Source organism: Sphingobacterium sp. LZ11T8 (assembly GCF_024261425.1).
Taxonomy (GTDB): Bacteria; Bacteroidota; Bacteroidia; order Sphingobacteriales; family Sphingobacteriaceae; genus Sphingobacterium.
The window spans coordinates 1-922,746 of sequence record NZ_JANBZY010000001.1 but is presented as its reverse complement, the minus strand read 5'-3'; the positions used below and the strand labels follow the sequence as shown (position 1 = coordinate 922,746).

Sequence of the window (922,746 nt, the reverse complement as noted above, 5' to 3'; positions counted from 1 at the left end):
TCAAAACTGAAGACAATGGTTTGGGCATCGGGACTGAGGGTAGGATTGGACAAAAAGGTCGGTTGAACCTGAGCCTTCAATTGCATGGATCCCCCTAACAACAAGGCTAGTGACAGTAGTGTTTTATTCATAAATTGGGTCAATTTTGAATTGATTCAAAACAAATGTACAATTCAATTTCAGTAATATTAAAACCTGAACTTGGAATTTGCGGATTTCAACGAAACCATGAAAAGGAACAGAATGAAAACTGGTTATAACGGCAAGATTAATAAATAGTTAGAATTGTGTATTTTTTACACTTATCTATACTACTTATCTGAAAAATGTGCTATTTTTGTTACAAATTTATCAACGATGACATCATTAGGTGAGGCAGGCAACCATGTCTCTCAATCCATGAAAAGCAGGATCCGGTGGGCGGTAGCCTTATTTTACTTTGGTCAAGGTTTGGGCTTTGCGAGTTGGGCAAGCCGTATCCCGACCATCAAAACAGCATTGGGGCTGTCTGAAGCCCAGTTGGGAACCATCTTATTGATGTTACCGATTGGCCAATTGCTGACCATGCCTATTTCGGCAGCCTTGGTCAACAAATACGGTAGCCATAAAATATTGCCTTGGGCGGCATTCCTCTATGCTTTGGTATTGTTGTTCATCGCTTTTTCAACAAACGCCTGGTTTTTGGGTGCTGCACTTTTCCTTTTTGGGGTAACGGGCAACATCTGTAATATCTCCGTCAATACCCAAGGCGTATTGGCCGAGGAGCTTTACGGAAGGTCCATTATGTCATCCTTCCATGGGGCTTGGTCCTTGGCGGGATTCACCGGTGCATTGATCGGTTTGTTGACCTTGAACTTCAATATCAACACCTATGGCCATTTCATCGGGGTTATCGTCCTTTTGACCATCAATATCCTGTTGAACAAACAGTTTTTGGTTCCGGAAGTCAGTACCGAGAAGAAGGAAAAAGAAAAGACCAAGTTTAAACCGGATGCATTGATCGTACAACTGGGTATCATAGGTTTCTTCAGTATGGCAACGGAAGGCGCCATGTTTGATTGGAGCGGAGTGTACTTCAGTGATGTTGTACATGCCCCAGAGAACTTAGTGATATTGGGATATGCCTCCTTTATGATCATGATGGCAACCGGCCGTTTTATCGGAGATGCCATCATCAGCAAAATTGGTAGACAAAGGACCCTACAGATCAGTGGAATCCTGATGTTTGTGGGGATGTTGTCTTCTGTTGTGTTTCCGAACCTTTGGGTCTGTACACTGGCCTTTATGCTGGTCGGATTAGGCGTTGCCTGCAATGTGCCTACGGTTTACAGCGTAACTGGCAAGCATAAGACCATTCCTGCCGGTGTGGCCTTGGCCATGGTTTCCAGTATCTCCTATCTCGGGTTCTTAATGGGCCCTCCGTTGATCGGATATGTAGCCGAGATATTCAATCTACGATATTCATTTGCCCTGTTTTCTATGTTCGGCTTCTTGATGTTCATCATGACCAGCCGACTGAAAATCTTTAGGGAGCAATAAAGGCTTAAGGCTTTACAGCCTTAAGCTTGTCCAATTCTTTTCTTGAAATCTTTAGTATGGTGCCATGTCTCAGGTCTTTTGGCAATTCCAATTGATCGCTGATATCGGTCCAGGTCTTGAGGTCCTTTGATTTGATCAGGCCAAAATGATTGTCCATGTACCGGTCGAAATAAACATAGTATTCCCCGTTTATTTTGGCTACGGTGGGTCCTTCGGCCCAATAATCTCCGGTGATCTTCTCGCTGGCATCGCTGTAAGGACCCTCTAAGCTATCTGCAAAAGCAAGTTTTAGGTTTTTCTCCGCCTTAGGTTCGCGGGTTTCATCCTTGATGACCATCATCCAGTTGGTTCCATTTTTCAGGATTGTGGCATCGATCGAGTTGAAACCTGGATCATAGAGCAGCATGGTTTCCGAGAATGTCTTGAAATCCTTTGTCAGGGTATAGTACATCCGATGGTTATAGCCATTATCTGCCTCTACCTGTGTTTCGGGAAACTCTCCGGTAATGGTGGAAGCCCAATATATCATGTACTGTTTGCTTTCTGGATCATAGGTGACTTCAGGCGCCCAGGAATTCCTGGTATTCTCTTCATGTTCCATCACGGGAATATATTGCTGCTCAGACCAATTGATCAAGTCTTTTGAGCTGGCATGTCCTATACCTTTCTGGGTCCAGCTAACGGTCCAGACCATGTGATAGAGCCCATCGCCACCCTTTATGATACAAGGGTCGCGCATCAATTTATCGGGGCTCAGCTTCGGTGTGAGAAAAGAGGCATCGTTTTTTAAGGCGGTCCATTTCAGGGCATCCTCACTGTACGCGAGATGAAGGCCATCTTCCCCATTTCCCTTAAAATAAGAAAACACATAGGCTGAGTCCTGCTGGGCCGAAGCCGTCAATGCAAAACATAGGGTTGCCAAAATGGAAATTAGTTTATTGTACATGGTTTAGGTTTTGTGATAACTCAAATATAATGAAAATAGGGATTTCCACAAGGTTTAACCCCTGCATCAAGGAAATATCGCTCCACTCGTGACCAATTAATTTTTGTCATGAATAGAAAAATTTCAATATATTTAAGAAACAGGCTTTGCTATATAAAGAGTAATTGCAAGCTGCAGGATTCACATTTAACCGCATCTACCGCATGGAAAAATACCTGAAAAAGATAGTCGAAGAGAAGGATACGATCAAGAAAATTAATTTATCTGAGAAATGGCTGGAAGACGTTCCAGAGGTGCTAAAGGAATGTAAGTTGGTTGAGGAGATTAAACTGACCGGAAACAATATCTACGAAATTCCTGACTGGCTATTTCAGCTTCCCCATTTAAAGAAACTGGATATTTCCCTGAATGACATGGAGACCTTGCCGGCCAATATTACTAAGGCGCAGCACCTGGAATTCCTTGCTTTTGATTCACCGATCAAGAAGGCCTTGCCGAAAGAACTCGCCCAATTGAAAAAGCTCAAGAAATTGGTGATCCATGAACAGATCTATGGTTTCCCGGAGGAGTTCTTTGAGCTTACTTCCCTAGAGGAAATTGAATTTTATACCCCAAAGTTAACCAGTATCCCCGACAGCTTTTCGAAGTTGGTGAACTTAAAATCCTTTACATTGACGCAGCTCCTGTTTGAAGGAAAGGCTAAGCCAATTGATTTTGAAGCTGTAATCGAGGTCCTTTCTACCCTTCCAAAACTGGAGAACTTGAGCTTTTCGCTAAGTGGAATGTTAAGCATTCCTGAAAATATCAATAAACTACAAGGGCTAAAGGAACTGAACCTAAGTGGTAATGGCATTAAGGTCCTTCCTAAGGCGCTTTTTGAGTTGAGTGGCATAAGACTGTTGGATCTAGGACAGAACGGAATCAAGACCATCCCAGCCGATATAAAAAACCTGAACCAGTTAAGGACCCTTAAAATAAATTCGAATTTCAATCCTCCGATCGATCTCCAAAACCTGTTCAATAGCATCAAGGAGCTCGCTAACCTACAGGACCTGCAGTTATGGAGCTGCCAGACCAGTATTAAGCTTCCTGAAAACATTGCCGAATGGACTTCCTTAAGAGAGCTGGATATTGACAACAACAAGGTAAAGCACCTTCCGGAATCCATGCAGCAGATGACCTGGCTGAAAAAGTTACGCATCAGTACCAATCCTATTCCGGAGGAGGAGAAAGTGAATCTTGTTAAGGCTTTGAAGGGCACAAAGGTGATTGTGTAGTGAGGGGGGGTGGGTTTTGAACCAGGATGGAATGGATGAGAGGATGGGCCATGATCGTGGCGTGGGAAAAATAAAATAACCCTAGAATGGTATTACGCAGTGTAAGGGCGTATTGAATACGCCCGCAATATCGTAAATGTAGCTTTTACACCGTCAGTTCAATATTCACTATGGTTCCTTCTTCTGGCATAACATCATAATCCAAACTTCCTTTCATGATGTCGACACGGTTCTGAATATTGTTGAGGCCCATTCCATTGGAGGCTTTTGCTCTTGAAAGGTCGAATCCTTTGCCGTTATCTTCAACGGTGATCAAGATCTGCTCGTCATTCTGGATGCATTGGACCAAGATATAGTTGGCATCTGCATGACGAAGGGCATTGCTCAGAAGCTCTTGGATAATCCGATAGATATTGACCTGATAATGCTGGTTTAAGTTGGGGTCTAAGCCTTCGGTTTGCAGCTCTATTTCGGTCTTACTGCTGGAAAGGGCACTGCAGAGGTCCGTTAAGGCAACATCCAGCCCACTTCGCAGGAGATTGGACGGCATCATATTGTGGGCAATTCGACGCAGTTCTATTATGGATCGGTCAAGCTGATCGACGGAACTGTCTATTTCAGGTTCCTGGAAGTTGTTCTGCACGGCAGATAGCTTCATCTTGATGCCAGAGAGTGCGCCTCCAAGGCCATCATGCAGGTCCTGGGCGATCCTTTGCCGTTCCTTGTCCTCCCCTTCCAAGAAGGCTTTTGTTACTTGCAATTCCCTTTGTTGCTCCAGTTCCTTGAACTTGAATTCATTGGCTCTTTTCTGGTTTTTCAGGATATTGTTCAGGTATAGGAAGGCCAACAAGAGCACCGCAGCACCGACTGCAAGGAGCAGCACCCAAAGCCTCTGGTTCTTCTGTACCAGCTCGGCAGCCTGTTTCTCTGCCTGTAACTGGGAAATCTGCTTGGCCTTTTCTGCTGACTGATATTTGTTTTCCATATCCAGCATATCCTTTTTGTAATCTGCGGCATGCAAGCTATCATTTACCGTGATGTATTTTTGGGACCATTCATAGGCCTCCTTCATGTTTCCGGTATTGGCATAGGTCTCGGCCAAGAGGTTGGCATAGGAATTACGGTCACTAGGCAACAGGGTTGTACTTTTCAGCAGGTCCTGCATCACATCGATGGCTTCCGCATTCCTGCCTATCTTACGCAATAGGTTGAACTTGGCAAATTTCGAACGGTTGATGTAGAAGTTCTCAGGACCGGAGCCTTGAAAAGCAATGGCCTTGTCAAAACTGTTGATCGCCTGTACATATTTACCCATCTTTTCATAATAAACCCCTTCGGGGAAATAATAGAACAGGAAAACATTGGATTCAGGATAGTCCTTCAATACTGCATAGGCGGCATCCAAATAGGCTTTGCTGGAATGCAGGTCATTCAGGTATAGGTTGTTTTCAGCAAGCAAGATGGTTACTTCCAATATGCCCTCCAACTTCGTGATCTCACTTTCGGCAGGAGCTTCCTTGAAGAGTGCAAGTGCATTTTTGAGGTAGTCATTTCCGCGTACCCGTTCAGTCGCGTTTAAAAGACTGGTGGCCACGAATTTATTGGCATTGGCAATGCTGAATTTATCTTTGGATTCCTTGGCATAGGGAAGCGCATGGTTAATGTAGGACTCTAGACCGCCTTTCTCGTTCCCTTTTAGCTGGCTGAGGACGCCACGCATGATCCATAGGCCGCTCAAGGTCTTCTTGGCTTCTGGATCCTGTATGTCTTTAAGCAGGCTGTCGCTACGGTTAAGGTTGTTTTCAATCTTGCTCATGTCCTCTAGACCGATACCAAACAGGGCTTCGTTGTAACTGGCTATCCCTTCTAGGAGGTTATTTCCTTGTGCATACTTTACCCCCTGTTCCAGACGCTGCTTGGCAAGGTCCATGTTCCTATACTTCTTGTACATATAGGATAGCCGGAAAGCCGTCATCGCTTTGGCACTATCCGTCTTGGCATCCAGGAGTCTCTTTTCTAATGTTTTCAGGTATTCATGGTCTTCATCAATCCGGATAACCAATTGTGAAAAAGCAGATAGGGTCAGGCAGCATAATAGGCAAAGGGAAATAATATACTTCATAGTCAAGGTTGAGAAATCAGCTAGCGTAGTTAATTATTATCAACTAAATTATTGAAATTAAGGGAAATGTACAAAATAATTGAATCGAAGGAAAATTTATTCCAAAGGATTTATTATCAATTAATTGATAATCAAGCCTGCCTATTAAAGAATATCCAAAATGTCGCCTTTGCTGAGAGAGCTGAAGAAGGCGTTTTCTGATTGTATCAAATCTTGGGCAAGTTGGCTTTTCCGTTTCTGAAGCTTCAGGATCTTTTCCTCTATGGTATTAGAACAGATCAGTCGTACGGCCACCACATGTTTGGTCTGTCCAATCCTATAGGAACGGTCGATTGCCTGATTTTCGGCAGCAGGATTCCACCAGGGGTCAATAAGGTAGACATAATCTGCTTCTGTAAGGTTCAAGCCTACCCCACCGGCCTTTAGACTGATCAGAAAGACACGGACTTCCTCATTGTTCTGGAAGTTATGGACCTTCTTGCCCCTATCCTTGCTCTGTCCCGTCAAGTATTCAAAGGGGATATTCCTTTTTTCCAATTCGGGCCTGATGATATCCAGCATTTCCACAAATTGTGAAAAGACCAAGATCTTGTGCTCCTTGGACTTGTTTTCAATCTGCTCCAATAGGATTTCAACCTTTACGGCATTTTCTGCGGAGTGCCCCTTTTTCAATAATACTGGAGAATTGCAGATCTGCCTCAGCTTGGTAAGCCCTGTAAGGACATGCATGCTGTTTTTCTTGATATCCTCATCCTCATTGGCCGATATAAATTCGCGCAGTTCTGTCTCGTAAGCCTCATAGATCTTCCGCTGTTCATCATTCATTTCACAGTAGATGAGCATTTCCGTCTTCTCCGGAAGCTCCTTAGCCACCTGCTTCTTTGTTCGGCGAAGGATAAAGGGCTTCACCTTTTCCTGCAGCTCTATCGCCCTTTTGGTATACTGGAATTGGTCGATAGGAATAGCATAGGTGTCCTTGAAAAATTGCTTGCTGCCCAATAAGCCTGGGCTAGCAAAGGAGAGCTGCCCATAGAGATCAAATGTATTGTTCTCGATTGGCGTTCCAGTCAGCACGATCCTGTTCCTTGCCTGCAACAGCCGGGCTGCTTTATATCTTTCAGAATTCGGGTTCTTGATTGCCTGGGATTCATCCAGGAATATATAATTGAACTTGAAGTTCTTCAGGAACCTGATATCTGAAAGCAACATCCCGTAGGTCGTGAGGACCACATCATGGTTTTCAAAGTGGTCGACATCCTTAACTCGGTCTGGTCCATAATGCTTTATTACTTGCAGCGAAGGTGCAAATTTTGCTATTTCATCCTCCCAATTGAAAAGAAGCGATGTAGGAACCACAATCAGGTTGGTTTTTTGCCCATGCTTTTCTTTTTGGGAAAGGATAAAGGCAAGGATCTGTATGGTTTTTCCCAATCCCATATCATCTGCCAAGCAACCTCCAAAGTTGTAAGTATCAAGAAAATTGAGCCAGTTAAGGCCCTCTTGTTGGTATTCCCTTAATTCGGCCTTCAGGTCTTTCGGGGTTGTGACCGGAGTGATCTTCAGTTCAGATGAAAAGTCGCTTTTTAACAATTCGATTTCATGCTGCACTTCCTTGCTCATGATCTCTTTGTCAAACAGATCGGAAACCTCAGAGTAGTTAATCTTCGGTATGGTAATCATTTCCTGGTCTATTTCTCCGATCTGGAAAAAGGCTGCAATTCGCTCGATCCATTCCTCTGGAAGCAATCCCAGACTGCCATCATCAAGCTGTACATACTTGCCTTTGTTGCGTATGGTCCGGTGGATCTGCCTCAGGGCTGCCTGTTGGTTTCCAAATCCGACCTTCAACTTGGCATTGAACCAGTCCAAGCCGCTGATAATCTCTATCGAGATTTTGGCTTTATGCGAATTGACCCTATTGTTCTTGATTTCACTGAAGCCTAAAATGGAAATATCCTCCTCACGCCACTCATCAAAGACCTCAATAAACCAATCGTCATCCAAGAACTTATCTTTATGCAGATAGAAATAATTCCTTTCCACGACCTGGCTTTCGAAATCCGGATGCTTTTCCATAATACTGGAAACTAATTTATCCTCTTCTACATAATCCCTTTCGAGCTGAAATACATTGCCGTTTTGATCGGTATCAAAAAGCTGTTTTTTAGAGGTTGTAGGTACTTCTATTTCCCCATATTTCATGACTGGCACTATGGAAATGTAATTGCCTTCCTGTTCGAGATAGATGAGCTTCTGTTGCTCATAGCTCTTCTCCTTCAACTGTGCAGGGGTCGCCTGCTTGATGTAGCTGTAATTGACGTGAAGGATGTGCTCTAATGGCGAAAGGATATCCTGGAAGAACTCCTCATACTTGTTTGCATGAAGGACCAGGATTTCATTATTGGCCTTGAAAAATTTGATGACCCGCAATAGGTCTGGATTGTCGATAAAATAGAGGGTCTTGCGATAATAAAGCAGATAATCGTTGCGGATGTTCAGCTCTTTGAATCCTAATATGTTGTCCTTGAATAGCAATTCACCTGTAATTTCATAGAAAGGCTCTTTTTTAAGGACCGTTAGCCTGATTTCAGCTTGCAGCTGTTCAAACTTTACTAAGGCTAGGGATTTGGGAGAAAGTGATTCGGATACTTTGCTGTCATGGATGTAAAAGTCTAAACCCAAAGGGTTCTTTATGATCTGTTTTAAGGGTTCGGCATCCAGATCAAGTTCATCATCGTTGTATTTATTCTGAAAGCTATGGATCGCTGTATAAAACTTCAGTAGTTCTGGCTCATTGGTCTTCCAAACTTGGGCCATAGGATCCATCGTCTCAATAGGATTTTTGATCTTTCCGGCCTTAGTCTGATCTGATTTCATCAATTGAAAGTTCAATTGGCTATAATACCGGTGTTTGTCAATCAGGATAAAGGGTTTCTTTGTTAAAATATCCTGAGCTGTGGTTTTTAGTTTGACTTGTTTTGGACTTAGACCCTTTGCCATGGCCTGTTTGTCATAGGGCAACAAACCCTGGATCTTAGGCTCTACCGACAGTTTTCCATCCACATAGTGCAGATCAAAGTAGCGGTCTAGATCGGGCTCATTATCTAAGCCATAAGGCTTTGCATATTGTTTCAATGTTTTTTCCCGAAGTTCGGCATCAAAGAAAACCCGGTATTCTTCCTTTTCCAAGATGGCATGTATGACCTCTCCCTGATGCTCACACATCTTCTTGGAATAGTTTCCACAGGAACAACTTGTTACAATCCGATCCGACATCTGAACCACGGATACCCTTGGGTATTCAAGTCCAACAGCAGCCTTTGTAAAGACTCCACAGTTTAATTCTATGCTGACGGGATATATGTTCCTGTAATCCTTGCTGTCCATAAAGCTTGCCCGCTCGACATGCTTGAGTATTTCAAATACGGAAAGCTTGCTGAAATTGTAGGCTGGAAGAATATGTTCTTTATCTATTCCCATGGAAGCGGATTGAATGCGGAAGTAAGAATACGAAAATTTGATCTTTTTGAGATTGCTTTGTTGATATTAATTGCCAAAAGATTCAACAAAATTAAAAATCTATAGAATAATAACATTTGTTTTAATTCATGGATTAATTTTATTTATATTGTGTTTAAAATGAGTAGCTTAAACCACAGACCAAATCCTGCTAAGACTTTCAATGTAGTCTTAGGATTATCCTTTGGGACCATCTTCTTATTATTGATGGCCATCGGCCTTCCGATCCTAATCCATTCACAACAAGGCGATTGGAAATACGATTTAGATAAATCTCCAGCAACCGCTTTCTTTTATTTAGGATTGGGCCTACTCCTCTGGCTTACCGTAATCTATCTGTTTTTTAAGAGATCCCTTTCCAACCTATTAAAAGCTAAAAGAGATTATAAAGACCTAATAAAAGAGGGTAAAAGAATTAAAGGCAAAATAGTCGAGCAAAGGATCTTGCAGCAAACTGCCGATGGAGAAAGCAAAATGATCAAGATCTCCTTTGTGAACCTAGTAAAATCAGAGTTGACATTTAGTTTACCGTTTGTCGATACCAAGCCTGAAATGAACCGTTACCAAGTAGGAAAAGATATTGGATTGTTGGTCAGCACGGATCCAAAAAAACCAAGGATAATGTTGGAAGACGCAAAGGTAAAAATCGACAAAAGCATGTTGATCTACGCTTACTCCGTACTTGCCGTTTTGATATTGACGCCCATAGGGCTATTGATTTATGGAATGCTTTATGAGAGCCAAGATGCTGGATGGCGCTATCTGTCCTTTGGGCATCCCTTTATTCTCTCGCCATTACTGGCATTGATCTATCTCGGGGTTTTCTCTTTTATCAATTCTTTTTTGCCTAAATCTACTAATTCGGATCGTTTACTTCTCTATGGAAAACCCGCTATCGCGACCATTGTGTCGACTCAAGAAACGAACCTTTCAGTCAATGAAAAGCCTCAAATAATGGTTACAATAGAGTTTCAGGACAAGGGAAAAACCATTGTAGCTTCTTTTAAGAAGTTGTACGGCCTCCTGGACATTTCCGGAATTGCTGTTGGGAACCAAATAAATATCTTATACGATGCGGAAGACCCGCAATCCATTGAAGTTGTCGATTAATCTATGAAAAGGACTTTTTATCATATTATATCCTGCATTGCAATCCTTGCATTGTTTTCTTCCTGTAAGCAGATCAAGAAAAGTTTTGAGGACACCATGAAACCTCGCCAACAAAAGGAAGCAAGTGACCATTCCATGGAAAGGACAAGCAGTTCTTCTTCGGTAACAATTGATGTCACAGCCCCTGATGAAAAAAAGGAGCATAGCGTATATGCAAGTGCTGAAGAATTGGACAAGATCCAGGCAGATCTGATGAACCTGCCGAAGTTCAAAGGAAAAAAGATCATGATGCACCAGGACCTATATTTCTTTGATTTCCAAGGTGGCCGAATCAGCATCAAGATACAAGATCCCGATAAGCCCGAAAACATCGATACCTATACCTACTCAAAGGGGATGTGGTTGGATCCTACTCCTGTAAAGATTTCAGGAAACATAAAGATGGTCGATCTTTTGTACCCATTGGATAAAGTTAAGTTTTCTACCGTAAAGAAAATCCACGATACCTTGATTGAAGAAGCCAAGGATATTGAGGGCGGTACCCCTTCAGACCATATCTATTTTGTCCACATGAAGGTTGCCAATATGGATGTGACGCATTGGTATTCTTCCATCTCTGGAGCTAGAAAAGATGTTTACCTCTACTTTGACGTGGATGGTAATTTGACCGAGAGAAGGTAGAAGGCCTTTTCTCTCTGCACCCCCATATGAAAGGATCATTGCTTAAGCTTAGGTCCTTCCTTCATTAAACTGGAATAGGAAAGGCTGAAAGCAGATAAACTTTGATACCCTACTTTATAGGCAATCTCCGTCAGGGTATATTTCCTGGTATCGAGAAGTTCGATACTCTTTAATATCCGCACTAACTGCAAATATTTCTGCAATGTAATACCTGTTTCTTTCTTAAAGACCCTTTGCAGGGTCCTGACCGATAGGTTTGCCATTTCCGCCAAGGCATGGATATCAAAACTGAACTTATAGTTGCTATTGATGTAATTACATAGCGGGATCAACCTTTCATCAGAAGGAACTGGGATTTCTAGGGCCATGCTCTCTTCGCAAAAGTTAGGCAGGCTGTATAATAAAGCTTTCAAAAAGAGCTTTTGTTCCATGTCGATATCAAGTACCCTATTCCATTTTGATGCATATAGCAACATTTCCTTTAACACTGCTGGCGCTGGAAAAACATGGGTCTTCCTGAAAAAATCCCCTTTTGGAACCTCCTTAAAAAGAACTGACATCAAATTCACCGAACTTGACTCCGTGGTTGTTTTATGAGGTTTTGCGCTGGGAATCCAGATGATATGGTTTTGGGGAACTAAATAGATCTTTTTGTCAATATGGAAATACTGATACCCCTCAGTCACATAGTTTAACTGAAAACTGAGGTGCTGATGCTCTTTATCATCATGTTTCCATTGCGCATCATACCATACATAGGTATCAGCACTGATATTATCTACGTATTCCCCGATCTGTTTATCCGGATGACCTAGCTTTTCCATGTCGTTGTATATGTAGTAAATGGCAAAGTTAATAAAAACGACAAGCTTATCTTTGTGGCCAAGATCAGATACAAGTAAAATCATGGACGAAAAAATGCAACAAAATCATACGACAAGGAATTCATGGTTGGGAATATTGCTCATCATTTGGGTAGGCAGCAACCTTAGATCGCCTATAACTGCCGTAGGTCCCATCTTGGATGAAATCAAATCGGCAATGGATCTGGATAATATTCAGGCCAGCTTTCTGACCTCCATTCCGCTCATCGTATTTGCATCTTGTTCTATTTTGGTGAGTAAAGCCACTGAAAAACTAAATATCCGGCATGGCCTGATCTATTCCTTAGCGATCTTGATTTTAGGATTGTATTTAAGGGTAGCAGGGAGTGTCACAACCCTTTATTTGGGCTCAGTTTTAATAGGTTTAGGAATATGCGTGGGTAATGTTTTGACTCCTGCCTATATCAAGAATGAGTTCCCTGCAAAGATCGGGCTAATGACCGGTATCTTTTCGGTTTCCATGAACTTGGTGGCAGCCCTGGCTTCAGGCTTTAGTATTTCCATCGGAGAATGGACCGGTGCCGGCTGGAAAGGATCCCTGTCGGTCTGGATCGTTGTCGCGGTCATAGCTTTATTGATTGTAATTGCTGAATTATTTTGGGGCAAAAAACCAGTAAACCGGCAAGTAAATACCTCGGAAAACATAAAGTTCAATATATTCCGTTCCAAACAAGCTTGGAACATAAGCCTATTTATGGGCTTGCAATCTTTAGTTTATTATTGCCTGGTCGCTTTTCTACCGACCGTACTGATGGAATATGGAATGAGCAAATCCGCTGCAGGCTGGGTGTTTTCCATCCTTCAGTTGGCGATGCTGCCCGTTATGCTCATCAGTCCAATTGTTGCCAGTAAGATGAAAGATCCTAAATCGATGATCTATTTAATCGGAGTTCTCTACTCTGCCGGTATACTCATGCTGTTGTTACTGAAGGATCAATACATCTATTTTACGGCCATACTATTAGGGGTAGCAGGAGGCCTGGCATTTAGTTTAGCTATTTTGTTTCTGTCCTCAAGGAGCAAAACCATGGTCGGCACCATAAAGATTTCAGGGAAGGCACAGTCTATTGGCTACCTGATTGCAGCCTTTGGCCCACCCCTGTTTGGCAAGTTGCACGATTATGCCCTCTCTTGGTCCTATTCATTTTATTTCCTGTTATTGGTGATTGTACTGATGACGGTGTTTGGTAGAAGGTCGGCCAGGCCAAGGTTTGTGGAAGAGCATTAAGCTGGATAGCAAAAAAGCAACTCAATGAGTTGCTTTTTTTGTAGCCCCGAGCAGAATCGAACTGCTATCAAATGTTTAGGAAACATCTATTCTATCCGTTGAACTACAGGGCCGTGCTGCAAAACTAATATTTTATGGACTTAGAGCAAATTTTATTTTCAACTGATTGTATTTAGGTCTATTAAAAATATACTTAACTGTCAAACCTACCTTTCTGCCCATCAAAATATTTTTCCCTGCCCAGCCGATCAAATAATCCCCTGACAATCAAAAAGAAGGCTATTTGTGATATAAATCATTCTTATATGTGATACTGGTTTTAAATAGATAAAACCGATAGTTAATAAGTATTATCGATTATTTTTAGGCGTTAAAAAGTGTATCTTTGTACTACAAAAAAGAAAAGAAAATTATTATGAGTTTTACAGGTAAAAATTTCCCGAACATTACAGTAGATGCAATTGACTATTTAGGCGACAATTTCACTTTGAATTTGTTCGAAAAAGCACAACAAGAGAACAAGAAGATCTTATTATTTTGGTATCCAAAAGACTTCACTTTCGTTTGTCCTACAGAGTTACACGCATTCCAAGAGGCTGTTGCTGAATTCGAGAAAAGAAACACTATCGTAATCGGTGCATCATGTGACTCTGCAGAGGTTCACTTTGCATGGTTGAACACTGCAAAAGACAACGGCGGTATCGAAGGTGTTGAATACCCGATCATTGCTGATACTAACCGCAACCTATCTAGCGTATTAGGTATCTTAGAAATGAAAGAGGTTGAACACCCTGAATACGGAACTCTAGTTGAAGGTTCTGCGGTATCTTACCGTGCTACTTACTTGATCGATGAGACTGGTAAAGTATTCCACGAGTCAGTAAATGATATGCCTCTAGGCCGTAATGTAAAAGAATACATCCGTTTGATCGATGCTTATACGCACGTTCAGAAACACGGTGAAGTGTGCCCAGCAAACTGGGAAGAAGGTAAAGAAGCGATGAACGCTACACGTGATGGCGTTGCTTCATACTTGTCACACAATTAATATTCCCCCATACTGAAAGAGGAGGGACAACCTCCTCTTATTTTTTCAGATCAACTCTTAAATCAAAAATCATGTTAGAAGAATTAAGCTCAGACAATCTACAAGAGGTCATCGACAGCAATGATACGGTGATGGTTCAATATGCTGCTTCTTGGTGTGGTAACTGCCGCATTATGAAGCCTAAGTTCAAAAAATTAGCAGGAGAAAACGACAACGTGAAATTTGTAATCGTAGATGCAGAAAAGTTCCCAGAATCAAGGAAACTTGCTAATGTAAACAACTTACCAACTTTCGCTGCTTTTAAAGGCGGAAAGTTGATCAATCAAGTACAAACAAATAAAATCGAAGGATTAACAGAACTATTAAATGAAGTTACCAATAATTAAACATCTTACGGAATTTATAGCCGAAAACGACGCAGACTTCGTATTGGAAACAATCGAAACCTTGGAATCGTTGACCGAAGTCTCTCAATTGAAAGACGAAGAGCTAGATGTAATTGGTGAATTGATCTCCAATATGTACGGCGCCATCGAGGTCAACAAATTGGTTCAAGAAGGAATGCCACAAAAAGAAGCCCTGAACACCTTTATGAAGCGTGTTTTAGGCTCCATTGACAAGTAATTCGCATAAACAATCATAAGGTCAAGCTATTGACCACATTTTTCTTTTCCACAAAAGCCTGTGCATAACTGTGTTTTTGTGGAAAAGTTTTTTATAAATACCGCGACTAATCAAATTGATTTATATTACTTTTATATTTATTAAAGGTTAGACCAAAATAAAGCGCATCATCCTGCTAAAAATTAAACCAACGGAATTAATACCAAGGTTTAAAGTCGAAGATTTTTAATTGTTGGTAAAAGGAATCAAATTATTTTGATTCCTTTTATTTTTTTACACGAATCTTATTACTTTTAAGGATGATTCACAGATTCTTAGGCCTAATCTTCCTATTCCTATCATCTTTTTCGGTTGCTTTTGCACAGCAGAGCAATTCGGCTTCCTTAATTAAGCTCAAGATCGATAAACTTGGAACACTAGGTACCGCGCTTTATTTCGCGGCCCACCCAGATGATGAAAACACCAGGCTCATTGCCTATTTAGCCAATGACCGCAAATATAGAACTGCATATCTTTCCCTGACCCGTGGTGACGGCGGACAAAACTTGCTAGGGACAGAACAAGGAATTGAACTTGGTCTGATCCGTACTCAGGAATTATTGGCTGCCCGCGCTATCGACAAAGGGGAACAATACTTCAGTGCGGCCTACGATTTTGGCTTTTCCAAAACGCATGAAGAAACGTTCAGCTTCTGGAAAAAGGAGGATATCCTCCGCGAAGCGGTCTATATGATCCGTAAGCTCCAACCGGATGTGATCATAAACCGCTTTCCACCGGATAGCCGTGGCGGCCATGGACATCACCAGGCTTCTGCCATCCTGGCCAAGGAGGCCTACGAAGCAGCAGCAGATCCCAACAGCTTTCCCGAACAGCTGAAAGAACTGAAACCATGGAAAGCCAAGCGTATTGTCTGGAATACCGCCAATTTTGGAGGCATGAACAATACATCGGATGAGCAACTGAAAGTCGTTCTGAATGACTACAACCCTTTATTGGGCTATTCATATGGTGAAATATCTGCCATGAGCAGATCCCAGCACAAAAGCCAAGGTTTTGGTGCTGCCTCCAACCGAGGTAAAACAACCGAGTATTTTGACCATGTCGCTGGCGAAAAAGCAACAAAAGACCTATTTGAAGGCATCAACACAAGTTGGGAGCGCCTAGGCGAACCCGTGAAGAACATCGAGACCAAGATCCAATCTATACAGAGCGCTTTTAATATCAACCATCCTGAAAAATCAATCCAGGAATTGGTAGCCCTGCATCAATTGGTTAATGCATTGAAGCCTTCTGTATACAGGGATCAGAAAATCAAGGATATTGAAGACATTATCCTATCCTCTGCCGGCATAGTTGCAGAATCCATTGCCTCCAAGCCGAATTTTGTGGTTAATCAAGCTTTTTCTGTAAACAATGAAATCATCAAGAGAGCCGCAGATGTAGCGGTAAAATTGATTTCCATTGATGGCAAACGGATAGAAGAAACTCTTCCTGCCAATGAAACCAAAAAATACGCTTCTGAAAAGAAGGTTGACCATTGGACACAGCCCTATTGGTTAGAAAAGCCAAACTCATTAGGCAAGTTTGACATAGAAGACCGTAATTTTGGAAACCCTGAAAACACAAATAATCCGCAGACTAAGTTTGTAATCGAGGTTGATGGCTTGGCCATAAACGTTGACAAGCCCGTGGAATACCGATATGTAGATCCCGTACAAGGCGAAATCTATCAGCCAGTCTCCATATCACCAGTCCTTACCGCGGCGATCAGCTCATCACAAGCCCTGCTGCAAACGGGTGATAAGAAAACCATTAGTTTAACCATCAGCAACAACAGTGAGCAGCCCCAAAAAGCGGAATTAAGCTTTAAGCAGTCTGATGGCTTAAATATTGTTCCTAACAAGGCATCCATTGACATCCCTGAACATGGTCTGGTCGTTAAGACATTCGAGATCTCTAATCCCAAAAATACAGCTAGCAGTGAGGTCCAGCCCCTACTGAATGGTGAGCTAATCTATGGTTTCAAAAAAATTGCCTACCAGCATATTCCAGATATCACCTGGTTTCCGGCAATCAACCTAAAAGTTAAAGCGCTGGAAATTAACAATCCATTGAAAAAAATTGGCTATATTCATGGTGCGGGGGATCTGGTTCCCCTAGCATTGGAAAACATTGGCATTCAGGTCGACCTATTGAACAGTGATCTGCTTGCCAGCACTAACTTAAAACAATACGATGCTATCATAGTGGGAATTAGGGCCTATAACGTTAGTCCGAATACCAATCAATGGTTGCCGATCCTATTGGATTATGCAGAACAGGGCGGAACGGTCTTGGCACAATATAACGTGAATTCCAGGATGAGTACCAATAAATTGGGTCCCTATCCATTTGAAATCAATCGCGAAAGGGTAACCGAAGAGGATGCAAAAGTAACCTTTACGGATCCAAATGACCCCATCCTGAATTATCCCAACAAAATTACAGACAAGGATTTTGAAGGTTGGGTACAGGAACGAGGTCTTTATTTTGCAACCAATATATCCCCAGAATACCGCACTCCTTTGAGTATGGCAGACAAAAACGAAGAGCAAAACAAGGGGTCCCTATTGGTAGCGAATTATGGAAAAGGGAAGTTTGTCTATGCACCTTTGGCCTTTTTCAGACAATTGCCGGCAGGAGTTCCCGGAGCTACTAGATTATTTGTAAATTTGCTGGCTAAGAACGAAAAAAATTAATAAATATAATGGAAAATCAAATCGAAAACTCTAACGAAATCAACGTAAAAGGCATCATCTTATTAGTAGGTACTATCTTAGGTGCACTTACTGCTTGGGTTGCAAGTGGTACATTTTTATCCTTAATTGCTGGACTTATCGGTGGTTTTATTTTTGCAATCATCTTCATTTCCGCTTTATTGCCACAAAAATCGCATGACAGATAAAGGACTACCGCCATTCGTACGAAGCTGGAGACAATTCTATTGGATTATTGTCATCTGGTTAGTCGTTTGCATAGTTCTAATGTATATTTTTACTAGATATTTTGGATGAGTAGTATCGATTGGATAGTACTCATCCTTACCTTGCTTTCCATAGTGGTCTATGGGATTTACAAAAGCAAGAACGTCAAAACCATTGACGGCTATATCCTCAGTGACCGCTCCTTACCTTGGTACACCGTAGGACTCTCCGTAATGGCAACCCAGGCCAGTGCCATTACCTTCCTCTCCGCGCCTGGACTTGCTTACTCTTCTGGAATGAGCTTCGCCCAGTTCTACTTTGGACTGCCTTTGGCCATGATTGTCCTCTGTATCACCTTCGTCCCGATCTTCCATAAACTCAAGGTCTATACGGCCTACGAATTCTTGGAAAAAAGATTTGACATCAAGACCCGGGTCCTGACCGCATCCCTTTTCCTTATCCAGAGAGGGATCTCTACAGGTATCACCATCTTCGCTCCGGCCATTATCCTCTCCACCATCCTGAATATCGACTTGGTGATGACCACCATCGGCATCGGTACTTTAGTGGTAATATACACGGTATACGGCGGCACAAAAGCGGTATCATACACTCAGCTCTTACAGATGTCCATCATATTCGCCGGCCTGCTATTGGCGGGAGTCTTGGTGGTCCATCTTCTGCCTGAGGACATAGGATTTAAAGAAGCCCTACACATTGCCGGAAAGTCCGGAAAAGCAAATGCCATTGACTTTAAGTTTGACCTGGACAATCAGTATACCGTCTGGACCGGATTGATCGGTGGTTTCTTTTTGCAGCTATCTTACTTCGGAACTGATCAGAGCCAGGTGGGACGTTATTTGACAGGATCATCGGTAAAAGAGAGCAGATTGGGATTGCTGATGAATGGATTGCTTAAAGTGCCTATGCAGTTCTGTATCCTCTTGATCGGTATCTTGGTCTTTGCGTATTATCAGTACCATACCCCACCCCTATTCTTTAATGAGCAAGTCATTGAAAAACTGGAAAACAGCTCCCATAAACAGGAGTATGAGGATATCAAGCAAAGACATGAACAGTTAAGCCAGGAAAAAACCGTTTATATCAATCAGCTGACCAGTGCATTGAAGGAAAAGCAAGATGATAAAATCGACGATGCCAGGATCAACCTACAACAATTCAATGAAAAAGACCAGGGATTGAGAACCGAATTGGTGGACCTGATCAAGAAAAACGATCCAAATGCGGACACCAATGACACGAACTATATCTTTCTAAGGTTTGTTACCGATACTTTCCCTAAAGGCTTGATAGGCCTATTGATCGCCATTATCTTCCTAGCTTCCATGGGAGCAACGGCCAGTGCCATCAATTCACTTTCTTCAACAACAGTGATCGATATCTATAGACGCTTCGTAAAACGGGATGCCAACGATGCCCATTATTTAAAGGCTTCGCGTATCAGCACCTTATTCTGGGGGATTTTTACCATTGGGATAGCCCTTTACTCCAGTCAATTGGGAAACCTCTTGGAAGCCGTTAATATTTTAGGCTCCCTTTTCTATGGAACCATCCTTGGAATATTCCTAGTGGCTTTTTATATCAGAAGAATCGGTGGAAAAGCAGTTTTTTGGTCTGCTGTAATAACCGAGGTTATCGTTATTGGGATCTGGCAGATGAACGTTGTCGCCTTTCTGTGGTTGAATCTGATCGGTTGTGTACTACTGATCCTCATTGGACTTATCCTGCAGTACTTCATGGGCAGTACTCCGAAAAAGGATATCGAACCTACTCAGGTATAATGCCGTAAACCAGCAATTTTCATTTATAAATATTCTAATAATACTTTCGGTAGAGATCATATAAGATCGCTCGGTCCCGATCATTCAAGATAGGTGAAAGATCAGATTTCACGAACTTTCGTTTAAAGGACTTAATGGCGGCATCTTGGTTGGTCAGGTCATAACCCATGAGCTTAAGGGCATCGATGGGATTAAAGTTTGACGGAGGAGCCATTAAATAATTAGGATTGTACCAAATTCCAAATCCTCGTTCGGCCAAAAGCTGCCACGGGAAGAATACATTGGGGTCATCTTTTCTTCCTGGCGCGAAATCAGCGTGTCCTATGAAGTTTTTTTGAGGAATACTGTACTTGGTCTTCAGGGTATCCAATAAGACCAGCAGGGAGTTTATTTGGGCGTCTGGAAAAGGTTCAGAGCCATTGTTGTCAAGTTCAATCCCAATGGACACCGAATTCATGTCCGTAATGCTTCCCCACTTGCCTCTTCCGGCATGCCAACCCCGCAAATAATCATTCAACATCTGCACCACGCGACCATCACGACCGATCACATAATGGCTACTGACCTTGGTATGTGCCAACTGAAAGGTACGGATCGTTTGGGCCAGATTGGCTTGGGAGGTATGGTGGATCATCACAAAGGATGGTTTCCGGACATCAAAATGGATGGCGTTTGCAAAGTCATACTGTTTGCTGGTCCCTTGCAAAAACATGTTCCAAGCTTGCTGCTCCGGTGTCAATTCCGAATTAACCGAAAGCGTAGGCGCTACTTTTGCCTGTTCAATGACCTCTGCAGGCTTGTTCAGGGTATCCAGCTTCGGCGCAGAATTCTCAACGATTACAGAAGGAGTAATTACAGCTGTATTTGATTGCAAAACCTTCGACTTCTTGGCCGTAGAACAACCAACCAAGAACATTACCCCACACAACGCAGCAATCAGTCTCACTGAAATTTTAATCATCTATCTTATTTTGGTAAATTAAGCATTACCCCCATGGAAAGCATCTGGTTCCACTGAACCTTGCTGTCCAATGCAGAATCATACAAAATAACACCACCCAATGCCACATTGATCAATGAGGTCACTTTAGCCGTTAAGGTTGCGTCCAAACGATGGGTTGGATCGGTAATGTCTTCGTAGTCTGCAAATAGGTTGTAACGCGATTTTAAATGCAAGTTTTTTGTCAGGTTCCTATCTAGGTTTGCGGTTAACTGGAAAGCCAGTTCATTGTTAAAGTTCTTTCCTTCGGCAACCCCAAACATTGGTCCGGTTCCTTTGGTCACGTCTTTAGGGTCGAAGTATCTCCCATGTTTCTGATAATAATCATAGGCATTATAAGGCTTCAAGCGGTTATCCAAGATTAAGGTCTGTCTAGCCGTACCTGTACCGAAACGCAATGAGAATGTATCATCTGGCTTATACTCCAAACCGAATGATTCCGTAAAATATCCAGGTGCCATAAATGATGATTTCAAACCGGTAATGACCTCTTCACCATCTTGCATCGCATAATGGAAGGCATTATCAAATTGGGTTTCATAGGTTAGGGATAAATAGACCGCCCATGATTTGGTCAACTTATACGCCAACTTATTATCCCAGAAAATACGGTCATTGTTTGGCTTGGCCAACTGTCCCTCATTCTTTACCTTACCATACTTCAGGTCCACCTCGGAAACAAAGTTGAAATTGTTCCTGTTGAACTCCGATTTATGCCAAAGGATACCACCGATGGCAAATGAATTCAAACCACCCAGTTTCCAGTTTTCAGAAAAGGCCGCTTGGTTAAAGTTAACCCCTAGCCTTGTCCAATGTTTCCAGTAATTGACCTGTAGGTCCAACTTAGGGATCGGCACATTGATATTTTTGATACCTAGCGCTTTCCCATCCGTTTCCGGCGAAATGCTGCTGTCCGGCTTTACACGCAGATCGCGCAAATCCTGTGCTTGAATCATACTGATTCCGAAAATAAAAATGAAAACAGGTAATAGGTAAAGTTTTATATTCATGTTAATTTTCTTTTTTTACGTCTAATTGAATATCTGGCAATTCTCGCAAAGGTCGTAAATTTGGGTGTAGTTTGAACACTTCATATTTACTTTTTATATATTTTACCATCTGATAATAGTTGGCGGTAGACACAAACTCGTATGTAGGCCTAAATAACTGCATAAATGCCTTCAGGTCATCACCTTCCAACCCCACCAGACTATGTACTAATTCCGGTGTAAAATTAAAGTCTATAATGTTTTCTTCATGGAGCTTCCCGATAAACTGGGTAAATCTCCTCGCGTCCTTCCCCTCCTTGCTGATCATGCCATAGAGCGAATTAATATTCAATCCTGCTCCTGTCATTCCCACCGAAAACAAATCGCCAGGCTTAGCTAACTCAAAAGCCTTGCCATAATCTCTTTTTATCTCATTTAAAACATCATCCGGGTTCTTGCGACCAATGACCGTAACGGTTTCAATATTGGCTACATTCTCCTTCAAATTGATGATCAGCGCACTCTGGTTATTGACAACCACCGTATCGCTAAAGTAACCCATCTTCTTAAAGACCAAGACATCCCCAGCATGTACAGGCGTCTTAAACTCGCCTCTTGCATCATTATAAATGTATTTCTGTGTGTTTAGGTTTCTAATTTGCACTTCCCCGAGCCTTCGCTTGCTTTCCTTGTCATATACGATTCCCTCCAGACTTTGTTGTGCATAGAGCAAAGCCGGAGAAAGCATAAAGCATAAAATAAAGATACGGACAAGAATTTTCACTCCTATAAAACTACGTCTTAGAAGAATAGCTTGCTAATATTTAACATCTTTTAATGGGACTTGTAACTATTTTGATACGACCAATAACTGTCCAACCGTTACAGCATCGCTGCTCAGGCCATTCAATTGTTTGATAGTTTCCACGGTTACATTATATTTTCGGGCAATGGAATACATGGTATCGGTCGCCTTAACCTCATAGATCAGCATGGCTACCGGTTTCTTGATTTCCTCAACAGGAACTTGAGGCTCTTCCACTTCTTTTTCTTCGATTACCTCTTCGACTTTCTCCACGCGGGCAATGACCTCCACCGGAGCTTCGGCACGATCATATTGCTGCAGGTTATATCGCTCGATCAGGTCGATCAATAGTTCTGGATACCTAGGGTTGGTCGCATATCCTGCGGCCTTTAATCCCTTCGCCCAGCCTTTGTAATCATCCTTTTTTAATGTAAAAAGGTTCTCATAGCGTTTTCGGAGAAGAAATTGGGAGTGATCACGGAAAGATTGCTCCGGATCATTGTAAACCCTGAAACAGTCATTGTTGCTGTCATCAGGACGGTTTACCGACTTGCCGTTCCAAGTACCGCCACATTTGATTCCAAAGTGGTTGTTGGCACGGGTCGCCAGATAGCTATTGCCGTTTCCAGACTCCAACAGGGCTTGGGCCAATTTGATGCTGGCAGGAATACCATATTTGTTCATTTCCTCAATGGCGATCCCTTTGTAGCGATCGATATAGTCCAGACCACTTGTTGAGGTTCCTTTGTTGCTAGATGATGAAGAGCTGGAACTGGCGGAGCTGTTCGGTCTGCCGTTTGGGTTCTTCAGTGTAGTGTTTCTTTTAGTTCCACAGGAAACAAAAAATAAGGCCAATATTAAACTGGCCAATAAAAACTTCTTCATCTTATCTGACAAATTCGCTTAATTAAGATTTATTTTTTCGTCGTACTTTTCAAGGTCATAAGTGTCGATCGTAGAGATTACCTTTCTCGACCAATCACCGGTCTCTGAATATCCAGATCTAGCGATTCCCTTAATCCATCCCTTATAGTCTTCTGAATTGTGTTTGTCGAACAAGGGCTGCGTAGCCTTTCTTCTTTGGAGAAGTCCCACAAAATCACGGTAAGAATCCAACACCGAACCATATCCTTTATAAGCCGAACGGATCTTTTTACTGTTGTTCTTCCCTTTGATACCAAAGTGGTTGTTCAGATAGCGTGCAATTCTACTGTTGCCATAGGCACTTTCGTGAATTGCTACTGCTAAGATGACAGAGGCCGGAACCCCTGTTTCACGCATTAGCGTTTGAGCTGCCGGACTATGTTTCTCAATGTACGACTTCGTCGTATAATCTTGAGCATAAAGCCCTAAAGTTGAAAGAGTGATAAGTATACATATCACAAAAATCTTTCTACAATATTCTAGCATAAAACTTGTTTTAGTTTAACACTACTTTTTGCGTAGCACAAAAAGCCCATCTCTAATCGGCAGAATAAGTTTTTCAACCCGTTTATCCTCTGCCAAGGTTTGATTTAATTCGATTACTTGCTGTGTTTGCTTGTCGGGGTTCTCATCAAAAACCTTGCCTTTCCATAACACATTGTCAACTAAGATCACACCTCCAGGCCTCACTCGGTCGATCAATGTATTGAAGTAGTACAGGTTCCTTTTTTTATCGGCATCAATGAACACCAGATCAAAAGTCCCTTCAATACTTGGGATCACCTCCGCTGCATCGCCAATATGATACTTGATCTGACTTGCATAGGGCGATTCATCAAAATAAGACTGAACCCGCTCCTGTTGCTCCTCATTGATATCAATGCTATGCAAAACACCCTCATCTTCCAATCCCTCTGCTAAACACAGGGTAGCATATCCTGTAAAAGTTCCAATTTCCAAAGCCAACCTCGGATGTACCATCTTGCTGATCATCGACAGCACTCTTCCTTGGTAATGCCCCGATAACATGTGGGGCATGGTCTCCTTCAGATAGGTCTCTCTATTGACCTTTTTTAACAACGAATTTTCCTCGTCCGTAGTATCTTCCAGATAGCTGTTTAATGGATTAGACTCTTCAAACATACTGCGCAAAGATAAATATTAGCCCCGCATCCAAACAAGAGATATTTTACAAACAGATGATTATCAGCGTGTTAGTTCGTAACAGTAAGTGTATCAAACAGCATTTAAAGGCTTTAAACGCAAGTCACAAAAAGTGAAATTTTTAAACTTTTATTTAAATTACGTCATTATTTTGACCATTTTGTATTTTGGGTTTCAACCCTTCCTCAACGACATTCGATAATTTTTTTGGATGAAGGATATGCTCTAGGTATGGACTTGGTCTCATTCGAGACACATTCGGAAAATTCGGAATGTGTCTCGAATGAGACCAAGGTAAAGTCAAGCTGAAATCGTGAAAAAATCTCCTATCCTAAATGGAAATTATTGGAAATAGGATGCCTTTTTTGTTCATATAAAAGGCCTGAATTCCGTAAATCCAGGCCTTAATTTTATCTTATTTATTCTTTTATCCTAAAGAAGCGGTAATTAACCTCAGGAATTCAGATCGGGTAACATCGTTTTGGAAGGCACCGGTAAATGCTGAAGTGGTGGTTACAGAGTTCTGTTTCTGCACGCCGCGCATCGCCATGCACATATGTTTACACTCAATCACAACGGCAACACCCGCTGGCTTAAGGGTCTCTTGGATACAGTCACGGATTTCATTGGTCAATCTTTCCTGTACCTGTAATCTCCTAGCGAATACATCCACAACACGAGGAATCTTGCTCAAGCCTACGATATGGCCGTTAGGAATATAGGCAATATGGGCTTTTCCAAAGAAAGGAAGCATATGGTGCTCACACATGGAATAGACCTCTATATCTTTTACAACCACCATTTGGCTGTACTCTTCTTCGAACATTGCACTGCGCAATAGCTCAGCAGCATCCACATCATATCCATGGGTTAAAAACTGAAGGGCTTTTGCTACACGTTCAGGTGTTTTGATCAATCCATCACGCTTAGGGTCTTCGCCCAGGGCTTGAAGAATATCTGTATAATGTTCTGCAATTCGTTCAACATTCTTTTCGTTGTATTGGTCGATCTTTAAATAACCGTCCTGCTCTTCTTCTTCAAATTGTTGAAATTTGCTCATTCTAAGATTGGTTTTTAGGTGAATTATTCGCCGAAGTATTCGACATAATTATTTTCGGTTTCATGGAGTCTGACTGCATGCAAAAACACTTTCTCTTTTTCGAAGAAAGGCTTTAGGATATTGAATATTTCAATGGCAATCACCTCGGTAGATGCCATTTTTCCTTGCATGAAATCTACATCCAGATTGACGTTCTTATGGTCCAATTTGTCAATAACCTCTCTGATAATAATATCCTTCATCAACTTCAGGTCGATCAAAAACCCTGTTTCAGGATTGACCAGGCCTTTAACAGTCACAAATAAGTCATAGTTATGACCGTGCCAGTTTGGGTTTGAGCAATTACCGAAAACACGCTCATTCTCCTCCAGTGACCAGTCTTCACGATAGAGCTTGTGGGCAGCATTAAAGCGTTCGCGTCGTGTTATATAAATCATAATGACAAAGATAAAGTAAATTACCGTAAATTAGTACTTTGAGCCACATATATGAAAACTCTCGTAGTAGCAGCAACGGAACTAGAAATAGCCGCATCCATTCCCACATTTATAGAAACGAAGACAGATTATTTGGTAACTGGCGTTGGTATGGTCGCCACGGCCTTTTCTTTGGGGCAATACCTTCAGGGGAAATCCTATGACCTGCTGATCAACGTGGGTATTGCCGGAACATTTAACCCTTATCATAAACTAGGGGCAATGCTGAAGATCAAGACCGACCAGGTTTTTGAGTTTGGAGCTGAGAATGATCAGGATTTTATCCCGATCGATAGCCTTGGCTTTGGCCAATCTATCTTTGTAGAAAGCTTACCCGAGCAAGCCTTGCCTGCCGAGTTTTATGAAATCCCTTATGTGGATGCCATTACGGTCAATAAGTCCCACGGATCTGAAAACAGCATTGACAGGATCAAAAAGGAGCATGGCTTGAACATATTGGAAAGCATGGAAGGTGCTGCTTTTTTCTATGCAGCGAATAAATTGAGGATTCCTTGTGTCCAAGTACGGTCAATTTCCAACCTAGTGGAAAAGAGAAATGTAGAAAATTGGAACATCCCTTTGGCGCTAAATGAGCTGAATTCTTGGCTACAGCGGTTCCTAATTGCTCTACAAGATCAAAAACCCCTTTTGTAAATCGATTGTGTAGACCCATTTACATCGAAAATAGTACAATGCCACTACGAAAATTCGAGAAATAATAGTATTTTTGCGTATCTAAACAAAATTCACTATCTGTAATACTGATGAGAGAAATACAATTCAGAGAAGCGCTTCGTGAAGCGATGAACGAAGAAATGCGTAAAGACGAAACAATCTTTTTAATGGGCGAGGAAGTCGCTGAATATAATGGTGCATATAAAGTAAGTCAAGGTATGCTTGATGAGTTTGGTGCAAAACGTGTTATTGACACTCCAATTGCTGAGCTTGGTTTTGCAGGTATCGGCGTGGGTGCGGCGATGAACGGTTTAAAGCCGATCATTGAATTCATGACTTTCAACTTCTCACTGGTTGCTATTGACCAAGTTATCAACGCTGCGGCAAAGATCCACCAAATGAGTGGTGGTCAGTTCTCTTGTCCGATCGTATTCAGAGGTCCGACCGGTAATGCTGGTCAATTAGGTGCGCAGCACTCTCAAAACTTTGAAAACTGGTATGCGAATACACCAGGATTGAAAGTGGTTGTTCCTTCAAACCCTTACGACGCTAAAGGATTGTTGAAATCAGCGATCATCGATCCAGATCCAGTTATTTTCATGGAATCTGAGCAGATGTACGGTGATAAAGGCGAGGTTCCTGAAGAGGAATACTACTTGCCTATCGGTAAAGCAAATGTAGTAAAAGAAGGTACTGCAGTAACTGTAGTTTCATTCGGTAAGATGGTTCCTCGTGTTGTTATTCCAGCAGTTGAGGAATTGGAGAAAGACGGTGTAAGTGTGGAATTGATCGACTTACGTTCGGTACGTCCAATCGACTTCGCTACCATCATCGAATCTGTTAAGAAAACAAATCGTTTAGTAATCGTAGAAGAAGCTTGGCCTTTGGCTTCAATTTCTTCTGAAATTACTTTCCACGTTCAAAAACATGCATTCGATTACCTAGATGCTCCAGTAATTCGTGTTACTTCAGCTGACGTTCCTCTAGGATATGCACCTACTTTAGTTGAGGCATCATTGCCAAGTATTGCGAAAGTGGTTAAAGCGGTAAAAGAAGTTTCTTATATCAAAAAATAAGAAATACAAGATAATGGAAGCCCTGGTATGAAAATACCGGGGCTTTTTGTTATAGAGTTTCTGCACTGAAAACTTTGTGTTCTGCAAAAAAATAGTATTTTTAAAGAACTAAATTCAAAAGAATGAAAAAATTACTGATCCTTTTCCTACTTACTTCAGCAGCATTAGTTTCTAAAGCTCAGGAAGTTGATTTTACTATGAAGATGCCTTTGAACAAGCCATTTAAGTCCGTTACCAACATGAAAATGGATATTGAAGGAGAGCAGAGCATGATCATGGATATGGTAATGAAAAGCACCATAAATGTGTCTAAATACGAAAGTCCGAACTATACCATGGAAAACACCACAGACGCCATTAAGGTGGATATGGATGCTGGGATGATGACCATCAGCTATGATTCTGAAAAACCTTCGGATGACCCTACGGCCGCAATCATGGCCGCTCAGTTTGAAAAGTTGCTAGGCAAAAAAATGACCATTATTACGTCAGACAAAGGAAAAATGATCAGTATGGAAGGGGTTGAAGGAACGGATAGCAGTTTTGAAAACTTTGCCATGACCACCACCTACCCTGATAAACCGGTAAAACCGGGTGATACTTGGACCTCGGAGTCGACAAACAAAGGAATCAAGACCAAAGCGATCAATAAATATGTTGGGAAAACTGCAGAAGGATACCAAGTGGAGACAACCGGTGAAATGTTCAATGATTCAGATACTAAAATCGGAACAATGAGCAGTACCTATATTGCAGACACGGAAACTTTGTTTACCAAATCGGCTACCATCAAAATGCAAATGGACGTAGAAGGACAAAAAGTAACTTCGGATATAACGATGACCGTCCTTAAATAAGATATTAATATCATTAAAAAAGGCCATTTAGCAATGCTAAATGGCCTTTTTTATGTTTTATTGCTAGATTAAGCGTTAACTTCAGCTTTGTAGTCATCTGCAGACATCAACCCGTCTACATCAGCAGCATTGTTCAATTTAACACGGATGATCCAACCTTCACCGTAAGGATCAGAGTTAACCAATTCTGGGTTTGCATCGATTGCATCGTTTACTGATAATACAGTAGAAGTAACTGGCATAAATAGATCAGAAACAGTTTTAACCGCCTCTACTGAACCAAACACTTCATTTGCTGCTACCTCATCACCCACTGTGTTGATGTCAACAAATACGATATCACCAAGCTCTCTTTGAGCAAAGTCCGTAATACCAATTACTGCTTCATCACCTTCTACACGAACCCATTCGTGATCTTTGGTGTACTTTAATTCTGAAGGAAAATTCATGTCTTTTCTATTTGTATTTCTCCAAAAATAGGATTAAGAAAGGAGAATACAAAAGTTATTGTATTTTTATCCTATGAACCCTAGCATTGCCAAATTAGCTGAAATAGCGCAGAAAGACCATCGTCTGATCATCGGTTTGATGTCCGGAACATCCTTGGATGGGCTGGATATTGCCCTATGCAAAATTCAAGGAAATGGAAACCATAGTAAAATTGAACTTCTGGCCTTTGAAACGATGGATTATAAGCCTGAATTCAGGACTTGGGTCCGTAAGATATTTGCTCAACGAAACATTGACCAACAGATCCTTTGTGGGCTTAATCCCTATATCGCGGAGGTACATGCAGCTTTGGTTTTGGAGGCCCTCCAGAAATGGAACATGGAGGTTTCTGAAGTTGATGCCATCGCTAGCCATGGGCAGACGGTATTTCATGCTCCGCAGTCATTGACCCATGATCGTTCTTTGCCAAACAGTACCCTGCAATTGGGCGATGGGGACCACATGGCGGTAAGGACTGGCATCATCTGCTTGTCCGATTTTCGGCAAAAACACCTTGCTGCTGGTGGCGAAGGAGCCCCTTTAGCGGCTTATGGTGATTACCTATTGTTCTCTTCGGAAACTGAAAACCGCATCCTATTAAATATCGGCGGCATTTCCAATTTCACTTTTCTTCCGGCTTTAGGTTCAGGACTAAAGGCCTATGCGACAGATCTGGGCCCAGGAAACACGATGATGAACCAATATATGGAGAAGCATTTCGGGGTTGAGATGGATAAAGATGCTGGAACGGCCAAAAAGGGTCAGACCAATTTGGATTTACTGCATGAGCTGGAAAGCGAACCCTTCTTGAACCTTGACTTCCCCAAAACAACAGGTCCCGAATTGTTTAACCTGGCTTACCTGGATAATGCCCTGGAAAAGATCGGTTCTCCTCAACTAAGTCATGAGGATATTATGGCCAGCCTTAACAGTTTCTCGGCAAAAACAATGGTAAAAGGCATACAAAAAGCCACAACAGGCCTGGAGAACTTGAAGATATATGTCAGTGGTGGTGGATTGCACAATCCCTTGCTGATGGAGCAGTTAAAGGAGGAATTCCCTGAGAGTGTTGAATCTTTTGAGGCCCTTGGTTTAGATCCTGACGCAAAGGAAGCTTGTTTGTTTGCCGTTTTGGCGAATGAAACCTTGGCGGGAGATCCTCAATCTGTTTCCAATATCAAGGATTCCCCTGCAGTTTGCATGGGTAAGATCAGTCTACCCTATTGATCGATTGCCTGATGGATGAATTCCTTGAAAGGAATCATACTGGCATAATGCTCAATTACCGTATCTAAGGCTTTAGGCGATTCCATTTGTTTTCTGCTCAGGTTAGTCGACAAGATGAAGCTTCGGTGCTTCAGGAGCTCTATATGCTCGTTGTCGACGGCATATCCTGCCGGAGGTCTCTGCAACCTATCCTCAGCAGACATATCCTCGGTTTTCCAGCCCCCTTTTTCCAAAGCTTTGAATAGCTCTTCGGCATTATAGTCAATTTCTTGCCTAACTGCATCCAAATGGTGCTTTTCGGGACGCCAGTAGCCTACGGCAATGAAAGTGCCGTTTGGTTCGATATGTATATAATATTCTGGTCCTGCTAATTTTCTGCCATCAACAGATATCCCAGCGGCAAACCATGATTTGTAAGGATCTTTATTCTTCGAAAACCTGACATCCCTGTAGATTCGGAACAGGCACTTCTTTGCAGATATCTCCTGGTTGATATGTGGATCAAGCTCAGAAAGCTTCATGATTATCCCCTCAATAAACTCAGTGACATTTTTCAATGCGGCCTCATATTCAGGCTTGTGCTCTTGAAACCATTCCCTGTTGTTGTTGTCTTTCAGGTCGTTTAGAAAATCGAAGGTTGACTTTTCTATTTTCATGTTCTTCTATAATAAAGTAAGCAGTACGTAGACTAAAGGTGCGGCAATCAACAGCCCATCAAAACGGTCTAAAAAGCCGCCGTGACCGGGTAATATCTGTCCAGAATCCTTGATTCCAAGACTTCTTTTCAGCATGGATTCGACCAAGTCGCCCAATGTTCCAAAGATTCCGATGATGGCTGCAATGGCAATCCATTCTATTTTGGACAAGCTTCCAAAGAAGTGCTCCAAACTGTAGGCCACCCCCATGGCCAGGATAACCCCACCGATGAACCCTTCCCAGGTTTTATTCGGGGAAATCCGTTCAAACAGTTTTGTTCTTCCTAATGCCCTTCCAGAAAGATAAGCGCCGGTATCATTAGACCATAGTATGATCAGGAATCCCATAGGAATATAGGGATTGAAATCTCCCTTTAAGAAGCCCAGTCCTATGAAAAACAGAAATGGAACTGTGCCATACCAAATTCCCAATACGGTATAGGCTATATCATGAAAGGGTTTTTCTCTTTTTAGGTATAAAGATGAAATAAACAACAGGGAGAAGAGTGGCAAAGCCAACATCAGGTATTTCAGCTCCAACACGCCCAAGAAATAGGCAGAAGACAGCGCTGCAAGCACTGTTGCCGTCAATATCCCTAAGCCCATTAAGGGTTTTGTTTCCTCTGTTTTACAGATGGTGAAAAACTCCCTTGCTGAAAGGATACCCACAATGCTGAAGAATGTGGCAAAAACATATTGGTTAAAAATCGTGGCACATACCAATGCAACCACAAAGAAAAATCCTGTAATAGCTCTTGTTTTCATTTATTCCTCTTCGTCTCCAAATGAACCTATCAATTCCATTGCTTTGTCTGCATTTTCATGCTCCACATACAGTTCCACCACACCAAATAGATAGGATGAGTCCTTTTTGTTTAATACCACAGCAGGAATATTGTTTTCAAGAAGCATATTTTTTACAATTTCAGCCTCAAAGGCTTGGTTGTAAACTTTTATTTTAGTCCAGTTTGAGTTCATTTGATTTAGTTTTTTGGTTCGAAATCTTATAAAAGTAGAAAGCGATGGCAACACTTATAATGATGCTGCTGATATAAAAAGGGATGGTATACGGATCTGCATTTTGCAGGTCTTCATAGGTCTTTCCATTTCTCGTATATACAAATGCGATGATGGTCACCGAGGCATTGTTCAGGAAGTGGGCAAATATCGGTACCCAAATATTCTTGGACCACACAAAAGCATAGCCAAAGAACAAGCCCAATAACATTCTCGGGAAAAAACCATAAAACTGCACGTGAATGGCAGAAAAGATAATCGCCGTAACCCAGATAGCCACATGTACGTTCTTAAAGAGCCTAACTAAAATGTTCTGCAAAGCGCCCCTAAAATAATATTCTTCCACAATGGCCGGAATGACCGCCATGACCAGCAAGTTCATCATCAACTTACCGACACTGTCCACCATGACCAATTGTACCGTCAATTCCTTCATTTGGTCTTCTTGAGAACGCATCCATAATTCCGTCTTCTCTAAGAAATCCGGCAATTTCATGTCCATGTTCCAACGGCTCACCAGCTCCATCATGGGGTTGCAGACCAACAGAAACAAGAAAATAAGGACTAGATAGTTCTTAAGCTGGAAAGGTTCAGATGGGAAATACCGGTATTGGTTTTTCTCGCTAATCTGTAGGAATACGGAGGGCAATAAAAAGGTAGAAATGCTACTTGCCGCCAATATCGTGTACAGGACATAGACGTTTTCTGAAAAGATGGAGGTGCCTCCGCCTTCCAGCATACTTTTAATATCTCCTGTACTGATTAATATGCCAACAATGACTATGACTTGAACGGCAAAGGCGCAAGCAAATGTTAATCCCAAAAGGATCATCATTGACATCCAAGCTGAATTCTTTTTGGGTTCAAACATTTGGCTGTTCATATCAGATTAAATATCGCATTTATCATCCGTACAGCTCGGTGCAGAATCATCACTTTTAAAGAAAATAATGGGTGGATTTTTTTCTTTCCATTCTGAAAAGCTTTTTTCTAGAACTTCAGCGAAAACATCTACCGGTTGAGCGCCAGATACCGCATATTTACGGTCAATAAGAAAAAATGGAACGCCACGAATACCGATCTGTTGTGCCTCTGCAAGGTCTTGTTTGACTTCATAAGCATATTGATCGCTGTTCAGCGCCTCTTTGGCTTGTTCCTTATCCAATCCGATTTCTTCTGCCAAGGATACTAATACCTCATCCTTTTCGATATTCAGCCCGCCGGAGAAATGTGCCTGGAATAGGCGTTCTTTCATTTCAGCACCTTTACCTTGGGTAGCCGCAAAATGAATCAGTTCATGTGCTTTGAAAGTATTGGCAGGAATATTTGTTGCAAAATCAATGTTGATTCCCGCATTTTTTGCCATTTGCTCCACATTCCCGGTCATCTCCTTGACCTGCTCCATTGGCATGCCTTTAGAGCGGCTCAGGTAGGAATACGTGCTATCGCCATCTTGATAATGATAGTTAGGGTCTAATTGATAACTCTTATATTCTACCTTAATCTCATTTTTAAAAATAAATGAATCAAGCGCTTTTTCAAAGTGATGCTTTCCGATATAACAGAAAGGACACATAATGTCGGACCAGATTTCTATTAACATGTTCAAAAATACTCTTTTAAATCAGTAAAAAGAACGAAAGCCACGAGTTACCCCCTGGCTTTCCTTTATTTTTTAATTTACCCGGATTGGATCCGCAGGCTTTTTAAGCTCTTTATACGGATAGGTTTTCATCTCCTCTAAAAGGATCTGAACAGTTCTTTCCAATTGCGGGTCCTTGCCCTGAAGAAGCTCTTTCGGCATCTGCTCTACAAAAACATCAGGAGCAACACCTTCGTTTTCAATGATATAATTACCGTTAAGATCGAAGATTCCGAAGTTTGGCGAAGTAACCATTCCGCCGTCCAATAGCTGCGGATAGCCAGAAATACCGACCAAAATACCCATGGTGGTCCTTCCGACCAGCTTACCTAGGCCTTTGAACCTGAACATATATGGCATCATATCACCACCTGAACCGGCAAATTCGTTGATGATCATAGCTTTTGGACCAAAGATCCCGTTTCCAGGTGTAGTGAAGCTCTTACCATCGCGGATTCCCCAGCCTGAAATCAATTCTCTCGACAATAGATCGATGACATAATCGGCCACTGATCCTCCGCCGTTATTTCTTTCATCCAGCAACAGGGCTTTTTTGTCCATTTGAGAGAAGTAATAGCGGTTGAAGGACACATAGCCTTCTCTGCCTGTATTTGGCATGTAGACATAGGCAATCTGCCCATTGCTTAATGAATCCACCTTTTTGCGGTTGTTTTCTACCCAGTACTGACGTCTCAGAGCGACCTCGTTTCCAAATGAAATAGGCTTAACGGTAATGTCTTTGGCTCCTGCTAAGCTAGGCTTATCATTTACCTTCAGGCCAATCTGTTTGTCAACGGTGAAGTCAAATAGGCTATAGATATCCATATCTGCAGTCAATTCTTTTCCATTTACGGCCAGAATGTACATACCTTCTTTCACACCCAAACCTGGTTCGGCAAGTGGGGCTTTGAATGATGGGTTCCAATCCATTCTATTGTAGATTTTCTTGATCTTATAACGATTGTTGTCTATTACAAAATCTGCTCCCAATACACCTGAGCTTACAGATGGGGCGCTAGGCTCGTCTCCTGGATAGATATAGCTGTGGCCTACAACCAACTCCCCTAACATCTCGTTCAACAGATAGCTCAGGTCGGAACGGTGATTGACATAAGGAAGGAATTTTTCATACTTCGTCTTCACGGCAGCCCAATCTGCACCATGCATATTCTCTACATAGAAGAAGTCCTTTTGCATGGCCCATACTTCATTAAAGATCTGGTTCCACTCTTGTGAAGGTTCAACACGTAATTTGATATCGTCCAATTTCAGCTTACCTGCATCTCCAGCGGGCTTCTTTCCTGCCTCGACGATGTAATACCCGTCCTTGTTGCTGTAGATCATCTGCTTACCATCGCTACTGATCGAATAACCGTTTGCATTTTCTACAATGGTTTTCTCTTCAAGTTTTTTCAGGTCATAAGCATATAGGTTGCTTCCTCGTTTATAGATCAACATGTTTTCAACCGATCCATCAAATGCATAAGAACCTTTTGGAATGGTAAGGGGAATGATGCGATTATTGATCTGTTCAAAATCTACCTTGATCGGTTTGATAGTTTCCTTGGATTCTTCTTCTTTGGAATCCTCTTTTTTGGAGCTACCCTTTTTATCTTTTTTGCTGTCCTTTTTGTCTTCTTTGTCCTTTTCTTCATTTGAACCTTCCGATTTCACGGTTTCCTCATCGCTTTCATTCTTGAAGATGGAAGGGGAATCGCTGGATAGGATAAAAGCATAAGGCGAATATTCGGTATCACGGTCATAAGCAGTCATGTGCAGACCTGAATTGGTTAACCCCACATTGGTACTCGCTGAGAACACCAGGTATTTACCATCTCTGGTAAAGATTGGCTGGGTAACCTCACTCATTCCGTCGGTAACCTGTTGTGTTTTCTTGGAATCCAGATTGTACATGTAAACCGCATTCTGACCATTGTTAAGGGTCTTGATATAGGCTATCCATTTCGAATCTGGTGACCAGCTGGATTGGAAATAATTATAATTACGTCCGGTATGGGACCCTAGGTAATCATCATCTACTTTGGTGACTTTCTTAGAGTCAATATCCACATAATAGAGATTTAAGTGGGAGTCTGTATAGAACAATTTCTTGCTGTCTGGCGACCAGGTCGGTTGGAAATAGAAGTTACTGCCTCCTAAACTGATATAATTGGGTTCATCCATGCCCTTTTGATCACGTAGGACCAGTTCGTATTTTCCGTTCTTATCTGAAATATAAGAAACCCATTTCCCGTTTGGAGACCATGCTGGATACTTTTCATGTGACCCTGGCGAACTTGAAATATTACGGGCATCACCTTTTTCCTTAGGCACCGAGAAGATCTCTCCTCTTGATTCAAAAAGTGCCCTTTGTCCGGTTGAGGATATTTCAAAATTTCGGATATCTTTTTTCATATCGACATAATGTCCTCGCTTGGATAAGGCATCGGCATTGATGTTGATGGAAATCGGGTTGCTTGATTTATTGGTAGTATTCAATAAGTGCAGCTTGCCGGCCTGTTCGAAGATCAATTCATTGCCCCTTCCCTGCAATGTGCGAACATCGTAATCAGTAAAATTGGTTAATTTTTCTACCTGTTTTGATTTGACATCATAACTGAAAACATTGACAATCTTATCTCGGTCCGACAGGAAGAAAACTTTGTCGCCCAGCCAGAGAGGTTTAACGTCATTGCATTTCTCGCCCGGTACGACCTGTACATCATGGCTCTGGGTATCGAAGATCCAAATCGACGGCATACCCCCACCACGATAACGCTTAAATGCCACGCGATCCCTCTCGGTAGGATCCCCGTTCTTGATATAGGCCCAATACCTACCATCAGCAGATGGAGATCCCTGATTTGCCTCTGGCATCAGCAAGGGATAATCTACAGAACCATTGATTTTACTGCGGTATAATCTTGCTCCAAGTGAATAATTCAGTTCGCGTTGCGTCGTGAAGTAAACCTCATCGTTGGATAACCAACCCCTTAGGACGTCTGCAGAAGGATGGCTCGTGACGCGCTGTGGGTCACCGCCCTGTATCGAAATTACATATACGTCGGTGTTTCCATCATAGTTTCCCGTAAAAGCTATTTTGGAGCCGTCTGGAGAAAAAACTGGGTTCTGTTCTACAGCAGGGTTGACGGTAAGTCTGCGTGCATTCTGACCGCTCTTATCGGCAATCCAGATGTCGCCCCCATAAACAAAACTGATATGGTTCTGGCTAATGCTTGGATTTCTCAACAATAAGGTCTCATTGCTATTTTGAGCAAAGCTGATTTGACTGACAGCTAATGCAAGAATGGAAAAAACATTTTTCAGCATAGTGATAAATTGGTGTGTTGGATAAAAATAGGAATTAATAGGGATAATTTGGAGCCCATGGTCTCTGGCCAATAAAATATTTCGAAGACCGTGGGATAAATTGTTTGACAATAAAAAACGCCAGCACAATGTGCTGGCGTTCACTATATAGTTTTTTAAGGACTATGCTTCTTCAGACGCAATTTCTTCGTCAACTAAAATCCTACCGCAGTGTTCACAGATAATGATTTTCTTTCTTTGGCGAATTTCCGATTGCAATTGAGGTGGAATCTTGTTATGACAACCTGAACAGCTATCACGCTCGATAGATACCACTGCCAACCCGTTACGGAAGGACTTACGTAATTTCTTGATCACTTTAAGAAGACGATCGTCGATGTTTTTCTCTGATTTCTCTACTTCTGTAACCAATTTGTCTTCGTCTTTTTGAGTCTCCGACGTAATTGTTTCCAATTCTTGTTTTTTAGCATCCAATTCACCTTTGCTGAAATCTACATTCTTCGCTGTTGCTTCATAAGCCTCAGTTTTGTTTTTGATTTCGAACTCAGCTTCACGAATACGTTTCTCACAAACTTGAATCTCTAACCCTTGGATTTCAATCTCTTTAGAAATTGCATCGTATTCACGGTTATTTTTTACTTCGTTTAGTTGTGTCTCGTATTTTTTGATTGCTGTCTGCGCATCTTTGATCATGTTTTTGCGCTTCACAATAGAATCTTCTAATTCGTCCAGCTCATTACGAATTTTTTCGATACGTGTATCTAGACCTGCGATTTCATCTTCAAGGTCAGCTACCTCGATAGGTAGTTCTCCACGTACTTGGCGAATTTTGTCAATCTGTGTTTCGATTGATTGCCACGCCCATAAAGCTTTTAGTTTTTGTTCTACGGTTTGTTCCATTAACTGTAGTATTTTATTGGATTTGTGTCTATTTCCGTCAATAGGACAGCAAAGTTAGCAAATTTTTTCTGAATTATATCTAACAATAATTCTTGGGTAAATTGCTCACTCTCAAAATGTCCGATATCTGCAATGATTATTTCGCCTTCTGCATCAAAAAACTCATGGTATTTATAATCGGCAGTGATGAAGATATCTGCCCCCGAGCGCTTGGCGTCTCCTAACAAAAAGCCCCCAGCACCACCACAAACCGCTACTCGGCTTATTTTCTTGCCCAAGGTCTTCGTGTGCCTGATGACGTTCAGCTTCATTCGGTCCTTTAGGAAAGCCAAGAATTCTGACTCCTCCATGGGCTCCTCTAAATTTCCAATTACTCCTGATCCTACATAGGAAAAAGAGTTCTCAATGTTAAAGATTTGATGGGCAACCTCCTCATAGGGATGTGCGGCAAGCATGGAAACCAAGATCTTCCGCTCCGCTTGAGCCGGATAGATGACCTCAATCTTTGTTTCTTCGACGCGCTCCTGGTCACCTACCTTACCAATAGCAGGATTTGCTCCTTCTAATGGACGAAAAGTACCATAACCTGCTGTATTATAGCTACATTGATCATAATCACCGATTGCGCCAGCGCCAGCATCAAACAATGCCTGTCTCACTTCTTCAACATTTGCCCTAGGTACATATACGACCAGTTTCTTTAACAGCCCTCCCTTTGGACGAAGGACAGCCTGGTTTTCTAATCCAAGTTTATCGGCCATCTTGCTGCTCACACCCCCAACGACATTATCTAGGTTGGTGTGGATCGCATATAGAGCAATATTGTTCTTGATCGCTTTGATTACCACTCTTTCCACGTAATTCCTTCCGGTGAACTTCTTCAGTCCGGAAAACACGATAGGATGATGAGAAATAATCAGGTTGCAGCCTTTGGCAATTGCATCATCAACGACCTCTTCGGTGCAATCCAATGATATCAGGGCTTTGCTGACCTCCTGATTGGGGTCTCCAACGATCAATCCCGAGTTATCGTAGCTTTCTTGATAATTTAATGGAGCTAATTCCTCCAGATGTTCTATTACCTCTTTAATTCTCATTTCTGTTGTTTTTCTCTGCTTCCGCTTCCAACCACTTGTTGTGTTCCATCAACAATACACGGTATTGATTGATCTTAAACCAATAGGTGATGAAATAAACGAAACTAACGATCATCCCCAGTATCCTCCAAAAAAGAGGGAAAGGGAAATTATATATCAAAAATGACCAAGCATAAGTCATACCAGCCCCTAAGGAAGGGTTGTCCTCTACGGCTATCTTGCGGTCAAAAAATTCATTGTTTAGGGAATAGGAAAGCCTTCTGGCTACTTCAAAGTTCCAATAGATATTAAAAAACGGAACGACCAAAAACCAGGCTTGGTTTGGCAGGATACATTGGTTTTCTTTGGAAATCAATTTCAAGGTATTCCTCACCGTATTGGCAAAAAGTGCCCAAATAATAAGGATAACGACTACAAAAAAGATACTGATTCTTTCGATTTCGGCTGTCAATTCGGGAGAAAGTACGTCGTTCATCTATTTTTCATTATTTAATATCGTGACCAAATCTTCTAACTTGTGTATTTGCGGGTTATGGTCCGCTTCCATCTCTATCACCTTCCAATTGTATTTTCTTGCCCTCGTAGAAAAGAAGTAGAAAGAATCCTTCTCTGCCCCTCCTTGCGACGATTCGAAAGTCAGGATATAGGTTGATGGAATCTGCAGTCTCTTGGGGTTCTTGAGCTGGATGATCTCCTTTAAAGAAGCCAAAGGATGCGGAACATCCCTAGGGAATTCGGTCGTGTCCTTCACCCAAGATGGATATACATAGGTACCATCCTTACTGTTCAACAATGAACCCGACGGATTATCCTTGAAATATGCAGCCACACTTTCGCCGTCCTCAGGAACAAAAGCATCCAGATATAACACTTTCTTGATCTTTTCAGGAATGCTGTCTGCCACCCCTGTTACCACCATTCCTCCATAACTATGGCCCATCAAAATCACCGAATCCAATCTTTCAAATAAAATAGTATTGATTACATCTTTGATGTGTGTGCTCAGATCCACTTCCGGGTTTGCAAGATGGTATCTTTCCCCTAATCCAGTCAGGTTCACCCGATAGACATTAGCTCCTAATTTTTCCAACCTCTCAGCCGTATTCTTGAACTGCCAGGATCCACCCCAAGCCCCATGCACCAAGACATAGGTCGCCTCTTGAGCCCTCAAATGGATAAAAGGGAAGCATAGGAATAGAAAGGAAATCAGGATAAGTTTTTTCATGAACTATAAAAATACAATTTTATGGAGCAAATAATAAAAATATACATGGCTTCTTGTGTAAATCTACTGTCGTATTTTTCCAATCGGCAATACTTTGTGTGCGGATGTATTCATCCTTTCCCGTTACGTTGCAGGCTACACAGAGAAGGGATTGTGGTTTAAGTGATTTCAGTAATTCCGAAAGCATTTGATTGTTTCTGAATGGAGTTTCGATAAAGATCTGGGTACTCCTTTCCTTATTGCTCACAAACTCCAGATCCTTGATTGCCTTTGATCTATCCCCTTTATCAATGGGGAGATAGCCTTTAAAACTAAAATTCTGTCCATTAAATCCCGACGCCATCAAACCCAAAAGGATCGAGCTCGGTCCTACCAAAGGAATGACCTTAATCCCTCTTCTATGGGCTTCAAAAACAACATCTGCCCCTGGATCGGCAACCCCCGGACAGCCCGCTTCTGACATAAGACCGATATCAGATCCTTGTTCCACCGCCTTGAAAACAAGATTATAGTTAATCTTCTCTCGGCTATGTTTTCCATAATCATGGATGATCAATTCACTCTGAGGGATTTTCAAACCCGCTTCCTTTAAGAACTTTCTTGCCGTTTTTTCGTTCTCCACCACATATTCTTTGATATGATTGATGATGTCCAGATGCAACAGCGTATAGGATGCGCGGTCGGCGTGTTCAGCTAAGGGAACAGGTAGAAGATATAAATTGCCTTTTGCCATGCTACAAACCTAATCATTTGCTGATTAATTTATACAGATTTACAGACTCCATCGTTATTTATGTAATTACAATGGTGAAATTTTTTCTTACATTTTTTCAAAAAGCTATTTTGTTTGTTACTTTAATTCAAACACTTATGATTATTTTTTGTCTATTAATTGTAATTTAGGTAATGCATAATTAGGTTATTTTTGTGTAAATGATCAGAATATATATATTTGGTTGACTATGACAACACAAACAACTTCAGGAGTTAAGATTTCGGTTGAGTCGACGTATCAATCAGAATACTCAAATCCGGAAAACGAGCACTTCATGTTCGCCTACCGGATTACCATTGAGAATCTGAGTGAATACACCGTTCAATTGGTGCGTCGTCATTGGAATATTTATGATTCTATTGGCCTGAACAAGCAGGTTGATGGTGATGGAGTCGTTGGGGAACAGCCCATACTCGCACCGGGGGAAATGCACCAATATGTTTCAGGATGTAATTTAAAAAGTGACATGGGCTTTATGGAAGGATATTATGAGATGATCCGTGAAATGGACAATTCTATCTTCCATGTACATATCCCAAGATTCAATCTAATCGCTAACTACCGTCTCAACTAGACCGATATCTAGGTCAACTAACTGTATACTTTTCATATTAAAAGTTAAGTAGTAACAAATATTTAATAATTTTGTGCTTGGATAATTACGTCAAGATATCAGGTGAGTATTTTAAGCACAGAACAAGTTAGCCATTCTTATAATGATAAATGGCTTTTTACCGATCTTCATTTTGCCTTACAGAAGGGAGATCGAGTAGCATTGGTGGGAATCAACGGAACAGGAAAATCAACCTTATTGAAAATATTGGCAGAGCTTGTCATTCCTAATAAAGGTAAGGTTGTGAAAGAAAAGGGTTTGAGGGTAGGCTATCTCCCCCAAGATCCTGATTTCTCTGACCTCAAGACCATCAATGACTTTATATTCAGCGCAGACAACGAACAACAACAGTTAATCAAGGAATATGAGGAATTAATTGATAATGAGGATGTTACCTCTAAAAAATTCCTTGATGTCACTGAAAAACTGACTGCGCTCAATGCTTGGGAATATGAAAACAACATCAAGACCATCCTGAGCAGATTCCAGATAACAAATTTCGAACAACGAATAGACTCCTTGAGCGGTGGTCAGAAGAAACGTTTGGCTCTTGCCAAACTCCTGATCGATGAACCCGATATCTATATTCTGGATGAGCCGACCAACCACTTGGATATTGAAACCATTGAGTGGTTAGAAAAGTTGTTGACCACCGGTAGCAAGACCGTCCTCCTTGTTTCCCACGACCGTTACTTTTTAGATAATATCTGTACCGAGATCCGTGAGCTTGACAAAGGACAGGTCTATATCTATAAAGGAAACTATGCATACTTCTTAGAGAAGAAAGCCGAGCGGGAATCGAATGAGATCCTAGCAGCTGACAAGGCCCGAAACCTATGGCGAAAGGAATTGGACTGGATGCGAAGACAGCCCCAAGCCCGCGGTACAAAAGCAAAGGCCAGGATAGAATCTTTCTACGATCTTGAGGAAAAATCCAAGGGTCCTCGCAAGAAAGACCAGGTAGAACTGAGCATGCAGATTTCAAGACAGGGAAACAAGATCCTGGAAATTGAAGGTGCAGGTTTCTCCGTTCCGAACAAGAAGATCCTCTCCCCTTTCTCCTATACTTTCAAGAAGGCAGACCGAATTGGTTTGGCCGGAAAGAACGGTAGCGGCAAGACCACTTTCCTCAATTTGATTACCGGCAGTATCCAACCGACCGAAGGAAAACTTTCTGTCGGGGAGACAACCAAATATGGATATTACAAACAGGAAGGTCTATCCTTTAAATCGGACGAAAGAGTACTGGACATTGTAAAGAATGTTGCGGATTATATAGAAATGAAAAACGGAGAAGTCATTACGGCTTCCCAACTATTGACAAAATTTCTCTTCCCTCCCGAAAAACAATTTGGATTTGTCAGCAAATTGAGTGGAGGTGAAAAGAAGAGATTGCAGTTGATGCGTGTCCTGATGGCGAACCCAAACTTCTTGATTCTGGATGAGCCTTCCAATGACCTGGACATCGACACCCTAAATGTACTGGAGGAATTCCTGGAAAATTACCCGGGTGTTTTGGTGTTGGTTTCACACGACCGTTACTTGATCGACAAGTTGACCGAACAGCTCTTCATCTTTCCTGGCAATGGCGACATCGTAATCTATAATGGTAACTATGCCGACTTCAAATTGGAACAGGAAGAGCTGAACAAGAAACCAGAAAAGAAAATTGAAAAGCCAAAGGCAGAAGAGAAGAAACAGAAGCTGAGCTTCAAGGAGCAAAAAGAATTCGAAGGACTGGAAACAGAAATCGCCGACCTGGAAAACAAGATCAACGACCTGACCGAAGACCTGTCGAAAACGACCGACCACGTAGAGCTCCAAAAGATAGCCGAGGAGATCGACCTGACAAAAACCACTCTCGACGAGAAGACCGAGAGATGGATGGAACTAGCAGAGTTTATATAGCGTTCCACGTGAAACTAAAATCAGCAGAGGAAGAGTTTCACGTGAAACTAGAGAAAGATATATGTTTAATAAATATAATGTTATTGTAGTTGGAGCCGGCCATGCCGGATGTGAGGCGGCAGCAGCAGCTGCCAATTTAGGTTCATCGGTTTTACTCATCACGATGAACATGGGTGTCATTGCCCAGATGAGCTGTAACCCCGCCATCGGCGGAGTGGCAAAAGGACAGATCGTCCGCGAGATCGATGCCATGGGCGGATACACCGGAATCATCGCCGATAAGTCCACCATCCAATTCCGCATGCTGAACAAATCAAAAGGTCCAGCGATGTGGAGCCCAAGAACCCAAAACGACAGAATGAGATTTGCGGAGGAATGGCGCCTGACACTGGAGTCCATTCCCAATCTGGATATGTGGCAAGATACCGTCAAAGAAGTCATCGTAGAAAATGGAAGAGCAAAAGGTGTAGTCACCTCAATGGGCATCCGCATCAATGCAGATGCAGTCGTCCTGACAAATGGTACGTTTCTAAATGGTGTCATTCATGTGGGCGAGAAGAAATTTGGCGGTGGCCGTACCGGTGAAAAAGCAGCAACGGGACTGACCGAACAATTGGTCTCCCTAGGTTTCGAATCAGGAAGGATGAAAACTGGAACTCCCCCACGTGTGGACGGAAGAAGTTTAAACTACTCCCTGATGGAAGAACAATGGGGAGATGATTCACGTGGAAGATTTTCCTATACCGATGTAGAAATTCCACAGGAACAAAGATGTTGTTGGATCACTTATACCAACTCAGCAGTACATGAAATCTTAAAAACAGGATTCGAAAAATCTCCGATGTTCACCGGAAGGATCAAAGGTCTCGGCCCACGATACTGCCCTTCCATCGAAGATAAAATCAACAGATTTGCAGAACGTGAAAGACACCAGATCTTCGTAGAACCTGAAGGATTCAAGACCGTAGAAATCTATGTCAACGGTTTTTCGACCTCTCTCCCAGAAGATGTACAACTGAAAGCATTGCAATTGATCCCAGGATTTGAAAATGCAAAAATGTATAGACCGGGATACGCCATCGAGTATGACTACTTCCCTCCTATGCAGTTAGACTTGACCCTAGAAACACTGTCCGTAAAACACCTTTTCTTTGCTGGCCAAATCAATGGAACTACCGGCTACGAAGAAGCGGCTGCACAAGGATTCGTGGCAGGGATCAATGCACACCAAAGAATAAACGATCAGCACGAACTGATCCTAAAAAGATCGGAATCCTATATCGGAGTTTTGATCGATGACTTGGTAACAAAGGGAACAGATGAACCATATAGAATGTTCACCTCAAGAGCTGAACATAGACTCCTGCTCAGACAAGATAATGCCGATATCCGCTTGACACCAATGGCACATAAATTAGGATTAGTATCGGATGAGAGACTTGAAAAGGTCAATGCTAAAATCAAGAATTCCGATGACATCGTTGACTACCTAAAAAATAATTCTATCGGAACTTCAGAGATGAACCCGATCCTGGAAGAAAAAGGTTCAAGTCCGATTGCACAAAAATCTAGACTCTTCGGAATCTTGAGCAGACCACAAGTTGAAATCGAAGACCTCATCAAAGCCGATAAGGACTTTGCAAATTACATTGCAAACTTTGACGCCGACACCATCGAACAGGCGGAGATCAAAGTGAAATACGATAGTTACTTTGAAAAGGAAATGGAGATAGTAAGCAAGATGAAGAAAATGGAAGACAAAGAAATCAATCCTGATTTTGACTATAATTCATTAACTTCACTGTCTATTGAAGCCCGCCAAAAACTCTTGAAAGTAAAACCAAGAACTTTAGGTCAAGCTTCAAGAATTTCAGGTGTATCTCCGGCCGATATCAGTGTTTTAATGGTACATATGAGTTAATTAACTGAATATCAGTATATTACATCAATAAAATAACGAACGTAAATAAAGCGATTTAAGACATTATTTTAAATTTTATGACTCAGGTATCCAAAAAAGATAAAAATCCGTTAAATCAACTAAAAATAGCTTTATTTAAAAATCTAATCTTTTTAGGTCTTGCTACGATCTTGGCATTGAGTTTTGTGCAATGTGCCAACATGCAAAAACCTACCGGAGGCCCAAAAGATTCTTTACCTCCAAAACTGTTGGGGGTAACCCCTCCTAACCTCTCGAAAAATTTCAAAGAGAAAGTGATCGAGATGACCTTCGATGAATTTATCAAAACGGTAAATCCAGGAAAAGAATTTAACATTTCCCCAGATGTCGAAACTCAACCCATCTATAAGGTTAGGAAAAAAAGATTCATCATCGAACTTCCGGATTCGTTGGAAGCCAACACCACCTACACCATTAACTTTGGAAAAGGTCTGGTCGACTTCAATGAAGGTAATCCGTTCATCAATTATAATTACGTTTTTGCGACAGGGGATGAACTCGATTCCCTAAGTATCTCCGGACAGGTCAAGAATGGTTATACCAAAGACTTCAATCTGGAAAAAGACAAGGAAGTCATCGCCATCCTGATCCCAAGCAGCCGAGACACCATTTTTGGAAAAAGAAAAGCTTCCTATTATACAACAGTCGACTCATCTGGAAATTTCAAGTTCAGCAACCTGCGTGAAGATACCTATAGGGTATATGCACTGAAGGATATGAACAACGATAAGATCTATAACGGTAATGATGAATGGATCGGCTTTCAGCAGGACAGTATTTTTCTGAACCAGAATGTCTCGGGCATACAGCTAGAATATACAAAGGGTACTGCGCAGGTTTTCAGGAACTTAGAGAAAAAAGTAGATAATAATGGTTCGGTCCTATTGACCTTTAACAGGCCTCTGGAGGAGGGTAATATTAGGATATTATCACCTAATGAACTGGATGCCAATAAGATGGTAAGATTTAAACCTACCCAAGATACCGGTAATATCTATCTAGAAAATTTGGAATTTGATTCCCTGAAATTGGAAGTAAGCGAAAGAAATATTCCTTTGGACACTATTGACCTTAGAAAAGCTAGAAACATAAAAGTAGACAATAGCATTGTTCCAAAATTAAATATCAGCAATAAGGTAGATCGCGTAAAACACATAGAATTGAGCTCGGACTACCCAATTGCATCCATTGATAAAAATAAGGTACTGATCAAGGAAGATTCTGTTTCACGTAGAAATTTCCAATTACAACAAGATTCGGTAAACCGCGAAATGTACCACATCCGATTTAATTGGAGACCTAACAAGAACTACGAATTGGTGCTGGAGGAAGGTGCCATTTTAGGTCCATTCGACGAGACAAATAAGGAATTCAAATCGCAGTTTACCCTGAATGAAACCGAGAATTACGGCGACATCAACCTAACCTTCACAGGTCTGAAGGATAATACAGATTATTTGGTGGAACTGATCGATGAAAGCAAGGAAAAACTATTTGATAAACGCCCTCTCCCACCCGACCATGTCTTACGATATATTAAATATCCAGGCGGTAAATACAGCATAAGGCTGATTGAGGATAGCAATAAAAATGGTAAATGGGATGCTGGCGATGTCTATCAAAAAAGACAGGCAGAACCCATCTGGTATTTAGATCGAACATTTACGATACGGGCAAATTGGGAACAGAATGAAACCATAGATGTATCATTCAAATAAAACCCAAATTAATCCGTAAACCAAGACGAATAAAGCACGTAATTGTGCGGTAATTTTTTCAATAGATTAAGCTGCTCCTCCGTGAGCGGCTTAATTTTTTTAGCAGGAACTCCAGCATAAAGGTAACCAGACTCACAAACCATATTCTCCAATACCACCGCACCTGCAGCAATAATGACGTTCGATTGAATGTGGGCCCTGTCCATCACGATTGCCCCCATTCCTATCAACACATAATCATCTATGAAACAACCATGTACGATAGCGTTATGACCGATATTAACATAGTTACCAACATCTGTCCCATTCTTTTCATAGGTCCCATGTATGGTTACATTATCCTGTATGTTAGAATAATCCCCGATCTTGATATAGTTCACATCGCCCCGTACCACAGCATTGAACCAAACCGAACAATGTGAACCGATAGTCACATCTCCAACAATGGTACAATTAGGCGCTATAAAGCTGCTTTCTTCAATGATGGGGTATTTGTCCTTAACAGGTAATATCGTGGCCATAAAGCGTTTAAAACTTAAAATTAAAGAATGGTATCTTCCAGTACATCAGCATGCTTAGGATAATCCGTAGTATAGTGCAGTCCCCTGCTCTCTTTGCGCTGCATAGCTGATTTTACAACAAGATAAGCTATCTGAATAACGTTTCGCAGCTCACAAAGTTTAACGGAAAGCTTGGTATTCTTATAGAAAGCCTCTGTTTCCTCATGTAGCAATCCTAAACGTCTCATGGCCCTTTCCAGACGGAAATCCGAACGCACGATCCCTACATAATCACTCATTAACTTTTGTGTTTCACGTAGATTGTGCGTCACCAGGATATCTTCGTTCAATAACTGGGTATTGGATTCATCCCAAGAGGGTACATGATCCTGAAAATCAATGCTATCAATATGTTTACTCGCATCCTGGAAAATTCTATGGGCATACACAGCAGCCTCAAGTAAAGAATTGGAAGCCAAACGGTTAGCGCCATGAAGTCCCGTTGAAGAACATTCTCCACAGGCATAAAGGTTATTGATAGAAGTTGCACCATATTCATCGACCATGATTCCTCCACATAGATAATGTGCTGCAGGAGTAACTGGAATCAAGTCTTTGGTCATATCCAGACCAATGGAAAGACATTTCTCGTAAATATTTGGAAAATGCGATAAAATATCTGATTTAGAGCGATGTCTGATATCTAAATAGACATAATCAAGACCCGATTTTTTCATTTCTGAATCGATCGCACGGGCTACGATATCCCGTGGAGCCAAGGATCCTCTTTCATCATATTCCTCCATAAAAGACTCACCATTAACCCTTTTCAAAATTCCGCCGAAACCACGTACAGCTTCAGAGATCAGGAATGCAGGATATTCTTTAGGATTATATAAGGCAGTTGGATGGAATTGGATAAATTCCATATTCCTAACTTTTCCCTTAGCCCGATACACCATAGCAATTCCGTCACCTGTCGCAATAGTCGGATTAGTAGTGGTGGAATAGATATGCCCTGCACCGCCTGTGGCCATCAGGGTAATTTTGGAAAGTATCTTTTCAACATGTCCCGTTTCGGTGTTAAAGGCATAGATACCGAAGCATTTGATATCTTCCGTACGTTTATCCACATGTACACCCAAATGATGTTGAGTAATCAGGTCAACGGCAAAATAATGCGTCAACATCTCTATATTAGGTTCAGCATGTACTTTTTCTAAAAGAGCACGTTCAATCTCATAGCCCGTAATGTCCTTATAATGAAGGATTCTATGTTCAGAATGTCCACCTTCCCTGGCCAGGTCATATTCTCCAGAATCCTCACGATCAAAGGTAGTACCGTAAGAAATAAGCTCCGCAATACGTTCCGGACCTTCTTTCACCACGTTTTCCACAACATGTGCATCACATAATCCATCTCCCGCTATTAAGGTATCTTCAATGTGTTTATCAAAGCTATCCCCTTCATCCGTGACTACAGCTACCCCACCCTGTGCATATTTCGTATTCGACTCATCCTCATTGGCTTTCGTCACGATAAGTACTTTTCCAAGCTTCGCAGCTTTAAGTGCAAAACTCAATCCGGCGATACCCGAACCTATTATCAAAAAATCAACTTTTCTATCCAGCATTGAATGTATATTGTAGATGCTACGGTTAATTACTACTGAACCAACAAATTAACAAAATATGTGCAAAACGTGTAAATAACTCGTGAATTAAAATGTAAAACTTCTTATGTTTCCACAATACTAGCAATTTTCACACATCTATTACCAAAATATTAAGACAATATCACCGAAATATTAACATCTTACACACAACTATCATTTCACAAAAAAATATGCAAAAAATAAAAGCCGAAAAAAGACAGTATTGAAAATCAGCACTTAACCCTTCCCAACCTGTGGATAAGTTGTGAATAACTATAGAACATCCACTAAAAAAAATAAAAATCACCTGAATTATCCCCATTTTCCACAGACTAATAAACAACAAGATTCTTCTTTAAAAAAAAGATTATTATTTATTGAAAAAAGGGAATGTGGATTTCGTTTCGTTTTCTTTCTTTACTTTTGTGATGTTAGAAAGTCAAACAGGCAGGAATCAACTTAGAAAAACCAAATGAATACAACATTTGAAACAGACTTAGTGGCTAAGGGATATATTGATGTTGCAATAGATCCTAACCTAGATTTGGTCAAAGAAATTGAAAGACTTAAGAAGGAAAAGAATGCTGTTATCTTAGCACATTATTACCAAGAGTCTGAAATCCAGGATATAGCAGATTATATAGGAGATAGTCTAGGTCTATCTCAACAAGCAGCTAAAACAGATGCTGATGTCATCGTTTTTGCTGGTGTGCATTTCATGGCAGAGACCGCTAAAATCTTATCACCTTCCAAAAAGGTGCTGTTACCAGATTTAAAAGCAGGTTGTTCATTATCAGATAGTTGTCCGCCACATTTGTTTGCTAAATTCAAAGAGAAATATCCGGATCATTTAGTGATTACCTATGTGAACTGTACTGCTGAATTGAAGGCTCTTTCAGATATCGTATGTACCTCCAGCAATGCCGTACAGATCGTGGAAAGCCTTCCAGCCGATCAAAAGATCATTTTCGGTCCAGATCGCAACCTAGGGGATTACGTGAAGAAAAAAACAGGTCGTGACCTTGTCCTTTGGAATGGTGCCTGTATGGTCCACGAGATTTTCTCCCAAGAAAAAATCGATGCCCTGCGTGCTGAGTATCCAGATGCAAAATTCATCGCCCATCCAGAATGTGAAGACCATATCCTGGCGCAAGCCGATTATATAGGTTCTACTTCTGGGATGTTGAAATTTACCATCGAGGATCCAACCGACACTTATATCGTAGCAACTGAATCTGGAATTTTGCACCAAATGCAAAAGGCCAGTCCTTCGAAAACATTTATCCCTGCTCCTCCAAACAATTTATGTGCTTGTAATGATTGCCCGCACATGAAATTGAATACCTTAGAGAAGCTATATAACTGCCTGTACTACGAACAACCAGAAATTACATTAGATGAAGATATCATTCAACGTGCGCAAAAACCTATTGAACGCATGCTTGAACTTTCCGCAAAACTAGGATTATAACATGAGCATATTTGAAAATAGCGATAGAACCAACCTAAACGAAATTGGTGAATTTGGTCTGATCAATCACCTGACCCAATCTGTAGTATTGACCCAACCCAGTTCTGTTAAAGGGATTGGTGATGATGCTGCCGTATTGGATTTTTCCAATAAGAAAACGTTGATTTCCACCGATCTATTATTGGAAAATGTACATTTTGACCTACGCTATGTTCCGCTTAAACACTTGGGATACAAAGCTATACAAGTTAATTTGAGTGATATTTATGCCATGAATGGAATCGCTAGCCAAGTGACCATTTCCATTGGATTATCTTCTAAGTTTCCCCTAGAAGCCGTTGAAGAAATCTATGAGGGTGCACTATTGGCTTGCCAGAATTACAATGTGGACCTGATTGGTGGTGATACCAGTACCTCAACCCAAGGCTTGGTGATCTCCGTGACCAGTATTGGCTATGCCGAAACAGATAACATTGCTTACCGTTCTGCTGCTAAAGAAGGTGACCTGATCTGTGTATCCGGTGATCTGGGTGGTGCTTATGTAGGTTTACAACTCCTAGAAAGAGAAAAACAGATTTTTTTGGAAAACCCTAATATACAGCCTGATCTGGAAGGAAAGGATTATATTATCGAGCGTCAATTGAGACCTGAGGCAAGAAAGGATATCGTTGAATTACTGGCTTCTTTAGCTGTTAAGCCTCATGCGATGATCGATGTTTCTGATGGTTTGGCTTCGGAGATATTACACATCTGTAAAGCTTCCAATGTAGGTTGTAAATTATATGAAGAAAAGATCCCTATCGATCCAATGACCTATGAAACTGCCCGTGAATTTGGTCTGGATCCTACGGTATGTGCTCTGAGTGGTGGAGAGGATTACGAATTACTGTTTACTGTACCGCAAAGTGACTATGATAAGCTGAAAAACAATATGGAAATCAGCATTATCGGTCATATTACAGAGGCTGCCGAAGGATGTACCATGGTTTCTAAATCAGGTAATGTACATGAAATCAAAGCCCAAGGTTGGAATGCCTTTGGAAATCAAGAATAAGCATAAAATTCTTTATTAAAATATTATAGAAAGAGCCATTTTAAATGGCTCTTTCTTTTTATGATTATCCTGTTTTGACCTTACTCTCATTCGAGACACATTGCGAATTTTCGCAATGTGTCTCGAATGAGAGTAAAAGGAAGTCCATAAAAACTGCTCTATTCGAACAGAAACACATTTATTAAAAATTTTATAGATTATGGAATTTTCAGGTACTGTACAGTGGCTTTATAGGAAAAGAAAAAGGAAAGCTTTGTTATGATAAACAAGGCTTTCCTTTTATAATTTTATGATTTTGACAATCGCTTACCGCTAAGTTTGGATCACGCCAACATTGTATTTTCCGATCTCTGTATTATGCGATGCAGCTTCTATACCCATGGAAATAATTTTTCTGGTATCGGCTGGATCGATCACTCCATCTACCCATAATCTGGAGGCTGCATAGTAAGGGCTCAATTGCTCATTATAGGTCTTTTCGATATCCTGTAAAAGCTTGTTTTTGTCCGCTTCACTCAGGCTGATATTCTTTGATTTTAAGGCTGCTTCTTGGATCTGCAACAAAGTTTTACCTGCAGATGCACCGCTCATTACCGCTATTTTGGCGGTAGGCCATGCATAGATCAATCGAGGATCATAAGCTTTGCCACACATCGCGTAATTACCTGCTCCATAGCTATTTCCTACCATAAACGTGAATTTTGGCACTACGGAATTGGCCATGGCATTCACCATTTTAGCACCATCCTTGATAATTCCACCATGCTCTGCCCTGGAACCCACCATAAAACCGGTGATGTCCTGAAAGAATAGCAATGGTATTTTCTGTTGGTTACAGTTCATGATAAAACGGGCTGCCTTATCAGCTGAATCTGAATAGATCACTCCACCCATCTGCATTTCTGTTGAACCTCCAGGTTTCTTGGCCTTAACCACTTCCCGTTGATTGGCCACTATGCCCACTGCCCATCCATCTACCCGAGCCAAGGCACAGATCAGGGTCTTGCCATAATCTGCTTTATATTCTTCTAAGGAACCACTATCGACTATACATTTCAGGATTTCAACCATATTGTAGGGCTTCAATCTATCTTCAGGCATATAATCATAGAGTTTTTCCATCGGATATTCTGGCTCCTTCGCTTCTATCCTTGAATATTGATAGGTAGGTTCAGAACCGAATTTATCCACTATATTTTTGATGGCATCCAAGCAACTCTCATCATTCGGATATTTATTGTCGGTAACACCTGAAATTTCACAATGCGTATCTGCTCCGCCTAAGGACTCATTATCAATGACTTCTCCAATAGATGATTTCACCAGGTAAGATCCTGCTAAAAATACAGATCCGGTACCTTCGACAATCAGTGCATAATCAGACATGATGGGCAAATAGGCACCACCAGCCACACAAGAACCCATAATGGCAGAAATCTGGGGGATACCCATGGAAGAAAGCTTGGCATTATTTCTAAAGATCCTTCCAAAATGCTCTTTATCAGGGAATATTTCAGCTTGCATAGGTAGAAAGACACCGGCAGAATCTACCAAATAGATAATGGGAATATGGTTTTCCATGGCTATTTCCTGAGCTCTCAGGTTTTTCTTACAGGTCATCGGAAACCAGGCTCCGGCCTTGACCGTAGCATCATTTGATACAATCACACATAACCTATTCTTAACATAGCCCAAGACCACGACTACCCCAGCATTTGGGCAACCACCATGTTCTTCGTACTGCCCATCGGCAGCAAAGACACCAATCTCGGTGAAATCCCTATCCTCATCTAATAGGTATAGGACCCGTTCCCATGCCGATAATTTTCCTTTTTCGTGTTGTTTTTGGATTTTGTCCAAGCCTCCACCTAACAGTAGTTTTTCTCTTTTCCTTTGGAGTTCTTCTAATTGGCCTCGCATAGCTTTATTGAAATAATGTAATTTATTAGGTTCTGAAATATTAAATTATTATAAATATCATAAAATATTATTTGTTTTTTATAATATTTGTAAGAAACATTTGTAACCCAAATATAAACTTAATTAAAATAATATTATGTATAACCTCGGTTCTAAAGAAGAATTGACACTAGTTAGAGAGAGTGCCCGTAATTTTGCAAATGCCTATATAAAACCTCATGTGATGAAGTGGGATGAGGCTCAAATTTTCCCTGTTGAACTATTCAAAAACTTAGGTGATCATGGTTTCATGGGCATCTTGGTTCCTGAAGAATATGGTGGATCTGGACTGAACTACCAAGAATATATTACCATTTTAGATGAGATTTCAAAAGTATGTGGTTCTATTGGTCTATCGGTGGCTGCCCATAATTCATTGTGTACCAATCATATCCTAAGCTTTGCCAATGAGGAGCAGAAAAGAAAATACCTTCCGAAACTGGCTAAGGCAGAATGGATTGGCGCTTGGGGATTGACAGAGCCAGGCTCTGGTTCTGATGCTGGCGGCATGAATACCACAGCGGTCCAAGACGGAGATTATTTCATCTTAAACGGAGATAAAACCTTTATTACCCATGCCATTTCTGGTGATGTAGCTGTAGTTATGGCTAGGACGGGTGAAAAAGGCGATAAAAAAGGAATTTCTGCTTTTATCGTAGAAAAAGGAATGGAAGGTTTTTCCGCTGGAGCGAAGATGGATAAATTGGGAATGCGTGCCTCTGAAACAGGTTCTTTATTTTTCGATAATTGCCGGATCCATAAGGATCAATTGATCGGTGAAATAGGTGATGGTTTTGTGCAGGCCCTGAAATTATTGGATGGAGGTAGGATCTCAATTGCCGCCCTATCCTTGGGAATAGCGAGAGGTGCCTATGAATGTGCATTGAAATATGCCAATGAAAGGGAACAATTCCAGACTAAAATTTTTGATTTTCAAGCGGTTGGTTTTAATTTAGCGGATATGGCTACGAAAATTACTGCTTCTGAACTATTGATCAGACAAGCGGGTGATTTGAAAGATCATGGTCAAAAAGTGACCAAAGAAGGCGCCATGGCTAAATTATATGCTTCGGAAACGGCTGTTGAGGTATCAAACGATGCTGTACAGATTCTTGGTGGCTATGGATTTACCAAGGATTTTCCTGCTGAAAAGTACTTTAGGGACGCTAAATTATGTACTATTGGTGAAGGAACAAGCTCTATCCAACGCATGGTCATTGCAAGAGAGATAAAAAAAGATGTACAATAAAGAACAGGTAACCCTAGTGGATTGCCCTCGAGATGCCATACAAGGTATCCTTTATCAGATTCCAACAGAAAAGAAAATTGCTTATATCAATCAGTTGATAAAAAGCCAGGTCTTTGATTGCATAGACTTTGGAAGCTTTGTTTCGCCAAAGGCGGTTCCGCAATTGAGTGATACGCAAGCTGTATTGGAAGGCCTGGAAAAGGATGATCGGGTAAAGCTATTGGCAATCATCGCGAATAAAAGAGGTGCTGAAATAGGTTCCGAAATGGAGAAAATTGACTATTTAGGTTATCCTTTCTCCATTTCGGAAACCTTTCAGAAAAAGAACACCAACGCCAGTATTTCGCAGGCCTATGAAGCTGTCAAGGAAATCTTGGGTATCATGGGCAGAAATGAAAAGCAGGAGTTGGTCGTCTATATATCCATGGCATTTGGTAATCCTTATGGTGACCATTGGGACATGGATCTGGTTTCGGAATGGATATATAACCTGAATGCCATTGGTGTAAAGAACTTCTCTATTGCTGATACCACTTCTGAGGCTACTCCAGATAGCATCAAGGACCTGTTCCATAAAATTACAAAGGAATTTACGGATATTCCTTTCAGTGCGCATTTCCATTCGCCGATCGAGAGTGCCCTATTGAAAGTAGACGCGGCTTATTCGGCGGGTTGCAGACGCTTTGAAGGAGCTGTATTAGGTTATGGAGGCTGTCCATTTGCCAAAGATGAGCTGGTTGGAAATATTCCTTCGGAATTGTTAGTGGATCGGTTCAATAAAGCTAACTTTGATACAATGTCTGGACTGATGCAGGGATTTCAAAATTTGATCAAGCATGAATTATAAATTCATTCAAACCGAAATAAAGGAACATGTTTTTACCTTGACCTTGGATAGGGAAGCTAAGCGCAATGCTTTTACCCCTACCACAGTCAATGAGGTGGCCCATGCCCTGGAGCAAGCGGAAGCCAATGATCAGGTCCATGTATTGGTTCTAAGGGCAAATGGCCCTGTATTTTGTGCCGGAATGGACCTCAAGACCTATCAAAATCCGGAAATGGATAGTCCAAATCCTGCTATCGTTAATATGGAACGTTCCTTGGGCGAGATCTTTGATCAGTTCAGTAAGCCATCAATAGCTATCGTTGAAGGCGATGTCATCGCCGGAGGTTTTCTCTATATCTTGGGCTGTACCTATGTATTTGCGAAAAAAGAACTGAATTTTAGGTTGCCGGAAATTTCTCTGGGCATCTTTCCTTTCCAGGTGATGGCTGGCTTGAAGAAGATCATGTCTGAAAAACAGATTTTGCAATTATGTTTTGACCCAAGCCCTTTCCAGACCGATAAGGCTATAGAACTGGGATTGGTCGACGGCTATTTGGAACAGGATAAAATTGATGATTTGATTGCTTCCTTTGCTGATAAGAGCATTTATGCCATGCAGGCAGGGATGAAGGCCTTAAAGGCTATCCGTGACATGGAGTCTGATAAGCAGTATGCCTTTCTCCTGGAGTCTCTGCAGAACCTAAAGGATAGGGATGAAGTGAAGAAATTTATGGCTGAAAGGCTCAATAAGAACTAAGAGACCTTCTTTTCTATCCAGAAATTATTGAATCCAAGGCCTACTTCTATATCCAGTAGTTTTTGTTGCAACATCTCCAAGATGGCCAAGAAATTATAGACAAACTGTACCTTGTTTTCAGAATTCTTTGCCAATGCTGAAAAATCCATTGATTTATTGATCTCAATTAATTCAGCGATCGCTTTTTTCTGTTGTTCTATGCTATAGGGGTATTTCACTACGGTATGCGTGACATCCTGTACGCGATGGGAAAAATTGAACATCACCCTTTCGTAGACCAACATCAGTTTATATAGGTCAAAGCTGGAAAGTTCCTCATCTATGGTCTGAGCCTTGGCTTCACGTGCTATCTTCAGGTCGATTTCGGTATTTCCCCTTTCATAAAATTTGGACCTACGGTCCTCCAGATCTTTCAGCTCTTCGCAGATTTCCTTGAATTGCTTGTACAGGACAAGCTTTTGGACTAATTCCTTTTTCAGGTCGATCTCGTTTTCATTCTCATCCAGTTCAGGACGTGGAAGCAGCATTTTAGCCTTGATGCGCATCAAGGTCGAGGCAACAAAGATAAATTCAGAGGCTAATTCTATGTTCAGGGACTGCATATGTTGGATATAGGCCAAGAAATCATCTGTGATCTTAGAGATAGGAATATCATGGATATTCAATTCATCCCTTTCAATAAAGAATAGCAAAAGGTCAAAGGGTCCTTCGAACTGTGCCAGTTTAATCTCGTAGTTTGTCGCGTCCATAGAATATGCTCAAAAATAAGGATTTGCTTGTATAAAAAGATGGAATTCATTCGAATAAAGCAAAACAATGCAGCAGATTAAATTGTATATATATTCCATAGTTAAAAGAATAAATTGTTACTTTGTATCTTATTTCGAAATTTTTTCATTTATGCAGGTAGAAGCAGGACCGCTATTACAAAAAATTCAATTTCCATCTGATCTTCGAAATTTGAAGGAATCGGAACTTGAAGAGGTTTGTAAAGAGCTGAGACAGTTTATCATCGATATCGTTTCTGTAAACGGCGGACATTTTGCAGCTAGTTTAGGTGTAGTGGAACTTACCGTAGCGTTGCATTATGCATTGAATACTCCTTATGACCAGGTCATTTTTGATGTCGGTCATCAGGCTTATGGACACAAGATACTGACGGGTAGAAGGGAAGAATTCCATACGAACCGTATTTTAGGCGGGCTTTCTGGATTTCCTAAACGTGGTGAAAGTGAATACGATGCTTTTGGTGTAGGACACTCCTCCACTTCCATTTCTGCTGCTTTGGGAATGGCAGTTGCCTCTGCATATAAGGGTGAAACCGATAGGCAGCATGTTGCTGTAATCGGTGATGGTGCCTTGACCGGCGGCATGGCCTTTGAAGCATTGAACCATGCTGGGATCGAAAAGTCAAATCTATTGGTTATTCTGAACGACAACTGTATGTCCATTGACCCGAACGTAGGGGCGATGAAAGAATACCTGACCAGTATAACCACTTCAAAAAGTTACAATCGATTTAGGGATGATTTGGTGTCCGTATTGGAGAAGATTTCCAAGAAGGGTCCAAATGCTTATGGCTGGGCTAAAAAGCTCGAGCAGAGCATTAAAGGTACCTTGTTGAAGAACTCTAACCTATTTGAATCCCTAAACTTTAGATATTTTGGTCCTGTTGATGGACATGACGTCAATAAATTGGTGAAAACCATCGAGGATCTGAAGCATATCAATGGTCCTAAGTTGTTGCATGTGGTTACCGTAAAGGGTAAAGGCTATGCATTGGCAGAAAAGGACCAAACAAAATGGCATGCTCCCGGTCTTTTTGACAAGATCACCGGAGAAATCAAGAAATCTATTTCTGAGAAACCCCAACCACCGAAATACCAAGATGTATTTGGTCATTCATTGGTGGAATTGGCGGAAACAAACGATAAGATCATGGGGATTACTCCGGCTATGCCGAGTGGATCTTCTATGAACATCATGATGAAGGCAATGCCGGATAGGGCATTTGATGTGGGCATTGCGGAACAGCATGCTGTTACATTCAGTGCAGGTCTGGCCGCTCAAGGTTTGGTTCCTTTCTGTAATATCTATTCATCTTTTATGCAAAGGGCATACGATCAGGTTATCCACGATGTAGCCTTGCAGAAGCTGAATGTGGTATTCTGTTTGGATAGAGCCGGTTTGGTGGGTGCTGACGGCCCTACGCACCATGGTGCTTACGATATTGCGTTTATGCGCTGTGTTCCGAATATGGTCTTGGCTTCGCCAATGAACGAAGAGGAACTGCGGAACCTGATGTATACGGCTCAGTTGCCGGATCAAGGCCCCTTTACCATCCGCTACCCTCGTGGCAATGGCGTGATGCCGGATTGGAAGCTTCCGTTTAAGGAAATTCCGATCGGTAAAGGCAGAAAGATCTGTGATGGTGAAGAAATAGCTATTTTATCCTTCGGCCATATCGGTAATGAAGCCAGTAAGGCTATCTTGAAACTGCGTGAAGATGGTATCCATCCTGCACATTATGATATGCGGTTTGCAAAACCACTCGATGAAGCTTTGTTACACGAAGTATTTAAAAAGTATAGCAAAGTGATTACCGTAGAGGACGGTTGTTTGCCGGGCGGGATTGGATCTGCAATCCTAGAGTTTATGGCAGACCATCATTACGAGGCTCAGGTGGTACGTTTGGGAATCCCAGATGGTATTGTGGAGCACGGTGAGCAGGCAGAATTATGGCATATATGTGGATATGATGCTGCTGGAATTGAGGCTCAGGTTAGGAAATTAACAAAAGGCATAAAAACCGAAACTTTGGTAGGATAATTGCTCTATTAGAGCAGGTATTTCAAAGACAATCAAGCGTCTACAAGAGGAAGCCCACAGGCTTCCTTTTTTATTAAAAGTTTTCCACATTTATTTTTCCTTGCTTAATTTTTGCTTTAAAAACTCCTATAAATAGGGTATCAAAATATATGTGTTAATAAAATAATTTTGCACTAATATTTTGGACAAAATATGCTAAAAATTACAATTAAAATGTTGTTTTTTAGTTACTTACCTTTTTTTTGTCAATTTAATTTTTTAGCTCATTTTTTTTTGTCATATTCGTTGTAGGCAAAAGTTATGAACAGAAATTTTGTCAATTATTGGTTTTCAAGTTATTAACAAATTCAGAATGGAAAAAACGTGTACAAGTGTTTGGGAAAGTTGTCTTGCAGTAATAAAAGATAATATACCAACGCAAAGTTTTAAAACATGGTTCGAGCCCGTTAAAGCTGTACGTCTAGAAGGAAACGTTTTAACTATTCAAGTACCAAGTCTGTTCTTCTATGAGTGGCTGGAAGAACATTATGTAGGTATTCTCAGAAAAACAGTTAAAAAATTCTTGGGTGAACAAGGCCGACTGGAATACAACATCGTTGTAGAGAAGTCATCTGCTAACCCACCTTACACCACCAACATTCCGTCGAATGGAAATGGTGCCGAGGGAAAGAAGCAATCAATTCCTGTTCCTGTTGCATTGAACAAGAACATCAAAAATCCTTTTGTAATTCCGGGGTTAAAGAAATTACAAGTTGATCCTCAATTAAATCAAAATTATACGTTCGACAATTTTATAGAAGGCGAATGTAACCGTTTGGCTCGTTCGGCTGGATATGCTGTCGCAAATAAACCAGGAGGAACTTCTTTCAACCCTTTGATGGTCTATGGAGATGTGGGTTTAGGTAAAACTCACCTCGCTCAAGCAATCGGTAATGAAATCAAAAGAAACTTACCAGATAAACTGGTAATCTACGTGTCATGTGAAAAGTTCTGTCAGCAGTTCGTTGACTCTTTGAAGAATAACACCATCAATGATTTCGTGAATTTTTACCAAGCAATGGATGTCATCATCATGGATGATGTGCATAATTTTGCTGGAAAAGAGAAAACACAGGATATATTCTTCCACATTTTTAATCACTTGCACCAAACAGGCAAACAGATCATCTTAACATCTGATAAAGCACCTAAGGATCTTTCTGGTCTCGAAGAAAGATTGTTAAGCCGCTTTAAATGGGGATTATCAGCCGATATTCAGGTTCCTGATCTAGAAACCAGGATGGCCATCCTTAAGAAAAAGATGTACTCAGATGGTATTGAGCTGCCAGAAAGTGTAGTGGAATATGTGGCGAATCAGATTGACAACAGTGTCCGAGAATTAGAAGGAGCAATGGTTTCTTTATTGGCGCAATCTACTCTGAACAAAAGAGAGATTGATCTGAACTTAGCAAAGTCGATGTTAAAGAACTTTGTGAAGAACACCCATAAGGAAATCTCAATGGAGTACATCCAAAAACTAGTATGTGAATACTTTGAGGTACCAGTTGAAATGGTTAAATCCAAAGTCCGTAAACGCGAAATCGTACAAGCAAGACAGATTTCAATGTATTTGGCAAAGAACCATACCAAATCTTCGCTGAAATCTATCGGTAATTTCTTTGGCGGTCGTGACCACTCTACCGTAATCTATGCTTGCCAAACAGTTGAAGACCTTATCGAAACCGATAAGAAATTCAAGACTTATGTGCAAGACATCCAAAAGAAATTAAAAGCTTCTTAAAAAACACATTGTAAAGAAAGAAATTGAAAAGCTTGGGAGAACATCCCAAGCTTTTTTATTTTGATACTATCCGAATAGTCTAAAGACTTTCTACCAATTACTTTCATCTACTTAAAAAGTAGAAAAGGGACTGCAGCTACTGCAGTCCCTTTTCTATTTATGAAACATGAATATTAGTTAGATTATTGTACTTGTTTCGGCTCTGGCATAGTAGCTTTTTTCGCTGCACGAGCTTCTACAATCTTAGCGTACAATGGTTTTTGTTCATCAGTCAACAAATCAGATACTTTTTTGTCTAGATCTGAATTCAAAGCCTCAATTTGAGTAGCTTTTGCATCAGCTGCTGCTGTAGTGTCTGCCTTTAAAGCCAATTTAGCTTTTTTGTGCTCTAGTACTACATTATAGATTTGTGCCTGTTGATCTTCTGTCAAGTTCAACTGTTGTGTCCATTCGGTTACAGTTGCTTTTGCTTTCTCTTCTGGATTTACTTCCTGAGCAAATGTTAGAGTTAGTGAAAATAATACTGCGGATACTGCTAAAAATAACTTTTTCATGATTTTAATTTTTTTGTTTAATACTTTATTATTTACTCCGTTTCTGTACAATAAATAACAGTCGAATTGTATCTTTTATTGTATGATTGTATCATGTTTGTTACTTTTTAACATTTCTTAACAAGATAATAATACAAACTCAGGGTGATTAAATTTAAAGATTATTGGCCCTACGTATGTTTGGAGCATGATTCTAGTTAAATTCTAATTATTTCAGTTGAATTGAAAAAATATTACAATATGTGACAAAAAAGAAAAAGCTACTTGATGTCAAGTAGCTTTTATTTATCGATAATTGATAAGTTCCTTATGATTTATTTTCTATCGAACTTTCTAATTCTTGAAAAAACTCAATTTCCTTTTCGATAACAATATCAATTGGTATATAAAACGTTGGGATATCTTTCAGTTTATTCAGGTCCAGTCGCTGCGCATCCTTTTCGGTCGTCAAAAGGATAGCGTCCTTGCTTTCATTTAATTTTTCGAACCGTCCTGTGATTACCTTATAATCGAAATCATCAAATTGATGATGGTCTGCGAATTTTAAATGCTCAATCTTTATTCCTTGACTATTTAGGTGCTGTACAAGTGGTTTGGGATTTGCAATCCCTGTGATAAGTAAGATAGTCTTTCTTGAAATAGGATGGTCTGATTCAGTATTGTTTAAAGGAATCCATTCCTTATAGCCTATACGGCTATAAAAGATGCCTGCCCTGCTGTTATGTTTCCTGATCTTTTCCTGGATCTTTAATTTGTTTTCAAATGGAATATAATCAGGGCACTTGCTAATGAGGATAAGATCTGCCCTTTTGGTCTGATCAAAGGTATCTCGATATTGGCCCGTTGGCAATAATATAATAGGCTCTAGGATGGAATGGTATTCAAAGACTAAAATAGAAGAGGTTGGCTTCACCTTACGGTGCTGATATGCATCATCAAGCAGGACCAGGTCATGGTCTTTATTTAGGATTTCAATGCCCTCTGCCCTATTTTCATCCACAGATATGCTGATATCTGGAAAGTTCTTTTTGAATTGCAAAGGTTCATCGCCAACATTTTCAACGAGGTCATCCACTTGGACCAACCGAAAGCCTTTGGTTTTCCTGCCATAGCCCCGGCTTAGGGTCGCAAGCCGATATTTGTCCTTGAAATGGGCAATAAGTTTTTGGGTTAATGGGCTTTTTCCTGCTCCACCTACCGCCAAATTACCGATCACAATAGTTTTGATGTCAAATGTCCTAGACGAGAGGATATTTAGGTCATACAACTTGTTTCTTACCCAAATTATTAAGGTATAGAGGATGGTAAAGGGAAGCAACGACCACCTTAAAAGCTGCATATCTATTTCTTGATTAACTTGATTCCAACATCGTTTATTCCCCTCAAAGGATTGTCACGCATGTTCTGTTGGATTGAAAATACATATTTTCCCGTATCCGGAAAAGTAAAATTCTCCTGCAACAGTTTGGTCTGCTCGTACAAATTACCGGCAGAAGGGCCAATCCAGCGTCCATCAGCTTCCGCTAACTTGAAATTATAGTGGGCACTGCTATCTAGGATTCCTAAACCTTTTTGTTTGATTCCAAATGAAAAATTGGAATATGGATAGTAGGCGGTATGCCTTAGGTTGATAAACAGATCGTACTTATCTTGTTTATTCTGTACATCTACCTCAAATTGAGGTTTAAAACCGTTATCCCAGAGTTGACCTGGGATAACGGAATTTCTTTCATAGAATGCCCCTTCCTGACAGGAGGTCAGTAAAAGAGCAACAATAGCTATGAATACAGTTCTATGCATAGGATTAGTACTTAACCCTCAGAATTATTGTCTTTGTTTTTGTTATTGAAACGTCTATTCTTGTTCTGAGGCCTTCTCCTATTGGTTTTCTGACCTTCTCCAGCTTCCGAATTTCCATTGTTTTCCTTTGGCTTAGGCTGTTTGTTGCCATTGTTTTGTGGCTTATTTTCAGCTTTTGGCTTTTGGTTGCCTTGTTCAGGACTTTGTTTCTGTCCATTCTCAGGCTTACCTGGAGTACGTTTTGGTTTGCGTTTCTTTTTCTTTTTATTGCGTTCGTCAAGGCGGGTCAAACTATCTTGTCCAACGACATTTTCATAGTCTGGAATCGCCACATTGATGATTTCCTCTTTTTCAGGGACGATCAATTCTTGCGGTTTCTTGCCTTGTGCGTTCAATTCAGCAAATTCTTTTACCTGCTGCACAGATAGTGGAATCCACGATTCTGCATGTGGATATGAAAACCACATGGTCTTCTTGAAGATATCTGTTTTCTGCAAGTAAGCCATACCAGAATGCGTTTCGATACGATCGATATTGTTTGGAATATCCTTTAAGGCATCCATATAGCTGTCCAATTCATAGTTCAGACAACATTTCAATTTACCGCATTGTCCCGCTAGTTTCAAGGTATTCAGGGAAAGGTTCTGATACCTAGCCGCAGAGGTAGAAACAGTTTTGAAGTCCGTAAGCCATGTCGAACAACAGAGCTCCCGTCCACAAGAACCAATTCCTCCCAAACGACTGGCTTCCTGGCGCATTCCGATCTGTCTCATCTCGATACGAATGCGGAAAGCTTCCGCCATTCTCTTGATCAGCTCCCGGAAATCCACACGGCCTTCTGCTGTATAGTAGAAGGTAGCCTTTGTCTTATCACCTTGATAATCTACGTCTGAAATCTTCATGGACAAGCCCAGCTCCAGTGCCAAATTACGGGCTCGGTGCATGGTTTCCCATTCAAGATCCTTTGCAAGATTATACTTGGCAACATCATTTTCTGTTGCCTTTCGGTATACTTTTTTTACAACGTCGTCAGGTTTAACGTTGTTCTTTTTCAATTGTAGTCTTACCAATTCACCAGTCAAAGAAACGTGGCCAATGTCGTATCCCCCAGTATTAGGTTCCACAACCACCATTTCTCCCATTTCAAGGTATAAATTGTCCGTATTTACAAAAAACTCCTTTCTTGAGCCTTTAAAACGAACTTCTACAATATCAAAAGGTTTATAGTTAGATGGCAAGTCCATATCGACTAACCAATCGTAAACATCCAATTTATTACATCCGCTGGTCATGCACGTACCGTTGTTATTGCAACCTGCTGGTACTGTGCCTAGTGATTTACTTCCGCAACCACCCCCGGATGAGCAACTGCCACATCCCATATGTCTAAAATTATATATATTGAGTTCCCGCTGGGAACGTATTGTATTTAAATAATAAAACTAACTGCAAAGATAAATCTAAAAATAATATTTTAGGATTTGCGTTTCTTTCCACAGAATAATGCGTTTTTTCCAGTAATTCTATAGCAACCTGCAACTTTTCCAAGCTGCTGATCTCACTAAATTTTTTCACGAACTCCAATTCCGCATTCTTAAGAAAGACTAATTGATCTAGCCCTTGGTTTAAAAGCACGATCTGTCTGAGCACATTTATGCTGTACAATAAGAACAGTTTTTGGTTCTCCCGGCCCAATTTGCTGATTTCTTCATCACAGATCTGAATAATGTTCAAACCTGCATCCGTCACGATACACCTCAACCAACGGATCAAAAGGTCAAAGTTTTCGTTAGAAGACTCTTCCAGCTGGTCCAGTGCGGATTGCATGTTTCCATCAGCGATAAAAGCCACCTCATTGGCACGAACAGGATCTATATTTTTCTGCTCGATCAGGAACTGCATCAATTCCTCATGGGAAAGCTTATTGACCTTCATCAATTGCGTCCTGGAGATGATCGTGTTCAAGATCTTGTCCTGATTTTCGGCAACCAACAAGAACAAAGTCTTCGCAGGAGGCTCTTCGATCAATTTCAACAGAGCATTGCCCTGTGTATCGAGATATTCCGGCAGCCACATGATCAAAACCTTATATTCAGCTTCAAAAGCTTTCAGGCTTAATTTCTTGATGATATCATGCGCTTCGGCGATATTGATGTTTGCCTGTTTGTTTTCCGCTTCCAATTGGTTTCTCCAATGGCTCAAGCTCAGATAAGGATTTTCCAGAAAGGCCTTACGCCAATCTTCCATATGGGTACTTGCCGTTTCATCCGCTTTTTTTGCAAAGAAAGGATAAGAAAAGTGTAAGTCAGGGTGAATCAATTTCTCGTACTTTAGGCATGAAGGGCATATCCCACAGCTATCGTCGGCTTGCGGCTGTTCACAATTGATAAACTGGGCATAGGCAAGGGCCAAAGCTAAGCTGCCAGATCCTTCTGGACCTAGAAACAGTTGAGCGTGACTTACTCGATTTTCTCTTACCGTTGAAATAAGATGTTGTTTGAGCGCCTGATGGCCTACGATATTTTTAAATTGCATACCTAATCTTACAAATGTACAAATTTTAATGCAGTGCTTTTTAATGTTTATGCAGCTGAACTCGAATTTGAATTGCAAAAAATTAGATTCTTTTCTGTATTATTGCAATAAAATCTATTAGCTAAAAGAAATGAGATTTATTGTATCTACATCTATATTACTTAAACAATTACAAGCTATTAGTGGCGCCTCCAGCTCCAGCACGGTGCTACCAATCCTAGAAAACTTCTTGTTTGAAATCAAGGACAACCTCCTGACCATCTCCGCTACGGATTTACAGACCAGTATGGTGACCACCCTTCAGATTGAAGCTAAGGAAGAAGGACGCGTTGCTATGCCATCAAAAATCTTGATCGAGACGTTGAAAACTCTTCCGGATCAGCCTGTGGCATTCTCTGTAGATACCAAAACTTTAGCTATCGAGATTTCTGCCGGAGACGGTAAATACAAGCTTAGTGGTGAAAATGCGGACGACTTCCCAAAAATCCCTGTCGTAGAGAATATTTCTACCGTAAATATCTCTGCACCGATCTTGTTGGAAGCCATCAATAAAACCATTTTTGCAGTAAGCAATGACGAACTTCGCCCTGCCATGTCAGGCGTATTCGTGCAATTGGCGGAGCAATCGACTACTTTTGTGGCTACTGATGCGCATAAATTGGTCCGTTATCGCCGCACAGATGTTGGAGCTGATAAACCAACATCGATCATTTTGCCTAAAAAAGCACTTACTCTATTAAAATCATCTCTTCCTTCGGATGATGTGAATGTTTCAATAGAGTACAACAATACCAACGCATTCTTCCAATTCGGAACCATCAACTTGATCTGTAGATTGATCGATGAGCGTTATCCAGATTACGAAGCCGTAATCCCTCGTTTGAACCCTAATAAACTGACTGTAGACCGTTCTTTATTCCTGAACACCCTACGCCGTGTGGTAATCTTTGCAAACAAAACTACACACCAAGTAAGGTTAAAGATCTCAGGAAGCGAACTGCACATCTCTGCTGAGGATTTGGACTTCTCCAATGAGGCACACGAGAGATTGAGCTGTCAGTTTGAAGGTGAAGACATGGAGATCGGATTCAACGCGAAGTTCTTGGTAGAAATGCTTAATAACCTAAACTGTGAAGAGGTCGTACTGGAAATGAGTACACCAAACCGTGCAGGTTTATTAGTACCGGCAATCAAGGAAGAACACGAAGATATCTTGATGTTGGTGATGCCAGTGATGTTGAACAATATTTAATAGCTCAAAACTTTGGATTTAATTTATTCCCTAATTGACTTTATCCTCCATATTGATGATCATTTGGTGGAAATCGTCAATAACTATCAGACTTGGACCTATTTGATCCTCTTCCTGATCATTTTTGCCGAAACTGGTCTTGTCGTTACTCCATTCTTACCTGGAGACTCCCTTCTATTTGCAACTGGCGCAATCATCGCCAAGCCAGAAACTGATCTGAACGTCTTTTTGATGTGGGGATTGTTGATGGTGGCAGGTATTTTAGGAGACATGGTGAACTACCATATCGGTAAGTACATTGGACCAAAAGCCTTTTCAGGGAAATATAAGTTCCTAAAGAAAGAATATTTAGAAAAGACAGAGAAGTTCTACGATAAATACGGTGGCAAAACCATTATCTACGCGCGTTTTGTTCCGATCGTCAGGACCTTTGCCCCATTTGTAGCTGGTGTAGGATCAATGTCCTACGGAAAGTTTGCTTCATACAATGTTATCGGAGCCATTTTATGGGTAACCTCCTTTTTGTTTATTGGATACTTCTTCGGAGGCCTTCCAATTATCAAGGACAACTTTACCTTAGTGGTCTTCGCCATCATTATCTTGTCCATACTGCCTCCAATCATTGAGGTGATCAAAGAAAAATACGGAAAGAAAAAGGAAGCTGAGTAAGCTTCCTTTTTCTTTTAAATAGCCCTATTGCAGACTCAGGATCATATTCAAGGAAAAGAATTAGCTTGGTGCAATTCTTGCAGTGGAAATTCGAATTTGAAAACATGGAATTAATTTCAACCCTGATCGACTTTATTCTCCATATCGACAAGCATTTGATCGATATTACCCAAGAATATCAGACTTGGACCTACCTGATCCTTTTCCTGATCATCTTTGCAGAGACTGGACTGGTGGTTACCCCATTCCTTCCCGGCGACTCGGTCCTGTTCGCCATGGGAGCCCTGATCGCAAAACCTGAAACAAACCTTAGTCTTTGGGTCATGCTGGTCCTGTTGATTGCCGCGGCCATTATCGGTGATTTTGTCAACTATGAAATAGGGAAACACTTTGGACAGCGGGTCTTTACAAAAGACTCCAAGATCTTCAAGCTCTCCTATCTTGAGAAAACCCAAAGCTTTTACAATAAATATGGCCTCAAGACCATTATCTATGCACGTTTTGTGCCCATTGTCAGGACCTTTGCCCCGTTTGTTGCCGGCGTAGTCAAGATGCCTTATTCCAAATTCGGTCTATACAATATCGTTGGAGGTGTCCTGTGGGTAACGATGTTTCTTTTGGGCGGTTATTTCTTCGGGCAGATCCCATTTGTCAAGAACAATTTCTCGATCGTGGTGCTTGCCATCATCGGCATCTCCCTATTGCCCCCTATCATTGAGGTCATAAAAGAAAAAACAGCCAAGAAATCAGCTTAAATTAATAAAGCTGTTTAAACGTTGAGTTTTTTCTGAAGTCTGTATCCTTAAACACAGCTATGAGATATATTTTATTTGCATTTATCATTTGGGCACAGCCAATCCTTGCCCAGAACATCAAGATCGACAAACGCGAAGCCAAGAAAGCTTACCAATACCTCAATGATTTTCGGATGAACCCCAAGAAATATGGTCGCGAAATTCGGGTGAACAATCTTAGAAATGTAAAACAGACCCGTTTGGTCTGGAATGATAAACTGGCAAAAGTAGCTGAGGAGCGAGCCAAAGATATGGCGAGGAGAAATTACTTCGACCATACCGACCCAAGCGGTTACGGACCAAATTACCATATCAACAAGGCAGGAAATTACTTAAATCCCGATTGGCTGAAGAAAAAAAGCACCAATAATTTTGAGTCCATCGGAGCCAACCACGAAACCGCCATTGATGGCATCAAATCCTTTATCATTGGCCGTGGATCGCCCGGATTTATGCACAGGAAGCATGTTTTGGGCATGGATGAATGGAACGGATCTTTAAAGGATATAGGCATAGGTTTTGCCCGCGTAAAGCGTGGTGCCGCCTATAAAACCTATTTATGCGTGATAATCGCCAAACATGATTGGTAATAGACTCGTTCTTTTCTGTAAGTTTTTTACCTTTGCATATGATAAAATCGATGACAGGTTACGGTATGGGGACCGCTGAAAACGGAACCGTTAAATATACCGTAGAGATCAAATCCTTAAATTCTAAGTTCTTGGAACTTAACCTTCGCCTACCAAAAGCTGTTTCAGACAAGGAATTGGTGCTTCGTGGTGAATGCAGCAAACTGATTGAACGCGGTAAGGTAAATATCAACATAAGCACCGAATATGTTGACCAAACTGCCAAAGCAGCAAGTATCAACGCAGATCTATTAAAAGAATACTATAGACAATTGCAGGACATTGCCTTCCAATTGGGCGATACCAAAGCCAATCTTTTTGAACAAGCCCTGAACATGCCTGAAGTTATCAGCCATGATGATGAGGTGGACGAAGAAGAAGGCAAGGTCTTGATGGATTCCTTTTACGCTGCAGTAAAACAGTTCAACAGCTTTAGAGCTGATGAGGGCGCTGTCCTTAAAAAGGATCTTGAATACCGTGTTTCCTTGATTTTATCATACCTAACCGAAGTAGAAGCTGTTGAAGGAAGCCGTATTCCCTTGATCCGTGAAAGGATCAACCAATATATGGAAGAAGCTGTGGGCAAAGAGAATGTAGACATGAACCGTTTTGAACAAGAACTGGTTTTTTACATCGAGAAACTAGATATCACGGAAGAGAAAGTTCGCCTTCGCTCCCACTGCAACTATTTTGTGGAAGCCCTGAACAGCCAAGATTCCAATGGTAAGAAACTAGGATTTATTTCCCAGGAAATGGGCCGTGAAATCAATACCTTGGGTTCAAAGGCCAACAATGCCCAGATCCAACAGATTGTCGTGAAAATGAAGGACGAGTTGGAAAAAGTCAAAGAACAACTATTAAACGTACTATAGCATGAGCGGAAAACTGATTATTTTTTCTGCTCCATCTGGGGCAGGGAAAACAACTATCGTTAGAAGATTATTGGAAAAGCATAGCGATAAGATTGCATTTTCTATCTCTGCAAGCACCCGTCAACCCCGCGGTGCTGAAGTAAATGGTGTCGATTACTACTTTATTTCCAAAGAAGACTTCTTGCACAAAGTGGCTAAACACGAATTCATAGAATTTGAAGAGGTTTACTCAGGAACATTCTACGGAACCCTGCGGTCTGAGGTAGAGCGTATCTGGAACGAAGGCAAGCACGTGATCTTTGATATCGATGTGGTTGGAGGACTTCGCTTGAAATCTAAGTTCCCAGACCAAGCCTTGGCTATTTTCGTAAATCCTCCTTCCTTAGAAGTCTTGAAAGAAAGATTGACCGGGAGAGGTACAGATTCCCAGGAAAAATTGAACGAACGATTTGCAAAGGCGGAACATGAGCTGAGCTTTGCCGATAAATTTGATGTGATCCTGCATAACAATGACCTGGAAACAGCCTGTGCAGAAGCAGAAAAACTGGTATTAGACTTTATCAATTCATAATATGGCAAAAAGTAAAGTTGGATTATTCTTTGGTTCCTTTAATCCTGTCCATATCGGACATTTGATTATTGCCAATTATATGGCCAACTATACTTCTTTGGACGAGGTATGGTTCATTGTATCCCCTCAGAATCCCTTTAAGGAGAAAAAGAGCCTTGGTAACATGTATGATCGCCTGGAAATGGTCAATTTGGCCATTGAAGGTTCGGATAAACTACGTGCCAGCGACATCGAGTTTTCATTGCCTCAACCCTCCTATACCATAGATACCCTCACCCACTTGACGGAAAAATATCCGACCAAGGAATTTATCCTGATCATGGGGGAAGACAATCTCCAGGGACTTTTGAAATGGAAGAATGCGGATATCCTGCTTCGCGACTATAAAATCGTGGTCTATCCTAGACCCGGCTATGATGGCGGCGAATTGAAGGAACATCCATCCATCAGCATGACCGATACGCCTGTTATGGAACTGTCGTCCACCTTCCTGAGAAACGCCATCAAGGAGGGGAAATCCATTAAGTTTTACACCCCGGATGCAGTCATCGATTTTATCGACAAAAAGGGGCTATATTCATCCTAACCGCAGAATACCTTTCACTTTATTAAAAAAATAAATTTTTGAAAACCATTTTTTCAACTTCCTGTTTATCGTATATATCACATTAATCAAAGGAGGAAAATCAAAATGGATAAATTAGATTTAAAAGGTAAATGGAACGAGTTGAAAGGCAAGATCAAACAACAATATGCCGAGTGGACAGATGATGATTTGGCCTATGAAGAAGGAAAAGACGATGAGTTACTGGGCAAATTGCAACAGAAGCTTGGTAAATCCAGAGAAGAAGTAATTGACTGGTTGAATAAACTAGGTTAATGTAATAAATAGGAAGAAGAAGGTCGACATCATGTCGACCTTCTTCTATTATAGAGTATGGCTAAAATCTAGGCCTTGGATTTCAGCTTGAAAGCAGCCTGTTTATAGCAGAATTACCTTGACCTTATTCGAGGCATATTCGAGAGACCTCTTCAAAATTCAATTTTGCCTCGAATAAGGGTAAAACAAGGTCAAAAGATAAATATATAGCCTCAGCATGCAGATGGGTAGAAAGAATAATGTGGCATGTTATCCATTCCTTACGGAAGGCTTAATGGAAACCTATTGAATCTTTAACATCTTCATGATTTTGGGAGGCTGATAATGAACTCATATTTTACTAACTTAGCACTATGACAAAAAAGAGACCCACGATATTGGTCGTAAATGACGATGGAATTACGGCGCCAGGAATAAAAATTCTTTTAGAGGTTATGCAGGAAATTGGGGATGTCGTGGTGGTAGCACCGGACAGTCCACAGTCTGGAATGGGCCATGCCATTACGATTGGCAAGCCTTTACGACTGGATAAGATAGACCTGTATCCTGGGGTTGAGATGTATAAATGTTCGGGTACTCCTGTTGATTGCGTCAAATTGGCCGTCAACAAGATCTTTAAAGGAAAGAAACCAGACTTATGTGTGTCAGGTATCAACCATGGTTTGAACTACTCCATCAACGTGCTGTATTCAGGGACCATGTCTGCAGCTGTGGAAGGGGCTATCGAGGGTATCCCATCGATTGGATATTCTTTGGATGACTTCGCGCACAATGCCGATTTTTCCCATACCCGTTCCTGGGTGAAGACCATTGCAGAGCAGGTATTGAAAAACGGCCTGCCTAAAAACTCCCTATTGAACGTGAACTTTCCAAATAAGAACGTAGATATCAAGGGCATCAAAATCTGCAGGCAAGCGAATGCCAAGTGGTTTGAGGAGTTTGATGAACGTTTGGACCCCTATAAGAGAGAGTATTTTTGGATGACCGGTAAATTTGACTTGCAGGATCGCGGGGAAGATACCGACGCCTATGCGATCATAAATGGTTATGTTTCCATCGTACCGACGCAGTTTGATATGACAGCTCACCATGTTATTCCGGAGTTGAATTCTTGGTCATTTGACAGTTAATACATGAAAAACAGTCTTCTTGTGGGCGTGCTAATGGGATTAGTTTGCCCATTGATAGCCTTTTTGGCGATGAAATTCACCAATATCCAAACCCAGGTCTTTCCCGATAAACCGACCGGTCTATATGTGATTGCTGCTGCAATCAATTTAGTAGGTTGTTGGATCAGTTATAAAAAGGAAAAGGATCTATTGGGGAACGGTTTGGTATTGGCAACTTTTTTAGGAATGATACTATTGGTGCTGACCAAGAACATCAGCATCACATAAAATTGAAAGAAAACATGGAACTTACATTGGGATTTTCTCCCTGTCCGAACGATACCTTTATATTTGATGCCTTGATCCATAACAAGATCGATTGCGAAGGCCTACAGTTTCACGTGGAATACCATGATGTTGAAACCTTGAATGCCAAGGCATTCCGGGGCGACCTGGACATCACTAAACTGAGCTACCATGCCTTTGCGTATGCCGTGGAGGACTATGAGCTTTTGGATGCTGGGTCTGCACTTGGGTTTGGTGTAGGACCTTTGTTGATCTGCAAGGATGAGTCCCTGGCAAAAGAATTGGCTAGTTATGCCGGTCAGGATCTACCCGAACGATTCAAAGAGCTGAAGGTGGGAATCCCCGGGAAATTTACGACAGCGAACTTCTTGTTGAGCTTGGCCTTTCCAGGCCTGTTGAACAAGCAGGTCATGCTGTTTTCAGAAATTGAGCAGTCCTTACTGGACGGGAGCATCGATATCGGGCTGATCATCCATGAAAACAGGTTTACCTATATGGACAAAGGTCTGCACAAAATCGTGGACCTGGGCGACTATTGGGAGAGAACCACGGGTTCGGCCATCCCTTTGGGCGGGATCGTGATCAAGAGATCGCTGCCAGAAGAGGTCAAGCTGAAGGTGAACCGGTTGATTTCGGAAAGCGTCAGGTTTGGTTTTGACCACCCTAAGTCGGGGCTGGAGTATATCCGTTCGCATGCCCAGGAAATGGAAGAATCGGTGATGTACAAGCATATTGAACTCTATGTAAACCAGTATTCCGAAAACCTAGGTGAAGAGGGGAAAAAGGCCATCCGACAGATGTTTGAAAAGGCACTGGAACTCAACTTAGTGCCCAGTACGGGGAAAAACATATTTTTAGTAAAATAATTGATAAAAAAGAATCAGGAAAGCATTAGTTATCAACCTTAATAATTAAATTTGCCCGATTAATGTCAAAATGTCTGCTTATTTGATTTGGAGTCATTATTGTACATGCGAATAGAGAAATAGAAAATTATGTTAAAGTTTTTAAGCAAGTTATTTGGTAGTAAGTCCGAAAGAGATGTTAAGGGAGTACAGCCATTAGTAAATAAAATCAAGGAAGAATACGAGAAATTATCCGCTTTGACGCATGATGAGCTACGTGGGAAGACCTTGGATTTTAAACAAAGAATCGGCAACTATTTGCAAGACATCGACAATGAAATCAACAGTCTGAAGCAAGAGGCTGAGGCTACGGAGGACATGGAGCTAAAAACTTCAACCTACGACAAGATTGACAAATTGACAAAAGATCGCGATAAGAAGCTTGAGGAAGTATTATTGGAAATATTACCTGAAGCTTTTGCTGTTGTTAAGGAAACAGCTCGTCGCTTTACAGAAAATAAAGAGATTGAGGTTACGGCATCTGAATTCGATAGAGAAATCGCTGCCCGTAAACCGAACGTTAGCATTCAAGGAGATAAAGCCATTTGGAAGAACACTTGGATCGCTGCGGGTTCTGAAGTTACCTGGAACATGGTTCACTACGACGTACAGTTGATCGGTGGTATCGTGTTGCACCAAGGAAAGATTGCCGAGATGTCAACGGGTGAAGGTAAGACCTTGGTAGGAACATTGCCTACTTACTTGAACGCTTTGGCGGGTCAAGGTATCCACATCGTAACGGTGAACGACTATTTGGCACGTCGTGACTCGGAATGGAACGGTCCTATCTTCGAATTCCACGGAATGAGCGTTGACTGTATCGACAAATACCAACCGAACTCACCACAACGTCGTCAGGCTTATATGAGCGATATCGTTTATGGTACAAACAACGAGTTTGGTTTTGACTATTTGCGTGACAATATGACGAACACCAAAGAATCTATGGTTCAGCGCAAATTGCACTTTGCCATGATCGATGAGGTGGATTCGGTATTGATCGATGATGCGCGTACGCCATTGATTATCTCTGGACCTATTCCAATGGGCGACCAACATGAGTTCTATCAATTGAAACCAAGGATCGAACGGTTGGTAAATGCTCAAAAAGCCTATATCAACACGGTTTTGAACCAAGCGAAGAAAGCAATTGCAGATAATGACACCGATCCTGAAAAAGGTGGATTGGCATTATTCCGTGCTTACCGTGGTTTGCCTAAGAACAAAGCATTAATTAAATATCTATCTGAAGGAAATCACCGTCAGATCCTACAAAAAGTAGAAAACTACTATATGCAAGAGCAAAACCGTCATATGCCTAAGGCAGATGCGGAACTGTTCTTCGTTATCGATGAGAAAAACAATCAGGTAGAACTTACTGAAAAAGGTATTGAGTTGATCACTGCTACAGGTGAGGATCCAAACTTCTTTATCCTTCCAGACGTAGGTACTGAGATTGCTGAAATCGAAAAAGCAGATCTTCCTATCGAAGAGAAAGCTCAACAGAAAGAAGAGTTGATGCGCGATTACTCAATCAAAGCAGAGCGTATCCACTCCATCAACCAATTGTTAAAAGCTTATACCCTATTTGAAATCGACGATCAATATATCGTTGATGAGGGTAAGGTTAAGATTGTAGATGAGCAAACCGGTCGTATCATGGACGGACGTCGTTATTCTGACGGATTACACCAAGCGATCGAAGCCAAAGAGAACGTAAAGGTCGAGGATGCTACCCAAACGTATGCAACCATTACCTTACAGAACTACTTCCGTATGTACCACAAGCTATCGGGAATGACCGGTACGGCATCAACAGAGGCTGGAGAGCTTTGGGAAATCTACAAATTGGATGTGGTTGAAATTCCAACGAACAAAGTAATTCAACGTGATGACCGTCAAGATTTGATCTATCGTACGGCACGTGAGAAATATAATGCGGTAGCACAAGAAATCCAGACCTTGACAGAACAAGGCCGACCAGTATTGGTGGGTACGACTTCTGTAGAGATTTCAGAGTTGTTGAGCCGTATGTTGAAGTTACGTGGTGTAAAACACAACGTGTTGAACGCGAAGCTTCACCAAAAAGAGGCAGACATCGTTGCAGAAGCAGGACGTCCAGGCCAAGTAACCATTGCCACCAACATGGCAGGTCGTGGTACGGATATTAAGCTTACCCAAGAGGTAATCAATGCAGGTGGTTTAGCGATCATCGGTACAGAGCGCCATGAGTCTCGTCGTGTTGACCGTCAGTTAAGAGGTCGTGCAGGACGTCAAGGGGATCCAGGTTCATCTCAATTCTTTGTATCCCTAGAAGATCCATTGATGCGTTTATTCGCTTCAGAGCGTATCTCTAACCTTATGGTTAAAATGGGTGTTGAAGATGGCGAGGTAATGCAACACGGTATGTTGACCAAATCTATCGAGCGTGCACAACGTAAAGTAGAGGAAAACAACTTCGGTACACGTAAGCATCTATTGGAATACGATGACGTGATGAACTCGCAACGTACGGTAATCTATACCAAACGTAAGAACGCGTTGTTCGGTGAGCGTTTAGATGTAGATTTGAACAATACCATCTATGATGTTGTTGAGGATGTTGTATTGGAGGCAAAAGAGGACAATTCCTATGATGAATTCCAAATCGAGGTGATCCGTGTATTTGCAATCAATCCTGAAATTACACAAGAAGAATTTGCAAGTGAGTCAGCGCCTAATTTAGTTGACAAATTATTTGATCAAGTTATCAATTACTACCACCGCAAGGCTGTAAACATCGCTGAACAGACTTTACCGGTATTGACAAACGTGCTTGCTGAGCGTGGTGGTATGATAGAAAATATCATTGTTCCTTTTACAGATGGAATTCGTGGCATTCAAGTTGCTACAAATTTGCAAAAAGCTGTAGAAAGTAAAGGTAAAGACGTATTCAAATCATTTGAGAAAGGCATCGTTCTAGCTTTGATTGATGAAGCATGGAAAGAGCACCTTCGTGAGATGGATGATTTGAAACAATCTGTACAGAACGCGCGATACGAGCAAAAAGACCCTATCATTATCTATAAAATGGAGGCTTACAACTTGTTTAAGACAATGTTGGCCGGCATGAACAAAGATATTGTTAGCTTCTTGTTCAAAGGCGAGATTCCTGGACAGCAGCAAGAACCTCAAAACATTCAAGCAGCACGCCCAGAAGCGCCAAAGGTAAAAGTTAAAGAAACAAAAGAAGAGTTAAGTTCTCCAACTGGAGTATCTGAAGAGGACCTGAACACGCAGGAAGCTCAAGTTACCCAACCTATCCGTAAGGATCAGGCCATTGGAAGAAATGATGAATGTCCTTGTGGTTCTGGGTTGAAGTATAAAAACTGTCACGGAAAACAAGGTTAATTAAAAAATGAAATACAAAGGATTTATAGTTAGCTTCTTGATGCTGTTCGCCATCGTATCAGTATCAAAGGCACAAGAGAACAAAGTAATTGTTGAAAAGGATTCTTTAATCGGACTTTTACAAGAATTCCGTTCATTCTATGCTTTAAATCCTACCGCCAGTAAGACGGTAAGTCTGGAGCCTAAAACCATTGACAAATCTCGTGCAACACGTGTGAAGGTCCGTGGTTTTAGGGTACAGATCTTTTCTGGTTCCAGCCGCAGGGATGCTGAAAATGTACAGCGTAGTTTCCAAAGCCAGAATTCAGATATCAATGCTTACCTAGATTATGTAGAACCAAACTACAGGGTCAAAGTAGGCGACTTTACTAGCCGTTCTGCAGCGACGGCCTATATGCGAGAGCTTCGCGGCCGATACAATAATGTATTTGTCTTTGTCGAGGACGTCTGGACATGGCAATAGTGGAGGATCAACATGCCAATATCAAAACAAAGAATTCAAGAATTAGCCCAATCTTACTTTCAAGAAACGGTAAACAACAGAAGGTTCCTACATCAGAATCCTGAATTGTCCTTTGAAGAATACAACACCTCGGCATTTATCAAACAAGTGCTGACAGACCTGGAGATTCCTTTTGAACCCATGGCCAATACAGGCGTTGTAGCCTTGATCAAAGGAGATTTACCTTCGGACAAAGTGCTTGCCCTACGAGCAGATATGGACGCACTTCCGATCACTGAGGTGGAAGGCAGATCGTATGGCTCCAAGAATGTCGGGGTGATGCATGCCTGTGGGCATGATGTGCATACCTCTTCTTTGCTGGGGGTGGCTAAGATATTGAATGAATTGAAGCCTGAATTTGGCGGAACCCTGAAGCTTATCTTCCAACCTGGAGAAGAAAGGCTACCGGGAGGTGCTTCCTTAATGATCAAGGAAGGGGTATTGCAAAATCCCGAACCTCAAGGGATCGTTGGACAGCATGTAATGCCTTTTATCGAAGCCGGCAAAGTTGGTTTCCGCTCCGGTAAATATATGGCATCCTGCGATGAGTTGTTTATGACGGTTCGTGGTAAAGGAGGGCATGGAGCTCAACCCCATCAGAATATTGACCCCATCGCCATTACGGCGCAGATCATATCGGCCATGCAACAGATTGTGAGCCGTGTTGCAGATCCAAGGACCCCTTCGGTTTTATCTTGGGGGAAGATCATTGGAAATGGCGCTACAAACGTTATCCCTGAAGAGGTTTATCTGGAAGGTACTTTCAGGACCTTTGATGAAAAATGGAGAGCGGAAGCCCATGAGAAAATGCACAAGATGGCAGTTGGCATTGCAGAAGGTATGGGTGCTACCTGTGATTTTGAAATCAGAAAAGGATATCCATTCCTGATCAATGAACCTCAGATTACGGAAGCTTCCCGTTCGTATGCCCAAGAGTATCTTGGCCATGAGAATGTTGTTGAGCTTGATCTATGGCCGGCAGCAGAGGATTTTGCCTATTATTCTCAAGAAACAAATGCATGTTTCTATAGGTTGGGCACAGGAAATCAAGCCAAAGGAATACAATCTGCAGTACATACTTCAACCTTTGACATCGACGAAACTGCACTTCAAACCAGTATTGGTCTGATGTCCTATATTGCAGTCCGTTATTTAGGCAATTAATTATGTCTTCTCATCATATTGTTCGAGAGAATCAAGAGCCAGCTTTGTTCATCGCAAATCCTGACTGTTTGGTTGATGAATATTTAAACCAACTTCTGGAGTGGAGTCCAACCATTATTACGTTGGCCGAACATTACGAATCCCTAAAGGCTCGAGAAATAAAGATCGATGTGGTCCTAGATAACCAAGGTCTGGAGGCTCATGTCCTTGAAGAGCATATTTCCCTTATCCCCTATTCTGACTGCTATATCGTTCCCTTATTTTCCTTTTTAAAAGAGAAAAACAATTTTGCCGTTAATATTTTGACAGATATCGTCGAGATAGCGCATTACATGCCTTATTTAGGCGATTTCAACATCAATTTGATCAACAACAAAGGGAAAGCACTTTTTGTAAAGAAATACGAGAAATGGCTTCCTAAAGGCTTTAATTTGTTTATTGAAAATAATGAAGGAAAATTGGGCGAAACACAGAACTTAAAATCATTGGGGGATCATGTTTATGCTGTCATAAATGATGGTTTTGTTTCCATTCCGCAGCAAGAATCCTATTTTATAATATCTGAAGAGCTATGACAGAGATCATCCCAGCTAAGCAGGAAGATGCTGTGTTAATCCATGAATTAGCACATGCCATCTGGTATCCGACCTATCAAAGCATCCTTTCCAAGGAACAGATTGCCTTTATGTTGGATAAGATGTATTCGGTGGAGGCATTGAGCACTGCTATCCAAGACAATAAAGCTTTTCATCTCCTATATGAGGATAGAAAACCGGTAGGTTTTATTGGGGTTGACCCTAAAGAAGACCTCTTAAGGATCGAGAAGATCTATCTGTTACCTAGTACGCAGGGCAAAGGCTACGGAAAGCTGCTGATCGATTTTGCAGCGCAGGAGGCAAAGAAACTAGGGCTTCCGACCTTGGAACTAAATGTTAACCGATCGAACAATGCCTATCAATTTTATCTGAAACAAGGATTTGAGGTAATTCAGGAAATTGATATCCCCTATTATGGATTTGTTCTTGATGATTACATTATGCGCAAGAAATTGGATTAACAACATTTAATCCCATCTAAGATATAACAGGAAAAGACGGTCAATTGACCGTCTTTTCCTGTTATATGGGATAAGCCCTTAATCTCTTAGTTTTTCAACCCTACTCGGTGTTTGGGTTCCATTGATAATTCCTATAGCCCCAGTTGCGATGGCCTCAATACTTGATTTAATATTGTTGATGTCCAATGTACTTACCTCGTCTTTTACCGTATGGTAGTATTGGTCCTTATCGATCTGTGATGTAGAAAAGGTATGTGCCGGTACGCCTAATGCGGCCAATACGGCATTATCGCTGCGGTAGAATAGGTTTTGGGTGGTATATGGGTCTGGATGGAAGGTAAATGCAGAGCCCTTCAGGTTTTCCTGCATCAGTTTGCCAAGGTCAGACGCGCTGTATCCTGTAATATAGAGACTATTTGGGCCGAATTTGGAATCCTTACCGATCATTTCGATATTGATCATGGCCACGACCTTCTCCGGATCTATATTGTTGGAGAAATATTTGGAACCAAACATGCCAATTTCCTCTGCAGTGAAAGCGACAAAGATGATGGTTCTTTCATTGTTGTTTAACTTCTTGTAATACCTCGCCAATTCGATCATCGCGGTTGTACCAGAGGCATCATCATCAGCGCCATTTGCAATGGAATCACCTTCCACAGCAGGCAAGATACCGATATGGTCATAATGGCAAGAAATCACCACATATTCCTCAGGTTTAGATTTACCAGGAAGGACAGCCGCCACATTGAACATATTGAACTCTTCTGTTTTGCGGGTCTGTTTGATTTCATGGTTTCCAGGTAATTCATCGGCCACGATAAAAACCTTGGGGCTTCCGGCAGCTTTTTCCTGGCCTTTGATTACAATGCTCTCGCGATTGTAGATTCTTTTGAAACGGGCCAAAAATGGAGCATGTTTCTTGTCTACCAAAACGACAACCTTATTTGGGTTCTGCTGAACGATTTCCCTGAATTTTTGGGAAAAATCATCATCAGCAGAAATCTTAATGGTTTCAATGGAAGGGGTGTTTTTTGTTAAAGGTTCGTCTAAATTACCTACGATCAAGAACTCATCATCATTTAATTTTTTATCAGCTAAGGTGACACTTTGTTCAGTCACCCTGCCCCGATTAACCAGAAAGGATTGGCGGAAGTTATCACCTACATATGGTTTAAGGCCAATTTCTTTGAATTCAGCAGCGATAAAATCAGCTGCTTTGCCAATATCGTCTAGATTTAGGGCCGATCGGCCTCTCATATCATCAGAAGCAAGGGTATTCAAGATTCTGGAAATATTTTCCGTGCTTGTAATCTGCTTTTGCTGAGCGGAGCTCATTTGGAATAAAAAGCCAGAAAATACGAGTGCTAAGAATAGTTTTTTCATGAATAAAATGTTTGTGATGAAATTAACAAAAATTCTATATTATTGGCAGGACCTTTGAGTCTAAATTTTATATATTTGATAAAAAGCTTACTATGAAAGAAATTAGCGTTCAAGAATTAAAGGACATGATGGATCACAATGTTGAGTTTCAGTTGATCGACGTTCGTGAGCCTTTTGAATATGAGGTATCGAACCTGAATGGAGTGAACATTCCATTGTCAGGCGTTGTGATTGAGTCTGAAAAGATTTCAAAAGATATTCCAGTGGTGATCCACTGCCGTTCAGGGAAGCGTAGTGCTCAGGCTGTTATGCTTTTAGAACAAGAAGGATACACGAATTTATCCAACCTACAAGGCGGAATTTTAGCTTGGAAAGAAGCTTTTGATCCGGAGATGGATGTTTATTAAGAAACAGTAAATCAATAAAAAGCTCAAGGATTCCTTGAGCTTTTTATTTTTAGGGCAATTTATTGCTTAAATAATAATTTTACTCCCCTATCTTTAGAATATATTTAAAAATAATGTTTTTATTTTCTTGCCTATTATTAAAATATTAAAAGAGCTAACTTTATAGTATTATTCCAAGAATAAACAAAAACATATTTTTATGTCAAATCAATCAAACACAACTTTCAGCTTCTTTCAAGGAGTGGGTCGGAATTTTGATAAAGCGGCCAAGTTCACCAAGTTTTCTCCTGGCATCCTCGAACAGATCAAAGCATGTAATTCCATATTACGAGTAAGATTTCCGGTTAAAATCGGAGATAACATTGAGGTTATAGAAGCTTACCGTGTACAACATTCACATCATAAGCTGCCATGTAAAGGGGGTATCCGTTTCAGTATGGAGGTGGATCAAGACGAAGTGATGGCCCTTGCATCATTAATGACCTATAAATGTGCCATCGTAAACGTTCCGTTTGGTGGTGCTAAAGGCGGTGTGAAAATCGATGCAAAGAAGTATTCAGAGTATGAATTAGAAAAAATTACCCGTCGATATACGACGGAATTGGTGAAAAAGAACTTTATTGGACCAGGAACGGATGTTCCGGCGCCGGATTATGGTACCGGAGCGCGCGAGATGAGCTGGATCGTAGATACCTATACCACATTAAACCCGAATGAAATCAATGCTCAGGCCTGTGTAACGGGGAAACCGGTTTCTCAAGGCGGTGTAAGAGGCCGTACTGAAGCGACAGGTTTAGGCGTGTTTTTCGGGGTTAAGGAAGCGTGTAAGATTGAAGAAGATATGAGCAAGTTGGGATTGACAACTGGTGTTGAAGGTAAGAAAGTAATCGTTCAAGGTTTAGGAAATGTGGGTTACCATGCTGCTAAATATTTTCAGGAAGGTGGTTCTATCCTTGTTGGCTTGATCGAATATGAGGGTGCCATCTATAATGAAAATGGACTGGACCTGGAAGAGGTTGTTGCCCATAGAAAGGCTACAGGCTCCATCCTAAATTTCCCTGGTGCTATCAATATTGAAGAATCTATAAAAGGTTTAGAGCAGCCATGTGATATCTTGATCCCTGCAGCATTAGAGTCTGTAATCAATGGGGACAATGCAGAAAGGATTCAAGCACAGATCATAGGCGAAGCGGCAAATGGTCCATTGACACCAGAAGCAGATGAGGTGTTCAACAGGAAAGGTAAATTGGTGATCCCAGATATCTATTTAAATGCTGGAGGGGTTACCGTATCCTATTTTGAATGGTTGAAAAACCTAAGCCACGTACGCTATGGTCGTCTTGAAAAGAGATTCAGCGAAAACATGTATGCTGAAATCTTGAATATCATAGAGTCTATGACCAATCAAAAGGTTTCTAAATTGGAGCGCAAGATTATTTTAAGAGGACCTGATGAGGTTGATTTAGTGTATTCAGGACTTGAGGACACCATGATCGGTTCTTATCATGAAATCCACCAGATCTGGAAAAGCATGGACGGTGTTGAGGATCTAAGGACAGCGGCATTTATCTGTGCGATCAACAAAGTTGGAGAATCCTATAAGGAATTGGGAATATTCCCATAAACGAGGACGGGATTTTATCCTTAACTTTGCTTCATGAATAAATTATTCCACCAGACTAAACAGGCATTCCTATTTAGTCTGGCTTTTTATTTCCTTTCTATCTTATTATTTATCCTGAAGGTGGGCTATGCTCCTATCCTATTGAGCATCTCGATGGTACTTTCTTTAATATGGGTGGTATTGGTGCTGTTGGAGATCATGCGTTCGACCAGAATCAGCAATGGAGAGCGGTTGATTTTGGCTTTATTCGTCATCTTGGGGAATATTATGGCAGGAATAGTGTATTTTTATTTCATTCGGGAACGAGTAACGGGTTTTAAAGTAATAAAGAAGAAATGACGAAGAAGTTTATATTGAATTTACTGCTCAATTTAGGGATCGTGTTTTTGGTTTTGAGCGCATGGGCAGGTTATAATAGCGGACAGGTACTGTACTTGGGGATTTCCATCGCCTTATTGGTGTTGTTGATCTATCTGAAGGTGGTTCTGTTAAAACAGGTGAGCCGAGATGTGAAGACCAAGCAAGAGGAAAAGGCGAAGCTGGCGCAGCAAGAAATGAAACAACAAAAGAAAAGGGCTAAAAAATAGCCCTTTTTCATTTTATTTTTATCCGCCTTATTTTACAAAAGGAGGTTTTCTTACGATCGCTTTGATAGGTTGGTTACGGATAGAGATAAAGATCTCTGTACCTTCTTTAGCAAATGCAGGCTCTACATAACCTAAACCGATTGATTTTTTCAAGGATGGAGATTGCGTTCCGGAAGTAACACGTCCGATCTTGTTTCCATCAGCATCTACGATTTCATAATCATGACGAGGAATACCTCTATCAATCATTTCGAATCCTACCAGTTTTTGAGAAACACCTTTTTCTTTTTCAGCTTTTAGGTTTTCAGCGTTTACAAAGTCCTTCGTGAATTTAGTAACCCACCCTAAGCCAGCTGCTAATGGTGATGTATTATCGTCGATATCATTTCCGTAAAGACAGAAACCCATTTCTAGGCGTAGGGTATCCCTAGCGCCAAGACCGATTGGCTTAATGCCATATTCTTGACCAGCTTCCATGATTGCATTCCAAACTTGCTCTGCATGTTCGTTGGCAACATAGATTTCGAAACCACCAGCACCAGTATAACCTGTAGCAGAAACCAATACGTTTTCAACACCAGCAAATACTCCTTTTTGGAAAGAATAGTATTCCATTGGAGCCAAGTCGATATCCGTTAATTTTTGTAGTGCATCGGCAGCTTTAGGGCCTTGTACAGCGAAAAGAGAAGTTTCGTCAGAAATGTTTTTCATTTCTACACCTTCAGTATTGAATTTGCTGATCCAATCCCAGTCTTTATCAATGTTTGATGCATTTACAACCAAGAGATAGGTTTTGTCATCAATTTTATAAGTTAAGAAGTCATCTACAATACCGCCATTTTCGTTTGGAAGATAGCCGTACTGAACTTTACCGTCATATAATTTTGAGGCATCGTTAGAAGAAACTTTCTGGATAAGGTCTAATGCTTTTTCGCCCTTTAAGATAAACTCCCCCATGTGGCTAACATCGAACATCCCTACAGCGGTACGCACTGTTTCGTGTTCGTCGTTGATACCAGTATATTGAACTGGCATATTGAATCCGGCGAAAGGAACCATTTTCGCACCTAAAGCGACATGAACGTCAGTTAACGCAGTTTTTTTCATGTTAAATCAATGAGTTTTTTGTTGTTACAAAAATAGGAAAATTAATTAGGATTTAGTATTGAGATATGAGATGTGAGATTTGAGAAATTTAATTTCGAAATTTTTCTGGTTTGAAATATTTATTAGAGATTTTTATATCTCAATACTCCAATCTCAATACTCATATCTTATATTCAATATCCCCAACGCTCTTTCAAACTCAGGTTGGATTTGGGCTTGGATAAGGATGTTTTCTTGGGTTTTGGGGTGGCTGAATGCGAGTGATTTGGCGTGCAGGAGCATAGTGTCGTGCTGGAAGGTATCTTTCCAGAGTTTGTTCTGTTTGTTGCAGCCATGTGGTCTGTCGCCGATAATGGGATGGAAAATATGGGCGAAATGTCGGCGCAATTGGTGCATCCTGCCCGTTTCGGGTTTTGCAAGGACCAAGGAATACCTAGAAGTTGGAAATTTTCCGAAGGGAAGGTCAATTTCGGTGGTCGCCAGGGTTTGGTAGTGGGTCAATGCCTCTTGGATTGTGCCGTTTTCTTTTTTTAAGGGATAATCAATGGTCCCTTCGGGATCGGTATGGCCACGAAGGACTGCCAAATATTCTTTTTTGATTAAGTTTTGGGAAAATGCGGTTTGTATGGCGCTATCCATTTCCTTGTTCAGGGAGAATAAAAGCACACCCGCGGTCTTTCGGTCCAAACGATGGGCAGGATAGACCTTCTTCCCTATTTGATCCCTTAAGATTTGTAGGGCAAACTCGGAAGTATCTGCAGCAATGGAGGATTTATGGACCAATAATCCATGGGGTTTGTTGATGGCAACAAAATCCTCATCTTCAAATAAGATCTCAAGCATGCCTATCGCTTTAAAGCGTCGATTAACATTCCGGCTTTTTCATCGATCTTGGAACTGATCCATACCTGTCCGAAAGCTCCTCCTCCTATGGTAATCTTTTCGCTGTTCCAATTGATCTTGGCAAGTGAAAAAAGGTAATAGTTTTCGGTGTAGGTGTAATTGTTCACAAATTCATTGACCACTTGATCTCCTACGAGCATCATGCCTAGATCTACAGCGTCCTTATGCTTGTAATCCAATTGTTTTTTTAGGATTTCTTTGGCCTTGGGTGATAGTTTTTCATTGATTTTCTCCTTGGAAGGATTGGTGAAAACCGCGACCAACATAATGACAACCCCCAATAAGGCAAAGATTCTTGTTTTACTCATAGGTACAAAAATAGATTATTTTGAAGAGATTGGATTAAAATATCAAGCCAAACAGCCAAATTGTAAGGGCATACATGGCATAAATAAACAAAATGATGGTTATGAATATAACGATACCCAGGGTGATCAGGATGTTTTTGGCACTTCCTTGATGTTTATTGTCGTAATAATGTTCCCGTAGTAGTTTGACATTTTTCTCATTGGCTTTGTTGAAGAAGTCAAAGACATTTCCAATGATGGGTATGGAACCTAAAAGTGCGTCATAAGTAACATTGAGCAGCATTTTTACGGCAACCTTACTGCTTGCTCCATTTCTGTACATCACGGATACAAGAACCAGTGAAATAATGAAGGTGGCAATCTGCCCTCCAAAAGGAATGAAGTTTAAGATGGGGTCCAGACCGAAGCGAAAGTTTCCAATGCGGAAACGACTATCCATCAGGACAGACAGTCGTTTTACCCATTGAAAGTCTTTATCAATCTTCTGTAAATTATAGGAAGGATGTTTCTCCATTGTTATTTCAGCGCGAATACGGCGTCGATATTACAGGTAAGTTTGATCGGTTTTACCTCTAGATCCAAGCCTTGTTCATTAGAATCCATTTCATTGCTCACCCCTTTGGCAGCCATGGCATACATACGTGGCTGAGGAACTAGATCATTCCAGTTCAAGCTGCTGTTATCATTGATCATGATTACCTTACCAACGTTTTCAGCATCTGCAGCAGCAAGGATTTCTGCATTTGTTCTCGCATCACGTACTGCTAGGGTTTTCAGCTCCTTTTCGATTTCTTTCTTTTGCGAATGATCGTATCCAGAGATGTTGGTGCTCTGCAGTCCTCTTGCATCTACTTCTTCCAACATTGGATTTAAGTTCTTTAGATCAGTAACCTTGATCCTATATTGTCTAGCCTGGAACAGTTCGTTGTTTTTCTTTTTGTTTTCGACATTGTAGCTATAGATATTTTGAACGGTAAAGTCCTCTTTTTTGACGCCGTTTTTCATAGCCGCATCAAAAAGTTGTTTTTCCAGTTGGTCAATAGCAACCTTTTTCTTGGTATTTCCATCTTGGTAATACTCTTTCAAAGAAATAGAAAGATAGATGATATCTGGTGTTACTTCTTTTTCTGCATAACCACGGGTTGCTACTCTCCTAGTGTTTTCCATATTATTAGTTTGGGCGCTCAATGAGGTCATCGTTCCTACCAGCGCAATTAGTGTAATTAATTTTTTCATAATATTTTTAAATAAATTGTTCATGGCAAAAACCTTTCCAAATTGTTGGCGAAAAGAAATTGCCAAATAATTTGAAAAATGTTTAGTAGATTTAACGATTAAATTTAATTGGTATTCAAAAAATAATGATACCTTTAAAAAAAAACAATAGTAATTATTATGCAAGAAGGAGTAGTAAAATTCTTTAATGAAGCCAAAGGTTTCGGTTTCATCATTCCAAATTCTGGCGAGAGTGAAATTTTCGTTCACGTTTCTGGATTAGTAGACAAGGTTCGTGAAAACGACCATGTTTCTTACGAAGTACAACAAGGTCGTAAGGGACTAAACGCGGTAAATGTAAAGCTTATCTAAAAATTAGATTCAATATATATTTATTGTGGAAGCCCGTCGAGTACCAACTCAACGGGTTTTTTCATGCCTTTAATTTCCAAAAATTTCTTCTAGGATATAGAGGGAATTAATCTCTCCAAAGTTCTCTGTATGAAGTCGATAATAGTCGATGATTTTTTGAAGGAGATAGGTCCGATCCTGTCGGTTTAGCTTAATTTTGTTACAATTCGTAAAGCTGCTTTGTAAAATTTCTCTGAAATAAGTGCTGTAGGGCTCCTGCAGGACATGAAAGTGTGCAGGTAAGCTATTTGAAAAGCGCCCTTCCATCAAATCGAAATATGGCAGATCCTGTATGATGGGTTTGAAGCCAAGGTAGTGGCTCAGTTTGGCGAGGAAGACCAGGTGATAATTTGCCAATCCCTCTTTGCTTTCATCCAACCAAATGATGGCATTTTCCAAAAATTGGAAAAGCTGTGGTTCGGGGTGTTGATGTCTTAAGACCTTATAAAGGACTTCATTCAAGAACATCGCAATGGAACTCTTGACGATATCTAGTGGGATGCTCTTGAGTGCAGGGATCTGTTGGGCTTCCTTTATTCGCTGCAGGTTGTTGTTTTCCTTATTATAAACAACCATTTCTAATAGATGAAATGGCTGGAGCATATTGAATGGGATCTTGGCCTTCGGTTTTCTAGCGCCATTGATCAGATAAGATTGCAGGCCCAAAACCTCCGTATATATCTGAGCGACAACGCTACTTTCGGAGTAGTTGGTTACTTTTAAGGTGATTCCTTTGGTTTGTTGCAGCATCAGGTTCTACCCTATTTGTTTTTCTTGGACTTCCTGTCGTCCAATATTGAGTTTCGATCGATCTTTCTGAACAAGCGATAAATAAAGGTGATAAAGCCGAATCCGAAAGAGATCACGCCGATAACCAGGAGCGGTTTATACCACATGTTGTCGGATTCCATGAGGATGGTACCATAGTAGATACAGATTATTCCCAGCAAAGTGAAAGCTAATCCTCGTATTAAATACTTGTTCATTGTGAATTGTTGAAAACTATTGTGAGCGTCGGCGTAAATAATAATGCAAAATACAGTATTTTTGTTGACTTCTGCCCTATTCCTACATTATTTTAAAATAATTCGCTAATTAATATTGTATTTCCCAAAAGAAATATAGATATTTGCACACTCGTTTCTGAGGAACGATAATTGAATTAGAACAACAATAAAAAATCGAATATCATGTCAAGAATTTGTGATTTAACAGGCAAGACGGCATTAAAGGGAAATAACGTATCACACTCGAACGTTAAGACTAAGCGTAAATTCTATCCTAATTTACAGACCAAGCGTTTTTATATTCCAGAAGAAGATCGTTGGATTACTTTAAAAGTATCTACTTCGGCTATTAAAACCATCAACAAAAACGGTATTACAGCATCTATCGACAAGTTTATTAAAAGAGGTCATATTTAATAGATAGTAGCCTGTTATATCAGCAGAAAATAGAATCATGAAATTCACCCGTGAGGGTATAAATAAAGTAAGGCAATGGCAAAAAAAGGAAATAGAGTACAAGTTATCTTAGAATGTACTGAGCACAAAGAAAGTGGTCTTCCAGGAATGTCTCGTTACATTACCACTAAGAACAAAAAGAACACAACTGAGCGTTTAGAGTTGAAAAAATTCAACCCAGTATTGAGAAAAGTAACAGTTCACAAAGAAATTAAGTAATTAACGGATTGGATCTTTAGGGTCCATATTAAAAATATTATACCATGGCAAAGAAAGCAGTTGCATCATTACAAAAAGGTGGTGGTAAAGAGTTTACCAAAGTAATTATCACTACAAAATCTGCAAAAACTGGCGCTTATACTTTCAAAGAAAGTATGGTACACAATGACAAAGTAAAAGAGGTTGTTGCTGCGGCTTCTAAATAAGCAGTTAGATATTCCTTTTTTTAAAGTTTTTCTTTAAAAATCTTATAATTAGCCGTTTTGGGAGCACCAAAAGGGCTTTTTTAGTATCCTGTATTTAAGTATCTTTGATACGATTCAGATCCTTTATCTATAACACATCCATCATGGGATTATTTGATTTTTTTAAAAAGAAGCAAGAGACACCTGAAGCTCAAGAGGCTTTGGACAAAGGTTTAGAGAAGACCAAGGAAGGTTTTTTCTCCAAGATTACGAAAGCAGTAGTAGGAAAGTCTACCATTGATGACGAAGTGTTGGATAATCTGGAGGAGGTTCTGGTTACATCTGATGTGGGCGTTACGACCACGCTGAAGATTGTAGAACGGATTCAAAAACGTGCTGCACAGGATAAATATGTCACTACCGATGACCTGAACCGTCTGTTGAAAGACGAAATCCAAGGGTTATTGGCTGAAAACAACAGTAATGACTTTGAATCATTTGAATATGGCAACCAAAAGCCATATGTGATTATGGTCGTTGGCGTGAATGGGGTAGGAAAGACCACAACCATTGGCAAACTGGCTCATCAGTTGAAGGAAGCTGGCAACAAGGTTGTTCTTGGTGCTGCTGATACCTTCAGGGCCGCTGCGGTTGATCAAATCCAATTATGGGGTGATCGGGTTGGGGTGCGTGTTGTTGCACAGCCTATGGGATCGGATCCTGCATCGGTTGCTTTTGATACAGTAAAGTCAGCCGTTGCGAATGGCGACGATGTTGCCATCATTGATACAGCAGGTAGACTTCATAATAAAGTGGGCTTGATGAACGAATTGACCAAGATCAAAAATGTGATGCAAAAGGTTATCCCTGATGCCCCTCACGAGATTTTATTGGTTTTGGATGCTTCTACAGGTCAAAATGCCATTGAGCAAGCAACGCAATTTACTCAAGCTACCGATGTCAATGCCTTGGCTTTGACAAAATTGGACGGTACTGCCAAAGGTGGTGTTGTCATAGGGATCTCGGATCAGTTTAAAATTCCGGTTAAATACATTGGAGTGGGAGAGAAGATCGGTGATTTGCAGTTATTTAACAAAAAAGAATTTGTAGACTCACTATTCAAGTAGGCTACAGCGTAATATGAAAACGAAACAATCAAAAACAGCGCCTGTACAGGCTAAACCACGTGTGAACGTGGTGACCCTAGGTTGCTCTAAAAACATACATGATAGCGAGGTGTTGATGGGCCAATTAAAGGGCAATCAGATGGAAGTGGTCCACGAAGCTTCCAATATCCAAGCTAATGATATTGTGGTGATCAATACTTGTGGTTTTATTGATAATGCCAAACAAGAATCTATTGATACCATCCTTCAATTTTCCGAATTAAAAGACCAGGGAAAAGTAAACAAAGTTATTGTGACAGGTTGTTTATCAGAACGATACAAGCCTGAACTGCAAACGGAAATCCCTAATGTTGATGCATTCTTTGGAACGAATGATCTTCCAGATCTTCTTTCCAGTATTGGTGCAGACTATAGACATGAACTGCTTGGCGAGCGTTTATTGACGACCCCTTCCCATTTTTCTTATTTCAAGATTGCGGAAGGCTGTAATAGACCTTGTTCATTCTGCGCGATCCCATTGATGCGCGGAAAGCATGTGTCCAAATCTATCGATGATCTGGTTAAAGAGGCTAAGTTCTTGGCTTCCAATGGTACCAAAGAGCTGATCTTGATCGCTCAGGACCTGACCTATTATGGGCTGGATATTTATGGAAAGCGTAATCTTTCGGATCTTTTGCGTCATTTATCGGACGTGGAAGGGATTGATTGGATACGCTTGCAGTATGCTTATCCGTCGGGATTCCCAATGGATATTTTGGATGCCATGAACGAACGTTCCAATATCTGTAATTATCTGGATATGCCGTTGCAGCATATCTCGGACCGTATGTTAACCTCCATGCGCAGGGGAACTAGCAAACAAAAGCAGATCGACCTGGTCAATAAGATCCGTGATAAAGTTCCTGATATTGCGTTAAGAACGACATTGATCTGCGGTTACCCCGGTGAAACGGAAGAGGACTTCCAGGAAATGTTGGAATGGGTAGAAGACACAAGATTTGATCGTTTAGGATGTTTTACTTATTCGCATGAAGAAAAAACGCATGCGCATAGTCTAGAGGACGATGTGTCTGAGGAGGTAAAACAGGATCGTGTGGATCAGATCATGGAGGTTCAGCAAGGAATTTCCTATGAAATCAATCAAGAAAAAGTTGGAAATACCTATAAAGTGTTGGTGGATAGGGTAGATGGCGATTATTTTATAGGTAGGACTGAATATGACTCCCCTGAGGTTGACAACGAGGTTGTATTGGAGGCAAAATCCAATTATGCCCGTATTGGTGACTTTGTTCAGGTGAAGGTTGACCGTGCTGAAGACTTTGACTTGTACGGAAATATTGTCAAATAACTATAACATTTGTGGCAAGTAGTCGGGCTTATTTTAAATTTTTGTATTTTGTATACTAAATGCCTATACATTTGTAAAAGTTTAAAAGAGGTAGATGAAAGCCACATATATTGATTACAACGACACTAATAGTTTCTCCAAAACCTTAATTGCCTATCTAAACCATAATGAGCAGCTTGCTCCATTTTATGGGAACAAACCTGATATAGCAGGTTTTAAGGATCAAATTGGCAAAAAGAAAGGGTTTGCTCATCGGGAATTATTAACTAAAATATTAACTGATCAATATGGAGACCTGCTGTCTTCCTCTCCGGAAGTGGCGCAGAATATTATCCGCTTAAAGGAAGATAACACCTATACAGTTACTACTGGCCATCAATTAAACATATTCACGGGACCTTTATACTTTATTTTCAAGATCGTGACGGCCATCAAATTGGCCCAAGATCTAAAGAAGGAATTCCCTGATCATGAGTTTGTACCGGTGTATTGGATGGCGACAGAAGACCATGATTTCGAGGAGATCAACCATACCAAGGCTTTTGGCAAAAAGATCCTTTGGGATGTGGAATCGCTTTCAGCGACCGGTCGTTTGGACACATCCAGCATAGCTGATACCGTTAAACAATACTGCAATACCTTTGGACTTTCTGATAATGCAACGGAGCTGACCGAGCTTGTAGAAGAGGCCTATCTGAAAGGATCGAGCCTGGCTGATGCAACCAGAACCTTCGTGAATTCCTTGTTTAAGCAATATGGATTGATCATAATTGATGCGGACAGGAAAGAATTGAAGAAAATCTTTGCTCCGATCATGGAGGATGATATTCTGAAAGAAAAGAGCTATAAAGCTATTGAAAAGACTTCTGAGCAATTGAAGGAGAAGGGTTTTGCTACTCAGGTCCATTCTCGGGAGATCAACTTTTTCTATCTAACGGAGGAATACCGCGAAAGGATCGTGCGTACTGAAGATGGTAAGTTTGAGATCTTGCATCAAGGGGTCTATTTTACTGAAGAAGAGATCAAGAAGGAAATCCATGCACATCCGGAAAGATTCAGTCCGAATGTGGTTATGCGTCCAATGTATGAGGAATTAATCCTTCCGAACCTGGCTTATATTGGGGGAGGCGCGGAGATAGTTTACTGGTTACAGTTAAAAGCTAATTTTGATCAGTATAAAGTTCCTTTTCCTATTTTGATTCCGCGCAACTCGGCATTGATTACTGACGATCAGATGGCGGGAAAAATATTTAGGTTAGATTTCACTTTTAAGAGCATATTCAAGCCGTCGGAGACCTTGAAGAAGGATTATGTGAAACGTATTACCAAACATAGGTTGAATCTTCAAGATGAATGGATGGAATTCAATGCTATTTTTGGAAAGATCAAGCTGAGGGCACATAAGATTGATCCGAGTCTAGGGCCAAGCACCGATGCGGTCAAAGCCCGATTGAAAAAGGCTGTCAATAACTTAGAAAAGAAGCTGTTGAAGGCTGAGAAGCGGAATCATCAGGATGCCTTGATACAGATTGATCGGATCAAGGAAAAGCTCTTTCCTGGAGGGGCCCTGCAGGAAAGGACCGATAACTTTGCTGAGCTTTACCTGAAACATGGCAAGGAATTCATTCCTGACTTGGTAAAAAGTTTTAACCCACTAGACTTTAAATTCACTATACTATATTAATATGGAAATGGAAGAGTTATTGAAGAGTAATTTCTTTAAATACTATACAGAAAAAGCTTTCTTGACTGAGAATGATTTCGAACAGCTACTTCCTTTTTTTGAGTTTAGGGAACTTTCGCACAATCAGTATATTCTGAGGGCAGGCGAGGTTTGCAAACATTTTTTGTTTGTGGAGGAGGGATTACTGCAATTTTTATCCTTGGATGAGAAAGGCGTAGAACACATCCTTCAGTTTGCACCAGAGAATTGGTTGATGGGTGATCGGTCCAGTGTTTATTTTGATGAGCCTTCCTTGTATTATATCAAGGCTATTGAGCCTAGCAAGGTCGTTTTTTTGCATCCAAAGTTCTTTTCTGAAGCAGCAAAATTACGTCTTGAGTTCGCCATGTTTACAGAAAGGTCCCTGCAAAGAAGTGTTTACTATTTACAGCGCAGGATCAACTCCCTATTGGCGATGACTGCCAAAGAGCGCTATCTGGAGTTTATCGAACTTTACCCTAACCTCTTATTGCGCGTGCCACAATGGATGATTGCATCTTATTTGGGGATTACTCCGGAAAGTTTGAGTAGGGTAAGAAGAGAGATAGCAAAGGACAGTTTTTAATAGCTGAGGTTAAAAAACCTCAGCCATCATACATCTGGCGCTGCCGCCACCATATTTTTCAATACTAAACAAAGGAGCATGGGCAATCCTGCCGTGCTTCTCCAGGGCTTCAATCTGTTCTTCTTCAAAGGATTCGAATGCCTGCGAGCTCATGCAGATTACTGGATCTCCATCAATGTTCCTGACTTCCAAGATATTTCCTGCAAAATGGTTCATTTGATCTTCGGTGATCTCAATGATCTCCTTGCCTGATTTTTTTAAGGTAGAAACGACCAGCTCTCTTTCCTCAGGATTCCTGATTACCTCCAAACAGATTACGCTGAAGTTTGTACCTACCGACATCATCACATTGCTGTGGTAAATGGGCAGGTAAGCCTCGCCAACCTGTTGGGTGGAATGGAAAACCAATGGGGTATAGCCTTGATCTTTGCAGAAAATATGAAATAGTTCCTCATTCGCACGATCCGACAGGGAGCAATAGGCAATCTTGTTGACCCTATCCAAGATCATGGATCCCGTGCCTTCCAGGAACTTGTTCTGGTCTTCATAGGTGCTGTAGTCCTGGACCGTCTCGTAGTGTATTCCGGCCTGATCCAGCTTTCCTAAATAGTTCAATTGCCTTTCATTTCTCCTGTTTTCAGCGAACATGGGATAGATAATGCTCTTATTGACATGGAATGAGATCACATTATTGGGGAATATACTGTCCGGAGTATCTAATTTACCCGGATCTTGAACCACAAAAACCTTGATTCCGGCATTTTTAAGGACCTTGACAAAGTTGTCAAACTCGGTAACGGCCAGGTCGGAAAGCCTGTCATTCCGTTCATTTTTTGCTTGGAAGAAGTTATTGACAGCCGTTTCTTCGTTTCTTCGGAAGTAGAACGGTCTGACCATTAGGATTGTATTGGTGGTTTGCATGGTTATTTTCTGATTAAGGGTAGGGTAGAGCATCGTAGGAGCCCTTCTTGCTTGCCGATTTCGTGATAAGGGATTTCTTCCACAATGAAGTTTTGATTCCTTAGCCAATTGTTCAGCCTGGTAAATCTTTCCTCCGTAACAACGACTGTAGGCGAGATGGAAAACACATTCGAGTACATCTGGTACATTTCATCAGCTGTAATCTGGAATACATTTTCTTCCGAGAACAAGGACAGCAGAAAATGGAAATCTTTTTGGTTCCTGAAGCCTCCAGGGTATATGATTGCCTTGTTTTCTCCTACCGGTTGAAAGCAACAATCCAGGTGTAAAGCATTAGACCTGGGGTCCGTCATGGATTTAATCAGGTCAAAACCCATCACCGTTTTGTTGGGGAATTTTTCCTTTAGGAATTCAACTCCTTGCAGGTTTGTTCTTGCTGTATTGATATCAGAATAATCCGGACCAGTGTAGGTACCGATAAAAATATAATCTTTCCAGAGGATGACATCACCACCTTCCATGTGAATGTGGTCAGGTGCGGTGATAAGTTTGCCGGGATCGATCTGGTCGATGATGTACAAGATTGCTTCCCATTCTTCTGCTCTGTCGGGCAGGATATTGGATTTTACGAAATAATCGTCAATTACAAAACCTATATCTCTGGTAAAGATTTGATTAAGGTTGGGGATTGTTTCCGGACGATAGACTTCAACAGCATATTTTTTGAGAACTTGCTGGAACTGCTCAAGTTCATGAACCATGTCTGGTTCGGTGGGGTAAGTACCTGCGAGGATATGTTCCAGTGACTTGGGGTCATAAGCTTCTTCGGCTGTCGGGGTGGGGCCGTTATCATTGGCAATCCCCAGTATTACAGCTGACAAGCGATCGGATTCATTCCTCACGTTTAATTTAAGCATATAATTTATTAATTGATTTAGGCCTAAATTAGTAAAGATTCCCATCTTAAAAATACCTGCGAAAATTATTGTAAATATTTAACAGCAAGTGCTTTAATGGTGGAATTAAAGTATTAAAGCAGGGGTGTTCAATGCAGAAAATGGAATGTTTTTAAGGTTTGTTTGCAGTTTTTTTAATAGGTGTGTCACATTATCCCGAAAGTAGCATATCCTAATGCTGAAATGGTTTTAGGTCTTTCAAAGCAAAAGGGCTGAAAGACTGTTACATTGATAAAATATTGCCGCTATTGTTGTTTGGAATTTAAAGAAATGTGCAATCGATTGATGTGTTAATAAAAGTTTTTCGAGCAGGTCGACTCCTTAAAATTACCTATAAAAAGCGTATCTTTGCACATCTAAATTTTTACAGAGAAATCCTGTTGAAATATTTTGGATAACAGATAGTTAATCAGTCTCAAAAGTTACAATTAATACTTAAAATGAGTAACATATTTTACCAAGAAAAATTTGAGGATCGCCATAATGGTCCAAGTTCTGCGCAAGTAGAGGAAATGTTGAACGTGCTTTCAGTAGGTTCTTTGGATGAATTGATCGATCAGACCGTTCCTGCACAGATTCGTAAGAAACAAGCTTTGAACCTTCCTCCAGCACTTAGTGAGGTTGCGTATTTGGAAAAAATAGCTCAAATAGCTGAAAAGAACAAGGTATTCAAATCCTATATCGGTCAGGGATATAATGATGTGATCCTTCCGGGAGTTATTCAACGTAACGTTTTTGAAAATCCAGGATGGTATACTCAATATACGCCTTACCAAGCGGAAATCGCTCAGGGACGTTTGCAAGCCTTATTGAACTTCCAAACCATGGTTTCTGACCTTACTGGTTTAGAGATTGCAAATGCTTCGTTACTGGATGAGGCTACTGCTGCAGCTGAAGGTATGTTCATGTTGTACAGCACACGTAAAAACAAGGATGCAAATGTTTTCTTGGTGACTCCAAATGTGTATCCTCAAACCTTGGATGTATTGCAAACAAGGGCCGTTCCTTTCGGTGTTGAGATCAGGGTTGCAGATTTAACTGTAGAGAACCTAACGGACGATGTGTTTGCCACATACATCCAATATCCAGCAGCTGATGGTACGGTAAATGATTATAAAGAATTTTCTGCTTATGCCCACGATAAAGACATCACGGTATGCGTAGGTACAGACTTAATGTCATTGGCATTGTTGACTCCTCCGGGAGAATGGGGTGCGGATGTCGTTGTAGGTAACTCGCAACGTTTTGGTGTACCTATGGGATTCGGTGGACCTCATGCTGCTTTCTTCGCAACTAAGGACACTTATAAACGTAATATTCCAGGAAGAATCATCGGTGTTACTTCTGATTCCAATGGTGAATACGCTCTGCGTATGGCTCTTCAGACCCGTGAGCAACACATCCGTAGAGATAAAGCTTCTTCAAACATCTGTACAGCACAGGCGTTGTTGGCTATCATGGCTTCATTCTATGCAGTTTACCACGGTCCAAAAGGAATCAAAAATATCGCTTCCCGTATCAATGACTTGACGAAATTAGCTGATAAGGCTATCCAGGCATTGGGTTACGAACAAGTTAATGAATCATACTTTGATACCCTACGTTTTGACGTGGGCAAAGAAGTTGATGGCTTGAAGAGCGAAGCTTTGAACCATGAGCTAAACTTCTTCTACCAAGACGGTACAGTTGGTATCTCTATCGATGAGACCACTACTTTTGATGATATCCAAACCATCGTGAAAGTATTTGCTAAGGTAAAGGGCAAGCACATTACCGATGTTGACATGGATGGAATCGTTAAGGAATTAGGAACTTCTATTCCAGAACACTTGGAAAGATCTTCTGAGTACTTGACTCACCCAGTATTCAATAGCTATCACTCCGAGAGTGAAATGCTTCGTTATATCAAATCTTTGGAGGCAAAAGACCTTTCATTGTGCCATTCCATGATTCCTTTGGGATCATGTACCATGAAATTGAACGCAACGACAGAGATGGTTCCAGTTACTTGGGCTAGATTCGGTGGATTGCACCCATTTGCACCTGTTGACCAAACTTCAGGTTACATGCAATTGATCAATGAATTGAACGATTGGTTATGTGAAATCACAGGATTTGCCAAGATGTCTTTCCAACCAAACTCTGGTGCACAAGGTGAATACGCTGGATTAATGGTAATCCGTGCTTACCACCACAGCCGTGGAGATTTCGATAGAAACATCTGTTTGATCCCTGCATCTGCACATGGTACCAACCCTGCATCTGCTTCTATGGCAGGCTTGAAGGTCGTTGTCGTTAAATGTGACGATCGTGGTAATATCGATGTGGAAGATTTGAAAGCAAAAGCTACCGAACATGCAGCTCACTTGAACTCCTTGATGGTGACCTATCCGTCGACTCACGGAGTATTTGAAGAGCCAATTGTTGAAATCTGTAATATCATCCATGAGAATGGTGGTCAAGTATATATGGACGGTGCAAACATGAATGCTCAGGTAGGGTTGACTAGCCCAGGCTTCATCGGAGCAGACGTTTGTCACTTGAACTTACACAAGACTTTCTGTATTCCTCACGGTGGTGGAGGTCCAGGTATGGGTCCAATCGGTGTAGCAGAGCACTTAGTTCCTTTCTTGCCTAACCATGAGATCATTGAGATCTCTGGAGAAGAAGGGATTTCAGCTGTTTCAGCGGCTCCATTCGGTTCAGCTTCTATCTTGGTCATCTCGCATGCTTACATCGCTATGATGGGCGGAGAGGGCCTTACAAACGCTACCAAGACTGCCATCTTGAATGCCAACTATATCAAAGCTCGCCTAGAGCAACATTACCCAGTATTATATGCTGGTGCCAATGGTCGTTGTGCACACGAGATGATCTTGGATTGCCGTGGATTTAAGAACGTTGGAATCGAGGTTGCTGACATCGCTAAGCGTTTGATGGACTATGGTTTCCACGCTCCAACAGTATCCTTCCCAGTTGCTGGTACCTTGATGGTTGAGCCTACGGAATCAGAATCAAAAGCAGAATTAGATAGATTCTGTGATGCATTGATCGGTATCCGTGCCGAGATTGCTGCAGTTGAGAATGGAGAGGCAGATCAAAAAGACAACGTTTTGAAAAATGCACCACATACCGCTAGAGTGGTTACAGGTGATGAATGGGATAGACCATATTCTCGTCAGACTGCAGCTTATCCTATCGAATACTTAAGAGTAAACAAATTCTGGCCTTCAGTGGGTCGTGTGAATGATTCTCAAGGAGATAGAACATTAATCTGTTCATGCCCTCCGATGGAAGCATACGCAGAGATCTAAGAAGATCTGAAAATATAAAGAACCTGAAAAGCCTTTGCTCAAAACTGAGCAAAGGCTTTTCTATTTCTTGTAGAAAATCAGGTTAACCTCCTAAAACATGGCATTTCTGTTATGTTTTTACTATTTTAGGTTTTCAATTAAATCTGATTTTGAACATGAAAACCTACCTATCTCTATTATCGATTCTTGTATTATTCCTTTTAGGTACTCAATTTGCAGAAGCACAAAAGAAGCTGTTCCAATTTGGAGTGGAAAAGAGCTTTGACGAATCCATCTTAAACGCCAAAACCAAGGGCAAGGCTATCCAATGGATTGATGTCAATACCTCCGATACCACTTGGAAGGCGAAAGGAAACCTTCTTCAGAACAGCGGTAATCCGATAGGTGTAGTACGTTCGGAGAAGATGTATGAGAACTTTATCATGCATGTCGAGTGGAGACATCTGGAGAAAGGCGGCAACTCCGGGATTTTTGTATGGTGCGATGCCAAGGCAGATCCGAAAAGCAGGCTTCCGATGGGAATGGAAGTGCAGATGTTGGAGTTGGACTGGGTAAATATCAATGCAGTAGATGGCAAGCAACAGCCAATTGCCTATGTCCACGGTGAATTGTTCGGAGCCGGAGGGATGACCGCATCACCAGACAACCCAAGGGGCGAAAGGAGTAAGTCTTTAGAAAACAGGTGCCTCGGAGTAGGAGAGTGGAATAAATACACTGTTGTCTGTGTGGACGGGACAGTGAAATTAGCGGTTAATGGTAAATTCGTAAACAGTATCAGGCTTGCCTCCAAACGAAAAGGTTATCTTTGTTTAGAAGCTGAAGGGGCTAAAATGGAATTCAGGAACCTTCAGGTTATTGAATTGGAACCCGGAATGGATCGCCCAGAGTTTGTGGTTGATCCCTTGTAAGAGAATGTTTAACAAAAGGATATGATCAAGAAATACATTATTTATTTTTCGGTTGCTGCATTGGTAAGTTCTTGTGGCGGAGGGAAGTATGCCAGCACAGAAAAGATATATAAAAAGAAAGCCAAAGATTTCTCGGAGCTTTATAGGGAAGCCCCTGTAAAGGGACAGGTAGAAAAGATTGCGGCCAACAATAAGGAATGGATTGCTTCAACCAATTTTGGTGTCCGCAAGCCAAACTATGTGATGATCCATCACACCGCTCAAAAGGACCTGGACCAAACCGTCAGGACCTTCCATAATGAAAAAGTGGGCGTAAGTTCACACTATGTCATCGGTAGGGACGGAAAGATTGTTCAGATGGTCAACGACCTGTACCGTGCGCACCATGCAGGTTTGGGAAGATGGGGAAATGACACCGACTTGAACTCCTCTTCCATCGGTATTGAATTGGATAACAACGGTATCAGTGACCCATGGCCAGAAGTGCAGATCAACGCCTTGGTCCAATTGCTTTCCTACCTAAAGGAAACCTATAAAATTCCACAGGCAAACTTTATTGGACATATGGACTATGCCCCAACCAGAAAGAACGACCCTTCGAGGTTCCCATGGAAGGTATTGGCAGATAAAGGTTTTGGATATTGGTATGATGATGTCTTGGAAGATCCTCCAATGGGCTTTGATCCTAAGATTGCATTAAGGATCATTGGTTATGATGTGAAGAACCTAGATGCCGCTATCAAGGGATTTAAGCAGCACTATACCCAAATGGATGTCACAAGTGCCAACCTCACTGAACATGACCTCAAGATCCTTTATTCGATCTTTAAGAAATTTTTATAGGAGTATTTAGTACCTAGTATTTAGTATTTAGACTTAGGGAGTCCTACCTGTCTAAATACTAAATACTAGGTACTAAATACTCAAAAGAAAAGGACGATTTAGGTCTAAATACTAAATACTTACTACTAAATACTATTTAAACAGTCTTAACGAATTTCTCATCGTAGTTCTCGATATCAACAATGTATCTGTTGTTGATCAAGAAATCAAACAATGGTTTCGCTTCTGGAGAAACAGGAAGGTTTTTCGTCGTAACGATCTTCTCTGATTTTTTATCCAAATATGGGTAAGCATAAAGCTTAACGTTCTTGCTAAACATACCTGAGATATAGCTCAACAGCTCATTGGTATAGTTTTCCTTATTGTAATTATCCGAATTGAAGATGTTTTTCAAGTTGGAAACGTTGGTTGCAATACCAACATGTTTCGGCTTGAAGGTCTGAACGAATTCAGCCAGGTGGTTATTCCTTCTGAAGTTGGATACCAAGATATTGTTACCTGTAGAACATAGGTATTCAGCACGTTCAGCGAAGTAGATCAGATCCTCATCTGAAATCACGCTGTTTTCATCCAGCACATTCCCCATCAATACCTCAATCAGCACGACTGTATTCTCTGGAACCGCCTTTGTGTTCTTCAAGAACTCTTCTACGGCCAAGTTAAACAGGTCAAAGTTCGGATTGGACTTCTGACGATACTTCGTACGTAGGATAATGATGTTCTTTTTATAAAGATAATCCTTGATTTGGGCAGCCTTTCCATCTGGTTTGAAGATCGCTGCTTTCGAGAAACCTTTTGCGATCAGGTATAGGTTCAATAAGCGCTCATTTGCATTCGCGAAAAGAGGCCCTGAAACCTTAACCAGGTCAATTTCTACCGAGCCTACAGATAGATTGTCCACTAGGGACTCGATCATCGTCTGCGGGTTCTCTGCGTAATAATAGGCGGCAAAAACAAGGTTTACACCTAAAATACCAAGGACTTTGGTCTGCAATCTATTGTCACTGTCCAATAACCTGACGTGGATGATGATATCGTTGGTCGGTCCATCCACTTCATGTTGGAATCGGATTCCGATCCATCCATGGGGTTCATTGGTTTTCGTAAAATTCAATGTGGTTACTGTATCGGCAAAAGCAAAGAATTTTTTACTGCTGTATTTCTCACCCTGAAGGCGCTCTGTTAGGAGGCTATACTCATGGTCAAGCATTTTGGTCAGTCGGGTCCGGCTCACGTATCTTCCGGACTCTTCGATACCATAGATGGCATCGGAGAATGCCATATCGTATGCAGAGATGGTCTTTGCAATGGTTCCAGACGCTGCACCTGCTTCAAAGAAATTACGAGCGACTTCCTGTCCCGCGCCAATTTCTGCGAATGTACCATAAATATCAGCGTTAAGATTGATTTTAAGCGCTTTGCGCTTGGTTTCGTAAATTTCTCTTGCCATGCGGCAAAGGTACGAAAATAGCGTCAATAATTGTGTAAAGAGGTTGGTATAAAGAATAAAGTTAGGCGAGATTATAGCTCGCCTAACTTTTTCAATGTATAGAATAGGGCAGAGCTATGCAGCGCCTGTCCGATTTTATTGTCAAAAAGGAATTGTTTTGCCTCTTCCAGGTCCATCAATACCACTTCAATATCCTCCGAAGGGTCTAGGTCCTGTTCCTGCACTTTTCTTCCGCCGGTCAAGAGGTAGGTATAGGTTATATTTCCCGAAGTCGCTGGATTGGCAAATAGCTCACACACATAGCTGATATCATCAAAGGCATAACCCGTTTCTTCCAACAGCTCCCGTCTTGCCGCAATCTCAGGATCCTCGTTATCTTCAACCACGCCCGCTGGAAGCTCAACCATGATCCTGCCGGCACCATGACGGTACTGCTTGACGAAGATAACCTGATTGTCTTCCGTCAGAGCAACCATATTTACCCATGTAGGGTATTCCAGTACGTAGTATTCCTCTTTTATGTTGCCATTGGGCATCTCTAGCTTATCGACGCGTAGAGTGGCCCAAGGGCGTTGAATAATGTATTTCGAATCAATCGTTTTCCACTTCTCCATTAATCTTTCACTATATCAGCCATCATCAATCTCACTTTATCATCCAAACGGTTTGAAATCTGACCAAACTCAGAGGTAAACTCCAGATTCTCCCTTACCGAACAATAGAATTTAATCTTTGGCTCCGTTCCAGAAGGTCTGGCAGAAATTACATCGCCATCTTTGGTGATAAACTGAAGCACATCGGATTTAGGAAGGTCAATTTTAGACTTCTTACCTGTTGCCATATCCGTCGCTTCTGAAGTTTCGTAATCCCTAACCTCAACCACCTCGATATCGCCCAACGTTTTTGGAAGGTCAGCACGTAGATCAGCCATCATCTGTTTGATCTCATCAGCTCCAGCCTTGCCTTTTTTAGTTAGGGAAATCAGTTTCTCTTTGTAATAGCCATAGTCCAAATAAAGCTTCAACAAGACATCGTACAGAGATTTACCCTGACTTTTGAAATAGGCAGCCATCTCCGAGATAAAGGCACATGAGTTGACTGCATCCTTATCACGCACTAAATCGCCAACCAAGAAACCGTAGCTCTCTTCACCGCCCACTAGATAGGTTTCCTTGCCTTCCAGTTTCGTCATGACCTCTCCGATAAACTTGAAGCCTGTTAAGGTCTCATAGCTTTTCACATCAAATGATTTCGCGATATCCGAGAATAGGTTCGAAGTAACGATGGTTTTTACGATATATTGGTTTGCCTTTAGCTGACCAAGGTCCTTCTTCGAAGAAAGCACATAATAGGTCAACAAGCTACCGATTTGGTTACCATTGATCAATTGGAATTCGCCTGATGGCAATTTGATCGCCACACCCACGCGGTCCGCATCAGGGTCTGTTGCCATAACCACATCAGCATCGATTTCCTGACCCATGGCCATTGCTTTAGACATAGCTTCTTCCTCCTCAGGGTTTGGGTAAACCACCGTAGGGAAGTTACCGTCTGGCTTAGCTTGGTCCTCAACAACCTGAACGTTCTTGAATCCCCATGCTTCCAACATCTTTGGAACGATGGTGATACCTGTTCCGTGGATTGGTGAATAAACGATCTTCAGGTCGCTCTGCTCCTTAACGGCTTCAGGATGTATGCTCAATTTCTTGTTCGCATCTATATAGAGTTGGTCAAAGTCTTCTCCCACCAAGTGGATATTCTTCTTAACTCCCTCAAATTTGATCTCTTTCACAGAAGAGATCGCATTCACCTCAGTGATTACATTTTTATCATGTGGAGCAACCAACTGTCCACCATCATTCCAATATGCCTTATATCCATTGTATTCCTTTGGATTGTGCGATGCGGTCAACATCACCCCGCCTTGACATTTGAAATGGCGTACAGCAAAGGAAAGCATCGGTGTAGGTCTCAATTCCTTGAACAGATAGACCTGAAATCCATTAGCTGAAAAAACATCAGCAACCAGCTGACCAAATTCTTGCGAATTGTTTCGGCTATCATAGGATACCGCAACCTTGATTTCCTGATCTGGGAATTGCTTGATCAGGTAATTCGCCAAGCCCTGGGTCGCTTTTCCGATCGTGTATTTGTTCATCCTATTGGATCCCACGCCCATTATGCCGCGAAGACCACCCGTACCGAATTCCAGTTCCTTATAGAACGAATCCAATAATTCTGTCTCTTCCTTGTTGTCGACCAATGCCTTTACTTTGGAAACGGTGTCCTTATCGTATTCATCCGTTTGCCATTGATTGATTCTTCCTTGTGTTTCTTTATCTAGAGTACCCATGTGGTTACATTTTTTAAGGTAAATATATTAGTGTAATTATTAATTAGGCATCGCAGTTGCCATAAGAACGGTCCAGTACAGTTACATACCAAGAGCCTTCAAACTGTTTAACATGGAAAACCAAAAAGTGTTCATCCGTCGGGTTTAAAATAACGCGATAACTGCCATCTTCTAATTTGGAAACCCTTTCCAAGGTCTTATCATCGTACTTAGCTCCATTGAATTCCCCTTGGTACTTCATGATGGTATCCAGCAGATGCGTCACGCTGGTTGCGGTCGTATCGCTAGAGAAACCATATTTGGTCCATTTATCCGTATCACATAGAAATTCAGGCAATGCCTCAAAGGTCAAGGTCTTGTCGTTTTCAAAAGTAGTATAGGGATAGGATTCGGGAACAGGATTTTGAACATCAAAGCTGTCCACTAATTTGAATTCATCCATCACCCCAGGACGATAGATGATGGCAAGTCCATGCTCAGGATGGATCAAGGCATTGACCTTTTCATTGTCTTGGCTAAGGTAGGCACGCACAAACCTTGTAATCACCTCCGAAATCTGTTGGATCTCCTCAGGTTGGTTCAGGCTTGCTCGGGTGACCGTGTCCTGATGGGCTGTTGCTGTTTTTGATGAGTTATTACAGGAACCTAATAGCACAATAAAGGCCAATAGTCCCACTGCGTAATTTTTGATCATGATTATTTGTTGTTTTTCCGGATAGTTTGCTCGATTGTATCCCACATTTCTGAAGGGATGGCCTCCATGCCATTCATCTGACCGGCTCCTTGTAGCCATTCTCCTCCGTCTATGCTGATTATCTCGCCATTGATATAACCTGCAAAATCAGATATCAAGAAAGCTGCCAAGTTTGCCAATTCCTGATGTTCTCCAACACGTTTTAATGGAACTCGGTTCTTAAAGTCAAATTTCTGGGCCAATTCGCCAGGTAGTAGGCGGTCCCAAGCCCCTTTGGTAGGAAATGGTCCGGGAGCAATCGCGTTATGACGGATGCCATATTTTCCCCATTCAACTGCCAAGGATTTGGTCAAGGTCACCACACCGCCTTTAGCAACGGCCGATGGTACCACATAGCCCGAACCTGTGAAGGCATAGGTCGTCACGATATTCAGTACGTTTGCTGCCTGTTTCCTTTCGATCCAGTGCTTGCCAAACTCCAAAGTACAGTTCACCGTACCTTTTAGGACGATATCGATAATGGTAGAAAAAGCATTTGCAGATAAACGCTCGGTTGGCGAGATAAAGTTCCCCGCGGCATTGTTCACCAATACATCAACCTGCCCGAAGATCTCGATGGCTTTCTCGCGCACAAGTTTTATCTCCTCCGTATTCCTGATATCACAGGCAACAGGTAATACTGGGTTTCCGGTCTTGGCCTGGATTTCTTTGGCAGTTTCTTCCAGAACATCCAGTTTACGGCTCGTGATGACCACGTTGGCCCCCAATTCCGAAAAATAGACGGACATCGCCTTCCCCAATCCAGTTCCACCACCGGTTACTACCACTGTTTTACCTTTCAGGGCGTCCTGCTGTAAAGCTCCTTGTACTGCCATATTTATGATTTTTTAGTGAGATTGTCGATTATTGCTTTCAAGATTGCCCTTGTGGACGGTGCCCACCAGCGCTCTAGGACCTGCTCAATGGCAGCCCCCTTGGTTTCTTTTACCTGCTGCAAGAGATGCTTGCGGATATTCAACTTCGAAGCCCTCCATGCGTTGGGCTCAAACTGCAGGTATTGCTTGGCCTTTCTGGCTGCAGTCGTCTGGATGCGGTCAAAATCAACGACCTCATCAACCAAACCTGCGTTCAAAGCCTCCTGCGGAGTCAATAGCTTGCCTTCCAATAAGAATCGCGCCGCATTGCCTGAACCGATCCAAAAGGCATAAAGTTCAAAAATACTGCTAGGGACAATGATGCCTACTGGCACCTCATTTAATCCGATGATATATTCTCCAGCCGCCATTACTCGGTAATCGGAGCAAAGGGCCAACACACAGCCTCCTGCTGGACTATGTCCTGTAACCGCCGTGATAAAAGGCTTAGGGAAAGAGACCAGTTCTTCGATCAGGTCAATGAACTTTTCCCAAAAGGCCTTCATCTGTGCCTCGTCGTATTGAAAGAGCGTGATCAGGTCCAGGCCTGAAGTAAAGAAACCTTCTTTACCTTGAAGGACAACGGCAAAAACGGATGGATCTTCCTTTAGGGATCTGAATGTAGTCGTGATTTCCTCGATCATTTCCAGATGCATGGCATTGGATTTTCCTCGATCTAATTGAATGTAACAGATGTTCTCTGATACTTGAGTATTTAAGAATGTACCCATATGAATTCCATTTGTTAAGTATGGAAATTTACGGAAAAATTAGACGTTATGATAAAAAATTAGCGCTTATTATAAGGTAATGTGGAGATATATTGATGTTAGAATAAGATTATCAAAAGAATAGGCCCAAATGAATGGGCCTATCTCTATTATTTAACTTCAAACTCTATTATCCTTCTCAATATCCTGCCATTGAAGTCCAAGCCCTCAATGATCATTCTATAGGTTCCAGCCTCATCCGAAGTGTAAAAATCAAAATGAGCAATTCCCTTTTCATTCGATACTATCCCCGGTTCCCAGTGTATCGTCGTTCTAAGGTCCGTTTGGAACTGGCTTTCCGAATTCGTTTCATAGACAGGTTTGTAAAATTCCTTGGTCAAAGATATTCCTCTTGGCGAAATCGAAAGGATTCCCGTTGGCTGATAGGCCGAACTACGTGCGTCCCTGCCTGTTTTGGACGTGATAATGATCAAACCATTGCCGCCGTAGCTACCGTAGATGGAGGTGTAATTAATGTTCCGGAGCACCTCGACGCTCTGTATATCGATGGGGTTGATGCTGGATAGCATATCACCTTCCACATACATCCCATCTATCACCAGCTGCATCGGTCCATTGCTACGCGTGCTGTAAGGAATTCCTCCACGGAATACCACACCGGTCAGCCTGCCGTTTAGACACATCTCCAAACTAGGGCAGGTAGTAAGGTCTTCCGCTGTCAATACCTGATCCGCATTGCCAGAACCATTGAGGTTGGACGAATTGGCGGCCGCTTTCGGACGTTGTGCCCGCACGGTAACCTCTTCAATCTGGAATACCTTTTCCATGATCCCTTTTTTCTCCAATTGCTCATAGAACTTTTTGCTGGCCAGCAATTGATCCGCATTCAGTTTGTTGATGTCATTCAAGATCAAGGGCAGGTTCTTTCCGAAGTTTATGGCAGGCTCCTTAAAAGGGTTCGCAATGATGTCCACAAAGTTTTTCCCCTTATCATTCCTTGCCGACAATAAAAACTTGACACTGTCCGGAAACAACAGGTTCTTAAAGGCAAACTCACCTTCCGCATTCGCCGTGGTATCCAGGTAATCCATAAAGTTATTCGTGGATATCAGCTGTATTTTCGCATTGGGAACCGGTGCCTTTCTGCCCACCTTATTGATGCTCCCTTTGATGGTAATCCCTTTCTCTTCATCGAACTCCGCTTTTGAATTGCTGAGCGAGTCCAATTTATTGATCGAAATCTTCCTCCAACCCTGCGTCAACATCAGGTTGTCCAGATCCGCCGCCTTGACCGTACCATCGGCATTGAAGTAGAAACTTGGCTTCTCAATGAAACCTTTGATATCTGCATTTAAAAAGAGCGAGCTTAGTATGCTCACCGAGTTGGGAACATCATCGCTGTAGTTCTTTAGGTTAACGACAGAAGCCGATAATGCAGAGAAGCGAATGCTATCCTCCGTATTCCCAATGGTAATCTCCGTGTTCACCTTTTCCCTTAAGCCATAACTGTTCTTGTTCAATTTCACTTCAGCGGGTAAAATGGACTTTTTATTATAGTTGAATATAGCCCTTTCAGAAAGAGGTAGAAAATCCTTGTTCAGCAAACTCACTGTCAGAACACCCATAGGCAGGTCCTTACGCGGCACATTGAACAGGACATTCGCCTGGCCGGCCTTATTCTTGGCCATATAGTAAATCTTGCCTAGATGTTGCACAATGAGGTAGAGTTCCTCATTGTTTATCTTCCCTTCAGCTATATTGACCTGTGCAAAGACCTTATCCGAGTTGCTGTTGTTGATGGCCAAGGAGATATTGTTTCCGGAAACCGCATCTATACTGATGGTCTTTTGGCTGCCATCCTCAAATTTAGTCTGTATCTGGTAGCTTTCACCCTCCTCAAAATAACAGGGTGCAGAACCCATTCCCAGTTCGTTGGTGCTCAGCACGGCTGCGGTATCTTGTTTCGAATTGATGATCGTGATATCCGCCTTTATGCCCAATCCTTGCGGATTCAAGGTCTTAATAGCTATCCTATTCAGTTCATTGCTGACGATTTGCCCGCCCTCCATAAAATACTGGACCGAATTCCCAGAATCAAAGGCATTCGTATTGATCAGTTTCTTGACAATGGATCCATCTAAGTTCTTGAAACGAATCGAAAGCGGTTTCCCCCGATTTTTATCGGTCACCTTGATCCTGATGCTCCCATCAGGCTGCATGGACTCCCGACCTCGGTCGACTACCTTATCCCCGTCCATAACCGTATAGCCAACAGAAGTCTTTTCCCAACTTTTGTTTTCTGGGTTTTCGAAATTTAAGAGATAGAACTCATTTTCCCCCTCCTTGATAAGCTTGCTGCTGCCAATGATATTGTCCGAACGGACATTACCGATATTCAGCACCTTCTCAAAATAATAGTCAGAACTGCTGTTCCGCATCCAATTGCTGTACGCCCGCATGCGGTATGAACCTTCTACCAAGGTGTCCGCAAGCAACATATCGCCTACAGATACGCCCGTAAACAGGGAATTGATCTTTTGTGACACAATCTCGCCCGTCGGGCTGATCAATTCCACATAGGCAATATTGGATAGAATGGAGAGTTGATTTTCCAGTCCGATCGTCGAATAGATTTTGTACCAGACGGTTTCTCCGGCACCGTAATTATTGCGGTCGGTTTGGATGTGGATCTTTTCCTGAGGGAATTTTCCTGCATACAGATCCATCTTTTCTTGAAAGGATTCTGAAGTTTGAGCAGCTAGTGGATTAAATAAACTGATAAAACACAGGAAAGCCAAGATGGCTGTGAGTTTCTTCATAATTAAGTCGGCTAAATCCTTATAATTATACGAAAATTTGTAAAGAATCTATGTAAATATTTTTTTTGGGAGCGGATTTCTCATCTGCTTCAATATCTTTGCGGTATGAATATTCTGATCATCGGCTCTGGAGGTAGAGAGTCTGCCTTTGCCTATAAAATCTCGCAAAGCCCTAAACTAAGCAAATTATTTATCGCTCCTGGAAACGCAGGAACTGGACAGTACGGTGAAAATGTACCTCTAAAAGTGACCGACTTTGAAGGAATCGCTGATTTTGCTTTGAAAAACCAAGTGCAAATGATCGTGGTAGGTCCAGAAGAACCATTGGTGAAAGGTATTCATGACTTCTTCCTTTCTAGGGAAGACCTAAAAGATATTGCCATTGTCGGCCCGCAACAAGAAGGCGCCCAGTTGGAAGGATCCAAGGATTTCTCCAAGGAATTTATGATCCGCCACAATATCCCAACCGCTGCTTTCAAATCCTTCAATAAAGAAAACCTAGAAGAAGGCTTGGCATACCTAGATACCCAAAATCTTCCTATCGTTTTAAAGGCTGATGGATTGGCGCAAGGAAAAGGCGTATTGATCATCGATAATTACGAAGAAGCGAAAACGGAACTGAAGGCCATGATCAATGATGCTAAATTCGGTGCCGCTAGTGATGTCGTGGTCGTAGAAGAATTCTTGAAAGGTATAGAACTTTCAGTTTTCGTATTGACCGACGGGAATGATTATAAGGTATTGCCTTCCGCAAAAGATTACAAACGTATCGGCGAAGGGGATACAGGATTAAATACAGGCGGTATGGGTTCGGTATCACCGGTTCCTTTTGCAGATCAGGCATTTTTGGACAAGGTAGAGAGCCGCATCATCAAACCTACCGTAGATGGACTGAAAAAGGATAACATACCTTACAAGGGCTTTATCTTTATCGGACTGATGAATGTAGACGGGGAACCGTTTGTAATTGAATACAACGTGCGTATGGGCGATCCTGAAACAGAATCGGTATTGGTTCGTATCGAATCTGACCTCGTTGACCTATTGGAAGGTGTAGCCAATGAAGACCTGGCAACGCGCTCTTATACCGTAACCAATAAAACTGCAGCAACCGTAATGATTGTTTCCGGTGGTTATCCAGGAAATTACGAAACTTGCAAGCTGATCACAAACATCGAAAACGTGAAAGAATCCATCGTATTCCATGCCGGAACTAAACTTGATGGTCAGAATGTACTGACTGCCGGAGGTAGGGTTCTAGCCGTTACTGCACTAGAAGATGACCTATTCTCCGCTTTGCAACAGGCAACCGCTGACGCTGGACGCATCTTTTTCCAAGGAAAGTACTTCAGAACCGACATCGGATTCGATCTTATATAAAAATATCGGTTTAAAAGCCAATGAGTTATATTTTTGCCAGTGAAAATATTTTGGAAGAATAGATAAAGCTTCTATATTTGCATCACCAAAGCAAAATGGCCCGTTCGTCTAGGGGTTAGGACGCAAGATTTTCATTCTTGAAACAGGGGTTCGATTCCCCTACGGGCTACGGGAAAAAGCGACTTGAAAAAGTCGCTTTTTTTGGTTTTGGGGGATTGTATACTGCGCAAAATTTAAATGGTTTTGGATAATATCTCTTCCAAAATCTATGTCTTGGCCATCTGAAGATTGTCCAACGATACTTACCTGATTTTCATATCTGTTTCTTTTTAATTTATTGAGATTTTCAGCTGAGAGTAAATAAAATTAGGGAAATCAGTAGAATCAAAGGAACCTAATTAAACTTTTGATAGGAATGCCTTTTAACCTATCAATGAGATTTAAAATAGGGAATTCCTAATAAAAAGGATAAGAGCAATGAAAATACAATATCTAGAAGAGGATGTTCAAAAGTTCGAATCCAAAGTATAATCGAAAAAAGGTAAGGCCTGCCCAACTTCCACTAGCTCTATTGACAAATACTGTTTATGATTTCATACCTTTACCTATTAAATTTATCTATCAAAATGCAAAAGCGTGTAAACTTTGTTGTAACAGATTTAGATGATACCATTTGGGATTGGCTTAATATGTGGCATAATTCGTTTAGCCCATATTTAAATCGCATTAGTGCCGAGTTTAATTTAGACATTACAGAACTCAAGAATGACTTTAAACAACTTCATCAAAAGTATGGCACTACTGAAGCATCATTTATTATTGATGATTTAAAACAATTGAACGAACTTCATCTAAAGAAAATTTATGAAGAGACAAATGCTGGAAAAAGCATTATTCATGAATATTATTCCAATAAAAAAAATAATCTGTTATTATTTGAAGACACGCTTAAAACATTAAGTAGTATAAAAAGTTCTGGAGCAATGATTATCGGGTTTACGGAGTCCCATTCCTTCTATACAAAATATCGACTGAAAACGTTGAACATTGACGGATTGATTGACTGTATTTATGCGCCTGTCGATGCGGAATTACCTGATTCAGTAAAGAAATATTACCCAGAAGGCTATTGGGAACCTCAAAGAACTGAATTCAGGTATTTATCAAGAGAAGTAAAGAAGCCTAATTCAGAAATTTTAGAAATTATACTTAAAGATTTTAATGCTAAAAAGGAAAACACAATTTATATTGGAGATAAACTTGCCAGAGATATCTTTATGGCAAAGGAAGCTGGGATCACGAGTGTATATGCCCACTATGGAGATAAGACAGATGGTGCAGAATACGATTTGCTTAGAGAAGTTACTCACTGGTCTAATGAAGATGTTGAAAGGGAGATAAAGTTTAAAGCGGATTTTAAAGGTAAAACAATTATTCCAGATGTCGTTTTAGATAAGACAATAAAAGAATTAATGGATTCTTTTGAATTTTATTCTTTTGATCGGCGAGATAAACATGATAATATTAAGAGTACTGTTGAGGTTTGGAAGAAAGTGGTGGATGTTCAACAGCATTTCAACGATTTAGAATTAAGAATAAGAAACTACGCTTTAACTTTATTTACTGCAATTGTGGCAGGAATTGGCCTATTGGAAAAGGAAAAAATCCAATTAAGCTTAATAGGTTTGGACATTCCCGCCTCTACTTTACTAGGTTTTGCTGGTATCTTAACTTTGGTGGCGTTTTGGTATATGGATAGATACTGGTATCACAAACTATTATTGGGAGCAGTCAAACAAGGACAATATATAGAAACAATGCATGCCGGCGTACTACCAGAATTAGGTTTGACAACAGCTATTGGCAAATCAAGTCCACAAAAAATATCCTGTGGAAAGAAAATTTTGTTAACTATACATTCATCTAGTAAATATTGGATTTTTTATGGTTTACTGTTCACGCCTTTGATCATTCTAACAGTTGCTTTATTTTTTGGACACCAGTTAAGGCCCAAAGAGAGTATCTCGAAAAAGAATCACATACCTTCGATAATTGAAAAGAAGAGGGATTCAACCTCCAGTCTTATTGTAAAAGAATCTATTACCAAATAAACTAGAAATATATTAAGTTTGATAAAATTTGGCTTACCATTTAGTACTGTGTCAAGTATGGAGCAATAAACTAAAAGTTATGGGGAAAATATCATTTTCAGTTTCAGCACGTACAGCCAAACTTATTGGCCAAGAAAATTTTGCAACTGCTGAAGGTGCAGTTATTGAGCTGGTTAAAAACAGTTATGACGCCGATGCGAAGAACTGTGTAATCATCTTTGAAAATGACAGTAAATTTGCTAGTGAACCTACGTTATATATTATTGACAATGGCATTGGAATGACTGATGAAGTCATAAAAAAGCAATGGATGAAAATTGGTACCGATGATAAACTGCAAAATTTTAGATCTGATGGTGGACGCGTTAAAACAGGTGCAAAAGGGATTGGTCGATTTGCTTTAGACCGTTTAGGTCTTTCTTCAGAAATGCAAACAATCGCCCAACAAACCGAAAAAGGGGCATTATGGAGCGTTAATTGGAGCGATTTCGATAAACGTGGAATTTCGATAAGCGATGTGGAAGCTGATTTGTCAGAAATTAATAATCCTGATATCAAAAAAACTTTATTACAGAAATTTGAATCGGTTAAACCGATTATTGACTGTCTTAGTAGTATTGATTTTCAATCAGGAACTGTTCTAAAAATTAACCCGTTAAAAGATCGTTGGGATGAACATGCTATAAAAAGCTTATTTGACAACTTGGAGGTTCTGATACCCCCGCAAGAACAACCTGAATTTAGCGTTCATCTATTCTCTAAGTCGGCACCCTATGAATTTGGGCTGGTTAATAGTGCCTATTACGATGACTTTGATTATAAAGTGTTTGCAAAATATTTTGGGGACAAAGAACGAACCTTAGAAATTACTATAACCAGAAACGAGTTAGATATTGAAAAATTAGAAACTTCGTACAATGAAGTTTTCGAAAACAACTTATTAAAAAATTCCCCTTTTGATCTAAATACTATTAAGGAAAAAACATTTACGTTAACTAGAACTAAAGCAGACTTTCCAATATTCACCAAAGCAAATCAAGATCTTTTGGATAAATTAGGTGAATTTGAGTTCACTTTTTATTTCCTAAAAAATCTTATTGACAGCCACGACAAAAATAAATACCCATATAAAGATATTTCTCCTGCTAACAGAAGAGCGTGGCTAAATAAATTTGGTGGAGTAAAAGTATTCAGAGATGACTTTAGAGTACGCCCTTACGGCGAAGATGGACAAGATTGGTTAAAACTTGGTGAACGACAAGCTAAAAGTCCTGGCGGGCCTGGCCAAAAAATGGGGGGCTATAGGATTGGTCCAAATCAAATAGCAGGTACAGTAAAGATATCTCGAATTGCTAATGCTAGCTTTCAGGATAAATCTGGTCGGGAAGGGATACAAGAAAACGAAGTCTTTGAATTGTTCAGAAATGTGTTAATTGATATCATCGGTGTATTTGAGCGCGATCGTAACCTAATAATGTTCAGTTTATCAGAACTTTCAAAAAAGAAATACAAGGCCGAGGAAGATCGAAAAAAAGCAATAGAAGAAGCAGAACGAATATTACAAGAACAAGAAGTAGCGAAAAAAAAACAGGCTGATGATAGTAAAATATCCAGTAAGCCTGATGTAGCAATACCCCCAAGCACAACTAATAATACAAATACTGAAGTATTATTCGCTACAGCTACAATGGGCTACGAACAGGAACTTCAGGAGAAAAATGAAGAAATTAAACTACTTCGTGGTTTAGCAAGTGTCGGTCTAATTATATCCTCGTTTGCTCATGAACTAAAAGGCCTACGTTCTCGATTAGTTCCGAGAACAGATTTTTTAATCAAAGAGTTGAAAAAGCTTATCAATGAAGAGGCTTTATCTAAAACACAAAAAGAAGACAATCCTTTTTATATGTTAGAATTGATAAAGAATGAGGATTTGAAATTAAAGCATTGGTTGGATTATTCGTTAAGTACTTTAAAAAGAGATAAAAGAACACGGACTAACATCAATTTCGGAGACTATTTTCAAGATTTCGAAGCCAACTGGCGAATGGCATTGCAACAACGTAATGTGAAAATGAACCTAATGGGTGATAAAGACCCGAAAAACGTCATTCAGGCGTTTGAGGTAGATTTGGATGCTGTTTTTAACAACTTGCTCTCTAATACTCTTAGTGCATTCAAGGAAAAAAAAGGCTCCTACTCAAGGGAAGTTACTATTGCGTGGAAATTAATTGGTGAATTTATTGAGATTAGGTTTTCAGATAATGGTGCTGGACTAGCAGAAGAATATATAACAGAGCCAAATAAGATATTTGAATTTAACGAATCTTCGAAAACAGACCGTACAGGTAATAAAATCGGGACTGGAATGGGGCTCTATATTGTTAAATTGGTTATTGACGATTATAAAGGTGCCGATATTAATATTCTTCCAAGCACAGAAGGGTTCTCATTAGGTATTAAATTTGCGACTAGAAAAAATAAAGATGTATAAAATAGGATATATTGATGAAGATAAAGGTTGGCGTAGTACATTTCGCCAGTATCTGAAAGACGACTTTGAAATTGTTCTTTTTGACATTAACGAAGAAACCACTGTAGAGACGCTGGTTGATGACGTCTTTAATCAAGCTATGGATATGCTTGTAATTGACTTTCGGTTGGATGAAACTGGATTAGTCGATTTTAATGCTGATACATTAGTGGATAAAATCCAAGAAAGAAATTTATACTATCCTTTAATTATTCTTACCTCCTTTGAGTCAGATGCATTAGATCATTTAGAAAACGCAAATTTGGTTAATGGAAAGGATATGCTCAGTGGAGATAACAGCTCAAAAGTGTCAATTTTAAAACAAAAAATAAGCAAGATAGCTAATGATTACATATCTAAAATGAAAGAGACTGTATTGGAATTAGAAATTTTGGAAAAGAGGCGTGTTAAAAATGGTTTGGAACCTAATGAAGAAGACAGGTTTGTTGAACTTAACAATTATTTGGATAAAACTACTTCTGCCAAAGGTAGGTTATCCAGAACTTTTTATTCAGAAGATACAAATAAAAAGTTAGATGAACTCATTTGCAAGACAGAACAATTACTAAAACAAATAATGTTTAAGAACGAGCCAAATGCCTAATTTCAGAGAGACTTTACCGCAAAGAAGATTAAATCGGGCGGAATGTAAACATTACTCCTCCTATCTAAAGACACTAAGGGCAGACTTTCATCACAGGTGCGGATATTGCAATGATCATGATAAAATCAGAATCAGAAGCTTCACAATTGATCATTTTGTGCCACAAAATCCTGATGGATTTATACATAACATAAAGAACAACTACTATTATAACTTGGTTTATTCATGTAGATATTGTAATGCTGCAAAATCTAACAAGTGGCCTAGTAAAGATGCGGCTATTCATCATGACGCCAACGAGGGGTTTATCGACCCCTGTAATCAAGATTACACAGATCTTTTTAAACGAGAAAATTCGGGACGGATTATCGCCAATAACCCTGTAAATGCCCTATCAAATTATATCATTAAAGAGTTGAATCTTTGGCAGCCCATACACGAACGAATGTGGAAACTTGAACGAATAAAAGTTCTCAGCGAAGAGGTTAATAATAAATTGAAGCAGCTCCCAAATGGCGATCTTAAAGAATTCGTTAAAGCGCTTCATTATGAAATACTAACTGTATTAGAGTCAGTCCAGTCAAGTATCTTTATCGAGAACGATTAAATATGATTATTAGAAAAGAAGTATTTACCTTTTTGAAATCCTACTCAACCGAGCCGGATAAAATTAATCGACTTATAGTTTCCGCGTTTATTAAATCCAATAATATCGTTTTAAATAACAACAGGATTCTTAAAGAACTAATTATTAAGGAGAAAGACCATGATTATAATGCATTTCTAGAATTCATTGAAATCCAGGGTTTTTTAGGTTTTGAACAGTTAATAGAAATATTTGAGTTTGTTATATCTCCAGAAGAAAAAGTAATTACAGGGGCAATTTACACCCCACAACTAATACGGGATTTTATAGTAAATAACAGCATATCAGTGAATACCAATTTACAAAACTTCACCGTCTGTGATCCTGCATGTGGTTGTGCCGGTTTCTTGTATACCGCTGCAAAAAAGATAAAGGCTATTACGAAATCAACCTATAAAGTAATATTTAAAAACAACATCTTCGGCTTGGATATACAGGCCTATTCTGTAGAAAGATCGAAGTTATTGTTGTCGTTATTAGCATTGTTAGAAGATGAAGATGAGGAAGAATTTGAGTTTAATATTTTTTGTGGTAATGCATTAAATTTTAATTGGAGTTTTGCCATTCCCAATTTTGAAGGATTCTCAAATATAATTGGAAATCCGCCATATGTTTCCTCACGAAATATTGATGAAGAATCTAAAAGATACCTAAAAAATTGGAAGGTTTGCTCAACAGGACACCCTGATTTGTACATACCGTTTTTCGAAATTGGATTAAAGTATTTGAAGGATCACGGTGTGTTGGGATTTATCACAATGAATACGTTTTTTAAAAGTGTTAATGGTCGTGCATTACGTGAGTTTTTTCAAACGGATGGCATTAAACTTAAAATAGTTGATTTTGGGGGACAACAGATTTTTCAATCTAAGTCAACCTACACCTGCATTTGTCTTTTGCATAAAGAATTCTCTGAATCAGTCCAGTACACAAAATTAAATGACATTAAACAAATATTGAACCCTGAAAAAATAAGGTTTAACACAGTCCCTTATGATAAGTTAAATGCTTTCAACGGTTGGAATCTACAGGAAATCGAAATTATTGGAAAGATTGAAGGGGTTGGAAAACCTTTTGGTAAAAGTTTTAAAACCAGAAATGGAATTGCAACTTTAAAAAATGACGTCTATATTTTCACACCAATAAAAAAAGATGAGAATTATTATTTCTTAGAAAATGAAGAGGGAGTTTTTAAGATTGAAAGTGGCATATGTAAAGATATAATCAATCCAAATAAGTTAACTACTTTACAATCGATTGAAGACATCAGGAAAAAAATCATATTTCCTTACCAATATGAAGGAGATGTGGTAAAATTATTAAGAGAAGAGATATTCGCTAGAGATTTTCCTTATGCATATAAGTATTTATCGCAAATGGCTCCCAAGTTGGCGGGTAGGGATAAGGGTAATGGCAAGTACGAAAAATGGTATGCGTATGGTAGAAACCAATCGCTTGAAAGATTTAATCATAAACTATTCTTTCCGCATATCACCTCGACAATCCCCAGCTATATCCTAAATGCAGAACCGGATTTGCTATTTTATAATGGATTAGCAATCATTGGTAGGGATGAACGAGAATTGTTTTTTATAAAGAAAATAATGAGTTCAAGATTATTTTGGTTTTACATAGTAAACTCAAGCAAACCATATGGATCTGGATTTTATTCTTTAAGTCGGAATTACATAAAAAACTTCGGAGTCTATGAATTCAGTGAAGATGAAATCGACAAAATCATTCAGGAGAATGACATGACAAAGGTAAACAGCTTTCTTGAAAAGAAGTATGATATCCATTTACATTGATAAAAAGGGAAATAATAACTTCTAGTCAAAGAGCTGTTGAGAACCTTTACTATGTAAGAGTTTTGAGGAACTGATATAGTATAATCAAATAAAAGGTTGACTAAAAGACTCTTAGTCATCTAGTCTAAGTGGAGTCCAAATGTGCCATAAGTGTCCCCCATATTTCTTTTTTTATTAAATTCCTCACTCTTTTCTACTAAAAAGATCTTTTAGTTCTTTTGTCATTATTCTTTTGCCTTTTGTATCGTCAGCATGATCAATCTATACATAATATTCCCATTATAAATCGTAGGTAAAATCTGCATGTAAAAGTTACTGGAATTTGTTTAAATGAATTCAAAAAACTATAAAAAAAACACTTTCATTCTTTTACTACTTGAGTTGAATTTTCATTTACCACAATTTTATGGATATCAGTTCTTTAAGACTAATTAGAATTAAATAACCTCAGTACATTTATCAGGAATAAGTTGTGAATAATTTCTATTTTAGTAGTCTGTTATACTATATCTAACATATAATCTGCGTCTTAACCAAAAGACACTCGAAAGAGTATTTATTGCATTAAATCATCTGATTTAAATGCACAGATAATTATATCCATTTATTTTATTAATCATAAACAAATAATTGATTGTCAAATCGATCGGCTTGTCATTGTTCGAAGCATTCAGCAATCAAAATGATGGTAATTTTTAGAATATTATGAGTTTTAAGCAATTAATTAGTAGAGATATAGAGTTATTTTACAATAAAGCTTCGGAAGAAACTCGGCTTGAAAAGGGAATGGGCGTATTCGAATTTGAAAGAATCAAGTCTCTCATAGAAAAACACATCCTCACTTCTCCTTTAACCATAATTGATATCGGTGGTGGTACAGGAAGGTATTCAGAATGGCTAGCAAAAAAAGGACATAAGGTTCATTTGGTAGAGCCAGTTTCAAAACATATAAAAATTGCTCGGGAAAGAGCTAGAAAATTGAAAAACAAATTTTCAATACATATAGGAGAATCTCGAAAGTTGGAATTCTCAGATAATTATGCAGATCTTATTATTCTTCACGGGCCTCTTTATCATCTCCAAGAGAAAGAAGATAGGCATTTAACCATTTTTGAGGCTAAACGTGTTTTGAAAAACAACGGAATTATATTGGGTTTTGCCATTAATTACACTGCATCAACTTTGGTAGGGCTATTGAATGGATTAATCCATAAAGGATCATTTTTTGAAATGTGCAAAGAAGAATTGACTACCGGCAAACATAATCCACCCAACGATTTTCCATGGCTCTTAGCAGAAGCATTTTATCATAAGCCCGAACAATTAAAGGATGAATTTTTAAAACATGAGTTAACCTATCTAAATATGTATGCAGTTGAGGGCATGGTATGGTTAGATAAAGATTTTTTTGCCAATATGTTGAACGCTAAAAGACGAAAAACATTAATAGAGCTGATCCAATTAACTGAAAATGACAGCTTCCTCCTGCCTTTCAGTCCACATATGATGATAGCTGTACAAAAAAGATATAATTATGGAAAATAAAGAGAAATATTACAAAGAATTAATAGAAAATGATGGTCTATTTAACGAAATTGACTTAGGAGAAAGAATGGGGTTGACCGAAGATGAAACCCTCGAAATAATTACACATCTTCTTTCGGAATATAAAATTGAATATATTAGAAACAGAGGCTGCAATTACAGTCCGAAGAAAAGAGCGAAGAGAAACCAAATTGCAAGTAAAAGATGAGGAAATAACAAAATAACCTGATTGGCTTTTTTAATATTGTTCTCTCACAACTCTTCAGTTCGATATTGAACAAAATCTTTTATTTTTTTCTCTAGTTATTGTTAAAAAAAGAATCTTTTAAGGAAATATTTAAACAGGCAATTTTTTATTGATTTGTATATCGATTTTAAAATATGAACATATAGATTTTTTATATGTTCATATTTCTACGATTTTTATGCCCAGAATTGCCTTTCCAACAACCTAAAAACTCCCCACTCTCAGCCCACTCTCATTCGAGGCATATTCGGGAAATGTCTTGAATTTCACCCTAAAATTCTCGGCACTTCCTTAACCATTTTCCCTGCTCAAAACCAAGTCCCATTCCAACCAACTTTACCATCCCCCCAATCCCCTTCCACAGCCCTTCGAACATACCAGCAGAACCCCTTCATTCATTTTGCGAATTTTCGGAATGTGTCTCGAATGAGACCCATACGATACCCCTTCGATTTCATAAAAAAAACCTTAAACTCATTCACCTAATTGTCCCTTGTTTTTTTGACTTGTTCCGTTACGGTGGGCAATAACCTAATGATCCAATCGACCACGGTTTTCTTTTTTTTGATCTGATATTTTTGCATAACTTCTTTTATGTTAAGGTCTCCCTTAACAATAGAGGTTACGGCCTCAATTTTTATAGATTCTTCAAATTTCATGGTTTCACTATTTATTATTTATAATCTGGTTTCGCGTCTAGATTGAGATGGGGTCAGGAAATTGCTACTTTGCTCCTTTAGGATGATTTATGGGAGTTTTTGGGCTAATATTATCTTGAAAGTTAAGAAGATTTGACACAGAGTTCAGCTATGTGTTGTTTGTCTCAAATATTGGCTCATAGCACTGATGATCTTGTTGAATTTTGTATACTGCTGGTTATCAGTGTATTGTCGCTTTTGTGGTTGGAGATATCTGGATTTGGGCTAAAAATGATTTTCTAGGAGCGTTAAAACTTTTGTTGATTGTGTTACATGGTGTTAGCGGGGTTTCTAGAAATGGGGCTAGTAAAACAAGTAGGAGGCAATTTTACTAGGTTGTCTAGGGAGGGGGTAAATGAAAGATAAAACAATAGAGGTATAGCCTAAAAATTTATAGTTTCAGGCTAGAATTTAATCTTAGTGCTATGCTACGTATTTAGCTCTTTTTTTAGGAGGTTGATATAGGTCGATGGGGGCATTCCAGTGACTGCCTTGAATGAGGTTGAGAACTTGCTCAAGGATGAGTAGCCGCATTTTTGGGCGAGATATGCCAGTTTGAAGTCTAATAATTCCGGTGAGGTCTTCAACAGATTAAGGAAATATTCAATCCGTTTGTTTTGGATAAATTCATAGAAATCCATGTGGCGGTATTTCTGGATGATATAGGATACATATTTGGAATTTGTGCCCATCATGGAGGCGACTTGGTCAAGTTTTACATTTTTCTCGAGGAAGAACCTTTCAGCTTCTAGTTTTCCCAGTTTTCTATAGAGACAATTTTCTGTATACCTCGATATTTTTATTTGGTTCAGCTTTGTGTTGTGATTATTTAGACCATTGAGATCTGGGTAGCTAGTTTCTTCGGGTTCTGCGGACATCCCTGGACTCGCTGGTTGGCTTTCCGACATTACTTCGACGGGTTCTGGCTGAATCCATACTTTGCGTTTCCAAACGAGTAGGAAGTAAGCAGCAAAGACCAGGAATGAGATAATTCCGCTCAGGGAAATAATATAAAGAAACCTGTACATTTCTTCCCTGTCCCTAGTCTCCAAAAGCAAGCTAGCGGAGAGTATATTGGCCCGGTTTATCTTTGTTTTCAATAGCTCGGCGGATTTCTGGGTATAATAGAGCGCATTCTCCATGTTCCCAGTATCCTTATAATAGGCGGACCAGCTGTCGTAGGATATTTTCTCTAGCTCATCGTCCATTTCAACCGCTAGATATTGGTCCACCAAGGACAAGTACTGCTGTGCCGATTTAAAGTTACCCTCCTTCATGGCAATTTCTCCAAGGGCAATATAGACATGGGGTTTTAGGGAACAGTTTATATTGCTCAATTTGTTTAGGGCAGAATTGAGGAGGGAGTCTGCGGTTTCTAATTTCCCCGAGTTCATTTCAAAGATCCCCATGATCTGATCATTGGTGGCTTGGGCTACCATAATTTTCATTTTATCCTTGGCTTGTTTGGGAATTTGTTTTGCGGCAGAGCTAGCTAAAGCCGCGGCTTTTAAGTATTCCTTTATTTCCAAGGAGTGGTAAGCTTGTTCATGTAAAAGATCTACCAAAATAAATTGCTTTAGTTCAGAGTCTTTGATCATATTGTTGGCCTTCATTGCGCGGTCCAGGTATCTGCTGGATATGTTCATCAAACCTAAGGAACGAAAAGACTTGGCCAAAAAGCCTGAAATGGCAGCTTGGCATTGGAAGTTCAGGGTATAGGAAGCTAATGAATCCGCATGCATGGCGGTCCTGATCGATAGGGGGAAATTACCTTGTTGCCTATAGACATTTGCCTTGGTCATTAAAGCGGAAATACGTTGTTTATCACTATTGGCAACAACAATGAGTGAATCAGCATTCAGCACCACTTTATTGAGATCTTTTATCTCACTAGAAATAGGAGCGGCGCAAGGTATTTCATTGATTGTTTCCATGGCATTCCCTTGTGAATAGGCGTATTCAAAAAGGAAGCACAATGCAATTAATAAGTTACTAAAAATGAATTTCATCGATGTCAAAATTAAACAGGTTTTCTGGGCACATTTATTTTGTTTCCATTATGGTTAAATGAAAGTTCAACAGTTTATCAGAATCAATTACCTCAAATAATACAGCGCACTGACTATGGCAATAAAGTTTGCACAGAGCACAATCAGGAGGATATAGTCTATCCATCTCCAATCTCTGTTTATCTTTTGCGTTTTCTTCAATAAATCATGAGAATATTTTGAATAATCAAATAACGCCCTTAGCTCGTTGGATTCAATTACAACCTGGATCGTCTTGTCCAGTTCGCGCTTGAGATGTAACAGCGATAATTGGGTTGTTAAATATTCTACCTTATCAATATTGGCGCCTTGTGCGTCTAGTAGGTCATTAAGAGCCGTATCTAGATCTTCGTTTAATGTAATAGGTTTCTCTGGACAATTCTCTTGAATAACCGTTTTTAAGGATTTCTCGATTTCAATCAATGAAATCAAGACTTCTTGAGGGTTATAGGCAACGGGTTTCATATTAAGACAAAAGTTAATTCATGTAGTTAAATATCCACATTTTTTACTTTATCTTTTTATATTAATCCAATTCTTTACAAAAAAATTATTGTTATAAATAAAAATTTATGTAATTAATTATTTTGTTTCTCGATTTCTGGAGATGGTTCAGGCATGTAATATCCTTTCCCATTTTGCCTTCCATCCATCATAAGCTCAACTGATTTATTTTCTTCAAGTTCCTCTGTATACAATTCTTCATAGTCCTTGGTATACATTGCCCCAGGGACGACATTGATATCAAAAACAATCTCTTTGTATTCGGCATCCTTAAAATTCCCGTAAAGTGTAACATAATGTTTCACTGCTCCAATGTTCTTAGCGCTATTGTAGCTCAGGATAAGCTTCCGTTCTTTTTTGGGTGGGATTGAAAACCCGCCAATGCCGTCTGAGTTCTTCAGGCAACCACAAGAAGTAATAATATCTGTCAGGATTAAAGGTTCATCGCCGGTGTTTTTGATGTTAAAGACCAAATCCTTGAGCTCACCTGCTAAAATCGGAAAGTAATGCCTATGGTTATCTTCTATTTCCACGGTGGTTTTCCTGTCCTTGATGTCCATGCAACCTGTTATCAACAAGTTGATGATTGCTAAAAGCGAAATGTTAAAATATTTCAATTTCATCACATGCTATTACTGAATTGTTAATGCTTTTATTTTTGTTTATCCTTATTTCAATTTGTTGCTCTCCATCGACCATGACCTCCTTTTCAAGCTGGAATGTGTTGCCTTCTTGGATCAATTCCATGCCCGCGACCTTTGCGATGGGCTGCCCGTCTTTCAGTATTTCAATCTCGTCTGGCTTTAGCATCCGGTGCCTTGCATTATATAGGAACCGCATGCGGATTGTTTTTTTTCTTTCCTCTACGGATACCAGCTTACCTGAAACATTGATATCCTCTGCAGCTAATAACCAGCCTTGATTGAAATCGGAGAGGAATCCGGGCAGGTTGTCAGCCAATAGAGCAGCTTCTTCCAGTGCTTGCATGGTCTTTAATTCCAGCACCTTCTCGATCTGGAAAAGATTTCTGTTCATTGGATGGGCTAGGATCTGTTTCCATTCGGCGATATAGTTGCTTATCTCGCCATCAGTTTCCTTATAATGGTCCTGTTTGTATTTTTTGGAAAAGGCTGCCAATTCCAAGATGCTCTCCTCGGCCTTGGGATTGATCCATACCTTTCCTTCTCGTTCTGCAAGGAATCCGTTTTCAAAATTTCCAGTATGGTAGTCAAACTGGAGTTGGGTATAGGCCAAGCCTAATAATAATTTGTCAAGCTTTATCTTTTCTTCTCCTTTTGCTTTTTTGCTCAGTTCAGATAGATCGCTATGGAATTTTTGAAACCCACCTTGGTCTAAATAGGATTTCATCAGTTCTCTGAAAGGTAAATAAATTCCTATTTCAGATTTTGATCGACTTGATTTCTGTTCAATCGCTAAAAGATAATCAGCTATTAGCTTACCTGATGTTGGATATGTCCTTTTGCAATAGCCCTCGACTAGGTCTTTGGCATCCAAGCTTGGATCCATCATCATCGCACTTAGTACATAGGTCTTGATGTCTTCGAATGGAGAATAGTCATAGCCCGAACCGTTGAGGAAAAAGCCATTGATTCCGATAGAACGAAAGTAACTCAGCTGATTTTGAAAGCGATCTAATACGGGGTAAGGGCTCAAATAATCGTCGAAATTTGAAATATAGTCCCAGAGGTAGACCGCATTGACTTTATTTTTCCATTGCTCTACCAAGGTTCCAAAATCTTGGACAGCGGTACTGCTTGGGATGATTTTGGAAGATTTTGTGAAATCGATCGTGCTGATGAATACACCGGTGTTTTTTTCCATTTGAATGGAGGGAGCACGTTTAGTAGTCAGGTAGGCCGTGGTGAAAAATTGATAGTCTGGATACTGCTTTGCAAGGCTATTCAGCAGATTTGTAACTGCACCTGTTGCATCAGCTGTCTTGTTCCCCAATTCTTTACAAGTTTCACAAGTACAAGCGATGTTATTGTCATTGGGAGCGATCATAAAGTACTTTAAGCCATTTCCCTCTTGCCCGTCAAGATATGCTTTGATGGCAGCCAGGGTTTCTGCAGAGGAGAAACAAAATTGATCTTCATTTATACCCGCTTCGGTCTGCGCATAGGCTCTTTCAGGGATCTTTCCATTAAAAATCTTTTTAAAATTATGGCCCCAAATTCCCCAATCACGGTCTACGCTATTGGTATGGTAGATGCCTACTAGATCTGGGTCGGTATTACTGAGCAAGTGTGGCTCACGATAGTGAATCGCGAAATTGAATTGGCCTGTGCTGAAATGAATGATGGCAGGAGGGAGGTCATGTGCATCGATATCGACCTTGTCTCCCAAATGGGAGATAAGGCCATAAATCAGCCATATCATGGTTTCCCTGTTTTTTGCAAATAGGGAAAGCTTTCCCGGAACATTCTTGATCTCGTAATCAAAGCTTAAGTCAGGGACAAGCTCAAAATATATCTGGTTTGTTTTGTTTGTGGTATCTGGGCTATCTGTTCTGATGATGGATAGTTTGTTGCCTGTATTGCGCTTGGAAAGGTGCTGATTGAAATAATCAGCCATTGCAGCACTGCTCTGGTCTCCGTTAGAGCTGATAATTATCTTCTGTTCAGCAAAGTTGAACACATTGCTTTGGCCCTTACTGCTCGTGCAAGAGCTAAAGGCGAAAAGGCCGAACAGGGGTATGGTGAATCTAAAAAGATACATTCATTTGCAGGTTAATGTTGTACAGGTTTTTATAGGTACTGACTCCATCAATTAGGTTGGTTTGGAAGTTATACCATGACCCTAATGCGTTGGCTGAAATATTCCTTGAAATGTTCCTGCCGAATCCCGCGCCGACCATGGTATTGAGTACCTCAAAACTATTTTGGATCTGGAAGTCCATTAAGTCCAAGTCTGGAGAATTACCTACGCTGGCTATTGCAAGAACAAAGTTTCTAGGATTGTTCATGTAATATTGGCCCTTTACGCCTACGTTGTATAGGTAGCTGCTGCTGCCATTCTCCATTAGCATGAAATTGGAGATTTTCCCTGACAGGTTGAAGTCATCAATGGTCTTCATGACGCCTAGATTCAGGTTCATCAAGGATTCATCTGTGAAAAATCTCCTAAATCCAGCTCCAGCTTCAAGTTGCCAAGTTGGTTTCCATTCATACATGACGGTGGCATTTGTTGCAACCTTCAAGAAAAACTTATTGGCTAGGGCTAGGTCAATCCGGCTGGAAATCTCAGGTGTCCATGGTTTGCTCCATTCAAACTGTCCTTGTATTCCTTTTCCATTTTCACGTCCAGTATAGTTCAGGCGCCCGGTATATATGGATCCATCAGTATGTAAGCGGCTGTATTCTGCTGTGGAAATGGTCGTAAGGGCGTCATTGTCGCCGAACCTTGCCCTGAGGTGTGAAATACCCACCGTGTTCTTGAAAGATCGTTGCCCTAGGTAATCCAGATGCTGTTTAAAGTCTTCGAATTCCAATAGGGATGGATCATAATACCTTTGGTAATAATAAGCCGAATCATACTGCTTTAGGCCTTCATAGGCAGTACCTTTCAGATACTTCAAGGATTTGCTGTTTTCATTGTATTGAAGGGCAGTATCGATGACGGCTAGGGCTTGGCTATGTTCCTTGTTTTTCAATAACCTGGCAGCGTATTCTTCGGTAGTGCTACTGAAGGTGTTGACCAAGGGTTGGTGGAACGGGTTGAGTGTGACCTGATGGTGGAGCAGTTCCCAAGAGTCTCCTAAGGTTTCTGGCTTATGGTTCATGGCCTCTGCTAGCTTGATCTTAAATGGAATATCATCCAAATAAAGCTCTTCGGCCTTTTTGGCGTAAGAAAGCATTGCATCATGGTCCTTGAGTTGGTAACTGATATTGATCATGGCAAGCAGGGCGTCTTGATTATGTTCATCAACTGCCAACCACCTTTCGCATAGCTGTTTGGCTTCAATGAGTTTGTATTCTTCACGGAACTGTTTGATCCAAGGGGCTATGATTTCTGAGTAACCATTTTGCAAACGCAGTTTGTCCTCTGGGGAGGCTTGCGCCAGGACTTGCTCGTAAATACTTAATGCATAGTCATACCTACCCTGTTTATTGTATAGATCTGATTTCTTCATCATCAGGTCCAAGTTGCCTGGATCGTCAAATAACATTTCATCCAATACGACGATAGCTTCCTGAAGTCGATTGCTAGACTGGTAAGCATTATAGATACCTGCCTGGGCACTTTTTACCGATTCATGGTCGCCATAACGGATAACTTCTTGCCATTCTGAAATAGCTACCGTGGTCTTTCCCTAGTCCATGCTGTTTTTGGCACTTCTTAAGGTATTGGTGACATAAGACTCGCGTAGGTCCATGTCGTCTGGGTACTTGCTAAAAAGGTCTTTGGTTAGGCTAGCAACTTTAGGTTGGTTCTGCATCCTTTTATAGACGGTCAGTTCCTTCAGGTCGAGCTCTTTGCTGCCACCTATACTGTTTCGGTGCCTATTCAGGACATCGACAGCTTCCTCATATTGTTCTTGGCCCACGCGTTCATTGAAAACATAGGCGAATGCTTCCTCGTTTCCGGGCGAAGCTTCAAATATTTTTCCATATAGCGTTCCTGCATCGCCTTCCTTGGCATTGCGGGCCGCTTCAAGTAGAAAGTAGTTGTACTGGTTCCTAAGGTTTGCACTTCCACCTCGGTTCATCTCTTGACCAAGGAAGCCCAACAGCTCTGAATAGCGCTTCTGATGTTCTAGGACGGCTAGTTTCTTGCTGATGAAACCTTCGTTTCCTGGAAACTGGTTTAAGGCTCTTTCGGAATAAACCAAGGCGTTGTTATAATCCCCGGCCTTGATGTAGCTGTCTATAACCGAAAAATAACTCTCCTGCTCTTGGGGTTGGTCTTCTACTGATTTCCTCGCCAGTTCGATGGTCTTATCTATTTTTCCCGAATTGCGGACTTCAGCAGTGCGCTGCTCGGTAATATATGTTTGATCCTTGCGCAACTCGTGGTCTTCAGGATATATCTGTGCAATTCTTTTTAACAAACGATCAGCTTCCACTTGGTTTCCTGATACGCGATATAAATCAATCTTTTTTCGCCAAAGGTCTTTCAAATAGGGGTTTACCTCCAGCAACTCATTGACATAACAGATTGCACTTGAATAGCGCGCGGTCTCCGTTTCGACCGTAATAAGCATCTTCTTAGATTCAAGATTGCTAGGGCCATATTCCAATGATTTGACCAGTTCATACCTTGCTTTATCATATTGCTTGCTATGGATATAGTATTTACCCAGCATCATTCTCATATCGGAATCTTTGGGGTTTTTTTGCAAGATTTCCTCTGCTTTTTTCCTGCCTTCTTCCCAGCGCTGCTGGTTGTATAATGCATTGATTTGATTTACTTCCAAATTATTTTGGTTGGTAGACCCTGTGCTTTGAGCATAAGAAACAAGGCAAAAAAAGATCAGTCCAAAGGCTGTAATCATCCTTTTGGAGAATATAAATCTCTTTAACATATTATGTTGCGGTGTTTGTGTTTTTATTAGGTGCGTATCCCTGTCGGGTCATCTGGCCCCATTTGAAATCCTTTTTGGTAATGTACTGAACATAGCCTTTCAGGGTGAAAAAAACCACCAGCGGGTGATATAAAAAAGGCTCTAGGGCTGCAAAGAACACCAGCTTGAGATATTCCCAGAAATTTCTATACAACTTTCCAAGAACTAAATCATTGGAAACAGTGACTATCGAAACCACCAATCCAATTAAATAGGCATAGAGCAGCATCATCCAAAAGGTTTCGAAATTAACCTGACCTGTTAACAATAAAAACAGGAAGAATATAAAGCCCGCTATCTCAATGATTGGTGCCAGGAACTCAAAAAAAACAATATACGGCATGACGATCAGCCCCATTCTCCCATAATCTCTGTTCAAGAGGAATTTTCGGTGATCGACGATAAACTGAAGCATCCCGCGTCCCCACCTTGTTCTCTGCCTGTTCAAGAGGCTTATGTTGGGAGGTCCCTCAGTCCAGCATAGACTATAGGGACATTGAACTATTTTATATTTTCTTTTGTTCTCCCGCATAAACGCGACCATTCTCACGGTCATGTCCATATCCTCTGCATGGGAGGTGGAATCAAAGCCCCCAGCGGAGATTACGACCTGTCTATCAAACAAACCGAAGCCCCCAGAGACATTTGGAATGGAGTTGATCATCGACCAACCCATTTTTGCAACTAGGTATGACCTTAAATATTCAGTTTCCTGGAAAAGTGGAATCAATCGGCTCGGCGCTTTTACCCGGGTTATCTTTCCTTTCTCTACCTTGCAGCCATTCACCATGCGCATGGTGGCTCCTACGGCGATAACTTGTGTGTCGGAATCAAGGACGGGAAGAATGATTTTGCTCATGGTGTCCTCAGAAAGGATGCAGTCTACATCTGTATTGATGAAATGATCGTATTGAGCAATATTTACCCCTGCATTCATCGCGTCCGCTTTGGTACCTCCGTTTACTTTATCGACCACAATAAGCTTACTGAATGCCGGATTGCTGGATCGAAAAACTCTTTTTATGGGTTGACAGAACACCTTGTAGACATAATAATAGGGCACCTCCATCAATTCGAATTCCTCTTTCAAGATGTCGAGGGTCCTGTCGGTACTTCCATCATTCACGATGATCACTTCAAATGTTGGATAATCAAGATTTAAAAAGGAGTGAACACTGTCTGAGATAATGACTTCTTCATTATAGGCAGGTGCAACAATTGATATTCCTGGAGCTTGGTCAGGAAAGTCCTTTAGATAATTCTCTTCCCGCTTCGTGTATTTAAATCGATAGCGAATCGTTTTGAAATAGCTCATTACCATTAATGCCAGATAGAAGACCGCCAAGGCGGTGGCATAGAAGTAGATCAAATAGTTAAAGAAATAGGCCATTGGTTTGATATTGTGCTACTGTAAAGTTCTTTTCATTGGTTACTTGAGCTAATAGCATGTTTTCAGCTTCCTTTTTGGTCTTTGACACCTCGTTTTTAAGTGTTTCAAGTGCTTGTTGTCCTTCGATACCATGCTGACTGATCGCTCTCGCAATGTTTAATTTGCTGTTATTGTCATCAGTTGATTTGTAATTCTTGACCAAGAATTCCAATGACTCCTGGCAAGGCAGTATGGCCATGGTCCTGATAATGGCCTCACGGACCACCGTAGTCTCCATGGTATAGCGATCTATTAATTTAGGGATGCCCTCAAAGTAACCTAGCTCACCAAGGGTTTCTACCATTTGCACTCGGATATCCCGGTTTTCATGCTTATCAAGTAAGTCTGTCAAGGTCTCTGAGGCTTCTTCTTGTTTGAAATATCCTATTTCCCTCAAGATGAAGATGATATACTTTGGGCTCTTGGAGCTGTTCACCCAACGCAATAAGTTTGGAAGCTTTCCATCCCTAGACCTCTTGATTAAGGTAGAGTGAAGCCGAAGTTTATCTAATTGGGTAAACTCCTCATCGAAGTTTTCTTCCATAAAACGAAAGGGGTTGTATTTGTCTTGGTTGGTGTATAGATCTCTTGCGGCTTTCCTGATATCCTTGTTTTTATGGAAGGTTGACTTAGAAAGGACGCCGGTATTTACACCGTTGTCAAATTCTCCTATGACCAACAAGGCTTCTTTTCTTTTATCAAAGCCTGAGTTTCTAATTCTTTTCTCCCAAAAGCCCATTAAACCTAAGGCTTCAAGACTGTTCTTGTAATTGAGATCATTAAATTGGCCAGCTTTCATCAGTTCGCTTTTGACATCCAATAAAACGTCGGTTACATAATCAGATTTCCAATGTTTCAAACTTGTAATATTGAACTCCAATAGTCTTTGGATCTCTTCTTTTTCATATATCGAAGGATTTTTAATGATAAAAGAAAGTTTATCATAGAAATGGTTTGCAGTTTTCTGTTTCTTTTTCTCAGTCCTGTTTAATTGATAGCCTATGACCAATAGGCGGGTAAAAGCTAGTATGGTTACCACTATTAAAAAAAGGACCATTACAAAAGTGACTCTAGCAATTGGCGGATAGCCGCTGAATATAGTACCTATATAATTTAGGTAGTACGTGAAGTATTCAAAGTTCATAATCAATATTTTTATAATAATTAATTGACAATCTTTTGATCTTGCCTAGAATTGGAGGGAAGTGTAACGTATAATTGGCGTTGCATTTCATCGATTCTCGCTTAAACAAAGCTCATTAATTAGGTTTGGATTTATTGTCTCATTTTCTCCATTTTCGGAAAATACAACAATAACGGACACTCGTTTTTATAGGTAATTTTTTGCGTTATTAATTTGTATATTAATGATAATAAGGGTTTTATTAATTCTAGTGTTCGTTTTTCAAACAATTTGTAGAAAATCCAAATTTACTATTAGAAAAAACTTTTTCCATACTGTTAAGCGGTTCAAATAGGGACAAATGGGGTGACAACCCCTGTACATCGGTATTTATTCACAGGTGTTTCAGTCAGGTGTTTTTGTGCCAATAAGCTGTATGCTTGGGATAGCCGTAAAAAGGAGGCCATATTATTCGAGCAATAGAAGATGTTGTGAGCCAGGCTTAAGGAATTGCCTAGAAGAGAGGCTTTCCTGCCTTTGATTAAGGCCGAAAGCTTCTACGGAATTGAAAGCAATAGTGAGGAGGACTCCCTATTGAAACCAAGGAAACACCTGGGGAATTATTATTGGGCTATAAGTTGGTCATTCCTGAACTTATGCGGTGAGCAGCCATGGATAGCCTGGAAATTCCTATAGAAGGAAGCACGGGAACTGAATCCACAAATACCGGCTAAATCCTCAATCGTATAGTCCATCACTTGTTCCTTGAGCTTCTTCTCTGCATAAGCCATCCTTAATTGATTGATAAAGCTCGTATAACTTTCTCCGTACTCGTATTTTAGGAATTGACTCACATGACGGATCGGAATCCCTAAATCAGAGCTGAATTTTTCCTTCGTTAGCTCACTATCAAGATAGCCCTGGGAATTGACGAACTCGATAATCTTGAGGTTGTAAGCCATGAACAGATCTGAATTTGGATGGGTAGCATTAGCGCTTTGTTTTGTGGGCTCATAATAGTTAATATCATATATTATTATGTCACTTCCCTTTTCTACTAAGTTCCCTTTTGAATGATAGAAGTTGATATTTGCCGAGTAAATAAGGGTTAAAGTAGAGAGGAACATGCTGATTAAAGTGAGTCTACCTGCCCATATAAATTCTATGTCTTTGGTAAAATTGGTTAAAGAAAGGATTATTATGGTAATGATGGCTGAAAATAGACCAATAACAACCAATCTAGGAAGTAATTGAAGCTTTTCCCTCAACCTGTTTAAAAAGTATCTGGGCTGAATAATGACAAAATAGATGAAAAAATGTATAAGGACCAATCCCGAATTAAATAGCGGGACAAAATTCATGAAAGAATTGTACTGGAACGATAAGTTATTTACAAATACCAAGTAGATAATAAAGAATATTACAAACGGAATTAAGTGTACCCATAAATTCTTTTTTTGCTTGCCACGAAGTCTGTTGGAAAGAATCATAAGTGCAGGTCCGTAAAGAAAACCTATGGGGATGTTGAGAATGTAAAAATGTGCTTCATCATCAATCATGTACAAAAATGGAATGATCGTTAAGAATAAGATAGTTAACAATAGAATTGTGTATAGGCCCCAATGATGTATTTGTCTTTTTACACCCTGTATTAACTTCAGGACCAACAAACTATTAATAATTATGAATATGGAGATAAAGGATAAAATCATGTGGTTAACGCATTTAATGAATATTCTGATTCAAAATTTTATTAACAATTGGTCAGATATTTGAGATCTCTATCTTATACTAATTTAACTTATTTATCCTCGAAAGTAAAGATTGGTTAACTTTTGTTTAATCTTTGTAGCGTATCGTCTACTCTTTACGGGTCGTATGGTTAATAGTTTACCCGATTTGTTAAATCATTAACTCTTGTTTCATTTTGAGTGGTTTAAGATTAATAAATAGGATAAATTATATCAAAATAAAGTATTGAGACATGCTGGATATAGAGGTGCGAAGTATTAAGGCATTTAAAGCTACAATCGCTTTATTATTGCTATTATTGCCCAAAAAGGAGGGTGTTTAACCTAAAATGGATTAAATGACCATTATGTTTAGCTATAGAGGCAATGTGGTCTAAAAGGAAAGAGATTTTCTAGGGAAAGCCCTGAGGGAAAAAGATTAAGGGGTAAGATTAGCCTACCCATCGAAGCTAATTCTTACCCCAATCATCACATCAGTAACAGTATTTAAGGTACAAATACCATTGACTTAAAACGATCTTCTCTATTATGGGTTCAACAGTTCGTAAACCCGAACATAATCTACTTGATAAACATTAGGGAATGAGGCTTCATCAATGCCTTTTAATCCGCCCCAATTACCTCCGACTGCCAAGTTCAGCAACCAGTGGAACTTCTTGTCAAATGGCCAAACGCCGCTTCCTTTACCTTCATTTGGAAAGTGCAGGATCTGTTCGCCGTCCACAAAACCTCTGATATACTCAGGAGTCCAGTCCACGCGGTATTCGTGAAATTCGGTGGTCGCATTTTGAATCTTCTTAATGGCTTCCTTTTGGGTGCCCTTAACATGGTTATAATCTTCGGTGTGCATGGTGATATGCACTACATCCGGTTCGTAACCCACATGTTCCAGGATATCAATTTCCCCAGAAGCTGGCCATGGGCCGTATGCCCAGTCGGTAGGCAACATCCATGCTGCTGGCCAAGTTCCTTTTCCAGCAGGAACCTTTGCCTTTACAACGAACCTACCATACAGGAAATCACCTTTGTCCTTGCTGATCAAGCGGGTTGAAGTATAGTCAGCACCTTCAAATTTTTCCTTTCTGGCGGTAATGCTCAAAATGCCATCGGCAATATTCACGTTCTCCGGACGGGCATTGGTATAATATTGCAATTCATTATTTCCCCATCCGTTATCGCCTCTTCCTACATCATAGCCCCATAGTTCGGAATTGGGCAGACCATCCTTATCGAATTCATCAAACCAGACCGGTGTCTCCGAATACTTGTATTCTTTAGGTTTTGGGGCCGGAGGAGGTTCAGGGATAACGATATTGTTCTCGTTCGATTTTTCTGAACAGGACAATAGTATAAGGATAGGTAAGATCCAAAAGCTCATATTTCTCTTCATTTTTAAATTGTTTATAAAATAAAATCGATCGCTGATTAGAAAGAACGTAAGGTCATGGTCCACCAAGCGTCTCCGCCGATGTTGACACCAACCTTCAGGATATCATAGCCAGCTCCATCTTTATTTTTGGTCATCTCCAATATATCATAAAGCACAAAGTCGTTCACTGGACCCGTTGCGGTCTCACCACCGTTATGTGCTTTTTTGACACCGATATGTGCCCCTTTGCCCACCAATCTCAATTGACCAAGCTTTTTGACACCTGTTCCTTCTGTTACCGAAAATTTAAAATTCCCGGAATTCCACAAGGCCTGTTCACCTTTCAGGTTTGCTGCGGGTTCACAGCCGGTCGTTTTGTTCCCTAGGTAGCCATCGGCAAAGTAGTCGCCTTTGTTATCGTAGGCATAGGTTCCCTCTGCGTTAAAGGAGAAGGTAAATTCATCATTGAACTCACAGGCTCTACCGGTTACTTCTCCTGCGCCACTGCTCCACCAGTCGCCGTTATCGGCACCTGGACCTACCTTGAAAGCTCCTGCTTGAGGGTTCAGCTTCCAGGTTTTCTTGGTACAGCTGGCAATAAAGCCCAGTGCGGTCTTGGCATCACAGGCATTCGGGTCGTTTTGCTTAACGGCAACAGGCTTGGTCACACTTGCCATTCCACCTTGTCCTACGACATCCAATTTCACATCGTAGTTACCAGCAAATATCAAGGCTACTTCTACTACGTCACCCGACAGTTTCTGTCCGCTGGATACGATGGTCCAGTTGGCAATGGTAGGGGTGTTGGTCGTGTTTTTCAACTGTACACGGCCCGGTGCTATTTCTACCGCTTCAAAATTGGGCTGCGGTAGGGGATTCAAGCTGAGGTCATCTCCTTCTGGACGACAGGCAATCACGACCATCGAGAATAGCATGATCCTCCAGAGATTCGCATTAAATATTTTGTTATATATCGTTTTCATAATTCAGTCAATTATTTCGTGCCTCCGTATTCTTTGTTTTGCTCCAATTGGGTATTATCTAGCTCCAAAAGCGGGATCGGTAATACTTCATGCTTCCCGGCGACATATCCTCTGGCAGATAGAGCGGCTGCTGCATCTCCCCAACGAACCAGGTCGAACCAACGTTGTCCTTCTCCGGCCAATTCAAGCCTTCTCTCGCGCTTGATGTTCGCAAAGGTTGCTGTGGTTGCCGGAAGTCCAACTCTCGCTCTCACGGCGTTTAATAGGGCTCCTGCACGGGTAATGTTTCCGCTGCCTCTGACCAATGCTTCTGCTTCCAGCAGATAGGTGTCGGCTAGGCGGATATCATAGATGTTCTGTGGGAAATTAAGCTCGAACGTTCCGGCACCTGTCCATCTGTTCGACTCTCTACCGGCATATTTTTCCAGGAAATAACCTGTATCCATATAGCCCGGTGTGTAAGATGCCTTGCCTTCTGCTTGCAGCTGGTGCATGTCCGCAACGGTATATTGGTATCTAGGATCTCCCTTTAGCTGGTCAACAAGGCCATTGGTCAAGGGAAGGAATCCCCATCCGGCAATATAGTCCGGTGCTCCTGAACCTGCCGCGTATCCACGGGGACCGATCATAATATTCAAGATATTTCCTTCGGTACAGTCGATACAGCCCCAGTCGCCAACGGAAGTGTTGGTAAAGGAGATCTCCATGATGGACTCGCTGTTGAATTTATTGCTCACCTTGAAGAGGTCGCCGTAATTGGCCAATAACTTGTAGCCATATTTGCTGGTTTGACCGGGTTCGCCGTTCACTTCCCTAAATTGGGCAGCTGCCTCGGTGAATTTTTCTTGCTGTAGATAGACCTTGCCCAGCAATGCTCTTGCTGTGCCCTGTGATGCTCTTCCGGCCTCGGTTTCTAAGTTTAAATTGATGGGAAGAACAGGGATGGCCTCCATTAGATCTTTCTCCATCGCAGCATAGACCTCCTGAGGTGCTACTTGTGGGGTTGCATAAATGGCATCTCCAACAAGCGGGCTCATGATCAATGGGATATTGCGGAAGTAGCGAATAAGGTCAAAATAAAAATAGGCTCTCAGGAATTTCGCTTCTGCGGTAAACCTTGCCTTTTCATCATCGCCCATTGGGATCTCTGGCAATTTCTCCAGCAATACGTTGGCGCGCATGATTCCCATATAGCCTCGGCGCCAAAGATCCTCCTGAGGACCCACTGCTGGGCTTAGGGAATAGTTGGACCAAGCTTGGATATTCGGTAAATCTGAGGATCCACCGCCGCCAGCAAAATGATCGTCAGATGCCGCTGAGGTAGCCAAAATTTTAGTGACATAGCTGGAACTCTGGAAACCCACCACATCATATACCGCAACCAGACCGTTGTAAGCCTCTTGTCGGTTCCTGTAGTAGTTCTCTTCTAAGTCCGTGCCCCTAGGTTTTAGTTCCAAAAAGCTATCGGAACAGGATTGCCCCAATAAAGAGAAAGCAATAAGTATAAGGAATAATTTATTATTTAATTTCATCACTAATCTAGATTAAAATGCAACATTTAGACCGAACATATATGACCTTGCTTGCGGATAGATGCCTCGGTCGATACTCATGATACCACCACCGATTTCAGGGTCGTATCCTGTATATTTCGTGAAGGTCATCAGGTTCTCAGCCATGGCATATAGCCTGATTTTTTGAAGTCCGATCCTTCTGGTCAGTTCCGAAGGGATGGAATATCCGATCTGAACGGTTTTCAGGCGGAAGTAGCTTCCATCCTCCAAATAGAATTCGGAAGGATTCGTGAAGTTATTGTTCGCATCGGCATCCGTTAAACGTGGATAGTCGTTCGAACTGCCTTCTCCTGTCCATCTTCCCAAAGCTCGTGTAGAGTAATTGGCATTGTTGATGTCTAGCCTTCTCAACCCTTGGAATACCTTGTTTCCAGCTACCCCTTGTCCGAAGATTAGGGCATCAAAATTATTCCACTCTAGGTTCAGGGTGAAACCGAAAGACCAGTTAGGTGTCGGATCGCCGATAAAGGTTCTGTCATTTGCGTCGATTGCGCCATTGCCATCTAGATCAGCCCATTTGAAATCTCCTGGACGTGCATTCGGCTGGATCAAAGCGCCTTCTGCGCTCTTGTATGCTTCAATCTCTGCTTGGTTCTGGAAGATACCCATGGTCTTGAAACCATAGAATGAGTTGAAAGCTTCGCCTACCATGGTACGGGTGATGTTGTAGGTCGATGCCTGGAAGCCAGCTCCGTTCAGGAAGCTCACGCCCGCACCGATATCGGTCACCTCATTCTTCAGGTAGGATGCATTTCCGTTCAAGGCGAAATTGACTTCTCCTAGTCGGTTTTTGTAGCCCAATTCCAGCTCCACACCTGTATTTTTCATGTCCGCAACATTGGCTGCAGGGTTTCCAATTGCCCCAACATAACCTGGGATACGTGGATTCTGTAAAATACCGGTCGTTACTTTATTGAACCAATCGAAGGTCAGGTTGAAGTTCCTCAAAAAGGACAACTCCAAACCTATGTTGGCCTGACTGGTCTGCTCCCATTTCAGGTCTGGGTTTGATGGTGCATTCGGGCTATTTCCTACGGTATAGATGTCCGTCAAGCCGATAGTGTAATTACGTCCGCCACCGATAGTGGAAAGGAAAGCAAAATCACCGATGTTGTCATTACCTACTACCCCGTATCCTCCGCGGATCTTCAACATGTTGATATGTGGGTTGTCGATTAGGAAATCTTCCTTGCTAACGACCCAACCTAATGAGAAAGACGGGAAGATACCGTACTTGTTGTTGGCTCCAAAACGGGATGATCCGTCTCTTCTGATCAATCCTTCAGCCAAGTACTTTTCCTTGTAATTATAGTTTAATCTGGCAAATAAGGAGGAAACCGTATGGCCTACATTCTCGTATCCTGATGAATTCTTTTGGTCTGCCGGAACGGTATAGTTCAGGGAGGCATCATCAAAATTATTGACAGGAATATCAAAATAAGTTACGGCTATACCTCTCGCGCGGTTATCATAGTACGCTCCTTGACCCACCAATGCGGAAATATTATGGTCTTGGATGGTATATTGATAGGAAATGGTGTTCTCTAAGTTCCAATCAAAACCTCTGTTCGTTCCACGGGTAAAGTCGTTCTGTGCCCTCTTCATTACCGCATTCAGGTAATACACAGGAGTGAAGCTCTCATTTCCCCAAAAGGATAGCTTTGAACCTAAGGTAGAACGGATTTTTAGGCCCTTGATAGGCTCTAACTCACCATATACATTACCTATGATATTGTCTGACCATCCATGGTTGCCTAAACGGGTTTGGATATAAGCCAATGGATTCGACATCTCCTGGGCAACAAATTGGGAAATTCCATAAGGGTTGCCGTTTGGGTCGCGTGGAACCGCCTGTGACGCATAAGGTAAGCTTGGGTTATTGATCACCGATGGATCGGTGATGATCAATGGCGTAGTCGGATCTAAGTTGATGGCCGATGACAATGGTCCACCGAACTCACTGTTGGTGTTCCCTACACCTTGTCCTTTTTCATGGGAATAACCTAGGTTTTGACCAAATTTCAACCATTTGGCAACCTTATGTTCCGAGTTTAAACGGATGTTTGTTCTTTTATAGTTGGAAATCTCCGAGGCTACGATGCCCTCTTGACTCAATAGACCGAAAGAAGTGTAGAAGGTAGAAACCTCGTTTCCTCCGCTGATGCTGAGTTCATGGTTCTGGCGGAATGCATTTCTATTGAAGATATGTTCTTGCCAATCTGTTCCTTCTCCTAATGAAGCCGGATCTTGGAAAGGCAGGGCATTTCCTGCTGCCAAAGCAGCCTCATTTCTCAGGGTTGCATATTCCGTGGCATTCAACAGGCTCAGTTTTCTTGCCGGAGCTGAACTGCCCAAGAATGTGTTGTAATTGATACGGATCGCTCCCTGTGCACCTTTCTTGGTGGTAACAAGGATAACACCTGCAGCCGCTCTAGCACCGTAGATCGCTTGTGAGGAAGCATCTTTCAACACTTCGATAGATTCGATGTCCGATTGGTTCAGGTAGCTGATACCGCCCGCATCAACAACCACTCCATCGACAACCCATAATGGGTTATTGTTTCCGAACGTTGTGAATCCACGGATCCTAATGGTGGATGAAGCTCCTGGTTCCCCGGAATTGGAAGCGATGGTTAGTCCTGAGGCTCTACCTTGAAGGGACTGTTCCAATCGGGTAACTGGCATAGTCTCCAGGTCGCTGCCTTTCACACTACTGATGGCTCCGGTGACAACGCTCTTTTTCTGCGTTCCATAACCAACGACTACGATCTCTTCTAATTCGTCCAAGCCGTCTTCTAACTGTACATTATAGACTCCAGATTGCCCTACTTCGATACTCTTGGAGAGCTTCCCAATTTGGGAGAACTTCACCGTGGCACTGCTGCCCGGAAACTCAAGGGTATACTGCCCCTCAAAATCTGTACTCGTAGCTTGTCTTTTACCTTCGACAGTTACCGTCACACCAGAGATGGGTTCTCCAGTACTTGATGAGGTAACCTGTCCACGGATCGATAAAGTCTGCGCTTTCAGATCCGTCACAGAAATACACATGCAAATCAAGATGAATGCATGCAAAATTTTTAATCTCATAAAAGGAAAATAAATTAACATGGTGATATAATTGAAAAATCATGCAGGCTTGGTTATGGCCTTTTCATGATAAATCAAAGATATTGTGGAGAAGAATATTCTGTATTTTTTAGGTTAAACAATTACCACTACATCAGAGAATTTTTTGACTCATTCCTTCTGTTTGGTACACTACAGCTACCCTACAGCGTTATTGTTAACAACTGATAATCAGCACTGTATAATTACGGTTTTCCCTCAGTGCTGTTTGTACCTATTTTGGGGATTCAGGCAAATATTTCCCTTGTCTTAATTTGGTGTCTCAGGTTTTGCAAACTCCAATAGGTAGTTATAAAGGTTGATTTCTGGGTCTATCTTCAGTTTTTTTCTAAGCCTATACCGACTTACTTCAACAGCCTTGGCTGTAACATGCATCAACTGCGCAATTTCTTTTGAGGACAGGTTCATCCTTAGGAATGCACATAGCTGCAGCTCTTTTTGGGTCAGGTCGGGATGCTCTTTCTTCAAGCGCAAAAAGAAGTTTTCATTGGCATGATTGAAGTGAATATTGAATTTCTCCCAATCATCATTGGTTTGTTCTGCCGATCGGATGATCCGGGTCAATTGCTTGAAATTGCTCTTGAGTTCCGCATCTTTTATGCCTTCCATGGATCGGTTTATCCCTTCCTTAATCTTTCCAAGGGCCTCACCGCGCTGAATAATGTTCATGGTTAAATTGGCCAATTCCTTGTCCATATAACCTATTTCCGCCTCTAGGTTTTGATTGCGTAACTTGATGACTTCCTTTTCTTTTTTCTCGATTTCCAATTGGGTAAGCTGAAGCTCCTGCTGATGGACCCTTCTCAGTTTTTTGCGCTGCATGGCCAAAATCCAGAAAGGGAAGGAGATAAAGAATATGGCATACAGCACATACATGAAGGGATGTAGGTACCAAGGTGGAGCAACTGTAAAGGCAATTGTAGCTTCTTCAGATTCATTTCCTACTCCATTGCGGGACTTGACCTTGAAGACATAGTCTCCTGGCCCTAGATTCGTGTATTCCTTTTCTCCTTTGTTGCTCCAAGAGGACCATTTTGTCTCCAATCCATCCAACAGGTAACTGTATTCTACCTGCTCCTGCTGCTCATAATTTGTTGAACTAAATTCAAAATGAACGGTATTGAAAGCATTGGGGATTTTCCGGTCTTCAGCCGCAGTGCTACCATTACCTCCATATAGGACCTGTTCCTCTTTGGCCTGATTCGATATCTTGATCAACCGAAGCAATACATTGGGTTTGATGGCCTTCTCCAGATAACCTTTATAGTCTAGGAGAATCCCGCCCTTCTGTCCATTGATAAAGACATTCTCTAGATCATGTACATACACGGACTCAAATCCTCCCAATATCTTTCCATTCAACATCGGAAAATGATTGAGAATGAATGGATGCTGCTTACTGCTTTTTGAATAATCCAGGACGCTCAATCGTTTATTGCTGACGAACCAGATATTGCCAAACTTGTCTTCCTTCATGTACTGAATCGGCAGACCATTTAATGCCGCAAAATCTGCTGATTTTACAAATTGATCGGCCTTTTCGTCATATTCATAGATATAGTTGGGATTACAGACAATCACCTTGTTCTTGATAAAGAACAGATAGTTGTGGAGGATAGAAGACTCTGCCTCAGGCAGGGTATATGATTTTTCCTTGACGACCTCCTTGAAGTCTTTCGACAACCAAAGCTTCGACACTCCACGATAGGGGTGGGACACCCAAACGGCATTTGCATTATCATCATAATGAATGAATCGCAGCGATTCATTGGACTTGTTGATATGGCCCAACTCATTAAAATTATTGCCATCAAAGCCAATCAACCATAAACCTGCATAAGTACCCGCTATCAATCGCTCAAACGGCAGGACCCGCGTGGTGGCTTTGTGAAGCCATGTCCCGATGGATCTATAGATCGCATTCGCCTGATCGCCCTTGATCTCAAAACTTCCGTCCTCATGTGCCATCAAAAGTCTGCCATTGAATTCATTTAAAGACCACACCTGTCCATCGCTATGTGCTATCTTTTTGAAATGAGCTTGAGACATTCCAATATCCTTACCTCTATTGCCATTGAGCAAATCGGTCGCATAAAGGCCATTTGACGTTCCTATAAACAGTCGGCCCCCATAAATTAGGTGCGAATACGCGCTGACTGTTGTGTTTTGATCCGGCTGTATATACCCGACACTGCTGTTGATGGTGATATAGTCTATGCCATCATCGGTTGCTAGCCATAGATTGGAGTTTTTATCGGTAAATATAGCTCGTATATGGTTGGTCTGCAGACCGCCCTTGTAGACGTAATGTTGCATCACATCCCCAGAGGCATTGATGATAAATAATCCTCCAGAATTGGTGCCTATTGCATATCGGTCATTCTCAAGATCTTGCAGACAAGAAATGCGATAGGAATTGAGATTGGTATAGCCTTTAATAATTTTAGGGGCAAGCTGTCCATTGATATAGGTATACAGACCGTTCCGAAGGGTAGAGATGAGTAGGGTGTCTGCATTATAACTGACGATATCCGTAATCACATCAGAGGCGATGTCCGTAGATTTTAATATGGATTTCCAGATGCCATTTTCATACCGCATCAAGCCCATTTCGGCTTCATACGCATACATATCACCCTTCACCTGTCCCAAGAACTGCCAGCTGCTCTTGGCCCGGTCCACCACCATCTTATCATGACTGAGTCTAAAGATATACAGGGAGGTATGGAAGAAGATGTCATCTCCCAATATTTCCGTATGCCAAACATCAGAGAAAAACCGCTCAGATTCCTGTAGCTTCTCTTTCAGGGAATGGAAGACCAACATGCCTTTATCATCACCTTCAAAATACCCAAGTTCATCCTGTCCACCTACATATATCCGGTCATTCTTGTCAATGGCCACCGAGCGAACCACAGTGGCATTTGGAAGTGGGTGAATCCGCCAGTTTCTGCCATCAAAGGATAGTAAACCTTCATTGTTCCCAAAATACATGACCCCTTTGGAATCTTGGGCCACACACCAATTCTGCAATCCCCCCTTATAGATGCTGCTTGTATAATTGAATATCTGTGGTTTAGAAATGGTGCCCTGCGCAAAACTATCCAGTGAAATAAATAATAATATCAGAAATAGAAATCTAAAGCAATAGTTCATAAAAAAGTATTGGGGGATAACCTATAGGTTAAAATTCGCTATGTAATATTACAAAATAAATATTTAAAAAGATTGTTGCAACAAGCTATAGTACATAATGATGCATTAAAGGGCATACCGAAGGATAGATTCCCCTCTGTGTTTGATTTCCTTTAAATTTCAAGGAAGTTAAAAATTATGCCTATCCTACCTTGCCAATAACTTCTGGAAACAGCATTCAAGCGGGTATAACCTTGCGTTCCATCCGCCATAAACGCCAAATCATTTCCATCAGCTGTATGGCCGTAATGGTAGCCTAAGTCCAGGAGTAACCTTAAGTTTTGATGGACAGTCCAAATAGGTGATATCGATGCTGAAACTTGATACCCTTTTGCGGTATGTTCAAAGCTTTTTGGATGGGCAAATTGAGTCATCAGGTTCCAATTACCCTCCGCGCGATAGTTGATTTGATGATATTGAAGGTTTGTTTGGAAGGCTAGCCTTTCCATTGGCTTATAAATCATGTTGACACCTGCATATGGTCCCTTCCAATTCGTTTTATAGGAACTGTTTAACGTATTGCCTCCCTGCTCGATTCCATCATCTGACAACCAATAGTTATGCGAGGAAGTCTTATATCCAACCAATGGCTCTATATCCAAAGATTCACTTGGCTGAAAAGAATAAGCTAGATGGCCATAAAAGGAATGGTCAGAGCCTTTCTTGTTTTTTATTTGGAGTTGATAGGAGGGATTGGTTCGATTATCTCCCAAATAATCGATATCTGAAACATTGCCGCTTAGGGTCTTTCCAAAACTTCCTCCAGCTTCTACAGAAAACTTAGGAGTAAATTTAAATCGAGAAGCAATGGAAAAGTCTGCAATGACCAACTCTGTCCACTCCAGCTCTGATTTGATATTGGGGTTAGTACCCTCTAAATTTCCAGCAATGGACCAATCCATTTTTTCCAACCTTAATCCGGTTTTGCCCACAAAGATCAAACGATCTTGGCTTTGTGCACAGGTCAAAGCAGGTACAAAGTACCCTAAAATTGCAAGGAAAATGATTCTATAATGAAGCATAAATCTTGTTAACAAAAACACCAGTGATCCATTGGACCACTGGCTTTTTGGGAATTTATTATTCTAACTAATTATATGCAAAGGTTTCCCATGCTTGGGGATAATCTCGTTCGCAGGTCATTGCCTTAAGTCCATTCTCTGAGGAAACATATTTACCATTATTTCCCTTTAATGCGACCCTTCCATCAGGCATGACCTCCCAGGTGAACTTTTCCCAGTCCCCCATGTTTTCTCGGTCACAAGTCATGGGCTTAAGACCGTTTTCGGAAGAGAGATACTTATTCATGCTCCGTAGGCCAACCTTTCCATTTCCGGCGTCAACCACGGTAAATTGCTCCCATGCCTGTGCATTTGGCTTATTACAGAAAATAGGGCTTTTACCGTCCTGACCAGTTACATAAAGATTATTGCTTCCTTTCAAGCTGATTGTACGCCCGATGACAGAGCTGTTTTCCATCTTATAAACACGGACATAATCTACTTCCATTCTTCTAGGCCAGATATTTGGATCTGGATCACCTCCCCAATCTCCGCCTACCGCTAGATTCAGGATGATGTGGAAATCGTGGTTGAATGGCCAAGAACCCCAACCCGAATAGTCGTTATGTACCGTATAGTATTTATTGTTGTCGACAAAGAAGTCGATGCGGTCAGGAGACCACTCGACGGCATATACGTGATAGTTCGAGGTCGCATCGCCCACATAGGTTTTTCCGGTGCGCTGGTTGCCAATCCTGAAATAATAATCCCGGCTATGCACAGAACCATGGATATTGTTCTGGTCCTTGCCCACATGCTCCAAGATGTCAATTTCACCACAGTTTGGCCACCAGTAATTGGTCGTATTGTTCCAGCCATATTTAGTTTCATCATTTGGATAAAGCCAAAAAGCTGGCCATGTTCCCCAACCTGAAGGAATTTTAATGCGAGCTTCCATCCTGCCGTAGGTCCAGCCAGCTTTAGAGTTTAAGCGGCCTGAAGTGTACTCATGTCCATTCCCCCAATCCCTTCTCGCTTCAATGATCAGGTTTCCATTCTCAACACGCGTGTTTTCAAGCCTATTGGTATAAGCCTGTTTCTCGTTGTTTACCTGTCCTGGATTCCAAATGACGTGGCTCCATTTCTGACTGTTGGGTTGGCCAGAGTAATTGAACTCATCAGACCATACCAAGCTGTAGGTAGCTGCGCGTGCAGTTGCCTTAAATTCTTCGACTTGGTTTTCAGTGATTGTAGTCTCCTTTTCGCAGGAAACCATTCCGAGCAATGTAAAGAGGGACATAGCCCAAGTGACGCTCTGTGTCCATTTAATTTGAAAGATTCTCATAATAAATTTGGTTTATAGTTTAATTGTGATTTTCTTTATCATTGGTTATTCAAAATCCCTGGTCTATGCCGCCCGTATTCCCCAAGACGGATTAAAATTTCGAGATAGGAAAATCCATTATTAAAGTTCCAACAAAACTTTTATGCGAGAGTAAAATCATGGCCCTACATTGTCACTACAGAATGAAGGATTTTGAGATGTTTAAACGAAAATATCATACACAAATACACTACAGTTTTATGTTAATTCATTAATATTCAGAACGTTAGTTTTTGTAAAATTTTTATTACTTCAATAGGTCGCAATAGCCCTTTATTGACTGGAAAGGGGCTGTATAAATTAAAAGTGTATTTGGGAAGTGTAATTATTAATCCAAAATATTTAACCGGAGAGCATGGTACGTGTTATAGAAATTCTCCCATCTCTAGCTGTTCGATAAAGAAGAATCTTATTTTTTAGTAAATTAGTTGGAGCAATCATTAATGTGTATCAAATGGAAATTACCATAAAAATAGATAAGCGTAGCAAGCAAGCAAAGGTATTCTATGAATACCTGAAAACACTTCCATTTGTAGAGATTCAAGAATCTCGATATAATAAGGAAACAGAAAAAGCGATAAAAGAGGCTAAATCTGGTAAGACAACCAAAACGAGTCTCGATGAATTTAGAAAAAAGCTTTTTTCGTAATGTACCGGCTTGAGCTTACCAAAAAATTTAAAAAAGATATTAAAAATGCTAAGAAGCGTGGCCTAAACTTGCTACTCCTTGATGAAGTCGTCACCCAATTAGTTGAAAAAGGTTCCCTCAAGCCAAAATACAAACCTCACAAGCTGATAGGCAACTATAAAGGTTTTTGGGAGTGTCATATTCAGAACGACTGGCTTTTGATCTGGAAACAGGATGAAACTATCAAATTAATTTCATTAACAAGAACTGGATCACATAGTGATTTGTTTTAAGGCTCAATATTAAAATTCGATTCCTTAATTCATTCATTTTATGGGAATTTCCTTAATATTCTATAGATTTTACCCCTTCACACCCTTCAAATACTCTGAAGGAGTCTCCCCAAATTCTTTCTTGAACGCTGAAGTAAAATAGGAAGACGAGGAAATCCCTACCCGATACATCACCTGTGTTATCGTAGTATCCTCGCTCAGCAGGATCTGTCGAGCGCGGTCCATCCGGACCTTGCGCACATATTCAGAGATATTATTTCCAGTGATTTCCTTGATCTTTTTATAGAATTTTGACTGGCTCATGCCCATTTCCCTACTCAAAACCTCCACCTTGAGGTTGGGGTCGTCCAGATGCTTTTCTAAAATAGCCATAAGCGTATGCATGAAGACCTCTTCTCTTTTTTGCTGAACCACGGATGCCGCAGAGTGCTGGAAATCTAGAATATGTCTTTCTTTCTGGTTTTTTCCCAGCATAAAAAGATTCGCAATGGTCAACCTGAGCAATTGCATACTGAAAGGTTTGGTCAGATAGACATTCGCCCCATGTGCTAGGCCTTCCAACCGGGTAGCTGTCTCTTCCTTTGCCGTCAGCATAATTATAGGGATATGGCTGTAGGCTGGGGTATCCTTCAAGGTTTGACAGAACGCCATTCCATCCATTTTAGGCATCATCAGGTCGCTTATGATCAGGCCGGGTAGCTGATCTTCCATCATTTCCAATGCCTGTTCACCATTTTCAGCCTCCAATATTTCGTAGTCCTGCTCAAGGTTCTCTTTGACAAATGTTCGCAGTTCCCTGTCATCATCAATCAAGAGTATCCTCTCAGCATGAGGCAAATGCTTTTGAGGTTCGTTAACATTAATGCTCAAGTCTTCCTGCTTTGTGGCAAGCTGCCCTTCATACCCCTTCAGTCCTGGACTGTCTTGATATGAAATCTCATCCGAACGATATTCAGATCTCCGATAGGGAATACTCACAATGATTTCCGTACCGACATCCTTTCGGCTATATACATTGATATATCCGCGATGATGGCTCACCAAGCTCTTGACGAAAGCAAGCCCTATTCCGGAACCCATATGTTCATTTGAAATCCTGTAAAAGCGCTCAAAAAGTCCTTTGGAGGCCTCTTTGTGGATGCCGATTCCTTGGTCGGCAACTAGGATATGGCAATAATGCACATTGGGGAGGGCTTGGTTGATCTGCAATAGATGGTCCAAACCGGTCTGATGGTACTTGAGGCTGCTTAACAGTGAAAACCTGACCGTACTTTGGTCAGGAGAAAACTTAAAGGCATTGTCCAGCAGATTGAGCATGATTTTTTCAATAACTTTTCTATCGCAATAGGCGATTTTCTGTATCTGCGGTAGCTCGAGCTGCAGCTTCATGTTTCGCTGCAAAGCCAATTCCGCAAAATCCTCGGCAATGTCACTCAGCAGGACATTCATATTGCTCAGGCTTACCTGCAAGGTCCGCAAACCACTTTCAATCTTTTGGAAATCCATGACTTCATTGATCAGACCGGAAAGCCGTTCTGCATTCCTTTCCATCAGGCGATGGCTTTTTTCTAAATGCTGGTTGTTCCTTATGTTCTCCAATGCACCCATGATCAGGGTAAGAGGAGCCCTAAATTCATGGGAAATATTGGTAAAGAACTGCGATTGTACATCATGGATTTCTTCCTGCTGCAAGCTCTTGAGCTTACGGATTTCCAGGTTACGGTATAAGAGCAGGTAGAAACTGGCTATACCCAGTGCCAGGCTGACGATTATCACCTTGAACCACCAACGCTGCCAAAAAGGAGGGAGGATACTGATCTTGATACCCTTCCCCGTTTCATTCCATACGCCGTCATTGTTCGCTGCCTTGACCATAAAGATATAATCCCCCGGACTGAGGTTGGTATAAGTAACGGACCTGACATCTTTTACATAATTCCAATCCTTGTCCAAGCCCAGCATCTTATAGGCAAATTGATTTTTAGGGCTAGCAATAAAGTTCAAAGCCGTATAGGCGATAGTGAAAGTTGCTTGATCGTGGGCTAATGTGATTTCATCCGTTGCTGCTATCTGTTGGGTCAATGGAGAATGTTCCTGATGGGGTTTCTGGCTTTTATGCGAAATTTGAAAGTCTGTAAAATAAATATCTGGGGCAACAAGGTTGGTTTCGATATGACCTGGGTCCAATACATTGAATCCATTGTAACCTCCGAAAAGCAGTTCCCCAGAACTGGTCTTAAGGGCGGTATTAGGGCCGAATTCCATGCCTTGCAGGCCATCATTTAAATTGAAATGCTTGATATCCTTGGTCTGCAGATGGTAACGGAACAAGCCGTTTTTACTGCTGATCCACAGATTTCCACGATCGTCCTCCAAGATTCCCTGTATTGCTTCATCCCTCAAGGTTGATTCAGGGAACTCGGGTACCATTCGATCTGTTGCTTGGTCATACTGAAACAAACCCTCCTGACCAAACCATAACCTATTTTTGCTATCCCTATAAATTACCCTTACAGCATTGGTGGACGCAGGATAATTTGGAATCTCTGCGAAATTATATTCCTTTAGGTTTTGGGTCTTTGGATCATAGCAATGGAGGATCCCGCCATCGGCTCCTAGCCATAACCTGCCCTGCGCATCCTCCTCTATGCTGTAATAACTCTGTTCCGTGCCTATCTTCGGGTTATTATGGTTTGTCCAGTTGACCTTTTTGAAGCTGCTCTTTTGAGGGTTAAAGAGATTTAGCCCGCCATAGGAGGTGGCAACCCAAAGATTGCCCTTACTGTCTTCAAATACCCGCCAAACGTAGTTGGAACTGATGGATTGCACATTGCCATCCTCATGCATAAACCGTTTGAACTTACCCGTCTTTCGATCAAACAAGTTCAAGCCACCGCCCCAAGTACTGACCCATAAATTGCCTTCACGGTCTTTCATGATATGCAAGATTGCATTCGAACCGATGCTGTTTGCATTTGTAGGACTGTGCCTGTAATAGCGGAACCGATCAGTTTTCCTATCCCAACTGTTTAGGCCCGCCCCATCGGTCCCTATGAGGATGGTGCCGTCGCTATCCTCAAAAAATGACTTAACATCCTTATAGCTCAAGTCCCGAAATGGAATTCCATCTCCATAAAACTCAAAATTGTCCATCAAGGGATTGAAATAGTTTATCCCAGACCGATGGGTCCCTAACCAGATATTTCCCTGCCTATCCTCAAAGATTGAGGAAATGGTTTTTTGGGATACGCCATTTAGACTTCTGAGTGGATTCTCATAATGATGGAACCTGTCTTCCCTTTCTAGATATAGATTCAGACCACCGTTTTCTGTGCCGACCCACACTTGGTTTTGCTGATCCACCTCCAAACTTTTGATCACATTGCTAGAGATGCTCCTGTTGTCCAATGGATCATGGACATATTGATGTACACGCTGATTGCCGGCCTGTATTTTGAATACGCCTTGACCAGAAGTTCCGATCCAGATATTTCCATGCCGGTCTTCCTGGATGACCTGTGCTTCTTTGATCTTGGCCAATAAGGGGTAAGTCTGCTCAGCCCGGCTAATCGAGCCATTGGAGGCTTTCAGATATAGACCATGCTCCCGCGTACCAATCCATAGCCTATTTTTATTATCCACGAAAAGGACCCCAAATTGATTCTTGGGACCGTTTTTGAGGTCTGCATGTTCGGGTATATACCCCTGGAATTTATGCTCCTTTTTGGAATGAATAAACAGACCTTCATTACTGGATACCCAGAGCGTGCCTGCTTGATCTTCAACCAGCCCATGGATATTGTTACCGACCTTCGTCGAATTAAAGAAATAAGGTGTAAAGGTATCGTCCAAGGGGTTGTAAAGGTTTAAACCATTGGAACTCGAAACCCACAGCCGACCTTGTCGGTCAAGGTACAGATCATTGATGAAATTGTCGCTTAAGCTTTGTGGGTCTTTATAGTTGTTCTTATATATCCGGAATTGATATCCATCATACCGGTTTAGACCATCCTCTGTTCCAAACCAGATAAATCCATCTCTATCCTGCACGATAGCCTCAATGGCGCTACTGGAAAGCCCATCCTCAATACTCAGCTGGCTAAACTTTATCCTAGTCTTGGTTTGCGAACTAACCCTCGATACGTGAATATAACACAGACATAGGATAGAAAAAAAGGTAAGGAACTTGTACATTTTTTTCACTATGAATTAGGATGGGTCATTTAAAAATAATGAAATTAAAATTTATTTAATAATAAATGTTTTAAACAGTAGTTTAAATTTTCCGTTGTTTTTATCTCTTTTTGAGCCATTTACCCATTAAAATAAACCAGCAGTTTGTTTCCGTATCTATCGTTGATCCTGGAAGGAAATGTCAATTCAAGCAAAAAGAAAAACGCATACAGCAAAAGGTTCCAGCCTGAAATCACTCAATTTGGATATTCAATATGGATCCAAAGAATTTGATAACCATTATAAGAAAACAATGAAAAGTGTGAACATTTTTGTGCTGAACGCCTGCTTTATTAATACCTGTCCATTATTCCTTCATTCGTGTAACAACACAGAGGAGGATGTGGAAGAAGTAAAAGCACCGAAGGCTAATTTTTCATGTGAAGTAGATAAGGAAGCGAAGTTTTCGGTCCATTTCAAGAATGAATCCCAAAATTATAGCTACTTATCGTGGGACTTTGGCGACAAAACCGGAAAATCAAGTGAGGGAAACCCAACCTATACCTACAAAACTGTTGGAATCTATAAAGTAACGCTTACCAGTACCAATGCCGAAGGAGAAACCGACAAAAAAACCATCGATGTCAAAAACTCCTCCGGCACTACCAACGGCAGTGTATCTGGCCACCCTGTACCTATTGCTGATATAGGTACAGAGAGGAAACAGATATTCTATGATGATTTTACCAAGGATGCTGAAATAGGAACTTGGGGAGAAGCCACTGATCCAGAAAAATCGTTTACGTTGGCGAACAAGGCAAGCAATGTCGATTGGGATGCCGTTTATAGTTATAATGCTAGTTAATTAATTAAGTTTCATCAATGCTCGCAGGAAAGCCTGGCTGTTTTTGAATAGTCGGGCTTTTGCTTTTTTTGGCTGATTTTTGCCCTGCAAATGACCAGATTTTTAGCATTGATTTTCCTGCGTTTATAGGGGTTTTATTCGAGACTCATTCGAGACACATTCGGGAAATGCTCAGGTTTGCTAGCAGAATGAGTCTGGCCAGTTCGGGCGTGCTGAGATGATTCCCGAATATGGGTAAAACAAGGTCCAAGTGGAAAGATCCAAGACCAGCATGTTTTAATAAATAGGCTGGGAATGCAGATTGGTTTTTTAGTTCTTCATTATTAGCATCTTATGTCTGCTGGAACCTTATGTTCTCCGTGGAACATCTTGTGTAAACCTGTAGCAGTTGGTCTGAATATTAGAAAAGGGATTAAAAGTTGCGATCGACTTATGCTCAGGAGCAAAGAAATTAGCGGTTTAGCCTTTTTATTTCTAAGCATATTTTTTCCTATCTTTCTTAAAAAATCAATTATGAGCCAATCCACTACCCTAATCATTGGAACTGGCCTTTCGGGTTTAGTTGCGGCCTATGAGATCACTAAAGCCGGCAAAAAGGTCATTATGTTGGATCAAGAGAACAGGAATAACTTGGGCGGTCAAGCTTTTTGGTCTTTCGGTGGTCTGTTTTTTATCGATTCGCCGGAACAAAGAAGGCTATCGGTAAAGGATTCCTTTGCATTGGCAAGGCAGGACTGGATGGGGAGTGCAGCATTTGATAGGCCGGAGGACCATTGGCCAAGGCAATGGGCAGAGGCTTACCTGAAATTTGCCCATCAGGAAAAGTATGCCTATGTCAAGGGCTTGGGGATGCGGTTCTTCCCGATTGTGGGCTGGGCTGAAAGAGGAGATGGTCGGTCACAGGGACATGGGAATTCGGTTCCTCGATTCCATATCACCTGGGGAACAGGTCCTGGAGTAGTGAAGCCTTTTGCGGAACATGCCCTAGAAATGGAGAAGAAAGGTTTATTGGAGTTTAAGTTTAGGCATCAGGTAAACAGAATGGAGGTGGTTTCTGATGATACGATCAAGCTGTTCGGCAATCAATTGCAGGAGGATGATGCAGAAAGAGGGAAGGCAAGCAATAGAGAGGTTATCGGCTCCTTTGAGTTTGAGGTAAACAGGGTGGTTATTGCCAGTGGTGGAATCGGGGCGAATCTGGAGATGGTGAAGAAGCAATGGCCAGAGAGGTTGGGCACCGCTCCGGAAAGGATGGTCTGTGGCGTGCCGGCCTATGTGGATGGCAAGATGTTGCAAGCAGCAGAAGAAGCCAACGTACGATTGATCAACAAGGACCGGATGTGGCATTATACGGAAGGTCTGGAAAACTGGGCGCCCATCTGGCCTAATCATGGTATCCGTATCCTTCCGGGGCCTTCATCGATTTGGTTGGATGCCTATGGAAGCCGATTGCCGGCGCCATATTATCCGGGATTCGATACACTGGGAACACTTAAACATATACAAGGAACAGGGAAAAGCTATTCCTGGTTTATATTGAACCAAAGTATTATCAAAAAGGAATTTGCACTTTCAGGATCGGAACAAAACCCAGACCTGACCAATAAAGACTATAAACTGATCGTGAAGAGGCTCTTTGGGAAAAAAGCGACCGCGCCCGTGGAAGCATTTAAGGAGCATGGGAAGGATTTTATTGTATCAGATTCCATCGAAGACCTTGTGGAGCGCATGAACAAGCTCAGTGGTGAAAACCTCTTGAAGCTGGAAGATGTGCGTGCTATCGTGGAAGCGCGGGATTTGGAATTGGACAATAAGTTCAGCAAGGATTTTCAGGTCAGCTACCTACAGAATACCCGACGTTACTTTGGCGACAGGATCGCGCGAACGGCAAAACCCCATAAGATATTAGATCCCCATCATTACCCTTTGATTGCCGTACGGTTGAACATCCTGACCCGAAAAACCCTTGGTGGGATAGAAACCAACCTAAATGGTCAGGCCTTTCATCATTCTGGAACCTGCATTCCAAACCTATTTGCGGTAGGAGAAGCCGCTGGATTTGGTGGTGGTGGGATGCATGGTTACAATTCCCTGGAAGGTACATTTTTGGGCGGTTGTATTTTCACGGGAAAGATGGTTGGGCACTACATTGCTAACTTGCCTCAGGATAGGTAAACAGAAAACTTCCTCAACAATAGTTTCTAAATATCAAGCGGAAGCCTTGATAATCAGTGGATTTTTGAGCATTTTTAAAAACAATAATCGAAATTTTGTTTAAAAACGGATGTGTTCAACCAGTTTTTCAAATATTTTAACAAATTGTTTGAAAAATGAAAAACTATTATTTAACTTTAGTCAAGCGATGAATAAAAGAGAACAGGTAAAGAGTCGGATCGAACAGGCCGCGATGGAATGTTTTGAGCGCTATGGTTTAGATAAAACCACTTTAGAAGATATTGCGAAGGCCGTTGGGCTGAATAAAACATCGTTGTATTATTATTACAAAAAGAAGGAGGACATATTTATCGAGGTTGCCCTGCGCGAAGGAGAAAAATATATCCAAACTCTACAAGAAGCTACAGCAGAGAAGACCGAGATCGAGGATTGTGTGGCCTTTTATCTGGAGTCAAGGTTCAATTACTACACCCAGGTGTTGAATATGAACCGCGTTTCGGTTGAGACCTTGCACAAACTTCTGCCTAGATTTTTTGAACTGTATGATGCCCTGATGCATCGTGAAAAGGAATTCTTGACGGCCCTTTTGGAAAAGGCCATCCAAGAGAAGAAGATCAGGATGAAAGATCCAAAGGAAGTGGCTTCCGTACTGATCAATTTCACCGATGCGCTGAAGCATAATGTTGAGCAACAAGCTATTCTCAAGAGAGAAACCAATATAGACTATACTCAGAGCCTTAAAGACATAAAGACCCTCGTGACTTTAATATTTGAAGGAATAAAATAGACTAAGCAGATCCCCAAGGTAATTGAGTTTATGGAGCTTGTTTGTAATTGTAACGAATTATAAACTAACCAAATAACCATGAGAAAAATTGCCTACATAATTTTGGTGATTTGCTTTCTTGCACCTTTTGCCGCAATTTCCCAACAGATTGTCCAAGGTGTTGTCAAAAACCAGATTACCCAAGAGCCCGCAACGGCTATTTCTATTCGCGTCAAAGATGATCGTGCAGGAACCTTTACTGACGATAAAGGCCACTTTCAACTGCGGTTGAACAAAGGCTTTCCACTGACCCTATTGATTTCCTCCATAGGCTATGAAAAGCAGGAAGTGCTGGTCGAAAACAATCAAAGCCCTATTTTGATCGACCTCGTCCCAACTTCCACCTTAGCGCAGGAGGTGGTGGTTTCCGCAAGCCGTTCCGTACAGACCAAATTGTCTTCTCCGGTAACCATTGAGCAGATCAGTACCAAAGATGTGCAGAACTCGCCACAGATCAACTATATGGATATGGTGCAGGGCCTACGTGGGGTAGATGTTACGGTGTCCAGCTTGGGTTTTACCTCGGTTACGACCAGGGGTTTCAATACCAGTGGTAATACCAACTTTACCCAGATTGTAGACGGAATGGACAACCAGGCTCCGGGACTGAACTTCCCATTGGGATCGGTTATCGGGCTTACGCAACTGGATGTAGACAATATTGAATTATTATCAGGAGCTTCTTCGGCGCTCTATGGTTCCAGGGGATTGAACGGAACCATGGTAATGACCGGAAAAGATCCGTTTAAGTATAAAGGGTTAAGCGTTTTGGTGACACAAGGGGTAAACCATGTCAATAGCAAAAAGAACAATGACCCCGTATCGGCATCGCCGGTTTACGATTGGGTCATCCGATATGCCAATACCGTAAACGATAAATTTGCCTTTAAGATCAATGCTCAGTATTCGAAAGCAAATGATTGGGTAGCCAATGATATGCAGAACAAGAATGGGCCAGGAGGCCCAGATGTAGATCCGAATTACAATGGTATCAATATGTATGGAAGTGCAACAAATACGGATATCAATCCTTTCCTATATGCTGCCATGATGGGTAATCCGGCTTTGACGCCATTGATCGAGCCCATGTTGGCAAAACCAAACTATGTGGCTAGGACAGGGTACCCAGAATGGGGCTACTTGGACAATAATGCCAACATGTTTAAGGTGAACACTGAACTTCGATATAAGATAAATTCCGATTTGGAAGCCATCGCATCGGGGACCTTTGGTACAGGGAACATCGTCTATACCAATGATACCCGATATCAGATCAATGATTTCAAGGTGGCGCAGTACAGACTGGAGCTGAAGAGTGAAGATTGGTTCGTTAGGGCCTATACAACCCGTGAAAATTCTGGAAATACGCTGATTGCGGGACCGACATCGCAGTTGATCAATGAGGGTTGGAAAGTAAGTTATGATGGCAATGTAGGTGGATGGTACCCTGAATATACCGAAGCCTTGGTGACAGCATTGGCAACGGGATCGGATATGCAAGCGGCCCATATTGCCGCTAGGCAATTCGCTGATCAAGGAAGATTGGTAGAAGGCTCTGAAGGATTTAATGCACTGAAAAAACAGATTTCCCAAACGCCTATCTCGGAGGGGGGAACACTCTTCTTGGATCGCTCAAAACTGTATAACGCTGAATTCCAGTATAACTTCAGGAAGCTGATTCCATTTATGGATGTCATTGCTGGTGTAAACTGGAGACTGTACAGCCTGAACTCCAAAAACACGCTTTTCCCTGATTTGGACAAGCCGATCAACGTGAAAGAATATAGTGGCTATCTATCTCTTGGAAAACGTCTGGTCGACGATCGCTTGACCCTGAATACGTCCTTCCGATTGGATAAGAATACCCTATTCGGCAAGCCAAAATTGACCTCGAGAGCGTCGGCGGTCTTCCAGACAGCTTATCAGAATTACCTGAGGTTCTCTTATCAGAATGCCTATAGTTTCCCTTCTAATATCCAGGCTTTGCAGAATACCATGAATGGTTATAACAGTTACTCTTCGGGTGGTTCGAACCTGTTGTTGAACGATCATTATCACTTCAACGAATTCCCGCCATATACTTTGGCAAGTGTCCAGGAATTCCAGCAAACCAATGATCCTACTGTGCTAAAGAAATTTGAGTACGATGATATTAAACCCCAAACGGTCAATTCATTCGAGGTAGGCTATGCAGCATTGATTGCGAAGCGCGTCATGTTTGATGTATTAGGCTATTTCTCTACCTGGGAAAACTTTATTGGCTACGCGAATGTGGCGAATAGCCCGGGTACCGATGATGTAAATGCGTTTAAGGACCAAAGCAAATATGTGACCTACAATATGGCTTTCAATGGTGGTGAAACGGTAAATACCTATGGTTATGCAGCCAGCGTGAGCGTGGATCTAGGCAAGAACTTTTTGACGAAGGTGAATTACTTCTCAGACTTCCTGAAGAATAAGAACAATAGCCAGATCAATAATTTCAATACGCCAAACTACCATGTGAACATGGAATTTGGAAATAGTGGTTTCGGAAAGAAACAAGTTTGGTCATTTAATACTACCTTAAGGTATAAACCAGGTTTTCATTATGCAGCAGCAGGCGGATTGGGCGAAGGCCAAATTCCATCTTCGACTGTAATCGATGCGCAGATCAGTTATAAGATCCTGAAAGCACGTTCGGGAATCCGCATCGGAGGAACCAATATTACCAACAAATACTATACTACAGGTATTGCTAACCCGAGGATCGGAGCGATGTATTACGTTAGCTATGCCTATAATATTTTTTAAGATTAACCAAAAAAACAAATCACATGAAAAGCATTTCAATAGTTGCAATCTTCTGTTTGGCCCTGTTGGTCGGCTGTAAAAATTCGGCCGATAAGACCAGTGGTTATGGAACGCAATTGAGTTTCGGCCCTGGGGAGGAAGAAAAGATCGAGGAAGCATTCCTCTCGCTAAAAGACAGTACGGAGATTTTCCTGAAAGAGGGAAACTATAACTTCCAGAACTTGAGCATTGCTCAAGTAAACCATATCCTGATCCGCGGTGCAGGACCGACGAAAACGAAGTTGAACTTTAAGGACCAGAAGCAAGGGGGTGAAGGTATCCGCGTTACAGATGTGACCAACTTCAAGATACAGGGTATGGAAATCAGGGATTCTAAAGGGGACCTCCTGAAAATAAACAATGGTAAGGATATCGTGGTTTCCGAGCTGCATGCGATCTGGAGTACTGCCGATTCGACCAGTGGAGGTTATGGTATCTATCCGGTTCTCTGTAGCAATGTACTGATTGAAAACTGCTATGCAGAAGGCGCTTCGGATGCGGGAATCTATGTAGGGCAGACCAAGGGTGCTATCGTAAGGAACAGCAAGGCGGCCAAAAATGTGGCCGGTTGCGAAATCGAGAACTCGACGGATGCAGAAGTCTATGATAATGAATTCTACGATAATACCGCTGGATTCTTGGTGTTCGACCTTCCTGATCTGTCCCAGCGTGGCGGCAGGATCAAGGCTTACAACAACAATATCCATGATAATAATTTCAGGAACTTTGCAAAAGCTGGAAGCTTCGGTACTTCCTGGGGAGTGGGAAATGCCTCACCGGGTAGCGGAGTCATTATTTTGGCCACTTCGGATGTTGAGATCTTTGATAACAAGATTACCAATAATAATAGCTCAGCCGTAACCATCGCTTCTGGATTTACCGTAGACGATAAGGCGGCAGAGAAAATCAATGATAAATACTCGCCGATCCCGACAAATATCAAGATCTATGGCAATACGATAACCATGGGGAATGAATTTCCCAAACCGGCCTATGAGCATAGGGTAGGGCAATTGATCATTGCCACTGAACAGCAAATGAATGGAATCGATCCTAACAGAAAGAACAAGAGGATCCCTGCGATTCTATATGATGGGGTGACCAGCAATATCATGACCCAAGGAACAACGCCAAATCCTGATCAGGTCTGTATCAACCAACCTGGGGAAAATATGTTTGTGAATGCTGATTTCGCCAATGTTAAAGATCCGGCGAAATGGAAGCCAAACAGCAATGTTCAACCATTTGAATGTAAGTAGACATGTCTAACTTGATAAAGATATCTAGTTGTTTCTTGCTCTTGGTTTTCATGGTTCAAGCATGTCAAAACCAAGGTAAGAAACAGCAAAATACCCCTACTGAATTCCAGTTTAAGGAGAAACTATCTGATTATGGTTTCTTCAAAGGAAAGCTTTCGGAATTGAATCCTAATCCTGGATTGATTTCTTATGACCTGAGCAGTGCGTTATTTTCAGATTATGCTATCAAAGATCGATTTATCGTTTTGCCGGAAGGTAGCAAGATGAAGTATGTGGACAATGAAGAATTGGAGTTTCCGGATTCGACCATCATCATCAAGAATTTTGCCTATCGAAACAGCGATGATGAGAAGATCATGATTGAAACCAGGCTGTTAGTAAAGGACCCCGCCGACCATAATTGGAAGGTGATGAACTATCTGTGGGATGAGAAACAGGATGATGCGGTGAAATTTATCCGTGGTGTGGTCTTGCCTATCAGCCTGAAAGATGATGAGGGGAAATTGCACAAGACCAATTATATGGTGCCTAATACCAATGATTGTAAGCGCTGTCACATCAAGGATTCAAAATTATTACCAATTGGTCCAAAAGCAAGGAACATGAATTATACCCGAGCTGGTCAGACCGAAAATCAACTGGTCTGGTTAGCGAAGGCGGGTCATCTGGAAAATTTACCGGACCTGAAAGAGGTTGAAGCTTTGCCGAATTGGTTAGATAAAGCGAATTTCAGCCGTGAGCAGCGCGCTAGGGCATATCTGGACATTAACTGCAGCCACTGTCACCGTAGAGGTGGGGATGCTTTCAATACAGGATTGTTCCTGGAATATACCGAAACGGATACAGTACGATTGGGCTATCATAAGGGGCCGGTTTCAGCAGGTTCTGGAGCTGGGGGCTTGGATTTTGACCTCGTGCCCGGTTCTCCCGATAAGTCCATCTTGTATTACAGGATGAACAGCACGGAACCCGGAACGGCCATGCCTGAGCTTGCGCGATCGATGATACATACAGAGGGGGTGGAATTAATAAAAGATTGGATAAAGCATTTGTAATCAAGAACTATAAAAAAAACAGCATAAAGAATTAGAATAATGAATGATTCAATTCTACAATTGTTTGATGTTCAGCAAGAACATCAACAGGAGCTTCGTATGAGTTCTGCTAAGGTGCGCATCGCTAAGCTGCGGCGGTTGAAGGCTAATATTTTAAAGTTTGAGAACCGCATTTTTGAGGCTTTGGATGCAGACCTGCGGAAGAATGCATATGAGTCTGCTTTGACTGAGGTGTATTTTATCTATAGTGAGATTGATTTTGCGATCAAGCGACTTCCTTCCTGGATGAGAAAGAAGCGGAAACCCCATACCTTGACCAGTTTTTTGTCGAAAAACTGGATTCAGTATGAATCCTTGGGCACCTCTTTGATTATCTCCCCTTGGAATTACCCCTTTCAGCTGAGTATGAGTCCGTTGGTTTCTGCAATTGCTGCAGGCTGTTCGGTGATATTGAAGCCATCGGAATATAGTCCGAGGACTTCTGAAGTTATCCGGGACCTCATCAACGAAACCTTCCCGGAAAAGGAGGTGAAATGTGTATTGGGAGAAAAAGAACTGGCAACGGAATTACTTAAACTGCCATTCAACAAGATATTTTTTACGGGCAATCCAGAGGTAGGTAAGATTGTCATGAAAGCAGGGGCGGAGCATCTTTCGAGCGTCACGCTGGAGTTAGGTGGTAAATCGCCGGTCATCATTGCGGAGGATCATGACCTCAAGGCGGCCGCCCTTAAAATTGCCTGGGGCAAGTTGATCAATGCCGGGCAAACCTGCATCGCGCCAGACTACCTCTATATTCCCAAAGGGGCCATCGAAGCTTTCAACCAAGCATTCCAGGAAGCCTGTCGGGAATTGTTCTATTCAGATGGTACCCTCGATTACAAGCGTTATGCAAAGATCATCAACAGCAGGCACCAACAACGGATTGAAAGGCTCCTCGACGATGCATTGATGCGGGATGCTAAGGTATTATGGCAAGCTGAAGGCGAAGACCATCAGTCAATTTCGCCAGTCTTGCTCACAGATGTAGCCCAGGGAAGTAAGATCATGGAGGAGGAGATATTTGGTCCAATCCTACCTGTTATTCCATATAATGATATTCAGGAAGTGCTAGACCACATCAACTCCAATCCTAAACCATTGGCGATGTATATTTTCTCTGATAGCAATTCTTTTACCGATACCTTGCTGAAACACTGCAGTTCTGGGTCTGTCTGTATCAATGATGTGCTGATCCAGGTCTCAAATCCTAATCTGCCTTTTGGTGGGGTAAACCACAGTGGTATAGGAAGCTGTCATGGATTCTATGGTTTTAAGGCCTTTTCACATGAAAGAGCCATTATGAAGCAAACGAAATTCTCATTTTCTAAAATGATCTATCCACCATATCAAGGTAAAGAGGCCGTATTCAAACTGTTGAAAAGATGGATGTAAAAGAGCTTGATCGTTAGTTAGTAGGTTTAATTGATTGAGGGAGTCTCCAAGCATTATTGGAGGCTTCTTTCTTTATTATAAAACCTTGGAATAGTTTCTGTTGTTCTATTCGATGAATCTATAATACGACATCAAATGAAATCTATATTATTTATTGTGCCAATAGCGCTATTTCTAGCAAGCTGCAATAACCCAAAGCAAGAAGCAAATAATGATAGTCCGGCAGTTGATAGCGTTCAAGCTGTTCCTGAATCTTCAGATACTACCCAAACAGATATACCTGAGAAGGCCATAGAGCTTAAGTCCAGTTGGGATTCCATCAGTCTTCATAAAATGTCTAAAATATCTGATACCATCAGTTTTGATAGTAAAGATTTTAAACAGATCGATGCGGAATTGCACAGCGACAAGCCCGGGAATATCCGTTTTAATCTGATTGTCCTACCGGATAACAATACCGATGGTCCATTTGGGAAGGATGTTCAGTATAACTTGGATAAAAAGGGGACCTATAAATTGGTCATCGGAGAAAGCCTGATGCAGGGAGACCCTTTTGATGGTCATTATACCATAAGGTTCAAGGGGCAGTAAAAAAGAACCTAGCCTTTTGGGGTAGGCTAGGTCCAAACGATAACCTATTTATTTAGAGAAACTTTTCAGATTGTACCTTATGGTTAGGCCGTAGGTTCTGGGGTCTGCAATGATACCGGCATATTGCCCGTAACTACCAGGTGCGGCAAGCAATTGTTCGTAATAATTTTTGTCCGTAAGGTTGCGGCTCCAGATGGACAGGGAGATTCCATTCTCCGCTTTGAATCCCAATCGGGCGTTTAATAACGCATATCCATCTATGTTCAAATATTGGGAAGGGGAAGGACTCGATGAGAATTCAGATCTATAGAAGAGGTCAGATCCTAAGAAGAATGAGCCTTCCAGACCAATCAAACTTCCTTTTTGGCTCAGTTCAGCGCCTAGGGAAGTCGACCATTTCGAAATGCCTGGCAATCTTCCTCCGGAAATGTCCTTAAAAGCTTCAGGCCCTCCTACTTCCTCCAGTGGAACCGGGGCATTTGTGAATTTCACATATTTCCCATCTGTATAGGCCGCAGCGGCATTGATCCTGAGGTAATTCCCTACACGCAGGCTTCCGTCCAGTTCTATCCCTTTCACACTCACCTTTTCCGCATTGGCTAGATAACCTCGGTTTACGCCAGGTTCTGGCGTCTGCACCAGTGTTTGGTAATCCTTGATGTCAGTTTGATAAAGGGTCAGGTTAAGGATGGAATTTCTGCTGGGGCTTGATTTCAATCCTATTTCTTTATGGTTGACAGCTTCCGGCTTTACCCTTGCGAGGTCAAGCAATACTTCGCCTTTGGCAGTAGGTAATCCACCAACATTGATCCCTACAGGCTTGTAGCTTATGGCATAGGTTGCGAAGGCATTCAGGTTTCGGTTCCACTTGTATTGTACCGATAGCTGACCTGATAGATTGCCGGCAGAAGCATCGGTAACAAAAGACTGGTTGGTATATACAGTGTTTTTGAGGGCTATTAATGCTGGGTCTTCAGTCTGTAGGCCTCCATAGGTCTTTCGATCGTAATTGGCCTCCTTCTTATCGTGGTTATAGCGTAGGCCCGGAAGGAGATGGAGCTTTTCCGTGATAGCCCAGTCTAATTGTGAATAAGCGGCCAAGCTTGTTGTTTTGATGCCGTATTTGGTCTTGATTCCAAAGTTGTCAAACAATCCCGGAGTACTCCACAGGTCGCTGTTGCTGTTCTGGGCAAATCGCCAGAGCGCAGATCCAGCCTCTTCGGTATGGACCGGGTCTGTCCTCAGATCTTGATATAATCCGAATAGCCCAACCACCATATCGATGTTTTCCCTTATTTTTCCTGAATAACGAAACTCTTGGGAGTATTGATCGTGGGCCGAATTACCGGCAGAGATGGTAAACACAGGTAGACCAATATAATCCCTGTCATTCAATGGGACCCATTTCCAATAGCGCCAAGCTGTCGTAGATGTTAGGGTTCCATTCCCTATTTTAATATCAGCATTCAAGGATATACCGCCCAGTTCATTGTCAGCTTTTGACTGCGTGTTTAGATCAACCTTTCTTTCAAAGGCGTTTTGATAGGGTTGTTCATACCCTAAATCTTTGATAATAGCATTGAATTGGCGATAATCTGCGCGCTGTGTTTCAACCACTCCCGCTATGCCCCAGCCATAACCATCAGGCTTTTGAATGCTCTTGTCGGCTGCAAGACTGATGTTGACTCTATCATTCGGCTTATAGAGCAATTGTGCCCTGAGGCCTAAGTTATTCATGTTATTGATCGCTCGATTGGTATGGACATTATATAGGGTGCCGTTTCTTTGGGTTCCTGAGAAGGAAATTCGGGCAGCTAATTTATTGCTGATCGGACCTGTCAGGGATGCCTTGCCTTGCAGGAAACCATAATTTCCATAACTCAATTCAAAGTTCGCTGCCGGAGTGAATTCTGCGGGTTTTGATGTTACATTAAAAGCTCCTGACGTGCTGTTCATCCCGAAAAGGGTGCCTTGCGGCCCACGTAATACCTCTACCTGTTCTATATCGATAAAATCCAACCAAGTTGCCGCAGGTCTAGCCAGATAAACACCATCTAAATAGAATCCAACACCGGGATCAATGCCGTCATTGGTCAAGCCATAGGTAGAACCCAGACCTCGAATATTGAGTGTTGTATTTCTGGCGTTGGAAGCATAAAGCTGGACGGTGGGGGCAAGTTCCTTGATCCTATTGACGTTGAATGCCGAGGCATCATCTATGGTTGCTGCATTTATGGTCGTTATCGGAATCGGGATATCCTGAATCTGTTCCTTCCGTCTCCTGGAGGTCACCACAATCTGGTCCAGTTTTTCCAGGCTCGGTTTTAGAAGGATTGTCGCAGGAGATTGGTTGACTGATATCCGTTTCTTTTGATAGCCTAACCTTGATATGATAAGCTTAAAAGGCAGTTTTTGCCCAGTAACAAAGTGGAATTCACCATTTTCATCCGTTTTCACTTGGTGAGTTACACCGTCCAACTGTAACGTCACATCAGGAATAGGTTCTCCACTGATGGAGTCCAAAACGGTACCTCTTAGGGTGGCATTGATGATCGCTTGGGGTATTTCTTGTGCTATGCTGCCGTTGTTGCTTACAAAAAAGGCAATAGCAAGGCTTAGAAAGCTAAAAGTTTTCTTAAAATTCATGAAATAAGTATTAGGGTTGAAAGTTACTCCCGGTCAACAGGAGCCTTAAAAGAATGGATTAGCGGAAATGTTTTTCAATTCCCGCTTTAATCCTATTGGGGGAAGATAATTTCGCTGCACATTCGTTCAGGTTCAATGCTGAACTTACCTTGCTTATTGTTGCTGTTGTTTTTTGTTAAGGTTTTGAGGGTTGATTTCTTGCTCTTCATTATGACTGTCGTTTGTTTTACAAAACAAATGTAAAGAGTATATTTAAATAAAGTCTACTAATATTGTAGACTTTATTTAAAATAGTTAATAACCTTTTGATTATTAGCTAAATAAAATTTATATAAACTGTAAAGCGAACCTTATTTTCTGGGAAATAAACTTGCAGATGCTAATATTTACAGTAGAAGTCAATGGATTAATTGAATGAATTTTATTCTTTAAAAATGGTATTCTTCCATGAAATTAAAAATTTTGCTTAAAAACTCTTTTGCTATTCAGCGAATATGAAGTAAATTACATTTTGCTAATTCACATTTTGCACTAGCTAGCCAATTTAAATAGTGAGACGTTTATTTTTTAAGATACTTGTTACCATATATGTTTTTGTACTCATTCTATTCTGTCAGGAGTCTTATGGCCAGTATGGTTTAGAATTTTCCAGTCATGAAAAGGAGCTGGATAAGCGGACGAGCCTTTCGATCGGTACAGAGGAATCAATTGAGCTTGCGAAGCATACGGAATTGACCTTTGATATTCAATTTAAACCTTATCAGCAAGATTATTTCGGATATATCTTCCGCCTCATATTGGATGAGCAATTGAACATCGATCTCATCTATGACCGTAGGCAAGATAATGGAAGGCACTTTAAATTGGTGGTTGGGGATAAATTCACGGACATCAATTTTGATATACCCAAAAACGAGCTTTTCTATCAATGGACCAAAATCAAGATCTTACTTGATAAGGAAAAAGGAAGTTTAGTCCTATCCACTGCGAAGAACAGCTTCACCCATCAAATGGATTTAAAGGGCCGATCTGCCTTTAAATTGCTATTTGGTTTCAATGACTACAAATTCTTTCAGAGCTCCGACCTTCCGCCGATGCGGATCAAGGATGTACAGATATCTTGCGATGAAAAACTTTGCCATCATTGGAAGCTGGATGAAATAACTGGCAATACGGCAAGGGACGATCAAGGCTCTTTAAAGGCCTTTTCAAAAAACCCTTCATGGATCAAGAGGCAACGGCAAGAATGGCGACTTGAAAATGAATTCTATGTTTCCGGACAGGCTAGTGTTGCCTTTGACCAAAGAAATGAAAGTGTATACATCGTATCCGAAGACTCCTTGGTTCGGACTAATCTAGGAGCAACGGTCAGTACTTCATGGCCTTACCTGAATGGGCCGCTCTATATGGTCAATGGAAGCCAATCCTTGTTTGATCCAAGCTCAGGGAAGGTACTCAATATCTCCATCGATCAAAAGCTAGTATCCGCATTTGATACCTTGACAAGGTCCTGGTCCCAATCCTTCCAACATCCTGCACACGGAACGCATTACCTGTCCTTCAATAAATTTTATTCCGCAAAGGATTCCAGTATCTATATGGTAGCTGGATACGGACATTTCAGATACAAGAGTGCCATCCACAAATACCATATTCCCAGTAATTCCTGGGACAGCCTATCCTATGCCGGAGACCCTTTGTTTCCGCATTACTTAGGCGCTATGGGGGTTGATAAGGGTGCTGTTTACCTATTGGGCGGATATGGTAGTACCACGGGCGACCAGATGCTGAACCCAAAGATTTCCAATGATTTCGTCTTGATGGACGTCAATTCCAAAACCTTCAAGACGCTAGGGGAAATCAAATTTCCTATTCCCGAAGCGGTATGGGCCAATTCTTTGGTCATGGATGAAGCATCCAATACCATGTATGGACTCATGTTCCCTAGGAATAAGTTCAAGTCTTTCTTACAGCTCGTAGCGATGTCCAAAGACGGAAAGAACCTTCAGGAATTGGGAAGTACCATTCCTTTTGATTTTCACGACATCAAATCATTTGCAGATTTCTTCTATTCCAAGGCCTCCAACCGATTTGTTGCCGTCACATTGTTTTATGATAGTGCGCTGAGTCAGAGCCGAGTTCGCATCTACAGTCTATTGGCGCCAGCTCTGCCCTACCAGATCTTGGAAGGCAATGCCAAGGCTAAATCAAACAATTGGATCTGGATAATTGGACTGGCCACCCTTGCCGGATTAGGATTACTATTCTGGATTAAAAAAACGAATAGAAAAACTCCAGAAACCCAAAAGAATCCATCGGTTGAACGCAAGGATAAGGAAGAAAGCCCAGTATTGGCCCCTATTCTAAAAGAAACAGCTCCAAAAAACAGCAAGATCGATAGGGCCACCATCAATCTCTTCCGAGGCGATATCCAGATCTTTGATCAGCAGGGCGACGAGATCACCAAGCAGTTCTCGCCTTTACTGAAAGAGTTGCTGACCATGTTTGTGGTCTATACCATTTATCGTGGCAGGGGAGTCAGCTCCGAGAAATTAATGGAAATATTCTGGTCCGATAAATCCACCTCCAGTGCAACCAACAATAGATCGGTAAATATCGCCAAGATCAATGCCCTATTGGAGCAATTAGGCGAGATGAAAATCTCCAAAAAAAGCGGCTATTGGAGTATTGAAAGCATTGAAGATGTCCATATCGACTTCTCCGACTTTATGTATCTCTTCAATAAATCTGAAAACTTAGATAGACAGGAAATAGACCGATTGCTCAAAATCCTTGAAAAAGGAGGTTTCATGTTCGATACAGATTATGAGTGGCTAGATGGTATCAAGGACGAGGTGTCCATTCATGCAACCGGACTATTGTCCAGTCTGATGAAAAACTTGGACTTTGAAAAGGATTCCGAGACCATTATTGAAATTGCCAATCGAATCTTCCATTTTGATTCTGTCCACGAAGAGGCCATGGTCTATAAATGTAGAGCACTCGTACAGCGAGGTTACCACAGCCTAGCCCACCAATGTTTCGAGAACTTTTCCCAAGTCTATCAGCAATTATACGATGAATCCTATAACCGGACTTACCGGGAAATTGTATAAAGTAAAATATTAATAAAAAATAAAGCGCTGAATTTCAGTGCTTTATTTTTTATTTCCAGTCCATTAATGTTTTATTAATGCTTTGTTATAGTCTCCAATTTAATCTTGTTTCATAATCAATTTATAAACGATGAGACGAAAGCAAGAAACCTTTATCCTGCCTGATACCTAATCCAACTGGAGCCTTCGGTTTTAGAAACTAAAGGTCGTATCGACACCTATTTTAATACTTGATGGCGACATCAAGAGTGACTACCAATTTTCAACAAATTAAATTATGGGATTAAAAATCATCAATTCCTGCTCATCCTATTGGGGCAGGCGGTTCAAACAATTATCCTGGCGATTGGCGATAGTACCAGTCTTGACGTTATCCTTAGGTACCGTATTCGGTCAGCAAAGGAATGTCAATGGTACAGTAAAATCAACCGACTCAAAACCTTTAGCTGGGGCGACCATCAAAAACACCAAGACTGGCATCAGTACCACCTCGGACTCCCAAGGCTTGTTTTCCATTGCCGTTTCTCCGGGTGACCGCTTGGTTATTTCTTATGTGGGCTATCTTGGTCAAGAAGTCCTAGTCGAGAACAATTCCAATATTCAGATCGAATTGCCGAATGACAATACCACTTTGGAAGATGTCGTGGTGGTTGGATATGGTACGCAGAAAAAAGCGACCCTTACTGGAGCCGTATCCTCTGTGACCAATAAGGAGATTACGATTACCAAAAATGAAAACGTCGTAAACATGCTTACGGGCAAGCTTCCGGGGGTCCGTATCACCCAACAGACCGGACAGCCTGGAGCTTTTGAATCCAATATCGATATCCGCGGTATGGGCGAGCCCCTGATCGTAGTCGATGGTATCCCTAGAGACAAGGATTATCTATCCAGAATGGATGCCAATGAGATCGAAAGCGTATCTGTTTTGAAAGATGCATCCGCTGCGGTCTATGGTGTTCGTTCGGCGAATGGGGTATTGCTCGTGACCACCCGCAGGGGAGCCAGTGCAGATCAAGGTTTCGAAATCGGCTATTCCTATAACCGTGGTTTCCAACAGTTCCTGTATGTACCCAATACGGTCGGTGCAGCCGACTTCAGACGCTTGAGGAACGAAGAGCTTTGGAGAAATTTCAATAACAACTACCCGAACAAATTGCCCGCGACATGGGACGATGCCAGCATCAAAGAATATGAAGACGGTACTAAGCAGTCTTCCAACTTCCTTGACGCGGCTTTTGATAAAACCTCGCCGCAACAACAACATAACCTGACCGTCAATGGAGGTTCTGAAAAGGTGAATTACTTTTTCAACTTAGGTTACATGGACCAGATGGGTTCATACAAAAGCAAGAGCTTAAACTACAATCGCTATAACTTCCGTTCCAATGTAGATGTCAAGATCACAGATCGCCTAAAGGCCTCCTTGGACCTTGGTGGCTATGCCGATGAGACCAATCAGCCTAGAACAGATATGTGGGCAGTTTATAAGCAAGCTTGGCGACAAAGACCAGATATCCCAATCTTCCTGAACAATAACCCAATGTACCCGAACTTTGACATGATCGACAACGAACATCCTGTCTCCGTAACGGATGCCGCACAAACCGGTTATAGAAAGTTCTTGAGAAAACAATTCAATAGTATCCTTTCCTTAGAGTACAAAATCCCGTATGTAGATGGATTGGTCGCGAAAGGTACCTATAACTACGATTTCAAATACACCGATAATACCGATTTCAAAAAATCTTACCCATTGTACAGCTACACACCTGCAGTATTGGGTCCGAATGGCGAAGTCATAACACCAGAACGCTATGATGCCCACGAGAAAAACTCTCCATCGTCCGTACGCCGTTCTGCCTATCCTGATTCACATACCCTGATGCAGTTCTCCTTGAACTACAACAAATCTTTTGGTGTTGGACATAATGTTTCCGGATTACTATTATTCGTCGAGGAATACAACAAATGGGATAGTTTCTATGCCCAACGCGAGATCAAGGTCAATTCCGAATACCTTTTTGCTGGAGAGGCTAAAAACCAATTGGCCGATATGGAAGGTATTGGCGAGCGTACCGCAAGAGGTTTTGTGGGTAAATTCAATTATGATTTTAAAGGGAAATACCTAGCTGAATTCAGTTTCCGTTATGATGGTTCTTCCAAATTTCCTAAAAATGAACGCTGGGGTTTCTTCCCTGGAGCTTCAGTGGGATGGAGGATCAGTGAGGAAAACTTTATCAAGGACAACTTCAGTTTTATAAACAACTTAAAAATCCGTGGTTCCTATGGTGTCCTTGGGGATGACCGTTCCGCTGGTAACTACCCTTCCACCTTTGTCGGATTTGCATTGGATCCGAATAACCTGGGCTGGATCTTTGGACAGGATATCGTTAGTGGCGCCTTGCCAACTGCTATTCCTAACCCGAACCTAACCTGGTATACCTCCAAAACTGCCGATATTGGTCTGGATGTCGATCTATGGAATGGTCTGTTTGGCATGACCTTCGACTACTTCAATCGCTATCGCGATGGTCTATTGGCCACCCGCTTGGACCTGATTCCGGGAACTGTAGGAGCAAACCTGCCTCAGGAAAACCTGGAAAGCGACCGTACCTTTGGTTACGAGGTTTCCTTGACCCACCGCAATCAGATCAACGACTTCAATTATTTTGTGAATGCACAGGTTTCAACCACCAAGAGCCAATTCCAAAACAGGATCGAATCCCCTGCAGGAAACTCCTACGACCATTGGAGAAACCGCTATGCAGACCGCTACAAGGATATTTGGTGGGGTAATGAATATGTAGGTCAGTTCGGATCTTACGAACAGATCTATAATCACCCAACACAGGTCGGTAGTGGAACCTTGCCAGGCGATTACTATTACAAAGACTGGAATGGCGATGGTTTTGTCAATGGAAATGATGACCACCCGATTGCAACCTTCAATATGCCATTGATCAATTATGGTTTCAATATCGGTGCATCCTGGAGAGGGGCAGACCTATCGATGAACTTCCAAGGAGCAAATAAAGTCTATACCCGTTATACAGAGGTTCTAGTCGCGCCATTGCAATTCCAAGGAGGAGCATTGACCCAATTCTTGGATCGTTGGAGACCGGTAGACCCTAATGCAGACCTCTTCAATCCAAACACACAATGGATTTCAGGTTACTATCCTTCTACAGGATCCCCAATGGCCGAGGGTACCCGTGCTATCCAAGATGCTTCGTACCTCAGGTTGAAAACCTTGGAACTGGGCTATACCTTCCCGAAAGAATGGTTGGAGTCCATTAAAGTGAAGAGCTTCAGACTTTATGTTAGTGGATATAACCTGATGACCTGGACAGGGATGAAATATTCAGATCCTGAACACCCTGGGTCAGAAGGAGGCTCATCATCACACATGGTGGATACCTACAAATACCCATTGAACAAGACCTATAACATTGGTGCATCCATTAAATTCTAAGTTTAATTGACATTATGAAAACTACATTATCAAAAATATTGGCTGTCCTACTACTGGTTCTAGTGGGTTCCTGTCGCAAGATGGACCTTGAACCTCTAGGTGTATTGGACGAGAAAGCCTTATACGGAAATGAAGATGGTGCTAGGAAATTTGTTTCCGGAATTTATAGCCATCTTCCCATCGAAGACTTTGTTTACCACCCTGAAAGAGGTTTCCGTTGGGACAATTATTGGGTGAACTCCGATATCTTGGCTGCTATATCTGGAGAGATGACCGGACAGTTCTGGGGCGTTGCTGGTGCTCAAGGTTTTGGCTATTGGCCTTATGACCGTATCCGGAACGTCAATGGTTTTATTGCAGGATTGCCGACCTACAAAGAGAACTTTTCTGAGGATGGATATAATAATATCCTTGGCGAAGCTCATTTCCTGCGGGCATTCTTTTACTTCGCATTGGTAAAGCGCTATGGTGGAGTGCCAATCGTAAAAGATGTCCAAGATCCGCAAGCGGAAAAGGAAACCCTATTGGTTCCGAGAAACAAAGAAGCAGATGTCTATAAGTTCATCCAAGAAGACCTACAGTTTGCTGTAGATAACATGTCCAGTACCTCTGAGAAAGGGAGGGCGAATAAGTATGTAGCCGCGGCTTTATTGTCCCGTGCAATGTTATACGCGGCGAGCGTTGCCAAATATGGTTTCTACTCCAACTTGCAGGGCGATGCAGCAAGCAAAGGCTTTGTCGGTATCCCAAGACAGGAAGCTGAATGGTTCTATCAAAAAGCTTATGATGCCGCAACAGTAGTGCTTAATGGACCTTATTCTTTATACAACAAGAAACCAGAAGACAAGGAGATGAACTATGTTGACGTGTTTATCGATGATAACAGTCCTGAAGACATATTGATCAAACAGTACAATATTACGGCACCTTATGGAACCCGTTTGAAACATAGTTATGATGCGACTTTGCTCCCTAACCCAACCTTTTCAAGTGATGCAGAATCTATGGCATACCCAGTTTACAATATCGTTGAACTGTTTGGTGAATTGCCGGTTAATGATGCTTCAGGTACACCTATCCGGTATACCGATCGCAAAGCCTTATATGCCGATGCAGAACCTCGTCTCCGTGCAACCGTTTATTTCTCTGGAATGGAACTACGTGAAGGTGCCGAAAAGAGAAGCTTTGATATGTTGCGTGGGCTTTATGTCTCTTTTCCTGGCAAAGCTAGCGATGCGCAGATGGGTTCCAATTCAGCTCCTATCAACAGTGAAGCCAACAGAATCTTGGCCGGCCCGAAAAATACACAGTACACGTATAAGGGAACCAAGATTGGAGTCACCGGAGAGCATGGTATGTGGAAAGACGGGCATGCAAATAATAGCCGTACTGGGTTCTATGTCCGTAAATACATCAACTACAAAATGTCCACCAAGGAGGTTAAGTTTTATAGCAGTACCCAGCCTTGGAAGGTTATCCGTTTGGCTGAAATTATGCTGAACAAGGCAGAAGCGGCATATGAATTAGGCTTGTTGAAATCCAATGAAGCCTTGAAAACGGAAGCTTTTACCTATATCGCCAAGGTCCGTGATCGCGCTGGTGCTAAACCTTACGCATACAACCCTACAGCTGCCAACATCAATAAATATGGTTATCCATTGGATGGCAACCTGCAGTTTATCCGCGAGGAAAGAGAAAGGGAGCTATGCTTTGAAAACCATCACTGGTGGGATATCAAAAGATGGAGAATTGCGGATGTGGAACTGAACAATTTCGTGCCGAATTCACTCATGCCTTATTTGGTATTGGATGAGTTGAAATACAAGCCAAACGGCGAAAGGATCAATTCTTACATCTTTATCAAAGAAAGAGAGCCTTGGAACAAGACCTTCAATTTTGAGAAGAAATGGTATTACGAACCACTTCCGGGTGGAGAGTTGAACAAGAATCCAAATTTATATCCTCAGAATCCTATTTATTAATCTAATGAGAATGACCATGAAAAAGATATTCTTACTATTCACGGTGCTCCCTGTCTTTTGGCTGAGTTCCTGTGCAGATATCGATAATTTTGAAGCGCCCAATGCCACCCTTTCTGGAAAGGTATTGGACAAAACTACGGGGCAGCCCTTTTTAACTGGGCCTGGTGAATTTGCCATCCGTCTCTTGGAGACCAGTTATGGCGAGAACCCTGCTCCCCAAGACCTTGCCGTGAAGCAGGATGGATCCTTTATCAACAATAAACTGTTTTCAGCCACCTATTCCATGCAACCTTATGCAGGGGCATTTTGGCCAGCAGATATTGTTACAGATTTCAAACTGAGTGGATCCGGTAACCAAGACTTCAATGTGACCCCATATCTGAAGATAAAAAATGCAAAATTTGTATTGAAGGAAGGAAATAAAATTGATGTTTCCTGTACCTTGGAGGCCCCAATTCCTCAAGGATTGCCTCAGGTGATCGAGGTGCGTCCATTCCTGAGCTTGACGCCATATTGTGGTGCAGGTAGCCGCATCGAGGCCTATTACAAAGATGAATTTAGGATTCTGATCAATAAAAACTGGGAAGAAATCGGTAATATGTCTAATGGTATTGGCAAAGAAACCTATACCATCAATGATATACCTTTGAAATCCGGATACACCTATTACTTCCGTATGGGAGCAAAAGTTCGTGATACATTTGAAAAGTTCAACTATTCAGAAGTAGTTGAAATAAAGGTCCCTTAAGGACAGAATGGATTAATTAATAATTGCTAATCAATAAAATTACATGCTATGACATTTAATGTGAAAAGACTAAACATGGTCCTGCTAGCCCTAATCATTGGGATGTTCAGTGCCTGTTCGAAGACAACGACCAATCAAGAAAAGGAAGAACCCGAAAAACCTAATCCCGTAGATTCCACAGATGGATACGACACTTCAGGTTTATTGTACCCGAAGTATGAAGGATTGGTGATGGCGGGTTACCAAGGCTGGTTCAATGCGGAAGGTGATGGCGCTAATAGAGGCTGGTATCATTATCAGGGCGACAATAATGTTTTCGAACCTGGGGTGACCAAGGTGGATTTCTGACCAGACATGACCGAATATACCAAGAAGTATAAATCTCCTTTCAAATTTGCCGACGGATCCGATGCCTATCTATTCAGTTCCAATGACGAAGAAACCATTGATCTACATTTTAAATGGATGAAGGATTATGGAATCGATGGTGTCCACATGCAGCGCTTCCTGGGCGAGGTAAAACCAAGTAACCCTTCTGGCAAAGCCCATTTCAACAAGGTCTTGACCAGTGCATTGAAAGCCGCCAAAAAATATGGTCGTGCCATCAGCATCATGTATGACCTGAGCGGATCTGTGCCTCAAGACTTTGCAGCCTTGGAACAAGATTGGAAGGAATTGGTAGAAACCCATAAACTTTATGACAAAGAGGCCAATCCAACTTACCTGTGGCATAATGGCAAACCGCTGATGTCCATTTGGGGAGTAGGCTTTAGTGACGATCGTCAATATAGCATTCAGGATGTAGATAAACTCGTAGATAAACTGAAGGCTGGTGAGAAGAAAGTATCCATTATGCTAGGTATTCCTTACTACTGGCGTACGTTAGATAGAGATACGGAACCAGACCCAGCACTACATGCCTTGATCAAAAAAGCAGATATCATCATGCCATGGGCAGTTGGCCGTTACAAAATGGAAGATTTCAACCCTAATATTGTACGAGAGGATATGCAATGGGCCGCGCAGAATAAGGTCGATTATGTGCCACTGGTATTCCCAGGTTTTAGTTGGGGGAATTTGCAGAAAAAGCCTGAACTCTATTATCAGATCCCAAGATTGAAGGGTGATTTCATCTGGAAGCAGATGTCGAATGCAATTTCAGCAGGAGCTATGTCTCTGTATGTTGCAATGTTTGATGAAATCGATGAGGGTACGGCCATTTTTAAATCTGCAAGAGAAAAGGATACGCCACTAAATGGTGACAAATTCAGGTTTGTCGGCATTGAAAACGACCTGCCAACGGATCATTACCTATGGTTGACAGGAGAGTCCGCAAAATGGATCAAAGGTGGAACCGGTTACACCGCTGAAAGACCTGTAAGACCTTAGATTTTTACTGAGAATAGCTGGTTTGTTAGTTATTATATAGATGGTTGGAAAGCGAGCGCAATGCTCGCTTTTCTTTTTTCTAGCCTATTTAATTTATCGAAAAAGCCTAATCAAATTATATAAATGTGTCAGCTATTGAAGGCTTTATATAATAAAACAATCTTTTGAAAGCTCTAATTTCATACTTGTATCCAATCCATGGTACACTAATCGCACTGATATGAAAGCTTTAATAATTATGCAGCCCAAGCTTTGGGTATTCCTGATGTTGCCCATGTTGCTGCAACTGATGTCTTGCTCCAAAGATTCCAATGCAAGTCCGGATAATCAAGTCCAACCTGACCTACAGCTGGGCTTCGACACCAGTTTTGCCACCTTTGGAGAATATGTGAAAAATGAGGATAAGGTATATGTGGACAAGAACCTAAGACAGGTAGAAAAGAGTAAGGCAGTCTACTACCTAAAAAGAGATTTGCTGGGTAGGGACATCGTTCCTAATGATGACGAGACCGGCAATTACTGGGAAGACCGCAAATATTTCAAGGGGACACCGGTTCTGCTTTTCTTTTACGAATACTACCGCGTAGATAACAATCAATTGCATTTTGCCGTAAATGTTTCCGAGCTTGAAAACACCAATACCTACATGTTTCATGGCAAAGCCCTTTGGGCGTCCAATGATAAACCCCTGGCACAGGGAGCTTACTCCATTGGCGAATTGGACGGAGACTTTACGGTTTACAACCCCAATGGTTCTGTAAAGGACCAATTTGGCTTTGATCGCGGCCGCAAATATTCCAATATGCAAAAAGCCGAAGATGTCTACAAGCCCTTAGTTGGTAAGTGGGAAGCCATAGCGGCGCAGGACGGGAATTTTAAAATGATAAGCCAAGTCTATGAGTTAAATTCGAATGGATCTATCAATTTCTATCCGATTACCTATCTTGGCTCAGGTGGAGCAACCCCAGGATGGAGACCAGTGGACGGGGAAACCATCAAGACCTTAGGATCTTGGAAATATACCGGTCAAAGTTCAAATTCAGGAACCATGGAATTATTCTTTAAGGGAAATTCCATCATGAAAGGAACGCTCAATATTGTTTCTGGAACTCAATTTAAACTGAAGCCAACTTGGGTGGATGACCATTTTAAAAATGAGAATTCCTTCAAGGAATTAACCTTCAATAAGAAGTAAATAAAAGGCGGTATTGCTAAGCCTTTTTTTGTCAAAAAATAGGGGTTTCATTCGAGGCATATTCGAGAGATGTTCGAGAAACATCTGAGATTGGGAAAGTCCAGTTCGAGCGTGTCTCGAATGTGTCTCGAATGAGTCTCGAATATGTCTCGAATGAGTTCCCAAAAATGAAACTAATTTTCCCAAAAGATTAGCAAATTAGCAGTTTTCAGTTTTCTTTTTTAGCATTCCCTTTCAAAATCAGAATTCTAGCGCGATAAATCAGCTTTTTGTTGATATATAGGTGGTTATGGTTTTAGCTGTTAGGGGTGTGTATAATATTTAGTTTAAAATTAAATTAATTTCAATATTAAAACAACCGATTGCATAAAATACGCAAACGTTTGAGTGCTGGTAATATTTTAGCAACATTAATTTAATAATTATTTTAAACCAATCTAAACTTTATAATAATAACTGTTAATAATGAAAAAAAGGTTTACTAAGCAATTATTAGTAAACAAATCTTACCACTTAGCTACAGCTCTTATACTCGGAATCACCATGCCGAATTATGGATTTGCCACAACGCCTAAGTTTGACGTAAGCCCTTTGTTTGCTCAAAATCAAGAAACTGTAAATGGTACGGTTTCGGATGAAAACGGACCACTAGCTGGAGCCACCGTAACACTGAAGAACAATTCCAGAGTTGCGACTTCAACAGATGAAAACGGTAGGTTTTCGATCCAAGTACCCCTCGGAGAGACGTTAGTCTTTACTGCAATAGGCTATGCAAGCCAAGAAAAAGTAGTAGAGTCGACTACCCTCAATGTACAATTAAGCTCTTCTAACCAAGATATTGACGAGGTTGTCGTGGTTGCTTTTGGTACCCAAAAGAAAGTGAACTTAACAGGTTCGGTAGCTTCCGTAACGCCAAAACAATTAGCGGAGCGCCCAGTAACCTCATTACAGAATGCATTGCAAGGGGTTTCGCCAGGTATTACGGTTATCAGTAGACCAATGGCTCCTAAAAAAGGTAACAATGCGACCTTAACCGTCCGCGGACGTTCAAACCTAGGTTCTCCAGGACCGATGTACATCATCGATGGTATCCCTGCATCAGGAGCGGAATTTGCAGCAATCAGCCCTGCAGATATCAGCAGCATGTCGGTGTTGAAAGATGCAGCATCAGCTTCTCTTTATGGTTCCCGTGCAGCAAACGGCGTTATCTTGGTAACGACAAAACGTGGTGGCGGTGAACGTGCTATCATCGGATTTTCCGCAAACCAAGGTTGGCAAAGCACGACTTTCCTGCCAAACTTTGCTAATTCATTGGAATATATCGAACTGTACAACCGTGCGATGAAAAATGCCGGCAAGCAAACGATCTTTACCGATGATATCATTGAAAAATATAGATCAGGTTCTGATAAGGACATGTATCCGAATACCAATTGGTTTGACGAGATCATAGACCAATCTGCTCCACAAAGAGATGTTAACTTAAATGTGAATGCGCCAGGAAAATTGGCCAACTACTATTTAGGCTTAAATTATTTCGATCAAAACTCTATCGTTCCCGGAATGAAACAGGACCGTATCAACATCAAGTTGAATACGCAGAGTGACGTAATTGAAAACCTATTGAAAATTGGAACCAATATCTCTTTCTTAAAACAGGATTACGACCGTCAAGGTGGTGAAATCAGTTGGGTTGAAATGGGTAGAGCATTGCCTATGACGGTAATGCAGCAGTCCAATGGGGAGTATGGAACCATTTCAAATGGTGTAACCAATGCAACCATCGCAAAGAACAACCAATTGAGAAATATCCAAGAAGCTGGACAGGGAAGAAACAGGGACAATTACTTGCAATTGGCAGGTAATGCCTCTTTGACTCCATTTGAAGGTTTCTCATTGGATGGATTGGTATCCTTGAAATATACAAATACCAATAGCTGGGATTTCATCAATAGACTGGATCCATTGACGGACTTCTTAACGCAAAAGCCTCTACCGTCTACAGCAGTTCCTATCAATGAGATGAAAGAATACTGGGGTAAACGTGAAGAATTATTGCTTCAGGCATTGGCAAATTATGAAAGACGCTTTGATGATCACTATGGTAAGATTACTGCCGGTGTCACCCAAGAGTCTAACACATATAGAGAAGCATTCTTAGGTCGTAAAAACTTTGTGAACAACGATCTAGAAACTATCATCAATGGTTCTTCCGCACAGACTGACGTAAGTAGCGATGGAACCGGACTAGCGAACAGAACGATTCAAGATGAGTGGTCTATCCGTTCATTCTTTGGGCGTTTCAACTATAACTATCAAGAGAAATACCTATTCGAAGCAAACGCTCGTATAGATTATTCTTCACGCTTTGCACCAGAGGTTCGTAGAGCAGTGTTCCCTTCTATTTCAGCAGGATGGAGTATTGATAAGGAGCAGTTTATGCAAAACGTGAACTGGATTGATGCTTTGAAATTAAGAGGTTCATGGGGTTCATTGGGTAACCAAGATGCGGTTGCAATCGGTAACTACTTCAACTTGATCAGGATTAGTTCACTATACAGCTTTGATGGTGTGCCGGTTGACGGTGCTTTACAGACAGCAGCGGTAAACAGAGGTGCCCTTTGGGAAAAAGTATATCAATCAAACGTAGGTTTGGACGCTACTTTATTCAATGGCAAGGTTAATTTGACTGCTGAATACTATATCAAGAACACAAAAGGAATCTTGTTGCAACCTACTTTCTTGGCTACTTCAGGATGGGGAACAGCAGCTTACTTTAACCAAGGTGAAACCAAGAACAAAGGTATTGAGGTTATTGCCACTTATAATGGTCAAGTTGGCGAGGAGTTCAAATACTCGATCTCAGGAAACATCTCTAAGATCAAGAACGAAATCATTAACCTAGGTACAGGTAGAGATGAAATCGTGAGTGGTTATTACATCAACCGCGTTGGTGGATCAGTTGGTGATTACTATGGTTATAAATCAGCAGGTCTATTCACCTCTCAGGAGGAAATCGACAACCACCCTAGCCAAAAAAGTATTGCTGGTAACTCCAAGATTGGAGATATCAAATATGTAGACGTGAATGGTGATGGTGTATTAGATCCGAAAGACAGAACGATCTTAGGTAATGATGTGCCTTGGTTCAACTACGGTTTTGCCGTGAATGCATCATACAAAGGATTTGACCTGAACGTACTTACCTACGGTGTAGGAGGTGTGAAAACATACTTTGAGCAAGAGGCTGCACATCCTTTCTTCAACGGTGGTAACATCAAAAAAGAATGGTTGCAAGGTTGGACAGAGGAGAACAACTCGGCAACTGCGCCATTCCCTCGTATCACATTAACGGGTGATGCTCAGCAAAACTATATCACTTCAGATTTCTGGTTGTTCAGTGGAAATTACTTCAGGATCCGTGCCATTACCTTAGGTTATACGTTCGACAAGAAATTGATCGAAAAGGCAAAAATGTCTAACCTAAGATTGTTTGCGTCCTCAAATAATCCATTTACGTTCATGGCGGATAAGAGATTATCAGATTATGATCCAGAAACAGGTTCAGGAAGAGCGAGCTTCTTAGGGGTGAAAACTTTCTCTATCGGTTTGAATGCTAATTTTTAACCAGCAACTATTAATAGAAAAATGAAAAGATTTATATATATCGGTCTATTTGCAGCCCTTACATTAACATCCTGTAAGGATGAATTCTTGGAAAGGATTCCATTGAATTCCGTATCAGAAGAGACCTTTTGGAAAACTGAAAATGATGTTTACCTAGCGGTAAACGGAATATACGCAACATTGCCAGGGGATGGTATCATCTACGAGGATGGAGCATCAGATATTGCGCATGCACAATACCCTTGGGAGAGCACTGCAACTTCGGTTTCTTCAGGAATCGTAAGTACAGCCTTGAACGCAGGTTGGAATTATGAGACTGTTCGTAAGACCAACTATTTCTTGGAGAATGTGGACAAGGCTACCATGGACGAGACCTTAAAGAACCGTTTTAAAGCAGAGGTTCGATTTATGCGTGCTTACCGTTATTTTAATATGGCTAGCAAGTTTGGCGGAGTTCCATTGATTACAAAGGTTTTGGGCTTTGCGGAAGAGGAACTGAACGTTCCTAGATCTTCCAAAGATGAGGTAATCTCTTTTGTGCTGAAAGAATTGGATGAGGTTGCAAAAATCCTTCCTACTTCTTATTCTGGAGGTAAATCCAATGAGAAAGGTAGAATTACAAAAGGTGCAGCTTTGGCCTTGAAATCAAGAATTCTCCTGAATGAAGCGAAGTATGCGGAAGCTGCTGCAGCGGCACAGGAAGTAATGGGTCTGGGTTATCAATTATTCAAGACTTCGCAAGAAGCTGAGGTTGACCAAAAAGACGATTACAGTAAGTTGGTGGATTTCGCTAATGCAGCAGAACAAGAGAAATTCAGATTGGCTTTGCGTAGCTATGAGGGGATTTTCCATCAAGCTAATGAAGGTAATTCGGAAGTTATCCTGGAAAGACAATATATCCAACAGGCACAGCCAAACTATTTAAACACCTATCTATTAGAAGGTGGAGTAGGTGGATGGAGTTCCTTGACGCCGACACAGGAGCTGGTAAACAGTTACCAGAACTTCAAGACTGGGGAAGCAGTTACTGCACCGAGTAACCAAGAGCGTGCTCAACGATATGCAGACAAGGACAAAACAGCTTTCCTTCAGGAATACAAAAACAGGGATCCTCGTTTCTATGCATCCATTCTATTTGAAACAGCGCCTTGGAATGCTTTGACCATCGATGGTGGATATAAGTACTCTTGGGTGGATGGAGCGAGCAATATGTCCAAAACGGGCTATAACTTCAGGAAAATGGTGGATACGAAGGCGAATAGGGATAACCTGGATAACCATGCAAACGTGATCTTGATCCGTTATGCTGAAGTTCTTTTGAACTACGCAGAGGCGAAAAATGAGGCTACTGGACCAGATGCAACGGTTTATGCTGCCATTGACCAGATCCGTGAGCGTGCGGGAATGCCAAAGCTAGACCGTACAAAATACGCTAGCAAGGAAGCCCTTAGAAATGCAATCCGTCAGGAAAGAAAAGTGGAGTTAGCATTGGAGGGTATGCGTTATTTGGATATTCGTCGTTGGAAAACTGCACCTGATGTGATGAAGAATATCTATAACCTGAAAAACTCATTGGCGCAAGAGCGTATCTGGGACAATAAATTGTATTTGATGCCTGTACCTCAGGGTCAAATGGACTTGTCTTACGGCGTACTTGTTCAAAACCCAGGTTACTAAGAGTAGTCAATAATAGTTAATCAATAAATAATGCAAAAGAGGTGTCCGAATGGGCGCCTCTTTTTTTGTTGTGTATCGGTAAAAGTTTATCCAATAGCTATTAATTTATCCAATATGAATGGCATTAAAAATCGAGTCCATAGCCTATCGAAAATCCCAATATTTATGCGCATTGCTTTTCTATCTTTTATTTGTCGATTCTCAAGCGATATATGGATAGCAGTTTGAACATTTAAATTTTTAATATTAAAAACCAACATGTGAATCATTGTCCTAAATAAAAAAAGTAAAATAATTTTAGGTCAATATATGTTTAAACGTATATGTTTCAAAATGTCATCTGAGTGTACTTGTGGTGCGTATTTTTGCGTTTTTCTGAAAGGAAAAATTTGCTATGAATCGGGTGTTGCAATTTTCGTTTAACATCTTTTGGTAAGATTCTTGTGACAAGAAAGGCTGGTAAAATTTTACGACTTAATAATTTTGAGCCTATATTTTTATTGAACTTATAATAAAGGGCCTCAAAATTCGTCTAAATAATAATGTATTGTATTGCTAACAAGAATTCTTAACATGAAAAAAACTATTTTTTCTTTACTATTATTTGCAGTTTGTGGTTTTAAATCAGCGCAAGCACAATTCTCTCGTCCGATTAGTGTTGGTGTTGGAGCGGGGCCTACGATCAATCTGACCGACTTGGCGAATGTCGAAACTAATTTAGCGGGTCATATTGATGTGGATGGATTGATTACTCCCTTTATTTCGGCCGGTATTCATGCAGAAAAAGGTGCTTTAGGAGGGAATGGTTATGCCAGTACTTTTAAGAATGACTACTATGCATTTAATGCGAATGCGAAGGTTAGGATTGGTCAATTTATGAACCTACCGGATAATTATAGCTATTATAATCTCCAATCAGATCCTTTCCACAAAATCCTTGCAAACATCTATTTAGGTGCCGGTGCTGGAGTTGTGAAAAACAACATTAAAAACAACATCGATCCTAATTATGCAAATGCTGTTGTTGGGCAGGGTGGTGAAATTTCACAGGATCTGGATGGTTTCCAATTTGTGGTTCCCATCAACCTAGGGGTTGATTTTCCAATTGGAAGAGGCTTGTATGGTCCGCAATGGGCAATCAACTTGAACTACCAACATACGATCACGACCAAAGACAATCTGGACGGTGTGATCAACAGTAAACAAGATCACTATAGCTATATCTCAATAGGGGTTAAATATGCTTTGTTTCAGCGTAAATAAGCATTCCTAAATCAATCATTTTCAACTACTATAAAATTAAACAATGGAAAGTATGAATAGCGTATTCCTAAATCGAATATATACTGCAGCTTGCTTATTGCTTGTTTTTGCTATTACAGGCTGTAACTCTTCAAACAATTTTTACAAAGCCCCAAAAGTATCTGCATTCCGTGGCGGAAAATTGCCAGCTCCTCCGGGGATGGTGTATATCCCTTCGGGAACAATCTTGTTCAAAGGTTCTTTGGACAGCGGTAATGTGGGCAAGAACGTCAGTTTGAGTGCTTTTTTTATCGATGAGACTGAAGTTACCAACAAGCAATATCGCCAGTTCGTAAACTGGGTAGCGGATTCGATCGCAGTTACTGATTATTTGCAGGATGACCAGTATTTTCTGGATATCGCAAGTGAAAGCGGTGAAGGAAGGCGAATTAACTGGAAAAAGGTAAGGAGTATTTCTCCTATCTGGATGAGTTCAGATCCTACCATCGCCGAGCGCATTGCTCCCATGTTGGAGATGAAAGGTTCGACGAGGGCCTTGAATCCGGAAGTGATCAAATACCGTTTCTCCTTTTTGAAAACCAAAGGCAACCTGAAAAAAGAATATGTGACGGATACAGTTTCGGTAGTTACAGCAGAAGACATTTGGTCGAGAGACTTTCCAAATGCCCAATTAACCTCCCTAGATGCCAATTATTTCACCCACCAATCTTTTGATTATTATCCCGTAGTCGGCGTTTCATGGAGACAGGCTCGTGCCTATTCGGATTGGAGAGGTAAGGAAATGATGGCCAACTTGATGAAAAATTCCTACTTGAGCGGTTACCAACTGACATTCAGTCTTCCTACGGAAGCCCAGTGGCAATATGCTGCAGAAGGTAAAATCGACCCTCGCGATACGATTGCAGGGACGAAAATGACCATTGATGGTAATGATGGAAAAGAGAAACTGGCTGTAAACTATAAACAGGGTGAGGGTACCTATTCTAGGGATGGTGCAACATTTACCTTGCCGGTTAAATCTTATACGCCTAATAAATTCGGTGTGTACAACATGGCTGGTAATGTTTCAGAATGGACCCTGGATGCATATTCGCCTTCGGCTGTTGCGTTTGTGAACGACCTGAACCCAGTATTGCTTTATGATGCAGATGAACAGGATGCCGATGCATTGAAGAGAAAAGTTGTTCGTGGTGGATCTTGGAAAGACAATGGTGAGCAATTGAACAGCGAAACCAGAAACTATTCAGTGGATTATGAACCACATTCATATATAGGGTTTAGATGTGTGATGTCGGCATTCGAGTTGCCAACAGTACAGAGCAAGACCCGTAAATATTAACATCAATCTGTGAACGATTTAAAGATTATTAAAATGAAAAATTGGATGATGGTAGTGGCCATGGCGTTTGGAATATCTCCAATAATGGCACAAAGTATCGATACGATACCTGATAGCACCGTAATTAACCAGACAGTAATCCAAATGCGGGATGATTCTACGATGCAAGTACCGCAGGGAGAGATCCTGTCTGACACGATACCGACTACAGATGGCTTTTACCAAGTGAACAACTTGGAAGATGCTGTCCCTTTTGCCTATCCGGAGGTAAACCTGAAGAACATTAGGTTTTACAAAAGGGTATGGCGGGATATTGACCTGAAGGATGAACGTAACTTTATCTATGCCGTTCCTGGGAATTCCTTGATGGAAGTGATCATGAAAGGTATAGAAACAGGTAAACTGACGCCGTACAACCCTGAGGATGATTCCTTCAAAGGGAAGCTTTCGGCAAGTGAGGGTATGGCAAGGTTTGCCGATTCGGTATTGGTGCCAATCTTTGATGATGAAGGTAACCAGATTGATTCAAGGATGACCTTGAATGAATTTAATCCGGAACGTGTAACCAAATTCAGGATCAAGGAGGACATCTTCTTTGATAAACAGCGTGGTCGCCTAGAAACTAGGATCATTGGTGTTGCTCCTTTGATGGACATTACTACTTCTTCGGAATTGGCGACTTCGGTAGGTTCTACACCAGCTTTCTGGTTGTATTTCCCTCAGTTGCGCTATAGTCTAGTCAAAGTTGATATTTCTGACCCCGACCGTGGCCTTTATGATATGACCATGGACGACCTATTTGTGCAGCGTAAGTTTGCCAGCAAGATTGTCCGTGAATCTTCTCCCGGCATGTTGCAACAGGCAACCTTTGCGGGAACGGACAGTTTGCAAACCGATAACTCCCAAGTGCTGGAAGACAAGCTCGACTCTTATAAAAAGAAATTGTGGACTACGCCTAAAGGTGTGAAAGCCGAAAACCTGGAAGGTCATGAACAAGACCTGAAGATTGAGGAAGAGCAGAAGAGACAAAAGGAATTGATGGAGCAGCAGCACCAACAAAGACAAAACCAACAGCAGCAACAAAGTGAGCAGCAGTTGGAGGAATTGTTGAAACAGAGTGAGCAGAACAATCAAGAAACCGAAAGTGGTACCGAGGAAGGCAGCACGGAGGAAGGCTCCTCCACGGAAGAAGGAAGTTATAACGAAGAAAGTCAATTTTAGAATCCAATAAACATCCCACTTATACAGGGTTAGCAAAATTTACATTATGAGTAGAAAGAAAGACAATTCAAGATGGCTACATGTTGCCATTTCTTGGGGAGCAAGTATCGTAATTATCGGTGTATTATTTAAAATCCTTCATCTAGGAGGGTCATGGGCAAATTACATGATCGGATTAGGTCTGACGGTAGAAGCAATTCTATTCTTTTTGATGGGTTTCAATCCTCCACCTCAAGAACCAGATTGGTCAAGAGTGTATCCTGAATTGGATGAAAAGTTTCAAGGTGAATTGCCGGTGCGATCTGCACAGGTGGTGAATGCTCCGCAAGGACCTTCTGCAACTGCAGCCTTGGATAAAATGTTCGCAGATGCAAATATTGAGCCTGCTACCATTGAGAACCTTGGAAGAGGTTTGCGCGATTTTGGTGAAAAAGTGTCTGCCATCAACAGGATCAGCGATGTTTCCCTGGCTACGGATGAGTTTACCCAGAAGTTGAGATCTGCGACCAGCAAATTTGACAACTTAGGTGTAGCTTTCGAGAAAGCTTCTGCTAACCTGGTAGCCATGGCTAATACCAACACGGATACAACCGGCTATCATGAGCAAGTACAGAACCTGACTTCCAACTTGCGCCAGTTGAATACGATGTACGAAAAAGAACTTCGTGATTCGGCTTCTCACTTACAGTCGATGAACCATTTCTATGAGAATTTAAGTTTTACAATGAAAAACTTCAATGAATCTTTGGATGATTCCAAAGCTTTCAAAGACGAGGTAAACAAATTAGCGAAAAACCTCAACGCACTGAATGCGGTGTATGGCAATATGTTGAGCGCTATGAACCAGCCTCGAGTGTAATTCATCCAAGTAAAATTTTAAAAAAGAAATATGGCATTAGGAAGAGAGACGCCAAGGCAACGGATGATAAACATTCTTTATCTCGTGTTACTTGCCTTGCTCGCATTAAATGTACCCGATTCAATATTGGATGCCTTTAAGAATATCAACAACAGTTTGGAGACTTCAAAATCCAACGTAAATAACTCTGTCCAGCAATTGTTCGCAGCATTTGAAAGCACCAAGTTAAAGGATGAACCCGGTAGGGCAAAACCTATTTACGATAAGGCTAAGAATGCACAGGCAATTATCAACGACTTAAACCAGTACATCAACGGTATCAAAGAGGATTTCGTAAAACAAGGTGGCGGCTATGATGAAAAAACCGGTGACCTGAAGATGCGCGAGAATGAAGATATCGCCCCTAGTTTGATGATCAACCAGAAAAAAGGGGAAGAACTGAAAGAGAAGATCAACAGTACCCGTTCTAAGTTATTGGCGCTATTGACTCCGGAAGAACAGAAATCTGTTTCTTTCTCTCTGGAAGCCAGTGACCCTGAAAAAGCAGTGAACGGAAAGCGCAAATGGGAAGAGATCAACTTTGGAAGTGGTACGCCCTTGACGGCAGCCATGACCATTTTGACGAAGATCCAAACGGATGCACAAAATGCGGAGTCGGATGTGGTGAAATTGATCTTAGGGAAAATGGATCAGGCGGTAGTGAACTTGGATAAGTTTGCTGCAGTAGCTGTAGCTCCTACTTCTTACTTGGTTCAAGGCCAACCTTATTCAGCTGAAGTCTTCTTGACGGCTTCGGATTCCAAGTCGCAACCGGCAATTTCGGTAAATGGAAATAATCTGGAGGTAGTGGATGGAAAAGGTGTTTACCGTGTTCCTACGAATCAGGAAGGGATCTTTACTTGGTCAGGTGTGATCAAGGTGAAGCAGACTGATGGTTCGATCAAGGAATATCGCACCCCTCAACAGACTTATCAGGTATCAAGACCATCTGCTGTGGTATCGCCAGATAAAATGAACGTACTATATATCGGAGTAACTAACCCTATTTCGGTTTCAGCTCCAGGAACTCCGACCAATAAGATCAAGGTCAGCATGGCTGGAGGTAGCATCAGTGGTTCGGGTGGAAAATACAATGTAAAGGTGAGTTCTCCGGGGACAGCAAGGATTTCTGTTTCAGCTGAGGTTGCTCCTGGAAAAACCCAGACCTTGAGTACAACGGAGTTCCGTGTGAAAAGAATTCCAGATCCAATTGCGCAGTTTGCAGGTAAAACGGGCGGAGCAATGGCAACTGTGGCCATCAAAGCTCAGAATGCTATCTTCGCTAAACTGGATAACTTCGATTTTGATGCTTCTTTTAGAGTAACAAAATTCTCATTGATCATTGCTAAACCACGTGCAGATGCCATTGTCCTTTCTACTTCAGGAGGGAAATTGAGTTCTGCCATGAAATCAGCTTTGAATGGTATCACCCCAGGTTCCCGCGTTATTTTTGATAATATAATTGCCGTAGGACCAGATGGTACCCCAAGACAATTGAATGCAGTAGCTTTAACAGCTAACTAACATAAACAAAGATGCCCGAGATTATCGGGCATCTTTGTTTTATACGCTGTTTAGTTGCTATTGATAGATCTAAATTCATTCGGGCTATTTCCAACGGCATTCTTGAAAAACCGGGAAAAGTGCTGAGGATACTTAAAGCCTAGATCGTAGGCGATCTCATTGATGCTCTTATTTCGATCAAACAATAGATCTTTTGCTTCCTTGATCAACTTCTGATGTATATATTCTTGTGGAGATTTACCTGTTTCTTTTTTGATCAGGTCCCCGAAGTAATTTGCGGATAGATGTAATTGATCAGCGCAAAAGGATACGGAAGGCATTCCCAAGAGTTTTGGTTTATCAGAGTGAAAGTACTCATCCAAGAGCTCTTCAAAGCGATGCAAGATTCCCTTGTTGACATGTTCCCTTGTGATAAATTGGCGGTCATAGAAGCGCTCGCAGTAATTTAAGAACAATTCGATATTGGACACGATGAGCTGTTTGCTATGCTTGTCCATATTCTGCTCCAGTTCATATTCTATTTTAGAAAAACAGTCCAAGATAATATTTCTTTCCTTTTCGGATAGGTGCAAAGCTTCATTCACGGCATAGGAGAAGAAATGTAATTCCTTCATGCGTTTAGCTAGACTTGTACCAGCCAACAGGTCCGGATGAAAGGCAAGGGCATATCCCTGAGGTTTATAGGCTTCAGTTCCATTCTCGCCGATGACTTGGCCCGGTGAAATAAAAATCAAGGTGCCTTCCTCATAATCGTAGTTTTCCAGACCATAACGCAGATCGCCACATTTGATCTTTTTCAGGAAAACTAAATAAAAGTCATACCTCATTTTTCGTAAGGTCCTAACATCAGCTTTATTCAGGTCAATTACACTGACCAACGGATGTAAGGTTTTGTTATTATTGAAAGCGTTGTATTCGCTGATATGGTCAAAGATTAGAATGTCCTGCATAGCTACCATGTTTTTCTAGTCGAAAATAACAATCCTAGGATGATTTAGTTCAAGGTAGCTATTCAATCAGTAAAAATGGTATTAAAAACCGTAGTAGATATAATGTGTATAGGCGAGGAGGATAAAATATGTTATTTTTAATTGGCTGTTATACATCATACTGATATAGTACAAGCGATATACATGGAAAGAGTTAGATTTTGGAATAAGGTTCTGGTCCTTTGCTTTTCGTTGGTTTGGTTAATCAACGGATTATTCTGTAAGGTATTGAACCTGGTACCGAGGCATCAACAGATCGTCGCTGAGATCTTGGGAGAGACCTATGCAAGACCTCTGACTATTGCTATCGGAATTTCTGAAGTGTTCATGGCTATCTGGATAATTTCAAGGAAATATAGCCGGCTGAGTGCTATTGCCCAGATCCTTTTGATTGTAAGCATGAATATCATGGAGTTTGTTCTTGCAGCCCATATGTTGCTCTGGGGCAGGTTCAACATTGTCTTTGCATTCTGTTTGGCAGCATTGATTTACTACCAGGAATTTGTTCTGCAAGCAGGTTTGGAAAGGAGTAACCGAATTGCTTAACTTCCAAAATCATCCCTTTGCGGTTGAAGCTTATTTTGAGAGCTCAACGATCCTGACCTTTGCCGTTGCTAAAGAAGAATTGGAAAAATATGTTCCTAAGCCATTGACACTGGATCTATATGAAGATAAATGGGGCTTTTTGACGATAGCAATGGTCAAGACCAAGGATCTCAGACCAAAGGGATTTCCCAAGTTTCTAGGGAATGATTTCTTTCTGATAGGCTATAGAATCTTTGTAAGATATCAGACCAGTACCGGTAAAAACCTGCGCGGTCTCTATATCCTTAAATCTGAAACCAATAAATTGAAAATGGAGCTCTTAGGCAATCTCTTTACCCGTTATGCTTATACCACCACTGATATTTCACAAAAAATAGAAGGTCATCAAGTTGAAATACAATCCGATAAATCAAAATTTACCCTGCTGTATTCAAGAAAAACTGATGGCGAGATGAAACTCCCCGTCAACTCTGTATTTCCCTCATGGAAAGAAGCTCGACGTTTTGTAGGGCCATTACCCTTTACATTTGAGATCGATCAAACAAAGAACCAAGTTTTGATAATTGAAGGCGTGAGGGAGAACTGGACTGCTCAACCCATTGAATTAATCACTGCCGATTTTGATTTCATTGATCGTTTTAACTTTCAGCATATTCAACTCTCTAATGCCTTTGAGATCCGTGATGTTCCATATTATTGGAAGAAAGGAGTATTTGATCCATGCTAACAAGGACAAATTTTCAAGGAGTTTGGAATATCGTACGCTTTAACTGGCATCAATACTTCATATTATTTGTTGTCGCTCTGCTGTTGCTTATATGGGGGGCAATGAGCAGTGGAATGCTACAGCTTATTATCTATGTTCTTGTTCTCCTTTCATTCGCACAGGTTTTGGTCACTTTACTGGTTTCCTACTATGTATACGATCTTTCCGGCCTATATGAATTAAAACAGGTTGGTGATCTAAATTGCTTGAAGGTCCTAAACATCAGTGCTGGATTTGATGAGACCAGTGACATCCTGAAGCAGCAATTCCCCGACATTATTTTGCAGAAGGCGGATTTCTATGACCCATTACAACATACCGAGCTCTCCATAAAGAGGGCGAGGAAGGCTTATCCATCCAGTCAAGATACACTGCTAGTCAAGACAGAAGAACTTCCTTTTGCAGAGGCTTCCTTTGATAAGGTTATCTGCATCTTTTCCGCACATGAGATCAGGAATGTGAATGAGCGGATAGCCTTTCTGAAAGAGTTAGCAAGGGTTTGTGATGCTAGGGGTGAAATTATTATTATGGAGCATTTAAGGGATGTTCCAAACTTTTTGGCCTATAACATCGGATTTATGCACTTTTATCCGAAAAGCAATTGGGAGACCTGCTTTGCCACTGCTGGATTAAAGGTGACGGAAGAACTGAAAACAACTAAATTTGTCTCCATATTTAAACTTAAACCGAATGGAACTCCAAATTGAGATTATTGGTTACTTATTGATACTCTTATCCTGCATCCATGTCATATTCCCGAAGTACTTTGGCTGGAAGGAAGACCTGGCCCCTCTGCAGCAGATCAATAGATCGATGATGAAAGTGCACACCTTTTTTATTGCGCTTACAGTGTTCTTGATGGGGCTGCTTTGTGTTACATCTGCAGAAGATCTGTTACAAACTGAATTAGGAAGGAAGATTTGCTTAGGTTTAGGGCTTTTCTGGCTGATAAGGCTGTTTTTTCAATTTTTTATATACCCATCATCCTTATGGAAAGGAAGAAGATTGGAGACTGTAATCCATATTGTTGCTATTGTATTCTGGGTTTTCCTCAGTTACAGCTTTTTATGGGGATATTTTAGCAAGGGGAATTAAGAAAACAACGCTTTTATTAATTCACAGATAATTAACAACTACCTGACGTGTAATTATTTACCTAAACAACTGTTGTTCAAACAATTTTATTTTTTTCTTGCATTATTAATATTTTATTTTTGTAAACTTGTAGCTACAAAATGAAAAACATCTTTTGTACTACTATCAGTTGACAAGATTAGGATACTTAATTAATACTGGGCATTATGGGAAGCAACAAGAAAATGAGTGAGGTTATCAGAGATTTGAACCTACAACGCAAGCTTACTTTCGCTATTATTTGTGGCGGAGCAATGGCTATGACCTTATTAATAACTACTGTTGGGCTTTTTGTTAAACAAGAAAAAACTTTAATACTTTCTGTTTTGGTGGCTGCTTCGATTTTAGTCATCCTTCCAGCGGTATTAAAGCTTATCAAACTCAATTCAATCTTAAAGTCTGGAATGGAACTTTCTAGGTCCTAATTCTAAAGATATTATTCCTGATTATTTCGGAAAAAACTAATTGGTCCAAAGCTAAGCCTTGGACCTCATTTATTTTACTCCCTTGGCATTGTGCTAAAGTATAAGGGAGTTTTACCCTCCATTATTTTCCCGTTTTTATCTGAAGGAAATAACGTCAGGTTATTATTCATGTCATCCATTTGGAAGACAAAATAATTATCTCCTTTATTTAATCCTTTAACAGGGGCAGTACCCGCATTGATTGGAATCAATAAGGTGTTATTGTCAAAATAGCTGACCTCAATTTCCGTTTCCTCGTTCAACAGGACAAAATCTTGATCTTCTGCAAAAAACAGGTTTAAACCTTTATCCATATAGGAAGGATTAGAGCCGTAAGTTGAAGGGTTAGCAGTTTGGATCAAGCCTTTTCCTTTGACGGCATCAGATTTCTTCATGACCAAAGGTTGGCCAAGAAATTCTTTACTAAACTGTAAAGGAGGCGTGTCGGATTCTAACCACTCGTCATAAATACTGACCTCAAAGGAGAATGGTTTATTCCCTTTAAAAACCAAATAAGGCTCCTCCACATGGAAATCTCCAGTTAGGCCCTTTATTTTTTCATCGATGAAAGTGGAAAATTGTGACTCATTATAATCGATGTTAATGATGCTAAGATCTTCGGGTTTATCATAGTTAAATGAAACCGTCAATGCTACGGAGTTTCCATTTTCTTGAAGGCTGATCTCTTTATTTTTAAAGATGCTGAGTTCATTTGCCCAATTCAACTCCTTGTTCTTAAGTTTTTGGAACTCCTCCGTTTTCTGAACAGATTGCTCTTCGACGGTCGATATCAAGTTCTTTTGAACGATAACCACCTGCTTTTTAGTAGGATCCACACTTATCACGGCCTTCTCTGCAACCAAGCTGGGTTGCTCACGCATAAAAAAAGTCCCAATAATGATAAAGAATATTTTTACCTCATTCATTGTATTAATCTTTGTCTTCTAAGCTGTTTAATAAGATTTCGAACATTTCATTAGCCTCCTTAAGGACCTCCTGGTTGATTTCCGTTGTACGACTAGTACGGCTCAATTTCCCTAATTTTTCAGAAATTTCTATGTATGCCATGACCGTCTTATCGCCCCATAAATAATCATAAATAAAAGCCACCCCTTTCGCGTCTGGCTCTAGGTGTGCCGCCAGATCCTTGATCCAAGAGATCATTGGCAAGATCTCCGTATAGTTTTCGGAAAACTGTAGGCCTAACAGATACCAATACCCATCTTTATAGGCTTGTCTAGCAACTATATATTTATCTTCCAAGATATCCTCAAGAAAGTCTCCATTCGTAGGAACGATATATGCCGGAATATTTTTGAGGTCCATCTTGGAATGCATCACCCTAGAGTCCCACCATTCCAGCCAGTTACTGTTTATGGTACTTGCAATGGGTCTTGCCTTTAGGAAAGTATCAAGGTCTTCTTTCGAAATCCTTACTTTGATATATAATGAACATTGTTCAGACATAATTTAGGGTTTAAATGATACCATATTTGAATAACACATAGCCAGTGCCAATTGTTAGCATCGGCAGGGCAAAAAGCATGAGGATAATACTGCCCAGGTGCAATCCCCAATAAGATACAATCCTTGCAGACTGCGGATCTGAAGCTTCATAGACCACAGGAACCTTTTCACCTACCTTATATTGAGGCGGATTGGACCTGAAGTTAGGGCTAAAGGGATAGGTCTTTTCTCCCGCTTTTATTTCCATCACAGGTTGGTACATCATCGAAGTACCCTTTTCGTCCGTGGAGCGCACTAATTTGTTCTCTATCACGACAGCACTCCCGTAAACACCTTTTGCCAACATTTTCTTTGTCTTTAAATATAGGGAAATCGAAAACCCTAATAGGATCAGACCCAGAAATAATAATGACCAATGTATAATTGCAGACATATCAATTTACTTTGTTGTTTTCAATAAAAGGGAATTTATCCATAAAATATTCTCCTATAAATGGAAGAGGCTTCTCAACATTATTAATAGCATGAAGAATGCCAACAATCATCAAAATAAAAATTAGCAGACTAAATAAGTTGAAAATAAAGGCAATAGATGGAGCTATAGCCATTAATATGGACAGAATGATCACGAACAAAAAGGAGGAGATGATTAACCCCAGACCTTGACGCAAATGGTAGGCGCTGAATTGATCCCTATTATTTTTCCCCGCAAAATAGGCCAGCAACCAAAGGATTCCCAGATAACTTAATACTGCTTGTGCTTTTGAACTCATATTCCTTCCTGAATTTAATAATGTGTGTGAAGCCTTTCTCTCTGTAACCTAATTACGGAACTCTAAAGCTCTCTTTTCTTCAATTTAAATTTCTTAAACATTTTTGGAAACTTCAGCACACGGTTGAGCACAATCTGTATACAGGCTCCAACTCTGTATATACAAAGTATATACAGAAAACGCAACAATCTGGCTTACAGGGCTATAATTCCTTGGCTAGGTTTTTGATTCTTTCCTGAAGAAACCATTCTATCAAAAAAAAATAATAGATTGCCAATTCCAATTTTTGTTCAATTATCCATATGAGAAATATCCTGATCCTTTTTCTTTTGCTTAATACGGTTACGGTATGGGGACAAAGCCTACTCGATGGCACTGAGGATGTGGTGAAGCAAGTGGAGCTCCTAAACCTGAAAAATCAGGACGATAAATCTTTAGAAATCCTTAACCAAGCCCTTAAGAATCCCGCCAATGGACCCGATGATCTTATCTATCTGAATACCTTCAAGAGCGGAATCCTATTGGAAAGGGACAGCTTGAAACTGGGAAGTCAAGCCGTAGATATCGTCATCGAGCAACAGGACAAAACCAATAGCCCCATCAGCAAAGCGATGGCTTTAAGAGCGAAAGCATTCTTAAATAGCTACCTGAACCTGACTGATGAAGTCATCAAGGATTCCAAGGAAGCCCTCAAGCTTTTGGAAAATGAAAAGAACGTAGATAATCTCAATTATTATTTCAACTACTTGATCTATGCGACTTACACAGGTTGGGATGAAAACGACAAAATGCAGCATTATATCCAAGAATGTGATAAATACGCCAAAAAGACCAATAATAAGAACTACATCGCCAATGTCCATCTCGGTTTTGCCAGCGTGTACTTAAATAGATATAGGAAGACCAATGAACAAAAGGATATCGATAGCAATTTCTACCACCTGGAAAAGGCCTATCAACTCTTTGAGCAATTTCCTGCCGAGGTGAGCAGCAATACCTTTGTTGTGGCATCCATTAATTTGGCCAACTATTATCTGGAGTTTGATAATGGCCCGATTGCCAAGAGAAAGGAACAAGCCTATAAGTATTTGGATGAAGCGGAAATAGAACTTAAAAACGATCGCGCGAGGTTCAGCAGATGGATCAACATATACGGCATCAAAAGTGATTTTGCTATCAAAGAAGGAAATATTGCCTTGGCAGAACAATATCTGATCCAGGGAGTCAGCCGATTGGACTCCCGAAGGGATAATTCCCTGTTCCGATTGGAATACCTGCTCTATAAGCATCTTGCAGACCTTTCTGAGAAAAAGGGTGATATCACCTCTGCGCTGAATTACCAGAAAAAGTCGGAAAGCGTCCTGAAACAGAACTTCGATCAGGAGCAGATTACCAATACCCAAAAGCTGGAAATCCAGTATGAAACCGAGAAAAAAGATCAACAACTAAAGCTTTTGGGAGAAACGGCTGATTTGCGCCAGAGACAGAACTACCTCTATGGTGGATTGGCTATACTGGCCACCCTTGGCTTGGCCTTTATGTTTAGGTCCTATCACTTCAAACTTCGTTATTCCATCGAACGCGAAAAGAAATTGGCGATGGAAAAAGAAGATGCTGAGTTGAATGCCGAAATGCAGGTAAAGTTGGAGAGGGAAGAGCAAGCTAGGTTAAAGGCCGAGCAGGATCTTTTGGAGCTGAAACATCAACAGCTACAAAAAGAAGCCCTTGCCAATTCACTGATCATTGAGCACAAAAATGATATGCTCAAGCAGATCCAATCCAAATTGCAGGATGGTGATTCGCGCGATATTCAACGTTTGTTGCGTGAAGAAACCCTCTTGAATGCAGATTTCGATGATATTAAATGGCAGATCCAGCAATTGCACCCGACTTTCTTCTCTCAATTGATTGAAAAAGCGAACCAAAAACTGACTCCATTAGATCTGCGGTACTGTGCATACATCTATTTACAGATGTCAACCAAGCAGATTGCCCAGGTGCTGCACATTGAAGCCCAATCAGTCCGGATGTTCAAATATAGATTGAAACAGAAGTTTGGTCTTTCCAAAGACAGTGACCTTGAATCCTTCCTGCAAGAAGTTGGGTCTTAAAAATCCTCGCCTATGAAAATCACCCTAACTATCAAATGGAGCTATAAAGCGATCCTGATTTCGGTTCTTAGCTGTTCATTTTTTAGCTCCTGCAAAGCTCAGGTCAATGAAAATTACATTTCGATCGACAAAGTTCCCGAATTGACTGAAAAGGAAAACTATAGTTTCGATATTCCATTTCAGCCATCGAAGATAAAAAACGCTGCAAATGGGACGGAAGCCGATATCCTATATCAAAATAATGATCTCTCCTTTAGCTTTTTCAATGACGTATTGTTTCTCAGCCCCCAAAAAGGTCTGATTGTAGGTGGTACCAATCTCAGCATACGTGCTACAACCGATGCGGGGAAAAACTGGAAGGGCTTAGACTTTTCCAGGTTTGCAAATGCTTTCCATAGTATAGCCAAGACCAAAGAGCACATCTTTGTTTTAGGAGAAAGTAAATATGTATTCAGGACCGACCAGAATCTTGAAAAATGGGAGGTATTCAATTCCCAATCCTTATACTCCTCGGAGGCAAGCATTGCTTGGTATAAGCTCCGTTTCTTAAATGATAGTTTTGGAATAGTGGTAGGTCAAAGGAAAGACAACGGAAGACCTATCATGATGTCGACCAAAGATGCAGGGAACACCTGGGAAGCGATAAATTTGGAAGGGTCGGTTCTCAAGGATTATGCCTTGGTTGAACTATCTATCTTGGACCAAAAGACATGGATTATTTTGGATGATTCCATTGGGATAACCTATATCACTACTGATGCTGGTAAAACCTGGCAGGATATCACTTCCAATATGCAATACAATACGGATGCGACGCTGCGATCCTTATGGTCGGTCAATCCCAATGAATTGTTTGCAGCAGGTTCCAGATCCTTTTGGAGATCGACCGACTTGGCCAAAAACTGGACAAGACTGGATTTTCCAAAACCTTTCAACCCAATCGAGATCTATAACGAAGGCGATTATTTAACCCTTACCGATATCACCGGATTAGGTCAAGAAATCTATGTGACCAGCATGGCTTCCGATAATGACGATGGACGTACAGCCTTTGCCTATAAATTGGATCGAGAAGATATGACTTTGAAACCATTATTGCGTTCTGATAGTTCCACCTTTATCGGGGAATCACATGCCATTTATGCTTTAGATAAAGAGCATATTTATCTCTTGGACCGGGATAAACTATATCGGGTTCAGGATAAATAAGCACATAAAAAAAGGAGGCCATTCAGCCTCCTTTCCCATGAATCATTTATTTACTAATAACCTGGATTCTGTGTCAATCCTCCACCTAAAGATATTTGGGCTGTAGGTATTGGATAGACCATAAACTCCTCCTTGGTTAATGTCTTGTACTTTTTCATCGCCAATTTTGTCCGAACAAAATCGAACCAGGTCTCACCCTCAAACATCAGTTCGCGTTCTTTTTCTTCCTGAACAGCAGTGATGAAATTTGCAAGGCTGCCAAAGGAACCAATTGCTTTGGATACTCCGGCACGATCCTGGACCATCTTTAATGAATTATAAGCAGCCTGGCTTACGCTATTGTCTACCCTTGCCTTCGCTTCTGCATGGATTAGATACAGTTCTGCCAATCGGATGACCGTAACATTTTGGCTTGAGGGCGAAAAGTTTGGAAACTTACCCATGAAGTAGTTGTCATTGCTTCCTTTTTTGATGGTAAATGCTTTTCGCTTATCAGCATCTTCATACAGGTCCAGTACCGTTGAATCCTTTGCAAAGAACAAAACCGATGGATTATCATTGGCTACTGCTGCCAATGGATTGGTCACCTGATCATCAAATTGCAGTTCAAAGATTGCTTCGTTTGTATTCTGGGTTGTCCAGATGGTACTGAAATCTGACACCAAACTGAAACCTCCCGAAGTAATCACTTCATTGGCCAAGTCAGCGGCTTTCTTGTAATCATTGGTAAAGGCAGCTTGGTATAGATATACCTTGGCCAATAAGGCTTTTGCACCCCAATGCGAGGCTCTTCCTCTACCTGCATCGCCAGTATAAGGGTTTTCCTTCGGTAAGGCAGCGATAGCCTCAGTTAGGTCCTTGACGATCTGTGCGTAGGTATCCTCTTTCTTTGCCTGAGGAGTTTTTATATCATCACCTTCTTTCGTCGCTTTTAATTTTAGGGGAACCCTTTCAAAAGCTCTGACCAAGAAAAAGTAATTTAAGGCTCTGATGAATTTTGCCTCTCCGATAAAGATCTTTTTCTTTTCTTCCGAGATCATGGAACCGTCCATGTTGGGAACTTCATCGATCACGTTGTTTGCCGCATTGATCGTTGCGTACAAGGCCTGCCACATATTGGAAGTCCAAGGATTGATAGCTTGGATTTCATGGCTGGCGAAGGTCTCATACTCTGGATAGACCGCAGAATGCCTTACATGCACCGCTGAAAATTCAGGAACGACCAAGGTGGACTGACCATAGGAAAAAGGACTGGTCATGGTCCTATATGCACCGATTACGGCAGCATTTGCATTCGTTTCCGAGTTGAAAAACTCATCTTCTGCAATCTGTCCCAAAGGATCTTTGTCTAAAAACTTGTTGCATGAACTCAGTGAAACCGCTGTCAATGCAACGAAACATATGGATAATATTCTATTTTTCATTTTCATATTCGCGACTCTTAGAAAGTTAAGTTAATACCTGTTGTGAAAATCCTTGGTTGTGGATAACTTCCATAGTCATAACCGTAAATTAAACCTGTGTTTGCTCCGCCGTGGCTAGAACTAACCTCTGGGTCATATCCTCTGTATTTGGTAAATACGTAGGCATTCTGAACCGTTACGTAGAAACGTAATCTCTTCATCTTGATGCGTTCCGCAATCTCGTTAGGAAGGGAATAACCTAAGGTGATATTTCTGATCCTGAAGAAAGAGCCATCTTCTACAAATCGTGAGGAAACCGCTCCATTGTCTAAGCTTCCCGGTGCTGGTCTTGGAACATCCGTGATGTCTCCCGGTTCGCGCCATCTGTCTACAAAATCAACAAACTGGTTAGAACTCGGGTTGAAGCCCTCTAGACCCGATGCCAAGTTGTAGTTGAAGATATCATTGCCATAAGAGAATTGACCTAAAATGCTCAAGTCAAAATTCTTGTACTCAAAGTTATTGCTGATACCACCAAAGAACTGTGGATTCGGATCACCGATCATCACATGGTCTTCATAATTTGTAGGTGCTACTGCTTCACCATTCTTGCCTAGGTAATCGATCATACCTGTTTCTGGATTAACACCCAAAGCTTTCCAGCCATAGAAAACACCTAATGGCATTCCTGGAACAGCTCTGTTCAGATCACCTACACCACCGCGCATTTCAGTCAGTCCTTCTGGCAAAGCCAAAACTTTATTTCTATTGAAAGTCATGTTCAGGGATGTGCTCCATTTGAATTCGCCCACTAAGTTTTTGCTGCTTAATTCAAATTCGAAACCTTTGTTTTCAATATCTCCAGAGTTGGTGAAACGGTTGATAAATCCTGAACTGGTCAAGATCGGTAGACCGATCAACAGATCCGTGGTCTTCTTGTAGTAGTAATCTGCCAATAAGGAAATCCTATCATTGAAGAAACCAGCATCTACACCCACGTTCCATTGTCTTGTGGTTTCCCATTTCAAACCCTTGTCACCAAGTACGTTTGGAATAAAACCGGCTTGGCCCATGTAGTTGTTTCCGCTTGAGTATAATGAACGGCTGGCATAGTTACCGATGTTCTGGTTACCGGTGATACCCCAGCTGGCTCTCAATTTCAAGTCGCTGAACGTGCTGTTGTCTTTCAGGAAGTCTTCCTCAGAAATCCTCCAAGCTGCAGCCATGGATGGGAAAACTGCCCAACGGTTGTCAGAACCGAAGCGTGATGAACCGTCCATACGAACATTCGCATTGACAATATATTTGTCTTTGTACACATAAGATGCTCTTGCAAAACCTGATGCAATGGCCCATTCTTCTGGATATGCATTGGCTCCGGTGATCACACCCCCTGCAGTTACATAAGGGATATCATTGTTCGGGAATCCGGTCCTTTGTGCATGGGTAAATTCTAAACGAGAACCTTGAACCGAGAAACCTCCCAATGCATTGATATAATGGTCTCCCATGGTCTTGTCAAAGGTCAAGGTCGTCTCATTGATCCATAATTGGTCACGCGTACTTCTGCTTGCTCCTATACCACCCTGACTGGCATATGAACGCAAACCAGTTGGGGGCATAAAGAAAGTCTCATCAATAAAGCTTAAATCTGTACCAAAACTGGTCTTCAACAATAATTCAGGGATGATGTTATATTCTGCACTGGCATTTGCCAAGATGCGGTAAGTCTGTGCCTTATTTGTTGGCAATTCAAGCATGGCAACTGGGTTCTCCCTGGTCAACCTGACTTGGTCATAGTAATAATTGCCATTCTCACCATATACCGGAATATTCGGTGGAGAGAAGATCCCCGATTTGGTCGATCCTTCTTTCGAATTCTCTTCCTGTACACGATGGTTTGTCGCTCTGGTCAAATTGATCGAGGTCGCGAATCTTAACTTGTCACTGTGTTGGTGATTTAAGTTCAAGCGCCCACTTAAGCGGTCAAAATCTGAAGAAAGCAATACACCGCCTTGTTTCATGTAACCAACCGAAGTATAATATTGTGTCTTATCGCTTCCACCACTTGCTGCAAGCTCGTAGTTCCTGGTTGGAGAAGTCCTGAAAATTGCATTTTGCCAATCGGTATTGATACCTGGGTTAGCAAAGATTTGATCAGGGATAGGCTTTGACGGATCTTGCTCTTGCAAGATTCTATAATAGTCTTTCATGTAATCTTGGTACTGTGCCGTATTCATGAAGTCATAATATCTTTCTTTCGGAACTTGGGAGAAACCTTCATACATGTTGAATGTAAACTGGCTCTGTCCAGCAAGTCCTTTTTTCGTAGTGATCAATACCACACCATTAGCCGCTCTGGAACCGTAGATGGATGAAGAGGCCGCATCTTTCAGGACCTCAATGGATTGAACATCCGAAGGGTTGATGGATGACAGCACATTGATCCCTTGGGTACCACCACCGAAATCAAACGTGGAACCACCTGTAAAGTTGGTCGTACTGTTCACGGGGATTCCATCTACCACATATAGTGGATCAGAACTGGCATTGATGGAGGTTGTACCACGAACACGGATACTGATACCACCACCTGGTGAACCCGATTTTTGGGTAACCTGTACACCACCGGCTTTACCTTGGATGGCCTGGGTTACACTAGGCAATACCTCATCTTCGATTTCATTGGCACCGATACTGGATACCGCCGTTGGTAGGGTTGCTCTTTTCATCGTTCCATAACCTACAGCAACCACCTGAACGGATTCAATCGTATTGGTTTCTGTCGCCATCACAACTTGGATATCCTTTCGGTTTCCCACAGTCTGGGTAATGGTCTTGTAGCCTACGGACGAAAAACGGATCCTACTTTTTGCATCGGCAGCGATCTGGAATTTACCATTTTCATCGGTACTGGCACTTAGATCCGTTCCGACTACTTTCACGGTAATTCCCGGAAGAGGGCCTGATGGGCCGCTAACTGTACCTGTGATCACATTTTGACCAGTAGGTGCTGCAACAGCCGCATCGGTCTGTGCGGTACTGTCTGTCGCAACTGCCGTCTGTGTACTGTCGGTCTGTACTTGGGTACTGTCCGTTTGGGTTGCCGAACTATCGGTTTGTTCTGTGCCTTCTGTTTCAGCAGCTTCCGTTTCTGGAGTTGCAACCAGCATCTTCACGTCCAACTGTTTTTGGTTGTTGACATGAACTTCCTGTGTGGCAAATCCCGATTTTAAAAAGACCAACATCCCATTTGGGTTGGCCGCGATTTTGTATTCGCCATTTTCATTGGATAGCACACTGTTTGTTGTCCCCTGCTCTGTTACCACTACGCCCTCAATGGCTGTTCCAGTGGAGTCAGTAATCTTACCAATGATATCTAAGGAATCAATGGAAGGATGGTGGGGATTGATTTTAAAGTTTGTTTCTAGTTTGTGATTCTTTTCTGTGGCGCTTGCCCGTCCTTGATGGCAAAAGAGCATGAGAGCACATGCTAAGAAAAGCGAACGGTAAAGGATTTGCATCATATGTTAATTATTTATCAGGGTAATTTTCTTAATAGAATTCCGCTCAAAAGTTGGTTATCAAAACTTGTTGCGAGAACAAGGATTAGTGCTTTATTGATAACCATTATATCAAGTTTGTTACATTGATACGTAATACTTAAACGCCAACAAACCTTTTTTGTTGTTAAAAAATGTGAAATAATTAAAATAACAACAATTTAAGACAAAAGATACTTTTATTAAATACTTAATAATTAAGCTAAAATGGATAGAATTCCGGCTAGAAACGGCATCCAATAATTCACTTAAAAGCTGTATTTTTCTGTGAAAACTTTTTCGGGATTAAAGAAAAATGGAGTGAGTTTGGGGAAGATTCTTCGAGAATGGTTTTACCCATATTCGAGCCATATTGCTAAAATTCGGAATGTGTCTCGAATAAGGTCCAATTCAGATCAACAACTTATTTAGGGATTTACTTGGATTAAAAATTGGTCATTTTTATTGCCAAAGATTTCATGCTTGAATAAATTTCCTTGACCGGATCAATATACATAAAAAAAACAGCAGCAGCTTGGGGCTACTACTGTTTCAGATCTTATATTTTATAGGCGATTAAATACCTAATATTTCTCTATTGAAGTTTTCATCAGCTCCAGTTGCTGCGAAATCGTCGAATGCTTTATCGGTAACTTTGATAATATGGTTCTTGATAAATTCTGCACCTTCTGTTGCACCATCAACCGAATTTTTCAAGGCACATTCCCATTCCATTACTGCCCATCCATCAAAATCATAAGCAGCCAGTTTACTAAAGATTCCCTTGAAGTCCACCTGTCCATCTCCTAATGAACGGAACCTTCCTGCGCGTTCTACCCAGCCTGAGTAACCGCCATAAACACCTTGTTTACCCGTTGGGTTAAACTCCGCATCTTTAACATGGAACATCTTGATACGCTCATGGTAATGATCGATATAGCTTAAATAATCCATGCCCTGTAATAATAGATGGGATGGATCGTATAGTAAGCAAGCTCTTGGGTGATTGTTTGCCGCTTCTAGAAAGCGCTCATAACTTACCCCATCATGTAGGTCTTCACCGGGATGGATTTCGTAACAAACATCCACGCCATTTTTGTCGAATTCATCCAAAATTGGAAGCCATCTTTTTGCTAATTCCTTGAAGCCTGTTTCGACTGCACCGGCAGGACGTTGAGGCCAAGGATAGACCATATGCCATAACAAGGCTCCACTGAATGTCGCATGGGCATTAAGGCCCAGGTTAGCTGAAGCTTTGGCCGCTAACTTCAATTGGTCGATAGCCCATTCGGTTCTGGCCTTAGGGTTATTTCTATATTTTTCAGGAGCGAATCCATCAAAAAGTTTATCATAGGCAGGGTGAACCGCCACTAATTGACCTTGAAGGTGGGTAGATAACTCTGTAATCTCAACCCCTTGTTCTTTAAGTTTTCCCTTGATTTCATCTGCATAGGTTTTGCTTTCCGCAACTTTCTGCACATCAAAGAAGTTTGGTTCATTAGTCGGGATCTGTACACCTTTAAAACCCAATGAGCTCGCCCATTTACTAATGGTTTCTAAATTATTGTACGGTGCTTCATCGGCTATAAATTGGGCTAGGAAAATGCCCGGTCCTTTTAATGTTTTCATAAAAAAATAGTTTGACTAAATATAACAATTCAATCCGTTATATAGTGTATTTGAAACACTAAATTCTATTTCAGTAACAAATCATTTGCAAAATCTGTAGGTCTTTTGCCCGTCGTCTGGAGAAAGGTGTTGGAAAAGGAAGCGATGCTTTTATAGCCTACGGCATAACTTATTTCGCTGATGCTCCTTTCTCTGGCAAGGATTAATTCAATGGAACGGATGATGCGGGCGGTCTTGACAAATTGCAAGAATGAGGTATGTAGATGCTGCTCAAACAATCGGCTCAAGCTCCGTACACCGAGATTGAATTTTTTCGCAACGACTTCCAATCGCAGATCGGTATGGAGCATATTGCTGATATAGGAAAGTATGGGCTTGAGTTGATGTTGATTGGATGTTGGCAAGGATAAACTGAACCGCATGGGACTCAATTGAGGAAGTAGCTGAACCATGGAATGAAGAAAGTTGTGTTGTTCCTCTCCTTTGTTGAAAACCGAAGTTCCGCAGAATTTTAGGCTTTCAATAATCAAGGGATGTGCTGGGAAAATCCCGATTTCCTGATGGAAAGGTTTGAGCTGTTTCTTACTTAATGGGATATAAAGGTTCCGGACCAGTACATGTTGTTCACGCTGATGGCTAAATTTGTGCTCCAAATGTGGAGGTATCCATACATAGTGATAGGAAGGAATAAAATAAGCCTTTTCTCTTGTATGCAAATAGGTTAGACCACCCTCCAAAAGGGTAAGCTGGGCTTTGGCGTGAGAATGGAAATCGAAATGTTCGGGTTTCATCTGAAAGGTCAAGACCTGCTGATCCTCTGTACTTACCCATTTTAAGAAATCCTTTTCCATAGTAAGGTCAAAGATAGAAAGGTTTGGCTAGAAAAATATAATTTATGTCCCATTATATAAAAAACAGCTAGTGTTAATTGTGGACCTTTGTGCCTCAATATGAATACGAATAAAATTTGGACGAGGGATTTTATATTATCCTGTTTAGGCTGTTTCTTTCTTTTTGTAAACTTCTATATGCTGTTATCATCCATGCCATTGGCGATCAAGCAGCATATGGGCGGTACTGCTCGAGACATGAGTTTGGTTGTTTCCGTTTATCTGTTGGGGATTGTATTGTTACGTCCGTTTTCCGGGGTGATTTCAGATCGAATCGGATCTAAAAAGATTTCCGTTATTACCCTGTTTTTATTTGTGGTCTGTTCATTTATGTATCTTGGGATTCATGCCATAGTACCATTGCTGCTTGTTCGGATGATACACGGGGTTTTCCATTCGCTTGCCACAACGGCACATGCCGCCATGGCCATCACTATGGTTCCCAATAGCAGAAAGGGCGAGGGAGTTGGCTATTATGGCTTGGCGATGAGCCTCTCCATGGTGCTTGGGCCAGCTTTGGGACTGTATATCTTAAATTCATTTGGCTTCGAGGTCTTGATCCTTGTGGCGTCAATCTTCTCGGTCATAAGTTGGCTATTGACCTTGTTCATAAAAAATCCAGAAACAGTTAAACACGCAGTACCTGCCAAAGTTGGAAAGCAGAAATTCAGTTTTTCAAACTTTATTGAAATGAAGGCCGTCCCGGTCTGCATTTCAGCGATGTTGTTTGCTTTCTCATATTCCTCCATTATCTCCTTTATGGCGGTTTATACGACCGAGTTAGGCATGCCGATAGCGGCTATGTATTATTTTATCACCTTCGCTATCAGCATCATGGTAACCCGCCCCATCATAGGGAAGTTATTGGATTCCAAGGGACCTAGTTATTTGATCATACCTTCATTGATCATATTTGCCCTTGGCCTGATGATCATGGGATCAGCTACTTCCATGTTCCAGATCTTACTTTCCGGTGTGATTCTAGGGGTAGCTTACGGTGCGATATTCCCAAGTTTCCAGACCATCACCATCAAATTAAGTCCTGTGGACAAAGCCGGTTCGGCTACAGCAACCTTCTTTCTGTTTTATGACAGTGGATTTGGTTTGGGAGCCTTTGCTCTGGCCGTCGTGGCATCCTATTTTGGCTATGCAAAAATGTATATGATCGTAAGCGGGTTGATCCTCTTGACCTTGCTTTTATATTATCTATTATATCATCGAAAACAACAGACCTCAATAGCGAATTAATTAATTCAATAGCGATGGATACACCTTTGATAATATTTTTCAAAGGTGTTTTTTTTATCCAATTTTCAGCCTTAACTCTTGGTTATGAGCATAAAATCGATAGAATGTTATTCTATTACAAAGGCTTCATTCATTTTCTTAACAGTTCTTGGCATAATGATTGGAAGTATGCCCGAGGAGTAAATTGAAAATTTATATAGAAACTATTTTACAAGCATTATGAAAAAGTTAATGATTTTGGGGTTAATGGCAATAGGATTGGCTTCTTGTAGCAAGGAGACGTTAAACTATGCTGAACGTGATACTGCATTGAATTTACTTCGTGCAAACAAGTGGTTTTCTGTAGTGGAAACGACCAAAGAAGAGGGTAAAGAACCAGAGGTAGATACCTTGGTAGGTGACGATGAAACACAATACATCGAATTCAGGGCAAACAACAACGCATACATTATGCTGAAGGATGCAAATTTTGCTCCTGCAATTCCCTATTCAATGCCAGAAAAGAAAACGTTAATTTTTGATGGGGTAACTTATCAAATCCAAGAGAGCTTGATTGGTTCAATCAAGAAATTCACTGGTGTTAATGTAACTGGTACAACAACTAGAACAATAGTATTTACGAGACGTTAGGTTAAACTTAATTTTGAGAACTGGCACATGCGTTTTACGGGTGTGCCTTTTTTGTTTTTAGGGCTAGCCAAATGGTTTTCTTCGTTACTTTTGAAGCCCAAAAGTAACCAAAAGGCTTCGGCTCATTTAAGATGGCTTTTCGCACCATCCATCACACATGAAAAGAATGCCTTGATGTCGAGGATGCCGTTCTTCAAAATTCTCCCTTTTGATGGGAGAATTTCTTGAAAGCATCCAAGGCCAAACCCATCGCACAGGGCAACGGCATTCTTTCCATTTTTCCGCCATTGGAAATGAGCCGGGGGCAAAGAGCTTCCTTCGGAAGGTGAAATGTTTGTAGAAAACCCCTAGCGGGGTGGAATATTTTTCTATACCCTTTTTGTGTCACCCTGAGGGCTCCCCGAAGGGTCTCGAAACTATCCAAACTTCATTTGAAATAGTTTTCTCATCTTACGATTTCGAAATGACGGCGATCCTAAAAAAATAAAAATAGATTCTTCGTTTCACTCTGAATCCCTCCTTAGCGCATTTTTATTCTGAACGATCAGTGAGGAATCTGTACGGTTCTCCTCCTCTAGATCTTGTCATTCTTAACCGAAGGTTAAGAAACCGTACGCCAATACTATCCGTAATATTTAAATTGATTAGGTCTGTAATATTCCGAGACCCTTCCTTCGTCAGAGTAACACAGAAAGGGACATTTTTTTGCGCTGTACAACCTCCAGAGGGGGTGGCTTTTTCAAATCTTGGTCCATCCTCTTATCCTTTGCATCTTGGTTCATTCCATGATCTTGGTCCATCCTCTCATCCCGTACCCTGAGCGAAGCCGATGGGCATCCTGGTTCAAAACCCGTTGAAAGAGCGGCTGCGGTTCTTATTTCCTGTTCTTTTCTTCAATCCACTGGGATAGGTATTTGCTGGAAAGGAATTGATTGGACCAGAGAATTTGGCCTATCATGTTTTTGCGACGGTGGGTATCGGGTGCTTGTTGGATTTTTTCAAGGGCGGTTATGAAGTCTTTACCCCAATCTGGATCGATCAAGGATTCTAAAATCTGCTGTGATCTATTTGCTGCACTTTCCCATGCATGCTGGTCTTTATACAGCGAGACGGCTTTGTCAACAATTTCATCGGTTTCATCTGCAATTTCACCTGGCCATTCATGGCCGTTAAACATGGCTTCTGCGCCGACCTTGCTACTGATTGATGGAATCCCAGCGAACAAGCCATCGATAAATTTGCCTTTCAGTCCTGCGCCGAAAGGTATTGGAGCCAATAAAATGCGGTATTTTTTTAGGGTATCTACTGCATGCTCGGCCCTTCCCATAATACGGAAGCCTTGCTTTGGCTGGTTGAGTTGCCAAACCTTTTCGCTGGGATAGGCGCCATAGATATGCACTTCTGCTTTAGGTAATTGCTTTCGAATCGAAGGCCAGATTTCCTTGATGCGTTGTACGGTTTTCCAGTTAGGTTCATGGAGGAAATTGCCGATAAAGGTAAAATGTTCCCGATCCTCAAATCCTAATTGTTCCTGTTCTTGATGTTGGATCTGGAAAGGTAAATAGCTTAATATTTGTGGATTGATGGCAAACTCTTCCTGAAGGAGCTTCATTTCATATTCGGATATGATCAAACTGAGATCCGAGCGGTAAATGGCGGTCAATTCCCGTTTCGCCAGGTCGGAATAGAGCATGTCAGCGTTGAAATCTAATCCTTTTTTATAGGCTTCTTGGCGTGCTTGCCTAACGAAATGCAGGTCTTCGGTGTCCAAAATGCGTATAGCCTGAGGACAGGCCTGCGCCACCCTCCAGCTATATTGCTCTTCGATCATGAAACGGTCGAAAAGTACAAAGTCTGGATTTAGATCTTTGATAAATTCATCAAAGGAGGAGTCGTTCAGTTTGATCTCAACCTCAGCTACAGCTTTGGCTTCTAAGGGGAAGCTATGTTCAGATTTACTGGCGGCTGAGGCAAAGGTGATTTCAAATCCTTGGGAATTAAATAGATCGATGAGTTGCAGCATTCGCCAACCTGCCGCAGAGGAGGTCGGTTCAGGCCATACCAAACCGATGATAAGCATTCTTTTTCCCATGCTGCAAATTAGCATTATTTCATGTATTTAGGGGGATGATTTTGTTTTCATTACCTTTGTGGAAATTTTCAATGCTATGTTAGGACTAAAACTTTTGACAGACCCAAGATGGGCCAATATCGCGGAATCTAATTTGGAAGAGATCTTGACGGATCATGCCTGGTGTGAACAGAAGGCAGCTTCGAATGCCATTTCATTGATTACCCAGAATTCTGAACTTGAGGATCTGGTGCATGAGCTGACTGCCATAGCCATTGAAGAGATGGAGCATTTCAAGATGGTGATCGATATCATCAAGGAGCGTGGTTATGAACTAGGTCGCGAAAGAAAGGATGATTATGTTGGCCAGTTGATGAAATTTGCCAAGAAAGATGGTTCCAGAAACCAAGCTTTTATCGATAGGCTATTGTTCGCTGCGATGATCGAAGCAAGGAGCTGTGAACGATTCAGGGTATTGTCCAAGAATATCAAGGATCAGGATCTGGCGAAGTTCTATCATGATCTTATGGTTTCGGAAGCGAACCATTACACCACCTTCCTGAATTTTGCCAAGAAATACACAAAAGATGTGGATGTAGATAAGCGCTGGAAAGAATGGTTGGAGTTTGAAGGAAATCTTATCCAATCCTACGGTAAGAAAGAACAGATCCACGGATAAAAAGGATATTAAAAAAGGCATTTCGAAAGAAATGCCTTTTTCTATTTTTATGCCTCACTGGCTTCTTTATCTTTATCCTTGATGGCCAATTGACCACAGGCCGCATCGATATCTTTTCCTCTACTTCTGCGCACATTGGTGATCACGCCTTGGCTACGTAAGTAAGTGGCAAACTGATCGATCTTATCCGCTTCTGCATTCACGAAATCTGCCAAAGCAATTGGGTTGTATTCGATGATATTGACCTTACAAGGTACATTCTTGCAGAATTTTGCCAACTCTTTGGCATCCTGTAGTTCATCATTGAAATTATGGAAAACAATGTATTCGAAAGTAATCGGGCTCTTTGTTTTAGCATAGAAATATTTCAATGCCTCAGCCAGTGCTGCCAATGAGTTCTGTTCATTGATCGGCATGATTTCATTCCTTTTGTCATCGTTTGCCGCGTGCAGTGAAAGTGCAAGATTAAAGCGAACTTCATCGTCCCCTAATTTCTTGATCATTTTGGCGATTCCGGCAGTGGAAACTGTAATTCGTTTCGCCGCCATATTCAGACCATCTGGGGAAGTGATGCGATCCACCGATTTCATCATGTTGCTGTAGTTCAACAAAGGTTCACCCATACCCATATAGACGATATTGGTCAATGGATGTCCATATTTTTCTTCAGCCTGTTTTGCGATCAGTACTACTTGATCATAGATCTCATCGGCATTCAAGTTTCGCTTACGGTCCATATAACCGGTAGCACAGAATTTGCAGGTCAAGCTACAGCCCACCTGAGAACTCACGCAGGCCGTCATGCGGTCATCTGCAGGAATCAGGACTCCTTCAATTACGTTGTTGTCGTATAAGCTGAATGTACTTTTTATGGTTTTATCCGAGCTGATCTGGGATTGTTTTACCTTAACGGCGTTGATGGTAAAATTGGCCTTCAGGGTTTCGCGCAATGACTTGCTCAGGTTGCTCATTTCATCGAAATCAGTACAGGATTTTTGCCATAGCCATTCGTAAATCTGCTTGGCACGAAAACCCTGTTCACCCATTTCAACAAGTGCATCCTTTAATTGAGCTAAACTCAAGCTCCTGATATCTACCGTTTTTACTGCTTTTTCCACGTTACAAAGATACATCAAAAATTATAAGCTAGAAGTAATAATATTCTTGTAGAGCCAATCAAGGTGTTATGCAATAAATTATCATTATCAATTTGTTATCTCTTTTCTTTGCTTCGTTAAATTTCTTTCCGAATATTTATTATTGGGCATATAATCATTGGCTGATGGATAAAGGAAAGGTAATCAGGATTTTGATGTGCATGCTACCCATCTTTATTCTGTCTTGTAAGCAGGTGAGAACCAATTTTTGTATTCGAGATTTTAAGAAAGAATTTAGGCGGAGTGTATCCGAAGGGAAGATTGATTTCCAGCAGATGAACTGTTTTCCTTGGGACACCTTGATGATCTTGGCTCCCTATCATTACAGTGATCAGATCAAAGAAGAAACTGGTCTGGTTATCCCGGGGTATTTAAGTAGTGTAAATGCAGAAAAAGCCTTTTTGGTATTTTTGGAGAGGAGAAATATCCAAAGGATCATTCCCATTTCGCAGCAGGATCTGGATCTCGGTTCCTATATCCGCCAAAAAGCTTTTTCTGCAAGTTTCCTGGTTATGGACAGGAAAGATTGTAGCTCAATTATTCTTGAGAATTAATCTTCTTTGCTTTCCTGTTTTTTCTGATTCTCTGGATTGCCCACAACACGAGGATAACAATTGTCCACACTGGCCATAAGCTGATGATGCCTAAAGCTATGGTCTGGATCATATTCCAGCCAAAAACCAATGAATCCTTGATTTTTACCCAAAAGGAATTACTGCCCATTGGGAGATTAGCTTGGTATTCAAAAAGATTGATGGTAATTGTGCTGTAGTCTACCTGATTGCTCAGATTACGCATGGTCGCTTCACTACTCTCAATATCTTCCTGCAATTGTCGGATCTGTTCTTGGATTTCAAGCAGATCCTTTACATTTTTCGCACTGCTGACCATATTCTGATAGCGTTCAAGGAATGCTCTTTTGCTTTTAAGCCTTGACTCTATATCATAATATTCAATAGAAACATCTCTTGCACTGATGTTTTTCTCGGTTACTTTATCCTCTCCATTTTCCAGTTCATTCAAGAAATGGTCAAAGGCATTTGCTGGGACACGGATGCTGAGGTTATAGGAGGTGAAATCATTGTTGTTATTCGTGATTTCTTGTTCGTAGTAAGCATTGTGTTTTTTTAACAGCGCATCCAGACTGGCTTTACTTTGCTCAATTTTTTTGGATTCTAGTGATATGTTCCCTGTACGGATGATCTTGGCTTTTGAATTTTGTTGATTCTGAAGCGGCTCATTTTGTGGGGCTTCATTTCTATCAGCGGAAGTGCTTTTCAACATTCTGGCTTCTGGAGCAGGTATGTTATCTTCAAGGGTTACAATTTCTACATTCGCAGCGTTAGCTTGAGATTCATTCTGTTTATTTGAGCATGCTCCCATTGCTAGTAGCATAACGAGGAGCCAAAAATAATTTCTTTTCATATTGTAAGTTTATAGGGTGATGCAGGAATTTTGGAAATTCCATAAATTGAAACAAATAAAAAAAGGGCCATGGCCCTTTTTTTATTTGTTTCAACAATAGTTTATTTCAATGCAGCTTTCACTTTTGGAATGATTTGGTTTCCGTAAAGTTCAATGGCTTTCATCATTTTACTGTGATCTGGGCTGCCCACATCGGTATGTGCAGAGAACCTGGTCAATCCAAAGGTTTCTTGGATCTGCAAGATTTTGTCTACGGATTCATTGACATCGGCCACGATAAGGTGCCCATGGTTTGAACGTCCATAATCATATTGTGTTCTTTGGTATGGAGGCCATCCTCTTGATGCTCCGATTCGGTTCATCTGTGCAGAATAATATGGATAATACCAATCAGCGATTTCTTTGGAATTTTCTCCGAAGAAGGAATGCATATGCACACCGACTTGGTATTTGCTCATGTCGTGACCATTATCTTGGTAAGCTTGTTCATAGATTTCAAACAATGGTTTGAAATTGATCGGTGAGCCGCCAATAATGGCAAACATGACCGGTAGGCCCAATCTACCTGCGCGGATTACGGATTCGGTTGTACCACCAACTGCAATCCAGATCGGTAATTTATCATTGACCGCTCTTGGGTAGATGCTTTGATTGATCAAGCTAGCACGGTGTTTACCAGTCCAGTTGACGGTCTGTGAATTGTTGATACGAAGCAGAAGGTCTAGTTTTTCTTCAAATAGTGAGCTGTAGTCTTTTAAGTCATATCCAAACAGTGGGAATGATTCAATGAAAGACCCACGTCCGGCCATGATTTCTGCCCTACCATTTGAAATCAAGTCCACGGTTGCAAAATCCTGGTATAGTTTGACCGGGTCAGACGAGCTCAATACAGAAACTGCTGATCCTAGTTTGATTTTTTTGGTCACGGTTGCTGCTGCAGCAAGCACAATTTCAGGTGCCGCAACGGCGTAATCTGCACGGTGGTGTTCACCCATTCCAAAGAAATCAACACCCACTTCATCCATCAATTTGATTTCTTCTATTATTTCCTGTAGCCTTTGTTTCGGCGCTTGTATTTTCCCAGTTTGAGAATCAATTTGCAAGTCCCCAAACATGCCTATTCCTAATTCCATCTGTTTTTCCTTTCTTATATTAGTCTACAAAAATACAACCTGAATTGTTCTTAACTGTTGATTTATGATAAGAAGTGAAAGTGTAATGAATTCTTAACCTAATTGCAGTTATTTTTTAATGAAGAGGATTTATTTTTAAGCTCTTAACTGCTTGAAATGCTTCAATACTGGCGTTCGTTTCTCCATTTATTTTATCCAGAGTTGTGCATGGGTTGTAACGCGGCCTTGATTGCACAAGAAGAGATTATCTGTACTTCCTGTTTATTTCATCTTCCTTATACGGCATTCCATATGGATTCAAATAATGAAGCCATGCAATTACTGAAGGGGAAGTTTCCGTTCGAATTTGCTGCCTGCATGTTGCATTTGCGATCAGGCTCCATTGTGGAAAAATTGATCTATAACCTGAAGTATAATAATCACCCTCAAGTGGGGGAATATTTGGGGACGAAGTATGGAACAAGCTTACGGGAATCTCCATACTTTGCTAAGATAGATATGATCGTTCCGGTTCCGCTCCATCCTAAAAGATTGCTGAAACGGGGATATAACCAAAGCGAATGCATTGCAGCGGGTTTGTCGCTGGGCATGGATGTTGCGGTCAATACTCGATTGCTACATCGTGGGAGATATCAAAAAAGTCAGACCAAGATGTACCGATCAGACCGTATCGGCAATGTTGCAGATTCCTTTTATTGTAAAAATGGAGAGCAATGGGCTGATAGCCATATCCTTTTGGTAGACGATGTGTTGACCACCGGCGCGACGATGGCGGCTGCTGCGGAAGCATTGATCAACCACATTCCCCATTGTAAGATTTATATTGTCAGCATCGGTCGGGCCTAAACTTGCTTATTGCAGGGCCAGACCATGGACGCTTCAGGATCAGGAATATTGAAACTTTCTGTTGTATAATAACAGATAGCTAAAAAGAGCCATTCCAATTCCTACATAATCAGCGAAAATATCCCACCAATCAGCTCGTCTTGAATCTGTAAAATACATCTGGGCTCCTTCGGTAAAGAAAGCGAAGAAAGAGGCCACACAGAAAACGATGATAAAGGTTTTAACTTTTGTTGCTCTTCTTTTGGTATCAACCACTCTTCCAAAAAGGATTAAAGTAGTCAATAAGTAGAAGCTACCGGTATGGACCAGCTTGTCAAATCCTTGAAAAAAACCTTCCGTTGGAAAGTCATTCGCGGGCAACAATAAGAGGAGCATCATGATAATGGCCCAAATAATTGCCCATGCATAGTTTATTATCCAATTCATTGTTGATAAAAATCGTATTTAAATGTCAGATTAAAAAGCTTTTGCATCAATTTTTTTGTCTTCCAACAAGCTGTTGGATATTTTGATAAAAAATTATTGGGCTGTAAATCAATTGATTATGATGTTATCATGAAAAAATATAGTACTATGTATTGCAAAGTACCATCCAAAGGATATATCTTTGTATTGTTATGATAGCTGAAAATACACAAACCCAAATGAGGAAAGGAATACTGGAATACTGTATTCTTTCAATTATTTCTCGGGGAGAAATATATGCCTCAGACATTATCAGCGAATTAAAAAAAGCTGAATTGTTGGTGGTTGAAGGAACACTATATCCATTACTTACCAGATTGAAAAATAACGGTCTATTAAGTTACATCTGGAAAGAGTCTACTTCAGGTCCACCAAGAAAATATTACCAGATTACTTCCGAGGGGATGGAAGTATTGAAACGATTGGATGTTACTTGGAAAGAATTGGTCTTTGCGGTGGAGACATCCTTAGAAAACAGAGAAATTTAACTATACCATTAACTAAATACAGCCATGAACAAAACTATAATCATCAATATAAACAGTATCGTCTTTCATATCGAGGAAGATGCATATGAAATTCTTCGATCCTATATGATCGAAATCAAAAGGCACTTCGGGAATTCTGAAGATAGCCGAGAGATTCTTGAAGACATTGAGAACCGTATTGCGGAAATGTTTTCTGAACGTATCCAAACAGGTCGCAAGGAAGTGATCAACCGTGAGGATGTCGATCAGGTGATTGCGCAAATGGGAAGGGTAAGTGACTTTGAGTCTGAAATCGGCGATGAGCCACGCGTAGAAAACGAATCTAGAGCTGCTTTTGCAGATCAGGCTGATCCTGCGGGCAACTTCCAATCTGAGCAACGAGCTGAACAAGAACCAGGACATGAGCAAGCAGCTGATCCTAGTTTCACAGAATACTTGACTTCGAAGAAGTTAATGCGTGACATGGACGACAAGGTTCTGAGCGGGGTATGTAGTGGATTATCACATTATTTCAATATCGAAGCGAAGTGGGTAAGGATCATCTTTATTTTGTTCTTCTTGTTCGGTGGATCAGGAGTGCTCTTGTACTTCGTACTGTGGGCCGTAATGCCGAAGGCAGTGACGCGTGCCGATAAATTGGCGATGCGTGGTGAACAGGCCAACCTGCACAATTTCAAGAAGTCTTTCGATGAAGAAATGAAAGGAGTTCGCGAAAATTTTTCGGGGGCCGGCGAGCATATTAGTCGAGGAGCTCGTTCGGTTGGAGACTCTTTAGGATCTTTTTTCTCGGTCATTGGAAAAATCTTAGCCGTGTTGGTGTTGATCTGGGCAGGCTTGAGCATCATTGGTCTCTTTGTGTTCTTTGTATTCAACGTGTTGAATATTATGGGCTACCAAAACCCAATGTTTTTCCCTCCACTTGAGGTGTTAGACCCTGCTTCAGCCTTGTTTGCCATCCTAGCGGGAACCCTTGCCATCATCATCCCATTATTGGCGCTGTTCTTCTTGTTATTGCGTGTTGTCTTCAAGACAAAACCAATGAACAACTATGCAAGTATGTCCCTATTGGCGGCTTGGATTGTATCTATCGTCATGATTTTATACTTCGTGGTGGTGACCAATCAAGATTTTGTGGAAGAGAGCACCATTTCCGTAGAGAAAACATTGGACAAAAAAGACACCTATGTGATATCAGAGAATGATGTTCGCGTCATCAAAGCTTCCGATGAGGACTTTAGCAAGAATAAAATCAACCCTGACAAAGGAGGGATGTTGATCGGTAATTACCTGCGTAATGATATTTCTGTCCACATTGAGTCGATTGACTCCTTGAAGACACCATATATACAATATAACTATATCGCAAAAGGATCTTCCTATGCAGCAGCATCGGCTAGAGCTTCCAAGATTTCTTATAGGGTCAACCAAAATGCAGAGAACTTAATGTTCGATAGTCATTTTGCACTGGAAGACAAACAATTGATCCGTGATCAGCATGTGAGAATGAACCTTTACTTGCCAGTTGGAACTAAAGTTCTATTGAACAAGAATATGGAGTGGAAAGTACGCGATATATGGGCAAATGAATGTCACGGAAAAGAAGAATCTAAATTTTCTGAGTGGATCATGACGAAAAATGGCTTGAAATGCATCTTAAAATTAGAAGAGGAGAAAGCCAAGGAAGCAGAAGAGTTGAAGAAGGAAGCGGAGGAAGAATTAGAAAAGACAAAAAAAGAAGATAAGAAAGCAACCTCTGAGGAAGAAGAATCGTCTTCAGAGGAGAATAACGCATAAGGGGCAATAGAATACTAACATAAAAAAACTAATCAAAATTACATTAATACCTAAGAAAATGGGAAGAATAATTACCATACTGATCCTCTTTCTGGCGGCAGTGGCTAGCAAAGCTATAGCCAGCCCTGAGGCGCAGGATACAGATATCAAGGGGCGGGTCCTGAACCAGGACAAACAACCATTAGCCTCAGCATCAGTATATTTAATGTCATCGACGGCGAATGTATTGATCAAAAGTGCGGTTACAGATGAGAATGGGGTTTATACCATCATCAAAGCTCCGAAAGGATCCTATTATATCGAAGTTAGTTCAGTAGGCTACAGCAAGGGCAAATCTGCAGTCTTTGAATTAGGCGATAAAACCTATGAAGTTGAAGATATCGTGATGGGGACAAGCAGTCAAGCGATTGAGGCAGTTACTGTTCAAGGACAATTACCAATGGTCCAGAATGTAAATGGCAAATTAGTGTTGAACGTAGAGAATTCAACATTGGCGGCCGGTAACAATGCCTTGGAAGTTGTAAAACGTGCGCCTGGGGTAAGTGTGGATAAGGATGATAATCTGCAATTGATGGGGCAGCAAGGGGTGAATGTCACTATTGATGGCAGACAGACCTTTATGACCGGAGAGCAATTGACGAACTTCTTAAAGTCAACCGATGCCGGTCAGATCAAGAGTGTAGAGGTGACTACGACAAGGTCTGCTAAAGACGATGCAGAAGGTGCCGTAGGTACCATCAATATCGTGCTGAAAAAGAACAGGACCGAAGGTTTCAATGGATCATTTGTGGCGAGTGCGGCACATGGTAAGCACTTCAGAGGGAATAGCTCGTTGAACCTGAACTATAAAAAGAACAATACCACTTTATTTGGTTCCTATGCGTATACCAATAATAAAGAGGAGAATGAAATCCAGATCATGCGTGAGATCAGCGGTGGTAACAAAACCACATTTTTCGATCAAAATGCATCGATGATCGAGGACAACAACAACCATAACTATAGGTTAGGTATTGAGCAGAAGACCTCTGACCGCAATACCATGATGCTTCAGTTATCTGGAAACAGATATGCAGAAGATTCTGAAAACAGGAGTAGAACTGATATCGGCTTTACACCGACAAGTATTGACTCGGTTTTGAGATCGCCATCATTCAATAAGATGAGTTTGGATAGGATGTCCTTAAACTTCAACAACGAATTCAAGATGGATACCCTCGGTCAGAAATTGACTTTAGATCTTGACTGGAGCACCTTTGAAAACCGTTCGAACATGAACTATACCTATAGGACTGAGAAATTGGATGGTGAACTTTATAAACCAGAGGAGCGTGAGCGAAGCAATATGCCAACGGATATCGATATCTATGTGGGTAAATTGGATTACGTAAAACCATTCAAAAAAGGAAGTCTAGAGGCCGGTGTGAAATACAGTAATGTGAAATCCGACAACAATATGGTTTTCGATCAATTGAATGGGGATACTTGGGAAAATGTAGCTAATAAGTCTAACCACTTTATCTATACAGAGCAAATCTCTGCTGGATACTTAGATTATAGCCGACCTTTTGGAAAATGGACTGCGAAGGTTGGTCTGCGTGCAGAATACACCATTTCTGATGGTAATTCAGTGACCAATAATGATCGGGTAAAGCGTGATTATCTAGACTTTTTCCCATCTGCAAATATTGGATATAACCTAAGTGAGAATCATATTTTTTCTTTAGGCTATGCCAAGAAGATCACACGTCCAAATTATCGTTTCTTGAATCCGTTCAGGTATTATATTGATAAATTGACCTATCAACAGGGTAACCCTTATATCAATCCGCAATATACGCATGGATTTACATTGAACTATACCTTGATGAAGATGTTCAACTTTACTTTGGGTACCGATATAACCAATGATGCAATGGTTGAAAGTATGGGGCAGGATTCCGTTACGAATACAACCTGGGTAACCAGAGAGAACCTTGGTAAATCCTTGACTTCTTATTTAAACTTGAACCTGCCATTCAGAATTGGCAAGATCTGGACCATGAACAACAATATTACCGGTATCTATATGCACTTTAAGGGTCCGATTGCAGGACATGAGGTGGATAATGGATCGTTCTTCGTACAGGCAAACAGTTTCAATAGCTTCAAGTTGAATCCACAGTGGTCATTAGAAGCATCCATCAACGGAAATACACCTTTTGTATACAACTTGTTTAAGATACATGGAAGGGTTTCAGGAGATATCGGGGCTAACTATAACTTCAAAGACCAGAAAAGCTCATTGAAATTGGCTGTAACCGACGTGTTCCGAAGCAATAGAAATAACTTGTCTACTGACTTCCACGAGTTTCAATCGAGGATCCGTCAGTACCATGACAATCAAACAGTACGCCTTACTTTCACTTACAAATTCGGAAACCTAAAACAACAGATCCGAAAAAGCGACTCGAGAAACGAGGAAAAAGACAGAGTAGGCAACTAATAAAGAACTTTGTTTCAATGTTTAGTTAATGAGGTCCTAGACTCCCAGTCTGGGGCCTTGGTTTTTTTAGAAGGTAGAGGTGAGAATTGAGATATGAGACATGAGATATTAAGGTCGATATCTCAAGTCTCATATCTCACATCTCATGTCTATTACCTACCTTTAGACATGAAACTAAATCAAATCGTTGTTTTTTGTGCTTCGAGTCCTGGCTTTGATGGGACTTTTGTGAAAGCTGCAGAGGAAGTTGGGAAAGTTTTTGTGGACCGTGGGATAACCTTAGTTTATGGTGGAGGTAGAGTTGGCTTGATGGGAGCGGTTGCGGATGCGGTCATGGAAAACGGAGGTCAGGTTATAGGGGTAATTCCTCAGTTTTTGAACAGTAAGGAGATTGGTCATAGTGATATTACGCAGTTGATCGAAGTGGATACCATGCATGAGAGAAAGGCGAAGATGAATGCCTTATGTGATGCGGTCATTGCGCTTCCCGGTGGTTTTGGAACAATGGAGGAGCTGTTTGAAATGACGACCTGGGGTCAATTGGGCCTGCATAAAAAACCTATCGGGATCCTGAATGTAGATGGTTTTTATGATCATTTGATTGCATTTATCCAACATATGGTTGATACGGGGCTGTTGAAGGAGGAAAACCAAAGGATGATCATGTATTCGGACAAGATTGAAGACTTGTTGGAACAAATGGAGGCCTATGAAGCTCCACCTGTTCCAAAATGGTTGAATCTGGAAAAATCTTGATCTAACCTTGTTTCTTGAAAGGGAAATAGGCTTTGGCATTGTAATAACAGATGTCCTGTACGATCTTGCCAATCCATTTTATATCATGCGGTAATTCACCATTGACGATATCCTCTGCGAAAATATTGCAGAGTAACCTTCTAAAATATTCATGTCTTGGGAATGACAGGAAACTACGGGAGTCGGTCAACATCCCTACAAATCGGCTGATCAACCCAATGTTTGAAAGACTGTTGATCTGTTTTGTCATCCCGTCTTTTTGGTCATGGTACCACCATGCTGAACCATATTGTATCTTGCCAGCTGTAGTTCCATCATTGAAATTGCCACACATTGCGGCAAACAGGTCATTGTCGGATGCATTCAGATTGTATAGGATTGTTTTGCCCAATTTTTCTTTCGCTGCCAAGCGGTCTAAGAATTTTACCAAGCCCAAACCTTGGGAATAGTCGCCGATACTATCAAATCCGGTATCAGGTCCCAGTTTTTTCAAGGAGCCGGAATTTGTGTTACGGAAAGCCCCTACATGAAATTGCTGAACCCAATTCTTTTCATTGTCCCATTCTGCAAAATGAAGCAATAATGCGGATTTAAATTTATTGATTTCCTCTAGCGTCAAATCATTCCCCTGTCTAACCTTAGTGAAGATGTTGGAGATTTCACTCTCTGTGAAATCTTCTGCATATAGGTGACTCAAGCCATGGTCAGAAACACAACAGCCGTTCTGGGCAAAGAAGTCATGTCGGGATTTTAGGGCATCGAGGTAATCTTGCAGATTGTTGATATCGCTATTGGCTACCTCTCCTAGTCGGTTTACATATTGGTTGAAAGCTTCTTTGTTCTCCGGACTCATAGCCTTATCAGGTCGAAAAGCGGGGAACATATCAAATTTACCTGGGTTCTTGGCATAAGCCTGATGGAACTCCAGCGAGTCGATAGGGTCATCTGTGGTACAGATGGTTTCCACTTTCATCTGTTCCAATAACCCATGGACCGACATATTGGGTTGTGCCAAATCTTGGTTGGCTTTTTCGAAAACAGCATCAGCATTGTCGGCAGATAGGAGGTCATGAATGCCAAAATAGCGTTGCAATTCGAGATGGGTCCAATGGTATAATGGGTTTCTTAAGGTATAAGGGACTGTTTCGGCCCATTTATGAAACTTTTCTTGGTCACTTGCGGCACCTGTAATAAATTTTTCGTCGATCCCATTTGCGCGCATGGCTCTCCATTTGTAATGGTCGCCATGTAACCAAATTTCAGTGATATTTGAAAATTGTTTATTGGCAGCCACCTCGTTAGGTGGTAAGTGATTATGATAATCTATAATAGGTAGTTCTTTTGCATAGTCATGGTAAAGCTCTTCTGCCACTCGGCTTTGCAAAAGAAAATTTTCATCCAAGAATGGTTTCATACGCTATGATTGTTAGATTTTAAGTTTAGAATTGACAGAGCTTGAAAATAAGTAATTCTGCGCAAAAAGCTAACAAAAAGCTATTAAAAATGTTATATTTATAATAAAAGGATAAACACAAGCATTGAATATGAAAACTACCTTATTAATTACATTGATAGTCTTTTGCTCACAACTGGGCTTTAGTCAGACGAAATTGACTCAACTTTGGGAGTCTAAGGAACAGCTTCCTACCCCAGAATCGGTATTATATTCGCCAGAGAAATCGGCTTTGTACGTGTCATTGATAGACGGAGATGGCGTTGCAAAGGATGGAAAGGGCGGAGTGGCCATTTTGAATTTGGACGGAAGTCTAAAGGATGCGACTTGGGTGCAAGGACTGAATGCTCCTAAAGGTTTGGCCATGCATAAAGACTTGCTTTATGTTGCTGATATTGATGAAGTCGTGGTGATCGACATGATTACCGGTAATGTCATCAACCAAATTAAGATCCCTGATGCACAATTCTTGAATGATGTCACTGTGGACAACAATGGAAAGGTCTATGTCTCTGATACCAGGAAAGGAGAGATTCACCTGATCCATAATAATAAACCATCTCTTTTCATGAAAGATGTAAAGGATGTCAATGGCCTACGTGTTATTGATGGTGTGTTGTATGCGATGGCAGGTCCTGAATTATGGAAAATTGACGCCAATAAAAATCATACTGTTGTGGCTAAAGGATTGCAATTGGGTGGTGATGGATTAGAGCCTGTTGGTGATGGCAGTTATTTGGTGACTTGTTGGGGAGGATTAATCTATCATATCGCAGCAAACGGAACGGTAACTGAACTGTTAGATGTAAGGGATAAGATGAAAACTGCGGATTTAGGATACAACCAAAAAGAGAAAATCTTGTATGTTCCAACCTTCTTGAACAATAGCGTTGTGGCGTATAAGTTAGACTAAAACAATAATTAAGACATAAAAAAAGGATTCAAGCCATAACTTGAATCCTTTTTTATTATTTCAGGATCTCCCTGAGTTTATTGTTGAGTTCGTCGCCATGCAGGTTTCGTGCTACAACTTTTCCTTCAGGATCCACCAAGATATTTTGCGGAATGGCTTTCACGCCATAAGCTAGACTTGCTGAGTTGTTCCAGCCCTGAAGATCGGAAACATGCTTCCAAGTCAGGTTGTCATCTTTTACTGCTTTTGCCCAAGGTTCAAATTCCTTGTCAAATGATACTCCTAAGATTTCGAAGTTTTTATCCTTGAATTCAGCATAAGTCTTGACCAACTTAGGGTTTTCTTCACGGCAGGGAGGACACCAGGAAGCCCAAAAATCAATGAGTACATATTTACCTTTCAGATCCGATAGGGAATAAGGTTCACCTGCTAAATCAAATTGGGTGATGCTTGGCGATTTTTTGCCAGGCAGGGTATTCTTTAGGGCGTCCAAATAGCGATCAAATATTTTACCTTCGGTGGATTTCTTGACTTTTTTATCCAACGTCTTGAATAGATCGGCCAATTCCTGGTATTCTGGGAAATAGCCACCCACTCTTTGGATTAGACGGATTGAGCTTACCTCCTTGGGATTTGCCTTTACTTGTGCAATGAGTTCTTCCTTGGTTTGTGCGAACAAAAGGCTCGGTATAAATGCTATTAAAAATATTAATTTCTTCATTTTGTGAATTATGATTTCCAAAATTATCAATAATCTACCAAACAAGTAGATTATTTTTTTAAAATTCTCATAGATAGAGTCAATTATTTAAAATTATATTAATAAATAAATATCCGTCTGTTTTAATAATTATTGATTAAAATAATTGCTGTAGCTGTGATTTTCGTTGAAAACGTTTACAAAATCAAAAAGATTTGCATTTTATGCACGTACAGCCTTATAAATTGTTAAATTTGAGGCTCACTAAGGTATTTTTCAATTTAAATGGCAAGATTAAATTTATTAGAGGAAACCCGCTTTGAGAAAGTTCCAGTAACGGTATACCCCTCTCAAGACGAAGCTTCTGTTAAAGTTGCTGAGCGCATCGCTGCTATCATTAAAGATAAGCATGCAAAAGGGGAAAAGGCAGTTTTAGGTCTAGCGACCGGAGCAACGCCAGTAAAAGTCTACAAAGAACTTGTGAGAATGCACAAGGAAGAGGGATTAAGCTTCCAAAACGTTGTTACTTTCAACTTGGATGAGTATTACCCGATGCTTCCGACTGCAGAACAAAGTTATGTAGCATTCATGAACAAGCATTTGTTCAATCATGTTGATATTCCCAAAGAGAACATCAATATTCCAGATGGAACACTTGCAGAAGACAAGGTTCAGGCTTTCTGTGAAGGCTATGAACAGAAAATCTCCAGCTTGGGAGGTTTAGATATCCAATTATTGGGTATTGGTCGTACAGGACACATTGGTTTCAATGAACCAGGGTCTGCGCCAAACTCAGGTACTCGCTTGGTCACCTTAGATGACCTTACAAGAAGAGATGCTTCACGCGACTTCGGTGGTAAGGAAAATGTACCAACAAAAGCGATTACCATGGGTGTAGGTACGATTTTCAAAGCCAAGGAAATTGTATTGATGGCATGGAACGAGAAGAAAGCTGAAATCGTGAAGAAAGCGGTTGAAGGGGAAATTTCTTCTGATATTCCTGCGACTTATCTTCAGATGTCTGATCATGTTGAGTTTGTGTTGGATGAAGATGCTGCTTCAGCCTTGACCCGCTTTAACCTTCCTTGGTTGGCGCATGATGTGGTATGGACAGACAAATTAGTTAAAAAAGCAGTTGTTTGGCTTTCATTGCATTTGGATAAAGCTATCCTGAAACTTACCGATGATGACTATAACAATAATGGTATGGCTCAATTAATTACTGAGCAAGGTACTGCTTATAGCATCAACATCCGTATTTTCAATGAATTACAACGTACCATTACAGGTTGGCCAGGTGGTAAACCAGGTGTGGATGATTCTAACCGCCCTGAAAGAGCTGAACCAGCACAAAAGAATGTAATCTTATTTTCTCCACACCCTGATGATGATGTGATCTCAATGGGAGGTACTTTCATTCGTTTGGCTGATCAAGGTCATAATGTACATGTGGCTTATCAAACTTCTGGTAATACCGCTGTTTGGGACGATGATGTGTTACGTTATTTGGAATTCGTTCAAGACTATGCGGTAGTCGTGGAAGATGATAATGGCGTTACGCGTAAGATCTATGATGAGGCTCGTGAATTCTTTAAAGTTAAAAAGCCTAATCAAGTAGACCCTGAAATTATCAGAACGATCAAAGGACTTATCCGTAAGGGTGAAGCTATTGCTGGAGCTCGTTTCGTAGGGCTTCCTGATGAGAATATCCACTTTATGGACCTTCCGTTCTATGATCGCGGTAAATTCTCTAAGGAGATCGATTTTGAAGATGATATTCAGCAGACCATGGAATTGCTTCGCCAAGTGAAACCTCAACAGGTTTTTGCTGCCGGTGACTTTGCAGATCCACATGGTACCCATAAAGTTTGTTTCGATATTATCCTGGAAGCTTTATTGCGATTGAGAGAAACCGACGAATGGACTAAAGATTGTTGGTTATGGTTATATAGAGGTGCATGGCACGAATATCCGATCCATGATATCGAAATGGCGGTTCCACTTTCTCCACAAGAGGTGAAACGCAAAAGGTTGGCAATCTTCAAACACCAATCTCAAAAAGATCTTCCTGTATTCCCAGGAGATGATCCAAGAGAGTTTTGGGTTCGTGCTGAAGATCGTACTAGCGAAACAGCTGGATTGTACCACCAATTAGGATTAGCGAACTATGAAGCTATCGAAGCTTTTGTTCGTTGGAAATTCTAATCTAGGTATAAATAGATATTAGATAAGCTGTCCTCGAAAGGGACAGCTTATTTTTTTGGTAAAAATTTCGGATTGTGAATGTTTTTATCGGATTGTTTATTTTTTTAATGTTACCCCGACATTACTTTTGCAGCACTATTTAGAATCAGTACAAATAAATACCATGAAAACATCATATCTACTTGCTCTGCTTGGAGCGACTACGATCTACACTGCCGCCAATGCTCAAACGACTGTAAAAGGGAAAGTTAGTAGCAATAACAATGAATCGATCTCCGGACTGAACATCAAAGTCAAGGATAAAGTTACCATGTCTGATGAGAATGGTTACTTTGAACTATATGTTCCTTATAAAGGTACCTTCAATCTGGAAGTAACTGGCGTTGGGTATGTAAAGGAGTCGGTATTCGTTAATCCAAAGGAAACAAACACAAATCTGGGGACCATCGTAATAAAGCCAGCTAATCACAACATCCAAGAAGTGGAAGTGACAGGATATAATTCTTTAAATGATAAAGTCCTTAATGTTGGAAAGGCTGGAATCCTAGACCGTGATCTTCCGCAAGCGGTTCAGATTGTCAATGCGCAAGTGATCGAAGATCAGCAAATCAATAGGTTGAGCGATGCCTTAAAGAATGCCAATGGGGTAGCTATGGGAGCAAATCGTGGTGGTGTTAATGAGAATTTCTTTGCGCGAGGTTATAGCCTAGGGTCCAATAATATCTTTAAGAACGGTGCACGTACGAACAATGGTGGATCCATTGAAGCCAGTACTTTAGAGTCTGTTGAGATCTTAAAAGGGAGTGCTGCTATTCTGTATGGAGGTGTTACTGGAGGGGCAGTAGTAAACTTGGTGACCAAAAAGCCCAAATTTGAATATGGTGGAGAGGTATCCATGCGTATGGGGAGTTATAACCAATACAAGCCTATCGTGGATGTGTATGGCCCGATTTCAGATAAACTAGCTTTTCGGGTTGTCGGAACAGGAGAATATGCAGAAAATTATAGGGATTATGTTGAAAGCAAGAGATATTATATCAATCCTTCCCTATTATATAAGATGTCGGAGAAATCCAGTTTGAACTTTATGTTTGATTACTTGAAATCAGATTATACGCCTGATTTTGGAATAGGTTCAGTGGATGGAAAGATCAATAAGGAGGTCGGTAGAAATACCTTTATCAATACGCCTTGGGCATTCAATAAAACCAATTCTTCGAATGGACAGATAAATTTTGAGCATGTCTTTTCAGATAACTGGAATTTACAGGCCATAGCCAGTTACCAACAATATGGTCGCGATTATTATGGATCTGAACGTATCCAAGCCAAAGCTACAGGAATGGCCGCCCGTGCTTTAAACAGGACTGAGCAAGATGAACTAAGTTTCAACCAGCAATTGAACGTGAAAGGGAATGTGCAAACGGGAAATATAAAACATCAGATCTTAATTGGAGCTGATGCAGATCAATCCAATACCAAAAACTATGCTTTCAATATCTATGGGGCGGGATTGGACAATAAGCCAAGTACAGCATACGATAGCATCAATGTTTTTAATCCCTATACCGCTATGATGCGTTCAGATATGCCAGGTGTTGATTTGAAAACAAGAACTACAACAGATATCAACCGTTATGGAGTCTTTGCACAAGACTTGATTTCCTTGACTAAGGAGTTTAAAATCCTTGCTGGGATCCGATATACTTATCAAAAAACCAAGAATGCAGAGGTGTATGACTATGCAACTGGAGAAACGACAATAACGCCTAACAAAGGTAAAGATGGCGAAGATATGGGAAGTAAGGTAGATAAAGCATGGTCTCCAAAGTTGGCCTTGATCTATCAACCTATTTCGACCATGAGCATCTATGCTAGTTATGCGAATAACTTCACTTCAAACTCAGGTTATGATTTAAATTTCCAACCTATGGGACCATCATTGATCGATCAGTATGAAGCTGGTGTTAAGAATGATTTCTTCAATGGCAGACTATCGGCAAACCTGACCTGGTACAGAATTCAGAACAATAAGTTTGCACAGACCATCATTGAAGCTGACGGAACGGTAAAAGATCCTAACATGAAAGAATTTACCGGAAAGACTGCCTCTGATGGTGTTGAGTTAGATTTGACCGGTAAAATTGCCGAAGGCCTGAACGTTATGGCCGGATATAGTTACAACTTTATGCGTTATTTGGAAACCAATGAAAACGGAAATGTAGAAGGGGTTCGCTTGGTAGGAACAACAGCGCATTCTGCGAATGGAACTGTATTCTATACCCTTCAAAATGGAAGTTTAAAAGGGTTGAAACTAGGATTCTCGACATTCTATACAGGTAAGAGAAATGCAGGTTGGAACAACAGCAAAGTAAATGAGAAAGAAGGTGTAAACAGACTGATCGCAGTGGATCCATTTACGACATTTGATTTCTCAGCTGGATATACCTATAAAAACTGGAGCATCTTAGGAAAGGTTAGCAATATCGGAAATGCCTTTAACTATTACGTGCATGAGAACTATAGTGTAAACCCGATTCCACCAAGAAGTTTTACCGGTACATTGAGTTATAAATTTTAACCAATATCTATAAAGAGTAAAGCTGTTTACAATGAAGTAAACAGCTTTTTTTTTAATAAAATAGATGGAGTAATTCTTAGAAAATAGGTAAGTTGCTCAACAACTCAGGGATGGCCTGTACGCCTTCATGAGCCACTAAGAAAGTGTATCGAAGTGAGTTGGGGATAATTCCAAAATACTTTTTAAAGGCGGTGGTGAAATGGGTGGAATGCTTATAGCCTGTCATCCTTGCCACATCAGAAATACGGTATTTGCCCATCAGGATCAGCTTTTTCGCATGCTCCATTTTCATTTCAGTAATATAGTTCATGATGGTCTTTCCATAGAACTGCTTGAAATGTTTCTTTAGGTATTGCTCATTGGTGCCCACTGATTTTGCCAATTCTGAAATGGTATGGTTTTTTGAAAGATCTTCATCAATTAGCTTTTTAGCCATTTGGATCTTTTCATAATGATTCTTATTGGCAATGATTTCCTTGTTTTCATTTTCCACAAAGAGGCTCTCCACCTGATGGATAATGACTTCCAGCAAAAGGGACTGGATCTTTAATTGATTGATATAGGAATCAGCTTCGTACAGCTCGAAAATTTGTTGCAAAGCAAGAGCAATCCTGCCGTCCGCTTTAGTTAGCAATCCATGTTGAAACCGTTCTTGGTCTGCAATGTACTTGTCATGGAAGACTAAGAGCTTATCACTGGGGATTAACATCAGAAGGATGCGGTTGTCTAGACAGATGCTCTTCAAATCAAATAGGTCACCTTTATTCATGTGGATCAACATGTTGTCGCCCGCTTGTAAAAGGTAATTGTCCTGCTGGATCTGAATGGAACAATTTGCAGAATCTTCTAGTAGCAATAGATTTAAATAACCATCAATAGGAGAAGTGAAACTGAATTTTTGCCTGCCTTTGAGTACCGTAAAATACATTAAAGTGCCTAATTCCAACATATTGGTAGAAATACCATTGGTTGTTTCAGGTAAAATTTCCGATTGCGTAGTATTTTTTTCTGATTGCGTCATTTTGCTATTTAGAATAATTCTACATTTGCAGCAGTATTTATTTAGACTTGTTCTAAAGAAAGTCGAAGTTACTGTATTAATCTGGAATAATGAAACAATTTTACCTCACCATATTATTTTTATTTACCTGTATTATTGTATTTGCCCAAAATTCAACAATAACCGGTAAAGTTCATTTGGTAGATGGGACGCCTGTTTCAAAAGCTACAGTGCGAATTGAGGGCACTCCAATTGCAAGCATTTCCGATGATGAAGGTTTGTATACATTGGAGCAAGTTCCTTATGGAAAACAGACCATCTTAGTGACCTCCATTGAGATTAAATCGAAGAGACTTCCTATTGATGTCAATAAGGCCAACTATGATTTACATATCCATATTGACCCAAGAGGAGAAATCAGTCTTGATGAGGTGCGGGTACAAGGGAATTCCGTAAAAAGAGAAATTGAGACCAAGGGGTTTGCTGTCAATGTGATCGAAACGAAAGAAGCTTCCACAAGAAATATTCAAACTAATGAACTCTTGGACCGTACTGTAGGAGTAAGGGTCCGTCAAAGTGGAGGTCTAGGTTCGGAGGTACAATATAACTTAAATGGGATGACTGGTCGATCGGTCGGGATATTCATTGATGGGATAGAAATTTCGACCTATGGTTCCTCATTTAACTTAAATAATATACCTCCTTCGATGATTGATCGCATCGAGGTATATAAAGGGGTTCTTCCTGCTCATTTAACAGGGGACTTGCTTGGAGGAGCAATCAATATTGTTCTTAAAAAAGGTACTTCGAGCAATAACTTATCTGCCTCTGTTTCTTATGGCTCATTCAATACTACCCAATCAGATATTTCTGGCCTTTATAGAAACGCGAAAACAGGTTTTACCACTAGGGTTTCAGGAAGTTTCTTGAATTCAGACAACGATTATGAAATCTGGGGTAAATTCTCCAAATATATAGAACCCAATGGCGTTGTACGTCGTAACTATAGGACCAAACGATTCTTTGATGGCTATAGAGCATTATCTGGAAGATTTGAGTTTGGATTTACTGATGTAAAATGGGCGGATGCTTTCTTTTTAGGATATAATATCTCTGATTCTCATAAAGAGATTCAGCATGGCCAGACCATGGGGACTCCTTATATGGGCAGAACCTCTGATGCCACGGCTAATGTGTTGAGTTTGACTTATAATAAGAAGAACTTATTTGTGCCAGGCCTATCCTTGAATACCAATGCTGTCCATAGTTTTAGGAGCACCAATATCCTCGATACTATTCCTTGGGCCTACAATTGGGACGGACAGATCCGCCTTGATTTAAATGGTGATCCTATTCGTCGACTGGATGGAGCACAGCAGGGGAAACCTGCGATGACGGATATTGATCGTCAGGTAACCAATATCAGGACGAACTTGAGTTATGATATTCTTTCTGGACATAGATTCTCCGTGAACCATGTTTTTTATACCGTAGATAGAAAAGACAAAAACTTGTTGATAAAAGATGGTAATACCGGCATCAACAGTTCGAATGATCTTGCAAAGAATGTCGTGTCGTTCAATTATGAAGCTCAAACGTTCCATAATAAGTTGACAACAAATCTGTTCTACAAGATTTATCAACAATCTATTGCTAGCCATTCTTATACAGGGGTAATTGAAAACGGGCAGACGAAGATCGTTGAGAATGTCAGCAAGGACAACCGTGTAAATTATGGTTATGGTCTTGCGGCATCTTATAAATTGTTCAATCGATTGGTACTTCTGGCCTCAGGAGAACGTGCGGTAAGAATGCCGGTTGATATGGAAACTTTTGGAAGTCCGGAAGATAATGTTCTGGCCAATCCGGGGATCTCACCCGAAATCAGCGACAACTATAATGCGGGGTTTAGGTTAGGGACTTATGATTTCGGTGATCATAGATTTTCGGTTGGAACCAATGTTTTTTGGAGGAACACGAAAGACAGGATCATGCCGAGAGCTAATGAAATGATCAACAGCCAAGAAATTGAACTTACCCAATATGTCAATTTGGGGCTTTCTCAGTCCGTGGGCTTTGAAGGTGAACTGACCTATGCCCATAAGGACAAGCTTACGTTATTGTTCAATTTTTCCAAATTCAATTCCTTGTTTAAGCAAGAGTTTGATCCTACTTCAGGTCAACCGATGACCTATTACAACAAACAGATTCCTAATGAGCCTTTCTATACCATGAATGGAAATGTTCATTATAGATTAGATAATATCATTCAAAAATCCTCTCAGTTAAACCTGTTCTACAATATTGGTTATGTGGCGCCTTTCAGCACAGTATGGCCAGATTCTGATTGGTTTATTACACCGGCACAGTACGCACAGAATTTGGGTATGAGCTATGTTTTTCCTAACAAGAAACTCATTCTGGCACTGGATGTCAAGAACGTATTCAATGCTGAACTTTATGATAATTTCGGCGTTCAGAAGCCTGGTAGGGGATTTTATTTGAAACTGAACTACTCAATTAACAATATATAATTACTCTTAATAATTAATAACATGAAAACGAATCTATTAAAGTATGCAATACTTGCCACTGGTTTGATATTTAGCAGTTGTTCAAAAGACGGAGAAGGTCCGAAAGAAGTAACTGAAGACGATATACGTTGGATCACTGTTTCAGGTGCGTTGATGGATGAGGAGCCAGGTGATGGTAATGCCGGAACTATGGTATTCAGTATGAAGCCTGAGGAAGCAAAAAGTCCAGCATTTTCAGTCGATGTATTTGCGAATGGTCAGCACGTGAAATCTTCAAGAACAGCGCGTCTGCAAGCATCAGCTGATGGAAAGTATTTATATAATATCCAATATACAGGTGATGATGGCGGTAATTTCAACAAATTCAGGGTTCGTGGTGGAAAGAACTTTACCCCGGAAGGCCCTGAAGTAGAGACAGCTACATATGTAAGTACAGCTCCACGTTGGTTGAAAGCAGCAGAAGGGGTTGGTATTGCAGTTAGAGCAGCAGCAAATGATGCAGTTTATACAGGTCAAGCGCCAAACTTTGTATACCAAGAAAGAACAGCAAAAACGGATGTTATTTCATTGGATTTAAATGATCCCAAGATTACAAAAACCACCAAATTCGACTTGAAATTAACTGCTGAAGAAGTTGCAGCTGGTTATTATGTAAGCCGTATCGATGTTCCTGTAATCAATAAAGCTGGGAATAAAGTATTTATTGGAGCAGCAGTTTCAAAACACAATACTTCAAAATTCACCCTTGGAACTGATGGAAAACCTACTTGGGAAAATGATAGAAATGGTTTGAAAAGCTGGGCTAAAACTTTGGTGTTAGACTACCCTTCTTTAACAAATCCTAAAATCCTTACTTCTAACAAAACAAGAGGTAATACCAATGGATACCGTAGTACTCTTCAGTATGTAGGTACAGATGGTCATGTTTACCAAGCTACCTCAGGCGAAGCAGTAGGCGGTGGTGGTTCTAAGATCTTACGAATCGATGGTACAAGCAATGAATATGATGCTTCATACGCATTTAGTTTAGATCAGGCTTTAGGGGTTAAAGATTCATACATCGAAACATGGAAATATGTAGGTGATGGAATAGGATACGTTGTGTACAATGTAGCTGGTAAGGGTGGATATATTGCGTGGGTAGATCTAAAAAATAATACCGCTAGAAAATATAACATTCCAAACCAAGACGAATTGAATTTCCGTCAGATCCAAAATATTGCATTGGAAGGGGATGATGTATTTATAGCTATCGCACCAGTGGGTAAAGATGGAAACATCTATGTGTTCAACAGAAAATCTGGAGAGATGTCAGTAGGGGCAAAACTTGTGAATAAAACGGGTAACCAGTATATCGGAATTTATTAAGATATCAACAAAATATTATATCAGGTGTGCAGAATCTTGCTCACCTGATTTTTTCATTACAGTAGTATAAAGAGAAAAATGAGTAAAAGAGTACAAAAAAAATCAACATGGATGAAAGTAAGGAAACTTTTCAACGACATCCATTTGTGGGGAGGGTTGATATCGGGGATCGTGGTTTTTATCGTTTGTATCACCGGTACAATCTACACCTATAACACTGAAATCAGGGCATTGGCAATGCCTGAATTCAATAAAGTAAAAGTTGAAGGACAGAAGAAAAATGCAGATCAATTGTTGGCCGCTATTACGCCGGAAGTAAAAGGTAAAATAGTAGGTGTAAAAGTACCATATGCCGATAATGCTCCTACATTCTTCATGTACAATAAAAAAGAAAAGGACGGGGAAGGGAAGGAAAAAGAAGGAAAACCTGAAAATTCCAAAGGTCAAGAAGGACAAAAACCTGGGGACAGGACGGATGTAAAGGAAGGTGCAACAGCTGAAAAACCTCTAAGACCCGGAGAAGCAAAAGTTTGGGAAAGCAAAGGTCCGCAGAGAGCTGCCCCTGCTGGTCCTGGAGGGCCTGCTGGAGGTCGTGGTCCGAGAGCAAACCAGTTGGCCGTAAATCCTTATACAGGTCAGGTAATCGGTGATCCTTCGGATGTGAAAACCAAGACCGCAGAGTTTATGCAAAAGATGTTCGGTTTGCACCGTTGGTTATTGTTGAATGAAATTGAAGAGCCGATCATTGAAGGTGTTGAAAACAGAAAGCTTGGTTCTTGGATTACGGGAACAGCTACCTTATTGTTTTTGTTAGGCGTGATTACAGGTATCGTCATTTGGTTTCCTAATAAAATGAGAGCATGGAAAAACGGATTAAACATCCGTTGGTCGGCGAATTGGAAAAGGCTCAATCATGACCTTCACAATACACTGGGTTTCTACAGCTGTATCATTCTGTTCTTGATGGCCGTTACGGGCCCCTTTTGGTCATTTGATTGGTATCGTGCGGGCTGGCAAAAAACATGGGGAACCTATAAATCTCCAGATGCTCCAAAAGAAGAGAAAGCTCCTGTCCTATCTACATTACCTGCGGATGGAAAAAAACCGAAGAGCATTGAAGAGACCATTTTGGCCGTTAATAAAGTCCTGCCTTATGATGGCGATGTCACTATCAACTTTGCAAAAGATAGCGTAGGGACAGTTTCAATCAGTAAAAACAGAACAGGTTTCTTTGCTCCTTCAGCTGGAGATAAATTAACCTTGGACCAGTATAGTGGTGAAGTGCTGGAGAGAGATGTCTTCCGCGAGAAACCATTTAACCAGAGAGCTTCTGCTTCCATAAAGGCATTGCATATCGGGGATATCTATGGACCATTTACAAAAATGCTTTATTTTATTTCCTGTCTGATCGCAACCTCATTGCCGATAACAGGCGTGATGATCTGGATCAATAAAATGAAGAAAACAAAAAAGTAATAGTAACAATTTCTCTTTATATCAATTGGGTTTGGCTGGCATGGTCAAACCCATTTTTTGTTTAAAACAGAAATGCCCAGCCATTCAGCTGAGCAGTCCGTTTGTTTTAAAATTAGCGGTTTTTTTTTGAGTTATTTATTATCGCTGCCCATACGTCCGATCAACATTTCGATAATCGCAACGATGATGGCAAAAAAGAACGCAGGCCAAAACCCTGCTACATCAAATTTCGAACCCATGATTTTATCTGAAAGCATAATCATCAGAACTGTAATGATAAATGATACCAGACCAAATGTTAACCAATTCAATGGGAAAGTAAATAAACGTAGAATTCCACCTACAATCGCATTCACCAAGCCAATAACTAAACCCGTTAGGATAGCCCATCCAAAACCAGCAACAGTTACTCCAGGAATAATCCATGATGCGATTGCAACTACTAAACCTGTAACTAATAGACTAATAATGAACCTCATAACTTAAATAATTTGTGTAGTTAAAAATGGTTCAAAATTAATGCCAATAAAGCGGTTTATTGGACGGTATTTTTAGGGGTAACAAAAATAATATTATGCTAACATAGAAAAATATGTGTATATTCATCCAACAATTTTAAACATCAAAGGTTATGAGACAAATAGTTGCAACATTCTGCGCCCTATTATTCTCCATGGTATTATTCGCACAAAATAATGATCCAATTATTGGGAAATGGCAAAATCCAATTGGGGAGGGAAGAATCGAAATCTACAAGAAGAACGACAAGTTTTTTGGCAAGCTTTATTGGGTTAAAGATGCCTCAAAAAAAGATGTGAAAAATCCTGATCCCAAATTGAGGAGCAGGAATATCCAAGGCTTAGAAATCTTAACCGATTTCAGTAAAGAAAGTAAAACCTATGTAGATGGTCAGATCTATGACCCTAAATCAGGAAAAACCTATAGCTGTAAAATGACCCTAAAGGGTGATGACCAGCTAGATATCCGTGGCTACATCGGAATTAGCCTCATCGGGCGTACTGAAACCTGGAAGAGAGTTAAGTAATCAAGAAAAAGAACTCAAAAAGGATAATGCCCCCAATAGACCATCTATTCGGGGCATTTTTCTTCGAGAATGGAGCTATAGTTCTGGCTTTCATGGGATAATGAATTTAGGGCAAACGTTTTCGTAAGGGGGTGATATAAAAAAAGGTTATATTTATTGCGGATTAATTGAAATACTATGTATAAAACTCTAAAACCAGCCCTTGAAAAAGAACTTGCAGAAATTAAGGATGCAGGTTTGTACAAAGAAGAACGCATTATTGTAACTCCTCAAGGAGCAGATATCAAAATCAGTACAGGACAGGAAGTAATCAACTTCTGTGCGAATAACTACTTGGGACTGTCCTCACATCCAAAAGTTGTGGCGGCAGCAAAAGCGGCAATCGATAGTCATGGCTATGGAATGTCTTCGGTACGTTTTATTTGTGGTACTCAAGATGTCCACAAAGAATTAGAAGCTAAGATTTCAAAGTTCTTAGGAACTGAGGACACCATTTTATATGCAGCAGCATTTGATGCAAATGGAGGTGTATTCGAGCCCTTGTTAGGTCCTGAAGATGCAATCATCTCTGATGAGTTGAACCATGCTTCCATCATTGATGGAGTTCGCCTGTGTAAAGCGCAAAGATTCCGATACAAAAACTGTGATATGGAAGATCTAGAAGCACAATTAAAGGCTGCTTCTGGCGCAAGACATAAAATTATCGTAACGGATGGTGCTTTCTCCATGGATGGATCCGTAGCGCCATTGGATAAGATCTGTGACCTAGCCGATAAGTATGAAGCTTTAGTTATGATCGATGAATCACATTGTTCTGGTTTTATCGGAAAAACAGGCCGCGGAACCCACGAATTGTTCAATGTAATCGACCGTGTAGATATTATCACCGGAACTTTAGGGAAAGCTTTAGGAGGTGCATCTGGAGGATTCACTTCTGGTCGCAAGGAAATTGTCGATATGCTTCGCCAGCGTTCTCGCCCATACCTTTTCTCCAACACTTTGGCACCTGCTATCGCCGGCGCATCTGTTGCTGTCTTGGATATGTTGAGCGAAACAACTGAACTCCGTGATAAGCTAGAAGATAACACCAAATACTTCCGTGAGAAAATGACCGAAGCTGGATTTGATATCAAACCAGGCTTCCATCCTATCGTCCCAGTAATGCTTTATGATGCTAAATTAGCGCAAGAGTTTGCTTCCAAGATGTTGGATGAAGGAATTTATGTTATTGGATTCTATTATCCGGTAGTGCCTCAAGGAAAAGCACGTATCCGTGTGCAGATTTCAGCAGGACACGAAAAAGCACATTTAGACAAAGCTATTGCAGCCTTTACAAAAGTAGGTAAGGAATTGGGCGTGATTAAGTAATTCACGCCTGATACAACATAAAAAAAGCGCCTGGGTTATCCCAGGCGCTTTTTTTATTAGTTCAATCCTCTCTTTTTCATCAGGTGGATTGGGTCCGGATCCGCACCGCGGAATTTGCGGTACATCTCAGCAGGATTTCCTGTGCCACCTCTTTCAAGGATGTTGCTACGGAAGGAAGCTGCTGTATTCTGATCATAAAGACCTTTCTCTTTAAATGCAGCGAATGCATCTGAATCTAATACCTCAGACCAGATATAGCTATAATAACCTGCAGAATAACCACCACTGAAGATGTGTTGGAAATAAGTACTTCTATAACGAGGGATAATAGCATCGATCAATCCAATTTTATCCATTGCCGATTTTTCAAACTCATCTGCTTTGGCTTTGATTGGAGCAGTAGCGCTATGGTAGTTCATATCCAACATAGATGCTGCTAAATATTCAATGGTCGCAAATCCTTGGTCGAAGGTCCCAGCCTTTTGCATTTTTTCGATCAATGCATCAGGGATAGCTTCTTTAGTTTGGAAATGCTTCGCGTATGTTTTCAATACTTCAGGATCAGCAGCCCAATTTTCCATGATCTGCGAAGGAAGTTCAACGAAATCACGAGGAACTGAAGTACCTGCTAAGCTTCTGTATTTTACGTTTGAGAACAAACCATGTAGGGCGTGGCCAAATTCATGGAATAAAGTTGTTGCTTCATCAAATGTCAACAATGCAGGGCTATCACCAACGGGTTTTGTAAAGTTACATACGATAGAGATCACAGGAGCAAGACGTTTTCCGTTCTCACGAGCTTGAGATCTGTAAGATGTCATCCATGCGCCAGAACGTTTTGAAGCACGAGGGAAGAAATCAGCATATAACAAACCTAAATGAGAACCATCCTTATCACGAACCTCATAAACCTCAACCTCTGGGTGGTAAACTGGTACATTGTTCAGAGCGACAAAAGAAATCCCCCACAATTTGTTCGCAGTAGCAAAAGCACCTTCGCGAACGTCGGTTAAACTGAAATAAGGTTTAATTTCCTCCTCATTCAGAGCATAACGTTTTTGACGGATTTTCTCTTGGTAATATCTCCAGTCGTATGGAGCCACTTTGAATGTATCTTTGGCAGCTTCGATTTCTTTTTGAATATCCGCAGCTTCAGTTTTAGCTTTTGCTAAAGCTGGAGTCCAGATTTTGTTCAACAGGGCATTCACGTTAGCAGGATTTTCTGCCATAGACTCCTCAAGCACATAAGCAGCATGAGAAGAATAACCCAATAATTTTGCTTTATCTAGGCGTAGGTTGGCAATCTTGATCAAGATTTCTTTTGTGTCAGCATCATTGCCATTATTACCGCGCAATTGGTAAGCATCCCAAATCTTTTTGCGCAATTCACGGTTATCCGCATATTGCAAGAATGGCATTACAGAAGGGTTCTGTAATGTAAATAACCATTTGCCATCCTTTCCTTTAGCTTTTGCCTCTGCAGCTGCCGCGGCCTTCAATTCTTTTGGTAATCCGGCTAAATCTTCCTCTTTGTCAACAACCATTTCAAAGGCATTGGTTTCAGCCAATAGGTTCTGACCATATTGAGTCGATAAAACAGAAAGTTCAGCATTGATTTTCTTTAATTTCTCTTTATCCTCATCTTTCAGGTTTGCTCCCGAACGAACAAATCCTTTGTATGTTTCTTCTAATAATTTTTGATCTTCTGCATCTAAACCAGCATTTGCTCTTTGGTCATAAACGGTTTTCACGCGTTTGAAAAGCTCTGGGTTCAAATTGATCTCATCCCTATGCGCCGACATTACCGGGGCAAGGTCCTTTGCAATGGCTTGAATCGTGTCGTTTGTGTTAGCACTGTTTAAGTTGTAAAACACTGTCGACACACGGTTCAATAGTTGTCCTGCATTCTCTAATGCAAGGATGGTATTGGCGAAAGTAGCAGGTTCATCGATCTTCAAAATAGAATCAATTTCTGCCTCATGTACTTTCAAAGCCTCTTTAAAAGCAGGTCTGAAGTGTTCATCTTTGATCAGGTCAAAAGGAGGGACTTCAAAGTTAGTTTCGTACTTGGCTAATAATGGATTTTTCAAATCTACAGCTTCCTCTTTTTTAGTTTCGTTGTTACACCCTACTAACAAGCTGGCTATCACCATGCAGTAAGGTAAAAAAACTTTTTTATTCATTCTCTTCTAGTTTGTTTCAAATTTTGTGCAAAGGTACTAATTCTTTACTTAAGTATCCCATTCTTTGTAGCCAACAAACTACTAAGAATTTCTAAAATATTTGTTTAATTAGCTGTAACAAAAGTGAGTCGTTTGCGTCTAATTACTAAAGCTTTAACTTATGAAGGATTTCTTTTTCTGGTGTGCTGGGGTACATAAGGAAACCTTGGACCGCTTCCCTGAGGAGCAGAATAAATATATAAGCATTGGTGCAACGATATTTTTCACTGGACTGTTTGCAGCGTTGGCAGGTGGCTATGCCCTGTATTTCGTGTTTAGCGGTAGTTCATTTGCCATCTTTTTCGCCCTGCTTTTCGGTATGATCTGGGGTCTGGCCATCTTTAATCTGGACAGGTATATCGTATTGAGTATAGACAAGAGCCGCAGTGGCTGGATGCAATTATTGCAGGCCCTTCCCCGTATCTTGTTGGCCATCCTGATCGGTATGATCATTTCCAGGCCTCTGGAACTGAAAATCTTTGATAAAGAAATCAAAGAACACCTACGGGCGGAATATCTGGTTCAACAGAACGCCAAAATTGACACCCTAAACAAGACTTTCGAAAATAAATACCGTGTTGAATATGCTCAGCTCAAGAATCTGACCACACATGCCGATTCACTTGAAGCGAGTATCAAGACCTCTAGACAGCAATTGAACCATGAAATCTTCGGAACCAAAACCGATGAGACTTCAGGGGTGATGGGCTATGGTCCTTATGCAAAAATGAAGGAGGAAAACCTCAATAAACAACAGGCTTATCTAGATAGTTTGCGAGGTCGATTGCAGACCAAAGAGTCGGAGTTGTTACAACGAAAAGCCTCGGAAGGTCTGATGAGCCAACGGATTCTGTCGGATAAATCCCTGGATAGTGCTGTAAATGTCGCTGGTTTTGCTGACCGAAATGCCGCCTTGAGCAATCTTCACAAAAAACCGGACGGAACAGTGAATAAATCCACTGAAAATGCGGTAATTTTTATTGCTTTGCTATTTATCTTCTTCGAATGTTTGCCAGTTTTCGTCAAATTGATGAGTGGTCGTGATGCTTATGACAATGCCCTAAAAAATCAAAAAGAGGTGCATAATTATGAATCCAATACAGGAGTAACCGTGGAGAAAACCGCTATCGATAAAATAGACGATTATCGAATCGACGCTTCCATCAAGCGTAGAATGGACAAACTCCAGAAAGAATTTGTCGAAGATTAAACCGCCTATCTAAAGATTTCAGTATACTTGCCATTCAATTAAAACTTTCATAATTGTATCCAAAAAAGGGATTATGAAAGTTCTGATTGGTCTATGAAGCATAAACCATCAATAAAAACCAACAATTGATATGAGCAAGAGAAATATGCTATTAACGCTTGCGTTAATGACCATTTTTAACCTAGGACAAGCACAAGAAAAAAGAGGTAGGATCAGGGACTTCGGCATTCAGATCGGTATTCTTCAAACAGGAACAAACAATGCCATTACCGATGTCGCTGGTGTAACCGTAGGTCAGAAAACTATCATTAAAGGTGATTCCGTACGCACCGGAGTGACCGCGATCATTCCACATCAGGGAAATATCTTTCAGCAAAAAGTTCCAGCAGCTGTGTTTGTAGGAAATGGCTTTGGAAAAATGATGGGGATATCCCAGATTGAAGAACTCGGAAATATCGAAACGCCAATTTTATTGACCAATACCCTGAATGCACCTAAAGTTGCCAATGGCCTTATCGATTATATGCTTTCCTTACCTGGAAATGAAAACGTAAGATCGGTTAACTCCGTTGTAGGAGAGACCAATGATGGTGGATTGAATGATATCCGTGGCCGACATGTGGAAGCCGCAGATGTATTAGAAGCCATAAAAAGTGCTAGTACAGGAAGAGTATCAGAAGGGAATGTGGGGGCAGGAACTGGAACGGAATGCTTAGGCTATAAAGGTGGGATTGGAACCGCATCAAGGAAGCTCCCAGCTTCTCGGGGAGGGTATACTGTTGGGGTGTTGGTACAGACGAATTTCGGTGGAGTCCTGAGCATCCATGGTGCTCCCGTCGGACGTGAGCTCCACAACTATTACATGCAAGAACCCAAAGAAGCCCATAAAGTGGATGGATCATGTATGATCGTTATTGCAACGGACGCTCCACTTTCTGCTAGAAATCTGGAGAGATTAGCCAAACGTTCCTATATTGCATTCGGAAATGTTGGTTCATTCTCTTCCAATGGAAGTGGTGATTATTCCATCGCTTTCTCCACGAGCCCTACAAACTTAATTCCTCACGAAAGCAAAAACATAGCCTTAGAAACAACCGAAGTAGGCAACGATTATATGTCTCCGTTGTTTATGGCAGTTTGGGAAGCAACTGAAGAAGCAATCTTAAACTCCATGTTTATGGCTGAGGATATGAAGGGAATTAGAGGCCGGACCGTAAAGGCAATCCCAATCAAGGAAACACTAAATATTTTGAAAAAGTACAAGGCGCTAGACTATGATAAACTTCCTAAAGCTGTTCAGAAATAAGACGAAGTTAGTCACTTTATGCGCTGCTTTTATTTCAATAGGTTTTAGCAGTTCGGCTCAGGATAAATCCCTAACGCTGGATCAGGTCGCTAAGCAACATCATATTCCAGCTATACAGCTCAATTATCAAAAAAATGGAAAAAACCATCTCTATCAGTATGGCATAAAGAATCTGGATAGTAATTACCTAATTGATCAAAATACAGTCTTTCAGGCTGCATCCCTGACCAAGGTCGTAGCGACCTATACTTTTTTGAGGTTGAAGGACAAAGGCTTGATCGAACTGGATAAACCTCTTTGGAGCTATTACCAATATGATCGCCTAAAAAATAACCCAAACAGAGATAAGATCACGGCAAGAATGGTGTTGACCCACCGTACCGGCTTCCTAAATTGGGAAGGAGATGTTCCTTCGGATGCATGGAGAAAGTCTCCCCTAACCTCCCAATTCGAGCCAGGAACTGATTATATGTATTCTGGTGAAGGATTTTATTTCCTGCAGGAGACCATGGAGCACATCTCGGGAAAAACCTTTCAAAAATTGGTCGAAGAGGAAGTTCTGATTCCCATGAAAATGAAAAACTCGGCGATTGTATGGAAAGATGAGCTGGAGGCCAATGCCGCCTATGGACATTACGAAGATAATAAGCCGAGGAAGCTAGGGAAATATAGAAAGAGCAATGCTGCATATACCCTATATACCACGGCTGAAGATTATAGCAATTTCATCAAGAAATATATCTTTGATGGTTTTGGTCTGAAGAAAAAGACCCATCAATTAGCTTTGAGCCATCTGGCAGATGCTAAGAAAGCCCAGGAAATCAGCCCGGATGATAAATATGTTCCCTGTGCCTTAGGTATGCGGATGCAGATCAATGAATTAGGAACTGCTTATTGGCATACCGGATCAAATCCAGGCTTTCGCTGTTTCTTTTTGGCCTATCCCAAAAGCAAGGAAATACTGGTTGCTTTTACCAATACTGATAATGGATTTGTAGCGATTCCCGATATATTGGCGTTATTTTTGAACAATAATCAGACATTCTGGATGTATAAATGGCGCCAGGGTGAGTTAGACTAAAAAGGATAAGATTATGATTGGAATTGTTGGAGGTGTCGGTCCATTGGCTGGTGTCGATATCTTAAAAAAAATAATAGAAGAGACCAATGCAAGAAGAGATCAAGATCACTTACCGGTATTATTATCTTCGCAATCGCATAGAATACCTGATAGAACTGACTATCTTATAGGTAAAGAACCTATTAATCCAGGCCTTGCGATTTCTGAAATAGCTTTAGAACTGGAAAGAGCAGGGGCTACCGTTGTAGGGATACCTTGCAATACGGCCCATTCTCCTCGGATTTTTGAGGTGATCCAAGAGGAATTGGCCAAGCACAATTCTAAAATCCAACTTCTGCATATGGTGGCTGAAACAGCCAAGTTCATTCAGGAAAAATTTCCTGGATCAACGGTCGGTGTGCTTTCCACAATCGGAACCCGCAACACCGGTCTATATAAACAGGTTATTGAGAGCTATAATCTGACCTGTATCGAGCCAAACGATGTGCTTCAGAATAAAGTCCATTCGGCCATTTATGATGAAACCTATGGGATCAAGGCTTTTTCCTCGCCGGTTACCAATCGGGCGCATGATCAGTTGGTCGCGGCCATCCATGAGTTGAAGGGGCAAGGTGCTCAAGTGATTATCTTGGGATGTACAGAATTGCCTTTGGCCTTGCGTGAAAAAACTTATTATGGTTTGCCTGTCATTGATCCGAACCGCATCTTAGCAAGGTCGTTGATCCATGCAATAAATCCTACGAAATTGAACCCTGTAGCGGATTAGGACTAGCTTACGTATTATGTAGACATAATAAAATTTGAAAAACATGAAACAAAGTAAAGTACCAGCTCTTTTGATTTTAATGCTAGGCTTATTCTTAATGCCAAATGCATCTAATGCCCAAGAAATGTTAGTGAAAGTAAATACCGATATTTTCCCAGCTCCTGAAAAAGGCTTTAAAAGAATGGTCATTGAAGTACCTTACTCTGAAGCGGACAACAATAAAAAGATTGAATTCAGTGTAGGTAAGATGATGGAAGTTGACGGTTGTAACCATTTTGGATTAAATGGCACGATCGAAACTAAAGATTTGGAAGGTTGGGGATACAATTACTATGTATTCAAAACCAACGGAGATGTAATTTCTACCCAAATGGCATGTCCTGGTGCACCTGCAAGAAATCTTTTCGTATCGGCGCAGCCTACTCTGGTACAATACAATGGTAAAATGCCGATCGTAGTCTATGTTCCTGAAGAATATGATGTACGATTCAAGATCTATACAAGTACAGACGAGGTTTACCGTGCGATGGAAGACAAACCTAGCAAAAAGTAATCCCTCGATTCAATAAAAGACTTAAAAACCCAGACATGAATATGACCTGGGTTTTTGTTTTATTGCTTATTTTTATTCTTCAGGCAATAATATGGCAAATAATACCCTTTCAGAAATAGACAAAATCTACCAGTCCCAACTTAAAAACAAATCGGCTATAAAACATAGTACCGCTTATAAAAGAATAGGTTGGATCAAGAAATTATTAGATACCATCAATAGGGAAGAAAAGGCCATTGAGCAGGCTCTATACCAAGATTTTCATAAATCTGGAATTGAAACGGCCATTACTGAGATTTTGGTGGTACAGCTGGAGCTGAAACATATCGCCAAGAAACTACGTGGCTGGATGAAGGACAAGAAGGTTCGTCGTTCATTGGTGATGCCCAATGTCAGCGCCTATTTGCATTATGAGCCCAAAGGAAACGCATTGATCATCACGCCATGGAATTACCCCTTTCAGCTCCCGTTAGTCCATCTGGCGGCCTGTATTGCCGCAGGTAACACAGCTATACTAAAGCTCTCTGAATTTTCTCCGAATAGCAACCAAGTCCTTAAAAAAATAATAGCCGAAGTCTTTCCAACTGATCATATTGCAGTCATTGAAGGAGCTGTTGAGGAAACGACCCATCTCCTGAACCTAAAGTTCGATCATATCCATTTTACAGGTTCGTCCAAAGTGGGAAAGATCGTTATGGAAGCTGCAAGTAAGCACCTCACGGATATTACCTTGGAACTTGGTGGCAAGTCTCCAGCGGTAATCGATAAGAATGTGAATCTGAGGCAGGTCGTTAAAAACCTGATCTGGGCCAAGTTTATCAATGCAGGGCAGACCTGTATTGCTCCAGATTACATCCTTGCCCATAGGCATCAGAAACAGCAGCTTGAAGAGGTTTTTAAGATCGAAATCGAAGAAGCTTTCGGTAAGGATGCGTTTAATTCACCGGATTATGCCCGAATAATTAACGAAAAACAGTTTGAAAGGCTTAACCAAGCTCTAGACTCAGCAAAACAATTAGGAGCTAATATCATTGCTGGAGGCAAGACCGATGGAAGGACCAAGTACATTGCACCAACGGTAATCACCAATGTGGCCGCCAATAATCCGCTCATGACGGATGAGATCTTTGGCCCCATTCTGCCCATCGTATATTATGCACAGATTCAAGAAGCCATTGACTTTATCAATGCTAAGGAAAAGCCATTAGCATTGTACGTGTTCAGCAAAGATTCAAATTTCAATAAACATATTATCCGGAATAGCAGTGCTGGATCAACCTGCATAAATGATGCGGTCATACAGATCATGCAACCTAACCTTCCTTTTGGAGGAGTAAACAATTCTGGTTTGGGACAATCCACGGGTTGGTATGGCTTTAAAGCGTTCTCACATGAAAGAGCCGTTGCCGATGTCAAGATCATCCCGCTGTCTTCTATGTTCTGGTATCCTTACACGGAAAAGACCAGTAGGATGTTGCAATGGATTAGGCGTTTATTCTAGCCAAATATCTTGTTCCAAAGGCTCTTCTTGATGCCTACATAAAAATCCCCGTCTTCCTTTTTCAAAGGATAGATCCGGATAAAGTTATGTTGAGGTTCATCTCCTTTGCCAGACTCCAGATTGAATCGATGCCGGTGAAAGGGACAGACCAATTTACCTTCTTCGCACCATCCTTTTGTCAGATCTGCTCCTGCATGCGGACAGCGACTTGAGGTAACCGATAGGACATCTCCCTCTTTGATCAAACAGAGCTTTTTACCAGCCACATGCAAAGCCTTGACATAATTACGGCTCTCATCAATTTTCACAGGCACTTTATGCCATTCTAAATCATCATCTTCAAAATTCTCCATCAGCTGCAAGATTTAATAATTTATAGCAAGTTAAGAAATGACATCAACAAAAAAGAGGCAAACCCTTGGGTATGCCTCTTATATTTTCAGCTAAAGTTTAATTCTAAACGAATTTCTTAGCATTTACTTTACGTTCGTTTTCAGTAAGGTAGATCTTACGCAAGCGGATACTTTGAGGAGTAACCTCGATGTATTCGTCAGCTTGGATATATTCCATACATTCTTCCAAAGAGAATTTAATTGCTGGAGCAATACGTGTATTATCATCAGAACCAGATGCACGCATGTTTGTCAATTGCTTTCCTTTAGTCACGTTGATTGTTAAATCGTTGTCACGGATATGCTCTCCCAAAACCTGTCCTTCATAGATCTCAACACCTGGATCAACGAAGAAACGACCACGGTCTTGTAATTTATCGATTGAATAAGCCGTTGTAGAACCTGTATCTAATGAGATCAATACACCAGCCATACGACCTGGAATTGTTCCTTTCCAAGGTTCGTATCCTTTCAGACGGTGCGCCATTACAGCCTCACCAGCAGTAGCTGTCAATACGTTGTTACGTAATCCAATGATACCACGAGAAGGGATAGAGAATTCAAGGTGTTGCATTTCGCCTTTTGTTTCCATGATCAACAACTCACCTTTACGTTGAGTTACCAATTCGATCACTTTACCAGAAACTTCAGCAGGTACATCTACTACCAACTCTTCGATTGGCTCATGTTTCTGACCGTTTATTTCTTTAACGATTACCTGCGGTTGTCCTACTTGTAATTCATAACCTTCACGACGCATTGTTTCGATCAATACTGACAAGTGAAGAATACCACGACCGTATACTAACCATGCATCTGGAGAATCTGTAGGAACAACGCGTAATGCTAAGTTCTTTTCTAATTCTTTTTGAAGACGGTCATAGATGTGACGTGATGTTACGAATTTACCTTCTTTACCAAAGAAAGGCGAGTTATTGATGGTAAACAACATGTTCATTGTTGGCTCATCAATGTGCATTACTTCTAATTGCTCTGGGTTTTCGAAGTCTGCAATGGTGTCACCGATTTCAAAACCATCGATACCTACTACAGCCACGATATCACCTGCATGAACTTCTGAAACTTTAACACGACCAAGGCCTTCAAACAATTGAAGTTCTTTCACACGAGATTTTACAATCTTGCCATCACGTTTTACCAATGATACCGGTTGGTTTTCTTTGATTGTTCCTCTTACCACACGGCCGATCGCGATACGACCAACGAATGTAGAGTAGTCCAATGAAGTTACTTGCATCTGCAATGTACCTTCAGATATTTTAGGAGCAGGAATATGTGCAATGATTGCTTCCAACAATTCCGTGAAGTCAGTCGTTGGTTTAGTCCAGTCAGTTGACATCCAGCCTTGTTTTGAAGAACCGTATAATACAGGGAAATCCAATTGATCTTCAGTAGCACCTAAGCTAAAGAACAAATCAAATACATTTTCGTAAACCTCTTCTGGACGACAGTTCTCTTTGTCTACTTTGTTTACCACAACAATAGGTTTGATACCTAATGCTAAAGCTTTTCCGGTAACAAATCTTGTTTGAGGCATCGGACCTTCAAAAGCATCCACCAATAGAACAACACCGTCAGCCATTTTCAATACACGCTCAACCTCACCACCGAAATCGGCGTGACCTGGAGTATCAATAATGTTGATCTTGGTGTCTTTGTATTTAACAGATACGTTTTTAGACACGATGGTAATACCACGCTCACGCTCCAAGTCGTTGTTATCCAGGATTAATTCCCCTGAATTTTCATTGTCCCTGAATTGATTGGTGAAGTGTAAGATCTTGTCAACTAGGGTAGTTTTACCGTGGTCAACGTGCGCGATGATCGCTATGTTTCTGATATTCTGCATTGAGCAATAATGTGTTATTAAAAATAAGAGGTGCAAAGATATACATTTTGCACCTCATTTTTTACTAATTGCTATTAATATTTTATTAGCATGTCGTTTATTTATGATTAATTCTCAAACAGTTGGGTCAAAAGCAAGCTTATTTTGCTTTTCCAGATACAACCTTCGGAGCTGTTTTTTTAGGTTCGAAGGATATTACTACTTCACTTTTTTAAAGAAGGCCGTAGATATATCTCCAGTACCATCCTCCAAATAATCTTCTAATACCAAAACCAAATAATTGCCTTCAAAGTAGTATGGTATAGTTTCACCAGTTATAAGGATTGTTTTTTTTACCTCATCTCGCGTACCATAGTATATCTCTTCCCTTTTTGATTCTTCAACAAAGTAAGTTAACTTAATGCTTCCATCTGCCTTCCATTGGATTTTGGCATTGGGATAGTCTTTGTCCCAAACCTCCCTTACAAGTTTTCCATTTAAATATTCCTGGGTCCTGTATTTATCTAATACATACTCTACATCTGGGGCAATTTTGCCTTTACTGCATGCTGAAATCATTAGGATGATTAATAACCCTAAAAAGTTAGTTTTAATAAATTTCATAATTTAATATTGGTTTGTTTTCGCCTGCTTAGGATAAAATCATTTCCCTCTTCATTTATATCAGAGACCTATATCTTGGTCTATCATCCTAAATGAAGGAAAGCATTTGTTCTAAATAAGTTAATAAATGTTTAGAACCGAAAATAGATAATTTATTATCTCAATTAGACGCATTTACCGAATGTCAATACCAAAAAAGTTCATGCTTCCTAAAATAAGAAACAGATTCTTCGTTCAACTGTGATTCTGAACAATTCGTGAAGAATCTGTACGGTTTTCCTCTATAAAACCCTGTCATTTTCCACCGAAGGTGCAAGAACCGCACGCCAATATTTCCTACGTTAATTTGATTTTAGGAGTGCAATATTCCGAGATGTTTCGTGTCTCAACATTAACAGCCAGGTTGAATTTAGCGCCATGAAATGTTTGATATCTCACATCCCACATCTCAAATCTCTCTCCCCTATATTCCCGCCGAATTAAACTGCAGGTCATACAATTTCCTATAATAACCCTCCAGCTCCAACAGCTCATGGTGCGTGCCGATTTCCTTGATCTCACCCTTATCCAGAACAATGATCTTATCCGCTTTCTGTATGGTGGATAACCTATGCGCAATCACGATAGAAGTACGGCCTTCCATCAGGTTCTCGATGGCATTTTGAATCAATTCCTCCGTTTCCGTGTCAATGGAGGAGGTTGCCTCATCAAGGATCAGGATTTTTGGATCATGAACTAAGGCCCGGATAAAGGATATTAGCTGCGCCTGACCGGCAGAAAGCGTCGAACCTCTTTCTTGGACCTGATAGTTGAAGTTCCCTGGAAGTCGCATGATAAAATCATAAGCACCGACTTTCTTAGCAGCATCCTCAATAGATTCAAAGGATATATTAGGGTTGTGCAGATTGATGTTGTTCAGAACCGTGTCCGAGAACAGGAAGACATCCTGCAGCACGGTGGCAATGGTCTGACGTAGGAATGTCAGATCATAATCCTTGATATTAACACCGTCTAATAAGATCTCTCCTTTTTGGATTTCATAGAAACGGCTCAGGATATTGATAATAGATGATTTTCCAGCACCCGTCGCACCCACTAAAGCTAGGGTTTCACCCTGCTCCACATGGAAGCTTACGTCTTTCAATACCCATTTCTCATCATTATAGGCAAACCAAACATTTTTAAAGGTAATCTCTCCCTTTACATGTTCCGGTTTGTAATTTCCTTCATCTGGGGTGAATTCATCGGTATCTAGCACATCAAAGATACGCTCAGCAGAGACCATTCCCATCTGAAGGGTGTTGAACTTATCGATTAACTCGCGTATTGGTCTAAAGATCATGTTGATGTACATGATAAAGGCGACCACTACACCCGGAGAAATGACATCGGCCAAGATCTGTTTGGACCCGTACCATACCAATAGACCTGTTGCAATGGCCACAATAATTTCCAATACCGGAAAGAAGATCGAGAAATACCAATTCGCTCGGATATGCGCATTTCTATGTTCCGCATTGATAGCCTTGAATTTGCGCATCTCTTGGTCTTCCCGGGCAAAATATTGGATAACGCTCATGCCAGAGATATGTTCCTGTAGAAAGGTATTCAGATTGGAAACCCATAGCCTGACACTTTGGAATGCTGACTTCATGGCTTCCTTAAAGATATAGGTCGCAGCAATCATCAGTGGCATAGGAATCAAAACGACCAAGGTCAATTTCCAATCCGTATAGAACATTACCCCTAGGATAACGACCAACTGCAGAAGGTCGCCAATAATTTGGATCAGACCTTCCGAAAAGATATTGGCAATGGTTTCCAGGTCAGAGATGGTCCTGGTGATTAATCTACCGATCGGGGTATTGTCGAAATATTTTAACCTTAGGTTGGTGATATGGTTGAAAACCTGGATGCGGATATCCCGGATAACGGATTGTCCAAGGGTATTGGTCATCAGGGTATGGAAATAACGGATGATGGTTTGCGCTATCAAAAGGGCAAACATCAATAGAAGCATGTTAGTCAATCCTTCCCCTTTTCCGGATAATATATAATGGTCTAAGGTATATTCCACCAATAGCGGAAGGGCAGGAGCTACAGCTGCAAGTAATATCGTTAGTATAACGGAAACCCAGAAAACAGGCATATAGGGGCGGATGTATTTAGCTAACCTTCCCAGTAGTTTACTGTCGTATGCATTTCCTGAAATTTTGTCTTTTTCCAAAATCTTCGTTTTAATCAATATATGGATAATGGACCTCTGTTAGGTAAAGCCCACAGGCCGGAACCGAAGTGCCAGCTTTAGAGCGATCCATACTTTGAATTACCTCTTTAATATGTTCTATAGGTTTCTTGCCTAGGCCGATTTCCATCAGGGTTCCAACTATTGCCCGAACCATGTTTCGCAGAAAACGATCTGCAGAAATATGGAATACCAATCTTTCGCCTTCCCACAACCATTCTGCACGTTTAATATCGCAATAATTGGTGAATACTTGTGTGTTCGATTTGCTGAAACAAGAAAAATCTTGCCTACCTAACAAATCTAGGGCTGCAATGTTCATTTTTTCAACATCCGGTTTGTCGCGCAGCTGCCATGAAAACCCATGTTGAAAGGGATCCTTCTGGAAATGTACATGGTATTCATAACTCCTTTGCGTGGCATCAAAGCGAGCATGGGCCTCTACAGCTACCCCAATCAAGCGTTTTGCTGAAATGTCAAAAGGCATCAGGGCATTCAGGGAATGGACAAACCTCTCCTTGTTCTCCAAAACATGAGCATTACTGGAGAAATGAACAAATAGCTGTTTGGCATGCACCCCACTGTCCGTACGTCCTGCGCCTATCGTTTCTACTTCTTCGCGAAGTAAAATCGAAAGAGCTTGGTTCAGTTTTTCCTGAACAGAGACAGCGTTATCCTGGATCTGCCAACCATGGTAGGCCGTTCCATTGTATGCTATTTCCAAAAAGTATTTAGGTATTTGTTCTTCCACCATGCAAAGGTAATTAATATCAAATTAGCTCATATGCGCAATTATAAAGATCAGGTAAAAAATTAAGGCAGGTCCAGGATTGTACCTGTTCCAGATGAATGCCTTGTACTTGAATACAAGTACATAATTTACCACTTATCTGGGTATGTTTTTGCGTGCTAATTAGCTCTACCTTAGTCCAATAATAAAACTCATAGATCATGAAAAAGGTAATAATCATACTAACATTATTTTTAGGCTGTACATATGCAGCTTCTGCTCAGGGATTTTTGGACAAAATCGACAGAGCATTGAACAAGGTGGAAAACACATCCAATAAGGTAGACAATACCTCGAATAAGGCCGGACGTATTGGCGGTAAATTAGGTGGGCTTTTAGGTAAAAAAGGCGATAATGCTGCTGCTGCCGAACTGGTAGTCTTAATTGAAGGGGTAAATCTTGCTGAATTGAAAACCATTTCCTCTGGATTGGAATCCAATAAAAAGGTTTCTGATGTGAAAATGAAATATAAAGCATCAGGTTCGACATTAAATGTACAGTTCAAAGGCGATGCTGAAGAGCTTTTTGAGGCGCTAAAGAAAACTAGCCCTTTGATAACCGATGAATCGGTGCAGGCAATCGAAGATGAAGGTATTGCTATAAAAATCGAAAAATAGTTTATCTTTATACACATCATGCATAGGCAGTGATTTTCACTGCCTATTTCTATTTAATAAAAACCTACAGATAAGCATTATTTATGGAAGCTAGGTGCAAAATATTGCCAATCCTGCTGCTATTGTGCCTACTTGTTCCCACAGCTAAAGGAGAACAGGTAAAAAGGCCCTATCAAGCAGAAATTGATAGCCTAGAAAAAATCATAAAAACCGACCTAAGTGTTGAAGAGAAAGCTTTTAATATCTTTGAACTGTCTTTTTACTACTCCTATTCAGATTCTGCCACAGCCCACAATTACCTGAAACAGGGTCTCCTGTATAAAAATGAATTTCCCGTCGCCAATGGGATGGGCAAAGTATATGAAGGACTGTTTTATATGGATTATGACCTGCCAAAAGCGATCCGTCTATTCGAAGAAGCCGATGCAGAACTGGCCAAGATTGAGGGAAACAAAGCGAAATGGCTAAGGGCTAAATTATTGAACAATATGGCTTCGGCCTACCAATGGCAGGATAAACATATCAGGATGTTGGAAATCTTGGTCAATAGGGCGCTGCCAATGGCCAAGGAAGCCAATGATGATATTATCACCGGAAATATCCTCTATAAGATCGGACTGAATTTCTGGAACAATCTGCAATATACTGAAGCCAATAAATATCTATTGGAATCATTGGAGCACCTGAATAAGGGAAAATATGACCCCTATACCATGAATGAGGTATATAAGCTTCTGGTCGTTTCCTTAAATGCAATGGATGATAGTGTCATGTCTGAAAAGGTCATGTTAAATTATGAGAAATTTATCAAGAGGCATAAAGGTTCCTTGCCCTTAAGCGACTATCATTTTGTGCATTCGGTCTACAATCGATTTAAAAAGAACTATGATGTATCGCTCATCCATATGGATAAATCCATTGAATACCTTAAAAAAGAAGGGGAGCCAAACCCTCGTGCCTTGACCAGTTTATATTACCAAAGGGCACTGATAAACCTCAGCAAAAAGGATTTTCAGTCTGCATTCAAGGATTTGAATGAATATGTCGAAAAAAGGATGGATATAGGTTATACTTTCTTTCAGGACAGTTTGAACATCGCCATCGCATATGTCAAAATCTATGAAGGATTAAAGGACTATAAAAAAGCCATGGAATGGGTGAAAAAGAAGGATGTCCTTCAGGATACCATGTATAACAGGCGGATCAGAGAGTCCTTAATGGATTATGAAGTAAAATATCAGACCCTCGAGAAAGAAGGTGAGATCCTTTCCTTAAAGACAGAACGGGAGAAAACCGAGAGCGATATCAAAAATACCCGTATCATCATTGCCTTGGTGGCGATCATCCTATTATTGATCGGATATTTCCTGTTCAAGAATCACCAGAAAAACAAAAGATTGCTGCAGCAACAAGAAATCAACAATAACCAAAAACTACTCGAGGAAAAGCAAAAACAAAAACTGCTGTCCCTTGATGCCATGTTGCATGGAGAAGAAAAAGAAAGGAACAGGCTCTCTAGGGATTTGCATGATGGCCTAGGCAGTATATTGGCTTCTATCAAATATAAAATCTTGGACACTCAATTGTCCAATCCAAATGATAAAGTGAATTCCATTTTAGTCGATATGGATTTTGCCATTACAGAAATGCGAAGGATTTCCCATAACCTTATGCCTGAATCCCTGCGTCGTTTTGGTCTTGCCGTATCATTAGGTGACCTGTGTAAGAGTCTGCAGAATTCCAATACCAAGATCGAACTGCAATTATATGGATTGTTTAATGTACTCAGCCAAGAACAGCAGACCCATATTTACAGGATCATTCAAGAATTGATCTATAACTCCCTGAAACATTCGGAAGCCAAACATATCTTGGTGCAATGCAGTGTCGAAGATAATGTGGTATTTATTACGGTTGAAGATGATGGCAAGGGTTTTAAGTCCGATCAAATAATGGATGATTCAAAAGATGGAGTGGGTTTGACCAATGTAAAAATTAGGGTGAATTACCTCCATGGTAAATTGGATATCCGCTCCGAAGTAGGCAAAGGAACGAGCATCGATATTGAGATTCTGGTGTAACTGTATCAGAAACCCACGGCAATGAACCATTTACCATGCAGAAACCAAAATCTATTTAAGTTGTTTGTATTATATTTGCGATATAAATAATCTATAAATATGATACAGCGTATTCAAACCGTTTGGTTATTGCTTTCAAGCCTAGTTTTATTTGCTCTTTTCATGTTCCCTTTTGTAGGCTACATTGATTTGGTAGGACTTGGAAAAAACATCTATGTAACTGGCGTATATTCCTCAGCAAATAACGTTACAACTAAAGAAACTGGCTTTTTATTGATGACCATTGCTACTGTGGTTCTGGCTTTGATCCCCATCTTTATCATATTCCAATATAAAAACCGAAAACTGCAGTTGAACCTGATCTTAGTGCAAGTGGTATTGATCTGTTTATTTGCTATTTGGATGTTTATTACAGCAAACAACATCCTTGATCTGATCAATCAGCATATTGGAGCTAACAATATTGGTATTGGATTTTTCCTTCTGCCGATTTCTATTCTATGCTTATCCTTTGCTATTCGTGGAATCAGAAATGATAATAAATTAATTAAATCAGCCGAAAGGCTTCGTTAATTCGAACGTATGAAACAAATTATATGGTTTCTTGGACTTGCTGTGGTGTTTTTTTTACCAAAAAATTCGCAGGCCCAAGAAGATCCTAACTTAAATGTTGTCGATGATATACAGTTTGACCTAAAGTCGGTAACGGCATCTGGTGACACTTTAGTGGTTGATCTGTTTGCCATATCTTATGACAAGAACCCTAGGGAATTTAGGTTGAATGTATTCGCTACTGCATTGATCGATGCGCAGGAAGAATCGCATATGTTAACCTCCGTGCAGATCGATAGGGTAATCGTGCAGCTTTCTGATAGAGAAAATTACCTGAATTACCTGTTACATCAAGACAAACCCGTCAATATCAAATTGAAATTGACACCTATGACAGAAGAAATAAAGAACGCGAAAATGGTTAAAATCGTTTTCAATGCCTTGGAAGAGGAAGGCCAATTCCTCGATGCATTTATAGATCTTGAACAAGAAAAGGAGCAATAATGCTCCTTTTTTCGTTTATGGATTGTTGATAATAACCTTTTCGATTTGACATATTGGATAGATCTATCCTTCTTCTCTTTCCAATCTTTCCAATTCTTCGTAATTCTTCTCCAATTTTTTGACCAGCCTGATATAGATCAGCTTATAGATCCATTTTACGAAAGCAATCATGGCCCATCCGATTAGGAAAATGACGATTCCCAGGAAGGTAAAAAACAAGATGTTATGGCCAACGGATTTATGGATGACGTCCTCTTCCCAAATCATTCTCAGAGCGGTTATTCCCAATCCGACCAAAATCATGTAAATATTGAAGCGAATATAATAGGTAACTGTTTTTCTGGTTAGCAAAATATTGGACAAAAGCTCCTTGGTATTATTGGTGTTCTTTATCTTTCTATAAGAATTGAAAAAGGAATAAATAAAATAAAGGATGATGATATAGGAAACCACATCAATAAAATTCGTGAGCAGTTCCAGCGGATAGGGCATTTTTTCTGGGTCCGTGTCAGAAAGAAATACGAACACATTTAATAGTACCCCAAGAAATAATTCGATGATGCTGATAATAAAGATCCATTTCACAAGGGAGGATGAACTCTTGTGCAACATATTTCGGATTTCCTCCTTGTTTACTTTAGGAAAACCCTGGTCTTTTTGCCAATGTTGTTTTAGAAAATCTAGTTCATCCATTAAACCACTCCTTTCTTTGTTAGCATTTCTTTCAGTTTGTTCTTGATTCTATTCATTTTGACCCGGGCATTAACTTCGCTGATCCCTAATGTTTCTGAGATCTCTGTATAGTCCTTGTCTTCGAGGTACATATAGACCAAAGCTTTGTCGATATCATTCAATTGCCGTACGGCATCATATAGGTGTTTTAACTGGTCTTCAGTCTCCGAATTGTATTCCTCATAGCGGATGTTGGCTAGGGATTGATCCCAATCAACGGTCGCAATCTTTGTCTTTTTACTTCGATATAATGATATGGCCGTATTCAAGGAAACCCTATAGGCCCAAGTGGAAAACTTTGACTCACCTTTGAACCTTGGATACGATTTCCACAATTGAATGACCATCTCCTGGAACAAGTCCTGGTGGGATGCCAGATCTGCTGTGTAAAGCTTGCAGATCTTGTGTAGGATGTTCTGATTATCCTCCAAAAGATTTACAAATTCTTGCTCTAGGTTCTCAATCATTTATTGGTATTTGTCGACAATAGTAAGGTATTGTTACAACATGTAGATACATTTTTTTAAATTCGCTCAATGGCAAAAACAAAATCAGCATATTTCTGTCAATCATGTGGATATGAATCTCCAAAGTGGTTGGGGCAATGTCCTTCCTGTAAGCAATGGAATACCTTTGTGGAAGAGGTTGTGGAAAAGGCATCTAGCCGTGTTCCCGAATGGCGAAGTACCAGTACAGGTCCTGGAATACAGAAAAGAACGAACAAAGCTGCGGTCATCCATGAGATTGTATACTCCGAAGAACAACGGATCCTGACTCCTGACAAAGAATTCAACCGTGTTCTAGGGGGAGGAATTGTGCCGGGTTCATTAGTGTTGATCGGCGGGGAGCCGGGAATCGGGAAATCTACCTTGATGTTGCAATTGGCCCTTTCCATTCCTAAGGTAAAAACACTTTATATTTCTGGGGAAGAGAGCGAACAGCAGATCAAGATGCGAGCGGAAAGGCTAGCCCAAAGTTCCAATGCGAATTGTTATATCCTGACCGAAACATCCATGCAGAACATCTTTAAACAGATCGATCAAGTGGAACCCAATGTGCTCGTCATCGACTCCATACAGACTTTACATACTGCCCAGATCGAATCGGCTCCCGGTTCGGTATCTCAGGTCAGAGAATGTACAGCTGAACTGCTTCGATTTGCCAAAGAAACCAATACTCCGGTATTTATTGTTGGCCATATCACCAAAGACGGATCTATTGCAGGACCAAAGGTATTGGAACACATGGTGGATACCGTATTGCAGTTTGAAGGAGATAGAAACCATGTATATCGAATCCTGAGAGCAGTAAAGAATAGATTTGGATCTTCTTCGGAACTGGGGATTTACGAAATGCAAGGCTCAGGTCTAAGGGAGGTTTCCAATCCATCGGAAATTATGCTTTCGCAAAGGGAGGAACAGGTCAGTGGAATTTCCGTAGCAGCGATGTTAGAGGGCATGAGGCCGCTGATGATCGAGGTGCAGGCCTTAGTGTCCAATTCCGCATATGGAACGCCTCAGCGAAGTTCCACCGGCTTTGACACGAAAAGGTTGAACATGCTCTTGGCGGTACTTGAAAAACGCTTTGGATTTAGGTTAAGTGCTCAGGATGTATTCTTGAATATCGCCGGAGGATTAAGGGTGGAAGACCCAGCAATTGATCTAGCCGTGATTGCAGCGCTTATTTCCTCTCAGCAGGATATAGCCCTCCCGTCTAATATAACTTTTGCAGCTGAGGTTGGCCTGTCTGGAGAAATCAGGGCGGTAAACCGGATCGAACAGCGAATCCAAGAAGCCGAAAAATTAGGATTTGAACAGATCTTTATCTCAAAATATAATACCAAAGGATTGGATGTGAAAAGATATCAGATCCTGGTCAGGCCAGTGGCCACCCTAGAAGATGTCTTCAGAATATTGTTTGGTTAGATAAGGCATAAATAAAAAAAACTCCGAGATAATTTCCCGGAGTTTTTTTATGATGTTTTTTGCTTATTTGATTACTTCAGCAAGTTTAGCCTCAAGAGCTTCACCACGAAGGTTAACTGCAATGATCTTACCTTCTGGATCTAAAAGGAAGTTTTGGGGAATACCCTCAATTCCATAGAGTTCCACTACTGGTGAATGCCAGAACTTAAGGTCAGAAACTTGGGTCCATCCTGAAAGATTATCAGCTTTAATAGCCTCTAACCAATCTGTTTTACCATTTTCACGATCTAGGGAAACACCGTAGATAGTAAAGTTCTTGTCCTTAAATTTATTGAATGCAGCAACTACATTCGGGTTTTCATGACGACATGGTCCGCACCAGCTTGCCCAGAAGTCAATCAAGACATATTTTCCACGTAAAGATGATAATGCAACCACTTTACCGGTTGTATCAGGCAATGCGATTTCTGGAGCTACTGATCCAATGGCAACCTTCTTTTGTTTCTCGATCTTTGCTGCCAAAGCTTTTCCACGTGTAGAATTTTTTAAAGCAGCAGGAAGCTTTTCATAAGCCGGCGCTACCACATTATTTACGGTTTGCGCACTTACCATTTCATCCAATAACCCTAAAGTCACATAACTGCCTGGATTATCTTTGATGAATTGCTCGTTCAGCTGAGTTTGTTGTTTGAATAATCCTTCAGCCTTTCCTTGCAGGTTCGTCAGGAATTGCTCGTCCTGTTGTTGGTCAGGACTTGCAGCTTGGTATTCCTTGTTTAATGCTTCAAACTGATCTGTTACCGCTTTAATTGATGCTTTGTATTTGCTGAAATCAGTATTGATCTCATTTCCTGAAATTTCAGCGGTTGCCATTTTATCCCCAGTAACCTTGATTACCCCTTTAGAAAGGTAAAGCATGGTCATATCCGGTGTTTCAATCTGGTTCAATGGTTTCCCATCGGCAGATAATATCATCTGTGCCTGTGTAGGCTCTGATACAATACCATTGTAGGTAAACTGTCCTTTATCAACATTAGCAGAGTCAATATGGCGTTGTCCGCCGTCTACATACATCAAATACACTTTCGCTGGCGCATTCACATCCTTTATATTTCCTTTGATGGAAAAGTCCTCTTGGGCAAAAAGCAAAGTAGGGACTGCTGCCAGTACAGCTAACATTGTTTTTTTCATATCTATTGTTTTACGTTTTTTACTATAGTACATTAATCGTTCCATTACCATCTTCCGCTGGCACCACCGCCGCCGAAGCCACCGCCTCCGAAACCTCCGAAGCCGCCGCCTCCACCGCCGCCGAAGCCGCCGCCAAATCCACCACCATCATTATCGCCGCCACCACGGCCCAATGAGTTCAATAATGTCCACCAGAACAGGTCAGATGAACCTCGGCCACCCATTACCTTACCACCGCCATTTTTGCCGCCACCTCCAGATTTGGAAATAATGGAAATTAATATGATGATACCGATTACAATGAATATGATAGGCACTCCACCGCCACCTTCTGTCGAATAGCCGTCCCGAGGGTCAGCCTGATATTCTCCTCTGGTATAGGATATCAATGCATTTGTTCCATTGTCAATGCCTTGGAAATAATCTCCTTGGCGGAAGGCTGGTTTGACCTCGTTCTCAATGATTCGGTAAGCAATGACATCAGGAACTGCACCCTCTAATCCGTAACCCGTACGGATAGTGACTGCACGGTCTCCAAGGGCAACCAAAAACAAGATACCATTATCATATTTCTTGTTTCCTACGCCCCATTGCTTGGCAAGGCGATCCCCATAGTCTGCAATGTCGTAGTCGCCAGTGCTATTCATGACCACGACCGCAATCTGAATACTTGAGGAATCTTCAAATGCCAATAACTTCTGTTCAAGCTGTTTCTTCTGGCTGGAACTCAGGGTATTTGTATAATCCGTTACTAAATCCTTCGCTACAGGAGGAAAATCCTGTGCTATGGCTTGTAAATGAAATATTAAGCCTATAAAAAAGCTGAATAATATACGGGTTGAAAATTTCACAATTTGTGATGTTTTCTGCATAAAATTAAGATTTACCGAAATAAATATCATTCGGAAGTTCATTCACATCATCCGATCTCCGCGGGAAATACCTGCCTAATTGCTCACCGGCCTTTTCGATGCCAGCAATCAAACCACTGACATAATCTCCCTTTCTAAAAGAACCTAACATCAGGTCTTTTGTAGATTCCCAAAAATCCTCCGGAACTTTCTGATCAATACCGGCATCGCCGATAATGGCAAATTGATGGTCATCCGTCGCCAGGTAAATCAATACCCCATTGCGCAATGCCGTCTGATGCATCTTGAGCTTTTCAAAATAATCCTTTGCCAGGTCAATCGCTTCCTTGTCATGAACCCTGCGCTCAACGACCAGACGGATCTCGCCCGATGTCAGGTTCTCCGCTAGGCTTATCGCATGTTCTATTTTCTCTTGTTCTTCTTGATTGAATATCTCCATGAGGCTTTAAAATAGAAAAGATGAATGCAGAAGTGAAAGCCCCCAACATTCATCTTTACGTTATGTCAACAACAATAAAAATTCATTAAAACTGCACTGTAGGCGCTTTGTCAGAACCTTCAGTCGCTTTAAATGTTCCTTTTGCCTTGAATCCAAAGATTCCTGCCATAATGTTGTTCGGGAAGCTACGAACAGTGGTGTTGTAATCCTGAACCGCTTCATTGTAGGCTCTACGCTCTACGGAAATACGGTTTTCAGTACCCTCCAACTGTGCCTGTAACTCCTGGAAATTCGCATTCGCTTTCAAGTCCGGATAAGATTCTACGCTTACCAATAATCGTCCGATGGCCTGCGAAAGTCCATCTTGGTTTTGTTGGAAATTAGCAATCGCTTCCTCGCTCAAATTGTTTGGATCTACTTGTACGGAAGTCGCTTTTGCACGAGCCTCTGTTACAGCGGTCAATGTACCTTGTTCATGCTGTGCAGCTCCTTTTACGGTGTTTACTAAGTTAGGGATCAAGTCCGCTCTACGTTGGTAGGCGTTTTCAACTTGTGCCCATTTTCCTTTTACATTTTCGTCCTTGGATACCATGGTGTTGTACCCACAAGAACTGAAAGAAAGAGCAGTTAATAAACCTACAAATACGATTAATAATCTTTTCATGTGTAATGTTTTTACAAGTAATATTTAAAAGTAAGAATTTGTTTTCACAAAAAAGCAATATCAAATGACATACCAACTCTTCCTAAACACGAAATTCTGTCAGTTTTTGGTATCTTTGCCAAGATTTTTGGGATAAAACCCCAACAGACTATGCAAAAAGAAATTGAAATTGCCATTAGTCCTGATTTAGTTCAGGATGAGAACCGAATCCGCGCTGAAGGAGCCAAAAAACTTCGTGTTCCAACTCATAAAATCGATGGTTTCCATATCCGTAAGCGTTCCATAGACGCTCGTGGAAAGCAAGTGCTCTTCCGTATGCGGGTCGTCTTCTTTATCGACGAACCTGTACAACTCCCTGATTACCATACTGCACTTAAAAACGTAAAGGACGCTAAGCCCGTGATTATCATCGGCGCCGGTCCTGCAGGACTGTTTGCTGCCTATCGCTGCATTGAATTGGGGCTGAAACCTATCGTGCTGGAAAGAGGGAAAAAAGTGCAGGACCGGAGAAGGGATCTTGCCAAGATCAATCGCGAAGGCTTCGTCAATCCGGAATCCAATTATTGTTTTGGTGAGGGTGGTGCCGGAACCTATTCCGATGGTAAGTTGTACACTAGATCCAATAAACGTGGCGATGTGCAACAGGTCCTTTCCATCTTTGTGGAACATGGTGCAACCGAGGACATCTTAGTAGATGCCCGACCGCATATTGGAACCAATAAATTGCCACATATCATCGAGAGTATCCGTGAAAGAATCATTGAAATGGGCGGTGAGGTTCATTTCGATTGTAAAGTCACAGATATATTAGAGCAGTTCGGCAAGGTAGAAGGGGTTAAGACCGAAAGTGAAGGGATCATAAAAGCAGATCATGTGATCGTCGCAACGGGCCATTCCGCACGCGATATCTTTGAGCTGTTCCGTTCAAGAAATTGGCTGTTGGAAGCAAAACCTTTCGCCCTGGGTGTTCGCATCGAACATCCCCAAGCGGTCATTGATTCAGCCCAATACCATTGCTCCATCCGTCCGGAGAACCTTCCGCCAGCATATTACAGTCTGGTCGAACAAGTGGACGGCCGTGGTGTATTTTCATTTTGTATGTGTCCCGGAGGTATTATCGCTCCATGTGCCACTGATCAGGATGAAATCGTGGTAAATGGCTGGTCTCCTTCCAAAAGAAATAATCCGCATGCCAATTCAGGTACCGTCATCCAGATTAACCTGGAGGATGTTGTGGGTTCAGATCAAGATCCGTTTGCCCTATTGGAATTTCAGCGACAGATTGAACAGAAAGCCTTTCAACTGGGCGGAGGCAATCTCGTTGCCCCAGCACAGCGAATGGTGGACTTCGTACAGAACAAAGTTTCCCTTGATCTTCCCGAGAATTCCTATAAACCCGGAACACGTTCGGTAGATCTGCGTGAAGTGTTGCCAAAATTTGTGCATACCGCATTACAAGGGGCATTACCGATCTTTGGAAAGAAGATGAAAGGGTATTATAGTAATGAAGCAATTTTGGTAGGGGTAGAGTCCAGGACATCATCACCGATACGCATTCCAAGAGATAAAGATAGTTTGCAACATCCGCAAGTCGCTGGTTTATACCCATGTGCAGAAGGTGCTGGTTATGCAGGTGGAATTGTATCTGCCGCGATTGATGGAATGAATTGTGTGGATGCTATCATGGCCACGCTATAATTTCACAATTATTTGCAAAAATATCACGCTTAATGTTGACAAGAATCAAGTATTATTGTATTTTTGTAGCACTTCAAGCGAAAGTAGCTCAGTTGGTAGAGCACAACCTTGCCAAGGTTGGGGTCGCGAGTTCGAATCTCGTCTTTCGCTCCAAACAAAAGCTTCCAAATATTGGAAGCTTTTGTTATTTTAGGGAATGGCTACTTATAAATCCAAATGGGATAATTTTTACCTCCTGATCCTTTTTGCAATCTTAATACCAATGTTTACGGGGATTTTGGCTATATCGAAAGCACCCTTGTCAAAGTATTTGACAGTCCTTCCAACCTTAGTAGCCTGCGTTCTCGTCTTTTATCTGATTACTTATTTCACGACCTCCTATAAAATCGATTCTGAATATTTAAGATATCGCTGCTTAGTGTTTTTTGGAAAGGTCAAGGTCGATTCGATTAGGCGCATTGAGGTTGGCAAAAATTTATATAGCGGAATGAAACCAGCAACCGCCATGAAAGGTCTGATTATCTATTATGATAAATATGAAGAGGTCTATATCTCGCCAATAGATAATGAGGAAGTTGTCAATGCCCTCCTGAAAATCAATCCCCAGATTGAAGTTAGTTATCATAACAAGAAGCAGGATTAGAAGCTATATTTTAGCGGTTTTCATTGGGCAGGGTAATAAAAGAGGGGTGAGGTGGATGGATGGAATTTTGGCTAAAATGGTTGGGTCATATTGAGGTTCATCAGAAGTATCTCGGAAAAATGCAAACCTTTAAAATCAAAAATAACATAGATTGTATTGGCTTTCAGTTCCTGCACCTTAGGTGCAGGATGACACGTTCGTATAGAGAAGAACCGTACAGATTCTTCACTCATCGTTCAGAATAGCAGTTGTGCAAGAGAGGGATTCAGAGTGTCAACGAAGAATCTATTTTTATTTTTTTTAAGGAAAATCGGTCATTCCAAATCGCAAGATGAGGAAACCATTTTTTATTGCTTTGGCCCAATATGAGGGAATTATTAAAAAATATTTCACCCACACTGTGGGTTATCCGATTAACAATCCGATTTACTACAAAGATGTCACCCCTTCCAGGGGTTCCCAATTTATACAAACAACCATCCTTCCGCAGGAAGTCCTTTAGCATCCGGCTCATTTCCTTGGCGGAAAAATGGTTAGAATGCCGTCGACTTGTGCGATGGGATTGGCCTTGGAATGCTTTCAATAGATCATCCCTTTTAATGGGTTGATCTATTGAAAGATATTCCCGACAACAAGGCATTCTATCCATGTGTGGGAGCCCGTGCGAAAAGCCACCTTAAATGGGCCGAAGCCTTTACGGATTCGATTTGTTTTTGGTATCCGTGAGCTCCTTCGTCGGTTTGGTACTTTTGGGCTTCAAAAGTAACGAAGAACCTAAATTTTGTTTTTTTCTTAACTTAATGACATTGCCCTCTGGAGTTCGGAAAATTAACAAACATCATCTACTCCTTCTTTATCCCCAACTTCATTAAACTCGGCGTCATAAACGATATTATACCCAATAACACACATAGTACACCTGCAATAATAAATGCATTGGCTACGCCAATATGATCTGCAATGTTTCCGGCGAACAACAACCCGATCAGACTTGGGATGATTGCAAAACTGAAATACAGGGAAAATACCCTGCCCAACATTTCCGGAGCAATCTCTTCTTGGATGATGGTCATAAATACCGCATTGAATATCGACATGGATGCTCCACCTATTCCTGTCAATACCACAAAAACCATAAACATGGACGCTGGTAACAGACCGGAAAACACAAAGGTCAATCCCAGTAGGATATGCATATAATTGATCAGAAGGATCTTTCTGAAGGAAACCTTAAATGCACTCAATGCAGACCCTCCCACCAACATACCTACTCCCCAGATAACTTCAATCACGCTCATTTCAAATTTATCTCCTTTGAAATGTTCGATGGTCAGTAAGGGGAACATAATGGCAACTGGCAGGATGCCCATCATGGCAATGATGGAGTATAAAAACATCCGGTTTAGGCCTTTGTTCTGGTGGATGGCCAAGAAACCCAGCTTCAGGTCTCCCCAAACCTGCCTTAATGAGGCTTTACTTTCCGACTTGAAATATGGAATGCTGATGAACAAAAGGCTAGTGATCGCTACTGCTGCACCCAATACATCGAGGTAAATGACCTGGTTGATCGGTAGGTTGGCAATGGCCAAGGCTCCCAATGCAGGTCCGGCAATGGCACTGACAGAATGCAAGATCTGGTTCACACCTGAAACGCGCAACAGCTGGTCCTCTGGCACCAAAAGCGGAGCGATTGCCTGCATTGCTGGCTGGTGAAATGCAGAGCCTATGGAACGACAGACCATCAGCAGATAGATCAGCGATAGATTGATGTTTCCATCCTTCAGGGCGAAAGTCATCATGAAAGTACAGCAGGCAATGAAAGCATCTGCAAATATCATGACTTTCTTCCTGTCCCAACGGTCGATATACACGCCAGCAAATGGACCGATAATGGCCTGGGGCAATAGACCCGAAATGGCGGCAAAGGCAAGGACTTCCGCCGACCTGAACTCAAGGCTCAGCCAGATAATCATTGCAAAATTGACGGCAGAGCTACTTATCAAGGAGACAAATTGCCCTACCCATATATAGATATAGGTTTTAAACCAATGTTTCTTTTCCATGAAATAAAATTGAAATGTTTGTACCTGCAGCTAAAAGGAAATTAGCTGATTCATTAAACCGCGTAAGATTTATCTAACTCAGTAAATCCAAGGGTCCATAAAGAATAGTGCAAATTGGCAAGTGCTCATATGGCAAATATAAACCAAAGAGGCTGAAGTTCAAATGTTTTGAGAAAAATACTTTCCTAGAGAGGCGAAAATGGAAATGGGATTAAGGTATTCGTGAAAACTGATGACACAAAAAAAAGCGTCTTAACTTTCGCCAAGACGCCTTTATACTAAAACTACACTACTATTATTTTCTTTCTAATCCTTTTGCTACCAAGGCTTCTACAAAGTTCCTTACGTTTTCATCAGAGAACCTCGATGTAACGTCAAAAGCAAAGGCATGAACCAACAGGATACGTGCGCTCTCTTCACCGATACCGCGAGCACGTAAGTAGAACAATGCATCATCATCAAACTGTCCCATGGTACAACCATGTGAACATTTAACATCATCTGCAAAGATCTCAAGCTGTGGCTTGGTATAGATAGTCGCCTTGTCGCCGATCAACATGTTGTTGTTCTGTTGAAAGGCATTTGTTTTCTGCGCATCTTCTCGAACGAAAATCTTACCGTTGAAAACAGCTGTAGATTCGTCCTGTGGAATATTTTTGTACCATTCGTATGATTCACAATGAGGTTTCATGTGATCTACGATGGTATGGTTGTCTACAAATTGATTGTCAGCCAATAAGTTGATCCCGTAAAGGTGCGATTCAACCTGTTCAGCGTCCAAACGAACGTTTAGATCATTGCGTACAAAGGCTACACCTGGGAAATTACAGTTGTAGTTGTTGTACAAGCTGTGTTTCGTTTGGTAAACCTCGGTATGGTTGATGTAATGGCTGTTATTTGAAGCTAACTGCAAATAATAGTGTTGCATCTTCGCATTTTCTTCAACGACAATCTCGGTAACCTTGTTGTTCAGGTTGAATGCCGAACCATCCATTGTGATAAAGGATTCGATGATTTCAACTTCAGCATTCTGCTCAAGGATATATAGATTACGGGTCTGTGCAAAGAAATCCTGGTTCCCTGTAGCGACATGGACGATTTGGATAGGCTTTGAAACCACCTTATTGCGATTCACCTGCAGGAAGATTCCCGAAGTGTGAAAAGCAGTGTTCAGGGCTACCGTCGTGCTTCCTGTTGCATCTGCATGTTTTGCAAAGTGCTCTTGGAATTTCGGCTCATTTTGAGCCTCTTCGATAGGTTTTACGATCAAGCCGATCTCATCTTCCAAGGAAGAGAATGCCAAAACATATTGACCATTGATCAGCACAATGCGGTGTGCATCCAATCCAGGGATGTCCGCTGCGCTTAGATCTAAATTTGAAACATCCACATCCTCGTTCAACAGATAGTTCCTGTTGATCAAAGCATGGATATTCGTGTATTTCCAGTCCTCATTCTTTACAGTAGGGAATCCAAGATCATGAAAACGGCTGTAAGCCTCTTCGCGAAGAGCTTTTACCGCTGCCGTATCATTGCTTGTTTCCAGTTCCTGAAATGTTGAAGTCAACTGTTGGAATAAGGAGTTTGCTACTAATGTACTCATGTTATTTGTTGTCAATCCGCTCATTACCTCGTTTCTTAATACAACTGATTAGGCATTTTGCGTATCTAATTCTTTTAACCAGTCGTAACCTTTTTCTTCTAATTCAAGTGCCAATTCTTTTGTTCCCGATTTTACAATGCGACCATTGTGCAATACGTGTACATAATCCGGCACGATATAATCCAACAAACGTTGGTAGTGTGTAATCACGATAAATGCATTGTCCTTAGAGCGCAATTGGTTTACACCATTCGCTACGATTCGCAATGCGTCGATATCCAGACCTGAATCCGTTTCGTCCAAAATAGAAAGCTTTGGATTCAACATGGCCAATTGGAAGATCTCGTTACGTTTTTTCTCTCCTCCCGAGAAACCTTCGTTCAAGGAACGGTTTGCTAGGTTAGCAGAAAACTCTACCAATTGTTGTTTTTCTTTTACCGTCTTCAAGAAGTCTTTCGCTTCCATTGGAGGTAAACCTTTGTATTCTCGGATATCATTTACTGCTGTCTTCAAGAAGTTGATGTTTGAAACTCCTGGGATTTCAACAGGATATTGGAAAGCCAAGAACAAACCTTCGCGAGCACGGTCTTCAGGAGAAAGCTCCAATAGATCCACTCCGTCTAGGAATGCTTCACCTTCCGTCACCTCGTAAGAGTCACGTCCCGCTAATACATTTCCTAATGTACTCTTTCCAGCTCCGTTAGGGCCCATGATGGCATGAACTTCGCCGGCCTTAACTTCTAAATTCAGTCCTTTTAATATTTGTTTATCGTCGATTGACGCATGCAAATTCTTAATGCTTAACATATTCTATTCTATATTTCTATCCTACCGATCCTTCTAATGAGATCGCTAATAATTTCTGTGCCTCAACGGCAAATTCCATTGGTAATTGATTTAATACTTCTTTCGCATAACCATTGACGATAAGCCCTACGGCTTTCTCCGAATCAATACCGCGTTGGTTCAAGTAGAATACTTGGTCTTCCCCGATCTTGGAAGTGGTTGCTTCGTGCTCTAGGGTAGCAGTCTTGTTCTTGCTCTCGATATATGGGAAAGTGTGTGCTCCACATCTGTCGCCAATCAATAAACTATCACATTGGGTGAAGTTCCTTGAGTTGTCTGCATTTGGTCCGATCTTAACCAATCCACGGTAGCTGTTGTGGCTCTTGCCGGCAGAGATACCTTTGGAAATGATTTTTGAACGCGTATTTTTTCCTAAGTGGATCATTTTGGTACCTGTATCTGCAAGTTGCATGTTACGGGTCATCGCCACGGAGTAAAATTCGCCTACAGAATGGTCTCCCTTCAGGATTACTCCTGGATACTTCCAAGTGATGGCAGATCCCGTTTCAACCTGTGTCCAAGAGATTTTCGAGTGATCACCTTTACAGATACCACGCTTGGTCACGAAGTTATAGATTCCGCCCTTTCCGTCTTTATCACCAGGATACCAGTTCTGTACAGTTGAATATTTGATCTCTGCATTACGCATAGCAATTAGTTCAACAACTGCAGCATGCAATTGGTTTTCATCACGCATCGGTGCTGTACAACCTTCAAGGTAAGATACATAGGCATCCTCATCAGCGATGATCAATGTGCGCTCGAACTGTCCCGTGTTTTCTGCGTTGATACGGAAGTACGTGGAAAGTTCCATTGGGCAGCGAACGCCTTTAGGAATGTATACGAAAGATCCGTCCGAGAAAACAGCTGAATTCAGGGCCGCATATATGTTATCGGTTTGAGGAACTACGGTTCCCAAATATTGTTTTACTAGTTCAGGGTGTTCTTGTACGGCTTCTCCGAAGGAACAGAAGATAACCCCTTGTTCTTTCAGTTTTTCACGGAACGTGGTTTTCACAGATACCGAATCAAATACTGCATCAACTGCTACTACCCCAGCAAGTACCTTCTGTTCGTCCAGGGGGATACCCAATTTGGCAAAAGTTGCCAATAATTCAGGGTCCACTTCGTCCAAACTATCAAGTTGTTTTTTAGGTTTTGGGGCAGCGTAATAGGAAATGTCCTGGAAATCTACTTCAGGGTTCTTGAAGTTTTGCCAAGTCGGCATGCTCATTTTTAAGAAATGTTGGAAAGCCTTCAGTCTCCACTCCAATAACCATTCCGGTTCGTTTTTCTTCTTCGAAATCAAACGGATGGTATCTTCATTAAGACCTTTTGGAGCGATCTCCATCTCAATGTCGGTCGTAAAACCGTACTTATATTCTTCGAGCTCTAACTCTTTTAATAAATCGTCGTCTTTTGTGCTCATATCTCTTTCACTTTAATGATGGGTTCTTTCCCATTGGTTTTGATTTGCAAAGTTACGGTTTATAATGCAGAAAAAAGCTTGTTTTGTGTTCAACCTACACAGTAAACCGCAAAAAAAATGACAAATGTCATTTCTTCTGCATTAAAGGCTATTTAGAATGATTACATTATGACAATAGAATGATTGATATAAATAAAATCAATTGAATGTCAGTCAATAGATTGAGTCGGTCTATATTAGACCCCGCCAATAATTCAGAAATACATTTTGTGTTAAACCAAATATTATTTTGTATATTTACTATTCTTTAATTTTATTGAAAAGCCTATGTCTTACCAACCAGATAAAACGGACTTGAAGATTCTAAAGCTTCTTCAGGAGAACGGAAGGATAACTAATTTACAGCTGGCGACCAATATTGGTCTCTCGCCTGCCCCTACATTGGAGCGGGTCCGTAAATTGGAGAACTCTGGTTTCATCAAGAGTTACCATGCTTTTGTCGATGAGGAAAAGCTAGGATTAGGAATAAAATCATTCATTCAGATCTCCCTTGATTTCCATACCCATAATGCCATTCCTGAATTTGTGGAAGCCGTTCGTGCCATTCCCGAAGTGACCGAATGCCACCACGTAACAGGTAACTGCGACTTCATGCTGAAAGTATATGTTAAAGACATTAAGGCATATGAGGCGGTAATCATGGAGAAGATTTCGAAGATTCCTTTTGTGAAGACTTTCCAAACCATGATGATTATGTCCACCAGTAAAAAAGAACCAATTGTACCATTAGAATATTAATCTTTAAAGATGGCATATCAAGATTCTGCAATCATATTGACATGGCCAGATGCTACCATCCGTGGAGATGAAAAATGGATGATGTTTTTCAAAAAAATTGGTATTGTCAAAAATTTAAACTTCAAGGTTGGGCATACCGGTGTTGTCTTGGTAAATCACCAGACGGGCGAGTTGCTCTTTTATGATTTTGGCCGCTATATAACCCCCCGAGGTTACGGAAGGGCACGATCGAAGGATTCCGACCCAATGCTGGAGATCAAGGTCAAGGCTAAGTTCAAGAATGGCCAGATCGAAAACATCCAAGAGATCATTGCTGCAATCGAACCCTTAAAAGGTGCCATGTATGGTGAGGGAAGGGTCTTTTTCAGCGTGGCCAGCGATATCAACTTTGAAATCGCCAAGGATTATGGTGATAAATGCGTAGAGGAGGGTACATACCCCTATGGCGCTGTCGCTAAGAATAACAACAACTGTTCCCGATTCATTACCAGGATGTTGATGAAGGCTTCCAAGAAATATCATTTCTGGCACGGTATCAACCTGCCGGAAACCATTAAAGCGAGCCCTATCAGCAATATCGTGAATGTTTGCAAGAGCAGGATGGTGAACAGCTATAGCCCTTCGGACGGGTTTCAGTCATTCAAGATGGACCGTTGGAAGTCTTTCTTTTTTCTGGTTAAACAGCTGGGAGATAATGTGTTCAGGAACAAGGCGGATCTACTGCCCAATGACTTGATCATCGGTGCCGTTAATTTTGGGTCTAAACCTATCACCGTTCCTAAACATGCGAAATATCTTGGCGGCGTTGGTGATGGGGCATGGTACTACCTTCACGAAAGACCGGATGCGCAGATTGAGATCAGCCGATATTCGACCTTAGGCAACCTGGAATACGTTGTTTTGGGCGAGGCGTCCCAGCCTGTGGATTTTCATGAGGATTGGGAGATTACCTATGATAGCCATCTGATGTTTACCCATATCCTGCAGCATAACCAGAAGATTAGGATCAATCATATTGAAGTCCTCTCTACCGAGGATTATAAATTCAAAAATTTATTGGAAAGGTACGCGTAGCTGCCTAAACTTGCCAATCAATGGCTTGTTTCCCATGTTGTTGCAGGTAACTGTTTGCCTGTGAGAAATGGGCGCATCCGAAGAATCCTCTGTAAACCGATAGTGGTGAAGGGTGTACAGCGGTTAAGATAAGGTGCTTGCTGCTATCGATCAATGCTGATTTCTTGATGGCATAGCTTCCCCACAGTAAGAATACGACATGTTCGCTCTGCTCTGATATCCCTTTGATGATCTCATCCGTAAAATATTCCCATCCTTTCTTCTGGTGCGAACCGGCTTCGTGTGCTCGAACCGTTAAGGTTGCGTTCAAGAGCAAAACGCCTTGTTTGGCCCATTTTGTCAGATCGCCATGGTTCGGGTATTGAAATCCTGGAATGTCAGTCACCAATTCGGTATAGATGTTTCTTAAACTGGGTGGTATGGCAATTCCAGCAGGGACCGAAAAAGACAGCCCATGTGCCTGGCCATCGTTATGATAGGGGTCTTGGCCCAAGATAACTACTTTCAGGTTTTGAAAAGGGGTCAATTTGAAGGCGTTAAAAACCAGGTCCTGCGGAGGAAAAACCTTGTGCAGGCTTCTTTCCTTTATTACAAACTCGGATAAATCCTGTAAGACAGTGCTGTTGAATAAAGGCTTAATGATAGGTTCCCAAGAAGAATCAAAACGGTCAGACATATGTTTATATAAAATTTTACATTATTTTGCTGTAAACAAGTTGGATACTACGGCAATTTAACGGATATTTGCAAACTTACAGTATTAAGCATAATTATGTCAAATATAGTTCGCATTATAATTTGTAGTTTGTTGGTGATCGGAACGGTTGCATTGTTCTGGATTGGTCAATGGGGCTGGGGGATTTTAGCAATCCTGATTACTATTTTAGCTTGGGTAACCGTGTTCTTCAATGAGAAGATGCTTATCGCCCAATGGTTCTTGCGCAAAGAACGTATGGACAAAGCTGAAGTTTGGTTGAAGAAAATCAAGAACTACGAAACGGAATTGATCTCTGCTCAATATGGTTACTACCATATGCTTTTGGGCTTGATCGAATCTCAAAGAGCACCTTTACAATCAGAGAAATATTTCAAGAAAGCCTTGACAATGGGCTTGCATATGGATCATAACGTGGCATTGGCCAAGTTAAGCCTTGCTGGTATCGCTATGGCAAAACGTAATAAGCGCGAAGCTGAAAAGCTTCTGGCCGAAGCTAAGAAAGCTGATAAAAACAAATTGCTGGAAGAGCAGATCAAATTGATGAAAAACCAAATGGGAATGATGGACAAACAACAGTTCCGTTATTCTAGATAACAAAATATTTAAAAAAGGAAAGGGTGGATTTTTGAAAATCCACCCTTTCCTTTTTTAGACAGTAGACAACAGATTCAAGACATTAGAATGGCTAAGACTGCCAACTATCTCAGTCATTTGGGATAGGGAGCCAGAAAGAGTCTATTGTCTTGTGTCTTATGTCTTATGTCTTGTGTCTATTGTCTATAACCTATTTCTCATTCTCCTTAAGGACTCTCAGGAAGTTCAATCCCATGATCTTAGCGACATCTTCCTTGCTGTAGCCTCTTTCCAGCAATGCTTTTGTGAGGACCGGGAATTTGGTGACATCTTCTAGTTCCTGAGGCGGAGATTCAATGCCATCAAAGTCGGATCCTATGGCTACATGGTCGATGCCCGCCTTTGCGACCAGATGGTCTATGTGCTTAAGTACATTTTCAAAAGGGGCATTAGCTTCATGCTTTAGCTTTGGCGAAAGGGAACCATACATCTTGCCTATAGATAATTCCTTGTTTGTACTGTCTTTTTTGTGGGTTTTGTAATAGAGTTTTTTTACTCTCTTCGGGTAGTTGGAATCAAGAAATTCAGAATAAAAATTGACACCTACTACACCACCATTTTTCTTCAGGGCTTCCAATTGCGCATCTTTCAGGTTGCGATAATGTGGCGTCAATGCTGCTGCATTGCTGTGGGAGACCAATACTGGTTTGCTTGTGATACTCAAAACATCATAAAATGTTTGTTCACCGGCATGGGAAAGGTCGACCATCATACCGAGGTCGTTCATCTTACTGATAATTTCCTTGCCATGTTCCGTCAAGCCTTTTCCTTTTTTGTCCTTGGTCTTCACTTCCATGGCAGCTGCCGTCACCCAAGGAAGGTTGTAGTTCCAGGTAAGGGTCAGATAGCGGGCTCCACGATCGTAAAGTGCCTCCAGATAATCAAGGCGTTCCTCAATCATATTGCCGCCTTCTATTCCAATCAATGCAACGATCTTTCCCTCTCTGTTGATGCGTTCTATATCTGTAGAACTCTTTGCCAGTTCGATCTTATCCGGATTGTTGGCAATCAATTTCTCTAAGGCATCAATTTGGTCGTTCGCATGTTTGTAGGCATTCTTCTTCCATTTCTTGTCATCGGACCAAACGGCAAATACCTGAACATCCACTCCACCTTCTTTCAGTCTGGGTAGATCGGTATGACCGGTTTTTATTCTTTTGCCGATGTCCTTGCCAGGCAATATGCTTTCGACGATCACATCATTGTGCCCATCCACAACGATCAGGTCTTGATGTATCTGTTTATAATCCTGCCCCATACTGGCAAAAATAGAACCCCCGAGAAGGAAGGTCAATAAAAACTTCTTTTTCATTATTTAGCGTTAAAAATGGTTTCATAGATGACATCCTGTATACGACTCCTAACGTTCAGATCATAGATTTTTGTAGATACCTGCGGATGTACTCTATTTGACAAAAATATATAAATCAATTGGTTATTCGGATCTACCCATATACAAGTCCCTGTATAACCGGTATGGCCATATACAGATGGATTTGCCAATTTAGAAGGGTAGTCTGCGACTTTCTTAGGGTCATATCGGTCGAAACCCAAACCTCTGCGACTTGTTTTCGACTGTTTGGAGGTGAAAAGATCGATGGTCTCCGGTTTATAATACCTCACGCCCCCATATTCGCCTCGATTCAGCAATAGCTGTCCGTAGATAGCAAGGTCATTTGCAGAAGCAAACAGGCCCGCATGTCCAGCCACTCCACCGGCCATGGCTGCACCCTCATCATGCACATATCCTTGCAACAGGACCTTCCGAAAGGCGGTGTCCTGTTGGGTAGGAATGAATTGGTCCTTGTTGAAACGATCTCTCGGAAGATATCCCGCGGTCTTCATCCCAATGGGCCTGTACAAAATATCTTGGACATAGTCCTGCATTGGAGTGGAAGTTTCATGTTCAGAGACTTCCTTCATTACATACATGCTGATGTCTGAATAGACATAGTTTCCGATTGGCTTAACCGGAGAATTCAACATCTCTGGCCACATAACATCTCGGTAGTAATTATTCTTTAGATAGGCATTGTCAGCGACCTTGACTTGATGGGAATCATCTTTTGTGCGTTGAAGGTCACCAGGTTTCAGGTTCCTGTAGAACGGGATAAAAGGAGTAAAACCAGCCTCATGTAAAAGTACGGTCCTGAGGGTAATATTGGCTTTATTGCTCTGTTTCGCTTGCCATAGGTAATGTCCCATGGTGCTATCCAGATTGATGATGTTGTTTTCCTGTAAGTGCATCACAACAGGCGTCGTGCCGGCAATTTTACTGATGGATGCTAAGTCATAGATATCATAAATGCTATTGGCCTGCTTCTTTTCGTAGGTATGGTAGCCATACGCCTTTTCAAAGATTACCTGACCATCTTTTATGGCCATGACCATCATCCCCGGAGCGGCATGCTGCTCAACAGCATCCTTCGCAATGGCATCGATCTGATTGGTCATTTTGGCGATGTCCAGGCCTGACTGTCTGCCTTTGCTGTACTGTAGTCGGGTTTGCGTTGTTTTATTCGTTCCGGCAGTGATACCTAACCCACCGAAGATGGACATTGCCGCATTCTCCTGGGCACCTTCATCTAAGCTAGGTGCTGTTAAGATGCTGGCAAATCGGCTTAGGTTGGCAGAAGACAAGCCTATATTGATGTAATTGATATCCTTCCCGAATTTACAGAGAATGACATCCTTTCGATTTACGGCAGATTGAATGACCATCGCCAATTGATCCGGTCTAAACTCGTCTTCCGTACCAGCAACGATAATAGTATTGTAGTATTTCGTATGTTCATCATATTGGTCAAAACCAAAGCTCTTTACTTCACCATATCGCTGTAATTGCTGAATAAAGGGTGCATATTTTACACTGTCCGTACTGATGACCGCTATTCTGCGTTCATCCAAACGCTTGAAGGGCAGGATGTTCTTTTGGTTGTTCAGAAGAACCGTTTGATTGCTGATGACCTGTTTATACTGAGCTTGACTAATGGAATACCCGCATAACAGGAATATTGTAAGGAGGTTTAAAAAGCGAATCATAATTGTTTTTAGGATTTCTTATTGTAAATGTACTAATAAAACGCACAAACACGCATTCCCGACCTGTAATAATTCTGTATATTTGAGAATGCCCGAACTGATGGACAATAAAACCGTTTTCACTCTCCTAGAGGTGTCCCGAAGCATTCAAAAGACGATTGCTGAGCGATACAAGAGTCTTTATTGGATTAAAGCGGAGATGAACAAATTGAACCATTATTCCCATTCAGGCCATTGCTACCCCGAACTACTAGAGAAAAAAGAAGGTAAGGTGGTTGCTGAAATGCGGTCTATTTTATGGAAAATGGATTATGAACGCATAAACAGGCAGTTCATGGAAGTACTTGGAGAACCCTTAAGGGAAGGTATTACCATGCTATTCCAGGCGGGTATATCCTACGATCCGCTGTACGGCTTCAGTCTGAAGATTATTGATATCGATCCTACCTTTGTGCTTGGAGAACTGGAAAAAGAGAAAAGGGAAAGCATCAAGAAACTGACCGAAGAAGGTATATTTGACGCCAATAAAAGGCTTCCATTCCCTCTCATCCCTAAGCGATTGGCCATTATCTCTGTTGAGACCAGTAAGGGGCTTTCCGATTTCTTTAAAATTATCAACGGTAACCCTTGGGGCTATAAAATTGAATGCACGCTCTTTCCTGCCTTATTGCAGGGGGATAAATCCATCAGCTCCATTATTAAGCAATTGGAGGTCATTGCTAATAAATTAGAAGATTTTGATGCGGTCGCCATCATTAGAGGTGGAGGAGGAGATGTCGGCTTGAGTTCCTATAACAACTATTTCCTGTCCAAGGCCATTGCCATCTTTCCAATTCCTGTACTCACAGGGATAGGTCACTCCACAAATGAAACCGTCAGTGAGATGGTCGCGTATAAGAACGCTATTACGCCTAGCGAATTGGCGGACTTCCTTTTACAGAAGTTCCACAATTTTGCTATCCCTGTGGATAATGCGTTGGAAAGAATGTTGCGAGCAGTTAGAAGGAGCTTTGAAGAAGAAAATCTAAAATTAAAACATATCGTGTCTTCAATTTCTTGGAACAGTAAAACCCTCTTGTTAAAAGATAAAGCGGAATTGAACGGGCTACAGGCCCACTTGATCAGGTTCAGTAGACAGAGCATAAAGGAAAATCAAGCCCAGCTGCAGCATTTGGAAAGAATGCTAGGTATCGTGAATCCCATTCATATATTAAAAAGAGGCTTTAGTATCGTGCGGATGGACGGTAAATCTGTCCACAAGCTGGACCAAGTTGAAATAGGTTCTGAACTGGAAATCCAATTGGAAGACGGAAAGATCATTTCTAAAGTAATAAACAAAGAATCAAACCATGGAAAATAAATACAGCTATAAAGATGCGTTCGAGGAACTTCAACATATTGTTTCAGACATCGAATCTGGTGATATTGCTGTAGATGAGTTGACAGCCAAGATCAATAGGGCATCTGAATTGTTGACTATCTGCAAGGCGAAACTAACAGCTTCAGAAGAAGAAGTAGAAAAACTATTGCAGAAACTGGAGAATGATAACAAAGCTGGGGAAGGTGATTTTGAATAATCACAACAAGCTTTTTTTATAAATTTCAACGCCTGAGTTCAATCAATCCCAATTTAACTTCCTAGAGTTAAAGGAAAAGCTATTTCTAAAAGTAAATATTTTTACGTTATTTTGCGCTGTTTAGAATTAGTCTTAATTGTCTTTGCTCAAAAACATCTACATATTACTAATCTTCCTGGGCCTTCCGTTTGTATCATTTGCTCAGTTATTCTCCATTTCTGGTTCCATTAAGGACAGTAAGGGGCAAGCCTTGGGCAATGTAAATATCGAGATTGCGGAGAAACCCAACTTTAGCAGCCTGAGTGATGAACAAGGACTGTTTATTATTCCCAATCTACCTCAGGGCAGCTATCTACTTAAGTTTTCCCATATTGGTTTCAAACCCATTACCCGAACCATAAAGCTCGACAATAATCGTGAAACCCATATTGTTTTCAACCAAGATGAAGTCAATATCGATGAGGTTTATGTCACGGCCAAAGAGTCCAAGAATATAGGTACGAGCTCAATCATCACGAGAGATGCCATACAGCATCTTCAGCCATCAAGCTTTACCGATTTATTGGAACTGCTCCCAGGTGGACAAACCAAGAGTCCAGTCCTTGATCAAGTCAACGGTATCAACCTGAGGACAGCCAATGGCGCTTCCATGTCCGCTTATTCCACAGGTTCCTTGGGAACCATGTTTTCGGTGGATGGAATGCAGCTTAATTCCCAATCCATGGTTGATCCAACTGCAGGATTTGAATTAGGTCAGGGGAGTATGAATAATGGACGTAGCACTGCCAATATTGCTGTGGATATGCGGACCATTGCCACGGATAATATTGAAAAAGTGGAGATTATCCGAGGGATTCCATCCGTAGAGTATGGTAACCTGACTTCAGGTGTTGTCCTGATCGATAGAATTAAAGGTTATGAACCTTGGACTGCAAGAATTAAAGCTGATGGTTTTAGTAAATTGCTCGGAGTTGGTAAAGGCTTCGAATTTGGTTCCTATAAACTGAACATTGATGGCGGTTACCTCAATTCCAGAAGTAATGTCACGGATATCTATAATACCTTCAAAAGAATCAATACTTCCATTAGGGGCGAGAAAACTTGGAACTTAAACAATTATCGTTTCATTTGGAACCATGGACTGGACTTCAATACCACCATTGACAATGAACGATTAGATCCTGATAATGATTATAAACTAACGGATCGCTACAAGAACAATGTGCAGTTCTTCGGTTTCAATAATACCTTCAAACTATTCTCCTCAAATCCTAAATCAACATTCAGGAATGTAACTTTTGGGATTAATGCTAGGCTATCTTCCAACCAGATTGACATGCAAAAGCTGGTGCAGGCAAGGACTGCCACTATTTTGATGAACTCCATGGTTTCAGGAAGCCATGAGGCTATCTTTATGACCCCATCCTATGTAGGAGAATTTAAGTCGGACAGCCGCCCATTGGATATCAACCTTAAGCTTGTAGGGAACTGGAGCTTTAATAGGCTGTTCAAACAACAGGTGAAGGCCGGCCTTGAATATGCCTACGCCAAGAACCTTGGCTTAGGACCACAATATGACCTAGATTTTCCAATCAGCACTTCCATAAATGCCAGACCGAGATCTTTAAGGTCCATTCCGGCCATGAGCAACCTTTCCCTTTTTGCAGAAGACAGGTTCTTTATCAATATAGGAGATCTTCTATTCGAAAATAATCTCGGTGTAAGAGCCTTTAGCTTGACTAACCTAGACAAGGAATATGCCCTGTCAGGTAAGGTATTTGTAGATCCAAGATACAATGGAAGGTTGCATCTTCCACAAATCAGCGTATTTGGAAAGCAATTGAAATCCAATGTCTTCGCGGGATATGGGATCCAGACCTTGGCTCCAAACCAAAATCTACTCTATCCTCAAAACTTCTATCGTGATATCCCGGAACTGGTCTATTATCATAATAACCCAGCATATAGGTTAGCTTGGGCTACGACCAATATTGTCAATCCGGTGAATTATGCTTTGGAAGCAGCGAAAAACATAAAATGGGAAATCGGAACCCAGTTGGATTTCGAAGGGAATACCTTCTCCATTAATTACTTCAATGAAAAGTTGGATAATGGATTTAGGAATATCTCCGTTTTTGATGCTGTTTCCCTAAGAAAATATAATGTCACTTCTGTTGATCCCAATACATTGACAGCGAAACCATCAATTGAAGATTTTACTTATGTTGACCAAGCTGAATTTCATTCTTACACTCAAAACTCAAACGGGAGCATCACGGAAAAGCAAGGACTTGAATACAACTTCAGCTCCAAGCGGATCCAGGGAATCAACACGCGTTTCACAGTAAACGGGGCTTGGTTTCGAACCTTCAATGCCAACAATCAGCCAGTCATGGAGGTAATAAGTCCATTGGAAATTACGGATGGAAAAGTAAGGCAATATGTAGGGGTCTATGCCAATGGCAACACAGGAGGTCATTACGAAAGTTTCAATACCAATCTCACTGCTGACTCCTTTTTACCAAAGTTGGGAATGAACCTGTCGATGAGTGTGCAGAGCTTCTGGTACAAATCCAAGCAATCCTTGTTCAGGGATAACCTGCCAATAGGCTATTTGGACATTGACCAAAACTACCACAACTATACCGAGGCAGATAGAAACGACCCCATCCTGCGCCTATTGGACCGCAAGGTTGATCCATATTTATACAATGAATTTAAGGAGCCTATTGATCTGCTGGTGAATTTTAAAGCGACAAAGGTTATTAAAAATAGGATTAGGGTAGCCATGTTTGTCAACCGGCTCTTTATCTATAAGCCTGATTATTCTCAATATGGTAATCAGTTTATCCGACGTAATAGAGCAGAAGATAACCCTTATTTTGGAATGGAAGTAAATATTAAAATATAATAGATAGAATAGAAATGAAAAATTTAACAAACTTGAAAATGATGATTTTATGCTTGATGCTTTTCGGAATGAGCTCTTGTATGAAAGATGAATTTTTAGAATCTAGATCTGAAGTTTTAATCGAAGTTGATAAGTCAAGTTTGCAAGGTGAATACAAACTCAATAATGTGAGGATCACTTTACAGGAAACAAATACAGAAGTCACTACGGCCGCTACTTTGGTTGAAGGATCTGATACCGCAAAGACTTCCTTGGCTTATGGTACTTATGTTGCGACCCTAGATGGAGACATCGTAATAAAGGTTGGCGATAAAGATAAGGCCATGAAGATTAAAGCACGCAAAGAAGGGATCGTCGTTAATGCTGCCAATACAAGCATTAGCTTAGAAACTTTTCTTTCAGACCCAACAGCAAACTTTGTTTTCAAAGAGATTTTCTTCACCGGAACCTCTACCGAAGCAGGTAAACTGTACAATGGAGATAAGTATTTTATTCTCCATAACAACTCATCAGATACGCTATATGCTGATGGACTGTTTATCGCTCAATCTGATTTCCTAACCGTGACAAAAAGAAACTATACCCCTGATGTCATGAAAGATGCTTTCACTTCCAAACAGATCATCATGATTCCGGGAACTGGAAAACAGTACGCGGTAGCTCCAGGTGCGGATCTGATCATTGCGAACAATGCCATTGACCATACTAAGGTTAATCCGAAATCTTTCGACCTTTCTAAAGCAGATTTCGAGATCGAACTGATCGGTTCCATCAACATTGATAACCCTAGCGTTCCGAATGCAATTAATGTTTCAGGCAATCTTTTGATGCACTCCAATGGCCACCAATCCTATGTCATGGGAAGATTCCCAGAAGGGGTAACCGTTGAGAAATTTAAAACAGATAATGCTTACTCCTATAGCTATATCAGTGAAACCGGTAGAAAAATGAATTTTGATTCCTTTAAGATTCCAAATAGCTACATCACCGATGCGGTCAACGTATCTGCAAAAACCACCTTTGCATGGTTGGTGACCGATAGTTCATTGGATATGGGCTGGACCTACGCAAGCCAAGCTTTAGGCGATGATACGCGTTACGGTAAATCGGTAATCAGAAAGACGATCGGAAACTTGGAAAATGGTAAACCTTATTTGAAGGATACCAATAATTCCTCCGAAGATTTTATGCCTTCCTCAAAAGCACTATTGCTACCATAACATGTTAAGGTACTTATCCACGGTTGTTTTATGCTGCTGTTTTGCTTCTATTAGCAAAGCACAGGATTCCCTGAGCGTAAATTCTTTGGGGATCAAGGAACGTATGGATATCAGCAGGACTTTCCGTAATACTTTATATGAAAGTCCTGCATTAAGACCCTTCCAATACCAACAGTCGTTAACTCCTATTGAACTGTCTTATTTCTCCGACAATAAGGATCGATATACCCTGCAAAGGGGATCCGGAGACCAAGGATTTAGATTCAATACCGAGTCTTACCAAAAAGAAGCTTTTCCCAATATCACCCTTTGGGGAGAGGCTAGCTACGAGAGCAAGAAAATCCAAGACCTCAAGTTCAATGAAACTTCGGATTTTGAGGTCGTGTTCCCGTATTTAACCGCTGACTCTGTAGGTGGCGACCTCAATTCAGAGATGTACCAATTTTCTGGAGGTATGGCCAAAGAGATTGGAAAATGGGTCATCGGGGGAGAAGCTGGCTACAGAGCCAATCTTTCCCATCGTAAAGTGGACCCAAGACCAGAGAACAACAGTAGCAACCTCCATGTTGGATTGGGAGCTTCTTACCAAATCCTACCGCAGTATCTGTTGAGTGCTAACCTGGGATATCAATTCTATAAACAAAGCAACAAATTAACCTTCCTGAGAGAACTGGGGAAACCGCCAGTATATTATATGAATGGATTAGGAGCATATAATAAATTGCTTTCAGGCTTATCTAGTGAAAGTGATGACATCCTATATGAGATGAATGGGTTTGACGGAAAGATTTCCTTCCTTCCCAGATCAGAACATGGTTTTTTTATTGAAGCAGGTTTATCTCAAAAGAATGGTAATCGAAAATTATCCGCATCCCGTAGAAATGCCAATGATTGGACTGACCAGATCATCTCTGGAAAAATCGGCTATCTCCATAGAACAAAGGATTGGAAATACGGTGGAAATGCCTCCATGGAGTTGCAAACCAGAAAAGGAGTCGAAAGCCTATTCCATAATGATGGATCTTCCCAGGGTCTTATTAAGATTTCTGAAATATCTTCTTACCGCTATTATCATTTCAGTTACCACCTCGAGGCAATTGTAGGAAAAGCAGACTGGACCATTAAGCCTTATGCGGATTTTACCCAATTTAAGGAACAATATGTCAACCCTTTCAGTGAACAACTGGCTGATATGCTGAATATTGGCGTTGAGGGGCAGTATTTATGGGATTTAAAGAGCGGTTTATTTGGAATTAGTTTAAATTTGCAGAAGCAGAAACTGTTGAAAAGCAGATCCCAGTTCAATGGTGTCAAGCAAGGGACTGGAATTGCGGATATGCTGCAAGAGAACTATAACTACCTAACAGCCGAACCTTTCTCCATCGGAGCTCGTGCAAGGTATGATTTTGTAGCAGCAAAGCAGATCAAACCTTTTGTGCAGGCAGAGGCGCTTTCGGCTACTGAAATAAAACAGAAGTATTATTCGTTGACCATAGGGTTGATGTTTTAGAGTTAGAGATGAAAAAAGTATTAGCGATCGGGTTTATTTTGGGAATGTGCATTCTGAGCACAGCTTTTCTGAGTGATAAAGGGATTCAAGATTTGCGAAGCCTTTACAGCAAGCCAATCAGTGAGTGGCCAAAACCAACCATTGACTCTGGCGTGAAATATGAAGAGTTCAAATCTCTTCCAAAAATCGATACCAGCTATTTTTCCTTAATGGAACAGCCTAAGGTGAAACTGGGCAAGTTCCTTTTCTTTGACCCTATCCTATCGGGTTCGAACCAGATTTCATGCAGCTCTTGCCATAATCCCCAAACGTACTTTGGAGACCATTCCACCGTACCTGTAGGGCATGACCATCTCGTTGGAAATAGAAATTCCATTTCCTTGATGAATGTTGGCGAGCGCAAAACCATGTTTTGGGACGGTAGAGCCCATTCCCTTGAAGAACAAGCGCTGAGCCCAATTGAAGCACATAATGAAATGGCCATGGACCTGACTAAACTGGTCCCTAAACTGAAAGCTATCCCCGAATACAAAAAACTATTCAAAGAGGCTTTTGGCGATGAGGATTTCTCAATGCCTGAAATCATGAGCGCCCTTGCTACCTTCCAACGCACGATTACAAGTAAAAGAAGTAGGTTTGACGAATTCTTAGATGGAAAATACGAGGCCTTGAATGATGATGAGATTGCAGGATTGCACTTGTTCCGTACCAAAGCCCGCTGTATGAACTGCCATAACGGGCAGTACTTTACGGACGAAGATTTTCATAATATCGGACTGACCTATTACAAAAGAAAATATGAGGATTTAGGGCGTTATGAAGTGACCAAAGACCCTAAAGATGTCGGAAAGTTCAGAACACCATCCTTGAGAGATGTAATGAATACGAATCCTTGGATGCATAATGGTCTGTTCGATAATATTATCGGTGTGATCAATATGTATAACTCTGGGATGGCCATGAACAACCCTAGAAATGCAGAACAGGAGGCGGATCCGATGCACCCTAGGATTGACCCATTGATGAAGAAACTGGATCTGAGCAAAGAGGAAATCCGTCAGGTTGCCGCATTTTTGGACGCGATAACGGCCACTAAATATCGCATGCCGAGACCTGAAAAATTACCGCGATAATATTGTAACTATTTCATAAGAAATCGTTTTTCTTTGGATTAGAGGGCTCATTTTCATGAGTTTTGCCTAACTTTGGAGGTTATGCAAAAAACTGCTATTCATACTCCAAAAACCCATATCCAAATAAAAGGCGCCCGTGTCAACAATCTGAAGAATATCGATGTCGATATTCCTAAAAACCAACTTGTTGTCATTACAGGGATGTCAGGATCCGGAAAATCTTCCCTCGCATTCGATACACTTTATGCTGAAGGCCAACGCCGGTATGTAGAAAGCTTGTCTTCCTATGCCAGACAGTTTATGGGCCGTATGAACAAGCCTGATGTAGACTACATCAAAGGCATTGCTCCGGCTATCGCGATCGAGCAAAAGGTCATCTCAAGTAATCCCAGATCTACTGTGGGAACCTCCACCGAGATCTACGATTACCTTAAATTGTTGTTCGCAAGAATTGGAAAGACCATTTCGCCAGTTTCTGGAGAAGTAGTGAGCAAAGATACCGTCAGCTCCATTGTGGATAAACTGTCGGCCTATCACGATGACACAACCATCACCATTTATAGCCCCCTTATCCCTAGTAATAACAGAAAACTGAAGGAAGAACTTTCACTTTTGCTGCAAAAGGGATTTGTCCGTGTAAAATACAACGATTCCATCCATAAGATCGAAACCATCATTGAAGATAAAGCGGTATCCAACGCCAACTTTAAGGAAGGAGAAGTCTATATCGTGATCGATAGGGTTCGCTTGGACCATGAAGATGATACCATCAATCGTCTCGCCGATTCTGTACAAACCGCTTATTTCGAAGGAAAGGGTGAATGTGAGATTCAGGTTGATGAGGAACTGTTTCATTTTTCAGACAAGTTTGAGCTTGATGGAATAACCTTTGAAGAGCCTACCCCAAACTTTTTCAGTTTCAATAATCCTTATGGGGCATGTAAACGTTGTGAAGGCTATGGAAAGATCATTGGTATCGATCCAGATCTAGTCATTCCAGATAAAAGCCGCTCGATATTCGATGGAGCCATTGCTCCTTGGCGCGGCGAGAAAATGGGCGCGTGGTTGGATAAATTGGTGCGTACGGCCATAAAATTTGATTTTCCTATCCATCGTGCCTATAGTGACCTGACCAAGGCTCAACAAGAGTTACTTTGGAAAGGAAATAAATATTTTAGGGGCTTGAACGATTTCTTTGCGGAATTGGAAGAGCAGACCTATAAGATCCAATATAGGGTGATGCTCTCCAGATATCGGGGGAAAACCGACTGTCCTGAATGTAAAGGGACCAGACTGCGTAAGGATGCATCTTATGTAAAGATCAATGGACATTCCATTACCGATGTGGTTTTGTTGCCTCTAAGTGAAGCTTTGGAGCTGTTCCAAAACCTGAAACTTTCAGAGAGCGAAGCAATCATCGCCAAACGCTTATTGGCCGAGATCGTGAATCGTCTGCAGTTCCTGTGTGATGTAGGCCTGAGCTATCTTACCCTGAACCGCTTGAGCAATAGCCTTTCAGGAGGTGAATCTCAACGTATCAACCTAGCCACTTCTTTGGGATCGTCCCTAGTGGGGTCCATTTATGTATTGGATGAGCCTAGTATAGGTTTGCACCCTCGGGATACCCAAAAATTAATCGGGGTGCTGAAGTCCCTTCGCGATGCCGGCAATACCGTAATTGTGGTGGAGCATGAGCAAGAAATGATGGAAGCAGCAGATTACCTGATCGATATTGGTCCTGAAGCAGGGATCAATGGCGGCGAACTGGTATTTGCAGGAACCTATCAAGAAATCTTGAAGGATAAAAAAAGCTTGACTGGTGAATATCTTCATGGAGATCTTTCTATTGTCGTTCCTGAAAAAAGGAAGAAATGGAATGAAGCCATCCGTGTGAATGGTGCCCGAGAAAATAACCTGAAAGGGATAACCGTAGATTTTCCATTGAATGTGTTTACCGTTGTTTCTGGTGTTTCAGGCTCCGGTAAGACTTCCTTGGTCAAAAGGATCCTTTATCCAGCCCTACAGAAAGCCATAGGCTCCTATTCAGGCGAACAAACAGGTCTATATGATGGAATCGAAGGCGCAATAGATCAGATCGAACAGGTAGAAATGGTCGATCAAAATCCGATCGGAAGGTCCACACGTTCAAATCCGGTTACTTATGTCAAAGCTTGGGATGAAATCAGGGCCTTGTATTCCTCATTGCCAGCAGCCAAAGCTAATGGCTTGAAACCATCTGCCTTTTCTTTCAATGTGGAGGGCGGTAGATGTGAGGTCTGTCAGGGAGAGGGTGTAGTAAAGATCGAGATGCAATTTATGGCGGATATCATCCTACCATGTGAGGCCTGTGATGGTAAGCGCTTTAAACAACATGTTTTGGATGTTCAGTATAAAGAGAAATCGGTATCTGATATCTTAGATTTAAGTGTGGATGAAGCTATTGAATTCTTTGCAGATCAACCTAAGATATTGAACAAGCTGGGACCTTTACAAGAGGTAGGATTGGGCTATGTGAAATTGGGACAGTCTTCAAGTACGCTTTCAGGTGGTGAGGCCCAAAGGATCAAACTTGCCTCCTTCCTGATCAAAGGAAATAACCAAAAGAAAACCATGTTTATTTTCGATGAACCGACAACCGGACTGCATTTCCATGATATCAGCAAGCTGTTAAAAGCTTTCAATGCGCTGATTGCACAAGGAAATACCGTATTGGTCATCGAACATAACTTAGATATGATCAAATCTGCCGATTGGGTAATCGATATCGGTCCGGAAGGTGGAGACAAGGGCGGAAACATTGTCTTTGCCGGAACGCCGGAAGATTTGGTCAAAGAGAAAGACTCTTATACGGGTGATTTTTTAAAACGTCACCTAAATTTTAAACCCTAAAATTTAATAATAATGTATAGAAAGTTAAGTATTTCTATGTTGTTCTTATGCTTCTGCACCCTGCTTTCGGCACAGGTGGAGCGGCCGAAGTTAGTGGTAGGCCTGATGGTGGACCAAATGCGTTGGGATTATCTGTACCGTTTTGCGGATCGATACGGGAATGATGGTTTCAAGCGCTTGCTACGTTATGGTTTTTCATGTGAAAATGCCATGATCAACTATGTCCCGACCTTCACGGCTATCGGTCATAGTTCGGTTTATACTGGAAGTGTGCCTTCCATTCACGGCATTGCAGGAAATGACTGGATAGAACAACAAACAGGTACTTCCATGTATTGTACCCAAGATGATGCGGTAGAAGGTGTGGGAACAGCGGAAAAAGAAGGTAAACAGTCTCCTAGAAACTTGTTGGCTTCTACAGTTACGGATCAATTGAAATTAGCGACCAATTTTCATTCTAAGGTAATCGGTATTGCGATCAAGGATAGGGGCGGAATCCTACCTGCTGGTCACTTTGCCGATGCTGCTTATTGGTTTGAAGCTAAGTCCGGAGATTGGATCAGCTCAACCTATTACATGGAAAAACTTCCTCAGTGGGTAGACGGCTTTAATAAACAAAAGCTTGCTGATAAATACCTGAAACAAGATTGGAACACTTTATATCCTATCGATACTTACAAAACCAATAGCATCGATGATGATAATGTATATGAAGGGAAGTGGGCTGGCGAAGAAACGGCAGCTTTCCCAAGAAAGACTTCTTTGTTGATGAAGGATGCCGGTTATGAATTGATCAAATCTACCCCATACGGAAATACCCTTACCCTAGATTTTGCGAAGGAAGCCATCAAAAATGAGAAGCTTGGTAAAAACCCTCAGAATGCTACAGATTTTCTTGCAGTAAGTCTATCTGCTACGGATTATGTCGGTCACCGTTATTCGCTATCTTCTGTGGAAATCGAAGATATTTACCTTCGTCTAGATCAAGAATTGGCAAAATTCTTTAAATACCTGGATGAAACCGTAGGTAAAGGTAATTATACATTTTTCTTGACAGCAGACCATGCTGCTTCCTATAACTCTCGTTATTTCATGGATATGCGCGGTAATGGTGGTTATTTCTTTTCGAGACAATTGCAAAGAAATATGAACGATGAGCTGAAAGAGGAATTTGGAAAGGACAATTTGATCATCAGTTTAATGAACTACCAAGTTCACTTGAACTATGCTGAAATCGAAAACTCAAAGTTGGATGAGGAGAAAATCAAGAAATCCATCATCAAGATGCTGAGACATGAAGACGGTGTGGCATATGTCGTGGACATGGAAGGCGGAGAAAACATGATGGTACCTACCGAAATCCGCGAAAAAATCATCAATGGATATAACCGCAAACGTAGTGGTGCCATTCAGATCATCACCGAACCGCAATGGTATGACGGTACGCCTCGCTCTACGGGAACTACCCATGGTACATGGACCCCTTACGACTCGCATATACCATTGGTGTTTATGGGCTGGGGTATCACACCAGGCAAGACCAATAAAGTCGTTCACATTACGGATATTGCGCCTACACTGTCCTCTTTGCTTCATGTTATGGAGCCCAATGGGTCTATCGGCCAGCCGATTGTAGACGTATTGCAGAAATAGCTTTATTTTTTATACTTTTGAAAGGTAAGACCAGATCGGTTTGATATGCTATCGAAGAAAACGAAATACGCGATAAAAGCCCTAATGGTATTAGGCAGAAACTATGGGAAAGAACCCATGCAGATCGGCAAGATTGCTGAAGAAGAATGTATCCCCAAAAAGTTCCTAGAACAGATCTTGTTGGAAATGCGTAACGCAGGTATTCTTTATTCCAAAAAAGGTGCAGGTGGTGGCTACAGCTTGAACAAAGCTCCTGAAGACATCTACCTATCGCAGGTCATGCGCCTTATCGATGGTCCCATTGCCCTATTGCCATGTGTCAGCTTGAATTTCTATCGTTCTTGTGAAGAATGTGTGGAAGAACATGCCTGCGGCATCAGAGATACCTTTATCGAAGTGAGAAATGCCATGCTGCAGATCTTAAATGATACCAGTATCTCGAATTTAATCAATAAAGAAAAGGAACTGAACCTAGAAGTAGGTAAGGATTAAATTTCATAAAGCTCCAAAGGAAGCCCATCTGGATCGGTGAAAAAAGTAAATTTCTTATTGCTTGTTTCATCAATACGGATGGGCTCTGTTTTTATCCCCTCCTTATTCAATTCTTCCACCTGTTTTTCTATATCCTCCACCTTGAAAGCGAGATGTCTCAGTCCTCGTGCCTCTGGATAACTTGGCCTATCCGCAGGATTGGGAAATGAGAACAATTCAATGATATATTCGCCCTGAAGGGCTAGATCCAATTTATAGGAATCTCGCGCCTCTCTATAGGTTTCCTGTAAAATGGTCAAACCTAACACTTCTGTGTAAAATGCCTTGGAAACAGCATAGTCCCTACAGATAATGGCTATATGGTGAACGCCCTTAAGCTCTAGCATTAGAGTACCTCCATTAATTTTTCAAAGGCCATACCTCTTGATGCCTTCAACAGGATCATAAAGTCTTCCAAAGGATGTTCCTGAAGATCTTTTTTCAGCTCATCTGTGCTAGCAAAGTAACTCGCTTCGTCATCCTTCAAAGCATAAAAGGCCTTGCCGACAAAGATCAAACGATCTAATTTCAGACTCTTTGCCTTTTCGATTACCTTTCGGTGTTCGATTTCACTCTGATCTCCCATTTCAAACATGTCACCTAAGATTGCAACTTTACGGTCAGCCTGGATAACATCCAGATTGCCCAATGCTGCAGCCATGCTGCTGGCATTTGCATTGTAATAATCTGCAATGATGGTATTCTTGTCTGTTTTGGTAATTTGCGAACGGTTGTTCTGTGGAACGTAGTTTGCCAAGCCATCATTGATCTGTTCGGTACTCAACCCAAAGGTTTTTCCAAGTGCCACAGCGGCCAGCATGTTCTCTATATTGTAGGCTCCGGTCAGATGTGTCTTTACTTCCTGTCTATCCTCTTCCCCATTCGTGTTCCAAAATATGGTCAGGTAAGGGTCGGCAACGACCAAACCACCCTGAACATCATTCCCTTCGGAAAAACCATAGTGGATGACGTTCTGAAGGCCTCTGTCTGCGGCCATCTGCATCAGGTATTCATTATCGCCCTGAACGTAGATCTGGCCCTGATGGTCGCGAAGAAAATCATAGAGTTCACCTTTGGCTTTCATGACTCCTTCGAATGAGCCGAATCCTTCCAGGTGCGCTTTGCCGACATTGGTAATGAAACCATGGGTAGGTTGGGAAATCCCACATAAAAAGGCGATTTCACCCACATGGTTTGCTCCCATCTCCACGATGGCGATTTCAATATCTTCAGTAAGCGAAAGGATGGTCAAAGGCACACCGATATGGTTGTTCAGGTTGCCCTTTGTGGCATAGCTGTTGAATTTCTGCGAAAGGACACTGTTCAACAGTTCCTTGCTCGTTGTCTTGCCGTTGGTACCTGTGATGCCGATGAATGGCATTTTTAAATGTTTCCTGTGGAACCTCGCTAAATCCTGCAAGGTGCTCAATACATCATCTACCAAGATATAGGCCGGATCTTCCTTGTAAAAATTGCTGTCATCAATGATCACGTATTTTGCGCCAGCAGCCAAGGCTTGGTCCGCAAAACTATTGCCATTGAAGTTGTCGCCCTTCAGCGCAAAAAACAGACAGTCCTTGCTGATAAGACGGGTGTCTGTACAAACTTTTGGGAATTCTTTATAAATCTGGTAGAGTTGAGCTATTTGCATCACATTTAAATTTAAACAAAGGTAAGCATGCAGTTTTAAAATAAAATAAGGAATTAAAAATGAATATTGGGCTTCGGATTTTACTTTGGTCTTATTCGAGACACATTCGGAAAATTCGGAATGTGTCTCGAATAAGACCAAAAGAATAGTAAATAAATATTGCAGGTTTGTGCAAAAAGAAAGGGCAGCTGTTCAAGCTACCCCTCTATTTTTTTAGAACCATATCTTATAGAGATAGGATCTCTACGATACGAGTAAGATTCTCGTTTACTTTATCGATATGCTTGATGGCCTTGTTGAACGGGGTAAATTGGACGTTTCCGCAGATTAAGCCTGCCATTTCAGCCTTACGGCCTTCAATAAGCCCCTCTACGGCAGCAACTCCTAAGCGGCTTGCCAATACACGGTCCATACAGGTTGGTGAACCACCACGCTGGATGTGGCCTAAGATCGAAAGACGTACATCGTAGGCAGGAAAGTTCGCTTGGATCTTTTCTGCTACGACCATTCCACCCTCTTTATCCCCTTCAGCAACAATGATAATTCGGGAAGATTTGTTTTTTCTGGTTTTGTCAAGGCGCTTCATGATCGCATCATAATCTACCTCCAACTCAGGGATTAGAACCGCTTCGGCACCTGTACTGATACCTGAACGCAAAGCGATCAGTCCAGAGTCCCTACCCATTACTTCTACGACAAATAGACGGTCATGGGATTCTGCTGTATCTCTGATTTTATCGACAGCCTCTACCACCGTATTGATCGCTGTGTCATATCCGATGGTAAAATCTGTACCATTTAGGTCATTGTCGATCGTGCCGGGCATTCCGATGATCGGAATGTCAAACTCTTCGATAAATTTGGAAGCTCCGGTAAACGTACCGTCACCACCAATTACGACCAAAGCGTCGATATTATGTTTCTTAAGGTTTTCATAAGCTTGCTTCCTACCCTCTACGGTACGGAATTCATCGCTTCTTGCAGTTTTAAGGATGGTGCCACCACGTTGGATAATGTTGGCAACGGATTTAGCGTCCATTGGAGTAATATCTCCTTGTACCATTCCGTCATATCCTCTACGGATACCAAACATATTTTTACCGTGATAGATTCCTGTTCTGATAACTGCACGAATTCCTGCATTCATGCCGGGGGAGTCTCCTCCGGACGTCAATACTGCGATGTTGTTAATGTTGCTCATAGTTCAAATATACCGAAATACTTATTTTTTGTGTATTAAATTGTTAGAAAGCCTATTTCTTTGCCTTATAAGCATCAATTGCCGATTGCAGATATGCTCTGTAGCTTTCGATGTTATAGTTGGCACCACTGGTAGGAACCAATAGTTCTTCATTGTTATCTAACATTGCGTATAACGGTTGTGAGTTTGAGTTGAATTTAGAAATCTGGAAATCCGTGTTCTTTCTGCCGACGGTGTTGATTTTCTTGCCTGTAGTTTCAGAAACGAACTGTTCAGCTTCAGGTAATTTCAAATCGTAGTCATCCACATAAAGTTCGGCAAGGATAAAGTTTTCATTGATCATTTGCTTGATCCCTGGGTCAGACCATACGTCAGCTTCCATTTTTCTACAGTTTACACAGTTCCAGCCTGTAAAGTCTACCAATAAAGGTTTGTCCTGCGCTTTTGCTGCGGCTAATGCTTCATCGTAATCATAATATGGATCCATTCCCTTGATTGTAGCACGATCATGGAAGTGGTTGAAATATTTACGGCTTGTGGCATCTGCTGAAATAGCATGTCCTCCTCCAGTTTGTGTTCCAGCGGAGATGTCAAAATCCTGCGTACCGATGGGAGGTAAGAAAGCGGCGATTGATTTCAATGGCGCTCCCCACATGCCTGGGATCATATAGACCACAAAAGAAAAGACCAGGATGGAAATGACCGTCCTCGGAACGGACATGTATTTTAGATCGCTATCATGTGCAAACTTGATCTTTCCAATTAGGTATAGTCCCATCAATCCAAAGATCACGATCCACAATGCCAGGAATACCTCGCGGTCAAGGAATTGCCAGTTGTAAGCTAGGTCGACATTTGAAAGGAATTTCAAAGCCAGGGCCAATTCCAAGAAACCAAGTACCACCTTTACGCTATTTAACCAACCGCCAGATTTGGGCATGGATTTCAATAGGGCAGGGAACATGGCAAACAATACAAATGGAATCGCCAATGCGAATGAAAATCCAAACATGGCAATGGCAGGGCCTAAGCGGTCGCCTTTAACGGCAGCATTTACCAATACCGTTCCGATGATCGGACCGGTACAAGAAAAGGATACCACGGCTAAACTGGCTGCCATAAAGAAGTAGCCGATCATACCACCTTTGTCGGATTTTTCATCGATCTTATTGACAAATTTGCTCGGCAAGGTGATTTCAAATGCTCCAAAGAATGATGCTGCAAAGAAGACGAGCATCAAGAAAAAGAAGAAGTTGAACACCCCATTGGTCGAAAGGGCGTTAAGCGCCTCAGGACCGAATGCGATGGTAATCAGCATTCCTAAAGCCACATAGATTACAATGATAAACAAGCCATAGGTTAGGGCTTGGGATACTGCCTGTAATTTAGAGGCTGATTTTTTCGTGAAGAAACTAACGGTCAAAGGAACCATCGGGAAGATACAAGGCATCAAGAATGCCAGGAAACCACCTAGGAGCCCTTCGATGAAAATCCCCCATAGGGAAGTGCTTTCGGATTGTCCGTCTGAAGATACGACCGTTGGACTAACTGCTGTGCTATCCGTCGCAGATGCAGAAGTGTCGGTTCCATCGGAAAACTCTACATCACCAAAGTCCGTGATCAAGCTATCGCCCGAACTGCTTTCTTCTTGGCCAGAGCTAAATTCAACGTCTTCAATATTGATAAGTGTATCTTGGGAAATTCCTTTTAGGGGAGTTATTGCTATAAGAAATAGCCAACTTAAGGCTATTAAGGCATTTTTTAAGCTAAACATATTTGATTATTATCGGGATAAATTAAGAAAAAGGCAGGGGTTATCCTGCCTTTTGGTTTCTTTCTTTATTGATTTGTTACTTGATTGTAACTGCAAATTCGTACTCATCTGGTGGTAAACAACGCTCTTTATCACAAGCCATAAATGTTGCTACACCTTTAACCGTAGTTGGTTTGTTGTTTGCCAATTTTACTTTTTGTTGGAATACAACTTCTCCGTTATAGTAAGGGACATTCATTTTGAACACGTCCTCAAACTTCGTTTTTGGCTCTTTAGCTGCTGGTTTTCCAGTGATCTTTGCTCCATTTGCAGGAGTAAAGGTAAATGAAGTAGAAATTGGGCCTCCGGAAGGTACGTTCAATCCGTAAATATGCCAGCCTTGTTCTACATTGGCTTTTAATAAGATAACAGCTTCATTGTTAGGAAGTTTCTTAAAGCCTACTGACCATTTTACAGGGTTTACCACCTGAGCAAATGTCCCAGATACGGCAAACACTAAAAATGCAATTAATAGATTTATTTTTTTCATAAATAACCGTTTTATTCTTATGTATGACTAATTTATGTCCATAAAGTTTAATTCAAAGTTAGTATTATCTCCAATATTTAATGTAGATGTAATGATTTTATTGCATTATAAATACAACTTCCTTGAAATAATAACGACGCTCTTCATCTTCGACATTCAGGATTAATCCGCCGTTTTCTTCCACCCTGAGTAAGGTGGCCTCAAAAACCTGATTATGGGCGGCATATTTTGCGGGCTCTCCCCGTCTGAATAGCTGTTGGTTATATGTTTGCAATAGATCCGCATCTGTTATCTTATTGGATCGATACTCTTCCACTCTTTGCTGAATTTGTAACAAGAGGTTAATACATGCTGTTTTTAGGTCAGGAATAAAAAGCCCGGTCTCATTAAATATAGAACTGGCGCTGTCCATGAGCTCGCCAAAAAATTGCTTTTGGTTGACATTCACGCCGATGCCTATTACTGACTGCTTGATTTCACGGCTATTGCTGCTGTTTTCTATTAAGATTCCTGTTACCTTTTTATCTCCTAACATGATATCATTTGGCCATTTGATACTGGCCTTGACCGAAAGGGATTTTAGCCAATCGACTATTCCCAGGCTGATTAACATGTTCAGTATGAAGTGTTTTTGAAGATTTAGGAAGGTTGGGTACAGGACGAAACTGAAGGTGATATTGCTGTTTGGTTCGGATAACCAAGAGTTATCGCGTTGACCACGGCCTTGGGTCTGGTTTTTTGCCATAATGGCAGTCCATTCGGCTAGTGGCTTGAAATTTGACAATTGAGATTTCAAATAATCATTGGTAGAGCCGATCTCGTCCAAAACAATTAGTGTTTGGCGTAGTGATTCTCCCGAAAATGTGTTATTTTGCAAAAGATATTATATTAAAAAATAGTTTGAAACAATTTATTAGTCAAAAGTATAATAAATCTTAATGAGTAAAAACAAAAAATCTTTGTTGTCAGAGAAGCTAGCAGATGTGGTGATCCATGGGATGCAGGAGAAAAAAGGCAACGAAATCGTGAGGATGGATATGCGAGAGGTGAACGGCACCTTGTCTGACTATTTTGTAATCTGCCATGCTGATTCTACGGTTCAAGTAAACGCGATAGCCAAGAGCGTTGAAGATGAAGTTTATAAAGCATTTGGCCAAGACCCATGGCATAAAGAAGGCCAGGGCAACGGCGAATGGATTCTGCTTGATTTTATCGATGTAGTAGTTCATATCTTTAAAACAGATAAGCGGGAGCATTATAGGATAGAGGACCTGTGGGGGGATGCGCACATGAGCAAATACCAGAGCGCATAATAATTGTTGTGAAACGTAGAATAAGAGTAATAAATGAAGAAAGTTCCGAGTAAGAAGATTACGCCAATGCCACCGAAATTTAATATGATCTGGCTTTGGATTGCGATGATCGTAGGGTTTTTTGGACTTCAATACTTGTTTAGTGGAGAGTCATCGAAGAAAATTACCTACAAGGAGTTCGAACAAACCATGCTTATCCCTGGGGATGTTGAAAAGCTCGTTGCCTATAAAAGCAATGACCTGATCGATGTCGAAGTTTATATAAAAAGCGATAGATTAGACCAAGAGAAATACAAAAACATTTCCAGTAGTCCTAACAACCTATCTTTTTCTAATTCGACAGGACCCCAATTTCAATTTACAGAACCATCAGCAGAGATTCTTGAGCAGAAGTTAAAAGCTTCTCAAGACAGTTTGGCAGTTGGTCAACCAAAAATTGGTGTGACCTATGAAGATAGAACCAATCCATGGGCAGGATGGTTTATTTCATTCATGTTGCCATTGCTGATCATTGTTGTGATTTGGATCTTCCTGATGCGCCGTATGAACGGTGGAGCAGGAGCTGGTGGAGGTGCCATTTTTAATATTGGTAAATCCAAAGCCCAATTGTTTGACAAAGAATCGCAGATCAATATCACCTTTAATGATGTAGCCGGATTAGAAGAGGCTAAGGAAGAGGTGATGGAGATCGTGGATTTCCTAAAGAATCCTAAAAAATATACTGATTTGGGAGGTAAGATTCCGAAGGGAGCCTTATTGGTAGGCCCTCCGGGAACAGGTAAGACTTTATTGGCGAAAGCAGTAGCCGGTGAAGCACAAGTACCTTTCTTCTCCTTGTCAGGTTCAGACTTCGTAGAAATGTTTGTCGGAGTAGGTGCATCTCGTGTACGCGACTTGTTCAAACAGGCGAAGGAAAAGGCTCCATGTATCATCTTTATTGATGAGATTGATGCAATTGGTAGGGCCCGTGGAAAGAATTCCATTATGGGTGGGAATGATGAACGTGAGAATACATTGAACCAATTATTGGTGGAAATGGATGGTTTCGGTACCAACGTAGGGGTTATTATCCTTGCTGCAACCAACCGTCTGGATGTATTGGACTCGGCTTTATTGCGTCCGGGACGTTTCGATAGACAGATCTCTATCGACAAACCAGACTTGATAGGTCGTGAACAGATCTTTAATGTTCACTTGAAACCATTGAAACTTGCCGAAGAGGTAGATGCGAAGAAATTATCGGCGCAGACTCCTGGATTCGCAGGTGCTGAAATTGCCAACGTTTGTAATGAGGCCGCTTTGATCGCTGCACGTAAGAACAAAAAAGCAATTGAAATGCAAGACTTCCAAGATGCGATTGACCGTGTTATCGGTGGTCTGGAGAAAAAGAATAAGATTATCTCTCCTGAAGAGAAGAAAATCGTGGCTTACCACGAGGCTGGACATGCGATCGCAGGTTGGTTCTTGGAACACGCAGATCCTTTGGTTAAGGTATCTATCGTTCCTCGCGGTGTTGCTGCGTTAGGATATGCACAGTACCTTCCAAAAGAACAGTTCCTATACACTACCGAGCAATTGATTGACAGTATGTGTATGACCATGGGTGGTCGTGTTGCTGAGGATATCACATTTGGTAGAATCAGTACCGGTGCGCAGAACGACTTGGAACGTATTACTAAATTGGCCTATGCCATGACTGCGGTCTATGGTATGAACCATAAGGTAGGTAATGTTTCTTTCAGGGACAGTTCTGGCGATAGCCAATTCCAGAAACCTTATTCGGATCAAACAGCTGAGCTGATCGATGATGAAGTAAGGGTATTGATCTCCGAAGTTTACGACAGAACGAAGCAGTTGTTGTTGGATAAACAAGATGGCTTGGTGAAGATTGCTGAGAAACTATTGGAGAAAGAGATCTTGTTCCAGACTGATTTGGAAGAGATCTTAGGAAAACGCCCTTTCAGCAATAAAACGACTTATGACGAGTTTGTCAATGGCGGTGCTGATGGTGGTGGGGTTCCACAGACTGATTTGCCGATTCCTACAACCGATAGAGAAGAAGTTCAATCGTCTAACGAGGAGCCGAAACAATTAGATTCAGAATAAAAATTATTAAAATAAAGTAACAGACAGGACTTTCAGTCCTGTTTGTTTTTATATTATGAATATCAGGAATACGACAGCGAAAGAGAAAATGCTGAAGAAAATTCGGCAGGCACTTCTTCAAAAAAGGGAGAACCCTCATCCTATGTTTGAAGAAACGGCTTTGTACAAAGATGAGGAAGATTCATTGGATGTGACTTTTGCTAGGGAATTCACCCAGATGTCCGGTAAATTTATTTACTGCGATGGGGAAATCAACCTGATCGAAAACCTGATTATCCTGGTGGAAAAGATCAATATCAGTAAGATCTTTGTTTGGGAGAAGCCGCTTCAACAGATGTTGGATCAATACGGATTCCCTTTCCGGAAGTCGCAGCAGGCTTTGGATGAAATTGAAGCAAGTATCACTACCTGTGAGTCTTTGATTGCCAGAAATGGAAGCATCATGATCTCCAATGCATCAGAGTCAGGCCGTAGACTGAGCGTATACCCTCCAGTACATATTGTCATTGCCAGGACTTCCCAATTGGTTATGGATGTTAAACATGCCATGGCTCAAATCAAGGAAAAGTATGGCGATGAACTACCAACCATGATTACCACCATTACAGGGCCAAGTCGAACCGCTGATATCGAGAAGAGATTGGTGTTAGGCGCACATGGACCTAAAGAGCTCTATTTATTTTTACTAGAAGACCGTTTTTAGATGATACTACATTCCCTTACCGCTACTCCTGTGGCTAGTTTGATTTTTGCCCTTACTATCGGTTTAAGTATTTATGTCTTTTCTAATCCGCAGTGGTTTGGAAAACTGATGTTACATCCCTATTCGGTTTCTCGAGATAAAAGTAAATGGTACCTGATCCTGACCAGTGGATTGATCCATAAGGATTGGATGCACCTGATCTTTAATATGATCACCTTCTATTACTTTGGATTTGGACTTGAGCAGATCTTTGTAGAAATCAGTGGTCCTATGGGGCACTTATTATTCGCCTTGCTCTATATTATATCATTGATCTTGAGCGATATCCCTACGGTCATTCGCCAAAAAGATAATTATGGCTACCATAGCCTGGGAGCATCTGGCGCAATCAGTGCCGTGCTGTTCAGTTATATTCTCTTCAATCCAAAGATGATGCTTGGTATCTTTATGATTATTCCAATGCCAGCCTATATTTTCGCTTTTGTGTATTTGGGATATTGTATCTGGGCTTCCAAGAATTCTAACGATGGAATCAACCATGATGCTCACTTGTTTGGGGCTCTAACGGGATTGCTGTTTACCATAATTGCCTATCCTTGGATCATTAAACATTTTATAGCACAGTTCTAAGGGTTTCTTTTACATGTTGTCCATCAATAGGACATTAAACTTGTGCCCATCAGGATCTGAGAATGCAAATCCATAATAGTTGTTTTCATCTCTTATAAGCGGTTGGATAATCTGTCCGCCAGCCTCCTTTACCATCCCTTCGAATTCCTGTACTTCTTTCTCCGTATCAGCCGAAAGTGTAAAAATAATACCATCGGTATTGGTTCCTGATGGGATATATTTGTCAATTTGACCGGTCCCATCCTCGAAAAAATGTATGACAAAATTGTTCTCTCCAAAAAAGAAGCTGGCCAATTTAAGGTCCGTGCTTTTGGGAGGGGTATTGGATACAAAGCCTAGCCTGCTATAGAATTCATGCGTGCGTTTTGCGGACTTAACACTATAATTTGCCCATATAAGTTTTGGATTCATGGTTATGTTTTATTTAGGAACACATGGGAGGATTTTTCGTTTTTCACTATCCTAAATTCTTGTCATAGGGCAAGTTTTAGAAAGGATTAATCTGATAAATTAGATCATTAAATAAAAGAAGCTATGAAAGATACATTGGAAGCTAAGGTAAAGGTAAAAGGGAGTAAGGAGAAAGTTTGGGAGCTGTGGACAAAAGAGGAGTATGTAAAGATATGGAACGTTCCATTCCAGGATTGGCATTGTCCCAAGGTAATCAATGACATGCGAACAGGTGGGACTTTTGATTTCAGAATGGAAAAAAAAGATGGTTCGGAAGGATTTAATTATAAGGGCGGCTATACTTTGGTCATTCCATTTGATCGGATTGAGCTCTTGCAGGTGAATGGCCGGAAGTCGACAGTGCATTTCACGGAGCAGGACGGGGATACTACTGTCATAGAGCAATTTGAACCAGAAGAAAATACCGAACTAAGATTGCAACAAGAGTTTTGTCAATCCGTTTTGGACAAGTTTAAGGCTTTTGCGGAAGGGAATCTAAAGGGGTAGGCTGGATTGGCCTAGCCCGTCCAATTTTCTCTATCCAAACTTCTTAACTGAATGGCTTCAGCTAGATGTTCATTACTGATTTCGATAGCTCCTTCGAGGTCAGCTATGGTCCTAGCCACCTTTAGGATTCGGTCATAGGATCTCGCTGAGAGATTGAGCCTTTCCATCGCCATTTTAAGGAGCCGTCTGCCGCCTTCGTCAATAATGCAGGTTTCCTGGATATTCCTAGCTCTCATCTGGGCATTACTATGGATATTGGGTTGCTTTTTAAAACGCTGTTCTTGAATTTTACGAGCTTTGATGACCCTTTCCCGTACATCCTCACTTTTCTCAGCAGATTTATGGCTACTCAGTTCATTAAATTCGACTGGGGTGACTTCAATATGGATGTCTATCCTATCCAATAAAGGTCCGGAAATTTTACTGATGTATTTCTGTACAGCATAAGACCCACAGATACAACGTCTGCTGGGATGGTTGTAAAAGCCACATGGGCAGGGATTCATGGAAGCAATCAGCATAAAGCTGGCAGGGTAATCAACGCTGAACTTGGACCTTGAAATGGTAATAGACCTGGATTCCAAAGGCTGACGCATGACTTCAAGTACAGAACGCTTAAACTCCGGCAATTCATCCAGGAATAAAACCCCGTTATGCGCCAAGGAGATTTCTCCAGGCTGCGGATGCGACCCACCGCCAACAAGTGCGACATCGGAAATAGTATGATGAGGTGATCGGAAGGGACGGATGGTCATCAAAGAGGTTGAGCTAGGTAATTGACCTGAAACGGAATGTATCTTGGTGGTCTCGAGGGATTCATCAACGGTTAATGGTGGTAGGATTGTCGGCAACCTTTTCGCAAGCATCGTCTTTCCAGCTCCTGGAGGACCAATCAATATGACATTGTGACCTCCGGCAGCAGCGATTTCCAATGCCCTTTTAATGTTTTCCTGACCCTTGACGTCCGCAAAATCCAAATCGTAACTGTTCATCAGCTTCTTAAAGCGATCGTTGATATTTACAAGGGTGGGGATGATAGGCAGGGTTCCTTGTACAAACTGTACAGCTTCATTAAAGGAACTTATTCCATAGACCTCGATTCCAGCAACAATTGCAGCTTCTTCTGCGTTTTCTATGGGTAAGATGATACCATGAAAGCCATCTTGCTTTGCCTGAAGGGCGATTGATAAGACCCCTTTAACCGGATGTATCTTTCCGTCTAAAGATAATTCCCCAAGAATGACATATTTATTAAGACGGTCAGGGATAACTTGCCTTGAGGCTGCTAATACGCCCATTGCAATGGCTAGGTCATAGGAAGACCCTTCTTTGCGGATGTTGGCGGGAGCTAAATTGATGATGATCTTTTGCCGGGGCATATAGAAACCATTTGACAATATGGCGCTTTCTACTCTTTGAATACTTTCTTTGACAGCGTTGTCAGGAAGTCCGACGATATAGTAATTAATTCCTGGGGTAACATTGACTTCCACGGTTATGCTCGTTGCATTTATCCCGAAGACAGCACTGCAGTAGGTTTTTACCAACATTTTAACGATATTTAATATCACTAAAAGTAAATAAATTATGTATAAAACAAATGATGTTTGGTTAATGCTAACAATTTCTTAAATTTTACTGAATTACAATAGGTGTAATGTAGCCTGAAATTGACGGGATTGGCTAAATTTTTAATAAATAAAACGATTCGGTCTATTTTTTGTTATAATAGTATTAAATGAAATAGAAATTGGTTTAACAACTAAATTGCAGTATAAAATGAAGGATAACGGTAAAATTGTAACAGCGCTGTTGGCTGGACTAGCCGCAGGTGCAGTTTTAGGTATTATTTTCGCACCTGAAAAAGGAAGTGAGACTAGAGAGAAATTGAATGAATCATTAGCTGATTTAACGGATGCAATCAAAGAACGCGCAGAAGAACAATTCGATCAGTTGACTGATTTTAAAGATAAAATCGTTGCAGCGGTAAAATCTAAGCTAGGCAAAGCAGAAGACGCGATCGATGAAGAGATCGAAGAACACGCTTAGTGCTACAGAGCAAACCTTAGATTATTAAAAATTTTTAAATAATAGTTCCAGGACTATCTCCCGATAGTCTTGGAATCTATGATATGGAATTACGTGCATGGAAGAACAAAAATTTTCGTTTTCTGAAGTATTCGATAAATCTAAAGAATACATTGAGACCCAGATTGAATTAGCTAAACTGAAAGCGCTATCTAGATCCTCCAGGATCGTGGGCTCGCTGATTGTGGATGGCAGTAAGGTTTTATTGTCATTGCTGATTGTGTTTTTTGTTTCCCTGGCCTTAGGGTTCTATTTGGGGGAATTACTGGGGAGTTATTCCTTAGGGTTTTTAGCGACAGGAGGGATCTTTTTTGTTGTTCTGTTATTGATCAAGGCATTTGAGCCAAAGCTCGAAGAGAAGTTCATGAACATCTCCATTAAGCGCATTATGTCTAAGTGGGATGCCGATGATCATGACGATGAGATCGAAGAGATCAAGGAAGAGGTGCGTGAAGCCGTAAATGAAGTTGAGGAAGAATTAAAGGAAGAAAAAGAACGAGTTTAATCAGGATATGAGAACAAAGGTTACGAATTTTGATGAGTTGACAGCAGAGATTGCTCGCCTTAAGGTACAGAAAAAGGAGCAGGAAGCTTTTTTGTTGAATCAATACGAATTACTGAAACATAAGGTAGAAGCTCCGGCACGTATTGCGAATATGATCTTCAACCGTGTTCCTGGTGTTTCCACCGTAAAAGGGTTGTTTTCTGGAATCAGCCAAGTGACCAATAAGAACAACAAAGCGGATTGGTTGACCAAGACCCTGCAATTGGGACTTCCTTTAGTGTTAAACCGTACTTTATTGAAAAATGCAGGTTGGTTGAAGAGAGGTCTTGTGCTGTTCGGTTCCGAAACGGTGGCAAGCCAAGTGAACCAAAGCAAGATTACTGCGGTTATCGATAAGCTAACCTCTTTGATCAAACCAAAAAACAAGAAGAAGAAAAAGAAAAATGAAGAGCTAGTGGAAGCCGTTGCTGCGAACCCTATCCCTCCCAATCATCCTCCAATGATTACGGCAGAAGAAAGTGTTCAGGACAATGTATATGGTATTCCAAAGGACAGTGAAGCCTATTAATTGCTCTTAAGCTTCATTCTTTTTCAAGAAATCCCCATAAGCTAATTTAATGCCTTCTTTCAGGCTGGTCTTTGCTTTCCATCCTAAGCTGGTCAATTTGCTTACATCCATTAATTTTCTCGGAGTACCATCAGGTTTGCTGCTGTCGAACTCCAGTTCACCTTGGAATCCTACGACCTCTTTAATCAATTCTGCAAGCTCGCGGATACTGATGTCTTCACCTACGCCTATATTCACAAACTGAAGGTCATTGTAGTTTTCCATCAGGAATACACAGGCGTCTGCCAAGTCATCTGCAAACATAAACTCACGCATAGGCTTTCCTGACCCCCAGATATTTACAGTAGGACTGTTGTTGACCTTTGCTTCATGAAACTTTCTGATCAAGGCCGGCAATACATGGGAGTTCTCAGGGTGATAGTTATCGTTGATGCCGTAAAGATTTGTAGGCATGACAGAGATGTAATTATCATCGTACTGCATTCGATAGGATTCGACCATTTTGATGCCCGCGATTTTGGCAATGGCGTATGGCTCATTGGTCGGTTCAAGCGTCCCGGTCAATAAATAATCTTCCTTCAAAGGTTGAGGAGCCATCTTTGGGTAGATGCAGCTCGAGCCAAGGAACATCAGCTTTTTGACATCATTTTCATGGGAATAATGGATGACATTGTTTTGGATGGCTAAGTTCTCATAGATAAAATCAGCTCTATAGACATTATTGGCCATGATGCCTCCAACTTTGGCAGCTGCAAGGAAAACATACTCGGGTTTTTCAGTTTCAAAGAATTCTTTAACGGCCTGTTGGTCACGAAGGTCCAATTCCTTGGAAGTCCTAACTATGATATTTTCAAAACCTAACTCTTTTAACTTGCGGTAAATAGCCGATCCGACCATACCTCTATGCCCTGCTACGTAAATTTTCGCTTGTTTTTCCACCTGAAGTATTATTTATACAAATATAAGGTTAATTTTGCGACTTAATTATCAGCTATGGGTAAGGATAAACTAAGAAAATTCGCTGAAGTATCCACTTTTAAGAATGTGGTACAGCTGGATGCAGGAAAAGAATATAAGGGTAAATGGGCAAAGGATTTCTTCCAGAATGAGAAGCCTTTGATCTTGGAGTTGGCGTGCGGTAAGGGTGAATACACCGTAAACCTTGCGAAATTGTTTCCTGAAAAGAATTTTATTGGTATTGACTATAAAGGGAACAGGATCTGGCGTGGTGCTAAGACTGCCCTAGAAGAAGGCATTGATAATGTTGGTTTTCTGAGGATTCAGATCGAGACCATCTTGGAACATTTTGAAAAGGGAGAAGTCTCTGAGATCTGGATTACCTTCCCTGACCCGCAACCTCAGGATAGCCGTGAAAAGAAGCGCTTGACAAATCCGGTATTTTTGGAAAGATATAAAGAGATCCTGGTGCCAGAGGGTATCATGCACCTTAAAACGGATAACGATGGCTTCTTCGCTTATACATTGGAGCAAATCGACCTACAGGGCTTGCCAAAACTGAAGGAAACCAAAGACCTATATCATTCAGATTTAGTGGATGAGGTGCTGTCCATCAAGACCTACTATGAGAAAAAGTATTTGGCGGAAGATAAAAACATCAATTACGTGCAATGGAAATTCGCAAAATCATAGCGAATTAAGAATGATTTCGTAAATTCATTTATTATGAAAAGAATTTACCTAATCTGCCTTTTATTAAGTTATCAGTTTGCATCAGCACAAGATAATCTGAAAACCGACTTCCAGCGTATTTATGAAGATATCAATACCAATTCGGAAGCCTATGAACGTTTAAAATACAGTACCGAAAACCTAGGACATCGCTTAACGGGTTCTGAACAGGGCAAGAAAGCCGAAGAGCATGTGTTCAACCTCCTGAAGTCCTATGGTTATGAGGTCCAATACCAACCGTTTTCCGCGCAGAGCTGGGCTCGTGAATCGTTGCACCTCAAGCTCAACAACAGCGAGGTGCCGACCGTTTCTTTGGCGCATTCTCCTGTCAAGGTCGATATCACCGCGGATTTAGTCGATCTAGGCAATGGGCTGGAGGCCGACTATCAAAAGGTTGGCGATCAAGTCAAAGGGAAAATTGCCTTGGTCTACCTGCACATTCTCCCTAATTCTGGAGAGAACCTAAAAAATCTACACCGTTCCGAAAAGACAGCCTTAGCTGAGAAATATGGTGCTAAAGGGATTGTATTTATCAACAGTGTCAAGGGCAATGTACTGCTGACTGGTACAGCTTCCATTACCGGGAAATTGATCGATATCCCAGCGATCTGTATCGGTTTGGAGGATGGTATGAAATGGAAAGAGACCTTAGCCAAAGAAAAGGTAAAGGCCGAAATCAATATGCGCAATAAGGCGGAGGAAGCAACGGCCAGGAATATTATTGTTTCCATTAAAGGTTCTGAGCTGCCCGAAGAAAAGATCGTTATTGGGGGCCACCTAGACAGTTGGGACCTAGCGACCGGAGCTATTGACAATGGTTTGGGATCCTATGCGATTATTGATATGGCAAGAACTTTCAAAAAGCTGAACCTAAAACCAAAGCGTTCCATTGATTTCGTCCTCTTTATGGGCGAGGAACAAGGTTTGTTAGGTTCAAAAGCCTATGTAGCTGAAGCCATCAAGAATGGGACCTTGGGTCAGATCAAATATATGTTGAACTTTGATATGACCAATGCGCCTACAGGATTCTCGACAAGTAGAGATGAAATGATGCCTTTATTGGACTCCTTTGGCGGAGTATATGCCGAAGTGGATACCGATTTTAAGAATAAAAATGCCTCAGGGGCAGGATTGCACAGCGATCACCAGCCATTTATGATGCAAGGGATCCCTACAGGATCTGCAACAGGAGGCAAGTTGCCTAACAATGCCGGCTTATATTACCATTCTGACAATGACGTTTTCAGCCTAGTGGATAAAAAGGGATTGGAGCAGACCGTGAAAGTAGGTGCAGCCTACCTATATGCCTTGGCCAATGCCAAAGCAATCCCAGCACAACGTTTTTCGGATGATGAAATTGTGAAATTCTTGGAATCTAAAGGGTTGAAAGAGCCTCTAATGATCTCAGGAGAATGGCGTTGGGGGAAATAATTAGATTAATGAACCCCCTGCCTGGATAAAGGTGTTTTTCTTTTCCATGAAAGCACCTTTATCTATCGCTTTTGTTGCCTTGGAAATAATGCTGGTCTTGAAACCTTCCGAAATAGCATCCATTGCCGTAAAGAATACGCAGAAGTCTGCCGCTAATCCACATACATGCACTTCGTCGATCTTTCTTGCCTTCAAGTAACCTGCCAGTCCCGTGTCTTTCCTTTTGCCGTTATCATAGAAACCGCTATAGCTATCAACTCTGGGGTCCATGCCTTTTCTAAAGATGGCCTCAATTCGGCTGCTATCTAGATCTTCAGATATCTGTGCGCCATAGCTTTCCTGCACGCAATGATCTGGCCATAGGACTTGTTCAAGGCCATCCAGATCAATGACCTCAAACGGCAATTTGCCTTCGTGTTTGCTAGCAAAGCTCAGGTGTTCTTGGGGGTGCCAATCCTGCGTTGCAACCACTAAATCGTAATCTTTTTGGATACTGTTTATAATAGGGAGGATTTCATCGCCTTTAGCTACTTCCAATGATCCGCCCGGTAAAAAATCGTATTGAACATCTACAATAATCAGTGCCTTCATAGTTCTAATGTAATAAAAATTAATCGACCGACAGCATATAACCAACTCCACGGATATTGCTGATCTTGATCCGTTCATCCTGAGCGAGGTATTTCCGGATGCGGCTGATGAACACATCCAAGCTACGACCGGTGAAATACGTGTCATTGCTCCAATAGGTACGGATAATTTCGTCTCGCGGGACAACCTTATCCTTGTTTTCGATCAGTCTCTTCAGCAGTTCAGATTCCCTATAGGAGAGCTTTTCGGTGGAATCCCCAATGCTGAGGGTGTTTTTTGCACTATCGAGGGTGTAATTTCCGAGAATCAATTTGCTAGGGGACATGCTTTGTCCCACCTTTTTGAGCGCAGCCTCGATCCGGACAATCAGTTCCTCGATTTTAAAAGGTTTCCGAATATAGTCGTTAGCTCCTAATTTAAAGCCCTTGACCACATCTTCCGTCTGCGTCATCGCAGTCAGGAAAATAATGGGTGTGAGGAGGTCGTTCTTCCTGATCTCCTTTGCCGTCGTGAATCCATCCATGATAGGCATCATCACATCCAATACAATAATATCCGGTTTGTACTTGTTATGGAATACAATAGCCTGCTGTCCATTCAGCACATGCCGAACTTCAAAACCATGTTCCTCCAAACTGTCAGAAACAATCATGGCCAGGCTTTCCTCGTCTTCTACATATAAGATGTTTGTCATTTCCCTAAATTGAATTGGCTAATCAAATTACATCCGTTTCCTTCAATCGAATTAGGACTGCTTTGGTAAATCTATAACAAAAGTACTGCCAACTGCCTCTTCGCTGCTCAAATCGATAGTCCCTTGATGTTGCTGTACGATTTGCTTTACATAGGCAAGGCCTAGTCCGAAGCCTTTCACATTGTGAATGTTGCCGGATGGCACGCGGAAGAACAGGTCGAACACCCCTTTTTGATAGGCTTTAGGAATTCCTATGCCATTATCTTGTATGGAAAGTGTGTATCTGTCACCGTTTTCAGAAAGGGCGATATTTATTTTTACCTGATCTCCAGCATACTTGATGGCATTGTCGAGCAGGTTGTTGATGACATTTTTGATATGGGCTTGATCCGCAAAGATTTGGAAGGAGTCTCCGGTAAGCGTTTTTTGGATATCTACTTCCTTTTTGGCAAACAGTTTAGCGTTCTCCATCGATTCATCGATCAAGTTGTCGAGATCAAACCAAGTCTTTTCGAGCAAGACGCCGTTAGTTTCAGCGACATCCACCTGCAACACCCTTTCTATCATGTCAGAGAGGTGCTCCAGTTCCTGACGGGAAATCGATAGGTACCTATTCATCCGTTCTTTGTCATCCTTTGCGCCATAACGCTGTAGAGACTCTATGGCAGCCATTACCGTTGAGACAGGTGTCTTTAGCTCATGGGTCATGTTGTTCACAAAGGCCTTCCGCATCTTGGCCAATTGGTTCTGTTTGCGGATGGTCACCAACAGGGTCCAGAATGTTCCGATCAACGCAATGATCAACATTAATGAGAAGAAAAGCTGCCAACCGATCTGCTTTAATAGGTAAACAGTAGGATTGATGTAATCCACTTCGAGATAAAGGTTTTCGCTTTGGTCGATTACAATGGGCCTAGATTTACTTTCCTTATAGCGTTGGTGGTAAAATTCCTTATTGCGCTCCTCTTCATTGGGCAGATTTGATATCTGCAATATAAAAGGCGAGTACATGTCCCTTTCCCTTAATGATTTTTCCAGGCGAATCTGCAAGGAGTCAATGGTAGCCTCGTTCCAATTGATGGTACGCACGACATAGGATGAAATAAAATGCCGGCTCATCTTGCTCTTGGAATTGCCTGTGGAGTCACTTCCGTTCTGTCGATCGTTCTTGCGGTTGAAATTCTGGTTCTCGAAGATGCTTTTTATGGTATCTACATTTATTTGCGGATATTTTTCCTTAAAAGCAATGGATAGCCTATCAATTCTGTCCTTACGTTGATTTTGGTTTTCCTTCTGGATTTGCTCCTCGTTTTCGCTGTAAAAGTCCTGAACCACATCAAATAGCTCATGTTCGGTCATCCCCAAAAAGAACTGTTTATGGCCGAAATAACTTCCAAATAACCAAAAACCCAGCACAACGATAATCCCAGCGATGGTGAGGACAATAGAAGCAAGCAATATTTTATACTTTTTTAACATAATTAAAACAAATTTAAATTAGTAGATTTGCTCCGCATAAATATTGGTGGGCTTTTAACAAATTATAACACTGATTAACAAAGTGCTACTTAAATTGTCGCATTTCTGCTTAATAATACGTTATTTGCTCAATAGATTTATGCTGCTTACAAAAGATTTTTCATGGAAGAAGTCAATTGAGTCCATTAATCATGTTTTTGGATGTGTATTTTAACATTTAATAACATGGGATAAACTTCTGCAATCCATACTTTTGCTAGACTAATGATTTTATGATTAAACAATTACGAATTATTCTTTTTGCTACTCTTGGTTTAAGTGCACTCTTTACAGTAAGTTGTGATAAGGATATGTCAATCTCGTTGGATAACGACAATCTTGATAACCTAAACGTAACCTCAGATGATACGCTGAGTGCTACCGTTTCCACCTTGCAGATGCCAAATATCCCTACCTCAGGTAGCGGAGTGGTCTTGGTAGGTAAAGTTTCACAACCAACCACTGGTAGTTTGAAGTCTACTTCATATTTCCGACTAAACCCTACAGGTATAACCAGTGATATCCCAACAAATGCCAAATTTGACTCCTTAAACTTAGTGTTGGTACCAAGTTATTGGAGGATTGCATATGGTGATACCACGAAACTTCAGACCATTTCTGCACACCGATTGACCCAATCTTTAGAAACAAAAACTATAGATAATTCATTCAATGGGCAGCCAAATCCATTTTATATCACTGGACCGGCTATTTTTGGCCATCAAAAGGTCAGCTATTCAGCAAATGAATTGGGTTCTGTAAAGTTCTTGCCTAAGAAGTCGAAGAAGGATACGGTTTCCATTCGCTTGAATGATGCGTTGGGTACGGAGTTCTTCAACAAGATCAAAGCTTCTGATATCGCATTCAATTCAGCTTCCAATTTCCAAGAATACTTTAAAGGCTTGAGTTTGGTTTCTGCGGAAACGAATACAGCGATTATCGGCTTCTCTGACACCCTACAGGTTAAGGTTAACTATTCCTACCTAGGGTCGGATGGTTTCAAGAAGACCGGATCTAAAGTGTTAAACATGACCGAAAAGGCTTTCCAGTACAATCAATTTGACAAGGATGTACAGGGGACAGTATTTGAAGGATTGAGTTCAACCAAAGCCCTTGAGAGCAAGAATACGGCTGGAATCACCTATTTACAAGGTGGAACAGGTGTTGTTACTGAAATCAAGTTTCCTGCATTAAAGGAATTCTTGGCCCAACAGGGACTGGCTGTCAATAAAGCAGAACTGATTATTGAATTGGAAACCTTGCATACCGGTTATATGCCAGCTATTCCAAACCCAATATTAATGATTGCTGATAATAGGATTCCGCTTTCTTATGTGCATCAGCCATTTGGAAGGGACCCTCAATTTGCGCAATACATTAAATCAGATAATTTAGGAAAAAAAGGTAGGTATACTTTTAATATGATTGAGTATATTAAAAATACCACGGATGCAGAATGGGGTAATAAATCTTTATTCTTATCCATGTTCCCGACCGCAGGTCTAGGTTTTACACCTTATACCAGCGTTTTGGCGACACAAAACAATGAACCGAAAGTTAAATTAAATATCGTATATACAAAATTTAAATAGTCTATGAATAAGAGAAATTGGCTTGTACTACTTTTGATAGGAGCCTTCGCAATTACTACATTTAACTCATGTAAAAAAGAGGAATCAACAGATACAGATACTGGTCCAACTGAATGGGAAACATCTATCGTTCTAACAGGTAAACCAAGAAATGGTGCTGCAACATTTACAATCAATGACGTAGCTTATTTAGTGGGTGGACAAATGAAAAATAATGAGTTATTAAGTGACTCTTATTCATTCGACGGTACTTCTTGGACTAAAAAAGCAGAATTCACTGGCCCTAAAAGACATAGTGGAGTTGGCTTTGCAGTTGCTGGAAAAGGATATGTAGGATTAGGTTTTGGAAATGACGGTGTTACTTCCGGACCTCTAAAAGATTTTTATCAGTATGACCCTGCAACTAATGCATGGAAAAAAATTGCTGATTTCCCAGGTGATGCTCGTCATTCTGCAGTTGCATTTACTTTAGGTAATGCAGCATACGTAGGATTAGGTGGTAATAATGCTACCGATGAGACTTTCTCAGATTTCTATAAATATGATCCAGCTACAGATAAATGGACTGAAATTGCTACTTCATTCAGCAACAAGAAAATGGGTGCTTATGCATTCGTGATCAATAATGTAGCTTATGTAGGTGGAGGTATTTCCAATGGTGTTCCAACAAATGATTTCTATTCATTTGATGGTACTAAATGGGAAAAGAAAAAATCCCTTACTGAAGATAACAAAGATGCAAGACGCGTTAATGCAAGTGCATTTACTATTGGCAGCAATGGTTATGTAGTTTCAGGACGCTCTCAAACTGGTGTTGTAAGTACAGTATGGAAATATAATCCAGCTGAAAACGCGTGGTCTGATGGTAGCGAATCTATCCCTTCAGCTCGTGAAAAATCAGTTGCTTTCGCAATCAAAGGAAAAGGTTACATCAGTACTGGTAATTCTGGAACTGGCTCTTTCTTCGATGACACTTACGTGTTCACTCCAGTTAGATAATATTTTTATATAACGATAGAAAAGGGATGGCCTATAGGTCATCCCTTTTTTATTGAACTTAGCTTTTCATTCCCCGTTGTTAACCAAGAAATGACCTATTTTCAGGAGGTCTTTTTTTGAGGGGTACATACTGGATAAAGTTTGGTCTCATTCGAGACACATTCCGAATTTTCCGAATATGTCTCGAATGAGACCAAAACAATCCCCGAAGCCACAGCTCCATTTTTTTTGGATAATATGGGTTTCAAAGCCTCCAGTAATGTCCGATTGAGTTGGCTATGGATAAAAGAAAAGTGGCAACCTTTATCGGGTTACCACTTCTCTTAAATCTTGAATGATCTAGTATTTTTTAGATAAGTCCTTTAGCAGATAAAAGTTCTGCAACTTGAACCGCATTGGTTGCCGCACCTTTACGAAGGTTGTCGGCAACTACCCATAGGTTCAATGTTTTCTCTTGGGTCTCATCTCTACGGATTCGACCAACGAATACTTCGTCCTTGCCGTGTGCATCTTTAGGCATTGGGTATTCTAGGTTGGCAGGATTATCTACCACCACTACACCTTCTTGCGCTTCAAGGGCTGCACGTACATCCGCCAAGTCGAATTCGTTTTCAAACTCGATGTTTACCGATTCAGAGTGACCACCGATTACAGGGATACGTACGGTTGTAGCCGTAACCTTGATGGAATCGTCGCCCATGATCTTGTTGGTTTCTTGGATCATCTTCATTTCCTCTTTCGTGTATCCATTGTCCTGGAATACATCGATATGAGGAATTACGTTCAGGTCGATCTGGTAAGGATAAGCTTTTTCGCCTTCCACGCCATTACGCTCGTTCATCAATTGATCAACAGCTTTTACGCCCGTACCGGTTACGGATTGGTAAGTAGATACGACAACACGTTTGATTTTATATTTTTCATGCAAAGGCTTCATAACGACAACCATTTGAATGGTTGAACAGTTTGGGTTTGCAATGATTTTGTCTTCAGCAGTCAATACATCGCCATTTACTTCAGGCACGATCAATTTCTTGCTCGGGTCCATACGCCAAGCGGATGAATTGTCGATAACGGTAATTCCAGCTTCCGCGAATAGGGGAGCATATTCCGTAGAAGTGCTGCCGCCAGCAGAGAAAAGGGCTACATCAGGTTTAAGAGCAATAGCTTCAGATGCAGTCACGACCTTATACTTCTTTCCCTTGAATTCGATTTCCTTACCCTTACTTCTTTCAGAAGCAACAGGAATCAATTCTGTAACCGGGAAATTACGTTCCGCTAACACTGTCAACATTTCTGACCCGACTAGACCAGTCGCGCCTACTACTGCAACTTTCATAAATAATATTTGCTTTAAATTTTAATTATTATTGATTTTCTTAAGGTAACAAACATACTAAATAAACCTGAACATTTTTGGAATATTTTCGCTTTTAATAATTGATTATCACTATGATGGAATAAAGTTCAACAAGATTTGTCTTTTGATGTAAAACGTTCAGGTAAATTGGGTTTTCGTTGACAATGTTTCATTGAAAAATTGGTTTTACAGAGCGTAAACGGCCGAATGCTTTTTGAATGTAAAAAATTAAATCATACGTTTGCGCAAAATGCTGGGAAACATCATATTCAGGCATTTAATTGGTAATTTCGCCATATTATTTTAGAAGTTCTTGAAATAACTAAATTTATAAAACTATCATTTCTATAATGAAAGAAGTCATATTGATGATCGGAGCCAATGGTCAGATTGGTTCAGAGTTAGCTGCAGCATTGCGAATCAAGTTCGGAAACGAAAATGTTATCACCTCAGATATACGCGAACCCAAAGAGATTGCCGACGGTGAGATCTTTGAAACATTGAATGTATTGGACAAAGAAGCGATCAAAGCTTTGATCCTAAAATATAAACCTACCCAGATCTATTTATTGGCAGCGATGCTATCGGCTACTGGTGAGCAATACCCACAAAAAGCTTGGGACCTGAACATGAACGGTCTCTTGAATGTATTGGACCTAGCGGTGGAGTTGGGGATCAAGAAGATCTTCTGGCCTAGCTCGATTGCCGTATTTGGCCCACATTCACCAAAAGAGAACACGCCTCAATATTGTGTGATGGATCCGAATAGCATTTATGGAATCAGTAAATTGGCTGGAGAGCGTTTATGTGAATATTATCATAACAAATATGGTTTGGATATCCGCAGTGTTCGTTATCCGGGCATTATCTCTTGGCGAACCGAACCAGGAGGAGGTACCACGGACTATGCAGTCCATATCTTTTTTGAGGCAATCCGCCAAGGGAAATACACTTCCTTCCTGAATGCAGGAACTGAGTTGCCGATGTTGTACATGGATGATGCGGTTCGAGGGACCATTGAGTTAATGGACGCACCATCAGCGGGTTTGACGATCCGTTCCAGCTACAATCTTGCGGGGGTTAGTTTTACTCCGACAGAAATTGCTGAAGAAATTAAAAAAATTCTCCCTAATTTTGAAATCTCCTATTCAGACAATGATCCGCGTCAAGCAATTGCTGATTCATGGCCAAAGAGCATCAATGATGATCAAGCAAGAGCAGATTGGGGCTGGAAGCCGACATTTGATCTGGCAGGGATGGCACAAGACATGCTGGAGAATCTTAAAACAAAACTAAAATAAAATGGGTAGAGCTTTCGAATTTAGAAAAGAAAGAAAATTTAAACGCTGGGCCAAAATGGCCGTTCAATTTACGCGTCTTGGAAAAGAAATTGCAATCGCAGTAAAAGAAGGCGGTCCTCACCCGGAGAACAATTCCCGCTTACGTACCGCAATCCAAAATGCTAAGGCAGTGAACATGCCGAAGGATCGTGTGGAAGCGGCTATTAAAAGAGCCTCTGAGAAGGATTCAAAAGGTTACGAAGAATTTGTATACGAAGGATACGGTCCTCATGGAGTTCCTGTATTGATCGAAACCGCTACTGATAATACCAACAGAACAGTAGCAAATGTTAGAAGTTATTTTACCAAAGCTGGTGGATCCCTAGGTAAAACCGGATCCCTGGATTTTATCTTTCAAAGGAAATCTGTATTCCGCTTTCCGGCTACCGATGAGCTCGATGTGGAAGAACTTGAGTTGGAATTAATCGACGGAGGTCTGGAAGAATTATATGTGGAGGCTGATGAGGAAGGAAACGATATTATCGTGGTACAAACTTCCTTTGAGGACTTTGGAAACATGCAACGCCTTTTAGAAGAAAAAGGGATTGAAGTTTCTTCCGCAAAAACAGAACGTATAGCTTTATCGCATACGACCCTGTCTGAAGAGCAAGCTGCTGACGTCCTAAAATTGATCGATAAGATCGAAGAAGATGATGACGTACAAGCGGTATATCACAACATGGACTAATCCAGATCAGGATATTAAAACATAAAAGAGGGCTCGCCCTCTTTTTCTGTTTTAATACGGGGGGATTTGAAGAAAGTTCAGTTCCTGTGCGTTTTTTGGTCTAAATGTATACATTTGTATATGCTTTCGTTCACCGAGTTTTTCACGAAAAAGAAAATTGACATCAATGCTTTGCAAAAAGCGAAGCCTGAACTTTATCAAGAATTTGATAGAGATTATGCTTTGATGGGTGAAAAGAGTTTTGATCACAGCAAGAAGTTCTGGTTCAATAGGCTAAGGAAAGATTACCTCTTGAAGGAGATCGAAATCTCGGAACCGAAGAAAGCCGAAATCAAAGCAGAAGCATCTTCTACAGCTGCACCTAGCAGCACTGCGCCAGCCGCTGCCAAACCAGCAGGATTCCGTCCTAAATTTAAAGCTGCTGTCAAACCTGTTGAAGAGAAGTCAACGGAAGAAACAGAGACCAATCCAGCTGCCAAAGCGCCGACAGGCTTTAAGCCTCGTTTTAAGGCCGCTGCTCCTCCCGAAAAACAGGATGACCTAAGCGGCAGCATTGAAGTGGATAAGGCAACTGAAGCGATTAAAGAGGCTGAGGAGACCGTAGCCAAGCCAAAAGGCTTTACGCCAAGGTTTAAAGCAACTAACCTACCTAAAAAGGTCGAAGAAGAAAAGCCGGAAGAAGCCCAAGCGGAGACATCGGCAGAAAATGCTGTAGAAAACAAGGAGGCTGTTGCTCCTGCGAAACCAAAAGGCTTTACGCCAAGGTTTAAAGCATCGAACCTACCTAAAAAAGTAGAGGAAGGAAAGCCGGAAGAAGCCCAAGGGGAAACATCGGCAGAAAATGCTGAGGAGAACAAGGAGGCTGTAGTTCCTGCGAAACCAAAATGCTTTACGCCAAGATATAAAGCAACGAACCTACCTAAAAAAGTAGAAGAAGAAAAGCCGGAAGAAGCCCAAGCGGAAACATCGGTAGAAAATGCTGAGGAAAACAAGAATGCTGCTTCTCCTGCTAAACCAAAAGGCTTTACGCCAAGGTTTAAGGCGGCGAACCTGCCTAAAAAGCTGGAGGAGAAAGAGGGCTCCTCTTCGGATTCCGAACCTAAAAATAAGCTACAGGAAGATCAACCTGCAACAGATGTTACAGAAGATAAACTTGCAGAAGAAAATACATCTAAGCCTACTGGCTTTAAACCAAGGTTTAAGGCTGGTGTTACCAAAACGACAACTAACCAGGAGGACAAGGATCCCCATCCTGAGCAATCAAGTGCTCCAACTGAAGAACCATCTACCCAAACAACAAAACCAGTAGGTTTCAAGCCGCGTTTTGTGGCTAGGAAATCATCAGATCAAAAAGATAAGGAGGATTAGAAAGAATATGGATAATCCCATTTATTTTATATTTTTAATTTCAAAAGCGCGTATAAATTATGTTAAAAGAAGAAAGGCAAGCCTATATAATACACCAAATCAACATACATAATAAAGTTTTATCCTCAGATCTGAGCGTTCAGCTGAATGTTTCGGAAGATACCATTCGTCGTGATTTGAACGAGTTGGCGGAGAGTGGTAAAGTTTTGAAGGTATATGGAGGTGCATTATCTAAGTCTTTTCAATATCCCTTCCAAGAGGGGAATGTTTATGCCAAAGAAGCTAAAAAAGAGATTGCTTCCAAGGCTATATCGTTGATTCAAAGTGGAATGACCATCTTGGTCGGAGGGGGAACCAGTATGATTGAATTGGCACGTTTGGTTCCAAAAGATGTTCAGTGTACCTTTTTCACGATCAGTCCTTTAGTCGCATTGGAGTTGGCGGAGAAGGAGAACCTAGAGGTCTTCCTTTTGGGAGGAAAGCTTTCCAGGAACACGAATGTTGTGTCAGGGTCGCAGGTAATCAATGAGTTATCAGATATCAAGGTCGATCTATGTCTGTTGGGGACGAACAGTCTTTCTGTAGAAGAGGGGGTAACCGATTCCGATTGGGAAGTTGTTCAGATCAAGAAAGCGATGATCAAATGTTCGCAGAAATTAGGGGTACTGAGTATTGTCGAGAAATTAAATTCCAACCAAAAGCTTAGGGTTTGCCCATTAAAAGATATTACTTATCTCATTACGGACTTAAATCCTAAACATCCAAGTCTAGAAGAATTCAGTAAACAGATAACCATTATTTAATTTGGTTTTTTTCCAAAGGTCTTTACACGAATGGCTCTCTCAACGAGCCATTTGTTGCTTTCGATAAAGAGGTTGTGCCAAAGCAGGTTATAGTTTATCCTGCGGTTGAATAGCGTTCTCTTTGCGTGTTTCAGTAGCTTAAAGACACTGTATCCCGCCAGACCGTTAAATGGTTTGGCATAGTAGGAAGCATGGTGTTTCTTCCATTCTTCAACAGCCTTTTTATTGACATATTCCACATACTCTTCATTTGCCAACTTGGCAGAGAGCGGCTTAACAAAGTCTGCGGACAATTTTTCGTCCTTCAATTCCACCAGATGCTTTTTCTTTTCTACAATATGGAGGAAGTGCTTGCTCAGCTTCTTGTTTTCGAATTCCAGTTCCAGTACGCCGCCTACGTTCCATTGCGGGTGATTTGCAGGATATTCAAAATAAAAGTTACCAAGGCTATAGGCGATCAATTTACCGTTATATTCTTCTATGCCCTGAACGACATGGGGATGGTGTGCGATGATGACATCAACACCTAAATCAATCAATTCCTTATAGCGTTCCTTCCATTCCGGAATAGGCACATCCAATAGTTCCACCCCAGCATGGATTTGTACGATCAGGATATCCACCTGTTTTCGGTATTGTTGGATATCGGCGTTTACCCGTTTGGCATTGACCCAAGCATGACCGACCAACCGGTCGCCATTCAATGCGCCATACCCATTTTCTCCATAAGCCAAGAAGCCATACTTTATGTCATCAAAAGTCCAGGTTTTTAAGCCATAAGCCTCTTCTTCAGAACCCACACCTAAGATTTCCTGACGGGGAAATAGATCAATCGTTTTGAGCAGGGCTTCTTCGCCAAAATCATAGATATGGTTGTTAGCTAATGAAAAGCAATTGAAACCGAGTGCTTGCAGCCAGGTTGGAGCGTTTTTGTTTTGGGCGACCAGGGGACCTGTTTTATGGATCGGCTGTCCAACGCCTTGGATAGGGGCTTCAAAATTGCATGATTTTAGGTCAGCAGATTTAAATAATTCCTTAAGGCTAGGAGAGAATTGTGGTGCTTTTTCACAGACAATATCTCCAACAAAGACAAACTTATGCTTGGATGTTGCTTGCATTTCTTTTTCTCAATAAAGTTTCAATCGGTTTGATTGTAATATAAGCAAAATAAGCTTCCAATAAATCGTTTTTTGCACCTAATAATTTCAAAACGCCCTTAACCTTAGGGGTATGCATCAAAGTTTGGAAGATTTTTTCCTTTCTGCCGATATGCATGACCTTTTGGTTGATCCAGCTTAAGTATTCAGGGATCAGGCATTCCTTCAATAGATTTATATCTAAAGGGGTCAAGGTTTCGTTCAGCAGAGCGTAATAATTGAGTGAATTCTGATAGGTATATCTATGTTTTTCCTCTTCGAACAGGAGGTTGTTTTTTCTAAAGAAATCCCTTTGCCAAGCACGATTTTCCCTTCTTTCCTGGGGAAGGTTCAGCATGGAAATGGCAATGTCCTCATCGACGAAAGGAGAATAGCCTGGATAGCCCATTTTGGCCGGCACAGATATTAAATATTGCAACATCATCATCTTGGTCCGCATGGCGGTGATGATACGATATTCAGGGGAATCTAAATATTCTTTCTGTCGATCATAAATAGGCTCGACAATGCCACTATAGTCAATATTCATGGCTAACTTGGAATCAGCGCTCATGCCATGGGTGTACCCAAGAGTACGGTAAGAGGCAGCGCTATCTATCATGGGAACTTTGACTGCTCCTGCCCAGGCATCACCGATAATTCCGCTAAGAAGCTGCATTGGGTTGCCTGCCTCCAATTGTTTGATCTTGTCATAGAATTCCATATGGTAAGTGCCAGAGGCAGCAACGGCAGGACCAAATTGATCATACCATTGATCCATATAGACATTGAACTTGCCTAGGGGAATCCTATTCCATTTTGTGTGCAATCTTTTGGAAAGCAGACCGGCATAAACGGCCTCGCGTGATTCGTCCTGATTTAAGGAGGTGCCATAGGTATAGGCATGGATCCTGTTCCTGTCCTTCAACAGGACATTCATCAGCCTTGAATCAAATCCACCACTGGTCGGAATCAAGATATCATCTTTAAATCCATCCGCCCAATTATTTAATGCGGAGCTTAGTTTATGTAAGACATCATCCTCATGGGATTTCTTGCCCAACAGCTTTAAGGTGTCATCATTAGTCTCTTTTATGGAGAGATTCCCGTTTTCAAGAATTAAAACCTGGTTGGGCAATAAGTATCGTACGTCTTTGACTGGGGTATGTCCAAATACGCTATAGCCAAAATCTAGATAAGCTGCTAAGCCTTCTGGGTCAATTTCCAGATTGGCATAATCAATGACCTCATTGATGTCCTGACTGTGTCTTCCGGTCTTAAGATTATAGAATACAGTTTGATAACCTACCCAATTTCCTTTTGCAACTTCCATTAAGATTTTTTCGCTAATTTCTTCTTTAACATGCCCAAGATTTCCAACCAGATATCATTTTTGATCAGATGATTGGCTCCAACATAAATAACTACGAATATAAGGCTTTGTACTATGATGAGTAGCAAGTAATTCGGTATTAGGTTAAAAAAGAGCGGTAAATAAGCCACTCCAGCCGCTATGATGGAAATCAGGGTCGTCGGCAAAAGGTCTTTGACCTGCATGAACAGGTTGTAGCCATAAACCCTACCGCTCATGACTGCTGCAATAATATAGCAAATGATCCTGACGGCAACGAGTCCAAGAGCAATCATGACCAAACCATGTCTGTAGGTGAAAAACAGGGTAATGATGGCCAAGGAAACCTTGGTGATTTCCAAGATCAGGAAAAGTTTAGAGCGCCCCTTGATATTCAGGAAGTTCGCATTCAGATCGGTCAATGAAGTGAAGATACTGGCGAAACATAATATTTGGAACAGCAGTATCGATGATACCCAGGTGTCCGTTAGGAAGAAAACAAAACCTGGTTTAGCCACTGCAATGGCCAGAAAACTGATTGGCATCAAAGCGAATGCAAGGCTAGTCAATGTTTTTCTGCTGGCATTCAAGTACCTTGGGAGGTCGTCTTGGATAGGGGTCAAGGTAGACAGGGTCGTTCCCTGCAAAATAGCGGTAATGGTCTGCCCTGCTGTTTCTCCCCATTTATTACCTTGGTAATAGTATCCTACCTGAGCAGGAGTATAAAATTTGCCGATAAAGGAGGCATAAAAAGGAGAGAGTACCTTGCCCAACATGTTTGAAACCATAAAGGAAAGGGAGAACGAAAGATGCTTTTTTAAGGATGCTCCACTGAATGCGAAATTTACTTTCCAATCACCCCACATCCATAGCATTACCGTCCTGAACAGGGTGTACAAAAGGGGTTGTAAAATCAATGCCCATACTCCATAGCCCAATAGGGCAACAATGATCACAATAATACCGGCAAAAAGGACGGCCAATACATTGATCCTGGTCGTTAAATGGAATTGAAACTTCTTGAGGATCTTTACGTATTGTACAATACTAAAGGATTGGATAATAATCTGCAGGAACAAGACCCTAGCATAAAGGGCAAGGCCTGGGATATTGTAGTATCTTTCGATATATGGGGATGCAAAATAGAGGATCAGGTAGATAATGGCACTTACGGAGAGGTTGAAGATGAACATGGAAGAATAGTCCAATTCATCCACTACCTTGGTCCTGACCAACGAAGTCGCCAATCCACTATCTACAAAGGTAGTCGCAATAATGGAAAATATCGCCAGGGCAGCGATCACAGCAAACTCATCGGGGCTTATGATCCTGGCCGTAATGATCGCGACGATGGTAACGATGGCCTGATTGCCGAATCGATCCAAGGTATTCCAGAATAGCCCATTGATGGTGATGTTTTTCGTGTTTTCGCTCATGTATTGGATTAATCAACAAATTTAGGAAAGATTCTTGTACAGCATAAGAAAAAAGCATTATACTTAATGCATTACGAGATTTACTCATATATTTGATTTAGAATAGATTGATTTTCCTTTTCACATGCTAGCACCAATCGCTTTATTTGTTTACAATAGACCTGTTCATACCCGTAAGACATTATCCGCTCTTGAGGCCAACAGTTTGGCGGAGCAATCCGATATATACATTTTTTCAGATGGGGCAAAAACGGCCCAAGATATCGAGGCTGTCAACCAAGTACGTTCCATCATCCGTGAACCTTGGAAGTTTAAGCATATCTATATCATCGAACGCTCCCAAAACAAGGGACTTGCCAACAGTATCATCGAAGGGGTAACCCAGGTGCTGCAGAAACATGGAAGAATCATCGTTCTGGAGGATGACCTGGAAACCTCCAGTTTTGCCCTTCAATACTTCAATGATGCGCTCAACCATTATCAAGATCAGGAAAAGGTGATGGAGATTTCGGGCTATATGTATCCAGTGGATAAGCCCAAGAAACTGCCACAATCTTTTTTCTTCCGGGTAGCCAATAGTTGGGGCTGGGCAACATGGGATAGGGCCTGGCAACATTTCAATCCCGATATTGAGGAGTTGACCAAGGATTTTACCCGTAAACAAAAGAAAGCCTTTAGCGTGGATAACTCCGAGAATTTCTGGAAGCAGGTCAAACAATTCAAGGCCGGCAAAATCAATTCCTGGGCAATCCGTTGGTACCTGTCGGTTTTCAACAAAGGTGGACTGGTCTTGTATCCCAGGTTTTCATTTGTCCAAAACACGGGAACAGACGGATCTGGAACCCATTCGGATGTTGATAAGGTCTATCGGGTAGAGCTTTCTAAAAAGCCTGTCCGCAAATTCCCGGTGATCATCGAAGAAGATCCTTTGGCATTCCAGGCCATCAAGCATTTCTATAAAAATCGCAAGGGAACCTTTTTTGAAAGGTTAGCGAAATTTATAGAAAAGAAGATGTTGGAGCGTAAGATGCGAAAGCTGTAAGTTTATTTCTCTTCTAAATTCTTAAAGAATAAAGTCCTTTTGGTTTTTGCTACTAAAGCGTATCCTTTGTCGAGCATCAATTGAAAGACTTCAGATTTATCCAGGTCAGCAATGGAGAGTTCTTCTTCAACTAGGACAAAGCTAGGTCTAAACTGTTGCCAATCATTGCTGTTCAAGACGATCAGGTCAAATCCTTCGGCATCAACAGAAAGGAAGTCGATCTTTTTCCCTTTTGGCAGGTGCTTTTGCAAAACCTCTTTTAGAGGTAGTGTTGGTACGGGGATAGTCTTTATCAGGTGGTATTTTGCATTCAGGCCATCTCTTTTTTCAGATATTTCTTGGGAAAATCCGTTCAATGCGGGTTCGTTGAAGCAATAATAAGTCAATTCTTGAGGGCTTTCGCTGATGCCAATATTGAGGTTGACATCTTTGGTCCTAAACCATCTGAACCATTTCATGGCCTCAGGGGAGGGCTCAATGTTAATTCCACGCCAGCCTTTTTTGTAGAAGTACATGGTGTTGGAGAATCTATAGGGGTGATGGGCACCTACGTCTACATAAAATCCTTTGTAGTTTTTTCGTCCTTCATAAAAACCTCTAAGGACCATGTCCTCGCCTTCTTGTGAAAATGAACGTGCATGGAAAAATTTATGGATCGGGAAATAGTTTAAGATAGCTTTCTTGATTTTAGACATTGGGCCAAAGCAATTTACAATTGTTAGTATTTTGCAATCAATGTACAATTATTTTTTTTCAGGTAGGTAAGACGGGTAAAAAATTTAGGAGCATTTAACAGTTTTGTGGATGAATGTTGATTCCTTTTGAAGGGTTCTATGTTACTTTTGAGGCGCAAAAGTAACCAAACCGACGAAGGAGCTCATGGACACCAATTCTCTTCGTTACTTTTGAGGTGCAAAAGTAACCAAAACGCTTCGGCTCATTTAAGATGGCTTTTTCGCACGGTCATCCGCACATGAAAAGAATGCCTTGTTGTCGGGAATATCTTTCAAAAGATCCTCCCATCCAAAGGGATGATCTTTTGAAAGCATTCCAAGGCCAATCCCATCGCACGGGGCAACGGCATTCTTTCCATTTTTCCGCCATTGGAAATGAGCCGGAGGCTAAAGGGCTTCCTCTGGAAGTATGATTTTTGTATTGAGAAACCTCCAACGGGGGTGAAATGTTTGTAGAAATTAGATGTTTGTAATGGCGAACCCACAGCGTGGGTGAAATGTTTTTCTATACCTTTCTGTGTCACCCTTCGGCAAGCCCTCAGGGTGACACAAAAGATGTTGATAAAGATTTCAGCCTCGCTGCGTTATTAACGTTCAAATGCCTATTTTTGCAAGGTTAACAAATATTAATAATACCCTTAAGCATGGCTTATCCTAAGGTTTCAATCATTACCATTGTTTACAATAATGTTAGGGATATCGGATTTACCCTAGCTTCTGTAGATCAGCAGACCTACCCTAATATCGAATATATTGTGGTGGACGGCAAGTCTACGGATGGAACCCTGGATGTCATTGCTGAGTATAAGGATTTGATCAATATCTTGGTTTCTGAAAAGGATAATGGCATTTACGACGCAATGAACAAAGGCTTGGCCCTTGCTACGGGCGATTATGTGCTGTTCCTGAATTCAGGGGATGAACTTTTTGCTCCCAATACCTTGGAGAAAATCTTTGGCAATGAAGACCATGCGGATATCTATTATGGAGAGACCAAGTTGATCAATGAGGACCGTGAGATTATTGGGGACCGTCGTCATAAAACGCCGGCTCATTTCGATTGGCAATCCTTTAAATATGGCATGAATGTCTGTCATCAGGCCATCTATATCAAGCGCAGCTTGACAGCTCCCTATGATCTGCAGTACAAATTGAGTTCAGATATAGACTGGGTGATCAGAGCTGCCCAAAAAGCGAACAAAGTCGTGAATGTGAAAGATTATGTTGCCAAATATTTGGTAGGTGGGATGTCACAGCAGCGACACAAGCAGAGTTTGAAGGAACGCTACGAGATCTTTAAGAAATACTATGGTATTGTTCCTAACCTAATCAACCATGGTGTTATCGCCATGCGCCTACTGGTACATCGATTTAAGCATGGCAAAACAAGAGACTAATTTTTTAAATCCCAATCTTTTGGTTGAACTGGCCAACAGTAGGATGCCCTTTGGGAAATATCAAGGGTACCTATTGATGAACTTGCCGGAGCCGTATTTGGCTTGGTTCAAACAGAAGGGATTTCCGCCGGGCAAAATCGGGATCCTGTTGGAAACTCTCTATGAAATAAAACTCAATGGTCTGGAGTATTTATTAAAGCCATTGGTCAAAAAGTGATGAATATCAATTTTTGGTCGTCCAATTTTTTTATCTTTGCAGCATAATTTTAAACATTAAACGCCGTTTGCAGCGGTATCAATGAATATATGGCACAATATCAAACACTGCTGTACTATTGCTACAGCCCTATCGAGAATGCGGAAAAGTTCGCAGAAGATCATCTAGAATTTTGTAAATCACTTGGCTTGTTGGGACGAATCATCGTTGCTGATGAAGGTCTTAATGGTACGGTTTCGGGTACTCCGGAGGCTTGTAAGGCGTATATGGAGCATGTGCATGCGGATCCGAGGTTTGCAAAGACCGAATTCAAGGTGGACGACGTAGAAGAACTTTCATTCATCAAGATGCATTGTCGTTACAAAGAGGAGATTGTTCACTCAGGTCTGCGCAATCCATCTGTGATCGATCCAAACAAACAGACGGGAAAGCATCTGGAGCCTAAGGATTTCTTGGCGTTGAAAGATCAAGAGGATGTGGTTATCCTTGACGTTCGTTCAAATTATGAGCATAATGTAGGTCGTTTTAAGAACGCTGTTACATTGGATATAGAAAATTTCCGTGAGTTTCCGGAAAAAGTGAAGGAATTGGAACATCTAAAGGGCAAGAAAATCTTGACTTATTGTACAGGTGGTATCAAGTGTGAAAAAGCTTCTGCTCTATTGTTGAAAGAGGGTTTTGAGGATGTTTATCAATTGCACGGTGGTATCATTAAATATGGTAAGGAAGCTGGCGGGGAGGATTTTGAAGGGGAATGCTATGTTTTTGATAACCGTGTTACAGTTCCGGTCAATTCGGTTAACCCGACAGTTGTTTCAACATGTAAAAACTGTGGGAAAATTACTTCGAAAATGATCAACTGTGCAAACCCGATCTGCAATGAGCATTTTACGCAATGTGATGAATGTGGCTGGGAATTAGACGGTTGCTGTTCTGACGACTGTAAGTCGCATCCGAAGAAACGTGAGTATGACGGTACAGGCTATTATGTAAAAGTACCTCAGCCTGTCAATATTGATAAAATCTCAAAGCGTAAGCACAAGAAGTTGGTGAAAAATTAAAAGTTTATTAAAATATTTCGAAAAATCCATTTATCTTTCAATAGCTAAATGGATTTTTTATTATACTCTTAATTGGAAATACGAAATGGATAGTCAGAAAGTAGACATGTTTTTAATGTCAAACAACAAGTTTTTTGAATCATATCAATTGATGGAGATCAAGGATCTATTGACGAGGTCGGATGAAAGTAAATACACGAATGTTCAGATCCAACAATATAAAGATCCAACTACTGTCTTGATCGTTTCCATTTTGGCGGGTTCCTTTGGGATTGACCGCTTTATGATTGGAGATACCGGTTTGGGAATTGCCAAATTATTGACCTGTGGAGGTTTGGGAATATGGACTATCATTGATTGGTTCCTGATCATGGGGGCAACAAAAACCAAAAATTTCGAAAAACTGATTACCTCCTTGAATTATTAATTCAATGCGGAATCCAAGGAGCAGACTGTATATTACTACGGGAATAGTTTGTTTCATTGGGATTATCTGGCTATTGCTGGATTATTATGCTTCCGCGAACATCACACTATGTCCAGTGAAACTGGTTACAGGCTATCCTTGTCCTTCCTGTGGGACGACAAGATCCATTTCAGCATTGTTTAATGGGCAGCTTAAGGATGCATTTATGATCAACCCTTTGGGGATCGTTTCGAGCATCATCATTATGGCTGTTTTGGTATTGATGCTGCTTGATTTGGTTACAAAGCGTGATTATTATTATAAAGTTTATAATCAGGTTGAAAAATTTCTTCAGCAGCATAAGGCATTCAGTGCGATTCTGGTCATATTAGTTATTTTAAATTGGGCATGGAACATATCGAAGGGACTATAGCTTTTAATCCGAGAGAGATTACCGAGGATGAACGTGAATATGCATCAAATAGTTATTTGATGTCTTTGTTTGCTTTGTTTATTGGTTTACCGTTGCCTATATTCAATTTACTGGCAACTGTGATTTTCTATTTGGGCAATCGTAAATCCACTCGCTTTGTAAAGTGGCATTGTACTCAAGCACTTATTTCCCAATTTGCCATTTTCTTTTTCAATACCGCTGGATTTTGGTGGACCATGGCGATTATTTTTAATAGGAAGGAAGTGAGCGATGCTTATATCGCCTACCTGATGTTGATTTTACTGTTGAATGGGATTGAAATTGTTTCCACCATCTATACTTCGATAAAAACAAGAAAGGGAATTCATGTACGTTGGTTCCTGTTTTCGGATATCACTGATAATCTGTTGAAACGATGAAGATTCTAGGCAAATTTCTGGTATTAGCTGCTGGAATTGCAGTCTGTTATCTACTGTTGTTGCAAGTGAATTGGACGAGTGTGTTTGAAGTCCAACAGAATCAGGATCGCTTGGAGTCAAAATTGGGTAAGTTGGTGCTGGAACAGGTGCGCGACCTGTATGATGTGATCGAGGATGAGCAGATCGACAGTACCCTCGATTCGCTTTTTATTCCCTTATTGAAAGAAAATTATATCCCTAGCAAAAACTATGATCTTCTGTTGGTGGAAAGTGAAGAGGTGAATGCCTTTGCCCTTCCTGACGATAAGATCATCGTGACGACAGCCCTGATCAATTTTTTGGATAGTGCAGATTATATGTCGGCCATCTTGGCCCATGAGATTGCCCATTGTGAGAAAAACCATGTGATGCGTTCATTGATCACTAATTTTGGTTTGGATCTATTGCTGTCAGGATCAGGTACCGGTGAAGTGACCAATTTCTTGACAGGGCAGGCCTTCTCAAGGAAGCTTGAAAAAGAAGCCGATGAAAAAGCCGTGGAATATTTGGAAGAGGCCCATGTTGATCCAAGTAGCTTGATGAAAGTTATGGAGCTGTTTGATGTGTATCTGAGTTCGGATGGGGATGTCAGCTGGATTTCTTCTCACCCTGTTCCTGCAGACCGCAAGAAATACCTAGAACAAAAGATCAACAGGATCAAGACGGACCCTAATACCTACAAAAGTCCCATTAGCTCCAAAAGCTGGACAGACCTGCAAGGTCTGATTTCCGAATATGCCAATCAGGATTAATCTCTGCCCGATCTTCCTCCAAAACTTCTTAAATTATAGTTCAGGCTCAATAGGAAATATCTGGTCAAGGTGTTTGAGGTGATGTTTGAAATAGAAATCTCGGACGCTCGACGATTGATGTTTCGGGCATTGTTGAACAGGTCAAAAGCCTTTAAGGAGATTTCAGCATTTCTTTTCTTCAAGATCTTATATCCGATAGACGCATTCAGCAAGTTTGTTGAAATGGCCTCTGCACCCATTACACCCCCATTACGGTAGAAAGAATAATTATAACCCAAGGTCATGTTCTTAAAGAATTCCAGGTTCAGGGAATTGCTGATTCTATGGTTGGTAATCCGGTAGTGGGATATTTCACTCATTGGGTTATTGGTAAAGTTCATGTTCAGATTGTAATTGAATCCAATGATGATCTTTTTACTGAAATTGGTAAATATGCCCACATGCTGGCTAAAACCATAGCTGTGGTTTGGCATCAAGACTTTGTTGAGGATGGCATAATTACGGTTGTAATACATGTAATTGTTCAAGTTCAGGTTGAAGCCCAGTTTTTTTAACGGTAGCCCATAGTTGTTATTTGCTCGAAGTTGAAATACACCGTTGATGTTTTCAGGTACGACATATTGTCCACCGGCACCTAGGATAATATCTTCAAACAGGGTGATGGTGCTGTCGGTGGTCATGGTGGAGTTGATGATCTTATTGTTGGTGTAGTCAAAATTAAGGCTACTGTTGAAGCTCCGGCCATTGCTGCGGTTTACATCCCGATACTGAAGACGGAACCGATGGGTGTATTCCTGGCTCAGGTTTGGGTTTCCGTTTCGGAGAAACAATTCGTTTGAATTATCAATATAGTCCTGCAATTGATCGATGGAAGGGGTGTTTGTCGCGCCATTATAGTTGAATTCCAGGTGCCTTTCTTTGCTAAAGTAATAGGCCATGGTCAGTTCTGGAAGAAAGGCTCCAAAGTCTGCAGTGGTTCTCAGATTTATGGGGACGGTCCGGTTGTTTACCCGGTAGCCATGTTCATAGTTCATTCCAATCTGGAACCTAAAGGTGTCCTGTTTATTGTATGAATAAGAAAGCCCTGCACTGTGATGGGTGAAATCATTTCGGAATTCATTGGATAATCGATCGTTCAGTTCTTCAAACTGCCCTGTCTCGGCAAGAAACTCCATAGTTTTCCGGTCGGAATAGTTGCTGGTATTTCGCATGCCATAGTTGGCCTGCAATCTGGAGATCTTGGAGACATTGTAGGTGTAGGAAAGTCTTCCATTGTATCCATTTCCATATCCATAGGTCGTACTTTCGCGATTGGCAGTGTCGATTCGGTCTAGAACTGCATCTTTATAGTATTGGTTGAAGGCTAAGGTTTTTCCTAACGCCTCGTTGCTGCTCTTGTTTCCGTCTAAACTCAAGGATATGGTCTGACCCGCTTTTTTGAATCGGTGCATATAGGTCAAGCCGCCACCAAAATTGAAGGCTTCATTATTGTTGTTGAAGTTTCGGTTGGAGTTGTTCAGGGGTTCTGTCCTATTCTTGCTCATGTTGCTGATTGAGCTATTGGCCAGATCACTTTTTGTATAAGAAAGGTTTGGATTGATATCGATGCGGTTCATGCTGTCGATATCCCATTTCAGTCGACCTCTCAGGTTATGGGATATGTTGCCATTGTTACCGGTTTGATGTTGGTTCTGGAATTGGTTGGCTCGGCTTCCTGTAATATACTCAATGTCTGATAGGGTATTGGTAAAAGTGCTGCTATTGCGGAACCTATAGTTTCCATTGACTTCCATCTTTTTGTCGAGGAATGTATTGGTATAGTTGGCTGCAGCCGCATAGGTGTCAGATAGACCTCGGTCGGTGTTGTTATTTCCTCTTCTGAACCCGCCTCTTCCTTGTTCGGAAAACTCTGTTTCATTGATGTTGTTGGCCATGATATTGATGGAGATTTTTTCATCTCCACGGAAAGCATTTACACCGGAGTTGATCGAGAATTTGTCGGCATCACCTTTACCAGCGTTGAACTTTCCAAAGAGTCCTTTTTTCTTGTCGGGCTTGGTTACGATGTTAATGACTTTGGACCTTTTACCATCATCGAATCCGGAGAATTTAGTCTGTTCGGATTTCTCATCGATGATCTGTAGCTTGTCAATGATGTCTGCCGGGAGGGTTTTTAGGGCCACTTTAGGGTCAGTGCTGAAGAACTCCTTGCCGTCCACCATGATCTTGGTGACCTCCTCGCCATGTGCAGTAACTTTTCCATCTTCATCGATGGTTACACCAGGGACCTGAGCAACCATTTCATCAGCATCGGCATATTCTCTAGTGGCGAAATTACGGGCATTGAATTCCATGGTATCCCCTTTGACGGCAACATTAGGTGCTGGAGCGATGGTAATCTCTTCGATTACGATTTCCCCAGGTTCTAAGCCAACCAGAAGCGTTTCCATCGAAGGCTTTACAACGATGTTTTTCTCGAACTTTTTGAAGCCCAATAAAGTTCCGGTCAATTTATAATTGCCATTGGCTACCCTTGGGATTGAGAAATCTCCTTTGTCATTTGATTTGGCCGTACGGATGGTGGAATCTTTGAGGTTCAGGAGTTGGATGCTGGCATCCTGTAAGTTGCTACCCTTTGTTTTGTCCTGCACCTTTCCAGCGATATTGACTTGAGCCAATACAGGGACAAAGCTTAATAAAACTAGGCAAAAGGTAAGCAGGTATTTCATGGTAAGGTTTGATGGATTTTTTCAATTATATAGTTTTTAGACGATAACAGCCTGATAATCACAAAAAAGATACATTGTTGTTATGACAATCGTAAAAATCGGGAAATTGAAAAAGTTAGATTATCAAGAGGTTACAGCGGAAATGAAAATATTGAAAAGCGGAGTCGCATTAGAGATGTTACATAGCGGTCAAATTGCTTGGTCAAGGCAATTTCAGAAAAATTGGATATATTTGCTTATTACAATCAATGAAAGAAACGACACTCAGTAGGAAGGAAAAGATTCTGCAAACTGCCTTACAGTTATTTGCAATAAAGGGATACCTTGATACCTCGACCAAGGAGATTGCTGCCAAAGCTGGAGTTTCTGAAGCACTTATCTTTAAGCATTTCGGAAACAAGGATGCTTTGTTGGCCCATATCGTGAAGTCAGGTTATAGGAAGGTGCTGCTTCATCACAAAGGGATGATGACCTATAAGGGGGCGAAGGATTTTCTTAGGAACATGGTTCAGTTTCCGAGTAAATTGGTTGCCGATGATCCTTTGTTCTGGAAATTGCAAGAACGACTTTCACACCATAGTTTCTCCAAATCTCAACACGAACTCTTCATTAAGCCCGTTCAACCCATCGTTCATAAAGCGTTTGAAGAATTGGGTTATGCCAATCCCGATCTGGAAACTCAATACCTATTGCTGATCATTGATATGTTATGGAAGAAAGAGGCCTGTGGGGAGCTTGAAAATGCAGCTGATTTAGCAGCTTTGGTAGAGACCAAATACAACCTTTAGTATTGCGTGTTCCTGCGTGTTGTTTTTTAAAAGTGCAAAATATTTTAAAAAACAAGTAAAAATGCCGTATTTCGTGTAAACTATATTGTGATGATTAAGAAACTCTTCAGTTTTGGATTGCTATCCATGATGCTTATTTCTGCAGCATTCGCGCAGAACAAACCCAATTTCGTAGATTTTATCAATCAAAAGCATTCTTGGGTTGATTCCGTGTTCAATACCTTGACACCGAAGCAACGCATAGGTCAGCTTTTTTTGGTGAGAGCACATACCAACTTGGGTCAAAAATATGTAGACTCCGTAAAGCAAGTGATTGAGAAGGAACAGTTGGGTGGTCTTGTCGTTTTCCAAGGAGGACCCGTAAGACATGCCAATATGTTCAATCAATATGATAAAGTGAGCAAGGTCCCTTTGTTGATTACATTCGATGGGGAATGGGGATTGGGCATGCGTATGCCGGATTCGACGATCTCATACCCATATCAGATGACTTTGGGTGCTATTCAGAACAATAATCTGCTATATGAAATGGGTAGACAGGTGGCACGTGATTTCCACCGTATGGGGATGCACTTTAACTTTGCGCCTGTTGTAGACATCAATAACAATCCAAATAATCCAGTTATTAACTTCCGTTCCTTCGGTGACAATAAGTACAAGGTGACTGAAAAGGCTAAAGCCTATATGGATGGCATGGTTCAAGGTGGCATCTTAGCATCGTTGAAGCATTTCCCTGGGCATGGTGATACCGATGTGGATTCACACCATGACCTTCCGCAGTTGAGGTTTGATAAAGCGAGATTGGATAGCCTTGAAATGTATCCATTCAGACAGTTGATCAAAGATGGTGCTCCGTCTGTGATGGTGGCACACATGAATGTACCAGCGTTAGACAATACGCCAAATATCCCTTCATCCATTTCCAAGAAAGTAGTGACGGATATTATCCGTAAGGAATTGGGATTTAGAGGTCTTACAGTCACTGATGCCATGGACATGAATGGGGTGAAGAAATTTTTCCCGAATGGGGAGGCTGATGTGATGGCCATTGAAGCGGGCCATGATCTTTTGGAAGTTTCTGAAAACAGCGGTCGTGCAATCGATCTTGTTGAAAAAGCGATCAAATCGGGAAGACTTTCCCAAGCTGATATCGATGCTAGGGTGAAAAAGGTCTTGGCAGCGAAATTATGGTTAGGCCTAAACCAAGTGAAACCGGTAAATACCAATAGACTTTATGAGGATTTGAATACGCCTGCAGCTCAGAGTTTGGTGCAGCGCATTTCAGATGCTGCGGTGACCTTATTGAAATCAGACCGCGGGTTAAAAAGATTTGACCCGAAAAAATCAACTTCGATCGTGAGTGTAGGAATTGATCAAACTCAAGATTTTGAGAAAGGTCTGGCCTTGCAGCTGAACGATTTTGATCAGTTTTTTATCAAAGGAGATGAAACTGAAGAGCAGTTGAAAGATTTGATGAAGGAGGCGAAGGATAATCGCCAGATTGTACTGGTTATCCATGATAATCGTAGTAGACCGCGTAGTGAATTGGTTTTGAATGATGCTGCCAAAGATTTTATCGATAAGATTGCCGGTAGGAGAACGATTTCAGTGATGTTTACCAATCCATATGCGATGAACTCGGTGGATGTGATGCGCAGTTCCTCTGTTCTTTTAGGCTATCAAAATGACTTTTTCATGCAAAAAGCTGTTTTAAAGGCTTTGTTGAAACAAATTAAACCAGAAGGTAAATTGCCAGTTAGCATTTCTGAGGATTTAGAAAACGGAACAGGTTTGTAATCTAAGTTTGTTAACATAAAAATAAAGTAGCCAGTAAGTTTTACTGGCTTTTTTTATTCAAAAGAAAGACTAATTTTGCTATGTAGATTGAGAATTATGGCAAAAGAGCAGATTTCTATATTTGATATGTTTAAGATAGGGATTGGACCTTCCAGTTCACATACTTTAGGCCCTTGGCGTGCAGCCCAACGTTTCGTTGAAGCATTGCAGAATAGGGAGGCCTTAGATCATGTTGTGGAGGTAAAGATCCTTTTGTATGGCTCTTTGGCGAAGACGGGTGTTGGTCATGGTACTGATATCGCAGTGCTTTTGGGCATGAGTGGGGATGACCCTGTAACATTTGATGTCAATGATGTCCTTCCGAAGGTGAATCGCATCAAGGCTAATAAAAAGATGAGCCTGGGTGGTAAAAAAGAAATTGACTTTTCCTATACCGATGATCTGCTATTCCTTTATGATCAAAGTCTTCCATTTCACCCCAATGCAGTTACTTTTCAGGCATTTTTGGACAATGGGACTGCTATTTCTGAAACCTATTATTCAATAGGTGGTGGATTTGTGGTTCAGGAAAATGATACCGAAAGTGTATTGTCTGAGATTGATCTTCCTTTTCCAATTGATACCGCGCAGGAATTAATGGTTTCCTGTATGCGTACCGGACTGAAGATTTCGGAACTGGTGTTGGAGAATGAATGCTCTTGGCGTTCCGAACAGGAAACTAGGGATGGCGTTTTAAAGATCTTCCAAACCATTAAGGAATGTATCTATAAGGGTTGCCATACGGACGGTGTTTTGCCAGGAGGTCTGCATGTGGAAAGGCGTGCATCCAAACTGAACAAAAAGATGTTGAAAGGGCGTGAATATTCGGACTTTGACAGTTGGGTAGAGGCGATCCGTGCTGGAGGCAGGGATTTCGGATATATCCTTGACTGTGTAAGCTGTTTTGCTCTGGCCGTGAATGAGGAGAATGCTTCGTTTGGACGAGTGGTAACTGCGCCAACCAATGGTGCAGCTGGAGTGATCCCCGCAGTTCTGCAATACTATATCGTATTCCATGATTGTTATAAAGAGGATAAGATCATTCAGTTTATTGCTACGGCTTCGGAAATTGGATCTATTTTCAAAAAAGGAGCAACCATTTCTGCTGCCATGGGCGGCTGTCAAGCAGAGATCGGGGTTTCATCGGCTATGGCTGCTGGAGCACTGACCGAATGTTTGGGTGGTTCGCAGAGGCAAGTGTTGATGGCCGCAGAGATCGCGATGGAGCATCATCTTGGCCTCACCTGTGATCCAATTGGTGGGCTAGTGCAGATTCCTTGTATCGAAAGAAATACCATGGGTGCTATCAAGGCCATTACTGCGGCTCAATTGGCCCTTCAGTCGAATCCTGATAAAGCGAAAGTAAGTCTGGATGCAGTGGTGAGCACGATGTGGGATACTGCTCAGGACATGAATGTGAAATATAAAGAAACGGCAGATGGTGGCCTGGCGATTAAAGTTCCGTTGAGTTTGCCTGAATGTTAGGTTCAAAAAAGAAATATGCAAATAGTTGGAGAGCTGTCCGTTTGGGCGGCTCTTTTATTTTCGATTTTTCTATCTTTGTGAAATGATTCGATACGCGGCATTAGCTTCTGGAAGTAATGGAAATAGCTATTATATTGCTAAGGGCAATACCTCCATTTTAATTGATGCCGGAATCAATAGCAAGCATCTGCATTTAAGGATGGCATCGTTGGGGATAAATCCGTCGAGTATCAATGCCATCTTTATTACCCATGAACATACTGACCATATTTCTGGCTTATCCGTTTTCCTGAAGAGGTATCAGATTCCAGTTTATCTGACTGAAGGGACCTATGAATCATCCAGATTGCAATTGCCGAGTTACCTGATCAATTTTATCAAGCCGAATTCGGTTGTTAATTTAGAAGACTTCTCCGTTTATGGTATTCCTAAATATCATGATGCGCAGGAACCTTGCAGCTTTTTGGTTTCTGATGGGGAGCTGAATATTTCGGTTCTAACCGATTTGGGAAGGATCTGTGAAAATGTGAAGAAAGCAATCCGCATTGCGGATATCCTGTTTTTGGAAGCTAATTATGATGAGGAAATGCTCTTTACAGGTAGATATCCTTATCATTTAAAGAACAGGATTAAGGGAGGATGGGGCCACCTTTCCAATAAAATATCCCTAGAAGCCTTTATTGAGAATAAATCTGAGCGTTTAAAGCATTTGATACTGGGCCACCTTTCAGGCGAGAACAATTCTGTAGAGTTGGTTGAGCGGGTCTTTGAACCCCATTGCCAAGAATTTAAGATGTCTGTAGCAAAAAGGACAGAATGTACTCCGCTATTTGAGATCAGCAAGCAGGTGCAAACGGAAATATATGTGGAAGAATATTCTTATCAATCCATTCAGATCATTACGGGGTAATCCCCTGTTTAAGATACAAAAAGGAAGGAGCTGTTATGATCATAACAGCTCCTTCCTTTTTGTTGAATATGTTTATTGGAGTTCCATTTTGAATAGTGTTGCCAAGTGTGTCTTTAGTTTGGCTTTCACTTCTTCAACGTCAACTTTATGTCCTAATTCCCTTTCCATGGAAGTAACATCCTTGTCATCTATTCCGCAAGGGACGATGTTTCCAAAATAGGCAAGGTCTGCATTGACGTTAAAGGCGAAGCCATGCATAGTTACCCAGCGAGAAGCCCGTACGCCCATGGCACAGATCTTTCTAGCCTTTTCATTATCAGGGTCTAGCCAAACACCGGTATAGCCTGGATACCTTCCTGCCTCTATGCCGTAATCAGCAAGGGTCAGGATAATGGCTTCCTCTAGGGTCCGCAGATAAAGATGGATGTCCGTGAAAAAGTTGTCCAGATCCAAGATCGGATAGCCGACAATCTGGCCGGGGCCATGGTAGGTGATGTCGCCACCTCTATTGATCTTATAGAAAGTTGCTTCTTTCTCCTTTAACCCTTCTTCATCCAATAACAGGTATTCCAAATGTCCACTTTTGCCAAGGGTATAGACATGTGGATGTTCGGTAAATATCAAAAAGTTCGGTGTTGGATCCTGTGCGTTATTTACTCGGTTATCATGTTTGATGGCGAGGGTCTTTGCAAAAATCGCTTCTTGTTTGTCCCAAGCCTCTTGATAATCCAATAACCCCCAATCAATAAACTTTACTTCTTTGTTTTGCATTTTGTTTTCCTAATACAACAGGTTGTTATATGGGTATCTGGCGTTGTGCATTTTTACAACGATATCATATACTTTTTCCTTGAATTCCTCGACGTTTGTTTTGTTGGTTGCAGAGATAAAAATCGCCGGATCGGCATTTTTCGCCATCCAAGAGTTCCGGAAATCATCCAATGTTACTTTTATCTCTTCACCGTCCTCATCCAGTTCAACCGGAGGTTTATAGGCGTCGATCTTGTTGAAAACCGTAATGATCGGTTTATCAACAGCACCGATATCCTTTAGGGTTTCATTAACCGCACGGATATGATCTTCGAAATAAGGGTGGGAAATATCCACCACGTGGATCAATACATCGGCCTCTCTGACCTCATCAAGGGTAGACTTGAAACATTCCACTAAATGGTGAGGTAGTTTGCGGATAAATCCAACGGTATCTGACAAAAGGAATGGGAGATTGTCAATAACAACCTTTCTAACTGTCGTATCCAGCGTAGCGAACAGTTTGTTCTCGATCAATACATCGGATTTTGAGATCATGTTCATGATGGTGGACTTACCAACGTTGGTATAGCCGACCAAGGCCACTCGGATCATCTCGCCTCTGTTCTTACGTTGGGTCTCGTTTTGTTTGTCGATGACTTTTAACCTATCCTTCAATAGGGAAATTTTATTCAAGATCATCCGTCTATCACTCTCAATCTGGCTTTCACCCGGACCACGCATACCAATACCCCCGCGCTGACGCTCTAAGTGAGTCCACATTCGGGTCAATCTAGGCAATAAATATTGCAGTTGGGCAAGCTCCACTTGGGTCTTTGCCTGCGCCGTTTTTGCATGCTTTGCAAAGATGTCCAAAATCAAGTTGGAACGATCGAGTACCTTGATGTTGAAATACTTTTCTATGTTCCTTAACTGAGATGGAGAAAGTTCATCATCAAATACGACGATATCTATTTCTTCGGCTTGGATAAATTCCTTGATTTCATCAAGCTTACCTGATCCTACAAAGGTTGCACGATCTGGGAAAGCTAGTTTTTGGGTGAAAATTCCTTTGGTGACACCACCTGCAGTGGTCACTAAAAACTCTAATTCTTCTAAATATTCTTTGGCGGTTTCATCCGAAACATCAGGAGTGATTACACTCACCAATACTGCTGTTTCTGGCTTTACTGCCGTGTCATATATCTTAAATCTTGCCATTTAATGTTTTTAAATAGTGAACAAGCGTTCCAATGAAATGGTTGTTGCCTGTTTAAACCTTGTTTAAGTAGAAACAAGTTTACAAAGTTACGGTTTTTACGAGATTTTGTCCCATGAAATAGCAGGGGAGCTTTTGCTTAAATACTGGGCTAAGAGTTGATTGCGTTCTTCTTGCAGGTTTGGGTCCTCATTAAAGATCTGGATGACCAATTGCCTAGCTTCAGATAGGATGGCTTGATCTTTAGCAAGATCAGCGATTTTCATTTCCAAAACACCAGATTGCTGCGTGCCAGAAAGGTCCCCAGGGCCACGGAGTTGTAGATCCACCTCTGCGATTTCAAAGCCGTCATTGGTCCGTACCATGGTTTCCAAACGGGTCCTGCCCTCTTTGCTCAGTTTATTGCTTGACATTAGGATACAGAAGGATTGTTCGGCTCCACGTCCTACCCGGCCACGGAGCTGATGCAGTTGGGAAAGGCCAAAGCGTTCCGAGTTTTCAATGACCATCACGGATGCATTCGGTACATTTACTCCAACTTCAATTACGGTTGTTGCCACCATGATCTGGGTTTCACCCTTTATAAAACGCTGCATTTCGAAGTCTTTGTCCTTTACCGGCATCTTGCCGTGAACAATACTGATCCGGAATTCAGGCAATGGAAATTCTCGCATCAAGCCTTCAAGTCCGGCCTCTAGGTATAGAAGGTCCATCTTTTCACTCTCCTTGATCAACGGATATACGATGTAGACTTGGCGACCTTTTGCGATTTCATCGCGCATGAAACCAAATACGCGTAAGCGTTGGTTTTCGAAAAAGTGAACGGTTTTGATTGGCTTTCTTCCAGCTGGTAACTCATCGATAATGGAAATGTCAAGGTCTCCATACATGGTCATCGCCAAGGTCCTTGGGATAGGCGTTGCAGTCATCACCAACATATGTGGAGGAATCAGGTTTTTACGCCATAGTTTTGCCCTTTGTTCTACTCCAAATCGATGCTGTTCGTCGATTACCACAAATCCAATATTCTTGAACTTTACCTTATCCTCAATCAGGGCATGCGTCCCGATCAGGATATCGAGTGTTCCATCTTCCAATTCCTGATGGATGATCCTTCTTGCCTTTGCAGGTGTTGAACCTGTCAAGAGCTTGACGGTACAGATGTCATCTCCCAATAATTCCTTTAAGCCATTGTAGTGTTGGGTTGCAAGGATTTCCGTTGGGGCCATCATACAGGCTTGGTAGCCATTGTCGATAGCCAAGAGCATGCTCATCAACGCCACTACGGTCTTCCCTGAGCCGACATCCCCTTGCACCAATCGATTCATCTGGGCGCCCGTATTACAATCTATTCGAATTTCCTTTACCACTCTTTTTTGGGCATTGGTAAGTGGGAAAGGCAACCTCTCATTGAAGAATGTATTGAACTTGTCGCCAACTTTGTTGAATTGATGTCCCTTGTATCGTTGGGTGTTCAACTGTTTATTTTTCAATAGGCGAAGTTGAATAAAGAAGAGTTCTTCAAACTTCAACCTATTTATTGCCGCTTTCATCAACTGTTCGTTTTGCGGAAAGTGAATGCTCAGCAGAGCCTGTTGAAGGGGTAAGAGCTTGTATTTATCCAGAATGTAGTTTGGCAATGTTTCAGCAACCGTTCTTAAGGTGGTTTCTAAGGCCGTTTGTTGTAGCTTTTGGATGCCTTTGGAATCCAGGTTGAACTTCTTAAGTTTTTCAGTGGAAGAATAGACCGGTTGCATGGTCATATTTCCAACCTTTTTGCCCTGTTGTTGGTAGAGCTCCATCTCTGGATGGGTAATGGAAATTGCACCGTTGAATTCTGTCGGTTTCCCGTAGATAATATAGGCAGCACCGACCTTAAGTCCTTTTCTTAACCAAGAAATGCTTTGAAACCAGACCAATTCCATCATTCCGGTATCATCCTTGAATTGGCCGACCAGTCGCCTTCCCCGTTTTTCGCCAACTTCCTGCAGGCTCATCAATCTCCCCAGAACTTGGGCACCAACCATGTCAGGGTGGAGCTCGCGGATCTTATGGAATTTGGTGCGGTCGATATATCGAAAAGGATAATCCTGCAAAAGGTCTCCAATCGTGAAGATCTGAAGCTCTTTCTTGAGGACATCCGCTTTCTGCGGTCCTACACCTTTGAGATATTCTATGGGAGTTATTAACGATAAATCTGCCATGGGATGATAATCCCACTAAAATAATAAAAACTTTCAACTCAAGCTCCGATAACAACAAAAGCTCCTCAGAATCGAGGAGCTTTTCACTGTTTTATATAGATAGATTTAGGGTTAAATTATGGTGGTACCACCATCCACTGCCAGGTTGATTCCAGTGATGTACCGGGCATCATCTGAGGCTAAAAACAAGGCGGCTAAGGCGATATCCTCTGCGGTTCCATAATCCTTCATCGGGATAATAGACATGAAATGGGGTCTGTACTGAGGGTTGTTGAGGTGTGCTTCAGCCATTGGGGTCATGATATACCCGGGATTGATTGCATTGACGCGTATTTTCAATTTCCCAAAATCTACGGCTGCTGCTCGGGTAATCGCAGAAACTCCACCCTTTGAGGCGGTGTATGATCCTGGGCCAGACATTCCGGTCAAGGCTGCAATCGAAGAAATATTCACGATACTACCGCCATTTTCCTTCATATGTGGAAGGACGGCCTGCATGCCCAACATCACACTGTTGATATTGATATCATAGGTCTTTTTCCAAAGGGCTTCATCTTGTTCCTCAAAAGGGGTTGGAACCGAGATCCCTGCGTTGTTGATCAATATATCTACTTTTCCAAAATTATTCAGTGCTGCAGGAATGACATCGTTGAACCAAGTTTCTCTGTTTGAAACATCATGTTTTACTGCTACGGCATCAAAGCCTTGAGCCTGAAGTTTCTCGACTATGGCATTCAATTTATCAATCTGAATATCTGTTGCTACCACTTTCGCGCCCTCGTTTGCAAACAAATAGGTCATGGATTCGCCCATGCCAGATGCTGCTCCCGTAATAATGGCTACTTTACCTGTTAATCTCATAGTAGTGTTTTTATGTGAATAAATATCTTAAGCTTCTTTCATTAAAAAAGTGACCTAGGTTACCTTCTTAAAATAAATGGTTGTTTTTCCGAATTATAGGTATGGGTGAGTAACAGTTGAAAAGCAATACTGTTTTTCTTGATGGCGAATTTGTAGTAATAGGGAGGGTAGAACCACAAAAAATGCCAACAATTAATTATTGTTGGCATTATATTGAAATAAGTTTCTTGTTGTTGATTATCCTTTCCAGGCAATAACAGAGATTTCCACATTAACCTCTTTAGGTAAGGTCTTTACTGCAACACATTCCCTTGCTGGTTGGTTTTCTTTGAAATATTCGGCATAGACCTCATTAACGGTTGCAAAATAGTCCATACTGCTTAGGAAGATCGATGTCTTAACCACATCTGAATAGTCATAGCCAGCATTTTTCAAGATTGCTCCTACATTTTTCAATACCTGGTGAGCTTCGTCTGCGACTCCGGTAGTGATCAATTCCATGCTTTCCGGAATCAATGGGATCTGCCCTGAAACATAAAGGGTTTTATCTGCTTTTATCGCTTGGTTGTAGGGGCCAATTGCTGCTGGGGCCTTATCCGTATTCAGAATTTCTTTTTGTGCCATGATTTTATTGTTCTTTGATAATAATTCTTAAAAAATGAGGTTCTGATATAGGGTTGGAATCTCATTTCGCTGGTCTAATATACGATTAGGCACTTGGATTTTCAACAAAAGCCAACAATAAGTAACTTGCAGGATGAAACATAAACTTGCCCTCATCAATGGTAGGATTTTTACCGAATACCAAATATTTGAACAACATGCACTTTTAATCGATTCAGACCGAATTGCTGGTATTGTTCCTCAAGATGAACTGCCAGAAGGTTTTGAGATACTGGATGTGAAAGGTGCCAATATATGCCCCGGGTTAATTGATTTGCAGATCTACGGGACAGGTGAAGACCTGTTTTCAGCGGAGTTGACCGTAGATTCCATCCATAGGATTGAACAAAATCTATTGAAACAAGGCTGTACTTCCTTTGTGCTTACTTTGGCAACCAATACCTTGGAGCTATTCAACCAAGCTATTGCAGTTTTTGAGGAGGCAAAACCGAAAGTTGCTTTAGGCCTACACCTGGAAGGGCCATTCCTAAATGCGGCAAAGCGAGGAGCTCATCCAGCTGAATTGATCCAGAAAGCAAGCTTGGAGTTATTAGGGTCTGTCGTTGAGGGTAAGGAGCATATAGTCAAAATGATGACTATTGCCCCTGAACTGACCGATCAAGAGTGTATCGACTACCTGAACGACAAGGGAGTATTGGTAACTGCAGGGCATAGTGCAGCAACTTATAAGGAAGCGACGCATGCCTTTGATAACGGAGTTCCTGCTGTGACCCATCTGTGGAATGCCATGTCCCCGCTCCATCATCGTGATGTTGGTTTGCCGGGAGCAGCATTTAACCATGATGAGGTCTGCGCTTCGATTATCGTGGATGGAATCCACTCAGACTTTGAGACAGTCAAAATCTCTAAGGAATTAATGGGAGACCGTTTGTTCCTTATCACCGATGCGGTTGCAAAATGTGACAAAGGGATTTATCAACATGTTTTCAATCAAGATCATTATACCATGCCGGACGGTACGCTTTCAGGGTCTGCCTTGACTATGTTGAAGGCCGTTGAAAACTGTGTCAAAAAGGTGGGAATCAGTTTAGAAGAAAGCCTTCGCATGGCCACATTGTACCCTGCAAGACTTTTCGGAAGACATGACCTTGGCAACTTAAACTCCGGATCTATAGCGAATGTGTTAGTTTTTGATCAAGATTTCCGGGTTCAACAGGTTGTTTTTCAAGGAGAAAGAATTATTTAACATATAAAGAATAGGTTACAATTAGTAGGATAGCCCATAAAAGTCTTAATTTTGTGGGTTAAGAATGAATTTATGATGAGAAAAATCTTAAGTCTTTGTCTTTTTGTGCTGATGATGGTGATAGTTTTATCCTGTGGGTCGAAGAGAAGGCAAGGAAAAGTATTGCAACAGCCAACCGCTACGGTTACTCAGGAAACTTCAACGGAAGCTCCAAAAACAGATGATAAACCTGTTGAAAAACCGGTTACCACGAAACCTGTAGGCGAAAAAGTGGCTGAAAAGAAGCCTGTAGAAAAGCCCGTATTTAAAGCGAATCTACCAAATGTTCCCCGCGAATTTAGAGCAGCATGGGTAGCCACAGTAGCCAATATCAACTGGCCCAGCAAAAACAACCTATCGACAGAACAACAAAAGCAAGAGGCCATTAACCTATTGGATATGTTGAAAAACAACAATTTCAACGCGGTTATCTTTCAAGTAAGGCCTTCTGCTGATGCCTTGTATAAATCCAGCTTAGAACCTTGGTCTTATTTCTTGACCGGAACTATCGGAAAAGCTCCAAGTCCATATTACGATCCATTGGAATTTTGGGTCGAGGAAGCCCATAAAAGAGGGTTGGAACTGCATGTTTGGTTAAATCCTTACCGTGCTCACCACAGCAATGGAGGCCAGGTGACCAGCGAGTCGCTAGTGCGCAAATCGCCAGAGAATGTGGTGAGACTTAGAAATGGAATGTACTGGTTTGATCCAGCTAGTCAAGAAACGCAAAACCATGCCGCTTCGGTGGTCATGGATATTGTGAAACGTTATGACATCGACGGAGTACACTTTGATGACTATTTCTACCCATATGCAACCTATAATGGTGGTGCAGATTTCCCTGACGACAAAACCTGGTTCGCCTATAAAAAGGCAGGAGGCAACCTAACCCGCCCGGATTGGAGAAGAGATAATGTCAATAAATTCATCAAGCGTATTTATACAGAGATTAAGAAAGAAAAACCTTCCGTTAAGTTTGGTTTGAGTCCTTTTGGTATTTGGAAACCAGGTTATCCTTCTGGGGTTACTGGTTCTTCCCAATATGATGAACTCTATGCCGACGCTAAATTATGGTTGAATGAAGGCTGGATTGACTATTTCACGCCTCAATTATATTGGCCAATTGATCCGCCTAGACAAAGCTTTACCAGCTTGCTGAAATGGTGGCAATCTGAAAACAAACATAATCGCCACTTGTGGCCTGGTCTGAATACGGTAGAAGTTAGAGCTGCCAACAGAGCGGATGAGATCAAGCGCCAGATTGCGGTTACTCGTGAAGTAATTCCGAATAGCGTAGGCGCAGTACATTGGAGTATTGCCGGTTTGACCAAAAACCCAATGTTGTTAAAAGCATTGCACGATGGACCATATTCGCAGAAGGCTTTGGTTCCTGCGTCCCCATGGTTGTCAGCCAATCCGATCTTGAAGCCAACTTTGCTGTTGACCAATCAACCGAGCAGTGTATTTGTGAAATGGCTTCACAAACAACCTGAGCAAGTATTTAAATGGGTGACCTATGCGCGCTATGGAGACACTTGGGATATTCAGATCCTAGATGGTCCTCAATCCGAATTGAGCTTGCCGAAGAGCAAAGACGGTCATAAATTAAACGCCGTTGCTGTAAAGCCTATTGACCGTTTAGGCAATGAAGGCGACTATGCTGGTGAAGCTATAGAATAGTATTTAAACAAAAATATTTTATAAAAAAGCGGGAAAGAACGTTCTTTCCCGCTTTTTTATTTTACAAATATTTACTGTAACGATAGTGTCACGCAAATGTTACTTATATGTGTAGTATTTACACTTCCTGATGCAATCGGTTGCGGAGCTAAATGCTTTAATCTGCTAAATTTCAAGGATTCCATTCAATTAATCATGCAGATTTTTACATCTCCATTTTCTGATTCATGCGTGTTTTGCGTTTTATTTTGCGGAATATGACAGATTTTGCTGTTTCATTTGCTTTATTGTGCGGTATTTGTCTTAATTTTATCCAGTTTTTATTGCGAAACTGATTTACCGAATCTTAATTAATGGGAAACTTACTCTTATATTCTGCCGTTCTTGGTTTATTATTGACAAGTGCTTGTGGTTCAACAAAGAAGAATAGCTCTTCAAATGCTTCACAGCCTGTAGTTGAAACTGTAAAACAAGAAACCATTGTGCCTGCTGCTGATCAGCTTACTGCTTACTTGCCTTTGTTGAAAGGTAAGAAAGTCGGTTTGATGGGTAACCAGACCTCTGTTGTAGGTCCGCAAAAGGAACATTTGGTAGATGTGCTGTTAAGGGAGAAAGTAGACCTTAAATTTGGATTCGCACCTGAGCATGGATTCCGAGGTGACATCGAAAGAGGCGAGAAAGTCAGCAATGATGTTGATGCTAAAACTGGTCTTCCATTATTTACCCTATATGGTGGAAATGAAAAACAAGATTCAATCGTTCAGTCGGTTGATGTCATGATTTTCGATCTGCAAGATGTTGGTGCTCGATTCTATACTTACATAACCTCCTTGCACCGTGTCATGGAGCTTTGTGCAAAGCACAACAAAGAACTGATTGTACTGGATAGACCTAATCCATGTGGTGATCAGGTTGATGGTCCTGTTCGTAAGGACGACAAATTCAAATCCAACGTTTCTTATCATAAAATTGCCATGGTCCACGGCTTGACCGTTGGAGAATTGGCAAAGATGATCAATGGCGAGAAGTGGTTAGAAAATGGACGTCAATGCAAGTTGACTGTGGTTCCGGTTCAAGGATATACGCATGATAGCATGTACGACCTTCCAGTTATCCCTTCCCCAAGTTTGCCAAACCATTTATCAGTTCGCCTTTATTCTTCATTATGTCTGTTTGAAGGAACTGATATTTCCGTAGGCCGTGGTACAGACTGGCCTTTCCAAGTGGTTGGTTTTACCGACCCTGTTTATGGAGACTTTACCTTTACTCCAGGTGAAAAAGCAGGTATGGCTAAACACGTAGAAGGAAAAGGAGCGACCAATTACGGTCTAGATTTAAGAGGTCTAGATGCCGACAAACAGAAATTTACCTTAAAATACATACTCGATTTCTATAATAAAATGCCAGACAAGTCTAAGTTTTTTGTGCGAGCAGAATTCTTCGACAAGCTAGCCGGAACGGATGAGCTTAGAAAGCAAATCATTGCTGGAAAGACAGAAGATGAAATCCGTGCCAGCTGGAAACCTGAATTGGATGAATACAAGAAAATGAGAACAAAATATTTGATCTACCCAGACTTCAAATGAAAAACAAGCATGTGAGGGCTCAATTTAATTGAGCCTATTCGCATAATGGGACATTTGATGCTGGAAAAACATTTTATCACGCAAACAAACTCGGTTGTTTCAGTTAGATGGGAATAAACCGAATTATGATAACAAAAATTATAAATTATTAATCTTAAAGCAATGCGAAGACTTATACTCTTTTCTCTCGCTCTGGGTTTAACAATGCCGACTTATGCGTCTTTTGAGGCAAACAAAGGTGTTGTTGCACTTGGAAACCATGCTAGCTGGACAAATGCTTCATCGGTGCTGCAAAATACCGTAACAGGTACGGTAAGTGGTCCGGACGGTCCCTTAGCTGGTGTTACTGTTTCGGTAGTAGGCTCCTCTGTGAAAGCCTCTACGGATGAATCAGGTAAATTCTCAATTTCGGCCGCTGTAGGTTCGACTTTAAGGTTCTCCTATGTTGGATACGAATCCAAAGAGGTTACCGTAGCTGGTAATACCATGAACGTAACGCTTCAATCTTCCAGCGACCTGTTGGATGAGGTGGTTGTCGTGGGTTATGGTACTCAAAAGAAAGGTAACTTAACAGGTGCCGTTTCAACAATCAGTGTAAAAGATAACTTAGAAGGTCGTCCTATCGCAGATGTGGGTCGTGGTATCCAAGGGGTAACCCCTGGTTTGACCGTGACGGTTCCATCGGGTGAGGTAGGTTCTGATCCACGTATCAAAATCCGTGGTGCAGTAGCTTCATTGCAGGCTTCAGGAGATCCTCTGATCTTATTGGACAACGTGGAAATCCCAAGTATCCAATATGTGAACCCTGACGATATCGAATCCATTACGGTATTGAAAGATGCCGCTTCATCATCGATCTACGGTGCTAAAGCTGCATTCGGTGTAATCTTGATTACGACCAAAACCGGTGCTAAAGGTGAAAAAATCGATATTTCCTATTCCAATAACTTCTCGTTCCAAAACCCTTTCAAACAATATGAAATGGGTAGGATCAATGCGTTGAAATATACCAAAGATGCCATGGAGCGTATTGGATCAAACATCTCTGGTGCTTTCTACTATGTAACTCCAGAAGGTTATGAAATGGCGAAGGAATGGGATGACAAATATGGAACTACATTAGGTCCAAACGATCCTACTGTTTTCGGACGTGACTGGATTGTTGACCCAACCAATTCTTCTCGTAAAATTGGTTTGAGAACCTATGATCCTTATGATTACATGGTAAGGGAATGGGCTCCAACCATTACCAACAATGCTTCAATAAATGGTTCTGTAGGTAGGACTAAATATACAGCCACTTTTGGACACATCTCTCAAAGCGGGATGTTGAAAGCTGGTGACTCTGATAAATTCAAAAGAGCAAATGCTGCAGTAAGGGTATCTACAGATGTAAGTGATTACTTGACTTTGCGTGCCGGAGCCATGTTCTCCCAACGTCAAAAGCTATATCCTTATGCGACCAACTCTACCACTGCCGACCCTTGGTACTACATGTACCGTTGGTCATCAGTTTATCCAATGGGATTGGATGAGAACGGAAGCAAAATCCGTAGCCCTTGGTCGGAGTACGAAGATGCAAATGAAGCATCAATGAAACGTAACTACATCAACTTGAATGCTGGTGCAACAGTCAATATGACCAAGAACTGGAGATTAGATGTGGATTACAACTTCACCAATGAAGACTACGATTGGTTTAGACCGGGTACTCGTTTTACAGCAGCTAACAGCTGGATCGCTCCGGTTCAACGTTTGGACGCCAATGGTAACCAGGTTTATGTGGACAATACAGGTGCTGTAGTGCCTGCAGGTTCTCCTGGAGCTATCGCAGCATACGACTTGAATACACATGAATATACAGCCCCAGGAGCAAATCCTGACCACGTATACGCTCGTGCAGCATATGAGTATAAACATACTTTTAATGCTTTCTCTACTTATAATCTAAACCTTGACAACGGCCATGAATTCAAATTTATGGTGGGTTCAAACTTGGTGTCTGATTATGGTAAATACAACTGGACTCAAAAAACTAACCTACTTGACTTAAGCAATCCGCAATTCGATCTTGCTTCAGGTACAGTAACAGGTTCTGGTGGTACTTTCTGGACTAGTCAGGTAGGTTTCTTCGGTCGTGTAAACTATGCCTTCAAAAACAAATACCTTTTGGAAGCGAATGCACGTTATGATGGATCTTCAAAATTCGTGGATGATTTGATCTGGAGATGGTTTACATCAGCTTCTGCTGGATGGGTGGCTTCAGAAGAAAACTTCATGCAATGGGCTAAACCAGCATTATCTCACTTGAAATTTAGAGGTTCATACGGGATAATCGGTAACCAAGCCGTTCCTGCAAGTTTATATACACCAAACATGTTCCCTTACGAGACTTTGTGGATCGGTGGTCAGAATAAATACTATGGTGTACCTACGCCTACATTCAGCTTAAGAGATATCTCTTGGGAAGATCTAGAAACTATTGACTTTGGTGTTGATGCTCGTTTCTTAAACAACAGATTAGGTTTGGTTTTCGATTACTATGTTCGTAATACCAACAACATGTTCGTTGGATTGCAGGGTACAACATGGACTACCGGTGGTGCTGCACCTCTTGGAAACTTCGGTACCTTAAAAACAAAAGGTTACGAAGTAGCTGTTGACTATAACCACCGCTTTAATAACGGTCTAGGTATCAATGTTCGTGCAAACTTTGACGATGCAATCTCAAGATTCTATAATGTTACGAGCCAAAGAACTACAGGTTCTTACTATGATGGTTCTGCATATGGAGATATCTGGGGATATGAAACCGATAGACTTTACCAAATGGATGACTTCGTATTAGGCGCTGATGGAAAACCTCAGTTGATCAATTTAACGGAGGACATGACCAAATACTTTGCAAATGGTGATGGTAAAGCTTACCAATTAAAAGATCCTAATGGGGTTTACCAACCTCGTTTAGAAAATACCAATACGTTCAACTTCGGTCCTGGTGATGTGAAATTCAAGGATTTGAACGGTGATGGTGAAATCGATAACGGTGATGGTACGGTAGATAACCCTGGTGATAGAAGAATCATTGGTAACACGACTCCACGTTATAACTACGGTTTACGTTTAGGCGCTGATTACAAAGGATTCGATTTCTCTATCTTCTTCCAAGGTACTGGACAACGTGCTATGTGGGGTAATGGTGCATTGGCAATCGCTGGTTTCAATACAGCAGACGGTGCTATGCCAGCAGCAATCGTAGATGATTACTGGACGCCGGACAACACAGGTGCTTTCTACCCAGCGGCATTCAACAATGCGGGTAGCAACGATGCCAACAACATGCAAATTCAGTCTAAATACTTATTGGATCTATCTTACACTAGAATTAAGAACATCACATTCGGATATGTATTGCCTAAGAGCTTTATCGCTCCAGCTAAATTGAGCAATGTACGTGTTTATGTGGCTTTAGAAAACTTCTTTACTTGGGATAAACTCAATGGCTTGCCAATCGACCCAGAGGTAGTTTCTGGATTCTCCATGTTTAATGAAAGTAACTATAACACAGGTAGAACTGGGGTTGGTACTCCAACATTCAAATCTGCTTCATTCGGTGTACAGTTAAACTTCTAATCCTTACGACAATGAAAAAATTATCATATTTATTTTTAGGTTCAGCCCTGTTCTTCAGCAGCTGTAATACCTTGCTAGATAGACCTGAGTTAAACGCCATGGTGGACTCAGAGTCTACCTACTGGAGAAATGAAAATGACCTACGTCTTTTTGCAAATGACTTTTATACCAACTTCTTTGTTGGCTATAACTCCAGCTTCGGGACAGCTTATACGCCGTTAACTGGATATAACTTTTCCGATGATTTAACTTCCGAAAACCAACAGTTAGCCCTGTTGTCAAGCTTGCCTACGAATTCCGGCGGTTCTACAAGTACGGCCGTGGCATCTTTACGTGCTGAACACCCAGGTCCAAACTGGAACTTCGCATGGATCAGAAAAGCCAACTTAATGTTGAACCGTATCGAAAACTTTGCGAAACCAAAGTTGACAGAAGATGAATACAAGCACTGGTCATCAGTTGCTCGTTTCTTTAGAGCTTATGAATATAGCCGTTTGGTAAGTAATTTTGGTGATGTTCCTTATTATGGCGATGTCGTTGACCCGACCAATATGGATGAACAGTACAAAGACCGTACACCTCGTGCTGAGGTGATGGACCATGTGTATGATGACTTCAAATATGTGTTGGCAAACATGCGTGATAATGATGGTGTAAGCAATCTGAATAGATATGTTGCAGCCACGTTGATGTCCAACATGATGTTATTTGAAGGGTCTTGGCAACATTACCACAACCTAGATAAAACTAGGGCTAAGAAATACTTGGAACTGGCTCGTGATGCGGCACAATACGTAATGGAATCAGGTAAGTATTCTTTCGGATCCGATTTCAAGAGCTTGTTTGCATCAGAAAGCTTAGCTGGAAACCCTGAGGTAATTTTCTTCAGAGCTTATGACGACGCATTGGCAATCAGACATGCTGTAGCTTCTTATAGCAACGGTACTGAAAACCAACCACGTTCAGCAAACTTAAACCTGATCGAAGCTTTCATCTGTAACGATGGCAAGACTTTCCAAAACTCTGGAGTAGCCAATGCTAAAAACTTCAGGTTACAGGAATTGGTAAAAACTCGTGACCCTCGTTTCGAAGCTACTTTTATGGATACGGTAAATGCACCTGCTGTTGGTACTTTAGTTTATGCCCATAAATTTGCTGGTAGAGAGGCTTTAGATTTCTTGAACTCTGGAAAAGCATATCCTGCGAAATGGAGTTCAAATACCAATACCAATGATGCACCTGTAGCTCGTTACGCTGAGGTGGTATTAAACTGGGTAGAGGCAAAACAGATCTTAGCAGAAAACTATGGTGGAGCTGCGGTTACTCAAGGTGACCTGGATAAATCCATCAATGCAATCCGTAAGAGACCATTGGATGCTGTTGCGGTAGCTAAAGGAGTTAAACAAACAGAACCTTTGATGCTTGGAGCTATTCCTGCAGATCCTAATAAAGATGCGGATGTATCTCCACTTATGTGGGAAATCCGTCGCGAGCGTCGTATGGAATTTGTATTCGAATATGCTCGTATCCAAGATATCCGTCGTTGGAAAAAATTGGAAACCCTTAACTTTAATAATGATACCTATAAATTAGGTTCATGGGTTATCGGCGTAAAAGATTTTGGCGACAAGAAAAACCCTGGAAAAATCTTAAGCGCTTTCGTAAAAAGATTACAGGTTAAAAAAGCAGATGGTACCATCGTAACTTACAATGGCAGCAATGATGCTGAAATGGAAGGATACTATGTGGTTAGAAATTTCACTAACCGTTTACCTGTCCTGCCTAAAAACTACCTTTCTCCAGTAAGTATTGGACTGATCCAAGCTTACCAAGACCAAGGTTATACATTGACCCAAACACCGGGTTGGAATTAATGAAAATTTTAAGCAAAAGGTCAAGCAATTGACCTTTTGCTCTATATTTAAGCTATGAGAAGACTATTATTTTTGCTGTTCCTATTACCATTAAACCTATTTTCTCAGACTTTCAAATTTGCTCAAGTAACCGATACCCATGTTGGTGGTGCTACAGGAGCTGATGATTTACGCAGGACGGTTCTGGACTTAAATCAGCAGCAAGGCATTGACTTCGTGATCCTGTCGGGGGATGTCACCGAGTTTGGTTCCGATGAGGAACTGGCCTTGGCAAAACAGATTTTGGATAGTCTGAACTTACCACTATATGTCATTCCGGGAAACCATGACAGCAACTGGTCAGAAAGTGGTGCGAACTCTTTCCGTAAGGTTTTTGGTGCTGAAACTTTCTTTTTCGAACATAATGGCGTTCAGTTTATAGGAACTACTTCGGGGCCTAATATGCGTATGAGTCCGGGGCAAATTCCAAGGGAGAACCTGGTATGGATGGATTCGATCTTTAAGGCTCATCCTGATCAACAAAAACCCTTGATCGCCATTAACCATTACCCTTTGGATTCTTCATTGAACAATTGGTATGAAAATATTGATCGCATCAAAACCAAAAACGTACAATTGGCGCTATGTGGTCATGGCCACATCAATAAACTGTATGATTGGGAGGGAATCCCTGGCGTAATGGCCAGATCTAATCTGCGTGCAAAGGATGCAGTAGGTGGATATAATATTATCACGGTTTCTTCCGATTCGGTGTTTTTCCAGGTCAGAAGGCCTCTTTTTATTACCGAAGATTATTGGCTGAAACTGCCGCTTAAACCTGTCTCTCCAGACGTGGCTCAAGGTGTAAAAAGACCAAACTACGCATTGAATGCAAACAGCCAAGCGAAAGTGCTTTGGGAATATGAAGACCATGGTGATATCGGTGCCGGTATTACGGCCGATAAAAAATGGATGTACACTGCCAATACGGTAGGTGAGGTTTATGCATTGGATCTGAAAACAGGAAAGAAGCAATGGACCTTCAAAACTGCTGGAAAAGTATATTCTACCCCGGCAGTACATAAAGGAGTGGTAGTGGTCGGTTCATCAGACCATTTTATTTATGGCATAAATGCCAAAACTGGAAAAGAACTTTGGAAACTGCAGGCTGATAAAGCAGTGCTTGGTTCGCCAGTGGTAAAAAATGGAAAAGCCTATATCGGCGCATCAGATGGAATCTTCCGTTGTATAGATGTGAAAACCGGAAAGTTAATCTGGAGCTTTAATGAGGTGCAAGGCTATGTTTCGACTTTGCCAACCTTAGCTGATAATAAAGTAATTTTTGGAAGTTGGAAAAACGGTTTCTATGCGCTAGATCAAAAGACAGGTCAGTTAGTTTGGAAATGGGACAACGGCCATACCAATAGGATGTTTTCTGCGGCAGCCTGTTATCCAGTAGTGGAAAACAATCGTGTTTTCATCGTCGCTCCGGACCGCTTTATGACAGCGATCGATCTAAAGACAGGCCAAACCATTTGGCGTGAAAAGAAAGATGAATACCGTGTAAGGGAGTCGATGGGTATTTCAAAAGATAGAAAGCTAGTCCTGGCAAAGACCATGGACGGAGAATTGATCGGAGTGCCGGTTACTGCCGATAAAATGGATGTTAATTGGAAGGCCGAAATAAAATTACCATATGAATTAGCTCCAACTGCAATTTATACCAATTCAAAATATATATTTGTACCTAGCGACAAGGGATTATTGTCTGCTGTTGAACCTAAAACCGGAAAAACAGCTTGGCAATACAAGATTTCCAATGGTATGATCAATCCGCCACTCGTGCTGAAAGACAGAGTTGTTGTCAGTACTATGGACGGAAAAATCGTAATGCTAACCTACTAAACCGAGAATAATGAATAGAGTACTTTCCTTGTTTATTTTCCTTCTTTGTGCTTTTCAGGCCTTTTCACAAGAGAATTCCTGGATCAGGATAAACCAATTAGGCTATCTTCCTGATAATAAAAAAGTTGCTGTATGGGTAACTAAAGGAGATAAAGGGATCAAGAAATTTAGTTTAATCGATAAAAACAATAATAAAGCCGTTTTTACGGCCAAGACAGGTAAACAATTTGGCCAATATGGACCCTTCCAATTAGGTTACAGGTTGGATTTCAGTAAGTTCAACAAAAAGGGCGAATATTACCTTCTGGCCGATGATGGTACAAAGTCTCCAAGTTTTAAGATCAATGCAGATGTCTATAAAGGCACCGCCGATTTTACCTTGAGGTACATGCGTCAGCAAAGGACGCTATTTAATCCATTCCTTCAAGATTCTTGCCATACTCATGATGGGTTTACCATGTATGCCAGTTCCGTTGGTATGCCTGATAGCACTCGTGTAGAAGTGGCGGGCGGATGGCATGATGCTTCTGATTATTTGCAGTATGCCACCACATCGGCAAATGCTACCTATCATTTATTGGCAGCTTATCGCGATTTTCCATCCGTATTTACCGATGAGAAACAAGCAAACGGACTGGATGGTAAAAACGGAATTGCTGATGTTTTGGATGAAGCTATCTGGGGATTAGATTGGTTGGTGAAAATGCATCCCAAACCCAATATCATGTTCAACCAGATTGCAGATGACCGTGATCATACTGCCATGCGCTTGCCGGGCCAAGACTCAGTTTATGGAAGAGGCCATGAAAGACCGGTATATTTTATCGATGGTAATCCGCAGCAAAGAGGAAAATTCATGAACAATACCACAGGGACAAGTTCCACTGCTGCAAAATTTGTGAGCGCCTTTGGTTTGGGTCATCAATTACTTAAAGATCAGAACGCTGATTATGCTTCAATCTTAAAGGAAAAGGCAGGTACGGCTTATCAATACGCATATATCAAACCAGGGGTAACCCAGACTGTTTCGGTCAAATCACCTTATATTTATGCTGAAGATAACTGGGTGGACGATATGGAATTGGCTGAAGCCACCATGTTCAACCTGAACCAAAACCAGGAACATATCCAAAAAGCAATGGACTTTGCCAGACAGGAAAAAGTAACTCCTTGGATGGTAAGGGATACCGCAAACCACTATCAATATTATCCTTTCATTAACCTCGGCCATTTTGAATTGGCAAAATCAGTGGATGGCAAGGTGAAGAAAGAAGCCCTAGGCTATTATAAGGAAGGTATCGAGGAAGTAAATGCTCGTGCTAAGGACAACATGTTCTATCGCGGAGTTCCTTTTATTTGGTGCAGTAACAATTTGACAACCTCATTTGCTATCCAATGCTTATGGTATCGTGAAGCTTCTGGGGACAAGCAATTCCAAGAATTGGAACAAGCTAATATAGATTGGTTATTCGGTGTTAATCCTTGGGGGACCAGTATGGTTTATGGATTACCTGCACATGGTGATACACCAACCGAGCCACATTCGTCGTTTACATATTTACACAACTACCCAATCGATGGGGGATTGGTGGATGGACCGGTATATTCCGCGATCTATAATAACCTGATCGGCATTCAATTGTACAAGCCGGATGTGTATGCTCCATTCCAAAGTGATTTGGTGGTTTACCATGATGATTTTGGTGATTATAGCACGAATGAGCCAACCATGGATGGAACAGCTTCGTTGATCTATCTGTTGTCGGCAAAAGAGAGTGAATCAAAAAAAAAAGAATAACGGATTCTCAAGGCGCCATCATCAGGGGCGATACCAGTAAAAGGCAGGTTAGCTTGATTTTTACAGGCGATGAATTCAGGGAAGGACTGCAAACAGTTGCAGAAACACTCGATAAAGAAAAAGTGAAAGGGAGCTTCTTTGTTACAGGAAGATTTCTGGAAGATCAGAAATCCGCAAAGTTGCTGAACAAATTATATCGTCAAGGACATTATGTTGGTCCACATTCTGACCAGCACCTGTTGTATGCACCTTGGGAGAACAGGGATAGCCTTTTGCTATCTAAAGTGGAGTTTGTCAACGATTTACAGGCCAATCTGGATAAGCTTCATGCGATTGGTATCAAGAAAATGGACAAATTTGTTGCTCCGTATGAATGGTACAATAAGCAAATTGCAGCCTGGACGAAGGAATTGGGCATGGACCTGTATAATTTTACTCCAGGTTTAAGAACAGCGGCAGATTACACGTATCCAGAAATGGGAGCGCGGTATTTGTCCACTGAAGCGATTCTGAAACAATTGGCTGAGTATGAAGAGAGCAAGGGCCTCAATGGATTCCAAATTATTGTCCATCTTGGTACTGACCCTAAAAGAGAAGATAAATTATTTAATCAATTAGAAAGATTGATTGATTTATTGAAGAATAAAAATTATAAATTCGTCCCACTCGACGAGATATAAAATTAACATGCGTGTTTTTGCGTTTTTTAGCAAAAAGTCGCATATTTACGAAAAGTTATTGAATGTATTGCAAATGCTGAAGGCTATGATCAACACAACGGAGAAAGATTCCAACTATCAAGACCTAGATAAGATGTCGGTTCTTGAGATCCTGACTAATATTAATAATGAAGATAAAACAGTGCCGTTGGCAGTTGAAAAGGTTATTCCTCAAATTGATGCCTTAGTGAAGGTCGTTGCTGACCGTATGAAGGCTGGTGGGCGTCTGTTCTATATCGGTGCAGGGACTTCGGGTCGTTTGGGTATCTTGGATGCATCTGAATGCCCGCCTACTTACGGTGTGCCCTTTGATTGGGTGATCGGATTGATCGCTGGTGGCGATACGGCTATCCGTAAAGCGGTGGAGTTTGCTGAAGATGATGTTGAACAAGCTTGGAAAGATTTAGAAGAATATGCGATCAATGAAAATGACTTTGTCCTTGGTATCGCCGCTTCTGGAACCACTCCTTACGTTATTGGCGGACTTGATAAAGCGAATGAGTTAGGGATTGCAACCGGATGTTTGGTTTGTAATGGAAACTCACCGATTGCAGCCCGTGCAAAATATCCTATTGAAGTTATCGTAGGCCCTGAATTCGTTACGGGTTCTACTCGTATGAAAGCTGGAACTGCTCAAAAATTGGTGTTAAACATGATCAGTACTGCTGTCATGATCCAATTAGGCAGAGTTAAGGGAAATAAAATGATCGATATGCAGCTCTCTAATCATAAATTGGTAGGAAGAGGGGTTCGTATGGTGATGGCAGAAACCGGAACTGACGAAGAGACTGCAACTGCACTGATCGAAGAGTTCGGAAATGTTCGAAAGGCTATCGATAATTTTAACCTTAATAAATAAAATTTAGATCTACCTATGTCACCAATTATCCTGCTAACTTTTATCGTGGTTTATTTTGGGCTTCTTTTGGCTGTAGCTTATTTTACATCCAGAAATTCCTCCGATAACTCCACGTTCTTTGTCGCGAACAGAAATGCCAAATGGTACATGGTTGCCTTCGGTATGATCGGAACCGCCCTATCGGGAGTTACCTTTATTTCAGTTCCCGGTGATGTGGGCAACACGCCCGCAGGCCTGAGCGACCCCAATAATTTCAGTTATTTTCAGTTTGTCCTTGGGAATGCCATAGGCTTCATTATCATCGCCTATGTCTTGCTTCCGCTTTATTACCGCATGAACCTAACGTCCATATATACTTATTTGGAAGAACGTTTAGGTCACAAAAGTTACAAGGCCGGAGCTATGATCTTTTTGATCTCCAGGACTATCGGATCTGCATTTAGATTGTACCTAGTTGCCATCGTATTGCAGCGCTATATTTTCGATGCTTGGAATGTACCATTCATCCTAACTGTGGCAGTCTGTCTTATTTTAATTTGGCTGTACACCAATAAGGGCGGATTAAAAACGATTATTATTACCGATACTTTACAGACGACTTTCCTATTATTGGCCGTTGTCCTGTCTATTTATTTTATGGCAGATGGCTTGGGCTGGACCGTTACAGAGGCATTTGAAAAGGTTAAGGAAAGCACCTATTCCAAAGTATTTATCTGGGAGAACCTATTGGGCGACCCTAGGAATATCTGGAAACATGTGATCGGCGGTATCTTCGTGACCATTGCCATGACAGGTCTTGACCAAGATTTAATGCAGAAAAACCTGAGCATGAAAACCATCAAGGAAGCACAGACCAACATGATGACCTTTACAGGTATCTTCGTGGTGATCAATCTATTCTTCCTAGCGGTGGGTGCTTTGTTGTATTTCTATGCTGATGCAAACGGAATCAATATCGCTGACCTGGGCAAATCGGATTATCTGTATCCAGAAATCGCTTTGAGACACCTGTCTATCGTACCGGGAATTATCTTTATGATGGGATTGACAGCAGCGACATTCGCAACAACAGATTCTGCATTGACAGCCTTGACCACTTCTTATTGTGTGGATTTCTTGAACTTCAATAAAAAGGAAAACCCTAATGATCCAAAATTGGTCAAACAACGTAACTATGTGCACTTTGCATTCTCGATCGTTATGTTATTGGTTATTTTGTTGTTCCATGTCATCAACGATGAGTCGGTCGTATCAGCCATCTTTAAGATTGCTGGATACACTTACGGTCCATTGTTAGGCCTGTTCTCTTTCGGTATCTTGACCAAGATGCGGGTCAAAGATAACCTTGTGCCTTACATCTGTGTCGTTTCACCGATATTGATGTACTTGTTGACGACCTATCTATTACCACTGACTGAATATAAAATCGGCTTCGAGCTGATCGTTTATAATGGCTTAACTACCTTTATCTTGTTATGGTTAACTTCTCCAGGAAAAGTTAGAAAACCCATGACTGCTGTAAAGTAAGCCTATTCCTTTGATTTGTGTGTGCAAAAAAATAACAGTAAGTTTGATTAACTAGTTTTTTTGCACACATGTATCAAATGATTGAAGAATCTATCCAATCTATCCGTCGTAAAATCGGCGATTTCACCCCAGAATTCGGAATTATCTTAGGCACAGGCCTTGGAAAACTTGTAGAGGAAATTGAAGTGGAATTTCAGATGATGTATTCCAATATTCCCAATTTCCCAATCTCTACCGTTGAATTCCATACCGGAAAATTGATCTTTGGAACCCTCAATGGGCGTAAGGTGGTAGCCATGCAAGGTAGACTCCATTATTATGAAGGTTACAGCATGCAGGAAATCACTTTCCCTGTTCGCGTGATGAAAGGCTTAGGGATCCAAAAATTATTCGTATCCAATGCTTCAGGTTCCTTGAACCCTGATATCCGAAAAGGTGATATCGGTATTATTGAAGATCATATCAACTTACTTCCCGATAATCCATTACGGGGAACGAACGATGAGGACCTGGGGCCCCGTTTCCCTGACATGAGCCAGCCTTATAATTTCCAGATGATCGAACAAGGCATGGAGATCGCCAATAATCTAGGTTTCAGAACCCATAAAGTGGTGTATGTCTCCGCTCCGGGACCAAATCTTGAAACCCGTGCCGAATACCGCTACATGCGTATTATCGGAGGAGATATCGTCGGAATGAGTACGGTTCCTGAAGTGATCGTTGCCAATCATATGGGATTACCTGTTTTTGCCATCTCCGTAGTGACAGATGAAGGTTTCCATCCGAATCTAAGACCGGTATCGCTTCAGGAAATAGTGGAAGTGGCCGCAAAGGCAGAACCAAAAATGACAAGTATTTTAAAAGAATTGATCGCATTGCAATAATTTTGGTTTTTTGCGCTATTTTTGAGGGCATAAATTTTGTACCGTTCCTGATTTGAGTATGCTAAGAAGGTTATTGTTTGTATTGTTGTTGTTTAGCCTTGTTCCTAAACTATACGCCCAGACTGAAGAGGAGTTCAGTTCTGCATTGGATTCTGCGCGTAATGCAGAGGATAATAAGAAAGATTCAGTCATCTTCACGGCTAAATACGTAAGGTTTACCAACCTGAAAACAATGAAGCGGGGAACAAAGACCTTTCAGATCGATACTTCCCATGTCAATTTCCAATATTACAATAAACAGAACCTTCCTTGGGATCCTTCAATCAACCTAGGGTCCTATGGTTTGGCGACTCGAGACTTGTTGTTCAACCCGAACAAGACCATTGGTTTTCAATCCGGCTATCATGCCATGGAACGATATATCCTGCATCCGGATTCTGTCCAATATTACCGTGCTCGTGCTCGTTATTCAGAATTATATGCTGTAGGTTTCTTCTTTGATGATCAGGTTTTCCGAGCTAAATTGGCGCAGAATATTAATCCCCACCTGAATATTGGTGCGGAATACCATGCTACCAATACCGACGGATTTTATAATAACCAACAATATAGTGACCGAAAAGGGGCTGTATTTGCCTGGTACGAATCGCCTAGCAAGAGGTACAACCTCCTTTCAAACTTTACGTTCAACACCTTAGACGCGACCGAGAACGGTTCGGTAAGGAACGATACCTTATTCAGGGATACTTCCAGCAATACTTCGCCATCTCGTTATCCCGTGAAATTGGATGGGATACAGTCAAACCGCCCTTATAATAAATGGAAAGATCTGGGCTTCTTTATCAGGCAATCCTATTTTATGGGAAGGATCGACACGGTCAGTGGCAATGGTCCAGACGCCGAAATCCATCCAACGAATGTTATTGCCCATAACTCCAGTATCAGGCAACAGAAGTTTATCTTCTTCAAGAATCAGGCGGACCTCTATAATGCCCTACCTTTCAACAATCTGGTAAGGGTAGAGGACACAACAAAAATTACAACCATTTCGAACGATTTTACCTATAGTTTCTATCTCCGAGGGAAAAGCCTCAAGAATGAAGCTAAGGTCGAACTGGGCTTCCAAAATGACCTGATATGGTATGCAGACAGTGTGTTGAATAAGTTTTACCAGAACTCCATGGTAAAGGGAGCTGTCGGCTATAAGTTTTCCGATAAAGTTGACGTCAATTTTACCGCCAACCAAATTGTGGTAGGCCGAAACTTTGGGGATTTCCTTTATGAGGCCTATGCCGACATACATTTGAACGAAACCTTAGGAAAATTAAGGATCGGTGCCTATTCCCAGAATAAATCGCCCGAAATGATATTCCAAAATGCCAACCTTTCTTACCATTCCTGGAAAGAGGAAGACCTTAATCTGAATAAGATCAAGACCCAAAACCTTTCCTTTCAATACGCAAATGATAAGTTGGGATTCAACGGAAAGCTGGAGTATTTCTTGATCAATAACTATACTTATTTTCAGGAAGTTCCAAATCCTGACAACAATATATTGGGTGCGAGGAATATCCTGCCAACCCAAGAGGGAAACCTTAATCTCTTGAAACTGACCGTCGGCCAGAATTTCAAGTTCCGTAGGTTCCACTTAGATAACCGCGTGGTTTACCAAAAGTCCGATGCGATGGACATCCTGGCGACGCCAGAGCTGTACACATGGCACAGTTTCTACTATGCGAACAAGCTGTACAATGTCATGGACTTTAGATTGGGTATGGATGTACGTTTCAATACCCCATTCCGTACACCTTCTTATTCCATCAACTCCGGACAGTTCTATAATGACAACGTAGGGATCGAGTTCTCAACTTACCCTATCGCCGATCTTTGGTTCACTGGAAACATCGATCGTGTCAATCTTTTCTTAAGCTATAACTTCGTCAACCAACATGTGTACCCTAATGGGTATTACAGCGTAAGACGTTATCCTATGGCGCCTGCAAACCTAAGGTTTGGGGTATCCTGGAAGTTCTATGATTAGTGGTTTTTAGTATTTAGTAGAGAGTATTTAGTATTTAGACTTGGTGAAAATTCTTGCCAGGGAGGGGAGTTTTTGTGTGGATTACAGGTGAAATCTTGTAAAAGTGCGTAGTTTTTTGAGAGGATTTTTGGCGATGGGCTTTGAGTATTATTCGAGGCATGTTCGGGACATATTGCGAAAATTCCGAATGTGTCTCGAATGAGGTCAGGATTATTGCTGTGAGGATTTTTTGATTATGGTCTAATCACAAGCCATGGTGTTGAATTCGATCTGCAATTGGGTTGACCCTTTTTCGTCAACAGTTAGCCATTGATAGTTTTTAAGGGTATATGCATTGCCACCATCAATTGAAACCCATTCATCTATACCTTTTGCGCCGTTTTTTAAGTCCCCTCTCGTCGTGAGGCCAATTGGAGCTAGATATTTTCTGTCATGTACCAGGACTTTGCATTTAGAGCTTTTAATTGCTTCTGATGCTTGGACACTAGAATAAAATTTAGCTTTTGTTAGTGCAGGTAAAACAGAGCTTATTTTTGAAGGAGACATTGAAGTTGCGCATGAGGTTATTAAAATAATAATACCCATTACTAATAGGTTTTTCATATTGAGATTTTTTGAGATTGTAAATATAACGTTTTAAAATCTTAAAAAATCCTATTGGTTTAATAATTAATAAATAGGAAATAATAATTATCAAAACATAGGTTTATAGCATTTTTGATTCTGAACGATCAGTAAAGAATATGTACGGTTCTTCTCTATATGGGCGTGTCATTCTGTACTGAAGGTACAGGGACTGTTCGCTAATACAATCATGGTCTGCATAGTTCCGAGACCTTTCGTTCCTCAAGGTGACACAGGAAAAGGGAGCTTTGTGGCATCGGAGGATGTCCCGAAGAGTATCGGAATAACCCTTTCTTGCTATGAAATAGTTTCCTCATCTTACGATTTCGGAATGACCACAATTTCCTAAAAAAACAAGAAATAGATTCTTCGCGTTGCTCTGAATCCCTCTTTATCGCTCTCTGATTCTGAACGATCAGTGAAGAATCTGTACGGTTCTCCTCTATACGGGCGTGTCATTCTGTACCGCAGGTACAGGAACTGTTCGCTAATACAATCAGGATTCGCATGGTTCTGAGACCTTTCGTTCCTACCAATGACAAGTTTGTTAAATCTTTGTTTCTAGGTATTTAGCCCGCAAATTTATTTTTCTGATTTATTTCTCTTTTGGCGAACTACTGCCCTGGAAGGGCAGAATTATTTTAGAATTGGTATTGAACTATAAAGGGTTAATGCAAAAACGATGTTCGATTAATCGAACATCGTTTTTGCGCTACTTTCAGGCTAACGTACCATACCAGCTAAAATAATGGAACCCCAAAAGGGGTTCTATATTTAAAAAATAAAAGAGCTAATTGATTTTCATTGCCAATTACTGTCATCAACTTCCAATAAATTTAGTCCAAATTTTTACTTCTCAGGGTGGCACAAGGAAAAGAGAGCGTATTTGTGGCCTATTGTCCAATGAGACAACATTATTTTAGCTGGATGGTTTGAGACCAAATAGGGTAAAGCAAAAAAGCATCAAGAAATTGATGCTTTTCTTTCGGTAGTGGAGGCTACTGGATTCGAACCAGTGACCACTTCCGACTATAAGTCGGAATGCTCTGAACCAGCATCGCGTATGAGTTTTTCGATAAGCTTCTTGCTTTTCCACCCTTTTATTTCTTTTTCTCTTCTCATGGCTTCATTTTTTTGATTGAATGATTCTACATGGACTATAATCCAATCATTGGCTCGGTTTGTAAATCCCTTGCTTTTTGAGTTATGTCGTCGTAACCTGTCTGTAATGTCTTGAGTAAATCCGATATAATATCGGTCTAGAGAAGGAGAGTAAATAATGTACACTGTATACATTAGAGAAAATTGTAGTATAAATTCCTTAAACGCAAAAAATGATCACTTATTTGATGCTTTTCTTTCGGTAGTGGAGGCTACTGGATTCGAACCAGTGACCACTTCCGACTTTAGGTCGGAATGCTCTGAACCAGCTTCACCGCCCTGGAAAAACATCCATTTAGTACCTTTAAACGCAAAAAAGCATCAATTTCTTGATGCTTTTCTTTCGGTAGTGGAGGCTACTGGATTCGAACCAGTGACCACTTCCGACTTTAGGTCGGAATGCTCTGAACCAGCTTCACCGCCCTGGAAAAACATCCATTTAGTACCTTTAAACGCAAAAAAGCATCAATTTCTTGATGCTTTTCTTTCGGTAGTGGAGGCTACTGGATTCGAACCAGTGACCCTCTGCTTGTAAGGCAGATGCTCTGAACCAGCTGAGCTAAGCCTCCTTTTTATTGACCATTTCCGATTTGACATCGGAATGCTCTGAATGACTGAGCTTGGTCTTTTTTGGTGGAGAATACTGGATTCGAACCAGTGACCCTCTGCTTGTAAGGCAGATGCTCTGAACCAGCTGAGCTAATTCTCCTTTTCCGTGTTGCGGTGTGCAAATATAGGGGTTAATTCTGATTTACAAAATATTTTATGGATATTTTTTGTGGGTGAATTGGCAAATTATTCAAAGCCAAATAATTAATTTGATTTTTAGTGTGGCGTCTTGGATACTGTACGGTCAGAAAGATAGTGGGAAAGTCCATTGAAGCCTGCTATTGCAAGAAAGAATAGATTCTTTCCATGTAATAGGCCTCGTCTAAAGACCTGACCAATTCAGTCATTTCAAAGTGGTTGAAGGAAAAATTGATTCCCGAATAGGGGCTGTTCAATAAGATCCGTTCTCGGCCATCTGGAAATGATACGGGGCTGCTTTCGGCATAGATATCCTTCACGATCCTTCGGAACATGATAAAATCTTCTTTGCTGAAGTTGATGAGGATATTATTGAAACAAAGGTGTATGATATTCTGACCCTCTGGCATACTGATGAAGCCTTGGTCATTTTTGGAGAGAATTCTTAGGCGACAGTTGTCCATATATAGCCAATCCCGTTTTTTATTTGTGCCTGCGTTACCCGCATGCCTATCTTCATGCGGGTAAACAGGACTTCTGTATAATTGAAACTGTTTTCTTTGCTGGAGTAAAAGTAGGTATTATTTAGAATGATTATAAATAATAGTTCCTTTATGACATTGGGATTATATATTGTCGCCTGAGTTAAAAAAAACGTCAGGATTTCTACTGTAATAGCCGTGTCTACAGTTCTCTGATGACGATATTTCGGAAACCAACAGAGTCTGTATGATTTTGGAATGCTATCTTTCCTTTAGGGTATGTCGCAAACGCTGGATAGTTTTTCATGTTGCTATTGGCAATCTTTTGTTTGAATGCAGGGGTATTGATGCTATCTTGAAAGGTGATCTTGTCGTTTAGCCAAAAGGTTACCTGTCCATCCTGCTGTTTGATCTTGGCTTTGTTCCATTCGCCGAAAGGATTGGGCTTGGAGTTGCTGCCGATACATTCCACTGAATAGAGACAGCCTGCCCAATGCGTGGAATCTACCTGATGCCTTGGTTCGGCATTGGCATTGTCAAGGAGTTGCATTTCTAGTCCAGTTGCAAAGGTGGCTGCGTAGGTACTATCCTCGCGAACATTGATGAATACACCACTGTTTCCTCCTTTTTTGACCTTCCATTCGAAGTCCAGTTCAAAGTCTTGGTATTCTTTGTCGCTGATCAAGTCGCCGAATTCTCCATTGCCCTTCGGGTCACAGATTAATTCGCCATTGTCGACTTTCCATTTGGAATCCATATTTCCACGGTTGTAGACATGCCATCCGGTCAAGTCCTTTGCATTGAAAAATGCACTGGAATCTGTAGTTTCTGGATTTTCTTTTACGGTTGAGGATTGGTTACAGGAAGCTAATGCTAAGGAAAGGATAAGTGCAACGGATTTGATAGGGTTGGTCGACATAGTTGTTGATTTTTAAAATTTTACAAAGGACTAAATGTAAAAAGAAAAATCAAGAAAATTTTGGGAGGACCCTAGAGAATAGCTTGTATAAAGAAAATATGACAGTGGAACCTAAAAAGCAGCTGGGCTTAGAAGCGTTCGATTTCGTCGATCTGTTCCATGATAAACTTCAATGATATGGGGTCTTGAAACTCTTCCTCTGAATTCAATTCGTTTTGGATCAGTGGAATGTGAATCTTTAAGGGCAAGACGTGCATGCGCATATAGTTGCATACACCAGTGAAGTGGTCCACGCCACGGATATTTCCATATTTTCCAGTTGATACCCCGACCAGAGCGGCCTTTTTGTGATAGAAAGAGGCAGGGAATGCGCAGGCATCTATAAACACCTTTAAGATTCCCGGGTAGGAGCCATTGTATTCTGGGATGATAAACACGAATTTTTTAGCTGCAGACACTTTTTCCTGGATCTCGGCAAAGGCTTCGCTGCGTTTTCCATATAGATCCGTATCAATGATATCATGGGGAAGATCCTCAAGGGAAAGTATCTCAAACTCTTCGCCCCTTTTTGACAATTCCTTTTGATAAAATTTTGCAACTTTTAATGAGTTGGAACGTTTTCTATTTGTGCCTGAGATAATTAAATTCATTGTTTGATGTTACATGTAAAAAGCAATAGCGTTCGGTATCAATACCTAAATCTATTTTTCGTATCTTAGCATCCTGACTTGGTAGAATGAGATTCGCTTCAAAATTAGCAAATTTAACATCATTTAAGTGTCTAATATCATCAAGGTATGTTAATTTGCATATTGAAGTGAAATAATGCCGGTCGACATTATTTTCAAAAATTGAGGAATCACAATGGGAAAGATTATTGCCATAGCCAATCAAAAAGGAGGAGTTGGTAAAACAACCACCTCCATCAATCTTGCTGCGAGTTTAGCTGTGTTAGAATATAAGACTTTGTTGGTGGATGCGGATCCGCAAGCAAACTCCACGTCTGGAATTGGTTTTGATCCTCGCGCCATTAAGACCAGCATTTATGAATGTTTGGTGAATGATGTGACAGCAAAAGAAGCCATACAGGCCACCGATACTCCAAATCTAGATCTATTGCCAGCCCATATCGACTTGGTCGGTGCGGAGATTGAGATGATCAACCTGGAGGAGCGCGAATACAAGATGAAACGGCTTTTGGATGAAGTGAAGGATGATTATGATTTTGTCATCATTGACTGTTCCCCATCTTTAGGGCTAATTACCATCAATGCACTTACAGCTTCAAATTCAGTGATCATTCCGGTTCAATGTGAGTATTTTGCATTGGAAGGATTGGGTAAGTTGTTGAATACAATTAAGATTGTACAGACACGATTGAACACCGAACTGGAGATCGAAGGTATTTTATTGACGATGTACGATGTTCGTTTGAGGTTATCGAACCAAGTAGTGGAGGAGGTGCGCACGCATTTCCACGATTTGGTGTTTGATACAATTATTCAGAGAAATACGCGTTTGAGTGAAGCCCCAAGTTTCGGGATTTCAGTAATCATGCATGATGCATCCTGTAAAGGTGCCATCAATTATTTGAACCTTGCACGTGAGATTTTGGAGAAGAATGGATTATTAAAAGAGAATAATAAGCAAACTGTAACAGTATAGTATGGCAGCACAACAGCGGAAAACAGGATTAGGTAAGGGTTTAGGCGCATTGCTTCAACAGGAAGTGATCAGTAGTCCTAAAGACAAGACGGCCGATGTTCCTGCGAGCAAGACACCGAGCTCTCCTGCCGGTAGCATAAACTTTATTAAAGTAGAACAAATATCGATCAACCCTTTTCAACCGAGGACAGATTTTGATGAAGGAGCCCTAAGGGAACTATCTGAGTCTATCGAGGTACAAGGTTTGATCCAGCCAATCACCGTTCGTCAGGTTGGTAAGAATGAATACCAATTGATCTCCGGTGAAAGAAGGTTGAGGGCGTCCAAATTGGCAGGTATTACCGAAATCCCTGCTTATGTGAGGACTGCAAACGATCAACAGATGCTAGAAATGGCTCTGATCGAGAACATTCAACGCGAAAACCTGAATGCCATTGAGATTGCATTGAGTTTCCAGCGAATGATCGAGGAATGCAGTCTGAAGCAAGAGGAACTGGGCGATCGCGTAAGCAAGAACCGTTCTACAGTAACCAATTACCTTCGTTTGTTAAAACTTCCTCCTGTGATCCAGGCGGCAATCCGTGATGGAGATTTATCCATGGGACATGCCAGAGCCTTGATCAATGTCGGAGAGATCGATAAACAGTTGTTTATATTCAAGGAGATTGTTGAAAAAGGATTGTCGGTACGTAAGGCTGAGCAATTGGTCCGTGAGGTTCAACAGGCTAAGGATAAAAAACAAAAAGGCAAAAAAGAGGCAGCTTTGAATTTTCAATATCAAAAGATTGAGGATGACCTGGCTTCGAAATTTGCCACTCGAGTAAAATTGAACGTGAAATCTACGAAAGGGAAAGGAGCCATTGAGATTCCTTTTAACTCGGAGGATGATTTGAGCCGAATTTTAGAGTTGTTAGACTGGTAATGTATAAATTTTTACTGCTCTTTGGGATGATCTTTTCCTTTACTTGTCTTAAAAGCCAAGTGAAAGATACCATTCCTGACTCTACGAAAATGGTCCAAGTGCAGGATTCTGTAAAGAAAGCTGCGCAAGATACCGTCAAGAAAGAGACTCGCGCGGAAAGGAAAGCCAGGATAAAGGCTGAAAAGGAGCGTGAGAAATTCTATTATAAGGATATCCGTAAGGATTCAGCAAGGTTGGCGATCGAAAGATTGACCAGGATTGCCTGGAAAAGATCTTTGATATTACCGGGTTGGGGACAGTATACCAATGGGGGCTTATGGTGGATCAAGGTTCCGATCATTTACGGAGGATTTGTTGGTGCAGGTCTGACCTTTAATTACTGGCAATGGTACTATAAAGAGTTCTTAGGTGAGCTGCAATATCGGGAAGAGTTTGGGCAGCCGTCCAATCACGAATCCTTGGGTATCAATAGTAGCTGGACCGTTCAGGGTTTGGTTCAACAGAAGGATTATGGTCGCAGAAACCGTGACCTGACGATCTTGCTAACGGTAGGTTGGTATGGATTGAACGTGGTTGAGGCCTATGTGGATTCGATCCTGAAAAACCGTTGGAATATCAGTAATGATCTGAGTTTTAAGGTTTCACCAACCTTACTTCCTAACTATGCTTATACACCGGGGATGGGTACTTTTTCTGGAAACGGATTTGTATCTCCGGGTTTGAAAATGACCTTTACCATTAAATAAAAACCAATTAACTATATGAAAATCGTTTTATTAGGTTATGGAAAAATGGGGCAACTGATCGAGCGCTTCGCCATGAAAAGAGGGCATGAAGTGGTTTTGATCGTTGATGAAAGAAATAGGGACAGCATTACTTCCGAAGATCTGGAGGAAGCTGATATGGCTATTGATTTCAGTACTCCAAATGCAGCCTTAGAAAATATCAGTCTTTGTTTTGAGTCCAATCTGCCCCTAGTGGTCGGAACCACGGGTTGGTATGAGCATTTGGACGAAGTAAAAGATACTTGTTTAGAAGCTGATCAAGCCTTGCTATATGGCTCTAATTTCAGCATTGGAGTGAATATCTTCTTCCATATCAACAAGATGTTGGCAAAGGCCATCAATCCATATAAGCAATACGATGTTCAGGTGGAGGAAATCCATCATATTCATAAATTAGATGCCCCAAGCGGAACAGCAATTACAATTGCTGAAGGGATTTTGGAGAACAGTGATGAAAAGAAATCCTGGGTAAATTCTGTGGAAGGGTCTGGTGAGGAAGTCATTCCAAAGCCAAATGAATTGCTGATCGAAAGTTTAAGAATAGAAGAAGTGCCTGGTACCCATACTGTTTTGTACAGCTCGGAAGTTGACCAAATCGAATTCAAGCACACTGCGCATAGCAGGGAAGGCTTTGCTTTGGGTGCGGTTATTGCGGCAGAGTGGCTTTTTGGTAAAAAAGGGTTTTATCAGGTGACTGAAATGTTTGATTTTAATAAATAATATATGTGGTATATCATTTTAGCCATATACATCATTGGTTCCGCTTACGGGCTGTACTTATTGTATAGAAAAGCGGGCAAGCAAGGATGGGAAGCTTTTGTTCCTGTTTATGCACAATATGTCATGGCGCAATTGGTTGGAAGGCCAACCTGGTGGATAGTGTGGCTATTTGTTCCGATTGTAAATATCTTTATAGGGTATGATCTCTTATTGAACTTGATTAAATCTTTTGGGAAACGCAGGTTTTGGGAAAATGCTGCTGCAGTGTTAGTTCCCTTTATCGTTTTGCCAATATGGGGCAGGGACCCGAATGTGAAATATTTGGGACAGTCCACTACCGAGGAATTCAAAAAGAAATATCCATATAAAAAGTCAGTAGCTAGAGAATGGGCTGACGCCATTATCTTTGCTACCGTTGCCGCAACGCTGATCCGTGGTTTCTTGATTGAAGCCTATATGATCCCTACTGGATCGATGGAAAGAAGCTTGTTGGTTGGTGACTTCTTGTTCGTAAGTAAGCTGAACTATGGCCCAAGGATTCCGATGACTCCTCTGGCATTTCCTTTTGCTCACCATACCATGCCTGTCACTGGTGGAAAAGCTTATTCTGAAGCGATCAAGATCCCATATAAAAGACTTCCTGGATTTCAGGATATCAAGAGAAATGATGTGGTTGTATTCAACTACCCAATGGAAGCTGATGCACCTTTCAATAGACCTATCGATAAACGCGAAAACTACATTAAGCGCTGTGTGGGTATGCCTGGGGATGTTATTTCCATGGAACGCACAAAACTATTTGTCAATGGAGAACCTGCCTTTACGGATGAGGATTTTCAGACCAACTATCTGGTCATAACAGACCCGAATGGTCTAAACCTACAGAAATTGTTGGATATGCGTATCGAGATGGATATGCTGTATACAGATCCAAGTATGGGTCAATATGCGATGCACATGACAAAATCTGAGGCTGAAGAGGTGAAGAAATGGTCCAACATCAAGGAATTCAGAGAGATTATTTATGAGCCAGGGGATGCGAATCCAGGTTTTCAGGCTTTCCCGATGTATACCAATGGGATCATTTGGAACTACGACAACTTTGGCCCTATCCAGGTTCCTAAAAAAGGATGGACCGTTAAGTTGGATTCATTGACAGTTCCATTGTACGAAAGAGCGATCTCGGTTTACGAAGGAAATACCTTTGAAAAGAAATCTGATGGCTATTATATCAATGGACAGAAGACCGACAGCTATACCTTCAATATGGATTACTATTGGATGATGGGTGATAACCGCCATAATTCATTGGATTCGAGAGGTTGGGGTTTTGTGCCGGAAGACCATATCGTAGGTAAGGCCTTGTTCACGTGGTTGAGCTGGGATGAGAATGGATCCTTCCTGTCGAAAATTAGATGGAATAGAATCTTTAGACCGATTCATTAAGGTCAATAGCAAATAGAAATGGGAGTCAGCAAAACTGGCTCCCATTTTTCATTTATGTGTTCTGCCTATGCTATTTTAGGCAGGCTAAGTATCTCTTGATGGTTTCTTCCAAACCTAGGTAAAGGGCATCGGAAATCAGGGCGTGGCCAATACTGACCTCCAATAATCCAGGGATGTTCTGATGGAAATATTGTAGGTTGTTTAGGTCAAGGTCATGGCCTGCATTTAATCCCAATCCAACATTTTGCGCCGCAAGAGCTGCATTAACATAAGGCTCTATCGCTTTTTCAGGATCATTTGGAAAATCGGTTGCATAGGCCTCGGTATATAGTTCAATCCGATCGGTTCCGGTTTCTGCTGCTGCTTCAACCAATTCCACTACTGGATCGACAAAGATAGAAACACGGATGCCCTGATCCTTGAAAAGCTTCACCATTTCGGAAAGATATTCACGGTGCTTGATGGTGTCCCAGCCATGGTTTGAAGTAATCTGTCCTTCTTCATCAGGAACCAAGGTCACCTGAGCGGGGTTATTCGCAAGGACCAAGTCAATAAATTTCTGCTCACGGCAATTACCTTCAATATTGAATTCGGTACTGATGTTGGCCTTTAAGTCATAAACATCCTGGTAGCGGATGTGTCTTTCGTCGGGTCTTGGGTGTACGGTAATTCCCTGTGCGCCAAATTTCTCACAAGCTAGGGCAGCGGCAAGAAGGTTTGGAACATTTCCACCACGGGCATTTCTCAGGGTCGCGATTTTATTGATATTTACTGAAAGTTTAGTCATAGTTTAGCTCCTTTTTACAAATTTACTGTTTTGCACTGCCATATTCCTATCATTTTATGATTTTAAATAGGTTCATCAATGGATAATATTTTTTAAATTGCAGGAAGTATGGATGGTTTGGACTTCAATCTATTAAGTGGCTTCAGGCTACTGGATTTCATCGATATATTGCTCGTGGCAATTATCATCTACTATGTCTATAGCTTGATCAAAGGGACTATAGCCGTAAATATCTTGATTGGTGTGGGGTTGTTTTACGGTATATATCTAGTCGTAAAGCAGATGGAGATGCGCCTTTTGACTGAGATATTCGGCGGTTTTATCTCTGTAGGATCCATTGCCTTGATTGTCGTGTTCCAGCAGGAAATACGGCGTTTCCTTTTACATATCGGTAAAAATATCTCCCTAAGGCGTAAGAAGTTCTTGTGGTCCATCTTTGGAGGCAAGAAATCTACCCACCGTGAGAATGTTGAATTTATCAAACCTATCGTGGAGGCTTGCCAGAACATGTCAAAGTCTAGAACTGGTGCGCTATTGGTTTTTTCAAGATATTTTGATGAGGAATATTACCAGACCAGCGGTACGATGATCGATGCGCCGATTTCCAAAAGATTATTAGAGAGTATATTTTTCAAAAATTCCCCTTTACACGATGGTGCCGTTATTATTGTGGACAACAGGATCATGACTGCGAGCTCGGTACTTCCCCTGTCGGACAGTGAGGACCTACCGCCTCAGTTTGGATTGAGGCACCGCGCAGCAATCGGTGTGACCGAGGTGTCTGAAGCTGTGGCCGTTATCGTATCGGAAGAAACCGGAGAGATTTCCTTCGCGAAGGATGGAAATATCAATATGAACCTGACTGCCGAGGAGTTGGAGAAGATTTTAGCGGAAGAATTGTAGTTTTCCTGAATAATATTTTTGGTTATCTCTTTTTTGCTGAACAATAGTTTTTGTTTGATAAATTTTAGATAACTTTATTCAAATTATAAGACTAAATTCATTGTTATGCATTTCGACGAAAAAAAGCCTATTGATATAGTGTTGAACGATTTGTTTGAACATTACCGAGCGAACGTTTCAGATGTTGATAAGATTACCAAGGCTCTTCTGGAGCGTGGAGTTGTACAATCGCAAGCTGACATCGTAAATGACCATATTGCATTCCGTACCTTAGGTGTTCCCAATCTAGGAATCGCCTCCTTCGAGAAGATTTTCCTTTCTTTCGGCTATAAAAAGATGGATTACTATTATTTTGAAGGCAAGAAACTTGACGCACATTGGTATGCACCTCCTGCTGACCATTATCCCCGAATATTTGTTTCCCAATTGCGAGTGTCTGAGTTGAGCCAAGCCGCCCAAGAGATTATCCTGAAATATACGGCTCCAATCACTTCTGATCCAGTGGATGCATTGGATCTGAACAATGGACAGCAATTGGCAGACTTCTTACAGAAGCCTTTATGGGATCTACCTACTTCCTCTGAATATGAAACCCTGCTCGCAGAAAGTGAATATGCGGCTTGGGTCATCTATAATCGCTATTACTTGAACCACTATACCATCTCTATCCATGAATTGAAAGATGGATATAATACCCTCGAAGAGTTCAATGCATTTTTAGAAAGCATTGGCATTAAATTGAACACTTCTGGTGGCAAGATCAAAACAAGTGGAGACAATCTTCTTAGACAGAGCAGTACGGTTTCGGCCTTGTATGATGCTAAATTTGCAGACGGTAAAACCTTGGAAATTGCAGGTAGTTATGTTGAATTTGCAGAACGCAGTGTATTGCCACAGTTTAAACATTTAGCAAAGGAAGAAATTAAGAGAGAGCATCGTCGTGACGGCTTCGAAACGAACAATGCCGATAAAATATTCGAAAGTACCTATACATCACAGATTAAAGGATCATAACTTATGGAAGAGCAGTTAACCCTGCTTTCGGAACAACTAAGTGGTGAACTATATTGGGATGAAAAGATGCGTCTGTTATATGCAACGGATGCTTCTGCTTATCGTGAGTTGCCACTTGCAGTAGCTTACCCCAAAGATAAGCAAGACCTTCTTTTGCTTATTAAATTTGCCCGAGAACAAAAGACTTCATTGATTCCTAGGACAGCTGGGACCTCCTTGGCTGGTCAGGTGGTTGGCGCAGGGATCGTGGTTGATGTTTCTAAATATTTCACGGAAATACTGGAAGTCAACCAAGCAGAATCCTGGGTGCGGGTTCAGCCCGGAGTAATCCGCGATGAACTGAACCTTTTCCTAAAACCCTATAAACTATATTTTGGCCCTGAAACTTCAACGGCTAATCGTGCTATGATCGGTGGGATGGTAGGCAACAATTCTTGTGGTTCCAATTCATTGATCTATGGAAGTGCCAGAGAGCATACCTTAGAGGTGGAAGCCTTGTTGAGCGATGGTTCTGAAGTAAGGTTCAAAGCATTGAGCTTTGAGGAGTTTGACAGCAAATGCAAACAACCTGATTTGGAAGGCCGGATCTATCATGAAATCCGGAGTATGTTGGGCAACTACCATAATCAGGAACAGATCCGTGAGAACTTTCCAAAGCCTTCTATTCATCGTAGAAATACAGGCTATGCGGTTGATATGCTTCTGGAAACCGATCCTTTTACAGCGGGGAAAGAACCTTTCAACTTCTGTAAACTGATCTGCGGTTCGGAAGGAACCCTTGCCTTCATTACCGAAATTAAGGTACACGCCAATCCATTGCCGGAAAACCCAAGTGGATTGCTTTGTATTCATTTCAATTCCTTGGAAGACGCCCTTAAGGGAAATCTTATTGTTTTGAAACACCATCCATTGGTCAGCGAACTGATGGATAAATATATTTTGGAGTGTACCAAGAATAATCTGGAACAGTCCAAGAACCGCTTTTTTGTTGATGGTGAACCTGAAGCAATCTTGATAGCAGAGTATGATGGGCTGGATCAAGAGGCTATCCTGAGCAAAGTTAAGGCCGTTGAGGAGGATCTTTTGGCCCATGGACTTGGTTATCACTTTCCAGTGGTTTTGGGAGATGACAAAAAGAAGGTCTGGAACCTTCGGAAAGCAGGTTTAGGCTTGCTGAGCAATGTGCCAGGGGATGAGAAACCTGTCGCGGTTATCGAGGATACTGCAGTTGATGTGGAGGATCTACCGGCCTATATCAGGGATTTCAATGAAATCCTAACGAAGTACAATCTTTATGCTGTTCATTACGCCCATGCGGCAACTGGTGAGCTTCACTTGAGGCCTATCATCAATTTGAAGACTGAGGAAGGCAATCAGCTATTTCGTGAAATAGCCCTTGAAATTGCTCATTTGGTGAAAAAATACAATGGTTCATTGAGCGGTGAGCATGGAGATGGACGATTGCGAGGGGAATTTATTCCGCTCATGATCGGAGAGCATAATTACCAATTGCTAAAGGAAATTAAAGAGACATGGGATCCGGAAGGGATCTTTAATCCCGGAAAGATTGTTGATACCCCTTCCATGAATAGCTCCTTGCGCTATAAGCCTGGACAAGCCAATAGAGAAATCAAGACCGTATTCAGGTATAAAGGACAGACCATTTTACAGCATGCTGAGCAATGTAATGGTTCTGGGGATTGTAGGAAGTCGCATTTATCAGGTGGTACGATGTGCCCTTCATATATGGCTACAAAAGATGAGAAGGATACAACAAGGGCACGAGCGAATATCCTGCGAGAGATGTTGACCAATTCGGAGAAGGCGAATCCTTTTGACCATGAGGAAATCAAGGAGGTCATGGATCTATGTATAAGCTGTAAAGGTTGTAAATCTGAATGTCCTTCCAGTGTGGATATGGCCAAATTGAAGGCAGAGTTCTTACAGGCCTATTACGATAGCCATGGTATTCCATTCCGATCAAGAATGATAGCCCATGTGGATACTTTAACGCAGTTGATGCAACCTATATCAGGTCTGTACAATTGGGTAGTGGAATCAAAGCTAACTTCTGGTCTAGTTAAAAATGTATTGGGATTTGCTCCTGAAAGACATATCCCTAAAATTGCTTCAAAGACCTTGAGAAAATGGTTCCAAGGAAAGGACAAGCCCTTTTCTGGTCATAAGGAACCAATCAAATCTGTATACTTTTTCTGTGATGAATTCACCAACTTCAATGATGTGGAGATTGGGAAGAAAGCTGTCATTCTCTTAGAGAAATTGGGCTATGAGGTGTTGATGGTGCCACATGCCTTTTCTGGAAGAGCCTTATTATCGAAAGGCTTATTGCGTGAAGCCAAGAAACTGGCCAATAAGAATGTGAAGACCTTCAGAGGAAGGTTGAATTCGAATACTAAGCTGGTTTCTGTTGAACCTTCGACCATTTTGACCTTCAGGGATGAATATGTGGACCTTGTAGACGAAGATTTGATGGCTGATGCCGAAAGGATCGCTCCTTTTGCATTGACTATTGAGGAGTTTATTTGGGAAGAGTATATGGTCGGGAATATATCATCTAACCAATTTGTTTCGAAGGAAGAAAATATTCTTTTACATGGACACTGCCAGCAAAAAGCTTGGGGGCTGTCGCCAATCGTTGCTAAGATCTTGGAGATACCGGCCAATTATAAGGTCAAGGAGATACCTTCAGGGTGTTGCGGTATGGCGGGCTCATTTGGTTATGAAAAAGAGCACTATGCGCTATCGATGAAAATTGGAGAGCTAGTGTTATTTCCGGCCGTGCGTGGAAAGGCTGATGAGACCTTGATTGCTGCACCAGGAGCAAGCTGTAGGCATCAGATCATGGATGGAACGGGTGCTGGAGCATTGCATCCAATCGAGATATTATTTAATGCCCTTAAAAGGTAAGGGACAGTAGTTGTTTATAAAAAAAGAAAGCGGAGATCGATGGTTCGGTCTCCGCTTTCTTGTCAAATGAATATTTTATTTTTTCGCAGCTTCTAGCGCTTGCGTGTTCAATTTTACATATTCTTGGTTGTTGCTTGCTTTTGCAATTGCTAAACCTTCTTCAGCAGCCTTAATTGCTCCGGCCTTATCGCCAGCTTTCGCCAAAACGATTGATTTCCAATATTTGATATGAGGAGCTTTTGTGTTTCCTTTGTCAGCTTCTTTCATCCAAGTCACCGTCTTTTGCATATCAAGACCATTGCTGAAATAGTACATAGCAGCTTGGAAATATGGTTTTTTATCACCTTTCATTGCTTCTTCGATGTTTGCCATGATCTCTTCTTTTTGATCTACAGCAATATTGAAAGAAACTTTTGTTTTCTCCCAGCTTAATGAAAGATCTAATGATTGCTCATGTACATCATCAAATTCAATGGTGAAGGTTTCAACAGGGTTTTCTAAGGTTGTAGGTTTTACTTTTACACGCAATACATCATCTTCAGCATTGTAGGTATAAGCACCCCACTGTTTTGCATTCGTATTGAAAACGATTGTCCATTCTTCTTTCCCAGGGATGGTAAATAGGGCATAAGTACCTGCCTCGAGCTTTTTACCTTCAATCATTACTTCAGATTGGAAAGTGATATTGGTTGCATCATTGGCACCCGTACGCCATATTTGATCATAAGGAACTAGATCTCCGAAAATAACACGTCCTTTAGCACTTGGGCGCTGATAAACCACACTAATCTGTTCTGTTCCCAAATCCTGTAGGATAAACTGGGTACTACTTGGTTGAGGCAGCTTTAATTGTGCTTCTGCTTGAGAAGACGTAAATACAAGCCCTGCCGCAACAAGGATACTTAATGCTAATTTTTTCATAATCATTTTAATAGAATATTCGAAGATAAGAAAAACTTCAAAAAAACAATGGAGTTAGTACACTAACCCCATTGCCTTGCTTAAATTTAAGCATGTGTCTTTTTCCTGACCTTGTGCCCTGAAATGGCATAGTATAAGATGTATAGATAACAAGGTAAAGCGATCCAATAAGCTTGGTGAGCACCTACAGAGTGTGACAATGCTCCATATAGCAATGGGATAACAGCTCCACCGGCTATACCCATAACTAGGATACCTGATGCTGCACTCGTGAATTTACCCACACCTTTCAATGCCAATGGCCAAATAGCAGGCCACACCAATGAGTTCGCTAAACCTAATAAACCAACCAATGTTAATGATACCATTCCGTCAGTGAAAATAATTCCTACCGTCAGGATGATACCTAAGATCGCACAAGATTTCAAAGCCGTCTCTTGAGAAAGGTATTTAGGTATGGCAATGATACCGATGATATATCCGACAACCATGGATCCCATCGTAAATGCCGTAAAGAATTTCGCTGTATTCAATGGAATGCCTAAGAATGTACCGTAAGCAATGATCGTATCACCCGCTAAAACTTCCACTCCAACGTATGCAAACAATGCGATAAACCCTAACAATACGTGCGGGAAATCAAAGATTGATTGTTTTGATTCGGTTAGGTTATGGTGTTCAGCATCTTCTTCCTCATCTCCTTTAACTTCCGGTAAATTAGATTTAGAGATCCAAAACCCAAGTAATACCAAAACTACTACGATGCCTATGTACGGGTTAACTACCTGTAGAGCAATCTTATCTAAAGCTATACTGGATTCTTCCGGACTCATGCTGGCCAATTGGTTCTTCACTTTGTCAGCCTCATCCAGTTTAAGGAAGTATCCGAGAATAATCGGAGCCAATGCACCGGCAAATTTATTACAGATCCCCATGATACTGATCCTCTTGGCTGCAGTTTCCACCGATCCAAGGATCGTAATATATGGATTGGATGCTGTCTGGAGAATGGCTAAACCACCTCCCATAACGAATAATCCTAATAAGAAAAGAATGTATGTCCTAGAATAAGCAGCCGGAATAAATAGCAAGGCACCTACTGCCATGATACCTAAGGAAACTGCCATTCCGTTTTTGAAACCAAATTTATTTAATACCCAGGTAGATACCGGTGCCATCACCAAGTATGCGATGTAAAAAGCGAAGGTCACAAAGTAGGATTGTACCTCTGTCAGTTCACATGCAATTCTCAAATAGGGGATTAATAGAGAGTTTAACCAGGTCGCAAAACCAAAGATAAAAAACAAGGATCCAATGATGATCATTGGCCCAACGGTCGATTGATTATTTTGATTACTCATAAATTTGATTTACAAATTAATAATAAGGTAGCTACAAGGCTAATAAAATAATTCGGTATTTTAAAACGCAAAATAACAAGCAATCGATTGCATCTGGCAGAAAAAATCTATTTATTCCACTCTTTCAGGAGTCTAGGAAGTCAGGCTACAAGATTTTTTAATTAATAAAAAAGAGACATTAAGCTAATGTCTCTTCTAAAAACCTAAACCGTATCATAAAACCATATAGATATGATACAGGTTCAACAGATGTTGGAACACATTGTTTTTTAGGCTGTCGGTTTTTTTATCACGGCAATGGTAAGCCTTGAAATACATACCAGCTGATTACGTTCGTTATGGATTTGTATATCCCAAACATGGGTGGTCTTGCCTATATGGTAAGCCTTGCAAGTTGCACGGACCAGACCTTTCGTGACAGGTCTGATGTGGTTGGCATTGATCTCCAATCCTACACCGGCCCATTCATTGGAATCGATGACCATATTGGAAGCTATGCTGCCTACAGATTCGGCTAATACGCAGGATGCGCCTCCATGCAATAGACCATAAGGTTGTTTTACCTTTTCAGTAACAGGCATTTCGGCCACTAGGCAGTCCGGAGTGATGGAAACAGCCTTGATGTCCAAGAAGCCGGTCATGTTGATGGCAAAAAGGCCATTGATTTCTTCTAGACTATATTCTCTATACCACATTGTTGTTTAAATTTTGATCTTTTAGATAACGGGATTTCAATAAAGTAACATGGTGGTTTAGGTGTCCTGCAATAATATATAAAAAGGCTCTCACACTGATCAAGCGGTCAGAAGCCATACCTTTTCTATTGAGTTCTGTTTCATCAAAGGAGTTGAACAGGAACATGTTTGCTTTGCGCAGGTGGATAAACTCTTCGGCGATATCGGCCATTTTTCTTTCGTTATGTCTTCCGTTGGCAACAAATTCATCCTGCTCAAAGGAAGCCAAGGCGGTCATGTCATTCCTGCCGAACCTCAGAGCTCTATAGGTCATGATTCGCTCTGCATCAAGGATATGGCACAGCACCTCTTTGATGGTCCATTTCCCTTCGGCATAAGAAAAAGTGCCCAATTCTTCCGGGATACTCGCAATAAATTCAGGAAAAGATTCAATTTGTTCATTTAATTCTTCCATTACATCACCAGTAATGGTTTCGATATAATCGTTGAAAATCGCTGGGTATTCGTCAGATTTGAGTGGGTTCATAGCGTAAATTACTTTTTAATACAATTCTAAATGTTGTACCTTTTCCTAATTCAGATTCTTTGACAAAAATTTGTCCTTTGTGATAATATACCATCCTCTTGGTCAAGCTCAAGCCTAATCCCCAGCCTCGCTGCCTGGTGGTATATCCTGGTTGGAAAATGGTTTCCCAATTTGATCTCGGGATTCCCTTTCCTGTATCACTAATGTCTATAAAAATTTCTTCTTTTGCAATGTTTTCCGAAATGTTGACCGTGATCTTTCCTTCGCCTTCGATGGCATTGACTGCATTTTTCAATAGGTTTTCGATGATCCAGTCAAATACCTGTACGTTCAGTTTAGCTTCCACCTGTTGGTCACCAGTCAACTCAAAAGATATCCTTTTACTGGTCCTTACCTTGAAATAATTCACGTAATCCTCCACAATCTTAAAGATGACCTGGTTTGATAATGAGGGAGTTGACCCGATTTTCGAGAAACGGTCCGCTACGATTTCCAGTCGCTGTACGTCCCTTTCCATTTCATCCAACAGGGAATTGTCCTTCCCCTGGTAGGTTATCCTGGCCAGTTCTAGCCAACCCATCATAGATGATATGGGGGTTCCCAATTGATGGGCGGCTTCTTTTGCCATACCGACCCAAACTAGGTTCTGTTCAGAATCCCGAATGGAGTTAAATACAGTATAGGCAACGATTAGGAAGACGGCGATCAAGGATAACTGTATATATGGAAAAATCCTGAGTTGGCTCAGCGCCTTGGAGTCATGGTAGTACACTAGCCATTTCTCGCCGGTATCCAAGGAAATATGGATGGGCGGATGGGCCTTTTTCATCTTAGCCAATTGCTTTTCGAAATAAGGCGGGTCATAAATTAAGGAAGTCGCTGAATCTTGTGTAGAAGGGTGGATATTTGTTTTGGTGCTATCCAGGTCTCTCCAAAAAATGATCTCTCCCGATTCCTTGGTGATAATGGCAGGTAGGGAAAGACTATCACGAACAGCATAGATAAAACTGATGAACTGATCATCTACATCGGGCATCGAAACGATGCTTTGGGTACTCATGGCCCATACTTCAGCTTTCGTCCGTTCCGACTTGGAAAGGCTTTTGACTAAATAATTGGAATAAAGCAACGATGCAGCAGCAATCAATGCCGCAAATAAAAAAAGGAAAAACTTCCATTGTTGTTTATTGTATCGATAGGGATGTTGCTTCATAACTCTTCAATTCAACCAAATTAATCATTTTAAGATTGCTACGAGAAAGAAAAGTAATAATTGCTTAATTTTGTGGTTATGAGTTCAGACAAAAAAGTAAGGGTCCGTTTTGCACCTAGTCCTACAGGCGGATTACATTTAGGCGGCGTTCGTACCGCATTGTTCAATTATCTTTTCGCGAAACACAATAATGGCGAGTTTATCTTACGCATTGAAGATACCGATCAGACCCGTTTTGTGCCCGGTGCTGAAGAATATATTATGGAATGTTTAGCATGGTGTGGTTTGAATCCCGACGAAAGTCCCAACCATCCAGGCAACTTTGGCCCTTACCGTCAAAGCGAACGTAAGCCTTCTTATAGAAAGTTTGCTGAAGAACTAGTGGAAAAAGGCTATGCTTATTACGCCTTTGACACGGCAGAAGAGCTGGAAGAACAGCGAAAAATACATCCTAACTTCCGCTATGCCCACGATAACCGCATGAGCTTAAGAAATTCCCTTTCCCTAGGGCAAGAGGAGACAGCGCGTTTGTTGGCAGATGGTGCCGCACATACCATCCGCATCAAAATGCCTGAAAACGAAGTGGTTTCTTTTGATGATATGATCCGTGGTCGTGTGAGCTTTGAAACAAGCCTTGTTGATGATAAGGTTTTGTTGAAAGCTGACGGCATGCCTACCTACCACCTGGCGGTAGTAGTAGATGATAGAGCTATGGAGATTTCCCACATCTTCAGAGGTGAAGAGTGGTTGCCATCTGCTCCAGTCCATATTTTGTTATGGGATTATTTAGGCTGGAAGGATGAAATGCCTAACTGGGCGCACCTTCCATTGATCTTAAAACCAGATGGAAATGGAAAATTAAGTAAACGCGATGGAGACCGTTTAGGATTCCCGGTTTACGCCATGAATTGGCAAGACCCTAAGTCAGGTGATCTTACCACTGGATTCCGCGAAAGAGGCTTCCTTCCAGAAGCATTTATCAATATGCTAGCCTTGTTAGGTTGGAATGATGGTACCGAACAGGAACTGTTTGACATGGATGAACTGATCCAGAAATTCTCTGTGGAGCGTATCAGCAAGGCCGGAGCTAAATTTGATTTCGAAAAAGCTAAATGGTACAACCAAGAGTGGATCAAACGTGCACCTAATACCGAACTTTTACCCGAAGTGAAGGCTGTATTAGAGAAACATGAGGTTCAAATTGCTGAATTTGGAGATGATTTTGTGGAAACTATTCTTGATTTAGTCAAAGAAAGATTAACTTACATAGAAGATTTTTGGGAGCAAGCTTCATTTTTCTTTCAAAAGCCCGCAAACTATGATGTCGATGCAGTAAAACCTAAATGGAATCAAGATAAAACAACTTTCTTTAATGAAGTAGCTGATTTATTTCAAGAACAATCTTCTTGGGATGCTACAACACTTGAACCTCTATTTAAACAGAAGATATCGGACTCAGGAATGAAGATGGGAGAATTGATGATGCCATTCCGTATCATGTTGGTTGGAGGAAAATTCGGACCCGATGTATTCAAGATTGCTGAGGTATTGGGCAAGGATGAAGTCATCGAAAGAATCAAGATTGCTGTTCCAAAATTTCAAGACTAAGAACTCAACTTAAATCAAATTATATGAAACAACTTAGTAAATTGTTTGTAGGATGCTTGGCCGTTGCCTTGGTCATTTTCTCATCCTGCTCTAGCAATGCCCCTGCAGCAAAGGGAACCGTAAAGGCTAAAGGCCCATTCCCTGAAGAAAAGTTAGGTTGGCATTTAGGTTCTCAAGCCTATACCTTCAGACTATTTTCTTTTGCAGAAGCATTAGATAAGATCGCTGCGGCAAACCTTCGTTATGTAGAGGCTTTCCCTGGTCAAACTGTAGGCGGGGGTAGCTCAGAAAAAATGACTTATGAACTTTCTCCAGAAGGACGTCAATTAGTGAAAAAACTTTTAAAGGACAGAGGGATTACCGTTCATGCTTATGGTGTAGTAGGTGCAAAGGATGAAGCAGAATGGGAAAAAGTATTCCAATTTGCTAAGGACTTTGATATTAAAGTAATCAATGCAGAACCAGCAGAAAATCAATTGGACTATATCTCAAAACTTTGTGATAAATACGATATCAAAGTTGCCATCCATAACCATCCAGATCCATCGCATTACTGGAATCCAGATGTAGTGCTTAAGGCCCTAGAGGGAAGAAGCAAAAGAATGGGAGCTGCAGCAGACGTTGGTCACTGGATGAGATCGGGATTAAATCCGATTGAATGCCTTAAAAAACTTGAAGGCAGGGTTTACCATGTTCACTTTAAAGATTTGAACGCCTTCGGTGATAAAAAAGCGCATGATGTGATCTGGGGAACAGGTAAATTAGGAATGAAAGAGGTACAGGCAGAATTAAAGCGCCAAAATTTCAAAGGAATGCTTTCTGCTGAATACGAATATAACTGGGAAAACAGCCTTCCAGAAGTTACTGAAAGCGTGGTAAACTTTAGAGCCGCTCTTTAAGTACAAAATGAATTATCGAATGGGCAATAAGGCAACTTATTGCCCATTCTGTTTTTAGGTCTCCTCCACAATCTGTTCACAATTGTTTGGAAATTAAAGAAATACACAATTGTAAATTGGGTATATTTATACATATATCATCCGCAATACTTCGTTTATGAGAAATTCCCTGATCAGCTTTATTCTATTGCTTCTTTTAATGATTTCATGTCAAGAAGGAACCGAAAACAAAACCAATAAAGATGTATTGGATCTGAATAACTCCAATTTTGATGAAAATGTCCTAACCATTTTTGGGAATTGGATGGCAGAGGAAAATAATGTTAGTCTTGGTTCCTTAATGGAACATGAACTGAGTGATGAGAAGCTGGCATACCGGATCAAAGATCCAATTATAAGTGCAATCCATATTCAGGTTCCAAAAGCTGATTTTGGGTTTCTCCTGGAAAGCCCTTTCAAAGACAGTATCGCTTCCTATGGACCATTGTTCTTCAAGACCGTTTCGGTAGTCACCGATCTCCATAAAAAACCTATCGCCTACCAGGCCTTAGCTTTTTATAGATCTTTGGCGACGAGGGATAGCATACTATCTATCCTATATAAAGAATGGGGAAAGCCTGATCTTGAAACTGTAGTAAACAAATCGATTGGGTTAAAAGCCCAAGAATGGATATTGAATGATAGAACCATACAAATAGTGCCGTTCAATGCTAAAGAACTAAGCCTGTCTTCATCAAGCCCTGATGACGATTATTACCAAGTTGACTTCCTAATGATCGATAATGCGCATAAAGAGGCGCTCAATAAGGCACATTACTATGAGTTTACAGAGGATATTGAGATAGAGGGAAAATTAAGGAACCATACTTATTTCGACTTGAAGAAGAATCAACTTTTTGCCGATAGGTTTTTGTTATATAGCGAAGAGGAAAAAGATAAGGGGGCAGGGAATTAAGTTTTAAAAGATACTTTGTAAGGCGTTAGTCAAAGTATCATTTTCATTCTTAATAGTTTCGGATCCATTGTTTTAGGACTTTCCGGTCTGAAGGAGCTTCTTTCCAGATTTCTATCCGGTAGTGATCATTGGGGTTGCGGTCATCAATTCCATTGTAAGGGTCATTAAGGTTATAGGAATAAATCCTGACCCTGTATGCCCCATTTTCTAATGGCACAGCGAGAATAGTTTCGCTATTTGGACAGTCTTGGATTTCCATAACCCCTGAAGTTATCTCCAGGCTTCCTTCCACGATATGGTCCGCTTGAGGATCAATGTCCTCATTTGGGGCCTCTAAAGTTTCCAGTTCACCCTTGACAATGGAGAAGTCGTTTTCAACGGCAACTCCCAACGTGTTTTTTTCCACCGCTAGGCGCTCCTTTAGCGCCTTGTCGGTCCAAAACTCCAGATCGTCCATTTCACTGACCTCAGCTATGTTCACCAAATAGAACTGGCCATACTGCGTGAAAAAATCGAGTTTGTACATTTTACTGCTTTTTAGGTGTTAATTGTATTAATGTATAAATATATTTAATTCGATTATTAAATAATGGGAAAATATGTAATTGTTTAACCACAAAAAAGTTTTATGCCTTAATATCAATAATCTGAGAAAACAAAACAGTCTTTTTAGGAAAAAGAATGTCGGCTAAAATTTAATTCAAGCTAATATTTGTGTAAATAAGTCAGATAAAAAATTTTACAGCTATAACCGAAATCTATTGTAACTTTTGCCTATTAGGTCTATGGTAGATTTTCTCTAGATTAAGTTCAAAATAGAGTGGGGAATTTAGAGTAATATTTTCCTTAATAATTATTGAGAAGTTAATATTAGTGCTGTTTCAAGATAAAATTGAAATATGAGCCAAATGAAAATGTGGATTTCAAGGTAGGAATATAGAAATGTGGCAGGAATGTTAGAAATACCTGATTTTCAATAAAAATACTTGTGCTGTCTGAATTGTAATATTTTCAGGGAAGAATTAACTAAAAAGTTCATTGATATCCTCTTTGCTTAGTGATTTCACGAAGCTCTCTTCTGTACTGATGAGTGAACTGGCCAGGGACTTCTTCATTCCCTGTAGAGCGAGGATTTTTTCTTCAATACTATCCTTGGCTATAAACTTATAGATGAATACATTTTTGGTCTGTCCGATTCGGTGGCTACGGTCAATGGCTTGTTGTTCGACTGCAGGGTTCCACCAAGGGTCTAAGATGAACACATATTCCGCTTCCGTTAGGTTCAATCCGACACCGCCAGCTTTAATGGAAATCAAGAAGACTTGGGTTTCCTCGTTTTCCTTAAATTCCTTTACGGCATTGTTCCTATCTGTCGTAGAACCGTCCAGATATGCATAACGGATTTTGTTCTTGTCAAAATAATCCCTGAAAATCTGAAGATGCCTTACAAATTGGGAAAATATCAAGACCTTGTTACCTTCCTTTAGGATGGAATCCATGGTCTCTATCGCGGCATCAAATTTTCCAGAACCATCCTTGTATTGGCTATCGATCATCAGCGGATGGTTTGCCAATTGCCTCAATTTGGTAAGCCCCTGTAACAAGGCAATCTGGGTCGCTTTCCCTGTGAAAGCACCGTCCAGCAGTGCATTTCTATATTCCGATTTTACCTTTTCGTAATATTCAGACTGCTCCTCGGTCATGCTGCAATAGAAAATCTGCTCCGATTTCGGTGGTAATTCCGTCGCAACTTGAGACTTGGTCCTTCGCAATACAAAAGGTTTTATGATAGCCTGTAGGCGTCTCGCTTTTTCCTCATCCTTTTTCTTTTCGATGGCCAGGACGAATTCCTTCTGGAAATAAGTGTAACTGCCCAAAAGGCCGGGGTTGACAAAGGACATCTGCGACCAGATATCAGCTACCGAATTCTCGATAGGGGTACCACTCAAGGCCAGTTTGTTCTTTCCTTTGATGTGTTTAATGGCCGAAAAAGACTTAGACCTTGGGTTCTTAATGTTCTGGCTCTCGTCCAGAATAATATAATTGAAGTAAAAGCCTGATAGCAGCTCTTCATCAATTCGCGCCACCCCATAGGTCGTGATCACCAAATCAAAATGACTGAAGGCAAAGTTGTTCTTGCTGCGGTAAGTTCCGGTATGTAACAATACCCGCAATTTAGGCGTAAACTTTTCAGCTTCCTTCTGCCAGTTGAATATCAAGGAGGTCGGTACGATCAACAGTGAAGTTTTAGGCTGGTCGGCGGCCAAGGTTTCTTTCTGCTGCTGCAATAGCGCCAAGGTCTGAACCGTCTTTCCTAGACCCATATCGTCTGCTAGAAGGCCGCCAAAGCGGTATTCCTGCAAGAAGTGGAACCAGTTGTAGCCAGCCTTTTGATAAGGACGTAAAGAACCTTTAAATTCTTTCGGTGTCTCGATGTCTGCGATCTCATCAAACTCCCCAAGTTTGTTCAACTTACGCTGCATGCTGACTTGGGTATGTTCGGTGACATCGTTTAACAATCCAATATGTGTCCGATTTAATCGAATGCCCTCCTTTTGTGATGAAAACTGGAATAGGTGCTCATATTGAGAGAACCATTCCTGTGGAATGATGGCTATTTCACCATTTGGCAATTCAAATTCTTGGATCCTGTTCAATATATGCTGACGAAGATTGATGAAAGGTATTTCATATTCCCCGAACCGTACGATTGCGGATATGTCAAACCAATCGTTCTTCTCGGTGACTTCAATGCTGATACTGGTCTTGCCGATCAGGAATTTCTTGTCATTATGGTTTTGGACGATATGGAAGCCAGCTTCGGTCAATTCCGAAAGGTGTTCATTGACCCATTCGATGCTGGAAATTCGATAGCCATTGATCCCGGTAACAGGCAGGTAGGAACCAAATAGGGCGTCAGCACGCTCCAATCCATAATCTTCTAAGGTTTTGGCTTTCTTTTCCTCCCATTGTAGGGACCTTTTTATCCTATAGAACTGATGGGAATCCTTTTCCTTGTCATAGACATAACGGACCGTCACAGGGTGCTGTGCGCCTGCAGGAAAACTGTATTCTCCATATTCAAAATACAGTTGCAGCTGCGCCTCTTGTTCTGGGCAATAGACAATCCTAAGTTGAGGGATGGCCTGTTCCCTATAGTTGATGATCTCTAAACCTTCGGCATATACATGGTGCTTTTCAATCAGCGAGGTCACAAAGGTTTCGAAGTATTTTTTCTCCGTATTCCTTGGGATTGAAATAAAGCGTTTGTTTAAAAAGGGGGTCAATTTCTTGCCCTCAAGTTCTTCATCGAAATAATACAGGACATTCTCTAAGAGCAGCCAAGCCTGTTGGTTGACTATCACATCCGCATTCTTGTACATAAATTCCATGCGGAGCCCATCATATTTGAGGGTCGGAAAATAGCGTGTTTCCGTTTCATTCCTTCTGAAATGGAAAAGGATACTGGTTGGTTTATCCGCTATTTTCAGTTCCAGCTCTGCAGGATATCCATCCTTGCTCATCAAGAACAGTGGCTTATCGCCAATGTTGTTCAGTATATGTAATAAACGGCTTTCGATCTTTGGACGTATATGCTCGTAGATTTTTTGGTCAAAGATCTTGGAGAAGTAATCAGCGGGACGGATTGCTTTTTTATGGAACCGTTTGATCAACTGTGTCTGTTCAATTTCATCGCAAAGACGGATCAGTTCATAATCGACTTCATCTAAGGCATCCGAAAATTCATCTACGGTATTGCTGAAAACCCTTTTATAGGATAGGGAATAAGATCCATTTTGGTTGAGCTGTACAATATGGGGTTCAATGAGGTAGCCCAGGTAGGGGTGCTTCCCTAATGAGTAAACCAAACGATAAGAAGTTATTGTGTCGACCTGCTGCATCCTATACTTTCCGTAGAAAAAGCTACTAATATACGTGTATTAGGTCTTTTTCTCCAAAATTAAGGAGGTTAAATTATTATGAAATATCGATTTTTCCTTGAAATACTTGGATTGCAGGTCCCGAAAGATAAACTTTGCTGAATTGATGCCCTATTTTGTGGAAAGAAATGTGAAGCTGTCCACCCAATACTCGGATCGGAATCTGAAAATCACCATCTTTGCCGGACTTCAACGCCACACTCATTGCCGAAGCAACCGCCCCCGTTCCACAGGCATAGGTCTCATCCTCTACGCCACGTTCAAAAGTCCGCACAAAATACCCGTTTTCTTCCGCTTGGATAAAGTTTACATTGATGCCTTTCTCGCCATAGGTACTGTTGTTTCGGATCGCATGGCCATCTTGGAAAACATTTTTATGTGCTAAATCTTCTACAAACTCAACATAATGAGGAGAGCCTGTGTTTAGGACAAATGCCTCTCCATCCATACTGTATTCATTCACGTCAATCATGCCAAGGTTTACAGTATTTTGCTGGATTTGAGCATCATGTCTTCCGTCGACTGCCAAAAAGACAGTATCGCGGGAAATGATTCCAAGATCCCTGGCAAAAGCAACTAAACAACGCCCTCCATTTCCACACATGGTCCCTTCTTTCCCATTTGCATTGAAGTAAAGCATTTGGAAATCATAATTATTTGTATCTTGAAGAAGCATCAATCCGTCTCCACCAACCCCAAACCTTCTGTCACAAAGCTCTTGGATCAATTGTTGGTTATTGGCATCAAACGAGCCCTTTCTGTTATCAATCAAGATAAAATCATTGCCTGCACCCTGGTATTTGTAGAATTGGATTTCTTTTGACATTTTGTTGAGTTTCTGCTGTAAATTTAATATTCTTGTTACAATAAACCGAACTTTTGTTAAATCTTGTTAAATGCTTGACATAGCAGGCTTCCGTTAACATTTTTTAACTGACAAAAGTCTTTAAGGCCTTCTGAATGGTATTACATTTGAATTAGGAAACATAAATTAAAAAAAGTTAGATTAATTATAGATATGAAAAAGATAGGTGCAACTTTATTAGCAGCCATCATAGGAGGAGCCATAGCCGTGGGTGGGTTTAAACTCTTCGAAAACAAACAGATGGACAACATGACGTTTGAAGAACGTCAAAAAGTATATTATGCAAACAACCCCGGCGAAGAGATTCTTTCTTCTACCGGAAATCCGGATTTTACCCAAGCTGCAGCGGCAGTCTCTCCGGGGGTCGTACATATTCAAGTAACAATGGCAAGCCGTGGTAACCGTGGTGGTGGCGGTTCACCTTTCGATATGTTCGAAGAGTTTTTTGGCGTCCCACAACAACGCGGTCAGGCTCGTCCTGCAACAGCGTCAGGTTCTGGGGTACTGATCTCTCCTGATGGATATATCGTAACCAATAACCACGTGGTGGAAGAGGCCGATAAAATCGAAGTGGTCTTGACCGATAAGCGCAAGTACGAAGCCAAAGTGATCGGTAGAGATCCAAACTTTGACCTTGCCTTAATTAAAGTAAATGCTACTGGCCTTCCGATGGTTAAATTAGGTAACTCAGATAACGTTCAGATTGGTGAGTGGGTGTTAGCTGTAGGTTATCCCCTAGGTTTACAGTCTACCGTTACTGCTGGTATCATCAGTGCAAAAGGCCGCCGTATCGGTATCTTGGACGAACCGACCCAAGGCCGTGGATATGGTGGAATGGGGCAACAAGAACAAATGATCAGCAATGCTGTTGAATCATTCTTACAAACTGATGCCGTTATCAACAGAGGTAACAGTGGTGGTGCATTGGTTAATGCCAGAGGCGAACTGATCGGTATCAACTCCGCTATCGCTTCACCAACCGGTACTTATGCTGGGTATGGATTCGCTATCCCAATTAACCTTGCTAAAAAGATTGTCGATGACTTCAAGGAATTCGGAAGTGTTAAACGTGGTTATGTAGGTGTGACCTTTACAGAGATCAACGATCAATTACGTGCTGAAAAAGGTATTGAAGATGTAAACGGACTATATGTACGTGATGTATTGAAAGGTGGAGCTGCAGAAGCTGCCGGCATTAAATCTGGTGATATCTTGACCAAGGTTGAAGGCCGTGTCATCTACGGAACTCCGGACCTACAGGAATACGTTGCTCGCTTACGTCCTGGTGATAAAGTGAAGATCACTTACAAACGTGACGGTAAAGAGAAAGACGTTTCATTGACCCTGAAAGGTGAAGAAAGCAAACCGAAAACTGAAGATGCTGAATCTAGTGCATCTGCAACAGAGATCTTCAATAAATTAGGTGCTAGTTTTGTTCCTGCAAGCAATGCGCGCAAACAAGAATTAAACATCAAATCAGGTGTAGTTGTATCACAAGTACACAGAGGTGGTGTTTTCGAATACTTCGGCGTTGAAAGAGGATTGGTGATTACTGAAGTTAATGGTAAACCTGTAAACAATGTTGATGATGTAGAGGCTGCTCTAGGTAGCACTCGCCGAAACATCGTCCGTATTACCGGCGTACCTGAAAGAGGTAGTACCGTTCAATTCAATGTTCCATTGAAATACTAGTAAAAATATTAAAAAGCAAAAGGGGCCACATGGGATTGTGGCCCCTTTTGCTTTTTAGACTAATAGTCTAATAGACATAAGGCACAAGACCGTAGAACCTGCCCTAACGAGGGATTTCATTTAGTTAAGGTTGTCAGGATTTTAGAGAGAAGAGCCGTACAGATTCTTCACTGATTGATCAGAATCAGAAGTAACTCAATAACATTGCCCTCTGAGGGTTGTATTGCCCAAATGTATCCCTTAAGCTGTCCAGTTGAGGCACGAAACATATCGGAATATTACGCACCTAAAGTCCAATTAGCGTCCTTAATATTCGCGTACAGGTACTCAATCAGAGATTGAGGATGGCAAGACCGAGTCTATCCACGAGCCATTCAGTTAGCCCGCCAGAAATTTCTTGTGTCATAGGTCTGTTTTTAGTGTCTAATATCTCATATCTCACATCTCAATACTAACTAGATAATGTTATATTTGAAACCATGAAAATACTAATGGTGTGTTTAGGGAATATTTGCAGGTCTCCATTGGCTCATGGCATTATGGAGCACATGGTTGCGGAGAGCGGGTTGTCTTGGGAGATAGATTCTGCGGGTACGGGAGATTGGCATGTTGGCCAGGCCCCTGATCGTCGATCTATCCAAGTGGCTAAAGAAAGGGGTATTGATATCTCCAGTCAAAGGGCCCAACATTTTAATCCTTCCTTTTTTTCTAAATATGACCGTATTCTGGTGATGGACAAACAGAATTATGCAGACGTAGTGGGGATGGCCATATCTGAAGAAGATAGAGCTAAGGTTTCCCTGTTTCTGATCGATGATATTGTTCCAGATCCATATTATGATTCAAACATGTTCGTTCCAGTCTTTGAACTGATTGAATCTCGATGTAAAGAACTCATTCAAGACTGGTCAGAAAATTAAATTCATGCAAGCAGCAGAGATCAATAAGAAGTGGGCAGAATTGCAAGGAGCAATCGCCAAGAACTTCGATATGGACATTCCTGATATCAAGGTCATGCTTTTCCTGATTGGTGTTCAGGAATTGGGAAAAGGTCCGCAGGAGTTTTCAAAAAGAGAAAAAGAAGAGTTGATGCACATAGCGACCTGTAGACTTTTCAGTAGCTTAGGGTTTTATGAACTCGAAGGGCAGGATGAACAGGGCTGGCCACATTGGAAGCTCATTAAGCCGATTCCTAATTATACCCTTATGGAACAGGAAATGATTATCAAATCCTTGATAATTGATTATTTTGAAGATGTAAATTTCATTTAATATATGAGAAAAATTGTATTGTTGTTTGCCTTTGTGATGGGCTTGAGTTTTGTATATGCACAGACTCCAAAAAACTATTATGTTGAAGTAAAAACCGGTAAAGGCAACGGTATTATCAAACTCTATAACGAAACCCGTAAACACCGTGATAATTTTGTCAAATTGGTCAATGAAGGCTATTTCGACTCCTTATTGTTTCACCGTGTCATCCATAATTTCATGATCCAAGGTGGTGACCCTGATTCACGTTATGCAGGCAGCAGACAGCAACTGGGTAATGGTGGTCCTGATTACAAGGTCCCTGCTGAAATCCAAGCCGATATTATCCACAAGAAAGGGGCATTAGGTGCTGCCCGTGATAATAATCCTGCCAAGGAGTCCTCGGCATCTCAGTTCTACCTGGTTCAAGGCCGCGTGTTCTCTGAAGCTGCACTTGACTCTTTGGAAAAATTTAGGTTGAAAGGCAAGAAATTGACCCCACTGCAAAGGGAAACCTACAAAACTATTGGTGGCACTCCACATCTTGATGGTGAGTACACAGTGTTTGGTGAGTTGATTGAAGGAATTGCTGTTGTAGATAGCATTGCAGCGGTTAAGACCGATGACAACGACCGCCCCTATAATGATGAGCGTTTTGCCATGAAATTATTGGATAGGAGACAGGCATTGGACCTTGAACGCAAGTTGCAAGGGCTTCCTCCTAAGAAAGGCTTCTTTACCAAGCTGTTTGATTCCATGAAATCCAAAACCTACAAACTTCCTTAAGATGAAGATCATTACCTATAATGTGAACGGTATCCGCGCCGCTTTGAAAAAAGGCTGGCTGGATTGGTTCAAGGCTGAAAGCCCAGACGTAATCTGTATTCAAGAAATTAAAGCAACTCCAGATCAGGTTCCTGAACTGGTTTTATTAGAGGAGATGGGCTATGAGCATTATTGGTACCCCGCTCAGAAAAAAGGCTATAGCGGTACTGCTATCTTCACCAGAATTACCCCTAACCATATTGAATATGGTTGTGGCCATGAGGATTATGATTTTGAAGGTAGGGTAATCCGTGCCGACTTTGATAAAGCCTCCGTGATGAGTGTGTATTTTCCTTCGGGAACGACAGGGGATGTCAGACAGGATTTCAAATACAAATTCTTGGATGATTTCCAATTGTACAGCAATGACCTTTTGAAAGAAAAACCGAAATTGGTGGTCTGTGGCGATTTTAATATCTGTCACCGTGCCATTGATATCCATAACCCTAAATCCAATGCCAATAGTTCGGGTTTCCTACCGGCAGAGCGTGAATGGATGGAGAACTTTATCAACTCGGGATATACCGATTCTTTTAGGCACCTCAACCCAGATCCGCATCATTACACTTGGTGGTCTTATCGTGCTGGAGCAAGAGGGAGAAACTTAGGTTGGCGTATCGATTACAATATGGTCTCCAATGATCTGAAGGACAGTATCAAGTCCTCTCGAATCCTTTCTCAAGCGGTTCATTCCGATCACTGCCCAGTGGAATTGATCTTGGACTAACTAGAGACGTTAAAAATATTTATATTGGATTGGCTAGAGAAAAACTCTGGCCATTTCTTTTTTTGTCATAAATCTGTGTGATCTATATTCCGGTTTGACCTTATTCGAGACACATTCGGAACTTTCGCAAAATGTCCTGAGCTACTGTTCATTTTTCATCGGAGCATTGTCTTAGAAATTCGAAGATTTTGCCGAATGGTTCCGCAACATGTCTCGAATATGTCTCGAATGAAACCCTGTTTTAGGGATGATTTTTTCACCCTTTATTTGGGTGTTTTTCATGTGTATTACTGGATCACTTCTATATTGAATCGGACATTGGCATGCTGCTTTGGAACGATGACTGCAAACAAATAAGTGCCCATAGCGGTATAGTTTCCGTTCTTGACTTTTGCAGAGTAGACTATCCCATGGTTCGCACAGTCTCTGTTGACCTGCTGACTAATTAGTGTAGCAGGTATCCCTTGAACTAGTTTCTTGCCTATCAATAAACTTTGTGTCTTAAAGTCTATTTCAGAAAACATTTTTGAAACTTCTTTGCTAGGCCCATTGGCCTCAGAATCGACAAAGGCAATTGCTTTCTCCAGTTCTGTCTTTGACTCAATGACGAGAAACCTATCTTCTAGTTTTTCATCAACTATACGGAATCTGCAAGTGGGATCAATGTTGATTGAAGTAAATTCAACCTCTTCCTCTTGGCAGTCCTCTGGAATGGATTCAGCACATCGAACCTGAATTAATGACATGAAAACGATGGCCAGGAAAAGGAATTTGGGGTACTTAGTGTTTCCCATGATAATTTAGATTAATGGTTTACTGTAATGAAGCTTTATAGGGCTAAATCTTGTGTGGTTTTTCTGAAAAGGAAGGGCTAGTATCTGAAAATAAAGTTAATGATTTTCTAAATTCAAACATAACTATTCATTAAACAGGGAGGGCCTAATTTATTCTAGCCTTTTTCTATACCGAATCAGTAGATTTTAATCTGATTTTCCTTATATTTATTTTATGGGCAAGAAGTTCGCAATATTTATGTTTACCATTACCGCCATTCTATTGCTGTATTGCACTTATGAACTCTATTTGGCATTTGGCACAAATGAACTTTCCTGGAAGGATATTACCAGCCCTTTGTCATTGCTTATTTCAGCCGCATTATTCCTAAATAATGCCTTACGACCCACGAATCTGGGCTAATCTTATCAGCTTTTTACAATCTCTATATCAAGGAAAATGATTGAAAAGCGCTTAATAATTCATAATTTTATATCTATTCTTTGTTATTGTTAGTTTTTCAACAATAAACTGCTTAATATTTTGATTATATCATAAAATGAAAAAACCTATACTGGTCATCAAGTTTGGTTCGGCGGCCATAACGACCGATGGAGAAATTGATGAAAGAATTGTCCTGGAGATCGCTCGTCAATGCGCGCAGTTACAGCCGAAATATAATATTGTCATCGTTTCATCGGGTGCTGTTGCTGCCGGAAAGAAGTTTATCCCTAAATACACGGGTACCCTTGCCCAGAAGAAAGCCGCTGCAGCCATTGGAAACCCCCTGTTGGTGCGCACATATGGCACCTACTTCAAGCCTTTTAAGATTGCATTGGCGCAAAGTCTATGCGAGCGACATCACTTTGCAAACAGGAGCCAGTTTTTACAGTTGAAGAGTACCTACGAAACGCTGTGGAAGAATAATGTAATCCCTATCGCCAATGAAAATGATGTAGTCAGCAATAAAGAGCTCAAGTTCTCTGATAATGATGAACTGGCGACCTTGATTGCTGTGGGTTTTGGTGCCGAGCAGATTTTGTTCAGTACTTCAGTGCCGGGGGTCTTGGACGAGCATGGGAAGGTAATACCGGAGTTGAAGATCATTGACAAAGCGGCATTGGCTTTGGCAAAGGAGGAAAAATCTGCTGTAGGATTAGGGGGGATGATCTCAAAATTGAATTTTGCAAGGTTGGCCAATCAAATGGGCATCAAAGCGGTTATTTTTTCGATGAAAACCGAGGATGGGATCTTGAAAGCAGTGGCTGGAGATACCGGGACGATATGCCAAGCTCAGGAGAAAAAGCTTTCCTCCCGAAACAAATGGTTGGCGAGTGGTAGTTTGATTACAGGCTTGGTACAGGTGGATAAGGGTGCTTTAGCAGCCTTGAACAAAAGAAAAAGTTTATTGGCTGTGGGTGTAAACAAAATTATCCAAGATTTTGAGGTCGGTGAGGTCTTCCAGATTGCTGATGAAGACCATGTGATCCATGCTGTGGCCAAATCGAAGATAGACTCGGTTTCGTTGCGGTCCAAGTCTGAGAAGAAGAATATTGAAATTGCGCATGCCGATGATATTGTGCTGCTATAAAGGAAATTAAAATGAAGAAAACGATATTAACCGAACTTGAAAATAGCAGAAAGGCCAAAAGAGCCATTGCACAATTGTCGATTGAAAAGAAGGCTGAAATACTGAATGCCATTGCGGCTGAAATATTGGATCGTTCCGAACAGATCATTGAAGAAAACAAAAAGGATCTGGACCGAATGGATCCTTCGGATTCCAAATATGATCGGTTGAGGTTGACTGAAGCAAGAATCCAAGACCTTGCTGACAGTGTGCGGGCTGTTGCTAAATTGGATGATCCTACTGGGAAATTATTGAGCAGTAAAACGCTCGATAATGGGCTCTTGGTAGAAAAGAGATCGGTGGCTTTGGGTGTCGTAGGGGTTATCTATGAATCGAGGCCCAATGTGACCATTGATGTTGCGGTCCTTTGTATTCAATCGGGCAACGTTTGTCTGCTTAGGGGCGGATCGGATGCCTGGTACAGTAATTCCTATTTGGTTGGTTTGATCCAAAAGGTATTGAAAAGTTATGGGCAAGATCCGAATATTGTTCAACTGTTGCCAACTGATCGGGAACTTGTCGCTGAGCTATTGACGGCGGTCAAATATGTAGATATCATCATTCCTAGAGGATCCCAAGGCTTGATCGACTTTGTACGTGAAAACGCCAAGGTTCCCGTGATAGAAACGGGTGCTGGGGTATGCCACACCTATGTGGACAGGACCGCAGATCTGGAATTGGCAGCCAAGATTGTAGCGAATGCAAAGATTTCAAGACCATCGGTCTGTAATGCCTTGGACTGTGTTTTGCTGGACGAGGAGATCGTAGATGGGTTTGTAAAGAATTTAGTTCCCTTATTTGAGAAAGCTAAAGTGAAAGTATTGGCAGATGGTCAAAGCTATGCAAGCCTGAAGGAACAAGGCTATACGGAATTGGGTAAGGCGGAGGCAGATGATTTTGGCAGGGAGTTCTTGGACTTGATCTGTTCCATGAAGGTAGTATCTGGTCTAGAGGAAGCCCTTGATCACATTGCAAAGTATTCATCCAAACATTCTGAGTGTATTGTTTCTGCTGATTCAAAAAATATCCTGAACTTTATGAATGCGGTAGATGCTGCAGCGGTATATTCCAATGCGTCCACTCGATTTACGGATGGGGGCGAATTTGGATTGGGAGCCGAAATAGGCATCTCCACGCAGAAATTACATGCCCGTGGGCCATTTGCTTTAGAAAAACTGGTTACCGAGAAGTGGTTCGTGACGGGAGAAGGACAAATAAGATAGTTATGGGAATTAGATTTGAGAAAGATACCATCCTAAATTGGATCAATGAGATGGGGAAGTACATGCGGTTGGTCGTTGATCGGTACACTGCATTTGACGAAACAGAAGAACCGATGGACCTGACTGAAGGGTACACGGATTTTTTTAAGAAAGATAGGGGTTTCTTTTTAGAAACAGATACTGCTGGGTTAGAGGAGTTTATTGTGGCTTTGGAGCCGGAGCAAATAAGGCCATTGGCTCAATTGCTGATGTATGATGGTTTGATGAATCGGGACCATGCCTTATTGAAGAAAGCCAAGTTTCTTTTCGAATGGAACATGAAGAAAACGGGGGCCTTTTCTTTTCAAGATTTTGATTATTTATCAAAGATTGACAATGTTTTATAAAAAATTCCTCTTTTATAAGAGGAATTTTTATTTAAATAGCAAATTTTATTGCAAAAATTTAAAAAGCTGATTGTGTAGATCGGAATTTTCCCGATTAACGGCGGAATTAGCCTGTTTATTGTATGCTCTGTTACAAAATAAATTTTTCAGTTAAAAAAATGAGTATTTATTTCTTTGATTCCTATTATTTTATCAATGAATAACAGTGCTTGGTTAAAAAAGTGATGAAAGTTATTGTTTCATGTTAATTTTTTGTTATATACTTGCCCAAATTATGGTAACTAATAGGACGCACTAACCTTCGTCCCTAATGAAAACAATTATTTAACAAAACTCAAACAATTATTATGAAACAAAAATTACTCAGCTTTTTTGTGCTGTTTATGCTGTCCATTGGATTGCTGAATGCGCAAAGTCGTCAGGTGAGTGGTAAGGTTACTGATGCTACAACAGGAACGCCCCTGTCTGGAGTTTCGGTAAAAGTTGTTGGATTGTCCACAGCTACCCAAACTGATGAACAAGGAAATTACTCGATCATGGTAAATGAGAATGGTCGATTGACATTTTCTTTTATTGGATATGAGACCTTAACTCAATCCGCATCTGGCCGATCAACCTTGAATATTTCCTTAATTTCTACTTCTGATGCTTTGGATGAGGTTGTTGTTGTAGCCTATGGAACGGTGAAAAAATCTGACTTTACGGGTTCTGCAACACAGATTGGCACCAAAGAAATCGACAAGAGGCCGATTTCCAACGTGTTGACTGCCTTACAGGGAGCTGGTCCAGGTATCCAATCTAGCGCGCCATCTGGTGCTCCGGGTTCGTCACCAGGTATCCGTATTCGTGGTTTTGGATCGTATTCTGCAGGACAAGGCGCATTGGTTGTTGTAGATGGGGTTCCATTTGATGGGGGAATGACCAATATTAACCCTGCTGATGTGGAGTCCGTAACGGTATTGAAAGATGCTGCTACTATTGCGATGTACGGTTCACGTGGTGCAAACGGTGTGATCATGGTTACTACCAAACAAGGTAAATCTGGTCAGTCTGAGTTGAACGTGTCAGCGCAATACGGTTTCAATAAAAACGGGGTTCCGGCTTATGAAACTGTTGATGCAGGACAGTACTATGAATTGATGTGGCAGGCTTACACCAACAACCTGGCTTTTGGTTCGGCAAAAATCCCAATGGATGTTGCGAAACAATTAGGTTCTGGTCTATTGCCAAGAAATGCTAAAGGCTTACAGACTTACAATGGTAAAACATACCAAGATATTGTTCAATACCTAGGTAATTACAACGCTTTTGATGTACCTAACGATGCTTTAGTTGGCGTTGATGGTAAATTAAACCCGAACGCGAAGTTCCGTTATGAAGGATTTACTTCATGGGAGGACGAAGCTGCAAGAGCAGGAAAGCGTAATGAATATAACCTGAACTATTCAGGTGGTTTTAATTCTACTGACATCTATACCTCATTAAACTACTTAAAGGATAATGGATGGGGATTACGTTCGATGAATGAAAGATTCCAAGGTAGAGTTAACGTAAATACAAAAGTTACCGATTGGTTAAAGACAGGTGTGAACTTAAACGCTGCTTCTAGAAAAGCTGATTTTGCTTATGATGGTGGCGGTATCAACAACCCGTTCTATTTCTCTAGAGGAATTGCTCCAATTTATCCTGTATATGTACATGATCCAGAAACTGGAAAGATCGTTTATGATGAATTTGGTGTAAAACGTTACGACTATGGTAACTTGGTTTCAGAGTTTGGTCTATCTAGACCTTTCAATAGCGGTCGTCACGCGATTGCAGAAACCATGTACAACACGAGTAAATCAAACCGTGACTTTATTGGTGCGAGAGCATATATGGACGTAAATGTATTGCCTTGGTTGACATTTACGATGAACTTCAGTCCGGATTTAGAAAATAACCGTTCAGAAGGATATGAAAATACAATTGTAGGTGACGGTGCTCCAGCTGGACGCTACAACCAAAGTTGGTACAGACAATTGTCTTATACATTCAACCAATTATTAAGAGCTAATAACACATTTGGACTTCATAACTTGGAAACTGTATTGGGACATGAGTTCTACTCGTACAAGATCGAGGACCTAAGCGGTATGAGAACCGGACAAGGATTCCAAGGGGTAAATGTCATGGAGAACTTTACTGATATCAGTTCATTGACATCAGGTCTTCGTGAAAATTCCATTGAGAGTTATTTTGGACGTGTAAACTATAACTACAACAGCAGATACTACTTAAGTGCAATGTTGAGAGCTGATGGTAACTCTAGGTTCCCTGCAAACTTAAGATGGGAGAATTTCTGGTCAGTAGGTGCTGCATGGAGATTGGATCAAGAAGACTTCTTCAAGAATGATTACACAGATCTATTAAAACTTAGATTCTCTTATGGACAATTAGGTAACTCTGATTTGAGTTCTTATTATCCTTATCAGCCAGGATATGAAATTGGTTATAACAATGCTTCAACCCCTGGATCTATCTATGCTTCATTAGGTAGTGATCGTTTGACTTGGGAAACACAAAAGCCATTGGACGTGGGTGTAGATTTCAGTTTCTTGAACGGAAGACTATCAGGTTCCTTAGAATATTATTATAGAAATTCAGATGGTCTATTGTTCAGCGTGAATCAGCCATACCATAATGGTGGTACAACTGCGGGATCATATGCGATCAACCAAAACGTTGGAGCAATGACCAACAAAGGTATCGAGGCAAGTGTAACAGGAGGTTTGATCAGAAAGGAAAACTTCAACTGGAACCTAACTGTTAACGTAACTACTGTGAAGAATGAGATCACAGCGATGCCTAAGGAAACTCCAGAGTTGGTGAGTAGTCCATACAAGCGCGCAGTTGGAAGATCATTGTATGATTATTATACAAGAACTTATTATGGTGTAGATCCTGAAAATGGAAACGCATTGTACCTAGGACTTGCTGATGGTGTAACATACGATGCTTCAAACCCAGAGCATAAATTGATCGAGAATAACGGACGTGTAGACACCGTTACTTCAAACCATAACTCGGCTCGTCAATCATGGTTAGATAAATCAGCAATTCCTCCTGTTTATGGTAGTGTTGTGAATGACTTTACTTACAAGAATTTTGACTTCAGATTTGTTTTGACCTATAGTGTTGGTGGATATTTCTACGATGGATACTATGCAGGTTTGATGAGTTCAGGACCTTCAAATGGTGCTAACTTGCATTCAGATCTATTTGGAGCATGGAAAAACCCTGGTGATGTAACTGATATCCCACGCATGGACGTTGGTAGAACTTCACAACATGGTGCTGCTTCATCAAGATGGTTGACTAAAGCATCTTACTTAAATATCAGTGCGATCAATGTGGGTTATAGAATTCCGGAATCATTCTCAGGCAGAATCGGTATTAAGAGAGCGCGTATCTATGCGAGTGCTGAAAACCTATACTTCTGGTCTGCGAAAAAAGGATTTAACCCTGTGGGTGGTCTGACTGGTCCAACTGGAAATAGCTCATACAACCACGCGAGAACATTTAACTTTGGTATTAACTTCGGACTTTAAGACAATGAAAATATTTAATAGAAAATTACAATACCCTATTCTAGGAACAGTATTGACTGCTGTACTCTTCCTTTCGGGATGTAAAAAGGAGGCTCTGCAAAAAGACCCTAGTGATAAAATCAATACAGAAGTCGTATTTGCATCGACAGAGAATGCATATTCAGCGATCAATGGTATGCACCGTCTAATGTACTCGCAGTGGTATAGTAACCAAGCTGCGGGTGGACAGAGCGGTAACATGATTTATATGGAAGTGCTTGGTGACGACTTTGTCATGACCGGCGCAGCCAATGGTTGGTTCAATAGTGAATACAAATGGATTAGCCATAGAGATGCGAACTCATCGATCAACCAGTATAACTATGGTTTTTACTATGCCTTGATTGGAAACGCGAACCAGATCATCAATAATATCGATGGCGCAGCAGGTCCTGAAGAAGATAAAAACTTCATCAAAGGACAGGCCTTGTCATACAGGGCATGGGGCTACTATCAAATGATTCAACTATTTGGTAAACGCTATGTAAAAGGTGGGAATAACTCAGGTTTAGGTGTTTCCCTTATCTTGGATAAATCTACTACAGCTGTTGAACGCAATACCGTTGAGGAAGTTTATACACAGATCAATAAAGACCTAGATGATGCGATTGCATTATTTGCAAATGCGTCAGGCAGACCTGATGTATCACATTTGAATATCGATGTTGCAAAAGGTTTGAAAGCTCGTGTTGCATTGACTCAACAAGATTATGTAACTGCGGCAAAATTTGCCAAAGAAGCTCGTGCTGATTATGACCTGATGACCAACGCTCAATATATTGGCTCGTTTACAACATCTGCCAATCCAGAGTGGATTTGGGGTATCCGTCATAGAGAAGACCAACCAACCTATTTTTATTCGTTCTATGCTTATGTAGGTAACTTCAGTTCTACCAACACTCGTGGTAACCCTAAGGCGATTAACTCGTTGTTGTATGATAAGATTTCAGATACTGACGTTCGCAAGCGTGTTTGGGATCCAACTGGAGCGGATAAAACATTCCCAGTTGCAGCAAGTGGTGTTCGTATGCCATATATGACCAGGAAATTCACGTTGACAAACCCTGGAAATAGTAATGGTGACTTGATGTTTATGCGTGCTGCGGAAATGTACTTGATCGAAGCTGAAGCTTTGGCAAGATCAGGATCTGAGACTGCTGCAAAAGAGGTTTTGTTGGAACTTGCTGAAAACAGGGACCCAGATTATGTTCTTTCTACCAATACAGGAGCAAGCCTGATCGAAGAGATCTTGACCCAAAGAAGAGTTGAGTTATGGGGTGAAGGCTTCAGGTTCTACGATTTGAAGAGATTGAACCTACCTTTGGACAGAAATGGAGCAAATCACATTGCTTCCCTTGCCGTGGAGTTTTCAATTCCTGCAGGAGATAAACGTTGGGAGTTCTTGATCCCTCAAGGTGAAATTGATAGAACCTTAGGTGTAGTGGTTCAGAACCCATTGTAGTGCTAGATGTGAATCATTGAATTCCATTCATAAAAGAAGCCAGGCAATTTGCCTGGCTTTCTTTTCTTAGTTACACTTTGATTTATTAATAATTATACCTGTTTCTTATCTCAATACCTCTCTTGCGATGACCAAGCGCTGAATTTCAGAGGTTCCTTCATAGATCTGTGTAATCTTGGCATCTCGCATCAGTCGCTCAACATGGTACTCTTTTACATAGCCATAACCACCATGGATCTGTACAGCTTCCACGGTATGCTTCATGGCCACTTCGGAAGTGTTCAATTTCGCCATGGCAGCGATCTTTCCGTAAGGAAGACCTTGATCCTTGGTCCAGGCAGCTTTATAGGTCAGTAACCTTGCTGCTTCAATATCTACTTCCATATCCGCTAATTTGAACTGAATAGCTTGATGGTCTGAAATAGGTTTGCCGAAGGTCTTTCTTTCCTTAGAATAGGCCAATGCAAGGTCATACGCCCCAGCAGCAATGCCTAAGGCCTGTGCAGCAATACCGATCCGGCCTCCATCCAAGGTTTTCATGGCAAACTTGAATCCGAATCCATCCTCACCGATGCGGTTCTCCTTTGGAACCTTGACATCGGAGAACATTAGGGAATGGGTATCCGAGCTGCGGATTCCCAATTTATTTTCTTTTGGGCCAATGCTAAAACCAGGAGTGCCTTTTTCGACAATGAGTGCATTGATCCCACGATGCCCTAAGTCAGGGTGGGTTTGGGCAATAACAATATAGATATCTGCATTACCACCATTGGTAATCCAGTTTTTTGTACCGTTCAGTAAGTAATGGTCACCTTTATCTTCAGCCATGGTATGTTGAGAGGAGGCATCAGAGCCTGCCTCTGGTTCGGATAGCGCAAAGGCGCCCAGTTTTTCTCCGGAAGCCAAGGGTTTTAGGTATTTCTGCTTTTGTTCCTCGGTTCCGAATTCATTCAATCCGAATAGGACCAGGGAATTGTGGGCCGACATGATCACTGCCGCAGAGGCATCTATCTTGGCGATCTCTTCCAGAGCGAGTACATAAGCGAGCGTATCCATGCCTGCACCGCCATATTGTTCTGGCGTCATGATGCCCATAAAACCTAGTTCGCCCATTTTTTTGACAAACTCGGTCGGGAACTTGGCCAGTTCATCCCTTTCAATTACGCCGGGTTTAAGCTCCTGAGCAAATTCTCGGGCAGCTTCGCGGATCATTTTATGTTCTTCTGATAGTTCGAAATTCATCTCTTTGCTTATAAGGTTATCTCAAATATAATTATATTTTATTATGCAAGCATAATAAAAACTAAAATATTATCCGTGTGGATGAAAAATATTTTATCCTGATAAACCTTTGTTCTGCCTTGAGTGTTATTTAGTTGTGAGCCATAAAAGTAAAATGATTGTAAGAAAAATCTGAAATCAGACCGCTGTATTGCGATTTACAATAAAATCTACTATATTGATAGAGTAAACAATTTCGTTCATTATAAACATTAATAGATATGAGTTTAAGATTAGGTGATGATGCACCAAACTTTCAAGCCAAAACAACAGAGGGTGATATAAATTTCTATGATTATATTGACGGCAAATGGGCTGTCCTGTATTCACACCCTTCAGATTATACACCGGTATGTACCACAGAATTAGGTCGTACGGCAAAATTGAAATCCGAGTTCGACAAGCGTAATGTAAAAGTGTTGGCATTGAGCGTTGACTCCGTTGAGGACCACAATGGTTGGGTAAAAGATATCAATGAAACACAGAATACCCAGGTTAATTTTCCTATCATCGCAGATGAGGACAGACATGTGGCCGAGTTGTACGATATGATCCATCCAAATGCTTCTGCGACAGCTACAGTGCGTTCGGTATTTGTAATTGGGCCAGACAAGAAGGTAAAACTTACCTTGACTTACCCAGCTTCAACAGGAAGGAATTTTGATGAGATCTTGCGCGTAATTGATTCCTTGCAGCTTACTGCAGACTATCAGGTGGCTACTCCAGCGGATTGGAAGGATGGAGAGGATGTAATCGTTGTTCCAGCGATCAAGACTGAGGATATTCCAGCGAAGTTCCCGAAAGGATATAAGGAGATCAAACCTTACTTGAGGACGACTCCGCAACCAAACAAATAAGCCCATCCGGTTTATCTGGACAGGATAATGTATAAGGCCAACTCTAGTTAGTTGGCTTTTTCTTTAAATGGATTTTTCTTTTTTCTAGGTACGATATACGAAGTGATCAGAGCAATAAGGGTCACGAGGCATAGTTGCTTTAAGATAGCTCCATAGTCGAGCTCAAAAGCGCTGTGTGATGACAAGAATTGAAAAACCTGTACAAAGATTGCCAATGCTAGAAAGATGAAAAAATAGGTCCAAAAGGTCCGCATATTCACTTTGTTTTTTTATTAAATATAATGAATAAGATATTTAAAATCAAAGTGATATAATTTTTGATGGGTAGGGTAGGTATAAAAACAGACAAGGTGCTACATGATTGTAACACCTTGCTTCATACAAAAGTCCAATTTATTTTTAATAGACCTTGACCATGTAGATAAAGTCTTGCAACTTTTTGATCTGCTCGGTACGAGGTAAATTTGATAGGCTATTTTTATTGTTCAGAACGATGTTCCCTTTCAGGGATTCTTCTGGGATACGGTTCAATGTTTCGATCAGTGCTTTGGTCTTGATCGCAAAAGCTGCTCCATCGAGACCTTTTTGTTTACCGGAGATAATACCGATGATATTTCCGTTCTTATCAAGGACTGGGCCCCCACTGTTACCTGGGTTTACGGGTACAGAGATTTGATAAGCTGTGGTATCACCGCTGTAACCTGTTGAGGAACTCAAGTAGCCTTCGCCATATACAGCTTCATCCCGTGGATAACCGATGGTGTAGATACCTTCACCAAGATCGGTGTTCTGTCTTCTGAACGTATATGGGATATTTGCCGATTGAGCGATAAAGTTTGAGTCTGAAATATGCAGGATAGCTAAGTCCTTCTCAGAATCCACGAAGATTATGGAAGCCTTATAAGAATCGCCTTTATTGTTTTGTAGGTGGATGGAGTCAGCTCCACTCACGACGTGAAAATTTGTTACTACGTAGCCATCTTTGGTCAGCATAAATCCAGTTGCACCATATTGAAGGGCATCCTGTGGAGCATTGCTTTCCTTGTTGATGTTCCTGATGGCATTGTGGTGAGCATTGACGTTGCGTTTAACGCTATTTATCTCTCTTTTAAGGGCGCTATAGTCCGAGTTGGCTCTACGCAGCGTAGAGAAGTATCCGGTTGAATACAGCGTAGCTAAAGAAGAAAGAACGGCGACAGCAGCTGCTGCCACGGCATTGATCTTTAATTTCTTCCACAAACGAACCACAATAGTTTCGGTAGGCTGTTCCTGGATGGTTTTTTCCAATTGACTTTTAAACTCTGCACGCGCTTCATGGCGCTTCATGGTTTGCACGAATTCAGCATGCGATAGAAAAAGCGCATTCAAATCTGGGTCTTGATCGCACAACAGTTCAAATGATTCCTTTTCTTTAGGATCCATCTGGCCGTTGAGGTAGCGGTCTGCCAATTCTAAAAATTCTTGCTGTCTCATTTCAACTTTTACTAATCAGATTTTTGATCAAAGAAAAGCTTCTTCAATCGTTGTAAACATTTATATTTCTGAGTTTTCGCGTTGTCAGTATTGGTGTATCCAAACTTTTCGCAGATTTCGTTCATCGACTTGTTCCTGATGTAGAAATCCTTTAAGATCGTTTGGCAGGGTTCACCCAGTTGGCTCATTGCACTGTCCATTTTGGAGAAGTCATTTTCTTTCTCGATATGGCTCTGGATGTCGCTTTCCACATCGGCAATTTCTAATCCGTCGGAGTCAGAAGTGCCCATGCTGTTTTCCCTTTTGTTCAGTTGCTTTAACCACAATCTCCTACATACTGCATATAGGAACGTACTTAACTTACTGCTGAGCTCGAAATTCTCATGAGTAACTTTATCGTACAATACCATGACCGCTTCCTGAAAAATATCTTTGGCTTCATCCTCTGTTCCTTTGTTTCCGGTAATAAGGTGGGATACGGAAGGATAGCAGGTTTTATAGATTTCTGAAATTACTGAGTTGTCTCCTTTTCGTAAACCTTCCAGCAATTCCTTGTCCTCACGGGTCTTTGGTAATATTTGTCTTATTTTACTCACTTATTAATACCCTAATTTTCAAATAGTAACCCAAGATTTGTTAAAAATTTTATTATTTGTGATTTCGTTTCCAAACGTAAGAGAATTTTTATGGAATATCAATCCAATTTATAATCTATTGACATTTTTTAAAAATTTGAAGGAATGACAAACTAAAAGACACCTGCCTGTCGGGGGTGTCTTTCATTTATTTGGTTCATGGGGCTTAAATCCCCGCAAATAGATTGTTGTAATACTCACCCAACAAAGGAACCGGTTTCTTGTTGCCATTGGCTGCATTGATAATCCCGATAATCCATAAGATAATCATCAATAACGCCGTTATGGCTGATATAATCCATCCTATAAATGGAATATAGCTCATTACACCGGAAACGAATAATGTCAAAAATATGCCCAATGATTGACGGATATGGTATGTTGCGAAATCATTCCGTTTTTCATTGTTCAATACAAAGGCAATTATAAGACCAATGATTGTTAAATAGGCAATTATGGCAATGTTTTTACCATCATTGATGATGTTGTTACCGCCACTTTCAATCGGAGTTTGTGAATTTTCCATAAGATTAAGGTTATAATTTAGATTAAAAATAAACAAATATTTCAATAAGTTTCTATTCATGTCCTTTAAGGTTCAATTTGCTCACGCTGAAATCGAATGAGGTGATTTCTTTTCATCTTCAAGGATGATTTTTATAAACAAAAGGTTTTGTAGCTTGTTACTCATTAAAATAGGAGAAAGAAGATCATGGAAGAAAAAATTATTCGCTATAAGCATCCTAATGGAGAGATAACGGTGCTTTGGCGGCCTAAGAAATGTATTCATTCGGCGGTATGTATCAATATGTTGCCTCGGGTGTATGATCCGGGAGACCGTCCCTGGGTGAAGCCTGAACATGCAAGTACGCAGGAGCTGATCAATCAGATAGATCGCTGTCCTTCGGGAGCTTTGCAGTATGAATTACATGGGGGTTAGAAAAGGAATTGGCATAAAACAAAAAAGGTATCATGGATTTCATGATACCTTTTGATTTTTTTTGGCGGTCTGGACGGGACTCGAACCCGCGACCCCATGCGTGACAGGCATGTATTCTAACCAGCTGAACTACCAGACCAAAAAAATAAACTTAAAAAGAACAAATGAAAGACTAGCTTCATTTTAATTTTAGCGGTCTGGACGGGACTCGAACCCGCGACCCCATGCGTGACAGGCATGTATTCTAACCAGCTGAACTACCAGACCTAAAATCTCTTAAAATTAAAAAAAGAACTCTTTGAAGCTTCGCTTCTCTTTTTGTTTGCGGTCTGGACGGGACTCGAACCCGCGACCCCATGCGTGACAGGCATGTATTCTAACCAGCTGAACTACCAGACCTTTTTCCTTCTTTTTAGAAGGTGTGCAAATATAGTGTTTATTTCTATATCTGCTAATAAATTTTTGAAAAATCTTACTCTACGGCGCCTTCTTTCATCTTTTCTGCATTCTCAGCAAACTGCAATGCATCTATAATGTCTTGAATATCACCGTCCATAATTGCCGGTAGGTTGTACATCGTCAATCCGATGCGGTGTTCCGTTACACGGCCTTGTGGATAGTTGTATGTACGGATCTTTGCCGAACGGTCACCAGTGGATACCATGGTTTTACGTTTTGCCGCAATATCTCCGTGTTTCTTCTGTACTTCTAGTTCATAAAGCTTGTTACGTAGCATCTCCATGGCTAATTCACGGTTCGCTAACTGCGAACGCTCTACCTGACAAACAACTACGATACCCGATGGTTTGTGTGTCAACTGAACTTTGGTCTCTACCTTGTTCACGTTCTGTCCACCAGCACCTCCTGATCTTGATGTCTGCATTTCGATATCGCCTGGATTCAATTCCACGTCGACCTCTTCTGCCTCTGGTAATACGGCTACCGAAGCTGCGGAAGTATGCACACGACCCTGAGTTTCTGTGTCTGGAACACGTTGAACACGGTGAACACCTGATTCATATTTCAATTGTCCGTAGACATCCTCGCCGATTACTTTTAAGATAACCTCTTTGTAACCACCGGAAGTTCCTTCCGTCACATCCATTACTTCGTTTCTCCAACCTTTGGTTTCAAAGAAACGAGTGTACATACGGTAAAGGTCTCCTGCAAACAGTGCAGCCTCATCACCGCCAGTACCGCCACGGATCTCGATGATGGCATTTTTAGCATCCTCTGGATCCTTAGGGATCAACATTAAGCGGATTTCCTCTTCTTTTTCCTCTTTCTCCGTATATAAGATATCCAGTTCCTCTTTGGCCATCTCTCTCAATTCCTGATCTTTCTCGTTGGCTAGGATATCTTTGTTGGTGTCGATATTGCTGACCATATTTTTGTAAATATGGTATTGCTCAACAATTTTGCCCAAGTCTTTGTATTCCTTGTTCAACTTTGCAAAGCGCTTCATGTCGCTGATGGTATCGGGATTGCTTAACTCTCTTTCAACTTCTTCCCAGCGCTCTTTTATGGCTTGTAGTTTCTCTAACATAAATTACATCTTGCTTTACCGCAGGGCGTTTGAAGACCATACACGGTAATTAATCGACAAAAATAAAGATTTTTATGCGCTTTTAAAGATACTAATGCGAAGAAACTGCTTTTAGCCCAACAATTGACCCGATTAAAGTGATAATAAAGAAGATGCGCCAGAAATCTGTAGGTTCTTTAAAGAAGAAAATACCCATTAAAACCGTACCTACAGCACCGATTCCGGACCATACCGCATAGGCAGTTCCTAAAGGAAGGGTACTGGTTGCTTTGATCAATAAACCCATACTGATAGTTACACTGATCAGAAAGCCTAGGTACCAAAGGTACATTTCAGTTCCAGTAGCATCTTTGGCGCGGCCGATACAATAGGTGAAGGCGACTTCAAATAAACCACCAATTATTAATATTATCCAATTCATTGCTGTATTTTTTTAATGGCGCAAAGGTCTATTTTAATTTAGCCATTTCTTTTTACAATTGTTAAATTTTTATCTTTTTATACCGCGTATACGGCTCAATGTAACTTGGGAGATGCCTAGATAGGAAGCAATATAGCCTAATTTGATCCGGTTAGTGATGTTTGGAGCCTTTTTTAAGAGTTCCTCGTAACTCTCATACGAAGACCTGAAAAGGCGGAGCATCAACCTTTCTTCAATTTTTAAGGCTTCAAGTTCGGCTAAGCGGCGGCCCCAATTGCTGATGGAGGTATGGTTTTGGTAAAGCTCCTGTAGCTTTTGAATGGAGAGACGGTATAATTGGGATTTTTCTAATGTTTGGATGGTCTCATAGCCGGGTTGCTGATGGATATAGCTATTCAAGGACATCAGGACTTCACCGGGAAAGGTAAAACCAAGGATGATTTCCTTTTCTATTTTGTGATAATAGATCCTACAGATCCCTTCTTTCTGGAAATACAGAAAGGGACTGGTTTTATCAGCATAGATTACGGTGCTGTTCTTGGGGACTTCAATCAGTTCACAGATGCCTTCCAATAAGGAAAACTGTTCATCATTCATCGGGTAGATCGAGTTTGCTATTTCTCTGAATTCCATTTTTCAAGTTTAATTTCTTGCCCGTCCCAAACAGCATAAGTATGGTAGTTGATCCATTCGCCTAGGTTAATGATTCGGCTGCTGTTTTTCAATTGAATATCATAGGGTAGATGACGATGTCCAAAAATGAATAAGTCATAATGCTGTTTCTCGAGGATTTCCTTGGCATAAACAATCAGCCACTCATTCTCTTCTCCAAGGAACCTTTCTTCGGCATTATTGGATATGCGGCTATGTTTGGACCAGCGCTGTGCAATCCCGATCCCAAGATTAGGGTGTAGCCGGGCAAACAACCATTGGCAGAGTGAGCTGCGGAATATTTTCTTGAGAAATTTGTATTTCGAATCACCAGGGCCCAATCCGTCGCCGTGGTGGATATAAACGGATTTTCCATTGAGGTTGATGACTTTCTCATTGGATATAATTTCCGCTTTCAGTTCATCTTTTAGGTATCCGAACATCCACATATCGTGGTTGCCCTTAAATAGCGTGATTTTGATGCCCAGATCAGCTAATTCAGCCAATTTCCCCAAAAATCGGATATAGCCTTTTGGTACAACCGTGCTGTATTCAAACCAAAAGTCAAAGATGTCCCCAACTAAATAGAGCTCTGCAGCGTCGGTCTTGATGTAGTCCAGCCATGAAATAATATGCTGTTCCCTAACCTTGGATTGATCCATCGGATAGGAACCTAAGTGGAAATCTGATGCAAAATATATTTTATTGCCTGGGCTCATTCAGGTCAAAACTAGCATAATAATTACGGATTATCAAGACAGGGTAATATTTGGTTTAATGGAATTAAAACCAATATAATGAAGGAAATGGTAGGAAGGGAGAGAAATGAAAAAAGTTTGAACAATAAGTACCGTGATTTCCTTGCTGTCCAAACTGATATTATTAACTGTTTAATCAATGAAAATCTAGTCACGCTAGGTATGCAAATTTCATTTGGATTTGACTTGCAAATTATTTCATTAGTTTTGTGCTGAACTAATTGTACGATCAATATGATGAAATATTTAAGTATTGGCATCCTTGCTGTTGGATTGACAGCTTGCCAACAAGAAAAAGTAATTGAATCAAAAGCAGACATTAGCGTGAAACCCTACCCCAAAACCCAAAAAATAGAACAAAAAGACATTTTCTTTGGAACTGAAGTCGAAGACCCATACCGTTGGTTGGAAGATGATCTTTCCCAGGAAACCAAAAACTGGGTGAAAGAAGAAAATGAGGTAACGGAAGACTACTTAAGCCAAATCCCTTTCCGTGAACAGATCAGAAAACGTCTAGAACACCTTTGGGACTATGAAAAGGTATCCGCACCTTTCAGATCCGGTGACTATATCTATTTTTTCAAAAATGATGGATTGCAAAATCAAAGTGTGTTATATCGCAAAAAAGGTGATGAAGGTAAGGAAGAGGTCTTTTTGGATCCTAATAAACTTTCATCAGATGGCACAACCTCATTAGCGGGACTGTCCTTTAGTAAAGATGGGTCTTTGGTCTCTTATCAGATCTCTGAAGGAGGTTCCGATTGGACCAAGGTCATTATCCTTAATGCGGAAGACAAATCCATTGTAGGAGATACCCTGATGAATGTAAAGTTCAGTGGAATGGCCTGGAAAGGTAATGAAGGAATCTACTATAGCTCTTATGACAAACCAAAAGAAGGCTCTGCATTATCTGCCATGACAGACCAACACAAGTTGTTCTTCCACAAATTAAACACGCCTCAAAACACAGATGAGCTTGTCTTTGGCGGACCGAAAACACCGAGAAGGTATATTGGCGCTGGCCTGACAGAAGATGAACGCTTCTTGGTCGTTACTGCTGCCAACTCAACTTCAGGAAACGAACTCTATATCAAAGACCTTTCAAAACCTGAGTCTCCATTTGTCACCGTAGTAAACAATATGGAGAAAAACCACTATGTCCTGGACAATGATGGCGATCGTCTGTTGATCTATACGGAGTTAAATGCACCCAATGGCCGCATTGTGCAAACAGATATCGCTAATCCAACCCCAGAGGCTTGGAAAGACCTGATTGCTGAAACGGATCAAGTCTTGAGTCCATCAATTGGTGGGGGTAAAATATTTGCCAGCTACCTCAAAGATGCAACGACCCAGTTGAAGCAATACGATAGAGCCGGTAAATTTGAACATGATATTGAATTGCCAGGAGTAGGTTCTGCAGGTGGATTTAGTGCAAAGAAAGAAGAAAACGATCTTTATTATTCTTTCACGAACTATGTTAATCCAGGTACGATCTATAAATACGAAATTGCATCGGGAAAATCAGAGATTTACAAAAAACCTGAGGTCCAATTTGACCCAACCAAATACGAATCCAAGCAGGTGTTTTACACGTCCAAAGATGGAACCAAAGTCCCAATGATCATCACCTATAAAAAAGGAATTAAATTGGATGGAACTAATCCGACCATGTTATATGGTTATGGGGGCTTTAATATCTCCTTGACACCTTCCTTCAGTGTGAGCAATGTCATCCTATTGGAACAAGGCGGCGTCTATGCAGTCGCTAACCTTCGTGGTGGTGGCGAATATGGTGAGAATTGGCACCTAGCAGGGACGAAGCTCAAAAAACAGAATGTTTTTGATGATTTTATTGCTGCAGCAGAATACTTGATCAACGAAAAATACACCTCTTCGGAGAAACTAGCGATCTCTGGAGGATCCAATGGAGGTCTATTGGTTGGTGCATGTATGACCCAAAGACCAGAGCTTTACAAGGTGGCATTTCCAGCGGTAGGCGTTTTGGATATGTTGCGTTATCATAAATTTACTGCCGGTGCAGGTTGGGCATTCGATTATGGAACAGCTGATGATAATGCTGAAATGTTCAATTATCTGTTGAAATATTCTCCTTATCACGCTTTAAAGGCAGGTACTGACTACCCTGCGACGATGGTTACCACAGCCGATCATGATGACCGTGTTGTTCCAGCACATTCCTTCAAGTTTGCAGCCAGACTGCAGGAATACAACAAAGGATCCAATCCAGTATTGATCAGGATTGATACAAAAGCTGGCCATGGAGCAGGTAAGTCAACTGCCATGGTCATTGCTGAACAGACCGATAAATGGTCCTTTATGTTCCAGAACATGAAGCAGGGCTATAAGGAAGTTAAATAAATGAAAGAGGCTCGGAATTGTTTCCGAGCCTCTTTTTATTAGGTGTTGATACCTTATTTTTTAATCAATTTATAATAGTACTTCACGTTGGCATAGGCAAGGGTATCCGAAGTTTCGGTCATATCATCCTTACTCGGGAAATGATAGGTATTTCCCCAAAAGAAATCCTTGTCAGAAACGAGTCCTTCACTCCGATTATCTAGATAGAAAGAAGATTCTTTTCGTTTTTTAATCAAGCGACTATAATTGCTCTCATAAATGATTTCTTCTTTGGTACTTGGGTAAGTTCCGTAGTATTGCCAAAAATCAGCATAAATATTCCATCGGAATAAGGAGTCCTTTTCACCGACCTTGAATCCAAAGACATTACTCTCATATTCATTGGGAAATTCAGTCAATGTATCTCTTCGTACCATCAATGAATCATATTTGAAATAGGAAAGCTTGTTCTCTTTCCCAAAAGAGGTCGTAAAATAAGTGTTAGGATCGAAACCTTCGGATTTATCTACAGCCCCTTCCTTGGACCCAACATACAATTTGGCATTGACGAGTTCAAATCGATCAAACTTATAAATCATGGGTTTGTTTGGATCCTCCTTGTCATCTGGATCAATGGGATCCTTGGTACAGGAATAGCTAAATAATAACGAGAGAATAATTAGCAGGGAATTCTTAATGTTAAGTGTAAATTTCATAGCATCTTGGTAATAATAGGATATGCAACAAATTTAGAAAGATTATTTATCAAAGAGAAATATTAGCCATTTGAATTTCGTTGGAATTCTCAAAAAATGCGTATATCAAAAAAAGAAGCTATCTGTTTCAGATAGCTTCTTTTTCTAAATTAAAATATCTTCCGACTCATAATGAGTTGGATAGGGGTATATGCTCTGTGTTCTTACCAGAATTATTTCACCCAAGTAGGTTCACCTTTTTTCATTTTCTCCAAGGTTGCTTGGTATTCAGCCTTACTGCCTTCATCCACTGCAGCAATAGCTTTCTCCTGCCATTCGATAGCTTCTTTCGTTTTTCCTACTTTGTGCAATAGGTTGGCGTAAGTATCCATTAATGCTGGATCATTTGCTTCTTCAAGGGATTTCTTGCTCCATGCTAAAGCCGATTCAACACAGGAAGGATCATCACAGTTCTCAAATATGGCCCAAGCAAACGAATTCAATTGTGATGCATTTACTTTAGAAGGGTCAAGGTTGATATAGGCTTGAACAGCATCCCTGAATGCTGGCCAATTTTGCTTTCTGGCATAGTAGTTAGGTTTGAAGCTGGCAATAGAATTCGTTAAAGAAATCGTTGGATACTTCTTGCTCACTTCCTCTACCGTTTTATCAAAGATATCAGTTTCTGACTTCATTACCACTGGAGCTATCTCTGAATTGATAATGGATACCGAAAGGATTTGGTCTGTTTTTCCAGCGCCTAATTTAGCATCAACTTTCTCTTTGTTTTCCAGAAGGGTATTGAATGCTTTAGATCCTGGTTTACCCACGTTTTTGCTGATCAATTTCAGAACATCGTCTTCCATTAATTCCTCTGCTGTAGAGTTGTTGATGACACTTTCAACAGCTTTGGCGGTCAATTCTCGGTCATAGGCCTTTACTGCTGCTGCAGCCATTGATTTAGCGGTAGCTTTATCATTGGGTTTGTCATTGAATTTCTTAACCAATGTTTCGTATTGCGTGTTTGGATCTAGACCTTCTTTTGCAGCTGCAATGAATTGGTCTGCCTCACCACCACCAACAATGCGGTGTACCAATTCGCCATCCGGACTGAAGATCAGGAAGGTTGGGTATGCCGCAACTTTATAATCTTTTGCAAAGCGTTTCGCTTCTTCGCGCCATGATTTAACATCCTCATTATCCGCTGGCGTTTCATCCATTTGGATTTTCAGGTTCACAAAATTCTCATTAAAGAAGGAACCTACCTTTTCTTGAGGAAAGATATTGGCAGCCATCCATTTACACGGTCCACACCATGTCGTAAAGGCATCAACAAATATATGCTTGTTCTCTGCTTTGGCTTTTTCTTTCACTTTGGCCCAAGTCGTGTTGTGCTCAAAGGAAATTCCTTTCTCTTGGCCGATTGCCAAAAAAGGAAGAGTGAATAACAATAATATTAACTTTTTCATAATCAGTGTTTATTACATATTGTGGAATTGTAAAAACTAAGTTAATTATTTAAATGAAAAAGTCCCGATTTTTATCGGGACTTTTGATATTTTATTTAAGATTAAATACCTAATTGTTTCTGCATGTTTTTATCCAATGCTTTCTTATGAACCAATAAAGAAATTGTTTTGTAGCGAACAAATTCTTTCGTTGCGTAAAGGTATCCTTGGTAATCATTGGAAACTCCCCATGAGTTTTTCACGATATAGTATTCTTTTCCGTTTTGATCCTTCACTTTACCTACGATATGCATACCGTGGTCATCAGTCGTTTCGTAGTTGTCAAAAGCCTCTTGTCTTTGGTCTGCTGTGATAGCTGGTTCAGCTTTAGGACCATTGAACAATTGATCTACTTCCTCTTTGCTCATTTTCTCGATCGGTTTCTCCGGTACGAAAGCAACCCCGTTCTTCCAGCTGAATGTTTTCTCAGAAACATCCGTAGCCCAAGCTACAGTGAATCCTTTTTCTAAGGCTTTGTCGATGATATCTGTTAGATCATTGATCTTCACATTATAAAAACTCTCAAACGACCAGTTGTCTGGAATCAAAAGGACAAATGGTTTATAGTAGGCATGTTCCTCAAATGAAGAGATCCCTACGTAGTCGTCAGGATTGATGCCGATTACTTGGTCAGCAAATGTTCTTGGCGTATATGTTTTTCCTTTGTATTGGAATGATTCTGGAACTTCCCCTAAGTAAGAGTCCATGGCACCGGTAAATGCGCTCATCCAGTTTTTTGAAGGTTTCTTGCTTTTTGCAACTGTCTCCGTGATGGATTGCAAGATTGGACTCATCTCACTGAAGTTGTTTCTTGATTGTCCCTCTGGCAGTCCTGTATATACATCATAAGGTACAGCACCGTATTTTCTGAAGATCGTCAATACATCATGCAATTGTCCACCATCACCTTGCGCTTGCTCACCATGTAGACGAACGAAGTTCTTCGCTTTTTCAACATATGTATTGCGTGCTGTATACAATTGGGAGATTTCAACGGGGTCTTTACCCATACGGATCATTTCTGACTCTAGGAATGAGTTTCCTGAGTATGACCAACAGGTCCCTGATGATCCCTGATCTTTAATTGAAGTCCTTCCTAAGTTGATGACTTCTGTGAACTTAAACCCTTCCTTGCTATTGTCGCTTGCATTTCCTTTTAGGGCATTTATTAGATTGTCTTGAGCTTGTACTTGTGTAGCAGCAAAGAACGCTGCTGCAATTAGAATAGATTTACTCCAATTCATATGATTTGTGTGTTTTTTTAATTGTGCACGAATTTATTAATTATAAACCGCGAACAAGGGTAGATTTTGTAAAAATATTAGCACAAATATTTCAATAGGATTAAGATTAGCTTCCTATAAAAAGAAACGGGCTGGTGTTATCACCAGCCCGTTTCTAAATTCTTTATGCTTTATCAAAATCCTGCTTCTTCGGAAAGGCTAAGGATGCAATGATACTTAGTGCTAGTATTCCTATAATGACGATCAGGGAATGCGAAGTCGTAAAGCCCCATTCTTTCAGGTAACTGTGCAACAACATTTTCAGACCGATGAAGATCAATAGGAATGCTAATCCGACTTTCAAATAATGGAACTTGTGGATAATGTTTACCAATAAGAAGAACATTGACCTTAATCCCAGGATCGCAAAGATATTGGAGAAGAATACAATATAAGGGTCTTTCGTTACCGAGAAGATCGCAGGGATCGAGTCAACTGCAAAGATCAAATCGGTAAACTCGATCACCAAAAGGACCAAGAACAAAGGTGTCATGTATTTTTCGCCATTTTCAATATGGAAGAACCTTCCTTGATCTAACTTATGGGTTACTTTAAAGTGTTTTGAAGCAAATTTTACCACAGGGTGGTTCTCCGGATCAACCTCTTCCTCTTTGTTTCGGTTGATGTACATATTAAATCCAGTATAAACCAGAAATGCACCGAATACATAAAGGATCCATCCAAATTTGGTGATCAAGGCTGCACCTACGAAAATAAAGATACAACGCATGATAATCGCCCCTAGGATACCCCATACCAATACTTTATGATAGTATTTCTCAGGAATACCAAATGAACTGAACAAAAGAACCATAACAAAGATGTTGTCAACGGAAAGGGCATATTCAACCACATAACCGGTCAGGTATTCCAGGGTCAGGTTCTTGTTGTAGATATGAATACTGCCCGCTAGGTCGTTTTCATTAATGGTAATGTTATGGAAATGGTTTGCGACGACTTCCTTGAGTCGAGCCATGTCATGAACATTGTGGAGTTCATTCCCCCAATAATACAGGAGCAAGCCAAACAAGAGGGCAAAGGTTACCCAGATGGCACTCATGATTGCTGCAACTTTTAACGATACTGGTTTGTCACTTTTGGAAAATAGACCTAAATCTATCGCTAGCATCAGAATTATAAATATTATAAATCCGATCATAAAAAGTGCTTCGTGGCTCATATTCTATTTTTTTCTTTCTGTAGTGTAACGTACTAATTGTTCTAATCCTAATTTATATTCTCCGCCGTTCGGGATGGTATCTAAGATATCAAAAGCTTCCTGCTGATATTTCAGCATTTGCTCCGTAGCATAGTCCAACCCACCGTTGATCTTGACGAAATTGATGACTTCAGCCACTTTTTGCGCATCTTCATTATGATGCTTCACTAAGTTGATGATCTTCCTTTTCTGCGCCTTATCAACGACAGAAAGGGCATGGATCAAAGGCAAGGTCATTTTCTTTTCCTTGATGTCGTTACCAACCGGCTTTCCGACATCATCCAAACCAAAATCAAACAGATCATCCTTGATTTGGAAAGCTATTCCAACCTTTTCGCCGAACAAGCGTAGCTTTTCAATGGTTTCTGGATTGGCTCCAGCTGATGAAGCACCGATGGCACAACAGGAAGCAATCAAAGAAGCCGTCTTTTTACGGATAATGTCATAATAGATTCCCTCTTCAATATCCAGGTGCCTTGCTTTCTCAATCTGCAGCAATTCTCCCTCGCTCATTTGCTCCACAGCTTCCGAGGCCAGGCGCAACAGGTCATGTTCCTTATGCTTTACCGATAACAATAAACCCTTGGAAAGCAAAAAATCGCCAACCAATACAGCAACCTTGTTCTTCCATAGGGCATTGATCGAGAAAAATCCACGTCTCTCATTGGAATTGTCCACTACATCATCATGAACCAAGGAAGCAGTATGAAGTAATTCTACCAACGAGGCACCATGATAGGTGGATTCGGTAATACCTCCGGTCAATCCAGCTGAAAAGAAAACAAACATAGGTCGCATCTGTTTTCCCTTTTGCTTAATAATATAACGTGTAATACGGTCTAACAGCGGGGCGGAACTCTGCATAGATGCCTTGAAGGTCTTTTCAAAGCGTTTGAGATGTTCTTTTATAGGAAGTTGTATTTCGTCTAATGTTAACATGTAGTGGGTATAAGACCTTCAGGTCAAACTGAATCGCAATAAAAATACTAAAATTATGCTTTAGAAGCTAAGGTATTTTCAAGCTGTTGGTACCATTCTTCACCGTATTCACGAATCAAAGGGTCTTTCAGGAACTTATAAACTGGGATTTTAAGTTCTTGCCCAAAACTGCAGGCATCTTTACAGATATACCAACGGTCATAATGCAAAACATCAAACTCAGGGTAGTGCGTAGCACGGATAGGATAGAGGTGGCAGGAAATCGGTTTCTTCCATTGCACATCACCCATTTCATAGGCTTTTTCAATACCGCATTTCGTAATCCCGTTTTCCCAAGTTACATAGGCACATTCCTTATTGCCGCCCACACAGGTCGTCGTTAGGTCGCCATCGGCATCAACCACTGAGGTTCCCTGCTCCTCAATGGCTTTTATCCCCGCCTCAGTGAGGTAGGGTTTTACTTTTGGATAAATCTCCGCTAATATCTTGGTCTCAGCCTCCGTCAATGGTGCTCCTGCATCGCCTTCAATGCAACAAACTCCCTTACACTTGCTGAGATTACACACAAAGTCATTGTTGATGATATCCTCATGAACAAGGACATTTCCTACTTCTATCATTTTCTATTTTGAATAACTTACCCTCTTGCCCAATGGATACTTTAGACCATCTGCACTCACTAAATCCATAGTCACTGATCCAATCAAGATTTCCACTTGAGCCTTCACAGGTATACGATTGCCATCATTGGTAACCCAAAGATACAAACGACTGCTCTTTTTAAAGATTCTTCCTGGAGATATTTCTGGACTAAGCTTGATACATTCAAGTTCTCCCAATACCGACTTTACCTTTTCAACCCCAATATACTCAACACCAAGCTGTGCAACCTCATCGTTCAAAAAGTAAGTGATCTTAAATTTATCGCCAGACTTTAAGCCTGAAAAATCTAGGTTCCTGGAAAAATAATATGCAGATACCAAATCAAAAGTCTGCTGGGTCGGACTGGTGAAAGTACCTTTTTTACCCTTTACCTTCTTGGTCTTATGATCAAATGTCGCATATTCTACCCTACGATAGTTGTTCTCCCTGATATTCTCGGTATAGAGAATAGGAAGGAAGTTGGACTGATCTATATAGGAATCATACTGGTTCTTGACCGTGTAAAATTTGGAAAATGCTCCAGAGGTCTGCCCAAAGGCCGACAAATGGATAGCATCGTTGATCCCAAAACTATATTTTGACTCCTGAACTGAAAGTGTTCCAGTTGCTGCCGAAATAAAACCATATCTAAGCTTATATTTTAATATTTCGCCGGGCTTGAAAGTAGGTTCTTTTAAATAGGGTAGCGTTTGTCCAATGACCGTAGTCATCAAAAAAACACTGAATACAATTAATGAAATAAATCTTTTCATACGGGTTTGACAGCAATTATATTGGAAAGTTTAAGATTTTCGCTTGAATACAGGGACAGTGGAACAAGGTTCTCCGTACATGACGCTTTTGGCAACCTTGCTTAATTGTGTTGTAAATGTAACAAAGGCTGACTCAGGTACCGGAATATCCCCGCAACCTTTTACTACGATGCGTTGGTCCTGGTACTGACTATAGTCCAGGGTAGAAAGGGCATGGTCAAATAAGATCTTGCGCACATAGTCCTCATCCCCAAAATGGATCGATAAGGCTTGATCAGCTAATTTGGTAGATAGGAGCATATAGGCCCAGGTAGGCACAATCGCATCTGCAGAACAGATTATCCCGATATGTTTGTCCTTGTATTGGGTCCAGTCATGGGTTTTAATGAATTCCCTGAAGTCTTTTTCCTTAAGGATCAGACCATGGAATAAATTATCCTTGATATCATAAATTTCAATAGCGGCTTTTGGAGCATGCTCTGCCAAATCAATCGTTATCAACCCGCTCTGAGCGACCTTGTTTATTATGTTTTCTTGAATGTCCATTTCTATAAAAATAAAAAAAGCTGGATAACATTCGTCATCCAGCTACAAATTTAATCAATTCTATGTTAATAGAATTTAATACGATTGTCAACAATCTTCGCATTGTCCTGTAGGGCTTTCAAGATAGTTCCCCATGAGCGTTGCGATTTTGCTTCTGTGATCTGCTTTTGTTGTGTAGTCAATTCCTCGCCAGCTAATGCCTTAGGATTTACAAAACCTGCCACTTGAACAGCATAGATGCCTTGTTTTCCTTCGATAGACTTAGATGGTTTGTTTGGCTGAAGACCAAATACTGTACCTACGACAGCATTCTCAACAGCTACGCCCGGAATTACAGGGTTCGCTAAAACAACATTGTCTACTGTCTGAACATTCTTGCCTAATTTCTGAGCCACCTGATCGATGTTCCCAGCTCCGGACAATGCATTGTTCATTTTCTCCTTCAACATGCGTGCTTTAACTAAATTCTTAACAACTGGCTCAATTAATGTCTTAACTGATTCCAATGGCTGGATTCCCTTTGGTTGAATGTTGGTTACCCTTGCAACGATAAAGTTATCCGTAGTTTCATAAACCTTGTCGCTAACCTCTCCGTTTTTAGCCTCAAAAGCCCAACGGATTAACTCTCTAGGTACTTCAACTCCACCTAACATATTGTCCATAGCAACAGTACGGTCGTTTTTCAAGATCTCAACGTTTTGTTGTTTCGCGATATCATTGAAATTATCCTTGTTTGCTGCTGTGTAGAATTGGTTCGCTTTAGAATATGCAGCATCTGTAGTTTCTTTTCCTGAATTGATGCTCTTGTCTACGATAGCAAGTTTCGCAATTTGAGAATTACCGATCTGTCTGTTGATTTTAACGATATGAACACCATAATTGGTCGATACCACTTTCACATCACCAGTTTTACCTTCGAATAAGGTTTCATCAAGCTCAGGGAATGCACCGCGAGTCAATGTACCGATTTCGCCAGCATTGTTTTTGCTGTTAGGGTCTGCGCTGAACTCAACCGCTAGTGCTGAGAAGCTCGCTCCTCCTTGAACCAAGTTCTTGATCGAATCTGCTTTAGCCATGGCCTTATCAACACCACCTTCTGTAGCTGGATTGATCAAGATATGACTTGCATTAACTGAATCTGCACTGTTCTTTACTGCGATTACTTTCGCAATTTCGTAAACATTCTGTGTCAAGAAAGGACCAACAACCGTTCCAGCAGCCGTTTGGAAAGCTACTGAATCCAATGCCGGACTCAATTGACCTTTTGTATAATATCTTACAGGGTATTTGTTTTCTGAATTGATCGTTACGAAGCTTGAATCATTTGTTGAAGCCTGTAATTCTGTTTTCAATTTTTGAATCTCACCTAATACTAATGCTGAGTCAGCAGAATTTGGTTTCGCATCAAACAAAACATACTCTAACGTGCGGATCTCTTCTGGATTTTTGAACGCATTTTTGTTTTTATCGTAATATTCCTTGTAATCTGCATCTGTCAATTTGATCTCTGAATCTTTTACCGATGCATAGTCTAACATGACATATTTGAAGTTTGCAAGTTTATTACGTGAATTGTAATCATATTCAGCTTCTAAAGAAGTGGTGTAGATGCTGTTATTGATCAAGTTCGTGTATTTCTGGTTCAAACGTTCGTTTCTCACATTCTGCAATAAACCTTCCCATTGTGCATTCATCTCCGGGTTAGTTTTCGCTTGTTCAATAACTGCAGAAAGATAGTTTTTGTCAAACTGACCAGTCTGTGGGTTGGTGAAAGCTTGAATGATCTGTGGTGAAGGATTGTTACCGAACAATAAGCTGTTCAATTCTTCCTTACCTACCTGAAGACCGATTTTATCAATTTCTTGATTTAATAAATTCTGTGTTAAAAACTGGTTCCATACTTGCTGTACGGCAAATCCGCGCATCTGTGGCGAGGAAGCTCCTCCCATTTGTTGTTGATACATTTGGCTTGCTTGGTCAACTTGTACATTGAAGTTTTGATAATCTATCCCTTCTCCATTGATACTACCCACTTCATTTTGGCTTCTCTGCCAAAATGGGGTACCAACATTGATGGCATCACCCAATAAAAATGCAACAATTGCCAAACCGATCACGAAAATGACTAAGCCCGCACGGTTTCGCAAAGAGGTCATTAATCCCATAACGATATTCTATAATTTTATGCTAATATTTTAATTAATTTGTTTTTCTTAAAAACAAGGCGCAAGATACAACTTTTATAAAAAAATAAGGTAAAAATTTATATTTAGCCTATTTCAATTTTCTTTTCGCCAATTCCTTCTATTTCTGTTAGTTCCCAAACGAAGGAAGCTGGGAGTCTGCCGATGGAATATGAATGGCAGTACCGTTCATAAATCGAATGTCATTGAAATCTGCATCCGCCGTGAAGGATGTCCCCTGTGCAGAGGTCCGGCCATCATTGTATTCCGCAGTAATGGGTTGACTACCATAGTATTTCTTGTTCTTCTCGTCGTAAATCAATTCTTCCGTCTTGATTATCGTCCCATCCACCTTGGTGATCACTACATTTTTCCGGAATTCGGTCAATCCTTCAATCCTTTTCTGCAAAGCGTATTCGGAGGTTACTCGTTGCATCTCTTTGGCTTGGTCGTCGAAGAAAATAATCAGAACACCTTTCTTGAACTCATAATTTCCGGTACTGTCATGATAAACACGCATCTCAGGAGCCTTTAATTCAGCTTTTACCTTCGCCGAATCACTATATACGACCGTTACATCCTTGGAAATATCCACGGCCTCTTCCTGCTTGATATTTGCCAAGCGATCGATGTCCTTGGTGTCATTTTCACAGGCAATTGACAAGATTGCCCCTAGCAAAACAATTGTTAGGGGCAATATTCTCGATATTTTCATTTCTGCAATGCGCATTTGTTAATCGTAACTTCTTCTGATAAACCAAGCATCATTAATGGTGAACCCTAAGTTGATATTGATATATCGCTCACGGACCAAATTGCTCTTGATCGTTCCTTGTTGGCCAAACTCGGCCGAAATGTTCACATTGGAGAAAGTCCTTCCAAAACCGGTCTCCGGTAATGGTAATCCTAATCCCACCGTAACCGCCATATCATTGATACGTTGCTGGTTCACGGTCATGTGTGTTTTGTTATATCTGAAACCTAAACGGTAATCGATTACTTTTAGATAGTTCAAAGATGTAGGATCCGGTTTGATCTGTCCACCGACAGCAAAACCAATGTTCTTTCCTAAGGCATCTTCTCCCTGACGAACTTGGTACTTCGACCAATCTGCATATTTGAAATCAGCACCTACTGTCCAGTTCACACCTTTGCTGAAGGTAAAACCTACATTATGTCTTAAAGGTAAGTTGATTTTGCGATTGGATAAGACATCTGAATAGGATGTGTCAATTGGAACCTGTTCCGTTATGTTTCCTGTTCCGGTCATCGTACGGGTTACGATCGTAGAAACCTTGCTCTTCACAGAATTATCCAGTGATCCGGAATATCCAATGGTTAAGTTCTTTCTGTTTCCCAATGGGATGAAATATTGCGCACCATAATCATATACAATACCTGTAACCCTTCTGGTATCTGTTTTCGAAGTATTGTAGTAGTCGTAGTTGGAAGGAAACTCAATGATGGACTTGTCATATAGGTTACCAAATAGGAATCCAATATTACCACCAATGCTGAAGTTTTTGAATGGAGACACCCCATAACCAACATAAGCCTTGTTAAGGCCCCCCTCTCCAACCAATTTGGTCAAATAAGGAGTATTGCTGATATCTCTTTTTGCGGAGATGCTATAACCCACATCTGAATAAGGTATCAATCCGAACGAAATACCACCTAATTTTGGTCCATTGTTCTTGTTCAATGAGAAGCCGAAGGCAAAATGACTGAATGCAAAGTCTGCAGTATGGTCAGTCAAGCTGTTTTTCTGCAATTGAGTGACGTTGCCATATAGACCGGCATCCAAAATGGTTCGGTTGAATCCTGAATAGGATGCAGGGTTTGAAATATTTAAAACCGGTAAACCGCCCTGAAATCTTACACCAGCAGAAATCCCACCCATTCCTCGGGTCTGAGGAAGTAGATCTTCGCGCATTTGTCCCAATCCAAATTGGGAATATGGCGAATGTGAGGTAGAGGATTGCCCATAGGAGCGTGTACTCGAGAGTAAAATTGAACTTATTCCTAATAAAATAAGTAAGGACGTATTAGAGTAAAATAGTTTCAACTGTTCTGACATTTTTAAGTGGATTTATCGCTGCATTATTCTTGCAAAATATCTTCTGTTCAAATCAATGCGCCTAAATCTTTTATGATGGCTGTATTATCCGAATTTTTGCTACAAAACTATCTATTTTTTAAATATCACAAGCTTTTTGTTTGTTAAAAAAGGTTAAACACCTATTGGACAGTAGTTTAGAAAAATTGAAAATAGATAATTGTGGATAATATGACTAGATATAGCGTTTCGTAAAACCATTTCACCTTGGCATGCGTGAAAAAATAGGCTAGGTAAATGGATAGAGGGGGTACACAAAGCAAAAAGTGATTGATCGATCTTTCCTGGTTCAAATAAAAGGAACCAAAGATCAATAACAACATGATAAACAATAACTGGAAGCTTTTTCTGATCTGTACAACACTCTTGAAAAAGTTGTCCTTCAAGATAAATAAAAACCCTCCCAACGAAATGACAATAGGGATCAGGACAAAATAATCATGCATATCCATGTTCAGTTTCGTCGGAAATGCATAGGTAAAGGGAAGGAATATCTGATAGAACTCATCCATTCTTTCCAACCAGAAGTAAGCTACCGCCAATAGGAAATAAACCGTTATCACCCCTAATAATGGTGTGATCCATTCCCGCCAGTAAAAAGGGCGGAATATGACTAAGCTTGACCAAATCAACAACAGCATCACGATGAACGGGAAATAGATTAAACTTCCCAATGCCACCAAAAGACCAAGATCAAACATGATCCCTTTAATATCCACGTGCTTGTAGATATTGAACAGCTTTTGGAGCATCCAAATGGTAATGAAATTACAGATTAGGGTAGGCGATAGAACCAAGAATGGGATGAATAGACTCACTAAGGTCATGAACATCAATGACGTCAGGAAGCTAGGTTTTCCCAGTAGGTTGAAATGGTTTACTACCCGATTTAAGGAAAATGCCTGTAGCAAGGTCAGGATCAAGGTGATCAATACATTGCCGGAAGGTGAAAAGTTGGATCCTAAACGGATTCCAGCTAAGCGGTCCAATCCTGGTTCAAATAAAACTGGAGTCAGTTTCTCAGGCAGATGGTAGAACACACCTAGGCATAATACGGTACCAACAAGAATAACGAGAAATACGTTCAGACCCGAAAGTGTTCGATGTTGGTTGATCAGCATAGAATGGTATTCCCTTATTTATCTTTTTCTAGTTTTTTGACTCTTTTGTCTATGCTAAATAAGTAAATGGCAACTGATAAAAAGATTACCAGCATCACTGCCACGACCACATAGATTTTTCCTTCAGCACGAAGACCATCAGCCATCTGAACCTTTTCTTGGGCATTCGACGAAAAACTGATCATTAATGCCAGTAGGGACAATAGAAAATTTCTCATATTAAAAACTATTTCTTTTATCTTCAATTATACGAACGCGATAACGTAGGGTCGCTATCCAACAACCAATCAAAATCCAACCAATTACCGCTGTGTAAAATACAGGGCGCATGTAATTGTCCATATCCAAATCCCCGAAAGTAGAGTTGCCCCCGCTTCCCGGATGCAGTGAATCATTCATCTTTGGTAGGATATAGATCAATACGATCATGATCGGAAATGCAAAAATATTGTAGATCGCAGAGATCTTAGCACGTTTCTGTTCTTCTTCCATGGCATTGCGAAGTACCAAGTAGGCTAAGTACATCAAAGTGGCAATGGCTGCTCCATTCAACTGTGGGTCATTCGTCCAGGGTGCTCCCCAAGTAATATTTGCCCACAACATTCCTGTCATCAATCCACAGGCACAGAATAAAATACCGGTATTTACGGCCTCAACAGCCATGAAATCGTATTCACGCTTGCCCGTGTTCAGATACTTAATGCTATAGATCAGGGATATCAAATAAAGAATCATCATCGTAAACCACATTGGAACGTGGAAATATACATTACGAATGGTTTCATTTAAAATAGATAATACGGGAACGGGGCCAAGGAGTCCTGCAATTATGGTACTAGCGACCATGACAACCCCTAAAATTTTCCACCAACTTTTTTTCATAAGAACAAAAATCAATCTCGCCAAAGGTAAGGAAATAACAGCAAAGAAATAGCAATTGTAACGACATTAATTGCCAATAAAACAGCAATATCAGCCCAACTGCTCGATAAAAAGCCGCCCATTAATGCCGATCGCGAAAGTTTGATCAATATGATCAGTAAGGGAATGATAACCGGAAAACTCAATATCGCCATGATCGTGCTGTTATTGCCTGCTTTTGCACTGATCCCCGCAATCATCGTAAATACGGTGGCAAAGGATATGCTCCCTAATAAGATGCTTAGTAGATAGACTGGGAGATTCCCAATCTCTGTTTTAAAGATCAGGTTATATACGATGAATGCAATGGCGGTCATCAGTATCATGACCAGGGAATTGTAAATGATCTTGGCGAGGATAATCGCCTTCGGGCCAACGATCGCATAATAATAGAGATGGCGACTGCCCGTTTCCTGGATGAAACTGCGGCTCATCGCATTGATCGCCGCAAATAAGAGAATTATCCAGAACAAGGTGTTCCAAACAATAGTATCCACAGATTTGAATGATTGATAACATACAAATACTGTGGATACCACATAAAGTAGGATGCTGTTAATGGCATATTTCGACCGCCATTCTAATACAACATCTTTATATATTAATGTTTTTACTTGTTCGAACAGATTCATGTAGCACAAAGATACAAATCAATCTGTTGAGCATTGTATGATTGCGCTAGAAATTAAGCGTTTTTAATTTCTGACTTTGCTTTATCAGCTGCATCTTCAGCTCTGTTTGCTAAATTATGGGCAGCATCAGATGCCTTTCCAGCCCATTCGTTTGCTTTTGATGAAGCTTTGTCCAAAGCATCACGGCCAGCATTCTTAGCACGGTCTTTTAAGTTCTCTAAATCTTCCTTAGCAGTTTTAGCTAATTTTTGAGCTCTCTTCGCTTCTTTTTTAGAAAGATCCTTGATCGATTTTGTTAAGCTCTTGATGCCATCATTAGCACGATCTAATTGTTTCTTTCCGTCTTCAGTTCCTAATAAGTAATATGCTGCAGTTCCTACTGCTAATCCTAGTAAGGCAAATGCCACTAATCCATTTCTATTTTTTTCCATGATTCTATTTTTTTATCCTATTTAGTCTAATATGTTCTGTTAATGATAAACAAGGTATAAGCCAAAATGTTTTTTGCTTCCCTAAATTAACAAAAATTAACTTTCAACTACGTGAAGGGACTGTAATGTATAGAGATGATGGTATAATCCGCTGCCTTTTTCCATTAATTCCTGGTGGGTTCCCATATCTGAAATGATGCCATCTTCGACAACAATAATCTTGTCAGCGTCTCGAATAGTGGACAGTCGGTGTGCTATAATTATGGATGTCCTGTTCTTCATCAGTTCTACCAATGCTTGCTGGACCATCCTTTCTGATTCTGAATCTAGGGAAGAGGTAGCCTCATCTAAGATTAAGATGGCTGGATCCTTCAATAGGGCACGGGCAATGGCAATTCTTTGTCTTTGCCCTCCGGATAATTTTACGCCGCGTTCACCTACAACGGTATCATAGCCCTCAGGGAAGTCCATGATAAATTGGTGCGCGTTTGCTCGTTTTGCAGCGGTAATGATATCCTCCGCTTCAGCATTCAGGTTTCCGTAGCTGATGTTCTCACGGATGGTACCTCCAAACAAAAGTACATCCTGTGGGACAATGGCAACTTGGTTCCTGATATCGGTCAGGGCCAGCTGATCTGCTGGAATACCATCATATTTTAAGGTACCACTGCTAGGCTGATAAAATTGTAGGATCAAGGATGCAATGGTCGATTTCCCAGTTCCACTAGGGCCGACAATTGCCAGTTTTTTACCCGCAGCAACATGAAAAGAGAGATCTTTTAATATGGTCAGGTCCGGTCGGGTCGGATAGGCAAAGGTCACGTGATCAAATTGGATGTCACCATGCAACTCCACCTTGATCTCTTTATCTTCTTCGCTGACCTGTATATCTTCCTTAGGCTCGTTCAAGATTTCCAACACACGTTCACTTGCCCCTAAAGAGCGTTGTAAGGTGGCATAAAGTTCTGGGAAACTACCCATTGAACCAGCAACAAACATGGAATATAATATATACGTCGTTAAATCTCCTACCGAAATTTCATGGATGGAAACTAAGGATGCACCGTACCAGATAACGATAATGACTGCCCCGAAGATGGCAAATATGATAAATGAGGCAAAAATACCGCGGTAAGTTGCGCCTTTTACAGCTAATGCCACCGATTGGTTCAGCTTTTCTGCATAACGCTTTGATTCAAAGAACTCGTTTACAAAAGCCTTGACATTGCTGATGCCCAATAATGTTTCTTGTACAACAGAATTGGATTCTGCCAGTTTATCTTGTGCTTCCCTAGAAAGGTTCCGGATGAATCTCCCGAAAATAATCGCCACGATAATGATCAACGGTAGGATACATAGGTTCATCAATGCCAACTTTGGCGAAACCCATATCAATAGAGCTACCCCAAAACATAGACTGATGGTCTGCCTGAGCATTTCTGCCAAGGTCGTGGTCATGGTGTCCTGGATCTGGGAAAGGTCGGATGATAGGCGACTGTTCAGTTCACCAACCCTGCGGTTAGCAAAAAAATCAATCGGTAAGGTAATCAATCGATGGTAGGTGTCCTTGCGGATATTGGCTAATGCTTTTTCGGCAATCTCCACAAACAAGCGGATCCGAAAAAAAGAAATTACGGACTGAAAGGATAAGATGATCAATGACAATCCACCAATGTACATCACGCTAGCCGGTAGCCACTCGTATTTCACCCTTCCCTGTGCGGCATCTATCATTGCTCCCAATAGCGCCGGAAACGTCAGCATGGTTAAGCTGGAAAGGATTAAAAAAACCATCCCAATCACAAATTTCCACTTAAAAGGCTTGATGTAGGAAAATATCCGTAGTGCTTTCTGGAAAATTTCTTTGTTCAGCTTCGGTTTGGGTAAATCCCCCGAATGGGTGTCTCCACTGTTCAATCTCGGTCTGGCCATGTACTAATTTCTTTCTCTTTTTGAGCAAAAGTACCAATATAAATAGGTCTTCTTATCACTATTCCGTCAATTTTTTGGGTTTATGCCTATTGTACTGATAAATCAGAAGGATTATTAAAGCTATGATGACGATAACTGCCAAATAAATCAGCACCCCGTTGCCCGTATCCGTACTTTCCATGGATTTCAGCTCTTCCCGTAGTTTGTCATTTTCATTCTGCAGTTTTGTGATGGTTTTCATGTATGCAGAAACCTGCATGTCATATTCACCGGCCAACCGTTGATAGCGTTCACTTTGCGCATCCTTTAAATCTAATAATTTCCGGGTTTCCAAAAAGATGTTATTGTCGTTCAATACCACCTGTCTCAGGATATCGATGGATTTCTGCATGTCCTTCTTGGTCTTGAACAGTCCGAACACCCCAGTTTTCTTCTCCAATGACTGGTCATATTCCCCAAATCGACGGCTCCTATCGTTCAATAATTGATTCACTCGTTCCCGTTGTGCCTCAAATGTTATGGAGTCTGCCTTGACTGCCGTACTATCTTGAGCGTGCAACAATTGAACAAAAAAGAGGGCAATCAGTAGCAGGAAGTTGTGTTTTTTCATGTTTGTATGGATGATCCTTGCTTTATTTTTTTTAATCATGGCTTCGTTAACAGCAATTTTACTGCCTTTTTTTGTATTGATGCTGTTTCTAGGTCTATTTATTGCCGACAATCAATAAAATCTCATTATTGTGAAAAAACATTAACCTGCTGTCGCACTTTGAGTTTTGTTATCGTATATCATAAATATAATCCAATTGTATAAACTTATGAAATCCACAACACTAACTGTTAAAAGATGCTTTTTGCTGATTTTGCCAGTCCTGCTATTTTCTCTTTTTTGGGGCTGTGACAAAATTGGCTCCGAGGGGACCTATATTGCCAAGATTCCCATCTATAAAACTTTGCGAGAAATCAGGGCAAGCAATATTAGTATCACTCAACCCCAACCAATGACTTCAACAGGAAAAATTTATCTATATAAGGATTATCTATTGGTCAATGAACCGAATAAAGGTATTCATATTTATGATAATAGCAATCCTGCAACTCCCAAACCCTTGGGTTTTCTGCCGATCCTTGGGAATTTTGATCTTGGGGTACAAAATAACCTGCTCTATGTCGATAATATTGTCGATCTGTTGACCTTTGATATCTCTAATATCAGCAAACCCGTTTTGCTTAATCGACAAAAGGATGTGTTTGCTGTCAAATATATAGTGGACAACAAACCGGTTAATGTTTTAAGGGATGACGACCCTGTGCCCGTGGCTTACCGGGACTCGTTGGTGAGTTTCGCTGATCATCGCGAATATAAACCTGATGGCCAGCGCTATTTGGACTATGAAAGTATAGGTAATAATTATTCCGGTTCAAATGGGAGTGGCACCAGTGGAAACACGGTTGGACAAGCAGGTTCTTTGGCTAGGTTTGCCATTGCCGAAAACTTCCTGTTTGCCATTTTTCAGGATAAAGTGAAAAACTTTGACCTTCAAAATGCCCGCGCACCAAAATTGATCAATGAAGTGAGCCTTGGTTTTGGAATCGAAACCTTGTTTCCCTACAAGAAATCTCTGTTTGTCGGTGCAAATAATGGTATGCATATCCTAGATATCTCTAATCCGACCAGCCCTAAGGAGCTTGCTAATTATTCCCATGCCTTTGCCTGTGACCCTGTCGTTGTCAACGATGATTTTGCTTTTGTGACTTTACGAACCGGTACGATATGTAATGGAAACGTCAATGCCTTGCAAGTTGTCAATATCCGTGACCTGAGTGCACCTCAACTGGTGAAGAGCTATAACCTGAAAAGCCCTCATGGATTGGCCCTGACCGGTGAGCATCTCTATGTATGTGAAGGTGAGTCCGGTTTGAAAAGCTTCAAGGTTACCGATGTCACGGCCATTGATAAGAACATCATGCAGAACTTGGAAAACCTGAAAAGCTTTGATGTCATTGCAGGACCAAAATCCTTGATAGTCTTGGGGCCTGAGGGTATCTGCCAATATGATTATACCAACAAAGCCAATTTGAAACAATTGAGCTGTATTTCCATTAACCTGAAAAAATAATTCTTTATGAAGCAGCGTTTCAAATTGTTTTTGGTCCTCATTTTAGGACTGAACGGTATCCAAGTGTTAAGAGCCCAAGAGAAAAAATACATGAACCATACCGAATTTGGGGTCATGGCCTATGATATGACATTCCAGGAAGCCGGCATTACCGCCCAAACCTTTAATGGATACCAATTGAATCCTGATTTAGCTATCGGAGGGACTGCAGGTTTCGAAAAATATGCTGTTGATGCCATCCATACTTTTTCCTCTGTCCCGATTTCCTTGGGAGCACGATACACCTTTTTGGATCCCGGTAAGGCAAGGATAATTTCCGGATTAGATGCTGGTTACGGCTTTATTTGGGAAAATGAACCTCGACAAAAGGGCGATATCTCAGGTGGAATACGGATAGCCCCAGAATTGGGCGTCAAATTGAAACTGTCCGAAGGAACTGGTTTTATATCATTCACTTTAGGCTACCAGTACCAAGCTATAAAAGCTAAATATACCCAGCAAAAGCCACCTATTTTTGAACCCTATGTGAATTACATCCAAGCTTATCCAATTGATGAGTATGCAGAAACCAAGAAAATGGATGCCCACAGGTTCTCCTTAAAGGTAGGATTTGGATTCTAAAACGTATTCACGATAAAAAAATAATCCTAATAACCATAACATGGGAAGGGTGGCAAAGTGATTTGCTACCCTTTGTTTTTTGTGCTTTCAAAGGGGCTATTTATTCGAGTTTTATTTAGACCTTATTCGAGGCATATTCGAGAAAACCCGGTTTGCGTTCGGAAAATTCGGAATGTGTCTCGAATGAGTCCCGAATGAGATATGGATAAATTTCAGTATTTCTTACATGTGAAATTAACACTTAACAATTTATCGGTTAGTCGATTGCGAACAGAAAAAAACGTGGAACATTTTGTCGACCAGACTCCATTTGAGGGTCTATTTCTTTTCCAGGAACTCAACAAGTATGGTTTCATCTTGGTATAGTCCTAACAACTGGCTTGCATGGCCTTTGTTGATGGCTATTTCCAAGAAGTTGCTGATTCCGAATAAGCATAGCTTCTCGCCTTCGGCAACCTCATTGTAGTGCCAAGAGAGGTTGCTGATCGTTTCGTTTCGCTTGAAGCGTAGGATAAAATCTCGGCCCTGTTGGACTTGGTTGAAGAGGTCCTTGCTGATATTGCTGATGACATTACCAAAGGAGTCGATGAAAGTGACATGGCCCTTGATGCTGTTCTGGTTGTAGATGGGTTGAAATGTGACTTTCTGTACCGCATTGTCGATAGGGAGGCCAATATCTTGGAGTTTACCGCCATCTGCGATGTGACAGGCAGCTTTGGTCAGGATATCAGCAAGCGGGAAATGCAGATAGCGTAGATCCTGCATGATATTGATCTCGACCATTTCAGTTGGTTTGTCTTCACCGATGATGATACTGAAGATACCGTTGTCTGCACCGACAAAGAACTGACCTTTGTAGGCCATGGCGAGGTAACGCGAGTCTTCTTGGAAGACGGTGTCGATACCGATTAAGTGTACGGTATTCTTTGGGAAGTACGGATAAGCGTTGTTGATAACGAATGCCGCATGTTGAATACTGAAAGAAGGGATATCGTGAGAAATGTCAACGAGCCTAACATTCGGCAACTGCGAAATGATACTGCCTTTGAGTGCAGCTTGATAAAAATCGCGATGACCTAAATCGGTGGTTAACGTAATTACTCCCATAGTGTTCAGCAAGCCTGAAGCTAAAAAAATTATATTGTTATTTTGTTAAGCGAATTACAAAAATAGAAAAAGTAAATCGATTGCTAAATCTATTATGAATTAATACTTGCAATTGCTTTTAATTCTGCTCAATTAGTTTGTATTTTTGATTCAAGAAAGTGTGAAAAGCGCATAATATTTTCGTTTTTTTGATATCTTTATTTGCACGCCAATCGGACAGGACGTGAAATATTCAGGAAATTAATTAGGAAACAATTTGAGCGAATTAGAAATCAATTTAGATGTTGTCAATTTGGTGACATTGTGGGGAGCTCAGAATGAAAATTTTGAGTTTATAAAGAAAGCTTTTCCGAAGTTACGTCTAGTAGCGCGAGGGAGTACCTTGAAGGTTTTAGGTGAAGAAGGGGAGCGGACAAGGTTTCAACAGGTATTTGATGATATTCTAGCTCATATCAACCAATTTCAGACGCTTTCCTTGTTGGAATTGGAAAGTTTGTTAGGATCTGTATCGAGTGTAAAACCCGTGATTGCAGAAAAGGAAGAAGGCGAACAGAAGGCTGCGGCTTTTAAAGGTGAACCAATCGTTTATGGTCCAAATGGTATCGTGGTACGTGCTCGGACGCCTAATCAAAGGCGTATGGTGGACAGTATCAATAAGAATGACATTCTTTTTGCCATTGGTCCAGCAGGTACCGGAAAAACCTATACAGCAGTTGCCCTTGCGGTACGAGCTTTAAGGAATAAAGAAATCAAACGTATTATCCTGACCAGGCCAGCGGTGGAAGCGGGTGAAAACCTAGGTTTCTTGCCAGGCGATCTAAAAGAGAAGGTTGATCCATATCTACGTCCACTATATGATGCATTGGATGATATGATTCCAGCGGAAAAATTGAAAGGATATCTGGAGAACAGAACCATTGAAGTAGCTCCATTGGCATTTATGCGCGGAAGGACCTTGGACAATTGCTTTGTTATCCTAGATGAGGCACAGAATGCCACAGATATGCAGCTCAAGATGTTCTTGACGCGGATGGGGCCAACTGCCAAATTTATCGTGACAGGGGACATGACTCAGGTGGATTTACCTAAAAAAACGCAATCGGGATTAGTCAATGCCGTGAAGATTTTGGATGGGATCGAAGGGATAGATATGATTTACCTGAGCGGTTCGGATGTCGTTCGCCATAAATTGGTGAAACGTATCTTGGAAGCTTACGGTGACATTTAAGATTAAATTAACGCGTTTCAGACGCACACACAATGAATAATACAATAAAAGAAACAAATTTTAACTTCAAGGGACAGACAGCATTTTATAGAGGAAAAGTAAGAGATGTGTACAGCATCGGGTCGGACTACCTGGTGATGGTGGCTTCAGACCGAATTTCTGCTTTTGATGTGGTATTGCCAAAGCCTATTCCTTTTAAAGGTCAGGTTTTGAACCAAATTGCATCCAAATTTCTGTCTGCCACAGCTGATATCCTTCCAAATTGGGTGGCATCCGTTCCAGACCCAAATGTTACAATAGGAAAGAAATGTGAACCTTTCAAGGTTGAAATGGTGATCCGTGGATATGTTTCAGGACATCTTTGGAGAACCTACCGCGATGGTGGAAGGGTGCTGTGTGGGGTGGAGCTTCCTGAAGGATTAAAAGAGAACGATAAATTACCTACTCCAATCATTACCCCATCGACAAAAGCAGATGTGGGCCATGATGAGGATATTTCCAGAGCGGATATTATTGCTAGAGGCATTGTGTCAGAAGAGGATTATTCGCAATTGGAGAAGTATGCCCATGCTTTATATCAGCGGGGAACTGAGATTGCTGCCGAACGAGGCTTGATCTTGGTGGATACCAAATATGAGTTTGGGAAGAAAGATGGACAGATCTATTTGATCGACGAAATCCATACGCCTGATTCTTCCCGTTATTTTTATGCAGAAGGCTATGAGGAGCGTCAGGAAAAGGCGGAACCGCAGAAACAGCTCTCGAAAGAATTTGTGAGGCAATGGTTGATCGAAAATGGATTCCAAGGAAAAGAAGGACAAAAAGTACCTGAAATGACCGAAGAAATTGTTAAATCCATTTCTGAGCGCTATATTGAGCTTTACGAACACATTACAGGGGAGAAGTTTCATTATCCGGAAGAAGGCCATGTCCTGGAGCGGGTAGAAAAGAATGTAGCGAAAGCCTTGGAAGAACTGATTTAAGGATAAACACAACTAATTATTTATAGACAGATGAAATTTACGGTAGACAAATACGATCGATATGTTGTAATAGAGCCTCTTCAAGAGAGGTTGGACGGAGAAACTGCCGCAAGTTTAAAAGGCGAGTTTATGTTGCGCAATACAGGTGGGCAACGCAATATTGTATTGGACATGAACAATGTGAAATCCACTGATGAGACAGGGATTCGCACAGGTCTATTGGCTCGTCGTCTATGTAAATCACTAGGGGGGCTATTTATCTTGACAAATCTAAATGAGGAGATCTTGACTTACATCAAATCTTTGGGATTGGATAAATATCTGATCATTACCAAGAACATTGAGAAAGCCAAGGACCTGATCTTTGGGAATGAAATCCGATTAGATTTAAAAGAAGAGCAAGAGTAATATGTTACGATTTGAGGTATTAATATTAGGAAACAGTTCGGCGACACCCATGTTCGAGCGTCATCCTACATCTCAAGTAGTAAATTATAATGAGCAATTGTTCTTGATTGACTGTGGAGAGGGCACCCAGATGCAACTCTCTAAGTATGGGATCAAGAGCAATCGCATCGATCACATCTTTATTAGCCATCTGCATGGTGATCATTACCTAGGACTTGTTGGCCTGGTATCATCCATGCACCTGGTTGGTAGGAAGGCTGATCTCCATATCTACGGTCCTGCCCCGTTGCAGGAAATCCTAGAGTTACATTTTAAATATTCTGAAACGGTAATCCGTTATAATATCATCTTCCATCAGACCAATCCGGATCAAGAGGAGGTAATATTTGAGTCGAGGATGTTGACGGTCAGGTCCTTTCCATTGATCCACCGAATATCCTGCACGGGATTTCGATTTGATGAAGGCAAACGGGCAGCAGCCTTACGGGCGGATAAAGTGGAGGAGTTAAAGATACCCAAAGTATATTTTGCAGCGCTGAAAAAAGGGATCGATTATGTCGATCCACAGGGAAAGGTCTATGCCGCAAATGAATTGACCTTGCCGCCTCCAGAATCTAGGAGCTATGCCTATTGCTCGGATACCGTAAGGCATCCGATTTACCTGCGTTCAATAGAAGGAGCTGATCTATTGTACCATGAGAGCACCTTTTTGCATGAAATGGTAGACCGTGCCAAAGAGACCTTCCATACTACTTCCTTGGAAGCAGCAGAAATTGCAAAGGAAGCACATGTAAAGAAGCTTTTACTTGGCCATTATTCAGCGAGATACAGGACTTTGCAGCCATTATTGGAGGAAGCGCAGCAGGTTTTTCCAAATACCGAACTGTCAGTGGAAGGGAAATGGTTTTTAGTTTAGTGATTTTGTTTATTTTTGGCCATATTTACAGCTCGAAAAAATTTAGACTACTACAATGTCATTCAACTTAACCGCACTTCTTCGAGATAACATCAAGAACCTTGTGCCCTATTCTTCGGCGCGAGATGAATTTAAGGGAGAAGCATCTGTTTTTTTAGATGCCAATGAGAACTCTTTTGGCTCTCCACTTCCACATGATTACAACCGTTATCCGGATCCCCTGCAACATCAACTTAAGGGTAAGCTATCCAAGATCAAGGGTGTGCCTGCGGAAAATATTTTCTTGGGCAACGGTTCTGATGAGGCCATTGATATTTTATACCGAGCATTCTGTACCCCTAAAATAGATAATGTGATCTTGGTCCCTCCAACCTATGGGATGTATGAGGTTTCCGCCAATATCAATGATGTTGAAACACGGAAAGTCAATTTGACCAAGGATTTTCAGCTTGACCTTGACGGGATTGCTGAAGCAATCGATATGCATACCAAGATGATCTTTGTGTGCTCGCCAAACAATCCTACCGGAAACAGCATCGATCCATTGGATATAGAAACACTTTTAGTGAACTTCTCTGGTTTAGTAGTCGTGGACGAGGCCTATATCAATTATTCAAAGCAGAAGTCCTTTACCCATTCTTTGCCTGAGTTTCCTAATCTGGTCATCCTGCAGACCCTTTCAAAGGCCTGGGGCTTGGCCGCTTTACGCTTAGGCTTAGCATTTGCAAGTAAGGAAATCATTGAGGTTTTCAACAAGATCAAACCGCCTTACAATATCAACCAAGCTACTCAAGACTTAGTATTGGAGGCTTTAGAGAATGTTGAGGTAGTCAACAAATGGATTAAGACGACTGTTGCCGAAAGGGAAGAACTGTCCAAGAAATTGGAGGCTTTTCAACAGGTTGAGCATATTACACCTTCAGATGCCAACTTTATCTTGGTAAAGCTGGAGCGACCAAAAGAATTATATGGGCACTTGGTGGGACGTGGCATTATCGTTCGCGACCGATCCAAAGTAGCCTTATGTGAAGGTTGTCTGCGCATTACCATTGGAACAAAACTTGAAAACGAAAAATTATTAGAAGAGATCCAACAATTTTATAAATAAGTAAGCATGGCAGATCAATTAAAAAGAATACTGTTTATCGATAGAGATGGAACTTTAATTTTAGAGCCTGAGGATGAGCAGATTGATTCCTTTGCAAAGTTGAAGTTTTATCCAGGGGCTTTGCAGTACTTGCCTAAAATTGCAAAAGAACTTGATTTTGAGTTGGTGTTGGTAAGTAATCAGGATGGTTTGGGAACTTCCTCGCACCCTGAAGAGAACTTTTGGCCGGTCCATCAATTTGTTGTGGATACCTTTTCAGGTGAAGGAGTGACTTTTGTTAAAGAACATATTGACAAAACATTTCCACATGAGAATGCGGAGACCCGTAAGCCAGGAATTGGAATGTTAAAGGAATATTTTGACGAAGCGAAATACGACTTGGCGAATTCTTTCGTCATCGGAGACCGCGTCAATGATGTGAAATTAGCACAAAACCTTGCCGCTAAGGCTATTTGGTTAAGGAATAACGACGAATTGGGCATGCATGAGAATGTTGCCATTTCGGAGGATTGCATTGCATTGGAAACCAGCGAATGGAAAGCTATCTATGAGTTCTTGAAATTGGGAAGCCGTACCGGTGAGCACCATCGTAAGACCAATGAAACGGATATCTATATTAAATTGAACTTGGACGGAAGTGGGAAATCCGATATTGAAACGGGCCTTCCATTTTTCGATCATATGTTGGATCAATTAGCGCGTCATGGTGCATTGGATCTAACGATCAAAGCTAAAGGTGATTTACATATCGATGAGCACCATACCATCGAAGATACAGGAATTGCCTTGGGTGAAATCTTTTTGGACGTGTTGGGGAATAAGCGCGGAATTGAACGTTATGCCTATACTCTTCCAATGGATGATTGCTTAGCACAAGTAGCTATCGATTTTGGAGGAAGGAATTGGATTGTTTGGGATGCAGAATTCAAACGCGAGAAAATTGGAGATATGCCAACCGAGATGTTTTTCCATTTCTTCAAGTCCTTTTCAGATGCGTCAAAATCGAACCTGAACATTCAGGCGACTGGCGACAATGAGCACCATAAAATAGAGGCCATCTTCAAGGCTTTTGCGAAAACCATTAAAAAAGCGGTACGAAGAGATGTTGATAATATGCAACTTCCAAGTACAAAAGGTCTTCTTTAAAAACGAAATGGGATTTAAGGGGTTATATATAAAGGAATTATGATTGGGATAGTAAACTATGGAGCTGGGAATATATTTTCCATCACTGCAGCCTTAAAACGACTGAACATTTCTTATGGGATGATTAACCATCCTGAGGATTTTGAGCAGTATGAAAGGATTATTATTCCAGGTGTAGGACATGCTGGGGCGGCCATGCAAAAACTGCTGGAATCTGGGCTGTCCGATACCATCAAGACCTTAAAAAAGCCGGTGTTGGGGATCTGTGTGGGAATGCAGCTGATGACGGATTATTCAGAGGAAGGGCAAGCAGACCTTTTAGGGATCATTCCCCTGAAGACGTTACACTTTGAAAATAGGGTTAAAGAGAAGGTACCTCATATGGGTTGGAACAGTATTAATTTTGAAGAGAACTGTCCACTTTTTAAGGAAATTCCTAATAATTCCTATTTTTATTTCGTTCATTCTTATTACATTGAACATGAATTAACCTACGGCATAGCTACTTGTGAGTACGGACTGCCATTTTCGGCAGCAATAGCAAAGGATAATTTCTGGGCAGTACAATTTCATCCGGAGAAATCAGGAAAAGTTGGGGAGCAGTTATTGCTGAATTTTAATGAATTATAAATGAATTTTTAGACTATGTATATTATACCTGCAATTGATGTATTGGACAAACAGGTTGTCCGTTTGAGAGAGGGTAACTATGAAGATGTTACGACTTACTCCATTACTTTGGAAGAACAGATAGAGAAATACCATGCTAATGGTACCGAAATCGTTCATATCATTGATCTCAATGGTGCAAAGGGAGATTTTAGCAATCAGGAATACCTGTTTGATATCATTCGGAGAACCGAAATGAAGGTCCAATATGGTGGTGGTGTCCGTAGCATTGAAAAAGTAAAGGAATTAGTTGATGCAGGTGTATATCGCGTTATCGTAGGCACACAAGCTATTACAAACCCCACCTTTTTAGAGGAATTGAGCAAGCTAAATGAAGGTAGAACAAAATATGCAGATCACATTGTGATTGCGATCGATGTATTGGATGAAGTCATCAAATATTCCGGTTGGTTGGAGAGTTCTCCGATCAAATTAATCGAATACATTGATAAATGCTTGGCATTAGGTTTTTATCGCTTCTTGTGTACCGACATCAGTAAAGATGGAAAATTAGGTGGCGCAGGCGTTGAATTATACAAGAAATTATTGGATCATTCGCCAATTATCAAATTGATCGGTTCAGGCGGTATCAGTTCCATGGCTGATATTGAAGAACTGAACAATTTAGGTAAAATGGAATCTGTGGTTGTTGGCAAGGCAATCTATGAAAATAGGATCAGCATTGAAGAGATCAAAGCTTGGAACTTAAAAGCATTAATCAGTCTTTAAAATGCTAGCAAAGCGCATTATTCCTTGTTTGGATGTTAAGGATGGCAGGACGGTAAAAGGGGTTAATTTTGTTGACCTTAGAGATGCTGGGGATCCCGTTGAATTAGCTTGGCAATATTCGCAGCAAGGAGCAGATGAACTGGTATTCCTGGATATCACAGCTACCCATGAACGCCGAAAAACTACGGTGGATTTGGTAAAGGCTGTAGCCAGTCAGATCAATATTCCATTTACCATCGGAGGTGGGATCAATGAACTTTCAGATGCGGATATCCTGTTGAATGCCGGTGCAGATAAAATCTCTATCAATTCAGCTGCGGTCCGTAATCCTGAACTCTTAGATCAGTTTGCGAAAGCTTTTGGTGTTCAATTCGTGGTTTTAGCGGTTGATACCCGATTGGTAAACGGAAAGAATTTTGTTCACCTGCGTGGTGGTCGAGACCTTACCGATATTGAAACGGAAGATTGGATCAAGGAAGCAGAAAATAGAGGTGCCGGAGAAATCCTGTTGACTTCCATGGATCATGATGGAACCAAGAATGGATTTGATAATGGATTGCTGAAAAAGATCAATGATTCCATCCATATTCCCTTGATAGCATCCGGTGGAGCAGGGAATCAGCAGCATTTTGTGGATGTTTTCCAACAGTCCAATGTAGATGCCGCTCTTGCAGCTTCTGTATTCCACTATGGGGAGATTTTAATCCCTGAATTAAAAGAAACATTGCACGCCAATGGAATTTCCGTTAGGCGATAATACATAAAACATGAGTATTGATTTTAACAAAGGTGACGGACTTGTTCCAGTAATTATCCAAGACAATCAGACTTTAGAAGTTCTGATGCTTGGCTATATGAACGAAGAGGCTTGGAACAAAACCCAAGAAGAGAAAAAAGTTACTTTCTTTTCAAGGAGCAAAAATAGACTATGGACAAAAGGTGAAGAAAGCGGAAACTTTCTTCATGTTGTTAGTACTCATATCGATTGTGACCAAGATACCATTTTAATTAAAGCTGACCCTGTTGGTCCTACCTGTCATACAGGAAGCCGGAGTTGCTTTAATACGGAATTTAATCAGAACTTTCTATTGCAGTTGGAGCGCATTGTTCAGCATCGAATTGATTTTCCTAGTGATGAATCCTATGTGAACCGCCTGCGTTCAAGAGGTATCAATAAGATTGCTCAAAAGGTGGGCGAGGAAGCCGTTGAAACGGTTATTGCAGCCCTTACGGAAACAGAAAAGGATTTTATCAATGAGACTTCTGATCTGATGTTCCATCTTATTGTTCTGTTAAAGGAGAAAGGCCTGAGCCTAGAAACCATTGCCAAGAATTTGGAAGGAAGACATCAATAGGAGTTAAGATATTTTTATTTGAGGGATCCTCAGCCTTTGGCTGGGGATTTTTTGTGTGGAGATAGGGGGTGAATCCCAATCCCATCGCGCAGGTCAACGGCATTCTTTCCATTTTTCCACCAAGGAAATGAGCCGGTTGCTAAAGGACTTCCTGCGGAAGGATGGTTGTTTGTATATATTGGGAACCCCTGGAAAGGGTGACAGCTTTCTAACGGGATAATAATCTTGGTCCATCCTCCTATCCCCTCCATCCTGGTTCCACCCAGATCTTGGTTTATCCTCCCATCCCTTCCATCCTGGTTCAAATCTCCTCTTGAACGTAAGACTTATGTCAGCATTTGGGATAGCTGGTCGGGTTTCTTTTATTTCTGTGCGATCAAGGGTATATTTGCATAACATGAATCTAGAAAAGTTTAATATCAACCTGAATGGGACCTTGTCTGGTCATCAAAACCCTGTATTTGCCTTGGCCATTTCAAGTGTTGATCCGAATGCACTATTTACAGGTGGCAACGATAAAGGGGTGGTAGAATGGGATTTAGAGAGCAATAGCTTTAAAAGGATCCTTTGCAAGGTTGGAAGCTCCGTATATGCACTTTTGTCCATACCCGGAACTTCCTTGCTGGCGATTGGAATGAGATCCGGTCAGGTATTGGTGGTAGATACACAGAACCAAAGTTTAAAGGCAAATCTTAAGGTGGAACAGGGCGCTGTATTTTCGATAAAAACCATTCCCGGTAAACAGGAAATGATTGCGATCGGTGAGGAAGGCTATGCTTATGTTTGGAGTTTGGAGAATTTTGAGCTGCTTTATAGGTTTAAGGTTTCCAATACTACCGTTAGGGTAATTGAAGTGGATAAAAATAATTCGACTGTTGCGTTTGGTGATAAGAATGGTGAAATCCATTTATACCATGCCCATGATTTTCAGGAATTCAAGAAAAGGAAAGTACATGAGTTACCGGTAACCAGTTTACAATTTGACCCAGCTGGGAATTTGCTTTCTGGGGGGAGGGATGCGAAGTTATATAAATTGGATGCCAACCTGGATACGATTCAAGATATCGTTCCACATATGTTCACGGTTTATGGTATCAGCATAAATATAGAGGAGAATCTAATTGCAACGGTTAGTAGAGATAAGACCTTAAAAGTTTGGCGGCTGGAAGATCTAGCTTTGATCAAGAATATTTCTAGAGACCGTGGCTATGATAGCCATTATCTATCTATCAATAACATGCTCTGGGATCAAGACCGGATCTTTACCGTAAGTGATGACAAGACCATTAAGTTATGGAAGGTGGTTCCTGAATAGCGACGGCAAGCGATTTTCTTCTGACCGTACATCTGTAATAATTGAATGCAGTAAAGATTAACCCTAAAATCATAGAGATGATCAAGAATGGTAAGATGTCATATTGGGTAGGAAGAGGGTCCTGTTTGTTTTCTACATAAGCCCCGTAGCTTCCCCAAGCCAATACGGCTGAGACTGAGGGCAAATAATTGTAGTAAGAGTATGCTAACATGCAGGCACATGTGATTGCCAGTGCACCCAGGTTCAGATAGAAGTAAAAAGCATCCCCTAAGGTAAGGCTCAGTTTTGAAAGGATTACTGCAAAATTAAAGCCTATCACGAACATTAACCAGCCGGTATACACGCCAAATCCTAAACGGATAAAATATCGGGTAAAGGAATTGGTGGTCAGCTTTTTGATTTGGATCCGCTTGTTGATTACCATAACCGAAACGAGACAGATTATGGAATACATTAAGGACCAATAAAAATAATCATTGTGTTTCAAGGTCATGCTCAAACCGAGGGCCATCTGGTTCAAGATCAACAGGTAGTCGATTTTTTCTACTTTCCGGACTACATTTTCATTTAAGCTGTTTTTTTGCGTCCCTACATACATCATGTAAGCAGCCAAAACCATATTAAAAGCGATAAATGTCCATATTTTATAGCTGAACTTTGCTGGTGTCAGGTAAGATGGATAAAAGGCAATCGTATCAGTGAATGAAAAGCTGAATAAGAAACCATTCTCTAGGCATGCGATCCATAGAAAATTGAGGGCTACCATCACTAAATTCAAAAATGATAATGTCTTTGGTGCTGCCATGCTTGGTTAATAGTTAATGTGTTTGGCAGGACAAATATAAAGATTTTTACTGAAAATTAAGAAGTTCTAAGATGGTATTTAGATACTGCTTGTCGATTAAGTCAAACGAATTTAATTCTTTGCTGTCGACATCTAGTATGGCAATACATTTTTTGTTTTGAAAGAGAGGAACAACTATTTCAGATTTCGATAAAGATGAGCAGGCAATGTGTCCAGGGAATTCATCGACGTTGGGAACTATGACGGTTTCTTCTTTTGCCCAAGCAGTCCCACAAACGCCTCTGTTATAAGCGATTCTTGTGCAGGCTACTGGTCCTTGGAATGGGCCCAGCACCAATTCGTTTCCTTCAACAAGATAGAACCCTACCCAAAAGAAATTGAACTGCTCCTTTAAAGCTGCGCAGATATTTGCCAGATTAGCAATAAAATTGGTTTCTCCCTGTAGAAGACCTTTGATCTGTGGGATCAAGGATTGATATTGTTGTTCTTTACTTCCGCTTGTTATATGTAAATCTTCTGCCATGGTTTGGATACTTTTTTGATGCAAATATACGGAATTGTTGGGTGATCTGGGTTGAACCAGAATGCCCTTCGACGCCGCTCGGGGTACGGGAAGAGAGGATGGTCCAAGATCATTTCTTTTATTTTGGAGAATTAGGTACGCTCATTCAATATTTATCATCGGAGTCAGCCTGAAGGTTTCCCGAAAGATTTCTCGGGAATATTCATTCTTTAATTGAAATGATTTCTTTGTTACTTTTGAAGCCCAAAAGTAACCAAACCGACGAAGGAGCTCAGGGACACCAATTCTTTTCGTTACTTTTGAGGCGCAAAAGTAACCAAAACGCTTCGGCTCATTTAAGATGGCTTTTCGCACGGTCATCCGCACATGAAAAGAATGCCTTGTTGTCGGGAATATCTTTCTCAAGATCATCCCTTTTGATGGGATGATCTTGAGAAAGCATTCCAAGGCCAATCCCATCGCACAGGTCATCGGCATTCTTTCCATTTTTCCGCCATTGGAAATGAGCCGGATGCTAAAATGCTTCCTTCGGAAGGAAAATGTTTGAAATGGCGAAACCACAGCGTGGGTGAAATCTTTTTCAATAGTTCCTCTTTATGGGTTTAAAACAATAAAAAACAGTTTGCTCATCTTACGATTCGCAATGACCAACATCCTCATAAAAAAACAACAATAGATTCTTCGTTGCACTCTGAATCCCTCTTTAGCATATTTTAATTCTGAACTGTCAGTGAGGAATCTGTATGGTACTCCTCCAGCAGGTCCTGTCATGCTGTACCGAAGGTACAGGAACTGTACGCCAATACAATCTTGAAAGATTTCAAAATTGGGCTTTTGATATTTCCGAGGCCTATCCTCGATCATGATGGCATAAAATTCTAAATCAACAATCAACAAAAAAGAGGTTATCTTTATCAGATAACCTCTTAATCATGTTTTTATAAAGATAAATAACTCTTACAGGCGTTTTAAGGCTGCTTTGATCAATTGTTCTACAGAAAGATCTGGCTCGGCGGTATAAATGGCCTGAAGGGCTTTTTCCGCTTGAGCTTTTGGGAAACCTAACATGACCAATGCTGTCAATGCTTCTTCAGCTGAAGAAGGTTTGCTGACGATCAATGGAATCAATGCATCTGGGCCTTGCTTTTTAAGTTTATCTTGAAGTTCAAGAATCACGCGTTGCGCTGTTTTTGGACCAATCCCTTTTATTTTCTGGATGACATTGACCTGCCCATTGACGATAGCCTGTTGGATTTCTTCAGGAGTAATCGAAGAAAGCATCATTCTACCGGTATTCGGACCGATTCCAGAAACAGAGATCAAATGGTGAAAGAGATGTCTTTCTGCTTCTGTAGCGAAGCCAAACAGCGTTTGGGAGTCTTCGCGTACCTGAAAGGAAGCAAAAAGTTTACATTCTTCTTGATCTTTGATCTGGCTGTAGGTAGTCAATGAAATGTGCAAGTAATAGCCAATGCCACCCACCTCCAAAACGACATGGGTTGGAGCTTTAAAAACTAACTTACCTTTAAAATATTCGTACATAAGCTATGCTTACTGATTTTTTGATTCTTTTTCATGTTCAATTGCATCCACTACAGCAATGGTAACCATGTTCACAATTTCCCGGACCGAACTATCCAATTGCAATACGTGGATAGGTTTGTTCATTCCTAATAGAACTGGACCGACAGCTTCAGCATTCCCAACTTCCTGTAGTAATTTATAAGCAATGTTACCAGATTCCAAGTTCGGGAATACCAAGGTATTTGCTGGCTCACCATTTAAAGTCGAGAAAGGGAAGTTATCTGCCAATAGGTTTTTGTTCAATGCAAAGTTTGCTTGAATTTCACCATCTGCAACAATTTCAGGATGTTCTTTATGTAAGATGCTTACAGCCTCCCTTACTTTATCGGAAATATCACCAATATTTGAACCGAAGTTAGAGTAAGACAACATCGCTAAACGAGGTTTAACGTTGAACCTTTTAACTGCTGAATCCAATAAAACAGCAATGTCAGCAAGTTCGCGTGCGCTTGGGTTTGAGTTTACAGTGGTATCACCAAAGAATAATGGACCTTGGCTTGTCAACATAATGTACATCCCAGCAACTCTGCTTCCCGGTTTTGCTCCGATTACTTGTAATGCAGGGCGGATTGTTGAAGCATAATTGCGTGTCAAACCAGAAATAAGGGTATCTGCATCGCCAAATTCAACCATACTTGCTGCAAAGTAGTTACGGTTGGTCATTAACTTGCGAGAGTCTAATTTATTAACGCCTCTGCGTTGTCTTTTTTGGTATAAGTGTTCTGCGTATCTTTCAAATCTTTCAGATTTGATCTCAGCTTGAGGATCGATGATCTCAACACCATCCAGTTCAAAACCATATTCATGGATCAAATTGTTGATTTTTTCTTGGTTACCCAAAAGGATTGGGAAAGCAATTCCCTCTTCTTTAACAATCTGAGCAGCACGAAGGGTTTTATAATTATCAGCTTCAGCAAATACAACACGTTTAGGGTTAGATTTTGCTTTGGCGGTAATGGTACGGATCAAACGTTCATCTTTACCCAATCTCTTGCGCAATTCATCACGGTATGCATCCCAATCTTCGATTACCTTACGCGCTACACCAGATTCAATAGCAGCTTTTGCAACCGCTACGGAAACTTCCGTAATCAAGCGTGGATCTGTCGGTTTAGGGATCACATAATCGATTCCGAAACGGATGTTGTTGGCATTGTAAGCAATGTTCACTTCTTCAGGAACAGGTTGTTTTGCTAATTCAGCAATCGCCTTTACAGCAGCAATTTTCATGGCTTCGTTGATGGCCGTAGCTCTTACGTCTAGTGCACCACGGAAAATGTAAGGGAAACCAAGAACGTTGTTTACTTGGTTAGGGAAGTCAGAGCGTCCTGTACCCATGATGATATCATCGCGAGTTTCAAGAGCAAGCTCATAGGCGATTTCAGGATTAGGGTTTGCCATCGCCAATACGATTGGTTTTGGAGCCATGCTTTTCAACATTTCAGGCGTCAAAACATCGGCAGCAGAAAGACCGATGAAAACATCAGCATCCTTAACAGCATCTGCTAAAGTATGGATATCGCGATCAGTTGCCCATTCAGCTTTAGTAGGGTCTAATACCTCACGGTCCTTACGGATAACACCTTTACTATCGCACATTACGATGTTATTTTTATTAGCGCCTACAGCCACGTACATTGCTGTACAGGAAATTGCTGCAGCACCTGCGCCATTCACCACGATTTTTAGGTCGGCGATATTTTTATCCTGTAATTCAGAAGCATTAATCAGAGCAGCCCCAGAAATAATTGCGGTACCATGTTGGTCATCATGCATTACTGGAATGTTCATTTCTGCTTTTAAGCGGCGTTCAATTTCAAAACACTCAGGCGCTTTGATATCTTCAAGGTTCACACCACCGAAGGTAGGTTCCAAAGCTTTAACGATATTGACAAATTCATCAACGTTTTTGGTGTCTAACTCGATGTCAAATACATCGATATCGGCAAAGATCTTGAAAAGTAATCCTTTACCTTCCATAACGGGTTTACCAGCTTGGGCACCAATATCACCAAGGCCTAATACGGCAGTACCATTACTGATTACGGCTACCAAGTTACCCTTGGCAGTATATTTATAAGCGTCTTCGCTGTTTTCTGCAATTGCCAGACAAGGCTCGGCTACACCTGGGGAATAGGCTAAAGATAAGTCTCTTTGTGAACTGTGTGGTTTTGTAGGAACCACTGCTATTTTACCCGGACGCCCCATAGCATGGTAGTTTAAAGCGTCTTTCTTTCTGTTGATGTTACTCATTACAATTTTGGTTTATACTAATATTTCATGATTATCACCTAGTAATAATCTACTTTAATACATCTAATAATTTAAACATACGTTGGCGCATCTGTCCAGCAGGGCCTTGGTAGTTGTTGACAAGCAATGCGAAAGTATATTCTTGTCCATCGCTTGATTTTTGGTATCCTGTGTAACCTAATACACCGCCAATAGTACCACTTTTCATGGTAGTATTGTTAATTGTTGGCAAAGATTTTAGAAACTCATCATACCACGGTCTCCCTTTAGCATATTGCATGATTTTGCTCATCGCCAAAGTCGTCACTCTATTTTGAGGCGATAAGCCAGAACCATCGAAGGTATTGATGGCACTTGGGTCTATCGATAATTTATTCTGCCAATATTTGGAAACTAAGGTTGCCGATTTTTCTGTGTTGTATTCCATTGCGGAAACCACACCAATCAATTTTAACAGCGACTCTCCATATAGATTGATGCTTTTTTGGTTGAACCAATGCACAATTTCACCTAATCTAGGCGATTTGATCAGAAGGATTGAATTTCTTTTTGCATCCAAGATGCTTGAAGAATCCATATCTGTTAATCTTTTTGCAGTAGTAACCTTGTTCAAGGAGTCTGTAACAAAGATAGAATCTCTACCAAGCGCATCAGAAAGCGAATATGCTAAGTCCAATGCTGGATCAGGTACTGAGATTTCAATTGTTTTTTTGAGATTGGCGCCATAGGTACCTCTTAGGTAAACTTGTGTAGAATATGGAGCTGAATAAGCATATACATTATCCCCCGAACCATTGGCTCCTGTTTTTACTTCATTGATTAAATGGTAGAATGGAGCTTTCTGTACAGGCTGTAAGGTTGCTGGTTTACCAGGTGCACCCGGTGTAAAGTTGATTCCCAGTTTGTTTTCTTTCCAATTTAAAGCAGAGAATCCTGCCCCATAATAATTTCCGATATCTGTCCACATCCAAGTTCCCGGAACATCGTAGCCGTTGAAGAAAATATCATCAGCAATGATTTTACCATTGATTTTTTTGATGCCAAGGTTCTTGATGGCTTCGGACCATTTTGCCAATAGGACTTCCGGTTTAGTGTCTGGGTATCTATCACTGCCAAGGGTAGGGTCGCCCTTACCTTCGATAATGATATTGCCATTTAAGGTGCCTAAGGAGTCAATCTGACCGGTATAGAAAAGTTCAGTATTATAGGTGAAATCAGCCCCTAACAGATCTAAAGCTGTAATGGAAGTGATCACTTTCAAGGTAGATGCGGTAGGCATTCCGATCTGGTTATTGCTGTCGAAAACAATTTCACCAGTTTTTGAGTTTATGACCGTCAAGGAAGCCATGCCATTTTTTAGAGACGGGTTCTTGCTAAAAGCATCAAATGCCGTTTGGACTTTTGCCTTTACTCCTTGGGCTTGTACTGTTTGCGTGTTTAGGACGCTAATAACAGCAAGGAAATAAAAAAATGAAAAAAATCTTCTCATAGGTAGCAAATATCGTAATCTACTGCACAAGTAGTACATTTAAATTGTAAAATTTCAAATGTATGATGAAGTAAATGTATTAATTGTGAGAGTTTTTATAACTTGCGGGGATTATTAAAAATTACATAATGAAATACATCGATAAGTTAGCTTCCATCCGTAAAGAGATGAAAGAAAAGGGTGTAGATGCCTATATAATTCCCTCCTCCGATCCACATATTAGCGAATACCTTCCGGAAAGATACAAATGCATAGCATGGACCTCTGGTTTCACCGGTTCCGCTGGGACATTGGCCATCACGCAAGATTTTGCGGGTTTATGGACAGATTCTCGTTATTTTGTTCAAGCAAATGAGCAATTGGCGGGTACCGGCTTTGAATTAGTGAAGTTGCAGGTTCAAGGTAAAGCAGAATATGCAACCTGGCTTTCCAAGACATTGAAAAAAGGCGATACTGTAGCTTTCGATGGCAATTTAGCTTCTGTTGCGGTTGCACAAGCCGTAGCGTCTGAATTGAATCCCTTGGGCATCCATGTAAATGGTCATCTAGATCTTTTGGAACATATTTGGGATGGTAGACCTGAACTGCCTACTGAAAAAGCATTTCTTTTGGATGAAAGTACTACTGGACAATCTACAAAAGACAAAATTGCTAGCATAAAATCAAAGCTTAAAGATAAAAGGGCCGACCTTCATTTTGTTTCTTCATTGGATGATTTGGCATGGATCCTTAATATCCGTGGGAATGATGTTCATTGTAATCCGGTTGTATTGGGCTTCTTGCTGATTGAAGAGGATAAAAATACCTTGTTTATTGGTTCGGGGAAATTATCTCCTGCTGATATTTCTTCTTTAAAGGATTCTGGAGTAGAAGTCGCTGACTATCAGCAAGCATTTGAGACTGTAAAACAGTTGAAAGGCGAACGTATATTATTAGACCCCAAGCGTACTTGTTTTGCCATTTATGATTCTGTTCCAGAAAACATCGAAATTTTGGAAGATATGAATCCTTCAACGACATTGAAGGCTATTAAAAACAAGGTAGAGGTAGATCATACCCGAAATGCCATGATAAAGGATGGGGTTGCATTGACCAAATTTTTTAAATGGGTTGAGGAAAACGTAGCATCGGGAGAACTTTCAGAAATTTCTATTGCTGAAAAATTGCAAGGACTACGTGCTGCCTCCACGGGTTTTGTTGATATTTCATTTGATACCATTGCAGGTTATAAAGCCCATGGTGCTTTGCCGCATTATAAAGCGACAGAATCCAGTAATTCGGTTTTGAAACCTGAAGGTTTGTTGCTAGTGGATTCCGGTGGTCAATACCTGGACGGTACGACTGATATTACCCGGGTAATTTCTTTAGGACAGATACAACCTGAGGAGAAAATCGATTATACCATTGTTCTAAAAGGAACTATTGAGGGTTCTCAAGCTGTATTTCCTGTTGGAACTAAGGGATATTCCATTGATGCCATTACCAGAAGGCCTATCTGGGAAACCTTGCGCAATTACGGACATGGTACTGGACATGGGGTAGGATTTTTCTTGAACGTTCATGAAGGGCCACAGGTTTTCAATATGGCGGCAATCGATATTCCGGTTGAGGAAGGCATGATTACTTCCATTGAACCAGGTTTATATCGAGAAGGTCATTATGGAATCCGTATTGAGAACTTAGTACTTTCGAAGAAAGTGGAGAGTAATCAATTTGGTGATTTTATGGATTTTGAGACTTTAACGGTATGTTATATCGATACTGCGTTGGTTGATAAAAGCCTATTGGACCAAAAGCACATTGATTGGTTGAACCAATATAATGGCTGGGTCTATGAACAATTGTCCCCTAAATTGGATGATGCTGAAAAAGCTTGGTTGAAGGCGAAAACAAAAGCGATTTAGTTTTTTAGACATAAGACAATAGACACAAGACATAAGAGCTAAGCGGGATATTAAAATTTTATGCAATTGCTGCATGAATTTGAACCAGGATTGATGGGATGAGAGGATGGGCCAAGATCTGGGAAGGAATCAGGATTCCCTTCGACTTAGCTCAGGGTACTGGATGAGAGGATGGACCAAGATCAATATTCCGATGGTCGAGCGGCGTCGAGACCCGGCACAGGATTATTGTTGGTATTACATTCAACATTATATTCACAAAATTCGGGGTGTATCGCATAAGTCCGCCGCGAAAAAATAAATAGAAAAATATTTTCCATCGGGGTTCCATTATTTTAGCTAGCATGGCAGGTTAGCCTGGAGATAGCGCAAAAACGATGTTCGATTAATCGAACATCGTTTTTGCATTAACCCTATATTGTTCGATACCATTGCTAAAATAATTCTGCCCTTCCAAGGCAGTATGTCACAAAAATAGATTTTTCTACAAAATAATTATAGCTCTAAACACCTAGAAACACAGATCTAACACACTTGTCATTGGTGCGCAGGAAGGATCTCGGAGGTATACAAACTTCCCCTTTATTATAAAACAATAATGATTCCATTAGCGAACAGGTCCTACACCGAAGGTGTAGGATGACAAAATGTTGTGGACATTTACGTACAGATTCTTCACTAATCGTTCAGAATTGGATATTCCTGAGAGGGATTCAGAGCGCAGCGAAGAATCTATTTTTCATTTTTTTTAAGGATGGCTCTCATCCCGAAATCGTAAGATGAGGGAACTATTTTTTTCTTAATAAACCCTATATAGGGTTTTCAGAAAACTATTTCACCCACGCTGTGGGTTATCCGATTAACGATCCGATTTTCTACAAAGATGTCACCCCTTCCCGGGGTTCCCAGTTTATACAAACAACCATCCTTCCGCAGGAAGTCCTTTTGCAACCGGCTCATTTCCAGTGGCGGAGAGATGGATAGAATGTCGTTAACAGGCATGTTAATCTTGGTCCCTCCTCTCATCCGGTACCCTGAGCGGCGTCGAAGGGCATCCTGGTTCAAACCTGAATCCTTCCTTACTCTTTCTTTTTTTCAATCCATATTCTGTTAAATAGAATAGGGTCTGATGCTGAGAATTCTAGATTTACTTCTATTGGTTTTGTGATGCTGATCTTTCCTACCGGGACATCCAAGAATTCTTCTACATACCAGTTTTGATTAGGTTCGACCGTTACTTTTCCATTGGGAGCAGCAGATACCGTGAAGGTGCTTTCGATATCCTTGATGCTGAGTTGGGTTGTTTTGCCGGAACCATTATGTAAAGAGGTTTCTATGCTGTATTCACCAGCTTCTGGAAGATAAACCTTCCATTGCACTTTTTGGTTGGCCTTTAATACAAGGTGATCGGGTTTAGTACCATCAAAGGCCTTGAACTCCAGTCCTTTTGAAAGATGGTTCTTGGCATTTAATGAGAATCCGCCAAAGGTAGATTCAGCAACGACTTCAGTATTGAATTGAGGCTGGTCCATGGTTACTTTTAGGACCGATACATAGGGGTCAGGTTGTTCTTCAGGTACATGGATATGGATGATAGGACCCAACTGTTCAAATTTTACTGCTTGGGTTTTATTTCCTTTTAACAGCTCGATTTTGGTTGGTTTGCTCTGCAAACCTGTCACACGAAGGATTTTATCCAAAGGCCAATTATAGACGTGTAAATAAAGTTCTTTTGTTTTGTTGTTGATGGTCATTTTACCCCAGTCATGTTGGGAGAATCGGATTGGCAGACCATTGTTATAATAAACAGCTTGTCCATACTTATTGAGCCATTGTCCCATGTCCATTAATCGCTGAACGCCTTCATATGGCACAGAACCATCGGCACGGGGACCAATATTCAGGGTGTAAGAGCCATTCAAGCTAACATTGTTGATTAAGGATTGGAACAATTGATTGCTGGACTTCCATTCATTTTCCAGGGCATTGAATCCCCATGAATGCGCGATGGTTCCAGGTGTTTCCCAGATATGGTCGGTGTATGCGGATCCGAATTGATTGTCACCTAAAGTTTCAAAGTCTACATGTTCATTTTCAATCGGGAAACCCAGCCGTGAATTGATTAAACACTTAGGTTGTAATTCATGGATGAGGTTAGCCAGTTGATCCAGCTGTTCTTTTTTGATGATGCTCTGTTGGTAAGGAATCCACATATCAAACCACATCATAGCGATATCGCCATAATTTGTAAGCAATTCACGGATTTGAGGGATTACCTTTTCCTGCCAATACTGATTGTATTGAGCATCAGTCACTCGACCTGTGACTTCTTGGTTATGGTTCCAAGCATAGGGATGTTGCCAGTCGATCCAGTGGGAATAGTAAAAACATAGTTTGATATTGTGTTTTTTACAGGCTTCAGCAATTTCTTTTATGACATCTCTATTGGTTCCGCTAAGTTTTGGCAGAGAATAATCACTGACTTTACTATCCCAAAGTGCCACACCATCATGATGTTTTGAGGTAATGACAATATACTTCATACCGGCTTTTTTGGCTAGGAGTACCCATTCTTCTGGATTGATTTTATCCCAGTCAAACCTTTTTGCCAATTCACCATATTCTGCTTCACCGATACGGTTTCTGTATCGAATCCATTCCGCGTAATTATTGGGATGTCTTAACCTTTCGCCTTTCCAAATCCCTTCGGTTGCACTGTAGAGACCCCAATGAATAAACATGCCGAAACGGTCATCTTCCAACCATTGGGCTTTCTTGGTTTGGGAAAAGATATTGAGACTAGTCAATGTCAATAACAGGATCAGAAGGATATGTTTTGATGATGATGCCATGTTGGTTTTAATAAAATTGGGTCTATCCAAATATATGGAAAACTGAAAACATATTCTAATGAGATTGGTTAGCAAAAGATAGTTTATTTACCGCTAAAAGGATAAAATTGATTAAATTACCAAGATTATAATATGTAGATTTTTATCCCTAAACCCAAGCATTGTTAATAGATGAAAATTAAGATAAAAGGACTTTTGATTTTTGGTTTGATGGTAGCCTGTCAATCCACTTTACAAGCACAGGAACTTCCCTATAAAAATAAGGATCTTCCCGTAGAAAAACGGGTGGAAGACCTTTTAGGCAGGATGACCCTAGAAGAGAAGGTTGGTCAACTTTCAAAGGTTCTGGGTTGGGAAATGTATGATAAGAATGCTGGAAAAATAGGGTTAAGTCAAAAGTTTAAAGAAACAGTCAAGAATCAAAAGATCGGATTATTATGGGCAACATTACGCGCAGATCCATGGACACAGAAGACTTTAATCACAGGTTTGACTCCAGAGGAGGCTGCTAAGGCAACCAACGCCTTGCAAAAATTCATGGTTGATAGCACGCGCTTGGGTATTCCATTGTTACTTTCCGAGGAGACTCCCCACGGGCATATGGCTATTGGAGCGACCACATTTCCAACGGCCATTGGCCAAGCGAGTACCTGGAATCCGTTTCTGATCCAAAAAATGGCGGGGGTAATTGCTTCAGAAGCCTCCGCAGTTGGAGCCCATAATGGCTATGGTCCCGTTTTGGATCTAGCTCGAGAACCAAGATGGTCAAGAACAGAAGAGTCTTACGGTGAAGATCCTTTTTTAGTGGGGAAGATGGGCCAAGCCATGGTCAGGGGCATGCAAGGAGAGAAATTTGGTCAAGCAGGAAAGGTGTTTTCCACTTTAAAGCATTTTGTGGCATATGGTGTCCCGGAAGGGGGGCATAATGGAGGTAGTGTTTCTGTTGGTGAGCGAGATTTGAGGATGAATTATCTATTCCCTTTTGAAAAAGCAGTTAGGCAGGGAGCTTGGTCCGTAATGACGGCTTATAATTCCATAGATGGGATTCCATGTTCTTCAAATTCTTGGTTGTTGAATGAAGTTTTGAGAAAAGAATGGGGATTTAAAGGGTTTGTCGTGTCTGATCTATTGAGTATACAAGGTTTATCGGGAGGACATAATACAGCAGCAAATCCAGCAGAAGGGGCATCGCAAGCCTTGAATGCAGGATTGGATGTAGATCTAAGCGGTTCGGGGTATGGTAAGAATCTGTTGTTAGCTATCAAAGAAGGGTTAGTGAGTGAAGATGAATTAAACCAAGCGGTTGGAAGAGTCCTAACCACGAAGTTTCGCTTAGGTCTATTTGAAAATCCTTTTGTTTCAGAAAAGGAAGCCAAGAAGAAAGTGGCTAGTCCTGAAAATATAGAAGTTGCAAGACAAGTTGCTCGAGAGTCTATCATATTACTAAAAAATGATGGGGATCTTCTTCCTTTGAAAAAAGATCTCAAGCGAATTGCGGTGATTGGACCGAATGCAGATAATGTTTACAATCAATTAGGCGATTACACAGCGCCACAGGCAGATGGCAAGGTCAAGACAGTTCTGGCAGGGATTAAGGAGAAATTGGGAGCAAGAACTGAAGTTGAATATGTAAAAGGGGCTGCGATCCGTGATATGGGGCAGACCGATATCCCTGCTGCAGTTGCTGCTGCGAAACGTTCGGATGTTGTGGTCTTGGTTGTTGGAGGCTCAAGCGCTCGTGACTTTAAGACTTCCTATCAAGCAACGGGCGCTGCAGAGGTGGAAAGTAGCAAAAAAGGGATTTCTGATATGGAAAGTGGAGAGGGGTTTGATCGTGCTTCCTTGGATATGATGGGCGATCAATTGGAATTAATGCAGGCTATTCAGGCAACCGGAAAGCCAGTTGTATTGGTGGTTATTAAAGGAAGGCCATTAAACCTGAATTGGGCGGATGAACATATTCCTGCCATTCTTGATGCATGGTATCCTGGGCAAGAAGGAGGTACAGCAATCGCGGATGTGTTATTTGGGGATTATAATCCAGCAGGTCGACTTCCTATATCAGTTCCAAGGTCTATTGGGCAGTTGCCGGTATATTACAATCATCAAAAGCCCAAACATCATCCTTACATTGATGAAGAGTCTACTCCATTATATAGCTTTGGATACGGGTTGAGTTATACTGATTTTGAATACAAGAATTTGGAAATGGGTATATTAGAAGGGGATGAGGATGTAGTTGTGGAAGTTTCCTTCGATTTGGTCAATACCGGAAATTTTGATGGTGAAGAAGTGCCACAGCTATACCTAATCGACGAGGTCAGCTCCGCTGTTTCAGCAGTTAAACAATTACGTGGATTTGATCGGGTTCCTTTGTTGAAGGGAGAAACGCGAAAAGTTAGTTTTACCCTTGATCAAAATGATTTGAAGTTATGGACTGCAAGCAAAGATTGGCAAGTCGAAAAAGGAAAGTTCAAGGTATTGATAGGTCCAGCATCCGATAATATTAAGCTGAATGGGGAATTTGAGGTTATGGACAGTAAAAAATTGAAGTAAGAGAAAGGCCAGAATTAATTCTGGCCTTCTGTTTTATTTTGGGTTTAAAACCACATGTTTTACATTGACTCTATTGTAGGTATAAGTTATATGAATCTTGCCTTTGGAATCTTGGAAGATAGTTGGATAGCTGAATTCACCTTTATCATGATTTTCTAATTCCATGAACTTTTTCCAATCCCGTCCATCATTGGAAAAGGCAATATTTAATTTTGCTCTTCCTTCCCACCATTCTTTTCCGGGAATGTCAGGATTGTAAACAATCCAATATTGGTTGTTTACCGGTATGGCATCAGTTCCAGAATTGGGGTTGATCAGGTTTGTTTTTTCAAGATCTGACCAAGTTTTGCCATTATCGGTAGACCAAGATGAAATGACCGAACCTTCCCTGCTGCGGCAGAGCACTTGAATCTTATTGTCTGGATGTAAAATAACGCTTGGTTGAATGACATTCAAGGTTGATTCATGGTTGATTGGGTATTTTTTCCATGTTTTCATATTCTTGTCTGCAATTTCAACATGGGCAAGCCAACGGGTTTCACTTAATTCTTCACTGGATGGAGAAACAACGGTACCATTAGAAAGCTGTTTAGGTTTATTTTTGATTGGGCCTAAAATTCCATCAGGTAGTTTTTCTGCCTTTGACCAAGTTTTTCCATTGTCTTTTGAGGTTTTGACCATTCCCCACCATTCCCTTGGATTGGGGCCCACCTTATAAAAAAGATAGATGGTTTGATCGTTGTTTTTTCGGAAAAGCACGGGGTTCCAACATGGATAGGTTTTATCAGCGACTCCATCGGCCCAAATTGTTGGTTCTGACCATTTCTCTCCATCGTAAGTAGCTCCCCAGATCTTAACGTCTTGGTTGCCCTCATGGGTTCCTGCAAACCAACTGGCCAACAAAGTTCCGTCTTTTGCCTCTTCCATGGTTGAAGCGTGACATTGATCGAAATATTTGCCTTGCTCGAATATAAATTCAGATTTCAAAATGTTGGGTTGGGGCGATTGTGAAAAAAGATTTAAGTTAAAGAGAAGAAGGAGGATTATATAGGAGGTTTTCATACGCATTGATTTCAATTTAGATTACAATTTCTTATCCAGTATTTAAGATAAGAAATTGTAATCAGATAGTGGTTATCTTAAGCTGACTTGAATGGCTGTCGCATAATCTAGATTTTTGGCTGAATTCTGTACAGTGAGTATGTTTTCCTTTAGATTCCATTTTGCTTTTCCATTATGGCCTAGGATTTTCACTGCCTTAATTTTACTGTTGGCAGGGATTTGGAATGAGAAAGAGGTTGGAGCACTGTATTTTTCGCCTTCGGACAAGTGGAAAACGTTAATGGTTTTATTGTCTTTGCTACGGGTGTAGTAATATTCATTTTCATGATATGGAGCAACACTTCTTGTAGCGTAAATTGCAGACTCATTGATCTGCACCCATTTTGCCAATTCCTTAAGGCGATCGTATGCAGCCTGGTCAAAGTCTCCATTAGGTCCAGGAGCAATGTTCATCAGGTAGTTGCCACCTCGAGAAATAATCTTGACTAAGGTTTCTACAATCTTTTTTGTAGGCTTATATTGGTCATTAGGGACATAAGAGAAAGAATTTCCCATGGTGATACAGCTTTCCCAAGGAATATCTAGTGGATGTTCAGGAATAGCCTGCTCCGGTGTCACGTAATTCTCCCATTTTCCGGGAACAGTCCGGTCTACTACAATGATCCCAGGTTGATTTTTTCTTGCCATTCCACCGATACGGTCCATATCGATGTCCTGTTCGACCTTGATGCCGCGTTGCCAGTCCACGGATTGGTCAATGGTACTGAAGGGTCTGACCCAGCCCCCATCAAGCCATAGGATGTCAACTTTTCCATATTCGGAGGTCAGTTCATTGATCTGGTTGTAGGTGTAGTTTTTGAAATTGTTCCAGCGTTCTGGATATTTAGTAGGGTCGTAATTTACATTTCTGTCTTTTGGTGGGAAATAAGGCCACCAATAGTGTTCTGTGTGCCAATCAGGTTTGGAGAAATAGGCTCCTATTTTGAAACCTTCATTTCGGAAGGAATTGAAAATTTCTTTGGTGACATTGGCCTTTGGGTTACTAGAGAACGGGGTATTCTTGGAAGTGATTTTGTAATCGGACTCTTTGGTGTCAAACATGGCGAAGCCATCGTGGTGTTTGGTTGTAAATACGACATATTTCATTCCGGCAGCTTTTGCTGCATCAGCCCATTTTTGGGGATTGAAATCTACAGGGTTAAAGGACTTCTGTAGGTTTTCGTAATTTTTTACATATTCAAAATAGGTTTTTCCGTGTTCGGGTTTACGTTGGGTCCAGCCTTCATCTTCAGGGCAAATACTCCAACTTTCCACGATTCCCCATTGGCTGTAGGTTCCCCAGTGCATAAAGAGCCCAAACTTCATGTCCTGCCACTGCTCCAGATTCTGGATGACCTGTTGATCAGTAGGTTTTTGATAACCCGCGGAGACGTTGTGCGCTTGGCCAAAAGAAAGGGATGAAGCAAGGAGGAAAGCTGCGGTAAATAATGTTGATCTCTTCATTGGTATTAAGTTTAGGGGGTTGATAAAAGAAAAGCCACGCGAAGTGGCTTTTCAAATAATAATTAGTTTGGGCATTAATTTACATCCCAGAATAATTTTGTATTAACGTTGTCTTGATCTTTGATAGCGTTGTAGTTTTCTTGATTGTACGTGATTTCATCTTGAACCATATTCCATTTTACAGGAACTGTTTTTTGGAAATCTGAAGTTTCAACACGGAATGCAAAAGTTGGGTAGTTTAATCTTCTCACCTCCGACCAGTTTTCTACAGATTGGATAATGTTGAAGTGTAACCATTTTTGCATAGCGATCAATTGGAGGTTGTTTGTTCCCCATCCGATTTTATTGATATAAGCTGTTGTCTGAGCAGTAGTTGGAGCAGTAGGTTTTGCTACGGTTCCATCATTACTGATGTTTCTCAAGGAAACCTGTAGTTCAATGGATTCTTTGATCGCTTTTTCAAAACTAGCTTTTGCTGCTGTCGCGTTTCCACTGTTCAATTGATTTTCTGCTTTCAAGAAATCAACTTCTGAAGCCGTGATCAAGATACCAGGGAAGTTCTGGTTGCGAGAATAAGTAGATCTGTTATAGATGGCAATCTTACTCGGGTTAGCAGGTGTTCCAGCAATCTGTGATGATTGAACAGCACTTGTTAGCGATTGATCTAGACCGATGAAAGCTCCATTAGCACCAGCGCCTGGTTCAAACATAAATGGAAGTCTTGGATCTGCATTGTTTAACATGTGGTCAATCATTACTTTTCCAGCAATATTGTTGTTCCAGCTTTCAATTGCATCCCTAAATCCTCTTGCATTCACATCTGAGGCATTGTTGAAGATATCAATTTGGATATTATCTGCATTCGATGCTAGGACAGGGAATTTTGTTGGATTACCTAATATTTCATTGATTTCTTGGGTAGCTCTAGCAGAAAACTGTGAAGCTTTTCCAACGCGAGTCAGCATACGTAATCTTAAGGAGTTACAGTATTTTTTCCACAAGTCTACATTTCCGGAGTTAACCAAGTCTTGAGTCTTGAAAGAACTAACTACTGCTGCTGGAAGGGTATAAGTGCTCAACTCAGTACTGATAGATTTTAAATCGTCTAACATAGCAGTATAGATATCTGCAGCCTTGTCAAATTTTGAGTAGGAGATGGTATAATCACCACCATTTGTACTTAACATACCAGCTTGAGACCATGGAATATCGCCATGTAAATCCACTTGTTGTTGCGTTAGGTCATAGAAAAAGACCTTTGCAGTCAATAAGAAGATTTTCTTCATTGCCTTTTCATCATCAGGGCTAGCGTTGTACACTTTTTCAAATTCCCTGAACTGTGCCAATCCTCTATAGTATCTTTCCCAACGATCGTTAATTGCGGCCATACCTGGCGTTAATTGATCAGTGGTGTTTGCCCAGCCAATCGTTTGTAGATAACGGTGAATGGTTGGAGAAAGAGTTACAAAGTAATTTCTATAGGTTGGAACGACTAGTTCGATATAGCCATATTGTACACCTGTATATTGTTTTTCGATGGTTGAACTCGTTACTTTAGAAGGGTTCCGATATTCAGCATCAAAGGACTCTTTTTTACAAGAGGTTATCGTTGCTAGTGATGCAGCCATTAATCCCGCGATCACCAATAATTTGTTTGTTTTCATAATTTTAGAAGCTTGCACGTAACATGAAACCATAAGTTCTAGTTGCAGGAGAAGTACCCGCATTAGTAACGTTGTTTACCCAATAAGAACCACCTGTCATTTGTTCAGGATCTAAATCTTTCATTGATCTATAAATGAAGAATAGGTTTCTTGCAAATGCAGAGATCTGAAGGTTTTTAGCTCTTAAGCTTTTTGCTACAGAAGCAGGTAATCTATAACCCAAAGAAAGTTCTCTTAATTTGATGTAATTGTTTTTCTGAACATACAAACCGTAGTTTGAGTTAGAGTATTGAGGACCTCCCCAGTTGTAGGTTTGAGCGTAGTAGAATGCTTGAGAAATGATATTGGTATTTGGAGAACCATCTGCTAAAACGCCGTCCATTACCATACCATCGTGGAATACTTTTTCACCAGCAGGGCCAGCGTTTCCAGTTGTTGCAATACCTTTACCATCTTTGATATAGTAGCTTAGACCACCGTGCTCAGCATCCATTGCTGTAAGGGTTTCTTCCAATAGACCACGAGATTTCATCCAGTTGATACCAGTAGGCATGGCATGTCCGCCCCAACGGAAGTCGATCAATGCATCTAAAGTGATGTTTTTGTAAGTAAAAGTATTGATGAAACCACCTGTTACTTTTGGCATTGCATTACCCGCTTTAACCCACTCATCTGGATCTAATTGATAAAGACCATTATCATTAACAATCTTTTTACCACTTGCATCATACACATAAGGGTGTACCATGATGTCACCCATAGATTGACCTACGTTAGCAACTAATCTTGCTGCAGAACCATCGTAATCTGCTAACATTAATTGGGAAGCACCACCAGGAAGAGCTTCTACCTTATTGCGGTTGAAGGCAAAGTTTAAGATAGAGTTCCATTTGAAGTTATCATTTGAAATAGGAGCTCCGTTTAATGCAAATTCGTAACCTGTGTTTCTCAATGTACCTACGTTTGCTAGGATTGAGTTAGAACCTGTAGAATAAGGAAGGGTATAGTTTAAGATCTGGTCAACGATTTTACCGTTATAATAGGTAATGTCTAAACCTAATTTGTTATTGAACAATCTTGTTTCTAAACCGATTTCCAATTCGTGTTTGTTTTCAGGTTTGATTTTTTCATTACCGAAAGAAGAAGTTGGGATCTGGGTATACAATACTGATGCATCCGTTCCTTGATTACCCAAAGTAGCTTGGGAATAACTTAAGGCACTTAAATAGATATCAGGGTATTTACCCACGATACCATATGAACCTCTTAATTTAGCATAATTGAAGAATTCAGGCATTTGGAATGCTTCATTTAAGATAATACTGGTGTTTACGGAAGGGTAGTATAAAACGTTGTTATCAGGGTGCATTTGAGAAATTTGCTCTCTTCTTAATGTACCTTCTACAAACCAGAAATCTTTAAAGTTAAAGTTGATGGTTCCGAAAGTAGCATCACGTAAAGAGTTCAATTTTGTTGAGTTACCTCTTGAAATATTGTTAGACGCACTGATATCATACCAATTTCTAACAGATAATCCACCGTCGGTATTTGCTGATAAATTCGTAGTATTCAATTTAGTAGCTGTATAACCAAGCATTGCACCTAATTTTACATCTTCGGTGATTTGCTTGCTGTATGAAGCCAATAAGTCGGTGTAGTAAATATTTGCAGTCGTATTATTAGATGCATAGTATCCAGACTGTCCGAATGCTACCGGAATTTCGTTTGGTTGTTTATCATCTGTTTTTAAGTTCGTCATATCTGCAGAGAATCTACCGCGGATAGAGAAGTCTTGTGTTACTTGCCAAGTGTTGGTAAATGATCCGATCACCCTGTTTGAGTATTCATCATATTGTCTAGCCAAGTTATTCCACATGAAGTCTAATACGTCAGCTTTGTAGCCATTGTGTCTTAGGTTTTCTCCAGGTGTCAAACTTTGGTTAGAACCAGTTACATATTTATAGCCAAGGCTAGTGCTGTATCTGTCCAAATACCACTCTGGGTTATCGAAGGTCGAGATCATACCTGTAAAGTTGTTTACAAGACGGTCTGTCAAGAATGGTCTGTTGTGGGTATGTTGATTAACATAGTTTACTACGATATCTGTGGTCAATTTATCCCAGAATTTCATAGTTGAATTGATACTAGCGATGTTCTTCTTGTTGTATGAAGAAAGTGCGGTCATTTCGTTGTCTTGTCTAGTCAACGAGAACCTTGTGTTTGCTTTATCACTTGTATGCGATAGGGCTAAGTTGAAGATGGTATTATTTGGGTTGTTGAATAGTTTGCCATATGAATTTTGCGCTACATAAGGTCTAACTTTACCATCCCAAGAAACAACAGGTTGGCCGTCGAATTTAGGACCAAAGTTAATTGTTGCCCCTAAAAGACCTCTTTTTACACCATCAACTGCTAGATCATCACCATAATAGAAGAACATGTCTTCGCCTTGGCCTGCATCAGCATATTGAGTTGTATAACCAGGACCTCTCACATCTTGAAAGCGAGGTAAGTAGGCAATTTGGTCATGGGTATATGTTGCATTAAAGTCGATTGCAACGCCTTCTCCACCTTTACCAGATTTAGTCGTCACCATAACTACCCCATTTAATGCTTCGGAACCATATAATGCGGCTGCAGAAGCACCTTTAAGCACAGTGATGGATTCGATATCTTCAGGGTTTAGGTCTTCTAATCCGTTACCTCTTGCTCTTTGGTCACCCCAGTAATTAGAGTTATTGAAGGTAGTAGTTCTCATTGGAACACCATCAATAATAATTAATGGCTGAGAGTTACCGGTGATCGAGTTGACCCCACGGATATTGATGTTAATACCAGAAGTAGCACCACCTGGAGCTGCAGAAATACGAACACCTGGCGCTTTACCATATAATGCACCTGCAAAGTTAGGTGATCCTGTTTTGGTCAATTCTTTTGCTTCTACGGTACTCATAGCATAACCTAATTCCTTAGGTGCTCTTTTGATACCCATGGCAGTTACCACGACTTCATCTATGTTACCAGCATCTTCCTGCATGGTTACATTTAAGGTGGAAGAAGTAACATTCACTTCTTGTGTTTGATAGCCTACGCTGGTGAAGCGTAGTTTTTGGCCATTATTGGCTTCGATGGAGTAGTTTCCATCCATGTTGGATTGAGCTGCTTTGTTTGTTCCAACAACAGACACACTCACTCCTGGAAGACCTGCTCCATTAGGATCTGTTACTCTCCCCGTAACAGTTTGTTGTGCAAATAACGAAGATAAGCTGAAAAGCATAACTAAGGTTATACTGCAACATTTTGAGTAAAAATTGCTCATTTGTTGATGTTTTAAGTAATTAGTCTATTAATTGTGTTTTATAGATGTTTTTGTCTGCGTTCAAGATGCAGATGCATGTTGAACCCAATAATTGTATGTTTTCTGTGTTAGAGAATTCAATTTTTGTGTTTTGTGATAATCTTTTGATACTAAACTCCAATACTGCGCTTTGAATTTTAGGCAACAGTACATCCTTGGCTTTTGCACCACGTCCAGATATCAACACCAATTCAGGGTTGATGATATGGATTAGGGTTGCTATACCTTTTCCTAACATATATCCAATTTTATTGACCGCTTCCATGGCGAGTTGATCTCCATGTATGGCAGCAGTTAAAAGTTGGTCACCAGTCAGGTATTTTTGTTGTTTGAAAACAGCTTGTAGCGAGGATGCCTCGCCGGATTTTAGAGAGTTAGATGCAGATTCTACGGCAGCCAATAGGGAAGCATCAACTTCTAGGCAGCCTTTTTTACCACAAGAACAAAGTTTGTTTGAGTCAGAAAGAGGGATGTGACTGAACTCACCTGCAAATCCAGAATGTCCACGGTAGAGTTCGTTGTCCAGGATCATTCCTAGTCCAACACCCCAATTGAGGTTGACCACCATGACATCTTCAATGGATTTTGCAGATCCAAATTTATGTTCTGCAATTGCAATTGCGGAAGAGTCATTTTCCACAAAAGTCGGCAAATTAAATTCTTTTTGAATGTTAGTTTTCAGGTCGTAGAACGGGGAATTGCTACTATAAGAATTGTTTTTGCCAGTTTTGCTATCTACAAATCCAGGAATGGTTACACCGATTCCATAAATTTGATAAGCGTCGGTTTGTTTGATTGTGTTTTTAGTCAGTGCAATAATTTTTTCATAAGCATCGTCCTCTCTTAGGTCGATCACTTCAGTGTTTATTGCAGTTTTATATTGGTTTTTAAAGTCAACAACGACTACTGAAGTATAGAATTGGTCAATAGCAATGGATAGAATTAAAGGGAGATGTTTTTCGTTTGGTACAAATTGAGCAGCACGTCTACCGCCTGTGGAAGGGGCTAGGCCGTCTTGTTCGATCAGGTTTAGTTGCAATAATTTATTTACGGCATTGGTAATATTGGGCACACTTTTCCCAATCGACGCACTAAGTTCTGCAATCGATTGCGGATTGGAAAAATATAACCGCTTTAGTATTGATAATTTAAGGCTATCCAAAGTTAAAATTGATTATTTAATACTTTCGTAAAGTTATGATAAAAAGAAATTAACAAACAAATACTTTTTAAAAAAATTAATAAGTGTTGTCATATTTATCGGAAAATATAGCAAAGTAGCGATGTTTTATGCGTTTTTATGCCTGTTTGGCTAATTAAAAGTATTTGCATTGCATTTTTATGTGGGTTTAATTGTAACTTCGGGAGAATATAAATTATGAAACAGCGCTATTATTCATTAGATGTCTTTAGGGGAGCGACAGTTGCCTTAATGATTTTGGTTAACAACCCGGGGACCTGGTCGCATATGTTTGCTCCATTAAAGCATGCGCCTTGGCATGGTTGTACCCCTACGGATTTGGTTTTTCCTTTTTTTCTATTTGCAGTAGGAAATGCGATGTCATTTGTGATCCCGAGATTACAGGAGGCTGGCGATGGCATATTTTGGAAGAAAGTGATCAAGCGGACGATATTGATCTTTTTGATTGGATTGGGATTGAACTGGTTTCCATTTGTCCATTGGTCTGATGGGGTTCTACAATTTAGGGAATGGGTAAATAGCAGTAATCCTGAACAGGGAGTTCGGATTTTAGGAGTACTGCAGCGAATTGCCATTGCTTATTTCTTTGCCTCAATTTTGGCTTATTATTTTAAACCTAGAACTTTAATATTTATATCAGCGGCGATCCTTTTAGGTTATTGGGGATTATGCGCCTTTTTGGGAACAGGAGATCCTTATTCATTAGAAGGATGGTTTGGTACTGCGATAGACAAGCAAATTCTTGGGGTGGCCCATATGTACAAAGGAGAGGGTGTGCCATTTGATCCAGAAGGATTAATGAGTGCTATGCCCGCTGTTGTTCAGGTGGTATTCGGTTATTTAGCTGGAGTGTTTATCAAAAAGCAGGGTCAAGTAGATTGGTTATGGACAAAGGTACCACAGACCAATGAACCACATTTTAAGCTGTTGTCTGGGATGTTTGTAACCGGGTTTATTCTATTGGTCTTGGCATGGACCTGGTCATTAGGATTTCCAATCAATAAAAAGATCTGGACAAGTTCATATGTTTTATATACCACTGGCCTAGGAATTCTGACAATTGGAACCATGATCTGGTATATAGAAGTGCAGGGAGTTAAGAATTGGTTGACACGATTCTTTGATGTGTTTGGGAAAAATCCACTTTTTATCTTTGTTTTAAGTGGGCTGTTGCCGAAGACCTTGGGTTTAATCCGTATTCCGATGGGAGTGAACGACCTTGGCGAGACTACATTCGGTAGTCCATTAACCTGGTTCTATAAAAATGTATGTGCACAGATTCCAGGAATACCCGAAATCGGTTCGTTTGCCTATTCATTATGTTTTCTGGTCGTTATGTGGGCAATTTGTTACTGGTTAGATCAAAAGAAAATCTACATTAAAGTATAATTCTAAGTTACTGAGCAATAGAAGCATCAATAAAAGAACAATAAATTTTTTGTTTCGGTAAGAAGATGTTAACTTTGCACGCAATTAATAAAATTTTTAACGCTTTAATATTATTCACGAAATGTATTTAAGTAAAGAGTACAAAGCTGATATCTTCCAAGAATTTGCAGGAGCAGCTGAAAACACAGGTTCTGCAGAAGGACAAGTAGCTTTATTTACAAAAAGAATTGCTCACTTAACTGGGCACTTGAAATCAAACAGAAAAGATTTTAACACACAACGTTCCCTACAAAAATTAGTAGGTAAGCGTCGTTCATTATTAGCTTATTTGTACAAAAAGGATATCGAAAGATACCGTGCTATCATCAAAGCATTAGGCTTACGTGATATCATCAAATAAGCAATCTGTAAAGAGCTTTTAAAAGGGACCCTGAATATTCAGGGTCCCTTTTTTTATTTTGAATTAATAAAATTGCACCACGCTTATAATGAATGGGCTGAGATTCTAAAATTTTGGCCGTTGATGACTCGGCAATGAATTTTTAATTACCTTTGTGCGATTAAAAAGGTCAATATTAATTTGGTGCATGTAAAATGACGCAAATGCATCACAAAGAAAAAACAATGAGTTATAACGAAAAGAAAGTAACAATTGAGATGGGTGGCGGACTAGCTCCCATTGAATTGTCGACTGGTAAGTTAGCTAAACAGGCTGATGGATCAGTAGTTTTGAAACAAGGAGCAACGATGTTGCTAGCGACCGTGGTGTCGTCAAAAGAACCTAAAGCAGGTGCTGATTTTCTCCCATTATCAGTAGACTACCAAGAGAAATATGCGGCTACAGGTCGTATTCCAGGAGGATTTTTACGTCGTGAGGCAAGACTTTCAGATTATGAGGTTTTGATTTCACGTTTAATCGATAGGGCTTTACGTCCATTGTTCCCAGAAACTTACCATGCTGATACGCAGGTTATGGTAAGCTTAATTTCTGCGGACAAAGAAATTATGCCAGATGCATTGGCAGGTTTAGCAGCATCAGCAGCTATTGCTGTATCTGATATTCCATTTAATGGACCTATTTCAGAGGTTCGTGTTGCGAAGATTGAAGGAGAGTTGGTGATCAACCCGACTGTTTCAGCATTGGAGAAAGCATCTTTGGAATTTATTGTTGCGGGTTCTGCACAAGACATCGTGATGGTAGAAGGAGAAGCGAAAGAAATTTCGGAAACTGAAATGGTAGAAGCTATTGCTTTTGCTCATGAAGCTATCAAAAAACAAGTTGCTGGACAGATTGAATTGGCAAATTTAGTAGGATCACAAGAAAAACGTGATTTCAACCATGAGCCTTCTAATCCAGAATTGAAAGATGCAATCTATGCAGCTACTTATGAGAAAGTTTATGAAGTTGCTAAATCAAAATCTAGCAAGCATGAACGTACAGAGAAGTTCGCAGAGATTGGTCAATCATTCTTTGAAACTATGGGTGATGAAATCGATGAGGATACAGAATTCTTGATGAAGAAGTATTACCACGATGTTCAATATGACGCAGTTCGTAATCTTGTATTAGATGAAGGAATTCGTTTAGATGGTCGTGATGTTCGTACTGTACGTCCTATCTGGACAGAGGTAGATTATTTGCCAGCTGCTCACGGATCAGCGGTATTTACACGTGGTGAAACACAATCATTGACTTCAGTGACATTGGGCGCTAAAGATGATGAGCAAATGATCGATGGAGCTTTCTTCCATGGGTATAATAAATTCATCTTACACTATAATTTCCCAGGATTTTCAACTGGCGAGGTAAGACCAAATAGAGGTCCAGGTCGTCGTGAAGTTGGACACGGGAACTTAGCGATGCGTTCATTGAAACAAGTTCTTCCTACAGAAGACAATCCTTATACTATCCGTGTTGTTTCTGATATCTTAGAATCAAATGGTTCATCATCAATGGCAACCGTATGTGCTGGTACATTAGCATTAATGGATGCCGGTGTTAAGATTGCTGCTCCAGTTTCAGGAATTGCAATGGGATTGATCACTGATGAGAAAACAGGTAAATATGCGATCCTTTCGGATATCTTAGGTGATGAAGATCACTTAGGCGATATGGACTTTAAAGTTACAGGTACTGAAAAAGGTATTGTAGGATGTCAGATGGACCTTAAGATCAATGGTCTTAAATGGGAAGTTTTGACTCAGGCATTAGATCAAGCGAAAGAAGCTCGTCTACATATCTTGGGTGAAATGGCTAAGACTATTTCTGCTCCACGTGAGGACTACAAACCACATGCTCCACGTATCATCCAAATCTTAATCGATAAGGAATTTATCGGTGCTGTAATTGGACCAGGTGGTAAAATTATCCAAGAAATGCAACGTGAGACTGGTGCCACTATTTCAATTGAAGAAGTTGACAATAAAGGTGTGGTTCAAATCTTTGCTGACAATAAAGAAGCCATCGATGCTGCATTGGCAAGAATCAAAGCGATTGTTGCTAAACCAGAAATTGGTGAAATCTACGAAGGTAAAGTGAAATCAATCATGCCATTTGGTGCATTCGTTGAAATCATGCCAGGTAAAGACGGATTATTACATATTTCTGAAATTGACTGGAAACGTCTTGAGACTATGGACGGTGTATTCAAAGAAGGTGATATGGTGACTGTAAAACTTTTGGATGTGGACAAACAAGGAAAAATGAAGCTTTCTCGTAAAGTTTTGTTGCCTCGTCCTCCAAGAGAAGATAAGCCAAAACAAGAAAATAAGCCGCAAGGCGAATAATATAGGAAAAGAGAGCAATGCAAGTTGCTCTCTTTCTTTTTTGATATACGGCCAGAAGCGAAAAGACATTAGACTTGAAACTTACAACAAGTCCAATGTCTTTTGTTTTTTAGTCTTAGGTCAAAATTGTAAATTCATGAAATGAAAAACCTACTAAACCTAATCCTTTTATTATTTCCTTGTTTTCTGATCGGTCAGGAGTCTGATCTAAAGTTATGGTATCAACAACCAGCTGTCAAGTGGACAGAAGCATTGCCATTGGGTAATGGTCGTCTTGGGGCGATGGTTCATGGTCGATATGATCATGAGCTGTTCCAGATGAATGAGGAGAGCCTATGGGCAGGAAGCCCAATCAATAACAATAACCCAGAATCTGCCTCGCACTTGAAGGAAATCCAAGATGCCATATTTAGAAATCAATTCGATTTGGCTAAGGAGTTGGCAACAAAATATATGGTTGGCACTCCTGCTAGGATCCGATCCTATCAGCCTTTGGGAAATGTAAGAGTGGAATACGATTGGGGGAAAGATAAGGTAGAGGAATATTCAAGAGTCCTTAATCTAAATGAAGGAGTTCATCGCACAGCATTTACAATCCATTCTAATAAAATAACACAAACTTCCTATATCCCTTCTGTTGGGGATGCATTGTTTCTGAAATGGGAGTCAAGAGCAGCAATTTCGTTTACTGTAAAGCTTGATAGAAGTCGAGATGTGAATGAATATGGGACATGGAAGAATGGAGCCTATTATACTGGACAGATTCAAGATTCAGTCAAAAAGGATGCTGGACCTGCCGGATCACATATGCAATTTGCAGCTGGACTTATGGTCAAGAGTATCGAAGGGGAATATGAAGTGTTCAGTGATGATACGGGGTCAGGCATTCGATTTAAAGATGTAAAAAAGCTTGAATTGGTCTATACCGGAATCACGGATTATGAATTGGAGGAACTTAGCTTTACAGGAGAAAAGAACCTGAAATCAATAATTCAATCTAAATTGAACCATATTCAGGCTGATCAGACGCAAGACTACTATCGAAGTCATGTTCATGAGCATCGTTCCATGTTTGAAAGAGTTAAAGTAGCTATAAATTCATCTGGGGAGTCAAATTTCCCTACAGACCAAAGGTTGAAGGCTTTTTCGGGAGGGCAGGAAGATTTTGGCTTACCGGTACTATTTTATCAATATGGTAGATATCTTTTGATGTCTTCAAGTCGTTCACCCGGCCGATTGCCTGCCAATTTGCAAGGTATTTGGAACCAGGAATATGAAGCACCCTGGAACTCTGATTTTCATACCAATATCAATCTGCAAATGAACTATTGGCCTGCGGAATCAGGCGATTTAGGAGAAACTAGTGTGATATTGGCGAATTTCATGAAAGAATTAATGAAACCGGGAGAAAGAACAGCAAAGGAAATGTATGCCGCCCGAGGTTGGACGATCCACCACTTGACTGACCCATTTGGAAGAACAGGGGTGGCTGATGGCGTATGGGGAGTCTCGCCGATGGCTGGTCCATGGATGACATTCCCGGTTTATCGTCATTTTGCTTTCAGTCAAGATAGGACATACCTGAAGAATGTGGCTTATCCTATTCTTAGAGGTTCCTTGTTATGGGTTTTAGATTTCTTGATCAAGTCACCTGAGGGGTATTTAGTGACGAATCCTTCTCACTCTCCTGAAAATGAGTTTAAGACCATGGTTGATGGCAAAGAAGTCAGGTCTCAATTATCTTATATGAGTACCATAGATATAGAAATCATTTTGGAGCTGTTTGATAATTTCGAAGAGGCTGCCAAATTATTGAAGGAGGACAAAGAACTGCTGGCACGGATTAAAGAAGTGAGGAAGCAATTGCCTCCAATCCGAGTTGGGAAAAATGGCGGAATCCAGGAGTGGATCCATGATTATGATGAAGTGGAGCCTGGACATAGGCATATGTCGCATTTGTTGGGTTTATATCCCGGGAATTCCATTAACCCTAATGACCCTAAATTATTTGAGGCTGCCAAGAAAACGATTGAAAACAGACTTACCTCAGGAGGTGGGCATACTGGTTGGAGTAAAGCATGGATTGTCAATTTTTATGCCCGATTATATGATGGAGAACAAGCTAATAAACATTTAAAGGAACTGATCGGGAAAACCTGCCTTCCTAATTTGTTCAGTACCCATCCACCGTTCCAGATTGACGGGAATTTTGGTGGTGCGGCTGGCTTTGCTGAAATGCTAGTTCAATCCCAAAATGGTGAAATTCATCTTTTGCCAGCAGTTCCTGTTTCTTGGAAGTCTGGTTCGGTAGATGGGATAAAAACTAGGGGAGACAAAAAAGTTAGTTTTAAATGGGAAAATAATAGGATTATTTCTTTAACTGTACAAGCAAAAGCTGCAGAAAAGATTAAAGTTCGTTTTGGGAAAGTGGTTAAGGAATTTAAAGTGAAGGAAGGGTTGAATACCTTGACTTTAAATTGATTTGATGATTTATGTTTAAACAGCTTATGATTTAATCCCTCATTAGAATAAATTGTTCACTCAATCTGCACTGGGATTTACTCATTATTGATAATTTAAGTTTGCATTAACAAGTAGTTTAGGTCATCCAATAATATATGATGATTTTAAACAAAAGATTATGAAAACTAAATTATTAATGATTTTACTGGCCTTCATTATTTTCGGGGCAGGTTCATGTAAGAAGGGTGATCAGGGTGAAATGGGTCCTGAAGGAGCAAAAGGAGATAAGGGCGACAAAGGTGTAACTGGAGCAAAAGGAGCTGATGGATCTATGATTTACAGTGGTACTGCAGTTCCAGCTACGAGTTTGGGAAAGAATGGTGATTTTTATTTTAGAACAACGACTGGAGACTTATATGGGCCTAAGGCTAGCTCAGGTTGGGGAAGTCCTACGAAGTTGAAAGGTGCTGATGGCAAGAACGGAACTAATGGAACTAATGGGAGCGACGGGAAAAATGGTTCTCAATTTCTTTCAGGTACTACAATTCCCGCGGTAACATTGGGTGCTGTAGGCGATTTTTATTTTAACACGGCTCAAATGGTTTTATATGGCCCAAAGACAAGTACTGGATGGGGAGTTGGAACAAATTTAAAAGCCAATGTTAAGATTATGTATTCAGGTTGGAGAAATGTGGTCCGCATGGTGGATACAGCATTTGACAATACAAGGGTTAGGGCTGCTCATATTTATGAACCACAATTAACCAAAGAGGTTTTAGCAAATTCTGCTATTTTGGTTTACTTGGATTATGGTCAAGGTGCTTACCCACTGCCATATACAAGTTATGCGATAAATAGGATGTCGACCATTACATTTCACCCCAAATTGAGGGAATTGGTAATTATGAGGATGGCTTATGATGGTGGGCCAACAATTTCCATGAGCAGCTACATACTATATCGATATGTTATTATTCCAGGTAATTTTTATATTTCTATGAAAAAAAGAGGGGTTAATCTGAAAGACCCTGTCGCTGTTGAAAGAGCTATCCAAGAGTTGAAAGAATAGAAAAAGGGTGTCAATTTGACACCCTCTTCTGTTTTAGTATTTTACTTATAACATCATTACACCAGGGATTTCCCCCACTTTTTTGTAATAGTTGATTACTTCGTCGGCATTGTTTACATAGTTTTCGATTGAAATCGAAGTGTATTTTCCTCCTGATGATTTTTTCTCTGAAAACTTAGCTGAGGCATGAGTGAACAATCCTTTAACCTTTTCAGCTTGGTCAGAATCCGATTTTACGATGAATTTGAAAGTATAGATGGTCGGAAACTGTTCTACCTCAATCAATTTATCTTTAAAGTTTTTGTAAAAGTCTTGATTGTTGCTGTCGTCTTGTATGTCCTTGATGTTAATATTGTTGTTTAATTCTTCCATTTTTTCTTCTCCTTTCCCTTAAGTAACAATAAGTGTACCCAAGGCCAATATATGACAAAACGTAATATTTTTGGTTTTGTTTAATTTTCCATTGAAGTAGGTAAAGATTTCTTTTTTGTTCCAAATTTTTGATTCGGGACATCGCTCATCTGGAATTCCAAAGTTCCGCCCTTTAACATGTCCTTATGGGTGATATAGGTCTTTTTGTATGGTTTTCCATTCAGAGTAATGGATTTGATATAAATATTCTTTTTAGAGTTGTTTTTGGCAATAATGCTGAATGTTTTGCCATTTGGCATTGTAATATCAGATTTGTCAAGGGCTGGACTTCCGAATACATATTCTCCATTTACAGGAGAAGCAGGGTATAAGCCCATCATCGACCAAACTGCCCAAGCGCTCATTTGACCTGCATCTTCATTTCCTGCATATCCATCTGGCCTTTCATGGTACATGGAATCTATAATGGCTCTAACTTTTTCCTGTGTTTTCCATGGTTTCCCTAGGTAGGAATGCATGTAGGCAATATGATGGCTCGGTTCGTTTCCATGAGCGTATTGACCGATAAAGCCACTTGCATCAGGTGATTGGTTTTCTCCAGTCATATAGGATGGGGCAGTGAATAAGGTGTCCAACATCTTGTCTAGACCATCCTTTTTAGGAAACAATTTAGCTAACCCCCTAACGTCATGAGGGACAAAGAAGGAGTGTTGCCAAGCATTTCCTTCGATATATTGGCTTTTTGAGAATTCATGTTCTGAATAGAACGGATCAAAGGGTTCAACGAATTTTCCGTTTTTCAATTTTGCCCGCATAAAACCAGAGTTAGGATCGAAAAGGTGGATGTAATTCTTAGCGCGTTTAGTGTATTCTTCAAACTCCTTTTTCTTTCCTAGTTTTTTGGCAACCAAGGAAATGCAATAATCATCAAATGCGTATTCCAGCGTTGATGTCACTGATCCGCCGTTTACATCTTGCGGAACATATCCATATTCAATATAATCAGGGACTTCCCTAATTTTTTGATTAGCACTTGCTAGCATTGCCTTAAACGCTTTTTCCTGATCGATTCCTGGGATATCTTTTAATACAGCATCTGCAAGTACAGGGACAGCATGATAGCCAGTCATTGTATTGGTTTCAAATGTGCTAAGGTCCCAAACCGGGAGCAATCCATTTTCATCATAGAAAGCTAACATGCTGTTCATCATATCTGTATAGCGTTCAGATTGCGTGATAGTTAGTAAGGGTTTTAATGCACGGAAGGTGTCCCAAAGTGAAAATAATGTGTAACGTTGGCCGGCATTATTCATTTTATGAAATTCCCCTTTGTAGTTCTTGTATTCACCATCCTGATCTGAATAAAGGGTTGGGGAAACAGCAGTATGGTATAATGCGGAATAAAAGATTTTTTTCAAAGTTTCATCGGTAGATTCTACCTTGATTTTTCCTAATTCTTTTTCCCATTGGTTTTCGGCATTCGATTTCACCTGGTTAAAATCCCAATTCGGTATTTCATTTAGAGCATCCACTGCTTTTTCTGCTGATGAGGTTGAAAGAGCAACCTTGAGATCCACTTGATCTATCTTTTGGAAAATAAATTGTGCATTTACTGCATTAACCGGGCCTTGTCTTGAATTGTTGAGTTGAGAAATCTGTTTTTCATTGGTTTTGTTTCCATTCAATAAATAAGAGTTAAATGGTTTATTGAAGCGGATTGCAAAATAAATATGCTGTTGATTCGCCCAGCCATAAGAATACCTTTTACCAATTGCCGTACTGTCATTTAAGATCTTGATTTCGGTATCCATTGGTCTATCCCAGTTATAGGCATGACCCAGGTCTAATCTGATGGTTGGTTCGGTGTTTTTTGGGAAAGTGTAGTTGTGTAGTCCTACGCGTTCAGTAGATGTTAGTCTAGCTTGTATCCCGTTGTCTAATCTCACTTCGTAATATCCCGGGCTAGCTTTTTCATTATTGTGCGAGAATTTTATTCGGGTATCGAAGTCTTTTTTGTTGACAGGTTGATTTAAGGGCATGATGGCAATATCCAGCCAATCGCCGATACCCGTTCCGCTGAGGTGCATATGGCTGAATCCAGCGATGGAATCTGCACTGAAATGGTAGCCACTCACCCAGTCCCAACCATTCTTTCCATTATCAGGAGATAGCTGCACTAAAGAAAAGGGGACAGTAGCACCTGGGAAAGTGTGACCATGACCACCCGTTCCGATAAAAGGGTCAACATATTTTGTATATTGCTGAGCGGCGACTTTGGTTACAGGAAGAGACAGTAATCCTGTTGCAAAAATAATTGCAAATGATTTATAATGTAATTTCATAAATGTCGTTATAAATAGTGTACAATAACAAATGTACGTTTTTAAACCTAATAAACCCTTTTAGCCAAATTTTTAGCAAAATCTTTAGCATAAATTTGCTAAAATTTAGCCGAGTTTATATATTTGATAGATTTTGAATTGCATTTTATTAACCTAACATGAGAAAACGAATTTTAATTAGTGACATTGCAAAGAACCTTGGGGTATCCGTAACGACTGTATCATTTATATTAAATGGTAAGGCTAAGGAAAAAAGGATCAGTGAGGGTTTGACAAAGCGGGTTTTGGACTATGTGAAAAAAGTGGGGTATAAGCCCAACCAATTAGCCCAGAGTTTGAGGACTGGTCAATCCAAGATTTTAGGTTTGATCGTTGAAGACATTTCCAATCCCTTCTTTTCCAATGTCGCCAAGTATATAGAAAGGATTGCCTATGACAATGGTTATCATATTATTTATTGTAGTATGGATAATGATGAGACCAAAGCGAGGGAATTAATCCAATTATTTTATGATAGACAAGTTGATGGGTATATCATTACACCTCCAGAAGGATTGGATGATACGCTTTCCAATTTAATCAAGAACAATGTGCCATTGGTACTTTTTGACCGCTATATCCCTCAATTAGAGACCCATTATGTGGTATTGGACAATTTTAATGGAGCATTTGACGCAACTAGGCACTTATTGGAAAACCAGAATAATAAACGAGTTGGCTTTGTTTCATTGTATTCTAATCAAACCCAGATGCGAGACCGTCTAGATGGCTATATGAAAGCAATTGACGAGTTCCAACAACAAGCGTTCATTAAAAAAGTGAAGATAGATGAAAACGAAGATTCTTCAATAGATCAAATCCATGAATTTATCAGTGCCAATAATTTAGATGCTGTTTTATTTGCAACTAACTATCTGGCCATTGATGGTCTAAAAGCAGTGAAAAAGTATAGTATGAAGTTGCCAAATATGGTGGCGTTCGATGACCACACTCTGTTTAAGCTGTATGAGCCAGGCATCAGCGTGGTAACTCAGGATACATCTGCCATAGCAAATGAACTAATCCATACCCTATTAAATGAGATTAAGGGGAAAAACAAAGAATTACAGAAAATTGTAATCCCTAGTGAGCTATTGGTTCGAGGTTCCTCGGTTATTTCTGAGGAGACGCTGGAACAAACTTCATTGAAATAGAATTGACACAGTGCCTAGTGTTTTTGGAGGTGAATCCTTCGCCTTCAAAAACATGGCCCAAGTGGGCACCACAGGCAGCACAAAGGATCTCGGTCCTTCTACCATCCGCATCAGTTTCTCTTTTTACAGCACCTGGAATTTCATCATCAAAACTTGGCCATCCACAATGGGATTCAAATTTATCTTCCGAATGGTATAATGGAGCATCACATCGTTTACAAACATAAGTTCCCTTTTCTTTGTTATTCAGAAGTTGACCAGTAAATGGCCTTTCTGTTCCTTTATTGAGGATTACATATTGTTCTTCGGGAGTTAATTCGTTGTATTTTTTGTTTTGATCCATAGTTTTAGCAGTATTGTTTGATTGCGAATGAGCACAACCAGATAAAACAATTAAAATTAATATGCAATATATTGCTTTCATAAGGAAGCTAATTTACTAAAAAAAGATTATTGAAATATCAATTGAATGTTAATTTGTAATGATATAGAGCTATATAAAGAGCTCTATTTAGAATGAATATAAATTGATAAATTACGTCATCAAATTGTCAGGGATTGCTTAATAAGTTATACTTTTGTGCATTGTTTTGTACGGTATTGTGTACATGTACTGAAGAGTCAACAATTAATTATTACACATAAAATAGTATAAAGTGCTAAATATGAGAAATATCTCATCCGTTTTGGGAAGACTTGCGAAGTCAATATCAATCAGTTTGGTATTGTTATTTGCCGTTACTACTACCACGCAGGCGCAGGATGCTGCGAATGGTGCAGCGCTATTCAAGTCGAATGCGTGTAATTCATGTCACGCTGTAGGTAAGAAATTGACCGGTCCAGATTTGGCTGGCTTGTCAGAGCGTCGAGAAGAAGGATGGATTGTGAAATGGATCCATAACCCGCAAGGGATGATTGATTCAGGCGATCCACAAGCTGTTGAATTGAAGTCTCAGTTTGCTACAACAATGGCTCCTTATGCTAACCTTTCTGAAGGTGATATTAAGGATATCATTGCGTACCTGCAAGCAGAAGAGGTGAAGTTAGCTGAGAAAAAGGCTGCTGGTCCTGCTGCTGGAGGTGCTGGTGCTGCAAGTTCAGATGCGAACAATTTGATGATTATCGGATTGGTTGCTTTGTTTGTGGTTGCTGTGGCAGTGATCTTTGCATTGAACAGGGTAACAAAAACTTTAGAACGTGTTATTGCTAACAACCAAGCGTCAATTGCTGAGGCTCAGGCGAAAAGTGAAGAGGAAGGCGAAAGCAGTTCTGTAAAATTTGCTAAGGCATTTTTAAAGAACAAGAAGTTGGTATTCTTCGTTGTACTGATGGTCGTTGGTTTATTGGGTGTAGCAGGTTGGAAAACCATGTGGAATGTTGGTGTTCACCAAGGTTACAAACCGGTGCAGCCAATTAAATTCTCTCACCAAATCCACGCTGGTGTTAATCAGATTGAGTGTCAGTATTGTCACGGTGGAGCATTTAAATCGAAAAACGCTTCGATTCCATCAGCAAACGTATGTATGAACTGTCACAATACAGTAACAGGTTCAGATCATTACGATGGTAACATTTCTCCAGAGATTGCGAAATTATACCGTGCAGTAGATTGGGATCCAGAAGCTAGAACATATGGTACAAACACAAGACCTATCGAATGGGTTAGAATCCACAACTTGCCGGACTTTGCATATTTCAACCACTCACAACACGTTGTAGTTGCAGGAGTTGAATGTCAAACATGTCACGGTCCTATCCAAGATATGGAAGAAGTTTACCAATATTCACCACTTACCATGAAATGGTGTATTGACTGTCACAAAGAAACTTCTGTGAACACAGACAATGCGTACTATGATCAATTGATCGAGGCTCATGATAAGTTGAAAAAAGGTGAGAAGATGACAGCAGCTATGATCGGTGGATTAGAGTGTGGAAAGTGTCATTATTAATAAATTAATTTAGAATAACGGAATCTTATATATAGCTTAAATGGAAAGCAATAAAAAATATTGGAAAGGTTTAGAGGAATTGAATCAAACTCCTGCTTTTGTTGAAGGAAGCAAGAGTGAGTTTGCTGAGCCTATTCCCGTAGAAGATGTGTTAAATGAAGCTGGTTTAAGTACCAAGACACCTCGTCGTGACTTTTTGAAAGCTTTAGGTTTTGGTTTAGGAGCTGTGACATTGGCAGCGTGTAACCGTACGCCAATTCACAAGGCAGTACCTTATATAATCAAACCTGAAGAAGTAACTCCAGGTGTACCAAACTTCTACGCTTCTTCCTTCAATGGTCAGAGTGTAATCGTTAGGACAAGAGAAGGAAGACCAATTTCATTGGAAGCAAATCCAAATGCAGTTGGTTTAAATCAAGGTACAGACGCTTCAACATCTGCATCTGTTCTTGACTTGTACGATATGTCCAAATTACAGAACCCTCAAATTGGAGGTAAAGATGTAGATTGGGCAAAATTGGACCAAGCGGTAGTTGATGCATTGAATAAAGCACAAGCAGCAGGAAAACAGATTACAATTGTTTCAAACACAATCAATAGTCCTTCTTCATTGGCTGCTATCGCAGCATTTGCAGCAAAATATCCTGCAACGCAGCATGTTCAAGTTGATGCAGTTTCTTACAGCGGTATCATTGAAGCCAATAGAGCTTCATTTGGTAAAGCAGTTGTTCCTTCGTATCACTTTGATAAAGCACAAGTTGTTGTTTCAGTAGCAGCTGACTTTTTAGGAACTTGGGTAGCTGGAGAAGAGCATACACAAGATTATATTAAAAACCGTGACTATAAATCGTTGAAAGGCGGAAAGATGTCACGTCATATTCAATTTGAATCAGGTTTATCAATGACTGGTTCGAATGCAGACGTTCGTATTGCAATCAAACCTTCAGAAGAAGGAGCAGTATTAATTAGCTTGTACAATGCCATTACTGGACAATCAGTAGCTGGTGGTACAAACAATGCAAAAGCAAAAACAGCAATCGCTCTTGCCGCTAAGGAATTGGTGAATTCAAAAGGATCATCAGTAGTTGTAGCAGGTTCGAATGACACCAATGTTCAAGCTTTAGCAAACGCAATCAATACAGCCTTAGGGGCTTATGGTTCAATCATTGACCTAGATAATTTCTCTAAACAACATCAAGGATCAGATTCAGCATTCCAAACTTTCTTAACAGCTGCTAAAGCTGGGCAAGTAGGTGTAGCTATTTTCTGGAATTCAAACCCAGTTTATGACTACTATAAGGCTGATGATGTAAAAGCAGCAATTTCTAAAATCGGTTATACAGTATCTTTAGGTGATCGTGCTGATGAAACTTCATCAGAATTGAAAGCTATTGCTACAAATAATACATTCTTGGAATCTTGGGGTGATGCTTCTGCAAAAGAGGGATTATTTACCATTGTTCAACCAACCATCAATCCAGTATTTAACACACGTCAAGCTGAACAAAGTTTGATCAACTGGGCAGGTGTCAACAAACCTATCCATGATTTCGTTAAGGAAAATTGGGAGACCAATATCTTAGCAGGAACCGGAAAAGTTTGGAAAGATGTACTTCAACAAGGATTTATTTATAAAGGTTCAAACACAGGTTCATCTTATTCAGCTAACGTAGATGTCAATGCAATTGCTGCTGCAATTACTAATGACGCTAAGCGTGTTGCTGGAGGGGTTGAATTAAAGATTTATGAATCTCCAAATATTAGAGACGGACGTTGGGCTAACAATGCTTACTTACAAGAATTGCCAGATCCAGTTTCTAAAGTAACTTGGGATAACTTTGCAGCTATTAACCCGGCAGATGCTGAGGAATTAGGTGTTAAAGAGACCGGAAAAGTTACTGTTGAAGCAAATGGCTATAAAGTAGACCTTCCAGTGTTGTTACAACCAGGCCAAGCAAGAGGCACAGTTTCAGTTGCAATTGGTTATGGTCGTACTAAAGTTGGTAAGGCAGGAAATAATGTAGGTGTAAATGCTTATCCGTTTGCAAGTTTAGTAAATGGAACCATTCAATTCGCTGCAAAAGCTTCGATTTCCAAAGCGTCTGGAATCTATGAATTGGCTCAAACACAAACGCACCACACCATTGAGGGGCGTAACATTATCCGTGAGACTACGTTTGCTAATTACTTAAAAGATCCTAATTCTGAGTCTGGTCGTTTCTCTGATACGCACCAAACATATGATCTATGGAATAAATTTGAACAACCTGGTCACCGTTGGGTGATGGCAATCGATTTGAATGCTTGTACCGGTTGTGGATCTTGTATTGTTGCATGTAACGTTGAGAACAACGTTCCGGTTGTAGGTCGTGACGAGGTTCGCCGTCGTCGTGAAATGCACTGGTTGCGTATCGACCGTTACTATACCTTGAATACAGGAGAGGGCAAATTAACAAAAGAGAAAGAAATTGCTAAGGCAGCTGGTTATGACTACGAAGATGTATCGGTAGTTTACCAACCGATGTTGTGTCAACACTGTGAGCACGCTCCATGTGAGACCGTATGTCCAGTGTTAGCAACCGTTCACTCTTCAGAAGGTCTTAACCACATGGCTTATAACCGTTGTTTCGGAACACGTTACTGTGCGAACAACTGTCCATATAAAGTACGTCGTTTCAACTGGTTTAACTACTGGAATGATTCTCGTTTTGACAACTACTTGAACAACGAGTTTACACAATTAGTATTGAATCCAGATGTAACCACACGTTCTCGCGGGGTTATGGAGAAATGTTCAATGTGTATCCAACGTATCCAAGCAGGTAAGTTGCAGGCTAAAGTGGAGAACCGTAAAGTGAAAGACGGAGATATCAAAATGGCTTGTCAAGCGGCATGTTCGGCAAATGCAATCATCTTTGGTGATGCAAACGATCCGGAGTCAGAGGTTTCAAAAGCATTACGTAACGAACGTGTTTATTATGTGCTTGAAGAAATCAACGTACAACCAAATATTGGTTATATGACGAAGGTAAGAAACACATTTGAAGCATAATTTATTCTAGACTGAAATAAAATAACTATGTCATCGCATAACGAATCAATATTAAGAGAACCATTAATCACCGGCAAGGATATCACCTATGCAAAGATTACAGATGATATCTTACTTCCGGTTGAAAATAAACCAAACAAAGCGTGGTGGATCGGTTTTACCGTAGCTGCCTTAGGCGCAATGTTATGGGTTGTAAGTGTTGGATACACGTTCTGGACGGGTATCGGCGCTTGGGGATTAAACAAAACAGTAGGTTGGGCATGGGATATTACCGACTTCGTATGGTGGGTAGGTATTGGTCACGCCGGTACCTTGATCTCCGCTGTATTATTAATATTCCGTCAGAACTGGCGTAACTCCATTAACAGATCGGCTGAGGCGATGACAATCTTTGCCGTAATCTGTGCTGCTACTTATGTTGTAGCTCACATGGGTCGTCCTTGGTTGGCTTACTGGATTTTCCCATTACCAAATCAATTTGGATCCCTATGGGTTAACTTTAACTCCCCATTGGTATGGGACGCATTTGCGATCTCTACCTATTTCACTGTATCATTAGTATTCTGGTACTGTGGTCTATTACCGGATATCGCATCGGTTCGTGACCGTGCTTCTGGTATTAAGAAAAGAGTTTATTCTATTTTATCATTTGGATGGAATGGATCGGTAAAAACTTGGCAACGTTTTGAAATTGTTTCCTTGATCTTAGCTGGTATTTCCACACCATTAGTACTTTCTGTACACACGATCGTATCCATGGACTTTGCTACATCGGTAATTCCTGGATGGCATACGACAATCTTCCCTCCATATTTCGTTGCAGGGGCGATTTTTTCAGGCTTCGCGATGGTACAGACCTTATTGTTGATCTTACGTAAAGTAATGAATTTTGAGGATTACATTACTATGTTCCATATTGAAGCCATGAACAAGATTATCATGACTACAGGTTCAATCGTAGGTATCGCCTATTTAACTGAGTTATTCATTGCATGGTACTCAGGTTCTGAATACGAGATGTATGCATTTGCTAACCGTATTGCTGGACCGTACGCTTGGGCTTACTGGGCGATGATGACATGTAACGTAATTTCTCCACAGTTATTCTGGTTCAAGAAAATTCGTACAAGTATTCCTATCTCCTGGATTTTGTCTATCGTTGTGAACATCGGTATGTGGTTTGAGCGTTTCGTAATTATCGTAACATCATTACACCGTGACTACTTACCATCATCATGGGCAATGTTCTACCCAACTTGGGTGGACGTAGGTATCTTTGTTGGATCTATCGGGTTGTTCTTTACTTTATTCTTATTATTCCTTCGTTTCTTACCAGGTATTGCAATTGCAGAGGTTAAGTTGTTGTTGAAAAGCTCAAGCTTACAGCATAAAACTAAACTTGTACAAGAAGGTGCATTCCCTGAGGAACAAGTTGAATACTTCAGAGATTCATTGGATAAATACGATACAGTTACAGAAACAGACATTAAGGCATTACATCAAAAATAATAGCAATGAGCAATACAAAATATATACTAGGTAGTTTTGCTGATCCTGATGAAATGATGCATGGGATTGACAAGTTGCAAGCAAACAATATTAGCATTTACGACTGTTTTACTCCGATGCCAATCCACGGGATTGAGGCGAAGTTGGGGGTAAGGCCTTCAAGATTACCCATTGCAGCATTTATTTTCGGTGCATTGGGAACAGTTTTAGGATTTAGTCTTTTGTTTTACACAATGTCCTATGACTGGCCGATGAATATTGGTGGTAAACCATCGATGCCATTGCCAAACTTTGTTCCAGTAACATTTGAGGTGACAATTTTATTATGTGCCTTGGGTATGGTTGCAACATTCTTTTTCCGTAACCATTTATTTCCAGGCCGTGCACCACGTGTGATGGACTTGAGAGCTACGGATGATCGTTTTATTATTGCAGTAGATGCAAATGAAAATACTGACCATGCGTTGATCGATGGCTTATTGAAAGAAGCAGGAGCAGTAGAAGTTAAGTACAATGAAAGAAAATATGTTAGTTATGAATAAAAGGAATTTTCTTGGAACTGTATGTGTTGCTGTCGCTTTAGCAGCAGTTGTTTCTTCATGCGGAGATGGCACCACTCGCAGTGCAGGATGGGAATTCTCACGTAATATGTATGATCCAATTGCTTTTAATCCGGATCAGCCAAATAAGAATTTTAAGAATAATAGTACAGCTCAAACTCCACCTCAAGGGTCTAATCCTATCGGATTTGATCGTTTTGACTATGGAAACTCTGTTGAAGAATATGAGCGTGCGGGATTGGAATTAAAGAACCCTTTAGTTGTCAATCCAGCTCACTTAAAAGAAGGAGAGGCTTTATACTTGACGTACTGTGCAGTTTGTCATGGTAAAGATGGAGCAGGTGATGGTGCTATTACAAAAGATAGAGAAGTTGAGGATTCTAGAGGTAAAAGAGCTCTAGAGAATTTCCCTCCTCCGCCATCATACCATAAATCAGCTGGAACTCCATCTTCAAGAGGAGGTCAAATGTCTGAATTGACAGATGGAAAGATTTACCATACAATTACTTATGGATATAATGCGATGGGTTCACACGCTTCGCAACTATCGCCAGAAGAGCGTTGGAAAGTGGTAATGTATGTTCACGAATTGCAAAAAAAATAATTTAACATCGAATATTATAAATGGGAACTCACAATCATCATCACGATTATAATTTCAGCGAGCAATTTAAATTCGCAGGTATCGCAAAGGTCCTGAGTTTAGTTGCAATCGTTGTAGGGATAGCCGCAATTGCAATTGGCTTACTATCAAGTGACCATATAATGGTTGAGCGTACATATGCCAATTTATTATTGATGGGATATTATTTTACTTGTGTTTGTGCAGCAGGAGCTTTTTTCGTTGCCTTACAATTAGTAACTCAATCAGCATGGTCTGCAGGTTTAATCCGTATTCCTCAGGCAATGGCTAGTATCCTTCCAATTGCTTCCGTGATTCTATTAATCATCGTAGCGTTAGGATTGAATACACATAATTTATACCACCACTGGCATGCAGATGGATTAACTGATCCAAACAGCCCTAACTATGACAGTTTAGTTGCTGGAAAATCTGCTTTCTTAAATGTACCAGGATTCTTGATCCGTCAGATTATTTTTATGGGTAGTTATAGCATTTTTGCCTTTATCCTTGCAAAATTATCTTACAACGAGGATTTAGCAGGAGGCTTAAATTCATATAAAAAGAGCTTTAAATTATCCGCAATATTCTTGGTAATCTTCGGATTTACTACTCCAATCTGGTCATTTGATACCATTATGTCTTTAGAGGCACACTGGTTCTCTACCATGTTCGGTTGGTACAACTTTGCAGCTATGTGGGTTAGCGGATTAGCTGCTATTACAGTTATCTTAATCTTGGTTAAGAAAGCTGGTTATATGAACTGGGTAAATGAAAACCACTTACATGACTTAGGTAAATTAATGTTTGGTTTCTCGATTTTCTGGACTTATGTATGGTTTGCTCAATTTATGTTGATCTACTATTCAAACATTCCAGAAGAAACTGTTTATTTCTATAAACGTTGGGAACCAGAATACAAGCCATGGTTTTGGATAAATATTGTTATTAACTTTGTGGCTCCATTATTACTATTGGTAGACCGTGACGCAAAACGTAAGCAAAACATGATGTTGTTTGTATCTATCGTATTGTTGTTAGGTCACTGGTTAGACTACTATATCATGGTAATGCCTGGTACAGTTGATGCACACCGTGGTTTTGGTTTCATTGAAATCGGTACTGCAATAGGATTTGTTGGAATCTTTACTTTCTTAGTTCTTTCGAAATTGAGCAAACATGCTTTGGTACCGAAGAACCACCCATTCTTGGATGAAAGTTTACACCACCAAATTTAATAGAGATTAAGTTGAAATAACGTTCAAACGTGTTATAAGAGATGAAGTTTAAATTACATAACAGATTTAAGTCCTTATTTGGAGGCTTATTAGCTATTAACCTATTGTTTGCTGCTCCTGCAATGGCTACCATTCAGGAACAAGCAGCTGATACAGCGAAGGTTGAGCAAGCGGCAACACCTGCAGTAACTGCAGATTCGGCTGCTGCACCAGCTGATAGTGCTGCTGCGGCGCCTGCTGCAACAGATTCAGCTAGCGTTTCAGCATCTAGTACTTCAAGCAGCACAGTAACTCCGGCTGCTTCAACAACCAAAGAAGAGAAGAAAATTGATCCTCAGGTTTACAAAAACTTGACTTACTATATTTTACTTTTCTTGGTTTTATGTACTGTGGTTGCAGTTATCGGAAAGGTACAGTCGATCTACGTATTGACTAAGAAAGTAAATGGAAAATACAATCCTTTGGCAAATAATACACTACAAGCAGTTTTATTATTTGTTTTCTTGGTTGGATTTTTAGGATTTGTGTATTACGGATATGCAGTTTGGGGAAGTTGGTCATGGAGACCTGCGGCGACCGAGCATGGTAAGGATATCGATAGAATGTTTATCATCACTACAGTTATCATTACTATCGTATTAGTATTGGTTCATATTTTATTATTGACCTTTACTTTTATCTACAGGATGCGCGCAAAACGCAAAGCATATTTCTATCCACATAACGATGCTATTGAAAGATTATGGACAATTGTTCCAGCGGTAGTACTAACTATCTTGGTATTGTTCGGTTTCTTTACTTGGAGATCAATCACCAATATTCCGGAAGATCTAAAAAAATCAGCTTTACAGATTGAAGTTTTAGGTGAGCAGTTCATGTGGACAGTTCGTTATCCAGGAGCGGATGGTGAATTTGGAAAACGTAATTATAAATTGACTACTCCATTGAACTCTTATGGTATAGACTATAATGATAAAACAGCTTGGGATGATGTTAAAGGGGATGAAATTGTAATTCCGGTTAACAAACCAGTTCGTTTCCACATTATGTCAAAAGATATTATTCACTCTTTTTATATTCCTGATTTCCGTGTTCAAATCAACGCAGTACCAGGAATGACCAACTACTTCCAGTTTACACCAACCATCACTACTGATGAGATGCGTGATAAGATGAATGATCCACAATACAACTTCGTAATGTTATGTGCGAAGATCTGTGGTGAATCTCACTACAACATGCAAAAGAATGTAAGAGTGGTTACCGAAGCTGAGTACAAGGAGTGGTTAAGCAAACAAGCTAAATTCTTCACAGAAGACCTTCAAAAAGAGTTTGCTCAAACAGAAGGAAACACTGAGAAGAATGACCGTATCGCGGCTTCAATAAATTAAATATAACAGAGAATTTAAATAGAATATGTCAACTACAGTTATATCGCACGACGCAGCTCATCACGGATCACATGATCACCATCATGAGACCTTTTTGACGAAGTATATCTTCAGTCAAGATCATAAGATGATTGCTAAGCAGTTCTTGATCACTGGTATCATAATGGCGGTTTTCGCTATGATCCTGTCGATTTTATTCCGTATTCAATTAGCATGGCCTGATCATGAGTTTCCAATTCTTGAGGTTTTCTTGGGAAAATGGGCTGAAGGTGGTCGAATTAGACCGGACTTCTTCCTGTCCTTGGTAACTATTCACGGTACCATGATGGTATTCTTTGTATTAACAGCAGGTCTATCAGGTACGTTCAGTAACTTATTAATCCCTTATCAATTGGGAGCTAGAGATATGGCTTCACCATTGATGAACATGTTATCATACTGGTTTTTCTTTACCGCTTGTGTGATCATGGTTGCTTCTTTCTTCATTGAAAGTGGTCCTGCATCTGCTGGATGGACAATTTATCCTCCACTTTCTGCAGTTCCAAAAGCTATCGCAGGTTCTGGATTAGGTATGACCCTATGGTTAATTTCCATGGCTTTATTTATTGCATCACAGGTATTAGGAGGTGTTAACTATATCTCTACAGTATTGAACATGCGTACTAAAGGAATGGAATTATGGAAAATGCCTCTTACTATTTGGGCATTCTTCTTAACAGCTATCGTTGGTTTGTTATCTTTCCCAGTTTTAGTTTCTGCAGTAGTATTATTATTCTTTGACCGTTCAGTAGGTACATCCTTCTATTTATCAGATTTAGTGGTTCAAGGTACTATCCTTCCTAACGAAGGTGGATCTCCAATTTTGTTCCAACACTTATTCTGGTTCTTAGGACACCCTGAGGTATATATCGTAGTAATGCCTGCATTAGGTTTAACTTCTGAGGTAATTTCTACAAACTCTCGTAAACCAATCTTTGGTTACCATGCGATGGTTTATTCCCTAGTTGGTATTACAGTTTTATCTTTCATCGTTTGGGGTCACCACATGTTCGTAACAGGTATGAGTCCATTCTTGGGAGGTGTATTTATGATTACCACCTTGATCATTGCTGTTCCTTCAGCCGTTAAGGCCTTTAACTATATTGCAACTCTATGGAGAGGTAACATCCGTTTCACTCCTGCGATGATGTTTGCAATCGGTATGGTTTCTTTCTTCGTATCTGGAGGTTTAACAGGTTTGTACCTAGGTAACGCAGCATTAGACATCAACTTACATGATACTTATTTCGTAGTAGCTCACTTCCACTTGGTAATGGGTTCAGCATCTATCTTCGGTATGTTGTCAGGAGTTTACCATTGGTATCCTAAGATGTTCGGACGTATGATGGACGAGCGTTTGGGTTACTTCCACTTCTGGTTGACATTCATTGGTGCTTACTTGGTATTCTTCCCAATGCACTTTATGGGTATTGATGGGGTTCCTCGTCGTTACTATGCTTTCACTGAGTTTCCATTTATGGAAAAATGGGTATCAGTTAACTTGTTGATTACTTGGGCAGCTATCGTTTCAGCTGTTGGACAAGTTGCTTTCTTGTGGAACTTCTTCGGATCCATCTGGTGTGGAAAACGTGCTCCGCAAAACCCTTGGGATGCAAATACATTGGAGTGGACTACTCCAGTAGAACATATTCACGGAAACTGGCCAGGAGAAATCCCTACAGTATACCGTTGGCCTTATGATTACAGTAAACCTGGACATGATGCAGATTTCATTCCTCAAAGCACTCCACTTTCACAAACAATGAGCTCAAACTTATTGCATGACTGGGAAGGAAATGAAGAAGGTATTGAAGCTCAAAAGGTTTACAATCGTGAGCATAACAGAGAAGAAGAAGGGTAGGTTCATACCTACCTCTCTTTATACTTTTTAATGTAAAAGGAGAGATCTATGTATCCAGCAGCTGAAAAGCGTTTTATACGGATAAATAAGATCACGATTATCGTTCTTTTCTTAGTAATAACAGCAGGAGGAGTCGTTCGGAGTACAGGTTCAGGAATGGGTTGCCCGGATTGGCCAAAATGTTTTAACAGGATTATCCCTCCAACAGATGCTTCTCAATTACCTGAAGGTTTCGAGCAGCATTATGTAGAAGGTCGCATCAAGAAGAATGAACGCTTTGCCAAAATGATCGAAGCGTTTGGATATTCGCACTTAGCAGATCAAATTCGTCACGATGAAACAATCCATGAGCATGAAGAATTCAATGCTGTAAAAACTTGGACTGAATATATAAATCGTCTGACTGGAGTTTTAGCCGGTTTCAGTATGCTGTTTACAGCAATATATTCTTTTACTTATTGGAAAAAGAAAAAAGCCATAGTCATATGGAGCGTTCTTAATCTTATTGTCGTTGTTATACAAGCCTGGTTAGGGTCGATTGTTGTTTCAACAAATCTTACCCCTTGGGTCATTACCATTCACATGCTGTTGGCTTTGATAATTGTTTGTATTGCTATACAGACATATTATTGGGCGATTAAATTGCGAGACAACTCTTTCTTGAAGAATACCAATAAAGGGTTTACATGGATCACATTGATCTCATTGGCAATTTTAGTTATTCAAGTAGTATTTGGTACTGATGTTCGGGAGATAATCGACCATCTTAATCAACAAGGAGTACAACGTAGCGAATGGATTGATTCTATTGGGTTACCCTATGTAACGCATAGACTCTTAGCATATGTCACTTTAGCCTTGAGTGTATTTTTATATTTCAAGATAAGGTCTTCAGAATTGATCAATACGGTTCAATTCAAGTATGCGAAGATTTCATTGGTATTAGTTTGTATCCAAATGTTGTCAGGGATAATATTGGCTAGGTTTCATGTTCCCGCAGTGGCACAAACAGTGCATTTGGTAATTGCAAGTTTATTGGTTGGTTCACAATATTATTTATTGTTGATCCTTAACAAACCAGAGAAAGCATTATCAACAACGGTTTAGGGATTTATTTTGGTTATGAAGGAATTTATTTCAGATTTTAACAAACTTGTCAAGCTGAGGCTTACGCTAACAGTTGTGTTCTCTGCTTCCATTTCATTTTTGATTGGAGCAACACAGCAAGGTGATATCATCTGGTTTAATTGGGCGTTGTTGACTATTGGAGGATTTTTGGTAACAGGTGCTGCCAATGGATTTAACGAGATCATCGAAAGAGATCTTGATAAATTAATGAAGCGTACCGAAGATAGACCATTACCTGCAGGAAGGATGACCACAGGACAGGCTTTAATTTTAAGCGTGTTCATGGGAATAGCTGGGACTTTGATCTTGGTAGAATTGAATTTTATAGCAGGTTTACTATCTGTGTTTTCAATTTTCCTTTATGCCTTTGTCTATACACCATTAAAACAAAAATCACCAATAGCAGTGTGGGTAGGAGCGATTCCAGGAGCATTGCCACCACTAATTGGTTATTACGCTGCATTTGAATCTGCAGGATTCGGATTAGCATATGCCGAGGTAAGTGAGCAGGCAATCGTAATTACGCCATTGGTTTTGTTTACCATTCAGTTCTTCTGGCAGTTCCCACATTTCTGGGCAATTGCTTGGGTATCTGATGACGATTACAAAAGAGCAGGTTTCAGATTGCTACCTACGACGAGGAAGGATAAATTATCAGCATGGTTCATTTTTGTTTCATGTCTGCTAATGATTCCAATTGGTTTTCTTCCGATGTATTTTGGGATTGGCGGATGGGTATTTACCATTCTTTCCTTAATAGGAGGATTACTTTTCACCTGGTATGGTTATCAACATCTTCAAAAGATGGAGGTCAGTACAGCAAAAAAGATCATGTTTACTTCTTTTGCTTATTTGCCCTTAACTCAATTAGTGTTGTTGTTTGACTTTATACCTTTTAAATAAAAAATGGATTTACAATTATCGATGGATAAGCAAGAGTTGATGAATGAAGAACTACTAAAATCAAGAAAAGCAAAGAAATTTAATCTTTGGCTTGGAATGATCGGTATGTTCATGATGTTTGCTGCTTTGACAAGTGGATTTATAGTATATACTGCAAGTGGTGTAGATAAGGGGATCAAAACTATCTTACCATATGCGTTCATCTATAGTACCGCAGTAATTGTATTAAGTAGTGTTAGCATGTACCTTGCTTTCAAAGCAGTAAAAGCTAATCAAATATCAAAACAAAAGACCTACTTATTGATTACTATTGTATTAGGGGTAGTTTTCTTTTGGTTGCAAGTCGAAGCTTGGTCTGTATTGTTTCATAGAGGGATAACCTTTGTGAACTCTAATGCTTCGCAATCGTTCATATACGTATTTACAGGCTTACACTTAGCCCACATCATAGCCGGAATATTGGTGTTGGTTAGATGTTATATTGGAGCAATGCGCAAAATTGCTCTTGATAACAATATCTTCCGGATGGAACTTGCCTCTATATTTTGGCATTTTCTAGGTCTATTATGGATTTATATTTATGTTTTCTTACTTTTGAATCAATAACAGTAAACAATGAGTACAACAGTATCGCAATTGGATAAGGTAAAACAAGGACCTTGGAGCGGAGGTAAATCACCTTGGAACTTAGAGTATGGAAAGATCATGATGTGGTTTTTCCTAGTATCAGATGCATTTACATTCTCTGCATTCTTGATTTATTATGGTGCTCAAAAATTTGCGCAACCTAGCTGGATTGATGCGGATAAGGTATTCCAATCTATTCCAGGTATCGCAGATTCAGGTCAACCTTTGGTTTTCGTGGGTATCATGACTTTTATTTTGATCATGTCTTCCGTTACGATGGTACTTGCCGTAGAAGCAGGACATCGAAATTCAAAGCAAGAGGTTGTCAAATGGATGTTATGGACTATTTTAGGTGGTCTTATGTTCATAGGCTGTCAGGCTTTAGAGTGGAGCCACTTACATCACATGGGCTTCTGGTTCGGTCAAAATCCAGCAACTGGATTAACGGATGATAATGCCATTGTAAATGCTCTCCAACCTTATTTCACCAAGGACATTTCTTACACAGCTGCATTGCAGTTCTCTAATCTATTCTTTACCATTACAGGTTTTCACGGATTCCACGTATCAATCGGTATATTGTTGAACATTATTGTGTTGAGCATGACCTTAAACAATACGTTTGAAAGAAGAGGAACTTACCTAATGATTGAAAAAGTAGGTTTATACTGGCACTTTGTGGATTTAGTTTGGGTATTCGTATTTACCTTCTTCTACCTAGTATAATTTTTGTAAGAATTATTTTAAAATTCATTGAACATGACTAATCACGAAAATATATCAGAACACGATGCGCATGCGCATGGCGAAGGAATGGATAAAAAACGTATCTGGAGTGTATTCTTTGTTCTATTAGCTTTAACAGCATTAGAATTCTTAATCGCTTTAGGTTTTGTACACCACTGGGGAATCATACAAAAAGGAATGCTAGTGAATACAATCTATATTGTATTGACATTGGTAAAAGCCTATTATATCGTAGCATTCTTCATGCACTTGAAGTTCGAGAAATCTAGCTTTATCGTTACTTGTGCAGTAGTATTTTTCTTTATTATCTATTTCATTATTTTAATGTTGGTTGAAGGTGGTTATTTACACACTGTAATGACTCATCAACCTACTTTCCCACATCAATAAGCATATAAGTAATGAGTAAAAATACTCGTTCAAAAAATATATCAAAATTAATAATCCTGGCACTTGTTCTATTTGTGCCAGGTTTTTTATATATACTGGTTAATAAAATGGGCTCTAATGAGTACATTAAGCTGCCAGTTTTTGGAGAGAAAAAGCTTTCTGGTGAAATGCGACGTGTGATGGGAAGAGAAATCCCCGACACCATATTCCACCAATTAAGTCCGGTTGAGTTTATGAATTATGACAATAAACCGGTTAAATTCCTAGGTACTGACACAGCCGTTTCAGTAGTTCATTTATTCTATACCAGAGATCAAGGTCTTTCTAAGCAATTGGTTCATGATATGAGTACCATTGCAGCTAGATTCAAATCGAATCCGAAGGTGGAACTTTATTCTATATCAGTTGACCCGAATGATTCTTCAGCAGATTTGGAAAAGTTTATTGCGCCTTACAAGAAAGACAAAAATCCACATTGGTTTGTCGTGAACAAACCAAGTGTAGATATCTTTGAATTTGCAAGAACCGCGATGCTCATTGAAGCCATGCCGGTACCAGCGGATAGCACAAAATTTATTATCAGCAACCAATTTGTCTTGATAGATTCCGAGAAAAGGATCAGAGGTTTCTATGATATCAGTCTTCGGTCAGAATTGGATCGCCTAGAAGATGAGATCAAGGTACAGTTGGTTGAGGAGGTTAGAAATAATCCATTAAAAGTAGAGAGAAAGTAATTATGGGAATGACTGAAGAAGAAAAGAAATATAAAGGCATAATCTGGACCCTGTCTGTAATTATTCCTTTAGCGGTTGCTGCCTTATTTGGCATAAACCTACAAAAGATGGGCTATGATGTGGAACCCCTTAGTTTTCTGCCTCCGATTTATGCTACCATCAATGGATTGACAGCAGTATGTTTGGTAATCGCAGTTGCAGCTATCAAAAGAGGAAATGTCAAGATGCACGAAAACTTGATTAAGTTGTGCATGGTTTTCTCTTCCTTGTTTCTGCTGATGTATGTAGCTTATCATATGACTTCCACTTCAACAAGTTATGGTGGAGAAGGAGCAATTAAATATGTGTATTTTTTCATTCTTGTGACACATATCATTTTATCGATCGTCATTATCCCATTCGTATTATTTACTTTTGTTAGAGGGATTGCTGGTGCCTATGAGCGTCATAAGAAGCTAGCACGCATCACTTATCCTATGTGGCTTTATGTTGCAGTTACAGGAGTAATTGTGTATCTCATGATTTCTCCGTATTACACGCATTAATAGATTGAGATATGAAGAAAGTTTGGATTTATCAGGCAGATCGATTTTTCACACAACCCGAGCATGAGATCGCTCAAGCAAAATTAGATTCCTTTATCAGAGAATGGACTGCGCATGGTAGTCAGTTAGCGGGCAAGGCAGAAATTATCAATAACCTTTTTATTATATTAACTGTTGACGAAGAGATCGCTCAGGTCACTGGATGTTCTATTGATAAGTCAGTAAGGATCCTAAAGGAGCTGGAGGTAGAATTGAACATTGGTCTATTCAACAGAACCTTGATCAGTTACCGAGATAGTGAAAACAATATACAATTGGTTTCAAGGGATGTTTTTGAAGCGCTGTGCAAAGAAGGTGAAGTAAATGCTGAAACCATTGTCTTCAACAATTTAGTGCAAACAGAAGAAGAATTAAAGAGCAATTGGCAGGTCCCGATGAAAAACAGTTGGCATGCCACTGTATTTAAATAGAAATTCGAATTAAGAAAACCAGAAGGGCTTTGCAATTTGCAAAGCCCTTCTGGTTTTATAACTGTTATTTCGATTACTTTTTGTCGATGCTAAGTTTTCCAGGACCCATAATGGCGAATGCGATATAGACGATCATAAATTCAATCGCGTGTGATGCTCCAGACAAACCATCACCTTTGGCAAGATGGTTCAATGTAGCCACCAACATGGTCAAGGCCAAAATAATGGCCGCTGGTCTTGTCCACAAACCTAATATTAACAACAGAGATCCCAGGGACTCTGCTAATCCTGCGGTAAATCCAAAAATAGTAGGCATAAAGTCAATTCCTAAGTTTCCCATTGATTTACCAATTGCAGTCCATTTTTCTGGACCACCCATTAACTTCTGTAGGCCGTGAAAGGCAATCATGGTCAATCCGAATCCTATGCGAATTATTAATAGACCTAAATCTGTTCTTGAATTTTTCATATTGAATAATAAGTGTCTGTAACTGAAGCGAAGATACATATTTTCAGAAATAGCCTCCATTATCATAGATCAAGAAGGTAAACTTTTTAAATAATGAAATTATTTTTTTGTATTCTTCATGAAAATCACCCTAGAAATAGCAGAATACTCCAATTTGCCTTATCTTTGTTCTCTGAGCTGAAAATGGCTCGATATTAATCATTAATTGCAATCAAATTGGATATATTCAGTAAACAACGTTATACCATTACATCTGCATTGCCGTATGCCAATGGTCCACTTCACATAGGCCACCTTGCTGGGGCTTATATTCCAGGAGATATTTTCGTGCGATTCTTAAGATTAAACAACAAAGACGTTGTTTATGTTTGTGGATCTGATGAGCATGGCGCTGCAATCACGATTAAAGCCAAGAAGGAGGGCGTAACTCCTCAAGAAATCATCGATAAATACAACCAACAGATTAAAGAGAGTTTTGAACAGTTTGGTATTTCTTTCAATATCTATCACCGTACTTCTGAGCCTATTCACCATCAATTGTCCCAAGAATTCTTCTTGAACCTTTACGAAAAAGGAGAGTTTATCGAACGATATTCAGAACAATATTATGATGAAGAATACCATCAGTTTTTAGCAGACCGTTATATCGTAGGAACTTGCCCACACTGTGGAAATGAAGGTGCCTATGGTGACCAATGCGAAAAATGTGGGACGTCACTTAACCCGACAGATCTGATCAACCCTAAATCAACCCTAAGTGGTAAAGCTCCGGTTCTAAAGGAAACAAAACATTGGTATTTGCCATTGGATAAATATCAACCTTGGTTAGAGAAATGGTTGATCGAAGGCAAGAAAAATGAATTAAAATCAAATGTATTCGGACAATGCCAATCTTGGTTGAAATCCGGATTGCAACCGCGTTCTATGACCCGCGACTTGGATTGGGGGGTAGATGTTCCTCTTGATGAAGCTGAAGGAAAGAAATTATATGTTTGGTTGGATGCACCAATCGGATATATCTCTGCGACCAAGCAATGGGCTATCGATGAAGGAAAGGATTGGGAGAAATATTGGAAACAACAATCCAACCCTGAGGACAATTCAACATTGATCCATTTCATTGGAAAAGATAATATTGTTTTCCACTGTATCATTTTCCCAGCAATCTTACATGCTCATGGCGAGTATATCCTCCCTGAGAATGTTCCTGCCAATGAATTCTTGAACCTAGAAGGTGACAAACTTTCCACATCAAGAAACCATGCCGTATGGTTGCATGAATACTTAGAGGAATTCCCAGGTAAACAAGATGAATTGAGATACATGCTGACCTCTATCCTTCCTGAAACCTCAGATTCTGAATTTACTTGGAAAGACTTCCAGGCACGTGTAAACAATGAGTTGGTGGCCATCTATGGTAACTTCGTTAACCGTGTGATGGTACTTTCCCATAAATATTTTGAAGGAAAGGTACTATTGGGTTCTCCATTGACTGAATCTGATCAAGCGGTCTTAAAGGAACTTGCTACCTATCCAGGATTAATCAAGCAGTCGCTATCCCAATACAGATTCCGTGAGGCCCTTGCGCAATTTATGAGCGCAGCTCGCTTAGGAAATAAATATTTGGCTGATGAAGAACCTTGGAAAGTAATAAAACAAGACGAAGAACGTGTTAAAACCGTATTATTCGTAGCAAGTCAAATTGTTGCAAACCTTGCATTATTAGGCCAGCCTTTCTTGCCTTTCACCTCTACGAAAGTCTTTGAAATGCTAAACTTGGCCGCTCAGAATTGGGATGAAGCTGGAAAATCTGATCTATTGGAATCCGGTCATCAATTAGGAGAAACCCAATTGTTGTTTGATAAGATTACTGATGAACAAGTAGAGTTTCAATTGAATAAATTGGCCAATGCCAAAGCAAGCAATGCTTTAGCAGCACCTAAAGCGGAACAAAAACCGAATATCAACTTCGATGAATTCATGAAAATGGATATCCGTGTTGGTCGAATCCTGACTGCAGAGAAAGTCGCTAAAACTAAAAAGTTATTGAAACTGACCATCGATACAGGCATTGATAAGCGTACAGTCGTTTCTGGTATTGCGGAATACTTTACGCCTGAAGAAATCGTAGGTAAGCAAGTGTCCATCTTAGTCAATCTTGAACCAAGAGAAATTAAGGGCATCCAATCTCAGGGTATGATCTTAATGGCTGAAGATGCAGATGGCCGTCTAGACTTTGTTAGACCAAATACAGATATTTCCGCTGGAAGTATTGTAAGATAGTCAATAGCATTATTGATAAATGAAAAGGCTGGTCACATCGACCAGCCTTTTCATTTATAGCATTTTTTCTTCTTCTTTTTTGTGCCCAGTACCTGTAACCAAGATCAACAAAACAAACAACACAAAGGAAGGGACTACCCAACCTAATTCATATTGAAAGAATGGAATATGGTTCAGGGTTGAAATCATGCTTTCACTCAATAAGTTGAAATGTTTGGCCAATGATAAACAGGCAATAACGGTTGAACCGATCAAAGCAGCCACATAAGGCTTTTTGTTTTTTACAAAGCTTCCAAAGAAAACCGTGTATAGAACCAATGTGATGACAATCGGATAAACAAAAGTTAGGATAGGATAAGCAAAGGAAATAATATTATCAACTCCGGTAATAGAAAGCACACAGGATGCTATACAACATACAGTCACCAATAGCTTATAGCTCAATTTTCCTTTTGTCAGTGAAGAAAAGAAGGTTCCTACGGCAGAAGTCAATGCAATGGCAGTAGTCAAACAGGCCAGAGCGATACTGACTGCGATAGCAATGGTTCCAAATGGTCCCATGATGGCACGAGAAATACGGATCAGCAATTCCGATCTCTTGATCGCTAAATCCTCGATTCCAGAAGTTGCACCAAGATAGATCAAACCTCCATATATTATAAAAAGACAGGATGCAGCCAAAATACCAGCTGCGATTACCACTTGGTTCTTTGATTTTACGCTCGTATAGCCCTTTGTGCGGGATGCCGTAATGATAATCCCAGCAAAGATCACAGAAGCCAGCACATCCAAGGTTTGGTAGCCATCTACAAAACCTAAGGTAAAGGACTGCGCTGTATCCAAGGAAGATTCACTGAAATCTCCCATAGGGGAGAATATGCCCATGGCAATCAAGCTAATCAATAAGACCAGCAGCAATGGCGTCAATAGATTCCCGATAATATCTACCACTTTTGATGGTGCAATGGTCAGTAACCAAGTCACTGCAAAAAAGGCAATCGAGGTCCAAAGGGGATCTGCATTAGGGAATGAGGGCAATATACCAACTTCAAAGGTTGTAGCTGCTGTCCTCGGAATGGCAATCAGAGGCCCAATGCAGAGCATGATGACGGTTCCTAAGATAGGGGAAAGGAATTTGTTGATCCTAGTCCCAAGATCCTCAAATGATTCCCCTGAATTTACAACAGAGAGTATTCCGAAAAAAGGCAATAATATTCCGGTCAGACCAAATGCCAAGATGGTGATCCATACATGGTCTCCAATTTGTATTCCGATATAAGGGGGGAGTAATAAATTTCCAGCTCCGAAGAACATGGCAAATAAGGCAAAACCTATCGTGATTATGTCTCTAGTTTTCTTCAAAATGATTAGGTATAAAAAATTTCAATTAATTGTTTGGCCTCCTTGACATCATGGACCCTCAATATTTGGGCACCACGTTCTAGAAGCAAGGTGTTAAGTGCGATTGTTCCAGGTAATACTTGGTCAGGGGTAGATTTTATTTTTTTGTAGAGCATCGATTTTCTGGAAATACCCCCTAAAAGGGGCAATCCGAAATAATGTAGCTCTTGGATGCGCATCAGTAACTCATAATTCTGGTCAATGGTCTTGGCAAAACCATAACCGGGATCAAGGATGATATCCTTTACCCCTAATTCCCTGAGTTTTGCAACACTGTTTCCCAGACTTACCGCTACATCATTTACGACATCATCATAATATGTCATTTGCTGCATGGTAGCGGGTGTTCCGCGCATATGCATCAAAATATAAGGAACTTGAAGCCTAGCAACCGTATTGAACATATCCGCATCTAGACTCCCACCTGAAATATCATTGATGATATGGACCCCAGCCTTTACGCAGGCCTCGGCAACATCAGCTCGAAAGGTGTCAATGGATAGAATAGCTTTTGGAAATTGCTTATGTATAGCTTCAATAATTGGTATAGCGCGATCTAATTCTTCTTGATGACTTATTTCCTTTGCTCCAGGCCGGCTTGAGTAAGCACCGATATCAATGATATCTGCCCCTTCGCCAATTAATCTCTCCGTATGCTCCAAGGCCAAGTTCAGCGATTGGTGCTGGCCCGCATCATAAAATGAATCTGGTGTCAGATTGAGAATGCCCATGATCCTCGGGACTTCAAAAGTCATAAGTTGATTACCAAGGCGAATGCTTTGACAAGGAACAGGCTGAAAAACTGACATTTACGTAAGATTAATAAAAAAATAAGGCTGCAAATTCTCATTTGCAGCCCCCAAAATAAGTCTTTTGCGTCTACTTTACAACAAGAACACCATCTGCAACCAAAGAAATATCTTTTCTTGGCTGGTTAATTTTAGCAATTTCTTCTTTGCTCTTGCCCATATCCTCAGCATAATGCTTTTGCCACTCTACTGTGGTTTCTTTCACTTTTGCCTTGCCTTCCAATACCACAGTCTTGCCAATGATATCTTGAGGAACGAAATAAGCATAGTCTGTAAAACGTACCATGATCGGTTCCTTGCCTTCTTCTGTTTTCAGCGTCAGGAAGCAACCTTTTTTCGTACATACCTGAACAACCTCGCCTTGAACTTTTCCTGTATAGGATTCTTTTCCAGCTAGGTTCTTTTCAAGTTGTTTGACAGAGATAGCGCCATTTTTATCTATTTTCTTGCCATAGCTAACACCTGCTTTTGCTGGTTGAATGGCAGTTTGTGCATTGCTAAATGCAATGAATGCAACTGCACAGATCAGTAAAGAGATAATTTTTTTCATATTTATTTTCTAATAAATTCAAATTTTCCGCTCGGATCCAATTTCATGATCGTTGATGCCGTACCATTTGATGGATCCTGTTGCCCAAATTTAACAACATAGTCCACTCCATTTACAATCTCATCAGAGACTTCTACGAAATTCCTTGCTGAGGCATCACCGCTGATGTTTGCCGAGGTAGAAACAATAGGTTTTCTGAACCTTTGTAACAACTGCTCGCAAAATGGATGGTTCACAATACGGATCCCAATGCTGCCATCCTCCGCTACGACATTGCTGGCCAAGTTCTTTGCTTTGGAATAGATAATGGTCAAAGGCTTATCCGTTGCTTCCAATAATTCATAAGCAACTTCAGGAACCTCGCTCACATAGCTTTGTAATTGATTGTCATTGCCCAAAAGGATGATCATGCTCTTGCCTTTATCTCTTCCTTTCAATGCAAAAATCTTTTCAACAGCTTCCGGATTAGTCGCATCACAACCGATTCCCCAAATGGTATCGGTAGGATACAAGATCAATCCCCCAGACTTCAGTGTTTCCAAAGCCTGATTCAAATCCTCTTTATCTATATAAAGTCTTTGCATCAGTGTGCTATACTGCTACATTATGATCACGAAGCGCATCGTTTAATGAAGTCTTCTTATCGGTAGATTCTTTTCTTTGCCCAATGATCAATGCACATGGTACTTGAAATTCTCCAGCTGGGAACTTCTTGGTATACGAACCTGGAATTACCACAGAACGCGCAGGTACATAGCCTTTGTATTCTACAGGCTCAGAACCTGAAACATCAATAATTTTGGTTGATGCTGTCAAGACCACGTTAGCACCTAATACAGCTTCTTCCTCAACACGAACGCCTTCAACGACAATCGCTCTTGACCCAACGAATACGTTGTCTTCAATAATTACTGGCGCTGCTTGTACAGGTTCTAATACACCACCAATACCAACACCACCGCTTAGGTGAACATTCTTGCCGATCTGAGCACATGAACCAACGGTTGCCCATGTATCCACCATCGTACCTTCACCAACATACGCACCAATATTGACATAAGAAGGCATCATGATTACACCCTTAGACAAAAAAGCACCGTAACGGGCTGAAGCTCCAGGAACAACACGAACACCTAACTCCTTGTAGTTTGTTTTTAATTTCATTTTGTCATGGTAGACAAAAGGATCATTCTTGATCACCTCCATATTACGGATAGGGAAATAAAGAATTACAGCTTTTTTAATCCAATCATTGACATACCAAGATTCTCCAACAGGTTCAGCAACACGTAATTCGCCTTTGTCCAAGTGCTGAATTACGAATTCAATCGCCTCGTAGTATTCTTTGTACTCCAATAACTGTCTGTTCTCCCAAGCTTCTTCTATTAATTTTTGAAGGGTTGTATTATCTACCATAATATTCTTAAAAGTAATTTTAAATTATTAACAAATATGGAGATTTTTAATGATATGTAAGTTACAGAAGGGGCAAAATTAAGAAGATATGACTATTTTTGTAGGATGGCAGAGGCAGCAGACAAATTGCGGATTGATAAATACTTATGGGCAATTCGTATATTCAAAACCAGAAGTTTGGCAACAGAAGCTTGTAAAGCAGGGAAAGTTAAACTCAATGGCCAAAATGTAAAACCTTCAGCAATCGTCAAAGTGGGGGAAACCTATAGCATTCAGAAGGGAATTGAGCGTAAGGTCATTAAGGTTACTGGATTGCTCGAACGTAGGTCTGACGCCAAAACGGCCGTGCAATTTTATGAAGATCACACACCAGTAGAAGAAACCTATGCTTTCAAATCATCATTCCACGCACCTGTCCTGAAAAGAGACCGTGGGACTGGTCGGCCTACTAAAAAGGATAGAAGGGAAATTGATGATCTGAAAAGTGATTGGTGGGAAGAAGATAATGATAACTAAACTTGAATTAAAGAAAGTATTCTTTTCTATTTTATATTTATTGGCACTGGTAGGACAAACTTCCTTTGCCCAATCTGTCGTGGATGTGAGCCCTAAAGACTCTGTGGAAAGAGAACTTAAAAAGGTGCTAGGCAGAAAGATTGAATTTGAAAAGGAAAAATTGATGAAGATCTTCGAAATCAAGGAACGCCTGAAACTAATGCCTTCTCCTGCCGATCGGTATAACTTCCAAGACAAACTTTATAACGAGTTCAAGACCTATCAAATCGACTCTGCTATCTTTTATGTCAATGAAAATAAAAAGCTAGCCCTACAATTGAATGATAACTTTAAAAAGAATGAAGTCGATATCCAATTGGCAAGCTTATATTCCTCTGCGGGGCGATTCATCGAATCAAACGAAATCTTAAAAGGTATTCCAAGACAAAGCCTCTCCAGTGAACAGGAGGCTGATTATTACCGGGCCTTCTCCGATTTCTATTCCCATTATGGACAAAGTACCAACCACTATAATTATTTTAGCCTGAGCGAAGTCTACCGCGATTCCTTGCTCAACGTTCTTCCTACTGATTCCAAAGAACATCGAATAAGTTCTGCAACAAGAGCATTATTTGGAAATAATTTCGAAAAAGCGGAAAAAGAACTCCTGCAATTATTGAGTGAATATAAAGACACCGACCATGAACGGGCTGTAATTGCCTATTTATTAGGGTTACTCTATAAAAACAAGGATGACCAAGAAAAACAGATTTACTATTTAGGCCTTTCTGCCATCACCGATGTTAAAAATACGGTTAAGGATAATGCTTCTATGCAAAGTCTTGCCCTGGTCTATTTTGAAAGAAATGAAATCGATAAGGCCTACCTCTTTATTCAGGAAGCCATGGAAGACGCCCTTTTCTGTAATGTTAGATTTAGGACCATAGAAAACTCCTCTTTTTATCCGATTATCAATTCTGCTTTTCAGGAAAAAGAACAAGCAAATAAAAATCAGCTCAAAAACTTCCTGTACACCATATCTCTGATGTCCATCCTGCTTCTGGTCGCCTTCATCATATTATATATGCAGATGAAACGGTTGAAAAAAACCAGAAAGGACCTGAAAAACCTAAATGACGAACTGCAAGGCCTTAATGCCCAATTGTTAAAAGTCAATCAAGACCTTCAGGAGTCAAATCATATTAAGGAAGAGTATATGGCGCAGTTTTTTGAATTATGCTCCGCCTATATCGATAAATTAGATAATACCAGAAAAGGGATCTTAAAAAAGATTTCTAATAACCAATTGGATGAACTCAGTAAGGAATTGAAATCCCAAGATTTTATCAAGACCGAACTTGACGACCTATATCACAACTTCGACGTGATTTTCCTGAACCTTTATCCAACCTTTATACAGGAGTTCAACAACCTGTTAAAACCCGAAGAAAGATTGAGCTTGAAACATGATGAATTGCTGAATTCCGAACTCCGTATTTTTGCGTTGATCCGTCTCGGTATTTCTGATTCCACCAAGATTGCTCGGTTCCTTCGCTACTCTTTGCGTACGGTTTATAACTATAGAGTTAAGGTACGTAACAAAGTTTTAGGTACCAAAGAGGACTTCGATGAACAGATTAAGGAGATTGGTAACCTAAAATTTTAGCATATCCCTTTACTTTTTTTCTTTTTAAAAGCGCCTAATAACCTGTAAAACAATGCTTATTGATTTACTTTGGTTACTTTTTTGTTTTGGCCCGCCTCAAATGCTAACTAAAAATTAGCACCCTGCTTAACTTTGGAATGGGAAGTTTAGGTATACCCTAAATTATTTTATTAATCTCATAACTGATTATAAGACGTATGAAACTTTTTACTAAAGTTAGTATCGGTCTTTTCCTTTTTATGGTATCTGTTTTTTCAAATTTTGCATTCGCGCAAAATGGAATTCGAGTTTCAGGAAAGGTTATAGACGAAGCCAGCAATGAACCAATTATTGGGGCTACCATTACTGTTATCGGAGGTTCTGCATCTACCTCTTCAGATAACACGGGACTATTTACACTCGAGAATGTTCCAGCAAATTCAAAACTTCGAGTTTCTTATCTAGGCTATAAAAGCCAAGAAGTAATTGCACAAGCAGAATTGACCATCACTTTGACTCCAGAAACAAATGCGCTGGAAGATGTCGTTGTTATCGGTTATGGTGCAGTTAAAAGAAAAGATGTAACAGCCGCTATCTCCTCCGTATCCTTGGAAGACCTTGACGAAAGACCAATTGTCAATGCCAACCAAGCTATTCAGGGTAAAGCAGCAGGGGTAACCGTTTCTCAACCTTCTGGTGCTCCAGGTGGTGGAACTTCTATCCGTATCCGTGGTACCACTTCCTTCAACGGAAGTAATGACCCGCTTTATGTGGTTGACGGAGTAACAGTTGACAATATCAACTTCCTTTCGCCTAATGATATCGCCGATATGCAGATCCTAAAAGATGCATCTTCAGCTTCTATCTACGGATCGAGGGCTGCAAACGGGGTTATCTTGATCAGCACAAAACAGGGTAGAGTTGGAAATCCAAAGATTACTTTGAATGCTTTAGCGACTCAAAATAGAGTGACCAACAGCATTACGCCCTTAAACACAGCGCAATACAAAGAGTTGATGGATGAGATCGGTATTGTGAAATTGCCTGATGGATTGACAGACCAAACCGATTGGTTCGATGAAACCTTCAGTAATGGATTGACCCAAGATTATCAGCTTTCCATTTCAGACGGATCCGATAGAATCAAATACTTCCTTTCCGGTGGCTATGTAAATGATAAAGGGATTGTCCATTCCACATTCTATAAACGTTATAACTTCAGGGGTAACATTGAAAACAAAGTGAGGGATTGGTTAACTGTGAATGCTAACTTCTCCTATGCTGACTATAACGGAAACGGAATGGTGGAAGGTACAGGTTCCAATAGAGGTGGGGTTGTCCTGTCTGCAATCAATACGCCGACTTTTGCGCCGATCATGGATCCTTTCAATCCGAAACAGTTCTACAATAACTTCTACGGTCTGAACGTGACTTCTCCACTGGAGAATTTAGCAACGACAGGAAATAACCGCAACCGTGAAAACAGATTGATTGGATCAGGTTCTGCTACAGTTCACATTACTCCAGGATTGAACTTCAAAACGTTGTTCGCCCTAGATAGAAGAAATGCTTTTTCTTCTACTTTCTTGGACCCATTGTCTACTTCTTGGGGTAGGAACCAATTCGGTGAAGCAACGGATTCTAGAAACATGAATACCGTCATCACTTTTGATAACACCTTGACCTACAATAAAAGCTTTGATAAACATAACTTCGAAGCCATGGCAGGTACAGCTTGGTTAAGCTCAAACTATACCAACAGTTATATCCTCGGTTCGCACTTTAGAAATGATTTGATCGAAACCTTGAATGTGGCCAATAAAATCTCCTGGACTGGTACCGGTTCATCAGCATCTGATTGGGCAATGATGTCTTATTTCGGACGTCTTTCCTATAATTATGATGGCAAATACTTGGTAACTGCCAATTTAAGATCAGATGGTTCCTCTAAATTACACCCTAGCAAAAGATGGTCTATGTTCCCATCGGTTTCAGCCGCTTGGCGTTTATCATCGGAGGAATTCCTAAGTGATGTGCCTTGGATGAACGACTTAAAACTTCGTGGAGGTTGGGGCCAAACAGGTAACCAATCGGGTATCGGTGACTATGCTTATTTACAACGCTATAATATTATCCGTTCACCATGGTTCGAAGAAGGTAAAACCAACGATTTAGCTTCCGTTACTCCAGAAAACCTAAGAACAATTGACTTAGGCTGGGAAAGAACAACACAAACTGGGGTAGGTTTGGACTTTACAGGTTTCAATAATAGATTGACCGTGAACTTGGATTACTACTACAAGAACACAACCGACATGTTGATGTGGGTGGATCTTCCAGGTAGTGGTAATATCTCCCAAATCCAAAGAAATGAGGGTGAAATGACCAACCGTGGTTTTGAAACCAATATCAATGCCGATATCTTAAAAGGCGAAGGCCTAACTTGGTCTTCAGGTTTTAATATCTCTTTCAACAGAAATAAATTTACCAAATTGGTGCTAAAACCTGTTTATTTCGATGCTAGAACCACTGACTATGTTAATGAAACCGTAGTAAGAAACGAGGCAGGAAGACCTGTGGGTGGTTTCTTTGGTTATATCAGCGAAGGGGTAAATCCTGAAACTGGTGATATGATCTATTCCGATATCAATGGCGATGGAAAAGTGACTGTCAATGATAAAACTTACATCGGTGATCCTAACCCTAACTTCACTTTCGGATTTACCAATAACCTTTCTTACAAAGGATTGAACCTAAATATCTTTATCCAAGGTTCTCAAGGCAATGATATCTACAACGTTTCCAGAATGGAAATGGAAGGCATGTACGATGGTAAAAACCAATCTACACGTGTTCTTCAACGTTGGAGAGTCCCAGGTCAAATTACCGAAGTCCCTCGTGCAGGTTATGATATGAAAAACTCCTCATACTTCGTAGAAGATGGAAGTTATATCCGCTTGAAAAACATTTCCCTTTCCTATAACATCAAAGCTCCAGCCTTGTCAAAAATTGGAATTAACAAATTGGCTCCGTTTATCTCAGCCACCAACCTAATTACCTTGACAAAATACACCGGCTTGGATCCAGAGGTTAACCAATGGGGAAATTCAGGTAGGGTGCAAGGTTTAGATTGGGGTACATATCCTCAAACTAGGTCGTTCGTGTTTGGATTAAATATGGAGTTCTAAGATTATGATGATGAGAACAATGAAATTTTATATAATGAAGAAGATGCTGATCGCAGTACTCGGTACTGTGGCCATCTCAAGCTGCTCTCTTGATAAAGATCCTCTTGGTCAATATTCTGACGTGACCGAAGGGGTAAATGAAGAAGGAAAAAAAGTAGTCTTTAAAGACAAAGCTGCGGTAGACAACTACATGCAAGGCTTATATAATATCCTACGTGATAGACAGGAACATTGGTATCTTGACCAAATGTTGATTGCTGAATCGCATTCAGATAATGCTTACGCAGGAACGACTGGTGCCGAAGTAGTGCCTTATGAAAATAACGGCATCGAAGGTTCCAATTCAGTTGTTCAGCGCGATTGGATCCGTTACCTGGAGGATGTTGCCAAACTGAATATCCTGATCGTTAATGTGGATTCGGTGGCTGACAATTCCCTGTCCTCTGCATTACGTAAGCAATACAAAGCGGAAGCAAAAATTCAAAGAGCTTTGATTTTCTTTGATATGGTGCGTTTGTGGGGAGATATTCCTTTGGTGACCACAGTGGGTAAAGATATAACCGCAGAAAATATCGAAGAGGTTTACGACGATTATTTCCCGAGCCAGACGCCTGAAAAGGAGGTTTATGAATTCTTGGCCAAGGAATTGGAAGAAGCCATCGTCGATGCGCCATCCAATAATGCCGCTAACAAAACAAAATTCTCAAAATCCGTAGCCAAAGCTTTATTGGCTAAGGTCTATTCTGAAAAACCAATCCGTAACTATGCAAAGGTTATTCAATATGTGGATGATTTGGCAGCAGATGGATTTGCTTTAGATGCAGATTATAAAAATTTGTTTGGCGTTCAAGAAGGAAATGCAGAACCATTGATCAGAAATAGCAAAGAAGCTATTTTAGAAACCCAATTCTTTGCGGGTAATGGAAACTGGGTAACCTGGATGTTTGGACGTGACCTATCAAACTACAATAGCAATTTTACATGGGCAAAATGGATCACTCCTTCAAGGGATTTAATAAATGCATTCACCCGCGAAGGAGATGAGATCCGCTACACAGAATCTATAGTGTATTATCAAGCTGGTTGGAGCAACTACTACCCGGCAAGCAACTACCCATTCATGTATAAAACTCGTTCGGCATTCAGTAACATCATAAAAATTCGTTATGCGGACCTGTTATTGCTTAAAGCTGAAGCGTTGATCAATGGCGATAGCCCTAATCTTACAGCAGCAGCTGCAATTATCGATCAAGTTCGCCAACGTGTGAAACTTCCGAAATTGAGCAATGCCGTTAAAGGAAGCAAAGACGCCATGTTAAATGCCTTGTTGAGTGAAAGAAGATTAGAATTGGCTTTCGAAGGGCAACGCTGGTATGACCTTGTGCGCTTGAATAAAGTTGAATCGGTGATGAATGCAGTATATGCAAAAGATTCAGGCAGAAAAGCCCAAGTTTATCCATTTACAGAGAACTCATATCGCTTGCCGATTCCGCAATCGATTATAGATGAAAACCCTAAAATCAAGCAAAATCTAGGATATTAATACTGAAACTATGAATAATTTAAAGAAATATATATTTGTTGCAAGCTTGTTCTCCTCGATTTTTACGGCTTGTGGAAATGACACGAATATCAATGGCGGAGACCCAGTTCCTGTAGACCCTACATCAGGAGATGTATTAATCTATACAACAACCGGATCACTAAGCCATGATTTCAAAAAATCCTATGTGGACTTTAGCAAGACCAGTAACATGGGGACTAAGACCATTAAGATCGATGAAAGCAAAACATTCCAAACCATGGATGGATTTGGTTCTGCTATCACCGGTTCTGCAGCCTTCAACTTGTTGAAAATGGCACCAGAGGACCGTACGAAATTCCTAAAAGAAACATTCTCTCCAACAGAAGGAATGGGGCAAAGCTATATCCGTATCGCTATTGGCTGTTCTGATTTCTCATTGGATGAATATACCTTGGCCGATAAACCAGGAATTGAAAACTTCGCACTTCAATCGGAAGAATTGGAATATGTGATTCCAGTTTTAAAAGAGATTATCGCCATCAATCCAGAAATCAAGATCATGGGCTCGCCATGGACTCCTCCAAAATGGATGAAAGTGAATAACTTGACGGAATTGAAACCCTACGATTCTTGGACAGGGGGGCACTTGAACCCTAAATACTACCAAGACTATGCAACCTATTTTGTAAAGTGGATCCAAGCCATGAAAGAACATGGAGTTAATATTTACTCCATTACAACACAAAATGAGCCATTGAACGATAAGAACTCGGCTTCATTGGTCATGTTTTGGAATGAGCAACAAGCATTTGTTAAAAATGCGCTTGGTCCTAAGATGAAAGCAGCTGGATTAACAACCAAAATCTACGCATTCGACCATAACTATAACTATGATAATATGCCAGAACAACAGGATTATCCAATCAAGATTTTTGAAGATCCTGCTGCAGCTGCTTATTTCGCTGGTTCTGCTTACCATAACTATGGTGGTGACAAGGCCGAGTTATTGGATATCCACGCCAAAGCACCGAACAAAGATTTGATCTTTACCGAAACTTCCATTGGAACTTGGAATGACGGCCATGCTCTAGGAAAAAGATTGTTGGAGGATATGCGTGAAGTAGCCTTAGGAACAGTAAACAACTGGAGCAAAGGGGTGATCGTATGGAATTTAATGTTGGATTCGGAAAGAGGACCTAACCGTGAAGGTGGTTGCCAAACTTGTTATGGTGCCGTTGATATCAGCAAAGCCGATTACAAGACCATTCGCAGAAACTCACATTACTACATCATCGGACATATGTCAGCCGTGGTAAAACCAGGTGCAGTACGCATTGGTTCTGAAGGTTATACAGATGCTGGATTGTCATATGCTGCTTTCAAAAACACCGATGGTAGCTATGCTTTTGTAATTGCAAATGCAAATGGAAGCAATTCTAGAATTGTTATTGAGGATGGGAAAAATCATTTCAGTTATGATGTTCCTGCAGGTTCTGTTGTTTCTTATTCTTGGAAAAAATGAAAAAATTAATCAATTATTTAGCCTTTTCACTTCTTTTGAGCTTGATGTTCTCTTGTAAAGAAGATGAATTAATCGTGCCTTATGGCGCTGGGGAGCCTGCCATTGAAATAGTTAAAAGTCCAACTGCTTCTTTGTTTGGCGATAGTTTGCAATATACCGTGAATGTTTCGGATAAAAGCGTAGACCTTTCTACCTTGAAAGTACAATTGTTGTTCAGTGATGAAGTCGTTTCGGAACAGACCATACGTACAAAAGAAGCTGGATCGTACTCTGGGAAATTATATGTTCCTTACTTAAAGAACATTCCAAATGGTTCTGCCTTATTGAAATTTACTCTTCAAAATGTGCAGATGGTGAGTAAAACGGAAGAAAAAGTCCTGAATATCACGAGACCAGATTTTCCTTATTTAAACTTAGTAGCTGAAGGAAAGACCTATCGCATGAACAAGGTTGGGCCTAACCAGTACGAGGTTTCTGATGAATTTAAGATGAAAGCTCCGGCTTATATCGAAGCGCCTAAAGTAGGTGAGTTCGGAAATAAGATTCAATTTGGATGGGAGAATAAAGCGATCCTGCAAGGGGTAAATACGCCAATTCCTTTTTCTAATGCTTTCGATGGAGTTTATAAGATCAGTTTCAATACCTTGACTTATGCGGCTTCACCTTTCCTTCGTTATGCAATCAATGATACAGATATGTCCATGGTTGAAGATGAAATCTTCTCGGTTGACCTAACGATCAATAAAGATGAAGAATTGACCTTTGAAGGAATGCCAGCGGGATGGTGGGTCGATAAGGACTATATCCGTCAAGATGGTGATAAGTACTACTTCAATGCCATGTCTGGAAAATACCGCTTCATTGCCGATCTAGGAAAAAAATATATTAAGGTAGAAGCTATGAACGGAAATGATCTAGCAAGATTGAATGCCGATGGTACCGGAGCTATCTGGATTATTGGTGAAGGTATCGGTAAACCAACTGTTGCTGACAATCAGGTAGGTTGGGATCCAGGAAAGGCCATCTGTGTGACACCAATTGGAGGTAAGAAATACCAAGTGACAGTAGTGGCTGGACAATCCATCAATACCGATAATATCAACTTCAAATTCTTCCATGAAAAAGGATGGAACGGTGAATTCAAGAATACAGACTTGACAACCTCTAGTGACATCATTTTGATTGGAGATGGAACAAATGGCCGTGACCCAGGCAATTTAGGTCTTCAGGCTGGTAAAAAACTGGAAGCAGGTGCAACTTATGTATTCGTAGTTGATCTGTCTGAAGGAAATAACAAAGCAAAACTTAGTGTGACAAAACAATAAAACAACTAACAGTTTAGATTGATTAGGGGTGGATGAAGGCGTTTCCACCCCTTTTGTTTTTTAGGTATTTATTGCGTTCTTTGTTTAAAACTGAATCTAATTATGAAAAAAAGTGTAACCTACTTATTAATCTTAATGTGTGTAACGATGAATTTAACGCCTTCTTCTGCACAGAGCAATTCAAAACCAAAGTATGTTTTAGCCATTCATGGAGGTGCAGGTACGATACTAAAAAAGAACATGACGGACTCCCTGGAGAAAGCCTATATTGAGAAACTGACCGAATCCCTTCAGGCTGGTTATGAACAGATCAAACAGGGAAAATCTAGCTTAGACGCCATCGAAGCAGCTATCCATATCATGGAAGATTCACCACTTTTCAATGCTGGCAAAGGTGCCGTGTTCACAAATCAAGGAAAAAATGAACTGGATGCCGCCATTATGGACGGATCTAATCTAAAGGCTGGTGCTGTAGCCGGTGTTACCAATATCAAGAATCCTATCAGTGCAGCGAGAGCTGTCATGGATAGATCGGAACATGTCATGATGATTGGTAAAGGCGCAGAGGAATTTGCGCAGCATAATGGTATCCAAATCGTTGACCCTTCCTATTTCTGGACCAAGCAACGTTGGGATGGACTGCAAAGGGCATTGGAAAGAGATAAAGATCGTGCTGAACTGGACCATGACGATAAAAAGGCTTTCTTGCCTCCATATAAAGATGAAAAATTTGGAACTGTGGGCTGTGTGGCCTTGGATAAACATGGTAACCTTGCGGCAGGAACTTCCACTGGGGGTATGACCAATAAAAAATTCGGTAGGGTGGGTGATGCGCCAATTATTGGTGCCGGAACCTATGCCAACAATGCTACGGTAGCTATTTCTTGTACAGGATGGGGCGAGTTTTTTATCCGTTCAGTTGCTGCATTCAATGTGTCTGCAAAAATGCATTATGCCAAAATGGATGTAGCCAAAGCTTCGCAGGAAGTTATCGATGAAATAGGGAAATTAGGTGGCGATGGTGGATTGATTGCAATCGACAAAAATGGAGAAGTCGCTATGCCATTCAATACCGAAGGCATGTACCGCGGAACGGTTACTGCAGACGGGAAAATCCAAGTGGAAATCTATAAATAAGGAATAAATTTTAGCATTACTCCGGTATGCTATAGTAATTCATATACCTCACGATGCTATTAGCTCTTCTATTAATATAATTAGAAGGTCTTCTAGCATCCCACTTTTGTGGACTTGGCAAGATGGCAATGATCAATGCAGCCTCTTTCTTGGTCAGGCTTTTTGCCGACTTATGAAAGTAATACTGGGCTGCCCCTTCAGCTCCATAAACTCCCTGTCCGGTTTCTATCACGTTCAGGTATACTTCCAAGATCCTTTTCTTACTCCAAAAGACCTCAATCAGTACCGTAAAGTAAGTTTCTAAACCCTTGCGGAGCCATGAACGTCCAGGCCATAGGAATACGTTTTTAGCTGTTTGTTGGCTTATGGTGCTTCCGCCCCTTAATCTTTTTCCTTCTTTGTTTTTCTCAAAGGCTTCTTTGATCGCTTGGGTATCAAAACCATTGTGCGTCATGAAATGAGCATCTTCACCAGCTAATGCAGCTCGCTTCAGGTTGTTTGAGATGTCCTCATAATCCAACCATTTGCGTTCCAGTTTCCAATCCTTACCATCTGCTTTCCGCTCAAAACCTCTTTTTAACATCAAATAGGTAATGGGAGGATTCGTAAAACGTAGGGCAATGACCCAAATTATGGTCAATACCAAAAAGGCAATCACTCCCCTGATTACCCAAGGAAGGACCTTGGTCTTCAGTGTGCTCCCAAAGGATGTCTTGGTTTGCTTTTTCCTGTTCTTGCTGGTAGAACGTTTGATTGCCATTACTTTGAAATTTTATGCAAACATAAGATGTATTTTTTAATTATTATGTCATTTCACTAATGCTTTTTGGATGTAGGCATTGTTTTGCAAATCGCCACAATTCTGCTATTTTTACATCTTATACAAAAAAAGAATAACCTTGGCAAAAGCAAAGAAACAAACCCCTTTAATGCAGCAATATAATACCATCAAGGCCAAATACCCCGGTGCCTTATTGCTGTTTAGAGTTGGGGATTTTTATGAGACGTTTGGAGAAGATGCTGTTAAAGCAGCCAAGATTTTAGGTATCGTATTGACAAAGAGAGGAAATGGCTCTGAATCTGAGACCGCTTTAGCCGGTTTTCCCCACCATTCCCTGGAGACCTATCTGCCTAAATTGGTACGAGCTGGACAACGGGTAGCGATCTGTGATCAATTGGAAGATCCAAAACAAACCAAAACCATCGTAAAAAGAGGAGTAACTGAACTTGTTACACCTGGTGTTTCATACAATGAAAATATAGTCCAACAGAAATCTAATAATTACCTGGCTTCTGTATTCATGGATAAACAGGCGGTAGGGGTCTCCTTTCTGGATATTTCAACCGGTGAATTCTTGGTCGCCCAAGGTTCCGTGGGATATATCGACAAGCTTTTGCAAGGCTTTAAACCTACTGAAATCATCCTTCCAAAAAAACAATATAAGGAGTTCGTGGAACAGTTTGGTTCCAACTATTATACCTATACCTTGGATGAATGGCCATATACCGGTGATTATGCCACCGAAAACCTCCTGAAGCATTTCGAAGTCAATTCCATGAAAGGATTTGGTATCGACCGTATGCCTATCGGGATAGTTGCAGCTGGAGTGGCATTGCATTACCTCAATGAAACCGAACATCGAAACCTGCAGCATATTTCCAATATCTCCAGGATCGAAGAAGATCGATATATGTGGTTGGACCGTTTTACGATCCGTAACCTGGAACTGATCAGTTCAGCCAATGAAAATGCAACTACGCTTTCAGACGTGCTTGATGAAACTTCATCGCCAATGGGCGCCAGATTGTTGAAAAGATGGATCGTTATGCCACTGAAGGATGAAAAATCCATTAATGAGAGACTTCAGGTCGTTCAGGATTTTTATCAAGATAGAAACCTAAGAGACCAGTTGGTCCAAGAGATCAAACAAGTTGGCGATTTAGAAAGATTGATTTCTAAGATTGGACTGCAAAAAGCGAATCCCCGTGAAATCATCCAACTCAAAAGGGCCCTTTACGCTGTTGAGAAACTAAAAGAGCTTTGTCAAGAACAGGAATCGGAATCTTTAAAAGTTATTGCTGAACAGCTCAATCCTTGCCTGATCATTCGGGATAAAATCGAACAGACCGTTCAAGCTGAACCACCTGTTGCCTTGAACAAAGGGAACGTTATTGCTGATGGAGTGGACCCTGATTTAGATAAATTGAGAAAGGTAGCCTTTGGTGGTAAGGATTATCTCTTGGAAATTCAGAGACGTGAATCTGAAGCTACAGGTATTCCATCCCTGAAAATTGCATTTAATAATGTATTTGGCTATTACCTGGAAGTTACCAATACCCATAAGGATAAGGTACCTGCAGGTTGGATCCGTAAACAGACCCTGGTCAATGCTGAACGCTATATTACCGAGGAACTGAAGGAATATGAGGAGCAGATCTTAGGCGCCGAGGAAAAAATTCAAGCCATTGAGAACCGTATTTATGCAGAGCTTATGCTCGCTATTGCGGAATATATCAAACCGATTCAATTAAATGCCCAATTGCTTGCAAAATTGGACGTGCTCTTGAATTTTGCCATCATTGCGGAAAAGAATTTCTATGTAAGACCTGATGTCAATGTTGGAAAGAACATCGATATCAAAGGAGGAAGACATCCCGTTATTGAAAAGAATCTACCAATAGGGCAGGACTACATTACCAATGATACCTTTTTGGATCCCGAAGGTCAGCAGATCATTATCATTACAGGGCCAAACATGGCCGGTAAGTCGGCTTTACTGAGACAGACTGGATTAATTGTGCTGATGGCGCAGATCGGTTCCTTTGTGCCTGCTAAAGAGGCATCTATTGGTATCGTGGATAAGATATTCACCCGTGTTGGAGCATCGGATAACCTTAGCTCTGGAGAATCTACCTTTATGGTGGAAATGAACGAGACGGCAAGTATCATGAACAACCTGTCTGACCGTAGTTTGATCCTGTTAGATGAAATTGGCCGTGGTACCAGTACCTATGATGGTATCTCCATTGCATGGGCCATTGCGGAATATCTGCACAACCATCCTTCCTGCCGGGCAAAAACTTTATTTGCCACCCATTACCATGAATTGAATGAATTGAGTACTTCCATGTCTCGGATCAAGAACTTTAATGTGAGTGTGAAGGAAGTCAATAATAAAGTGATTTTCCTTAGAAAGCTGGTTCCAGGTGGCTCTGAACATAGTTTCGGTATACATGTGGCTAAATTAGCAGGTATGCCTCCAAAACTGATCGGACGTGCTGGGGAGATCCTTAAACGCCTGGAACAGGAAAGGACCGGCGGAGAAAAGATCAAGGATAGTATGCGTAAGATCCAAAAACAGGCTTATCAACTTCAGATGTTTGCCATTGATGATCCTGTGCTAGAAAAGATTCGGGATATGCTGAATAATTTGGATGTGAATACCCTCACTCCGGTAGAGGCATTGATGAAACTGGACGAAATCCAGCGTTTATTGAAGAACTAAAAAATATGCTGGTAGTTTAGTACCTACCAGCATCATATATATCATAGGAGATGTCATTTGGATCATACCCTAATCGAGGGTCGACCCGAATGATCATCGTTCCACGGAACGATTCACCGGCATATAAGGTACCAATGGGTGCCTCATTGAAAAAAGGTGCCCCATTATGTCCAACCAAGGAGAATTCTAAATAATAATCACCATCCTGTCCTTGGTAATAATCAATGTTGGAAAGATTAGTTACCGCATACTCGACACGGTAGGTATCTGGACTCACCTTATAGACATCAAAAACATCTACAGCAAAGTCTTCAGGATAAAAATAAGATCCCCCGATGTATTCTTTTGAACAGGCTGAAAATAGTCCTACGACCATGATCAAGGCTACGATTTTAAGTAATTTTGCTTTCATATGCTTGTCTGTCTTTAGGGAAATAGACTATAGGGATTCCATTTAGATTAATCCCAGCATACAAATATTTTAGTAAAGGTTCTTTTTTAGCTCAAAAACAAGCATTTAAAATTACCTTTGTCCTATGGGGAATATCTTCCAATTCAAGCAATTTTCAGTTAATCAAGAACACTGCGCCATGCGGATCAATACCGATGGGGTGTTGTTGGGGGCCTTCGCTGAACATACGCAGGCCGATTCCATCCTAGATATTGGAACGGGTACAGGGGTAATAGCACTCATGCTGGCCCAAAAATATCCGAAAGCTAAAATTTGGGCTGTGGAAATCGATAAACAAGCCTCCCAAAGGGCATTGGAAAACTTTCAAGCTTCGCCCTTTCAGGATCGTCTTTCCATTGTGCATTCTGATATCTTCCATTGGAAGACAGAACTTGAATTTGACCTGATTGTCTCTAATCCTCCTTTTTATATCAATTCGTTGCACAACCCTGATCAAAGGAAGAAAGTGGCCAAACATACCGATGTGGAATTCTTTAAGGGTCTGTTCAATTTTGCAGGCTCAAAGCTTTCAGTCCATGGAAAATTGCAGATCGTGGTGCCTACGGAACTCTTAGATTTTATGGTAACTGAAGCTAAAGGGAATCAACTATTTCTGGACCAACAGACCAATATGCAATCCTTTGTTGATTCAGAGCCCTTTCGCTGCATACTGAGTTTCCAAAGACAAGAAATCAAACCTGAGCTGCAGACTTTTGTTATCTATCAGGAGAGATCCCAATATTCAGATGCCTATAAACAGATCTTACAACCTTATTTTTTAGCTTTTTAATATGAAAATCGGACTTCTTTCGGATACCCACGGATACCTAGATGATGCGGTCTTAAAACATTTTGAAAAATGTGATGAAATCTGGCATGCCGGTGATTTTGGCTCCATGGAGGTCATCGAGAAATTGGAAGCCTTTAAGCCTCTTCGGGGAGTTTATGGAAATATCGATGATAAAGATATCCGTTTGAAATTCCCTGAACACCTCAGGTTCCATTGTGAACAGGTCGATGTTTGGATGACCCATATTGGTGGCTACCCAGGAAAATATAGCCCACTGGTCAAACCTGAAATCTTGAACAATCCCCCGAAGCTGTTTATTACAGGGCATTCCCATATCCTGAAGGTACAGTTTGATCCGAAGCTACAGTTGCTCCACCTCAATCCCGGTGCTGCCGGTAAACAAGGTTGGCATCAGATAAGGACCGCAATGCGTTTTGAAATTAATGGAGATAAAATTGAAAATTTGGAAGTTATAGAATTAGGAAGCAGAGCCTTATAGACTATCCCTCACTTCAATTAAAAAGCTTTTTAACCCCTCCAAAGATTCAATGATCCTTTGGTTCTCCCTTGCTTCGTTCTTGTTGCTTCTTAAGAATTCACGCGCTCCTTGTAGGGTATAACCCTTGTCCTTAACCAAATTGAAGATGATCTTGAGGTTCGCAATATCATTCTGGGTGAATAGACGATTCCCTTTTTTGTTTTTCTTAGGTTGTAGAATATCGAATTCACGCTCATAAAAACGGATTTGAGATGCATTTACACCGAACATCTCAGTGACTTCTCCCATGGTATAATACAGCTTGTTTATTTCTCGTTCTTTGTACGGCATGAACTTTTAATTTTAGTGTATTAACAAATATACAATCTAAGTTTGAAAATCAAAAAAACCATGATTGATATAAAGTTAAAGGCGATTTCGTAATTTTAAACTTTAGATGAAAGGTAAAGTAATTGTAAGTAAGTTTTGGACCAAGTTCTTTTCCATGGGAAAAGCGCAAGCTATTACCATATTTCCTTTTATCTTCCTCAAACATTCTTCTGATCGCGACAACAGGATTCTGATCAATCATGAACGAATCCACGTTCTGCAAGCCTTGGAGTTGCTCATTTTCCCGTTTTATTTACTCTATCTTTTGGAATTCAGCCTGCGAATGCTACAATACCGCAACTTTACTAGGGCCTACCTGAATATCTCCTTTGAGCGGGAAGCTTATGAAAATGAACATAACCTGAATTACCTCAAATCTAGAAAGCTTTTTAGCTTCTGGAAATATGTAACAAGGTAATTGGAGATTTATTATAGAGGGCGTATGTACTACGCCCCCAACTTTTCAACTGCTTTCATTATGGCCATGATGCATGGAACATTACCATTGATCTGTTCGAAACGGGGATACCGGTAATCCATTGGAATTATACAGATTTGGCATAGCGATCTCCGTGAATCCAAAACGTACCGCTACTGGATTTTTGACCTCTGCAGATTCTACAATCAGCTTGTCGCCCTTAATCTTGCCTTTGGCCGCTTTGAACTGCTTGTCTGCTCCTGCAATAAATAAGTCAGTAATTTCACCTTTTGAAGTTAATTTCCCCTCTAGGTTACTAAAGCTAATTTCAATGCTGTTGCCTTTTATTTCCTGCGATTTAAAGATTGGTGATTTATAATCTTTCAGGGGTTTATGGTAAACCTCTGCAAGTGCTAGATCTGCCAACCGTTTGGCAACTGCCTTTTTCTGGATAGGATGGATGTCCTTAATATTGTCGACAAGGTCTGTAATCACGACCATGCCGGTGTTGGGCAATTCAGTTGCGGTCTTGGTCTGCTGTTCTCTTAGATAGGCTGCGAGAGGCTCTTTATTGTTATATTGGAAGGGTGCAATCTGAACGAAGTAAAAAGGAAAATCATCGTTCCAAGCCGATCTCCATGAATTGATCATGGTTTTCATCAGTTTATCATATCCATCCCAAGTTCCTACATTGCTCTCGCCTTGGTACCAGAATGCAGCCGTGATATTATAGCCTGCAAAGGGATGTACCATGGCATTCCAAAGAACCCCACTGTTGTGCGGTCGCCAATCATTTGCGCTTTGTTGCTTAGCTCGCTGCAAGAGGAAAGGATCGTTATCGATTAAATAACTCGGTGTCCATACTTCTGCGGCCGTGCCACCCCAACTGGAGTTGATCACTCCAATAGGAACCTGCTCCTGGGAATTGATCTCTTTTGCAATAAAATAACCAATGGCTGAAAAAGGTTGTAAGGACTCTGCACTTAGGGTTGCCCATTTATTGGAAATCTGATCTTGAGGGGTCAAGGCGCCGTTCCTGCTGATATGTAATAACCTGATGTTCGGATTATTGGCAGTTGGCATCTCATCGATGATCTCTTTGAGGTTCTGTGCCGCTCCCCATTCCATATTAGATTGTCCTGAACACAAGAAGACATCTCCTAATAGAATATCTTTCAAGGTGATGCTCTCTTGGTTGGCCATAATCTTGATCTCATAGGGTCCTCCAGCTTTTCCTGCTGGCAAGGTGGTTTTCCATTGCCCATCACCATTCGTCTTTGCTTTTACGGTATCTTGAAACCATGTTCCAACAATACGGATTTCCGAACTGGCAGGCGCCAATCCCCAGAAATTGATATCGGTTCCACGCTGCAAAACCATATGGTCCGAAAAGAAATTTGGTACCCGAAGCTGGGCGAGTACATTTTGCTGAAAAGCGAATACGGCCAACAGGGAAAGTAAAAAGAGATTTTTTAAGTTCATGTGATTTTTTTAGGTTTATTGTTATCTAAATTTAACAAAAAAATCTAAATCTTTTTTCTGTTTAGCCTTGCTGGACAATTCGTTTTCAAAAATAGGGCAGGTTTTCCGGTTGATGATTTGACCTCATTCGAGGCATATTCGGAAATTTCGAATTGGCTGGAGTTTTTTGGCAAGGTTTCTCGAATATGTCTCGAATGATTCTCGAAGCAGACTCCAAAATGGAAGGGTCAAGTAAGGGAGAAGATTAGGGATAAAAAAAAGCGAGCCATGTCTAGCTCGCTTTCCAATATGTTTAGAGTAACTCTACTTTACCATTTTAAGGAAAGTGGATACTTTTTCTTTTAATTGTCTTCTGTCGACGATGAAGTCTAGGAAACCATGTTCCAGAACGAATTCTGAAGTTTGGAAACCTTTAGGAAGGTCTTTTTTGATGGTTTCTTTGATGACACGAGGTCCAGCGAAACCGATCAATGCACCTGGTTCAGCGATATTGATGTCACCTAACATGGCATAAGATGCTGTTACCCCACCAGTGGTTGGATCAGTCAATAAACAGATGTAAGGTAATTTAGCTTGAGCTAAAAGGGCTAGTTTTGCTGAGGTCTTAGCCATTTGCATCAAGGAGAATGCGGCTTCCATCATACGGGCACCACCAGATTTAGAGATCAACATAAAAGGTAATTTATGCTCGATACAGTAATCGATGGATCTAGAGATTTTTTCTCCAACTACAGAACCCATTGACCCCCCAATAAAGGAGAAATCCATACAAGCTACAACAAGGTCTTGCCCGTTAACTTTACCAACGGCAGATCTCAAGGCATCGTTCAGACCCGTTTTCGCTTGACTATCCAATAATCTGTCTTTGTAAGGTTTAGTGTCCACAAAGTTTAATGGGTCACCCGCTTTCAGGTTCGGAAATAATTCAGTGAATTCGTTGTTGTCGAATAATATGGAGAAATAGGCAGTTGATCCAATGCGGATGTGGTAATCACAGTAATGGCAAACATACTTGTTTTCAACTTGTTCCACATTCAAAAGAGGTTTTTTACAGTTAGGACATTTGTTCCACATCCCATCAGGTGCCTCTTTTTTGTTTTCTGTTGCAGTATGTATACCTGCTTTGTTTCTTTTAAACCAACTCATAGACTCATGTTAATTCGGTTTACAAATAAACGAAAAATATCTAATATGTGTATTTAGAAAACGAAATGAAGGAAATAAAGGAGAGTTTAGGCCAATAAAAAATGGGTAAGCTCCCTCTATCGCACCGCTCAACCAAATACCCTTGCTTTGTTCCCAACCTGGGGGAGTCAATGGGAGCTGGTCGTAGAGGACTTACCCACGGCAAAATTAACAAAAAATTAATCTTTTCGAAAAGAAAATCGCATTTAGGACGTATCAGGCTGAGATTCAACCTGAAAATTACATTTTTTCCTTCTGATATTCGCCCCTCAGAGCGAAATATCCAAAGACTCCAAGGCCAATCGAGATGATCGGCGTGAGGATAAACAGAATAATAATCCCAAATACAACGTCTTCTTGCTTTCCGGAAATAATTTTTGGCAAGCCAAATTTGGCAATGCAGAAATATGCCGCAAGTAGCGCTAAAGCTATCCAAAGGATCCCTAATATTTTTTTAATGCTCTCCATATCAATTCAAATCTTTTGCAACCATGTTTTTGTTGATGTATAGGGCGCCTATGACAAAACAGACCGCCGAAATAATGATGGGGTACCATAAGCCCTCCAAGTAAAAAGTCGGATCGGCCGCTGTTTTGGCGTTCGTGGCCAAATAAGTGGAAACGGCCGGCAATAGTCCGCCGAAGATTCCATTTCCGATATGGTACGGTAGGGACATGGAGGTGTACCTGATTTTTACAGGGAAGATTTCGACCAAGAATGCCGCAATAGGACCATAAACCAAGGTGATATAGATGATCTGTATAAAGATTAATGCAATCAGTTTAACATAATTGGATCCAGCTAAAAAGACTGTAGTCTTGCTGGTACCCTTGACTGTATCGGTGTTTTCGATGCTGTGTGATCCATCATCGTAATATCGGGTCAGCGCTTTGATCTCATGCTCATTATCTGCACTCACAGGAATAATGGTTTCCGTTCTTTTATCAACCAATTCCTGTTTGTTTTGACTGTTTGTAATCTGGTACATGGCTTGGTAAATTGGCCTATAGGTCAGTACCGCCAATAACATACCGGTGAGCATGACCCATTTTCGACCGACCTTATCCGAAAGCCTGCCAAAGACCACAAAGAATGGGGTGCCAAAGAGCAGGGCAATCCCTAAAATAATATCAGCCTGATCGGAATCGAGGAACATGACCGTTTTCATAAAGCTCATGGAATAGAACTGTCCGGTGTACCACACCACACCTTGGCCCATTGCTGCGCCAAATAGAGCCAATAGGACAAACTTTAGATTGTACTTATTTCCAAAACTTTCTTTCAGTGGATTAGTGGAGGTCTTCCCTTCGGCTTTTGCTTTCTTGAATTCCGGGGACTCATCCATGTTCTTACGGATCAGGTATGATACATAGACCATAAGGATGGAAAGAAGAAAAGGAACGCGCCAGCCCCAATGGTCGAATTGGGCTTCGGTCAGAACAAGTTTAGTCAGTAAGATGACCACTAAGGAAATGAACAGCCCAAAGGTAGCCGTCGTTTGTATCCAGGAGGTCCAATATCCACGCTCTCCATTCGGAGCATGCTCGGCCACATAGGTAGCAGCCCCTCCGTATTCACCTCCTAAGGCAAGCCCTTGAAGGAGTCTCAGGATCAAGACAATCAATGGAGCCAGAAAACCAATGCTTTCATAGCTGGGGATACAGCCAATGAGGAAGGTCGCTCCTCCCATAAGCATCAGGGTGACCATGAAGGTATATTTCCTTCCGATCAGGTCGCCCAATCTTCCAAAGAATAGTGCGCCGAAAGGACGGACCACAAAGCCAGCGGCAAAGGTGGCCAAGGTTGACAGGAAGGCTGCGGTTGGGTTGTCCGAGGGGAAGAATTTAGTGGAAATAACAATGGAAAGACTTCCGAAAATAAAGAAGTCATACCATTCGATCAGTGTCCCTAAGGAGGAGGCACCAATCACTTTCCAAATTCCTTTTTTACTTGCTTGTTCTTGCATAAAAGAAGATTAGGTTTAAGGTAGTTTATAACGTTTTCCTGGTAAGGTCTGAATGATTCCATTCATTTCCATCTCCAGGAGGATCATAGCTAGTTTGCTCTGCGGAAATTCGCAGTAAGCGGCAATATCATCAATATGAGACTCTTTGCAGTCTTTAAGATAGTCAAAAACTCGTTGTTCTTGTTTAGTTAATTCAAAAATTAACGGGAGCTGTACATTTTTTTTGTTCTTGCTTTCGGGTTCATCCCATTGCATCAGGTTGAGCAGGTCCTTGGCATTTCGGATCAGGTGCGCTTTATGGGATCGGATGAGTTCATTGCAGCCTGCCGAATAGTAGAGGTCGACCGAGCCTGGAAAGGCACATACATCCCGATTATAGCTATTGGCGATATCCGCGGTGATCAGTGCGCCTCCTTTATTGGCCGCCTCCATGACGACTGTCACATCGGATAGGCCTGCAACAATACGGTTCCGCATCGGGAAGTGTGTCTTTTCAGCAGTGGTTCCAGAAGGGTACTCGCTTAAGAGGCAACCATGCCTGCTGATCTCTTCGGCTATTTCACGGTGTTCAAAAGGGTATATTCTATCCAGACCATGTGCCAGGACAGCGGCAGTCTCCAAGCCTTCGTGCATTGCAGACCGATGGGCCATAATATCGATGCCGTATGCCAAGCCACTAACCACCAAGACTCCTAATTCCTTAAGATCATGGACCAGTTCTTCGGTTAACCTTCTGCCATAGGAGGTCGCATTTCTGGTGCCTACGATACTGATGGATTTAGCATGGTTCAGGTTGCAATTGCCCTTTTGGAAGAGGATCAACGGAGTATCTTCACAATGCTTGAGCCGAGCGGGATAGTTCTCATCTTCAAACCATAGGAGCTGTATATCGTTCTCTTCCATAAATTGATATTCTTCCTCAGCTTCTTTCAGATAGGCTTTGGAAATCAATTGTTCGATTGCGACTTTTTGTAAGCCAGGAATAAGTTTAAGTTCTTTTTGGGGGCATTTGAATATTTCTTCCAAGCTTCCACAGTAGGCGAGTAACAAACGGCTTGTTTTCGGGCCTATACCTTTGATCTTGGTTAAGGCAATTTTTTCTATTGCATTCATTTTGGTTAGCTTAGAATTAAAGATAGGGATTCGATACACCTTATGCAATATCTATAAAGTATAATTGATTACCTTTGCTGAAAAAGAAATACCATGGAAATGCAAGAACCTTTTGATATCGAAGTTGGAGGCGTAACCTATTCCGTTTTTCCGGATGAGGAGGATACCTATACTGTTTTTAAGGATGGGAAGGAATATGTACAGATCATAAAAGATACTGAAACCACTTGGTTGAAACTGAATCCAGAGAGTGGCTTGCCCTTGTTTGGGATGGATGAGGAGATTAATTTGATCGGGGCTGAGATCAATAAGAACGTGGAAGAGAAGTAGGGTTGTTGAAGGGCAACATCTTTGCTTCTATGTGAGCAATAGACATAATATCATTAATCAATAGGTAATATGGACAAGAAAATCTTTACAATTGAATGCCCGAAAAAGGAACGAAACTATTCAAACAGCTTCTGAAGAAGCTAAATGGAAAAATAGTTTCTCAAAGCAGTATAACCAGCAAAGAGACCCTAGAAGCTATGAAGGAATTGCAGGAGGGAAAAGGGGTTAGTTTTTCTAGCGTTTCTAAGATTTTTAAAAGTATCTTTATAAAAAAAGCAACCAATTTGTGGTTGCTTTTTTTATAACATTAAAAATCTTCTCCCCCTGTGCCTATTTCAATTCGCCTTTTTATTAAGTAGCTGAAAGTAAACAGTCAATTACATCGGGATATACATCACATACTTGGTATCAAAGAAATCTTCTTTGAAATAAGATGATATAGGGTGTAGTTCAGCTTTTACTCTGGCTTCTTTGATTTCTTCTTTCAGATCACCACCTTTCAGATAAAGGATGCCATTAGGAATACCATTTTTATCTTGTTTTTCAATTTTGTTTCTTACCCATGGAATAAAGTCGCCTAAACGGGTAACTGCTCTGGATACCACAAAATCATATTTATAGTCCAATTGCTCGGCACGGATATGGTCTGCTTCGACATTCGTAAGGCCTAAACCTTCTGCTACTTCGCGAACTACCTTGATCTTTTTGCCGATAGAGTCCACCAAATGGAATTTAACCTCTGGAAATAGGATCGCTAATGGGATTCCAGGAAAACCACCTCCGGTACCTACATCTAGAACTCTTGTATTAGGTGCAAATTCACCCACAAACTTTCCTATTGCCAAGGAATGCAGCACATGTTTCAGGTACAGGCTTTCGATATCCTTTCTGGAGATCACATTGATCTGGTCATTCCATAAGGGATATAGTTCTTCCAATTTGGCAAATTGTTCTTTCTGGGTTTCCGTCAGTTTCGGGAAGTAGTTATAGATAATGTCGACAGTAGGGTTCACGATGTAATAAATTAAGGGTTTTTATTTCCAAGAGACCTGCTTTTTGGAACGATTGAACAATCCATTGAAGCAGATGTAAAAATAATAATATAGATCTAATATCGGCAACCAGATTAAGAGGTCGCTGACGGCTAGTTTTTTGTAGATTGGGTTGAAGATCAAGAGTTGGCAGATCAGTCGGATCAGGTAAGCACCCAAAGCCAAATACCAATAGGATGGTCCATTTGCGACACAAACGATTATCATCAGATAAAACAGCAGGGCGCTGATCAATTGCGTGCCCAACATGCGTTTATGGCGACCTTTATATAAGGTCGAAGCTCCCGAATGTCTAGCTTTTTGTTTGTAATAGCTTTTCCAGGTCCGTTTAGGATCAGAATAAACAAAGGCATCGGGATGGATATTGATCTCAACATTGTGTTTGTCGGCATTTGCATTCACAAAAAGATCATCATCCCCTGATTTGATATGCATATGCTCGGTAAATCCTTTGTTCTTAAAAAACAGCTCCTTTGTATAAGCAAGATTTCTCCCTACGCCCATATATGCATTTCCTTTTAAAGCATACGACAAATAGCTCATAGCGGTATGGCTCGTTTCAAAGCGAATTAGTCGATTCAAAAAGCCTGGAAATTTGAAGTATGGCGAGTAGCCCAGCACAATCTCCTTGTTTTCTTGGAAGGACCCAGCCATTTCACGCAACCAATTGCTACTAGTAGGTTGACAATCGGCATCCGTCATCAGGAGGTAAGGGTATTGGGCTCCCTTGATCCCCATCGTTAGGGCGAACTTCTTGCTGTGCTTTAATTGGATATGCTCCTTGATCTCAACGATCTTGAGGTGGGTATATTGCTCTGCAAATTCCTTTAAAACCCATTTGGTATCATCTTCTGAGCAATCATTGACGACGATGACTTCAAAATTTTGATAATCTTGCTCTAAAATAGCTGGAAGATAAGTCCTTAAATTTTCTTGTTCGTTATGTGCGCAGATGATAACAGAAACTTGCTTATCGGCTGCATTTTCTTGCTTGGGTTTGATCTTGTAGAAAGCCAATTTTCCATATACAAACAGAATATAGTTGAGTTGGATTATCAACAAAAGCGCCAAGACTCCATAAGGAATAAGCGATAGATCGAGATCGATATAGAATATTAAACCCATAAAATTAGGTTCAAAGATACAGGTTATCGCCCAAATTTCTGTTAATTGTTAAGAAATGCGAATTAAAGGGCTGATATGCCATTCGCTAAGAATTTTATAGTATTTTTGCGGTCGATTAAGGATTACTATGAATTTTACGCTTCAAGCACAAGATAAATTTTCAAAAGGAAGGGCCGGAGAGATTGAAACTGCTCACGGAAAGATACAGACACCTATTTTTATGCCAGTTGGTACTGCCGGAACGGTAAAGGCGGTGCATCAACATGAATTGGTAAATGATATTCAAGCACAGATCATCTTAGGGAATACCTATCACCTGTACCTAAGACCAGGATTGGATGTGTTGAATAAGGCCGGAGGTCTGCATAAATTTATCAATTGGGACCGTCCGATCTTAACCGATTCGGGAGGTTACCAAGTATATTCCTTGACTGAAGTAAGGAAGATCAAGGAAGAGGGGGTGACATTCAGGTCCCATATCGACGGTTCAAAACATTTGTTTACTCCAGAGAACGTGATGGATACACAGCGTATCATCGGTGCCGATATTATTATGGCATTTGATGAGTGTACACCTTATCCTTGTGATTACCGCTATGCAAGAAGGTCCATGGAAATGACCCACCGTTGGTTAAAGCGTTGTTGTGATCGTTTTGATAGCACAGATCCTTTATACGGATACGATCAGACTTTGTTCCCGATCGTTCAAGGTTCGGTTTATAAAGATCTGCGTGAGAAATCGGCAGAGACCATTGCTTCATTCAATAGAGAGGGGAATGCAATCGGCGGACTTTCTGTAGGGGAGCCGGCTGAGGAGATGTATGCGATGACTGAGGTAGTGACCAATATCTTGCCGCATGATAAGCCAAGATATTTGATGGGTGTAGGTACTCCAGTGAACCTTTTGGAAAATATAGCGTTAGGTATCGATATGTTTGACTGTGTGATGCCGACCAGGAATGCGAGAAACGGAATGCTCTTTACCCAAAATGGTATCATCAATATCAAGAATGAAAAGTGGAAGGATGATTTCAGCCCTATCGAAGCGGAATCAGACTTGATGGTAGATCAGATCCATACAAAAGCTTATTTGAGACATTTGATCAGGTCGCAAGAAATTTTAGGAGCACAAATCGCTTCATTACATAATTTACATTTTTATCTTTGGTTAGTTAATCAAGCAAGGGAAAAGATCATTGATGGAACGTTTTATGATTGGAAAAATAAAATGGTTCCAGTATTAGGTCAAAGACTATAATTCGAAAGAAAGCGCATGTTTAAGATCATCGATCGATATATCATGAAAAAGTACTTGTCTACTTTTGTTTTCACAGTGGCGATCTTCTGTGTCGTGATTGTGATATTTGATATTTCGGAGAAGATCGATGATTTCAATAAATATGGGGCAACCATGACGCAGGTATTTTTTGAATACTATGCATTGGGAAGTTTGCCTTTCTTTATCAACATGCTTACTCCGCTGTTCAACTTTATTGCCGTAATTTTCTTTACTTCCAAGATGGCCGATCAGACAGAGATTGTGCCGATCCTAAGTGGTGGGATGAGCTTTAATAGGTTGCTGAGGCCATACATGATCTGTGCAGCTTTGATATTTGGAATGACTTTGTTGTCCAATGTCTACATTATCCCTTTTACCAATAAGGTGAAGGTGAATTTTGAAAACGTCTATGTCAAGCCCAATAAGGTGAGTACAACCTCTTCTTCCATACATATGCAGGTGGATTCAAACACCTATGTATATATGGGCTCTTTTGATACGAAATCCAAGGTAGGATATAATTTTAGTTTGGAGAAGTTTGACGGGGACAAGATGTTGGAAAAGTTGATGGCAGAGCGCGTGACTTGGGATTCCGTGGCAGGGAAGTGGAGTCTGCACACCTATACCACGAGAGAAATCAAGGGATTGAAGGAGGAGATGCTGAGTGGTGAGAAAAAGGATACAACCTTGGATATGCGCCCGCAGGATTTCGAATCCTATGAGGACGTGTTTACCACGATGGACCAGCATGAGCTCAATGAACGTATCAGTAAGGAGGAAGTTCGTGGGACCGGGATGATGAACGAATTGCTGCTCGAAAAATATAAAAGAATCATAAATCCATTTTCGGCTTTTATCTTGACCTTGATCGGAGTTTCCCTATCATCCAAGAAAGTTCGTGGTGGTATTGGCTTGAGCTTAGGACTAGGTATCGGCTTGAGCTGTATATATATCGTGCTTGAACGATTTTCAAGTATGTTCTCCATCAAAGGAGGATTGGACCCTCTGATCTCTGTATTGATCCCCAATGTCATTTTCTTGATATTGAGTTTTTATCTGTTGAAAAAGGCTCCTAAATAAGCATAACAAACCATGTCACAGTTAACCATTAACCGCAATACACTGATATTGCACTTTACCGTATTAATTTGGGGTTTTACAGGTGTTCTGGGCGAATTGATTACCGTTTCTGCCCTACATTTGGTATGGTACAGGGTGTTGATTGCTGCGGTTTCGTTGGTGCTGTACTATCTTTTTACCAAGAGGTCCCTGTTGGTTCCCAAAGATCAGCTGTTGCAGTATCTGGGTGTGGGAGTCATCGTAGGTTTGCATTGGGTTCTGTTCTTTCATGCCATCAAGGTGTCTACCGTATCGGTTACTTTGGTTACCCTTTCTTCAGTGACCTTGTTTACAGCCATATTAGAGCCCATCATAAACCGGAAACGGATTTCCATTGCTGATGTGATCGTTGGATTGGTGATCATTTTCGGAATCTATCTGATCTTTAAATTTGAGTTCAAATATTTCTGGGGTATCGTTTATGGTTTGTCCTGTGCATTCTGTGCCAGTATATTTTCTATATTGAATGCCAGAATGGTAAAGAAAGGAAGTCCGACGACGATTACCTTATATGAGATGGTCGGTGCTTGGATCGGCGTTTCTTTGGTCATGCTGTTTACAGGGGATTTCGATGAACAGATGATTCTCAGTCAATCTGATCTATTGTATCTTTTGTTATTGGGAGTGGTTTGTACTGCAATCGCTTATGTGTTGGGGGTTGCGGTAATGCGTGAACTATCTGCCTTTACGGTTGCCCTGACGACAAATATGGAACCTGTTTATGGGATTATTTTAGCATTACTGATATTTGGACAGAAAGAAGCGATGAGTACAGGCTTCTATTTTGGTGCTGTTATTGTCTTGGCGGCTGTATTTGTATATCCTTATCTGAAGACAAAAATTAAGATTTAACCTTCCGTTGATTAAAGCTTTACAATAAAGTTACACTTGGTTGTTTATGCAAACGTTTGCTTATTTTATGCAAACGTTTTCGTTGTGAAATATTCATTTAATCTTTTCTATAAACTTTTACCTTCCTGCGTCTAAGTTGTGATAGGGCCTACGGCTTATTACTAAATTTTATTTAATAGATTAATTATGATAAAGAGATTTTCAAGTCCATTTTTTCCATTGAAAAGATCTCAATTAGTTACAGGAGCCATTATTTTAGGGTTGAGTCTATCAGGTGGATATTCTGTTGCCAATGATCTTAGTAAGGATAAAAAGGAAATCCATGCTTTTCAACAGGAGGTAAAGGGAAAGGTGACTTCAGGAGGTGTCGTCCTGCCAGGGGTGACAGTAACCGTGAAGGAAGATCCTAGTAAATCGACTTCTACCAATGCAGAAGGAGAATTCAGTATCGGCGCTGAAACAGGTCAGACTTTGCTGTTTTCTGCCTTAGGCCATGAGAAAAAGGAAGTGGCCGTAACAGGTGCTACCCTGAATGTGGAGCTGAGTGCGAGTGAAGAGAATATTGATGAAGTGGTGGTGACAGGTTATTCTACGCAGAAAAAGGGAGAAATCAGTGCGTCCATCGTTTCCTTAGATCAAAAGAAACTGAAAGACAGCAAGTCTCCGAATGTTTCTAACCTCTTGCAGGGAAAGGTTGCAGGTGTGGATGTGGTTGGAACAGGTAGACCTGGGCAACAAGCAAATGTTAAGATCAGGGGTAGAAGCTCCCTTTCTTCGGGAACAAACCCTTTATGGGTAGTGGATGGTGTTATCACGCACGGTGTTGCCAATATTAACCCAAATGATATCGAGACTATTTCGGTATTGAAAGATGCCGCAGCTACCACGCAATATGGTTCCCGAGGTACCAACGGGGTAATCGTCGTGACCACCAAAAGAGCCTTGCGCGAAGGTGAAGGGACTTTCTCGGTAAACCTTTCTTCTGGTGTCAGCAAATTCAACTTCGGGCAGTTTAAGCTGATGAACTCTCAAGAGCTTTGGGATTATTATCAAACTTTTCCTAATCAAAAAGATATTGATCCGAATGTAACCCAGGATGTCCTGAACAACGATTATAATTGGATCAAAAACGGTACTCAAACCGCACCAGTGAACGACTTCTCGGCAAATTACATGGGTAAAACCGAAAAGACCTCCGTTTTTGCAAGTGCCAATTACTACGGTGAAAAGGGATCTTTGAAAGGTTATGATTTTGAAAGGATGACCGGACGTTTCAATGTGGAACATAAATTGACCGATCGCTTGACATTCAAGCCTAAGTTGAACGCGGCTTACACCACCTATCTGGACAAACAACATTCACTATATAATATGATGTTCTATTTGCCATGGGACAACCCAAACAATGCAGATGGAACAATCAAGAATCCGCAAGATGCCGATGCCAATGTGCTTTGGTTAGGTCGTGACCATACCAACTATTTGTATGACCTACAATATAACTACGGTAAGGGGCAGACTTTTGATATGCAGGGTAACTTTGATTTCTCGTATAGGATTTCAGATCGATTCACTTTCGAATCCATGAACAACCTGACCTATTATAACCAGACAACCATGAGTTATGCGGATCCGAATTCGAATGCTGGTCGAAATGATAAAGGAACCATCTACCAATTTTCTGATAAGCGCATCACCAGGTTCTTTAACCAGATGTTGAAATATAATGAAACGTTCGGCAAACATACGGTCTCAGGTTTTGCAGCCTATGAATACTCTGATTATGTGTATTCAAGTCTGAATGCTAAGGGTAAGGGGATTGCTCCAGGATCACAGATCCTAGGGAATGCAGCTAGCGTTCTTGATTTTGGCGGAACCAAAAATGATTATTCTTTCCAGTCTGGAATCTTGCAGGGTACTTATGGTTATGATAACCGTTATAACCTGATGGCTTCCTTCCGTGTGGATGGATCTTCAAGATTTGGCCAGAACCAACAGTATGGTGCTTTCTATTCCGTAAGTGGTGCCTGGAATATCAATAATGAAGCTTTCTTTAATGTTCCTTCCATCAACCTGTTACGTCTGAAAGCGTCCTATGGTGGAGTTGGAAACGTGCCGATCGATTATTACTCTTCATTCGCAACCTATGGCCTAAATGCCCAATACAATGGCGAGCCGGCAGCGATTCAGAAGAACTTCCAGAATGCAAATGTGAGTTGGGAAAAATCGTACGATGCCAATTTAGGCTTGGAACTGGGCATGTTCAATAGACTGAACCTGTCAGTTGATTTATACAATAAAAACACCAGCGGATTGCTTTATTATGTGGAGTTCCCTTCAACTGCTGGATGGGATGGGTATTGGTTGAACATCGGTGGATTGAGGAACCGTGGGGTGGAAGTTGCCCTGAGTGGTTCGGTCTTCAGTCCGGAAAACCCATTCCAATGGGATTTAGGTGTCAATGTCGCTCATAACAACAACAAAATTACCTCCTTGAAAGACAGTCAGGATATTCCTAAAGGCAATATGCGATTCTCTGAAGGTCATGATGTTGACTCTTGGTACATGCGTAAGTGGGCCGGAGTTGATCCTGAGAATGGTGATCCACTTTGGGAAACCATTGACGAGAATACTGGAGAGGTTTCAACCACCTCTAACTATAACGATGCTGCATTGCAGTTTGTTGGAGCAGCAACACCTAAGTTCCAGGGTGGTTTCAACTCGGCAATGAACTATAAAGGTTTCAACCTGAATGCCAGCTTTGCTTATCAAAACGGAGGTGTAACCTATAATGCTGCCAGAGAGTTATTCGATTCAGATGGTGCCTATGCGTCATACAATCAAATGATCCTGATGGATGGCTGGTCAAGATGGTCCGCTGAAAATCCGAATGCTACACATCCAAGAGCGGAGTACAATAATACCAGTCTTTCCAACAAAACCTCTTCTAGGTATTTGGAAAGCACGAATTTCTTGCGATTGAGAAACGTGACATTAGGCTATACCTTCTCGGAAAGCCTGGTTAGCAAATTGAAATTAAAAGGATTGAACGTTTATTTATCTGGAGATAACCTTTGGACTTCAACCAAGTTCTCAGGTCTAGATCCAGAAGCTGCGATCTTAGGAAATGATAATTCAGCAGATAAGGCTGGAGGTGGTGATGCTACCTCGCAATATCCTGCACCAAAACGCTTGATTTTCGGGCTTAACCTAACATTTTAAAAGAAAGAAAGATGAAGAAATTATTCATATTAAGTGGGGTCGTTGGTCTGTTGATGACATCTTGTTCTTTGGATAAGGAGCCTTATGATGCGATGACCAATGAATCGATCGAAAACACTGAAGGTGCTATCCAAGCTTTACATTTGGGGAATTACCACACCTTGAAAGGTTGGGTTGAAAATTGGCACCGTGTTACAGAATATCCTGGAGACAATGTCTCTTTAAGTGGAACAACTACCGATAACCTGTTTTATAACTACAACTACAAAAGAGTTGTCAATAATGCAAGGGTCAATAGCTATTGGGAAAACTCTTACCGTGTAATTGCGGGAACCAATTTATTGCTTCAGAAATTGAAAGAAGGTGAAAGTGATGAGGTCGATCAGATGATCGCCGAGAATCTTTACTTGAGAAGCCTGATGTATTTCTATTTGGCAAATGTGTTTGGCAAGCCTTATACCCAAGATCCACAATCTTTGGCTGTGCCGATTAAATTATCCGATGATCCATTCGAGATCCTGCCACGTAATACCGTTAAGGAGGTCTACGATCAACTGGAGAAGGACCTCTTGAAAGCAGAAGGTATGTTCAAATCCTATAAAAGCAATGTATATGGAAATGTTTATGCAGCACAGGCATTGTTGGCGAGGGTTTACCTGTTCAAAGGCGATAATCAAAAAGCCGTTCAATATGCGAATAAGGTTATTGAATCCGGTAAGTTTTCGCTTTTGGCGGGGGCTGATTACAATAAATTAACCGTTTCCACTCCGGAAGAGAACAGGGAAAACATCTTTGCCATCAAATTCGTAAAGGATATTGATTACCCAGATGATGGATGGAGTACGATTGGATCCATGTATGCCAATATCCAAGGATCAGGTTGGGGGGAGATGTATGCTTCCAGGACCTATTTGGAGGAAGTCAGGAAATATCCCGAAGATGTCCGCTATAAAATGATCCAGCCAGTTGTTGAAAAAGCGAATGAATTGCATGCATATTACGTCACTGATGATTTCAAATATGCGAGTGTGCAAGTTACCCAGGCTGGAACGGATTATTCTTATACGGAAGCTGGAGCTAAAAAGAACCTGATCAAAGAATCTAACGGAGCCGGAGCTTTCCAATACTATATTCAAATTGCAGGTAAGAAAAGAACAGTTTTGATTGACAAGAAATTGGCAAACCGTAACGGTTATCTGAAATACTATGTGATGAAATGTTCCGGTCAGGAAGGCCAAGCGCATTTATGGTCGCCGATTATTTCCAGATTAGCTGAAGTTTATCTGATCCGTGCGGAAGCCAGTGCGAAATTAGGCGATGTAACTTCAGCATTGAAAGATGTAAACCTAATCAGGCAAAGAGCCGGAATTCCAACAGCAGGACTTTGGACAGCTTCCAACTTAAATGGGAAGACAGCTCTGGATGTCGTATTGGAAGAAAGAAAATTGGAGCTTGCTTGGGAAGGACATAGAAAGTTCGATGTGTTCAGGAATGGTAAACTCATGGATAGAAAATATCCAGGAACCCATACTTCAGGAACAACTCCAATCTTGACCATCGACGCGAAGAGCAATCAAGCAATAGAATTTATTCCAGAGCAGCAGATTGTACTTTCCAACGGTGTCCTGAAACAGAATCCTTAGAACATATTATTAATACCAAAAGAGCAGCTATACCAGACTGCTCTTTTGATTTACACCATCAAATCATTAAAGTTTTGGGACTTTATTTGTCATATTAAAAAAAACTTTAGAGAATTATGATATTTGCAGGGGGTAGACCTACGTAGTGTTAATTTGTCTTTTGGGATACATTTCTTTCTTGAAAAGAATAGTGTAACAATTCGTTTGCATTCATGAGTTATTAAGATTTCGATTATGTTAAAAAACTCTATTATTCAACTGATTAAAGAAGTTTATCTAATAAATCAGGTTAAAATTTCCTCCTGGAATTATTTAAGTTTTAGGAATAAATTTTCTATCTTTCAGCATAATTTGACGAAGTCAGATGTCTTTGTAGAGATAATCATCTAAGTAAAATTACTTAGTGGAAATTCTATAGAGATTCTTAATAACATTTCTAACTGTTAATTTTCAAAACTATTTTTAGGCCATCCCCTTCAGGGACGGCCTATTTTTTTGAAAAAAAATAGGCCAAAGTACAATAAAAGATTTCTCCCGAGAGGAGATTGAAAAAGAGCGAAGTCCATTATTTGTCCATAAAGCTGTCATTTTCTGATTTCTCACGCAAGATGTGCGATTTATCCGTAACTTTGTACCTTTACAAGATACCTGAAAACGTTGCCGTGAGGTAACGAATAGAAAGAAATATGGCAAATATCGTAGCAATTGTAGGGAGACCCAATGTTGGTAAATCGACCTTATATAACCGTTTGACAGAGAGTAGAAAAGCTATCGTAGATGACTACAGCGGGGTTACCCGTGACAGACATTATGGACAAGCGGAATGGATCGGAAAGAAATTCACAGTGATCGACACAGGTGGTTTTGTTCATGGTTCAGATGATGTTTTTGAAGCAGCCATTCGAGAGCAAGTTTTGATTGCCATCGATGAGGCATCCGTTATTTTATTTGTAGTGGATGTCACTACTGGAGTAACCGATTTAGATGATGAGATCGCAAATATGTTGCGTCGAAGCAAAAAACCGGTATATGTCGTTGCCAATAAGGTGGATAGCGCCAAACAGACCCATGATTCAGCAGAGTTTTATTCCTTTGGATTAGGTGAGATCTTTAATATCTCATCCATGACTGGTTCAGGTACTGGTGAACTCCTTGACGAAGTGGTCTCTAATTTTGAAAACGAAGAGGAAGATGATACCGAATTGCCTAAGTTTACTATCGTTGGACGTCCTAACGTTGGTAAATCCTCTTTGACGAATGCATTGTTAGGTAAAGAAAGAAATATCGTAACTCCAATTGCAGGGACTACCAGAGATTCCATCCGTATCCATTACAATCAATTTGGACATGAGTTCCTGATGGTGGATACTGCTGGATTGAGAAGAAAATCCAAAGTGAACGAGGATATCGAATTCTATTCGGTCATGCGTACCATTAAAGCATTGGAGGATTCCGATGTGGTGATCTTAATGATTGATGCCAAAGACGGTATCGAAGCGCAGGATATCAATATCTTCCACTTGGCAGAGAAAAACAAAAAGGGTATCGTGATTTTGGTAAACAAATGGGATACCATTGAAAAAGACCATAAAACAGCCAAGGAATTTGAGCAAGCTATCAAAAACAAGATTGCTCCATTCACGGATGTTCCAATCCTGTTTACTTCCGTAACGGAGAAACAACGTATCTTCAAGACCGTAGAAACGGCTATGGAGGTCTATAACAATAAAACCAAAAAGATCCCTACTTCTAAATTGAATGATGTGATGTTGGAGATTATCGAAAGGTATCCACCCCCAGCAACCAAGGGTAAATTCATTAAGATTAAGTACGTAACGCAATTACCAGGAAGATCGCCAATGTTTGCTTTCTTCTGTAATCTGCCTCAATACATCAAAGATCCGTACAAGCGTTTTATCGAAAACAAACTGCGCGAGAACTTTGACTTTTCAGGAGTGCCAATCCAGATATTCTTTAGACAAAAATAATTAGTTTCAACCGTCGTATGGAGCATAATTTAGTATTATACAATACCCTTACCCGTAAGAAAGAAAAGTTTGTACCCATTCATCCTAACCTTGTGGGGATGTATGTTTGTGGACCCACTGTGTACAGTGATGTGCATCTTGGGAACTGTAGGACTTTTGTTTCCTTTGATTTGATTTTCCGCTACTTGTTGCACCTTGGATATAAAGTACGTTATGTGCGTAATATCACAGATGCTGGGCACTTAGAGGGAGACAATGACGAGGGGGATGATAAATTTGCGAAAAAAGCGAAGCTTGAACAATTGGAGCCCATGGAGATCGTTCAAAAATATACCATAGGATTCCATGATGTACTGCGTCTATTCAACACCATTCCACCAAGCATTGAACCAACTGCCACCGGTCACATCTCTGAGCAGATTGAAATGGTACAGGAAATCATCAAGAATGGTTTTGCCTATGAAGTGAATGGTACGGTCTATTTCGACGTAGAGAAATACGTCAAAGAATATAACTACACCATCTTGACCAATAGAAATCTAGAAGATCTATTGAACAATACCCGCGAGTTGGGTGGACAGGATGAGAAACGCGGTAGACTTGATTTCGCCTTATGGATCAAGGCTAAACCAGAGCATATCATGCGTTGGCCTTCTCCTTGGGGAGTAGGGTTCCCCGGATGGCATATCGAATGTTCAGCAATGAGCAGGAAATATCTGGGCGATCAATTCGATATCCACGGCGGTGGAATGGACTTGGCAGCAACCCACCACACCAATGAGATCGCACAATCTGAAGCATGTAACCATACCACACCGGCAAAATATTGGATGCATACCAATATGTTGACCGTGAATGGGACAAGGATGTCCAAATCTGCAGGAAATGGTTTCCTTCCGGGAGAACTGTTTACAGGTAACCATCCACTTTTGAACAGGGGATATTCACCTATGGCCGTACGCTTCTTTATGTTGCAGGCCCATTACAGAAGTACATTGGATTTCTCCAATGATGCTTTGGATGCTGCAGATAAAGGCTATAAACGTCTGATGGCAGCTATCGGCTTATTAGAAAAAGTTGTACCGTCCAAATCTTCCAATTTCGGTGACTTGGCTGAAATCAAGAAACGCAGCTATGCTGCCATGGATGACGATTTCAACAGCCCAGTTTTAATAGCTGAGTTATTTGAGGCCGTGCGTATCATCAACTCCATCTATGATGGGAAATTGACGATTACCGAAGCAGACCTCAACGAGCTGAAGAAATATATGCAAGAGTTTGTATTCGACATTCTAGGGCTAAAAGATGATCAGATCGGCGAAGGTGACAATATGGATGACCTGATGCAAATCATCATCAATATGCGTAATGAAGCCAAGAAAAACAAGGATTTCGTGACCTCCGATCGTATCCGCGAACAATTGAATTCCGTAGGTATCCAACTGAAAGATAGTAAGGATGGGACACTTTGGAATAAGATTTGATTAGTAAGGTAAAATTTACAGTAATGATTAATAAAAAAGGCTTAACTCTATTAGCCGCAACGCTAATTTCTTTTTCGAGTTTTGCCCAACTACCTGAGAAGGTAGGGGGGCTTCTTTCGGTTGATAGAACAGCAGCGAATCTTTCAAAAACAGAAAGTCCCTATGCTGGACTTAAATATATCATTGACAAGGAATCTACTTTCCTTGTGCCTTCACCAGTCAATGCAGCCAACTATTTAGATAATAGGCCCAATCTTCCAGATCGTCTTTCCTGGAACCCCAACTTTGTTCTTGTATCAAGGAGTCTGGACTGGGGAGTAACCTCAGGACCTACCGAATTCCAGAAGATGGGTTCCATCAAACGTTTTGGACAGTACCTTACGGTTTGGCATCGTGACAGAAAGGGAAACTGGAGAGCGCACCTTCGCGCCGAAGTAGAAAACTACGGCAAGAAGAAAGCCAGTCCTTTGGAATATTACGAACCCGATGATAAAGCATACCTAAAACATCGCTCTGTAAAGCGCTTAGAGCAGCGTGAGGAAGTCGTTCTGCAAACAGATGAACTCTTCTCTACTATTCTAAAAGCGGATACTAAAACAGGCTATAAAGAGTTTTTGGCAGATGATGCCCGCTTCTACTTCCCTTGGCAGAATGAGATCGAAGGTAGGGACAATGTATTGGCCTTCCTGAAGAAAGAAAGAATCGAGATCGATACTGATCCTACCGAGGTAGGCCGTGCCTATAGCGGTGAATATGCCTATACTTCCGGAACAGCTACCGTAGGCCTTAAGGACAAGGTGGTAAAATTCAGTTATATCCGTATCTGGCAACTAACTGGCGAGTTCCAATGGAAAGTGATCTTAGAAATGATGTTCGAAAGATAACAGGACAAAATAATATAAAAGAAAAACCCCGATCAATCGATCGGGGTTTTCTTTTATCATTTAATTTTTCTTAATCTTCTTTCGATGAGGCCAGGTTCTCACTCGCTGGCGTAATCCACATCTGCAGTTCATCACAAGTTGCAAATTCATTGTTGATGTGAACAAAGGTGTTCTTTGTTTTCTTCTCAAACCATTCACTTAAGCTTCTGCGGGTTTTATCCTCCTGAGCAGCTTCTTGGATCTTTGCAAAATCTTGCTCCAAGCTTGCTTTGTGTGGCGGAATCCTTGTTTTCAAGTAAGTGAACTTATAGCCAGACTTACCTGTTCTAGGATCTTGGAATGGGTATGGTCTAGACAATTGGCCTTCTTTCAAGGTGTCGATTGCCATGAACACTTCTTTTTCCAACATATCCACTGGGATCAAGGTAGAACGGGATGCTGATTGTTGGTTAACCACCATACCGCCATTGAATTTGGTCTCTTTATTATCTGAATATCTTGTTGCTGCGGTACTGAATGGTAATTTACCAGAATGTACGTTATCATAGATCGAATCAATTTTACCTTTGATCCTGTCCATACTAGCAGTAGTTGGTTTGGTAGTCACAAGGATGTGCCTAGCATTTACCTCTTCACCACGGCGCTCCAATACCTGTAAGAAGTGGAATCCATATTCCGTTTCAAATACGGGAGAAATCTCGCCCTCTTTCAATCTAAAGGCCATAGCCGAAAACTCTTTCACGTAGTTTTCACGCGGTGCGAAACCCAATTCACCCCCTTGCACTGCCGATCCTGGATCTTCCGAATAGAAACGGGCAACCGTTCCGAAGTCAGTTCCGTCCATGATTTGCTTACGATATCCTTCAGCCTTCTCCCTAAATACGTTTTTCTCTTCTTTGGTCAACTCCGGATAGATCACCACTTCACCGATCTCCACTTCCGTGTTGAAAGCCGGTAAGCTATCTTGGTTCAACCCTTCAAAATATTTCTTTACCTCCTGAGGAGTAACTGTAACCTTGCTAATGATGGTGTTCTGGAACTTTTCAGCTTTGATCTGCTCCGAAAGGACAGGTCTCATCTCTTCTTTGTACTGCAACAACGAACGCTTTAAAAAGGCTTCTAATATTTCTTTACCACCTGCTCTACGCGTCATTTCACGCATACGTGCATTCAATTGGTCGTCAACTTCAGATTCAGAAACTTCCACAGAGTCCAATACGGCCTGTTGTGAAAGCAATTTGGTCATGATCAATTGTTGAAGAGCGGTACACTTGAAGTCTTCACTTGGCGTTCCGCCGTTGGCTAGGTACTGCGAATATTGCATGTCAACATCTGATTGCAAAATAATTCCGGAACCCACAGTCGCCACCACGCGGTCAATCAGTTTTTCTTGGGCATTAGCCTGAAATGTACAAGCTAATAAAAGTAATATAAGGAAACTTGAAAAGTTTTTCATGCTGTCTGTTGTCACACTAAATCTAAAGTTCAATCGCAAAATTATTAAATATTATGCCTTTTTTCTACTTTTATATAGTAATAATTGTAATAACACCTAGCCTAAGCTAAGATATTCGGGCTAAAATACTTAAACGGCTTTAAACTTAAGGCGATTTAACCATATTTAACAGATGAACACACGACAGCTATTTTTCCTATTCCTTTTCATGAATGTCACATTAACTCAGGCTCAGAATACCCAGATCCCACTTTATATCGGTACCTATACTTCCCCAAATGGAAGCAAGGGAATTTACGAGTTCAGCTTTGATACTAAAACTGGAGATGCAACCTTGGTCCGCGAGACAAGTACCCCTAACCCTTCATTCTTGGACAGAAGAGGCTATTTCCTGCTTGCCGCAAATGAAATGACCGATGGTAGTCAATCTCTTTCTTCCTTTTCACTGGGCAAAGAGGGCCTGAAATTTCAGAATAAACTGGCAACTGGAGGTTCAGCACCGTGCCATGTGGTCATCGGTAAAGATGCTGAATATGCAGTAGTTTCCAATTATCTGGGGGGTGCCTTGGATTTGTTTCAGCTTTCTCCAAAAGGGGAGGTCCTATCCAAGGACGATACCAAACTATATCATGGAAAAAGTGTAGATAAAGCCCGTCAAGAGGCTTCCCATATCCATTCCGCTTTTTTTGGTCCCGATAATCTATTGTATGTTTCTGATTTAGGTGCTGATAAGGTTTATATCCTCGATATTCAGAAAACCGACAACGGCAAATTCCAATTTGTTGAAAAGGGGGAACTCAATGTCAACCTTGGCGGAGGTCCTAGGCATATCGCCTTTCATCCCAATGGCAATGTCCTGTATTCCCTGATGGAAATGACCGGTGATATTGAAGTTTTCAAGAAGAAAGATGGCGTTTGGGATTCTTACCAGATTATCTCCATGCGTTCTCCAGAGTTTGAGGGAAAAAGTGGCGCCGCCGATATCAAAGTGTCCTCAGATGGGAAATTCCTGTATTCTACCGATAGAATTGATGCCAATACCATAACGACATTTGCGGTTGGCAAGAATGGGAAACTAAGAAGAAAAGAAGTGATTTCAGTACAGGGGAAAGGACCTCGAAATTTCAATTTCAGTCCAAATGAGCGATTCATCTTGGTTGGCAATCAGCTGACTGACGAAATTGTCGTTTTCAATAGGGATAAAAAATCGGGAAAATTAACCGATTCAGGAAAAAGGATCAAAGCATCCAAGCCCGTTAGTATCCTGTTTTAGTTAATCTGTTGCATCGTCGGTATCTGCGATATTGTCTGGTGCATTCTGGTCCGCTTTTTTAGGGTCGCTTTCCAGGCAGTGGGTTTCTTTATTGTACATCCCTTTCAGTTCATCGATGACTGTACCTTTCCATAAGGGAATACCAATGAAATAAGCCGCCTTTCCGATCATATGGGCTGCAATTGGTGCCGTAAGCAGTAAAAAGAAGATGATGGCAATGGATTTTGTCGTCACGGAAACATCCTCAGGGAACATGATGGCTGCACAGATCAGCAACAAGCCGACCCCTAGGGTAGAAGCCTTTACCGTTACGGATAAACGCAGATAGAAATCAGGCATTCTCAGTACCCCGATGGAGGCAAAGAGGATAGAAAGTGCACAAACAGTGCTCAGTATTGCTAGAATAATTTCAATCATCTTGTTGTTTTTCTATATAGTAAGAGAATGCAATGGTACCGAGGAAGGCAATCAGTGCCAAGATAATGGCCACATCCAACAGCACTTCCTGCTCTTGACGGATACTGTAGACCGTAATGATCCCAATACCAATGGTAATGATGAGGTCCAAGGCCATCACCCTGTCCACAACGGATGGTCCCTTGAACAAACGGATAAACACCAATAAAACCGATATGGTCAAGATTGGCAATATGACAAAATCAAAGTAGGTTTCTAAACTCATCGTAATATCTCCAATAATTTCCGTTCAACCCCTGTTTTTAATGTCCTTATAAATTGTTCTTCGTCCTTGAGGTACATCACATGGATGTAAATGGCTTTCTTATCATCACTGATGTCAATAATCAGTGTGCCCGGAGTCAGGGAAATGAAAGTCGCCAATATATTGATCTCAAAATCTGTCGTGGTATTGACTGGATAACGAACGATACCCGGTTTGAAGAAGTATTTCGGCGTGATCACATCATAAGCCACCTGAATATTCGCTTTGATCAACTCAAATAGAAAGAAAAAGAAGAAACTGATGATCTTAGGCACACGATAGAAATAACGCTGATCAGTTTCATTCCTGTTCATGATCCATAGCACGCCGAACCCCAGCAAATAGCCGAAGATAAAGTTAGAATAGTACAGCGAGCCTGTCAGAGCTACCCAGATAAAGGATAGGAGCAGGTTCATTAAAAAAAACTTGATCATTGTTCAAAAGCTTTATCGCCCAAAACGGTACGGATGTAAGGGCTTGTGTCCAACAATTCATTTGTAATTCTATCGACCACCGTAATGATGTTCTCCGCATTGAATCCAATGTACAGGGTTACGGAGCACAGGATCAGGATCGGTCCCACCAACAGTATTTTCTTAAACAAGGGCTGATCATGGAATTTATCCTCAACAACCACTCCAGCTGGAACATCCTTCCAGAAAACATCGGCCCACATCTTGGCAATCACATACATGGTCACCAAACTTCCGATGATCAATGCTGCAATGAAGAAATACTGCTTATCCACGAAAGCTTCCTGGAAGAGATAAATCTTTGGCCAAAATCCTGAAAGTGGTGGAATACCCACCAATGAAAACAGGACCAAGGCGATAATCAGGGAAATTAACGGATAATCTTTATATAATCCGCCAAGTTTTTTCATGTCCATGCTGCCTCTTACCAAACGTATATACCCTGCGATCAGGAACATATTGGTCTTGACCATGATGTCATGGATCAGGTAAAATACAGTTCCCATTAAAGCGAGTTTGGTAAACATAGCAATACCTCCCAGCATAAACCCAATATGGCAGACGATCAGATAGGAGAACATCCTTCTGATATTGGTCTTGATCAATGCCCCAAAGGCTCCCGTCAATACCGTCAAAACAGCCAGGACCATAAAGAGGTTTCTGGTGAACTCATCGGGTATAAAGATCAGGCTGAAAACCCTTAAGATGGCGTAAATCCCTAATTTAGTCAATAAGCCACCAAATGTCGCCGCGACGGCAGAGGGTGGAGTATGATAGGATGAAGGTAACCAATAGTACAACGGGAATACCGCCGACTTGATTCCAAATCCTAAAATAAAAAAGATCGACGTAATGCCTACCAATGCCTTATTATCAAAATCCCTGATTTTTAGGGAAAGATCAGCCATGTTCAAAGAACCGGTGATTCCATAAAGGATACCAATACCGGTCAGGAAAAATGTTGAGGCCAAAATATTCATGGCCATGTACTTCACGGCACCTTCCAATTGCGCTTTTCTGCCCCCCAAGGTCATCAATACAAAGGAAGAAATGATTACCACCTCAAACCATACATATAGGTTAAAGATGTCTCCGGTCAAAAAGGCTCCGTTCAGGCCCATCAACAGGAAATGGAAGATAGGGAAATAGCCATATAGCATCCGTTGCCTGCTCAATCCAACCGATGAAAAGATGGATACGGCAAAGCCAGCAATGGAAGTCAATAAGACCATGGTCGTACTCAGCATATCTGCAACGAATACAATCCCAAAGGGAGGCTCCCAATTGGAGGCATTCATGTGCAAGGAACCTTCCGTGTACACCTTTGCAAATAAACGAATGGCAATCAGCAAACCTATAAATGCTCCACCAACGCTTAAGAAGCGCTGTGAAATAGTCTTTCGCCAAGCAATCAATTGTATGATTGCCGTAAAAAGATGTATGAATACAGGGGCTAAAATATGGTTGTCGATCATATATCTTCTTCTTCCGGCGTGTTTAAATCATCTAAATCATCTGTGTCCACTAAAGCATAAACACGTTTTAACAATACAATGGCAAAGGCGGTCAGGGCGAAACTGATTACAATTGCCGTCAAAATCAAGGCCTGCGGAATAGGGTCTGCATAAATATCCTGGAAAACATTGTGCTGTGAATCGATCACAGGCGGTTTACCCTTGGTGATCGAACCTAATAGGAAGATCAGGATGTTCGTCCCATTCCCTAAGAGCATAATTCCCAGTAATAGCTTGACCATGCTCCTCCGAAGGATCAGATAGACCCCGGCAGCATATAAAAAACCTAAAACGAGTACTAACAGTAATTCCATCTATTAATCCTTAGTAAGTGAAATAGTGAATAAAATAGTTAATACAACTCCTATCACGACCAGGTAAACCCCGAGGTCAAAAAATAAAGCCGATCCGATCATCCCGATAACCGGAATTTTTTCTTCCCACCACAATCCAGTCATGGGGGGCAGCCCAAAAAAGGTAGGCATCACCACGGCAACTGCAGAGATACCCAATCCAATGGGAATCAGGGACAAGGGTTTTCTCCCCAATATCTTCATGGTCGCTTCCGTACCATTGGCAAAACTGTGCAATACGAAGGCTATGGAGGCCACAAGACCACCAACAAATCCTCCTCCAGGATAATAATGCCCTCTCAACAACAGAAAGAAAGAGAATAGAAGTAAAATGGGTAACAGGTATCTTGTAGCTGTCTGTAATATTATACTGCGCATGATCTTATTCCTTTTCTGAAGATTTTAATCTCAATTTCAATAAACTGTACACGCCTAATGCGGCAATACCCAAGACCACCGTTTCAAACATGGTATCGATCCCACGGAAATCTGCCAAGATCAAGTTCACCACATTCTTTCCTTTTGCCAAAATATAAGCGTTCTCTCCGTAAAAATCGCTGGTTTGCGTTTGTATTGGCTCATACAGCACTTTCAAGGCAATGATGGAAAGTATTGCGCCAAAGCCCAGTGCAACGATGCTATCCCGGTATCTTTCTCGCTTTGAAGCTAGGTTCAGGAAACTCGGTAATTTATATAGGACCAATACGAAAAGTACGGTACTCAAGGTGTCAATGGTAAATTGGGTCATGGCCAAATCTGGTGCACTGTAGAACACATACATCAAACAGATACAATAGCCGATGACACTCATGGCCACCACCGAGGTCAATCGGGAAGGTGTGGAAATAACGATCACCAAAGCACCCAAAAGAATGATCACGACCGCTACCTCGTAGATGGTCAATGGGGTCAGGTTGTCGAAATCAATCTGGATTGGGCCACTTTGCCAAAGTTTATATATCAATAAAGCTTCAGCAAACAGGATGATCTTCATGTGGTATGACCGTAGATAGCCATTATGGAAGAAGTTACTGAACCAATCGGCAAAGCGTACGATATCATTGGCATAACCGGTTATGATCCGCTGAGGAGAAATCCTATCTAGGTTTTCCACCCGTTTTACTTTCGCTTCGCTAGGTTTATTGATGAAATAAACAAAAGTTCCTGCCCCAAGTGTTGCCAAACTTAAGATCAGCACGGTGTTGAAGCCATGCCAGATTGCCAAATGCATTTCGGTATCAGCAGCAAAGATGGAATTGGCAGTTTGATAACTCAGTAAGTTTCCGGTCAGTCCGGGAATCAACCCAAAGATTAGGCCTAAAGTGGCAAGGATCAATGGTGGAATCCACATGGATTTATAGGGAAGGTGCAGTTTCGAATAGGCTGATGGAAGCTCGCCAAAGAATGGTTTGATCCCTGCCATAAATCCAGCTGCTACCAAGCAGACATTGGTTGCGACGGCCAATATCGTCAATATCAATATCCAATTTTCCTTCGAATGTAGGGTCGCTTCATAAATGAGGTCCTTACCAATAAAGCCGAATGTAGACGGAAGGCCCGCACTGCTCAATGCGGCTAAACCAGCGGCTAGGGCAACTGGGCCCAACACTTTTCGCAACCCAGAAAGTTTCGTGATATCCCGTGTCCCAGTTTCATGATCGATGATTCCTGTGACCAGAAACAGGGTGGCCTTATAGAGTGCATGCACCAAGATAAATACACTGGCTGCAATAACAGCTTCCTTCGTGCCGACTCCCAACAAAAAGACCAGCATACCAAGGGCTGAAATGGTCGTATAGGCCAAGATAGATTTCAGGTCAATCCTGAACAGGGAGTGAACTGCGGAATATAACATGGTAAATCCGCCCACGCCTATCAAGGTATAGCTCCATAAATCCGTTCCGCTCAACACCGGGAAAAACCTAGCTAAAAGATAGATCCCCGCTTTCACCATTGTCGCAGAATGCAGATAGGCCGACACCGGAGTAGGGGCCTTCATGGCTCCCGGCAGCCAGAAATGGAATGGGAATTGGGCCGACTTGGTAAATGCTCCAATAAAGATCAGGAATAGGATCAATGGATATTGGGGATGGTTCAAGATAACGTCCCGATATTCTATTAATTCAGAAATCCTATAGGTTCCAGCTACATTGCCTATCAAGACAAGGCCGGCAAGTAAAAAGAAACCGCCCATACCGGTAATGGTCAGCGCGGTCATCGCACTTTTTCGGGATGCCTCTTGGTCATTGTTGAACCCAATCAGGAAAAAAGAACTGATACTGGTCAATTCCCAAAAGATAAACAGCAAAAAGATATTGTCCGAAAGGACCAAACCCAGCATGGCCGACATAAAAAGATAGAGATATCCAAAAAATCGGTCAAAATAAGGGTGTCCTTTGAGATATGTTCGGGCATAAAAGAAAATTCCACAGCCAATTCCCGTGATCAACAGGCAAAACAACAGAGATAAACCATCCAACTTGAGGTTGAAGTCGACCCCTAAGGATGGAACCCAGCTGATTTCTTGGAAAAAGGTAGATCCAGCAGCAATTTTTGGGATATATCCCATGTAATAAATAAATAGAGCTGTGGGAATGAGCGGAATGATGATGCTCCAGGATGATTTAAGCTTTTTGCCAAATGGAATGAGCAAAATCGAAGAAATCAAACCTAGAAGTATCGTAAATAACATGCGCGCTCTCTTAAAGAATTAATGGGATTCGGATAAAAATAATAAAAAACAGGCATTTTTCTCGCCTTAATTAAGAGAAAACATGATGAAATTCAAAAATAATTGCAATAAGCCAATTCCTCAAAATCCATCATGAATATTTTTGTCCCCTAATAAAAACATATACTTTCAATAAAAATCCCCTTTTCTTATTAAATTTAGATAATCAACTTTTAATCATTATGAATTTTAAATCTTTTTCAGTGCTCTTCACTTTGTTGGCGTTGCTATTGTTCTCGCAGCAGTTAATTGCCCAACAAAGCTATGTCAAACCTAAACTTACAAACAGCAAATCCTGGTCTTTGGTTTTAATTCCTGACCCGCAAACATATGTCAAATATGACCGCAATGTGGGGATATTAAATCTGATGACCTCTTGGGTCCGTGAAAATGCAGACTCATTAAATACCCAATTTGTACTATGTACGGGCGATTTGGTAGAACAGAATGATCTATTGAACCCAGACAGCAAGGCCGCAAACCAAAACAGCAAACAGCAATGGACCAATACCAGCGAAGCTTTCCGTAAGCTGGACAACCGTGTCCCTTATGTTTTGGCAACCGGTAACCATGATTATGGCCATGTGAGCGCTGAATATAGAGCTACCCAATATGACAGGTATTTCTCACCGGAACAAAATGGATTCAATGCAAGAGCATTGCGTGAGGTAGGTCCAAGCTTGAACGGCAACTCATCGGCTGTCAATGCAGTCTATGAGTTTGAAACACCTCATCCAAAGAAATTATTGGTAATGGTCCTTGAATTTGCTCCTCGAAATGAAGTGCTTGCTTGGGCAAAGAAAACTTTGGACCAACAGAAATATGAAAACCATGATGTGATCTTGTTGACCCATACCTATTTGGATAGCAAAAGCAACCATATCCAAAAAGAAGGATATAAGATTGAGGATGCAAACTATGGTGCCGCGGTGTTTGAAAAACTGGTAAAACCTTCCAAAAATATCCGAATGGTATTCTCTGGACATATTGGCGATCCGGATAATTTTGATGGACACATTGGTTTCAGACAGGATAAGAACGCTGCCGGAAAAACCGTCAGCCAGATGACCTTCAATGCCCAAGCCATGGGCGGAGGCTGGTTCGGTAATGGTGGTGATGGCTGGTTGAGGTACCTGGAATTCCTTCCGGATGGAAAGACCGTAAAAGTGAAAACCTTTTCACCGCTTTTTGCCATCTCCCCGGCAACCCAGAACCTAGCTTACAAAACTGAAAAAAACCAGGAATTTCAATTTTCACTGGAGGATTGATTCGATTTTCCTGACCAAAAGGCTTCGGGTTTTGCTTTGACCTCATTCGAGACACATTCGGAAAATTCGGAATGTGTCTCGAATGAGGTCAAAATATAAGCTAGGATTTTTCTAAAAAACTAGCCAGAACATTTTTCTAGATCAAATCGGCAAAACAGGACATAAAAAAATGGAGCCTACTTATTCTGTAGGCTCCATTTTTTTTATGGAATACTTATTTTAATCTTATACGATTATTTCTTCATTTCCTTAGAACCTTCAATGATAGCTTCCACTACGTTTGGATCTTGGAGGGTTGAAGTATCGCCTAGATTATTTAATTCGCCTTCGGCAATCTTACGTAGGATCCTACGCATGATTTTTCCAGACCTAGTTTTAGGAAGGTCCGTAACGAATTGGATAATATCTGGTTTTGCAATGGCTCCAATAATACGGGTCACCGTTTGCAGGATATCTTGTCTTGTTTTTTCGGCGTCGATATGGTGGTTGGCAATGACGTATGCATAGATACCTTGCCCTTTAACAGGGTGAGGGTAACCTACGATTGCTGACTCCACAACATCCGAGTGCATATTGATTGCATTTTCAACCTCAGCGGTGCCTATACGGTGTCCGGATACGTTCAATACATCATCCACACGACCGGTGATACGGTAGTAGCCTTCAGGACTGCGGTAACAACCATCGCCAGTGAAGTACATATCTTGGTAAGTAGAGAAATAGGTTTGTCTACAACGCTCATGATCGCCCCAAGTCGTACGCAACATGCCTGGCCAAGGGAACTTGATACATAGGTTGCCCGTCACATCGTTGCCTTGGATTTCTTCACCGTTTTCATCCATTAAGCATGGTTGAACTCCCGGTAGTGGCAACATCGCATAGCCAGGGATCTCTTTCGTGATGCCTGCAATCGGGGTAATGAGGTGTCCTCCGTTTTCAGTTTGCCACCAGGTATCTACGATTGGACATTTGCCATGTCCGACTTTATCGTGGTACCAGTTCCATGCTTCTTCATTGATCGGCTCACCAACAGTTCCTAAAACACGTAGTGAAGAAAGATCTTTTCCTTCTAGGAACTCATCGCCAAAGGCCATCAAGGAACGGATAGCTGTAGGAGCGGTATATAAGATGTTCACTTTATATTTATCGACGATATCCCAGAATCTACTTGCATTCGGGTAGGTCGGGATTCCTTCAAACATCAATGAGGTAGCACCTTGAGAAAGAGGTCCATAGACGATATAGCTGTGTCCGGTAATCCAACCGATATCAGCTGTACAGAAGTAAACTTCGCCCGGTTGATATTGGAAGGTGTTTGCAAAGGTGTATCCTGTGTAAACCATGTATCCAGCTGTGGTATGAACCACGCCTTTCGGTTTACCGGTTGATCCGGAAGTGTAAAGGATTAACAAAGTATCTTCAGCGTCCATCTCTTCAGCAGGACATGCAGGATTACCTTGGGTTTCCACTTTCTTGATCTCATCTTCCCACCATACATCACGACCCTTGATCATGGAGACTGGAGTACGGGTACGGGTCAAAACGATTACTTTTTCTACAGAATCACATTGCATCAAGGCATCATCCACAATAGATTTAAGTTCCAATATTTTTTGGCCACGGAAACCACCGTCAGAGGTAATGACCAATTTACAGTCTGCATCGTTGATACGATCTGCGATAGAGCGTGCAGAGAAACCGCCGAATACCACATTGTGGATCGCGCCGATACGAGCACATGCCAAGACAGCAATGACCAATTCAGGTACCATCGGTAAATAGATACATACCCTGTCGCCTTTGCGGATATTATTGTTCTTTAGGACATTCGCAAACTGCTCAACTTTTTGCAACAATTGCTTATAGGTCAGGATACGGTGTGCCTCATTGGGATCGTTAGGTTCCCAGATAATGGCAGGTTGATCTCCTAATTTATAGATATGACGATCTAAACAGTTCTCTGTAATATTAAGTTTCGCGCCTTCAAACCACTTGATGTCTGGATCTTTAAAGTTCCAGTTCAACACATTGTTCCATTTTCTTTTCCAAAAGAAATGGTCTGCCACATCACTCCAAAATGCTTCGGGTTCTTCTACACTCCTTTTGTAAGCTTCTTGATACTCCTCAAAAGATTTAAGCTGAAAATTCATCTTTTTTTAAAAAATTATAGGTCTACATTATCTTTACGTCAGGAAATTATTTAATTCGGTCAATTAGTTATTGAATGCGGAAAAAACAAGGACCTGTATAGCTAATTTAATTTTTTTTCGATTGAAATACTAATTTTTGTAGGCTAGGAACAAATATTGAGAACAATTGTTAGGTTACCATGACAGGCATTTTGAAAAGGATATACTATTTTTTGGTTCATACGAATCTATTGATTGCCCTGGCAGCGGTGGCTCAATGTGCCTTGACCTATTATATCCTGCAGTTTCCGGTCAACAATGATATCTTGATCATTGAAGGCGCTACCACCTTGCTTCTCTATAACCTGAGCCTGTACCTGTCCCTGCCGAAAGATCCCAGTAAATCACCATTTCAGCGAACCCGATGGATCGGGAAGAACATGTGGCTTTTTTGGGTATTGAGTGGCCTGTCAGTTTTGACTACGGTTTGGGCTTTGTTACATGTGCATATCTTGACCTTGTTTTTTCTGGGCTTTATTGGCGTGATCAGTTTGGCCTATGCCGTTCCACTGGTCAAAGTCAATAATAAATGGGTAGGGATGAGGCAAGTCCCTGGGTTGAAGGTTTTTTATATCGCCTTAGTCTGGTCGTTAAGTAGTGTGGGACTTCCCGTAGTGGAGCTGTTTGCCAATGGCGAGCAAATAGATTGGTACTTTGCCAATTACTTAGGACTAGTAAAAATTGTATTCTTAGTGCTTTGTACACTGCCTTTTGATATCAGGGATTATGAACAGGATAGTTTGTATAACCTGAAAACGGTGCCGATCTTATTGGGAAAAGAAAGAGCGATTAATTTATCCTATGGAATAGGGGTCTTCCATTTGATCCTAATTCTCTTTTCCCCAAATACCTGGGCTGTAAAAATTGGTTTGTTGTTGACGACGATCCTCATCTTGGCCATGTTCAGGATCATTATCTTTTCAAAAGAAAAGCACTATCACCATGTCTATCTCCTAGACCTAGCTTTAGTGCTTCAATGGTTCTTTGTATGGCTATTGATACTCGTAAGCAATAACCTTATCAGCTAATACTTCGGATAGCTTATAATAACTTTCGAATGTCCAACCGGCAACATGTGGGCTCAATAGTACATTTTCCCTTTGGATCAGGTCCTGATACCAAGGCTCTTCGGCCAAAGCAGGGAATTTCTCAACGGGCAGCACATCAAATGCCGCGGCAATAATTTTGCCTTCGTCCATTTTCTTCAATACTGCGGGGATTTTAACGATTCCCCCGCGAGCACCCATCAAAAAGAAGATAGGTTTCCTGAAATGGAATAGGTATTCGTCATCCACCATACCTCGGGTCTCACGTGTTAAAGGAATATGGAAACTTAATATATCGGCTCTGCGTACGACTTCTTCCATCGAGACCTCGCTGGCATATAGGTCAGAAAAACCAGTTTTATACTTGTCATAAGCAATGACTTTTACATCAAATCCAGATAGTTTCTTTGCCATGGCTTGACCATTATGGCCATATCCGATGAGCGCCACGGTCTTTCCTTTCAGCTCATAGCCTCTGTTTTCTTCTCTATTCCATTCGCCAGATCGAACCTCCCGATCTCCACGGTTCAGGTTGTTCATCAAGCTCAAGAGCATTCCGATCATGTGTTCGCCTACTGCATCGCGGTTTCCTTCATTGGCAGGGATCAATTTGATACCCTTGCTGCTAGCGTAAGCTTCATCAATATTGTCCATTCCCGCTCCGGCTCTACCGATCATCTTGAGGTTGGGGTTGAGGTCAATAAATTCTTTGTCCACTTGGAATTTCGAACGGATGATAAGGCCATCAAAATCAGGGATAGCTTTTTCCGCTTCCGCTCTGTTCATATCAGGTTGGTAAGAATAGGCAATTGCAGCGCGACTTAGTTTCTGCAACAGAACTTCATGGATATCGTCGACTATTAAAATATTCATATTATGCATTATTTCATGAAATCTTCCTTGAACAGCTTGATCAAAGCTTTTTGGTTCATGCTGTCGGGCATGATCTTCATGAGGTTATTTCGGACTGAAATTAAGAATTTATTCTCCCATTGAGCAAAATCACCAATCAATTTTGAAGTATCTGTGATATACTTGGTCCGGGATAATCTTCGATTTTCAAAAGATAGGAAGGCTTGCCCTACAGGTTGTTGCTTTTGTAGTTCCTGATGGAGTACCGCGACATCTTCCATGGCTTGGCATGCTCCTTGGCCCATATTGGGGGTACAGGCATGTGCGGCATCCCCAATGATCAAGATATTGCCAAAGGCAAAGTTCTTTAACGGTTTGATATCTATGATATCGGACCAGATCAAATCGGAATCTAAGGTTCTGTCCAGTACTTCTTGTATAGGTTGATGGTAATTCCCAAATTGACGCTTCAGGTCCTGTACCCCATAACCCCTGAAAGTTGGGTTTTGTTGGGGCCCATTGATACATGCATACCAATAGATTCGTTTATTGACGAGTGGTGTTAGACCAAATCGGCCTTTATTTCCCCAAGTCTCCGATCCTCTGTTCAGGTTGAGTTCCGTGTTGTCTATTGTCGCTCGCCAACAGCTATAACCAGCATATCTCGGTTTTGAAGTTGGGACGAGCTGTTGTCGCAGGGGCGATTTGACACCATCAGCAATGATGAGGTATTTGCTCCTGTGCAAACTTCCATCTTCAAAATGTATTTCCACATAACCCTCTTTTTGGGTCAAATGACTTGCTCTCTTGCCAAGAGCAATGTGATCTTGATTTACTTTTGATAAGAGGTAGAGATGTAAATCGGCGCGATGGATAGCAAAATTCTTTTGCGCGTATTTATCGGATAATTTACTGGTGTTTGGGTTGACGAGGATATTTCCTTTTTGGTCAAGGATAGCAAAGGAATCTAGGTAATAACCGATCTTTTCGACTTCCTCACGGATTCCGATATATTCTAGGGCTTGCATGGCATTGGCTGCTAAGCCAAATCCAGCCCCGATACCTTTGATTTCTTTGGCTTGTTCAAAAAGAGTGAATTCACGGTTTAGGTTTTGTAGAGCAATGGCTGCGGTAAGTCCGGCAACCCCAGCTCCAATAATGGCAAATTCACTTTGTACATCCATGTCAGAGACTTTTTGAAATTTCGTTGGTCAAGGTTTCAAAATCTTGAACGGACAGGCGTTCTGCCCTTAATTCATAGAGCGGATTGTCACTCATCCTATCTTTAGGGACTACAGCTGACAGGGCATTCCTCAAGGTTTTACGTCTTTGGTTGAAGCCTGCCTTTACCACGCGCCAGAATAATTTCTCATCACAGTCCAAGGTCACGCGATTGTTCCTTACCATGCGCATCACGCCTGAAAGAACTTTTGGTGGCGGATTGAATGCTCCTGCTTTTACGGTAAAGAGATAAGAAACATCATAGTATGCCTGCAGAAATACACTCAGAATTCCGTATTCCTTGTTTCCAGGTTTGGCCACACAACGTTCGGCTACTTCTTTCTGAAACATACCTACCATTTCAACCACACGGTTTCTTTCTTCCAAGACCTTAAAAAGGATTTGGGAAGAAATATTGTAGGGAAAGTTCCCGATAACGGCCATCTTTTCACCAAAATATTGGCTGAAGTCCAGGTTTAGGAAATCGCCATGGATCAGACGGTTGCCAAGTTCAGGGTATTTGTCTGCTAAATATTCAATGGATTCATCATCGACATCGATCAAGAAGGTTTCATAGGACTCATTTTGAAGCAGGAAATCGGAGAGAACGCCCATTCCAGGTCCAACTTCCAAGACCTGGTTGAAGCCAAGAGAAGGAGTTAAAGCATCAACGATCCGTTGTGCTGCATTTTTGTCGTTAAGGAAATGCTGACCTAAATGTTTTTTTGCGCGTACTGAACCCATAGGAATTATTTGCTACAAAGATAGTGTTTTTTAGGCGAGCAGGATTTGAATTGTATGTTCCATTTGCATGTTAATGCCATTTGAACCTTAATGTTTATGTTTTTTTGCTATTTTTGACTATATCTAATAGCATTGAAGATGAGTGAGAAACTAAAAATAGGCATTTCAGTAGGAGATATTAACGGAATCGGTTTAGAGGTTATTATTAAATCCTTGATGGATAACCGTGTTCTGGATTTCTTTACGCCCATAGTTTATGGCAATACCAAAGTTGCCTCCTTCCATCGAAAGGCGATTGGAGTGAATGATTTCAGTTTCAATGTGATCAACTCAGCGGATCAGGCAAACGCTAAGCGTCCCAATATGATCAATTGCTGGCAAGAGGATGTAAAAATCAGTTTGGGCGAGCAAAACGAAATTGGTGGTAAGTATGCCTTTATTTCTTTGCAAAAAGCTACAGAGGACCTGAAGGCTGGTTTGATTGATGCTTTGGTCACTGCGCCGATCAACAAACATAATATACAGCAAGAGGGCTTTAACTTTCCAGGACATACCGAATACCTACAGGATGCATTTGATGCCAAGGATGTCTTGATGTTTATGGTGAGCGATGACCTTCGCGTTGGCGTGGTTACAGGGCATATTCCTGTGAAGGAAGTAGCGGCTTCCATTACGGAGGAGGGCATATTGCATAAATTGAGGATGATGAATGAAAGCCTGAAGAAGGATTTCTGGATTCAAAAACCAAAGATTGCGGTGCTCGGCTTAAATCCACATGCCGGTGATGATGGCCTGATCGGTACGGAAGACCGTGACATTATAAAACCAGCTATTGAGAAAGCCAATGAAGAAGATATCTTCTGTTTTGGTCCATTCCCAGCTGATGGTTTCTTTGCGGCTGATGCCTATACCAAGTTTGATGCGGTCCTAGCCATGTACCATGACCAAGGTTTGATTCCGTTTAAACATATCGCTGCGCGTAATGGAATTAATTTTACAGCAGGCCTACCAGTTGTCCGTACTTCCCCAGATCATGGAACCGGATATGACATCGCTGGAAAAAATATGGCCTCACATGCATCTTTCTTAGAAGCGATTTTTGAAGCAGTTCATATTGTAAATAGACGTAGAGAACAAGAGGTTCTGACTGAAAATCCATTAGCTTTCCGTAGACTGTCGAAAGATCGTGACTAAGTAAAGGCTGGATTTTATAAAGGCTGACACCTGTTGTCTATAAATTTCATTACTTTTGCACTTTGTTGCTATGAGTGAGAATTTAAGTCATCCCATTTTTTCCATAATAAGAGAATTAGCCCATCAGGAGGGAGTTTCCTGTTTTGTTATCGGAGGCTATGTCCGTGATAGAATCATGGGTCGTCCATTCAAGGATGATATCGATATCCTTGTTTTGGGAAGCGGGATTGATTTCGCGAATAAACTAGGAGAAAAACTACATACGAAAGTTGCTGTCTATAAATCATTTGGAACAGCAATGTTGGTCTATGAAGGCCTTCAGGTTGAGTTTGTTGGTGCAAGAAAGGAATCTTACCGAAAAGATTCCAGAAAGCCTATCGTAGAGGACGGTACCCTGGAGGATGACCAAAATCGACGTGACTTTACCATCAACGCCATGGCTTTTTCGCTTAATGAAGCGAATTATGGCGAACTCATCGATCCCTTCCAAGGACTGAGCGATATCCAAAACAGATTGATAAAAACACCATTGTCTCCGGACATCACCTTTTCAGATGATCCATTGAGAATGATGCGTGCCATCCGTTTTGCTACCCAGTTAAACTTTAGGATCGACTCAACTGCCCTGAATGCCATCAGTGAAAACGCTGACCGTATCCAGATTATCTCCAAAGAACGGATCACTGACGAACTCAATAAAATTATCCTTGCTGAAAAACCTTCTATCGGTTTCAAGTATTTATTTGATACGGGCCTTCTGGAAAGGATATTTCCTGCCATGTATCAATTGTACGGTGTGGAATATGTGGATGGTAAAGGGCATAAGGACAATTTCTACCATACCTTGGAAGTATTGGACAATGTGGCGGAAATGTCCAATGATCTTTGGCTTCGTTGGGCAGCGATCATGCACGATATTGCCAAACCTGCAACCAAGCGCTTTGATAAAAAAGTAGGATGGACCTTCCATGGCCACGAGGACCGTGGGGCGAAGATGGTACCCAAATTGTTTGCAGACCTGAAGCTTCCTTTGAATGAAAAGATGAAGTTTGTGCAGAAATTGGTGATGCTTCACCTCAGACCGATTGTCTTGGCCAAGGATATCGTGACAGATTCGGCGGTTCGCCGCCTGTTGTTTGAGGCTGCTGATGATATCGACGACCTGATGTTGTTGTGCCATGCGGATGTCACCACCAAAAATGAATATAAAAAGAGGAAGTACAGGGACAATTTTGAGCTCGTAAAACAGAAACTGAAAGATGTCGAAGAACGGGACCACCTGAGAAACTGGCAACCTCCTGTGGATGGTGATGATATCATGAAAACCTTTGGTATCGGACCTGGAAAACATGTCGGAATTATCAAGAAGGCTATACGTGAGGCGATTTTGGAAGGTGAAATTCCAAATTCAAGGCAAGAAGCGCTATCATTGATGATAGAAAAAGGGAAAACATTGGGCCTAACCAAAGTTTGAACGGATTGATTTTTTAAAAAAATATGTAATTTTAAAGCTTGAAATAGAGCTTGTCCAAATTAATACATTTTACGAATATGGCGATATATAGATTTAGAGTAACTTTTGAAGACTACGAAGATGTTTACAGAGAGATTGACATGCCTTCAAAAAGTACTTTCTTAGATTTACACACACAGATTCAAAAAAGTACTGGCTACGACCAAGAGCGTTCCTCTTCGTTCTATGTGAGCAATGACCAATGGAAAAAAGGTACGGAGATTGCTTTCTTGCCGAACGATAGAAAGAAAGCTGCTGGCGTTTTGATCGTGGAAGATGTTCGTTTGAGTAAATTTATTGATGATCCGCATCAAAAGTTTTACTACACCTATAACTTTGACCGCCCGTATGATTTCCATGTGGAATTGATCAAGATCTTGAAAGAAGAGGAGGGAAAAGAATATCCTGCCCTTTTCAAGAAAGTCGGTGAAGCACCAAGAAACTTGACTGCAGCAAACTTCCCTGTTACGGCTGATGATGAAGATGATGACGATTTTGTGTCAGAAGATGCAGAGGAATATGGTGTAGATGAGGAGGATGATTATGATATGTTTGATGATGAGGAAGGCGAAGAGTCTGAAGGTGAATCAAACAAGTCTAATGAAGACGAATATTAAGATTATTCGACGATAAGATTTTAAATAGATGATAGAGCTTCTATCATCTATTTTTTTTATTCTGTAAATAAGTAAAAAGGATGTCCACTGAATTGAATAGGCAAAAAACATTGATCGTAGTCGTTGGACCTACCGCTGTAGGAAAAACTGCTCTGGCAATCCAATTGGCCAATCATTTTAAAACATCCATAATTTCTGCCGACTCCAGGCAGTTTTACCATGAAATGAGCATAGGGACGGCAAAGCCCAGTGCTGAGGAGTTAGCCCAAGCATCCCATTATTTTATTAATTCCCATTCCATTGCTGAGGAGTATACGGCCGGTGATTTTGAACGGGAAGCTTTAATTCGTTTGGCGGTCTTGTTCAAGAGCAGGGATGTGGTGATCGCGGTAGGTGGTTCTGGACTATTTGTGCGGGCACTGACGGAAGGCTTGGATGACCTTCCCAAAGCAGGAGATGATATCCGTGAAAGCTTGAATGAATGGTTTCGAAGGGATGGCCTGGAACCCTTGAAAGAGCGATTAAAAGAGATCGATCCTGCATATTATGAAAAAGCGGACATTGACAATCCACAACGTGTCATCCGTGCCATTGAGGTTTTTGAGGCATCTGGGAAACCAATCTCTTATTTTATGACCAATCAGAAGGCTGAAAGACCTTTTCAGGTTATCACGATTGGCTTAAATACAGATAGGGAATGGCTCTATGATCGTATTAATCAAAGGGTAGACCTGATGATGGAGGCGGGATTGTTGGAGGAAGTGAAATCCTTATTGCCTTTCAGGAATAAACCTGCTCTGCTGACCGTAGGCTATGCTGAAATCTTTGATTATCTGGATGGAAACATCAGTTTGGAAGATGCAGTTTCGCAGATTAAGCAGAATTCCAGAAGGTATGCCAAGAGGCAGATTACCTGGTTTAAGAAATATGGTAATACTGTTTGGTTTGAGCCTCAGGCTAGGGAAGAGGTCATCTCCTATCTTGAGCAAAGGTTAAAGCAAGAAGGATAATTATTCCCATAAAAAAACTTAAAAAAATAAAAATAGCCCAGAGAGGGCTATTTTCAAATATAGTTTATGCTTATTAGTTATAGGTGAATTAGTCATTCGGTAAGTATTCATTGATATACCTGATGTCATCTTCATTCAGTCCATCTTCCGAATCGGTGATGGTCCAAAGAATATCCTGAAGTTTGCCCACTAAAGCATTATAACTTTGATCCACCTTATTGTCCTTGTAATATTGTTCAATATTGATTTTCTTGTTCTTTAGTCTATTGATCAGATCATGAAGGCTTGAGGAGTTGGAAATAACAGCTAAGTCATATTTTTCATATTCTGAAGAAGCTGATTTTTTTTCATTTCCACAGTACATATGTAAATCCAGATAAATAATCTTGTTTGCAGGGATATCGATGCTCACTTTTTTCAAAAGCACACCATTTTGATAGTCTCCAGATCTGGATTTGATAATCAGACCGGCTGGTAGTTCCAGTTTTTTAGTAGTTGAGGTGCTGTTTTTCAATTTGATTCCCAATCTGACGAAATAACCGCTTCCGCGTGAGAAATCAGGAGAAAGATCTGCAGGGACTTCCGCTTTTAAGTCGGATGATCTCCTTGCTACCATCGCTTTTTTAGACCTAGCTCTGGCTGTCGTATTTATATCGCCTTCGTATCCAGTGATCTCTCCTTGCAGTTCGATGCCTTCAGGTAGGCTATATTTTTGGCCAGTAGGCTCGCCATCGGTATTCCCAAGTCCTGGTATCTTACCGGGTTTGTCCTCTACAATTTCTATGTCATTGTCTTTGTCGTCCTTGCTGCAGGAGCTTACTGCGAAAGCTAATACTAAGGATAATAATACGACAATTGGCATGCTGATTTTCTTTTTCATGTTTTTTACAGGATTGATTTTATGTGATGTTTCAAAGGTATTGCTTAATGAAAAAAGGGTAAATACCTGTATTCGGGTAATTCTACTTACTGACTTTGTTACGAAAACCATTTCGCTATTCATGCAATCGATTGATAGCTTGGGGGCTATATGAATTCAGTATATTAGATTCATATAAATCTAAAACGTGAATTGATCTATACCAATGAACAGAATACTAAAACCGATATTCCTTGCAGCATTAGCCCTGACTTTTAGTCAATACGCCTATGCTCAATGGACAGGACCAAAGGTTAAACCCACAGCACATACCGAAGTGAAATATGGGTCCCTGACGCCTGAGCACCGTACGGATGCCGATATGGAAGCCTTCCGGAACTATGGGCTTGGCCAATTTATCCATTGGGGTTTATATGCCATTCCTGGGAATGAATGGGAAGGGGTGAGCGCCAGAAAAGGTGCTGCTGCCTCGGAATGGATCAGGACCTGGTCGGGTCCAACTGCGCCTAAGAATTGGAAAGAAACCTATGATAACCTATATAAAAAGTTTGATCCCAAGGACTTTGATGCCAAGAAATGGGCCAAGCAAGCTAAGGATATGGGTGCAAAATACATGATCTTTACCACTAAGCACCACGATGGTTTTGCTTTGTGGCCAACCAAATATTCAGGGTACAATATCACCAAATCACCTTATAAGAAGGATATCGTAAAGGAAGTCGTAGATGCCTATACGGCTGAAGGAATCGATGTATATCTTTATTTCTCCATTCTGGAATGGAACAATCCTGATTATCTTTCCAAGGAACCCAAGACAGAGGAAGAAAAGAAGAAATACGATCGTTTCTTACAGTACACTAAAAATCAACTGTTGGAACTGTTGGCAAACTATCCCCAGATTAAGGGTTTCTGGTTTGATGGTACTTGGGATCAATCCTGGGTCAAGGCTTATGACTTTACCTACAATCTGGAAAAGGAACTGCGGGCAAAGCATCCGGGTTTGATTATCGGGTCTCGATTTAGAAATGATGAACATGGCAAAAGGCATTTTGATAGCAATGGGAAGATCCTTGGCGATTATGAACAGGGCTGGGAAAGAAAGTTGCCGCAGGAATTTGAATGGCTCGATGGCAATGATTGGGATGCGGTCATGACCATTCCTCCCAATGGTTGGGGATATATGAAAGATTGGTCAGGAATCTATACCAAGACCACGGATGACCTATTGGACATGTTGATGCATACAGTTTCCATGAACGGAAACTTTGTATTGAATTTTGGGCCTGATGGTCAAGGGTTGATGCATCCTGAAGAGGATAAGATTGCAAAGGAACTGGGGGATTGGATGAAAGTGAATGCTGAGGCCGTTTACGGGGTGAGGCATGCAAATCTTCCAAAAACGAAATTAGGCTACTTAACGCAAAAGGATAAGCATTTATATCTAACGGTATTCAATAGGCCGGTTAACAATATTACGAGGATTGCTATCCCTAAAAAGGCTACGGAAGTTCCGGTATCAGCTGTATTGCTCACCAATGGACAGAAGCTGCAGGTCAAGCATGCCGATATTGGACTTGATCTGGATAAGAATACCTACTACGATGTGATTATTCCTGCTGATTTTAAATCAGAGCGAGCATTCGTCATTAAGATGGAAATGGGCGCTCCTGAAACAAAGTCTGAGAAGCTGATGGATGCCAAGATGTAGACTGAAGATTAATTTTTCTCCTGAATACTGGCTTCGAGGTCGCTGAGCTTTTTCTTCGGCTTCTTGACGGTGTCATCTTGTCCGGCAAGCTTGTTCCAGATATTTCTAGACTCCTTGGTCAATAAGGGTGAAATAATGGAAAGGATCAGGACATAGACAACCACAAAGGATTGGATAACGGGCAGGAGTTTACCTGCTTTACCAATGTTGGCCATGATAATGGAAAATTCTCCCCTCGCAGATAGGGTAAAGCCGATGTCTACTGAGTTTTTGGGTTTCAATCCCGAGAAGCGGCTAGCAAAATATCCAGAAGCCACGTTGCCTACTATGGTAATGGCAGCGGCAAATGTTGCCCAGCCTACGGCACCTCCAAGGCTGTACATATCAATGGAAAGACCAAAGCTAAAGAAGAACATGGCGCCAAAGAAGTCTTTGAACGGCAAGACCATTCCTTCGATTTTCTTGAGGTATTTGGAGTCTGCAAAAACCAATCCTGCCATCAAGGCTCCGATGGCTTCTGCCACATGTATGGTTTCAGAGAAGCCAGCAATGACAAACAGCAAGCTGAATATGATCAGGATAAATAACTCCGAGGATTTCTCCTGAAGGAGCTTGTCAATGAATGGGACAAGTTTCCTGCCTAGGATCAGGAAGGACAGGATAAAACCTAAGGCCAATAGGGAAGTCCCAGCAACGGTCCAGAATGATCCGCCACCCGTTAGGATCAACCCTGAGAGGAAGGAAATATGCATGGCGATAAATAGGTCATCAAACATGATCATCCCCATGATTACCTCGGTTTCAGGATTAGCCGTCCGTTTCAGGTCTGTCAGTACCTTGGCAACAATGGCCGTAGAGGAACTGGTCATGATACCACATAGGACCATCATTTCCTTGAAAGGAAGGTTCATCATCCATCCCACCAAGAGGCCAGAAAAAAAGTTGAGGACAACATAGATGCTACCACCTGCAACAATGGATTTTCCAGATTTGATTAGCCTACCGACCGAAAACTCGAGCCCTAAATAGAATAAGAGAAATAACACACCCAAGCGCCCCATAAAGTCTATGAACGGTTTACTTTCGGTAAAGGTCAAAAAGGACCAAACCGAGTCGACAGCTGAGGTTAAGTTCTCGTTGTTGACATTCGCCAAGAAGTCTGCTACGAATTTTGGATAAGATTGATTGCCCAGTACCATTCCGATCACAATAAAAAAGGGGATCACCGAAAATTTTAGTCTATTGGCAAGAAGGCCAACTGAAGCTACCAATAATACTGCGATTCCTATTTCTATGATGAGGTTACTGTGCATATAATTCTTATAGTAATATTTCCTTTAAAAGTTTGATGTTCTTCTGCTTTCCGGCGATTACCAGGGTGGTTCCCGGAGTAATGACATAGTCGGGTCCTGGGTTAATGACTGTTTCCTCTTCGCGGATAGCGGCGATAATGGAAGCTCCGGTGCGTTGCCTTACTTCCAATTGTCCGATACTCTTGTTGACCCCGTCATTAGACTCGCCAACCTTATACCATTCAATGCGAAGGTCGTCCAATGCCACCTCAATGGTTTCCAATGCCTTGGGTTTATAGGATAGCCCTCCTAAGATTCCGGCAACCTGACGAGACTCTTCATCCGACAATGTCATCACACAGTGGGTTTCGTTATCTTCATCCTCATGGCGGTATAACTCTCTCCGTCCGTCATCGTGGATGACAACCACCATATTGTCTCCAGCATCAGTTTCAATTTGGTATTTCTTACCGATACCAATTAGGTCACTTTCTCTAACTATCGACATGATTTCCTTTTATTTAATTAAAAATTAGATAAATTATTTTTCGTTATCCTCAAATATATCGATTATGAATGGATTATTCGGCATTTACAATCTTATAACTGCCGTCTGGCTTCTGTTCAGGCCGTCCTACCGCGATATTTTTTGAATGGTAAAATAAAAATACCCATCCCTCAGGAGCACCTGCAGCCCAATATTCTGCCCTCAGGTCTCGTGCTTTTCGGCCATCAAAATCGTACTTGGCGATAAAACTCCTGAAGATTTCCTCAGGTTCCGGTAATTCATCTCCACCAAAGAAAAAATGTTCACCTTCGGTCTCCACATGGAATACCTGATGGAACTCGCTGTGACCGCCTGAAAGTTCATAGCGGATCTCTGGAGTCAATTGTCCGTCGCCATCCACAAACAGGATATTCCCGCTTCTTTGCAGTACATCAAAAACCTCAGTACGGTAGGAAGGGGATTCGGAACTGTAAGCTGCTTCCCATTCTTGTTCCTGGATGACATATTCAGCATTTGGGAATGCCAAACGCTTCACGCCATCCTTGATGTCCACCATGCCGCTTGCATGGTCTTTATGAAGATGAGACATCAGTACATACCGCACATCATCTATTGAAAATCCTAGTTTTTTGATATTCTCGTGGATGACCAACTCGTCGTTTTCATTGCGTAATCCTAGGCCGGTATCAAGGACGATAAGGCCGTCTTTTGTCTCAATTAAAAAGGGGTGGACATGAATGAACAACGATCCTGGTCTATCTTTTGGATCATCTTTTTTTGGGTCGAAGGGGATAAATTGCTTGCTTATATCTACAGAGTAGGAACCTTCAAATAGTGAATGCGCTCGAGCCATTTGTATTTGTTTGTTATCTTGACAGTTATGTGTGCATATCATTTTACATCGGGCTCCTCATTAGGTAAGTCCCCTGATATAATGTATCTTTACACGTTTATTAGAAGGCAAAGATATGCAAAAAAGGTGGGTGCTGAAACCTAAAAAGAACGTAGAGCAAGCGAAGAAGCTACAACAGGAGCTGGGTGTAAACCATATAATTGCAGAACTTTTAATAAACCGTGAGGTCGAAACCTTTGACCAAGCGAAAGACTTTTTCCGCCCTTCTATCGACAATCTCCACGACCCTTTTCTAATGAAAGACATGGACCGCGCAATCGACCGGATTGAGCGTGCCATCGGGAATAAGGAGAAAATCTTGATCTATGGTGATTATGATGTCGATGGCACCACCGCCGTTTCCGTAGTCTATAGTTTCTTTCGCGACTTCCATACCGGCCTGGTGTTCTATATTCCGGATCGCTATGCAGAAGGCTATGGTATTTCCAATAGAGGTATCGATTATGCAAAGGAGAATGGATTCTCCTTGATCATTGCCTTGGACTGTGGTATCAAAGCAGTCGATAAGATTGAGTACGCGAATGCGAAGGGCATTGATTTCATTATCGGTGATCACCACTTACCTGGAGATGAGCTGCCGAATGCTGTGGCGGTACTTGACCCCAAGCGAAATGACTGTCCTTATCCCTACAAAGAACTTTCAGGCTGCGGTATCGGGTTCAAGATCATACAAGCATTCATCAAGCAAAATGATATGCCGATGGAATTGGCATACCAATACTTGGATTTGGTGGCGGTTAGTATTGCCTCCGATATTGTTCCCATTACTGGTGAGAATAGAATATTGACCCATTTCGGATTGAAAAAGCTGAACAGCAACCCTTGTTGCGGTCTTCAGGCCCTGATCAATCTTTCTACCCATAAATCCGGACATTTTACGGTTAACGATATTGTGTTTCAGATAGGTCCGCGTATCAATGCCGCCGGACGGATTGACCATGCAAAGGATGCCGTCAAATTATTGATTGCAAAGACATTGGCTGAAGCTGCAGTGTTCTCTGCCAGTGTTGACGATCAGAACAATACCCGAAAGGGCTATGACCTGAAAATTACCGAAGAGGCATTGGCTCTGCTGGATAACAACGCCCACCTGCAAACCAGAAAAACTACCGTCCTATATAAAGAGGATTGGCACAAAGGAGTGATCGGTATCGTCGCATCCCGATTGACGGAAAGATATTATCGACCCACCATTATCCTGACGAATACCAATGGTCATATCGCTGGCTCTGCAAGATCGGTGCTGGGTTTCGACCTATATGAGGCACTAAGTGAATGCAGTGATCTGCTGGATCAATATGGAGGTCATAAATATGCCGCTGGATTAACCATGCCAACCGACAATATCGGTCTCTTTCAACAGCGTTTTGAAGAAGTAGTCAGCAAGAGCATCAAACCGGAGATGCTACAGCAGGAGGTTTCCATCGAAAAGGAAATCAGGTTGGCAGAGATTGATTCTAAATTTTACAGGATATTGCAACAATTCCAACCTTTTGGCCCTCAAAATGAAGCCCCAACCTTCATCAGCAAAGGGGTAACCATGGGTTATAATGCCTATATCGTTGGCAGTACACACCTTAAGTTTTCCGTAAAACAGGAGGATTCTACTATATTTGAATGTATTGGTTTCGGGTTAGGCGAGTATGCTGACCTGATCAATTCGGGAAAAGCCTTTGATATTTGCTTCAATATTGAGGAAAACTCTTGGCGAGGCAAGAAGAATTTGCAATTAAATGTAAAGGCAATTCGATTTTAAAAAATATATTTGCAAATAAGGGTTTATTCACATGATTCTAAGAGCAGAACATTTAATCAAGAAATATAAACAGCGAACAGTAGTAAACGATGTATCCTTCCATGTTGAACAGGGAGAGATCGTAGGTCTTTTAGGTCCAAATGGTGCTGGAAAGACAACTTCATTTTATATGATCGTTGGATTGATTAAACCAAATGATGGTCATGTCTTCTTAGATGATCTCGAAATTACCCAAGATCCCATGTACAAGCGTGCGCAGCGTGGTATTGGTTATCTTGCGCAGGAGGCTTCTGTGTTCAGGAAACTTTCTGTTGAAAACAACATCCTTGCCGTATTGGAAATCCATTACCCAAACAAAGAAGAACGCAAAGCAAAACTAGAAGAGTTATTGACGGAGTTCAGTCTGCACCGCGTGCGCAAGAACCGTGGTGACCTTTTATCGGGTGGTGAGCGTAGAAGGACTGAGATTGCCAGAGCCCTAGCTGCAAACCCTCACTTTATCCTTTTGGATGAGCCATTTGCAGGAGTTGACCCCATTGCGGTGGAAGAAATCCAAACGATCGTAGCCAAATTAAAGACCAGAAATATCGGAATCCTCATCACTGACCACAACGTTCAGGAAACTCTTTCCATTACCGATAGAGCATACCTGTTAACGGAAGGGAAGATCATGTTGACCGGTACGCCAGAAGAAATTGCCGACAACGAGCTTGCCCGTAAGTTCTATTTGGGTAGACATTTCGAATTAAGACGTAAAAAATTCTAAATAAAATATAGCATAAAACTAACCTATGGCTTTATTGAATTCTCTTTTTACTTGGATAATGAAAAAGCGGATGCATCAGATTGATCTATTCATGAAGTATCCCCACGACGTTCAAGATGAATGGTTTCAAAGCCTGATTTCTGCTGCCGAAGCAACAGAATGGGGAAAGAAATACGGCTATAACAGTATTTATACTCCTGATGAGTTTAAAGAACGGGTTCCCATCCAGGATTATGATGACATCAAGGTGTATGTAGATCGCATGATCAAGGGCGAACAGAATATCCTTTGGCCATCTGACATCAAATGGTTCGCAAAATCTTCAGGAACGACTTCCGATCGCAGTAAATTTATTCCTGTCAGTATCGAAGCATTGGAAGAGTGCCATTATCAAGGTGGTAAGGACATGCTTTCAATCTACTGCCATAATAAACCTGAAAACAAAGTCTTCACCGGAAAATCCGTTGTCATTGGTGGTTCATCGCAAATCAACAATTTCAGCCCGGATTCCTATTACGGTGATCTGTCATCCATCCTTATCCGCAATCTCCCTTTCTGGGCTGAGTTTAAGCGGACACCAAACATCGAGGTGACCCTAAACCCTAATTTCGAAGAGAAGATTGAACAGATTGCCCAGATTACCATCAAGGAAAATGTAACGAGCTTGGCCGGAGTGCCGACCTGGAACATGGTCATGGCAAACCGTATCCTTGAGATTACTGGAAAGGATAATCTATTGGAAGTATGGCCTAATCTTGAATTCTACAGCCATGGTGGCGTTAGTTTCAAGCCCTATAGAGAGCAGTTCAAGAAGTTGATCCCTTCTGATAATATGTACTATCTGGAGAACTATAATGCCTCCGAAGGCTATTTTGGACTGCAGGACCGTTCCGATTCCGAGGATCTCCTGTTGATGCTGGACTATGGAATCTATTATGAATTCCTTCCAATGGAACAGATCAATGAAGAGTGTCCGAAAACCCTTTGCTTACATGAAGTGGAATTGGGCAAGAACTATGCTTTGATCATCTCCACCAATGCGGGGCTCTGGCGGTACAAGATTGGTGATACCATCCGATTTACCTCTTTGTCTCCTTATCGTTTTCAGATCTCAGGAAGGACAAAGCAATATATCAATACCTTCGGTGAGGAAGTGATCGTGGACAATGCTGAACAGGCATTGCAGGTCGCTTGTAAAGCTACTGGGGCAACTATCCAAGATTATACGGCTGGTCCAGTCTATTTCAATGACAAGACTGCAGGGGCGCATGAATGGATCATCGAGTTTGAGCAAGAGCCAGATGATTTCCAACGATTTGGCGAAATCCTAGACGCCACACTCCGAGAGATCAACTCCGACTACGACGCTAAGCGGTATAAAAACATGGCTTTATCCTTTCCTATCATCCATAATGCAGCGAAAGGAAGTTTTTATACCTGGATGAAAAGTAGGGGTAAGTTGGGAGGACAGAACAAAGTTCCTCGATTGGCTAATAGCAGGGAATACCTGGATCCACTATTGAAGTTAATCCAAGCTTCTTAATTATATTATTTTTTTGCCTAATTAGGCAGTTCAGTAGATGTATGGATAATATGTTTTATTATTCGGAGCAGCTATTTATTTGGGACGAATTGCGGTATTGTACAGGTAGACGAAAAAGCCTAGGATAAATTTCCAAACTCCAACTGTCGGAGCGGCTTGAGCATTAAAATCAGTCGATTCTCTTTCCATTTTCGGATTACTTAGTTAAACCTTTAATTATATGCCTTTTATTTTTAGCAAACCATCCATTTTATTTTAGCAGACTGTCCGGAAACAGAAATAAAAAATCATCTTTTGCACTTACAATTCTTGGTTAGAAATCCTTTTCAAAGATTTGCTAAAAAGCATAAGCCCTATTCCAAATACTGTACCGAGAAAGAAAACAAGTAATAAACAATAGAATTCGACATATTAGGACAATGCCTGTATAGCAAACAGTATACAGTGATGGATAGGAAAACATACATATTTCATTATAGCTAAAATGCTCAATTCATAAGAAATCTAAGGGGAAGGCCTGTATTTGTGGAGATTGGACGATTATAAATGCACAATTCATTTATGCTTTTGTTTTTTTTACCTAAATTGCACAGCAATAAATATTCTTTTTGATATGAGTGCCATAGATAATTTCACTATTCAAGTAGAGCCTACCCAACAATCAAGAATTTCGCAAGTAGACTTTGATCATTTAGTTTTTGGAAAAATAATGTCTGACCATATGCTGGTTGCCAATTATGACAATGGGCAATGGGAAGATGTCAAGATAGTGCCTTATGGAAACCTGAGTGTTAGCCCTTCGATGTCCGCCTTGCATTATGGACAGGCCATCTTTGAAGGTATCAAAGGTTATAAATTCCAAGATGGTACCGTGAGTATCTTCCGTCCTGATAAAAACTGGGAGAGATTCAATAAATCTGCAAGAAGACTTGAAATGCCTGAGGTTCCTGAAGAAATCTTCATGGACGGCTTAAAAAAGCTATTGGATGTAGATCGTAACTGGATCCCATCCAAAGAAGGAACTGCCCTTTATATCCGTCCGTTTATGTTCGGTACAGAGGCTGCCCTAGGTGTTCATCCATCTAAATCTTACCAATTCATTATCATCACCTGTCCTGTTGGTGCTTACTATAGCAAACCGATCAGTCTAAAGGTAGAGACACATTATACGCGTGCTGCTGAAGGTGGTGTTGGATTCTCCAAAAACGCCGGTAACTATGCTTTGTCCCTTTATCCTACCCAGTTGGCTAACAACGAAGGATATGACCAGATCATGTGGACAGATGCATTGGAACATAAATACATTGAGGAAGCCGGAACAGCTAACTTGATCTTCCGTATTGGTGATACCATAATCACGCCTCATGGAGACACTATCTTACATGGTGTTACCAGGCGTACCATTATGGAACTTGCCGAGAAATGGGGTTATAAGGCCGAGCAGAGAAAAGTTTCTGTACAGGAGCTGATCGATGGAATCAAAGCAGGAGATGTAACAGAAGCCTTTGCTGCTGGTACCGCTGCAACCATTACGCACATTGACAGAATCGGTTTCAATGGCCAAGACTATACCCTTCCTCCGGTAGAAGGTCGTGAATTCTCAAACAAGGTATTGGCGTATCTAAATGATTTGAGATACGGTAAGATCGAAGATCCATTTGGTTGGAACTTTATCGTGAAGTAATTAGGAATAATACTATTCAATAAAAAAAAGACCGGCACAACGCCGGTCTTTTTTATTGATATAGTTTTATCTTAATCCTCATAACCAAACCTCTTCAGGTAGTTTTTCTTGCTTCTCCAATCAGGCAGCACCTTCACAAAAAGTTCCAGGAAGACCTTTCCGCCAATAAACTCCTCAATGTCCTGACGGGCATAGGTCCCGACTTTCTTGATCATGGCACCAGCCTTTCCGATGATAATGTTTTTCTGTGAATCACGCTCCACGATGATCTCTGCTGCAATACGGGTGATATGAGCTTCCTCCTTGAAAGAAGTGACCACGACCTCCGTGCTATAAGGGATTTCCTTGTCATATAGCTTAAATACCTTTTCACGGATAATCTCCGAAACAAAGAAACGCATGCTCTTATCGGTCAGTTCGTCTTTCTCGTAATAGGGTGGGTGTACCGGCAATTTACTTTTGATATAAGCCATGACCGCTTCCACATTATAGCCTAGCAAAGCCGAAATAGGGAATACCGTATCCGGATTGATCTTCTCTTCCCAGAATGCAATCTTGGCTTTCACCTCTTCTTCCGAAGATTTATCAACTTTGTTGATGATCACCGCAACTGGAGAACTGGTGTTCCTTAATTTTTCCAATACATCGTTTTCATCATATTTTTCATGGATGTCTGTAACAAATAAAATAACATCAGCATCGATCAATGAACTCATAACAAAGTTCATCATGGACTCTTGAAGATCATAATTTGGTTTTATTACCCCAGGGGTATCAGAAAAAACAATCTGATAGTCTGCATCGTTGACAATTCCGATGATACGGTGTCTAGTTGTCTGAGCCTTAGGGGTTATGATGGACATCTTTTCACCCACTAGGGCATTCATCAAGGTCGATTTACCCGCATTAGGTTTACCGATGATACTCACGAATCCTGCTTTATGTGACATTATTTGATTTTTTATTTGTTTTACAAAGAAACAAATAATATCTTTGTGCTCCAATTCGGAGATAGTATAATCTACTTTTAACAAATACCAACGTAGATTTCTAGAAAATATATTGCGGGGTGGAGCAGTTGGTAGCTCGTCGGGCTCATAACCCGAAGGTCATCAGTTCGAGTCTGGTCCCCGCTACTAAAAAACAAAAAAGGATTGAGCGCGAGGCTCAGTCCAAAAGAAATTCTAAAATACATTGCGGGGTGGAGCAGTTGGTAGCTCGTCGGGCTCATAACCCGAAGGTCATCAGTTCGAGTCTGGTCCCCGCTACTACTAAGGTTTCAATCGAAAGATTGGAACCTTTTTTTTGTCTAGACATCAGACACAAGACATCAGACATAAGAACTTTCTAGGGTCAAGGTAAAAGATCATGACATAGGTATTGTTTGATGTTGGTTTGTATTTTATTTGAAATCACCTCACAAAAAAAGGAGCTGTTTTTACAGCCCCTTTAAAAAATGGAAATACACTTATATGTTTTGAAAATCCTGTCATTATCCATTTGAAACGTCTGAAATTTCTCCTGTCTAATGTCTTTTGTCTAGTGTCTTATGTCTATTGTCTTATTTAGGCTGTGGCATAAACCGCCTCCTTGCTTTCCAGGACCGAAGTGCCCATCAGGTATTCATCAACCTTTCTGGCGCATTCTCGGCCCTCAGAAATGGCCCAAACGACCAAAGATTGTCCCCTTCTCATATCGCCAGCCACAAATACTTTGTCCACACTGGTTTTGTATTCCGTTTCCGTAGCGTCTACATTTCCTCTATCGGTTGTCTTTACGCCCAATTGGGTCAAGAGTCCTTCATGCTGAGGGTGTAAGAAACCCATGGCCAGGGTCACCAGTTCGCAAGGGATTTCACGTACTGATCCCTCCACTTCCTTAAAGGATAGCGGTCTGCCAGAAGGATCCAATTCCCATTCCAGGTCAACGATCAAGGCAGCCCTTAAGTTTCCTGCTTCATCACCTAAAAATTCCTTGGTGCTGATGCTCCAATGGCGTTGGCAACCTTCCTCATGCGAAGTGGTGGTTTTCAACAGCATCGGATAGCTTGGCCAAGGCATGGCTTCCGTACGAGCTGTAGGAGGGGTTGGCATCAGCTCAAATTGTGTTACAGATTTCGCCCCATGTCTATTGGATGTACCCACACAGTCTGAACCTGTATCTCCACCGCCGATTACCAATACGTTTTTATCCTTGGCATGGATCTCCTCTACTTCAATTGGAGAACTGCCGACGCGCTTGTTCTGTTGCTTTAGAAATTCCATGGCATAATGAACGCCCTTCAGTTCCCTGCCTGGTATATTCAGATTCCTAGGAATAGTTGAACCTCCAGCCAATACAATGGCGTCAAACTCATCCAGCTCGCTTGCAGGGACATTGTTGCCCACTTCGGCATTGGTCCTGAATACTACGCCTGATTGCTCCATGATCTCGACTCGACGGTCAATGACCGATTTGTCCAATTTGAAGTCTGGAATGCCATATCGCAACAGACCACCGATTTTATCATCCCTTTCGTACACGACTACATCATGCCCAGCTTTGTTCAGTTGTGCTGCTGCCGCAAGTCCGGAAGGACCCGAGCCAACCACGGCTACACGTTTTCCCGTCTTCAGATAGCTCTTGTTCGGTTTTACATAGCCTTTTTTATAGGCAATCTCGATGATGTGCTTCTCAATTTCCTCAATGGCTACCGGGTTTTTGTTGATCCCCAATACACATGCCGATTCACAAGGAGCCGGACAGATCCTGCCAGTGAATTCTGGGAAGTTGTTGGTGGAAGAAAGGATTTGGTAAGCCTCCTCCCAATTGCCATCATAGACGGCATCATTAAATTCCGGTATCACATTCCCCAGCGGACATCCAGAATGGCAGAATGGAATCCCACAATTCATGCAACGTGCCGCCTGTTTATTTAACTGTTCCTCGCTGAACGAATGAACAAACTCTTGATAATTCTGCTTTCTGCTTTCCACAGCATCTTTCTGAGGAAGCGCTCTTTCAAATTCTAAAAATCCTGTTGGTTTTCCCATGATGATGTTCCTCCTTGATTATGCTGTTACTAATTTTTTGTTCACCACATTCTTGTACTCTCTTGGGTACACTTTGATGAATCGGTTCTTTTCCGATGCCCAATTTTCCAAGATAAAGCTGGCCCGCTCGCTTTGGGTCAGGTGGATATGGCGTTTCAGCAAGGCAATGATGGCAGTTTCATCCTCGGTTTCCAATGGATCCAGGTCAACCATTTCCTTGTTGCAGTTCTCTTTGAAGGTGCCCGCAAGGTCATAGATCCATGCGATACCACCACTCATTCCCGCGGCAAAGTTCCTTCCGGTCTCGCCTAAGATCAAGGCCCTTCCGCCGGTCATGTATTCACAACCGTGGTCACCAACGCCTTCCACAACGGCAGTCGCTCCCGAATTCCTTACCGCGAAACGCTCTCCGGCCATTCCGTTGATAAATAGGTGGCCAGAAGTTGCACCATATAGGGCCACATTGCCGATAATGATATTATCCTTTGGCACCAAATTACTTTCCTTCGCAGGATATATGGCCAACTGTGCTCCTGAAAGCCCTTTTCCTACGTAGTCATTGGCTTCGCCTTCCAGTTCAAAGGAGATTCCCTTGGTATTGAATGCGCCGAAGGACTGACCGGCAGAACCTTCGAACTTAAAGTTGATGGTATTGTCCGGAAGACCTTCTGAACCATAGATCTTCGAGATCTCATTGGATAATAGGGTTCCGATGGTACGATCGGTGTTTTTCACCTTAAAGGTGCCAAAAACTGGAGTCTTGGTTTCCAGCGCCAATTTTGATTGGTTCAATAATCCCCAATCCAAGATCATGCTCATGCCATGGTCCTGTTCTTCCGTATTGTACAGGGTTTCTCCGTTTGCGTTTGGAGCTACGTGTAATATGCCCGAGAAGTTGATTTTATTTACTTTCCAGTGGCCTAGGTTTTCTCTTTTCTTCAGGAATTGAGCTTTACCAACCATTTCATTGATGGATTTAAATCCTAACTCTGCCATGATCTCGCGCATTTCTTCCGCCAAAAAGCGGAATAGGTTCACGACATCGTCCGGTTTTCCGGTGAATAGCTTTCTCAGTTCGGGATCTTGGGTTGCAACACCTACAGGGCAGGTGTTCAGATGGCATTTACGCATCATGATACAGCCGCCAGCTACCAGCGCTGCTGTTGCAACGCCCCATTCTTCAGCCCCTAATAAAGTGGCGATCACCAAGTCTCTACCGGTCTTCATCTGTCCGTCTGCTTGCAATACCACACGGCTGCGAAGTTTGTTCAGTACAAGGGTCTGATGGGCTTCGGCCAAGCCTAGTTCCCAAGGTAGTCCTGCATGTTTGATGGAGCTGATTGGAGAGGCTCCAGTTCCACCATCATAACCGGCAATCAGGATCACGTCGGCATGTGCCTTGGCAACCCCTGCTGCAATGGTACCTACTCCAGCTTTCGACACCAATTTTACATTGATGCGCGCTTGTCTATTGGCATTCTTCAGGTCGAATATCAATTGCGCCAAATCCTCAATGGAATAGATATCATGGTGTGGCGGCGGGGATATCAGGCCCACTCCAGGCGTAGAGTGTCTCACTCTCGCGATCCAGTCATCTACTTTATGTCCCGGTAGCTGTCCTCCTTCTCCTGGTTTGGCGCCTTGCGCCATTTTTATCTGTAATTCATCCGCTTGGGTCAGGTAATTGGATGTTACCCCAAAGCGTGCCGAAGCAACCTGTTTGATTGCCGAACGCATGGAATCTCCATTGGGTAATTTTTGATAGCGAATTTCATCTTCACCACCCTCTCCCGTATTGGACTTCCCGCCGATGCGGTTCATCGCAATGGCCAAGGTACTGTGGGCCTCATGCGAAATCGATCCGAAGGACATCGCACCAGTGGCAAAGCGTTTCATGATTTCGCTCGCCGGTTCCACCTGGTCGATGGAAATCGGACTTCTATGTTTCGCAAAATCCAACAATCCCCTCAAGGTGAACATACGTTCCTTTTGGTTGTTGATCAGTGTTGCATATTTCTTGTAGGTAGAAAAATCATCTGTCCTACAGGCCTGTTGCAACAAATGCACGGTCTGCGGATTCCATAAGTGACCTTCACCTCTTCTTTTCCATTGGTAGATTCCACCTTCCGGCAATAGGGTAGGTGCCGATCTGCTGTTTTCAAATCCGCGCCAATGTTTTGCCAGGGATTCCTTAGCGATATCATCTAGGTTCAAGCCGCCAATTCTGGAGACTGCACCACAGAAGTAGCTGTCCACGACTTGGCTGTCTATTCCCAGTACCTCAAAGATCTGGGCACCATGGTAAGATTGCAGGGTTGAAATACCCATCTTCGAGAAGATTTTCAACAAACCGTTGCATACGGCCTTTACATAGTTCTTTTTCAGGTCATCCCAGGTCAGTTCGGTTTCCAGATGGCCGATCTCTTTCATGGTCCGGATACTTGCCAATGCCATATATGGGTTGATGGCTGTAGCTCCGAAAGCCAATAGACAGGCAAAATGATGAACTTCCCATGCATCTCCAGCTTCAACGACCAAACCTACGGCGCCACGGTTGCCCGTTTTGATCAAGTGGTGGTGTACTGCCGAAACAGCTAGTAGAGAAGGGATAGCACAGTGCTGGGAGTCGATCGCCCGGTCAGACAGGATGATCACTTCAAAGCCATCACGTACGGCATCGTCTGCATAGCGACAAAGCCTTTCCAGACCAGCTTCCAAGGAACCTTCCTTGCCGTCAGCACGGAAATAACTCTGAATGGTTTTAGCCTGGAATACACCGGTGTCGATGGAGCGTAGTTTCTCCAATTCACTGGATGTCAAGATCGGATGTTCAAGGGTTACACAGTGGCAGAATTTCTTGTCTTCTACCAAAATATTGCCGGAGTTTCCGATAAAGGTTGCCAAGCTCATCACCAAACGTTCGCGGATCGGGTCGATCGGTGGATTGGTAACCTGAGCAAAGAATTGCTTGAAATAACTTGAGATATGCTGTGGCTGATCAGAAAGGACGGCCAATGGAACGTCCGTTCCCATAGAACCGATCGGCTCATAGCCGGTCAAGGCCATTGGGGTCAGAATCGTTTCGAGGTCCTCTCGAGAATAGCCGAAGGATAATTGATATTTGAATACAGATTCCTTGGACAGGTAGGTAAAGGTTACCCTTGGCTCTGCCAATTCCTCTAATTTGATTTTATAGTTGTTGATCCATTCTCCATAAGGTTGTTGACGGATCAATTCGCCTTTTACTTCTTCATCCGAACGGATCTTTCCAGCTTCCATATCCACCACGAAGATCTTGCCCGGTTGCTGTCTTCCTTTTTTGATGATCAAGGCTTCATCAATTGGCAATGCACCAGCTTCTGAAGCGACCACCACACGGTCATCTGAAGTTACTGCATAGCGCAATGGACGCAGACCGTTACGGTCTAAGGTCGCACCGATGATTTTTCCATCGGTAAAACATAATGCTGCCGGACCGTCCCATGGCTCCATCAAGGTCGCATGGTATTCATAGAAAGCTTTTTTCAGTGGGTCCATCTGCTCGTTGCCATCCCATGCCTCTGGTACCAACATCAACATGACATGCGGCAAGCTACGGCCACTATGAAGCAAGAGCTCCACCACATTGTCCAAACATGCCGAGTCTGACTGTCCGCGGTCTACTACCGGCAATAGGATTTCCATCTCCTCTTCGGTAAAGAATGGGGATGAATAAGCCCTAACACCAGCGTAAAACCAGTTTAAGTTTCCGGTCAGGGTGTTGATCTCCCCATTGTGCGCAATCATGCGGAAGGGTTGAGCCAGTGACCATGAAGGGAAAGTATTGGTGGAGAACCTAGAGTGGACCAAGCCAAATGCCGATACCACACGCGGATCCCTCAGGTCTTCAAAATATGACCCTACCTGGTAAGTAGTTAATTGTCCTTTGTAAATTATGGTTTTGCAAGATAGAGAAGCGATGTAGAGTGGAAGGGGGTACTCTTGGTGAAGTTTGATTTTTTGGATGATTAAGCGTCTTAAGACAAATAATTTCCGTTCAAAATCTTCGGTGTTTGCCACCCCTGCCGGCCTGGAGATGAAGAACTGAACGATTTCTGGTTCTGCTCCTAAGGCGGTTGGACCTATGCCTTCTCGATTTACCGGAACAGCTCGGAACCCCAATAGTTCCATGCCTCTTTCATTTGCAGCTTCGGCAATGACATCACGGCAGATACGGTTCATGCTTTCCTCCTTCGGGAGAAACAACATCCCTACTCCATAATATCCTGGTTCCTGAAGTTGGATGCCCAACTCAATACATTCTTCCCAAAGAAATTCATGAGGTAACTGGATCATGATCCCCGCGCCGTCGCCCGACTCTGGATCGCAACCACAAGCTCCACGGTGTTCCATGTTCTCTAACATGGTAAGTGCATCTTTAACCTGTTGATGTGACTTCTGACCCTTGATGTGGGCTACAAATCCAACACCACAGGCATCGTGCTCAAACGCTGGGTTGTAAAGTCCTTCTTGCTGCATTGTAATATGATAATTAGATAAAATAACAAACGAGTTTGCTAATATATGAATAAAAACATAAAATATTTGCAATAATGATAAAAAATAATCAAAAACGTTGAGGTTAATATAAATTTAACGCTGTTTGATAATTGAAATTGTATTTGTTTCGCCATTTGCGTATAAAAATGGAATATCATTCGTTACATTTGCTATTTGAACTAATAAATTATGTTGATCAAAGAAATTGAAATTTATAGGTTGAGTATTCCCATGGAACCCTTTGTCATTGCAACGGGAGTGATGGAGTTTGCTCAGAACACTTTTGTGAAGGTCATTTCGGATGAAGGCCTTTACGGAGTGGGTGAATGTTCTGCCTTTCCGATGATTGTTGGGGAAACGCAAAATACATGTATCGCTGTGGCCCAGGATTTTGCAAAGATCTGGATCGGTAAGGACCCTTTGGCAATTGAAGAGCGATTGGCCGAACTGCACCTTTACATTGCCAAAAACGCGACCATTAAGTCGGCCTTTGATATGGCCCTTTATGACCTTGCAGCTAAAAAAGCAGGTGTGCCACTTTATCAATTCTTGGGTGGAAAGCCTAGAGAGATCGTAACGGATATTACCATTGGTATCGCTAGCCCGGAACAAATGGCGGCTAAAGCCAAGGACCTGCACGATCATGGTGCCGTTGCCTTAAAGGTAAAATTGGGCAAGAAACCTCAGGATGATATTGCCCGCATTAAAGCCATCCGACAAGCTGTTGGATTTGATATCCCTATCCGGATCGATGCCAACCAGGGCTGGAGCTATGAAGAGGCCATGGAAGCATTAAAAGGGCTTGAACCTTTGAAGATCCAATTCTGTGAACAGCCAATGCGTACCTATAACGATCATCTATTGCCCCAGTTGAGGTCTGAAACCATCGTTCCGATCATGGCTGATGAGTCTGTCTATGACCATCATGATGCAGAACGCCTATGCAGGACAGACAGTTGTGACTATATCAATATTAAGTTCTCCAAATCCTCGGGGATTGCGGAATCCTTAAAGATCCAGGCGGTTGCGCAAGAATTTGGTATCCCTTGTATGATCGGTGGCATGTTGGAAAGCCGTTTGGCACTTGCCGCTAAGACCCATTTTGCTTATGCTGCGCCTAACGTGAAATTCTTTGACCTGGATACCTGCATGGTAGGACATCTTGAGGATCCTGTTATTGGCGGAATTCAATATGATGGCTATTCCATCAAGATTACCGAAGGACCAGGTATAGCAGCGGATATTGACCCTGCATTCCTGGAGAAATGTGAAAAATGGACAATTTCCTAAAATCATACCGATATGCTGAATAATGACACGTGGAACCTAGGAACGAATGAGATCATCATATTGTTTATCCTGATCGTAATTGTCGTTTTTTTCTTTTGGCTTTTTTCCAAGCTGTTAAAGAGAAAGTAACAAGCAAAATTCTATAAGAGAAAACAGCTCCAAAAAATTAAGGTTTGGAGCTGTTTTTCTTCTGACCAGCTCGGTCTGCAATCAACCTCTTTTCACAGGCCGATTTTTGCAGTTCAAATTCTAACCATTTTAGGGGTTTCATTCGAGACACATTCGAGAGATATTCGAGAATGCTTCGGAGATCGGAGCACATTGCTGGCTCCATCTTTGTGAACATTTTGCGAATTTTCGGAATATGTCTCGAATAAAACCAACTTAAGTCCTCGAAATTTCCATTGCCGGTTAGCATTAAAAATGCTTCAAATGTAATCGAAGGGATTACTGTTTGGGTCTGTCTCCACCTGCATGAGCCTTTGGATTGGTTATTTCATAGCCTCCAAGCCTAATTAAGAGCATTTTTTAACATTTGTTAAAAAACAGGCTTATAAGCCGAATTAACTGCTTTTTTGAATGCCTATCGAATGGATATTATTATAGCTTCCACTCAAATTTCTTTGATTGCAGGAGATTCGGGGCGTTTAGCATGCATAGCGCTCAGTAATTCTTGAATAAATCAGTACCTTTGTGAACATTTATTTGAATATAAGATTATGAGTACACAAAGAGGTCCTATTTCTCAATTTATTGAGAAAAACTATCTTCACTTCAACGCCGCTTCCTTAGTTGATGCCGCAAAAGGTTATGAAACCCACCTAGCAGAAGGTGGTAAAATGTTGGTTTCACTAGCAGGTGCTATGAGTACTGCTGAGCTTGGAATTTCATTAGCTGAAATGATCCGTCAGGACAAAGTGGCTATCATTTCCTGTACTGGTGCAAATCTGGAAGAGGACGTGATGAACTTGGTAGCGCACTCACACTATAAACGTGTTCCTAACTACCGTGATCTTACTCCTCAAGACGAATGGGAATTGTTAGAAAACCATTACAACCGTGTTACTGACACCTGTATCCCTGAAGAAGAGGCTTTCAGAAGATTGCAAGTTCACCTTGAAAAGGTATGGAAAGATGCTGAAGCTGCTGGCGAACGCTATTTTCCACATGAGTTCTTATACAAAGTAGTATTATCTGGCGTTTTGGACCAACACTATGAAATTGATCCAAAGAACTCTTGGATCTTGGCTGCTGCAGAAAAAAACATTCCTATCATCGTACCGGGATGGGAAGATTCAACAACAGGTAATATCTTTGCTTCATACGTAATCAAAGGTGAATTGAAAGCGCATACAGTGAAAACTGGTATCGAATACATGATCTATTTGACAGAATGGTACCGTGCTAACTCAGGTGGCAAAGGTGTAGGTTTCTTCCAGATCGGTGGTGGTATCGCTGGTGACTTCCCAATCTGTGTGGTTCCTATGATGTACCAAGATCTTGAATGGCATGATGTTCCTTTCTGGTCATACTTCTGCCAAATCTCGGATTCAACAACTTCTTATGGTTCCTATTCTGGTGCTGTGCCAAATGAGAAGATCACTTGGGGTAAATTGGATACCGAATCGCCTAAGTTTATTGTAGAATCGGATGCTACGATCGTGGCTCCATTGATTTTTGCTTGGGTATTAGGTCAATAAGATAATTACAACGGCGCAAGGAAATAGGATGGACAAGAACCTTACAACAGATAATCCAATAGCGATTCAGGCCTTGATGTCTGAAACGGTATTTGCTATCCCAGGTTCTGTCATGCCCATCGTAGAGACCCAAACCGTTGGCAACCAACATACATCTCCTCAGCAAGGGCATTTTGAAGCCTCTGCTGAGGAGTTTGTCTATCAAGGGGACAAGTCGACCGGCGTGCTGTTTATCCTGCGTTATCCGGACTATCCTTACTTCTCGCCACAGGCAGAAGAAGCATTTTTGAAAACCATCGGTGCCCTACAATTGAATGCGGATAATGTTGCGGTGCTGAATCTGGCAAACCCCCATAACCCAAATGAGTGGAAGCAGATCATGCAGTTTTTCCAACCCAAGAAAATTACGCTTTTAGGTGTGGAACCTACCTCCCTAAAACTTCCAGAAATCGGCCATAACTCCTATATGCGCGGTAAGATCGCGACCGTGTTCAATACCTTCAGCTTTGAAGAGATGTTTGCTGATGTCCAGAAAAAGAAACTGTTCTGGAATGAGTTCAAGACCTTTATTCAATCCTAGTTTTTCCCATTTTTTCTTTCTTCCTTTCTTGATTGCTTAAATAGAATGCTATTTTTGAAGCTTAAATTTAGAGCTATGGAATTGGTATTTGCTACAAACAATGCGCATAAACTGGAAGAAGTACAACAGATGGTGGGAGATAGGTTTGTCTTGAAATCATTGGCTGATATAGGTTGTGATGATGATATTCCTGAAACTGGAGTTACTTTTCAGGAGAATGCCCAACAAAAAACAGATTACCTATTCCAAAAGTATCAAGTGAATTGTTTCGGAGACGATTCGGGTTTAGAAATTGACGCCTTGAATGGGGAACCTGGGGTATATTCTGCCCGTTATTCAGGGTCTAGGGATATGGAAAAGAACATTGACCTGGTTTTGGAAAAGCTACAAGACCAAGAAAACCGCAGGGCAAGATTCAAAACGGTTATTTCCCTGTTCTTAAATGGAGAGCAGCATTTCTTTGAAGGTACTGTAGAGGGAAGGATCATTGCAAGTCGGACAGGAACGGAAGGCTTCGGTTATGATCCGATCTTTATTCCGGAGGGTTATGATCAGACCTTTGCGGAAATGAGTTTGGAAGAAAAAAACAAGATCAGTCATCGCTCGCAAGCCGTGGCTAAGTTGGTTGGTTTTTTAAACTCAAAAGAATAGATATTAATTATAAAATAATTGATGAATTACGGGTATGTTAAAAACCATGGTTTTTTCACATGTTAACATCCATTTAACATAATTAAGCAACAAAATCTATTTTTGTTGGATAATAGGCGGAAAATTAGCGGATCCGCCTATTTTTTATGTCTTAATTAACAATTTTCTCATTGTTTAATTACCTAATCTTTTTATTGTGTTAATGTTACCTTAAATGTGCGGGGCTACTTTTACGGCAAAATATTAACCCACATTTCAATGAGATTAATTAAAGCTCCAAAGCTGTATTTAGCGGCTTTTTTGCTTGTAGGATTTCAAATCCCAAGCTCCCATAGTATGGGTGAGGTTCTATCCATTGTCCAGGACCAGGAGGTCTTTACGGGCAAAGTCATGGATGAATCTGCTCGCCCAATCCAAGGTGCCACTGTAAAGAATCTAAACGCTGGAATTTCTACCCAAACCGATGAAAATGGCCAGTTCAGTTTGCGGGCTGCCAAAGGAGAGTCCATCCAGATCAGCTCCATTGGTTATGACAGCAAGATCTTCGTCATTACTGATCAGAACAGTTTTACCCTGAATTCCAATTCTTCAAATCTGGAGGAACTGGTGGTCATCGGTTATGGTTCCCAAAAGAAAGTCAACCTTTCCGGAGCTGTTGATTATGTCAGTGGTAAAGAACTGGAGAGCCGTCCTATTGCCAACGTTTCCCAAGGATTGCAAGGTTTGGTGCCCAACTTAAATGTACAGTTCAATTCTGGTGCTCCTGGAGAGGCTGCAAAGATCAATATCCGTGGTATCACGTCCATCAATGGTGGGGACCCTTTGATTTTATTGGACAACGTGCCTATCAGTTCGGCAGAGCTGAACAGGATATCACCACAAGATATTGAATCCATGTCGGTGATCAAAGATGCTTCTGCTGCTGCGATTTACGGAGCTAGGGCATCCTTCGGGGTTATCTTGATTACCTCTAAATCAGGTAAAGGAGCCCTAAAAATCAACTATAGCAATAACTTTACCTGGAATACGCCGACCGTCATTCCAGATAAGATTACAGATCCCTACGTTTTCTCACGTTTATTGGAGACATCAACCGATAATACACCTTGGGATAACGTGAATTTCTCGGAGCAGTATTATCAATATGCCAAGGAAAGGTCGGATAACCCTAGCATCGCTGATGTAAGGATTGACCCTAGTAACCCAAAACAATGGGAATATATGGGAAATAGAGATTGGACCCGTTATTTCCTGTCCGACTGGAACAATACCCATAACCATGACCTTTCGATTTCAGGATCCAGTGATAAGGTCAATTATTATATCAGTACGGGCTACAACCGTCAAAATTCTCCAATCAAAATCGCTGATGATTATTTTGATCGATACAGTATCCGATCCAAGGTAAACTATAAGCTGAACGATTACCTTTCTGTGGGTAATAATACGGTTATCGGATTGAACGAAAGGGTAAATCCATCCTTGTACAGTTCATCCAGTTCCATGGCTGAAATCTACCATGTTTTCCCAACGAGCACCTTGAAAAACCCGGATGGTAGTTGGGCGTATTCCGATGTGGATCGAAATGTTGGTGCAGGCCGTATTGCCGCCAAAATGGTCGATGGGGGACAGATGAGGACCAAACGCAATGACTTACAGTCTACATTCAATGCTGAATTGCGTTTGTTTGAAAACAAGTTTAAGATCAATGCAGACTATACGTTCCAAAGGAATACCAGGAACTTAAACAGATACACGACCAGATATAAAATTGGTTATGGTCCGGATGATATCCGTGAGGAAGGAATTTCATCAGCCTATCGTGAGGCGGGATTCTCTTACTATAATGTCTACAATATCTTTGGAACCTATAATCAGACCTTTGATAAACATCAGGTAACTGCCGTCCTAGGTTTCAACCAAGAGGATTATCGATGGGAAAATATCGTTGCAGAGAGACAAGGATTGATCTCTGATCTCTTCCCTACCGTGGCATTGGCAACCGGTACTGCTGAAGTAGGAGAGGAAATCGACAAGTATGCCCTGCGAGGAGCATTCTACCGCTTGAACTATATCTATGATGATAAGTATATCTTGGAATTGAATGGTCGTTATGATGGTTCATCAAGATTTCCAAAGGCTAGCCGTTTCGGTTTCTTCCCGTCGGGGTCCGTAGCATGGTTGATCAACAAGGAGAACTTCTTGTCGGATGTCAATTGGTTAAGCCAATTGAAGGTAAGAGGTTCATATGGTGAATTAGGTAACCAGGCGGTATCCAACTTTGGTTATATCCCAACCATGGAGCCTTTTGAATCTCCATATTTGATCGGCGGCAAAGTGAATCCATCGATAAAAGCGCCAGGTTTAGTGTCTAATCATTATACATGGGAGAAGGTAAAAACCTACAACTTAGGTTTGGACTTTGGCTTTATGCAGAATAAGTTTAATGGTTCATTTGATATCTACCGTAGAAATACCATGGGCATGTTGACCTTCGGAAAGGAGCTTCCTAAGATCTTAGGGGTAAAGGAGCCGAATGAAAATGCGGCTGACCTGGCAACCAACGGCTGGGAATTGACCTTGTCCTATAATGATTCGAAAGATGTCTCGGGCTCAATCCTGAATTTCGGGGCCACTTTTGTGCTATCGGATTCCTACGCCAAGATTACCAAATTTGACAACCCGAACCAGAGAATTACCCAATTCTATAAGGGTATGGAACTGGGCGAAATCTGGGGATTGGAAAGCGATGGTTTCTTCCAAAATCAAGAAGAGATCAATAAGCTGGACCAAACCTCGATCATTCCATGGGGTGCCTTATCGATTGTTCCGGGATGGCCAAAGTTTGTCGATCAAGATGGTAATGGCAAAATTGAAAAAGGCTATGTATTGGGTGATACCAAGGACTTGAAAATTATTGGTAATTCTACCCCACGTTACAATTTTGGTCTGAACCTGAATGCCAGCTGGAAAGGATTTGATGTGCGGGCATTTTTACAAGGTATCGGGAAGCGAGATTATTATCCTCTGGATTACCTTTACTGGGGTGTTTACCAACAGCCTTATGGAAATATCTATTCCCATCTCTTGGATTTCTATCGTCCTAACAATGATTCTGATGCTGACCGTGCGAAACATTCCGCTTCCTATTTAGCCTTAGGTTTGGCAGACCAGAATCTGGATGCCAAATATCCTGTCCTTCAATCTTGGTTGGCGGATCTGAACTTAGGGACGCGTGTCAATGAGGCTCAGGGTGCTGCTATTCCACAGACACGATACTTATTGAATGCGGCATATTTGCGATTCAAGAATGTCACCATTGGCTACACCATTCCAAATCATTTGTTGGAAAGAGCTAAAGTGAAGAACCTTAGGGTTTATGTCAGTGCAGAAAACCTGATGGAATGGTCGGCAGTAAAGAGATATTTTGACCCCGAGGTTTTGAACATCAACACCTATACAGATCCAACCGTAGCAAGAACGAGGGAGGGTAATGGAGCCATGTATCCATTCCAACGTAGTTTTTCTGCTGGTCTACAATTAACCTTTTAAAATAATGAAACGATATATCAAATTAAGTTTATTGACTGCCTCCTTGCTTACGTTTGCAGGGTGTAATGACAGTTACCTTGACCGATTGCCTGAAACGATGGTGCAGAAGGAGAATTTTTTCAAGACGGAGTCCGATCTGGACATGTATGCCTTGAACCTCTATGATTTTCTGGACAACGGTTTTTATGAGCAGGATGCAACTACCGACAATGCGAGTACCACAGGTAATAAGGAGATCAAAAACATCATGCTCGGAACAGCTTCAGCAGCAAATATTACCGAAGGATGGAATTGGGAGAAGTTGAGAGATATCAACTTTATGTTGGAGAATCTTTCACAGGCGAAGATCTCAGAAGCGAAGCTGAAGCATTATGAAGGTTTAGCAAGATATTTTAGGGCTAGGTTCTATGTGAATAAAGTGCAGCGCTTTTCGGATGTGCCTTGGGTAGATAAGGTGGTTAAGGTGGAAGATCAGGCAGCTTTGTTTGGCAAAAGAGATCCTCGAGAATTGGTGGTGCAGAAAATTATGGAAGACTTTAAGTTTGCCTTTGAAAATGTGGAAGCAACCAAGGTTCCTGGAAAAGTGAATAAATGGGTGATCGGGCAGGAATATAGCCGCTTTGCCCTATTTGAAGGAACCTACCGTAAATACCATAAATACCTAGGCTTGGACAAGACCGTGGATAACTTCTTGACCATTGCATATCAAACTGCCGAAAACATCATGAGCAATGCTGGTTATGCTATTCATAACACAGGGAAGGCCGAGTCAGATTATGCCTCCTTGTATAATAATCCAAATCTTGAAAATAACAGCGAGGTCATTCTGGGTCGATTTTATGCCAACAATGTCATCAATCGTTCGGATTGGCCCGGGATGTTTGGGAATTATGAATACTATCCACTTCGCGATGTGGTACAGAGTTACCTGATGAAGGATGGTTCGATTTATACCAATAAGGCGGGTTATGAGAAGTTCTCCTTTGTGGAAGAGTTTAAGGATAGGGATCCTAGGCTGGCCCAAACCTATGCTGCACCCGGTTGGAACCTGGTATATGTCAGTACCTATTCGCAGGGGCCAGGTTTATATGTACAGCAATTGAGTAAGAACTTTTCGGGATATCACCAGATCAAGGGTTTCTTAAATACCAGTGTTCAGGAAGAGAGATACAATGTCGATATCCCACTTTACCGCTATGCAGAAGTCCTGTTGACCTTTGCAGAAGCTAAAGCCGAATTGGGAATCTTGAACAACCAAGCAGATTTAGATAAATCGGTAAACCTATTGCGAAAAAGAGCGGGTATGCCGGATATGACCTTGAACCCGGTGTTGGATACAAAAATGGCCAACGATTTCAAGGAGACTGCTGGACCTAACCAAAGTTTGATCCTGGAAATAAGAAGAGAACGTAGGGTGGAATTGGCATTTGAAGGATTCCGTTTCAATGATTTGATGCGCTGGAAAGCAGGTAAGCTTTTGGAAAGAAAACCACAGGGAATCTATTTCAAAGGATTGGGCAATCACGACGTGACGGGTGATGGAATTGCGGATATCAAATTGATCGGAGCCAGTGAATCCTTACCTGAGGTTAGAGAAAAGAACAGTTTAGGGGTCACCTTAAGATATTATAAGGTCGGCAGAATAGGACAGGATGTTTCTGTATTTTTAAGTGACGGAAATTCTGGATATATTGATGTCGTAGATAAGGTTGGTGGTTTTGAAGAACCTAAATATTATTATAGACCCATTCCTAAAAACGATGCAGATATCAACACCAATCTCAAACAGATCTTTGGGTGGTAATATTATAAAAGAATCATTATGAAAAAAATCAGTTTGTTCCTTGCTTGCCTCTGTAGCATCAGCTTGATCTATGCGCAAGCTCCGAAAACTAAAAAAGCAATCGTCATCATCGTGGATGGTATTCCAGCGGATGTTAAGGAAAAGGTAAGTACGCCATTTATTGATGCCGTAAGCCAAATAGGTGGCTATACCCGTGCGACCATGGGCGGCGAGAAGTCGGGTTATTCCCAGACGCCTACCATTTCAGCGGTTTGCTATACCAGCATGATCACTGGAACCTGGGGTAACAAGCACAATGTTTGGGACAATGGTCTGGAAGACCCAAACTATAATTATTGGACCATGTTCAGGTTTCTGAAGAATGACCAGAATGACAAGAAAATCGGGATTTATTCCACTTGGTTGGATAATAGGACAAAATTGATCGGTGAGGGCCTACCGCAGACCGAACATTTGAAGTTTGATTATCATTATGATGGTTATGAATTGGATACCGTTCGTTTTCCGCATGATAAACAATCAAAATATATCAACAATATTGATGAAGAAGTAGTGAAGGAAGCGAGCCAGAGCATCAGGAAAGATGCGCCTGATTTCAGTTGGGTCTATCTTCAGTACACCGATGATATCGGTCACCATTTTGGGGATAGTCCTGAAATGGAGAAGGCGGTACAGATAGCGGACCGTCAGGTGGGTGACCTATTTGCAGCAGTGCAATATAGGGAGCAGTATTATAATGAAGATTGGATGTTTGTCGTGATCACGGATCATGGTAGAGATGTGGCAACCGGTGAAAGCCATGGTGGTCAGACCGATCGTGAAAGGGGGATCTGGATAGCAACCAACAAAAAGGAGTTGAACAAGCATTTCTATGCGCATACACCTGAGATCGTTGATATTTTGCCTTCCATGGCAAGACATTTAGGTGTGAACATTTCCAAAGAGCAGCAATATGAATTGGATGGTGTGCCATTTGTAGGTGAAGTTTCCATTGCACATCCAAAGGCTATGCTGAAAGATGATAGTTTGATACTCAGCTGGACCAGTCTTCAAAAAAATGATAAAGTGAAGATACTGGTATCAGGAACGAACAATTTCAAGCAGCAAGGCGTAAAGGGGAATGATAAGTATATTGATTTAGGTGAGTTTGAGCAAAGCTCAGGAGCAGTGAAAGTCAAATTGCCTAAGGAGTTGAAAGACAGTAAAATGTTGAAGGTGGTGTTTGAAGGGAAAGACAATACCTTGAACCGCTGGATCGTGAGGTAATAAGTATAAAGGATGATCAATAACAAGAAAGAGGCTGCATCATGCAGCCTCTTCTAATTTACTATTAACTTAATATTTATTATTTACTTACTCCAGGGTTGGTGATTGTTTCCCCTAGTGGAATTGGGAAAACATAACGCTCGTCAGAAGGTTGAACCAAACGGCCGGCACCTTCGGAATTGATTGGCATATTTCTACGCTGTAAATCTGGTACACGTAGACCTTCACCCAAGAACTCAATTCTACGTTCTAATAAGATGGCATCTACCAAAGCTCCTTTGTTTGCAAAAGCAGGGAAGGTATATGCCGCATCAGAACGATTACGAACCGCTTTCAATAAGGCCAAGGCTCTAGTTTGAGAACCCGCTTCTGCTTCAGCTTCTGCCAAGTTCAAGAGAACCTCTGAATATCTGATTGCAGGGATCCAGTCCAAATAAGGTGAAGCACTGGAGAACTTCGTTAAGATATTCAACTTGCCATCTGAAGATTTTCCGGTTAAATCTTTCTTACGTGCATCGGTTGCTGGCCAAGCAGCGTTCGAAAAGATACCATCTGCAGCCAATGAATACTCGATATTTCCTTCGTTGTAGTAATAACCCAATTGGTTTTGTGTTCCAGGGGCATTGTTAGCTTCAAAAGGGAAACTTAAGATACGCTCGTTGATCGTGAAGTTCGAAAATACATCGGTAATGGCAGGTGCCAATTGATGTTGGACACCAGAGCTAGCCTTGAATGGTGCTGCGGCACTTACGATTTTGTTTGCTTCCGAAATTACCTTTGCATAATCCTTCATGGCTAGATAGACACGGGTTTTGAAGGCAATAACGGTGTTTTTATGCGCACGGGTACTTTGAGATTCTGCATCTCCATAAGTAGCTGGTACCGCGGCTTCCGCTTCATTCAAATCTTTTAGGATCTGTGCATAGATGTCCTTTACAGGGCTTGCTGCTAAATCATTGTTATCGGAGTTTCTTTCTGCCAATAAACGCAGTGGAATTCCTCTAGAAATACCATTGTCCGCTGCATATGGCTTAGCAAATAACTGCACCAAGGAATAATAAGTCAGCGCACGGATGAATTTAACCTCCGCAATCAATTGTGTTTTCTTGTTGGCATCCAAGATATCGGTGCCAATTGGCTCCACACCTTCCAAAAAGATATTGATGCGGTTAATGGTCAAATAACCTCTTACCCAAAAGTCTGAAACATAGCTGTCTGTTTCATCATTGGAGAATTGATAGGTCGAATAACCCGTTACGTTGTTCTGTCTTTGATTGACAAATTCTTCCGAACGGATATCATTATAGATTAAGTAACGGCCGCCATAAAACTGACCATTCTTGATCGATGAATATATACCTACTACTTGAGATTCGATACGGTCTGCGCTAGAGAACACGAATTCACTAGGTATCGATAGTTCAGGGGATAGTTCCAAAAAGTCCTTTTTACAAGAGACGGTACTGAACAACAGTGGCGTTAGAACTAATAGCCCTGCTAATTTATTTTTGATTTTAAATCTTCTCATGACACAATTAATTAAAAGCCTAGATTAATACCGAAAGTGAATGTACGTCCATTAGGCATAGAGTTACGCTCTACCCCTGAGTTTAAGTTTCCATTACCATTGGAAGAGATCTCAGGGTCAACACCAGTGTATTTGGTGATCAAGAAAGCGTTGTTTACTGATGCATAGATCCTTAAGCTTGAAATACCTGAATTTCCAAAAATGGTTCCTGGAAGACGATAACCTAATGATGCAGTCTGTAACCTGATGAAGTCACCTTTTTCGATGTTCGATCCGATTGCGAAAGCAGAACCATTAGAAATGTTGTCACCATAGATCGCTCTTGGGATATCCGTGTTTCTATTCGTCGGGGTCCAAGCGTTCAACATGTCTACTGAGTTGTTCCAGATACGTTGGTCTCTTAAACCAGCTCTTGAACCATTGTAGATATAGTTACCTCCAGAGAAGGTGAAGTTAATGGTCGCATCAAAGCTTTTGTATTGGAAGTTGTTGTTGAAACCACCGAAGTAGGTAGGTAATGTGTTACCTGCTGCTACGGCATGACCTGCTACTGATCCAGCTTTTGTGCCGTCCATATAGCTGTATGAGTAGAAGCCTTCTGTGTTAGGCGCATTGTGTAAGTATTGGACTTTCTCACCATCCAGATTGACAAAGATTCTTCTACCGTTTTCTGGGTTGATTCCAGTGGTAGGCACGGCATAGATCTGTGCTGCAGATTTTCCAACTTCGGTGATACTTGTTGTTTCAAGACCAGAAGTTGTTGCGATCAAAGGTCTGCCTTGGTTATCCAAAGCTGTTACCTCGTTTTTATTGGTAGAGAAGTTTAATGTCGTTGTCCATTTGAAATTCTCTTTTTCTACCGCTCTTACATTCAAGGCAAACTCAAATCCTCTGTTGTACATCGAACCGATGTTCATCAAGATGCTGTTACCTGGGATACCTTTTGAAGGAGTCTGCGGAACGGCAAGGATTAATCCATTGTGGTCTTTGTTGTAATAGTTAGCTTCTAAGGAAACTCTATTATTCCAGAATCCTAAATCTATACCAATGTTTGTTTGATCGGCGGTTTCCCAAGACAGTTCTCTGTTACCTGCTTGTGAGAATACCATACCACCTACATTTCCATATATTGCTGGATCATAAGTATCGAAAGATCCGTAAAGATTGGAGATAGCACTGTTACCCACGCGTCCCCAGCTTCCTCTTAATCTGAAATTAGAGAATACATTGCTTAAAGAACTTGATTTAAAGAATTCTTCTTCAGATACGGTCCATCCAGCAGATACACCACCGAAGTTACCCCATTTTCTACCTGGTGCTAATGATGATAGACCGTCACGTCTGAAGTTAGCCGTAAAGAAATATTTATTAGCATAGTTATAGTTCACGGAAGTGAAGTAAGATTCCAAATTAAGTTCGCCAATTCCATTACCACCTGCATCGTTGGTTAAGTAGTTACCTTGGAATTGATCAAAGAAACCATCAGTTAGGTCATAGCGAACGGCACCCCAGTTCTCGATACGTGTACTTTGCGCTTCATGTCCTGCTAATGCTGTAAGGTTGTGGTTTCCAAAAGATTTGTTGTAAACCAAGGTGTTGAAAATTAGCCAGTTGTTGTTTTTCGCTTGGTTGTTGTAAGCATAACCATTGTAGCTATATCCATCACCATTGATTGGGTTCCAGAATTGTTGGTTGGTCGTATTTCTTAAATCCCAGTTGAAATTGTTGTTTAAGGTCAGTCCATCCAATAATTTAATTTCGGCACTCACATTTGCGAAGAAACGGCTAGTTTCTGAAGTGTTTTTGTCCAAATCTCTGATAGGAAGTGGGTTAGGGTAGTTTGGTGCTAAGATATTGGCTCCTTTTCCGATGGCACTACCTGAAACGTTGTAATCTCCATTAGGAAGGAATGCTGGAACGTTTGGTGCTTGTACCATGGCGATACGACCAAGACCTGAAGTATTGAAGGCAGCACCCGCAACTGAACCTGAGTTTGGTGATCTGTTGTCACTGTTGGTGAAAGTTAAGTTCGTTCCTAATTTGATCCAGTCATTAAGTCTGTGATCTAGGTTTGCTCTTACACCTTTACGTTTGAAGGTGTTATTGAACAAGATACCGTCTTGGTCAGATAAGTTACCTGAGAAGAAGTACTTGGTTTTTTCAGTACCACCACTTACACTTAAGTTGTGGTTGTGCGAAAATCCATCTCTATATACATAGTCGTACCAGCGTGTATCTACTGGATTGCCATTTTCGTCTAAAGTTGGGAAGAAACCACCACCTACTGGATAAGATCCTGTTGATAGTTTAGGGTTGATTTCCCTAGCATTTGCTATTGCACCATTTTTATGGGCAATATATTGAGCTGCGTTCAAAAGTTCAGGAAGACGCACGGCTTTGGAAGTTCCAAACCAGCCATCATAAGCAACTTTTGCAGCACCTGATTTACCTTTTTTCGTTGTGATGATCATCACCCCTGATGCACCACGTGATCCGTAAATAGCTGTTGAAGCAGCATCTTTTAAGATGTCGATGGATTCAATGTCCTCGGGGTTGATGTCCCCCAATGGGTTGTTTGCTGAAGAGTTTGCAGAAACGTCACCCGTAGCGATAGGAATACCATCCACAACGACCAATGGGAATGAGTTTAAGGAAAGTGAACTTAATCCGCGAACACGTACAACCGGAGGGTTGTTCAATACGCCTGAAGGCTGAATAATGTTAACCCCTGACGCTTGTCCGGTAAGACCTTGTGTAAAACTTTGCAATGGTCTGTTGGCTACGGTTTCACCACCTACTTTAGCAGAAGATCCTGTAAAGTCTTTTTTCGATTGAACCAAGTAACCTGTTACCACCACCTCGTCCAAGGTTTCATCATCTGAGCCTAGTTCTACGTTGATTACCGATCTGCTTCCAACAGCGACTTGGAAAGTTTGGTAACCGATGTAAGTAAAGGATAGGGAACCATTGTTGTCAGGAACCGCGATGGAATACGTACCATCACCGCTGGTTTGAGTTGCCGCGGAAGTCCCAACAACTCGAACGGACACTCCAGAGATCGGAGCGCCATCTGCTGCAGACGTTACCTTACCGGTAACCTGCCGATTTTGTGCATAGGAACTGCCAATAAGCAGCACGCACAGCACAAGCATGCTAAGTAATCTTTGTTTCATGTGTTTGTTTAGTTAATATTAGTTAGTAAATAATGCCAAGCAGACCATAACTTACTGGTTTGCAAAGAATCTCTAGAATTTTCTCTGCGGCTTCAAGATGTTTAATAATTTCAACTAATCAAACGTGTGCATTCAAGAAAATAAAGTAAAAATTAGGAAAGTTTCATTTTTTGTTAATGTTTAATTAACAATAGCGTGGGCGCTGTTAATAATATGAATTGCTGGTTTTTATATTTTATCTATCAATGTGATTTATGGTTAATTAAGATAAATTGAGGAAATAATTTAAATCGACAAGGTTAAAATTATAATTAACGTAATAGTTTTTTAAAAAATTATTTAGAATAATGCTCTATTTTCCATTTTTTAATAGATTTAGGGTTCAATTGTAACAATAAGGTTGATATAGGGGGTTATTTTAGGGAGGGATTGAAAAAATTGTAATAGAATGTCTGATTGTTTAAAAAATCAGTTCAAATGCATGTGATTTGATTGTTTGTTTTCATTTTTTTGTTGCTGATTATTTTTGATTGATCGGAATTTCTTTTCGGTACTTGTAAACACCATAAAAAAGGCCGCCCGAAGGCAGCCTCTTTCCGAAGTAATTAATGAAATTTAATTGTTAACACCTGGATTTGTTATAGTCTCTATTAATGGAGTTGGGAAAATATATTCAGTATCTGTGGGTTGAATTAATTTTCCAGCTCCTTTTGACGGGATTGGCATATTCCTGCGCTGTAAATCTGGGACACGCATACCTTCTCCCAAAAATTCTATCCTTCTTTCGAGAAGAATGGCTGCTACCAGCTCATCTTTATTTGAAAATGCAGGAAAATTATAGGCAGCATCTGAACGATTTCGAACTGCTTCTAGTAACGCCAATGATCTCACTTGGGATCCAGCTTCAGCCTCTGCCTCTGCCAAGTTTAACAAGACCTCAGAATACCTGATGACAGGTATCCAATCTAAGAAAGGAGAGGTGTTGGAGAACTTGGTTAATAAATCGAGTTGATTATCTGATGACCTTCCTGTTAATTCACTCTTTCTATCATCAGAGGCTGGCCAGTTTGCATTTCCGAGAATGCCTGCTGGATCTAAAGAATATTCAATGTTTCCTTCATTGTAATAAAATCCCAATTGGTTTTGTGTTCCTGGGGCGTTATTGTTCTCAAATGGGAAGCTCAATATCCTTTCTGGGTTATAAAAGTTGGAGAAGACATCACTAATAGATGGAGATAACTTATGATTAACTCCTGAGCCTGCTGTAAATGGCGCAGCGGCGCTTACTATTTTGTTGGCTTCGGTAATTACTTTTGGATAATCTCTCATGGTCAAATACATCCTGGTCTTAAGAGCGATGACTGTGTTTCTGTGCACGCGTGTTGCCGTTGCTTCCTGATCTTGGTAATTTGCGGGTACTGCGGGTTCTGCTTCATTCAAGTCTTTCAATATTTGTGCATAGATATCAGCAACAGGACTTGCCTGTAGGTCATTGTTCTCGGAACTCCGTTCTGGGAGTAAACGCAATGGAATTCCTTTGGAAGCTCCATTGTCTGCTGCATATGGTTTTGCAAATAATTGCACCAAGGCTGCGTAGGTTAATGCACGGATGAACTTGACCTCGCCGATTAGCTGAATCTTTTTTTCAGCAGAGATAATGTCTGTACCTACCGCTTCTATGCCTTCTAAAAAGATGTTAATCCGGTTGATCGTTAAATAACCAACAACCCAAAAGTTTGCTATATAGGAATCCGTTTCGTCATTTGTAAATTGATATACTGAATTACCGGTTACATTGTTGGGTTTTTCGATGCTGAATTCCTCTGAGCGGATATCATTATAAATTAATAACCGGCCTCCATAAAACTGACCGCTTTTTATGGTCGCATAAATACCGGTAACCTGTGACTCTATACGTTCTTCACTCGAAAACACAAACTCGCTCGGAATAGATAGTTCCGGAGAGAGGGTTAGAAAGTCCTTTTTGCACGAATATGTGCTGAATAATAGGGGGATTAGTACGAATAACCCCAAGTAATTATATTTTATTTTTAATCTTTTCATGACCGAAATTTTAAAAGCCTAAATTGATACCGAAAGTGAATGTCCGACCGTTTGAGATCGAGTTACGTTCTACACCTGAGGACAGGTTGTCATTACCATTGGTTGATATCTCAGGGTCGACACCGGTGTATTGCGTGATAAGGAATGCATTATTTACTGATGCATAAACCCTCAAGCTTGATATACCAGACTTACCGAAAACGGTAGCAGGCAGTCGGTAACCTAATGAAGCGGTTTGAAGCCTAATAAAATCTCCTTTTTCAATATTGGATTGGATTGCAAATGAAGAGCCGTTAGAAATATTGTCTCCGTATATTGGTCTTGGGATATCAGACCCTTTATTTTCAGGGGTCCACGCGTTTAGCATGTCCACGGAATTGTTCCAGATCCGTTGATCTCTTAAGCTTGCCTTCGATCCGTTGTAGATATAATTACCTCCAGAGAATGTGAAGTTTAGCGTGGCGTCGAAATTCCAGAATTCAAAATTGTTGTTGAACCCTCCAAAATAGGTTGGGATGGTGTTTCCAAGTGCAATAGCTGATGTTGCTACGGAGCCAGCTTGAGTTCCATCGAGATAGGTATAGGCGAAATTTCCAGGAGTTCCTGGTGCACTATGTAGATATTGGACCTCTCTACCTTCCTTGTCTACGAATATCCGTCTGCCGTTTTCTGGATTGATTCCATTGGTTTGTACAGCGTAGATTTGAGCGGCGGATTTACCTACTTCGGTGATGTTTGTTACCTCTAGAGATGCTGTGGAGGCAATCAAAGGTCTGCCTTCGTTGTCTAGTGCAGTGACTTCATTTTTATTGGTCGATACATTTAGTGTCGTTGTCCATCTGAACTTTTCTTTTTGGACAGCCCTGACGTTTAAAGCAAATTCAAATCCTCTGTTGTACATGGAGCCGATATTCATGAGGATGGAGTTTCCTGGAATGCCTTTGGAAGGTGTCTGCGGCACGCTCAGGATCAAGTTATTGTGATTTTTGTTGTAATAACTTGCTTCTAAATTGATGCGATCGTTAAATAAGCCCAAATTAAGTCCGAAGTTGGTCTGTTCGGATGTTTCCCAGCCCAACTCTTTGTTTCCCGCTTGGCTAAAGCTCATAGAACCAACGCTGCCGTAAATGGAAGGGGAGTAGATGTCAAATGATCCGTAAGCATTAGGAAGGTTGCTATTTCCAACTCGGCCCCAGCTCGCATTTAATCTAAGGTTTGTAACGACATCAGCAATGGAGCTCGATTTGAAGAACTCTTCTTGGGAAATGGTCCAGCCTCCGGATACTCCTCCGAAATTACCCCATTTATTGCCCTCTGCCAAGGCTGATAAACCATCGCGTCTGAAGTTTGCGGTTAAATAATATCGATGTGCATAATTGTAGTTCAATGAAGTCAGATAAGATTGGATCCTGTTTTCTGAGATTCCATTTCCATTGGCAACATTGATTAGGTAATTACCTTGGTATTGGTCAAAGTAGTGATCTGAAAGGTCGTATCTTGCACCACCCCAAGATTCCCATCTTGTAGACTGAGCTTCTTGACCCGCTAATAACACAAGGTTATGGTTGCCAAATGACTTGTTATAAACCAAAGAGTTTAGAATTAACCAATTGTTGGTTTTAGCTTGTCTATTAAATGCAATACCGTTATAGGAATATCCGTCACCATTCAGTGGGTTCCAGAATTCGATGTCTTCTGTGTTTGCTAGATCCCAATTGAAATTGGTATTGAAGGATAGTCCGTCCATTAGGTTGATGGAAGTGTTGAAATTAGAGAAGAAACGATTGGATTCTGAAGTGTACCTGTCATTGTCTATGGAAGGCATTGGGTTAGAGAATGTAGGCGGTAGGTTGTTTTCTCCATAGCCGATTGTGTTTCCTGCTAAATAATAGTCGCCATTCGGTAAATAGGCCGGTAAATTTGGAAGCTGAGTTACGGCCAATCGACCAAGTCCTGAGGAGGCAAATGCAGACCCTGGTACTGAACCGGAATTCAAGGAATTATTTACGCCATTGGTGAAGTTGAAATTTCCTCCTACTTTTAGCCAGCTGGTTAGTTTATGGTCAAAATTTGCACGAACTCCCTTTCTCTTAAAGCTATTTCTAACCAATATTCCGTTCTGATCAGACAAGTTTCCCGAGAAATAATAGGTAGTCCTATCATTTCCGCCTGATACATTAAGGTTATGGTTGTTAGAAAGGCCGTTCTGGTAAATGTAATCATACCAACGGGTATCAATGGTGTTCCCATTTTCGTCTAACATAGGTGCAAAGCCAACCTGAGGTAAGTTTGCTGCTGCAAAAGTTGGGTTTGACTCGTATACATTTGTGATGGCTTTGTTCTTAAAGGCAATATACTGTTCAGCGTTAAAGACTTCTGGTAACCTTACTGCCTTGGTTGAACCGAACCAGCCGTCGTAGCTTATTTTAGCCACACCTGATTTTCCTCTTTTGGTGGTGATCAGGAGTACCCCTGCAGCACCTCGGGATCCGTAAATTGCCGTAGAAGCCGCATCTTTTAAGATGTCCATGGTTTCGATGTCTTCCGGATTGATGTCTGACAAAGGGTTGTTTGCGGCTGCGTTTGAAGAGGCATCTCCTGTAGAGATTGGTATTCCATCAACGACAACCAATGGGAATGAGTTTAGGGATAAGGAGCTTAGTCCCCGAACACGAACCACAGGTGGGTTGTTTAAAATACCACTAGGTTGGATAATGTTTACCCCTGTAGCCTGACCAGTTAGACCTTGGGTAAAACTTTGCAATGGACGGTCAGCAATAGCTTCTCCAGAGACCTTCGAGGTGGAACCTGTAAAGTCCCTTTTACTGGTAACCATGTAACCTGTTACCACAACTTCTTCCAAGCTCTCTTCATCTGGAAGTAATTGGACGTTGATCACGGACCTATTGCCAATTGATAGTTCGGCGCTTGTATATCCAATATAAGAAAAGGATAGGGTGCCATTGTTGTCAGGAACCTGAATGTTGTAGGTGCCATCAGCAGCGGTCTGAGTGGAACTAGATGTTCCCGAGACCCTTACGGACACTCCTGCAATAGGAGATCCATTGCTGGCGGAGGTTACCTTTCCAGAAACCTGCCGATTTTGAGCATAAGTACTGCCAATAAGCAGCATGCTCAGCAAAAAAATGCCAAGTAATCTTTGTTTCATATATTTTGGTTTTAGTTAAAAATTAATCTACATACAATATTATGTAGGTTAATATTTATTGGTCGTTATTTAAATGTCCTGTAAGGACTTATGAAATGAAGATGTTTAAAATATTTAATTTATCAAATGCTTAATTTTAAATTATTTAATAAAAATAAACCTAAAAGGATATTTGATTTCTTTAATAATTATGATTATTAACCATATTTACTTTAATATTTCTAAAAATATTGCAATATTTTCCGCTAATTAAAACCTTTAGTTTAATAATGGAATGATAGGAGATAAAAAGAGTCGAATTATTTAAATCACAGCACTTGATGGTGTTTTTTATAGTTTTTGTGTTATAATTTCGCTTTAATTCAAAAATTAACTAATTAATACCATAAATGTAACATCGGGAAAAAACAATATGTTTTTTGAAGTTTTGGTTTTGTTTTTCAGGTATTTATATAGGAAAAGCAATACAATAGGGTGTAGGTTAATTATTTGGCAATAATAAATGCGCTATGTTAGGAAAAAAGAAAGGAGAAGGAAATTCCTGTTTATTTTTTGATTGTACTGTCTTGCTTTACTTTAATTACCGATTCTGGTTGAACTTTCAAGGTGCTATCAGGCTTCAGTTTTAAGGTACTATCCGCTGGAGTAGTCGGTTTGCTTTGAGGCGTCAGCGTTGGTTTTGAGTCCTGAGTAGGAGCCAAAGGTTTCTTTTCTGAACTCGATTTTGGAGTTACAGTATTTCCATCGGCCTTTACATCGGGCTCAGATACAGTATCCCCATTAGGGTTGCCATTCTCTCCAGGACTTCCTTTTTGATCGGTTACAGGGGCTGCTTTGGTCCTCTTGCGGTTCAACATATCTTCTACAGATTTCGGTCGATCCTCCGGCTTCCATTGGAATCCTGGTAATACCTCTATTTCTTGGGTGACTAACCTAAATGGATAGACTTTTTGGTCTACTTTACGGATAGATACATAGTCAATTACTTTCTTGCCCTCCATCTTGACCTTAATACGGCTACTTCGGTCATGGAACATCTCTGTAATCGTATTAGTTTTGTCATTGGTGGTAAAGACCAAGTTTTCCGCATTTCCGTCAACAAAAAGACGATCAATATTATTATTGGCAAAGAAGGCCGTGATTTTCCTTCCCTTAAGCTGGTTGAATTTCAAAGTATCCAACACCGCATTCACCATAAATGCATTGTCCTTTAATAGGGCATTGTCCATTTTATTATTCTTGATCTGCATATAGATGGTGTCAGCATTGATCTGTGATCCCTCTGACCAGATCATCGGGGAGCCCATAAATCGGAACATGGAGTCTACCATACCATAATAAACAGAGTCTGCTACAGCTTGTAAGTCAGATTTGAATACCCGCACATTATAATAGGCCTTCACAATTCTGGTTCTTGCCGTATCGGCGTAGATTTCGGTCGAGTCCTTCAATAATGTATCAGCAGTTTGGGCGGACTGCAGAGCTTTCCGCATCAGGCTATCTTGTTCTTGTCCCGTTGGCATGACGGCATTTCTACGCAATACGCTATCGGCCTTGCTAGTGGCTTGGATGGTTGCGGCATCCACAGGCTTTGGTTTTGCTGCAGGTTTATTGGCAGGTTTCTTTGCTCCCTGTTTATTGTCCGCAGGCTCTTTTTTAACAGGGCCAACTTTCGTCAATTCCTTCGTTCCCACATTGCCAACTTCGGTAGAATCACCGGTTTCAAATAGATCAACCTGATCGATGTCGCCATAATCCACTTCCGTAGTATCTTCCAGTTGGCCACCATCCCTATCTAGCTTAAGGTCCAGGGGTTTATAATCCCTGACAAATATGACTTTAGAAAATAAGGTGTCCGCGGTCATATAAGCTGTATCAATTTTACTTGTCTGTCGGACTGGAGGAGGGGCTATACTATCGGTTTCCACCGGTTTTATTGCCGCGTTTTTTAATTCCTCTTGTTTTTCCTTCTCTGCTTCTTCTATTTTCTCGCGTTCCTTCTCTTCTGCCTTTTCAAGTCTTCTTAATTCTCTTCTGGAAAGGTTTTCCCGGTTCACAGTATCCACCTGTACAGAGTCTTGGGAATTATCCGTAGAGTCTGTCCTGACCACGTATTTGATCAATGGCTTATCGGTCATCAGGATAGATTGGTCGCTCTCTAGGTATTTTCCGTATTCCCCGCTGGCATAGAACTTATCTAAGGTATCTACAAACAATACATTTCGAAAAGCTTCACCAATACCTTTGTCTCTATCGTAAAACAAACTGTCGCCTTTTAAGAACCGGCTACCTTCCGTATAAAGATTGTTCTTGTTGAATTTTGCAACTCCAAAAGCCGTATTGTAGGTTCCTTTTTCTGTGTAAAGTTTTTCGCCTTTTCTACCATTGATGGTCGTTGGGCCAAAGAAAAAAGCATCTCTGTACATGGTATTATACTGCATGGAGTCCGTATAGATAATGGTGCTTTCATTTCTCACAACGACTTTGTTGTTGAAATAGGCATCCTTGGTATTTTCAAAGTAGTAAGCCCTTTGGGAAGTGATGGTGTCTCCTTGCCCAACAATCCTACCGCCACCGGTATATGTTCCTTGCTGGCTTCTTAGGTTGTAAGTCAGGTAGTTGGTGGTCAGTGTACTCTGGTCATCAACCATTTTCACGTTTTTGGTCAGCACGGCATGTTGTGAAGATGCATCGTAATGAAGATGTGTACCTTGGATTACAGTACCCGAAGGCTGGGTAATGACGATATTACCATGGGCCTCAAAGAACTCATTGCCAATATCATCTTTATAAAGGTCACCACTGTCCGCTGCTAAGGTTGATCCTTTATGCTCATAGACAGCGTTGTAACTCCTTAATATTTTCTGATTGATAAATCTACTGCTGGATGAAGATACCAAGCGCATAGGAGCATTGTCCGCGCCAGCATTCACGGGTGTAAACTCGTCCTGTGCATAGGCAGACAGGCATATCACGCTTATTAATAGTACTAATAGGTATCTCACAAGCGCAAAAATATAGAATTAATTAGCAAAAAATTGTTAAACAATAAATTTTAATGCCTCTAACACAAGATTATTTATAATCTGTAATTTTGGACTATGTCAGTTTCAGAAAGATTAAAACAGTTTATCATCGAAAAGGAACTCCTTGACAGGAATGATAAGATTCTCTTGGCCGTCAGTGGCGGAAAGGATTCCATGTTGATGGCTAGGTTGTTTCATGATTTAAAGATGAACTGCATAATAGCCCATTGTAATTTTCAATTGCGCGGAGAGGAATCTGACAAGGATGAGGCATTAGTCGTAGATTATGCAAAAGAATTAGGATATCCAGTATTTGTAAAGAAATTTGATACGGAAGATTACGCCACTCAACATAAAGTCTCAATTCAAATGGCTGCTCGTGAACTCCGATATCAATGGTTTGAGGAATTGCTAATCGAAGAAACTTGTCAAAAGATTGCCATTGCTCAGCATGCCAATGACCATCTGGAAACCATGTTGTTTAATTTAACACGATCAACCGGAATCCAAGGACTTCTAGGTATTCAAGCTAAGCGAGGGCTTATTATTCGCCCTATCCTTTTTCTATCGGCCAATGAAGTCGCTCTTGAAGTCCAAAACTTACAAGTTCCCTATAGAGATGACCAGTCCAATTTCTCAACCAAATATGCGAGGAACAAAATAAGGTTGGAGATCATTCCTAAGTTTAAGGAGATCCAACCAGACTTTGAAGCTATCCTAGAACAGAACATCAAACATTTTGAGGAAAGCCAACACTTTATCCAGAATCAGGTGAATGTTATCCGGAAGCTTATTTTCCGAAATGAAGGAAATCAAATAAAGATCCGACTTGAGGCCCTGCAAGTCCATGCAAGCGACCCCTTTCTCATCTTTGAACTATTCAAGCCTTATAATTTCCAGAGAAATGTAACTGATGATCTCATCACAGTCCTTGATAGGGGAATGGGACAGATATTTGAATCCTCTAGTCATGAACTTCTATTGGATCGAGATGAGTTAATCCTTAGGGAAAAGGTCATTGACAGTCCAGTAGCTATAACCATTGAAAACCTTCATGCGAAGGTGAATTATAACCACAAGGGCTTTTTCATTGTCGAATCGCAAGGAATGGAAATTGAGCGAGATGAAAACCAAGTCCAAGTCGATGCGGATTTGATCAAGTTTCCATTGGTATTAAGGCCTTGGCAAATAGGAGATACCTTTAAACCCTTGGGGATGGAAGGTTCAAAAAAGCTAAGTGATTATTTCATCCAGAAAAAGCTGAACCGCTTTCAAAAGGAGGGAGTCCCAATTTTGGTCAATGCCGATGGGCAATTGATTTGGATAGTGGGTATGCGCTTAGATAATCGCTTTAAAGTGACAGAAAATACAAAGAAAGTACTTACTTTAGTATACAAATAGCAAATATGGAAGAAGAACAAAGCTTATTTCAAGAAAAACAATATCTAGGAAGGGATTGGACTTGGATTAGCGTACGATTGATCTTAGCATTGTTTTGCTTTGTTGCCTATTACATCAACTGGGAACATGTTGTCTCTCAACAACTGTTCTTTATCGTGGGGGTTGGAATCCTGATCGTTTCCATCATCATGCTCTACATGGTCAGTTATCGGACCACAGTTACCAAGACTCATATCATCTTAAGCGGGCTCTGGACCACCAGTTTGGTGAAGATCGATCTTAACTCCATCAAGAAGATTGAAAAGGATAGGTATTCCACCTTCTTTTTTAACAACCCCGTTTATAACCTGCACAAGAATGGCAAAATCAGATTCTATTCAGGTGGTAAGGAAGCATTATGGCTTACAGATAACGACGGATTGGTTTATGTAATTGGTTCACAGCATCCTACCCAGCTTCTTCAGGCTGTTTTGAAAGCTAAAGCAGAAAAGTAAAAAAATGTTAACTGAGATTTACTTGACAATCTCTTAAACTTTCATTTCGATTATTTGTTAAATTTGATGAAAAGCATTTAAAAATGACATTTATATATTTCCTTATATCAGCAGTTATATTTTACTACCTATTTAAAATTGGTGTGCGTCTTCTGATGCCTTTCTTTATGAAGAAGGTGGCAGAGAAAATCATGAATGGCGCCCAAGGACAATATGCTAATCAAGGTCCAAATCAACAAAACTATAACGATCCTTTTTCACAGTTTAAGCAACAGCAACGTCCTGACGGAAAAGTTCGTGTGGAATATACTCCTCCGAAAGAAAACAATTCCAGAAAAGGTACGGAAACTGCAGGTGAGTTTATTGACTTTGAAGAGGTAAAATAAAGCATAGCCCGACGAAAAAGCATATCTTTGTGTTGCTATGTGGCTAAAACATCTATCCGTTTTAAATTTTAAGAACTACACTGAATCTTCATTAGATTTTCTGCCAGACACCAATGCCTTTACAGGGCAGAATGGTTCGGGGAAGACTAATCTATTGGATGCTATTCACTATCTATCACTTTGCAAATCCTATTTTAATCCCATTGACTCCCAGCATATCAAAAAAGGAGAGGATTGGTTTATGGTACAAGGGCAATTTGATAAGGAAACCGTATTGGATGCCGTTTCCTGTAGCATCAAAAGAAATCAGAAAAAGCAGTTCAAGAAGAACAAGAAAGAATATGGTCGTTTAGCCGATCATATTGGGCAGTTCCCTTTGGTCATGATCTCACCGAATGATAGCTTTATTATCATGGATGGGAGTGAGGAGCGAAGGAAGTTTGTCGATAATGTGATATCGCAAACCGACAATCAATACCTAGACATCCTGATTACCTACAACAGGATTCTATTGAACCGCAATATCATCCTGAAGAACATCCGTGAAACTGGCGTTTTTGACAAAGGACTACTTGAAGTTCTCAACCTACAGCTCGTGGAAGCCGGGGAAAAGATATTTTCACGCAGGCAGAAGTTTATGGAGGAGTTCCTTCCGGAATTCCGTCGCTACTATCAATTTCTTTCCGATGATGTCGAGCAGGTAGACCTAGTCTATGAATCTCAACTTCAAGACCAAGATTTCTTGGACCTTCTCAACAAGCATTTGGAAAAGGATAGGGCTTTGGAGCGCACGACTGTCGGGATTCACAAAGACGATCTACAGTTTAGCATCCATGAAGGAATGCCATTAAAGAAGTTTGGCTCCCAAGGGCAGCAAAAGTCTTTCTTGATCGCTCTGAAGTTGGCTCAATATGCTTTTCTGAAAAACAGGAAGCAATATAAGCCCCTCCTGTTGCTGGACGATATCTTTGATAAGCTAGATGAACAGCGGACCAAAAAACTGATGCAATTAGTGTCTGAAGACGAATTTGGACAGATCTTCCTGACTGATACGGACTCCGACAGAATAAGGAAAATATTTCAAGAAATAGGAAAGCCAATTCGTATCTTTGACATACAAGGAGGTCAGATCAATGGCGAAGTATAATGATGATGCATTTAGGAGAAGTGATGATGTAACCATCAAACAAGCAGTGGAGAAGTTATTGGATGTATACCGTCTCAGACGTAAATTCGATGAAACCTCAATTGTTACCGCCTGGCCTGAGCTTATTGGAAGTGCAATCGCCAACCGAACCCAACAGATTTATATTAGAGATAAGAAATTGTTTGTACGCGTAGAATCAGCGGTCATCAAGAATGAACTGGCCATGATGCGCAGACAGATTATCGGACGTGTCAATGAATACGTTGGAAAGGTGGTCATCGAAGAGTTCGTTATTCTTTAAGGCTTTTACTCTTTATCTATAATATGAAATATTACCTGTCAGCATTGACAGGCTTTATCATCTGGGGAACATTCGCCTTGGTCTTGAAGCCTCTCAGTGACTATGGAGCCCTCGATATATTAATCCACCGTGTCCTATTTGCCTCAGTATGCATACTATTGGCCTGTTTTATCTTCCGAAGAAAACAGACCCTAGCCAGTATACAATACCTTAAAACCAGCAATTCCACAGAAAGAAAACAACTCCTTGTCAATGTACTGGCAAGTGCCGTCCTCTTGGGGATGAACTGGTTCCTGTTTATTTATGTGATGAATGCAGTCAGCGTCAATGCAACTTCCTTGGCCTATCTCATTTGCCCCATATTGACAACCGTATTGGCCAGTATTTTCCTCAAGGAACGACTCAACAAAGGACAATGGTTTGCTGTAGGCCTCAGCATCGTTAGTTGTATCCTATTGGCTTATGGGCATTTTCTTGACCTTTTCTATAGCTTCATCATCGCACTTTCCTATGCAGGCTATCTTGTCCTGCAAAAGAATAAATTCAAGCTTGATAAATTCTTTACCCTGACCATCCATATTTTGGTCAGCACTATTTTATTGCTGCCGATCCTTTATGTTGTGGACAGCTCCGTTCCCAAGAACGATGAGTTTTATACCTATATCCTCATCATTGCCATTGGATATACCATTATTCCACTGTTCTTGAATATCTATGCCCTGAAGGGGCTAGACTCCTCTGTAGTGGGCATATTGCTGTACCTTAACCCGATCATCAGTTTCTTTCTGGCAGTTCTATATTACAAGGAGTCTATCAATACGGCCCAAATCATAGCCTTTGGGATGATATTTATAGCTGTAGTCATTTTTAATATTGCCTATATTTATGAAAGAAGACGTCAGACTCAACTTAAAATGGAAGGCTCATGAAATTTAAACAGCAGTTATTACAGATGTTCGAACTTTCTGATGAACAAGCCGAATTGATTATCTCCAGGTTTGTCCCCGAGGAGCTCAGTAAGAATGAATTGTTCCTGGAAACCGGAAAATCCTGTAAAAAGCTGAGTTTTATCGAAGAGGGTATCTGTAGGGTTTTTAAATGGACAGATAGCAAGGAAGTGACGCAATGGATCGGAGGTGATGGCTATTTTATCACGGATTTAGCTTCCTTCTTTTTCGACAACCCTTCCAACTGGTCGATTGAGGCATTGACACCTACCAAGCTATGGACCTTAAATAAGTCAGATTACCTCGATATACAGCAGTCCATACCCAATTGGAATGTGATCGAAAAAAGATTCATCGCGAAATGTTTTATGCAGATCGAGCATCGGGTATTCGATTTTATAGCTTTATCTGCCGAAGAACGCTATTTGAAGTACTTTGAACAGAATAAACAACTGTTCAATCAGGTACCCTTACAATACATTGCCTCTGTATTGGGCATGAGCCCAGAAACATTAAGCCGCATCCGGAATAAATTATCTTCTTGATAAATGTCAAGTGCTTCTGACTGCCCCAAGGCTAACTTTGAGGTATGAAAGAACAGATAGAATCACAGATTATCATAAATGCTCCTGCAGAAGCTGTATGGGCTATATTGGCCGATTTCAAAGCTTATCCGGAATGGAGTCCTAGCATCGCTGAATTTTATGGAACCCCTCAAGTTGGCAAACGGATCCAGGTCCTGCTGACCCAACCGGGTGGTACCAGCATGAAAATGAATCCTATCTTTTTAAAGATAGAAAGCAATCAGGAACTTCGTTGGAAAGGAAAGCTTTTTATCAATGGGTTATTTGATGGCGAGCATTATTTTATCCTGAATAGGATTTCAAACGATCAAACACAGCTTATCCAAGGGGAAAAGTTTTCAGGAATACTGGTGCCACTCTTCAGGAAAATGATTCATGGAAATACCAAGAAGGGCTTTGAACTCTTCAATGCCGCCATTAAAGAAAGGGTGGAGTCTAGGCTATAGATATTGTTCTAGATCTCCTTTTCCTTCACGGATGATTTCAAAGTCGCCTGAGGTCACATCAACAACTGTCGAAGGAACGTTGTCGCCATACCCACCGTCGATTACTAAATCTACCTTTTCCTCGAATTTCTCATAGATCAATTCAGGGTCGGTAGAATATTCGATGATCTCATCATCGTCATGGATGGAAGTAGTGACGATTGGGTTACCCAATTCCTTGACGATATCACGGACAATATTGTTGTCCGGAACACGGATACCTACAGTTTTCTTTTTAGAGCTCAACAGTTTAGGGACTTGGGAGCTCGCATTGAAGATAAAGGTAAATGGACCAGGCAATGCTTTTTTCAATACCCTAAAAACGGTGGTGTCAAAAGGTTTGGTATATTGAGAAATATCCGTCAGGTCATAACAGATAAAGGAAAGGTTAGCCTTGTCCGGTTTCAGTCCGCGGATCGAGCAAACGCGCTCTATGGCCTTCTGGTTTGTAATGTCGCAACCAATACCATATACCGTATCTGTTGGATAGATAATCACGCCTCCTTTTCTTAATATCTCCACAGCCTCTTCGATAGCCTTTGGATTCGGATTGTCATTGTAGATTTTTAGTAACATGGATTAGTTTATTAAATTGTTTCAATATTACTGAATAAACAAAAACCGTCAAAATAATGTTTGTTTTGACGGTTTTTTAAATTTATCTAGTTTTTAAAACTCTGCGTTATTTGGTGTTCTTGGGAAAGGAATGACATCACGGATATTGGTCATCCCAGTGGTAAATAATACCAACCTTTCAAATCCAACTCCAAAGCCAGAGTGAGGAACCGAGCCAAAACGGCGGGTATCCAAGAACCACTCCATCTCTTCTGTAGGAATTCCAACCTCACCCATTCTGGTGATCAGTTTTTCCAAGTTTTCTTCACGTTGTGAACCGCCAACCATTTCACCGATTCCTGGGAACAAGATATCCATGGCGCGAACGGTTTGTCTTCCGTTAGCATCTACTGGGTTCTGTTTCATGTAGAAAGATTTGATCTCTCTTGGGTAATCAGTAAGGATGACAGGTTTTTTGAAATGCTTTTCAACCAAGAAACGCTCATGCTCCGACTGTAGATCGGCACCCCAACTTTCTATCAGGTATTTGAATTGTTTCTTCTGGTTAGGCTTGCTTCTCAACAAGATCTCGATGGCTTCCGTGTAAGTCACGCGCTCAAAATCATTGTTGATGACAAAGTTTAGTTTCTCGATCAGGTTCAATTCAGAGCGTTCGTTCTGAGGTTTAGATTTCTCCTCCTCCAATAAACGGTTGTTCAAGAATTCAATCTCTTCCGGACATTGCTCCAAAGCATAACGGATAACATATTTCAATAGATCTTCAGCAAGATCCATGTTGTCTTCCAATTCATAGAAAGCCATTTCCGGCTCGATCATCCAGAATTCAGCCAAGTGACGTGTCGTATTGGAGTTTTCAGCTCTAAAAGTAGGGCCGAAGGTATAGATATTTCCAAAAGCCAATGCCGCCAACTCACCTTCAAGCTGTCCAGAAACAGTCAGGTTAGTAGATTTTCCGAAGAAATCTTCTTTAAAATCGACATCACCGTTTTCTGTACGTGGAATATTGTTCAGGTCCAAAGTTGTAACACGGAACATTTCCCCAGCACCTTCAGCATCTGAACCGGTAATGATTGGCGTATGCATATAAACGAAGTCACGTTCTTGGAAGAACTTGTTTACTGCAAATGCCAGGGCATTACGTACTTTGAAGATGGCGTTGAAAGTTCCGGTGCGGAAACGCAAATGTGCAATCTCACGAAGGAATTCCAAGCTATGTTTCTTCGGTTGCAAAGGGAATTTTTCAGGATCCGAGTCTCCAATGATAGAAACATCGGTTGCTTTGATCTCTACTTTCTGTCCTTTACCCAATGATTCTACCAAATTTCCTTTTACACGCACAGCCGCACCGGTAGTAATCCTTTTTAGGATTGCATCCGATGTGTTTTCAAAATCAATGACCGCTTGAATATTATTGATTGAAGATCCGTCATTGATAGCTATAAATTGATTGTTACGGAAGGTACGAACCCACCCTTTAACAATAACTTCTTTTCCGAAATCCTCTGATTTTAATAATTCTTTAATTCGTGTATGTTCCATTTTGTAGAAAAAATATTTTAATGGTCGCTTTATAGGCTTACAAAAATAGCCAAATAATTGATTTATGGTCTATTTTACCCAGCCTTTTTCAATAACTTCTTTTGCATGGTAGGTCAAGATCGATGTCGCTCCTGCTCGCTTGAAACTCATCAGGGTTTCCAAGATAACCTGCTCGCTCAACCAACCATTTGCGATGGCAGCTTTCAACATGGCATATTCACCGGAAACATTGTATGCTGCAATCGGTAGGTCAAAATTATCGCTCAACAACTTGATGACGTCCAAATAGGGCAATCCTGGCTTTACCATCAAGAAGTCAGCTCCCTCTTGGGTATCCAACTGAGCTTCGATCAAGGCCTCCTTGCTGTTTGCAGGGTTCATCTGATAGGTTTTTTTATCGCCTTTTTTAGGGGCAGAACCTAAGGCATCACGGAAAGGACCATAATATGCCGATGCATATTTTGCCGTATAGGACATCAATGACACATTGCTGAATCCGTTCTCGTCCAAAATATTACGTAGGTAACCAATTCTTCCGTCCATCATATCCGATGGAGCAATGATATCAGCACCACTTTCTGCATGTGCCAACGCCATTTTACCCAATACTTCTAAAGTTTCGTCGTTCAGGATCTCTCCATTTTCAACAATCCCATCATGACCATCAGAACTATAAGGGTCCATCGCCACATCGGTAACTACACAAGCTTCAGGGAAGTTTTTCTTAACCGCTTCAATAGCTTTTAAGTATAATGTGCCTTTTCTGTAGCTTTCTGTAGCATATTTATCTTTTAGGGATTCTTCCACAGCTGGGAATAGATCGAAGACTTTCAAGCCTAAATTCATACAGCTTTCTACCTCACGCAATAAATTATCGATTGAATAGCGGTAGATACCAGGCATGGAGGATACTTCAACTTTTTGGTTGTCTCCATCTACAATAAACAATGGGAAAATCAAGTTGGCAGCAAACAGATGGTTCTCTTGAACCATGTCGCGGATTACAGCTGATTTTCTGTTTCTTCTAGGACGGTGTAACATGTTTTTGTTTTTTTATGTAAGAGCAAAGGGGGATAATTCCCCCTTCGCTATATTTTTTCTAATAATCTAATCCGAATACAGCTTCCGCCAATCCAATTTCGTCTGGCGTGAATGGAAGGGTATATTTTAAGCCTAATGCTTCAATAGCTTTGGCTGTAGAATAACCGATACAGATAATCTTTTGATCAGGATCCGCCAAGTTCTCCCGGAAATAAGCTTCCACATTGCTTGGGCTGGTAAAGATCAATACTTGGGCATTGCTCTTATCCACTTCTTCTTCGATTACCGATTCATAGATTGGCATATCGATGATTTTGGTATTTTCAGTCAATGCTTTCTGGATTGTTTGCAAAGAACCTTCAGCGCGTGGGATCAATACGGTCTGACCATCCACCAACTTCGCAAACTCCTGTGCTATTCCTTCCGTATCGATACCTAAGTTATCACCTGAAAAATCAGCAATACGGTTGAATTTGCGCAAAGTATCTTCCGAACCTCTTCCTAAGACACCGATCTTTGTTTTCTTCAGGATCCAAGGTTCCAATTTGAAGAAATGTTCAATGGCATTTTTGGAATTGAAGAAGATCCAATCTGCTCGCTTCAAAATGAAGGAATCTAATTTATTGATGGTAGGGAAAATGCGGATCAATGATCTGGCGTCTACCTGAATATCATGTTTCTTAAGGAAACGGGCTAAATACGAATTTTCAGCAAGATCCCTAGTGATAAATACCGAAGAAGGTAATTTTCTGTCCTTTTGGTATTTTGCGAAAATCTTCTCTGCCATTCCCTCTGTCGTCTCAGACTCCAAGAACACACGGTCAGGAAAGTCTTCGTTGGTATCTGCAATAGAAGTCCAAGATTGGAATATGCCATCTTTCTTACGGCAATAGCTGCCTAGAGGTGCATGACAACCTGCATCGAACAAATTCAAAACTTTACGTTCTACTGAAATAGCTTCAGCTACCTCTTTGTCGTTGATCTGTTGTAAGATGTCAAACAGTTCTTGGTCACTTTCACGAATCTGTATGGCCAATACCCCTTGTGCAGGAGCAGGCACAACTTCTACAGGTGCGATCTCCTCCAAATGGAAATCCGAAAGCTCCATGTTGATCCTTGCAATCCCAGCCTTAGCCAATACAATGGCATCATATTTCTCATCACGTAATTTCTGAACACGGGTTTGAAGGTTTCCACGAAGATCTTCAAATTCGAGGTCCGGACGTAGAGATAGGAGTTGTGCTTTTCTTCTGTTAGAAGAGGTTCCAACCGATGCATTATGTTTTAAGGAAAGACGCTTGGTGATATCGACACAATCTTTGTGTATAATCAATAATTCCGATGGGTCTTCACGTTCTGAAACTGCCGCAATGATCAATCCTGGAGGATTTACCGTGGGTAAATCTTTATGTGAATGAACTGCCAGATCAATTTGGCCAGACAACAATTCTTCTTCTAACTCTTTTGTGAAGAATCCTTTTCCTTCAAGTTTGTCTAGTCTTAAATGCTGAACAATATCCCCTTGGGTTTTGATGATTTTTAATTCAGCTTCGATTGATATTTCGGCTAATCGATCCTTTACAAAGTTTGCTTGCCATAGTGCCAATTCACTTCCACGGGTACCGATAATTAGTTTTCTGTTCACGTTCAAAGATTTACAAATGAATAATCCGGAGGCAAATTTAAGGAAATAGCCTCTTAATTCTGATGATTTAATGTCAGAATCAGAATATTTTTAAGAAAATTTAATATTAATTGCTTTCTGATTCGGCAGATTTAACCAAGATCTCTTTCGCCATCACCATAGGAACTTTGATATATTTCTTTTCCATATAGTTGATGACCTTATTCAGCACTTCACGTGCTTGTGGGTCCAGTTGCTCAACTTCATTGGCAAATACTTCCGATAAAGCCATGGCTTTGATTTCCTTGATTTTCTCAGGAACCTCCTTCATAGCAACCTCAACGCGACGTTGTTTCAGGATCGGTAAGAATTCTTTGATGTTTTGCTCAATGATTTTTTCAGCATTATCCAGCTCTGCATAACGCTCTTGGATATTCTTCTCCGCGATCTGTTGCAAGCTGCTTACTTCGATGTAGTGGATTTGGTGTTTTGCAATCACAGCTGCATCAATATCATTTGGAATGGCTAAGTCAACAATTACCTTTTTATCCTCCTCACCATTCAATAAAGACTCGTAAAGATCTTCGTGGATAATGGCTTCAGGGGCACCCGTACAGGTAATCATCATATCAAATCCCTTTTTGTAATTCTTCAATTCGCTCAAAGGATAAACAGGCGCCTGCAATTCTTCAGCTAATGCCTGCGCATTGGCAACTGTTCTATTGAAAATAGTGAAATTACTGTACTTATGTTTTTTAAGGTATTTTGCTAAATTTTGGTTGGTCTCCCCAGATCCAATGACCAAGATCCTAGGGTTGTCCTTTAATTTCACCTCACGAAGCTTGCGATAAGCTAGGGATACTACTGAAATAGGATTGCGTGAAATATTGGTGTAGGTATAGACTTCTTTTGCGGTTTTTACCAAGCGGTCCATCATCAGTCTCAGGAAATCTCCCGTAAACCCCGCCGCTTTACAACGGTCGTAAGCACGACGGATCTGAGCTAGGATTTCTTTTTCGCCAACTACCAAACTCTCCATGGAACATGAAGTGCGGAATAGGTGGTTCAAGGCGTCAAGACCTGAATATCTGTTGACCTGTCCCAAGTAACATTGCATACGCTCCTCTGGAACACAGAAATTCATGCTGTCTAAAAACTGCACTACAAAATCATCGTTCAACTCATGCGCTCCATAGAACACAAATTCCACACGGTTACAAGTACCGATATAGAATATCTCAGGAATATCTAAATTGTTTTTTAGGTTAATAAGGCGACTATCCAATTCTTCATTGCATATCACCAGATTCCCCAAATCTTTTAGATCGACATGTTTATGGGTAAACGCTATAACTTTTAAATTCTTCAAAGCCTAATTATTTCTCCAATAATTTTGTACTGCAAATGTAGATTAAAACAGCGTTGCTATTGTCAAGAATGTGTCAATACAGTGAATTTAGAACGATTATAAATAGTGTTAAAAATATGTTAACAATCTGATGTACAGTGTTATAGGTTTGTTAAAGCGCTAATATTGTGATGACAATCATTTCTAATGCGGATAATAAATGACATTAATTACAGTTTATACTTAACGATTATCGATAAATCATGCATTTTTTCTGCCTTTATTCAGTTTAAATCCCAAATTTTCTTTCCTAAATCCCGTCAAATGTTCATCTTTGAACTATAATTTTTATCATGAGAAGTTTAAACAAACCTTTGGCATTAATAGGATTTTTTGTGGTGTTTTTTTCTGCAATATTCTGCCCATTCCTGAAAGTTCCACTGCAGGCAAATTGGAATCTTTATCAAGTTGATACCGCCTTGTTCATGATCACAAATGGTTTGCTCGGCCTATGTGTCCTGCTTTTCTTTATGCGTAAATTAAGTCCCTTCCGGATTGCTGCCTGGGTGCTCATCGGATGGATAGTCCTTTCTTTTATATTGGTGTTTTTCCAGATCAACAATTACCTCGGCCTAAAATTAATCGATGGGCTGCTTTCCAAAACCCTTAATATCAAATGGGGCTGGGGAGTGTTGCTGTTCGGAGCCTTGTTGATTCTGTTTTCTGTAGGGAAGAAGAATCATAAGACAGTGGAAGATAGACAGTAGACATAAGACAGTAGACATAAGAATTTTTCATTCGCCTACCTGAATGGCATTGAATAGGTAAGATTTATTATTAGGCTTGAATGGATCAAGATCTTAGACCGAATAGGGGATAGAACCCCCAGCAGGGGATGAAATCTTTTTCTGCACATCATCTTTTAGAAGGAAAATAGTTCGTTCGCTGTGCTCACGATGACAAAATCCTCATAAAAAAAAGAAATAGATTCTTCACTTCGCTCTGAATCCCTCTTATTACAATTCCAATTCTGAACGAATAGTGAAGAATCTGTACGGTTCACTAACCCTAGATTTTGTCCCCCTTTATCGAAGGTAAAGAAACAGTACGTTGATATAAATCTTATCATTTTTACCATTAAATCAGCATTTTTCAGAGAGTCTTCCTTCGTACCAATTACAAGTTTGGTAGAATTGTGGTTCTAACCATTCATGCCCAGATTTATTTACCAGAAGATATTTCTAATCGCCATAAATCCCCATCGGGGATGAATTATTTTAGCATGAAGGTATTGAACAATATAGGGTTAATGCAAAAACGATGTTCGATTAATCGAACATCGTTTTTGCGCTACCTCCAGGCTAACGCGCCATGTCTGCTAAAATAATGGAACCCCAAAAGGGGTTATATCTCTAAAATTAAAAAAATGGTTTACTGGCTAGTATGTTACGGACGTATGCAATACGCTCCTGTCAGATATGCCGAATATATACGGGAATTTTGATCTTGGTCTATCCTCCCATCCCTTCAATCCTGGTTCAACCCATTCGATATTCCCCTTCAACGACATAGGATAATGAATCAACCCCCTCTAATGCGCGAGGGCCTGATGTCTGATATGTATTGTCTCCTGTCTACCCCGGCCTATGCGAGATAAAATGCTGTTTCAATTTATCTAAACCAATATTTTCCTCCACTTTGTCCAGTTCATAGATCCATGCCTTTTCTGGCAAAACTTCCAGATTCTCTTTTGAATTGATCAGATCAAGGGGTTTTACCTTGATTGACTTTTCGATGGGAGGGAACGCGTTGTGTTGTCTTCTTGAGGTCCTTAAGATCTGGAATTCCAGATTAGGCCATTTGTTGATGGCGGAGAAATTGCCTGTATAGAACTGGTTATATTCACGTGCAGGGACGATATTGGCGAATATCCCTGTTCTTTTGTTTCCTACAGATTCAGATACTGTAACCAACAATTCAAAGGAAGTCTCATTGACAATAAAGAATTTGACCAATCCTTCCTTCTGTTCACCGGTCAGGGCTAAGTATATGCCCTTTTCGATAAATTTCCCCGTCTGAACCACCTGGGTTGGTTCCTCATCCTCCTCCATACGCATGTTGTCATGGACTAGGGTGATCTTATCTTGCATCACCGGAATCTCAAAGCCAGTGTCATCCGTCACCCCAACAAGTCCGTTGCTCAAAAAAGCGGTAATATGGCCCTCAATGGGTTCATCAACAAACCTGACTAAATCTCCTATTTTAAATTTCATCGTAAACTCTCAATAATATTAACAAAATTATGAATATCCTTTAAATCATTATAAAGGTGTATTCCTATCCTAATCCCGGTTCCACGCGGAAAACATTTCACGCCCATGTTCATCAGGTTTGGGTAAAGCTCCTGAGGGAGCTGCACATTTATCAAGGAAGAACGAACCGAGCGCTCTGCTATATAAGGTAGGATCAAATCCCTTTCCAATAACAGTCGGTATGCCTCATCCGATAGCTCCTTGATGTGTTGCTGTATATTTTCTAATCCTTGTGCTTTCAAGAAAGTTAGACTGCTCTTCAAAGTTCCATGGCTTAGGGTATCCTGATGACCAGGTTCAAAAAAGGTGTCCAAGATGCTCTTGTGTTTCCACATTGCAACCTCAGGCAGTGGAACCTCAGCTTTCAGGTCTTCCAGCATCAGTTTCAAGCCATCGCTGATCAGCATAAAACCATTCCCAAATCCTGACAAGAGCCATTTATAACCAGAAGCCCCCAAGGCATCAATCCCCGAATCCTGAAAATTAAAAGGACCTGTTCCTAAAAATTGGGTACCATCAGCAATGATCCAGAGATTAGGGTATTCAGCCTTTATCCTTTTGATAAAATCTAAGTCTATCATCAGTCCTGATATGTACTGCACCAAGCTCAGGATCAAAACATCCGGATTGTGCTTCTCAATAGCTTTTTGAAGCTCATCTTCCACATTCGCCGATACAGCAACAGAGGTATGTTTCAATTTTCTGTTGACTATGGGGTATTGTAGGGATGGGTATTCATCTTCCAGGACCAAATAGCTCAGGTCCTTGGGCAGCAGGTCCACCAAGGTGGAAAATCCAAATGAGAAATTAGGGGTCAAGAAGGTGTTCGCTGCTTTTGTTCCGAAAAAATCCGCAACGGTCTCCCGAACTCCATTGATAAACTCCGGCTGTTCATCCCTTAGATTAGAATTGATATCAAAGAATTCCTGCTCCCAGGTCTTCCTCCAATCCAAGGTTACCTTCGGCAACAATCCATTGCCAGGTGTGTTGAGATAAACAACATCATTTGGAAGGTTAAAGTGTTCCTTCAAAGTCATAAGGCAAAATTTCTTGTTCGTCTAGAATGGATAAATATTCATGTTGACTGATCATTTCTGCCCCCATTTTGCGCAAATGATCTGAGGGGATCTGACAATCGATTAATTCAAGCCCAAAATTTTTAGCTAAGTGAAATAAGGCAACCTTTGATGCGTTTGGGGCCAAGGAGAACATACTCTCTCCGCAGAAAACATGGCCAATTTTTACGCCATATAGTCCACCCACCAAAGTATCATCTTGCCAAACTTCCACGCTATGTGCATAGCCTTCTTCATGCAACTGTAGATAGGCTTTCTGCATATCTGAAACGATCCAGGTCCCATCCTGATCCTTTCTAGGGATATCGGCACAGGTCTCGATGACAGCTTTAAAATCCGTATCAAAGCTAACTTTAAATCTGTTTGACCTGATGACCTGCTTCAAGCTTTTGGAAACCTTCATTTCTGAAGGCCTTAAAACAAACCTTTCCAATGGTGCGTACCATAATATTGGACTGTCCTCATTGTACCATGGAAAGATGCCGTTTTCATAGGCCAACATCAATCTGTCAACACTGAGGTCGCCACCAATTGCCAGAAGTCCGTCTTCATCGGCTAGGGAAGGGTGGGGGAAAACCAATCTGTTTTCATCCAACAAGTACGGCATGCTATAGCGATTTGCCTATTCAGGCTGTCTTGGTTCCTTGCTGATTTCATCAAAGATCTTGTCCATATGTTCTACGTATTCGTTGGTATCATCTAGGAAGAATTCCAACTGTGGAACGATGCGGGCTTGGTTCTTGATCCGTGCTCCCAATTTATAGCGTATCTCGTTAGTCTTTGATTTGATGCTATCGATGTCTGCCTTGGCAGTTTTGGTGTTCAAGAAGCTCAAATAAACCCTAGCTATGGCCAAGTCAGGAGTGACACGTACCCTGGTAACGGTAATAAAAGCACCGGGAGCCCAAGAGTTGCCCTCACGTTGAAACATTTCTGCAAGATCTTGTTGTATTACTCCAGCAAATCGTTGTTGTCTTTTACTTTCTGTTCCCATCTTTTGATTTGATTGCGGAAAGCTGCATTGCATTTCCTCTTACAAATATAGGGCTTTTCTATAAACTAGTATATGTTTGGAAGAACCTTTGGCGATCAAGCGAAGGAGGTGTTTTGAGTGCTATTTTTGAACCAGGATGTGGCTCGACTCCGCTCGCCAACAGGGGATGGGAGGATCTTTTGAAAGCATTCCAAGGCCAATCCCATCGCACAGGGCAACGGCATTCTAATCATTTTTCCGTCAAGGAAATGAGCCGATTGCTAAAGGACTTCCTGCGGAAGGATGGTTGTTTGTATAAATTGGGAACCCCTGGAAGAGGTGATATCTTTGTAGAAATTGATTGATTGAATTGGCCAACCCTTAGCGGAGGTGAAATATTTTTTAATAATTCCCTCATATTGGGCCAAAGCAATAAAAAATAGTTTCCTCATCTTACGATTACGGAATGACAACGATCCTTAAAAAAAATAAAAAATAGATTCAGAGCAACGCGAAGAATCCCTCTTTAGCGAATAACTGATTCCGAACAATTCGTAAAGAATCTTTACGGTTCTTCTTCCTAAAGCCTTGTCATTCCTTGCTGAAGGCAAAGTGACTGTAAGCCAATACAATACATGATGTTTTTGATTTTGAAATCTTGCATGATGAGATACTTCGGATGAACCTCAGCATGAAAAAAAACCTTAACTTGTCGACGTAGTCCAGCGGGAATGAAATCAATGAAGAAAGATGGACTGTAAACGGCCAACCCTAACGGGGCTGGAATATTTTTCAGCAAATCTTCCAGCTTGGAAGAAAGGTAGAAGATATATTTGAGCCATCATATTGACCTCATTCGAGACACATTCCGAAATTTCGCAAAATGTACCGTATACAGTCCATGGATTTCCCGAATATGTCTCGAATGAAAGCAAGTTTTCACCCGAATATTGCATTCGAAAATATCGGCGAAAAAAGGCATAAAAAAAGACTTGTCGTGGGCATGGTGACAAGTCTTTAATCAAAATTAGTTTATAATTGGATAGAATAATTCTTTTCGTAGTTTTAAGACTTTCCGGTCTATCATGTTTAGTAATTTGTAGTTGGCTATTAAACGTGAGTGGAAGCTCACTTATTAATATCATTCATTCCCCTTTACATCACAAACATAGAGCTTTAATTACGATGTGACAAGATGTTTTTTAAAAAAAAGTAAGTGATTACTTAATTGACAAAAGCTATTTTTTGTCCTATTTCTTCATGATTTATTCATCGTTTCTTAATAAATTAAATTCAAAAATTGTGAACCTATCGAAAGATAAATGCTTGTTTTTTAGTGTGCTAAAACGGAAAAGCTTTAACAAAATTTAACATTTTGTTTTTGGAGGAAATCCTAACGATGTTCTTCAAAAATTAACCAAAAAGGCACAGAAAATTCATGCATTTTTCTAAAAAAATTATTGAATGTCAAAAAAAATAATTGGCTGAAATGGATAAATCATTGTAATAATTCTGGAAATTACTAATCAGGCCAGTCCCTTGTTGCCTTGCATTTTCCCTATATATTGGTACTTTTGTTCGACAAGATTTTGAACATGAAGATTTGGCAAAAAAATATTGATGTAGATTCCTTTGTGGAAACCTTTACCGTAGGACAAGACCGTGAAATGGACATGAACCTGGCAGCCGCCGATGTTCTTGGTTCTTTGGCCCATACCAAAATGCTGAACAGCATTGGATTGATGACCGACCAAGACTTGGAGGATGTGCAAAAAGAACTCAAGAATATCTACAGAGAAATATTGGCCGGAAATTTCAAAATTGAGGACAGCGTCGAAGATGTGCATTCCCAAGTAGAAATGATGCTGACCGAACGCATCGGTGAGGCCGGGAAAAAGATTCATTCTGGCCGTTCCAGAAATGACCAAGTCTTAGTGGACCTAAAATTATATTTCAGGTCTGAAATCGAGAGCATCTTTAAGAATACGGAAGAACTGTTCGATCAGTTGATCAGCTTAAGCAATCAATACAAATCGGTACTGATGCCGGGCTATACGCACCTTCAGATTGCCATGCCATCTTCCTTTGGATTATGGTTTGGGGCCTATGCAGAAAGCCTCGTGGATGATCTGCAACTGTTGAAAGCGGCTTGGAATGTCTGCAACAAAAACCCGTTGGGTTCAGCAGCGGGCTATGGATCATCTTTTCCATTGAACAGAATGATGACGACCAACTTGCTTGGCTTTGAGGACCTTAACTACAATGTGGTCTATGCACAGATGGGCAGGGGGAAAACCGAACGGATATTGGCACAGGCCATGAGTTCGATTGCAGCGACCTTGGCAAAATTTGCCATGGATGTTACCCTTTTTATCAATCAGAATTTTGGGTTTATTTCCTTTCCGGCACACCTGACAACAGGTTCTTCTATAATGCCACACAAAAAGAATCCCGATGTGTTCGAATTGATCCGCTCGCGTTGCAATAAGATCCAGGCATTGCCAAATGAAATTGCCATGATGACCACCAACCTTCCGGTTGGATACCATCGTGACCTGCAGCTGTTAAAAGAAAATCTTTTTCCTGCATTCCAATCCCTGAATGATTGCTTGGCTATCGCTAAATATATGTTGGAGAATATTTCGATCAAGGATAATATCCTGGATGATCCGAAATATGATTATTTATTCTCTGTTGAAGTCGTAAATAATGAAGTGTTGAACGGAGTTCCGTTCCGCGAAGCCTACCGCAAAATCGGTCTGGACATCGAAGAAGGAAAATTCCAGCCAGCAAAAGAAGTTAACCATACCCATGAAGGAAGTATCGGCAACCTTTGCAATGATCAGATCCAAAGAATGTTTAAAGAAGTGAAAGCTGATTTTGGCTTCGAAAAAGTAGATGCTGCCTTGGAAAGCCTTTTGGCGCAGTAAATAAGAGACATAAGACACAAGACATAAGACATTAGACCTGGACAGGTTTAATGTCTTTTTTATGTTAAATACTTTCTTTAAGGGGGTAATAATAAAGTTGGGTTATCCTGATTCAGTAAAAAAAGAAGACGCCAGTAGGTCTTATGTCTTGTGTCTATTGTCTTATATCTCTTAAAAAGTCTTAAGACTTTTTTATACAGAACTTATATCTTGTTTCGCTTTCGAAAACATCTCCTGTATTCAGTTTCACCGAAGGGAATTTTTCTTGGTTAGGACTATCGGGATAATGTTGGGTTTCGAAGCAAAGGCCACCATAGCGCAGGTACTTTTTGCCGGATTTCCCTTGGTCATCGTCGAGGAAGTTTCCGCTATAGAGGTGCAGGCTCGGTTCGGTGCTGAAAACCTGGAGTTCTATGCCGGACTCTTTTGAGAAGGCTTTGGCAATGGGTTCGCTGATGGGTTGTTTATTGATGAAGCTATGGTCATAACCATTGGCGATCTGGATCTGTTCCTCTTGGCTATTGATATCTGTAGCCAAAAGTTTGGGTTGGCGGAAGTCGAAAGCAGTACCTTCCACTGGGTAGATATCACCCGTTGGGATTTGGTTTTCATTGAGCGGAAGGAACTCATCCGAAAGAATGCTGATTTCATGGTTCAAGGTATCACCGTTTCCTTCGCCATTTAAATTGAAATAAGCATGGTTGGTCAAGTTGAGGACCGTAGGGGCATTTGTGGTAGCTCTATACTTAATAATGATTTCATTCTCATTGCTCAACTCGTAGGAGACGGTTGTCTTTAGCTCACCAGGGAAGCCTTCCTCGCCATCAGGGGAAACATAATAGAAATCGACTAATTTATTGAAGCTCACCTGTCTGTCCCATACACGGTTGTGGAAACCGTCGACTCCTCCATGCAGGCAGTTGCTGCCATTGTTCTGTGCTAAGCTGTATTCCTTTCCATCGAGGGAGAATTTTCCGTTGGCAATACGGTTGCAGAATCTGCCAACTGTAGCTCCATGATAAAACTGCTTTGCCTGAAGGTAACCTTGAATGCTGTCAAACCCTAATATCACATCGATCAGGTCACCATTTTTGTCGGGAACCAATGCACTTACCAGTCTAGCGCCATAATCGGTCAATGCGATTTGCATTCCAGCTCGGTTGGTAAGGGTGATAAGATGGGTGTTTTTACCATTCAATTTACCTTCAAAGTCTTTAGGAAGAGGGAGTTTATAAGTCGTCATTATGTTTTAATTGCTTCTGTTAAAGATAATAATAAAGGGGGGCGTTCCAAAGAACTAAGGAAAAGGAATGGTAAATACCTGTTCATTGACGTTCTTTTGGTTCCCAGCGATTCATTTATTATTTATTTTTTAGTTCATAATCGTATTTTAAAAATCGATGAGATTTTATTATTTTGTTGGAAATCAGTGTTATGTTTAAGGTTTCGTTATTATTTCTTGCTGTCGGAATTTTGGTTCTTGCCTTTGCGGTATTTGTGCCGGCAAAGTACTCCTCCATTACGATAAATACCTACGATACCTTCTTTATTATTTCATCTATTTCGCTTTTTAAGTTTTTAGGTTTACTGGGGCTGATTTTTGCCGGCTTATACTATTTTACGGAGCAGATGCTCTATTCCAAAACTTGGAGCATCATGCATTTGATCAGTTTCTTATGTCTCATTGTTAATTTATGGACCTGGGGATTTGTGGAAAGGGTTTATTTTGGGAATATTGAATCCCAGGTTTCCGGTAAAGCCTCAAACCTGGCTGAGGTAGAGCGGTTTTACAAGATCCAACAGTTTTATGTAGGCTCCTTTATTATGTTGCTGGTCATGCAATTTGTGTATGTCCTGAATCTTTTGTTTGGAATGATGACAAGAAATAGGAGCAGTGAGGATCTGGACTGATAATTACCTATGACAACGAATTATTGGCTGTAATAATTAAGGACTAATCCATCTACATAGGGTCCTTGAAATTTTTAAAATGGTATATTTGCCATTCAAAATCTGAGATTTTACATGAATTGGAAACAACTGATATCGGCAAAGCGCTGGGGCTATGAAAGTCGTGCGAACAATGATCAATTTGATGCTCGTTCTGAATTTCAGCGGGATTATGATCGTTTGATCTTTTCTTCACCATTTCGTAGGCTTCAGAACAAGACGCAGGTATTCCCTTTGCCGGGAGCTGTTTTTGTTCATAACCGCTTGACCCATAGCCTAGAGGTTGCATCGGTAGGAAGATCCTTAGGGCGTTTGTTTTACAACATGTTGAAGCAGGAGAATCCTAATATTGATGAAGAAGCACCTTTTTTGCAGGAGGTGGGGAATATTGTGTCGGCAGCATGTCTGTCTCATGATTTAGGGAACCCTGCATTTGGACACTCTGGGGAAGCTGCCATTTCCACCTTCTTTACCGAAGGGAAAGGGCAGAAGTACAAAGAGATGGTCAGCAAGGAGCAGTGGGAAGATCTGATTCATTTTGAAGGGAATGCCAATGCCTTGCGGATTTTGACCCATGCATACAATGGGAAAGACCCCAAGGGATTTGCCTTGACCTATACGAGCTTGGCTTCCATCGTTAAATATCCTTGTTTAGCAATTGATGGACATGTGAAAGGCTCTCACCATAGAAAGAAATATGGCTTTTTCGATTCTGAAAAAGCGAGTTTTGAAAAGATTGCCTTGGAATTAGGCTTGGAAAGGGACCCTTCAAATCCTAATGGCTATTTGCGCCATCCATTGGTTTACCTGGTTGAGGCAGCTGATGATATCTGTTATAATATCATTGACCTGGAGGATGCCCATCACCTGAAGATCCTTTCGTACAAGGAAGTGGAGGAATTGCTCCTGCCGCTTTGTGCTGGGGAAGATTTAAGGGAGAGATTGGATTCACTGGGTGATACCGCAAGTCGGGTTTCATTATTGAGGGCAAAAGCTATCAACACCCTGATTTGGGCCTGTGCAAAGGTTTTTGTAGAAAACCAAGAGCAATTCTTGAAGGGTACCTTTGAGAAACCGCTGATGGATGCGCTGGATCCGGAAATCGTGCAGCATATGAAGGTAATCTCGAAGATTTCCGTTGCACGTATTTACAATGCACCTACGGTGGTGCAGATTGAAATCGCAGGTTTCAAGGTGATGAATGCTTTATTGGAAGAGTTTGTGCCAGCCTATCTGAAGTCTAACAAATCCATGTTTGACAAAAAGTTGGTGGCGATGATTCCTGAGCAGTTCCATACGGATAAGGATGATACCTATTCCAAGATCCGTGCTGTCCTTGATTTTGTTTCCGGGATGACGGATGTATATGCAGTGGAACTGTACCGTAAGATCCAAGGGATTTCTATAGCTTCCTTGGAATAAAAATTTCATTTTTCGTTAGATTTAAGATGTGATATGGCTTTCGATTGAAGGCCAATATAAAGTATTGAATGAAAGTAGTAATAGCTGAAAAACCTTCTGTAGCGAGAGATTTGGCCAGGGTGATGGGCGCGAAAGAGGTTAAGGATGGATATATTTCGGGGAATGGCTATGCCTTTACTTATGCATTTGGCCATTTGGTCCAACTGTGTACTCCGCAAGCCTATGGCTTCCATAATTGGTCCATTTCCAACTTGCCGATCATTCCCGAGCAATTTGCCTTGGAGGTGAAGAAAGTCAAGAGAGATGGCAAACAAATGGATGATTTGGGTGCCTTGAAGCAATTGAATACAATTAAGGCTTTGTTGGCCCAAGCCGAAGAGATCATCGTGGCAACGGATGCTGGGCGAGAAGGAGAATTGATTTTCAGGAATATCTATTATTACTTGAGGTCCAATGTGCCTTTTAAAAGGCTGTGGATTTCCTCGCAGACGGATAAAGCCATCAAAGAAGGTTTTGCCAACCTGAAGGAGGGTGTAGAATACGACAGTTTATATATGTCGGCCAGGTCAAGATCTGAATCGGATTGGTTGATCGGTATCAATGCAACCCAAGCATTGACCTTAGCTGCAGGGAATAGAGGGCTCCTATCTTTAGGTAGGGTGCAGACCCCAACCCTTGCGATGATCTGTTCGCGATATCTGGAGAACAAAGATTTTAAGCCTCAGGCTTTCTATAAAATCCAGGCCGGTTTTGAGAAAGAGGGCATTCAGTTTAAAGCTACTTCGAATAAAATCGATAAGAAGGAAGTGGCCGAGGAAACTGTTGCCAAACTACAGGTTGGGATGCAGGCGATGGTCAAGAATGTAGAGGCCAAGGAAACGAAGGAGCAACCACCACTGTTATTTGATTTGACTTCCCTTCAGCAGGATGCCAATAAGAAATACGGCTATTCAGCAGACCAAACCTTGAGTATTGCCCAAACTTTATATGAGAAAAAAGTAATTACCTATCCCCGTACAGGTTCCAGGTATATCGGTGAAGATGTTTTTGAAAAAATTGAGGAGCTCTTCCAGCATTTAGCGGACACCGCACAGGAACAGATTGCCGTCATCAGTAAGAACCTGATAGGCGCCAAGCTGAACAAGCGATCGGTCGACGATAAAAAGGTGACGGATCACCATGCCTTATTGGTAACCGATGAAAAACCGGGTCCAATGCCTATGGACCAGCAGAACATCTACAATATGATCGCTAAACGTATGGTAGAAAGTTTCTCGGAGGTCTGTTTAAAGGATATCACGACAGTGACAATTGACGCTGCGGGGGTGGAATTGATTGCCAAGGGAACCGTGATCAGACAATATGGTTGGCGATTATCTGCAGACCAGGTTGAATTGCCAGATGAGGATAAAAACACGGATGACCAAGACAATGAAAATGCCCAGTTACCAAAATTGAGCATAGAGGAAATGCTTGAAGTATTGACCTTGGAATTGGCAGAGCGATTTACCAAGGCAAGACCTATCCATACGGAAGCCTCCTTATTGAAAGCGATGGAGACATCTGGTAAGGAAATCGAGGATGAGGAGATGCGCCAAGCCATGAAAGACTGTGGTTTGGGTACGCCTGCAACCCGTGCTGCAACCATCGAGACCTTGTTTCAACGGGATTATATCAAAAGGGACAAGAAAAAATTGATCCCAACGGAGAAGGGCCTTTCGGTTTATTTCCTGATCAAGGATCGCTCCATTGCGAAAGTTACCCTGACAGGTAAATGGGAGCAGAAGCTTGAAGAAATGCGAGCGAACAAGGTGAGCTATGATGTGTTCATGAAACATATCAAAGATTATACGGAAAAGATCACGAAAGAGCTTTTGCAATTGCGGGTAGCCATTGCCCATGAGGAACTGAAACCTTTGCAAAAAGGAAAGATCAAATGCCCTAAATGCAAGCCTGGCCAGGTGCAACTGTATGATAAGGTTGCCCAGTGTGACCATTATGCGAGGGGATGTGACTTTAAGATTTGGCGTACGCTAAATGGTGTTTTCCTCGATGAAAAGGAGATGAAGAACCTGTTGGAGAAAGGGAAAACTTCGGTACTAAAAGGACTGAAGGGACAGGATGGGCAGGTTGTTTCCGCGCCTTTGCTTTTCGAAAACTTTAAAGTAAATATTGGTTGATTTCCTTAACTTAGATAGATGGACACTATCTATGTTTTCTCTGGTTTAGGAGCGGATCGTCGGGTCTTTGAAAAACTTGATTTTTCAGGGATGCAGGTGGTTTATGTGGACTGGTTAAAACCAAGACCTGCAGAAGCATTGGAAAGTTATGTGTTCAGGCTTGCCGAGCATTATCAGATTCCCAAACAGGGAGCAAATGTACTGGGACTTTCTTTTGGTGGAATGTGCATTGCTGAGCTCTCAAAATACTATGATTTCAAGAAAACCATTTTAATTTCTTCGGCGAAGACCAAGGATGAATTACCGAAGGTCTTGGGCGTTTCCAAATTCCTTTCTCTGCACAAATTGTTTTCTGGAAACCAATCGAGATTTGCGAATTCCAAAGTTCTGTATTGGCTCTTTGGACTGAAGTCGGATGAAGAACAATTCCTGTTTGATACGATGTTGGCAGATACAGATCCGGACTTTCAAAAATGGGCCGTGGACAAGATCGTCAATTGGGAGAACAGTCATGTTCCTGTTAACTGTCTGCATATCCATGGTGATAAAGATCGATTGATTCCAATCCAGAACGTAGACTATAGCATTCGGGTAAAAGGGGGCGGGCATTTTATGGTTTGGAATAAAGCTGCTGAGCTCAATTTTCCCATTCGAAATTTTCTCCTTTAATTGTCCTGATTTCCTCTAAGTCATGTTGCGGTCAATTGTAGCAGCATGGTTTTCCATCTATAAGTTTTGTGTTACCTTTGCAGCTTATGGCAAATAAACTCTATAATCCCTTTTTGGATTTTAAATTTGATAACAAAACTTGCTTCTTGTCAGGAAAAGCATTGGAGTCGGAAGATGAAAAGATTCAGGTATTCCCTGTTTGGATGATGCGCATCTTTGATTTGGAAGATAAGCCGTTTAAGTTGTTGGATGAGAGTTTGGTGACTTACAAGCAGTTGCAATTGCCATGTTCGGCTGAGGTGGCGGCAGTCATCGCAGAGGTAGAGAGAAAGGTGGAGGATGCAGTGAACATTGGCTACACGGCTTTAAAAGAGCTGGATCAGCTGACCCTTTTTCAATGGGTTGGTAAAATCCTGTACGGTGTGGTATTCAACGAGATCCAAGTAGGGATTAGGCAGGCTTTCCTTTCCGGAGAGCAGTTGAATTTTTCCCAAGCATTGGTACATAAGTTCAAGAACCTGCATTTTATGTTGCAATCGCTGATCACTCCGATGGAGTTTGAACATAAAAACCCCTTTACAATTTTAGTGTTGCCTGTTGACAGTACTCCAGAAACCTTTATGTACCGAGATGAGATCAATACCTTGATCTTTTCGATCCGTATGAAGGATTTTGCCATCATAGCGACCATGCAAGATAATGGTGTGCATGAAATCTATCATGATGAGGTTTTAGCAAAAATAAAGGGGAAGGTTTTGCACCCTGTTCAATTTGAAGAGATCTGTGCTCGCTTTTTCTATTCTGCTTATTTATTTAACAGGTTGCCCGAATATACCTATATGGAAGTTCCAGAGAAGGTTTTCGTGGAGCCAATGCCTTTGAATGATTGGACCCTCAAGCCGATTTTTGATCAATGGACGGCTAAGACCTATGGACAGGTATTGGAAAGTTTTTGGAAGCCCTGGGGCTATACCTTATTTGAAATCATCAAGGACCCTGAGAATCCTATGAGCTTCATTACGGATGATCAAGGCGAATTTCTTTCCGATATTGATCTAGCAAAGTAATTTCTGTTATTCTTGAATTTTTCTTACCTTTTAGGTATTGATTTTAAGACCCTTATGAAGATATTTTTCACGATCGTTATCCTGTTTCTTTCTGCTTTTGGGAGTTTAAAGGCCCAAAATGAAGTGGTTGTGGACAGCAGTGTCGTGCGGGAAGTGGATGTTATTCCTCAGTTTGTTGGCGGAGCTATAGGATGGCAACGCTTTTTGGAAAATAACTTAAACCTATCCGGTGTTTTCAGGGATATGGACAGCACTGAATATGTGAAGTATGGTCTCCGTCAGACTGCCATCTTGGAATTTACAGTCTGTGAAGATGGAGAATTATGCGATATCGACATCGTCAACAAGTCCAAAATCAGTCCTTCATTTGCGCGAGAAACCATGCGCCTCATCAAGAAATCCCCGAAATGGAAAGCAGCCATAAAGGATGATAAGCCAGTCCGCACTCGGATTAGGCAGCCGATCGTTGCAATCCTTGATGAATACTAATCCTAGCTAAAACTTATTAGCATATTCCTAATAATAATATTGTAGTAATAGTTAAATTACTGTAAAGGCATCTTTACAATAATTATTGCACTTTGTCATTTATTTTATTGGTAATTTTTTAATAAATATTAAATTTGACAAACCAAATTATGAAATTACCGCATATGAAACGACCTCCAATTTGATGGTTAATTCTTCTCTAGAATTAATCTATCATGAAAATTAGCACCTAAATTATTTCACTTATGAAACTAACCACTTGTCCAAAAAATTGGACAAAACCATTGCTGTTTACCAGTAAATGGACATTAATGGGCTTTACATGCCTGTCGTTATTTGTGTATCCTGAGCATACATTTGCGCGAATAAATAGCGACGTAATTTCTTTTCAGGAAGAAATTGAAATTAAAGGGAAAATTACTGACAAGAATGGTGCTCCCATCGCTGGGGTATCCATTACCATCAAGGGCAAAAGCATCAGTACATCAACAGATGCCAATGGAAATTTCACTTTCCGAGTTCCAAGAAATTCCGTTTTGGTAATGACTTCAATGGGGTACAGCTCAATTGAGCATGTCGTATTGAATTCCAATCCAATCAATTTGACGATGACAGAGTCCAATGAGGAATTGGATGAGGTCGTTGTAATCGGTTATGGAACGCAAAGCCGTAAGGAGACGACCGGAAGTTTAACATCTGTAAAAGGGGATGATGTGGGGAACTTGCCCGTTCAGAGTTTTGATGCTTCCTTGGCCGGTAGATCATCTGGGGTTCAAGTGAATACCAGTTCAGGTGTTCTGAATCAAGCTCCAGTGTTCAAGATTAGAGGAACTAACTCTCTATCATTAAGTACCTATCCTTTGGTCGTGATCGATGGGGTTCCAGCCTTCAATGATAATGACGATTCAGGACCAAGTTATGCGGCTTCCAATCCATTATCTGCAATCAATCCAGCCGATATTGAGAGTATAGATATCGCTAAGGATGCTGCTGCAACCAGTATTTACGGTTCGCGAGCTGCCAACGGGGTGGTATTTATCACTACTAAAAAAGGGAAAAGAGGTTCTGCCAAAGTTAATTATGAAGGTTGGTTGGGTTATACAACCGCTAACCGTTTACCGGAGTTGTTGAATGCTGCCCAATATGTGGAAATCAAGAACGAAGCATTAAGGAACGACGGGACCTTTAATGACACTAAAAACTTTTACGGGTTGAGTAAGGATGCTAATGGAAATACCATTGACACACGTTGGTATGATTACATCTATCAAACCGGAACTTCCCATTCACATAACATCAATATTTCTGGAGCAACAGAGAAAACCAATTATTTTGGTTCTGCAGCATATACCGATCAAGAGGGTATCTTCCAGAAAAATGGTTTCAATAGAAAGTCAGCGATGTTCAATATTGACAATACGACTACCGATTGGTTAAAGTTGGGCGTTAAGTTGAACTATGTCAATGAAAACAACTTGGCGGCAATGTCTACCGGTGCAGGTGGCCAAGGTGGTTTTCAGTCTTCTTCATCTTCTGGTGCGATGGCGCGGTTAGCATTGATTTCAGCGCCTATCATCGGTCCGTATAACAATGACGGAAGTTTTAACGTGACTTCAAATGGTTTCTTGGGATTAATGGACAATACAGGACATTTGAATCAATCAAGACTAGGTTTCTACAATCCAGTGATTTCATTGCTGAACAATTATTCAAATAATACAGGAAATAATGTGCAATCCAATGCCTATGTGCAGATTAAACCCTTGAAATGGATTACCTATAAATCTGTTTATGGAATCGATTATAGAAACGTAGATTATAACAATTATTATTCACCACTTTCGGGAGAAGGATTAGCTAGCAACGGTTCTGCAAGTAGTGTAAGTTCTAAACGCCAGCGTTGGGTTTGGACAAATACATTGACATTCGACCGGAACTATGATAAACATAGCTTTAATCTATTGTTAGGTCAAGAACAACAAAGAACGACAGGTTCTATGTTTGGTTTGCAAAGAACTGGCCAGACGGATCCATACTACACTAATATACAGGGTGGTTGGCAAAACGTTTTTGACTATAGAACTGATAACCAAGAAATCAATAACTATCTGTTCTCCTTGTTTTCCCGTTTGCAATATGACTATCAAAAGAAGTACTTCTTTACTGCCAACTTAAGACAGGATGAATATTCTGCTTTAGGACTGAACAATAAGAAAGGTACATTTTGGGGAGTTTCCGGTGGATGGGACATTGCTAAGGAAGCTTTTTGGTCAGCGAGTTCATGGGGACAAAAGATCAATGCCTTTAAGTTGAGAAGCAGTTATGGTAAAGTGGGTAATGTGGGTGGACTTGGAGACTTTGGAGCGATCAATACTTATTCTGCCACCTTATATGGAGGTCAACCGGGTTTAACCTATTCGGTAACTGGAAACCCTGACCTAAAATGGGAAACCAGTAAGAAATTTGATATAGGGTTGGATTTTGCCTTATTCAATTCAGCTATCACAGGGGAGATCGGTTATTACAAAAACTCTATCGACGGTTTGATCTTCGCGGTGCCGCTACCTCCTTCAGTTGGTATTCCTAATGGTACTTCAAACAGTATTCTGCAGAACGTTGGTGAAATGTATAATAGAGGGTTTGAATTTACTATTGGAGGTGCTCCAGTCCGTAAAGAGGATTTCAGATGGAATAGCTCATTTAACCTAACTACCAACCATAATGAAGTATTGACATTGGCGAATGGCGTGCCGAGTATCATTTCAGGTTCTTTGGATGGGATGACGATTACTTTACCTGGACAACCTGCCGGTATGCTCTATGCTATTGAAACTGCTGGTGTGGACCCTGAGACAGGAAGAAGGATCTTCATTGATGGCGATGGCAAGAAAGTATTCTATCAACAGAATGTTTCAGGGATCAATGCTGTCAAATACCAATGGGAATATGAGGATGGCACCAGAGCTAGAGCTATTACTCCGTCTGATGATGCTAAACCATATAAACCAACCGCTCCTAAGTTGTTTGGGGGATGGACCAACAGCTTTAACTATAAAGGTGTTGACCTGACAGTGTTATTGACCTACCAATTGGGGGGCTATATGATGAATGGTAACCAAGGAACTATGCGCGACTTACGGTTCTGGAACAATTCAGCGGATATGATGCGTAGATGGCAGAATCCAGGGGACCAGACCGATATTCCAAGGGTTGTAAATAACGACAATGTGTCCAATGGTAATACATTGCCTTTAATACATAATATTTCCTCGACAGATTACTTGCGCTTAAAGAATGTGATGCTTTCCTACACGATACCAAATACTTTGGTGAGCAAAATGAAGCTGAATAACATTCGTGTTTATGTCAGTGGCCAAAACCTAGCATTATGGACCAAGTACACTGGGTATGACCCAGATGTTACTACCAATGGTAACAATGCAATCAGACAAGGCATTGACAAGAACCAAGCACCAAATGCAAGGACATTCACATTTGGATTAAACGTTGGATTTTAAGGACAATTAAAAACTTATCACAATGAAATCGAGTAAATCTATCATATTATGTGCAACTGGACTGACCTTATTATTTAGCAGTTGTAGGAAAGAAGAGTGGTTGAATCCACAACCCAAAACATTGATCACCGATGTTACCGCGTTTAGTACACCAGAGCGTATTCTGAGTCAAGTTAATGGCTTGTATGCAAGCATGAAGGCTTCAAGCTACCTAGGGAGTTGGTACATATTGATTTCTGATGTCAGGACGGGTGAATTTCACTGTAGCAACATGAATGCTGCTACGGGTGCCACCATGTATTCCATGTTACCCCAGACCACAACCTCCGATGTCAATGATATTTGGGTGGCGACCTATGCGACAATCAACAAACTGAACGTTTTCTTGGATGGCTTAGATAATGGTGGTGATGCGGTATTGGATGCTGCCACAGCAAATAGCTACCGTGCAGAGGCACGACTGATCCGCGGCATGACCTATTATTATCTTTTGCAATTTTATGCAAGGCCATATTGGGATGGCAATGGTAGCAAACCAGGACTTCCGCTCCGTTTGAAAGGAAATACAGGACCAGGGAATTATGATTTGGAGCGAAGTACTGTTGCAGATACCTATAAACAAGTATTGGCAGACTTGGATTTTGCTGAACAAAACCTGCCAGCGAATTATACCTCAGCGTTCCTAAATACTACCAGAGCTCATAAAAACACGGCCATTGCTCTAAAAACGAGAATTTACCTGAGCATGAGGGATTATGCCAAGGTAATCGCTGAAGCAAATAAGATTGTTCCTGCTTCAGCACCTTTCAGTGCAGGAACTGGGGTAGCCAATAAATTGGAAGGTAATTTTGAAGATCTCTTTAAGTCTCCTTACACTTCTTCGGAGTCGATTTTTTCAATGCCATTTACAAATAATGATGCTCCCGGAAGTGCCCTGTCCAGATATTATTTGCCAGGTACAGGTGACGGCGGTACATCTACCAGTAATGGTGCTGGTGAATATTCCCTGAATAAAGTGGAGGGAATCTATGCTTCAGCGGAATGGTTGGGTACTGATGCCCGTAGGAAATTGACCAAAACAGGGACAAAGACGGGGAAAGCATGGTTAACGAAGTTTAATCAAGCATCTCCTTATATCGATTATGTTCCAGTAATCCGATATTCTGAGGTTTTGTTGAACCTTTCGGAAGCTTTGGCTAGATCCTCCAATACCGTAGATGCCCGCTCATTAGCATTATTGAACGCGGTATATGGCCGCTCAAATCAAGGGGCATCCCTAACTGCAGGGTCATTTGCCAATGTAAACGCATATTTAAATAGAATCATCGAAGAACGTAGGATAGAATTCCTAGGTGAAGGAATTCGTAATGGTGACTTGATGCGTTTGGGATTAACCATTCCAGCGAAATCACAGCATGCCATTGCTGCCGTGCCGACTGATGATCCTGCTTATATTCTACCGATTCCAAGTAATGAATTGATATTGAATAATTTAATGGATAATAACTAAAATAAATAATGTATGAATGATTATAAAATTAAGACGATTAGTTTCATAGCTTTCATGTTCATCTTTGGAGATCTATGGGCGCAGAGTTTAGCGCCCGTAATCCCAAGGGGGCCGCAATACAGTAAAAACAAGGCCATCGAAACATTGAAACTTGATACGTCGGTAGTGTCTAACAATTCAGCCATCATTCCTGAAGTGGTAGAAACCAAGCATGTAGCCAAACTGAGGTCTGGTAGTATTGAGTATAAAGCCCAGTCAGGCTATATACAGTTGAAAGATGAAGACGGCAATCCCAAAGGGAATGTTTTCTTTATCGCGTATGTTGCAACCAACCGGAAAGACCGGCCGGTTACTTTTGCATTCAATGGAGGTCCAGGTTCGGCCTCTGTTTGGGTTAATATGGGATTCATGGGGCCAAAGCGACCTAATTTGACGGAAGCTGGAGATGCCGTTTATCCATATAGCTACGGAGATAATCCGGAGACCTGGTTGGATAAGACGGATCTTGTATTCATTGATCCGATCTCTACAGGTTACAGCCGTGCTGTAAAAGGGGAAGATCCCAAACAGTTTCATGGTTTTGTGGAGGATGTACAGTCGGTAGCCGACTTCATCAGGTTGTATGTAACCAAGAATGAACGCTGGAATTCCAAGAAGTATATCATGGGCGAAAGTTATGGAACGCCAAGGGCAGCCGGTCTTGTTCAATATTTACAGAACCGATATAGTATGTATTTTGATGGAGTCATTATGTTGAGTTCTATATTAAATATGCAGACGGCAAGGTTTGAGATCGGGAATGACCTGCCTTATCATCTGTTTTTGCCAACCTATACGGCAACAGCCTATTACCATAAACAATTAGAACCTAGCTTACAGAGCAACCTGAGAGCGACATTGGATGAAGTTGAGAAATTTGCTAACAACGAATATATCTTGGCACTGAATAAAGGAACTGATTTAACAGAGCAAGAATATGATCAGATCGCGACTAAATTGGCTAGGTATACCGGTTTGAGCAAAGCCTATATCAAAGAGACCAACCTTAGGATCAACATCCATAAATTCTGTAAAGAATTAAGGCGCGATGAAGGATTGACGGTGGGAAGGCTTGATAGCCGTGCTATTGGTCGAGACTATGATGATTCGGGCGATCGTTTCGAATTTGATCCAGCAGGAAATACAGCAGGTACCTTTTCTTCGGCAATGAATCATTATATTAGGACCGAACTTAAATTCAAGAATGAACTACCTTATGATTTTTCCGGTGGGGTATCCCCATGGAACTACAATAATGTTCAGAATAAATATTTAAATGCTTCAGAGCTATTGAGGCAAGCCATGTCTAAGAACCCTGACCTAAAGGTTTGGGTAATTGGTGGGTATTATGATTTGGCAACGCCTTATCATGCTGCTGAATATGTTATGAAACATATGAATTTAAGGCCAGAACAGAAATCGAAAGTATCATTTACCTATTACGAGGCAGGGCACATGGTGTACATGCCGAAGGATTGCATGGTACAGCTAAATAAAGATGCAGATGAATTTTACAAGAAAAACTAACCGAAATTATTTGAAAGCAGGATTTTTCATTGCTTTCTTGGCAGGTTCAACCATGACCCATGCGCAGGAGGCAATCAAGTATCAATTACCTCCTCAATCCATCGTTGATCTTGTGGATGCCCCACAGATACCAATGGAGGAGTTCAGTCCAGATGGACGGTACATGTTGGTACTGGAAGTTCCAGGTTTTCAAACCATCATTCAAGCTTCACAACCTGTATTAGGTGTTGCCGGCTTGAGGATCAATCCCATTAGTAATACCACTGTAGCAGAGAATCTGGGGACATTCAAAGGTCTGAAGATTCGTGATTTGAGCAATGGCTCAGAGTTCAGCATCCAAGGGCTACCTCAGGACTTACAGATTGCCGATGTAAAATGGTCATCCAAACCTGGTGTATTTGCCTTTTTGAATAAATCATTAGAGGATACGGAACTATGGCTTGCCGACCTGAACAGTAAAACAGCTAAAAAGTTGTTGAGCAAGGTCAATGACACCTACGGAAGTACCTTTCAATGGAATGGAGATGGAACAGCTTTGCTTGCCCAGCAAGTGAATGCTTCAAGAGGATCCGTTCCTGTCCAAAATCCTGTGCCTACAGGTCCTGTAGTGCAGGAAAACCTTGGCGGAATCACCCCTTCAAGAACTTATCAGAACCTATTGGCAAATGGATACGATGAGACCCTAATGGAATATTACCTGACTTCAGACCTTATCGAGGTCGATCTTCAGGGGAATGCCAAGCCTATTGGAATTAAGGGCATCTTTAAATCTGTTTCCTATTCTCCAGATGGAAAATATATCCTGACAGAAAAGGTCGTTAAGCCCTATTCTTACTTGGTTCCCATCTACCTGTTTCCGGCAGAAGTGACCGTTTATTCTTCAACTGGATCAAAAGTAAAAGATATCTATACCATCCCATTAGCGGATAAAATGCCGATTTCATTTGATGCGGTATTGGAAGGCCCTCGAGATTTCGAATGGCGAAAAGATAAGGATGCTTCCTTGGTTTATGTGAAGGCATTGGATAAAGGCGATCCTAATATGAAGACCGAGGTCCGTGATGAATTATTTGAAATCGGAGCGCCATTTGATCTTTCTTCTTCAAATAAGATATTCTCAGGGACCTATCGCGTTAGGGATATTCAATGGGGAGATGGAGTGGCTATCGTTTCAGAAAACTGGCGAAAGGACCGGTCCTCAAAATTGACATTAATCAACCCGAGGACCAATCAGGTAGTTAAAGTGCTTTCAACCCGCAAGTCTGAGGATACCTATACCGATCCAGGAAGCTTTGTAAAAAATGAAAAAGGACAGTTGCTGACAGATGGCAAAGGTTCTGTTTTCACGCAAGGATTAGGAGCTTCTCCAGAAGGAGATCGCCCATTCCTGATGAAATGGAATGTTCAGAATGGTAAACAGGATACCTTATACAAATCTAAACGTGGCTATTATGAAGAACCGATCTTCTTCAACAATACCGGAGTACTGTATGTCTCTAGGGAATCTGCAAAAGATGCTCCGAATGTCTATTCGGTAAATATCAAGAACAAGAAGGAAACGAAGATTACCAACTTTGCAGATCCATACCCAAGTATTGCAAATGTTCAGAAATCCTTATTGTCTTACCCAAGAAAAGACGGATTGAACCTTTCAGGAACGCTATATGTGCCGGCGGATTTCAAAAAAGGCGATGCTCCATTACCTGTTTTGGTATGGGCATACCCGCGTGAATTTAAGACCAAAGAGGCAGCGGGACAGGTAAAAGGATCACCAAATAGGTTCCCACGCTTGGCCTTCCGTTCTCCGGTTTACTGGGTGACCCAAGGATACGCAGTCGTGGATCAAGCTGATATGCCAATCGTTGGTGAAGGTACTTCTGAACCTAACGACACCTTTGTTGAGCAGATCAAGGATAATGCAAGTGCATTGATAGAGCATATTGTAGGTCTAGGTGTGGCTGACCGCAACAGAATTGGAGTTGGTGGCCACTCCTACGGAGCCTTTATGACGGCCAATTTATTGGCACATACTGATTTGTTTGCCGCTGGTATTGCCAGAAGTGGAGCCTATAACAGAACTTTGACTCCATTTGGATTCCAAGGCGAGGCAAGGACCTATTGGCAAGCCAAAGACACTTATGATGCCATGTCGCCATTTACCTATGCGCCACAGATCAAGAGACCATTATTGATGACCCATGGTATGGACGATGAGAACTCAGGGACATTCCCTATACAGAGCGAGCGTCTTTATGCAGCGATTAAAGGGCATGGTGGAATCGTGCGTTTGGTGATGTTGCCTAAGGAGTTCCATGGCTACAGAAGTAGGGAAGGAGTCCTTCATACCTTCTGGGAACAACATCAATGGCTAGAGAAATATGTAAAAAACAATAAAAAATGATTAAGAATACCATAAAATCGATTCTGGTAGCCTTATTGATTGGGCAGTTCAACTATGGAACGGCGCAACAGGTTACCAATCCGAAAACACATTTTGGATTCAATATCGGTGATGACTATATGCTTGCCAACTACAAACAGATGGAAAGCTATTTTTTAAAAGTTGCCAAAGAATCCAACAGAGTACTCATACAGGACGGGGGACTAACAGAAGAGGGCAGGAGACAACACCTGATCATTATCTCTTCTCCTGAGAACCTGAAGAACATTGAAAAATACCGTAAGATATCCCAAACCTTAGGTCGTGCCGAAGGAATCACTGAAGCCGAAGCGAAGGAGCTTTCCCTGGCAGGAAAACCTGTGGTATGGATTGATGGAGGTATGCACTCCAATGAGATGGTTGGATCGCATCAATTAATTGAAACCTTCTATCAGTTGACCAACCGGAATGATGCTGAAATCAACAATTACTTGGATAAAGTGGTGGTCCTGATGTGGCATGTCAATCCAGACGGTCAGGATCTATTGGCAGATTGGTATATGCAATATGATGACAAGGAAAAGCGTAACATGTCCATTCCTACCTTGTACCAGAAATATGTAGGTCATGATAACAACCGTGATTTCTTTATGTTCAACATGAAGGAAGCTAGCAACCTTGCCAAGGTAGTCTATGTAGATTGGTTGCCGCAGATCATCTATAACCATCACCAAACCTCTCCAGATGGCACTATTGTCGCTGGTCCGCCATATCGTGATCCATTCAACCATGTATTCGATCCATTATTGGTGACCGGAATTGATGGTGTTGGATTTGCAATGATCAACCGCCTTAATGAAGAAGATAAACCTGGCTATGTCCGCATGGATCAATCTGGATTTTCTACTTGGTGGAATGGAGGATTGAGAACTGCTCCATATTTCCATAACATGATCGGTATCTTGACTGAAATTACAGGACATCCAACCCCTTCAGAGATTCCATTGGTAGCAGAAAGGCAGATCCCTAGAAATGGCTTGCCTTTCCCTATTGCACCTCAAAAGTGGAATTTCAAGAAATCAATTGACTATTCCGTCTCGATGAACTTCGCCATCCTAGATTATGCTGCGCGTAATGGCGATAAATTATTGTACAATATCTACAAGATGGGTAAAAACTCCATTGACCGAGGGAATGAGGATTACTGGACAAAATACCCTAAATATGCCGAGTCCATTGAGAAAACCTATGATGCAGATGTAGCGGCAGGTAAGGTGAAGAAAGAAGAAAGCAATACTTTCTACCGTTCAAAAACCATCCCTAAAAGCTATTATGATGCTATTTTCGCTGATAAGTCTAAACGCGACCCAAGGGCTTTCATATTATCGGCCGATCAAGAAGATTTCGGAACTGCCGTTAAATTTGTGAATACCTTGATCAAATCCGGAGTATATGTTTATCAAGCGAACGCTGACTTTAGTGTGAATGGAAAGAACTATCCAAAGGGTTCCATCGTAGTGAAAACCAATCAAGCCTTCAGGCCGCAGGTATTGGATATGTTCGAACCTCAAGATCACCCACACGATGTGGAATATGAGGGAGGGCCTCCAATCCGTCCGTATGATGCAGCAGGCTGGACCTTGGCTATGCAAATGGGTGTGGAATACGATAAAGTATATGATGATTTCAATGCGCCTTTACAGAAAAAAGAAACAGGTGTTCTGTTGAGCCCATTGGCTAGAGAGGTTGCCTCTTCAAAAGGTGGATATCTGATCAATGGAAAAGCAAATGATGCTTATTTGGCGATCAACCAACTATTGAAAGCTGGCGTGAAAGTATTCCGTGACCTTGATTCAAAAGATTTCTATGTCGATGCAAAAGCAGCAGCTAAGGTGAAAGAATTTGGTGCTAGCTTAGGCTTGGAAAGCAAAGCGGTTTCGAGCAAGCCAAAACAATTGAAACCAGTTGAAGCCATTAAGATCGGTTTATTTGACCATTATGGTGGTAGTATGCCTTCAGGTTGGGTAAGATGGATGTTGGAGCAATATGGATTTGACTACAAATTATTCTACCCTCAAGATATTGACAACAGTAGCATTAAAGATTATGATGTGCTGTTGTTCGTAGGTCAGGGTATTCCGGCGTTTGGTTCCAATGCTTCAGGCCGTTCGGTAGACGCAAGCATCGTTCCGGATCAATATAAACACATGTTGGGTTCAGTAACAGCTGCCAAGTCCATCCCTGTGCTTAAAACCTTTGTGGAAAATGGAGGACAGATCGTAACTATTGGTGCTTCATCAGAACTGGTTTACCATTTTAACCTTCCGGTTGAAAATCCATTGATGGAAATGGGCAAGGATGGCAAGAAAGTGAAGTTGTCCAGTGTGAAGTTTTATGTTCCTACGAGTATTTTAAAAGCTGAAGCGGATATCAGTAAGCCTGAGAACTACGGATTGGATAAAGACCTGAACATTGTGTTCAATAACAGTCCGGTCTTTAAGTTCCAGAATTCGGACAATCTGTATTCATTAGGATCCATTAACTCTGATCATTCGCTATTGAGTGGTTGGGCCCATGGACAGCAATATTTAAAGGATGTCAATATTGGATTGGTATCCAAGATTGGAAAAGGGAAATTAGTGGCCATTGGTCCTGAGATCACGAACAGGGCACAAAGCCATGGAACATTCAAAATGTTATTTAATCAACTATACCGATAAAAATAAAGGGAGCGAAAGCTCCCTTTTATTATTTATTGTAGTTCATCTCTATTTTCAGGAATCTTCCTGTTTCAGAGTTTTTCTGTTTGATCAATTCCTCCGGTGTACCTTGGAAAAGGACTTTTCCACCGTTTTTACCACCTTCAGGCCCCATATCAATGACCCAATCGGCCGCTTTGATGACATCTAGGTTATGCTCAATGATCAGAACCGTATTACCTCGGTCAACCAAGCGATTGATTACTCCCAGCAATACATTGACGTCCTCGAAATGTAGCCCTGTCGTTGGTTCATCCAATATATAGAAGGTCTTTCCGGTATCTTTTTTAGAAAGTTCCGTTGCCAATTTTACCCTTTGGGCCTCGCCACCAGAAAGGGTTGTCGACGATTGTCCCAAGGTAATATAGCCTAGACCTACATCCTGTAGGGTCTTTATTTTCCGATAGATGGAGGGGATATTTTCGAAGAAGGTTACCGCTTCATCGATGCTCATGTCCAGTACATCTGAAATGGATTTTCCACGATATCTGACCTCTAAAGTCTCTCGGTTGTAGCGCTTTCCGTTACAGGTTTCACAGGGAACCTGAACATCAGGCAAAAAGTTCATCTCAATGATCTTCATCCCCGCACCTTGACAGGTTTCACATCTTCCGCCCTTCACGTTGAAGGAAAAGCGTCCAGGTTTGTAACCCCTGATCTTCGCTTCTGGTAACTGTACATATAAAGCACGGATATCGGAGAATACACCGGTATAAGTGGAAGGGTTTGACCTTGGCGTCCTCCCGATTGGAGACTGATCGATTTCAATCACCTTATCGATGTTTTCCAAGCCTTCGATCTTTGTGTAAGGTAGCGGTTTAGCTTTTGCCCTAAAGAAATGGTGGTTCAAGATTGGGTATAGGGTGTTGGTGATCAAACTAGACTTGCCAGAGCCCGATACGCCCGTTACAAGCACCAATTCTCCTAAAGGGATGTCTATGCTCACATTCTTTAAGTTGTGGCCTGTAGCGCCTTTTAAAGTAAGTGTATGGCCGTTTCCTTTTCTTCTTTCATCAGGTATCTTGATTTCACGGGTACCATTCAGGTAATCTGTCGTCAAGGTGTTTTCCTTCATCAATTGTTTCGGGGTACCTTGGGCCACGACTTTCCCTCCGTGAACTCCCGCAGCCGGTCCCATATCGATGACATAATCCGAATGTAGGATCATGTCCTTGTCATGCTCCACGACCAAAATGGAGTTACCGATATCGCGAAGATTTTTAAGGGCATTGATCAAGCGTTCATTATCACGTTGGTGCAGACCGATACTCGGCTCATCCAAGATATAAAGTACATTTACCAATTGTGAACCGATCTGTGTGGCAAGGCGGATACGTTGAGCCTCTCCACCGGATAAGCTTTTGGAGCTGCGGTTTAAGGTCAGGTAATTTAGGCCTACATCCAACAGGAATCCAATCCTGGTCTTGATTTCCTTGATGATTTCCGTGGCAATGATGTTCTGTCTTTCCGAAAGCCTGTCTTCAACAGCATCAAACCATTCATTCAAGGCTACAATATCCATTTCTGCCAATTCCGAAATGTTCTTATCAGCAACTTTGATATGTAGCGATTCTTTTTTCAAGCGCGCTCCATGGCATTCTGGACAAACAACCTGTGTACGGAATTCATCCAAGCCCTGTGCGTCATCGCTGTATTTTGCGCTCATTTCCTCCAACATCTTGAAGATGCCGGCGAATTGTACCTTATATTCCCTGGCTCCATAAGAACCGTAGGAAACCGTTAAGCTTATCGGTTCCTCTTCTCCAAAAAGAAGGTTGTCGATCAGTTCCTCGGATAGCTTGTCGATAGGGGTCGTTAAAGAAAAATCATATTTCTTGGCCACTGCTTTCAGTACCGCAAAGTTCCAGGAATCTTTTACTGGTCCCAATGGTATTATTCCGCCTTTTTGTATGCTTTGGCTTCTATCAGGGATAACGATCTTTTTGTCGATTTCATAGATATATCCCAAACCATCACATTTAGGACAGGCTCCATAAGGGGAGTTAAAGGAAAAAGTGTTAGGTTGCGGTTCATCATAGGAAATCCCAGATTCCGCATCCATTAAATATCGACTGAAAAATTGCTCCTTATTTTCTTTATTGGCAATCTTGATGATCCCTTTGGCAGTTTTTAAGGCTTGGCCAATGGAGGTAAAGAGTCTTTTCCTTGATTCCTTCTCCACAATGATCCGATCCACGACAATCTCGATATCATGGATTTTATAACGGTCGACCTGCATTTTAGGAGCTATATCCAATATTTCTCCATCCACACGTACCTTGGTATAGCCCTGTTTCCTGATTTGTTCAAAAAGTTCGCGGTAATGACCTTTACGGCCCTTCACCACAGGGGCTAGTACATAGATGCCTTCACCATTGAATTCATTGAGGATACGGTCTGTGATTTCGTCATCAGACATGCGTTCCATCTTTTTGCCGGTCACATAAGAGTAGGCTTCCCCGATCCTTGCATATAGCAATCTCAGGAAGTCATATATTTCTGTTATGGTTCCTACGGTCGATCTTGGGTTTTTGGAAGTGGTTTTTTGTTCAATCGAAATAACGGGACTCAGGCCAGAGATTTTGTCTACGTCCGGTCTTTCCATTCCTCCCAAAAATTGGCGGCTGTAGGCAGAGAAAGTCTCCATATACCGTCTTTGTCCTTCGGCATAGATCGTGTCAAAAGCCAACGAAGATTTACCGCTGCCACTTAATCCCGTGATAACGACAAGTTGGTTTCTTGGAAATGATACATCGATGTTTTTAAGGTTGTGTACGCGGGCACCAAATACTTCTAATTCGCTTTGATCCCCAAGGTCTACTGCTTTTTTTACGGCCATTAATCTCTCCTTTTAGCAAAATGCAAAGTTACAGATTTTTAGCTAAGGATTTTTATTTGCTCAACCCTAATCTACTATTAGGCAGGATTATTGAAAAGTATTACCTTTAAACTACAAAGCACATCAACTTGAAAAAACTAGACGTAAATAAATCGGAGCGCGAAATCATTGAACAGGCATTGGAGCATTGGGAAAAGGAGCAGTTGCTATCGCAGGAAAAGTCTGAGGAATTAAAGGGAAATTTAGATGATAAAGGCTTTGAATGGGGGATGTTGGCTAGGTATGCCTTTTGGATAGCCTTGGCCTCATTGATATTCTCCGTGGTTTCCTTGTTTTCCGATGGTTATCTATCCGACTTGGTGGAGAAATTTTACGAGACCCCGAATGTAATATTCTGTTTAGGTTTTGCAGGATTGGCTGTTTTGTTCTATATCCTAGGTTTTCGGAATAAGTCGAAAAACCCAGAAAAGAACTTTTCAAATGAGACCTTGATGCTTGCCGGCGCATTCTCTACAGCAGCTAGCATCGGATTTTTAGGGCAGGTCCTGGACCGGAATGAAAACCATTTCACCCTGCTATTCCTCCTTTCCATCATTATTTACGGAATCCTTTCAGTCAAGCTTACCTCAAAATTGCTTTGGGTTTTTACCTTAGTGGCCCTCGGGATTTGGTTTGCAACGGAAACAGCGTACCATAGCAATTGGGGATTTAAGTTCTGGGGGATGAATTACCCCTTGAGGTTTACCATTTTTGGGATTATCCTAACTGCTTTTGCTGTATTGCTACAGCCTAAAATAAAGCCATTGGCCGTATTCGGGTCCACTTCCTTTGTGGTTGGTCTGCTCTACACCATGATCGCCCTTTGGTTGCTTTCCATATTTGGCAACTATAGTGATTTCGACAAATGGTCCAGTGTCAGGCAATATGAGATTTTTTACTGGGGGCTTTTAGGGATTGCCATTTCCCTGGGCTTGGCCATCTATGGCATGAAAACCAAGGACCATATCTCGCGTGATATTGGTTTCGTATTCTTTATCCTGAACCTGTATACCCGGTTTGTGGAGTATCTGTGGGATAATATCAATAGAACGATATTCTTTTTGTTATTGGGGGTTTCCTTTTGGTTTGTTGGCCGTTGGGCCGAAAGTATCTGGAAGAAAAAGGAATGAGGTATTAATACTTTACCCCATTTTCCTTTAAGAAATTCACTGCAATTTTCTCATGTTCGATCAAAGGTTTCAACTCAGAATCCATGAGGGAAGAAGCAACAGAAACAAAGAATTTATTGATCGATGGAATCACGGTCTCAGAAATAAGCTGTACCCTTTCCATATGAAATTCAGAGGTGATAATGATCAATAAGTCTGGTTTTATTTCTTCGATTGTCTTTTGTGAAAGGGAAAAATCTTCAATAGTGTTCTTTGAAGGGATCCCGGGCAGAAAACGGTCGGGATTAATGCCTTTGAGGCTCAAGAAATTTTGAGCATAATACGTATGTGGTTTGTCCGTAATATTAAAGTGGTCGCCTTGGCCACCCGTACATAAGATCAAAGCGGATTCGTTATTGATGGCTAAATCATATGCTCTATATAGCCTATCGAGTGCTATAGCCGAAAGGTGTCCGTACTCGTCATTAGGCGCGCCCAACACCATGATTATTGTTTTCATGAACAAATGAATTAATTACCCAAAACTATAAAAAAGGATATAAATAAAGTAAGGTTTAATAATTATTTCTTGTAATTTAAAATATTAACCAATCTAGTTTTACATTCTAATTATAATAAAAATTTATAACAACTGGAATTGATGTATCCACGGTAATTTACGAAAAATATTAAAAAAGGACAAATTGGTCTTAAATATGAGGTTACAGAAAAAAAGAGGTCGGAATTATGTTCCGACCTCTTTCAACTCCATCAGGAGTTATTATATTTTAAAATCTTATAAGTGGATTACTTCACCGTACGCATCAGCAACAGCTTCCATAATAGCTTCACTCATGGTCGGGTGAGGGTGAACCGATTTAATGATCTCATGGCCAGTAGACTCTAATTTACGAGCTACAACCACTTCAGCGATCATTTCAGTTACGTTAGCACCAATTAAGTGAGCACCTAAGAATTCACCATATTTAGCATCGAAGATTACTTTTACGAAACCATCTTTTGCACCTGCGGCAGAAGCCTTTCCAGAAGCGGAGAATGGGAATTTACCCACTTTGATTTCATAACCAGCATCTTTAGCAGCTTTTTCAGTGAAACCTACGGATGCAACTTCTGGAGAACAGTAAGTACATCCAGGAATGTTGTTGTAATCGATAGGGTCAACATGTAAACCTTTGATTTTTTCCACACAGGTGATACCTTCAGCAGATGCCACGTGCGCTAGAGCTTGACCTTTCACGATATCACCGATTGCATATACACCATCGATGTTCGTTTTGTAGAAGTCATCAACAAGGACACGTCCTTTATCTGTTTTTACACCAACTTCTTCAAGGCCTAGGTTTTCGATGTTAGGCGTAATACCCACAGCAGAAAGAACCACTTCAGCCTCTAAGGTTTCAGTACCTTTTTCTGTTTTGATGGATACTTTGCATAGATCACCTTTAGTGTCTACTGATTGAACTTCTGATTTCGTAAGGATATTGATACCAGCTTTCTTCAAGGATTTCTCTAATTGTTTAGAGATTTCTTCATCTTCTACAGGCACGATACGGTCCATAAATTCAACGATAGTCACTTTCGTACCGATTGCGTTGTAGAAATATGCAAATTCGACACCGATAGCTCCAGAACCTACGACAACCATAGATTTAGGTTGTTTAGGCAAGTTCATTGCTTGGCGGTAACCGATAATTTTCTTTCCGTCTTGAGGTAGGTTAGGTAATTCTCTGGAGCGAGCACCAGTTGCAAGGATCGTGTGTTTAGCTGTATATTCTTTGGTAGAACCATCTGCAGCTTTCACTTCGATCTTACCAGCTTTTTTAATTTTTGCAGTTCCCATGATCACATCGATCTTGTTCTTTTTCATCAAGAACTGGATCCCTTTGCTCATGCCATCTGCTACACCACGACTTCTTTTTACGATGGCTTCAAAGTCGGCTTCACCACCGTTCACTTTGATACCATAATCAGCAGCATGATTTAAATATTCGAATACTTGTGCACTTTTCAATAGTGCCTTGGTAGGAATACAGCCCCAGTTAAGGCAAATTCCACCTAATGCGTCACGTTCGATAATGGCAGTTTTGAATCCCAATTGAGCTGCTCTGATGGCGGCTACGTATCCACCTGGACCACTACCGATAACAATAATGTCGTAATTCATAAATATTAATTGTCGTTATGTTTGCAAATACAATTCTTCAAAAATACACATTTTTTATTTAGTCAGGACATATCTTTTCCCCTATGGGCTGATTTTTACGCGGTATATGTCATATCGAGGTCAATCCTTTTCCTCGATTTCTTTTCCCTAAAGGATTTCCTTTTCTTTGCGCTGACTAATAGTAATTTATATGTTAAGAATATTTCAGCAAGTTGCCCTTTGGGAGGCAATCTCTACCGTTTTGTTGTTTTTTGTTGCTATGCCATTGAAGTATTTTGGAGGAATTCCAGAAGCCGTGCGTGTTGCCGGATCAATCCATGGTTTCCTCGTTGTACTTTTTGTTATCCTGTTGATTGCCTGCTGGCAAACCTATAACTGGAAAATTGGCCGTGTAGTCAAATATTTCTTCCTTAGCTTGATCCCAATCGTTTCCTTTTGGGTAGAAAAAGACCTTAAAAGAGAGATTACAGCTCAAAAAGCTGCTTAATCCCTTTTCTTGATATCAGACTCGATCCCCATATAGGCGTAGGTAATTTCCGTTTTGCCATGTGGGGTTGGAGTTCCTTCCGGATCTAGGTTGACAAATACCAACTTGTCGATCGAAAGAATCACCATCCTTGTTATTTTATTGCGGACCACGCAGCGCATCGTTAACGAGGTCCTTCCAAAATTGATGGCCTCGATTCCGAGCTCAATGATATCCCCTTGCTTGGCCGAACTGACAAAGTTGATTTCAGAAATGTATTTAGTGACTACATGTGGATTCCCGAGTTGGACGATGGCGTAGATTACCGCTTCTTCATCTATCCAGCGCAATAGAGTTCCTCCGAATAAGGATCCATTTGGGTTTAGGTCCTCGGGTTTGACCCATTTACGAGTATAAAAGTTCATAATACAAATATCTAAAAAAAATATTTTATTCACTTTCTGTATTTACTCGAAAGATTCAAGGTGTCCTTCGCTCAAATTTTTAACGGAATGCCAAGTTTAGGGACCTGTCCACTGACTGAAAAATCCGTTTCGCAAACAGTTGATTGGGAGTATATTATTGGGGATTGATTCGTATAAGACCAATAACTCCACTAGATTCAGGGACAAAAAAAGAGGCTACCTGAAAAGATAGCCTCTAGAAATAATATTTTTGATTTTAAGCATGGATTGCTCTATTTGCAGTTGCTGCAAGAGCAGCTTCTTTAAATGCTTCCGTGAAAGTAGGGTGAGCGTGGCAGATTCTACCGATATCTTCAGCAGATGCACGGTATTCCATTGCAACAACAGCCTCTGCAATCATATCAGCAGCACGTGGTCCGATCATGTGTACACCTAGGATCTCATCTGTTTCGGCATCAGCCAATACTTTGATGAAACCATCTGTGTCACCCGATGCTTTCGCACGTCCAGACGCTTTGAATGAGAAACTTCCAGCTTTATATTTCTTGCCTTCTTCTTTCAGTTGTTCTTCAGTTTTACCTACAGACGCAACCTCAGGCCATGTATAAACTACTCCAGGGATCAAGTTGTAGTCGATATGTGGTTTTTGACCAGCAATACGTTCAGCAACATAGATACCTTCATCTTCAGCTTTGTGAGCCAGCATAGCACCTTTGATCACATCACCGATGGCATATACACCAGCAACTGATGTCTCCAAATGCTCGTTTACAGGAACTTTATTTCCTCTTTCTTCAGTTTTGATGCCGATATTTTCAAGGCCTAGACCTTCTGTATACGCTGTTCTACCAACCGCTACGATACAGTAATCGCCTTGTAATTCTACCGCTTGGCCTTTAGCATCTTCCGCTGTAACCGTTACGTTCTTACCTTTTACGGTTGCACCGGTAACCTTGTGGCTCATAAAGAATTCTACGCCTAGATTTTTCTTCAGTACACGTTGTAATTCTTTGCCTAGCCCGGCATCCATGGTAGGGATGATAGATTTGGCATATTCAACAACGGATACTTTAGCGCCTAAACGGGCATATACAGAACCCAGCTCCAATCCGATAACACCGCCACCGATAACGATTAAGTGTTTAGGGACTTCAGTAAGGTTTAATGCTTCAGTCGAAGTAATGATACGTTTTTTGTCAACAGGAAGGAAAGGTAATGCTGAAGGTTTGGAGCCCGAAGCGATAATTACGTTTTTCGCGCTTAATTCTTCTACTTTACCATCTGCAGCAGTCACTTTAATGGTGTTTTTGTCAACGAATGAACCTACGCCTTGGAAGCTGTCAATTTTGTTTTTCTTGAATAAGAAGGTAATACCAGCAGTATTTTGGTCAATAACACTGTTCTTTCTGTCGATCATTTTTTTCATGTCGACTTTCAGGTTACTTAAGCTAATGCCGTGTTGTTCAAAATTGTGAGCAGCATTGTGGTAATGTTCTGATGAATCCAACAATGCTTTGGATGGGATACATCCAACATTAAGACAGGTTCCTCCAAATGTGCTGTATTTTTCAATTACGGCAGTTTTTAAGCCTAATTGAGCACAACGGATAGCGGCAACATAACCACCTGGACCACTTCCGATTACGATTACGTCGTATTGCATAGAGATTTTTCTTTGTTTACGAGGCAAATTTACTATTTAAATGCATATTAAGCGAAGATTAATAGGATTAAAAATTGGGTGTATTTTGTAATAAGACGGAGAGATTACAAAAGGAAAGCAAGGTTACACTGATGGATTCTGATTCTGAGCATGAAGCGAGGAATATGTTGTCTTTAAAAAAATTGAATGTCATCCTTGACCGAAGGTTAAGGAACGGCTCGTATGCTGGAGTAATGGATGGTTTTTGGAAGAAGAAGGTGAGTATTGGCGTACAGTTCCTGTTTGCTTCGCAAAAGGATGACAGCGATTTTGAGGAGCGAGGTACTGTTCGTATGCTAGAGTAATGGATGGTTTTTGGGTGGAGAAGGTAAGTAATGGTGTACAGTTCCTGTTTGCTTCGCAAAAGGATGACAGCGATAGGGAGGAGCGAGGAAATGTTCGTATGCTGGAGCAATGGTTGGGTTTCGGATGAAGAAGGTAAGTAATGGTGTACAGTTCCTCTTTGCTTCGCAAAAGGATGACAGCGATAGGGAGAGGCGAGGAACTGTTCGTATGCTGGAGCAAAGGTTGGGTTTAGGGTGGAGAAGGTAAGTAATGGCGTACAGTTCCTCTTTGCTTCGCAAAAGGATGACAGCGATAGGGAGTGGAAAAACGTACAGATTCTTCGCTATTCGCTCAGAATAAAATTTATTGACAATCAATAAAAAAAATATAAACTTTACATGGTTGGAACGAAGGCTTAATAGTAAAATGCTTATTTGTAAAAAAATTAATAGATAGTGTATTACGTTTATATTCTAACAAATTCCAATCGAACTGTCCTTTATGTAGGTGTAACTAATGATTTAAAAGTTCGATTAACTTATCACAAATCACCAACCCTATCTCAAAATTCCTTTACCAACAGGTATAAAGTGTATTTTCTAATTTATTTTGAGACCTTTTCTCATGTTTTGGACGCAATAACTCGAGAGAAGGAAATTAAGGGATGGTCAAGAAAACGAAAAGAGGAATTAATTAACACTCAAAACAAAGAATGGAAATTTTTAAATGACACAATTTAGAGCAGGATTCAGATTCTGAGCGAGGAATCTGTAGCCATAAAAAAAAGAATGTCATCCTTAACCGAAGGTTAAGGAACTGTTCGTATGCTGGAGTAATGGATGGTTTTGGAAGAAGAAGGTAAGTATTGGCGTACAGTTCCTGTTTGCTTCGCAAAAGGATGACAGCGATTTTGAGGAGCGAGGTACTGTTCGTATGCTGGAGTAATGGATGGTTTTTGGGTGACGAAGGTGAGTATTTGCGTACAGTTCCTCTTTGCTTCGCAAAAGGATGACAGCGACAGGGAGTGGAAAAGCGTACAGATTTCTCGCTATTCGCTCAGAGCTGAAGACAGGGGGATAAAAATATAAAAGGCTCCAATTTGGAGCCTTTTATATATGTTCTTTTACTTTGATTATTCAGCAACGATTTGACCATGCATAATTCCAAAGTGACCAGGGAAGCTACATAGGTAAGGATAAACTCCTTTTTCCAATGTAAACGTGATTTTGTCTTCTTGACCTGGACCTAATAATTTCGTGTGTGCAACAATTGAAGAAAGAGCTGATTTAGGGATATACTCGTTATCCGCTGCAGCCGTAGCTTCACCACCGAAAGTAGCAACATCAACACCTGGTTTCAAAACAACCAAGTTGTGTCCCATTGATTCAACAGGCATAGAACCTACGTTTTTCAAAGTCAATTCTACTGGTTCACCAGCTTTAACACGGATTAATGTAGTATTGAATTGCATTTGATCATTAGCTTCAACTGTCCATTGGTTTGACAATGTTACATTCTCAATACCTTCTACAGTTGTAGTAGATGCAGTTTCAGTAGCTTCAGGTTCAGTTGTAGTGGTTTCGGTTGAAGCGCCTTCTTCTTTCTTCTCAGCGTTATTGCCACAAGAAGTAATTCCAATTGCTAAAACTAGCGCTGGAATAATAAATAATTTCTTCATAGCTATTTTTAATAAATTTTATACGAATTTAACATAAATTATTGATTTAAACGAGGATTAAATCATTGTGAAGTCAATTTTGGGTTTTTATTTTTGTTGGTGACCTGTATTATTTTCTGATATAATTCTATTGGGTCGAAAGGTTTTCCAATAACACCGTCGGCTCCGGCTTGGAATGCAGCTGCTTGTTCATGTTCTAAAACCGATGCTGAAATGGTAATGATCGGTATGCCATGTTTTTCAGGGATTATATGGTTTTTGATTTCCTTGATGGCCTCAAATCCACTCATGATTGGCATGTGCGTATCCATTAAGATTAGGTCGTACTGCTCGTTCTCTACTTTTTCAAGGGCTAGTCTACCGTTCTTAACGATATCCACAGCACAGTTCCAGCTCCGTAACATATGGGCCAGCATAAAAGAGTTGAGCTCATTGTCTTCAGCCACCAGAACTTTCATCTCCTCAAATTTTGGAAAACTGTTGTAGGTCGGTACTTCTTTTTCCTTCTCGACCTCACTTTGCGCTGATTCTTCAAACCAACCTTCAAAATAGAATTCAGAACCTTCCCCATAAATACTTTTGGCTCCCACATCGCCGTTCAAAAGCTTTGCTAACCGCTTCACGATCGCTAATCCTAAACCCGTTCCGCCGAATTTTTTGGTGATACCATCATCAGCCTGTTCAAAGGCCATAAAGATCTTGTCGACGGAATCTTCACGGATGCCGATACCAGAGTCTTTAACGGAAAACTTAAGCCTAAAGCGTTCGTAATCTTTATTGACAACCTTTACAGAAAGCTGTATGGAGCCTTTTTCGGTGAACTTAAGACTGTTCGATACAAAGTTGCTGATGATCTGTTGCAACCTCAATGAATCGTAATGTATGTATTGAGGGACATCTTCGTCCACTTCGATATGGAATTTCAGGTTCTTATGGGTTGCCTTGATCTTAAATATCCTATTGATATCCTCGATCATTTTGGTGAGACTGAAATCCTCAAATTCAATCTTTAACATCCCTGAATCGATCTTGGACAGATCGAGGATGTCATTGATGATAAGCAATAGGGAATGAGAAGCATTGTCCAGCCTTTTTAACCAATCTTTTTGTTCAACGGTGAGTTCCGAACTCTTGAACATATGCATTATCCCCATAATCCCATTAATGGGAGTCCGGATTTCATGGCTCATATTGGCTAGGAATATCTCTTTGGATTTTCTGGCTTGAATGGCCTCTTCACGTGTTTTGAGCAGTTCAATCTTGGATTCCTCCAGTTCCTTATTCTTTTGGATAAGTTCTTGTTGGATCAAGATCTGTTGAACGAATGACTTAACCTTTGCTATGGTAATCTCTGGGTTCAGCGGTTTATATAAATAATCTACTGCGCCGCTTTCCAGGCCTTTCAATAGGTATTTGTCTTCCTTAGAAATAGCGGTGACCATGATTGCCATGATATGGCTAGTCTTGGGGTTAGATTTTAAAAGGGATACGAATTCGAATCCATTTATTTCTGGCATCTGTACATCGACCAGGGCAATTGAGATATCATCCTTCCAACAGATTTTCAGGGCTTCATTAGGGTCTGTAGAGCTCACGATGTTGACATGGTCAACTTCCTGAAGCAGCGCATGCAGACTGATGATGTTTTCTTCCTTATCATCCAATATCAGAATATTGATCGTTTTCATAGGTGACATTACTTTAATTGACTGAAATAATCTACGATATGTTGATTTGAAATGACTTGCACTTTTTTAGAGACCTGTGTTCCAGCCAAGGGCATGGTGTCAATAATGGCTTCTTTGGGGTCTTGGACATAACATGCTGCACCTTGATCAACCATGGCCTTCAGGCCGGATGATCCATCGTTGTTGGCTCCTGAAAGAAGAAAAGCAGTCGCATCCTTGTTGTAAACAGCCGCTACAGAGTCGAAAAACACATCGATAGAAGGTCTTGAAAACTGTACGGGGTCTGAAATGTCCAAGGAAAATATATAATCTGGTTCTACCAGTGTATGGTAGCCCGGGGGAGCGAAATAAATATGGTTTTCCAAAATTGGCAGTTTATCACGTACCGAAATAACATTCCGGTTCAATCTTTTAGATAAACTCGTTTCGATTTTAGTTTCGTATTTCGAATTTCTATGCAATACAATGACAATAGCATCGGCAAATTTGCTGGGCAGATGATCGAGGATTTCCACGATCAATTCATAAGCGCCTGCAGAGCCACCAATTACTATGATATGTTTTGCCAGGTTTTCCATTTCTATTTTATTTTTTGATAGATGTTGTACTCCTTGTCGATGACCTTAAAATTATCCATAATCTCATGCCTCATTAAAGTCTCTTTTGTACCTAGGCATAAAAATCCAAACAGTGCCAAGGATTGGTAAAATAGGTTGATGACATGTTCCTGAAGTTTGAGATCAAAATAAATCAGTACATTTCTGCACGTTATTAATTGGAACTCATTAAAGACTTGATCGGTTGCCAGGTTATGGGTTGAGAACAGGATGTTTTGCCTCAGGTCATGGTTAATGATCGCTGCATCATATCTTGCCGTATAATAGTTGGAAAGACTTTCTGTTGAGTTGTATGCATTGAAGTTGTCAGAATATTCCTTGAATTTATTGATGGGATAGATCCCTTTTTTGGCAACTTCGAGCACTTTACTGTTGATGTCGGTTCCATAAATAAAAGCACGGTCACTTAGATTGTTTTCCTTTAACAGAATGGCCAGGGAATAAACCTCTTCACCGGTTGAACAACCTGCACTCCATATTTTTATCCTAGGGAAAGTCTGTAAGTAGGGGATGATATCCTTGTTGAGTTTGTTGAAGAATCCAGGGTCCCGAAACATTTCAGTCACATTTACCGTGACTTCCTGTATGAAATATTGCTGGAATCCCTCAACGTTGACCAATGCATTCTTTAAATCCACCATATCCATGTCCTCCAGGTTCATGATACGTTGGATTCTGCGTTTCAATGAAGAGCGAGTATATCCGGACAGATCAAAATCTGACACATTCTTCAATAGAAAGACAATTTCTTCTACTTCTGAAAAACTCAATTCATTGGAATCTCTTAACTCAGCCATACTTGCATTAATGATACTAATTTATCAAGGTCGATGGGTTTGCTCACATAATCGTTTGCTCCCAATTCAATGGATTTTTCCCGATCTCCCTTCATTGCCTTCGCCGTAACGGCGATAATAGGCAGGTCTTTAAATTTCTTGTTTTTCCTGATTTCTTGGATGGCCTCATAACCATCCATCTCTGGCATCATGATATCCATCAGGACGATGTCCACTTCCTTTTGCTCATCGTTAATGATGTTTAAAGCTTCCAGGCCGTTGTTGGCAATCTCAATCTGCATGTTATATTGCTGTAGCGATGAGGTCAATGCAAATACATTTCGCATATCGTCATCTGCTATTAGCACCGTTTTATGATCCAATGTGCTTGTTCCATAATTTTCTTTAGGACCAATCTTCTCTGGATGCTTGATCGGATTATATGCCGGAGCAGATAGCTTGTTTAAGAAAAGGTTTACCTCATCGATCAATCTATTGTTGGATTTACTTGATTTTAATACCATAGATTGTGTATGGCGCATGATTCTTTCGGTCTGCTCTGAGCTCAAATCATATGCTGTATTGATGATGACCGGAAGTTTCTCAAATTTTGGATTCGATTTGATGACATCCAACATCTCAAGACCGCTACCATCAGGCAGTTTCACGTCCAAGATGATACAGTCCAGATTCTTTTCCTGTTCAAGTTTTTTCAATCCTGATTCTACCGTGAAGGCTTGGATTACATTGATGTTCTGTTCAGCAAAAGCCTTTTTGATCAGGTCACTTTGGAATTCCTGATCTTCGATCAATAGGATCTTCTTAAGGTCCTTATTGATGTTGAGTTTAATGTTTTCAAAGGCTACTCCAATGCTTTCTCCAGTAACCGGTTTTGCCATAAAGCCTATAGCGCCACTTTCAAGGAAATCTTTCTTGTTGAAATTAGCTGCAGACATCATGTGGATCGGGATATGCTTGGTCGTCTCGTTTGCCTTTAAGGTTTTCAGGACTTCCCAGCCATCAGCCAATGGAAGCATCACATCCAGAATAATAGCATCAGGAATATTTTCCTTGGCCATCTGGATACCTGCAACACCATCATAGGCATTTAAGACATTGAAGCCAAATTCTAGAGCAAATTCCTTCAGGATATCCGCAAAATTAACATCGTCTTCAATGATCAGGATAGATTTCTTCTCTCTTACGACCTCCGCAATTGGTCCAGGTTCTACGACAGCTGCGGGTTTTGCTGCTGCTGTTTCCTTAATTGCTGGCGGAGTTGTTTTTATGGCTGCTTCTTTCGCAGGAGCTGCGTCTTTATATTCCGTAAATGGAATGATCAAGGTGAATTTACTTCCTTTTCCAGATTCACTTTCCAAGGTAATTCGACCGCCTAATAAAGAGGAAATCTCCTTCGAAATCGACAAGCCCAGACCTGTTCCACCATATTTGCGGCTTGTAGATCCATCTTCCTGACGGAAAGCTTCGAATATCAAAGCTTGTTTGTCTTCTGAGATCCCTTTTCCATTATCGGAAACCGCAAAATGTAAGTTTCCAGATTGTTTGATGATCTGCAGATTGATCTCTCCATTATGATCCGTGAATTTGAATGCATTGGAAAGGAAGTTCTTTAATACTTGTTCCAAGCGGTATTCATCGGAAATAAATTGTTCCGGCGCCTTTTTAATATCGATATTAAATCGGATAGACTTTTCTTTTGCCACCTCTTTAAATAGGGATTCAAGATTTGCAGCAAAATGTTTGCTATTGATGCTGTCCTTGTGGATCTCTACTTTCCCGGATTCAATTTTCGCTAGGTCTAAGAGTTCATTGATCAATTGCAGTAGGTCCGAACCCGCATTATGAATTACAGAGGCATATTTGACCTGTTCTTCACTTAGGTTGCTATGTTTGTTGTCCTGCAACAACTTGGCAAGGATCAAGATACTATTGAGTGGAGTCCTTAGTTCGTGGCTCATATTGGCCATAAACTCGGATTTATATTTACTTGCCTGCTCTACTTCCGTGATTTTCTGTTCTACGACAGTATGGGCATGATTAAGGTCGTTATTGCGCTTTTCAAGCTCTGCAGCTTTTTCGTTAAGCTCTTTATTGGCTTGAGAAAGTTCTTCCTGCTGTACCCGAAGCTCTTCTTCGGAAGCTTCCAATAGATTGGTCTTATAAACCAGTTCTTCATTGGTTATTCTCAATTCTTCCTGTTGAGCTTCTAATTCTTCCGTTTGTCTTTGGGTTTCTTCAAGCAGGCCTTCAACTAAGGCATGGCTTTGACGGCTATGTAAAGCTGAACCTATAGAACGGCTAGTTCGGGTTAGGTAGTTGATGATGTTTTCTTTCTTGGAATCTGGAAAGGATCCGATGATCTCTATCAGGGCGATGCAATAATCTTCATATACCACTGGGAATAAAATCACGTCGGCTTCAATGGATTTGATTACCCCGGTTTTTATCTTGCTATTGCTGACGTCAATCGAGGATAGAATCTGCGGTTTTTTAGATTCTACGACCGATCCCAAAATCCCTTCGCCATGACGGAATATCTCAATTTTATCTTTTGGGTCTAGGCCTTTTGAGTCACGTATCCTGAATTCATAGGAGTCGATCTTTCGGACATAAAATGCCCCAGCAAAAGAATTGGTCACTTCCGAGATCACATTCAGTGAAGTTTTGGCAATTTCAGATTCCGTAGAAACGCCTGAGATGTTATTATGGAGTTTGGAGGAATTGGTAAGCACCCAATTGACACTTTCCAGTTCTTCAGAGGTTTTGGTCAAGTTGTGGTTTAATTCCTTTTCCTTTCTTGTATTTCTGCGCAGGTATTCAAGAATACGCAGCGTTTGGATGAAAGCAAAGAATATACCTAATAGGGATAGGATACCAAAAACGGCGGTATACACCCTTGTACTAGCAAGTTCTTTGGATTTTTTATCAGTGAGCTTTTTCCTGGCTTCAATCACATCATTTGTGAAGGAATTTCTAGCCTGATTTATTATCGTTTGTTCATTGGCTAGGGACTTAAAGATTTCGTCAGTTGACTCGGTGTTGAAATCGTGTTCGTTAGCACTAATGGAAGCCGTTATAGCTTTAATATGTTCCACAGACTTTGGTGGAGTCTGGTACAGCTCATTTGGACGTTCGATCTGTAAAATCAAGCCATGGATTTCATCTTCTAGTTGTTCCACTGTCAGGGGATCTGCACTTTTTTCCAGGTTCTTGTATTTGGAGAGTTTCTGGATATCAAGTTCCCATTCTTGGATGTTGTAGAATTGTTTTTGCGCCAGTTCTATATAACCGTTAATGGTCTCTGAATACTCGCGTTGTTTGTTCAGGAAATACCAATAGGAGAATATTATGATTAGATTAGCGACAATAATGCTGACTATAAATTGCCACTTTAATTGACTAAACTTATTCATGTTAGAATAGAATGTTAACTTTAAATTTCATAAGTATAAATTTCATTATCCAGCACAGAGATGTAAATAATGTTCTTCTAATTAAAACTTGAAACCACAATCAAGAGAAGTGATTAAATCGCGTTAGTTTTTAGAAAATTATGACAAAGGTAATGAACTAAATAAGAATCATTAGCACCATATATCTGTTTTATACTTAGTAACACTTGTTTTTCCATAATTTACTTGGTCCAATTCTATAAAATTGTCGAAATAATAAAATCTAAATTAATGATTTAAATTTTAATTTTGTCGGTATAAAAAATTAATAATTAGCGTTTTAAGAATGAATTCTGTATTAAAAAATATCGAAATCATTCCTTTTACCAATCGGTTGCTTGGTGTAACACCTAAATTTAAAAATAGTTTTTTATTGTTTATTAATTTTTTATAACCTTTTTTCGTTGAAATATCATGGATATTGAGGTAAAGCTAACATGTTCGGAATATTTTTTTATCTTTAAGAAGTCAGAAACAATATTAATCTAAAAATTAATGGATTCACCGATTCAATTAGTTCTAATCATTACTGGGTCAGTAATAGCTATTTTTTTCCTGTTGTATTTGTTGCCAGTAAATCTTTGGTTTACGGCCCAATTGTCGAATGTAAAGATCAGTCTTTTGAATTTAGTACTGATGAGATTGCGTAAGGTTCCACCATCCTTGGTGACCAATGCCATGATTACCTCGACTAAAGCCGGCTTGAAAATTACTTCCAATGAGATCGAAACCCACTATTTAGCGGGAGGAAATGTAAATAAAGTAATCAAGGCACTGATTTCTGCGGATAAAGCAAATATTCCTTTGGATTTTAAGTTGGCCACAGCCATTGACCTTGCGGGACGTGATGTTTTTGATGCGGTACAGCTTTCCGTAAATCCTCAGGTTATCAATACGCCTCCAGTTGCAGCCGTCGCAAAAGATGGTATTCAGTTGATTGCGAAGGCAAGGGTTACCGTTCGTGCAAATATCAATCAATTGGTCGGGGGTGCTGGTGAAGAAACCATTCTTGCCCGTGTCGGTGAAGGTATTGTGACAACAATTGGTTCCTCTGCCAACCATAAGGAGGTTTTGGAAAATCCAGACCGTATTTCAAAAACTGTTCTTTCCAAGGGATTGGATTCCGGAACGGCCTTTGAAATCTTATCCATTGATATTGCAGACATCGATATTGGTGAAAACGTAGGTGCGAAACTTCAGACCGATCAGGCCGAGGCAGACCTAAAAGTTGCTAATGCAAGAGCCGAAGAACGTAGAGCGATGGCTGTTGCAACCGAACAGGAAATGCGTGCGAAAGCTCAGGAAGCCAAGGCTAAGGTAATCGAAGCTGAATCGCAAGTTCCAATGGCTATGGCTGAAGCATTCAGAAATGGCAACTTGGGTATAATGGACTACTATAAAATGCAAAATATCCAAGCAGATACCGATATGAGAACATCTATAGCGAAGCCGCAAGGACCTGATAAAAAATAAATTATCTCAATCAATAAGAAAAGCCATGATTAAGAAAGTTTAGCGCTTTCTGAAATCATGGCTTTTTTTATGGAATTATGAAGGTTTATAAACGAAAAAACCCTGACGATGGGCGCCAGGGTTTGATACTAACCAATTATAAACCTAAATTATGAAAAGACAATTTTAATATAAATTCTACTTATCCTTCGAATTATGAAACAAAGGTACGGTGAGAATTAACATTTACAAAGAAATGTCAATAAAAAGTTTCCCTTGCAACCATTTTCTGACAATACCGTGATTTATCTGTTGCAACAAATAAAACTTTGGCGTAAATGAATTAACAATTCAAAATTTTGGTCTATAAAAAATATTTACTTTTGGAAATATCAATTGATTATGGTGCTTAAGAAATTTGCTGCAATCAAAGCAGTTGTTTTAGATGTTGACGGGGTCCTGACGGATGGCCGACTTTTGGTTACAGAAGCGGGTGAACAGTTGCGTTCTTTTTTTGTGAAAGATGGCTATGCCATGCAATTGGCAATTAAAATGGGTTTAGATATTTGGGTGATATCAGGTGGAAATTCCGAGGGTGTCAGAAAGAGATTGGAAGGTCTGGGTATTCAAGAGATACATTTAGGTGTAAGAAATAAAATGGATGTCATGACCCAACTTACCGAAAAACACGAATTGCAAATGGAGGATTTGATGTACGTAGGAGATGACATGCCAGATTATGAGGTAATGCAGGTAGTGGGAATCGCTGTCTGTCCTAGTGATGCCGTGGAGGATATCAAGACCATCTCGCATTACATGTCACCGAAAAAAGGAGGGGAAGGAGTTGTCCGTGATGTCTTGGAGAAAATATTGAAATTGAAAGGTCGTTGGGGCGTACAGACAGAAATAAAGAGTGTTTAATGATAGTCCAAGAAAAATTAAAAGCGATCCCAATCATCTTGGGTTCTAAATCACCCCGAAGAAAGGAGCTATTGAAGTCCATGGATATAGATTTCACGGTAGAGGTTCGGGAAACCGATGAATCCTTTGATGAAACCTTGTCTCCTGAAGAGGTCGTTCAACATATTGCAGAAGCAAAATTGGCGGCATTCCATGAACCTTCATTATATGATAAGTTAATTATTTGCGCTGATACCATTGTCGTAGATCATTTGTCTGCTGTAATAGGGAAGCCAAAGGATGCCGAAGAGGCTGTAGAGGTAATTACTGGCCTAAGCGGCAAGGAACATTTGGTCTTTACTGCAGTTGCCATGGCTTATCAAGGCGAGACAAGATCATTTGTTGAGGCGACGAAGGTATGGTTCAACAAATTGGAGAAAGAGGAAATCAATTATTATGTTAAAAACTATCAGCCCATGGATAAGGCAGGCTCTTACGGCATTCAAGAATGGATAGGCAGAATTGGTATTGAGAGAATTGAAGGTTCTTATGAAAATGTGATCGGATTGCCTACGGCCAGGTTGCAAAAGGAACTCAAGGAAATGTTTGCTGTATAAATCTAGCTTTAGATATTAAAATAAAGGGCGGAAAATTAATTTTCCGCCCCATTTATTTACATTTACCCTTACTTAATATGATATCTAATTCCTGTGTAGAACATTCTACCGGTCATAGGTCCCCAAAGCATGTTTGTGTCAAAATGTTGACCAAATGGTTGGTCAAACGCCAAGATTGGATCTTTTTGATAGAAGTTGCTTAAGTTTTCCCCACCGATATAAATATCAAAATTTTTGTTCTTGCCCAATGTTTTGCTCACCTGAGCATTCATGGTTACATAGGCATCAGATTGACTTGCCAATTGATATTCTACTGGATTACTGCTGGTATTAGGCAATCTTTTTTTGCCCACTACGTTCAGCGTATAGTCAAAATGCCAGCCTGAATGGGTATTGTAGGCTAGGTTCATGAATCCACGGTGCTTAGCAGTCAACGGTTTCTGTAGCTTTCCTGATTTATATTCTGTTTCCACATCGAGCATACGGTAAGCCATTCTGGCTTCGAAGTGTGGAGCGGGCATAAATCTGAATTCAGCCTGTAAGCTATTGGAGTATGATTTCCCGTCTAAGTTATAGAATGATACTTCACGGGGGTTTTCAAAATCAACGACTACTTGATTTTGGAAGTTGTTATGGAATAGTTCCACGGACACGCCAGATTCCCTTCCGAAAAGCTGGAAGCTTTGGTCAACAGTAAATCCTGTATTCCAAGATACTTCTGGTTTAAGTCCATAGGCATGTTCGCCACTAGCAAGGTTTGCCAATCCGTTGATAGCCCTGCTTGAGGCAAAGATACCTAGGTTTTCGGCAAAGATATTGGCAGTACGCTGTCCGCGACCTGAGCTTAAGCGGAGGGTAGTTCCCAGGATTGGCTCATAACGCAAAACTGCTCTTGGCGTAGTAAACCAACCATATAGATTGTTGTAATCCTGACGGATTCCCAATACAGCATCAAACTTTTCGCTAGGGCTGAAGGTGTATTCTGCAAATACGCCAGTTACAGCCTCTTTACGGCCAAAATTGTAGGCATAGTCATTGTTGGAATTTTCGCGTTTCAGATCTTCATCATAGTGGTCATATTGAACAGAAGCTCCAACCTTATATTTGTGGGATACATCGCCGATGATATCCTGGAACAATAGGTTTGCATAATAGGAGTTTTGTTCATTATCGTAGGTGTTCAATCCAAAGAAACTTTCTTGTTTATATTGACTTGCAGATAATTGAAGCCCGATACTACGGTGTTTGTTTGTCGGGAATACATAGCCCAATTTACCAAAACCTTCAATTCTTTGGTTTTTGAATCCTAGACCATATTTATTGGTCGTCAATTTATCAGTATTCTCGTTGAATTCAATCTGTCCACCAATTCTATCATCGTGAAGGAATTTCACGCCGAACTGGGCAATGATTCCTTTGCCGTTTTCGAAATGCCAACGGTTTACACCTGAGAATAGGTTTCCTACTGGAATATCACGGAAGCCATTGTCACTGAAGTTCATTTTCTTGTTGTACATGAAGTTATCATGCAGCAATAGTCCAACAGACCATTTCTCATTGATATGATGCGAAAGGTTTAGATTGACATCGGTACGGCCCATATTGTTGGCGTAGGCATTAAAAAATAACTTCTCGCTGTTATGGGGTTTCTTCAGTTCAACGTTGATTTGGCCAGCCATGTTTTCAAATCCATTGGCCACTGAACCAATGCCTTTGCTGATATTGATGGCTTCGATCCAAGTTCCGGCAATACTGTTCAATCCTAAGGGTGAAGCGAAGCCTCTAGGTCCTGGTAGACCTTCAACGGTAAGTTGGGTATAGATACCAGCAAGTCCTAGCATTTGGATCTGTTTACTGCCCGTTACGGCATCGCTGCTTACTACATCCACGGAAGCATTCGTCTCAAAGCTTTCACTTAGATCACAACATGCCGCCTTGAAAAGTTCTTTCGCCGTGATAGTCTCTACACGGTTTGGGGTCAATTTAGAAATGTAATTGGATTTCTGTCTTCTAGTGACCACGATTTCCTGTAAAGTGTTGTTCTTTGCCTGTACAACGAGGACTTCATGTAGGTTTTTTACCTCGATGGTATCCCCCTGCATACTGGCATGTGAGATCACTAACTTTCTATAAGGCTTCTGGTGCATGATTTTGAAAACGCCATTTTCATTGGTCTTAACCTTTTTGCTCGGGTTGTCCAACCAGAAAATGGTAACTTCGGTAATAGGGGTCAAATCCCCTTTTTCACTTTCATTAACTACGACTCCAGTAACCTCATGGTCATGGTCGTGGTTATGTCCGCCATCGTCATCGTGATTGTGTTCTTGGCCTTCCTCATGCTGATGGCCTTCCTCCGCATGGTCATGGTCGTGGTCATGCTCCTGCTCTGCATCCATTCTAGGGTACAGACAGCATTCATGTAATTCTTCATAGGTTGCATCCGGTGCACGGAATTCTTTGGTGTCATGACCGGCTTCAGCGATTCCCTGTTTAATTTTATCTAAGGAATTTTTGCTGGAATCATAGGTTACAGTAGCAATACCAGTACTGCTATCCCATTCAATGGATTTTGCGCCGGCATCTTTGCCCGCAGTCTCGATCCGTTTCTTACACATGGCACAATTGCCAGAAACTTCAAATTTCTCGGTGTTAATATTGTTTTGGGCGAACAGTCCTGTGCCCACAGCTATAAAAATAAATACTAATAAATATCTAAATAAGTGCATAGTTCATCGTAATTAATAAAAATTCAAAAAGTCTAGATTGATTTTGAAAGTTTATTTAATCAAATGATGAATGTGCAGTTGAGAAGGTATACAGAATGGGATTCCGCGAATAGAGCGGGTTTGAAAGGATTGGGTTCTTCGGGTTTATCTTCAATGATTTGTACCCAATGATTGATAATCCAAGGGATCAATACGATAGCCGGAGAAAAGTCGAAAGTACTGCCAAATAGCATTTTTGAACGCAATTGATCACTTTCGGTAGTCAATTCTAAATTTACTTTGGAATCTTGACAGGTATGGTCATCTTCACATTGGCTGTTGGTTTCCATATCATCAGCATGATCGTGGTCTTGGTGCAAATTGCTGCACATAGGGCAACTGTCATGTGATACTTTGGATTCCTCAAGAACCGAGAACATGGTACTTTTTCCACAATGGTGCATATGGATAGTAGCCCCTGTACTGCATACAGAATAAATCAATAGTAAGCATATGGCTACAATTTTTCTCATGTCGGTTTCAAATATAGGAAACTAACACTGAATATGTGGATAATTAATTGTAATTTTTTCTTGTCAAAAGAATTCACACTAATTATATTCGAATTGACTTATTACTTTATAAACCTTTGACTTATGGAAACTTTAGCTGCACATCCAAATCTGTTGTATTTAGGCTTGGTAAGCCTAGTATCAGCAGGAATCTTGGTAATTTTCCTATTCAACAAAATTCTGAGAAGAGTTAATTAAATAAAAAACCTGATTCAACTGAATCAGGTTTTTTTTCTATCCTTTAATGGAGGAAATGAAATCTGGTATTTTCTCCAAGTAGTTTTCCTCTGTCAATAACTTGACAAATGCAGTTCCTACAATGGCGCCATTGGCATATTTTGTAGCTTTTTGAAAGGTGTCCTTATTGTGGATCCCAAAACCTATCACGACAGGGTTCTCTAGCTCCATATCTTTAATCCTCTGGAAATAGCTTTCTGATTGTTCCTGAACATTTAATTTTGTTCCAGTGGTTGCATTCGAAGAAAGGAGATAAATAAAGTTTGTCGAAAGAGAGTCGATTTTTCTAATTCTGTCGGCAGATGTCTGTGGGGTTACCAAAAAGACATTGCTCACTTGGTTCTCTTCAAATACTCCTTGGTACAGCTCTTCATATTCATACATTGGAAGGTCAGGGATGATCGTGCCGTTCACTCCGACCTCCTTGCAGGCTTTACAGAAGTTCTCTACGCCATATTGAAGGACGGGATTCACATAACCCATTAGAAATACTGGGATACTGACTCTTTTTCGTAGATCCTTCAATTGTTCGAACAAAACCTTTAAGGTCATGCCGTTTTCCAGTGCTACTTCTGAACTATGTTGGATGGTAGGTCCATCGGCAACCGGATCCGAGTAGGGGAATCCAATTTCAAGGAAATCCGCACCTGCTTTTTCCAGTGCTTCTGCAATATCAAGGGTGCTGTCCAGCGTTGGGTAGCCAGCGGTAAAATATATAGATAGCAATCCTTTTGCCTGTTTGTTAATCTTTATCATGTTATAAACCGAAATATTTCATGTAATTGTCCAAATCCTTGTCGCCACGTCCAGAAAGACAGATGACCACAGTTTCGTCTCCTTTAAAGTTCATTTTTTCTAGGTGAGCCAATGCATGCGAACTTTCTATAGCCGGAATGATACCTTCTAATTTTGTCAATTGTAGTCCTGCCTGCATGGCTTCATCATCTGTCGCACTCACATAGGAGCCGCGACCGGATTTGAAAAGCCAAGCATGTTGGGGGCCAATTCCTGGATAGTCCAGTCCGGCCGAGATGGAATAAGGTTCGATGACTTGGCCATGTTCCGTTTGCATCAGAATCGAACGGCTGCCATGTAGTACCCCTTCATTTCCTAAAACCGTGGTCGCGGCGGATTCTCCACTGTCTACACCATGGCCAGCAGCTTCAACAGCAATTAATTGTACATCTTCATCATCTAAAAAGTGATAAAACATGCCTGCTGCATTTGACCCGCCACCTACGCAGGCCATAACAATATCTGGTGTTTCCTTGCCTGTTTTTTCTAATAATTGTTTTTTGGTTTCTTCCGAAATAATGGACTGAAACCTTGCCACCATATCTGGATAAGGATGTGGTCCTACCACGGAGCCGATGATGTAATGCGTGTCGACAGGGTTGTTTATCCAATCTCTCAAAGCTTCATTGGTAGCATCTTTCAGGGTTTTGCTCCCTGATGTGGCAGCTACTACTTTTGCACCCATCATCTTCATTCGGGCTACATTGGGAGCCTGTCTTTGGATATCGATCTCGCCCATATAAACCACACATTCCAAGCCTTTCAGGGCACATACGGTAGCCGTGGCCACACCGTGCTGCCCAGCGCCAGTTTCTGCAATGATACGCTTCTTGCCTAGTTTCTCGGCAAGCAAGATCTGTCCGATGGTATTGTTGATCTTGTGCGCTCCTGTATGGTTCAGGTCTTCACGTTTCAAAAATATTTTGGCATTGTATTTTTCCGAAAGACGTTGAGCATGATATAGGGGAGAGGGTCTGCCTACATAATCACGTAATAAGTATTCAAATTCTTCCTTGAAAGAAGGGTCTTCCATTATTTGCAAGTATTGGTTTTGCAATTCTTCGACATTTGGATAAAGCATTTCAGGAATATAGGCCCCGCCGAATGGTCCATAGTATCCTTTATTATTTACTTGATATTTGCTCATTTCTGATGGTTTTCAATGCTAATATTAATTTTTCTATATCTTTTAGGCCAGGTTCGATTTCAAATTTTGAATTGAGATCCAGGCCGATCAGTTTCAAGTCTTCAAAGTTTACGGCTTCCTGTAAGTTTTCCAAAGATAGCCCGCCACTTAAGAAATAGGGCGTATCGTAGGGGTACTCTTTTAGTTTTTGCCAATTGAAGGTAACTCCAGTGCCGCCATAAGCTGGGCTCTTGCTGTCAAATAGGAAGTAATCGACCTGCCCAATATATGGTTCCAATTGTTTCCAATCAAAGTCTTCATCAATTCCAAAGGCTTTGATGACTTCCAAGCCTTTGGCCTTTAATGCTGCAGCAAGCTCAACTGGTTCAAGTCCATGTAGTTGGATGCTGTTCAGGTTGAATCTTTCAGTCGCATCCATGATTTCGGCAAAGTCGGAATTTACAAAAACCCCTGTTTTTTTGATGTCATTTGCCATGGAAATATTGACCAGGTCTCCAACATATCGTGCTGATTTCTTATAGAAGATATGCCCAATATACTGGATAGGAAGCTCAAGGAGTTGCAAAATGTTTTGCTCTTCCTTCATCCCACAGACCTTTACTAATAGTTCCCTAGCCATTTATCAAAGTTTTAAAGCTTTTCAAGGCCTTGTGACCCAATAGGGACTCTTCTGCCTCGTAATAACAGTCTGCAAAGCTTTTTTCTGGATGGAAGGTTTTTATTCCAAAAGCTGCATTGGTCAAGACGACATTGTTCTGGATGTCATTTCCTTCACCCTCGATAATCTGTTTGAATATCTTTGCCGCATCTTCGATGGATTCACCACCTGCAAGATCTTGTGGAGCTACTGCCGTAAAGCCAAGCTCTTCCACCGTATAATAGTTCTCCCCTTGATTATTGATAACCTTGAAGTCGCCCGTCAAGGAAATTTCATCATAACCATCCATGGCATGCATGATGCTGTATTGTTTGTCGGTGTTTTGATAGAGGTATGCATAGAGCCTAGCTAATTCCAAACTAAATACTCCAACCGATTGGAATTTCGGGTTTGCAGGATTGGTCAATGGTCCCAACATATTGAAAAAGGTCTTCACCGCTAAAGCTTTGCGGATTGGCGCTACGGTTTTCATCGCTGGGTGAAACAATGGGGCATGTAGGAAACAGATGTTGGCTGTTTCTAATTGTTTCTTTAGAACATCTTTGTCAGCAGTAAATATATAGCCCAAGTACTCCATAACGTTGGAGGATCCGCAACTGGATGATACGCCTACATTGCCATGTTTGGCAACATGGTAACCAGCGCCTGCCACCACAAATGAGGCAAGTGTGGAAATATTGAAGGTGTTTTTTCCATCACCCCCGGTTCCGCACATATCAATCAGGTCAAAACCATTGAAGTCTACTTTATTGCAAAGGTCATACATCGCGTCTCGGAAACCGCCTAGCTCCTCCACTCGGATACTGCGCATTCCATAGATGGTCATAAAGGCAGCAATCTGATGGGTATCGTATTTTCCAGTTGCAATGTTCGTCAGGATATCGTAAGCCTCTTTTCTGCTGAAGGACTTGTATTCAAATAGATGCGCTAAAATTTCTTTCATATTTTTTTCAATAAAAAAGGGCTTGCCGAAAAGGCAAGCCCACTATTATTTAGTTCTTTAATTCAACCAATAGGTGTCTGCCACAACATTATTTGTTGTGCCACCACCAAGCTGTATTGAATTGTACTGTTTTCATCGTTAGTTCAACAAATATCCAAGATGTTTTTGAGAATTGCAAGAAATCCTTTCAAAAAATGATTTTTTGTTAATAAGTGACAAAGTGAGCCATTTCATTCCCTTTGGATACCAAAGTAAATGATCCGATTTTATCCCCTTCTACGTAGACGCTGGTAACCAGTCTGTTCTTGTAATAAACGAAGAACATATTATCTACATCCAGATCTTCTGGATCGATATCACGAACCTCCTTACGAGGAAGTTCAGCGTAGTTTTTGATTTCTATCTGTTCAATATTTTTACTGTTTAGGTTCAGTCTGATTTCTTCCAAACTGACTTCTAAATAGTCATATAGTTCATCGGAAGGTTCATTCACGATGACCCATTTGCTCAGGATGACATCCAAAGCGATTTCATTATCATTTAGGTCGTAGATGAAGTCTGTTGCGATATCCCTGCTATTGACAGCATATTCTTCGGTTCGATCATCTCCATGTTCAAACTGTGCGAAGCTGATCGTTGGGCTGAGAAAAAGCAAGAAATATAGTAAGTAATGTTTCATTCAGTAAATTTTATTGTCGTTCTATGGACATAAAAAATGCAGAAAGGATTAATTTGTTTGGAGGTTTGCAACATATAATCCCCATGATATTAAAAAAGCGCCCTTCTTCAAGGCGCTTTCTATACCGATTTTAATATTCGTCTTCGTTGAAAAAGAAATCATCTTTTGTTGGATAATCTGGCCAGATTTCCTCAATGTTTTCATAAGGTTCACCATCATCTTCCAACGCCTGAAGATTCTCAATTACTTCAACTGGTGCTCCAGAGCGAATCGCATAATCAATTAATTCGTCTTTTGTCGCTGGCCATGGAGCGTCTTCTAAATGAGAAGCTAATTCAAGTGTCCAATACATATCTCTTTAATTAAGTTTCACGTTTTCGCAAAAATAATATTTAATTTAACTAATGCAAGGAAATTATCTTTAATTCTTTGTTAACAGGTGTATTTCTCAGAAAATCAACGTTTTAAAATGAAACATTTCTTAAAATCAACTCCCTTGATTCCATACTTTTTTCATTTTTTCATAGACTTCTATTTCAATAGAGTCATATTTTTGACTTGAACTGTTGTCATATGTAATCGGTTTGAGTACCGATATTTTTATGACGCCTGGTTTTGAACCAAATCTTCCGCCATCATCCCATAAGATCTCCCATGCATTATGGATGACAACAGGGAGTATTGGAATGTTGTTCTCAATGGCCATTTTAAAGGCGCCAGCCTTAAATTTATGCAATACCGGGGGGAACTCTTCATCAATCTTCCCTTCTGGAAAGATAACAACCGATTTACCCTCATGTAGCAGTTCAGTGGCTCTTTTGAACGCCTTGAAAGCTGAAATCTTGCTCTGACGGTTGACAGGGATGTCGATCGATTTAAAGAAAATACGTGTGACGGGATTCTTTAACAATTCAACCTTTCCAATAAAAGAAAATTCCTGCGGACAAAGGTAGGTGAGTGCTGTAATATCTAATATAGAGGTATGGTTAGGGCAGATGATGTAGGGTTTGCTCCAGTCGATTGCTTCCTCATATTCTATTTTGAACCTGATGCCTACTAAATGGACACTTAAGATGGAAATCCATTTCCTAAACCAAACAATGGAGGAGTAATTTTTATTGGGGTTCTTAGAAAGGAAATATAAAAAAGGAAAACATATTGAAAAGAAAAAAAGGACGGATATGAAATATAATAACCTATGTATTTTCTTTAAAAATATTAACATATCTTCCTTAAACGTCTTTTCTGATGGTATAAAAATATAAAAAGCTTCACAATCGTGAAGCTTTTTATTTTATTTACTTAGTTCAGCATAATATTTATGGAACAATGGAATAGTTTCAATTCCTTTTAAATAGTTTTCAATACCGTACTTTTCATTTGGAGAGTGCAGGTTATCTGAATCCAATCCAAAGCCTAAAAGCACTGTTTTGATGCCCAATTCTTTTTCAAATAGGGCAACGATTGGGATAGATCCACCACCTCTTGTCGGGATAGGTTTTTTATTAAATGTTTCTTCCAATGCTTTTTCAGCAGCTTTATATGCGATGCTATCAGTAGGAGTAACTACTGGTTCACCACCATGGTGGGGTTTAACCTCTACTTTTACAGATTTAGGAGCGATCTTTTCAAAATGTTCTTTGAACAATTTAGTGATACGCTCTGAGTTTTGATTAGGGACCAAACGCATAGAGATCTTTGCGAAAGCTTTTGAAGGCAATACGGTCTTTGCTCCTTCACCAATGTAACCACCCCAGATACCGTTTACTTCCAAAGTCGGACGGATACCAGTACGTTCGATAGTAGTAAACCCTTTCTCACCCCATAATTCTTGAACACCTAAATCATTTTCGTATTCCTGAACATCAAAAGGCGCTTCGTTCAAAGCTTTTCTTTCTGCATCAGTCAACTCCAATACATCATCATAGAAACCTGGAATCGCGATGTGGTTGTTTTCATCATGCAACGAAGCGATCATCTTTGAAAGAATGGTCGCAGGGTTAGCTACAGCACCACCATACACACCAGAGTGAAGGTCGCGGTTAGGACCAGTAACTTCAACTTCAACGTATGAAAGACCACGCAATCCTGTTTCCAATGAAGGATTTTCAAGACTGATCATGGACGTGTCCGAAATAACGATTACATCAGCTTTAAGGCGTTCTTTGTTTGCATTGACAAAGATGCCCAGATTTGCAGAACCTACTTCTTCCTCTCCTTCGATCATGAATTTAACATTACATGCCAATTCATTTTCTTTCATCATATATTCAAAAGCTTTAACGTGCATATAGAACTGCCCTTTGTCGTCAGCAGCACCACGAGCGTAGATTTTACCGTCTCGAACAGTTGGCTCAAATGGAGGAGTTTCCCAAAGTTCAATTGGGTCTGCCGGTTGCACATCATAATGTCCATAAACCAAAACTGTCGGTAAACTTGGGTCGATGATCTTCTCCCCATATACGATTGGATAGCCTGCAGTTGGACAAATCTCAACGTTGTCTGCACCAGCATCCTTAAGTTTTTGAGCTACAAATTGTGCGGTATTGATTACACCTTCCTTGAACTGTGGGTCAGCACTAACTGATGGAAAGCGCAATAATTCAAATAATTCTTCTAAGAAGCGATCTTTGTTTGCTTCTACATAGTCTTTGATTTTTTGCATTTCAAAAGTGTTTTTACAAAGGTAATGAAATAAATTTTACAAGAGCTGTAACTTTTTCTTTCTCCCGACGACATATGTTTACATAGATTTTCAATAAATGAAATCTCGTTTTTTAAAGCATTGTGTTAAATGATTGTTAAAGATCTTTTAGTTTTCTGTTATTTCTCACAATAGTGATAATTTAGTGCTGCCTTTATTTGATTTGAAACTTTAACTTTTTTATGAAACCACTAACCAAAGTAATCTTAAGCCTATTTCTCGGTTTATTTTCACTTGCAAGTTTTGCCCAAACTAAAATTACGGGTACTGTCGTTGATGAAACGGACAAGACGAAGCTTATCAATGCGACCGTCATGCTTTTGCAGGCGAAAGATTCCATCCTCGTAGACTTTACGAGAGCAAATCAAGAGGGCAAATTCTCCCTCAACAATCCTGATACCACGGATTATTTAGTCATCATCAGCTATCCAAAGTTTGGTGACTTCTTTGAAACTATCAGCAAAGGTTCTGGAGACAAGAATCTTGGTGAAGTCACTATGCAAAGTGCGGCCAACCTGATTGAAGAAGTGTTAATTACTGGTAAGATCCCCGTTGTCATTAAGGGAGATACCGTAGAATATGATGCATCCAGTTTCGTAACTGAAAAGAATGCAAAGGTAGAAGACCTGCTAAAGGTGCTCCCTGGTATTTCAGTCGATGCATCGGGTAAGATTACTGCCCAAGGAAAGACCGTTGAAAAGGTGCTTGTCGATGGGGAAGAGTTTTTTGGAGATGACCCTAAATTGGTAACCCGTAATATCCGATCGGATATGGTGGATAAGGTTCAGGTCTTCGAGAAAAAATCTGAAGAAGCTGAACGTACGGGTGTTGACGATGGAACCCGCGTTCAAACCATTAACGTGAAATTAAAAGAAGATGCCAAGAACGGTATGTTCGGCAAGCTTGAAGCTGGCGGAGGATTAGATGATAATTCTGGATATTATCTCGGTAAAGCAGCCATCAATAAATTCAAGGGTTCCCAAAAGATCTCTGCATACGGCATTACTTCCAACGATGGAACTACCGATCTAGATTGGCGCGAAGCTGAGAAGTTTGGTGTTGATAACGGAAATATGACCGTATTGGATGATGGTGGAATCATGATCTCTGGTGGTGGTGGATTCCTGAACAACACCAATAGGGGGCAACCAAAAGCCTTGACCGCTGGGGTTTCGTTTATGGATGCTTGGAAGGAAAAGAAACATAAGTTGAACCTGAACTATAAATATGGTATGGCTGAAAATGAAATCAATACCAATACCATTAGCCAAACTCCTTTGACGGAGGGTATCTCAAACTCTGAAACTGATAATGATGATATCTCCAAAAGTACAGGACATCGCCTGAACACTAAATACGATGTTAATATTGACTCCTTGACAACCCTGACCTTGCGTGTTGCTGCTTCAAAAATGAACAGTGAAAATAATACCCAGAGAAGAGGAAAGAGCTTTAAGAACGGCGAATTGCAATCGGAAGATGAACGTTCTCAAGATATCAATTCATCAAATGACAACTTCAACTATGATGCAAACTTCACAAGGAAATTTGCAAAAGAGGGACGTTCCATCAACTTGAAATTCACTGGAAACTTAGGTAAAACGGAGTCTGACATGATGTTGAACTCTTCATTGAAAAATGTTGTAGAAGGAACAGAGACCATTGTTGATCAGTTTAAAGACAATTCCAATAACTCCAATTCGATCATGGCCGCTGCAACTTATACAGAGCCATTTTCCAAGAAGATCAATATGGCTTTTGGTTATGAGTACACCAACTCGAAGGCTCACTCGATCAATAGTGCCTACAACAAGGATGCTTCTGGCAACTATACCGATTTCGATGAGGAATTCAGTAATGACTTTAACTTCAATACAGTTAGGAACGCAGCCAACATTTCATTCAATTATAAAGCCGATAAAATTGAGTTTAACTTAACCAATAACATCAGACATGATGATATGTTCCAAAAGAACAACTTGGCAGGAAATGAAATGAGTAGAGATTACCTTACTTACAACCCTAGAGCTCGTTTCAGATATAACTTCACCAAGGCTAAATCATTGAATTTATCTTACAACAGATCCAATTCATTGCCTTCTCTGTTCCAGATTCAACCTTTGAAACAGAACGAAGATCAGATGAACCAATATTTCGGTAATGAAAGTTTGAAACCATCCGTTTCCAACAATTATAACTTGAACTATTATTGGTATGATATGCTGAAAGGAAAGAATATCTACACCGGTATCGGTATGACACAGACCTTAAATGCAATCCAGACTGATGTTGTTATCCATCCTTCCCTGAAAAGAGATCTTTATTATGTCAATACCGATAAGGCAATGACCAATGGTTATATTTATGGAGGGTACTTCTTCGATCTGATCAAGAAAAAGCAGATTAAGATGAACTTAGGGTTGAATGCAAACCTAAATAACTATTACAACAAGATCAAAGACCTTTCTGATGTCAATAATCCAAAGGATTTTGAAGAAAACAAGAATATCAGCTACAGCTTCGGAACGGATATCGGTTTCCAAAAAAATACAACCAAAGGCTTTGATTTTTACCTGAATTTCTCTCCAGGTTATAGAGTGTTGAAAACCACCCTGAACCCTGAGTTGAACTCTGAAGGTTTCACTTTCGACTCTTACGGTAGATTTACTTACTACCTGCCAGCGAAGATCCAGTTGACCGGTGAGTTGAACTACGAGTATGAAGCGGCAACTAAATCATTGCCAACAGATTTCAGTAGGTTGAAGTTCAGTCCAGGTATTTCCAAGAAATTCATGAAAAATGAAAGTCTGATCGCATCGTTCTACGTGAATGACGTATTTAATCAAAACGTTGGATTTAGCAGAAGCCAGTCAGGACAAGCGATCACCCAACAGCGCTTTAACAATATCGCAAGATATTATATGCTGAAACTATCTTGGGAATTCACATCAATGAAAGGAGCTGAGTAATTATGAAAATGAAATATATATTATCGACAATACTTTTGGCCATCCTGAGCATGGGATTCGCCAATGCACAATATGCTTTCTTCCCTGAACAAGGAACCATTACTTATGACAAAACTGTTCACGTCAAGAATCTGATGCGTAGGCATATCCAAACCTTGAAAGATGGAGATTTCTCCAAGAAGTATTTTGAGGAAATGATGGCCAAAGTACCGGAGACAGCAGTATTAAATAAAAAACTATCCTTTAGTGGATCTGAATTCTCCGTGGAGCCTATTGAGAAGGACCAACCGCAAATGATTGCAAACCTTTTGCGTATGGGCCTTTTGGATTACGGTGCCAAGATTTATCAAAACATAGCAAAGAACGAATCCTTACAGACCATGGAAATGGGAGGCTCACAGATCAACATTAAGGACTCTCTGACGAACGTTAAGTGGAAGATAACAAATGAATACAGAAATATTGCTGGATACGATTGTAGACGAGCTAACGGCGTCACATTGGACTCTGTGTATGTAGTTGCCTTCTACACCGATCAGATTCCGACTGCCGGATCGCCTAGTACCCTGCATGGCTTACCAGGAATGATCCTAGGGTTGGTTGTTCCAGAACAGCATTTCAATATTTACGCCACAAAAGTGGAAATGCAAGCGACGACAGTTAACTCCAATATCTTTAAGAAGAAAGCTGATACCATGACCAGGCAACAGACCAAAGACCGCATGAAGGAAATCTTTGGCCGTTGGATGACCGACAAACAGTTCAACCTGATTATGGCAGCCATATTCTTATAGGATCATATTAAGATCTTATTTATTAAGCAATTCAAAATTAATGATGATGCAAAGAGCCGGGTTTATCCGGCTCTTTCGCTTTGAAAGAGTATTTAGTAGAAAGTATTTAGTATTTAGACCTATGTCCATCCCAAATTAGGGTTGACCTTCCTAAGGAGTCGTGATTCCTTTCAACTGGTATATGAATAATAATCTTGGTCTATCCTCCCATCCCTTGAATCCTGGTTCTAAAGAATACCCAAATCTTGGCGCAAAAAAAATCCCGGTCAGTACTGACCGGGATTTTTATGCTTTAATTCAACGAATTATTTCTTCTCGTTTTTCTTAGAAGTAACATCGTTACGAATTTCTTGAGCTAAAGTTTTGATCTCTTGTAACCCTTTACGAACGCGTGTTCCTGCAGCAGAGTTTCCGTTATTGAAGAATTTTTCTGCGTCAGCTTCGATTGAAGCTACTAGCTCTTTTAATTTAGTGTAGTTTTCCATTTTTTAATTAATATAATTTTAGTTTTTCTTAATTAATTCTCTAATATATCATAAATATACAAAAGGAATGCAAACAATGCGAATTTTAAAATGTTTTTTTGTGTTATAAACGCCTTTTTTGTGGCATCTACTCTACTATTTTCAATTCGTCGATGATGTTTTGAGCACCCGCAAACTTGTCAATTATGAAAAGAACGTATCGGATATCAACCGAAATAGTACGTTGCAATTTTGGATCAAAAATCACGTCTCCTGCCATTGCTTCAATGTTTCCATCAAAAGCCAAGCCAATTAATTCGCCATTTCCGTTTAAAACAGGTGATCCAGAGTTACCGCCGGTAATGTCTTGGTCACTTAAAAAGTTAACCGGTAGATAGCCAGCTTTATCTGCATAACGTCCAAAATCCTTATTTTCATATAGTTCCATTAACCTTTTTGGTAAATCGAACTCCTCATCTCCTGGTTTATATTTTGCAATGGTACCTTTCAATGTGGTGTAATAATTTTCTTTGGCATCATTCCTTTTGTCCTTAGGCAATGCTCTGATCGTTCCATAAGTCAAACGTAATGTTGAGTTAGCATCTGGATAGTATTTGCCATTAGGATCCATTTTTAATACTCCAGCGATGAATTTTCTGGATGCTGCCAAGAACTCATCATTCATCTTTTCAGCCTCCGGAGAAGTCTCACGGTATTTATCCATCAAAGATGAAGATAGTTTGTAAAGAGGGTCTGCATCAATCAGCTCTGCTTTAGGGTTTTTAAGGTATTCAGCCAATTTTGCCTGTGATCCAAAAATGCTGTTGTCAAAAGCTGTTTTGATATCCGATTGGAAGTTTCCGTTGTTCTTGTTTGCCATTTCACGAACATAAGGAGCGATTTCACCACCTTTTGCTGCGTATAGGTTCAATTCATCAGCCAATACATCAATTTCCAATGGCATATATGCTTTCTCATAGTTATCCGCGATAAATGCTTCCAAGCGTGGAGCCATTTCTTTGCGTTTAGCTTCGTTTTCTTGTGCATATTGTTTCAAACCATTGCCTAACGTAGCAGGGATTGCTGCGAAAGTCGAAGAACGTAACATACCGATCAGGTAATTGTCTTGTCTAGCCTTATCGTTTGTTTTCGCGTAGAAATCATTGATTACCGCTAGGACGTTGCCATATTGTTCCTTGTTTTCAGGACGGTTAGCCCATTTGTTGAATTTCTTCTCTTGCTTGCGTTTTGCCGCTGCGGTCTTGTGCTTTTTCAAGGCATCGATCATCCCTTGTCTATTTTTCCAGTAGTTTGCCACTCCAGAATATTTAGAAGCATAGTTTAATTTTACCGCTTGGTCTTTATCCATGTATTTTTTCATGGCATCCATACCTACTTTAGAAGCTTCAACCCATGCTGGATACGCATAATTAACGTTTTGGTCAATTCCTGCTGCATTCATCCAACGGTTTGTACGGCCTGGGTAACCTAAGATCATGGAGAAATCTCCATCTTGGAAACCTTTGATGCTTACTGGCAAGAATTTTTTAGGCTTCAACGGCACATTGTCTTTTGAATATTCAGCTGGGTTACCATCTTTATCCGCATAAACACGGAAGATAGAGAAATCACCTGTATGGCGAGGCCATTCCCAGTTGTCGGTATCACCTCCAAATTTACCGATGCTGCTTGGCGGAGTCCCTACCAAACGGACGTCCGTAAAGTCTTGGTAGACGAAGTAGTAATATTCATTTCCATTATAGAAAGGACGAACAGAAACAACATATTTACCGTTTTCGCTGTTTTCTTGTTGGATCTTGGCAATTTCTTGATTGATCACTTTTTCGCGTTCCTTTTCCGACATCTTATCGTTTACCAATCCTAGGATACGTTTAGAAACATCATCCATACGGACGAAGAAACGAACGTACAAAGATTTAGGCTTTAATTCCTCAGCATGGTTTTTAGCCCAAAATCCATTGGTAAGATAATCATGTTCTGGAGTAGATAATTCTGCGATAGCGCCATAACCACAGTGGTGGTTCGTGAATACCAATCCGCTTCCTGATACAATCTCTGCGGTACAACCGCCATTAAACTGCACGATTGCATCTTTCAAGCTGGAGTTATTGATGCTGTAAATTTCTTCGGCTGTGAGTTTTAAGCCTTTTTTTTGCATGTCAGCTTCGTTCAGACGCTTTAGGTGCATCAAGAACCACATGCCCTCATCCGCAAATGAGAAAGTGCCAACGAGCGTCAGCACACATAGTAATACTAGTTTTTTCATATCAACCTTTTTTGTGGTAGGACAAATTTGCTGGAATTTAGGCGCAAATCAAAATGATTTGTAAGGAAATCAGGCCACTGCATGTCCTTGGATTTAACTATCTTTGCCAAGATGGCGTCATTTGAAGACTTTAAATTTAATAAGCAGATCCTAAATGCAATAGCCGAAGCAGGCTATACAACCACGACTGAAATCCAAGAAAAGGCGATTACACCGATTCTAGCGGGGCAAGACGTGATGGGGATTGCGCAGACAGGGACCGGAAAAACTGCAGCATTTGTGCTGCCGATGCTCATGAAGCTGAAATATGCTCAAGGTAATGACCCAAGAGCATTGATTTTAAGCCCTACCCGAGAACTTGCTATGCAGATTGAAGAGCATATCAAGCAATTCTCCACTTACTTAGACTTAAGAACCGTTCTGTTATATGGTGGTTTGGGACCAAAAACCCAAAAGGAACTCCTTGCCAAAGGCTGTGATATCATTGTTGCTACTCCAGGCCGTTTCCTCGACCTCTATTTAGAAGGTGATATCAATGTCAAGAGCCTTAAATTCTTGGTCCTTGATGAAGCAGACAAGATGATGGACATGGGTTTTATTGGAAAAATCCACCGTGTCCTGGAAATCGTCCCTAGAAAAAGACAGAACCTTCTTTTCTCCGCAACCATGAGTGAACTCGTGCGTAAGATTGCAGGTGATTTCTTGGCATTCCCAACCGTTATCGAAGTAACTGAACAGGCAACTCCGGCACAAACTGTGACCCAGGAGCTGTATCATGTTCCCAACTTAAAGACGAAGATCAACTTATTGCAACATTTCTTCAAAGACGATGAAACCTTCAGTAGAATCATCGTTTTTACCAAGACTAAGGTGGTTGCTGATCGTATATATGCCTTCCTAGAACGTAAATATGGTCCTGAGGAGGTTCGCGTAATCCATGCAAACAAAGGCCAGAATACCCGCATCAATTCCATTAATGCCTTCAAAGAAGGTGAAGTTAGGATCTTGGTTGCTACGGATGTTGCTGCTCGCGGATTAGATGTATCGCAAGTGAGCCATGTGATCAATTTCGATGTTCCCATCGTTATCGAGGACTATGTACACCGTATCGGCAGAACAGGCCGTGCATTCCAGACAGGTGATGCCATTACCTTCTGTAATCCAGCCGAAGAGTATTATGTGGCAAAAATTGAAAAACTGATCAGACAGACCATTCCTGTGAAGGAATTGCCTGCGGATGTGGTTGTTGAAAAGACACCTTTCGACGAGAAACAGGATATCGCTAGGGAAATTGATAATCAGAAGAAAAAAGATAACCCCGATTTCAAAGGTGCATTCCACGAGAAAAAATATGCCATTAAGGCAAATAACTCAAAAAGACAGGCTCGTGGTAAAGCTAAGCCGGTAAAAAAGGGAAATAGTAAACCAAGCAAGAAAAGATGAAGTTAACCCCATTGAATATAACCTTGGCTTGTATCCTTGTATGGGCAATATCTGAAATGGGTTCGGTAGAAAAGCCATTGTTTTCATGGGCTTGGCTCCTTATCCTTTCTATCGTGCTCATCGTTGTGGATATCCTGTTCCGCTTATGGACCAAGAATACGCAACGCTTATGGATCATGCAGATAGGCTTTATTTTGGTGGTGGGTATCATTTCAATGTTAATAAAATTACAGTTTTAGATATGAAGAAAGCAGAAATCAAACTCCAGATCGAGTTAGATGATTCCAATGTTCCAGATTCCATCCAATGGAGTTCTACAGATGGGCAGAATACAGAAGAATTACCAGCAAAAGCTATGTTCTTAGCGCTATGGGATGCCCAGTATAAAAATTCATTAAGAATTGACCTTTGGACTAAAGATATGCCTTATGATGAAATGAAGCGTTTCTTCTATGAAACTTTGCAAACATTAGGCGACTCATTCCTAAGGTCTTCAGGTGGTGATCCAATGGCTGAGAAAATTATTGGCGATTTACGTGACTATTGTGCACACTACGCTGATAAAATGGAAATCTTGGAACAACAGAACTAATTGAATTTGGAATCTGCCAACAGGTTCGTTGGCTAATCAATATGCAGATATGAATTACTTTTTGGTGAAATCTGAACCATTTAAATACAGTTGGGAACAATTTAATAAAGATGGGGAGACCTTTTGGGATGGCGTACGCAACTATCAAGCTCGAAACAACCTAAAAGCGATGAAAAAAGGCGACCTCGTACTTTATTACCATAGCAATGAGGGTAAAGAAGTTGTAGGTTTGGCAAAAGTCGTGAAAGAATTCTACCAAGATCCAACCACAGAAGATGAACGTTGGGTAGTGGTGGATCTAGCTCCAGTGGAAACTTTCAAACATCCAGTTACCTTGGAAACAATCAAGGCAGATCCATTGCTTCAAGATATCGCATTGGTCAGACAAGGTAGGCTATCCGTGATGCCCCTTAAGGCTGAAGAGTTTGATCGGATCGTTCAACTCGGAAATGCTGACTAAAGACATTGAAACTCCCCAAACTGGGGAGTTTTTTTATTTTCTCATTATCTTTCCGCTTTCAATAACTAAAATCCCTACTTTGCTCATTCTTCCTGTTTAATTCAAAAATTTCAAATAACTTTATATCAGCTGACTCATTAATAACCAATTAACAGACATATGATAAAGGCAGTTATTTTGGATGATGAAATTCGTGGTTCCGGATTATTGCAACATAAGCTGCAACAATTCCAGGAGCTATTGTCCATAACGGCCGTATTCAATGACCCTCAAGAAGCCTTGCTTCAAATGCCCAATATGGAATGTGATGTCCTTTTTCTCGATGTTGAAATGCCATTTATGAACGGATTTCAATTCCTCGAAAAACTTGGTCAATTTGAATTTGAAGTCATATTTGTCACTGCCTATAACATCTACACCTTGGATGCCTTGAAGGCAAATGCACTCGATTATCTCCTAAAGCCAGTAAACAATGAGGAACTCAAGAAAGCCATGGTCAAACTTGAACTGCGGATCACCCAGCGGGAAAAGTTGAAAAAAGTGGACTTAACGGAAAATCGCCCAGTGATGGGAAGATTAGCATTGCCAACTGCCGAAGGGATACATCTGGTGAAAAAGGATGATGTAATCCGTATCGAAGCCATGAGCAATTACAGTATCTTCTTCCTGAATAATCTCTCGAAAATCATTGTTTCCAGAACATTAAAGGAATTTGAAATGTTATTGGAGAATACGCAGCTCTTTCGAGTCAATAGAAGTGTCATTGTCAATTTAGATTACGTCGTAAAATATAAAAAAGGAGAAGGAGGGACCTTAGAATTAGTCGATGGTTCGGAGATCGAAGTCTCTCCAAATAAAAAAAAGCAATTGATGGATAGGTTGTTTACAGCCTTCTAAACCCAATGAATTTGAAGATAATTCTATCTTTTGTCCTTGCTGTATGCTTAACCTGTTCTATTACCTATGGACAAAGACGGATCTATAACTTTCTCCATTTTACCGAGAAGGAAGGGCTTTCCAACAATGAAGTGGAAGGGCTTGAGCAAGACAGCAATGGATTGATCTGGATTAGTGGTAAACGTGGGCTTTCCTATTTTGATGGTCAGAAGTTTACCGATGTGAAATTTGAACATACAAACGGGGTGATGCTCAATTACCTCGGTAGCATGGCTATTGACCAGAAAAATAGAATTTGGATTACCAGCAATAGCCATGGACTGATCTGCTATGATCGAAATAAGCCTATAGGAAATAACCTGAGTTCGTATACGGCAAAAGTGAGCAACAAAGGCTTGGTAAAAACCAACCTTTATGATGTACTGGCTTCTAAATCGGGTATGATTTATTTTTCAGGGCAAGAGACAGACCTCCAGTCCCTAGATCCTGAAACGGGTGAAATAAAACAGATCTCTATGCCTGGGATAGTGAGTAAAAATTATCTTTCCATCTTTTCCTTGGATGAGGACTCTTTGGGGAATATCTGGATGGGGACCCGTTATGATGGTTTGATATGCTATAATCCGATAAAACATACAGCAAAACAGATTAATCTTGAAAATGAAGGGGAAAATGCGGTAGATGGTATTGTTTTGCGTCCAGATCGTATCTATGCTGGATATTATGACCATGATCTTATCGCTGCTGATTATAGCTTCAAAAACACCATTTCCTCTATTCTGGGCTGGGACAAAAGTATCAATTTTTATGATAATAGCATCAGTTCCATTGCCTTTTGGCCAACTGAAAATAAAATCCTGATTGGCCATGTGTCCAATGGCATCTATACTTATCAGCCTGAAACCAAGAAAATCGAGTATATTTCTATAGAAACATTAATGCCGATTACACCGAAGGCAACACGGATCTTTGATTTTTGTATTGTAAAGGATGGCTATTGGCTGGCAACTAATTCGGGCCTGTTTTATTATTCTACCAAACTCAACCAAATAAATAGTCTTATTGAAGATCGATACGCCGATCCAATCGTAGAATTGTTCAATTGGAAAGGTAAAGTTTGGTACAGGACTGAAACTGATTTCGGTGAACTGGATGCGAATAAGGATTTTAGATTGTCAAAATATTCCTTAAAAGATCTCAAGATTGGAAACCTGATGACAACAGATGAGGCCATTTATATCTCAACAATCGATCAAGGAGTTTATGAATTTAAGGATCCTAAAAAAGGGTTGGTTCCATTGGAAATCAGAAATGAAGATTATGGTTTTAGAAAAGCTGATTGCAATAGCATTATCTTGGATACCATTGCCAACGAACCCATACTATGGATAGGGTCCTGGAGTTCGGGCTTATATAGATACCATTTAAATACTAAGCAGATATACCTGTTTGCGGAAAAGGAGGGATTACCAGACCCAAAAGTTATCTGTGTTGGCAAAGATGCCTTTGGTTCAATTTGGTTAGGAATGGATGGCTATGGATTGGTCCTGTTAGAAAACAAGCTCGACCCTCAATTCAAACAATTCACCCATAATAAACAAAATCCAAAGACCCTCCAATCCAATACGGTATTCTCCTTTCTGTTGGATCAGGACAAACGGTTTTGGTTCAGTAATTCCAGTTCAGGAATTGCTGAAATCAAGAAAAATAATAGGAGAGAGTATGAGTTTATCCAATATCCAGAAAGTAATACGCAACCCTGGTTATACTCGGTCAAGATGCAAGCAGATAAAAATGGACTTATTTGGATGAAGTCGCTTGATGGCACCATGTTTTTCCAACCAGATTCCAAGCTATTCTTCCATCTCAATGAATCTGCAGGGATATTCCCACCTGAGGAGTACATCACATACAGTTTTTTTGTCCGAGGTAATGAGCTCTTCTGGTGTACTAATTGGGGGTTAGTCAAGGGGGATTTGCCCGTTTTTCATCCAGATAAGACGATCAATTTTAAGCCTTTGATCAATAAGTTTTTCGTTCAACATCAAGATAGATCAGAAGACCTATTCAAAAAGGTAATCGAATTAGGTCCAGATGAAAATAACTTCACCTTTAACTTCTCTGCAGCAGAGCAACTCTTGGAACAAGGACTGAGGTTTCAATATCAATTGATTGGATTTGATCCCCAATGGGTGGAAAGTTCTGAAGAGCAGATTGCGGTATATAATAATTTGGAAGGAGATGATTATCAATTTCAGGTCAGGGTAGGAGATCAGTTTGGAAATTGGTCAACACAGATTGCTTCAATTGACATTAGCTTGGCTTCACACTGGTATGCTACGGTTTGGTTCAAGCTTTTGTTTGTGGTCTTATTTCTCTCTGCTGTTACGCTCTTTTATTTCTATCGGCTACAAGAACATAAGAACATTAACCGACTTCAGGCAGAATACAACCTTAAGCTCCAACAGGAGTTGATGATGAATGAAACGAAGATCAAGGAGCAAGCCGCCGATATAGAAAAAGAGAAACAGGAACGCTTGGAAAATGATTTTAAGCAAAAGCTCTATGAAAGTGAATTAAAGGCAATCCGTTCCCAAATGAACCCTCATTTTATTTTTAATGTGCTGAATTCCATTGAAGCTTATGTAGTGGAGAAGGATAGTAAAAGTGCCAGTGATCTAATCCAAAAATTCGCCAGCATTAGTCGCTTGGTCTTGGAGAATTCCCAGTATTCCATTGTCGGCTTGAGTTCTGAAATACAATTATTGAAACTTTACCTAGAACTGGAACAGGAACGCTTTAACCATGCATTCGATTTTGAACTTGAGATTCAAAAAGGATTGATAAAGAAGGATAAGAAAATCCCTTCTATGTTGATCCAACCCATTGTTGAAAATGCCGTGCACCATGGTGTCCGACATTTGAAATCTAAAAAAGGCTTGATCCGAATATCCATTGCCGAAGAGGACCAGAAAATTATCATTCAGATAATGGATAATGGAATAGGATTTAATAAGGATGCAGAAAATAAATCATCTGCATTCAAACAAAGCTCCTTTGGAATAAAGGGTGTACAGGAAAGGATCAATATCATCAATAGCTACTATCCGACACCCATTGCATCCCTACTGATCAAACAGGGGGATGAGGATTCCGTATTTACCACCATTGTATGCATAACACTGCCATCTAGGACCGATCGAATGGATACATAAGAGCTTTGTATATTAAGCCTAAAAAGGGATGAAATCTAAGGGTATGCATTCAATTCGTCCCGAAAATTAATATCTTTAAAGAGGAATATGGATCACGATCCTGGTCTATCCTCTCATCCATTGAATCCTGGTTCATTCCATGATCTTGGTCTATCCTCTAATCCCTTCCATCCTGGTTCAACTCAGAAATCACAACTCCCCTTAGCCCTTATGCTCAAAAAGATTGACTAAATTCTTGATCTCTGTGGCATTTTCTGGTTTTAGTTTGCCTGCCAATAACAACCTTAATTCCCTACGTTGCATGGCCTCGTCATATAAAGTCTTTTCCTTATCAGACTCTGGGATCAACTTAGGGATAGCTTTCGGACGGTCAGACTCGTCGATGGATACAAAGGTATAATATGCCTCATTGGACTTAACTTTAGTGCCCTGAGGGAGGTTTTGCGCAAAGATTTCCATTCTAACTTCAACGGAAGTGTTGAAAGCGCGGGTTACTTGTGCCTCGATGGTCACCACTTCACCTAATTTGATGGAACGTTTGAAAGACACATTGTCTACCGAAACGGTTACCACTTGGTTATTGCAATGTTTCTGCGCCGCCATTGCCGAACAGATATCCATCCAATAAAGAAGTCTTCCCCCCATGAGGTTTCCGAAAGTATTGGTGTCATTGGGAAGTACCAATTCGTTCATTTCGGTATAGGATTCCCTTGCGTATTTATCTTGCATAGTTATTTTCTAAAGAATGTATATTGTTGATCGATATAAGTGAGCGACTCGCGGAAGGGCGTTGGTTTAAAACCCAGTTCGCGTATCGCTTTATCTAAAATAAACCCAGTTTTTCGCGGTCTGTTTTCGGCTTGTCCAATTTCAGCGGCTTGGATAGGACTGATCAAGGATTTGTCGAAACTCCAATAATCGGCTAATTCCTCAACTGCTTCCAGGACACTGAACATTTTGTCGCTTGAAATGTGGTAGATGCCCTCTGCATTCCTTTCAATGCAGCGCAAACAGGCATTCGCAAGATCATCTACCCAGGTTGGCATACGCCATTGGTCGCTGACCACCTTGATTGCTTCTTGGGCTTCCAGTTTTGATTTTGCCCATAGGACCAGATTTGATCGGTTCCGATCAGCAATAATCCCATAAACTAGAATGGTCCTCAAAATTGCCGCACGGCAACCTGAATGGAGTACTGCTTGTTCCGCATCCAGTTTACTCTGTCCATATGCATTGCATGGATTGGTTTCGGCAAGCTCATCATATGGACCATTTTTCCCGTCGAAAACAAAATCTGTAGACAGGAAGGTAAGGTGGATGTCCTTCGCTTTACATTGCTCTGAAAGCAATTTGACTACCTCGACATTGAGCTTGTTGCAGGTCTCAGGGTCTTGCTCGCAAGCTTCAACACTGGTCATGGCTGCGGTATGGACAATATGCGTAGGGTTAAATGAGCCTAAAAGTTGGATAAGGCCTTCTGAATCCAACAGGTCCAATTGTACAAATTGATAGCCCTGATTATTGGGATTCCTGTTTTCCGAATGAGAAGTACAGCATAGGCTATAGTCCGTCTCTTTCAAGATAAAATCTGTTAATTTCTGTCCCAGAAAACCATTCGATCCCGTGATCAAGACCCTGATATTTGAACTTAGTTGGTCCATTGAAAGTCCATCTTAGGTTGTTTCATGGAATTGTCCAGTACATCAATTTCCAATTTAAGGATTGCTTCCATTGCTTTGTAGTCTATCCTTTCTTCATCATCGGTAGGTTTGTGGTAATCATCATGTCCACCTGTATGGAAGAAAAGGACTGGAATATTCTTTCTGTAAAATGATGTTTGGTCTGAACCACCATTTCCATCACGGCTCTTATTGAATTTGATGGTACTGCTTATACCTTCAAAGATCTTTGGGAATGCTGAACTCGTCCCATAACCAATGACTGCCAATCCATTATCTGGATTATACCGGCCGATCATATCCATGTTCAACATCCATTGGATGGATGCTAAAGGAATGGTTGGATTTTCGGTAAAATATTTTGAGCCTATCAATCCCAATTCTTCCGCGCCAAAGCCGATAAATAAGAAATTAAAAGGTTCTTTAATGTCATTTGTTGCATAATGTCTTGCCAACTCCAACAATCCAGCTACGCCGGAAGCATTGTCGTCCGCTCCATTATGGATTTTTCCTACACCAAGTGAATCTTTAGAACCTCCGATCTCACCTTTACCTAAGTGATCATAATGCGCACCTATAACAATGGTATAGGGCGCGGCATTATCTAGGAAACCTATGATATTGTCCGATCTTCTTTCGGCATTTTCTATCTTAACCTTGGTCACCTTTGCAGGGAAGTTTTGTCGATAGCCGTTTTCCCCTTTAGGTTCCAACTTATATTTTTTAAAGTATTTCTCAACGTAGTCTGCGGCTTTTGAAGAACCTTTCATGCCCGTTTCTCGCCCAAGCATTTTGTCTGCGGAAAGATATTTGATATGTTTCTTCAGATTCTTAGGGTTGACTTGTGCGATTGCCAAGTGTGCTGAACCTAAAATTGCCAGACAAAGGGCAATAGAAAATAGTACTCGGAGATTTTTCATGTCCAAATATACGGAATAAGCGAAAAGTGTTGTAATTAGCTTTGTTAAATCGGAAAGTTTAATCCTCTACGATTTCACTGTTGGCATGTGATTTTTCATCATGTTCTTCCTTGAAATAACGCTTTTGGAAGATCAGGATCAAGAAAACTCCCACGGATATCGCCGAGTCGGCAATATTGAAAACTGGTCGGAAGAACAAGAAGTCCTCTCCGCCCCAGATTGGGAACCAAGTAGGGAAGGTGCCACTGATGAGTGGAAAATAAAGCATGTCTACGACCTTACCATGTAAGAAAGAGGCATACCCACCTCCATCCGGAAACAGGACTGCTTTGGAGAATGGAGTACTCTCACTAAAGATCAATCCATAAAAGGCACTGTCAATGATATTGCCTAACGCACCAGCAAATATCAAGGCTACATTCAGGATAAAGCCACGGTTATACTTGTTCTTCACCATATAGTGAAGTCCATAACCAATGCCCATTACAGCAATGATACGGAACACACTCAGGAAAAGCTTGCCATATTCGCCACCGAATTCCATTCCATAGGCCATGCCTGGATTTTCAATGAAGTGAATCAAGAACTTATCACCTAAAACTTTGAAATCCTGACCGATGGTCATGTTTAACTTGACCCAAAACTTCGAGATTTGGTCAACCAATAAAATGATAATAATCAGTAGAACGGGCTTGGAGTATCCTTTCATAGCATATAAAAATGGTCTTTGCTGTTGATAACAAAGACCATTTATTTAATCTTTTGCTTAATATTGTTTGTTTTTTGCCTCAATACTCAAGGTGGTATGAGGTACAGCTTTCAATCTTTCTTTTTGAATCAACTTACCAGTCTCTCTGCAGATTCCGTAAGTCTTGTTCTCAATGCGCACTAAGGCTGCTTCAAGATTGTCGATAAATTTCTTTTGACGAGCTGCTAATTGGTTGATTTGTTCCTTCTCCAATGTTGCAGAGCCATCTTCTAATGTCTTGTAGGTACCTGCTGTATCGTCAGTTCCATTCGCATTGCTATTACTTAAAGAAGTAGTCAAAGAGGTTAATTCCTCTCTCGCTATGCGCAACTTCTCAAGAATTATTGCTTTAAATTCCTGTAATTCAGCATCACTGTACCGTGTTTTCTCTGTGTTTCCCATACTTTAAATTTTTTCTATTGATAGCAATAAATTCTCTCCGTCAATTTCGATAGCATCGCCATTTGCCAGGGCACTATCGAATTTCAGACTGTCGGCCAAAATTTCCGTACAAATATACGAGAAATTATTATCTACAGCTTGTTGAATTTCAGTATTTTGACTTAAGGTCACATTTATTCGGTCAGTAACTTCAAATCCTTTGTCTTTTCTGAGATTTTGGATGCGGTTAATAAGCTCTCTTGCCATCCCTTCTTCCTTTAACTCTGCAGAAATATTAACGTCTAAAGCTACCGTTAAACGTCCTAAATTAGCAACTTGCCATCCTTCTACGTCCTCTGCTATGATTTCTACATCATCGCTGCTAATTACATATTCCGTGCCAGTTAACTGGACGGATCCTTGATTTTCTAGTGCTTGGATCTGGGCAGCATCCATATTTTGGATTGCACTGGCTACCACTTTCATATCCTTACCTACCTTAGCACCAAGGACTTTGAAGTTAGGTTTTACCTTTTTCTTAATAATACCGGTAGTGTCCGTAATAAATTCAATATCCTTGATATTTGTTTCTGAAAGGATCAGGTCTTTTACCTTTTCTACTTTCTCTTGGAAGGAACTGTCCAGTACAGGCACCAAAATCTTGCTCAATGGTTGTCTAACATTGATCCCTGTTTTCTTTCTCAAGGAAAGGGTCAAGGATGATATATCTTGGGCCAAGGCCATACGTTCTTCCAATTCTTTATCTACCAAGTCCTCATGGTAAGCTGGATAGTCTGCCAAGTGAACCGACTCATACTTTTCTTTGCCTGTTGCTGCATTTAAGTCCAAATACAATTGGTCTGCAAAGAATGGTGAGATCGGTGCTATTAATTTTGCAATGGTATCCAAACAGGTATATAAGGTTTGGTAAGCCGAGATCTTATCTTGTGAATATTCTCCTTTCCAGAAACGGCGACGGCATAAACGAACATACCAGTTGCTCAAATGCTCATCTACAAAATTCTGGATCGCACGGGCTGCCTTGGTAGGCTCATAATCTGCATAGAATCCATCAACTTCCTTACTCAAACTGTTCAATAAAGAAAGGATCCAACGGTCAATTTCAGGACGGTGTTTTAATGGAATCTCAGGCTCTGCATAATTGAATTTGTCAATATTGGCATAAAGCGCAAAGAATGCATATGTATTATATAAGGTGCCGAAGAACTTACGACGAACTTCATCCAAGCCTTCTACATTAAATTTCAGGTTGTCCCATGGTGCGGCATTGCTGATCATGTACCAACGGGTTGCATCTGCTGAATATTTGTCGATCGTAGCAAATGGATCCACGCCATTTCCTAGACGCTTGGACATCTTGTTGCCATTCTTGTCCAGTACCAATCCATTCGAAACTACGTTCTTGAAGGCAATCGATCCGCGTACCATGGTTGAAATCGCATGCAAGGTAAAGAACCAACCGCGTGTTTGATCAACACCTTCTGCGATGAAATCAGCAGGGAAAGCCGAAAAGTATTCATCCTTGAAAGGAAGTGCTTCACCTTTTTCCAATTTATCGTAATCCAATCCCCATTGCGCATAAGGCATTGCTCCTGAATCAAACCATACGTCGATCAAGTCCGGTTCACGGAATAATTTCTGCCCGCCATCGGAAACCAAGATGATATCATCCACATAAGGTCTATGTAGGTCTAATTCATCGGTTCCAAATTTATCCAGATAGGATTTGTTGGTTGCTTTTTCATCTTCGGTCAGGACATCTGAATTTAATGAAGCTTCCAGGTAAGATTTCAGTTCAGGCATTGAACCTATGCAGATCTCCTCATTCTCGTCTTCACTTCTCCAGATAGGTAGGGGAGTTCCCCAATATCTTGAACGGGAAAGGTTCCAGTCAACCAGGTTTTCCAACCAGTTGCCAAAGCGCCCAGTTCCTGTTGCCTCTGGCTTCCAGTTAATAGTTTTATTCAAAGCCACCAGTTCTTCCTTTACCGCTGTTGTTTTGATAAACCAGCTATCCAATGGATAGTATAGTACCGGTTTGTCCGTTCTCCAGCAGTGCGGATAGGTGTGCTCATATTTCTTAACATCAAATGCTTTGTTCTCTTCCTTAAGTTTGATGGCGATCAATACATCCGTTGGACGGAAATCTTTGTCCGCACGCTCTTCATTGGAATAATATTCTTCTTTTACAAAACGGCCAGCAAAATCGGTGATTTCTTTTACGAATTTACCGGTCTTGTCCACGGTTGGCACTTCTTTTCCGTTTTCATCAAGAACCATGATGGATGGAATACCATTCTCACGAGCTACCCTAAAGTCATCTGCACCATAGGTTGGTGAAGTATGCACGATACCAGTACCGTCTTCAGTGGTCACAAAGTCGCCTAAGATGACACGGAATGCTTTTTCCCTTAGCTCTTCAGAAGTCACATAAGGCATCAATTGATGATAGCGCAAGCCTTCGATTTCTGCTCCTTTAAATTCCTCTACGATTTCCCAAGGGATAACCTTATCACCAAATTTATAGTCTTGGAAGGAAACCTGCTGACCATCAGCTTTAAAGTGCTTTGATATCAGGTTTTTTGCCAAGATCACCGAAACAGCCGTTCCAGTGTATTGGTTGAAGGTTTTCACTTTGACATAGTCAATATTTTTACCCACTGTCAAGGCGCTGTTTCCAGGTAAGGTCCAAGGTGTGGTCGTCCAGGCCAAGAAAGCCACGTCCTCATCTTGGTTTTCCACCAAACGATCCATCATTGGGTGGATCTGTTGTTTATCCAAACGGAATTCAGCAACAATCGTAGTGTCCTTAACGTCCTTATAGGTTCCAGGTTGGTTCAATTCATGCGAACTCAATCCCGTTCCCGCAGCAGGAGAGTATGGTTGGATCGTATAGCCCTTATAAAGCAATCCTTTTTTATAAAGATCCTTCAATAAGAACCATAGGGTCTCGATATATTCATTTTGGTAAGTAATATAAGGATGTTCCAGGTCTACCCAATAGCCCATTTTCTGGGTCAGGTCGTTCCATACATCCGTATATTTCATGACTTCCTTACGGCAGGCATCATTATAGTCCTTCACGGAAATTTTCTTACCGATATCTTCTTTAGTGATACCTAAAGTCTTTTCAACAGCTAATTCAATCGGCAAACCATGGGTATCCCAACCACCTTTACGTTTAACCTGATAACCTTTCAAAGTCTTATAACGGCAAAAAATATCCTTGATCGTTCTCGCCATAACATGGTGGATACCAGGCATTCCATTCGCTGATGGAGGTCCCTCGTAGAAAGTGTAGGGTTTGCTGGCTGGACGGTTGGAGATACTCTTCGCAAAGATGTCGTCAGTCTCCCAACGTTTCAATACCTCTTTGCCTATTTCTGAAAGATTTAACTGCTTATATTCCTTGTACATCACGTAATCTAATTCTGATTTTTAAAGGTGGCTAATTTAGTGAAAAATTTGCACAAATTATAGATAGCTGGGATTGGGGGATTTGAACCAGGATGGAATGGATGGGAGGATAGACCAAGATTATGGAATGAACCAGGATGGAATGGATGGGAGGATAGGCCAAGATTATTTTTGAACCCCAGCAGGGGTGACATATTTGTAGAAATTGGATGTTTGAAAAGGCGAACCCAAAGGGTGGGTGAAATGTTTTTCAACAATTCCTCTTTATGGGTTTAAAACAAAAAAAACAGTTTACTCATCTTACGATTCGCAATGATCAATGTCCTCATAAAAAAAACAATAGATTCTTCGCTTCACTCTGAATCCCTCATTAGCACATTTTTATTCTGAACGATCAGTGAGGAATCTGTACGGTTTTCCCATCTACGACCCTGTCATTCTTTACCGAAGGTAAAGGACCTGTTCGCCAATGCAGCCTATGAGGCAATACTTTTTATGTTGTTTTTTAATAATTATGGGATTGCAGTATTCCGAGATTCTTCCTTCGTCAGAATGACTGGAAGGCGGAAACCGCAGTTGCAGGACCTGTTCGCCAATGCAAACTTTGAGGCAATACTTTTTATGTTGTTTTTTAATAATTATGGGATTGCAGTATTCCGAGATTCTTCCTTCGTCAGAATGACTGGAAGGCGGAAACCGCAGTTGCAGGACCTGTACGCCAATGCAAACTTTGAGGCAATACTTTTTATGTTGTTTTTTAATAATTATGGGATTGCAGTATTCCGAGATTCTTCCTTCGTCAGAATGACTGGAAGGCGGAAACCGCAGTTGCAGGACCTGTTCGCCAATGCAGCTTATGAGGCAATACTGTTTTTGTTGTTATTTAAATAAATATGGGTTTGCTGAATTCCGAGATTCTTCCTTCGTCAGGACGACTAGAAGGCGGAAACCGAAGGTTGTTGGTTGTTGATCCAAGAAATTCTGTAGGTTTTTTATGCCTTTAGGGCATCATAATGCTAAGTGGAAGAGGCATTAAAAAAGGCTTCGCCAAAATAGACAGTTTGAATAGTTTTGCTGCGCAGGCGTGTAAAAATTAAACAACAGATTTTTGGGTATTCTCGCTAGCGATATTTCAATACTGACTGTCGATGTACAAGGCGAAACCTTTTAACGGCAATATTTTTTATTTATGCAGAGAAGCTGCTTCCGCAACCACAAGTGCTTGTTGCGTTTGGATTATTGAATGTAAATCCGCGAGCATCTAGACCGTTTTTAAAGTCGATCTCCATTCCTGCTAAATATAGCCCATGAGCTTTGTTCATAAAGACACGCATGCCCTGAATGTTATATTCTGTATCGCCATCCTTGATTTGGTCGAATCCCAAAATGTAGCTCATCCCTGAACAACCTCCACCCTCTACGCCAATGCGCAATCCAAAATCAGCACCGATTTCTTGTTGGTCGATCAGTTTGTTTAGTTCGTTTAGTGCACCTTCGGTAAAAGTTACCGGAGCTACAGCTGTCAAATTATCTGAAGCCATATTAATTTCCTCTGAATTTACAGCTACAAAAATACATATTTTTCGCTTTCCTTTTAGTAAGCAACCTTATTATGACAATCGGCAAACAGAGACCAGAAGGGGAATGAAGGGCATATGGCAGTAGAAAAATTGCTTATTCATCGAATTGGGAGGCTCAGGAATACTATCGCTAACATGTGGTCGTTTTATGATTGGGAGGTTCAACAGTCCGTTATTCAATTGAGAAAAAACTTAACAAAATGGCAATCCTTAAAAATCATTGGAGAAATTTAGGTAATTATAAGCCCATTTCTTTGTAATTATCTATATTTGCAACAAATTTGAAATTTTAATACCCCCCCAATAAAAAATATCAATATGGAAAGAGATCAATCCATTTTTAATCTAATTGCCGAGGAGCTAAAACGCCAAGAAGAAGGTATTGAGCTTATCGCTTCAGAAAACTTTGTGAGCAAGCAGGTTATGGAAGCCGCTGGTTCTGTTTTGACCAACAAATACGCAGAAGGACTTCCAGGAAAACGTTACTATGGAGGTTGTGAAGTTGTGGATAAAATTGAAACAATTGCCATCGACCGTGCAAAAGAATTGTTTGGCGCTGAATGGGTGAACGTACAGCCTCACTCTGGTGCACAAGCCAATGCTGCTGTTTTCCTTGCCATCTTAAAACCTGGCGATAAAATCCTAGGATTCGATCTTAGCCATGGTGGTCACTTGACTCATGGTTCTCCAGCAAACTTCTCTGGTAAACTTTATCAACCATTATTCTACGGTGTAAAAGAAGATACTGGTCTAATCGACTACGAACAATTAGAAGAAACTGCTCGTCGTGAAAAACCAAAAGTGATTATCTGTGGTGCGTCTGCATATTCTCGTGACTGGGATTATGCCCGTATCCGTAAGGTTGCTGACGAAATCGGCGCTCTAGTTGTCGCTGACGTTTCTCACCCTGCTGGTTTGATCGCTCACGGTCTATTGAACGATCCAATCCCTCACTGTCATATCGTAACGACTACGACTCACAAGACGCTTCGTGGTCCTCGTGGTGGTATGATCATGGTAGGTAAGGATTTCGAAAACCCATGGGGCATCAAAACGCCTAAAGGAGAAACACGTACGATCACCCAATTATTGGATCTAGCGGTATTCCCTGGAACGCAAGGTGGTCCTTTGGAGCACACTATTGCTGCTAAAGCAATTGCTTACGGTGAAGCGCTTTCTGATGATTACTTGACATACATTAAACAAGTTAAAACAAATGCTGCTGCCTTAGCTCAGTTCTTTGTAGAAAGAGACTATAAAATTATCTCTGGAGGTACAGACAACCACTTAATGTTGGTAGACCTTAGAAACAAAGATATCTCTGGTAAAGATGCAGAAGCAGTTTTAGGCTTAGCAGGTATCACAACCAATAAAAACATGGTTCCTTTTGATTCTCGCTCACCATTCGTTACATCAGGTGTACGTTTCGGTACTGCAGCAATCACAACTCGTGGAATCAAAGAAAACGAAATCATTCAAATCGGTGAGTTGATCGACGAGGCATTGAACAATCGTTCAGACAATGCTGCGCTAGATCGTATCCACGGAAAAGTAAGAGAAATGATGGCTCAATTTCCTTTATATAAGTAATTGAGTAAAATATAACATTCAGATGGCTCTAAAGGATAACTTTGGAGCCATTTTTGTTATTAGGATTTAATGTGAAGAAATGTTAAAATACCAATCCATTTTTTGATTAATCGGAAATTTTAATTCTCTTTGAACTAATAACATTAAACAAATCGCTTATCGAAACACTACTACGCTTAAACTAAAATATTACAAAGACATAGAAAACTCTTACATCATTTGTGGAGGCATAATTATGAAACTATTGAATAAGAAAAGTGACCAGGAACTGGTACAAGCGTATGTTAAAGGCGAAGAAAGAGCCTTGCAAGTACTGTTAGAACGTTATAAAACGAAAATCTATACATCGATCTACCATCAGGTTAAAGATCAATACTTAGCTGAAGATATTTTCCAAGAGACTTTTATCAAAGTTATCAATACCCTAAAAGCTGGTCGTTACAATGATGAAGGTAAGTTCTTGCCTTGGGTCATGCGTATTGCCCATAACATGGTTATCGATCATTTCAGAAAAGAAAAAAGAGCACCTAACGTAGTCAATAACGATGGTTTCGATATCTTTGAAATCTTGCAGTTCTCGGACGATAGTGTGGAAATGAAAATGGTAAAAGATCAACGTGATGTGGATCTTAAGAAAATCATCCAATTGCTTCCTGACGATCAAAAAGAAGTGCTGATCATGCGTCTTTTCTGTGATATGAGTTTTAAAGATATCGCGGACATTACTGAGGTAAGTATCAATACGGCCTTGGGGAGAATGCGTTATGCATTGAGCAACTTGAGAAAGATGATCGAGGAAAACAATATGATGTTTCAATTAGGATAATATAAATAGGATCAAGATAAATTTCAAATAGGCCTGCAAAAATTGCAGGCCTATTTTTTGTCATCGCCTTCTGGGTTTTGTCTAGGTTTTATTCGAGACACATTCCGAATTTCAGCAATGTGTCTCGAATAAGACTCGAATAAGGTTTAGAGAAATCCTTCAGATTTTTAAAGGTCGGAAGTAGGTTTTTATTTAACTCTTGGGTAAGTTTTCTGTCACTTTGTCCTCTTTGTGTACATTTCGACTTGTTTTCGCGGTAATTTTTTCTTTCTTTGTGGTAAAAGATCTATTGGAATTAGATTTGATAGGATAATGGAAAAAAGAAAAATAAGATATTAAGATATGTACTGGATAATTTTTATCGGAATCATGGTAGTGAGCTGGATAGTTCAGTTTACTTTCAGAAATAAGTTCAAGAAATACTCGGAGATGCCACTGTCTTCAGGGCTTTCTGGAGCGGAGATAGCACAGAAGATGCTAAATGAGAATGGAATCAGTGATGTACAGGTTATTTCTGTGGAAGGACAATTGACAGACCACTACAACCCTGCACACAGAACGGTTAACTTAAGTCCTGATGTTTATCATGGACGTTCGGTTGCTGCTGCTGCCGTAGCTGCTCACGAATGTGGCCACGCAGTTCAACATGCAACAGCCTATTCTTGGTTGCAATTCCGTTCTGCTATGGTGCCAATCGTAAGTGTTGCCTCAAAATTGACCACATGGGTGTTGATGATCGGGGTAATCATGATGGCATTCTCCGGTAATGTGTATGTGTTGGCTATCGGAGTTGCTGCGCTTGCATTGACGACTTTGTTCAGCTTTATCACTTTACCTGTAGAATTTGATGCTTCAAAACGTGCTTTGGCTTGGTTGGATGCTTCCAATATTACCCATAGCACTGAAGAACATGATGGTGCTAAAGATGCTTTGAAATGGGCTGCCATGACTTATGTGGTTGCTGCACTTTCAGCATTGGTTACTTTACTGTACTACGCATCTATCTTGTTCGGTAGAAGAGACTAAGGCTTATAAAACCTATACAAATAAGGCCCTGATTTTTCAATCAGGGCTTTCTTAGTTTTATGTCTTTTTTGAACGGAATTGCTGAGAAAAAATTGACAATAAAATAATTCCTGACAGTTAAACTTTTTTCATATATTTCAGTCAAAAGCTATAGTAAAACTTCCAAGAAGATTTACACAGAGACTAATTAATTGCTAATCATATGAAAAAGTTGCTGTTTACCATGCTGAGCATGTGTTTTATGTTTGCTGGCTATGCCCAGAATGATGTTCTGACCATTCAAGTGGATTCCGCTGGAAATACGGTCTGGAAAAAGGAAGCCGAAATTTTTGAGATTCCTACTTTAAAGTTGAATACCAGCGGTAAATTAGTTTGGCAAAAGGTATATGAGACCGGCCTAAGTCCAGAAGAAGTTTTTATGCGTATTAATGCCAAAGGTTTTTTAATGGACCATTTCCGAAATGGGAATCAATTCTCAGGTCGACTGGTGAATGTGACTCCGAATCACGAGAATGCAAAAAAATATGTGAGCACTAGGACTCCAAAATTAGAATGGGCGGTGATTAATGCCGGTTTTCTTTTAGAAGTGAAAGATGGTAAGTATGTTGTAACCATTTCCAATATGATTCTCGAGCGAGTAGCCACTAAGCTCCATCAGGCAGATTTCTATCCCAAAGGAGAGCTATCCCCCATTGAAGGATTAGCTTATCATAGAGGAAAGATAGGTCCTATGTTTTTGAAGTCTTATGGTGTGATTATCGATGATACCTTTGATCAATTGTTCCGTGATATCTCCACTCAATTGAAGGACGCAAGGGCAATTGTGGAGTAGGGGGAAGTAGAGATTAGACATTAAACAAAAGACAATAAGACAATAGAATAGGGAATTTAGAGCCAGGGTCCCTTCAACTCCACAGGTTAAGGCTTAGGGCAATGTCATTGAGTTTAGAAAAAAACAAAATTTAAATTCTTTGTTACTTTTGGAGCCCAAAAGTAACCAAAAACCTTCGGCTCATTTAAGGTGGCTTTTCGCACATTCCAACGCGCATGAAAAGAATGCCTTGTTGTCGGGAATATCTTTCAATAGATCATCCCTTTTAATGGGATGATCTATTGAAAGCATTCCAAGGCCAATCCCATCGCACAGGCATCGGCATTCTTTCCATTTTTCCGCCACTGGAAATGAGCCAGGGGCTAAAGAACTTCCTCTGGAAGGATTGAAGTTTGTTGAGTGTACCCCAACAAGATTGTAACTTCAGCATAAAAAAACCTAACTTAATGATATTGGCTCAGGGATTCTGTGCTTAGGCATTTTTATTCTCTTTTTCCTTGAAAAATAAGGGATATTGAAGGCAAAATCTTAAATTAAAAAAGCAAAAAGCTATATTTGTAGGATTAAGTCAAATCAGGTTTATGCCTAAAGTTTTCAGTTTAATACTGTTAACGGAACAAAGTATTGATTTTTAGAAAGTTAAAAGATGTTTTCAAATCTACAGGATAAATTAGACAGGGCCTTTAAGGTATTAAAGGGGCAGGGTAATATTACAGAGATCAACGTTGCGGAAACCATGAAAGAAATTCGCAAGGCATTATTGGATGCCGATGTGAATTACAAGACTGCCAAAACGTTTACCGATGATGTAAAGCAAAAAGCTTTAGGTGAGAATGTATTGACCAGTATCTCTCCAGGTCAGTTGTTGACCAAGATCATGAACGATGAGCTTACGGAGTTGATGGGTGGTACGGTAACCGAGCTTGAAATTACGAAGAACCCGACTATTATCTTGATTGCTGGTTTGAACGGTGCTGGTAAGACGACCTTCTCTGGTAAGTTGGCCAACTTCCTGAAAGCATCTAAAGGCAAAAAACCTTTATTGGTAGCGGGTGACGTTTATCGTCCTGCGGCGATCGATCAATTGGAGGTGTTGGGACAACAAGTTGGAGTTCCGGTTTATGTTGATCGTGAATCAACAGATCCAATCGGAATCGCTGTTGCCGGTGTTGAAGAAGCGAAGCGCAATGGTCAAAACGTGGTTATCATCGATACCGCTGGTCGTTTGGCGATTGACGAAGCTTTGATGAAAGAGATTACCGCGGTGAAAGATGCTACTCAACCACATGAGATCTTGTTCGTTGTGGATTCCATGACGGGTCAAGATGCGGTGAACACTGCGAAAGCTTTCAACGACCGTTTAGACTTCACCGGTGTGGTATTGACCAAATTAGATGGTGATACCCGTGGTGGTGCTGCTCTTTCCATTAAATCTGTGGTAAACAAACCGATCAAGTTTATCGGTACCGGCGAGAAAATGGAAGCATTGGATGTTTTCCACCCTGATCGTATGGCTTCCCGTATCTTAGGTATGGGTGACGTGGTTTCCTTGGTAGAGCGTGCTCAACAACAATTTGACGAGAAACAAGCAGCGGAACTTCAGAAGAAAATCCGTAAGAATAAATTTGATTTCAACGACTTTAAATCGCAGATCCAACAGATCAAGAAAATGGGTAACATGAAGGATTTGATGGGCATGATTCCAGGTGTTGGAAAAGCAATTAAGGATGTTGAGATCGACGATGATGCATTCAAACCGATTGAAGCCATTATTGATTCCATGACTCCGTTTGAGCGTGAAAATCCAGATGCAATCGATCCTAAAAGAAGGAACAGGATTGCAAAAGGTTCTGGAACTAGCCTTGATGAAGTGAACAAACTGATGAAGCAGTTCTCGGATATGCGTAAAGTCATGAAGCAAATGTCTAACCCAGGTATGGCTGCCAAGATGATGCGTAATATGCCTAAGATGCCTGGAAAACCTTTCTAGGCTCTATAAAAGATATAGAAAGAGGTTGCGAAATTTTTCGCAACCTCTTTTTTTTGATGAGGTAGGGTGAGGGTGGGAACAGTTCCTGCACCTGAGGTCATCCCCATTTTGTCGTCCTGAGAGGTAAAAAATTGGGATAAATTTATTGGAATGTGATGACAGCATGTTGGCAATGAAAATAAATTAGCTCTTTTATTTATAATTATAGAACCCCCTTTGGGGTTCCATTATTTTAGCTGGCATGTCAGCTTAGCCTGGAAATCGCGCAAAAACGATGTTCGATTAATCGAACATCGTTTTAGCATTAACCCTATATTGTTTACCATCCATGCTAAAATAATTCATCCCCGCAGGGGATGTATGGCGGATAAAAAATATTCTTCAGATAAATAAAAATGGGCCTGAATGGTTAGAAATGCATTTCTATTAAACTTGGCACTGGTACGCAGGAAGGATCTCGGAAAGCAGAAAAAGTATTGCTCCACGGGTTGCATTGGCGTACAGGTCCCTTACCTTCGGTAAAGAATGACAGGGTCGTAGATTGGAGACCCGTACAGATTCCTCACTGATCGTTCAGAATAAAAATGCGCTAGAGAGGGGTTCAGAGTGAAACGAAGAATCTATTTTTTTATTTTTTTTGAATTTGGGGTTACTCCGAAATCCTAAGATGAGGAAATCATTTCAAATGAAGTATGGATGGTTCCGAGACCCTTCGGGCGTGCCCTCAGGGTGACACAGAAAGGGTATAGAAAAACATTTCACCCACGCTGTGGGTTGGCCCTTTCTAACCTTCAAATTCTACAAATATGCCAGTCCTGCTGGGGTGGGTTATAGAAATTGTACGCATGAAAATTTGAAAATCGACGTATTTCTTTAATCAGAAAATGATATAAATCCATGTTTGTATGGGGCGTGCGTATTCGATATGCCCCTACAGTATCGGGGAAATTCCAGCAACATTTGATCATAATCATGGTCTATCCTCGAATCTTTTAAATCCTGGTTCAAAACCAGATCTTGGTCCATCCTCTCATCCAATCCATCCTGGTTCAAACCACAAGACATAACCAATACCCCCAAACGTAAATTGATTGCTATAGTCCGACCATTTCTCCGGAAAAAGGATCGATATTTTGAAAAATGGAGGGCCATTTTGTAAATTCGTGTACATTGATTGGCCAAGAAAGCTAAAATCCTATAAATCGCATTGAATTAATTGTTAATTTTGTAACATGGACGACCCCGGGCAGATATCGGAATATGGTAAGATACTTTTAATGGCTATCATTGGTATCGTATTGGTTTGTGCCACCATGTTCCTAGCTCGAATCTTGTCGCCGAAAAATCCTAATCCTATTAAATTAAGTACCTATGAATGTGGTGAGGAGACCACGGGAACTTCTTGGGTACAGTTTAATCCGCGATTTTATGTAATTGCCTTGGTATTCCTGTTGTTTGACGTGGAACTGATCTTTATTTTTCCATGGGCAACGGTATTCGGGAATGCAGAACTCAATGCCATTGATCCTCGATGGGGTTGGTTTACCTTGATTGAAATGGCGATATTCCTTGCTGTTCTGATCGTAGGATTGCTTTACGTATGGAAAAGTGGGGATATCAGTTGGATCAAGCCTAGGCATGTGAAACCGACCGTTGCGGTGGGGATTCCGGCTTCTGCGTATGAACAATTGAATGCACAACAATATGTTGTGAAGGATTACAAAGAACAGGAGATAGAAGAAGTCTTGGCAGAGAAAGCTGCTTCACCGGTAAAAATGGGATTCAAGCCTAAGTTTAAGAAACCAAGTTCAGAATCATGAGTTTAGACCAACAATTGCAACAAAATAATGGGGTAATCATCGCTAAGATGGATGACCTCTTAAATTGGGCTAGGTTATCCTCGATGTGGCCTATTAGTTTTGGTATTGCTTGCTGTGCCATAGAGATGATGGGCGCGATGGCGGCGACTTATGATCTGGATAGGTTAGGGGTATTCCCAAGGCCTTCGCCTAGGCAATCTGATGTCATGATCATTGCCGGCACGGTGACATTCAAGATGGCAGACCGGATCAAGAAACTCTATGAGCAGATGCCTGACCCGAAATATGTCATATCCATGGGTTCCTGTTCCAATTGTGGCGGACCGTATTGGCAGCATGGTTACCATGTGGTCAAAGGGGTTGATAAAATCATACCTGTGGATGTCTATGTGCAAGGTTGTCCTCCCAGACCTGAAGCACTGATCGGTGCATTTTTAGAATTACAGAAAAAAATAGAACAACAGTCTTTGCTGAAAGGGGATATTTTCCCAGTAGAAGTAGAGCAATAGAATAATTTATGGCAAAAGATTTTTATGGTGATTTGCGCCTAGGAATTTTAGGCGGTGGCCAATTAGGTCGTATGCTTATCCAAGAAGCAATAAACTTTAATGTAAACGTTCATGTATTGGATCCTGATCCAAATGCTCCTTGCAAGAAATTGTGCAATCAATTTGAGGTAGGTTCGCTAGCCGATTTTGATACCGTTTATAATTTCGGTAAGGATTTGGATATGGTAACGATTGAAATTGAGAAGGTGAATGTAGATGCCCTTGAAGCATTGGAAGAAGAGGGTGTTTTGGTATATCCTCAATCCAGGGTAATTAGGTTGATCCAGGATAAAGGTCTGCAGAAGCAGTTCTTTAAGCAAAATGATATCCCGACTTCGGCATTTCAATTTATATCCAATAAAGAAGGTTTGGCAAACTGCCAGATTACTTTACCTTATATCCAGAAGTTGCGTAAAGACGGTTATGATGGCAAAGGTGTAAAGAAGATTAATTCGCAGGCTGATTTTGAGACGGCTTTTGATGCGCCGAGTATAGTAGAGGAGCTGGTTCCTTTTGAAAAGGAAATCGCTGTGATGGTTGCCCGCAATGATAAGGGAGAAATGATGACTTTCCCAATGGTAGAAATGGAATTCAATCCTCAGGTGAACTTGGTGGAATTCCTGATCTCTCCATCTACCTATTCTTTTGATATACAGATGAAAGCGGAAAGCATTGCGATGAAAATCGCGAATGACCTTCAGATTGTCGGCGTTTTGGCAGTGGAGATGTTCCTGACTGCTGATGGAGATATTTTGGTCAATGAATTGGCCCCACGACCACATAATTCAGGCCATCAAACGATCGAAGGAAACTATACTTCGCAATTCGGTCAACATTTAAGGGCAATCTTTAACCTGCCGTTGGGCAATACCGCTTCAAGAGCGAATGCCATTATGGTCAATTTATTGGGTGAGCCAGGTTATGAAGGGTTGGCAAGGTATGAAGGTATTGAGGAGGCTTTGGGCATTGAGGGGGTATATGTACATTTGTACGGTAAGAAATATACAAAACCTTTCCGCAAGATGGGGCATGTGACGATCGTGAATCAAGATCGCGCAATCGCTATCGAAAATGCGAGAAAAGTTCAGGAATTGATCAAAGTAATTGCATAATTTTTTATTCAGATAATAATGGAAAACGCAAAAGTAGCTGTAATCATGGGAAGCAAGTCAGACTTGCCAGTGATGCAGGATGCCATTGAGGTTTTAAAATATTTAGGGGTATCGTATGAGGTGAGCATTGTTTCGGCGCACCGTACTCCAAAACGTATGTTTGATTTTGCTGAGCAGGCGGCAGGTCGTGGATTGAAGGTAATCATTGCTGGAGCAGGTGGTGCTGCGCACTTACCGGGCATGGTTGCATCGATTACGCATTTGCCAGTGATCGGTGTTCCGGTCAAGTCTTCTAATTCGATTGACGGCTGGGATTCCGTGCTTTCTATCTTACAGATGCCTAATGGTATTCCGGTGGCTACAGTGGCCTTAAATGCAGCGAAAAACGCGGGTATTCTTGCCGCTCAGATCTTGGCGACCAGTGATGAGCAATTAGGAGCTAGGATTTTGGATTTCAAGAAAGAACTGAAAGAAAAAGTAGAGGAAAATGCTGAAGAGGTAGAACGCTTGGTATTTTAGTCTTCTTTTGAAAGATAATAGAAAGGGCGGAAATTTATTTCCGCCCTTTTGTTGTTATTTGAATGTCTTTTGAACATAGTCGTAGCTCTTCTTGATGCTAGCGTATTTATCAGGTGAATAGATTTCATCCTGTTCTACGAAGGCATATTTCAATCCACTTTCGCTGGCGAACTGTGAAATAGAAATAAAGTCAATGCTACCGGAACCCACTTCGGCATACTTGATGCTTTTCATGGTTTCCATCAGGTCTAGGCTATCCCTTTTACCGGTCTTAGGATCAATTTTATTGATATCTAAAGGAGTGGAGAAAGCTCTATCCATGTCCTTGATATGCCATAATGGGAAACGCCCTGGATGTTTAGAGAAATAGGACTGTGGTGTAACACCAGCTTTGGTGATCCAGTACATATCCAATTCAAAATCCACGAGATCTTTCTCAGTGAATGCCAATAGGACATCTAGGCCGTTTGTTCCATTTCCGAATTCCTTAAATTCCCAGAAGTGGTTGTGATAGCCCATTTTGATACCTGCTTTTTTGGACATTTCGCCGGCTTTGTTCAGCTGTTCGGCCATGTACTGATAGTCAGATTGATTGAGTTGATTCAATTTGTGCATCGGCGGGACAGGAGCAATGATATATTCCTGGCCAAGGTTATGCGCAATTTCGATGTATTTCTCGATGTTTTCCTTGTCTGTACTATCTTTATCTAGGTATTTTCCTAGATCATAGTGTCCACTGTGTGTTTTTAGGTTATTGTCGTTCAGGATCTTTTTGAGCTCATCGACGGAAATTCCCCAGAATGCACCATTGTGCGGATCAGCGCCATAGGTTTCGACATGGGTATAGCCGACCTTAGCAACCGATTTTAAAACTTCTTGAGGGTTTTGAGCGAGAAGTTCGCGAAGAGTGAATAACTGTAAACCAATGTTTTTAAGTGGAGAGCCTGATTTTTTGTTCAAGCTATCACAAGAAATCAAATGAGGAGCAACAAGACCACCAACTAATCCCATGCTCGCAAGCTTTAGGAAACTTCTTCTTGATTGTGTCATGCAGAATGTTTTTATTAATTGAATATAGGTAAATTTTTAATAAAAAAAGGATTCTTAATTTTAAGAATCCTTTATAGAATATTCTTTTAAAAGATCGACTTAGATCGTCATGATATCTTTTTCTTTCAATTCGGCTAACTGGTCAACTTTTGCGATATACGTATCGGTCAATTTTTGTACTTCAGCTTCACCTACCTTGATTTCATCTTCAGAAGCACCGTCGTTTTTCAATTTCTTGATTTGCTCGTTGGAATCCTTACGGATGTTACGGATAGCAACACGACCTTTTTCAGTTTCTTCTTTAACTTTTTTCACTAAATCACGACGACGTTCTTCAGTAAGGGGAGGAACCGCTAGGCGGATGATTGAACCGTCATTTTGTGGGTTCAAACCTATGTTAGAATCCATGATAGCCTTCTCGATAGTTGAAAGAAGGTTTTTTTCCCATGGTTGTACAACGATGGTTCTTGCATCTGGTGTGTTTATGTTGCTGACTTGCGATAAAGGCGTTGGCGTGCCGTAGTAATCAACATAAATTCCATCAAGCATACCAGGACTAGCTTTACCTGCACGAATCTTGGTTAATTCAGATTCAGTATGAGCTACAGCTTTCGTCATACCATCTTTGCAGTCGTCCAGTTGAAGTGAAATTAATTCGTTCATATCTTGATTATTATTTGCTTTTAATTATTAACTAACCACAGTTCCAACATGTTCACCGTTGGCAAGTTTCATGAGGTTGCCTGGTTTGTTCATGTCGAAAACGATAATAGGTAGGTTGTTTTCTTGGCAAAGCGTAAATGCCGTCATATCCATTACATTCAATCCTTTTTCGTAGACATCAGTAAAGGAGATATGGTCAAATTTCTTCGCCGTAGGATCTTTCTCAGGGTCTGCAGTATAGATACCGTCCACACGAGTACCTTTAAGTACAGCGTCAGCATTGATTTCAATAGCACGTAAAGATGCCGCGGTATCGGTAGTGAAGTATGGGTTACCCGTACCAGCACCGAAGATAACGATACGACCTTTTTCCAAGTGACGTACAGCACGTCTGCGGATAAATGGTTCACAGATCTGTTCCATTTTGATCGCTGTCAATAGACGAGTTTTCATGCCTTCTTTTTCAAGGGCATCTTGTAATGCCATTGAATTGATCACGGTAGCTAACATTCCCATGTAATCTGCCTGTACACGGTCCATACCAGCTTTTTCAGCGCTAAGGCCACGATAGATGTTTCCTCCACCGATGACGATGGCGATTTCCATGCCTAAGCTATGAAGTTCCTGAATGTCTTGTGCGTATTGTTGAACACGATTAATGTCGATACCGTAGCTTTGCTCGCCCATTAAAGCTTCGCCACTAAGTTTAAGTAGGATGCGTTTGTATTTCATATTTGACTTTTTGGAGTAGTTCCAAAAGCCAAAGATATGACTTTTTGCTTGCGATTAATTAGATTTATTTCCTTTTTTTACCTTTTCGATGACCTGTGAATAAAATTCTTCGTAAATAGGGACGATTTTGCTGAGTTCAAAGTCCTTTGCTCGCTGTAGGGCATTCTCTTTAAATTCATTCAGACGTTGGCAGTCTTCCAAGATATAGATGGAGTTTTTAGCCATATCGTCAATATCACCGACGTCACTCAGGAATCCACTGAAACCCTCTTTGTTCAGTTCCGGTAATCCGCCTGTATTGGAGGAAACGACTGGAACCTTGCAGGCCATGGCTTCCAATGCTGCCAAACCAAAGCTCTCTGAACCTGAAGGCATCAAGAATAGGTCGGCAATGGAAAGGATCTCTTCGATAGCGTCTTGCTTGCCCAGAAAACGGATGCAATCCGTAATGTCTAATTCCCTTGCTAATTCTTCGGCATTTCTACGTTCTGGGCCATCACCTACCATCAAAAGTTTGCTAGGGACCTTTTGGGTTACTTTATGGAATATACGTACTACATCTTCAACGCGTTTTACTTTCCTGAAATTGGAAGTATGGACAATGATGCGTTCCTGGTTTGGTGCAATTGCTTTTTTAAAATGTTCGTGGTTCTTATTATGGAATCTTTGCAGATCGATAAAGTTTGGAATGACCTTGATGTCATTTGTGATATCGAAATAATCCAAGGTTTGTTCCCTTAAATTTTCAGATACCGTAGTTACGCCATCGGATTTATTGATGGAGAAGGTAACAACTGGGCTAAAGCTCTTGTCCTTACCGACCAAGGTGATATCTGTACCGTGGAGGGTAGTGACTACGGGTATATTGATGCCATAGGTTTCCAGAATCTGTTTTGCTAGGAAAGCCACGGAGGCATGAGGGATTGCATAATGCACATGTAAAAGATCCAAGCCTTCGAAACGAACCACATCAACCAGTTTACTGGCCAATGCTGTTTCATAAGGAGGGAAATCAAAAAGTGGATATTGGTTGATTGCTACTTCGTGATAGAATAAGTTCTCTGAGAAAAAATCTAGTCTTGCAGGTTGGCTATAGGTGATAAAATGAACCTGATGTCCGTTGTTTGCTAATGCTTTACCCAGTTCGGTTGCGACTACACCACTTCCCCCAAAAGTTGGATAACATACAATGCCTATCTTCATATTACTGTTTTTCGTTTCTTAAAGATAATAATGTCTCTATATAAGTGTTGCAAAATTTTTCACGGAAAGGGAAAAATTGTAATTTTATTACAAATGCATGTAAATAAAGAACAGTTAATACAGGAATTGGGTTTTAAAACTTCGCGTTCCGGTGGTAAGGGTGGTCAGAACGTCAATAAGGTGTCTTCTAAAGTGATGTTGAATTGGGATGTGGAGAATTCATCGGTTTTTGATGATGATCAGAAAGCTTTGATCAGGGAGCGATTGGCGAATAGGATTTCCAAAGAGGGCTTATTGCAGCTGGACTCCAGTATTGACCGTAGCCAACTCAAGAATAAGGAATTGGTGATAGAACGTTTTTTTAATCTATTGACAGATGCATTGAAGGTAGATGCCAAACGTCTGCCAACAAGGACCCCAAAATCTGTTATCCTGAATAGATTGGACCGCAAGAAAAAACAAGCTTCGAAAAAAGCCGATCGGCAATGGAGGTTTGAGGGGTAGGGAGAGTGATAAAATGGAAGGGTTTCCCAGTAGGGTCTGGATGAGGGGATGGACAATGATCTGGTTTTGAACCAGGATTAAAGGGATGGGAGGATGAACCAAGATTATGATCAAATGCCGCTGGAAAGTCCCCGATACTGTAGGGGCGGATCGAATACGCCCGCTCCATACAAACATAAATTAGTATCATTTTCTGATTAAAGAAATACCTCGATTTTCAAATTTTCATGCGTACAATTTCTACAACCCAATCCCACAGCGGGGGTGAAATATTTTTCAACAAGTCTACTTAAATAAAAAACAGTTCTTTCGCTGTGCTCAAGAAGACAACAATCCTAAAAAAATCAAAAAATAGATTCTTCGTTTCACTCTGAATACCTCCTTAGTGCATTTCAACTTCTTTAATAATGGTTCACAATTCGAAGATTCTTAGTTGACGTTTTTATCTTGGTCCTTCCGGTGGGTGAGCGGATTCGTACCCCTGATTCCCAGTCATCCTGGTTCAAATATCTGATACATTTTCCTTGATTAATAAACAATAATGAAATTAAATGTGTTGATATACAGTTAAATAACTATTTATTTCAACATATAACTAATTCTTTAGTTGTATAACTAAATAATTAGTTATACATTAGTTTTATAATCGATTATAGGCAATATTGTCTTTTTAAATTTTCACAGAATAATGAACGAGTTAAAAGAACTAACAAAGGCGGAGGAGCAAATCATGCACAGTCTATGGGAAATGGGGGGTGGATTTGTGAAGGATATCATTGAAGTTTTACCAGAACCGAAGCCGGCTTATAATACAGTATCAACCATTGTGCGGATTCTCGAGACCAAGGGTTTTGTGGATCATGAGTCTTTTGGGAAGAGCCATCGCTATTTTCCAAAGATTGAAAAAGAAGAGTATAAGAAATTAATAACCGGAAAACTCTTACAAGGTTATTTTGAGAATTCTGCGAGTTCAATGCTTTCTTTCTTCTTGGAGGAGAAAAAGCTGGATGTGCAGGATTTGGATGAAATCATGAAACTTATTCAGAAGCATAAGAAATAAATTTGAAGCTATGACCTATCTACTGATATCAAATCTGTCTTTAGCACTGTTTTTCCTTATCTATCGATATGGATTGAGGAAGCTGACCTTCTTTACGATGAACCGCTGGTATTTATTGTGCAGTGTCTTGATTTCCTATATCATGCCTTTGTTTCTCTTTATTGAATTACAGGTTCCGGAAATCATGCAGATAACATTGCCGGTGTTGGACCTGACGGGGAATGCTGTGCAGGTAAGTCCAACTTCAGCTGAAGTGCAATCTCAACAACCGGGATGGTTGGCGGATAAATGGATGCAGTTGGGCTATTGGCTTGGGGTCCTCATTGCAGCAGGGTTGTTGATATCTCGTGTTTTACAGTTAGTTGTAAGTAGGTTGTCCGTTAGGAATATACATGGAAGCTATTCATTTTTTAACATCGTTAAGTTGAATGTTAAAAACGAGGATACAAAAATGATCCGAGCGCATGAGGATATCCATGTTAAACAAGGACATAGCTATGATATTATGTTTATGGAGATTATCCGGGTTTTCAACTGGTTTAATCCGCTATTAATCTGGATAAGGGATGAGCTGAAGTATCAGCATGAATTTATCGTTGATGAGCAATTTGCAGAAAATAAAGTTGCCTATGCGGAATTGCTGGTTGCTTATGCCATGAATGTTCATCCGAATCAACTGAGTCATGAGTTTTCCAATAATTCACTTTTAAAGGAAAGAATTAATATGATTTTTAAAGATAAATCGAATACAAGAAACAGACTGTTTTACCTGTCCGTATTGCCAATTGCAGCATTGATTATGGGTTTGGTGGTGAATTGCAAATCACCCAATAAGGATAAAACGGAAAGAACAGCTGTCGTTGAGGAGAACACAAATCCTCAGATATCTGCAGATTCGAATAATAATGCTGAGATGGATCAAGGCACAGTATCAAACGAGGTGCAGGGCAGTAGTTCTGGGCAGGAAAATGACCTGAAAAAAGAGTCCGAGGTCAATGCTGCAAACAAGGCGAATCCCCATGATGAACCTGGCAAAAAAGTTACTGGCAATTTTGGGGTATTTGATTTTGACCAAGTTGAAGTAAAACCAACCTATCCAGGAGGAATTGATAAATTTAGGCAGGAAGTTGGCCAGAACTTAGAATATCCACAGGAAGCTATAGATGCAGGTATTAGAGGGAAAATAGAACTTTCATTTGTAATAGGTAAAGATGGTGAGATAAAGGATGTTAAGGTTATTAAGGATTTAAATTATGGTACAGGGCAGGCTGCAGTAAATGCTTTAAAGGGCACCAAAAAATGGAGACCAGGAATTGCTTATGGATTTCCAGCCGAGGTAAGATATATCCTTCCCCTTAGATTAGATCTTTCTCAGATTTAAATTTGTCCTTCTAAATCTTCATTAAATAACATAAAAACAGATTTTCATTCAATTTTATGGCTTTGATTTTTAGGGCTTTCATAAAGTTCCTACTAGGAATTCTTTTGCTTGTACTTTTTTCATGTAAAACACAGGAATTTACCAAGACCGGCTACTTCACGGCTGAGGTTGATAAATATTTCAATGAGAAAGAAAAATTAAATGTATGGCTCTACCGTGCTTTTCAACCAAGTGATACAGGAAACACGGGGCTGAGGAAAGATAGCTTTTATCCCCTTGATCGAAGAATGATGAAAATGGCTGGCTTAGGCAAGAAAGGAGATAAGGTCTTATTTTCGGTAGTCCCAGAAACGAAACCTGAGTATAATATGATTGCCATCAAACATAAAAAGAGAAGGTTTGATAGGGCTGATTTTGTCAAGAAAGAATATTATAAGGCTCCTTATTATGAAAAGGATTATTCCTCGGAAGGGATGGAAATTAAACATGTCTATATTCCATATGCGGAAAAAGAGGGGTTGAGCCTATTATTTTACGCACTAAAAGTGGAAGGGCGCACAAAGGATAAGCCAGTGGATAAATTTGAATACTTGGCGAAAATCAATGCCTTGGAACTGTTTGAGCAGAAAGATTATAAAACGACTTGGCAGATATTTGATTGTGAGGAGAGAGAAAGGATGGATTGGATCCTTAGTCCAAGAACGGATTTACTAAAGGATCGTGAAACGATATATTTAAAATTATTTGACATCTACGGTCCTAATAAGACGATATCTTTTTTCAAACTGATCCAAAAGGATGATGTAAAAGAGATTCAATTGAAATTATGCCCAAATGAGTATGTGCTGGAATATCATGATGAGAAGGGCATGATATTGGATAAAAGCGGTTTTAAGGTAGTTAATTAAAAAAAAGGTCCTTCTGGGTAGAAGGACCTTTGTTTTTTAGGAAAGGAACAGCTTTTCAAGTTCTAGAGGAGCGACATATTTGCCATCCTTATAAACTCTCATGTTTCCTCCGGATATTTCATCGATCAGGATAATCTGATTGTTGGTTTTATCATGACCGAATTCCAATTTGATATCGTATAGTTCAAGACCTTTTTTAGCAAGTTCATCCTTAACGATGCCACAGATTTTTTTGGTCAAGTCTTTTAATTCTTGGTATTGCTGATTGTTCAGCAGACCCAACATAGCCAAAGCATCTTCAGAAATAACAGGATCACCACGTTCATCATCCTTAATGGTTACTTCGACAAAGCTATCCAAAGCTTGGCCTTCTTCGCAGTAAGCAGCATATCTTCTAAGGAAGGAACCAACTGCTCTATAACGGCAGATGACCTCCAAACCTTTACCAAATACCTTAGCATCTTTTACGATCATCTGGACTTTCTCGATATCTGAAGAGATAAAGTGAGTAGGCACACCCAGTTTATTCAATACCTCGAAGAAATAGGTAGTCATTTTAAGGCCAGATCTTCCGGCACCTTCAATCGTTAGTCCCACTGTATTTGCTCCAGGGTCAAAACGCCGTTTTCACCGGTCACATCGTCTTTGAACTGTAATAGGATTTGGTTATCGCCAAGACTGTAAACGTCTTTAGTTTTTCCTTGATAGATTTTTTCCATGATGGTTTCAGTTAATTGAGGCGAATTTATCAAAAAATGATAGAGATGCCTAAATTATCCTTAAAAAACGCTTATTTTTCCAGTTTAAGAAGGCGCAATTCTCGCTGCAGTTCTTCAATTTTATCAATCAGGTTGTTGACCACTTCTATGCCCTGAACATTGAGTTCGAGTTCATAGTGCCAAGTGGAGAAACGTTCTACGTGCAGGACCTGTTCTTCTTCCAGAAACTCCTGTTCTTCTTGGATAATGATTTCAATAAGTCCATTATTATGTAGTTCCTGGATAAAGGTACGTTCGATATTATTGGTTTTGCAGATGTCGATTACTCTAAATAATGTCTTTTCCATGTCTTATTTCTTTAATGAATCCGCTAATTGTTCTACTATTTTCTTTTGCTCCTCAGTGAGGTCGGTCGGCAATTTCACCTGGATTTCTGCATATAGGTCGCCAAAGTCGCCATCTTTTTTATAGACAGGGAATCCTTTACCCTTAAGTCGGATCTTACCTCCGTTCTGGGTTCCTTCTTTAATCTTAACGTTGATTTTTCCGGTTAATGTATCGACAATTGTCTCGCCACCTAACAATGCAGTTGGGAGGTCGACTTCAATGTTCGTATAGAGGTCGTTTACTTTTCGAATGAACCTTGAATCAGGTCTGATGGAGAAAGTGATGAACAGGTCTCCTTTAGGTCCACCATTGACACCGTCGCCACCTTGACCTTTAAGTTTAATTTTCTGTCCATCTTCCACTCCGGCAGGGACCGTGATACGGATGTTCTTGCCGTTGACCGTAAAGGTCTGTTTGTGGGTTTGAGAGGCTTGGAGCAGGGTTAGATCGACCGTAGTTTCATAGTCCTGTCCACGGTAGCTGCCCCGTTTTCCCGAAGACCTGCCACCACCAAATCTAGAACCAAATAGATCTTCGAAGAAATCAGAATATTCGCCAGTATCATAATTGCCATTGTAATTATTGAAGTCAAAGCCTTCGAAAGGATTTTGGCCAGCTCCTGCAGAGCTTCCTCGGGATCCTCTAGAACGGGCATACTCTTGTTGGGCTTTTTCATATTCCTCGCCATGTTTCCAGTTTTCACCATATTGGTCGTATTTTTTTCTCTTCTCTGGATCGGTCAGAACCTCGTTGGCCTCGTTTATTTCCTGGAATCTTTTCTTTGCACTTTCGTCATTTGGATTTAAGTCAGGATGGTACTTTCGAGCCAGCTTTCGATAAGCCTTCTTGATATCATCTTGACTTGCGGATTTATCCAAACCTAATACACTGTAATAGTCTACAAACGCCATATTGATTATTGATTTAAAAAAAGAACAAGTAGAGTAGGGTTTTGTTTATTAATAGCCTTTCTCAAATTTACAATGTATATGTGTAAAAGTAAAGGGAGAAAAGGTAAACAAAGTAGGATGTGAAGTGTTAAAAGAGAAAAAGGAATTATTATGGATACCAATAGACTTTCAAAAGCGATGGAAACATCGTTGATTAAACAAATGACAAAAGAAAACCAAGCTTCCCAGATCTATTTGGCTTTGGGATGTTGGGCAGATACGAAAGGTTATGGCGGTGTTGCAAATTTCTTGTTTCGCCATGCTCAGGAAGAACGAAACCACATGATCAAAATCATGATGTATATTCTTGAAAGAGGGGGGACTCCAAAAGTTGAAGCCGTAGCCGAGCATACCAAACTGCCTAAATCCATGTCGGAATGTTTCAATATGGTTTTTCAGCATGAGGTAGATAATACCAATGCAATCTATGGATTGGTTAACCAGTCGATGGAGGAAAAGGATTGGGCGACATGGAACTTTGCGCAGTGGTTTGTAAAAGAGCAGACGGAAGAAGAGAAATTAGCATTATCGCTGATCGATAAATTGAAGATTGCCGGTGGAGATCGTGCTACTGACGAATCGCTGTTTGAATTGGATAAATATTTGGGAAATGCTCCTGATGATGTGCCATTGGCTAGAGAATCGACAGCAGATAATCCGGAATAACGAAATTTGGCTGACAGAGCTGAAAATGATAGGGCAGAATATTTTCTGCCCTTTTCTATTTATTGATTAACTGATTGGAATCATGCCATTCCATTCTTGTTTTCTTATGCTGCATGGAAATACTATTGGATGCTTCGGTTTTTACTTCTTCATTTTTCCTTTCTTCAATTTTCACAAAGGAATGGAAGTAGGGAATGAGAGCCATTAGAAACGTGCTGAGATATTTGAACAATATTTTGAATAGCATGGTTTCTTTAATTTATTTGGGCCTTCTGGAATTGTAATAATCCAAGTTTCCTGAAAGGACCAATGATTTCAAGCGTTTATCTTCTGGGTATTTTCCAACGATAATATTGCTGAGCCCTTGTAGATCGGCATTCAGGGAGTCTATATGGTTATTGTTAAAAACTTCCAGCAGCCCATCATTCAAGGTAACATCAAGTTTGTTGAAGCTGAGATTATCAAAGGTTATTTTCGATTTACCTGAGATTTGCATGCTAAAAGGATTGCTGAAATTTTGGCTTTCCCTGGAATAATTTCGAATTTTTAATGAGCTATTCTTGAGAACGGTAATTTTGTTGAGGCCTTTGGCAATACTATCCGTAGGGATGATCTCGATAGATCCTTTATAATGCTCTAGGGTCAAACCGTAGGACTCCTGAGGGTTTAAGGTAAGTTCAACCCTCGAATAAACTTTCTGGCTTAGGGTGACCTGTAAGGTATCGCCAATTCTTTTATGATCAAAATTGATAACTTGATTACTTTGCTTTACGGAAATTTGTGTTGTATCCGCATATACAACTGATAGGAAGGCACCTTTATCATATCCGATAATCTTAATGTTCTTAATGCCATCTAGGGATACTTTTTCCATTTTATCTGTATTGTCGAAGTTTTTGACAAAAGCTGAAACTATATCGCGGGGTTCATGGCTTAAGGGATCTGCAAAGACAACGCCTTGCAGCGGTTTTATGACTAAGCAGACCAACCATAGAATAGCAAGGGCAGTAAACAATAATATATTTGACTTTTTCATAATTAGTTCGATTTATAGAGTTCGATTAATTCTTCTTCCGTAATCTTCAACAGTTTCGCAGTCTGGAAGAATTTGGGAGCTTCTACCTGGATGAAATTTTCCTTCTTTTCCTTGAGGATGATCTGAATGGCATTTTCAGCTACAAATAGGCCAAGTCCTCTTTTATTGAAAATAATTTCATCTTGCTGGAGCTTGTCATATGCTCTCATGACGGTATTGGGGTTTACTTCCACAGAGGAGGCAAAGTCCCGGACAGAGAGGATCTTCTCTCCGACCTGCCATTCATCTTTAAGGATTTTCTCCATGACGATGTCGATGATCTGCAGGTATATGGGTTTATCTGATTGAAACTGCATCTAGACCTCCTTTTCCTTTAAAAAATAATAAAAACCGATATAGGTAATTAAGGCAGCCACATAGGTCGGTACCCAGCTGTAGAAGGTCATATAGGATAGGTTGGAAATATTATACGAATACCCATCCCAGATCCTAGAACTGATAAAAACTCCCAAAGCCACTCCTGTGAGCAAAATCGCAGCTGAAATAACTAGGCTGTATTTTCTGAAATATAGTGCAGCAAATAAAAAGTAGGGGTAAAATAAGAAGAACAATAAGGCCATCGGAGCAGATATGATCGTGAAGCTGCCGTTATAAAAGATGCTGTATTTTGATATTTCAGTGTAGAGTTTGCCCTGGCGGTCTAATGCCGCTATAACCTCATCCCAATACTGTTGCCTGAAATATATTTCAATGATATAATTGAGACCAAGGATAATGAGGTAATTATAGAAGAGAATGAATAGCCCGATCAATAGGTAAGCAGTTAGTTTCTGCCAGGAATTCATCGGAATAGTGAAATCATAACTTTTATAGAATTGGTTGGAAATAAAGGTTAAATGAATGAAAGGCAACCCTACAATCAATGCAACGCTCCATCTGATATTAGTGCTGTCAACAAGATTGATTAACATATTGTCATTGATTTCGGTTTTAGGCGACAACAAGTAGGTTGATAGGTCATTGCTAATAAATATCAAGCATATGGAATAGGATATGATGGCAATAACTGGAATCGAAATCAACAAGTATCGATGCGAAGCAAAAATGCTGTTTAGATATTGGGAAACTGTCTTCATAATTCTATTGGTTTAGGGTTGTTGGTAAAAGCATTAAAGAGGAATTCAATGTCCAATTTGGATTCGGATTCTGAATGGTTATGCACTAAATAATAAGATCCAGAAAGTTCTTCCTGTACATAAAGCGCCTGTTCAGCATCTGCAGTTGATTTGCTGACCTTGAGTTTTTTGGATAATTGATAGATGTTTTCATCTAAAACCAGGCTTCCACTTTTCATGATCATCAAATGATCAAATAATACATCTACATCACGGATTTGATGGGTTGCAATCAGGAAGATTCGGTCTTCATTGATAAACTTGCTGAGTAATTTTCTGAAGACTGCCTTAGAAGGGATATCCAATCCATTGGTTGGTTCGTCCATCAACAGGACCGAACTGTTGCAGGCTAATGCAAAAGAAAGATGGACCTTACGGTGCTGTCCTAATGAAAGTGCTCTAAGCCTATTGCTGATCGGGATATTAAACTCCTTGATACAGTCCAAATACTGTTGATGGTCGTACTTGCTGTAGAACGCACCATACAGTTTTCCGAATTGTTCGATCCCAAGATCAGGTAATTTGCTGTAATCTGGGAGAAAATAAACCTCATTGAAATATTCGGCGATCCGTTCTGAACTGAAATGTCCTTTGAATTCGATGCTTCCATCCTTTGGTATCAACATGCCGACGATAAGCTTCAGTAAAGTGGTCTTGCCCTCACCGTTTAACCCCAATAAGCCATATATGCTTCCGGGTTTTAAAGTTGTGTTTATATTCCAAAGAATATTCTTGTTCGGTTTATAATAATACGATAATGATTTAATGGTTAACATAGAGTATTGTTTTAGTGTATTAATGTGGTAGTACACTACAAATATACAATCGTATTTATGATCTGCAAGAAAAAAGTGAAAATATTTTGAGTGATAAGGTTGTAGCGTAGAGGGGATTGCAGAAAAAATGGGCAGAATTCTCATTCTGCCCATTTTTATATTTTTTGCTCAAATTGCTTATTGTGCTGGAGCTGGAGTTTTATCTACGACTAATTTTTTGTCGCGGTTAGCGATTTCCCAAGCTGTATGGAAAACTAGTTTTTCGCGTTTAGCCATCATTGGGAAGTCGATTTTATCCACGGTATCATTTGGTGTATGATAGTCTGGGTGTAATCCTGAGAAGAAGAAAATCACTGGAATACCATGTTTGGCCAAGTTGTATTGGTCAGAGCGGTAATAGATACGCATAGGATCCTTAGGATCATCATACATGTAATCTAATTCCATTTGCGTGTAGTCATTATTGGCTTTCTCATTGATGGCCTTCAATTCCGAACTCAACATATCTGATCCAATAGCATGGATGTAATTGTGGTTTCCGTTCAAGTGCTTATCATCTATACGACCGATCATATCCATATTCAAACAGGTTACTGTGTTGCTCAATGGGAAGATCGGGTGCTGAGAGTAATAATTTGATCCTAATAGACCTTTCTCCTCCGCAGCAAATGCCATGAACAGGATTGTCCTTCTAGGACCTTTGCCATCTTTTTTTGCTGCTGCGAAAGCTCTAGCCAATTCCATAACACCTACAGTTCCTGAACCGTTGTCATCTGCACCTGGGAAGAATGTGCCATCAGGAAGGATTCCGTCATGGTCATAGTGTCCAGAGATAATCACAACTTCATCTTTAAGGTCGGTTCCTTCGATTAAACCTAGTACGTTAGGGTCATGGAATTCCTCTTTCTTAACGCCCATGGTAGCATCTACTGATGCTTTAACATCAAATGAATTTGCTTTTCCTGTATTATTGATCGATTCTTTGACTTTTTCTACAGTAGTGTTTTTAGCTGCTAAGATTTGATTGGCAGTTTCCACAGTAATGTTTGCTACTGGGATATCCATGCTAGGTTGGTTGGTCTGGGTTTCATTAGATTTTAATGAAAAGCGACCTCCTGTCAAACGGTTTCCAAAACGGCTGATCATTTCTGCATTCTGAGAACTAACTGCCAAGATCATCTGTGGCTTAAGTTTGCTCAGTTCCTGGATTCTTTTGAAACGGCTTGTTGACCAATCAGAAGGTGTGGAAGTTCCAGAAATCAAAGAATTGCCGTCTTTGGTCGGTTCTCCTTCGTTGATGACCAATACCACTTTACCTGCAATATCCAAACCTTTAAGGTCATTGTATTTATCAGATTGGATACCGTAGCCTACGAAAACGATATCAGAAGCCTTGAAGTCTCTACTGTTGTTGTTGCCTTGGATAAATAGGTCCTTTCCATTTTCCAATGCTTTGTTGTTGATGCTGAATTTATCAACGATATAGGATGTTCTTTCCAATGCTACAGGTTGGAAATAAGAACCATTTACTGCTGGTGTTAAGCCTAATTCTTTGAATACATTTGCAATGTATTCAACAGTTTTTTTACCGCCTTCTTGCCCAGTTCCACGTCCTTCAAACTCGCGGGAAGCAAGAATGGTCAGGTGTTTTTTAGCCGACTCTTCGGTTAAGAGGTCAGCATATTTCTTTTGATTTGCTTGTTGAGCTACCGAACAGCTAAAAAGCGACGGTATCAAAAAAGAAAGAATAAGTAATTTTTTCATTATCGATTTTAAATTGGTTATGCACAAGAAATTTTGTTCACACGGTTAGCATGACGGCCACCTTCGAAGTCTGTTGTCAAGAAGGTGCGAACAATACGTTTTGCTAGGTCAAGATCAATAAAACGAGCTGGAATACAAACGATATTTGCATCATTGTGTTGACGAGCTAGGGCTGAAATTTCCTCCAACCAGCAAATTGCAGCACGAATGCCTTGATGTTTGTTAGCTGTAATGGCAACTCCGTTTGCACTGCCACAGATCAAGATGCCTAACTCATTTTCTTTGCTCTCTACACTTGAAGATACAGGATGTGCAAAATCTGGATAGTCAACAGAATCTGCAGTAGCAGGACCGAAATCCTGAACAGTATAACCTAATTCATTTAAGAATGTGATTAATGCTGTTTTATATTCAAACCCAGCGTGATCACTGCCAATTGCGATTTTTTTAGACATGATGTATTATTTTGTATTATAAAATTCTTTTTCTGCAAGTTCCTTCGCTTTTTTAACATTCGCCGAAACCATGATGCTCAATTCGTATAAGATAAACATTGGAGCACTTACCGTCAATAACGTGATAACATCCGCTGTAGGGGTGATGATAGCTGCAATGACCAAGATGATCACAATGGCATATCTACGGCTAGCACGCATAAACTCTGGGGTCATGATTCCTATCTTAGATAGGATAAAGATCAGGATAGGAAGCAAGAAGATGATTCCACAACCTAGTGTTAAAGTCGCAATGGTCGATAGATAAGAGTCTATTGTAATCTGGTTCGTGATTTCATCACTTAATGATACGTTTGCAAGGAAGTTAACCGACAAAGGAACCACGATATAGTAGCCGAATAACGCGCCTATCACGAAGAGCACTGTGGCGTAGAACACAAAACCTCTAGCCGATTTTCTTTCAACATCGGTCAAAGCCGGTTTAATGAATAACCAGATTTCGAATAGGAGGTAAGGGAAGCCCAATGCAACAGCCATCAATAGACAGGAGTTGATCTGAAGCATAAACTGACCCGCCAATTCCGTATTGATGATATTGAAAGGAATCTTCTCTACACAGAAACCTTCCAGGTTCAAGGCCGCCCCAACCTTACACATCATTCTATAGGTCCAGAAGTCCAAGTTCTTCGGTCCCATGATGATCTGATTGAAAACAAAATCGTAAAATGTAAATGAAAGGATCGCAAATACGGTAATAGCAATTACAGAACGGATGATGTGCCACCTTAGGATTTCCAAATGATCGAAGAAGGACATTTCAGCCTCGATGTTCTTTCCTTTATTCTTGATTGCCTCTATGAGTTTGATATTCTTGGACATGTAGTTTTAATGCGGTGATCTAATCGTAAGAAAACAAAAATACCATTCTTCTCTCGAAGAATGGCATGTTTTGTATATGTAAAGTAAATTTTATACAACCTCCTCATCAGGATACTCCGTAAGGTCGAAAGTTTCCATGAATTTAGTCGTGAAATTACCTGCCCTAAAGTTCGGGTCACGCATTAAACGAAGGTGAAGTGGAATGGTTGTTTTTACGCCTTCAATTACGAATTCACTTAACGCACGCTCCATCGTATTGATAGCCTCTTCACGAGTTTGGGCTACACAAATCAATTTCGCGATCATGGAATCGTAGTTAGGAGGGATAGTATATCCTGAATAAACATGCGTATCTACACGCACACCATGACCCCCTGGTGAGTGGAAGTTGGTAATTTTACCTGGTGACGGACGGAAGTTGTTGAACGGATCTTCCGCATTGATACGACATTCGATTGCATGCATGGTTGGCTCGTAGCTCTTACCAGAGATCGGAATACCTGCTGCAACCTTAATCTGTTCTTTGATCAAGTCGAAGTTGATTACCTCTTCAGTAACTGGGTGCTCTACTTGGATTCGTGTGTTCATTTCCATAAAGTAGAAGTTGCGGTGTTTGTCAACCAAGAACTCGATTGTTCCAGCACCTTCATATTTTACAGCTTTGGCACCTAAGATAGCAGCTTCACCCATTTTAGCGCGCAATTCTGGCGTAATGAATGGAGATGGAGCCTCTTCAACTAATTTTTGGTGTCTCCTTTGGATAGAACAGTCACGCTCAGAAAGGTGACATACTGTTCCATATTGGTCACCGATTACCTGGATTTCAATATGGCGAGGATCCTCAACATATTTCTCTAGGTACAAACCGTCGTTTCCGAAGGCAGCACCAGACTCTTGACGAGCAGAATCCCAAGCATTTTCAAAGTCTTCATCTTTCCAAATGATACGCATTCCTCTACCACCACCGCCGGCAGTAGCTTTAAGGATGACAGGGTAACCCATATCTTTTGCAATTTGCAAACCAGTTTTTACATCTGGCAACAAACCTTCAGAACCTGGGATAGTCGGAACACCAGCTTTCTTCATGGTCTCTTTGGCAGATGCTTTGTCTCCCATTTTTTCAATCTGTTCCGCTGTAGCACCGATGAATTTGATGCCGTACTCAGCACAGATAGCAGAAAATTTAGCGTTTTCGGATAAGAAACCATATCCAGGGTGGATTGCATCAGCATTTGTAAGTTCTGCTGCAGCAATGATATTTGGAATATTTAAATAGGAATCTTTACTAGCAGGAGGGCCGATACAAACAGCTTCATCCGCAAAGCGAACGTGTAAACTATCACGGTCAGCAGTTGAATAAACTGCAACACTTTGAATACCCATCTCTTTACAAGTACGGATAATTCGAAGTGCAATTTCACCTCTATTTGCAATTAATATTTTTTTGAACATAATACTCTTTGATGTAACACTTTATCTCTTAGCACAATAAAAAAAGTTTCTGGAATTACTCCAAAAACTAACTAGGGTCTACTAAGAATAAAGGTTGGTCGTATTCTACAGGTTGAGCATCATTTACTAAAATCTTCACGATTTTACCTGATACTTCAGATTCGATTTCATTGAACAACTTCATTGCCTCAACGATACAGATAACCTTTCCAGGTGTAACATCATCACCTACATTCACAAATGATGCTTTGTCTGGTCCTGGAGAACGGTAAAATGTTCCGATAATTGGAGACTTAATAGTGATATATTTTGAGCTTTCATCAGCAGCAGGTGCCTGAGCTGCAGGGGCAGCAGCAACTGGTGCCGGAGCCGCAACTGGAGCAACTGCTTGAGCAACCTGAGGTGCTGGAAGTGTTGCCGTTACGTAAGTAGGCTCTTGATTAGTCTTTATCGTAATTTTAAAATCTTTCTCTTCGATCGATACTTCATTCACGCCCGATTTGGAAACGAATTTGATAAGATCTTGAATTTGTTTAATATCCATACTCATATGCTAGTAGGTTTGTTTAATAATTTTAAAAAATAAATAGCTATAAAGGTAATAATAAAATGCAGATTAATACGCCCATCTTAAATAAATAGAGCCCCAAGTAAACCCGCCGCCAAATGCTGCTAAGATTAGGTTGTCTCCTTTTTTAAGCTGGCTTTCCCATTCCCATAAACACAATGGAATGGTGCCACTGGTAGTATTACCGTATTTTTGAATGTTTACCATTACTTTTTCCTCAGGTAGTCCAGCACGTTCTGCTGTTGCATCGATGATACGCTTGTTCGCCTGATGAGGAACTAACCAATTAACATCTTCCGAGGTCAATTTGTTTCTCTCCATCACTTCAACAGCTACATCAGCCATATTGGTCACGGCAAATTTAAATACTGTACGTCCTTCTTGGTAAGCGTAATGAAGGCCAGCGTCTACCGTTTCATGAGTCGCCGGGTTCAACGAACCACCGCCTTTAATGTTCAGGAACTGTCCGCCAGATCCGTCTGTTTTTAATACAGCGTCGATCAGGCCATTTCCTTCTTCATTTGGTTCCAGTAATACTGCTCCACATCCGTCTCCGAATAGGATACAGGTATTTCTGTCTTTATAATTGACTACTGATGACATCTTATCGCCACCAACAACCAATACTTTTTTGTGTTTTCCAGATTCAATGAATTGAGCTCCCGTGGTCAATCCGAATAGAAATCCCGAACAAGCTGCTTGAAGATCAAAACCCCAAGCTTTTTTAGCTCCAATTTTGTCTGCCAAGATATTTGCTGTAGCAGGGAATAACATATCCGGCGTACTGGTACAGAAGATTATTAGGTCGATATCTTCAGCAGAAATCCCTCTTTTCTCCAATAGGCCATTTACTGCTGGCACGGCCAGGTCAGAAGTAGCTTTTGTTGGATCTTTTAATATTCTTCGCTCACGGATTCCTGTGCGGGTTACGATCCATTCGTCGTTAGTGTCTACCATTGTTTCCAACTCCTTGTTGGTCAGGATGTAGTCCGGAACGTAACCATGTACTGCAGTAATAGCTGCGTGAATTTTAGACATATATTTTAGTTAAATGCAGATTTGATCCTCTCAATGAATTTTGAGGCGATCATATCTCTCGACAATAATACCATATTTTTTATAGCCTTCGGCGTTGAAATTCCGTGGCCAATGATTACAGGGGCATTTACCCCTAAAATTGGGCTGCCGCCATATTGCTCGTAATTGAACCTGTCAAAGAATTGGTCCTTGAAACCTTTCTTCAGAGTAACTACATAAAATGATTCAGCTAGCTTCAGTACTACATTTCCAGTGTAGCCATCACAAACTATTACATCGGCATGATCACTGAATAGATCACGGCCTTCTGCATTTCCAATAAAATTAATCTTGTTGTTTTCTTTTAAAAGAGGGTAGGTTGCGATGGTTAGGTTGTTTCCTTTTTCTTCTTCTTCACCAATATTTAGCAAGCCAACTTTTGGTGAGGATATGCCGTAAACATGTTCTGCATACAGGCTTCCAAGGATAGCAAATTGGTTCAGCATTTCCGGCTTACAGTCTGCATTGGCCCCTACGTCCAACAAGATACCAAAGCCATCCTTAAGCTTCGGTACATTGGTCGCAATGGCAGGACGCAATACGCCTGTAATGGTCTTTACGCTGAACATGGCACCTACCAGCATAGCGCCAGTATTGCCTGCTGAAGAGAAAGAATCAATCTCTCCGTTTTTCAATAAGTCAAATCCCTTGGCTATAGAAGAGTTAGGCTTTTGGCTGATTGCTTTTGTGGGATGTTCGTGCATACCGATGTTCTCAGGTGCATGAACATAGTCAAATTTTGAGGGGTCAGATCCAGCTTCGGTAATAGCGTTTCTAATGGCTTCCTCATCACCAAATAGAACAATCCGTTGCGAATCGTCCAGCTGTTTTTGAGCTTCAATCGCTCCTTTGATATTAGAATCAGGAGCAAAATCCCCTCCCAACACGTCTAATCCAATCTTCATTCGTTATTATTTATATTATTCAATAATACGCAAAAAACATCCCAAGTGAAAGTTAATAATATAAAATATTATACTTTTTTGGGATGTTTTTAAGAAAGATGTCGTTAGACAGCAGCGGTGTTCTCAATAATTAATTTACCGTTGTAGTATAAGTTACCGTCTACTGTGTATGCGTGGTGAGGTCTGTGCACCGCGCCAGTTTCTTTACAAACAGTTAAGCTAGGTAATTCAGCTTTATAGTGTGTTCTTCTCTTGTCTCTTCTAGATTTAGAAGTTTTACGTTTTGGATGTGCCATCTCGTATCTTTTGTTTTAGTTATTTTTAATATTCTTCAATGCTTCCCAACGAGGGTCAATGTTTTCATTGTCCTCCTCAGACGAGCTTTCTTCTTCATTTTGTATCCTGTTCAACATCTCCGGGTCACATGCTATCCCTTCTCCGTTTTCATTACACTTAGGATAGGGAGGGACTGCCACATTGATGTATTCATACAGCAACGGAGCGATGTCCAATTCATAGTCGTTCTTGGATAAGGTGATCACTTCTTCCGTGTCCTCATTCCAATCTTCATCGCTGAATTTTACCAAAGCACGTTCCTTGATGTGAACTGGGGAATCAAAGGTCGATAGACAAACATCGCAAGTCAGTTTTATGGTGCCTTGAATGTCGAAATTAGCTATCAACATGTTCTCCTGTTTCTGCAAGTCGACAACCGCTTTTAGATTGCCTTCCTGTAGCAAGGAATGATCGTAACATGCAAAGAACTTCTCGTCGATTTCAAAGTCAAAACTGTGCTTACCTGTTGAAAGACCTGAAAATGGTATTCTGTATTTTTTTAGATACTTCACAATCTTGCATTTGAGCCTGCAAAAGTAACGATTAAATAAGTATAAATGAAATTTATTTTAAAAAATCGTCTAGGCTATTCGTAATAATTTTTTCCTAATTCAATTTTCGGACGGTCGTTCGCCATCCGCCATTTATTGGTGTCGCGCAATGAATAGGCACAACCGCAATATTCCTGCATGTAAAACCTTTCTTTCTTGCTGATTTCCAACATTCTCGCCGAACCACCTTTCTTGCGCCAGTTGAAAGTCCAATATTCCATGTTCGGATATCGCGAAGCAGCTCTTACACCACAGTCGTTGATCTGGCTCATCGTTTTCCAACGTGAGATTCCCAATGAACTAGAGATCACATCAAAACCATTTTGGGCCGCATATTCCGCTGTTTTCTCAAATCGCATGTCAAAACACATCGTACAGCGAATGCCCCTTTCAGGTTCATGCTCCATGCCTTTTGCCAACTCAAACCAATGATCAACATCGTAATCGGCATCAATGAATGGAATATTGTGCTTCTCAGCAAATCGGATATTCTCCTCCTTCCTTAGATCGTACTCCTTCCGTGGATGAATGTTAGGATTATAGAAATAGATCGTGAAATCTATATTTGAAGCAATCAATGCCTCCATTACCTCACCAGAACAGGGAGCACAGCAGGAGTGAAGCAAAAGCTTTTTCCCTTCGTTGGGCAATTCCAACTTCTCTCTTACAAATTCTTTGGTCTCCATTGCTTTATTATCTATTCTGCAATTTTACGGAAATACATCTATTTAACCAACTTTAACAATCTTAAAGCCCTGAGAGCTCGCCTTCAAACGATTATTTTATACATTTGTAATATAATTGATTATTTTATGAAACTGAAGTACTTATTCGCTCTCCTCGCCATCGCCACCCTCATTGGATTTTATTCCTGTGAAAAAGACGATGATGAACCACCCGCAAGCAACTCGATTTCAAGACTCTATATATCTTACTCTGATTTTAACGAAAACCCTGATTTAACGCAATTCAACAATGTTGTGCTATTGCCTAATTCAGATGATGAAGAAAATATGGGCCTTCGTGCCACTCCCTTTTTATCAAATGTAAAGGGAGGGAATACCATCTATTTCAATCCTAGTGCAAGACTCATTTTCCAATCTTCAATTAATACAACGGTTACAGATACTTTCGTTTATAAGCTTAATATCGGTGAAACAGGAGCTTTGAGCAATGACAACAATAGAATTCGTCAAGGCCTGTTAAGAGATGTCCGAGGTTTAGTATTCCATCCAAGTCTGGATAAATTGTATACCATTTCCAATGGTGGCGGAACACCGGCCTACTATGTATTCGACAGACCTAGAGGATTATCGGAATTCAGGAAACCTGGACAGACCTATCATTTCAAAAACGAAATTGTACCTTGGGATGTGACCATTGTCAAAAGTGGATTGGTGGTAAGTAAATCTGGTACGAACGGAGGAGTTGAAATTTACGACAATCTAGTTATCTCCCGAGATTCAATAGTCCAATCGGTCGAACCTTCCAAGATACTGACGGTCTCAGATGCAGTTAATATCCGTGGAATGTCGGTTGATACAGTGAACAATATGCTAGCTCTGACAGATTTTGTACAGACTGGAACAGGAGCATCAGCCACATACGAGGGAAGAATCCTGATCTTTGATGATTATGCGAAAATTAGTGCCGCAACTGGTGCCATTAGCCCAACACGTATCATTAAAGGGGTAAATACCAAGTTAAAACAACCAGTGGATGTAGAACTTGATTTCAGAAAGGACAGCAAATATATCTATGTTGCTGATCCAATTTCAAAAGCAGTTTATCGATTCTTAAAGACAGACAATGGAGATGTTGCGCCAAATGCAACTTATCAATATCAGCAACCTGGTAGAGCCGAAGCTTCGGTTCCAAGAGGAATATCCCTGGATGCTCGGAATTAAATAAGAAAAATATTGAATTTATATAGGAAGACGGGGTTAATTAATCTCGTCTTCTTCGATTAAGGTCAGCAGGGTTTCCACTTCAAATTTCTTTTCTGCATTATCAACATGCTCATAGGCTGCGATCAGGTTCCTCAAAACCCTTTTTATGATCGCGATATTATCGCAGGGAAGGGTATAGTTATCAGAAAGAGGTAGGTTCAATTGTCTCAAGAAAGCATAGATATCTTCTTCCCGCATGATCTGTCCACGGTTGAAAACATTGATGTAGAATTGGACCTTATCCTGATTCTCCCCGTCTACATAGGCCAAAACAAAATGTTTGGGAAGATTGACCCCATAGATTGGAATGTCTAGCTTCTGGGCCACCAATGCATAGATACAGGCCAAACTGATCGGATTTCCCTTTTTTGTTTCCAGCACCTTATGGATAAAGGAATTTTGCGGATCATGATAGTTAGAGGTGTTTCCAGAGAGACCAAATTCCCGGAAAAGGATATTGTTGAGCAGTTTCACTTTCTCCACCGGACTCATATCATACATCAGATGGTACCACGCATTTCTGCGCAGTTCCGCCAGTTGGTAATAAACCTGTTCTTCATGAAGATTGGGATATTGATAGCGGTTGATGATCAGCAGGCCTTCCAAGAGGTCCTCGGAGTTGTTGAGTTTCCAAAGTTGAAGGTCATTCTTGACCTGGTCATATTGGATTTTATGAATGATGTTTTCAATCCTGCTTTGTGAAAGCGGGTCAAAAGAAGATTCCCACGAGTGTTCCAATAAAGGTATAACCTCAGGCCCACATGTGATTAGTTTGTGCTCTATCTCTTGAAAAATCTCCCGGTCGGGGTCATCCAAAAGATAGATGAGTGCCTTAATTTCTTTTTCATTCACAATGAAATTTACGAAATAAAAGGCAATCCCAAAAATCCTTCAGCAAATTGTTATTTTAATTGACCATCCAACATATTGATGATGGACTTGCCGTATTCTGCATTCTTCTCAGAGTGAGTCACTTGTATGATGGTCATGCCGTCATCGTTCAGTTGTTTGAACAGCTCCATGATTTCTTCACCTTGTTTCGAATTCAGGTTTCCCGTAGGCTCATCGGCCAACAACAATCTTGGCGATCCTGCCAATGCCCTCGCAATGCCCACCACTTGTTGCTGTCCACCAGAAAGTTGGGCCGGAAAAAGATCCTTCTTGCCCACGATGTTAAATCGATCCAACATATCGGATACAATGCTCTTCCGTTCTGAAGACGAAAGGTTCTTGTAGATCAATGGCGTTTCAATATTTTCATAAACAGTCAACTCATCAATCAAATGGTAAGATTGAAATACATATCCGATATGTGACTGAAACAATTGCGATCTCTTTTTCGCTTTCATGTTCAGCACATCTTCCCCCATAAAATTATAACTACCCTCATCTGGTTCATCCAGCATCCCAATAACATTCAATAAAGTCGATTTCCCAGACCCAGAAGGCCCCATAATGGAAACAAAATCCCCCTCGTTGATTTCCAGATTGATATCCTTTAAAATAAAGTTTTTGGCTCCACCAACATTGTACCACTTAAAAATGTGTTCTAATTTTATCATGTTTTTTTTATAGTATTTAGTATCAAGTATTTAGTATTTAGACCTTTCCTGCTCCACAGGACCGTCTTAATTCTTCCTATCCTTTCCAATCAGGTTAATATCTCAAATCTCACATCTCACATCTCAAATCCACTCAAAGGCAAAGCCCCTGAGTTACTCATCCCTCAAGCTATCCACCGGATTTTCATTGGCTGCCTTAATTGATTGAAAGCATACAGTAATAAATAACATAAACAATATGCTTAGAATGGCTAGACCAAAATACCAGAATTTTATCTCGATATGATAAGCAAAATTGTTAAGCCAGGATTCGATTAAAAGGTAAGAAATTGGCACTGCAATTACGGTCCCAATAATGAATATTTTAAAGAATGGCTTATTGAGCTGGAAAAAGATCGAAGCGATTGATGCCCCTAAGACCTTCCGTATGCTCATTTCTTTTCTTTTGATAGATATCTGGTATGCAGACATGCTAAACAAGCCTAGACAAGCAATAATAACAGCCAATAATGTAAATCCATTGAATGCCTTTTGCAGCTCTATCTGTTTCTTTTGCAGGCTAGCATAGCTTTGATCCATAAATTCATAATCCAAAGGCAATGATTCAGCAGAAGGGTTTTTCAACCATTCCTTTTCCATGGTTTTTATAGCAGCTTCAGTTTTTCCTTCCGCGGTTTTTACAATAAAAGCTGTTTTAAATCTACCTTTGCCACATTCATCCTTATAGGAGTAAATTGTTGGTTTCACTTTGTTTTCAAATCCATAGGCAATGCTGTTTTGCACAACCCCTACGATTTCAAAATTAGCATCACAACCAGCAATGGAAGCTCCAATCGGATTATCGAGATTCCATGCTTTTGCTGCAGCTTCATTAATGACAGCATAACGTTTGGTAGAATCCGTAATTAATTTGTCCATGGAGATATTGTTTCCACCAGTCAGGAAATTGATGTTTAATGTCTGGAAAAACTCAGGATCAATGCCCACATGATCCAAGTCCTGTTTTACAGTATTATACTTAAATTCAAATTGTGGCGGCAACTCTCTGGCTCCAGGGATAGTGGTTGCTCGCGAAGCGGAGACAATACTAGGGTCTTGTAGCAATCGCTGCTTGAAGTCATAAAAAGTCCCATCAACCTTATTGTCATAATACATTGCAACCCCGATAAAATTGATAACCTGGGAAGGCTCAAATCCTTTGTCAGAATCCTTCATGAAATTGACTTGCTGTCTTACGACAAACATGCCAGTTACAAATATGATCGCAATAATAAATTGGGCTATGGTTAGAATATTCCGAAGACGGTTATTCATACCAAAGGAAAGATTGTTACCCTTTAATAATCTCACAGAATTAAATCCAGATAACGAAAGCGCTGGATATATTCCTGATATCAAGGTGCAAACCAAAATACCAATCAGTAATTGACCCAGAGTTTGAATATTCAGGATATATCGCATCAGATCATCATTAAACCATTTCTGCAAGGAATTTCCAGTAATGATGAGCAATACAAAAGATAAGATTGCTGATAAAGTGGTTAGTACCAAGACCTCCAAGAGCATTTGTCGAATCAATGCAAATCTTGAGCTTCCCAAAATTTTCTTAATGGCTAACTCTTTCAGGCGCTGATTGGCTTTTGCCATCATCATATTGGCGAAATTGGCACATGCCAGGATCAAGATAGTGATTGATAGAACCCCAAGGATCCATACGATGAGGAAGTTCGTATTACTGCCAGCTTTTGGTTTCAAATATAGATTTTGAAGCGGATCCAAATAGACCTTGCCTTTAGCAAAGGCCGAACTTTGAATTCTTGCCTTCTTGGAAAATGTGTTGGTAAAGTGGTCATTTATTTTGCTGTTTAATTGCTCGATATCAGTACCTTTTTTTACTTGGATAAAGGTCTGAACTAGATAAGGGTTACCTTCTTCCTCCGTATCTATTTTTCGGATATAGAGGACATCGCCATCGATAATCGAAAGCTTTCTTTCTTGTGCCAATCCATAGAACGTATCATGGACCCCCATCGCAAGGCTGAGGGCAGGAACTTTCTTGGGTTCACTAAAATCTTGATATTCCTTAAAAAGCAATTTTGCAATCGGTTCCTTGATTAGGTTCGCCTCATTCTGCTCAGCATTCTTGTATAAGGGACCGTTCTTACTTTCGATTTGAAATATCCTAGCCAGCGAAGAGTCTATTGCCAGAGCTTTTTTGATATTGACTGTTGATTCTCCAAATAATGGATAAATTCCCCAAGTGAAATCTATCTTTCTTCCGGCATATTGTATTTCTGGAAAATTATCTTTCAGCGTCTGCGCCATCGAAGGTAGCATATCAACGCTGTATTCTCCATTGGCCTCCAGACCAACTTGATAAATTCGATCATAATTTGGATTCCATTTATCATAACTGCTTTCCCTATTGATAAACTGATAAGATAAAATAAACCCAGCAAATCCCAAGGTTAACCCAAGGATATTCAACAAGGAGAAACTTTTGTTATTCCATAGATTCCTCCATGCTATTTTCAAATCGTGCTCTATCATATCTTATGTTTAGTATTTAGTATCAAGTATTTAGTATTTAGACTTTTCCTGCTCCACAGGATCGTCTTAAATCATCCTATCCTTTCCAATCAGGTTAATATCTCATATCTCACATCTCACATCTCAAATCCAATCAAGGGCACAGCCCTTGAGTTACTCATCCCTCAAGCTATCCACCGGATTGGCCTTGGCCGCTTTCAAGGATTGGAAACTCATCGTCAAGAAGGCAATAACAACAGTAGCCAGTGCCGGAATTACAAACATCCACCAAGATATTTCAATTTTATAGGCAAAATCATCTAACCACTTATTGGACGCCCACCAAGCAATTGGTGAAGCAATCAAAATGGAAATTAAGACCAGCTTGATATAATCTTTTGAAAGCAAGCCAACGATTCCAGAAATGGAACTTCCCAATACTTTACGGATCCCTATTTCTTTCGTTCGTTGAGCGGTAGAAATAGTCACCAAACCAATTAACCCGAGGCAACTCAATAAGATGGTAACCCCTGTAGAAAGGTTGATGATTTTAGAAAACTTATGGTCCGCCTCGTACAGTTGACGGATATTCTCATCGTAAAATTTATAGGCAAATGGAGCATTTGGATATATATTCTTCCATTCTTTTTCGATTGTCTCCAAAGAAGATTTCCAAGTTTTTGGATCAGCATGTAGTTTGACGGATATGTATTGGAGCTGACCTCTAAATTTAGTAGTCAACATAGCTACCCCTTCTTTTTCGGTATGAAAAGATTTGCTGGTATAGTTTGAGGTAATACCTGTAATCGTTCTGTCCTTACCATAGGCACTTACGGCTTTTCCAATCGCTTCTTCAGGACTTTTGAAGCCCATTTCTTCGATAGCTAATTCATTTAGGATGATTCCTGAACTGGTATCTGCCAATGTCATATTTCTTCCGGCAAGCAACTTAATCCCATAAACATCTAAATAGTCTTTGTCTACAAACTTGAAAGGCACATTCACTTTCACTACTCCAGTGTCCGCTGTGGAAGAAACAAAGTTCCCCCAATGGTTATTGGACAATGGTAAATGGCCTAGGGCCACCCCAGCAACCTGACTAAGTTTTAACAAAGCATCCTTAAATACATAAGGGTCGACATCAGCATTTTGATCGACCTTATAAGGTAATTGCATTGTAATCAATGCTTGATGGTTAAACCCAAGGTCTGAAGTCATGGTATGTTTCATTTGCATCCCCATGATAAAGGTGGAAACAACAAAGCCCTGTGCAATGACAAATTGAAATATGATCAATACCTTTCTGATGGAAATGCTTCCAACCGATAATTTTCCAATTCCTTTCATCTTGATGACCTCAGAGATCTGAACCTTGTTGATCAGGTAAGCAGGATAAAGGCTCGAAGCAATGCTAATGAAAATGACTAAGCCTACTATGAAGATACTTACTGGCAAAATATCTGAAAATGAATTCAGGTTTGCTGGTAAATAAGAGGCAAATGCTTTTTCGAATATTTTGGTTAAGGGCCAAGATAGAAATAGAGCGAACAGACTAATGAAAAATGTTTCCAGCAAAAATGATTTGGTGACATCAAAAGGTTGTTCGCCTAATGTTTTGCGGATGCCAATTTCCTTGGCTCGATAAGGTACTTGAGCTGTAGTCAGATTGATATAGTTGATGGTCGCTAATAAGAGTAAAAATATTCCTATTCCGATGAATCCATAAACTACTTTAATATTCGAACTGTTCTGAAGGTTCTTGTCAAAATGTACATCGGCAAGAGGAGTTACACCAGCTCTGGCCTTGGTATTCATTTCAGCGAATTCCGTTTTGGCCATTTCATGGATTTTCTTGCTGACTTCTTTCACGAAGGCATCCCTATTGTTTGGCGACTTTAATTTAACAAATAAAGTGATATCAGACATAAAGGAAACCCAGAGGTCTGAATTCCAATTTCTGTCCGATATCTTTACAAATTCCTTTGCCAAAAAGCTACTTGGACTTTCCAGATCTTTTACGACTCCAGAAACAGAAAAGAGTGTCGTGTCATACATTAATGTTTTTCCAACAACTTCTTTGGGATCCATATTTGGGAAATATTGATTCGCCCTACTGCTGGTTAGTATGACCTCATCTGGGTGCTGTAAAGCTTTATTGGGATTTCCAGCCAACCATTCATAAGGAACCATTTTGAAATAATCACTCGTAGTTTCAATGATGTTCTCTTGATCTTCAATTGTAAAACTCTCCTTGGAGTCCGAACTGTTCCTGATTTTTGGATAATACCTCCTATTGACCGGAACCGAAAGCTCTACACTCGAAAGGTTCTCTTTAATATATCTGGCTAATGGAGTTGGAACCCCATCAAACCGATCAGTAGAACCTACCTCATCGAAAACCCCATATACCTTGAATATTTTCTCCCCTTCAGCATGGTTCTTGTCAAAACTCAATTCGTAGTTCACCAGCCTAAAAACGATCCAACAGGCACTGATCCCAATGGCCAAGCCTATAATATTCAGGAAGGTAAATAACTTATTCTTCCATAATTTCCTAAAAATCAAATTCAAGTTCTTCATAATCTTTGCTAAATCAAAAAGTAATTTATTTATTCGCTTTTATAACCTTTCCACTCTCTCAAATCTCAAATCCATTCAAGGGCAAAGCCCTTGAATAATCATTCATCCTTCAAACTGTCCACCGGATTTGCCCTTGCTGCCTTAAACGCCTGGCCTCCAATGGTCATAAATGAAATCATGAGGGTAATCAAACCAGCAGCAAAGAATATCCACCATTCAATATGGATATGGTAAACAAAGTTGCTGAGCCATTTATCCATGGCCCAATACCCTAATGGAATAGCAATTATAAATGCCAAGACTACCAATTTTATGAAATCAGAAGTCAATAGAGCCACCAGTTTACTTACCGAAGCACCCAACACCTTTCTGATACCAATCTCTTTAACGCGTTGCTGTGCTGTATAGGCAGATATTGCAAAGAGACCGATACAAGCAATTACTATGGTGACTAAGGCAAAGAGTTGCATAATCTTGGTGGTTTGTTGCTCTTGTTTGTAAAGTGCAGCATAATCATCATCCAAGAAATGATAATTAAAGGTGGTATTAGGTAATATTTTGTTAAAGGCTACCTGTATATCCTGTAAAGCTTGAGTCGTATTGGCACCTGCATTTATCTTTACAAAAACATTCCCAAAATAGCTGTATTCAGGAAATAACGCTACTGGTCGAACTTCTTCTTTCAATGAAGCAAAGTTGAAATTGTCTACCACTGCCTTCACAGGTCCCCTTCTTCCATTAATATTGACGGTCTTCCCGATTGCTTCCTCTGGAGTCCACCCAATTCTTTCTGCCGCCATTTTATTGATGATGATGGCTACAGATCGCGTAGCAGAAGTGTCCTTAGCTTTGATGATATCCGTTTCGTTCAATGGTTCCCCAGCGAGAATTGGAATTTCAAAAGTCGACAAAAAGTCTCGTTCGATCGGCAATGCCGTAATATCCATGTTGAAGTTTGGATTCTTGCCTTCAGAGGTTTCCAAAGAATAACCACCCTGCACATTGACAGGCGAATCATAAGAGGCCGAAATACTTTTGATGGATCCGATGTTCTTAAGTTCATTTTTCAAGTTTTCCACCCCTGTAGATTGTAATACGTCTCCATCCAAAACAACAATCTGAGAACGGTTCAGGCCAGTATCCATGGTCTGGATAAATTGCATCTGCCTATAGGCAAACAAAGTACAGATCACTAAAAATATCGAAATGCAATATTGGAAGGTTATCAAAATCTTGGCAATTGAAAACTTTGTCTTACTCGACTTTAGTTGACCCTTGATGACGCTGATAGGTTTGAATTGTGCAATGACCCATGCTGGCCAACCTGATGCAATAAAATTCAATACAACGAAGAAGGTTAATACAGCAAAATAGAAAGACGGATTTGACCATAGTTCGAGTTTCATGGGAACACCTAAATATACGCTGAATACAGGTAATAATATCCAAGCAAGCAGAAGCCCCAACAGTAAAGCTATTCCAACCATCATTCCACCTTCCACAATAAATTGATTGAAAATTCCCTTTTTGTGAGCACCAATGACTTTTCGAACGGCGATCTCTTTAGCCCTCTCCGTAGCATGGGCTAGGGATAGATTGGTAAAGTTTACCGCCGAGATCAGTAGGAGGGCAGCTGCTAAGAAGCCGAAGATATACAGGTACAATAGGTTTCCTGAACCAGCTGCTTTGGAATGTAAGTGCACTGTTTCTATGTTTTCAAGATTGATCTTAATGGTATAACCCGCATCATATTGCTCTTTCAGTTGATGCTTCATAAAGGCATCTACCTTTTCCTGTAATGCCTGCTGATTGACATTCGCTTTCAACAAAACAAAAGTGATGTCATTTGCTGATCCCCATTGAGGTTCTTGTTGGTATCTCTTCAAGCCTTTGTTTGATAGCAAAGCAGAAAACTTGATTTCGGTATAGGTTGGTAAATCCTCGATGACCGCTGTTATGGTCCAAGGTGATTTATCGATCATAATCGTTTTACCAATAGCATTTTCATTCGAAAAATACTTCTTAGCCAACGATTCAGTCAATACAATATCATTCGGATTCGATAGTGCAGCATTTACATTTCCTGAAAGGACCTTATAATCTAAGACTTTTAAAAAATCCTCATCCACATATTTTAGACCAGACTCTTTAATTGATTCCGAGCCATTTTCGATCAAGGCAGCATTATTGTAAGTATACATCCTGACGGCTTTCTCGATTTCAGGAAATTCCTTTGCAAAGACCGGAGCTACAGCCGTGGGAGTTACCCTCCAATAGGTGAATTCAGCATCTTCCGGAGATTTCACTGAAGAAGTAACCAGCGAAACCCGATCCGAATTGGATAGATATCGATCATAACTCAACTCATGGTAAACATAGGCCAACAACAATAAAAAACAGGTTATCCCCAATGCTAAACTGGCAATATTGATAATCGAAAAACCCTTGTTTTTGCGAATGTTCCGAAAAGCTATCTTTAGATTATTCATGCTAATATTGGTAATGTGTTTCCCTTCGAGTAAATGCCTAATTGCATTGAGCTATTTACCCGCTGAATTAAAATACAATACATTTGCCATTAATGTAAAGCATTGAAAAACAGATTAATGCAATTGTTTAGGGTGTTTGACATGTTCGATATCGAACGCTTTTTGTTCGGTACTGAACGGTTGCGGGATAATTGTCAGCAGACACAAGACACTGAAAAGAAGAAATTATTCAAAGGGGGTATTTCTTGAATAATTCCGTTATATCGCTCAATTGCCAATTTAACCCCTAAAGGGGTAGTACAGCGGACTAAATCTTTGCTAAAATATTTTCACCCCTACAGGGTGATAGGGGTCATATTTTTTAACACCTTGGAAAACCCCATTCGGGGTTTAATTATTTTAGAAAATGATAGAATTGAATGATTACCCCTTTAGGGGTTCAATCCGGATTCCGGTAGTTTAAGTGTCTAATACCAATTCAACCCCTAAAGGGGTAGTACAGCTAAAAAATCCTTGCTAAAATAATTTCACCCTTACAGGGTGATATGTGCACTATATTTTTAATACCTTGGAAAACCCCATTAGGGGTTTAATTATTTTAGAAAATGATGGAATTGAAGGATTACCCCTTTAGGGGTTCAATTATGGATTCCGGTAGATTATTGACCTATTATCCATTCAACCCTTAAAGGGGTAGTACAGCGGACTAAATCTTTGCTAAAATAATTTCACCCCTACAGGGTGATATGTGCATTTTATATTTTTATGATGGAAATAAGATATTATCAATCTTGGGGTCTTCCCAAATCTTGGCTGATCCTCTCATCCCGTACCCTGAGCTGCGTCGAAGGGCATCCTGGTTCAAATCCAAAATCTTGGCCCATCCTCCAATCCTTTCCATCCTGGTTCAAATCCAAAATCTTGGCCCATCCTCCAATCCTTTCCATCCTGGTTCAAATCCAAAATCTTGGCCCATCCTCCAATCCTTTCCATCCTGGTTCATTTCCAAATCTTGGCCCATCCTCCCATCCCTTTCATCCTGGTTCAAACTCTAACCCCTGTTAATAATTCCATCCCCACTAAAAGCCATCGGTCTAAATACTAAATACTTAATACTAAATACTTGAAAAAAATCACTCATCCTTCAAGCTATTGACAGGATTGATCCTTCCAATCCTAAGAGCATGATAACAAATGGTGCAGAAAGCAATAAACAGGCTTATACCACCAGCTGCTAAAAACACCCATGGCTTAATATCAATTCTATAGCTAAAATCTTTCAACCAATTGTTCATTGCCCACCATGCAATTGGTGAAGCGATGATAATGGCAATAAAAACCAGTTTTATAAAATCTGTAGAAAGCAATTTGATAATTCCTGGAAGGCTTGCACCTAATACTTTTCGGATACCGATTTCTTTTGTCCGCTGTTGAGTGACAAATGCTGCCAAGCCAAACAATCCCAAGCAGGCAATAAAAATGGCGAACAGGGCGAAGGTTGAAACGATCGCTTGAGTGCGTTGAACGTCAGCATAGAGATTCTCAAATCCTTCATCTAAGAAAGTATATTGAATTTTCTGATTTGGAGAGAAACTGTTCCAAACTTTATTGATTTCTGCAAGGGTCTGTTCGAGGTTATTCGTATTAAGCTTGATGGAAATCATATTAGGACTACCACCTATCATCAATGCCAATGGTTTTACCGCCTCGCCTTTCATATCGCCAAAAATAAAATCTTCAACCACCCCGATGATGGTAAAGGTTGCGAAATTCCGGATCTTGGCTCCGATGGGATTGGTTATGCCGAGTTCCCTAACCATGCTTTGGTTGACGACGACTGCTGTTGAGTCGGTTGGCATCTCCATATTAAAATTCCTGCCTTCAATCAGTTTGATACCAAATGTCTTTAGGTAATCTACATCGACCAACCAATTTTGCCCGCCAATTCCTACATCCTCATTCTGCCTGCCATCGATCCAATAGGCATTGCCATTCCGTCTTACCCCATCCATCATGACCGGTAAATAATCACCAACCGAAACCGAGGAAACAGTCGAAATACCTTTCAGTTCCTCTTTCATCGCTTTTTGCTTTCCATCCCAAGTTCCTGTCCCGCGTAAAACCAAGACCTGTTCCTTATTAAAACCTAAATCTTTGTGGAGAATATATTTTACCTGTTGATTGATGATTAATGTTCCTATGATCAGGATTATTGATGTAGAAAATTGAAAGACCACCAATCCATTTCTAAACCAGTTGTTCCCAGATTTTAGATTGAGTTTTCCTTTGAGAACGGCAATTGGTTTAAAGGAAGAAAGATATAGGGCAGGATAAACACCCGAAATGATGCCTATAAAACATCCAAAGAATAAGAGTGAAGGAATATAAACTAAATTCTTCCATGGGAAAGTCAAAGATTTGCCAGCTATGCCATTAAAATAAGGCAATAAAAGATAAGCAATGGCGATGGCAATCAATATCGAAATTAGGGAATATAATAACGATTCAGTAATAAACTGCCAAATCAGTGAACTGCGGTCAGAACCAATCGTTTTTCTTACACCAACCTCCTTAGCACGCGTATTTGCATTGGCAGTGGAAAGATTGATGAAATTGATGATGGCAATAATCAATATTAAAGCTGCTATTCCGGCAAAGATGTAGACCAATTGGGCATCACCTCGATTCTGGTTTTCAATCTTGTTATTTTGGATCCCTTTTGAATGCAAGTGAATATCTTTCAACGGCTGTAAGGTCATTTTCGCAGACTTCCATATTTCTTCATTGACCGCCATTCCTGCCTGTACTACGGCTGGTCGATAATGATCATCAATATAGGATCTGGTTAGTTTTTTCTCTAGTTGAGTAATATCAGTTCCATCTTTTACTTTGAAATAGGTCGAATAATTGGAAGCTAACCAGTTCTGTTTCTCCCCAGGGTAAGGTTCATGACCACTTAAGGTCATAAAGAAATCAAAGCCGTAAAAGTTCGAGTTGGTTGGGATATCATCGATTACAGCGGTTATGCTATAGCCCTTGGATTTATCATTATTTAGATAAATAATCTTTCCAATAGGATCTCCTTTGAATAACTTCTCAGCCTTACTTTTGGTAATGACAATCGTATTGGGATTATCCAAAGCATGATTTAAGGTGCCAAAAACCGTTTCCATCCGAAACATGTCCATTATGCCTTGATCGACAAAACAAAACCCTTCCTCGCTAAAGAGTTCCGGATTTTCATTGGTAGCAACCTGATTACTGCCTGCACCAAAAAGCGGATTCGATAATACGCGACCAAAAGCAGTAATTTCAGGGAACTCCTCCTTCAATTCAGGCCCAGCAGGAGCCGGCATAGAAACGCCCTTCTGTACCACATTATCCCTTGTAATTACTCCTACAACCCTGAATATCTGATTAGAGTCCTTATAGAATTTATCATAACTCAATTCATGCTGTATATAAAGCACAATCAATAAGCAAATAGCCATGCTAAATGCAAATCCCCCAATCTTGATTATGGAATAAAACCTCTGATTCTTGAGGTTCCTCCAAGCGATTTTTATATTGTTTTGAAACATTTTTTTCTTAGTATTTAGTAGCTAGTATTTAGTATTAAGACTCGCATGTATCAATTATATTTACGTTTTAGAAATTTTAAGTTCAGTTTTATAGACTCCATAGGTCTAAATACTAAATACTTAATACTAAATACTTTAAAAAGAATTACTCATCCCTCAAACTATCCACAATATTCGCATTCGCGGCTCTAAAGGCTTGCCAAGCGATGGTAGACCAAGCAATGATAACGGCTAGACCTGCTGCTAGGGCAAACATCCACCATTGGATATTGATGCGGTAGGCATAGGTCTGCAACCAATTATTCATGACCCACCATGCTATTGGTGCTGCCATTAAAAAGGCAATAAGGACTAATCTTATAAAGTCTTTAGAAAGGAGTATAATGATACTGGATACCGAAGACCCTAAGACCTTACGGATACCAATCTCCTTCACCCTTGTATTAATAGTTAATAATGCTAGAGCGAATAACCCTAGGCAAGAAATAACAATGGCTATACTCGTTCCGCTGATGACAATTTTTGAAAATGTCCGCTCCGATTGATACAGGTTCTGCGTGTTCTCATCGAGATAAGAAGGGTCAACCTTAGCTTTTGGATTTACTTTTTTCCATATCGCATTTACCTTATCCAAAGTTTCAGCAAGCTGTTGCGTTTCGACACGGACAAAGATGTATTCCACAGTGAAAACATTTGGATTTACTGAAATGGTTAATGGCTCGACTTGGGCCCTAAGATCTTGGAAATTAAAATCATCCATGATCCCAATCACGGTACTTTTACCGTTCAGGTCTATTTCCTTTCCCAATACTTTATCCGCACCACCAAATTGTGCCGCCATCTGTTTGTTGATAACTACAGCATTCGTATCGGTACCGAAGGAACGGTCAAAATCCCTGCCTCCCAATAATTTGATGCCTAACGTATTTAGGTAATCATAATCTACACGCATGAAATTAGTTTGGATCTCTTTGTTCTCATACTCAAAACCAAAGATGCTCCTTTGTAAAGTGCCATCTCGTCCCTTACCAATATTTACATCCGCTGCACTGACATTCTTTACCCAGGTTTGTTGGCTTAACTCAGCACGCATCCTTTGCACCATATCTTCTTTATTGACTCCAGCACCAATTGGAATACTGATGACTTCAGTTTTATTAAATCCTAATGGCTTATTCGAGATATAGTTCAATTGGGTGCTGATTACAATGGTGGCAATGATCAATATAATGGCGATCACAAATTGCAATACTGTTAATGAACTTCTAAGACTTGATGTTTTTATTTTATTGGATCCCTTTAGGGATTGGATAATATTTGTCCGTGCTGCTTTAAAGGCCGGTAATCCTCCGGCAAGAAGGGAGATTAGCAGGAATGCCACTAGGAAGATAACGAGGTTCTTGATATTAAATAGATCTGTTATTTTCAATTGGTAATTCATGTTGGCATTGAACTGCGGTAAAACCAAATAGGCGATGAGTAACCCTACCAACAATGAAATAATACATAAGATAAAAGATTCTAGGGTCAACTGCTTTACAATGTCCCAGGTCGTTCCGCCTAATGTCTTGCGAGTGCCAATTTCCCTATTTCTACTGATAGCATTAGCTAAGGAGAGATTGATGAAATTGGACGATGCAATAAACATAATTAAGCCCGAGATCAACAATAATATCCAAGGATAATTAGATGATAAAGAGGCTGAAGGACCAAAATCATTTAAGTGTACTTTGGCTAACGGCAATAAGTGGAAACTGAAATAACTGCCATTAACATCTGCTTTTCCGCCATCACGTTTCAACCGGTCTATATCATTTTTAAAAAATTGTTCTGTAAATGCTTTGGTTTCCTTGCCGAAAGTCGCATCGTTGACTTCAGCTTTCATTTTTACATAAACCTCATGGTCTGAGTTGTCCCAGACTTGCGTCTGTTCAAGGTAACCAGGTCTGTTTTCAAATCTATAGAGCGAATTAAAACGAAGGCTCGAATTGCTAGGAATATCTTTCAGGACTGCGCCAATGGTAGCCGCCTTCCAAACCCCATTTAAATTAACCTCAATCTGTTTTCCAACTACATCTGTGTTGTCAAACAGATTCTTTGCCATATTCTCCGTCAAGACCATATTGTCAAGACCCGAAAGGACATTCTTATTACCTGATATAAAAGGAAAATCGAAAATCTTGAAAAAATCCTCATCCACAAATCTATTGGTTGAAGTAAATTCTTTCTCTCCATTTTTCAGTACCAATTTACTATTGGCATAGCGCGTAATACTTTCAATACTTGGAATATCCTTTTTCAACTGTGGCGCTAAAGGTGAAGGCATCGAAGAATCCTCTCTTTTTCCAGTTTCCGGTTCTGAACTTTTATAAAGAAGCGCAATTCTTTCCCCATTAGGATGGAAATTATCAAATGACAACTCAAACATTGCTGTCAAAAACAAAACCGTTGATGCTGCAATGGCAATAGCCAATCCTATGATGTGAATAGCACTTAAGGATTTGGTCTTTAATATCGATCTCCAAGCTGTTTTAAGCATTTTAGTAGTATTGAGATTTGAGTGTTGAAATATGGTAAAGCAAATTCCATATCAATTTTTTTTCGTATTAAACAGCAATTCAATTCATTTGCCATAAATGTAATATATTGATTATCTGTTATTTGTGTATATCCTTAAAGATTGATATGTTCATTATCGGACGATTTGTTGTTCGCTAATGAACGTAATGGATTTGAACCAGGATGGAAAGGATGAGAGGATGGGCCAAGATCTGGATTTGAACCAGGATGGAAAGGATAAGAGGATGGGGCAAGATCTGGATTTGAACCTGGATGGGGTGCGACTTCTAAATACCTTACGACCCTGTCATCCTTGACCGAAGGTCAAGGAACTGTTCGCCAATGCTATCATTAATGTTAATAAAATAATAATATAAACAATGAAAGATCCAAGCTAATTCGGATAGACCTCCATATGAAGGTTTAACTGAAAAATAAGACAAAATAAAACCCCCAACAGGGGGTGGAATCTTTGTAGAAAATGATTTGTTATTTGGGAGAACCCCTAGCGGGGGTGAAATATTTTTCTATACCCTTTTTGTGTCATCCTGATGGCTCCGCCGAAGGATCTCGGAACTATCCAAACTTCATTTGAAATAGTTTTCTCATCTTACGATTTCGAAATGACCCCTATCCAAAAAAATATAAAATAGATTCTTCGTTGTACTCTGAATCCCTCTGATTTTCAATCTGTTAATTCCCGGCAATAGTCCGCCGGAAAATTCTATTGTCTATTGTCTTGTGTCTTATGTCTTAAGTCTTAACCCCTTTCCACTCTCTCAAATCTCATATCTCACATCTCATGTCCATTCAAGGGCAAAGCCCTTGAATTACTCATCCCTCAAGCTATCTACAGGATTTGCTTTGGCGGCGAAGTAAGTCCTGGACGTAAGGACCAGTGTAGCAACTGCCGAAAGGCCAATTCCTGCGATGACAAAAATCCACCATGAGAGTTCGGTCTTATAGACAAAATCGTTGAGCCATTCATGCATAAAATACCAGGCAATAGGGAATGCGATGACAGAAGCGATAATGACAAGGAGCATTAGGTTTTTCAACAGTAAGAATATTATCTGGCTGACCGAAGCACCTAGAACTTTACGGATGCCGATTTCTTTTACACGCTGGTTGGTGATGAATACAGCCAAACCAAACAATCCCAGTGAAGCAATGCTGATGGAAAGCCATACCGCCCAACTCAACAGCTTTGATAGGTTCTGTTCGGTTTTATAGAAATTGGCAATAATATCATCGACGAATTTATAGTCAAATGTTTCCTCAGGGTAGAGGCTTTTAAACTTGCTTTCGATTTTACTAATCGCATTTTTCCAAGTTTCAGGGTGGTTTTTATCCAAAGCCACATGCATCATATAACCCGAATTGCTGCTCCAGTACATCGTAGGTCTTACGGCTTCGCGTGCTGAAGAAATATTAAAATCCTTCATTACTCCAACAATGGTTGTTTGACCATTATTGAATGTTTTGCCAATGGCGTCCTCAGGATTTTTCAGACCAAGAAGTTCCAACATCTTGACATTGATAATACTTTCCGAAACAGAGTCAAGGACTCGGACGTTTCTACCAGTTATTAGCGGAATATTATAAACCTTAATAAAGTTCTCATCCCCATTTCTAGCATCGAAGGTGACCATTTTCTTGTCCGAAGTGTTTTGGTCATACGCCATTCCGGAGCTCATGTAACCATTGAATGCCGGCGATTGATTGCCAAAACTAACCGCATTTACTTCAGCTAAATTTTCCAATTCAGTCTTTAGGACCTTTCCCTTTTGTTCACGGTCGAAGTTTGGAACGAAAAAAGTCACTACTGCATCCTTATTGAAACCCATATCCATATTAATAGCATAATGGATCTGCTTGGATACCACCAATACGGCAATCAAAAAGACTTGCGCCAAAACAAATTGGAAAATGGTCAATCCTTTTCTTACCCAGGCGCTTCTACTCAGATTACTGTTTTTTGTGGCTTGGTTTTTCAAGGCCATAATAGGAGAGTATCCCGTTAGGACCCAAGCCGGATAAAAACCCGCGATACAGGTAATAACTAGCAGTTGAAGAACCAAAAATCCTATGATTTCCAAAACTGGAATGGACGAAACGGTAAATCCTTTAGGAAGAAATCCTGCGAAGGCCTGAGTCAGGATAGGAATTAATATTACGGATAATATCGTAGCAAATCCTGCAACTAAAAATGTCTCCAATAGAAATTGTTTTACCAGATTTGACTTCTTTCCACCCAATGTTTTCCTGATTCCAATCTCTTTAGCACGCTCTGTAGATTGAGCCGTAGAGAGATTGATAAAATTAATAGCTCCTAAAGTCAGTAGGAAGACCGCTAACAAGATTAAGTTTCTTAAGGTGGATTCTTTTACAGCATTGTAATTGAATTTAATGTCAAAATGGACATCCTTTAAAGGTTGAAGGATAAAATTATCCTTCCATTCATAATCATTTTGCTCTTTGTTCTTACTTAAGATCCCAGCAATTACCTTTTCAATATTTTTAGGCGAAGTTCCAGGTTTTAATAAGAGAATACATTGATTGCCACCATTATAATTACTCCATTGATCCCAAGATTTTATCACTTTCAAGGAAGCATTGTTTTCAACCGTAGAAACTGAAATTATTCCATCATACTTGAAATCAGAATTCTCTTTCATATCAGCTACGACAGCTCCAACAGTCAATTGTATGCTATCAGCAAATAAGATATTTTTCCCTACCACATCACTAGCATTAGCCTTTGGGAATAGAATCTCGGCCTTACTTTGGGTAAGAACAATAGTATTAGGCTCTTTTAGGGAGTTGATATCTCCCGCTAAAGAAGCATGTGGAAATATGCTGAAGTATTTTTCATTGCTAAAGGTCAAACCTTCTTCATTTGGAAATACCTTTTCTTCCTGACCAGCTTCCTTTTCGATTTTCAACTTTGCAGTCCCTAATTCCAAATTCGGAACAACTGCCTCCACACCCGTCAATTCTGTTTGCATGGCCCGTATCAATGGAACCAATACCGCGTCGCCTTTATAACCTCCATCACTTACAACCTTATATACACGGTCTCCATGTGGCAAATGCTTGTCAAAACTAAAGTCATAGCGCACCATCAAAAAAATGATCAGGGTCGCACAGATCCCAATGGCCAAACTGATTACACTAATAGAGGTTACCAGTAAATTTTTCTTTAAAAATCTCCAAGCCGTTTTAAAATGATTTCTTAACATTTTGGTCAATATTTAATTTAATATCTTCTTTATTAATCCCCCTAGCAATACCCCGCCAGAATTTCTGTTGTCTTATGCCTATTATCTTATGTCTACAGCCATGTAGCCTTCCCTCTCTCTCAAATCTCATATCTCACATCTCATATCCATTCAAGCATCTCATATCCATTCAAGGGCAAAGCCCTTGAATCACTCATCCCTCAAGCTATCCACCGGATTTGCAAGTGCAGCTTTTATAGATTGGAAACTAATAGTTGCCAGAGAAATAAAGATTGCTGCTGCTCCTGCGATCACAAAATAGTACCATTCCATATGGATGCGGTATTCAAAATCTTGCAGCCAGTTGTTCATTGCCCACCAAGCAATTGGTGAAGCAATTAAGATGGAAATCAAAACCAATTTGATAAAGTCCATGGATAGGAGAGAAGTAATCTGAGGAACCGAAGCACCCAAAACCTTTCTTACAGCAATTTCCTTCATTCTAGTTTCCGCCATATAGGCAATCAAGGCAAGAAGCCCCAAACAGGAAATAAAGATGGTCAAGCCAGCAAAGAGCATGGCAATTGTACCAATAGCCTGAGCTTCCTTGAACTTGTTTTCAAATACCTTATCAATAAAGTGATAAGAGAATGGATACTCAGGATTGTATTTCTTAAATATGCCTTCTATGGTTTTTATATTGTCACTAGTTGAATGTGCTGGATTAAGCCGATAATGAACAACACTAAAATAAGATGATGGACCTAAAATTACTGTTGGTTCAGTTTTGCCAAATGGAGATGCCATCACGAAATCTTTGATTACCCCGACAACTGTCAGCCTCCTGCCATCACCATTGATAATGCTTCCTACCGGGTTCTTTAACTTCAATACCTGAGCGGCAGCCTCATTAATAAGTACAGCGTTGCTATCTGTAGGAAATTTGTATGCGTCAATATCTCGCCCATTGATCAAGGTAAAGCCTAAGGTTTTTATACCATCAGCATCAGAACTGAAACGGTTAAAATTTATTCTTTTATCTTCATCTAGGGATGCATCAGAGTAAAATCCCCAGCCGGAACTATAACGATCAGTAACTGGAGATAGGTTTTTGGAAACTGAAACCACTGCATTGCTACTGAGAAGGTCATTTTTTATGCTTTTGAAGTTCTTCTCAATATTTCCTTCAATTTCAGTATAAACCAAACCATTTTCTTGGTATCCACGATCTCTTTCTTTGCTATGGTTGATCTGTTGATAAACAACTACGGTTGCAATAATCAAGATGATGGCTAGGGTAAATTGAACGATAACTAAAACCGAGCGCATACTTACACCTTTAGTGGTTGCCTTAAACTTCCCTTTCAACGTACTGATTGGTTTAAACGCTGAAAGAAAAAATGCAGGATAGGCACCAGCTAATAAGCCTGTAAATAAAGCAAAACCTAATAAAAACAACCAGGTTGAGGCTGTTAAAAATGAAATTGAGATATTCTTAGAAACTAACTCATTAAAGTAAGGAAGAGCAATTATTATGATGATAATCGAAAGTACAGCTGCGAGAAGACTGATGAGGATACTTTCTGTCAAAAACTGAAGTATTAAACTTTTTTTGTCTGCTCCAATAACTTTTCTTACGCCAACTTCCTTGGCCCTTCTTTCTGATTTTGCCGTACTTAAGTTCATAAAATTAATACATGCAACTAATAGGATAAAACCACCTATCCACGCAAACAGATTAACTAGGTCAATCCTCCCTGTTTTGAATTCGCCACCTTTCCCATTATTATATAAAAACTGATCCTTATAGGGAAATGCGAAAATATCTACGGTACTTCTATTAACTGATGTATTGTTGTCACCATTGATATGGTCCCTTGTAAAACTCTTTATCTTATTGTTGAAATCAGAAAGTGATATTCCATTTTTCAACAAGATATAAGTGAAAATAGAATTGTTAGACCAATTCTCATCATAATAATTGATGCTTTTGGGATATTCCCAAGAAATTAAGCCTTCAAAATCAAAACTTGAATTCGAGGGAATATCCGCGATAACCGCTTGTACTCTGACTTGGTCCACAGAATCAATTTTTATGATCTTGCCAATTGGATCTTCATTACCAAACAGGTCTTTGGCTTTCTTGGCTGTTAAGACGATGGATTTTAGGTCATTCAGTAAATTGCTCTTTTCTCCAGCTATAATAGGAAAACTGAACATATTAAAGAACCCAGGGTCGACAAATGATAAATTGGTTTTTAATTTTTTATCTTCATAGCTGGTCAAAAAATAATTCTGATCGCTATATCTAGAATACGATTCAATATCCGGAAATTCTTCTTTCATGGAAGGACCAAGGATCTTTGGGGTGTAAACCCAAGCATATTTTGATCCTTGATTCTCATCCCTATTACTCATGATATACAAACGGTCACTTTTCTCATGATACCGATCCATGGTCAGCATATTCTGCAACCAAAGCAAAATCATTAATGCACCAGCCATCCCAATCGCCAATCCGATGATATTTATTGCCGTAAATCCCTTATTCCTTAAAAGATTCCTCCACGCTATTTTGATATAGTTCTTAAGCATTACTTTCTTATTTAATGGTTAGCAATAGATTCACTGGCTCCCCGAAGAATCCCTCTACTTTTTAATCCGTTAATTCCCGATGGTGTCCCTCCAGAAAGTTCTGTTGTCTTATGTCTATTGTCTGTTGTCTACAGCCATGCAGCCTTTCCACTCTCTCAAATCTCATATCTCATATCTCAAATCTCAAATCTTAAATCTCACATCTCATATCCATTCAAGGGCAAAGCCCTTGAATTACTCATCCCTCAAGCTATCCACCGGATTAGCAATTGCAGCTTTAATCGACTGATAACTCACGGTCAAGATGGTGATCAGCAAAGCCAGTACGGCTGTAAAGGCAAAGATTTCCCAGCTGATATTGATTCTATAAGTATAGGAATTGAGGTATTTATTCATGGCCCAGTAGGCGATTGGAAAAGCAATTAAACAGGCGATTCCAATCAATAAAATAAATTCTTTGGAAAGCAATCTGGTGACAGAAAACACAGAGGCACCTAAAACTTTGCGAACACCAATTTCTTTCGTTCTACTTTCAGCCATATAGGCTGCCAAACCAAATAAACCTAAACAAGAGATAATGATGGTTAAGCCTGCAAAAAGAGCTGCCAGTTTTCCGGTTTTTTGAGTTTCCTTGAATTTCAAGGCATAGGCCTCGTCCACAAATTTGTAGTCAAAAGGAAAGTCAGGATTGTATTTTTTGAAGATAGCCTCTGCTTTTTTCAGGGCATCTATGGTCGTCAAGCTTGGGTTGAAGCGGATATGGATATTGTTCATCCAGCCACTAGCTCCTTCAATAACCAAAGGTTTGACAGGTTCAAATGGAGACTCTTGGATGAAATCTTTAATGACGCCGATGATATGGAATTTCCTTCCTCCATCATCGAAAATTTTGCCGATGGGGTCTTTGAAGCCCCTGACTTTTGCTCCGGATTCATTGATAATGGCAGCCATCGAATCGGTCGGGAATTTGGTCAGATCAAAATCGCGACCTGCTATTAGGGTAAAGCCCATGGTTTCAACAACTCTATCATCACCTGTTTGGCGATTGAAATCGATAATGCTATTGGGGTCTTTTCCTTCCCAAGTGAAGCCATTCCAGCCGCTCCAACGTTCTGTTAATGGAGACATTAATCGACTAACTGATTGCGCCACATTCTGGTCTAATAGTTCCTGCTTGATCAGTTGCACATTCTTAGTGATCTCACCGACCTCTGGAACATAGATCAGGTTTTCTTTTTCAAATCCAAAGTCGCGATCCTGGGCATGTTTGATTTGCTTTTGGATCACTACGGTACTCACGATCAATATCAAGGCTATACTAAATTGGGTAACAACAAGTACTTTCCTGGGGTTGATTTTTTGCTGTATGCTGTGCAAACGTCCCTTTAACACCTTGACCGGATTAAAGGAAGACAGAAAGAATGCAGGGTAAATGCCGGCTAGAAAGCCAGTGAACAAAACAAAACCAACAAATAGGATCCAAAACCTGAAATCCTGAAATGGCATCTTGAATTTCATGCCCACCAAATCATTAAAGGCCGGTAGAACCAAGATGACAAGTATAAAGGCAATCAGACCTGAAAAACAAGCCAGTAATAATGATTCTGAAAGAAATTGAAACACCAAACTCTTTTTTTGCGCTCCAACTACCTTTCGGATTCCAACCTCCTTCGCCCTCTTTTCACTTTGGGCTGTACTGAGGTTCATAAAGTTTATACAGGCAATCAACAGGATTAAAGCAGCGATAAGGGTAAATGTTTTCACCATTTCTATCCTTCCACCAATTACTTTTCCGTTCTCGTATTTATTGTAAAGGTATCTATCAGCAAAGTCGGTCAGAAAACTGACTGTCTTTACATCGGAGTGCCTTGGAATCAAGTCTTTGATTTGTTCTTGGATTTTAGGAAGATGCTTTTTATCATTTATTTCTACGTATAGATCCACGGAACTATTTCCCCATTGGCTATCTGAAAACCCTAGTTTTTCCATTAAGGTCCAAGGAACATAATATTCATATCCTTGGAATATAGAATTGGATTCTGTTTCCTTTATGACTCCAGTAACTGCTAGCACATTGGTACTATCCAGTCTGATCGTTTTCCCCATTACATCTGTAGTTCCAAAGAGATTGTTGGCAAGTTTCTCAGATAAGACAATGCTATTCGGGGCTTTTAACAGTGTATTTCTATTCCCGCTCAATAAGGGTAATTCAAACATGTTCAAAAAGGCGGAATCTACAAACACACCGATTCCTGCCGGAACTTTTTTATCGCCAATTGTAAATAAAAAACCTCTGGTTCCACTTAACCTAGAAACATTCACTACTTCTGGAATTTCCTCCTTTACCACGGCTGCCATAGGTTTTGGAGTAGAAAACCATGTTGCGGAATCCTGATCTGTTGCTTCTTTAGAACCTACAGTATACAGATTTTCGATTTTTGGGAAATTCTTGTTGAACCCAAATTGAAAATTGACCCATAATAAAATCAGCATGGCTGCTGCCATACCAATGGCTAATCCAACAATATTAATTGCCGTAAAACCCCGGTTCTTCTTAAGATTACGAAAGGCTATCTTGAAATAGTTTTTTAGCATATCAGATCAGGTAATTGATTTGTTTAATGAACTGCGGAAGGTTTGAAGCCTTACGCAAGACAACAATTACCTTATTTCCACTTGCAAGTGGTTTTATCCTTATAATGGTATCCTTTTTGCATAATCTGCTCAGTTCCATTTCCGAACGTTCGATTCCAGCAACGACTTGCTCCTTAATTGAAAACTCTTTCGTCTCAGCAGCATACCAAACCCCATCTGCAGGGATGTTTTTATTAAATCCATATTGCAGGTTTAACATCAACAAAACCATCAAGCTTGATAGGCAACAGATGCCCCAAACTGAGTTTTTTCCCTTTAATCCTTTAACCTTCTTCAGAAGCGTAAAGGTTATATTTAAATATTGACTTTGCATGGCCTTTGATTAGTGATAAGGTTATGAAACTATAATTTTTTCAATCCATAAATCAATATCCAATTCATTTGCCAAAATTGTAAATAATTCATTATCAATTGATTGTTAATTATTCAAGTATGGTAGTTGTCCGTTATCGGACGGTTGTTTGTTCGGTAATGGACGGCTTACAATAGTATTTAATAGAGAGTATTAATATTAAGACCTTGAACCGAGATTGGGTAGTATATTATCGCTTGAAAGTCCCCCATACTGTAGGCCTAGATGAATTTATGGTTGATAGGCAATCCGCCAATAATCTTGTTCTATCCTCTCATCCCTTTAATCCTGGTTCATACACAGATCTTGGTCCATCCTCCCATCCCATCCATCCTGGTTCAAATCCCCAAAAATCCTTTCACAAAAAAGCCGGCCTTTTGGGCCGGCAGTTATATCAATAGTTTAACAATGTCTAAATACTAAATACTTTCTACTAAATACTACCCTACAATGCCGTTGTAGTTTCCAAGATAACTTGACCATCCAGCATCCGGATCACTCGGTCTGAAAATTTTGCATCATGCTCTGAGTGGGTAACCATAACGATTGTTGTTCCGCTTTCGTTGAGTTCGGTCAACAACTGCATGACTTCATTACCATTGCTGGAGTCTAAGTTACCAGTGGGCTCATCGGCAAGGATCAGTTTGGGATTATTCACTACCGCGCGGGCAACGGCCACACGCTGTTGCTGACCACCGGAAAGCTGTTGTGGAAAGTGATTACGACGGTGCATAATCTGTACTTTCTCCAGTACCTCTTCCACGCGTTTCTTACGTTCTGCAGGAGGGACATTGGTGTAGACCAATGGAAGTTCCACGTTTTCAAATACAGTCAACTCATCGATCAGGTTGAAACTTTGGAAGACAAATCCAATATTGTGCTTACGCAAATCCGAGCGTTTGTTTTCCTTGAAATGAGCAACCTCAATATTATTGAAAAGATAACTGCCTTCATCCAAATCATCCAAAAGACCGATTATGTTCAAAAGGGTAGACTTTCCACATCCCGAAGGTCCCATTACTGCAACAAATTCACCTTCCTTAACATGGATATTCACATTGTTCAAGGCAACGGTCTCTACCTCCTCGGTACGGTAGAATTTTTGAAGATTGGTTATTTTTATCATGAGTTTCTTTGTTTAAAATAAATAAATTTCAGTTTTATAATAGGTTAATGTTATTCGTTCCTCAATGTTTTCGTAGGGTTGCTCGTTGCTGCCCGCAAGGCTTGGGTACTGATGGTAAATAAGGCTATGACTAAGGCTAGACCTGCAACCATCAAAAATATCATCCAAGGCATATCCATGTGATAATTGTATCCCTTTAGCCAATCTTGCATAAACCACCAAGCGATTGGATAGGCTATCAAACATGAAATCCCAACTAAAATAATAAATTCAGTATTCAACATTCTTACCAAGCGTCCTACAGATGCACCCAATACTTTACGGATACTGACTTCACGAGCTCTTTGTTCTGCTGAAAATGCCGCTAATCCCAATAATCCTAGGCAGGAAATAATGATGGCCAAAATAGAGAATAGACTAGCCAATTTTTGCAGCATCATTTCTGAAGAAAAATAGTTGTTAAAATCATCATCCAAAAAGCTGTAATTGAATGGGAATTCTGGGTTATACTTCTTCACGATCCCTTCAATTTCTTTCAGCACCTTTGGAAAGTCCACCCCCGGTTTCGTTTTGATATTTAATATTCCTGCTTCTACGCCATAGGCTTGTCCTAAGGCTAAAGGTGCCAATACCAAAGGCTCTGCTTCATCATAAATACTATTGTAAACATAATTTTTTACAACACCCGCTACAGTTAATGCTTCCCCTTGAAACTTGATTAACTTCCCGGCTACCATGCCATCGGGTTGAATCAGTTTCGCCATGCTTTCATTGATTAATACCGAACTGCTATCGCCTAATAGGTTAGGTCTGAACGTTCTTCCATCCATGATTTTCATGCTCAAGGCATCTACGAAATCCTCATCTACAAAGGAGAAGCCAATCAAGATCGAAGACTTTGGATCTTTACCATCCCATTCGAATGAGGAGGTATTGGAACCGACCTGTAGAACACTTCCACGGCTCAAACCTACCACCTCCACATTACCGGTGGCTTTCAATTCCTGCTTGATTACAGGGATGTGTTTGGACATATCCCCTAAAATATTCGTCATAATAACCTGGCTTCGGTCAAAACCTAAGTCCCGGTTCTTGGCAAACTGGATCTGAAGGTAAATGACAGAGGTACATATCATTAAGATAATGGCTGCTGTAAATTGGGTAATGACCAATCCTTTTCGGATAAGATTGCTGCTTCCAGCTTTTCTCTTGCCACCCTTCAATGTGGTCAATGGGTCAAAAGAAGAAAGGAAAAATGCTGGATAACTACCGGATATAATTCCAACCACTAAAATAATGGCGCTAATAAATCCAATTTGCTGCCAATTGCCAAAATCAATCGCAAGCTCTTTGTTGACCATGGTATTAAATGTCGGTAGACCTAATTTGACCATTCCGATAGCCAAAATGCCGGCAACAAATGCGAAAACAATGGATTCTCCCAAGAATTGCATGATTAAGGAGCCTTTCTTGGCACCAACAATCTTACGCATGCTAACTTCTTTTGCTCTTTTCTCAGACCTTGCAGTCGACAGGTTCATGAAATTGATACAGGCAATTAATAAAACCAACCAAGCGATAGAAGTAAATAATCGAACGTTTTTTATTCTTCCATCCTTTTCAATCCCTTGTTCAAAACGGTCGTACATGCGCCATCTTTCCATCGGGTAAAGGAAATTCTCCGAATTGGCTTCTTTATCATTGTTGATCTCGGCTATGTAATTCTTAACCTTCGCATTCACTGCATTTATATCTGCATTTGGCTCTAATTGAACAATGGTCTGAATGCTGTTGTTTCCCCAGAAATCATATCCTAATTCTTTATTGGCTTCCATGATTTTGAAATTCAGGAGCCAATCATATCGGTAATTCGTATTTTTTGGAAAATCCTTCGTAACAGCTGATACGGTATAAACTTGATTGTTGTCGAACTTTATCGTCTTTCCAACAGGGTTATCATCATTGAAGAAGCGTTTGGCAGTGGATTCACTCAAAACTATGCTACTTGGGTTATCTAAGGCTGTTTTTGCGTTTCCTGCCAAGAATTCCGGATTGAGGATACTGAGGATTTCTGGATCCACATAATTTCCAGATTGATAGATATGTTTATCCCCAACTGTAAATAGTTTAGTAGTTCCCCAGTCAATCCTGCCTGAATTGAGAATCCCTGGGATATCCTTTTTTAGGGCTTTGGCAAATGGACCTGGTGTAGCGCCAAATACATTGATGTTTCCATCATAGGTCTGCTTTGACTTGGCAACATAGATGTCCTTTTTATTGCTGAAATAATCATTGTAGGAGAGCTCGTCTTGAACCCAAAGAAAAATCAATGCTGTTACGGTTATTCCCAATGCTAAACCAAAAATATTCAAAAAGCTATACCCCTTGGTTTTCCATAGGTTTCTAAAGGCAGATTTAATAAAATTTTTGATCATAATCTATTTTTGGTTGTTTTGTCATTATGCCGAATTACTGTGAGGCTTTCCTAGCCATCACAGCGCTTCGACATGCCTTTATTTATTATTTATTCATTTGGATTTTTATCTTCAATAACCGTCGCCCTCGAATTAGCAAATCAATGACGACGGTTAATAGGCAAACACCTTATTGCTTTATATTTAATTCCTGTATTTTATCATAAGTTTCATAACTCGAAACCACCACTTTATCACCAGGTTTCAATCCATTTAGCACTTCATAATATTCAGGATTCTGCCTTCCTAGTTGTAAATCTGTCCGGTAAGCTGTTTTTCCATCCTTATCCAGTTTGAATATCCAGTTTCCAGCGGTCTGTTGGTAGAACCCTCCCTTAGCTAATAATATCGCCTTGGTTTCATCGCTTAAGGCTAAGCGGATGGTTAAGGTCTGACCTCGGCGTATGCCTTCCGGCCTTTCACCGATAAATTCCATATCCACTTGGAACCTTCCGTCTTTGACTTGCGTGTACACTTTTTTGATCCTTAGCTCATATGTTTTATTACCTATGCTGAATTGTCCCTTCAGGTCGGGGAAGATGCGGTTGATATAGTGTTCATCAATTTCTGCGCGGACCTTGAAGCCGGTCAATACATCGATCTGGCCAAGTCGTTCACCGGGGTTCTTGTTTTGTCCCACTTCTGCATCAAATGATGTCAACTGTCCGTCTACTGGAGCACGGAGGATCAAATCTCCAACTTTCTTGCGCATCAGATCCAATGCCTGTTGGGTACTTTGATATGTCTTGCGATCTTGATTCAATTTTTGGTTGTTGGAAATTTCATCCTGTTTCAAGATCTGCTTGGTCAATTCTACCCTTTCCTTTTGGTAGTTATATTCGTTCAGCGATTTCTGATATTCCTGAGAACCGATTGCTTTCTCTTCCAAAAGTTTTTTGTTCAATTCATATATACGTTTAGATTCCTTGTAGGCCTGCTCTACATCTGCCATTTGGTTCTTGTTGGAAATGGAAGCCTGTTGCGCATTGGTCTGCGCAATCTGGGCCTGGGTCAAAAGGTTCAAGACCTGCGTTTCATTCTGAACCAAACTCAACTCCATATCTGTATTGGAAAGTCGCATAATGGGATCCCCTTTATGTAAATGCGCTCCATCTTCTACATATTTTTCTTCAACGCGACCACCAACGGAAGCATCTAGATAGATACTGCTGATAGGAAGTACGGTACCATTTATAGGAATGAATTCTTGAAATGTATCTTCTTTAACTTCAAAGATGGAAATACGCTCTGCATCCACATTCAACTTGCTGTTTCCACTGGTATAGTAATAACTTGCACCGATCAGCGCAACAATACCGGCAATTCCAGCTACAGTTAGGATCCTTTTGCTATTCCACTTCTTTTGTTCAATTGGTCTGTCCATGTAATTCTATGTTCAAATTTGCAATATGCATATACAAGGTTGTGCCAAAGTTTTAAAATCATGTAAATCAATGTTTTAAATAAAATATGCTGGATTTGACTGTTCGAAAGCGAACAGTAATTGTGCGATGCTGAACAATAAAAAAGCAGGCTAATTAATGCTAGGTCTGATTTGGGATTTCAAGCACTTAATTAAAAAGCTTGAAAAAGTTGGGGCTTAGTTTTCTACTGCAGATTATTCTTCAATTAATTGGTTTCATTCGACCCTTGTTCGAGGCAGCTTCGAGAAAAAATTGAACTTCATGCAGTGCATTTTGCGAAAATTCCGAATGTGTCCCGAATAAGGTCAAGTTATAACCTACTTTGGAACTCTACTTTTTGTAAAATTTGATTGAAGTGTTGAAGTTCTTCATTAAAACGAGTTTATTGTTCGGTTTCAGTGTTCATAAGCGAACACTTTCATGTTCGGCTTCGAACAGCTAATGCTTTCTTTAATTATTAATTTACTGATAGACAAGGTTTTAATTATTTGGCACAGCCTGTGGAATGCAGTGGGAAATAAGTTTTTAGATGAAAAGAAATTATCTATATGTAATCATATTTGTTTGTTGTTTAGTTAGCACAGCAAAAGGACAGAGTAGCTCTCTGTCCTTGGCCGATTGCATTCAGCAAGCGATACAGAATAATCCTACCCTTAAAAGAAATGAATTGGTTATCGATCGTGCAGATCTGCAGTACAAACAGGCCAAGTATGACCGTTTGCCATCATTGAATGCCAATATCGGTCATGACATTTCTCAAGGTAGGTCCATCGATCCGACTACCAATCAATATATAGATCAGAACAATAGCTCAGGGCGACAGTCCCTGAGCTTAAATGTTCCCATCTTCAATGGTTTCTATATTATCCATAATATCCGAATGCGATCCAATGCACTTGATGCGGGCAAACTGGAATATGAAGGCTTTGTCAATGAACTGAAATTGGACGTTATTGAAGCTTATGTCAAAGTGTTGACTGCACAAGACATGTTGATCCAGACTGAAGGACAATTGGCAGTGACCAAAGAACAATTAAATAGGAATGAAATCTTGAATAGGGAAGGTGCTACCAATCCTGGTGACCTATTTGATATCAAAGGCCAATATAGCAGTGACCTGAATACAGTTGAATTAACTAAACAAACCTTGAACAATGCCCGGGTGGAACTGGCTGGTTTGATGAATGTAGATGTCAATACACTAGGAACTTTAGAGGAAATCGATATTCCAACGGAAATTCAGGCCAAAAGTTCAGAGGAATTGTTTCAGCAATCCTTAAATATCCTGCCTCAGTATAAGGCCTTGGATTGGAGAATCAAAGAAATGGAAGAAGGCATCAAGGTGGCAAAATCTAATTATTGGCCGAGTCTTTCTTTAAGCGGTGGAATGAGCTCCAATTACAGTAAAGAAGGTGGAGCAATCTTTAACCAGATCAAGAATAACCTGAGTAAAGGTGTGGGATTGACCTTGTCCATTCCAATCTTTAACCAGTTCAAGAATAGAACCCAGGTCCGTTTGGCCCAGGTGTCTTTGGATGATGCGAATTTTAGTAGGGATATCATGCGTAATGATCTACGCATGAAGACCGCCCAAGCGGTTTTCGATTTGAACATTACACAAAAGAATGTGCTGAATCTGCGTGACCAAGAAGTTAGCTATGCGGAGTCCTTTCGGATTGCCACGGTTCATTTTGAGGCAGGCAATAGCAACTCGGTTATTTATTTAACAGCGAAGAATAAATTAGATGCTACGCGCAGTCAATTGATCATCAGGCAATATGAATGGTTGATGCAAAAATATGTGAATGATTATTATGCAGGTTCTTTGAATTTATAATTAACTTAGCTTTAAATGAAAAAAGCGACCATTCTAGTTGTTGATGATGATCAAGATTTATTAACCGCCACACGAATATTATTAAGGCCTAACGTCAAAGAAGTACTGGTAGAACATAATCCGGAAAGGTTAATGAATATCCTGGAAAAGAATCCAGTTGATATTGTCATGCTGGATATGAACTACAAGAGTGCCATCAATACAGGCAATGAAGGTTTGTTCTGGTTGTCTAAGATCAAGACCCATTTTCCAAAAGTCAATGTGGTGATGATCACCGCTTACGGTGCGGTTGACCTTGCCGTGAAATCGTTGAAGCAGGGTGCTTCTGATTTTATTGTCAAACCTTGGCAGAATGAACAGTTGCTCAATACCCTGACCAGTATCTACGAAGAAAACAAGCCCAATCAAAAGGAAAAGCAGATCGTCAGTCCTCGTGAACATCATGGGATCATTGGGAATTCTCCCATTATGGAAGACCTGCAGTTTAAGTTGGACAAAGTTTCACCTACTGAGGCTAATATCTTGATCTTAGGGGAAAACGGTACAGGTAAGGATCTGATCGCGAATGCCATCCATCAACGTTCCTTACGGGCAAAAAAGGCATTTGTAAAGGTGGACGTGGGTTCCCTGACAGAAACCCTTTTTGAATCTGAACTTTTTGGATATAAGAAAGGAGCATTTACGGATGCTCGGGAGGATCGTAAAGGTCGCTTTGAACATGCGGATTCCGGAACTTTGTTTCTGGATGAAATTGGTAACATCAGTCTACAACAACAGGCAAAATTGTTAAGTGTACTTCAGAACAGAGCGGTGGTTCCTTTAGGTTCCAGTCAAGCGATTCCAGTGGATATCCGATTGATCTCGGCTACGAATGTTCCCCTAAAAGTCCTGGCTGATGAGAGTAGGTTTAGGAAAGATTTGGTGTATCGGATCAATACCTTGGAAATCCAGGTTCCCGCATTAAGGGAACGTGTTGGTGATATCCCGCTTCTGGCTGAGCATTTTCTGAAATTCTATAACGAAAAGTATCATAAGAACATAGGTGGATTGGAAGCCGATGCCATTAATAAACTAAAAGGCTACCATTTCCCAGGGAATGTTCGCGAATTGCAATACAGTATAGAACGCGCTGTGATCATGTCCGATCAGCAGAGTATCCGTGCTGAAGACATCTTGTTCTCTCCCATTGAACAACAGTTGCCTGATAAACCGATTGTCGACGATTTCTCATCCCATAATTTGGAGGAAATGGAGCGTAAGGCCATTAAGTCTGCCATTGAGCGCTATAATGGAAATATCAGCAAGGCGGCCAAGGAATTGGGACTGACCCGTGCTGCACTATACCGTCGATTGGAAAAATATAATCTTTAATAATGACCAAACTGGCTATAGCAGATTTTTTTAAGATGCTGTTCCTTATGGCTTTGGCTGTAGGTATAGCATTTTTGATATTTAAGGGTTTTTATCTCTATGCCGGTTTAGGTTTTTTCTTTTTGTTGGTCCTTTCCTATAGGATGTTCTCCAAACATCGATTCCTGTTGAAACAGATGGTTGAATTTTCGGAAGCGGTAAAATATCGTGATTTCACCAGGAGATTTGTGGTGAAAAGGGAGAAATCTGTTGAAGGACAGTTGTATGCAGCATTTAATCAGATCAACGACGTCTATAAGAATATCAGTATCGATCAGGCCCTGCAACATCAGTACCTGAATAAGGTAATCAATATGCTGGATACCGCCATCATCTTTTACCATGCGGAATCGGGGAAGGTGATCTGGTTGAATGAAGCTTTTAAGGACCTTTTTCAAGTTCCACATCTGGGGAATATTTCGGGGATGGAAAAACGACATCCTGAACTTTATATCAAGACCATGCAGTTGCAGGTCGGCAAGCATCAGATGGAAACTGCTCATTCCAGTAAAGGCAAGATCAAGCTATTGATGCAAAGCTCTGGCTTTGAAACACAGGATGGTTCCTTTCGCATTATCGTCTATCAGAATATCAACGAAGCCATTGACGAAACAGAAACTAGGGCATGGCATAAACTGTTGCGGGTATTGACCCATGAGATCATGAATTCCATCGGTCCGATCAGCTCCTTGGCGGAAACCTTGCATGACCGTCTGGAACATTGGGAAGGTGAGCAGGACATCGAAGACCTGAAACTTGGGATTTTTACGATCAAGCGAAGAAGTGAAGGACTGTTGCAGTTTGCGAAAAGCTATAGACTGATCAATAAGGTTGACCAGCCTCAGTTTTCGGAAATCCAGGTCGTACAGCTTTTTGAAAACATTTATCAATTATTGGAGCCTACCTTGATCCAAAAGAACATAGATGTGGATATTATCATCAAGAATACCCGGATGATACTCCGGGCAGATGTGAACCTTTTGGAGCAGGTCATCATCAACCTGTTGTTGAATGCTATCGAAGCGGTGAAGGGCGAGGAAGAGCCCTATATCAGTTTGTCAGCGATTGAAACCAAGGACCATGTCCAATTAAAGATCCAGGACAATGGAGCTGGGATGTCTCCCGAGATCCAGGAACAGATCTTTACGCCATTCTTTACGACCAAAAAGACAGGTACCGGTGTTGGCTTGACCCTCAGTAAGCAGATCATGTTAATGCATGGTGGCAATATCTCTGTGGACAGCGTTGAAGGGGAGGGAAGTACATTTACCTTGCAATTCTAAAGCAATTTGTATTTTTGTGCCGCAATGCGGTATTACTTCGACTATATCTTTCATTTTTTGGTTTCCAATAGCAGACATGGTACACATTCTCCATTTGTGTATGCACTGACTGAAAAGGTAATCTATAATCCCAGCTATAAAGGCCAAAATTTTGTTGAATTTCCGGAAGGCTTCAATCCAAATTATTTTCCATTGTTAAAGAAGATATGGAGTTTTTGGGAGGTCAATACCTTGAGCAAAGACCTGCAGGATAAGGATGCACAATCCTATTGGATCGATGGGAAAGAGGACTCCGAAGTCATCTTGTCGTTAATTGATGCCGGGAAAATCATAGTTTTCCATGAACCTTATAAGCAAAAAAGGCAATGGAAAAAATTGATTGACGATCAACGGGTGACCGTGTCCATCAATTTATTTCATTTTGGCATCCTATTGAAAAGGGAGGGGCAAAGAAAACAAGATTTTCTCTTACGATATCTTTAATATCTTTCCTGAAAAAAGGCAAAGCAGTTTCCAGATTCGGTTATTATTTTATCCCATTAAAAAGCCTCACTGATGCTGAGGTAAAATCCAGACTGTCTTTTTTCACCAGGTCTTTGTTCACCATAAGCATAATCAAAACGGATACTGCTGTTGTGTTCTAGGCTGAAGAAATAGCGCAATCCGCCACCAAAGGATGGGATAAGACGCATGTCATGTTGCTTGGAGAAGGTGCTTCCGGTACCTAGGAATGCATTGATGCCTATGCGGGGGATGAAGCGGTATCTAAGTTCTGCTTGAGCAGTTAGGTAATTCTTGTCCTTATAACGACCCAGATAATAACCGCGCATGGTCATATCCCCACCAAGTTCACGCATGACATAGAAAGGTACATTTTTTCCGTAAGTACCACGGTACAGCCCTTGGGCAGCGACGGTGAGTTTTTTGTTGATGGGATAGAAGCCGCGTACATCCAGTTCAAGCTGGTTTCCCGTGAAATTGTCCTTTCCAAAGAAATTGGGAGCATAGCTATATTTTACCCTGCTATAAAATCCATTGGTAGAATATGTGGTGTTGTTACGGGTGTCATACAGGGCAGAAACGCCAAGGGCGAGGTATTGTCCGCCATCTTTACCATAAACCTCTGGGGATTCGAAGATGCCTCCGGCTTCCATGTCATTGAATTCGAAGTGTTCGTAATTTAAATTGACACCGGCATAAAAATTAGGGGCGAACCTTTTTTCACCATCCAGTTTGATGCGGTAGAGTTTTTGGTCTAAGTAATCCTCATCAGCTTTCCAGGTATCATTACCAAGGCCGTAGAAATTGAAAGGCCAATCTCTGAATCGCATTTCCGTGAGGATATGGTAGTCGTTGTTTTTAGTCCAGATATCGGAAGTCAGTTTGATGTTCTTTTGTTTTTTGGTCGTCAGCGTACCGATCAGGGTTACATTGGAGGTTCTGCTATCGAGGTTTTCCTTATCGATATAGAAATTATAGGTACTTGCGATCCCGTATTCGAAGCCCGTTTCCTGGGCATAACCGATGGCAGGCAGGACGACAAAGCTACCTGAGCGGGAAGAATCTTTTTTGGAGGAGACGAACTTTTGCATCAATTTTTGGATGATTCCGGATTTTTCTTGAGCGTTTCCAAGCTCAGGGAAGATGCAAAGGTTAATAAAGAGCAATACTACGAGCGAATAATTTTTCAAAGCAATTCCATTTATTTGTGCAAATATAGGGTATCCTTTGAAATGGAATATGAAAATTATTTACTTGCATATCAATGATATGGTTTTCAGGAGTAAAAAAAATGACCAAATATTTTTGATATGTTCATGGAGTAGCTATCTTTGCATCATCAAATCGGGAAAATCAGTACCGAAATGAGATTGTTCTTTAAGTAGAAAAAAAATTAAAAATAAAACTTGCGAATATCAGATAAATATTAGATTTTTGCACTCGCTATCCAAAGATAGCCGTTCTTTAAAACAGAAAGTTTTATTAAATAAAGCACGCCTCCTTAGCTCAGCTGGTAGAGCAACTGACTTGTAATCAGTAGGTCATTGGTTCGATTCCGATAGGAGGCTCAAAAACAACGCAAGTTGTAGGTCTGGAGGGGTTCCAGAGCGGTCAAATGGGACGGACTGTAAATCCGTTGCTTCGGCTTCGAAGGTTCGAATCCTTCTCCCTCCACCAAAAAGTTTTCATTCTTCCGGTTGTGAAAGGCAGGAGTTCCTGAGTGTAAAACTGAAAAGCGGAAGTAGCTCAGTTGGTAGAGCGATAGCCTTCCAAGCTATAGGTCGCGAGTTCGAACCTCGTCTTCCGCTCAATTTATAAAACAAATCTAAGTCTCTGTCTTCTTAACAATTTATTTTTGAAAGGGTAGAGGCTTATATCTGTAAATAAGCTTTTTGAAAGCCGAAGTAGCTCAGGGGTAGAGCACTTCCTTGGTAAGGAAGAGGTCGTGGGTTCAAATCCCATCTTTGGCTCGAATACATAAGTTTTGTAACTTTGTAAGATTAATTAAAAGAAATATTTTATAATTACTAATTCGCATAAACATGGCAAAAGAGAAATTTGACCGTAGTAAACCGCACTTAAACATTGGTACTATCGGTCACGTTGACCACGGTAAAACAACTACAACAGCTGCTATCACTAAAGTTTTAGCTGATAAAGGTTTTTCAGAGGCTCGTTCATTTGATTCAATTGACTCTGCTCCTGAAGAGAAAGAGCGTGGTATCACAATTAACACTTCACACGTAGAATACCAAACAGCTAACCGTCACTATGCACACGTTGACTGTCCAGGTCACGCCGATTACGTTAAGAACATGGTAACTGGTGCTGCACAGATGGATGGAGCTATCATCGTAGTTGCTGCTACAGATGGTCCTATGCCTCAAACTCGCGAGCACATCCTATTAGCTCGTCAGGTAGGTGTTCCTGCGTTAGTAGTTTTCTTGAACAAAGTTGACTTAGTTGATGACGCTGAGTTATTAGACTTAGTTGAGATGGAGGTTCGTGAATTATTATCATTCTACGAATTCCCAGGTGACGATGTTCCAGTAATCAAAGGTTCTGCATTAGGTGCATTGAACGGAGAGACTCAATGGGTTGATTCAATCATGGAATTGATGGATGCTGTAGATAACTACATTCCAATCCCTCCACGTTTGACAGATCTTCCTTTCTTGATGCCTATTGAAGACGTATTCTCGATCACAGGTCGTGGTACAGTTGCAACAGGTCGTATCGAAAGAGGTGTAATCAACTCTGGTGATCCAGTTGAGATCTTAGGTATGGGTGCTGAAAACTTGAAATCTACAGTAACAGGTGTTGAGATGTTCCGTAAGATCTTAGATTACGGTGAGGCTGGTGATAACGTAGGTTTATTGTTACGTGGTATTGAGAAAACTGATATCCGTCGTGGTATGGTTATCTGTAAACCAGGTTCAGTAACTCCACACACAGACTTCAAAGCTGAGGTTTACGTATTGTCGAAAGCAGAAGGTGGTCGTCACACTCCGTTCTTCAACAAATACCGTCCTCAATTCTATTTCCGTACAACTGACGTAACTGGAGAAATCACTCTAGAAGAAGGTACTGAGATGGTTATGCCAGGTGATAACGTAACAATCACTGTTAAGTTGATCAACGCTATCGCTATGGAAAAAGGTCTACGTTTCGCTATCCGTGAAGGTGGTAGAACAGTAGGTGCTGGTCAGGTAACTGAAATCATTAAATAGTCCTTAGGGATTATCAAAATAAAAGATAAGCTAATTGGCTCCGGCTAATTAGCTTATTTTTTCTAATTATTCATTTTGGTTGAAGCTCAAATACTTAGCGAAGTAGGGGAGTTCCGGGGCAAAATCAGAATAGATTGACCAGAAAAAAATCTTGCGGAAATCGCAAATAAATTGAAATAATATTTGCTGCAATGGGGTCTAAAGCCTATATTTGCATCATCAAAAAAATCTACACGGGCATAGTTCAATGGTAGAATAGAGGTCTCCAAAACCTTCGATCTGGGTTCGAATCCTAGTGCCCGTGCTAATAAAAATAGAAACTTAAAAAATGGCAAAAGTACTTGATTTTATTAAGGACTCTTATACAGAGGTTACTGAGAAAGTGACTTGGCCTACATGGGCGCAACTACAAAGTCATGCGGTTATTGTACTTGTTGCATCTGTTATTATTGCGTTGGTAATTTTCATAATGGATAAAGCATCAAGCAATGTAATGGAACTGCTGTACAATACAGCGTCTTAATTTTCTAATCCAACAGTATTATGGCAGATCAAAGTTTAAAGTGGTACGTTGTGCGTGCTGTTAGCGGAAAAGAGAAAAAGGTTAAGCAATACCTTGAAGCTGAAATTAACCGCTTAGGCATACAACATTTGGTGACCCAAGTATTAATCCCGATGGAGAAATACTACCAAATGCGCGATGGCAAGAAAGTTGCCAAAGAACGTAACTACTACCCTGGGTATGTTTTGATCGAAGCGGCTTTGGACGGTGAGATCGAACACGCAATCAAAAACGTAAATAGTGTAATTGGATTCTTAGGTGATAAAGCAGGTAATGCAATCCCGCTTCGTCCAGCTGAAGTTAACCGTATTTTAGGTAAGGTTGACGAAATGGCTGAACAAGGTGAATCAATCAGCGTTCCTTATTACGTTGGTGAGACCGTAAAAGTAAACGACGGTCCTTTCAACGGATTTACAGGTGAAATCGAAGAGGTGCACGAAGACAAGAAGAAATTAACCGTAATGGTAAAAGTATTCGGTCGTAAAACTCCACTCGAGCTGAACTATATGCAGGTTGAAAAAGAGTAAGCTCTTTTAGACAGTAGACAAAAGACATTAGACATAAGAAGCCCTATCCATTTGGATAGGGCTTTTTTTTGTTTGAACCAGGATGGAATGGATGGGAGGATAGACCAAGATCATAACTATTATTACGGATTGCATTGGCGTACGGTTCCATAATCGAAGATTATGGATGACATGTATTTTAAATATATACCCGTACAGATTCTTCACTATCCGTTCAGAATTGGAAGTGTCCTGAGATTGAAAAATATTTCACGAACGCTGTTGGTTCGTCATAAGAACATACACTTTCTACAAAGATTCCTCCCCAGCCAGGGGTTTTCTGCATGCATCAATCCTTCCGAAGGAAGCCCTTTAGCCCGCGGCTCATTTCCAATGGCGGAAAAATGGAAAGAATGCCGTTGCCATGTGCGATGGCATTGGCCTTGGATGCTTTCAAGAAATTCTCCCATCTAAGGGGAGAATTTCGAAGAACGGCATCCTCGACATCCAGGCATTCTTTTCATGTGTAGTGGACGGCGCGAAAAGCCATCTTAAATGAGCCGAAGCCATTTGCTTACTTTTGGGCTTCAAAAGTAACGGAAGGATCGGTATCCGTAAGCTCCTTCGTCGGTTTGGTTAATTTGGGCTCCAAAAGTAAGGAAGGATTGCTCTGATCCGTTTGATAGCCGTCAAGATCCGGCACAAGACTCAAGTCCGATTCAATTTTGTATATTTAGGAATTGAATTACCTAAATTAATGATGTCGAAGTCACCATCTATTCCTTCTTTCCCTGCGGAGCCTAAGAAATTGCGCGTCCGTGCTATTGATATCATGCGCGGCCTGACCCTTTTTCTGATGTTGTTTGTCAATGATCTTTTTATGCCGGGGGTGCCGAAATGGCTTTTGCATACGGAAGCGGAAGTCGATGGCATGGGACTGGCTGATTGGGTATTCCCAGGTTTTCTATTTATGGTGGGTATGGCTATTCCCTATGCCGTTGCAGCAAGGCGGAAAATTGGAGAGCCTACTTGGCAGATATGGTTCCATATCATCAGTAGGTCGATTAGCCTAATCATCATTGGTCTGTTGGTGGTTAATTCCAGCAGCTTGAACCCGCAAATGACCGGTATGAACAAGCTGTTATGGCTTGGGCTGGTCTATATCTGTATCTTTTTGATCTGGAACAACTATCCGAAGGATAGAAATAAGAACCTATTTGTCGGGCTGAAATTGTTGGGGATTGTAGGGCTACTTGGTTTGGCCTATGTATTCCGGGCTGGAACTCCTGAATCTCCAGCTTGGTTTGAGAAGAGTTGGTGGGGCATTTTGGGACAGATCGGATGGGGTTATCTGGTAGCAGGTTCGGTCTATCTCCTCCTTAGGGATAAACTATGGGCAGCATTTTTGGCCATTGTCTTTTTCCTTTTCCTGAATGTAGCCTCCTTGAGCGGTTGGATTCCGCAAATGTTCTCTTTCCAGGAGTTCTTTGACGTTGTCCTGCATGGCAATGTGCCGATGATTGTCCTTTCCGGAATGGCAGCAACCTTGATTGTTAAAAAATATGCTGTGGATTGGAAGAAACTGGCCATTAATTTAGCTATGTACGGCCTTATTAGCTTGATTGCTGGCTTGATATTCCACCAATGGTTCATCGTTTCCAAGATTCAAGCGACTCCTTCCTGGGGCCTGCTTTGCAATGGCATCAGTATCCTGCTATTTGTTTTGGTCTATTATTTTATTGATGTAAGGGGCAATAGTCGCTATAGTCGACTTTTTGAATTGGCAGGGCAAAATTCACTAACTACCTATTTGGCTCCAGACCTGATCTATTTCTTGGTTTGGGGATTCGGAATTCCCTTGTTTTTCTATAAACAAGCTGATCACATGTGGTTAGCTGTATTAGGCTCCTTATTATGGGCTTATGCCATGCTTTGGTTTGGTATCTTATTGAACCGTTTTGGAATAAAACTTAAACTATAATAACATATTACCATGAAAAGAAATCACACGAACAAGCTGATCCTAATGGCTCTGATTATGTTGTTTGCAGTTCCATTTACCTTGGTTGCCCAGGGTAAGAAGCCTGTAATCATCGCTTATGTTACTTCGGGTAAGGTCCGCTGCCTGATCCTAACCTGATCAGCCATATCAATTATGCCTTTGGCCATGTAAACGAGACCTTCAATGGTGTAAAAGTGGACAATCCAACTAGACTGAAGGAGATCGTGACCTTAAAGAAGAAGCATCCGGACCTGAAGATCCTGTTGTCGATCGGTGGCTGGACCTCGGGACGTTTCAGTGAAATGGCAGCAGACAAGAACAATAGATCGGGCTTTGCGAAAGATTGCCAAAAGATCGTAAAGGAATTTGATCTGGATGGGATCGATATCGATTGGGAATATCCGACCAGTGATGAAGCCGGGATCTCATCTTCCCCAGACGACACCAAGAACTTTACGTTGTTGATGAATGATATCCGCAAGGCTATCGGACCGAAAAAACTATTGACCTTGGCGACGATTGCAGATGGAAAGTATATTGATTTTAGAGCCATCGATAAGGATATTGATTTTGTAAATATCATGATGTATGATGTCTCTAAACCTCCTTTGCAGCATAACAGTTTGTATAAATCGGATCTGGCAGGTCGTATTACCTTAGTTGAAGCCCTGCAGGCCCATATTGATGCCGGCGTTCCAAAAAACAAATTGGTGATGGGTATTCCATTCTATGGAAGGGGAGATAAAGTACAGGTCAATGATTTTGTGATGTTCCGCAACATACCGAAGTTGACCCAGTTTGAAGAGAGGTGGGATGATCAATCGAAAGTACCTTATCTAGTGGACAGCACCGGAAAGTTGGTCCTGACCTTTGAAAATGAGAAATCCATCAGGGAAAAAGCTGCATATATAAAATCCCAAGGTATCCTTGGAGCCATGTATTGGGAATTTAAGGGTGATGATGATCAGTTGACCTTGAGCAGGGCGCTGTATGAAGGCCTGAAATAGGATGTACAAACAATTGTTGCTGTAAAATGTTGATAATAAGTAGTTATAGACACAATTTCTGTAAACCTTATAAAAAATAAGCTTATGATTATTCAAGATTTTAAACCCAAATATTTGGGACTTGCATTGGTTTTTCTATGGCTGAGCTCAGGAAATCATGTTTTTGCACAAGATAATGAGACCGCTTATTTTTCTGACGTTACAGAAGGCAGCATACCCTTGGATCCCAAAACGCATGCTTTGGATGTAGCTTTGGTCGATGTGAATGGAGATGGAGCATTGGATGCCATATTTGCACTGGAAATGTTGCCCAACCGTCTTTATATCAATGATGGCAATGGCAACTTTACCTGGATGAAGGATGTCTTTGCCAATGAGAACAATGATACAGAGCATGTGCGTGTGGCTGATATGGACAATGATGGTTTTGCAGATGTCATTTTTGTTGCAGAGGACAATAAGACCCATGAATACTATCTAGGGAATGGGGATGGAACCTTCCGGAATGTTTCGGATCGCCTGTTGGGAAAGAGTGAAGGGAATGGCTTGGATATAGGTGATGTCAATGGAGATGGATTGCCCGATGTGGTCATCGGCAATACGGGAGAAGGAGCAAGGACCTTTGTTTGGTTAAATGATCCAAATAAACCGGGCTTTTTGGTTGATTCTCCCCCTGGCAGTATCCCTGACAACATGGATGAGGTGCAATCGGTCAAGTTATTTGATGCCGATGGAGACGGTGACCTGGATATGGTACTGGCAACGGAGGCTCCGCCAAGCCGTCTGTATTTCAATGACGGGAAGGGAAAGTTTACGGAGCAGGAGGACGCATTGCAAACCTCCGAACCATTGCACAGTAGGGAGGTCATCGTTTTTGATGCCGATAAGGATGGGAAGAACGATATTTTCTTTGCGAACCTGACCAGCAATGGGGGTAAGAAAGAGCGGAACCCAACTGGACGCTTGTTTATGAATAAAGGCGAAGGGAAATTTGTCGATGAGACGGACGCAAGGATTCCCGCCTATGAATTTTCAACTTATGCCTGTAATGTGATCGACTTTGATCGCGACGGGGATCTAGATATTATATTAAGTGCCTTGAAGATTCCGCCATTTGAGGCGATGCAGGTTCAGGCCTTGAAGAATGATGGTTCGGGCAGGTTCAGTTTTGCCACGGAGGAGGCTATTCCGAAGGTGACTGTGGAGCGAGCTTGGGGGATCGATGTGGGGGATGTGAATGGGGATAAGATTCCGGACCTGATGATCGGGGCTTGGGGCGACCAAGTGCGCTTATTACTAGGTAAATAAAAAAAGAAAAAATACTTTTTTATTATCAGATATTTAGTTATCTTTGCACCTCGTTTGGTTGCAAAACTATGTTTTGTTGCCATCGAGAATTAAATGTTACGTTATTGCTTCCAACTTACTAACAAACATTTAACAAATTAAATCACAGAAAAAATGGCAAAAGAAGTCAGTGCGTTAGTAAAATTACAAGTGAAGGGCGGAGCTGCGAATCCATCTCCACCGGTAGGACCTGCATTAGGTGCTAAAGGTGTGAACATTATGGATTTCTGTAAGCAATTTAACGCTCGTACGCAAGACAAACCAGGTCAAGTATTACCTGTTGTGATCACTGTATATGCCGACAAATCTTTTGATTTTATCATTAAAACTCCACCGGTAGCTGTTCAGTTAAAAGATGCAGCGAAGCTTAAGAGCGGATCGGGAGAGCCTAACCGTAAGAAAGTTGCTTCCATTTCATGGGATCAAGTAAAACAGATTGCGGAAGATAAGATGCCAGATTTGAATGCATTTACTGTAGAATCAGCTATGAGAATGGTTGCTGGTACAGCGCGTAGTATGGGTATCACTGTATCAGGTGATGCTCCTTGGAAAAATTAATTAACGAAATCAGTTTAAGAAAGTGGCTAGATTAACAAAAAATCAAAAAGCGGCACTATCCAAAATTGAAGCTGGTAAAGCATACTCTTTGAAAGAAGCTGCGGCTTTAGTAAAAGAGATCACCAACACCAAATTTGATGCTTCTGTGGATATCGACGTTCGTTTGGGCGTAGATCCTCGTAAAGCAAATCAAATGGTTCGTGGTATTGCAACATTGCCACACGGTACTGGTAAGACGGTACGTGTATTAGTTTTATGTACTCCTGACAAGGAGGAAGAAGCTAAGGCGGCAGGTGCAGACTACGTAGGTCTTGATGACTATATCAGCAAAATCGAAGGTGGTTGGACTGACGTTGACATTATCATCACAATGCCTAGTGTTATGGCGAAAGTAGGTAAATTGGGTCGTATTTTAGGTCCAAGAAACTTAATGCCTAACCCTAAAACAGGAACAGTAACTCCAGAAGTTGGAAAAGCTGTGACTGAGGTAAAAGCTGGTAAGATCGACTTCAAGGTTGACAAAACAGGTATCATCCACACTTCAGTTGGTAAAGTGTCTTTCGACGCAGATAAAATCTATGACAACGCATTAGAAGTGTTACAAACAATTTCACGTTTGAAACCGTCTGCAGCAAAAGGAACGTACTTCAAGAGTATTCACATTTCTTCAACTATGAGTCCTAGTATTCATATTGAAACTAAATCAGTAGCAGGAATTTAATCATGAGAAAAGAACTTAAACATGAAATTGTTGAAGCTTTAGCAGAACAGATTAAATCTTACGGTAATTTTTATATTGCTGACACTGCTAATCTGACTGTAGAAAAGGTGAATAATATTCGTCGTAAATGTTTCGAGCAGGGAATCGAGATTAAGGTTGTGAAAAACACCTTGATTAAGAAAGCGTTGTTAGAGGCGGGTGTAGATTCAGAAGAGATCTTTGGCGTATTAAAAGGAGCTTCAACCCTTATGTTTTCCGAAACAGGGAATGCTCCAGCGAAATTGATCAAACAATTACGTAAAGAAGGTGACAAGCCAGTATTAAAAGCAGCATACATTCAAGAGACTGCTTTTGTAGGCGACAACCAACTTGACGCATTAGTGACCCTTAAATCTAAGGAAGAACTTATTGCAGACGTTATTGCTTTACTTCAATCTCCTGCGAAGAATGTTATTTCTGCGCTTCAATCAGGCGGAAATACAATTTCAGGCTTAGTAAAAGCTTTAGAAGAAAGAGGCTAACGAACCCTCAGTTTAATAACAAACGTTCGTTAAATTTTAATTAACAATTTTTTTAAAAGAACATTCAAAAATTCAAAATAAAATGGCAGATTTAAAACAACTTGCTGAACAGTTAGTTAACTTAACAGTAAAAGAAGTTAAAGAATTAGCTGATATCTTAAAAGACGAATACGGTATTGAGCCTGCTGCTGCTGCTGTAGCTGTTGCTGCTGCTCCTGGTGCTGGTGACGGTGCTGCTGCTGCTGAAGAGAAAACATCTTTCGATGTAATCTTGAAAGAAGCTGGTGGCCAGAAATTAGCTGTCGTAAAATTAGTTAAAGATTTAGCTGGTTTAGGTTTGAAAGAAGCAAAAGACTTAGTTGACGGTGCACCTAAAGAATTAAAAACTGGTGTTTCTAAAGACGAAGCTGAAGCTTTGAAAAAACAATTAGAAGAAGCTGGAGCTGTTGTTGAGATTAAGTAATCTCGCATAAGGCACCAAAAACTTAGACTCTGATAGTCCAAATCTATCAGAGTCTATTCCTGTTTATAAATATAGTGTATGGATCAAGCCCCTGCTGATGCTTGATCGGAAGACGGAATCAGCAGATGTTAGCTCAGTTTTTTAAAACTAAATTCTTATTCCCTTGGCAAACAATAATATTCAAAAAGAAAGAGTAAATTTTGCGACAAGTAAGAAGGTGATTGATTATCCGGATTTCTTGGACGTACAATTAGAGTCTTTCAAGGAGTTTTTTCAATTAGAGACTACTTCTGACAACCGCCATCAGGAAGGGCTTTACAAGGTTTTCGCAGAAAACTTCCCTATTTCTGATTCAAGAAACATCTTTGTGCTAGAGTTTTTGGATTATTTCATTGATCCACCGCGTTACGATATCCAAGAGTGTATTGAACGTGGATTGACTTATAGCGTACCTTTAAAGGCTAAATTGAAGTTGTCTTGTAATGATGAAGAACACGAAGATTTCGAAACCATTGTACAAGACGTGTACTTAGGAACTATTCCGTACATGACTCCAAAAGGTACTTTCGTAATCAATGGAGCTGAACGTGTTATCGTTTCTCAATTGCACCGTTCCCCTGGTGTGTTCTTTGGTCAAAGTAGACATACCAATGGTACTAAACTTTATTCTGCTAGGGTTATTCCTTTTAAAGGTTCTTGGATCGAATTTGCAACAGACGTGAACAACGTGATGTATGCCTATATCGATCGTAAGAAAAAATTCCCAGTTACTACCTTGTTACGTGCAATCGGTTTCGATTCGGATAAGGAAATCTTAGAACTTTTCGACCTTGCAGATGAAGTAAAAGTTAGTAAATCTGGATTGAAGAAATACGTTGGTCGTCGTTTAGCGGCTAGGGTATTGAACAAATGGACAGAAGATTTCGTTGACGAAGATACAGGTGAAGTAGTATCGATCGACCGTAACGAGATCATCCTTGAACGTGAAACCATATTAGAAGAAGACCACATTGACCTGATCATCGACGCTGGAGTGAAATCCATTATCCTGACCAAGGAAGATGAGTCAAACAATGCGGACTATTCGATTATATATAACACTTTACAAAAAGATACTTCCAACTCAGAGAAAGAAGCGGTAGAGCATATCTATCGTCAATTGCGTAACGCAGAACCACCTGATGAGGAAACTGCACGTGGTATCATTGACCGTTTGTTCTTCTCGGATAAACGATACGATTTAGGAGATGTGGGTAGATACCGTATCAACCGTAAATTGAAACTTGATACACCGTCGGATACAAAAGTATTGACCCGTGAAGATATCATCGCTATCGTGAAGTACTTGATCAACTTGATCAACTCGAAAGCAGAGGTGGATGATATCGACCACTTATCTAACCGTCGTGTTCGTACGGTTGGTGAGCAATTATATGCGCAATTCGGTGTAGGTCTAGCTCGTATGGCTCGTACTATCCGTGAGCGTATGAACATTCGTGATAACGAGGTGTTTACGCCTACTGACTTGATTAATGCTCGTACATTGTCATCAGTGATCAATTCTTTCTTCGGAACGAACCAGTTATCACAGTTCATGGATCAAACCAACCCATTGGCTGAGATTACGCACAAACGTCGTCTGTCAGCATTAGGTCCAGGTGGTCTTTCAAGAGAGCGTGCCGGTTTCGAGGTACGTGACGTTCACTATACGCACTACGGTCGTTTGTGTACTATTGAAACTCCAGAGGGTCCAAACATTGGTTTGATTTCATCATTGTCAGTTCACGCGAAAATCAATAACCTAGGATTTATCGAAACTCCATACCGTATCGTTTCTGATGGTAAGGTGGTAGTTGATAAGCCAGTTGTTTATTTATCTGCTGAAGATGAAGACGATAAGACAATTGCGCAAGCAAATGCTCTATATGATGATAAAGGTAATTTCTTAGATGCTAAAGTAAAAGCTAGATATGAGGGAGACTTCCCGATTATTGAGCCTGAGAAATTAGACTATATGGACGTTTCTCCGAACCAGATTACATCAATCGCGGCTTCATTGATTCCTTTCTTGGAGCATGATGATGCCAACCGTGCATTGATGGGTTCCAACATGCAACGTCAAGCAGTTCCTTTGTTACGTCCGCAAGCACCGGTTGTAGGTACTGGATTGGAAGCACGTGTAGCGAAAGATTCCCGTACGTTGATCAACGCTGAAGGAAACGGAACAGTAGAATATGTAGATGCACAAGAAATTCACATCCGTTACGATAGAAACGACAACGATCGTTTGGTATCATTCGATGATGATGTGAAAGCATATAGATTGACCAAGTTCAAGAAAACCAACCAAAATACCTGTATCAACTTGAAACCGATCGTTACGAAAGGACAAAGAGTTGAAAAAGGTCAGGTATTATGTGAAGGCTATGCAACCGAAGATGGTGAATTGGCATTGGGTAGAAACTTGAAAGTGGCATTCATGCCTTGGCAAGGATACAACTTTGAGGATGCGATCGTAATCTCTGAGCGTGTAGTATCACAGGATTTATTCACTTCATTACACATTGAAGAATTCGAACTTGAAGTTCGTGATACTAAACGTGGTGAAGAGGAATTGACAGCTGATATTCCAAACGTTTCAGAAGAAGCTACGAAAGACCTTGATGAAAACGGTATTATCCGTGTTGGTGCTGAGGTTGGCGAAGGTGATATCTTAATTGGTAAGATCACTCCTAAAGGAGAATCTGATCCTTCACCAGAAGAGAAGTTATTACGTGCGATCTTTGGTGACAAAGCTGGTGACGTGAAGGATGCTTCATTGAAAACTCCACCATCAATCAAAGGTGTGGTTATCGATACGAAGTTATTCTCTCGTGCGAAGAAAATGTCTAAAGAAGTTGAGCGTAAAGCTTTAGAGAAATTAGAAGTTGCTCACGATAGAAACATCAAGATTCTTAAAGATCGTTTGGTTGAGAAATTATTTACGATCGTAAATGGTAAGACCTCTCAAGGTATTTACAATGTTTACAAAGAGTTATTGGTAGCTAAGGGCGCTAAGTTTACTCAAAAGATCCTTACTGATCTTGACTATAACAACGTTAATCCTACAGGATGGACTACTGATGATGACAAGAATGACATGATCAAACTTGCATTGCACAACTACAACATTAAAGTTAATGAGGAGTTAGGTGCATTCAAGCGTGAGAAATTTGCAATCTCTGTCGGTGATGAGCTTCCATCGGGTATCGTTCAGATGGCGAAGGTATATGTTGCCAAAAAACGTAAGCTGAAAGTAGGAGATAAGATGGCGGGACGTCACGGTAACAAAGGTATTGTTGCACGTATTGTACGTGATGAGGACATGCCTTTCTTAGAAGACGGAACACCAGTTGATATCGTGTTGAACCCACTAGGGGTACCTTCGCGTATGAACCTTGGACAGATCTATGAAACTGTATTAGGCTGGGCAGGACAAAAATTAGGTGTTAAATTCGCTACTCCGATCTTTGACGGTGCAGAAATGGACCAAGTAGAAGAGTGGGTTGAGAAAGCAGGATTACCTAAGTCAGGTCGTACTTACCTATACAATGGATTGACAGGTGATCGTTTTGACCAACCTACAACAGTTGGAGTAATCTACATGTTGAAATTAGGACACATGGTTGATGATAAGATGCACGCACGTTCAATTGGACCATACTCGTTGATTACTCAACAACCATTAGGTGGTAAGGCACAGTTCGGTGGTCAGCGTTTCGGTGAGATGGAGGTTTGGGCGTTAGAGGCATTCGGTGCATCCAACATCCTACAAGAGATCTTGACCGTTAAATCTGATGATGTAGTAGGTCGTGCGAAAACTTACGAGGCAATCGTAAAAGGAAACAACCTGCCAACTCCATCGGTACCAGAATCGTTCAACGTATTGGTACACGAGCTACGCGGATTAGGTTTAGATATCACATTAGATTAATCAAGCAAATTGAGCTTAAGAAGGTGCATAACCTTCTTAAGCTTTCACATACAGCTTTAACTTTTTACTAAGTATGTCTTACAAAAAAGATAACAAAATCAAAAGTAACTTTACATCGATTACGATCAGCTTAGCTTCTCCAGAAACTATTTTGGAGCGTTCAAGTGGTGAGGTTACTAAACCAGAAACTATCAACTACCGTACTTATAAACCAGAACGTGATGGTCTATTCTGTGAGCGTATTTTCGGTCCAGTAAAAGACTACGAATGTCACTGTGGTAAGTACAAGCGTATCCGTTATAAAGGGATCGTTTGTGACCGTTGTGGTGTTGAAGTTACAGAGAAGAAAGTACGTCGTGAGCGTATGGGACACATCAACTTGGTGGTTCCGGTTGCTCATATCTGGTACTTCCGCTCTCTACCTAACAAAATTGGTTATTTATTAGGCCTTCCAACGAAGAAGTTGGATATGATCATCTACTACGAAAGATACGTGGTTATCCAAGCTGGTATCAAAGAAGAAGATGGTATTTCATACATGGATTTCTTGACAGAAGAGGAATATCTAGATATCTTGGATACCCTTCCAAAAGAAAACCAATATTTGGATGACAACGATCCTCAGAAATTCATCGCTAAGATGGGTGCAGAGGCATTGGAAGATTTGTTGAAACGTCTAGACTTAGACCAATTGTCATACGATCTTCGTCACCAAGCAGCGAACGAAACTTCCCAGCAACGTAAGAACGAGGCGTTGAAACGTCTTCACGTTGTTGAGGCTTTCCGTGGTGCTAATGATCATATCGAAAACCGTCCGGAATGGATGATCGTTAAGATCGTACCTATTATTCCACCAGAGTTACGTCCTTTAGTTCCTTTGGATGGTGGTCGTTTTGCGACTTCAGACTTAAATGACCTTTACCGTCGTGTAATTATCCGTAACAATCGTTTGAAGCGTTTGATCGAGATCAAAGCTCCAGAGGTAATCTTACGTAACGAGAAACGTATGCTTCAAGAAGCTGTTGACTCGTTATTCGATAACTCACGTAAGGTAAATGCTGTTAAGACTGAAGGTAACCGTGCTTTAAAATCTTTATCGGATATCCTTAAAGGTAAGCAAGGTCGTTTCCGTCAGAACTTATTAGGTAAGCGTGTTGACTACTCGGCTCGTTCGGTAATCGTCGTTGGTCCTCACTTGAAATTACACGAGTGTGGTCTTCCTAAAGATATGGCTGCTGAGCTTTACAAACCGTTTATCATCCGTAAGATGATCGAAAGAGGAATCGTAAAGACAGTTAAGTCAGCGAAGAAAATTGTAGATCGCAAAGATCCAGTAGTATGGGATATCCTTGAGAACGTATTGAAAGGTCACCCAGTATTACTAAACCGTGCACCTACGCTTCACCGTTTGGGTATTCAGGCTTTCCAACCAACCTTAGTTGAGGGTAAAGCGATCCAATTACACCCATTAGTGTGTACAGCGTTCAACGCCGATTTCGACGGTGACCAGATGGCAGTTCACTTACCATTAGGTAATGCTGCAATTTTGGAAGCCCAAATCTTGATGTTGGCAGCACACAACATTCTTAACCCTGCAAACGGTTCACCAGTTACAGTACCATCTCAAGACATGGTATTGGGTCTTTACTACATTACCAAAGGCCGTAAGACTGATGACAACCTGGTGATGAAAGGTGAAGGAAGTACTTTCTATTCAGCAGAAGAGGTAATCATTGCCTTGAACGAAGCAAAAGTAGATCTTCACTCCTTTATCAAGGTTAAAGCTCGCGTTAAGACCAAAGAAGGAGAGTTCAAAGATCAAATCATTGAAACGACTGTAGGTCGTGTGATCTTCAACCAAATCGTTCCAGAAGAGGTAGGATACATCAATGAACTATTGACTAAGAAGTCACTTCGTAATGTCATTGGAGAGATCGTGAAGAACACGGGTATGGCTCGTGCAGCGAAATTCTTGGATGACATGAAAGAGTTAGGATTCCAAACAGCATTCAAAGGTGGTCTATCGTTCAACCTTCAAGATTTGAACATCCCTGCTGCGAAAGCTGATTTGATCACTCAAGCTACAAACGAAGTTGAAGAAGTAATGAACAACTATAACATGGGTTTCATTACGAACAACGAACGTTATAACCAAATCATCGATATCTGGACACGTATCAACAACAAGTTGACAGCGCACGTTATGGATATCCTTTCGAACGACAATCAAGGTTTCAACTCAGTATACATGATGTTGGATTCAGGAGCTCGTGGATCGAAAGAGCAGATCCGTCAGTTATGCGGTATGCGTGGTTTGATGGCGAAACCTCAGAAATCTGGTACTTCAGGTGGTGAGATTATTGAAAACCCGATCCTTTCAAACTTCAAAGAAGGTTTGTCGGTATTGGAGTACTTTATCTCTACCCACGGTGCTCGTAAAGGTCTTGCCGATACAGCGTTGAAAACAGCCGATGCGGGTTACTTAACCCGTCGTTTACATGATGTTGCTCAGGATATGATTGTTGTTGAGCAAGACTGTAACGGTTTACGCGGTATCTATACTACAGCGCTTAAGGATAATGATGATATCGTTGAACCATTGTACGACCGTATTTTAGGACGTACGCCATTGAACGATGTTGTTCATCCTGAGACAAACGAATTGATCGTTGCTGCAAATGATGATATCACTGAAGAAGTTGCTGAGGCAATCGAGAATGCAGGAATTGAAGGAGTTGAAATCCGTTCTGTATTAACTTGTGAGTCTAAGCGAGGAGTTTGTGCATGTTGTTACGGACGTAACTTAGCGTCAGGTAAACGTGTTCAATTGGGTGAAGCTGTTGGTGTAATTGCTGCTCAGTCAATCGGTGAGCCAGGTACACAGTTGACACTTCGTACATTCCACGTCGGTGGTACGGCATCTAACATTGCTGCTGAATCTTCGATCATTGCTAAATACGATGGTAAAATCGAATTTGAGAACGTTCGTACAGTAGAAAAAGAAGGTGAATTTGGTCCTTACCAAGTTGTATTGGGTCGTTCAGGAGAGATTAAAGTTGTAAATGACGATAAGAAAGTCCTTTACCAACAAATTATCCCTTACGGATCGAACCTATACGTGAAAGAAGGAGAGAAAGTGGAAAAAGGAACCAAGTTGGTAGACTGGGATCCATACAACGCTGTAATTATCTCTGAATTTGCAGGTAAGGTAGAATTCGATGCGATTATCGAAGGTATTACTTACCGTGAGGAATCTGATGAGCAAACTGGACACAAAGAGAAAGTGATCATCGAGACTCGTGATAAGACTAAAAACCCGACGATCAAAGTATTGGATAACAAAGGCGAAATCATCCGTTCATACAACATTCCAGTAGGAGCACACGTTTCGGTATCTGATGGCCAAAAAGTGAAAGAAGGTGCGATTTTAGTTAAGATCCCTCGTTCTACAGGTAAGACCCGAGATATTACGGGTGGTCTTCCTCGTGTAACGGAGTTGTTCGAGGCTCGTAATCCTTCAAACCCAGCGGTTGTTACTGAAATCGACGGTGTTGTAACTTTAGGTGGTGTTAAACGTGGTAACCGTGAGATTTCGATCGAGTCCCGTGACGGACAAGTGAAGAAATACCTAGTTCCACTTTCTAAACACATCTTGGTACAGGATAATGACTTTATCAAAGCGGGTATGCCACTTTCAGACGGTCAGATTTCCCCTTCGGATATCTTATCGATCAAAGGTCCTTCTGCAGTACAGGAATACATTGTAAATGGTATCCAAGAGGTTTACCGTCTACAAGGTGTGAAAATCAACGATAAGCACTTCGAAACCATCGTTCACCAAATGATGCAGAAAGTGAATATCGAAGATCCAGGAGATACTCGTTTCTTAGAAAAAGAAGCTGTAAACAAATGGGATTTCATGGAAGAAAACGATTCACTTTACGACAAGAAAGTGGTTGTAGATGCTGGTGATTCTAAATCATTGCGTCCAGGACAGATCGTAAACCTTCGTAAATTGCGTGAAGAAAACTCTAGCTTGAAACGTCAAGACTTGAAATTAGTGGAAGTGCGTGATGCTATTCCTGCTACCTCTAGTCCATTGTTGCAAGGTATTACCAGAGCTTCATTAGGTACGAAGTCATTTATCTCTGCTGCTTCCTTCCAGGAAACTACCAAAGTATTGAACGAAGCTGCTATCGCAGGTAAACGTGATAACTTGTTAGGATTGAAAGAAAACGTAATTGTTGGTCACTTAATCCCTTCAGGAACAGGTTTACGTCAATACAGCAACATCATCGTAGGTTCTCGTGAAGAATACGATCAGTTGTTGGCTTCTAAAGAAGAAGATTAATATCGAAAGATTTAGGAATTAACCTTCCTAAAGGATATATAAAAAGCTCGGCTCCTGTAGCCGAGCTTTTTTGTTTTTGGGAGAATTAAAGATTTTTATTAACAATTTCATATTATATTTGTTCCTCTGATTATGACTGACATCGCATCTATCGACTTTATCATCACTCAACTTGTATGGGATTGGAATGACTTGTTGAAAGCCGTATTATCACTTTGTGCCGGATTTGTATTGGGATTCGAGCGCGAGTGGAAGGATAAGTCGGCTGGTTTCAAGACCATTTCCATTATCTGTTTGGGGAGTACCTTGTTTTCCTTGCTATCCTTTAAATTGGGTGCTGGAGAATCGGAGGATGCCACTCGGATAGCTTCGTACGTGGTTTCAGGTATTGGTTTCCTAGGTGCTGGGGTGATCTTCAAAGATGGAGTGAATGTAAATGGATTGACTACAGCCAGTATTATCTGGATGTCAGCAGCCATTGGAATGGCAATCGGTTTTGGAGTCTATGTCATCGCGGCCATTTTCTTGCTTGCTTGTTTTGCCATTATTGTTTCGGGACCCTTATTGAATAAATATGTAATCCACAACATCGTGCGCTTGGTAAGTGTCAGTATGAAAAGGGAGGACCTGGATGCCAAGGATCAATTGCTGTCAGCTATCAGACCGCTTTCTAAGCATGTGAAAATAAAAAAGCAGACCATGTCTGCCGATTTATTGACTATTGAACTTGAGGTGCTGATCGATAAACGAAATATCCGCAAGTTTGAAAGATCAATTCTTGAAAACAAACAATTGGTTGAAATCAGCCTATAACAGATCAAGCCCCTCTTTTTGCCCAATTCAATAGGTTTCTGCAGTTTTCAGCAATCTGTCCGAATTCATACTTCCCATTGACTTTCACGAACAGTTTCGAGCCAAGTCCCACAGCACTGACTCCGGCTTCAAACCATTTGTTGATACTTTCCGATGAGCAGTCTACGCCACCCGTTGGCATAAACCGTAAATTTGGAAAGATAGGTTTGATGCTTTTCAGAAACCCAGGACCTAAGGTATCGCCGGGGAATAGTTTCACGAAAGTGCAGCCAGCCATTTGGGCATCGGAAATTTCGGTAGGAGTCATGCAGCCCGGAATCCAAAGGATGTTATTCTTCTTGGCAGAACTCGCAACACATTCCGAAAAAATAGGACTCACCAAAAAGTCTGCTCCCAGTTCAATAAAACGGTCTGCATCATCCGCATGCATGATGGTTCCTATCCCCAGTTTCAGATCGGGGAAGTGCTCTTCCTTATAGTTACGCAAGGCCTTAAAATTCTGTTCCGCTTCCACACCTCGGTTTACAAATTCAAAAACCCTAATACCGCCTTCATAGCAGCTTTGTAGGGCCTGAATGCAGGTATTGACGTCATCATCATAAAAAACAGGTAAGACTGGATTTCGAATGATTTCTTTGATAATTTCTTCTTTCATCTTAGTTGGCTTTTCCATTTCCAAAATCTCCTTCTACAAATAATTTTTGATAACCAGCTCCAGTTGCGAAGTCTATGGTTTCCTGTGCAGACATGCCTTGCCTTAGGGCATGGATCAGCCCCGCCATAAACGCATCACCACTACCGATCCTATCGATTACAGCTTCTGTTTCAAAAGTGGCTGAAATGCTGTCCTCGTTTCTGTTATGGTATGTGCCATAAAATAGATTATGCTTAGGATGGTCCATGAACCTGAACGTATTAGCGATATGTTTCGCTTTGGGGAAAGCCTCAAAAATATGCTTTGCAGAGATTTGGGAACTATTGAAATAAATCTCCTGGGTTGTCTGTCGGTTTAATCCTATTTCCACTGGGCTATCCAGCATGTTTTGTGCCGCCCAGATATTTCCCATGATGACATCACAATAAGCGACCAAATCTGGCATGACTTCCAGTGGCTCTTTGCCATATTTCCAGAGTTTGCTCCGGAAATTGAGGTCCACAGATATCGTGATCTCTCTTTGATCGGCCTCCTTCAGTACCGTTTCCATCAGGATTGCCATGTCTTCGGAAAGTGCCGGTGTCAATGCTGACCAATGGAACCAATCCACATCTTGAAACAACAGGTCAAAATCGATGTCCTCAGGTTTTAACAGACTGAAACTTGAAAACTTTCTATCGTATACCACCTCGCCACTGCTCAGTCCATTTGCCGAAAGGAGGATATAGCTGCCGATGCGATCGCCTATTTGGATAGCCTTGGAACAATCCACACCTAAATGCTGAATGCTTTCCAGCAGCTCCTTTGCAAGGGTATTCTCAGGAAAGGCCGAATAGAAATGGACCTGATCCCCCATTTGGGCCAAACCAACAGCAACATTGGCTTCTGAACCACCTGGGAAAATTTTTAAACGATTATTTCCACCCTCAAAAATCGACTCACTGAGGCTTTGAAGGCGATACAATACTTCTCCGAATGTTAATATCTGTGGCATAGGTCAAACTGAACAACAATATAATAGTTTTTGATGGATTGTTGCAGCGATTTTACGAAAACGTTTAAGTAATAATCCTGTTTTCCATGTCGATTTTTCCCTTTAATTTCTGTATTATTGGATAATAATCAACTATAAACTATGACTATTCTAGATAAATTCTCCCTTAAAGATAAAGTTATCGTTATTACAGGAGGCACCGGAATTTTGGGCAAATCCTTCGTGAAGGCATTAGCTGAAGCCGGCGCTAAAATCTGTATTATCGGGAGAAACCAGGAAAAAATCAATGAACGTATCAGCATGGCCAATGACCTCGGGGCAGAAGCCATAGGTATTGTAGCAGATGTGATGGATGAGCAGTCGGTCAAGGATGCCAAGCAACAGATCGTGAACCGTTATGGTAGCATCGATGGCCTGATCAATGCCGTGGGAGGAAACATCCCAGGGGCAACGATCGCTGATGATCAAAACATATTTGACAATAAAATCCAGGATACCATAAAAGCAATCGAGCTAAATCTTTATGGAACCATTATTCCGACCTTGATTTTTGGGGAACTTATTGCTAACAAGGGCAAGGGTTCCATTATCAATATTTCTTCCTTGGCAGCATCAAGACCCTTGACCCGTGTGCTGGGCTATACCGTAGCCAAGCATGCCATTGATGGCTTCACCAAATGGATGTCCACTGAATTGGCTTTACGTTATGGTGACAAGGTGCGTGTCAATGCTATTGCACCGGGAGTTTTCTTAACGGAGCAAAACAAGACCTTATTGACCAATCCAGATGGCAGTTATACCGATAGGGCACAGAAGTTTATCAATGGGACACCATATCGAAGGTTGGGTGACCCGTCTGAATTGGAAGGAACCTTAGTTTATCTCTTGAGCGATGCTTCGGCATTTGTTTCTGGCGAGATCATTTTTGTCGATGGTGGCTTTAACTCTTGGTGTGGCGTATAACATGGAAAACAAAAAATTCTTAGAACAAACTTGGCGATGGTACGGACCTAATGATCCGGTATCATTGCAAGATGTGAAGCAAGCTGGGGCTACTGGCATAGTTTCGGCTTTGCATCATATCCCACATGGTGAAGTATGGCCGTTGGAGGACATACAGGAAAGGAAAAAGATAATTGAAGAAGCAGGATTGACCTGGTCGGTTGTAGAATCCGTTCCTGTACACGAAGCTATCAAAACAAGATCTGCCGAGGCTGACCAATATATTGAGCGTTATAAGCAATCGTTGCAGAATTTAGCAGCTTGTGGTATCAAGACGATCTGCTATAATTTTATGCCGGTTCTGGATTGGACTAGGACCCAGTTGGACCTGATCATGAAGGATGGTTCCAAAGCCCTGTACTTTGATTGGATTGACCTCGCTATCTTTGATATTTATATCCTAAAGAGAGAAGCAGCTGCGCAGGACTATTCCCAAGAAATTCAACAGCTAGCTGAGGAGAAGTACAACAAGATGTCAGCGGAAGAGAAAACAGATCTTCAATTCAATATCCTGATGGGCATTCCAGGTGAAGGTGATATTACCTTGGAATCTCTACAAAATAGCATCAATATCTATAAAAGTATTGGAAGGGAAGGATTAAAACAGAACTTGCTTTACTTCTTAGAGGCAATTGCAGACATCTGCGAGACCAACGGGATTAAGATGACCATTCACCCCGATGATCCACCATATGCAATCCTAGGGCTTCCTAGGGTAGTAAGCAACGAAGAAGATTTAGTGTACATTATTTCAGAACAGCCTAGGGATTTCAACGGGATTTGTTTCTGTACCGGTTCTTTAGGTGCTGGACCCAAAAACAACCTTCCTCAGATCTTGGACAAAGTGAAACATCGTGTTCATTTTGCGCATCTGCGAAATGTAAAACGTGATGCCATTGGGAGCTTCTATGAGGCAGACCATTTGGATGGGGATGTGGATATGTATGCCATCGTAAAGGGATTGAGTGAAGAAAACCAACGCAGAGCATTGGCCATTCCATTTAGACCTGACCATGGGCATCAAATGCTTGATGACATCAATAAAGTGACCAATCCTGGTTATTCTGCCATTGGAAGACTTCGTGGTCTGGCTGAATTGAGGGGTTTGGAATTAGGAATTTTGAGATCTTAACCAAGGATCTACCAACATAAACAACAAATTATGGATACGAGTAAACCTACGAAATATAGGTGGACGGTTTGTGCACTGATATTTTTCGCAACGACCATCAATTACCTGGATCGGCAAGTCCTTTCCTTAACCTGGAAAGATTTTATTGCCCCAGAATTCCATTGGACCAACAATGACTATGGTAATGTTGCGGCCATATTCTCTATTGTCTATGCCATTTCCATGTTGTTATCTGGTCGTTTTATCGACAAGCTAGGAACAAAAAAAGGCTATTTATGGGCAATTGCCATCTGGTCGGTAGGCGCTATCCTGCATGCTTTCTGTGGCATGATCACATCAGGTGTTCTCGCGGGCGAATGGTTGGTCAGTTTTGGTCAGGCCAAGGAGATCATTGCCGGTATTGAAGATGTAAGCAAGGTGGTTAATATTTCTGTCACTGTCTTTATTTTTGCCCGTATCATCTTGGCATTGGGGGAGGGTGGAAACTTTCCGGCAGCCATGAAAGCCTGTGTAGAATACTTTCCAAAGAAGGACAGGGCATTTTCTACTTCAATCTTTAACTCAGGAACGACCATTGGAGCGCTTTTAGCGCCATTGATTATTCCCGTGATTGCAGCCAAATACGGTTGGGAAATGTCGTTCATTATTATTGGGGCCTTAGGTTTCATCTGGATGGGATTTTGGCAGTTTATGTACAAGAAGCCAGAAGAAAACCCGCATGTGAATGCAGCTGAACTCGCCTATATCAAGCAGGATGTGGATCATGGAGAGGTTGCTGAGGCCGATAAAACGGTGAAAGCAAAAGTCTCCATCCGTGAATGCTTAAAATTCAAACAGACCTGGGCCTTGATCTTCGGGAAGTTCCTGACCGATGGGGTATGGTGGTTTCTCTTGTTTTGGTTCCCGGCCTATTTAAGTTCAGTATATGATATTAAATCCTCGGATATAGAGGGGCAGGTTGCTATATTTGTTCTGTATGCCATTACTATGTTATCCATCATCGGTGGCTGGTTACCGACCTATTTTGTAGAAAAGAAAGGTATGGAGGTTTATGCAGGTCGAATGAGAGCCATGCTGATCTTTGCGTTCTTCCCTTTGTTGATCCTCTTTGCTCAGCCTTTGGGTGAATATTCGTATTGGTTTCCGGTTATCCTGATCGGTATAAGTGCAGCGGCGCACCAATCATGGTCTGCCAATATATTCTCGGCCGTAGGTGATATGTTTCCAAAGAAGGCGATTGCGACAGTGACCGGTATAAGTGGTCTTGCTGGTGGGGTTGGCTCTTTCTTGATCAATAAAGTTTCGGGTGTCCTGTTTGACTACGCCGAACAAACCAATATGAAAGTGTTTGGATTTGAAGGAATTGAATCTGGATACTTTATCATCTTTGCCGTGTGTTCGATAGCCTACCTTTTGGCTTGGACCATCATGAGAATATTGGTTCCAAAAATGAAACTAATTCATCTATCATAATTGCCTTTTTCGATTGACCTTATTCAAATGAAACTGCTATAATTATCTGCGAAATTCAATGGTTCAGTGCCGTTGTTTTAGAAGTATTTCAACAGGTCCTTAACTATGATCTTGGTCCATCCTCTCATCCATTTAATCCTGGTTCATACGGAGGAATGGAAAAGGGGTGCATCCTAAAATAGTTTAGAATGCCATGATCAATAGGTTAAGATACCACTAATTCTTTTTGAACAAACCTGGCAAGGCTGGTTTTTTACCTGCTTTGATAGCTTTGATAAAAGGTAAAAATTCATTCTTATACCAAGGGATATTTTCCCGAAAACGATCTGTCAATCGACCTTCCATGGTATCATAGATTTTCAGGGCTTCTTTTTCTTTACCTTGATGAATGAGGTTATGGATGAATATCTGACTAATGGAATACAGATCATTGAACAATAAAAAATCGTTTATTGGATCCATGGATTCAAATATTTTGATATACGAAGAAAAGGACTTAGCGAAGAAAGGTTTAGGAAACTCTTTATTGATTCTGTCCAAATAACTTGTTCCCAAACCATCGAGGTATTGCAAGAAATGCTCGGTTGATGTAGCGATCCTTTTTCCAGAAGATTTTAACGGAAGAACCCATAATCCTAAAAAGTTGAGATTCTTTTCGACTTCATCATTGTCAATAAGTTCGAAAGGATTGGTCTTAAACTGAGCGTCTTCCAAGTTCTTGCTCAGCGACTTCTCCTGCCATTCCAAAAGCAATCCATGCTGTACATATTGGATGGCGAAAATAGAACTTAAATCTACATCTAAGCTTATTTCCGTGAAGAGACGATTTGTTCTATTACCATCTAATAGATCTTTGTACCATACCCAATTGCATTTATCCGAAGGTTGTTCAACCTTTTCCTCCAAGAATGTCCATGAACTTTTTTCCATCTTCTCCTTGACCATGCTTGAAATCATCTCAATATGCTGAGGTAATTCCAGGGCAGCCTTTTTTTCCTTGAGGTAGCTAGCGTATATTTTTTCGATGGATTTTTTTGGGTCCATCAAAAAGCTGAGCTTGGCTCTTTCATCAGGATCTGTCAGCCCGGACAATTCATCTGAAAGTCTAGGGACTTCAAAATCTGTCTCCTTCTTCTTGATCTTTAGTAAATCATGTTGGTTGAGGAGTTCATGTAGCTTGATCAAATCAGGATTTTTGATCCACTGCTCAAAATCTTTTGTCAAACCTTCCTCTGCACCAATATCTGCTTCTAGATAGGCATTGACGAAAGCAAGATAAAAATTATGCATCAGCTGCTTGTTGCCTTGTTTTTCCGATAGTTCAATCATTTCAGCGATCAAATGTGGAATGGGAATATGGGCTACTTCTTCGGGAGCTTCTTTCCATTGTCCAGCAGCCAGCAATCTTTTCCAGGCATCAGAACCATACTCAGGGAAAAAATTGCCGTCTTCCTGATAGACAACATCAGCCTCCTCATTGTTGACATCACTGAGGAGCCAGTCGGAATCTTCTAGGTTTTTGAAATAATCGGGGTTCTTTTTATAGTCAGGATGTTGATCAATGGGAAGCTTCTTGATAAATCCAATTTTTTCCAAATACAGGAAACAACGTAAAACAGTATAGCTCGTATCAAATCGATTTTGGAATTGATAGAGATTAAAAATGATTTTACGTTGTTCCGCGACAGAAAGAGCAGATCCTTTCAGAAGGTGAACTGCATCTTCAACCAAATTTTCTATAGCATGATATGACATAATAGCGCAGTATTTGTATGAATTAAAGATGCAAAAGATTATCCTCTTGATCTTTAACAAAACATATGCAGACTATTTACATATTATCTACATTTATTGAGAAACAACAGTTTCTTGCACTTTTTTATCTACAAAAATCTTGTTTAGGAGTATTTGCTTGATGGATGTCGGTTCTACATTTTCATCCAATCCATCAAAATCACCAATTAAAATAGGGTAGTATTCAGGGTCTACATCTACAATGCCATGTGAACCTTTCACCAATGATGCATCTAATGGAGTAATATCCAGAACTGCTGCAAAACCTATTTTCTTTAAGATGAGTTTGCCGATTGCCCTAGACTTCGAGGTCATAAACATTTCCACCGGATCGTAACCCGGTTTCTTGTGTATATCTACCATTCTGGCATAGTCCGGTGCAACAGCATCATCTTCCCAGAAGTAATAGGTAAACCAAGCATTAGGATTTGCTAGCAGCACCAAATCTCCAGAACGCTCATGGTCGATTTTATAGGCCTTCTGTTCCTCCTTGTCCAACACCTTGGCTACACCAGCGACCTTGGACAACAAGGTTTTAAGTTTATCTCGGGTTTCCGGAGTTTTGGTATATACATGTGCAATCTGGTGATCAGAAACCGCAAATGCTTCTGAAGCTCCAGCATCCAATAGTTCCAAACCTCTTTCAATCCGGATATCGATCAGGCCTTCTTTACGTAGGATCCTGTTGATATGGATAGGTTGATCGACTGGTCCGATGCCGTATTCCGATAAAAGGACAACTTCCACATTTCTTTTTTGGAAGAAGGTCGTAAGTTTTTCAACCAGTTGATCGATTTGTTTCAACTCTGCTGTGACATCTTCTCCTTTTGGACCGTATTTCTGTAAGCAATAATCCAAATGTGGAAGATATATCAGATTTAGGGTCGGTTGATGTTTCTCCTCCACATACATGGCCGAATCGGCTATCCAATTGGAAGAAGTGATATTGGCATTGGGACCCCAGAAGTTAAATAGAGGAAATTTTCCGAATTTTTCGGTCAATTCATCGCGAAGGCTGCTGGGGTAAGTATAACAGTCCGGCATCTTTCTGCCATCGGCCAAGTAATTTGGTCTCGGCGTGGCCGAGAAATCTGCATCATTGTACATGTTGTACCACCAGAACATCTGTGCACAGGTAAAGGCAGGATTCTGTTTCTTTCCGGTGACCCAGATATTCTCGCCTTGGACCAATTTGTTGGATTGTTTCCAGAATTTAATTTCAGAATCGGTATGGTCATACCATCCGTTGCCAACGATTCCATGTTCATTCGGAGCGACCCCAGTTAAATAGGTAGTCTGTGCAGAGGTGGTCAATGCCGGAAGTACCGGTTTGATCTTACGCAATTTATTCTCTTTTATGAATTTCTCAATGAACGGGGTATGTTCTCCAATTACGGAACTTGAAAGCCCAACAATATCTATTACAGCAATTCTCTTCATATTTAATTCCTTAATTTATTCAATAACCAATTCAATTCCCTTGCGATCGACTCTTCAATTGGAGCCTGCAAGGATTTTGGCAATACGCCCCAGGTATATGTCTCAACCTCGATATGATTTGTTCTTTGCCTTTCCTTATGCAGTTCAATGACCTTTAAGATATCGCCTTGGGTAGAATCCAGCTCACCATAACTTTCCAAAAAGATAGGGACATGAAAATGGCTTCTCCATTCCACATGATTTGCATCATTGCTGTCATTTAATGCATCAGGAAGGTCCTTATATTTGATCAGGTTACCCTCGCTTTCTTTTGCAATGACCTGATGCAAATAGATCGGTTCATTAAATTCTTTCAGCTTGTTTTTTTGGATTGCCCTTTTATCTGGATCCTCAGCAAGCGCTACTTTTAAGGCCGAACTGACTTGGAATTTGCCAATTTTGATGTTCAGTTTTTCCAATTCATCCATGCTCTGTTGATGGTCTTCATATTCCAGGGCAAAATGGCAGACATCATAGCATAGGCAGATATATCTGTTGATGATTGCCTTGGATTGATCGGCGTCCAGCTTATATTTTTCCTTAAAGAACTCGCTTGCCATCGGGATCAATTCTTGGGTATACCATGAGATAAATTCCCTTGAATCTTCCAACATACCGTCAGGTTCAGGTTCGATATCCAAGTGCATGTAGATCGAGCTATTAACCTCAGTTTGGTACAGGTGCTCAGCAACCAAGAGAATATGTTTTGTACAGATATCCCGCTTTTGTTGCCATTCCGCGGTGAGCTGCTCATGCCAAAAACGGTAGGATAGAGGAGAAGTGGAGATTCCACCTTCCTGGCCCTCCGGTAATAATTGCGCTAAGATGTCGAAAAGGTTCTTGGTATATTCATAGCGTTCTGTGCTTGTCCAATCCGGTGCATGCACTTTGTCCTTGACCTCTTTGATATGGAAATCACCATAAGGGAAACCATTCATAGTGAAGACGTAGATATGGTTCTGTTTCAACCAATCCTGAAAATCTTTTAAAGCTTGCGGCTGACTTAGTTCTTTGGCTGCTTGAGCGGAAAGTCGCAATCCCAATCCAAAGTCCTGTTCGGCTGAAACGGCCGCTTTTATCTTCGGTAGATTGTTTTTTAGCTCTTGAAAATGGTCTTTCCAGGCTTCGCCGGGGTGGATATTGCTACAATAAGAAAGATGTGAATTAGCTAGCTTCATAGAAAGGGTTTTGATTTTGGCTAAAGTTCTTTAGGAAATCCATAGCTTGGATAATCAGGTCATAATCTAATTGGTGATAATCTTTGCCTTTTCCCATTTTTTCCAAAAGGACCACGGTCAATTTTCCGCCAAGATGCTCTTGAAAATCAAGCAAACCTGATAGTAAAATAAACCTCGCCTCTTCGGAATCCAGGATTGGATGATAGATCGGAAGTCCAAGATTGCGGATCAAGCTGACCACTCGGGTTGCTTCTTCTTCTGTAATATTGCCGATTAAATACGAGTATAAAACATCCATTGCGATTCCAATGGCAACAGCTTCGCCATGTAATACTTGGAAATCGGTCATCTGCTCCAATTTATGGGCACTCCAATGGCCAAAATCCAATGGTCTTGAAGAACCTAATTCGAATGGATCTCCATTGCGGATATGTTCTAGGTGCTTATCGGCACAACGATAGATCAGATCTTCCATTTCTTCGGAATTCCTTTCCTTGATCTTGCTGGCATTTTTTTCTATCCATTCATAGAATGATAGATCCTTGATCAGGGCCACTTTTATAGCCTCGGATACCCCCGCAACCCAAGATCTTTCGTCTAGAGTTTGCAAGAATTCATAATCATTGAAAACAGCCTTTGCTGGTGTAAAAGTTCCTAAAAAGTTCTTTTTCCCTTTATAGTTCACGGAGTTTTTAACACCAACTCCGGAGTCATTTTGAGATAGGACCGTAGTTGGAATACGGATATGTTTGATCCCACGGTGTGAGATCGCAGCGGCATAGCCAACAAGGTCCAAAATAGCTCCACCGCCAATGCCGATCACATAGGAATGTCTATCTATACCGTATTGGTCCACTGCCTGGATTATGGTATCTAAGCAGCTTGTGTCATTCTTGCAGATTTCACCACCGGGAATGACCAAAGGTTCACTCGCCAGGAAAAAATCTTCCATTTCCATAAAATAGATAAAGATCTGTTCTGTCAGACCGGGATGTTTATCCATAAATCCAGCATCAATGACAAACAGGATCTTCTGTTTGAAACCGGGATTGCTGTTCTTGGCTAGAAAGTCCTTCAATAGATTGTTGCCTACAGTGAAAAGACCTTTGGTGAAAAAGATGTTATATTGATATTCAATAGTGAATTTTTGTTCTAATACACGTTCCATTCTAAATAGGGTTTAGGTTACGGCAAATTTCTTGGCTAAGAAGATCGAAACCGGTAATATGGCACATACGGCCAATGCTAACAGCCAATGACCAGCAATGGCAATCCAGCTAGCATTCATTAAAATCAGTGCGAGCACTCCAAATTTCACGGCTTTCCTGACATCCTGTGGCTGTAAGGTTTTCAAGGCCTTGGAAACCGGCGAACCGATCATAAGACTGAAAAGCAAGATAAAGACCAATGCCAGGTAATTTTTGCTGCTATAGGTGAAATAAAGGAGTGTTAAGATAACAATAGAATATAGACCAATGGATACGAGTAAGGCAGTTTTATTGCTGCCATATACTTCTCCACGGCTTATGTTTGTTACTGAAGCGATATAGATAATCGGAATGATGGCAATAAACCAGTAGCTCAATGAATCTGGTAAAACGGCCATTCCCAATAATAGGTTCAATCCTCTACAGCCTCCCATGACGATTGGACCAGCTAAAAAATGATGTTTTGCTTGGCCATTGTACAGTAGGCACATCAGGACGATGGCCAATGAAATATAGAATGCCGCCATATTCACCTGAAAGGCTAAAAAGCATCCAATTGCAAAGGCTAATGTACCCAAGATACTGGCAGCGGATTTTTTGATCCTGCCCGAAGGAATAGGTCGTTCCGGACGCTCCACTTTATCCAGTGCAGCATCAAACACATCATTGAAGACTATGCCCCCAGTATATAAACACATACTGGAAATGGTAATCCAGATCAATGGATTGACCTGCGGCAAATCTTGTTGCAGAAACAAGCAGGCTAAAGCGACACCAGCTAAAACATCAGATATGGCTGTTAAAACATTGGACGGCCTGATGATTTGGATCCATGGTTTCAACATACGCAACGGTATTAAGAAATAATAATAGAATCCTTATTTAACCTAGGTTGTTGACCACCACGAAGGATTGTATTACCTTCAAATTTTTCATTCGGATCTGCAAATAAAGTCTTGTCCAAAGTGCTTAGGTCAAGATGCTTGCTGACTTGGAAGGCATCCAATGCATTCTGATAGGTCACCTTTTCCACATCTTCTTTGGAAACACCATATTGGAGCATCAGGGCAGCCGTTTTGGGCACCGCCAAGGGGTCTGAAATTCCCCAATCTGCTGCTGAATTGACCATGATCCTTTCCGAGCCGTATTCCTTAACGATTTCCACCATGCGTTCATTTCCCATCTTGGTAAATGGATAAATTGTAAAGCCGGCGTAAAAACCACGGTCCAATACTTCTTTTACCGTTTCTTCGGAGTTATGGTCAATGATTACCGTTTGAGGATCGAGGCCATGTTCAATGGCAATATCCATACTTCGTGTCGTACCACGAGTTTTATCGCGGTGTGGGGTATGAACCTGAACGGGAAGTCCAGCTTCTTTAGCAAGCTCAAGTTGAGCTCTATAATATTTATCTTCAGCAGGAGTCTGGTCATCGAAACCAATTTCTCCAATGCCGAGAACTCCTTCCTTGTAAATGAAATGAGGAAGTAATTCCATGACTTGTTCTGCTAAAGCTTCATTGTTAGCTTCTCTAGAATTAAGCCCAATGGTACAGAAGTGTCTTATACCAAATTGGGAAGCTCTAAATCTTTCCCAACCAATCAGGCTACTATAATAATCTTTAAAGGTATCTATTCCAGTTCTAGGCTGTCCAACCCAAAAAGCGGGTTCGATCAGTAATAGGACGCCCGCATCAAACAGCGCTTGGTAATCATCCGTCGTTCGTGAAACCATATGAATATGTGGGTCCACAAATTTCATCCCTTTTATTAATTCAAAGTCTAGCGGCATTGGTTTCCCCATGCTTGCTAGGTCTCTATTTAATTCTGTGCACATTCCTGTCTGTTTTTAATTTTTCTCTAATAATTCTGGGCTATTGTTTTGCTGCTTCAAGATTTCTTTAGCGCGAGGAGGTAAGTGATCCTTCGCCAAAACCCATAACATGGGATGTATCTCTCGATTGGCAGAATCGCGTTCATAAATATAGTCGACAATGGAGTTTGCAAGATGGATATTGTTGCGGTCGTACAGACCGTAGATCTTCTTGATGTCCTTGCCGGTAAAAAAGCTTTTTAAAATCATTTGGTTCCAGGCCTCTTCATTTAAATAGGTAGCAGGAAACTTATTCTGCTCCATGATAGCGCCTTGCACCAGCCCAATATTATTCCGAATACCCTCTTGGCAACGGTCGATCCAGATTCTTGGGAACTGGAAGATGTTCAAAGCCGAATACAGGGCTTCTAGCTCCTGCATGTCTGCATAGTTGAACAACTTCTCGATAAAGGTAAAATAGGGTTCTTGTTGATCTTCGATCAAACCCAATAGGTAAACTCTCGCAAGTCTAAGTACGGTCCAATGGTCAACAATCAGCGGATTGCTATCCTCTTGGACCATACTTACTGTTTTATCCTTGCTGGTACTTAATTTCCTGCTCAAAGAGGAAAATATCCTTACAAAACTTGTAGAATAATTATCTGCAATATTTCTTTCACACTCCTCTAAATAGCTTTTCTCCTCTGCGGTAAGCAGTTCGAATAAGGTATTTCTCACTTGTTCTTTCCATTCCATATTGCGGTTTATATTATAATTACTTTAAAATTTTTATCTGCATGTCTTTGTACTCTACTTTCATTGGTGGACCAACATGCAATTGAACACCAATCAATCCCTTCTCCTTGCGGTTTTCTGGATCATTGTCAATCACCTCGGCGATTACCTTTCCATTGATAAAATGTGTTAATTTATTGCCTTCAGCAACGATTTCCAGATCATTCCAATCATTGGGTTTTACTATGGTCTTTAATTCTTCATCGGTAGCTACTGAATCGATTACCTTCATATTTGTCCAGGCATTGCCTTTCGACTCACCTTTACTTCCATCTGAAGGGTTCAATATTTCAGTTCGCTGACCACGGTATGCTAAGGTTGTTCGCTTTCGTTCCTCATAGTTTTGACCAGTGTAATTATTCTTTCCATCAATGTCTGCCTGATAACCTCGTAGGGCATTGGGCACCTCTGTGAAACGATCGCTTCTGTAATTTACACCACTATTTCCATTTTCGGAAATTTTAAATTTAGTTTTCAGTGAAAAGTCCGCAACGTCACCTCCATTCCAGATCAAAAATGTATTGTTTTTCAATGGTTCTTGATCCTCACGGATCTCGCCTGAAAGGATCCCGTTTTCCATTTTCCAATAGGTCGTGTCACCTTCCCAACCGGATAGGGAATTGGGCTCAAACATCGCGATATAACCGTCTTCTAACCCTATGGTATCCGTAGCTGCACTGTCCTGTTTATTGTTTTGTTCTGCATTGCTTCCATTGCAAGAACCTAGTAAAATAGTAGCACTGAGGCAGATACAGCAATATTTGAATAATTTTTTCATAATGGATTTCTCTAATGCTTATTTGTTCTTCCACTCTACATGGGTATCTTCCCATTTTCTGTTTTTTGCAGAGTTGATAACCGCTTCGCAGACCTTCTGTGTTTCCAGGGCATCCCTAAAAGTTGGGTGGCATTCTTCGCCTGTTTCCAAGGTTTGTAAAAAATCTGCTACTTGGTGTACGAAGGAATGCTCATATCCCAAAGATAGACCCGGAACCCACCATTTATCCATGTAAGGTTGGTCGCCATCTGTAACATGGATTGAGCGCCATCCTTTGACGATGGAATCATCAGCATTGTTGAAATATTCCAATCGGTTCATATCATGTAGATCCCATTTCAAGGAACCCTTTTCACCATTGATCTCAAAGGTAAATAAGGCTTTGTGACCACGGGCATAGCGCGTCGATTCAAACAGCCCTAAAGACTCATTATCAAAATGACAATGGAATATACAGGCATCATCGATCTTGACATCTTCCATTTTTCCGGTCTCTTCATGCATACGCTGCTTTACGAAGATTTCCGTCATGGCCGATACATCCTTGATACCTCCATTGATCCACATCGCTAAATCAATACAGTGTGCCAATAGGTCACCGGTCACTCCAGAACCCGCAGCATCTGCATCCATTCTCCAAAATGCGGCACCTCCCTGTGGAAGGTTCTCGTTGATGGTCCAATCCTGAAGGAAGTTACTTCGATAGTGGAAGATCTTGCCTAGCTTGCCGCTGTCGACTATCTGTTTAGCCAATGTAACGGCAGGTAAACGGCGGTAATTGTACCAAATAGTGTTTTTCACCTTATTGGTTTCAACGGCTTCTACCATTTTCTCGCCTTCTTCCAAAGTTCTGGAAAGCGGTTTTTCGCAGAGTACCATTTTACCGGCTGCCGCTGCAGCGACCGCGATTTCCATATGCATGTTGTTTGGGGTACAGATGTCTACCGCATCGATATCATCCCTAGCGATCAGTTTCTTCCAGTCGGTCTCGTAGGACTCATAGCCCCACTGCTCAGCAAAGGCTTTCACTTTGTCTTCACTGCGTGAACATACAGCCTTTAGGACAGGTGTATATTCCAGGTCAGGAAAGAAATTAGGTACGCGTTTATATCCATTAGAATGGGTTCTTCCCATGAATCCACATCCTATTAATCCAATTCTTAATTCTTTTTTGCTCATGATTTTTTCTTTTGAAGATTACTCCGACCATCCATTTACCTCGCGAACCTCGATCAAGGTTTTCAAGATCGAATCCCAGGTTTCTTGTTTGTGCATGACCTCATTTGGGAACATACATCCATCCCAACAGATATGGTTGAAGGCTTTGGTCGGATTGCCATTTTCATCCTTCATCCAGAAGCCAGCATCCTTAGCGATATCCAAACGACCGTTAGGGTCTGTCGGTAAACAGTGTCTTCCGGTTTTATCGTGTGATCCTGATCCAAATACGGTTCCATCATTTTGGGCAACGTGGAAGTCTATGGTCCAAGGACGTAGTTTAGAAGTCAGGAACTTAAGTCCTCGTTCCAATTCTTCACGGTCATCCCATTGGAAATCAGGTTTTAAGATGCGGTCTTCAGGTGCGTTATAGCCCAATAGATAAAGGAAAGTATGGGACATATCTGCCTGGAAGCCCATATTATCACGATCTACCATCTCTAGGGTTTCCAGCATGGTTTTCCAGCTTTGCATACCACCCCAGCAGATTTCACCTTCTGCTGCTAGGCGCTCGCCATATTCTGCCGCAGCATCACATGCTCTACGGAAGGTATCCGCAATTAATTTGGTGTTTTCAGTTGGGTTCTTCGCCCATTCCTCTACACTGCTCGCTGAGTCCACACGGATAACGTTGTTAGTTCTAATTCCTTCTTTTCTTAGTTTATATCCAAACTCAGCAGCTTTTCTTACCACTTCTACAAAGCGGTCTCTGTCTGCTTGTGAGCCCATTGCTGAACCACCATCGGGAGGCCAGATAGGGGCAACTAGCGTACCTATAGCTAGGCCATAGGTTCCTCCAATCTTGTCTACCACTGATTTTATATGGTCGTCCGAAGTGTCCAACTTAACATGTGGATCAAATAATCCTAAGTCAACACCATCGAATTTTACGCCGTTTACTTCTGCTTTTGCTGTTTTTTCCAATAACTCATCCAAAGAAATGATGGGTTCATGGTCTCCTTTTCCAACAATGCCTGGCCATGTAGCATTGTGTAATTTTGGGAAATTGTTCTTGCTCATAACTACGTTTATTTATTCATTAATTAACCTTTTACTACCAAATCCGGATTGTCTGGACCGAAATGCTTTAACATCACGATCGGATCTGTAGTAGAATGGTTCTGAATGGTTACTCCTCTTTTTGCCGCTTCTTCAGATACAAAGTATTCATCAAAAGTCAGTTGTCCATAACGGATCAAGGCTGGTGTTTCGATGGTCCAATCATTCATCTTGCCATATCCCTGCATCATGATCAATCCATAGGCTGCTCCATCTGTAATGGTTACGGTTTGTCCAGGGAATACCGTTAATTCTTTGGCACTGAAAGCGGTTGATTTATAGCATACCCATTTCTCTGAATAGCCTTGGCTTTCCATTTCTTTTTCATCCTTCACTGGAAGTGGAGCCATAAATCTATTTTTCATCATGTCCGGGTCAACGTTCAGATCCCAGTCAATGATATCCATCAAGGCGTCATAATCGCCTTTCATGTTTTCAGGTACACCTTTCCATAATAACTCTTCAGGGATGATCGCTTCATTCACCAAGGATTGGTACATCGCAAATACATCTGAAGCCTTTTGCGGTTCATAGGTACATAAGCTACCTGGAGCATGCAATAAGCCAGGAGGAACATCCCATCCGGTACCCGGTTCCAAGCGGTATGCTTGAGAGTAATTGGTGATCTTATTGTCACCTTTGGTAAAGTTCTCCAGACATTCTTTGATAGTCTCTTTCGGAGTTCCAGGAGCAATTCCCATAAAGGTATATGGGAAATCACCGCCATGGTTGTTCAACTGTGGTGGGAAATAATACGCCTCTGGTTTTCCTTGTTGTTCGATCAGCGCCGCTTTTTCATCATTGTGGTGGATGTGGTGGGGTAGTGGTCCCATGTTGTCAAAAAACTTGGAATACATAGGCCAGCTTTGATATTCATCCCAAAGACGGTCACCAATTAATTTTCCTTTTAAATGGTCAACGCAGTCAGCTAATAATACCTGTTCTGTTTTACCATTTTCTTCATATACTACAAAACTCAATCCTTCAAATTCACCCGTCAAAGGACCGTTCTTAGCAGGAGTAGTCGATGAAAACCAACGTTCATCAATACCACCACGTTCACCGCCTAATACATAATAGTCATCGGGGTGAAGTTTTATCCTTCTGCCTGGTACACAAAAAGATCTCGGCACCCAGTTAGGTGCTAATCTCAATATTCCTTTGCCTTGTTCGAATGCCTTTTCAATGATTTCCATTCTAATTATTTTTATAGGTTTATATACTTGTTTACAAATTCCGTAATGGAGTCGGGGTTATTCAATATACTGATTTCTAAGTTATATTTCCGCTTTTCTCCAGGTTTCAATTGGATTAATTCCCCTCGTTCGCGCATCAGTTTCTGTCCGAGTGGTGGGTTGGTGCCAGGTTCCAGACCTGTTACATATTCACCTCTGCCCCAATGTTGCCAATTGGTCAACCAAGGCAGCTGCTTCTTATTGAAGCTTAATTTTAAGGCAAAGCCTAATTTTTCATTGAAGATTCCACATTCTACTTGGCCTTGCTCATTACTATCCACATCTATCAATGCTGCTTCTTCCCCTGAACCACTGTGGTCCTCCCTAGGTTCTTGACAGGTTCGGAAGTCTTGTCCTTCTTTAAAAATCTTGTTGTCTGCGCCGGTTTCGCGAGCTTGCCAAGCTCCTTTCCAGAGCAGTTTGGTTCCCGCATCAATGAAAGGCCACCCAAAGTTGAAATGGTATAAAATCATATGGGAAGAATAGATATTACCGATATTCTGGATCTCATCATCCAAATAAATGGTTGGATGACCTAGAATGCATCGTATTGTGCGCGTAATCTCGATGTTATCTCCTAGGGGATGGCCTTGAAATATTTTTCCAGTAATGGACATTTCGTAATCGCCGTTGGCTAGATCGGGCTGCTTGATGGATATGAGTTCTGCAGGGCTGTTGCTGAATTGATCATGCAAGCCGCGTTGTCCATGTTCATCTTGTTCCGGTCCTCCAACATGGGTGACCCCACAGGTCGTCAGTAATCCACCTCCAAAGGTTCTTAACCAATCGATTCCCTGGTCTGAGAAGGGTTGCGGAGCAGTGACCCCCAAGCGACTTAGCCAACTCAAGTTAAACTGATTGAACGAAGCGTCCGCTATGTCCATACCGCGGTCGATGACTACCTTGAATCGTAGTCCTGCCCCTGTATTGATCCAAGCTATACGCGTTCCTTTCCCCCTTCCATTATCCAAAATGGAAGTTTCTATGCCTCCAACTTGGGCCACATGGGAGACTTTGTTCAACCAGTCGTGCTTTGAGTTTTCCACTGCCTTACTTATTTTTTGTTATAAACTTCACTTTTTTCATTACCACCGGACATCAGGTAGGCCATGATATCTTTAACTTCATCAGGACTCATTACATTCAATGTTCCTGGAGGCATGATCGATACCTCGGAACGGTTCATGGATTTAACTGTGTTTTTCGCAATGGTCTTGGTCACTTGAGGAGCGTATGGATTCTGTGAAATCACATAATTGTGTTCATCCTCACTCATCAAACGGCCTAATACATTCGTTCCATCTTTCAGATTGAATACTTTGGATTCATACTGATCAGAAATCACCTTACTAGGTTCGATGATCGCCTCTAACATATCGCGTTTAGAAAAACGGGTGCCTAATTGGGTTAAATCAGGACCTACGGAACCCCCTTCACCTTTGATGGTATGGCAGGAACCACACTTAACAGCAAGGAACAGTTCTCTTCCGCGGTTGAAATTGCGAACACCGGTGTTTTCATCCACAACTTTCAGTGCCGAATCAATTTCCCATGCTCTACCTGGACCCTTCGGACCCTCTACTTTCTCAGCCAATCTATTTCCTTGAGCATTGATCAAAGAGTCTCCTGACATCTTACCGTACATGGCAAGTTGGTCTTGCGGTACGTTTTTCAATGCCATTTTACGTGCATTGTCAATAAAGCCGATGTAACTGTTACCGCCTTTATAGCCGAATGCTTTGTAGAACCAATTGAAATATTGCTCACGTAGCTCCGGGGTCCAACCCACACTGGTATTGCTCAATGCAGTAGCCATGAAGATCTGTTGTGCAGGTGGAATATTGGCCAACATATCAGCAATGTCCAATCCATACTGTGGATTTCTCAGGATCAAATCCGAAGAGTTCATAAAGCTGGTTTGGGTGGTGTCATCTTTTGCATTGGCTAGAATGTCAAGTGTCTTCTTAACTGCCGGTTCACTGTTTAGGGCAAGTAAGATTTTTGACAGTTCCCTGTTGGTATAGTTGGATTTGGCAGGATAGAAAGGTTCTAACCTTTGGGCCAAAGCAGCTGCATCAGCATCATTGACCTTACCCATGCGGGCAATGACAATTTCGTAAACCCTTAATAGGTTTTCCAACATCTTAGGTGTAATCTTTTCTACTGGAATAGTAGCCAGTTTTTTCATGATCTGAGGCTGAAGGGAAGGATCAGCAACATGTGCCATCGCTACCATCGCTTCAGTCAATCGAACCACGTTGCGTTCTGCAAAAACTTTGTCTTTCCAGGTCTCAAACGGTTGGTGTTCTACTGCTAAACGTGCAGCATAACGGATGAATCTATCCTCATGACCTAAATATTCCCAAACTTTATCAACAGTTCCTGCCGCAGATGGTCTGTGGTATTGCTCAATCTCTCTACGCAATTTCACCAATTCATTAGGCTCAGCTTTTTTGACCTCATTATTGATCTTATCACGATCTTTATGGTATACACGGTATAAGTCAGATTCCAAACGTCTACCACCCGTAAGGAAGTAAAGACTTCCATCTGGACCAATGGTTCCATCGGTCAAAGGTAGTGGAGATCCTGAGATAAATTCTTCCGCTTTCGCTGTATAGCTAGCTCCATTTGGTTGTAATTGGATGGCATAGATGATACCGAAACTCCAATCAAATGCGAACAGGCTGTTTCTATATTTATCAGGAAACTTAGCTTGGCTAGGGTTGATGAAGTTAGTAGGAGATCCTTGACCAATATTTAAAGTCGCAGGAAGGTTGTCTAAGAATCTTTCATCCCATTTCGCATCTCCCTTTCTCCAGCCGTATTCACCACCACTAGGAACATGTAAAATCCTGGTCGGACGATACCAAGGCATTCCGAAATCCCATTCCATATCCGAGTCGTAGGTAAATAATTCGCCTTCATTATTGAAGGCTAAGTCAAAACCATTACGCATACCCGATGCAATAAGATCCCAGGATTTACCTTCTGAATCCGTCTTTGCAATCCATCCACCGTTCAAGTGTGAATCCGCATCGTGTCCATGGGTATCAAGGATATAAGGAATCAGATTGTCCACCTTATCGTTAGGTAATGAACGGTAATTGTCCATTTTTGGGATCTTAGTAAAGTTACCGGCAATTACATAGATCATAGAATCTGGCCCTAGCACGATGCTGTGCGGTCCATGTTCCCCTTCGCCTTCCAATTCCATCAATTGCGTGATTTTATCTAATTTATCATCGTTGTTGGTGTCTTGAAGTCTATATAGGCCAGAGCCTTTTGAAAGGTTCTCATTAGGACGGTGGTTGATCATCACATATAAGCTGTTATATGCCCATAGCAAACCTTGCGCAAAGCCCATTCCAACCTTATTGCTGGTCGTATCATTAGGGTCACGGCCTTCAATAGGGAAGTCTAATGCTTCAATTTTCGGCTTAACAGTTGAATCTGAACCAAGAGGAGGCAATTCAACGCGGAATAGACCACCAAATTGATCCGATGTTATCATACGACCTTTGTCATCAAAAGTCATGGAAACCCAAGATCCTTTTTTGTCATCAGAAGGGCTGTAGATATGCTCGATTTCAAAGCCATCGGGCAATGTTATTTTATCCGTTTTTGGATTGGGTTCTTTTACCTCCTCCTTTTCCTTCTCTTGCTTACATGCTCCTGCGAATATAAACAGGAACAAGGCAAACAAATACAATTGTGCTCTTTTCGTTTTTATCATTTGGTTTTTATGTTGATATAGTTTATAACAGCTTAAAAATGCCTACCAACCCTCATTCTGTTTGATTCCATTGATCTGAACCTCACGCTGAGGGATCGGATAAAGGAGTTTGAACGGTTGGATATTATATGAAGCACTGCTCAGTCGAGTCAATCTTTTCTTTTCCTCGGCACCATGAGCAGTCATCACTTCAATGGCTTTTCCAGTTCTCAGAAGTTGATACCACCTATGGTTTTCAAAGGCAACTTCAACTCTTATTTCATTTGCAATGGCCGTTCTCAAAGCGTCTTTGGCTAGTCCTGACAAAGGTTTCAATCCAGCTCTTTTTCTTACGAGATTCAGGTTTGCCGTTGGATCTCCTGAGCCTACCTCATTCTGCGCTTCTGCTAACATCAAAAGGACGTGTGCATAGCGATAGATTGGCCAGTTTTCATTCGATCTTCCATCCTCGATATAAGGTGCGTGATAGTACTTTTTGATAAATGGCATACTTCCTCCAAATGCTTTTGACTCTTGAAATGCTGCATTTGAAGGGTCGTTGAACATTTGAATAGACTTATCTCTACGCACATCTCCCTGTTCATAGGCGTTATATATGCTCGGTGTAGGAATGTTGCTTCCACCTAAGTTTCCGGAGAAACCGACCAATTGCATCTTTGCATTCCTTGGGCCGAACATGAAAATGAAGTTACTGTTTTCACCTTCTACTGATTGATCAAACTGTACTTCAAAAACTGACTCTGCATTATTCTTTGAATTAGGACTAAAACAGGATGCGTAATCTGGCATCAATGAATAGCCTAATTTGGTTACTTCTTGAAAATTGGTTACTGCCTCAGCATATTGCTTTCTTGTTAGGTAGACCTCACCCAATAGCGTATAGGCTGCTCCTTTGGTCGCTCTTCCTACGCTTCCTTTGTCATAGCTTGGAAGTAAGTTTGCAATGGCATCCTTAGCATCTTGGATAATGACTGCATAAATTTCGTCTACTGTACCTTTTTTGCCATCCGAGAATGCATCCGAAGGATTTGCAACCTCTTTCGTCAGCAAAGGAACTTCACCAAAAAGTCTTACTAAATGAAAGTACGAAAATGCTCTCAAAAACTTGGCCTCTCCCAGGTATTGTAACTTTAATTTTTCATCCGAGAACTGTACTTGATCAATCCTGCTGATGATGGCGTTGGATTGTTGAATCGCAACATACAGGTTTACCCAAGTGGTATTCACGTAGTTATTGGAAGAGGTGATCAAGAATTCATCAATTTCTTCCCGCTGCTGCACGCCACGGTCCGTTTCATCATATTGATAATTGGTATTGTCCGATCTCATCTCTGTCATTGCATTGAAATCACTCGTATAGAGTACCTGCAATCTGCTGTATGCACCATTTACTGCCCGAAGGATCTGTCCTTCGTTTTCATAATAGTTCTCTCCACTGGAAAAGGTATAGGGTTTTACATCCAATAATTTATTGCAGGAGCTCATGCTCAATAACCCTAGACCTAATAGAATATATCTTAGTTTCATAATCCTTGTCTTAAAAATTGAAATTCAACCCTAATGTGTAAATCTTTGGAACAGGGTAAGCCGAATAGTCGATCCCTGGTACCAATGGACTTATATCCCCTCTGTTTATGTTAGTTCCTTCTGGGTTTCCATCATAATTGGTAAATAAGAATGGATTCTGAAGGTTAGCATAAATCCTAAGGTTGTTTAACACTCCACCAATGCTCTTAGGGAGGGAGTAGCCTATTGTAATGTTCTTTATCCATAGGTAATCTGTCTTTTGGACAAATAGGGAATGGGTATCACGATACATTACACGGCCTCTACCAGTACCATTGGTTGTTGGTACCAGACCACTACCTGGATTAGATTCTGATCTCCAACGATCAGCAACCTCCTTACGCACATTAAATACCCCGTCGATGTTGTCCGTATAGAACCTGGTTGCATGCAACATTTCTTGTCCCATGGAACCCACCATCATCACTCGGAAATCGAATGCTTTATAAGTCAAGGTATTGGTCATACCAAAGTTGAAGTCAGGATAAGGATTACCGATTACCGCAAAGTCATCATTTGGTGTAATCTGGCCATCTCCGTTCACATCCTTCATTTTTAAGTTCCCTGGGATTGCTCCTGGGAATGCTGGATTATTGTCTACATCTGCTTGATTTTGATAAATTCCTTCTACCACATAGCCAATGATCATACCTACCGGTTGACCAATCTCGGTGATATTGGTAAAGTTTCCTTCCGAACTCTGTCCTGAGAAGATAGGGTCTGTACTACGGCCGAGGGCAATGACTTTGTTGCGGTTGAATGAAATATTGAAGTCGGTATTCCAGGTAAAGTTTTCACGGGCAATATTTGCTGAACTGATTGAGAACTCGAAACCTTTATTTTCGACATCACCACGATTTTCTACGACGGAGCCGAATCCTGATGAGTTAGGAATTGGGGTATTCAATAATAGATCTAAGGTGTTACGTTTATAATAGTTGGCGGTTAAAGTCAAACGGTTATTCCATGTAGTGAAATCCAAACCAATGTTCAACTCCTTCATCCTTTCCCAACCTAGGAAGCTGTTTCCAAGACTGTTCATCACACGACCTGGTGCCAATCCGCCTCCAAAAATATAGTTGGAAGCACCGATGCTGCTTAAAGAAGCATAATTGGCAATATTGAAGTTACCTGAACGTCCATAAGAAGCCCTCAGTTTTAACTCATCAATCCACTCTTTATCTTTCAGGAAAGCTTCTTCGGATAATCGCCAACCGACTGCAACCGATGGGAAAGAACCCCAGCGATTGTCCTTACCAAATCTTGAGGAGCCATCCGCACGGAAAGACCCTGTCAAGATATATCGATCTAGGTAGGAGTAGTTAACCCTAGCTAAATAGGATATCAATCCCCAGTCTTCAATTCCTGTGCCTCCGGTTATTCTTGCTGCAGCATTCAAGGTCTGAATGTCGTCATCTGGGAATTGGGCACCGTTGAAGTTGGCATTCTTGTTCTTTTGCATTTGGATGGAATAACCTGCCAATGCAGAAATCGAATGTCCGTTATCTGAAGAGTAATCGTAGTTTAAGGTGTTTTCATTTGCCCAGTTGATGTATTGGCCTCTTCCATAACTTCCGCTAGGAATAGATGCACCAGGGGCATTTTGATTAGGTAGAGTGGAAGGTCTAAAGGTCTCGCCACTTTCATCTTGATAGTCTACGTTGAAGGTAGTCTTGAACTTTAGGTTGTCCAAAAAGCTATATTCTGCATAGGTACTCATCAATAGCTTTAACTTGGAGCTCTTGTTGGTCCGCTCATTTAAGAACATCACAGGATTTGGGTTCCCAAAAGTTCCAGCAGATTGAATATACGGAACATAGGAGCCATCATCGTTATATATTTTGGCGACAGGAGTCGTGATCTCAAAGAATTCATCCCGTCCTTGTCCATTGATTCCACCTTCAATGTAGGATAGGGTAGGGTTGATGTTCATCCCTAATTTTAATTTCTTTGCAAAATTCCCTTCCACATTCGCACGGATGGAGAAACGGTCAAAGCCCGAGTTCAACATCACGCCCTTCTGGTTCAAATATCCTGCAGACACAAAAGAACGAATGCTTTCATTACCACCAGAGAAATTCACGTTGATATCCGACATCGGAGCGATTCGGGTAACTGCATCATACCAATCCACACCTTCACCCAATGCAGCAGGGTTTCTATATTCTTCAGGGATATCATTTATTGTGGGTTCCCTTCCTTCTTCAAACCTGATTTTATCTTCGATGGCCTCTTTCCTGAATTGTGCAAATTCTGCAGCATTCATCAGGTTGGGTCTACCTTTCTGAGGGACTTGTTGTAAGCCGGAACTTGCCGCTACATCGATTCTCATCTTACCATCCGTACCACGTTTGGTATTGATCAAGATTACCCCATTAGAGCCTCTAGAACCATAAATTGCCGTGGCAGAAGCATCCTTCAATACGGTCATCGACTCAATATCGTTGGGGTTGATGGTTGCCAAAGGATTTCCCCTTTCACTGGAAGATCCAGGAACTGGAAATCCATCAATAACATAGAGTGGCTGGCTACCAGCACCAATTGCCCCAATTCCCCTGATCTGAATCCTTGGTCCACCACCTGGAGTACCATTGGAATTACTGACCTGTACTCCCGAAAGTTGTCCGGTTAATGCTTGGTCAGGACTAGCGATAGCCTGTCCTTTTACATTTTTCATAGACACAGCGGCAATCGATCCAGTAACGTCTTTTTTCTGCTGACTACCATAACCAACGACTACCACTTCGGTAATGTCCTCACTGCTACTGTCCAATGCAATGTTTTGTGTACCAGCAGCATTGACAACGATTTCCTTCGAAGTGAAACCAATATTGTCAAAGGTCAGGGTTTGGCCTTTGTTCAATTCGATTTCATAATTTCCGTTTTCATCGGTTGCAGTCGCCGAGTTCGTGCCTTTTACGCGAACAGAAACACCAGCAATAGGAACCCCATTGGCATCACTAACCGTTCCTGTGACCTTGATTTTCTCTTGGCCAAACAAGTTTAAGTTGCTGATGCCCGTGTTATGTTCCACGGAGATGTTGTGTGTTTCTTTATTCATAGTAGAATAATTGTTGACCTCGGAATAGCCGGCCTGCGATAGAATCAAAGCAGGAAAGATCAACGATAATTGCAGGAATCTTTTCTTGGGTTCATTTCCGAATGTGAACCCTAAAACCCTCCTAAATGTTACGATAGGCGCAATTGATCGATGGTTTTTAGTTTTGTTTAATTGGTCATATTGCATACCTTTGCAAAGTTAAATGGTTAAACAATAAAGAGTTTCGACCCTCTTGGTTAGTTTAAAAAGACCATTGATATTGAACCGATAGTGCGGGAACACTGTCGGTTTTTTTATTGGTCTTTTTCAATGTTATTGTTCAATAACAGATCATCCTTTTTCTAAGTAATACATGTTTTCGTTTTTCATTTGGTTTATTGGCAGTCTAGGTTGAAGAGCTACCGGAATTAGTTATTAGTTATAGGTTGCCAATACTTTGGCTGTAATCCAAATATAGCTATCCACTTTAGGTTGAGCATCCTGCACCGTCCTGTAGAATGGTTTTGAATGAGGATTGGAGGGGAGAAAAGGAGGGGAGATTTGAGAGGTGTTTTAGTCGTGTCACCCTGATGCAAGAAGGGTCTCGGAGTACGATTTTGACTTGAGTTCCATAAAGTTCCGAGATGTTTCGTGCCTCAACATGACACACCGATGGGTTGTATTTTAGTTGTGTCACCCTGATGAAAGAAGGGTCTCGGAGTACGATTTTGACTTGAGTTCCATAAAGTTCCGAGATGTTTCGTGCCTCAACATGACACACCGATGGGTTGTATTTTAGTCGTGTCACCCTGATGAAAGAAGGGTCTCGGAGTACGATTTTGACCTGAGTTCCATAAAGTTCCGAGATGTTTCGTGCCTCAACATGACAAAATAAAAGAAACTCACAAAAACACTTTTCACTCACTAATCAGGAATTGGTTTAGGATCTAGTGTAATTCTTCTGCTTCATCGTTAAGAAACTTCCATTCTGGATTAAAATCATTTATTAATGCTTCCTTTTTCGCTCTGGTCCATCCCTTAATTTCTTTTTCTTTACTAATAGCCGCACGTATATTCTCGAAAATCTCATAAAACAAGAGGTATTTTATCTTATATTTTTTTGTAAAACTATTCATTCCATAATTTTGAAACTCCTGTTGATATAATCGATATCTCAAATTATTGGTAACTCCAGTGTAAAGGACAGTCCTTGATAGATTTGTAATTATATAGACAAAATATAATCTTTTGATTGGCTTCATGTCAATAAGGTAGGGGTTCTGTATTACTTAGAACTTTACTTTTTATTAATTAATCCCCCCACCTGATAGAACAGGATAGTCTTTCCCTGACCCATTCCTATCTTTAATCAATCCCGCTTTTCTTCCAAAACTTATCCACTTAATAAAACTATTGCATAAAAAGGATGAAAATGGAAAGGTAATTTCCGAAATTGAAGTACCTAAAATATTATACCTGATTAAATCATAACGAATGGGGACCCTAAGGATAGTATGCTGTATTTGTCTAGGCTTGTTGTTAAACCTTGCAGCTTCGTATGCTAGCATACAGCCTAAATATCTGCGTACAGAATATAAGATCAATCCCTATGTAGAAGAAAGTAAACCGCGATTGAGTTGGGAGCTTGAAGGCAAGGGATTCAACCAATCTCAATTAGCTTATCAGGTTATGGTAGCCAGTTCGGAAGCCTTGCTTAGAAAGAACCAAGCAGACCTTTGGGACAGCAAAAAGGTAAATGGCAACCAAACCAATCAGATTGAATATGCTGGAAAGTTACTTCAGTCTGGACAACGGGTTTATTGGAAGGTCCGCTCCTGGGATGAAAAGGATAGAGTTGGCAAATGGTCGGAAATCCAATATTGGGAATTGGCGAAACCTAACCCAGAGGATTGGAAAGCAAAGTGGATCGGGGTTGATTTAAACCACTTAGCTCCTAAAGGAGAATATCATTTACCACCTTCGCCATATTTACGAAAAGAGGTCTCTCTAAAGAAGAAGATTAAATCCGCGCGATTATACATTAGCTCCCTTGGACTCCATAATTTTTATGTCAATGGAGAAAAGATAGGGCGCGGTTATTTTGCATCAGGTTGGACTGACTATAATAAGCGTGTATATTACAATGTATATGATGTCACAGACCAATTGAGCGATGGAAACAATGTGTTTGGCGCCATATTATCCAGTGGCTGGTATGCCGGTTATTTAGGCTATGCCTTGTTGGTCGGTTCCCCGCAGGTAAACCAGTTCTATGGAAAATTTCCCCTTTTGAAGGCACAGATCGATGTAACCTACGAGGATGGGAGCAAGGAGCATATTGCCACAGATTCACGTTGGAAATACAGTACTGGTGCCATACTGGAATCAGATTTCTTGGAAGGTGAAAAGCATGATGCCAGAAAGGAACCACAGGGATGGAATAGGGTTGGTTTCGATGCAAGTGCGTGGACCGATATCCAAGAGTTTCCAGACCAAGAAGGGCAGGAACTTGAAATCTATCCAAGTAATCCAGTTCGGGTATTGCAGGAGTTATCCGCCAAGTCCATTAAGAAAATTGCTGAAGGTCAATATATCGTGGATTTTGGCCAAAACTTCGCTGGTAATATCCGGTTAAAGATCAATGGCAGCAAAGGAGATTCCCTGGTCTTTCGATATGGAGAAATGCTGTTTCCTGATGGTAAGCTGATGACGGATAACCTGCGAAAAGCGAGAGCTACGGATACATACATCCTAAACGGGTCAAAGAATGAGGAGTGGAGTCCTAGCTTCACCTTTCATGGGTTCCAGTTCGTGGAAGTTACCGGATTGAAAGTGGAACCTAGCCTTGATTTCTTGACAGGCTTGGTGATGAGTTCGGATCTCGACCAGGTAGGAAGTTTTGAATCCGACAATCCCATGCTAAATCAGCTTTACAGTAATATCCTTTGGACCCAGAAAGCTAATTATCTAGATATACCGACCGACTGTCCGCAAAGGGATGAAAGGTTGGGCTGGACGGGTGATGCCCAAGTATATATGCGTTCGGCGATCTTCAATGCCGATGTTGCGCCATTCCACAAGAAATGGATCAAAGACCTGAATGATTCCCAATGGCCGAATGGTGCCTATCCCATCTATGCCCCTATGCCAGTTAATGCAGAAGGGGTAGCTGCAATCAGAGCATCCGATTCTTTCTCACCGGGCTGGTCTGAGGCGGGGATTATCTGCACGTATGAATATTTTAAAGCCTATAATGACCTTCGCATTGTTCGGGAGTCACTTCCATTTATGAGGAAATTTATGGCTTTCCTAAAGTCCAGAACGAAAGGCAATGTGTTGCAGGAAGGAGCTTTTGAAGATGTAAACCCAAAAGGTGGATTTGGAGATTGGTTGTCGGTAGGAGAAAAGACAAGTCCTGATCTATTGGCCACAACCTACTATTTCTACTGCAATAAATTGATGGCTGAGATGTGTCGTGCAATTGGAGATATGCAACTAGCTACGGATTATGAAAAGGAGTCCTTTGCCGTTAAGATGGGGTTCAAACAACATTATATGGACGAACATGGAAAACTGAAAACCAATTCCGCGTTCTATGGAAAGGGTGAAGGCTATGTGGAAGGTCAAAACGGCTTTTCTGGCCATACCCAAACCGCCTATGCCAATGCATTGTATTCAGGGATATTGGATGAGCAGGATGAAGCCTTGGCAGGTAAATATCTCCGAGAGCTTTTGGAAGCCAATGGCAATAAGTTGAGTACCGGTTTCTTGGGTTTCAAACCGCTTTTGCCAGCATTGACTGCTTCTGGTTCAACTGATAAGGCTTACATGCTCTTACAAAGTACTGAATACCCATCCTTAGGCTACGAGGTGGTAAATGGAGCGACTTCCATTTGGGAACGTTGGGATAGCTATAGCAAGGAAAAAGGATTTATCCATAATGCAGCCATGAATTCTTTCTCACACTATGCTTTCGGTTCGGTAAACGAATGGATGTTTGAGCATTTGCTCGGCATAAAGTTGAAAGAAAATGGTTTCCAGGAGGTCTATATACAGCCTGAAATTGGTGATTTTGGAATCAATGAGGTAGCGGGATCCTATCGTTCCATAGCTGGCAACATCAAAAGTGCATGGAGCAGATCGGAAAAGGAGGTCATGCAGGAAATCCAGATTCCAGTCAATGTGGTCGCTTATTGCAGTATAAATACGGAGGATCTAAAGGATGTAAAAATAAATGGAGAACCCATTGATCGAAACAACCTCGTGCGTTCCTTAAAGAAACTAGATGGGGAAATCTTGGTCGAACTTGGCTCGGGTAAGTATACAATCAGAACAGCTCTTTAATGTAAATAGATTTATGAAACAGGTAGCCTTTAAAATGAAACTTCTGCCGGGCAATGAAGCGGAATATCTTCGTCGGCATCAGCAGATTTGGCCGAAATTGGCAAAACTCTTAAAAGAGAATGGGATATCTGATTATTCCATTTTTTTAGATCCGGAGACCTTGGATCTCTTTGCGGTGCAGACCTTGGCTGAGGGATTTGAAGAACAAAAATTAAAGGCAGATCCCATTATGAAGGAATGGTGGGCCTATATGAAGGATCTGATGGAAACCAATGCAGATTATTCACCAAAAACTTTTCCCTTAAAACAAGTATTTTACTTACCTTAGGATGTATACAAAGTAAACCTATATTGTAATACATATCTTATGACTTCCAAGGTAACTGATTTCTTAAAGACCATCCAGATTAGTGACTTTTCTGCTACCCCAAAATACAAGCAGCTAGCCAGTGCTATTATCGATGCGGTCAAGAACGGTGCATTGGAAAAAGAGGATATGCTACCCTCCATCAATGAACTTTCGGTGTATGTGGATATTTCTCGGGATACCGTGGAAAAAGCATATAAGTTCCTTAAAAATGCGGAAGTCATCGCCTCCATTCCGGGTAAAGGATATTACATTGCGACCACAGATGTCAAACAGAGACAGAAGATCGCGATCCTCCTTAATAAGCTCAGTGCCCATAAAAAGTTGGTTTATGATTCCTTTGCAAGAGAATTGGAAGATGATGCCGCCCTCGATCTTTTTGTATATAACTCAGATATCACCTATCTGCGGACCCTTTTAGGTGGATTGACGAAGACCTATGATTATTATGTGCTCTTCCCTCATTTTAAGGAAGGAAGGGATCAAGCTCCTGATATTATCAATAAATTGATTCCACCTGAAAAGTTGATCCTATTGGGTAAGTATATAGATGATATACAAGGGGATTTTGCAGCGGTATATGAGAATTATGAGAAGGACATCTATGGGGCATTGGAAGAGGCCCTTCCTTCTCTGAGTAAGTACCATACCCTGAACCTGATCTTTCCGGACAATAGTGACTACCCCAAAGCGATTATCAAGGGTTTCTATAAATTTGCCCAGCAATATGCGTTCAACCATTCTCTAGTCAGTGAATTGGAGAAGGAAAAAATTGAATTGGGTAGCTGTTATATCAATATCGCAGAAGATGACCTGGTTAAGCTATTGGACAAGATCATTAAAAAGAACCTCAAGATAGGGCAAGATGTAGGGGTAATCTCCTACAATGAAACCCCATTAAAGAAATTTATCCTCAATGGGATCACCACGATTTCCACTGATTTTGAAATGATGGGTAAGATGGCGGCAGAGCTTATCAAGAACAAATCGAAAGATCATGTAGAAGTTCCTTTTTACCTGAAGCAAAGGTCATCAATTTAATGAGTTAGTAAATTTAGTAAGTAAGGATCATCAAAAATCGTTTCCGTTCATAAACAATTTGTTCTGTAATCTGTTCAATATCAGGTTACAAAAGCAATAACCTTATGAAAATCGTAAAGACTGTTATTTTTACCCTATTTGGCTTGGCCTTTATCTTCTTTGGAACAGCCAAGTTCATCAATATCATTCCGACACCTGAATTGACAGAGGCACAATTATCCATTACAGCAGCATTAGTGAAATTGAAATGGCTTATCCCCTTGGTCGGTACGATGGAGATTATCGGAGGTCTTTTGGTCGCTATCCCCAAAACGCGGGCATTAGGGGCTATAATCCTGTTGCCTATCTTGATAGGAGTATTCCTTCATCATGCTACCTTAGATCCTTCAGGAGCGCCGATGGCTGCCGTATTGGGATTGATTGATATTTGGATCATAGCCGACAACTGGAAGAGATACCTGCCTATGATAAAATAGCACCTTCCGGATCCCTTTTCCATTCCTTCGTTTGAACCAGGATTAAAGGGATGGGAGGATGGGCCAAGATCATGGTATAACCGTGGCATTCTAACTATTTTTGGACGTGCTACTGTAGTGGCGTATTGCAAACCCCCGCCCCATACAAACCTAAAATAATATCATCCCTTTGGCTGACTCTTTTCCATTCCTTCGTTTGAACCAGGATTAAAGGGATGAGAGGATAGACCAAGATTTAAACTGCATCAAACAAATAATTGACCGATGGTTCTTTAGCACATTTCCAATTCTGAACGAGGAGTGAAGAATCTGTACGGTTCTTATAAAAATGGCCTGTCATCTTCAATCGAAGATTGAAGAACTGTACGCCAATGCTATCATTTTTTGATTATCAGTATTTATAGTTCCGAGATGTTTCGTTCCTCAACAAGACAGGCAGAGGGAATTAAAGGGTATAGCTCCGAGATGTTTCGTTCCTCAACATGACAAAAAAAGCTAAAAAGATAGCCGCTTTCCACTCTCTCACATCTCATATCTCACATCTCAAATCCAAAAACAGAAAAAGCGAGCATCGCTCGCTTTTTCTGTTTTTCCTATTTCACTGGATATTCCTTAAAAATTCCTTCTACCACTTTCGGTAAATTGTTGATTGATTTTTCAGGGGTTTGAATTTCACCTGATCCTCTCGCTTGCCATACCACCGAATTTGATTTTCGGTCCAAGGCTTCGATGATTAAGTGGGAGTAGCGGACTTTTTCTTTTCCTACCGGATAAGATCTTCCGCCCCAGCCGTAGCCCCACCATGGACTAAAGCCCCAAGGACCACCCCAGCCCCAGCCTGTATTTCCGTACACCATTCTGCTTTTGTTGTTCACAATCGTGATATAACGGAACAGGATGTCTGGATTTTCTTTGCTGTAGCGCATTCCTCTTGCCTCTAATTCACGGTTTGCGGTCGACAGAATATTATTTCTGGCGATATCGTTCGTAAAGTAGTTCTTGGAAAGGGAGTCTACAGGAGGTAACCAACCATATGTTTTATATTGTGCGAAGTCCAAAGTTTGGACTCTCGTGGTATTATATTTATAGGGGCTACAGGAGCCTAAAATGAAGACTACCCCAAGTAGCATGATTGACCAAAACTTTTTCATAAATCTCAATTTATTTTATTAGACGTGTTTTACCTTAAAAAGTTTAACCCCCAAACGAATATTTTGCAACCAATGGCATGGACCTACCTGGGCCAAATGCTTTAGGGCTAACGCGCAGGATAGGAGGAGCTTGGAACCTTTTGAATTCCGCATTGCAAAGCAGTTTATAGATCCTGTTTACCAAGCTTTCCTCGAAGCCTAAATTGATCACATCCTCCTTGGATTTTTCCATTTCGATCAATTGGAAAAGGACAGCATCCAAAAGATCATAATCAGGTAGGGAATCCGAATCCTTTTGATCAGGTCTTAACTCTGCCGATGGCGGTTTAACGATTGTATTGATAGGGATAATTTCCCGTTCACGGTTTATGTATTTTGCCAGCTCGTATGCCTGTGTTTTATAAACATCGCCAATGACACTGATTGAACCAGCCATGTCGCCATATAGGGTGCCATAGCCAACTGCAGCTTCACTTTTGTTAGAGGTGTTCAAAAGGATGTTTCCAAATTTATTGGAAATCGCCATCAGTAAGGTGCCACGGGTTCTCGCCTGAATGTTTTCTTCGGTGGTGTCTTTCTCACGGCCAGCAAAGGTTTCTTCAAGAGTAGACTCAAAGGCAGCTGCAATATCTTTAATCGGAATAATCTGATGTTGGCATCCGGTATTCTCCACCAGGTCCAAGGCATCTTTCAGCGAGTGGTCCGTAGAATAAACCGAAGGCATCAGGATCGAAAGAACATTTTCAGGACCTAAGGCTTCGCAGGCTAATGCAGCAACCAATGCCGAATCCAGACCTCCTGAAAGCCCAAGTATCGCAGACTTAAACCCTGATTTTTGAAAATAATCTCTTAGTCCCAAGATCAAGGCATCATGGATCAAAGATATTTCCGAGGTTTTGCGTGGATTATACTCCACAGTCGATTTCAGGTCATTGTTGATCAATTCCACAAACTGTAGGTCTTCCTCAAAAGCCTTTAATTCCAAAATTACCTCAGCTTTTTTGTTCAATGCCAAGGAACGACCATCAAAGATGATATCCGTCTGGGCACCGATTTGATTGACATAGATTAAAGGAGCGCTTGCTTTAATCACATTGCGTTTCAATACATTTTTTCGGCTTTCAAAATGGGTATATGAAAACGGTGAGGCAGCAATATTGATGATCAGGTCGGGGTTCTCTTTGGCCAACTCCAACATGATGTCGCCAACATAAGAATTTGGTCCATCATCATCCCATAGATCTTCACAGATGGTCAACGCAATGGTTTTCTCTTTGAATTTGATGCAGCTTACCTGTGCATTAGGTTCAAAATAGCGGTACTCATCAAAAACATCGTAATCTGGGAGCAAGCTCTTTTTGGTAATTTGCTTAACTTGTCCTTGTTCGATCAAAACAGCGGCATTGTAAAGGGATTTTCCTTCTCCGTCTTGATTCGGAACTGGAGCGCCAATGATACAGGCGATGTCCTGACAGTGTTCAGCAATGTTCTCTATGTTATGATAGCATTGCTGTAAAAAGGCAGTGTTTCGCAAAAGGTCCTTAGCAGGATAGCCTCCAATAGCCAATTCTGCAAATACGATTAGTTCAGCGCCTTCATTCTTTGCTTTCAGGATGCTGTCGATAATTTTTTGATTGTTCTTTTCGAAATTTCCTATATGGTAGTTGAGCTGTGATAAAGCAATCTTCATGTGTTGACTTTTATTGTAAAAATAGTAATTTAATTTAGTTATCGGCTAAAGCCTTTACGCCATAAAGTAACATATACCAGAAAATTTCTGGACGAATTTAGAAGTCACTCTTTTGTTTTGACCTTATTCGAGACACATTCGGAATTTTCGCAAAATGAATTGAATACTTTGAAAGGATTTCCCGAATGTGTCTCGAATGAGTCTCGAATGAAACCCAAATTTCTATCTAGGTTTTTAGGTTGAGATCCAACAGAAAAAGGCAACCTTTCGATTGCCTTTTTGTAAATATTATTTGATTTTTTGCGCTTAGTTTGCGTTTCTGATATCCGTTACTTCAATAGTAAAGATCAGCGGTGAATCCGCAGGGATATTTTCTTGTGCTTGGTTATCATAACACAAAGGAGAAGGAGCGATAAATCTCACTTTATTTCCTTTTAATAATCCATGAGGTAAAACACCAGAATAACCTGATGAAGCTTTAGGGTAGAACATCACCATCCAAGAAGTGATTAATCTGTTGATGGTCATTTGAGTAGCGGTTGTTTTTTCTTCAAAAACTTTTCCATCCATTAATTCACCTTTATATTTTACGTTTGCAATTACTGGTACCCAACCATTACCTGCAGAAACATATTCGAATGCAGCACTATCAACTGTTGTAGGCAATACTTCGTACCAAATACCGTAAGCTGAATCTATGTTATCACCGAAATGCTCTCTTGCATAAGCTTCAATAAGTGGAGCCTGTTTTTTCAAAGTTGAATCGATTCTTCTTTGATTTGCTTCATAATCAAAATCATTAGTTTCCGTCTTCATACAAGAAGAAACACTTACCACAGCCAAAAGAGCAACTAAGAATAATTTTAAGTTTTTCATATTTGTTTTTAGTATCATTAATAATGCTTCTGATAACGCATGAATTTTTTAATACGCTACAGTTGCGGGTATAAATTTATAAAATATTTAATAGTTGCTTAATACTTAAGTAATTAAATTTTTTGAATTTCATGGAAAAATCGGTGTCTAAGATAATGGTAGTAGGGAAAACAGCCCTGTTTTTGCTGCCCATTAAAATACTTGCCAAGGGGTGATATTTTCCAGTCCTTTTGGATTTTAATTCGCTCGCGTAGACCTCTCCGTCGAATCTCACGGTATCTACGGATTCTGCGTCAAACTCTACGGCATAATATCCTGAATTGAGCTTTTCGATCACTTGTGGGTCTTTAAAGTTCTCTCCTAGCATCTTTTTGCAATAGGAACACCAATCAGTATGAAAGAAAATCAATACGGGTTTGGGCCTAACCGTCAAAGAATCACTCAATTGCTCAAAGGAAAGCCAGTTGACGGCAGGTTCGTTCCGCTCTTGAGCTTGGAGCGAACCTGCCGTCAATAGGATGGCTATGGATATGAATTGTAACAACTTCATTAGTGAAAATGTCCTACCTTGATACCGAAGGTAACTGTCCTTGGTCTTGATGGTCCATAGATATAATTGGAGTCACGCAAAGCGCCTTTGTCAAAATCTTTTTGGAAAGCATTGAAGACGTTTTGCATTCCACCGAACACTTCAATGCTGAAGTCTTTCTTCAGGGAGAAAGTGTAACCTAAACGGAAGTTTGCTTCCACAAAATTTGGAGAGTTTTTCAAGATCATCTCTTCGCCTTCCAAGACATGCGGCACGATCATACTACCGGTGTAAACACCAGTAATGTCAACGTTAAATGGTTCCAATGGTTTCCAGTTGGCATTAAAGTAACCGTAAACGTTTGGTGTACGAACAAACTTTTTGCTGCTGATATTCTCTGCAGGAGTTTTACCTTCATACAAGAGCTGCTCATCGGTATATTCAGAGCGTTGAACCGTTCCGCCCATCTGGAAACTATATTTTGAAGATGGAGCAATATTCAATTCCACGTTGGAACCATATACCTTTGCTCCAGATCCATTGCGCATTTCCTGGATGATCAAGTTTTCATCTTGGGAGGTCATGATATTGGTGAATGGATTTTGGAGATCGGTATAGAAACCTTCCAATAGTAAACTGGTCTGTACAGAACCAAAGTTTTTGGTAATGTTAAATGAACCCGTGTAGGCATTGGAATATTCGGTCTTTAGGTTTTCGCCGATCAATACGAACACTTGTTGCCCTCCGATGGAAGTGACGTGCATATCCTCGTTGAAAGCTTGTGGAGCACGGAATCCTCGGGCATATCCACCCCTGAATTGCAGGTAATCTGTAATGTCATATAGTAAGGTAAACCTAGGGCTGAATGTGCCAAAGTTTTGGGCAGAATTTCTATTGTATCCGGCCAATTTATAGTTTCCATCCACATAAGTGTAATCATAACGGGCACCAATCAAGGTTTTAAGGTTTTCGAGGATATTCCACTCGTACTGCGCATAAGAACCCACTCCATGTGTCTTTTGATCGATCAGTCGAGCGTATCCAGGGATATTGTCCTTAGTTCTATTGTTGTTGTATTCCACCCCAGCTGTTATGACATCGCGTTCGAAGGTATAGGTATATTGCGCACCTACAACCATGGCAAAATCATCGGTATCACCGTATGCATTGGAAGCCAAGACGCTGTCTTGAGCAGTTCTGCCGCCTCCTAGACCACCATAGAAGCTTTCTCTATCGGTGATCTGGCCGGAGCCATAGATGGACAGTTTATGTTTGTAATCCTTAGAATACTGATCATAGGTCAAACCTCCGATGAAGGTGTTAGTCCTTAACTGTTCCGTTACATCGGTAAAGTGTGGAGCTTTGTCCAGATTGTCACCACCTCTTCGGAATTCATTCAAGGCACTTAAGTCTAAAGTAATCTTATTGAATTCAGAAGGCTTATAGAAGGCTTTTGTGCCAAAAGTGATGTTCTTCAATTTGGTCATTTCCGAAAAACCGTCGCCATTTGCGTCATAGGCTTGACGGTTACGGTGCATTCCGTAGAAAGTAGCACCTGCTTTAAGATCATTGTCTACATAAGAGGTGTTGAAATCAATGGTGTTGTCCCAAGCTTGTCCATCGATGATGGAGTTGGTCGATTTAATCTGCCAATCGTTTTCAACAGGGTCTTTGGTAATGATATTGATCGTTCCGGCAATGGCATTTGCACCAAATAGGGCAGAACCACCTGAACGTACCACCTCGATGCGGTCTATCATGGATGTTGGAATCTGGTCCAAGCCATACACACTGTTTAAGGCTGAGAAAACAGAGCGCGAGTTGATCAAGATCTGTGAATATGCCCCTTCCATTCCATTTAATCGCACTTGGGTAAAGCCACAGTTTTGGCAATTGTTTTCCACCCGAACCCCAGGTTGGTAGTTCAAGGTTTCAGACATGGCCACAGACTGTGTTGCGGTAAATAGTTTAGGACTCAATACATTCACGATTACCGGCGCCTTTTTTCTTTCCATACCGTAACGGGAAGCACTGACCACCACTTCGTTCAAGTTTAAGTTGTCTTCATGCAGGACGATGTTCAATCCTGATTCGTTTGCACTGAACTGTTTTTTAGCATTTTGGTAGCCTACCGCCCTTACGGAAAGGCTTTTGCTGTTTTGGCCTTTGGTATCCAGTTCGAAATATCCTAGGCTATCGGTTGAAGTTCCCACTTTGGTGCCATCCAATAGAATGGTTGCATTTGGGACAGCTTGTTGTTTGTCATTGATTACGCGACCTGAAATTTGGGCATAGACTGCCTGATTGCCTAGGCCAAGGCATATAATGATCAGGAAATTCCTGAGTAGAAATAATTTCATATATAATTTTAACTGTTCAATTACATTTGAATCCCTGAAAGAACAGGTATCCAAATAGGGTAGGGCATCATTCGCGCCACTACGTAAATTAATGAATTGCGAACCTGATTGAGCAGTATAATCCCATAGCATATAGGATTGGAGCCAATAGGTTCAAAAAGAAAAATATTGATTAAGCTAAAATTGAAGGGGGGCCACGTCCAGCACGGATATCGTGGATTTGGAAAACAATATTAAAGGTCTTGAATCCGAATTCATAGACATTGAATTCAGGTAAGATCGGTGCTTCAAATACAAATGGGGACCAATGTAAGTAAGAACCTTGGTAGACAATATCCAAGAATCGGATTTCAGCATCGGAATGGTGATGGTGGTGATTCTTTTCGCCAAGGTTATAGGGGTGGATGTGCGTGACTATCTCCCCGGTTGAGGTGACCTCTTTGTGCATGAAGACCACGCCAGAGACGATGATGCCACACATCCATACTAGAAGGAAATGGGCAACGAATTGGCGGTATGAGGTTAGTCTATGCATGCACTGGTCAAATATCTGCTAAAATTAGCAATTAAATTGCTAAGATCAGTGTTTAAACGATTTTATTGTGTTCATCTGGGAACACAAGCAATGGTTTGTGGTTTCTTGCTTCCTCACGTTCCATTAAGGCGTAAGAAATAATGATTACGATATCGCCAACCTGTACCAGGCGGGCAGCAGCTCCGTTCAAGCAGATTGTTCCAGTACCGCGTTCACCTGGAATGACGTAGGTTTCAAGCCTTGCGCCATTATTATTGTTGACAATCTGTACTTTTTCATTGGCAATAATATCCGCAGCATCCATTAGGTCTTGATCAATGGTTATGCTTCCCACATAATTCAATTCAGCTTGCGTAACGCGAGCTCTATGAATTTTTGATTTCATTACTTCTATCATCATGATGCAAAGTTACTCTTTTAATATAAAACAGCTTAAAAATTATTCTAACGGGAAAGTAATATGTTGTCGATCAAACGTACCTTTTCTACCCATGCAGCGATCAGTGCAACGTAGTCTTTGCCTGATTCGATATTGTCGACAGGGGCCAAGGTGCTGGTTTCACATATACTTAGGTATTCCAATTCCACAGCAGGGTTGGAGGCAATAATTGTTTTTGCTCCATCCAATAGTTCAGCAACGGACTTCTGCTCCAGGTTGTCCTGGATAAAGCGAAGGGCAGTAATTATAGTTAGGGCATTTTCTTTACCTTCTTCAGAAAGGCGTGCATTTCTAGAACTCAATGCCAAACCTGCCTCACTTCTGATAATAGGGCAGATCAGGAGTTTGATGTCCAGGTTTTTGATGTCAATCATGCGTTGGATGACCATGACCTGTTGGAAGTCTTTTTGGCCGAAGCAAGCTTGGTTCGGTTTTACCAGATCAAATAGCTTAAAAACGATCTGTGTAACACCTTGGAAGTGCCCAGGGCGGTGTTCACCTTCCCAGATTTGATCTAGGTTTCCTAGGTTGATATGCCATTCTGGGTCGTTTTCAGGATACATCTCCTCAACGGTCGGCATAAAGAGGATATCACAGCCTACCGACTCCAATAGGGCGATATCATTTTCAATAGGGCGTGGGTATTTCTCCAGGTCCTTAGGGTCATTAAATTGAGTTGGATTGACAAAAATGCTACATACCGTGATGTCGGTAAGGGGTTTGGCATAGTTGATCAAGGAGAGGTGACCTTCATGCAGCGCGCCCATGGTTGGTACCAGGGTGATGACTTGATTTTGTTGGCGGATTCCAGCAAGTTCATGTTGGAGTTCCTGTTTAGTGCGAAAAATTTTCACGGTCAAAAATTAGAAATAAGGTGCAAAAATGGGGAATAAAGTTTAAATTATAAAATGATGATTTTTAATCAATTGTAAAATTGATAAATTAATTGTATCTTTGTAGACCGATTTTACTATTCAATAATATAAAAAACAGTTGGAGATGGCAAAAACGAAAATCTTGTTTATAACCCATGAAATGTCGCCTTTCCTTGAACTAAGTAAAATTTCTGAAATAACACGCCAGTTACCACATGCTATGCAAGAAAAAGGGTTCGAAATCCGAATTCTGATGCCGCGTTTTGGTAATATTAATGAGCGCAGAAATCGTCTTCATGAAGTGATAAGGTTGTCGGGAATGAACATAGTGGTGGACAATAATGATAATCCGCTAATTATTAAGGTAGCATCATTGCCAGCGGCAAGGATGCAGGTGTACTTCTTGGACAATGAAGAGTACTTTCAGCGGAAAAAAGTTTTTCGTGATGAGCATGGTAAGGGCTTTGCAGACAATAATGAGCGTTCATTATTCTTCTGTAAAGGCGCTTTGGAAACCGTTAAGAAACTAGGATGGTCGCCAGATGTGGTTCACTGTCATGGATGGTTTACCGCGATGGTACCTGCTTACTTGAAAACAGTTTATCAGGATGATCCTACATTCAAAGATTCCAAAGTGTTCTTCTCCTTGTACAATGAAGAATTCGGAAACGATTCTTTAGGAAGCAAGTATGCTGAGATGGCTGCGCAGTCAGACATTGATGCGAGCAAATTGAAGGATTATGGGTCTGGCAGTTATGTTGATATCTATAAAGGTGCTCTATCCTTTACAGACGTTGTCGTGAAAGCCGACGCAGACATCAATCCGGAAATTCTTTCTTACATCCAAGAAAATAACATCCGTACCTTCGAACCTTCGTCAGATGAGGACTATGAAGCCTTTTCTGAACTATATGATGAGTTCGTAAACGAAGAAGTTTCAGCCTAAGCTGAGGATAAAAAGAGACCAAAAAAGGGCAGAGATCAATTCTCTGCCCTTTTTTGGATTTTGATTTTGAACCAGGGTATGGCAAGCGAAGCCGAGCCATATTATGGTTCAATAATATTCCTTATCTTCGTTACATGAAAATTAAAGTAGGATTTGGCTTTGATGTCCATCAGATGAAGGCGGGACATCCATTTGTTGTTGGCGGTGTTACCTTAGATCATCATGCGGGGGCTTTTGGGCATTCGGATGCGGATGTTTTGGCGCATGCGATCTGCGATGCGATTTTGGGTGCTGCAAATCTGGAAGATATCGGATACCATTTTCCGAATACGGATGATCGCTGGAAGGGAGCCAATAGTTTGGACCTGTTGAGACATTGTATCAAGTTGATCAAGGATAAGGGCTTTGAGTTGGGTAATATTGATGGGATGCTTTGTTTAGAGGCGCCAAAGATCAAACCTTATATTCCGCAGATGAAAGCGAATATTGCGGAGGCTGCCGGAATTTCTGTTGAAGATGTTTCCATTAAAGCGACGACAAATGAGCAGATGGGCTTTATAGGTAGGGAAGAAGGTGTGGTAGCATATGCAGTCTGTTTGTTGGAGAAAACAAATTATTGATTAAATCGTCTAAAGTAATTGATGGCAATAACAGTTGCCGTCAAAGCTAAAAGACTTCCAAGATAAAATGGTGCGCTCGGTAGATATATCGGGCCATTTTTTTTGGTGAAATAGGAGAATAAGGTTGTCATGAGTAAAGGTCCGATGATGGCCGTCAGACTGATAATACTGGCCAAACCGCCTTGAATCTGTCCTTGTTCGTTGGCTGGGGTATGATTGGAGATGGAACTCTGCATGGCAGGTCCAGCGATTCCGGCAAATACATAAAAAATACTGGAGACAAAAAGGGCTAAGGTTCCTCCCGCCAATCCAAAACCAAGTAAGGAAATACAATTCAGCAATAGCCCAAAAATTATACTCTTTGGTATGCCAATCTTAGGGATGATGACTCGGATCAGTCCAGCTTGCACAATGGTAAGTAGGACGCCAATGATCCCTAAGGAATAGCCCACCATCCGTTCATCCCAGTGGAACTTTTCCATGGTAAAGTAGGACCATGTACTCTGCACGGCATGTGCGGCAATATTGATCAAGAAAATACAGATGACCAAGGGCATGATCACGGGGTATTTTCTGATATGTCGGAAGCTTCCTACCGGATTAGCATTGATCCAGCGGAAATTCCTGCGGTGTTCTTTAGGCAATGATTCGGGAACCACAAAATAACCATATAGGAAATTGAGAAAGGTAAGCCCTGCAGCGGCAAAGAATGGGTATCGAGGGCCATAATGCCCTAAAACTCCACCGATTACTGGTCCGATAATAAATCCAAGACCAAAGGCGGCACCGAGCAGGCCAAAATTCTGAGCTTTATTTTCCTTGGTTGAGACATCGGCAATATAGGCTGCTGCCACGGTATGGCTTGCTCCGGTGATTCCAGCGACCAATCTTCCAACGAAGAGCCAGAAAATACTGGGTGCAAAGCCTATCAGGAGGTAGTTGATGGTAAATCCAAAAAGGGAGCAGAGCAGGACAGGTCTTCGCCCATAATGGTCACTTAAATTTCCGAGGATGGCGGCGAAGAAGAATTGGGTGAAAGCATAGCAGAAAGTCAACCAGCCACCATAAGCAGAAGCTTGGCTGAGGTTGCCGTGGATCAGTTCCTTGATCAGGGCAGGCATTACAGGGATAATAATTCCTAAACCAATGGAGTCTAAAACTACAGTAATAAATATAAAAAGTAACCCGGCTTGAGATTTTATTTTCGGCATATGCTACTCTAAATATACTGTTTTTTTTGCCCCTGAAAACGGAATCAGGAAAGAAATTTGGAGCTTAGACCACATTTTTTGGAACTATAAGGGTCAAGATTTATTTACATCGGGAAAAATATGGTATTTTTGTTGTTGCCAAATGAGATTTGGCACACTTACTGTTTATAGGGAAATGGACTTAAAGTAGTAAGGATAAGTTCGTTGTTTCATTAATTTATCAAATGAAGAGAGAATCAAAAAGTAGTAAACTTACAGAAGAGGATGTAAAACGATATACAGGGGTCTTTTGGAAGGTATTGTTGGGTTTGGTGGCTTTTGCGTGTTTATTCCTCCTGAGTGTTAGAATTGGTATTTTTGGTAAGTTGCCTACCTTCAAGGATCTTGAAAATCCAAAAAGTAATTTAGCTTCAGAAATTTTGACCGATGACAATAGGGTCTTAGGAACCTATTTCGTTCACAACCGTTCAAACGTAAAATATACCGAATTGGCTCCATCCTTGGTTCAAGCCTTGATCTCGACAGAGGACAAGCGTTTTTATGAACACTCTGGAATCGACTATTCGCGTACCATGTCAACTGTACTGTTGACCTTGGCTGGGAACAAGCAAGGTGGTAGTACCATTACACAGCAGTTGGCCCTGAATCTTTTCGCTGAGAAAAGGGAAAAGAACTCCTTAAAACGTATTATGCAGAAATTCCAGGAATGGATTACCTCCGTTCGTTTGGAAAGAAACTATACCAAGGAAGAGATTGTGATGATGTATTTCAACACGGTTGATTTCGGAGCGTACAATACTTTTGGGATAAAATCAGCAGCAAGGACTTTCTTTAATTCCACTCCGGACAAATTAACTCCGGATCAATCAGCGCTATTGGTCGGAATGTTGAAGGGACCTGGTTATTATTCTCCGGTTCGTTACCCAGAAAGAGCGATTGCGAGAAGAAATTTGGTGCTTCAGAACATGAGGGACCAGAACTATATCACCAATGAAGAATTCGATAAGTATAAAGCGCAGCCTTTGGGCCTGAAATTGACGATATCGAATTATGGTGAAGGATTGGCGCCTTATTTCCGTGCGGTATTAAAAGAAGAGATCAAGAAAGAATTCCAACGTTTGGCAATTACCAAACCGGATGGAACCCCATACGACCTAGATCGTGATGGATTAAAAGTATATACGCCAATCAATTACAAGATGCAACAATACGCAGAAGAAGCTCAAAAAGAGTGGATGCGTCGTTTGCAGAATGAATTTGATAAGCAGTGGAGAAGAAGGAATGCCTTTACTGGAAAGAATGCCAATCTATTGGTAACGGGAATGAAACGTTCAGACCGTTATAGAGTCTTGAAGGCGGAGGGTCTATCGGAGGATCAGATCAAGAAAGATTTTGAGAAGAAAGTTCCGATGAACCTGTTTACCTGGAAGGGCGCCGTGGATACGGTAATGTCTCCGATGGACTCCATCAAGTACACCAAGTTGTTCTTGCGTAATGCGATGATATCCATGGAACCTCAAACGGGATATATCCGTGCATGGGTTGGTGGTGTTGATTTTGAACATTTCAAATATGACCAAGTAAAATTAGGTACCCGTCAGGTAGGTTCAACTGCGAAACCATTTGTCTATGCATACGCCATCGATAATGGATATGGACCATGTGTTTCGGTTCCTAACCATATGCATACCTATGGCGATTGGACACCAAGAGGAACAACCCAGGGTGGTGATCCTATTACCTTGAAAAATGCGATCAAATATTCCCAAAACTTTGCATCAGCCTATCTGATCAGTGAAGTTGGGGCAGCCAATGTTGCAGACCTGACCAAACGTATGGGTGTGAACTCGAATATTCCGAGCAACCTATCCATAGCATTGGGATCCTATGATGCATCATTATTTGATATGGTTGGAGCGTATTCTGCATTTGTAAACCAAGGAACTTGGGTAGAGCCGACGATGATCTTGAGAATTGAAGATAAAAACGGTTCTCCGATCTATGAAAAGGCACCTAAAGTATTGAAAGCCTTGAACAGTGAGACAGCTTATGCGATGGTAGATATGCTGAAAGGTGTTGTGGACGGGGGTACTGGTTCCCGATTGAGATGGGACCCTAACTTTGGTGGATTGAAAAATCCAATTGGAGGAAAAACAGGTACAACCAACGATAACTCTGATGCCTGGTTTATCGGTATTACACCGGAACTGGTTACTGGGGTTTGGACGGGTGCGGAGGATCGCGGAATCAGCTTTAGTAGTATGCAATATGGACAAGGTGCCGCTGCAGCGATGCCAGTGTTTGGTCTGTATATGAATAAGGTGTACAAGGATAAGGACCTGAATTATACGCAGGAGGATTTTCCTCAGCCGCCTGGAGGAATCACGAGGTTCGAGATGAACTGTTCCAACTTCTCGCAATTCTATGGAAATGATCCTTCGAAGAGCGATTCACAAATATTGGAAGACGATAGGTTAGGATTTTAACCGTTTCTTTAATAAATTAGACCAGACCTTTATTCTTCAGAAATAAAGGTCTGTTTTTTTTGCTACGATGGAATTTGACTATAAGAAAGAATTGACCAAGATTCCCCATAAACCTGGGGTTTATCAGTATTTTGATAAGGATGATACGCTGATCTATGTAGGGAAGGCGAAGAACCTGCGGAATAGGGTTGGCTCTTATTTTGTCAACGAAAACCAACTCAACAGCAAAACTAGGGTATTGGTCCGGAAGATCAGACGGATTGCCTTTACCATTGTCGATACCGAAATTGATGCCTGGTTATTGGAAAATAACCTGATCAAAAAACATCAGCCTCGATATAACGTCATGCTCAAGGATGACAAGACCTATCCTTGGATCGTCATCAAGAATGAACCCTTTCCGAGAATATTCTGGACCCGTAAATACATCAAGGACGGTTCCAAATACTACGGCCCCTATGCTTCTGTAGGGATGATGCATATCATCCTGGACATGATCAGGGAGTTATTCCCATTGCGTACCTGTAACCTGAGCCTGACCCAGGAGAATATTTCGAAAGGGAAGTTTAAGGTCTGTTTGGAATATCAGTTAGGCAACTGTTTAGGTCCTTGTGAAGGGTATCAATCGGAGGCTAGCTATGATGAGAACCTTTCTGACATCAAGGATATCCTGAACGGTAAGATCGCGGTAGTGACCAATCGGATCAAGGAACAGATGAACGAAGCCGTTCAGCAAATGGATTTTGAGGGGGCGCATAAACTGAAGGTCAAGTTGGATAAGCTATCCAACTATCAAAGCAAGTCCACCGTAGTTAGTTCTTCCATTACGAATGTTGACGTATTCAGTATAGCATCTGAAGATAATTATGCCTTTGTAAACTTCCTGAAGGTAGTAAACGGCGTCGTGATCCAGACCCAGACCGTCGAATTGAAAAAACGGTTGGATGAAACCAATGAGGAATTACTGGCCATTGCCATTCCGCAGTTGAGATCGCGATTCAGAAGCCATTCCAGGGAGATCATCGTTCCTTTTGAATTGGATATTGAAGGCAATGAGGATATCAAGTTCCATGTGCCTAAGCTAGGTGATAAAAAGAAATTATTGGAGCTTTCGCAAAAGAACGTGGCCTACTTTAAGAAGGAGCGCCTATTGCAATATGAGAAGCTCAACCCCGAGGTGAAGACGGACAGGATCTTGAAGCAAATGCAAAAGGACCTTCGCTTGCCGCAATTGCCAAAACATATAGAATGTTTTGATAACTCGAATATACAGGGGAACTATCCTGTTTCAGCGGTCGTGGTTTTCAAGGATTCCAAACCTTCGAAAAAAGACTATAGGCATTTCAATGTAAAGACAGTTGAAGGACCAAATGATTTTGCGACGATGGAGGAGGCTGTTTTTAGGCGGTATAGAAGACTTTTGGATGAAGACCAAACGTTGCCTCAACTGATCATCATTGATGGTGGTAAAGGGCAATTAGGGGCTGCTTTGAAGAGTTTGAAGTTGTTGGGGATAGAAAAGCAGGTCACTGTAATCGGTATTGCCAAACGATTGGAAGAACTCTATTATCCGGGAGATCAGTATCCATTATATCTAGATAAAAAATCGGAAACCTTAAAGATCATTCAGCACCTGCGGGATGAAGCGCATCGATTCGGTATCACCTTCCACCGAAACCAGCGGAGTCGGAAAACCTTTGTTTCGGAGCTGGACAATATTCCAGGTATTGGTAAGGTTACGGTCGAGAAGCTATTGAAGACTTTTAAATCGGTGAAGAAGGTTCGGGAAGCTTCAGAAGAAGAATTAAAAAAAGTGCTTAATCTAAAACAGATGCAAGCACTTAAAACGTATTTTGCTGAAAAGAGCTAGATTTTTACATAAATCCTAATTCCAGTTTAGCTTCTTCAGACATCATGTCTTTCGTCCAAGGCGGATCGAAGGTAAGTTCAACGACAGCCTCTTCGATACCCTCGATTGCAGCAACTTTTTGTTGCACCTCATCCATGATCTGTCCGGCCACAGGACATGCAGGAGCAGTCAATGTCATGACGATTTTCGCTTTTTTATTTTCCTTGGTAATGATTTCATAGATCAATCCTAGGTCCAATATGTTAGCAGGTTTTAATTCGGGGTCGTAAATTGTAGCCAGGGCTTCTTGAATTTGAGGAGCAAGGCCCAACCTATCCATGATGATTATATTCATATCTTAATTTTTTGAATCAGCCAGAACCTCTGCATAGATTCTTTCAAGTTCATCCATTGCAATGGGTTGGCTGTATTTATCTAAATATTCTTTTTGGCAGTTTGCTTTGATTTCCAGGATCTTCTCTTTGGGGAGTGCTATCCATTCTGCCAATGTCTGAACCATATTGATATGGTTGTGGGGGTCAAACAATAACCCAGTATACAAAGGTACAACCATTTCATTTAAAATGCCAATACTACTGGCAATGACTGGGGTACCGAGCGCATAAGCTTCCAGAACGGCTAAGGGCATGGATTCGTAGCATACCGATGGTACGATGACAGCGGAGGCAGATGCGATTTGATTGCTCAAGGTCTGTTTGTCCTGGAAACCCATGTACTGCATGTTTGGGCTATGGCTACAGATCAATTCCACCTCTTTCTGTAAGGGCCCAGTTCCATAGATCTTAATCTGATGATCGGTTGCTTTCCAAGCGTGTAATAAAGGAATTATGCCCTTTTCTTCCGATAATCGACCAACATAGATAAAATAATCAGATGGGTACTCCTTGTTCACGTTTGCCACTTTTACGAAGTTTGGTCTGACGGTGAATTTATCCATTGGAACATTGAACTTGGACTTTGCAAAGATGGATTTGGAAAATTCAGAGAGTACGATGTAGCGGTCTATTGCCTTAAAGGTGCCTCTTTTTCTATGGATCCAATAGGTGAAAGCTGTCCAGAAGGTTTTGATAAGGGAGTTTTCCAATACTTTCTTCTTAACGGCATCCCATGGGAAGTCTGCATTGATGGACTTTAAGTAAATGTTTCCATCATAAAACAAGGTTGCCGAAGGGCAGATCAACCTGAAATTATGCAGGGTCATGACCATCGGAATTTTCATTTTTTTGATATGAAGGATAAACAGTGGACCTAAAGCATAATGCATATTGTGGATATGAACAATATCCGGTTTGAAGGTTTCGATGCGTTCCTTAATTTTTTTTACCTCGGGCCAATTTATGGGGTAAAGCAGGTATTGTAGGTATCCTTTTGCCCCTTTGACATTGCGTACGGTATAAAGATCTACTTCATGGTTCTTTCTTAAAGCTTCCATTTCTTGACCCATGACAAAATCCTCGCCGCCTATATGTTGGTATTGATTGTGAATGATGAGTATGCGCATGAGTAGATCCTTAAAAGTTCCCTGCAATTTACATGTTAAAAGGCTAAAATCAAATCCTAAGGCTTCAGCTATTCCGTCTCAAATTGTTATCTTCGTCCTAATTTTACAAGATTATGTTCGAACAGCATCCCTATGGCAAGTTGATTGCTGGATATATTCAAAATGCTGAGTTTCCAAAACAACCTGCCGACTTATATGATCCAATAGCTTATATCCTTTCCTTGGCTGGCAAGCGCATCCGACCGATGTTGGTGCTGATGGGAGCAAAGTTGTTTGGTAAGGAAAATTTGGAGGAGGTCCTTCCTGCAAGTATAGCCATTGAATATTTCCATAATTTCTCGTTGATACATGATGATATTATGGATCGGGCACCTTTGAGAAGGGGCAAGGAGACGGTTCATCAGAAATGGAACGATAATGTTGCGATCCTATCTGGAGATGCCTTATTGGTGAAAGCCTACCAAGAATTGGGAAAAAGTCCTGCTGACCGTATCCCAAGCTTATTGCATGTGTTCAGTAAGATCGCTTTGGAAGTATGCGAAGGGCAGCAGTTGGATATGGATTTCGAGAAAATGGCAGATGTTTCCGAGGATGATTATCTGAATATGATCCGTTTGAAAACATCGGTTTTACTTGGTGGAGCACTGCAAATGGGAGCGATATTGGCGCATGCTGATAAGCAACAGCAACAATTGATCTATGATTTTGGAGTGAACCTAGGGATAGCCTTTCAGCTTCAAGATGATTACCTAGATGTTTACGGAGATCCAAAGACTTTTGGAAAGCAGGTAGGCGGTGATATCCTATGCAACAAGAAGACGTATTTACGGATAAAGACAGAGCATTTGATTGATGATTCCGCTAGGGCTGAGTTTGTGGAACTGATCAATTCGGAGGGTATAAAAGATACAGAGAAAGTAAGCCGAATGAAAAATCTATATGCGAGATTTAATATCGACAGGCATGCTGAAGAAATTAAGTTGCGATTTATGGATCTGGCTTACAATAAATTGGAAGAAATTGCCGTTCCTGAATCGCAGAAGGTGGAATTGAAGAATTTAGCAGATACTTTGATGCACCGTACACGCTAATTATGAAAATTGCCAAGATTTTTATAATTTGGTGAAAACAGAAAACGAATTAATAGAGCTAAGGACATTAATGGAGCCACTAAAAATCACCATATTTCAAGCATACCTTTTTTGGGAGAATGTAGATAAGAACCTTCAGAATTTAGGATTAAGGTTGTCTTCATTGCGTGAGAAAACGGATCTGATTATTTTGCCAGAGATGTTCAATACAGGCTTTACCACGAATGTGGAAAAATGTGCAGAGACCATGAATGGCAAGACCATGCATTGGTTGTATGAGACAGCGAAGAAGTTTGAATGTGTAGTAGCAGGTACCTTAATCATTGAGGAAGACAGTAAGTATTTCAATCGATTTGTGTGGATGTCGCCAGATGGCAGCTTTGTACATTATGATAAGAGGCATTTATTTTCAATGGCAGGCGAGGATAAAGTCTTCACTGCGGGACAATCGCGTATTATCTTCCAGTTGAAAGGTTGGAGGATCTGTCCGATGATCTGTTATGACCTTCGGTTTCCGACTTGGTCAAGGAATCAGAATGGGGCATATGATCTGATGGTCTATACGGCGAGTTGGCCAGACAAGCGATCATCGCATTGGCGAGCCTTGATACCGGCACGTGCAATTGAAAATCAGGCATTTGTAATCGGTGTGAACCGAGTAGGCCATGATGGGAAAGAAGTATATTATTCAGGTGGATCGATGTGTATCTCGCCGAATGGGGATGTAGTTTACTATAAGCCAGAGGATGAAGACCTGTATACCTTTACCCTGAACCCTAAAGATCTGGAGGAAAGTAGAGAGCAATTTCCTTTCCTGAAGGACCAAGACCAATTTAAATTCTTATAGTTCATAGGAACGGATAAGAGTTAGGCCAATTTGAAATTCAATTTATTTCTGATTCAGTGGATCAAGAGGGTTTATCAATCCTTATACGGTCTTTCTAAGACTGCTTGTTGGATGATGGCTTGACGTAGGTTAAAGTGCTGAGGCTCTAAATCTATGACTTCCATTGGTTTTCTTTCGGATTTCAATTTCTCTTCTTTGAGTCTTTTTTCAGCAGCCAATCTTTTCTGTTCTATTTTTCTTTGCCTTGCTATTTCCACTTCATCGTAAGATGGAATCTCGCTATAGGTTTCTACCTGTTTGGGTTTTTGGAACACGACAGGTTTTGGGGCAGGTTTAGTGGTCTGTACGGGGGCAGGGGCTGGTTTAGTTTGTTGAAATGGATTTTGGTTTGGAAGCTTCTTTTTGAGCTCTTCCAATCTTTTTTTAGCTTTTTCTTGCTCTTCTTGGTAGCCTTGGTAAATCTTGTAGATTACACTGCCGATAACGATAAGAATGATTAAAATAGGATTATCCATATCTATAAAAATAGCTAAATTTTTCATTGAAATTATTTAACATGGATAAATAATTTGCATTTACAGCAATTAATCATTTAATTGCATCAACAACTTTATTACCAAATTAACCTGATATGATCACAAATGAGACTTATTATGCCAATGAATTCTATTCATTCTTAACGGGGAGAGTTTCGACAGCAATCGGCAGACGGTTGCAAAGGAACTTTAAGGATAGTGGACTTCATATTACAGCGGAGCAATGGAGCGTCCTTTATTTCCTATGGGAATCGGAGGGATTGAGCCAACAGGAGATTGCCAAGCTGACCTTTCGCGACAAGCCCAGTGTATCGCGTTTGATTTCCAATCTAGAAAAACAGAAGCTATTGGTGCGGGTGAGCAGTTCTGGGGACAAACGGGCAAACCAGATCTATCTAACGGCACAGGGCCATAAAATCAAGGATAAGTGTATGCAACAAGCAGAAAAAACTATCTCTGAAGCTATGGCGGGTGTTGATAGAAACTCTATGAAACAGGCCCAACAGCTTTTAGAGATAGTTTTTAATAACTTGAAGTAAGCTTGGCTTAATCAAACACTTCCGGAGCGAAGTCGCTGCGGTTGTTTACCAATTTACCTGTATTCTTAAAGTATATATCTTGGAAGCTTAGGGTATTCTGACTATCGACCTTACGGAAGAATTTGTCGGCATTGACCTCATCGAGGCTATTGAAACCACAGGCTTCCATGATTTCTACGGTAGCACGTAATGTGTTACGGTGGAACTGTGCTACACGCACATATTTATCTTCTACATCCAATCCTTTGTAAAGGTGTGGCTGTTGAGTTGCAACACCTACCGGACATACGTCTTCATTACATTTCAGGGCTTGGATACAGCCTAATGCGAACATCATTCCACGTGCGCTATAGCATGCATCTGCACCTAAAGCGATCACTTTCAGGATATCAAACCCCGTAACGATTCTACTTGAAACGATGATCTTGATATGTTTCTTTAATCCGAAGTTGATCAAGGTCGTAGTTACGAAAGCCAAGGCATCGTAAAGCGGCATACCCAAGTTGTCCGTGAATTCCAAAGGAGCAGCACCGGTACCACCTTCTGATCCATCGATAGAGATGAAGTCAGGCATGATCTGGGTTTCTTGCATCGCCTGGCAGATTTCGATGAACTCTTGTTTATCACCGATACAAAGTTTGAACCCTACAGGTTTGTAATCAGAAAGTTCACGCAGCTTTTGGACGAAGTTCATCATCTCTACAGGAGTTTTGAATGAACTGTGTGCCGGAGGGGACATAACATCGGTACCCGGAACAACGTGACGGATTGCGGCAACCTCAGGGGTGTTTTTTGCAGCCGGAAGGATACCTCCATGACCAGGCTTTGCACCTTGAGATAGTTTCAATTCGATCATTTTCACATAAGGGCGTGTCGATTTTTCACGGAACAGGTTTGGTTCAAAGTAACCATTTTCATCCCTACAGCCGAAGTAACCGGTACCCACTTGCCAAATCAGGTCACCACCATTGATATGGTATTGTGAAATACCACCTTCACCGGTATTGTGGGCAAAGTTTTGCAAAGCAGCACCTTTATTTAACGCAGTAATCGCAGTGCGGCTCAATGCACCGTAACTCATTGCGGAGATGTTGAACACACTTAAGCTATAAGGTTGCTTACAGGCAGCATTACCTACTGTAGTACGCAAATTATGATCCTCGATATGAACAGGGAAGATACTGTGGGCAGCCCATTCGTTTCCTACAGCCTGCGGGTCGCTTTGCATACCGAAGGCAACAGTTTCACGTTGGTTTTTCGCACGTTGATAAACGATTGAACGCTGACGTCTGTTGAAAGGTCTACCATCTGTATCAGACTCCCAGAAGTACTGTCTTAATTCTGGGCGGATGGACTCCAAGAAATAACGGAAGTATCCAACCACGGGATAGTTTCTTAAGATCGCATGTTTCGTTTGGAAACTGTGATATAGGGCGATGATTAAGAGCGGGAATGGAATCAGTAACAACCAAAACCATTTTGGAGTAAAGATGACACCAAAAGAGATAATTATTAGGTTTACTAAAATAATGATCCCTAGGATGAGTTTTCTTACCTGCATGATGAAATTATTATGCTAAATTTATTATAATTTATTACCACAGTCTAGGTTCCGCCATAAATGTGCCATAAACGGAACGAGAACCCTATAACCGGTTATTTGCATGCAAAATTAGCAAGTTCAGAGGGTATTATGAAAAAATTAGTAAGAAGTTTAAAGATTTATTGAATTGTTAATTTTCTGAATTATTCTCTCTTGTTTTAATAATAAGGTCCGATATTTTTTGGTAAATAAGTTGCCAATCAGGATGGGGGCTAAGAAAGTTGAAATGCGTAACCATGGTTGTTTTGTCATTTCTTGCTGCAGGTCCTGTCTGAACCTGTCTAGGTTCGTGATTTTGCACTTTTTCTGCCGTTGCCTGGATGATCGGGCGGATGAGATCGAAGGGTAAATTATGCTCTTTGAGCAGATCAAAGGAAAGCTGGAAAAGAGCGTTGCTGAAGTTATTGGCAAAAACAGCGGAGACATGCAGGGCAAGTCTCTGTTGTGAATTGCAAGCGAATGTATTATCTGAAATCTCTCTGGCTAGTTGCAAGAGTACTTGTTCGGATTTTTCATTGTTTCCTTCAATGCCGAAGGGGGTATGGTTCAGGTCTAATTCCTTGTGCTTAGAAAAACTTTGAACAGGGTAGATCACTCCGTGGTTTTTGAAGTCCTTGAGGACTTCAACATCAGTGGCACCAGAGCAATGGGCAATGGTGCCTTCCAGATCATTCGGAAGGTTTTGAGCAAGCTCAGCGATTGCTGAATCAGAAACGGCCAAAAGATAGAGGTCGGCATTTGGATCCAGTTGAGCTAAGTTATCGATGGCTTGAGCGGATAAAACATTAGCCAATGCATTGGCATTGGCTAATGTTCTAGAATATACTTGAGCGACATGATGTCCAGCATCAGTGAATGCTTTCCCTAGGTGGGTCGCAATATTTCCACTGCCGATGAGGACGATATTCATTATGCTGCTTGTTTAGCTTCTTTAATTTTATTGTCTTTTAACCTACGATAAATGGCCATCCCAAAACCAATGGTCATGACGATGGTACCACACCAGAAGAAGTTGATATAAGGGAATTTGATGGCTTTGAATACCACCCATTTCTTTTCAGGAAGAGGTTTTTGGTAAGCCATTAATTCCAGTTTGTTCTTCTCCGGCATAATCTTCGTAAATCTGAATCTTAGGCCTTGTTCTGGGACATCTTTATAGAAATCGAAGGTATTGCCACCTTTGATCAAAAAGATTGGTTCTACTGGGAATTCCTTGCCATCTGAAGCAACGACCTTGATCTTTAATCCAACCAAAATGTCATCGTCAGCTTTTGGCATGTTTTCCAATTTAGCATCCTTGTTGATACCTTGGATTACATAGAATCCATTTCTATAACGAAGGGTATCACCAACATTGACCTCATAGGTTGCAGGTTCTTCATACTCTTCAAAACCAGCGCTTCCTTCCTGAGCATCCTGTTCAGCTGGTTTCTGGGAATCAGAAGCTGCTGCGGTGATAACCGTATAGATGTCATGGGTAAGGAAATGTTTAGTTCCTGGAGTTCCGATCAATCCACCCATTTGCGGGTTGTTCTGCGCAAAAGGCTTTAAGACAAAGGAGTTTTTGATGTTTCCAGTCTCTTCGTCTATTTCATCGTATTTGATTTTGTAAAAAACGTTCGGTTTGGCAACAGAGTCACCGATGTAAGTGATCTTGTATTTTCCCATATCTACAGGTTCACCTTCTGTTAAGAAAAGGTTGTCTCCTGGTTTTTCAACTTGGTCAAATCCTGCTACGGCGATATAGTTACTGCTGTTTACAGAAACCACTTCGTTGGTAGCTGCGGCGATTAAAGCTCCAATCAGCAAAAGACCAAAACCAATATGGGATACAGCTGATCCTGCCAATCGCCATTTACCTTTGAACGAATCACCCAATACCCTTAAGTTCACCAAGATTGCGAACACCGAAGTAAAGGTGATCAGGATGAACATGATGTTGGTGTAAATGTTTGTGAAGTAAACGATAGCTGCTGAAATGACCAAAGCGAAGATAAAGGATGCCAAAGTAGCTGCCCAGAACTTCTTGCTATCGGTGCGTTTGTATTTTAGGAATTGTGTAAATGCAGTTAATAGCATAACGACAACTGCAAATGCACCTTGCCATTTGTTATAGTGAGGAATTGGGTCTACCGGAGGGGCTACCTTTGTTCCAAACAAAGCATTGAATACGGGAATGGAGGTCGTTGCGATCATCTGAACACAGGCAACAGTAAGGACCAATGCACCGATGAATAACCAAAATTCGCGCGAATATATTTCTTCTTCTTTCTTGGTGCTTGGCATTTCTTTTCTTCTTGCAACCAATAACACGATCATAATGATCAGGAAAATCAGGTTGAAGATGATAAGCTGCCCGGACATCCCTAAACTGGTGAAGGAGTGTACCGATGTTTCGCCCAAAATGCCGCTACGTGTCAGATACGAAGCATAGATTACAAGGACAAAGCTGATCATTGCCAAGAATACGGCAGTGAAGTAAGCATGTCCGGTATTTTTATAAGCTACCATGACGTGAACGGCAGCAATCAAGGTCAACCAAGGAATGATCGATACGTTTTCAACGGGGTCCCAAGCCCAAAAGCCACCAAAGTTCAGTGCTTCATATGCCCAGAAAGATCCCATGATGATACCTGCGCCAAGGATCATTACTGCGAATAATGCCCAAGGCAATCCTGGATTGATCCATTCTTTATAGCGTTTTTGCCAAAGTCCAGCTGCTGCGTAAGCAAAAGGAACGATCATAGATGCAAAGCCTAAGAATAAGGTAGGAGGGTGGATAACCATCCAATAGTTCTGTAACAATGGGTTTAATCCACGGCCATCCTTGATCATGCTTAGGTAATTCGGATCCTTTAAGATAGGCCAGTTCATGGCATCCCTAAGCAAAATAAATGGTGAACTACCAATGCGGGAACCGAAGACCTCTACACCTAAAAGCATGGACGCCAAGAAAAGTTGACATAGCATGACGAAGGTCATTACCGGGCTTTCCCAGCTTTTCGCCTTGAATACTAGGATTGATCCCATGACCACTTGCCAGAACATCCATAGCCAGAAACTTCCCTCTTGTCCTTCCCAGAATGATGAAATGATATAATGGGTAGGCAAGGTCATCGACGAATGCGCGTAGGCATAGTGATATACGAAAAGGTGATTGTAAATGATATAAAAAAGGGTGGCACCAATGACAACGATTGACAGGGCATTTAGCCAAAAGCCAATACGCCCTAATTGTTTCCAAGATTTTTCTTCAGGGTATTTGGTTGCAAAGAAATAGGAAATGAAGGATAATAATGCTGCTCCAAAAGAAAGGACTACGAAAAACTGTCCAATTTGACCTGGAAGTAGATTTTCTCCAACGTAATTTACGTCCATAGAATATTGAGGTATTGAATTGTTAATTGACTGATGCTGTTGCTGGGGTAGATGATGTTTCAATCACCTCCATTTGATCCTGATTGTATTTCGAAGGACATTTCATCAAAATCTTGCTGGCATGGAAAACATTACCTTCCATTTTACCGGTCAAAACAATTTGTTCAGATCGCTCGATATCCTGAGGTTTAGAACCATTGAATACTACCTGACACTCTGTACTGTCATTGTCAAACATGTAAAAAGAGAAATGATTTGCATCCTTCACAGGATCATAATGCAGATCTTTTTGTTTATTCAAAACACCTACTACATAGATCTCTGTCTTCTTTTCCCTCGCCTCAGTAAATGTTGAATATGTACTAGAATCGGTATAGATCACAAGTATCATCGCAATAGCTATCGCTATAATTACAATTAAAATGATCGAACTTTTCTTCATCTCTATATGAATATAATATTAACCAACTGCAAAATTACGAAATAGTAGTGCAAGGAATGAATTTAGCAATGAAATTGGGTTATTTAGAATGTTTCTATTTAAGTTACATTATTTTTTGTAAGTATCTTAAATGTAAGTACTTGCGGATGTGTTGGGAGTATTAGATTCTTGATTTCCAGTAAAATCTAATTTCAGGCTTTTGTAATAAAAGTGATTCAAATAAGAAAGCTCAGCCAAATTAATGTTTTTGAATGAGCTTTCTTATATTCTTTTATCCTTATTTATTAAGCTTCAGCTTGTTCTGGATTAAATTTTTCTCCTGAGAATCTAGTGACTAACATCGCGGCGACGGTGTCACCTGTTGCGTTCAGGACGGTAGCTAATGGGTCTACTAAAGCGCCTATGATCAAAATAGATGGTACTGCTTCATTTGGTATTCCATAGATGGAGATCATTAGCATTTCTCCGATAAATCCTCCATTGGGAATCCCACCAGCAACCATAGATACCAAGACGGTGATGCCTACTGCGGTAATCAAAGTGGTTGGCTCAAAGAAATTCCATCCTAAGATGGAGAAAGCGACATAGATCTTTAGGATAGATGAAATGGCGGATCCGTTTTTGTAAAGGGTGTTTCCCAAAGGTACCACGATACTAGATATTTCTTTTGGAATCCCAATCCTGTTGGAAGCAATCAGGTTTGCAGGCAAAGTTGCCAAGCTACTACAGGTACTGATGGCTGTTAATGATGGTGAAATATTATGTTTCCAATAAGACTTTACGCCCGATGTACCTTTTGCAACAAAGGCATAAAGGCTGAAGAATACGATAAAAAATACGACTCCAAATCCATAGTAGAACCCTAATGGCTTGGCATAGAATCCAAAGAGTTCAGCACCTAGGGTCTTCACCTGATAGGCGAAATATGCGCCTAAACCAACAGGTCCAGCTTTCATGACCAAGATCAAAAGGTTTTCCATGACCTTGTTTCCGGCATTCAGAAAGGCAGTGAACTGTTTTCCCATCTCACCAGATTTGCGGGTTGCAGTCCCGACCAAAAGGGCAAAGATGACAAAGGCCAAAATGTTTTTTCGGGAAAGTAGGTTGGCAAACTCATCAACACTCAAAAAACGTACAATTCGGTCGCCCCATGTTTCATCGGCATTGGTGGAAAGGGCTTCATTGACTGCCGAACCATCAGAAATGGCAGTGACAGGAAATGCCCAAAGACCTGCGATGGTCGCTATGGCTGCGATGATAATCGTTCCGATAAATACCGCTGTCATAACCCCAATGGTCTTTCCAAGTTTGTTACTGTCCTCAATATTGGCAATGGAAGATGAGATGGCAAAGAATAGGAGTGGGATTACGGAAACAAAGAGTAAGTTTAAGAAAATATCACCTATGGGTTTAAGGATATCAACTGCCTGAGGGAAGAATATTCCGATTAGACTACCAATAGTAATACCTATTAGAAGTAAGATGATACTTCCGTAATTTTTTAGGATTTCTTTCATTTAAGTAATTTGCTCAAGCTAAAATAGTTGTTTTTATTTTAGATTTGCCAAAAATATATAATGGAATTCGTTAAAACAGCAGATGGCTCAAAAACTTTGTACCATGAGGAGGTGGGAGAGCATTACCATTCTAAACACGGTGCACATCAAGAAAGTGTCCATGTATTTTTGAATACAGGGTTACGCTATTGGTTGGAGAAGGAATCAAGTGGTTCGGCTTCTGTCTTGGAAATTGGATTCGGGACGGGTTTAAATTTCTTGATGACAGCAGATTATTGCCATCAGCATCAGATTTCCCTTGATTATGTTGGCATTGAGGCTTTCCCTTTGAGCCAAGAATTGATTCAGCAATCTGATTATGGGGAATATATTGCTGACGTCGTTTGGGAGAATTTTATTGAAAAATATCCAAATGTGATCAATTCAAAAACCAACCTTTTAGATGCTGTGCAGGTTCAAGTTGCTCATCAGAAAGTAATGGATTTTGATAGTAATGAACTTTTTGATGTTATCTATTTTGATGCATTTGCAGAAATCCATCAGCCAGAAATGTGGACGCCTGTAACTTTAGCTCATGTTTGTCAGTTCCTAAAACCGGGAGGTGTCTTTGTGACTTATGCCATTACGGGCAACTTAAAAAGAGCGATGAAAGCGTTGGGTTTTAGTATTGAAAAAGCGCCTGGTGCTCCCGGAAAACGTGAAATGTTGAGAGCAACCAAGCTTTAAGATTTCTTATTTTTTAGGGATTCTGCCCAGAGGCCTTCGGTTTTGTCCTTCAGCCTTGGTAAGGTTGTCTCCAAGATCTCTACGGGCTTCATCAGCAATTTCGAGTAATTTTTCTAATACCTCTGGATTCTGTTCGATGACATTGTACCTTTCTCCAGGATCGCGACGGAGGTCGTATAATTCCATGGTTTTTATTTCTAGTTCTTTGTAATTGCCTCCAAAGCCATCATTTCCGGGAAGGATGCCTTCGTAAGATCTGGATTTATGGGGTAAGACCAGCTTCCAATTCTCAAAACGGACAGCCTCCAGGTCATTCTGGTTGTAATAATAGTACATGGATTTCCGTGGAGCTTCTGCCTTAGGATCTTTGATCTGCGCTAAGAAGCTAATTCCATCAATCTGATTGGGATTGTCTTTATAATTTACGATCTCAGCAACTGTAGCAAAAATATCCATGCTACTGGTTAGGTTGTTGTTGATCAGACCTTCCTTAATCATGTTTGGCCAATAGATGATGCAAGGAACACGCTGCCCGCCTTCCCAACTGGCTCCTTTGCCTTCTCTAAACCCTCCTGATGAACCATTATGGTTCCCGAAGTTAAGCCAAGGACCATTATCACTCGTGAAAATAACAATCGTATTTTCGCTCAGTCCATTTGATTTTAAGGTTTGGAAAATCTGACCCATGGAATCATCTATTTCGTGCATGACATCACCAAATAACCCTTGGTCCGAAGTCCCTCTGAATTTTTTCGAAGCAGTAATGGGCACATGGGTCATGCTATGGGCTAAATACAAAAAGAACGGATTGTCTTTATTGGCCTTGATAAAGTCTAGAGCCTGTTTAGTGTAATTTTCTGTCAATACTGCTTGATCTTCGAGGTTGTTGATTTTCAACACCGTATCTGGAATACTTTGTCCAGTTTTTATCTTCAATAAAGGTAATATAGGGTATTTTGAAACATAGGTATCAGGTTTTGCTGGTTTACCATCAAAGCCTACTGGCCACATATCGTTGGAGTAGGGGATTCCGTAGTAAGCATCAAAGCCTTGTTTGGTAGGAAGAAATTCAGGTTCACTTCCAAGGTGCCATTTGCCGATGATCTGTGTGCTGTAGCCTTTGCTCTTGAGCATTTCCGCCATCGTGATCTCATCTGGGTTCAAACCTACTCCAGTAGAAGGCATAAATGCTCCGCTGATCCCCATTCGATTAGGATAGTTACCCGTCAATAATGCCGACCTAGAAGCTGAACAGACTGCTTGAGGAACAAGGAAATTGGTGAAACGGATCCCATTGTTTGCCATTCTGTCCAATACTGTTGTATGATATCCCAATGCTCCGGTAACTCCAAGGTCACCATAGCCAAGGTCATCCATAAAGACGAGGATAATATTAGGCTTAGTCTGATTTTTTTGTGCAAAGGCAGTGTTAAAGAGGATGCTTATTACGAGCATCAATGGAATTCGATAAATCATAGGGCTTAGGTCTTTTAACTAATATAAGCAAAAAAAGGTCGCTGAGATAAATCCCAGCGACCTTTTTTTTGTGTTAAATTTTCTTAGTGTCCTTCGTTACCATCAGCTCCGTGAGCATGTCCATGAGATAATTCTTCAGGAGTAGCTTCGCGAGTGTCTAAGATTTCGATATCGAAGTTTAATTTTTTACCAGCCATTGGGTGGTTCAAGTCAGCAACAACTGCATCTGGAGTTACTTCTACAACAACAGCACGGAATTGGTTTCCTTGGTTGTCTTGCAATGGAAGAACTTCACCAACTGGAGGAAGTCCAGTTTCTTTGAACATATCAGCAGGTAATTGTGCAATTGCACGATCATCGCGTTCGCCATAAGCATCAACAGCTTCTAACTCGAATGATTTTTTGTCACCAGCAGCTAAACCAGCGATGTTTTCTTCGAATTTAGGAAGCATCATGCCTACACCATATAAAAATGTTAAAGGATTCTCAGTCGTTGTTTGCTCTACAAATGTTTTTTCACCGTTATCTTCAATTGTGTGAAGAACGTAATTCAATGTTACTACATTGTTGTTTTCTACTGCCATTCTGATTAGATTGTGGGAATCTATCCCTGTTTATTATTTATTAATTCTATAATATCCTTAATTGACGATTGTGGAAGGCTGCAGGTTTTCTTCTGACAAAGGTATGCTTTGTCTTCCACTGTGTTTTTATGCTCTAACAAAGGAAGACTGCTTTTTGTTCCCCCTAAAGTGATTTTATTGGGGATGTAATATTGATCTAATTCCTTTCGCCAAGCCTGTCCTTGATGTCCCGTGATTGCGATCTCCCAAACTCCAAAGTGGAGTTCTAAGAGTTGGATTGCCCAATTTGAATAGGCCGAACCATAGGCTTTAATATGAGGAAAAACATTGGCAAAAACTCGATCTGCAATTTCCGTGTACCTACTATTATCAAATAATACGCCGAGTTTGAACAATGAACGCACTATTGTTGAAGAGGATGCCGGAATTACATTGTCCATAATCTCACTTTTTCTTGCGATCAGAACTTCAGCGTCCTTACTGCTGTAATAAAATACAGTTTCATTCTCGTCAAAAAACTGGGATATCGCTATTTCTAGGTAAGATTTTGCACGCTCAAGCCACATTTCCTCAAAGGTTGCCTCGTATAAAGCTATATAGGCTTCAATTGTAAATGCATAATCATCTAGAAAACCAAAAATTGTTCTGTTGTGGTCTGACGGCTGATGAAGAAGTCTGCCATTTTGGCAACAATGCTCTTCGATAAAGGTTGCAATCCCTTCTGCTAATTCTAAAAAATGGGAATTACCAAAGGTCCTATAGGAGTCAATTAACCCTTTCATGAACAAGGCATTCCAGGTAGTCAACTGTTTATGGTCCAATCCTGGTCTAATCCTCTTGCTTCTATATTGAAGGAGTTTTGCTTTTATTTCTTTTAGGTGTTCCTGCCATTCATCCTCACTGTAACCCGCTTCCTCGATGAGTTGATTATCCTCGGGGTTCACAAAAGGAATGTTGATTTGTTCTTCAGTCCAATTTCCACTCTTTTTGATGTTGAAGTAGTTTCTTGCGAGGTCAGCATCTTCACCCAAAATATCAAATTCTGCATAGTCGAAAGTATAGAATTTACCTTCTACACCTTCTGAATCAGCATCCAGTGCAGAATAGAAACCTCCATTTGGGTCCAACATTTCGCGTTCAGCCCAAGCTATGGTTTCTTCAACAATGTTTTTATATAATATTTGGGGTCTGTTTTGATAAGCTTCACTATAGAGACTCAATAGCTGACCATTATCATAGAGCATTTTTTCAAAATGGGGAACATGCCATTTCCCATCCACAGAATAGCGGGCAAAACCACCCCCAACCTGATCATATATGCCCCCATTTGCCATTTTTTCTAATGTAAAATGAACATGGTCTACAACCCCTTGATCATGGTTCAAGAAGCCATAACGTAAGAAAAAGACCCAGTTATTGGGGAGAGGAAATTTAGGAGCACGAGTATAACCACCGTTTTTACCATCAAATTGCTCCTTCCACGGTTCTACGACCTGGAGGATATCACTTAGGGTATATTGTTCAGGAATGTTCTGTATGGGGAGCTTTTCAGCTTGTTGGATGCCTTGGGTAAGTTTTTCAGCATAATCTATGGCGACCTCCGGTTTTTCCTCCCACATTTGCGCAATCTGAAGCAGAATCTGTTGCCAGTCATTAGGCTTAAAATAAGTTCCGCCATAAATTGGTCTACCGTCTGGGAGACAGATACAGTTCAGGGGCCAACCACCAGAATTAGTCATTAATTGAACCGCTATCATATAGATCTGATCAATGTCGGGACGTTCTTCTCGATCCACCTTAATGCAAACAAAAAACTTATTCATGGTTTGCGCGACGGCCTCATTTTCGAAGCTCTCGCGTTCCATTACATGGCACCAGTGACAAGCCGAATAGCCAATGCTAACGATGATTAACTTGTTCTCTTCTTTTGCCTTATTTAATGCTTCTTCACCCCATGGAAACCAATGAACAGGATTATGTTCATGTTGCTTTAAATATGGGGAACTTTCACCTTGTAGTTTGTTTGCCATAACATACGAAGGTAAAAACTATTATTTTAATAATCCTATTAGGTTGGCAGTTCCTCCTCCTAACATTTCAAAGGTCAGATCACCCTCAAGCTGTAAAATTGATACATTGGACGTAGCCAGCTCAATCTCAGAATGGCTCAAATAGTTGGTCAGGTTAGAAAGCCCTGGATTATGACCAAATATCAACAAGGTATCATATTCTTCCGGAACGCTATTGATCACTTTTAGGATATCCATAAAATGGGCCTCATAAATATCTCTCGTCTGATGGATGGATTCTTGAGGGTAACCAAGCACTTCACAGAATAATTCTGCTGTTTGGATGGCACGATTTGCAGAGGATGAGATGACAAGGGTCTTTTCATCTATTTTAAGAGAGTCTTTTAGCTTTTGAGCAATCCTTTCCGCTCTTTCTCTGCCCTTTTTTTGTAGGTCTCTATAAAAATCATCTTTTGAAAAAGAGTGTTCTTCAGCCTTGGCGTGCCTGATAAGATATAATGTTTTCATGTTTTGAATACCTAGTTAAAACACCAAGATAAAGAAATAATAATTAACAAATCGTTCTGAAATTGTTAAGTATTACTTCTAAACTCTGTAATTCTCAATGAATTGTATGCTGCCTTTAAGCTTTTCAACAGAAAATGGCCTTAAGCTTTTCTCAGAATTATCTTGCAGTTTTTTCCAAAGCACTTCATCATTGTACAAACGCAAAATTTGCTCAGCGAATTTGTCTGTCGTATTGGCGTCAAGGATATTGGTACCATCCTGAAGATTCATTCCCTCAGCCCCAATCTTGTTGGTGATTACTGGCAAATAATATTCAAAGGCTTGGCCTATTTTTCCTTTTACACCTGCGCCATAACGAAGTGGAGCGATCATGTACTTCGTGTTGAAGTAAAAAGGTTCTATATCTTCAACGAAACCATGGAAAACAACATTTTTTAAGGTTTTCTTTTCTTCATCAATATGTTCATCTAAGTCTCCTACTACATGTAATTTTATTGCGGGATTGACTTTCCAAACCTCAGGCATGATTTCATCAATCAGGTAATTTACAGCATCAATATTTGGGGTATGTTTAGAGCCAACAAAAAGGATTCCTGAACGGTCTTGAAAGCGCGGTGTTTCTTCCTTTTTGACCCTTGGGTAATGGATATTTGAAATTACATGAAGTTTTTTGTTGTCACAGAGTTTAGCCATATAAACCTTTTCCTGTTCAGATATAGGAATGACTATGTCAGCCTTTTCTGCAGCTTCCAATTCGTACTGATAGAATTTTTTATATAATTTTTGGAGTTCTTTATTGTTTTCCTCAAACTCTAATGCCCTTTTAAACCTCAAATGATGGATGTCTACCATATCAAAGATTACTTTTGAATCTGGAATGAACTTTTGGGCAGTTTTGTAATATTTATTAAAACTGATTGCGGTATGAAACCATACGATCGGCTGATGGAAAACACTTCTTTTTAAAAATTGGACCACATCATTTTTAGCATGATGCTCATAAACCACGCAAATCCCTAACTTCTGGTAAAACTCATTTGAATCATTCTCAAATTTGTTCTGTGTTGTAATCAAGATGACTTGATAGCCCAGTTCACAAAATTCCTTCATGATCTCTGTAAACCGTATCTCTCCTGAATTATTGTCAACTTTAGGCATTTGGTCGTGAAAGAAAATTATCTGTTTGTTGTTATTGATTTCCAACTTTCTTTCTTCGACGGTATTAGACTTTATTTTATCAAGATATTTTCCCCAGCGAGAATAAAATATTTCCTTGTTTTTCTTAAAGATCATTTCTTTTTGAAGCGCTTTCTCTTGACTTTTATTCTTATAGGTCAGTCCGTCAAAATGAATCACTTTTGAAAAAGGGCTGAAGTATATTTTCTTCCCTTGGTCATATCTTATTCGAAAACAAAGGTCCGTTTCTTCAAAATATGCAGGTTTATAAACAGGGTCTAATAGATTGAGATTTCCTAGATCATCCGTTTTCCTGAAGAGTAGACTGCATCCTGAGGCATAATCCACCTCATACACATAATTTACTTCTGGGAAATAGGCAGGAACATTATTGACCTGATGGATTCTGTCCGCACTTAAAAAAAGCGAACCAGCTTCCTGAAGGGAACCATCGGTATTCAAGATCATAGATCCCACTGCTCCAGCATCCTCCTTCGTGTTGAATACATTGACCAATTCATCTAAAAAACCTTGATGCACGAGGGTATCATTGTTTAATAAATAGATGAAATCGCCTTTTGCTGTCCTAATACCTTTATTTACACTCTCCAAAAAGCCTAAATTGGTATCATTGGTTATTTGAACTGTGTTTTCAATATCCGAAAAATCGATGGCATCCTTGCTGCAATCATTGATTAAAAGGAGTTCGAAGCTATTCTCGGGTAAATTTGAATGTATGGATTTTAAGCAGGCTCTAGTGGTCGCTTCCATGTTATAATATGGAATGATTATAGAAACTAAGGGCTGTTTTGTTTCAGGAAAAACAAGGGTTTCTTTAACTAAATCAGGCTCTTGAACATTTATTGTAAAGTAATTGATCGTATTCTTTAGTCGTTTCTTTTTCTCGAAATATAATCTGATCTGCTTAGATAAACCCATTTAAGTCTTGTAAATTATTTTATAATAGCTATCAAAAATCTAACCGTAAGTAAATTTTAGACGAAATTTATAATAAAAATGCTACAGAACTAGTCGATTTTAAATGCTAAACCATCAAATTCCTGTGAATATTTTTTATGTTTGATGATGATCCCAGAACAACCTGCAAATGTTTGTTTCGACGTCGAACGTTTAAAATATAGAAACGTTGGACTTTTTCACTTTTGCCTTCAATTGGGAAATGCCTTAATTGATATCGCTGATTCCGACCCTACCCTAAAATTGTATTTTTATGCTCCCCAAAACAGCCAAATCTTGAAGGGAGCCCCTAACTACATAAACAGCAAGCCGATCCATAAGTATATCCAGTCTTTCCAGGTTGATCTAAATGTTTGGCATGGCAGCAACCAAATGACCGACTATCTACCAAGGAACAAAAAGATAGCCAAGGTCCTGACCATCCATGATCTGAATTTTTTACGAGAAAAACCTAAGGATAAGCAAAAGAAATACCTTTCCAAGGTTCAATCCAATGTCGATCAATCCGATGAAATTGTCTGCATTTCAGAATATGTGAAGCAGGAAGTTATGGAGTATATAAATTTGCGGAATAAACCTTGTTCCGTAATTTACAATGGCAATAATATCAACCCAGCAGTTAGCCCAACAGCAGTCAACTTTCCTCTTTTGGACTTGTCGGTTCCATATTTGTTTTTCATAGGGGCAATCTTGCCGAAAAAAAACATCGAAAGCTTAGTCTATCTGTTGGTGAAGAATGATTTTAACTTAGTCATAGCGGGAGAGATCTTCGACAAAACCTATCAAAAGAAAATCCTTGAATTGGGTAAGGAACTGGGAGTGATGGAAAGGATTTATTTTATTGGAGCAATAAGTGAGGGAGAAAAAGTTTACCTTTTAAAGAATTGTAGATATTTTTGCTTCCCTTCAAAAACGGAAGGCTTTGGGTTGCCTGTCGTGGAGGCGATGAGTTTTGGCAAGGACATCATTTTATCAAACTCCACCAGTCTTCCGGAGATTGGAGGAAATGTAGTACGATATCTTGATTCCTTTGAAAAGGATTATTTAATTGAATACGGAAAGGAATTATGTTCTTTCCAGTTTTCAAAAGAAATGGAACTTGCAGTAGTGGAAAGAAGTAAAATGTATAGCTGGAAAAAAGCAGCTGAAGCCTATGGGGAAATTTATAAAGAATTAGCTTAAATGAGTCAAGTAAAGTTTGGAGAAGGAAAAACTATTTTATTGGCAATGCCAGATTGGTTCCTATACCACTCCGTGAAACAGCAATTGGAATTATTTGGGTTTCGCGTCATTGGTATTCCTTTTACTGGAAAATTTAAGTATAAAAACCTTACTGATAGAACCATTAACTTCTTGAGAAAGGTCTTTTTCAATGACAGGAAATACAAGCCCTATTTAAAATACCGTGATACTGGCCAAGGGATAACCAAAGCCGTAGAAGAATTGAACGAGGTCGTTGATTACTGCCTGATGTTTCGAGCAGATTATTACCCTTTGGATATCGTTAGGAAGATCAAGGAAAAAAGTAAGGTCTTGGTTGGTTACCAATGGGATGGATTAGATCGCTTTCCAGGGATAAAAGATTTAATTCCCGAGTTCGACCGATTTTTCGTCTTTGACCCTTCGGATCTGGATTTTCCATCCGTGCAATCTGCCAGCAATTTTTACCTCAATAGCAATAATCCCCATGTTGAAAAGGATATCGATGTTTATTATTTAGGGAATTATGTGCGGTCTAGGATTAATAAACTTGAAAAATTAACTGACTATCTGAAAAATATCCATTCTAATTCCGTGATCAAGGTCCATTCTGATAAAGAGAAGATTCAAAAGAAATATGGCGATAGATCTTTTGAATTGACAAAGAATTATGTCTCTTATGAGGAAAACCTAGATTTAGTGAACAGGTCTAGGATTATGGTTGATCTATTGCACGATGTACACAAAGGTTTGTCCTTTAGGGTTTTCGAGGCAATCGGGAATGATAAAAAACTAATACTAGACAATCCAGAAATAAAAAAATATGAATTCTATAATCCTTCAAACTTTTTCCTTCTACAGGGGGACAATTTTGACGGTTTGAAAGAATTTATCAATTCTCCATACGAGCCATTACCAGAAGACATCAAACACAAATACTCCTTTGAAAACTGGATCAGATATGTCCTGGATATTGCGCCCTACCAAAAAATCGATCTTCCGAAAAGCTAAACTAATTGATGATACAGCCCCATGATTTGCTGGGCAATGATTTCATCATTAAACCGCTGGGCATATTCTCGCCCTTTTACGGCCATGTTGTTTGCTAATTCGGGATCAGATAGGATCAATTGAATGCTTTTTCGTATTTCTGCAACATTTTCAGGATCAATATAGTTCGAGAAAGGTCCTGCTGCTTCTGGAAATACGCCTGAATTGGTCGTTATAACTGGAGTGCCTGAGTAGAGCGCCTCAATGATTGGAATGCCGAATCCTTCAAATTTGGAAGGATAGATGAAAATATTAGCCATGGCGTAAATCGTGGCCAATTCATCCATACTCAAGCCTTTCATAAAAACAACTTGCTTCTCCATCCCTTTTGAAGCGATATACTCCTTTATGCTCTGCGTGTAAGGGGTTTCTTTCCCAATTATTACCAATGGAATATCCAATCCTTCAATGGCCTTTACAATTTGAAATGCATTTTTTCTGGGTTCGATAGAACCAACATTCAATACAAAATCTCTTGGGAGGTTATATTTTAATCGAATTCTTTCTTTTTCCTCCTCAGTCTTTTCAGTTTTAAATGCAGGATGGCTCACCTGGTAGATCACCGATATTTTATCTTCGGGAACCTGGTAGTATGCCATCAGGTCCTGTTTAGTCTGTTCACTGATGGCTATGATTCGGTCAGCATTTTCAACGGCATATTTCGCCTTTTTATCATAAATCCATCTATCCACTGCGCGGTATAATTCCGGATATCGTAAAAAGATTAAATCATGAATGGTTACGACTGATTTAATTCCTGCCTTTTGCAGTCCAATGGGGATTTCACCAGATAATCCATGGTAGATTTCAACCTTATCCCGCTTTAGATCAGAAATAATGTTCCAATTTCTCCATACCATGGGAAGCATTTTCGAAATCTTGGAAGTAGGTAATTGAATTTTTTTATCAGCCAATTGGTTGGACGTTAGGTTATCCCCAAGTTTTGGCGTGTATTTAATATAATTATTCTCAGGATAGTGTTTTTCAAGTATCCTGATTAAATCCCTGCTGTAATTACCAAGGCCAGTATAGTTTAGGAAATATCTTTTGGCGTCAAATCCTATTGTCAACATTCAGAATTTCTTTTTCAGGTAATTAATTTTGTGAATTTAATTAAAATAAGTGTTTTTTTATCCTCTCGACAAGCATTTCGCTACTTACTAAATCAATTGCCTCTACGCCATCACAAAGACAGGATTTATTGCCATAAACAGAATTCGGTCTATTGGGATGTTCTACCTGAACACAATCTTCCATCGACTGACCATATCCCAAAAATCCAGCATAAGGATGGGTTGCTCCCCAAACTGATACACAAGGAATACCCATTAGGGAAGCCATGTGCATGCCTGAGCTGTCCATGCTGACCATCAGATCAAGATGGGCAATGATATCTAACTCCTGACTTAAATTATATTTTCCTACAACAGAATGCACATTGGGGAACTGTTTTTCCCAGTTCTCCGTAATCTCTTTCTCTTTTGCTCCACCTCCAAAAAGCACAACCTGAACCCCTAGATCTGATAAGTTATGGATTACCTCCGTCATTTTTTCTGTTGGAAGAACTTTATAGGGATGTTGAGCAAAAGCCGATATGCCAACTTTTTTTGCATTTGAAGCCAGAATTGGCATCATTCCCTGAGGAATCAGTCGATGTTGCTTTTCCAATTGATGGTTCAATTGTAGGCTAAATCCCAATTTCCTGAAAACATCGGCGTATCGCTCTGTAGTCAGTTTCAAAGGCTTAAAAACCTTGTCCTTGGTACGTGTTAAAGCTTTCTTTTCTGGCCTGCCTTTATCTAGGATTTGAACCTGATGCCCTGCAGTCCGAAAAAGGACGTCCAAAAACCTTGACCTGATGTTATTATGCAGGTCAGCAACCTGTTTTGCCTTGTACTTTTTCAGTTCCTTGAATAGCTTTATTAAACCAGATATGCCATTATGTTTTCCCTTGGGTTCGATAGGGTGAAAGATCAAGCGCGGTATTCCATCGAAAAAAGCAGAAAAAAACGGACGTGAAACCATAATGATTTCAGTGTCCGTATGTTGTTCTTGGAATTCCCTTAATACCGAAGCAACCATGGCGACATCACCCATTGCAGAAAATCTAGTGACCAAGATTCGCTTCATCTCAGGGAATTATTTTTGAGCCCCGTAAAGTACAGGATTTAAGTTCGGGTCGTTGTACATCTTCATTTGCTTGTACACCTTCATGAATTTTTTTCCAGCTTCAATGTCTGCAAGCAATTCATCAATACTCTGGGAAAGATCCTTGCGTTGCTCCAACAGCACAGTTAACTTTTGCTGACAAGCATCTTGATGTGCCTTAGAAACATCGGTACGTAAGGTTTCCTGTTCCATATGGTAGATCTTCAGTGCTAAGATCGATAATCTGTCAATTGCCCATGCTGGACTTTCCGAATTGATCTTCGCATCAGCTAGAGCAACCACATCCGCAAATTTCTGAAGATAATAACTGTCGATAAATTCAACGGTATCCGTGCGCTCCTGATTTTGCCTGTCGATTCTTCTCTTCCAATACAGACCTTCACGCGGATCAATATTAGGATTACGGATTACATCCTCCATATGCCATTGCGCCGTATCAATCCAACATTTCAAATACAATAAATGCTCTAAAGTCTCGCGACCATAGGGATTCTCGATCGGCTGATCAATCTTATCATAAACATGGTAATCTTCAATTACCTTCTGAAAAATTTTGTTTGCTGCTGAAGATATCATGTACAAATATAGTAGTTAGTATTTAGTATTTAGTATTTAGAACCGGTTTATCGACCTTTAATTTGTAGTAGTTAGTAATTAGTATTTAGTATTTAGAACTGGTATAACGGCCTTTAATTTGTAGTATTTAGTAATTAGTATGTAGTATTTAGAACTGGTATAACGGACTTTAATTCGAAGTATTTAGTAATTAGTATTTTGTGGACCCCCTAAATAGGATTGACCGTTTTTATACTTATCACATTTTCATCAAATGTCTATTATTTGAGCCGAAAAGCTAATATAATAGGAAAGGAAATTTCCCTTTTTGAAAAAAACAACTTCAGCATTTCAAGACCATTAAGGTCTAAATACTAAATACTTTATACTAAATACTAAATACTCTATCTCAAGATTACCCCCGGGAACAGCCCAAATATCACTACAAGGATGGTCAAAACAACCCCAATAACCAACATAACGGAGATGTTGTTGTCTTTAGCTGTGATTACTTCCTCTTTATTGGTTTTAAGGAAGGAATACAAAGGGATTTTGAAGTAATAAAACAGGGAGATTACGGAAGTCAGGGCGCCGATAATCAAGAGCCACAAGAAGATAAGGTCACCCCCAGATTGGTAGATTTCAAAAATACTGGTGAAGACCAATAGTTTTCCAACAAAGCCTGCCGTTGGAGGTATTCCGATCAACGATATACCTACTATGGAGAAACAGGTAAATATTAATGGTAGTTTCTTTCCTTGACCGATATAAGCCTGTAGATTGCTGCTGCCCAGCTTCTGTTCCAGGACGTCGATGAATGCAAAACTTGCCAAATTCATCAGCACATATATGAAAATATAGAAGAAAAGAATATCCTGTTGGCCATTTACATAGCCGATAATGGCCATCAAAAGGAAACCGGTATGCCCGATGGAGGAATAAGCCATCAACCGTTTCATATCGGTCTGCCTTAAGGCGATCAAGTTACCAAAGAGCATCGTGATGATTGCCACAATGGAAACAAACATAAAGGTCAGTTCACTAAAATAAAATGGGGTACTGATCCAGGCCGCTGCCAATCTGCTCATCAAGACAATGGCTGCGATCTTGGGTACTGTAGACAGAAATGCCGTTACTGGGGTAGGAGCGCCCTCATAAACATCCGGTGCCCATAAGTGAAAAGGAACAAAACTCAATTTGAAACCAATCCCTGTAAATACAAAGAGGATGGCAATGCTACTCATCACCTCAGGCGCAGCAATCAAACCTTGAATATGCCTAGGACTGGCAAAATTCAAATCCCCTGTAAAGCCATAAATCAATGAAAGCCCATATAACATCACTGCAGAACAAGCCGATCCAAATAAAGCATATTTCATTGCAGCCTCAGATTGTTTCTTGTTTTCCGAGAAATATCCAACCATGATATAGGAACTGATGGATACCATCTCAATGGCAATAAAAGCCATCAACCAATGGGTCGTCATGGAAAACAGGTTCATGCCTATCCCTGCCGCCAAAAGAATGCTGTAGATATCGCCCTTTCTTTTTTTGAATTCCTTATGTGCAAAATGCTGTTGCAGGAAAACTGCTGAGACCAATAAACCTAAAGCAATAAATGTCCTGGCATAAAAAGAAGTCTTATCGAGGGTCAACATACCATAGAACCCAAAATTCGCATAATCATATTGGGTCAAAAGAATGGCAAAAGAAGAAATGATCGTTAAGATGCTGATAAAAAACGAAGACTGCTTCCAGTATTTATCAAATACTAGCGTACAGGCTATACTGAGCAGAAATCCAATGGACATACTCAGTTCTACTTTGAACAAAGGTATCGATCGAATGATCTGATCTATATGGTCTGAAACCTGCAATGCAAACTCGTTCATCTATCTTAACCCTACAAATAAGCTGTTACCAAATCCAATAAACTCAATACAGAGTTGTTCAATACTCCAAATACTAGGGAAGGCATGACTCCCAAGATTAAAGCCAATGCCAAGGTTGGGAATAGAATGATCTGCTCCCTGTTGTTTAAATCTTTTAATTCTGCTGCCCATTCTTCACCGCCTTTCAAACGGGTCTGTCCGAAAAACATGCGCTGCAAGGTCCATAAAAAATAGACCGCACCCATGAGGATACCTAAGGACCCAAATATCGCCATCCAACGTGGAATACCTGTTTGCATGCTTTCCGCGTTGAATGTTCCGATGATCACAAAAGCCTCTCCAATAAATGCGGAAAACCCGGGAAGGCCTAATGAAGCAAAGAAAGCAATGGCAACATAGGCCGTATATTTTGGCATGATGCTCGCCAATCCTCTAAAATTATAGATATATCGATCGTGAACCCGGTCATATAGAACACCAACCAAAAAGAATAATGCTGCTGACAAGAAACCGTGGCTCAACATCTGGAACATTGCCCCTGAAACACCTTCTGCTGTCAAGGATGAAATACCCAATAGGACAAAACCCATGTGGGATACTGAAGAATAAGCAATCAATCGCTTTAGATCGGTTTGAGCCAAAGCATTCAATGCACCATAAATAATGGATACCACAGCTATCAACCCTAACCACCAGTTCGCATCGGCCATCGCATCAGGGAAGATTCCCATACAGATACGGATGATCCCATAGCCACCAATCTTTAGTAGGATACCCGCTAGAATAATAGAAACAGGGGTAGGGGCCTCTACGTGCGCATCTGGTAGCCAGGTATGTAATGGAACAATTGGAATCTTGATCGCAAATGCAATGAAAAGTACGATAAACCCTATCATTCTGGCCGGAATACCTAATATCTCATTGGCATTTCCTAAAAAGTCAAAGAATGAGCCTGGAATATAATTCTCTGGGTTCATCATATACAACATATTGAAAGTATGTGCTCCAGTTTGTGGATTTTGAACTGAAAAATAAAGTCCAACAATCACCAAAAGCATAAATACCGACCCAAATAGGGTGTATATAAAGAATTTAATAGCAGCATATTCCCTTCGCGCTCCTCCCCAAATACCGATCAAAAAGTATAAGGGTAGCAACATGACTTCATAAAATACATAGAACAGGAAGAAATCCAAAGCACAGAATATGCCCATTACTGCTGTATTCAATAGCATTAACAGCGCAAAATAACCCTTTTTACTCTTTTCCATATTCCAAGAGGCTCCTACCGCCATTAACATGACAAAGGCACTCAAAAGCAATAATGGTAAGGAGAAGCCATCGACTCCAAGAAAATAATCGATCTCTAATTTACCTATGGAGCCCAGGTCCAACCTGATCCAAGGAAGCTGCTCCACATATTGATAGGAAGCAACATCATTAAATCCACCTGTCGAACCTTGAAAGTTAGCATATAAATATCCTGCCAATCCAAATTGGATCAATGTAACCACTAAGGATAGATATTTGTAGCTCTGTCCCATACGGTTTGGAAGTAACAGAATGCCTACAACAGCAATCAAAGGCAGAAATATAAGTAAGGATAATGCACCCATCTTATTTTATTATCAAATAAATTATTCCAATTAATAATACCGTAAAAGCAAAACCCAAATAGTTTTGAAGCCTCCCGTTTTGCACCCATCTCAATAGATGGCCAATATAATAGGTCGTTCCCCCAATGCTATTCACCAGACCATCGACCAGATATTTGTCTAACCAGGCACTGAAATTTGCCAATCCTCTTGTAACTGTGGCAAGGCTATTCACCAAACCATCCACAATATACTTATCAAACCAATATAATCCGTTGCTCAAACGCAAGGTGCTGTTTACAAAAAGCTTTTGGTAAACCTCATTGAGATAGCCTTGGTTTAAGGAGAATGCAATCCAAGGATTGCCTGCTTGCAAAGGATATTTATTCTTTACATACCAATTCCAACCTATTGCCCAAGAAATTGCAGAACCAAGGGTCAGGACAATGGGTAATATCAAATGCAAGGAATGTATTTCAGTAAATGGATATTGCACATTAAACCCGCCTAAAATAAAGGAATGGTGATAGGCGAGCGGATTCCATGAAAAAACCACAAACAAGGAACAGATTCCTAAAAAGATCATCGGTCCGAGCATGCTATTGCTGGCTTCATGAATGTGAATATGCTCAAGTTTGATCCTGAATTCGCCAAAGAAGACCTTAAAGATCAATCTTCCTATATAAAAAGCCGTTAAGATACTGACCAAGGTCAAACTTATGGGTATCAATAAATATAAAGCGCCATGATGTATTGCCCATTCATAGGTGGAGATCAGGATGGCATCCTTAGATAAAAATCCAGATGTCAATGGAAAGCCTGCCAATGCCAACGAGGCTATGCTCATCAGGATAAATGTTTTCGGCATCCATTTCCTCAATCCGCCCATGTTATTTATGTCCTGAGGGTCAATATCAAGATTGTTCTTTTCTTTTAGATGCGCCATTTCATGGATTACGGCTCCAGCGGAAAGGAATAGTAAACATTTGAAAAAGGCATGGGTCGCTAAATGGAACATGGCTGCATCCCATGCGCCAACTCCAACCGCCACCACCATAAAACCTAATTGAGATATCGTGGAGAATGCCAAAATCCTCTTGATATCGCGCTGGCCTAGGGCAAAGATAGCGGCAAGAAATGCCGTAATAGAGCCAATAATGGCGATAAACAGTAAGGCTGTTTCATTGAATAATGGAAATACGGTACAGATCAGGAATACCCCAGCAGCTACCATGGTCGCAGCATGGATCAGCGAAGATACTGCTGTTGGTCCTTCCATCGCATCCGGCAGCCATACATGCAAAGGGAATTGTGCAGATTTAGCCATCGCCCCTACAAAGAAACAGATCCCTGTAAAGGTCATCCAGCCTTCCGAAGCTTGTGCCGTTTCATAGAATAGCCCTTCTTTTCCAAAAAGCTCTACCAAGTTCAGGCTTCCATACATACTATAAACGGATGCTATCCCTAATAAAAAGCCCAAATCTCCAATCCGGTTGATGATAAACGCCTTTTTGTTGGCTTGAACCGCGGACTCCTTGGTAAACCAAAATCCAATCAAGAGATAGGACGCAAATCCAACCAGCTCCCAGAAGATATACATCATAAACAGGTTGTTGGAAATGCTCAGGCCTAACATCGCAAAGCAGAAAAGGCTTAGGTACATCCAATACCGATGGATTCCCGGATCGCCTTTCATATAGGCTCTCGAATAGATATGAACAGGTAATGCAATCACACAAACGATCAATTGCATCAAAACACTGAGGTTATTTAGCAATACCCCAATTTGGAAGCTGTTTTTACCGATGGTAAACCAAGCGTAATTAGCGGCTATAGGTTCGCTATTCCAGACTTCAGAAAACACGAACATTAAGCTCAAAAGGGTACTTAATATGATAGCGACCAAAGAGTTGTTGCCAGATTGGTCTCTTTTGCCAAGTATTGCTTGGATCAAGAATGCAACAAAGGGGAGAAGTACAACCAGTATACTTCCTAAGACAGGTGATATGTTCAGTAAATCGCCCATCAGTCTCTTAAATCAGTTATGTTATCAGGGTTAATGCTCTTATAATTCCTATACAGGTTTAAGATAATGGCTAGTCCAACCGCCACCGCTGCTGCGGCCAGTACAATAGCAAACAGCGCAAAGATCTGTCCGCCATAGTTCACCTTATCATATCGGCCAAATGCCACCAGATTTAAGATGGCGGCGTTTATGATAAATTCAATCCCAACAAGGATCATGATGGCATTTCTCTTTGCGACAACGGCATAAAGACCTATGCAGAAAAGGCAGGCAGATACGACCAAAAAATGGGTTAATGTAATCATTTCGTATCCTCCTTTCTGGAAAGGTGTGCTGCACCGATCAAGGCTGCCAATAAGAATATGGAAATGACCTCAAATGGTAAAAGATATTGGGTCATAAATTTTAATCCCAATTGATTGATATTATTGTCGGTGGATTTGATAACATTCCCACTTCTAATGTTTTCGGTTATCCATTTCGGTGTGTTTTCTTGCCATTCTATGATCCCATAGATCATTACAGCAAGAAATCCAAGGCTTAACAGCAGGGTTTGCCAGTTCGGAAGGGAAAGGAATTTACTGGAGGTATTCTGTAAATCAGCCAATAGCTCTTTATTGGAAAGCATAAAGGCAAAGATCATCAGGATCAGGACACCACCTACATAGACCATGATTTGGGTAATGGCTACAAAGTCTGCCAATGCGAAAATAAATAATCCTGCCATCCCGAATAGCACTACAAAGAACAGGAACAATGCTCGTGCAGTATTTTTTAAACTGACTACCAACAAGGCTGAACCAATGGTCAATGCGGCAAATGCATAAAATATGGCTAACTCCATTATTTATTCTTCGCTGCCTCCTTCTCAGCTTGAAACTTGGTCCATTCCTCTTTACGTTTCTTGATTTCCTCATCCGTCATGTCCGCAAAGGAATAAGTCAAATCCGCAAGATTGGTCGTTACTCGATCGTAATTATCGGTCATGGTAATACATTCCGTCGGGCAGACTACCGTACAGAGTCCACAGTACATGCATTTTGCCATGTCAATATCAAACTCGGCAGCATAAAGCCTCTTTACAGAACCATCAGAGGTTTTCCCTATGGCTTCAGGTGATTTAATGGCTTCAATCGTAATGCAATCTACTGGGCATGCTTTTGCGCAAAGATCGCAGACGATACAATCGTCAATCACTACATCCAATTGGTACCTGGCTACTTCAGGAATAGGCATTTTTACCTTTGGATATTGAACGGTCGTTACACCGGACTGCTCTTCAAAGTAATTATCCTGTTTGATATCTAGGGAACGACGTGATTTCCGGGCACTGAACAGGTGTCTCACCGTTAGGGTAAGTCCTTTGATTGCTGTTGCCAGCCCTTGTATGGTCGTTTTTAAGATCAACTATAGCATGATTAATATTCTCCAAAGCCCTGAAATGGCCATGCATACAAAAGCTAGGGGAATAAGGATTTTCCAACATAAAGTCATCAACTGGTCAGCACGGAAACGAGGTAAGGTCCAACGGATCCAAATCTGAACAGCCACAATAAATAGCGATTTGGCTAATGTCCAAAACACACCCCAAACTGGGCCTGTAGTCCAATCAGCCAATCTGGCCGCACCAATATTCGGTAGGGGACTGTTCCAGCCTCCTAAGAATATCACAACACCCAACATGGCTACCAAAAACATCATGGCGTATTCCGCCAAGAATAAAAAAGCAAACCTGATACCACCGTATTCGGTATGGAATCCACCAATCAACTCACTCTCAGCTTCGGGAATATCAAATGGCGCCCGGTTACATTCTGCCAAGGATGCGATAAAGAATATGGCATAACTGACTATGAGATGGGGAGCCTGAAAAATATTCCAGGACAAGATTCCACCAATATCATTCACCTTCCAAAATCCAAGAAAATAAAGGTCTTGATCTGCCCAGACTCCTTGATTAAGTGCGATTTCATTTAAATTTAAGGTCTGCGTAATCATCACCGCAGAGATTAAGGAAAGACCAACCGGTAATTCGTGCGAAATCATCTGCGCAATCGCTCGGATAGAACCTAATAAAGAGTATTTGTTATTAGATCCCCAACCAGCCATCAAGATGCCAATGGCATCAATGGATACGACAGCCATAATAAAGAATAAACCTGTATGGGTATTGGATGGTAATAAGTCAGGTCCCCAAGGGACAACACTATAACCAATGAAAACCGCAACAAAAATAATGATCGGTGCTACAGCAAACAAAATCTTATCAGAGGCACTTGGGGAGATAAATTCCTTTTGAAGTAATTTTAGGATATCTGCAATGGTCTGCAATAAACCAAATTTGCCCGTTTCCATCGGACCTAATCGATCCTGAACAAATCCTGCAATCTTACGCTCCGTATAAACTGCAAAAAGCGTAAATAAAGCAATAAACAAAAATATTGCAACAGGTGTTAGGATATTCAAGATTAAGCTGTCCAATCTTCTTTTTAGATTAATTCTTAATTAGCTACAAACATAAGGAAATAGGAGCAAATAAGCCATAACTAAAATCATTTAGAACAGCGATTTGCCTTATTTTGTAAGCTATTTTTTAAAGTTTTGACAATATTAAAAATCTTGCATGGTATTTGCCTTATGCTTTTGGAATTTGTTGTGGTACTAAATCTGTTTCCCTGATCTATCCATTTTATAAAATGGCCAAAAAACAGAATATGATATGGAAAACAGGTAATTTTAAAAAATATTTTAAACCTTTTGACAAATTTTGCGTATTTATATTAGAGTTTAAACAATGATATCTATGAAAAAATCAATTTTTAGTGTGTTAGCTGTAGTAACAATTTTATTTTCAAGTTGTGCTGGCGCTAAGAAAACGACTGAAAACCAATCCCCAGACTTTGCTGAAATCACTGGCAACAAATGGCGCTTGATCGAATTAAATGGAAAAGAAGTGCCTGAAAAACTGAATGGCAAAGAGCCTTTCTTAGTTTTTATGAGTGAAGAGTCTCGTTATTCGGCCTCAGGTGGCTGTAATACCATGTCTGGTGAATATGTATTTGCTGGAACCAATAGGATATCTTTCAAACCTGGTATTTCTACCATGATGGCATGTGAAGATATGGAAACAGATAAATTGTTGGCTGAAGTATTCAAAACGACCAATAACTATACATTAGCTGATGGTATCTTATCCTTAAATGTAGGCCGCAGGATGCCATTAGCAAAATTTGCTAAGGTAGATGCAGAAAATAGCTTGGTAGGTACTTGGGAATTGGACTATATCGCAAATTCTTCAAAACCTTTCAATGAATTGTATCCGGATAAAAAACCGACTCTTGTTTTTGATTCCTCATCAAACAAAGTGTCTGGTAATGCTGGCTGTAACACATTCAACAGTTCTGTAACAATTAATGGTAAGAACATTAAGTTCGGTCCGATGGCGACAACTAGAATGGCCTGTCCAGGCGAAGGTGAACCTCTGTTCCTTCAATCAATTGAAAAGGTAAATGTTCAAAGTGTCAATGGAGACCAACTTACCTTAATCGTTGGTGATATTGCAACCATGAGATTCAAGAAAATCAAATAAGATCATTCAATTATCTAGATAAAAAGGGAGATGTTTATAGCAAACATCTCCCTTTTGTATTTTAAAGCAAGTTCTTATTCGTTCAGGATTATCCCTCTTCCACCCATAGCCCATCTGACTTGATAATGTCTATCAATTCATCTAAAGCTTTTGCAGAAGATACATTACGTTTTACAACTTCTTTCCCACGGTACAAGGTAATCTTATCTGGTCCTGCACCGACATAACCATAGTCAGCATCGGCCATTTCACCCGGACCATTCACAATACATCCCATGATACCGATTTTCAAACCTTTTAAATGATTGGTTCTACTGCGGATCATTTGGGTAGTTTCTTGAAGGTCAAATAGGGTTCTTCCGCAGCTAGGGCAGGAGATATATTCAGTTTTGGATATTCTGGAGCGCGTAGCCTGAAGGATACCAAATGAGATGGAGGCTATTTTATCTGTTGCGGTAGCTTCTGAGTCCAACCAGATCCCAGAACCTAAACCATCTATCAATAAGGCGCCAAAATCAGTTGCCGCATAGAGTTGGATTTTTGAAATTGGCTCTTCCGGATTCATGATGTCTCCAATGGGGCCCGAAAATTCAGCAGCAGCATAGCTTCTTTTGATAATGACCGGACAATCAATCCCGATTTCCTGCAGGTTTGCAAAGAATTGCCTTTGGTCTGCCATCCCATGCAAGTGGTCTGTTTCCAGTATAAAGACAATTGTCTTGTCCATCTGCAGATTGGCAAAGGCTTCTGTTTCCAAAAGATCATTGCTGACATAGATTAAATTCATGGCAGGATCTTTCAATTCCGCTCGGTTGAATTCCTCTAAGGTATAAATGGGATGAATATTCGTTTTATTCTTAAGCTCTTTCCAAGTTTTGTAATTGTAGAGTTGCTTTAGGTTTCCCGGCATCGTAAATGATGGTAAGGAATCCCCAAAATATACAAAATCGACCGACTGATCTCCCATGTGGTATTTATCCAGCAAGGCATCATACTTGTACCCTACATCAGATAGAATAAATGGATCTTTTAGGTTCTTTTGAGAAAGATCCACGACAATCCTTGGTACTAATGATCCGCCAATAAAAGCATTGATTTCCTGTGAAATATAAGGCTTAGTTTCTTGCACAGGAGTGATTTGGATGATCTCTCGCTCTTGAGTTTCAGCAAGGTCCGTTACGCGTTTACTATATCTATTTACTAGAGCAATGGCCACTGGAGCTTCCTTTTCTGGTTCCTCTGTCAAGGATACACGGACGGTATCTCCCAAGCCATCTTCCAATAAAGTACCGATGCCTACTGCCGACTTGATACGACCATCTTCTCCGTCACCTGCTTCAGTCACACCCAAATGCAATGGATAGTTCATGTTTTCGGCTACCATCTTTTCAACCAATAAACGGTAGGCCTGGACCATCACCATAGGATTGGATGATTTCATCGAAACACAAAGGTTATAGTAATTAAGATCCTCACAGATTCGGATGAATTCCAATGCTGACTCCACCATTCCTTCCGGCGTATCGCCATATCGGCTCATGATGCGGTCAGAAAGTGAACCATGGTTGGTGCCGATACGCATGGCGGTACCATATTCCTTACAGATCTTTACCAAAGGCGAAAATTTCTTATGGATTCGATCTAATTCTGCCTGATAGGCAGCATCGGTATAATCGATCTGGTCAAACTTCTTTTTGTCAGCGTAATTTCCTGGATTTACCCTTACTTTTTCTACGATCCTTGCAGCAACTTCAGCCGCATTGGGCGTAAAATGGATATCGGCAACCAAGGGAACATGGTACCCTCTTGCCCGTAATTCCTTCTTGATGTTTGCTAGGTTTTCTGCCTCTTTGATACTCGGTGCAGTAATACGAACATACTCACAACCCGCATCCACCATCTTAATGGTCTGTTCTACTGAGCCCATCGTGTCCATCGTATCGACCGTCGTCATACTTTGTATCCGAATTGGGTTATTGCCTCCCATTGGGATATCGCCAATCTGCACCTCTCGGGTATAGAATCTTGAATAGGCTGTTTTGCTGTTGCAATAACCGCCGGCTAGCGTTGTCAAAGGCTTACTTTCCATATCAAGGCAAAGTTAGCTAATTTCGGGTTTAATAGCGTAAGATAGATAATGAATTTGCAGCACCCGCAATCTTGATGTCGTACTTGTTGGATTCTTGGTCATAGTTTTTGCTCTTGCGAACATCATCCAAAACCACATCCACATCTTCGTATTTGTTGTTGGAGAATAAAGCATCCGTTTCAACACGACAGGCAGCTCCTTTTGGTAGATACAAGATCACTTTGGAAGCAGCGGTATTGATCTCAATATCACAAGTACCAGAAGCTGGTTTTGGTAAGTATAAGTTCAGTGAACTTGCACCAGAATTTACTTCCAATTTGCCAAGTTTCATTTGTTTGAAATCTCCTGTGATTGCAGCTGCTCCCACATTGAATTCCAAATCCCATACAGGCTTACTGCTAAGGCCAACCTCAATCAAGCTATTGTTGTACTTATTGTTCTTCATTTTGCTGGTCAACTCCATTTTCACCTCTTTATCGCCCTTGGTCTGCAAGTTCAATGAGGCAGTTGGTTGTGCCGTCTTCGCACTGAGGACTAGACTTGAGTCTGTTCCCGGAGCGAAATTATACTTTGCTGCACCGCCATTGATGGTCAGTTTAGCAGATTCTGTTTCTGAGCCGATAGGATGGGAGACAACTTGGGTAAATGGTCCCTTCACGTCATCGCCAGTGGAAACATCAATATTGCCGATATGGTCATACATGCTCTCCTTGCTGGTTACCCCTTTGAAGAAAATAAAACCACATAATAAGATGTTGGTTGCAATAACGATGAATTTTCCATAAGTCCTTCCCTGCAGGAGCAAACTGACTCCAATAGACACAAGGATCAATGGCCATAAACTGATTATGGAGAAGAAATTAAAATCTATTACTTTCAAGTTGTGTAGCAAGAATACCAATCCTGCGAATACCAACCATATACCTGTTGCAATTTTATTGTTCATTGTTTCTTAGCTTTGTTGACCAAAACTACTACGATATTACAAATTTAATAACGGAAAATAGGCTTGACGCTTCATTTTTTCGGTAAATCAATTAGTTTTGTCGGTGAAAAGATTCATCGAGAATTTGTATCTTGAACTTATCCAAAACATTTTTGCCGAGGATTCGTTAGAATTAGTGATTTAATACAAAATATATAATAAAACCAACGTATGATATTTTATTATTTTGGTGAATATCTCTTGTTACTGAAGAAGGTTTTTCGAAAACCTGAGAAAATGAAGATTTACCTAAAGGAGGTCTTCCATGAAATGACAGAGATAGGAGTGGGGTCGTTGGGCTTAATTGTGATCATTTCTACCTTTATTGGTGCGGTAATGACGATGCAGATCGCCTTCCAGTTGGTTTCTGACTTGATTCCAACCTCGGTAATCGGACAGATCAACCGTGACTCCAATATCCTGGAACTTGGACCTACCATTTCTGCCCTCGTATTGATGGGTAAAGTAGGGTCTTCCATCTCCTCCCAAATTGGTTCTATGCGTGTGACAGAACAGATTGATGCCCTGGAGATCATGGGTATCAATGCCGCAGGCTATCTGATCCTCCCGAAGATTATTGCCGGAGTGATCATGGTACCGGCTCTAGTTATTGTCGCTATCGCTTGTGCCTTGGTCGGCGGTCTTCTAGGTGGTGCCCTTTCTGGTGCTGTAACGCCCGATGATTATATCGAAGGTATCCGCGGGGGATTCAATGGCTTTACCATGGTTGTCGCGATGGTGAAGGCCACAGTGTTTGGATTTATTATTACCTCTGTACCGGCCTATAAAGGTTTTTATGTGCGCGGTGGTGCTCTAGAAGTTGGACAGGCTGGAACAAGGGCCGTAGTGATTGGTTGTATTTCCATCTTGGCATGTGACTATTTGATCACTGCATTAATGTTGTAATTCTCTATGATTGAAATAACAAATATTCATAAGTCTTTTGGGGATAATGTGGTATTGGATGGAATCGATGCCATCTTCGAACCTGGAAAAGTAAGTCAGATTATCGGTGGCTCTGGATCAGGAAAAAGTACCCTGTTAAAATGTATTGTCGGATTGCACCAACCTAATCAAGGAAAGGTATTCTTTGACAAACAGGAATTTACCAAAATGGATTTCGAAGAAAAAGTACCCATCCGTAAGGAAATTGGAATGCTATTTCAGAATTCCGCCCTATTTGACTCCATGACCGTGGAACAGAATATCGTCTTCACTTTGGATATGTTTACCGAAATGAGCAAATCTGAAAAGATTGATAAGGCCAACTTCTGTCTGGAACGTGTAAATCTAGCTGGAAAAAACGGTCTATACCCATCGGAACTTTCCGGTGGTATGAAAAAAAGGGTCGGTATTGCCCGTGCAATCAGCATGAATCCCAAATATCTTTTCTGTGATGAACCGAATTCCGGACTTGACCCTGCTACATCCATCCTAATCGATGAATTGGTGCAGGACCTGACCGAAGAATATCAATGTACTACCGTCGTGGTGACACATGATATGAACTCGGTAATGGGGATTGGTGATTACATCCTGTTCCTCTATAAAGGGAAGAAATATTGGGAAGGTTCCAACCAGGATATGTTGAAATCTGACAACAAGGAATTGAATGACTTTGTGTTCGCCAGCCCTTTGATGAAAGCTGCTCGCAATACTTTGAAAAAGGAACAGTAATTCTTTTCCTTCGATTTTTCTATCTTTGCAGAAAAAACCTGCATAAAACAATGCTAACATCATGTTTTATGATGGCTTTTATGGTCCTTTAAATATTGCATCTTGAACAACGATACCCAAATTCAACTCCTTACACCGCAACACTGGAAAGATTATGAACTGATCGACTGTGGTGATTTTGAAAAACTTGAACGTTTTGGTGAACTGATCCTCATTCGTCCTGAACCACAGGCAGTATGGCCTAAAGCATTGGGCGATGCAGAATGGAATAAACGTTATCATATCAAATTCAAAGGCCGTTCGGCAACCTCAGGAGACTGGATGAAAAAGAACCCGAAGACTCCAGACCGTTGGCATATACAATATAAAAATGAAGATGTAGCCATTAAGTTCAGACTTGGTCTTACTTCATTTAAGCATGTCGGGATATTCCCTGAACAAGCTGTCAATTGGGATTATATCTCCGATTCTGTGAAGTCCTTCAAGACACCTAAACCCAAAGTATTAAACCTTTTTGCTTATACAGGTGGAGCATCTTTGATCGCCAAAGCTGCCGGTGCTGATACCACTCACGTGGATTCCATTAAGCAGGTCGTGACTTGGGCCAATGAAAATCAGGAGCTTTCTGGAATCAGCGATATCCGTTGGGTTGTTGAAGACGCTTTGAAATTCGTAAAACGTGAACTGAAACGCGGGAATACCTATAATGGAATTATCCTTGATCCACCAGCCTATGGACACGGTCCTAAAGGTGAAAAATGGAAATTGGAAGACCATATCATGGAAATGATGCGCGATGTCGTTCAACTATTGGACCCTAAAGAGCACTTCCTGATCCTCAATACATATTCCCTAGGTTTCTCTTCCGTAATCGTCGAAAACCTTATCAAAACCTCCTTCCCCAAAGTCCAAAACCTAGAGATTGGAGAGCTATACCTACAAGCAACTGCAGGTCCAAAATTACCATTAGGTGTTTTTGGGAAGTTCAGGAAAATAGCTGATTAGACAGTAGAAATAAGAGGGGTATTTGAACCAGGATGGAATGGATTCGAGGATAGACCAAGATCCTAATTCCTGTAAATACAGATAAAATTCGTAGGGGGTGTATCGCATGCGCCCGCTCCATACAAACATTAAAAAAGAGGTTGCCATGATCGGCAACCTCTTTCGTTTTTCATAGGTAGGTTTCTTATTATTACACATTTAAGGGGCTAAGTTGGGACTCAAGTCTGTTCAACTGTTCATAAAATGCAGTTTTGGATTCTCCAAAGGCTGAGTTTACTTTCGATTGAAGGGAACGGTAATAGCTAATACCATCCAAGAGCTGAGTGTGGAATTTCTGGATGTACTTTTTCTTCTTCACATCCAGGTCTGACAGGTTTTCATTGATATATCCTGCCAAGTGTTTAACATATAGATCGAGTTCGTTTATAAAGAAAGATGGTCTATTCACGCCATTTAAGACATTGACGCGTCCATAAATATGGTCAACCATTTCCTTTAGGCTATAAACTTTATTGAAATATGCGGTGTTCGGCCCAGGGCAGATGGCAACAGCATCCCTTTCCCTAGGTTTGAGGATACCATATTTCAAATATGCCGGCGTTGCCAAGCCTTCACATAGGCATTGTTTTTCAACGATCTTATTGTAAGCCAATTGATAACTCGCTTCATCGAGTTCCTGTTGCTTTAACTCATTGATCTTGTTCAATTGATATACCCTGGAAGCGGTACAAACTGGCTCGGTACTATTGCTCGTATCGGAAACCAAGTATTTCTTGGTGCAGGGGAATCCGGGTTTGCCCTGTTCAATCCTTTTCAGACGGCTCTGCTCTGCAGTGCTCTTCCTGAAGTTGTTGAATGGAACCCCTAATGGAGAAGCTTGGGAAATGTAGAAATCATCCGCTGTAGCTGTTGCTAGGTTATTGAGGGTTTCCTCATCTACCGTCGTAGCTTCCGGAACCAGCAGGAAGGGTGACCCCCAACCTACGGCATCCATGTTATAATAATCCAATAAGAAAGAATGCTCCTGCGAAGTTCCCACACCTCCTTGGACGGAAAACTTGATTGCAGGAGCGTTTTCACTATTTAGACCTAATTCTTGAAGGGCACTTTGGTAGAGCGGGAATATTTCCGCAATCAGTGCTTCCTTATTGTTCTTAAATTCTTCGAGAATCGGGCCTAAAAGAAATCCGTCGGTGGCAAACGCATGACCGCCACAGTTTAAGCCCGATTCAATCCGGTATTCGGAAATCCAAATACCTCTTTTTGCCAAATACTTGGCTTGGATAAGTGCCGACCTATAGTCTGACACCTTCAGAGTAATCTTCTTCTTGAAATTTCCATCGGCATCTGGAAAGAAGGTACCCAACTCTGATAGGTACGCATATAACCTTGGATTCATCCCTGCGGAAAGTACCAATGAGGACTGCAATTTGCTCATCGCAAAACCTCGTACCGCTGCTGATGCATCCGAAAATACCTCCGGCAGCTCATTGCCATCGGCATCTCTATTGATCTTGTCCACTTTAGACATGATGTTCACGTCGATTTCCCCTGGAACCATGGCCTCGCGGATATCATTGGCAACCAAATGCTTTTCATAGCCATGCTTCAATGATTTCCAGAGCGTATATTTTTCCTTGCTCGGATGTGCCTCCGGAAGCAGTTCAAAATAACGCTGAGCATCCTTATCCTCTTTCCAGTCCACACGTTTCAAGCGCTCCACCTGTTCAGAAACCAAATCCTGAACTAAATCCAAATATTTACAGATACGTGTTGCACGGTAATCAGCATGTTTCTTGCTGATCGCCTCGTAAGCTAGCTCATACTTCTTCGAATAATACTCGCGCATCCGCTCAATCAACTCGTCATCCACGATCGAAATAACCGAAGAAATACCAAATTGAGCAACTTTAATCGGCGTATCTATCGAAAATGCAAGGCCTAAAACAGGAATATGAAATGAATGCGTCATGTATATCTTTTACTGTCCGCAAATAACAAAACAATCCCCATACAAAAAGTAACAGCTGATAAAAGGAAAATGTGATGTTGGTCACTTTGGGGGAAGTATTTAGTATTAAGTATTTAGTATTAAGATTAAAAATACAGGTTCATAATAGCCATAGAGGGTGTCTAAATACTAAATACTAACTACTAAATACTAAATTCTAAATACTACTTAAAAACAATCGTCCTATTTCCGTGCAGCATTACGCGGTCTTCGGAGAGGAGCTGGATGGCGCGGCTCAGGACGGCTTTTTCGATTTCGGACCCTGCGGTGCGCATACCGCTGACGTCGTAGCTGTGGTCAACGGATTTGGTGTTCTGCACGATGATCGGTCCTTCGTCGAGGTCGTCGGTAACGAAGTGGGCCGTAGCGCCAATGATCTTCACGCCGCGATCATGCGCCTGCTTATAGGGATTCGCTCCGATAAAAGCTGGCAAGAAGGAATGGTGAATGTTGATGAGTTTGCCCTTAAACTTGGCAACAAAACTAGGGGAAAGGATACGCATGAATTTCGCCAAGACAATATAGTCCGCTTGATAGCTTGAAACTACCTCGGCCAGTTCATCTTCAAACTGTTCCTTGCTCTTGTTCTCATGGCTGATATAATGGAAAGGGAGGTCAAACTTCTCCGTGAATTTCTGCAGGTTGTCATAGTTCCCAACCACGGCGAGGACTTCAGCTTGGAAAGTGCCGAAATAATTGCGAACCAAGATGTCTGCCAAACAGTGATGCTCCTTGGTGACCAGGATCACCAAACGCTTCCTTTGGTCAGGATTGATCATGACCTGGCTGTTGGAAGGTAGTCTATTTGTTAAAGCTTGCTGTAGGACTTCCTTGTGGTATAGTTCGCCGGCGCATACTACCCGAACAAAGAACTTCTTGTTGGCTTCATCAACAAACTCGCGCATGCTCACGATGTTAAGCTCCTGTTCAGCCAAAACATTGGAAATGATGGCGACAAGGCCAACTGCATCCGTACACTGGATGAGAATTAAGGTTTGCGTATTCATGTTGGTTAGGTTGAAAAAGGGGGAGAAGTAAGACCTCTCCCCACAAATATTTTATTAAACGGCTTCCTGAACAGACTCTATTGCAGCCTCTTCAACGCCATCTTTTGTGGTCACTAAGTCGTCCTCAGTATCCAACTCAACGCGTAAGTTGTTGACGATATGAACTTGACGGTCCGGGGTATTTTTACCCATATAATATTCCAGCAACTGTGGAAGCTTATTGTCCTTTGATAAGATTACCGGCTCTAAACGGATGTTTTCTCCGATAAACATGCCAAATTCCGAAGGTGAGATCTCTCCCAAACCTTTGAATCGGGTGATCTCCGGTTTTGAACCCAATTTTTTGATGGCATTCACCCGCTCTTCGTCGGAGTAGCAGTAGATCGTTTCCTTTTTATTACGGACCCTAAATAATGGGGTTTGAAGGATGGATACATGTCCTGCTTTTACCAATTCAGGGAAGAACTGCAGGAAGAAGGTCATCAATAGAAGGCGGATGTGCATACCATCCACATCGGCATCCGTCGCGATCACGATATTGTTATAACGAAGGCCTTCGATGCCTTCCTCAATATTCAAGGCATGCTGCAATAAATTGAATTCCTCATTTTCATAGACGATCTTCTTGGTTAGGCCATAAGAGTTCAATGGCTTACCTTTAAGACTGAATACCGCTTGAGTATATACATCCCTGGATTTGGTAATCGATCCAGATGCAGAATCACCCTCTGTTATAAATAAGGTAGTTTCAAGGTTACGCTCATGCTTATCGCTGAAATGTACCTTACAATCCCTCAATTTTCTGTTGTGCAGGGAAGCTTTTTTTGCACGTTCATTGGCCAATTTCTTGATTCCAGCAATATCCTTACGCTCTCGCTCCGATTGCATGATTCGCTTTTGCAGAGCATCTGCAGTTGCCGGATTCTTATGCAGATAATCATCTAATGCCTTTTTGACAAAGTCATTGATGAAGGTACGCACGGTCGGACCTTCAGGGCCAACGCTTTGGGAACCTAGCTTGGTTTTGGTCTGCGATTCGAATACAGGTTCTTGTACCTTGATGGCAATCGCTCCAATGATGGATGCACGCACGTCAGAAGCATCGAATTCCTTTTTGTAGAACTCGCGGATCGTCTTCACGACCGCCTCACGATAGGCTGCTTGATGCGTTCCGCCCTGTGTGGTATGTTGTCCGTTGACAAAAGAATAATATTCTTCCCCATATTGCTGACCGTGGGTCATGGCGATCTCGATATCATCCCCTTTAAGGTGGATGATCGGATATCGCATCCCTTCGGTATCTACATTGCGCTCCAATAAGTCTTTTAGTCCATTTTCAGAGATGAAACGCTGCCCATTGAAGTTAATGGTCAGTCCAGAATTTAAGAAAACATAATTCCAGATCATGTTCTCCACAAATTCCAACCTATATTTATAGTTCCGGAAAATGCTGTCATCAGGATAGAAGGTCACTGATGTACCGTTGCGCTGGGTGGTATCCTTTTGCTCATCAGAAATCAATTCCCCTTTGCTGAATTGCGCAATACGCGTTACGTTCTGTCTATATGATTGTACGGAAAACTGATTGGACAGGGCATTCACCGCTTTGGTACCTACTCCGTTCAATCCTACCGATTTTTGAAAGGCTTTACTGTCGTACTTACCGCCCGTATTGATTTTGGAAACAACATCTACTACGGAACCAATTGGGATACCACGGCCATAATCACGTACCGTCACTCTGTTCTCATTTACGGTGATATCGATGATCTTACCAGCACCCATGACAAACTCGTCGATGGAGTTGTCAACCACCTCTTTCAATAATACATAAATACCATCATCATAGGCCGATCCATCCCCCAGCTTACCAATATACATCCCAGGTCTCAGTCGGATATGTTCCTTCCAATCTAGGGACCGTATGCTATCTTCGTTATATGTACTCATAATGTTTTTCGATATTCTTGAACCATCGCAAAAATATAAAAAAGTTAATCGACTTTTGCACAACACTTTTGCACATTTAATTCGCCAATAGAATTGCACATCACAAAACCAGGAATATTCTTGTCAATTGATAGGCCTGAAATGGAATTTTGATTGCTTTGTCAATTGGAGTTATCCACATCTAATGGCCAAATAATTGTTATTTCACGTGAAAAAGTGGTTTTAAGTTCTTGATTAGTAGGTTATTGTAGTGATAAAACTGTCCTGTTTATATTTTTATCCGCATCATCTTGCTGTCTTCTGGATGTTATATTTCCTAGGTTTGCCCTAGTTTTTTTTAGAAAAGAAAGGAGGTCTTATTCGAGACATATTCGAGAATGATTCGGACATAGACTTAATGCTGTTGCACACACGTTGCAAAAATTCGGAATGTGTCTCGAATGAGGTCAGTAAGAAACTCAAGTAAGAATAGAGGACAGATTAATATCCTCATGAATGCTTGTAAACGAAAAGGGAGATTTTCATGAAAATCTCCCTTTTGTATATGTTATGGATTCCTTAGACCCCTCTTCCGAAGTCATCTTGAACTCTTACGATATCATCTTCATCAGATGGATTGGCAGAGTCGGTATGTTGCCAGATTTCAGCAACGACTCCGTAGGAACCCAATCCTACAAGACGATGTCTTTCACCTTGGGAAAGGCGGATGGAATCCCCTTCTTTTAAGATCTTTAGTTCATGTTCCTCATCAGTAGGGCTGGTTACTACACCAACTTCTCCACGGATGACACGCCAAATTTCAGCTCTACGGTGGTGATATTGCCATGATAAACGTTTGTTAGGGCCTACAATCAAAACTTTTGGGCTTAATTTGCCAGATATTCTCAGGTCTTGAACGTTTAGGCCTTCAAAATAAGCGTCGGCAAATTCCTGTGCCTGATCTTCGTTGATCACAAAAAATCCACCCCAAGGTCTATTCTGATCTTCGCTTTCAATCTTGAATCCCTTATTGGTCAATTTACTTGAAATCTCTTGAAATAATTCGCTTTTATCTATATATGTCATGGTTACGATGTTTACTTATGTGAAGATAATATAACTTTTGTATTAATACAAGCCATAAATCAGTCTATCGATTGATTTACCTTATATTTGCAAAATAAGAAATTTCCTCATGTCACAAGCATTCGATACACAAAATGATATTTTTTCCAAGGCCGTCGCGTTCGTTAACCAGACTCAGCAACCCATATTTCTAACTGGGAAAGCAGGGACTGGAAAGACTACTTTTTTGAAGTTTATCCGAGAGAACAGCTACAAGAAAATGGCCATCACTGCGCCGACAGGTGTGGCTGCGATGAATGCTGGCGGGACAACACTTCATGCCCTGTTCTGGCTGCCATTCGGTGTGTTTATCGAAGATTATCCCTTGCAATGGGGAGATTCAGACCAATTTATTTACAACAAGCACAGGTTGTTTAGTACGATTAAATTAACCAAGAACCGTCGCGCCATCCTGCAAGAATTGGAACTGTTGGTAATTGATGAAGTTTCCATGGTCCGTGCGGATACCTTGGATGCAATTGATGTCATCCTGAAAAGTGTACGTCGAGATATGCGCCCATTTGGAGGCGTTCAGGTCCTTTTTATTGGGGATCTGTACCAATTGCCGCCCGTGGTCCAAGATCGCGAATGGCAGGTCCTTCGGGATTATTATTCCAGTGTGTTTTTCTTTGATGCCAAAGTTTTCAAGCAGCAGCCACCGGTACTGATTGAACTTCAGAAAATCTATAGACAACAGGATGATGCTTACATCAATATCTTGAATAAAATCAGGAATAATGAGACTACAAATGCCGATCTCGATGACTTGAATACCCATTACAAACCGGATTTTATCGCCCCAGAAGGGGAACAATATATTACCTTGACCTCACATAATAGACTTGCGGACCAGATCAACCAAGAGAAGCTGGAAAGCTTGGACAGCAAGCTGCATCAGATTAAGTCCATTATCAAGGATGAATTTCAGAATGGACTGTTTCCAGCAGAGGAGACCTTGAGCCTGAGGGTCGGTGCACAGGTGATGTTTATCAAGAATGATGTAGGTGAGGAACGCCGTTATTTCAATGGAAAGATCGGTACGGTGAAGGATATTCAAGTTGAAAAGCATAAGATCATAGTTTCCTTTCCGAATGGGGAAGAGGATGTGGAAGTCAAACGAGAAACTTGGGAGAATATCCGCTATTCCTATAACAAAGGGGATGACAAGATCGAAGAGGAGGTATTGGGTACATTCTCTCAATTTCCTTTGCGATTGGCATGGGCCATTACCATCCATAAGAGCCAAGGTTTGACCTTTGAAAAGGCAATCATTGATGCAGGGACTTCCTTTGCAGCTGGACAGGTCTATGTAGCCCTGAGCAGGTTGACTGGCTTGGAAGGTTTGGTATTGCGTTCCAGGGTTCCTTCCTATGCCATCCGTACGGATTATCAGGTGGTCAGCTTTATGAAACAGATGGAGGCCATCACCGATTTAGAACCGATCCTACAGGAATCCCAAAAAAGATATCTCGGTCAGATCTTATTGCAGAGTTTCCGCTGGAACAGTATGTGTGAAGAAATGGAATCCCTGATCGTGGAGCAAGAAGGGAAGAAAATTGAGGGTAAAGATGAGGCCGTTGAATTCCTGAAGGACATGCTGTCAAAATTAAAGGCACAGGAAGTGGTGGCCAACAAATTTATCACCCAACTGTACAAAATGCTGGGTCAGGTAGACCTTGACTATGAAAAGATCTGCGAGCGATCAAAAGCGGCGGTCAGCTGGTTTATTCCCACATTTGATAAGGAATGTTTAGCGCCAATGGAGAAGCATATTGAGCAATGGCAGGTTAAGAAAAGGACCAAGAAATATATTTCTACCCTAAAGAGTATTTTGTTGGATTTCAAGAGAAAGCATGAGCAGCTCAAACATAGCCTAACTATTGCGGAAGCCCTAAATAAGTCCTCGGATGAACTGACAGAGGAGTTGCTGCAATGGAACAAGCCTAAGGAGGATCTGGCGAAGGAAGTAGAAGAAAAGGAGAAGGATACCAAACAGATTTCCCTGGATATGTTTATGGATGGGATGGATATTGAAGAGATTGCTACGAAACGCGATATGGTGGTAGGAACCATCTATGGTCATCTGATCAATTTTATAGGTTCCGATATTGAAGCATCAGATTTGATTCCGGATGCCGAGCTGCAAAACATTGTCAAGGTCATCAAGTCACATCCAGATGCTTCAGCGACCGAGCTAAGAACCTTGATGGACATGAAAGTAGATTACCCACAGATCAGGATTGCCCAAAAGTATATGGAAGTAGCTGAGAAGTAAGATCGAAGCAGTTGGTTAAACTAAATTTGTTAAGAATTCTTAAAGTTTAAGCTGATTTCGTTTTGTTTATTGCTAATTGATTAAATTCAATAATAATTAGCTTTACTAGAAACGATTGTTAATCTAAATGAAATGAATATGAGAGTTTTTACGGGTTTGTTTTTCCTATTGCTATTCCTGACTTCCTGTAGAGCCATGGTTTACAAAGCGGCTGGAATAAAGGATATAAAGGAGTTTGATCAACAGGAATATGAAAAGTTTGCTGCTGAATTGACAGGACCATACCAAGGAACGAAATATTCCTTTGCAGTGCCTGATTCCGGTATGCAGAACTATGTGCTACTGTACACGGATACTTTTAAGAACAATGCTGCCCAGCCGATTCAATTACTCTATTTTAAGGATCAAAAACTAGTTTCATTTCATGCCAATTGTTATGCTCCTGGTAAAAATATAAGGACGCTGAATTGGCGTTATGATGGTCGGTTTGATAAATATATCCCGAAGACGGCTGTTGATATATCAAGCGAGCATATTTCCTTAGCCGCTTTATTGAAGAATTTCAACCTTGATGAAAAGTTGGTTAATGAACCAGAGATTATTGTAGTTTTATGGTCCAGGATGTTGGATAAGCGAGTAACCGATCTTAATGAAGTAGTCATTGAAAACCTTTTGGCCCATAATAAGGGAGAATTTCCTCCTATAATTTATCTGAATACCGACCAGTTTTTTATTTCCCAGAACTAGTGTTTATGATTTGAAATCCGGTGTCACGCAGAGGGTTAAAAAATTGGATAAAATTTTTCGGAAACTGATAACAGGATGTTGACCATATCATTTTGTTAATAGTTTTTGTGTCATTCTGACGGAGGAAGAATCTCGGAGAAATGCAAACATCCTAAATTAAAAAATCATTTTTTGCAGGGCTGTACAGTTCCTTAACCGAAGGTTAAGGATGACAATATCTTCAGTAGAAGAACCGTACAGATTCCTCACTTATCGTTCAGAATCAAAATGCACTAAAGAGGGATTCAGAAGCGAAGCGAAGAATCTATTTTATTTTATTTTTCGATCTGGTTGTCGTTGTGAATCGTAAGATGAACAAACTGTTTTTTATCTTTTTTAACCCATAAAGAGGAATTATTGAAAGATATTTCACCCACGCTGTGGGTTCGCCATTTCAAACATCCAGATTCTACAAATATTTCACCCCTCAAGGGGTTTGGGTTCTGGAAATTGTACGGACGAGAACATGAAAATCATGGAGTTTCTTAAATCAGAAGGTGATAATAATTTGGGTTTACATGGGGCGGGCGTATTCGATATGCCCCTACAGTATAGGGGAATTTCCTGCGACATTTGATCATAATCTTGGTCCATCCTCCCATCCCTTTAATCCTGGTTCTTTCCCTCGATCTTGGTCCATCCTCCCATCCCATTAACCCTGGTTCAAACCATAACATCCTTGGCAACCACCCACAAATAACCTGAAATGCCCGTTAATCGATCATTTTGAAGTCAAATAACAGCTTTTTTACAAAAAATCGACACAAAAGGTTTAGCCTAATGAGATTTAATTATCTTTGTTAGCTAACCCATCTACTAGAGTTTGAAGGAAAGCAAGTCAAATAAGAAGGTCAACAAATGGTTGGTATTTACCTCCATGCCCTTTCAAATGGGGGTGACCATCTATGTGTTCTACTGGTTAGGGACTTGGCTGGACGAAAAATATGCGGTAGAAGGGGAGTGGTGGATGAAGGGATTGACGATGTTTGGCGTCGGACTTTCCCTATATCAATTTATTAAACAAGTAAATTATATCAATAGAAATGAATAGATACCTGCTCTTATTATTAGTTCTGCTTGGCGTCACAGGTGTATGTTTTGGGATACATTATGCCGTTTTGAAGATGAACCATCATGATCATTGGTGGATAGGATCGGGCTATAGTTTAGAGGGGATGTATACCTTCGGGGCGATTGCTTCCGTTGTCATGGTCATTATTTTGTTGCTCATCGATTATACGATGCCGGTGCAGGTCGGCTTTGCGTTTTTGGTCGGCATGACCCTGAAAGCGGTGGGCAGTTATGTGTTCATTCATGAGGGTATCAATCTACTCGAGAATGATTTTATTGAGCTTAATTTTCTAGTCGTGTTTTTTGTTTATTTGATGTATGATGCCTTTGCGGCCTATTATATTGTAAATCAACAAGAAACGGTTAATAAAAACTAATTTTTTAAAAAGTTTAAACAATTCTGAATTTATGCCAAATAAAATTGTAATTTTGCGCAAAATTTGTCATAATTCAACATTATTTTAAAATGGTGAGTCTTAAGAAAGTACTTTTATTATTTGCAGTAATTTTGTTTACTGTTAATCCATTCCGCTCAGTTGCTGAAGAAGGGCATACACATGGTGAAACTTCTAGTTCTGAGGAAATTAACGCTCATATTCAACACCACTTAAAGGATGATTACTATTTCAATTTCTTTACTGATTCTAAAACAGGAAAGAATTATGGCTTCCCTTTACCAGTTATCTTGATTGATGGTGGTCTGAAGGTTTTTTCTTCCGGTGAGTTCGAGCATGGCGATAAAGTAGTAGAAAAAGACGGTCAATTTTACAAATTGTACCATGGCAAAATCTACAAGACAGATGCTGCAGGTACGATTACATACGATGACAAACATCACCCAACAAATGCAAAACCTTGGGACTTCTCGATTACCAAGAATGTTTTAGGTTTGATGTTGGCTGCTTTGTTGTTGTTCATTGGATTTACAAGTTTAGCTAAAACATATAAAAACGGTTCAAACGTGGTCCCTAAAGGAATTGGACGTGCATTGGAGCCATTGGTTCTATACGTGAGAGATGAGATGGCGATCCCTAACATCGGGCATCGTTACAAAGAATTCATGCCATATTTGTTGTCTGTATTCTTCTTGATCTTTTTATTGAACTTATTAGGGCTAACTCCACTAGGGGTAAACGTAACTGGAAATATCTCTGTTACATTGTGTTTAGCCCTGTTTACATTTTTCATTACGAATTTTAAAGCAAACAAAGATTACTGGAAACATATTTTCTGGATGCCAGGAGTACCGGTTCCTTTCAAATTTGTTTTAGCGCCAATCGAAGTATTAGGTTTGTTTACTAAGCCTTTCTCCTTGATGGTTCGTTTGTTTGCAAACATTACAGCTGGTCACACCGTTGTAATGGGTCTGATTGCTGTTGTGTATTTGTTGCAACATCAGTTGACTGTTGTAGGTTCAGTGAGTGTATCCTTAATTCTAACGTTGTTATTATTCTTCTTGGAATTATTGGTAGCATTCTTACAAGCGTTTATCTTTACGATGTTGTCATCCTTATTTATCGGTATGGCAGTGGAAGAGCATTCGCATCATTAATTCGAATTTTTTGTTAAATTTTTAAATATAAAATTGTTATGATTCCAAATTTAGTAGGAGCAGGTTTGATCGTTATCGGAGCTGGTTTAGGTTTAGGTAAAATCGGTGGTTCAGCAATGGAAGCTATCGCTCGTCAACCAGAAGCAGCATCTAAAATTCAAACAGCGATGATCATCATCGGTGCCTTATTGGAAGGTTTAGCATTCGGTGCTCTTCTATTAGGTAAATAAGCTAAGCTTATTACAAAAGACAATGGACACATCTTGCAACGGTTGGTTGCAAGTTGTGTTTATCAAAAAGACAAAAAATTTAAATTCAAAAATATAATAACGTAAATAAATGGACGCTTTAATTCATGATTTTTCATTCGGGTTATTTTTCTGGCAATTGATCATCCTTTTGATCGTCATCTTTTTGTTAGGGAAATATGCTTGGAAACCGATTGTAAATGCTTTAGAGGAACGCGAAAAAGGCATTACCGATGCTTTAGCTTCTGCAGAAAAGGCGAAATTGGAAATGGCACGTTTGACCAATGAGAACGAGAATTTGTTAAAAAAGGCTCGTGAAGAGCGTGATGTTATCTTGAAAGAAGCAAAAGTATTGAAGGATAAGATCGTGGCAGAGGCAAAAGATGCAGCTCAAGTAGAAGGTGGTAAATTGATCGAGCAAGCTAAACGCGAGATTGAAGACCAAAAATTAAAAGCTTTAGCTGAGGTTAAGAACCAAGTTTCTACCTTATCTTTAGAGATTGCGCGCAAAGTATTAACGAAAGAATTCGAGGACCAAGGAAAGCAAGAAGCTTTAGTAGCTGACTTGATGAAAGATGTTAAATTAAACTAATTGGTTAACGAATTTAAAAATTAGCGTATGTCAGTTTTCAAAGTAGCTTCAAGATATGCCAAGTCATTAATCGACTTGTCGGTAGAGCAGGAGAGTCTGGATGGGGTTAAGGCGGATATCGAAGGAGTTATTGCCATAATCAAATCTAACACGGAATTGCAAGCAGTTTTAAACAATCCGATCATTAAGACGGACAAGAAACTTGCGATCTTGAAGGCTTTATTTCAAGGTAAAATCAGACCGGAGATATTGGAGTTCTTCAATATCATGGTTAGAAAAGGCCGTGCAGAATTAGTTTATGCGACAGCCTTAGAGTTTGTTCGTGAATACAACGAGGTTAAAGGTATCGTTCATGCAGAAGTTGTTTCGGCCAGTCCTTTATCGGAGGCCAACCTACAGGCATTAAAAGAGCAGATTGCTGCTCAGATCAACGCCGAGGTCATCTTAGCTAACAAAGTAGACAAATCATTGATCGGTGGCTTTGTGGTGAAGGTTGGAGACAAGCAGATTGATGCAAGTATTCAAGGCAAGCTTAATAAATTAGAGAGACATTTCGAGAACCAAGGAGTTTAATCCGGCGTTCGAGAACAAGATATAATAGAATCAAAAACCCCTTATACGAATTACAACAATGATAGAGGTAAGACCAGATGAAGTTTCGGCAATTCTAAGAGAGCAATTGTCAGGCTTTAAGTCAGCAGCCGATTTAGAAGAAGTGGGTACCGTATTGCAAGTAGGTGACGGTATTGCGCGTATTTACGGCTTAACAAAAGTTCAATCAGGAGAGTTGGTTGAGTTTGCGAATGGACTACAAGGTATTGTGATGAACTTAGAAGAAGACAACGTAGGTGTTGTACTTTTAGGTCCATCGGATGAAATTAAAGAAGGTGATACTATCAAACGTACTAACCGTATCGCATCTATTAAAGTAGGTGAAGGTATGTTAGGCCGTGTGGTAAATACATTAGGTCAGCCTATCGATGGTAAAGGCCCAATTACTGGAGAGACTTTCGAAATGCCAATCGAGCGTAAAGCTCCTGGGGTTATCTACCGTCAACCAGTAACTGAACCATTACAGACTGGTCTTAAAGCGATCGATGCCATGATCCCAATCGGACGTGGACAGCGTGAGCTTGTGATTGGTGACCGTCAAACTGGTAAGACTGCCGTTTGTATCGACACCATTTTGAATCAAAAAGAATTTTACGAAGCTGGTCAACCAGTATTCTGTATATATGTTGCGGTAGGACAAAAGAACTCTACAGTAGCGAACATCGTTCGTACATTAGAGGAAAAAGGTGCTATGCCATACACAGTGATCGTATCTGCATCAGCTGCGGATCCTGCTCCAATGCAGTTCTACGCGCCAATGGCGGGTGCTGCTATCGGTGAATACTTCCGTGATACAGGTCGTCCGGCATTGATCGTTTATGATGACTTGTCTAAACAAGCGGTTGCTTACCGTGAAGTGTCATTATTATTGAAACGTCCTCCAGGCCGTGAGGCATATCCAGGAGACGTATTCTACCTTCACTCTCGTCTATTAGAGCGTGCTGCGAAGATCAATAGTTCTGATGAGATCGCTCGTAACATGAACGACCTTCCTGCATCATTGAAAGACAAAGTGAAAGGTGGTGGTTCATTAACAGCACTTCCGATCATTGAAACTCAAGCGGGTGACGTATCTGCATATATCCCTACCAACGTAATTTCCATCACAGATGGTCAGATCTTCTTGGAGTCGAACTTGTTCAACGCAGGTATCCGCCCAGCGATCAACGTAGGTATCTCGGTATCACGTGTAGGTGGTAATGCGCAGATCAAATCAATGAAGAAAGTTGCTGGTACCTTGAAATTAGATCAAGCGCAGTACCGTGAATTGGAAGCTTTCGCGAAATTCGGTTCTGACTTAGATGCGGCTACAAAAGCGGTATTGGACAAAGGTATCCGTAACGTGGAAATCTTGAAACAAGGTCAGTATTCACCAGTTTCAGTAGAGAAACAAGTTGCTATTATCTACGCAGGTACAAAAGGTTTACTACGTAACGTTCCTGTAAACAAAGTGAGAGAATTCGAAGAAGAATTCTTGACTCAACTAGAGCAACGTCATCCAGAAGTATTGTCAGCACTTAAAGCTGGTAAGTTCTCTGATGAATTAACTGATGTATTAGAAAAAGTAGCTAAGGAATTAGCTTCAAAATATTAATTAGACATTAGATGTTAGACATTAGACAATAGACCTTGATGGCGCCTCAAAACGCATGAAAGATCTTATGTCTTGTGTCTAATGTCTCTTATCTATAATGAAATTATGGCAAACTTAAAAGAAGTTAGAAATCGTATTACCTCCGTATCTTCTACGCAACAGATTACCAAAGCGATGAAAATGGTATCTGCAGCGAAGTTGAAACGTGCAACCAATGCTATCATCCAATTGCGTCCGTATGCGACAAAATTGAGGGAGATCTTGGCTCAGGTTTCAGCCTCCGTAGAAGGTAATAATTCGCCATTCACGCAAGATCGTATCCCTACGAAGGTATTGATCATCGTGGTGACCTCAAACAGAGGTTTAGCGGGAGCTTTCAATGCTAATGCCATTAAAACTGCCAATAATTTGATTGCAACGAAATATGCAGATCAATTCGCAAGAGGAGATGTCAGTATTATCGCAATCGGAAAAAGAGGTCAGGATTTCTTCAGCAAACGTGATTTCAAGGTAATCGGTAATAACAACGAATTGTTCAACAATTTGGATTTCGAAAATGTTTCGAAAATTACGGAGTACGTGATGGAACAGTTTAAAGAAGGAAACATCGACCGCGTAGAGGTGGTATATAACCAGTTCCGTAATGCAGCCGTTCAAATCTTGACATCAGAGCAGATTTTACCTCTTTTGCCTGAGAATAAAGAAGAGGACAATGTTGCTGAATTGGATTATATCATCGAGCCTTCAAAAGAAAAAATCATTGAAGAGCTTATTCCTAAAGCAATCAAGATTCAGTTATACAAAGCAGTACTGGATTCACATGCGTCTGAGCATGGTGCCCGTATGACTGCGATGGATAAAGCAACAGAAAACGCAGGAGACTTGTTACGCCAATTGAAACTGTCGTACAACCAAGCGCGTCAAGCAGCAATTACAACAGAGTTGACAGAGATCGTTTCTGGTGCTGCAGCCCTTTCAAATGGCTAATAAATAAAAATATTAATTTGTATAAGGAAAGCCGTTATCATTTGATAACGGCTTTTTTGTTGGCTATGGTTGGATTGTTGGAAAAATATTTCAGTCCTGCTGGGTAATGTCATTAAGTTATGGAAAAACAAAATTTAGATTCTTCGTTACTTTTGAAGCGCAAAAGTAACCAAACCGACGAAGGAGCTCACGGATACCAAAATCAACTCGAATCCGTAAACGCTTCGGCCCATTTAAGGTGGCTTTTCGCACGGGCTCCCGCACATGGATAGAATGCCTTGTTGTCGGGAATATCTTTCAATAGATCATCCCTTTTAAGGGGATGATCTTCTGAAAGCATTCCAAGGCCAATCCCATCGCACAGGTCAACGGCATTCTTTCCATCTCTCCGCCACTGGAAATGAGCCAGAGGCTAAAGGACTTCCTGAGGAAGGATAAATGTTTGTTAATTTTCCAAACATCCAGCAGGGGTGGAATATTTATCAATTAGCATATTATCTTGGTCTATCCTTTAATCCCTTAATCCTGGTTCATGCACAGATCTTGGTCCATCTTCGAATCCTTAATCCTGGTTCAAAACCCACTCAAATCTCCTATCTCCCATCTCATATCGATCCCAAGCAAACCATTCCATTTCCACGATGTTCTATTTATTAACAGCAGAAAGATTAATATTATGACAACATTACCTTAATATTACGCATTTGACTTCTGTATTTCTGACTATTATCGTAATTTTGTCAAAATTTTAGTTTTCAATTTGCTCTGAAGAGCAATTTTATAAATTTGTGTTGGGTTTTTATAACTCAGTGAGCTTTGATAGGGTTAATTCGATTAACCTTGGGTGTAAATGAAATTATTTAGGGTATGGCAAAGAAATTATATGTTTCCAATTCGACAGAGTCTTCGAGAATGTTCAAGAATGATTTTCTTGAATCGTTGACCAAGGTACATTATTCTGTTCCATTGATATTTTGGATTCCTGTTAAGATCTTTTTTATTTGGAGGGCATTGGTCCCTGGGGGATTGTCAGTTGGTACTGTTGTGATGTACTATATCTTTGGTCTGTTGTTTTGGACTTTGGCGGAATATGTGTTGCATAGATGGGTTTTCCATTATGAACCGAGTTCAAAATTCGGTAAAAGAGTGCATTTTATTTTCCATGGGGTACACCATGACTATCCTAAGGATCGCTTGCGATTGGTTATGCCACTTTCTGCAAGTATCCCAATGGCAGCAATCATCTATTTTATCTTTAGCTTTTTCTTTTCGCCCTATACCTTAGCGGCATTCTTCTCGGGGTTCTTATTGGGTTACCTGATCTATGATGAATGCCATTATGCGATGCATCATGCTAATTTTAAATCAGGCTTGTTTAAAAGGATTAAGGATCACCACATGTTGCACCATTACTCGGAACCTGAAAAAGGTTTTGGGGTTAGTTCAGCGATCTGGGATGTAATCTTCGGTTCTGGATTTAGCAAAAAGAAAGCTGCCCAAACAGATAAGAAAAAAGCAAATGAACTCAAGGAAGTCCAGCAACAACAATTAAATTAAATATATACAGAAGGGGTTCAGATTTTCTGCCCCCCTTCTGTATTATGGCTGATTTTGTATTACCAGCGAATCAAAGCTGATCCCCAGGTGAATCCGGCGCCAAAAGCAGCCAGACATACCAAATCACCATCTTTTATTTTACCTTCCTCCCAAGCTTCGCAAAGTGCAATGGGCACCGAAGCAGCAGTGGTATTGCCATATTTCTGGATGTTATTGAAAACCTGGTCGTCTGACAAGCCCAAAGTCTTTTGGACGAACTGAGAAATACGAAGGTTTGCCTGATGAGGAATCAACATGTCAATATCTGCAGTTTTCAGGTTGTTTTTTGCTAAAGCTTCCCCAATTACTTCAGGGAATTTTACGACAGCTTTTTTGAATACGGCTTGGCCATCCATATATGGGAATGCTGAACCGTCTTCCAGCATTTCTTTGGTCATTAACATACCGCCCAATTCTACGTCTGGCCATTGTGGCATCTGTTCGCCCAAATAATAACCAGCAGAAGCACCAGGGTAGTACATCGCCAGTTTCTCTGCTTCGGCACCATCAGAATGAAGGTGTGTGCTCAAAATGCCTTTCCCTTCTTCTTTGGTTGGTTGCAATACCACAGCACCTGCACCATCGCCAAAAATTACGGAAACTGCGCGACCACGGGTTGAGAAATCCAATGCGAAGGAGTGTTTTTCAGAACCGACTACCAGGATATTTTTGTACATACCTGTTTTGATGAACTGGTCGGCAATGGACAAGGCGTAGATAAACCCCGAACATTGGTTTCTAACATCTAATGCACCCACTTCTTTCATGCCCATTTCGCGCTGTAATAAAACGCCACAGCCCGGGAAATAGTAATCAGGGGAAAGGGTAGCAAAAATAACAAAGTCGATTTCTTCTGCAGTGGTATTTGCTCTTTCAATAGCAATTTTGGAAGCTTCTACGGCCATACTGGTTGTTGTTTCACCCACTCTATCGGCGAAACGACGTTCTTTAATCCCCGTACGCTCTTGAATCCATTCATCACTTGTGTCCATAAAACGGGTCAGGTCATTATTGGTATATACGTTCTTTGGGACATAGTATCCCAAGCCGGCTATTCTTGATTGAAACATAGGTCTAACTTTAATAAACAATTCAGCTAAATTACTGATTTATTTGAAAAATAAGCTATTTTTGCAGTATGAGCACTGAAGTTGAACAAGAAACATTTACCCTTGAAGAAATCCTTGCAGTTACCAAAGATTCCAACAAGTTGATTTTGTGGAATGATGATTTCAATACCTTTGACCATGTCATTCACTGTCTCATGCATTACCTCCAATATTCCGAAGCTGAAGCATCACGTATCGCCTGGACCGTACATACCAAAGGTAAGTGTACTATCCTGGAAGGTACCTATACCGAAGTCGAGGTCTACCGAAAGATCCTAAAAACTGAAGGATTAACCGTTTCGGTGGAATAAATACCCTCGTAATAATACAGTTACGAGCATTTAACTTTCTTAATTATTGCGCAACTTTGTGGCTGAAAACACTAAGAAAGATCCAAAATGCTATTGAAAAGATGCCTAAGCAGTTTATTTTTATTATTCCCTATTATTTTATTTGCCCAGAAAGTCGATATTCAAGGTCGAATTTTAGAACAAGATAGTATCAGGCCGGCAATCGGAGCCAGTGTAAGCTTGCTGTCGAATGTGAACAATGCATATATCCGTGGCCAACAAACTAGCGCCAATGGTTCTTTTTCTATCCCAGATGTTGACCCTGGAACCTATAACCTTCAAGTGACCTATATTGGTTTTGCTACCTATACTCGTAATAATTTTGTTGTTACAGCGGGTAAAGATATAGACTTGGGTGCTATTGTATTGGCTGAAGAAGGGGAGAAGATCTCTGAAGTGGTTGTTCAAGGTAGGGTTCCTGACCTTCAGATTGGCATTGACAAGAAGGTTTTTGATGTTTCCCAAAGTATGGTCAGTGTTGGCGGATCTGCGCAGGACCTGTTGGGCAATGTCCCTACGCTGCAGGTAGAGTCTGATGGGAGCATCAGTCTTCGTGGATCGAGTAGTGTACGATTCTTGGTCGATGGAAAAGAATCGGCTATGGCAGGATCGGATATCAATGCTTTTCTACAATCCTTGCCAGCAGATGCTATTGCCAAGGTTGAAATCATTACCAACCCCTCTGCAAAATATGATGCAGAAGGACAATCAGGTATCATCAATATTATCCTTAAGAAAAATGCCCGCTTAGGCCTGAATGGATCGGTAACAGCTTCGGGTGGTTCCTATGAAAATGCAAATGCTGGAGTGACCCTTAATTATAGAGATGGCAAGGTGAATTATTTTGGAAACTATAATTTCAGTCGCCGTAATAATTTAGGGAGTGGCTTTTCAGATAACATCGATTATATCAATGGGGGAATAACCAATGAAAGCCCTAGGACCCAAAGTATCGAAGAAAGCAATCGACTAGGGTACAACCATACGATCCGATTCGGTACAGATTATTATATGAACGATAAGACAACCTTGAGCTTGACCACCAACTTGAGCTTAAGGGATAATGAACGTGGGAATGATATCAACTATAATTATTGGAATGTTCCAGGATTGGGGACGACCAGTTTCCGTAATTCCTTGCAGAATGAAGATGATTTGGGAATTGATGCCCAAGTAGATTTTAAGCGTACATTAAAGCGTGAAGGGGAAGAGTTGACGGCCAATGTTTCCTTTGGTTATGATACAGAGGATGGTGTAAATGATTTCCATCAAACATTTGCAAACGGGAATGCGGATCTGAAGCGTGTGAACAATACCTCAGAGTCCGGTAAGAACTGGAACATGCAATTGGATTATGTTCTGCCATTAGGTGAGAACCATAAATTCGAGGCTGGATATCGCAGTATCTTAAGGTATTCCGATGAAAGTCAATATTCAGAAGAGCTTGATTCATTAACCCAGCAATTTCTTCCTGATTATCGGATTACGAACGATTTTGACATGACGAGCACCGTTCATGCGCTATATGCCAATTACCAAAAACAGATTACAGAGAAATTAGGAGCACAAGTTGGCTTAAGGGCTGAGCAAGCAAACCTGAATACCAATATCTATTCGCATGATTTAGATAACCCAAGCATTATTAAGAGTGACCAAGGTAAATTGGATTATTTCCGCCTATATCCAAGTGTTTTCTTAAGTTATGCTGTAGGAAAAGGACAGGGAGACAAAGTGCAGTTAAGTTATTCACGCCGTGTGCAGCGCCCAAGGGGATGGCAAGTGAACCCATTTATCGATGTTTCAGATGTTCAGAATTACCGTCAGGGTAATCCTAACTTGCTACCAGAAGATATTCATTCCACTGAATTGAGCTTTTCAAAGTTTTATGAGAAATGGAACTTTATTTCATCGGTGTTTTATCGTCGTGTGAACGATCAAACCCAGCCGGTGATCTATGATGAAAGCTTGATTGCTGATATTGTAGGAGATAGGACGAATGTAACCTATATGAAATGGGAAAATGCATCGGATCTGGATGCTTTTGGATTTGAGTTGATATCCAAGGTTAATTTAACCAAGTGGTGGGATGTTACAGCAAATGCCAATCTTTCACAAATTACTTTCCATCCAAAAGCCGGTCTGGGACTTGAAGGCAGAGAGTCGTTCAACTGGAACGGAAACCTGACGACAAACCTAAAAATCACACCTACTTTTTCTGCTCAGGTCAGAGGAGATTATAGAAGTGGAATGAAGACCATGCAAGGTGAAATGAAGCCTATGCGTGGAGTTGATGTGGCCTTGAAAAAGGATGTGTTGAAGAACAAGGGTAGTTTAATGCTGAATGTACGAGATGCATTCAATACGCGCAAATTCCAAATGCACAATTACTTGCCGAACCGTGAAATGCAGTTTTCGCATAGATGGATGAAGAGGATGATTACTTTGTCATTTACCTACCGATTTGGTCTTCAAAATTTTGGAAGAAAAGACCGTGAGCAACAAGGTCCTGACATGGACGATATGGGCGGTCAACAATTTTAATACTTGATTTTACGATAAGATTATTTAAATTAGATTTTCACTTAATCAACTTTATACTATGAAAAGAAACTTTATGTATGTATTAGTAGGCGCAATCGGATTGACAGTTGCCTCATGTGCAACCAAGAACGCTTCCACGCAAAAAGGAGCAGATGTTCCTGCCTATGAAGTACTGGACCTGCCTAAAGTATCCCTTAAAGATTTTAAAAAGAACTCCGCTGGAGCATACGTTCTATTTGATGGAACATCATTGAATGGATGGAGAGGCTACGGCAAAGACCATGTGCCAAGTAAATGGGGCATTGATAACGGAACCTTGAAGTTTTCAAAAGCACCTGCTGGTGTACAAAATCCTGAAGGTGGAGATTTGATCTTCGCTCATGATTTCAAAAACTTTGAACTGGAATTTGAGTGGAAGATTTCAAAAGGAGGAAACTCTGGAACCTTCTTCTTGGCTAAAGAAATCAAAGGACAGCCAATTTACATTTCAAGTCCTGAGTTCCAGTTATTGGATAATGAAAACCACCCTGATGCAAAACAAGGTGTTGATGGAAACCGTAAATCATCTTCATTGTATGATATGATCCCTGCGAAACCTCAAAATGCATTCCCTGCAGGCGAGTGGAACAGAGCTAAGATTGTTGTTAGCAAAGGAAAAGTAACGCATTACCAGAACGACGAGAAAGTTGTTGAATATGAATTGTGGACTCCTGAGTGGACTCAATTATTGGAAGCTAGTAAATTCAGCAAGGAAAAATGGCCTTTGGCATTTGAGTTATTGAATAACGTAGGTGGTAAATCGAAATCAGGTGTGATCGGATTCCAAGATCACGGTGATGATGTATGGTTGAGAAATATCACTGTAAAAGAATTATAATGTTTAAATTATTAAGACATTGGAAAGAGAGCTTTTTGAGCTCTCTTTTTTGTATGCTGCTATTGATAGCTTCCGCACAAGAGATCAAATGGCATGATGTGCTGAAAGAAAGTGCGTTGAAGGGCAGGGTTAAGGCTATAGGAGCTCATGACGGCTACGCCAGATTACCATTGGCATTGAAAGGGGAGGTTCGGGATGCAGTCTGGAATTTGGGTCAGGATGCAGCAGGTGTTTATGTTGAGTTCAAGACTTCAGCAGCTTCCTTTTCCATTCGCTATCAAGTTGCGGGAGGGCTGAATATGCCGCATATGCCAACTACGGGGGTAAGTGGTTTGGACCTTTATACCAAAGCACCTAACGAGAAAGAATGGAATTGGATACATGGGAAATATAGTTTCAAAGATACCATTGGCTATACCTATGAAGATTTTGGATCCCTTTCGGGAAATATATTAGGTTATACCTCCCGCTATATAATTCCGTAAAATGGATGGAAATTGGGGTAGCTGGTGATCTGAACTTTATCCATCAGAAGAGCAAGCCTATCATTGTATATGGAACTTCCATTGCTCAAGGTGCCTGTGCATCTAGGCCAGGTTTAGGCTGGACCAATTGGATGGGTAGGAACTTTGACCACGATGTTGTTAATTTGGCATTCATTGGAAATGGCAGGTTGGAGCAACCTATTTTAGACTTGATCAAGCAGGAAGATGCTGCTGTATTTATTCTGGATTGTATCCCCAACCTATCGGTAGCGGGAGAGGATGGGAAAGATAAATTGACTGGCTTGATCAACAATGCTGTCAAGACCATCAGGGAAAAGCATCCTAAGACGCCAATCGTCATTGCTGCACACAGTTCTAGTGAGGTTCCAGGGGTTTTCAACATGAAGACCAATGCAGACTACCAAAGTCGTTCAAGAGTTGCTGAAAAGGCCGTGAAAGCTTTGCAAGGACAGGGAGATAAAAATCTTTATTGGCTATCAGAAAAGGAAATCGGATTGGATAGGAATTCAACGGTGGACTATGCCCATCCAAATGACTATGGAATGGAGAAAATCGCTGCCGCCTATACCAAATTATTGAAGAGTATCTTGAAATAAAATATGGGTTACAACAGCTATCAGGATTAAAATAGCTGTTGTAACTCTTTTAAATCCTTGATCATGTGATTGACATCTTCAGGTTTCTCAACCTCGAGTGGATTGAAGAAAATGGCTTCCAAGCCTGCATTCTGTGCTCCACGAACATCAGCATCTAAGTTATCCCCAATCATGACCGCTTCGGTTTTATTCGCGCCACCATTATTTAAGGCATGTTCAAAGATTCGGATATCGGGTTTATTGATACCGATGATCTCTGAAATGACAATGGTTTCGAAGTAGGGAGCAAGATTGCTATACTGTAATTTTTTCTCACAGGCCTCTTTAAAGCCATTTGAAATCAAGTGCAGGGTATATCTGTCCTTTAAGTAAGCCAAGGTCTCATGTGCATTAGGAAACAGATTGGTCTTGGTGGGACAGATTTCTAGGTATTCTTCTTCAAAAGCCAATGGGAACAATTCTGGATTGACCCCTAATTGGGTGAAAGTATCGGCAAACCTCAATTTTCTCAAGGTTGGTTTATCTATCTTACCATGGTGATACAGGTTCCATAGACGATGATTGTTTTCAGTATAGGTGGCAATGAACCTTTCCGAAGTGGGTAAATTGAAGATATCGTTGAAGGAATATCTGAAATAAAGTTCATGCAGGGTTTCTTCGGCATTTCTATCAAAATCCCAAATGGTATGGTCTAAATCGAAAAATAAGTGTTTTTTATCGTTGAACATGTGCAAATATAAGGTCAATAGCTGGCTGAATCAACCAGGAATCTAAGTTTACTGTCATAAAGTATGGCTTGCTTCCTAATGAAGCCGTATTTGAGTACATTTGCGCAGGAAACATCAAGTATGAGAAAAGCTTTATTTCTATTTTATTTTCTTGTCTTTTATGCGATTACCCAATTATTGTGGTGGGGATTTATCTTAGTAAAGTTTGAACCCGACCGCAAGGGAATGATCATAGGAGAAGGTCTGATTTTCTTGTTGATCTTTATATGGGGAGCTTTGAAGCTGAAGAAACATGTAAAAAGAGAACATGAGATCAGCCAGCAACAGCAGAACTTCCTATTGGCCATCACTCATGAGCTTAAATCCCCCTTAGCATCTGTAAAACTCTATATTCAAACGATATTGAAACGTGATCTGGATAGAGAGCAGCAGAAGGTCTTTTTAGGGAATTCCCTAAAGGATATCGAACGCTTGGATGATCTGGTTGAAAACATCCTGTTGACGACTAAATTAGAGAATAGAGCCTATCAACTGCCGAAAGAGGCTTTTAATGTCACTGAATTGGTGGAGCAGATCGTGGATAGATTGCAGAAGAATGCCTGTAAATCCCAAGTCATCAAGCCTGATTTGGACGGAGATATTGAGTTGAAGGCAGATAAATTTGCGATTAGCAATGTGATTACAAACTTGATTGAAAACGCTGTAAAATATTCACCTCCTTGTGCAACTGTTTATGTCAAGTTGAAGAAACAGGGCAATAACCTGTTATTTTCGGTTACAGATCATGGCGAAGGAATACCTGATGATGAAAAAAAACTTATATTTAATAAGTTTTATAGAGTAGGTAGTGAAGCGACCCGAAAAACCAAAGGCACTGGTTTAGGGTTATATATTGTTAAGACAGTATTACAAAAACACAATGCAACCATTAGGGTAAAGGATAATACCCCTACTGGGAGTATCTTTGAAGTAATTTTTGAAAATTATGCAAACTAAACAACGTATACTATTAGTTGAAGATGAGGAACATCTGTTAGAAGCGATCAAGTTGAATCTAGAGCTTGAAGGCTACCGTGTGACGACGGCAACAGATGGTAAAAAAGCATTAAAAATATTTAAGGAAGAACGTTTTAACCTGATTATCCTGGATGTAATGATTCCGGAAATCGATGGCTTCCAAGTTGCAGAAACCATAAGGCTTCAGAATTCGGAAGTTCCTATTATGTTCTTGACGGCCAAAAACAGTTCAGAAGACCGTATTACAGGCCTTAAAAAGGGAGCTGACGATTATTTAGTGAAACCATTTAACTTGGAAGAGCTGATTTTGCGCGTGAGCAACCTGATCCGCCGTGGTATGAAAGGAGATGACCTAAAAGAGTTGAATTCATACAGTATTGGTGACAAGACCATCTATTTCAATTCCTTTGAGCTACATCATGCTGATGGTAGCATTACTTCTTTGACAAAGAAAGAAACGATGTTGCTTAAATTATTGATAGAGCGCAGAAATGAGGCAGTTTCCCGTGAGCAGATCTTGGAGACAGTTTGGAATTATGATGTGTACCCATCAACACGTACGATCGATAATTTTATCTTGACCTTTAGGAAGTATTTTGAACCTGATCAAAAGCATCCGATTTATTTCCATTCCATCCGTGGAGTCGGTTATAAGTTTACAGACAACTCGAACTAAACGAATAGATGACTAATCAAGCTCGAAAAATAGTAATCGCAATTGCGATTGCTTTTCTATTGTATGCCATTTATGCCAAGCATTATAATATTGCGGTCTATATCTTTGGAGGTATTACCTATTTGGTATGGAGCTACCTGAAAGAGGGCACCGTTTACTTGGCGACCCAAGCTTTTCATAAGCAAGATTACGAGAAAACAAAGAGATTGCTGGCTGAGATCAAGAATCCGGATAAACTACGTAAAGGAAGGAGAAACTTTTATGAGTTTATGATGGGCAATATAGCCTTGAAGGAGGATAGGATCGAGGAGGCCGAATATCATTTTCAGCTAGCCTCAAGGTTGCCTTGGCGTAAGGACAATGAAAAGGGAATGGTCCTGATCAATCTAGCGAACATCAACTTGAGGAAGCATGATTATGAAAGAGTGCAGGCCTATTTGGATGTGGCGAGTAAATTGAGGCTGACGGCCAGACAACAGTCAATTATTGAGAAAATACAAAACGAAGTAAATAAGAATAAGTAGTGGACAAAAATTTGAAAAACGATCTATTGATTCGCGCTGCGTTGTCGCAGCCTACGGAACGACCTCCAGTATGGATGATGCGTCAAGCAGGAAGGTTTATGAAAGAATATTGGGAAATCAAGAACAAGTATTCTTTCTTGGAAATGTGCAAAACCCCTGAGATTGCCGCAGATGTTACCATGCTGCCAATAGACCTATTAGGTGTTGATGCAGCTATTTTATTTTCGGATATCTTGGTTACGGCCGAGGCAATGGGGGGAGACCTATCCTTTGAACAAGGTGTAGGCCCGAGATTCTCCAATCCGATTAGGACAGTGCAAGATACCGAGAATCTATCGGTAGATTGTTTGGATAAACTACAGTATGTTGCTGATGCCATCAAAGTAATCCAAGGCCGATTAGACGGTAAAGTGCCTTTGATCGGTTTTGCAGGAGCGCCATTTACCATTTTGAGCTATTTGGTTGAAGGTGGTTCTTCCAAGGATTTCAAATTGACTAAAACCTTGTTGAACAATCAACCTGAATTGGCACATTCCATTTTGCAGAAGATTGCCGATGTAACGATCAATTACATGAATATGCAAATCGATGCAGGTGTTAATGCGTTGCAGTTATTCGATAGCTGGGCATTGGCATTATCATGGAATGATTACCATGAGTTTTCGCATAAATACAATAAATACATTATTTCTAAATTGAACAGAAAAGACGTACCGGTTATTTCTTTCTGTAAGGGAAGTTCTGTATTTGCACCGATTATGGCAGAAGCACAACCAGATGTGGTTTCTGTAGATTGGAATGCTGATTTATTGAACATCAAAAAATCATTGCCTAACAATATGGCTGTTCAGGGTAACCTGGATCCATTTGTGCTTTATGCAGATAAGCCAGTGATCAAGAAAAAGATCTTAGATCTATTTGAACGTATGCGTGGAGAGGATGGATTCATCTTTAACCTTGGACACGGTATCATGCCTGATATTCCTTTTGACAACGTGAAATACGCTGTAGAAACCATTAAGGAATTCAGATACTAAGAAAATATCAAATTTAGATATGGGAGCTGTCACGATGTGGCAGCTCCTTTCTTTTTAGCTATTAATTCATTACCCTATCATGTCAATATTTGCTGATTTAATTTATATTTTTGAGGATTAATACAAATTATGGTCTATCTATACGCGAAAGCAATCCATATTATTTTTGTTATCTGCTGGATGGCTGGGCTTTTTTATATGCCGAGGTTGTTTGTCTATCATACGGAAGCCAAACAGAAATCTGAAATCGAATATCAAGTTCTGCATAAGCAATTTGTTATTATGGAGAATAGGCTGTGGTGGGTGATCACAACGCCTTCAATGTATTTAGTCATTATTTCTGCCTTGGTCATGCTCTATATCAATCCAGTGCTGTTGTCTACAGGATGGATGCAGATCAAGTTGGGTTTTGTTGCGGCCTTGATAGCCTATCACTTTATCTCCCAAAAGATCATGTACAGGTTAAGGGATGAAAAGTCCAATTGGACCTCAACGCATCTACGGATGTGGAATGAGGTTTCTACGATTATCTTGTTTGCTATTGTCTTCCTGGTGATCCTTAAATCTGCAATAGGATGGGTATTTGGTGTTCTGGGAATCTTTGGGTTGGGAATTTTACTGATGATACTTGTTAAGCTTTATAAGAAATACCGAAAGAGTAAAGGGGAGCAGGTTGACTAATTTATATGCTATGAAGAAATTACTTTGGATATTATGTGCTTTTATTTTTCCTATTTCCCTACATGCGCAGGAGCATGATTGGGCCTTTGGGATTTACAGTGATCTAAAATTAGACGATGCAGCTTATAATGCCAGTTTCGGGGTTCAGGGTAAGTATGATTTTACGAATCGATCTGCGGTCCAAGCCCAGATTCATGGAAGAGGAGATCTACTGGCTGTTGGTGCCGACTATCTTGTGAGTATTTTTAATAAGGAGAAATCCAATTTCAATATCTTCTTGGGTGCAGGTTTGGGACAAGAGTTCTTTACCTATGAAAATGCAGTTGGCGCTGAAGGGGATGAGCCCATGCCTAGAAAGGAAAACTTTACCAAAGCTAATGGGCAAGTAGGGATCAGTTATTATTTCCCAAGTGTAGATTTATCTCTTTATACAGGATATAAAGTGAAATATCAATTTAAAGATGAAGTTACTGAGCCCAATTATGTGATGTTGGGACTGAGATATCATATTTGGTAATTGTTTTGGAGGTTAATTGCCTCCAAAACAGATATATTTTACCTCGATATACTCATCGAGACCATATTTTGACCCTTCTCTACCTAAACCGGATTGTTTAACGCCTCCAAAAGGTGCTGAAGCATTCGAAATCAATCCTGTATTTACTCCTACCATGCCGGCTTCCAATTGCTCCGCAACGCGGAAACATTGATGTACATCTTGGCTAAAGAAATAGGATGCTAGGCCAAATGGAGTGTCGTTGGCCAATTTGATTGCCTCTTCTTCAGTCTTGAATTTGAATAAAGCACATATAGGGCCGAAGGTCTCTTCCGTTGCAATGATACTATGGGCAGGCATATTGGAAAGGACCGTTGGTTCATAGAATAAACCTTTCATTGCTTTTCCACCGGTCTCAATTTTTGCTCCTTTGTCAATAGCATCTTGCACATGTTCTTCAACTTTTTTAAGTCCTTCTTTATTGATTAATGGACCGACCTGAGATGTTTTCTTTAAGCCATCCCCAACTTCCAATGCTTTTACTGCTTTGCTTAGTTTTTTGGTGAATTCATCGTAAATATCCTCCTGAACATAGAATCTATTGATGGAAACACAGGTTTGTCCTGTATTCCTAAACTTACCTGCCACTGCACCTTCAACAGCTTTGTCAATATCTGCATTGTTGAATACCAGGAATGGGGCATTTCCACCAAGTTCAAGGGAGATCCTTTTGATCGTTGAAGCTGCCTGTTCCATAAGGGTCCGACCAACCGAGGTAGATCCTGTAAAGGAAATCTTCCTGATTTTCTCATTAGTGGCTAATTCTTTTCCTATTCCTTTGCTGTCTTTGGAGGTAATGACATTCAATACTCCCTTCGGAACTCCGGCTTCATCGGCTAATTTTGCCAATGCAATAGCGGAGAAGGGTGTTTGGGAGGCGGGTTTCAGTACGACGGTACAACCGGCTGCCAAGGCAGGGCCAACTTTACGTGTGATCATCGCCAAAGGGAAGTTCCAAGGGGTAATCGCCGCAACGACACCAACACCTTGTTTGATGGTTTGCATCCTAGCGTTTCCAGCAAGTGAGGGGATGGTTTCCCCATAAGCACGTTTTCCTTCTTCCGCAAACCAGTCAATAAATGAATTGGCATAATCGACCTCGGTTAAGGATTCCTTAATAGGTTTGCCACTCTCTAGGGTCATGATCTCTGCGAGTTCCTGTTTATGCTCATTGATCAGGTTGTAAAGATTCCTTAAGATTTTAGATCTTTCGCCTACAGGTGTATGCTTCCAAGGGTCCCAAGCTTTGTAGGCGGTGTCAATAAATTTCTGACAGTCTTTTACCGTTAAGTTTGGTAAAGATCCTACAGGTTTTAAAGTAGAGGGATTGATGACTTCAAATGTGTCTTTGGAACTGATAAAAGATCCATTCAAATATGCTTTTTCTATTAATAGCGAATTCTTCATAGTCAATTTTTTATTCGAACAAATGGGAATGGTAAATGTTTAAGCCAAGAATAAAGACCTTAGATAAAAACAAAATGGAGGTTTTTAGGCCTCCATTGTTATTTTTTAAAGATTACTTAGGGTGTGACCCATTTTGTCTCTTTTTGTTTTCAAATATGCTTCGTTGTATTTGTTGGGAATGATTTCGATTGGTACATTATCGACCACTTCAAGACCATAACCGATCAATCCTGCACGTTTAGTTGGATTGTTGGACATTAGGCGCATTTTGGTGACACCCATGTATCTCAAGATCTGAGCTCCAACACCATAATCACGTAAATCTGGTTTGAAACCTAATTCTAGGTTTGCATCAACGGTGTCAACGCCAGTTTCTTGAAGTTTATAGGCATGTAATTTATTGACAAGGCCGATTCCTCTACCTTCTTGGTTCATATAAACGATAATACCTTTTCCTTCTTTCTGGATCATCTCCATAGCTTTATGGAGCTGAGGACCACAATCGCAACGGCATGAGCCGAAGATATCGCCGGTGACGCATGAGCTGTGCACACGTACCAAGATAGGTTCATCTTCTTTCCATTCACCTTTGTATAGGGCCAAATGCTGTTCGCCTGTATTCTTTTGGGTAAATGCTTTCATTTTGAAATCACCCCATTCTGTTGGCATTTCAACACTTACTTCCTCTTGGATCAGCGTATCATGCTTCAAGCGATATTCAATAAGGTCTTCAATAGAGATGATCTTAAGGTCGAATTTCTCTGCAACCTTTATTAAATCTGGAAGGCGAGCCATTTCACCATCATCCTTCAAGATCTCGACTAGCACACCTGCTGGTTCAAAACCCGCAAGACGAGCTAAATCTACTGAAGCTTCTGTATGACCGGTCCTGCGCAATACCCCACCATCTTTTGCGATCAATGGGAAAATGTGACCAGGACGACCTAATTCCTCAGGCTTTATATTGGGATCAATTAATGCTTTGATTGTTTTTGAACGGTCAGAAGCTGAAATACCAGTGGTACAGCCATACCCTTGAAGGTCTACAGATACAGTGAAGTTGGTTTCATATACAGCTGTATTGTTGTTGACCATTAAACCTAAGTTTAATTCCTTACAACGTTCTTCGGTCAATGGAGCACATACCAAGCCTCTACCATGTGTGGCCATAAAATTAATGACCTCTGGAGTGGCATTTCTAGCTGCGGTTACAAAGTCTCCTTCATTCTCACGGTCTTCATCGTCTACAACAATGATAACCTTTCCAGCTTTAATGTCTTCGATTGCTTCTTCAATCGTATTTAATTGAATTTTCATTTGTTTTAAATATTAATGCAAAGGTAGGGGTATTTAGCCATTATTTTATAAGTAAGTTGTCATAAAAACGCTATTGGGTAAGCAAACCAACTGAATCTAATCGACCTCAACGGGCATATGCTTGTTTCTGTACTCGCTTGGCCGAATCTGATAATGGTCAAAGTACACTTTAGAGAAGTGATGTGCATATTTAAAACCAGTTAAATATGCGATTTCCTTGATCTCTAATTCTGGGTTTCTTAAGAGTTCCTGTGCTTTTTTCATCTTTTGCCTCCGGATGTACACAAAGACGGTGTCGCCAAAGAGTTCTTTAAAGCAGTTTTTAAGTTTAAATTCATTGATTCCAAATTGCCTACATAAAGTCTTGATACGTAGGTCCTGATGATAGTTTTGGTCTAAAAACTCCTTCAATGACATCATGTTATCGATATCAGATTGATTCCATTTAACTTGGTTGATCTGGTTGTTTGCTCCAGCAAAGACCGTTATCATTAATTCTATGGCTTTGATTCGAATGAATTGTTTTGCGAAGTCGGATTGGTATTGGTGATGAAGCAAATCCTGGATCAGCTGTTGTTGTTGGGCAGTTATCAGTGTCGCTTTTCTACAGAAAGTGTAATTTTTTAAAAGGAAATGCGCTTTTAACTGTTGCTCTGAATAGCCTTGGGTCCCTAACAACTGGAATAGAAATTCCTGATCCATATAGATGTCCAATACCTTTCGAGAGCTATTGTAAGCAATGTGTCCTTGGGGATTGGGAATATTTATGAATTGATAGTGGTTGCTTGGAATTATGATGCAATAATGGTTTTTACTTTCGAAATGGCAATTTCCTTCAATTTCAAATTGGACTTTTATCAGATGCGAATCATGCTGGATGCTTAATTTAAAAGGCTTAAAAAGATTCCATTCTTGATATTTGATGGATATGGACTCATCATTAAACTCTAACAACCTTCCTTCCATGTATTCATTGGACAGAAACCTGCTCGAAAAACCATTGTCTATTTGTAAGTTTTCAGCATTTGTCAATTGATCATTCAGTTGCTCCCTAGCATAGAATTCCTTAAATGTAATTGACGGTAATTTATCCATTATTTGTTGTTGAATATCCCTTTTTTGTTATCAAGGGGTATTCAAAAGTAATACTTTTGCAGCATTATTTATAATTATTCTAAATAGGTTTCTTGGACAGTTTGGGGAACTGTCTGTCTTCAACGCAGTAAGAAATAAGGATTCTAGTTCAGTAGGCTGTTTCCGGGTCAGGATGAAAAGAAAGATAAAATGTTGGAAACCGTCCGATAAAACGCAGACTACTTATGAAAACAACAAATAAAACAGTGAATTTTAATTATTTATTATGCTATTACAAATCAAACTATGCACCATTCTATTGTTGTTTTCCCTTACAGTTCAAGCTCAGTCCGTTATTAAAGGATTGGTGCACAATGAAAATAATGAACCTCTAGGTCAAGTGACCGTATTGCTTAAATCGACTTCCAATAACACCAAACAAGTGATTTCAACTGACCAGAAAGGCTATTTTACTCTCGAACTGGAATATGGAAACTATGATCTACAAATATCATATCTTGGTTATTCTAATTATATTAAAAAAGATCTTCACTTAGCTTCCAAACATGTTGATCTGGGAAGCATAAACCTATTTCCTTCCTCTCAATCCTTAGAAGAAATAGAAATTAAGGGTGAAAGAAAGTTAATTGAAAGACTCTCTGACCGAATGGTAATCAATATTGAAAACAGTATCCTTTCCGACGGTATGACAGCTCTAGAAATCCTTCAACGAGCTCCGGCTGTTAAAGTGGATGACGATGGTAATATCAGCATGCGCGGAAAGTCTGATGTCGCCGTAATGATCAATGGTAAATTGTCCTATTTATCCCCTCGGGATCTTGCAACTTTGCTAAAAGGGACATCCTCATCATCCATCAAAAGTGTCGAATTGATTACGAATCCCTCCGCTAAATACGATGCCCAGGGAATGGGTGGTATGATCAATATTGTTATGAAGAATGATAAAAAGGCAGGCTTCAATCTGTCGGTCAATAGTTATGGGGGAGCTGGAAGGAAAGAAAGATATGGCGCCGGTTTTAACCTGAATAGTCAAAAGAACAAGTGGAACTTTATCTTAGGTTTTGACAAAGGCTTTAGAGGTGAAGAAGAATATCGAACCTTTAGCCGCTTCTTTGAAAAGAATCCAACAGAATCCCTAAGCAGAAAGTCCATTCAATATTCCCATACCAACGAACCCCTACAGACTAATAATGCAAAGGCGGGTATTGATTTTCAGGCTACTGAAAAACTCAGTTTGGGTATTGGCTGGTCAGGAAGCTTTGGAACCTATAAGAACTTTAACCAAGGTTACAACAATATCCTTTTCAGTAATGAAGAGCTTATTTCCAATTCATTGACCGATAACAGCAATATCAGTAAATGGAATACCCATACCTTAATGGCCAATTTGCAGCAGAAAATAGGTTCGAAGGAGAATTTACTGTCTGCAGACTTTGAATACCTAAATGCCGATTATAAAGCGGATCAAAAATTGACCTCTGATTTTCAAAAGACCATCCATCAGCCCGCCTTTCTTTCCAAAAGAAAGAACCAAACCCCCTCAATTACCAAATTATATGTAGGCAAGCTTGACTATTTACAACATATCAATGAGCATCAGCGATTGGAACTAGGTTGGAAAAGCAGTTTTATGAATGCCGATAATAATGCGATCAATGATACCTTAAAGGCAGGTAACTGGGTGAATGATGGAAGCACCAGCAATCATTTTCTTTACGAGGAGCATATACATGCTGGATATGCTAATTATAATTTAGAATCGAACGACTGGAATTTCACGGCTGGCCTAAGGGTTGAAAAGACCTATTCATTAGGGAATCAACTGACCAGTAAACTTCAAAATGAACGAAATTATACCAACTGGTTTCCAAGTACCTCCATCAGTAAAAAAATTGGAGAAAAACATAATGTGCAGTTTTCATATAGTAAAAGAGTCAATAGACCTGACTATGGAGATCTGAATCCCTTTCGCTATTATATCGATGCATTTGTTTTCTACGAAGGAAACCCTCTTTTGCAACCCGAATTAGCCAATGTGTTTGAATTGAATTATAGCTTTGGAAAGAACCTGCATGCATCCTTCTATTATACCGATGTGAAGGATGTGATGACAAGTGTATTGACGCAAATCCCAGCTCAAAACGTGACTATTCGGTCCATTGCCAATATTGAAGGCTTCCGGAACAAGGGTGTGAATGTCAACCATTCCTATGTTCCCCTGAATTTTTGGACAACCATTAATAACGTCAATATTTTTGAAAACCACTATTTCGGTGAGTTTAACCAAGAAAAAATTGATAACCGTGAATGGTCCTATACAATCCAATCCAATAATATCTTTAAACTGCCAAAAAAATGGTCCTTAGAGTTAAATGGACAATACAATTCTCCACAAACAGATGGGGTATTACGTCAAAAAGGATTTGGTTTTATGTCTGCAGGAATAATGAAAAATATAGGGAGTGATAAGGTCGCCCTAAAACTGGCGGTCAATGATATCTTCAAATCTATGACCTATCAAACCGAATCTTATGCCGGTGGAGTAAGGATGAAACAGAACTTTAACCTTGATAGTAGGACTTTCATTTTTTCAGCAACCATAAAACTTGGAAAGGACCTCAATGGAAGACATAGGAAAAAGGAAAGTGATGAACAGAATCGGGTAAGGGGAGGAAGTTAACCCAATCGATAATGAAAAATCCACCTTCCCCAAGGTGGATTTAAACCAAATTAAAAACTATATTGACTAACTAACTCTTTATTAAGAATGATTTGTTAAATGTGAGGAAATAGATTAAGCCATTTAAAATAGGTTTAGGTTAATTATTCCCCACATATCAAATCTTTTTACAAATTCTTACATGTTTTTGAATAATCGAAAATAATATAATTAGCCTTAAGGAACTTTGCCTTAATTAACAAATATCTACACTATATTAACAGGTAGTTGACGAGATTCGATATTCTATCGCGTACTATTGATTCATTCCAAACAATTTTTTGGCTCCAGCTATTAATTCAGATACACTACCTTTGAAATATTATGAAAAAACTATTAATCTGTTTAATCAATTTATCAATCTGTACTACCTTGAGCGCACAAAACAATTTAACGGCAGAACAATCAAATCCCAAAGAAATGGGGTGGATGAAAGGCTTTCCACCTGCTAAAGACAGCACCCTGTCCCTGTTTGATGGCAGTTTTTTTCAATTTCCAGGCTTACGCTATAGTGTCTGTCATATGCGTGAATTTATGCCGACCAAAGTGGTTCAGGCAAATCAAAATGATAGATATAGCTTTGAAAGCAAAATAGACAGTGAATTGGATAAGGTGACTTTTATTCCATTGGGAGAAAAATCTCCAATAAACTTTAAAGAATCATTGGATAAGACTTATGCCGATGGCATTATCATTCTGCATAAAGGGAAAATTATTTATGAAAAATATTTTGCAGAGCTGGATCAGGAGGGTACCCATGCAGTAATGTCTGTAAGCAAAACTTTTACAGGTACTTTAGGGGCCAGCTTGGTTGCTGAGGGCATATTGGATGAAAATAAATTAGTCCAGGATTATGTCCCAGAACTCAAGAACTCGGCCTTCGGAGATGCTACTGTCAGACAGGTCTTGGATATGACCACTTCCCTGGATTATTCGGAGGATTATGCTGATCCGAATGCAGACATTTGGGTGTTTTCGGCAGCAGGAAATCCAGTTCCGGTTCCTAAAGATTACAAAGGGCCGACCAATTATTATGAGTTTCTTGAAACTGTAAAAAAAGCAGGGAAGCATGGCGAAGCTTTTGGTTATAAAACCATTAACACCGATGCAATGGGCTGGGTAATCAGTAGGGCAACTGGTAAAAGCATCCCTGAATTGCTTTCAGAAAAGATTTGGAAACCCATCGGAGCTCATCACGATGGATATTATCAAATTGACCGCTCTGGAATTGCGTTTGCAGGCGGTGGCTTTAATGCCAACCTGAGGGATTTGGCCATGTTTGGGGAGATGATCCGAAACAATGGTCAGTTCAATGGCAAACAGGTATTAAAGAAGGAGGTTATTGATGATATCCGTAAAGGAGGGAAGCAATCGGATTTTGCCAAAGCAGGCTACAGCAATTTAAAGGACTGGAGCTACCGCAATATGTGGTGGATATCCAACAATAAGCATGGTGCATTCTGCGCAAGGGGCGTGCATGGACAGACGATTTACATAGATCCAACCGCCGAAATGGTCTTGGTTAGATTGGCTTCCCACCCGGTGGCAAGCAACACCGCCAATGATCCATACTCTCTGCCCGCTTATGATGCCGTAGCAAACTATCTGTTGAACAAGAAATAACCAGAAGGCTCTCAGACAAGACTGAGAATTTTAGGTAAAAATATAATCAAAGCAACTACAACAGCGGTCACTGCGCTGATTAAAACAGCTCCAGATGCTAAATCTTTGATGATCTTAATATGAGGATGAATATCTGTGGTCAAATGGTCACAGATATTTTCTATTGAAGTATTTAAGGTCTCCGTAGTAAAAACAAAACCAATGCAAATCACGATTGCAACCCACTCCATACTACTTATTTCAAGTAACCAACCGGCAACCACGACCATGATTGCAGCAATGACATGGATCCTGGCATTATGTTCAAGCTTCAAAAGATGAACTAATCCAGCAAAGGAATATTCAAAACTCTTGATTCTTTTTTTAAGGCTGAATGGCTCTTTTTCTTTGGACATTTCTCTTTATGATAATTATTGCCGAACTGGATTTTCTCAAAGGTATCAATTCCTGTTTATTTGAAAAAGTTAGGGACAATTAATGAGAATTTGATGGAATAAAATATTTTGTCATAAAATATTAAGATTTCACCCAAAAATCGAGATATTTTAATTTCTAATTTCATTCTAATATCACACTTATACCCCTCTAATAGCATTTTATTTCCTTTGAGTATGAGAGAAAATCAAACTCATTTTCTATGCTAACTAACAAAAATCTCTTTTTAGGAATATGTTTTATTGTGCCGATTATTTTAAAGGCTCAAAATCAAGATCAGACAGCTCCCGATACCTTAAAGGTTTATCAGGTCGAGGAGGTAGAAGTCAATTCAAAATATTACAAACGCTATAATATCAAGGAGATGTCGGAGGGATTAAGGCTTCGAACTTCCTTGTTAAACACATCCCAAAATATTCAGATCTTAGATGGCGAGGTTTTCCGTGATCAAGCTGTAACCAATTTAAACGAAAGCCTGACCAGAAATGTCAGTGGTACCATGCGTGAAGAACTGCATAATGGTATATCTCCTGATATCTATTCCAGGGCTGGCTATATTTCAGCTCAAAGAAATGGAGTGGACCTTAGACCTTTGGGAAAAGGCCCAATTGGAGATGATGTTGCGGTAATCGATCGGGTAGAATTCCTGAAGGGTCCAGCCGGTTTTATGCATGCCATGAGCGATCCAGCAGGATCCTACAATGTAGTCACTAAAAAACCAACAGGCGAGACCCGGAGAAGTATCGATGTGCTGATGGGGAGTTTTAACCAAATGCGGGCAGCAATTGACTTGGATGGGAAGTTTGATGGAGCAGAAAAGCTTCAATATCGCTTGAACCTGATGGGCATGAAAGCCAATGGCTTTATGGAACATGATCGAAACAACAGGATTCTTTTTGCGCCATCCCTAAAGTACCAAATCAACGAAAAATCCTCCATAACGGCAGAATATATCTATCAGCAGTTGAACTATTTGTTGTTGAGTGAGGCTCAGATGTCTCCTTACGGATATGGTACCCTGCCTGTAGATTTTACCATAACCGACCCAAGCGTCCGTCCTTTTTCGGGCAGTGATCACAATATGTTCCTGACCTATCAGAATAGCTTTAAAAACAATTGGGAATTCACTGCAAAAGCCAGCTATATCAAGATGGGCTATGATGGGTCCATTTTTTGGGTAAATGGTGCAAATAAGCAAAATCCAGATATCCTTGATCGTAATCTGGTCTATGATTCCAATAAGTACAATGTCTTCTCTACCCAATTCTATCTGAACGGGAACTTCAATACCGGAAGTCTAAAACACAATTTCATTACAGGAGTCGATATCAATAATAAATCGTCCAACAGCCGGGATACCTGGGGAACTGCTACAGCGGTCTATCCACTTTCCATTTCCAATCCGGTCTATTCAACGACCATCATGAATAATGGCATAGGTGGTGACTTTGCCTCTGAGAATGATTTCTATTCTGAGGGTAATATTGTTGAAAGACGACTGTTCTATGCATCCGTGTATGCCATGGATGAATTGAGCATGCTAAACGATAAATTAAGGATTACCCTTGGATTGCGATTGACAGCATCAAAAGGAAACTCTACAGACTATGGTGCAAAAACAGAAACCGATGACTTGGTGTTGACTCCAAGACTAGGCATAAACTATGCCTTGACTAAAAATGCTTCCCTATATTTCTTGCATGACCGCACTTATTTACCACAATCGGGTATCTCGGTAGATGGGAATGCATTGGAACCTATCCGAGGTATCAATTATGAACTAGGTTTCAAACGCGATTGGTCCGAAGGAAGATGGAACACAACATTGGCCGTTTACCATATCGAACGTAATCAACTTGTTTCTGTCGATCCTACTTCTAACTTGATCTATCAAACAGGTGTGAGCCAATCCAAAGGTTTCGAATTTGATATGAAAGGGCAGCTTGCCAAAGGACTGAATGCCATTGTCAACTATGCTTATACGGATTCAGAAATTACGGAGGATGAATATAACCCAGAGCTTATTGGAAGAGCAACCCCCAATTTGGTGAAGCATATTCAGAATACTTGGCTGAACTATTATTTACCTATCCCAAAGCTTAGCGGCTTTTCTCTATCTGCCGGTTACCAGTTACTCATGGGAAGGACAGAAAGGTTCCCTAATGCCAGTTCGCAACCCCTGGAAGATAATTTCCGATTGGATGTAGGTGCTGGCTGGAATAACGAAAAATATAAAATAAACCTTATCGTAAATAATGTATTGAACCGGAAAATGTATTCTACAGCATGGAGAAATGGGGCAAATGATATGTACTATTGGGTACAGATGGCGCCAATCCATGCAAGACTTTCCCTACGTGTTAATTTATAATCAACAACATGATAAATTCAATTAAGATAATAACAAACCTATTAGGAATAATGCTGGTTTTCCTAATGGTATCTTGTAATACTTCACAAAACAACCAAAAAGAAGAAGCTAAATCAGCTATCATGGTAGAAGATGCCTTGGGGGCCAAAATTAATCTTGACAAACCTGTGAAACGAATCGTGTGTCTGGATGAACCAGGTTTGGATGCTTTATTTGTTTTGGGTGCTGAGAAGTCTTTGGTAGGTATTTTCAATGATGTCTACATGAGCCAAGAACTGTATCCTTATTATTCAAAGATGAGTGCAGAGATTGCAGAGAGAAAAATACCTGCACCGGGCTTGAACAACCAAGGAAATATTGAAAATATCATTGAGCTTTCACCGGATTTGGTCATTGCCGCTTCAACCCAAAAAGATTTGATCGAAACCCTTCGTAATGCAGGTGTACAAGTATACGCCTTGAATGCAATCTCTGAGGAGGAGGTCTATAAAACGGTTGAAGATATTGGCATTCTGACAGGTAATGAGGATAGGGCCAAAGAGATTGTTTCCTATACAAAATCGGAAGTGAACAGAATGCAGAATGAAGTTGCAGGATTAAATGAAAAGAGACGGGTATATTTTACGGGTGCTTACGGAAGGATCCTTTCTACTACCGGAATAAATGGGATGATGCATTCTTGCCTGACCATGGCAGGTGTTGAAAATGTCTGTCCATATGAAGTCGGATTCCCTACCATTAATCCTGAAACATTGATAGAATGGAACCCTGATATGATCGTCATGTGGAATGATAGCCCAAACCTTTTTTATGACCGTAAGGAGTTTGCAGGAATTACCGCAATTAAAAACAAACAGATCTTTAACCTCGATCCGATGTTCTTTTACAATCCACATACCCTAAAGGCTTTGTGTACAGCAGCACTGATCAATGAATGGGCTTACCAAGGTGATAGTGCCCAGACCGCGCAAAGGATTACTGAGGTCTTACAGAAACTATATGGAAACGAGAAGTCTGAAAGATTGGTGGAATTGCTTTAAAGATTGGGAAAAACAACATATAGTCCATTACGGCCTATATTCTACATATAGAAAAAAGCTCGATGTATATCGAGCTTTCTATTTTTACAAGGACTTGATTTTCCAAGTGTGCAAACCTTTTAAAATTTAAATCCTTTATATTCTTAAAGATTGATGATAAGATGAATATTGAAGATAAAATCCTTGAATCCGCCCTCAGGAATGAAAAACCCATCATTACGGATGAAATCGTGGCATATTATCGAAAAAATCCAGCAGAACTGGATTCCATGGTCAATCAATCCATCTTTCAAGCCAAATTCTTAAAATATTTCTTTGTTCTAGGCCTTGGCCTAACCATCGCCGTGAGACTCCTTCGCTATTTCTTTGATGATGATGCCTTTGGCGAATTTGTCGATAGAATTATTTTAGATGTCCTATCCGAGATAGGGATCGCGATTTTTGGAGGAGCTTTGACCGTATACTTATTGGAATTCTTGAGGAAGAAACACTTTCAAGAAAGTATCCTATTTAGAAAAGAGGTGAAAAGAAGAATCAAAGAATTGGAGAAGGAACAGAAAGATTAAGAATCAATACCCAAACCATTCTGGGTAAAAAATCCTCACCAACCTCAATTAAAAGATCGAAGAAGGTCTTCTTCGGCTAGCGGCAGAATTGCAAGCGGTTGAGTTAGTGGAAGATGTAAGATCTTTCCCTAAATCAAATATAGCAAAGCTCTATTTCCACCCTACGTTTAAATACTTTCTACTAAATACCAAAAAAGCTCATCGTAAGATGAGCTTTTTTCCAGTAGCGGGGAGCAGGATCGAACTGCCGACCTCAGGGTTATGAATCCTGCGCTCTAACCATCTGAGCTACCCCGCCGTTTTTCGGTATGCAAAGATAGCAATAAGGAATAATTATCAAAGAAAATTTTATACAATTTTAGACTTCAAATCCTCAATTTTCAGCATAATCGCTACAATCAATTTATATTCAAAAAGATAGCCTCAAGGGAAATTAACCTAAATTTCCGCAGTCATCTTGATCTGGAGCAATTCTGCACTGTTAATAATGCTGTTTTTGTGAATAAAAGATTTTTGTAGTTTTTTTTGAATAACGGATTTATTCATTATACTTACAAAAAGTAGCATGTAAAACATGCACATCGAGTACTAACAAAAATATTAAGATCTACTTATACATATCAAATGGCAGAAAAGATTAAATTAAACTTAGAATATGTATTAAATTCTTCACCTAGAATCCTCTTTCCTTACCTTCAGGAGCCAAATGAGCTTGCTCAATGGTTTGCAGATGATGTGAATTATCACGATGGTATTTATGAATTTATTTGGGACAATGAATCCCACCGCGCTAAGTTGATTGCAACTAAAGAAAACAAAAGCGTAAAGTTCAAATGGTTGGATGATGAACCGTATTTCTTCGAAATTGAAATCATTCAAGATGAATTGACCAATGATGTAGCATTGAGTGTTACAGATTATGTGAAAGAAGATAATTTGGACGATAGAAAACTAATTTGGAATAACTCTATCGGTTACCTGCAAAGGGTAATCGGAGCATAGAAATACTTAATAAACGGAGCCTCTAAATATTCTTTGGGGGCCTCTTTATATCCTGACCATACTTGTCTTTTGGAAAGGATTGCACACAACCACTTTTACGGCCACATTAACTTTTTTCTAACATTTTTGAGTTCACAAAAAGTGTATCTTTGCAACAAGACCATCTCTTTCCAAAGAGTTTTGTCAAATGGTCCTATTGAAATTACATGAAAAAAGTAAACTTACTCATATTACAAGCATTTATTAGGCCCTTTTTGGTGACTTTCTTTATTGTCATGTTTGTACTGTTGATGCTGTTTTTGTTCAAGTACATCGATGACCTTATCGGAAAGGGGTTTCAATGGTATGTAATTTTAGAGCTTTTGGCTTACCAATGTGCCGTACAGCTTTCTATGGCACTTCCACTTTCCATGCTTCTTTCGTCCATCATGACCTTTGGTAACTTAGGGGAGAGTTATGAACTCGTGGCCATTAAGGCTGCCGGTGTTTCTCTTCGTAAAGCCATGACCCCATTGTTTATTGTGGTAGGACTATTCAGTGCAGGATCTTTTTTCTTCTCAGATTATATCCTTCCGGTGGTAAACCTGAAAATGGGCTCCCTGTTATATGATGTCCGTAAGAAAAAAGCGGATTTCTTTATCAAACCTGGGGTTTTTAACAATACCATTCCGGGATATAGTATCCGTGCAAAGGGAAAAAGTGAAGATGGGACCACCTTGAAAGATCTGATGATCTATGAGCACCCTTCTGGAGGAACGGCGAGCAATGTGACATTTGCCAAAGAAGGCTTTATCCAAAATTCAGCTGATAATAATTACATGGTCCTTGAATTAAAGGATGGTGTGCGATATGAGGATGCGCGGGTTGAAAACGCCAAACGTTATGACCCTAGGCAACAATTTACACGATTCAGGTTCAAAGAAACAACCACTAAGTTTGACATGGGTAGTTTTCAGATGAATAGGACCGACCAGGATCTATTCAAATCCCACCATCAAATGTTGAACCTAAAGCAATTGCGGCTCTATTCTGATTCTAATCGAGTCTATATCGATAGTTTAGAGTTGGTCAATGCTGGCGAAGCCAAACGCTATGTCAATTATTATTCTCCATATTTTAGGGAAAACAGTCCTGGAAGGACTGCAGCGAAGGTTTCTTTGCCTGATCTAGATAAGAACGGGCAGTTGAGGATGGCCATTAACAATGGTCTGAGCCAAGCCAGGCAAATTAAGGATATGGCTGTCAATCGAGACGCTGAGTTTACCCCGTATGCTGAAAAGGATATCCGCTACGATATAGAATGGCACAGGAAATTCACCTTGGCCGTTTCTTGTCTCTTACTCTTTGGAATCGGAGCGCCATTAGGAGCGATTATCCGAAAGGGTGGTCTGGGACTTCCCGTCGTTATGGCCATTATATTTTTCCTGATCTACCATGTTATTGCGACCTTAGCAGAGAAAGCAGCGAAGGATGCAAGCCTGACGCCGATGTGGGGGATGTGGATGGCCATAATAGTATTGACGCCATTAGCCATCTTTTTGACCTATAAATCGACCTCAGACTCCGCCTTGTTCGATGCTGATCAGTATAAGATGAAAGCCCAGGCTATTTGGAATAAGATATCAGGGTTTTTCCAAAAAAAGAAAGAAACAAAAAGTACTACTTCTTAATAATAATTACGAGTAAATCAGAAGGAGTTGTCTACCCAGACAACTCCTTTTTCTTTTTATTTCCAAGCGGGTATATTCGATACGACTAATCAAAATTGGGGACTTTCCAGCGACCAATTGAAAAGATGTTCTTGGTCCATCCTCCCATCCTGTGCTCTGAACCCTTCCGAATGGCATCCAGGTTCAAACACCGTTACAATCAATCATCCTCGATACAAGAATAATCCCACAATAAAACATTCTAAAAGCAGCAGGTTAAGTATTTATTAACTATCTAAAGCGCTTTAAATTAAAGGATTTTGAAACTATTTTTTCGAAATAACGACACTAAATGAATGAAAAATAAGGAGAATTAAATATTTCTTAATCAAGCCTTAATCATATGAAAACATCCTCTCAATATTTTCGTGACCAATTTAATTGTCCAGTTAACAAGTATGAAGTTAACAATCAAACTAAACGTAAAAAATTATTATGCTTAAGAACATTTTTGGGGCCTGGCTCTTTTTACTCCTCATCTTTTCAGTTCCCTATCATGCTTTCTCGCAAAGTACCGAAGCGACCATTGTAGGAAAGATCACCGATGGTGCTGAACCTTTAAGCGGCACTACAATCACTATTCGGAACGAATCCACCGGTTTTACTCAAAAAACGGTAACCAATCAAAACGGTAACTATTCTTTTCAACAATTGCCATTGGGTGCTCCTTACACCGTAACAGCAAACCATTTAGGTTTTCAGGAACAGAAACAAACTGATTTCCGATTAAACTATGGCGATGAATTAAATGTAAACTTTCAGCTGACCAATGAATCCAATACCATTGATGAAATTGTAGTTCAGGGTCAAGGTCTACAAAACAAGATCAGATCTTTAGGAGCTTCTACGGCAATCACTGCAAACGAACTTAAAAAGATGCCGGTAAATGGCCGTAACTTCTCTTCATTGATTGATCTTTCTCCAATGAGTACAGGAACCAACCTGGCCGGACAACGTGCATCCTCAACCAATTTTACCGTTGATGGGATGAACTCCAGAAGTACCGTTGCAGGTGGTAACAGTGGTGGAGCTTATTCAATTTCCATGGAAGCCATCCGTGAGTTTAAGGTGGTAACCAATGATTATGATGTGACTTATGGAAGAAGCGGGGGAGGTAGTGTAACTACGGTTACCAAATCAGGTACCAATACCTTGACCGGGAGTGCATTTACATTTGCAAGAACGGGTTGGTTATCCAGTAAGTATAACCTGAACGGAACACCAAGAACCCAAGAGTTCTCCACTTATCAATATGGTTTTTCATTAGGTGGACCGATCATTAAAGATAAAGCACATTTCTTTGTGGCTTGGGATCATCAAACGGATTCAAGACCTCTCTATATCGCGGATATCCAGAACGCAGCGGATATCGGCCGTTATAAAGTAACCCAAGAAACCCTGGATGCCTTCAGTCAGATCGCTCAAAACCAATATGGTGCCGATGCAAACAGATTATTCGGTGCCTTCGATAAAAAGAAGAAAAGTGATGCTGCCTTCGCAAGGATTGACTGGCAGATCAATGATAAAAACTTGTTGACCATCCGTAATAACTTTGTTTACGACCAAGACAATAATCAAGAAGGGGATAATTCAGGTATCAACGCTTACGAATCGTACATGAATCGTAAATACATTAACAATAGCTTAATGGCTTCCTTGAGAACATCGATCAGTCCTCGATTGACCAATGATTTCAAGGTGCAACATTTCTACGAAAGCTCTGATGTTTTCCATAATGTCAACGGCATAGGCCAAGATCAAAGTATCCCGCGTGCTATTGTTGAAAATGTGCAATCTAAAGATGGCGAGAAAGAATATTTCAACAGCATTCAGATTGGAGGACAACGTTTTTCTCCTGAATGGTTTCATGGAAACATGATCCAAGCTGTAAATAATCTTTATTTCAACACGGAAAAGATCAAATACACCTTTGGTGCCGATATCATGTATACCAATATGGATTTTCGCTACGGTAGTGAAATGAATGGTAGATTCTACTTCACCGGAATGGATAACTTTAAAAACCTAACTCCTTATCGTTATGCCCGTGATGTATATATTACAGATGAGGAAACCACCAAGGTCAATAATTTAGCTGTCGGTATCTATGGACAGATGGAAGCAAAGATCGCTAGAGGCTTAGATGTGGTTGCCGGTCTTCGTTTGGATAATACCCAATATCTAAGAAAAGCTAACTTCAATCAGGTGGTTTATGATGAATTAGGAATTACAACGGACAATGGAATCAATACTTTCCAAATCCAACCACGGGTGCAGTTTACATGGGATGTCAATGAAGAAAGAAAGAATATCATCCGTTTTGGTGGAGGTGTATTCGGGTCGGCCTTAAACCCTTATTCCATGCTGAACAATATGTTGTTTGATGGAACACGCATTGCCGGGGTTGATATCACAGACCCGAGATTGATGCCAAGACCTAATTTTGAAGACTACAGGAAAGATCCAAATTCAGCTCCTGGGAAAGATCTATTAAATCAACCGGGCGTAGAAAAATTGGTAACCATCAACACCAACAGTAAGGATGTTAAAGTGCCAACGATCTATAAGGCCAATATCTCCCTGAACCACTTTTTCACTCCTTCTTTAAGAGTGGGTGTGTCAGCTTTTGGTACCTGGGGAAGAAATAATTACATGTATGTTGACCGCAATATGGTTGATGAGCCGATGTTCCGCCTGAAAAATGAAGGTGACAGAGGGGTATATGTTCCGGCAAGTAGCATTAATCCTAAGAACGGTGCAGCAAACTGGGTTAACAGCAGAAAAACAACGGAAGTGGGCCGTGTGTTGGAAATGAACAGCGAGGGTAAAAACAATACCTATACCGTGGTTGTGGATGGTACTTACCGCTATTTTAAAGATGGACAAGTGACTATGTCATATACTTGGAATGATTCGAAAGATAATACCTCTTACAATGGTAATGTGGCCAATTCAGCGACCCTATCGTTAATGGTAAAAGATGATCCCCGTGATTTGAGTACCATGACATATTCCGATAACCAATACCGTCATAAAGTAGTGTTTTATGGAACATTGCCATCCATGTGGGGTGTTTCCATGGGATTGCGCTATAGTGGTATCGCAGGAACGAGATATTCCATGGCGGTCCAAGGAAATGTCAATGGGGATTTCGTGAATTCGAATGATCTAGCCTATGTTTTCGATCCGAATAGCAATAATACTCCTGATAATATCCGTACTGGAATCAATGCTATCTTAAACAACCCGGATGCTGAACAAAGTATCAAAGATTATATCCAAAACAATGTAGGTAAAGTAGCAGAGCGAAATGGCGGTATCAATGGTTTCTACGGTGTATTCGACCTTCATTTGGCTAAAGAATTCAAATTCTACAAAACTCATGGTATTGAAGCATCCATCGATATTTTCAACGTTGCTAACCTTCTGAACAAAGAATGGGGAGTTGGAAACAACTTGGGTAAACAAAACCTGTATAGTATCAAAAGTTTTGATGCTACAAAACAAGAGTATGTGTACAACATGTCTTCTAATGTAGGGGTGTCTAACTTGAATGGAAGCCCATATCAAATCCAATTAGGATTGCGATATGCATTCTAATTGAAAGCATTAAACAACAATAAAAAAGGAGCTAGCGACTGATCACTAGCTCCTTTTGCTATTTAGATACCGATTACTTTATCGGTTTATATGTCATTACTGGATTATAACCGTGCATGACCGAATCATTCGTCAATTTCAGGGTCAGCTCATCTTCGGATAGATTGATGATTTTATAGGTATTATAAATAATCAACGAATCACTGGAAAGATTTAATCTGTTGAACAGCTTTTCATTGACGCGATATGAAAAGACCAGGGTTGAATCTTGTCCGTTGAAGGTATAATCTCCCCAATATTCTGAAATCCTGCTAGCTGTCCTTTCATGATCCATCTTACCCCTGAACAGGGACGACTCCTTGACGGAGTCCTGAACGGTATGGCTGTATTGCGTAGCGGTAAAGCTTAAAGTGGTTACTCGGTTGTAATGTTCCGGACTACTGTTGTCCGTAAAAACCTCATCGATCAGGATATCATTTTTCCAAATGTACTTTTCCAATAGGGCTTTGTCAAACTCACCTTCAAGAGGGGACATATCTTCCTCTTTACATCCTACAAGGATGCCAATAATAATAAAGAGTAGAAATCTTCCTTTCATGTTAATATCCCAAATTTGGTTATTGTTACTGGTAAGCTGGTTAATGTATATTTGATTAAATCAAATTTAAGCTAAAGTGTTTTACAATCAAACACTTATGTCTTATTTTTTGTTTGACTTATTATATTTTAAATTCCCAAAATAAGTTAACCATGCTCGGCACAAAAATGTATATTTTCTTTTAAGAAATAAAATATTTCGGAAATTAAATTTCGCATTTTTAATAATCGATGGAATAAAGTAGGATTTTCATTCCATGCTCATATTTTTCATCGCCCAAAAGGGTTAATCCGTAATTCTTTTTAATACCTTCGAATAACTTTGTTCCTGATCCAACTATTACTGGATTGAGCTTGATCTTTACTTCATCCAATAATTCATTACTGAGCAACCAGCCCGCCAATTGCCCACCTCCACACAAATAGATATCGGTATCTGCTTCTTGTTTCAGACGCTTTACCTGTTCAACATCCAAGGGAAGAACCCTGACCTGTCCATGTTTATTTTCAAATTCCAGGTTATTGGAAAGGATATACTGGGTCATGTGTGCATAGGTAGGAGAGGGATCACCTGGTTTTACTCCGAATTGATAGCCAAATTCGTAGGTCTTCCTGCCCATCATTACATGGTTGAATGCTTTTAGATCTTCCAAATACCTTTTTACGGCCTCTCCTTCATAGGAAAATCCACTTACATCATCGTTTTCTCCGGAAATAAATCCATCTATGGACGAAGCCACATAATAAATAATTTTTTTCATGTTTTTCCTTTCTGCTTTAGTCTAGCTTAATGTTCTTCTGTATGCCTACTTCCTCCAAAAAATACTGATCGTGTGAGACAACGATTAAGGTTCCTTGGTAGGAGCGTATAGCTGCAGTTAATATCTCCATATTCTGTATATCGATATTGTTTGTTGGCTCATCTAGAATAATGACATCTGGTGCTTTGCTGCTGATGTTTAGGCAACATAATAACAGGCGCATTCGCTCTCCTCCACTGAGGACCAAACAGCTCTTTTCCCAACTTTCCTTAGGGAAAAGGAAACGGTTCAATCTGATCTTTACCTCATGTTCCAATAAACCGGATTGATTAAAGGACTGGGCTATATCATAAATGGAATTTGTAGACCTGACCATAGAATAGGTCTGGTCAACATACACAAAGCTGAAGTCCGCTTTTTTCAATTCGCCCGAATAGCTTGGCATCTCCCCAAGAATTAACCGTATCAAACTGGTTTTCCCGGAACCATTATTGCCTTTTATGACAACTCTATCTCCATATTGGAGCTGAAAATTTACGTTCAGTTTCCAGAGTTCTTTGCCATTGATTATTAAATTGACATTTTTCAGCTCCACTAGGTTTTTTCCAATGGGTAGGCCTGATTCTTCAAATCCAAATTTCATTTGGTCGATGTCCTGTAAATTTGCCCGGAGGCTGCTCAGATTTTGCTGGATTCCTGAAATCTTTTCCTGATGTACTCCTTTCAGTTTTGCACTGCTTCCTTCGGCCTTATTTTTTAAACCGCCCATCAGTATTTTGGGGATACCTGCCTTTTCCTGTTTTTTCTTACCGCGGGCATTCAGTTTGTTCTGCCTTTCTGAGGCTTCTCGCTCTTTTTCTTTGGCCTTTCGCAATTCTTTTTCCTTGGATTTGACATCCTGATCCAATGCGTTGATAGCTATTTCCTTTTGCTCTGCGAAAAAATCGTAATTCCCTCCAAATCGTGAAATTCCGGTCTTGCTCATTTCGGCCATTTCTGGAATTAACCGCAGTAAAGCACGATCATGACTCACGATGAAAAGCGTCTTATTGCAGTTTTCAATAAACTGGTATAGCTGTTCTCGTGATTCCAGATCAAGATGGTTGCTGGGTTCATCCATCAGGATCAATTCTGGTTCATGGATGTCGATGCCTGCAAGAAAGACTTTGGTCTTTTGACCGCCACTTAAGTTGTTGAACGGCTCATCTAAATGCAATCCTGCAAGATTCCATCGGCTTAAGGCTTGCTGCACCCGCTCTTCCAAAGACCAATCGTCATTTAGGATTTCGAAATTGTTCTCGTCCAGCTGACCATCGAGTATAGCCTGTAATGCTTTTAATTTTCCATCGATGGCCAAAGCTTGGCCTATGCTCATGCCATCGTACCTATCCAGTAATTGTGGAATGTAATAGGGGATGCTTTCACAATAGATCGATCCAGAAGTAAGCTTTAGCTCAGCAGCGATGGCTTTGAGTAAAGTAGATTTGCCTACACCGTTATTGCCTATCAAAGCAATTTTTTCATGCTTATTGATTGCCAGATGGAGGCCTTGAAATAAAATGTCTTTATTGGGATGAATATATGTTGCGTTCTGTATAATGACCATAATTCCTTTCGCTTTGAAGATAAAACCATACATAAGCATGCACATGCTTTGTTAATTGTTTTCGGAAAGAAATTGGGTATTACATATATCCTGTTTTGATTATTGGTACTGCAAATATAGGATTTTTATTTTTAATGCATAGTTTTCATGACCTATGCATTCTCTATCGTCCTAAAGGTGAGGTTTATTCGCGCCCCATGTACCGTTTTGGTAGGAGGAAGCCGATGTAACCAATGGTCTTGGGTCTGGTCTTTCATGATCAACAGACTTCCATCTTCCAAGTAAAGGTCAATCTTCTCCTTGGAGGTTTTATGTTTGAAAGAAAACTTACGTTCAGCACCAAAAGTCAGGGAAGCGATGGCTCCATGCTTTTTCAGGTCCTTCTCGCCGTCACTGTGCCATGCCATCCCTTCTGAGCCATCATGGTATAGATTGAGCAGGCAGGAATTGAAAGTCTCTCCAGACTCTCTTTCTACCATTTCCTTGAGTTCAAGTAGCTCCGCTGTCCATGGTTCAGCAATTTTCTGTATGTTGGAATAGCTGTATTCAAATCGTTTATCACCATACCATGCTACCTTGCGCTTGGTTTCTATATGCCTGCCAAAGATGACCGCTTGGTCATTTTTCCAGCTAATGCCATGCAATAACTTTTCATAATAGCCCTTATCGGGATCACAGATTCTTCCATAGTAATATACAGTCCCGTCATAGGGCAACAGGTTTTTACTTGGATTGGCCGTATTAAATAGTTTCATGTTGATTTTCTTTATCGGTCTTTGCAAATTCCCAACCTAGCATCAGTGTTTTTCGCAGTGGATTCCATCGATATCCCCCAGTTTGTCCTGAAGTCTGGATTACACGGTGGCATGGTATCAAGTAAGCGATCGGATTGCTTCCTATTGCTGTTCCCACAGCTCTTGATGCGGTAGGTTGGCCAACTTTTTCCGCAATTTCCTTGTAGGAGTTCAATTTCCCTAAAGGAATTGACAGTAAGGCCTGCCAGACCTTCAGTTGAAAGGACGTGCCCTTTAAATGCAGTTTGATGCGTTTTAAGGAAGAATCTTCCAGATTGAATATCAATAGGGCTTCCCGATGGATGGCTTGCTCCTCAGCGATAAAAGTTGCGTTCTCAAAGGAATGTTTTAACTCTTCCAATCCTGCAGAATCATCATCGACAAAAGCGAGGTAACAGATTCCTTTCTCTGTGGAAGCAATCAGGCATTTTCCAAAAGGACTACCCTGAAAACTATAGGCAATGGACAGACCCTCTGCACCTTGTTTGAATTCTGCTGGAGTCATCCCTTCGATCTGAACAAACATGTCGTGCAATCTACTGGTACTGCCAACACCAGTCAAGATATGGGTGTCAAAAAGGGTCCGTTTTTCTTCCTTCAACAATTTCTTGGCGTAGTTGACCTGTGTATATTGCAGGAATTTCTTTGGGCTGGTCCCGACCCAATCCGAAAACAATCGTTGAAAATGAAAAGGGCTTAAATGAACATGCTCCGCTATCTCTTCTAGGCTAGGTTTCTCCTGAAAGTGATCCTGGATAAACTGTATCGCCTTGGCGATACGGTCATAGTTTAACTCTTGTTGCGTCTTTTCCATATTCAAATTTCCGTACTGATCGGGACAATAAAAATCCGAATCTTGCTAATTTACAAAGAAGCTAGAACAATATTAGGTTTGGAGCTGCATGTTCGGGATGGGAGCTTGGACTAGATCATTATTTCGCGGGGAAGCTGTCCATATTTGTAGGCCTTATGTTTGTATCTAGGACGTGCTAATACAAAGAGATAGCATAAGATTATTTGTTTATATTTTTATATAACCAAAATAACAACATAAATCCTAATCTTATGCTACGACAAAATACGGA

Annotated in this window: 775 protein-coding genes, 16 tRNA genes, 1 other RNA gene and 1 pseudogene (1 of these 793 only partly in view); 412 read left to right on the top strand and 381 right to left on the bottom strand. The window is 40.8% G+C overall.

Annotated elements, in window-relative coordinates; genetic code table 11:
* Positions 1-131, bottom strand: the 5' end (the start) of a protein-coding gene (locus NLF99_RS03950) for a S41 family peptidase (protein ID WP_254526782.1). Its footprint begins 3,052 nt before the window's first position; 131 of the gene's 3,183 nt are visible here — the first part of the coding sequence; its start codon is at positions 129-131; its stop codon lies off the left edge, out of view.
* Positions 132-357: 226 nt separating this feature from the next.
* Here NLF99_RS03950 and NLF99_RS03945 point away from each other — a divergent pair, with 226 nt between their 5' ends.
* Positions 358-1,539 carry an MFS transporter gene (locus NLF99_RS03945; RefSeq protein WP_185212711.1) on the top strand — a complete coding sequence of 394 codons (1,182 nt, stop codon included), beginning with the start codon at positions 358-360 and terminating at the stop codon, positions 1,537-1,539.
* Positions 1,540-1,543: 4 nt separating this feature from the next.
* On the opposite strand, the gene NLF99_RS03940 is transcribed toward NLF99_RS03945, so the two are convergent.
* Entirely contained in the window at positions 1,544-2,485 is a 942-nt protein-coding gene (locus tag NLF99_RS03940; protein WP_254526780.1) for a glycoside hydrolase family 43 protein, read from the bottom strand.
* Between the two features lie 203 nt (positions 2,486-2,688).
* Here NLF99_RS03940 and NLF99_RS03935 point away from each other — a divergent pair, with 203 nt between their 5' ends.
* The gene (locus NLF99_RS03935) at positions 2,689-3,762 is read left to right on the top strand and encodes a leucine-rich repeat domain-containing protein (RefSeq protein ID WP_254526779.1); all 1,074 of its coding nucleotides are present in this window, start codon (positions 2,689-2,691) and stop codon (positions 3,760-3,762) included.
* Positions 3,763-3,907: 145 nt separating this feature from the next.
* Here NLF99_RS03935 and NLF99_RS03930 read toward each other — a convergent pair whose 3' ends face one another.
* Positions 3,908-5,884 (bottom strand): histidine kinase, encoded by a 1,977-nt coding sequence (locus NLF99_RS03930; protein WP_254526778.1) that lies wholly within the window; start codon positions 5,882-5,884, stop codon positions 3,908-3,910.
* A 144-nt stretch (positions 5,885-6,028) separates the two neighbouring features.
* The gene (locus NLF99_RS03925) at positions 6,029-9,364 is read right to left on the bottom strand and encodes a DEAD/DEAH box helicase (RefSeq protein WP_254526777.1); all 3,336 of its coding nucleotides are present in this window, start codon (positions 9,362-9,364) and stop codon (positions 6,029-6,031) included.
* 159 nt (positions 9,365-9,523) lie between these two features.
* Here NLF99_RS03925 and NLF99_RS03920 point away from each other — a divergent pair, with 159 nt between their 5' ends.
* Positions 9,524-10,513, top strand: a complete 990-nt coding sequence (locus NLF99_RS03920; protein ID WP_254526776.1) for a hypothetical protein — start codon at positions 9,524-9,526, stop codon at positions 10,511-10,513.
* 3 nt (positions 10,514-10,516) lie between these two features.
* Positions 10,517-11,194, top strand: coding sequence for a hypothetical protein (locus NLF99_RS03915; RefSeq protein ID WP_254526775.1), 678 nt, complete (start codon positions 10,517-10,519; stop codon positions 11,192-11,194).
* A 35-nt stretch (positions 11,195-11,229) separates the two neighbouring features.
* Here the strand turns inward: NLF99_RS03915 and NLF99_RS03910 are convergent, their stop codons facing one another.
* Positions 11,230-12,018 (bottom strand): AraC family transcriptional regulator, encoded by a 789-nt coding sequence (locus tag NLF99_RS03910; protein WP_185218156.1) that lies wholly within the window; start codon positions 12,016-12,018, stop codon positions 11,230-11,232.
* Positions 12,019-12,100: 82 nt separating this feature from the next.
* Between NLF99_RS03910 and NLF99_RS03905 the strand changes: the two genes are divergently transcribed.
* Positions 12,101-13,306 (top strand): MFS transporter, encoded by a 1,206-nt coding sequence (locus NLF99_RS03905; RefSeq protein WP_254526774.1) that lies wholly within the window; start codon positions 12,101-12,103, stop codon positions 13,304-13,306.
* Positions 13,307-13,347: 41 nt separating this feature from the next.
* Here NLF99_RS03905 and NLF99_RS03900 read toward each other — a convergent pair.
* Positions 13,348-13,419, bottom strand: a tRNA-Arg gene (locus NLF99_RS03900).
* A 302-nt stretch (positions 13,420-13,721) separates the two neighbouring features.
* Between NLF99_RS03900 and NLF99_RS03895 the strand changes: the two genes are divergently transcribed.
* The 6 genes from NLF99_RS03895 (at position 13,722) to NLF99_RS03870 (ending at position 19,743) form a co-directional block, all read left to right on the top strand.
* A complete protein-coding gene (locus tag NLF99_RS03895; protein ID WP_185218618.1) occupies positions 13,722-14,354 on the top strand; it encodes a peroxiredoxin in 633 nt (210 codons plus the stop codon).
* Between the two features lie 71 nt (positions 14,355-14,425).
* On the top strand, positions 14,426-14,740 hold the full coding sequence (locus NLF99_RS03890; RefSeq protein ID WP_185212720.1) for a co-chaperone YbbN: 315 nt from the start codon (positions 14,426-14,428) through the stop codon (positions 14,738-14,740).
* Positions 14,721-14,978, top strand: coding sequence for a hypothetical protein (locus tag NLF99_RS03885; protein WP_099369797.1), 258 nt, complete (start codon positions 14,721-14,723; stop codon positions 14,976-14,978). The genes NLF99_RS03890 and NLF99_RS03885 overlap by 20 nt, the downstream gene beginning before the upstream one ends.
* Positions 14,979-15,277: 299 nt before the next feature.
* A complete protein-coding gene (locus NLF99_RS03880; RefSeq protein ID WP_254526773.1) occupies positions 15,278-17,716 on the top strand; it encodes a PIG-L family deacetylase in 2,439 nt (812 codons plus the stop codon).
* Between the two features lie 8 nt (positions 17,717-17,724).
* Entirely contained in the window at positions 17,725-17,922 is a 198-nt protein-coding gene (locus tag NLF99_RS03875; protein WP_185212722.1) for a hypothetical protein, read from the top strand.
* Between the two features lie 105 nt (positions 17,923-18,027).
* Positions 18,028-19,743, top strand: coding sequence for a sodium:solute symporter (locus NLF99_RS03870; RefSeq protein ID WP_254526772.1), 1,716 nt, complete (start codon positions 18,028-18,030; stop codon positions 19,741-19,743).
* Between the two features lie 34 nt (positions 19,744-19,777).
* Here NLF99_RS03870 and NLF99_RS03865 read toward each other — a convergent pair whose 3' ends face one another.
* The 8 genes from NLF99_RS03865 to NLF99_RS03830 form a co-directional block, all read right to left on the bottom strand.
* Positions 19,778-20,704, bottom strand: coding sequence for an N-acetylmuramoyl-L-alanine amidase (locus tag NLF99_RS03865; RefSeq protein WP_185218615.1), 927 nt, complete (start codon positions 20,702-20,704; stop codon positions 19,778-19,780).
* A 5-nt stretch (positions 20,705-20,709) separates the two neighbouring features.
* Complete coding sequence (locus NLF99_RS03860) at positions 20,710-21,753, bottom strand: DUF3078 domain-containing protein (protein WP_254526771.1); 1,044 nt, start codon at positions 21,751-21,753, stop codon at positions 20,710-20,712.
* Position 21,754: 1 nt separating this feature from the next.
* Positions 21,755-22,516, bottom strand: a complete 762-nt coding sequence (locus tag NLF99_RS03855) for a carboxypeptidase-like regulatory domain-containing protein (protein WP_254526770.1) — start codon at positions 22,514-22,516, stop codon at positions 21,755-21,757.
* 66 nt (positions 22,517-22,582) lie between these two features.
* On the bottom strand, positions 22,583-23,422 hold the full coding sequence (locus tag NLF99_RS03850) for a glucosaminidase domain-containing protein (RefSeq protein ID WP_185212727.1): 840 nt from the start codon (positions 23,420-23,422) through the stop codon (positions 22,583-22,585).
* 18 nt (positions 23,423-23,440) lie between these two features.
* Positions 23,441-23,947 (bottom strand): glycoside hydrolase family 73 protein, encoded by a 507-nt coding sequence (locus NLF99_RS03845; RefSeq protein WP_185218612.1) that lies wholly within the window; start codon positions 23,945-23,947, stop codon positions 23,441-23,443.
* A 21-nt stretch (positions 23,948-23,968) separates the two neighbouring features.
* The gene (locus NLF99_RS03840) at positions 23,969-24,604 is read right to left on the bottom strand and encodes an O-methyltransferase (protein WP_185212729.1); all 636 of its coding nucleotides are present in this window, start codon (positions 24,602-24,604) and stop codon (positions 23,969-23,971) included.
* Positions 24,605-25,052: 448 nt separating this feature from the next.
* Complete coding sequence (gene folE / locus NLF99_RS03835; RefSeq protein ID WP_185212730.1) at positions 25,053-25,685, bottom strand: GTP cyclohydrolase I FolE; 633 nt, start codon at positions 25,683-25,685, stop codon at positions 25,053-25,055.
* A 23-nt stretch (positions 25,686-25,708) separates the two neighbouring features.
* On the bottom strand, positions 25,709-26,122 hold the full coding sequence (locus tag NLF99_RS03830; protein WP_185212731.1) for a 6-carboxytetrahydropterin synthase: 414 nt from the start codon (positions 26,120-26,122) through the stop codon (positions 25,709-25,711).
* A 51-nt stretch (positions 26,123-26,173) separates the two neighbouring features.
* Here NLF99_RS03830 and mqnB point away from each other — a divergent pair, with 51 nt between their 5' ends.
* From mqnB to NLF99_RS03815, 3 genes are all read left to right on the top strand, one after another.
* Complete coding sequence (mqnB, locus tag NLF99_RS03825) at positions 26,174-26,815, top strand: futalosine hydrolase (protein ID WP_254526769.1); 642 nt, start codon at positions 26,174-26,176, stop codon at positions 26,813-26,815.
* Positions 26,816-26,925: 110 nt separating this feature from the next.
* Positions 26,926-27,912 (top strand): pyruvate dehydrogenase complex E1 component subunit beta, encoded by a 987-nt coding sequence (locus tag NLF99_RS03820; protein WP_093099909.1) that lies wholly within the window; start codon positions 26,926-26,928, stop codon positions 27,910-27,912.
* Positions 27,913-28,034: 122 nt separating this feature from the next.
* Positions 28,035-28,769: a DUF6263 family protein gene (locus NLF99_RS03815; RefSeq protein WP_254526768.1), complete on the top strand. Its 735-nt coding sequence runs from the start codon at positions 28,035-28,037 to the stop codon at positions 28,767-28,769.
* 68 nt (positions 28,770-28,837) lie between these two features.
* Here NLF99_RS03815 and gcvH read toward each other — a convergent pair whose 3' ends face one another.
* Positions 28,838-29,218, bottom strand: coding sequence for a glycine cleavage system protein GcvH (gene gcvH, locus NLF99_RS03810; RefSeq protein ID WP_093099913.1), 381 nt, complete (start codon positions 29,216-29,218; stop codon positions 28,838-28,840).
* Positions 29,219-29,291: 73 nt separating this feature from the next.
* On the opposite strand from gcvH, the gene NLF99_RS03805 reads away from it, so the two are divergent.
* Positions 29,292-30,485 carry an anhydro-N-acetylmuramic acid kinase gene (locus NLF99_RS03805; protein WP_254526767.1) on the top strand — a complete coding sequence of 398 codons (1,194 nt, stop codon included), beginning with the start codon at positions 29,292-29,294 and terminating at the stop codon, positions 30,483-30,485.
* On the opposite strand, the gene NLF99_RS03800 is transcribed toward NLF99_RS03805, so the two are convergent.
* From NLF99_RS03800 to NLF99_RS03750, 11 genes are all read right to left on the bottom strand, one after another.
* Positions 30,479-31,141, bottom strand: coding sequence for a DUF2461 domain-containing protein (locus NLF99_RS03800; RefSeq protein ID WP_254526766.1), 663 nt, complete (start codon positions 31,139-31,141; stop codon positions 30,479-30,481). The genes NLF99_RS03805 and NLF99_RS03800 overlap by 7 nt on opposite strands.
* A 6-nt stretch (positions 31,142-31,147) precedes the next feature.
* A complete protein-coding gene (locus NLF99_RS03795; RefSeq protein WP_254526765.1) occupies positions 31,148-31,945 on the bottom strand; it encodes a phosphatidate cytidylyltransferase in 798 nt (265 codons plus the stop codon).
* On the bottom strand, positions 31,946-32,158 hold the full coding sequence (locus NLF99_RS03790; protein WP_254526764.1) for a DUF2007 domain-containing protein: 213 nt from the start codon (positions 32,156-32,158) through the stop codon (positions 31,946-31,948).
* Positions 32,139-33,080: a CPBP family intramembrane glutamic endopeptidase gene (locus NLF99_RS03785; RefSeq protein WP_254526763.1), complete on the bottom strand. Its 942-nt coding sequence runs from the start codon at positions 33,078-33,080 to the stop codon at positions 32,139-32,141. Before NLF99_RS03785 ends, NLF99_RS03790 begins: the two co-directional genes overlap by 20 nt.
* Before the next feature lie 6 nt (positions 33,081-33,086).
* A complete protein-coding gene (locus tag NLF99_RS03780; RefSeq protein WP_254526935.1) occupies positions 33,087-33,800 on the bottom strand; it encodes a DsbA family protein in 714 nt (237 codons plus the stop codon).
* A 72-nt stretch (positions 33,801-33,872) separates the two neighbouring features.
* Positions 33,873-37,169, bottom strand: coding sequence for a S41 family peptidase (locus NLF99_RS03775; protein WP_254526762.1), 3,297 nt, complete (start codon positions 37,167-37,169; stop codon positions 33,873-33,875).
* A gap of 162 nt (positions 37,170-37,331) precedes the next feature.
* Positions 37,332-38,069: a zinc ribbon domain-containing protein gene (locus tag NLF99_RS03770; protein WP_093099925.1), complete on the bottom strand. Its 738-nt coding sequence runs from the start codon at positions 38,067-38,069 to the stop codon at positions 37,332-37,334.
* Positions 38,069-39,166 carry a Nif3-like dinuclear metal center hexameric protein gene (locus NLF99_RS03765; RefSeq protein WP_254526761.1) on the bottom strand — a complete coding sequence of 366 codons (1,098 nt, stop codon included), beginning with the start codon at positions 39,164-39,166 and terminating at the stop codon, positions 38,069-38,071. The genes NLF99_RS03770 and NLF99_RS03765 overlap by 1 nt, the downstream gene beginning before the upstream one ends.
* Positions 39,156-39,641: a hypothetical protein gene (locus tag NLF99_RS03760; RefSeq protein ID WP_185212742.1), complete on the bottom strand. Its 486-nt coding sequence runs from the start codon at positions 39,639-39,641 to the stop codon at positions 39,156-39,158. Before NLF99_RS03760 ends, NLF99_RS03765 begins: the two co-directional genes overlap by 11 nt.
* On the bottom strand, positions 39,642-40,391 hold the full coding sequence (locus NLF99_RS03755; protein ID WP_254526760.1) for an alpha/beta fold hydrolase: 750 nt from the start codon (positions 40,389-40,391) through the stop codon (positions 39,642-39,644). It abuts the gene before it with no gap.
* A gap of 19 nt (positions 40,392-40,410) precedes the next feature.
* Positions 40,411-41,124 (bottom strand): SAM-dependent methyltransferase, encoded by a 714-nt coding sequence (locus NLF99_RS03750; protein WP_254526759.1) that lies wholly within the window; start codon positions 41,122-41,124, stop codon positions 40,411-40,413.
* A gap of 229 nt (positions 41,125-41,353) precedes the next feature.
* Here NLF99_RS03750 and apaG point away from each other — a divergent pair, with 229 nt between their 5' ends.
* The 4 genes from apaG (at position 41,354) to NLF99_RS03730 (ending at position 47,365) form a co-directional block, all read left to right on the top strand.
* Positions 41,354-41,740 (top strand): Co2+/Mg2+ efflux protein ApaG, encoded by a 387-nt coding sequence (gene apaG / locus NLF99_RS03745; RefSeq protein WP_185212745.1) that lies wholly within the window; start codon positions 41,354-41,356, stop codon positions 41,738-41,740.
* Positions 41,741-41,842: 102 nt separating this feature from the next.
* Positions 41,843-43,687, top strand: coding sequence for an ABC-F family ATP-binding cassette domain-containing protein (locus NLF99_RS03740; protein WP_254526758.1), 1,845 nt, complete (start codon positions 41,843-41,845; stop codon positions 43,685-43,687).
* A gap of 61 nt (positions 43,688-43,748) precedes the next feature.
* The gene (mnmG, locus tag NLF99_RS03735; RefSeq protein ID WP_254526757.1) at positions 43,749-45,608 is read left to right on the top strand and encodes a tRNA uridine-5-carboxymethylaminomethyl(34) synthesis enzyme MnmG; all 1,860 of its coding nucleotides are present in this window, start codon (positions 43,749-43,751) and stop codon (positions 45,606-45,608) included.
* A gap of 77 nt (positions 45,609-45,685) precedes the next feature.
* Positions 45,686-47,365, top strand: a complete 1,680-nt coding sequence (locus tag NLF99_RS03730) for an Ig-like domain-containing domain (protein WP_254526756.1) — start codon at positions 45,686-45,688, stop codon at positions 47,363-47,365.
* Positions 47,366-47,373: 8 nt separating this feature from the next.
* On the opposite strand, the gene NLF99_RS03725 is transcribed toward NLF99_RS03730, so the two are convergent.
* Together NLF99_RS03725 and nadB are read right to left on the bottom strand one after the other, a co-directional pair.
* A complete protein-coding gene (locus NLF99_RS03725; RefSeq protein WP_254526755.1) occupies positions 47,374-47,886 on the bottom strand; it encodes a gamma carbonic anhydrase family protein in 513 nt (170 codons plus the stop codon).
* A 20-nt stretch (positions 47,887-47,906) separates the two neighbouring features.
* Entirely contained in the window at positions 47,907-49,499 is a 1,593-nt protein-coding gene (gene nadB, locus NLF99_RS03720; RefSeq protein ID WP_185212750.1) for an L-aspartate oxidase, read from the bottom strand.
* A 493-nt stretch (positions 49,500-49,992) separates the two neighbouring features.
* Between nadB and nadA the strand changes: the two genes are divergently transcribed.
* Both nadA and thiL read left to right on the top strand, forming a co-directional pair.
* Positions 49,993-50,991, top strand: coding sequence for a quinolinate synthase NadA (nadA, locus tag NLF99_RS03715; RefSeq protein WP_254526754.1), 999 nt, complete (start codon positions 49,993-49,995; stop codon positions 50,989-50,991).
* Between the two features lie 7 nt (positions 50,992-50,998).
* Positions 50,999-52,045, top strand: coding sequence for a thiamine-phosphate kinase (gene thiL, locus NLF99_RS03710; RefSeq protein ID WP_254526934.1), 1,047 nt, complete (start codon positions 50,999-51,001; stop codon positions 52,043-52,045).
* Between the two features lie 312 nt (positions 52,046-52,357).
* Here the strand turns inward: thiL and NLF99_RS03705 are convergent, their stop codons facing one another.
* The gene (locus tag NLF99_RS03705) at positions 52,358-53,965 is read right to left on the bottom strand and encodes an acyl-CoA carboxylase subunit beta (protein ID WP_185212752.1); all 1,608 of its coding nucleotides are present in this window, start codon (positions 53,963-53,965) and stop codon (positions 52,358-52,360) included.
* Between the two features lie 136 nt (positions 53,966-54,101).
* On the opposite strand from NLF99_RS03705, the gene NLF99_RS03700 reads away from it, so the two are divergent.
* Genes NLF99_RS03700 through NLF99_RS03690 form a run of 3 tightly spaced genes read left to right on the top strand, consistent with a single transcriptional unit; the run spans position 54,102 to position 56,836 of the window.
* A complete protein-coding gene (locus NLF99_RS03700) occupies positions 54,102-55,253 on the top strand; it encodes an acyl-CoA dehydrogenase family protein (RefSeq protein ID WP_185212753.1) in 1,152 nt (383 codons plus the stop codon).
* Entirely contained in the window at positions 55,243-56,100 is an 858-nt protein-coding gene (locus NLF99_RS03695; RefSeq protein ID WP_254526753.1) for a hydroxymethylglutaryl-CoA lyase, read from the top strand. Before NLF99_RS03700 ends, NLF99_RS03695 begins: the two co-directional genes overlap by 11 nt.
* A complete protein-coding gene (locus NLF99_RS03690) occupies positions 56,090-56,836 on the top strand; it encodes an enoyl-CoA hydratase/isomerase family protein (RefSeq protein WP_254526752.1) in 747 nt (248 codons plus the stop codon). The genes NLF99_RS03695 and NLF99_RS03690 overlap by 11 nt, the downstream gene beginning before the upstream one ends.
* Here the strand turns inward: NLF99_RS03690 and NLF99_RS03685 are convergent.
* Entirely contained in the window at positions 56,833-57,585 is a 753-nt protein-coding gene (locus tag NLF99_RS03685) for a ScpA family protein (protein WP_185218592.1), read from the bottom strand. The two genes, NLF99_RS03690 and NLF99_RS03685, sit on opposite strands and share 4 nt — an antisense overlap.
* 151 nt (positions 57,586-57,736) lie before the next feature.
* Here NLF99_RS03685 and dxs point away from each other — a divergent pair, with 151 nt between their 5' ends.
* Both dxs and dnaA read left to right on the top strand, forming a co-directional pair.
* Positions 57,737-59,665, top strand: coding sequence for a 1-deoxy-D-xylulose-5-phosphate synthase (gene dxs / locus NLF99_RS03680; RefSeq protein ID WP_185212757.1), 1,929 nt, complete (start codon positions 57,737-57,739; stop codon positions 59,663-59,665).
* A 352-nt stretch (positions 59,666-60,017) separates the two neighbouring features.
* The gene (dnaA, locus tag NLF99_RS03675) at positions 60,018-61,445 is read left to right on the top strand and encodes a chromosomal replication initiator protein DnaA (protein WP_093099955.1); all 1,428 of its coding nucleotides are present in this window, start codon (positions 60,018-60,020) and stop codon (positions 61,443-61,445) included.
* A gap of 182 nt (positions 61,446-61,627) precedes the next feature.
* Here dnaA and NLF99_RS03670 read toward each other — a convergent pair whose 3' ends face one another.
* From NLF99_RS03670 to NLF99_RS03650, 5 genes are all read right to left on the bottom strand, one after another.
* Positions 61,628-61,999 (bottom strand): hypothetical protein, encoded by a 372-nt coding sequence (locus tag NLF99_RS03670; protein ID WP_093099957.1) that lies wholly within the window; start codon positions 61,997-61,999, stop codon positions 61,628-61,630.
* Positions 62,000-62,306: 307 nt separating this feature from the next.
* Complete coding sequence (lpxK, locus tag NLF99_RS03665) at positions 62,307-63,338, bottom strand: tetraacyldisaccharide 4'-kinase (protein WP_254526751.1); 1,032 nt, start codon at positions 63,336-63,338, stop codon at positions 62,307-62,309.
* Positions 63,339-63,340: 2 nt separating this feature from the next.
* Positions 63,341-63,799 carry a gliding motility lipoprotein GldH gene (locus tag NLF99_RS03660; RefSeq protein WP_254526750.1) on the bottom strand — a complete coding sequence of 153 codons (459 nt, stop codon included), beginning with the start codon at positions 63,797-63,799 and terminating at the stop codon, positions 63,341-63,343.
* Positions 63,800-63,810: 11 nt separating this feature from the next.
* Positions 63,811-65,181 (bottom strand): regulatory iron-sulfur-containing complex subunit RicT, encoded by a 1,371-nt coding sequence (locus NLF99_RS03655; protein ID WP_185212760.1) that lies wholly within the window; start codon positions 65,179-65,181, stop codon positions 63,811-63,813.
* Positions 65,182-65,191: 10 nt separating this feature from the next.
* Complete coding sequence (locus NLF99_RS03650) at positions 65,192-66,334, bottom strand: hypothetical protein (protein ID WP_254526749.1); 1,143 nt, start codon at positions 66,332-66,334, stop codon at positions 65,192-65,194.
* Between the two features lie 130 nt (positions 66,335-66,464).
* On the opposite strand from NLF99_RS03650, the gene dnaN reads away from it, so the two are divergent.
* The 16 genes from dnaN to NLF99_RS03570 all read left to right on the top strand — a co-directional run bounded on the left by dnaN (position 66,465) and on the right by NLF99_RS03570 (position 80,434).
* Complete coding sequence (dnaN, locus tag NLF99_RS03645; protein ID WP_185212762.1) at positions 66,465-67,586, top strand: DNA polymerase III subunit beta; 1,122 nt, start codon at positions 66,465-66,467, stop codon at positions 67,584-67,586.
* Positions 67,587-67,598: 12 nt separating this feature from the next.
* The gene (locus NLF99_RS03640; protein ID WP_185212763.1) at positions 67,599-68,255 is read left to right on the top strand and encodes a DedA family protein; all 657 of its coding nucleotides are present in this window, start codon (positions 67,599-67,601) and stop codon (positions 68,253-68,255) included.
* A gap of 104 nt (positions 68,256-68,359) precedes the next feature.
* On the top strand, positions 68,360-69,010 hold the full coding sequence (locus NLF99_RS03635; RefSeq protein WP_185212764.1) for a DedA family protein: 651 nt from the start codon (positions 68,360-68,362) through the stop codon (positions 69,008-69,010).
* A 59-nt stretch (positions 69,011-69,069) separates the two neighbouring features.
* Positions 69,070-69,639 (top strand): CAP domain-containing protein, encoded by a 570-nt coding sequence (locus tag NLF99_RS03630; RefSeq protein WP_254526748.1) that lies wholly within the window; start codon positions 69,070-69,072, stop codon positions 69,637-69,639.
* Between the two features lie 38 nt (positions 69,640-69,677).
* Positions 69,678-70,550, top strand: a complete 873-nt coding sequence (locus NLF99_RS03625; RefSeq protein WP_185212766.1) for a YicC/YloC family endoribonuclease — start codon at positions 69,678-69,680, stop codon at positions 70,548-70,550.
* 1 nt (position 70,551) lies between these two features.
* Positions 70,552-71,121: a guanylate kinase gene (gmk, locus tag NLF99_RS03620; RefSeq protein WP_254526747.1), complete on the top strand. Its 570-nt coding sequence runs from the start codon at positions 70,552-70,554 to the stop codon at positions 71,119-71,121.
* Position 71,122: 1 nt separating this feature from the next.
* Entirely contained in the window at positions 71,123-71,707 is a 585-nt protein-coding gene (gene nadD / locus NLF99_RS03615; protein WP_254526746.1) for a nicotinate (nicotinamide) nucleotide adenylyltransferase, read from the top strand.
* Positions 71,708-71,812: 105 nt separating this feature from the next.
* A complete protein-coding gene (locus tag NLF99_RS03610) occupies positions 71,813-72,001 on the top strand; it encodes a CsbD family protein (protein WP_093099980.1) in 189 nt (62 codons plus the stop codon).
* Between the two features lie 353 nt (positions 72,002-72,354).
* Positions 72,355-73,131: a 5'/3'-nucleotidase SurE gene (gene surE / locus NLF99_RS03605; protein WP_254526745.1), complete on the top strand. Its 777-nt coding sequence runs from the start codon at positions 72,355-72,357 to the stop codon at positions 73,129-73,131.
* Positions 73,132-73,134: 3 nt separating this feature from the next.
* Positions 73,135-73,398: a hypothetical protein gene (locus tag NLF99_RS03600; protein WP_185212770.1), complete on the top strand. Its 264-nt coding sequence runs from the start codon at positions 73,135-73,137 to the stop codon at positions 73,396-73,398.
* Between the two features lie 14 nt (positions 73,399-73,412).
* The gene (locus NLF99_RS03595; RefSeq protein WP_254526744.1) at positions 73,413-74,282 is read left to right on the top strand and encodes a menaquinone biosynthesis family protein; all 870 of its coding nucleotides are present in this window, start codon (positions 73,413-73,415) and stop codon (positions 74,280-74,282) included.
* Positions 74,283-74,411: 129 nt separating this feature from the next.
* Positions 74,412-77,711, top strand: a complete 3,300-nt coding sequence (secA, locus tag NLF99_RS03590) for a preprotein translocase subunit SecA (RefSeq protein WP_185212772.1) — start codon at positions 74,412-74,414, stop codon at positions 77,709-77,711.
* 7 nt (positions 77,712-77,718) lie between these two features.
* Positions 77,719-78,174 carry an SPOR domain-containing protein gene (locus tag NLF99_RS03585; protein ID WP_185212773.1) on the top strand — a complete coding sequence of 152 codons (456 nt, stop codon included), beginning with the start codon at positions 77,719-77,721 and terminating at the stop codon, positions 78,172-78,174.
* A 12-nt stretch (positions 78,175-78,186) separates the two neighbouring features.
* Positions 78,187-79,377 carry a M20 family metallopeptidase gene (locus NLF99_RS03580; RefSeq protein ID WP_254526743.1) on the top strand — a complete coding sequence of 397 codons (1,191 nt, stop codon included), beginning with the start codon at positions 78,187-78,189 and terminating at the stop codon, positions 79,375-79,377.
* A 2-nt stretch (positions 79,378-79,379) separates the two neighbouring features.
* Positions 79,380-79,952 carry a hypothetical protein gene (locus NLF99_RS03575; protein ID WP_254526742.1) on the top strand — a complete coding sequence of 191 codons (573 nt, stop codon included), beginning with the start codon at positions 79,380-79,382 and terminating at the stop codon, positions 79,950-79,952.
* Positions 79,949-80,434: a GNAT family N-acetyltransferase gene (locus NLF99_RS03570; protein ID WP_185212776.1), complete on the top strand. Its 486-nt coding sequence runs from the start codon at positions 79,949-79,951 to the stop codon at positions 80,432-80,434. Before NLF99_RS03575 ends, NLF99_RS03570 begins: the two co-directional genes overlap by 4 nt.
* 78 nt (positions 80,435-80,512) lie before the next feature.
* On the opposite strand, the gene NLF99_RS03565 is transcribed toward NLF99_RS03570, so the two are convergent.
* On the bottom strand, positions 80,513-81,820 hold the full coding sequence (locus NLF99_RS03565) for a M28 family metallopeptidase (protein WP_254526741.1): 1,308 nt from the start codon (positions 81,818-81,820) through the stop codon (positions 80,513-80,515).
* A 92-nt stretch (positions 81,821-81,912) separates the two neighbouring features.
* On the opposite strand from NLF99_RS03565, the gene NLF99_RS03560 reads away from it, so the two are divergent.
* From NLF99_RS03560 to NLF99_RS03545, 4 genes are all read left to right on the top strand, one after another.
* Positions 81,913-82,227 carry a rhodanese-like domain-containing protein gene (locus NLF99_RS03560; RefSeq protein ID WP_093099998.1) on the top strand — a complete coding sequence of 105 codons (315 nt, stop codon included), beginning with the start codon at positions 81,913-81,915 and terminating at the stop codon, positions 82,225-82,227.
* A 199-nt stretch (positions 82,228-82,426) separates the two neighbouring features.
* Entirely contained in the window at positions 82,427-83,851 is a 1,425-nt protein-coding gene (locus tag NLF99_RS03555; RefSeq protein WP_254526740.1) for a Glu/Leu/Phe/Val dehydrogenase, read from the top strand.
* Between the two features lie 33 nt (positions 83,852-83,884).
* Positions 83,885-84,190, top strand: a complete 306-nt coding sequence (locus tag NLF99_RS03550; protein ID WP_254526739.1) for a hypothetical protein — start codon at positions 83,885-83,887, stop codon at positions 84,188-84,190.
* Positions 84,187-84,438: a DUF6358 family protein gene (locus NLF99_RS03545; RefSeq protein ID WP_254526738.1), complete on the top strand. Its 252-nt coding sequence runs from the start codon at positions 84,187-84,189 to the stop codon at positions 84,436-84,438. Before NLF99_RS03550 ends, NLF99_RS03545 begins: the two co-directional genes overlap by 4 nt.
* A gap of 27 nt (positions 84,439-84,465) precedes the next feature.
* Here NLF99_RS03545 and gcvT read toward each other — a convergent pair whose 3' ends face one another.
* The 5 genes from gcvT to NLF99_RS03520 all read right to left on the bottom strand — a co-directional run bounded on the left by gcvT (position 84,466) and on the right by NLF99_RS03520 (position 87,992).
* Complete coding sequence (gcvT, locus tag NLF99_RS03540; protein ID WP_254526737.1) at positions 84,466-85,545, bottom strand: glycine cleavage system aminomethyltransferase GcvT; 1,080 nt, start codon at positions 85,543-85,545, stop codon at positions 84,466-84,468.
* 153 nt (positions 85,546-85,698) lie between these two features.
* The gene (locus NLF99_RS03535) at positions 85,699-86,388 is read right to left on the bottom strand and encodes a pseudouridine synthase (RefSeq protein WP_254526736.1); all 690 of its coding nucleotides are present in this window, start codon (positions 86,386-86,388) and stop codon (positions 85,699-85,701) included.
* 2 nt (positions 86,389-86,390) lie between these two features.
* The gene (locus NLF99_RS03530; protein ID WP_254526735.1) at positions 86,391-86,756 is read right to left on the bottom strand and encodes a DUF4359 domain-containing protein; all 366 of its coding nucleotides are present in this window, start codon (positions 86,754-86,756) and stop codon (positions 86,391-86,393) included.
* Positions 86,757-86,790: 34 nt separating this feature from the next.
* A complete protein-coding gene (locus NLF99_RS03525) occupies positions 86,791-87,270 on the bottom strand; it encodes a DUF4112 domain-containing protein (RefSeq protein WP_185212784.1) in 480 nt (159 codons plus the stop codon).
* A gap of 2 nt (positions 87,271-87,272) precedes the next feature.
* Positions 87,273-87,992 carry an SIMPL domain-containing protein gene (locus NLF99_RS03520; RefSeq protein ID WP_254526734.1) on the bottom strand — a complete coding sequence of 240 codons (720 nt, stop codon included), beginning with the start codon at positions 87,990-87,992 and terminating at the stop codon, positions 87,273-87,275.
* 159 nt (positions 87,993-88,151) lie between these two features.
* Between NLF99_RS03520 and NLF99_RS03515 the strand changes: the two genes are divergently transcribed.
* Entirely contained in the window at positions 88,152-88,343 is a 192-nt protein-coding gene (locus NLF99_RS03515) for a cold-shock protein (protein WP_093100014.1), read from the top strand.
* A 69-nt stretch (positions 88,344-88,412) separates the two neighbouring features.
* Here the strand turns inward: NLF99_RS03515 and recO are convergent, their stop codons facing one another.
* Both recO and NLF99_RS03505 read right to left on the bottom strand, forming a co-directional pair.
* Positions 88,413-89,132, bottom strand: a complete 720-nt coding sequence (gene recO / locus NLF99_RS03510; RefSeq protein ID WP_254526733.1) for a DNA repair protein RecO — start codon at positions 89,130-89,132, stop codon at positions 88,413-88,415.
* A gap of 11 nt (positions 89,133-89,143) precedes the next feature.
* A complete protein-coding gene (locus tag NLF99_RS03505; protein WP_254526732.1) occupies positions 89,144-89,368 on the bottom strand; it encodes a signal peptidase in 225 nt (74 codons plus the stop codon).
* 204 nt (positions 89,369-89,572) lie between these two features.
* On the opposite strand from NLF99_RS03505, the gene rpmB reads away from it, so the two are divergent.
* From rpmB to NLF99_RS03470, 7 genes are all read left to right on the top strand, one after another.
* Positions 89,573-89,806: a 50S ribosomal protein L28 gene (gene rpmB / locus NLF99_RS03500; protein ID WP_185212788.1), complete on the top strand. Its 234-nt coding sequence runs from the start codon at positions 89,573-89,575 to the stop codon at positions 89,804-89,806.
* Positions 89,807-89,881: 75 nt separating this feature from the next.
* Positions 89,882-90,064 carry a 50S ribosomal protein L33 gene (rpmG, locus tag NLF99_RS03495; RefSeq protein ID WP_002998409.1) on the top strand — a complete coding sequence of 61 codons (183 nt, stop codon included), beginning with the start codon at positions 89,882-89,884 and terminating at the stop codon, positions 90,062-90,064.
* A 44-nt stretch (positions 90,065-90,108) separates the two neighbouring features.
* A complete protein-coding gene (locus NLF99_RS03490; protein WP_093100020.1) occupies positions 90,109-90,270 on the top strand; it encodes a DUF4295 domain-containing protein in 162 nt (53 codons plus the stop codon).
* Positions 90,271-90,413: 143 nt separating this feature from the next.
* Complete coding sequence (ftsY, locus tag NLF99_RS03485) at positions 90,414-91,376, top strand: signal recognition particle-docking protein FtsY (protein ID WP_185212789.1); 963 nt, start codon at positions 90,414-90,416, stop codon at positions 91,374-91,376.
* 13 nt (positions 91,377-91,389) lie between these two features.
* Entirely contained in the window at positions 91,390-92,724 is a 1,335-nt protein-coding gene (gene rimO, locus NLF99_RS03480) for a 30S ribosomal protein S12 methylthiotransferase RimO (protein ID WP_254526731.1), read from the top strand.
* 94 nt (positions 92,725-92,818) lie between these two features.
* Positions 92,819-94,408 carry a bacillithiol biosynthesis cysteine-adding enzyme BshC gene (gene bshC / locus NLF99_RS03475; protein WP_254526730.1) on the top strand — a complete coding sequence of 530 codons (1,590 nt, stop codon included), beginning with the start codon at positions 92,819-92,821 and terminating at the stop codon, positions 94,406-94,408.
* A gap of 1 nt (position 94,409) precedes the next feature.
* Positions 94,410-95,012 (top strand): Crp/Fnr family transcriptional regulator, encoded by a 603-nt coding sequence (locus tag NLF99_RS03470; RefSeq protein WP_254526729.1) that lies wholly within the window; start codon positions 94,410-94,412, stop codon positions 95,010-95,012.
* A gap of 9 nt (positions 95,013-95,021) precedes the next feature.
* Here the strand turns inward: NLF99_RS03470 and ctlX are convergent, their stop codons facing one another.
* Both ctlX and NLF99_RS03460 read right to left on the bottom strand, forming a co-directional pair.
* Complete coding sequence (ctlX, locus tag NLF99_RS03465) at positions 95,022-95,933, bottom strand: citrulline utilization hydrolase CtlX (protein ID WP_254526728.1); 912 nt, start codon at positions 95,931-95,933, stop codon at positions 95,022-95,024.
* Positions 95,934-95,935: 2 nt separating this feature from the next.
* Positions 95,936-96,850 carry a dimethylarginine dimethylaminohydrolase family protein gene (locus NLF99_RS03460; RefSeq protein ID WP_254526727.1) on the bottom strand — a complete coding sequence of 305 codons (915 nt, stop codon included), beginning with the start codon at positions 96,848-96,850 and terminating at the stop codon, positions 95,936-95,938.
* A gap of 479 nt (positions 96,851-97,329) precedes the next feature.
* Between NLF99_RS03460 and gcvP the strand changes: the two genes are divergently transcribed.
* The 3 genes from gcvP to NLF99_RS03445 all read left to right on the top strand — a co-directional run bounded on the left by gcvP (position 97,330) and on the right by NLF99_RS03445 (position 101,954).
* Positions 97,330-100,203, top strand: a complete 2,874-nt coding sequence (gene gcvP / locus NLF99_RS03455; RefSeq protein WP_254526726.1) for an aminomethyl-transferring glycine dehydrogenase — start codon at positions 97,330-97,332, stop codon at positions 100,201-100,203.
* 155 nt (positions 100,204-100,358) lie between these two features.
* A complete protein-coding gene (locus NLF99_RS03450) occupies positions 100,359-101,111 on the top strand; it encodes a DUF1080 domain-containing protein (protein WP_185218574.1) in 753 nt (250 codons plus the stop codon).
* 21 nt (positions 101,112-101,132) lie between these two features.
* The gene (locus NLF99_RS03445) at positions 101,133-101,954 is read left to right on the top strand and encodes an N-acetylmuramoyl-L-alanine amidase (RefSeq protein ID WP_254526725.1); all 822 of its coding nucleotides are present in this window, start codon (positions 101,133-101,135) and stop codon (positions 101,952-101,954) included.
* Positions 101,955-102,090: 136 nt separating this feature from the next.
* On the opposite strand, the gene NLF99_RS03440 is transcribed toward NLF99_RS03445, so the two are convergent.
* From NLF99_RS03440 to NLF99_RS03410, 7 genes are all read right to left on the bottom strand, one after another.
* Positions 102,091-103,404 carry a nicotinamide mononucleotide adenylyltransferase gene (locus tag NLF99_RS03440; RefSeq protein WP_185212798.1) on the bottom strand — a complete coding sequence of 438 codons (1,314 nt, stop codon included), beginning with the start codon at positions 103,402-103,404 and terminating at the stop codon, positions 102,091-102,093.
* Between the two features lie 71 nt (positions 103,405-103,475).
* Positions 103,476-104,018: an NUDIX hydrolase gene (locus NLF99_RS03435; protein ID WP_185212799.1), complete on the bottom strand. Its 543-nt coding sequence runs from the start codon at positions 104,016-104,018 to the stop codon at positions 103,476-103,478.
* The gene (locus tag NLF99_RS03430; protein ID WP_254526724.1) at positions 104,018-105,757 is read right to left on the bottom strand and encodes a phospho-sugar mutase; all 1,740 of its coding nucleotides are present in this window, start codon (positions 105,755-105,757) and stop codon (positions 104,018-104,020) included. Before NLF99_RS03430 ends, NLF99_RS03435 begins: the two co-directional genes overlap by 1 nt.
* A gap of 43 nt (positions 105,758-105,800) precedes the next feature.
* Complete coding sequence (locus NLF99_RS03425; RefSeq protein ID WP_185218571.1) at positions 105,801-106,451, bottom strand: hypothetical protein; 651 nt, start codon at positions 106,449-106,451, stop codon at positions 105,801-105,803.
* Between the two features lie 2 nt (positions 106,452-106,453).
* Positions 106,454-107,326, bottom strand: coding sequence for an SDR family oxidoreductase (locus NLF99_RS03420; RefSeq protein ID WP_185212802.1), 873 nt, complete (start codon positions 107,324-107,326; stop codon positions 106,454-106,456).
* A gap of 2 nt (positions 107,327-107,328) precedes the next feature.
* Positions 107,329-108,096 (bottom strand): enoyl-CoA hydratase/isomerase family protein, encoded by a 768-nt coding sequence (locus NLF99_RS03415; RefSeq protein ID WP_185212803.1) that lies wholly within the window; start codon positions 108,094-108,096, stop codon positions 107,329-107,331.
* Between the two features lie 149 nt (positions 108,097-108,245).
* Positions 108,246-110,915, bottom strand: coding sequence for a hypothetical protein (locus NLF99_RS03410; protein WP_254526723.1), 2,670 nt, complete (start codon positions 110,913-110,915; stop codon positions 108,246-108,248).
* A 105-nt stretch (positions 110,916-111,020) separates the two neighbouring features.
* Here NLF99_RS03410 and purD point away from each other — a divergent pair, with 105 nt between their 5' ends.
* From purD to NLF99_RS03365, 9 genes are all read left to right on the top strand, one after another.
* The gene (gene purD / locus NLF99_RS03405) at positions 111,021-112,295 is read left to right on the top strand and encodes a phosphoribosylamine--glycine ligase (RefSeq protein ID WP_254526722.1); all 1,275 of its coding nucleotides are present in this window, start codon (positions 111,021-111,023) and stop codon (positions 112,293-112,295) included.
* Between the two features lie 97 nt (positions 112,296-112,392).
* Positions 112,393-112,464, top strand: a tRNA-Glu gene (locus NLF99_RS03400).
* 457 nt (positions 112,465-112,921) lie between these two features.
* Entirely contained in the window at positions 112,922-114,406 is a 1,485-nt protein-coding gene (locus NLF99_RS03395) for an HAD family hydrolase (RefSeq protein ID WP_254526721.1), read from the top strand.
* A 79-nt stretch (positions 114,407-114,485) separates the two neighbouring features.
* Entirely contained in the window at positions 114,486-116,897 is a 2,412-nt protein-coding gene (locus NLF99_RS03390; protein WP_254526720.1) for a sensor histidine kinase, read from the top strand.
* Complete coding sequence (locus tag NLF99_RS03385) at positions 116,890-117,540, top strand: hypothetical protein (RefSeq protein ID WP_254526719.1); 651 nt, start codon at positions 116,890-116,892, stop codon at positions 117,538-117,540. Before NLF99_RS03390 ends, NLF99_RS03385 begins: the two co-directional genes overlap by 8 nt.
* On the top strand, positions 117,533-118,147 hold the full coding sequence (locus NLF99_RS03380) for an HNH endonuclease (protein WP_254526718.1): 615 nt from the start codon (positions 117,533-117,535) through the stop codon (positions 118,145-118,147). The genes NLF99_RS03385 and NLF99_RS03380 overlap by 8 nt, the downstream gene beginning before the upstream one ends.
* A 2-nt stretch (positions 118,148-118,149) precedes the next feature.
* Complete coding sequence (locus NLF99_RS03375; RefSeq protein WP_254526717.1) at positions 118,150-119,994, top strand: N-6 DNA methylase; 1,845 nt, start codon at positions 118,150-118,152, stop codon at positions 119,992-119,994.
* Between the two features lie 705 nt (positions 119,995-120,699).
* The gene (locus NLF99_RS03370; RefSeq protein WP_254526716.1) at positions 120,700-121,539 is read left to right on the top strand and encodes a bifunctional 2-polyprenyl-6-hydroxyphenol methylase/3-demethylubiquinol 3-O-methyltransferase UbiG; all 840 of its coding nucleotides are present in this window, start codon (positions 120,700-120,702) and stop codon (positions 121,537-121,539) included.
* Positions 121,529-121,747 carry a hypothetical protein gene (locus NLF99_RS03365; RefSeq protein ID WP_254526715.1) on the top strand — a complete coding sequence of 73 codons (219 nt, stop codon included), beginning with the start codon at positions 121,529-121,531 and terminating at the stop codon, positions 121,745-121,747. The genes NLF99_RS03370 and NLF99_RS03365 overlap by 11 nt, the downstream gene beginning before the upstream one ends.
* A 521-nt stretch (positions 121,748-122,268) precedes the next feature.
* On the opposite strand, the gene NLF99_RS03360 is transcribed toward NLF99_RS03365, so the two are convergent.
* From NLF99_RS03360 to NLF99_RS03280, 17 genes are all read right to left on the bottom strand, one after another.
* Positions 122,269-122,445, bottom strand: coding sequence for a hypothetical protein (locus NLF99_RS03360; protein ID WP_254526714.1), 177 nt, complete (start codon positions 122,443-122,445; stop codon positions 122,269-122,271).
* Positions 122,446-122,912: 467 nt separating this feature from the next.
* Positions 122,913-124,493, bottom strand: coding sequence for a helix-turn-helix domain-containing protein (locus NLF99_RS03355; RefSeq protein ID WP_254526713.1), 1,581 nt, complete (start codon positions 124,491-124,493; stop codon positions 122,913-122,915).
* Between the two features lie 87 nt (positions 124,494-124,580).
* Positions 124,581-124,997 carry a hypothetical protein gene (locus NLF99_RS03350; RefSeq protein WP_254526712.1) on the bottom strand — a complete coding sequence of 139 codons (417 nt, stop codon included), beginning with the start codon at positions 124,995-124,997 and terminating at the stop codon, positions 124,581-124,583.
* Between the two features lie 113 nt (positions 124,998-125,110).
* Positions 125,111-125,659 carry a DUF1573 domain-containing protein gene (locus tag NLF99_RS03345; RefSeq protein WP_254526711.1) on the bottom strand — a complete coding sequence of 183 codons (549 nt, stop codon included), beginning with the start codon at positions 125,657-125,659 and terminating at the stop codon, positions 125,111-125,113.
* A complete protein-coding gene (locus NLF99_RS03340; RefSeq protein ID WP_254526710.1) occupies positions 125,640-127,775 on the bottom strand; it encodes a DUF4838 domain-containing protein in 2,136 nt (711 codons plus the stop codon). Before NLF99_RS03340 ends, NLF99_RS03345 begins: the two co-directional genes overlap by 20 nt.
* Positions 127,762-129,225, bottom strand: coding sequence for a hypothetical protein (locus NLF99_RS03335; RefSeq protein ID WP_254526709.1), 1,464 nt, complete (start codon positions 129,223-129,225; stop codon positions 127,762-127,764). The genes NLF99_RS03340 and NLF99_RS03335 overlap by 14 nt, the downstream gene beginning before the upstream one ends.
* Positions 129,226-129,369: 144 nt before the next feature.
* Positions 129,370-130,581 (bottom strand): lipopolysaccharide assembly protein LapB, encoded by a 1,212-nt coding sequence (locus tag NLF99_RS03330; protein WP_254526708.1) that lies wholly within the window; start codon positions 130,579-130,581, stop codon positions 129,370-129,372.
* Position 130,582: 1 nt separating this feature from the next.
* The gene (locus tag NLF99_RS03325; RefSeq protein ID WP_254526707.1) at positions 130,583-132,010 is read right to left on the bottom strand and encodes a glycosyltransferase; all 1,428 of its coding nucleotides are present in this window, start codon (positions 132,008-132,010) and stop codon (positions 130,583-130,585) included.
* A complete protein-coding gene (locus tag NLF99_RS03320; protein WP_254526706.1) occupies positions 131,994-133,193 on the bottom strand; it encodes a HEAT repeat domain-containing protein in 1,200 nt (399 codons plus the stop codon). The genes NLF99_RS03325 and NLF99_RS03320 overlap by 17 nt, the downstream gene beginning before the upstream one ends.
* Positions 133,194-133,795: 602 nt before the next feature.
* Positions 133,796-134,134 (bottom strand): helix-turn-helix domain-containing protein, encoded by a 339-nt coding sequence (locus tag NLF99_RS03315; protein ID WP_254526705.1) that lies wholly within the window; start codon positions 134,132-134,134, stop codon positions 133,796-133,798.
* Between the two features lie 1,315 nt (positions 134,135-135,449).
* Positions 135,450-136,313 (bottom strand): family 16 glycosylhydrolase, encoded by an 864-nt coding sequence (locus NLF99_RS03310; protein ID WP_254526704.1) that lies wholly within the window; start codon positions 136,311-136,313, stop codon positions 135,450-135,452.
* Positions 136,314-136,348: 35 nt separating this feature from the next.
* Positions 136,349-137,275 (bottom strand): hypothetical protein, encoded by a 927-nt coding sequence (locus tag NLF99_RS03305; protein ID WP_185215729.1) that lies wholly within the window; start codon positions 137,273-137,275, stop codon positions 136,349-136,351.
* An 11-nt stretch (positions 137,276-137,286) separates the two neighbouring features.
* Entirely contained in the window at positions 137,287-138,807 is a 1,521-nt protein-coding gene (locus tag NLF99_RS03300; protein WP_254526703.1) for a RagB/SusD family nutrient uptake outer membrane protein, read from the bottom strand.
* A gap of 12 nt (positions 138,808-138,819) precedes the next feature.
* Positions 138,820-141,939 (bottom strand): TonB-dependent receptor, encoded by a 3,120-nt coding sequence (locus tag NLF99_RS03295; RefSeq protein ID WP_254526702.1) that lies wholly within the window; start codon positions 141,937-141,939, stop codon positions 138,820-138,822.
* Between the two features lie 288 nt (positions 141,940-142,227).
* Positions 142,228-145,134 carry a triple tyrosine motif-containing protein gene (locus NLF99_RS03290; RefSeq protein WP_254526701.1) on the bottom strand — a complete coding sequence of 969 codons (2,907 nt, stop codon included), beginning with the start codon at positions 145,132-145,134 and terminating at the stop codon, positions 142,228-142,230.
* Between the two features lie 152 nt (positions 145,135-145,286).
* Positions 145,287-146,195: a hypothetical protein gene (locus tag NLF99_RS03285; RefSeq protein WP_254526700.1), complete on the bottom strand. Its 909-nt coding sequence runs from the start codon at positions 146,193-146,195 to the stop codon at positions 145,287-145,289.
* 67 nt (positions 146,196-146,262) lie between these two features.
* Positions 146,263-147,519, bottom strand: coding sequence for a family 16 glycosylhydrolase (locus NLF99_RS03280; RefSeq protein ID WP_254526699.1), 1,257 nt, complete (start codon positions 147,517-147,519; stop codon positions 146,263-146,265).
* Between the two features lie 493 nt (positions 147,520-148,012).
* Here NLF99_RS03280 and NLF99_RS03275 point away from each other — a divergent pair, with 493 nt between their 5' ends.
* Both NLF99_RS03275 and NLF99_RS03270 read left to right on the top strand, forming a co-directional pair.
* Complete coding sequence (locus NLF99_RS03275) at positions 148,013-148,207, top strand: hypothetical protein (RefSeq protein WP_254526698.1); 195 nt, start codon at positions 148,013-148,015, stop codon at positions 148,205-148,207.
* A complete protein-coding gene (locus tag NLF99_RS03270; protein WP_254526697.1) occupies positions 148,207-148,479 on the top strand; it encodes a type II toxin-antitoxin system YafQ family toxin in 273 nt (90 codons plus the stop codon). Before NLF99_RS03275 ends, NLF99_RS03270 begins: the two co-directional genes overlap by 1 nt.
* Before the next feature lie 69 nt (positions 148,480-148,548).
* On the opposite strand, the gene NLF99_RS03265 is transcribed toward NLF99_RS03270, so the two are convergent.
* On the bottom strand, positions 148,549-152,673 hold the full coding sequence (locus tag NLF99_RS03265) for a hybrid sensor histidine kinase/response regulator transcription factor (protein ID WP_254526696.1): 4,125 nt from the start codon (positions 152,671-152,673) through the stop codon (positions 148,549-148,551).
* Between the two features lie 178 nt (positions 152,674-152,851).
* Here NLF99_RS03265 and NLF99_RS03260 point away from each other — a divergent pair, with 178 nt between their 5' ends.
* The 8 genes from NLF99_RS03260 to NLF99_RS03225 all read left to right on the top strand — a co-directional run bounded on the left by NLF99_RS03260 (position 152,852) and on the right by NLF99_RS03225 (position 163,689).
* Positions 152,852-153,517 carry a PKD domain-containing protein gene (locus tag NLF99_RS03260; RefSeq protein ID WP_254526695.1) on the top strand — a complete coding sequence of 222 codons (666 nt, stop codon included), beginning with the start codon at positions 152,852-152,854 and terminating at the stop codon, positions 153,515-153,517.
* A 513-nt stretch (positions 153,518-154,030) separates the two neighbouring features.
* A complete protein-coding gene (locus NLF99_RS03255; RefSeq protein ID WP_254526694.1) occupies positions 154,031-155,692 on the top strand; it encodes an FAD-binding dehydrogenase in 1,662 nt (553 codons plus the stop codon).
* 187 nt (positions 155,693-155,879) lie between these two features.
* Positions 155,880-156,479 (top strand): TetR/AcrR family transcriptional regulator, encoded by a 600-nt coding sequence (locus tag NLF99_RS03250; RefSeq protein WP_185212838.1) that lies wholly within the window; start codon positions 155,880-155,882, stop codon positions 156,477-156,479.
* A 78-nt stretch (positions 156,480-156,557) separates the two neighbouring features.
* Positions 156,558-159,311: a carboxypeptidase-like regulatory domain-containing protein gene (locus tag NLF99_RS03245; protein WP_254526693.1), complete on the top strand. Its 2,754-nt coding sequence runs from the start codon at positions 156,558-156,560 to the stop codon at positions 159,309-159,311.
* A 23-nt stretch (positions 159,312-159,334) separates the two neighbouring features.
* Positions 159,335-160,609, top strand: a complete 1,275-nt coding sequence (locus NLF99_RS03240; protein WP_185212840.1) for a parallel beta-helix domain-containing protein — start codon at positions 159,335-159,337, stop codon at positions 160,607-160,609.
* A 2-nt stretch (positions 160,610-160,611) separates the two neighbouring features.
* Positions 160,612-161,664 carry an SO2930 family diheme c-type cytochrome gene (locus NLF99_RS03235; protein WP_254526692.1) on the top strand — a complete coding sequence of 351 codons (1,053 nt, stop codon included), beginning with the start codon at positions 160,612-160,614 and terminating at the stop codon, positions 161,662-161,664.
* A 39-nt stretch (positions 161,665-161,703) separates the two neighbouring features.
* A complete protein-coding gene (locus tag NLF99_RS03230) occupies positions 161,704-163,098 on the top strand; it encodes an aldehyde dehydrogenase family protein (RefSeq protein WP_254526691.1) in 1,395 nt (464 codons plus the stop codon).
* 135 nt (positions 163,099-163,233) lie between these two features.
* Positions 163,234-163,689, top strand: coding sequence for a hypothetical protein (locus tag NLF99_RS03225; protein WP_254526690.1), 456 nt, complete (start codon positions 163,234-163,236; stop codon positions 163,687-163,689).
* 48 nt (positions 163,690-163,737) lie between these two features.
* Here NLF99_RS03225 and NLF99_RS03220 read toward each other — a convergent pair whose 3' ends face one another.
* The gene (locus NLF99_RS03220) at positions 163,738-166,335 is read right to left on the bottom strand and encodes a TonB-dependent receptor (RefSeq protein ID WP_254526689.1); all 2,598 of its coding nucleotides are present in this window, start codon (positions 166,333-166,335) and stop codon (positions 163,738-163,740) included.
* Positions 166,336-166,886: 551 nt separating this feature from the next.
* Here NLF99_RS03220 and NLF99_RS03215 point away from each other — a divergent pair.
* From NLF99_RS03215 to gldM, 14 genes are all read left to right on the top strand, one after another.
* On the top strand, positions 166,887-169,451 hold the full coding sequence (locus tag NLF99_RS03215) for a hypothetical protein (protein WP_254526688.1): 2,565 nt from the start codon (positions 166,887-166,889) through the stop codon (positions 169,449-169,451).
* A 277-nt stretch (positions 169,452-169,728) separates the two neighbouring features.
* On the top strand, positions 169,729-172,926 hold the full coding sequence (locus tag NLF99_RS03210; RefSeq protein WP_254526687.1) for a TonB-dependent receptor: 3,198 nt from the start codon (positions 169,729-169,731) through the stop codon (positions 172,924-172,926).
* A gap of 14 nt (positions 172,927-172,940) precedes the next feature.
* Positions 172,941-174,908, top strand: coding sequence for a RagB/SusD family nutrient uptake outer membrane protein (locus NLF99_RS03205; protein WP_254526686.1), 1,968 nt, complete (start codon positions 172,941-172,943; stop codon positions 174,906-174,908).
* Between the two features lie 16 nt (positions 174,909-174,924).
* Positions 174,925-175,656, top strand: coding sequence for a DUF3823 domain-containing protein (locus NLF99_RS03200; protein WP_254526685.1), 732 nt, complete (start codon positions 174,925-174,927; stop codon positions 175,654-175,656).
* A gap of 60 nt (positions 175,657-175,716) precedes the next feature.
* On the top strand, positions 175,717-176,004 hold the full coding sequence (locus NLF99_RS03195) for a hypothetical protein (protein ID WP_254526684.1): 288 nt from the start codon (positions 175,717-175,719) through the stop codon (positions 176,002-176,004).
* A 6-nt stretch (positions 176,005-176,010) separates the two neighbouring features.
* Positions 176,011-177,045 (top strand): glycoside hydrolase family 71/99-like protein, encoded by a 1,035-nt coding sequence (locus NLF99_RS03190; RefSeq protein ID WP_254526683.1) that lies wholly within the window; start codon positions 176,011-176,013, stop codon positions 177,043-177,045.
* A 220-nt stretch (positions 177,046-177,265) separates the two neighbouring features.
* Positions 177,266-178,240 carry a hypothetical protein gene (locus tag NLF99_RS03185; RefSeq protein WP_254526682.1) on the top strand — a complete coding sequence of 325 codons (975 nt, stop codon included), beginning with the start codon at positions 177,266-177,268 and terminating at the stop codon, positions 178,238-178,240.
* Positions 178,241-178,705: 465 nt separating this feature from the next.
* Positions 178,706-181,867: a TonB-dependent receptor gene (locus tag NLF99_RS03180; RefSeq protein WP_185212851.1), complete on the top strand. Its 3,162-nt coding sequence runs from the start codon at positions 178,706-178,708 to the stop codon at positions 181,865-181,867.
* Positions 181,868-181,888: 21 nt separating this feature from the next.
* A complete protein-coding gene (locus tag NLF99_RS03175) occupies positions 181,889-183,544 on the top strand; it encodes a RagB/SusD family nutrient uptake outer membrane protein (protein WP_185212852.1) in 1,656 nt (551 codons plus the stop codon).
* A 573-nt stretch (positions 183,545-184,117) separates the two neighbouring features.
* Positions 184,118-184,807 (top strand): outer membrane beta-barrel protein, encoded by a 690-nt coding sequence (locus tag NLF99_RS03170; protein ID WP_185212853.1) that lies wholly within the window; start codon positions 184,118-184,120, stop codon positions 184,805-184,807.
* A 52-nt stretch (positions 184,808-184,859) separates the two neighbouring features.
* A complete protein-coding gene (locus NLF99_RS03165; RefSeq protein WP_185215747.1) occupies positions 184,860-186,146 on the top strand; it encodes an SUMF1/EgtB/PvdO family nonheme iron enzyme in 1,287 nt (428 codons plus the stop codon).
* Positions 186,147-186,179: 33 nt separating this feature from the next.
* Positions 186,180-187,367 (top strand): gliding motility protein GldN, encoded by a 1,188-nt coding sequence (gene gldN / locus NLF99_RS03160; RefSeq protein ID WP_185212855.1) that lies wholly within the window; start codon positions 186,180-186,182, stop codon positions 187,365-187,367.
* Between the two features lie 46 nt (positions 187,368-187,413).
* Complete coding sequence (gene gldL / locus NLF99_RS03155) at positions 187,414-188,226, top strand: gliding motility protein GldL (protein WP_185212856.1); 813 nt, start codon at positions 187,414-187,416, stop codon at positions 188,224-188,226.
* Between the two features lie 30 nt (positions 188,227-188,256).
* Complete coding sequence (gene gldM / locus NLF99_RS03150; RefSeq protein WP_254526681.1) at positions 188,257-189,789, top strand: gliding motility protein GldM; 1,533 nt, start codon at positions 188,257-188,259, stop codon at positions 189,787-189,789.
* A 50-nt stretch (positions 189,790-189,839) separates the two neighbouring features.
* Here gldM and NLF99_RS03145 read toward each other — a convergent pair whose 3' ends face one another.
* Positions 189,840-190,739 carry an AraC family transcriptional regulator gene (locus tag NLF99_RS03145; RefSeq protein ID WP_254526680.1) on the bottom strand — a complete coding sequence of 300 codons (900 nt, stop codon included), beginning with the start codon at positions 190,737-190,739 and terminating at the stop codon, positions 189,840-189,842.
* A gap of 183 nt (positions 190,740-190,922) precedes the next feature.
* Between NLF99_RS03145 and NLF99_RS03140 the strand changes: the two genes are divergently transcribed.
* The 5 genes from NLF99_RS03140 to NLF99_RS03120 all read left to right on the top strand — a co-directional run bounded on the left by NLF99_RS03140 (position 190,923) and on the right by NLF99_RS03120 (position 193,649).
* Positions 190,923-191,324, top strand: coding sequence for a DoxX-like family protein (locus NLF99_RS03140; protein ID WP_254526679.1), 402 nt, complete (start codon positions 190,923-190,925; stop codon positions 191,322-191,324).
* The gene (locus NLF99_RS03135) at positions 191,317-192,051 is read left to right on the top strand and encodes a DUF2071 domain-containing protein (RefSeq protein WP_185212860.1); all 735 of its coding nucleotides are present in this window, start codon (positions 191,317-191,319) and stop codon (positions 192,049-192,051) included. Before NLF99_RS03140 ends, NLF99_RS03135 begins: the two co-directional genes overlap by 8 nt.
* Entirely contained in the window at positions 192,045-192,797 is a 753-nt protein-coding gene (locus NLF99_RS03130) for a class I SAM-dependent methyltransferase (protein ID WP_254526678.1), read from the top strand. The genes NLF99_RS03135 and NLF99_RS03130 overlap by 7 nt, the downstream gene beginning before the upstream one ends.
* Positions 192,781-193,185, top strand: coding sequence for a hypothetical protein (locus NLF99_RS03125; protein ID WP_185212862.1), 405 nt, complete (start codon positions 192,781-192,783; stop codon positions 193,183-193,185). Before NLF99_RS03130 ends, NLF99_RS03125 begins: the two co-directional genes overlap by 17 nt.
* Positions 193,186-193,391: 206 nt before the next feature.
* Positions 193,392-193,649, top strand: a complete 258-nt coding sequence (locus tag NLF99_RS03120; RefSeq protein WP_185212863.1) for a hypothetical protein — start codon at positions 193,392-193,394, stop codon at positions 193,647-193,649.
* A 74-nt stretch (positions 193,650-193,723) separates the two neighbouring features.
* On the opposite strand, the gene NLF99_RS03115 is transcribed toward NLF99_RS03120, so the two are convergent.
* From NLF99_RS03115 to NLF99_RS03100, 4 genes are read right to left on the bottom strand one after another with little or no spacing between them, the layout of a single operon-like run.
* Positions 193,724-194,614, bottom strand: a complete 891-nt coding sequence (locus NLF99_RS03115; RefSeq protein ID WP_254526677.1) for a hypothetical protein — start codon at positions 194,612-194,614, stop codon at positions 193,724-193,726.
* A 4-nt stretch (positions 194,615-194,618) separates the two neighbouring features.
* Positions 194,619-195,155: a hypothetical protein gene (locus tag NLF99_RS03110; RefSeq protein WP_254526676.1), complete on the bottom strand. Its 537-nt coding sequence runs from the start codon at positions 195,153-195,155 to the stop codon at positions 194,619-194,621.
* A 10-nt stretch (positions 195,156-195,165) separates the two neighbouring features.
* The gene (locus NLF99_RS03105; RefSeq protein WP_185212866.1) at positions 195,166-195,588 is read right to left on the bottom strand and encodes a DUF3592 domain-containing protein; all 423 of its coding nucleotides are present in this window, start codon (positions 195,586-195,588) and stop codon (positions 195,166-195,168) included.
* Position 195,589: 1 nt separating this feature from the next.
* Positions 195,590-195,928: a DUF4870 domain-containing protein gene (locus tag NLF99_RS03100; RefSeq protein WP_254526675.1), complete on the bottom strand. Its 339-nt coding sequence runs from the start codon at positions 195,926-195,928 to the stop codon at positions 195,590-195,592.
* 302 nt (positions 195,929-196,230) lie between these two features.
* Between NLF99_RS03100 and NLF99_RS03095 the strand changes: the two genes are divergently transcribed.
* Together NLF99_RS03095 and NLF99_RS03090 are read left to right on the top strand one after the other, a co-directional pair.
* A complete protein-coding gene (locus tag NLF99_RS03095; RefSeq protein ID WP_185212868.1) occupies positions 196,231-198,039 on the top strand; it encodes a hypothetical protein in 1,809 nt (602 codons plus the stop codon).
* 12 nt (positions 198,040-198,051) lie between these two features.
* Positions 198,052-199,248, top strand: a complete 1,197-nt coding sequence (locus NLF99_RS03090) for a YCF48-related protein (RefSeq protein WP_254526674.1) — start codon at positions 198,052-198,054, stop codon at positions 199,246-199,248.
* Positions 199,249-199,301: 53 nt separating this feature from the next.
* Here NLF99_RS03090 and NLF99_RS03085 read toward each other — a convergent pair whose 3' ends face one another.
* From NLF99_RS03085 to NLF99_RS03070, 4 genes are all read right to left on the bottom strand, one after another.
* A complete protein-coding gene (locus NLF99_RS03085) occupies positions 199,302-200,672 on the bottom strand; it encodes a RagB/SusD family nutrient uptake outer membrane protein (RefSeq protein ID WP_185216108.1) in 1,371 nt (456 codons plus the stop codon).
* 17 nt (positions 200,673-200,689) lie between these two features.
* Positions 200,690-204,178 (bottom strand): SusC/RagA family TonB-linked outer membrane protein, encoded by a 3,489-nt coding sequence (locus tag NLF99_RS03080; RefSeq protein WP_185212870.1) that lies wholly within the window; start codon positions 204,176-204,178, stop codon positions 200,690-200,692.
* A gap of 591 nt (positions 204,179-204,769) precedes the next feature.
* Positions 204,770-205,822 carry a sugar phosphate isomerase/epimerase gene (locus tag NLF99_RS03075; RefSeq protein WP_254526673.1) on the bottom strand — a complete coding sequence of 351 codons (1,053 nt, stop codon included), beginning with the start codon at positions 205,820-205,822 and terminating at the stop codon, positions 204,770-204,772.
* A gap of 65 nt (positions 205,823-205,887) precedes the next feature.
* The gene (locus tag NLF99_RS03070) at positions 205,888-206,673 is read right to left on the bottom strand and encodes an AraC family transcriptional regulator (RefSeq protein WP_185212872.1); all 786 of its coding nucleotides are present in this window, start codon (positions 206,671-206,673) and stop codon (positions 205,888-205,890) included.
* Between the two features lie 99 nt (positions 206,674-206,772).
* Between NLF99_RS03070 and NLF99_RS03065 the strand changes: the two genes are divergently transcribed.
* Both NLF99_RS03065 and NLF99_RS03060 read left to right on the top strand, forming a co-directional pair.
* Positions 206,773-207,960, top strand: coding sequence for an MFS transporter (locus tag NLF99_RS03065; protein ID WP_302328282.1), 1,188 nt, complete (start codon positions 206,773-206,775; stop codon positions 207,958-207,960).
* A gap of 219 nt (positions 207,961-208,179) precedes the next feature.
* Complete coding sequence (locus NLF99_RS03060) at positions 208,180-208,590, top strand: hypothetical protein (RefSeq protein WP_254526671.1); 411 nt, start codon at positions 208,180-208,182, stop codon at positions 208,588-208,590.
* 874 nt (positions 208,591-209,464) lie between these two features.
* Here the strand turns inward: NLF99_RS03060 and NLF99_RS03055 are convergent.
* Positions 209,465-210,682 carry a glycosyltransferase gene (locus NLF99_RS03055; RefSeq protein WP_254526670.1) on the bottom strand — a complete coding sequence of 406 codons (1,218 nt, stop codon included), beginning with the start codon at positions 210,680-210,682 and terminating at the stop codon, positions 209,465-209,467.
* A gap of 76 nt (positions 210,683-210,758) precedes the next feature.
* On the opposite strand from NLF99_RS03055, the gene NLF99_RS03050 reads away from it, so the two are divergent.
* The gene (locus NLF99_RS03050; RefSeq protein ID WP_093100108.1) at positions 210,759-211,340 is read left to right on the top strand and encodes a tRNA-(ms[2]io[6]A)-hydroxylase; all 582 of its coding nucleotides are present in this window, start codon (positions 210,759-210,761) and stop codon (positions 211,338-211,340) included.
* A gap of 47 nt (positions 211,341-211,387) precedes the next feature.
* Here the strand turns inward: NLF99_RS03050 and rlmN are convergent, their stop codons facing one another.
* On the bottom strand, positions 211,388-212,473 hold the full coding sequence (rlmN, locus tag NLF99_RS03045; protein ID WP_093100109.1) for a 23S rRNA (adenine(2503)-C(2))-methyltransferase RlmN: 1,086 nt from the start codon (positions 212,471-212,473) through the stop codon (positions 211,388-211,390).
* Between the two features lie 149 nt (positions 212,474-212,622).
* Between rlmN and NLF99_RS03040 the strand changes: the two genes are divergently transcribed.
* Positions 212,623-213,051, top strand: coding sequence for a hypothetical protein (locus NLF99_RS03040; protein ID WP_254526669.1), 429 nt, complete (start codon positions 212,623-212,625; stop codon positions 213,049-213,051).
* On the opposite strand, the gene NLF99_RS03035 is transcribed toward NLF99_RS03040, so the two are convergent.
* Entirely contained in the window at positions 213,035-213,922 is an 888-nt protein-coding gene (locus NLF99_RS03035; protein WP_254526668.1) for a DUF4349 domain-containing protein, read from the bottom strand. The genes NLF99_RS03040 and NLF99_RS03035 overlap by 17 nt on opposite strands.
* Positions 213,923-214,023: 101 nt before the next feature.
* Positions 214,024-215,055: an LLM class flavin-dependent oxidoreductase gene (locus NLF99_RS03030; RefSeq protein WP_254526667.1), complete on the bottom strand. Its 1,032-nt coding sequence runs from the start codon at positions 215,053-215,055 to the stop codon at positions 214,024-214,026.
* A gap of 207 nt (positions 215,056-215,262) precedes the next feature.
* On the opposite strand from NLF99_RS03030, the gene NLF99_RS03025 reads away from it, so the two are divergent.
* Positions 215,263-215,901, top strand: a complete 639-nt coding sequence (locus NLF99_RS03025) for a ComF family protein (protein ID WP_254526666.1) — start codon at positions 215,263-215,265, stop codon at positions 215,899-215,901.
* Between the two features lie 39 nt (positions 215,902-215,940).
* Here NLF99_RS03025 and NLF99_RS03020 read toward each other — a convergent pair whose 3' ends face one another.
* Positions 215,941-216,327: a VanZ family protein gene (locus NLF99_RS03020; RefSeq protein ID WP_254526665.1), complete on the bottom strand. Its 387-nt coding sequence runs from the start codon at positions 216,325-216,327 to the stop codon at positions 215,941-215,943.
* Between the two features lie 191 nt (positions 216,328-216,518).
* Between NLF99_RS03020 and NLF99_RS03015 the strand changes: the two genes are divergently transcribed.
* From NLF99_RS03015 to NLF99_RS03000, 4 genes are all read left to right on the top strand, one after another.
* On the top strand, positions 216,519-216,854 hold the full coding sequence (locus tag NLF99_RS03015) for a PadR family transcriptional regulator (RefSeq protein WP_185212880.1): 336 nt from the start codon (positions 216,519-216,521) through the stop codon (positions 216,852-216,854).
* A gap of 24 nt (positions 216,855-216,878) precedes the next feature.
* Positions 216,879-218,648 (top strand): PspC domain-containing protein, encoded by a 1,770-nt coding sequence (locus NLF99_RS03010; protein ID WP_254526664.1) that lies wholly within the window; start codon positions 216,879-216,881, stop codon positions 218,646-218,648.
* Positions 218,649-218,706: 58 nt separating this feature from the next.
* The gene (locus NLF99_RS03005) at positions 218,707-221,133 is read left to right on the top strand and encodes a TonB-dependent receptor (protein ID WP_185212882.1); all 2,427 of its coding nucleotides are present in this window, start codon (positions 218,707-218,709) and stop codon (positions 221,131-221,133) included.
* 168 nt (positions 221,134-221,301) lie between these two features.
* Entirely contained in the window at positions 221,302-221,889 is a 588-nt protein-coding gene (locus NLF99_RS03000) for a TIGR00730 family Rossman fold protein (protein ID WP_185215768.1), read from the top strand.
* A gap of 1 nt (position 221,890) precedes the next feature.
* Here the strand turns inward: NLF99_RS03000 and uxaC are convergent, their stop codons facing one another.
* Positions 221,891-223,303 carry a glucuronate isomerase gene (gene uxaC, locus NLF99_RS02995; protein ID WP_254526663.1) on the bottom strand — a complete coding sequence of 471 codons (1,413 nt, stop codon included), beginning with the start codon at positions 223,301-223,303 and terminating at the stop codon, positions 221,891-221,893.
* Positions 223,304-223,433: 130 nt separating this feature from the next.
* Between uxaC and NLF99_RS02990 the strand changes: the two genes are divergently transcribed.
* Positions 223,434-224,255: an SMP-30/gluconolactonase/LRE family protein gene (locus NLF99_RS02990; protein WP_185212885.1), complete on the top strand. Its 822-nt coding sequence runs from the start codon at positions 223,434-223,436 to the stop codon at positions 224,253-224,255.
* Between the two features lie 55 nt (positions 224,256-224,310).
* Here the strand turns inward: NLF99_RS02990 and NLF99_RS02985 are convergent, their stop codons facing one another.
* On the bottom strand, positions 224,311-224,976 hold the full coding sequence (locus tag NLF99_RS02985) for a TlpA disulfide reductase family protein (RefSeq protein WP_185212886.1): 666 nt from the start codon (positions 224,974-224,976) through the stop codon (positions 224,311-224,313).
* Positions 224,977-225,240: 264 nt separating this feature from the next.
* On the opposite strand from NLF99_RS02985, the gene nagB reads away from it, so the two are divergent.
* Together nagB and NLF99_RS02975 are read left to right on the top strand one after the other, a co-directional pair.
* A complete protein-coding gene (gene nagB / locus NLF99_RS02980) occupies positions 225,241-227,160 on the top strand; it encodes a glucosamine-6-phosphate deaminase (protein WP_185212887.1) in 1,920 nt (639 codons plus the stop codon).
* A 163-nt stretch (positions 227,161-227,323) separates the two neighbouring features.
* Complete coding sequence (locus tag NLF99_RS02975; protein WP_254526662.1) at positions 227,324-229,741, top strand: TonB-dependent receptor; 2,418 nt, start codon at positions 227,324-227,326, stop codon at positions 229,739-229,741.
* A gap of 76 nt (positions 229,742-229,817) precedes the next feature.
* Here the strand turns inward: NLF99_RS02975 and NLF99_RS02970 are convergent, their stop codons facing one another.
* The gene (locus NLF99_RS02970) at positions 229,818-230,762 is read right to left on the bottom strand and encodes an AraC family transcriptional regulator (RefSeq protein ID WP_185215772.1); all 945 of its coding nucleotides are present in this window, start codon (positions 230,760-230,762) and stop codon (positions 229,818-229,820) included.
* 89 nt (positions 230,763-230,851) lie between these two features.
* Between NLF99_RS02970 and NLF99_RS02965 the strand changes: the two genes are divergently transcribed.
* The 3 genes from NLF99_RS02965 (at position 230,852) to NLF99_RS02955 (ending at position 236,119) form a co-directional block, all read left to right on the top strand.
* On the top strand, positions 230,852-233,275 hold the full coding sequence (locus NLF99_RS02965) for a TonB-dependent receptor plug domain-containing protein (protein ID WP_185215773.1): 2,424 nt from the start codon (positions 230,852-230,854) through the stop codon (positions 233,273-233,275).
* Between the two features lie 21 nt (positions 233,276-233,296).
* A complete protein-coding gene (locus NLF99_RS02960; RefSeq protein ID WP_254526661.1) occupies positions 233,297-234,643 on the top strand; it encodes a hypothetical protein in 1,347 nt (448 codons plus the stop codon).
* A 78-nt stretch (positions 234,644-234,721) separates the two neighbouring features.
* Positions 234,722-236,119 (top strand): PepSY domain-containing protein, encoded by a 1,398-nt coding sequence (locus NLF99_RS02955; protein ID WP_254526660.1) that lies wholly within the window; start codon positions 234,722-234,724, stop codon positions 236,117-236,119.
* Positions 236,120-236,250: 131 nt separating this feature from the next.
* Here NLF99_RS02955 and NLF99_RS02950 read toward each other — a convergent pair whose 3' ends face one another.
* The gene (locus NLF99_RS02950; protein WP_093100141.1) at positions 236,251-236,598 is read right to left on the bottom strand and encodes a phage holin family protein; all 348 of its coding nucleotides are present in this window, start codon (positions 236,596-236,598) and stop codon (positions 236,251-236,253) included.
* A 152-nt stretch (positions 236,599-236,750) separates the two neighbouring features.
* On the opposite strand from NLF99_RS02950, the gene NLF99_RS02945 reads away from it, so the two are divergent.
* Complete coding sequence (locus NLF99_RS02945) at positions 236,751-237,164, top strand: DUF2147 domain-containing protein (protein ID WP_254526659.1); 414 nt, start codon at positions 236,751-236,753, stop codon at positions 237,162-237,164.
* 177 nt (positions 237,165-237,341) lie between these two features.
* The gene (kbl, locus tag NLF99_RS02940; RefSeq protein ID WP_254526658.1) at positions 237,342-238,532 is read left to right on the top strand and encodes a glycine C-acetyltransferase; all 1,191 of its coding nucleotides are present in this window, start codon (positions 237,342-237,344) and stop codon (positions 238,530-238,532) included.
* A 56-nt stretch (positions 238,533-238,588) separates the two neighbouring features.
* Here the strand turns inward: kbl and NLF99_RS02935 are convergent, their stop codons facing one another.
* Positions 238,589-240,715 (bottom strand): M3 family metallopeptidase, encoded by a 2,127-nt coding sequence (locus NLF99_RS02935; RefSeq protein ID WP_185215774.1) that lies wholly within the window; start codon positions 240,713-240,715, stop codon positions 238,589-238,591.
* Between the two features lie 160 nt (positions 240,716-240,875).
* Here NLF99_RS02935 and NLF99_RS02930 point away from each other — a divergent pair, with 160 nt between their 5' ends.
* The 6 genes from NLF99_RS02930 to NLF99_RS02905 all read left to right on the top strand — a co-directional run bounded on the left by NLF99_RS02930 (position 240,876) and on the right by NLF99_RS02905 (position 247,171).
* A complete protein-coding gene (locus NLF99_RS02930) occupies positions 240,876-241,964 on the top strand; it encodes a DUF4407 domain-containing protein (protein WP_254526657.1) in 1,089 nt (362 codons plus the stop codon).
* A 130-nt stretch (positions 241,965-242,094) separates the two neighbouring features.
* Positions 242,095-243,270: a P1 family peptidase gene (locus NLF99_RS02925; RefSeq protein WP_254526656.1), complete on the top strand. Its 1,176-nt coding sequence runs from the start codon at positions 242,095-242,097 to the stop codon at positions 243,268-243,270.
* Complete coding sequence (locus tag NLF99_RS02920) at positions 243,239-244,351, top strand: serine hydrolase (RefSeq protein ID WP_254526655.1); 1,113 nt, start codon at positions 243,239-243,241, stop codon at positions 244,349-244,351. Before NLF99_RS02925 ends, NLF99_RS02920 begins: the two co-directional genes overlap by 32 nt.
* Positions 244,352-244,364: 13 nt before the next feature.
* Positions 244,365-245,117: an aspartate/glutamate racemase family protein gene (locus NLF99_RS02915; protein WP_185212898.1), complete on the top strand. Its 753-nt coding sequence runs from the start codon at positions 244,365-244,367 to the stop codon at positions 245,115-245,117.
* A 43-nt stretch (positions 245,118-245,160) separates the two neighbouring features.
* A complete protein-coding gene (locus NLF99_RS02910; RefSeq protein WP_237219409.1) occupies positions 245,161-245,670 on the top strand; it encodes an ecotin family protein in 510 nt (169 codons plus the stop codon).
* A 91-nt stretch (positions 245,671-245,761) separates the two neighbouring features.
* A complete protein-coding gene (locus NLF99_RS02905) occupies positions 245,762-247,171 on the top strand; it encodes an aldehyde dehydrogenase family protein (protein ID WP_254526654.1) in 1,410 nt (469 codons plus the stop codon).
* Here the strand turns inward: NLF99_RS02905 and NLF99_RS02900 are convergent.
* The 5 genes from NLF99_RS02900 to truA form a co-directional block, all read right to left on the bottom strand.
* Positions 247,168-247,524, bottom strand: coding sequence for a Rieske 2Fe-2S domain-containing protein (locus NLF99_RS02900; RefSeq protein WP_093100153.1), 357 nt, complete (start codon positions 247,522-247,524; stop codon positions 247,168-247,170). The genes NLF99_RS02905 and NLF99_RS02900 overlap by 4 nt on opposite strands.
* Before the next feature lie 103 nt (positions 247,525-247,627).
* Positions 247,628-249,433, bottom strand: coding sequence for a translational GTPase TypA (typA, locus tag NLF99_RS02895; protein WP_185212900.1), 1,806 nt, complete (start codon positions 249,431-249,433; stop codon positions 247,628-247,630).
* A gap of 198 nt (positions 249,434-249,631) precedes the next feature.
* A complete protein-coding gene (locus NLF99_RS02890; RefSeq protein ID WP_185215778.1) occupies positions 249,632-250,036 on the bottom strand; it encodes a hypothetical protein in 405 nt (134 codons plus the stop codon).
* 463 nt (positions 250,037-250,499) lie between these two features.
* Positions 250,500-252,263 (bottom strand): ABC transporter ATP-binding protein, encoded by a 1,764-nt coding sequence (locus NLF99_RS02885; RefSeq protein ID WP_254526653.1) that lies wholly within the window; start codon positions 252,261-252,263, stop codon positions 250,500-250,502.
* Between the two features lie 10 nt (positions 252,264-252,273).
* Complete coding sequence (truA, locus tag NLF99_RS02880) at positions 252,274-253,035, bottom strand: tRNA pseudouridine(38-40) synthase TruA (protein ID WP_185212903.1); 762 nt, start codon at positions 253,033-253,035, stop codon at positions 252,274-252,276.
* Between the two features lie 197 nt (positions 253,036-253,232).
* Between truA and NLF99_RS02875 the strand changes: the two genes are divergently transcribed.
* The 4 genes from NLF99_RS02875 (at position 253,233) to NLF99_RS02860 (ending at position 256,825) form a co-directional block, all read left to right on the top strand.
* Positions 253,233-253,688 (top strand): hypothetical protein, encoded by a 456-nt coding sequence (locus tag NLF99_RS02875; protein WP_254526652.1) that lies wholly within the window; start codon positions 253,233-253,235, stop codon positions 253,686-253,688.
* An 83-nt stretch (positions 253,689-253,771) separates the two neighbouring features.
* Positions 253,772-255,769: a sensor histidine kinase gene (locus NLF99_RS02870; protein WP_254526651.1), complete on the top strand. Its 1,998-nt coding sequence runs from the start codon at positions 253,772-253,774 to the stop codon at positions 255,767-255,769.
* A gap of 99 nt (positions 255,770-255,868) precedes the next feature.
* Positions 255,869-256,342, top strand: a complete 474-nt coding sequence (locus NLF99_RS02865) for a DUF4293 domain-containing protein (protein ID WP_185212906.1) — start codon at positions 255,869-255,871, stop codon at positions 256,340-256,342.
* 9 nt (positions 256,343-256,351) lie between these two features.
* The gene (locus NLF99_RS02860) at positions 256,352-256,825 is read left to right on the top strand and encodes a hypothetical protein (protein ID WP_185215780.1); all 474 of its coding nucleotides are present in this window, start codon (positions 256,352-256,354) and stop codon (positions 256,823-256,825) included.
* 63 nt (positions 256,826-256,888) lie between these two features.
* Here NLF99_RS02860 and NLF99_RS02855 read toward each other — a convergent pair whose 3' ends face one another.
* Both NLF99_RS02855 and NLF99_RS02850 read right to left on the bottom strand, forming a co-directional pair.
* Positions 256,889-257,518, bottom strand: a complete 630-nt coding sequence (locus NLF99_RS02855) for a hypothetical protein (RefSeq protein ID WP_185212908.1) — start codon at positions 257,516-257,518, stop codon at positions 256,889-256,891.
* Positions 257,518-258,024, bottom strand: coding sequence for an RNA polymerase sigma factor (locus NLF99_RS02850; protein WP_185212909.1), 507 nt, complete (start codon positions 258,022-258,024; stop codon positions 257,518-257,520). The genes NLF99_RS02855 and NLF99_RS02850 overlap by 1 nt, the downstream gene beginning before the upstream one ends.
* A gap of 69 nt (positions 258,025-258,093) precedes the next feature.
* Between NLF99_RS02850 and radA the strand changes: the two genes are divergently transcribed.
* Positions 258,094-259,482: a DNA repair protein RadA gene (gene radA / locus NLF99_RS02845; protein WP_185212910.1), complete on the top strand. Its 1,389-nt coding sequence runs from the start codon at positions 258,094-258,096 to the stop codon at positions 259,480-259,482.
* 63 nt (positions 259,483-259,545) lie between these two features.
* On the opposite strand, the gene NLF99_RS02840 is transcribed toward radA, so the two are convergent.
* From NLF99_RS02840 to NLF99_RS02825, 4 genes are all read right to left on the bottom strand, one after another.
* Entirely contained in the window at positions 259,546-260,673 is a 1,128-nt protein-coding gene (locus tag NLF99_RS02840; RefSeq protein ID WP_254526650.1) for a TlpA disulfide reductase family protein, read from the bottom strand.
* A 44-nt stretch (positions 260,674-260,717) separates the two neighbouring features.
* Positions 260,718-261,545: a YgcG family protein gene (locus NLF99_RS02835; protein WP_185212912.1), complete on the bottom strand. Its 828-nt coding sequence runs from the start codon at positions 261,543-261,545 to the stop codon at positions 260,718-260,720.
* 4 nt (positions 261,546-261,549) lie between these two features.
* Positions 261,550-261,984 carry a TPM domain-containing protein gene (locus NLF99_RS02830; RefSeq protein ID WP_185212913.1) on the bottom strand — a complete coding sequence of 145 codons (435 nt, stop codon included), beginning with the start codon at positions 261,982-261,984 and terminating at the stop codon, positions 261,550-261,552.
* 85 nt (positions 261,985-262,069) lie between these two features.
* Positions 262,070-262,648: a LemA family protein gene (locus NLF99_RS02825; RefSeq protein WP_254526649.1), complete on the bottom strand. Its 579-nt coding sequence runs from the start codon at positions 262,646-262,648 to the stop codon at positions 262,070-262,072.
* Between the two features lie 150 nt (positions 262,649-262,798).
* On the opposite strand from NLF99_RS02825, the gene NLF99_RS02820 reads away from it, so the two are divergent.
* The 3 genes from NLF99_RS02820 (at position 262,799) to NLF99_RS02810 (ending at position 264,989) form a co-directional block, all read left to right on the top strand.
* The gene (locus NLF99_RS02820) at positions 262,799-264,346 is read left to right on the top strand and encodes an NAD(P)/FAD-dependent oxidoreductase (protein ID WP_254526648.1); all 1,548 of its coding nucleotides are present in this window, start codon (positions 262,799-262,801) and stop codon (positions 264,344-264,346) included.
* A gap of 77 nt (positions 264,347-264,423) precedes the next feature.
* Positions 264,424-264,499 (top strand) — tRNA-Gly (locus NLF99_RS02815).
* Positions 264,500-264,542: 43 nt separating this feature from the next.
* Positions 264,543-264,989 (top strand): PH domain-containing protein, encoded by a 447-nt coding sequence (locus tag NLF99_RS02810; protein WP_308214523.1) that lies wholly within the window; start codon positions 264,543-264,545, stop codon positions 264,987-264,989.
* Between the two features lie 842 nt (positions 264,990-265,831).
* Here the strand turns inward: NLF99_RS02810 and NLF99_RS02805 are convergent.
* From NLF99_RS02805 to sufB, 4 genes are all read right to left on the bottom strand, one after another.
* The gene (locus NLF99_RS02805) at positions 265,832-267,052 is read right to left on the bottom strand and encodes an MFS transporter (protein WP_254526647.1); all 1,221 of its coding nucleotides are present in this window, start codon (positions 267,050-267,052) and stop codon (positions 265,832-265,834) included.
* Between the two features lie 295 nt (positions 267,053-267,347).
* Positions 267,348-268,655, bottom strand: a complete 1,308-nt coding sequence (gene sufD, locus NLF99_RS02800; RefSeq protein ID WP_185212918.1) for a Fe-S cluster assembly protein SufD — start codon at positions 268,653-268,655, stop codon at positions 267,348-267,350.
* Positions 268,656-268,703: 48 nt separating this feature from the next.
* Positions 268,704-269,462, bottom strand: coding sequence for a Fe-S cluster assembly ATPase SufC (gene sufC, locus NLF99_RS02795; protein WP_185212919.1), 759 nt, complete (start codon positions 269,460-269,462; stop codon positions 268,704-268,706).
* Between the two features lie 16 nt (positions 269,463-269,478).
* Positions 269,479-270,930: a Fe-S cluster assembly protein SufB gene (sufB, locus tag NLF99_RS02790; protein WP_254526646.1), complete on the bottom strand. Its 1,452-nt coding sequence runs from the start codon at positions 270,928-270,930 to the stop codon at positions 269,479-269,481.
* Between the two features lie 327 nt (positions 270,931-271,257).
* Here sufB and NLF99_RS02785 point away from each other — a divergent pair, with 327 nt between their 5' ends.
* Both NLF99_RS02785 and NLF99_RS02780 read left to right on the top strand, forming a co-directional pair.
* The gene (locus NLF99_RS02785; RefSeq protein WP_093101265.1) at positions 271,258-271,728 is read left to right on the top strand and encodes an Lrp/AsnC family transcriptional regulator; all 471 of its coding nucleotides are present in this window, start codon (positions 271,258-271,260) and stop codon (positions 271,726-271,728) included.
* Positions 271,729-271,737: 9 nt separating this feature from the next.
* Entirely contained in the window at positions 271,738-272,802 is a 1,065-nt protein-coding gene (locus tag NLF99_RS02780; protein ID WP_254526645.1) for a DUF6695 family protein, read from the top strand.
* A gap of 4 nt (positions 272,803-272,806) precedes the next feature.
* On the opposite strand, the gene ung is transcribed toward NLF99_RS02780, so the two are convergent.
* Positions 272,807-273,478, bottom strand: a complete 672-nt coding sequence (gene ung, locus NLF99_RS02775; protein WP_254526644.1) for a uracil-DNA glycosylase — start codon at positions 273,476-273,478, stop codon at positions 272,807-272,809.
* Between the two features lie 96 nt (positions 273,479-273,574).
* Here ung and NLF99_RS02770 point away from each other — a divergent pair, with 96 nt between their 5' ends.
* Complete coding sequence (locus NLF99_RS02770) at positions 273,575-274,114, top strand: DUF2892 domain-containing protein (protein ID WP_185212923.1); 540 nt, start codon at positions 273,575-273,577, stop codon at positions 274,112-274,114.
* Positions 274,115-274,304: 190 nt separating this feature from the next.
* Here NLF99_RS02770 and NLF99_RS02765 read toward each other — a convergent pair whose 3' ends face one another.
* On the bottom strand, positions 274,305-275,465 hold the full coding sequence (locus NLF99_RS02765) for a dipeptidase (RefSeq protein WP_254526643.1): 1,161 nt from the start codon (positions 275,463-275,465) through the stop codon (positions 274,305-274,307).
* Complete coding sequence (locus tag NLF99_RS02760) at positions 275,465-277,195, bottom strand: serine hydrolase (protein ID WP_254526642.1); 1,731 nt, start codon at positions 277,193-277,195, stop codon at positions 275,465-275,467. The genes NLF99_RS02765 and NLF99_RS02760 overlap by 1 nt, the downstream gene beginning before the upstream one ends.
* A gap of 88 nt (positions 277,196-277,283) precedes the next feature.
* Between NLF99_RS02760 and xseA the strand changes: the two genes are divergently transcribed.
* From xseA to NLF99_RS02715, 9 genes are all read left to right on the top strand, one after another.
* Entirely contained in the window at positions 277,284-278,555 is a 1,272-nt protein-coding gene (gene xseA, locus NLF99_RS02755) for an exodeoxyribonuclease VII large subunit (protein ID WP_254526932.1), read from the top strand.
* Complete coding sequence (xseB, locus tag NLF99_RS02750) at positions 278,545-278,772, top strand: exodeoxyribonuclease VII small subunit (RefSeq protein ID WP_185215793.1); 228 nt, start codon at positions 278,545-278,547, stop codon at positions 278,770-278,772. Before xseA ends, xseB begins: the two co-directional genes overlap by 11 nt.
* A gap of 136 nt (positions 278,773-278,908) precedes the next feature.
* The gene (locus NLF99_RS02745) at positions 278,909-281,683 is read left to right on the top strand and encodes a carboxypeptidase-like regulatory domain-containing protein (protein WP_254526641.1); all 2,775 of its coding nucleotides are present in this window, start codon (positions 278,909-278,911) and stop codon (positions 281,681-281,683) included.
* Between the two features lie 14 nt (positions 281,684-281,697).
* Entirely contained in the window at positions 281,698-282,903 is a 1,206-nt protein-coding gene (locus tag NLF99_RS02740) for a DUF4876 domain-containing protein (protein ID WP_254526640.1), read from the top strand.
* A gap of 1 nt (position 282,904) precedes the next feature.
* On the top strand, positions 282,905-284,413 hold the full coding sequence (locus NLF99_RS02735; protein WP_254526639.1) for a DUF6850 family outer membrane beta-barrel protein: 1,509 nt from the start codon (positions 282,905-282,907) through the stop codon (positions 284,411-284,413).
* Positions 284,414-284,421: 8 nt separating this feature from the next.
* Positions 284,422-285,546 (top strand): cytochrome-c peroxidase, encoded by a 1,125-nt coding sequence (locus NLF99_RS02730; RefSeq protein ID WP_254526638.1) that lies wholly within the window; start codon positions 284,422-284,424, stop codon positions 285,544-285,546.
* Positions 285,547-285,627: 81 nt separating this feature from the next.
* A complete protein-coding gene (gene uvrA / locus NLF99_RS02725) occupies positions 285,628-288,435 on the top strand; it encodes an excinuclease ABC subunit UvrA (RefSeq protein ID WP_254526637.1) in 2,808 nt (935 codons plus the stop codon).
* Positions 288,436-288,447: 12 nt separating this feature from the next.
* Complete coding sequence (pafA, locus tag NLF99_RS02720; RefSeq protein WP_254526636.1) at positions 288,448-290,088, top strand: alkaline phosphatase PafA; 1,641 nt, start codon at positions 288,448-288,450, stop codon at positions 290,086-290,088.
* A gap of 45 nt (positions 290,089-290,133) precedes the next feature.
* Entirely contained in the window at positions 290,134-290,580 is a 447-nt protein-coding gene (locus NLF99_RS02715; RefSeq protein WP_254526635.1) for an Rrf2 family transcriptional regulator, read from the top strand.
* Here the strand turns inward: NLF99_RS02715 and NLF99_RS02710 are convergent.
* The 6 genes from NLF99_RS02710 to NLF99_RS02685 form a co-directional block, all read right to left on the bottom strand.
* Positions 290,577-290,966: a VOC family protein gene (locus NLF99_RS02710; protein WP_254526634.1), complete on the bottom strand. Its 390-nt coding sequence runs from the start codon at positions 290,964-290,966 to the stop codon at positions 290,577-290,579. The genes NLF99_RS02715 and NLF99_RS02710 overlap by 4 nt on opposite strands.
* Complete coding sequence (gene murF / locus NLF99_RS02705; protein WP_254526633.1) at positions 290,966-292,270, bottom strand: UDP-N-acetylmuramoyl-tripeptide--D-alanyl-D-alanine ligase; 1,305 nt, start codon at positions 292,268-292,270, stop codon at positions 290,966-290,968. Before murF ends, NLF99_RS02710 begins: the two co-directional genes overlap by 1 nt.
* Positions 292,271-292,496: 226 nt before the next feature.
* Positions 292,497-293,471, bottom strand: a complete 975-nt coding sequence (gene pfkA, locus NLF99_RS02700) for a 6-phosphofructokinase (protein ID WP_185212936.1) — start codon at positions 293,469-293,471, stop codon at positions 292,497-292,499.
* A 52-nt stretch (positions 293,472-293,523) separates the two neighbouring features.
* A complete protein-coding gene (locus NLF99_RS02695; RefSeq protein WP_254526632.1) occupies positions 293,524-295,245 on the bottom strand; it encodes a protein-disulfide reductase DsbD in 1,722 nt (573 codons plus the stop codon).
* 76 nt (positions 295,246-295,321) lie between these two features.
* Positions 295,322-295,774, bottom strand: coding sequence for a protein-disulfide reductase DsbD domain-containing protein (locus tag NLF99_RS02690; protein WP_185212938.1), 453 nt, complete (start codon positions 295,772-295,774; stop codon positions 295,322-295,324).
* A 97-nt stretch (positions 295,775-295,871) separates the two neighbouring features.
* Positions 295,872-296,651 (bottom strand): biotin--[acetyl-CoA-carboxylase] ligase, encoded by a 780-nt coding sequence (locus NLF99_RS02685; protein WP_254526631.1) that lies wholly within the window; start codon positions 296,649-296,651, stop codon positions 295,872-295,874.
* Between the two features lie 61 nt (positions 296,652-296,712).
* Here NLF99_RS02685 and rsfS point away from each other — a divergent pair, with 61 nt between their 5' ends.
* The 4 genes from rsfS to NLF99_RS02665 are packed head-to-tail and all read left to right on the top strand — an operon-like array spanning position 296,713 to position 300,526.
* Complete coding sequence (rsfS, locus tag NLF99_RS02680) at positions 296,713-297,087, top strand: ribosome silencing factor (RefSeq protein WP_093101305.1); 375 nt, start codon at positions 296,713-296,715, stop codon at positions 297,085-297,087.
* A 33-nt stretch (positions 297,088-297,120) separates the two neighbouring features.
* Complete coding sequence (gene ftsH, locus NLF99_RS02675) at positions 297,121-299,193, top strand: ATP-dependent zinc metalloprotease FtsH (protein ID WP_254526630.1); 2,073 nt, start codon at positions 297,121-297,123, stop codon at positions 299,191-299,193.
* A gap of 55 nt (positions 299,194-299,248) precedes the next feature.
* Positions 299,249-299,896 carry an LUD domain-containing protein gene (locus NLF99_RS02670; RefSeq protein ID WP_254526629.1) on the top strand — a complete coding sequence of 216 codons (648 nt, stop codon included), beginning with the start codon at positions 299,249-299,251 and terminating at the stop codon, positions 299,894-299,896.
* Entirely contained in the window at positions 299,897-300,526 is a 630-nt protein-coding gene (locus NLF99_RS02665; RefSeq protein WP_185212942.1) for a rhomboid family intramembrane serine protease, read from the top strand.
* Between the two features lie 9 nt (positions 300,527-300,535).
* Here NLF99_RS02665 and NLF99_RS02660 read toward each other — a convergent pair whose 3' ends face one another.
* Positions 300,536-300,937, bottom strand: a complete 402-nt coding sequence (locus NLF99_RS02660; protein WP_254526628.1) for a VOC family protein — start codon at positions 300,935-300,937, stop codon at positions 300,536-300,538.
* 123 nt (positions 300,938-301,060) lie between these two features.
* Between NLF99_RS02660 and NLF99_RS02655 the strand changes: the two genes are divergently transcribed.
* Positions 301,061-301,483 (top strand): SRPBCC domain-containing protein, encoded by a 423-nt coding sequence (locus NLF99_RS02655; RefSeq protein WP_254526627.1) that lies wholly within the window; start codon positions 301,061-301,063, stop codon positions 301,481-301,483.
* An 11-nt stretch (positions 301,484-301,494) separates the two neighbouring features.
* Here the strand turns inward: NLF99_RS02655 and NLF99_RS02650 are convergent, their stop codons facing one another.
* Entirely contained in the window at positions 301,495-303,033 is a 1,539-nt protein-coding gene (locus tag NLF99_RS02650; RefSeq protein WP_254526626.1) for a YifB family Mg chelatase-like AAA ATPase, read from the bottom strand.
* Between the two features lie 229 nt (positions 303,034-303,262).
* On the opposite strand from NLF99_RS02650, the gene NLF99_RS02645 reads away from it, so the two are divergent.
* From NLF99_RS02645 to NLF99_RS02635, 3 genes are all read left to right on the top strand, one after another.
* A complete protein-coding gene (locus tag NLF99_RS02645) occupies positions 303,263-303,532 on the top strand; it encodes a YtxH domain-containing protein (protein ID WP_093101163.1) in 270 nt (89 codons plus the stop codon).
* 97 nt (positions 303,533-303,629) lie between these two features.
* Positions 303,630-304,076, top strand: a complete 447-nt coding sequence (locus NLF99_RS02640; RefSeq protein WP_185212945.1) for a hypothetical protein — start codon at positions 303,630-303,632, stop codon at positions 304,074-304,076.
* A 7-nt stretch (positions 304,077-304,083) separates the two neighbouring features.
* Complete coding sequence (locus tag NLF99_RS02635; RefSeq protein WP_254526625.1) at positions 304,084-304,644, top strand: hypothetical protein; 561 nt, start codon at positions 304,084-304,086, stop codon at positions 304,642-304,644.
* Between the two features lie 6 nt (positions 304,645-304,650).
* Here the strand turns inward: NLF99_RS02635 and NLF99_RS02630 are convergent, their stop codons facing one another.
* Positions 304,651-305,583: a GDP-L-fucose synthase gene (locus NLF99_RS02630; RefSeq protein WP_254526624.1), complete on the bottom strand. Its 933-nt coding sequence runs from the start codon at positions 305,581-305,583 to the stop codon at positions 304,651-304,653.
* A 54-nt stretch (positions 305,584-305,637) separates the two neighbouring features.
* On the opposite strand from NLF99_RS02630, the gene trmB reads away from it, so the two are divergent.
* The gene (gene trmB / locus NLF99_RS02625; protein ID WP_254526623.1) at positions 305,638-306,294 is read left to right on the top strand and encodes a tRNA (guanosine(46)-N7)-methyltransferase TrmB; all 657 of its coding nucleotides are present in this window, start codon (positions 305,638-305,640) and stop codon (positions 306,292-306,294) included.
* Positions 306,295-306,327: 33 nt separating this feature from the next.
* Entirely contained in the window at positions 306,328-307,764 is a 1,437-nt protein-coding gene (locus NLF99_RS02620) for a M28 family peptidase (RefSeq protein ID WP_185215807.1), read from the top strand.
* Here the strand turns inward: NLF99_RS02620 and pncA are convergent, their stop codons facing one another.
* The 3 genes from pncA to NLF99_RS02605 are packed head-to-tail and all read right to left on the bottom strand — an operon-like array spanning position 307,765 to position 310,528.
* Positions 307,765-308,355, bottom strand: a complete 591-nt coding sequence (gene pncA, locus NLF99_RS02615) for a bifunctional nicotinamidase/pyrazinamidase (protein WP_254526622.1) — start codon at positions 308,353-308,355, stop codon at positions 307,765-307,767.
* Between the two features lie 19 nt (positions 308,356-308,374).
* Complete coding sequence (locus tag NLF99_RS02610; protein WP_254526621.1) at positions 308,375-309,049, bottom strand: response regulator transcription factor; 675 nt, start codon at positions 309,047-309,049, stop codon at positions 308,375-308,377.
* Positions 309,050-309,100: 51 nt separating this feature from the next.
* Entirely contained in the window at positions 309,101-310,528 is a 1,428-nt protein-coding gene (locus NLF99_RS02605; protein WP_254526620.1) for a sensor histidine kinase KdpD, read from the bottom strand.
* Between the two features lie 272 nt (positions 310,529-310,800).
* Here NLF99_RS02605 and NLF99_RS02600 point away from each other — a divergent pair, with 272 nt between their 5' ends.
* Positions 310,801-312,159: a DUF4270 family protein gene (locus tag NLF99_RS02600; protein WP_254526619.1), complete on the top strand. Its 1,359-nt coding sequence runs from the start codon at positions 310,801-310,803 to the stop codon at positions 312,157-312,159.
* A 33-nt stretch (positions 312,160-312,192) separates the two neighbouring features.
* Positions 312,193-313,158, top strand: a complete 966-nt coding sequence (locus tag NLF99_RS02595; RefSeq protein ID WP_254526618.1) for a kelch repeat-containing protein — start codon at positions 312,193-312,195, stop codon at positions 313,156-313,158.
* 349 nt (positions 313,159-313,507) lie between these two features.
* On the opposite strand, the gene NLF99_RS02590 is transcribed toward NLF99_RS02595, so the two are convergent.
* A complete protein-coding gene (locus tag NLF99_RS02590; protein WP_185212955.1) occupies positions 313,508-314,497 on the bottom strand; it encodes an aspartate-semialdehyde dehydrogenase in 990 nt (329 codons plus the stop codon).
* A gap of 371 nt (positions 314,498-314,868) precedes the next feature.
* Here NLF99_RS02590 and NLF99_RS02585 point away from each other — a divergent pair, with 371 nt between their 5' ends.
* The 4 genes from NLF99_RS02585 to NLF99_RS02570 all read left to right on the top strand — a co-directional run bounded on the left by NLF99_RS02585 (position 314,869) and on the right by NLF99_RS02570 (position 318,717).
* A complete protein-coding gene (locus NLF99_RS02585) occupies positions 314,869-315,819 on the top strand; it encodes an NAD-dependent epimerase/dehydratase family protein (protein WP_185212956.1) in 951 nt (316 codons plus the stop codon).
* A gap of 1 nt (position 315,820) precedes the next feature.
* A complete protein-coding gene (locus NLF99_RS02580) occupies positions 315,821-316,546 on the top strand; it encodes a YebC/PmpR family DNA-binding transcriptional regulator (RefSeq protein ID WP_093101186.1) in 726 nt (241 codons plus the stop codon).
* Between the two features lie 120 nt (positions 316,547-316,666).
* Entirely contained in the window at positions 316,667-317,914 is a 1,248-nt protein-coding gene (locus tag NLF99_RS02575) for a hypothetical protein (protein ID WP_254526617.1), read from the top strand.
* Between the two features lie 59 nt (positions 317,915-317,973).
* Positions 317,974-318,717 (top strand): DeoR/GlpR family DNA-binding transcription regulator, encoded by a 744-nt coding sequence (locus NLF99_RS02570; RefSeq protein WP_185212958.1) that lies wholly within the window; start codon positions 317,974-317,976, stop codon positions 318,715-318,717.
* On the opposite strand, the gene NLF99_RS02565 is transcribed toward NLF99_RS02570, so the two are convergent.
* The 3 genes from NLF99_RS02565 to NLF99_RS02555 are packed head-to-tail and all read right to left on the bottom strand — an operon-like array spanning position 318,714 to position 322,640.
* Positions 318,714-319,835, bottom strand: coding sequence for a CapA family protein (locus NLF99_RS02565; protein ID WP_254526616.1), 1,122 nt, complete (start codon positions 319,833-319,835; stop codon positions 318,714-318,716). The genes NLF99_RS02570 and NLF99_RS02565 overlap by 4 nt on opposite strands.
* Positions 319,813-321,186 (bottom strand): hypothetical protein, encoded by a 1,374-nt coding sequence (locus NLF99_RS02560; RefSeq protein ID WP_254526615.1) that lies wholly within the window; start codon positions 321,184-321,186, stop codon positions 319,813-319,815. Before NLF99_RS02560 ends, NLF99_RS02565 begins: the two co-directional genes overlap by 23 nt.
* Positions 321,186-322,640, bottom strand: coding sequence for a lipopolysaccharide biosynthesis protein (locus NLF99_RS02555; protein ID WP_254526614.1), 1,455 nt, complete (start codon positions 322,638-322,640; stop codon positions 321,186-321,188). The genes NLF99_RS02560 and NLF99_RS02555 overlap by 1 nt, the downstream gene beginning before the upstream one ends.
* 124 nt (positions 322,641-322,764) lie before the next feature.
* Here NLF99_RS02555 and NLF99_RS02550 point away from each other — a divergent pair, with 124 nt between their 5' ends.
* Positions 322,765-323,682 carry a sugar transferase gene (locus NLF99_RS02550; protein WP_254526613.1) on the top strand — a complete coding sequence of 306 codons (918 nt, stop codon included), beginning with the start codon at positions 322,765-322,767 and terminating at the stop codon, positions 323,680-323,682.
* 2 nt (positions 323,683-323,684) lie between these two features.
* On the opposite strand, the gene NLF99_RS02545 is transcribed toward NLF99_RS02550, so the two are convergent.
* Complete coding sequence (locus NLF99_RS02545; protein ID WP_214649507.1) at positions 323,685-324,377, bottom strand: FkbM family methyltransferase; 693 nt, start codon at positions 324,375-324,377, stop codon at positions 323,685-323,687.
* A 683-nt stretch (positions 324,378-325,060) separates the two neighbouring features.
* Here NLF99_RS02545 and NLF99_RS02540 point away from each other — a divergent pair.
* The 7 genes from NLF99_RS02540 to NLF99_RS02510 all read left to right on the top strand — a co-directional run bounded on the left by NLF99_RS02540 (position 325,061) and on the right by NLF99_RS02510 (position 329,140).
* A complete protein-coding gene (locus tag NLF99_RS02540; RefSeq protein WP_254526612.1) occupies positions 325,061-325,813 on the top strand; it encodes a glycosyltransferase family 2 protein in 753 nt (250 codons plus the stop codon).
* A complete protein-coding gene (locus tag NLF99_RS02535; protein WP_093101203.1) occupies positions 325,794-326,030 on the top strand; it encodes a DUF3820 family protein in 237 nt (78 codons plus the stop codon). Before NLF99_RS02540 ends, NLF99_RS02535 begins: the two co-directional genes overlap by 20 nt.
* 89 nt (positions 326,031-326,119) lie before the next feature.
* Positions 326,120-327,091 carry a rhodanese-related sulfurtransferase gene (locus NLF99_RS02530; protein ID WP_254526611.1) on the top strand — a complete coding sequence of 324 codons (972 nt, stop codon included), beginning with the start codon at positions 326,120-326,122 and terminating at the stop codon, positions 327,089-327,091.
* Between the two features lie 85 nt (positions 327,092-327,176).
* Positions 327,177-327,518, top strand: a complete 342-nt coding sequence (locus NLF99_RS02525; RefSeq protein WP_093101207.1) for a TM2 domain-containing protein — start codon at positions 327,177-327,179, stop codon at positions 327,516-327,518.
* 4 nt (positions 327,519-327,522) lie between these two features.
* Positions 327,523-327,930 (top strand): DUF2752 domain-containing protein, encoded by a 408-nt coding sequence (locus tag NLF99_RS02520; protein ID WP_254526610.1) that lies wholly within the window; start codon positions 327,523-327,525, stop codon positions 327,928-327,930.
* A complete protein-coding gene (locus NLF99_RS02515; RefSeq protein WP_185215821.1) occupies positions 327,906-328,349 on the top strand; it encodes a DUF4870 domain-containing protein in 444 nt (147 codons plus the stop codon). The genes NLF99_RS02520 and NLF99_RS02515 overlap by 25 nt, the downstream gene beginning before the upstream one ends.
* Positions 328,346-329,140, top strand: a complete 795-nt coding sequence (locus NLF99_RS02510) for a M48 family metallopeptidase (RefSeq protein ID WP_254526609.1) — start codon at positions 328,346-328,348, stop codon at positions 329,138-329,140. The genes NLF99_RS02515 and NLF99_RS02510 overlap by 4 nt, the downstream gene beginning before the upstream one ends.
* On the opposite strand, the gene NLF99_RS02505 is transcribed toward NLF99_RS02510, so the two are convergent.
* Positions 329,137-331,869, bottom strand: coding sequence for a TonB-dependent receptor (locus NLF99_RS02505; protein ID WP_254526608.1), 2,733 nt, complete (start codon positions 331,867-331,869; stop codon positions 329,137-329,139). The two genes, NLF99_RS02510 and NLF99_RS02505, sit on opposite strands and share 4 nt — an antisense overlap.
* Positions 331,870-332,117: 248 nt before the next feature.
* Between NLF99_RS02505 and NLF99_RS02500 the strand changes: the two genes are divergently transcribed.
* The 4 genes from NLF99_RS02500 to NLF99_RS02485 all read left to right on the top strand — a co-directional run bounded on the left by NLF99_RS02500 (position 332,118) and on the right by NLF99_RS02485 (position 336,888).
* A complete protein-coding gene (locus NLF99_RS02500) occupies positions 332,118-332,657 on the top strand; it encodes a TetR/AcrR family transcriptional regulator (RefSeq protein ID WP_185215824.1) in 540 nt (179 codons plus the stop codon).
* Positions 332,658-332,747: 90 nt separating this feature from the next.
* A complete protein-coding gene (locus NLF99_RS02495; protein WP_254526607.1) occupies positions 332,748-334,454 on the top strand; it encodes a glycoside hydrolase family 3 N-terminal domain-containing protein in 1,707 nt (568 codons plus the stop codon).
* A 96-nt stretch (positions 334,455-334,550) separates the two neighbouring features.
* Positions 334,551-335,978 (top strand): L-serine ammonia-lyase, encoded by a 1,428-nt coding sequence (locus NLF99_RS02490; RefSeq protein ID WP_254526606.1) that lies wholly within the window; start codon positions 334,551-334,553, stop codon positions 335,976-335,978.
* A gap of 82 nt (positions 335,979-336,060) precedes the next feature.
* Positions 336,061-336,888, top strand: a complete 828-nt coding sequence (locus tag NLF99_RS02485; protein WP_254526605.1) for an MBL fold metallo-hydrolase — start codon at positions 336,061-336,063, stop codon at positions 336,886-336,888.
* Positions 336,889-336,960: 72 nt separating this feature from the next.
* Here the strand turns inward: NLF99_RS02485 and lipB are convergent, their stop codons facing one another.
* The 5 genes from lipB to NLF99_RS02460 form a co-directional block, all read right to left on the bottom strand.
* Entirely contained in the window at positions 336,961-337,659 is a 699-nt protein-coding gene (gene lipB / locus NLF99_RS02480) for a lipoyl(octanoyl) transferase LipB (protein WP_254526604.1), read from the bottom strand.
* A gap of 9 nt (positions 337,660-337,668) precedes the next feature.
* On the bottom strand, positions 337,669-338,859 hold the full coding sequence (gene hflX / locus NLF99_RS02475) for a GTPase HflX (RefSeq protein WP_185215828.1): 1,191 nt from the start codon (positions 338,857-338,859) through the stop codon (positions 337,669-337,671).
* A gap of 96 nt (positions 338,860-338,955) precedes the next feature.
* Positions 338,956-341,061 (bottom strand): ATP-dependent DNA helicase RecG, encoded by a 2,106-nt coding sequence (gene recG, locus NLF99_RS02470; RefSeq protein ID WP_185215829.1) that lies wholly within the window; start codon positions 341,059-341,061, stop codon positions 338,956-338,958.
* Positions 341,062-341,172: 111 nt separating this feature from the next.
* On the bottom strand, positions 341,173-341,922 hold the full coding sequence (locus tag NLF99_RS02465; protein WP_185215830.1) for an SDR family NAD(P)-dependent oxidoreductase: 750 nt from the start codon (positions 341,920-341,922) through the stop codon (positions 341,173-341,175).
* 237 nt (positions 341,923-342,159) lie between these two features.
* The gene (locus tag NLF99_RS02460; protein ID WP_093101229.1) at positions 342,160-342,546 is read right to left on the bottom strand and encodes a RidA family protein; all 387 of its coding nucleotides are present in this window, start codon (positions 342,544-342,546) and stop codon (positions 342,160-342,162) included.
* 133 nt (positions 342,547-342,679) lie between these two features.
* On the opposite strand from NLF99_RS02460, the gene nagA reads away from it, so the two are divergent.
* From nagA to NLF99_RS02400, 12 genes are all read left to right on the top strand, one after another.
* Entirely contained in the window at positions 342,680-343,792 is a 1,113-nt protein-coding gene (nagA, locus tag NLF99_RS02455; RefSeq protein ID WP_254526603.1) for an N-acetylglucosamine-6-phosphate deacetylase, read from the top strand.
* 72 nt (positions 343,793-343,864) lie between these two features.
* Positions 343,865-345,511 carry a glycoside hydrolase family 10 protein gene (locus tag NLF99_RS02450; protein ID WP_254526602.1) on the top strand — a complete coding sequence of 549 codons (1,647 nt, stop codon included), beginning with the start codon at positions 343,865-343,867 and terminating at the stop codon, positions 345,509-345,511.
* A gap of 353 nt (positions 345,512-345,864) precedes the next feature.
* Complete coding sequence (locus NLF99_RS02445) at positions 345,865-347,097, top strand: exo-beta-N-acetylmuramidase NamZ domain-containing protein (RefSeq protein WP_254526601.1); 1,233 nt, start codon at positions 345,865-345,867, stop codon at positions 347,095-347,097.
* 162 nt (positions 347,098-347,259) lie between these two features.
* Positions 347,260-350,730, top strand: coding sequence for a SusC/RagA family TonB-linked outer membrane protein (locus NLF99_RS02440; protein ID WP_185215834.1), 3,471 nt, complete (start codon positions 347,260-347,262; stop codon positions 350,728-350,730).
* 11 nt (positions 350,731-350,741) lie between these two features.
* Positions 350,742-352,604, top strand: a complete 1,863-nt coding sequence (locus NLF99_RS02435) for a RagB/SusD family nutrient uptake outer membrane protein (protein WP_254526600.1) — start codon at positions 350,742-350,744, stop codon at positions 352,602-352,604.
* Positions 352,605-352,658: 54 nt separating this feature from the next.
* Entirely contained in the window at positions 352,659-354,488 is a 1,830-nt protein-coding gene (locus NLF99_RS02430; RefSeq protein WP_254526599.1) for a PQQ-binding-like beta-propeller repeat protein, read from the top strand.
* A 10-nt stretch (positions 354,489-354,498) separates the two neighbouring features.
* On the top strand, positions 354,499-356,286 hold the full coding sequence (locus NLF99_RS02425) for a glycoside hydrolase family 9 protein (protein WP_254526598.1): 1,788 nt from the start codon (positions 354,499-354,501) through the stop codon (positions 356,284-356,286).
* Positions 356,287-356,339: 53 nt separating this feature from the next.
* Positions 356,340-356,966: a polysaccharide deacetylase family protein gene (locus NLF99_RS02420; RefSeq protein ID WP_237219452.1), complete on the top strand. Its 627-nt coding sequence runs from the start codon at positions 356,340-356,342 to the stop codon at positions 356,964-356,966.
* Positions 356,967-357,051: 85 nt separating this feature from the next.
* A complete protein-coding gene (gene murQ, locus NLF99_RS02415; RefSeq protein ID WP_254526931.1) occupies positions 357,052-357,864 on the top strand; it encodes an N-acetylmuramic acid 6-phosphate etherase in 813 nt (270 codons plus the stop codon).
* A 15-nt stretch (positions 357,865-357,879) separates the two neighbouring features.
* Entirely contained in the window at positions 357,880-359,391 is a 1,512-nt protein-coding gene (locus NLF99_RS02410) for a sodium:solute symporter (protein WP_185212983.1), read from the top strand.
* A 68-nt stretch (positions 359,392-359,459) separates the two neighbouring features.
* Positions 359,460-360,275, top strand: coding sequence for a purine-nucleoside phosphorylase (locus NLF99_RS02405; RefSeq protein WP_185212984.1), 816 nt, complete (start codon positions 359,460-359,462; stop codon positions 360,273-360,275).
* 58 nt (positions 360,276-360,333) lie between these two features.
* Entirely contained in the window at positions 360,334-362,316 is a 1,983-nt protein-coding gene (locus tag NLF99_RS02400) for a putative porin (RefSeq protein ID WP_254526597.1), read from the top strand.
* Positions 362,317-362,556: 240 nt separating this feature from the next.
* Here NLF99_RS02400 and NLF99_RS02395 read toward each other — a convergent pair whose 3' ends face one another.
* The 7 genes from NLF99_RS02395 to NLF99_RS02365 all read right to left on the bottom strand — a co-directional run bounded on the left by NLF99_RS02395 (position 362,557) and on the right by NLF99_RS02365 (position 366,899).
* Entirely contained in the window at positions 362,557-362,919 is a 363-nt protein-coding gene (locus tag NLF99_RS02395) for a hypothetical protein (RefSeq protein WP_254526596.1), read from the bottom strand.
* A 1,050-nt stretch (positions 362,920-363,969) separates the two neighbouring features.
* Complete coding sequence (locus tag NLF99_RS02390; protein ID WP_185214507.1) at positions 363,970-364,236, bottom strand: GIY-YIG nuclease family protein; 267 nt, start codon at positions 364,234-364,236, stop codon at positions 363,970-363,972.
* A 359-nt stretch (positions 364,237-364,595) separates the two neighbouring features.
* Positions 364,596-364,670 (bottom strand) — tRNA-Val (locus NLF99_RS02385).
* Positions 364,671-364,732: 62 nt separating this feature from the next.
* A tRNA-Val gene (locus tag NLF99_RS02380) sits at positions 364,733-364,810 on the bottom strand.
* 178 nt (positions 364,811-364,988) lie between these two features.
* Positions 364,989-365,312 carry a DUF6686 family protein gene (locus NLF99_RS02375; protein ID WP_185215839.1) on the bottom strand — a complete coding sequence of 108 codons (324 nt, stop codon included), beginning with the start codon at positions 365,310-365,312 and terminating at the stop codon, positions 364,989-364,991.
* Between the two features lie 220 nt (positions 365,313-365,532).
* Complete coding sequence (locus NLF99_RS02370) at positions 365,533-366,249, bottom strand: DUF1080 domain-containing protein (RefSeq protein WP_254526595.1); 717 nt, start codon at positions 366,247-366,249, stop codon at positions 365,533-365,535.
* Positions 366,250-366,377: 128 nt separating this feature from the next.
* The gene (locus NLF99_RS02365; RefSeq protein ID WP_185211409.1) at positions 366,378-366,899 is read right to left on the bottom strand and encodes an NADPH-dependent FMN reductase; all 522 of its coding nucleotides are present in this window, start codon (positions 366,897-366,899) and stop codon (positions 366,378-366,380) included.
* Positions 366,900-367,113: 214 nt separating this feature from the next.
* On the opposite strand from NLF99_RS02365, the gene NLF99_RS02360 reads away from it, so the two are divergent.
* Genes NLF99_RS02360 through lepB form a run of 5 tightly spaced genes read left to right on the top strand, consistent with a single transcriptional unit; the run spans position 367,114 to position 371,787 of the window.
* Entirely contained in the window at positions 367,114-367,914 is an 801-nt protein-coding gene (locus tag NLF99_RS02360; protein WP_185211408.1) for a ParA family protein, read from the top strand.
* A gap of 1 nt (position 367,915) precedes the next feature.
* Complete coding sequence (locus NLF99_RS02355; protein ID WP_254526594.1) at positions 367,916-368,836, top strand: ParB/RepB/Spo0J family partition protein; 921 nt, start codon at positions 367,916-367,918, stop codon at positions 368,834-368,836.
* The gene (locus NLF99_RS02350; protein ID WP_185211406.1) at positions 368,836-369,582 is read left to right on the top strand and encodes a DUF5683 domain-containing protein; all 747 of its coding nucleotides are present in this window, start codon (positions 368,836-368,838) and stop codon (positions 369,580-369,582) included. The genes NLF99_RS02355 and NLF99_RS02350 overlap by 1 nt, the downstream gene beginning before the upstream one ends.
* 15 nt (positions 369,583-369,597) lie before the next feature.
* Positions 369,598-370,341, top strand: a complete 744-nt coding sequence (gene dapB / locus NLF99_RS02345) for a 4-hydroxy-tetrahydrodipicolinate reductase (protein ID WP_185211405.1) — start codon at positions 369,598-369,600, stop codon at positions 370,339-370,341.
* Between the two features lie 3 nt (positions 370,342-370,344).
* On the top strand, positions 370,345-371,787 hold the full coding sequence (gene lepB, locus NLF99_RS02340; RefSeq protein ID WP_185211404.1) for a signal peptidase I: 1,443 nt from the start codon (positions 370,345-370,347) through the stop codon (positions 371,785-371,787).
* Between the two features lie 70 nt (positions 371,788-371,857).
* Here lepB and NLF99_RS02335 read toward each other — a convergent pair whose 3' ends face one another.
* Positions 371,858-372,574, bottom strand: a complete 717-nt coding sequence (locus tag NLF99_RS02335) for a pyridoxine 5'-phosphate synthase (RefSeq protein WP_254526593.1) — start codon at positions 372,572-372,574, stop codon at positions 371,858-371,860.
* Positions 372,575-372,682: 108 nt separating this feature from the next.
* Between NLF99_RS02335 and cdaA the strand changes: the two genes are divergently transcribed.
* The 3 genes from cdaA to NLF99_RS02320 all read left to right on the top strand — a co-directional run bounded on the left by cdaA (position 372,683) and on the right by NLF99_RS02320 (position 377,419).
* Positions 372,683-373,477, top strand: a complete 795-nt coding sequence (gene cdaA / locus NLF99_RS02330) for a diadenylate cyclase CdaA (protein ID WP_185211402.1) — start codon at positions 372,683-372,685, stop codon at positions 373,475-373,477.
* Between the two features lie 105 nt (positions 373,478-373,582).
* The gene (locus NLF99_RS02325; protein WP_185215843.1) at positions 373,583-374,491 is read left to right on the top strand and encodes a DUF1338 domain-containing protein; all 909 of its coding nucleotides are present in this window, start codon (positions 373,583-373,585) and stop codon (positions 374,489-374,491) included.
* Positions 374,492-374,494: 3 nt separating this feature from the next.
* The gene (locus NLF99_RS02320) at positions 374,495-377,419 is read left to right on the top strand and encodes an FAD-binding and (Fe-S)-binding domain-containing protein (protein WP_254526592.1); all 2,925 of its coding nucleotides are present in this window, start codon (positions 374,495-374,497) and stop codon (positions 377,417-377,419) included.
* A 75-nt stretch (positions 377,420-377,494) separates the two neighbouring features.
* Here NLF99_RS02320 and NLF99_RS02315 read toward each other — a convergent pair whose 3' ends face one another.
* The 5 genes from NLF99_RS02315 to NLF99_RS02295 form a co-directional block, all read right to left on the bottom strand.
* Positions 377,495-378,340, bottom strand: a complete 846-nt coding sequence (locus NLF99_RS02315) for a DUF2911 domain-containing protein (RefSeq protein WP_185211399.1) — start codon at positions 378,338-378,340, stop codon at positions 377,495-377,497.
* Between the two features lie 86 nt (positions 378,341-378,426).
* Entirely contained in the window at positions 378,427-379,701 is a 1,275-nt protein-coding gene (locus NLF99_RS02310) for a sugar MFS transporter (protein ID WP_254526591.1), read from the bottom strand.
* Between the two features lie 269 nt (positions 379,702-379,970).
* Positions 379,971-380,396 (bottom strand): hotdog fold thioesterase, encoded by a 426-nt coding sequence (locus NLF99_RS02305; protein WP_185211397.1) that lies wholly within the window; start codon positions 380,394-380,396, stop codon positions 379,971-379,973.
* Entirely contained in the window at positions 380,386-380,922 is a 537-nt protein-coding gene (locus tag NLF99_RS02300; RefSeq protein WP_185215846.1) for a DinB family protein, read from the bottom strand. The genes NLF99_RS02305 and NLF99_RS02300 overlap by 11 nt, the downstream gene beginning before the upstream one ends.
* A complete protein-coding gene (locus tag NLF99_RS02295) occupies positions 380,903-382,135 on the bottom strand; it encodes a HAMP domain-containing sensor histidine kinase (protein WP_254526590.1) in 1,233 nt (410 codons plus the stop codon). The genes NLF99_RS02300 and NLF99_RS02295 overlap by 20 nt, the downstream gene beginning before the upstream one ends.
* A 78-nt stretch (positions 382,136-382,213) precedes the next feature.
* On the opposite strand from NLF99_RS02295, the gene gltX reads away from it, so the two are divergent.
* The 3 genes from gltX to NLF99_RS02280 all read left to right on the top strand — a co-directional run bounded on the left by gltX (position 382,214) and on the right by NLF99_RS02280 (position 385,597).
* On the top strand, positions 382,214-383,743 hold the full coding sequence (gene gltX / locus NLF99_RS02290; protein ID WP_254526589.1) for a glutamate--tRNA ligase: 1,530 nt from the start codon (positions 382,214-382,216) through the stop codon (positions 383,741-383,743).
* A 23-nt stretch (positions 383,744-383,766) separates the two neighbouring features.
* On the top strand, positions 383,767-384,642 hold the full coding sequence (locus NLF99_RS02285; protein WP_185211393.1) for a sugar phosphate isomerase/epimerase: 876 nt from the start codon (positions 383,767-383,769) through the stop codon (positions 384,640-384,642).
* A 157-nt stretch (positions 384,643-384,799) separates the two neighbouring features.
* On the top strand, positions 384,800-385,597 hold the full coding sequence (locus tag NLF99_RS02280) for a hypothetical protein (protein WP_254526588.1): 798 nt from the start codon (positions 384,800-384,802) through the stop codon (positions 385,595-385,597).
* Between the two features lie 49 nt (positions 385,598-385,646).
* Here the strand turns inward: NLF99_RS02280 and NLF99_RS02275 are convergent, their stop codons facing one another.
* From NLF99_RS02275 to dapF, 3 genes are all read right to left on the bottom strand, one after another.
* A complete protein-coding gene (locus tag NLF99_RS02275) occupies positions 385,647-386,123 on the bottom strand; it encodes a hypothetical protein (protein ID WP_254526587.1) in 477 nt (158 codons plus the stop codon).
* A 496-nt stretch (positions 386,124-386,619) separates the two neighbouring features.
* A complete protein-coding gene (locus NLF99_RS02270; protein ID WP_254526586.1) occupies positions 386,620-389,499 on the bottom strand; it encodes a DEAD/DEAH box helicase in 2,880 nt (959 codons plus the stop codon).
* 76 nt (positions 389,500-389,575) lie between these two features.
* Positions 389,576-390,364, bottom strand: coding sequence for a diaminopimelate epimerase (gene dapF / locus NLF99_RS02265; protein WP_254526585.1), 789 nt, complete (start codon positions 390,362-390,364; stop codon positions 389,576-389,578).
* A 192-nt stretch (positions 390,365-390,556) separates the two neighbouring features.
* On the opposite strand from dapF, the gene NLF99_RS02260 reads away from it, so the two are divergent.
* The 5 genes from NLF99_RS02260 to NLF99_RS02240 all read left to right on the top strand — a co-directional run bounded on the left by NLF99_RS02260 (position 390,557) and on the right by NLF99_RS02240 (position 394,898).
* Positions 390,557-392,095 carry a Do family serine endopeptidase gene (locus tag NLF99_RS02260; protein WP_185211388.1) on the top strand — a complete coding sequence of 513 codons (1,539 nt, stop codon included), beginning with the start codon at positions 390,557-390,559 and terminating at the stop codon, positions 392,093-392,095.
* 479 nt (positions 392,096-392,574) lie between these two features.
* Positions 392,575-393,015 (top strand): low molecular weight protein-tyrosine-phosphatase, encoded by a 441-nt coding sequence (locus NLF99_RS02255; protein ID WP_185211387.1) that lies wholly within the window; start codon positions 392,575-392,577, stop codon positions 393,013-393,015.
* Between the two features lie 4 nt (positions 393,016-393,019).
* The gene (locus tag NLF99_RS02250) at positions 393,020-393,367 is read left to right on the top strand and encodes a hypothetical protein (protein WP_093101611.1); all 348 of its coding nucleotides are present in this window, start codon (positions 393,020-393,022) and stop codon (positions 393,365-393,367) included.
* Between the two features lie 3 nt (positions 393,368-393,370).
* Positions 393,371-394,132 (top strand): peptidylprolyl isomerase, encoded by a 762-nt coding sequence (locus tag NLF99_RS02245; RefSeq protein ID WP_185211386.1) that lies wholly within the window; start codon positions 393,371-393,373, stop codon positions 394,130-394,132.
* Between the two features lies 1 nt (position 394,133).
* Positions 394,134-394,898 carry an exodeoxyribonuclease III gene (locus tag NLF99_RS02240; RefSeq protein ID WP_254526584.1) on the top strand — a complete coding sequence of 255 codons (765 nt, stop codon included), beginning with the start codon at positions 394,134-394,136 and terminating at the stop codon, positions 394,896-394,898.
* A gap of 287 nt (positions 394,899-395,185) precedes the next feature.
* Here the strand turns inward: NLF99_RS02240 and NLF99_RS02235 are convergent, their stop codons facing one another.
* The gene (locus NLF99_RS02235; RefSeq protein ID WP_254526583.1) at positions 395,186-395,692 is read right to left on the bottom strand and encodes a hypothetical protein; all 507 of its coding nucleotides are present in this window, start codon (positions 395,690-395,692) and stop codon (positions 395,186-395,188) included.
* Positions 395,693-395,906: 214 nt separating this feature from the next.
* Between NLF99_RS02235 and NLF99_RS02230 the strand changes: the two genes are divergently transcribed.
* From NLF99_RS02230 to NLF99_RS02205, 6 genes are all read left to right on the top strand, one after another.
* Positions 395,907-396,095, top strand: coding sequence for a hypothetical protein (locus NLF99_RS02230; RefSeq protein ID WP_185211383.1), 189 nt, complete (start codon positions 395,907-395,909; stop codon positions 396,093-396,095).
* Between the two features lie 136 nt (positions 396,096-396,231).
* Positions 396,232-397,263: a glutamate 5-kinase gene (gene proB / locus NLF99_RS02225; RefSeq protein WP_185211382.1), complete on the top strand. Its 1,032-nt coding sequence runs from the start codon at positions 396,232-396,234 to the stop codon at positions 397,261-397,263.
* Positions 397,264-397,274: 11 nt separating this feature from the next.
* Complete coding sequence (locus NLF99_RS02220) at positions 397,275-398,525, top strand: glutamate-5-semialdehyde dehydrogenase (protein WP_254526582.1); 1,251 nt, start codon at positions 397,275-397,277, stop codon at positions 398,523-398,525.
* Positions 398,526-398,527: 2 nt separating this feature from the next.
* Positions 398,528-398,911, top strand: coding sequence for a hypothetical protein (locus NLF99_RS02215; RefSeq protein WP_254526581.1), 384 nt, complete (start codon positions 398,528-398,530; stop codon positions 398,909-398,911).
* Between the two features lie 347 nt (positions 398,912-399,258).
* Entirely contained in the window at positions 399,259-402,501 is a 3,243-nt protein-coding gene (locus NLF99_RS02210) for a SusC/RagA family TonB-linked outer membrane protein (protein ID WP_254526580.1), read from the top strand.
* 4 nt (positions 402,502-402,505) lie between these two features.
* Positions 402,506-404,002 carry a RagB/SusD family nutrient uptake outer membrane protein gene (locus NLF99_RS02205; RefSeq protein WP_254526579.1) on the top strand — a complete coding sequence of 499 codons (1,497 nt, stop codon included), beginning with the start codon at positions 402,506-402,508 and terminating at the stop codon, positions 404,000-404,002.
* 105 nt (positions 404,003-404,107) lie between these two features.
* On the opposite strand, the gene NLF99_RS02200 is transcribed toward NLF99_RS02205, so the two are convergent.
* The gene (locus NLF99_RS02200) at positions 404,108-405,244 is read right to left on the bottom strand and encodes an acyl-CoA dehydrogenase (protein ID WP_254526578.1); all 1,137 of its coding nucleotides are present in this window, start codon (positions 405,242-405,244) and stop codon (positions 404,108-404,110) included.
* Between the two features lie 260 nt (positions 405,245-405,504).
* On the opposite strand from NLF99_RS02200, the gene NLF99_RS02195 reads away from it, so the two are divergent.
* Positions 405,505-406,140 (top strand): peroxiredoxin, encoded by a 636-nt coding sequence (locus NLF99_RS02195; RefSeq protein WP_185211376.1) that lies wholly within the window; start codon positions 405,505-405,507, stop codon positions 406,138-406,140.
* A gap of 399 nt (positions 406,141-406,539) precedes the next feature.
* Here the strand turns inward: NLF99_RS02195 and NLF99_RS02190 are convergent, their stop codons facing one another.
* From NLF99_RS02190 to NLF99_RS02180, 3 genes are all read right to left on the bottom strand, one after another.
* Positions 406,540-407,613: a S1C family serine protease gene (locus NLF99_RS02190; RefSeq protein ID WP_185211375.1), complete on the bottom strand. Its 1,074-nt coding sequence runs from the start codon at positions 407,611-407,613 to the stop codon at positions 406,540-406,542.
* 11 nt (positions 407,614-407,624) lie between these two features.
* A complete protein-coding gene (locus NLF99_RS02185; protein WP_185211374.1) occupies positions 407,625-408,209 on the bottom strand; it encodes an RNA polymerase sigma factor in 585 nt (194 codons plus the stop codon).
* Positions 408,210-408,414: 205 nt separating this feature from the next.
* Positions 408,415-408,774, bottom strand: coding sequence for a DUF4870 domain-containing protein (locus NLF99_RS02180; protein WP_254526577.1), 360 nt, complete (start codon positions 408,772-408,774; stop codon positions 408,415-408,417).
* Positions 408,775-408,960: 186 nt separating this feature from the next.
* On the opposite strand from NLF99_RS02180, the gene NLF99_RS19765 reads away from it, so the two are divergent.
* Positions 408,961-409,188: a (4Fe-4S)-binding protein gene (locus NLF99_RS19765; RefSeq protein ID WP_185211372.1), complete on the top strand. Its 228-nt coding sequence runs from the start codon at positions 408,961-408,963 to the stop codon at positions 409,186-409,188.
* Positions 409,189-409,250: 62 nt separating this feature from the next.
* Here NLF99_RS19765 and NLF99_RS02175 read toward each other — a convergent pair.
* The 7 genes from NLF99_RS02175 to NLF99_RS02145 form a co-directional block, all read right to left on the bottom strand.
* Positions 409,251-409,327, bottom strand: a tRNA-Asp gene (locus tag NLF99_RS02175).
* A 54-nt stretch (positions 409,328-409,381) separates the two neighbouring features.
* Positions 409,382-409,455, bottom strand: a tRNA-Asp gene (locus NLF99_RS02170).
* 58 nt (positions 409,456-409,513) lie between these two features.
* Positions 409,514-409,587: transfer RNA gene (locus tag NLF99_RS02165), tRNA-Asp, on the bottom strand.
* Positions 409,588-409,660: 73 nt separating this feature from the next.
* Positions 409,661-410,734, bottom strand: a complete 1,074-nt coding sequence (prfA, locus tag NLF99_RS02160; RefSeq protein WP_093100683.1) for a peptide chain release factor 1 — start codon at positions 410,732-410,734, stop codon at positions 409,661-409,663.
* Positions 410,735-410,825: 91 nt separating this feature from the next.
* Entirely contained in the window at positions 410,826-411,155 is a 330-nt protein-coding gene (locus NLF99_RS02155) for a multidrug efflux SMR transporter (RefSeq protein ID WP_185211371.1), read from the bottom strand.
* 69 nt (positions 411,156-411,224) lie between these two features.
* A complete protein-coding gene (locus tag NLF99_RS02150) occupies positions 411,225-411,788 on the bottom strand; it encodes a Crp/Fnr family transcriptional regulator (RefSeq protein WP_254526576.1) in 564 nt (187 codons plus the stop codon).
* Positions 411,770-412,525, bottom strand: a complete 756-nt coding sequence (locus NLF99_RS02145; protein WP_254526575.1) for a UDP-2,3-diacylglucosamine diphosphatase — start codon at positions 412,523-412,525, stop codon at positions 411,770-411,772. The genes NLF99_RS02150 and NLF99_RS02145 overlap by 19 nt, the downstream gene beginning before the upstream one ends.
* 273 nt (positions 412,526-412,798) lie before the next feature.
* On the opposite strand from NLF99_RS02145, the gene NLF99_RS02140 reads away from it, so the two are divergent.
* On the top strand, positions 412,799-414,946 hold the full coding sequence (locus NLF99_RS02140; protein ID WP_254526574.1) for a prolyl oligopeptidase family protein: 2,148 nt from the start codon (positions 412,799-412,801) through the stop codon (positions 414,944-414,946).
* A gap of 53 nt (positions 414,947-414,999) precedes the next feature.
* On the opposite strand, the gene NLF99_RS02135 is transcribed toward NLF99_RS02140, so the two are convergent.
* The 18 genes from NLF99_RS02135 to NLF99_RS02050 form a co-directional block, all read right to left on the bottom strand.
* On the bottom strand, positions 415,000-415,641 hold the full coding sequence (locus NLF99_RS02135; protein WP_254526573.1) for a hypothetical protein: 642 nt from the start codon (positions 415,639-415,641) through the stop codon (positions 415,000-415,002).
* 212 nt (positions 415,642-415,853) lie between these two features.
* A complete protein-coding gene (locus NLF99_RS02130; RefSeq protein WP_237235539.1) occupies positions 415,854-417,089 on the bottom strand; it encodes a thioredoxin fold domain-containing protein in 1,236 nt (411 codons plus the stop codon).
* Between the two features lie 101 nt (positions 417,090-417,190).
* The gene (locus NLF99_RS02125; protein ID WP_185211366.1) at positions 417,191-418,372 is read right to left on the bottom strand and encodes an aminopeptidase C; all 1,182 of its coding nucleotides are present in this window, start codon (positions 418,370-418,372) and stop codon (positions 417,191-417,193) included.
* 163 nt (positions 418,373-418,535) lie between these two features.
* The gene (locus NLF99_RS02120; protein ID WP_308214526.1) at positions 418,536-419,570 is read right to left on the bottom strand and encodes a TerC family protein; all 1,035 of its coding nucleotides are present in this window, start codon (positions 419,568-419,570) and stop codon (positions 418,536-418,538) included.
* A 24-nt stretch (positions 419,571-419,594) separates the two neighbouring features.
* Positions 419,595-420,569 (bottom strand): polyprenyl synthetase family protein, encoded by a 975-nt coding sequence (locus tag NLF99_RS02115; RefSeq protein ID WP_185211364.1) that lies wholly within the window; start codon positions 420,567-420,569, stop codon positions 419,595-419,597.
* A 53-nt stretch (positions 420,570-420,622) separates the two neighbouring features.
* Entirely contained in the window at positions 420,623-421,189 is a 567-nt protein-coding gene (locus NLF99_RS02110; protein WP_185211363.1) for a DUF3109 family protein, read from the bottom strand.
* Between the two features lie 3 nt (positions 421,190-421,192).
* Complete coding sequence (locus NLF99_RS02105; protein ID WP_185211362.1) at positions 421,193-421,984, bottom strand: DUF3108 domain-containing protein; 792 nt, start codon at positions 421,982-421,984, stop codon at positions 421,193-421,195.
* Positions 421,985-422,014: 30 nt separating this feature from the next.
* The gene (locus tag NLF99_RS02100; protein ID WP_185211361.1) at positions 422,015-422,530 is read right to left on the bottom strand and encodes a DUF2480 family protein; all 516 of its coding nucleotides are present in this window, start codon (positions 422,528-422,530) and stop codon (positions 422,015-422,017) included.
* Positions 422,531-422,595: 65 nt separating this feature from the next.
* The gene (locus NLF99_RS02095) at positions 422,596-424,695 is read right to left on the bottom strand and encodes a SurA N-terminal domain-containing protein (protein WP_254526572.1); all 2,100 of its coding nucleotides are present in this window, start codon (positions 424,693-424,695) and stop codon (positions 422,596-422,598) included.
* A gap of 148 nt (positions 424,696-424,843) precedes the next feature.
* Positions 424,844-425,443: an LPS export ABC transporter periplasmic protein LptC gene (gene lptC / locus NLF99_RS02090; RefSeq protein ID WP_185211359.1), complete on the bottom strand. Its 600-nt coding sequence runs from the start codon at positions 425,441-425,443 to the stop codon at positions 424,844-424,846.
* 3 nt (positions 425,444-425,446) lie between these two features.
* Positions 425,447-426,646, bottom strand: coding sequence for a hypothetical protein (locus NLF99_RS02085; RefSeq protein WP_254526571.1), 1,200 nt, complete (start codon positions 426,644-426,646; stop codon positions 425,447-425,449).
* 320 nt (positions 426,647-426,966) lie between these two features.
* Positions 426,967-427,950 (bottom strand): DUF6427 family protein, encoded by a 984-nt coding sequence (locus NLF99_RS02080; RefSeq protein ID WP_185211357.1) that lies wholly within the window; start codon positions 427,948-427,950, stop codon positions 426,967-426,969.
* Between the two features lie 14 nt (positions 427,951-427,964).
* Positions 427,965-428,168, bottom strand: coding sequence for a CcmD family protein (locus tag NLF99_RS02075; RefSeq protein ID WP_254526570.1), 204 nt, complete (start codon positions 428,166-428,168; stop codon positions 427,965-427,967).
* A 1-nt stretch (position 428,169) separates the two neighbouring features.
* Positions 428,170-428,832, bottom strand: a complete 663-nt coding sequence (gene ccsA, locus NLF99_RS02070) for a cytochrome c biogenesis protein (RefSeq protein WP_185211355.1) — start codon at positions 428,830-428,832, stop codon at positions 428,170-428,172.
* Positions 428,833-428,843: 11 nt separating this feature from the next.
* Positions 428,844-429,503 carry a heme exporter protein CcmB gene (locus NLF99_RS02065; RefSeq protein WP_185211354.1) on the bottom strand — a complete coding sequence of 220 codons (660 nt, stop codon included), beginning with the start codon at positions 429,501-429,503 and terminating at the stop codon, positions 428,844-428,846.
* Between the two features lie 53 nt (positions 429,504-429,556).
* On the bottom strand, positions 429,557-429,934 hold the full coding sequence (locus tag NLF99_RS02060) for a YtxH domain-containing protein (protein WP_185211353.1): 378 nt from the start codon (positions 429,932-429,934) through the stop codon (positions 429,557-429,559).
* Positions 429,935-430,030: 96 nt separating this feature from the next.
* The gene (locus NLF99_RS02055; protein WP_185211352.1) at positions 430,031-431,866 is read right to left on the bottom strand and encodes an ABC transporter ATP-binding protein; all 1,836 of its coding nucleotides are present in this window, start codon (positions 431,864-431,866) and stop codon (positions 430,031-430,033) included.
* A gap of 58 nt (positions 431,867-431,924) precedes the next feature.
* A complete protein-coding gene (locus NLF99_RS02050) occupies positions 431,925-432,476 on the bottom strand; it encodes a hypothetical protein (RefSeq protein ID WP_254526569.1) in 552 nt (183 codons plus the stop codon).
* A 391-nt stretch (positions 432,477-432,867) separates the two neighbouring features.
* Between NLF99_RS02050 and NLF99_RS02045 the strand changes: the two genes are divergently transcribed.
* Entirely contained in the window at positions 432,868-433,986 is a 1,119-nt protein-coding gene (locus NLF99_RS02045) for an LVIVD repeat-containing protein (protein ID WP_254526568.1), read from the top strand.
* A gap of 6 nt (positions 433,987-433,992) precedes the next feature.
* A complete protein-coding gene (locus tag NLF99_RS02040) occupies positions 433,993-434,607 on the top strand; it encodes a hypothetical protein (protein ID WP_254526567.1) in 615 nt (204 codons plus the stop codon).
* A gap of 318 nt (positions 434,608-434,925) precedes the next feature.
* Here NLF99_RS02040 and NLF99_RS02035 read toward each other — a convergent pair whose 3' ends face one another.
* Entirely contained in the window at positions 434,926-435,714 is a 789-nt protein-coding gene (locus NLF99_RS02035) for an S-adenosyl-l-methionine hydroxide adenosyltransferase family protein (RefSeq protein WP_185211348.1), read from the bottom strand.
* Positions 435,715-435,970: 256 nt separating this feature from the next.
* Here NLF99_RS02035 and NLF99_RS02030 point away from each other — a divergent pair, with 256 nt between their 5' ends.
* The 11 genes from NLF99_RS02030 to NLF99_RS01980 all read left to right on the top strand — a co-directional run bounded on the left by NLF99_RS02030 (position 435,971) and on the right by NLF99_RS01980 (position 445,571).
* A complete protein-coding gene (locus NLF99_RS02030) occupies positions 435,971-436,942 on the top strand; it encodes a PhoH family protein (protein WP_093100641.1) in 972 nt (323 codons plus the stop codon).
* 32 nt (positions 436,943-436,974) lie between these two features.
* Positions 436,975-437,925 carry a phosphoribosylaminoimidazolesuccinocarboxamide synthase gene (locus NLF99_RS02025; RefSeq protein ID WP_254526566.1) on the top strand — a complete coding sequence of 317 codons (951 nt, stop codon included), beginning with the start codon at positions 436,975-436,977 and terminating at the stop codon, positions 437,923-437,925.
* 30 nt (positions 437,926-437,955) lie between these two features.
* On the top strand, positions 437,956-438,333 hold the full coding sequence (locus NLF99_RS02020; RefSeq protein ID WP_093100638.1) for an STAS domain-containing protein: 378 nt from the start codon (positions 437,956-437,958) through the stop codon (positions 438,331-438,333).
* A gap of 1 nt (position 438,334) precedes the next feature.
* Positions 438,335-439,249, top strand: coding sequence for a ribonuclease Z (locus tag NLF99_RS02015; RefSeq protein ID WP_254526565.1), 915 nt, complete (start codon positions 438,335-438,337; stop codon positions 439,247-439,249).
* 55 nt (positions 439,250-439,304) lie between these two features.
* Positions 439,305-440,357, top strand: coding sequence for a histidinol-phosphate transaminase (hisC, locus tag NLF99_RS02010; RefSeq protein ID WP_254526564.1), 1,053 nt, complete (start codon positions 439,305-439,307; stop codon positions 440,355-440,357).
* Between the two features lie 6 nt (positions 440,358-440,363).
* Positions 440,364-441,503 carry a bifunctional histidinol-phosphatase/imidazoleglycerol-phosphate dehydratase HisB gene (gene hisB, locus NLF99_RS02005; RefSeq protein WP_254526563.1) on the top strand — a complete coding sequence of 380 codons (1,140 nt, stop codon included), beginning with the start codon at positions 440,364-440,366 and terminating at the stop codon, positions 441,501-441,503.
* Between the two features lie 39 nt (positions 441,504-441,542).
* Positions 441,543-442,133 (top strand): imidazole glycerol phosphate synthase subunit HisH, encoded by a 591-nt coding sequence (gene hisH / locus NLF99_RS02000; protein WP_254526562.1) that lies wholly within the window; start codon positions 441,543-441,545, stop codon positions 442,131-442,133.
* Between the two features lie 15 nt (positions 442,134-442,148).
* Positions 442,149-442,901, top strand: a complete 753-nt coding sequence (locus NLF99_RS01995) for a HisA/HisF-related TIM barrel protein (RefSeq protein WP_185211341.1) — start codon at positions 442,149-442,151, stop codon at positions 442,899-442,901.
* A 1-nt stretch (position 442,902) separates the two neighbouring features.
* Entirely contained in the window at positions 442,903-443,658 is a 756-nt protein-coding gene (gene hisF, locus NLF99_RS01990; RefSeq protein WP_254526561.1) for an imidazole glycerol phosphate synthase subunit HisF, read from the top strand.
* Between the two features lie 10 nt (positions 443,659-443,668).
* Positions 443,669-444,256, top strand: a complete 588-nt coding sequence (hisIE, locus tag NLF99_RS01985) for a bifunctional phosphoribosyl-AMP cyclohydrolase/phosphoribosyl-ATP diphosphatase HisIE (RefSeq protein ID WP_185211339.1) — start codon at positions 443,669-443,671, stop codon at positions 444,254-444,256.
* A gap of 397 nt (positions 444,257-444,653) precedes the next feature.
* The gene (locus NLF99_RS01980) at positions 444,654-445,571 is read left to right on the top strand and encodes a WD40 repeat domain-containing protein (protein ID WP_185211337.1); all 918 of its coding nucleotides are present in this window, start codon (positions 444,654-444,656) and stop codon (positions 445,569-445,571) included.
* Here the strand turns inward: NLF99_RS01980 and NLF99_RS01975 are convergent.
* The 6 genes from NLF99_RS01975 to dacB form a co-directional block, all read right to left on the bottom strand.
* A complete protein-coding gene (locus NLF99_RS01975) occupies positions 445,543-446,376 on the bottom strand; it encodes a hypothetical protein (protein WP_254526560.1) in 834 nt (277 codons plus the stop codon). The two genes, NLF99_RS01980 and NLF99_RS01975, sit on opposite strands and share 29 nt — an antisense overlap.
* 46 nt (positions 446,377-446,422) lie before the next feature.
* Entirely contained in the window at positions 446,423-446,899 is a 477-nt protein-coding gene (locus NLF99_RS01970) for a GAF domain-containing protein (protein ID WP_254526559.1), read from the bottom strand.
* 141 nt (positions 446,900-447,040) lie between these two features.
* Positions 447,041-447,385, bottom strand: coding sequence for a hypothetical protein (locus NLF99_RS01965; protein WP_254526558.1), 345 nt, complete (start codon positions 447,383-447,385; stop codon positions 447,041-447,043).
* A 471-nt stretch (positions 447,386-447,856) separates the two neighbouring features.
* Positions 447,857-448,441, bottom strand: a complete 585-nt coding sequence (ruvA, locus tag NLF99_RS01960) for a Holliday junction branch migration protein RuvA (protein ID WP_185211333.1) — start codon at positions 448,439-448,441, stop codon at positions 447,857-447,859.
* A gap of 9 nt (positions 448,442-448,450) precedes the next feature.
* Positions 448,451-450,736: an NADP-dependent malic enzyme gene (locus tag NLF99_RS01955; protein ID WP_185211332.1), complete on the bottom strand. Its 2,286-nt coding sequence runs from the start codon at positions 450,734-450,736 to the stop codon at positions 448,451-448,453.
* 49 nt (positions 450,737-450,785) lie between these two features.
* A complete protein-coding gene (dacB, locus tag NLF99_RS01950; RefSeq protein WP_185211331.1) occupies positions 450,786-452,225 on the bottom strand; it encodes a D-alanyl-D-alanine carboxypeptidase/D-alanyl-D-alanine-endopeptidase in 1,440 nt (479 codons plus the stop codon).
* 128 nt (positions 452,226-452,353) lie between these two features.
* Between dacB and NLF99_RS01945 the strand changes: the two genes are divergently transcribed.
* Positions 452,354-454,129 (top strand): aminopeptidase P family protein, encoded by a 1,776-nt coding sequence (locus tag NLF99_RS01945; RefSeq protein WP_254526557.1) that lies wholly within the window; start codon positions 452,354-452,356, stop codon positions 454,127-454,129.
* Between the two features lie 1,079 nt (positions 454,130-455,208).
* Here NLF99_RS01945 and NLF99_RS01940 read toward each other — a convergent pair.
* On the bottom strand, positions 455,209-456,981 hold the full coding sequence (locus NLF99_RS01940; RefSeq protein ID WP_254526556.1) for an alpha-L-fucosidase: 1,773 nt from the start codon (positions 456,979-456,981) through the stop codon (positions 455,209-455,211).
* A gap of 171 nt (positions 456,982-457,152) precedes the next feature.
* Here NLF99_RS01940 and NLF99_RS01935 point away from each other — a divergent pair, with 171 nt between their 5' ends.
* Positions 457,153-459,537, top strand: coding sequence for a glycoside hydrolase family 3 N-terminal domain-containing protein (locus NLF99_RS01935; protein ID WP_254526555.1), 2,385 nt, complete (start codon positions 457,153-457,155; stop codon positions 459,535-459,537).
* 33 nt (positions 459,538-459,570) lie between these two features.
* Here the strand turns inward: NLF99_RS01935 and NLF99_RS01930 are convergent, their stop codons facing one another.
* From NLF99_RS01930 to NLF99_RS01910, 5 genes are all read right to left on the bottom strand, one after another.
* Positions 459,571-460,524, bottom strand: a complete 954-nt coding sequence (locus NLF99_RS01930; RefSeq protein ID WP_254526554.1) for an exo-alpha-sialidase — start codon at positions 460,522-460,524, stop codon at positions 459,571-459,573.
* 147 nt (positions 460,525-460,671) lie between these two features.
* The gene (locus tag NLF99_RS01925) at positions 460,672-462,102 is read right to left on the bottom strand and encodes an alpha-L-fucosidase (RefSeq protein WP_254526553.1); all 1,431 of its coding nucleotides are present in this window, start codon (positions 462,100-462,102) and stop codon (positions 460,672-460,674) included.
* 74 nt (positions 462,103-462,176) lie between these two features.
* Positions 462,177-463,766 carry a SusD/RagB family nutrient-binding outer membrane lipoprotein gene (locus tag NLF99_RS01920; protein ID WP_254526552.1) on the bottom strand — a complete coding sequence of 530 codons (1,590 nt, stop codon included), beginning with the start codon at positions 463,764-463,766 and terminating at the stop codon, positions 462,177-462,179.
* 4 nt (positions 463,767-463,770) lie between these two features.
* A complete protein-coding gene (locus NLF99_RS01915; protein ID WP_214649436.1) occupies positions 463,771-467,085 on the bottom strand; it encodes a SusC/RagA family TonB-linked outer membrane protein in 3,315 nt (1,104 codons plus the stop codon).
* Between the two features lie 19 nt (positions 467,086-467,104).
* Positions 467,105-468,286 carry an ROK family transcriptional regulator gene (locus NLF99_RS01910; RefSeq protein WP_185215886.1) on the bottom strand — a complete coding sequence of 394 codons (1,182 nt, stop codon included), beginning with the start codon at positions 468,284-468,286 and terminating at the stop codon, positions 467,105-467,107.
* A 216-nt stretch (positions 468,287-468,502) separates the two neighbouring features.
* Between NLF99_RS01910 and NLF99_RS01905 the strand changes: the two genes are divergently transcribed.
* From NLF99_RS01905 to NLF99_RS01885, 5 genes are all read left to right on the top strand, one after another.
* Positions 468,503-469,714, top strand: coding sequence for an acyltransferase family protein (locus NLF99_RS01905; RefSeq protein ID WP_254526551.1), 1,212 nt, complete (start codon positions 468,503-468,505; stop codon positions 469,712-469,714).
* A gap of 121 nt (positions 469,715-469,835) precedes the next feature.
* Positions 469,836-470,114, top strand: a complete 279-nt coding sequence (rpsO, locus tag NLF99_RS01900; RefSeq protein ID WP_093100604.1) for a 30S ribosomal protein S15 — start codon at positions 469,836-469,838, stop codon at positions 470,112-470,114.
* A gap of 224 nt (positions 470,115-470,338) precedes the next feature.
* Positions 470,339-472,501 (top strand): polyribonucleotide nucleotidyltransferase, encoded by a 2,163-nt coding sequence (gene pnp, locus NLF99_RS01895; protein ID WP_185211322.1) that lies wholly within the window; start codon positions 470,339-470,341, stop codon positions 472,499-472,501.
* Between the two features lie 141 nt (positions 472,502-472,642).
* Positions 472,643-474,982 carry a glycoside hydrolase N-terminal domain-containing protein gene (locus NLF99_RS01890; protein WP_254526550.1) on the top strand — a complete coding sequence of 780 codons (2,340 nt, stop codon included), beginning with the start codon at positions 472,643-472,645 and terminating at the stop codon, positions 474,980-474,982.
* 160 nt (positions 474,983-475,142) lie between these two features.
* Entirely contained in the window at positions 475,143-476,033 is an 891-nt protein-coding gene (locus tag NLF99_RS01885) for a hypothetical protein (protein WP_254526549.1), read from the top strand.
* 45 nt (positions 476,034-476,078) lie between these two features.
* Here the strand turns inward: NLF99_RS01885 and NLF99_RS01880 are convergent, their stop codons facing one another.
* Positions 476,079-476,405, bottom strand: a complete 327-nt coding sequence (locus NLF99_RS01880; protein ID WP_093100599.1) for a DUF493 domain-containing protein — start codon at positions 476,403-476,405, stop codon at positions 476,079-476,081.
* 80 nt (positions 476,406-476,485) lie between these two features.
* Positions 476,486-478,747, bottom strand: coding sequence for a GH92 family glycosyl hydrolase (locus NLF99_RS01875; protein ID WP_254526548.1), 2,262 nt, complete (start codon positions 478,745-478,747; stop codon positions 476,486-476,488).
* Positions 478,748-478,905: 158 nt separating this feature from the next.
* Between NLF99_RS01875 and NLF99_RS01870 the strand changes: the two genes are divergently transcribed.
* Positions 478,906-479,940, top strand: coding sequence for a LacI family DNA-binding transcriptional regulator (locus NLF99_RS01870; protein WP_185211319.1), 1,035 nt, complete (start codon positions 478,906-478,908; stop codon positions 479,938-479,940).
* Here NLF99_RS01870 and NLF99_RS01865 read toward each other — a convergent pair.
* Entirely contained in the window at positions 479,900-480,364 is a 465-nt protein-coding gene (locus tag NLF99_RS01865) for a methionine-R-sulfoxide reductase (protein ID WP_185211318.1), read from the bottom strand. The two genes, NLF99_RS01870 and NLF99_RS01865, sit on opposite strands and share 41 nt — an antisense overlap.
* Before the next feature lie 241 nt (positions 480,365-480,605).
* Between NLF99_RS01865 and NLF99_RS01860 the strand changes: the two genes are divergently transcribed.
* From NLF99_RS01860 to NLF99_RS01785, 16 genes are all read left to right on the top strand, one after another.
* Positions 480,606-481,892 carry a cytochrome c3 family protein gene (locus NLF99_RS01860; protein WP_254526547.1) on the top strand — a complete coding sequence of 429 codons (1,287 nt, stop codon included), beginning with the start codon at positions 480,606-480,608 and terminating at the stop codon, positions 481,890-481,892.
* A 40-nt stretch (positions 481,893-481,932) separates the two neighbouring features.
* Positions 481,933-484,944 carry a TAT-variant-translocated molybdopterin oxidoreductase gene (locus NLF99_RS01855; RefSeq protein ID WP_254526546.1) on the top strand — a complete coding sequence of 1,004 codons (3,012 nt, stop codon included), beginning with the start codon at positions 481,933-481,935 and terminating at the stop codon, positions 484,942-484,944.
* A gap of 27 nt (positions 484,945-484,971) precedes the next feature.
* Positions 484,972-486,453 carry an NrfD/PsrC family molybdoenzyme membrane anchor subunit gene (gene nrfD, locus NLF99_RS01850; RefSeq protein WP_254526545.1) on the top strand — a complete coding sequence of 494 codons (1,482 nt, stop codon included), beginning with the start codon at positions 484,972-484,974 and terminating at the stop codon, positions 486,451-486,453.
* Between the two features lie 5 nt (positions 486,454-486,458).
* On the top strand, positions 486,459-486,995 hold the full coding sequence (locus tag NLF99_RS01845; RefSeq protein WP_185215891.1) for a DUF3341 domain-containing protein: 537 nt from the start codon (positions 486,459-486,461) through the stop codon (positions 486,993-486,995).
* The gene (locus tag NLF99_RS01840; RefSeq protein WP_308214522.1) at positions 486,988-487,617 is read left to right on the top strand and encodes a cytochrome c; all 630 of its coding nucleotides are present in this window, start codon (positions 486,988-486,990) and stop codon (positions 487,615-487,617) included. Before NLF99_RS01845 ends, NLF99_RS01840 begins: the two co-directional genes overlap by 8 nt.
* A gap of 20 nt (positions 487,618-487,637) precedes the next feature.
* On the top strand, positions 487,638-488,873 hold the full coding sequence (locus tag NLF99_RS01835) for a quinol:cytochrome C oxidoreductase (protein ID WP_185211312.1): 1,236 nt from the start codon (positions 487,638-487,640) through the stop codon (positions 488,871-488,873).
* A 41-nt stretch (positions 488,874-488,914) separates the two neighbouring features.
* Positions 488,915-490,264, top strand: coding sequence for a cytochrome c oxidase subunit II (locus NLF99_RS01830; RefSeq protein ID WP_254526543.1), 1,350 nt, complete (start codon positions 488,915-488,917; stop codon positions 490,262-490,264).
* Between the two features lie 127 nt (positions 490,265-490,391).
* On the top strand, positions 490,392-492,164 hold the full coding sequence (locus NLF99_RS01825; protein WP_185211460.1) for a cbb3-type cytochrome c oxidase subunit I: 1,773 nt from the start codon (positions 490,392-490,394) through the stop codon (positions 492,162-492,164).
* Between the two features lie 48 nt (positions 492,165-492,212).
* A complete protein-coding gene (locus tag NLF99_RS01820; RefSeq protein ID WP_185211311.1) occupies positions 492,213-493,271 on the top strand; it encodes a heme A synthase in 1,059 nt (352 codons plus the stop codon).
* A 15-nt stretch (positions 493,272-493,286) separates the two neighbouring features.
* Positions 493,287-494,195: a heme o synthase gene (cyoE, locus tag NLF99_RS01815; protein ID WP_185211310.1), complete on the top strand. Its 909-nt coding sequence runs from the start codon at positions 493,287-493,289 to the stop codon at positions 494,193-494,195.
* A gap of 3 nt (positions 494,196-494,198) precedes the next feature.
* Entirely contained in the window at positions 494,199-494,801 is a 603-nt protein-coding gene (locus tag NLF99_RS01810) for a cytochrome c oxidase subunit 3 (protein WP_254526542.1), read from the top strand.
* A 9-nt stretch (positions 494,802-494,810) separates the two neighbouring features.
* On the top strand, positions 494,811-495,548 hold the full coding sequence (locus tag NLF99_RS01805) for a cytochrome c oxidase subunit 3 (protein ID WP_093100577.1): 738 nt from the start codon (positions 494,811-494,813) through the stop codon (positions 495,546-495,548).
* A 33-nt stretch (positions 495,549-495,581) separates the two neighbouring features.
* Positions 495,582-495,959: a cytochrome C oxidase subunit IV family protein gene (locus NLF99_RS01800; protein WP_185211309.1), complete on the top strand. Its 378-nt coding sequence runs from the start codon at positions 495,582-495,584 to the stop codon at positions 495,957-495,959.
* 107 nt (positions 495,960-496,066) lie between these two features.
* Positions 496,067-496,693 (top strand): SCO family protein, encoded by a 627-nt coding sequence (locus NLF99_RS01795; protein WP_254526541.1) that lies wholly within the window; start codon positions 496,067-496,069, stop codon positions 496,691-496,693.
* An 8-nt stretch (positions 496,694-496,701) separates the two neighbouring features.
* The gene (locus tag NLF99_RS01790; RefSeq protein ID WP_236736556.1) at positions 496,702-497,238 is read left to right on the top strand and encodes a DUF420 domain-containing protein; all 537 of its coding nucleotides are present in this window, start codon (positions 496,702-496,704) and stop codon (positions 497,236-497,238) included.
* A gap of 11 nt (positions 497,239-497,249) precedes the next feature.
* Positions 497,250-497,708, top strand: a complete 459-nt coding sequence (locus NLF99_RS01785) for an ABC transporter ATPase (RefSeq protein WP_254526540.1) — start codon at positions 497,250-497,252, stop codon at positions 497,706-497,708.
* Between the two features lie 73 nt (positions 497,709-497,781).
* On the opposite strand, the gene NLF99_RS01780 is transcribed toward NLF99_RS01785, so the two are convergent.
* Positions 497,782-498,177 (bottom strand): DoxX family protein, encoded by a 396-nt coding sequence (locus NLF99_RS01780; protein WP_185211305.1) that lies wholly within the window; start codon positions 498,175-498,177, stop codon positions 497,782-497,784.
* Positions 498,178-498,393: 216 nt separating this feature from the next.
* Here NLF99_RS01780 and metG point away from each other — a divergent pair, with 216 nt between their 5' ends.
* On the top strand, positions 498,394-500,460 hold the full coding sequence (gene metG / locus NLF99_RS01775; RefSeq protein WP_254526539.1) for a methionine--tRNA ligase: 2,067 nt from the start codon (positions 498,394-498,396) through the stop codon (positions 500,458-500,460).
* Positions 500,461-500,514: 54 nt separating this feature from the next.
* On the opposite strand, the gene brnQ is transcribed toward metG, so the two are convergent.
* From brnQ to NLF99_RS01750, 5 genes are all read right to left on the bottom strand, one after another.
* Positions 500,515-501,822: a branched-chain amino acid transport system II carrier protein gene (gene brnQ / locus NLF99_RS01770; RefSeq protein WP_254526538.1), complete on the bottom strand. Its 1,308-nt coding sequence runs from the start codon at positions 501,820-501,822 to the stop codon at positions 500,515-500,517.
* Between the two features lie 5 nt (positions 501,823-501,827).
* Positions 501,828-502,616, bottom strand: a complete 789-nt coding sequence (folP, locus tag NLF99_RS01765) for a dihydropteroate synthase (protein WP_254526537.1) — start codon at positions 502,614-502,616, stop codon at positions 501,828-501,830.
* A 124-nt stretch (positions 502,617-502,740) separates the two neighbouring features.
* Positions 502,741-503,220, bottom strand: a complete 480-nt coding sequence (locus tag NLF99_RS01760; RefSeq protein ID WP_254526536.1) for a DUF4920 domain-containing protein — start codon at positions 503,218-503,220, stop codon at positions 502,741-502,743.
* A 2-nt stretch (positions 503,221-503,222) separates the two neighbouring features.
* Positions 503,223-503,804: an L-threonylcarbamoyladenylate synthase gene (locus NLF99_RS01755; protein ID WP_254526535.1), complete on the bottom strand. Its 582-nt coding sequence runs from the start codon at positions 503,802-503,804 to the stop codon at positions 503,223-503,225.
* 7 nt (positions 503,805-503,811) lie between these two features.
* Positions 503,812-504,636, bottom strand: a complete 825-nt coding sequence (locus NLF99_RS01750; protein WP_254526534.1) for a 2,3,4,5-tetrahydropyridine-2,6-dicarboxylate N-succinyltransferase — start codon at positions 504,634-504,636, stop codon at positions 503,812-503,814.
* A 105-nt stretch (positions 504,637-504,741) separates the two neighbouring features.
* On the opposite strand from NLF99_RS01750, the gene NLF99_RS01745 reads away from it, so the two are divergent.
* The 7 genes from NLF99_RS01745 to NLF99_RS01715 all read left to right on the top strand — a co-directional run bounded on the left by NLF99_RS01745 (position 504,742) and on the right by NLF99_RS01715 (position 515,473).
* The gene (locus NLF99_RS01745) at positions 504,742-505,152 is read left to right on the top strand and encodes an RNA-binding S4 domain-containing protein (protein ID WP_185211298.1); all 411 of its coding nucleotides are present in this window, start codon (positions 504,742-504,744) and stop codon (positions 505,150-505,152) included.
* Complete coding sequence (locus tag NLF99_RS01740; RefSeq protein ID WP_237235534.1) at positions 505,142-506,797, top strand: DUF6377 domain-containing protein; 1,656 nt, start codon at positions 505,142-505,144, stop codon at positions 506,795-506,797. The genes NLF99_RS01745 and NLF99_RS01740 overlap by 11 nt, the downstream gene beginning before the upstream one ends.
* A gap of 197 nt (positions 506,798-506,994) precedes the next feature.
* Positions 506,995-509,964, top strand: a complete 2,970-nt coding sequence (locus tag NLF99_RS01735) for a TonB-dependent receptor (RefSeq protein WP_254526533.1) — start codon at positions 506,995-506,997, stop codon at positions 509,962-509,964.
* A 34-nt stretch (positions 509,965-509,998) separates the two neighbouring features.
* Positions 509,999-511,507: a RagB/SusD family nutrient uptake outer membrane protein gene (locus NLF99_RS01730; protein ID WP_254526532.1), complete on the top strand. Its 1,509-nt coding sequence runs from the start codon at positions 509,999-510,001 to the stop codon at positions 511,505-511,507.
* A gap of 10 nt (positions 511,508-511,517) precedes the next feature.
* Positions 511,518-513,011: a glycoside hydrolase family 30 beta sandwich domain-containing protein gene (locus NLF99_RS01725; protein ID WP_185215902.1), complete on the top strand. Its 1,494-nt coding sequence runs from the start codon at positions 511,518-511,520 to the stop codon at positions 513,009-513,011.
* Positions 513,008-514,336 carry a DUF5125 domain-containing protein gene (locus NLF99_RS01720; protein ID WP_254526531.1) on the top strand — a complete coding sequence of 443 codons (1,329 nt, stop codon included), beginning with the start codon at positions 513,008-513,010 and terminating at the stop codon, positions 514,334-514,336. The genes NLF99_RS01725 and NLF99_RS01720 overlap by 4 nt, the downstream gene beginning before the upstream one ends.
* A gap of 102 nt (positions 514,337-514,438) precedes the next feature.
* Positions 514,439-515,473, top strand: coding sequence for an isoaspartyl peptidase/L-asparaginase family protein (locus NLF99_RS01715; protein WP_254526530.1), 1,035 nt, complete (start codon positions 514,439-514,441; stop codon positions 515,471-515,473).
* A 16-nt stretch (positions 515,474-515,489) separates the two neighbouring features.
* Here NLF99_RS01715 and mtgA read toward each other — a convergent pair whose 3' ends face one another.
* Positions 515,490-516,233: a monofunctional biosynthetic peptidoglycan transglycosylase gene (gene mtgA / locus NLF99_RS01710; RefSeq protein ID WP_254526529.1), complete on the bottom strand. Its 744-nt coding sequence runs from the start codon at positions 516,231-516,233 to the stop codon at positions 515,490-515,492.
* Between the two features lie 139 nt (positions 516,234-516,372).
* On the opposite strand from mtgA, the gene mutS reads away from it, so the two are divergent.
* Positions 516,373-518,979, top strand: a complete 2,607-nt coding sequence (gene mutS, locus NLF99_RS01705; RefSeq protein WP_254526528.1) for a DNA mismatch repair protein MutS — start codon at positions 516,373-516,375, stop codon at positions 518,977-518,979.
* A gap of 16 nt (positions 518,980-518,995) precedes the next feature.
* Here mutS and NLF99_RS01700 read toward each other — a convergent pair whose 3' ends face one another.
* The gene (locus NLF99_RS01700) at positions 518,996-519,391 is read right to left on the bottom strand and encodes a hypothetical protein (protein WP_185211290.1); all 396 of its coding nucleotides are present in this window, start codon (positions 519,389-519,391) and stop codon (positions 518,996-518,998) included.
* Positions 519,392-519,515: 124 nt separating this feature from the next.
* On the opposite strand from NLF99_RS01700, the gene NLF99_RS01695 reads away from it, so the two are divergent.
* Both NLF99_RS01695 and NLF99_RS01690 read left to right on the top strand, forming a co-directional pair.
* A complete protein-coding gene (locus NLF99_RS01695; protein WP_254526527.1) occupies positions 519,516-520,220 on the top strand; it encodes a tRNA1(Val) (adenine(37)-N6)-methyltransferase in 705 nt (234 codons plus the stop codon).
* A gap of 1 nt (position 520,221) precedes the next feature.
* Entirely contained in the window at positions 520,222-520,719 is a 498-nt protein-coding gene (locus tag NLF99_RS01690) for a metallophosphoesterase (RefSeq protein ID WP_254526526.1), read from the top strand.
* On the opposite strand, the gene NLF99_RS01685 is transcribed toward NLF99_RS01690, so the two are convergent.
* Complete coding sequence (locus NLF99_RS01685; RefSeq protein ID WP_093100690.1) at positions 520,714-521,049, bottom strand: MerR family transcriptional regulator; 336 nt, start codon at positions 521,047-521,049, stop codon at positions 520,714-520,716. The two genes, NLF99_RS01690 and NLF99_RS01685, sit on opposite strands and share 6 nt — an antisense overlap.
* 106 nt (positions 521,050-521,155) lie before the next feature.
* Here NLF99_RS01685 and NLF99_RS01680 point away from each other — a divergent pair, with 106 nt between their 5' ends.
* Positions 521,156-521,506: a hypothetical protein gene (locus NLF99_RS01680; RefSeq protein ID WP_237219421.1), complete on the top strand. Its 351-nt coding sequence runs from the start codon at positions 521,156-521,158 to the stop codon at positions 521,504-521,506.
* Between the two features lie 81 nt (positions 521,507-521,587).
* Here the strand turns inward: NLF99_RS01680 and NLF99_RS01675 are convergent, their stop codons facing one another.
* The 6 genes from NLF99_RS01675 to dprA form a co-directional block, all read right to left on the bottom strand.
* Complete coding sequence (locus tag NLF99_RS01675) at positions 521,588-522,988, bottom strand: sialate O-acetylesterase (protein WP_254526525.1); 1,401 nt, start codon at positions 522,986-522,988, stop codon at positions 521,588-521,590.
* A gap of 303 nt (positions 522,989-523,291) precedes the next feature.
* Complete coding sequence (accD, locus tag NLF99_RS01670; RefSeq protein WP_094255578.1) at positions 523,292-524,134, bottom strand: acetyl-CoA carboxylase, carboxyltransferase subunit beta; 843 nt, start codon at positions 524,132-524,134, stop codon at positions 523,292-523,294.
* Between the two features lie 100 nt (positions 524,135-524,234).
* An RNA gene (gene ffs, locus NLF99_RS01665) (signal recognition particle sRNA small type) lies at positions 524,235-524,332 on the bottom strand.
* A gap of 81 nt (positions 524,333-524,413) precedes the next feature.
* Positions 524,414-524,641, bottom strand: a complete 228-nt coding sequence (locus NLF99_RS01660) for a DUF6814 family protein (protein WP_254526524.1) — start codon at positions 524,639-524,641, stop codon at positions 524,414-524,416.
* A 1-nt stretch (position 524,642) separates the two neighbouring features.
* A complete protein-coding gene (locus NLF99_RS01655; RefSeq protein WP_185211285.1) occupies positions 524,643-526,139 on the bottom strand; it encodes an MFS transporter in 1,497 nt (498 codons plus the stop codon).
* Between the two features lie 15 nt (positions 526,140-526,154).
* Positions 526,155-527,252: a DNA-processing protein DprA gene (gene dprA / locus NLF99_RS01650; RefSeq protein WP_254526523.1), complete on the bottom strand. Its 1,098-nt coding sequence runs from the start codon at positions 527,250-527,252 to the stop codon at positions 526,155-526,157.
* A 93-nt stretch (positions 527,253-527,345) separates the two neighbouring features.
* Between dprA and NLF99_RS01645 the strand changes: the two genes are divergently transcribed.
* Complete coding sequence (locus tag NLF99_RS01645) at positions 527,346-527,582, top strand: hypothetical protein (RefSeq protein ID WP_254526522.1); 237 nt, start codon at positions 527,346-527,348, stop codon at positions 527,580-527,582.
* Between the two features lie 377 nt (positions 527,583-527,959).
* On the opposite strand, the gene rsmG is transcribed toward NLF99_RS01645, so the two are convergent.
* Both rsmG and NLF99_RS01635 read right to left on the bottom strand, forming a co-directional pair.
* Positions 527,960-528,595 carry a 16S rRNA (guanine(527)-N(7))-methyltransferase RsmG gene (gene rsmG / locus NLF99_RS01640; protein ID WP_254526521.1) on the bottom strand — a complete coding sequence of 212 codons (636 nt, stop codon included), beginning with the start codon at positions 528,593-528,595 and terminating at the stop codon, positions 527,960-527,962.
* A 21-nt stretch (positions 528,596-528,616) separates the two neighbouring features.
* Positions 528,617-529,759: a glycosyltransferase gene (locus NLF99_RS01635; RefSeq protein WP_254526520.1), complete on the bottom strand. Its 1,143-nt coding sequence runs from the start codon at positions 529,757-529,759 to the stop codon at positions 528,617-528,619.
* Positions 529,760-529,886: 127 nt separating this feature from the next.
* Here NLF99_RS01635 and tgt point away from each other — a divergent pair, with 127 nt between their 5' ends.
* From tgt to NLF99_RS01595, 8 genes are all read left to right on the top strand, one after another.
* Positions 529,887-531,017: a tRNA guanosine(34) transglycosylase Tgt gene (gene tgt, locus NLF99_RS01630; RefSeq protein WP_254526519.1), complete on the top strand. Its 1,131-nt coding sequence runs from the start codon at positions 529,887-529,889 to the stop codon at positions 531,015-531,017.
* Between the two features lie 15 nt (positions 531,018-531,032).
* Positions 531,033-532,118 (top strand): LptF/LptG family permease, encoded by a 1,086-nt coding sequence (locus NLF99_RS01625; protein ID WP_093100532.1) that lies wholly within the window; start codon positions 531,033-531,035, stop codon positions 532,116-532,118.
* A gap of 12 nt (positions 532,119-532,130) precedes the next feature.
* A complete protein-coding gene (locus NLF99_RS01620; protein WP_185211278.1) occupies positions 532,131-533,009 on the top strand; it encodes a DMT family transporter in 879 nt (292 codons plus the stop codon).
* A 186-nt stretch (positions 533,010-533,195) separates the two neighbouring features.
* Entirely contained in the window at positions 533,196-536,231 is a 3,036-nt protein-coding gene (locus NLF99_RS01615) for a SusC/RagA family TonB-linked outer membrane protein (protein ID WP_254526518.1), read from the top strand.
* An 11-nt stretch (positions 536,232-536,242) separates the two neighbouring features.
* Positions 536,243-537,874: a RagB/SusD family nutrient uptake outer membrane protein gene (locus NLF99_RS01610; protein WP_254526517.1), complete on the top strand. Its 1,632-nt coding sequence runs from the start codon at positions 536,243-536,245 to the stop codon at positions 537,872-537,874.
* A 686-nt stretch (positions 537,875-538,560) separates the two neighbouring features.
* Positions 538,561-539,862, top strand: a complete 1,302-nt coding sequence (gene der, locus NLF99_RS01605) for a ribosome biogenesis GTPase Der (RefSeq protein WP_185211275.1) — start codon at positions 538,561-538,563, stop codon at positions 539,860-539,862.
* 17 nt (positions 539,863-539,879) lie between these two features.
* A complete protein-coding gene (cysS, locus tag NLF99_RS01600; protein WP_185211274.1) occupies positions 539,880-541,346 on the top strand; it encodes a cysteine--tRNA ligase in 1,467 nt (488 codons plus the stop codon).
* Positions 541,347-541,369: 23 nt separating this feature from the next.
* Positions 541,370-542,230 (top strand): DUF4440 domain-containing protein, encoded by an 861-nt coding sequence (locus tag NLF99_RS01595; RefSeq protein WP_185211273.1) that lies wholly within the window; start codon positions 541,370-541,372, stop codon positions 542,228-542,230.
* A 70-nt stretch (positions 542,231-542,300) separates the two neighbouring features.
* On the opposite strand, the gene NLF99_RS01590 is transcribed toward NLF99_RS01595, so the two are convergent.
* Positions 542,301-543,686 (bottom strand): peptidylprolyl isomerase, encoded by a 1,386-nt coding sequence (locus NLF99_RS01590; protein WP_254526516.1) that lies wholly within the window; start codon positions 543,684-543,686, stop codon positions 542,301-542,303.
* A 208-nt stretch (positions 543,687-543,894) separates the two neighbouring features.
* Between NLF99_RS01590 and NLF99_RS01585 the strand changes: the two genes are divergently transcribed.
* A complete protein-coding gene (locus NLF99_RS01585; RefSeq protein WP_254526515.1) occupies positions 543,895-544,959 on the top strand; it encodes a lactonase family protein in 1,065 nt (354 codons plus the stop codon).
* Here the strand turns inward: NLF99_RS01585 and mnhG are convergent, their stop codons facing one another.
* From mnhG to NLF99_RS01550, 7 genes are read right to left on the bottom strand one after another with little or no spacing between them, the layout of a single operon-like run.
* Positions 544,960-545,376 carry a monovalent cation/H(+) antiporter subunit G gene (gene mnhG / locus NLF99_RS01580; protein WP_254526514.1) on the bottom strand — a complete coding sequence of 139 codons (417 nt, stop codon included), beginning with the start codon at positions 545,374-545,376 and terminating at the stop codon, positions 544,960-544,962.
* On the bottom strand, positions 545,369-545,641 hold the full coding sequence (locus tag NLF99_RS01575; protein ID WP_093100515.1) for a monovalent cation/H+ antiporter complex subunit F: 273 nt from the start codon (positions 545,639-545,641) through the stop codon (positions 545,369-545,371). The genes mnhG and NLF99_RS01575 overlap by 8 nt, the downstream gene beginning before the upstream one ends.
* On the bottom strand, positions 545,638-546,114 hold the full coding sequence (locus tag NLF99_RS01570) for a Na+/H+ antiporter subunit E (RefSeq protein WP_094255556.1): 477 nt from the start codon (positions 546,112-546,114) through the stop codon (positions 545,638-545,640). Before NLF99_RS01570 ends, NLF99_RS01575 begins: the two co-directional genes overlap by 4 nt.
* Complete coding sequence (locus NLF99_RS01565) at positions 546,111-547,628, bottom strand: proton-conducting transporter membrane subunit (RefSeq protein ID WP_254526513.1); 1,518 nt, start codon at positions 547,626-547,628, stop codon at positions 546,111-546,113. Before NLF99_RS01565 ends, NLF99_RS01570 begins: the two co-directional genes overlap by 4 nt.
* Complete coding sequence (locus NLF99_RS01560) at positions 547,625-547,981, bottom strand: Na+/H+ antiporter subunit C (RefSeq protein ID WP_185211268.1); 357 nt, start codon at positions 547,979-547,981, stop codon at positions 547,625-547,627. The genes NLF99_RS01565 and NLF99_RS01560 overlap by 4 nt, the downstream gene beginning before the upstream one ends.
* 3 nt (positions 547,982-547,984) lie before the next feature.
* The gene (locus tag NLF99_RS01555; RefSeq protein ID WP_093100507.1) at positions 547,985-548,398 is read right to left on the bottom strand and encodes a Na+/H+ antiporter subunit B; all 414 of its coding nucleotides are present in this window, start codon (positions 548,396-548,398) and stop codon (positions 547,985-547,987) included.
* Between the two features lie 4 nt (positions 548,399-548,402).
* Positions 548,403-550,712 (bottom strand): putative monovalent cation/H+ antiporter subunit A, encoded by a 2,310-nt coding sequence (locus tag NLF99_RS01550; RefSeq protein ID WP_254526512.1) that lies wholly within the window; start codon positions 550,710-550,712, stop codon positions 548,403-548,405.
* A 221-nt stretch (positions 550,713-550,933) separates the two neighbouring features.
* On the opposite strand from NLF99_RS01550, the gene NLF99_RS01545 reads away from it, so the two are divergent.
* Positions 550,934-552,019: a metallophosphoesterase gene (locus NLF99_RS01545; protein WP_254526511.1), complete on the top strand. Its 1,086-nt coding sequence runs from the start codon at positions 550,934-550,936 to the stop codon at positions 552,017-552,019.
* Between the two features lie 233 nt (positions 552,020-552,252).
* Here NLF99_RS01545 and acs read toward each other — a convergent pair whose 3' ends face one another.
* Positions 552,253-554,169: an acetate--CoA ligase gene (acs, locus tag NLF99_RS01540; protein WP_254526510.1), complete on the bottom strand. Its 1,917-nt coding sequence runs from the start codon at positions 554,167-554,169 to the stop codon at positions 552,253-552,255.
* A 191-nt stretch (positions 554,170-554,360) separates the two neighbouring features.
* Here acs and NLF99_RS01535 point away from each other — a divergent pair, with 191 nt between their 5' ends.
* Complete coding sequence (locus NLF99_RS01535) at positions 554,361-555,236, top strand: hypothetical protein (RefSeq protein ID WP_254526509.1); 876 nt, start codon at positions 554,361-554,363, stop codon at positions 555,234-555,236.
* Here the strand turns inward: NLF99_RS01535 and NLF99_RS01530 are convergent.
* The 3 genes from NLF99_RS01530 to rsmA are packed head-to-tail and all read right to left on the bottom strand — an operon-like array spanning position 555,201 to position 558,071.
* Positions 555,201-556,127 carry an NAD(P)-dependent oxidoreductase gene (locus tag NLF99_RS01530; protein ID WP_185211263.1) on the bottom strand — a complete coding sequence of 309 codons (927 nt, stop codon included), beginning with the start codon at positions 556,125-556,127 and terminating at the stop codon, positions 555,201-555,203. The two genes, NLF99_RS01535 and NLF99_RS01530, sit on opposite strands and share 36 nt — an antisense overlap.
* 8 nt (positions 556,128-556,135) lie before the next feature.
* Positions 556,136-557,290, bottom strand: coding sequence for an FAD-dependent monooxygenase (locus tag NLF99_RS01525; RefSeq protein WP_254526508.1), 1,155 nt, complete (start codon positions 557,288-557,290; stop codon positions 556,136-556,138).
* Position 557,291: 1 nt separating this feature from the next.
* Entirely contained in the window at positions 557,292-558,071 is a 780-nt protein-coding gene (gene rsmA, locus NLF99_RS01520) for a 16S rRNA (adenine(1518)-N(6)/adenine(1519)-N(6))-dimethyltransferase RsmA (RefSeq protein ID WP_254526507.1), read from the bottom strand.
* Between the two features lie 138 nt (positions 558,072-558,209).
* Here rsmA and pdxA point away from each other — a divergent pair, with 138 nt between their 5' ends.
* From pdxA to miaA, 4 genes are all read left to right on the top strand, one after another.
* The gene (gene pdxA / locus NLF99_RS01515; protein WP_185215923.1) at positions 558,210-559,265 is read left to right on the top strand and encodes a 4-hydroxythreonine-4-phosphate dehydrogenase PdxA; all 1,056 of its coding nucleotides are present in this window, start codon (positions 558,210-558,212) and stop codon (positions 559,263-559,265) included.
* Between the two features lie 70 nt (positions 559,266-559,335).
* The gene (locus tag NLF99_RS01510; protein WP_185211259.1) at positions 559,336-560,739 is read left to right on the top strand and encodes a CCA tRNA nucleotidyltransferase; all 1,404 of its coding nucleotides are present in this window, start codon (positions 559,336-559,338) and stop codon (positions 560,737-560,739) included.
* 77 nt (positions 560,740-560,816) lie between these two features.
* Complete coding sequence (locus NLF99_RS01505; protein WP_254526506.1) at positions 560,817-561,395, top strand: plasmid pRiA4b ORF-3 family protein; 579 nt, start codon at positions 560,817-560,819, stop codon at positions 561,393-561,395.
* Between the two features lie 80 nt (positions 561,396-561,475).
* Positions 561,476-562,405, top strand: a complete 930-nt coding sequence (gene miaA, locus NLF99_RS01500; RefSeq protein ID WP_254526505.1) for a tRNA (adenosine(37)-N6)-dimethylallyltransferase MiaA — start codon at positions 561,476-561,478, stop codon at positions 562,403-562,405.
* Positions 562,406-562,493: 88 nt separating this feature from the next.
* Here the strand turns inward: miaA and NLF99_RS01495 are convergent, their stop codons facing one another.
* On the bottom strand, positions 562,494-563,285 hold the full coding sequence (locus NLF99_RS01495) for a hypothetical protein (RefSeq protein WP_254526504.1): 792 nt from the start codon (positions 563,283-563,285) through the stop codon (positions 562,494-562,496).
* Positions 563,286-563,490: 205 nt separating this feature from the next.
* Between NLF99_RS01495 and NLF99_RS01490 the strand changes: the two genes are divergently transcribed.
* A complete protein-coding gene (locus tag NLF99_RS01490; protein ID WP_254526503.1) occupies positions 563,491-564,993 on the top strand; it encodes an alpha-L-fucosidase in 1,503 nt (500 codons plus the stop codon).
* 8 nt (positions 564,994-565,001) lie between these two features.
* On the opposite strand, the gene NLF99_RS01485 is transcribed toward NLF99_RS01490, so the two are convergent.
* The 3 genes from NLF99_RS01485 to NLF99_RS01475 all read right to left on the bottom strand — a co-directional run bounded on the left by NLF99_RS01485 (position 565,002) and on the right by NLF99_RS01475 (position 567,646).
* The gene (locus tag NLF99_RS01485) at positions 565,002-566,306 is read right to left on the bottom strand and encodes a cation:proton antiporter (RefSeq protein WP_185211254.1); all 1,305 of its coding nucleotides are present in this window, start codon (positions 566,304-566,306) and stop codon (positions 565,002-565,004) included.
* A gap of 7 nt (positions 566,307-566,313) precedes the next feature.
* Positions 566,314-566,793, bottom strand: coding sequence for a cation:proton antiporter regulatory subunit (locus NLF99_RS01480; RefSeq protein ID WP_185211253.1), 480 nt, complete (start codon positions 566,791-566,793; stop codon positions 566,314-566,316).
* Positions 566,794-566,866: 73 nt separating this feature from the next.
* Entirely contained in the window at positions 566,867-567,646 is a 780-nt protein-coding gene (locus NLF99_RS01475; RefSeq protein WP_254526502.1) for an MBL fold metallo-hydrolase, read from the bottom strand.
* Positions 567,647-567,761: 115 nt separating this feature from the next.
* Here NLF99_RS01475 and recJ point away from each other — a divergent pair, with 115 nt between their 5' ends.
* The 4 genes from recJ (at position 567,762) to NLF99_RS01455 (ending at position 573,455) form a co-directional block, all read left to right on the top strand.
* Positions 567,762-569,462, top strand: coding sequence for a single-stranded-DNA-specific exonuclease RecJ (recJ, locus tag NLF99_RS01470; protein WP_254526501.1), 1,701 nt, complete (start codon positions 567,762-567,764; stop codon positions 569,460-569,462).
* 31 nt (positions 569,463-569,493) lie between these two features.
* Positions 569,494-570,228, top strand: a complete 735-nt coding sequence (lptB, locus tag NLF99_RS01465; RefSeq protein WP_185211250.1) for an LPS export ABC transporter ATP-binding protein — start codon at positions 569,494-569,496, stop codon at positions 570,226-570,228.
* Positions 570,229-570,253: 25 nt separating this feature from the next.
* Complete coding sequence (locus NLF99_RS01460; RefSeq protein WP_254526500.1) at positions 570,254-571,771, top strand: GH3 auxin-responsive promoter family protein; 1,518 nt, start codon at positions 570,254-570,256, stop codon at positions 571,769-571,771.
* A gap of 613 nt (positions 571,772-572,384) precedes the next feature.
* Positions 572,385-573,455, top strand: a complete 1,071-nt coding sequence (locus NLF99_RS01455) for a branched-chain amino acid aminotransferase (RefSeq protein WP_185211248.1) — start codon at positions 572,385-572,387, stop codon at positions 573,453-573,455.
* Positions 573,456-573,526: 71 nt separating this feature from the next.
* Here NLF99_RS01455 and era read toward each other — a convergent pair whose 3' ends face one another.
* Positions 573,527-574,405: a GTPase Era gene (era, locus tag NLF99_RS01450; RefSeq protein ID WP_185215929.1), complete on the bottom strand. Its 879-nt coding sequence runs from the start codon at positions 574,403-574,405 to the stop codon at positions 573,527-573,529.
* Positions 574,406-574,518: 113 nt separating this feature from the next.
* On the opposite strand from era, the gene NLF99_RS01445 reads away from it, so the two are divergent.
* Both NLF99_RS01445 and NLF99_RS01440 read left to right on the top strand, forming a co-directional pair.
* Positions 574,519-574,591: transfer RNA gene (locus tag NLF99_RS01445), tRNA-Met, on the top strand.
* A 59-nt stretch (positions 574,592-574,650) separates the two neighbouring features.
* Positions 574,651-574,723: transfer RNA gene (locus NLF99_RS01440), tRNA-Met, on the top strand.
* Positions 574,724-575,020: 297 nt separating this feature from the next.
* Here NLF99_RS01440 and NLF99_RS01435 read toward each other — a convergent pair.
* Positions 575,021-576,487 (bottom strand): glutamate synthase subunit beta, encoded by a 1,467-nt coding sequence (locus tag NLF99_RS01435; RefSeq protein ID WP_185215930.1) that lies wholly within the window; start codon positions 576,485-576,487, stop codon positions 575,021-575,023.
* Positions 576,488-576,505: 18 nt separating this feature from the next.
* Positions 576,506-581,005, bottom strand: a complete 4,500-nt coding sequence (gltB, locus tag NLF99_RS01430) for a glutamate synthase large subunit (RefSeq protein WP_254526499.1) — start codon at positions 581,003-581,005, stop codon at positions 576,506-576,508.
* Positions 581,006-581,215: 210 nt separating this feature from the next.
* Here gltB and NLF99_RS01425 point away from each other — a divergent pair, with 210 nt between their 5' ends.
* The 7 genes from NLF99_RS01425 to NLF99_RS01395 all read left to right on the top strand — a co-directional run bounded on the left by NLF99_RS01425 (position 581,216) and on the right by NLF99_RS01395 (position 591,869).
* Complete coding sequence (locus tag NLF99_RS01425) at positions 581,216-582,316, top strand: mandelate racemase/muconate lactonizing enzyme family protein (RefSeq protein ID WP_185211244.1); 1,101 nt, start codon at positions 581,216-581,218, stop codon at positions 582,314-582,316.
* Between the two features lie 719 nt (positions 582,317-583,035).
* Positions 583,036-584,016, top strand: a complete 981-nt coding sequence (locus NLF99_RS01420) for a deoxyhypusine synthase family protein (protein ID WP_254526498.1) — start codon at positions 583,036-583,038, stop codon at positions 584,014-584,016.
* 28 nt (positions 584,017-584,044) lie between these two features.
* Complete coding sequence (locus tag NLF99_RS01415) at positions 584,045-584,596, top strand: hypothetical protein (protein WP_185215932.1); 552 nt, start codon at positions 584,045-584,047, stop codon at positions 584,594-584,596.
* Positions 584,597-584,671: 75 nt separating this feature from the next.
* Complete coding sequence (locus NLF99_RS01410; RefSeq protein WP_185215933.1) at positions 584,672-585,247, top strand: non-canonical purine NTP diphosphatase; 576 nt, start codon at positions 584,672-584,674, stop codon at positions 585,245-585,247.
* Positions 585,248-585,505: 258 nt separating this feature from the next.
* Positions 585,506-588,799, top strand: coding sequence for a TonB-dependent receptor (locus NLF99_RS01405; RefSeq protein WP_254526497.1), 3,294 nt, complete (start codon positions 585,506-585,508; stop codon positions 588,797-588,799).
* A gap of 4 nt (positions 588,800-588,803) precedes the next feature.
* Positions 588,804-590,603 (top strand): RagB/SusD family nutrient uptake outer membrane protein, encoded by a 1,800-nt coding sequence (locus tag NLF99_RS01400; RefSeq protein WP_254526496.1) that lies wholly within the window; start codon positions 588,804-588,806, stop codon positions 590,601-590,603.
* 18 nt (positions 590,604-590,621) lie between these two features.
* Positions 590,622-591,869, top strand: a complete 1,248-nt coding sequence (locus NLF99_RS01395) for an alkaline phosphatase family protein (RefSeq protein ID WP_254526495.1) — start codon at positions 590,622-590,624, stop codon at positions 591,867-591,869.
* A 79-nt stretch (positions 591,870-591,948) separates the two neighbouring features.
* Here the strand turns inward: NLF99_RS01395 and NLF99_RS01390 are convergent, their stop codons facing one another.
* The 5 genes from NLF99_RS01390 to NLF99_RS01370 all read right to left on the bottom strand — a co-directional run bounded on the left by NLF99_RS01390 (position 591,949) and on the right by NLF99_RS01370 (position 604,808).
* On the bottom strand, positions 591,949-593,397 hold the full coding sequence (locus NLF99_RS01390; protein ID WP_254526494.1) for a RagB/SusD family nutrient uptake outer membrane protein: 1,449 nt from the start codon (positions 593,395-593,397) through the stop codon (positions 591,949-591,951).
* 11 nt (positions 593,398-593,408) lie between these two features.
* Complete coding sequence (locus tag NLF99_RS01385; RefSeq protein WP_185211237.1) at positions 593,409-596,570, bottom strand: TonB-dependent receptor; 3,162 nt, start codon at positions 596,568-596,570, stop codon at positions 593,409-593,411.
* Between the two features lie 615 nt (positions 596,571-597,185).
* Positions 597,186-598,634, bottom strand: coding sequence for a RagB/SusD family nutrient uptake outer membrane protein (locus NLF99_RS01380; RefSeq protein WP_254526493.1), 1,449 nt, complete (start codon positions 598,632-598,634; stop codon positions 597,186-597,188).
* A gap of 10 nt (positions 598,635-598,644) precedes the next feature.
* Positions 598,645-601,803, bottom strand: a complete 3,159-nt coding sequence (locus NLF99_RS01375; protein WP_254526492.1) for a SusC/RagA family TonB-linked outer membrane protein — start codon at positions 601,801-601,803, stop codon at positions 598,645-598,647.
* 545 nt (positions 601,804-602,348) lie between these two features.
* Positions 602,349-604,808 (bottom strand): OstA-like protein, encoded by a 2,460-nt coding sequence (locus NLF99_RS01370; RefSeq protein ID WP_254526491.1) that lies wholly within the window; start codon positions 604,806-604,808, stop codon positions 602,349-602,351.
* A 96-nt stretch (positions 604,809-604,904) separates the two neighbouring features.
* Here NLF99_RS01370 and tilS point away from each other — a divergent pair, with 96 nt between their 5' ends.
* The 8 genes from tilS to NLF99_RS01330 all read left to right on the top strand — a co-directional run bounded on the left by tilS (position 604,905) and on the right by NLF99_RS01330 (position 610,535).
* Positions 604,905-606,230 (top strand): tRNA lysidine(34) synthetase TilS, encoded by a 1,326-nt coding sequence (gene tilS, locus NLF99_RS01365; RefSeq protein WP_254526490.1) that lies wholly within the window; start codon positions 604,905-604,907, stop codon positions 606,228-606,230.
* A 5-nt stretch (positions 606,231-606,235) separates the two neighbouring features.
* Positions 606,236-606,724: a hypothetical protein gene (locus NLF99_RS01360; RefSeq protein ID WP_254526489.1), complete on the top strand. Its 489-nt coding sequence runs from the start codon at positions 606,236-606,238 to the stop codon at positions 606,722-606,724.
* 83 nt (positions 606,725-606,807) lie between these two features.
* Positions 606,808-607,110, top strand: a complete 303-nt coding sequence (locus tag NLF99_RS01355) for a DUF4834 family protein (protein WP_185211232.1) — start codon at positions 606,808-606,810, stop codon at positions 607,108-607,110.
* Between the two features lie 37 nt (positions 607,111-607,147).
* Entirely contained in the window at positions 607,148-608,257 is a 1,110-nt protein-coding gene (locus tag NLF99_RS01350) for a DNA replication/repair protein RecF (RefSeq protein ID WP_185211231.1), read from the top strand.
* Complete coding sequence (locus NLF99_RS01345; RefSeq protein WP_093101548.1) at positions 608,244-608,558, top strand: DUF721 domain-containing protein; 315 nt, start codon at positions 608,244-608,246, stop codon at positions 608,556-608,558. Before NLF99_RS01350 ends, NLF99_RS01345 begins: the two co-directional genes overlap by 14 nt.
* Positions 608,559-608,581: 23 nt before the next feature.
* On the top strand, positions 608,582-609,487 hold the full coding sequence (locus tag NLF99_RS01340; RefSeq protein ID WP_254526488.1) for an EamA family transporter: 906 nt from the start codon (positions 608,582-608,584) through the stop codon (positions 609,485-609,487).
* Entirely contained in the window at positions 609,484-610,050 is a 567-nt protein-coding gene (locus NLF99_RS01335) for a Crp/Fnr family transcriptional regulator (protein ID WP_254526487.1), read from the top strand. The genes NLF99_RS01340 and NLF99_RS01335 overlap by 4 nt, the downstream gene beginning before the upstream one ends.
* Positions 610,051-610,094: 44 nt before the next feature.
* On the top strand, positions 610,095-610,535 hold the full coding sequence (locus NLF99_RS01330) for an SRPBCC domain-containing protein (RefSeq protein ID WP_254526486.1): 441 nt from the start codon (positions 610,095-610,097) through the stop codon (positions 610,533-610,535).
* On the opposite strand, the gene NLF99_RS01325 is transcribed toward NLF99_RS01330, so the two are convergent.
* The 5 genes from NLF99_RS01325 to hemA form a co-directional block, all read right to left on the bottom strand.
* Positions 610,530-611,150, bottom strand: a complete 621-nt coding sequence (locus NLF99_RS01325) for an L-threonylcarbamoyladenylate synthase (RefSeq protein ID WP_093101542.1) — start codon at positions 611,148-611,150, stop codon at positions 610,530-610,532. The two genes, NLF99_RS01330 and NLF99_RS01325, sit on opposite strands and share 6 nt — an antisense overlap.
* A gap of 93 nt (positions 611,151-611,243) precedes the next feature.
* On the bottom strand, positions 611,244-612,689 hold the full coding sequence (asnS, locus tag NLF99_RS01320; RefSeq protein WP_254526485.1) for an asparagine--tRNA ligase: 1,446 nt from the start codon (positions 612,687-612,689) through the stop codon (positions 611,244-611,246).
* 69 nt (positions 612,690-612,758) lie between these two features.
* On the bottom strand, positions 612,759-613,730 hold the full coding sequence (gene hemB, locus NLF99_RS01315) for a porphobilinogen synthase (protein ID WP_254526484.1): 972 nt from the start codon (positions 613,728-613,730) through the stop codon (positions 612,759-612,761).
* 58 nt (positions 613,731-613,788) lie between these two features.
* The gene (hemC, locus tag NLF99_RS01310) at positions 613,789-615,375 is read right to left on the bottom strand and encodes a hydroxymethylbilane synthase (RefSeq protein WP_254526483.1); all 1,587 of its coding nucleotides are present in this window, start codon (positions 615,373-615,375) and stop codon (positions 613,789-613,791) included.
* A gap of 106 nt (positions 615,376-615,481) precedes the next feature.
* The gene (hemA, locus tag NLF99_RS01305) at positions 615,482-616,723 is read right to left on the bottom strand and encodes a glutamyl-tRNA reductase (RefSeq protein WP_254526482.1); all 1,242 of its coding nucleotides are present in this window, start codon (positions 616,721-616,723) and stop codon (positions 615,482-615,484) included.
* Between the two features lie 332 nt (positions 616,724-617,055).
* On the opposite strand from hemA, the gene NLF99_RS01300 reads away from it, so the two are divergent.
* Positions 617,056-617,469: a hypothetical protein gene (locus tag NLF99_RS01300; RefSeq protein ID WP_185211225.1), complete on the top strand. Its 414-nt coding sequence runs from the start codon at positions 617,056-617,058 to the stop codon at positions 617,467-617,469.
* 867 nt (positions 617,470-618,336) lie between these two features.
* Here NLF99_RS01300 and NLF99_RS01295 read toward each other — a convergent pair.
* The 4 genes from NLF99_RS01295 to rbfA are packed head-to-tail and all read right to left on the bottom strand — an operon-like array spanning position 618,337 to position 621,084.
* Positions 618,337-618,975, bottom strand: a complete 639-nt coding sequence (locus tag NLF99_RS01295) for a hypothetical protein (protein WP_254526481.1) — start codon at positions 618,973-618,975, stop codon at positions 618,337-618,339.
* Positions 618,972-620,051 (bottom strand): aminotransferase class V-fold PLP-dependent enzyme, encoded by a 1,080-nt coding sequence (locus NLF99_RS01290; RefSeq protein ID WP_254526480.1) that lies wholly within the window; start codon positions 620,049-620,051, stop codon positions 618,972-618,974. Before NLF99_RS01290 ends, NLF99_RS01295 begins: the two co-directional genes overlap by 4 nt.
* The gene (gene aat, locus NLF99_RS01285; RefSeq protein WP_254526479.1) at positions 620,029-620,697 is read right to left on the bottom strand and encodes a leucyl/phenylalanyl-tRNA--protein transferase; all 669 of its coding nucleotides are present in this window, start codon (positions 620,695-620,697) and stop codon (positions 620,029-620,031) included. The genes NLF99_RS01290 and aat overlap by 23 nt, the downstream gene beginning before the upstream one ends.
* A gap of 15 nt (positions 620,698-620,712) precedes the next feature.
* Entirely contained in the window at positions 620,713-621,084 is a 372-nt protein-coding gene (gene rbfA / locus NLF99_RS01280) for a 30S ribosome-binding factor RbfA (RefSeq protein ID WP_185211221.1), read from the bottom strand.
* Between the two features lie 1,574 nt (positions 621,085-622,658).
* Between rbfA and argH the strand changes: the two genes are divergently transcribed.
* A complete protein-coding gene (gene argH, locus NLF99_RS01275) occupies positions 622,659-623,993 on the top strand; it encodes an argininosuccinate lyase (protein ID WP_254526478.1) in 1,335 nt (444 codons plus the stop codon).
* A gap of 181 nt (positions 623,994-624,174) precedes the next feature.
* On the opposite strand, the gene NLF99_RS01270 is transcribed toward argH, so the two are convergent.
* On the bottom strand, positions 624,175-625,236 hold the full coding sequence (locus NLF99_RS01270) for an aldose epimerase family protein (RefSeq protein ID WP_254526477.1): 1,062 nt from the start codon (positions 625,234-625,236) through the stop codon (positions 624,175-624,177).
* 191 nt (positions 625,237-625,427) lie between these two features.
* Here NLF99_RS01270 and NLF99_RS01265 point away from each other — a divergent pair, with 191 nt between their 5' ends.
* The 11 genes from NLF99_RS01265 (at position 625,428) to NLF99_RS01215 (ending at position 643,464) form a co-directional block, all read left to right on the top strand.
* On the top strand, positions 625,428-625,904 hold the full coding sequence (locus NLF99_RS01265; protein ID WP_254526476.1) for a hypothetical protein: 477 nt from the start codon (positions 625,428-625,430) through the stop codon (positions 625,902-625,904).
* A 114-nt stretch (positions 625,905-626,018) separates the two neighbouring features.
* Positions 626,019-627,365 (top strand): deoxyguanosinetriphosphate triphosphohydrolase, encoded by a 1,347-nt coding sequence (locus NLF99_RS01260; RefSeq protein ID WP_254526475.1) that lies wholly within the window; start codon positions 626,019-626,021, stop codon positions 627,363-627,365.
* 68 nt (positions 627,366-627,433) lie between these two features.
* Entirely contained in the window at positions 627,434-629,545 is a 2,112-nt protein-coding gene (locus NLF99_RS01255; RefSeq protein ID WP_254526474.1) for a type IA DNA topoisomerase, read from the top strand.
* A gap of 18 nt (positions 629,546-629,563) precedes the next feature.
* Positions 629,564-630,214 (top strand): alpha/beta fold hydrolase, encoded by a 651-nt coding sequence (locus tag NLF99_RS01250; RefSeq protein ID WP_185215949.1) that lies wholly within the window; start codon positions 629,564-629,566, stop codon positions 630,212-630,214.
* An 86-nt stretch (positions 630,215-630,300) separates the two neighbouring features.
* Complete coding sequence (locus NLF99_RS01245) at positions 630,301-631,281, top strand: hypothetical protein (protein WP_254526473.1); 981 nt, start codon at positions 630,301-630,303, stop codon at positions 631,279-631,281.
* A 54-nt stretch (positions 631,282-631,335) separates the two neighbouring features.
* Positions 631,336-631,770, top strand: coding sequence for an energy transducer TonB (locus NLF99_RS01240; protein ID WP_254526472.1), 435 nt, complete (start codon positions 631,336-631,338; stop codon positions 631,768-631,770).
* 245 nt (positions 631,771-632,015) lie between these two features.
* On the top strand, positions 632,016-635,288 hold the full coding sequence (locus NLF99_RS01235) for a TonB-dependent receptor (protein ID WP_185211211.1): 3,273 nt from the start codon (positions 632,016-632,018) through the stop codon (positions 635,286-635,288).
* A gap of 22 nt (positions 635,289-635,310) precedes the next feature.
* Positions 635,311-636,798 (top strand): RagB/SusD family nutrient uptake outer membrane protein, encoded by a 1,488-nt coding sequence (locus NLF99_RS01230; RefSeq protein WP_254526471.1) that lies wholly within the window; start codon positions 635,311-635,313, stop codon positions 636,796-636,798.
* Positions 636,799-636,810: 12 nt separating this feature from the next.
* Positions 636,811-638,364: a S10 family peptidase gene (locus NLF99_RS01225; RefSeq protein WP_214648380.1), complete on the top strand. Its 1,554-nt coding sequence runs from the start codon at positions 636,811-636,813 to the stop codon at positions 638,362-638,364.
* Complete coding sequence (locus NLF99_RS01220; protein ID WP_254526470.1) at positions 638,342-640,765, top strand: S9 family peptidase; 2,424 nt, start codon at positions 638,342-638,344, stop codon at positions 640,763-640,765. The genes NLF99_RS01225 and NLF99_RS01220 overlap by 23 nt, the downstream gene beginning before the upstream one ends.
* Positions 640,762-643,464: a M14 metallopeptidase family protein gene (locus tag NLF99_RS01215; RefSeq protein ID WP_254526469.1), complete on the top strand. Its 2,703-nt coding sequence runs from the start codon at positions 640,762-640,764 to the stop codon at positions 643,462-643,464. Before NLF99_RS01220 ends, NLF99_RS01215 begins: the two co-directional genes overlap by 4 nt.
* 28 nt (positions 643,465-643,492) lie before the next feature.
* Here the strand turns inward: NLF99_RS01215 and uvrA (NLF99_RS01210) are convergent, their stop codons facing one another.
* Entirely contained in the window at positions 643,493-646,342 is a 2,850-nt protein-coding gene (uvrA, locus tag NLF99_RS01210; protein ID WP_254526468.1) for an excinuclease ABC subunit UvrA, read from the bottom strand.
* Between the two features lie 128 nt (positions 646,343-646,470).
* Here uvrA (NLF99_RS01210) and NLF99_RS01205 point away from each other — a divergent pair, with 128 nt between their 5' ends.
* Positions 646,471-647,511 (top strand): DUF2157 domain-containing protein, encoded by a 1,041-nt coding sequence (locus NLF99_RS01205; protein WP_254526467.1) that lies wholly within the window; start codon positions 646,471-646,473, stop codon positions 647,509-647,511.
* Positions 647,512-647,515: 4 nt separating this feature from the next.
* On the opposite strand, the gene NLF99_RS01200 is transcribed toward NLF99_RS01205, so the two are convergent.
* Together NLF99_RS01200 and lpdA (NLF99_RS01195) are read right to left on the bottom strand one after the other, a co-directional pair.
* Complete coding sequence (locus NLF99_RS01200) at positions 647,516-648,010, bottom strand: YdcF family protein (RefSeq protein ID WP_254526466.1); 495 nt, start codon at positions 648,008-648,010, stop codon at positions 647,516-647,518.
* A 276-nt stretch (positions 648,011-648,286) separates the two neighbouring features.
* On the bottom strand, positions 648,287-649,675 hold the full coding sequence (gene lpdA, locus NLF99_RS01195; protein ID WP_185211201.1) for a dihydrolipoyl dehydrogenase: 1,389 nt from the start codon (positions 649,673-649,675) through the stop codon (positions 648,287-648,289).
* Positions 649,676-649,865: 190 nt separating this feature from the next.
* Here lpdA (NLF99_RS01195) and NLF99_RS01190 point away from each other — a divergent pair, with 190 nt between their 5' ends.
* Complete coding sequence (locus tag NLF99_RS01190) at positions 649,866-650,162, top strand: DUF3817 domain-containing protein (RefSeq protein WP_185211199.1); 297 nt, start codon at positions 649,866-649,868, stop codon at positions 650,160-650,162.
* Here the strand turns inward: NLF99_RS01190 and NLF99_RS01185 are convergent.
* Together NLF99_RS01185 and lpdA (NLF99_RS01180) are read right to left on the bottom strand one after the other, a co-directional pair.
* Positions 650,159-650,566, bottom strand: a complete 408-nt coding sequence (locus NLF99_RS01185; RefSeq protein WP_093100827.1) for an acyl-CoA thioesterase — start codon at positions 650,564-650,566, stop codon at positions 650,159-650,161. The genes NLF99_RS01190 and NLF99_RS01185 overlap by 4 nt on opposite strands.
* Before the next feature lie 256 nt (positions 650,567-650,822).
* Positions 650,823-652,229, bottom strand: a complete 1,407-nt coding sequence (gene lpdA, locus NLF99_RS01180) for a dihydrolipoyl dehydrogenase (protein ID WP_185211197.1) — start codon at positions 652,227-652,229, stop codon at positions 650,823-650,825.
* A 74-nt stretch (positions 652,230-652,303) separates the two neighbouring features.
* On the opposite strand from lpdA (NLF99_RS01180), the gene NLF99_RS01175 reads away from it, so the two are divergent.
* From NLF99_RS01175 to NLF99_RS01170, 3 genes are all read left to right on the top strand, one after another.
* A complete protein-coding gene (locus NLF99_RS01175; RefSeq protein WP_254526465.1) occupies positions 652,304-652,573 on the top strand; it encodes a hypothetical protein in 270 nt (89 codons plus the stop codon).
* A complete protein-coding gene (locus NLF99_RS19660) occupies positions 652,573-652,701 on the top strand; it encodes a hypothetical protein (protein WP_302328284.1) in 129 nt (42 codons plus the stop codon). Before NLF99_RS01175 ends, NLF99_RS19660 begins: the two co-directional genes overlap by 1 nt.
* Before the next feature lie 307 nt (positions 652,702-653,008).
* On the top strand, positions 653,009-653,293 hold the full coding sequence (locus NLF99_RS01170; protein WP_254526464.1) for a GIY-YIG nuclease family protein: 285 nt from the start codon (positions 653,009-653,011) through the stop codon (positions 653,291-653,293).
* Between the two features lie 392 nt (positions 653,294-653,685).
* Here the strand turns inward: NLF99_RS01170 and NLF99_RS01165 are convergent, their stop codons facing one another.
* The 5 genes from NLF99_RS01165 to NLF99_RS01145 form a co-directional block, all read right to left on the bottom strand.
* Complete coding sequence (locus NLF99_RS01165; RefSeq protein WP_185211195.1) at positions 653,686-654,231, bottom strand: plastocyanin/azurin family copper-binding protein; 546 nt, start codon at positions 654,229-654,231, stop codon at positions 653,686-653,688.
* Between the two features lie 62 nt (positions 654,232-654,293).
* Positions 654,294-655,919 carry a response regulator gene (locus NLF99_RS01160; RefSeq protein WP_185211193.1) on the bottom strand — a complete coding sequence of 542 codons (1,626 nt, stop codon included), beginning with the start codon at positions 655,917-655,919 and terminating at the stop codon, positions 654,294-654,296.
* 8 nt (positions 655,920-655,927) lie between these two features.
* Positions 655,928-656,497, bottom strand: coding sequence for a chemotaxis protein CheB (locus NLF99_RS01155; protein WP_185211191.1), 570 nt, complete (start codon positions 656,495-656,497; stop codon positions 655,928-655,930).
* A 2-nt stretch (positions 656,498-656,499) separates the two neighbouring features.
* A complete protein-coding gene (locus NLF99_RS01150) occupies positions 656,500-657,333 on the bottom strand; it encodes a protein-glutamate O-methyltransferase CheR (RefSeq protein ID WP_185215955.1) in 834 nt (277 codons plus the stop codon).
* Positions 657,321-660,746 carry a response regulator gene (locus NLF99_RS01145; protein WP_254526463.1) on the bottom strand — a complete coding sequence of 1,142 codons (3,426 nt, stop codon included), beginning with the start codon at positions 660,744-660,746 and terminating at the stop codon, positions 657,321-657,323. Before NLF99_RS01145 ends, NLF99_RS01150 begins: the two co-directional genes overlap by 13 nt.
* Positions 660,747-661,280: 534 nt before the next feature.
* Between NLF99_RS01145 and floA the strand changes: the two genes are divergently transcribed.
* The 3 genes from floA to NLF99_RS01130 all read left to right on the top strand — a co-directional run bounded on the left by floA (position 661,281) and on the right by NLF99_RS01130 (position 663,754).
* The gene (gene floA, locus NLF99_RS01140; protein ID WP_185211185.1) at positions 661,281-662,258 is read left to right on the top strand and encodes a flotillin-like protein FloA; all 978 of its coding nucleotides are present in this window, start codon (positions 661,281-661,283) and stop codon (positions 662,256-662,258) included.
* A 381-nt stretch (positions 662,259-662,639) separates the two neighbouring features.
* Positions 662,640-663,158 (top strand): HAD family hydrolase, encoded by a 519-nt coding sequence (locus NLF99_RS01135; protein WP_254526462.1) that lies wholly within the window; start codon positions 662,640-662,642, stop codon positions 663,156-663,158.
* On the top strand, positions 663,158-663,754 hold the full coding sequence (locus tag NLF99_RS01130; protein ID WP_254526461.1) for a Maf family nucleotide pyrophosphatase: 597 nt from the start codon (positions 663,158-663,160) through the stop codon (positions 663,752-663,754). Before NLF99_RS01135 ends, NLF99_RS01130 begins: the two co-directional genes overlap by 1 nt.
* A 68-nt stretch (positions 663,755-663,822) precedes the next feature.
* Here NLF99_RS01130 and NLF99_RS01125 read toward each other — a convergent pair whose 3' ends face one another.
* The 10 genes from NLF99_RS01125 to NLF99_RS01080 all read right to left on the bottom strand — a co-directional run bounded on the left by NLF99_RS01125 (position 663,823) and on the right by NLF99_RS01080 (position 674,155).
* Complete coding sequence (locus NLF99_RS01125; RefSeq protein ID WP_254526460.1) at positions 663,823-666,480, bottom strand: TonB-dependent receptor; 2,658 nt, start codon at positions 666,478-666,480, stop codon at positions 663,823-663,825.
* A gap of 59 nt (positions 666,481-666,539) precedes the next feature.
* On the bottom strand, positions 666,540-666,992 hold the full coding sequence (locus NLF99_RS01120; RefSeq protein ID WP_254526459.1) for a hypothetical protein: 453 nt from the start codon (positions 666,990-666,992) through the stop codon (positions 666,540-666,542).
* A gap of 273 nt (positions 666,993-667,265) precedes the next feature.
* Positions 667,266-668,024 (bottom strand): tryptophan synthase subunit alpha, encoded by a 759-nt coding sequence (gene trpA / locus NLF99_RS01115; protein WP_254526458.1) that lies wholly within the window; start codon positions 668,022-668,024, stop codon positions 667,266-667,268.
* A gap of 1 nt (position 668,025) precedes the next feature.
* Positions 668,026-669,210, bottom strand: a complete 1,185-nt coding sequence (gene trpB, locus NLF99_RS01110; RefSeq protein ID WP_254526457.1) for a tryptophan synthase subunit beta — start codon at positions 669,208-669,210, stop codon at positions 668,026-668,028.
* Positions 669,188-669,829: a phosphoribosylanthranilate isomerase gene (locus tag NLF99_RS01105; RefSeq protein ID WP_254526456.1), complete on the bottom strand. Its 642-nt coding sequence runs from the start codon at positions 669,827-669,829 to the stop codon at positions 669,188-669,190. The genes trpB and NLF99_RS01105 overlap by 23 nt, the downstream gene beginning before the upstream one ends.
* Positions 669,822-670,811: an anthranilate phosphoribosyltransferase gene (trpD, locus tag NLF99_RS01100; RefSeq protein ID WP_254526455.1), complete on the bottom strand. Its 990-nt coding sequence runs from the start codon at positions 670,809-670,811 to the stop codon at positions 669,822-669,824. The genes NLF99_RS01105 and trpD overlap by 8 nt, the downstream gene beginning before the upstream one ends.
* A 205-nt stretch (positions 670,812-671,016) precedes the next feature.
* Positions 671,017-671,490 (bottom strand): hypothetical protein, encoded by a 474-nt coding sequence (locus tag NLF99_RS01095; RefSeq protein WP_254526454.1) that lies wholly within the window; start codon positions 671,488-671,490, stop codon positions 671,017-671,019.
* A 130-nt stretch (positions 671,491-671,620) separates the two neighbouring features.
* Positions 671,621-671,842 carry a DUF2795 domain-containing protein gene (locus tag NLF99_RS01090; protein WP_002996718.1) on the bottom strand — a complete coding sequence of 74 codons (222 nt, stop codon included), beginning with the start codon at positions 671,840-671,842 and terminating at the stop codon, positions 671,621-671,623.
* Positions 671,843-671,977: 135 nt separating this feature from the next.
* Complete coding sequence (locus NLF99_RS01085) at positions 671,978-672,715, bottom strand: 1-acyl-sn-glycerol-3-phosphate acyltransferase (RefSeq protein ID WP_254526453.1); 738 nt, start codon at positions 672,713-672,715, stop codon at positions 671,978-671,980.
* A gap of 69 nt (positions 672,716-672,784) precedes the next feature.
* Positions 672,785-674,155, bottom strand: coding sequence for a dipeptidase (locus tag NLF99_RS01080; protein WP_185211166.1), 1,371 nt, complete (start codon positions 674,153-674,155; stop codon positions 672,785-672,787).
* A gap of 221 nt (positions 674,156-674,376) precedes the next feature.
* On the opposite strand from NLF99_RS01080, the gene NLF99_RS01075 reads away from it, so the two are divergent.
* The gene (locus tag NLF99_RS01075) at positions 674,377-677,163 is read left to right on the top strand and encodes an outer membrane beta-barrel protein (RefSeq protein WP_254526452.1); all 2,787 of its coding nucleotides are present in this window, start codon (positions 674,377-674,379) and stop codon (positions 677,161-677,163) included.
* 8 nt (positions 677,164-677,171) lie between these two features.
* Positions 677,172-677,957 carry a GLPGLI family protein gene (locus tag NLF99_RS01070; protein ID WP_185211162.1) on the top strand — a complete coding sequence of 262 codons (786 nt, stop codon included), beginning with the start codon at positions 677,172-677,174 and terminating at the stop codon, positions 677,955-677,957.
* 305 nt (positions 677,958-678,262) lie between these two features.
* Here NLF99_RS01070 and NLF99_RS01065 read toward each other — a convergent pair whose 3' ends face one another.
* Entirely contained in the window at positions 678,263-678,442 is a 180-nt protein-coding gene (locus tag NLF99_RS01065; protein ID WP_185211160.1) for a histone H1, read from the bottom strand.
* A gap of 127 nt (positions 678,443-678,569) precedes the next feature.
* Positions 678,570-680,708: a S46 family peptidase gene (locus NLF99_RS01060; RefSeq protein WP_254526451.1), complete on the bottom strand. Its 2,139-nt coding sequence runs from the start codon at positions 680,706-680,708 to the stop codon at positions 678,570-678,572.
* A 111-nt stretch (positions 680,709-680,819) separates the two neighbouring features.
* Here NLF99_RS01060 and NLF99_RS01055 point away from each other — a divergent pair, with 111 nt between their 5' ends.
* From NLF99_RS01055 to NLF99_RS01030, 6 genes are all read left to right on the top strand, one after another.
* Positions 680,820-682,151: a DEAD/DEAH box helicase gene (locus NLF99_RS01055; protein ID WP_254526930.1), complete on the top strand. Its 1,332-nt coding sequence runs from the start codon at positions 680,820-680,822 to the stop codon at positions 682,149-682,151.
* Positions 682,148-682,390, top strand: a complete 243-nt coding sequence (locus NLF99_RS01050; RefSeq protein WP_185211156.1) for a hypothetical protein — start codon at positions 682,148-682,150, stop codon at positions 682,388-682,390. Before NLF99_RS01055 ends, NLF99_RS01050 begins: the two co-directional genes overlap by 4 nt.
* Positions 682,391-682,392: 2 nt before the next feature.
* On the top strand, positions 682,393-682,743 hold the full coding sequence (gene gldC, locus NLF99_RS01045; protein WP_185211155.1) for a gliding motility protein GldC: 351 nt from the start codon (positions 682,393-682,395) through the stop codon (positions 682,741-682,743).
* A gap of 49 nt (positions 682,744-682,792) precedes the next feature.
* Positions 682,793-683,203 carry an EVE domain-containing protein gene (locus tag NLF99_RS01040; protein WP_185211152.1) on the top strand — a complete coding sequence of 137 codons (411 nt, stop codon included), beginning with the start codon at positions 682,793-682,795 and terminating at the stop codon, positions 683,201-683,203.
* Positions 683,204-683,362: 159 nt separating this feature from the next.
* Positions 683,363-684,100, top strand: coding sequence for a LytTR family DNA-binding domain-containing protein (locus NLF99_RS01035; protein WP_185211150.1), 738 nt, complete (start codon positions 683,363-683,365; stop codon positions 684,098-684,100).
* Between the two features lie 5 nt (positions 684,101-684,105).
* Positions 684,106-687,315 (top strand): sensor histidine kinase, encoded by a 3,210-nt coding sequence (locus tag NLF99_RS01030; RefSeq protein WP_254526450.1) that lies wholly within the window; start codon positions 684,106-684,108, stop codon positions 687,313-687,315.
* A gap of 201 nt (positions 687,316-687,516) precedes the next feature.
* Here the strand turns inward: NLF99_RS01030 and NLF99_RS01025 are convergent, their stop codons facing one another.
* From NLF99_RS01025 to ileS, 6 genes are read right to left on the bottom strand one after another with little or no spacing between them, the layout of a single operon-like run.
* Positions 687,517-688,044, bottom strand: a complete 528-nt coding sequence (locus NLF99_RS01025) for an acyl-CoA thioesterase (protein ID WP_185211147.1) — start codon at positions 688,042-688,044, stop codon at positions 687,517-687,519.
* A 2-nt stretch (positions 688,045-688,046) separates the two neighbouring features.
* Positions 688,047-688,976, bottom strand: coding sequence for an SDR family oxidoreductase (locus NLF99_RS01020; RefSeq protein ID WP_254526449.1), 930 nt, complete (start codon positions 688,974-688,976; stop codon positions 688,047-688,049).
* The gene (locus tag NLF99_RS01015; RefSeq protein ID WP_185215970.1) at positions 688,964-689,914 is read right to left on the bottom strand and encodes a M20/M25/M40 family metallo-hydrolase; all 951 of its coding nucleotides are present in this window, start codon (positions 689,912-689,914) and stop codon (positions 688,964-688,966) included. Before NLF99_RS01015 ends, NLF99_RS01020 begins: the two co-directional genes overlap by 13 nt.
* A gap of 58 nt (positions 689,915-689,972) precedes the next feature.
* Positions 689,973-690,623 (bottom strand): lipoprotein signal peptidase, encoded by a 651-nt coding sequence (locus NLF99_RS01010; RefSeq protein ID WP_185211141.1) that lies wholly within the window; start codon positions 690,621-690,623, stop codon positions 689,973-689,975.
* Between the two features lie 57 nt (positions 690,624-690,680).
* Positions 690,681-691,064, bottom strand: a complete 384-nt coding sequence (locus NLF99_RS01005; RefSeq protein WP_093100778.1) for a TraR/DksA C4-type zinc finger protein — start codon at positions 691,062-691,064, stop codon at positions 690,681-690,683.
* A gap of 3 nt (positions 691,065-691,067) precedes the next feature.
* Positions 691,068-694,481, bottom strand: coding sequence for an isoleucine--tRNA ligase (gene ileS, locus NLF99_RS01000; protein WP_254526929.1), 3,414 nt, complete (start codon positions 694,479-694,481; stop codon positions 691,068-691,070).
* A gap of 495 nt (positions 694,482-694,976) precedes the next feature.
* Between ileS and NLF99_RS00995 the strand changes: the two genes are divergently transcribed.
* Positions 694,977-695,372: a hypothetical protein gene (locus tag NLF99_RS00995; RefSeq protein ID WP_254526448.1), complete on the top strand. Its 396-nt coding sequence runs from the start codon at positions 694,977-694,979 to the stop codon at positions 695,370-695,372.
* 296 nt (positions 695,373-695,668) lie between these two features.
* Here the strand turns inward: NLF99_RS00995 and NLF99_RS00990 are convergent, their stop codons facing one another.
* Positions 695,669-696,022, bottom strand: a complete 354-nt coding sequence (locus tag NLF99_RS00990) for an iron-sulfur cluster assembly accessory protein (protein WP_185211139.1) — start codon at positions 696,020-696,022, stop codon at positions 695,669-695,671.
* 357 nt (positions 696,023-696,379) lie between these two features.
* On the opposite strand from NLF99_RS00990, the gene glyA reads away from it, so the two are divergent.
* From glyA to purE, 9 genes are all read left to right on the top strand, one after another.
* Positions 696,380-697,651, top strand: coding sequence for a serine hydroxymethyltransferase (gene glyA, locus NLF99_RS00985; protein WP_254526447.1), 1,272 nt, complete (start codon positions 696,380-696,382; stop codon positions 697,649-697,651).
* Positions 697,652-697,886: 235 nt separating this feature from the next.
* Entirely contained in the window at positions 697,887-698,477 is a 591-nt protein-coding gene (locus NLF99_RS00980; protein WP_093100770.1) for an RNA polymerase sigma factor, read from the top strand.
* Between the two features lie 342 nt (positions 698,478-698,819).
* Positions 698,820-699,503, top strand: coding sequence for a zinc metallopeptidase (locus NLF99_RS00975; protein WP_185211135.1), 684 nt, complete (start codon positions 698,820-698,822; stop codon positions 699,501-699,503).
* Positions 699,504-699,705: 202 nt separating this feature from the next.
* Positions 699,706-700,335 carry a hypothetical protein gene (locus tag NLF99_RS00970; protein ID WP_254526446.1) on the top strand — a complete coding sequence of 210 codons (630 nt, stop codon included), beginning with the start codon at positions 699,706-699,708 and terminating at the stop codon, positions 700,333-700,335.
* 646 nt (positions 700,336-700,981) lie between these two features.
* Positions 700,982-702,325, top strand: a complete 1,344-nt coding sequence (gene ffh / locus NLF99_RS00965; protein WP_093100765.1) for a signal recognition particle protein — start codon at positions 700,982-700,984, stop codon at positions 702,323-702,325.
* Between the two features lie 1,232 nt (positions 702,326-703,557).
* Positions 703,558-704,145: an NADH-quinone oxidoreductase subunit A gene (locus tag NLF99_RS00960; protein ID WP_185211131.1), complete on the top strand. Its 588-nt coding sequence runs from the start codon at positions 703,558-703,560 to the stop codon at positions 704,143-704,145.
* Entirely contained in the window at positions 704,142-704,654 is a 513-nt protein-coding gene (locus NLF99_RS00955; protein ID WP_093100762.1) for an NADH-quinone oxidoreductase subunit B, read from the top strand. Before NLF99_RS00960 ends, NLF99_RS00955 begins: the two co-directional genes overlap by 4 nt.
* Positions 704,655-704,662: 8 nt before the next feature.
* Positions 704,663-705,805, top strand: coding sequence for a 5-(carboxyamino)imidazole ribonucleotide synthase (locus NLF99_RS00950; protein WP_185211129.1), 1,143 nt, complete (start codon positions 704,663-704,665; stop codon positions 705,803-705,805).
* 18 nt (positions 705,806-705,823) lie between these two features.
* Complete coding sequence (gene purE, locus NLF99_RS00945) at positions 705,824-706,324, top strand: 5-(carboxyamino)imidazole ribonucleotide mutase (protein ID WP_254526444.1); 501 nt, start codon at positions 705,824-705,826, stop codon at positions 706,322-706,324.
* Positions 706,325-706,378: 54 nt separating this feature from the next.
* Here purE and NLF99_RS00940 read toward each other — a convergent pair whose 3' ends face one another.
* From NLF99_RS00940 to bshA, 4 genes are all read right to left on the bottom strand, one after another.
* Positions 706,379-707,374 carry a sugar phosphate isomerase/epimerase gene (locus tag NLF99_RS00940; RefSeq protein WP_185215974.1) on the bottom strand — a complete coding sequence of 332 codons (996 nt, stop codon included), beginning with the start codon at positions 707,372-707,374 and terminating at the stop codon, positions 706,379-706,381.
* Positions 707,375-707,473: 99 nt separating this feature from the next.
* Complete coding sequence (gene frr, locus NLF99_RS00935; protein WP_093100755.1) at positions 707,474-708,037, bottom strand: ribosome recycling factor; 564 nt, start codon at positions 708,035-708,037, stop codon at positions 707,474-707,476.
* 27 nt (positions 708,038-708,064) lie between these two features.
* Positions 708,065-708,769 (bottom strand): UMP kinase, encoded by a 705-nt coding sequence (gene pyrH, locus NLF99_RS00930; protein WP_185211124.1) that lies wholly within the window; start codon positions 708,767-708,769, stop codon positions 708,065-708,067.
* Positions 708,770-708,823: 54 nt separating this feature from the next.
* On the bottom strand, positions 708,824-709,972 hold the full coding sequence (gene bshA, locus NLF99_RS00925; protein ID WP_185211122.1) for an N-acetyl-alpha-D-glucosaminyl L-malate synthase BshA: 1,149 nt from the start codon (positions 709,970-709,972) through the stop codon (positions 708,824-708,826).
* A 123-nt stretch (positions 709,973-710,095) separates the two neighbouring features.
* Between bshA and arfB the strand changes: the two are divergent.
* From arfB to NLF99_RS00905, 4 genes and pseudogenes are all read left to right on the top strand, one after another.
* A pseudogene (arfB, locus tag NLF99_RS00920) lies at positions 710,096-710,476 on the top strand (alternative ribosome rescue aminoacyl-tRNA hydrolase ArfB); the annotation flags it as partial.
* 688 nt (positions 710,477-711,164) lie between these two features.
* The gene (locus NLF99_RS00915) at positions 711,165-711,536 is read left to right on the top strand and encodes a BlaI/MecI/CopY family transcriptional regulator (RefSeq protein WP_185211117.1); all 372 of its coding nucleotides are present in this window, start codon (positions 711,165-711,167) and stop codon (positions 711,534-711,536) included.
* 10 nt (positions 711,537-711,546) lie between these two features.
* The gene (locus NLF99_RS00910; RefSeq protein ID WP_254526435.1) at positions 711,547-712,917 is read left to right on the top strand and encodes an energy transducer TonB; all 1,371 of its coding nucleotides are present in this window, start codon (positions 711,547-711,549) and stop codon (positions 712,915-712,917) included.
* A 104-nt stretch (positions 712,918-713,021) separates the two neighbouring features.
* Positions 713,022-713,825 (top strand): hypothetical protein, encoded by an 804-nt coding sequence (locus NLF99_RS00905; RefSeq protein WP_254526432.1) that lies wholly within the window; start codon positions 713,022-713,024, stop codon positions 713,823-713,825.
* 36 nt (positions 713,826-713,861) lie between these two features.
* Here NLF99_RS00905 and NLF99_RS00900 read toward each other — a convergent pair whose 3' ends face one another.
* Genes NLF99_RS00900 through NLF99_RS00885 form a run of 4 tightly spaced genes read right to left on the bottom strand, consistent with a single transcriptional unit; the run spans position 713,862 to position 715,842 of the window.
* On the bottom strand, positions 713,862-714,422 hold the full coding sequence (locus NLF99_RS00900; RefSeq protein WP_254526429.1) for a phosphoribosylaminoimidazolesuccinocarboxamide synthase: 561 nt from the start codon (positions 714,420-714,422) through the stop codon (positions 713,862-713,864).
* Positions 714,413-714,577, bottom strand: a complete 165-nt coding sequence (locus NLF99_RS00895) for a phosphoribosylaminoimidazolesuccinocarboxamide synthase (protein WP_254526428.1) — start codon at positions 714,575-714,577, stop codon at positions 714,413-714,415. The genes NLF99_RS00900 and NLF99_RS00895 overlap by 10 nt, the downstream gene beginning before the upstream one ends.
* A 38-nt stretch (positions 714,578-714,615) precedes the next feature.
* On the bottom strand, positions 714,616-714,891 hold the full coding sequence (locus tag NLF99_RS00890) for a chaperone modulator CbpM (protein WP_093100743.1): 276 nt from the start codon (positions 714,889-714,891) through the stop codon (positions 714,616-714,618).
* Positions 714,892-714,894: 3 nt separating this feature from the next.
* A complete protein-coding gene (locus NLF99_RS00885; protein WP_254526426.1) occupies positions 714,895-715,842 on the bottom strand; it encodes a DnaJ C-terminal domain-containing protein in 948 nt (315 codons plus the stop codon).
* A gap of 150 nt (positions 715,843-715,992) precedes the next feature.
* On the opposite strand from NLF99_RS00885, the gene NLF99_RS00880 reads away from it, so the two are divergent.
* Positions 715,993-716,547, top strand: coding sequence for a ferritin (locus NLF99_RS00880; RefSeq protein WP_185211107.1), 555 nt, complete (start codon positions 715,993-715,995; stop codon positions 716,545-716,547).
* Positions 716,548-716,602: 55 nt separating this feature from the next.
* On the opposite strand, the gene NLF99_RS00875 is transcribed toward NLF99_RS00880, so the two are convergent.
* From NLF99_RS00875 to NLF99_RS00805, 15 genes are all read right to left on the bottom strand, one after another.
* Positions 716,603-716,794: a hypothetical protein gene (locus tag NLF99_RS00875; RefSeq protein ID WP_254526424.1), complete on the bottom strand. Its 192-nt coding sequence runs from the start codon at positions 716,792-716,794 to the stop codon at positions 716,603-716,605.
* Between the two features lie 12 nt (positions 716,795-716,806).
* On the bottom strand, positions 716,807-717,583 hold the full coding sequence (locus NLF99_RS00870; RefSeq protein ID WP_254526422.1) for a hypothetical protein: 777 nt from the start codon (positions 717,581-717,583) through the stop codon (positions 716,807-716,809).
* A 2-nt stretch (positions 717,584-717,585) separates the two neighbouring features.
* Entirely contained in the window at positions 717,586-717,939 is a 354-nt protein-coding gene (locus NLF99_RS00865) for a GntR family transcriptional regulator (protein ID WP_185215980.1), read from the bottom strand.
* Positions 717,940-718,719 carry a hypothetical protein gene (locus tag NLF99_RS00860; RefSeq protein ID WP_254526420.1) on the bottom strand — a complete coding sequence of 260 codons (780 nt, stop codon included), beginning with the start codon at positions 718,717-718,719 and terminating at the stop codon, positions 717,940-717,942.
* Positions 718,716-719,534, bottom strand: a complete 819-nt coding sequence (locus NLF99_RS00855; RefSeq protein WP_254526419.1) for an ABC transporter ATP-binding protein — start codon at positions 719,532-719,534, stop codon at positions 718,716-718,718. The genes NLF99_RS00860 and NLF99_RS00855 overlap by 4 nt, the downstream gene beginning before the upstream one ends.
* A gap of 177 nt (positions 719,535-719,711) precedes the next feature.
* Positions 719,712-721,298 (bottom strand): M28 family peptidase, encoded by a 1,587-nt coding sequence (locus tag NLF99_RS00850; RefSeq protein WP_254526415.1) that lies wholly within the window; start codon positions 721,296-721,298, stop codon positions 719,712-719,714.
* Between the two features lie 17 nt (positions 721,299-721,315).
* Positions 721,316-721,753 carry a ribose 5-phosphate isomerase B gene (gene rpiB, locus NLF99_RS00845; RefSeq protein ID WP_185211093.1) on the bottom strand — a complete coding sequence of 146 codons (438 nt, stop codon included), beginning with the start codon at positions 721,751-721,753 and terminating at the stop codon, positions 721,316-721,318.
* A gap of 6 nt (positions 721,754-721,759) precedes the next feature.
* The gene (gene tatC, locus NLF99_RS00840) at positions 721,760-722,632 is read right to left on the bottom strand and encodes a twin-arginine translocase subunit TatC (RefSeq protein ID WP_185211091.1); all 873 of its coding nucleotides are present in this window, start codon (positions 722,630-722,632) and stop codon (positions 721,760-721,762) included.
* A gap of 90 nt (positions 722,633-722,722) precedes the next feature.
* On the bottom strand, positions 722,723-724,084 hold the full coding sequence (gene accC / locus NLF99_RS00835; RefSeq protein WP_185211089.1) for an acetyl-CoA carboxylase biotin carboxylase subunit: 1,362 nt from the start codon (positions 724,082-724,084) through the stop codon (positions 722,723-722,725).
* A gap of 67 nt (positions 724,085-724,151) precedes the next feature.
* Positions 724,152-724,634: an acetyl-CoA carboxylase biotin carboxyl carrier protein gene (gene accB, locus NLF99_RS00830; RefSeq protein ID WP_185211087.1), complete on the bottom strand. Its 483-nt coding sequence runs from the start codon at positions 724,632-724,634 to the stop codon at positions 724,152-724,154.
* 66 nt (positions 724,635-724,700) lie between these two features.
* Positions 724,701-725,690, bottom strand: coding sequence for a beta-ketoacyl-ACP synthase III (locus NLF99_RS00825; protein WP_185211085.1), 990 nt, complete (start codon positions 725,688-725,690; stop codon positions 724,701-724,703).
* 5 nt (positions 725,691-725,695) lie between these two features.
* Complete coding sequence (gene plsX / locus NLF99_RS00820; RefSeq protein WP_185211083.1) at positions 725,696-726,634, bottom strand: phosphate acyltransferase PlsX; 939 nt, start codon at positions 726,632-726,634, stop codon at positions 725,696-725,698.
* Between the two features lie 104 nt (positions 726,635-726,738).
* On the bottom strand, positions 726,739-726,930 hold the full coding sequence (rpmF, locus tag NLF99_RS00815; RefSeq protein WP_093100719.1) for a 50S ribosomal protein L32: 192 nt from the start codon (positions 726,928-726,930) through the stop codon (positions 726,739-726,741).
* A gap of 15 nt (positions 726,931-726,945) precedes the next feature.
* Complete coding sequence (locus NLF99_RS00810; protein ID WP_254526413.1) at positions 726,946-727,482, bottom strand: DUF177 domain-containing protein; 537 nt, start codon at positions 727,480-727,482, stop codon at positions 726,946-726,948.
* 74 nt (positions 727,483-727,556) lie between these two features.
* A complete protein-coding gene (locus NLF99_RS00805; RefSeq protein WP_254526411.1) occupies positions 727,557-728,207 on the bottom strand; it encodes an epoxyqueuosine reductase QueH in 651 nt (216 codons plus the stop codon).
* Positions 728,208-728,333: 126 nt separating this feature from the next.
* Here NLF99_RS00805 and NLF99_RS00800 point away from each other — a divergent pair, with 126 nt between their 5' ends.
* The gene (locus NLF99_RS00800) at positions 728,334-729,428 is read left to right on the top strand and encodes a hypothetical protein (protein ID WP_254526409.1); all 1,095 of its coding nucleotides are present in this window, start codon (positions 728,334-728,336) and stop codon (positions 729,426-729,428) included.
* Between the two features lie 36 nt (positions 729,429-729,464).
* Here the strand turns inward: NLF99_RS00800 and NLF99_RS00795 are convergent, their stop codons facing one another.
* The 8 genes from NLF99_RS00795 to NLF99_RS00765 form a co-directional block, all read right to left on the bottom strand.
* A complete protein-coding gene (locus NLF99_RS00795) occupies positions 729,465-730,322 on the bottom strand; it encodes a transglutaminase-like domain-containing protein (RefSeq protein WP_185211076.1) in 858 nt (285 codons plus the stop codon).
* A gap of 50 nt (positions 730,323-730,372) precedes the next feature.
* Positions 730,373-731,032, bottom strand: coding sequence for an ABC transporter ATP-binding protein (locus NLF99_RS00790; protein WP_185215986.1), 660 nt, complete (start codon positions 731,030-731,032; stop codon positions 730,373-730,375).
* Positions 731,033-731,185: 153 nt separating this feature from the next.
* Entirely contained in the window at positions 731,186-733,582 is a 2,397-nt protein-coding gene (locus NLF99_RS00785; RefSeq protein ID WP_254526408.1) for an ABC transporter permease, read from the bottom strand.
* A gap of 153 nt (positions 733,583-733,735) precedes the next feature.
* A complete protein-coding gene (locus tag NLF99_RS00780) occupies positions 733,736-736,141 on the bottom strand; it encodes an ABC transporter permease (protein ID WP_254526406.1) in 2,406 nt (801 codons plus the stop codon).
* A gap of 98 nt (positions 736,142-736,239) precedes the next feature.
* A complete protein-coding gene (locus tag NLF99_RS00775) occupies positions 736,240-738,630 on the bottom strand; it encodes an ABC transporter permease (protein ID WP_254526404.1) in 2,391 nt (796 codons plus the stop codon).
* Between the two features lie 861 nt (positions 738,631-739,491).
* Positions 739,492-739,623, bottom strand: coding sequence for a hypothetical protein (locus NLF99_RS19655; RefSeq protein ID WP_302328285.1), 132 nt, complete (start codon positions 739,621-739,623; stop codon positions 739,492-739,494).
* Positions 739,624-739,763: 140 nt separating this feature from the next.
* The gene (locus tag NLF99_RS00770; RefSeq protein ID WP_254534177.1) at positions 739,764-742,211 is read right to left on the bottom strand and encodes an ABC transporter permease; all 2,448 of its coding nucleotides are present in this window, start codon (positions 742,209-742,211) and stop codon (positions 739,764-739,766) included.
* 145 nt (positions 742,212-742,356) lie between these two features.
* On the bottom strand, positions 742,357-744,750 hold the full coding sequence (locus NLF99_RS00765) for an ABC transporter permease (RefSeq protein WP_254526399.1): 2,394 nt from the start codon (positions 744,748-744,750) through the stop codon (positions 742,357-742,359).
* Positions 744,751-744,937: 187 nt separating this feature from the next.
* Here NLF99_RS00765 and NLF99_RS00760 point away from each other — a divergent pair, with 187 nt between their 5' ends.
* Positions 744,938-745,087, top strand: coding sequence for a hypothetical protein (locus tag NLF99_RS00760; protein WP_254526397.1), 150 nt, complete (start codon positions 744,938-744,940; stop codon positions 745,085-745,087).
* A gap of 513 nt (positions 745,088-745,600) precedes the next feature.
* Here the strand turns inward: NLF99_RS00760 and NLF99_RS00755 are convergent.
* The 7 genes from NLF99_RS00755 to NLF99_RS00725 all read right to left on the bottom strand — a co-directional run bounded on the left by NLF99_RS00755 (position 745,601) and on the right by NLF99_RS00725 (position 758,577).
* Positions 745,601-748,012, bottom strand: a complete 2,412-nt coding sequence (locus NLF99_RS00755; RefSeq protein ID WP_254526395.1) for an ABC transporter permease — start codon at positions 748,010-748,012, stop codon at positions 745,601-745,603.
* 189 nt (positions 748,013-748,201) lie between these two features.
* Positions 748,202-750,586, bottom strand: coding sequence for an ABC transporter permease (locus tag NLF99_RS00750; RefSeq protein ID WP_254526393.1), 2,385 nt, complete (start codon positions 750,584-750,586; stop codon positions 748,202-748,204).
* Positions 750,587-750,820: 234 nt separating this feature from the next.
* Positions 750,821-753,181 carry an ABC transporter permease gene (locus NLF99_RS00745; RefSeq protein WP_254526392.1) on the bottom strand — a complete coding sequence of 787 codons (2,361 nt, stop codon included), beginning with the start codon at positions 753,179-753,181 and terminating at the stop codon, positions 750,821-750,823.
* Between the two features lies 1 nt (position 753,182).
* Positions 753,183-753,554 (bottom strand): hypothetical protein, encoded by a 372-nt coding sequence (locus NLF99_RS00740; RefSeq protein WP_254526390.1) that lies wholly within the window; start codon positions 753,552-753,554, stop codon positions 753,183-753,185.
* A gap of 484 nt (positions 753,555-754,038) precedes the next feature.
* Complete coding sequence (locus tag NLF99_RS00735) at positions 754,039-754,719, bottom strand: ABC transporter ATP-binding protein (RefSeq protein ID WP_093098540.1); 681 nt, start codon at positions 754,717-754,719, stop codon at positions 754,039-754,041.
* A gap of 50 nt (positions 754,720-754,769) precedes the next feature.
* Positions 754,770-757,154, bottom strand: coding sequence for an ABC transporter permease (locus NLF99_RS00730; protein WP_254526388.1), 2,385 nt, complete (start codon positions 757,152-757,154; stop codon positions 754,770-754,772).
* 169 nt (positions 757,155-757,323) lie between these two features.
* On the bottom strand, positions 757,324-758,577 hold the full coding sequence (locus NLF99_RS00725) for an efflux RND transporter periplasmic adaptor subunit (RefSeq protein ID WP_185211048.1): 1,254 nt from the start codon (positions 758,575-758,577) through the stop codon (positions 757,324-757,326).
* A gap of 569 nt (positions 758,578-759,146) precedes the next feature.
* On the opposite strand from NLF99_RS00725, the gene NLF99_RS00720 reads away from it, so the two are divergent.
* From NLF99_RS00720 to NLF99_RS00705, 4 genes are read left to right on the top strand one after another with little or no spacing between them, the layout of a single operon-like run.
* Positions 759,147-760,454, top strand: coding sequence for a TolC family protein (locus NLF99_RS00720; RefSeq protein WP_254526386.1), 1,308 nt, complete (start codon positions 759,147-759,149; stop codon positions 760,452-760,454).
* Between the two features lie 15 nt (positions 760,455-760,469).
* Positions 760,470-761,825 carry a sigma-54 dependent transcriptional regulator gene (locus NLF99_RS00715; RefSeq protein WP_254526385.1) on the top strand — a complete coding sequence of 452 codons (1,356 nt, stop codon included), beginning with the start codon at positions 760,470-760,472 and terminating at the stop codon, positions 761,823-761,825.
* 2 nt (positions 761,826-761,827) lie between these two features.
* Positions 761,828-763,147, top strand: a complete 1,320-nt coding sequence (locus NLF99_RS00710; protein ID WP_254526384.1) for a PAS domain-containing sensor histidine kinase — start codon at positions 761,828-761,830, stop codon at positions 763,145-763,147.
* 24 nt (positions 763,148-763,171) lie between these two features.
* Complete coding sequence (locus NLF99_RS00705) at positions 763,172-763,630, top strand: hypothetical protein (protein ID WP_254526383.1); 459 nt, start codon at positions 763,172-763,174, stop codon at positions 763,628-763,630.
* A 56-nt stretch (positions 763,631-763,686) separates the two neighbouring features.
* Here NLF99_RS00705 and NLF99_RS00700 read toward each other — a convergent pair whose 3' ends face one another.
* On the bottom strand, positions 763,687-764,838 hold the full coding sequence (locus tag NLF99_RS00700; RefSeq protein WP_237219424.1) for a BamA/TamA family outer membrane protein: 1,152 nt from the start codon (positions 764,836-764,838) through the stop codon (positions 763,687-763,689).
* Between the two features lie 305 nt (positions 764,839-765,143).
* Here NLF99_RS00700 and NLF99_RS00695 point away from each other — a divergent pair.
* The 8 genes from NLF99_RS00695 (at position 765,144) to nusG (ending at position 767,967) form a co-directional block, all read left to right on the top strand.
* A tRNA-Thr gene (locus NLF99_RS00695) sits at positions 765,144-765,216 on the top strand.
* A gap of 25 nt (positions 765,217-765,241) precedes the next feature.
* Positions 765,242-765,325, top strand: a tRNA-Tyr gene (locus tag NLF99_RS00690).
* A gap of 58 nt (positions 765,326-765,383) precedes the next feature.
* Positions 765,384-765,456, top strand: a tRNA-Gly gene (locus tag NLF99_RS00685).
* 90 nt (positions 765,457-765,546) lie between these two features.
* A tRNA-Thr gene (locus tag NLF99_RS00680) sits at positions 765,547-765,618 on the top strand.
* A gap of 72 nt (positions 765,619-765,690) precedes the next feature.
* Positions 765,691-766,878 carry an elongation factor Tu gene (tuf, locus tag NLF99_RS00675; protein WP_093098550.1) on the top strand — a complete coding sequence of 396 codons (1,188 nt, stop codon included), beginning with the start codon at positions 765,691-765,693 and terminating at the stop codon, positions 766,876-766,878.
* 233 nt (positions 766,879-767,111) lie between these two features.
* Positions 767,112-767,182, top strand: a tRNA-Trp gene (locus tag NLF99_RS00670).
* Positions 767,183-767,206: 24 nt separating this feature from the next.
* A complete protein-coding gene (secE, locus tag NLF99_RS00665; RefSeq protein ID WP_094255409.1) occupies positions 767,207-767,401 on the top strand; it encodes a preprotein translocase subunit SecE in 195 nt (64 codons plus the stop codon).
* A 20-nt stretch (positions 767,402-767,421) separates the two neighbouring features.
* Complete coding sequence (gene nusG, locus NLF99_RS00660) at positions 767,422-767,967, top strand: transcription termination/antitermination protein NusG (RefSeq protein ID WP_093098554.1); 546 nt, start codon at positions 767,422-767,424, stop codon at positions 767,965-767,967.
* Positions 767,968-768,520: 553 nt separating this feature from the next.
* On the opposite strand, the gene NLF99_RS00655 is transcribed toward nusG, so the two are convergent.
* Entirely contained in the window at positions 768,521-768,658 is a 138-nt protein-coding gene (locus NLF99_RS00655) for a hypothetical protein (protein WP_254526382.1), read from the bottom strand.
* A gap of 45 nt (positions 768,659-768,703) precedes the next feature.
* Here NLF99_RS00655 and NLF99_RS00650 point away from each other — a divergent pair, with 45 nt between their 5' ends.
* From NLF99_RS00650 to NLF99_RS00600, 11 genes are all read left to right on the top strand, one after another.
* Positions 768,704-769,927: a DUF5009 domain-containing protein gene (locus NLF99_RS00650; RefSeq protein ID WP_254526381.1), complete on the top strand. Its 1,224-nt coding sequence runs from the start codon at positions 768,704-768,706 to the stop codon at positions 769,925-769,927.
* Between the two features lie 12 nt (positions 769,928-769,939).
* On the top strand, positions 769,940-770,086 hold the full coding sequence (locus NLF99_RS00645; protein ID WP_254526380.1) for a hypothetical protein: 147 nt from the start codon (positions 769,940-769,942) through the stop codon (positions 770,084-770,086).
* A complete protein-coding gene (locus tag NLF99_RS00640) occupies positions 770,068-770,955 on the top strand; it encodes a glycosyl hydrolase family 18 protein (RefSeq protein WP_308214525.1) in 888 nt (295 codons plus the stop codon). The genes NLF99_RS00645 and NLF99_RS00640 overlap by 19 nt, the downstream gene beginning before the upstream one ends.
* An 84-nt stretch (positions 770,956-771,039) precedes the next feature.
* The gene (locus NLF99_RS00635) at positions 771,040-772,263 is read left to right on the top strand and encodes a VCBS repeat-containing protein (protein ID WP_254526379.1); all 1,224 of its coding nucleotides are present in this window, start codon (positions 771,040-771,042) and stop codon (positions 772,261-772,263) included.
* 153 nt (positions 772,264-772,416) lie between these two features.
* Complete coding sequence (gene rplK / locus NLF99_RS00630) at positions 772,417-772,860, top strand: 50S ribosomal protein L11 (protein ID WP_185211031.1); 444 nt, start codon at positions 772,417-772,419, stop codon at positions 772,858-772,860.
* Between the two features lie 22 nt (positions 772,861-772,882).
* Positions 772,883-773,581, top strand: coding sequence for a 50S ribosomal protein L1 (rplA, locus tag NLF99_RS00625; RefSeq protein ID WP_093098561.1), 699 nt, complete (start codon positions 772,883-772,885; stop codon positions 773,579-773,581).
* Between the two features lie 2 nt (positions 773,582-773,583).
* Positions 773,584-774,102, top strand: coding sequence for a 50S ribosomal protein L10 (gene rplJ, locus NLF99_RS00620; RefSeq protein WP_093098563.1), 519 nt, complete (start codon positions 773,584-773,586; stop codon positions 774,100-774,102).
* Positions 774,103-774,184: 82 nt separating this feature from the next.
* Complete coding sequence (gene rplL / locus NLF99_RS00615) at positions 774,185-774,565, top strand: 50S ribosomal protein L7/L12 (RefSeq protein WP_093098564.1); 381 nt, start codon at positions 774,185-774,187, stop codon at positions 774,563-774,565.
* Between the two features lie 163 nt (positions 774,566-774,728).
* Positions 774,729-778,538, top strand: coding sequence for a DNA-directed RNA polymerase subunit beta (gene rpoB / locus NLF99_RS00610; RefSeq protein WP_185211030.1), 3,810 nt, complete (start codon positions 774,729-774,731; stop codon positions 778,536-778,538).
* A gap of 73 nt (positions 778,539-778,611) precedes the next feature.
* The gene (rpoC, locus tag NLF99_RS00605; RefSeq protein WP_185211028.1) at positions 778,612-782,889 is read left to right on the top strand and encodes a DNA-directed RNA polymerase subunit beta'; all 4,278 of its coding nucleotides are present in this window, start codon (positions 778,612-778,614) and stop codon (positions 782,887-782,889) included.
* Positions 782,890-783,021: 132 nt separating this feature from the next.
* Complete coding sequence (locus tag NLF99_RS00600) at positions 783,022-783,702, top strand: MgtC/SapB family protein (protein WP_185211026.1); 681 nt, start codon at positions 783,022-783,024, stop codon at positions 783,700-783,702.
* Between the two features lie 4 nt (positions 783,703-783,706).
* On the opposite strand, the gene NLF99_RS00595 is transcribed toward NLF99_RS00600, so the two are convergent.
* Both NLF99_RS00595 and NLF99_RS00590 read right to left on the bottom strand, forming a co-directional pair.
* Positions 783,707-784,357, bottom strand: a complete 651-nt coding sequence (locus NLF99_RS00595) for a bifunctional 4-hydroxy-2-oxoglutarate aldolase/2-dehydro-3-deoxy-phosphogluconate aldolase (RefSeq protein ID WP_254526378.1) — start codon at positions 784,355-784,357, stop codon at positions 783,707-783,709.
* Between the two features lies 1 nt (position 784,358).
* Positions 784,359-785,351 carry a sugar kinase gene (locus NLF99_RS00590; RefSeq protein ID WP_254526377.1) on the bottom strand — a complete coding sequence of 331 codons (993 nt, stop codon included), beginning with the start codon at positions 785,349-785,351 and terminating at the stop codon, positions 784,359-784,361.
* Positions 785,352-785,492: 141 nt separating this feature from the next.
* Here NLF99_RS00590 and NLF99_RS00585 point away from each other — a divergent pair, with 141 nt between their 5' ends.
* The 3 genes from NLF99_RS00585 to NLF99_RS00575 are packed head-to-tail and all read left to right on the top strand — an operon-like array spanning position 785,493 to position 788,958.
* Entirely contained in the window at positions 785,493-786,314 is an 822-nt protein-coding gene (locus NLF99_RS00585) for an SDR family oxidoreductase (protein WP_185216004.1), read from the top strand.
* Position 786,315: 1 nt separating this feature from the next.
* Positions 786,316-787,485 carry a mannonate dehydratase gene (uxuA, locus tag NLF99_RS00580; RefSeq protein WP_254526376.1) on the top strand — a complete coding sequence of 390 codons (1,170 nt, stop codon included), beginning with the start codon at positions 786,316-786,318 and terminating at the stop codon, positions 787,483-787,485.
* A gap of 30 nt (positions 787,486-787,515) precedes the next feature.
* Positions 787,516-788,958, top strand: a complete 1,443-nt coding sequence (locus NLF99_RS00575) for an MFS transporter (RefSeq protein ID WP_254526375.1) — start codon at positions 787,516-787,518, stop codon at positions 788,956-788,958.
* Positions 788,959-789,174: 216 nt separating this feature from the next.
* Here the strand turns inward: NLF99_RS00575 and NLF99_RS00570 are convergent, their stop codons facing one another.
* The 16 genes from NLF99_RS00570 to NLF99_RS00495 form a co-directional block, all read right to left on the bottom strand.
* On the bottom strand, positions 789,175-790,713 hold the full coding sequence (locus NLF99_RS00570; protein ID WP_254526374.1) for a hypothetical protein: 1,539 nt from the start codon (positions 790,711-790,713) through the stop codon (positions 789,175-789,177).
* A gap of 93 nt (positions 790,714-790,806) precedes the next feature.
* On the bottom strand, positions 790,807-792,192 hold the full coding sequence (locus NLF99_RS00565) for an alkaline phosphatase family protein (protein WP_254526373.1): 1,386 nt from the start codon (positions 792,190-792,192) through the stop codon (positions 790,807-790,809).
* A gap of 2 nt (positions 792,193-792,194) precedes the next feature.
* Positions 792,195-793,409: a metabolite traffic protein EboE gene (gene eboE, locus NLF99_RS00560; RefSeq protein WP_254526372.1), complete on the bottom strand. Its 1,215-nt coding sequence runs from the start codon at positions 793,407-793,409 to the stop codon at positions 792,195-792,197.
* A complete protein-coding gene (locus NLF99_RS00555) occupies positions 793,396-794,577 on the bottom strand; it encodes a 3-dehydroquinate synthase (protein WP_254526371.1) in 1,182 nt (393 codons plus the stop codon). Before NLF99_RS00555 ends, eboE begins: the two co-directional genes overlap by 14 nt.
* Before the next feature lie 12 nt (positions 794,578-794,589).
* Complete coding sequence (gene eboC / locus NLF99_RS00550) at positions 794,590-795,462, bottom strand: UbiA-like protein EboC (RefSeq protein ID WP_254526370.1); 873 nt, start codon at positions 795,460-795,462, stop codon at positions 794,590-794,592.
* Positions 795,463-795,473: 11 nt separating this feature from the next.
* The gene (locus tag NLF99_RS00545) at positions 795,474-796,454 is read right to left on the bottom strand and encodes a TatD family hydrolase (RefSeq protein WP_214649433.1); all 981 of its coding nucleotides are present in this window, start codon (positions 796,452-796,454) and stop codon (positions 795,474-795,476) included.
* A gap of 12 nt (positions 796,455-796,466) precedes the next feature.
* The gene (locus tag NLF99_RS00540; protein ID WP_185216010.1) at positions 796,467-797,186 is read right to left on the bottom strand and encodes an EboA domain-containing protein; all 720 of its coding nucleotides are present in this window, start codon (positions 797,184-797,186) and stop codon (positions 796,467-796,469) included.
* A gap of 19 nt (positions 797,187-797,205) precedes the next feature.
* Positions 797,206-798,003: a DUF1080 domain-containing protein gene (locus tag NLF99_RS00535; RefSeq protein ID WP_254526369.1), complete on the bottom strand. Its 798-nt coding sequence runs from the start codon at positions 798,001-798,003 to the stop codon at positions 797,206-797,208.
* Between the two features lie 18 nt (positions 798,004-798,021).
* A complete protein-coding gene (locus NLF99_RS00530; protein ID WP_214648383.1) occupies positions 798,022-799,182 on the bottom strand; it encodes a Gfo/Idh/MocA family protein in 1,161 nt (386 codons plus the stop codon).
* 18 nt (positions 799,183-799,200) lie between these two features.
* Positions 799,201-800,241, bottom strand: coding sequence for a sugar phosphate isomerase/epimerase (locus NLF99_RS00525; RefSeq protein ID WP_185210995.1), 1,041 nt, complete (start codon positions 800,239-800,241; stop codon positions 799,201-799,203).
* A 23-nt stretch (positions 800,242-800,264) separates the two neighbouring features.
* On the bottom strand, positions 800,265-801,476 hold the full coding sequence (locus NLF99_RS00520) for a hypothetical protein (RefSeq protein ID WP_254526368.1): 1,212 nt from the start codon (positions 801,474-801,476) through the stop codon (positions 800,265-800,267).
* An 11-nt stretch (positions 801,477-801,487) separates the two neighbouring features.
* Entirely contained in the window at positions 801,488-802,561 is a 1,074-nt protein-coding gene (locus tag NLF99_RS00515) for an aldose 1-epimerase family protein (RefSeq protein WP_254526367.1), read from the bottom strand.
* 8 nt (positions 802,562-802,569) lie between these two features.
* On the bottom strand, positions 802,570-805,251 hold the full coding sequence (locus NLF99_RS00510; protein WP_254526366.1) for a c-type cytochrome: 2,682 nt from the start codon (positions 805,249-805,251) through the stop codon (positions 802,570-802,572).
* Positions 805,252-805,293: 42 nt separating this feature from the next.
* A complete protein-coding gene (locus NLF99_RS00505) occupies positions 805,294-806,778 on the bottom strand; it encodes a RagB/SusD family nutrient uptake outer membrane protein (protein ID WP_254526365.1) in 1,485 nt (494 codons plus the stop codon).
* A 10-nt stretch (positions 806,779-806,788) separates the two neighbouring features.
* A complete protein-coding gene (locus NLF99_RS00500; protein WP_185210985.1) occupies positions 806,789-809,878 on the bottom strand; it encodes a TonB-dependent receptor in 3,090 nt (1,029 codons plus the stop codon).
* Positions 809,879-810,804: 926 nt separating this feature from the next.
* Complete coding sequence (locus NLF99_RS00495) at positions 810,805-811,119, bottom strand: GIY-YIG nuclease family protein (protein ID WP_254526364.1); 315 nt, start codon at positions 811,117-811,119, stop codon at positions 810,805-810,807.
* Positions 811,120-811,351: 232 nt separating this feature from the next.
* Between NLF99_RS00495 and NLF99_RS00490 the strand changes: the two genes are divergently transcribed.
* From NLF99_RS00490 to NLF99_RS00475, 4 genes are all read left to right on the top strand, one after another.
* Positions 811,352-814,201 carry an alpha-L-rhamnosidase gene (locus tag NLF99_RS00490; protein WP_254526363.1) on the top strand — a complete coding sequence of 950 codons (2,850 nt, stop codon included), beginning with the start codon at positions 811,352-811,354 and terminating at the stop codon, positions 814,199-814,201.
* Between the two features lie 34 nt (positions 814,202-814,235).
* Complete coding sequence (locus NLF99_RS00485; protein WP_254526362.1) at positions 814,236-814,529, top strand: L-rhamnose mutarotase; 294 nt, start codon at positions 814,236-814,238, stop codon at positions 814,527-814,529.
* A 39-nt stretch (positions 814,530-814,568) separates the two neighbouring features.
* Positions 814,569-815,609: a GntR family transcriptional regulator gene (locus tag NLF99_RS00480; RefSeq protein WP_185210977.1), complete on the top strand. Its 1,041-nt coding sequence runs from the start codon at positions 814,569-814,571 to the stop codon at positions 815,607-815,609.
* Between the two features lie 104 nt (positions 815,610-815,713).
* Positions 815,714-816,085 carry a DoxX family protein gene (locus NLF99_RS00475; RefSeq protein ID WP_185210975.1) on the top strand — a complete coding sequence of 124 codons (372 nt, stop codon included), beginning with the start codon at positions 815,714-815,716 and terminating at the stop codon, positions 816,083-816,085.
* A gap of 593 nt (positions 816,086-816,678) precedes the next feature.
* Here the strand turns inward: NLF99_RS00475 and NLF99_RS00470 are convergent.
* From NLF99_RS00470 to panC, 8 genes are all read right to left on the bottom strand, one after another.
* Complete coding sequence (locus NLF99_RS00470) at positions 816,679-817,236, bottom strand: DUF4136 domain-containing protein (RefSeq protein WP_254526361.1); 558 nt, start codon at positions 817,234-817,236, stop codon at positions 816,679-816,681.
* Between the two features lie 43 nt (positions 817,237-817,279).
* Positions 817,280-818,926, bottom strand: coding sequence for an NAD+ synthase (locus NLF99_RS00465; RefSeq protein ID WP_254526360.1), 1,647 nt, complete (start codon positions 818,924-818,926; stop codon positions 817,280-817,282).
* Positions 818,927-819,232: 306 nt separating this feature from the next.
* On the bottom strand, positions 819,233-819,802 hold the full coding sequence (locus NLF99_RS00460) for an FKBP-type peptidyl-prolyl cis-trans isomerase (RefSeq protein ID WP_185216018.1): 570 nt from the start codon (positions 819,800-819,802) through the stop codon (positions 819,233-819,235).
* Positions 819,803-819,878: 76 nt separating this feature from the next.
* Positions 819,879-820,352: a thioredoxin fold domain-containing protein gene (locus tag NLF99_RS00455; RefSeq protein WP_254526359.1), complete on the bottom strand. Its 474-nt coding sequence runs from the start codon at positions 820,350-820,352 to the stop codon at positions 819,879-819,881.
* Positions 820,352-822,691: a TonB-dependent receptor gene (locus NLF99_RS00450; RefSeq protein ID WP_254526358.1), complete on the bottom strand. Its 2,340-nt coding sequence runs from the start codon at positions 822,689-822,691 to the stop codon at positions 820,352-820,354. Before NLF99_RS00450 ends, NLF99_RS00455 begins: the two co-directional genes overlap by 1 nt.
* A gap of 172 nt (positions 822,692-822,863) precedes the next feature.
* Entirely contained in the window at positions 822,864-823,226 is a 363-nt protein-coding gene (locus tag NLF99_RS00445) for a hypothetical protein (protein ID WP_185210961.1), read from the bottom strand.
* A gap of 52 nt (positions 823,227-823,278) precedes the next feature.
* Positions 823,279-823,626, bottom strand: a complete 348-nt coding sequence (gene panD / locus NLF99_RS00440) for an aspartate 1-decarboxylase (RefSeq protein ID WP_094255370.1) — start codon at positions 823,624-823,626, stop codon at positions 823,279-823,281.
* A 44-nt stretch (positions 823,627-823,670) separates the two neighbouring features.
* Entirely contained in the window at positions 823,671-824,519 is an 849-nt protein-coding gene (gene panC, locus NLF99_RS00435) for a pantoate--beta-alanine ligase (RefSeq protein WP_254526357.1), read from the bottom strand.
* 145 nt (positions 824,520-824,664) lie between these two features.
* On the opposite strand from panC, the gene NLF99_RS00430 reads away from it, so the two are divergent.
* Entirely contained in the window at positions 824,665-825,486 is an 822-nt protein-coding gene (locus tag NLF99_RS00430; RefSeq protein WP_093098612.1) for a glycogen/starch synthase, read from the top strand.
* Positions 825,487-825,620: 134 nt separating this feature from the next.
* Positions 825,621-826,106: a 2-C-methyl-D-erythritol 2,4-cyclodiphosphate synthase gene (ispF, locus tag NLF99_RS00425; RefSeq protein WP_093098616.1), complete on the top strand. Its 486-nt coding sequence runs from the start codon at positions 825,621-825,623 to the stop codon at positions 826,104-826,106.
* Here the strand turns inward: ispF and NLF99_RS00420 are convergent.
* The gene (locus NLF99_RS00420; protein ID WP_254526356.1) at positions 826,100-827,317 is read right to left on the bottom strand and encodes a TCR/Tet family MFS transporter; all 1,218 of its coding nucleotides are present in this window, start codon (positions 827,315-827,317) and stop codon (positions 826,100-826,102) included. The two genes, ispF and NLF99_RS00420, sit on opposite strands and share 7 nt — an antisense overlap.
* Positions 827,318-827,541: 224 nt before the next feature.
* Here NLF99_RS00420 and NLF99_RS00415 point away from each other — a divergent pair, with 224 nt between their 5' ends.
* On the top strand, positions 827,542-829,803 hold the full coding sequence (locus NLF99_RS00415; protein ID WP_254526355.1) for a penicillin-binding protein 1A: 2,262 nt from the start codon (positions 827,542-827,544) through the stop codon (positions 829,801-829,803).
* 67 nt (positions 829,804-829,870) lie between these two features.
* Entirely contained in the window at positions 829,871-831,673 is a 1,803-nt protein-coding gene (gene uvrC / locus NLF99_RS00410) for an excinuclease ABC subunit UvrC (protein ID WP_185216024.1), read from the top strand.
* Between the two features lie 4 nt (positions 831,674-831,677).
* Here the strand turns inward: uvrC and NLF99_RS00405 are convergent, their stop codons facing one another.
* The gene (locus NLF99_RS00405; RefSeq protein WP_185210951.1) at positions 831,678-832,007 is read right to left on the bottom strand and encodes an iron-sulfur cluster assembly protein; all 330 of its coding nucleotides are present in this window, start codon (positions 832,005-832,007) and stop codon (positions 831,678-831,680) included.
* Positions 832,008-832,010: 3 nt separating this feature from the next.
* On the bottom strand, positions 832,011-833,174 hold the full coding sequence (locus tag NLF99_RS00400) for a glycosyltransferase family 4 protein (protein ID WP_254526354.1): 1,164 nt from the start codon (positions 833,172-833,174) through the stop codon (positions 832,011-832,013).
* A 113-nt stretch (positions 833,175-833,287) separates the two neighbouring features.
* Between NLF99_RS00400 and NLF99_RS00395 the strand changes: the two genes are divergently transcribed.
* Both NLF99_RS00395 and NLF99_RS00390 read left to right on the top strand, forming a co-directional pair.
* Positions 833,288-834,265 carry a polyprenyl synthetase family protein gene (locus NLF99_RS00395; RefSeq protein WP_254526353.1) on the top strand — a complete coding sequence of 326 codons (978 nt, stop codon included), beginning with the start codon at positions 833,288-833,290 and terminating at the stop codon, positions 834,263-834,265.
* A gap of 70 nt (positions 834,266-834,335) precedes the next feature.
* Positions 834,336-835,112 carry an amidohydrolase gene (locus NLF99_RS00390; RefSeq protein ID WP_185210940.1) on the top strand — a complete coding sequence of 259 codons (777 nt, stop codon included), beginning with the start codon at positions 834,336-834,338 and terminating at the stop codon, positions 835,110-835,112.
* Between the two features lie 74 nt (positions 835,113-835,186).
* Here NLF99_RS00390 and NLF99_RS00385 read toward each other — a convergent pair whose 3' ends face one another.
* Positions 835,187-835,654, bottom strand: coding sequence for a hypothetical protein (locus NLF99_RS00385; protein ID WP_185216027.1), 468 nt, complete (start codon positions 835,652-835,654; stop codon positions 835,187-835,189).
* 89 nt (positions 835,655-835,743) lie between these two features.
* On the opposite strand from NLF99_RS00385, the gene NLF99_RS00380 reads away from it, so the two are divergent.
* Complete coding sequence (locus tag NLF99_RS00380; protein ID WP_185210937.1) at positions 835,744-836,187, top strand: MarR family winged helix-turn-helix transcriptional regulator; 444 nt, start codon at positions 835,744-835,746, stop codon at positions 836,185-836,187.
* Positions 836,188-836,194: 7 nt separating this feature from the next.
* Here the strand turns inward: NLF99_RS00380 and NLF99_RS00375 are convergent, their stop codons facing one another.
* From NLF99_RS00375 to NLF99_RS00355, 5 genes are all read right to left on the bottom strand, one after another.
* Positions 836,195-837,748, bottom strand: a complete 1,554-nt coding sequence (locus NLF99_RS00375; RefSeq protein WP_185210935.1) for an FMN-binding glutamate synthase family protein — start codon at positions 837,746-837,748, stop codon at positions 836,195-836,197.
* Positions 837,749-837,920: 172 nt separating this feature from the next.
* Positions 837,921-838,700, bottom strand: coding sequence for a Rossmann-like and DUF2520 domain-containing protein (locus NLF99_RS00370; protein ID WP_254526352.1), 780 nt, complete (start codon positions 838,698-838,700; stop codon positions 837,921-837,923).
* The gene (gene ccsA, locus NLF99_RS00365; RefSeq protein WP_254526351.1) at positions 838,700-841,168 is read right to left on the bottom strand and encodes a cytochrome c biogenesis protein CcsA; all 2,469 of its coding nucleotides are present in this window, start codon (positions 841,166-841,168) and stop codon (positions 838,700-838,702) included. Before ccsA (NLF99_RS00365) ends, NLF99_RS00370 begins: the two co-directional genes overlap by 1 nt.
* Positions 841,169-841,190: 22 nt before the next feature.
* Positions 841,191-841,610, bottom strand: coding sequence for a cytochrome c maturation protein CcmE (locus NLF99_RS00360; RefSeq protein ID WP_185210929.1), 420 nt, complete (start codon positions 841,608-841,610; stop codon positions 841,191-841,193).
* A 284-nt stretch (positions 841,611-841,894) separates the two neighbouring features.
* The gene (locus NLF99_RS00355) at positions 841,895-843,127 is read right to left on the bottom strand and encodes a dicarboxylate/amino acid:cation symporter (RefSeq protein ID WP_254526350.1); all 1,233 of its coding nucleotides are present in this window, start codon (positions 843,125-843,127) and stop codon (positions 841,895-841,897) included.
* Between the two features lie 60 nt (positions 843,128-843,187).
* Between NLF99_RS00355 and mnmD the strand changes: the two genes are divergently transcribed.
* Positions 843,188-843,853, top strand: coding sequence for a tRNA (5-methylaminomethyl-2-thiouridine)(34)-methyltransferase MnmD (gene mnmD / locus NLF99_RS00350; protein ID WP_254526349.1), 666 nt, complete (start codon positions 843,188-843,190; stop codon positions 843,851-843,853).
* A gap of 6 nt (positions 843,854-843,859) precedes the next feature.
* Here the strand turns inward: mnmD and NLF99_RS00345 are convergent, their stop codons facing one another.
* From NLF99_RS00345 to NLF99_RS00325, 5 genes are all read right to left on the bottom strand, one after another.
* Positions 843,860-845,329: a sulfatase gene (locus tag NLF99_RS00345; protein ID WP_254526348.1), complete on the bottom strand. Its 1,470-nt coding sequence runs from the start codon at positions 845,327-845,329 to the stop codon at positions 843,860-843,862.
* A gap of 83 nt (positions 845,330-845,412) precedes the next feature.
* Positions 845,413-845,913, bottom strand: coding sequence for a peptidylprolyl isomerase (locus tag NLF99_RS00340; RefSeq protein ID WP_185210923.1), 501 nt, complete (start codon positions 845,911-845,913; stop codon positions 845,413-845,415).
* A 20-nt stretch (positions 845,914-845,933) separates the two neighbouring features.
* Positions 845,934-847,943, bottom strand: a complete 2,010-nt coding sequence (locus tag NLF99_RS00335; RefSeq protein ID WP_254526347.1) for a thioredoxin domain-containing protein — start codon at positions 847,941-847,943, stop codon at positions 845,934-845,936.
* Between the two features lie 21 nt (positions 847,944-847,964).
* Complete coding sequence (locus tag NLF99_RS00330) at positions 847,965-848,450, bottom strand: histidine phosphatase family protein (protein WP_185210920.1); 486 nt, start codon at positions 848,448-848,450, stop codon at positions 847,965-847,967.
* Positions 848,451-848,528: 78 nt separating this feature from the next.
* Positions 848,529-850,565 carry a glycosyltransferase gene (locus NLF99_RS00325; RefSeq protein ID WP_254526346.1) on the bottom strand — a complete coding sequence of 679 codons (2,037 nt, stop codon included), beginning with the start codon at positions 850,563-850,565 and terminating at the stop codon, positions 848,529-848,531.
* Positions 850,566-850,709: 144 nt separating this feature from the next.
* On the opposite strand from NLF99_RS00325, the gene NLF99_RS00320 reads away from it, so the two are divergent.
* Both NLF99_RS00320 and NLF99_RS00315 read left to right on the top strand, forming a co-directional pair.
* A complete protein-coding gene (locus tag NLF99_RS00320) occupies positions 850,710-851,786 on the top strand; it encodes a glycosyltransferase family 1 protein (RefSeq protein ID WP_254526345.1) in 1,077 nt (358 codons plus the stop codon).
* Positions 851,787-852,815: a hypothetical protein gene (locus NLF99_RS00315; RefSeq protein ID WP_254526344.1), complete on the top strand. Its 1,029-nt coding sequence runs from the start codon at positions 851,787-851,789 to the stop codon at positions 852,813-852,815. It begins immediately after the preceding gene.
* On the opposite strand, the gene NLF99_RS00310 is transcribed toward NLF99_RS00315, so the two are convergent.
* From NLF99_RS00310 to nuoH, 10 genes are all read right to left on the bottom strand, one after another.
* Positions 852,812-853,927 carry a glycosyltransferase family 1 protein gene (locus NLF99_RS00310; RefSeq protein ID WP_254526343.1) on the bottom strand — a complete coding sequence of 372 codons (1,116 nt, stop codon included), beginning with the start codon at positions 853,925-853,927 and terminating at the stop codon, positions 852,812-852,814. The genes NLF99_RS00315 and NLF99_RS00310 overlap by 4 nt on opposite strands.
* Positions 853,928-853,967: 40 nt before the next feature.
* The gene (locus NLF99_RS00305) at positions 853,968-854,984 is read right to left on the bottom strand and encodes a glycosyltransferase family 9 protein (RefSeq protein ID WP_254526342.1); all 1,017 of its coding nucleotides are present in this window, start codon (positions 854,982-854,984) and stop codon (positions 853,968-853,970) included.
* Between the two features lie 9 nt (positions 854,985-854,993).
* On the bottom strand, positions 854,994-855,599 hold the full coding sequence (locus tag NLF99_RS00300; RefSeq protein ID WP_185210913.1) for a DUF4254 domain-containing protein: 606 nt from the start codon (positions 855,597-855,599) through the stop codon (positions 854,994-854,996).
* A 383-nt stretch (positions 855,600-855,982) separates the two neighbouring features.
* On the bottom strand, positions 855,983-857,470 hold the full coding sequence (locus tag NLF99_RS00295; protein WP_254526341.1) for an NADH-quinone oxidoreductase subunit N: 1,488 nt from the start codon (positions 857,468-857,470) through the stop codon (positions 855,983-855,985).
* Between the two features lie 11 nt (positions 857,471-857,481).
* A complete protein-coding gene (locus tag NLF99_RS00290) occupies positions 857,482-859,086 on the bottom strand; it encodes a NuoM family protein (protein WP_254526340.1) in 1,605 nt (534 codons plus the stop codon).
* A 1-nt stretch (position 859,087) separates the two neighbouring features.
* A complete protein-coding gene (nuoL, locus tag NLF99_RS00285; RefSeq protein WP_254526339.1) occupies positions 859,088-861,091 on the bottom strand; it encodes an NADH-quinone oxidoreductase subunit L in 2,004 nt (667 codons plus the stop codon).
* Positions 861,091-861,396, bottom strand: coding sequence for an NADH-quinone oxidoreductase subunit NuoK (nuoK, locus tag NLF99_RS00280; RefSeq protein WP_185210909.1), 306 nt, complete (start codon positions 861,394-861,396; stop codon positions 861,091-861,093). Before nuoK ends, nuoL begins: the two co-directional genes overlap by 1 nt.
* Positions 861,393-861,935, bottom strand: coding sequence for an NADH-quinone oxidoreductase subunit J (locus tag NLF99_RS00275; RefSeq protein WP_185210908.1), 543 nt, complete (start codon positions 861,933-861,935; stop codon positions 861,393-861,395). Before NLF99_RS00275 ends, nuoK begins: the two co-directional genes overlap by 4 nt.
* A complete protein-coding gene (locus tag NLF99_RS00270) occupies positions 861,935-862,498 on the bottom strand; it encodes a 4Fe-4S binding protein (RefSeq protein WP_214649432.1) in 564 nt (187 codons plus the stop codon). Before NLF99_RS00270 ends, NLF99_RS00275 begins: the two co-directional genes overlap by 1 nt.
* Positions 862,499-863,572, bottom strand: coding sequence for an NADH-quinone oxidoreductase subunit NuoH (gene nuoH, locus NLF99_RS00265; protein ID WP_254526338.1), 1,074 nt, complete (start codon positions 863,570-863,572; stop codon positions 862,499-862,501).
* Positions 863,573-863,894: 322 nt separating this feature from the next.
* On the opposite strand from nuoH, the gene NLF99_RS00260 reads away from it, so the two are divergent.
* Positions 863,895-864,680: an META domain-containing protein gene (locus NLF99_RS00260; RefSeq protein ID WP_185210906.1), complete on the top strand. Its 786-nt coding sequence runs from the start codon at positions 863,895-863,897 to the stop codon at positions 864,678-864,680.
* Positions 864,681-864,768: 88 nt separating this feature from the next.
* On the opposite strand, the gene ispG is transcribed toward NLF99_RS00260, so the two are convergent.
* Together ispG and NLF99_RS00250 are read right to left on the bottom strand one after the other, a co-directional pair.
* On the bottom strand, positions 864,769-866,769 hold the full coding sequence (ispG, locus tag NLF99_RS00255) for a (E)-4-hydroxy-3-methylbut-2-enyl-diphosphate synthase (RefSeq protein WP_185210904.1): 2,001 nt from the start codon (positions 866,767-866,769) through the stop codon (positions 864,769-864,771).
* A 28-nt stretch (positions 866,770-866,797) separates the two neighbouring features.
* On the bottom strand, positions 866,798-867,715 hold the full coding sequence (locus NLF99_RS00250) for a DUF5668 domain-containing protein (RefSeq protein WP_185210902.1): 918 nt from the start codon (positions 867,713-867,715) through the stop codon (positions 866,798-866,800).
* A 210-nt stretch (positions 867,716-867,925) separates the two neighbouring features.
* Here NLF99_RS00250 and NLF99_RS00245 point away from each other — a divergent pair, with 210 nt between their 5' ends.
* From NLF99_RS00245 to NLF99_RS00235, 3 genes are all read left to right on the top strand, one after another.
* Positions 867,926-868,660, top strand: coding sequence for an ABC transporter permease (locus NLF99_RS00245; RefSeq protein WP_185210901.1), 735 nt, complete (start codon positions 867,926-867,928; stop codon positions 868,658-868,660).
* Positions 868,661-868,666: 6 nt separating this feature from the next.
* Positions 868,667-869,431, top strand: coding sequence for an ABC transporter ATP-binding protein (locus NLF99_RS00240; RefSeq protein ID WP_185210899.1), 765 nt, complete (start codon positions 868,667-868,669; stop codon positions 869,429-869,431).
* A 99-nt stretch (positions 869,432-869,530) separates the two neighbouring features.
* On the top strand, positions 869,531-870,436 hold the full coding sequence (locus tag NLF99_RS00235; protein WP_185216128.1) for a class I SAM-dependent methyltransferase: 906 nt from the start codon (positions 869,531-869,533) through the stop codon (positions 870,434-870,436).
* A gap of 190 nt (positions 870,437-870,626) precedes the next feature.
* Here NLF99_RS00235 and NLF99_RS00230 read toward each other — a convergent pair whose 3' ends face one another.
* From NLF99_RS00230 to NLF99_RS00215, 4 genes are all read right to left on the bottom strand, one after another.
* The gene (locus tag NLF99_RS00230) at positions 870,627-872,408 is read right to left on the bottom strand and encodes a hypothetical protein (RefSeq protein WP_254526337.1); all 1,782 of its coding nucleotides are present in this window, start codon (positions 872,406-872,408) and stop codon (positions 870,627-870,629) included.
* Between the two features lie 203 nt (positions 872,409-872,611).
* Positions 872,612-873,454 (bottom strand): formyltetrahydrofolate deformylase, encoded by an 843-nt coding sequence (purU, locus tag NLF99_RS00225; RefSeq protein ID WP_185216046.1) that lies wholly within the window; start codon positions 873,452-873,454, stop codon positions 872,612-872,614.
* A 54-nt stretch (positions 873,455-873,508) separates the two neighbouring features.
* Entirely contained in the window at positions 873,509-875,404 is a 1,896-nt protein-coding gene (locus NLF99_RS00220) for a DNA topoisomerase IV subunit B (protein WP_254526336.1), read from the bottom strand.
* Positions 875,405-875,962: 558 nt separating this feature from the next.
* The gene (locus NLF99_RS00215; RefSeq protein WP_185210893.1) at positions 875,963-876,469 is read right to left on the bottom strand and encodes a phosphoheptose isomerase; all 507 of its coding nucleotides are present in this window, start codon (positions 876,467-876,469) and stop codon (positions 875,963-875,965) included.
* A 109-nt stretch (positions 876,470-876,578) separates the two neighbouring features.
* On the opposite strand from NLF99_RS00215, the gene NLF99_RS00210 reads away from it, so the two are divergent.
* From NLF99_RS00210 to NLF99_RS00160, 11 genes are all read left to right on the top strand, one after another.
* Positions 876,579-878,783, top strand: a complete 2,205-nt coding sequence (locus tag NLF99_RS00210) for a helix-turn-helix domain-containing protein (RefSeq protein ID WP_254526335.1) — start codon at positions 876,579-876,581, stop codon at positions 878,781-878,783.
* A gap of 132 nt (positions 878,784-878,915) precedes the next feature.
* The gene (locus NLF99_RS00205) at positions 878,916-879,530 is read left to right on the top strand and encodes a hypothetical protein (RefSeq protein ID WP_185210890.1); all 615 of its coding nucleotides are present in this window, start codon (positions 878,916-878,918) and stop codon (positions 879,528-879,530) included.
* A gap of 862 nt (positions 879,531-880,392) precedes the next feature.
* On the top strand, positions 880,393-880,620 hold the full coding sequence (locus tag NLF99_RS00200; protein ID WP_237219428.1) for an AtpZ/AtpI family protein: 228 nt from the start codon (positions 880,393-880,395) through the stop codon (positions 880,618-880,620).
* Positions 880,613-881,017: a hypothetical protein gene (locus tag NLF99_RS00195; RefSeq protein ID WP_185210889.1), complete on the top strand. Its 405-nt coding sequence runs from the start codon at positions 880,613-880,615 to the stop codon at positions 881,015-881,017. Before NLF99_RS00200 ends, NLF99_RS00195 begins: the two co-directional genes overlap by 8 nt.
* An 89-nt stretch (positions 881,018-881,106) precedes the next feature.
* Complete coding sequence (atpB, locus tag NLF99_RS00190) at positions 881,107-882,192, top strand: F0F1 ATP synthase subunit A (protein ID WP_185210887.1); 1,086 nt, start codon at positions 881,107-881,109, stop codon at positions 882,190-882,192.
* A 38-nt stretch (positions 882,193-882,230) separates the two neighbouring features.
* Positions 882,231-882,422, top strand: coding sequence for an ATP synthase F0 subunit C (atpE, locus tag NLF99_RS00185; RefSeq protein WP_093098685.1), 192 nt, complete (start codon positions 882,231-882,233; stop codon positions 882,420-882,422).
* 109 nt (positions 882,423-882,531) lie between these two features.
* On the top strand, positions 882,532-883,032 hold the full coding sequence (locus NLF99_RS00180) for a F0F1 ATP synthase subunit B (RefSeq protein WP_185210885.1): 501 nt from the start codon (positions 882,532-882,534) through the stop codon (positions 883,030-883,032).
* Between the two features lie 27 nt (positions 883,033-883,059).
* Positions 883,060-883,605, top strand: a complete 546-nt coding sequence (gene atpH, locus NLF99_RS00175; protein ID WP_254526334.1) for an ATP synthase F1 subunit delta — start codon at positions 883,060-883,062, stop codon at positions 883,603-883,605.
* Positions 883,606-883,663: 58 nt separating this feature from the next.
* A complete protein-coding gene (atpA, locus tag NLF99_RS00170; RefSeq protein WP_254526333.1) occupies positions 883,664-885,238 on the top strand; it encodes a F0F1 ATP synthase subunit alpha in 1,575 nt (524 codons plus the stop codon).
* A gap of 105 nt (positions 885,239-885,343) precedes the next feature.
* Entirely contained in the window at positions 885,344-886,225 is an 882-nt protein-coding gene (gene atpG, locus NLF99_RS00165) for an ATP synthase F1 subunit gamma (RefSeq protein ID WP_185210879.1), read from the top strand.
* Positions 886,226-887,092: 867 nt separating this feature from the next.
* Positions 887,093-887,782: a sterol desaturase family protein gene (locus NLF99_RS00160; protein ID WP_237219437.1), complete on the top strand. Its 690-nt coding sequence runs from the start codon at positions 887,093-887,095 to the stop codon at positions 887,780-887,782.
* A 59-nt stretch (positions 887,783-887,841) separates the two neighbouring features.
* Here the strand turns inward: NLF99_RS00160 and NLF99_RS00155 are convergent, their stop codons facing one another.
* Positions 887,842-888,891, bottom strand: a complete 1,050-nt coding sequence (locus NLF99_RS00155; RefSeq protein ID WP_254526332.1) for a 3-oxoacyl-ACP synthase III family protein — start codon at positions 888,889-888,891, stop codon at positions 887,842-887,844.
* Positions 888,892-888,959: 68 nt separating this feature from the next.
* Here NLF99_RS00155 and NLF99_RS00150 point away from each other — a divergent pair, with 68 nt between their 5' ends.
* The 5 genes from NLF99_RS00150 to NLF99_RS00130 all read left to right on the top strand — a co-directional run bounded on the left by NLF99_RS00150 (position 888,960) and on the right by NLF99_RS00130 (position 893,800).
* Entirely contained in the window at positions 888,960-889,241 is a 282-nt protein-coding gene (locus tag NLF99_RS00150) for an ATP-dependent Clp protease adaptor ClpS (protein WP_093098694.1), read from the top strand.
* Between the two features lie 87 nt (positions 889,242-889,328).
* Positions 889,329-891,821 (top strand): TonB-dependent receptor, encoded by a 2,493-nt coding sequence (locus NLF99_RS00145; protein WP_254526331.1) that lies wholly within the window; start codon positions 889,329-889,331, stop codon positions 891,819-891,821.
* A 58-nt stretch (positions 891,822-891,879) separates the two neighbouring features.
* Entirely contained in the window at positions 891,880-892,698 is an 819-nt protein-coding gene (locus NLF99_RS00140; RefSeq protein WP_185210874.1) for a DUF1080 domain-containing protein, read from the top strand.
* Positions 892,698-893,183 (top strand): SGNH/GDSL hydrolase N-terminal domain-containing protein, encoded by a 486-nt coding sequence (locus NLF99_RS00135; RefSeq protein WP_254526330.1) that lies wholly within the window; start codon positions 892,698-892,700, stop codon positions 893,181-893,183. The genes NLF99_RS00140 and NLF99_RS00135 overlap by 1 nt, the downstream gene beginning before the upstream one ends.
* A 5-nt stretch (positions 893,184-893,188) precedes the next feature.
* Entirely contained in the window at positions 893,189-893,800 is a 612-nt protein-coding gene (locus NLF99_RS00130) for an SGNH/GDSL hydrolase family protein (protein ID WP_254526329.1), read from the top strand.
* A gap of 26 nt (positions 893,801-893,826) precedes the next feature.
* Here the strand turns inward: NLF99_RS00130 and NLF99_RS00125 are convergent, their stop codons facing one another.
* Entirely contained in the window at positions 893,827-894,528 is a 702-nt protein-coding gene (locus NLF99_RS00125) for a YjjG family noncanonical pyrimidine nucleotidase (protein WP_254526328.1), read from the bottom strand.
* 120 nt (positions 894,529-894,648) lie between these two features.
* Between NLF99_RS00125 and NLF99_RS00120 the strand changes: the two genes are divergently transcribed.
* From NLF99_RS00120 to NLF99_RS00095, 6 genes are all read left to right on the top strand, one after another.
* Complete coding sequence (locus NLF99_RS00120; protein WP_185210870.1) at positions 894,649-895,524, top strand: sensor histidine kinase KdpD; 876 nt, start codon at positions 894,649-894,651, stop codon at positions 895,522-895,524.
* A complete protein-coding gene (locus NLF99_RS00115) occupies positions 895,514-896,221 on the top strand; it encodes a response regulator transcription factor (RefSeq protein ID WP_185210868.1) in 708 nt (235 codons plus the stop codon). Before NLF99_RS00120 ends, NLF99_RS00115 begins: the two co-directional genes overlap by 11 nt.
* A gap of 8 nt (positions 896,222-896,229) precedes the next feature.
* On the top strand, positions 896,230-896,745 hold the full coding sequence (locus NLF99_RS00110; RefSeq protein ID WP_185210867.1) for a hypothetical protein: 516 nt from the start codon (positions 896,230-896,232) through the stop codon (positions 896,743-896,745).
* An 11-nt stretch (positions 896,746-896,756) separates the two neighbouring features.
* Positions 896,757-897,782, top strand: a complete 1,026-nt coding sequence (gene hemE / locus NLF99_RS00105) for a uroporphyrinogen decarboxylase (RefSeq protein WP_254526927.1) — start codon at positions 896,757-896,759, stop codon at positions 897,780-897,782.
* A 129-nt stretch (positions 897,783-897,911) separates the two neighbouring features.
* On the top strand, positions 897,912-898,463 hold the full coding sequence (hemJ, locus tag NLF99_RS00100; RefSeq protein WP_254526327.1) for a protoporphyrinogen oxidase HemJ: 552 nt from the start codon (positions 897,912-897,914) through the stop codon (positions 898,461-898,463).
* Between the two features lie 10 nt (positions 898,464-898,473).
* Positions 898,474-898,980, top strand: a complete 507-nt coding sequence (locus NLF99_RS00095) for a hypothetical protein (protein WP_254526326.1) — start codon at positions 898,474-898,476, stop codon at positions 898,978-898,980.
* Positions 898,981-898,992: 12 nt separating this feature from the next.
* On the opposite strand, the gene NLF99_RS00090 is transcribed toward NLF99_RS00095, so the two are convergent.
* The 3 genes from NLF99_RS00090 to NLF99_RS00080 form a co-directional block, all read right to left on the bottom strand.
* Positions 898,993-900,426 carry an NAD-dependent succinate-semialdehyde dehydrogenase gene (locus NLF99_RS00090; protein WP_254526325.1) on the bottom strand — a complete coding sequence of 478 codons (1,434 nt, stop codon included), beginning with the start codon at positions 900,424-900,426 and terminating at the stop codon, positions 898,993-898,995.
* 105 nt (positions 900,427-900,531) lie between these two features.
* Complete coding sequence (locus NLF99_RS00085) at positions 900,532-901,743, bottom strand: bifunctional 3,4-dihydroxy-2-butanone-4-phosphate synthase/GTP cyclohydrolase II (protein ID WP_185210858.1); 1,212 nt, start codon at positions 901,741-901,743, stop codon at positions 900,532-900,534.
* Between the two features lie 96 nt (positions 901,744-901,839).
* The gene (locus NLF99_RS00080; RefSeq protein ID WP_254526324.1) at positions 901,840-902,838 is read right to left on the bottom strand and encodes a helix-turn-helix domain-containing protein; all 999 of its coding nucleotides are present in this window, start codon (positions 902,836-902,838) and stop codon (positions 901,840-901,842) included.
* Between the two features lie 265 nt (positions 902,839-903,103).
* On the opposite strand from NLF99_RS00080, the gene NLF99_RS00075 reads away from it, so the two are divergent.
* Together NLF99_RS00075 and NLF99_RS00070 are read left to right on the top strand one after the other, a co-directional pair.
* Positions 903,104-905,518 (top strand): outer membrane beta-barrel protein, encoded by a 2,415-nt coding sequence (locus NLF99_RS00075; protein ID WP_254526323.1) that lies wholly within the window; start codon positions 903,104-903,106, stop codon positions 905,516-905,518.
* Between the two features lie 363 nt (positions 905,519-905,881).
* A complete protein-coding gene (locus NLF99_RS00070) occupies positions 905,882-907,180 on the top strand; it encodes a serine hydrolase (protein ID WP_254526322.1) in 1,299 nt (432 codons plus the stop codon).
* Between the two features lie 11 nt (positions 907,181-907,191).
* Here NLF99_RS00070 and NLF99_RS00065 read toward each other — a convergent pair whose 3' ends face one another.
* Positions 907,192-907,575: a diacylglycerol kinase gene (locus NLF99_RS00065; protein WP_254526321.1), complete on the bottom strand. Its 384-nt coding sequence runs from the start codon at positions 907,573-907,575 to the stop codon at positions 907,192-907,194.
* A gap of 242 nt (positions 907,576-907,817) precedes the next feature.
* On the opposite strand from NLF99_RS00065, the gene NLF99_RS00060 reads away from it, so the two are divergent.
* The 3 genes from NLF99_RS00060 to NLF99_RS00050 all read left to right on the top strand — a co-directional run bounded on the left by NLF99_RS00060 (position 907,818) and on the right by NLF99_RS00050 (position 911,592).
* Positions 907,818-909,986: a TonB-dependent siderophore receptor gene (locus NLF99_RS00060; protein ID WP_254526320.1), complete on the top strand. Its 2,169-nt coding sequence runs from the start codon at positions 907,818-907,820 to the stop codon at positions 909,984-909,986.
* 50 nt (positions 909,987-910,036) lie between these two features.
* On the top strand, positions 910,037-911,026 hold the full coding sequence (locus NLF99_RS00055) for an ABC transporter substrate-binding protein (protein ID WP_254526319.1): 990 nt from the start codon (positions 910,037-910,039) through the stop codon (positions 911,024-911,026).
* Between the two features lie 161 nt (positions 911,027-911,187).
* A complete protein-coding gene (locus NLF99_RS00050; protein WP_254526318.1) occupies positions 911,188-911,592 on the top strand; it encodes a hypothetical protein in 405 nt (134 codons plus the stop codon).
* A gap of 224 nt (positions 911,593-911,816) precedes the next feature.
* Here NLF99_RS00050 and NLF99_RS00045 read toward each other — a convergent pair.
* Positions 911,817-911,890, bottom strand: a tRNA-Met gene (locus NLF99_RS00045).
* Positions 911,891-912,216: 326 nt separating this feature from the next.
* Between NLF99_RS00045 and NLF99_RS00040 the strand changes: the two genes are divergently transcribed.
* The 3 genes from NLF99_RS00040 to NLF99_RS00030 all read left to right on the top strand — a co-directional run bounded on the left by NLF99_RS00040 (position 912,217) and on the right by NLF99_RS00030 (position 917,903).
* Positions 912,217-912,594 (top strand): START-like domain-containing protein, encoded by a 378-nt coding sequence (locus tag NLF99_RS00040; RefSeq protein ID WP_093098723.1) that lies wholly within the window; start codon positions 912,217-912,219, stop codon positions 912,592-912,594.
* 206 nt (positions 912,595-912,800) lie between these two features.
* Entirely contained in the window at positions 912,801-914,264 is a 1,464-nt protein-coding gene (locus tag NLF99_RS00035) for an LptF/LptG family permease (RefSeq protein WP_254526317.1), read from the top strand.
* Positions 914,265-914,738: 474 nt separating this feature from the next.
* Complete coding sequence (locus NLF99_RS00030; protein ID WP_254526316.1) at positions 914,739-917,903, top strand: TonB-dependent receptor; 3,165 nt, start codon at positions 914,739-914,741, stop codon at positions 917,901-917,903.
* Positions 917,904-917,976: 73 nt separating this feature from the next.
* Here the strand turns inward: NLF99_RS00030 and NLF99_RS00025 are convergent, their stop codons facing one another.
* The 5 genes from NLF99_RS00025 to NLF99_RS00005 all read right to left on the bottom strand — a co-directional run bounded on the left by NLF99_RS00025 (position 917,977) and on the right by NLF99_RS00005 (position 922,475).
* Positions 917,977-918,501, bottom strand: a complete 525-nt coding sequence (locus tag NLF99_RS00025) for a hypothetical protein (RefSeq protein WP_254526315.1) — start codon at positions 918,499-918,501, stop codon at positions 917,977-917,979.
* A 220-nt stretch (positions 918,502-918,721) separates the two neighbouring features.
* Positions 918,722-919,261: a dihydrofolate reductase family protein gene (locus NLF99_RS00020; protein WP_254526314.1), complete on the bottom strand. Its 540-nt coding sequence runs from the start codon at positions 919,259-919,261 to the stop codon at positions 918,722-918,724.
* A 16-nt stretch (positions 919,262-919,277) separates the two neighbouring features.
* Positions 919,278-920,912: an ABC-F family ATP-binding cassette domain-containing protein gene (locus tag NLF99_RS00015; protein WP_254526313.1), complete on the bottom strand. Its 1,635-nt coding sequence runs from the start codon at positions 920,910-920,912 to the stop codon at positions 919,278-919,280.
* Positions 920,913-921,019: 107 nt separating this feature from the next.
* Positions 921,020-921,622 (bottom strand): alpha-ketoglutarate-dependent dioxygenase AlkB, encoded by a 603-nt coding sequence (locus NLF99_RS00010; RefSeq protein ID WP_185210700.1) that lies wholly within the window; start codon positions 921,620-921,622, stop codon positions 921,020-921,022.
* Positions 921,609-922,475 carry a bifunctional transcriptional activator/DNA repair enzyme AdaA gene (locus NLF99_RS00005; protein ID WP_254526312.1) on the bottom strand — a complete coding sequence of 289 codons (867 nt, stop codon included), beginning with the start codon at positions 922,473-922,475 and terminating at the stop codon, positions 921,609-921,611. The genes NLF99_RS00010 and NLF99_RS00005 overlap by 14 nt, the downstream gene beginning before the upstream one ends.
* Between the last annotated feature and the right edge of the window lie 271 nt (positions 922,476-922,746).

What these genes read in the sequence shown, in the direction of transcription:
- NLF99_RS03945 (WP_185212711.1), top strand. Translation starts at nt 358, where the DNA reads ATGACATCATTAGGTGAGGCAGGCAACCATGTCTCTCAATCCATGAAA.
- NLF99_RS03940 (WP_254526780.1), bottom strand. Translation starts at nt 2,485, where the DNA reads ATGTACAATAAACTAATTTCCATTTTGGCAACCCTATGTTTTGCATTG.
- NLF99_RS03935 (WP_254526779.1), top strand. Translation starts at nt 2,689, where the DNA reads ATGGAAAAATACCTGAAAAAGATAGTCGAAGAGAAGGATACGATCAAG.
- NLF99_RS03930 (WP_254526778.1), bottom strand. Translation starts at nt 5,884, where the DNA reads ATGAAGTATATTATTTCCCTTTGCCTATTATGCTGCCTGACCCTATCT.
- NLF99_RS03925 (WP_254526777.1), bottom strand. Translation starts at nt 9,364, where the DNA reads ATGGGAATAGATAAAGAACATATTCTTCCAGCCTACAATTTCAGCAAG.
- NLF99_RS03920 (WP_254526776.1), top strand. Translation starts at nt 9,524, where the DNA reads ATGAGTAGCTTAAACCACAGACCAAATCCTGCTAAGACTTTCAATGTA.
- NLF99_RS03915 (WP_254526775.1), top strand. Translation starts at nt 10,517, where the DNA reads ATGAAAAGGACTTTTTATCATATTATATCCTGCATTGCAATCCTTGCA.
- NLF99_RS03910 (WP_185218156.1), bottom strand. Translation starts at nt 12,018, where the DNA reads ATGGAAAAGCTAGGTCATCCGGATAAACAGATCGGGGAATACGTAGAT.
- NLF99_RS03905 (WP_254526774.1), top strand. Translation starts at nt 12,101, where the DNA reads ATGGACGAAAAAATGCAACAAAATCATACGACAAGGAATTCATGGTTG.
- NLF99_RS03895 (WP_185218618.1), top strand. Translation starts at nt 13,722, where the DNA reads ATGAGTTTTACAGGTAAAAATTTCCCGAACATTACAGTAGATGCAATT.
- NLF99_RS03890 (WP_185212720.1), top strand. Translation starts at nt 14,426, where the DNA reads ATGTTAGAAGAATTAAGCTCAGACAATCTACAAGAGGTCATCGACAGC.
- NLF99_RS03885 (WP_099369797.1), top strand. Translation starts at nt 14,721, where the DNA reads ATGAAGTTACCAATAATTAAACATCTTACGGAATTTATAGCCGAAAAC.
- NLF99_RS03880 (WP_254526773.1), top strand. Translation starts at nt 15,278, where the DNA reads ATGATTCACAGATTCTTAGGCCTAATCTTCCTATTCCTATCATCTTTT.
- NLF99_RS03875 (WP_185212722.1), top strand. Translation starts at nt 17,725, where the DNA reads ATGGAAAATCAAATCGAAAACTCTAACGAAATCAACGTAAAAGGCATC.
- NLF99_RS03870 (WP_254526772.1), top strand. Translation starts at nt 18,028, where the DNA reads ATGAGTAGTATCGATTGGATAGTACTCATCCTTACCTTGCTTTCCATA.
- NLF99_RS03865 (WP_185218615.1), bottom strand. Translation starts at nt 20,704, where the DNA reads ATGATTAAAATTTCAGTGAGACTGATTGCTGCGTTGTGTGGGGTAATG.
- NLF99_RS03860 (WP_254526771.1), bottom strand. Translation starts at nt 21,753, where the DNA reads ATGAATATAAAACTTTACCTATTACCTGTTTTCATTTTTATTTTCGGA.
- NLF99_RS03850 (WP_185212727.1), bottom strand. Translation starts at nt 23,422, where the DNA reads ATGAAGAAGTTTTTATTGGCCAGTTTAATATTGGCCTTATTTTTTGTT.
- NLF99_RS03845 (WP_185218612.1), bottom strand. Translation starts at nt 23,947, where the DNA reads ATGCTAGAATATTGTAGAAAGATTTTTGTGATATGTATACTTATCACT.
- NLF99_RS03840 (WP_185212729.1), bottom strand. Translation starts at nt 24,604, where the DNA reads ATGTTTGAAGAGTCTAATCCATTAAACAGCTATCTGGAAGATACTACG.
- folE (WP_185212730.1), bottom strand. Translation starts at nt 25,685, where the DNA reads ATGAGCAAATTTCAACAATTTGAAGAAGAAGAGCAGGACGGTTATTTA.
- NLF99_RS03830 (WP_185212731.1), bottom strand. Translation starts at nt 26,122, where the DNA reads ATGATTTATATAACACGACGCGAACGCTTTAATGCTGCCCACAAGCTC.
- mqnB (WP_254526769.1), top strand. Translation starts at nt 26,174, where the DNA reads ATGAAAACTCTCGTAGTAGCAGCAACGGAACTAGAAATAGCCGCATCC.
- NLF99_RS03820 (WP_093099909.1), top strand. Translation starts at nt 26,926, where the DNA reads ATGAGAGAAATACAATTCAGAGAAGCGCTTCGTGAAGCGATGAACGAA.
- NLF99_RS03815 (WP_254526768.1), top strand. Translation starts at nt 28,035, where the DNA reads ATGAAAAAATTACTGATCCTTTTCCTACTTACTTCAGCAGCATTAGTT.
- gcvH (WP_093099913.1), bottom strand. Translation starts at nt 29,218, where the DNA reads ATGAATTTTCCTTCAGAATTAAAGTACACCAAAGATCACGAATGGGTT.
- NLF99_RS03805 (WP_254526767.1), top strand. Translation starts at nt 29,292, where the DNA reads ATGAACCCTAGCATTGCCAAATTAGCTGAAATAGCGCAGAAAGACCAT.
- NLF99_RS03800 (WP_254526766.1), bottom strand. Translation starts at nt 31,141, where the DNA reads ATGAAAATAGAAAAGTCAACCTTCGATTTTCTAAACGACCTGAAAGAC.
- NLF99_RS03795 (WP_254526765.1), bottom strand. Translation starts at nt 31,945, where the DNA reads ATGAAAACAAGAGCTATTACAGGATTTTTCTTTGTGGTTGCATTGGTA.
- NLF99_RS03790 (WP_254526764.1), bottom strand. Translation starts at nt 32,158, where the DNA reads ATGAACTCAAACTGGACTAAAATAAAAGTTTACAACCAAGCCTTTGAG.
- NLF99_RS03785 (WP_254526763.1), bottom strand. Translation starts at nt 33,080, where the DNA reads ATGAACAGCCAAATGTTTGAACCCAAAAAGAATTCAGCTTGGATGTCA.
- NLF99_RS03780 (WP_254526935.1), bottom strand. Translation starts at nt 33,800, where the DNA reads ATGTTAATAGAAATCTGGTCCGACATTATGTGTCCTTTCTGTTATATC.
- NLF99_RS03775 (WP_254526762.1), bottom strand. Translation starts at nt 37,169, where the DNA reads ATGCTGAAAAATGTTTTTTCCATTCTTGCATTAGCTGTCAGTCAAATC.
- NLF99_RS03770 (WP_093099925.1), bottom strand. Translation starts at nt 38,069, where the DNA reads ATGGAACAAACCGTAGAACAAAAACTAAAAGCTTTATGGGCGTGGCAA.
- NLF99_RS03765 (WP_254526761.1), bottom strand. Translation starts at nt 39,166, where the DNA reads ATGAGAATTAAAGAGGTAATAGAACATCTGGAGGAATTAGCTCCATTA.
- NLF99_RS03760 (WP_185212742.1), bottom strand. Translation starts at nt 39,641, where the DNA reads ATGAACGACGTACTTTCTCCCGAATTGACAGCCGAAATCGAAAGAATC.
- NLF99_RS03755 (WP_254526760.1), bottom strand. Translation starts at nt 40,391, where the DNA reads ATGAAAAAACTTATCCTGATTTCCTTTCTATTCCTATGCTTCCCTTTT.
- NLF99_RS03750 (WP_254526759.1), bottom strand. Translation starts at nt 41,124, where the DNA reads ATGGCAAAAGGCAATTTATATCTTCTACCTGTTCCCTTAGCTGAACAC.
- apaG (WP_185212745.1), top strand. Translation starts at nt 41,354, where the DNA reads ATGACAACACAAACAACTTCAGGAGTTAAGATTTCGGTTGAGTCGACG.
- mnmG (WP_254526757.1), top strand. Translation starts at nt 43,749, where the DNA reads ATGTTTAATAAATATAATGTTATTGTAGTTGGAGCCGGCCATGCCGGA.
- NLF99_RS03730 (WP_254526756.1), top strand. Translation starts at nt 45,686, where the DNA reads ATGACTCAGGTATCCAAAAAAGATAAAAATCCGTTAAATCAACTAAAA.
- NLF99_RS03725 (WP_254526755.1), bottom strand. Translation starts at nt 47,886, where the DNA reads ATGGCCACGATATTACCTGTTAAGGACAAATACCCCATCATTGAAGAA.
- nadB (WP_185212750.1), bottom strand. Translation starts at nt 49,499, where the DNA reads ATGCTGGATAGAAAAGTTGATTTTTTGATAATAGGTTCGGGTATCGCC.
- nadA (WP_254526754.1), top strand. Translation starts at nt 49,993, where the DNA reads ATGAATACAACATTTGAAACAGACTTAGTGGCTAAGGGATATATTGAT.
- NLF99_RS03705 (WP_185212752.1), bottom strand. Translation starts at nt 53,965, where the DNA reads ATGCGAGGCCAATTAGAAGAACTCCAAAGGAAAAGAGAAAAACTACTG.
- NLF99_RS03700 (WP_185212753.1), top strand. Translation starts at nt 54,102, where the DNA reads ATGTATAACCTCGGTTCTAAAGAAGAATTGACACTAGTTAGAGAGAGT.
- NLF99_RS03695 (WP_254526753.1), top strand. Translation starts at nt 55,243, where the DNA reads ATGTACAATAAAGAACAGGTAACCCTAGTGGATTGCCCTCGAGATGCC.
- NLF99_RS03690 (WP_254526752.1), top strand. Translation starts at nt 56,090, where the DNA reads ATGAATTATAAATTCATTCAAACCGAAATAAAGGAACATGTTTTTACC.
- NLF99_RS03685 (WP_185218592.1), bottom strand. Translation starts at nt 57,585, where the DNA reads ATGGACGCGACAAACTACGAGATTAAACTGGCACAGTTCGAAGGACCC.
- dxs (WP_185212757.1), top strand. Translation starts at nt 57,737, where the DNA reads ATGCAGGTAGAAGCAGGACCGCTATTACAAAAAATTCAATTTCCATCT.
- dnaA (WP_093099955.1), top strand. Translation starts at nt 60,018, where the DNA reads ATGGAAAAAACGTGTACAAGTGTTTGGGAAAGTTGTCTTGCAGTAATA.
- NLF99_RS03670 (WP_093099957.1), bottom strand. Translation starts at nt 61,999, where the DNA reads ATGAAAAAGTTATTTTTAGCAGTATCCGCAGTATTATTTTCACTAACT.
- lpxK (WP_254526751.1), bottom strand. Translation starts at nt 63,338, where the DNA reads ATGCAGCTTTTAAGGTGGTCGTTGCTTCCCTTTACCATCCTCTATACC.
- NLF99_RS03660 (WP_254526750.1), bottom strand. Translation starts at nt 63,799, where the DNA reads ATGCATAGAACTGTATTCATAGCTATTGTTGCTCTTTTACTGACCTCC.
- NLF99_RS03655 (WP_185212760.1), bottom strand. Translation starts at nt 65,181, where the DNA reads ATGGGATGTGGCAGTTGCTCATCCGGGGGTGGTTGCGGAAGTAAATCA.
- NLF99_RS03650 (WP_254526749.1), bottom strand. Translation starts at nt 66,334, where the DNA reads ATGCAATTTAAAAATATCGTAGGCCATCAGGCGCTCAAACAACATCTT.
- dnaN (WP_185212762.1), top strand. Translation starts at nt 66,465, where the DNA reads ATGAGATTTATTGTATCTACATCTATATTACTTAAACAATTACAAGCT.
- NLF99_RS03635 (WP_185212764.1), top strand. Translation starts at nt 68,360, where the DNA reads ATGGAATTAATTTCAACCCTGATCGACTTTATTCTCCATATCGACAAG.
- NLF99_RS03630 (WP_254526748.1), top strand. Translation starts at nt 69,070, where the DNA reads ATGAGATATATTTTATTTGCATTTATCATTTGGGCACAGCCAATCCTT.
- NLF99_RS03625 (WP_185212766.1), top strand. Translation starts at nt 69,678, where the DNA reads ATGATAAAATCGATGACAGGTTACGGTATGGGGACCGCTGAAAACGGA.
- gmk (WP_254526747.1), top strand. Translation starts at nt 70,552, where the DNA reads ATGAGCGGAAAACTGATTATTTTTTCTGCTCCATCTGGGGCAGGGAAA.
- nadD (WP_254526746.1), top strand. Translation starts at nt 71,123, where the DNA reads ATGGCAAAAAGTAAAGTTGGATTATTCTTTGGTTCCTTTAATCCTGTC.
- NLF99_RS03610 (WP_093099980.1), top strand. Translation starts at nt 71,813, where the DNA reads ATGGATAAATTAGATTTAAAAGGTAAATGGAACGAGTTGAAAGGCAAG.
- surE (WP_254526745.1), top strand. Translation starts at nt 72,355, where the DNA reads ATGACAAAAAAGAGACCCACGATATTGGTCGTAAATGACGATGGAATT.
- NLF99_RS03600 (WP_185212770.1), top strand. Translation starts at nt 73,135, where the DNA reads ATGAAAAACAGTCTTCTTGTGGGCGTGCTAATGGGATTAGTTTGCCCA.
- NLF99_RS03595 (WP_254526744.1), top strand. Translation starts at nt 73,413, where the DNA reads ATGGAACTTACATTGGGATTTTCTCCCTGTCCGAACGATACCTTTATA.
- secA (WP_185212772.1), top strand. Translation starts at nt 74,412, where the DNA reads ATGTTAAAGTTTTTAAGCAAGTTATTTGGTAGTAAGTCCGAAAGAGAT.
- NLF99_RS03585 (WP_185212773.1), top strand. Translation starts at nt 77,719, where the DNA reads ATGAAATACAAAGGATTTATAGTTAGCTTCTTGATGCTGTTCGCCATC.
- NLF99_RS03580 (WP_254526743.1), top strand. Translation starts at nt 78,187, where the DNA reads ATGCCAATATCAAAACAAAGAATTCAAGAATTAGCCCAATCTTACTTT.
- NLF99_RS03575 (WP_254526742.1), top strand. Translation starts at nt 79,380, where the DNA reads ATGTCTTCTCATCATATTGTTCGAGAGAATCAAGAGCCAGCTTTGTTC.
- NLF99_RS03570 (WP_185212776.1), top strand. Translation starts at nt 79,949, where the DNA reads ATGACAGAGATCATCCCAGCTAAGCAGGAAGATGCTGTGTTAATCCAT.
- NLF99_RS03565 (WP_254526741.1), bottom strand. Translation starts at nt 81,820, where the DNA reads ATGAAAAAACTATTCTTAGCACTCGTATTTTCTGGCTTTTTATTCCAA.
- NLF99_RS03560 (WP_093099998.1), top strand. Translation starts at nt 81,913, where the DNA reads ATGAAAGAAATTAGCGTTCAAGAATTAAAGGACATGATGGATCACAAT.
- NLF99_RS03555 (WP_254526740.1), top strand. Translation starts at nt 82,427, where the DNA reads ATGTCAAATCAATCAAACACAACTTTCAGCTTCTTTCAAGGAGTGGGT.
- NLF99_RS03550 (WP_254526739.1), top strand. Translation starts at nt 83,885, where the DNA reads ATGAATAAATTATTCCACCAGACTAAACAGGCATTCCTATTTAGTCTG.
- NLF99_RS03545 (WP_254526738.1), top strand. Translation starts at nt 84,187, where the DNA reads ATGACGAAGAAGTTTATATTGAATTTACTGCTCAATTTAGGGATCGTG.
- gcvT (WP_254526737.1), bottom strand. Translation starts at nt 85,545, where the DNA reads ATGAAAAAAACTGCGTTAACTGACGTTCATGTCGCTTTAGGTGCGAAA.
- NLF99_RS03535 (WP_254526736.1), bottom strand. Translation starts at nt 86,388, where the DNA reads ATGCTTGAGATCTTATTTGAAGATGAGGATTTTGTTGCCATCAACAAA.
- NLF99_RS03530 (WP_254526735.1), bottom strand. Translation starts at nt 86,756, where the DNA reads ATGAGTAAAACAAGAATCTTTGCCTTATTGGGGGTTGTCATTATGTTG.
- NLF99_RS03525 (WP_185212784.1), bottom strand. Translation starts at nt 87,270, where the DNA reads ATGGAGAAACATCCTTCCTATAATTTACAGAAGATTGATAAAGACTTT.
- NLF99_RS03520 (WP_254526734.1), bottom strand. Translation starts at nt 87,992, where the DNA reads ATGAAAAAATTAATTACACTAATTGCGCTGGTAGGAACGATGACCTCA.
- NLF99_RS03515 (WP_093100014.1), top strand. Translation starts at nt 88,152, where the DNA reads ATGCAAGAAGGAGTAGTAAAATTCTTTAATGAAGCCAAAGGTTTCGGT.
- recO (WP_254526733.1), bottom strand. Translation starts at nt 89,132, where the DNA reads ATGCTGCAACAAACCAAAGGAATCACCTTAAAAGTAACCAACTACTCC.
- NLF99_RS03505 (WP_254526732.1), bottom strand. Translation starts at nt 89,368, where the DNA reads ATGAACAAGTATTTAATACGAGGATTAGCTTTCACTTTGCTGGGAATA.
- rpmB (WP_185212788.1), top strand. Translation starts at nt 89,573, where the DNA reads ATGTCAAGAATTTGTGATTTAACAGGCAAGACGGCATTAAAGGGAAAT.
- rpmG (WP_002998409.1), top strand. Translation starts at nt 89,882, where the DNA reads ATGGCAAAAAAAGGAAATAGAGTACAAGTTATCTTAGAATGTACTGAG.
- NLF99_RS03490 (WP_093100020.1), top strand. Translation starts at nt 90,109, where the DNA reads ATGGCAAAGAAAGCAGTTGCATCATTACAAAAAGGTGGTGGTAAAGAG.
- ftsY (WP_185212789.1), top strand. Translation starts at nt 90,414, where the DNA reads ATGGGATTATTTGATTTTTTTAAAAAGAAGCAAGAGACACCTGAAGCT.
- rimO (WP_254526731.1), top strand. Translation starts at nt 91,390, where the DNA reads ATGAAAACGAAACAATCAAAAACAGCGCCTGTACAGGCTAAACCACGT.
- bshC (WP_254526730.1), top strand. Translation starts at nt 92,819, where the DNA reads ATGAAAGCCACATATATTGATTACAACGACACTAATAGTTTCTCCAAA.
- NLF99_RS03470 (WP_254526729.1), top strand. Translation starts at nt 94,410, where the DNA reads ATGGAAATGGAAGAGTTATTGAAGAGTAATTTCTTTAAATACTATACA.
- ctlX (WP_254526728.1), bottom strand. Translation starts at nt 95,933, where the DNA reads ATGCAAACCACCAATACAATCCTAATGGTCAGACCGTTCTACTTCCGA.
- NLF99_RS03460 (WP_254526727.1), bottom strand. Translation starts at nt 96,850, where the DNA reads ATGCTTAAATTAAACGTGAGGAATGAATCCGATCGCTTGTCAGCTGTA.
- gcvP (WP_254526726.1), top strand. Translation starts at nt 97,330, where the DNA reads ATGAGTAACATATTTTACCAAGAAAAATTTGAGGATCGCCATAATGGT.
- NLF99_RS03450 (WP_185218574.1), top strand. Translation starts at nt 100,359, where the DNA reads ATGAAAACCTACCTATCTCTATTATCGATTCTTGTATTATTCCTTTTA.
- NLF99_RS03445 (WP_254526725.1), top strand. Translation starts at nt 101,133, where the DNA reads ATGATCAAGAAATACATTATTTATTTTTCGGTTGCTGCATTGGTAAGT.
- NLF99_RS03440 (WP_185212798.1), bottom strand. Translation starts at nt 103,404, where the DNA reads ATGGCAAGAGAAATTTACGAAACCAAGCGCAAAGCGCTTAAAATCAAT.
- NLF99_RS03435 (WP_185212799.1), bottom strand. Translation starts at nt 104,018, where the DNA reads ATGGAGAAGTGGAAAACGATTGATTCGAAATACATTATTCAACGCCCT.
- NLF99_RS03430 (WP_254526724.1), bottom strand. Translation starts at nt 105,757, where the DNA reads ATGGGTACTCTAGATAAAGAAACACAAGGAAGAATCAATCAATGGCAA.
- NLF99_RS03425 (WP_185218571.1), bottom strand. Translation starts at nt 106,451, where the DNA reads ATGATCAAAAATTACGCAGTGGGACTATTGGCCTTTATTGTGCTATTA.
- NLF99_RS03420 (WP_185212802.1), bottom strand. Translation starts at nt 107,326, where the DNA reads ATGGCAGTACAAGGAGCTTTACAGCAGGACGCCCTGAAAGGTAAAACA.
- NLF99_RS03415 (WP_185212803.1), bottom strand. Translation starts at nt 108,096, where the DNA reads ATGGGTACATTCTTAAATACTCAAGTATCAGAGAACATCTGTTACATT.
- NLF99_RS03410 (WP_254526723.1), bottom strand. Translation starts at nt 110,915, where the DNA reads ATGAAGAAACTCACAGCCATCTTGGCTTTCCTGTGTTTTATCAGTTTA.
- purD (WP_254526722.1), top strand. Translation starts at nt 111,021, where the DNA reads ATGAATATTCTGATCATCGGCTCTGGAGGTAGAGAGTCTGCCTTTGCC.
- NLF99_RS03395 (WP_254526721.1), top strand. Translation starts at nt 112,922, where the DNA reads ATGCAAAAGCGTGTAAACTTTGTTGTAACAGATTTAGATGATACCATT.
- NLF99_RS03390 (WP_254526720.1), top strand. Translation starts at nt 114,486, where the DNA reads ATGGGGAAAATATCATTTTCAGTTTCAGCACGTACAGCCAAACTTATT.
- NLF99_RS03385 (WP_254526719.1), top strand. Translation starts at nt 116,890, where the DNA reads ATGTATAAAATAGGATATATTGATGAAGATAAAGGTTGGCGTAGTACA.
- NLF99_RS03380 (WP_254526718.1), top strand. Translation starts at nt 117,533, where the DNA reads ATGCCTAATTTCAGAGAGACTTTACCGCAAAGAAGATTAAATCGGGCG.
- NLF99_RS03375 (WP_254526717.1), top strand. Translation starts at nt 118,150, where the DNA reads ATGATTATTAGAAAAGAAGTATTTACCTTTTTGAAATCCTACTCAACC.
- NLF99_RS03370 (WP_254526716.1), top strand. Translation starts at nt 120,700, where the DNA reads ATGAGTTTTAAGCAATTAATTAGTAGAGATATAGAGTTATTTTACAAT.
- NLF99_RS03365 (WP_254526715.1), top strand. Translation starts at nt 121,529, where the DNA reads ATGGAAAATAAAGAGAAATATTACAAAGAATTAATAGAAAATGATGGT.
- NLF99_RS03360 (WP_254526714.1), bottom strand. Translation starts at nt 122,445, where the DNA reads ATGAAATTTGAAGAATCTATAAAAATTGAGGCCGTAACCTCTATTGTT.
- NLF99_RS03355 (WP_254526713.1), bottom strand. Translation starts at nt 124,493, where the DNA reads ATGAAATTCATTTTTAGTAACTTATTAATTGCATTGTGCTTCCTTTTT.
- NLF99_RS03350 (WP_254526712.1), bottom strand. Translation starts at nt 124,997, where the DNA reads ATGAAACCCGTTGCCTATAACCCTCAAGAAGTCTTGATTTCATTGATT.
- NLF99_RS03345 (WP_254526711.1), bottom strand. Translation starts at nt 125,659, where the DNA reads ATGAAATTGAAATATTTTAACATTTCGCTTTTAGCAATCATCAACTTG.
- NLF99_RS03340 (WP_254526710.1), bottom strand. Translation starts at nt 127,775, where the DNA reads ATGTATCTTTTTAGATTCACCATACCCCTGTTCGGCCTTTTCGCCTTT.
- NLF99_RS03335 (WP_254526709.1), bottom strand. Translation starts at nt 129,225, where the DNA reads ATGTTATTTGACGATCCAGGCAACTTGGACCTGATGATGAAGAAATCA.
- NLF99_RS03330 (WP_254526708.1), bottom strand. Translation starts at nt 130,581, where the DNA reads ATGTTAAAGAGATTTATATTCTCCAAAAGGATGATTACAGCCTTTGGA.
- NLF99_RS03325 (WP_254526707.1), bottom strand. Translation starts at nt 132,010, where the DNA reads ATGGCCTATTTCTTTAACTATTTGATCTACTTCTATGCCACCGCCTTG.
- NLF99_RS03320 (WP_254526706.1), bottom strand. Translation starts at nt 133,193, where the DNA reads ATGAACTTTGAATACTTCACGTACTACCTAAATTATATAGGTACTATA.
- NLF99_RS03315 (WP_254526705.1), bottom strand. Translation starts at nt 134,134, where the DNA reads ATGGCTTACAACCTCAAGATTATCGAGTTCGTCAATTCCCAGGGCTAT.
- NLF99_RS03310 (WP_254526704.1), bottom strand. Translation starts at nt 136,313, where the DNA reads ATGAAGAGAAATATGAGCTTTTGGATCTTACCTATCCTTATACTATTG.
- NLF99_RS03305 (WP_185215729.1), bottom strand. Translation starts at nt 137,275, where the DNA reads ATGAAAACGATATATAACAAAATATTTAATGCGAATCTCTGGAGGATC.
- NLF99_RS03300 (WP_254526703.1), bottom strand. Translation starts at nt 138,807, where the DNA reads ATGAAATTAAATAATAAATTATTCCTTATACTTATTGCTTTCTCTTTA.
- NLF99_RS03295 (WP_254526702.1), bottom strand. Translation starts at nt 141,939, where the DNA reads ATGAGATTAAAAATTTTGCATGCATTCATCTTGATTTGCATGTGTATT.
- NLF99_RS03290 (WP_254526701.1), bottom strand. Translation starts at nt 145,134, where the DNA reads ATGAACTATTGCTTTAGATTTCTATTTCTGATATTATTATTTATTTCA.
- NLF99_RS03285 (WP_254526700.1), bottom strand. Translation starts at nt 146,195, where the DNA reads ATGCTTCATTATAGAATCATTTTCCTTGCAATTTTAGGGTACTTTGTA.
- NLF99_RS03280 (WP_254526699.1), bottom strand. Translation starts at nt 147,519, where the DNA reads ATGAGAATCTTTCAAATTAAATGGACACAGAGCGTCACTTGGGCTATG.
- NLF99_RS03275 (WP_254526698.1), top strand. Translation starts at nt 148,013, where the DNA reads ATGGAAATTACCATAAAAATAGATAAGCGTAGCAAGCAAGCAAAGGTA.
- NLF99_RS03270 (WP_254526697.1), top strand. Translation starts at nt 148,207, where the DNA reads ATGTACCGGCTTGAGCTTACCAAAAAATTTAAAAAAGATATTAAAAAT.
- NLF99_RS03265 (WP_254526696.1), bottom strand. Translation starts at nt 152,673, where the DNA reads ATGTACAAGTTCCTTACCTTTTTTTCTATCCTATGTCTGTGTTATATT.
- NLF99_RS03260 (WP_254526695.1), top strand. Translation starts at nt 152,852, where the DNA reads ATGTCAATTCAAGCAAAAAGAAAAACGCATACAGCAAAAGGTTCCAGC.
- NLF99_RS03255 (WP_254526694.1), top strand. Translation starts at nt 154,031, where the DNA reads ATGAGCCAATCCACTACCCTAATCATTGGAACTGGCCTTTCGGGTTTA.
- NLF99_RS03250 (WP_185212838.1), top strand. Translation starts at nt 155,880, where the DNA reads ATGAATAAAAGAGAACAGGTAAAGAGTCGGATCGAACAGGCCGCGATG.
- NLF99_RS03245 (WP_254526693.1), top strand. Translation starts at nt 156,558, where the DNA reads ATGAGAAAAATTGCCTACATAATTTTGGTGATTTGCTTTCTTGCACCT.
- NLF99_RS03240 (WP_185212840.1), top strand. Translation starts at nt 159,335, where the DNA reads ATGAAAAGCATTTCAATAGTTGCAATCTTCTGTTTGGCCCTGTTGGTC.
- NLF99_RS03235 (WP_254526692.1), top strand. Translation starts at nt 160,612, where the DNA reads ATGTCTAACTTGATAAAGATATCTAGTTGTTTCTTGCTCTTGGTTTTC.
- NLF99_RS03230 (WP_254526691.1), top strand. Translation starts at nt 161,704, where the DNA reads ATGAATGATTCAATTCTACAATTGTTTGATGTTCAGCAAGAACATCAA.
- NLF99_RS03225 (WP_254526690.1), top strand. Translation starts at nt 163,234, where the DNA reads ATGAAATCTATATTATTTATTGTGCCAATAGCGCTATTTCTAGCAAGC.
- NLF99_RS03220 (WP_254526689.1), bottom strand. Translation starts at nt 166,335, where the DNA reads ATGAATTTTAAGAAAACTTTTAGCTTTCTAAGCCTTGCTATTGCCTTT.
- NLF99_RS03210 (WP_254526687.1), top strand. Translation starts at nt 169,729, where the DNA reads ATGGGATTAAAAATCATCAATTCCTGCTCATCCTATTGGGGCAGGCGG.
- NLF99_RS03205 (WP_254526686.1), top strand. Translation starts at nt 172,941, where the DNA reads ATGAAAACTACATTATCAAAAATATTGGCTGTCCTACTACTGGTTCTA.
- NLF99_RS03200 (WP_254526685.1), top strand. Translation starts at nt 174,925, where the DNA reads ATGAAAAAGATATTCTTACTATTCACGGTGCTCCCTGTCTTTTGGCTG.
- NLF99_RS03190 (WP_254526683.1), top strand. Translation starts at nt 176,011, where the DNA reads ATGACCGAATATACCAAGAAGTATAAATCTCCTTTCAAATTTGCCGAC.
- NLF99_RS03185 (WP_254526682.1), top strand. Translation starts at nt 177,266, where the DNA reads ATGAAAGCTTTAATAATTATGCAGCCCAAGCTTTGGGTATTCCTGATG.
- NLF99_RS03180 (WP_185212851.1), top strand. Translation starts at nt 178,706, where the DNA reads ATGAAAAAAAGGTTTACTAAGCAATTATTAGTAAACAAATCTTACCAC.
- NLF99_RS03175 (WP_185212852.1), top strand. Translation starts at nt 181,889, where the DNA reads ATGAAAAGATTTATATATATCGGTCTATTTGCAGCCCTTACATTAACA.
- NLF99_RS03170 (WP_185212853.1), top strand. Translation starts at nt 184,118, where the DNA reads ATGAAAAAAACTATTTTTTCTTTACTATTATTTGCAGTTTGTGGTTTT.
- NLF99_RS03165 (WP_185215747.1), top strand. Translation starts at nt 184,860, where the DNA reads ATGAATAGCGTATTCCTAAATCGAATATATACTGCAGCTTGCTTATTG.
- gldN (WP_185212855.1), top strand. Translation starts at nt 186,180, where the DNA reads ATGAAAAATTGGATGATGGTAGTGGCCATGGCGTTTGGAATATCTCCA.
- gldL (WP_185212856.1), top strand. Translation starts at nt 187,414, where the DNA reads ATGAGTAGAAAGAAAGACAATTCAAGATGGCTACATGTTGCCATTTCT.
- gldM (WP_254526681.1), top strand. Translation starts at nt 188,257, where the DNA reads ATGGCATTAGGAAGAGAGACGCCAAGGCAACGGATGATAAACATTCTT.
- NLF99_RS03145 (WP_254526680.1), bottom strand. Translation starts at nt 190,739, where the DNA reads ATGCAGGACATTCTAATCTTTGACCATATCAGCGAATACAACGCTTTC.
- NLF99_RS03140 (WP_254526679.1), top strand. Translation starts at nt 190,923, where the DNA reads ATGGAAAGAGTTAGATTTTGGAATAAGGTTCTGGTCCTTTGCTTTTCG.
- NLF99_RS03130 (WP_254526678.1), top strand. Translation starts at nt 192,045, where the DNA reads ATGCTAACAAGGACAAATTTTCAAGGAGTTTGGAATATCGTACGCTTT.
- NLF99_RS03125 (WP_185212862.1), top strand. Translation starts at nt 192,781, where the DNA reads ATGGAACTCCAAATTGAGATTATTGGTTACTTATTGATACTCTTATCC.
- NLF99_RS03120 (WP_185212863.1), top strand. Translation starts at nt 193,392, where the DNA reads ATGGGAAGCAACAAGAAAATGAGTGAGGTTATCAGAGATTTGAACCTA.
- NLF99_RS03115 (WP_254526677.1), bottom strand. Translation starts at nt 194,614, where the DNA reads ATGAATGAGGTAAAAATATTCTTTATCATTATTGGGACTTTTTTTATG.
- NLF99_RS03110 (WP_254526676.1), bottom strand. Translation starts at nt 195,155, where the DNA reads ATGTCTGAACAATGTTCATTATATATCAAAGTAAGGATTTCGAAAGAA.
- NLF99_RS03105 (WP_185212866.1), bottom strand. Translation starts at nt 195,588, where the DNA reads ATGTCTGCAATTATACATTGGTCATTATTATTTCTGGGTCTGATCCTA.
- NLF99_RS03100 (WP_254526675.1), bottom strand. Translation starts at nt 195,928, where the DNA reads ATGAGTTCAAAAGCACAAGCAGTATTAAGTTATCTGGGAATCCTTTGG.
- NLF99_RS03095 (WP_185212868.1), top strand. Translation starts at nt 196,231, where the DNA reads ATGAGAAATATCCTGATCCTTTTTCTTTTGCTTAATACGGTTACGGTA.
- NLF99_RS03090 (WP_254526674.1), top strand. Translation starts at nt 198,052, where the DNA reads ATGAAAATCACCCTAACTATCAAATGGAGCTATAAAGCGATCCTGATT.
- NLF99_RS03085 (WP_185216108.1), bottom strand. Translation starts at nt 200,672, where the DNA reads ATGAAAAATAGAATATTATCCATATGTTTCGTTGCATTGACAGCGGTT.
- NLF99_RS03080 (WP_185212870.1), bottom strand. Translation starts at nt 204,178, where the DNA reads ATGATGCAAATCCTTTACCGTTCGCTTTTCTTAGCATGTGCTCTCATG.
- NLF99_RS03075 (WP_254526673.1), bottom strand. Translation starts at nt 205,822, where the DNA reads ATGAAAACATTAAAAGGACCGGGCATTTTCCTAGCCCAATTTATAGCC.
- NLF99_RS03070 (WP_185212872.1), bottom strand. Translation starts at nt 206,673, where the DNA reads ATGGAAAAGGATTTCTTAAAATGGGTAAGTACAGAGGATCAGCAGGTC.
- NLF99_RS03065 (WP_302328282.1), top strand. Translation starts at nt 206,773, where the DNA reads ATGAATACGAATAAAATTTGGACGAGGGATTTTATATTATCCTGTTTA.
- NLF99_RS03060 (WP_254526671.1), top strand. Translation starts at nt 208,180, where the DNA reads ATGAAAAAGTTAATGATTTTGGGGTTAATGGCAATAGGATTGGCTTCT.
- NLF99_RS03055 (WP_254526670.1), bottom strand. Translation starts at nt 210,682, where the DNA reads ATGGGAAAAAGAATGCTTATCATCGGTTTGGTATGGCCTGAACCGACC.
- NLF99_RS03050 (WP_093100108.1), top strand. Translation starts at nt 210,759, where the DNA reads ATGTTAGGACTAAAACTTTTGACAGACCCAAGATGGGCCAATATCGCG.
- rlmN (WP_093100109.1), bottom strand. Translation starts at nt 212,473, where the DNA reads ATGTATCTTTGTAACGTGGAAAAAGCAGTAAAAACGGTAGATATCAGG.
- NLF99_RS03040 (WP_254526669.1), top strand. Translation starts at nt 212,623, where the DNA reads ATGGATAAAGGAAAGGTAATCAGGATTTTGATGTGCATGCTACCCATC.
- NLF99_RS03035 (WP_254526668.1), bottom strand. Translation starts at nt 213,922, where the DNA reads ATGAAAAGAAATTATTTTTGGCTCCTCGTTATGCTACTAGCAATGGGA.
- NLF99_RS03030 (WP_254526667.1), bottom strand. Translation starts at nt 215,055, where the DNA reads ATGGAATTAGGAATAGGCATGTTTGGGGACTTGCAAATTGATTCTCAA.
- NLF99_RS03025 (WP_254526666.1), top strand. Translation starts at nt 215,263, where the DNA reads ATGGGTTGTAACGCGGCCTTGATTGCACAAGAAGAGATTATCTGTACT.
- NLF99_RS03020 (WP_254526665.1), bottom strand. Translation starts at nt 216,327, where the DNA reads ATGAATTGGATAATAAACTATGCATGGGCAATTATTTGGGCCATTATC.
- NLF99_RS03015 (WP_185212880.1), top strand. Translation starts at nt 216,519, where the DNA reads ATGATAGCTGAAAATACACAAACCCAAATGAGGAAAGGAATACTGGAA.
- NLF99_RS03010 (WP_254526664.1), top strand. Translation starts at nt 216,879, where the DNA reads ATGAACAAAACTATAATCATCAATATAAACAGTATCGTCTTTCATATC.
- NLF99_RS03005 (WP_185212882.1), top strand. Translation starts at nt 218,707, where the DNA reads ATGGGAAGAATAATTACCATACTGATCCTCTTTCTGGCGGCAGTGGCT.
- NLF99_RS03000 (WP_185215768.1), top strand. Translation starts at nt 221,302, where the DNA reads ATGAAACTAAATCAAATCGTTGTTTTTTGTGCTTCGAGTCCTGGCTTT.
- uxaC (WP_254526663.1), bottom strand. Translation starts at nt 223,303, where the DNA reads ATGAAACCATTCTTGGATGAAAATTTTCTTTTGCAAAGCCGAGTGGCA.
- NLF99_RS02990 (WP_185212885.1), top strand. Translation starts at nt 223,434, where the DNA reads ATGAAAACTACCTTATTAATTACATTGATAGTCTTTTGCTCACAACTG.
- NLF99_RS02985 (WP_185212886.1), bottom strand. Translation starts at nt 224,976, where the DNA reads ATGAAGAAATTAATATTTTTAATAGCATTTATACCGAGCCTTTTGTTC.
- nagB (WP_185212887.1), top strand. Translation starts at nt 225,241, where the DNA reads ATGGCAAGATTAAATTTATTAGAGGAAACCCGCTTTGAGAAAGTTCCA.
- NLF99_RS02975 (WP_254526662.1), top strand. Translation starts at nt 227,324, where the DNA reads ATGAAAACATCATATCTACTTGCTCTGCTTGGAGCGACTACGATCTAC.
- NLF99_RS02970 (WP_185215772.1), bottom strand. Translation starts at nt 230,762, where the DNA reads ATGACGCAATCAGAAAAAAATACTACGCAATCGGAAATTTTACCTGAA.
- NLF99_RS02965 (WP_185215773.1), top strand. Translation starts at nt 230,852, where the DNA reads ATGAAACAATTTTACCTCACCATATTATTTTTATTTACCTGTATTATT.
- NLF99_RS02960 (WP_254526661.1), top strand. Translation starts at nt 233,297, where the DNA reads ATGAAAACGAATCTATTAAAGTATGCAATACTTGCCACTGGTTTGATA.
- NLF99_RS02955 (WP_254526660.1), top strand. Translation starts at nt 234,722, where the DNA reads ATGAGTAAAAGAGTACAAAAAAAATCAACATGGATGAAAGTAAGGAAA.
- NLF99_RS02950 (WP_093100141.1), bottom strand. Translation starts at nt 236,598, where the DNA reads ATGAGGTTCATTATTAGTCTATTAGTTACAGGTTTAGTAGTTGCAATC.
- NLF99_RS02945 (WP_254526659.1), top strand. Translation starts at nt 236,751, where the DNA reads ATGAGACAAATAGTTGCAACATTCTGCGCCCTATTATTCTCCATGGTA.
- kbl (WP_254526658.1), top strand. Translation starts at nt 237,342, where the DNA reads ATGTATAAAACTCTAAAACCAGCCCTTGAAAAAGAACTTGCAGAAATT.
- NLF99_RS02935 (WP_185215774.1), bottom strand. Translation starts at nt 240,715, where the DNA reads ATGAATAAAAAAGTTTTTTTACCTTACTGCATGGTGATAGCCAGCTTG.
- NLF99_RS02930 (WP_254526657.1), top strand. Translation starts at nt 240,876, where the DNA reads ATGAAGGATTTCTTTTTCTGGTGTGCTGGGGTACATAAGGAAACCTTG.
- NLF99_RS02925 (WP_254526656.1), top strand. Translation starts at nt 242,095, where the DNA reads ATGAGCAAGAGAAATATGCTATTAACGCTTGCGTTAATGACCATTTTT.
- NLF99_RS02920 (WP_254526655.1), top strand. Translation starts at nt 243,239, where the DNA reads ATGATAAACTTCCTAAAGCTGTTCAGAAATAAGACGAAGTTAGTCACT.
- NLF99_RS02915 (WP_185212898.1), top strand. Translation starts at nt 244,365, where the DNA reads ATGATTGGAATTGTTGGAGGTGTCGGTCCATTGGCTGGTGTCGATATC.
- NLF99_RS02910 (WP_237219409.1), top strand. Translation starts at nt 245,161, where the DNA reads ATGAAACAAAGTAAAGTACCAGCTCTTTTGATTTTAATGCTAGGCTTA.
- NLF99_RS02905 (WP_254526654.1), top strand. Translation starts at nt 245,762, where the DNA reads ATGGCAAATAATACCCTTTCAGAAATAGACAAAATCTACCAGTCCCAA.
- NLF99_RS02900 (WP_093100153.1), bottom strand. Translation starts at nt 247,524, where the DNA reads ATGGAGAATTTTGAAGATGATGATTTAGAATGGCATAAAGTGCCTGTG.
- typA (WP_185212900.1), bottom strand. Translation starts at nt 249,433, where the DNA reads ATGCAGAATATCAGAAACATAGCGATCATCGCGCACGTTGACCACGGT.
- NLF99_RS02890 (WP_185215778.1), bottom strand. Translation starts at nt 250,036, where the DNA reads ATGAAATTTATTAAAACTAACTTTTTAGGGTTATTAATCATCCTAATG.
- truA (WP_185212903.1), bottom strand. Translation starts at nt 253,035, where the DNA reads ATGGTGGAAGAACAAATACCTAAATACTTTTTGGAAATAGCATACAAT.
- NLF99_RS02875 (WP_254526652.1), top strand. Translation starts at nt 253,233, where the DNA reads ATGAAAAAGGTAATAATCATACTAACATTATTTTTAGGCTGTACATAT.
- NLF99_RS02870 (WP_254526651.1), top strand. Translation starts at nt 253,772, where the DNA reads ATGGAAGCTAGGTGCAAAATATTGCCAATCCTGCTGCTATTGTGCCTA.
- NLF99_RS02865 (WP_185212906.1), top strand. Translation starts at nt 255,869, where the DNA reads ATGATACAGCGTATTCAAACCGTTTGGTTATTGCTTTCAAGCCTAGTT.
- NLF99_RS02860 (WP_185215780.1), top strand. Translation starts at nt 256,352, where the DNA reads ATGAAACAAATTATATGGTTTCTTGGACTTGCTGTGGTGTTTTTTTTA.
- NLF99_RS02855 (WP_185212908.1), bottom strand. Translation starts at nt 257,518, where the DNA reads ATGGATGAACTAGATTTTCTAAAACAACATTGGCAAAAAGACCAGGGT.
- NLF99_RS02850 (WP_185212909.1), bottom strand. Translation starts at nt 258,024, where the DNA reads ATGATTGAGAACCTAGAGCAAGAATTTGTAAATCTTTTGGAGGATAAT.
- radA (WP_185212910.1), top strand. Translation starts at nt 258,094, where the DNA reads ATGGCAAAAACAAAATCAGCATATTTCTGTCAATCATGTGGATATGAA.
- NLF99_RS02840 (WP_254526650.1), bottom strand. Translation starts at nt 260,673, where the DNA reads ATGAAAAAAACAATGTTAGCTGTACTGGCAGCAGTCCCTACTTTGCTT.
- NLF99_RS02835 (WP_185212912.1), bottom strand. Translation starts at nt 261,545, where the DNA reads ATGCAGAAAACATCACAAATTGTGAAATTTTCAACCCGTATATTATTC.
- NLF99_RS02830 (WP_185212913.1), bottom strand. Translation starts at nt 261,984, where the DNA reads ATGGAGATATTCAATCAAGAAGAACAAGAGAAAATAGAACATGCGATA.
- NLF99_RS02825 (WP_254526649.1), bottom strand. Translation starts at nt 262,648, where the DNA reads ATGAAAAGATTATTAATCGTATTTGTAGGTTTATTAACTGCTCTTTCT.
- NLF99_RS02820 (WP_254526648.1), top strand. Translation starts at nt 262,799, where the DNA reads ATGCAAAAAGAAATTGAAATTGCCATTAGTCCTGATTTAGTTCAGGAT.
- NLF99_RS02810 (WP_308214523.1), top strand. Translation starts at nt 264,543, where the DNA reads ATGGCTACTTATAAATCCAAATGGGATAATTTTTACCTCCTGATCCTT.
- NLF99_RS02805 (WP_254526647.1), bottom strand. Translation starts at nt 267,052, where the DNA reads ATGGAAAAGAAACATTGGTTTAAAACCTATATCTATATATGGGTAGGG.
- sufD (WP_185212918.1), bottom strand. Translation starts at nt 268,655, where the DNA reads ATGAGTACATTAGTAGCAAACTCCTTATTCCAACAGTTGACTTCAACA.
- sufC (WP_185212919.1), bottom strand. Translation starts at nt 269,462, where the DNA reads ATGTTAAGCATTAAGAATTTGCATGCGTCAATCGACGATAAACAAATA.
- sufB (WP_254526646.1), bottom strand. Translation starts at nt 270,930, where the DNA reads ATGAGCACAAAAGACGACGATTTATTAAAAGAGTTAGAGCTCGAAGAA.
- NLF99_RS02785 (WP_093101265.1), top strand. Translation starts at nt 271,258, where the DNA reads ATGTCTTACCAACCAGATAAAACGGACTTGAAGATTCTAAAGCTTCTT.
- NLF99_RS02780 (WP_254526645.1), top strand. Translation starts at nt 271,738, where the DNA reads ATGGCATATCAAGATTCTGCAATCATATTGACATGGCCAGATGCTACC.
- ung (WP_254526644.1), bottom strand. Translation starts at nt 273,478, where the DNA reads ATGTCTGACCGTTTTGATTCTTCTTGGGAACCTATCATTAAGCCTTTA.
- NLF99_RS02770 (WP_185212923.1), top strand. Translation starts at nt 273,575, where the DNA reads ATGTCAAATATAGTTCGCATTATAATTTGTAGTTTGTTGGTGATCGGA.
- NLF99_RS02765 (WP_254526643.1), bottom strand. Translation starts at nt 275,465, where the DNA reads ATGAAAAAGAAGTTTTTATTGACCTTCCTTCTCGGGGGTTCTATTTTT.
- NLF99_RS02760 (WP_254526642.1), bottom strand. Translation starts at nt 277,195, where the DNA reads ATGATTCGCTTTTTAAACCTCCTTACAATATTCCTGTTATGCGGGTAT.
- xseA (WP_254526932.1), top strand. Translation starts at nt 277,284, where the DNA reads ATGCCCGAACTGATGGACAATAAAACCGTTTTCACTCTCCTAGAGGTG.
- xseB (WP_185215793.1), top strand. Translation starts at nt 278,545, where the DNA reads ATGGAAAATAAATACAGCTATAAAGATGCGTTCGAGGAACTTCAACAT.
- NLF99_RS02740 (WP_254526640.1), top strand. Translation starts at nt 281,698, where the DNA reads ATGAAAAATTTAACAAACTTGAAAATGATGATTTTATGCTTGATGCTT.
- NLF99_RS02735 (WP_254526639.1), top strand. Translation starts at nt 282,905, where the DNA reads ATGTTAAGGTACTTATCCACGGTTGTTTTATGCTGCTGTTTTGCTTCT.
- NLF99_RS02730 (WP_254526638.1), top strand. Translation starts at nt 284,422, where the DNA reads ATGAAAAAAGTATTAGCGATCGGGTTTATTTTGGGAATGTGCATTCTG.
- uvrA (WP_254526637.1), top strand. Translation starts at nt 285,628, where the DNA reads ATGCAAAAAACTGCTATTCATACTCCAAAAACCCATATCCAAATAAAA.
- pafA (WP_254526636.1), top strand. Translation starts at nt 288,448, where the DNA reads ATGTATAGAAAGTTAAGTATTTCTATGTTGTTCTTATGCTTCTGCACC.
- NLF99_RS02715 (WP_254526635.1), top strand. Translation starts at nt 290,134, where the DNA reads ATGCTATCGAAGAAAACGAAATACGCGATAAAAGCCCTAATGGTATTA.
- NLF99_RS02710 (WP_254526634.1), bottom strand. Translation starts at nt 290,966, where the DNA reads ATGCTAGAGCTTAAGGGCGTTCACCATATAGCCATTATCTGTAGGGAC.
- murF (WP_254526633.1), bottom strand. Translation starts at nt 292,270, where the DNA reads ATGCAAATAGCTCAACTCTACCAGATTTATAAAGAATTCCCAAAAGTT.
- pfkA (WP_185212936.1), bottom strand. Translation starts at nt 293,471, where the DNA reads ATGAGCAACATTAACAACATCGCAGTATTGACGTCCGGAGGAGACTCC.
- NLF99_RS02695 (WP_254526632.1), bottom strand. Translation starts at nt 295,245, where the DNA reads ATGTTTAGCTTAAAAAATGCCTTAATAGCCTTAAGTTGGCTATTTCTT.
- NLF99_RS02690 (WP_185212938.1), bottom strand. Translation starts at nt 295,774, where the DNA reads ATGAAAAAAATAAATCTATTAATTGCATTTTTAGTGTTTGCCGTATCT.
- rsfS (WP_093101305.1), top strand. Translation starts at nt 296,713, where the DNA reads ATGAGTAAAAACAAAAAATCTTTGTTGTCAGAGAAGCTAGCAGATGTG.
- ftsH (WP_254526630.1), top strand. Translation starts at nt 297,121, where the DNA reads ATGAAGAAAGTTCCGAGTAAGAAGATTACGCCAATGCCACCGAAATTT.
- NLF99_RS02670 (WP_254526629.1), top strand. Translation starts at nt 299,249, where the DNA reads ATGAATATCAGGAATACGACAGCGAAAGAGAAAATGCTGAAGAAAATT.
- NLF99_RS02665 (WP_185212942.1), top strand. Translation starts at nt 299,897, where the DNA reads ATGATACTACATTCCCTTACCGCTACTCCTGTGGCTAGTTTGATTTTT.
- NLF99_RS02660 (WP_254526628.1), bottom strand. Translation starts at nt 300,937, where the DNA reads ATGAATCCAAAACTTATATGGGCAAATTATAGTGTTAAGTCCGCAAAA.
- NLF99_RS02655 (WP_254526627.1), top strand. Translation starts at nt 301,061, where the DNA reads ATGAAAGATACATTGGAAGCTAAGGTAAAGGTAAAAGGGAGTAAGGAG.
- NLF99_RS02650 (WP_254526626.1), bottom strand. Translation starts at nt 303,033, where the DNA reads ATGTTGGTAAAAACCTACTGCAGTGCTGTCTTCGGGATAAATGCAACG.
- NLF99_RS02645 (WP_093101163.1), top strand. Translation starts at nt 303,263, where the DNA reads ATGAAGGATAACGGTAAAATTGTAACAGCGCTGTTGGCTGGACTAGCC.
- NLF99_RS02640 (WP_185212945.1), top strand. Translation starts at nt 303,630, where the DNA reads ATGGAAGAACAAAAATTTTCGTTTTCTGAAGTATTCGATAAATCTAAA.
- NLF99_RS02635 (WP_254526625.1), top strand. Translation starts at nt 304,084, where the DNA reads ATGAGAACAAAGGTTACGAATTTTGATGAGTTGACAGCAGAGATTGCT.
- trmB (WP_254526623.1), top strand. Translation starts at nt 305,638, where the DNA reads ATGGGTAAGGATAAACTAAGAAAATTCGCTGAAGTATCCACTTTTAAG.
- NLF99_RS02620 (WP_185215807.1), top strand. Translation starts at nt 306,328, where the DNA reads ATGAAAAGAATTTACCTAATCTGCCTTTTATTAAGTTATCAGTTTGCA.
- pncA (WP_254526622.1), bottom strand. Translation starts at nt 308,355, where the DNA reads ATGAAGGCACTGATTATTGTAGATGTTCAATACGATTTTTTACCGGGC.
- NLF99_RS02610 (WP_254526621.1), bottom strand. Translation starts at nt 309,049, where the DNA reads ATGACAAACATCTTATATGTAGAAGACGAGGAAAGCCTGGCCATGATT.
- NLF99_RS02605 (WP_254526620.1), bottom strand. Translation starts at nt 310,528, where the DNA reads ATGTTAAAAAAGTATAAAATATTGCTTGCTTCTATTGTCCTCACCATC.
- NLF99_RS02600 (WP_254526619.1), top strand. Translation starts at nt 310,801, where the DNA reads ATGATTAAACAATTACGAATTATTCTTTTTGCTACTCTTGGTTTAAGT.
- NLF99_RS02590 (WP_185212955.1), bottom strand. Translation starts at nt 314,497, where the DNA reads ATGAAAGTTGCAGTAGTAGGCGCGACTGGTCTAGTCGGGTCAGAAATG.
- NLF99_RS02585 (WP_185212956.1), top strand. Translation starts at nt 314,869, where the DNA reads ATGAAAGAAGTCATATTGATGATCGGAGCCAATGGTCAGATTGGTTCA.
- NLF99_RS02580 (WP_093101186.1), top strand. Translation starts at nt 315,821, where the DNA reads ATGGGTAGAGCTTTCGAATTTAGAAAAGAAAGAAAATTTAAACGCTGG.
- NLF99_RS02575 (WP_254526617.1), top strand. Translation starts at nt 316,667, where the DNA reads ATGCTTTCGTTCACCGAGTTTTTCACGAAAAAGAAAATTGACATCAAT.
- NLF99_RS02570 (WP_185212958.1), top strand. Translation starts at nt 317,974, where the DNA reads ATGTTAAAAGAAGAAAGGCAAGCCTATATAATACACCAAATCAACATA.
- NLF99_RS02565 (WP_254526616.1), bottom strand. Translation starts at nt 319,835, where the DNA reads ATGCAAGCAACATCCAAGCATAAGTTTGTCTTTGTTGGAGATATTGTC.
- NLF99_RS02560 (WP_254526615.1), bottom strand. Translation starts at nt 321,186, where the DNA reads ATGGAAGTTGCAAAAGGAAATTGGGTAGGTTATCAAACTGTATTCTAT.
- NLF99_RS02555 (WP_254526614.1), bottom strand. Translation starts at nt 322,640, where the DNA reads ATGAGCGAAAACACGAAAAACATCACCATCAATGGGCTATTCTGGAAT.
- NLF99_RS02550 (WP_254526613.1), top strand. Translation starts at nt 322,765, where the DNA reads ATGCTAGCACCAATCGCTTTATTTGTTTACAATAGACCTGTTCATACC.
- NLF99_RS02545 (WP_214649507.1), bottom strand. Translation starts at nt 324,377, where the DNA reads ATGTCTAAAATCAAGAAAGCTATCTTAAACTATTTCCCGATCCATAAA.
- NLF99_RS02540 (WP_254526612.1), top strand. Translation starts at nt 325,061, where the DNA reads ATGGCTTATCCTAAGGTTTCAATCATTACCATTGTTTACAATAATGTT.
- NLF99_RS02535 (WP_093101203.1), top strand. Translation starts at nt 325,794, where the DNA reads ATGGCAAAACAAGAGACTAATTTTTTAAATCCCAATCTTTTGGTTGAA.
- NLF99_RS02530 (WP_254526611.1), top strand. Translation starts at nt 326,120, where the DNA reads ATGGCACAATATCAAACACTGCTGTACTATTGCTACAGCCCTATCGAG.
- NLF99_RS02525 (WP_093101207.1), top strand. Translation starts at nt 327,177, where the DNA reads ATGGATAGTCAGAAAGTAGACATGTTTTTAATGTCAAACAACAAGTTT.
- NLF99_RS02520 (WP_254526610.1), top strand. Translation starts at nt 327,523, where the DNA reads ATGCGGAATCCAAGGAGCAGACTGTATATTACTACGGGAATAGTTTGT.
- NLF99_RS02515 (WP_185215821.1), top strand. Translation starts at nt 327,906, where the DNA reads ATGGAACATATCGAAGGGACTATAGCTTTTAATCCGAGAGAGATTACC.
- NLF99_RS02510 (WP_254526609.1), top strand. Translation starts at nt 328,346, where the DNA reads ATGAAGATTCTAGGCAAATTTCTGGTATTAGCTGCTGGAATTGCAGTC.
- NLF99_RS02505 (WP_254526608.1), bottom strand. Translation starts at nt 331,869, where the DNA reads ATGAAATACCTGCTTACCTTTTGCCTAGTTTTATTAAGCTTTGTCCCT.
- NLF99_RS02500 (WP_185215824.1), top strand. Translation starts at nt 332,118, where the DNA reads ATGAAAGAAACGACACTCAGTAGGAAGGAAAAGATTCTGCAAACTGCC.
- NLF99_RS02495 (WP_254526607.1), top strand. Translation starts at nt 332,748, where the DNA reads ATGATTAAGAAACTCTTCAGTTTTGGATTGCTATCCATGATGCTTATT.
- NLF99_RS02490 (WP_254526606.1), top strand. Translation starts at nt 334,551, where the DNA reads ATGGCAAAAGAGCAGATTTCTATATTTGATATGTTTAAGATAGGGATT.
- NLF99_RS02485 (WP_254526605.1), top strand. Translation starts at nt 336,061, where the DNA reads ATGATTCGATACGCGGCATTAGCTTCTGGAAGTAATGGAAATAGCTAT.
- lipB (WP_254526604.1), bottom strand. Translation starts at nt 337,659, where the DNA reads ATGCAAAACAAAGAAGTAAAGTTTATTGATTGGGGGTTATTGGATTAT.
- hflX (WP_185215828.1), bottom strand. Translation starts at nt 338,859, where the DNA reads ATGGCAAGATTTAAGATATATGACACGGCAGTAAAGCCAGAAACAGCA.
- recG (WP_185215829.1), bottom strand. Translation starts at nt 341,061, where the DNA reads ATGGCAGATTTATCGTTAATAACTCCCATAGAATATCTCAAAGGTGTA.
- NLF99_RS02465 (WP_185215830.1), bottom strand. Translation starts at nt 341,922, where the DNA reads ATGAGATTAACAGGTAAAGTAGCCATTATTACGGGAGCAGCATCTGGC.
- NLF99_RS02460 (WP_093101229.1), bottom strand. Translation starts at nt 342,546, where the DNA reads ATGGCACAAAAAGAAATTCTGAATACGGATAAGGCCCCAGCAGCAATT.
- nagA (WP_254526603.1), top strand. Translation starts at nt 342,680, where the DNA reads ATGAAACATAAACTTGCCCTCATCAATGGTAGGATTTTTACCGAATAC.
- NLF99_RS02450 (WP_254526602.1), top strand. Translation starts at nt 343,865, where the DNA reads ATGATGAGAAAAATCTTAAGTCTTTGTCTTTTTGTGCTGATGATGGTG.
- NLF99_RS02445 (WP_254526601.1), top strand. Translation starts at nt 345,865, where the DNA reads ATGGGAAACTTACTCTTATATTCTGCCGTTCTTGGTTTATTATTGACA.
- NLF99_RS02440 (WP_185215834.1), top strand. Translation starts at nt 347,260, where the DNA reads ATGCGAAGACTTATACTCTTTTCTCTCGCTCTGGGTTTAACAATGCCG.
- NLF99_RS02435 (WP_254526600.1), top strand. Translation starts at nt 350,742, where the DNA reads ATGAAAAAATTATCATATTTATTTTTAGGTTCAGCCCTGTTCTTCAGC.
- NLF99_RS02430 (WP_254526599.1), top strand. Translation starts at nt 352,659, where the DNA reads ATGAGAAGACTATTATTTTTGCTGTTCCTATTACCATTAAACCTATTT.
- NLF99_RS02425 (WP_254526598.1), top strand. Translation starts at nt 354,499, where the DNA reads ATGAATAGAGTACTTTCCTTGTTTATTTTCCTTCTTTGTGCTTTTCAG.
- murQ (WP_254526931.1), top strand. Translation starts at nt 357,052, where the DNA reads ATGATCAACACAACGGAGAAAGATTCCAACTATCAAGACCTAGATAAG.
- NLF99_RS02410 (WP_185212983.1), top strand. Translation starts at nt 357,880, where the DNA reads ATGTCACCAATTATCCTGCTAACTTTTATCGTGGTTTATTTTGGGCTT.
- NLF99_RS02405 (WP_185212984.1), top strand. Translation starts at nt 359,460, where the DNA reads ATGTATCAAATGATTGAAGAATCTATCCAATCTATCCGTCGTAAAATC.
- NLF99_RS02400 (WP_254526597.1), top strand. Translation starts at nt 360,334, where the DNA reads ATGCTAAGAAGGTTATTGTTTGTATTGTTGTTGTTTAGCCTTGTTCCT.
- NLF99_RS02395 (WP_254526596.1), bottom strand. Translation starts at nt 362,919, where the DNA reads ATGAAAAACCTATTAGTAATGGGTATTATTATTTTAATAACCTCATGC.
- NLF99_RS02390 (WP_185214507.1), bottom strand. Translation starts at nt 364,236, where the DNA reads ATGTATACAGTGTACATTATTTACTCTCCTTCTCTAGACCGATATTAT.
- NLF99_RS02375 (WP_185215839.1), bottom strand. Translation starts at nt 365,312, where the DNA reads ATGGACAACTGTCGCCTAAGAATTCTCTCCAAAAATGACCAAGGCTTC.
- NLF99_RS02370 (WP_254526595.1), bottom strand. Translation starts at nt 366,249, where the DNA reads ATGTCGACCAACCCTATCAAATCCGTTGCACTTATCCTTTCCTTAGCA.
- NLF99_RS02365 (WP_185211409.1), bottom strand. Translation starts at nt 366,899, where the DNA reads ATGAATTTAATTATCTCAGGCACAAATAGAAAACGTTCCAACTCATTA.
- NLF99_RS02360 (WP_185211408.1), top strand. Translation starts at nt 367,114, where the DNA reads ATGGGAAAGATTATTGCCATAGCCAATCAAAAAGGAGGAGTTGGTAAA.
- NLF99_RS02355 (WP_254526594.1), top strand. Translation starts at nt 367,916, where the DNA reads ATGGCAGCACAACAGCGGAAAACAGGATTAGGTAAGGGTTTAGGCGCA.
- NLF99_RS02350 (WP_185211406.1), top strand. Translation starts at nt 368,836, where the DNA reads ATGTATAAATTTTTACTGCTCTTTGGGATGATCTTTTCCTTTACTTGT.
- dapB (WP_185211405.1), top strand. Translation starts at nt 369,598, where the DNA reads ATGAAAATCGTTTTATTAGGTTATGGAAAAATGGGGCAACTGATCGAG.
- lepB (WP_185211404.1), top strand. Translation starts at nt 370,345, where the DNA reads ATGTGGTATATCATTTTAGCCATATACATCATTGGTTCCGCTTACGGG.
- NLF99_RS02335 (WP_254526593.1), bottom strand. Translation starts at nt 372,574, where the DNA reads ATGACTAAACTTTCAGTAAATATCAATAAAATCGCGACCCTGAGAAAT.
- cdaA (WP_185211402.1), top strand. Translation starts at nt 372,683, where the DNA reads ATGGATGGTTTGGACTTCAATCTATTAAGTGGCTTCAGGCTACTGGAT.
- NLF99_RS02325 (WP_185215843.1), top strand. Translation starts at nt 373,583, where the DNA reads ATGCATTTCGACGAAAAAAAGCCTATTGATATAGTGTTGAACGATTTG.
- NLF99_RS02320 (WP_254526592.1), top strand. Translation starts at nt 374,495, where the DNA reads ATGGAAGAGCAGTTAACCCTGCTTTCGGAACAACTAAGTGGTGAACTA.
- NLF99_RS02315 (WP_185211399.1), bottom strand. Translation starts at nt 378,340, where the DNA reads ATGAAAAAATTAGCATTAAGTATCCTTGTTGCGGCAGGGCTTGTATTT.
- NLF99_RS02310 (WP_254526591.1), bottom strand. Translation starts at nt 379,701, where the DNA reads ATGAGTAATCAAAATAATCAATCGACCGTTGGGCCAATGATCATCATT.
- NLF99_RS02305 (WP_185211397.1), bottom strand. Translation starts at nt 380,396, where the DNA reads ATGTGGTATAGAGAATATAGTCTAGAAGAAATCAATGGCCTTTTTGCC.
- NLF99_RS02300 (WP_185215846.1), bottom strand. Translation starts at nt 380,922, where the DNA reads ATGAACCCACTCAAATCTGACGAATACCCAGCGATTTTCAACGATTAT.
- NLF99_RS02295 (WP_254526590.1), bottom strand. Translation starts at nt 382,135, where the DNA reads ATGAAGCAACATCCCTATCGATACAATAAACAACAATGGAAGTTTTTC.
- gltX (WP_254526589.1), top strand. Translation starts at nt 382,214, where the DNA reads ATGAGTTCAGACAAAAAAGTAAGGGTCCGTTTTGCACCTAGTCCTACA.
- NLF99_RS02285 (WP_185211393.1), top strand. Translation starts at nt 383,767, where the DNA reads ATGAAACAACTTAGTAAATTGTTTGTAGGATGCTTGGCCGTTGCCTTG.
- NLF99_RS02280 (WP_254526588.1), top strand. Translation starts at nt 384,800, where the DNA reads ATGAGAAATTCCCTGATCAGCTTTATTCTATTGCTTCTTTTAATGATT.
- NLF99_RS02275 (WP_254526587.1), bottom strand. Translation starts at nt 386,123, where the DNA reads ATGTACAAACTCGATTTTTTCACGCAGTATGGCCAGTTCTATTTGGTG.
- NLF99_RS02270 (WP_254526586.1), bottom strand. Translation starts at nt 389,499, where the DNA reads ATGCAGCAGGTCGACACAATAACTTCTTATCGTTTGGTTTACTCATTA.
- dapF (WP_254526585.1), bottom strand. Translation starts at nt 390,364, where the DNA reads ATGTCAAAAGAAATCCAATTCTACAAATACCAGGGTGCAGGCAATGAT.
- NLF99_RS02260 (WP_185211388.1), top strand. Translation starts at nt 390,557, where the DNA reads ATGAAAAAGATAGGTGCAACTTTATTAGCAGCCATCATAGGAGGAGCC.
- NLF99_RS02255 (WP_185211387.1), top strand. Translation starts at nt 392,575, where the DNA reads ATGAAAATACTAATGGTGTGTTTAGGGAATATTTGCAGGTCTCCATTG.
- NLF99_RS02250 (WP_093101611.1), top strand. Translation starts at nt 393,020, where the DNA reads ATGCAAGCAGCAGAGATCAATAAGAAGTGGGCAGAATTGCAAGGAGCA.
- NLF99_RS02245 (WP_185211386.1), top strand. Translation starts at nt 393,371, where the DNA reads ATGAGAAAAATTGTATTGTTGTTTGCCTTTGTGATGGGCTTGAGTTTT.
- NLF99_RS02240 (WP_254526584.1), top strand. Translation starts at nt 394,134, where the DNA reads ATGAAGATCATTACCTATAATGTGAACGGTATCCGCGCCGCTTTGAAA.
- NLF99_RS02235 (WP_254526583.1), bottom strand. Translation starts at nt 395,692, where the DNA reads ATGGGAAACACTAAGTACCCCAAATTCCTTTTCCTGGCCATCGTTTTC.
- NLF99_RS02230 (WP_185211383.1), top strand. Translation starts at nt 395,907, where the DNA reads ATGGGCAAGAAGTTCGCAATATTTATGTTTACCATTACCGCCATTCTA.
- proB (WP_185211382.1), top strand. Translation starts at nt 396,232, where the DNA reads ATGAAAAAACCTATACTGGTCATCAAGTTTGGTTCGGCGGCCATAACG.
- NLF99_RS02220 (WP_254526582.1), top strand. Translation starts at nt 397,275, where the DNA reads ATGAAGAAAACGATATTAACCGAACTTGAAAATAGCAGAAAGGCCAAA.
- NLF99_RS02215 (WP_254526581.1), top strand. Translation starts at nt 398,528, where the DNA reads ATGGGAATTAGATTTGAGAAAGATACCATCCTAAATTGGATCAATGAG.
- NLF99_RS02210 (WP_254526580.1), top strand. Translation starts at nt 399,259, where the DNA reads ATGAAACAAAAATTACTCAGCTTTTTTGTGCTGTTTATGCTGTCCATT.
- NLF99_RS02205 (WP_254526579.1), top strand. Translation starts at nt 402,506, where the DNA reads ATGAAAATATTTAATAGAAAATTACAATACCCTATTCTAGGAACAGTA.
- NLF99_RS02200 (WP_254526578.1), bottom strand. Translation starts at nt 405,244, where the DNA reads ATGAATTTCGAACTATCAGAAGAACATAAAATGATCCGCGAAGCTGCC.
- NLF99_RS02195 (WP_185211376.1), top strand. Translation starts at nt 405,505, where the DNA reads ATGAGTTTAAGATTAGGTGATGATGCACCAAACTTTCAAGCCAAAACA.
- NLF99_RS02190 (WP_185211375.1), bottom strand. Translation starts at nt 407,613, where the DNA reads ATGAGACAGCAAGAATTTTTAGAATTGGCAGACCGCTACCTCAACGGC.
- NLF99_RS02180 (WP_254526577.1), bottom strand. Translation starts at nt 408,774, where the DNA reads ATGGAAAATTCACAAACTCCGATTGAAAGTGGCGGTAACAACATCATC.
- NLF99_RS19765 (WP_185211372.1), top strand. Translation starts at nt 408,961, where the DNA reads ATGGAAGAAAAAATTATTCGCTATAAGCATCCTAATGGAGAGATAACG.
- prfA (WP_093100683.1), bottom strand. Translation starts at nt 410,734, where the DNA reads ATGTTAGAGAAACTACAAGCCATAAAAGAGCGCTGGGAAGAAGTTGAA.
- NLF99_RS02155 (WP_185211371.1), bottom strand. Translation starts at nt 411,155, where the DNA reads ATGAATTGGATAATATTAATAATTGGTGGTTTATTTGAAGTCGCCTTC.
- NLF99_RS02150 (WP_254526576.1), bottom strand. Translation starts at nt 411,788, where the DNA reads ATGGAATTCAGAGAAATAGCAAACTCGATCTACCCGATGAATGATGAA.
- NLF99_RS02145 (WP_254526575.1), bottom strand. Translation starts at nt 412,525, where the DNA reads ATGAGCCCAGGCAATAAAATATATTTTGCATCAGATTTCCACTTAGGT.
- NLF99_RS02140 (WP_254526574.1), top strand. Translation starts at nt 412,799, where the DNA reads ATGATGAAATATTTAAGTATTGGCATCCTTGCTGTTGGATTGACAGCT.
- NLF99_RS02135 (WP_254526573.1), bottom strand. Translation starts at nt 415,641, where the DNA reads ATGAAATTTACACTTAACATTAAGAATTCCCTGCTAATTATTCTCTCG.
- NLF99_RS02130 (WP_237235539.1), bottom strand. Translation starts at nt 417,089, where the DNA reads ATGAAAAAGTTAATATTATTGTTATTCACTCTTCCTTTTTTGGCAATC.
- NLF99_RS02125 (WP_185211366.1), bottom strand. Translation starts at nt 418,372, where the DNA reads ATGAATTGGAGTAAATCTATTCTAATTGCAGCAGCGTTCTTTGCTGCT.
- NLF99_RS02120 (WP_308214526.1), bottom strand. Translation starts at nt 419,570, where the DNA reads ATGATCGGATTTATAATATTTATAATTCTGATGCTAGCGATAGATTTA.
- NLF99_RS02115 (WP_185211364.1), bottom strand. Translation starts at nt 420,569, where the DNA reads ATGTTAACATTAGACGAAATACAACTTCCTATAAAAGAACATCTCAAA.
- NLF99_RS02110 (WP_185211363.1), bottom strand. Translation starts at nt 421,189, where the DNA reads ATGATAGAAGTAGGAAATGTCCTTGTTCATGAGGATATCATCAACAAT.
- NLF99_RS02105 (WP_185211362.1), bottom strand. Translation starts at nt 421,984, where the DNA reads ATGAAAAGATTTATTTCATTAATTGTATTCAGTGTTTTTTTGATGACT.
- NLF99_RS02100 (WP_185211361.1), bottom strand. Translation starts at nt 422,530, where the DNA reads ATGGACATTCAAGAAAACATAATAAACAAGGTCGCTCAGAGCGGGTTG.
- NLF99_RS02095 (WP_254526572.1), bottom strand. Translation starts at nt 424,695, where the DNA reads ATGGGATTAATGACCTCTTTGCGAAACCGTGCGGGCTTAGTCATTTTC.
- lptC (WP_185211359.1), bottom strand. Translation starts at nt 425,443, where the DNA reads ATGCGCATTGCAGAAATGAAAATATCGAGAATATTGCCCCTAACAATT.
- NLF99_RS02085 (WP_254526571.1), bottom strand. Translation starts at nt 426,646, where the DNA reads ATGCGCGAAGATCTACTTCCTCAGACCCGAGGAATGGGTGGGATTTCT.
- NLF99_RS02080 (WP_185211357.1), bottom strand. Translation starts at nt 427,950, where the DNA reads ATGCTGATCAACCAACATCGAACACTTTCGGGTCTGAACGTATTTCTC.
- NLF99_RS02075 (WP_254526570.1), bottom strand. Translation starts at nt 428,168, where the DNA reads ATGAGAAATTTTCTATTGTCCCTACTGGCATTAATGATCAGTTTTTCG.
- ccsA (WP_185211355.1), bottom strand. Translation starts at nt 428,832, where the DNA reads ATGAAAAAAAGTTGGTGGAAAATTTTAGGGGTTGTCATGGTCGCTAGT.
- NLF99_RS02065 (WP_185211354.1), bottom strand. Translation starts at nt 429,503, where the DNA reads ATGAATCTGTTCGAACAAGTAAAAACATTAATATATAAAGATGTTGTA.
- NLF99_RS02060 (WP_185211353.1), bottom strand. Translation starts at nt 429,934, where the DNA reads ATGGAAAAAAATAGAAATGGATTAGTGGCATTTGCCTTACTAGGATTA.
- NLF99_RS02055 (WP_185211352.1), bottom strand. Translation starts at nt 431,866, where the DNA reads ATGGCCAGACCGAGATTGAACAGTGGAGACACCCATTCGGGGGATTTA.
- NLF99_RS02050 (WP_254526569.1), bottom strand. Translation starts at nt 432,476, where the DNA reads ATGAAAAAACACAACTTCCTGCTACTGATTGCCCTCTTTTTTGTTCAA.
- NLF99_RS02045 (WP_254526568.1), top strand. Translation starts at nt 432,868, where the DNA reads ATGACTTCAACAGGAAAAATTTATCTATATAAGGATTATCTATTGGTC.
- NLF99_RS02040 (WP_254526567.1), top strand. Translation starts at nt 433,993, where the DNA reads ATGAAGCAGCGTTTCAAATTGTTTTTGGTCCTCATTTTAGGACTGAAC.
- NLF99_RS02035 (WP_185211348.1), bottom strand. Translation starts at nt 435,714, where the DNA reads ATGGGAGTAATTACGTTAACCACCGATTTAGGTCATCGCGATTTTTAT.
- NLF99_RS02025 (WP_254526566.1), top strand. Translation starts at nt 436,975, where the DNA reads ATGAATAATACAATAAAAGAAACAAATTTTAACTTCAAGGGACAGACA.
- NLF99_RS02020 (WP_093100638.1), top strand. Translation starts at nt 437,956, where the DNA reads ATGAAATTTACGGTAGACAAATACGATCGATATGTTGTAATAGAGCCT.
- NLF99_RS02015 (WP_254526565.1), top strand. Translation starts at nt 438,335, where the DNA reads ATGTTACGATTTGAGGTATTAATATTAGGAAACAGTTCGGCGACACCC.
- hisC (WP_254526564.1), top strand. Translation starts at nt 439,305, where the DNA reads ATGTCATTCAACTTAACCGCACTTCTTCGAGATAACATCAAGAACCTT.
- hisB (WP_254526563.1), top strand. Translation starts at nt 440,364, where the DNA reads ATGGCAGATCAATTAAAAAGAATACTGTTTATCGATAGAGATGGAACT.
- hisH (WP_254526562.1), top strand. Translation starts at nt 441,543, where the DNA reads ATGATTGGGATAGTAAACTATGGAGCTGGGAATATATTTTCCATCACT.
- NLF99_RS01995 (WP_185211341.1), top strand. Translation starts at nt 442,149, where the DNA reads ATGTATATTATACCTGCAATTGATGTATTGGACAAACAGGTTGTCCGT.
- hisF (WP_254526561.1), top strand. Translation starts at nt 442,903, where the DNA reads ATGCTAGCAAAGCGCATTATTCCTTGTTTGGATGTTAAGGATGGCAGG.
- hisIE (WP_185211339.1), top strand. Translation starts at nt 443,669, where the DNA reads ATGAGTATTGATTTTAACAAAGGTGACGGACTTGTTCCAGTAATTATC.
- NLF99_RS01980 (WP_185211337.1), top strand. Translation starts at nt 444,654, where the DNA reads ATGAATCTAGAAAAGTTTAATATCAACCTGAATGGGACCTTGTCTGGT.
- NLF99_RS01975 (WP_254526560.1), bottom strand. Translation starts at nt 446,376, where the DNA reads ATGGCAGCACCAAAGACATTATCATTTTTGAATTTAGTGATGGTAGCC.
- NLF99_RS01970 (WP_254526559.1), bottom strand. Translation starts at nt 446,899, where the DNA reads ATGGCAGAAGATTTACATATAACAAGCGGAAGTAAAGAACAACAATAT.
- NLF99_RS01965 (WP_254526558.1), bottom strand. Translation starts at nt 447,385, where the DNA reads ATGGAAAGAATGCCGATGACCTGTGCGATGGGATTGGCCTTGGAATGC.
- ruvA (WP_185211333.1), bottom strand. Translation starts at nt 448,441, where the DNA reads ATGTACGAATATTTTAAAGGTAAGTTAGTTTTTAAAGCTCCAACCCAT.
- NLF99_RS01955 (WP_185211332.1), bottom strand. Translation starts at nt 450,736, where the DNA reads ATGAGTAACATCAACAGAAAGAAAGACGCTTTAAACTACCATGCTATG.
- dacB (WP_185211331.1), bottom strand. Translation starts at nt 452,225, where the DNA reads ATGAGAAGATTTTTTTCATTTTTTTATTTCCTTGCTGTTATTAGCGTC.
- NLF99_RS01945 (WP_254526557.1), top strand. Translation starts at nt 452,354, where the DNA reads ATGAAATACATCGATAAGTTAGCTTCCATCCGTAAAGAGATGAAAGAA.
- NLF99_RS01940 (WP_254526556.1), bottom strand. Translation starts at nt 456,981, where the DNA reads ATGGCATCATCATCAAAACATATCCTTCTGATCCTGTTATTGACATTG.
- NLF99_RS01935 (WP_254526555.1), top strand. Translation starts at nt 457,153, where the DNA reads ATGAAAATTAAGATAAAAGGACTTTTGATTTTTGGTTTGATGGTAGCC.
- NLF99_RS01925 (WP_254526553.1), bottom strand. Translation starts at nt 462,102, where the DNA reads ATGAAGAGATCAACATTATTTACCGCAGCTTTCCTCCTTGCTTCATCC.
- NLF99_RS01920 (WP_254526552.1), bottom strand. Translation starts at nt 463,766, where the DNA reads ATGAAAACAAACAAATTATTGGTGATCGCGGGATTAATGGCTGCATCA.
- NLF99_RS01915 (WP_214649436.1), bottom strand. Translation starts at nt 467,085, where the DNA reads ATGAGCAATTTTTACTCAAAATGTTGCAGTATAACCTTAGTTATGCTT.
- NLF99_RS01905 (WP_254526551.1), top strand. Translation starts at nt 468,503, where the DNA reads ATGAAACAGCGCTATTATTCATTAGATGTCTTTAGGGGAGCGACAGTT.
- rpsO (WP_093100604.1), top strand. Translation starts at nt 469,836, where the DNA reads ATGTATTTAAGTAAAGAGTACAAAGCTGATATCTTCCAAGAATTTGCA.
- pnp (WP_185211322.1), top strand. Translation starts at nt 470,339, where the DNA reads ATGAGTTATAACGAAAAGAAAGTAACAATTGAGATGGGTGGCGGACTA.
- NLF99_RS01890 (WP_254526550.1), top strand. Translation starts at nt 472,643, where the DNA reads ATGAAAAACCTACTAAACCTAATCCTTTTATTATTTCCTTGTTTTCTG.
- NLF99_RS01885 (WP_254526549.1), top strand. Translation starts at nt 475,143, where the DNA reads ATGAAAACTAAATTATTAATGATTTTACTGGCCTTCATTATTTTCGGG.
- NLF99_RS01880 (WP_093100599.1), bottom strand. Translation starts at nt 476,405, where the DNA reads ATGGAAGAATTAAACAACAATATTAACATCAAGGACATACAAGACGAC.
- NLF99_RS01875 (WP_254526548.1), bottom strand. Translation starts at nt 478,747, where the DNA reads ATGAAATTACATTATAAATCATTTGCAATTATTTTTGCAACAGGATTA.
- NLF99_RS01870 (WP_185211319.1), top strand. Translation starts at nt 478,906, where the DNA reads ATGAGAAAACGAATTTTAATTAGTGACATTGCAAAGAACCTTGGGGTA.
- NLF99_RS01865 (WP_185211318.1), bottom strand. Translation starts at nt 480,364, where the DNA reads ATGAAAGCAATATATTGCATATTAATTTTAATTGTTTTATCTGGTTGT.
- NLF99_RS01860 (WP_254526547.1), top strand. Translation starts at nt 480,606, where the DNA reads ATGAGAAATATCTCATCCGTTTTGGGAAGACTTGCGAAGTCAATATCA.
- NLF99_RS01855 (WP_254526546.1), top strand. Translation starts at nt 481,933, where the DNA reads ATGGAAAGCAATAAAAAATATTGGAAAGGTTTAGAGGAATTGAATCAA.
- nrfD (WP_254526545.1), top strand. Translation starts at nt 484,972, where the DNA reads ATGTCATCGCATAACGAATCAATATTAAGAGAACCATTAATCACCGGC.
- NLF99_RS01845 (WP_185215891.1), top strand. Translation starts at nt 486,459, where the DNA reads ATGAGCAATACAAAATATATACTAGGTAGTTTTGCTGATCCTGATGAA.
- NLF99_RS01840 (WP_308214522.1), top strand. Translation starts at nt 486,988, where the DNA reads ATGAATAAAAGGAATTTTCTTGGAACTGTATGTGTTGCTGTCGCTTTA.
- NLF99_RS01835 (WP_185211312.1), top strand. Translation starts at nt 487,638, where the DNA reads ATGGGAACTCACAATCATCATCACGATTATAATTTCAGCGAGCAATTT.
- NLF99_RS01830 (WP_254526543.1), top strand. Translation starts at nt 488,915, where the DNA reads ATGAAGTTTAAATTACATAACAGATTTAAGTCCTTATTTGGAGGCTTA.
- NLF99_RS01825 (WP_185211460.1), top strand. Translation starts at nt 490,392, where the DNA reads ATGATTGCTAAGCAGTTCTTGATCACTGGTATCATAATGGCGGTTTTC.
- NLF99_RS01820 (WP_185211311.1), top strand. Translation starts at nt 492,213, where the DNA reads ATGTATCCAGCAGCTGAAAAGCGTTTTATACGGATAAATAAGATCACG.
- cyoE (WP_185211310.1), top strand. Translation starts at nt 493,287, where the DNA reads ATGAAGGAATTTATTTCAGATTTTAACAAACTTGTCAAGCTGAGGCTT.
- NLF99_RS01810 (WP_254526542.1), top strand. Translation starts at nt 494,199, where the DNA reads ATGGATTTACAATTATCGATGGATAAGCAAGAGTTGATGAATGAAGAA.
- NLF99_RS01805 (WP_093100577.1), top strand. Translation starts at nt 494,811, where the DNA reads ATGAGTACAACAGTATCGCAATTGGATAAGGTAAAACAAGGACCTTGG.
- NLF99_RS01800 (WP_185211309.1), top strand. Translation starts at nt 495,582, where the DNA reads ATGACTAATCACGAAAATATATCAGAACACGATGCGCATGCGCATGGC.
- NLF99_RS01795 (WP_254526541.1), top strand. Translation starts at nt 496,067, where the DNA reads ATGGGCTCTAATGAGTACATTAAGCTGCCAGTTTTTGGAGAGAAAAAG.
- NLF99_RS01790 (WP_236736556.1), top strand. Translation starts at nt 496,702, where the DNA reads ATGACTGAAGAAGAAAAGAAATATAAAGGCATAATCTGGACCCTGTCT.
- NLF99_RS01785 (WP_254526540.1), top strand. Translation starts at nt 497,250, where the DNA reads ATGAAGAAAGTTTGGATTTATCAGGCAGATCGATTTTTCACACAACCC.
- NLF99_RS01780 (WP_185211305.1), bottom strand. Translation starts at nt 498,177, where the DNA reads ATGAAAAATTCAAGAACAGATTTAGGTCTATTAATAATTCGCATAGGA.
- folP (WP_254526537.1), bottom strand. Translation starts at nt 502,616, where the DNA reads ATGACTTTTGAAGTCCCGAGGATCATGGGCATTCTCAATCTGACACCA.
- NLF99_RS01760 (WP_254526536.1), bottom strand. Translation starts at nt 503,220, where the DNA reads ATGAAAAAAATTATCTCTTTACTGATCTGTGCAGTTGCATTCATTGCA.
- NLF99_RS01755 (WP_254526535.1), bottom strand. Translation starts at nt 503,804, where the DNA reads ATGCAAAGACTTTATATAGATAAAGAGGATTTGAATCAGGCTTTGGAA.
- NLF99_RS01750 (WP_254526534.1), bottom strand. Translation starts at nt 504,636, where the DNA reads ATGGTAGATAATACAACCCTTCAAAAATTAATAGAAGAAGCTTGGGAG.
- NLF99_RS01745 (WP_185211298.1), top strand. Translation starts at nt 504,742, where the DNA reads ATGGCAGAGGCAGCAGACAAATTGCGGATTGATAAATACTTATGGGCA.
- NLF99_RS01740 (WP_237235534.1), top strand. Translation starts at nt 505,142, where the DNA reads ATGATAACTAAACTTGAATTAAAGAAAGTATTCTTTTCTATTTTATAT.
- NLF99_RS01735 (WP_254526533.1), top strand. Translation starts at nt 506,995, where the DNA reads ATGAAACTTTTTACTAAAGTTAGTATCGGTCTTTTCCTTTTTATGGTA.
- NLF99_RS01730 (WP_254526532.1), top strand. Translation starts at nt 509,999, where the DNA reads ATGAAGAAGATGCTGATCGCAGTACTCGGTACTGTGGCCATCTCAAGC.
- NLF99_RS01725 (WP_185215902.1), top strand. Translation starts at nt 511,518, where the DNA reads ATGAATAATTTAAAGAAATATATATTTGTTGCAAGCTTGTTCTCCTCG.
- NLF99_RS01720 (WP_254526531.1), top strand. Translation starts at nt 513,008, where the DNA reads ATGAAAAAATTAATCAATTATTTAGCCTTTTCACTTCTTTTGAGCTTG.
- NLF99_RS01715 (WP_254526530.1), top strand. Translation starts at nt 514,439, where the DNA reads ATGAAAAAAAGTGTAACCTACTTATTAATCTTAATGTGTGTAACGATG.
- mtgA (WP_254526529.1), bottom strand. Translation starts at nt 516,233, where the DNA reads ATGGCAATCAAACGTTCTACCAGCAAGAACAGGAAAAAGCAAACCAAG.
- NLF99_RS01700 (WP_185211290.1), bottom strand. Translation starts at nt 519,391, where the DNA reads ATGAAAGCAAAATTACTTAAAATCGTAGCCTTGATCATGGTCGTAGGA.
- NLF99_RS01695 (WP_254526527.1), top strand. Translation starts at nt 519,516, where the DNA reads ATGGGGAATATCTTCCAATTCAAGCAATTTTCAGTTAATCAAGAACAC.
- NLF99_RS01690 (WP_254526526.1), top strand. Translation starts at nt 520,222, where the DNA reads ATGAAAATCGGACTTCTTTCGGATACCCACGGATACCTAGATGATGCG.
- NLF99_RS01685 (WP_093100690.1), bottom strand. Translation starts at nt 521,049, where the DNA reads ATGCCGTACAAAGAACGAGAAATAAACAAGCTGTATTATACCATGGGA.
- NLF99_RS01680 (WP_237219421.1), top strand. Translation starts at nt 521,156, where the DNA reads ATGAAAGGTAAAGTAATTGTAAGTAAGTTTTGGACCAAGTTCTTTTCC.
- NLF99_RS01675 (WP_254526525.1), bottom strand. Translation starts at nt 522,988, where the DNA reads ATGAACTTAAAAAATCTCTTTTTACTTTCCCTGTTGGCCGTATTCGCT.
- accD (WP_094255578.1), bottom strand. Translation starts at nt 524,134, where the DNA reads ATGAGTTGGTTTAAAAGAAACAAAGCAGGTATACATACTGCAACAGAA.
- NLF99_RS01660 (WP_254526524.1), bottom strand. Translation starts at nt 524,641, where the DNA reads ATGGAGAGCATTAAAAAAATATTAGGGATCCTTTGGATAGCTTTAGCG.
- NLF99_RS01655 (WP_185211285.1), bottom strand. Translation starts at nt 526,139, where the DNA reads ATGCAAGAACAAGCAAGTAAAAAAGGAATTTGGAAAGTGATTGGTGCC.
- dprA (WP_254526523.1), bottom strand. Translation starts at nt 527,252, where the DNA reads ATGAATGCAATAGAAAAAATTGCCTTAACCAAGATCAAAGGTATAGGC.
- NLF99_RS01645 (WP_254526522.1), top strand. Translation starts at nt 527,346, where the DNA reads ATGGAAATGCAAGAACCTTTTGATATCGAAGTTGGAGGCGTAACCTAT.
- NLF99_RS01635 (WP_254526520.1), bottom strand. Translation starts at nt 529,759, where the DNA reads ATGGGTTTAATATTCTATATCGATCTCGATCTATCGCTTATTCCTTAT.
- tgt (WP_254526519.1), top strand. Translation starts at nt 529,887, where the DNA reads ATGAATTTTACGCTTCAAGCACAAGATAAATTTTCAAAAGGAAGGGCC.
- NLF99_RS01625 (WP_093100532.1), top strand. Translation starts at nt 531,033, where the DNA reads ATGTTTAAGATCATCGATCGATATATCATGAAAAAGTACTTGTCTACT.
- NLF99_RS01620 (WP_185211278.1), top strand. Translation starts at nt 532,131, where the DNA reads ATGTCACAGTTAACCATTAACCGCAATACACTGATATTGCACTTTACC.
- NLF99_RS01615 (WP_254526518.1), top strand. Translation starts at nt 533,196, where the DNA reads ATGATAAAGAGATTTTCAAGTCCATTTTTTCCATTGAAAAGATCTCAA.
- NLF99_RS01610 (WP_254526517.1), top strand. Translation starts at nt 536,243, where the DNA reads ATGAAGAAATTATTCATATTAAGTGGGGTCGTTGGTCTGTTGATGACA.
- der (WP_185211275.1), top strand. Translation starts at nt 538,561, where the DNA reads ATGGCAAATATCGTAGCAATTGTAGGGAGACCCAATGTTGGTAAATCG.
- cysS (WP_185211274.1), top strand. Translation starts at nt 539,880, where the DNA reads ATGGAGCATAATTTAGTATTATACAATACCCTTACCCGTAAGAAAGAA.
- NLF99_RS01595 (WP_185211273.1), top strand. Translation starts at nt 541,370, where the DNA reads ATGATTAATAAAAAAGGCTTAACTCTATTAGCCGCAACGCTAATTTCT.
- NLF99_RS01590 (WP_254526516.1), bottom strand. Translation starts at nt 543,686, where the DNA reads ATGAAAAACTTTTCAAGTTTCCTTATATTACTTTTATTAGCTTGTACA.
- NLF99_RS01585 (WP_254526515.1), top strand. Translation starts at nt 543,895, where the DNA reads ATGAATGTCACATTAACTCAGGCTCAGAATACCCAGATCCCACTTTAT.
- mnhG (WP_254526514.1), bottom strand. Translation starts at nt 545,376, where the DNA reads ATGATTGAAATTATTCTAGCAATACTGAGCACTGTTTGTGCACTTTCT.
- NLF99_RS01575 (WP_093100515.1), bottom strand. Translation starts at nt 545,641, where the DNA reads ATGAGTTTAGAAACCTACTTTGATTTTGTCATATTGCCAATCTTGACC.
- NLF99_RS01570 (WP_094255556.1), bottom strand. Translation starts at nt 546,114, where the DNA reads ATGATCAAGTTTTTTTTAATGAACCTGCTCCTATCCTTTATCTGGGTA.
- NLF99_RS01565 (WP_254526513.1), bottom strand. Translation starts at nt 547,628, where the DNA reads ATGATCGACAACCATATTTTAGCCCCTGTATTCATACATCTTTTTACG.
- NLF99_RS01560 (WP_185211268.1), bottom strand. Translation starts at nt 547,981, where the DNA reads ATGGAATTACTGTTAGTACTCGTTTTAGGTTTTTTATATGCTGCCGGG.
- NLF99_RS01555 (WP_093100507.1), bottom strand. Translation starts at nt 548,398, where the DNA reads ATGCGCAGTATAATATTACAGACAGCTACAAGATACCTGTTACCCATT.
- NLF99_RS01550 (WP_254526512.1), bottom strand. Translation starts at nt 550,712, where the DNA reads ATGTTATTTACGATACTTCTAGGTTTGATTTCTTCGATTTTGCTCATT.
- NLF99_RS01545 (WP_254526511.1), top strand. Translation starts at nt 550,934, where the DNA reads ATGAATTTTAAATCTTTTTCAGTGCTCTTCACTTTGTTGGCGTTGCTA.
- acs (WP_254526510.1), bottom strand. Translation starts at nt 554,169, where the DNA reads ATGAATTTTCAGCTTAAATCTTTTGAGGAGTATCAAGAAGCTTACAAA.
- NLF99_RS01530 (WP_185211263.1), bottom strand. Translation starts at nt 556,127, where the DNA reads ATGAATATTTTAATAGTCGACGATATCCATGAAGTTCTGTTGCAGAAA.
- NLF99_RS01525 (WP_254526508.1), bottom strand. Translation starts at nt 557,290, where the DNA reads ATGGATGTACAAAGTGAATTTGCCATTATTGGAGCTGGGGTTGCCGGA.
- rsmA (WP_254526507.1), bottom strand. Translation starts at nt 558,071, where the DNA reads ATGGGTTCAGTACGCGCAAAAAAACATTTAGGTCAGCATTTCCTTAAC.
- pdxA (WP_185215923.1), top strand. Translation starts at nt 558,210, where the DNA reads ATGAGTGAGAAACTAAAAATAGGCATTTCAGTAGGAGATATTAACGGA.
- NLF99_RS01510 (WP_185211259.1), top strand. Translation starts at nt 559,336, where the DNA reads ATGAGTGAGAATTTAAGTCATCCCATTTTTTCCATAATAAGAGAATTA.
- NLF99_RS01505 (WP_254526506.1), top strand. Translation starts at nt 560,817, where the DNA reads ATGGCGATATATAGATTTAGAGTAACTTTTGAAGACTACGAAGATGTT.
- miaA (WP_254526505.1), top strand. Translation starts at nt 561,476, where the DNA reads ATGTCCACTGAATTGAATAGGCAAAAAACATTGATCGTAGTCGTTGGA.
- NLF99_RS01495 (WP_254526504.1), bottom strand. Translation starts at nt 563,285, where the DNA reads ATGAAAAAGAAAATCAGCATGCCAATTGTCGTATTATTATCCTTAGTA.
- NLF99_RS01490 (WP_254526503.1), top strand. Translation starts at nt 563,491, where the DNA reads ATGAACAGAATACTAAAACCGATATTCCTTGCAGCATTAGCCCTGACT.
- NLF99_RS01485 (WP_185211254.1), bottom strand. Translation starts at nt 566,306, where the DNA reads ATGCACAGTAACCTCATCATAGAAATAGGAATCGCAGTATTATTGGTA.
- NLF99_RS01480 (WP_185211253.1), bottom strand. Translation starts at nt 566,793, where the DNA reads ATGTCGATAGTTAGAGAAAGTGACCTAATTGGTATCGGTAAGAAATAC.
- NLF99_RS01475 (WP_254526502.1), bottom strand. Translation starts at nt 567,646, where the DNA reads ATGGCTCGAGCGCATTCACTATTTGAAGGTTCCTACTCTGTAGATATA.
- recJ (WP_254526501.1), top strand. Translation starts at nt 567,762, where the DNA reads ATGCAAAAAAGGTGGGTGCTGAAACCTAAAAAGAACGTAGAGCAAGCG.
- lptB (WP_185211250.1), top strand. Translation starts at nt 569,494, where the DNA reads ATGATTCTAAGAGCAGAACATTTAATCAAGAAATATAAACAGCGAACA.
- NLF99_RS01460 (WP_254526500.1), top strand. Translation starts at nt 570,254, where the DNA reads ATGGCTTTATTGAATTCTCTTTTTACTTGGATAATGAAAAAGCGGATG.
- NLF99_RS01455 (WP_185211248.1), top strand. Translation starts at nt 572,385, where the DNA reads ATGAGTGCCATAGATAATTTCACTATTCAAGTAGAGCCTACCCAACAA.
- era (WP_185215929.1), bottom strand. Translation starts at nt 574,405, where the DNA reads ATGTCACATAAAGCAGGATTCGTGAGTATCATCGGTAAACCTAATGCG.
- NLF99_RS01435 (WP_185215930.1), bottom strand. Translation starts at nt 576,487, where the DNA reads ATGGGAAAACCAACAGGATTTTTAGAATTTGAAAGAGCGCTTCCTCAG.
- gltB (WP_254526499.1), bottom strand. Translation starts at nt 581,005, where the DNA reads ATGCAGCAAGAAGGACTTTACAACCCAGCGTTTGAGCACGATGCCTGT.
- NLF99_RS01425 (WP_185211244.1), top strand. Translation starts at nt 581,216, where the DNA reads ATGTTGATCAAAGAAATTGAAATTTATAGGTTGAGTATTCCCATGGAA.
- NLF99_RS01420 (WP_254526498.1), top strand. Translation starts at nt 583,036, where the DNA reads ATGAGTACACAAAGAGGTCCTATTTCTCAATTTATTGAGAAAAACTAT.
- NLF99_RS01415 (WP_185215932.1), top strand. Translation starts at nt 584,045, where the DNA reads ATGGACAAGAACCTTACAACAGATAATCCAATAGCGATTCAGGCCTTG.
- NLF99_RS01410 (WP_185215933.1), top strand. Translation starts at nt 584,672, where the DNA reads ATGGAATTGGTATTTGCTACAAACAATGCGCATAAACTGGAAGAAGTA.
- NLF99_RS01405 (WP_254526497.1), top strand. Translation starts at nt 585,506, where the DNA reads ATGAGATTAATTAAAGCTCCAAAGCTGTATTTAGCGGCTTTTTTGCTT.
- NLF99_RS01400 (WP_254526496.1), top strand. Translation starts at nt 588,804, where the DNA reads ATGAAACGATATATCAAATTAAGTTTATTGACTGCCTCCTTGCTTACG.
- NLF99_RS01395 (WP_254526495.1), top strand. Translation starts at nt 590,622, where the DNA reads ATGAAAAAAATCAGTTTGTTCCTTGCTTGCCTCTGTAGCATCAGCTTG.
- NLF99_RS01390 (WP_254526494.1), bottom strand. Translation starts at nt 593,397, where the DNA reads ATGAGAAGATTTAAAATCAAAAATAAATTAGCAGGGCTATTAGTTCTA.
- NLF99_RS01385 (WP_185211237.1), bottom strand. Translation starts at nt 596,570, where the DNA reads ATGAAACAAAGATTACTTAGCATGCTTGTGCTGTGCGTGCTGCTTATT.
- NLF99_RS01380 (WP_254526493.1), bottom strand. Translation starts at nt 598,634, where the DNA reads ATGAAAAGATTAAAAATAAAATATAATTACTTGGGGTTATTCGTACTA.
- NLF99_RS01375 (WP_254526492.1), bottom strand. Translation starts at nt 601,803, where the DNA reads ATGAAACAAAGATTACTTGGCATTTTTTTGCTGAGCATGCTGCTTATT.
- tilS (WP_254526490.1), top strand. Translation starts at nt 604,905, where the DNA reads ATGTCAGTTTCAGAAAGATTAAAACAGTTTATCATCGAAAAGGAACTC.
- NLF99_RS01360 (WP_254526489.1), top strand. Translation starts at nt 606,236, where the DNA reads ATGGAAGAAGAACAAAGCTTATTTCAAGAAAAACAATATCTAGGAAGG.
- NLF99_RS01355 (WP_185211232.1), top strand. Translation starts at nt 606,808, where the DNA reads ATGACATTTATATATTTCCTTATATCAGCAGTTATATTTTACTACCTA.
- NLF99_RS01350 (WP_185211231.1), top strand. Translation starts at nt 607,148, where the DNA reads ATGTGGCTAAAACATCTATCCGTTTTAAATTTTAAGAACTACACTGAA.
- NLF99_RS01345 (WP_093101548.1), top strand. Translation starts at nt 608,244, where the DNA reads ATGGCGAAGTATAATGATGATGCATTTAGGAGAAGTGATGATGTAACC.
- NLF99_RS01340 (WP_254526488.1), top strand. Translation starts at nt 608,582, where the DNA reads ATGAAATATTACCTGTCAGCATTGACAGGCTTTATCATCTGGGGAACA.
- NLF99_RS01335 (WP_254526487.1), top strand. Translation starts at nt 609,484, where the DNA reads ATGAAATTTAAACAGCAGTTATTACAGATGTTCGAACTTTCTGATGAA.
- NLF99_RS01330 (WP_254526486.1), top strand. Translation starts at nt 610,095, where the DNA reads ATGAAAGAACAGATAGAATCACAGATTATCATAAATGCTCCTGCAGAA.
- NLF99_RS01325 (WP_093101542.1), bottom strand. Translation starts at nt 611,150, where the DNA reads ATGTTACTAAAAATCTACAATGACAATCCGAATCCAAAGGCTATCGAA.
- asnS (WP_254526485.1), bottom strand. Translation starts at nt 612,689, where the DNA reads ATGGAACATACACGAATTAAAGAATTATTAAAATCAGAGGATTTCGGA.
- hemB (WP_254526484.1), bottom strand. Translation starts at nt 613,730, where the DNA reads ATGTTACACCGTCCTAGAAGAAACAGAAAATCAGCTGTAATCCGCGAC.
- NLF99_RS01300 (WP_185211225.1), top strand. Translation starts at nt 617,056, where the DNA reads ATGAGAAGTTTAAACAAACCTTTGGCATTAATAGGATTTTTTGTGGTG.
- NLF99_RS01295 (WP_254526481.1), bottom strand. Translation starts at nt 618,975, where the DNA reads ATGAAATTTAAAATAGGAGATTTAGTCAGGTTTGTTGATGAACCCATT.
- NLF99_RS01290 (WP_254526480.1), bottom strand. Translation starts at nt 620,051, where the DNA reads ATGACTTTGAAGGAACACTTTAACCTTCCAAATGATGTTGTTTATCTC.
- aat (WP_254526479.1), bottom strand. Translation starts at nt 620,697, where the DNA reads ATGCCGTACTTGTTGGATGAAAACAGATTGGTTTTCCCCCACCCTTCC.
- rbfA (WP_185211221.1), bottom strand. Translation starts at nt 621,084, where the DNA reads ATGGGAACAGAAAGTAAAAGACAACAACGATTTGCTGGAGTAATACAA.
- argH (WP_254526478.1), top strand. Translation starts at nt 622,659, where the DNA reads ATGAAGATTTGGCAAAAAAATATTGATGTAGATTCCTTTGTGGAAACC.
- NLF99_RS01270 (WP_254526477.1), bottom strand. Translation starts at nt 625,236, where the DNA reads ATGACGACTTATAAACTCCCTCTTCCTAAAGACTTTGAAGGTAAATTG.
- NLF99_RS01265 (WP_254526476.1), top strand. Translation starts at nt 625,428, where the DNA reads ATGTTTAAGGTTTCGTTATTATTTCTTGCTGTCGGAATTTTGGTTCTT.
- NLF99_RS01260 (WP_254526475.1), top strand. Translation starts at nt 626,019, where the DNA reads ATGAATTGGAAACAACTGATATCGGCAAAGCGCTGGGGCTATGAAAGT.
- NLF99_RS01255 (WP_254526474.1), top strand. Translation starts at nt 627,434, where the DNA reads ATGAAAGTAGTAATAGCTGAAAAACCTTCTGTAGCGAGAGATTTGGCC.
- NLF99_RS01250 (WP_185215949.1), top strand. Translation starts at nt 629,564, where the DNA reads ATGGACACTATCTATGTTTTCTCTGGTTTAGGAGCGGATCGTCGGGTC.
- NLF99_RS01245 (WP_254526473.1), top strand. Translation starts at nt 630,301, where the DNA reads ATGGCAAATAAACTCTATAATCCCTTTTTGGATTTTAAATTTGATAAC.
- NLF99_RS01240 (WP_254526472.1), top strand. Translation starts at nt 631,336, where the DNA reads ATGAAGATATTTTTCACGATCGTTATCCTGTTTCTTTCTGCTTTTGGG.
- NLF99_RS01235 (WP_185211211.1), top strand. Translation starts at nt 632,016, where the DNA reads ATGAAACTAACCACTTGTCCAAAAAATTGGACAAAACCATTGCTGTTT.
- NLF99_RS01230 (WP_254526471.1), top strand. Translation starts at nt 635,311, where the DNA reads ATGAAATCGAGTAAATCTATCATATTATGTGCAACTGGACTGACCTTA.
- NLF99_RS01225 (WP_214648380.1), top strand. Translation starts at nt 636,811, where the DNA reads ATGAATGATTATAAAATTAAGACGATTAGTTTCATAGCTTTCATGTTC.
- NLF99_RS01220 (WP_254526470.1), top strand. Translation starts at nt 638,342, where the DNA reads ATGAATTTTACAAGAAAAACTAACCGAAATTATTTGAAAGCAGGATTT.
- NLF99_RS01215 (WP_254526469.1), top strand. Translation starts at nt 640,762, where the DNA reads ATGATTAAGAATACCATAAAATCGATTCTGGTAGCCTTATTGATTGGG.
- uvrA (WP_254526468.1), bottom strand. Translation starts at nt 646,342, where the DNA reads ATGGCCGTAAAAAAAGCAGTAGACCTTGGGGATCAAAGCGAATTAGAA.
- NLF99_RS01200 (WP_254526466.1), bottom strand. Translation starts at nt 648,010, where the DNA reads ATGAAAACAATAATCATGGTGTTGGGCGCGCCTAATGACGAGTACGGA.
- lpdA (WP_185211201.1), bottom strand. Translation starts at nt 649,675, where the DNA reads ATGAATTACGACATTATTGTTATCGGTAGTGGTCCAGGTGGATACGTA.
- NLF99_RS01190 (WP_185211199.1), top strand. Translation starts at nt 649,866, where the DNA reads ATGTTAAGAATATTTCAGCAAGTTGCCCTTTGGGAGGCAATCTCTACC.
- NLF99_RS01185 (WP_093100827.1), bottom strand. Translation starts at nt 650,566, where the DNA reads ATGAACTTTTATACTCGTAAATGGGTCAAACCCGAGGACCTAAACCCA.
- lpdA (WP_185211197.1), bottom strand. Translation starts at nt 652,229, where the DNA reads ATGCAATACGACGTAATCGTAATCGGAAGTGGTCCAGGTGGTTATGTT.
- NLF99_RS19660 (WP_302328284.1), top strand. Translation starts at nt 652,573, where the DNA reads ATGGATGGTTTTTGGGTGGAGAAGGTAAGTAATGGTGTACAGTTCCTG.
- NLF99_RS01165 (WP_185211195.1), bottom strand. Translation starts at nt 654,231, where the DNA reads ATGAAGAAATTATTTATTATTCCAGCGCTAGTTTTAGCAATTGGAATT.
- NLF99_RS01160 (WP_185211193.1), bottom strand. Translation starts at nt 655,919, where the DNA reads ATGAAAACGATCAATATTCTGATATTGGATGATAAGGAAGAAAACATC.
- NLF99_RS01155 (WP_185211191.1), bottom strand. Translation starts at nt 656,497, where the DNA reads ATGGAAAACCTGGCAAAACATATCATAGTAATTGGTGGCTCTGCAGGC.
- NLF99_RS01150 (WP_185215955.1), bottom strand. Translation starts at nt 657,333, where the DNA reads ATGGCTGAGTTAAGAGATTCCAATGAATTGAGTTTTTCAGAAGTAGAA.
- NLF99_RS01145 (WP_254526463.1), bottom strand. Translation starts at nt 660,746, where the DNA reads ATGAATAAGTTTAGTCAATTAAAGTGGCAATTTATAGTCAGCATTATT.
- floA (WP_185211185.1), top strand. Translation starts at nt 661,281, where the DNA reads ATGGATTCACCGATTCAATTAGTTCTAATCATTACTGGGTCAGTAATA.
- NLF99_RS01135 (WP_254526462.1), top strand. Translation starts at nt 662,640, where the DNA reads ATGGTGCTTAAGAAATTTGCTGCAATCAAAGCAGTTGTTTTAGATGTT.
- NLF99_RS01130 (WP_254526461.1), top strand. Translation starts at nt 663,158, where the DNA reads ATGATAGTCCAAGAAAAATTAAAAGCGATCCCAATCATCTTGGGTTCT.
- NLF99_RS01125 (WP_254526460.1), bottom strand. Translation starts at nt 666,480, where the DNA reads ATGCACTTATTTAGATATTTATTAGTATTTATTTTTATAGCTGTGGGC.
- NLF99_RS01120 (WP_254526459.1), bottom strand. Translation starts at nt 666,992, where the DNA reads ATGAGAAAAATTGTAGCCATATGCTTACTATTGATTTATTCTGTATGC.
- trpA (WP_254526458.1), bottom strand. Translation starts at nt 668,024, where the DNA reads ATGATAAAGATTAACAAACAGGCAAAAGGATTGCTATCTATATATTTT.
- trpB (WP_254526457.1), bottom strand. Translation starts at nt 669,210, where the DNA reads ATGAGCAAATATCAAGTAAATAATAAAGGATACTATGGACCATTCGGC.
- NLF99_RS01105 (WP_254526456.1), bottom strand. Translation starts at nt 669,829, where the DNA reads ATGGCTAGGGAACTATTAGTAAAGGTCTGTGGGATGAAGGAAGAGCAA.
- trpD (WP_254526455.1), bottom strand. Translation starts at nt 670,811, where the DNA reads ATGAAAGAAATTTTAGCGCATCTATTTGAATACAAGTCCTTCAGCAGA.
- NLF99_RS01095 (WP_254526454.1), bottom strand. Translation starts at nt 671,490, where the DNA reads ATGAAACATTACTTACTATATTTCTTGCTTTTTCTCAGCCCAACGATC.
- NLF99_RS01090 (WP_002996718.1), bottom strand. Translation starts at nt 671,842, where the DNA reads ATGTATTGGACACTTGAATTAGCTTCTCATTTAGAAGACGCTCCATGG.
- NLF99_RS01085 (WP_254526453.1), bottom strand. Translation starts at nt 672,715, where the DNA reads ATGTTAATATTTTTAAAGAAAATACATAGGTTATTATATTTCATATCC.
- NLF99_RS01080 (WP_185211166.1), bottom strand. Translation starts at nt 674,155, where the DNA reads ATGCAAAAAATCAAAGACTATGTAGAAGCAAACAAAGATCGCTTCTTA.
- NLF99_RS01075 (WP_254526452.1), top strand. Translation starts at nt 674,377, where the DNA reads ATGAAACCACTAACCAAAGTAATCTTAAGCCTATTTCTCGGTTTATTT.
- NLF99_RS01070 (WP_185211162.1), top strand. Translation starts at nt 677,172, where the DNA reads ATGAAATATATATTATCGACAATACTTTTGGCCATCCTGAGCATGGGA.
- NLF99_RS01065 (WP_185211160.1), bottom strand. Translation starts at nt 678,442, where the DNA reads ATGGAAAACTACACTAAATTAAAAGAGCTAGTAGCTTCAATCGAAGCT.
- NLF99_RS01060 (WP_254526451.1), bottom strand. Translation starts at nt 680,708, where the DNA reads ATGAAAAAACTAGTATTACTATGTGTGCTGACGCTCGTTGGCACTTTC.
- NLF99_RS01055 (WP_254526930.1), top strand. Translation starts at nt 680,820, where the DNA reads ATGGCGTCATTTGAAGACTTTAAATTTAATAAGCAGATCCTAAATGCA.
- NLF99_RS01050 (WP_185211156.1), top strand. Translation starts at nt 682,148, where the DNA reads ATGAAGTTAACCCCATTGAATATAACCTTGGCTTGTATCCTTGTATGG.
- gldC (WP_185211155.1), top strand. Translation starts at nt 682,393, where the DNA reads ATGAAGAAAGCAGAAATCAAACTCCAGATCGAGTTAGATGATTCCAAT.
- NLF99_RS01040 (WP_185211152.1), top strand. Translation starts at nt 682,793, where the DNA reads ATGAATTACTTTTTGGTGAAATCTGAACCATTTAAATACAGTTGGGAA.
- NLF99_RS01035 (WP_185211150.1), top strand. Translation starts at nt 683,363, where the DNA reads ATGATAAAGGCAGTTATTTTGGATGATGAAATTCGTGGTTCCGGATTA.
- NLF99_RS01030 (WP_254526450.1), top strand. Translation starts at nt 684,106, where the DNA reads ATGAATTTGAAGATAATTCTATCTTTTGTCCTTGCTGTATGCTTAACC.
- NLF99_RS01025 (WP_185211147.1), bottom strand. Translation starts at nt 688,044, where the DNA reads ATGCAAGATAAATACGCAAGGGAATCCTATACCGAAATGAACGAATTG.
- NLF99_RS01020 (WP_254526449.1), bottom strand. Translation starts at nt 688,976, where the DNA reads ATGGACCAACTAAGTTCAAATATCAGGGTCTTGATCACGGGATCGAAT.
- NLF99_RS01015 (WP_185215970.1), bottom strand. Translation starts at nt 689,914, where the DNA reads ATGAAAAATCTCCGAGTACTATTTTCTATTGCCCTTTGTCTGGCAATT.
- NLF99_RS01010 (WP_185211141.1), bottom strand. Translation starts at nt 690,623, where the DNA reads ATGAAAGGATACTCCAAGCCCGTTCTACTGATTATTATCATTTTATTG.
- NLF99_RS01005 (WP_093100778.1), bottom strand. Translation starts at nt 691,064, where the DNA reads ATGGGAAACACAGAGAAAACACGGTACAGTGATGCTGAATTACAGGAA.
- ileS (WP_254526929.1), bottom strand. Translation starts at nt 694,481, where the DNA reads ATGTACAAGGAATATAAGCAGTTAAATCTTTCAGAAATAGGCAAAGAG.
- NLF99_RS00995 (WP_254526448.1), top strand. Translation starts at nt 694,977, where the DNA reads ATGTTGTTTTTTAATAATTATGGGATTGCAGTATTCCGAGATTCTTCC.
- NLF99_RS00990 (WP_185211139.1), bottom strand. Translation starts at nt 696,022, where the DNA reads ATGGCTTCAGATAATTTGACAGCTGTAGCTCCGGTAACTTTTACCGAA.
- glyA (WP_254526447.1), top strand. Translation starts at nt 696,380, where the DNA reads ATGGAAAGAGATCAATCCATTTTTAATCTAATTGCCGAGGAGCTAAAA.
- NLF99_RS00980 (WP_093100770.1), top strand. Translation starts at nt 697,887, where the DNA reads ATGAAACTATTGAATAAGAAAAGTGACCAGGAACTGGTACAAGCGTAT.
- NLF99_RS00975 (WP_185211135.1), top strand. Translation starts at nt 698,820, where the DNA reads ATGTACTGGATAATTTTTATCGGAATCATGGTAGTGAGCTGGATAGTT.
- NLF99_RS00970 (WP_254526446.1), top strand. Translation starts at nt 699,706, where the DNA reads ATGAAAAAGTTGCTGTTTACCATGCTGAGCATGTGTTTTATGTTTGCT.
- ffh (WP_093100765.1), top strand. Translation starts at nt 700,982, where the DNA reads ATGTTTTCAAATCTACAGGATAAATTAGACAGGGCCTTTAAGGTATTA.
- NLF99_RS00960 (WP_185211131.1), top strand. Translation starts at nt 703,558, where the DNA reads ATGGACGACCCCGGGCAGATATCGGAATATGGTAAGATACTTTTAATG.
- NLF99_RS00955 (WP_093100762.1), top strand. Translation starts at nt 704,142, where the DNA reads ATGAGTTTAGACCAACAATTGCAACAAAATAATGGGGTAATCATCGCT.
- NLF99_RS00950 (WP_185211129.1), top strand. Translation starts at nt 704,663, where the DNA reads ATGGCAAAAGATTTTTATGGTGATTTGCGCCTAGGAATTTTAGGCGGT.
- purE (WP_254526444.1), top strand. Translation starts at nt 705,824, where the DNA reads ATGGAAAACGCAAAAGTAGCTGTAATCATGGGAAGCAAGTCAGACTTG.
- NLF99_RS00940 (WP_185215974.1), bottom strand. Translation starts at nt 707,374, where the DNA reads ATGACACAATCAAGAAGAAGTTTCCTAAAGCTTGCGAGCATGGGATTA.
- frr (WP_093100755.1), bottom strand. Translation starts at nt 708,037, where the DNA reads ATGAACGAATTAATTTCACTTCAACTGGACGACTGCAAAGATGGTATG.
- pyrH (WP_185211124.1), bottom strand. Translation starts at nt 708,769, where the DNA reads ATGAAATACAAACGCATCCTACTTAAACTTAGTGGCGAAGCTTTAATG.
- bshA (WP_185211122.1), bottom strand. Translation starts at nt 709,972, where the DNA reads ATGAAGATAGGCATTGTATGTTATCCAACTTTTGGGGGAAGTGGTGTA.
- NLF99_RS00915 (WP_185211117.1), top strand. Translation starts at nt 711,165, where the DNA reads ATGAACGAGTTAAAAGAACTAACAAAGGCGGAGGAGCAAATCATGCAC.
- NLF99_RS00910 (WP_254526435.1), top strand. Translation starts at nt 711,547, where the DNA reads ATGACCTATCTACTGATATCAAATCTGTCTTTAGCACTGTTTTTCCTT.
- NLF99_RS00890 (WP_093100743.1), bottom strand. Translation starts at nt 714,891, where the DNA reads ATGGAAAAGACATTATTTAGAGTAATCGACATCTGCAAAACCAATAAT.
- NLF99_RS00885 (WP_254526426.1), bottom strand. Translation starts at nt 715,842, where the DNA reads ATGGCGTTTGTAGACTATTACAGTGTATTAGGTTTGGATAAATCCGCA.
- NLF99_RS00880 (WP_185211107.1), top strand. Translation starts at nt 715,993, where the DNA reads ATGGATACCAATAGACTTTCAAAAGCGATGGAAACATCGTTGATTAAA.
- NLF99_RS00875 (WP_254526424.1), bottom strand. Translation starts at nt 716,794, where the DNA reads ATGCTATTCAAAATATTGTTCAAATATCTCAGCACGTTTCTAATGGCT.
- NLF99_RS00870 (WP_254526422.1), bottom strand. Translation starts at nt 717,583, where the DNA reads ATGAAAAAGTCAAATATATTATTGTTTACTGCCCTTGCTATTCTATGG.
- NLF99_RS00865 (WP_185215980.1), bottom strand. Translation starts at nt 717,939, where the DNA reads ATGCAGTTTCAATCAGATAAACCCATATACCTGCAGATCATCGACATC.
- NLF99_RS00860 (WP_254526420.1), bottom strand. Translation starts at nt 718,719, where the DNA reads ATGAAGACAGTTTCCCAATATCTAAACAGCATTTTTGCTTCGCATCGA.
- NLF99_RS00855 (WP_254526419.1), bottom strand. Translation starts at nt 719,534, where the DNA reads ATGTTAACCATTAAATCATTATCGTATTATTATAAACCGAACAAGAAT.
- NLF99_RS00850 (WP_254526415.1), bottom strand. Translation starts at nt 721,298, where the DNA reads ATGAAAAAATTACTTATTCTTTCTTTTTTGATACCGTCGCTTTTTAGC.
- rpiB (WP_185211093.1), bottom strand. Translation starts at nt 721,753, where the DNA reads ATGTCTAAAAAAATCGCAATTGGCAGTGATCACGCTGGGTTTGAATAT.
- tatC (WP_185211091.1), bottom strand. Translation starts at nt 722,632, where the DNA reads ATGTCCAAGAATATCAAACTCATAGAGGCAATCAAGAATAAAGGAAAG.
- accC (WP_185211089.1), bottom strand. Translation starts at nt 724,084, where the DNA reads ATGTTCAAAAAAATATTAATTGCAAATAGAGGTGAAATTGCACTTCGA.
- accB (WP_185211087.1), bottom strand. Translation starts at nt 724,634, where the DNA reads ATGAGTATGGATATTAAACAAATTCAAGATCTTATCAAATTCGTTTCC.
- NLF99_RS00825 (WP_185211085.1), bottom strand. Translation starts at nt 725,690, where the DNA reads ATGTCTAAAATTCACGCAGCTATTACTGCAGTACATGGTTACGTTCCG.
- plsX (WP_185211083.1), bottom strand. Translation starts at nt 726,634, where the DNA reads ATGAAGATTGGATTAGACGTGTTGGGAGGGGATTTTGCTCCTGATTCT.
- rpmF (WP_093100719.1), bottom strand. Translation starts at nt 726,930, where the DNA reads ATGGCACATCCAAAACGTAAAACTTCTAAATCTAGAAGAGACAAGAGA.
- NLF99_RS00805 (WP_254526411.1), bottom strand. Translation starts at nt 728,207, where the DNA reads ATGGAGACCAAAGAATTTGTAAGAGAGAAGTTGGAATTGCCCAACGAA.
- NLF99_RS00800 (WP_254526409.1), top strand. Translation starts at nt 728,334, where the DNA reads ATGAAACTGAAGTACTTATTCGCTCTCCTCGCCATCGCCACCCTCATT.
- NLF99_RS00790 (WP_185215986.1), bottom strand. Translation starts at nt 731,032, where the DNA reads ATGATAAAATTAGAACACATTTTTAAGTGGTACAATGTTGGTGGAGCC.
- NLF99_RS00785 (WP_254526408.1), bottom strand. Translation starts at nt 733,582, where the DNA reads ATGATAGAGCACGATTTGAAAATAGCATGGAGGAATCTATGGAATAAC.
- NLF99_RS00780 (WP_254526406.1), bottom strand. Translation starts at nt 736,141, where the DNA reads ATGAAGAACTTGAATTTGATTTTTAGGAAATTATGGAAGAATAAGTTA.
- NLF99_RS00775 (WP_254526404.1), bottom strand. Translation starts at nt 738,630, where the DNA reads ATGAATAATCTAAAGATAGCTTTTCGGAACATTCGCAAAAACAAGGGT.
- NLF99_RS19655 (WP_302328285.1), bottom strand. Translation starts at nt 739,623, where the DNA reads ATGGAAAGGATTGGAGGATGGGCCAAGATTTTGGATTTGAACCAGGAT.
- NLF99_RS00770 (WP_254534177.1), bottom strand. Translation starts at nt 742,211, where the DNA reads ATGTTTCAAAACAATATAAAAATCGCTTGGAGGAACCTCAAGAATCAG.
- NLF99_RS00765 (WP_254526399.1), bottom strand. Translation starts at nt 744,750, where the DNA reads ATGCTTAAAACAGCTTGGAGATCGATATTAAAGACCAAATCCTTAAGT.
- NLF99_RS00760 (WP_254526397.1), top strand. Translation starts at nt 744,938, where the DNA reads ATGGATTTGAACCAGGATGGAAAGGATGAGAGGATGGGCCAAGATCTG.
- NLF99_RS00755 (WP_254526395.1), bottom strand. Translation starts at nt 748,012, where the DNA reads ATGTTAAGAAATCATTTTAAAACGGCTTGGAGATTTTTAAAGAAAAAT.
- NLF99_RS00750 (WP_254526393.1), bottom strand. Translation starts at nt 750,586, where the DNA reads ATGCTTAAGAACTATATCAAAATAGCGTGGAGGAATCTTTTAAGGAAT.
- NLF99_RS00745 (WP_254526392.1), bottom strand. Translation starts at nt 753,181, where the DNA reads ATGCTAAAAAACTATTTCAAGATAGCCTTTCGTAATCTTAAGAAGAAC.
- NLF99_RS00740 (WP_254526390.1), bottom strand. Translation starts at nt 753,554, where the DNA reads ATGCAAAGTCAATATTTAAATATAACCTTTACGCTTCTGAAGAAGGTT.
- NLF99_RS00735 (WP_093098540.1), bottom strand. Translation starts at nt 754,719, where the DNA reads ATGATAAAAATAACCAATCTTCAAAAATTCTACCGTACCGAGGAGGTA.
- NLF99_RS00730 (WP_254526388.1), bottom strand. Translation starts at nt 757,154, where the DNA reads ATGATCAAAAATTTTATTAAATCTGCCTTTAGAAACCTATGGAAAACC.
- NLF99_RS00725 (WP_185211048.1), bottom strand. Translation starts at nt 758,577, where the DNA reads ATGGACAGACCAATTGAACAAAAGAAGTGGAATAGCAAAAGGATCCTA.
- NLF99_RS00720 (WP_254526386.1), top strand. Translation starts at nt 759,147, where the DNA reads ATGAAAAGAAATTATCTATATGTAATCATATTTGTTTGTTGTTTAGTT.
- NLF99_RS00715 (WP_254526385.1), top strand. Translation starts at nt 760,470, where the DNA reads ATGAAAAAAGCGACCATTCTAGTTGTTGATGATGATCAAGATTTATTA.
- NLF99_RS00710 (WP_254526384.1), top strand. Translation starts at nt 761,828, where the DNA reads ATGACCAAACTGGCTATAGCAGATTTTTTTAAGATGCTGTTCCTTATG.
- NLF99_RS00705 (WP_254526383.1), top strand. Translation starts at nt 763,172, where the DNA reads ATGCGGTATTACTTCGACTATATCTTTCATTTTTTGGTTTCCAATAGC.
- tuf (WP_093098550.1), top strand. Translation starts at nt 765,691, where the DNA reads ATGGCAAAAGAGAAATTTGACCGTAGTAAACCGCACTTAAACATTGGT.
- secE (WP_094255409.1), top strand. Translation starts at nt 767,207, where the DNA reads ATGGCAAAAGTACTTGATTTTATTAAGGACTCTTATACAGAGGTTACT.
- nusG (WP_093098554.1), top strand. Translation starts at nt 767,422, where the DNA reads ATGGCAGATCAAAGTTTAAAGTGGTACGTTGTGCGTGCTGTTAGCGGA.
- NLF99_RS00650 (WP_254526381.1), top strand. Translation starts at nt 768,704, where the DNA reads ATGATGTCGAAGTCACCATCTATTCCTTCTTTCCCTGCGGAGCCTAAG.
- NLF99_RS00645 (WP_254526380.1), top strand. Translation starts at nt 769,940, where the DNA reads ATGAAAAGAAATCACACGAACAAGCTGATCCTAATGGCTCTGATTATG.
- NLF99_RS00635 (WP_254526379.1), top strand. Translation starts at nt 771,040, where the DNA reads ATGATTATTCAAGATTTTAAACCCAAATATTTGGGACTTGCATTGGTT.
- rplK (WP_185211031.1), top strand. Translation starts at nt 772,417, where the DNA reads ATGGCAAAAGAAGTCAGTGCGTTAGTAAAATTACAAGTGAAGGGCGGA.
- rplJ (WP_093098563.1), top strand. Translation starts at nt 773,584, where the DNA reads ATGAGAAAAGAACTTAAACATGAAATTGTTGAAGCTTTAGCAGAACAG.
- rplL (WP_093098564.1), top strand. Translation starts at nt 774,185, where the DNA reads ATGGCAGATTTAAAACAACTTGCTGAACAGTTAGTTAACTTAACAGTA.
- rpoC (WP_185211028.1), top strand. Translation starts at nt 778,612, where the DNA reads ATGTCTTACAAAAAAGATAACAAAATCAAAAGTAACTTTACATCGATT.
- NLF99_RS00600 (WP_185211026.1), top strand. Translation starts at nt 783,022, where the DNA reads ATGACTGACATCGCATCTATCGACTTTATCATCACTCAACTTGTATGG.
- NLF99_RS00595 (WP_254526378.1), bottom strand. Translation starts at nt 784,357, where the DNA reads ATGAAAGAAGAAATTATCAAAGAAATCATTCGAAATCCAGTCTTACCT.
- NLF99_RS00590 (WP_254526377.1), bottom strand. Translation starts at nt 785,351, where the DNA reads ATGCCACAGATATTAACATTCGGAGAAGTATTGTATCGCCTTCAAAGC.
- NLF99_RS00585 (WP_185216004.1), top strand. Translation starts at nt 785,493, where the DNA reads ATGACTATTCTAGATAAATTCTCCCTTAAAGATAAAGTTATCGTTATT.
- uxuA (WP_254526376.1), top strand. Translation starts at nt 786,316, where the DNA reads ATGGAAAACAAAAAATTCTTAGAACAAACTTGGCGATGGTACGGACCT.
- NLF99_RS00575 (WP_254526375.1), top strand. Translation starts at nt 787,516, where the DNA reads ATGGATACGAGTAAACCTACGAAATATAGGTGGACGGTTTGTGCACTG.
- NLF99_RS00570 (WP_254526374.1), bottom strand. Translation starts at nt 790,713, where the DNA reads ATGTCATATCATGCTATAGAAAATTTGGTTGAAGATGCAGTTCACCTT.
- NLF99_RS00565 (WP_254526373.1), bottom strand. Translation starts at nt 792,192, where the DNA reads ATGAAGAGAATTGCTGTAATAGATATTGTTGGGCTTTCAAGTTCCGTA.
- eboE (WP_254526372.1), bottom strand. Translation starts at nt 793,409, where the DNA reads ATGAAGCTAGCTAATTCACATCTTTCTTATTGTAGCAATATCCACCCC.
- NLF99_RS00555 (WP_254526371.1), bottom strand. Translation starts at nt 794,577, where the DNA reads ATGGAACGTGTATTAGAACAAAAATTCACTATTGAATATCAATATAAC.
- eboC (WP_254526370.1), bottom strand. Translation starts at nt 795,462, where the DNA reads ATGTTGAAACCATGGATCCAAATCATCAGGCCGTCCAATGTTTTAACA.
- NLF99_RS00545 (WP_214649433.1), bottom strand. Translation starts at nt 796,454, where the DNA reads ATGTGCACAGAATTAAATAGAGACCTAGCAAGCATGGGGAAACCAATG.
- NLF99_RS00540 (WP_185216010.1), bottom strand. Translation starts at nt 797,186, where the DNA reads ATGGAATGGAAAGAACAAGTGAGAAATACCTTATTCGAACTGCTTACC.
- NLF99_RS00535 (WP_254526369.1), bottom strand. Translation starts at nt 798,003, where the DNA reads ATGAAAAAATTATTCAAATATTGCTGTATCTGCCTCAGTGCTACTATT.
- NLF99_RS00530 (WP_214648383.1), bottom strand. Translation starts at nt 799,182, where the DNA reads ATGAGCAAAAAAGAATTAAGAATTGGATTAATAGGATGTGGATTCATG.
- NLF99_RS00525 (WP_185210995.1), bottom strand. Translation starts at nt 800,241, where the DNA reads ATGAGCAAGAACAATTTCCCAAAATTACACAATGCTACATGGCCAGGC.
- NLF99_RS00520 (WP_254526368.1), bottom strand. Translation starts at nt 801,476, where the DNA reads ATGGAAATCATTGAAAAGGCATTCGAACAAGGCAAAGGAATATTGAGA.
- NLF99_RS00510 (WP_254526366.1), bottom strand. Translation starts at nt 805,251, where the DNA reads ATGATAAAAACGAAAAGAGCACAATTGTATTTGTTTGCCTTGTTCCTG.
- NLF99_RS00505 (WP_254526365.1), bottom strand. Translation starts at nt 806,778, where the DNA reads ATGAAACTAAGATATATTCTATTAGGTCTAGGGTTATTGAGCATGAGC.
- NLF99_RS00500 (WP_185210985.1), bottom strand. Translation starts at nt 809,878, where the DNA reads ATGAATAAAGAAACACACAACATCTCCGTGGAACATAACACGGGCATC.
- NLF99_RS00495 (WP_254526364.1), bottom strand. Translation starts at nt 811,119, where the DNA reads ATGAAGCCAATCAAAAGATTATATTTTGTCTATATAATTACAAATCTA.
- NLF99_RS00490 (WP_254526363.1), top strand. Translation starts at nt 811,352, where the DNA reads ATGGGGACCCTAAGGATAGTATGCTGTATTTGTCTAGGCTTGTTGTTA.
- NLF99_RS00485 (WP_254526362.1), top strand. Translation starts at nt 814,236, where the DNA reads ATGAAACTTCTGCCGGGCAATGAAGCGGAATATCTTCGTCGGCATCAG.
- NLF99_RS00480 (WP_185210977.1), top strand. Translation starts at nt 814,569, where the DNA reads ATGACTTCCAAGGTAACTGATTTCTTAAAGACCATCCAGATTAGTGAC.
- NLF99_RS00475 (WP_185210975.1), top strand. Translation starts at nt 815,714, where the DNA reads ATGAAAATCGTAAAGACTGTTATTTTTACCCTATTTGGCTTGGCCTTT.
- NLF99_RS00470 (WP_254526361.1), bottom strand. Translation starts at nt 817,236, where the DNA reads ATGAAAAAGTTTTGGTCAATCATGCTACTTGGGGTAGTCTTCATTTTA.
- NLF99_RS00465 (WP_254526360.1), bottom strand. Translation starts at nt 818,926, where the DNA reads ATGAAGATTGCTTTATCACAGCTCAACTACCATATAGGAAATTTCGAA.
- NLF99_RS00460 (WP_185216018.1), bottom strand. Translation starts at nt 819,802, where the DNA reads ATGAAAAACTTAAAATTATTCTTAGTTGCTCTTTTGGCTGTGGTAAGT.
- NLF99_RS00455 (WP_254526359.1), bottom strand. Translation starts at nt 820,352, where the DNA reads ATGAAGTTGTTACAATTCATATCCATAGCCATCCTATTGACGGCAGGT.
- NLF99_RS00450 (WP_254526358.1), bottom strand. Translation starts at nt 822,691, where the DNA reads ATGAAATTATTTCTACTCAGGAATTTCCTGATCATTATATGCCTTGGC.
- NLF99_RS00445 (WP_185210961.1), bottom strand. Translation starts at nt 823,226, where the DNA reads ATGCATAGACTAACCTCATACCGCCAATTCGTTGCCCATTTCCTTCTA.
- panD (WP_094255370.1), bottom strand. Translation starts at nt 823,626, where the DNA reads ATGATGATAGAAGTAATGAAATCAAAAATTCATAGAGCTCGCGTTACG.
- NLF99_RS00430 (WP_093098612.1), top strand. Translation starts at nt 824,665, where the DNA reads ATGGCAAAAACGAAAATCTTGTTTATAACCCATGAAATGTCGCCTTTC.
- ispF (WP_093098616.1), top strand. Translation starts at nt 825,621, where the DNA reads ATGAAAATTAAAGTAGGATTTGGCTTTGATGTCCATCAGATGAAGGCG.
- NLF99_RS00420 (WP_254526356.1), bottom strand. Translation starts at nt 827,317, where the DNA reads ATGCCGAAAATAAAATCTCAAGCCGGGTTACTTTTTATATTTATTACT.
- NLF99_RS00415 (WP_254526355.1), top strand. Translation starts at nt 827,542, where the DNA reads ATGAAGAGAGAATCAAAAAGTAGTAAACTTACAGAAGAGGATGTAAAA.
- uvrC (WP_185216024.1), top strand. Translation starts at nt 829,871, where the DNA reads ATGGAATTTGACTATAAGAAAGAATTGACCAAGATTCCCCATAAACCT.
- NLF99_RS00405 (WP_185210951.1), bottom strand. Translation starts at nt 832,007, where the DNA reads ATGAATATAATCATCATGGATAGGTTGGGCCTTGCTCCTCAAATTCAA.
- NLF99_RS00400 (WP_254526354.1), bottom strand. Translation starts at nt 833,174, where the DNA reads ATGCGCATACTCATCATTCACAATCAATACCAACATATAGGCGGCGAG.
- NLF99_RS00395 (WP_254526353.1), top strand. Translation starts at nt 833,288, where the DNA reads ATGTTCGAACAGCATCCCTATGGCAAGTTGATTGCTGGATATATTCAA.
- NLF99_RS00390 (WP_185210940.1), top strand. Translation starts at nt 834,336, where the DNA reads ATGGAGCCACTAAAAATCACCATATTTCAAGCATACCTTTTTTGGGAG.
- NLF99_RS00385 (WP_185216027.1), bottom strand. Translation starts at nt 835,654, where the DNA reads ATGAAAAATTTAGCTATTTTTATAGATATGGATAATCCTATTTTAATC.
- NLF99_RS00380 (WP_185210937.1), top strand. Translation starts at nt 835,744, where the DNA reads ATGATCACAAATGAGACTTATTATGCCAATGAATTCTATTCATTCTTA.
- NLF99_RS00375 (WP_185210935.1), bottom strand. Translation starts at nt 837,748, where the DNA reads ATGCAGGTAAGAAAACTCATCCTAGGGATCATTATTTTAGTAAACCTA.
- NLF99_RS00370 (WP_254526352.1), bottom strand. Translation starts at nt 838,700, where the DNA reads ATGAATATCGTCCTCATCGGCAGTGGAAATATTGCGACCCACCTAGGG.
- ccsA (WP_254526351.1), bottom strand. Translation starts at nt 841,168, where the DNA reads ATGGACGTAAATTACGTTGGAGAAAATCTACTTCCAGGTCAAATTGGA.
- NLF99_RS00360 (WP_185210929.1), bottom strand. Translation starts at nt 841,610, where the DNA reads ATGAAGAAAAGTTCGATCATTTTAATTGTAATTATAGCGATAGCTATT.
- NLF99_RS00355 (WP_254526350.1), bottom strand. Translation starts at nt 843,127, where the DNA reads ATGAAAGAAATCCTAAAAAATTACGGAAGTATCATCTTACTTCTAATA.
- mnmD (WP_254526349.1), top strand. Translation starts at nt 843,188, where the DNA reads ATGGAATTCGTTAAAACAGCAGATGGCTCAAAAACTTTGTACCATGAG.
- NLF99_RS00345 (WP_254526348.1), bottom strand. Translation starts at nt 845,329, where the DNA reads ATGATTTATCGAATTCCATTGATGCTCGTAATAAGCATCCTCTTTAAC.
- NLF99_RS00340 (WP_185210923.1), bottom strand. Translation starts at nt 845,913, where the DNA reads ATGGCAGTAGAAAACAACAATGTAGTAACATTGAATTACGTTCTTCAC.
- NLF99_RS00335 (WP_254526347.1), bottom strand. Translation starts at nt 847,943, where the DNA reads ATGGCAAACAAACTACAAGGTGAAAGTTCCCCATATTTAAAGCAACAT.
- NLF99_RS00330 (WP_185210920.1), bottom strand. Translation starts at nt 848,450, where the DNA reads ATGAAAACATTATATCTTATCAGGCACGCCAAGGCTGAAGAACACTCT.
- NLF99_RS00325 (WP_254526346.1), bottom strand. Translation starts at nt 850,565, where the DNA reads ATGGGTTTATCTAAGCAGATCAGATTATATTTCGAGAAAAAGAAACGA.
- NLF99_RS00320 (WP_254526345.1), top strand. Translation starts at nt 850,710, where the DNA reads ATGATGATCCCAGAACAACCTGCAAATGTTTGTTTCGACGTCGAACGT.
- NLF99_RS00315 (WP_254526344.1), top strand. Translation starts at nt 851,787, where the DNA reads ATGAGTCAAGTAAAGTTTGGAGAAGGAAAAACTATTTTATTGGCAATG.
- NLF99_RS00310 (WP_254526343.1), bottom strand. Translation starts at nt 853,927, where the DNA reads ATGTTGACAATAGGATTTGACGCCAAAAGATATTTCCTAAACTATACT.
- NLF99_RS00305 (WP_254526342.1), bottom strand. Translation starts at nt 854,984, where the DNA reads ATGAAGCGAATCTTGGTCACTAGATTTTCTGCAATGGGTGATGTCGCC.
- NLF99_RS00300 (WP_185210913.1), bottom strand. Translation starts at nt 855,599, where the DNA reads ATGATATCTTCAGCAGCAAACAAAATTTTTCAGAAGGTAATTGAAGAT.
- NLF99_RS00295 (WP_254526341.1), bottom strand. Translation starts at nt 857,470, where the DNA reads ATGAACGAGTTTGCATTGCAGGTTTCAGACCATATAGATCAGATCATT.
- NLF99_RS00290 (WP_254526340.1), bottom strand. Translation starts at nt 859,086, where the DNA reads ATGGGTGCATTATCCTTACTTATATTTCTGCCTTTGATTGCTGTTGTA.
- nuoL (WP_254526339.1), bottom strand. Translation starts at nt 861,091, where the DNA reads ATGGGCGATTTACTGAACATATCACCTGTCTTAGGAAGTATACTGGTT.
- nuoK (WP_185210909.1), bottom strand. Translation starts at nt 861,396, where the DNA reads ATGATTACATTAACCCATTTTTTGGTCGTATCTGCCTGCCTTTTCTGC.
- NLF99_RS00275 (WP_185210908.1), bottom strand. Translation starts at nt 861,935, where the DNA reads ATGGAGTTAGCCATATTTTATGCATTTGCCGCATTGACCATTGGTTCA.
- NLF99_RS00260 (WP_185210906.1), top strand. Translation starts at nt 863,895, where the DNA reads ATGAAAAAATCAATTTTTAGTGTGTTAGCTGTAGTAACAATTTTATTT.
- ispG (WP_185210904.1), bottom strand. Translation starts at nt 866,769, where the DNA reads ATGGAAAGTAAGCCTTTGACAACGCTAGCCGGCGGTTATTGCAACAGC.
- NLF99_RS00250 (WP_185210902.1), bottom strand. Translation starts at nt 867,715, where the DNA reads ATGAACAATAAAATTGCAACAGGTATATGGTTGGTATTCGCAGGATTG.
- NLF99_RS00245 (WP_185210901.1), top strand. Translation starts at nt 867,926, where the DNA reads ATGATATTTTATTATTTTGGTGAATATCTCTTGTTACTGAAGAAGGTT.
- NLF99_RS00240 (WP_185210899.1), top strand. Translation starts at nt 868,667, where the DNA reads ATGATTGAAATAACAAATATTCATAAGTCTTTTGGGGATAATGTGGTA.
- NLF99_RS00230 (WP_254526337.1), bottom strand. Translation starts at nt 872,408, where the DNA reads ATGACGCATTCATTTCATATTCCTGTTTTAGGCCTTGCATTTTCGATA.
- purU (WP_185216046.1), bottom strand. Translation starts at nt 873,454, where the DNA reads ATGAATACGCAAACCTTAATTCTCATCCAGTGTACGGATGCAGTTGGC.
- NLF99_RS00220 (WP_254526336.1), bottom strand. Translation starts at nt 875,404, where the DNA reads ATGAGTACATATAACGAAGATAGCATACGGTCCCTAGATTGGAAGGAA.
- NLF99_RS00215 (WP_185210893.1), bottom strand. Translation starts at nt 876,469, where the DNA reads ATGACATATATAGATAAAAGCGAATTATTTCAAGAGATTTCAAGTAAA.
- NLF99_RS00210 (WP_254526335.1), top strand. Translation starts at nt 876,579, where the DNA reads ATGTCACAAGCATTCGATACACAAAATGATATTTTTTCCAAGGCCGTC.
- NLF99_RS00205 (WP_185210890.1), top strand. Translation starts at nt 878,916, where the DNA reads ATGAATATGAGAGTTTTTACGGGTTTGTTTTTCCTATTGCTATTCCTG.
- NLF99_RS00195 (WP_185210889.1), top strand. Translation starts at nt 880,613, where the DNA reads ATGAATAGATACCTGCTCTTATTATTAGTTCTGCTTGGCGTCACAGGT.
- atpB (WP_185210887.1), top strand. Translation starts at nt 881,107, where the DNA reads ATGGTGAGTCTTAAGAAAGTACTTTTATTATTTGCAGTAATTTTGTTT.
- atpE (WP_093098685.1), top strand. Translation starts at nt 882,231, where the DNA reads ATGATTCCAAATTTAGTAGGAGCAGGTTTGATCGTTATCGGAGCTGGT.
- NLF99_RS00180 (WP_185210885.1), top strand. Translation starts at nt 882,532, where the DNA reads ATGGACGCTTTAATTCATGATTTTTCATTCGGGTTATTTTTCTGGCAA.
- atpH (WP_254526334.1), top strand. Translation starts at nt 883,060, where the DNA reads ATGTCAGTTTTCAAAGTAGCTTCAAGATATGCCAAGTCATTAATCGAC.
- atpA (WP_254526333.1), top strand. Translation starts at nt 883,664, where the DNA reads ATGATAGAGGTAAGACCAGATGAAGTTTCGGCAATTCTAAGAGAGCAA.
- atpG (WP_185210879.1), top strand. Translation starts at nt 885,344, where the DNA reads ATGGCAAACTTAAAAGAAGTTAGAAATCGTATTACCTCCGTATCTTCT.
- NLF99_RS00160 (WP_237219437.1), top strand. Translation starts at nt 887,093, where the DNA reads ATGGCAAAGAAATTATATGTTTCCAATTCGACAGAGTCTTCGAGAATG.
- NLF99_RS00155 (WP_254526332.1), bottom strand. Translation starts at nt 888,891, where the DNA reads ATGTTTCAATCAAGAATAGCCGGCTTGGGATACTATGTCCCAAAGAAC.
- NLF99_RS00150 (WP_093098694.1), top strand. Translation starts at nt 888,960, where the DNA reads ATGAGCACTGAAGTTGAACAAGAAACATTTACCCTTGAAGAAATCCTT.
- NLF99_RS00145 (WP_254526331.1), top strand. Translation starts at nt 889,329, where the DNA reads ATGCTATTGAAAAGATGCCTAAGCAGTTTATTTTTATTATTCCCTATT.
- NLF99_RS00140 (WP_185210874.1), top strand. Translation starts at nt 891,880, where the DNA reads ATGAAAAGAAACTTTATGTATGTATTAGTAGGCGCAATCGGATTGACA.
- NLF99_RS00135 (WP_254526330.1), top strand. Translation starts at nt 892,698, where the DNA reads ATGTTTAAATTATTAAGACATTGGAAAGAGAGCTTTTTGAGCTCTCTT.
- NLF99_RS00130 (WP_254526329.1), top strand. Translation starts at nt 893,189, where the DNA reads ATGGAAATTGGGGTAGCTGGTGATCTGAACTTTATCCATCAGAAGAGC.
- NLF99_RS00125 (WP_254526328.1), bottom strand. Translation starts at nt 894,528, where the DNA reads ATGTTCAACGATAAAAAACACTTATTTTTCGATTTAGACCATACCATT.
- NLF99_RS00120 (WP_185210870.1), top strand. Translation starts at nt 894,649, where the DNA reads ATGAGAAAAGCTTTATTTCTATTTTATTTTCTTGTCTTTTATGCGATT.
- NLF99_RS00115 (WP_185210868.1), top strand. Translation starts at nt 895,514, where the DNA reads ATGCAAACTAAACAACGTATACTATTAGTTGAAGATGAGGAACATCTG.
- NLF99_RS00110 (WP_185210867.1), top strand. Translation starts at nt 896,230, where the DNA reads ATGACTAATCAAGCTCGAAAAATAGTAATCGCAATTGCGATTGCTTTT.
- hemJ (WP_254526327.1), top strand. Translation starts at nt 897,912, where the DNA reads ATGGTCTATCTATACGCGAAAGCAATCCATATTATTTTTGTTATCTGC.
- NLF99_RS00095 (WP_254526326.1), top strand. Translation starts at nt 898,474, where the DNA reads ATGAAGAAATTACTTTGGATATTATGTGCTTTTATTTTTCCTATTTCC.
- NLF99_RS00090 (WP_254526325.1), bottom strand. Translation starts at nt 900,426, where the DNA reads ATGAAGAATTCGCTATTAATAGAAAAAGCATATTTGAATGGATCTTTT.
- NLF99_RS00085 (WP_185210858.1), bottom strand. Translation starts at nt 901,743, where the DNA reads ATGAAAATTCAATTAAATACGATTGAAGAAGCAATCGAAGACATTAAA.
- NLF99_RS00080 (WP_254526324.1), bottom strand. Translation starts at nt 902,838, where the DNA reads ATGGATAAATTACCGTCAATTACATTTAAGGAATTCTATGCTAGGGAG.
- NLF99_RS00075 (WP_254526323.1), top strand. Translation starts at nt 903,104, where the DNA reads ATGCTATTACAAATCAAACTATGCACCATTCTATTGTTGTTTTCCCTT.
- NLF99_RS00070 (WP_254526322.1), top strand. Translation starts at nt 905,882, where the DNA reads ATGAAAAAACTATTAATCTGTTTAATCAATTTATCAATCTGTACTACC.
- NLF99_RS00065 (WP_254526321.1), bottom strand. Translation starts at nt 907,575, where the DNA reads ATGTCCAAAGAAAAAGAGCCATTCAGCCTTAAAAAAAGAATCAAGAGT.
- NLF99_RS00060 (WP_254526320.1), top strand. Translation starts at nt 907,818, where the DNA reads ATGCTAACTAACAAAAATCTCTTTTTAGGAATATGTTTTATTGTGCCG.
- NLF99_RS00055 (WP_254526319.1), top strand. Translation starts at nt 910,037, where the DNA reads ATGCTGGTTTTCCTAATGGTATCTTGTAATACTTCACAAAACAACCAA.
- NLF99_RS00050 (WP_254526318.1), top strand. Translation starts at nt 911,188, where the DNA reads ATGAATATTGAAGATAAAATCCTTGAATCCGCCCTCAGGAATGAAAAA.
- NLF99_RS00040 (WP_093098723.1), top strand. Translation starts at nt 912,217, where the DNA reads ATGGCAGAAAAGATTAAATTAAACTTAGAATATGTATTAAATTCTTCA.
- NLF99_RS00035 (WP_254526317.1), top strand. Translation starts at nt 912,801, where the DNA reads ATGAAAAAAGTAAACTTACTCATATTACAAGCATTTATTAGGCCCTTT.
- NLF99_RS00030 (WP_254526316.1), top strand. Translation starts at nt 914,739, where the DNA reads ATGCTTAAGAACATTTTTGGGGCCTGGCTCTTTTTACTCCTCATCTTT.
- NLF99_RS00025 (WP_254526315.1), bottom strand. Translation starts at nt 918,501, where the DNA reads ATGAAAGGAAGATTTCTACTCTTTATTATTATTGGCATCCTTGTAGGA.
- NLF99_RS00020 (WP_254526314.1), bottom strand. Translation starts at nt 919,261, where the DNA reads ATGAAAAAAATTATTTATTATGTGGCTTCGTCCATAGATGGATTTATT.
- NLF99_RS00015 (WP_254526313.1), bottom strand. Translation starts at nt 920,912, where the DNA reads ATGTGCATGCTTATGTATGGTTTTATCTTCAAAGCGAAAGGAATTATG.
- NLF99_RS00010 (WP_185210700.1), bottom strand. Translation starts at nt 921,622, where the DNA reads ATGAAACTATTTAATACGGCCAATCCAAGTAAAAACCTGTTGCCCTAT.
- NLF99_RS00005 (WP_254526312.1), bottom strand. Translation starts at nt 922,475, where the DNA reads ATGGAAAAGACGCAACAAGAGTTAAACTATGACCGTATCGCCAAGGCG.